Annotated in this window: 824 protein-coding genes, 18 tRNA genes, 7 rRNA genes, 3 other RNA genes, 2 pseudogenes, 1 riboswitch and 1 other annotated feature (2 of these 856 running past the window's edge); of the genes and pseudogenes, 321 read left to right on the forward strand and 533 right to left on the reverse strand. The window is 54.8% G+C overall.

The genetic code is table 11. From position 1 onward, the window contains the following. The 4 genes in view from PO881_RS13840 to PO881_RS13855 are tightly spaced (each overlapping or abutting the next) and all read left to right on the forward strand, a layout consistent with a single transcriptional unit that may run on beyond the window. Positions 1-911: the 3' portion of an ABC transporter permease gene (locus tag PO881_RS13840; protein ID WP_110866505.1), read on the forward strand. Its footprint begins 139 nt before the window's first position; the window shows 911 of its 1050 coding nt (coding positions 140-1050); its start codon lies off the left edge, out of view; it ends in the stop codon at positions 909-911. Next, a complete protein-coding gene (gene alsE / locus PO881_RS13845; RefSeq protein WP_061717928.1) occupies positions 911-1603 on the forward strand; it encodes a D-allulose 6-phosphate 3-epimerase in 693 nt (230 codons plus the stop codon). Before PO881_RS13840 ends, alsE begins: the two co-directional genes overlap by 1 nt. Continuing rightward, the gene (gene alsK / locus PO881_RS13850) at positions 1600-2493 is read left to right on the forward strand and encodes an allose kinase (protein ID WP_280171945.1); all 894 of its coding nucleotides are present in this window, start codon (positions 1600-1602) and stop codon (positions 2491-2493) included. Before alsE ends, alsK begins: the two co-directional genes overlap by 4 nt. Further along, positions 2493-3455, forward strand: coding sequence for a ribokinase (locus PO881_RS13855; RefSeq protein ID WP_101763542.1), 963 nt, complete (start codon positions 2493-2495; stop codon positions 3453-3455). Before alsK ends, PO881_RS13855 begins: the two co-directional genes overlap by 1 nt. Positions 3456-3558: 103 nt before the next feature. Here the strand turns inward: PO881_RS13855 and nudK are convergent, their stop codons facing one another. The 8 genes from nudK to PO881_RS13895 form a co-directional block, all read right to left on the reverse strand. Beyond that, positions 3559-4137 carry a GDP-mannose pyrophosphatase NudK gene (gene nudK, locus PO881_RS13860; protein ID WP_101763541.1) on the reverse strand — a complete coding sequence of 193 codons (579 nt, stop codon included), beginning with the start codon at positions 4135-4137 and terminating at the stop codon, positions 3559-3561. A 228-nt stretch (positions 4138-4365) separates the two neighbouring features. Further along, on the reverse strand, positions 4366-4950 hold the full coding sequence (gene napC, locus PO881_RS13865; protein WP_280172904.1) for a cytochrome c-type protein NapC: 585 nt from the start codon (positions 4948-4950) through the stop codon (positions 4366-4368). A 7-nt stretch (positions 4951-4957) separates the two neighbouring features. Continuing rightward, the gene (gene napB / locus PO881_RS13870; protein WP_280171946.1) at positions 4958-5389 is read right to left on the reverse strand and encodes a nitrate reductase cytochrome c-type subunit; all 432 of its coding nucleotides are present in this window, start codon (positions 5387-5389) and stop codon (positions 4958-4960) included. An 11-nt stretch (positions 5390-5400) separates the two neighbouring features. Next, positions 5401-7887, reverse strand: coding sequence for a nitrate reductase catalytic subunit NapA (napA, locus tag PO881_RS13875; RefSeq protein WP_280171947.1), 2487 nt, complete (start codon positions 7885-7887; stop codon positions 5401-5403). Beyond that, entirely contained in the window at positions 7884-8162 is a 279-nt protein-coding gene (locus PO881_RS13880) for a chaperone NapD (protein ID WP_176971097.1), read from the reverse strand. The genes napA and PO881_RS13880 overlap by 4 nt, the downstream gene beginning before the upstream one ends. Further along, positions 8152-8622, reverse strand: a complete 471-nt coding sequence (gene napF / locus PO881_RS13885; RefSeq protein ID WP_192233061.1) for a ferredoxin-type protein NapF — start codon at positions 8620-8622, stop codon at positions 8152-8154. Before napF ends, PO881_RS13880 begins: the two co-directional genes overlap by 11 nt. Positions 8623-8786: 164 nt before the next feature. After that, on the reverse strand, positions 8787-10289 hold the full coding sequence (ansP, locus tag PO881_RS13890) for an L-asparagine permease (protein WP_101763535.1): 1503 nt from the start codon (positions 10287-10289) through the stop codon (positions 8787-8789). 279 nt (positions 10290-10568) lie between these two features. Continuing rightward, positions 10569-10841, reverse strand: coding sequence for a YdgH/BhsA/McbA-like domain containing protein (locus PO881_RS13895; protein ID WP_101763534.1), 273 nt, complete (start codon positions 10839-10841; stop codon positions 10569-10571). 244 nt (positions 10842-11085) lie between these two features. Between PO881_RS13895 and narQ the strand changes: the two genes are divergently transcribed. From narQ to PO881_RS13925, 6 genes are all read left to right on the forward strand, one after another. Continuing rightward, positions 11086-12774: a nitrate/nitrite two-component system sensor histidine kinase NarQ gene (gene narQ, locus PO881_RS13900; protein ID WP_280171948.1), complete on the forward strand. Its 1689-nt coding sequence runs from the start codon at positions 11086-11088 to the stop codon at positions 12772-12774. Between the two features lie 109 nt (positions 12775-12883). Further along, complete coding sequence (locus tag PO881_RS13905; protein ID WP_280171949.1) at positions 12884-13516, forward strand: response regulator; 633 nt, start codon at positions 12884-12886, stop codon at positions 13514-13516. Positions 13517-13711: 195 nt separating this feature from the next. After that, complete coding sequence (gene acrD / locus PO881_RS13910) at positions 13712-16828, forward strand: multidrug efflux RND transporter permease AcrD (protein WP_192233057.1); 3117 nt, start codon at positions 13712-13714, stop codon at positions 16826-16828. A gap of 660 nt (positions 16829-17488) precedes the next feature. After that, positions 17489-17857 (forward strand): ArsC family reductase, encoded by a 369-nt coding sequence (locus PO881_RS13915; protein ID WP_101763530.1) that lies wholly within the window; start codon positions 17489-17491, stop codon positions 17855-17857. Position 17858: 1 nt separating this feature from the next. Further along, positions 17859-18986, forward strand: a complete 1128-nt coding sequence (gene dapE, locus PO881_RS13920; RefSeq protein ID WP_179449927.1) for a succinyl-diaminopimelate desuccinylase — start codon at positions 17859-17861, stop codon at positions 18984-18986. 19 nt (positions 18987-19005) lie between these two features. Continuing rightward, positions 19006-19194, forward strand: coding sequence for a YpfN family protein (locus tag PO881_RS13925; protein ID WP_277973949.1), 189 nt, complete (start codon positions 19006-19008; stop codon positions 19192-19194). Between the two features lie 47 nt (positions 19195-19241). On the opposite strand, the gene ypfH is transcribed toward PO881_RS13925, so the two are convergent. From ypfH to dapA, 6 genes are all read right to left on the reverse strand, one after another. Then, positions 19242-19937, reverse strand: coding sequence for an esterase (gene ypfH / locus PO881_RS13930; RefSeq protein ID WP_280171950.1), 696 nt, complete (start codon positions 19935-19937; stop codon positions 19242-19244). Between the two features lie 73 nt (positions 19938-20010). Further along, positions 20011-21942, reverse strand: a complete 1932-nt coding sequence (locus tag PO881_RS13935) for a GNAT family N-acetyltransferase (protein ID WP_280171951.1) — start codon at positions 21940-21942, stop codon at positions 20011-20013. 26 nt (positions 21943-21968) lie between these two features. Next, positions 21969-22838, reverse strand: a complete 870-nt coding sequence (locus PO881_RS13940) for a neutral zinc metallopeptidase (protein WP_280171952.1) — start codon at positions 22836-22838, stop codon at positions 21969-21971. A 214-nt stretch (positions 22839-23052) separates the two neighbouring features. Beyond that, positions 23053-23766 carry a phosphoribosylaminoimidazolesuccinocarboxamide synthase gene (gene purC, locus PO881_RS13945; RefSeq protein WP_007884822.1) on the reverse strand — a complete coding sequence of 238 codons (714 nt, stop codon included), beginning with the start codon at positions 23764-23766 and terminating at the stop codon, positions 23053-23055. A 266-nt stretch (positions 23767-24032) separates the two neighbouring features. Further along, complete coding sequence (bamC, locus tag PO881_RS13950) at positions 24033-25061, reverse strand: outer membrane protein assembly factor BamC (protein WP_101763526.1); 1029 nt, start codon at positions 25059-25061, stop codon at positions 24033-24035. 14 nt (positions 25062-25075) lie between these two features. Further along, positions 25076-25954, reverse strand: coding sequence for a 4-hydroxy-tetrahydrodipicolinate synthase (gene dapA / locus PO881_RS13955; RefSeq protein WP_101763525.1), 879 nt, complete (start codon positions 25952-25954; stop codon positions 25076-25078). 143 nt (positions 25955-26097) lie between these two features. Here dapA and PO881_RS13960 point away from each other — a divergent pair, with 143 nt between their 5' ends. Together PO881_RS13960 and bcp are read left to right on the forward strand one after the other, a co-directional pair. Continuing rightward, the gene (locus PO881_RS13960) at positions 26098-26664 is read left to right on the forward strand and encodes a glycine cleavage system transcriptional repressor (protein WP_101763524.1); all 567 of its coding nucleotides are present in this window, start codon (positions 26098-26100) and stop codon (positions 26662-26664) included. A gap of 140 nt (positions 26665-26804) precedes the next feature. Continuing rightward, positions 26805-27272, forward strand: coding sequence for a thioredoxin-dependent thiol peroxidase (gene bcp, locus PO881_RS13965; protein WP_277973951.1), 468 nt, complete (start codon positions 26805-26807; stop codon positions 27270-27272). Between the two features lie 32 nt (positions 27273-27304). Here the strand turns inward: bcp and PO881_RS13970 are convergent, their stop codons facing one another. From PO881_RS13970 to PO881_RS14010, 9 genes are all read right to left on the reverse strand, one after another. After that, positions 27305-28897: a sensor domain-containing diguanylate cyclase gene (locus PO881_RS13970; RefSeq protein WP_280171953.1), complete on the reverse strand. Its 1593-nt coding sequence runs from the start codon at positions 28895-28897 to the stop codon at positions 27305-27307. 165 nt (positions 28898-29062) lie between these two features. Next, the gene (locus PO881_RS13975) at positions 29063-29893 is read right to left on the reverse strand and encodes a phosphodiesterase (protein WP_280171954.1); all 831 of its coding nucleotides are present in this window, start codon (positions 29891-29893) and stop codon (positions 29063-29065) included. A 58-nt stretch (positions 29894-29951) separates the two neighbouring features. Then, positions 29952-30935: an ABC transporter ATP-binding protein gene (locus tag PO881_RS13980; RefSeq protein WP_192233045.1), complete on the reverse strand. Its 984-nt coding sequence runs from the start codon at positions 30933-30935 to the stop codon at positions 29952-29954. Further along, complete coding sequence (locus PO881_RS13985; RefSeq protein ID WP_101763519.1) at positions 30932-31744, reverse strand: ABC transporter permease; 813 nt, start codon at positions 31742-31744, stop codon at positions 30932-30934. Before PO881_RS13985 ends, PO881_RS13980 begins: the two co-directional genes overlap by 4 nt. Continuing rightward, a complete protein-coding gene (locus tag PO881_RS13990; protein WP_280171955.1) occupies positions 31741-32604 on the reverse strand; it encodes an ABC transporter permease in 864 nt (287 codons plus the stop codon). The genes PO881_RS13985 and PO881_RS13990 overlap by 4 nt, the downstream gene beginning before the upstream one ends. Then, entirely contained in the window at positions 32604-33617 is a 1014-nt protein-coding gene (locus PO881_RS13995) for an ABC transporter substrate-binding protein (protein WP_280171956.1), read from the reverse strand. Before PO881_RS13995 ends, PO881_RS13990 begins: the two co-directional genes overlap by 1 nt. After that, positions 33614-34639, reverse strand: coding sequence for a substrate-binding domain-containing protein (locus tag PO881_RS14000; protein ID WP_110866487.1), 1026 nt, complete (start codon positions 34637-34639; stop codon positions 33614-33616). Before PO881_RS14000 ends, PO881_RS13995 begins: the two co-directional genes overlap by 4 nt. 126 nt (positions 34640-34765) lie before the next feature. Beyond that, positions 34766-35374, reverse strand: coding sequence for a DsrE family protein (locus PO881_RS14005; RefSeq protein WP_101763515.1), 609 nt, complete (start codon positions 35372-35374; stop codon positions 34766-34768). A gap of 23 nt (positions 35375-35397) precedes the next feature. Beyond that, positions 35398-36003 carry a DsrE family protein gene (locus tag PO881_RS14010; RefSeq protein ID WP_192411400.1) on the reverse strand — a complete coding sequence of 202 codons (606 nt, stop codon included), beginning with the start codon at positions 36001-36003 and terminating at the stop codon, positions 35398-35400. Positions 36004-36644: 641 nt separating this feature from the next. Between PO881_RS14010 and PO881_RS14015 the strand changes: the two genes are divergently transcribed. Together PO881_RS14015 and arsC are read left to right on the forward strand one after the other, a co-directional pair. Next, on the forward strand, positions 36645-38108 hold the full coding sequence (locus tag PO881_RS14015; protein WP_280171957.1) for a M48 family metallopeptidase: 1464 nt from the start codon (positions 36645-36647) through the stop codon (positions 38106-38108). A 4-nt stretch (positions 38109-38112) separates the two neighbouring features. Beyond that, complete coding sequence (gene arsC / locus PO881_RS14020) at positions 38113-38460, forward strand: arsenate reductase (glutaredoxin) (RefSeq protein WP_277973954.1); 348 nt, start codon at positions 38113-38115, stop codon at positions 38458-38460. Here the strand turns inward: arsC and hda are convergent. The 3 genes from hda to upp form a co-directional block, all read right to left on the reverse strand. Then, complete coding sequence (hda, locus tag PO881_RS14025) at positions 38457-39158, reverse strand: DnaA inactivator Hda (RefSeq protein WP_036649513.1); 702 nt, start codon at positions 39156-39158, stop codon at positions 38457-38459. The two genes, arsC and hda, sit on opposite strands and share 4 nt — an antisense overlap. Before the next feature lie 93 nt (positions 39159-39251). Then, positions 39252-40535, reverse strand: coding sequence for a uracil permease (uraA, locus tag PO881_RS14030; protein ID WP_280171958.1), 1284 nt, complete (start codon positions 40533-40535; stop codon positions 39252-39254). Positions 40536-40725: 190 nt separating this feature from the next. Continuing rightward, complete coding sequence (upp, locus tag PO881_RS14035) at positions 40726-41352, reverse strand: uracil phosphoribosyltransferase (RefSeq protein ID WP_008108331.1); 627 nt, start codon at positions 41350-41352, stop codon at positions 40726-40728. A 229-nt stretch (positions 41353-41581) separates the two neighbouring features. Here upp and purM point away from each other — a divergent pair, with 229 nt between their 5' ends. Both purM and purN read left to right on the forward strand, forming a co-directional pair. After that, positions 41582-42622 (forward strand): phosphoribosylformylglycinamidine cyclo-ligase, encoded by a 1041-nt coding sequence (gene purM / locus PO881_RS14040; RefSeq protein WP_008108330.1) that lies wholly within the window; start codon positions 41582-41584, stop codon positions 42620-42622. After that, entirely contained in the window at positions 42619-43257 is a 639-nt protein-coding gene (gene purN, locus PO881_RS14045) for a phosphoribosylglycinamide formyltransferase (RefSeq protein WP_280171959.1), read from the forward strand. Before purM ends, purN begins: the two co-directional genes overlap by 4 nt. A 109-nt stretch (positions 43258-43366) precedes the next feature. Here purN and pstB read toward each other — a convergent pair whose 3' ends face one another. Genes pstB through PO881_RS14060 form a run of 3 tightly spaced genes read right to left on the reverse strand, consistent with a single transcriptional unit; the run spans position 43367 to position 47834 of the window. Beyond that, complete coding sequence (gene pstB / locus PO881_RS14050) at positions 43367-44134, reverse strand: phosphate ABC transporter ATP-binding protein PstB (protein ID WP_101763509.1); 768 nt, start codon at positions 44132-44134, stop codon at positions 43367-43369. Positions 44135-44145: 11 nt separating this feature from the next. Beyond that, complete coding sequence (gene pstA, locus PO881_RS14055; protein WP_280171960.1) at positions 44146-45744, reverse strand: phosphate ABC transporter permease PstA; 1599 nt, start codon at positions 45742-45744, stop codon at positions 44146-44148. After that, entirely contained in the window at positions 45741-47834 is a 2094-nt protein-coding gene (locus tag PO881_RS14060; protein WP_280171961.1) for an ABC transporter permease subunit, read from the reverse strand. The genes pstA and PO881_RS14060 overlap by 4 nt, the downstream gene beginning before the upstream one ends. 182 nt (positions 47835-48016) lie before the next feature. Between PO881_RS14060 and ppk1 the strand changes: the two genes are divergently transcribed. The 5 genes from ppk1 to mgtE all read left to right on the forward strand — a co-directional run bounded on the left by ppk1 (position 48017) and on the right by mgtE (position 54130). Continuing rightward, a complete protein-coding gene (gene ppk1 / locus PO881_RS14065) occupies positions 48017-50077 on the forward strand; it encodes a polyphosphate kinase 1 (protein ID WP_101763506.1) in 2061 nt (686 codons plus the stop codon). Positions 50078-50082: 5 nt separating this feature from the next. Then, positions 50083-51609 (forward strand): exopolyphosphatase, encoded by a 1527-nt coding sequence (gene ppx / locus PO881_RS14070; RefSeq protein WP_280171962.1) that lies wholly within the window; start codon positions 50083-50085, stop codon positions 51607-51609. 27 nt (positions 51610-51636) lie between these two features. Then, positions 51637-52236: a tellurite resistance methyltransferase TehB gene (gene tehB, locus PO881_RS14075; RefSeq protein ID WP_280171963.1), complete on the forward strand. Its 600-nt coding sequence runs from the start codon at positions 51637-51639 to the stop codon at positions 52234-52236. 153 nt (positions 52237-52389) lie between these two features. Beyond that, a complete protein-coding gene (locus tag PO881_RS14080) occupies positions 52390-52575 on the forward strand; it encodes a YfgG family protein (protein WP_110866478.1) in 186 nt (61 codons plus the stop codon). A gap of 121 nt (positions 52576-52696) precedes the next feature. Next, complete coding sequence (gene mgtE, locus PO881_RS14085) at positions 52697-54130, forward strand: magnesium transporter (RefSeq protein ID WP_280171964.1); 1434 nt, start codon at positions 52697-52699, stop codon at positions 54128-54130. Here mgtE and PO881_RS14090 read toward each other — a convergent pair. Continuing rightward, a complete protein-coding gene (locus tag PO881_RS14090; RefSeq protein ID WP_277973959.1) occupies positions 54127-54627 on the reverse strand; it encodes a DNA-binding protein in 501 nt (166 codons plus the stop codon). The two genes, mgtE and PO881_RS14090, sit on opposite strands and share 4 nt — an antisense overlap. A 13-nt stretch (positions 54628-54640) precedes the next feature. Further along, a complete protein-coding gene (locus tag PO881_RS14095) occupies positions 54641-54898 on the reverse strand; it encodes a hypothetical protein (protein ID WP_277973960.1) in 258 nt (85 codons plus the stop codon). Positions 54899-55114: 216 nt separating this feature from the next. Between PO881_RS14095 and PO881_RS14100 the strand changes: the two genes are divergently transcribed. Further along, the gene (locus PO881_RS14100; RefSeq protein ID WP_101763499.1) at positions 55115-55294 is read left to right on the forward strand and encodes a DUF2158 domain-containing protein; all 180 of its coding nucleotides are present in this window, start codon (positions 55115-55117) and stop codon (positions 55292-55294) included. 27 nt (positions 55295-55321) lie between these two features. Here PO881_RS14100 and PO881_RS14105 read toward each other — a convergent pair whose 3' ends face one another. From PO881_RS14105 to guaB, 3 genes are all read right to left on the reverse strand, one after another. Beyond that, positions 55322-56098 carry a DUF3750 domain-containing protein gene (locus PO881_RS14105; protein WP_008108318.1) on the reverse strand — a complete coding sequence of 259 codons (777 nt, stop codon included), beginning with the start codon at positions 56096-56098 and terminating at the stop codon, positions 55322-55324. Positions 56099-56266: 168 nt separating this feature from the next. Beyond that, positions 56267-57847 carry a glutamine-hydrolyzing GMP synthase gene (gene guaA / locus PO881_RS14110; protein ID WP_101763498.1) on the reverse strand — a complete coding sequence of 527 codons (1581 nt, stop codon included), beginning with the start codon at positions 57845-57847 and terminating at the stop codon, positions 56267-56269. Positions 57848-57919: 72 nt separating this feature from the next. Next, a complete protein-coding gene (guaB, locus tag PO881_RS14115) occupies positions 57920-59386 on the reverse strand; it encodes an IMP dehydrogenase (RefSeq protein ID WP_101763497.1) in 1467 nt (488 codons plus the stop codon). 169 nt (positions 59387-59555) lie between these two features. Between guaB and xseA the strand changes: the two genes are divergently transcribed. The 4 genes from xseA (at position 59556) to PO881_RS14135 (ending at position 62601) form a co-directional block, all read left to right on the forward strand. Next, positions 59556-60929 carry an exodeoxyribonuclease VII large subunit gene (gene xseA, locus PO881_RS14120; protein WP_101763496.1) on the forward strand — a complete coding sequence of 458 codons (1374 nt, stop codon included), beginning with the start codon at positions 59556-59558 and terminating at the stop codon, positions 60927-60929. Positions 60930-60978: 49 nt separating this feature from the next. Then, entirely contained in the window at positions 60979-62004 is a 1026-nt protein-coding gene (locus PO881_RS14125; protein WP_192233017.1) for a M4 family metallopeptidase, read from the forward strand. Continuing rightward, complete coding sequence (locus PO881_RS14130) at positions 61989-62315, forward strand: protealysin inhibitor emfourin (RefSeq protein WP_192411393.1); 327 nt, start codon at positions 61989-61991, stop codon at positions 62313-62315. The genes PO881_RS14125 and PO881_RS14130 overlap by 16 nt, the downstream gene beginning before the upstream one ends. Positions 62316-62418: 103 nt before the next feature. After that, entirely contained in the window at positions 62419-62601 is a 183-nt protein-coding gene (locus PO881_RS14135; protein ID WP_045814915.1) for a general stress protein, read from the forward strand. Positions 62602-62688: 87 nt separating this feature from the next. Here PO881_RS14135 and PO881_RS14140 read toward each other — a convergent pair whose 3' ends face one another. The 13 genes and pseudogenes from PO881_RS14140 to PO881_RS14200 all read right to left on the reverse strand — a co-directional run bounded on the left by PO881_RS14140 (position 62689) and on the right by PO881_RS14200 (position 82835). After that, on the reverse strand, positions 62689-65127 hold the full coding sequence (locus PO881_RS14140; RefSeq protein ID WP_280171965.1) for a glucose/quinate/shikimate family membrane-bound PQQ-dependent dehydrogenase: 2439 nt from the start codon (positions 65125-65127) through the stop codon (positions 62689-62691). A gap of 327 nt (positions 65128-65454) precedes the next feature. Further along, positions 65455-65682, reverse strand: a complete 228-nt coding sequence (locus tag PO881_RS14145) for a zinc ribbon domain-containing protein (protein ID WP_210081469.1) — start codon at positions 65680-65682, stop codon at positions 65455-65457. A gap of 94 nt (positions 65683-65776) precedes the next feature. Then, positions 65777-67267: a ribosome biogenesis GTPase Der gene (gene der / locus PO881_RS14150; protein ID WP_101763491.1), complete on the reverse strand. Its 1491-nt coding sequence runs from the start codon at positions 67265-67267 to the stop codon at positions 65777-65779. A gap of 178 nt (positions 67268-67445) precedes the next feature. Next, on the reverse strand, positions 67446-68627 hold the full coding sequence (gene bamB, locus PO881_RS14155; protein ID WP_110866466.1) for an outer membrane protein assembly factor BamB: 1182 nt from the start codon (positions 68625-68627) through the stop codon (positions 67446-67448). 19 nt (positions 68628-68646) lie between these two features. After that, positions 68647-69264, reverse strand: coding sequence for a YfgM family protein (locus tag PO881_RS14160; protein WP_101763489.1), 618 nt, complete (start codon positions 69262-69264; stop codon positions 68647-68649). A 39-nt stretch (positions 69265-69303) separates the two neighbouring features. Then, positions 69304-70578: a histidine--tRNA ligase gene (gene hisS / locus PO881_RS14165; RefSeq protein ID WP_280171966.1), complete on the reverse strand. Its 1275-nt coding sequence runs from the start codon at positions 70576-70578 to the stop codon at positions 69304-69306. Between the two features lie 105 nt (positions 70579-70683). After that, a complete protein-coding gene (gene ispG / locus PO881_RS14170; RefSeq protein WP_101763487.1) occupies positions 70684-71805 on the reverse strand; it encodes a flavodoxin-dependent (E)-4-hydroxy-3-methylbut-2-enyl-diphosphate synthase in 1122 nt (373 codons plus the stop codon). Positions 71806-71843: 38 nt separating this feature from the next. Then, the gene (rodZ, locus tag PO881_RS14175) at positions 71844-72860 is read right to left on the reverse strand and encodes a cytoskeleton protein RodZ (protein ID WP_192411389.1); all 1017 of its coding nucleotides are present in this window, start codon (positions 72858-72860) and stop codon (positions 71844-71846) included. Beyond that, positions 72850-73584, reverse strand: a complete 735-nt coding sequence (gene pilW, locus PO881_RS14180) for a type IV pilus biogenesis/stability protein PilW (RefSeq protein ID WP_277973964.1) — start codon at positions 73582-73584, stop codon at positions 72850-72852. Before pilW ends, rodZ begins: the two co-directional genes overlap by 11 nt. A gap of 75 nt (positions 73585-73659) precedes the next feature. Further along, a complete protein-coding gene (locus PO881_RS14185; protein ID WP_007884898.1) occupies positions 73660-74829 on the reverse strand; it encodes a bifunctional tRNA (adenosine(37)-C2)-methyltransferase TrmG/ribosomal RNA large subunit methyltransferase RlmN in 1170 nt (389 codons plus the stop codon). Positions 74830-75017: 188 nt separating this feature from the next. Next, positions 75018-75449 (reverse strand): nucleoside-diphosphate kinase, encoded by a 432-nt coding sequence (gene ndk / locus PO881_RS14190; RefSeq protein WP_007884899.1) that lies wholly within the window; start codon positions 75447-75449, stop codon positions 75018-75020. A gap of 168 nt (positions 75450-75617) precedes the next feature. Continuing rightward, positions 75618-77942, reverse strand: coding sequence for a peptidoglycan glycosyltransferase PbpC (gene pbpC / locus PO881_RS14195; RefSeq protein ID WP_280171967.1), 2325 nt, complete (start codon positions 77940-77942; stop codon positions 75618-75620). Positions 77943-77948: 6 nt separating this feature from the next. Further along, positions 77949-82835, reverse strand: a pseudogene (locus tag PO881_RS14200) (alpha-2-macroglobulin). A 147-nt stretch (positions 82836-82982) separates the two neighbouring features. Here PO881_RS14200 and sseA point away from each other — a divergent pair. Continuing rightward, the gene (sseA, locus tag PO881_RS14205; protein ID WP_192411385.1) at positions 82983-83822 is read left to right on the forward strand and encodes a 3-mercaptopyruvate sulfurtransferase; all 840 of its coding nucleotides are present in this window, start codon (positions 82983-82985) and stop codon (positions 83820-83822) included. Positions 83823-83852: 30 nt separating this feature from the next. Here sseA and sseB read toward each other — a convergent pair whose 3' ends face one another. The 5 genes from sseB to trmJ all read right to left on the reverse strand — a co-directional run bounded on the left by sseB (position 83853) and on the right by trmJ (position 88656). After that, positions 83853-84620 (reverse strand): enhanced serine sensitivity protein SseB, encoded by a 768-nt coding sequence (gene sseB / locus PO881_RS14210; protein WP_192411384.1) that lies wholly within the window; start codon positions 84618-84620, stop codon positions 83853-83855. Between the two features lie 49 nt (positions 84621-84669). Continuing rightward, positions 84670-85956, reverse strand: a complete 1287-nt coding sequence (gene pepB / locus PO881_RS14215; RefSeq protein WP_101763480.1) for an aminopeptidase PepB — start codon at positions 85954-85956, stop codon at positions 84670-84672. Positions 85957-86018: 62 nt separating this feature from the next. After that, positions 86019-87191 carry an IscS subfamily cysteine desulfurase gene (locus tag PO881_RS14220; RefSeq protein ID WP_110868265.1) on the reverse strand — a complete coding sequence of 391 codons (1173 nt, stop codon included), beginning with the start codon at positions 87189-87191 and terminating at the stop codon, positions 86019-86021. 88 nt (positions 87192-87279) lie between these two features. Beyond that, positions 87280-87777, reverse strand: coding sequence for a Fe-S cluster assembly transcriptional regulator IscR (iscR, locus tag PO881_RS14225; protein ID WP_008108287.1), 498 nt, complete (start codon positions 87775-87777; stop codon positions 87280-87282). A 135-nt stretch (positions 87778-87912) separates the two neighbouring features. Next, the gene (trmJ, locus tag PO881_RS14230) at positions 87913-88656 is read right to left on the reverse strand and encodes a tRNA (cytosine(32)/uridine(32)-2'-O)-methyltransferase TrmJ (protein ID WP_110868266.1); all 744 of its coding nucleotides are present in this window, start codon (positions 88654-88656) and stop codon (positions 87913-87915) included. 121 nt (positions 88657-88777) lie between these two features. On the opposite strand from trmJ, the gene suhB reads away from it, so the two are divergent. Continuing rightward, positions 88778-89581: an inositol-1-monophosphatase gene (suhB, locus tag PO881_RS14235; protein WP_008108283.1), complete on the forward strand. Its 804-nt coding sequence runs from the start codon at positions 88778-88780 to the stop codon at positions 89579-89581. Between the two features lie 36 nt (positions 89582-89617). Here the strand turns inward: suhB and PO881_RS14240 are convergent, their stop codons facing one another. The 3 genes from PO881_RS14240 to PO881_RS14250 form a co-directional block, all read right to left on the reverse strand. Further along, a complete protein-coding gene (locus PO881_RS14240) occupies positions 89618-90631 on the reverse strand; it encodes a hypothetical protein (RefSeq protein ID WP_101763476.1) in 1014 nt (337 codons plus the stop codon). 191 nt (positions 90632-90822) lie between these two features. Beyond that, entirely contained in the window at positions 90823-91803 is a 981-nt protein-coding gene (locus PO881_RS14245) for a nickel/cobalt transporter (protein ID WP_280171968.1), read from the reverse strand. After that, a complete protein-coding gene (locus PO881_RS14250; protein WP_137386294.1) occupies positions 91794-92420 on the reverse strand; it encodes a DUF1007 family protein in 627 nt (208 codons plus the stop codon). The genes PO881_RS14245 and PO881_RS14250 overlap by 10 nt, the downstream gene beginning before the upstream one ends. A gap of 155 nt (positions 92421-92575) precedes the next feature. Here PO881_RS14250 and csiE point away from each other — a divergent pair, with 155 nt between their 5' ends. Next, on the forward strand, positions 92576-93844 hold the full coding sequence (gene csiE, locus PO881_RS14255) for a stationary phase inducible protein CsiE (RefSeq protein WP_110868270.1): 1269 nt from the start codon (positions 92576-92578) through the stop codon (positions 93842-93844). Here the strand turns inward: csiE and PO881_RS14260 are convergent. Continuing rightward, positions 93841-94980: a 3-phenylpropionate MFS transporter gene (locus tag PO881_RS14260; RefSeq protein ID WP_280171969.1), complete on the reverse strand. Its 1140-nt coding sequence runs from the start codon at positions 94978-94980 to the stop codon at positions 93841-93843. The two genes, csiE and PO881_RS14260, sit on opposite strands and share 4 nt — an antisense overlap. Before the next feature lie 128 nt (positions 94981-95108). Next, positions 95109-96362: a serine hydroxymethyltransferase gene (gene glyA, locus PO881_RS14265; protein WP_280171970.1), complete on the reverse strand. Its 1254-nt coding sequence runs from the start codon at positions 96360-96362 to the stop codon at positions 95109-95111. A gap of 339 nt (positions 96363-96701) precedes the next feature. Between glyA and hmpA the strand changes: the two genes are divergently transcribed. Then, positions 96702-97886 (forward strand): NO-inducible flavohemoprotein, encoded by a 1185-nt coding sequence (gene hmpA / locus PO881_RS14270; RefSeq protein ID WP_222184432.1) that lies wholly within the window; start codon positions 96702-96704, stop codon positions 97884-97886. 51 nt (positions 97887-97937) lie between these two features. Here hmpA and glnB read toward each other — a convergent pair whose 3' ends face one another. The 5 genes from glnB to purL form a co-directional block, all read right to left on the reverse strand. Beyond that, positions 97938-98276 carry a nitrogen regulatory protein P-II gene (glnB, locus tag PO881_RS14275; protein ID WP_007886217.1) on the reverse strand — a complete coding sequence of 113 codons (339 nt, stop codon included), beginning with the start codon at positions 98274-98276 and terminating at the stop codon, positions 97938-97940. A gap of 75 nt (positions 98277-98351) precedes the next feature. Further along, the gene (gene glrR, locus PO881_RS14280) at positions 98352-99683 is read right to left on the reverse strand and encodes a two-component system response regulator GlrR (RefSeq protein ID WP_280171971.1); all 1332 of its coding nucleotides are present in this window, start codon (positions 99681-99683) and stop codon (positions 98352-98354) included. Positions 99684-99685: 2 nt separating this feature from the next. Then, positions 99686-100357, reverse strand: coding sequence for a two-component system QseEF-associated lipoprotein QseG (gene qseG / locus PO881_RS14285; RefSeq protein ID WP_101763468.1), 672 nt, complete (start codon positions 100355-100357; stop codon positions 99686-99688). 3 nt (positions 100358-100360) lie between these two features. Continuing rightward, the gene (locus PO881_RS14290) at positions 100361-101788 is read right to left on the reverse strand and encodes a HAMP domain-containing sensor histidine kinase (protein WP_101763467.1); all 1428 of its coding nucleotides are present in this window, start codon (positions 101786-101788) and stop codon (positions 100361-100363) included. Between the two features lie 610 nt (positions 101789-102398). Continuing rightward, positions 102399-106289, reverse strand: coding sequence for a phosphoribosylformylglycinamidine synthase (purL, locus tag PO881_RS14295; RefSeq protein ID WP_192232987.1), 3891 nt, complete (start codon positions 106287-106289; stop codon positions 102399-102401). Positions 106290-106559: 270 nt separating this feature from the next. On the opposite strand from purL, the gene mltF reads away from it, so the two are divergent. After that, positions 106560-108017 (forward strand): membrane-bound lytic murein transglycosylase MltF, encoded by a 1458-nt coding sequence (gene mltF, locus PO881_RS14300; RefSeq protein ID WP_110868275.1) that lies wholly within the window; start codon positions 106560-106562, stop codon positions 108015-108017. On the opposite strand, the gene tadA is transcribed toward mltF, so the two are convergent. Continuing rightward, entirely contained in the window at positions 108014-108508 is a 495-nt protein-coding gene (tadA, locus tag PO881_RS14305) for a tRNA adenosine(34) deaminase TadA (RefSeq protein WP_192411380.1), read from the reverse strand. The genes mltF and tadA overlap by 4 nt on opposite strands. Before the next feature lie 65 nt (positions 108509-108573). After that, entirely contained in the window at positions 108574-109212 is a 639-nt protein-coding gene (yfhb, locus tag PO881_RS14310; protein ID WP_192232985.1) for a phosphatidylglycerophosphatase C, read from the reverse strand. 167 nt (positions 109213-109379) lie between these two features. Between yfhb and PO881_RS14315 the strand changes: the two genes are divergently transcribed. Both PO881_RS14315 and PO881_RS14320 read left to right on the forward strand, forming a co-directional pair. Continuing rightward, complete coding sequence (locus PO881_RS14315) at positions 109380-110219, forward strand: MurR/RpiR family transcriptional regulator (RefSeq protein ID WP_101763462.1); 840 nt, start codon at positions 109380-109382, stop codon at positions 110217-110219. 55 nt (positions 110220-110274) lie between these two features. Next, a complete protein-coding gene (locus PO881_RS14320) occupies positions 110275-110523 on the forward strand; it encodes a YfhL family 4Fe-4S dicluster ferredoxin (protein ID WP_101763461.1) in 249 nt (82 codons plus the stop codon). Here the strand turns inward: PO881_RS14320 and acpS are convergent. From acpS to rpoE, 11 genes are all read right to left on the reverse strand, one after another. Then, positions 110520-110900: a holo-ACP synthase gene (gene acpS, locus PO881_RS14325; RefSeq protein WP_101763460.1), complete on the reverse strand. Its 381-nt coding sequence runs from the start codon at positions 110898-110900 to the stop codon at positions 110520-110522. The two genes, PO881_RS14320 and acpS, sit on opposite strands and share 4 nt — an antisense overlap. Beyond that, positions 110900-111631, reverse strand: coding sequence for a pyridoxine 5'-phosphate synthase (pdxJ, locus tag PO881_RS14330; protein ID WP_007886179.1), 732 nt, complete (start codon positions 111629-111631; stop codon positions 110900-110902). The genes acpS and pdxJ overlap by 1 nt, the downstream gene beginning before the upstream one ends. Positions 111632-111701: 70 nt before the next feature. After that, positions 111702-112430, reverse strand: a complete 729-nt coding sequence (gene recO, locus PO881_RS14335; protein ID WP_008101510.1) for a DNA repair protein RecO — start codon at positions 112428-112430, stop codon at positions 111702-111704. A 3-nt stretch (positions 112431-112433) separates the two neighbouring features. Next, complete coding sequence (era, locus tag PO881_RS14340) at positions 112434-113339, reverse strand: GTPase Era (protein ID WP_008101512.1); 906 nt, start codon at positions 113337-113339, stop codon at positions 112434-112436. 49 nt (positions 113340-113388) lie between these two features. Beyond that, on the reverse strand, positions 113389-114069 hold the full coding sequence (gene rnc, locus PO881_RS14345; RefSeq protein WP_036620136.1) for a ribonuclease III: 681 nt from the start codon (positions 114067-114069) through the stop codon (positions 113389-113391). A gap of 118 nt (positions 114070-114187) precedes the next feature. Further along, complete coding sequence (lepB, locus tag PO881_RS14350) at positions 114188-115159, reverse strand: signal peptidase I (RefSeq protein ID WP_101763459.1); 972 nt, start codon at positions 115157-115159, stop codon at positions 114188-114190. 9 nt (positions 115160-115168) lie between these two features. After that, positions 115169-116968 carry a translation elongation factor 4 gene (gene lepA, locus PO881_RS14355; protein ID WP_101763458.1) on the reverse strand — a complete coding sequence of 600 codons (1800 nt, stop codon included), beginning with the start codon at positions 116966-116968 and terminating at the stop codon, positions 115169-115171. Between the two features lie 218 nt (positions 116969-117186). After that, positions 117187-117651, reverse strand: a complete 465-nt coding sequence (rseC, locus tag PO881_RS14360) for a SoxR-reducing system protein RseC (protein ID WP_061718009.1) — start codon at positions 117649-117651, stop codon at positions 117187-117189. Further along, positions 117648-118604 (reverse strand): sigma-E factor regulatory protein RseB, encoded by a 957-nt coding sequence (gene rseB / locus PO881_RS14365; RefSeq protein ID WP_110868278.1) that lies wholly within the window; start codon positions 118602-118604, stop codon positions 117648-117650. Before rseB ends, rseC begins: the two co-directional genes overlap by 4 nt. Further along, the gene (gene rseA / locus PO881_RS14370) at positions 118604-119260 is read right to left on the reverse strand and encodes an anti-sigma-E factor RseA (RefSeq protein ID WP_277973972.1); all 657 of its coding nucleotides are present in this window, start codon (positions 119258-119260) and stop codon (positions 118604-118606) included. The genes rseB and rseA overlap by 1 nt, the downstream gene beginning before the upstream one ends. Positions 119261-119287: 27 nt before the next feature. Beyond that, the gene (rpoE, locus tag PO881_RS14375; RefSeq protein ID WP_007886161.1) at positions 119288-119866 is read right to left on the reverse strand and encodes an RNA polymerase sigma factor RpoE; all 579 of its coding nucleotides are present in this window, start codon (positions 119864-119866) and stop codon (positions 119288-119290) included. 440 nt (positions 119867-120306) lie between these two features. Here rpoE and nadB point away from each other — a divergent pair, with 440 nt between their 5' ends. After that, positions 120307-121944: an L-aspartate oxidase gene (gene nadB, locus PO881_RS14380; protein ID WP_101763455.1), complete on the forward strand. Its 1638-nt coding sequence runs from the start codon at positions 120307-120309 to the stop codon at positions 121942-121944. Here the strand turns inward: nadB and PO881_RS14385 are convergent. Further along, positions 121910-122659: a tRNA1(Val) (adenine(37)-N6)-methyltransferase gene (locus tag PO881_RS14385; RefSeq protein ID WP_280171972.1), complete on the reverse strand. Its 750-nt coding sequence runs from the start codon at positions 122657-122659 to the stop codon at positions 121910-121912. The genes nadB and PO881_RS14385 overlap by 35 nt on opposite strands. A 141-nt stretch (positions 122660-122800) precedes the next feature. Between PO881_RS14385 and srmB the strand changes: the two genes are divergently transcribed. After that, entirely contained in the window at positions 122801-124129 is a 1329-nt protein-coding gene (gene srmB, locus PO881_RS14390) for an ATP-dependent RNA helicase SrmB (RefSeq protein WP_137386305.1), read from the forward strand. A 186-nt stretch (positions 124130-124315) separates the two neighbouring features. Here the strand turns inward: srmB and grcA are convergent, their stop codons facing one another. Next, positions 124316-124699, reverse strand: a complete 384-nt coding sequence (gene grcA, locus PO881_RS14395) for an autonomous glycyl radical cofactor GrcA (RefSeq protein WP_008101535.1) — start codon at positions 124697-124699, stop codon at positions 124316-124318. Positions 124700-124964: 265 nt separating this feature from the next. Between grcA and ung the strand changes: the two genes are divergently transcribed. Then, entirely contained in the window at positions 124965-125642 is a 678-nt protein-coding gene (gene ung / locus PO881_RS14400) for a uracil-DNA glycosylase (RefSeq protein WP_280171973.1), read from the forward strand. Positions 125643-125688: 46 nt separating this feature from the next. Here the strand turns inward: ung and grpE are convergent, their stop codons facing one another. Then, positions 125689-126267 carry a nucleotide exchange factor GrpE gene (gene grpE / locus PO881_RS14405; protein WP_101763451.1) on the reverse strand — a complete coding sequence of 193 codons (579 nt, stop codon included), beginning with the start codon at positions 126265-126267 and terminating at the stop codon, positions 125689-125691. A gap of 122 nt (positions 126268-126389) precedes the next feature. Between grpE and nadK the strand changes: the two genes are divergently transcribed. From nadK to bamE, 3 genes are all read left to right on the forward strand, one after another. Then, entirely contained in the window at positions 126390-127268 is an 879-nt protein-coding gene (gene nadK, locus PO881_RS14410) for an NAD(+) kinase (RefSeq protein WP_061718023.1), read from the forward strand. An 85-nt stretch (positions 127269-127353) separates the two neighbouring features. Beyond that, the gene (gene recN / locus PO881_RS14415) at positions 127354-129015 is read left to right on the forward strand and encodes a DNA repair protein RecN (protein WP_280171974.1); all 1662 of its coding nucleotides are present in this window, start codon (positions 127354-127356) and stop codon (positions 129013-129015) included. A 187-nt stretch (positions 129016-129202) separates the two neighbouring features. Continuing rightward, the gene (gene bamE, locus PO881_RS14420; protein ID WP_101763449.1) at positions 129203-129550 is read left to right on the forward strand and encodes an outer membrane protein assembly factor BamE; all 348 of its coding nucleotides are present in this window, start codon (positions 129203-129205) and stop codon (positions 129548-129550) included. A gap of 54 nt (positions 129551-129604) precedes the next feature. Here the strand turns inward: bamE and PO881_RS14425 are convergent, their stop codons facing one another. Both PO881_RS14425 and PO881_RS14430 read right to left on the reverse strand, forming a co-directional pair. Beyond that, entirely contained in the window at positions 129605-129895 is a 291-nt protein-coding gene (locus tag PO881_RS14425) for an RnfH family protein (RefSeq protein ID WP_110868282.1), read from the reverse strand. Beyond that, on the reverse strand, positions 129888-130322 hold the full coding sequence (locus tag PO881_RS14430) for a type II toxin-antitoxin system RatA family toxin (protein ID WP_008101549.1): 435 nt from the start codon (positions 130320-130322) through the stop codon (positions 129888-129890). The genes PO881_RS14425 and PO881_RS14430 overlap by 8 nt, the downstream gene beginning before the upstream one ends. A 159-nt stretch (positions 130323-130481) precedes the next feature. Here PO881_RS14430 and smpB point away from each other — a divergent pair, with 159 nt between their 5' ends. The 4 genes from smpB (at position 130482) to PO881_RS14450 (ending at position 135263) form a co-directional block, all read left to right on the forward strand. Continuing rightward, entirely contained in the window at positions 130482-130964 is a 483-nt protein-coding gene (smpB, locus tag PO881_RS14435) for an SsrA-binding protein SmpB (RefSeq protein ID WP_007886141.1), read from the forward strand. Positions 130965-131008: 44 nt separating this feature from the next. Further along, positions 131009-131371, forward strand: a transfer-messenger RNA (tmRNA) gene (ssrA, locus tag PO881_RS14440). Between the two features lie 181 nt (positions 131372-131552). After that, positions 131553-132749, forward strand: coding sequence for an integrase domain-containing protein (locus PO881_RS14445; protein WP_280171975.1), 1197 nt, complete (start codon positions 131553-131555; stop codon positions 132747-132749). After that, entirely contained in the window at positions 132750-135263 is a 2514-nt protein-coding gene (locus PO881_RS14450) for an ATP-binding protein (protein ID WP_280171976.1), read from the forward strand. A 343-nt stretch (positions 135264-135606) separates the two neighbouring features. Here the strand turns inward: PO881_RS14450 and PO881_RS14455 are convergent, their stop codons facing one another. Then, on the reverse strand, positions 135607-135876 hold the full coding sequence (locus PO881_RS14455) for an ogr/Delta-like zinc finger family protein (RefSeq protein WP_280172905.1): 270 nt from the start codon (positions 135874-135876) through the stop codon (positions 135607-135609). A 629-nt stretch (positions 135877-136505) separates the two neighbouring features. On the opposite strand from PO881_RS14455, the gene PO881_RS14460 reads away from it, so the two are divergent. The 5 genes from PO881_RS14460 (at position 136506) to PO881_RS14480 (ending at position 140410) form a co-directional block, all read left to right on the forward strand. Continuing rightward, on the forward strand, positions 136506-136772 hold the full coding sequence (locus tag PO881_RS14460) for an AlpA family transcriptional regulator (RefSeq protein WP_280171977.1): 267 nt from the start codon (positions 136506-136508) through the stop codon (positions 136770-136772). Positions 136773-136990: 218 nt separating this feature from the next. Beyond that, a complete protein-coding gene (locus PO881_RS14465; RefSeq protein WP_280171978.1) occupies positions 136991-137530 on the forward strand; it encodes a host cell division inhibitor Icd-like protein in 540 nt (179 codons plus the stop codon). Beyond that, complete coding sequence (locus tag PO881_RS14470; RefSeq protein ID WP_110867847.1) at positions 137527-137751, forward strand: hypothetical protein; 225 nt, start codon at positions 137527-137529, stop codon at positions 137749-137751. Before PO881_RS14465 ends, PO881_RS14470 begins: the two co-directional genes overlap by 4 nt. Further along, entirely contained in the window at positions 137748-138071 is a 324-nt protein-coding gene (locus tag PO881_RS14475) for a DUF5375 domain-containing protein (protein ID WP_280171979.1), read from the forward strand. Before PO881_RS14470 ends, PO881_RS14475 begins: the two co-directional genes overlap by 4 nt. Before the next feature lie 14 nt (positions 138072-138085). Then, positions 138086-140410 carry a phage/plasmid primase, P4 family gene (locus PO881_RS14480; RefSeq protein ID WP_280171980.1) on the forward strand — a complete coding sequence of 775 codons (2325 nt, stop codon included), beginning with the start codon at positions 138086-138088 and terminating at the stop codon, positions 140408-140410. 150 nt (positions 140411-140560) lie between these two features. Here the strand turns inward: PO881_RS14480 and PO881_RS14485 are convergent, their stop codons facing one another. Then, positions 140561-140827, reverse strand: a complete 267-nt coding sequence (locus tag PO881_RS14485; protein ID WP_280171981.1) for a YdgH/BhsA/McbA-like domain containing protein — start codon at positions 140825-140827, stop codon at positions 140561-140563. 717 nt (positions 140828-141544) lie between these two features. Between PO881_RS14485 and PO881_RS14490 the strand changes: the two genes are divergently transcribed. The 13 genes from PO881_RS14490 to PO881_RS14550 all read left to right on the forward strand — a co-directional run bounded on the left by PO881_RS14490 (position 141545) and on the right by PO881_RS14550 (position 155470). Beyond that, complete coding sequence (locus PO881_RS14490) at positions 141545-142726, forward strand: outer membrane protein transport protein (protein WP_280171982.1); 1182 nt, start codon at positions 141545-141547, stop codon at positions 142724-142726. A 107-nt stretch (positions 142727-142833) separates the two neighbouring features. Beyond that, the gene (locus PO881_RS14495) at positions 142834-144417 is read left to right on the forward strand and encodes an arylsulfatase (RefSeq protein ID WP_280171983.1); all 1584 of its coding nucleotides are present in this window, start codon (positions 142834-142836) and stop codon (positions 144415-144417) included. Positions 144418-144471: 54 nt separating this feature from the next. Beyond that, positions 144472-145764 (forward strand): anaerobic sulfatase maturase, encoded by a 1293-nt coding sequence (locus tag PO881_RS14500; RefSeq protein WP_280171984.1) that lies wholly within the window; start codon positions 144472-144474, stop codon positions 145762-145764. Then, complete coding sequence (locus PO881_RS14505) at positions 145764-146759, forward strand: MoxR family ATPase (protein WP_280171985.1); 996 nt, start codon at positions 145764-145766, stop codon at positions 146757-146759. The genes PO881_RS14500 and PO881_RS14505 overlap by 1 nt, the downstream gene beginning before the upstream one ends. Next, positions 146759-147685 carry a DUF58 domain-containing protein gene (locus PO881_RS14510; RefSeq protein WP_280172906.1) on the forward strand — a complete coding sequence of 309 codons (927 nt, stop codon included), beginning with the start codon at positions 146759-146761 and terminating at the stop codon, positions 147683-147685. The genes PO881_RS14505 and PO881_RS14510 overlap by 1 nt, the downstream gene beginning before the upstream one ends. Further along, positions 147666-148103: a DUF4381 family protein gene (locus tag PO881_RS14515; protein WP_280171986.1), complete on the forward strand. Its 438-nt coding sequence runs from the start codon at positions 147666-147668 to the stop codon at positions 148101-148103. The genes PO881_RS14510 and PO881_RS14515 overlap by 20 nt, the downstream gene beginning before the upstream one ends. Next, positions 148096-149073 carry a VWA domain-containing protein gene (locus PO881_RS14520; RefSeq protein WP_280171987.1) on the forward strand — a complete coding sequence of 326 codons (978 nt, stop codon included), beginning with the start codon at positions 148096-148098 and terminating at the stop codon, positions 149071-149073. The genes PO881_RS14515 and PO881_RS14520 overlap by 8 nt, the downstream gene beginning before the upstream one ends. Beyond that, positions 149070-150596 (forward strand): VWA domain-containing protein, encoded by a 1527-nt coding sequence (locus tag PO881_RS14525; RefSeq protein WP_280171988.1) that lies wholly within the window; start codon positions 149070-149072, stop codon positions 150594-150596. The genes PO881_RS14520 and PO881_RS14525 overlap by 4 nt, the downstream gene beginning before the upstream one ends. Beyond that, the gene (locus PO881_RS14530) at positions 150593-151609 is read left to right on the forward strand and encodes an oxygen tolerance domain protein (protein ID WP_280171989.1); all 1017 of its coding nucleotides are present in this window, start codon (positions 150593-150595) and stop codon (positions 151607-151609) included. The genes PO881_RS14525 and PO881_RS14530 overlap by 4 nt, the downstream gene beginning before the upstream one ends. Next, positions 151609-152622, forward strand: coding sequence for an HAD family hydrolase (locus tag PO881_RS14535; protein WP_280172907.1), 1014 nt, complete (start codon positions 151609-151611; stop codon positions 152620-152622). Before PO881_RS14530 ends, PO881_RS14535 begins: the two co-directional genes overlap by 1 nt. A gap of 49 nt (positions 152623-152671) precedes the next feature. Further along, positions 152672-152959, forward strand: a complete 288-nt coding sequence (locus tag PO881_RS14540; protein WP_176971617.1) for a YicS family protein — start codon at positions 152672-152674, stop codon at positions 152957-152959. Between the two features lie 28 nt (positions 152960-152987). Further along, positions 152988-153791: a hypothetical protein gene (locus PO881_RS14545; RefSeq protein WP_280171990.1), complete on the forward strand. Its 804-nt coding sequence runs from the start codon at positions 152988-152990 to the stop codon at positions 153789-153791. 65 nt (positions 153792-153856) lie between these two features. Then, positions 153857-155470, forward strand: a complete 1614-nt coding sequence (locus tag PO881_RS14550; RefSeq protein WP_280171991.1) for a mechanosensitive ion channel domain-containing protein — start codon at positions 153857-153859, stop codon at positions 155468-155470. Here PO881_RS14550 and PO881_RS14555 read toward each other — a convergent pair. From PO881_RS14555 to PO881_RS14565, 3 genes are all read right to left on the reverse strand, one after another. After that, positions 155467-156540 (reverse strand): GGDEF domain-containing protein, encoded by a 1074-nt coding sequence (locus PO881_RS14555; RefSeq protein ID WP_280172908.1) that lies wholly within the window; start codon positions 156538-156540, stop codon positions 155467-155469. The two genes, PO881_RS14550 and PO881_RS14555, sit on opposite strands and share 4 nt — an antisense overlap. 536 nt (positions 156541-157076) lie before the next feature. Continuing rightward, entirely contained in the window at positions 157077-158156 is a 1080-nt protein-coding gene (locus tag PO881_RS14560; protein WP_280171992.1) for a DUF6602 domain-containing protein, read from the reverse strand. A 451-nt stretch (positions 158157-158607) separates the two neighbouring features. Beyond that, the gene (locus PO881_RS14565; RefSeq protein WP_280172909.1) at positions 158608-158847 is read right to left on the reverse strand and encodes a plasmid recombination protein; all 240 of its coding nucleotides are present in this window, start codon (positions 158845-158847) and stop codon (positions 158608-158610) included. A 753-nt stretch (positions 158848-159600) separates the two neighbouring features. Here PO881_RS14565 and PO881_RS14570 point away from each other — a divergent pair. Further along, on the forward strand, positions 159601-160293 hold the full coding sequence (locus PO881_RS14570) for a hypothetical protein (protein WP_280171993.1): 693 nt from the start codon (positions 159601-159603) through the stop codon (positions 160291-160293). Positions 160294-160537: 244 nt separating this feature from the next. After that, a complete protein-coding gene (locus PO881_RS14575; RefSeq protein WP_192411363.1) occupies positions 160538-161392 on the forward strand; it encodes a PA4780 family RIO1-like protein kinase in 855 nt (284 codons plus the stop codon). Here the strand turns inward: PO881_RS14575 and PO881_RS14580 are convergent. Further along, a complete protein-coding gene (locus PO881_RS14580) occupies positions 161359-161526 on the reverse strand; it encodes a hypothetical protein (RefSeq protein ID WP_192411362.1) in 168 nt (55 codons plus the stop codon). The two genes, PO881_RS14575 and PO881_RS14580, sit on opposite strands and share 34 nt — an antisense overlap. Before the next feature lie 224 nt (positions 161527-161750). On the opposite strand from PO881_RS14580, the gene PO881_RS14585 reads away from it, so the two are divergent. Together PO881_RS14585 and PO881_RS14590 are read left to right on the forward strand one after the other, a co-directional pair. Beyond that, positions 161751-162107, forward strand: coding sequence for a hypothetical protein (locus PO881_RS14585; RefSeq protein WP_110868297.1), 357 nt, complete (start codon positions 161751-161753; stop codon positions 162105-162107). A gap of 122 nt (positions 162108-162229) precedes the next feature. Beyond that, positions 162230-162889: an epoxyqueuosine reductase QueH gene (locus PO881_RS14590; RefSeq protein ID WP_008101584.1), complete on the forward strand. Its 660-nt coding sequence runs from the start codon at positions 162230-162232 to the stop codon at positions 162887-162889. 134 nt (positions 162890-163023) lie between these two features. Here the strand turns inward: PO881_RS14590 and mgtA are convergent, their stop codons facing one another. Beyond that, positions 163024-165747 (reverse strand): magnesium-translocating P-type ATPase, encoded by a 2724-nt coding sequence (mgtA, locus tag PO881_RS14595; RefSeq protein ID WP_110868283.1) that lies wholly within the window; start codon positions 165745-165747, stop codon positions 163024-163026. An 806-nt stretch (positions 165748-166553) separates the two neighbouring features. On the opposite strand from mgtA, the gene PO881_RS14600 reads away from it, so the two are divergent. From PO881_RS14600 to speG, 6 genes are read left to right on the forward strand one after another with little or no spacing between them, the layout of a single operon-like run. Beyond that, entirely contained in the window at positions 166554-168122 is a 1569-nt protein-coding gene (locus tag PO881_RS14600) for an ABC transporter substrate-binding protein (RefSeq protein WP_280171994.1), read from the forward strand. Further along, positions 168122-169174 carry an ABC transporter permease gene (locus PO881_RS14605; RefSeq protein ID WP_280171995.1) on the forward strand — a complete coding sequence of 351 codons (1053 nt, stop codon included), beginning with the start codon at positions 168122-168124 and terminating at the stop codon, positions 169172-169174. The genes PO881_RS14600 and PO881_RS14605 overlap by 1 nt, the downstream gene beginning before the upstream one ends. Beyond that, positions 169171-170028, forward strand: coding sequence for an ABC transporter permease (locus tag PO881_RS14610; RefSeq protein ID WP_101763443.1), 858 nt, complete (start codon positions 169171-169173; stop codon positions 170026-170028). Before PO881_RS14605 ends, PO881_RS14610 begins: the two co-directional genes overlap by 4 nt. Beyond that, positions 170018-170851 carry an ABC transporter ATP-binding protein gene (locus PO881_RS14615; protein ID WP_280171996.1) on the forward strand — a complete coding sequence of 278 codons (834 nt, stop codon included), beginning with the start codon at positions 170018-170020 and terminating at the stop codon, positions 170849-170851. Before PO881_RS14610 ends, PO881_RS14615 begins: the two co-directional genes overlap by 11 nt. Further along, positions 170844-171536: an ABC transporter ATP-binding protein gene (locus PO881_RS14620; protein WP_280171997.1), complete on the forward strand. Its 693-nt coding sequence runs from the start codon at positions 170844-170846 to the stop codon at positions 171534-171536. Before PO881_RS14615 ends, PO881_RS14620 begins: the two co-directional genes overlap by 8 nt. Further along, on the forward strand, positions 171533-172078 hold the full coding sequence (gene speG, locus PO881_RS14625; RefSeq protein ID WP_008101618.1) for a spermidine N1-acetyltransferase: 546 nt from the start codon (positions 171533-171535) through the stop codon (positions 172076-172078). The genes PO881_RS14620 and speG overlap by 4 nt, the downstream gene beginning before the upstream one ends. A gap of 102 nt (positions 172079-172180) precedes the next feature. Here speG and PO881_RS14630 read toward each other — a convergent pair whose 3' ends face one another. The 4 genes from PO881_RS14630 to PO881_RS14645 all read right to left on the reverse strand — a co-directional run bounded on the left by PO881_RS14630 (position 172181) and on the right by PO881_RS14645 (position 175497). Further along, complete coding sequence (locus PO881_RS14630; protein ID WP_008101619.1) at positions 172181-172600, reverse strand: hypothetical protein; 420 nt, start codon at positions 172598-172600, stop codon at positions 172181-172183. Positions 172601-172684: 84 nt separating this feature from the next. Next, complete coding sequence (gene mmuM, locus PO881_RS14635) at positions 172685-173620, reverse strand: homocysteine S-methyltransferase (protein WP_280171998.1); 936 nt, start codon at positions 173618-173620, stop codon at positions 172685-172687. Then, the gene (mmuP, locus tag PO881_RS14640) at positions 173610-175025 is read right to left on the reverse strand and encodes an S-methylmethionine permease (RefSeq protein ID WP_101763440.1); all 1416 of its coding nucleotides are present in this window, start codon (positions 175023-175025) and stop codon (positions 173610-173612) included. The genes mmuM and mmuP overlap by 11 nt, the downstream gene beginning before the upstream one ends. Positions 175026-175158: 133 nt before the next feature. Then, complete coding sequence (locus PO881_RS14645) at positions 175159-175497, reverse strand: DUF2002 family protein (RefSeq protein WP_280171999.1); 339 nt, start codon at positions 175495-175497, stop codon at positions 175159-175161. Positions 175498-175647: 150 nt separating this feature from the next. Here PO881_RS14645 and PO881_RS14650 point away from each other — a divergent pair, with 150 nt between their 5' ends. The 11 genes from PO881_RS14650 (at position 175648) to emrB (ending at position 188235) form a co-directional block, all read left to right on the forward strand. Then, the gene (locus PO881_RS14650; protein ID WP_008101623.1) at positions 175648-175968 is read left to right on the forward strand and encodes a DUF883 family protein; all 321 of its coding nucleotides are present in this window, start codon (positions 175648-175650) and stop codon (positions 175966-175968) included. A 505-nt stretch (positions 175969-176473) separates the two neighbouring features. Then, a complete protein-coding gene (nrdH, locus tag PO881_RS14655; RefSeq protein ID WP_008101624.1) occupies positions 176474-176716 on the forward strand; it encodes a glutaredoxin-like protein NrdH in 243 nt (80 codons plus the stop codon). A 3-nt stretch (positions 176717-176719) separates the two neighbouring features. Continuing rightward, entirely contained in the window at positions 176720-177124 is a 405-nt protein-coding gene (gene nrdI, locus PO881_RS14660) for a class Ib ribonucleoside-diphosphate reductase assembly flavoprotein NrdI (RefSeq protein WP_061718050.1), read from the forward strand. A gap of 35 nt (positions 177125-177159) precedes the next feature. After that, positions 177160-179241: a class 1b ribonucleoside-diphosphate reductase subunit alpha gene (gene nrdE, locus PO881_RS14665; RefSeq protein ID WP_280172910.1), complete on the forward strand. Its 2082-nt coding sequence runs from the start codon at positions 177160-177162 to the stop codon at positions 179239-179241. A gap of 8 nt (positions 179242-179249) precedes the next feature. Next, a complete protein-coding gene (gene nrdF / locus PO881_RS14670; RefSeq protein WP_110868298.1) occupies positions 179250-180209 on the forward strand; it encodes a class 1b ribonucleoside-diphosphate reductase subunit beta in 960 nt (319 codons plus the stop codon). A 482-nt stretch (positions 180210-180691) separates the two neighbouring features. After that, positions 180692-181882, forward strand: coding sequence for a glycine betaine/L-proline ABC transporter ATP-binding protein ProV (proV, locus tag PO881_RS14675; RefSeq protein ID WP_280172000.1), 1191 nt, complete (start codon positions 180692-180694; stop codon positions 181880-181882). A gap of 2 nt (positions 181883-181884) precedes the next feature. Continuing rightward, positions 181885-183063, forward strand: a complete 1179-nt coding sequence (gene proW / locus PO881_RS14680) for a glycine betaine/L-proline ABC transporter permease ProW (protein WP_101763436.1) — start codon at positions 181885-181887, stop codon at positions 183061-183063. A 63-nt stretch (positions 183064-183126) separates the two neighbouring features. Further along, the gene (proX, locus tag PO881_RS14685; protein WP_101763435.1) at positions 183127-184122 is read left to right on the forward strand and encodes a glycine betaine/L-proline ABC transporter substrate-binding protein ProX; all 996 of its coding nucleotides are present in this window, start codon (positions 183127-183129) and stop codon (positions 184120-184122) included. Positions 184123-184830: 708 nt separating this feature from the next. After that, positions 184831-185361, forward strand: coding sequence for a transcriptional repressor MprA (gene mprA / locus PO881_RS14690; RefSeq protein WP_008101638.1), 531 nt, complete (start codon positions 184831-184833; stop codon positions 185359-185361). A gap of 148 nt (positions 185362-185509) precedes the next feature. Continuing rightward, positions 185510-186682, forward strand: a complete 1173-nt coding sequence (emrA, locus tag PO881_RS14695) for a multidrug efflux MFS transporter periplasmic adaptor subunit EmrA (RefSeq protein ID WP_110868299.1) — start codon at positions 185510-185512, stop codon at positions 186680-186682. Positions 186683-186699: 17 nt separating this feature from the next. Further along, positions 186700-188235 (forward strand): multidrug efflux MFS transporter permease subunit EmrB, encoded by a 1536-nt coding sequence (gene emrB, locus PO881_RS14700; protein WP_101763434.1) that lies wholly within the window; start codon positions 186700-186702, stop codon positions 188233-188235. A 37-nt stretch (positions 188236-188272) separates the two neighbouring features. On the opposite strand, the gene PO881_RS14705 is transcribed toward emrB, so the two are convergent. Further along, a complete protein-coding gene (locus tag PO881_RS14705) occupies positions 188273-189385 on the reverse strand; it encodes a tRNA/rRNA methyltransferase (RefSeq protein ID WP_280172001.1) in 1113 nt (370 codons plus the stop codon). Between the two features lie 156 nt (positions 189386-189541). Here PO881_RS14705 and trxC point away from each other — a divergent pair, with 156 nt between their 5' ends. The 5 genes from trxC to PO881_RS14735 all read left to right on the forward strand — a co-directional run bounded on the left by trxC (position 189542) and on the right by PO881_RS14735 (position 195298). Continuing rightward, positions 189542-189961, forward strand: coding sequence for a thioredoxin TrxC (trxC, locus tag PO881_RS14710; RefSeq protein WP_110868290.1), 420 nt, complete (start codon positions 189542-189544; stop codon positions 189959-189961). Between the two features lie 91 nt (positions 189962-190052). Next, entirely contained in the window at positions 190053-190757 is a 705-nt protein-coding gene (locus PO881_RS14715; RefSeq protein WP_110868291.1) for a tRNA-uridine aminocarboxypropyltransferase, read from the forward strand. Between the two features lie 87 nt (positions 190758-190844). Continuing rightward, positions 190845-193502, forward strand: a complete 2658-nt coding sequence (locus PO881_RS14720; protein ID WP_280172911.1) for a bifunctional acetate--CoA ligase family protein/GNAT family N-acetyltransferase — start codon at positions 190845-190847, stop codon at positions 193500-193502. A 116-nt stretch (positions 193503-193618) separates the two neighbouring features. After that, positions 193619-194974 carry a CDP-diacylglycerol--serine O-phosphatidyltransferase gene (pssA, locus tag PO881_RS14730; protein ID WP_101763429.1) on the forward strand — a complete coding sequence of 452 codons (1356 nt, stop codon included), beginning with the start codon at positions 193619-193621 and terminating at the stop codon, positions 194972-194974. A gap of 3 nt (positions 194975-194977) precedes the next feature. Further along, positions 194978-195298, forward strand: coding sequence for a YfiM family lipoprotein (locus PO881_RS14735; protein ID WP_101763428.1), 321 nt, complete (start codon positions 194978-194980; stop codon positions 195296-195298). Here the strand turns inward: PO881_RS14735 and PO881_RS14740 are convergent, their stop codons facing one another. From PO881_RS14740 to rluD, 9 genes are all read right to left on the reverse strand, one after another. After that, the gene (locus tag PO881_RS14740; protein ID WP_101763427.1) at positions 195299-196603 is read right to left on the reverse strand and encodes an MFS family transporter; all 1305 of its coding nucleotides are present in this window, start codon (positions 196601-196603) and stop codon (positions 195299-195301) included. Positions 196604-196836: 233 nt separating this feature from the next. Next, a 5S ribosomal RNA gene (gene rrf / locus PO881_RS14745) occupies positions 196837-196952 on the reverse strand. Positions 196953-197056: 104 nt separating this feature from the next. After that, positions 197057-199961 (reverse strand): 23S ribosomal RNA (locus PO881_RS14750). A 202-nt stretch (positions 199962-200163) separates the two neighbouring features. Continuing rightward, positions 200164-200239, reverse strand: a tRNA-Ala gene (locus PO881_RS14755). Positions 200240-200382: 143 nt separating this feature from the next. Beyond that, a tRNA-Ile gene (locus tag PO881_RS14760) sits at positions 200383-200459 on the reverse strand. A 73-nt stretch (positions 200460-200532) separates the two neighbouring features. Further along, a 16S ribosomal RNA gene (locus PO881_RS14765) occupies positions 200533-202072 on the reverse strand. Together the 16S, 23S and 5S rRNA genes with 2 tRNA genes alongside form the textbook arrangement of a ribosomal RNA operon. 474 nt (positions 202073-202546) lie before the next feature. Next, positions 202547-205120 (reverse strand): ATP-dependent chaperone ClpB, encoded by a 2574-nt coding sequence (gene clpB, locus PO881_RS14770; protein ID WP_280172002.1) that lies wholly within the window; start codon positions 205118-205120, stop codon positions 202547-202549. Between the two features lie 126 nt (positions 205121-205246). Next, positions 205247-205975 carry a purine nucleoside phosphorylase YfiH gene (yfiH, locus tag PO881_RS14775; protein WP_280172003.1) on the reverse strand — a complete coding sequence of 243 codons (729 nt, stop codon included), beginning with the start codon at positions 205973-205975 and terminating at the stop codon, positions 205247-205249. After that, positions 205972-206952: a 23S rRNA pseudouridine(1911/1915/1917) synthase RluD gene (rluD, locus tag PO881_RS14780; protein ID WP_110868333.1), complete on the reverse strand. Its 981-nt coding sequence runs from the start codon at positions 206950-206952 to the stop codon at positions 205972-205974. The genes yfiH and rluD overlap by 4 nt, the downstream gene beginning before the upstream one ends. A 130-nt stretch (positions 206953-207082) precedes the next feature. On the opposite strand from rluD, the gene bamD reads away from it, so the two are divergent. The 4 genes from bamD (at position 207083) to pheA (ending at position 209833) form a co-directional block, all read left to right on the forward strand. Next, a complete protein-coding gene (bamD, locus tag PO881_RS14785) occupies positions 207083-207823 on the forward strand; it encodes an outer membrane protein assembly factor BamD (RefSeq protein WP_008109011.1) in 741 nt (246 codons plus the stop codon). Between the two features lie 276 nt (positions 207824-208099). Then, positions 208100-208426, forward strand: a complete 327-nt coding sequence (gene raiA, locus PO881_RS14790; RefSeq protein ID WP_008109009.1) for a ribosome-associated translation inhibitor RaiA — start codon at positions 208100-208102, stop codon at positions 208424-208426. Positions 208427-208522: 96 nt separating this feature from the next. Then, positions 208523-208647, forward strand: a sequence feature (Phe leader region). Further along, positions 208524-208571 (forward strand): pheA operon leader peptide PheL, encoded by a 48-nt coding sequence (gene pheL / locus PO881_RS14795; protein WP_100703679.1) that lies wholly within the window; start codon positions 208524-208526, stop codon positions 208569-208571. It overlaps the preceding feature by 48 nt. A 22-nt stretch (positions 208648-208669) precedes the next feature. Beyond that, positions 208670-209833, forward strand: a complete 1164-nt coding sequence (gene pheA / locus PO881_RS14800; RefSeq protein WP_154155473.1) for a bifunctional chorismate mutase/prephenate dehydratase — start codon at positions 208670-208672, stop codon at positions 209831-209833. Between the two features lie 33 nt (positions 209834-209866). On the opposite strand, the gene tyrA is transcribed toward pheA, so the two are convergent. The 7 genes from tyrA to ffh all read right to left on the reverse strand — a co-directional run bounded on the left by tyrA (position 209867) and on the right by ffh (position 215974). Next, complete coding sequence (gene tyrA, locus PO881_RS14805) at positions 209867-210988, reverse strand: bifunctional chorismate mutase/prephenate dehydrogenase (protein ID WP_061719956.1); 1122 nt, start codon at positions 210986-210988, stop codon at positions 209867-209869. Positions 210989-210994: 6 nt separating this feature from the next. Further along, positions 210995-212074: a 3-deoxy-7-phosphoheptulonate synthase gene (locus PO881_RS14810; RefSeq protein WP_101762625.1), complete on the reverse strand. Its 1080-nt coding sequence runs from the start codon at positions 212072-212074 to the stop codon at positions 210995-210997. Positions 212075-212461: 387 nt separating this feature from the next. Beyond that, the gene (rplS, locus tag PO881_RS14815; RefSeq protein ID WP_007893316.1) at positions 212462-212812 is read right to left on the reverse strand and encodes a 50S ribosomal protein L19; all 351 of its coding nucleotides are present in this window, start codon (positions 212810-212812) and stop codon (positions 212462-212464) included. 42 nt (positions 212813-212854) lie between these two features. After that, the gene (gene trmD, locus PO881_RS14820) at positions 212855-213619 is read right to left on the reverse strand and encodes a tRNA (guanosine(37)-N1)-methyltransferase TrmD (protein WP_192236546.1); all 765 of its coding nucleotides are present in this window, start codon (positions 213617-213619) and stop codon (positions 212855-212857) included. 35 nt (positions 213620-213654) lie between these two features. Beyond that, entirely contained in the window at positions 213655-214203 is a 549-nt protein-coding gene (gene rimM, locus PO881_RS14825; protein WP_154192282.1) for a ribosome maturation factor RimM, read from the reverse strand. 18 nt (positions 214204-214221) lie between these two features. Further along, positions 214222-214470, reverse strand: coding sequence for a 30S ribosomal protein S16 (rpsP, locus tag PO881_RS14830; protein ID WP_007893313.1), 249 nt, complete (start codon positions 214468-214470; stop codon positions 214222-214224). 142 nt (positions 214471-214612) lie between these two features. Next, a complete protein-coding gene (ffh, locus tag PO881_RS14835) occupies positions 214613-215974 on the reverse strand; it encodes a signal recognition particle protein (protein ID WP_101762624.1) in 1362 nt (453 codons plus the stop codon). Between the two features lie 167 nt (positions 215975-216141). Between ffh and PO881_RS14840 the strand changes: the two genes are divergently transcribed. Beyond that, on the forward strand, positions 216142-216936 hold the full coding sequence (locus tag PO881_RS14840) for an inner membrane protein YpjD (protein ID WP_008108993.1): 795 nt from the start codon (positions 216142-216144) through the stop codon (positions 216934-216936). A gap of 10 nt (positions 216937-216946) precedes the next feature. Next, entirely contained in the window at positions 216947-218233 is a 1287-nt protein-coding gene (locus PO881_RS14845) for an HlyC/CorC family transporter (RefSeq protein WP_101762622.1), read from the forward strand. Positions 218234-218286: 53 nt separating this feature from the next. On the opposite strand, the gene luxS is transcribed toward PO881_RS14845, so the two are convergent. The 15 genes from luxS to tam all read right to left on the reverse strand — a co-directional run bounded on the left by luxS (position 218287) and on the right by tam (position 229086). Beyond that, positions 218287-218802 carry an S-ribosylhomocysteine lyase gene (luxS, locus tag PO881_RS14850; RefSeq protein ID WP_192236523.1) on the reverse strand — a complete coding sequence of 172 codons (516 nt, stop codon included), beginning with the start codon at positions 218800-218802 and terminating at the stop codon, positions 218287-218289. Positions 218803-218952: 150 nt separating this feature from the next. Continuing rightward, positions 218953-220557 (reverse strand): glutamate--cysteine ligase, encoded by a 1605-nt coding sequence (gshA, locus tag PO881_RS14855; RefSeq protein WP_110868328.1) that lies wholly within the window; start codon positions 220555-220557, stop codon positions 218953-218955. A 31-nt stretch (positions 220558-220588) separates the two neighbouring features. Continuing rightward, positions 220589-221017: a YqaA family protein gene (locus tag PO881_RS14860; RefSeq protein ID WP_176973520.1), complete on the reverse strand. Its 429-nt coding sequence runs from the start codon at positions 221015-221017 to the stop codon at positions 220589-220591. After that, positions 221014-221580: a fructose-1-phosphate/6-phosphogluconate phosphatase gene (gene yqaB / locus PO881_RS14865; RefSeq protein ID WP_008108985.1), complete on the reverse strand. Its 567-nt coding sequence runs from the start codon at positions 221578-221580 to the stop codon at positions 221014-221016. Before yqaB ends, PO881_RS14860 begins: the two co-directional genes overlap by 4 nt. 241 nt (positions 221581-221821) lie before the next feature. Beyond that, positions 221822-221898: transfer RNA gene (locus PO881_RS14870), tRNA-Arg, on the reverse strand. A 44-nt stretch (positions 221899-221942) separates the two neighbouring features. Next, a tRNA-Arg gene (locus tag PO881_RS14875) sits at positions 221943-222019 on the reverse strand. 55 nt (positions 222020-222074) lie between these two features. Further along, a tRNA-Arg gene (locus PO881_RS14880) sits at positions 222075-222151 on the reverse strand. Positions 222152-222236: 85 nt separating this feature from the next. Next, a tRNA-Arg gene (locus PO881_RS14885) sits at positions 222237-222313 on the reverse strand. 8 nt (positions 222314-222321) lie between these two features. Further along, a tRNA-Ser gene (locus PO881_RS14890) sits at positions 222322-222414 on the reverse strand. Between the two features lie 305 nt (positions 222415-222719). Continuing rightward, positions 222720-222905 carry a carbon storage regulator CsrA gene (csrA, locus tag PO881_RS14895; RefSeq protein WP_008104508.1) on the reverse strand — a complete coding sequence of 62 codons (186 nt, stop codon included), beginning with the start codon at positions 222903-222905 and terminating at the stop codon, positions 222720-222722. A gap of 249 nt (positions 222906-223154) precedes the next feature. Beyond that, positions 223155-225782 carry an alanine--tRNA ligase gene (alaS, locus tag PO881_RS14900; RefSeq protein WP_192411987.1) on the reverse strand — a complete coding sequence of 876 codons (2628 nt, stop codon included), beginning with the start codon at positions 225780-225782 and terminating at the stop codon, positions 223155-223157. Positions 225783-225917: 135 nt separating this feature from the next. Continuing rightward, complete coding sequence (locus tag PO881_RS14905; protein WP_192411988.1) at positions 225918-226433, reverse strand: regulatory protein RecX; 516 nt, start codon at positions 226431-226433, stop codon at positions 225918-225920. Positions 226434-226548: 115 nt separating this feature from the next. Further along, on the reverse strand, positions 226549-227619 hold the full coding sequence (gene recA, locus PO881_RS14910; protein WP_280172004.1) for a recombinase RecA: 1071 nt from the start codon (positions 227617-227619) through the stop codon (positions 226549-226551). Between the two features lie 93 nt (positions 227620-227712). Next, on the reverse strand, positions 227713-228207 hold the full coding sequence (pncC, locus tag PO881_RS14915; RefSeq protein WP_192411989.1) for a nicotinamide-nucleotide amidase: 495 nt from the start codon (positions 228205-228207) through the stop codon (positions 227713-227715). A 102-nt stretch (positions 228208-228309) separates the two neighbouring features. After that, positions 228310-229086 carry a trans-aconitate 2-methyltransferase gene (tam, locus tag PO881_RS14920; RefSeq protein WP_192411990.1) on the reverse strand — a complete coding sequence of 259 codons (777 nt, stop codon included), beginning with the start codon at positions 229084-229086 and terminating at the stop codon, positions 228310-228312. Positions 229087-229252: 166 nt separating this feature from the next. Between tam and PO881_RS14925 the strand changes: the two genes are divergently transcribed. Next, complete coding sequence (locus PO881_RS14925; RefSeq protein ID WP_110868322.1) at positions 229253-230140, forward strand: dihydrodipicolinate synthase family protein; 888 nt, start codon at positions 229253-229255, stop codon at positions 230138-230140. Positions 230141-230172: 32 nt separating this feature from the next. On the opposite strand, the gene PO881_RS14930 is transcribed toward PO881_RS14925, so the two are convergent. Then, entirely contained in the window at positions 230173-230508 is a 336-nt protein-coding gene (locus PO881_RS14930; protein ID WP_192236517.1) for a zinc ribbon domain-containing protein YjdM, read from the reverse strand. Positions 230509-230593: 85 nt separating this feature from the next. After that, entirely contained in the window at positions 230594-231676 is a 1083-nt protein-coding gene (gene mltB / locus PO881_RS14935) for a lytic murein transglycosylase B (RefSeq protein ID WP_101762612.1), read from the reverse strand. A gap of 366 nt (positions 231677-232042) precedes the next feature. On the opposite strand from mltB, the gene mutS reads away from it, so the two are divergent. Continuing rightward, entirely contained in the window at positions 232043-234586 is a 2544-nt protein-coding gene (gene mutS, locus PO881_RS14940) for a DNA mismatch repair protein MutS (RefSeq protein ID WP_280172005.1), read from the forward strand. 108 nt (positions 234587-234694) lie between these two features. On the opposite strand, the gene PO881_RS14945 is transcribed toward mutS, so the two are convergent. The 15 genes from PO881_RS14945 to cysG (PO881_RS15015) form a co-directional block, all read right to left on the reverse strand. Continuing rightward, positions 234695-235441 (reverse strand): GolD/DthD family dehydrogenase, encoded by a 747-nt coding sequence (locus PO881_RS14945; protein ID WP_101762610.1) that lies wholly within the window; start codon positions 235439-235441, stop codon positions 234695-234697. Between the two features lie 26 nt (positions 235442-235467). After that, the gene (locus PO881_RS14950; protein WP_280172006.1) at positions 235468-236688 is read right to left on the reverse strand and encodes an MFS transporter; all 1221 of its coding nucleotides are present in this window, start codon (positions 236686-236688) and stop codon (positions 235468-235470) included. 458 nt (positions 236689-237146) lie between these two features. Next, positions 237147-238145, reverse strand: coding sequence for an RNA polymerase sigma factor RpoS (gene rpoS / locus PO881_RS14955; protein ID WP_007893257.1), 999 nt, complete (start codon positions 238143-238145; stop codon positions 237147-237149). Positions 238146-238193: 48 nt separating this feature from the next. After that, entirely contained in the window at positions 238194-239309 is a 1116-nt protein-coding gene (nlpD, locus tag PO881_RS14960) for a murein hydrolase activator NlpD (RefSeq protein WP_192411993.1), read from the reverse strand. A 172-nt stretch (positions 239310-239481) separates the two neighbouring features. Continuing rightward, positions 239482-240108: a protein-L-isoaspartate(D-aspartate) O-methyltransferase gene (locus PO881_RS14965; protein ID WP_008104533.1), complete on the reverse strand. Its 627-nt coding sequence runs from the start codon at positions 240106-240108 to the stop codon at positions 239482-239484. Beyond that, positions 240102-240863 (reverse strand): 5'/3'-nucleotidase SurE, encoded by a 762-nt coding sequence (surE, locus tag PO881_RS14970; RefSeq protein ID WP_154155446.1) that lies wholly within the window; start codon positions 240861-240863, stop codon positions 240102-240104. The genes PO881_RS14965 and surE overlap by 7 nt, the downstream gene beginning before the upstream one ends. Then, positions 240844-241887 (reverse strand): tRNA pseudouridine(13) synthase TruD, encoded by a 1044-nt coding sequence (truD, locus tag PO881_RS14975; RefSeq protein WP_110868316.1) that lies wholly within the window; start codon positions 241885-241887, stop codon positions 240844-240846. Before truD ends, surE begins: the two co-directional genes overlap by 20 nt. Then, on the reverse strand, positions 241884-242366 hold the full coding sequence (gene ispF, locus PO881_RS14980) for a 2-C-methyl-D-erythritol 2,4-cyclodiphosphate synthase (protein WP_061719965.1): 483 nt from the start codon (positions 242364-242366) through the stop codon (positions 241884-241886). Before ispF ends, truD begins: the two co-directional genes overlap by 4 nt. After that, positions 242366-243082, reverse strand: coding sequence for a 2-C-methyl-D-erythritol 4-phosphate cytidylyltransferase (gene ispD, locus PO881_RS14985; protein WP_192411996.1), 717 nt, complete (start codon positions 243080-243082; stop codon positions 242366-242368). Before ispD ends, ispF begins: the two co-directional genes overlap by 1 nt. Positions 243083-243085: 3 nt before the next feature. Beyond that, positions 243086-243403, reverse strand: coding sequence for a cell division protein FtsB (gene ftsB / locus PO881_RS14990; protein ID WP_101762604.1), 318 nt, complete (start codon positions 243401-243403; stop codon positions 243086-243088). A gap of 171 nt (positions 243404-243574) precedes the next feature. After that, positions 243575-243895 carry a DUF3561 family protein gene (locus tag PO881_RS14995; RefSeq protein WP_101762603.1) on the reverse strand — a complete coding sequence of 107 codons (321 nt, stop codon included), beginning with the start codon at positions 243893-243895 and terminating at the stop codon, positions 243575-243577. A gap of 55 nt (positions 243896-243950) precedes the next feature. Next, positions 243951-244556, reverse strand: a complete 606-nt coding sequence (gene cysC / locus PO881_RS15000; protein ID WP_008104549.1) for an adenylyl-sulfate kinase — start codon at positions 244554-244556, stop codon at positions 243951-243953. After that, on the reverse strand, positions 244556-245983 hold the full coding sequence (gene cysN, locus PO881_RS15005; RefSeq protein WP_280172007.1) for a sulfate adenylyltransferase subunit CysN: 1428 nt from the start codon (positions 245981-245983) through the stop codon (positions 244556-244558). The genes cysC and cysN overlap by 1 nt, the downstream gene beginning before the upstream one ends. Before the next feature lie 10 nt (positions 245984-245993). Continuing rightward, positions 245994-246902, reverse strand: coding sequence for a sulfate adenylyltransferase subunit CysD (cysD, locus tag PO881_RS15010; RefSeq protein ID WP_007893231.1), 909 nt, complete (start codon positions 246900-246902; stop codon positions 245994-245996). 9 nt (positions 246903-246911) lie between these two features. Further along, positions 246912-248327, reverse strand: coding sequence for a siroheme synthase CysG (gene cysG, locus PO881_RS15015; protein ID WP_280172008.1), 1416 nt, complete (start codon positions 248325-248327; stop codon positions 246912-246914). Between the two features lie 248 nt (positions 248328-248575). Between cysG (PO881_RS15015) and PO881_RS15020 the strand changes: the two genes are divergently transcribed. Beyond that, the gene (locus PO881_RS15020) at positions 248576-249598 is read left to right on the forward strand and encodes an aminopeptidase (RefSeq protein WP_192411998.1); all 1023 of its coding nucleotides are present in this window, start codon (positions 248576-248578) and stop codon (positions 249596-249598) included. A 9-nt stretch (positions 249599-249607) separates the two neighbouring features. After that, positions 249608-249892 carry a YciI family protein gene (locus tag PO881_RS15025; protein WP_280172009.1) on the forward strand — a complete coding sequence of 95 codons (285 nt, stop codon included), beginning with the start codon at positions 249608-249610 and terminating at the stop codon, positions 249890-249892. Positions 249893-250155: 263 nt separating this feature from the next. Here PO881_RS15025 and PO881_RS15030 read toward each other — a convergent pair whose 3' ends face one another. From PO881_RS15030 to cysJ, 3 genes are read right to left on the reverse strand one after another with little or no spacing between them, the layout of a single operon-like run. Further along, positions 250156-250890 (reverse strand): phosphoadenylyl-sulfate reductase, encoded by a 735-nt coding sequence (locus PO881_RS15030; RefSeq protein ID WP_192236506.1) that lies wholly within the window; start codon positions 250888-250890, stop codon positions 250156-250158. Then, positions 250887-252611, reverse strand: a complete 1725-nt coding sequence (gene cysI, locus PO881_RS15035; protein ID WP_280172010.1) for an assimilatory sulfite reductase (NADPH) hemoprotein subunit — start codon at positions 252609-252611, stop codon at positions 250887-250889. The genes PO881_RS15030 and cysI overlap by 4 nt, the downstream gene beginning before the upstream one ends. Then, positions 252611-254413: an NADPH-dependent assimilatory sulfite reductase flavoprotein subunit gene (gene cysJ, locus PO881_RS15040; protein ID WP_280172011.1), complete on the reverse strand. Its 1803-nt coding sequence runs from the start codon at positions 254411-254413 to the stop codon at positions 252611-252613. The genes cysI and cysJ overlap by 1 nt, the downstream gene beginning before the upstream one ends. A gap of 297 nt (positions 254414-254710) precedes the next feature. Here cysJ and queD point away from each other — a divergent pair, with 297 nt between their 5' ends. Then, positions 254711-255070, forward strand: a complete 360-nt coding sequence (gene queD, locus PO881_RS15045; RefSeq protein ID WP_167391191.1) for a 6-carboxytetrahydropterin synthase QueD — start codon at positions 254711-254713, stop codon at positions 255068-255070. A 54-nt stretch (positions 255071-255124) separates the two neighbouring features. Here the strand turns inward: queD and queE are convergent, their stop codons facing one another. The 6 genes from queE to rlmD all read right to left on the reverse strand — a co-directional run bounded on the left by queE (position 255125) and on the right by rlmD (position 263683). Then, positions 255125-255796 carry a 7-carboxy-7-deazaguanine synthase QueE gene (queE, locus tag PO881_RS15050; protein ID WP_110868307.1) on the reverse strand — a complete coding sequence of 224 codons (672 nt, stop codon included), beginning with the start codon at positions 255794-255796 and terminating at the stop codon, positions 255125-255127. Positions 255797-255945: 149 nt separating this feature from the next. Further along, positions 255946-257244 (reverse strand): phosphopyruvate hydratase, encoded by a 1299-nt coding sequence (gene eno / locus PO881_RS15055; RefSeq protein WP_101762594.1) that lies wholly within the window; start codon positions 257242-257244, stop codon positions 255946-255948. A gap of 75 nt (positions 257245-257319) precedes the next feature. Beyond that, a complete protein-coding gene (pyrG, locus tag PO881_RS15060; RefSeq protein WP_007891723.1) occupies positions 257320-258957 on the reverse strand; it encodes a CTP synthase (glutamine hydrolyzing) in 1638 nt (545 codons plus the stop codon). A 241-nt stretch (positions 258958-259198) separates the two neighbouring features. After that, positions 259199-259990 carry a nucleoside triphosphate pyrophosphohydrolase gene (gene mazG, locus PO881_RS15065; protein WP_280172012.1) on the reverse strand — a complete coding sequence of 264 codons (792 nt, stop codon included), beginning with the start codon at positions 259988-259990 and terminating at the stop codon, positions 259199-259201. Positions 259991-260102: 112 nt separating this feature from the next. Beyond that, a complete protein-coding gene (gene relA / locus PO881_RS15070; protein ID WP_101762592.1) occupies positions 260103-262334 on the reverse strand; it encodes a GTP diphosphokinase in 2232 nt (743 codons plus the stop codon). A gap of 32 nt (positions 262335-262366) precedes the next feature. After that, complete coding sequence (gene rlmD, locus PO881_RS15075) at positions 262367-263683, reverse strand: 23S rRNA (uracil(1939)-C(5))-methyltransferase RlmD (protein WP_277974012.1); 1317 nt, start codon at positions 263681-263683, stop codon at positions 262367-262369. Positions 263684-263773: 90 nt separating this feature from the next. On the opposite strand from rlmD, the gene barA reads away from it, so the two are divergent. Together barA and PO881_RS15085 are read left to right on the forward strand one after the other, a co-directional pair. Then, the gene (gene barA / locus PO881_RS15080; protein WP_192412002.1) at positions 263774-266503 is read left to right on the forward strand and encodes a two-component sensor histidine kinase BarA; all 2730 of its coding nucleotides are present in this window, start codon (positions 263774-263776) and stop codon (positions 266501-266503) included. A 206-nt stretch (positions 266504-266709) separates the two neighbouring features. Next, positions 266710-267864: an IS481 family transposase gene (locus tag PO881_RS15085; RefSeq protein ID WP_222233525.1), complete on the forward strand. Its 1155-nt coding sequence runs from the start codon at positions 266710-266712 to the stop codon at positions 267862-267864. Between the two features lie 74 nt (positions 267865-267938). On the opposite strand, the gene PO881_RS15090 is transcribed toward PO881_RS15085, so the two are convergent. The 6 genes from PO881_RS15090 to PO881_RS15115 form a co-directional block, all read right to left on the reverse strand. Then, on the reverse strand, positions 267939-269078 hold the full coding sequence (locus tag PO881_RS15090) for a glycerate kinase (RefSeq protein ID WP_192412003.1): 1140 nt from the start codon (positions 269076-269078) through the stop codon (positions 267939-267941). Between the two features lie 84 nt (positions 269079-269162). Further along, a complete protein-coding gene (gene garR / locus PO881_RS15095) occupies positions 269163-270047 on the reverse strand; it encodes a 2-hydroxy-3-oxopropionate reductase (RefSeq protein WP_064738030.1) in 885 nt (294 codons plus the stop codon). A gap of 19 nt (positions 270048-270066) precedes the next feature. Further along, positions 270067-270834 carry a 2-dehydro-3-deoxyglucarate aldolase gene (gene garL / locus PO881_RS15100; RefSeq protein WP_101762587.1) on the reverse strand — a complete coding sequence of 256 codons (768 nt, stop codon included), beginning with the start codon at positions 270832-270834 and terminating at the stop codon, positions 270067-270069. Positions 270835-270886: 52 nt separating this feature from the next. Beyond that, complete coding sequence (gene gudD, locus PO881_RS15105; protein WP_192412005.1) at positions 270887-272218, reverse strand: glucarate dehydratase; 1332 nt, start codon at positions 272216-272218, stop codon at positions 270887-270889. A gap of 16 nt (positions 272219-272234) precedes the next feature. Continuing rightward, on the reverse strand, positions 272235-273575 hold the full coding sequence (locus tag PO881_RS15110; RefSeq protein WP_280172013.1) for an enolase C-terminal domain-like protein: 1341 nt from the start codon (positions 273573-273575) through the stop codon (positions 272235-272237). Between the two features lie 9 nt (positions 273576-273584). After that, positions 273585-274931 carry an MFS transporter gene (locus PO881_RS15115; RefSeq protein WP_101762584.1) on the reverse strand — a complete coding sequence of 449 codons (1347 nt, stop codon included), beginning with the start codon at positions 274929-274931 and terminating at the stop codon, positions 273585-273587. Positions 274932-275440: 509 nt separating this feature from the next. Between PO881_RS15115 and garD the strand changes: the two genes are divergently transcribed. Then, a complete protein-coding gene (garD, locus tag PO881_RS15120; protein WP_192412007.1) occupies positions 275441-277000 on the forward strand; it encodes a galactarate dehydratase in 1560 nt (519 codons plus the stop codon). Between the two features lie 123 nt (positions 277001-277123). Here the strand turns inward: garD and PO881_RS15125 are convergent, their stop codons facing one another. The 4 genes from PO881_RS15125 to syd all read right to left on the reverse strand — a co-directional run bounded on the left by PO881_RS15125 (position 277124) and on the right by syd (position 279829). Beyond that, a complete protein-coding gene (locus PO881_RS15125; RefSeq protein ID WP_110867948.1) occupies positions 277124-277570 on the reverse strand; it encodes a flavodoxin in 447 nt (148 codons plus the stop codon). A 12-nt stretch (positions 277571-277582) separates the two neighbouring features. Continuing rightward, on the reverse strand, positions 277583-278362 hold the full coding sequence (gene truC, locus PO881_RS15130; protein WP_280172014.1) for a tRNA pseudouridine(65) synthase TruC: 780 nt from the start codon (positions 278360-278362) through the stop codon (positions 277583-277585). Continuing rightward, a complete protein-coding gene (locus tag PO881_RS15135; RefSeq protein WP_101762014.1) occupies positions 278362-278688 on the reverse strand; it encodes a YqcC family protein in 327 nt (108 codons plus the stop codon). The genes truC and PO881_RS15135 overlap by 1 nt, the downstream gene beginning before the upstream one ends. Before the next feature lie 592 nt (positions 278689-279280). After that, positions 279281-279829: a SecY-interacting protein gene (gene syd, locus PO881_RS15140; protein ID WP_137386355.1), complete on the reverse strand. Its 549-nt coding sequence runs from the start codon at positions 279827-279829 to the stop codon at positions 279281-279283. 62 nt (positions 279830-279891) lie between these two features. Between syd and queF the strand changes: the two genes are divergently transcribed. The 3 genes from queF to xni all read left to right on the forward strand — a co-directional run bounded on the left by queF (position 279892) and on the right by xni (position 283093). Continuing rightward, positions 279892-280737 carry an NADPH-dependent 7-cyano-7-deazaguanine reductase QueF gene (gene queF, locus PO881_RS15145; protein WP_280172015.1) on the forward strand — a complete coding sequence of 282 codons (846 nt, stop codon included), beginning with the start codon at positions 279892-279894 and terminating at the stop codon, positions 280735-280737. 182 nt (positions 280738-280919) lie between these two features. Further along, complete coding sequence (gene ppnN, locus PO881_RS15150; protein WP_101762010.1) at positions 280920-282284, forward strand: nucleotide 5'-monophosphate nucleosidase PpnN; 1365 nt, start codon at positions 280920-280922, stop codon at positions 282282-282284. A gap of 38 nt (positions 282285-282322) precedes the next feature. Beyond that, on the forward strand, positions 282323-283093 hold the full coding sequence (gene xni / locus PO881_RS15155; RefSeq protein ID WP_280172016.1) for a flap endonuclease Xni: 771 nt from the start codon (positions 282323-282325) through the stop codon (positions 283091-283093). A gap of 176 nt (positions 283094-283269) precedes the next feature. Here the strand turns inward: xni and rlmM are convergent, their stop codons facing one another. From rlmM to PO881_RS15175, 4 genes are all read right to left on the reverse strand, one after another. Further along, positions 283270-284370 (reverse strand): 23S rRNA (cytidine(2498)-2'-O)-methyltransferase RlmM, encoded by a 1101-nt coding sequence (gene rlmM / locus PO881_RS15160; protein WP_101762008.1) that lies wholly within the window; start codon positions 284368-284370, stop codon positions 283270-283272. Next, on the reverse strand, positions 284363-284758 hold the full coding sequence (locus PO881_RS15165) for a DUF423 domain-containing protein (RefSeq protein ID WP_101762007.1): 396 nt from the start codon (positions 284756-284758) through the stop codon (positions 284363-284365). Before PO881_RS15165 ends, rlmM begins: the two co-directional genes overlap by 8 nt. Positions 284759-284807: 49 nt before the next feature. Then, positions 284808-285725 (reverse strand): transcriptional regulator GcvA, encoded by a 918-nt coding sequence (locus PO881_RS15170; protein ID WP_101762006.1) that lies wholly within the window; start codon positions 285723-285725, stop codon positions 284808-284810. Between the two features lie 331 nt (positions 285726-286056). Continuing rightward, a complete protein-coding gene (locus PO881_RS15175) occupies positions 286057-286281 on the reverse strand; it encodes a YgdI/YgdR family lipoprotein (protein ID WP_008109575.1) in 225 nt (74 codons plus the stop codon). A gap of 206 nt (positions 286282-286487) precedes the next feature. On the opposite strand from PO881_RS15175, the gene csdA reads away from it, so the two are divergent. Continuing rightward, the gene (gene csdA / locus PO881_RS15180) at positions 286488-287693 is read left to right on the forward strand and encodes a cysteine desulfurase CsdA (protein ID WP_110868037.1); all 1206 of its coding nucleotides are present in this window, start codon (positions 286488-286490) and stop codon (positions 287691-287693) included. A 4-nt stretch (positions 287694-287697) separates the two neighbouring features. Then, entirely contained in the window at positions 287698-288153 is a 456-nt protein-coding gene (csdE, locus tag PO881_RS15185; RefSeq protein WP_110867956.1) for a cysteine desulfurase sulfur acceptor subunit CsdE, read from the forward strand. On the opposite strand, the gene tcdA is transcribed toward csdE, so the two are convergent. Then, positions 288141-288947 carry a tRNA cyclic N6-threonylcarbamoyladenosine(37) synthase TcdA gene (gene tcdA / locus PO881_RS15190; RefSeq protein WP_101762004.1) on the reverse strand — a complete coding sequence of 269 codons (807 nt, stop codon included), beginning with the start codon at positions 288945-288947 and terminating at the stop codon, positions 288141-288143. The genes csdE and tcdA overlap by 13 nt on opposite strands. A gap of 28 nt (positions 288948-288975) precedes the next feature. After that, positions 288976-290124: a murein transglycosylase A gene (gene mltA / locus PO881_RS15195; protein WP_101762003.1), complete on the reverse strand. Its 1149-nt coding sequence runs from the start codon at positions 290122-290124 to the stop codon at positions 288976-288978. Positions 290125-290328: 204 nt separating this feature from the next. Between mltA and PO881_RS15200 the strand changes: the two genes are divergently transcribed. The 3 genes from PO881_RS15200 (at position 290329) to PO881_RS15210 (ending at position 290663) form a co-directional block, all read left to right on the forward strand. Next, a tRNA-Met gene (locus tag PO881_RS15200) sits at positions 290329-290405 on the forward strand. Between the two features lie 53 nt (positions 290406-290458). Then, positions 290459-290535 (forward strand) — tRNA-Met (locus PO881_RS15205). A 51-nt stretch (positions 290536-290586) separates the two neighbouring features. After that, positions 290587-290663: transfer RNA gene (locus tag PO881_RS15210), tRNA-Met, on the forward strand. A gap of 73 nt (positions 290664-290736) precedes the next feature. Here PO881_RS15210 and amiC read toward each other — a convergent pair. Then, positions 290737-291972 carry an N-acetylmuramoyl-L-alanine amidase AmiC gene (amiC, locus tag PO881_RS15215; RefSeq protein ID WP_280172017.1) on the reverse strand — a complete coding sequence of 412 codons (1236 nt, stop codon included), beginning with the start codon at positions 291970-291972 and terminating at the stop codon, positions 290737-290739. Positions 291973-292205: 233 nt separating this feature from the next. Between amiC and argA the strand changes: the two genes are divergently transcribed. Further along, entirely contained in the window at positions 292206-293534 is a 1329-nt protein-coding gene (argA, locus tag PO881_RS15220; protein WP_007891884.1) for an amino-acid N-acetyltransferase, read from the forward strand. A 142-nt stretch (positions 293535-293676) separates the two neighbouring features. On the opposite strand, the gene recD is transcribed toward argA, so the two are convergent. From recD to rppH, 12 genes are all read right to left on the reverse strand, one after another. Further along, positions 293677-295515 carry an exodeoxyribonuclease V subunit alpha gene (gene recD / locus PO881_RS15225; protein ID WP_280172018.1) on the reverse strand — a complete coding sequence of 613 codons (1839 nt, stop codon included), beginning with the start codon at positions 295513-295515 and terminating at the stop codon, positions 293677-293679. Beyond that, entirely contained in the window at positions 295512-299051 is a 3540-nt protein-coding gene (gene recB, locus PO881_RS15230) for an exodeoxyribonuclease V subunit beta (RefSeq protein ID WP_280172019.1), read from the reverse strand. The genes recD and recB overlap by 4 nt, the downstream gene beginning before the upstream one ends. Next, the gene (ptrA, locus tag PO881_RS15235; protein ID WP_280172020.1) at positions 299048-301945 is read right to left on the reverse strand and encodes a pitrilysin; all 2898 of its coding nucleotides are present in this window, start codon (positions 301943-301945) and stop codon (positions 299048-299050) included. Before ptrA ends, recB begins: the two co-directional genes overlap by 4 nt. A 107-nt stretch (positions 301946-302052) precedes the next feature. Further along, positions 302053-305433: an exodeoxyribonuclease V subunit gamma gene (gene recC, locus PO881_RS15240; protein WP_280172021.1), complete on the reverse strand. Its 3381-nt coding sequence runs from the start codon at positions 305431-305433 to the stop codon at positions 302053-302055. Between the two features lie 69 nt (positions 305434-305502). After that, complete coding sequence (locus PO881_RS15245) at positions 305503-305844, reverse strand: prepilin-type N-terminal cleavage/methylation domain-containing protein (RefSeq protein ID WP_110867962.1); 342 nt, start codon at positions 305842-305844, stop codon at positions 305503-305505. Beyond that, the gene (locus tag PO881_RS15250; protein WP_280172022.1) at positions 305777-306199 is read right to left on the reverse strand and encodes a DUF2509 family protein; all 423 of its coding nucleotides are present in this window, start codon (positions 306197-306199) and stop codon (positions 305777-305779) included. Before PO881_RS15250 ends, PO881_RS15245 begins: the two co-directional genes overlap by 68 nt. Next, positions 306196-306735 (reverse strand): prepilin peptidase-dependent protein, encoded by a 540-nt coding sequence (locus PO881_RS15255; RefSeq protein ID WP_222234684.1) that lies wholly within the window; start codon positions 306733-306735, stop codon positions 306196-306198. Before PO881_RS15255 ends, PO881_RS15250 begins: the two co-directional genes overlap by 4 nt. Beyond that, positions 306726-307196, reverse strand: coding sequence for a prepilin-type N-terminal cleavage/methylation domain-containing protein (locus PO881_RS15260; protein ID WP_192236490.1), 471 nt, complete (start codon positions 307194-307196; stop codon positions 306726-306728). The genes PO881_RS15255 and PO881_RS15260 overlap by 10 nt, the downstream gene beginning before the upstream one ends. Before the next feature lie 177 nt (positions 307197-307373). Beyond that, on the reverse strand, positions 307374-308168 hold the full coding sequence (gene thyA / locus PO881_RS15265) for a thymidylate synthase (RefSeq protein WP_277974026.1): 795 nt from the start codon (positions 308166-308168) through the stop codon (positions 307374-307376). Further along, positions 308165-309046, reverse strand: coding sequence for a prolipoprotein diacylglyceryl transferase (lgt, locus tag PO881_RS15270; RefSeq protein WP_008109262.1), 882 nt, complete (start codon positions 309044-309046; stop codon positions 308165-308167). The genes thyA and lgt overlap by 4 nt, the downstream gene beginning before the upstream one ends. Before the next feature lie 94 nt (positions 309047-309140). Continuing rightward, complete coding sequence (ptsP, locus tag PO881_RS15275; RefSeq protein WP_008109260.1) at positions 309141-311387, reverse strand: phosphoenolpyruvate--protein phosphotransferase; 2247 nt, start codon at positions 311385-311387, stop codon at positions 309141-309143. Positions 311388-311399: 12 nt separating this feature from the next. Further along, on the reverse strand, positions 311400-311927 hold the full coding sequence (gene rppH, locus PO881_RS15280; RefSeq protein ID WP_007890933.1) for an RNA pyrophosphohydrolase: 528 nt from the start codon (positions 311925-311927) through the stop codon (positions 311400-311402). 682 nt (positions 311928-312609) lie between these two features. On the opposite strand from rppH, the gene mutH reads away from it, so the two are divergent. The 3 genes from mutH (at position 312610) to PO881_RS15295 (ending at position 314804) form a co-directional block, all read left to right on the forward strand. Then, positions 312610-313296: a DNA mismatch repair endonuclease MutH gene (mutH, locus tag PO881_RS15285; protein WP_110867967.1), complete on the forward strand. Its 687-nt coding sequence runs from the start codon at positions 312610-312612 to the stop codon at positions 313294-313296. A gap of 104 nt (positions 313297-313400) precedes the next feature. Further along, positions 313401-313619, forward strand: coding sequence for a YgdI/YgdR family lipoprotein (locus PO881_RS15290; RefSeq protein WP_101761992.1), 219 nt, complete (start codon positions 313401-313403; stop codon positions 313617-313619). Between the two features lie 144 nt (positions 313620-313763). Beyond that, on the forward strand, positions 313764-314804 hold the full coding sequence (locus PO881_RS15295; protein WP_110867968.1) for an NADP(H)-dependent aldo-keto reductase: 1041 nt from the start codon (positions 313764-313766) through the stop codon (positions 314802-314804). Between the two features lie 119 nt (positions 314805-314923). On the opposite strand, the gene lplT is transcribed toward PO881_RS15295, so the two are convergent. The 12 genes from lplT to PO881_RS15355 all read right to left on the reverse strand — a co-directional run bounded on the left by lplT (position 314924) and on the right by PO881_RS15355 (position 338573). Further along, complete coding sequence (gene lplT / locus PO881_RS15300; RefSeq protein ID WP_280172023.1) at positions 314924-316114, reverse strand: lysophospholipid transporter LplT; 1191 nt, start codon at positions 316112-316114, stop codon at positions 314924-314926. After that, positions 316111-318261, reverse strand: coding sequence for a bifunctional acyl-ACP--phospholipid O-acyltransferase/long-chain-fatty-acid--ACP ligase (gene aas, locus PO881_RS15305; protein ID WP_280172024.1), 2151 nt, complete (start codon positions 318259-318261; stop codon positions 316111-316113). Before aas ends, lplT begins: the two co-directional genes overlap by 4 nt. A 440-nt stretch (positions 318262-318701) precedes the next feature. After that, entirely contained in the window at positions 318702-320099 is a 1398-nt protein-coding gene (locus PO881_RS15310; RefSeq protein WP_280172025.1) for an efflux transporter outer membrane subunit, read from the reverse strand. Beyond that, positions 320100-323204: an efflux RND transporter permease subunit gene (locus tag PO881_RS15315; protein ID WP_192412029.1), complete on the reverse strand. Its 3105-nt coding sequence runs from the start codon at positions 323202-323204 to the stop codon at positions 320100-320102. Beyond that, positions 323201-326353 (reverse strand): MdtB/MuxB family multidrug efflux RND transporter permease subunit, encoded by a 3153-nt coding sequence (locus tag PO881_RS15320; protein ID WP_280172026.1) that lies wholly within the window; start codon positions 326351-326353, stop codon positions 323201-323203. Before PO881_RS15320 ends, PO881_RS15315 begins: the two co-directional genes overlap by 4 nt. After that, positions 326350-327597, reverse strand: coding sequence for an MdtA/MuxA family multidrug efflux RND transporter periplasmic adaptor subunit (locus tag PO881_RS15325; RefSeq protein ID WP_280172027.1), 1248 nt, complete (start codon positions 327595-327597; stop codon positions 326350-326352). The genes PO881_RS15320 and PO881_RS15325 overlap by 4 nt, the downstream gene beginning before the upstream one ends. A 142-nt stretch (positions 327598-327739) precedes the next feature. Next, on the reverse strand, positions 327740-329140 hold the full coding sequence (locus PO881_RS15330; protein ID WP_280172028.1) for an efflux transporter outer membrane subunit: 1401 nt from the start codon (positions 329138-329140) through the stop codon (positions 327740-327742). Continuing rightward, entirely contained in the window at positions 329127-332264 is a 3138-nt protein-coding gene (locus PO881_RS15335; protein WP_280172029.1) for an efflux RND transporter permease subunit, read from the reverse strand. Before PO881_RS15335 ends, PO881_RS15330 begins: the two co-directional genes overlap by 14 nt. Before the next feature lie 9 nt (positions 332265-332273). Then, a complete protein-coding gene (locus tag PO881_RS15340; RefSeq protein WP_192412034.1) occupies positions 332274-333410 on the reverse strand; it encodes an efflux RND transporter periplasmic adaptor subunit in 1137 nt (378 codons plus the stop codon). A 304-nt stretch (positions 333411-333714) separates the two neighbouring features. Beyond that, a complete protein-coding gene (locus PO881_RS15345) occupies positions 333715-333903 on the reverse strand; it encodes a toxin-antitoxin system HicB family antitoxin (protein WP_280172030.1) in 189 nt (62 codons plus the stop codon). 405 nt (positions 333904-334308) lie between these two features. Then, complete coding sequence (locus PO881_RS15350; protein WP_101761978.1) at positions 334309-336039, reverse strand: penicillin-binding transpeptidase domain-containing protein; 1731 nt, start codon at positions 336037-336039, stop codon at positions 334309-334311. A 272-nt stretch (positions 336040-336311) separates the two neighbouring features. After that, on the reverse strand, positions 336312-338573 hold the full coding sequence (locus tag PO881_RS15355) for a molybdopterin-dependent oxidoreductase (RefSeq protein WP_101761977.1): 2262 nt from the start codon (positions 338571-338573) through the stop codon (positions 336312-336314). Between the two features lie 197 nt (positions 338574-338770). On the opposite strand from PO881_RS15355, the gene galR reads away from it, so the two are divergent. Next, a complete protein-coding gene (gene galR, locus PO881_RS15360) occupies positions 338771-339772 on the forward strand; it encodes an HTH-type transcriptional regulator GalR (RefSeq protein WP_036649453.1) in 1002 nt (333 codons plus the stop codon). 145 nt (positions 339773-339917) lie between these two features. On the opposite strand, the gene PO881_RS15365 is transcribed toward galR, so the two are convergent. Together PO881_RS15365 and lysA are read right to left on the reverse strand one after the other, a co-directional pair. Beyond that, a complete protein-coding gene (locus PO881_RS15365; RefSeq protein ID WP_277974036.1) occupies positions 339918-340367 on the reverse strand; it encodes a GNAT family N-acetyltransferase in 450 nt (149 codons plus the stop codon). Further along, positions 340367-341620: a diaminopimelate decarboxylase gene (lysA, locus tag PO881_RS15370; protein WP_110867980.1), complete on the reverse strand. Its 1254-nt coding sequence runs from the start codon at positions 341618-341620 to the stop codon at positions 340367-340369. Before lysA ends, PO881_RS15365 begins: the two co-directional genes overlap by 1 nt. A gap of 110 nt (positions 341621-341730) precedes the next feature. On the opposite strand from lysA, the gene PO881_RS15375 reads away from it, so the two are divergent. Beyond that, positions 341731-342651 (forward strand): LysR family transcriptional regulator, encoded by a 921-nt coding sequence (locus tag PO881_RS15375; protein WP_280172031.1) that lies wholly within the window; start codon positions 341731-341733, stop codon positions 342649-342651. Here the strand turns inward: PO881_RS15375 and PO881_RS15380 are convergent. Continuing rightward, on the reverse strand, positions 342648-343811 hold the full coding sequence (locus PO881_RS15380; protein WP_101761973.1) for an MFS transporter: 1164 nt from the start codon (positions 343809-343811) through the stop codon (positions 342648-342650). The two genes, PO881_RS15375 and PO881_RS15380, sit on opposite strands and share 4 nt — an antisense overlap. A 362-nt stretch (positions 343812-344173) precedes the next feature. Here PO881_RS15380 and PO881_RS15385 point away from each other — a divergent pair, with 362 nt between their 5' ends. Then, positions 344174-344800, forward strand: coding sequence for a hypothetical protein (locus PO881_RS15385; RefSeq protein WP_101761972.1), 627 nt, complete (start codon positions 344174-344176; stop codon positions 344798-344800). A gap of 144 nt (positions 344801-344944) precedes the next feature. On the opposite strand, the gene PO881_RS15390 is transcribed toward PO881_RS15385, so the two are convergent. The 9 genes from PO881_RS15390 to prfB all read right to left on the reverse strand — a co-directional run bounded on the left by PO881_RS15390 (position 344945) and on the right by prfB (position 353042). Further along, positions 344945-345616 (reverse strand): urea carboxylase-associated family protein, encoded by a 672-nt coding sequence (locus PO881_RS15390; protein WP_277974040.1) that lies wholly within the window; start codon positions 345614-345616, stop codon positions 344945-344947. A gap of 13 nt (positions 345617-345629) precedes the next feature. After that, positions 345630-346295 carry an amino acid ABC transporter permease gene (locus tag PO881_RS15395; RefSeq protein ID WP_280172032.1) on the reverse strand — a complete coding sequence of 222 codons (666 nt, stop codon included), beginning with the start codon at positions 346293-346295 and terminating at the stop codon, positions 345630-345632. Further along, positions 346295-346945: an amino acid ABC transporter permease gene (locus PO881_RS15400; protein ID WP_192412037.1), complete on the reverse strand. Its 651-nt coding sequence runs from the start codon at positions 346943-346945 to the stop codon at positions 346295-346297. The genes PO881_RS15395 and PO881_RS15400 overlap by 1 nt, the downstream gene beginning before the upstream one ends. A gap of 3 nt (positions 346946-346948) precedes the next feature. Beyond that, positions 346949-347596 carry an urea carboxylase-associated family protein gene (locus tag PO881_RS15405; RefSeq protein WP_192412038.1) on the reverse strand — a complete coding sequence of 216 codons (648 nt, stop codon included), beginning with the start codon at positions 347594-347596 and terminating at the stop codon, positions 346949-346951. Next, a complete protein-coding gene (locus tag PO881_RS15410; RefSeq protein WP_101762022.1) occupies positions 347580-348212 on the reverse strand; it encodes an urea carboxylase-associated family protein in 633 nt (210 codons plus the stop codon). The genes PO881_RS15405 and PO881_RS15410 overlap by 17 nt, the downstream gene beginning before the upstream one ends. A gap of 2 nt (positions 348213-348214) precedes the next feature. Next, the gene (locus tag PO881_RS15415; RefSeq protein WP_192412039.1) at positions 348215-349051 is read right to left on the reverse strand and encodes a transporter substrate-binding domain-containing protein; all 837 of its coding nucleotides are present in this window, start codon (positions 349049-349051) and stop codon (positions 348215-348217) included. Positions 349052-349313: 262 nt separating this feature from the next. Then, entirely contained in the window at positions 349314-350165 is an 852-nt protein-coding gene (locus PO881_RS15420; protein WP_192236472.1) for a MurR/RpiR family transcriptional regulator, read from the reverse strand. A gap of 248 nt (positions 350166-350413) precedes the next feature. After that, positions 350414-351934 carry a lysine--tRNA ligase gene (gene lysS / locus PO881_RS15425; protein ID WP_101761966.1) on the reverse strand — a complete coding sequence of 507 codons (1521 nt, stop codon included), beginning with the start codon at positions 351932-351934 and terminating at the stop codon, positions 350414-350416. Between the two features lie 9 nt (positions 351935-351943). Next, positions 351944-353042, reverse strand: a protein-coding gene (gene prfB / locus PO881_RS15430) for a peptide chain release factor 2 (protein ID WP_101761965.1) whose coding sequence is annotated in 2 segments (ribosomal slippage) — positions 351944-352966 and positions 352968-353042 — 1098 coding nt in all. Because the reading frame shifts where the segments join, the coding sequence is not laid out codon by codon here. Positions 353043-353596: 554 nt separating this feature from the next. Here prfB and PO881_RS15435 point away from each other — a divergent pair. Continuing rightward, positions 353597-356359 (forward strand): autotransporter domain-containing protein, encoded by a 2763-nt coding sequence (locus tag PO881_RS15435; RefSeq protein ID WP_280172033.1) that lies wholly within the window; start codon positions 353597-353599, stop codon positions 356357-356359. 95 nt (positions 356360-356454) lie between these two features. On the opposite strand, the gene recJ is transcribed toward PO881_RS15435, so the two are convergent. From recJ to xerD, 3 genes are read right to left on the reverse strand one after another with little or no spacing between them, the layout of a single operon-like run. Then, on the reverse strand, positions 356455-358182 hold the full coding sequence (gene recJ, locus PO881_RS15440) for a single-stranded-DNA-specific exonuclease RecJ (RefSeq protein ID WP_280172034.1): 1728 nt from the start codon (positions 358180-358182) through the stop codon (positions 356455-356457). Between the two features lie 6 nt (positions 358183-358188). Beyond that, entirely contained in the window at positions 358189-358902 is a 714-nt protein-coding gene (gene dsbC, locus PO881_RS15445) for a bifunctional protein-disulfide isomerase/oxidoreductase DsbC (protein ID WP_101761962.1), read from the reverse strand. 22 nt (positions 358903-358924) lie between these two features. Continuing rightward, on the reverse strand, positions 358925-359818 hold the full coding sequence (xerD, locus tag PO881_RS15450) for a site-specific tyrosine recombinase XerD (protein WP_008108233.1): 894 nt from the start codon (positions 359816-359818) through the stop codon (positions 358925-358927). 100 nt (positions 359819-359918) lie between these two features. Here xerD and fldB point away from each other — a divergent pair, with 100 nt between their 5' ends. Continuing rightward, entirely contained in the window at positions 359919-360437 is a 519-nt protein-coding gene (fldB, locus tag PO881_RS15455; RefSeq protein WP_101761960.1) for a flavodoxin FldB, read from the forward strand. Here the strand turns inward: fldB and PO881_RS15460 are convergent. Both PO881_RS15460 and sdhE read right to left on the reverse strand, forming a co-directional pair. Next, positions 360434-360793, reverse strand: coding sequence for a protein YgfX (locus tag PO881_RS15460; RefSeq protein WP_233501811.1), 360 nt, complete (start codon positions 360791-360793; stop codon positions 360434-360436). The two genes, fldB and PO881_RS15460, sit on opposite strands and share 4 nt — an antisense overlap. Before the next feature lie 34 nt (positions 360794-360827). After that, complete coding sequence (gene sdhE / locus PO881_RS15465) at positions 360828-361094, reverse strand: FAD assembly factor SdhE (RefSeq protein WP_101761958.1); 267 nt, start codon at positions 361092-361094, stop codon at positions 360828-360830. A 218-nt stretch (positions 361095-361312) separates the two neighbouring features. Between sdhE and ygfZ the strand changes: the two genes are divergently transcribed. Further along, a complete protein-coding gene (gene ygfZ, locus PO881_RS15470; protein WP_280172035.1) occupies positions 361313-362296 on the forward strand; it encodes a tRNA-modifying protein YgfZ in 984 nt (327 codons plus the stop codon). A gap of 60 nt (positions 362297-362356) precedes the next feature. On the opposite strand, the gene PO881_RS15475 is transcribed toward ygfZ, so the two are convergent. The 9 genes from PO881_RS15475 to PO881_RS15515 all read right to left on the reverse strand — a co-directional run bounded on the left by PO881_RS15475 (position 362357) and on the right by PO881_RS15515 (position 373402). Further along, positions 362357-363010, reverse strand: coding sequence for a hemolysin III family protein (locus tag PO881_RS15475; protein WP_110867988.1), 654 nt, complete (start codon positions 363008-363010; stop codon positions 362357-362359). Positions 363011-363217: 207 nt separating this feature from the next. Further along, on the reverse strand, positions 363218-363961 hold the full coding sequence (locus PO881_RS15480; protein ID WP_192412044.1) for an SDR family oxidoreductase: 744 nt from the start codon (positions 363959-363961) through the stop codon (positions 363218-363220). A 185-nt stretch (positions 363962-364146) separates the two neighbouring features. Further along, entirely contained in the window at positions 364147-367020 is a 2874-nt protein-coding gene (gcvP, locus tag PO881_RS15485) for an aminomethyl-transferring glycine dehydrogenase (protein WP_277974050.1), read from the reverse strand. A gap of 99 nt (positions 367021-367119) precedes the next feature. Further along, positions 367120-367506 carry a glycine cleavage system protein GcvH gene (gene gcvH, locus PO881_RS15490; RefSeq protein WP_101761953.1) on the reverse strand — a complete coding sequence of 129 codons (387 nt, stop codon included), beginning with the start codon at positions 367504-367506 and terminating at the stop codon, positions 367120-367122. A 23-nt stretch (positions 367507-367529) separates the two neighbouring features. After that, entirely contained in the window at positions 367530-368627 is a 1098-nt protein-coding gene (gcvT, locus tag PO881_RS15495; protein WP_192412046.1) for a glycine cleavage system aminomethyltransferase GcvT, read from the reverse strand. Positions 368628-369049: 422 nt separating this feature from the next. Continuing rightward, positions 369050-370252, reverse strand: coding sequence for an FAD-dependent 2-octaprenylphenol hydroxylase (ubiI, locus tag PO881_RS15500; RefSeq protein WP_101761951.1), 1203 nt, complete (start codon positions 370250-370252; stop codon positions 369050-369052). Between the two features lie 20 nt (positions 370253-370272). Further along, positions 370273-371451 carry a 2-octaprenyl-6-methoxyphenyl hydroxylase gene (ubiH, locus tag PO881_RS15505; RefSeq protein WP_101761950.1) on the reverse strand — a complete coding sequence of 393 codons (1179 nt, stop codon included), beginning with the start codon at positions 371449-371451 and terminating at the stop codon, positions 370273-370275. After that, positions 371448-372770: a Xaa-Pro aminopeptidase gene (gene pepP, locus PO881_RS15510; protein ID WP_222234716.1), complete on the reverse strand. Its 1323-nt coding sequence runs from the start codon at positions 372768-372770 to the stop codon at positions 371448-371450. Before pepP ends, ubiH begins: the two co-directional genes overlap by 4 nt. A gap of 50 nt (positions 372771-372820) precedes the next feature. Beyond that, positions 372821-373402: a YecA family protein gene (locus tag PO881_RS15515; protein WP_101761948.1), complete on the reverse strand. Its 582-nt coding sequence runs from the start codon at positions 373400-373402 to the stop codon at positions 372821-372823. A 170-nt stretch (positions 373403-373572) separates the two neighbouring features. Here PO881_RS15515 and zapA point away from each other — a divergent pair, with 170 nt between their 5' ends. The 3 genes from zapA (at position 373573) to PO881_RS15530 (ending at position 374802) form a co-directional block, all read left to right on the forward strand. After that, entirely contained in the window at positions 373573-373902 is a 330-nt protein-coding gene (gene zapA / locus PO881_RS15520) for a cell division protein ZapA (RefSeq protein ID WP_007890288.1), read from the forward strand. Positions 373903-373941: 39 nt separating this feature from the next. Further along, positions 373942-374125: non-coding RNA, 6S RNA (gene ssrS / locus PO881_RS15525), on the forward strand. 80 nt (positions 374126-374205) lie between these two features. Continuing rightward, entirely contained in the window at positions 374206-374802 is a 597-nt protein-coding gene (locus PO881_RS15530) for a 5-formyltetrahydrofolate cyclo-ligase (RefSeq protein WP_137386396.1), read from the forward strand. 38 nt (positions 374803-374840) lie between these two features. Here PO881_RS15530 and serA read toward each other — a convergent pair whose 3' ends face one another. Both serA and rpiA read right to left on the reverse strand, forming a co-directional pair. After that, entirely contained in the window at positions 374841-376079 is a 1239-nt protein-coding gene (gene serA / locus PO881_RS15535; protein WP_137386397.1) for a phosphoglycerate dehydrogenase, read from the reverse strand. Positions 376080-376358: 279 nt separating this feature from the next. Then, the gene (gene rpiA, locus PO881_RS15540; RefSeq protein ID WP_280172036.1) at positions 376359-377018 is read right to left on the reverse strand and encodes a ribose-5-phosphate isomerase RpiA; all 660 of its coding nucleotides are present in this window, start codon (positions 377016-377018) and stop codon (positions 376359-376361) included. Between the two features lie 181 nt (positions 377019-377199). Here rpiA and PO881_RS15545 point away from each other — a divergent pair, with 181 nt between their 5' ends. After that, on the forward strand, positions 377200-378105 hold the full coding sequence (locus PO881_RS15545; protein ID WP_007890292.1) for a LysR family transcriptional regulator ArgP: 906 nt from the start codon (positions 377200-377202) through the stop codon (positions 378103-378105). A 38-nt stretch (positions 378106-378143) separates the two neighbouring features. Here PO881_RS15545 and PO881_RS15550 read toward each other — a convergent pair whose 3' ends face one another. Next, entirely contained in the window at positions 378144-378872 is a 729-nt protein-coding gene (locus PO881_RS15550; protein WP_101761944.1) for an oxidative stress defense protein, read from the reverse strand. 217 nt (positions 378873-379089) lie between these two features. Here PO881_RS15550 and PO881_RS15555 point away from each other — a divergent pair, with 217 nt between their 5' ends. Then, positions 379090-380397, forward strand: coding sequence for an MFS transporter (locus PO881_RS15555; RefSeq protein WP_280172037.1), 1308 nt, complete (start codon positions 379090-379092; stop codon positions 380395-380397). Here the strand turns inward: PO881_RS15555 and PO881_RS15560 are convergent. Continuing rightward, positions 380384-381082, reverse strand: a complete 699-nt coding sequence (locus tag PO881_RS15560; protein ID WP_101761942.1) for a transcriptional regulator — start codon at positions 381080-381082, stop codon at positions 380384-380386. The two genes, PO881_RS15555 and PO881_RS15560, sit on opposite strands and share 14 nt — an antisense overlap. 54 nt (positions 381083-381136) lie before the next feature. Between PO881_RS15560 and PO881_RS15565 the strand changes: the two genes are divergently transcribed. Next, positions 381137-383398 carry an FAD-dependent oxidoreductase gene (locus tag PO881_RS15565; protein WP_280172038.1) on the forward strand — a complete coding sequence of 754 codons (2262 nt, stop codon included), beginning with the start codon at positions 381137-381139 and terminating at the stop codon, positions 383396-383398. Here the strand turns inward: PO881_RS15565 and argO are convergent. The 6 genes from argO to tkt form a co-directional block, all read right to left on the reverse strand. After that, on the reverse strand, positions 383395-384018 hold the full coding sequence (argO, locus tag PO881_RS15570; protein ID WP_280172039.1) for an arginine exporter ArgO: 624 nt from the start codon (positions 384016-384018) through the stop codon (positions 383395-383397). The genes PO881_RS15565 and argO overlap by 4 nt on opposite strands. 128 nt (positions 384019-384146) lie before the next feature. After that, on the reverse strand, positions 384147-385022 hold the full coding sequence (mscS, locus tag PO881_RS15575; RefSeq protein ID WP_101761939.1) for a small-conductance mechanosensitive channel MscS: 876 nt from the start codon (positions 385020-385022) through the stop codon (positions 384147-384149). Between the two features lie 188 nt (positions 385023-385210). Further along, entirely contained in the window at positions 385211-386290 is a 1080-nt protein-coding gene (fbaA, locus tag PO881_RS15580) for a class II fructose-bisphosphate aldolase (protein WP_280172040.1), read from the reverse strand. A 104-nt stretch (positions 386291-386394) separates the two neighbouring features. Further along, a complete protein-coding gene (pgk, locus tag PO881_RS15585; RefSeq protein ID WP_101761937.1) occupies positions 386395-387558 on the reverse strand; it encodes a phosphoglycerate kinase in 1164 nt (387 codons plus the stop codon). Positions 387559-387609: 51 nt separating this feature from the next. Further along, the gene (gene epd / locus PO881_RS15590; RefSeq protein WP_137386403.1) at positions 387610-388629 is read right to left on the reverse strand and encodes an erythrose-4-phosphate dehydrogenase; all 1020 of its coding nucleotides are present in this window, start codon (positions 388627-388629) and stop codon (positions 387610-387612) included. A 343-nt stretch (positions 388630-388972) separates the two neighbouring features. Then, a complete protein-coding gene (gene tkt / locus PO881_RS15595) occupies positions 388973-390964 on the reverse strand; it encodes a transketolase (RefSeq protein WP_280172041.1) in 1992 nt (663 codons plus the stop codon). Positions 390965-391237: 273 nt separating this feature from the next. Here tkt and PO881_RS15600 point away from each other — a divergent pair, with 273 nt between their 5' ends. Continuing rightward, positions 391238-391990 carry a M48 family metallopeptidase gene (locus tag PO881_RS15600; RefSeq protein WP_101761934.1) on the forward strand — a complete coding sequence of 251 codons (753 nt, stop codon included), beginning with the start codon at positions 391238-391240 and terminating at the stop codon, positions 391988-391990. A gap of 160 nt (positions 391991-392150) precedes the next feature. Here PO881_RS15600 and PO881_RS15605 read toward each other — a convergent pair whose 3' ends face one another. Together PO881_RS15605 and speB are read right to left on the reverse strand one after the other, a co-directional pair. After that, positions 392151-392555 (reverse strand): YidB family protein, encoded by a 405-nt coding sequence (locus PO881_RS15605; protein WP_280172042.1) that lies wholly within the window; start codon positions 392553-392555, stop codon positions 392151-392153. 54 nt (positions 392556-392609) lie between these two features. Beyond that, a complete protein-coding gene (gene speB, locus PO881_RS15610) occupies positions 392610-393530 on the reverse strand; it encodes an agmatinase (RefSeq protein WP_101761932.1) in 921 nt (306 codons plus the stop codon). A gap of 488 nt (positions 393531-394018) precedes the next feature. Between speB and PO881_RS15615 the strand changes: the two genes are divergently transcribed. The 6 genes from PO881_RS15615 to PO881_RS15640 all read left to right on the forward strand — a co-directional run bounded on the left by PO881_RS15615 (position 394019) and on the right by PO881_RS15640 (position 400743). Beyond that, positions 394019-394795, forward strand: a complete 777-nt coding sequence (locus PO881_RS15615) for an ABC transporter permease (protein ID WP_280172043.1) — start codon at positions 394019-394021, stop codon at positions 394793-394795. Continuing rightward, positions 394792-395475 carry an ABC transporter ATP-binding protein gene (locus PO881_RS15620; protein ID WP_277974060.1) on the forward strand — a complete coding sequence of 228 codons (684 nt, stop codon included), beginning with the start codon at positions 394792-394794 and terminating at the stop codon, positions 395473-395475. Before PO881_RS15615 ends, PO881_RS15620 begins: the two co-directional genes overlap by 4 nt. 46 nt (positions 395476-395521) lie before the next feature. Then, on the forward strand, positions 395522-397924 hold the full coding sequence (locus tag PO881_RS15625) for a glycosyltransferase (protein ID WP_280172044.1): 2403 nt from the start codon (positions 395522-395524) through the stop codon (positions 397922-397924). After that, a complete protein-coding gene (locus tag PO881_RS15630) occupies positions 397921-398841 on the forward strand; it encodes a hypothetical protein (protein WP_137386410.1) in 921 nt (306 codons plus the stop codon). The genes PO881_RS15625 and PO881_RS15630 overlap by 4 nt, the downstream gene beginning before the upstream one ends. 57 nt (positions 398842-398898) lie before the next feature. Beyond that, positions 398899-400017 carry a Stealth CR1 domain-containing protein gene (locus tag PO881_RS15635; protein ID WP_277974062.1) on the forward strand — a complete coding sequence of 373 codons (1119 nt, stop codon included), beginning with the start codon at positions 398899-398901 and terminating at the stop codon, positions 400015-400017. 84 nt (positions 400018-400101) lie between these two features. Then, the gene (locus tag PO881_RS15640) at positions 400102-400743 is read left to right on the forward strand and encodes an acyltransferase (protein WP_277974063.1); all 642 of its coding nucleotides are present in this window, start codon (positions 400102-400104) and stop codon (positions 400741-400743) included. A 98-nt stretch (positions 400744-400841) separates the two neighbouring features. Here PO881_RS15640 and PO881_RS15645 read toward each other — a convergent pair whose 3' ends face one another. The 10 genes from PO881_RS15645 to speA form a co-directional block, all read right to left on the reverse strand. After that, complete coding sequence (locus PO881_RS15645; RefSeq protein WP_277974064.1) at positions 400842-402068, reverse strand: capsular biosynthesis protein; 1227 nt, start codon at positions 402066-402068, stop codon at positions 400842-400844. Between the two features lie 3 nt (positions 402069-402071). Further along, positions 402072-404102 (reverse strand): capsular polysaccharide biosynthesis protein, encoded by a 2031-nt coding sequence (locus PO881_RS15650; protein WP_280172912.1) that lies wholly within the window; start codon positions 404100-404102, stop codon positions 402072-402074. 12 nt (positions 404103-404114) lie between these two features. Further along, positions 404115-405791: a polysaccharide biosynthesis/export family protein gene (locus PO881_RS15655; RefSeq protein WP_192412057.1), complete on the reverse strand. Its 1677-nt coding sequence runs from the start codon at positions 405789-405791 to the stop codon at positions 404115-404117. A gap of 23 nt (positions 405792-405814) precedes the next feature. Further along, on the reverse strand, positions 405815-406963 hold the full coding sequence (locus PO881_RS15660) for a capsule biosynthesis protein (protein ID WP_192412058.1): 1149 nt from the start codon (positions 406961-406963) through the stop codon (positions 405815-405817). Between the two features lie 489 nt (positions 406964-407452). Then, positions 407453-408679 carry an HlyD family type I secretion periplasmic adaptor subunit gene (locus PO881_RS15665; protein WP_192412059.1) on the reverse strand — a complete coding sequence of 409 codons (1227 nt, stop codon included), beginning with the start codon at positions 408677-408679 and terminating at the stop codon, positions 407453-407455. Beyond that, positions 408676-410847, reverse strand: coding sequence for a type I secretion system permease/ATPase (locus PO881_RS15670; protein ID WP_280172045.1), 2172 nt, complete (start codon positions 410845-410847; stop codon positions 408676-408678). Before PO881_RS15670 ends, PO881_RS15665 begins: the two co-directional genes overlap by 4 nt. Further along, the gene (locus PO881_RS15675; protein ID WP_192236416.1) at positions 410844-412295 is read right to left on the reverse strand and encodes a TolC family outer membrane protein; all 1452 of its coding nucleotides are present in this window, start codon (positions 412293-412295) and stop codon (positions 410844-410846) included. Before PO881_RS15675 ends, PO881_RS15670 begins: the two co-directional genes overlap by 4 nt. Positions 412296-412369: 74 nt before the next feature. Next, positions 412370-427852 (reverse strand): Ig-like domain-containing protein, encoded by a 15483-nt coding sequence (locus tag PO881_RS15680; RefSeq protein ID WP_280172046.1) that lies wholly within the window; start codon positions 427850-427852, stop codon positions 412370-412372. 307 nt (positions 427853-428159) lie between these two features. Continuing rightward, a complete protein-coding gene (locus PO881_RS15685; RefSeq protein WP_222234740.1) occupies positions 428160-428849 on the reverse strand; it encodes an EAL domain-containing protein in 690 nt (229 codons plus the stop codon). Between the two features lie 714 nt (positions 428850-429563). Then, entirely contained in the window at positions 429564-431543 is a 1980-nt protein-coding gene (speA, locus tag PO881_RS15690) for a biosynthetic arginine decarboxylase (RefSeq protein WP_101761914.1), read from the reverse strand. 782 nt (positions 431544-432325) lie between these two features. Here speA and metK point away from each other — a divergent pair. The 8 genes from metK (at position 432326) to ruvX (ending at position 439627) form a co-directional block, all read left to right on the forward strand. Next, positions 432326-433480: a methionine adenosyltransferase gene (gene metK, locus PO881_RS15695; protein WP_061720231.1), complete on the forward strand. Its 1155-nt coding sequence runs from the start codon at positions 432326-432328 to the stop codon at positions 433478-433480. Between the two features lie 472 nt (positions 433481-433952). After that, positions 433953-435347 carry a sugar porter family MFS transporter gene (locus PO881_RS15700; RefSeq protein WP_110868021.1) on the forward strand — a complete coding sequence of 465 codons (1395 nt, stop codon included), beginning with the start codon at positions 433953-433955 and terminating at the stop codon, positions 435345-435347. 82 nt (positions 435348-435429) lie between these two features. Continuing rightward, complete coding sequence (locus PO881_RS15705) at positions 435430-435942, forward strand: SprT family zinc-dependent metalloprotease (protein ID WP_277974072.1); 513 nt, start codon at positions 435430-435432, stop codon at positions 435940-435942. Positions 435943-436030: 88 nt separating this feature from the next. After that, positions 436031-436738, forward strand: a complete 708-nt coding sequence (gene endA / locus PO881_RS15710; protein ID WP_277974073.1) for a deoxyribonuclease I — start codon at positions 436031-436033, stop codon at positions 436736-436738. A gap of 73 nt (positions 436739-436811) precedes the next feature. Further along, positions 436812-437543 (forward strand): 16S rRNA (uracil(1498)-N(3))-methyltransferase, encoded by a 732-nt coding sequence (gene rsmE / locus PO881_RS15715; RefSeq protein ID WP_008107252.1) that lies wholly within the window; start codon positions 436812-436814, stop codon positions 437541-437543. A gap of 77 nt (positions 437544-437620) precedes the next feature. Continuing rightward, entirely contained in the window at positions 437621-438565 is a 945-nt protein-coding gene (gshB, locus tag PO881_RS15720; RefSeq protein WP_101761909.1) for a glutathione synthase, read from the forward strand. A gap of 82 nt (positions 438566-438647) precedes the next feature. Continuing rightward, the gene (locus PO881_RS15725; RefSeq protein WP_101761908.1) at positions 438648-439211 is read left to right on the forward strand and encodes a YqgE/AlgH family protein; all 564 of its coding nucleotides are present in this window, start codon (positions 438648-438650) and stop codon (positions 439209-439211) included. Next, positions 439211-439627 carry a Holliday junction resolvase RuvX gene (gene ruvX / locus PO881_RS15730; protein ID WP_277974074.1) on the forward strand — a complete coding sequence of 139 codons (417 nt, stop codon included), beginning with the start codon at positions 439211-439213 and terminating at the stop codon, positions 439625-439627. Before PO881_RS15725 ends, ruvX begins: the two co-directional genes overlap by 1 nt. Positions 439628-439771: 144 nt before the next feature. On the opposite strand, the gene PO881_RS15735 is transcribed toward ruvX, so the two are convergent. Continuing rightward, positions 439772-440764 (reverse strand): type IV pilus twitching motility protein PilT, encoded by a 993-nt coding sequence (locus tag PO881_RS15735; protein ID WP_101761906.1) that lies wholly within the window; start codon positions 440762-440764, stop codon positions 439772-439774. 16 nt (positions 440765-440780) lie between these two features. On the opposite strand from PO881_RS15735, the gene PO881_RS15740 reads away from it, so the two are divergent. The 4 genes from PO881_RS15740 to hemW are packed head-to-tail and all read left to right on the forward strand — an operon-like array spanning position 440781 to position 443813. Beyond that, positions 440781-441488: a YggS family pyridoxal phosphate-dependent enzyme gene (locus PO881_RS15740; protein ID WP_101761905.1), complete on the forward strand. Its 708-nt coding sequence runs from the start codon at positions 440781-440783 to the stop codon at positions 441486-441488. A 12-nt stretch (positions 441489-441500) separates the two neighbouring features. Continuing rightward, positions 441501-442055: a YggT family protein gene (locus tag PO881_RS15745; protein WP_008107240.1), complete on the forward strand. Its 555-nt coding sequence runs from the start codon at positions 441501-441503 to the stop codon at positions 442053-442055. Positions 442056-442075: 20 nt separating this feature from the next. Continuing rightward, positions 442076-442669, forward strand: coding sequence for an XTP/dITP diphosphatase (locus tag PO881_RS15750; RefSeq protein ID WP_110868025.1), 594 nt, complete (start codon positions 442076-442078; stop codon positions 442667-442669). Beyond that, entirely contained in the window at positions 442662-443813 is a 1152-nt protein-coding gene (gene hemW, locus PO881_RS15755; RefSeq protein WP_277974075.1) for a radical SAM family heme chaperone HemW, read from the forward strand. Before PO881_RS15750 ends, hemW begins: the two co-directional genes overlap by 8 nt. A 40-nt stretch (positions 443814-443853) precedes the next feature. Here the strand turns inward: hemW and PO881_RS15760 are convergent, their stop codons facing one another. The 4 genes from PO881_RS15760 to trmB all read right to left on the reverse strand — a co-directional run bounded on the left by PO881_RS15760 (position 443854) and on the right by trmB (position 447713). Next, complete coding sequence (locus tag PO881_RS15760) at positions 443854-445617, reverse strand: Ig-like domain-containing protein (RefSeq protein ID WP_277974076.1); 1764 nt, start codon at positions 445615-445617, stop codon at positions 443854-443856. Positions 445618-445793: 176 nt separating this feature from the next. After that, positions 445794-446510 (reverse strand): DUF2884 domain-containing protein, encoded by a 717-nt coding sequence (locus PO881_RS15765; protein WP_277974077.1) that lies wholly within the window; start codon positions 446508-446510, stop codon positions 445794-445796. A 157-nt stretch (positions 446511-446667) separates the two neighbouring features. Next, entirely contained in the window at positions 446668-446994 is a 327-nt protein-coding gene (locus PO881_RS15770) for a YggL family protein (RefSeq protein ID WP_008107231.1), read from the reverse strand. Further along, positions 446994-447713: a tRNA (guanosine(46)-N7)-methyltransferase TrmB gene (trmB, locus tag PO881_RS15775; RefSeq protein ID WP_008107230.1), complete on the reverse strand. Its 720-nt coding sequence runs from the start codon at positions 447711-447713 to the stop codon at positions 446994-446996. Before trmB ends, PO881_RS15770 begins: the two co-directional genes overlap by 1 nt. Positions 447714-447867: 154 nt before the next feature. On the opposite strand from trmB, the gene mutY reads away from it, so the two are divergent. The 3 genes from mutY to mltC are packed head-to-tail and all read left to right on the forward strand — an operon-like array spanning position 447868 to position 450359. After that, complete coding sequence (gene mutY / locus PO881_RS15780) at positions 447868-448953, forward strand: A/G-specific adenine glycosylase (protein ID WP_277974078.1); 1086 nt, start codon at positions 447868-447870, stop codon at positions 448951-448953. Further along, a complete protein-coding gene (locus tag PO881_RS15785) occupies positions 448953-449225 on the forward strand; it encodes an oxidative damage protection protein (RefSeq protein WP_007890330.1) in 273 nt (90 codons plus the stop codon). Before mutY ends, PO881_RS15785 begins: the two co-directional genes overlap by 1 nt. Before the next feature lie 54 nt (positions 449226-449279). Continuing rightward, positions 449280-450359, forward strand: a complete 1080-nt coding sequence (gene mltC, locus PO881_RS15790; RefSeq protein WP_192236401.1) for a membrane-bound lytic murein transglycosylase MltC — start codon at positions 449280-449282, stop codon at positions 450357-450359. 140 nt (positions 450360-450499) lie between these two features. On the opposite strand, the gene PO881_RS15795 is transcribed toward mltC, so the two are convergent. After that, positions 450500-452650, reverse strand: a complete 2151-nt coding sequence (locus PO881_RS15795) for an ornithine decarboxylase (RefSeq protein ID WP_280172047.1) — start codon at positions 452648-452650, stop codon at positions 450500-450502. Between the two features lie 303 nt (positions 452651-452953). Here PO881_RS15795 and PO881_RS15800 point away from each other — a divergent pair, with 303 nt between their 5' ends. Continuing rightward, positions 452954-453937 carry an MDR family oxidoreductase gene (locus PO881_RS15800; protein WP_280172048.1) on the forward strand — a complete coding sequence of 328 codons (984 nt, stop codon included), beginning with the start codon at positions 452954-452956 and terminating at the stop codon, positions 453935-453937. Between the two features lie 72 nt (positions 453938-454009). Here the strand turns inward: PO881_RS15800 and PO881_RS15805 are convergent, their stop codons facing one another. From PO881_RS15805 to PO881_RS15825, 5 genes are all read right to left on the reverse strand, one after another. Next, the gene (locus PO881_RS15805; protein ID WP_280172049.1) at positions 454010-454789 is read right to left on the reverse strand and encodes a heme ABC transporter ATP-binding protein; all 780 of its coding nucleotides are present in this window, start codon (positions 454787-454789) and stop codon (positions 454010-454012) included. Next, positions 454782-455783: an iron ABC transporter permease gene (locus PO881_RS15810; RefSeq protein WP_277974082.1), complete on the reverse strand. Its 1002-nt coding sequence runs from the start codon at positions 455781-455783 to the stop codon at positions 454782-454784. Before PO881_RS15810 ends, PO881_RS15805 begins: the two co-directional genes overlap by 8 nt. Positions 455784-455878: 95 nt before the next feature. After that, positions 455879-456721, reverse strand: a complete 843-nt coding sequence (locus PO881_RS15815) for an ABC transporter substrate-binding protein (protein ID WP_280172050.1) — start codon at positions 456719-456721, stop codon at positions 455879-455881. Next, positions 456718-457740, reverse strand: coding sequence for a ChuX/HutX family heme-like substrate-binding protein (locus tag PO881_RS15820; RefSeq protein ID WP_280172051.1), 1023 nt, complete (start codon positions 457738-457740; stop codon positions 456718-456720). Before PO881_RS15820 ends, PO881_RS15815 begins: the two co-directional genes overlap by 4 nt. A gap of 48 nt (positions 457741-457788) precedes the next feature. Next, positions 457789-460122, reverse strand: a complete 2334-nt coding sequence (locus PO881_RS15825) for a TonB-dependent receptor (protein WP_280172052.1) — start codon at positions 460120-460122, stop codon at positions 457789-457791. Between the two features lie 220 nt (positions 460123-460342). Here PO881_RS15825 and PO881_RS15830 point away from each other — a divergent pair, with 220 nt between their 5' ends. Continuing rightward, positions 460343-460630 carry a SelT/SelW/SelH family protein gene (locus PO881_RS15830; RefSeq protein WP_192412075.1) on the forward strand — a complete coding sequence of 96 codons (288 nt, stop codon included), beginning with the start codon at positions 460343-460345 and terminating at the stop codon, positions 460628-460630. Positions 460631-460699: 69 nt separating this feature from the next. On the opposite strand, the gene PO881_RS15835 is transcribed toward PO881_RS15830, so the two are convergent. The 7 genes from PO881_RS15835 to PO881_RS15865 all read right to left on the reverse strand — a co-directional run bounded on the left by PO881_RS15835 (position 460700) and on the right by PO881_RS15865 (position 466467). Continuing rightward, entirely contained in the window at positions 460700-461239 is a 540-nt protein-coding gene (locus PO881_RS15835) for a PadR family transcriptional regulator (protein WP_192412076.1), read from the reverse strand. An 89-nt stretch (positions 461240-461328) separates the two neighbouring features. Further along, entirely contained in the window at positions 461329-462111 is a 783-nt protein-coding gene (locus PO881_RS15840) for a siderophore-interacting protein (RefSeq protein WP_222211127.1), read from the reverse strand. A gap of 274 nt (positions 462112-462385) precedes the next feature. Beyond that, positions 462386-462529: a hypothetical protein gene (locus PO881_RS15845; protein ID WP_162129952.1), complete on the reverse strand. Its 144-nt coding sequence runs from the start codon at positions 462527-462529 to the stop codon at positions 462386-462388. Positions 462530-462781: 252 nt separating this feature from the next. Beyond that, positions 462782-463648, reverse strand: coding sequence for a helix-turn-helix domain-containing protein (locus PO881_RS15850; RefSeq protein WP_277974086.1), 867 nt, complete (start codon positions 463646-463648; stop codon positions 462782-462784). Between the two features lie 222 nt (positions 463649-463870). Then, positions 463871-464038 carry a DUF2474 domain-containing protein gene (locus tag PO881_RS15855; RefSeq protein WP_101761885.1) on the reverse strand — a complete coding sequence of 56 codons (168 nt, stop codon included), beginning with the start codon at positions 464036-464038 and terminating at the stop codon, positions 463871-463873. Position 464039: 1 nt separating this feature from the next. Further along, positions 464040-465044 (reverse strand): cytochrome d ubiquinol oxidase subunit II, encoded by a 1005-nt coding sequence (gene cydB, locus PO881_RS15860; RefSeq protein WP_064738586.1) that lies wholly within the window; start codon positions 465042-465044, stop codon positions 464040-464042. Position 465045: 1 nt separating this feature from the next. Then, positions 465046-466467: a cytochrome ubiquinol oxidase subunit I gene (locus PO881_RS15865; RefSeq protein WP_277974087.1), complete on the reverse strand. Its 1422-nt coding sequence runs from the start codon at positions 466465-466467 to the stop codon at positions 465046-465048. A 566-nt stretch (positions 466468-467033) separates the two neighbouring features. On the opposite strand from PO881_RS15865, the gene yghX reads away from it, so the two are divergent. Next, a complete protein-coding gene (gene yghX / locus PO881_RS15870) occupies positions 467034-467924 on the forward strand; it encodes a YghX family hydrolase (RefSeq protein ID WP_277974088.1) in 891 nt (296 codons plus the stop codon). 33 nt (positions 467925-467957) lie between these two features. On the opposite strand, the gene PO881_RS15875 is transcribed toward yghX, so the two are convergent. Beyond that, positions 467958-468320 (reverse strand): helix-turn-helix domain-containing protein, encoded by a 363-nt coding sequence (locus PO881_RS15875; RefSeq protein ID WP_222185495.1) that lies wholly within the window; start codon positions 468318-468320, stop codon positions 467958-467960. A 97-nt stretch (positions 468321-468417) separates the two neighbouring features. On the opposite strand from PO881_RS15875, the gene PO881_RS15880 reads away from it, so the two are divergent. Beyond that, positions 468418-469272, forward strand: coding sequence for an SDR family oxidoreductase (locus tag PO881_RS15880; protein WP_280172053.1), 855 nt, complete (start codon positions 468418-468420; stop codon positions 469270-469272). A 413-nt stretch (positions 469273-469685) separates the two neighbouring features. Beyond that, complete coding sequence (treF, locus tag PO881_RS15885) at positions 469686-471344, forward strand: alpha,alpha-trehalase TreF (protein WP_052026007.1); 1659 nt, start codon at positions 469686-469688, stop codon at positions 471342-471344. 174 nt (positions 471345-471518) lie between these two features. On the opposite strand, the gene PO881_RS15890 is transcribed toward treF, so the two are convergent. Beyond that, on the reverse strand, positions 471519-472466 hold the full coding sequence (locus tag PO881_RS15890) for a sensor domain-containing diguanylate cyclase (protein WP_280172054.1): 948 nt from the start codon (positions 472464-472466) through the stop codon (positions 471519-471521). A gap of 350 nt (positions 472467-472816) precedes the next feature. Between PO881_RS15890 and PO881_RS15895 the strand changes: the two genes are divergently transcribed. The 5 genes and pseudogenes from PO881_RS15895 (at position 472817) to PO881_RS15915 (ending at position 479828) form a co-directional block, all read left to right on the forward strand. Further along, positions 472817-476041, forward strand: coding sequence for a transporter substrate-binding domain-containing protein (locus PO881_RS15895; protein ID WP_280172055.1), 3225 nt, complete (start codon positions 472817-472819; stop codon positions 476039-476041). After that, positions 476038-476742 carry a response regulator transcription factor gene (locus PO881_RS15900; RefSeq protein ID WP_280172056.1) on the forward strand — a complete coding sequence of 235 codons (705 nt, stop codon included), beginning with the start codon at positions 476038-476040 and terminating at the stop codon, positions 476740-476742. Before PO881_RS15895 ends, PO881_RS15900 begins: the two co-directional genes overlap by 4 nt. 118 nt (positions 476743-476860) lie before the next feature. Continuing rightward, entirely contained in the window at positions 476861-477925 is a 1065-nt protein-coding gene (gene uxuA, locus PO881_RS15905; protein WP_280172057.1) for a mannonate dehydratase, read from the forward strand. A 156-nt stretch (positions 477926-478081) separates the two neighbouring features. Next, positions 478082-479237: pseudogene (locus PO881_RS15910) on the forward strand (IS481 family transposase). A 177-nt stretch (positions 479238-479414) separates the two neighbouring features. After that, positions 479415-479828, forward strand: a complete 414-nt coding sequence (locus PO881_RS15915) for an ester cyclase (protein ID WP_101761876.1) — start codon at positions 479415-479417, stop codon at positions 479826-479828. On the opposite strand, the gene PO881_RS15920 is transcribed toward PO881_RS15915, so the two are convergent. The 12 genes from PO881_RS15920 to PO881_RS15975 form a co-directional block, all read right to left on the reverse strand. Further along, positions 479811-480233 (reverse strand): MarR family transcriptional regulator, encoded by a 423-nt coding sequence (locus PO881_RS15920; RefSeq protein ID WP_280172058.1) that lies wholly within the window; start codon positions 480231-480233, stop codon positions 479811-479813. The two genes, PO881_RS15915 and PO881_RS15920, sit on opposite strands and share 18 nt — an antisense overlap. Before the next feature lie 43 nt (positions 480234-480276). After that, a complete protein-coding gene (gene fabF / locus PO881_RS15925; protein ID WP_280172059.1) occupies positions 480277-481539 on the reverse strand; it encodes a beta-ketoacyl-ACP synthase II in 1263 nt (420 codons plus the stop codon). A gap of 38 nt (positions 481540-481577) precedes the next feature. Beyond that, the gene (locus tag PO881_RS15930) at positions 481578-482123 is read right to left on the reverse strand and encodes a helix-turn-helix domain-containing protein (protein ID WP_101761873.1); all 546 of its coding nucleotides are present in this window, start codon (positions 482121-482123) and stop codon (positions 481578-481580) included. 172 nt (positions 482124-482295) lie between these two features. Then, positions 482296-482988 carry an amino acid ABC transporter permease gene (locus PO881_RS15935; RefSeq protein WP_217549359.1) on the reverse strand — a complete coding sequence of 231 codons (693 nt, stop codon included), beginning with the start codon at positions 482986-482988 and terminating at the stop codon, positions 482296-482298. 15 nt (positions 482989-483003) lie between these two features. Beyond that, entirely contained in the window at positions 483004-483690 is a 687-nt protein-coding gene (locus PO881_RS15940) for an amino acid ABC transporter permease (RefSeq protein WP_154155525.1), read from the reverse strand. 82 nt (positions 483691-483772) lie between these two features. Beyond that, positions 483773-484588 carry a transporter substrate-binding domain-containing protein gene (locus PO881_RS15945; RefSeq protein WP_101761871.1) on the reverse strand — a complete coding sequence of 272 codons (816 nt, stop codon included), beginning with the start codon at positions 484586-484588 and terminating at the stop codon, positions 483773-483775. A 20-nt stretch (positions 484589-484608) separates the two neighbouring features. Next, positions 484609-485346 (reverse strand): amino acid ABC transporter ATP-binding protein, encoded by a 738-nt coding sequence (locus tag PO881_RS15950; RefSeq protein WP_101761870.1) that lies wholly within the window; start codon positions 485344-485346, stop codon positions 484609-484611. 10 nt (positions 485347-485356) lie between these two features. Continuing rightward, positions 485357-485923, reverse strand: coding sequence for a peroxidase-related enzyme (locus PO881_RS15955; protein WP_280172060.1), 567 nt, complete (start codon positions 485921-485923; stop codon positions 485357-485359). Next, positions 485920-486402 carry a hypothetical protein gene (locus tag PO881_RS15960; RefSeq protein ID WP_192412087.1) on the reverse strand — a complete coding sequence of 161 codons (483 nt, stop codon included), beginning with the start codon at positions 486400-486402 and terminating at the stop codon, positions 485920-485922. The genes PO881_RS15955 and PO881_RS15960 overlap by 4 nt, the downstream gene beginning before the upstream one ends. After that, complete coding sequence (locus tag PO881_RS15965) at positions 486399-487853, reverse strand: NAD(P)/FAD-dependent oxidoreductase (RefSeq protein WP_192412088.1); 1455 nt, start codon at positions 487851-487853, stop codon at positions 486399-486401. The genes PO881_RS15960 and PO881_RS15965 overlap by 4 nt, the downstream gene beginning before the upstream one ends. A 339-nt stretch (positions 487854-488192) precedes the next feature. Then, positions 488193-489152, reverse strand: coding sequence for a LysR family transcriptional regulator (locus PO881_RS15970; protein ID WP_192236355.1), 960 nt, complete (start codon positions 489150-489152; stop codon positions 488193-488195). A 207-nt stretch (positions 489153-489359) separates the two neighbouring features. Then, positions 489360-490268: a LysR family transcriptional regulator gene (locus PO881_RS15975; RefSeq protein WP_280172061.1), complete on the reverse strand. Its 909-nt coding sequence runs from the start codon at positions 490266-490268 to the stop codon at positions 489360-489362. Positions 490269-490398: 130 nt separating this feature from the next. Here PO881_RS15975 and PO881_RS15980 point away from each other — a divergent pair, with 130 nt between their 5' ends. From PO881_RS15980 to PO881_RS16010, 7 genes are all read left to right on the forward strand, one after another. Continuing rightward, a complete protein-coding gene (locus tag PO881_RS15980) occupies positions 490399-491709 on the forward strand; it encodes an MFS transporter (RefSeq protein ID WP_280172062.1) in 1311 nt (436 codons plus the stop codon). An 18-nt stretch (positions 491710-491727) separates the two neighbouring features. Beyond that, on the forward strand, positions 491728-492816 hold the full coding sequence (locus tag PO881_RS15985) for a tartrate dehydrogenase (RefSeq protein ID WP_280172063.1): 1089 nt from the start codon (positions 491728-491730) through the stop codon (positions 492814-492816). A 161-nt stretch (positions 492817-492977) separates the two neighbouring features. Continuing rightward, entirely contained in the window at positions 492978-494384 is a 1407-nt protein-coding gene (locus tag PO881_RS15990) for an MFS transporter (RefSeq protein WP_280172064.1), read from the forward strand. A 414-nt stretch (positions 494385-494798) separates the two neighbouring features. Then, a complete protein-coding gene (locus PO881_RS15995) occupies positions 494799-494981 on the forward strand; it encodes a general stress protein (protein ID WP_110867269.1) in 183 nt (60 codons plus the stop codon). 70 nt (positions 494982-495051) lie between these two features. Continuing rightward, complete coding sequence (locus PO881_RS16000) at positions 495052-495564, forward strand: DUF892 family protein (RefSeq protein ID WP_137386456.1); 513 nt, start codon at positions 495052-495054, stop codon at positions 495562-495564. Between the two features lie 129 nt (positions 495565-495693). Continuing rightward, positions 495694-496311, forward strand: a complete 618-nt coding sequence (locus PO881_RS16005) for a glutathione S-transferase (protein WP_101761859.1) — start codon at positions 495694-495696, stop codon at positions 496309-496311. 10 nt (positions 496312-496321) lie between these two features. Beyond that, positions 496322-498364 (forward strand): pyridoxamine 5'-phosphate oxidase family protein, encoded by a 2043-nt coding sequence (locus PO881_RS16010; RefSeq protein ID WP_280172065.1) that lies wholly within the window; start codon positions 496322-496324, stop codon positions 498362-498364. Between the two features lie 6 nt (positions 498365-498370). Here the strand turns inward: PO881_RS16010 and PO881_RS16015 are convergent, their stop codons facing one another. Continuing rightward, a complete protein-coding gene (locus tag PO881_RS16015; protein ID WP_280172066.1) occupies positions 498371-498829 on the reverse strand; it encodes a GNAT family N-acetyltransferase in 459 nt (152 codons plus the stop codon). A 359-nt stretch (positions 498830-499188) separates the two neighbouring features. On the opposite strand from PO881_RS16015, the gene PO881_RS16020 reads away from it, so the two are divergent. From PO881_RS16020 to tssD (PO881_RS16030), 3 genes are read left to right on the forward strand one after another with little or no spacing between them, the layout of a single operon-like run. Next, on the forward strand, positions 499189-499707 hold the full coding sequence (locus PO881_RS16020) for a DUF2778 domain-containing protein (protein ID WP_280172067.1): 519 nt from the start codon (positions 499189-499191) through the stop codon (positions 499705-499707). Further along, entirely contained in the window at positions 499685-499948 is a 264-nt protein-coding gene (locus tag PO881_RS16025; RefSeq protein ID WP_277974101.1) for a hypothetical protein, read from the forward strand. The genes PO881_RS16020 and PO881_RS16025 overlap by 23 nt, the downstream gene beginning before the upstream one ends. A gap of 1 nt (position 499949) precedes the next feature. After that, positions 499950-500441 carry a type VI secretion system tube protein TssD gene (gene tssD, locus PO881_RS16030; protein WP_277974940.1) on the forward strand — a complete coding sequence of 164 codons (492 nt, stop codon included), beginning with the start codon at positions 499950-499952 and terminating at the stop codon, positions 500439-500441. Between the two features lie 131 nt (positions 500442-500572). On the opposite strand, the gene PO881_RS16035 is transcribed toward tssD (PO881_RS16030), so the two are convergent. Beyond that, positions 500573-500648 (reverse strand) — tRNA-Phe (locus PO881_RS16035). Between the two features lie 193 nt (positions 500649-500841). Between PO881_RS16035 and PO881_RS16040 the strand changes: the two genes are divergently transcribed. Then, entirely contained in the window at positions 500842-502164 is a 1323-nt protein-coding gene (locus PO881_RS16040; protein WP_110867273.1) for a PAS domain-containing methyl-accepting chemotaxis protein, read from the forward strand. Positions 502165-502238: 74 nt separating this feature from the next. Here the strand turns inward: PO881_RS16040 and mrdA are convergent, their stop codons facing one another. From mrdA to PO881_RS16095, 11 genes are all read right to left on the reverse strand, one after another. Further along, positions 502239-504113 (reverse strand): penicillin-binding protein 2, encoded by a 1875-nt coding sequence (mrdA, locus tag PO881_RS16045; RefSeq protein ID WP_192412098.1) that lies wholly within the window; start codon positions 504111-504113, stop codon positions 502239-502241. A 206-nt stretch (positions 504114-504319) separates the two neighbouring features. Continuing rightward, positions 504320-505033: a purine-nucleoside phosphorylase gene (deoD, locus tag PO881_RS16050; RefSeq protein WP_008103284.1), complete on the reverse strand. Its 714-nt coding sequence runs from the start codon at positions 505031-505033 to the stop codon at positions 504320-504322. Between the two features lie 33 nt (positions 505034-505066). Further along, the gene (deoB, locus tag PO881_RS16055; RefSeq protein ID WP_101761829.1) at positions 505067-506290 is read right to left on the reverse strand and encodes a phosphopentomutase; all 1224 of its coding nucleotides are present in this window, start codon (positions 506288-506290) and stop codon (positions 505067-505069) included. Between the two features lie 94 nt (positions 506291-506384). Continuing rightward, the gene (gene deoA, locus PO881_RS16060; RefSeq protein WP_280172068.1) at positions 506385-507707 is read right to left on the reverse strand and encodes a thymidine phosphorylase; all 1323 of its coding nucleotides are present in this window, start codon (positions 507705-507707) and stop codon (positions 506385-506387) included. Positions 507708-507864: 157 nt separating this feature from the next. Continuing rightward, positions 507865-508644 (reverse strand): deoxyribose-phosphate aldolase, encoded by a 780-nt coding sequence (gene deoC / locus PO881_RS16065; protein ID WP_192412100.1) that lies wholly within the window; start codon positions 508642-508644, stop codon positions 507865-507867. Positions 508645-508935: 291 nt separating this feature from the next. Then, positions 508936-509715, reverse strand: coding sequence for a TatD family hydrolase (locus PO881_RS16070; protein ID WP_280172069.1), 780 nt, complete (start codon positions 509713-509715; stop codon positions 508936-508938). Then, positions 509712-510764 carry a DUF6363 domain-containing protein gene (locus PO881_RS16075; protein ID WP_280172070.1) on the reverse strand — a complete coding sequence of 351 codons (1053 nt, stop codon included), beginning with the start codon at positions 510762-510764 and terminating at the stop codon, positions 509712-509714. Before PO881_RS16075 ends, PO881_RS16070 begins: the two co-directional genes overlap by 4 nt. Positions 510765-510943: 179 nt before the next feature. Further along, positions 510944-511105 (reverse strand): DUF1328 domain-containing protein, encoded by a 162-nt coding sequence (locus PO881_RS16080; protein ID WP_007893192.1) that lies wholly within the window; start codon positions 511103-511105, stop codon positions 510944-510946. A 93-nt stretch (positions 511106-511198) separates the two neighbouring features. Next, positions 511199-511813: a molecular chaperone OsmY gene (gene osmY, locus PO881_RS16085; RefSeq protein ID WP_101761824.1), complete on the reverse strand. Its 615-nt coding sequence runs from the start codon at positions 511811-511813 to the stop codon at positions 511199-511201. A gap of 261 nt (positions 511814-512074) precedes the next feature. Next, positions 512075-513664, reverse strand: coding sequence for a peptide chain release factor 3 (gene prfC, locus PO881_RS16090; RefSeq protein ID WP_101761823.1), 1590 nt, complete (start codon positions 513662-513664; stop codon positions 512075-512077). Between the two features lie 239 nt (positions 513665-513903). After that, positions 513904-515007, reverse strand: a complete 1104-nt coding sequence (locus PO881_RS16095) for an amidohydrolase (RefSeq protein ID WP_280172071.1) — start codon at positions 515005-515007, stop codon at positions 513904-513906. A gap of 238 nt (positions 515008-515245) precedes the next feature. Between PO881_RS16095 and ftnA the strand changes: the two genes are divergently transcribed. Next, positions 515246-515752 (forward strand): non-heme ferritin, encoded by a 507-nt coding sequence (gene ftnA / locus PO881_RS16100; RefSeq protein WP_137386484.1) that lies wholly within the window; start codon positions 515246-515248, stop codon positions 515750-515752. Positions 515753-515813: 61 nt separating this feature from the next. On the opposite strand, the gene PO881_RS16105 is transcribed toward ftnA, so the two are convergent. The 5 genes from PO881_RS16105 to PO881_RS16125 all read right to left on the reverse strand — a co-directional run bounded on the left by PO881_RS16105 (position 515814) and on the right by PO881_RS16125 (position 524947). Beyond that, entirely contained in the window at positions 515814-518657 is a 2844-nt protein-coding gene (locus PO881_RS16105; protein ID WP_280172072.1) for a bifunctional diguanylate cyclase/phosphodiesterase, read from the reverse strand. A 201-nt stretch (positions 518658-518858) separates the two neighbouring features. Next, positions 518859-520595 carry an iron ABC transporter permease gene (locus tag PO881_RS16110; RefSeq protein WP_280172073.1) on the reverse strand — a complete coding sequence of 579 codons (1737 nt, stop codon included), beginning with the start codon at positions 520593-520595 and terminating at the stop codon, positions 518859-518861. 2 nt (positions 520596-520597) lie between these two features. Then, positions 520598-521563 (reverse strand): ABC transporter substrate-binding protein, encoded by a 966-nt coding sequence (locus tag PO881_RS16115; protein WP_280172913.1) that lies wholly within the window; start codon positions 521561-521563, stop codon positions 520598-520600. Positions 521564-521612: 49 nt separating this feature from the next. Beyond that, positions 521613-522680 (reverse strand): ABC transporter ATP-binding protein, encoded by a 1068-nt coding sequence (locus PO881_RS16120; protein ID WP_192236311.1) that lies wholly within the window; start codon positions 522678-522680, stop codon positions 521613-521615. Between the two features lie 566 nt (positions 522681-523246). Beyond that, complete coding sequence (locus PO881_RS16125) at positions 523247-524947, reverse strand: lysophospholipid acyltransferase family protein (protein WP_280172914.1); 1701 nt, start codon at positions 524945-524947, stop codon at positions 523247-523249. Positions 524948-525222: 275 nt separating this feature from the next. On the opposite strand from PO881_RS16125, the gene PO881_RS16130 reads away from it, so the two are divergent. After that, positions 525223-525843: a response regulator transcription factor gene (locus tag PO881_RS16130; RefSeq protein WP_101761815.1), complete on the forward strand. Its 621-nt coding sequence runs from the start codon at positions 525223-525225 to the stop codon at positions 525841-525843. A gap of 35 nt (positions 525844-525878) precedes the next feature. Here PO881_RS16130 and PO881_RS16135 read toward each other — a convergent pair whose 3' ends face one another. The 6 genes from PO881_RS16135 to PO881_RS16160 all read right to left on the reverse strand — a co-directional run bounded on the left by PO881_RS16135 (position 525879) and on the right by PO881_RS16160 (position 531676). After that, on the reverse strand, positions 525879-526583 hold the full coding sequence (locus PO881_RS16135; protein WP_101761814.1) for a proteasome-type protease: 705 nt from the start codon (positions 526581-526583) through the stop codon (positions 525879-525881). Positions 526584-526600: 17 nt separating this feature from the next. Further along, a complete protein-coding gene (locus PO881_RS16140; RefSeq protein ID WP_101761813.1) occupies positions 526601-527401 on the reverse strand; it encodes a transglutaminase family protein in 801 nt (266 codons plus the stop codon). Beyond that, the gene (locus tag PO881_RS16145) at positions 527398-528327 is read right to left on the reverse strand and encodes an alpha-E domain-containing protein (protein WP_280172074.1); all 930 of its coding nucleotides are present in this window, start codon (positions 528325-528327) and stop codon (positions 527398-527400) included. Before PO881_RS16145 ends, PO881_RS16140 begins: the two co-directional genes overlap by 4 nt. Continuing rightward, positions 528321-529760, reverse strand: coding sequence for a circularly permuted type 2 ATP-grasp protein (locus PO881_RS16150; protein ID WP_101761811.1), 1440 nt, complete (start codon positions 529758-529760; stop codon positions 528321-528323). Before PO881_RS16150 ends, PO881_RS16145 begins: the two co-directional genes overlap by 7 nt. A 110-nt stretch (positions 529761-529870) precedes the next feature. Continuing rightward, positions 529871-530485 carry a cupin domain-containing protein gene (locus PO881_RS16155; RefSeq protein ID WP_101761810.1) on the reverse strand — a complete coding sequence of 205 codons (615 nt, stop codon included), beginning with the start codon at positions 530483-530485 and terminating at the stop codon, positions 529871-529873. 279 nt (positions 530486-530764) lie between these two features. After that, the gene (locus PO881_RS16160; protein WP_280172075.1) at positions 530765-531676 is read right to left on the reverse strand and encodes a flagellar motor protein MotB; all 912 of its coding nucleotides are present in this window, start codon (positions 531674-531676) and stop codon (positions 530765-530767) included. Between PO881_RS16160 and PO881_RS16165 the strand changes: the two genes are divergently transcribed. Then, positions 531654-533366, forward strand: a complete 1713-nt coding sequence (locus PO881_RS16165; RefSeq protein WP_101761809.1) for an FHIPEP family type III secretion protein — start codon at positions 531654-531656, stop codon at positions 533364-533366. The genes PO881_RS16160 and PO881_RS16165 overlap by 23 nt on opposite strands. Positions 533367-533590: 224 nt before the next feature. Next, entirely contained in the window at positions 533591-534073 is a 483-nt protein-coding gene (locus PO881_RS16170) for a YlaC family protein (RefSeq protein WP_176971763.1), read from the forward strand. Here the strand turns inward: PO881_RS16170 and PO881_RS16175 are convergent. The 3 genes from PO881_RS16175 to PO881_RS16185 all read right to left on the reverse strand — a co-directional run bounded on the left by PO881_RS16175 (position 534070) and on the right by PO881_RS16185 (position 539915). Continuing rightward, positions 534070-535482, reverse strand: coding sequence for a PLP-dependent aminotransferase family protein (locus tag PO881_RS16175; RefSeq protein ID WP_280172076.1), 1413 nt, complete (start codon positions 535480-535482; stop codon positions 534070-534072). The genes PO881_RS16170 and PO881_RS16175 overlap by 4 nt on opposite strands. 81 nt (positions 535483-535563) lie before the next feature. After that, on the reverse strand, positions 535564-537654 hold the full coding sequence (locus PO881_RS16180; protein WP_192412112.1) for a bifunctional diguanylate cyclase/phosphodiesterase: 2091 nt from the start codon (positions 537652-537654) through the stop codon (positions 535564-535566). A gap of 158 nt (positions 537655-537812) precedes the next feature. Further along, on the reverse strand, positions 537813-539915 hold the full coding sequence (locus tag PO881_RS16185) for a bifunctional diguanylate cyclase/phosphodiesterase (protein WP_280172077.1): 2103 nt from the start codon (positions 539913-539915) through the stop codon (positions 537813-537815). 548 nt (positions 539916-540463) lie between these two features. On the opposite strand from PO881_RS16185, the gene PO881_RS16190 reads away from it, so the two are divergent. From PO881_RS16190 to PO881_RS16210, 5 genes are read left to right on the forward strand one after another with little or no spacing between them, the layout of a single operon-like run. Continuing rightward, complete coding sequence (locus tag PO881_RS16190; RefSeq protein ID WP_101761803.1) at positions 540464-541033, forward strand: spore coat protein U domain-containing protein; 570 nt, start codon at positions 540464-540466, stop codon at positions 541031-541033. 26 nt (positions 541034-541059) lie between these two features. Then, positions 541060-541566 carry a spore coat U domain-containing protein gene (locus tag PO881_RS16195; protein ID WP_280172078.1) on the forward strand — a complete coding sequence of 169 codons (507 nt, stop codon included), beginning with the start codon at positions 541060-541062 and terminating at the stop codon, positions 541564-541566. A gap of 24 nt (positions 541567-541590) precedes the next feature. Beyond that, the gene (locus PO881_RS16200) at positions 541591-542289 is read left to right on the forward strand and encodes a molecular chaperone (RefSeq protein ID WP_280172915.1); all 699 of its coding nucleotides are present in this window, start codon (positions 541591-541593) and stop codon (positions 542287-542289) included. Then, positions 542289-544724, forward strand: a complete 2436-nt coding sequence (locus PO881_RS16205; protein ID WP_280172916.1) for a fimbria/pilus outer membrane usher protein — start codon at positions 542289-542291, stop codon at positions 544722-544724. Before PO881_RS16200 ends, PO881_RS16205 begins: the two co-directional genes overlap by 1 nt. After that, positions 544721-545686, forward strand: coding sequence for a spore coat U domain-containing protein (locus PO881_RS16210; protein WP_137386536.1), 966 nt, complete (start codon positions 544721-544723; stop codon positions 545684-545686). Before PO881_RS16205 ends, PO881_RS16210 begins: the two co-directional genes overlap by 4 nt. A 65-nt stretch (positions 545687-545751) precedes the next feature. Here PO881_RS16210 and PO881_RS16215 read toward each other — a convergent pair whose 3' ends face one another. The 3 genes from PO881_RS16215 to exbB form a co-directional block, all read right to left on the reverse strand. Then, complete coding sequence (locus PO881_RS16215) at positions 545752-547098, reverse strand: MFS transporter (RefSeq protein WP_110867293.1); 1347 nt, start codon at positions 547096-547098, stop codon at positions 545752-545754. A 181-nt stretch (positions 547099-547279) separates the two neighbouring features. After that, the gene (gene exbD, locus PO881_RS16220; protein ID WP_008103349.1) at positions 547280-547702 is read right to left on the reverse strand and encodes a TonB system transport protein ExbD; all 423 of its coding nucleotides are present in this window, start codon (positions 547700-547702) and stop codon (positions 547280-547282) included. A gap of 5 nt (positions 547703-547707) precedes the next feature. Next, positions 547708-548436 carry a tol-pal system-associated acyl-CoA thioesterase gene (gene exbB / locus PO881_RS16225; protein ID WP_192236537.1) on the reverse strand — a complete coding sequence of 243 codons (729 nt, stop codon included), beginning with the start codon at positions 548434-548436 and terminating at the stop codon, positions 547708-547710. A 260-nt stretch (positions 548437-548696) separates the two neighbouring features. On the opposite strand from exbB, the gene metC reads away from it, so the two are divergent. Together metC and PO881_RS16235 are read left to right on the forward strand one after the other, a co-directional pair. Beyond that, positions 548697-549887 carry a cystathionine beta-lyase gene (gene metC / locus PO881_RS16230; protein ID WP_280172079.1) on the forward strand — a complete coding sequence of 397 codons (1191 nt, stop codon included), beginning with the start codon at positions 548697-548699 and terminating at the stop codon, positions 549885-549887. A gap of 98 nt (positions 549888-549985) precedes the next feature. Further along, positions 549986-550648 carry a DedA family protein gene (locus PO881_RS16235; RefSeq protein WP_101761796.1) on the forward strand — a complete coding sequence of 221 codons (663 nt, stop codon included), beginning with the start codon at positions 549986-549988 and terminating at the stop codon, positions 550646-550648. Here PO881_RS16235 and PO881_RS16240 read toward each other — a convergent pair whose 3' ends face one another. Next, on the reverse strand, positions 550649-551560 hold the full coding sequence (locus PO881_RS16240) for an AraC family transcriptional regulator (RefSeq protein WP_280172080.1): 912 nt from the start codon (positions 551558-551560) through the stop codon (positions 550649-550651). Between the two features lie 205 nt (positions 551561-551765). Here PO881_RS16240 and dkgA point away from each other — a divergent pair, with 205 nt between their 5' ends. After that, positions 551766-552593 carry a 2,5-didehydrogluconate reductase DkgA gene (gene dkgA, locus PO881_RS16245; RefSeq protein WP_210081114.1) on the forward strand — a complete coding sequence of 276 codons (828 nt, stop codon included), beginning with the start codon at positions 551766-551768 and terminating at the stop codon, positions 552591-552593. A gap of 227 nt (positions 552594-552820) precedes the next feature. On the opposite strand, the gene ftsP is transcribed toward dkgA, so the two are convergent. The 3 genes from ftsP to parC form a co-directional block, all read right to left on the reverse strand. Further along, positions 552821-554248 (reverse strand): cell division protein FtsP, encoded by a 1428-nt coding sequence (ftsP, locus tag PO881_RS16250; RefSeq protein ID WP_101763013.1) that lies wholly within the window; start codon positions 554246-554248, stop codon positions 552821-552823. Positions 554249-554367: 119 nt separating this feature from the next. Beyond that, on the reverse strand, positions 554368-555105 hold the full coding sequence (locus PO881_RS16255) for a 1-acylglycerol-3-phosphate O-acyltransferase (RefSeq protein ID WP_280172081.1): 738 nt from the start codon (positions 555103-555105) through the stop codon (positions 554368-554370). A gap of 41 nt (positions 555106-555146) precedes the next feature. Continuing rightward, complete coding sequence (parC, locus tag PO881_RS16260; protein ID WP_137386541.1) at positions 555147-557417, reverse strand: DNA topoisomerase IV subunit A; 2271 nt, start codon at positions 557415-557417, stop codon at positions 555147-555149. Between the two features lie 407 nt (positions 557418-557824). On the opposite strand from parC, the gene PO881_RS16265 reads away from it, so the two are divergent. The 6 genes from PO881_RS16265 (at position 557825) to PO881_RS16290 (ending at position 563170) form a co-directional block, all read left to right on the forward strand. After that, entirely contained in the window at positions 557825-559387 is a 1563-nt protein-coding gene (locus tag PO881_RS16265; protein WP_101763010.1) for a transcription antiterminator, read from the forward strand. Positions 559388-559404: 17 nt separating this feature from the next. Beyond that, on the forward strand, positions 559405-559875 hold the full coding sequence (locus PO881_RS16270) for a fructose PTS transporter subunit IIA (RefSeq protein ID WP_061720482.1): 471 nt from the start codon (positions 559405-559407) through the stop codon (positions 559873-559875). A 24-nt stretch (positions 559876-559899) separates the two neighbouring features. Beyond that, entirely contained in the window at positions 559900-560214 is a 315-nt protein-coding gene (locus PO881_RS16275) for a fructose PTS transporter subunit IIB (protein ID WP_101763009.1), read from the forward strand. Between the two features lie 11 nt (positions 560215-560225). Next, positions 560226-561317, forward strand: a complete 1092-nt coding sequence (locus PO881_RS16280; RefSeq protein WP_101763008.1) for a PTS fructose transporter subunit IIC — start codon at positions 560226-560228, stop codon at positions 561315-561317. Between the two features lie 9 nt (positions 561318-561326). Continuing rightward, a complete protein-coding gene (locus PO881_RS16285) occupies positions 561327-562178 on the forward strand; it encodes a class II fructose-bisphosphate aldolase (protein WP_192412119.1) in 852 nt (283 codons plus the stop codon). 128 nt (positions 562179-562306) lie between these two features. After that, a complete protein-coding gene (locus PO881_RS16290; protein WP_101763006.1) occupies positions 562307-563170 on the forward strand; it encodes a ketose-bisphosphate aldolase in 864 nt (287 codons plus the stop codon). A 61-nt stretch (positions 563171-563231) separates the two neighbouring features. On the opposite strand, the gene PO881_RS16295 is transcribed toward PO881_RS16290, so the two are convergent. Beyond that, positions 563232-563993: a transporter substrate-binding domain-containing protein gene (locus PO881_RS16295; protein WP_280172082.1), complete on the reverse strand. Its 762-nt coding sequence runs from the start codon at positions 563991-563993 to the stop codon at positions 563232-563234. A 162-nt stretch (positions 563994-564155) separates the two neighbouring features. On the opposite strand from PO881_RS16295, the gene PO881_RS16300 reads away from it, so the two are divergent. Further along, on the forward strand, positions 564156-564734 hold the full coding sequence (locus tag PO881_RS16300; RefSeq protein ID WP_280172083.1) for an NAD(P)H-dependent oxidoreductase: 579 nt from the start codon (positions 564156-564158) through the stop codon (positions 564732-564734). Positions 564735-564765: 31 nt separating this feature from the next. Beyond that, positions 564766-565074, forward strand: coding sequence for a putative quinol monooxygenase (locus tag PO881_RS16305; protein WP_210081107.1), 309 nt, complete (start codon positions 564766-564768; stop codon positions 565072-565074). Positions 565075-565156: 82 nt separating this feature from the next. On the opposite strand, the gene PO881_RS16310 is transcribed toward PO881_RS16305, so the two are convergent. The 4 genes from PO881_RS16310 to PO881_RS16325 form a co-directional block, all read right to left on the reverse strand. Beyond that, a complete protein-coding gene (locus PO881_RS16310) occupies positions 565157-568285 on the reverse strand; it encodes an Ig-like domain-containing protein (protein WP_280172084.1) in 3129 nt (1042 codons plus the stop codon). A 205-nt stretch (positions 568286-568490) separates the two neighbouring features. Continuing rightward, positions 568491-569363: an OmpA family protein gene (locus tag PO881_RS16315; RefSeq protein ID WP_280172085.1), complete on the reverse strand. Its 873-nt coding sequence runs from the start codon at positions 569361-569363 to the stop codon at positions 568491-568493. 67 nt (positions 569364-569430) lie between these two features. Then, positions 569431-571623: an Ig-like domain-containing protein gene (locus PO881_RS16320; protein WP_280172086.1), complete on the reverse strand. Its 2193-nt coding sequence runs from the start codon at positions 571621-571623 to the stop codon at positions 569431-569433. 266 nt (positions 571624-571889) lie between these two features. Then, positions 571890-572789: a LysR substrate-binding domain-containing protein gene (locus PO881_RS16325; RefSeq protein WP_280172087.1), complete on the reverse strand. Its 900-nt coding sequence runs from the start codon at positions 572787-572789 to the stop codon at positions 571890-571892. Between the two features lie 149 nt (positions 572790-572938). On the opposite strand from PO881_RS16325, the gene PO881_RS16330 reads away from it, so the two are divergent. After that, positions 572939-574357 carry a tetratricopeptide repeat-containing glycosyltransferase family protein gene (locus tag PO881_RS16330; protein ID WP_280172088.1) on the forward strand — a complete coding sequence of 473 codons (1419 nt, stop codon included), beginning with the start codon at positions 572939-572941 and terminating at the stop codon, positions 574355-574357. Between the two features lie 29 nt (positions 574358-574386). Here PO881_RS16330 and parE read toward each other — a convergent pair whose 3' ends face one another. From parE to nudF, 5 genes are read right to left on the reverse strand one after another with little or no spacing between them, the layout of a single operon-like run. Next, the gene (parE, locus tag PO881_RS16335; RefSeq protein ID WP_101762999.1) at positions 574387-576282 is read right to left on the reverse strand and encodes a DNA topoisomerase IV subunit B; all 1896 of its coding nucleotides are present in this window, start codon (positions 576280-576282) and stop codon (positions 574387-574389) included. A 46-nt stretch (positions 576283-576328) separates the two neighbouring features. Then, a complete protein-coding gene (gene yqiA / locus PO881_RS16340) occupies positions 576329-576910 on the reverse strand; it encodes an esterase YqiA (protein ID WP_101762998.1) in 582 nt (193 codons plus the stop codon). A 3-nt stretch (positions 576911-576913) separates the two neighbouring features. Next, positions 576914-577741 (reverse strand): 3',5'-cyclic-AMP phosphodiesterase, encoded by an 828-nt coding sequence (cpdA, locus tag PO881_RS16345; protein WP_280172089.1) that lies wholly within the window; start codon positions 577739-577741, stop codon positions 576914-576916. A 44-nt stretch (positions 577742-577785) separates the two neighbouring features. Beyond that, positions 577786-578211 (reverse strand): DUF1249 family protein, encoded by a 426-nt coding sequence (locus PO881_RS16350; RefSeq protein WP_008103400.1) that lies wholly within the window; start codon positions 578209-578211, stop codon positions 577786-577788. Continuing rightward, entirely contained in the window at positions 578208-578843 is a 636-nt protein-coding gene (gene nudF, locus PO881_RS16355) for an ADP-ribose diphosphatase (protein ID WP_101762996.1), read from the reverse strand. The genes PO881_RS16350 and nudF overlap by 4 nt, the downstream gene beginning before the upstream one ends. A 25-nt stretch (positions 578844-578868) precedes the next feature. On the opposite strand from nudF, the gene PO881_RS16360 reads away from it, so the two are divergent. The 4 genes from PO881_RS16360 (at position 578869) to PO881_RS16375 (ending at position 582517) form a co-directional block, all read left to right on the forward strand. Continuing rightward, complete coding sequence (locus PO881_RS16360; RefSeq protein WP_225614418.1) at positions 578869-579060, forward strand: hypothetical protein; 192 nt, start codon at positions 578869-578871, stop codon at positions 579058-579060. Further along, a complete protein-coding gene (gene tolC / locus PO881_RS16365; protein WP_280172090.1) occupies positions 579057-580529 on the forward strand; it encodes an outer membrane channel protein TolC in 1473 nt (490 codons plus the stop codon). Before PO881_RS16360 ends, tolC begins: the two co-directional genes overlap by 4 nt. A 141-nt stretch (positions 580530-580670) precedes the next feature. Further along, a complete protein-coding gene (locus tag PO881_RS16370; RefSeq protein WP_061720467.1) occupies positions 580671-581345 on the forward strand; it encodes a DUF1190 family protein in 675 nt (224 codons plus the stop codon). An 8-nt stretch (positions 581346-581353) separates the two neighbouring features. Further along, entirely contained in the window at positions 581354-582517 is a 1164-nt protein-coding gene (locus tag PO881_RS16375) for a glutathionylspermidine synthase family protein (protein ID WP_277974124.1), read from the forward strand. Positions 582518-582555: 38 nt separating this feature from the next. Here PO881_RS16375 and ygiD read toward each other — a convergent pair whose 3' ends face one another. Then, a complete protein-coding gene (gene ygiD, locus PO881_RS16380) occupies positions 582556-583341 on the reverse strand; it encodes a 4,5-DOPA dioxygenase extradiol (RefSeq protein WP_280172091.1) in 786 nt (261 codons plus the stop codon). A gap of 273 nt (positions 583342-583614) precedes the next feature. On the opposite strand from ygiD, the gene PO881_RS16385 reads away from it, so the two are divergent. Continuing rightward, positions 583615-583998 (forward strand): cell wall hydrolase, encoded by a 384-nt coding sequence (locus PO881_RS16385; protein WP_110867311.1) that lies wholly within the window; start codon positions 583615-583617, stop codon positions 583996-583998. A 59-nt stretch (positions 583999-584057) separates the two neighbouring features. Here the strand turns inward: PO881_RS16385 and ribB are convergent, their stop codons facing one another. After that, positions 584058-584714: a 3,4-dihydroxy-2-butanone-4-phosphate synthase gene (ribB, locus tag PO881_RS16390; RefSeq protein WP_280172092.1), complete on the reverse strand. Its 657-nt coding sequence runs from the start codon at positions 584712-584714 to the stop codon at positions 584058-584060. Positions 584715-584818: 104 nt separating this feature from the next. Further along, positions 584819-584968, reverse strand: a riboswitch (FMN riboswitch). A gap of 171 nt (positions 584969-585139) precedes the next feature. Between ribB and PO881_RS16395 the strand changes: the two genes are divergently transcribed. Continuing rightward, positions 585140-585445 carry an accessory factor UbiK family protein gene (locus PO881_RS16395; protein ID WP_008103418.1) on the forward strand — a complete coding sequence of 102 codons (306 nt, stop codon included), beginning with the start codon at positions 585140-585142 and terminating at the stop codon, positions 585443-585445. Between the two features lie 37 nt (positions 585446-585482). Here PO881_RS16395 and hldE read toward each other — a convergent pair whose 3' ends face one another. Genes hldE through PO881_RS16410 form a run of 3 tightly spaced genes read right to left on the reverse strand, consistent with a single transcriptional unit; the run spans position 585483 to position 591161 of the window. Next, positions 585483-586907, reverse strand: coding sequence for a bifunctional D-glycero-beta-D-manno-heptose-7-phosphate kinase/D-glycero-beta-D-manno-heptose 1-phosphate adenylyltransferase HldE (hldE, locus tag PO881_RS16400; protein WP_110867313.1), 1425 nt, complete (start codon positions 586905-586907; stop codon positions 585483-585485). Between the two features lie 59 nt (positions 586908-586966). Then, entirely contained in the window at positions 586967-589825 is a 2859-nt protein-coding gene (gene glnE, locus PO881_RS16405; RefSeq protein ID WP_280172093.1) for a bifunctional [glutamate--ammonia ligase]-adenylyl-L-tyrosine phosphorylase/[glutamate--ammonia-ligase] adenylyltransferase, read from the reverse strand. Positions 589826-589850: 25 nt separating this feature from the next. Further along, positions 589851-591161: an inorganic triphosphatase gene (locus PO881_RS16410; RefSeq protein ID WP_280172094.1), complete on the reverse strand. Its 1311-nt coding sequence runs from the start codon at positions 591159-591161 to the stop codon at positions 589851-589853. 204 nt (positions 591162-591365) lie between these two features. Here PO881_RS16410 and PO881_RS16415 point away from each other — a divergent pair, with 204 nt between their 5' ends. Together PO881_RS16415 and PO881_RS16420 are read left to right on the forward strand one after the other, a co-directional pair. Further along, positions 591366-591989 carry a TIGR04211 family SH3 domain-containing protein gene (locus PO881_RS16415; RefSeq protein WP_101762988.1) on the forward strand — a complete coding sequence of 208 codons (624 nt, stop codon included), beginning with the start codon at positions 591366-591368 and terminating at the stop codon, positions 591987-591989. Positions 591990-592131: 142 nt separating this feature from the next. Then, a complete protein-coding gene (locus tag PO881_RS16420; RefSeq protein WP_210081097.1) occupies positions 592132-593364 on the forward strand; it encodes a multifunctional CCA addition/repair protein in 1233 nt (410 codons plus the stop codon). Between the two features lie 18 nt (positions 593365-593382). Here PO881_RS16420 and bacA read toward each other — a convergent pair whose 3' ends face one another. Then, positions 593383-594201 (reverse strand): undecaprenyl-diphosphate phosphatase, encoded by an 819-nt coding sequence (gene bacA / locus PO881_RS16425; RefSeq protein ID WP_277974126.1) that lies wholly within the window; start codon positions 594199-594201, stop codon positions 593383-593385. Between the two features lie 191 nt (positions 594202-594392). Beyond that, on the reverse strand, positions 594393-594752 hold the full coding sequence (gene folB / locus PO881_RS16430) for a bifunctional dihydroneopterin aldolase/7,8-dihydroneopterin epimerase (protein WP_280172095.1): 360 nt from the start codon (positions 594750-594752) through the stop codon (positions 594393-594395). A 107-nt stretch (positions 594753-594859) separates the two neighbouring features. Here folB and plsY point away from each other — a divergent pair, with 107 nt between their 5' ends. Next, complete coding sequence (plsY, locus tag PO881_RS16435; protein WP_101762983.1) at positions 594860-595459, forward strand: glycerol-3-phosphate 1-O-acyltransferase PlsY; 600 nt, start codon at positions 594860-594862, stop codon at positions 595457-595459. Positions 595460-595484: 25 nt separating this feature from the next. On the opposite strand, the gene tsaD is transcribed toward plsY, so the two are convergent. Beyond that, complete coding sequence (tsaD, locus tag PO881_RS16440) at positions 595485-596498, reverse strand: tRNA (adenosine(37)-N6)-threonylcarbamoyltransferase complex transferase subunit TsaD (RefSeq protein ID WP_280172096.1); 1014 nt, start codon at positions 596496-596498, stop codon at positions 595485-595487. 281 nt (positions 596499-596779) lie between these two features. On the opposite strand from tsaD, the gene rpsU reads away from it, so the two are divergent. The 3 genes from rpsU to rpoD all read left to right on the forward strand — a co-directional run bounded on the left by rpsU (position 596780) and on the right by rpoD (position 601080). After that, positions 596780-596995: a 30S ribosomal protein S21 gene (gene rpsU, locus PO881_RS16445; protein WP_008103436.1), complete on the forward strand. Its 216-nt coding sequence runs from the start codon at positions 596780-596782 to the stop codon at positions 596993-596995. Between the two features lie 118 nt (positions 596996-597113). Next, positions 597114-598859 (forward strand): DNA primase, encoded by a 1746-nt coding sequence (dnaG, locus tag PO881_RS16450; RefSeq protein WP_110867319.1) that lies wholly within the window; start codon positions 597114-597116, stop codon positions 598857-598859. A gap of 379 nt (positions 598860-599238) precedes the next feature. Next, entirely contained in the window at positions 599239-601080 is a 1842-nt protein-coding gene (gene rpoD, locus PO881_RS16455) for an RNA polymerase sigma factor RpoD (RefSeq protein WP_064738465.1), read from the forward strand. Positions 601081-601143: 63 nt separating this feature from the next. Here the strand turns inward: rpoD and mug are convergent, their stop codons facing one another. Then, positions 601144-601659 carry a G/U mismatch-specific DNA glycosylase gene (gene mug / locus PO881_RS16460; protein ID WP_101762980.1) on the reverse strand — a complete coding sequence of 172 codons (516 nt, stop codon included), beginning with the start codon at positions 601657-601659 and terminating at the stop codon, positions 601144-601146. Continuing rightward, complete coding sequence (locus tag PO881_RS16465) at positions 601656-602243, reverse strand: TetR/AcrR family transcriptional regulator (RefSeq protein WP_110867321.1); 588 nt, start codon at positions 602241-602243, stop codon at positions 601656-601658. Before PO881_RS16465 ends, mug begins: the two co-directional genes overlap by 4 nt. A 134-nt stretch (positions 602244-602377) precedes the next feature. Here PO881_RS16465 and PO881_RS16470 point away from each other — a divergent pair, with 134 nt between their 5' ends. Both PO881_RS16470 and PO881_RS16475 read left to right on the forward strand, forming a co-directional pair. Further along, positions 602378-603160 carry an SDR family oxidoreductase gene (locus PO881_RS16470; protein ID WP_280172097.1) on the forward strand — a complete coding sequence of 261 codons (783 nt, stop codon included), beginning with the start codon at positions 602378-602380 and terminating at the stop codon, positions 603158-603160. A 187-nt stretch (positions 603161-603347) separates the two neighbouring features. Then, a tRNA-Ile gene (locus PO881_RS16475) sits at positions 603348-603423 on the forward strand. A 102-nt stretch (positions 603424-603525) separates the two neighbouring features. On the opposite strand, the gene PO881_RS16480 is transcribed toward PO881_RS16475, so the two are convergent. The 11 genes from PO881_RS16480 to PO881_RS16530 form a co-directional block, all read right to left on the reverse strand. After that, the gene (locus PO881_RS16480) at positions 603526-604359 is read right to left on the reverse strand and encodes a DUF4942 domain-containing protein (RefSeq protein ID WP_280172098.1); all 834 of its coding nucleotides are present in this window, start codon (positions 604357-604359) and stop codon (positions 603526-603528) included. Positions 604360-604474: 115 nt separating this feature from the next. Continuing rightward, positions 604475-604804, reverse strand: coding sequence for a TA system toxin CbtA family protein (locus PO881_RS16485; protein ID WP_280172099.1), 330 nt, complete (start codon positions 604802-604804; stop codon positions 604475-604477). 22 nt (positions 604805-604826) lie between these two features. Next, positions 604827-605144, reverse strand: a complete 318-nt coding sequence (locus tag PO881_RS16490) for a type IV toxin-antitoxin system YeeU family antitoxin (RefSeq protein ID WP_280172100.1) — start codon at positions 605142-605144, stop codon at positions 604827-604829. 12 nt (positions 605145-605156) lie between these two features. Further along, entirely contained in the window at positions 605157-605633 is a 477-nt protein-coding gene (radC, locus tag PO881_RS16495; protein WP_280172101.1) for a DNA repair protein RadC, read from the reverse strand. 14 nt (positions 605634-605647) lie between these two features. Continuing rightward, positions 605648-606061: an antirestriction protein gene (locus PO881_RS16500; protein ID WP_280172917.1), complete on the reverse strand. Its 414-nt coding sequence runs from the start codon at positions 606059-606061 to the stop codon at positions 605648-605650. Positions 606062-606185: 124 nt separating this feature from the next. Further along, positions 606186-606593: an IrmA family protein gene (locus PO881_RS16505; protein WP_280172918.1), complete on the reverse strand. Its 408-nt coding sequence runs from the start codon at positions 606591-606593 to the stop codon at positions 606186-606188. 29 nt (positions 606594-606622) lie between these two features. After that, a complete protein-coding gene (locus tag PO881_RS16510; protein WP_280172102.1) occupies positions 606623-607072 on the reverse strand; it encodes a YfjS/YafY family lipoprotein in 450 nt (149 codons plus the stop codon). A 15-nt stretch (positions 607073-607087) separates the two neighbouring features. Further along, positions 607088-607717, reverse strand: coding sequence for a hypothetical protein (locus PO881_RS16515; RefSeq protein ID WP_280172103.1), 630 nt, complete (start codon positions 607715-607717; stop codon positions 607088-607090). Next, positions 607714-608430 carry a WYL domain-containing protein gene (locus tag PO881_RS16520; RefSeq protein ID WP_280172104.1) on the reverse strand — a complete coding sequence of 239 codons (717 nt, stop codon included), beginning with the start codon at positions 608428-608430 and terminating at the stop codon, positions 607714-607716. Before PO881_RS16520 ends, PO881_RS16515 begins: the two co-directional genes overlap by 4 nt. Positions 608431-608636: 206 nt before the next feature. Further along, positions 608637-609473, reverse strand: coding sequence for a DUF932 domain-containing protein (locus PO881_RS16525; protein WP_280172105.1), 837 nt, complete (start codon positions 609471-609473; stop codon positions 608637-608639). Between the two features lie 85 nt (positions 609474-609558). Beyond that, positions 609559-610425 (reverse strand): GTPase family protein, encoded by an 867-nt coding sequence (locus tag PO881_RS16530; RefSeq protein ID WP_280172106.1) that lies wholly within the window; start codon positions 610423-610425, stop codon positions 609559-609561. A 163-nt stretch (positions 610426-610588) separates the two neighbouring features. Between PO881_RS16530 and PO881_RS16535 the strand changes: the two genes are divergently transcribed. From PO881_RS16535 to PO881_RS16560, 6 genes are all read left to right on the forward strand, one after another. Beyond that, on the forward strand, positions 610589-610819 hold the full coding sequence (locus PO881_RS16535) for a hypothetical protein (protein WP_280172107.1): 231 nt from the start codon (positions 610589-610591) through the stop codon (positions 610817-610819). Between the two features lie 71 nt (positions 610820-610890). Then, a complete protein-coding gene (locus tag PO881_RS16540; RefSeq protein WP_280172108.1) occupies positions 610891-613863 on the forward strand; it encodes a type I restriction endonuclease subunit R in 2973 nt (990 codons plus the stop codon). A 181-nt stretch (positions 613864-614044) separates the two neighbouring features. Further along, on the forward strand, positions 614045-615331 hold the full coding sequence (locus PO881_RS16545) for a restriction endonuclease subunit S (protein WP_280172109.1): 1287 nt from the start codon (positions 614045-614047) through the stop codon (positions 615329-615331). Next, the gene (locus PO881_RS16550; RefSeq protein ID WP_280172110.1) at positions 615328-615888 is read left to right on the forward strand and encodes a hypothetical protein; all 561 of its coding nucleotides are present in this window, start codon (positions 615328-615330) and stop codon (positions 615886-615888) included. The genes PO881_RS16545 and PO881_RS16550 overlap by 4 nt, the downstream gene beginning before the upstream one ends. Then, the gene (locus PO881_RS16555) at positions 615888-617066 is read left to right on the forward strand and encodes an AAA family ATPase (RefSeq protein ID WP_280172111.1); all 1179 of its coding nucleotides are present in this window, start codon (positions 615888-615890) and stop codon (positions 617064-617066) included. The genes PO881_RS16550 and PO881_RS16555 overlap by 1 nt, the downstream gene beginning before the upstream one ends. After that, positions 617063-618670 carry a type I restriction-modification system subunit M gene (locus PO881_RS16560; RefSeq protein ID WP_280172112.1) on the forward strand — a complete coding sequence of 536 codons (1608 nt, stop codon included), beginning with the start codon at positions 617063-617065 and terminating at the stop codon, positions 618668-618670. The genes PO881_RS16555 and PO881_RS16560 overlap by 4 nt, the downstream gene beginning before the upstream one ends. 71 nt (positions 618671-618741) lie before the next feature. On the opposite strand, the gene PO881_RS16565 is transcribed toward PO881_RS16560, so the two are convergent. From PO881_RS16565 to PO881_RS16580, 4 genes are all read right to left on the reverse strand, one after another. Then, positions 618742-619365 (reverse strand): inovirus Gp2 family protein, encoded by a 624-nt coding sequence (locus PO881_RS16565; RefSeq protein ID WP_280172113.1) that lies wholly within the window; start codon positions 619363-619365, stop codon positions 618742-618744. A 224-nt stretch (positions 619366-619589) separates the two neighbouring features. Then, positions 619590-621002, reverse strand: coding sequence for a YfjI family protein (locus PO881_RS16570; RefSeq protein WP_280172114.1), 1413 nt, complete (start codon positions 621000-621002; stop codon positions 619590-619592). Between the two features lie 135 nt (positions 621003-621137). Then, on the reverse strand, positions 621138-621374 hold the full coding sequence (locus tag PO881_RS16575) for an AlpA family phage regulatory protein (protein WP_280172115.1): 237 nt from the start codon (positions 621372-621374) through the stop codon (positions 621138-621140). A 300-nt stretch (positions 621375-621674) separates the two neighbouring features. Continuing rightward, complete coding sequence (locus PO881_RS16580) at positions 621675-622403, reverse strand: hypothetical protein (protein WP_280172116.1); 729 nt, start codon at positions 622401-622403, stop codon at positions 621675-621677. A gap of 213 nt (positions 622404-622616) precedes the next feature. On the opposite strand from PO881_RS16580, the gene PO881_RS16585 reads away from it, so the two are divergent. After that, positions 622617-622763 (forward strand): hypothetical protein, encoded by a 147-nt coding sequence (locus PO881_RS16585; protein ID WP_137269124.1) that lies wholly within the window; start codon positions 622617-622619, stop codon positions 622761-622763. Here PO881_RS16585 and PO881_RS16590 read toward each other — a convergent pair. The 6 genes from PO881_RS16590 to PO881_RS16615 form a co-directional block, all read right to left on the reverse strand. After that, on the reverse strand, positions 622760-623374 hold the full coding sequence (locus PO881_RS16590) for a Fic family protein (RefSeq protein WP_280172117.1): 615 nt from the start codon (positions 623372-623374) through the stop codon (positions 622760-622762). The genes PO881_RS16585 and PO881_RS16590 overlap by 4 nt on opposite strands. A gap of 4 nt (positions 623375-623378) precedes the next feature. Continuing rightward, the gene (locus PO881_RS16595; RefSeq protein ID WP_280172118.1) at positions 623379-624695 is read right to left on the reverse strand and encodes a site-specific integrase; all 1317 of its coding nucleotides are present in this window, start codon (positions 624693-624695) and stop codon (positions 623379-623381) included. A gap of 354 nt (positions 624696-625049) precedes the next feature. Then, positions 625050-625754 carry an MgtC/SapB family protein gene (locus PO881_RS16600; protein WP_110867369.1) on the reverse strand — a complete coding sequence of 235 codons (705 nt, stop codon included), beginning with the start codon at positions 625752-625754 and terminating at the stop codon, positions 625050-625052. Between the two features lie 341 nt (positions 625755-626095). Then, positions 626096-627979 carry a TolC family protein gene (locus PO881_RS16605; RefSeq protein WP_280172119.1) on the reverse strand — a complete coding sequence of 628 codons (1884 nt, stop codon included), beginning with the start codon at positions 627977-627979 and terminating at the stop codon, positions 626096-626098. A 5-nt stretch (positions 627980-627984) separates the two neighbouring features. Beyond that, the gene (locus PO881_RS16610; RefSeq protein WP_137386563.1) at positions 627985-629226 is read right to left on the reverse strand and encodes an HlyD family type I secretion periplasmic adaptor subunit; all 1242 of its coding nucleotides are present in this window, start codon (positions 629224-629226) and stop codon (positions 627985-627987) included. Further along, positions 629223-631523 carry a type I secretion system permease/ATPase gene (locus tag PO881_RS16615; RefSeq protein ID WP_280172120.1) on the reverse strand — a complete coding sequence of 767 codons (2301 nt, stop codon included), beginning with the start codon at positions 631521-631523 and terminating at the stop codon, positions 629223-629225. The genes PO881_RS16610 and PO881_RS16615 overlap by 4 nt, the downstream gene beginning before the upstream one ends. Positions 631524-631790: 267 nt before the next feature. Here PO881_RS16615 and ddlA point away from each other — a divergent pair, with 267 nt between their 5' ends. Beyond that, positions 631791-632885, forward strand: a complete 1095-nt coding sequence (gene ddlA / locus PO881_RS16620) for a D-alanine--D-alanine ligase (protein WP_271461367.1) — start codon at positions 631791-631793, stop codon at positions 632883-632885. Positions 632886-632901: 16 nt separating this feature from the next. Here ddlA and PO881_RS16625 read toward each other — a convergent pair whose 3' ends face one another. The 3 genes from PO881_RS16625 to PO881_RS16635 all read right to left on the reverse strand — a co-directional run bounded on the left by PO881_RS16625 (position 632902) and on the right by PO881_RS16635 (position 637588). Beyond that, complete coding sequence (locus PO881_RS16625) at positions 632902-634326, reverse strand: GGDEF domain-containing protein (protein WP_192236190.1); 1425 nt, start codon at positions 634324-634326, stop codon at positions 632902-632904. Between the two features lie 294 nt (positions 634327-634620). Further along, positions 634621-636096 (reverse strand): SulP family inorganic anion transporter, encoded by a 1476-nt coding sequence (locus PO881_RS16630; protein WP_280172121.1) that lies wholly within the window; start codon positions 636094-636096, stop codon positions 634621-634623. A gap of 682 nt (positions 636097-636778) precedes the next feature. Further along, positions 636779-637588 carry a 5'-nucleotidase, lipoprotein e(P4) family gene (locus PO881_RS16635; protein WP_101762925.1) on the reverse strand — a complete coding sequence of 270 codons (810 nt, stop codon included), beginning with the start codon at positions 637586-637588 and terminating at the stop codon, positions 636779-636781. Between the two features lie 109 nt (positions 637589-637697). On the opposite strand from PO881_RS16635, the gene PO881_RS16640 reads away from it, so the two are divergent. Beyond that, positions 637698-638417 (forward strand): polyphenol oxidase family protein, encoded by a 720-nt coding sequence (locus tag PO881_RS16640; RefSeq protein WP_192412219.1) that lies wholly within the window; start codon positions 637698-637700, stop codon positions 638415-638417. Between the two features lie 30 nt (positions 638418-638447). On the opposite strand, the gene PO881_RS16645 is transcribed toward PO881_RS16640, so the two are convergent. The 4 genes from PO881_RS16645 to PO881_RS16660 form a co-directional block, all read right to left on the reverse strand. Then, positions 638448-639767, reverse strand: a complete 1320-nt coding sequence (locus PO881_RS16645) for a gluconate:H+ symporter (RefSeq protein WP_192412221.1) — start codon at positions 639765-639767, stop codon at positions 638448-638450. A gap of 78 nt (positions 639768-639845) precedes the next feature. After that, positions 639846-640610: a gluconate 5-dehydrogenase gene (idnO, locus tag PO881_RS16650; RefSeq protein WP_101762923.1), complete on the reverse strand. Its 765-nt coding sequence runs from the start codon at positions 640608-640610 to the stop codon at positions 639846-639848. 9 nt (positions 640611-640619) lie between these two features. Continuing rightward, positions 640620-641651 carry an L-idonate 5-dehydrogenase gene (gene idnD / locus PO881_RS16655; protein WP_110867381.1) on the reverse strand — a complete coding sequence of 344 codons (1032 nt, stop codon included), beginning with the start codon at positions 641649-641651 and terminating at the stop codon, positions 640620-640622. Between the two features lie 170 nt (positions 641652-641821). Then, on the reverse strand, positions 641822-642469 hold the full coding sequence (locus PO881_RS16660; RefSeq protein ID WP_231103554.1) for a response regulator transcription factor: 648 nt from the start codon (positions 642467-642469) through the stop codon (positions 641822-641824). A gap of 534 nt (positions 642470-643003) precedes the next feature. On the opposite strand from PO881_RS16660, the gene PO881_RS16665 reads away from it, so the two are divergent. The 3 genes from PO881_RS16665 (at position 643004) to PO881_RS16675 (ending at position 649685) form a co-directional block, all read left to right on the forward strand. Beyond that, positions 643004-646636, forward strand: coding sequence for an ATP-binding protein (locus tag PO881_RS16665; protein ID WP_280172122.1), 3633 nt, complete (start codon positions 643004-643006; stop codon positions 646634-646636). 99 nt (positions 646637-646735) lie between these two features. Beyond that, complete coding sequence (locus PO881_RS16670) at positions 646736-647359, forward strand: response regulator transcription factor (protein WP_192412225.1); 624 nt, start codon at positions 646736-646738, stop codon at positions 647357-647359. A 322-nt stretch (positions 647360-647681) separates the two neighbouring features. Continuing rightward, positions 647682-649685 carry an NADPH-dependent 2,4-dienoyl-CoA reductase gene (locus tag PO881_RS16675; RefSeq protein WP_192412227.1) on the forward strand — a complete coding sequence of 668 codons (2004 nt, stop codon included), beginning with the start codon at positions 647682-647684 and terminating at the stop codon, positions 649683-649685. Here the strand turns inward: PO881_RS16675 and rlmG are convergent, their stop codons facing one another. After that, a complete protein-coding gene (rlmG, locus tag PO881_RS16680; protein ID WP_280172123.1) occupies positions 649686-650804 on the reverse strand; it encodes a 23S rRNA (guanine(1835)-N(2))-methyltransferase RlmG in 1119 nt (372 codons plus the stop codon). It lies immediately after the preceding gene. 81 nt (positions 650805-650885) lie between these two features. Here rlmG and PO881_RS16685 point away from each other — a divergent pair, with 81 nt between their 5' ends. After that, entirely contained in the window at positions 650886-651386 is a 501-nt protein-coding gene (locus PO881_RS16685; protein ID WP_101762916.1) for a M48 family metallopeptidase, read from the forward strand. Here the strand turns inward: PO881_RS16685 and PO881_RS16690 are convergent. Next, a complete protein-coding gene (locus PO881_RS16690) occupies positions 651383-653071 on the reverse strand; it encodes a chloride channel protein (RefSeq protein ID WP_137386575.1) in 1689 nt (562 codons plus the stop codon). The genes PO881_RS16685 and PO881_RS16690 overlap by 4 nt on opposite strands. A gap of 139 nt (positions 653072-653210) precedes the next feature. Between PO881_RS16690 and PO881_RS16695 the strand changes: the two genes are divergently transcribed. The 3 genes from PO881_RS16695 (at position 653211) to sstT (ending at position 656920) form a co-directional block, all read left to right on the forward strand. After that, positions 653211-654197 carry a Gfo/Idh/MocA family oxidoreductase gene (locus PO881_RS16695; RefSeq protein ID WP_280172919.1) on the forward strand — a complete coding sequence of 329 codons (987 nt, stop codon included), beginning with the start codon at positions 653211-653213 and terminating at the stop codon, positions 654195-654197. Between the two features lie 271 nt (positions 654198-654468). Continuing rightward, positions 654469-655440 carry a TerC family protein gene (locus PO881_RS16700; RefSeq protein WP_008103489.1) on the forward strand — a complete coding sequence of 324 codons (972 nt, stop codon included), beginning with the start codon at positions 654469-654471 and terminating at the stop codon, positions 655438-655440. Positions 655441-655672: 232 nt separating this feature from the next. Beyond that, on the forward strand, positions 655673-656920 hold the full coding sequence (gene sstT, locus PO881_RS16705; protein WP_101762914.1) for a serine/threonine transporter SstT: 1248 nt from the start codon (positions 655673-655675) through the stop codon (positions 656918-656920). 44 nt (positions 656921-656964) lie between these two features. Here sstT and PO881_RS16710 read toward each other — a convergent pair whose 3' ends face one another. Genes PO881_RS16710 through uxaC form a run of 3 tightly spaced genes read right to left on the reverse strand, consistent with a single transcriptional unit; the run spans position 656965 to position 661326 of the window. Beyond that, entirely contained in the window at positions 656965-658455 is a 1491-nt protein-coding gene (locus PO881_RS16710) for an altronate dehydratase family protein (RefSeq protein WP_280172124.1), read from the reverse strand. A gap of 4 nt (positions 658456-658459) precedes the next feature. Then, a complete protein-coding gene (locus tag PO881_RS16715) occupies positions 658460-659908 on the reverse strand; it encodes a tagaturonate reductase (protein WP_280172125.1) in 1449 nt (482 codons plus the stop codon). 2 nt (positions 659909-659910) lie between these two features. Then, positions 659911-661326 (reverse strand): glucuronate isomerase, encoded by a 1416-nt coding sequence (uxaC, locus tag PO881_RS16720; protein ID WP_280172126.1) that lies wholly within the window; start codon positions 661324-661326, stop codon positions 659911-659913. A 372-nt stretch (positions 661327-661698) separates the two neighbouring features. Here uxaC and PO881_RS16725 point away from each other — a divergent pair, with 372 nt between their 5' ends. The 10 genes from PO881_RS16725 to PO881_RS16770 all read left to right on the forward strand — a co-directional run bounded on the left by PO881_RS16725 (position 661699) and on the right by PO881_RS16770 (position 668481). Next, complete coding sequence (locus PO881_RS16725) at positions 661699-663000, forward strand: MFS transporter (protein ID WP_101762910.1); 1302 nt, start codon at positions 661699-661701, stop codon at positions 662998-663000. A gap of 88 nt (positions 663001-663088) precedes the next feature. Beyond that, a complete protein-coding gene (exuR, locus tag PO881_RS16730; RefSeq protein WP_192412237.1) occupies positions 663089-663862 on the forward strand; it encodes a transcriptional regulator ExuR in 774 nt (257 codons plus the stop codon). 334 nt (positions 663863-664196) lie between these two features. Continuing rightward, positions 664197-664874 (forward strand): DedA family protein, encoded by a 678-nt coding sequence (locus tag PO881_RS16735; protein WP_101762908.1) that lies wholly within the window; start codon positions 664197-664199, stop codon positions 664872-664874. Then, positions 664871-665239 carry an EnvZ/OmpR regulon moderator MzrA gene (mzrA, locus tag PO881_RS16740; RefSeq protein ID WP_101762907.1) on the forward strand — a complete coding sequence of 123 codons (369 nt, stop codon included), beginning with the start codon at positions 664871-664873 and terminating at the stop codon, positions 665237-665239. The genes PO881_RS16735 and mzrA overlap by 4 nt, the downstream gene beginning before the upstream one ends. A 174-nt stretch (positions 665240-665413) precedes the next feature. After that, entirely contained in the window at positions 665414-665785 is a 372-nt protein-coding gene (locus PO881_RS16745) for a DUF1090 domain-containing protein (RefSeq protein ID WP_146001298.1), read from the forward strand. A 35-nt stretch (positions 665786-665820) separates the two neighbouring features. Then, a complete protein-coding gene (locus PO881_RS16750; RefSeq protein ID WP_007890363.1) occupies positions 665821-666126 on the forward strand; it encodes a YqjD family protein in 306 nt (101 codons plus the stop codon). A gap of 2 nt (positions 666127-666128) precedes the next feature. Continuing rightward, complete coding sequence (locus tag PO881_RS16755; RefSeq protein ID WP_192236531.1) at positions 666129-666527, forward strand: phage holin family protein; 399 nt, start codon at positions 666129-666131, stop codon at positions 666525-666527. Further along, on the forward strand, positions 666524-666808 hold the full coding sequence (locus PO881_RS16760) for a YqjK-like family protein (protein ID WP_008103516.1): 285 nt from the start codon (positions 666524-666526) through the stop codon (positions 666806-666808). Before PO881_RS16755 ends, PO881_RS16760 begins: the two co-directional genes overlap by 4 nt. A 207-nt stretch (positions 666809-667015) precedes the next feature. After that, complete coding sequence (locus PO881_RS16765; protein WP_008103518.1) at positions 667016-667426, forward strand: DoxX family protein; 411 nt, start codon at positions 667016-667018, stop codon at positions 667424-667426. Positions 667427-667506: 80 nt separating this feature from the next. Next, positions 667507-668481, forward strand: a complete 975-nt coding sequence (locus tag PO881_RS16770; RefSeq protein WP_210081737.1) for a glutathione S-transferase family protein — start codon at positions 667507-667509, stop codon at positions 668479-668481. 34 nt (positions 668482-668515) lie between these two features. Here the strand turns inward: PO881_RS16770 and mdtI are convergent, their stop codons facing one another. From mdtI to rsmI, 4 genes are all read right to left on the reverse strand, one after another. Continuing rightward, positions 668516-668845 carry a multidrug/spermidine efflux SMR transporter subunit MdtI gene (gene mdtI / locus PO881_RS16775; protein WP_101762903.1) on the reverse strand — a complete coding sequence of 110 codons (330 nt, stop codon included), beginning with the start codon at positions 668843-668845 and terminating at the stop codon, positions 668516-668518. Beyond that, positions 668832-669185 carry a multidrug/spermidine efflux SMR transporter subunit MdtJ gene (mdtJ, locus tag PO881_RS16780; protein WP_199559718.1) on the reverse strand — a complete coding sequence of 118 codons (354 nt, stop codon included), beginning with the start codon at positions 669183-669185 and terminating at the stop codon, positions 668832-668834. Before mdtJ ends, mdtI begins: the two co-directional genes overlap by 14 nt. A gap of 512 nt (positions 669186-669697) precedes the next feature. Continuing rightward, positions 669698-670076, reverse strand: an RNA gene (gene rnpB / locus PO881_RS16785) — RNase P RNA component class A. A 33-nt stretch (positions 670077-670109) separates the two neighbouring features. Next, positions 670110-670973: a 16S rRNA (cytidine(1402)-2'-O)-methyltransferase gene (gene rsmI, locus PO881_RS16790; protein WP_101762901.1), complete on the reverse strand. Its 864-nt coding sequence runs from the start codon at positions 670971-670973 to the stop codon at positions 670110-670112. 62 nt (positions 670974-671035) lie between these two features. Between rsmI and PO881_RS16795 the strand changes: the two genes are divergently transcribed. Genes PO881_RS16795 through dolP form a run of 4 tightly spaced genes read left to right on the forward strand, consistent with a single transcriptional unit; the run spans position 671036 to position 674596 of the window. After that, positions 671036-673054, forward strand: a complete 2019-nt coding sequence (locus PO881_RS16795) for a penicillin-binding protein activator (RefSeq protein ID WP_280172127.1) — start codon at positions 671036-671038, stop codon at positions 673052-673054. Next, positions 673012-673407, forward strand: a complete 396-nt coding sequence (locus tag PO881_RS16800) for a YraN family protein (protein ID WP_008103534.1) — start codon at positions 673012-673014, stop codon at positions 673405-673407. The genes PO881_RS16795 and PO881_RS16800 overlap by 43 nt, the downstream gene beginning before the upstream one ends. A gap of 14 nt (positions 673408-673421) precedes the next feature. Beyond that, the gene (gene diaA, locus PO881_RS16805) at positions 673422-674009 is read left to right on the forward strand and encodes a DnaA initiator-associating protein DiaA (protein WP_007890352.1); all 588 of its coding nucleotides are present in this window, start codon (positions 673422-673424) and stop codon (positions 674007-674009) included. Between the two features lie 14 nt (positions 674010-674023). After that, positions 674024-674596: a division/outer membrane stress-associated lipid-binding lipoprotein gene (gene dolP / locus PO881_RS16810; RefSeq protein ID WP_101762899.1), complete on the forward strand. Its 573-nt coding sequence runs from the start codon at positions 674024-674026 to the stop codon at positions 674594-674596. Between the two features lie 54 nt (positions 674597-674650). On the opposite strand, the gene PO881_RS16815 is transcribed toward dolP, so the two are convergent. Then, the gene (locus PO881_RS16815; RefSeq protein ID WP_110867406.1) at positions 674651-675352 is read right to left on the reverse strand and encodes a pirin family protein; all 702 of its coding nucleotides are present in this window, start codon (positions 675350-675352) and stop codon (positions 674651-674653) included. Positions 675353-675481: 129 nt separating this feature from the next. Here PO881_RS16815 and PO881_RS16820 point away from each other — a divergent pair, with 129 nt between their 5' ends. Continuing rightward, on the forward strand, positions 675482-676381 hold the full coding sequence (locus PO881_RS16820; RefSeq protein WP_101762897.1) for a LysR family transcriptional regulator: 900 nt from the start codon (positions 675482-675484) through the stop codon (positions 676379-676381). A gap of 137 nt (positions 676382-676518) precedes the next feature. On the opposite strand, the gene PO881_RS16825 is transcribed toward PO881_RS16820, so the two are convergent. The 11 genes from PO881_RS16825 to pmbA all read right to left on the reverse strand — a co-directional run bounded on the left by PO881_RS16825 (position 676519) and on the right by pmbA (position 686062). Further along, the gene (locus PO881_RS16825) at positions 676519-678429 is read right to left on the reverse strand and encodes a PRD domain-containing protein (RefSeq protein ID WP_280172128.1); all 1911 of its coding nucleotides are present in this window, start codon (positions 678427-678429) and stop codon (positions 676519-676521) included. Between the two features lie 24 nt (positions 678430-678453). Further along, on the reverse strand, positions 678454-679191 hold the full coding sequence (locus tag PO881_RS16830; protein WP_280172129.1) for a KDGP aldolase family protein: 738 nt from the start codon (positions 679189-679191) through the stop codon (positions 678454-678456). Beyond that, positions 679188-680309, reverse strand: coding sequence for a DgaE family pyridoxal phosphate-dependent ammonia lyase (locus PO881_RS16835; RefSeq protein WP_101762894.1), 1122 nt, complete (start codon positions 680307-680309; stop codon positions 679188-679190). The genes PO881_RS16830 and PO881_RS16835 overlap by 4 nt, the downstream gene beginning before the upstream one ends. Continuing rightward, on the reverse strand, positions 680293-681426 hold the full coding sequence (locus PO881_RS16840) for an amidohydrolase/deacetylase family metallohydrolase (RefSeq protein ID WP_137386586.1): 1134 nt from the start codon (positions 681424-681426) through the stop codon (positions 680293-680295). The genes PO881_RS16835 and PO881_RS16840 overlap by 17 nt, the downstream gene beginning before the upstream one ends. Positions 681427-681529: 103 nt before the next feature. Beyond that, positions 681530-682177: a DUF4310 family protein gene (locus PO881_RS16845; protein WP_064738408.1), complete on the reverse strand. Its 648-nt coding sequence runs from the start codon at positions 682175-682177 to the stop codon at positions 681530-681532. Positions 682178-682189: 12 nt separating this feature from the next. Beyond that, positions 682190-682966, reverse strand: coding sequence for a DUF4311 domain-containing protein (locus tag PO881_RS16850; RefSeq protein WP_101762892.1), 777 nt, complete (start codon positions 682964-682966; stop codon positions 682190-682192). A 27-nt stretch (positions 682967-682993) separates the two neighbouring features. Next, positions 682994-683290, reverse strand: coding sequence for a DUF4312 family protein (locus PO881_RS16855; RefSeq protein ID WP_137386587.1), 297 nt, complete (start codon positions 683288-683290; stop codon positions 682994-682996). 2 nt (positions 683291-683292) lie between these two features. After that, positions 683293-683649: an SFCGS family glycine-rich protein gene (locus tag PO881_RS16860; protein WP_008103553.1), complete on the reverse strand. Its 357-nt coding sequence runs from the start codon at positions 683647-683649 to the stop codon at positions 683293-683295. Positions 683650-683666: 17 nt separating this feature from the next. Continuing rightward, positions 683667-684005 (reverse strand): glycine dehydrogenase, encoded by a 339-nt coding sequence (locus PO881_RS16865; RefSeq protein ID WP_007892186.1) that lies wholly within the window; start codon positions 684003-684005, stop codon positions 683667-683669. 253 nt (positions 684006-684258) lie between these two features. Then, positions 684259-684648 (reverse strand): cytochrome b562, encoded by a 390-nt coding sequence (gene cybC / locus PO881_RS16870; protein WP_110867416.1) that lies wholly within the window; start codon positions 684646-684648, stop codon positions 684259-684261. Positions 684649-684721: 73 nt separating this feature from the next. After that, a complete protein-coding gene (pmbA, locus tag PO881_RS16875; RefSeq protein ID WP_192236155.1) occupies positions 684722-686062 on the reverse strand; it encodes a metalloprotease PmbA in 1341 nt (446 codons plus the stop codon). Positions 686063-686177: 115 nt separating this feature from the next. Here pmbA and yjgA point away from each other — a divergent pair, with 115 nt between their 5' ends. Next, positions 686178-686720 carry a ribosome biogenesis factor YjgA gene (gene yjgA, locus PO881_RS16880; RefSeq protein ID WP_101762888.1) on the forward strand — a complete coding sequence of 181 codons (543 nt, stop codon included), beginning with the start codon at positions 686178-686180 and terminating at the stop codon, positions 686718-686720. Between the two features lie 125 nt (positions 686721-686845). Here yjgA and mpl read toward each other — a convergent pair whose 3' ends face one another. Continuing rightward, positions 686846-688201 carry a UDP-N-acetylmuramate:L-alanyl-gamma-D-glutamyl-meso-diaminopimelate ligase gene (gene mpl / locus PO881_RS16885; protein WP_137386589.1) on the reverse strand — a complete coding sequence of 452 codons (1356 nt, stop codon included), beginning with the start codon at positions 688199-688201 and terminating at the stop codon, positions 686846-686848. A 166-nt stretch (positions 688202-688367) separates the two neighbouring features. On the opposite strand from mpl, the gene fbp reads away from it, so the two are divergent. Further along, positions 688368-689375 (forward strand): class 1 fructose-bisphosphatase, encoded by a 1008-nt coding sequence (fbp, locus tag PO881_RS16890; RefSeq protein WP_008103565.1) that lies wholly within the window; start codon positions 688368-688370, stop codon positions 689373-689375. Between the two features lie 52 nt (positions 689376-689427). Here fbp and PO881_RS16895 read toward each other — a convergent pair whose 3' ends face one another. Beyond that, on the reverse strand, positions 689428-690999 hold the full coding sequence (locus PO881_RS16895; RefSeq protein ID WP_192412243.1) for a methyl-accepting chemotaxis protein: 1572 nt from the start codon (positions 690997-690999) through the stop codon (positions 689428-689430). A gap of 169 nt (positions 691000-691168) precedes the next feature. Here PO881_RS16895 and PO881_RS16900 point away from each other — a divergent pair, with 169 nt between their 5' ends. The 3 genes from PO881_RS16900 to ppa all read left to right on the forward strand — a co-directional run bounded on the left by PO881_RS16900 (position 691169) and on the right by ppa (position 692733). Next, positions 691169-691582 carry a lysozyme inhibitor LprI family protein gene (locus PO881_RS16900; RefSeq protein ID WP_101762885.1) on the forward strand — a complete coding sequence of 138 codons (414 nt, stop codon included), beginning with the start codon at positions 691169-691171 and terminating at the stop codon, positions 691580-691582. Between the two features lie 70 nt (positions 691583-691652). Next, positions 691653-692102, forward strand: a complete 450-nt coding sequence (locus PO881_RS16905) for a DUF441 domain-containing protein (RefSeq protein WP_008103576.1) — start codon at positions 691653-691655, stop codon at positions 692100-692102. A 100-nt stretch (positions 692103-692202) separates the two neighbouring features. Continuing rightward, on the forward strand, positions 692203-692733 hold the full coding sequence (gene ppa, locus PO881_RS16910; RefSeq protein ID WP_007892166.1) for an inorganic diphosphatase: 531 nt from the start codon (positions 692203-692205) through the stop codon (positions 692731-692733). A 53-nt stretch (positions 692734-692786) separates the two neighbouring features. Here the strand turns inward: ppa and PO881_RS16915 are convergent, their stop codons facing one another. Genes PO881_RS16915 through PO881_RS16925 form a run of 3 tightly spaced genes read right to left on the reverse strand, consistent with a single transcriptional unit; the run spans position 692787 to position 698649 of the window. After that, positions 692787-693140: a gamma-glutamylcyclotransferase gene (locus PO881_RS16915; RefSeq protein WP_101762883.1), complete on the reverse strand. Its 354-nt coding sequence runs from the start codon at positions 693138-693140 to the stop codon at positions 692787-692789. Between the two features lie 2 nt (positions 693141-693142). Beyond that, positions 693143-696913 carry a translocation/assembly module TamB domain-containing protein gene (locus PO881_RS16920; protein WP_280172130.1) on the reverse strand — a complete coding sequence of 1257 codons (3771 nt, stop codon included), beginning with the start codon at positions 696911-696913 and terminating at the stop codon, positions 693143-693145. Further along, complete coding sequence (locus PO881_RS16925) at positions 696910-698649, reverse strand: autotransporter assembly complex family protein (RefSeq protein ID WP_280172131.1); 1740 nt, start codon at positions 698647-698649, stop codon at positions 696910-696912. Before PO881_RS16925 ends, PO881_RS16920 begins: the two co-directional genes overlap by 4 nt. A 451-nt stretch (positions 698650-699100) precedes the next feature. Here PO881_RS16925 and PO881_RS16930 point away from each other — a divergent pair, with 451 nt between their 5' ends. Continuing rightward, a complete protein-coding gene (locus tag PO881_RS16930) occupies positions 699101-700450 on the forward strand; it encodes a hemolysin family protein (protein WP_101762880.1) in 1350 nt (449 codons plus the stop codon). A 64-nt stretch (positions 700451-700514) separates the two neighbouring features. Here the strand turns inward: PO881_RS16930 and PO881_RS16935 are convergent, their stop codons facing one another. After that, positions 700515-700721: a DUF1107 domain-containing protein gene (locus PO881_RS16935; protein WP_007892150.1), complete on the reverse strand. Its 207-nt coding sequence runs from the start codon at positions 700719-700721 to the stop codon at positions 700515-700517. A gap of 313 nt (positions 700722-701034) precedes the next feature. On the opposite strand from PO881_RS16935, the gene PO881_RS16940 reads away from it, so the two are divergent. Beyond that, positions 701035-701598 (forward strand): YtfJ family protein, encoded by a 564-nt coding sequence (locus tag PO881_RS16940; protein WP_101762879.1) that lies wholly within the window; start codon positions 701035-701037, stop codon positions 701596-701598. 35 nt (positions 701599-701633) lie between these two features. On the opposite strand, the gene cysQ is transcribed toward PO881_RS16940, so the two are convergent. Further along, the gene (cysQ, locus tag PO881_RS16945) at positions 701634-702380 is read right to left on the reverse strand and encodes a 3'(2'),5'-bisphosphate nucleotidase CysQ (protein WP_101762878.1); all 747 of its coding nucleotides are present in this window, start codon (positions 702378-702380) and stop codon (positions 701634-701636) included. Between the two features lie 293 nt (positions 702381-702673). On the opposite strand from cysQ, the gene PO881_RS16950 reads away from it, so the two are divergent. Then, complete coding sequence (locus PO881_RS16950; RefSeq protein ID WP_192412247.1) at positions 702674-704620, forward strand: bifunctional 2',3'-cyclic-nucleotide 2'-phosphodiesterase/3'-nucleotidase; 1947 nt, start codon at positions 702674-702676, stop codon at positions 704618-704620. 3 nt (positions 704621-704623) lie between these two features. On the opposite strand, the gene PO881_RS16955 is transcribed toward PO881_RS16950, so the two are convergent. From PO881_RS16955 to fklB, 3 genes are all read right to left on the reverse strand, one after another. Beyond that, on the reverse strand, positions 704624-704929 hold the full coding sequence (locus PO881_RS16955) for a type II toxin-antitoxin system RelE/ParE family toxin (protein ID WP_192412249.1): 306 nt from the start codon (positions 704927-704929) through the stop codon (positions 704624-704626). Beyond that, complete coding sequence (locus PO881_RS16960; protein ID WP_192412251.1) at positions 704930-705178, reverse strand: type II toxin-antitoxin system Phd/YefM family antitoxin; 249 nt, start codon at positions 705176-705178, stop codon at positions 704930-704932. It lies immediately after the preceding gene. Positions 705179-705306: 128 nt separating this feature from the next. Beyond that, a complete protein-coding gene (gene fklB / locus PO881_RS16965; protein ID WP_008103590.1) occupies positions 705307-705927 on the reverse strand; it encodes an FKBP-type peptidyl-prolyl cis-trans isomerase in 621 nt (206 codons plus the stop codon). 216 nt (positions 705928-706143) lie between these two features. Between fklB and PO881_RS16970 the strand changes: the two genes are divergently transcribed. Continuing rightward, a complete protein-coding gene (locus PO881_RS16970) occupies positions 706144-706797 on the forward strand; it encodes a LysM-like peptidoglycan-binding domain-containing protein (protein WP_277974146.1) in 654 nt (217 codons plus the stop codon). Between the two features lie 179 nt (positions 706798-706976). Here PO881_RS16970 and rplI read toward each other — a convergent pair whose 3' ends face one another. From rplI to rpsF, 4 genes are read right to left on the reverse strand one after another with little or no spacing between them, the layout of a single operon-like run. Continuing rightward, a complete protein-coding gene (rplI, locus tag PO881_RS16975) occupies positions 706977-707426 on the reverse strand; it encodes a 50S ribosomal protein L9 (RefSeq protein WP_008103594.1) in 450 nt (149 codons plus the stop codon). A gap of 39 nt (positions 707427-707465) precedes the next feature. Then, complete coding sequence (gene rpsR, locus PO881_RS16980; protein WP_002210155.1) at positions 707466-707693, reverse strand: 30S ribosomal protein S18; 228 nt, start codon at positions 707691-707693, stop codon at positions 707466-707468. Positions 707694-707697: 4 nt separating this feature from the next. Continuing rightward, a complete protein-coding gene (gene priB, locus PO881_RS16985; protein ID WP_007892027.1) occupies positions 707698-708015 on the reverse strand; it encodes a primosomal replication protein N in 318 nt (105 codons plus the stop codon). 6 nt (positions 708016-708021) lie between these two features. After that, complete coding sequence (rpsF, locus tag PO881_RS16990; RefSeq protein ID WP_101762874.1) at positions 708022-708417, reverse strand: 30S ribosomal protein S6; 396 nt, start codon at positions 708415-708417, stop codon at positions 708022-708024. A 386-nt stretch (positions 708418-708803) separates the two neighbouring features. Between rpsF and PO881_RS16995 the strand changes: the two genes are divergently transcribed. Beyond that, on the forward strand, positions 708804-709013 hold the full coding sequence (locus PO881_RS16995) for a hypothetical protein (RefSeq protein WP_192412255.1): 210 nt from the start codon (positions 708804-708806) through the stop codon (positions 709011-709013). Between the two features lie 46 nt (positions 709014-709059). Here PO881_RS16995 and yjfP read toward each other — a convergent pair whose 3' ends face one another. Further along, entirely contained in the window at positions 709060-709809 is a 750-nt protein-coding gene (yjfP, locus tag PO881_RS17000) for an esterase (protein WP_137386602.1), read from the reverse strand. Between the two features lie 158 nt (positions 709810-709967). Between yjfP and PO881_RS17005 the strand changes: the two genes are divergently transcribed. Further along, the gene (locus PO881_RS17005; protein ID WP_280172132.1) at positions 709968-711899 is read left to right on the forward strand and encodes a methyl-accepting chemotaxis protein; all 1932 of its coding nucleotides are present in this window, start codon (positions 709968-709970) and stop codon (positions 711897-711899) included. Between the two features lie 54 nt (positions 711900-711953). Next, positions 711954-712280 carry a biofilm peroxide resistance protein BsmA gene (gene bsmA, locus PO881_RS17010; RefSeq protein WP_137386604.1) on the forward strand — a complete coding sequence of 109 codons (327 nt, stop codon included), beginning with the start codon at positions 711954-711956 and terminating at the stop codon, positions 712278-712280. Here the strand turns inward: bsmA and PO881_RS17015 are convergent. From PO881_RS17015 to nnr, 15 genes are all read right to left on the reverse strand, one after another. After that, a complete protein-coding gene (locus PO881_RS17015; protein WP_192412259.1) occupies positions 712254-713882 on the reverse strand; it encodes an isovaleryl-CoA dehydrogenase in 1629 nt (542 codons plus the stop codon). The genes bsmA and PO881_RS17015 overlap by 27 nt on opposite strands. An 83-nt stretch (positions 713883-713965) precedes the next feature. Further along, complete coding sequence (gene rlmB, locus PO881_RS17020) at positions 713966-714700, reverse strand: 23S rRNA (guanosine(2251)-2'-O)-methyltransferase RlmB (RefSeq protein ID WP_101762868.1); 735 nt, start codon at positions 714698-714700, stop codon at positions 713966-713968. Between the two features lie 108 nt (positions 714701-714808). Further along, positions 714809-717259 carry a ribonuclease R gene (rnr, locus tag PO881_RS17025; protein ID WP_192412261.1) on the reverse strand — a complete coding sequence of 817 codons (2451 nt, stop codon included), beginning with the start codon at positions 717257-717259 and terminating at the stop codon, positions 714809-714811. A gap of 16 nt (positions 717260-717275) precedes the next feature. After that, on the reverse strand, positions 717276-717719 hold the full coding sequence (gene nsrR, locus PO881_RS17030) for a nitric oxide-sensing transcriptional repressor NsrR (protein WP_008103609.1): 444 nt from the start codon (positions 717717-717719) through the stop codon (positions 717276-717278). A gap of 191 nt (positions 717720-717910) precedes the next feature. Continuing rightward, on the reverse strand, positions 717911-719209 hold the full coding sequence (locus PO881_RS17035) for an adenylosuccinate synthase (RefSeq protein WP_210081723.1): 1299 nt from the start codon (positions 719207-719209) through the stop codon (positions 717911-717913). A gap of 180 nt (positions 719210-719389) precedes the next feature. After that, a complete protein-coding gene (locus PO881_RS17040; RefSeq protein WP_008103612.1) occupies positions 719390-719587 on the reverse strand; it encodes a DUF2065 family protein in 198 nt (65 codons plus the stop codon). Positions 719588-719644: 57 nt separating this feature from the next. Beyond that, positions 719645-720649, reverse strand: coding sequence for a protease modulator HflC (gene hflC / locus PO881_RS17045; RefSeq protein ID WP_101762865.1), 1005 nt, complete (start codon positions 720647-720649; stop codon positions 719645-719647). 3 nt (positions 720650-720652) lie between these two features. Next, on the reverse strand, positions 720653-721888 hold the full coding sequence (hflK, locus tag PO881_RS17050) for an FtsH protease activity modulator HflK (protein ID WP_280172133.1): 1236 nt from the start codon (positions 721886-721888) through the stop codon (positions 720653-720655). 227 nt (positions 721889-722115) lie between these two features. Beyond that, positions 722116-723396: a ribosome rescue GTPase HflX gene (hflX, locus tag PO881_RS17055; RefSeq protein WP_007892011.1), complete on the reverse strand. Its 1281-nt coding sequence runs from the start codon at positions 723394-723396 to the stop codon at positions 722116-722118. An 80-nt stretch (positions 723397-723476) separates the two neighbouring features. Continuing rightward, positions 723477-723794 (reverse strand): RNA chaperone Hfq, encoded by a 318-nt coding sequence (hfq, locus tag PO881_RS17060; protein WP_101762863.1) that lies wholly within the window; start codon positions 723792-723794, stop codon positions 723477-723479. Between the two features lie 110 nt (positions 723795-723904). After that, positions 723905-724846 carry a tRNA (adenosine(37)-N6)-dimethylallyltransferase MiaA gene (gene miaA / locus PO881_RS17065; protein ID WP_110867436.1) on the reverse strand — a complete coding sequence of 314 codons (942 nt, stop codon included), beginning with the start codon at positions 724844-724846 and terminating at the stop codon, positions 723905-723907. After that, positions 724839-726692 carry a DNA mismatch repair endonuclease MutL gene (gene mutL, locus PO881_RS17070; protein WP_280172134.1) on the reverse strand — a complete coding sequence of 618 codons (1854 nt, stop codon included), beginning with the start codon at positions 726690-726692 and terminating at the stop codon, positions 724839-724841. The genes miaA and mutL overlap by 8 nt, the downstream gene beginning before the upstream one ends. A 43-nt stretch (positions 726693-726735) precedes the next feature. Further along, a complete protein-coding gene (gene amiB / locus PO881_RS17075) occupies positions 726736-728394 on the reverse strand; it encodes an N-acetylmuramoyl-L-alanine amidase AmiB (RefSeq protein WP_280172135.1) in 1659 nt (552 codons plus the stop codon). Then, positions 728391-728867, reverse strand: coding sequence for a tRNA (adenosine(37)-N6)-threonylcarbamoyltransferase complex ATPase subunit type 1 TsaE (gene tsaE, locus PO881_RS17080; RefSeq protein WP_280172136.1), 477 nt, complete (start codon positions 728865-728867; stop codon positions 728391-728393). The genes amiB and tsaE overlap by 4 nt, the downstream gene beginning before the upstream one ends. Before the next feature lie 3 nt (positions 728868-728870). Further along, positions 728871-730388: a bifunctional ADP-dependent NAD(P)H-hydrate dehydratase/NAD(P)H-hydrate epimerase gene (gene nnr / locus PO881_RS17085; protein WP_280172137.1), complete on the reverse strand. Its 1518-nt coding sequence runs from the start codon at positions 730386-730388 to the stop codon at positions 728871-728873. Between nnr and queG the strand changes: the two genes are divergently transcribed. Then, positions 730387-731526, forward strand: a complete 1140-nt coding sequence (queG, locus tag PO881_RS17090) for a tRNA epoxyqueuosine(34) reductase QueG (RefSeq protein WP_280172138.1) — start codon at positions 730387-730389, stop codon at positions 731524-731526. The two genes, nnr and queG, sit on opposite strands and share 2 nt — an antisense overlap. Positions 731527-731961: 435 nt before the next feature. Here queG and PO881_RS17095 read toward each other — a convergent pair. The 4 genes from PO881_RS17095 to orn form a co-directional block, all read right to left on the reverse strand. Beyond that, positions 731962-732037: transfer RNA gene (locus PO881_RS17095), tRNA-Gly, on the reverse strand. Between the two features lie 197 nt (positions 732038-732234). Beyond that, positions 732235-732310: transfer RNA gene (locus tag PO881_RS17100), tRNA-Gly, on the reverse strand. A 28-nt stretch (positions 732311-732338) separates the two neighbouring features. Continuing rightward, a tRNA-Gly gene (locus PO881_RS17105) sits at positions 732339-732414 on the reverse strand. 299 nt (positions 732415-732713) lie between these two features. Beyond that, positions 732714-733262 (reverse strand): oligoribonuclease, encoded by a 549-nt coding sequence (orn, locus tag PO881_RS17110; protein WP_101762856.1) that lies wholly within the window; start codon positions 733260-733262, stop codon positions 732714-732716. Between the two features lie 103 nt (positions 733263-733365). On the opposite strand from orn, the gene rsgA reads away from it, so the two are divergent. The 3 genes from rsgA to mscM all read left to right on the forward strand — a co-directional run bounded on the left by rsgA (position 733366) and on the right by mscM (position 738750). Further along, entirely contained in the window at positions 733366-734409 is a 1044-nt protein-coding gene (gene rsgA / locus PO881_RS17115; RefSeq protein WP_101762855.1) for a small ribosomal subunit biogenesis GTPase RsgA, read from the forward strand. Positions 734410-734502: 93 nt separating this feature from the next. After that, positions 734503-735399, forward strand: a complete 897-nt coding sequence (gene asd, locus PO881_RS17120; RefSeq protein WP_101762854.1) for an archaetidylserine decarboxylase — start codon at positions 734503-734505, stop codon at positions 735397-735399. A 15-nt stretch (positions 735400-735414) separates the two neighbouring features. After that, positions 735415-738750 (forward strand): miniconductance mechanosensitive channel MscM, encoded by a 3336-nt coding sequence (gene mscM / locus PO881_RS17125; protein WP_280172139.1) that lies wholly within the window; start codon positions 735415-735417, stop codon positions 738748-738750. Positions 738751-738801: 51 nt separating this feature from the next. Here the strand turns inward: mscM and mdh are convergent, their stop codons facing one another. Then, on the reverse strand, positions 738802-739737 hold the full coding sequence (gene mdh / locus PO881_RS17130; RefSeq protein WP_217549775.1) for a malate dehydrogenase: 936 nt from the start codon (positions 739735-739737) through the stop codon (positions 738802-738804). Between the two features lie 424 nt (positions 739738-740161). Between mdh and argR the strand changes: the two genes are divergently transcribed. The 4 genes from argR to yhcN (PO881_RS17150) all read left to right on the forward strand — a co-directional run bounded on the left by argR (position 740162) and on the right by yhcN (PO881_RS17150) (position 742110). Then, complete coding sequence (gene argR, locus PO881_RS17135; protein WP_008101964.1) at positions 740162-740632, forward strand: transcriptional regulator ArgR; 471 nt, start codon at positions 740162-740164, stop codon at positions 740630-740632. Positions 740633-741121: 489 nt separating this feature from the next. Next, positions 741122-741385 carry a peroxide/acid stress response protein YhcN gene (yhcN, locus tag PO881_RS17140; protein ID WP_101762851.1) on the forward strand — a complete coding sequence of 88 codons (264 nt, stop codon included), beginning with the start codon at positions 741122-741124 and terminating at the stop codon, positions 741383-741385. Between the two features lie 90 nt (positions 741386-741475). Then, positions 741476-741742, forward strand: coding sequence for a YdgH/BhsA/McbA-like domain containing protein (locus PO881_RS17145; RefSeq protein WP_101762850.1), 267 nt, complete (start codon positions 741476-741478; stop codon positions 741740-741742). Positions 741743-741843: 101 nt separating this feature from the next. Beyond that, positions 741844-742110 (forward strand): peroxide/acid stress response protein YhcN, encoded by a 267-nt coding sequence (gene yhcN, locus PO881_RS17150; protein ID WP_008101968.1) that lies wholly within the window; start codon positions 741844-741846, stop codon positions 742108-742110. Positions 742111-742160: 50 nt separating this feature from the next. Here yhcN (PO881_RS17150) and PO881_RS17155 read toward each other — a convergent pair whose 3' ends face one another. The 5 genes from PO881_RS17155 to aaeX all read right to left on the reverse strand — a co-directional run bounded on the left by PO881_RS17155 (position 742161) and on the right by aaeX (position 747129). Beyond that, positions 742161-742430: a hypothetical protein gene (locus PO881_RS17155; protein WP_271461398.1), complete on the reverse strand. Its 270-nt coding sequence runs from the start codon at positions 742428-742430 to the stop codon at positions 742161-742163. Positions 742431-742455: 25 nt separating this feature from the next. Next, positions 742456-743910 carry an NAD-dependent succinate-semialdehyde dehydrogenase gene (locus tag PO881_RS17160; protein ID WP_280172140.1) on the reverse strand — a complete coding sequence of 485 codons (1455 nt, stop codon included), beginning with the start codon at positions 743908-743910 and terminating at the stop codon, positions 742456-742458. 111 nt (positions 743911-744021) lie between these two features. Next, positions 744022-745974, reverse strand: coding sequence for a p-hydroxybenzoic acid efflux pump subunit AaeB (gene aaeB, locus PO881_RS17165; RefSeq protein WP_277974159.1), 1953 nt, complete (start codon positions 745972-745974; stop codon positions 744022-744024). A gap of 11 nt (positions 745975-745985) precedes the next feature. Beyond that, a complete protein-coding gene (aaeA, locus tag PO881_RS17170) occupies positions 745986-746915 on the reverse strand; it encodes a p-hydroxybenzoic acid efflux pump subunit AaeA (RefSeq protein ID WP_101762847.1) in 930 nt (309 codons plus the stop codon). Between the two features lie 10 nt (positions 746916-746925). Next, on the reverse strand, positions 746926-747129 hold the full coding sequence (gene aaeX, locus PO881_RS17175; RefSeq protein ID WP_021508145.1) for a p-hydroxybenzoic acid efflux pump operon protein AaeX: 204 nt from the start codon (positions 747127-747129) through the stop codon (positions 746926-746928). A gap of 258 nt (positions 747130-747387) precedes the next feature. Between aaeX and aaeR the strand changes: the two genes are divergently transcribed. Beyond that, positions 747388-748305 carry an HTH-type transcriptional activator AaeR gene (gene aaeR, locus PO881_RS17180; protein ID WP_101762846.1) on the forward strand — a complete coding sequence of 306 codons (918 nt, stop codon included), beginning with the start codon at positions 747388-747390 and terminating at the stop codon, positions 748303-748305. A gap of 41 nt (positions 748306-748346) precedes the next feature. Here the strand turns inward: aaeR and tldD are convergent, their stop codons facing one another. The 8 genes from tldD to csrD form a co-directional block, all read right to left on the reverse strand. Continuing rightward, positions 748347-749792: a metalloprotease TldD gene (gene tldD, locus PO881_RS17185; protein ID WP_110867445.1), complete on the reverse strand. Its 1446-nt coding sequence runs from the start codon at positions 749790-749792 to the stop codon at positions 748347-748349. 64 nt (positions 749793-749856) lie between these two features. After that, complete coding sequence (gene yhdP, locus PO881_RS17190) at positions 749857-753675, reverse strand: AsmA2 domain-containing protein YhdP (protein WP_280172141.1); 3819 nt, start codon at positions 753673-753675, stop codon at positions 749857-749859. A gap of 46 nt (positions 753676-753721) precedes the next feature. Next, on the reverse strand, positions 753722-755191 hold the full coding sequence (gene rng / locus PO881_RS17195) for a ribonuclease G (protein WP_101762841.1): 1470 nt from the start codon (positions 755189-755191) through the stop codon (positions 753722-753724). Next, positions 755181-755774 (reverse strand): Maf family protein, encoded by a 594-nt coding sequence (locus PO881_RS17200; RefSeq protein WP_101762840.1) that lies wholly within the window; start codon positions 755772-755774, stop codon positions 755181-755183. The genes rng and PO881_RS17200 overlap by 11 nt, the downstream gene beginning before the upstream one ends. Before the next feature lie 8 nt (positions 755775-755782). Further along, complete coding sequence (gene mreD / locus PO881_RS17205) at positions 755783-756271, reverse strand: rod shape-determining protein MreD (protein ID WP_101762839.1); 489 nt, start codon at positions 756269-756271, stop codon at positions 755783-755785. Beyond that, positions 756268-757302: a rod shape-determining protein MreC gene (gene mreC, locus PO881_RS17210; RefSeq protein ID WP_008101989.1), complete on the reverse strand. Its 1035-nt coding sequence runs from the start codon at positions 757300-757302 to the stop codon at positions 756268-756270. Before mreC ends, mreD begins: the two co-directional genes overlap by 4 nt. 156 nt (positions 757303-757458) lie before the next feature. After that, a complete protein-coding gene (gene mreB, locus PO881_RS17215; protein ID WP_007891976.1) occupies positions 757459-758502 on the reverse strand; it encodes a rod shape-determining protein MreB in 1044 nt (347 codons plus the stop codon). A gap of 310 nt (positions 758503-758812) precedes the next feature. Next, a complete protein-coding gene (gene csrD / locus PO881_RS17220) occupies positions 758813-760759 on the reverse strand; it encodes an RNase E specificity factor CsrD (RefSeq protein ID WP_277974161.1) in 1947 nt (648 codons plus the stop codon). 324 nt (positions 760760-761083) lie between these two features. On the opposite strand from csrD, the gene msrP reads away from it, so the two are divergent. From msrP to PO881_RS17295, 15 genes are all read left to right on the forward strand, one after another. Beyond that, complete coding sequence (msrP, locus tag PO881_RS17225) at positions 761084-762088, forward strand: protein-methionine-sulfoxide reductase catalytic subunit MsrP (RefSeq protein ID WP_101762837.1); 1005 nt, start codon at positions 761084-761086, stop codon at positions 762086-762088. Beyond that, a complete protein-coding gene (msrQ, locus tag PO881_RS17230; protein ID WP_280172142.1) occupies positions 762089-762691 on the forward strand; it encodes a protein-methionine-sulfoxide reductase heme-binding subunit MsrQ in 603 nt (200 codons plus the stop codon). 232 nt (positions 762692-762923) lie between these two features. Then, on the forward strand, positions 762924-763376 hold the full coding sequence (aroQ, locus tag PO881_RS17235; protein ID WP_101762835.1) for a type II 3-dehydroquinate dehydratase: 453 nt from the start codon (positions 762924-762926) through the stop codon (positions 763374-763376). A 21-nt stretch (positions 763377-763397) separates the two neighbouring features. Beyond that, positions 763398-763868, forward strand: a complete 471-nt coding sequence (accB, locus tag PO881_RS17240) for an acetyl-CoA carboxylase biotin carboxyl carrier protein (RefSeq protein ID WP_101762834.1) — start codon at positions 763398-763400, stop codon at positions 763866-763868. Positions 763869-763879: 11 nt separating this feature from the next. Then, positions 763880-765229 carry an acetyl-CoA carboxylase biotin carboxylase subunit gene (gene accC / locus PO881_RS17245; RefSeq protein WP_008101999.1) on the forward strand — a complete coding sequence of 450 codons (1350 nt, stop codon included), beginning with the start codon at positions 763880-763882 and terminating at the stop codon, positions 765227-765229. A gap of 72 nt (positions 765230-765301) precedes the next feature. Then, the gene (locus tag PO881_RS17250) at positions 765302-765544 is read left to right on the forward strand and encodes a YhdT family protein (protein WP_222185320.1); all 243 of its coding nucleotides are present in this window, start codon (positions 765302-765304) and stop codon (positions 765542-765544) included. After that, complete coding sequence (gene panF, locus PO881_RS17255) at positions 765534-766979, forward strand: sodium/pantothenate symporter (protein WP_101762832.1); 1446 nt, start codon at positions 765534-765536, stop codon at positions 766977-766979. The genes PO881_RS17250 and panF overlap by 11 nt, the downstream gene beginning before the upstream one ends. 11 nt (positions 766980-766990) lie before the next feature. Further along, positions 766991-767872 (forward strand): 50S ribosomal protein L11 methyltransferase, encoded by an 882-nt coding sequence (gene prmA / locus PO881_RS17260; protein WP_110867451.1) that lies wholly within the window; start codon positions 766991-766993, stop codon positions 767870-767872. Between the two features lie 241 nt (positions 767873-768113). Then, positions 768114-768803, forward strand: a complete 690-nt coding sequence (locus PO881_RS17265) for a carbonic anhydrase family protein (RefSeq protein ID WP_280172143.1) — start codon at positions 768114-768116, stop codon at positions 768801-768803. Positions 768804-769167: 364 nt separating this feature from the next. After that, entirely contained in the window at positions 769168-770133 is a 966-nt protein-coding gene (dusB, locus tag PO881_RS17270) for a tRNA dihydrouridine synthase DusB (RefSeq protein ID WP_101762829.1), read from the forward strand. Between the two features lie 24 nt (positions 770134-770157). Further along, complete coding sequence (gene fis, locus PO881_RS17275) at positions 770158-770454, forward strand: DNA-binding transcriptional regulator Fis (RefSeq protein WP_007891954.1); 297 nt, start codon at positions 770158-770160, stop codon at positions 770452-770454. A 542-nt stretch (positions 770455-770996) separates the two neighbouring features. Continuing rightward, positions 770997-772022 (forward strand): amino acid ABC transporter substrate-binding protein, encoded by a 1026-nt coding sequence (locus tag PO881_RS17280; RefSeq protein ID WP_101762828.1) that lies wholly within the window; start codon positions 770997-770999, stop codon positions 772020-772022. 66 nt (positions 772023-772088) lie between these two features. Then, positions 772089-773267 carry an amino acid ABC transporter permease gene (locus PO881_RS17285; RefSeq protein WP_101762827.1) on the forward strand — a complete coding sequence of 393 codons (1179 nt, stop codon included), beginning with the start codon at positions 772089-772091 and terminating at the stop codon, positions 773265-773267. 15 nt (positions 773268-773282) lie between these two features. Further along, positions 773283-774383, forward strand: coding sequence for an amino acid ABC transporter permease (locus tag PO881_RS17290; protein WP_061720212.1), 1101 nt, complete (start codon positions 773283-773285; stop codon positions 774381-774383). 8 nt (positions 774384-774391) lie between these two features. Further along, the gene (locus PO881_RS17295) at positions 774392-775153 is read left to right on the forward strand and encodes an amino acid ABC transporter ATP-binding protein (RefSeq protein ID WP_280172144.1); all 762 of its coding nucleotides are present in this window, start codon (positions 774392-774394) and stop codon (positions 775151-775153) included. A 155-nt stretch (positions 775154-775308) separates the two neighbouring features. Here PO881_RS17295 and rrf (PO881_RS17300) read toward each other — a convergent pair. From rrf (PO881_RS17300) to PO881_RS17330, 7 genes are all read right to left on the reverse strand, one after another. Then, positions 775309-775424 (reverse strand): 5S ribosomal RNA (rrf, locus tag PO881_RS17300). A gap of 36 nt (positions 775425-775460) precedes the next feature. After that, positions 775461-775536, reverse strand: a tRNA-Thr gene (locus PO881_RS17305). A gap of 15 nt (positions 775537-775551) precedes the next feature. Continuing rightward, positions 775552-775667: ribosomal RNA gene (gene rrf, locus PO881_RS17310) — 5S ribosomal RNA — on the reverse strand. Positions 775668-775769: 102 nt separating this feature from the next. Next, positions 775770-778674 (reverse strand): 23S ribosomal RNA (locus PO881_RS17315). A gap of 202 nt (positions 778675-778876) precedes the next feature. Next, positions 778877-778952: transfer RNA gene (locus PO881_RS17320), tRNA-Ala, on the reverse strand. A 143-nt stretch (positions 778953-779095) separates the two neighbouring features. Then, positions 779096-779172, reverse strand: a tRNA-Ile gene (locus PO881_RS17325). Between the two features lie 73 nt (positions 779173-779245). Continuing rightward, a 16S ribosomal RNA gene (locus PO881_RS17330) occupies positions 779246-780785 on the reverse strand. Between the two features lie 492 nt (positions 780786-781277). On the opposite strand from PO881_RS17330, the gene PO881_RS17335 reads away from it, so the two are divergent. Further along, positions 781278-781832 (forward strand): gamma carbonic anhydrase family protein, encoded by a 555-nt coding sequence (locus PO881_RS17335; RefSeq protein WP_101762576.1) that lies wholly within the window; start codon positions 781278-781280, stop codon positions 781830-781832. Positions 781833-781841: 9 nt separating this feature from the next. On the opposite strand, the gene aroE is transcribed toward PO881_RS17335, so the two are convergent. Genes aroE through dprA form a run of 5 tightly spaced genes read right to left on the reverse strand, consistent with a single transcriptional unit; the run spans position 781842 to position 785390 of the window. Continuing rightward, positions 781842-782663 (reverse strand): shikimate dehydrogenase, encoded by an 822-nt coding sequence (aroE, locus tag PO881_RS17340; RefSeq protein ID WP_280172145.1) that lies wholly within the window; start codon positions 782661-782663, stop codon positions 781842-781844. 3 nt (positions 782664-782666) lie between these two features. Further along, a complete protein-coding gene (tsaC, locus tag PO881_RS17345) occupies positions 782667-783242 on the reverse strand; it encodes an L-threonylcarbamoyladenylate synthase type 1 TsaC (protein ID WP_101762574.1) in 576 nt (191 codons plus the stop codon). After that, positions 783239-783793 (reverse strand): type I DNA topoisomerase, encoded by a 555-nt coding sequence (locus PO881_RS17350; protein ID WP_192414903.1) that lies wholly within the window; start codon positions 783791-783793, stop codon positions 783239-783241. The genes tsaC and PO881_RS17350 overlap by 4 nt, the downstream gene beginning before the upstream one ends. A gap of 27 nt (positions 783794-783820) precedes the next feature. Beyond that, positions 783821-784294, reverse strand: coding sequence for a DUF494 family protein Smg (gene smg / locus PO881_RS17355; protein ID WP_007891699.1), 474 nt, complete (start codon positions 784292-784294; stop codon positions 783821-783823). Continuing rightward, the gene (gene dprA / locus PO881_RS17360) at positions 784266-785390 is read right to left on the reverse strand and encodes a DNA-protecting protein DprA (protein WP_110867590.1); all 1125 of its coding nucleotides are present in this window, start codon (positions 785388-785390) and stop codon (positions 784266-784268) included. Before dprA ends, smg begins: the two co-directional genes overlap by 29 nt. Positions 785391-785505: 115 nt before the next feature. On the opposite strand from dprA, the gene def reads away from it, so the two are divergent. The 5 genes from def (at position 785506) to mscL (ending at position 790248) form a co-directional block, all read left to right on the forward strand. Then, positions 785506-786018, forward strand: coding sequence for a peptide deformylase (gene def / locus PO881_RS17365; RefSeq protein WP_008104717.1), 513 nt, complete (start codon positions 785506-785508; stop codon positions 786016-786018). Between the two features lie 21 nt (positions 786019-786039). Further along, positions 786040-786984, forward strand: coding sequence for a methionyl-tRNA formyltransferase (gene fmt, locus PO881_RS17370; protein ID WP_137386630.1), 945 nt, complete (start codon positions 786040-786042; stop codon positions 786982-786984). A gap of 45 nt (positions 786985-787029) precedes the next feature. Next, a complete protein-coding gene (gene rsmB, locus PO881_RS17375) occupies positions 787030-788316 on the forward strand; it encodes a 16S rRNA (cytosine(967)-C(5))-methyltransferase RsmB (RefSeq protein WP_280172146.1) in 1287 nt (428 codons plus the stop codon). 31 nt (positions 788317-788347) lie between these two features. Further along, entirely contained in the window at positions 788348-789724 is a 1377-nt protein-coding gene (gene trkA / locus PO881_RS17380) for a Trk system potassium transporter TrkA (RefSeq protein ID WP_007891694.1), read from the forward strand. Positions 789725-789834: 110 nt separating this feature from the next. Next, positions 789835-790248, forward strand: a complete 414-nt coding sequence (gene mscL / locus PO881_RS17385; protein WP_007891693.1) for a large-conductance mechanosensitive channel protein MscL — start codon at positions 789835-789837, stop codon at positions 790246-790248. Here mscL and PO881_RS17390 read toward each other — a convergent pair. From PO881_RS17390 to fkpA, 42 genes are all read right to left on the reverse strand, one after another. After that, a complete protein-coding gene (locus PO881_RS17390) occupies positions 790233-790484 on the reverse strand; it encodes a ribosome alternative rescue factor ArfA (RefSeq protein ID WP_110867593.1) in 252 nt (83 codons plus the stop codon). The genes mscL and PO881_RS17390 overlap by 16 nt on opposite strands. A gap of 50 nt (positions 790485-790534) precedes the next feature. After that, positions 790535-790972 (reverse strand): Zn(2+)-responsive transcriptional regulator, encoded by a 438-nt coding sequence (gene zntR / locus PO881_RS17395; RefSeq protein WP_101762568.1) that lies wholly within the window; start codon positions 790970-790972, stop codon positions 790535-790537. 1 nt (position 790973) lies between these two features. After that, positions 790974-791345 (reverse strand): DUF1992 domain-containing protein, encoded by a 372-nt coding sequence (locus tag PO881_RS17400; RefSeq protein ID WP_280172147.1) that lies wholly within the window; start codon positions 791343-791345, stop codon positions 790974-790976. A gap of 113 nt (positions 791346-791458) precedes the next feature. After that, complete coding sequence (rplQ, locus tag PO881_RS17405; protein WP_008104728.1) at positions 791459-791845, reverse strand: 50S ribosomal protein L17; 387 nt, start codon at positions 791843-791845, stop codon at positions 791459-791461. Between the two features lie 40 nt (positions 791846-791885). Continuing rightward, positions 791886-792875, reverse strand: coding sequence for a DNA-directed RNA polymerase subunit alpha (rpoA, locus tag PO881_RS17410; protein ID WP_007891688.1), 990 nt, complete (start codon positions 792873-792875; stop codon positions 791886-791888). Between the two features lie 25 nt (positions 792876-792900). Next, positions 792901-793521, reverse strand: a complete 621-nt coding sequence (gene rpsD / locus PO881_RS17415; protein WP_007891687.1) for a 30S ribosomal protein S4 — start codon at positions 793519-793521, stop codon at positions 792901-792903. 32 nt (positions 793522-793553) lie between these two features. Next, positions 793554-793943 carry a 30S ribosomal protein S11 gene (gene rpsK / locus PO881_RS17420; protein WP_004160563.1) on the reverse strand — a complete coding sequence of 130 codons (390 nt, stop codon included), beginning with the start codon at positions 793941-793943 and terminating at the stop codon, positions 793554-793556. A 16-nt stretch (positions 793944-793959) separates the two neighbouring features. Then, positions 793960-794316: a 30S ribosomal protein S13 gene (gene rpsM / locus PO881_RS17425; RefSeq protein ID WP_034830736.1), complete on the reverse strand. Its 357-nt coding sequence runs from the start codon at positions 794314-794316 to the stop codon at positions 793960-793962. A gap of 146 nt (positions 794317-794462) precedes the next feature. Continuing rightward, positions 794463-794579 (reverse strand): 50S ribosomal protein L36, encoded by a 117-nt coding sequence (gene rpmJ / locus PO881_RS17430; protein WP_004160566.1) that lies wholly within the window; start codon positions 794577-794579, stop codon positions 794463-794465. A gap of 32 nt (positions 794580-794611) precedes the next feature. After that, positions 794612-795943 (reverse strand): preprotein translocase subunit SecY, encoded by a 1332-nt coding sequence (gene secY / locus PO881_RS17435; protein ID WP_007891686.1) that lies wholly within the window; start codon positions 795941-795943, stop codon positions 794612-794614. A 7-nt stretch (positions 795944-795950) separates the two neighbouring features. Next, the gene (gene rplO, locus PO881_RS17440) at positions 795951-796385 is read right to left on the reverse strand and encodes a 50S ribosomal protein L15 (RefSeq protein WP_007891684.1); all 435 of its coding nucleotides are present in this window, start codon (positions 796383-796385) and stop codon (positions 795951-795953) included. 3 nt (positions 796386-796388) lie between these two features. Continuing rightward, positions 796389-796568, reverse strand: coding sequence for a 50S ribosomal protein L30 (gene rpmD, locus PO881_RS17445; RefSeq protein WP_007891681.1), 180 nt, complete (start codon positions 796566-796568; stop codon positions 796389-796391). Between the two features lie 5 nt (positions 796569-796573). Next, entirely contained in the window at positions 796574-797074 is a 501-nt protein-coding gene (gene rpsE / locus PO881_RS17450) for a 30S ribosomal protein S5 (RefSeq protein ID WP_007891679.1), read from the reverse strand. A 14-nt stretch (positions 797075-797088) separates the two neighbouring features. Then, on the reverse strand, positions 797089-797442 hold the full coding sequence (gene rplR, locus PO881_RS17455; RefSeq protein WP_008104733.1) for a 50S ribosomal protein L18: 354 nt from the start codon (positions 797440-797442) through the stop codon (positions 797089-797091). A gap of 9 nt (positions 797443-797451) precedes the next feature. Beyond that, complete coding sequence (rplF, locus tag PO881_RS17460) at positions 797452-797985, reverse strand: 50S ribosomal protein L6 (RefSeq protein ID WP_008104735.1); 534 nt, start codon at positions 797983-797985, stop codon at positions 797452-797454. Between the two features lie 13 nt (positions 797986-797998). Beyond that, the gene (gene rpsH, locus PO881_RS17465; RefSeq protein WP_007891668.1) at positions 797999-798391 is read right to left on the reverse strand and encodes a 30S ribosomal protein S8; all 393 of its coding nucleotides are present in this window, start codon (positions 798389-798391) and stop codon (positions 797999-798001) included. A 32-nt stretch (positions 798392-798423) separates the two neighbouring features. Further along, positions 798424-798729, reverse strand: coding sequence for a 30S ribosomal protein S14 (gene rpsN, locus PO881_RS17470; protein ID WP_007891666.1), 306 nt, complete (start codon positions 798727-798729; stop codon positions 798424-798426). 14 nt (positions 798730-798743) lie between these two features. Further along, positions 798744-799283, reverse strand: a complete 540-nt coding sequence (gene rplE / locus PO881_RS17475) for a 50S ribosomal protein L5 (RefSeq protein WP_007891665.1) — start codon at positions 799281-799283, stop codon at positions 798744-798746. A gap of 14 nt (positions 799284-799297) precedes the next feature. Continuing rightward, on the reverse strand, positions 799298-799612 hold the full coding sequence (gene rplX / locus PO881_RS17480) for a 50S ribosomal protein L24 (RefSeq protein ID WP_007891664.1): 315 nt from the start codon (positions 799610-799612) through the stop codon (positions 799298-799300). A gap of 10 nt (positions 799613-799622) precedes the next feature. Next, positions 799623-799994: a 50S ribosomal protein L14 gene (gene rplN / locus PO881_RS17485; RefSeq protein ID WP_006120590.1), complete on the reverse strand. Its 372-nt coding sequence runs from the start codon at positions 799992-799994 to the stop codon at positions 799623-799625. Between the two features lie 169 nt (positions 799995-800163). Further along, positions 800164-800418, reverse strand: coding sequence for a 30S ribosomal protein S17 (gene rpsQ / locus PO881_RS17490; protein ID WP_007891663.1), 255 nt, complete (start codon positions 800416-800418; stop codon positions 800164-800166). Further along, positions 800418-800606 (reverse strand): 50S ribosomal protein L29, encoded by a 189-nt coding sequence (rpmC, locus tag PO881_RS17495; RefSeq protein ID WP_007891662.1) that lies wholly within the window; start codon positions 800604-800606, stop codon positions 800418-800420. The genes rpsQ and rpmC overlap by 1 nt, the downstream gene beginning before the upstream one ends. Continuing rightward, on the reverse strand, positions 800606-801016 hold the full coding sequence (rplP, locus tag PO881_RS17500; RefSeq protein ID WP_015962145.1) for a 50S ribosomal protein L16: 411 nt from the start codon (positions 801014-801016) through the stop codon (positions 800606-800608). Before rplP ends, rpmC begins: the two co-directional genes overlap by 1 nt. 12 nt (positions 801017-801028) lie before the next feature. Further along, complete coding sequence (gene rpsC, locus PO881_RS17505; protein ID WP_007891660.1) at positions 801029-801727, reverse strand: 30S ribosomal protein S3; 699 nt, start codon at positions 801725-801727, stop codon at positions 801029-801031. A gap of 17 nt (positions 801728-801744) precedes the next feature. Next, positions 801745-802077 carry a 50S ribosomal protein L22 gene (gene rplV, locus PO881_RS17510; protein ID WP_007891659.1) on the reverse strand — a complete coding sequence of 111 codons (333 nt, stop codon included), beginning with the start codon at positions 802075-802077 and terminating at the stop codon, positions 801745-801747. Between the two features lie 13 nt (positions 802078-802090). Continuing rightward, entirely contained in the window at positions 802091-802369 is a 279-nt protein-coding gene (rpsS, locus tag PO881_RS17515) for a 30S ribosomal protein S19 (RefSeq protein WP_001138115.1), read from the reverse strand. 16 nt (positions 802370-802385) lie between these two features. Further along, positions 802386-803207, reverse strand: a complete 822-nt coding sequence (gene rplB, locus PO881_RS17520) for a 50S ribosomal protein L2 (protein WP_007891654.1) — start codon at positions 803205-803207, stop codon at positions 802386-802388. Positions 803208-803224: 17 nt separating this feature from the next. Then, entirely contained in the window at positions 803225-803527 is a 303-nt protein-coding gene (gene rplW / locus PO881_RS17525; RefSeq protein WP_007891652.1) for a 50S ribosomal protein L23, read from the reverse strand. After that, positions 803524-804129, reverse strand: coding sequence for a 50S ribosomal protein L4 (rplD, locus tag PO881_RS17530; protein ID WP_007891650.1), 606 nt, complete (start codon positions 804127-804129; stop codon positions 803524-803526). Before rplD ends, rplW begins: the two co-directional genes overlap by 4 nt. Before the next feature lie 10 nt (positions 804130-804139). Next, positions 804140-804766 (reverse strand): 50S ribosomal protein L3, encoded by a 627-nt coding sequence (gene rplC / locus PO881_RS17535; RefSeq protein ID WP_008104741.1) that lies wholly within the window; start codon positions 804764-804766, stop codon positions 804140-804142. A 32-nt stretch (positions 804767-804798) separates the two neighbouring features. Continuing rightward, positions 804799-805110 (reverse strand): 30S ribosomal protein S10, encoded by a 312-nt coding sequence (gene rpsJ / locus PO881_RS17540; RefSeq protein WP_006120582.1) that lies wholly within the window; start codon positions 805108-805110, stop codon positions 804799-804801. 313 nt (positions 805111-805423) lie between these two features. Continuing rightward, a complete protein-coding gene (bfr, locus tag PO881_RS17545; protein ID WP_101762566.1) occupies positions 805424-805906 on the reverse strand; it encodes a bacterioferritin in 483 nt (160 codons plus the stop codon). Between the two features lie 105 nt (positions 805907-806011). Then, on the reverse strand, positions 806012-806206 hold the full coding sequence (gene bfd / locus PO881_RS17550; protein WP_192237065.1) for a bacterioferritin-associated ferredoxin: 195 nt from the start codon (positions 806204-806206) through the stop codon (positions 806012-806014). Positions 806207-806384: 178 nt separating this feature from the next. Continuing rightward, positions 806385-807569 carry an elongation factor Tu gene (tuf, locus tag PO881_RS17555; RefSeq protein WP_110867595.1) on the reverse strand — a complete coding sequence of 395 codons (1185 nt, stop codon included), beginning with the start codon at positions 807567-807569 and terminating at the stop codon, positions 806385-806387. Between the two features lie 69 nt (positions 807570-807638). Further along, entirely contained in the window at positions 807639-809753 is a 2115-nt protein-coding gene (fusA, locus tag PO881_RS17560; RefSeq protein WP_101762633.1) for an elongation factor G, read from the reverse strand. 93 nt (positions 809754-809846) lie between these two features. Further along, positions 809847-810317: a 30S ribosomal protein S7 gene (gene rpsG, locus PO881_RS17565; protein WP_007886246.1), complete on the reverse strand. Its 471-nt coding sequence runs from the start codon at positions 810315-810317 to the stop codon at positions 809847-809849. A 96-nt stretch (positions 810318-810413) separates the two neighbouring features. Continuing rightward, positions 810414-810788 (reverse strand): 30S ribosomal protein S12, encoded by a 375-nt coding sequence (gene rpsL / locus PO881_RS17570; protein ID WP_006120575.1) that lies wholly within the window; start codon positions 810786-810788, stop codon positions 810414-810416. Between the two features lie 126 nt (positions 810789-810914). Further along, complete coding sequence (tusB, locus tag PO881_RS17575; RefSeq protein WP_280172148.1) at positions 810915-811202, reverse strand: sulfurtransferase complex subunit TusB; 288 nt, start codon at positions 811200-811202, stop codon at positions 810915-810917. 9 nt (positions 811203-811211) lie between these two features. Next, on the reverse strand, positions 811212-811571 hold the full coding sequence (tusC, locus tag PO881_RS17580; protein ID WP_280172149.1) for a sulfurtransferase complex subunit TusC: 360 nt from the start codon (positions 811569-811571) through the stop codon (positions 811212-811214). Then, the gene (gene tusD / locus PO881_RS17585) at positions 811571-811957 is read right to left on the reverse strand and encodes a sulfurtransferase complex subunit TusD (RefSeq protein WP_280172150.1); all 387 of its coding nucleotides are present in this window, start codon (positions 811955-811957) and stop codon (positions 811571-811573) included. The genes tusC and tusD overlap by 1 nt, the downstream gene beginning before the upstream one ends. Further along, on the reverse strand, positions 811957-812679 hold the full coding sequence (locus PO881_RS17590; RefSeq protein ID WP_007886240.1) for a transcriptional regulator: 723 nt from the start codon (positions 812677-812679) through the stop codon (positions 811957-811959). The genes tusD and PO881_RS17590 overlap by 1 nt, the downstream gene beginning before the upstream one ends. 174 nt (positions 812680-812853) lie before the next feature. Then, on the reverse strand, positions 812854-813684 hold the full coding sequence (gene fkpA / locus PO881_RS17595) for an FKBP-type peptidyl-prolyl cis-trans isomerase (protein ID WP_101762637.1): 831 nt from the start codon (positions 813682-813684) through the stop codon (positions 812854-812856). Between the two features lie 280 nt (positions 813685-813964). On the opposite strand from fkpA, the gene PO881_RS17600 reads away from it, so the two are divergent. Further along, entirely contained in the window at positions 813965-814183 is a 219-nt protein-coding gene (locus PO881_RS17600) for a protein SlyX (RefSeq protein WP_137386638.1), read from the forward strand. A gap of 44 nt (positions 814184-814227) precedes the next feature. On the opposite strand, the gene slyD is transcribed toward PO881_RS17600, so the two are convergent. The 4 genes from slyD to kefG all read right to left on the reverse strand — a co-directional run bounded on the left by slyD (position 814228) and on the right by kefG (position 817569). Next, positions 814228-814782 carry a peptidylprolyl isomerase gene (slyD, locus tag PO881_RS17605; protein WP_049851962.1) on the reverse strand — a complete coding sequence of 185 codons (555 nt, stop codon included), beginning with the start codon at positions 814780-814782 and terminating at the stop codon, positions 814228-814230. Between the two features lie 193 nt (positions 814783-814975). Beyond that, complete coding sequence (locus PO881_RS17610; RefSeq protein WP_007892203.1) at positions 814976-815170, reverse strand: YheV family putative zinc ribbon protein; 195 nt, start codon at positions 815168-815170, stop codon at positions 814976-814978. Positions 815171-815215: 45 nt separating this feature from the next. After that, a complete protein-coding gene (gene kefB / locus PO881_RS17615; RefSeq protein ID WP_008101837.1) occupies positions 815216-817018 on the reverse strand; it encodes a glutathione-regulated potassium-efflux system protein KefB in 1803 nt (600 codons plus the stop codon). Next, positions 817018-817569 carry a glutathione-regulated potassium-efflux system ancillary protein KefG gene (gene kefG / locus PO881_RS17620; protein WP_101762639.1) on the reverse strand — a complete coding sequence of 184 codons (552 nt, stop codon included), beginning with the start codon at positions 817567-817569 and terminating at the stop codon, positions 817018-817020. Before kefG ends, kefB begins: the two co-directional genes overlap by 1 nt. 114 nt (positions 817570-817683) lie before the next feature. Here kefG and PO881_RS17625 point away from each other — a divergent pair, with 114 nt between their 5' ends. After that, positions 817684-819585 carry an ABC transporter ATP-binding protein gene (locus tag PO881_RS17625; protein ID WP_280172151.1) on the forward strand — a complete coding sequence of 634 codons (1902 nt, stop codon included), beginning with the start codon at positions 817684-817686 and terminating at the stop codon, positions 819583-819585. Positions 819586-819779: 194 nt separating this feature from the next. On the opposite strand, the gene tauD is transcribed toward PO881_RS17625, so the two are convergent. The 4 genes from tauD to tauA are packed head-to-tail and all read right to left on the reverse strand — an operon-like array spanning position 819780 to position 823196. Further along, positions 819780-820619, reverse strand: coding sequence for a taurine dioxygenase (tauD, locus tag PO881_RS17630; protein ID WP_110867602.1), 840 nt, complete (start codon positions 820617-820619; stop codon positions 819780-819782). Beyond that, positions 820616-821443, reverse strand: a complete 828-nt coding sequence (gene tauC / locus PO881_RS17635; RefSeq protein WP_280172152.1) for a taurine ABC transporter permease TauC — start codon at positions 821441-821443, stop codon at positions 820616-820618. Before tauC ends, tauD begins: the two co-directional genes overlap by 4 nt. Continuing rightward, positions 821440-822207 (reverse strand): taurine ABC transporter ATP-binding subunit, encoded by a 768-nt coding sequence (tauB, locus tag PO881_RS17640; protein ID WP_222213387.1) that lies wholly within the window; start codon positions 822205-822207, stop codon positions 821440-821442. Before tauB ends, tauC begins: the two co-directional genes overlap by 4 nt. Before the next feature lie 11 nt (positions 822208-822218). Continuing rightward, on the reverse strand, positions 822219-823196 hold the full coding sequence (gene tauA / locus PO881_RS17645; protein WP_280172153.1) for a taurine ABC transporter substrate-binding protein: 978 nt from the start codon (positions 823194-823196) through the stop codon (positions 822219-822221). Positions 823197-823431: 235 nt separating this feature from the next. Between tauA and PO881_RS17650 the strand changes: the two genes are divergently transcribed. Then, positions 823432-824412 carry a LacI family DNA-binding transcriptional regulator gene (locus PO881_RS17650; RefSeq protein WP_101762645.1) on the forward strand — a complete coding sequence of 327 codons (981 nt, stop codon included), beginning with the start codon at positions 823432-823434 and terminating at the stop codon, positions 824410-824412. 1 nt (position 824413) lies between these two features. Here the strand turns inward: PO881_RS17650 and PO881_RS17655 are convergent, their stop codons facing one another. After that, complete coding sequence (locus PO881_RS17655) at positions 824414-825016, reverse strand: LysE family translocator (protein ID WP_280172154.1); 603 nt, start codon at positions 825014-825016, stop codon at positions 824414-824416. Between the two features lie 60 nt (positions 825017-825076). On the opposite strand from PO881_RS17655, the gene PO881_RS17660 reads away from it, so the two are divergent. From PO881_RS17660 to PO881_RS17670, 3 genes are all read left to right on the forward strand, one after another. Further along, positions 825077-826093, forward strand: a complete 1017-nt coding sequence (locus PO881_RS17660) for a hydrolase (protein WP_101762647.1) — start codon at positions 825077-825079, stop codon at positions 826091-826093. A gap of 2 nt (positions 826094-826095) precedes the next feature. Continuing rightward, positions 826096-826314, forward strand: coding sequence for a YheU family protein (locus PO881_RS17665; protein ID WP_007892223.1), 219 nt, complete (start codon positions 826096-826098; stop codon positions 826312-826314). 61 nt (positions 826315-826375) lie between these two features. Next, positions 826376-827245, forward strand: a complete 870-nt coding sequence (locus PO881_RS17670; protein WP_101762648.1) for a phosphoribulokinase — start codon at positions 826376-826378, stop codon at positions 827243-827245. A gap of 61 nt (positions 827246-827306) precedes the next feature. On the opposite strand, the gene PO881_RS17675 is transcribed toward PO881_RS17670, so the two are convergent. Then, positions 827307-827711: an OsmC family protein gene (locus tag PO881_RS17675; protein WP_101762649.1), complete on the reverse strand. Its 405-nt coding sequence runs from the start codon at positions 827709-827711 to the stop codon at positions 827307-827309. Positions 827712-828016: 305 nt separating this feature from the next. Here PO881_RS17675 and crp point away from each other — a divergent pair, with 305 nt between their 5' ends. Continuing rightward, complete coding sequence (gene crp, locus PO881_RS17680; protein WP_003852956.1) at positions 828017-828649, forward strand: cAMP-activated global transcriptional regulator CRP; 633 nt, start codon at positions 828017-828019, stop codon at positions 828647-828649. Between the two features lie 58 nt (positions 828650-828707). After that, positions 828708-830786 (forward strand): YccS/YhfK family putative transporter, encoded by a 2079-nt coding sequence (locus tag PO881_RS17685; RefSeq protein ID WP_101762650.1) that lies wholly within the window; start codon positions 828708-828710, stop codon positions 830784-830786. On the opposite strand, the gene PO881_RS17690 is transcribed toward PO881_RS17685, so the two are convergent. Next, positions 830783-832003, reverse strand: coding sequence for an aspartate aminotransferase family protein (locus tag PO881_RS17690; RefSeq protein WP_280172155.1), 1221 nt, complete (start codon positions 832001-832003; stop codon positions 830783-830785). The genes PO881_RS17685 and PO881_RS17690 overlap by 4 nt on opposite strands. Positions 832004-832090: 87 nt before the next feature. Further along, positions 832091-832666 carry an aminodeoxychorismate synthase component II gene (locus PO881_RS17695; RefSeq protein WP_110867608.1) on the reverse strand — a complete coding sequence of 192 codons (576 nt, stop codon included), beginning with the start codon at positions 832664-832666 and terminating at the stop codon, positions 832091-832093. A 148-nt stretch (positions 832667-832814) separates the two neighbouring features. On the opposite strand from PO881_RS17695, the gene PO881_RS17700 reads away from it, so the two are divergent. After that, positions 832815-833186 carry a type II toxin-antitoxin system RelE/ParE family toxin gene (locus tag PO881_RS17700; protein ID WP_192236992.1) on the forward strand — a complete coding sequence of 124 codons (372 nt, stop codon included), beginning with the start codon at positions 832815-832817 and terminating at the stop codon, positions 833184-833186. After that, positions 833170-833493: a DNA-binding transcriptional regulator gene (locus PO881_RS17705; protein ID WP_192236991.1), complete on the forward strand. Its 324-nt coding sequence runs from the start codon at positions 833170-833172 to the stop codon at positions 833491-833493. The genes PO881_RS17700 and PO881_RS17705 overlap by 17 nt, the downstream gene beginning before the upstream one ends. Here PO881_RS17705 and PO881_RS17710 read toward each other — a convergent pair. The 3 genes from PO881_RS17710 to ppiA all read right to left on the reverse strand — a co-directional run bounded on the left by PO881_RS17710 (position 833485) and on the right by ppiA (position 834918). Further along, a complete protein-coding gene (locus PO881_RS17710) occupies positions 833485-834087 on the reverse strand; it encodes a putative adenosine monophosphate-protein transferase Fic (protein ID WP_192236990.1) in 603 nt (200 codons plus the stop codon). The two genes, PO881_RS17705 and PO881_RS17710, sit on opposite strands and share 9 nt — an antisense overlap. After that, positions 834077-834247: a YhfG family protein gene (locus tag PO881_RS17715; RefSeq protein WP_101762654.1), complete on the reverse strand. Its 171-nt coding sequence runs from the start codon at positions 834245-834247 to the stop codon at positions 834077-834079. The genes PO881_RS17710 and PO881_RS17715 overlap by 11 nt, the downstream gene beginning before the upstream one ends. 98 nt (positions 834248-834345) lie before the next feature. Next, entirely contained in the window at positions 834346-834918 is a 573-nt protein-coding gene (gene ppiA, locus PO881_RS17720) for a peptidylprolyl isomerase A (protein WP_008101803.1), read from the reverse strand. Positions 834919-835180: 262 nt separating this feature from the next. Here ppiA and tsgA point away from each other — a divergent pair, with 262 nt between their 5' ends. After that, a complete protein-coding gene (tsgA, locus tag PO881_RS17725) occupies positions 835181-836359 on the forward strand; it encodes an MFS transporter TsgA (RefSeq protein ID WP_008101801.1) in 1179 nt (392 codons plus the stop codon). Positions 836360-836392: 33 nt separating this feature from the next. Here tsgA and PO881_RS17730 read toward each other — a convergent pair whose 3' ends face one another. Then, a complete protein-coding gene (locus PO881_RS17730) occupies positions 836393-837676 on the reverse strand; it encodes a cytosine deaminase (RefSeq protein WP_280172156.1) in 1284 nt (427 codons plus the stop codon). A gap of 286 nt (positions 837677-837962) precedes the next feature. Between PO881_RS17730 and nirB the strand changes: the two genes are divergently transcribed. The 5 genes from nirB (at position 837963) to PO881_RS17755 (ending at position 843591) form a co-directional block, all read left to right on the forward strand. Then, positions 837963-840503, forward strand: coding sequence for a nitrite reductase large subunit NirB (gene nirB / locus PO881_RS17735; protein WP_192414863.1), 2541 nt, complete (start codon positions 837963-837965; stop codon positions 840501-840503). Then, positions 840500-840826, forward strand: coding sequence for a nitrite reductase small subunit NirD (gene nirD / locus PO881_RS17740; RefSeq protein WP_192414860.1), 327 nt, complete (start codon positions 840500-840502; stop codon positions 840824-840826). The genes nirB and nirD overlap by 4 nt, the downstream gene beginning before the upstream one ends. A 30-nt stretch (positions 840827-840856) precedes the next feature. Then, positions 840857-841660 carry a nitrite transporter NirC gene (nirC, locus tag PO881_RS17745; protein ID WP_280172157.1) on the forward strand — a complete coding sequence of 268 codons (804 nt, stop codon included), beginning with the start codon at positions 840857-840859 and terminating at the stop codon, positions 841658-841660. A gap of 44 nt (positions 841661-841704) precedes the next feature. Next, positions 841705-843069: a siroheme synthase CysG gene (gene cysG / locus PO881_RS17750; RefSeq protein ID WP_280172158.1), complete on the forward strand. Its 1365-nt coding sequence runs from the start codon at positions 841705-841707 to the stop codon at positions 843067-843069. Between the two features lie 75 nt (positions 843070-843144). Next, the gene (locus PO881_RS17755) at positions 843145-843591 is read left to right on the forward strand and encodes a hypothetical protein (RefSeq protein ID WP_217549920.1); all 447 of its coding nucleotides are present in this window, start codon (positions 843145-843147) and stop codon (positions 843589-843591) included. A gap of 49 nt (positions 843592-843640) precedes the next feature. Here the strand turns inward: PO881_RS17755 and trpS are convergent, their stop codons facing one another. The 12 genes from trpS to pilM all read right to left on the reverse strand — a co-directional run bounded on the left by trpS (position 843641) and on the right by pilM (position 853623). Next, positions 843641-844645: a tryptophan--tRNA ligase gene (trpS, locus tag PO881_RS17760; RefSeq protein ID WP_101762662.1), complete on the reverse strand. Its 1005-nt coding sequence runs from the start codon at positions 844643-844645 to the stop codon at positions 843641-843643. 15 nt (positions 844646-844660) lie between these two features. Beyond that, complete coding sequence (locus PO881_RS17765; protein ID WP_101762663.1) at positions 844661-845338, reverse strand: phosphoglycolate phosphatase; 678 nt, start codon at positions 845336-845338, stop codon at positions 844661-844663. Next, a complete protein-coding gene (rpe, locus tag PO881_RS17770; RefSeq protein WP_101762664.1) occupies positions 845322-846005 on the reverse strand; it encodes a ribulose-phosphate 3-epimerase in 684 nt (227 codons plus the stop codon). Before rpe ends, PO881_RS17765 begins: the two co-directional genes overlap by 17 nt. 65 nt (positions 846006-846070) lie before the next feature. After that, on the reverse strand, positions 846071-846883 hold the full coding sequence (gene dam / locus PO881_RS17775) for an adenine-specific DNA-methyltransferase (RefSeq protein WP_101762665.1): 813 nt from the start codon (positions 846881-846883) through the stop codon (positions 846071-846073). Between the two features lie 97 nt (positions 846884-846980). Further along, positions 846981-848018, reverse strand: a complete 1038-nt coding sequence (locus tag PO881_RS17780; protein ID WP_280172159.1) for an SPOR domain-containing protein — start codon at positions 848016-848018, stop codon at positions 846981-846983. Between the two features lie 64 nt (positions 848019-848082). Then, positions 848083-849171 carry a 3-dehydroquinate synthase gene (gene aroB / locus PO881_RS17785; protein WP_101762667.1) on the reverse strand — a complete coding sequence of 363 codons (1089 nt, stop codon included), beginning with the start codon at positions 849169-849171 and terminating at the stop codon, positions 848083-848085. A 39-nt stretch (positions 849172-849210) separates the two neighbouring features. Continuing rightward, positions 849211-849732: a shikimate kinase AroK gene (gene aroK / locus PO881_RS17790; protein ID WP_008107887.1), complete on the reverse strand. Its 522-nt coding sequence runs from the start codon at positions 849730-849732 to the stop codon at positions 849211-849213. Positions 849733-850213: 481 nt separating this feature from the next. Then, the gene (gene hofQ, locus PO881_RS17795) at positions 850214-851473 is read right to left on the reverse strand and encodes a DNA uptake porin HofQ (RefSeq protein ID WP_101762668.1); all 1260 of its coding nucleotides are present in this window, start codon (positions 851471-851473) and stop codon (positions 850214-850216) included. Then, complete coding sequence (locus tag PO881_RS17800) at positions 851418-851795, reverse strand: HofP DNA utilization family protein (RefSeq protein ID WP_280172160.1); 378 nt, start codon at positions 851793-851795, stop codon at positions 851418-851420. The genes hofQ and PO881_RS17800 overlap by 56 nt, the downstream gene beginning before the upstream one ends. Further along, entirely contained in the window at positions 851785-852279 is a 495-nt protein-coding gene (locus PO881_RS17805; RefSeq protein WP_280172161.1) for a hypothetical protein, read from the reverse strand. The genes PO881_RS17800 and PO881_RS17805 overlap by 11 nt, the downstream gene beginning before the upstream one ends. Beyond that, a complete protein-coding gene (locus PO881_RS17810) occupies positions 852272-852814 on the reverse strand; it encodes a PilN domain-containing protein (protein WP_280172162.1) in 543 nt (180 codons plus the stop codon). Before PO881_RS17810 ends, PO881_RS17805 begins: the two co-directional genes overlap by 8 nt. Continuing rightward, positions 852814-853623, reverse strand: coding sequence for a pilus assembly protein PilM (pilM, locus tag PO881_RS17815; RefSeq protein ID WP_280172163.1), 810 nt, complete (start codon positions 853621-853623; stop codon positions 852814-852816). The genes PO881_RS17810 and pilM overlap by 1 nt, the downstream gene beginning before the upstream one ends. A gap of 149 nt (positions 853624-853772) precedes the next feature. Between pilM and mrcA the strand changes: the two genes are divergently transcribed. Beyond that, a complete protein-coding gene (mrcA, locus tag PO881_RS17820; RefSeq protein WP_110867624.1) occupies positions 853773-856313 on the forward strand; it encodes a peptidoglycan glycosyltransferase/peptidoglycan DD-transpeptidase MrcA in 2541 nt (846 codons plus the stop codon). A gap of 51 nt (positions 856314-856364) precedes the next feature. Here mrcA and nudE read toward each other — a convergent pair whose 3' ends face one another. Further along, positions 856365-856931 (reverse strand): ADP compounds hydrolase NudE, encoded by a 567-nt coding sequence (gene nudE, locus PO881_RS17825; RefSeq protein ID WP_280172164.1) that lies wholly within the window; start codon positions 856929-856931, stop codon positions 856365-856367. A gap of 397 nt (positions 856932-857328) precedes the next feature. On the opposite strand from nudE, the gene PO881_RS17830 reads away from it, so the two are divergent. The 5 genes from PO881_RS17830 (at position 857329) to pckA (ending at position 863403) form a co-directional block, all read left to right on the forward strand. After that, positions 857329-859470, forward strand: coding sequence for an intracellular growth attenuator family protein (locus PO881_RS17830; protein ID WP_137386663.1), 2142 nt, complete (start codon positions 857329-857331; stop codon positions 859468-859470). A 53-nt stretch (positions 859471-859523) separates the two neighbouring features. After that, positions 859524-860192 carry a GMP/IMP nucleotidase gene (gene yrfG, locus PO881_RS17835; RefSeq protein WP_101762676.1) on the forward strand — a complete coding sequence of 223 codons (669 nt, stop codon included), beginning with the start codon at positions 859524-859526 and terminating at the stop codon, positions 860190-860192. Positions 860193-860210: 18 nt separating this feature from the next. Continuing rightward, a complete protein-coding gene (gene hslR, locus PO881_RS17840; protein ID WP_101762677.1) occupies positions 860211-860612 on the forward strand; it encodes a ribosome-associated heat shock protein Hsp15 in 402 nt (133 codons plus the stop codon). A 24-nt stretch (positions 860613-860636) separates the two neighbouring features. Beyond that, complete coding sequence (hslO, locus tag PO881_RS17845) at positions 860637-861509, forward strand: Hsp33 family molecular chaperone HslO (protein WP_277974181.1); 873 nt, start codon at positions 860637-860639, stop codon at positions 861507-861509. A 274-nt stretch (positions 861510-861783) separates the two neighbouring features. Then, positions 861784-863403 (forward strand): phosphoenolpyruvate carboxykinase (ATP), encoded by a 1620-nt coding sequence (gene pckA / locus PO881_RS17850; protein WP_101762679.1) that lies wholly within the window; start codon positions 861784-861786, stop codon positions 863401-863403. A 36-nt stretch (positions 863404-863439) separates the two neighbouring features. Here the strand turns inward: pckA and envZ are convergent, their stop codons facing one another. Next, a complete protein-coding gene (gene envZ, locus PO881_RS17855) occupies positions 863440-864804 on the reverse strand; it encodes a two-component system sensor histidine kinase EnvZ (protein ID WP_101762680.1) in 1365 nt (454 codons plus the stop codon). Next, complete coding sequence (ompR, locus tag PO881_RS17860; protein ID WP_001157751.1) at positions 864801-865520, reverse strand: two-component system response regulator OmpR; 720 nt, start codon at positions 865518-865520, stop codon at positions 864801-864803. Before ompR ends, envZ begins: the two co-directional genes overlap by 4 nt. A gap of 512 nt (positions 865521-866032) precedes the next feature. On the opposite strand from ompR, the gene yjbE reads away from it, so the two are divergent. Next, positions 866033-866275: an exopolysaccharide production protein YjbE gene (yjbE, locus tag PO881_RS17865; protein WP_101762681.1), complete on the forward strand. Its 243-nt coding sequence runs from the start codon at positions 866033-866035 to the stop codon at positions 866273-866275. Positions 866276-866420: 145 nt separating this feature from the next. On the opposite strand, the gene greB is transcribed toward yjbE, so the two are convergent. Then, entirely contained in the window at positions 866421-866909 is a 489-nt protein-coding gene (gene greB, locus PO881_RS17870; RefSeq protein ID WP_101762682.1) for a transcription elongation factor GreB, read from the reverse strand. 189 nt (positions 866910-867098) lie between these two features. On the opposite strand from greB, the gene PO881_RS17875 reads away from it, so the two are divergent. Next, positions 867099-869429 (forward strand): Tex family protein, encoded by a 2331-nt coding sequence (locus PO881_RS17875; protein ID WP_192237005.1) that lies wholly within the window; start codon positions 867099-867101, stop codon positions 869427-869429. 113 nt (positions 869430-869542) lie between these two features. Beyond that, complete coding sequence (locus tag PO881_RS17880) at positions 869543-871228, forward strand: alpha-amylase family glycosyl hydrolase (protein WP_101762683.1); 1686 nt, start codon at positions 869543-869545, stop codon at positions 871226-871228. On the opposite strand, the gene bioH is transcribed toward PO881_RS17880, so the two are convergent. Continuing rightward, positions 871212-871982, reverse strand: a complete 771-nt coding sequence (gene bioH, locus PO881_RS17885; RefSeq protein ID WP_280172165.1) for a pimeloyl-ACP methyl ester esterase BioH — start codon at positions 871980-871982, stop codon at positions 871212-871214. The genes PO881_RS17880 and bioH overlap by 17 nt on opposite strands. A 35-nt stretch (positions 871983-872017) precedes the next feature. On the opposite strand from bioH, the gene gntX reads away from it, so the two are divergent. Together gntX and nfuA are read left to right on the forward strand one after the other, a co-directional pair. Then, positions 872018-872695, forward strand: a complete 678-nt coding sequence (gene gntX / locus PO881_RS17890) for a DNA utilization protein GntX (protein ID WP_101762685.1) — start codon at positions 872018-872020, stop codon at positions 872693-872695. Between the two features lie 58 nt (positions 872696-872753). Then, entirely contained in the window at positions 872754-873329 is a 576-nt protein-coding gene (gene nfuA, locus PO881_RS17895; protein WP_064741235.1) for a Fe-S biogenesis protein NfuA, read from the forward strand. A 39-nt stretch (positions 873330-873368) separates the two neighbouring features. Here the strand turns inward: nfuA and malQ are convergent, their stop codons facing one another. From malQ to glpE, 5 genes are all read right to left on the reverse strand, one after another. After that, a complete protein-coding gene (gene malQ, locus PO881_RS17900; RefSeq protein ID WP_192414816.1) occupies positions 873369-875423 on the reverse strand; it encodes a 4-alpha-glucanotransferase in 2055 nt (684 codons plus the stop codon). Positions 875424-875451: 28 nt separating this feature from the next. After that, positions 875452-877857, reverse strand: coding sequence for a maltodextrin phosphorylase (malP, locus tag PO881_RS17905; RefSeq protein ID WP_280172166.1), 2406 nt, complete (start codon positions 877855-877857; stop codon positions 875452-875454). A gap of 175 nt (positions 877858-878032) precedes the next feature. Continuing rightward, the gene (locus PO881_RS17910; protein ID WP_008107931.1) at positions 878033-878791 is read right to left on the reverse strand and encodes a DeoR/GlpR family transcriptional regulator; all 759 of its coding nucleotides are present in this window, start codon (positions 878789-878791) and stop codon (positions 878033-878035) included. Positions 878792-878833: 42 nt separating this feature from the next. Beyond that, on the reverse strand, positions 878834-879658 hold the full coding sequence (gene glpG / locus PO881_RS17915; RefSeq protein WP_271461215.1) for a rhomboid family intramembrane serine protease GlpG: 825 nt from the start codon (positions 879656-879658) through the stop codon (positions 878834-878836). A 32-nt stretch (positions 879659-879690) separates the two neighbouring features. After that, positions 879691-880017 carry a thiosulfate sulfurtransferase GlpE gene (glpE, locus tag PO881_RS17920; protein ID WP_101762689.1) on the reverse strand — a complete coding sequence of 109 codons (327 nt, stop codon included), beginning with the start codon at positions 880015-880017 and terminating at the stop codon, positions 879691-879693. Between the two features lie 228 nt (positions 880018-880245). On the opposite strand from glpE, the gene glpD reads away from it, so the two are divergent. Further along, a complete protein-coding gene (glpD, locus tag PO881_RS17925; protein WP_110867634.1) occupies positions 880246-881754 on the forward strand; it encodes a glycerol-3-phosphate dehydrogenase in 1509 nt (502 codons plus the stop codon). Between the two features lie 130 nt (positions 881755-881884). On the opposite strand, the gene iolE is transcribed toward glpD, so the two are convergent. The 3 genes from iolE to iolD all read right to left on the reverse strand — a co-directional run bounded on the left by iolE (position 881885) and on the right by iolD (position 885863). Next, complete coding sequence (iolE, locus tag PO881_RS17930) at positions 881885-882781, reverse strand: myo-inosose-2 dehydratase (protein ID WP_192414812.1); 897 nt, start codon at positions 882779-882781, stop codon at positions 881885-881887. Between the two features lie 65 nt (positions 882782-882846). Then, positions 882847-883860 (reverse strand): Gfo/Idh/MocA family oxidoreductase, encoded by a 1014-nt coding sequence (locus PO881_RS17935; protein WP_217549901.1) that lies wholly within the window; start codon positions 883858-883860, stop codon positions 882847-882849. A gap of 68 nt (positions 883861-883928) precedes the next feature. Then, a complete protein-coding gene (gene iolD / locus PO881_RS17940; RefSeq protein ID WP_192414810.1) occupies positions 883929-885863 on the reverse strand; it encodes a 3D-(3,5/4)-trihydroxycyclohexane-1,2-dione acylhydrolase (decyclizing) in 1935 nt (644 codons plus the stop codon). 549 nt (positions 885864-886412) lie between these two features. Between iolD and iolC the strand changes: the two genes are divergently transcribed. Both iolC and PO881_RS17950 read left to right on the forward strand, forming a co-directional pair. After that, the gene (iolC, locus tag PO881_RS17945) at positions 886413-888326 is read left to right on the forward strand and encodes a 5-dehydro-2-deoxygluconokinase (RefSeq protein ID WP_192414808.1); all 1914 of its coding nucleotides are present in this window, start codon (positions 886413-886415) and stop codon (positions 888324-888326) included. 331 nt (positions 888327-888657) lie between these two features. Continuing rightward, on the forward strand, positions 888658-889503 hold the full coding sequence (locus PO881_RS17950; protein ID WP_101762694.1) for a MurR/RpiR family transcriptional regulator: 846 nt from the start codon (positions 888658-888660) through the stop codon (positions 889501-889503). Between the two features lie 72 nt (positions 889504-889575). Here PO881_RS17950 and iolB read toward each other — a convergent pair whose 3' ends face one another. The 3 genes from iolB to PO881_RS17965 form a co-directional block, all read right to left on the reverse strand. After that, positions 889576-890391, reverse strand: coding sequence for a 5-deoxy-glucuronate isomerase (gene iolB, locus PO881_RS17955; protein ID WP_271461189.1), 816 nt, complete (start codon positions 890389-890391; stop codon positions 889576-889578). A gap of 24 nt (positions 890392-890415) precedes the next feature. Beyond that, a complete protein-coding gene (locus tag PO881_RS17960) occupies positions 890416-891921 on the reverse strand; it encodes a CoA-acylating methylmalonate-semialdehyde dehydrogenase (RefSeq protein WP_008107947.1) in 1506 nt (501 codons plus the stop codon). Positions 891922-892035: 114 nt separating this feature from the next. Next, on the reverse strand, positions 892036-892218 hold the full coding sequence (locus PO881_RS17965; RefSeq protein ID WP_280172167.1) for a hypothetical protein: 183 nt from the start codon (positions 892216-892218) through the stop codon (positions 892036-892038). A gap of 127 nt (positions 892219-892345) precedes the next feature. Here PO881_RS17965 and PO881_RS17970 point away from each other — a divergent pair, with 127 nt between their 5' ends. Then, the gene (locus PO881_RS17970; RefSeq protein WP_217549892.1) at positions 892346-893161 is read left to right on the forward strand and encodes a TIM barrel protein; all 816 of its coding nucleotides are present in this window, start codon (positions 892346-892348) and stop codon (positions 893159-893161) included. 212 nt (positions 893162-893373) lie between these two features. Here the strand turns inward: PO881_RS17970 and PO881_RS17975 are convergent, their stop codons facing one another. Then, positions 893374-894597, reverse strand: a complete 1224-nt coding sequence (locus PO881_RS17975) for an MFS transporter (RefSeq protein WP_280172168.1) — start codon at positions 894595-894597, stop codon at positions 893374-893376. Positions 894598-894823: 226 nt separating this feature from the next. On the opposite strand from PO881_RS17975, the gene PO881_RS17980 reads away from it, so the two are divergent. The 6 genes from PO881_RS17980 (at position 894824) to PO881_RS18005 (ending at position 900982) form a co-directional block, all read left to right on the forward strand. Further along, positions 894824-895537, forward strand: a complete 714-nt coding sequence (locus tag PO881_RS17980) for an ABC transporter ATP-binding protein (RefSeq protein ID WP_280172169.1) — start codon at positions 894824-894826, stop codon at positions 895535-895537. Next, positions 895515-896486 carry an ABC transporter substrate-binding protein gene (locus PO881_RS17985; RefSeq protein ID WP_222235067.1) on the forward strand — a complete coding sequence of 324 codons (972 nt, stop codon included), beginning with the start codon at positions 895515-895517 and terminating at the stop codon, positions 896484-896486. The genes PO881_RS17980 and PO881_RS17985 overlap by 23 nt, the downstream gene beginning before the upstream one ends. Positions 896487-896489: 3 nt before the next feature. Continuing rightward, positions 896490-898139, forward strand: coding sequence for an ABC transporter permease subunit (locus PO881_RS17990; RefSeq protein ID WP_280172170.1), 1650 nt, complete (start codon positions 896490-896492; stop codon positions 898137-898139). A gap of 199 nt (positions 898140-898338) precedes the next feature. Beyond that, entirely contained in the window at positions 898339-899013 is a 675-nt protein-coding gene (locus PO881_RS17995; protein ID WP_110867645.1) for a hypothetical protein, read from the forward strand. Between the two features lie 213 nt (positions 899014-899226). After that, entirely contained in the window at positions 899227-899706 is a 480-nt protein-coding gene (tssD, locus tag PO881_RS18000) for a type VI secretion system tube protein TssD (RefSeq protein WP_101762703.1), read from the forward strand. Between the two features lie 229 nt (positions 899707-899935). Beyond that, entirely contained in the window at positions 899936-900982 is a 1047-nt protein-coding gene (locus PO881_RS18005) for an AI-2E family transporter (protein WP_101762704.1), read from the forward strand. Positions 900983-901058: 76 nt separating this feature from the next. Here the strand turns inward: PO881_RS18005 and PO881_RS18010 are convergent, their stop codons facing one another. Continuing rightward, positions 901059-902009 carry an ABC transporter substrate-binding protein gene (locus tag PO881_RS18010; RefSeq protein WP_101762705.1) on the reverse strand — a complete coding sequence of 317 codons (951 nt, stop codon included), beginning with the start codon at positions 902007-902009 and terminating at the stop codon, positions 901059-901061. A gap of 11 nt (positions 902010-902020) precedes the next feature. Continuing rightward, positions 902021-902785: a class II aldolase/adducin family protein gene (locus PO881_RS18015; RefSeq protein WP_137386681.1), complete on the reverse strand. Its 765-nt coding sequence runs from the start codon at positions 902783-902785 to the stop codon at positions 902021-902023. Between the two features lie 227 nt (positions 902786-903012). Here PO881_RS18015 and PO881_RS18020 point away from each other — a divergent pair, with 227 nt between their 5' ends. Then, positions 903013-904617 (forward strand): EAL domain-containing protein, encoded by a 1605-nt coding sequence (locus PO881_RS18020; protein WP_137386682.1) that lies wholly within the window; start codon positions 903013-903015, stop codon positions 904615-904617. Further along, positions 904592-905551, forward strand: coding sequence for a D-2-hydroxyacid dehydrogenase family protein (locus PO881_RS18025; protein WP_280172171.1), 960 nt, complete (start codon positions 904592-904594; stop codon positions 905549-905551). The genes PO881_RS18020 and PO881_RS18025 overlap by 26 nt, the downstream gene beginning before the upstream one ends. Here the strand turns inward: PO881_RS18025 and PO881_RS18030 are convergent. The 3 genes from PO881_RS18030 to PO881_RS18040 form a co-directional block, all read right to left on the reverse strand. Beyond that, positions 905519-906022: a hypothetical protein gene (locus PO881_RS18030; protein WP_192414786.1), complete on the reverse strand. Its 504-nt coding sequence runs from the start codon at positions 906020-906022 to the stop codon at positions 905519-905521. The genes PO881_RS18025 and PO881_RS18030 overlap by 33 nt on opposite strands. Positions 906023-906133: 111 nt before the next feature. Then, positions 906134-906604, reverse strand: a complete 471-nt coding sequence (locus PO881_RS18035) for a hypothetical protein (RefSeq protein ID WP_101762709.1) — start codon at positions 906602-906604, stop codon at positions 906134-906136. Further along, positions 906597-907397 (reverse strand): hypothetical protein, encoded by an 801-nt coding sequence (locus PO881_RS18040; protein WP_101762710.1) that lies wholly within the window; start codon positions 907395-907397, stop codon positions 906597-906599. Before PO881_RS18040 ends, PO881_RS18035 begins: the two co-directional genes overlap by 8 nt. A gap of 360 nt (positions 907398-907757) precedes the next feature. Between PO881_RS18040 and proP the strand changes: the two genes are divergently transcribed. From proP to PO881_RS18055, 3 genes are all read left to right on the forward strand, one after another. Next, positions 907758-909263, forward strand: coding sequence for a glycine betaine/L-proline transporter ProP (gene proP / locus PO881_RS18045; protein ID WP_101762711.1), 1506 nt, complete (start codon positions 907758-907760; stop codon positions 909261-909263). Positions 909264-909379: 116 nt separating this feature from the next. Further along, positions 909380-910357, forward strand: a complete 978-nt coding sequence (gene hemB / locus PO881_RS18050; protein WP_280172172.1) for a porphobilinogen synthase — start codon at positions 909380-909382, stop codon at positions 910355-910357. A 109-nt stretch (positions 910358-910466) separates the two neighbouring features. Beyond that, on the forward strand, positions 910467-911438 hold the full coding sequence (locus PO881_RS18055; RefSeq protein ID WP_210081392.1) for a sensor domain-containing diguanylate cyclase: 972 nt from the start codon (positions 910467-910469) through the stop codon (positions 911436-911438). Between the two features lie 30 nt (positions 911439-911468). Here PO881_RS18055 and PO881_RS18060 read toward each other — a convergent pair whose 3' ends face one another. Continuing rightward, positions 911469-912491: an alpha/beta hydrolase gene (locus tag PO881_RS18060; RefSeq protein WP_101762714.1), complete on the reverse strand. Its 1023-nt coding sequence runs from the start codon at positions 912489-912491 to the stop codon at positions 911469-911471. A 317-nt stretch (positions 912492-912808) separates the two neighbouring features. Between PO881_RS18060 and PO881_RS18065 the strand changes: the two genes are divergently transcribed. Continuing rightward, positions 912809-913300, forward strand: coding sequence for a helix-turn-helix domain-containing protein (locus tag PO881_RS18065; RefSeq protein WP_280172921.1), 492 nt, complete (start codon positions 912809-912811; stop codon positions 913298-913300). 109 nt (positions 913301-913409) lie between these two features. Here the strand turns inward: PO881_RS18065 and yfaU are convergent, their stop codons facing one another. The 6 genes from yfaU to PO881_RS18095 form a co-directional block, all read right to left on the reverse strand. Next, complete coding sequence (gene yfaU / locus PO881_RS18070; protein WP_210081394.1) at positions 913410-914210, reverse strand: 2-keto-3-deoxy-L-rhamnonate aldolase; 801 nt, start codon at positions 914208-914210, stop codon at positions 913410-913412. A gap of 13 nt (positions 914211-914223) precedes the next feature. Continuing rightward, complete coding sequence (locus PO881_RS18075) at positions 914224-915510, reverse strand: MFS transporter (RefSeq protein ID WP_280172173.1); 1287 nt, start codon at positions 915508-915510, stop codon at positions 914224-914226. 47 nt (positions 915511-915557) lie between these two features. Beyond that, positions 915558-916760 (reverse strand): L-rhamnonate dehydratase, encoded by a 1203-nt coding sequence (gene rhmD, locus PO881_RS18080; protein WP_192414775.1) that lies wholly within the window; start codon positions 916758-916760, stop codon positions 915558-915560. A gap of 13 nt (positions 916761-916773) precedes the next feature. Continuing rightward, positions 916774-917556 (reverse strand): IclR family transcriptional regulator, encoded by a 783-nt coding sequence (locus tag PO881_RS18085; RefSeq protein ID WP_101762719.1) that lies wholly within the window; start codon positions 917554-917556, stop codon positions 916774-916776. Positions 917557-917733: 177 nt separating this feature from the next. Then, the gene (locus tag PO881_RS18090) at positions 917734-918150 is read right to left on the reverse strand and encodes a DUF1640 domain-containing protein (RefSeq protein ID WP_137386691.1); all 417 of its coding nucleotides are present in this window, start codon (positions 918148-918150) and stop codon (positions 917734-917736) included. A 267-nt stretch (positions 918151-918417) separates the two neighbouring features. Continuing rightward, complete coding sequence (locus tag PO881_RS18095) at positions 918418-918765, reverse strand: hypothetical protein (protein WP_192414771.1); 348 nt, start codon at positions 918763-918765, stop codon at positions 918418-918420. A gap of 566 nt (positions 918766-919331) precedes the next feature. Here PO881_RS18095 and PO881_RS18100 point away from each other — a divergent pair. After that, positions 919332-920327, forward strand: a complete 996-nt coding sequence (locus tag PO881_RS18100; RefSeq protein ID WP_280172174.1) for an autotransporter domain-containing protein — start codon at positions 919332-919334, stop codon at positions 920325-920327. Here PO881_RS18100 and PO881_RS18105 read toward each other — a convergent pair. Further along, positions 920324-921508 (reverse strand): NAD(P)/FAD-dependent oxidoreductase, encoded by a 1185-nt coding sequence (locus tag PO881_RS18105; protein ID WP_192236948.1) that lies wholly within the window; start codon positions 921506-921508, stop codon positions 920324-920326. The two genes, PO881_RS18100 and PO881_RS18105, sit on opposite strands and share 4 nt — an antisense overlap. A gap of 242 nt (positions 921509-921750) precedes the next feature. Here PO881_RS18105 and pitA point away from each other — a divergent pair, with 242 nt between their 5' ends. Next, positions 921751-922746, forward strand: the 5' portion of a protein-coding gene (pitA, locus tag PO881_RS18110; protein WP_137386695.1) for an inorganic phosphate transporter PitA. It continues 504 nt past the right edge of the window; 996 of the gene's 1500 nt are visible here — the first part of the coding sequence; it begins with the start codon at positions 921751-921753; its stop codon lies beyond the right edge, outside the window.

Raw genomic sequence — 922746 nt, forward strand, 5'->3', positions numbered from 1 at the left:
AGCTGCCCGAGCTGGGCTTGCTGACGCTGGCGATGTTTATCGCCATTCTCAGCGGCGGACTGAATCTGGCAATCATCGCCACCGCCAACCTGACGGCGCTGTTTATCGCCTGGACGCTGATGCGCGCCCTGCCCGCCGATGCGGGAACCGGTATGCAACTGTTGTGGCTGTTCATCGCCATCATCGGCGCGATGCTGATTGCCGCGCTGATTGGCGTGATTACCGGCGTGATGGTAACGCGCATCGGTGCGCACCCGATTCTGGTGACGCTGGCGACCATGATGACGCTGAACGGCATCGGCATCTGGCTGACCAAAGGCGCGGCCGTCAGCGGCATGCCGTCGGTGGTGCAGGCGCTCGGTTCCAACACGCTGCTCGGCGTTCCGCTGCCGCTGTGGGTGTTCCTGTTTGCCGCCGCGCTGCTGGCGCTGTTCCTCGGCAAAACCCGCGCCGGTAAATGCATCTATATGGGCGGCAGCAACATCAACGCCACCTGGTTTAGCGGCATCAATACGCATCGCATGGTGATTCTGGTGTACGTCATCTCCAGCCTGCTGTGCGTGTTGGCCGGTTTGATCATGATGGCGCGCTTCAACTCGGCGCGTATGGGTTACGGCGATGCGTATCTGCTGCTGACGGTGCTGGCCATTATCCTTGGCGGCACCGACCCGAATGGCGGCTTTGGTCGCGTGACCGGCGTGGTGCTGGCGCTGATCGCCCTGCAAGTGCTCTCCACCGGCTTCAACCTGATGAACATCAGCCAGCACGTTAGCCTGGCAATGTGGGGCGCGGTGCTGATTGTGGTGTTGGCCTTCAAACAATTCAAAACTCGCTTTAACGAACATCGTGCCGTCAAGCTCAGCAAACTGGCGGCGGCGCTTAACCCTTTGACCGAAAAAAAGGAAGTATGATGCGTATTCAAGTCTCCCCGTCGTTGATGTGTATGAATCTGATGGAGATCAAGCACCAGCTCGCCGTGCTGGACTCCCGCGCCGACTTCCTGCATATCGACATTATGGATGGTCACTACGTGAAAAATATCACGCTGTCGCCGTTCTTTATTGAGCAGATTCGCCCGTTCACCAAAGTGGCGCTGGATGTGCATTTGATGGTCGAGCAGCCTACCGATTTCATAGAAGTGATTGCCAAAGCGGGTGCCGATTACATCTGCCCGCACGCCGAAACCATCAACCGCGATGCATTCCGGGTGATTAATATGATCCGCAGCTTCGGCAAGAAAGTGGGTGTGGTGCTTAACCCCGCTACGCCGGTCTCCTTTATCCACCACTACATTCATTTGGTGGATAAGATCACCGTGATGACGGTGGATCCCGGCTACGCCGGACAACCGTTTATTCCGGAAATGGTGCAGAAGGTGCAAGAGCTGAAAGCGCTGAAGCAGGCCAACGGCTATCAATATCTGATTGAGATCGACGGTTCCTGCAATACACGCACTTATAACACGCTGGTCGGTGCGGGCGCAGAAGTGCTGATTGTCGGCACCTCCGGCCTGTTCAATATTCACGACGACCTGGAAACCGCCTGGAATATGATGCGCGAAAGCATTGATGAGGCTCAGGGATTGGCGCAGGTATCCGCATGAAAAAATGCTGGCTCGGTATCGACATTGGCGGCACCGGCACACGTCTGCAGCTGATGGAAGAGGAGCGCGTTTGGTCGAGCTTCCGTAAAGTGCCGACGGCCAGCTGGGCGCAGCAGCCTGATGCACTTTACGCGTTGGGCCAGTTAATCAGCGAAACGCTGGAGCAGCAGCCGGTTAGCGGCGTGATGCTCGGATTACCCGGCATTCTCAGCCGTGACCGCCAGCAGGTGATTTCGCTGCCGTTTATTCAGGCGCTGGACCAGCAACCGGTTGCCGCGCGGCTCACCGAACGCCTTGGCGTACCGGTGGCGATGGACAAAGATGTTAATCATCTGATGCTGTGGGATTTACTGCAGCTGGAGCAGCTGCCAGACAGCGCGGTGGGTTTGTATCCCGGCACCGGCATGGGCAACAGCCTGTGGCTTAACGGCCAGTTTTATCATGGTCAACACGGTGGCGCGGGTGAGCTTGGTCATGTGCCTGTTGCCGGCAACGATCTGCCCTGCCCGTGCGGCAATCGTGGCTGTGCGGAAACCGTGACGTCGGGCCATTGGCTGAGTCGCTGGGCGAGCACCCATGTGCCGGAAACCAACATGTCGGCGCTGTTTACCCAGCATCGTGAGCATCCGGAGCTGCAGGCTTTTGTACAGCGGCTGGCGCAACTGATTGCCACCGAGATGAACATACTCGATCCGGAATACCTGATTCTGGGCGGCGGCGTGCTGGCGATGGCGGACTTCCCGCTGGCACAGCTGCGCAGCCAGATTCAGCAGCATCTTCGTCCACCCGCCACGCGTGAGGGTTTGAAGATCGTGTTTAGCCAATCCACCGACCACACCGGTTGTCGCGGTGCCTGTTTAGCCGCCGAACGTCTGTTCAGGAGTGTATGATGAAAGGAAAAGTGTGTGTGTTTGGCTCGTTCAACCTCGACGTAGTCGCGGTAATGAACCGCTTTCCGATGCCGGGCGAATCGCTCACCGCCCATACCAGCATGATGGGACCGGGCGGCAAAGGCGCGAATCAGGCGACGGCCGCGCTGCGCGCCGGCGCGCGCGTGCACTATATCGGTAAGATTGGTAATGATGACTTCGGCATGTTTGCGCGTCGCCATCTGGAAAAGACCGGTTTCGATGCCATCACCTTGTTTACCTGCAAGGAGAAACCGACCGGCAATGCGCTGATTTATGTCGCCGGGGACGATGCCGAGAACATGATTTCGGTCTATCCCGGCGCGAACACCACCGTAACGGCCGCCGAGGTGACGCGCTGCCAACCCACCGTTGCGGCAGCCGATATTCTGCTGGTGCAGCTGGAGAATAATCTCAGCGCCATCCAGCGCATGATCGACAACGCGCGCGCCGGCGGCACCTTTGTGATTATGAATCCCGCGCCCTGGCAAAAAGTCACCGATGCGCTGCTGGCAAAAGTGGATTTGCTGACACCTAACAGTACCGAAGCGATGCAGCTGACCGGCGTGAAGGTCACCGACTTCGCCAGCGCGCAGCAAGCGGCAGAGAAGCTGCATCGCAAAGGGGCGCGTCAGGTGATTATTACGTTGGGGGTTTGCGGTGCGTTGCTGTCAGTAGCTGACCAGCCACCGCTGCGTATTCCGCTGTTTCCGGCTCAGCCGCTGGATACCACCGGCGCGGGCGATGCGTTTAATGGCGCACTGGCGGCGCGGCTGGCTTCCGGCGATGAACTGCCACAGGCGGCGCTGTTTGCTTCAGCTTATGCTTCGCTGTGTGTGGAACGCTCCGGTGCAGCGCACTCGATGCCTTCGTATGCCGAAGCACTGGCAAGACTGCAGGCGTATCCGCAATGTGTCCCGGAAACGTTGGGAGAGTGTGTGTAAGGCAAGATGGCCACACATTGCTGTAGCGGCGCAATTTATTGCGCATTTTCACCTCGATGAAAAGGTCAAAAGAGCGCAATAAATTGCGCCGCTACGGTCAAAACTACGCCTGCAACCAACCGGCGATCTGCGCATGCTGCAGCAGCATAATGGCTTTACCGTCACGAATGCGGCCATCTTTCACCATCGCCAGCGCCTCCGGGAAACTCAGCTCCAGCACGGTAATCTCTTCATCCTCAACGCCACCGCCCTTGTTGGCGCGCTGTGCATCGCTGTATTCCGCGGCGAAGAAGTGGATCAGTTCAGTCACGCCGCCCGGCGACATGTAGGCTTCAAAAACTTTATCGACCTTACCCACCTGATAGCCGGTCTCTTCTATCGCTTCTTTGCGGATGCAATCTTCCGGCGAGTCGTCATCCAGCAGCCCGGCGCAGGTCTCAATCAGTTCGCCACTTTCATTGCCATTGACATAAGTGGCAATGCGGAACTGACGCACCAGCAGCACGCTATTTTTTTCAGTGTTGTACAGCAGGATGGTGGCACCGTTTCCGCGATCGTACACTTCTCGCTTATGGCGCACGACTTCGCCGTTGTTGCGGGTGAGTTCGTAGGTGAAGTTGCGCAGCACAAACCAGTTTTCTGACAGCAACTTGTCTTTGATGATGTTGATCTTTAACGACATAACCGCTCCACTGCTAAATTGAGGGAGCCTGAGATGATAGGCCGAAGCGGTGGGGAAAACTATCTGAATTGTGAGGCCGGTCGCCGTGATGGGCGCTCCTGACTCAGTGCACAGATTGTAGCGGCGCAATGGGTTGCGCGTTAAATCGCGCCGCTACGGATTGTGCAGTGGTTTGATGCGCTGCGGTAGTGATCGGCATTACGCCAATTTATGCCGCGTTGTTAGGCCTCAAAAACCGTTGGGTTGGTCTTTCATATCGGGCAGATGGTGCGCGATACCTTTGTGGCAATCGATACAGGTTTTCCCTTCCTCAACTGCTTTGCTGTGCATCTTCGCGGCGACGGTTTTCTGCGCGGTGAAATCCATATAATCGAAGTTGTGGCAGTTACGACACTCCTGCGAATTATTGTTTTTCATCCTGCGCCACTCGTTTTGCGCCAGCTTGATGCGATGATCCTCGAACTTTTGCGGCGTATCAATGATGCCGAAAATCTTGGCATACACCTCTTTGCTCGCCTGGATCTTACGCAGCATTTTCGGGCCCCACTCGTGCGGCACGTGACAATCCGGACAGGTGGCGCGCACGCCGCTGCGGTTGTTGTAGTGCACCGTCTGCATATATTCCTGATAGACGTTATTACGCATCTCATGGCAGCCGATACAGAACTGCTCGCGGTTGGTCATCTCCATTGCGGTGTTGAAGCCGCCCCAGAAAATGATGCCGCCAGCAAAGCCCAGAGTCAGTAGCGTACCGAGCGCCAGACGGCTCGGACGCCGCCACCAGCGCCAGATGCGCAGAAGTTTCTCTTTCATCATGTCCTCACTTACCGAAGCCGTCAGCCGGTTTGAAGGTGTTTTCCACCACCGGTTTGGCATCGGTTTGCGGTACGTGACACTGCAGGCAGAAGTAGCGACGCGGCGACACGGTGCTGCTCACCAGTCCATCGCGATCGGTGAAGTGCGTTGGGCTAACGCGTGGCGCGCCGGTGGTGAGATAGCTCTGCGTGCCGTGACACTGCAGACAACGGTTCACGTTTTTCGTCACCTGATAGCCATCGACGCTATGCGGGATCACCGGCGGCTGATTCACGTAGTTCAACGGCTTGCGGCTCTGCTCTTTGGGCTGATGAATGGTGCCCTGCTGCGTGGCCGTCACTTCCGGTGACTGATTGAGATCGACGCCGTTGTGGGCGTAAACCGTGCCGCCCAGTATCAGGGCGGCTAAAGTAACAAGTGTGATTAAGGGTTTCATTGCATCCTGCCTTAAATTTTAACCAGCTTGACGGCGCATTTTTTGTAATCGGTCTGCTTCGACAGCGGATCGGTGGCGTCCAGCGTGACGTTGTTGGCCAGCACGCCCGCATCAAAGAACGGCATAAATACCAGACCTTTGGGCGGCTGATTGCGACCGCGCGTTTCCACGGTGGCAAGGGTTTCGCCACGACGCGACACCACGCGGACTTTCTCGCCGCGACGGAAATTGCGCTCTTTGGCATCCAGCGGATGTATATAGAGTAGCGCCTGCGGCACTGCGCGGTGCAGCTCCGGCACGCGACGCGTCATGGTGCCGGTGTGCCAGTGTTCCAGCACGCGACCGGTACAGAACCACAGGTCGTACTCTTCATCCGGCGATTCGGCTGGCGCTTCGTAGGGCAGCGCGAAAATGGTGGCTTTACCATCCGGCTTGCCGTAGAAACGCACGCCTTCACCGGCTTTGACGTAGCTGTCGTAACCTTCGCGATAGCGCCAGCGCGTCTCTTTGCCATCCACCACCGGCCAGCGCAGGCCGCGCGCCTGATGGTAAGCATCGAACGGCGCAAGATCGTGGCCGTGACCGCGACCAAAGCTGGCGTACTCCTCGAACAAGCCTTTCTGGATGTAGAAACCAAACTCGCGCGCTTCATCATTCAACTGATCATCTGCCACTTCACTCAGTGGGAATTGGTTGACCTGGCCATTGGCGTACAGCACATCAAACAGCGTTTTGTCGCGCAGCTCCGGATTCTGCGCCAGCAGCGCTTCCGGCCACACTTCCGCTACCTTGAAACGTTTGGAGAAATTCACCAGCTGCCACAGATCGGATTTTGCGTCGCCCGGCGCTTTCACCTGCTGATGCCAGAACTGAGTGCGACGCTCGGCATTGCCATACGCGCCCTCTTTCTCCACCCACATCGCAGTGGGCAGAATCAGGTCAGCCGACAAGGCGCTGACGGTGGGATAGGGATCGGAAACCACGATGAAGTTGCGCTCATCGCGCCAGCCCGGCATACGCTCCTGCGTCAGGTTGGGACCGGCCTGCATGTTGTTGTTACACATCACCCAGTAGGCGTTGAGCTTGCCATCTTTCAGCGCGCGATCCTGCGCCACGGCGTGCAAACCAATTTTGGCCGGCACCGTGCCCTGCGGCAGCTTCCACAGCTTCTCGGCGGTAGCGCGGTGTTTGTCATTATTAACCACCATGTCCGCCGGTAAACGGTGCGAGAAGGTGCCGACTTCACGCGCCGTACCGCACGCCGATGGCTGGCCGGTGAGCGAGAACGGACCGGTGCCCGGACGTGAAATTTTGCCGGTCAATAAGTGCAGGTTGTAGCACAGGTTATTAGCCCACACACCGCGCGTATGCTGGTTGAAGCCCATGGTCCAGTACGACACCACGTTGACTTTCGGATCGGCATACAGCTCGGCGAGGGCGATGAGTTGATCTTTCTCCACACCGCTCATTGCGCTGGCTTTTTCCACCGTGTACTCAGAGACAAACTTCGCAAATTCGTCAAAGCTCATCGGCGTGGATTCGCCGCTGTCCGGGTTCTTCGCTGAAGCCTGACGCGGATCGGTGGGGCGCAAACCGTAACCGATGTCGGTCACACCTTTGCGTAGCGTAACGTGATTCTGCAGGAAGGTTTTATCGACCTTGTTGTTCTGAATAATGTAGTTGGCGATGAAGTTGAGGATCGCCAGATCGCTCTGCGGTGTGAACACCATCGCGTTGTCGGCCAGCTCAAAACTGCGATGACGATAGGTGGAAAGCACCGCCACTTTGACATTCTCACTGCTGAGACGACGCGCGGTGATACGTGACCAGAGAATCGGATGCATCTCCGCCATGTTGGAGCCCCACAGCACAAAAGCGTCGGCCTGCTCGATGTCGTCGTAGCAGCCCATCGGTTCGTCCATGCCGAAGGTGCGCATAAAGCCAACCACCGCTGAAGCCATGCAGTGACGCGCATTGGGATCGAGGTTGTTGGTGCGGAAACCGGCTTTCATCAGCTTGGAGGCCGCATAACCTTCCCACACCGTCCACTGACCGGAACCGAACATGCCGACCGAATCCGGGCCGTTGGCTTTCAGCGCCGCTTTGAACTTCTCTTCCATGATGTCGAAGGCTTGATCCCAGCTGACCGGGGTGAACTCGCCCTCTTTGGCATATTTACCGTCGGTCATGCGCAGCAGCGGCTGGGTCAGACGATCTTTCCCGTACATGATCTTCGGCAGGAAATAGCCTTTGATACAGTTCAGACCGCGGTTCACTTCTGCCTGCGGATCGCCCTGCGACGCCACTACGCGGCCATCCTGGGTGCCAACCAGCACGCCACAGCCGGTGCCGCAGAATCGGCACGGCGCTTTTTCCCAGCGAATTGGCGCAGCCAATGAGGTCGCGGCTTTGGCGACGGTGGGAATGGTGAGTCCTGCAGCCGTTGCAGCAGCAGCCGCCGCATTGGCCTTCATAAAATCACGACGACTTATGCTCATGATGCTTCCTTACAAGGTTCTTCAATTTCGTCTTGCTGGTGATACACCAGCGATACCGCCAACACGCCAGCGATGTTGCGGCTCTCTTCAATATTGCGCAGCAGCGCGGCGCTATCCGCGGCACCCAGCGTCACCGCCAGCGTGCCGCGCGCGGCGTCTTCCGCGGCGATGTCGCAATCGGCAAAGGCCAGCAGCGCACTTTTTACGGCGGGAATCGACGCCGGCCGTGCCTGAATCACCAGGCCGCAGACGTGCCAACTGTTTTCATGGTTCATGATGTAATCCTGTGGCTGAGACCGGGCAAGGCGCGATGCAGGCGCCGCAACCGGTGCAATGCTGCGGAAGGGTTTCAGGCTGTGCGATGCCGTTCGGCATCAGCTGGAAACGGATGGCTTGCTGTTCACAACTCTCCTGACAGCTGCGGCAGTTCACGCCAAGGAAGGTGATGCAGCGGTTGTCGATGCGAATGCGCTGTGGAAACGGCTCGGTTTCACGCGCGTGGAATAGCGGCTGCGGGCAAGCGTCCACGCACGCGGCGCAAAACGTGCATTCACCCTGCAGAAAATCGAGGTGCGGCACTTCACCGGCAGCCAGGCGGATGATGTGGGTTTCGCAGGCCGAGACGCATGTGCCGCAGCCATCACAACCCTTCTCTCCCCGCCACCATGGCAAAGCGATGCCGTCAGCAGACGCTACGCGCTGCCCGGTAAAGAGTTCACGTCGCGACAGCGCCATCGGTTCACCTTAAACGGGGGAAAGAGAGATGGTGCGTAAAATAACCTGACGCTAAAGAGGGCTATATCACCCCAAAGGGGTAAATCCCGACGTGGGATCAAGTGAAGGGGAATTGAAATAAAAACGGGGGCCAAAAGGCCCCCGTAAGATGAGAATCGCTACGATTAACGCGCGTTATCGTCCGCCAGTTTCGGCGATACATCATCCTGGTCGTCAGCATGATGTTCGTGCTCTTTCATCGCTTCGGCATTAACGCGTTTGCGCACGCCAAACCAACCCAGCACGAGCACCACGGCAATCAGGGGAATCGAGGCGATGGTGTAAGTGCCGTTCGGATAGTCGAACGCCATCAGCACCAGCACGCTCACCAGGAACAGCAGCGTCAACCAGGAGGTGAACGGCGCCCACGGTAGCTTAAAGCTGACATCTTCGGCTTTGCCCTCTTTGATCGCTTTGCGCAGACGCATCTGGCACACCACGATAAAGGCCCACGACGAGATGATGCCGAGTGACGCCACGTTCAGAACGATTTCAAACACCTGCGACGGCACATAGTAGTTCAGCACCACGCCGATGATGTAAACGGCAACGGTGACCAGAATGCCGGCATACGGCACCTGCTGCTTGCTCATCTTCGACATAAACTGTGGCGCAGAACCGCCCATCGACATGGAGCGCAGAATACGGCCGGTGGAATAGAGACCCGAGTTGAGGCTCGACAGCGCGGCGCTCAGCACCACGATGTTCATTACGCTACCGATATAAGGCACGCCCAGTTTGGAGAAGAAGGTCACGAACGGACTTTGCCCCGCCTGATAGGCATTCCACGGCAGCAGCAGTACCAGCAGCACCACGGAACCGACGTAGAACAGGCCGATACGCCAGATCACGCTGTTGATGGCTTTTGGCAGCATGGTCTTGGGATCTTTACATTCGCCTGCTGCGGTACCTACCAGCTCAATCGAGGCGAAGGCGAACACGACGCCCTGCACCAACACCAGCGCTGGCAGCAAGCCGTGCGGGAAGAAACCGCCGTTATCGGTGATCAGATGGAAGCCGGTGGTATTGCCGTCCAGCGGTTTACCGCTGCCGAGGAACACCACGCCGACAATCAGGAACACCACGATAGCCAGCACTTTCACCAGCGCGAACCAGAACTCCATCTCGGCGAACCACTTCACGCCGATCATGTTCATGGTGCCGACAATCGCCAGCGCGCCTAGCGCAAACACCCACTGCGGCACATCGCCAAACGCGCCCCAATAGTGCATATAAAGCGCGACTGCGGTGATATCGACGATACCGGTCATCGCCCAGTTAACGAAATACATCCAGCCCGCAACGTAAGACGCTTTTTCCCCAAGGAATTCACGCGCATAAGAAACAAAGCTGCCGCTGGAAGGACGATGTAACACCAGTTCGCCCAACGCTCGGAGGATAAAGAAGGAGAAGATACCGCACACCAGATAAACCAGCGCCAGTGCAGGACCGGCCATTTGCAGGCGCGCGCCAGCACCGAGGAACAGACCGGTACCGATAGCACCGCCGATGGCGATCATTTGTACCTGGCGGTTACCCATTGCTTTGTGGTAACCGCTGTCGTGCGAGTTGAGCCAGCGTCTTTTCGCAGCGCGTTGTTCGGCTGCGGTTTTTTTAGTTGATTTCATAGCTATCCTGTTTGTCCTGACCATCAATCACCGCGTAACCAAACGATTGCGTATGGCGGTGCGAAATGGGGTAAAAACCCGGTGTCACAGCGGCGGAACGATGTCGCGTGGCGGGCTGGGAATTTACGGCGATGAATCCTACCCGTTCTGCAAGAACGAAGCAAAAAATACCGCCAGGCTGCACAAGATGAATTGTAATAATCCGTCGCGGTGCACAAAAAAACCGGCCAGAGGGCTGACCGGTAAAGGGATGGCTACAGGGATAACTACTGGAGGGAATTAACGATAAATCTCTGCGGTGCCGCTCCACAGGCTGGAGTCGCCCGGAGTTTGTACACCAATAACACGATAGCCGCTGGCACCTTCCTCTTGCGCTTTTTGCGACAGATGGCGCGTTGCATCATCCAGCGAGCCGCGTACGCCGCTGATGGAAACGGTGCCCGCGCTTTGCAGGTTTTGCGCTTGCGTGGCGCTTACGGGCTGGGCCGCCAGCGTCGAGAAACTTGCGGTGGCAAGCAGTGCAGCAGTCAGAACGGCATAACGTCTCTTCATGTGATGCTCCTGTTGTCTTCCGTTAAGGGTTAAGCGTTACAGGACTTATTATCACGCAGGGAATGAAAACCAGGTTGAGCAAGCCGTAAAGCCGTTTAATAATTCGCCAGCTTAGCGCGGGTTATTTAGAGAAAGGTAAAGAGAAAGGGTTTTCTCTGTTAAAAGTAACCTGATGTGACGAGATCTCACTCGCCGTCACCGCACGGCTGCCCTATAATCCCCCGCTCTTACAAGGGTTATTACTGTGATTGTGAAACGTCCCGTTACTCGTACCATTGCGCGCGCACTCAGCGTGATTGTGCTGCTGTCGCTGTTGACCACCGGGCTGGCGCTGATGACGCTTTCCAGCAGCCTGCGCGATGCCGAAGCGGTGAATGTCGCCGGATCGCTGCGCATGCAGATATATCGTCTGGCGTGGGACAGCACGCGCGATCCGCAGCAGTTGAATCATCACATCCAACTTTACCGGCAAACGCTGGAATCCCCGGCGCTGCAGCATCTGGAGCGCGCGTGGGTACCGCTTGAAGTGAGTAGCCGCTATCGCTATCTGCGTCACAGCTGGCCGATGCTGCAGGAAACGTTGCAGCCCAAGCGGGCACAAATCTACCAGCAGCGTGTCGCGGGCTACGTCAGCGAGATCGACCGCTTCGTGCTGGCATTACAGCATTATGCTGAACTGAAGATGCATCTGGTGGCCGCCAGCAGCCTGTTCGGTTTTCTGGCGATTGTGGCGCTGGCGTTGTGGACGATTCGCTTTATCCGCCGCAACGTGGTGCGACCGCTCAACGCGCTGGTGACCGCCAGCCAATATGTTGAGCAGGCGAATTTCGCTTTTCCGCCGCTGCCGGTGCAACAGCCGAATGAACTGGGCGTGCTGGCGCAGGCTTTTACTACCATGGCCGAACGGCTGCATTCGCACTATCGCCTGCTGGAGTGCGCGGTGCGTGATAAAACCGAAGATCTCACCCAGGCCAATCGCACACTTTCTCTACTGTATGAAAGCTCACAAATTCTCACCAGCAGCCCACCCAATCCCGAACTGTTTCAGGGATTGCTGCGTCTGGTACAGCGCCGTGAAGCGCTGACGGTGCTGAAAATTATCAGCGAAGGGATTGAGTTTCAGGCCGGTGTGGCGGCGGATGAGGTGAGCTGGCAGCGTTTGCCGTTGATGCAGGAAGAGCAGCGGCTGGGCGAACTGTGCTGGCAAACCCACCGCGCACCGCCCGCCGACGAACTGATGCAGAGCCTGGCGAACATGCTGGCGCGCGCACTGTGGATTTGGCAGACGCAAAAGCAGTATCAGCAGATGCTATTAATAGAAGAGCGCGCCACCATTGCGCGCGAACTGCACGATTCGCTGGCGCAGTCGCTCTCTTTCCTGCGCATCCAGCTGGCGCTGCTGCGACGCAATGTCGATGGGTCGCAACCGCAGGCGCTGGCGATTATCGCTGATTTCGATCGCGCGCTGGCCGAAGCCTATCAGCAGTTGCGCGAACTGCTGACCACCTTCCGTCTGACCATCGAACAGGCTGATTTGGTGCAGGCGATGCAGGCGATGATTGCGCCGCTGCAGGAGCAATCGCAGGCGGCAATCGACTTCGATTATCAGCCCGGCTTGCAGATGCTGGATGCGCAGCAGCAAGTGCATGTGCTGCAGATTGCGCGCGAAGCGCTGCTCAACGCGATTCGCCATGCGCAGGCGCATAATATTCAGATTCACTATCAGCGTGTCGCTGATGAGGACCACTTACTGACCATCGAAGACGATGGCTGCGGCATCAGCAGCCTCGAAGAGCCGCCAGGACATTATGGTCTCACCATCATGGCGGAGCGCGCCGCGCGATTATCCGGCACGCTGATGATCACCCCGCAGGCGCAAGGCACGCGCGTCACGCTGCGTTTTCCACCGCGCCCGACGCACCGGTTGAGCTGACAGATTATAGAGCGCACCTGCTGTAGCGGCGCGATTTATCGCGCAATAAACTGCGCCGCTACGGCAGATGCGTTAATGAAAGAAAGTTGCCTTTGATACTGGAGATATTATGGCTAACCCTTCCCTGACTATTATGATCGTTGACGATCATCCACTGATGCGCCGTGGTATTCGCCAGTTGCTGGCGCTGGAGCCCCGGCTGGACGTGGTAGCGGAAGCCAATAATGGCACTGAAGCGCTGGCCGAAGCACGCCGTTTGTCGCCGGATGTCATTCTGCTGGATCTCAACATGAAAGGCATGTCCGGACTGGACACGCTGAAAGCGCTGCGTAATGAAGGCATCGCCGCACGCATTTTGGTGCTGACGGTTTCCGATGCGCGCAGTGATATTTATGCGATGGTGGATGCCGGTGCCGATGGCTATCTGCTCAAGGACAGCGAACCCGAACTACTGCTGGCGCAAGTGATACGCGGCGCTAAAGGTGAAAACGTGTTTAGCGAGGTGGTGGCCGATTATCTGGCGACGCGCCAGCCGACGTCAAACCCGTTCAAACAGCTCACCGAACGCGAACTGGATGTACTGCAGGAAGTGGCGCGTGGCTTATCGAATAAGGAAATTGCTGCCACCTTGCATATCTCCGAAGAGACGGTAAAAGTGCACATTCGCAACCTGCTGCGCAAGCTGGATGTCCGTTCGCGCGTTGCCGCTACGGTACTGTGGCTCGAAAGCCGACATCTGTAGTCGCGCACAAAAAACCGTCACTATATTTACACTTTCTCCATAATTTACTCACGATTCTCTAATTTGTGCCGCGTAGAGTGTCTGCAGCAGGAGTCTTTCGAGAGAGCAGTTTGCACTCCGCCAGCGTGACGCCGTCCGCGCATCGCGCTCATCATAATAAAAGTAAAAAATACGCAGTTGAGGAGTGTCGGTTTCATGTCGAATTTCTTTATCGACCGGCCCATTTTTGCCTGGGTTCTGTCTATTCTGCTCTGCCTGTGCGGTACGCTGGCGATCGTCTCGCTACCGGTTGAGCAATATCCCGACCTCGCGCCGCCTAACGTGCGTATCACCGCCAACTATCCCGGCGCATCCGCGGAAACGCTGGAAAACACCGTTACGCAAGTTATCGAACAGAACATGACCGGCATCGATAATTTGATGTACATGTCCTCCAACAGCAGCAACACCGGCCAGGCCCAGATCACCCTCACCTTTACCGCTGGCACCAACCCCGACGAAGCGCGCCAGCAGGTGCAAAACCAATTGCAAAGTGCGCTGCGTAAATTGCCTGCGGCGGTACAGTCACAAGGTGTGACGGTGAATAAAACCGGTGACAGCAATATCCTGATGATTGCCTTCGTCTCTACCGACGGAAGCATGGACAAACAGGATATTTCAGATTACGTCGCCAGTAACATTCAGGATCCGCTCAGCCGTGTTGATGGTGTCGGCCAGGTGGATGCTTACGGCTCGCAATATGCGATGCGGATCTGGCTCGATCCCAACAAGCTGATTGCCTACGCGCTGACCACCGAAGACGTGGTGAGCGCGATTGAATCGCAAAATGCGCAGGTGGCGGTGGGTCAGGTAGGCGGATTGCCGTCGGTGGACAAGCAAGCGCTCAACGCCACGGTGAATGCGCAGTCGATGCTGCAAACCCCGGCGCAGTTCAAAGCGGTGACGCTGAAAACCAACAGCGACGGCTCGGTGGTGACGCTCGGCGATGTGGCGGATGTGGCGATGGGCGCGGAAAAATATGACTTCCTCAGCCGCTATAATGGTCAGGCGGCCTCGGGGCTCGGCATTAAGCTGGCTTCCGGTGCCAATGAGATGAACACCGACAAACTGGTGCGTGAGCGTATTGCTGAGCTGTCGCACTACTTCCCTCACGGGCTGGAAGCCAAAGTCGCTTACGAAACCACGCCGTTTGTTAAGGCCTCGATTAAAGACGTGGTGAAGACCCTGCTGGAAGCGATCCTGCTGGTGTTCCTTGTGATGTATCTGTTCCTGCAAAACTTTCGTGCCACGCTAATTCCAACTATCGCCGTGCCGGTGGTGCTGCTCGGCACCTTTGCGGTGCTCTACGCCTTCGGCTACAGCATCAACACCCTGACGATGTTCGCCATGGTGCTCGCCATCGGCTTGCTGGTGGATGACGCTATCGTGGTGGTGGAAAACGTCGAGCGCATCATGAGCGAGGAAGGTCTGTCGCCGCGCGCAGCCACGCGTAAGTCGATGGGACAGATTCAGGGCGCGCTGGTTGGCATTGCGCTGGTGCTGTCGGCGGTGTTTGTGCCGATGGCGTTCTTCGGCGGCACCGTCGGCGCCATCTATCGCCAGTTTTCGATCACTATCGTTTCGGCGATGGTGCTGTCGGTATTGGTGGCGATGATTCTGACGCCCGCGCTCTGTTCCACGCTGCTGAAACCACTGGAGCAAGGCCATCATCACGGTCGTCGTGGCTTCTTCGGCTGGTTTAACCGCACCTTCAACGCCAGCGCAGAACGTTACGAGCGCGGCGTCGCCAAAATTCTGCGTAAAGGCGGCCGCTGGCTGCTGCTCTATCTGGCGATTATCGGCGTGATGGCGTTCCTGTTTATTCGTCTGCCCACCTCGTTCCTGCCGCTGGAAGATCGCGGCGTGTTCCTAACGCAGGTGCAATTGCCGGCCGGTTCGACGCTGCAACAAACCTCGGACGTGGTGGCGAAGGTCGAAAATTATTATATGACCCAGGAGAAAGACAATGTGGTTTCGGTGTTCTCCACCATCGGAGCGGGTCCTGGCGGTAACGGTCAAAACGTCGCGCGCCTGTTCGTTCGCTTGAAAGATTGGGAGGAGCGTCCGGGCAGCGATCGCACCTCTTTCGCCATCATCGAGCGTGCGACAAAAGCCTTCCACACGATCAACGAAGCGCGCGTTATCGCCAGCAGCCCGCCCGCGATTACCGGCATGGGCAGTTCGTCGGGCTTCGATATGGAGTTGCAGGATCACGGTGGCATCGGCCACACGCGACTAATGGCAATGCGCGATAAGTTACTGGAGATGGCTGACAGCAATCCGGCGCTGTCGCGGGTACGTCACAACGGCCTCGATGACAGTCCGCAGTTGCAGATTGATGTCGACCAGCGCAAAGCGCAGGCGCTTGGTGTGTCGCTGGACACCATCAATGACACCTTAACCACCGCGTGGGGCTCAACCTACGTTAATGACTTCCTCGATCGCGGTCGCGTGAAGAAAGTCTACGTGCAGGCGGCGGCAGAGTTCCGCATGCTGCCGGAAGACGTGAATAAGTGGTATGTGCGTAACAACAGCGGCAGCATGGTGCCCTTCTCTGCCTTCGCCACCAGCCATTGGCAAACCGGTTCACCGCGTCTGGAGCGCTACAACGGTTACTCTGCGCTAGAGATTGTCGGTGAAGCGGCGAACGGCGTCAGCAGCGGTACCGCAATGGACGAGATGGAGAAACTGGTTGGGCAGCTGCCGCTGGGCGTAGGCTTCCAGTGGACCGGCGCCTCCTATCAGGAACGTTTGTCCGGTTCTCAGGCGCCGGCGCTGTATGCGATTTCGCTGCTGGTGGTGTTCCTGTGTCTGGCGGCGTTGTATGAGAGCTGGTCGATTCCATTCTCAGTGATGCTGGTGGTGCCGCTCGGCGTGGTGGGCGCGCTGGTGGCAACCTGGATGCGCGGGCTGGAGAACGATGTCTATTTCCAGGTGGGCTTGCTCACGGTGATTGGCTTGTCGGCGAAGAATGCCATTTTGATTGTCGAGTTCGCCAATGAGATCAACAGTAAAGGCCGCGAGCTGATGGAGTCGACGCTGGAAGCCTCGCGTCAGCGTCTGCGCCCGATTCTGATGACTTCGCTGGCGTTTATCTTCGGCGTGCTGCCGATGGCCATCAGCAGCGGTGCCGGTTCCGGTAGCCAGCACGCGGTGGGTACCGGCGTGATGGGCGGGATGATTTCTGCCACCGTGCTGGCGATTTTCTTTGTGCCGCTGTTCTTTGTGGTGGTACGCCGCCGCTTCCCGCTGAAAGAGAAGCCGCACGATTAAGCAGGCCATTGCGCCGCTAAGGCTTGTGCGGACATCAGGTTCCGCGCATATCAAGTGCACACACTTGTCGCGGCGTGATTCATCGCGCGCGGTTAAATGAATAAAAAAGCCGCCATGAACATCCATGGCGGCTTTATTGTTGTGTGTGGTAAGAATTACAGCAAGTTGGGAAGTGCCCTGCTTTTCTCTTCACGCGTTACTTACGTAACATCGCTTCGATGAATTCTTTCCAGTTTCCCATTTCGGTGTCGACCATAAAACCCTCTCTTATTGTAGCGGCAATTCTACGCCGTTTTTTTCTGGTGGTGAATACGTTTCCACCTGTTATCACTATCGGCAAAAGCGTAGAAAAGCTTCAATCTTTTGAAATTGTGTACTGACGCACATTTCAGCAACTCTATAATGCGGCAGGAAAAATGGCTGACTTAAATCGGGTAGCAGAAATCTGCGTTTAGGATAATCCTTAGTGGCTTAATGATGTCGCAGGCAATTATTAAGTGCGTAAGTGAAAGCGCTTCCTGGCCCTAAGTAATAAAATTTATAACGGCTTAAGGGTCATGAAAAATGGGTGAATAAGGCCGGCTTTCACTGTCAGCGCTCACAGCCCTTAGAGCGCTGTGGTAAACTCGCGCTTTATTTTTTACTCAACGGGAATAAGCGATGACAGCGCAGTGGGTGATGTACGGAATTAAAAATTGCGACACGATTAAAAAAGCACGCAACTATTTGGCGTCTTCCGGTATCGACTACTGTTTTCACGACTATCGCGTGGAGGGCATTGACGACGCGCTGCTGCAATCGTTTATCGATCAACTCGGTTATGAGGCGCTGCTGAATACGCGCGGTACCACGTGGCGCAAGCTGCCGGAAGCCGAACGCGACGCGGTAAACGATGCCGCCAGCGCCAAAGCGGTGATGCTGGCGCAGCCTGCCATCATCAAGCGTCCGGTGTTAGCCGCGCCGAATGGCGATCTGCTGGTCGGCTTCAAAGATTCCCTTTATTCCGCCTTTATCCAGGAGAAGTCATAACATGTTCTGTCCGGTTATTGAGCTGGCTCAGCAGCTTATCCGTCGCCCGTCACTCAGCCCGGATGATGCCGGTTGTCAGGCGCTGCTGATTGCGCGTCTGGAAGCCATCGGCTTCACGGTTGAGCCAATGCACATTGGCGATACGCTGAACTTTTGGGCGACGCGCGGCCAGGGCGAAACGCTGGCGTTTGCCGGTCATACCGATGTGGTGCCGCCGGGCGACGCCAACCGCTGGATCAGCCCGCCGTTTGAACCCAGCATCCGCGACGGCATGCTGTTTGGCCGCGGTGCCGCCGATATGAAAGGTTCGCTGGCGGCGATGGTGGTGGCAGCGGAACGCTTTGTGGCCGCTAATCCGCAGCATAAAGGTCGTCTGGCGTTTCTGATTACCTCCGATGAAGAAGCCAGCGCGGTTAACGGAACGGTGAAAGTGGTTGAGCGCTTGATGGCGCGCAACGAACGCATGGATTATTGCCTGGTCGGCGAACCATCGAGCACCGAGATTGTGGGTGACGTGGTGAAGAATGGCCGTCGCGGCTCGATGACCGCGAATCTCACTATTCATGGCGTGCAGGGCCACGTAGCCTATCCGCATCTGGCGGATAATCCGGTGCATCGCGCCATGCCGGCGCTGAATGAGCTGGTAGAAACCGTGTGGGATGAAGGCAACGAATTCTTCCCACCGACCAGCATGCAGATCGCCAACGTGCAGGCCGGAACCGGCAGCAACAACGTAATTCCTGGCGAATTCTTTGTGCAGTTCAACTTCCGTTTCAGCACGCAGTTGACCGATCAGATGATTAAAGATCGCGTGGCGGAACTGCTCGATCGTCATCAGCTGCGCTATACGCTGGAGTGGAATGTTTCCGGCCAGCCATTCCTGACATCACGCGGTAAGCTGGTGGATGCCGTGGTGAACGCTGTGGCGCACTATAATGAAATTAAGCCGCAGTTGCTGACTACCGGCGGCACCTCCGATGGGCGCTTCATTGCGCGCATGGGTGCGCAGGTGGTGGAACTGGGCCCGGTGAACGCCACCATTCATAAGATCAATGAGTGCGTGAAAGCGTCAGATTTGCAGATGCTGAGCCGTATGTATCAGCGCATCATGGAACAGCTGATCGCCTAAGCGCGAAAGGAGAAAGGGGATGGAATTCATTAAAGAGTACTGGTGGATCCTGGTGATCCTGCTGATGGTTGGTATTTTGATGAACGTTTACAAAGACCTAAAACGTATCGACCATAAAAAATTCATGGACAACAAACCGACGTTACCGCCGCATCGTGATTTCAACGATAAATGGGATGACGAGGACGACTGGCCGAAAAAGAAATAATCGTCATATCGCGAACGGCGCGATAACTCGCGCCGTTACGCATCCTGCTACATCATCATCACCACATCATCATCGCCCGGCTTCGCACCGCTTAGCGCCTCATCGAAGTAACGACGCGGCACGGTATAACGCAGATGATTCAGCGCCAGCTCCATGCTGCGATCGTTAATCGCGTGCGGTAAATCTTCCACCACATCCAGCGTGACATCGCCGCCCAACGAAATCAGACGTTGCTTCGCCTCTTCAGCGTGCAGTAGCGGGATCTGTTCGTCGTAATCGCCATGAATCAGATGAATGGTGTTACGCGTGCTGGCCCGCAACGGCAACGTGGCATAGCGGCCGCTGAACACAATCGCGCGTCCCGCCAAATCCGGCTGCGCTTTCATGCCTTCCAGCACCATAATGCCGCCCTGGGAAAAGCCCACCAGCGCCGTGGCTTCGGCACGCACGCCGCTCTCTTGCTGCCAGTGACGCACCGATGCCACGAACTCAGGCATGATCGCATCCACGCCCTGCTGTTCCGAACGATCGTGCGGCGGAATATCGGCAAACCACTGACGTCCTTGCGGCACGCTGCCCGCGTAAGGTGCTCCGACCGACACCACCAGCGCTTGCGGGAACGCTTTCGCGAACCAGCTACCAATATGCGCCATCGAATCCGGGTTGTCGTTGATGCCGTGATACAGCAGAAACAGCTGTGCTGCACTGCTGGGTTGCTGAACAATTACATATCGTAGTGCCATAAGATCCTCCTCAAATCACTATACGCCGCTGCTGGCACAGAGATATCGGGAAAATTTGAACGAGATAATGGATTTATTGCAATGAACGCAGCCGCTGCGCCGCGTCGGGATTGAGGCGAATCAGTGCTGCGCCAGCTTCCGATCGCAGCTGGTTTATCAAGGCTTTACGCCCGCTGAGACCGGCATGTTGCGCGGCATCGGTTAGCGTCTGTTTTTGCAGCAGGATGGCATTCAACAACGGTGAAGGAGACTGGCGCACCAGCCGCTGTAGCGCCGCGTAGCTGGCTTCGAACGGGCGCTGTGCCCAGGCAAAACCGGCCAGCAGCGCCCAGTCATCCTCGTTTAGCTGCTGGCTGGCATCGCTTACCAGCGTTAACGGTAAATCTATAATCGCTTGCAGCCACAGCCAATCACGCGCCAGGCGCTGCGCTGCCTGCTGTTGTAGCGCTTCACCTGCCGCAGAGATTGCCAGCAGCGCCATCGCGGCATAGCAGCCGCTGCTGGCTTCGCGCTGCGAGCCAATCCGCACCAGCGTAAAACCGCAGGCGCGCCAGAAGCGCCACAAAGATTCGGTGTAGCCAAAACTCACCGAGAGATAATCACAATTCTGCGCCTGCTGTCGTGCGGTGGCCACCAGCGCTTTGCCGATCCCACGCTGACGCTGTGACGCCTGCACCGCAATCCGGCTAATGCGCAGTGAGCGCAGCGTCGCCGCCTGCACGAAACCGGCATGGGCCGCCAGCGATTGCGCCACCAGATTGCCACGCGGCCGACGATGACCGGCCCACACCGCGTCGGCCAATGGCTGATCCAATCCGCCCTCTTCCACCAGCCACAACGCGCCGGTTACCTGTTCGGCTGCACCCGCCAACCAAAAGCGCATGCCAGGCGCATCCAGCATGCGCCGTAAATCCAGTGGCGAAGTGCGATAGTGCGCACTGGCAAGCAGGCGATAGCCCGCTTCCAGCGCCGTTATGTTGTGTTCCGGCGTTGCCGGATAAATGGCGATCTCATCGCTTGCGCGGCTCTCCTGCGCCTCTTCAAACAGCAACGCCTGGCTGAGCCACTGCTCCAGCGGATCGTTCGGCGACCAGCGCAACGGCTCGTCGAGCTGGAAGAGGCGCACATCCGGCAAGGTGGCGCAGAAGCGCAGCATAAAGCCGCGTCCGGTGCCTTCATAACCTTGCACGGTGGTGATAAGCAGCACGCGCGGGAAACGTTGCACCAGCTGTTGCAGGATGGGCGCGGGAATGGCGGCCGCTTCATCGACAATCAGCCACTGCGCCTGAGGCGTCGCTTCCTGCGCGAGAACGGCATCGGGTGCCATGAAACTGAAATGCTCACCAGCAAATTCTGCCAGCACCGCCGTGGAGACTTTGGCCGGTGCCGTGACTAAACAGTGTTGATTGCGCTGCGCCAGCATGCCGGCCAACGCCGATTTGCCGCGACCGCGCGCGGCGGTGATCACTGCCACGCCCGGCGGCATCGCTTCAAGCTGTTCAAGGATTTGCGCCTGCTGCTGCGGTGCCTGACAGCGCCAGTCGGGCAGATGCGCTTCCACCGGATAACGCACCGCTTGATGCTGACGTTGCAACATCACCTGCGCGTCTTGCCGCATCAGCGATTGCAGATGGTGGATAAAATGCGGCGTGGCAATCGGTTCAGCGACATCCGCCCAGCGCAGGCTGTCGGCATCGGTCTGATTGGGCCAGCGTTCCCAATCAGGCGTTAACAGCAATAACCAGCTGCCCGCGCGTAAGGTTCCGGCCAGTGCTGCAAAAGCTTCGGCGTGAAAACCGCGGCGGGCATCAAATATCGCATGCTGAAACTCACGTCCCAACAAGGTGCGTAAGGCAGCGGGCGCAACGGCGTGCGAGAAATCGGTGCTGTCGCTCACCGTCAGCCAGTCGCCGGGCAGCGCGGTGTGCCAACCTGTGGCCTGCTGCTGCGCCCACTCCGCATCACCCGCTATCACGCAAAGGCGGCGAATGCCTGCACGCTGCATCGCCGCCGTCAGTTCAACTATGGGGATCACTTGCTAGCGAAGGTGTTGCACTGGCCAGGATCGCCGCTATCAAAACCGCGTTTCAGCCAGGTGTAACGCTGCTGAGAGGTGCCATGGGTGAAGCTATCCGGCACTACGCGGCCCTGACCTTTCTGCTGCAGACGATCGTCGCCAATCGCTTCAGCCGCGTTGAGTGCTTCCTGCAGATCGCCCACTTCCAGAACGTTTTGCTGCTCCATGTAATGGCCCCAAACGCCGGCGAAGCAATCCGCCTGCAGCTCCATTTTCACCGACAGCTGATTCGCCTGCGCCTGGCTCGCGCCCTGCTGCATCTGACGCACTTTTGGTTCAATGCCCAGCAGCTTTTGTACGTGATGCCCCACTTCATGCGCAATCACGTAGCCTTGCGCAAAGTCGCCACCGGCACCGAGTTTGGTTTTCATGTCATCGTAGAATGACAAATCGATATACACGGTTTGATCGGCAGGACAGTAAAACGGCCCCATCGCCGATTGGCCGGTGCCGCAGTTGGTGCGCGTCGCCCCGCGATACATCACCAGCTTCGGCGGCACATACTGTTTGTTCATCTGCTGGAACAGCTTGCTCCAGGTATCTTCGGTGGTCGCCAGAATCACCGAGGTGAATTTGGCATCTTCGTTGCTCTGCGCGGTGTTTGCCTGACGCTGCTGCGACGTTGGCGCGACACTGCCGCCGCCTTCCAATAATGCGGTGAGGTCGTAGCCGTAATAGCCGGCAACAGCGACCACCACCAGCAAGATAAGGCCGCCTTTGCCGCGTGGAATGCGGATTTGCCGTCCCCCGCCGCCGCCAAGGCCAGGTGAATCATTGCGTCGATCTTCTACATTGTCGCTTTCACGACGCCCTTGCCAGCGCATGGTCTAACTCCTTTAAACATGTTTGGCATGATTTTAGTTGGCGGCAGCGGTAAGCACCAGTGTTGTAGTGACAGCACGGTAAGAATGAGAGAAACGGTGTGATAAAGGAGGAAGGAATTTGTAGGGGCGCGATTTATCGCGCAATGTCTGGAAGGTGCACCGACCGTAAAAGAGCGCGATAAATCGCGCCGCTACGGGCCGGTGCAAACAGGACTTAATCCAGCTTCACACCCAAACGCTGTGCAACTTCTTCGTACGCTTCAACCAGGCCGCCAAGGCTCTGACGGAAACGGTCTTTGTCCATTTTATCCATGGTGTTTTTGTCCCACAGACGCGCGCCATCTGGCGAGAACTCATCACCCAGCACCACTTCGCCGTTGAACAGACCAAACTCCAGCTTGAAGTCGACCAGGATCAAACCTGCGTCATCAAACAGTTTGCTCAGCACATCATTGGCTTTGAAGGTCAGCTCTTGCATGCGCGCCAGATTCGCTTTGCTCACCCAGCCGAAGGTTTCGCAATAGGATTCGTTGACCATCGGGTCGTGTTTGGCGTCATCTTTCAGGAAGAGATCAAACAGCGGTGGATTGAGCACAATGCCCTCTTCCACACCCAGACGTTTTACCAGCGATCCTGCCGCTCGGTTGCGCACCACGCACTCCACCGGCACCATCTCCAGCTTTTTCACCAGCGCTTCGTTATCTGACAGCAGCGCTTCCATCTGGGTCGGAATGCCCGCTTCCTGCAATTTGGTCATGATGAAATGGTTAAACTTGTTGTTTACCATTCCTTTGCGATCAAACTGCTCGATTCGTGCACCGTCTCCTGCTGACGTATCGTTGCGGAATTCAAGTACCAGCAGATCCGGATTATCGGTGCTGTATACGGTTTTCGCTTTACCGCGATACAACTCAGCTCGCTTTTGCATCTTGTTAACTCCAAACATGAAAGAACCCGTGTTCAGCGGTGTTTCACCGCGCGCCGATTGCGTGACGCAATCGTTTACTTCGCCGGGCGCTATTATACACAAAATCATTCGAGATGCAGGAAGGCGGCAAACGAATGAATCCCGATGAGCTTACTCAAGTAAGTGATTCGGGTGAACGAGAGCAGCCAACGCATCTGCAGCTTGAAGGATTTGTGTATATGCCAAATCAAAACAAAAAGGCCGGAAATCTCCGGCCCTTTGGCAATTTATTTCAGCGCGCCTTGAATCACCTGCACCAGCGCGTCGTTCTGCGCCTGGGTTAGCACGTGACCTTTCGGATCGATGAACTGCAGACTGCTGCGGTTATCCAGATCGCCAACCTGCAACTTGTAATCGCCGTTTGGCAGTTCTGGATCTTTGGCGCCAATCTGATCCCACACGCCGCTGCCCGGCTGTTTGTAGGTCACTTTCAGGCTGCCCTGCGAACGGTTGTCATCCGTGATTTCCATGCCCACGCGTTTCAGCGCCGCTGGCAAACGCTGCCAGGTGACGTTAAACGGTGCGCGCAGAATCAACAGCGGTAAACCGGTGTCATCCGCGCCGCTCTGCACATCAATCTGTCCGGTGGCACGGTTGGCCGCCGCATCCTGGCTGGCAGAATCGACTTTATCCAGACCGGTGCTGATGTCGTTCAACATCTGCCCGGTATAGCGTTGAATCTGTGCCGGAGAAGTAACGGCTTGACCAGACTGCTGCAGTTCCAGCAAACGTACGGTCAGCACTTGCTGATAGCTCTGATTCTGCACGCTGATCTGATAGCGACCGCGATACTGGTTATCTTCGTCAGCACGGTTCCACTGCACCCAATCGGTGGTCAGCTGTTGCGAAGCGTCATCACGCTGGGCAATCGGGAACTTGTAAGACTGAATCACACCCACAACCTGCGACCAGATAGAACCGCGACTGCTTTCCACGGCCAGCACGCCCGTATTACCGGTGAACTGCGCACGCGTGCCGTTCAGCAGCGCCAGCGGCTGGGCTGGCGGACGAATATCCAGCTCTTTACCAACCGCGCCTTTCGCCACGCTGTGCGGAACATCGTAATCCCCATTCTGCAACGGCAGAATCATGCCCGCGGGGGCTTTTAAATCATGCAGCTCAGGCGCCTGCAGGTAAGATTCATCCCCGCTGACCTGGCGCTTATAACGCTGATCGTTGGAACACGCTGTGAGCAGCATCAGGGTGGAAAGGCCCACTACCGTTGCCAGCGTCGAGCGCTTAACTGAATAACTCATTGATTCTCCCTAAATTATCGCAGACCCGCTTTAATCAACGCTTGCGCCGTTTTCGTCTGACCAGCTTCGGTCAGTGGCGTCATTGGCAAGCGCAGCGTGTCATCCGCGATTAATCCTAGCTGTTTTGCTGCCCATTTCACCGGGATTGGATTGGGTTCACAGAAAAGCGTCTGGTGCAGGTGCATCAGACGCTGATTCAGGCGACGCGCTTCGGCGAATTTGCCCTGTTGCGCTAAGGCACAGAGTTCAACCATTTCACGCGCTGCAATGTTAGCCGTGACCGAAATTACGCCTTTGCCGCCCAGTTGCATGGAGTCCAGCGCCGTAGCGTCATCGCCGCTGACGATGATGAACTCATCATTAACCAGCTCTTGGATCTGTGAGACACGCGATAAGTTCCCGGTGGCCTCTTTGATTCCGATAATATTTTTAATTTCGGCCAAGCGCGCGACGGTTTCCGGCAGCATGTCGCAACCGGTACGCGAAGGAACGTTATACAGCATCTGCGGCAGATCGGTACTTTCCGCAATAGCTTTAAAGTGCTGGAACAGACCTTCCTGCGTCGGACGGTTGTAATAAGGCGTGACCGTTAAACAGCCCACCACACCGCTGCCGGTAAAGCGTTTGGTCAGAGAGATGCCTTCAGCCGTGGCATTTGCGCCGGTGCCGGCGATAACCGGAATACGGCCATCCGCCAGTTCCAGGGTTTGCATAACCACATCACCGTGCTCGTCATGGCTGAGCGTGGCTGATTCGCCGGTGGTGCCAACAGAAACAATCGCCGCGGTGCCGCTGGCAACATGATAATCAATCAGTTTTTTCAAACTTTCGCGGCAGACATTACCTTTTTCATTCATTGGCGTAATGAGCGCAACAATACTTCCGGTGAACATGGGCTATCCCCTCGACAAACAAGTGCCTCATGTTACGTTTTACATTGAAAGAAAAGCAAGCGAGCCACGCCATTCCCGCGCTTGTCAGCAGTTTTTTTTATGTTTACCTTATAGTTATTAGCGAACGTACAGGAAATGCCATTTTGTCGCAGTCACAGCCTCACCATCTGGTGATCACCGCACTGGGCGTTGATCGTCCGGGTATCGTCAATACCATCACCCGTCACGTTAGCAGCTGCGGCTGCAATATCGAGGACAGCCGTTTAGCGATGCTGGGCGATGAGTTCACTTTTATTATGCTGCTGTCCGGTAGCTGGAACGCGATAACCCTGATTGAATCGACGCTGCCGATGAAAGGTGCCGAGCTGGAGTTGCTGATTGTAATGAAGCGCACCAATGCGCGCGCCACGCCACCGATGCCCGCCACCGTGTGGGTGCAGATTGAAGTGCCGGATTCACCGCATATCATTGAGCGCTTCACCGATCTGTTCGATAAACATCAGATGAACATTGCCGAACTGGTGTCCAGAATTAAACCGGCGCAGGATGGCGTGGCACCGACGCTCTATATTCAAATAACGGCGCACAGCCCAGCCAATCAATTCAGTGCGCCCATCGAGCAGGCTTTCAATCAGCTGTGCGAAGAACTGCATGCACAAGGCTCAATTCGTCTTTATAGTGTCACCGACGATGCTAACAGCACCGTTTAATCAGGCTCCGGGTTATTTCGCCACACACTCTGCCGCTGCGGCAAACCGTGTGGTGAAATAACCCTGACGGTAAACACCACCTGGCACTTTTGCTCTTGATGGTGTATTACCCACAGCATGTAAAAAAATGGAGAGTTGTGATGAATCCACTGAAAGCCGGTGATACCGCACCGAAATTTAGTTTGCCCGATCAAGACGGCGAACAAGTAAATTTGGCCGACTTCCAGGGACAGCGCGTTCTGGTCTATTTCTATCCGAAAGCCATGACGCCGGGTTGCACCGTGCAGGCTTGCGGTCTGCGCGACAACATGGATGCGTTGAAAACTGAGGGCGTTGTTGTGCTGGGTATCAGCACCGACAAAGCGGAAAAGCTGTCACGCTTTGCCGATAAAGAGCTGCTGAACTTCACGCTGTTATCGGATGAAGATCATCAGGTGTGCGAGCAGTTTGGCGTCTGGGGCGAGAAAACCTTTATGGGCAAAACCTATGACGGCATTCACCGCATCAGCTTTCTGATTGATGCCAACGGCAAAGTTGAGAAAGTGTTCGACGATTTCAAAACCTCCAATCACCACGACATCGTGCTGGATTATCTGAAGTCAGCCTGAGATAAACGGGTGCGCAGGCCGCACCCGGAGCGTTAATGCGTAATGCTGCTGACCAACGCATCCTGACCGGAGATCATCACGCAGTTACGTCCGGCATTTTTCGCCTGATAAAGCGCGGCATCGGCTTGCTTGAGGCTCTGCTCCTGCGAACCACTTTCCGGCTGCCAGTCGGCGATGCCCACCGACAGCGTGACATTGCCAACCTGATCAATCCAGTTTTCTGCAATGCTGATGCGCACGCGCTCGGCCAGAATGCGAGCGTCTTCCACCGACGTCGCAGGCAGCAACATCAGGAACTCTTCCCCGCCGTTACGGCACACCACATCGGTTTGACGGGCGCTGCTGCGTAAGGTTCGCGCCACATGTTTAATCACCTCATCGCCGACATCATGACCGAAGGTATCGTTGACCCGTTTGAAATGATCGATATCCAGCGCCAGCACCGAGAACGGTTGGCGCATGGTGGCGAAGTAGTCGAGCACTGCGCTCAGGCCTCGACGGTTAAGCAGATTGGTCATAGGATCGCTCTGCACTTCCGATTTCAGGCGCCCAATCTTATCCTGCACTAAACCAATACCTGTGAGCAGCGCGCGTTTGACCTGCGCCGCTTCGAAATACCAGGCGCGAATGCCGCCAATCTCGTTCGACACGCCCTGGGAATCCATCTGGCTGGCTTTGCGCGCCAGTTGCCACAGCGGCAGCGCAATCAGACGCGCCAGAATCACCGCCACCAGCAAGGTCAGCAGCGCAAATGGCACCGAGTTTTTCAACACTTTCAGCAGCAAGCCGGTGAGCGGCGCCAGCGTCACATCGGTGGGTTTCAACGCCACCACCATCCAGCCGGTGGTGGGCACGATGGCGTAACCGGCCAGCTTAGGCACGTTCTCTTCCGTCAGTTGCACTTCACCGTTGGTTTTCTCCTCGCGCTGGCGATCGCTAACGATGCCCGGTACGCTTTTACCAATCAGCTGGGTATTCTGGTGGTACAGCACCTGATTATTGCGATCCAGCACGTAAACATGCGTGCCATCGCGATAGAACTGCTCGCCGAGCAGCGCGTTGAGGATGCTTTTCTTCTTCAGATAGATGGTGCCGCCAACGTAGCCAAGGTAACGTCCGTCTTTGCTCCAGATCGGCCAGGAGACAAACACAATCAGATTATTGGCGGCGGAGATGCTGGGTTTGCTGACCATCGGCTGACGCTGCGCCAGCGCTTCACGCGAAGCCTGGCTGGTGAGCTGCATGCCTTTCAGCATCAGCGATTCGGGTGAAATGGCTTTCACGATGCCGTTACTGTCCACCACCGCCACCGAGTTGAAGCTGTTAGTTTGCTCACGCAGGCGATTGACTTCCTGCTGCGTCAAATCGGCATCATCAAAATCATTGCCCAGCTGCGTCGCGCTGTAGTGCAGCTGCGACTGAGCCAGCTGAAAGAAGACCTCCGTCGTCGCCGCCAGTTTAGTGGCGTAAGCGCGATTGGCTTCGAGGGTGCTTTCGATCAGGACCATACGTTGTACGCGCCAGGTGGCGTACAGCGTGTTGGCAAGTGTGATGACGATGCTGGTGATCGCCAACAGCGCGATCAGCGTGCGCAGGTCAGTTTTTGGCCGCAGGCGCGTTAGCATAGCGCACCGACCTTAGTGAATAGATTCATCGATATGTGTGCCTGACAGTCTTGTTATAGTTGGATGCACTTGCCCTGGTGAGCTAACGGGCGATTGTACACCCACAACGCAAATTGAGCACGAAGCATCCTGTCAGCCACACACAATTCTTTCTCTACGCTGGCGCTAATCGATCAAACCGTTGGCATCGTAAAACGGCCACGGACCGGGATAATCGCCGATAGCACACAAATGCGTGCTCATGCCCTGCTGCGCATGCCAGCGATGCAGCAGAAAACCGGGCGGCTCCAGCATAAAATTCGCCGGTGCATTTTCCGCGAGATCAAACGCCACCTGATGCGATACACCCGGCGCCACGCACGCCAGCGTACCGGCAAAACGCGCCTGCACCGAGCGGTGCAGATGGCCGCTCAGCACGCGTTCCACCTGTGGATGGCGCTGGATAATCGCCGCCAGCGCCGCCGGATTGCGCAGCGGCTGGTTATCCATATGTTCGATGCCGCACAGAAACGGCGGATGATGCAGCATCACCAGCGTCGGCAACTGCGGCTGGCGCTGCAACTGCTCATCAAGCCAGCACAGCTGCGCTTCATCCACATAGCCCCACGGCTGCTGCGGCACGCTGGAATCGAGCGCCAGCAGCTGCACGCCTTTCACCTGCATCTGCCAGTTCAGGGTTGCTCCGTGCTGCAGATAGTGATGATCCGGAAACGCCGCACGCAGCGCTTGGCGATCGTCGTGGTTACCCGGCATCAGCAGAAACGGCAGCTGCAGTTGGCGCAGCGCCTGCTTTAACGTTTGATACTCTGCCGCGGTGCCGAAATCGACCAGATCGCCGGTAATCACCACCATGTCGGGGCGCGGCGCAAGGCGGTTTAGCGTCTCAATCACCCGCAGTAGCGCGGCTTGAGTGTCGACTTTTTTGTAGGATAAACGGCCGTTGGCCTTGATGTGTAAATCGCTGATTTGCGCGATGAGCGTCATTGCTTCAGACACGAATTTTTTCCTTTGGATGTTTAAGCGCGGCGGTCGCCATTTATGGCAACCGGGCCAATTAAGAAAACTGCAGCGCGGCGTCCTGCGCCAGCGTCCAGCTCACCGCTTGTCCGGCATGCCAGGCTTCACGCGCGTGGCGATCCACCTGAATGGGCGTCGCCAGCCCGATGTCGATCATCAACCGCTGCGACGCGCCCAGAAAGGTGCTGGCAACAATAAAACCCTGGCGCGGATAACGCTCATCGCTGGCCAGCAGCACATCTTCCGGGCGGCAAAAGCGCTGCGGATGGCCGCGCGTATCCACATCTACGCAGTTAATCGCACCCACAAAATCGGCGACAAATTTTGACGCCGGATGCTGATAAATTTTCTGCGGCGTATCGATCTGCACCAAACGTCCCTGCTCCATCACCGCAATACGGTCGCCGAGCGCCATCGCTTCCTGCTGATCGTGCGTCACGTAAACGGCGGTGATCGCCAGCTTCTTCAGTAGCGCGCCGATCTCCAGACGCAGACGATCGCGCAGGCGCGCATCCAGCGCCGCCAGCGGCTCATCAAACAGCAGCACTTTGGGCTGCGCGGCTAACGCGCGCGCCAGCGCCACACGCTGCTTCTGGCCGCCGGAGAGTTTATCGATGCTACGCTGCGCCAGCGCGGTGAGATCCACCAGCGCCAGCATCTCCTGTACGCGCGCTTCCCGTTCGGCACGCGCCACGCCCTGCACTTTCAGGCCGTACGCTACGTTCCCGGCCACATTGAGATTCGGGAACAGCGCGTAGTTCTGGAACACCATGCCGACGTTGCGTTTTTCAATCGGTAAAGCGGTAACGTTGCGATCGTCAAACCACACTTCGCCGCCGACATCGCAGCTCTCCAGCCCGCTGATAATGCGCAGCGTGGTGGTTTTGCCGCAGCCGGACGGCCCCAGCAGCACCAGCGTTTCGCCGGCATGCACTGTGAGATCGAGCGGTTGCAGCGCCTGATGATGATTAAAATGACGTGCGCAGCCGCGCAGCGTCACGGTAACGGCCGCAGGGTTCATGCTGCCTCCTTGTGTTGGCGCGAAACCGCGCGGTTAAGCCAGTGATTCACGGCATTGAGCATCAGCAGCAGCGGCAGAATCATCAGAATGAAAATCAGCGTGTAGGCGGAACCCACTTCCAGCCGCATTGAGGCATAGCTGTCGGCAAGGCCAACCGGCAAGGTTTTGGTCAGCGGCGTGTGCAGCATCCATGTAATGTTGAATTCCCCCACCGACAGCGTGATCACCATAAACGCGCCAGCAAGAATGCCGTTGCGGCAGTTCGGCACCACCACGGTAAAGAAGCGCTGCCACAAGCTGGCGCCGAGGCTGGCCGATGCTTCTTCCAGGCGCGGCATATCCACCGCCTGCATCACCGCCAGCACCGGCCGCATCATAAACGGCAAGGTAAACAGCACGTGACCAATCAGGATGAACAGCCAGCTATCACGCAAGCCGGAAAACTGGCCGTAGAGCAGAATGATGCCGAGCGCGGTTGCCAGACCGGGCAGCGCCACCGGCAGCATCAAGCACTCTTCAATACGCGCCGCCCAGCGGCCCGGCGCTTTCAGCAATCCCCACGCAGCGGGAACGCCAATCACCAAGGTAACCAGCAGGCAGAACAGCGCGATCAGCAGCGACAGCCAGAAAGTATCGGCGTACATCTGCCACACTTGCTCCACCCACTTCAGCGTGAAGCCGCTGCGCAGGCCGATGAAATAGTTATTGGTGACGCCCGCCAGCATCGACAGCACCACCGGCACGATCATAAACAGCGCGGTGATGGCGGTGATCAGCAGTTGCAGGCTAAACAGTCCACGACGTTTCATGATTGCGCCTCCTTAGCCTGCGCCAGACGGCGCGCCAGCATCAGTGCCAGCCAGGCGAATCCACCCATCAACACTGACAGCGCGGCGGCGGTGGCGAAGTTGGCGTAATTGGTGAACTCGCCGTAAATGGTCAGTGGTAGCACCGCCAAATCGGTGCCGAGCGTAAAGGCGGTGCCAAAAGCGCCCATGCTGGTAGCGAAGCACAGCGCGCCGGTAGAGAGCAGCGCCGGTTGCAGGCCGGGCATAATCACGTCCCAGGTGATGCGCCACTGGCTGGCACCGAGCGAACGCGCCGCTTCTTCCAGCGAGCGATCGAGTTTTTCACTGGCTGCTACCAGCGTGACGATGGCGCGCGGCAGCGAGAAATAGAGGTAACCGATAAACAGACCCGCCAGCGAATAGGCCAGCGTCCAGCGTTCATGCAGCAAACTCATGCTGATTTGCGCCAGCAATCCCTGACGTCCAGCCAGCATCACCACCAGAAAACCCACCACCACGCCGGGAAACGCCAGCGGAAAGGTCAGCAACGCCAGCAAGGTGCCGCGCCCGGCAAAGCGCTGGCGCGCCAGAAAGCAGCCGACGATAGCGGCGATGAGTAACGTCACCAGCGTCACCGCCAGCGACAGCAGCACGGTGTTCAGCAGGCTCAGCAGATAGTGCGGCTGCGTGATCACCGTCCAGTAACCGCTGTGCTGGGTGCTGCGATCGTTCTGCATGCCGATTTGCAGCAGGCGGGCAAACGGCAGCAGCCAGAAAGCACAGAAGAACAGCAGCGCGGGCAGCGTCAGCCACAGCCAGCGGCTGCCCGGTTGCGTAGGTGTCTGGCGGCGCGAGGCCGCCAGCGTGTCAGCCATCGACATTAACGCATCTCGCTCAGGTATTTCGCCGAGAAGGCCTTCTGCGCATCGGCCATCTGCTGATAGTTCACGGTTTGCGCACGCGCATAATCGCTGTCTGGCAGGAAGAATTTCTTAGCGTCAGCGGACATCGCCGAGGTGCGTACCGGACGCAGGAAGGCATTCGCCCAAATCGCCTGACCTTTATCCGACAACACGTAGTCGATCACTTTCTTGCCGTTGTCTGCGTGCGGCGCGTTCTTCACCAGGCTGATGACATACGGCACCGTAACCGTGCCCTCTTTCGGGATCACAAAGGCGACATTGGCGTGATCTTTATATTTGGCGCGGTAGGCGTTGAAGTCGTAGTCGAGCAGGATCGGAATCTCACCGGAGATCAGGCGCGCGTAGGCGGTCTGCTTCGGTACGATCGGCTGGTTAGCCTGGAGTTTTTTGAACCATGTCAGCGCGGGTGTGAAGTCCTGCATGTTGCCGCCCTTCGCCTGGTTGACCGCCACGGCCGCCACGTAACCGACAAAGGCGCTAGCCGGATCGAGGTAGCCGATCATGCCTTTGTATTCAGGCTTCAGCAGATCGTCCCAGGATTGCGGCACCGGCGCGCCGCCCAGCGCATCAAGGTTAACCATAAAGCCCATGGTGCCGGAGTGCAGCGCCACCCATTTGCCGTCGGGATCTTTCATTCCCGCTGGGATCTCGTCCCAATGCGCGGGCTTATAGGCGCTGATGACACCGGCGCTATCCGCCTGGATGCCAAAACTGACGCCGTAATACACCACATCTGCCACCGGATTACCCTGCTCCGCCACCAGCTGCGCCAGCGCCTGGCCGGAGTTTTTATTGTCCTGCGGCACCTGAATGCCAGTGTCTTTAGCAATGGCGTTAAGCTGGGTTCCCCAGTCCGCCCATTCGGGAGGACAGTTGTAGCAAATCGCCGTATCGGCGGCCTGCGCCAGCGAACTGAACAGCGAACCGGCGGTCAGTGCGAGCGCCCCGGCAATCATTGTGACTTTTTTCATGATGGTTCCCTGATAGTGGCAATGGAAGAAAAAGAGGTTGCTGGCGCGGCGATACTGGCCCCGAGCCTTAATCGATGTGGCAGCACGCGCGTGCCGTGGCTGGCTTGTTGTAACAGCATGTCGATCGCCCCGGCGCCGAGCATGTCAGCTGGCTGACTTACGCTCGCCAGCGACGGCGCGATGTGCTCGCCGATATCGATGCCATCAAAACCCATCACCGACAGCTGCTGCGGAATGCGCACTCCGGCGCGCGCCGCAGCACCAATCAGGCTGATGGCGAGCAGATCGTTGGTGCAGATCACCGCGCTGAGCGGCGTGTCGCCACTCAGTTGCGGCTGCAGCAGCGCGAAATCAGATTGGGTATGGCTGGGCATTTCGAGTACCGGCAGCGCGCGCAATCCGGCCTGCTGCATGGCATCGCAATAGCCCTGATAGCGCAGACGGGCGCGATCCGATTGCAGCATGGGACCGGCCACCATACCGATGTGGCGATGGCCGAGCTGCAGCAGATGTTCGGTGGCTTGCTGCATCGCCTGGCGGTTATCGACGCAAATCGCGGGCCAGTGCGTGGCTTGCGGCACGTTATGCGTCAGAACAAACGGCATGCTGGCTTGATGCAGCGTATGCAGGATGGCGCTGTTATCGGCGTCGGCGACGGTGAGAACCAAACCGGCAACGCGCTGGTTCAGCATGTGCTCCACCATCGCCGCTTCCCGCTCGGGCTGATAATCGCTGGTTGCCACCAGCAGACCGTAACCGGCGGCACGCGCCTGACGCTCCATCGCTTGCAGTTGACGGGCGAAAATCGGATTCAGCAGCGACGGCAGCAGCACGCCGAAGGTGGTTGAACTTTGGGTACGCAGTTGGCGAGCAATGTGATTGGGGCGAAAGCCGAGCTGCTCAGAGGCGCTCAACACCTTTTCCAGCGTGTCAGCTCGCAGCAGATGCGGATCAGAGAATGCGCGGGCGGCGGTAGCGCGAGAAACGCCAGCCAGTTTGGCCACGCTGATTAAATCGGACATGTTCGCCTCGTAAAGTGCCAATGAGATCGATCTCATTGGCGCTTAAAGTAGCGGCGAACTGTGACAGCAACATCGCGGATAAATGACAGCGGGATGACAGCAGCGCGAACTGCTGTCAGGCAGAAATCAGAGCATCAGGAAGGCGTAACCTTCGTTCTGCAGCGACGCCACGGTGGTGCCGCTCGACAGCGTGTGAGTGACGCGCGTGTCGATCCAGTTGCGCTCCAGCTGATGGAAAGCCACCGACTGATCGCAAATGGTCACCTTCACGCCGGCTTTTTTCAGCTCATCAATCAGCTTGAGATTGGGGTTATCGGTGCCGTAGGTTTTGCGGAATTGCTCATTATTCAATGCCGCAGGAACCGCATCGCTGTTAATCGACACCACAAATTTCAGCTGATCGAGCGGCACGCCCGCCGCGTAATAGAGATTGGTGACGCGTGCCACGCGCTCCAGCCCAAGGTTCGGCTGACGCACATCGCCTTCATTACGGTTGATCTGGAAGACGATTTTATTGCTCAACCCTGGCGTGGTGGCCGGATTGTAGTCCGGCACATTCACAAAGTGGATTTTGCCGTAACCTTCGATCGCCGGCGTGCTCCAGAAATCCGCCGGTTCACTTTTCTTGTCAGCAAATTTGTCGCTAACCTTGTCGACCAAATCGGGGAGCTGTAATACATTGCCGCCGACAAACCCTGCCAGAGCCGCAATAACGATATAGGATGCTGGACGCATTTCACTTCTCCTGTGCCTGAAATTTACATCTGTAAGAGTGCATAACCTTGATTTTCCAGCGTCGACACGGTGGTCGGGCTGGAGAGTGCATGAATCACCGATGGGTCAATCCACGCTCTCGGGAAGTGATGGAACGCCACCGACTGATCGCATACGGAAACCTTCACGCCCAACTTATTCAGTGCGCCGATCAGCGCCAGATTGGGGTTGTCCGCCTGGTAGAACTGCTGGAAATGCGCGTTATCCAGCATCGCTGGCGTGGCATCACCGGTGACCGATACCACAAAGTGCAGGTCGTCAGCGGGCACGCCCGAAGCGATATAGAGATTGACCACGCGCGCTACGCGCTCCAGTCCAAGATTTGGGCGCGTCATCTCCCCTTCACTGCGGGTAATTTGAAACACCACTTTGTTGCTTAAACCGACCACCGGTTTGAAAGCCGCATCCGGTTCGTAATGGATTTTGCCGTAGCCGTCGACGGCGGGCGTGCTCCAGAAGCCGTCGGGATCGGTGGGTGCAGAGGAGAAATGGCTGACAACACGCTGATACAGGTCATCACCTTTACTCACGGTGGCGCCAACAAAGCCACCGACAATTGCGATAAGGGCGTATGAAACTACAGAACGCATAAAAACTCTCCGGCTTACACTGCGCGTCAATTCACAGTCCGTTTGAATAAAGTGCCTTATCTATACCACAGCGTGAGCAAGGCAAAAGTCCTGTAGTGACGGGCTGTCCGGCGTTTTCATTGCGTGAAAAATAATTAGCAAGGTTAATTGAAAAAGGGTTTCGATTGTCGCTTTGGCAGAAGTTGAGAAATGCGTGGCCGTGAAATTGTGATCCTAATACAGAGGGAGTAAGTTTACGTGCGTTTAAAATCCGTCCGATGATAACTGTGTAGCATGCTCTGCGTGTCGTCTTCACGATTAAAAACACTGATGGATAAAGCGGGCCAACACCGCTGATTTACCGCCGCTTTTCAGAGTAAACCTGGAAAAGTTCATGCCAAATTCAATAATTTTGAGCAACTTTACGTAACTTTAACTTCTGCGGATAAAGAAGCCTGTTTAAATCGCGGCGTGCTATTCAATTTTTTGCTGCAATTTCGTCATGCTGTAACCCTTTTTTCATTTAAAGCTCATGAATCTTCATCGTTTGCTTGTCGCCGCAGTCTGGTTAAGATAGAGCGCGTTCCGCAAAGGGAAAAATAGTGCAGAACATTTGAACCACTTACCTGTCCAATTTCGGGTGACTTTTACAGGATCAAGGCATGTTTAACCGGTTGAAAAAATCAGTGCTGGCGGCCCTTATTCCTACGCTGCTGCTGACGCCTGCGCTGAGTGCGCGCGCTGACGTTAGTGATACGCTGCCCGACATGGGCACCACAGCAGGTTCAACGCTTTCGATTAATCAGGAACTGCAGATGGGCGATTTCTACGTGCGCCAGCTGCGCGCCAGTGCGCCTCTGATCAACGACCCGCTGTTGAATCAATACATTAACGAGCTTGGTCAGCGACTGGTGGCGCATGCCAACTCGGTGCGGACGCCGTTCCACTTCTTTTTGATCCAGAACGACGAACTCAACGCCTTCGCCTTCTTTGGCGGCAACGTGGTGCTGCATTCATCGCTGTTCCGCTATACCGATAACGAAAGCCAGCTGGCGTCGGTGATGGCGCACGAAATCTCGCACGTCACGCAGCGCCATCTGGCACGCGCCATGGAAGAGCAGCGACGCACTGCGCCGTTGACCTGGGTCGGCGCATTGGGATCGATTCTGCTGGCAATGGCCAGCCCGCAAGCCGGCATGGCGGCGTTGACCGGTACGCTGGCGGGTGCGCAGCAAGGCATTATCAGCTTTACCCAGGGCAACGAGCAGGAAGCCGACCGCATCGGTATTCAGGTGCTGCAACGCGCCGGATTCGATCCGCAAGCGATGCCGACTTTCTTGCAGAAGCTGGCGGATCAGAGCCGCTTCTCCTCCAAGCCGCCGGAAATTTTGCTGACGCACCCGTTACCCGACAGCCGACTTGCCGATGCGCGTAACCGCGCCAACCAGATGCGTCCGGTGGTGGTGCAATCGTCGCAGGATTTCTACATGGCGAAAGTGCGCTCGCTCGGCATGTACGCCACTGGCCGCAATCAGCTAACTGATGACCTGCTGAACGAATACGCCAAAGGCAACGTGCGCGAGCAGCAGGCGGCACAGTACGGCAAAGCGATACAGTTCCTGCAGGCCAAAAGCTTTGATAGCGCCAAACGGGTGATCGCCCCGCTGCTGGCGAAGCAGCCGGATAACGTCTGGTTCCTTGATATCATGACCGACATCGACATCGGCCTGAATCAGCCGCAGCAGGCGATCGCCATGCTCAGCAGCGCCAAAGGCAGCAACAGCAATCCGGTGTTGCAGTTGAATCTGGCTAATGCCTATGTTGAAGCGAAGCAGCCCGCCAACGCCAGCCGCATCCTCAATCGCTACACCTTTGCCCATCCAGACGATGTTAACGCCTTTGATCTGCTGGCGCAGGCCTCTGCGGCACAGGGTTTGCGCGATGAAGAACTTTCGGCGCGCGCGGAAGGTTTGGCGCTCAACGGCCAGCTCGATCAGGCGATCTCCACCTTGAGCAGCGCCAGCGCGCAGGTGCCGCTCGGCAGCCTGAAACAAGCGCGCTATGACGCACGTATCGACCAGTTCCGTGAACTGCAGAAGCGTTTTAAGGTTTATCAAAAAGGATAAGAAGATGGTCAGCATTTATCACAACCCGCGCTGCAGCAAGAGCCGCGAAACGCTGGTGCTGTTGCAGGAGCGAGGTATCGAGCCCGATGTGGTGCTTTATCTTGAGACGCCGCCCGATGTCCCCACGCTAAAACGTCTGTTGAAACAGCTCGGCATGCACAGCGCGCGCGAACTGATGCGGCGTAAAGAGGACTTGTATCAAGAGTTGGCTTTAGCGGATAGCGCGTTAAGCGAGTCTCATCTGCTGCAAGCGATGGTGGATCATCCGAAACTGATCGAACGCCCGATTGTGATCAAGGGCGAACAGGCGCGTATTGGTCGTCCACCCGAAGCGGTGCTGGAGATTATCTAAAGCTCCAGCGCTTCTTTAACAAAAGGAATGGTGAGTTTGCGCTGGGCGCTGATGGAGGCGCGATCGAGACGATCCAGCGTATCAAACAGCGTGCGCATCTCACGGTCGAGGCGTTTCAACAGGAAGCGCCCGACATCTTCCGGCAACTCAAAACCACGCAATCCGGCACGCAGCTGCATCGCCTGTAATTTGTCGTCATCCGATAGCGGCTGCAAACGGTAAATCTGTCCCCAGTCGAGACGTGAAGCCAGATCCGGTAAGCCAAGATTGAGCTGGCGCGGCGGTCGATCGCCGGTTATCAGCAAACGCGTTTTACCGATTTCCAGAATGCGGTTGTAGAGATCAAAGATCGCCATTTCCCACTCCGGATCGCCCGCGATACACTCGATATTATCGATGCACACCAGCGCCAGATTCTCCATGCCTTCCAGTACTTCCGGCACAAACCAGGTGCGCTTATCCAGCGGCACATAGCCCACCGCTTCGCCGCGCGCTGAGAGTTCCGCACAGGCGGCATGCAGCAGATGACTGCGGCCACCGCCTTCGCGCGACCAGAAATAGAGATAGCTACCGTGTTGCTGAGAGAGTGCGCCTTGCAGCGCCGCCAGCAGAGACGTGTTTTCCCCCGGCCAGAAACTGGCGAAGGTTTCATCATCGGGTAAATAGAGTGGCAATGAGAGCTGTGCCGGCGTGTTCAGAAGTACCTCAACGGATGAGCGGGCAGAAAACCGCGCAAGTTTATCACGATCTTTGCCGGAGATGAACCGGGCTTCCCTGCCCGGCTTGCAGCCTTAACTTTCGCGCTTCTCTTCAGCGTCCAGCACCACCTCTTCCGGGCGCAATACGCTGATTAAACGGAAGATCAGCGCCAGGCTGACGCCTACAATAGTCGCCAACGCCATGCCTTTCAGCTCGGCCGCGCCGATATGCACTTTGGCACCGCTCACGCCGATGATCAGGATCACCGAGGTCAGGATCAGGTTCTGCGCTTTGTTGTAATCCACTTTAGACTCGATCAGCACACGAATACCGGACGCGCCAATTACGCCGTACAGCAGCAGCGATACGCCGCCCATCACCGGCACAGGAACCGCCTGAATCGCCGCCGCCAGCTTGCCGACGCACGAAAGCAGAATGGCAAAGATCGCCGCGCCGCCAATTACCCAGGTGCTGTACACACGGGTAATCGCCATTACACCGATGTTCTCGCCGTAAGTGGTGTTCGGCGTGGAGCCGAAGAAACCGGAGATCATGGTGGATAAACCGTTAGCGAACATCGAGCGGTGCAGACCCGGATCGCGGATCAGATCTTTCTTCACGATATTCGCGGTGACCACCAAGTGACCCACGTGCTCGGCAATCACCACCAGCGCGGCTGGCAGAATAGTCAGCATCGCCACCCATTCAAAACGCGGCGTGTAGAAGGTTGGCAGCGCAAACCACGGCGCATTTTCCACCGCGGTCCAGTCCACAATGCCCATCGCGTAAGAGAGCGCATAGCCGACCAACACGCCGACTAAAATCGGGATGATGGCGAGGAAACCACGGAACAGCACCGAACCAAACACGGTGACCGCCAGCGTCACCATCGAGATGATTACGGTTTTGCTGTCTGGCGATGTGCCGTCAGCAGGCAGTAAGCCGGCCATATTCGCCGCCACGCCCGCCAGTTCCAGACCGATAACCGCGACAATCGCGCCCATCGCTGCCGGTGGGAACATCACGTCCAGCCAGCCGGTACCGGCTTTCTTGACGATCAGCGCCACCATACAGAACAGCAAACCGCAGAGAATAAAACCGCCCAGCGCCACTTCATAACCCAGCGGCAACAGCAGCAGCACCGGCGAAATAAAGGCAAAGCTCGATCCGAGATAAGCGGGGATTTTTCCTTTACAGATAAACAGATAGAGCAGCGTTCCGACGCCGTTAAACAGCAACACCGTGGCCGGGTTGATGTGGAACAGAATCGGCACCAGCACGGTTGCGCCGAACATGGCGAACAGATGCTGCAAGCTGAGCGGAATAGTTTGCAACAGTGGCGGACGTTCGCCCACACCAATAGCACGACGAGTCATTATTATCCCCTATCCTCTTCGTTCTTCGAGCCATGGCTGCGTTGGCTGCTCTCGTTCACCCGAATCACTTACTTAAGTAAGCTCATCGGGATGAACTCGTTTGCCGCCTTGCCCTGGCTCGAAGAACTCGAGGATGACAATGTTGTGTTTCTGCCAAAAAAAAGCCGACTCTCTGGCCGGCTGGTTTCTTTTATTTGGTTCCGAAAATCTTGTCCCCGGCATCACCGAGTCCAGGAATGATGTAGCCCTTCTCGTTCAATCCCTGATCGATAGATGCGGTGTAAAGCTCCACATCCGGATGCGCTTTCTCCAGCGCGGCAATACCTTCAGGTGCGGCCACCAGCACCAGCACTTTAATGCTGGTACAACCGGCTTTTTTCAGCAGATCGATGGTGGCGATCATCGAACCGCCGGTTGCCAGCATCGGGTCGACCACCAGCGCCAGGCGCTCTTCGATGTTCGAAACCAGCTTCTGGAAATAAGGAACCGGCTCCAGCGTCTCTTCATCACGATACACGCCAACCACGCTGATGCGCGCGCTGGGAACGTGCTCAAGCACGCCTTCCATCATGCCAAGACCCGCACGCAGAATCGGAACCACGGTGATTTTTTTACCTTTGATCTGATCGATTTCAACCGGACCATTCCAGCCTTCGATGGTGACGCGCTCGGTTTCCAGATCGGCGGTGGCTTCATAGGTCAGCAAGCTGCCCACTTCCGAGGCCAGCTCGCGGAAACGCTTGGTGCTGATATCATGCTCACGCATCAGGCCCAGTTTATGTTTGACCAGCGGGTGTTTGACTTCCACGATCTTCATGATTGTTCTCCCGGAATTGAGTTGAGCTAAAAAAAATCGCCGGATTATACCGCCTTTTCGCTGCTGCGCCACTTGTCATCGGTCAATAGCCTGCGTCATCTAAGGATTGGCGAAAATCTGAGGCGATGCAAAGGCAGCATGAGATGGGACTCGCAAACGTTTGCCTGCGCTGTTAGAATTGCCGCGCTTAATTTTTGCCACCAACCGCAACTCGCGTGGGGATTCCGCAGTGACCGACAAAACCTCTCTCAGCTACAAAGACGCCGGTGTTGATATCGATGCTGGTAACGATCTGGTTGACCGTATTAAAGGCGTAGTGAAAAAAACCCGCCGCCCGGAAGTCATGGGTGGATTGGGCGGATTCGGCGCGCTCTGTGCGCTGCCGCAGAAGTACCGCGAGCCGGTGCTGGTCTCCGGAACCGATGGCGTCGGCACCAAGCTGCGTCTGGCGATGGATCTCAAACGCCACGACAGCATCGGCATTGATCTGGTCGCGATGTGTGTGAACGACCTGATTGTTCAGGGTGCTGAGCCGCTGTTCTTCCTCGATTATTACGCGACCGGCAAGCTGGATGTGGATACCGCGTCATCGGTGATCACCGGCATCGCCGAAGGTTGCTTGCAGTCGGGTTGTGCGCTGGTCGGCGGTGAAACCGCTGAAATGCCGGGCATGTACCACGGCGAAGATTACGACGTGGCGGGTTTCTGCGTCGGCGTGGTGGAAAAATCAGAGATCATTGACGGTTCGAAAGTGCAGGACGGCGACGTGCTGATCGCGCTGGGTTCCAGCGGCCCACACTCGAACGGTTATTCACTGGTGCGCAAGATTCTTGAAGTCAGCCAGACCGATCCGGCCACCAAACAGCTGGATGGCAAATCACTGGCCGATCACCTGCTGGCGCCAACCCGCATCTATGTGAAAAACATCCTTAGCCTGATCGAACAGGTTGATGTGCATGCGATTTCGCATCTGACCGGCGGCGGCTTCTGGGAAAACATCCCGCGCGTGTTGCCAGATAACACCCAGGCGGTGCTGGAAGAGAGCAGCTGGCAGTGGCCGTCAGTGTTCAGCTGGTTGCAGCAGGCAGGCAACGTTAGCCGTCACGAAATGTACCGCACCTTTAACTGCGGCGTGGGCATGGTGATTGCGCTGAGCCCGGCAGAAGCCGATAAAGCGGTACAGCTGATGACCGACGCGGGCGAAAAAGCGTGGAAAATCGGTGTGATTAAAGCGTCTGATTCCGAAGAGCGTGTGGTTATCAATCCATGAAAAAACTGGTTGTACTGATCTCCGGCAACGGAAGCAATCTTCAGTCCATCCTCGACGCCTGCGCAAGCGGGCGTATAAACGGCAGCGTCGCTGCCGTTTTCAGTAATAAAGCCAGCGCGTTTGGTTTAACGCGCGCGCGGGAAGCCAATGTCCCGTCACATGCGTTAGCCGCCAGTGATTTTGCCGACCGCGAAGCCTTTGATCGCCAGCTGATGCAGGAGATTGATGCTTACGCGCCAGATCTGGTGGTGCTGGCCGGTTATATGCGCATCCTCAGCAGCGCTTTTGTCGCGCACTATCACGATCGTCTGGTGAATATTCATCCGTCGCTGTTGCCGAAATATCCGGGCTTACACACACATCGTCAGGCGCTGGAAAACGGCGACGAGGAGCATGGCACCTCAGTGCATTTTGTCACTGACGAGCTGGATGGCGGACCGATTATTTTGCAGGCGCGCGTGCCGGTGTTTGCTGGCGACAGCGAAGACGAGATCAGCGCGCGCGTGCAGCATCAGGAACACGCGATCTATCCGCTGGTGATCAGCTGGTTTGTTGATGGGCGTTTGCAGATGCGTGAAGGTAAAGCGTGGCTGGATGGTCAGTTATTACCGACGCAAGGCTATGCTAACGATTGAGTGTTGTGCACATTCCGTAGCGGCGCGATTTATCGCGCATTTCGATGGCAACATCGTGCCCATCCGGGCATGGCGCAATAAATTGCGCCGCTACAAATCGCAGACTTTTTTAACCAAACCGTCCCGTAATATAATCTTCGGTTCGCCGCGCTTTCGGTGAGGTGAAGATTCTGTCGGTTTCGTCAAACTCTACCAACTGTCCGTTATGCATAAACGCGGTGTAATCCGACACGCGTGCCGCCTGCTGCATATTGTGCGTCACCAGCACCAGCGTGAAATGCTGCTTCAGCGTGGTCATCAACTCCTCGATCACCAGCGTTGAGATCGGATCAAGTGCCGAAGTGGGCTCATCCAGCAGCAACACTTCCGGCTCGATGGCAATGGCGCGCGCAATCACCAAACGCTGCTGCTGGCCGTTAGAGAGCGTTAACGCGTTCTGCCCCAACTGATCTTTCACTTCGCCCCACAACGCCGCCGCGCGCAGCGCACGCTCACAGGCTTCATTTAGTACGCGACGATCGCGCACGCCCTGCAAGCGCAGACCGTATACCACGTTTTCGTAGATCGATTTAGGAAACGGATTCGGCCGCTGGAACACCATGCCAATGCGGCGACGCAGCGCGGGAAGATCCTGATTCGCCTGCATCACCGCGTAATCACCGAGCAGAATCTCGCCTTCAATGCGGCAGCGATCGATCACATCATTCATGCGATTGAAACAGCGCAGCAGCGTCGATTTGCCACAGCCGGAAGGACCAATCAACGCCGTGATGCGGTTCTTCGGAATCTGCAGATCAATGTTATTCAGCGCCTGGCGTTCGCCATACCACAGCGACAGCTGATTAACGCTAAGGGCAATGTCGTAATCGGGCGTCATCAGAAACCTTTTTAGTGCGTCATAATCCGGTAACGCTCACGCAGCCGATGGCGCAACGCCATCGCCAGCAGATTGAGCGACAGGATGATCACCACCAGCAGCAAAGCGGTGGCGTAAACCAGCGGTCGATCAGCATCGATGTTAGGGCTCTGGAACGCCAAATCGTAGATCTGAAAACCGAGGTGCATGAATTTGCGATCGAGGTGCAGATAAGGGAACACCGCATCAACCGGCAGCTCAGGCACCATCTTCACCACGCCCACCAGCATCAGCGGCGCGGTTTCTCCAGCCGCACGCGCCACCGCCAGAATCAAGCCGGTGAGCATGGCCGGTACCGCCAGCGGCAGCACCACGCGCCACAGCGTTTCCGCCTGCGTTGCGCCCAGCGCCAGCGATCCCTGACGCAGATTATCCGGAATGCGCGACAATCCCTCTTCGGTGGCAACGATCACCACCGGCAGCGTCAGCAGCGCCAGCGTCAGCGCGGCCCACAGCAAGCCCGGCGTACCAAAAGTAGGATTGGGTAAGGCGCTGGAGAAAAACAGCTGGTCGAGGGTGCCGCCAATCAGCCAGACAAAGAAACCGAGGCCAAACACGCCGTAGACAATTGACGGCACGCCCGCAAGATTTACCACCGCGATGCGCACCAGCCGCGTCAGCGCATTGCGTCCGGCGTATTCGTGCAGCCATACCGCTGCGATGACGCCGAGCGGCATGACGATGATCGACATCAACAGCACCATCAGCACAGTGCCAAAAATTGCCGGAAACGCCCCGCTTTCGCCGCCACCGGAAGTCGGTGAATCGCTGACGAATAGCCAAATCTGACCGAAGAAGTGCAGCGTTTTGTTGGTTAAGGTCATGGCATTCGGATACCACGCATCCACCACCTGCGCCAATGGGATGGTGTGATCCACGCCGTTCACATCGCGCAGCACCAGCGTATCGCGCTGACTTTCGTGCTGCAGATGGGTTAACTGCTGCGCCAGCGCGTTAAAGCGGCGCTGTAACGCCGTGCGATTGGCATCAAACTCAGACTGCACTTCCAGGCTGAAGCGGCCGTTACGCTGCTGCTCATCGGCCTGCTGCTGCAGGCTTTCCAGCTGTGCATTAAGGCGCGCCATCTCAATGCGGCGGATGTTACTCGCCTGGCGCAGCTGCTCATGTACCTGCTGCAAACGCTGATGCAGCAAGGCATCGCGGCTTTGAGCGGTCATGACTTCGTTATCCTGGCGCAGCTCCACCAGCCAGCCATAGGCGTTACCGCCGTTGCGGCGCTGCAGCACCAACACATCAGCAGGACGACGGGTTTTCGCCTCGCCCTGACTGTAGAGCACGCGGAAATCCGGCGCGGCAAAGTCACGGTTGCCGGTTTTCACCACATAGCGCCACTGTTCGCCCTGCTGCTGCTTTTGCAAGGTTTCACCCAGCACCATCACCGGGCTGCCTTGCGGCGGCTGGAACTGATATTGATCGACCGGCTGCGCCCAGAAGGCACGCACGCCCTGCCAGCCGAGCAAACCAATCAGCAAGGTAAACGCCAGCAGGCAAACCGCGACGGCGCCGGCGGTGAGCCAGCGCCAGCGATCGTTTTGTTTTATCGCCGTCATCCGTGGCCCTCATGCTGGCTGTAGCGTTGGCGCAAGCGCTGACGAATCAACTCGGCGATGGTGTTGATCACCAAGGTGAAGATCAACAGCAACAACGCACTGAGGAACAGAATGCGGTAATGCGCGCTGCCCGCTGCGGCTTCGGGCATCTCAATGGCAATGTTGGCGGAGAGCGCACGCAGGCCAGCAAATAAGCCGCCTTCGCTAACCGGCGTGTTGCCAGTGGCCATCAGCACAATCATCGTCTCGCCGACGGCGCGGCCAAAGCCAATCATCAAGGCGGCGAAGATGCCCGCGGAGGCACCCGGCAGCACCACACGCGTCAGGGTTTGCCACGGCGTGGCGCCCAGCGCCAGCGAGCCCTGCCCCAGCGCGCCCGGCACGCTGAACAGCGCATCTTCCGATAGGGTGAAAATCAGCGGCACCAGTGCAAAACCCATCGCCAGCGCAGCAACTAATAAGTTGCGCTGTTCGTAATGCGCTAAACGCTCGCCAATCTCCGGCCAGAACAGCGTCGGCAGCCACAGCGTCAGCAAGGTCACCACTAACAGTAGCGGCAGCAGCAGAATCACTTCAAAACCAGGACGTCGCCAGCTGGCCGGCAAACGCGGACTCAGCACGCCGCACAATAATAAGGTCGCGGCCAACACCGGCGGCAGCAGCAGCACGCCAACCAGCGCGGTGCTGATGTGCGGTGCCAGCCACACGCCAGCGATTAAACCAATCACCACGCTGGGCAGCGCGCCCATCATTTCGATCGCCGGTTTCACCCAGCGACGTAAACCCGGCGACATAAACCAGGCGGTATACATCGCGGCGGCCAGCGCCAGCGGCGTGGCAAACAGCAGCGCCAGACTGGCGGCTTTCAGCGTGCCCAGTACCAGCGGCATCAGGCTGAACTTGGCTTGATAGCTGTCGCCCGCCGCGGTGGATTGCCATACCCAATCGGCCTGCGGATAGTTTTCGTACCAGATTTTTTGCCACAGGTTGCGCCAGGTGAAGTCCGGCCACGGGTTATCCAGCGCAAACTGTTGCCACTCCCCGGCGCGTTCAATGATCAAGGCATCACCGTGCGGCGCGAAGGCCAGTGCCTGAATGCCCGGTGCCAGCTGACGCGTTAAAATCGCGCCCTGCTGCTTGCTGGCGAACAGCTGAACCGTGCCCTGCGCATCGTAAGTGGCAAACACGCGGCGCTGCGGCTCCGGCGTTATTCCGCGCGCCTGCTGGCTGCCGTTGAAGGTGTGAATCTGTCGTAAGCGCGGCCCATTATTACTGGCGATAGCGAACCATTGCTGTACGCCTTGCGCATCCTGAATCAGCAAGGTGCGTCCACCGGCCAGCATATGCAGGCTTTGCGGCGGCAGATTGAGGGTTTGCGTTTCACGTAACTGTGCGCCATCAGATGTGATTTGCCACACGCGCAGTAAGCGCCCGCTGCTGGCGTAGAGCAAAGAGCCATCCGGTGATAGCAGCAGATGATCGGCCTGCTGCTGGGGCAACAGGATCTGATTCACTTTTTGCTGATTTTCCAGCGTCAGCAGGCTGATGCCGGCTGCGGTTTGCGCCGCGATCAACCATTGATGGTCGTTGAGAGCGGTCAGCGCCATGTTACTGACCGGGCCTTGCGGTAAGCGCAGTGGACGATCGCCGAGCGGGAAGCCCCATTCGCCGCTGCCGTTGCGGATAACCGGTTGCATTAACAGCAGTTCGCCCTGCATATTGAGCAGCACGCTGCGGTTATCAAAGCTTGCGATCGCCGCATCGGGTTTGCCATTCAGCGCCAGTGCGGGAGCGGCAGGTTGACCATCAAGCGGAATAAAGCGCGCTTCGTTGCGGCTGATGCGCCAGCCTAAATGGCCGTCGCTGCCCATCGCCAGCATTGGGGCTTTGTCCCACAGCTGAATATTGGTGGTGGCATGCATTCCCGGCGCGCTAAACAGCGGCAACACCACCCAGATCAACCAGAAGAACAGCAGTAACATCAGCAGCAAAATTCCCACGCCGCAAGCTGTGACGACGCGGCGCACTAAATTATCAGTGGCGCGTCGACGACGGTCGCTAAAGTGGACGGGAATACGATTTATGCTCATGCAGGCCAGGTTACCGGTGGAAACAAGTCGCTATGTTGCCCGTAGCTGATTGATAAGACAACCTTTGACGTTGGACAAGCCTGCCATACTCTCGCCATAATGGTGACGGACACTGAGCGGTAACGCATTTTTGCGTCTTTTCCGCCGGACATTCCGTCCAGCATCAGCATCTCGGAGTCAGAATGGGTCAGGATAAGCTGTATATAGAAAAAGAATTAAGCTGGTTAAGCTTCAATGAACGTGTGTTACAGGAAGCCTCGGATAAAAGTAATCCGCTGATTGAACGCATGCGCTTCCTCGGGATTTACTCCAATAACCTCGAAGAGTTCTATAAAGTGCGCTTTGCCGATCTCAAGCGGCGAATTCTGATCAGCGAAGAGCAAGGCAAACCGACCTCTTTGCGGCATCTGTTAAAGAAAATTCAGCTGCGGGTGCAGAAATCGGATCAGGAGTTTGATGCGCTCTACAACGATCTGCTGCTGGAAATGGCGCGTAATCAGATCTTCCTGATTAACGAACGTCAACTGTCACCGAATCAGCAAGAGTGGCTGCGCTACTACTTCAAACATCAATTACGCCAGCACGTTACGCCGATTCTGATTAACCATGACACCGATCTGATCGAATTCCTGAAAGACGATTACACCTATCTGGCGGTGGAGATCATTCGCGGCGACGATATTCGTTATGCGCTGCTGGAGATCCCGTCGGATAAAGTGCCGCGCTTTATAAACTTGCCGGCTGAGTCGCCACGCCGGCGCAAGCCAATGATTCTGCTGGATAACATCCTGCGCTATTGCCTCGATGAAATTTTCAAAGGCTTCTTCGATTACGATACGCTGAACGCCTATTCGATGAAGATGACGCGCGACGCCGAATACGATCTGGTTACAGAGATGGAATCGAGCCTGCTGGAGCTGATGTCGTCGAGCCTGAAGCAGCGTCTCAATGCCGAGCCGGTTCGTTTTGTTTATCAGCGCGATATGCCGGATGCGATGGTGGAAATGCTGCGCCATAAGCTGTCGATTTCGAACTACGATTCGATTGTGCCCGGCGGCCGCTACCATAACTTTAAAGATTTCATCGGCTTCCCGAACGTTGGTAAAAGCAATCTGGAAAACCGTCCGCTGCCGCAGATTCGCCACATCGGCTTTGACGGCTTCCGCAACGGTTTCGACGCCATCCGCAATCGCGATGTGCTGCTCTACTACCCGTATCACACCTTTGAACATGTGCTGGAGCTGCTGCGTCAGGCCTCGTTCGACCCGAACGTGCTGGCAATTAAGATCAATATTTACCGCGTAGCGAAAAACTCGCGCATTATGGATGCGATGATTCACGCCGCCTATAACGGTAAGAAAGTCACGGTGGTGGTGGAACTGCAGGCGCGCTTCGATGAAGAGGCCAACATCCGCTGGGCGAAACGCCTGACCGAAGCGGGCGTGCATGTGATCTTCTCCGCGCCGGGACTGAAAATTCACGCCAAGCTGTTCCTGATTTCGCGCCGTGAAGGCGAAGAAGTGGTGCGTTATGCGCATATCGGTACCGGGAACTTCAACGAAAAAACCGCGCGCATTTATACTGACTATTCATTGCTGACCGCCGATGCGCGCATCACCAATGAAGTGCGTCGCGTGTTCAACTTCATTGAGAATCCGTATCGTCCGGTCACTTTCGAGCATTTGCTGGTGTCACCGCAGAACTCGCGTGACGTGCTGTATAAGTTCATTGATGCCGAGATCGCCAACGCGCAGCAAGGCAATCCTGCTGGCATTACGTTGAAGATCAACAACCTGGTGGATAATGGTTTAGTTGATCGACTTTACGCCGCCTCGTCGGCAGGCGTGAAAGTGAATCTGCTGGTGCGCGGCATGTGTTCGCTGATTCCTGATTTACCGGGCATCAGTGAAAATATTCGCATTACCAGCATCGTTGACCGCTATCTCGAACACGACCGCGTCTATATTTTTGAGAACGGCGGCGAGAAAAAGGTGTTCCTCTCTTCCGCGGACTGGATGACGCGTAACATAGACCACCGCATTGAAGTAGCCGTGGCGATTCTTGATCCCCGCGTGAAGCAGCGCATATTGGACATCATCGCCATTCTGTTTAGTGATACGGTGAAAGCCCGCATCGTCGATAAAGAGCTGAGTAATCGTTATGTGCCGCGCGGCAACCGTAAAAAGGTGCGTTCGCAACTGGCCATTTATGACTACATCAAGAAACTGGAACAACCCGAATAACGCCTATGCCAATCTCACATAAAAGTACGCCGAAACCTCAGGAATTCGCGGCAATCGACCTCGGCTCGAACAGCTTCCATATGGTCATTGCCCGCGTGGTGGATGGCGCTTTGCAAGTGCTGGGACGCCTGAAACAGCGCGTGCATCTGGCCGATGGGCTGGATGCGCACAATCGCCTGAGCGAAGAAGCGATTGAGCGCGGGCTGAGCTGTCTGGCGTTGTTCGCCGAACGTTTGCAGGGCTTCAGTTCCGCCAACGTGACGATCGTCGGCACGCACACGCTGCGTATCGCCAGCAATGCGGAAAAGTTTCTGCAGCGCGCGGCCGAGGTGATTCCCTATCCGATCGAAGTGATCTCCGGCAACGAAGAAGCGCGTCTGATTTTTATGGGCGTGGAGCACACGCAGCCGGAAAAAGGCCGCAAGCTGGTGATCGATATCGGCGGCGGCTCCACCGAACTGGTGATTGGGGAAGACTTTGAGCCGCAACTGGTAGAGAGCCGCCGCATGGGCTGCGTCAGCTTCGCCAATCTCTTCTTCCCCAAAGGCGAAATTACGCCAGAAAACTTCCGCCGCGCGCGCCTCTCCGCTGCGCAAAAGCTGGAAACCATGGCGTGGCAATATCGTTTGCACGGCTGGCAATATGCGCTAGGCGCGTCGGGCTCCATTAAAGCGGCCTGCGAAGTGCTGCTAGCGATGGGCGAAAAAGAGAAGCTGATTACGCCAGAAACGCTGGAATTGCTGACCAGCGAAGTGCTGAAGCATAAGTCGTTTAATGCGCTGAGCCTGCCGGGCTTGTCGGAAGAGCGTAAGGCGGTATTTGTACCGGGCTTAGCAATTTTGTGTGGCGTGTTTGATGCGTTAGCGATTCGCGAGCTGCGTCTCTCTGACGGCGCACTGCGTGAAGGCGTGCTGTATGAGATGGAAGGCCGTTTCCGTCATCAGGACATTCGCAGCCGCACCGCGCAAAGTCTGGCAAATCACTATGCGATTGATAGCGATCAGGCGCGTCGCGTGCTGGAAACCACCGAGAAGCTCTATTTGCAGTGGCAGGAGCAGAATCCCAAGCAAGCCAATCCACAACTGTCGGCGCTGCTGAAATGGGCTGCGCTGCTGCATGAAGTGGGATTGACCATCAATCACAGCGGTATGCAGCGCCATTCGGCTTACATCCTGCAGAACTCCAACATGCCGGGCTTTAATCAGGATCAACAGATGCTGTTGGCCACGCTGGTACGTTATCACCGCAAAGCGGTGAAGCAGGATGAGATGCCGCGTTTCACCTTGTTTAAAAAGAAACAGTTTCTGCCGATGGTATTCCTGCTGCGTCTTGGCACGCTGCTGAATAATCAGCGCCAGGCGACCACCAAACCGGATTCGCTTAAGCTCAGCACCGACGACGGCCACTGGACGCTGACCTTCCCTGCCGGCTTCCTGAGCCAGAATACGTTGGTGCAGCTGGATCTGGAGCGCGAGCAAGCTTACTGGAATGATGTCACCGGCTGGAAACTAATGCTGGAAGAAGAGGAGTAATGCGGGCAGCTGGCCCGCAATCTGGTTATGACTACACGCCCCGATAACTATTACGCTGAAAAATACGGTCTCACGTCGACCCATTCTGAAGTGCTGGCGGCCCTGCCTCATCTTGAAGTAGGGAAAGCACTGGATTTGGGCTGCGGCCAGGGCCGCAATAGTCTGTTTCTCAATCAGCATGGCTTTGACGTGACGGCCTGGGACAGCAATCCCGCCAGTCTGGAGCGCCTGAACAGCATCATCGCGGAAGAGAATCTACAGAACATTCACACCGAGCTGTGCGATCTGAATAGCGTGCGCTTCAACGGCAGCTATCAGTTTGTGCTGTCGACCGTGGTGATGATGTTCCTGCAGCCGGCAACCATTCCGCAGCTGATTGCCGATATGCAGGCCAGCACGCGTAAATATGGCTACAACCTGATTGTGGCGGCGATGGATACCGATGATTATCCCAATACGCAAAACTTCCCATTTGCGTTTAAATCCGGTGAACTCAGCCACTATTACCGCAACTGGCATATTGTGAAGTACAACGAAGAGGTCGGTGAACTGCATCGTCGTGATGAAAACGGTAACCGCATTAAAACCCGTTTCGCCACGCTGCTGGCGCAGAAAGCCAGTTACTGAATTAACGGCCGCTTTGTGCGGCCATTCGATTGTCTGATGTCGATCAGTGCGCTGAACCTTTTTCGCTCATTTTTCACACAGCGATTGCTTTAGCGATCTAAGTGTGACTAAATATTGCCTCCGCCCATCGGGCATTTACAGGAACCACCCCGCGTGAACAGCGCTATCTCTGCACGAAGACGTCCCAAAACTGGCACCATGACCCGCATTGTTTTACTGGTCAGCTTCTTAATTTTGTTTGGCCGCCTGCTTTTCATCATTCCCGGTGCCATCGAGCATCATCAGCAAAAGAAAGCCATCCCTGAACCGGTCACGCTGAGCACCAGTGATTCGCGCTAAATAATCTGCGGGTTGGCTGTCGCTGCTAAACATTGTCCTTTGAGACAATGCTGCTTTTTACGTCCTGTTACCCGCAACGCGCTACACTGTGAGCTGACTTTACAGACACAAGGAACGCGTTATGTCTGCTTCGCATTCACAAAAATTAGCTGAAACCCGTCATCACATTCTCAACCTGCTGCTCAACGAGCACGATCTGGTTGATGTTCTGCTGGATAAATCCGTCGATCTGAATGCCGCCGAACTGCGTGATATCACCGACTGGCGTCATGAATTAGAGCTTGAGCTGCAGCAATTGCACGCCGCGGATTTAGCCGACATCCTCGAAGCCTTGCCGGAAGAAGAGCGTCAGGCGCTGTGGCGTTTAGTGCCGACGGCGCAGCGCGGTCACGTTCTGGTTGAGGCTTCAGAAACCGTTTGGGCCAGCCTGACGGAAGAAATGTCTGATCGCGATATTCTGCACGCCATCGAGCCGCTGGATATCGACGATCAGGTATATCTGGCGCGCTACCTGCCGCGCGATTTAACCGGACGTCTGCTCACTACCCTTGAACCAAGCCTGCGCGCGCGGCTGATGAGCGTGATCGAGCTGGATCGCGATCGCGTCGGGCAGATCATGGATTTCAATATCCTGACGGTGCGCTCTGACGTGACCTTAGCCACGGTGCAGCGCTATCTGCGTAAAGGCAAAAAAATGCCTAACGGCACCGATAAGATCTTTATCACCGACGAACAAAATCAACTGGTAGGTGAGTTAACGCTCACTGATATTCTGCTCAACAAACCGAAGATGCTGGTCGCAGAAGTGATGAATTCGCATCCCACCACGTTTCAGCTCAACGATAAAGCGGAAGACGCCGCCAGCGCGTTTGAACGTTATAACCTGATCTCCGCTGCGGTCACCGATGCTCAAGGCAAACTGATTGGCCGTATCACCATTGAAGACGTGGTCGATTTGGTGAACGAAGAGAACGAAAGCAACATCCGTAAAATGGGGGGGATCAGCCAGGGCGAAGACGTGTTTGCGCCGGTGCGCAAAGCGGTGGGCAAACGCTGGGCGTGGTTGGCGGTTAACCTGTGTACTGCATTTGTCGCTTCGCGCGTGATTGGCCTGTTCGAAGCCACCATATCGCAGCTGGTTGCGCTGGCGGCGCTGATGCCAATTGTCGCCGGCATCGGCGGCAACACCGGCAATCAAACCATTACCATGATTGTGCGTGCGCTGGCGCTGCATCAGGTTGAACCGGGTAACTTCTCGTTCCTGATCATGCGTGAACTCGGCGTGGCATTGATTAACGGCCTGTTCTGGGGCGGCATTATGGGCGGCGTCACCTGGCTGATGTACGACAACCTGCAACTCGGCGGCGTGATGATGCTGGCGATGGTGCTGAACCTGCTGCTGGCCGCGCTGATGGGCGTGCTGATTCCGTTAATCATGACCAGGATGAAACGCGATCCCGCCGTTGGCTCCAGCGTGCTGATCACCGCGATCACCGATACCGGCGGATTCTTTATCTTCCTTGGTCTGGCGACGATATTTTTGCTGCATCATTAAGGCTTTAAACAGTGTGCGTAACGTTGCAGCATCTGCTGTAAATTGAGTTGCAACGTTGCGCGCGCCAGTTCACTCATTGCTGGATTGACCCGCGTTGAACCACGCTGATTTAACCACTCCAGCACATCGATTAAATGCCATATGGCTGTTTTTCCATCATGAATCGGACGCGGAAACTGCGGGCTATGGCTGAGCATCAGCTTGCGCATGTTCTGCCGCGAAACACCTATCAACTCTGCGATATCCGTCAGCCCGACTAAATCTGGCGCGGCTTCAATCAGTTCCGCATCTGGCAATGCCTGAAAAACATCCTCCAGCGCGCTGCGCACCGCGTCCTGTGCAGTGCTGTCTTCGCGGCAGAACGTCATGCTTAATTTTCCCGCCACACCCGCGCCAATTAACGCATCAGTGCAGCCTTGCGAGCCGAGCCGTTCGATCACTTCATCGATGTCGCTCTCATCATTGAGCTGAAAACGCAGCGTAAACTCAAATTCCATGTTTCACTCCTCGTCACTTAACCCGCTGAGGGTTTTCACTGCAGTTATCCACCACGCGCCGTAACAGTTTGGCATGCGTTTCAGGATTTTTTGGCGTACTCCAGATGCAGGTAATGCAGTAATCCCCACATCGACACTCTGTCGAATTATCTGGGCAGTACATCTTGCCCCACGCATGGTGACCGCCAACTGCAATCTTCCAACCTCTCGCTTCTGCATATCGCAAAGCTCCTTCGACCGCTTTATGCGGATGCCGCTTCCTCTCTGACATCGCTGGCTACCTTATGCTCACCGCAATAAGTTGTCAACTGACAACCGCGAAGTGTTTCGGTACTATTTCAGCGGCGAATGCTGCAGAAAATAACCAGAACGGTCTCAACGCGCTTTGATTCAGTTTTGTGCTGGAAGACAGCGCACAAAATCAAGCGCACAGCGCCTGAAGTGCATATAGACTCTGTTGTTATCACTGACCTGAAGGAGAAGAAGCATGTTTAACGTGGATGATTTTGTGCAGTCTAAGACCGGTGGCCCAAAGATGCAGGTGCTGCGCGTGGAAGGCGATATGCTGTGGTGCGCTCGCGTTGACGATCACATCAAGCGTGAAATTGAAGTCAGAGCCGATAGCGTGAATCTGTATCACGAAGACGGCGATTTCGGCGTCTGTTAAAAAAATGGCCCCAAATCGGGGCCATTTTTAGGGATTGTCTCGCTGCACATTATTCTGACCGATGCCGCCGATAAACGGCAGACGCAGCCTAAATGGTGTGAAATCCAGCCCCATGTTTAATCCCAGCAAGTTCACTTCCAGCCCCTCTTCCGCGCCAACCGTCACACCCAACACGCCCAGCAGGGAAAGCTGCACGCCGCGACCTGAAGGTGGTAAACCTACCGGATTAAGCAGCGAGCGATAATCTTTGCCGAGCGCGTTAGCCGGTAGATCCAACTTCAACGCCGGAACCTCGCGGCCGATATGCGCCATAAAAGTATTGCTGTTGGGTCCCGGCCAGGCGTGATACGTGGTCGGCCAGGGATAGGATTTAATGGCCGCTTCGATCTGCGGAATCATCGCTTCTGCGCTACTGCCGCGATGGTCAACCAGCAGACGCGGCTTCGCACCGTACCAATAACCATCGGGAAGATTGCTGTTACGACGCACTTTATCGCCGCTGCCCCAGCTAATCACTTCGTAACGGTTATAGCGGGTTTCACCGGCGCGCTTGAAGATAATCCACGGATGCACCGCCACCGCGCCCTTCCAGCCATAAGTCGGCGCAGCATAAACCTGCACGATAGCTTCTGCCGCATAACGCTGCGGATCTGGTGCGATACCGGCCGAATCGCGCCTTGCGGATGCCCAGCCACCGCGTTCAGAGGTGAGCTCACCGCTTCGCGTTGCCTGCGCCAAGCTCGCGCCTAATGAAAGCAAGATGATGCAAAGAAAAGAGATCAGTACGGCTTTGAAAGGCAACATCGACGGCATCCTGATGAGTAAAAATTACTCGCTATCTTGCATCGAAACGGGGCCGTTTGTATTCACGAACTATGCGATACATTTAGCCGCATGATTTGCCATCAGAAGGTTTGAAAAAAAGCCCGCAATTAAGCGGGCTTCGTTTTTACGCAGTAATCAAAGCAGGATTTATTCCCACTCAATCGTCGCAGGTGGTTTACCTGAAATATCATAAACCACGCGGGAAATGCCGTTAACTTCGTTGATGATGCGGTTAGAGACGCGGCCGAGGAAATCGTACGGCAGGTGCGCCCAGTGCGCTGTCATAAAGTCGATGGTTTCCACCGCACGCAGTGAAACAACCCAATCATATTTACGACCATCGCCCATCACGCCAACAGAACGTACTGGCAGGAACACGGTGAACGCCTGGCTGACTTTGTTGTACAAGTCAGCTTTATGCAGCTCTTCGATGAAGATAGCGTCTGCACGGCGCAGCAGGTCGCAGTACTCTTTCTTCACTTCGCCCAGCACGCGCACGCCCAAACCTGGACCTGGGAACGGATGACGATACAGCATGTCGTACGGCAGGCCGAGTTCCAGACCGATTTTACGCACTTCGTCTTTGAACAGCTCTTTCAGCGGCTCAACCAGGCCCATCTTCATCTCTTTCGGCAAACCGCCCACGTTGTGGTGCGATTTGATCACGTGCGCTTTACCGGTGGCAGAAGCCGCCGATTCGATCACGTCAGGATAGATGGTGCCTTGTGCCAGCCACTTCACGTCTTCCAGACGCAGCGCCTGCTCGTCAAACACCTCTACGAATACGCGGCCGATGATTTTACGTTTGGCTTCGGGATCGTTCTCGCCCGCCAGCGCATCAAGGAAGCGCGCTTCTGCCGCAACGTGCACGATGTTCAGACCGAAGTGGTCACCGAACATTTCCAGCACCTGCTCAGCTTCATTCAGACGCAGCAGGCCGTTATCCACGAACACGCAGGTCAGACGCTCGCCGATGGCGCGATGCAGCAGCATCGCGGTCACAGAAGAGTCCACGCCGCCAGACAGACCGAGAATCACTTTGTCATCGCCAACCTGCTGACGAATACGCTCAACCGCATCTTCGATGATTTTGGCTGGCGTCCACAGCGCTTCACAGCCGCAGATGTCACGAATGAAACGCTCAAGCATGCGCAGGCCCTGACGCGTGTGCGTCACTTCCGGGTGGAACTGCACGCCGTAGAATTTCTTCTCTTCGTTAGCCATGATGGCAAACGGACAGGTTTCGGTGCTGGCAACGGTTTCGAAACCGGCTGGGATGGCGGTGACTTTGTCGCCGTGGCTCATCCAAACGTCCAGCAGCGGTTTACCTGCTGCGCTAATCGCATCTTCGATGTCACGCACCAGCGCGCTCTGAGTCAGCACTTCAACCTGCGCATAACCAAATTCGCGCTCGTTAGAGCCTTCAACCTTGCCGCCCAACTGCATCGCCATGGTCTGCATGCCGTAGCAGACGCCCAACACTGGCACACCCGCGTTAAACACGTATTCCGGCGCACGCGGGCTATTCAGCTCGGTGGTGCTCTCCGGACCGCCAGAGAGAATGATGCCGTTCGGGTTAAACTGGCGAATTTGCTCTTCGGTGACATCCCACGCCCAGAGTTCGCAGTAGACACCCAGCTCACGCACGCGGCGCGCAACCAGCTGCGTATACTGAGAACCAAAATCGAGGATCAAAATGCGATGTTTATGAATATTTTCAGTCGTCATTGAGGCGTTTCCATTGGGATGGACTTAATAATAAAAGCGCCCGGCGGGTGCCGGGCGCTAAATTTTATGGGATTATGAACCCATGCGGTAGTTTGGTGACTCTTTGGTGATGGTCACGTCATGCACGTGGCTTTCATTGATGCCCGCGCCGCTAATACGCACGAACTCCGCTTTGGTGCGCAGATCGTCAATGGTCTGGCAACCCGTCAGGCCCATGCAAGAGCGCAAGCCGCCCATCTGCTGGTGCACGATCTCTTTCAGGCGGCCTTTGTAGGCAACGCGGCCTTCGATACCTTCCGGTACCAGTTTGTCAGCGGCGTTATCGCTCTGGAAGTAACGATCTGAAGAGCCTTTGGACATCGCGCCCAGTGAACCCATACCGCGATAAGACTTGAACGAACGGCCCTGATACAGCTCGATTTCGCCCGGAGACTCTTCGGTACCAGCCAGCATAGAACCGACCATGACGGCCGCTGCGCCTGCTGCAATCGCTTTAGCGATGTCGCCAGAGAAGCGGATACCGCCATCAGCGATAACCGGAATGCCGGTGCCTTCCAGCGCGGCAACCGCATCAGAAACCGCGGTGATCTGTGGCACGCCAACACCAGTGACGATACGCGTGGTACAGATTGAGCCAGGACCGATCCCCACTTTCACCGCGCTCACGCCGGCCTGCGCCAGCGCCAATGCGCCTGCGCCGGTGGCAACGTTGCCGCCGATGATTTCCAGGTTCGGGTATTTTGCACGGGTTTCACGAATACGCTGCAGCACGCCTTCAGAGTGACCGTGTGATGAGTCAATCAGCAGCACGTCAACACCGGCAGCAACCAGCGCATCAACGCGCTCTTCATTGCCCGCACCGGCACCAACCGCAGCGCCCACGCGCAGACGGCCTTCCGCATCTTTACACGCGTTAGGTTTACGTTCGGCTTTTTGGAAGTCTTTAACGGTGATCATGCCCAGCAGGTGGAAGCTGTCATCAACAACCAGCGCTTTCTCAACACGTTTTTCATGCATTTTGTGCAGCACAACTTCGCGTGCTTCACCCTCTTTCACCGTTACCAGACGCTCTTTCGGGGTCATCACCGCTGAAACCGGTAAGGTCAGGTCGGTAACAAAACGCACGTCACGGCCCGTGATGATGCCCACCAGCTCGTTGTCGGTGTTCACGACCGGGTAGCCGGCGAAGCCGTTACGTTCGGTCAGCTCTTTCACCGCCGCCAGCGCGGTAGTTGGCAGCACGGTTTGTGGATCGGTAACGACGCCGCTTTCGTGTTTTTTCACCTTACGAACTTCATCCGCCTGGCGCTCAATTGACATGTTTTTGTGAATAAAGCCCAAACCACCTTCCTGCGCCAGCGCAATTGCCAGACCGGCTTCGGTCACGGTGTCCATTGCAGCGGAGAGCATGGGGATGTTCAGACGGATGTTTTTCGTCAGTTGAGTGCTGAGATCAGCGGTGTTCGGTAAGACAGTGGAGTGAGCGGGAACGAGCAGAACGTCATCAAATGTGAGGGCTTCTTTAGCGATTCTTAACATTGCAATATCTCCACCTAGGGGCGATTAAAACAGATAAAATATTGCCGCGGCATTATACAGGCCGAAACCGATTGCCTCCAGTGTTTTTTCAGAAAATGTCTTGATCCTCGGGGCAAGCAATGTAGTATCAGTTGATTAACCCTCTGATTTAAAATTTGATCTACATCACATGTCGCTACCGCCAACCGCCAATATTTTTACCGTCAGCCGCCTGAACACCACGGTGCGCCAACTGCTGGAAAATGAGATGGGCCTGGTGTGGCTCAGCGCTGAAATTTCAAATTTCACTCAGCCCTCTTCCGGTCATTGGTACTTCACGTTGAAGGATGATGGCGCACAAGTGCGCTGCGCGATGTTCCGCAACAGCAATCGTCGCGTCACCTTCCGTCCGCAACATGGCCAGCAAGTGTTAGTGCGCGCCAGCATCACGCTGTATGAGCCGCGCGGCGATTATCAGCTGATTATCGAAAGCATGCATCCGGCCGGTGAAGGCTTGCTGCAGCAGCAATTCGAGCAGCTGAAAGCGCGTTTAGCCGCGGAAGGCTTATTCGATCAACAGTTCAAACAGCCGCTGCCGGATCCGGCGCGTCAGGTGGGCGTGATTACCTCCGCCACCGGCGCGGCGCTGCACGACGTGCTGCGCGTGCTGCATCGACGCGATCCTTCACTGCCGGTGATTATCTATCCCACCGCGGTGCAAGGTGTGGATGCGCCGGCTGGCATTGTGCGTGCCATTGAGCTGGCTAACCAGCGCGATGAGTGTGATGTGCTGATTGTCGGTCGTGGCGGCGGTTCGCTGGAAGATTTGTGGAGCTTCAATGACGAGCGCGTGGCGCGGGCGATTTTTGCCAGCCGCCTGCCGATTGTCAGCGCCGTTGGGCATGAAACCGATGTCACTATCGCTGACTTCGTAGCGGATTTACGTGCGCCGACGCCGTCTGCTGCGGCAGAACTGGTGAGCCGTAATCAGCTTGAACTGTTGCGTCGTTTGCAGTCGCAGCAGCAGCGCATGGAGATGGCGATGGATTTCTATCTGGCTCAGCAGCAGCGTCGCTTCACGCGCATTCAGCACCGCTTGCAGCAGCAGCATCCACAGCTGCGTCTGGCACGCCAGCAAACCGCGCTCTTACAGCTGCAGCGCCGTCTCGGTGAAGCAATGGACCAGCGCATGCGTGTGGCCAATCGTCAGCAGGATCGCCTGCTGCAACGCCTTAACGCCCAGCAGCCGCAGGGACGTATTCTGCGCGCTCAGCAGCAGCTCCAGCAATGGCACTATCGCTTACAGCAGGGCATGGAGAAGCAGCTCAATCACAATCGTCAGCGCTTTGGCACGCTGGCGGCACAGCTGGAAGGCGTGAGCCCGCTGGCGACGCTGGCGCGTGGCTTCAGCGTAACCACCGACACCCAAGGTCAGGTGGTGAAGAAAACCCAACAGCTGAGCAAAGGCGACTTGCTGCGCACCCGGCTGGACGATGGCTGGGTGGAAAGCCAGGTTACCGCACTCGAACCGCAGAAATCCCGGAGCCGCAAAGCGCGTTCATAGCGGGAAAACTATACTTCTGGCATGTACCTAAACGGCCAGGAGTTTTTTTATGTCTTACAGCGTTATTCCTCCCTACATTCTGCGCAATATCATTGATAACTGCTCCGGCGCGCAACAAGACTACGCGCGCCGCACCCTCACCCACGTCCAGCACTTGATGGGCGAACATAACGCTAAACCAGCAAGCACCGCCACCGCTCAGCCAGGCACGGTGCTGCGTGCTATCTATGACGCCGAAGGAACGCAAAATCTGCCCGGCACGTTGGTGCGCGAAGAAGGCCAGCCGGGAAATGGTGATGTTGCAGCCGAAGAAGCCTGGAACTATCTCGGCATTACCTACGATTTCTTCTGGCAAATCTACCAACGCAACTCGCTGGACAATAAAGGCCTCAAGCTCGATGGCACCGTGCATTACGGCAAGGAGTATCAGAACGCCTTCTGGAACGGGCAGCAGATGGTGTTTGGTGACGGTGACGGCGAGATTTTCAATCGCTTCACTATCGCGCTGGATGTGGTGGCGCACGAGCTGACGCACGGCGTGACAGAAACCGAAGCGGGATTGATCTATTTCCAGCAGGCAGGCGCGCTGAATGAATCGATGTCTGACGTGTTTGGTTCGCTGGTGAAGCAATTTCACCTCAAGCAGAGCGCCGATCAGGCCGACTGGATTATCGGCGAAGGTTTACTGGCGCAGGGCATCAACGGGCGCGGATTGCGCTCGATGTCGTCACCGGGAACGGCTTACGATGATCCGGTGCTGGGTAAAGATCCGCAACCGGCCGATATGGCGCACTACATCGAAACGCGTGACGACAACGGCGGCGTGCACCTCAATTCCGGCATTCCCAATCGCGCCTTTTACCTCGCCGCTAAAGCGCTGGGCGGCTTTGCGTGGGAACAGGCCGGTCAAGCGTGGTACGACACGCTGTGCGACAAAACGCTGCCGCAGGATGCCGATTTCAGCACCTTCGCGCGCTTTACCGTGCAGCACGCTAATCAACGATTCAATAGCTCAGTGGCGGAAAAGATCCAATCCGCCTGGCAGCAGGTAGGCGTAACATGGACATCCAACTGACCGATGACGCAATCATTGAGCTGGCGCGGGAAGGCGGAATCGCTTTTATCCCTAAACTGCGCGGCGAACGGCGCTTTGCGCTGGGGGAACTGCCGGAACCGCAAAAGCAGCGCGTCTGCGAAGTACTGGAACAGGCAATGCCGTTGGGGGAAACGGAAGATCAGGCGGCAAATGTCGGTCGTGGCGATCAGCGCTACTACCGCATTCAAATCACCTATGCTACCCATCGCGAAGCGGGAAGTTTCGTGATTTTAATTCCCGAACAACTGGCGCCCCCCGAGCTGCAATCGCTGTGGCGAGACGGTGAATAGGTTATCGGAGATCTCTCAAGGCAGAGCGTAACTGATTGACTATACTCATTATGTGGCTAGCTAGTCCACGTCGAAGAAAACACCCTTAGATGAGGTCTCTGCTATGACACAAAAAAAGCAACGAGGTGGTGCCGGGAACTTTGCAGAGGACCCGGAGCGCGCCAGGGAAGCCGGTAGCGCTGGCGGCAAAGTCAGTGGGGGTAATTTCAGAAACGATCCTGAAAGAGCCAGGGAAGCTGGAAGAAAAGGAGGTCAAAAAAGCCGTCGCCCTTCTAAGCAGCAGTAATTAAGGTGCCTTAAAGGAAGAGATGTGCCACGGAGGGTGATAAAAAAAAGGCCGACATCATGATGTCGGCCTTTCTCCTTTTTTAACTTACTTGCTGTCTGGCAGCGCGTAAGCAATCACGTAATCACCACGGTCTGGCGACTGACGTGCACCGCCTGCGGAGATCAGGATGTACTGTTTGCCGGTTTTCGGCGAAACATAGCTGATTGGACCGCCCTGGCTGCCGACTGGCAGACGTGCTTTCCACACTTCTTTACCGGTTGAGCTATCGAAAGCGCGCAGATAGTAATCCTGCGTACCCGCGATGAACACCAGGCCACCCTGCGTTGCCAGCGTGCCGCCTAAGGTCGGCATACCAATTGGCATTTTCGCGCGCATTTTGATACCAAACGGACCGGTATCTTCTACCGTACCCACCGGCACCTGCCACACAATCTGACGGGTTTTCATATCAATCGCTGACAGCGTACCGAACGGCGGAGCCTGGCACGGAATGCCCAGCGGCGACATGAAGCGGTTTTTGTTCACCGCGTACGGTGTACCTTTCAGCGGAACCGCACCCATACCGGTGTTGATGGCTTCACCGCCGTTGCTGGCCGCCGTTTTGCTGGTGTCTTGTGGGATCATCTGTACCCACAGGCCCAGACGCATGTCGTTAACGAACATGTACTGGTTGTTCGGGTCAAACGAGATACCGCCCCAGTTCATACCACCTAGTGAACCTGGGAAGCTGAGGGATTTATCGGTATCCGGCACGGTGAACAGACCATCGTAACGCATGCCTTTAAAGGCAATACGACACGCCAGCTGATCAAACGGTGTTGCACCCCACATATCCGACTCCGTCATTTTCTGGTTGCCGATATTTGGCATTTCCACAGAGTGCGGCTGAGTTTTGGTGTACTGCTCGTTCGGGATGTGACCCTGCGGCATCGGCAGCTCTTCAACTTTGGTCAAAGGCTTGCCAGTCAGGCGGTCCAGCACCCAGATCATGCCGGTTTTCGCGCCGATAACGACGGCTGGCTTGTTGGTGCCATCCTTCATCGGGAAGTCGACCAGGCTCGGCTGCATTGGCAGGTCGAAGTCCCACAGATCGTTATGCACGGTCTGATAAACCCACTTCTGCTTACCGGTGGTGGCATCCAACGCCAGGATTGATGCGCCGTAAGTGTGATCCAGTTTGGTACGATTCGCACCCCACAGGTCCACTGACGAGCTACCCATCGGCAGGAACACGGTGTTCATTGCCGGATCGTAAGACATTGGTGCCCACGAGTTTGGCGTACTGCGGGTGTAATTTTTACCCGGCATCAGCACCGCATTGGGGTCGTCATTGCCTGGGTCAAACGCCCAACGCATCTGACCGGTGATGACGTCAAAACCACGCAGCACGCCGCCAGGCATGTCGGTCTGTACGTTATCGGCGACACGACCACCCACAACTACGGTGGTACCGGCCATCGCTGGCGGTGACGTCAGCTGATATTGCGGATCTGGCGCACTGCCCAGACCGGTTTTCAGGTCAACCACACCGTGCGTACCGAAGGTGTCGCACAGCTCACCGTTGTCGGCGTTGATAGCAATCAGACGCGCATCAATGGTGTTCATCAGAATACGACGCTGACAGGTATCGCCAGCAGGCAGCACAGCGGCAGTAACCGGCGTTGAACCCGGCTCGGTTGGCTGCTGCAGGGGTTTAGTCGCATCGAAATAGGCTAAGCCACGGCAGCGGTTCCACACTTCTGCCTGCGCGTTGATTTCGCGTTTCCAGATTTCCTTACCGCTGTCTGCGGCAACCGCAATCACATTGTTATGCGGGGTGCACAGGAACAGCGTGTTGCCCACCTGCAGCGGGGTTTGCTGATCTTCCGCACCGTTACCGGTTGGGCTGATTGGCGTATCGCCAGTGTGGAAAGTCCAGGCAACCTGCAGTTCTTTCACGTTGTCGCGGGTAATCTGATCGATGGCAGCGAAGCGGTCGCCACCCGGCGTACGGCCGTAGCTGCTCCAGTCTTGCTGAGGTTTTGATTTATCGACCGGAATCAGCGGCAGCTGTTTACCGTCAAATGCCACGGTAGGATGCGGCTGGAACATCTGCACGAAAGTCGCCACCATGCCCACCACGATCACCGCAGACAGCACATAAGAGACTTTTGCCAGGGAGCTTTTGCCTTCGCTTTTACGCAGGGCTGGCCAGGTGAGGAATGCAAACAGCATCAAGCCGGCCGGCACCATCAAGCGCGAGACCAGCGGCCAGAAATGCAGGCCTGCATCAAACAGTGACCAAATCAGCGTGCCAGCAAACACCAGAATAAACAGGGTGACGGCGGATGATTTGCGACGGAAGAACTGAATGGCCGCCAGCAACATAACGATACCGGCGATGAGGAAGTACCAGCTGCCGCCCAGCGCGACCAGCTTGCCGCCGCCGATTGCGAAGAACAAGCCGATTGCCAGCAAGACCAGGCCAAACAGTACGGACCAGATGCTCAGCCCTTTGCCGGGACGAGCGGAATTTTCTGCCATAACAAAAACTCTCCTGAAAAAATAAAGCGCTGGCGCCGATAAATCTGTGGCAGCCGATGACAAGGCCCCAGCCGCAGCGGGAGACAGGAACTATTCCGTTACGCTTTATTTTATATCTATTGATACGGGTGCAATGCCCGTGATTCGGCGCTTGTGAGCGAGGACACAACGTAGGTGAGAGTGATTCTCGCGACAAGGCGGCAGGATTGTACCACCTGGTACAATAAAAAGTGAATATCCATAACGCGGCAGTCACTGGTTAATAGCATTTTTGCTACAAATCCAGGCGTAACTTGTTAATAACTCTAGGCGTGGAATCCGGAGTTTTTAATCTGCGATGAAGTCAGGCGTAAATTCGACGCGCTTTTTCGAGATGAGACCGTCGCCGTGCTGACAAAAGTAGTCGACAGCGCCACAGGCTTTCAGCACTTGTAACGGCTGATGGCAATCCGGGCATAAGGCGATACGATCGAAATGACGTTCACAATTGGGGCAGTCAAAACCGGTTTCACTGAGAGTGAGTGGTTGCTGACAGGTTGGGCAGGAAAAGTTCATCCATTATCCTCTGCGCTTTGGATGGCGGTCGCCATAAATGGCGCCACTACAAGTTACAGGTGAAAAAAAAGGGCCCTGCTGGGCCCTTCTCATCTTAACGCTTGTTCTTCTTCAGATGCGACATCAGACGCTGACGTTTACGCTGCTGCGTTGGCGTCAACAGGTTGCGTTTGCCCGCGTACGGGTTATCGCCTTCTTTGAACTGAATGCGAATCGGCGTACCCATAACGTTGAGTGAACGACGGAAGTAGTTCATCAGGTAACGCTTATAGGAATCAGCCAGATCTTTCACCTGGTTGCCGTGAATCACCACGATTGGCGGGTTATAACCACCGGCGTGCGCATACTTCAGCTTCACGCGGCGACCCCGCACCAACGGCGGTTGGTGATCGTCGGCGGCCATGGTCATAATGCGCGTCAGCATTGCGGTGCCCACACGTTTGGTAGAGCAGTCGTACGCTTCGGTCACCGATTCGAACAGGTTGCCGACGCCGCTGCCGTGCAGGGCGGAAATAAAGTGGATGCGCGCAAAATCGATAAAGCCCAGGCGGAAGTCCAACATCTCTTTGACTTCATCTCTGGCTTCCTGCGTCATGCCATCCCACTTATTGACCACGATCACCAGTGAGCGCCCACTGTTCAGGATAAAGCCGAGCAGCGAGAGATCCTGATCGGAGATTCCGGCACGCGCATCAATCACCAGCATTACCACGTTAGCATCTTCGATAGCTTGCAACGTTTTGATAACTGAGAATTTTTCGACGGTTTCGGTGATTTTACCGCGCTTACGTACGCCAGCGGTATCAATCAGGACATACTCACGTCCGTCACGTTCCATCGGAATATAGATGCTGTCGCGCGTGGTGCCCGGCATGTCGAAGACCACGACACGGTCTTCGCCAAGAATGCGGTTAGTTAGCGTTGACTTACCCACGTTCGGGCGGCCAACGATAGCGAGTTTGATCGGCAGTGTGGTTGGGTCGAAATCTTCTTCTTCCTCTTCCTCCAGCGCCTTCTCACTCTCTTCTTCTAAATCGGCCCAATAGGCGGCGTTCTCTTCTTCTTCAGTGAGCTCGACTTCTGGAACGATTTCTTCCATCCACGGCAACAGTGCGGTTTCCAACAGGCTGTTAACGCCGCGGCCATGCGAAGCTGCAATGGCGTGAATCTCGCCTAAGCCCAGCGCATAGAAATCGAGCACCGCCGCTTCCGGGTCGATACCGTCAGTTTTGTTGGCGACAACAAAGGTGGCTTTCTCACGGGCACGCAGATGATTGGCGATTTGCTGATCCGCCGGCATCACGCCCGCGCGCGCATCCACCATAAACAGCACCACATCGGCTTCTTCAATCGCCAGCAGCGACTGCTCCGCCATGCGGTTTTCTACGCCCTCTTCGGTGCCATCAATACCGCCGGTATCAATAACAATGAATTCGCGCCCTTCCACTTCGGCGCGACCATATTTGCGATCGCGAGTCAGTCCAGGAAAATCCGCCACCAGCGCATCACGTGTGCGTGTTAAACGGTTAAATAGCGTAGATTTTCCCACATTGGGACGCCCAACCAGCGCGACCACAGGTACCATAACACTTGCCTCAGTTTTTAAAATAATTCGCCCGAATGGCGTGATTATAACGACATTTGACGCCAGGCGTCAGGCTGAAGGCGCAAAGAATACCATGCCTGACTAAAAACGAAACGGCCCCTGACGAATCAGGAGCCGTGTAAGCGAGCGGGAAACGCGTTCCCGCAGAGCCAAATCCTTAACGGGTGATGGCGTAAACTTCTCCGCCTTTCGCCTGGATCAGCAGCTTGTCACCGGCAACAACCGGTTCAGTCTGGAAGCCATCGCTGTCCAGTTTCTGCTGCGCCACGAAGCGGCCGTCAAGGGTGTTAATCCAGTGCAGATAACCTTCGCTATCACCGACAACCAGATAACCGTTGAACAGCACCGGCGAGGTCAGATTACGATGCAGCAGATCGCTTTGACGCCAGATGGCTACGCCACCGTCAGCATTCAGGGCAATCACGCGGTCATCCTGATCGACCAGGTAGATACGACCCGCATCCACCACCATGTCTTTCACGCCGCCAATCTCACGTTTCCACAGCACCTGACCAGAACGCAGTTCCAGCGCGGTGAGGTTACCGTTATACGCCAGCGCATAAACCACACCGTTTACCACGACTGGCGTAGTATCGACGTCGCTCAGGCGATCGATTTCCGTGGCGCCGCTTGGCTGCGAAATACGCTGCTGCCAAATCAGCTGACCTTGATTGACGATGACTGCGCTCACGCGGCCATTATCGCCACCCACAATTGCGCCACCAAAGGCCACGGTCGGGGCTGATTCACCGCGCAGTGACAGCGCAGGCATATCAAGGTTAACGGTCCATTTGATCACGCCAGTGCTTTGATCAAGGCCTTGCAACATACCGTTGCTGGTGTGAACCAGCACTAAACCGTCGCTCACCACCGGACGCGACAGCGCTTCACCGGCGACCTTGGTCTGCCAGGCAATGCCACCATCGCTGGTATTCAACGCAAATACCTGACCACGTTCGCTACCGATGTAGATGCGATCGCCGCTGGCGGTGACGCCGCCAGAGAGCAGTGCCGAGATGTTTTTCGAGAAGAAGCCGGTTTTCTCAGAGAGATCGACTTTCCATTTCTCTTTACCATTGCTGGCATCAAGCGCTTTAACCACACCAAAACGATCCGCAGCATACACGGTACCGTCCAGCCAGGCTGGATGCAGATTGGAATAGAAATCACCAACGCCATCGCCAACCGAGGTGCTCCACGCGGTCTGCGGCGTAAACTGGTTTTCCACTTTAGGCAGCGGGGCCATTTTCACTACATCTTCTTCGCCGCTGAACAGCGAGCAACCGCTGAGCAGAGTGACTGAAATCAGCCCTGGCAGCAGGTATTTACGTAATTCCATGTGCGCTCTCTTGACTGGCTTAACTTAAGTTATTCATCTTCATCTGCAGCATTTGCTTCAGCGCAGGAGAGGCCTGCGATTCAGCACCTTTGCTCCAGGCATCACGCGCGCCCTGCTTATCGCCTTTGCTCAGCAGTGCTTCGCCACGAATGTCCGCCACAATGGCTGTCCAGCCATCACCTTTAACATTGTTAAGGGTAGAAAGTGCGGCATCGGCCTGACTTTGCTGCAACTGAATGCGAGCCAGACGCAGGTTAATCACCGCCTGCAGGTTGGCATCTTTGGTATCTTTCAGCCCACTCTGTAACAGAGTGATAGCTTTATCGAGCTGATTGGTTTCAACATACTGCTTAGCCAGATCCAACGAAGCCAACGCACCATAGGTGTTGTTGTTTTCGCTGGCGAAAGTGGCGACCGCTTCCAGCGAATCAGGCTTGTCCGCCTGCATCGCGCTGGTCAGTTGTTGATATTCTGCTGATGCCGCTTTATCGGTGCCTTCCTGATGACTGGACCAGAAACGCCAGCCACCCAGCGCAGCGATACCGATGATTACGCCAACGGCCAGGAATTTGCCATTGTTGGCAAAGAACTGACGCAGCGCGTCAACTTGTTCGTTTTCGTTGCTGTAAACTTCCACGCAATCCCTCTCTTTAAAATGGCTGTTGCAGTGCTGCGCTTACTGCAGCAGCGTGCGCAACGTCGCAGCGGCGTCGCTCTGAGCCAGCGTCTGTTGATCGCCGGTACGCAGGTCTTTCACCACAACCTGGCCCGCTTTCACTTCATCTTCGCCCAGCACCAGCGCAATGCGTGCGCCCCACTTGTCTGCACGGGCAAACTGCTTCTTGAAGTTACCGCCACCAAAGTTGGTCATCATCTTCAGTGCCGGATCAGCATCACGCAGTTTTTCCGCCAGTTGCATCGCGGCGGACTGAACGCCCTGCCCCGAAGCGATAACATAGACATCAACAATGCGCGTCGGTTCAAATTCTGGATTAACTGCTTGCACCAGCAACACCAGACGCTCCATACCCATGGCAAAACCAACCGCTGGCGTGGCACGTCCACCCAGCTGTTCAACTAAACCATCGTAACGTCCGCCGCCGCACACGGTGCCCTGCGAACCGAGGCTGCTGGTCACCCATTCAAACACGGTACGGTTATAGTAATCGAGGCCGCGCACCAGGCGCTGGTTAATGCGATAGCTAATGCCCGCGTCGTCCAGCAAGGCACACAGGCCGCTGAAGTGCTCGCGCGACTCCTCATCAAGGAATTCGCCCAGCGTTGGCGCATCGTTTAACAGTTTCTGGATGTCAGGATTTTTGCTGTCGAGCACGCGCAGTGGATTGGTGTACATGCGGCGTTTGCAATCTTCGTCGAGTACGTCCTGATGTTGCTCAAGGAATGCCACCAGCGCGCTGCGATAGTTGGCACGCGCGTCCAGCGAACCGATAGAGTTCAGCTCCAGCTCAACATGCTCGGCAATACCCAACGCTTTCCACCAGCGCGCGGTCATCATGATCAGCTCAGCATCTACGTCCGGGCCTTGCAGGCCGAAGACTTCGACACCCATCTGATGGAACTGGCGATAACGACCTTTCTGCGGGCGCTCGTAGCGGAACATCGGGCCGGTGTACCACAGACGCTGTTCCTGATTGTACAGCAGACCGTGCTCGATACCGGCGCGCACGCAACCTGCTGTGCCTTCCGGACGCAGCGTCAGGCTTTCGCCGTTGCGGTCTTCAAAGGTGTACATCTCTTTCTCAACCACGTCGGTGACTTCACCGATTGCGCGGCTGAACAACGGGGTGTGCTCAACGATTGGCAGACGGATTTCACTGTAACCATAACTGGCCAGCACCTGCTTAAGGGTGCCTTCAATACGCTGCCAAATCGCGGTATCCGCCGGCAGGTAATCGTTCATCCCGCGAATCGCTTGAATATTCTTCGCCACGTTAGAATCTCTTAAGACAAAAAAACCTGAGCGGCATCATACCTTATGAGGATGAAACCGCACAGGTTCAATCACAAACTGGCACGCGACAGGCGCGCACCACGATTATTTTTCCAGCTGCTGCACGTTGATACGGCGGCTTTCATCCAGCATGCTGGCTTTAGCGCGAATACGCGCTTCCAGCTGGTCGATCATGTCGTTGTTATCGAGACGATCGCGCTGGCGCACACCATCTTCGTAGAAGCCGCTTTTCTTGGCTCCGCCGGTCACGCCGAGGGTAGAAACTGTCGCTTCACCCGGACCGTTCACCACGCAACCGATAATGGAAATATCCATCGGTGTGATGATGTCTTCCAGCCGCTCTTCCAGCGCATTGACCGTACCGATGACATCAAACTCCTGACGCGAACAGGTCGGGCAGGCAATAAAGTTGATGCCGCGGGAGCGGATGCGCAGAGATTTGAGGATATCGTAGCCGACTTTCACTTCTTCAACCGGATCGGCCGCCAGCGAAATACGCAGCGTATCGCCGATGCCTTCGGCCAGCAGTAAACCTAAACCGATCGCCGATTTCACGGAACCCGCACGCGCGCCGCCCGCTTCGGTGATACCGAGGTGCAGCGGCTGATCGATGGCTTTCGCCAGCAAACGATAAGATTCAACGGCAAGGAAGACGTCAGAGGCTTTGACGCTCACTTTGAACTGATCAAAATTGAGGCGATCGAGGTGATCCACATGGCGCATCGCGGATTCGAGCAGCGCCTGCGGCGTTGGCTCGCCATATTTTTCCTGCAGATCTTTTTCCAGCGAACCGGCATTAACGCCGATACGGATCGGAATATTGTAATGACGCGCACAATCCACCACCTGGCGAATACGCTCATTGTTGCCGATGTTGCCTGGATTGATACGCAGACAATCCACGCCATATTCAGCGACTTTCAGTGCGATGCGATAGTCAAAGTGAATGTCCGCGACCAGCGGCACGTTGACCTGTTGCTTAATCAGTTTGAAGGCTTCAGCCGCATCCATAGTGGGAACGGAGACGCGCACGATATCAACCCCGACGCGCTCAAGCTGGCGAATCTGGTTAACAGTGGCGTCCACGTCAGTGGTGCGGGTGTTGGTCATTGACTGAACGGCGATGGGCGCACCATCGCCAACTGGCACCTTGCCGACGTAAATCCGTGTTGATTTGCGACGGATGATGGGTGCTTCGTTATGCATATTCTCTCTCCACAATTACCCGGAAAGCGCGCTGCGCGTTATTGCGCACCCAGCGTCAGACGGGCAACCTGGTTATTACGGATAAAACGACTTAAATCAACGGGCTGATTCTGATATTGCACGTCAACCGCACCCGGTGCGCCAATTTTCAGACGATACGGAGCCGTTCCGGACAAACTCAGCTTACCGCCGCTACGTTGCAAACCGCTGAACAACTTCTTGCCGGTCGCATCGCTGACTTCCAGCCAGCAGTCGGCTTTGAAGTTCATTACGATGGCATTCGGATCGCCTGCCGGTTGGCTGACTGCCGCATTCGCGGTAGGCATTTGACCAGCAGGAACACTGTTTGCTGGCGCCGGAGAGGTCGCTGCTGGCGGCGCTGTATCAATCGGAGCCTGGCTTGGCGAAACCACGGCGTTGTCGCTGCCGGTGGTTTGCGCATTGTTGCTCATGCTCGACGCAGGTGCGTCGGCGTTGCTTTCAGGCGTGGCCGCTGCGCCAGCACCGTTATCGACTGGCGTACCGGCAGCGTTAGTGTCCGCATCGGTATTGCTGTCGGTGCTGTTGTCGCCCAATGGAATGGACTGGCTATTGTCGCCGCTGCCGTTTTGATCGGCCATCGACACCAAGTCAGCCTGTGACGCTTTATGGTTTTGCCACCACCACGCACCGGTCAAACCGACTACGACGAAAACCACCAACCAGGTGAAGATCATCAGCCAGCCATCGCGCTTTTTACGACGCTTACCCAATGAGAAGCTCTGCATCGGCTCGATCCTGGCAGCGCGCACCGGAGCCTGTTTTGCCATCATCGGCAGCAGGTCATCTTCCGGCACATGCACCAGACGGGCATAGGAGCGAATGTAACCGCGCAGGAATGTCGAAGCCAAATCAGCAGGTGACTTATCCTCTTCAATATCACGCACGGTAGTAAGTTTCAGGCACAGGCGTTCAGCGACGTTTTGCTGGGTCAGCCCCATCTGCTCACGGGCCAGACGCAGGCGTTCACCTGTGGAATGTACTGCAGAATTCTCTTGAGTGGCTTCAGTATTCATTAGCTAAATAACGCTGGTACTGTATCGATTGTGGAAAACTTCGCGCCAACCGGTCGCCATAACGTGTAACGTCAGCAGCGTTTCCCTGTTGCGCGGCGAAACGTATCTGTAACCACAGGCTCTCTGCCGTTGCGGGCAAACGCTGGTGGTACACTTCTAAAAGCAGCGGAACCGACTGCTGTTCCTGCTGTTCAAGCCGCCTTTCCACTTCCCTCAGCAGTTGACTGCCCTGCTCCGGTGCGGCATCCAGCGCGTAACCTAACTGCTCGCGCGCTGAGGCACTCTCATCAGCCTGCAGGTAACAATAGCCCGAAAACAGGAATGCATCCTGACGAGCATCGATTTCCTGCGCCTCAATTGCCAGCTTAAACTGTTGATGCGCTTCGTCATACTGCCTTAAACCGCAGAGAAACGCACCGTAATTGTTAGCCACATAACCATTCAGCGGCGCTAACTGCTGCGCCTGCTGATAGTGCCAGCGGGTTTGTGCGCTGTTCAGCTGCGCCTGCGCCACACGGGCCAGGGCCAACGGCACGCGATAATCTTTCGGCGCTGCCTGCTGAGCACGCAATAAATTGCGCTGTGCAGCGGCATAATCCTTCACCGCCAGATAATGCAATCCGAGCTGCAGACGGATATCCGCTGCACTCTGCTTTGCAGGATGATTGACACAACCGGTTACAACAAAGCCAGCCAGAATCGCGGCGGGTAATCCTTTATGCATTTCAGTCTCTCCATGAAAAATATGCGGAGAGACTGACATGAGTTACGCCCGCTGAATATCAGCAGGCGCTGGCTTTCAGAGCGCCTTCACAGAGATGGCTTCGCCCGCCATTTTCTTACGCAGCGTACGCTTGGTACGGTCAATCACATCGCCCGCCAGCTGACCACAAGCGGCGTCGATATCATCACCACGGGTTTTACGCACGATGGTGGTGAAACCGTAATCCATTAGCACTTTGGAGAAGCGATCGATACGGCTATTGGAGCTACGGCCATACGGCGCGCCCGGGAACGGGTTCCACGGAATCAGGTTGATTTTGCACGGCGTCTCTTTCAGCAGTGCCGCCAGTTCATGCGCGTTGTCGGTGCTGTCATTGACGTGATCCAACATCACATACTCGATGGTCACACGGCCCTGATTGGCGTTGGACTTGCCGATGTAGCGTTTGACCGCCGCAAGGAAAGTCTCGATGTTGTACTTTTTGTTGATCGGCACGATCTCATCACGAATCGCATCGTTCGGCGCGTGCAGTGAAATCGCCAGCGCTACGTCGATCATATCGCCCAGCTTATCCAGCGCCGGCACCACGCCAGAGGTTGACAGCGTAACGCGACGTTTTGACAGGCCGAAACCGAAGTCGTCCAGCATGATATCCATCGCCGGCACCACGTTGTTCAGATTCAGCAGCGGTTCGCCCATGCCCATCATCACCACGTTGGTGATCGGGCGCTGACCGGTAATTTTCGCGGCACCGATGATTTTCGCGGCGCGCCATACCTGGCCGATAATTTCTGATACGCGCAGGTTGCGGTTAAAGCCCTGCTGCGCCGTCGAACAGAATTTGCACTCCAGCGCACAGCCTACCTGTGAAGAAACGCACAGGGTTGCGCGATCCGCTTCCGGGATGTAGACGGTTTCAACCAGCTGGTCGCCCACGCGAATCGCCCATTTAATGGTGCCATCGGTGGAACGCATCTCTTCCGCTACTTCCGGCGCACGGATTTCAGCGCGCTGCATCAGCTTACCGCGCAGCACTTTGTTGATGTCGGTCATCTGCTCGAAATCATCGCAGCAGTAGTGGTACATCCACTTCATGACCTGATCGGCACGGAACGGCTTTTCGCCCATCTCAAGAAAGAATTCGCGCATCTGCTGACGATTAAGATCCAGCAGGTTAATTTTTTCGTTTTTTGGGGAAACAACCACGGGGGAAGCGGACGACGGCGTCACAATCTGTTCGGACATAATGTTCTCTGGCCTCGTTGTTACACGTTACGGCTCTGGTTAATAGTAGGAAAAAAACAGCGCCCTCGCTGAGGCTGGCTCAACAAGGGCGCATAATTGTACTACATCTGCTGCATGATGCCAGGGGAACCGTTTCACAGAGGTTGAACAGCTGTAAAGACGGGTGTCCGCTCAGGCCATCAACGCACTTAGCGAGTGCGTGGGCAGACTTCGTTTTCTGCGAAGAAGTACGCGATTTCGCGTGCTGCAGATTCAGCAGAGTCAGAACCGTGGGTCGCGTTCTCGGTGAAGCTGTCCGCGTAATCTGCACGCAGAGTCCCTGCCAGCGCGTTGTCTGGGTTAGTTGCACCCATCAAATCGCGGTGACGCTGAACGGCGTTTTCGCCTTCCAGTACAGAAACCACAACCGGACCAGAAGTCATGAATTCAACCAGACCATCAAAGAATGGACGGCCTTTGTGCTCAGCGTAGAAGCCTTCAGCCTGCTCTTTGGTCAGGTGCAGCATTTTTGCGCCAACGATTTTGAAGCCCGCGCTTTCAAAACGGTTATAAATTGCACCAATCACGTTCTTAGCGACGGCGTTTGGTTTCACGATTGAGAAAGTACGTTCGATTGCCATGTTGACCTCTAGTTAGCATCCTGAAGAATCCGGGAGCTCCTCCCGGTAAGAAAACGCGCCGATTATAGGGATATCGCAGCGCGTTGCCTATTAGCGATTTGCGGAATTATTGAAAATAATTGATTTTTGTCGGGGCGCGCAGGCAAAAAGTATGCCATATCCATGCACTTAACCGCGGATAAATGACACCGATGAGAGTTGCCCCGCTTCATCCATCACCACCAATTGATAACTGCCCGGCTCATCCAGCACCAGCGCCGCACTCTTATTACTCGCGTCCCGCTCAAGCGGCTCTCCGTTTAAGAACCACCAGCGCTGCTCACCTTGCCCGCCCTGCACCGCAACCGGCATCACCAGCACCACTTTACCCGGCAGAGGCTGTACGCGCTGGCCGTTGATCACACCAGTAATCACCATCGGCGGCGCATTGCCCTGATTGCGCGGCGGACAAGCGGGATCGATCGGCGGCAAGCGCTGCGCACGGCGTTCAGCAACCGGCAGCCAGGGTTCAAGCGGCAGCGGCCACATCAGGCGCTCCCTACTTTGTGCATCCGGGCAATCGGCCGCCACACGCCATCCCCGGCTGTTCTGCCAGTAGCGCTGACGCAAGCCATTGACGCCTTCCTGCCCCGGCGCCAGCAGCGTCGGTGGCACAGTTTGATTCAGCACCCAACTCTGACGACGCTGGCGACAGTTTTCGTCGCCGGGAGGCAATGGCTGACCGCCAGGCCAGCAAATGCTCATGGCGCTGACCGAAAGCGGACGCGGATCGCGCGGCGCACCGCTCACCGGCATATGTCCCGCCAGCACATTATTGACCTGATTCATCACCGGCACCGCCGAGGCAAAACCAAATTGCCCGGCGACCGGCGTGGCATCCGGCCGCCCAACCCACACGCCAATCAGATAGCGCGGCGTGATGCCAATCGTCCATGCATCACGGTAGCCGTAACTGGTACCGGTTTTCCACGCCAAAGGCGCAATCTCCGCCACCGCGCCGCTGGCCGGAGGTTGCGCCGCGCCAGCCAGAATGCGCCGCACAATCCATGCCGCGCCCGGCGACAACAGCGGCCTTTCCTGCAGCGGCTGTGTCGTCAGCCAGCGCAACTGCGCCGCATTGCCGTGACGGGCAAAGGCGCTGTAGGCCGCCACAATCTCATCCATGCGCGCGCCGGTGCCGCCCAGCACTAGCGACAGATTGGGCTCTGCGCCAGCGGGAAAGCGCAGATTCAATTCCACGTTACGCAAGCGCGCGGCGACACTTTTTGGCCCCAGCGCATCCAGCAACTGCACCGCCGGGAGATTGAGCGACCGCTCCAGCGCAGCGCTGGCGCTCACCGGCCCGTGAAAGCCCGAGTCAAAGTTGCCGGGACGATAGTCACCGAAGCGGCGCGGCACATCCTGCAGCAGTGATTCGCCATGAATCAGCCCATCATCCAGCGCCATGCCATAGACAAAAGGCTTCAGCACCGATCCCGGCGATCGCACGCTGGAGATCATATCGACATGACCAAAACGGCTGTCGTCATTGAAATCCACCGATCCGACATAGCCGCGCACTTTCATGTTTTGGTGATCCACCACCAGCAGCGCCAGCGAGGTGCGCGGCGGTAAGTTGTTTTTCAGCGACGTCGCCAGATTCTCCAGTTCGCGCTGCAGCGACACATCAATGGTTGAGGTGATTTTGTTGTCGGGTGACAGCGACAATAGGCGGCGGGCCAGCAGCGGCGCACGTTGCGGCATCTGGCGCGGCGGCAGCCACACTGCTTCTTGTTTGATATCGGCGACATCCTGCGCTGACCAGACGTGATATTGCGCGAGGCGATCCAGCACTTTATTGCGTGCGGCTTCGGCGCGCTGTGGCCAGCGGTCCGGACGCAGGCGGCTCGGCGCCTGTGGCAACACCGCCAGCAGCGCCGCTTCACCTTGGGTGAGCTGGGACGGCGGTTTCCCCAGCCACATCCAGCTCGCCGCGCCAACGCCCTCAACCGTGCCGCCAAAAGGGGTGCGATTGAGATAGAGCGTGAGGATGTCGCGTTTAGAGAGATGATATTCGAGCTGCAGCGCGCGCCACGCCTGCACCACTTTTCCGCGCAAGGTGCGCGGTTGCGGATCGATAAGCCGCGCCACCTGCATAGTCAGCGTGCTACCGCCGGAAACCACGCCGTGATGCAACACGTTCTGCCCGACTGCACGCACAATCGCCATCGGATTGATGCCGGGATGATGCCAGAACCAGCGATCTTCGTAGGTCAGCAGCGCCTCAATATAGGCTGGCGAGACATCCTCCAGCGTCACCGGATAGCGCCAAATGCCTTGCGGGTCAGCAAAGCGCCACAGCGGCGTACCGTCCTCAGCCACCACCACGCGCGCCGGCTGTAACTCATGCAGCGGTAGCGGTGTAAGGCGATCCAGTAGCCACAGCGCGGCCAGCAGCAGCAGTAAAAAAAGCGGCAGCCAGCGCCACCGCTTTAGTCGCTTACTTCCAGACATCAATGCTTAACGCACATTGAGTTTTTCCGGCGTGCTGCCAATCGCGCGCCATTCCGGCACATACATCGATTCCACCTGCGGCGGCGGCAGGCGATAGCTGCCCGGCGTCACCGCACGCGCCAGATACAGCAGCGTGCCCGGCGTGTAGCCATCGAGCGCCAGCGCGGCGACAAAGCGGTCGTCACGGAATTCGATGTGCTTGATGTTGGCTTGTTGCATATCCATCATGCTCTCTTTCAGCGCATCGGCACTGTCGCCTAAACTGGCGCTGCTGTCGCTCAGGTTCTGGTTTTCCAGCTCCAGTCCGGCAGGCAGCAGATCCACCACCAGCGCATCACTGACGCGCTCGCTGGCCGCGACTTTAAGCCGCACCACCAGCAGCTCGCCACTTTTCAGGTTGGTGAGATCCGCCGGCTTACCCTCCAGCGTGAAGTACTCACGACTGATCTGCAGCACGTTGCTCATCGGCGACGGTGCGGTGCGCGGATACCCCACCACATTCAGCGTGCCGTAAAGCGGCGATGCGTTGTCGCTTTTCACCGACACGCCCTGACGCAGCTGATCTTCCGTCATGCCAATATTGAGCGGCTGATCACTGCTGAGCGGTTCCGCTTTACCCTGCAGTGTCGCCTGCCAGCTTTCGCCTTTATGCTGCTGCAAGGTGCGGGCGGCGAGGAACAAGGCGTTGTTTTCCTGAGTCGAGAACCAGCGCTGTCCGTGTACGGCTTTCGCCAGATCGATCAGCAACGGACCTTGCATCTCCGGCAGCAGCTGGTTTTCTGTCAGCAGCGACAGAATCAGCGCGCGATCGCGCACCGGGCTGCCGTAATCGCCGAGCCAGCTGTTGGGTTTACGTTCCAGGCCAATGCCCTGCGCCAGCGCCAGTTGTGCGCGCTGTTGATCGCCCATCAGCTTCAATGCCACGCCAAGCTGCACCATCGCCAGGCCCGATTTAGCCCGATCGCGTTTTTCATACAGCGCACGCAACGCACCGAGCGGAGCCTGCTGCTGACGTGCCAGCACCAATCCGGCATAAGCCTGCACGCTGAAACGCAAGCCATCGGCATCGCTGCTCCAGCTGGTTTCGATCTGCGCGGGATCCTGCAGATAGCGCAGCAGACGTTCGTCGGCACGGGTAATCACGCCATCCGGCACGCTGTACCCGGCTTCGCTGGCGCGCAGCAGGAAATCGGTGACGTAAGCCGTCAGCCAGAACTCTTCCTGACTCTCCTTGCTCCACAAACCAAAGCTGCCGTTGCCGCGCTGCATGCCGGCAAGACGCGCGATACCGGTATCAATTGAGGCGCGACGCGCTTCATCGTTGCTGGTTTTGATGCCCATCGCCGTCAGCTGCGCATGATTGGTGAACACCGACGGCCAAATGCCGCTGGCGGTCTGTTCAAGGCAACCATAAGGATAGGCATACAGCGAACGGATATAGCTGGCGATATTCAACGGCGGACGGTTGCTGAGCGACAGCTGTCCGCTCAAGGTATCCTGCTGCAAGCCATTGAAGGCGCTGGCCATCACCTGCCAGTTCTGGCCGGTTTGCATCACGTTATCGAAACTCAGCGTTTGGGCCGGATACGCCGGACGTACACCAATTTTCCATTTACGCTCGCTCGCCGCCAGCGTTTCACCCGGCAAACTCATGCCGGAAACCTTGACCTGTACCTCGCCTTCACCGAAGCCGCCCAGCGCTTTGACTGGAATTTGCAAGGTGGTGCGCGCGCCTTGCGCCAGCTGCACGCTGGCAGGGATGTTGCCGTTCACGGCGATCTGGCCGCTGGCGCTGACGTTGATTTTCAGCGTTTGCGGTTGATCGGTGAGGTTAGTGAGATCCAGCGCCAGCGTAGATTGATCGCCGTTGGCCAGGAAGCGCGGCGTCGCCAGTTCACTGATCAATGGCGCGGCAACCACCAGCTTACGATCGGCCGACCCGAAGCTGTCGTCGCTCCACACCTGCGCCATCAAACGCAGTTCGCCATTAAACGCCGGAATCGGCAGTTCCAGCGTGCCTTCGCCATTGGCATCCAGCGTTACGGGCTGCAACTGCTGCGCCACGATCTGCACATCAGTGACCGGTTTTTTGCCGCCGCGCGACAGCGCATCCGCATCGTCGGCGTCACCACCAAAGCGCAGCGCGGCCAGTTTGCCACCGCCTTCAATCAGTTGACCAAACACATCGTATTGATCGGCGTTATAGCGCTTGCGGCCAAAGAACGCTTCCCACGGATTCGGGGTTTTGTAGTCAGTGATGTTAAGCACACCGCTGTCCACCGCCGAGAGTAATACCTGAACCTGCTTCGGTAATGCGCCACCTTCACGGCTGGCTTTGACCTGCACTTTTAGCGTCTGCTCAGGACGGATTTTATCCGGCGCGTCGAGCGCTAAGCTGAGGCGGCGCGCTTCGGTCGCCATCGGCAGATGCAGTAACCCCACCGCGCGTTTCGGCGTGACGCCGCTGGCCTTGTCGCCGTCGCGCACCACGATGGCGCTGAGATAGAGATCGTGTCGCTTCCAGCTGTCGCTAATCGGTACATCAATGGTTGCGCCGCCCGCCGGAACCTCCAGCGGTTGCCACCACAGCGTGCCGCTGCTGGATTCCACCATCAGATAGCCTTTACCGGCAGCAGGCGATTCCACCTGCACATGCGCGGTGTCGCCCGCCTGATAGGCGGTTTTATCAATTTTCAGTTTGACCTGATCCGGACGCAGCGCGCCGGTGCCGTTGGTATTGTCCTGCCACCCATATCCGGCCTGGAAGCGTACGCTGCTAATAATGTTGTCGCCGGCATGCACTTCCAGGCGATAGGCGCCCCACTCCACCGGGAAACTCACTTTTTGGCTGCCGCCCGCTGTAATAGAGATGCGCTGCTGATCCTCCTGCAGATCCTTTTGATCGAAGCGCGATTACCAGCCTTCGCTATCAGAGAAGCTCCAGTAATAGTCGCGGCGTTCGTGGATCAGGCGCACATCAAGATCTGACGCCGCCAGTTTTTCGCCCTGCGGATTGGCGTAGACCACGTCGAATTCCGCGAGGCTGTTTTCTGCCACGGTCGGCTCATCGTGATAACGATCGCTGCGATAGTCATATACCGATTCACTGCTAAACAGCGGACGGATGCCGGGCAGCGCCGCTGCCGGCCAAATCGCCTGAGTCGCGCGGCGCGTCACCGGACGGCCGCCGGTTTCCAGCAGGCTGGCTTGCAGAATCAGATTGAGCGGCGAATGGCTCTCTTTCCAGCTGCTCTCAACGTTAAGCTGCAGCTTGCCGCTCTCATCCAGCTTCTCATCCACATCATCGAGCGAACGTTTCAGCTCTTCAGTGATGTCACCAAATTGATAGCCAGGCAGCGCGGCAACCGCATCACGCGCGGGACGCAGGAACAGCTGCCCTTGCAGCTCGTTACCCGCAGCCGGCGCGCCGTACAGATAGCGGCCTTCAACAGCAAAGGTGACGTCGTCATCCGGCGCCAACGGCTGCGCGCTGTTGGTCAAATCCAGCGCCATGCGCTCCGGCAGGAAGTCTTCGACGTGGAACGGCCAGCTGCGCGGCTGGTTGTCGCCACTGTTGATGCGCAGCGTCCATTCGCCGGTCATCGCCGCAGCCGGTATCGCGAAGCGATGTTGATAGACGCCGTTCTCTGGCTGCCAGACAAAGGTCTGCGACACTTCGCCATTCGGCTGCACCACGTCGGCTTTCACCGGCTGCGGCGGCAACGGTTTGCCATCTGCATCACGCAGCAGCGCGTTGACGATCACCGTTTCACCCGGACGATAGAGATCGCGCGGACCAAATACGAACAACTGTTTGTCGTAGCCTTGCGGTCCATCAATCGGGAACTCCGCCAGATCCAGCGCCGGACGATTAAGATCGATCAGCGAGGTTTGGTCCTTTTGTGTCGCCAGCAGCAGCTTGCCTTTAGCATTCGCCGGTAAGCGCAAATGACCGTTGCTGTCGCTGGTGCCACTGGCGAGTTGTTTGCCTTTTTCATCCAGCAGCTGCACGCTAACGTCACCAAGCGGCGCGCCATTGGTCAGGCTTTGGGCAAACAGTTCCAGCTGTTCAGGGAATTGGTGCAGCGACAAACCGATGTCGCTCAACGTAAACAGTGTCGCCGGTTGCGTGTAGTTGTAGGTTCCGGCCTGTTTCATCACCGCCAGATAAACGCCCGGCTGCTTCAGCGCATCGACATCGCCCAGCGGCAGCTGCATTTTCTCGCGCGTGTTGCGTGCCGGATTAAGATCGAAGCGGGCGCCGTAAACCAGATCGGCATTTTTCAGCAGCTCGCGTGATTCCCAGTACGACATATTGTTGCCGTAATTCCACTGCGCTAGAAAATCGGCCAGCGAGGCGTTTTTCACGCGGAAGAAATCGACGTCGACGTTATTCACATTCAGCGCCAGCACCGGCAATCCCTGCGTCAGACGCAGCGGCAGCAGCGATCCGCGACTGGCAAAACCCACCATCGGCTGGATATCGCGCGTGGTGAGCGATTGGCTAAACGATTTCGATAAGGTGCTGCCATCGGCCGCTTTGAGAGCGGCATCGACGTTAACCGTCAACTTGCGCGACGGTTCAGGATGACGAAAACGCAACGCTTTACCGTTTGGCGCCAGCTCCCAGCCGCCATCAACCTTGCCGCTTTTCTCATCGATAATCTGCACGCGCGCAGCGAAATCCTGCTTCGCTTCAAGCGGCGTGTTGAAGGTCAACACCAGCGCGGCGGCGCCGTCGAGTTGCAGCTCGGAGAGATCGATAACTGACAGCGATTTCTGCGTTGCTGTTGCGGTTGCCGCTTCCTCCGCGTGTATCGTCAAGGTCCCGCCGCCCAGTAATCCAGCACCGAACAGCGCGCTGAGCAGCAGCCGGTTAAAACGTTTTGCCATGGTAATTCCCTCACCAGTCCCAGAAGTTAAGAAAACGTCATTCCGCGCAATTTCACATCAACCCGCCAACTTTAGCAATCACACCCTTGAGATAGCGTTCACATTCCCGGAGACTGGTCGTTTCCCGTTTGCTGAGAAGAGGTTGCTATGACAGCCATGTTTGTGTCCGCTGATTGGTTGAAAGAACATTACATCGAGGAAACATTGCAGGTGCTTGATGCCCGCATGTTACCGCCTGGCCAGGAAGCCGTACGTGATGTGCAGGCTGAATATCTGGCTGGTCATCTGCCGAATGCGCCGTTCTTCAATATTGAAGCCTTGTCCGATCACACCAGTGCTTATCCACACATGATGCCCCGCGCCGAATCCTTTGCGGTGGCAATGCGCGAATTGGGCGTCAGCCAGGACAAACATCTGGTGGTGTATGACGAAGGCAACCTGTTTTCGGCTCCGCGTGCGTGGTGGATGCTGCGCGCCTTTGGCTGCGAAAACGTGTCGATTCTGGCCGGAGGATTACAGGGCTGGAAGGCAGCCGGTTTCGATGTCGCCACCGGACCGGTTAGTTTGCCGGAGGGTGAATTCGAAGCGACTTATGATAGCGCACAGGTGAAACGTCTGACCGATGTGCTGCTGATCAGCCACGAAGGCGGTGCGCAGATTGTCGATGCCCGTGCGGCGAACCGTTTTAACGCCGAAGTGGATGAACCGCGTCCGGGCTTGCTGCGCGGGCATATTCCCAACAGCCTGAACGTGCCGTGGAACAGTTTAGTGGTAAATGGTGAATTGAAACCGGCAGCGGAACTGCGCGATCTGTTTGCTCAGGCGGGGGTAAAACTGGATCAGCCGGTGATTGCCAGCTGCGGTTCGGGTGTCACGGCGGTGGTGGTGATTCTGGCGCTCACCTCGCTGGGTGTGCGGGATGTGACGCTGTACGACGGTTCGTGGGGCGAATGGGGCAGCCGCGACGATTTACCGATCGAGAAGTGATAGCAGGTCGCCATCAATGGCGACCGCGCATTATATAATCCGCTGACTGCCCTTAAAATCGCGCAGGAAACTGCCCCAGCGACGTTCATAGAACGGCGTGATGTGGGCAGTAAAGAAGTGGCTCACGCCGCGATCTTCATTAACCACTTCACAGATATCAATGGGCGCATCATCCGCAAGCGTATCCGTCGCTACACCGCCCGCCGCCTGAATAATCTCATCGATATCGCTATCAGCTTCGATACCAATCAGCAGGTTCGGTGCTGCGCTAGCGCTTTCACGAATGCTGGCGATGTAAGCACGGCGTACCTGTTTGTACTTGGCAAACAGTTGCGTTAACGAATCAATCATCTGCGCTGGCGGCTCGGCCACTTCGGACAACAGCAACGCATGACCGCCTTCCAGCACGGTTTGCTGGCTCAGCGCACTGCCCTCTTCGCCAATCAAATGGGCGATTTCACCCGGCGAAAACTCTTTACCCGCAGGCAGTTTCGGATTGAGGAACAGCGTTTCGCCTTGCGTGATTTCAAACAGCGTGCGCACCGGCATGCGCAGGTAAGGCTGTTCATCTTTGATGGCCTCGCCCATCGCCTCTTCCGAGGTGAAGAACGGGATCACGCTGCCGCCACCCTCTTTTTCCCAATGCTGTAATTCGACCGGCGAAGTCGCATCAAACTGTTCGGCGGGACTTTCGCCTGGCACCCACACATCGGCTTCCAGCAGCAGCTGGAAAAATTCCGGACGGTGCGCAGGCTCAGTAGCCGCCAGCTTCAGCACCTCTTCAAGACGGTTACTCATTTGTCGTATTCCAAAAAAGACGGCAAGCTTGCACCTGCCGTGATGAGGATTATTTCAGTAACAGATTGGCGACGGTGCGTACACCCAAACCGGTCGCACCCGCGGACCACTGATCCACCGCGCTTTTGCGGTACGTCGCGGAGCAGTCAATGTGCAGCCAGCCTTGCTGATATTTGCTGACGAAATGCGACAGGAACGCCGCCGCACTGCTGGCACCCGCCGCATGTGACGGGCTGGCGATGTTATTCAGATCGGCAAAGTTCGAAGGCAGATGGCTGCGATGGAACTCGGCCAGCGGCAGACGCCAAAATGCTTCGTTTTCGCCGGTCGCGCTGCCAAGCAGCGATTCCGCCAGCACATCGTCAAAGGTAAACAGCGCGTGATAATCGTTACCCAGCGCGGTTTTCGCCGCGCCGGTCAGCGTTGCCGCATCGATCAGCAGTTCAGGATTTTGCTCGCTGGCATCGATCAGGCCATCGGCCAATACCAGACGACCTTCCGCATCGGTGTTCATCACTTCCACGGTTTTACCGTTGCGATAGCGAATGATGTCGCCCAGACGGAAGGCGTTGCCGCTGACCATGTTGTCTGCGCAGCATAGATACAGCTTCACGCGCTTATTCAGACCGCGTGAAATCGCCAGCGCCAGTGCGCCAGTCAGCGTTGCCGCGCCGCCCATATCAGACTTCATTGAGTCCATGAAAGCGCTCTGCTTCAGGCTGTAACCGCCGGTATCAAAGGTGATGCCTTTACCGACCAGACAGGCGTAAACCGGCGCATCTTCATCGCCAGTTGGATTGAAATCCAGCGCCAGCAACACCGGTGCGCGCGTGGAGCCGCGGCCCACGGTGTGGATACCGGCGTAACCCTGAACACGCAAATCGTCACCTTTGGTGATGCGATAGCTGACTGCTTTGCCGCCCACTTCGTTGATCAGATCAACCGCGTTGTGCGCCAGCTGTTCCGGGCTAAGATCTTCCGCCGGCAGGTTGATGGTGTCGCGCACCCAGTCAACAATCTTCAGACGACGTGCAAATTCAGCCTGATCGTCCTCATTGAATTCCGGCCACTCGACCTGACGTTTGCCTTTCGGGCTGCGGTAGCCTTGCCAGAACGCCCAGCACTTTTCCACATCCCAGCCTTCGCCCTGCAGCGAGACGTGACGAATGCCCTGGCCGTCCAGCTTGCGCCCCGCGCGCTGGATGCTCATCAGCGCGTCTGCGCCAGTCAGGTGAACGGTCATGCCACTTTCGTTGCTGCTCAGCAGCGCTTTGTCACCCCAGCGCGCATCGGCGGCCTGGGAGCTGAGCGTAATTATCATCGGTTGTGTTGTCATCGCGTGGCTCCGTTTGCGTTAGGTGTCACCTTGCGCCAGAACCGGCGCAAGGGGTGCATGAATTAGCGGGCGTTTGCCGCAGGCGAAAGTGCCCGCAGACGTGTTACCGCTTTGTTGACCAGCTCGATAGCGTACTCAATTTCCTCTGCGCTGGTGAAGCGCCCGAGCGAAAAACGCAGCGAGCTGTGTGCCAGCTCCTGCTCAACGCCCATCGCGCGCAGCACATAGGAAGGTTCGAGACTGGCCGAGGTACAGGCGGAACCGGATGACAGCGCCAAATCTTTCAGCGCCATAATCAGCGATTCGCCATCGACGTGGGCAAAACTAATATTGAGGATATTCGGAGCGCCCTGCTCCAGCGAACCGTTGAGGTTCACGTTACCCAATTGACTAATACCGCGCCACAGACGCTGGCGCAGCTCGGCCAGGCGCGCCATTTCGCTGCTCATCTCTTCACGCGCAATCCGGTAGGCTTCGCCCATGCCGACAATCTGATGCACCGGCAACGTGCCCGAACGCATGCCGCGCTCGTGACCGCCACCGTGCATCTGTGCATCGATTTGCAGACGCGGTTTACGACGCACCCACAGCGCGCCGATGCCTTTCGGTCCATACAGCTTGTGCGCTGAGAACGACATCAAATCCACCGGCAGTTCAGTGACGTCAATCGGCAATTTGCCGACGCTTTGCGTGGCATCAACGTGAAACAGGATGTCACGCGCACGGCACAGCGCGCCGAGTGCGGCGATGTCCTGAATCACACCGGTTTCATTATTGACGTGCATCAGCGACACCAGCACCGTGTCGTCGCGCAGTGCAGATTCGAGCATCTGCGGCGTAACGATACCGTCGCTGCCCGGCTGTAAGAAGGTGACATCAAAGCCTTCGTGCGCCAGTTGCTGGCAACTGTCGAGCACCGCTTTGTGTTCGGTTTGGCTGGTAATAATGTGTTTGCCGCGCGCCTGATGGAATTGCGCGGCACCTTTGATCGCAAGGTTGTCCGCTTCGGTCGCGCCGGAGGTAAAAACGATTTCACGGGGATCGGCATTGACCAGCTCAGCAACTTGATTGCGAGCCACATCAACAGCTTCTTCAGCCTGCCAGCCAAAACGGTGGGAACGGGACGCGGGGTTACCGAAAGTGCCATCCATTGTGAGGAACTGCATCATTTTGGTGGCAACACGCGGATCCGCAGGCGTAGTGGCTGCGTAATCCAGGTAAATCGGTAATTTCATTGCGCTAAAACTCCGTATAAAAAATCATACGTCTTTATAGCACATTCGGCCTCGCCCGTATGAACAGGAAAGGCCGAAGGAGAACTGATTAAGCGCGCAGATTAACGTTGATGGTTTCTTGCACACGATGCTGCTGGAAACGACGATTGTCGACGGTATTCTGACGATCGGCCACTTCGAGGATTTCCTGATTATTCACCAGTTCCGCCAGCGTGATGTTGTTGAGGAAGTCGCTGATGCGCTCACTCAGATCACGCCACAAAACGTGGGTCAGGCAACGCTCGCCGCCCTGGCAGCCCTCTTTGCCCTGGCATTTGGTGGCATCGACAGATTCGTCAACGGCGGTAATAACCGCGCCCACAGCAATCGCGCTTGAATCTTTGCCTAACAGATAACCGCCGCCTGGACCACGAACGCTAGCCACTAAGCCATGCTTACGCAGACGTGAGAATAACTGCTCCAGATAGGACAATGAGATGCCCTGACGCTCAGAAATGTCAGCTAGCGGCACCGGGCCCTCATTGGAGTGCAGTGCAACGTCCAGCATAGCGGTTACGGCATAACGTCCTTTGGATGTCAGTCTCATAGCATACAACCTCGTAAGCGTCCGTCCGGTTATCGGCGGGTTATCTGAAGAATTGACGCCAGTCTGACATTCCTGAGTAAAACGGTCAACTATTTAACCAAGTAAATTGCTCAACTATTTAACCAACTGTTTTACTCAACTATTATCCACATTACCTTTGCGCTTTTCGAATGATGCCATCATGCCGCGCAGGATGTTTAGTTCGTCGCGTTCGGGCCGCGCACGCGTATATAAACGACGCAGCTTGCTCATCACCTGGCTTGGCGTGCCTTCACGGATAAAGCCGCTGTTCAGCATCATCTGTTCGATGTGCTGATAGAAGCGCTCCAGATCGTCAACCAGCGGATACGGTGATTCGACCGGCTCTTCCGTCGGCGCGGCTTTTTCCTGCGCGTCCAGCCAAGCCATGCGCACTTCGTAAGCGATAATCTGCACCGCCATCGCCAGATTCAGTGAGCTGTATTCCGGGTTCGCCTGAATCGCGACGTGATAGTGGCATTTCTGCAACTCTTCGTTAGTCAGGCCCACGCGCTCGCGGCCAAACACCAACGCCACCGGCGCCTGCTGCCCCTCTTCCACGCTTTTAATGCCGCACTCGCGTGAATCCAACATGGGCCACGGCAGTGAACGTGAACGTGCGCTGGTGCCAACCACCAAACTACAACCGGCAATGGCTTCATCCATGGTATCGACAATGCGCGCATTACCAATGACATCGCTGGCACCGGCGGCGAGGGAAATGGCCTGTGAATCTGGTTTCACCAGCGGATTGACCAGATAAAGGTTGGTTAAGCCCATGGTTTTCATCGCGCGTGCGACGGAGCCCATGTTGCCGGTGTGCGACGTTTCTACCAATACGATTCGGATATTCTGCAGCATAATTAGAGGCGGTCAGGGAAATGATGGCGCGCATCCTAACATAAAAAGAGGACATTTGCTGAACACGCTGATATACTCCGCGCCGTTTTCCCCGTTCTTTAACATCCAGCGAGAGATACCGATGCATCCGATGCTCAACATAGCCGTGCGCGCCGCGCGCAAGGCCGGAAATTTAATTGCCAAGAATTATGAAACCCCGGACGCTGTCGAAGCCAGCCAGAAAGGCAGCAACGACTTCGTTACCAATGTTGACCGTGACGCAGAACGTCTGATTATCGAAGTAATTCGTAAATCGTACCCGAAACACACCATCATCACCGAAGAAAGCGGTGAGCTGGCGGGCGAAGATCAAGACATTCAATGGGTAATCGATCCGCTGGATGGCACCACCAACTTCATCAAACGTTTACCACACTTCTCCGTTTCTATCGCTGTGCGCATCAAAGGCCGCACCGAAGTGGCTGTGGTTTACGATCCAATGCGCAACGAACTCTTCACCGCCGTACGCGGCCAGGGCGCACAGCTGAATGGCTATCGCCTGCGCGGCAGCACGGCGCGCGATCTGGATGGCACCATCCTGGCGACCGGCTTCCCGTTCAAGTTGAAGCAGCACGCAACGCCTTACATCAACATCGTTGGCAAACTGTTCACCCAGTGCGCTGATTTCCGTCGCACCGGTTCGGCGGCGCTGGATCTGGCTTACACCGCTGCAGGTCGCGTTGATGGTTTCTTTGAGATTGGCCTGAAGCCGTGGGATTTTGCGGCGGGCGAGCTGCTGGTTCGTGAAGCGGGCGGCCTGGTGACTGACTTTACCGGCAACCACGGTTACGTGATGTCAGGTAACATCGTTGCGGGTAACCCACGCGTAGTGAAAGCGATGCTGGCATCGATGCGTGAAGAGTTGAGTGAGGCGCTGAAGCGCTAGAAGCGAGAAGGCGGCTGAATCAGCCGCCTTTTTTTGTTACCGACGTTCGTGGCTTAATACCTGACGCGGTTGCGTCCTGCGACCCACGCGCCCCAGCAATGCTGCCAGTACTGCTTCAATCACCAGCATAAAGAAGGTGAACCAGCTCGCTTTCGCCGTTGCGGCCGCCGCTTGCTCAGCCACTTCACGGGCTTTTTGCTCCGCCTGCTGTTTCAACTCCTGATACTGTTGCACGGCTTTTTTATAGCTCTCCTCGGTTTGAGTTACAATCTGCTCAACCTCTTGATCGCTTTTACCGGTGCGCGCTTTGATAATATTTTTCAGCGCATCACGATCGGCAGCTTGCAATGTATCTGAGTGACGATTCATAACGCCTTTCAACCAATTAGCCAGATCATTATCAGCATTCTGTGGATTTTGTGCCGTTTGCTCTGCTTGATTTTGCGCGTTATTGGCTTCGTTATTTACATCCTTTTGCAGATTCTCAGGTTGTAATTCTGTCTTGCCGGTTTGACGCAGCGTAGTTTGTAATTCGTTTTTTAAATCATCTAAATTGATATTACTTTCCTGCAGCTTCTCTTTTGCCATATTGGTCAGTGATGGCGCCGCTGCGGAAATTCCATTACCAACAGCATTTACGCCGGCGCCTAAAATATTAAACGCACCGCCAATAACGCCAGTTGCCAGGGTAATCGCGAGCCATAATGTCAAAATGGTGCTAACACCAAACATCAACAAACCATGCATCGCCCCTTCGCGCTGCGCCAGACGCCCCGCAACGTAGCTACCTACGCCCATGGCAATCAGCATACTCACGCCGGTCCAGATTAACGCGCCGGTTCCCAGATGCTGCAGCGGATTTTGTTCCTGTTGTGGATCGATGGTTGTTGCACCAATCGCTGTACCCAATATCCCCAATAAAATATGAATGATTAGCGCAGCGATAACGCCGGCAAATACTGCGCTCCATGAAATACGTTTTAATGGTAGGCCGCCATGCACGTCGTGCACCGTATCTACGCTGCCATTATTAATCCGAGTTTCAGGCATCGTTTTCTCCTCGCAGAATATTTCGCTGAAATTTTATAATTGCTAATCCACCAGGATATTGACTGGTGTAATTGAGCTTAGACAGAGAAATCTATTTTCACCAGCGCGCTAAGCGGAGATATTTAATTAACTGTTGAGGGGGAGAATACTTGCAACAGTGGAATATTTACACTACCCAAATATCCTTAATGTCAGAAAGGACGAATTCCACCGCCGATGCCCGGCGAGGTACTTTGCCATAATGCAACGCCCGCAACGATTAACAGCACGCTACCTAACATGGCGAGCAGCGGCACCAGCAGTCTGGTCACAGGATGATTACCGCCGGCCTGCCCTAAGCGCTGAGCCAGCAGACGGGAGCGCTGCACTAACAAGCCGAGCGCCGAAACCGTCAGAGCAGTGCCCAACGCCATCGCCACGGCAGAGGCGACGCCCCACGCATACACGTTAATCACTTTGGCAAACAGCAGCATCATGATGGCGCCGGAACATGGCCGCAGCCCCATGGAAAACACCACCAGCGCCTGCGTTTTAGCGCTAACTGCCTGATCCATCTGCGCAGCGCTGGGCAGATGCGCATGTCCGCAGCCGCAGTGTTCATCGTGCTGATGCGCTGGGCGAATAGCGTGGATCTGCAACTTTGGCTGAGGACGCCATTGCTGGCGCAGCGACCGCAATGCACGCCAACCGACCCAAATACCCAGCGCGACGACTAACAGATAACTGCCCTTCTCCAGCCAGTAACTGCCGAGATGCATCTGACGCGACGAGGTTTGCAGTACCACCAGCATTAGCGTCACCAAACCAATCGCCACGCCGCCCTGCAGCAAAGCAGCCAGCAACGTTAGCTTCATGCTGGTTTTCAACTTTGCCGGATGGGTGGCAAGAAAGGTAGTGATCACCACTTTGCCGTGTCCCGGCCCCAGCGCATGCAGCACGCCGTAAGCGAGGCTGAACAGCATCAGCGTCACGCCCGCCTGCTGCGGTTGTTCAGCCACCTGCTGCAAAAGCTGCGTCATTTCGCGATTGAGGATTTTTTGCCACAGCACGCTTTGCAGCAAAATCTGCGACCAGTGCTGCCACAGCAGCACGCCCGCTAGCAGCAATAACGCCGCCATCAGCCACAGCGGCCATAAACGACGTGAACGGGAGGGAAGCGAAATCAGTGACATGTCAGTGTCACCGTTTGGGCGAATTGCTGGCCAAGATCCATATCCTCTGGCGGCGCATCGGCTTTATCCAGCGACAGCGCATATTGCTTCAGCGAGTCATCCGGTTTCGGCGTATGCAGATCGATCTGGCAATGCGATTTAACGGTGTCGTCCATGGTTAATGCCTGTGGATTATCGTAATACATATCAACAAAGTAGCTGGGATCAAAAGTCTGAATGCGATACTGCTTCGCGCTCAATAACTGCGGCTCGCCAAACGGCACGATAAACTCCAGCACCGCTTTGTTGCCGTTGCGCGATAAGTTGTACTCTTTCGGCAGATTGAGAAACTTAACCCGATTTCTGTCCTGCCACACTTCGGTGAAATAGTGCTGACCGAGCACATTTGCCATCACCTGCGCCGCCAGCTTTTTCCACACCACATCACCGGGCTTGGCTTTACCTGCGTCGTACAACAGATCGGCGGAGGTTATCTCATCCATGGTCCACACCATTTTCATGCCGCTAAGATGTTGGTTGTCACTGATGAACTCGGTTTTCATGTCAATAAAGCTATGCGGATGTGACCAGGCTGCGGTGCTGAACAACAGCGTAAACGTAATGAGTGCAATTTTCATGTGTTATAAAGTAACAATTTTAAAGTGAAGTGTAGAGTGGCCCAGAAAAATTGTGACCCGCCCTAAAGCTCTGAACAAAAGTCACGACAAAGTGCAAGGTTACCGCGTGGAGTTAGCTATTCTTAGCTCAAAAGTGACCTGCGGATAAACCATTGATGAGTTCTGCACCCTCCTCTGCACCACTCTTCAGCCGTTCCCAGCGTCGTTGTCATCTGTTACTGCTGCTATTTCTGCCCGCTCCCGCGTTGACGCTTGAAAAGCTCTGCCAGTTGAATGGCGTGGCGCCTGTTGTCGCCCGACAGGATATCGCGGATGTGGGAGAGGAGATACAGCGTTACCATCAACTGGAGCTACACCAGATGGTCGATGGCAGCTTTCGCATACACGGGACGGAACTGGACAGGCGGCTGTGCCTGATCCACTGGCTGCGACGCGCGCTGCGTTTGTCGCAGGATTTTGTCTGCGAGCATTTTGCCCCGGTGCTGCGTCAGCGCCTGAAAGTCCTGAAAATCGAGAAAGCGCTGTGGGATGAAACCAACTTGCAGGCGCTGATTCAGCACTGCAGCCTGCGTCTGGCGCGCGACTTCAGCCCGCGCGACCGCCTGTTTCTGCAAATCTTCATGAAGTATGCGCTGTGCCAGCGCCAAAACGCCTTGTTCAATGACGGACAGCGCGCGTGGCTGGCGGAAAAAGTCGAACGTGCTGCCGCCGACGACGTCATCCATCACTGGCAGAAGCGCTGCCACTTAGCGCCGGATGTAAGCGAGACCGACTTCTGGACGCTGCTATTTAGCCTGATTCACGCGCCAACCGCTACGCAGCTGGAGCATCCGCAGGCAGTAAAGCTGATGCAGTCCGTGGAAGCGCTGATTGCGCGCTTTGAGCAGTTGGCACAAACCACCTTCAGAAATCGCGCCGAACTCACTCAGCAACTCTTTACGCATCTGGCGCAGGCGCTGGATCGCAGTCATTTTGCCATCGGCATCGATAACAGCGTGGCGCTGGATGTCGCACGGCTCTACCCGCGTCTGCTGCGCACCACGGAACGTGCACTTGAGCATTTCAGCCGTAACTTTGCCACGCGCTTTAGTGCTGAAGAGATAAGTCTGGTGGCGGTGTTATTTGGTGCCTGGCTGATGCAGGAGAGTGCATTGCAGGAAAAGCAAGTGCTGCTGCTGACGGGCGCGGATGCGGCGCTGGAGCAGTTGCTGGAGCAGCAGCTGCGGGAAATGACGCTGCTACCGATCAACATCAGCTATCAAGACGTCGTGCATTTTCAGCGTGAAGGCGCGCCGCGCGATATCGCGCTGGTGATTACGCCGTATGCCATTTCATTGCCGCTGTTCTCACCGCCGCTAATTCAGGCGGAGCTGCCGCTGAGTCGTCATCAGCAGCAGCGTATTCTCCAGTTGCTGGAGAGTTAAGCGGCGCGCGGACGCAGGAACAGCGCCGGCAGCGCCACTAACGCCATCACCCAGAACAGATGTCCTTGCAGATGCGTAAACAGCACGCCGCAAATCATAGTCATCACCGCAATACCGCCGCCCATGGCCAGCGCCGAATAGATCGATTGCAGACGAATCACTTCCGCGCCTTTGCGCGCGGCAATAAACCGCATCGCCGCTAAATGGCAGACGGTAAAGCTGCCGCAGTGCAGAATTTGCGCCACGATCAGCAACGGCAACGCGGTGCTGGAGCCCAGCATTGTCCAGCGAATAATGGCGCACACACCCGATAACAGCAGGAGATCGCGCGCACTCCAGCGGCGAAACAGTCGGCTGCTGAGAGCAAAAATGATGATTTCAGCCACCACGCCCAGCGACCACAAGTAGCCAATAATCGACGCGGAATAACCGCTCTCCTGCCACCAGATCGCGCTGAAGCTGTAGTAAGCCGCATGCGCGCCCTGCAACAATGTCACGCATAACATGAAACGCCACACCGCATTTTCGCGCAGCAAATCACGCCATGCCTGCCAGCCACCATCGGTTGACGTCTGACGTTCACTGCCCTGCGGCTTCGTCGCTGGCGTTAACATCATCCCACCTAACATGCCGATCGCGCCCAGTGACAGCAGCACCAGAATCGCCTGCGATGAGAACGCCGTGACTAGCATGCCGGTTAAGGCAGAGCTGATGACAAACGCCAGCGAGCCCCACAAACGAACCGGGCCATATGTCAGACCAATTTGCTGCGTCCAGGTGGCGGCCAGCGCATCACTCAGCGGCACCAGCGGTGAGAAAAACAGGTTGAAGCCGATCATCACGAACAGCAGCCACATCCACTGTTGTCCCAGCCAATAACCGATAGCGAACAGGCACGTCATCAGCGCCAGCAAGCGCAGCGCAGTGATCAGCTGTGAGGGATTTTTTACCTGCGAGGCAATCAGCAAACTGCCGACAAAGCGCGCCACCATGCCGCACCCCAGCAGCAGACCGATTTTTTCTGCATCAAGTCCGGTGCCTTTGAGCCACACGCTCCAGAAAGGAAGGTAAATGCCGTAACAGAAGAAGTAAGTGAAGTAGCCCAAACCGAGCCATTTGGCGGAGCCGATTGCCATATTCCCTCCAGCAAAAATGCTGCTGAGCAGCACGAGTGGGCGCTACTTTGTCAGAGCACTGCTGCGACGGCAATAAAAAAGGATGGCTTGCACCATCCTTTTTTGCACTGCATCGAGAAGCGTAAAGCTTACGCGTACACCGGCAGACGGCTGCAGATTTCCAGCACTTTCTGTTTGGTACGTTCGATGGTCGCTTCGTCGTTGATGTTGTCCAGCACGTCAGCGATCCAGCCAGCCAGCTCGCGAACGTCAGCATCTTTGAAGCCACGACGCGTCACCGCTGGGGTACCGATACGCACGCCAGAGGTCACAAACGGGCTCTTCGGATCGTTTGGTACGCTGTTTTTGTTCACGGTAATGTTGGCGCGGCCCAGAGCGGCATCGGCTTCTTTACCGGTCAGGTTTTTGCTGACCAGATCGATCAGGAACAAGTGGTTGTGTGTGCCACCGGAAACGATGTTGTAACCGCGCTCCAGCAGAACTTCCACCATCGCTTTCGCGTTCTTAGCCACCTGCTGCTGATAAGTCTTGAACTCTGGCTCCATCGCTTCTTTGAACGCCACCGCTTTACCGGCGATCACGTGCATCAGAGGACCGCCCTGACCACCCGGGAACACCGCGGAGTTCAGTTTTTTATACAGCTCTTCGTCACCGTTTTTCGCCAGGATCAGGCCGCCGCGCGGACCCGCCAGGGTTTTATGGGTGGTTGAAGTCACGATGTGGGCATGAGGAACCGGGTTCGGATAGACGTCTGCGGCGATCAGGCCCGCAACGTGTGCCATATCGACGAACAGGTAGGCGCCAACGCTGTCTGCGATTTCACGCATTTTGGCCCAGTCGCACACGCCAGAGTAAGCAGAGAAGCCGCCGACGATCATTTTTGGCTTGTGGGTTTGTGCCAGCTCAGCCAGTTCTTCGTAGTTGATTTTGCCGGTTTCATCGATGCCGTAAGGGATAACGTTGTACAGCTTACCCGACAGGTTTACCGGGGAACCGTGCGTCAGGTGACCACCGTGCGCCAGGTTCATACCCAGAATGGTGTCGCCTGGCTGCAGCAGCGCGGTGTAAACCGCGAAGTTGGCCTGAGAACCGGAGTGCGGCTGTACGTTAGCGAAATCTGCGCCGAACAGCTCTTTAGCGCGATCGATCGCCAGTTGCTCAACGATATCGACGTATTCACATCCGCCGTAATAGCGTTTGCCCGGATAGCCTTCGGCATATTTGTTGGTGAGCTGTGAACCTTGGGCCTGCATTACGCGTGGGCTGGTGTAGTTTTCAGAAGCAATCAGTTCAATGTGCTCTTCCTGACGCACTTTCTCTTGCTCCATAGCCTGCCACAACGCGGCATCATAATCGGCAATGTTCATATCACGCTTTAACATCCGGACTCTCCTGACTCAGCTAACTTTTTAACGGCAGTTTAGGCCCCGGCTAGGGGGCGAAGGCGAACAGTGTAAACGGTTTTGACAGGTGACGGTAGCGTCAATCCCCTCTTTTTGCGCAAACGATTGGCATGGCGCTGGAACGGGTTTTTTACGCTTTTTTGCAAGCCAGAAAATCACGAAATTTGCTCACTTTCATGGCGAAAGAATTTCAGCTTTGCGCGCCAGCCCGCACCTTTCTTGCTTAATCCTTAATCACAACAAGGGATTTACAGGCGCTTCGATTACTCATAAGATGCATTTAAAATACATGTTTAAATTCACTCTGAGGATTTCACCATGCTCGACGCGCAAACCATCGCTACCATCAAATCGACCTTGCCCGCCATTGCCCAGGTTGGACCGCAGCTGACCGGCCATTTCTACCAACGTTTACTGACGCAACATCCTGAACTGAAAAACGTGTTCAACATGAACAATCAGCGCAGCGGCAATCAGCGGGAAGCGTTGTTCAACGCCATAGTGGCTTATGGCAGCAACCTGGAAAATTTGGCCGTACTGTTGCCGGCGGTGGAGAAAATCGCGCAGAAGCATGCCAGCCTGAACATTCAGCCCGAGCAGTATGCGATTGTGGGTGAAAATCTGCTGGCGACAATTGATGAGCTACTGCATCCGGGTGAAGAAGTGCTGACCGCATGGGGCAAAGCGTACGGCGTGCTGGCTGATGTGTTTATCCAGCGTGAAGAAGCCATCTATTCGGCCTCCGAAGAGAAAACCGGCGGCTGGCGCGGTGCGCGTGATTTTCGTATTCGCGCTATCAATCAGGAGAGTTCGGTGATCAAGAGTTTTGAACTAGTGCCAAACGACGGTAAGCCGGTGGCAACCTTTCTGCCAGGGCAGTATCTGGCCATCAGCCTACAACCGGCAGGCTGTGAAAATATTCAGCATCGCCAGTATTCGCTGACGCACCAGCCAAATGGGCAATTTTATCGCATCGCGGTTAAACGCGAAGCGCTGGGCAGCGTGTCGGGCTGGCTACATGACCGTGCGCAGGTGGGCGATATCGTGCAATGCGCGGCACCAGCCGGTGATTTCATCCTGCAGGCTGAAGCCGCTACGCCGATTACGCTGATCTCTGCTGGCGTCGGCCAAACCCCAATGCTGGCGATGCTGGCTACTCTGGCGCAGCAGCAACATGCGGCGGCGGTTAACTGGCTGCACGCCGCGGAAGCCGGTTCGCAGCATGCGTTTGCTGAAGAGGTGAAATCCCTTGGCGCACGCCTGCCAAACTTCACCAGCCACGTTTGGTATCGGCAACCAGAAAGTGCCGATGCCGGGCGTTACGACGCGCAGGGCTTGATGGATTTGGCGAGCGTGTCCTCCGCGCTGAACCAGGCCGATCGTCAATTCTGGATCTGTGGCCCGCTACCGTTTATGCAGTTTGTCGCACGTCAACTGGTCGATGCCGGCATCAATGCCGATCGCATCCACTACGAAGTATTTGGCCCGCACAAGGTGCTGTAAAACAAAAAAGCCTGCGCAAGGCAGGCTTTTACAGGCAATGCGCGAAGGGGCTTAAATCGCCTCTTCGTCCTCTTCACCGGTACGGATACGCACTACGCGCGCCACGTCAAAGACGAAGATTTTGCCGTCGCCGATTTTGCCGGTCTGCGCGGTTTTCATAATGGTTTCTACGCAGGTATCGACGATATCGTCACCTACCACCATTTCGATTTTCACTTTTGGCAGAAAATCGACCATGTACTCAGCGCCGCGATACAGCTCAGTGTGACCTTTCTGGCGACCAAAGCCTTTCACTTCACTGACGGTCATCCCGGTGATGCCTACTTCAGCTAAGGCTTCACGTACATCATCGAGTTTGAATGGTTTGATAATTGCATCGATCTTTTTCATGACAGATCCTTTTTTACTCCCTCCATGATGGACGGATACCGTTAGTATAATTGTTCCTGACGCTGCCGCAGCAAGCTACTCTTTAAATTCGCTGGCGTCCAATTCATGGCGCGACAGCAGCTTATAGAATTCAGTGCGGTTACGTCCAGCCAGACGCGCAGCGTTGGTGACATTTCCTTTGGTCATCTGCAGCAGTTTACGCAGATAGTTCAGCTCAAACTGATTTCGTGCTTCGACGAAAGTCGGCAGCGCGGTATTTTCCCCCGCCAGCGCCTGTTCAACCAGGGCATCACCGATGACCGGCGCGGTACTCAAGGCGACGCACTGTTCAATCACGTTGACCAGCTGACGTACATTGCCCGGCCAGGCGGCGCTGACCAGCCGCTTCATCGCATCAACCGAAAAGCTACGCACGAAAGGTTTATGGCGATCGGCGGATTGGCGCAGCAGATGATTCGCCAGCAGCGGGATATCTTCAGCGCGCTCGTGCAGCGCGGGAATTTTCAGATTCACCACGTTAAGACGATAGTAAAGATCTTCGCGGAAACTCTTCTTCTCCATCGCTTTGGGCAAATCGCGATGCGTCGCGGAAATAATCCGCACGTTGATATCCAGATCGCGGTTGCTGCCTAACGGCCGCACTTTGCGCTCCTGCAGCACACGCAGCAGTTTCACCTGCAGCGCCTGTGGCATGTCGCCAATCTCATCAAGAAACAGCGTGCCGCCTTCCGCCGCCTGGAACAGACCTTCACGTGCGCTGACCGCGCCGGTAAAGGCGCCTTTAGCGTGGCCAAACAGTTCGGACTCTAAAAGTTGTTCCGGCAGCGCACCACAGTTGATGGCGATGAACGTCTTGGTGGCGCGCGGGCTGGCGGCGTGAATCGCCTGCGCCAGCACCTCTTTACCGGTGCCACTTTGGCCGTTAATCAATACGCTGACGTCAGATTGCGCCACCATGTGCGACTGCTCCAGCAACCGCAGCATCTGCGGATTGCGCGTCACAATCGCTTCGCGCCAACCGTCATCGCTGATCGGTGCGCGCTGGGCCAGCGCTTCATCTATTGCTTTATACAAAGCGTCACGATCGACCGGTTTGGTCAGAAAACTGAACACGCCTTGTTGCGTGGCGGATACCGCTTCCGGGATCGAACCGTGCGCGGTGAGAATGATCACCGGCAAGCCCGCATGACGTTTCTGCACTTCGCCGAACAGCGCCAGACCATCCATTTCGTCCATGCGCAGGTCGCTGATCACCAAATCGACCTTCTCTTTCTGCAGATGGCGCAGGGCTTCCGGCCCGCTGGCGGCCGTCGCCACCTGATAGCCTTCGCTGCTCAGACGCATGCCGAGCAGTTTCAATAAGCCCGGATCATCATCCACCAGCAATAAACGCGCGGCTTGTTTCATGGTTACTGATCCTCACTTTGCACATCGCTGCCGCCGTGCGATGTGTCGCTGCTATCAGGCGCTTTACGCGACGACAGCTGGCGTTCAATGTCGGTTAAACGCTCTAACTTGCGTTGGGTATCGGCCAGCGACTGACGCATTTTGGTTTGCTGCTGGCGCAGGTTATCCATCTCCGCGTCATTACTCTGCTGCAAAGCGGCGTAGCGTCCACGCGCTTCGCTCAGCTCCAGTTGGGCCGCCTGATTGCTGCGCCACAGCTGGAGCAGCGGACGCACCGATGCAGGATAAGCCGCGCTGTAACCATCTAAGGTAGTGACGAAATCACGGCGCTCAACTGGCGTGACGTTACCGTTCGCGAGCAAGATGCCCTGCTTGAAGGCGCGCGCCCAGCCCTGCACCGGCCAGCGACGCGCTTCTGCACGCGCTTCGGCCGGCGATAAGCGCTCGGCGCAATCCATGGCGCGCTGCCAATAGAGCGGATTGCCTGCGGCGGCTGGCGTTTCGATTTGCCACACGTTTTGGCAATCGGTCGCCAGATAATCCGGCAGGCGTACCTCCGGTTCAGGCACGCTAACGCCATTATGCTGCGTACGATCTTGTGACGGTGCCTGGCAGGCGCTGAGGCCGAAAACCAGCACTGCACTGGCCACAAGTTTGAATAGGGTTAGTTTCATTAATCAGGCATTCCCGGCGCTGGTCGTCAGAATGATACGAAAACAGACATCCGCATCCTTGCGCGTTACCAACTGCAGATCGCCGTGCATCCTGCGCAGACAATCTTTGGCGATGCTTAAGCCCAGCCCGCTGCCTTTGACCGGCCCTTTGCGCTGTTGGCTGCCCTGATAAAAGGGCTCAAAAATCATCGCCTGCTCTTCAGCCGGAATCGGTGTGCCGGTGTTTGCCACCTCAATCCACACCTGGTTGCCCTTCTGCTGGCTCTGCAGCCAGATGTTACCGGATTCGCTGCCGTAGTTCACGGCGTTCGAATAGAGGTTATCGATCACCCGCTGCAGCAGCGTCGCTTCCGCCAGACAATGATGCACTTGCAGATCAACGTGGGTGGTCATCTCACGCGCATTGGCTGGCAACGAGTGCACTTTTACCACCGAATCAATGATCTCATTTAGCGCCACGGGCTTCAGCGCCATCGGTCCATCGGCCAGCTTGCGGTTGTAATCGAGCAACTGCTCAATTAGCCGCTGTAAATGACGGCTGCTGGTATCGAGAATCGCCACCACTTCCTGCTGCTCGGCATTCAGTGGTCCAGCGACCTGATCGGCCAGCAGTTCTGTGCCTTCACGCAGACTGGCAAGCGGCGTTTTCAGCTCATGCGACAGGTGGCGCAAAAATTCGTGGCGCTGCTCTTCCAGCCAGCTTAACCGCTCACTCAGCCAGACGATGCGCTGCCCCAACGAACGGATCTCACGCGGACCACGGAAACTGCCGCTATCGCCCAGCGCCTTACCTTCGCCCAATCGATTAATCATGCGTTCAACCCGCTTCACCGGACCGATGATCATCCCCGTGAACAGCAAAACCAGCACCAGGCTAATCAGGAACAGAATCAGCGCCTGCCAGCCAAAAAACTGACCGCGATCGGCGATTTCACGCTGCAGCTGTAAGCCGCGCGAAAATACCACTTCACGCGTTGCCTGCACCATTTGCGTGTTGGTATCGGAAAAACGCTCCAGCGCGCTGGCGGCTTGCGCCTCAGGATTGCCGTTATCGCACTGCAGTTGCTGCAGCGAAGGCAAGGTGGTTTGCAGCACTTTGAAGGAAGGCAGATCGGGCAAACTGGCAGCGTGACTGCTGAGCATTTGGCCGTAGCGCGTCCACTGCGTTTGATACAGCTTCGCCAGCGACGCATCGCCGAGCACGCAATATTGGCGGTAGCTGCGCTCCAGCTCCAGCGCGGTACGCGCCATCGCTTCGCTGCGACGCACATCGGTAAAGGTATTGCGGTTGGTATCCGCCGCCTGGTTGCTTAACGCCGAAAGACTTTCCCACGCTTGCCACGCCAGCACCAGTAACGGTAGCAGTACCAGCAGGAAAGCCATTAACACTAACTGCCGCAGGGATCGGGGAAACAGACGCCATTTCATCACAACCGCGCTTCCTTAAATGTGAGCTGCAGGCATGCTAGCGAAGTATCAAAACGGAAGAAAGGCCAGATATGAAAACGGCAGGCCTTTTGGCCTGCCGTGAGAGCGACGCCGCAGCATCGCTTGCAAAATAGGTGGAGCCTAACTCAACGTTGCGTCCGATGTTTGATAACGTTGCAAAGCAAACGATTATCGGTGAGGTGGACGACAGGCTCCGTTTGGTGCGTCATTCGGTTTTTATGAGCTCAGCCGCTGAAGCGGGGCAATCATAAACAGGTGAATGAGCCACGTAGGGAGTATAGCAAGTATCGTGCCAATAAATAAATAGCGTTTATTATCAGAGGAATGCCAGAGACGAAGCACTCTCCCAGAGAAAAGCGGACCGGACGGTCTGTGAAAAGTGTCGCTGATTAGCAACGTGTTTGTCGTGGTAATTTACTTGCTATATAAATCAATCAGTTAAATGTCACCTTTTGACGACAACGTATTGGCGGGATTGTCGTTATTTTCCGACAGTTTAGAGATTATGCGGATTTTAGTAAGGTCGCCATGAATGGCGGACCTGCAAAACGCGCAGAATAAAAAAGGCCGCTGTTTAGCGGCCTTTGTTTTGTTATCCCAACTGCTTACGCGCGTTGCGGAAGATACGCATCCACGGGCTGTCTTCGCCCCACTCTGCCGGATGCCAGGAGTTGCTCACGGTACGGAACACACGCTCTGGGTGCGGCATCATAATGGTGACGCGTCCGCTCTCGTTGGTTACCGCAGTGATGCCGTTAGGCGATCCGTTCGGGTTAGCCGGATAGCTTTCTGTCACTTTGCCGAAGTTATCGACGAAGCGCAGCGCCACCAAACCTTTGCTCTCCAGCTGTGCCAGATGCGCGCCGTCACGCACTTCGACAAAACCTTCACCGTGCGATACCGCGATTGGCATATGCGATCCGACCATGCCATCCAGCAGCAGCGATGGGCTCGCCGCTACTTCAACCAGGCTGAAACGCGCTTCGAAACGCTCGGACTGGTTGCGCACAAAGCGTGGCCACAGCTCGCTTCCTGGAATCAGCTCGCGCAGGTTCGACATCATCTGACAACCGTTACACACGCCAAGTGCCAGCGTTTGTGGACGATGGAAGAAGTTTTCGAACTCATCACGCACGCGACCGTTGAACAGGATGGATTTCGCCCAGCCTTCACCCGCGCCCAGCACGTCACCGTACGAGAAGCCACCGCAGGCGACCAGCGCCTGGAACTCTTCCAGACCGCGACGGCCCGCCAGCAGATCGCTCATATGCACGTCAACTGCAGTAAAGCCCGCACGATGGAAGGCGGCGGCCATCTCTACGTGTGAGTTAACGCCCTGCTCACGCAGCACTGCCACACGCGGACGTGCGCCCGTCGCAATCATAGGTGCCGCAACATCTTCTTCTGGTTTGAAGGTCAGATGGACGTTCAGACCTGGGTCGTTATCGTCTTTCTTCGCTTCATGCTCCTGATCGGCACAGGCTGGGTTATCACGCAGACGCTGCATCTGCCAGGTGGTTTCTGCCCACCAGGTACGCAGCGTGCTACGGCTTTCGCTGTACACCGCGCTGTCGCCAGAGCGGATCACGAAGCGATCGCCTGGCAGGGCTTTACCAATCACGTGCAGGTTAGCGCTCAGACCGTGGTCAGCGAACACCTTCTCGACGGCTGCACGATCCGCTGCGTTGATCTGCAGCACCGCGCCCAGCTCTTCGGTGAACAATGCGGCTAACGCATCGCTGCCCAGCGCGGCGATATCGGCTTCGATACCGCAGTGACCGGTGAAGGCCATCTCCGCCAGCGTGACCAGCAGGCCGCCGTCAGAACGGTCGTGGTAAGCCAGCAGTTTCTGCTCGGCCACCAGCGCCTGAATGGCGTTGAAGAAGCCCGCCAGCTGCGTAGCATCACGCACGTCGGCAGGCTTATCGCCCAGCTGACGATAAACCTGCGACAGCGCAGTCGCGCCAAGGGTGTTCGCGCCGTTGCCGAGATCCACCAGCAGCAGCAGGTTGTCTTGATCCGCCTGCAACTGCGGCGTCACGGTGCGACGCACATCTTCCACGCGCGCAAAGGCGGTGATCACCAGCGACAGCGGCGAGGTCATTTCGCGCTGCTCAGTGCCTTGCTGCCAGCGGGTTTTCATCGACATCGAGTCTTTGCCTACCGGAATGGTGATACCCAGCGCGGGACACAACTCTTCGCCGACCGCTTTAACCGCCGCGTACAAGCCCGCGTCTTCGCCTGGATGACCGGCGGCGGCCATCCAGTTCGCAGAGAGCTTAACGCGTTGCAGCGAACCAATGGAGGTTGCGGCGATGTTGGTCAGCGCTTCACCGACGGCGAGGCGACCTGAAGCCGCGAAGTCGAGCAATGCGACGGGTGCACGTTCACCAAGCGAGAAGGCTTCACCGTGATAGCTATCGAGGCTGGCGGTGGTGACGGCGCAGTTCGCGACCGGAATCTGCCACGGTCCTACCATCTGATCGCGCGCGACCATGCCGGTTACGCTGCGGTCACCAATGGTGATCAGGAAGGTTTTTTCCGCCACGGTCGGCAGGTGCAGCACACGATTCACCGCATCCGCTACGCTAATCCCGTCACGCTGCAGCGCTTCGCCGTTGGCCTGCTGGCTGGCAACATCACGCGTCATTTTCGGTGTTTTGCCCAGCAGCACGTCGAGCGGCATGTCGATTGGCTTGTTGTCGAAATGGCTGTCGGCGAGGTTCAGATGCAGCTCTTCGGTGGCTTCACCGATGACCGCATAAGGCGCGCGTTCACGCTGGCACAGCTCGTCGAACAGCGCCAGTTTCTCCGGCGCGACCGCCAGCACATAACGTTCCTGCGACTCGTTACACCATACTTCCAGCGGACTCATGCCTGGCTCATCGCTGAGGATGTCGCGCAGGTTGAAGTTACCGCCACGATTACCGTCGCTCACCAGCTCTGGCATGGCGTTCGAAAGGCCGCCCGCGCCGACGTCGTGGATGAACAGAATCGGGTTGGCTTCGCCCAGCTGCCAGCAGCGGTCGATCACTTCCTGGCAACGACGTTCCATCTCTGGGTTGTCGCGCTGTACTGACGCAAAGTCGAGATCGGCATCCGATTGGCCTGATGCCATTGACGATGCCGCGCCGCCGCCCAGACCGATGTTCATAGCCGGGCCACCCAGCACGATCAGCTTGGCGCCGACCACGATCTCGCCTTTCTGCACGTGATCGGCACGGATATTACCGATGCCGCCCGCCAGCATGATGGGCTTGTGATAGCCGCGCAGCTCCACGCCATTGTGGCTGTTGACGCGCTCTTCGTAGGTACGGAAGTAGCCGTTGAGGGCTGGACGACCAAATTCGTTGTTGAACGCCGCGCCGCCCAATGGACCTTCGGTCATGATATCCAGCGCGGTGACGATGCGATCCGGCTTACCGAAATCCTCTTCCCACGGCTGTTCAAAGCCCGGAATACGCAGGTTCGATACCGAGAAACCGACCAGACCGGCTTTGGGCTTCGCGCCACGTCCGGTTGCGCCTTCGTCACGAATTTCGCCACCGGAACCGGTCGCGGCACCCGGCCACGGTGAAATGGCGGTTGGGTGGTTATGGGTTTCGACTTTCATCAGGATATGTGCGGCTTCCTGATGGAATTCATATTCGCCCTTCTGCGCATCGGCGTAGAAGCGGCCAACCTCAGAACCTTCCATTACCGCAGCGTTGTCTTTATAGGCAGACAGCACGTGCTCAGGATTGTGTTCAAAGGTGTTCTTGATCATTTTAAACAGCGACTTTGGCTGCTTTTCGCCGTCGATAATCCAGTCGGCATTGAAGATCTTGTGACGACAGTGCTCGGAGTTTGCCTGCGCAAACATGTAGAGCTCGATGTCGTTTGGATTGCGGCCCAGCTTAGTAAAGGCATCAAGCAGGTAATCGATCTCATCATCAGCCAGCGCCAGACCCAGCGTGGTGTTGGCCTGCTCCAGCGCGCTGCGGCCTGCGCCCAGCACATCAACGCTTTTCAGCGGCTGCGGCTGATGGTGAGCAAACAGCTGCTGCGCATCGTTGAGATCAGCGAACACCGTTTCCATCATGCGGTCATGCAACAGGCTCGCCAGCTGCTGCCATTGTGCTTCCGTGAGCTCAGGTGCCTGCACATAGAAGGCCATACCGCGCTCAAGACGCAAGACCTGTGGCAGATCGCAGTTATGGGCGATGTCGGTGGCTTTCGATGACCACGGTGAGATGGTGCCGGGACGCGGCGTTACCAGCAACAGACGCCCTTGTGGCGCGTGTTCGGCGAGAGAAGGACCGTATTTCAGCAGGCGTTGCAGGCGGGCTTGCTCATCCGCGCTGAGCGGTGCACTAACATCGGCAAAATGGACGTACTCGGCGTAAATATCACTCACCGGAAGGTGAGCGTCCTGAAAGCGGGTCAGCAGTTTGTTTACACGAAATGCCGACAGAGCGGGCGAACCACGCAGAATTTCCATCATTAAAGATCTCTCGTCTTTGAAGTGCCGGGCGACGCTTCATTGGGCGCAACAGGGGAAAACGGGCGGTATTATAGAGAAACAGCTCGGGTTACGAAACCGTTTGCGCATAAATTCTGGCACCTGGCGTTTGGCTGAATTTTGCACAATTCTTGCTATAAAAGTTGCCCTGCCCCTTTTTGTTGCGCAAAATGCCCCTCGCTCTGGGAGTTAAAACAACATAAATACTGCCTTTAAAAGACAGAGGCCTGTGAGCCATTACGAGACAACTATTTGAAACGCCTAAAAATAAACTATCTGTTTATCGGTCTGATCACCGTGCTACTTGCGCTAGCATTGTGGCCTTCAATCCCGTGGTACGGGGGCGGAACAGACGCGCTATCACAGATCAAATCACGCGGAGTGCTGCGCATCAGTACCGTTAACTCTCCGCTGACTTACTACACCATTAACAATGCACCAGCCGGTATGGATTACGAGCTGGCGAAGCGCTTCGCCGATTACCTTGGCGTGAAACTGGAAGTTGAGGTGCGTCCTAATCTCGGCGATCTGTTTGACGACCTTGATGACGGTAAAGCGGATTTGCTGGCGGCCGGCTTGATCTACAACAGCGAGCGCCTCGCGCACTACCAAAGTGGCCCGAGCTACTATTCGGTGTCGCAGCAGCTGGTGTACCGCATTGATAAGCCTCGCCCTAAGAATCTCGGCGATCTCAAAGGCCGCCTGATTGTGCAGTCCGGTTCGGCATATCTGTCAACTTTACGTTCCGCCAAAGCTGACAGCTATCCCGATCTCGACTGGGCGATCTCCACCGATCAGGGCCAGAAAGCGCTGCTTGAAGCGGTTGCTGACGGCAAACTCGATTACACGGTGGGCGATTCGGTCACCATCGGCCTGCTGCAGCGCATTCATCCGCAGCTGGCGGTGGCGTTTGATGTGACCGACGAAGAGCCGGTCACCTGGTATTTACCGCGCAACGAAGACGACAGCCTGAGTGCGGCGATGCTCGACTTCTACAGCCAGATGGGCGAGGAAGGCACGATGGCGCGGCTGGAAGAGAAGTATCTCGGCCACGTTGGCACCTTCGATTACGTTGATACCCGCACCTTCCTGCGCGCCATTGATAACACGCTGCCGGATATCAAACCGCTGTTTGAGAAATATTCCGCCAGCATGGATTGGCGTTTACTGGCGGCAATATCTTATCAGGAGTCGCACTGGAATCCGCAGGCCACATCGCCAACCGGCGTGCGCGGCATGATGATGTTGACGCGTAATACCGCCGACAGCCTTGACGTTAACGATCGCCTCGATCCCGAACAGAGCATTCGCGGCGGCAGCGAATATCTCAAGCGCATGATGGAGAAAGTCCCGGAAACGATTCCTGAAGATGAACGTATCTGGTTCGCGCTGGCGGCATATAACATGGGTTACGCGCACATGCTGGACGTACGCAAGCTGACGGCGAAACAGGGCGGCAATCCCGACAGCTGGGCCGATGTGAAGCTGCGTTTGCCGATGTTGAGCCAGAAGCGCTATTACACGCAAACCACCTACGGCTACGCGCGCGGCCACGAAGCTTATAACTACGTGGAGAATATCCGTAAGTATCAGATTAGCCTGGTGGGATATTTGCAGGAGCAGGAGAAACGTTTAGCGCAGCAGTCGGCACTGGAAGCGGAGTTAGGCGCCGGTTACCCGGCGGTCGAACCGAAAATTGCGATGAATTAGCCGGTGCGCTGCGCCTGACGCAGCGCCTTCTTCTGCTCGCGACGCATGCGGAAAAAGTCACTCAGCATCCCGGCACACTCTTCCGCCAGCACACCGCAATCAATCTGAATTTGATGATTCATGCCGGGATGACCAATCACATCCAGCAGTGAACCGGCCGCGCCGGTTTTCTCATCTTTAGCGCCGTACACCAGCCGCGTGATGCGGCCGTGCACCATCGCACCGGCGCACATCACGCAGGGTTCCAGCGTGACATACAGCGTGGTATCCAGCAGACGATAGTTTTCCAGTACTTTGCCGCCCTGACGCAGGGCCATGATCTCGGCATGTGCGGTAGGATCGTGCTGGCCAATCGGCCGGTTCCAGCCCTCGCCAATCACCTTGTCGCCCTGCACCAGCACCGCACCAACCGGCACTTCGCCCTGCTCCCACGCGCGCTTCGCCAGTTCCAGCGCATAACGCATCCAATATTCATCAGTTTGTGGGTTCACCGGGCAACTCCTGCGGGCAGTAAAAGGCGGCGCATTATAGCGATGCTGCTGCCGGAATCGAAGCGTTATTCCAGTTGTTGCAGCTCACCGCGCGGCGTGACGCGCCAGCGGTGCTGACAGAAGAACAGCAGCGGGTTGTCCTGTTTGCTGTCGCTGTAGCCGCTATACAGTTGCAGCGGCGTGCCGATTTTCTCCTCCAGCTGTGCCACCTTTTCATGGCCGAGGCAGCGCATCGACAGCAAACGTCCGCCGCGGCCCGGTTTCATCTGGCTGGCAATCAGCTGTACGCGCGGCAGGAAGGCCGAGTCGAAATAGACTTGCTCTACCAGCGACTGCGGCGAACCGGTAATTAGCCAGACATCGGCATCGCTGCTGCTGAGATAGTCGGTGAGTCGCTGCTGCACCACCGGAAACGCAGTAACACGCTGGCGGAACCACTCAGCGAATTCAGCCTCGCGTTGGCGCAGACGTTTTTCGCTGTGGCCAAAAGTAATCGCCCACAGTAATAAACTCATTGGCCAGCGTGCGGCGCGGCCTTTGATCAGCATGCCAAGACCAATCACCGGTAACAGCGGCACCACCAGCAGCAGATTGATCGGCTGACGTCGCAGCAGATAGCGCATAAAGGTGCCAAACATGTCTTGCTGATGCAGCGTGCCATCGAGATCGAAAAACACCACGCGTCGTTGTGTACCCTTTGTCAAACAGCACTCCTTCTCTATCCTTCGTGGTTTCTGCACTACAGTGTAGCCAGCTTCGGCGTTCAGGGCGAAAGCTGCTATTTTTAATTCCAGTGACTACAATGCCATTTGAATAGTTTATTCTTCGCGTTTACGCGCTGTTTGCGGATAAAGGAATTAAGGATCGAACCATGAGTTCATTGCTGCGCATTCGTCAGCTCTACCCTCGACTGGCGCTAAATGAGCGCCGGCTGGCGGATTTTTTGCTGTCGCAGCCGGATCGTGCACGGCATCTCAGTTCACAAAAACTCGCTGAGGAATCGGGCGTTAGCCAGTCCAGCGTGGTGAAGTTTGCCCAGAAGCTGGGCTACAAAGGGTTTCCAGCGCTGAAGCTGGCGCTGAGCGAATCGATGGCCGATCGCGATGCGATTACCGTGCATAACCATATTCTCAGCGACGATCCGCTGAAAGTGGTCGGCGAAAAGCTGCTGACCGAAAAGATCTCGGCGATCCGCGCCACGCTGGACATCAATAGCGAAGAGAAGCTGCTGCAAACCTTGCAGCTGCTGAAAAATGCCAATCGGATTTTGCTGGTTGGCATCGGCGCGTCCGGTTTAGTGGCGAAAGATTTTTCGTGGAAGCTGATGAAGATCGGCATCAATGCGGTGGCGGAGCAGGATATGCACGCTTTGCTCGCCAGCGTGCAAGCGATGGCGCCGGGCGATGTGCTGCTGGCGATTTCCTATACTGGCGAACGTCGCGAAATCAATCTGGCGGCGCAGGAAGCGGCGCAGGTCGGTGCCGATGTGCTGGCCTTTACCGGCTTTACGCCGAATGCTCTGCAGCAGTGCGCCACGGTTTGCCTCTACACCGTGGCGGAAGAGCAGAGCACGCGCAGTGCGGCGATCTCGTCGACCAGCGCGCAGCTGGCGTTGACCGATCTGCTGTTTATGGCGCTGGTACAAAACGATCCTGAACGCGCCTCCAGCCACATTCGCCACAGCGAAGCGTTGGTGAAAAAGCTGGTCTGATGAGATCAGGCGCGTATAATACCCGCGCCTTTTCTGCTGTTATTGGACTTCTGCTATGGCCTTGCTCATCACCACCAAATGCATCAATTGCGATATGTGCGAACCTGAATGCCCAAACCAGGCAATCAGCTTAGGCGACGCGATCTATGAAATTGATGTCGACCGCTGCACCGAGTGCGTGGGCCATTATGATGTGCCGACCTGCCAAAGCGTCTGTCCGATTGATAACACCATCATTACCGATCCACAGCACCCGGAAAGCCGCGAGGCGCTGTGGGAGAAGTTCGTGGTGTTGCACCCTTAGTTCTCGATAATCACCGTTGCGCAGGCGTAATGGCGTTCATCCGCTAACGTCACATGCACATGCTTCACGCCGAGCTGGCTGGCAATCACCCTGGCCTGCTCAAAGAAACGTAATCCCGGTTTGCCCAGCGCATCGTTGTACACTTCGAACTGATTGAAGGCCAGGCCACCGCGAATGCCGGTGCCAAACGCTTTCGCTGCCGCCTCTTTCACCGCAAAACGCTTAGCCAGAAAGCGCACCGGTTGCTGGTGCGCCTGATATTGCTGCCACTCGGCTTCGCTTAATACGCGACGCGCCAGACGGTCGCCGGAGCGCTCAATGACGCCAGCAATGCGCTCGATCTCTACGATATCGCTGCCGAGCCCGAGAATCGCCATTAGCGACGCGCTTCCCGCATCAGCTGCTTCATTTCGCTGACCGCATCGGCCAAACCGCTGAACAGCGCGCGACCAATAATCGCATGGCCAATATTCAGCTCGTGCATTTCCGGCAATTCAGCAATCGGCTGCACATTGTGGTAAGTCAAACCGTGGCCGGCATTGACTTTCAGGCCCAGACTGGCGGCGAAAGTCGCGGCTTTGCGGATGCGCGACAGCTCAGCCTGGCGCGCGAGACCTTCGGGCGCTTCGGCATAGGCACCGGTGTGAATTTCGATATAAGGCGCGCCGCTGGCAACCGCCGCTTCAATCTGGCGGTGATCGGCATCGATAAACAGTGACACCAGAATGCCGGCGTCGCTTAACAGGCGCACCGCAGCATTGATTTTATCCTGCTGACCCGCCACATCCAGCCCGCCTTCGGTGGTCACTTCCTGACGCTTTTCCGGCACCAGACAAACGAAGTGCGGCTTGATTTCGCAGGCAATGTCGATCATCTCGTCCGTTACCGCCATCTCCAGATTCATGCGCGTCTGGATGGTGTCACGCAAAATGCGTACATCGCGATCGGTGATGTGACGGCGATCTTCACGCAGATGCACGGTAATGCCGTCAGCGCCGGCCTGCTCAGCAACAAACGCGGCCTGCACCGGATCGGGATAGTTTGTACCACGTGCGTTACGTACGGTGGCAATGTGGTCAATGTTGACGCCTAACAGCAACTCAGCCATGACAATCCTTAAATGTGTTCAGTGTGTTTGCAGTGTACCGCGCTGAATATATCAGGCGGTACGACCAGCGCTAGTCGTTTGCCACATCGGGTTTCTTTTTTGGCACAAACTGGCGAAACAGTTCCTGACTCTTCAGCGGTTTGCCGCCAAGATAGGGTTTGAGCGCCATACGCGTAAAGCGTTTGGCGGCGCGCAGAGTATCGGCATCGGGAAATTCGCGCTCCCACAACGCACGCAGCTGGCGGCCGGTAAAGCTGCGTTGATTGACCACCAAACTGGCGATAAAACCCTTCTCTTCCCGGTAGCTGTAGGTCATGCCATCAGCCACCTCTTCGCCGCTGCCGGCACAGTGCAGAAAATCCACGCCGTAACCGAGATGCCCGAGTAGCGCCAGCTCAAAGCGGCGCAGCGCCGGTTCAGGCGAGCCGTTGCCTGCCGCCAGCGTTTGGATGCAATTCAGGTAATCAAAGAACATATCAGAGAAGGGAATTTGCTGCTCCAGCACGCGCGACAGCAGCTCGTTGACGTAGAGCCCGCAATAGAGCGTAATGCCGCTGAGCGGCAATGCCAGCGAAACGGCTTCGGCATTGCGCAGCGTTTTGACATCACCGCGTCCACCCCAGCGCACCAGCAGTGGCGTAAAGGGTTGCAGTGCACCTTTTAGTTGGGAGCGGCGCGAGCGGGCGCCTTTAGCAAGGACGCGGACGCGCCCTTCGCTTTCGCTGAACAGATCGAGGAGTAGGCTGGTTTCGCTGTAAGGGCGACTATGCAGCACAAAGGCGCGTTGCCAGCCTTCCATTACTTAACCTTCGTCAGAGTAACCTAAGCTGCGCAGCGCACGTTCATCGTCCGCCCAGCCCGATTTCACTTTAACCCACAGTTCGAGATGCACTTTCGCTTCAAACATCTCTTCCATGTCTTTACGCGATTCAATGCCGATGGTTTTGATCTTGGCGCCTTTATTACCGATGACCATTTTCTTCTGGCCTTCGCGCTCAACAAGGATCAGGCCATTGATGTCGTAGCCGCCGCGATCGTTCGAAACAAATTGCTCAATTTCGACGGTAACGGAGTAAGGCAGTTCAGCACCCAGGAAGCGCATTAACTTTTCACGGATGATCTCAGACGCCATAAAGCGCTGCGAGCGGTCGGTGACATAATCTTCCGGGAAATGATGCTCAGATTTTGGCAGGCATTTACGCGCAATCGCCGCAATCGCGTCGACATTTTTGCCGCTTTCCGCTGAGATAGGGACGATTTCAAGGAAGTTCATCTGCTGGCTAAGGAACTGCAGATGCGGTAACAGAATGCTCTTATCCTGGATGTTGTCGACTTTATTGATCGCCAATACCACCGGAACTTTGTTATCACGCAGCTTGTTGAGCACCATCTCGTCGTCTGGTGTCCAGCGCGTGCCTTCAACCACAAAGATCACCAGCTCAACGTCACCAATGGAGCTGCTGGCGGCACGGTTCATCAGGCGGTTGATCGCCCGTTTCTCTTCCATGTGCAGCCCTGGCGTATCCACGTAGATCGCCTGATAAGCGCCTTCGGTGTGGATGCCCATAATACGGTGACGCGTGGTTTGCGGCTTGCGTGACGTGATCGACACTTTCTGCCCCAGCAACTGGTTCAGCAAAGTGGATTTACCGACGTTTGGTCGGCCTACAATCGCGACAAAGCCGCTGTATGTTTCGAGTTCGCTCATTCGAGTCCTGACTTGGGCAGCGCCGCTTTCGACGCTGCAATGTGACTATTTATTCGAGGCCAAGCTTAATTAACGCCTGTTCGGCGGCTGCTTGCTCGGCTTTACGGCGGCTGGAGCCAATGCCCACCACCGGTTCTGCCATGCCACTCACCTGACAGTGAATGGTGAATTCCTGATCGTGGGCTTCGCCACGCACCTGCACCACCAAATACGACGGCAGCGGCAGATGACGTCCCTGCAAATACTCCTGCAGGCGCGTTTTCGGATCTTTTTGCTTATCGCCCGGACTGATCTGTTCCAGTCGTGAGTGATACCAGTCGAGAATTAACTTTTCGACGGTTTGAATGCTGCTATCGAGGAAGATGCCGCCAATTAAGGCTTCAACGGTATCCGCGAGGATCGATTCACGACGGAAACCGCCGCTTTTCAGCTCGCCCGGACCGAGGCGTAAACATTCGCCAAGGTCGAACTCTCGCGCCATCTCCGCCAGCGTATTGCCGCGCACCAGCGTGGCACGCATACGGCTCATGTCGCCTTCATCCACACGCGGGAAGCGGTGATAGAGCGCATTGGCAATCACGTAGCTGAGAATAGAATCGCCAAGAAATTCAAGACGTTCATTGTGTTTGCTACTGGCGCTACGATGCGTCAGTGCCTGCTGCAATAAATCCGGATGAGTAAAAGTGTAGCCCAGTTTGCGCTGCAGCTTGTTAATGACGATGGGGTTCATGCTATTCCAGTTGTTCTGTGCGCCTATCACTGCATACGAAACAGGGCTGAGGTTCCAACCTGGTCTGTTTCGTGTGCACTGGCCTCCCGAAAGAGAGGCCAACCTTTTTTGAAGCTAATTAGTGAATCCCACCAATGCGGCTAAAGCGCACGCCGGTCGGCCACTGTCCTTCTTGTTTCTCGAAGCTCATCCAGATGGCCACCGCTTTGCCGACCAGATTCTTCTCGGGCACAAAGCCCCAGTAGCGGCTGTCGGCGCTGTTATCGCGGTTATCACCCATCATGAAATATTGCCCTTGCGGCACAATCCAGGTCGATTGCGGCTGGCCCGGCTGCTGATAATACATGCTTGCCTGACTTTGCGCTTCGTTTACCAGCAAGATATCGTGCGTTACGTTGCCCAATGTCTCTTTGCGGGTGCCGAGACGCAGGCCGCCCTTCATGGTTTCGCCCTGCGGCGCCTGGAAGAAGCCGTTGCCGGTTTCATTGCCATCAAAGCCGCTGAAGGTTTGAATGAAGTTGCTTGGCTCAACGTTAGTGTAAGTCACTGGCAGCGCCGTGTCGCAACTGCCGCTGCTGCAACCCGGATTGATGGTCAGGGTTTTGCTGTAAGGATCAAACACCACTTTATCGCCCGGCAAGCCAATCACGCGCTTGATGTAGTCCACGCTGGGATCTTTCGGGTATTTGAATACCGCGACATCACCGCGCTGCGGATGGCCAGTTGGGATCAGTGTGGTTTGGGTAATCGGATCTTTAATACCGTAAGCAAACTTCTCCACGAGGATGAAGTCACCAATAAGCAGCGTTGGCATCATTGAGCCCGAGGGAATCTGGAACGGCTCAAAAATAAACGAACGCACGATCAACACCACCGCCAGCACCGGGAACACCGATGCGGTGGTTTCAACCCAACCCGGCTGCGCGGCTACTTTCGCCAGCGTTTTACTGTCGAGTGCGTTGCCGGCCTGCGCTTGCGCGGCAGCCTGCTTCGCACGACGCGCCGGTGCCCATTTAAAGCGATCGATACACCAGATAACGCCAGTGATCAGCGTTGCGATCACTAAAACCAGGGCGAACATGTTAGCCATTAAAAATCCTTATTTGCTGTCTTTACCGACATGCAGAATGGCAAGGAATGCTTCCTGCGGCAGCTCAACGTTGCCGACCTGCTTCATTCGCTTCTTACCGTCTTTCTGCTTCTGCAACAGTTTCTTCTTACGGCTCACGTCACCGCCATAGCATTTCGCCAGGACGTTTTTACGCAGCTGTTTTACCGTTGAGCGAGCGATAATGTGGTTGCCGATTGCCGCCTGAATCGCAATATCGAACTGCTGACGTGGGATCAGATCTTTCATCTTCTCCACCAGGTCGCGGCCACGATATTGTGAGTTATCACGGTGAGTAATCAGCGCCAGCGCATCAACACGTTCTGAGTTAATCATCACGTCGACACGCACCATGTCAGAGGTCTGGAAACGTTTGAAGTTGTAATCCAGCGAAGCATAACCGCGCGAGGTTGATTTCAGACGGTCGAAGAAGTCAAGAACCACTTCCGCCATCGGGATCTCATACGTCAGCGCAACCTGCTTGCCGTGGTAAACCATGTTGGTTTGCACGCCACGTTTTTCAATACACAGCGTAATGACGTTGCCGAGGAACTCCTGCGGCAGCAGCATGTGACACTCAGCAATCGGCTCACGCAGCTCGGCAATATTATTCAGCGGTGGCAGCTTCGACGGGCTATCAACATAGATAGTTTCACCGTCGGTGGTTTCCACTTCATACACTACGGTTGGTGCAGTGGTGATCAGATCCAGATCGTATTCACGCTCCAGACGTTCCTGAATGATCTCCATGTGCAGCAGACCAAGGAAGCCGATGCGGAAACCGAAGCCCAGCGCCGTTGAGCTCTCTGGCTCGTAGAACAGTGACGCATCGTTCAGGCTCAATTTGCCCAGCGCATCACGGAACGCTTCATAGTCGTCAGAACTGATTGGGAACAGACCGGCGTAAACCTGTGGCTTCACTTTCTTGAAGCCAGGCAACACTTTCTCCGCCGGATTGCGCTGCAAGGTTAGCGTATCGCCCACCGGTGCGCCGAGGATGTCTTTAATCGCACACACCAGCCAGCCTACTTCACCGCAGTTCAGCTCGTTGCGATCAACACGCTTCGGCGTGAAGATGCCGAGACGGTCAGCGTTGTAGCTTTGACCGGAGCTCATGACTTTAACTTTGTCACCTTTACGCAGCGTGCCGTTCTTAATACGAATCAGCGATACCACGCCAAGGTAGTTATCGAACCAGGAATCGATGATCAGCGCCTGCAGCGGGCCTTCCGGATCGCCTTCTGGCGGCGGGATGTCACGCACCAGACGTTCCAGCACGTCGGGTACGCCGACGCCGGTTTTCGCCGAGCAACGCACCGCATCGGTGGCGTCAATGCCGACGATATCTTCAATCTCTTCCGCTACACGTTCTGGATCGGCGGCAGGCAGGTCGATTTTGTTCAATACCGGTACCACTTCCAGATCCATTTCCATTGCGGTGTAGCAGTTTGCCAGCGTCTGAGCTTCAACGCCCTGCCCTGCATCGACCACCAGCAATGCTCCTTCACACGCCGCCAGCGAGCGGGAAACTTCATACGAGAAGTCAACGTGACCGGGAGTATCGATAAAATTGAGCTGGTAAGTTTCACCGTCCTGCGCTTTGTAATCGAGCGTCACGCTCTGCGCTTTGATGGTAATGCCGCGCTCGCGTTCCAGATCCATGGAATCCAGAACCTGCGCCGCCATCTCACGATCGCTCAGGCCACCACAAATTTGAATCAAACGGTCAGAGAGCGTTGATTTGCCGTGGTCAATGTGAGCGATGATGGAGAAATTTCGTATGTGCTTCATTTATATGAATATCTTCACGTAGAAAATCAGTGGGAAACTTGAGCACGAACACATTCAGGAAAGTGAGCTTAACCCGGAACCCTGTCGGCCTCATTAATGACGACGCATATTACACTGTTAACGCCGCGCGTTAAAGAATGGAACTGTGGGGAATCGCAACAGATTTCAGCGGTTAAGCTGATTGGGAAAGGCCGCATCAAACGCGGCCTGGACGGGGATCAAGCTTCGCTTTCCACGCGCAACGCATCAGGCGGTAACGCAACGCTGAGAATCACCGGCTGGAAAGCCTCGCGATCGCCGAAAAGTTTGGATACCCCTTTCGCCACGATAAAGCCGCCAATGCCGCCCAACAGCGCGCCACAGGCCGCAGCCAGATCGCTGGCGAACAGCATCTGGAAGATGCCAGCCACTAAAAACAGGCCAAACAGCGGCGTCATGTAAACCAGCAAGGCAGAACCCAGTAGGCTGCTTTCGCGGATGCCTAACTCAATGCGCTGGCCGGGTTGCAACGGCTCCGCGCTGGCGATAGTCATCACGTGGGCATTTTTCGGCCCCAGCTGATTAAGCGCATGGCTGCCGCAGCCTTTACGCGCCGAGCAGCTGTTACAAGACGTTTTCGCTTCCGTGTGCAGAGTGGCAATGCCTTCTTTCCACGCCACCACGGTGGCCCATTCTTTCATCATTTTGGTGAACCCGAATCTATGCTGTCCGCAATACGTTTGGCAGTGGCTGGCGGTAACTCGCCCACCACCGTGATTTCGTTATTATTGCGCACTTCTGTCTGCACCGTGCGACGTCCAGTGCGCAATGCCTGCACGCTGCTGCTTTTATCTGCTGGCGTAACGTTGATGGCGAAGCTAAACAGGCCATCGCTGTACAGGCGCGATTCGACAGTTTTGTTCATCGACGGGATATCGCGGCGACTTTGCGAGATCAGTTTCATGCCCGCCGGAAGCCAGTTTGGCTGCCAGCTGAGTTCCACTTTGTCACCGGCCGGTAACGACAGCGATGGCGGCAAGTTGGCCTTCTCCAGCCCTTGCATCAGATTGCGTACGCCTTCATCGACGGCAAAGCTGATGACGCGGAACTGTTCCAGCGTTTCACCGTCCCGATCAAGCAGATCGATACGCAGCGGCAATTTAGTGTCCACATCCAGCCACACGACATAGCTGTAACGCGTGCCATCACGTGACACGATGCGCACCACTTCGCACATCTGATCGGCCATGCGCGAACGGCCCACCGGAATGAAATCGTAGGCCTCACCCAAACGGGAGAAGTCGGCGAACATCAAACCAGGTAAAGCATCGATGATGTGATTGCCCGGCAGCGAGAAGGGATCTAATCCCGGCTCGAAATAGCTGATGTCGTTCCCGCGCTGAATCACTTCACGGCGCGGCCCGTCCATCTGCAACAGTTGGGCGAAGATACGATTGTCGATAACCGCGTGACGATAACGCAGAGATTCAATGCCGAGACGCGAGACATTGATGTAGGCAAATTCGTAGTTGAGGTTCTGGCTTGCCTGCTCCATCTGTTGCAACAACGCCCCGGACGCAGAGGTCTGCGCCGAGGCGATAGATGAGCAAAACAGGCTGCCTGCCAGCAGGCTAACGGCACACCAAAGCTGCTTCATTACTGCTGCTGAGTTCCTAACGACTGATTTCCGGGAACATTAGCCTGAGCCTGTTGCGGATCGTTTTTCTCAAACTGAACCTGATCGGCATGCAGACGACGTTGCAGTTCATAATCCTGCAGCATGGCATTCACGCGGCGACGCTGTTCCTGCACCTGCTGATTAGAGCTGTTGGTGTCGAAGGCTTCAGAAGGCACGCCTAAGCTGACCGGAGACGCTTTACCCATCATCGGCAAGGTGTTGAATGCCGGTGAATCGGACGCTTCAGTCGCGCTGCCGGTTGGAGAGCTGTTGTAGTGCTGAACACCGACAATCACCGCCAGTGAGACGCACGCAGCCACACCAACTTGCGTCAGCTGTGCCGCCCAACTGCCACCACGACGCCAGAACGGCATCTTCTCGTAGCGTGACGGTTCAGGCTGCGCTTCAGGGATCAGCGGAGTGACTTTGCGTGCCGGCTCGTTTTCGATGGCCGCCGCCACACGTGCGGAGATATCAAAATGCAGCACTTCTCCGATATCACCGCGTAAGGTGTCGCGAATGAGATGGTAGCCTTCCCAGCTGTGCTGAAGATCCGCATCCTTCGACAACGATGCCAACAGCTCGTTATCTAAAGTTTCACCATCCATTAAAGCGGAAAGTTTTTCTTTCTGCATGCCTTGGTACCCTTCCAGTAGCCGTTATCACTGACGTTGGATAAGCGGTTGAACTTTATTATCAATAGCCTCTCGTGCACGGAAGATACGCGAACGTACGGTACCGACCGGACAATCCATGATGACGGCAATCTCTTCGTAACTCAGACCATCCAATTCCCTGAGGGTAATGGCCATACGAAGATCTTCGGGAAGCGCCTCAATGGTACGAAAGACGATTTGTTTCAGTTCTTCAGACAACATTAAGTTCTCAGGGTTCGAAATTTCTTTCAGTGCACCCGCACTTTCGAAATTTTCCGCATCGATAGCATCCACATCACTGGATGGAGGACGTCGCCCCTGAGCAACCAGATAATTTTTCGCTGTGTTTACCGCAATGCGGTACAGCCATGTATAAAAGGCGCTGTCGCCACGGAACGATTCCAGTGCGCGATACGCTTTAATAAAAGATTCCTGAACCACATCAGGCACATCGCCTGACGGAACATAGCGTGAAACCAGGCTCGCCACTTTATGCTGGTATCGAATCACCAGTAAATTAAAGGACTTTTGATCTCCCTTCTGAACCCGCTCAACGAGAACCTGATCCGTTAACTGCTCGCTCATCCGAGGTAATATCTCCCCAAAACTTTTTTATGCGTAAGTGAACTGCCAGCACATCTCATTATTCTGAGCAAGCATGCGCTTAGAGTGGCCCTTTGGCCCGAAGTTCACTACGACCAGAATTTTCCGTATCGGAACCACGACATCATTGTTGTTGATTGTCTTTCAGTGTAGCGACTTGCCACGCTGGTGGTGTCTTTTGCGGCACCGATAATCGCTGGCAGAGTACCTTATGACGCCGTCATTTTCACCTTTATTCCCTGAATTTTCAGAGTGTTTGATATAAAAAACACATTGTGCCTAATTTCAGAGTTAACTCACTGAATTCACGCTACTATCTCTACCCGCTGAATAATTTTTCCGCGCAGTTGGTTCAAAATACTTCACAGCACCCCCATCACGGCTTATGCTCAAGCCACCTTTTGTTTAGTAAATTAAACATCATGACTTCTCTCCCGGAATATCAGTGTGATGTCCTCATCGTCGGCAGCGGTGCGGCAGGTTTATCGTTAGCGCTGCGCTTAGCGCCGCATTATCAGGTTACCGTGCTGAGTAAAGCGCAGGTGAATGAGGGCTCAACGCTGTATGCGCAGGGCGGGATTGCGGCGGTGTTTGATGAAACGGACAGCATCGAATCACACGTTGAAGACACGCTGGTTGCGGGCGCCGGCTTGTGCGACCGCGATACGGTGAGCTTTATCGCCAGCAACGCGCGTCACTGCGTGCAGTGGCTGATTGATAACGGCGTTGCCTTCGATAAAGAGCCGCAGGCTGAGGGTGAAGCGCGTTACCACCTCACGCGCGAAGGTGGGCACAGCCATCGCCGCATTCTGCATAGCGCCGATGCCACTGGCCGCGCGGTGGAAACCACGCTGGTAAGCCAGGCGCTGAGCCATCCTAACATCCGCATTATTGAACGCACCAATGCGGTGGATTTGATCCTTTCCGATAAGCTTGGCCTGCCCGGCAAGCGCCGCGTAGTTGGCGCGTGGATCTGGAACCGTAAACGTGAACAGGTGGAAACCTGCCGCGCGCGCGCCGTGGTGTTAGCCACCGGCGGCGCAGCAAAAGTCTATCAGTACACCACCAATCCGGACGTGGCCTCTGGCGATGGCATTGCCATGGCATGGCGCGCCGGTTGCCGCGTAGCGAACCTCGAATTTAATCAATTCCATCCCACCTGTTTATTCCACCCACAAGCGCAAAACTTCCTGCTGACTGAAGCGCTGCGCGGTGAAGGTGCCTGGCTGTTGCGTCCTGACGGCACTCGCTTTATGCCTGACTTTGATGAGCGTGCCGAGCTGGCGCCGCGCGATATTGTGGCGCGCGCCATTGACCATGAGATGAAACGGCTGGGCGTCGATTGCATGTATCTCGACATTAGCCACCAGCCGGAAAGCTTTGTGCGCGCGCACTTCCCGATGATTTACGAAAAATTGCTGACCTTTGGCCTCGATCTCACTAAACAGCCGATTCCGATTGTGCCAGCCGCGCATTACACTTGCGGCGGCGTGATGGTCGATCAGCAAGGCCGTACAGATGTTGACGGACTGTATGCGATTGGCGAAGTGAGTTACACCGGCTTACATGGCGCAAACCGCATGGCGTCCAACTCCCTGCTCGAGTGCCTGGTTTACGGTTGGTCTGCGGCTGAAGATATGATCGCCCGCTTGCCGGACATCGCGGCGGTAGAACATCTGCCCGCGTGGGATGAAAGCCGCGTTGATGATGCCGATGAGCGCGTAGTAATCCAGCATAACTGGCATGAACTGCGATTATTCATGTGGGATTACATGGGAATTGTGCGTACTACCAAGCGTCTGGAGCGCGCACTGCGGCGCATTAATTTGCTGCAACAGGAGATTGACGAGTACTACGCGCACTTCCGCCTCTCTAACAATCTGCTCGAGCTGCGCAATCTGGTGCAGGTCGCCGAACTGATGGTGCGCTGTGCGCTGGAGCGCAAGGAGAGCCGAGGGTTACACTTTACCCTCGACAATCCCGATCTGCTGGATGAAGCGTTACCGACCATCCTGCAGCCCGAAGCTAGCGGAACAGGTAAAAGTCTTTCACCAGGCTGAGCCAGTCGGCTGAATAGCTTTTATCTTCATCACGAATGGCGAGACGTTCCAGCAAGGTTTCGCCGGCGGAGGGAGAAAAACCTAACACCACGCGATTCGGCGGGCGCTGCGCATAGGCGGCGACATCGTAGCGATAACGCAAATGCCAGCCATCCGCCAGCGCCAGTGAAATCAATGCTTCGCCAGCTTCAGCCGGCAGCACCACGCAAAATAGCCCTTCTTCTTCAATCAACTGGGCGGCACAACGCAGCAGCGTCAGATGGTCGAGCGTGGCGGTGCTGCGCGCGGTATCGCGCGCGACACTGCCGCTTGCCATACCGGGCGCGAAAAAAGGTGGATTACTGACGATGAGCGAGAAGCGTTTTTCACACTGTTCGCTCCAGCTGACAATATCCTGATGGTGGACGTGGATGCGATCCGCCCACGGCGAAGCCTGCATATTTTCCTGCGCCTGCTGCGCTGCGCTGGCTTCCAGTTCGACGGCATCAATCTCTACCGAATCTGCTGTACGTTGCGCCAGCATCAGCGCAATCAAGCCACTGCCGCAGCCAATATCGAGGATGCGACGCGCGCCGGCTACTGGCGCCCAGGCCCCGATTAACACGCCATCGGTGCCGACTTTCATCGCACAGCGATCGTGCGCCACGAAAAATTGCTTAAAGGTAAAACCGTCTTTTCTTAACGTCGGCCGCGCGTGCGGCTGGTCCTGAGACATACTTCACTACCATTGAATTTTTTACTGCCGGAAGTGTAACGTGGTGGCGATGGGAATTCATCTGCGCCGGTAATACCTACACAAACAGATGAAGATTATATTCGTTCTGTCTATAATCAGCGCCCCAAACTGAGGTAGACCATGACCGTAACCACATTCTCCGAACTCGAACTCGACGAAAGCCTGCTACAAGCTTTGCAGGAAAAAGGCTTCACTCGCCCTACTGTTATTCAGGCCGAGACCATTCCTGCCGCGCTGGAAGGCCGTGACGTTCTGGGTTCGGCTCCAACCGGGACGGGGAAAACTGCAGCGTTTTTGCTGCCCGCTTTACAGCATTTGCTCGATTTCCCGCGTAAGAAATCAGGCCCACCACGCATTCTGATCATCACCCCAACGCGCGAACTGGCGATGCAGGTTGCCGATCACGCGCGCGAGTTGGCTAAACACACGCATCTGGATATCGCCACCATCACCGGGGGCGTGGCGTATATGAACCATGCCGAAGTATTCAGCGAAAACCAGGACATCGTCGTCGCGACCACCGGCCGTTTGCTGCAGTACATCAAAGAAGAGAACTTTGACTGCCGCGCCGTAGAAACGCTGATTCTCGATGAAGCTGACCGCATGCTCGATATGGGCTTTGCGCAGGACATCGAAACCATCGCCGCAGAAACCCGCTGGCGCAAACAGACGCTGCTGTTCTCGGCGACGCTGGAAGGTGAGCACATCAAAGACTTCGCCGAGCGTTTGCTCAACGAGCCTGTGTTTATTGAGGCCGACCCAAGCAAAAGCGAACGCAAAAAAATCCAGCAATGGTATTACCGCGCCGATAATTTAGAGCATAAGAATAAGCTGCTGATTCACCTGTTGAAACAGCCAGATGCCACGCGCGTCATTGTATTTGTGCGCAAACGTGAGCGCCTGCATGAGCTGGTTACCTGGCTTCATGAAGCGGGCATCCGCACCAGCTATCTCGAAGGCGAAATGGTGCAGGTCAACCGTAACGAAGCCATCAAGCGTATGAATGATGGCCGCGTAAAGGTGATGATTGCCACCGACGTTGCTGCGCGCGGTATCGACATCGACGATATCTCGCACGTGATTAACTACGATTTGCCGCGCACCGCAGATACCTATCTGCACCGTATCGGTCGTACCGCGCGTGCGGGCCGTAAAGGTACCGCGATCTCGCTGGTTGAAGCGCACGATCACGTGCTGCTGGGCAAAATCACCCGTTACATCAACGAGCCGTTAAAAGCGCGTGTGATTGATGAGCTGCGTCCAGAAAGCCGTGCGCCAAGTGCTAAAGTGACGGGAAAACCGTCGAAAAAAGCACTTGCGAAGCGTCAAGAGCGTAAAGAGAAAGAACAAGAGAAACCGCGCGTCAAACAACGTCATCGCGATACCAAAAATGTGGGTAAACGCCGCAAGCCAAGCGGTAGCGATGCACCAAAGTCTGGTGCGGAATAAAACAGCACTCGTTGTAATTAATCGCCTCTTTTGAGGCGATTTTTTTGTTTTAAGCGTAGCGAAAACGCGCTTTCGCTATCATCCGCCCTGAAGAACCGTTCTTTTAAACTCGCCAGATAAAAAAAGCCGCGCCAATCAACATTGGCGCGGCTTGTATTGCTGTGTGTCTTTTCGTCAGCGCTGCAATTACAGGCTTTCGGTGAATGTACGTGTAATCACGTCACGCTGCTGCTCTGGCGTCAGCGCGTTAAAGCGCACGGCATAGCCGGATACGCGAATGGTCAACTGCGGATATTTTTCCGGATGATTGACGGCATCTTCCAGCGTTTCGCGGCGCAGCACGTTAACGTTCAGGTGCTGACCACCTTCGATGCGCACCTGCGGTTTCTGCTCAAGTGGAATTTCGCGGTAAGCGATTTCGCCGAGATCGCTGATAGCAACAACCTGATCTTCTGCGAAATCCCCTTTGGCGCACAGGCAGCGCGCTTCGGCTTTATCATCGTCCAGCAGCCAGAATGAGTTCAACAGCTGTGGATTATTTGCCTGAGTAATTTGAATACCGGTAATCATAGTAGGTCTCCAGGGCTTTACGCTGTCGCAACTGGGCAGCGAGGTTCATAAGGTTTTGGAATGCTGTGGTATATCACTGCAGGAAATGCGCCGTTTTGACCTGTATCAATTTCGTCCAGTCACGATTACACGCTGAAAACCTAACAAATTGATTCATAACAACTTCGCCAATTAAAATTTTACGTAAATATTCAAATTATTTTTATCCTTCTGCTGTTGAGTCCGACACGTTAAGCTAGGCGCACTATTTTGCAGGGAGTCAACGATGGCTGAGAAGCTGACCTGGCACGACGTGCTGGCTGAAGAGAAAGAGAAACCTTACTTCGTGGAAACGCTGAAAGCGGTGGCCAATGAACGCGCTGCCGGCGTAACGGTGTATCCGCCGCAGAAGGATGTGTTTAATGCCTTTCGGCTGACCGAACTGGGCGATATCAAAGTGGTGATTTTGGGGCAGGATCCCTATCACGGCCCGAATCAGGCGCATGGTCTGGCTTTTTCCGTTCTGCCCGGCGTGGCGATCCCGCCATCATTACTGAATATGTACAAAGAGCTGGAGCAAGATATGCCTGGCTTTGTGCGTCCTACGCACGGTTTTCTCGAAAGCTGGGCAACACAAGGCGTGATGCTGTTAAACACCGTGTTAACGGTGGAAGCCAGTAAGGCGCATTCGCACGCGCGCTTTGGCTGGGAAACCTTTACCGATAACGTCATCAGCGCCATCAATCAGCATCGCGAAGGGGTAATTTTCTTGCTGTGGGGTTTGCATGCGCAGAAGAAAGGCAGCATCATTGATACGCAACGTCATCATGTATTGAAAGCGCCGCACCCTTCTCCGCTCTCCGCGCATCGTGGCTTTTTTGGCAGTAAACACTTCTCGCAGGCGAATGCGCTGCTCAGTCAATCGGGCCAGTCACCGATTGACTGGATGCCGGTGTTGCCTTAATAAACAAACGGCCGCATTAAGCGGCCGTTGTTATTACAGCGACAGATTAGCCTTTGGCTTTGGTCACTGCCACCATAGCCGGACGCAGCAGGCGACCATTGAGGGTGTAACCGCGCTGCATCACCATCAGCACGTGATTTGGCGCCATATCTTCTGATTCCATCATCGACATCGCCTGATGGATCTCTGGATTGAATGGCACATTGGTTTCGCCCACCACTTCCACGCCAAACTTACGCACCGCGCCCAGCAGCGACTTCAGCGTCAGCTCGATACCTTCGATCATCGAAGCCAGTTCAGCGTTCTCTTTGTCTGCCACTTCCAGCGCGCGCTCCAGGCTATCGATCACGGGCAGCAGCTCGTTGGCAAATTTCTCCAGCGCAAATTTATGCGCTTTTTCCACGTCCATTTCAGTACGGCGACGAATATTTTCGATCTCCGCCTGCGCACGCAGCTGTGCATCACGCACGCCGGTTTGCGACACGGCTAACTCGGCTTCCAGTTGCGCGATACGCTCATCACGCGGATCCACCTCAGCGGTTGTCTCTGCGTCCACGTGCTGCTGATCCTGTTGAATTTCGTCTGAGACTTGCTCGTTTGGGGTGTTCTGTTCTTTACTACTCATGAATTTCTCCGCGTTTTGCACATTCATCTCGCTGGTTGGCTTATTATGGGGATCAGTTTGACGGTTTCAAGTAAACCCATCACATTGCCTGGCCGTTTTGGCTTATAAGGAACTCGCGCTAAATGAACAAACACTTTAACTGCATCGGGATTGTCGGCCATCCGCGCCATCCTACTGCGTTAACCACCCATGAAATGCTCTGGCGCTGGCTAACGGCAAAGGGTTATGAGGTGATTGTCGAGCAGCAGATTGCGCGCGAACTGGATTTGAAAAATGCCCAAACCGGCAGCCTTGCGGATATTGGTCAACGCGCTGATTTAGCTGTCGTGGTTGGTGGCGATGGCAACATGCTTGGTGCTGCCCGTGTGCTGGCGCGCTATGACATCAAAGTGATTGGCATCAACCGTGGCAACCTCGGTTTTCTCACCGATCTCGATCCGGACAATGCGCAACAGCAGCTGGACGATGTGCTGCAGGGCGATTACTTCGTCGAAAGCCGCTTCTTGCTGGAGGCGCAGGTGTGCAAAGAAGCGTGCTCGCCGCGCATTGGTAGTGCCATTAATGAAGTGGTGCTGCATCCCGGTAAAGTTGCGCATATGATTGAATTCGAAGTCTATATTGATGAGGTGTTTGCCTTTTCACAGCGTTCCGATGGTTTGATTATCTCCACGCCGACCGGCTCCACCGCCTATTCGCTTTCGGCGGGCGGCCCTATTCTGACGCCGTCGCTGGATGCGATTACGCTGGTGCCCATGTTCCCGCACACGCTTTCTGCGCGTCCGCTGGTAATCAACAGCAGCAGCACCATCCGCCTGCGTTTTTCTTCCCTGCGCAGCGATCTTGAGATCAGTTGCGACAGCCAGATTGCCTTGCCAATTCAGGAAGGTGAAGATGTCCTGATCCGCCGTAGCGCCAATCATCTCAATCTTATCCATCCTAAAAATTACAACTATTTTAATACCTTAAGTTCAAAGCTGGGCTGGTCTAAAAAATTGTTCTGAAAATCAGCGCTGACTACTTTACTGTATAAAAAACCAGGATATACTGTACGTAAAACCATATCTGTTTTTACATACAGGTGATTCTATGCTGGCACAATTGACCATCAGTAACTTTGCTATCGTTCGTGAACTGGAGATCGACTTTCATCGTGGTATGACGGCGATCACGGGTGAAACCGGCGCAGGTAAATCTATCGCCATCGATGCGTTGGGCCTGTGTCTGGGCGGCCGCGCTGAGGCAGATATGGTGCGTCAGGGTGCCAGTCGTGCTGATATCTGCGCCCGTTTCCAGCTCAAAGCTTCGCCTTCCGCACAACGCTGGCTGGTGGAGAATCAGCTGGATGAAGGCAATGAGTGTCTGCTGCGGCGTGTGATTAGCGCGGATGGTCGTTCGCGTGGCTTTATCAACGGCACATCGGTGCCGCTGTCGCAGTTGCGTGAACTGGGCCAGTTGCTGATTCAGATTCACGGCCAGCATGCTCACCAGTTGCTGCTCAAATCCGATCACCAAAAACATCTGCTGGATGCGTATGCAGCCCACGATGATTTGCTGTCTGAAATGCGCCAGCACTATCAGCGCTGGCATCAGAGTTGCCGTGCGCTGGCACAACATCAGCAGCTTTCGCAAGAGCGTGAATCCCGTCGCGAGCTACTGCAGTATCAGTTGAAAGAACTCAATGAATTTGCCCCGCAGCTGGGCGAATTTGAACAGATTGATGAAGAGTACAAACGCCTGGCGAACAGCGGCCAGTTGCTGTCCACCAGCCAGCAAGCGCTGCAAATTCTCGCCGATGGGGATGACACCAACCTGCAGAGCCTTCTTTATAGCGCTCGTCACATGCTGGGCGAACTGGTGACGCTGGATAATAAAGTCAGCGGCGTGTTCAATCTGCTGGAGGAAGCCGCGATTCAACTCAGTGAAGCCAGCGATGAACTGCGTCACTACTGCGAACGTCTGGATCTCGATCCCAATCGCCTGCATGAGCTGGAGCAACGTCTGTCACGGCAGATTGCATTGGCACGTAAGCACCATGTCGTACCTGAAACCTTGCCGGTGCTTTATCAGCAGCTACTGGATGAAGCGGAATTGCTTTCGCAACAAGAGAGCGATCAGGAAACTTTGCAGTCTGAAGTTGTCGCCCACCACAAAGCCGCGTTAGTCAGCGCTGAAAATCTGCATCAACTGCGCGAGCATTCCGCTCAAGAATTGAGCCAGCTGATTACGCAAAGCATGCGCACGCTGGCAATGCCGCACGGCCAGTTTGCCATTGTGCTGGAGTTCAATGCCGATCAACTCACCGCAGATGGCGCAACGCGCATTGATTTCCGCGTTACGACGAACCCAGGCCAGCCGCTCCAGCCGCTGGGCAAAGTGGCTTCCGGCGGTGAGCTGTCGCGTATCGCTCTGGCGATTCAGGTGATTACCGCACAGAAAATGGAAACACCGGCAATGATCTTCGATGAAGTAGATGTTGGCATCAGCGGCCCAACCGCCGCTGTTGTCGGCCAAATGCTGCGTCAGCTGGGCGAGTCAACACAGGTTATGTGTGTCACGCACCTGCCGCAGGTTGCCGGCTGCGGTCATCAGCACTTTTACGTCAGCAAAGAGACCGATGGTGCGATGACAGAAACGCATATGCAGCCGCTGGATAAACGCGCGCGTCTGCAAGAGTTGGCGCGTTTGCTGGGCGGCAGCGAGGTGACGCGCAACACGCTGGCCAACGCTAAAGAACTTTTAGCCGCCTGATACCGCACTTTTTTCCCGGCTGGTGGTCATATGCTTGCTCTGTAGAGGTTTCAAATAGCGAAAAGGTTTATTATCATCGGCAGTTATGTCGTCTGAGTAATAAAGCCTGCCGCAGGCAGAGTTCAGAATTTGATGGCAAAAAAATAGCCTGCTGAAAGGCGTTTGGCCCCAGAAAAGGAATGTATAGATGCGCTGTAAAACGCTGACTGCCGCGGCAGTAGTAATGTTGATGATGACCGCTGGATGTTCCACCCTTGAGCGCGTTGTGTATCGTCCGGATATCAATCAGGGGAATTACCTGGTCGCCAACGATGTGTCGAAAATTCACAACGGCATGACGCAGCAGCAGGTTGCCTACACGCTCGGTACGCCGATGATGCGCGATCCGTTTGGCAGCAACGTTTGGTATTACGTGTTCCGCCAGGAACCAGGCCATGAAGGTGTGAAACAGCAAACGCTGACGCTGACCTTTGACAGCAACGGAACACTGACTAACATCGACAATAAGCCGAAGCTCTCAGGCAAAGAAGGCTAAGTGAACGGCAATAAAAAAGGCGCTTAAGCGCCTTTTTTCGTTTTTACATTCCGACTATTTCTTCTCAGCTGACCGCTCTGCGCGTTGACGCCGTAACTCTTTCGGGTCGGCAATCAGCGGACGATAGATCTCAATGCGATCACCATCCTGGACGGCATCACCCAATTTTACCGGGCGGCTATAAATCCCAACCTTATTCGAGTTCAGGTCAATATCTTTACGCAGTGACAGCAACCCCGAAGCCTTGATCGCTTGCTCAACGGTTGCGCCTTCTTCAAGCGTTACGGCACGCATATACTGCTTGTCTGGCAGTGCGTAAACCACTTCCACGCTGATATCAGGCACGATAAACCTCTTTTGCGCGCTGACTGAACGCCTGCACCATGCTATTTGCCAGCTCTTTAAAGATGCGGCCGAACGCCATTTCTACCAGCATATTGGTGAACTCAAAATCGAGGTTCAACTCAACCTTGCAGGCATCATCCCCTAATGAAGTGAAATGCCAGCCGCCGGTCAATTTACGAAACGGGCCATCAACCAACTGCATCAATATGCTTTGGTTGCTGATCAGCGTGTTGCGCGTGGTGAAAGTTTTACTGATGCCCGCTTTCGAGACATCAACGGCCGCGGTCATTTGATCTCCGCTGTTATCCAGCACGCGACTGCCGGTGCAGCCCGGCAGAAACTGAGGATAAGCATCCACGTCATTCACAAGACGGTACATCTGTTCAGCGCTATAAGGGACCAGCGCTGAACGACTAATCTGGGCCATAATGGTTCCTGTTCATCACAAAACCATTGAATAATACCATTTTCAGTCACCAAACAAAAATTCACGGCTTTGCTTGCTGTGCTAAAATGGAGTGTTTTTTACCGCCCTGCAGGACAGGGGATGCGCCCATAAACTGAGTGATGTAGACTACGCCGCACTATGACAAAGAAAAAAGTTAACAAACCCGGTTCAGCCACTATTGCCCTCAATAAACGCGCACGCCATGAATACTTCATTGAAGAAGAGTTCGAGGCGGGTATGTCGTTGCAAGGATGGGAAGTCAAATCACTCCGTGCCGGTAAGGCTAACATCAGCGATAGCTACATTCTGTTGCGCGATGGTGAAGCTTACCTGTTCGGCTCTACTTTCCAGCCGCTAGCGGTTGCTTCAACGCATGTGGTGTGTGATCCCACGAGAAGCCGCAAGCTGCTGCTGAAACAACGTGAACTCGATTCGCTGTACGGTCGCGTCAACCGCGAAGGTTTTACCGTGGTTGCGCTGTCGATGTACTGGAAAAATGCCTGGGCCAAACTGAAAATCGGTGTGGCGCGCGGTAAGAAAGAGCACGACAAGCGTGACGACGTGAAAGAACGCGAATGGAAGATGGACAAAGCGCGTATTATGAAGAATTCAAAGCGTTAAGCGCTGGATTTTGGCGTCACTTGTCTGTAGTATTGAAATTTCTTGGGGCTGATTCTGGACTCGACGGGATTGTGAAGCCTTAGGAGCATGCCGAGGGGCGGTTTGCCTCGTAAAAAGCCGCAAAAAAATAGTCGCAAACGACGAAAACTACGCTTTAGCAGCTTAATAACCTGCTTTGAAGCCCTCCCTCCCTAGCTTCCGCTCTTAAGACGGGGATCAAGAGAGGTCAAACCCAAAAGAGATCGTGTGGATGCCTTGCCTGGGGTTGAAGCACTAAATCTAATCAGGCTAGTTTGTCAGTGGCGTGTCTGTCCGCAGCTGGCCGGCGAATGTAAAGACTGACTAAGCATGTAGTGCCGACGGTGTAGTAATTTCGGACGCGGGTTCAACTCCCGCCAGCTCCACCAAAATCCTTCGAAGATGATTCCAGAGTCATCCGTAGAAGTCCTAGAAGCCCGCACGGCACAAGCCTTGCGGGCTTTTTTGTGTCTGTAACCTTCCGAGACGATCCGCCTGAATCCGGTGATAATTGGTATACGCTAGAATGTATGCCAATTATGTATACCAATTCATGCAGGAAATATAGACATGGCAAGGACTACGCGTCCATTAACCAACACAGAAGTGCTACGCGCCAAAGCAGATGATAAGGATATGACTCTGCATGATGGCGACGGGCTTTTTTTGGTAATTAAAACCAGTGGCAAAAAGCTTTGGCGCTTCCGCTATCAACGTCCAGTCACGAAACAACGGACAATGATCGGATTAGGGGCCTTCCCTGCTCTTTCACTTACGAATGCCCGCAGCTTGAGAGCAGACTATCTTGCCCTCTTAGCCAACGGGATCGATCCGCAAGTACAAGCAGAGGTTGCAGTGGAACAGCAACAAATTGCTTTAGATAGCATTTTCTCAACAGTGGCCGCTAATTGGTTCCAGCTCAAAAGTAAAAGCGTCACGCCTGACTACGCAAAAGACATTTGGCGTTCTTTGGAAAAAGATATGTTCCCTGCGGTCGGGTATATCCCAGTCCAACAAATAAAAGCCAGAATGTTAGTTGAGGCTCTTGAGCCGATTAAGGCGCGCGGAGCACTGGAGACGGTTCGTAGATTGGTGCAACGTATCAACGAAATAATGACATATGCTGTTAATACCGGTTTAATTGATGCCAATCCAGCATCTGGAGTTGGTATGGCTTTTGAAAAGCCAAAAAAAAAGCATTTACCCACGTTACGCCCAGAAGAACTACCTATGCTCTTACAATGCATTCATTCGTCAGGTCTTTCTATCTCTACTCGCTGCCTTATTAAATGGCAGTTATTAACCGTTGTACGCCCTTCTGAAGCTTCAGGTGCCCGCTGGTCAGAGATTGATTTCGACGAAAATTTGTGGGAAATTCCTATGGAGCGTATGAAAGCCAGAAGAGCACATGTAGTACCGCTATCTTCCCAGGCTATGAAAATATTGGAAATAATGAAAAATATTAGTTCTCATAGGGAGTTTATATTTCCAAGTAGAAATGACCCAAAAAAACCGATGAATAGTCAGACTGCAAATGCTGCTTTGAAGAGAATTGGATTTGGTGGGAAATTAGTAGCTCATGGTTTCCGAGCTATCGCCAGTACAGCAATGAACGAAAATGGTTTCAATTCAGATATTATTGAGGCGGCACTTGCGCATTGTGATAAGAACGAAGTACGCCGTGCATATAATCGCTCTACATACCTCAGCCATAGAAAGAAATTGATGGAGTGGTGGGGTAATTTTATAGATCAAAAAGGAAATTAGATGGATTACAAGCATAGAGTTAATGAAGTTAAAAAGTTCGTTTATCAATGCATTATCCAAGGTGCCTGTGCCGAAGAGCTGTTAAAATACCTGTATGTAGATGGGGAGATTATAGGGAAAGAATCTGCTTTATGGGATTTTAAATATGAGCTCAACTCTGACGATACATCTCTTTCCAAGGTAATTAAGCAAATTAGTAGCTTTTATAATAGCTACGGTGGGTACATAATATATGGAATTGAGGAAACTATCAAGGATCGTGAATTTAAGCCCGTAAGCTTTGATTCAAATAAAGTTAACCCCGCACAGCTACGCACATTATTAAATAACAACCTTGACATTGCAATTGATATAACCGTTAGCGCGGCAACAATTACATATGACAATCAGAGCTTTATAATTACCGCGATACACATCCCACAACGAACTAAAGAGATTGGCACCCCCGCAAAATTCATTAAAAATGCAAAAAAAAATAAAACTGATAACTCTGCAAAGCTAGAATTTTGCGAGGGTGATGTGTTTTTAAGAAAACTCGACGAATGTAAAAAAGCAACGTTATCTGAAGATTGGCAATTTCTTTTCTCAGATAGAAATTTAATCTTTACTAATGTTAATAAAATAAATATTAGCCTTGAGCATAATCTTCCCGATAAGAAAATGATATGTGCTGATTTTTTTGGACGTAAAAATTTCTTATCACTCTTATGGGAATGGTTATCAGATCCATTTGAATACACTAAAATACTTGCAGGAGATGGGGGTAAAGGAAAAACTTCTTTAGCTTATAAATTTTGTCAAGAGTTCATTGAATCACCACCTTTTGGTTTTGAGAGAATTGTATGGCTTAGCGCTAAAGAGAAACAATTTTCTGGCATTAGCAATGACTATTTTGATTTAAGACAAGCTGATTTTTACGACTTTAATAGTTTCCTGCTTACTCTTTCAGATTATTGTGCTTTAGATACTGAAGATTTAGAGAACACATCAACTCAAGGAATAAAAACAAAACTTAGAGCTGCTTTACCTGTATTTCCAAGTCTAATAATTGTTGATAACGTCGATTCATTACAAAACAACGATCAACTACTAATTGTTGATGCTTGCCGACAATTTGGTCAGAATAACATACGATTCTTGATAACCACACGCAATCGATTCTCCTACTCAGATGATTCTTGCATTCCAATTACAGGATTAGAGAGAAAAGATTATGATGATTTTATTAAGTCATCATCTGAGAAATATAAACTTAACATTCCAAAACCTAAACAAATTGAACTTATCTATAATGCTACTGATGGATCTCCGCTACTCACGCAATCCATCCTCAGACTTTGTAAATTGGGTGATAATTTTGAATCGGCAGTTTTAGAATGGAAAGGCCAAGCCGGAGAAGATGCCCGTAACGCTGCGCTGTTAAGAGAAATAATGAGTTTAGATTTTGATGCTAAGAAAGTTATATTATGTATTTTCTATTTCGATAGCTGCTCAAAATCCGAACTTGAACAAGCTTGTGGATTTGCAAAAATAAAGCTCAATGATGCCTTACAACAGCTACAGTCTCTTTTCTTAGTTAATGCACCAAAGTTCATTGATAATGAAGATCGCTTCTCCATTTCTAATACAACCAAGCTTTTGATAAATGGAATACAAAGCGAATTATCTACAGACTACTTAAAATTAAAAAGGGATATTACGAATTCACGGCGAGGTATAAACACATCAGCTAGAAAGGGTAATGTTAAACGTATTGGACTAGCAATTAGTCAAGCTTTAGCTTTGATGAAATCAAAACGTGAATCTGAAGCAATTAGTACAATTACAAATGAACTGCAAAGACAACCTAAAAACCCTGATTTGCTCCTCGCACATGCGCGATGTATTTTGGAATGCGACAAACCAAATTATGAAGAAGCGAGGAAGTTATTAAGAGAGTCTTATGACAATGGTCAGGACAAAGAAATACTATTCGACTTTTGGTATAATTGCGAAAGCTCAATGTCCTCAACTACTGGTGAAATAGAAGTTTCAAAGCTCGCTTTAAGTAAAAACAAATTCAAAGAATATAAATGGTGCTATTATTTAGCTAAAAGCCTAGCATTTCGTTCTTCTTTGAGGCGAGGCGCAGATAAGGTAAATGACCTTATTGAAGCCAGCACATATCTATCTCGCGCTATTAAGGACTCACACAATAGCAATAGAGATATTCACAAATCCGAGTCGAATGAAATACATAATCTTATATGGAATATACTTGAGAATGACTCTTCGATCGGCTGGGCTGCCTCTTTCGATTACATGATAAAGCTTATTTCGCATGGAGACATTAGAGCTTTTGTATTTAAAAACACTCACAAATGTATTTTAGAAGCAGAATCGGAAGCTAGAAATCAAAAATCAAAATTACACGTAATTAGAATGAAAGAGAGATTTAATAGATCAATCATGGAATTAAGAAAACCGATCCCTGCATTAAATGATTTACTTTTTGATACAACTGAAAAATTTTAGGCTCTACCACGCGCGTGGGTTAACCCACGCGTTCCCGTGAGCTTTTGAGGGCAGTTTAAAAATGCTCTTATCTTAAAATCAAATACTAACTATTTTTCACACACCTGACCTTCCTGCGCGCGCTCGTACCCCCGCCACGCCTGCCCGCTTTATGTAGCGGTTTTCATGCGGCTGCATGAGTCCCTTCAGGCCGCGCCACTGCTGGCCTGAATTGCATAAACTCAGCTGCATTTATTCATGCGTTTTCATGCAGCATAGGCATGCACTCATGCGAATCAGGCTTGCCAGAGAAAAGAGATGAAAAAAACCGGCACGATGGCCGGTAAAGTGTGGCTGATAAAACTCAGCCGGGGGCGTTCTGGCGGTTCGATAGTCTGCTGGCTGATCCATAACGGTTCAGCGTCTGCCGTGGTGGCGGTGATTCTTTCTCAGGGACGTCTTCAGTTACCTTCTGCGGTTTCATGATAATGGTGTCCAGGCTCTCCAGCGTTGTGAACGTGCAGGAACAGTCGATATTACGACACTTATACCACGTCTTTTTTAACGTACCTGTCTGATATTCGCTGGTACGCGTGTGTGCGGTCATGCTGCATTCAGGGCATTTCATTGCCATCACGTTTTATCCTTCTGTTTAGCGCCAGTCCCCGTCCAGGCCGGAGTTAACGGTTTATAAAATCCGTTATCGTTAGCTTTCTTTGTAGGGGGAGAGCCAATGGCGGCTCCGGTGAATGCATTGTGCCGTTGCTGGCACAGTCGAGCTATCGGATGGCGTTGTGTGATGGCCCCGACACAATGACCTTCATCTGGCTGGCGGCAAGGTGACATACTGGCTCCTTGTTCAACTTTTATGTTTATATATATCCTTCACCATTCTTCACCTCAATAAAAAAGAGAGTAAATACAGTATATTAAAGGGTGAACAATTAAGGGTTATCCCTTCACCCAGTGTTCACCATGCTTCACCTAGCTTTTTATGCAGATAAACCTTTTCGAGTGTTTATTTCGATTGATTCAACAAGAATTAATCATTAAAAGCGACTTGCATAATTCATCTCGGCACTATTGGTCTATATTGACCACTATTTACCTGTGTGAAAAAGAGGCGGTTATTTTTCACCCATTTGTGCCAGCTACAACACCATTTCGCCTTGTTGCTTTGGCAGTAAATATGCTGAGAATAAAGAGCTACCCGACTCCGGACGTATCCGTCCGTATCACCACGGACTCAATAAGAGGTAGCTCATGCACACCGTATTATCCGCAAACTCCTCCGCTCCTGCGGCCCCGGCTTTACCGTCAAACCCGGCGCTGAACGACCGCTTCCTGCGACTGCCGGAAGTCATGCATGTCTGCGGCCTGTCCCGCTCCACCATTTACGACCTTATCAGCCGTAACGCCTTCCCGGCGCAGGTGTCGCTTGGCGGCAAGAACGTGGCATGGCTCGCCAGCGAAATCAGCGTCTGGATGAGTGATCGCATTGCAGCACGCGGTCAGGAGCGCACCGCATGAGGTTTTTAAACCTTGCAGGTAAATCACGCCAACCCTTTGTCGCGCTTACAATGCCGCCTGTGCATGCGACTGGCGCCGGGAAGGGTAAACCGCTACAGACGCAGCATTCCGGAACAACGCAGCCAGCCTTAAGCCTGCTAAGCACAGGCGTCCCGGCCTCCGGTATCCGGACTGTTTCCCGTGGCGAGATTCATCCCGCCAGCTTCTGAGGTTGCCTGATGTCACTTTTAACTCCTGCCTCCGGCTTGCGCGCCGGGGCCATTCCCTGGTACAGTAATTCCGCTGTCGCAAAATCGGCAGCCGGGATTGGCGTCCTGAATATAACGTTGGCGACACCAGACGCGCCTTGCGTCTTTTTTTGTGTCTGTGCCTTGATGCACCCATTTTCCGGGCGACGGTTCTGTATCCGTTGTACCTTCCGCGTAATGGTGGCTCAGGCGGGGGCTTCTCACGAAGCGCCGGTTTCCAATGTTGCCGGTTACGCCAACCCCGTCTGGGCTACCACCAGTGAAATTGGCGTTTCCGGTGGTAGCTGTACGCTACTAACATTGGAGACTGCCATCATGGCTACGGTCCTTAATTCCCCATACCCTCAGTTTGTTTTCGTCTTTGCCGCCGTCCGCCGCTGCGAGCGCCAGCAGCATATTCATATGCTCCGCACCGTTGCCGCCGATGAGCGTGCCGCACGCCTTTCGCTGGCCCGCGACTACGTGCTGTCCTTTGCCGCACGCCTGCCGGTCCGGGAGGTGCGCGCATGACTCACGCCACGATTTCTCACGCCGACCTGGTACGCCTTGAACATCTCCGCAACGCCGGGCGCTTCGTCAGCGATATGACCGCCTTTCAGGAGTGCCACGAACTGCCGCAGCCCGCTCAGCGCGCGCAGCTGGCTTCGCTGGTCTTTCTCATCACCGAGCAGCTGGATGACGTGGTGACGCGCTGCCAGAACAACTGGATGAACGCGGAGGCTGAATCATGAAAAACCGCACCCTTTCGCCTGAACTGCGCGCCGCGCTTTCACGCCGCGCCGTCGCCTGCGCGTGGCTGACAATCTGCCATGAACAGAAGCGCTACCCCGGCCTGACGCTGACGCGCCTTGAGCACGTCATCGAAACCGAGCTGGAGGGCTTTTACCTGCGCCAGCACGGGCGCCAGCGCGGGCAGGAAATTGCCTGCGCGCTGCTGGATGACCTGCTGTCCTCCGGGCCGCTGAAGTCGGCCCCGCGCCTGAGCTTTCTCGGCCAGGTGATGATGGATGAACTCTGCGGGCGCATGACAGACGCGCCGGTGCTGCACTGAGGGAGAACAGAACGATGAAAATGACCGTATCAGAGGCGGCCACCGCAGCCCGGGGCCACTGGCCCCGCATACTCCCCGCGCTGGGCGTGAAGGTAATCAAAAACCGCCACATGCCGTGCCCGGTCTGTCAGGGAACGGACCGCTTTCGCTTCGAAGATATAGACGGGCGCGGCACGTGGATTTGTAATCAGTGCGGAGCCGGTGACGGCATGGACCTGGTGAAAAAGGCGCTCAGCATTACGTTCTTAGAGGCCGCCGCGCGCGTAAACGACCTGACCGGCAACCTGCCGCCGGTGGCTGCCGGCATCAGTGCGGCAGCCGGTCCCGAAACGGACGAGGCATCACGCGCCGCAGCGTCTACACTGGCGCATCAGCTGGTCAGCACGGCAAAGGAAACGGCGGGCAACGCTTATCTGTCCCGTAAAGGCCTGCCAGAGCAGGCGTGCCTTACGCTTTCGAAGGCGCATAAGGTGGCGTTAACGACCTACCGTACCGGCGATTTAGTTGTGCCCCTGCACGACATGAGCGGCCAGCTGGTTAACGTACAGCTTATCAATGCCAGCGGAGAGAAGCGCACGCTCAAGGGCGGCCAGGTGAAAGGCGCCTGCCACGTTCTCAGCAGCGCTAAGCCTGCAAAGCGCATCTGGCTTGCAGAGGGCTACGCGACCGGCCTGACGGTGCACAACCTGACCGGTGATGAGGTGTGGGTTGCGCTCTCATCGGGCAACCTCCTTTCTCTGGCTGGCCTTGCCCGGGAAAAGCACGCCACGCTGCAGCTGATGATAGCCGCCGACCGCGACCTTAACGGCAACGGTCAGGATAAGGCGAAGAAGGCCGCCGATGCCAGTAACGCCGTCGTCGCGCTGCCGCCCGTGTTCGGCGACTGGAACGACGCCTTTGTGCAGCTCGGCGACGTCCCGACGAAGCAGGCGCTTGCTGAGGCCGCCGCACCCGCCACCGCCAGCCCGTTTGACGTGATGAGCGAAGCGGAGTTTTCGGCGATGAGCGCCAGCGAAAAAGCGGAGCGCGTTGCTGAGCACTATCGTAATGCGCTTGCGGTGGATGCCAGCGGCGAAATCCTGTCACGCTACAGGGCGGGCGCGTGGAAGGTCATTTCCGGGAAGCAGTTTGAGCGCGACGTGGCGAAATTATTCCAGCGGCTGCGCGCGCCGTTCTCGGCGGGCAAGATTTCAGGCGTGGTGGATACGCTGAAGCTGATGCTGCCGCAGCAGTCCGACCCGGCGCGCCGCCTGATAGGTTTCCGCAACGGCGTACTGGACACCCGTACCGGCAGCTTCAGCCCGCACAGCAAACGCTTCTGGCTGCGCACGGTCAGCGAAGTGGACTTTACCCCGCCGGTTAAAGGCGAGACGCTGGCGGCCCACGCGCCGCACTTCTGGCAGTGGCTGGACCGCGCCGCCGGACGCGACGCGGCAAAGCGCGATATTATTCTCGCCGCGCTGTTTATGGTGCTGGCGAACCGCTACGACTGGCAGCTGTTTCTGGAGGTGACGGGCCCCGGCGGCAGCGGTAAAAGTATCATGGCCGAAATCGCCACCATGCTGGCCGGAACGGACAACACCACGTCCGCGACCATCGAGACGCTGGAGTCATCGCGCGAGCGTGCGGCGGTGATTGGCTTCTCGCTGATAATTCTGCCCGACCAGGAGAAGTGGAGCGGCGACGGCGCGGGCATCAAGGCGATCACCGGCGGCGACGCGGTATCCGTGGACCCGAAATACCGCGATGCTTACTCAACGCACATTCCGGCGGTGATTCTGGCGGTAAACAACAATCCGATGCGCTTCACCGACCGCAGCGGCGGCGTATCGCGCCGCCGGGTTATTCTGCACTTCCCGGAAATTATCCCGGCAAACGAGCGCGATCCGCAGCTGAAGGAAAAAATCAGCGGCGAGCTGGCCGTTATCGTGCGCCAGCTGATGCAGCAGTTCAGCCAGCCGCAGGACGCAAGGGCGTTGCTTCAGTCGCAGCAGAACTCCGATGAGGCGATGCGCATTAAGCGCGACGCGGATCCGATGGTGGACTTCTGCGGCTATCTGTTCACCACGCCGGAACCTACTTCGCTTTACATGGGGAACGCCAGCATCAGGCCCTTACAGCCGAGACGTTATCTCTATCACGCCTATCTGGCTTACATGGAGGCGAACGGCTACAGGAATCCACTCAGCATGAAGATGTTCAGTCTGTCGCTGGAGAGCATTATGCGTGAGTACGGGCATCATTATCTGAAGCGGCGCACGAAGCTGGGGATGCAGACCAATCTCGATCTGACTGAGGAAAGCAGCAGCGACTGGTTACCAAAGTGTGACGTCGCCTAATTAGCTGAATAAACGGAACCGGCGAAAGCCGGTTTTTTTAAAGCAAGGTTGCTACGTACTACGCTAAACTTTCCGTAGTCATGAATTCATAACCACACCAAGTCTTTCACAATAGAGATAATGCCCTGTATTCCAGGGCATCACAAAATACTATTTATAAACGGTCGCAGTGCCACGAATTTTGTCGCCTTCATTACCAGAAGTAATGACGAAATACTTGCCACCTAACTCATCTGCTTTCTGTGAAATATCTTTCATAGCATCTGATGGCGCAGTGTATTCTTTTGTCGTGCTGACTTCGCCTACCTTCTCATACTGCTTTGCTTCCTCTTTTGTGATTTCCTTAGCAGCAAAAGCTGATGAACACACCACAGTTGTTAAGGCCAGAGCTATCAAACTTACCGAAATCTTTTTCATTATTTCACCCTTGTGATTTGAAATATCAGACTTCTTTAACCGCCCTAAAATGATTAGCCTGGATTCCGTTAAAAGCAAATAATTAAAATATTAATACCCAACTGGCGCTTCTAATGCTGAATGTGAGTTTTATAGCCTGACTTGAGAGCCCACCATACATGGATGGTGGTTAAGGTTTGGAAAACCTCTTCATTTTAAATTTTCTAAAACCCACCCTTCGCCAATAGGAATAATCTTATTGGCGAAATTCCGAAAAAAAACCCATTGAACACCAGATCGACAGCCCCTTGATTCCAATGATTTTAATTTTATAGCAATGTATTTATAAAGTGATCCCCTCCTATTTTAAAGCCTTTGTGATTCAATGAAATAAGATGCATTTACCACTAACCTCATTCATCAGTGTGTAAATTTGATTTTCATCAAAAAATTTGCGAGTCGACTTACTAATTCCTTACATTCATGTTGCTGAAATTCAAACTTTGGCTAAGTTAAATATCAAAATGTAAATAAAACCGTCTTATCCTCGGGTTATGTTTAATTCTCATAATGCCCGACCTCTTCCCCCGCTTCGGGTGATTCTTATTTTGCTACCAGAGATAATTCAATTTTCTTTCTATACCACGAGCAGTCTTGAGTTAAGTGGCATGAGGATTGTTGAAATACTAATGGATTAATGTGACCGGATGTTCTTAACCCTGTTTAAGAGAGAGTTCCATGCGCAAAATAATAGCCCTGGCCTTTTTATTTAATCTTTCTTCTGCATGCGCGAGTGGACTTTATCTATATGAAATTGGTACTGATGATATAGGCCTTGCCGGTGCAGGTCAGGCGGCGCGTGCGCAGGATGCCTCAACGCTTTTTACCAATCCTGCTGGCATGACCCTGTTGCCAGATAAAATGCTCACTTTGGGTGCGCAGGCATTATATGGCGACGCGCCTTACCGACTGGACGACGATGCACAACTGAGCGGTAACAGCCCTGGGAATGTCATTGGCTGGTTTCCCGGTGGCAGCGCTTTCTACACGCAACGTATCAGCCCAACCTTCAGCGCCGGAGTTGGATTTTATGGCAACTACGGACTTGGCCTGCATTTCGGTGACTGGGCTGGTGACAACCTGATTAAAGACAGCACGCTGCTGGCCGTAACGCTGATGCCCGCGCTGGCCTGGCAAATCAATGATGCCTTCTCTCTCGGTGCGGGAGTTGGCATCAACTATGGCCTGCTGAAAATCAAGCGCGCCCGAGGCGATGAGCTATCCGATCATGACTGGGCGCTCAACGGCAAAATAGGTGCGTTATGGCAGTTAACCCCACAAACGCGTGCCGGATTAACCTATAGCAGCCGGACCAATTATCACTTCAACGTTAACAACACGGTCCGTCTTGACCAGCTGAATAACTCTCCTTCCTGGACGTTGCCTATCGCAGCCACCGTCAATACGCCCCAACAAATCATGCTCAGCGTTTTCCATCAGTTGAACGATCGCTGGGCTGTTATGGGGGATGCGGGATGGCAAGACTGGAGTGATTACAGCAACAGCGAAATTACCGTGGCAGGCAATCAGGTGGGCGACAACGGGCGTCTGCGTGATACCTGGCACCTCGCACTCGGCACCCAGTTCAAACTCTCTGCTGACTGGACGTTAAACACCGGCGTTGCCTTTGACAGCAGCTTCTACCGCAACCAGCAGGATACCTCTCTGACGATGCCGTCTGGCGATACCTGGCGCTGGGGCGTTGGTGCGCGTTACCAACTCGATCCTGACAGCAGCATCGGCGCCGCCTTCGAATACGCGCACATTGACTCGTCACAGGTCGCATCGCCGCTGGTCAAAGGACGCTATGACAATCCTGCTCTCTATTTCTTTGGCATCAACTACAGCCGGACTTTCTGACCCGGCCAACTAAGGAGGCGCATCACATAACTTACTGTCGAACGATTTGACCGGGCGGGCGATACCTATGCCTTTCCTACGAGAGTCCACTTATCTGGAGCACAGAAATGTCAAAAGTGCCATTTTGCAAATCGCTGCTCGCCTCGATGTTGTCTGTCGCCTGCTGTGCGACCAGCGCTTATGCAGCCCCGGCCAGCAATACCACGACGGCGCCGGAGCAGAACAATCAAAAGCCCAACATTGTAGTGATATTCGGAGATGACATCGGTTACTGGAATCTCAGTACCTACAATCAGGGAACGATGGGCTATAAAACACCGAATATCGACAGCATTGCCGCTGAAGGGGCGAAGTTCACCTCGTATTACGCTGAACAGAGTTCCACCGCTGGACGATCTTCATTTATCACCGGTCAGATGCCGTTCCGCACCGGTATGAGTAAAGTCGGTATGCCAGGCGCGCCGCAGGGACTGCAGAAAGAAGATCCTACCATCGCCAGCGTGCTAAAACAGCTGGGCTATGCCACTGGTCAGTTCGGCAAAAACCATCTCGGCGACCGTAATGAGTTTCTGCCAACCGCACACGGTTTCGATGAGTTTATGGGCAATCTCTATCACCTGAATGCGGAAGAAGAGCCGGAGAATGCCGATTATCCAAAAGATCCTGAGTTCAAGAAACAGTTCGGTCCGCGCGGCGTAATTAAATCTACGGCAGATGGAAAAATTGAGGATACCGGCCCGCTCAATACCAAACGTATGGAAACGGTGGATGAAGAGACCCTTGCGGCTAACAACGACTTTATGGAGCGTCAGGTCAAAGCCAATAAGCCGTTCTTTACCTGGTTCAACACCACCCGCATGCATAACAAAACCCACATCAAGGCCGCTGATAAAGGTGTAACCGGGCTGGGCGATTATGCTGACGGCATGGTGGAGCACGATAAAATCGTGGGTGAAGTGCTGAAGAAAATTAAAGATCTTGGCATTGAAGACAACACTATCGTGCTTTACACCACCGATAACGGTCCGATGATCGCCACCTGGCCGGATGCGGGTATGACGCCGTTCCGCGGTGAGAAAAACACCGGCTGGGAGGGCGGATTCCGCGTACCGGCGATGGTCAAATGGCCGGGACACATTAAGCCGGGCACCATGATCAACGATATTTTCGGCAGCAATGACTGGTTCCCAACGTTTGTTGCTGCTGCCGGCGTACCGGACATCAAGGAACAACTGCTGAAAGGCTACAAAACCACCGCCATGACCTACAAGGTCCATCTCGACGGATATAACCAACTCGACTACTTGACCGGTAAAACCCAGGAAGACCCGCGCAAAGAGTTCTTCTACTGGAGTGATGATGGGGATCTGCTGGCGATGCGTTACGGCCGCTGGAAGGCGCATTTCATGATTCAGGAACATACCGGGCTCGATTTGTGGAAATACCCGTTTGTCAAAATGCGTATCCCGTTGATTTTCAATCTGGAAATCGACCCGCTTGAAAAAGGCGATAGCGGTATGGATTACAACCACTGGTTCTATGATCGCTTGTACCTGCTGGGCGGTGCGCAGAAATACGCCACTGAAATGCTGCAAAGCTTCAAAGAGTTCCCGCCGCGTCAGAAACCGGGATCATTTACCGTCTCTGATGTGTCGAAACTTATTGAGGAAGGCAGTCCGGCCACCAACTGATGCTCTGACCACAACACCGGGTGAACTACTTCACCCGGTACTCAGGAGACGTTCATGAAATACAGCACAACGTTGCCGGTTAAACCGCTGCCTACGGCGGAAAAGTTCAGCGGCAAAGGACCGGCTTACACCCGCCGTTTTCACGTCATGGCAAAGCCGACCGGGTCGCGTTGCAATATAGACTGCAACTACTGCTTTTACCTGCATAAAGAACAGCTTCTGGAACAGGACAGACACAGCGGTATGAGCGATGAGGTGCTGGAGACCTTCATCCGGCAATATATCGACAGCCAGGATGGCGAGCAGGTGGTTTTCTCCTGGCAAGGCGGCGAACCGACGCTGATGGGGCTGGAGTACTTTGAAAAAATCGTGGTACTGCAAAAGAAATATCAGAAACCGGGGCAACGCATTGAAAACGATCTGCAGACCAACGGTATTCTGATTAATGACCACTGGGCGCGCTTTCTTCGTCAGCACAATTTCCTGGTCGGCATTTCGATTGATGGCCCGGCTGAACTGCACGATCGCTACCGCGTGACGCGCAGCGGTAAACCCACGTTTGAAAAAGTGATGGCGGGCGTTGCTGCGTTGAAGCGCCATCATGTTCCCTTTAACGCTCTGGTTACCGTCAACCGCACCAACGCGCGCTTCCCGCTTGAGGTTTATCGTTTTCTGACGCGCGAACTGGGTGCCACCTATATCCAGTTCAATCCCTGCGTTGAGCCGGTTGATTTCAAGCAAACGGCACCGCAGTTCTGGCACGACGACACCATTCCGGTAACCGGTTCACGCCGCGCGCGCCCCGGCGACCTCGACTCCATCGTCACCGACTGGTCTGTCGATCCGGATGACTGGGGACGCTTCTTAATTGCGGTGTTCGAAGAGTGGGTGAACAACGATTTAGGCCGCGTGCAGGTCAACCTGTTTGAAACGGCGGTGGCGCAGACCATGGGGATGCCGGCGCAGATATGCATCACCTCAGAGTTCTGCGGCAAAGGCCTGGCAATTGAGAAAAACGGCGACATCTTCTCCTGCGATCACTACGTCTATCCCGAATACAAGTTAGGCAATGTGCAGAGCACCAAACTGGCGCACATGGCCTTTTCCGAGCGGCAAAAAGCCTTTGGTTTAGGTAAGCGCGATACGCTGCCCGCTGCCTGCAAACGCTGCCCTTACCTGAAACTCTGTTATGGCGAATGCCCGAAAAACCGCATCGTCAGGAGTGAAGAAGGCGAGCTGGGCATGAATTATCTCTGCCCCGGCATTAAAGCATTCTTTGATTATGCGCAGCCGATGCTGGTAGGCATCGTCACGCTGCTGGAACGTCAGACGGTGGAACCTGCCTAATGAATAATCGTGAAAAGCTGCTGGCGCTGGAAGCCAGTATGAATCAGCAGGTGATTGGACAGCAGGAGCTGGTGCGGATGCTGATCGTCGCCTTGTTGTGTGACGGGCATGTGCTGCTGGAAGGCCTACCGGGTCTGGCGAAAACCCGTGCGGTGCGTGAACTGGCGCGTCACATCGAAGGCGAATTCCGTCGCATTCAGTTCACGCCTGACCTGCTGCCTTCCGATATTACCGGCAGCGAAATTTATCAGCAAAATGCCACGCGTGAAGAGGATCAGTTTCGTTTTCGTCCCGGCCCGGTATTCGGCAACATTATCCTCGCCGATGAAATCAACCGCGCCTCAGCGCGCGTGCAGTCGGCGCTGCTGGAGGCGATGGAAGAGCGTCATGTGACCGTTGCGGGCAAAACCTGGCCGCTGCCGGGGATATTCATGGTGCTGGCGACACAAAACCCGGTCGATCAGGAAGGCACCTGGCCGTTACCCGAAGCCCAGCTTGACCGTTTTCTGATGAAAGTGATTGTCGATTATCCGTCGAAAGAGAATGAGCAACTGGTCATGCAACTGGTGCGTGCTGAGCAGCAGGCAAAATACCAGGCAGCGCAGCATGAAGCTCCTACACCAGAAACTGACTTGCTGATCAGCCAACAGAACATCGCCGATTGCTGGCGTGAAATTGCCTCCGTATATGTGGCGCCTACGGTAGAACAGTACATCGTCAATCTGGTGGAGATGACGCGTCATCCCGATCAGGTCAGCGATGCCTTTGCCAGTTATATCAGCCTCGGCATCAGCCCGCGCGGCACGCTGGCCCTTGATCGCTGTGGTCGCGCCTGCGCGTGGCTGGATGGTCGTGATGCAGTATTGCCTGAAGATATTCAACGCATTGCCCCAGCCGTGCTGCGCCATCGCCTGCTTCTGAGCTATCAGGCCAACGCCGACAACTGCACAGCCGATCAGGCAATCGCCATGCTTCTTAATGCAGTGGTGGCATGATGCCGCAGCCGCTGACGCTGGAAATGGCCGATCTGATGGCGCTGGAAGGTGACGCTCAGCGACTCGATAATCCGCCGGGGCAAATCCCACCCGGCGCGTTAACCGGTGAACGCGTATCCCGCCAGCAGGGACGTGGGCTGAATTTCGATAGCTTACGCCGCTATCAGCCGGGCGATGACGTCAGGTTGATTGACTGGAAAGCCACCGCCCGCCTGCGTACACCATGGATTCGCCTTTACAATGAGGAACGGGAACGCCCGGTATTTCTCCTCGTGGATCAGCGACTGGAGATGTACTTCGGAACCCGCATGCAGATGAAATCGGTGGCCGCCGGAAACATTGCCGGATTGCTGGCATGGCGAAGCTGGCATGATGGTGATCGGCTGGGCTGCGCGATATTGGGCGATGATGAACTGGCGCTGCATCCCTGCCGCGCGCCGAAACGCAACCTGATGCCGATCCTCACTGACCTTCAGCGCATCAATGCACAGCTTCCCGCGCATTATGCGCAACACCCTCGCCAAACCGTCTCTCTGTCAGACGCGCTGCAACGTATCGTCCGTTTGCTGCCTTCCGGCAGCTGGCTGGGGATCATCAGTGATTTTCACGATCTTGATGCGCGCTGTGATGCGGTGTTAGCTCATCTGCGCCGCCGCTGCGAAATTACCGCCTACGTCACGCTTGATGATCTTCATCGCCGCCTGCCGCCGCGCGGCCAGCTGGCGGCTTATTACCAGGATGTCAGCACCACACTCAATCTCACCTCACAGCTCAGCGATCGGGTTCAGCAGAGCGTCACCGAGCGTCTGTCGCAGCAGCAGCGCCGGTTACAGCGCCTGGGCATTACGGTAAAAACCGTGGTTACCGGTGAGGCGGTTCTGCCGCAGCTACAACAGGAGGACGTGCATGCTGGCAAAAGGATTTAGCACGCCGGAACTGGCACATCCCGCTTTGCCCGCCGCCGCGTCATGGTTCCCGTTGCCTGCAGGCTGGATGGTGCTCGGCGTGATGTTGTTGCTGGCGATGTTGATTGCCCTGCTGGTAGGGCTCGCCCGCTTTCGTCGCAATCGCTGGCGCCGCGAAGCGAGAAAACAGCTTGAGCAACAGCAGGTAGACGGCTGGATTGCACTGATTAAGCGGGTGCTGCTGGTGCAACACCCGCGCGCCCAGGTCAGCCAGTGGCAAACGCCTGAACAACTTCTGGCGCAGACATCGCTGGACGAAGAATTGCGCACGCTGATGTGTCGTCGATATTGTCAGCCGGACAATCGGCTGGAAAGCAGTATCAATCAGCGTATTGCCCTGCAGTTACGCCAGTGGCTGGAGACGCTGCCTCATGTCTGAGTTTATTTCGCGCATTGATTTTGCCTGGCCGTGGGCGGGCGTGCTGCTGTTTTTACCGTTGCTGACTCACTATCTGTTTCCTGCAAAGCAGCCGGTGAGTGAACAGGTTCGGGTCCCTTTTTTACCTGAACTGGCTGAAGCCCTGCAACTCTCGGCACCCGCACCGCAAGCCAGCTGGCAACATCGGCTGCTGTTCTGGGCGGTATGGATATTAATGATTACTGCACTTGCCCGGCCGGAATATCTGATGCCGCCAAAAACGCTGATAAAACCCATGCGCAATATTGTGCTGATTCTCGATGTTTCCGGCTCAATGGAAAAAAACGACGGTGAGAACGGTCAGACGCGCTTGCAAGCGGTTCAGCAAACGGTGCGTACTTTTATCAGCCAGCGCAAAAATGATCGTATCGGTCTGGTTATTTTTGCCAGTCAGGCGTGGCCTTTCGCGCCGATCAGCGAAGATAAGCAGGCGCTGCAGTCGCGCATCAGCCAGCTCGCACCGGGCATGGTTGGTCAGCAAACGGCAATAGGCGATGCGCTGGGCGTGGCGGTGAAACTGCTGGACCACAGCCTTGAAGCCGATGCCTCGAAAATGGCGATTCTGCTGACAGATGGCAACGACACCGCCTCTCAACTGCAACCCACGCTCGCCGCACAGCTCGCCGCCTCGCATCACGTTATGGTGCACACCATCGCCTTTGGTGATGTCAACAGCAGCGGTGAGGATAAAGTCGATACGGCGCTGCTGGAAAACATTGCTCATATCACCGGCGGTAACGCGTGGCGCGCCGCCACCAACCGCGATGCGCTGGCGCAGGTCTGGCAGCAAATTGATGCGCAGACGCCGGAACAGGTGAAAACGCTGGGTTTATCCTGGCATCGCCCGCTGTTTATCTGGCCGTTAGCCTTCGCGTTACTTGTGTTACTGCTGTTTGCCATTAGCAGCACCATGATGAGGCGACGCGCATGAGCGATTTCCACTTCATTTATCCCTGGCGATTACTGGGTTTGCTGCTTTGTCCGCTGCTCTATTTTTTGGCCCAGCGCTCAGGCAGTGCCTGGCATCGTGTGATGGAAAAGCCGTTTGCGGATGCGTTGATCAAAGGCCAGCGTGTGCGGGCGCGACAAGTACTGCCGTGGCTGTTTGCCTTAGGGGTTTTGGCGTTAGCCGGTCCGAGCTGGCAACGCGACTTGCCTGCCGCCTTCACGCCAGAAAACAATGTGATGGTGATCATGCAGCAGGATCTCAGCATGCTGGCGCAGGATGTGCCGCCTGACCGTCATCAGCGTATGCAGCAGAAAATTGCCGCGCTGATGGCGCAGCTGCCCGGCAGCCACTTTGGTTTAGTGGTTTACAGCGCAAATGCCTGGCTCACCACACCACTAACCAATGATGCGGATTTTTATAACCTCTTCCTGACGGCACAGCAGCCCACGCTGGTACCGCAGGGCGAGGGATCAGGACTGCGGCAGGCGGTCGCCCTTGCGCTTAAAAATCTGCCTTCAACGCCTGACGCTCCACGTGCGCTGATACTGGTTGCTGATAGTGTCGCACAACAGGACGCAGACTGGCTGCGGCAGCAAAATCTGCCGCTGCAGATCTGGGTGGCGGGCACGGCCAACGGTGGTAGATTGCCGGAAGCGCAGGCATCTCAGGGCATTGATACGCGACTTAACGTCGCGCGCTTCGAGCAAATTCGCGATGGCGGCATTCCGGTGACGCTGGTATCTGCCGAAGATGATGATCTGCGCGCGGTCAACGGTAACATTCAGCAGAGCGTGACGGCGCAGCAGAACAGCCGACAGGATTTGCAGTGGAAGAACAGCGGCTATCTGCTGGTCATTCCTGTATTGCTGCTGTTACTGCTGTGGCGGCAACAGCTGCTCTGTCTGGCTGTCGTGATGCTGCCGTTATTTATCTGGTCTCCTGGCAGTTCAGCCGCACTGCTGGACGCCTGGGTCCGCCCCGATGTGCAGGGACAATTCGCCTTCAATCACGGTAACTATGATGCCGCCGCCCAGCGTTTTCAGGATCCGTTGCGACGCGGCATCGCCTTCTATTACGCCCAGGATTACGTCCAGGCGCTGGGGGCTTTTCGTGAGGTTCCCGCCACGGCTGAAAGTCTGTTGTGGATTGGCAACTGTTACGCTCAGCAAAAATCCTGGCAGCAGGCGCTGAACAGCTACGACCAGGCACTGAGTTTACGGCCTGAATGGGCAATGGCTCAGGAGAATCGGGCGAAGATTTCCCGTATCATCATGCAGTTGCGGCAGAAAGAACGCGACCGGCAGGCCGATCAGCATGAGCAAAAAGATGAAGACCCTGACGCCATCAAGCACGATCTCAAACCCGATCAGGGGGTGAACCAGCTGGATATGAAGCCCATCGCCGCCGCCGCGCCCTCGGCTGAACAGTGGTATAGCAATCTGACCCTTTCGCCCGGCGGTTTACTGGAGAATCTCTACCGCTCAGCGCCGGCGGAGGCACCATGAAGCGACTTCTGCTTTGTCTGCTGTTGCTACTTAGCCTGCCGGTGCGCGCCGAAATGACCATGATGCGTGAGTTGATTGCCCCGGAACAACTGGTGCCAGGACAGCCGATCACGATTGCTGTGACCTTCTGGACGGACAGCTGGTTTAATCCGCCGCCGCAATGGCCGGAAATGGTGATTGAGAACGGTAACCTGCTAAACACGCCACTGCCCAACCAACTGGTTACGCGCAATAGCGACGGTATCAGCTGGAGCGGCATCCGCATGGAACGTCAGGTGATGGCGTGGGATCAGGGCACACTTCGCTTTCCTGCCGCAGATGTGGTGATGCGTTCAGCGAATCAGCCGCCAAAAACGGTGTCGCTGCCGGTCCTGCAGAAGTCGGTCAACTGGCCTGCCGATGTGCGTCAGCCGGACCGTTTTTTACCCGCCAGCACTCTTGAACTCTCGCAGCAATGGCAACTTTACCGCGCAACAGAAGATAAGCAGTTACATGTTGGTGACGTGATTGAGCGCGTGGTGACATTGCGTGCCACCGATGTGATTGCGGTGCAAATCCCGCAGCTGCTGTATGCCATTCCCGGTTCCGGTGCGCAACGTTTGCCGCCGATCAATAGCAACCTGACGCAAGGGCGGGATGAGATTGTCGGCGCTCAGCGTGAAGAACGGCTGCGTTATCTGCCTTCTCAGTCCGGCGAACTGGTGATCCCGCCTTTGCGTTTACGTTGGTGGGATACGCGCCAGCATCAGTGGCAACTGGCCGAATTACCCGGTGCGCATTACACCATTGCGGCAGCGCGTCCAGCTGGCAGTGAACAGACGCTGAAAGCTCGCGCCCCGACGCACTGGAAGCCGTTGTTGGCGGGATCGGCGATGGTACTGGCGCTGCTTCTTCTGGGCTTCTTTTTCCGGCGCACCCTTAGCCATAGCCTGCAACGGCTGGTCCATCGCACGCGCGAATACTGGCGGACCGTCCCGCTGCCTGACCTCATTCCGACCAAAAGGAAAAGATGATGAAATTAAAACCCCTGCTGGCATTGCTGATTACTGCTCATCTTGGTTCGGCTTTTGCGGCAGACGATCCGCTCAGTAGCTGGAATGAGGGTCACGCCAAACAGGCGATTGAGACGTGGGTGCATGAAACCACCACAGCGAATAGCAAAGACTTCATCCCTGTAAATCAACGTTATGTGGTGTTTGATAATGACGGCACATTGTGGCCGGAAGCGCCGCTGACGTTTCAGCTGCAATTCGTTATTGATGAAATTAAACGCCTCGCCCCACAGCATCCGGAATGGAAAAGCGATGCGTTGGTGCAGGCAGTGATTAACGAGGATATGAAAACCGTGGTGCAGGCTGGCAAAAAGGGGCTGATGCAGCTGATGGCGCTGACGCACAGCGGCATGACGACGGAAGAATTTAGCCAGCGCGTCAGTAACTGGGTCGATAGCCACCGGCATGCACGTTTTGGCTGTCGCTATGATCAACTGGGCTACCAGCCGATGCGCCAGCTGCTCGATTATCTGCGCGCTAACGGCTTCAAAACCTGGATTGTGTCCGGCGGCGGCATCGATTTTATGCGCGTACTGGCCGAAAAAATGTACGGCATCCCGCCTGAACAGGTGGTCGGCTCCTTTTCGCTGAGTGAGTTCTCTCTGACCGACAACGGTACGCAATTGCGTAAAACCATGAACGGCGCGTTTTACGATGATGAAGCGATGAAACCGGTCGCCATCCATCTGTTCATGGGGCGGCGTCCGGTCGGTGCCTTCGGTAACAGCGACGGCGATGTGCCGATGCTTCAGTACACTTCCGCTAATCCGACGTACAAATCCTTTGGTTTACTGGTTCATCACACCGATGCTGCGCGTGAATATGCCTACGACGCGCATCCGCCCGCCAGTGGCAAACTTATTAGCGGGCTCAAACTGGCACCGCAAAAAGGTTGGGTCATCGTCGATATGAAGAAAGAGTGGAAAACGGTGTTTGACCCTGCGCAGTGTGCCGCGACTCAAGGCAATCAGTGAGTGGCTTAGCCGGGTTACTAATTATGGCCGAAACAGGCCGGGAGGAAATATGAAATACCTGATACCCATCGTTTTGACGCTGTTGATGTCACCTATGGTCGCCCAGGCTAACTCGGCCTATGAAAATCTGGCCTTTGCACTGAGGCAGCAGAAAATTACCGATGACCTGCGCCACAAGTGTCAGATACCGACGACGGTATCCGATGAACAATTACGCACTCACTTTCTGGATAGCACCCATGATAACTCTGCCGTGCTGTCAGCCGTAAAAGCGCTGACCGAAAACAACCAACAGCGGTATCAGACCTTCCTGAGCCAGGTCAAATGCCCGGATTGACTATTTACTGGCTGGCCGGAGAGTAGCAATGACACGAAATAATGGGATTGTATGGAGCGGGTCTCTCTGGCTGCTTATTTTAAGTCAGTCGGCTTATAGTGCTGGAGTTAATGATAATCGCGACAAACTTGATGATGATCCAACAAAGGTAACCACTAAAGTTGGCGTTTCATGGTCAGATACCTACGACATGGACGACAGTAATCTCTCTTTCTCCGGTTCGGTCGCGCTGGATCAGGCAAAAAAACTGAACGCGCGCGTTAACAGTGATGCCAGCGAGTGGCGTGTGGGCGGGTCATGGCTGTTTCCGGTAGGCATCGTCAACTTTAATTTTGGTAAAAACCAGTATACCAATGGCGCTTCCCAGACTAACTATTCCGTCGGAACCTTTATCCCTCTCAGCTATTTTGGCTTCGCGCCAGCCGGTTTCCAGATATTCCCCATGGCTGGATATACCTACAACACCGGTGAGATAACCGGCTGCAGCACCGGAAATCCAGCAGATTGTAAAGCGCCTCAGTTCGCTGATGGTATTCCCTCCGAATATGGTTTCAGCACCATCACCACTTCCGGTAGCAGCGGCTATCTGGGCGCCTTTACCCTTCGACCGCTGACCTCTGAACTGACGATGATCGGCTTTGCGGCAGGCTCTTATGGGTCAAAAAATGAGGAAGGTGAACATTACCGGGGCTATTTTGGCGGGATCGGCGCTGGTTACAAATTTGATAAACATAGTTCAGTAAACCTTCTGACGTTCATTATGGACAACAACACCTATCTGGACGATCCCGACAAACGCTTTCTGATTTCGTATACCTGGCAATTTCAATAATACGCATTGATGGCTGCCTTACGGACGGATTTACCGCCAGGCAATGTACGGCTTTGGAGGCAAAAATGATTAAAGCGGTGATGTGTCTGTGCGGTTTCCTGCTGCTCTTCACTTTCCAAAACGCACTGGGCGCGGAGCCGCGTCAGGCGCCTTCGGCACAGGAAAAAGCGCGGACGTTGTATCTGCTTAATCAGCCTGTGGTGATGCTGCAGGCAAAGTTTGGCCTGACCACGCCAGAGGAGCGCGTCCAGCGCATCGTGACGATATTGCGTACGCTTGATGATAATGACCTTGCTCAACCGGTAATGATGCACACATTGACGCGCTACCAACAGTCAGCTGTGCTTTTTTCCGTCAACGGCAAACCTTTTATGTTACTGGCGCAGGGCGATCTGGATGAAGGGGACGATCTGACGCTGGAACAGGCCGCAGAGCGCCTCCGGTTCCGTCTGGACACGCTGAGGCAATCATTGTCTGAGCAGTACTCATCGCAATATCTATTGCTCTCTGCGGGTAAAAGCCTTGTGGGTGCGCTACTGCTGATCGCGTTTATCCTGTTTGCCCTGCGCTCTTATGCCTGGCTGAAGCGGATATATGACGCAAGACGTGCTCAGCGGAAAAGTTTCCCGGGTGCACTGCGCACTTTTCTTGGTCCCATTGAGGTACGGCTGTATGCCATTGTACTTACCGTGGCCTTCCTCGTGGCATTTTACATCTGGGTCAGTTGGGTGTTGCGGCTCTTTCCCTGGACGCGGATTTGGGGCATGGAGCTGGGAGGTTATGCGGTAGGGTTGCTGCAACGTCTCGGGCTGGCAATCCTTTCCGCGCTGCCGGGCATGCTGATTGTTATTGTCATCTTCCTGATCACGGCGCTGGTGACGCGATTGCTACGGCTGGTGCTGAGACGCGTTGAGACCGGGCAGTTACACCTGCCGGGCCTGCATCCGGATACCGTTGGCGTCACCCGGAAACTCATCAGCGTTGTCATCTGGTTATTCGCCTTATCGGCGGCGTATCCATTTTTACCCGGCGCTAATTCGCTCGCATTCAAAGGGATTAGCGTTTTCTTCGGACTGATGCTGACACTGGGCTCGGCAGGCGTAATGAACCATGCCATGAGCGGCCTGGTGCTGACCTATTCCCGCGCGCTGCGAAAAGGCGAAGTGATCAGGATTGCCGAGCATGAAGGCGTCGTCAGCGAGGTGGGCATGCTGGCAACGAAAATTCTGACCCGCGAGAATTACGAGGTGACGGTTCCCAACGCGGTGGTCGTCAGCGGCAGAATCGTAAACCTGAGCGCCACCTTGAAAGGCGACGGCGTCAATATGACGACCAGCGTCACCATTGGTTATGACACGCCCTGGCGTCAGGTTGAAGCGATGCTGGAGCTGGCCGCCAGTCGCACACAAGGAGTTAACCGCAGCATTACCCCAGTGGTCCGCCAGCTGGCGCTGCAGGACTGGTATGTGGCTTATGAACTTCAGGTCCGGCTTCAGGCGGGAGAATCGCTGGCCGGGGTAAGAAGTATTCTTCACGGACATATACAGGATGTGTTCAATGAATTCGGCGTGCAGATCATGTCGCCTAACTTCATCAGTCAGCCGGATCAGCCAGTGATTGTGACAAAGTCAAACTGGTTTTCGCCTCCTGCGAACAAGGATGTCCGCGATGAAGGTTAAGCCGGTTTTTGCTTTACCCACCGATTTCGTCCCTGCTGTTTTGCCCGGTAGAGTGCTTCATCAGCGCGGGCAATAATGCCGGCCGCGCTATCACTACTGCCGGAAACCGCGATGCCCATGCTCACAGTTACCGTTTTGCTGACCTCGGAAGCGCGATGCGGCAGCGCAGTTGCATGCAGGCTTGCCCGTATACGTTCTGCCACCAGAGCGGCTTCGTCGAGTGAGGCCGTTGGCAGCACCACCACAAACTCTTCCCCTCCGTAGCGGGCTACCAGATCGGCGGGCGTGCGAACCGACGATTTCAACACATCGGCGACTTTTGCCAGACAATCATCCCCGGCCTGATGGCCGTAATGGTCGTTGTAGCGTTTGAAATAGTCCACATCGAGCATGATCAGTGCAAACGGCAAATTCTGGTGGATAGCGTCCTTCAAATAGTTTTCCAAAGATCGCCGGTTTGCTGTTCCGGTGAGTGCATCCTGATGCGCCATGACATCAAGTCGCGCGATGAGCATCCTGTTCTCCTGATAACGTCGCCAGGCTTCATCAAACCAGCGCTGCAGGATATAGCGGCCATAAATCAGAATGGTGGTGAGGATGAGCCAGACCAGCAAAAATCGCACGCTGATGCCCTGATTAAGTTGCATGCTTGCCAGCAGAGCGGTTAACCATAACGGGGTTAGGAAGAACAAAAGAGCCGTTGGGTGATAATAGAGCGCGGCCAGTGCGGTGAGCATAAGAATCACACTGAGGGGCCAGGCAAAGGGCAGGTGCCACCAGACGATGAAATTATAGCTACAGTAGCTCCACATCAAACTGAGAACCAGCAGCAAACCTAGGCTGACAGATGTAAATCTGGCGGGAAGACGATAGATCAACAAAGCCAGTAAGCAGGATAAAGCAGTGATGCCGACCGCAATGCCATTGATGAGAGGAAGTATTTCTGCCTGATTGCTGATTGAACGGTCAAAACCGCTAATGAGGACATTGCGAAAAAAAATTATCAAAGCAAAGCTGACGTTCACAAACGTGAACCAGGGAATACTGATGTGTAGCGCTTGCCTGACCATATCATTACGGTCCTGCCATTCTATCGCCGTATCAAAAGCACGTCGTTGACCGCCAGAACGCTTATCCATCCCCGATGGCCTTATCGATGAGTAATTACTCTTCAGTGTAATAGAGGGAACTATTCCATGTGCCAATGTCATGCTGATAAATCAGAGTCAAAAGTTCAAAACGACATATCCGGTGTTCAGTGTCTGTTCAATTGACGGCGCTAAATCAGCCAATGATCAAGGAAATACGCCAATCTCAATTATGTCCGCTTCTGGCACACGGCCTACATTCGCGCGTGGCAACGTCCGCTTTAAGCGAGGAACGGACCTTGAACTACTATATACTCTCAAAGTGAATGGTATTGCTACCGGGATCTTACATAAGGACCGAGGATTGGGCGGAGCAAAACTTATCGCCTGAACCCCCAGTTTATCAGGAAGGGTACTACTAGTAATAATAAAAGAGTATTGAAAAGCGGCCCCAGCGTCATACAGGGCGAAATGGTATAATCCTTCTGGTGGACGACAGTATCCGTCTTGTACGATTTTTATTTTTTCTGTGTTGGGTTTTGTTTAAAGTAAAAGGTTATTTTACTTTCCTCAGCTGAGCTTTCAAAACTGAAGCTGAAATTTTTAAATTCGTCACCTAGACCGTTTTTATCAAATTTCTGACAACTTAAATTACCCCACATATCCTCACAGCATATCGAAAAAACCTTGGGATCTGCTTTCCTCTCGTTAAGTAAGTAATTACCAAATGATTCTTTAGATAATGTGTTTGATATTCCAGAAAAAAGTGATAATTCAACATCATTATCGTTACACTCAACTCCAATCCACTGGTGTATTTTAAAAGTTATTTCATTAAAATTAATGCCGTTTATTGTGATTTCTCTTGTGTCAAAATCGGAAATTATTTTGTTGGCTTGAATAGAAGATTGCAATAATAAAGCAAATTGAGATCTCGTTAAACTAGATAGAAAATCATCATTTTTTAAAGTGTCTTGAATGACATATGTAAAATTTGACATTTTCATATTATCATCACCCATGAAACTTTTAAGAATATCAGAATTGCTAAGATAGTCTTTTAAATACTTAATCTCTGTATGTTTGTAGTAGTAACACTTATCAGAAATGCAGAGTACGCCAATGGCTGGGTTTGCCAAAAAATCAGGATCGTTATCATAATATCTGCTCAGTTCGCTTTTCTTGGCATTACTTGAAAATGCAAATAGAACAGTAGGAGACTTTCCACCAATTGATCGAAATCTTCTAAATTTTCCAATTGTTGTTTCTAGCTCTTTCGCTGTTAAAGTTGATTTAACCTCAATGTTATATCTAACTGCTTCGATAGGAACGAAGGCAAGATCATTGTTTATATATGGCGGTAAGATTTCATTATCATAAATAATAACGTCACTTTCATTTGATTGCTCTCCACGTGAGTTCTCAATAATACCTCTTGAAATCTCATACTTTCTTGGAATGACGTCTTTTATTATTTTTATCAACTCTACTTCATTCAAACCACCTTTCACCCCCTGATGTTCTACATTTTTATTTACAGCAAACTCTTGTTTTAATGTTTTTATCCTCGATGATATCTTTTCTGAAATAATGCTCATATAAATGTTCCAATCTCTCTTTCGATTACTATTGATTTTTTAACTTGTGAATCACCTTACACTATTAAGTACTATATATAATAATTAACTAATGTTCAAAGTCACCATAATCACGAGATTGTCCATAAATTTCATTTTAATTCGTTTTTCTAGCTCGCGCTCTTGATTTTCTTGCTGGAAAATCTTAGACATCTGAAAAATCTCCTACATCTGGTCTTGATTCAATCCCTTAAACGGCTCAGTAACGCAGTGTAGACACTTTTAGTGTTCACCCTTAATCTTATTCTTTTCTCGTTCTGGTGGCTCTACTAGGCAAGAGTGATAATGGCTGTAAATCCATCATTCACAGCCTTACTCAAACGCTTAACTACACTAGTCAAATTTTCTGCCTCTTTAGTTAAGAAGCTTTCCGTAACACCTTTCGTTTCAGCGATTCCAGAGATATCGATACCTAATTAAGCATTCCACGGCTTAATGATTTGTAATAGTGTAGAACTGTATGGTTTGTGGTGTGACTTCCCTCTATGCCTCGTTCCAATCTCAGCTTTTTCCCTGACTCTGCATAAGAACTCTGGTCATCACGCATTTTAGAACGGTCACCAAAGAACTCTTTTACAGATAACCTTCCGTCATCTGTCAACAGCACCACAAATACAAAAAGATGTGGGGTAGCTTCATCGCGATGAACCACAATAGCTACAACACGATACTTTCCGTATTTTTTCAAGCTATGGCTAATAGCGGGCGAAAAATTCAGCCTGCTGTTGTGGACTCGCTTTCATAACGTACTCGAGGGCTAATACAGCATCCTTTAGGCGTTTTACTGGTATTAAATCTTGTAATCAGTTCATTGCCTGATCTGACGATTCGGACACATCGTATTCATTTTTTGGTGTACGTTCGACATCAGCGCACGCTACGCAGCTAAAAGAAAAATCAGCGGAGAGCCTGCCGTCATCATGTGTTAGCTCATGCAGTATTTCAGCTTGCCACAGTACGCAAGAGTTACGCTTCAGTCCTGCAAAATTCGGATGAAGCCATAGGCCTCAAACGAGACGTCGATTCAATAGTCGATTTTCGCGGGTACCTATATTGGGGGCCAACGCTACAAAAATTCGCAAAGTATGAAGATGTTGGGTTTGTCGCTTGAGAGCATCATGCGGGAGGGTGTGGCGACGCACGAAGCTGGAGATGCATGGCAGCGAATGCCTGCCGAAATGTGATGATCCAACAGCAATAAGACTAACCTGAACCGGCGGAGGCCGTTTTTTTGCGGCCATGCTACATCAGCGGTGAATGATACCGCTCACCATTCATAGAACAATCATCACTTAATTCCATGTTTTTGTTTAAGAAAAACAAAAGGTGAACATTGTGAAGGATAAATCCAAAAAAAACTTTTTTCACGTATTATGAAGTGATGATTTTCATCGAAGGGATTCAAATGGAAGCCACAAAAAAATTCATCTTAGATGGTTTAGCAGACTTTGCCTTAAGCGATTTACCAGGAAGGCCTTACGACAGTGCCTTTGAACTTTTAGCATCTCCTCCAGATCGAAAGCGCGTAATAATGATGGGATTCAATGGTTCCCTCGTAGATGCTCACATTACCAACGCGCAATCCATTCAGAAAGATTTCGAGTCCCCTACCATCTCAAATGTTCAGAACGGAATCGAAGGTGCCTGGGGAATAACTCACCTCGCGAAGAGGTTGCAACAAATCCCTGTAGGGCTTGGTTATGATTGGCAGGATGTCGTTTACACAAACGCTATTATGATGTGCTCCCAAAATGCAGCATCCATTCAAAAGGAAGCATTGAGGCAGAATCTATCCGTTGAGCAACTCGTGAAAAACTCTATGGGCTTCTTCGAAAATGTAACGCTGCAGCTTTGCAATCCAGAGGTGATTATTGCTTATAGCAATGGGCTGACTTCACTGTCCGCCGCCAGTTTGTTACTCAAACATTTTGGCGAGGCTGGTACATTGAAGTATTCGCATCCTAAAGGGTATTACACCACATACGCCTTTTATGCTAAATTCCACAGCCAGCGGGTTCCGGTTGTGTGTGTGCGGCATATGTCGAGGTTCAAACCTCATGAAGAGTATATTAAATCAGCTATTTCGCTGATGAGATAAGATGGTCCAATTTCGAGTTTTGGCTTGTTACTTTCCTGAATTGGTATACGTTTAGGTATACAAAGGAAACTTGAATTGAATAAAACATTTTATTTTCATTAAGTTATATTCCTTATTCAGACTCCGCCAGCCCACCAAAATTCTCCATCGATGATTACCAGAGTCATTCGATGAAGTCTTAAGAGCCCGTATGGCGCAAGCCTTACGGGCTTTTTTGTATCTGGACTCTTTCAAGGCGACTCGCATGAAAATCCCAAACCGACTCCAGCCTCTCGTCGATGATGGCCTGGTAGATGAAGTACTACAAAGACTAAGAAGCGGCAAAGAAGCTGACGTTTATACCGTGTTAACGGGCGGCAAAATCCAGTGTGCGAAAGTGTACAAGGACGCCACACAACGAAGTTTCAAGCAGGCCGTGCATTATCAGGAAGGGCGCAAAGTCCGCAACAGCCGTAATTCACGTGCGATGCAAAAAGGGTCGAAATTCGGGCGCAAGCAGCAAGAAGAGACCTGGCAAAGCGCGGAAGTTGATGCGTTATTCCGCCTGGCGAATGCTGGCGTACGCGTCCCGCAGCCCTACATTTGCATCGACGGCGTTTTGTTGATGGAGCTGGTCACAGACGCAGAAGGTCTGGTTGCGCCACGCCTGAGCGATGTGTTCCTGACTGAAGAGAACGCCTTGAAGGATTTCGATGCCATGATCCGCAATATCGTGCGCATGCTGTGCGCCGGCATTGTTCATGGCGACCTGTCGGAATTCAACGTGCTGCAGGATGCCAACGGACCGGTGATTATCGACTTGCCACAAGCGGTTGATGCCGCGGCAAACAACCACGCTGAATCGATGTTTGAGCGCGATGTGAACAATATCACCGCCTATTACGGGCAATATGCTCCGCAGATTTTGCAAACGCGCTATGCGAAAGAGATCTGGCAGTTATATGAAGATGGAAAGCTGACGCCAGAAACGCCGCTCACCGGTCTCTTCGTAGAAGAGGTGCATGAAGTGGATATGAACTCATTGATGGATGAGATCATCGCCGCCGAAGATGAGTTCTATGATCGTCAGCGCGCCGCTAAAGAGCGTGACGAAGAGTAGAGGCGGCTCCACAGCTCTGGCAGGCTGGCGATAAACGCCTCGACTATCGCGTGTTTATTGCCACCCGGATTCCACAACGTTACCAGCGTAACGTTCAATCCCTGATTGCCAACCTCGGTACGCAACCGTTGCACGTTGCGCCACTGCTATGCTGCGCCAGACAGATAGCAGATTAATATTGCAGAGCCACCGCTCAGGTGGCTCTTATCCCTTCCTGCAACAACCTAAAATGCTATCTACTGGTGATTTTGCCAGCGAAACTAGACCTTTTTCATTCCTGGTTTATTCTTAAATCTTTCCATCCCGGCCTGTGCCAGGATGATTACCTGAGACGACATATTTCATGAAAGAGGGAATTATGAAAAAGACTATTATTGCACTGTCAGCCATTCTGATGGCATCTTCGGCTTTTGCCGCGACCACACATGCAACTGATGAAACTGTCGCTAACGCGCAGGCCGGTGCGAACACCGCTAAAGAAAAACTGCATCAGGCGCAGAACGAAGGTAAAGAGCAGCAGCTGAAAGCGAAGCATGCGGCAGAAGGCAAAAGCGATAACCTGACCAGCAAAGCCAGCGAAGGTACGCAGAAAGCCTGGAACAAAACCAAAGAAGGTTCTGAGAAAGGTTGGGATGCCACCAAAGAAGGCACGCAGAAAGGCTGGAATAAAACCAAAGAAGGTGCCAGCGATCTGAAAAAGAAAGTGACTGAATAACGTTCGTCGCTCAATCCAGAGGCCGCGTTTGCGGCCTTTTTTATTGCCTGTTTTCCTCAACTTTGCATCTTTAACGCTATCCCCTTAGACTTTACCCAACACTCCATTAACCAATAATGCTCATGTCTGACACCTTTACCCGCCAGCCGCTGCCCTTGCCCAACGGTCATAACAAAGTCCTGTTGCACTCCTGCTGTGCGCCCTGCTCGGGCGAAGTGATGGAAGCGATGCTGGCTTCCGGCATCGATTACACCATCTTCTTCTACAACCCAAACATTCATCCGCTGAAAGAGTATGAGCTGCGTAAAGAGGAGAATATCCGCTTTGCCGAGCAGTTTGGCGTGCCCTTTGTTGATGCCGATTACGATAAAGACAATTGGTTTGAGCGGGCACGTGGCATGGAGTGGGAACCGGAACGTGGCGTGCGCTGCACCATGTGTTTCGACATGCGCTTTGAACGCACCGCGCTGTATGCACATGAAAACGGTTTCCCGGTAATCACCAGTTCACTCGGTATTTCGCGCTGGAAGAATATGCAGCAGATTAACGATTGCGGCGTGCGCGCGGCGGCGCACTATCCCGATATGCTTTATTGGGAGTTCAACTGGCGGAAAGGTGGCGGCTCGTCACGCATGATTGAGATCAGCAAGCGCGAACGTTTCTATCAGCAGGAGTATTGCGGCTGCATCTATTCGCTGCGCGACAGCAATCGCCATCGCGTAGCTAGCGGCCGCGAGCGCATTGAGATCGGCGTGCAGTATTACCAGCCCGACGAAGAGTAAAGAAAAGGGCAGGAAATCCTGCCCTTTTTTTATTAACGAAACACCAGCGTTAACACCACCATGACAACCATCATCATTATCAGGTGAAACACCACCTTATTGAGATTGCGGTTACGCATTTCACCTCCATGTGTTTAAAACCACTGGCCAAAGCGCTTGATGTAGAGCATTTTCATGCCCTGCGCGACCACGCAATAACCGAGCAGCGTTGCCACCAGCCATGGGAAGTAAGACCATGGCAGCGGCACCAATCCCACCATCGCACCCAGCGGTGAGAACGGCAGCAGAATGCCGGCGATCATCACACACGCAGTGGTCAGCAGCACCGGCAGCGCCGCACGGCTCTGGATAAACGGAATCTTTTGCGTGCGCAGCATGTGCACCACCAGCGTTTGCGACAGCAAGCCTTCAATAAACCAGCCGGACTGGAACAGCGACTGCATTTCTGGCGTATTCGCCGCGAACACGTACCACATCAGCGCAAAGGTGGTGATATCGAAAATCGACGACGTTGGCCCAATCCACAGCATAAAGCGTTTGATATTACGCGCGTCCCATTTACGCGGCTTACGCAGGAACTCGCGGTCCATTTTGTCCCACGGCAGTGCCAGCTGAGACAGATCGTACATCAGGTTCTGAATCAGCAGATGAATCGCCAGCATCGGCAGGAACGGAATAAAGGCGCTCGCCACCAACACCGAGAACACGTTGCCGAAGTTCGAGCTGGCGGTCATGTTCAGATACTTAATGATGTTGCCGAAGGTTTCGCGTCCCTTCATTACGCCCTCTTCCAGCACCATCAAATCTTTTTCCAGCAGGATGATATCGGAGGACTCTTTAGCGATGTCCGCCGCGCTATCGACGGAAATCCCGACATCAGCATCACGCAGCGCCGGCGCATCATTAATCCCGTCGCCGAGGAAGCCAACGGTGTGGCCCTGTTGCTGTAGCGCGCGCAGGATGCGTGATTTCTGCAGCGGCGTGAGTTTAGCGAATACCGCACTCTGTGCGGCGGCGTCTGCCAACTGCTCGTCGCTCATCAGGGCAATTTGGTCGCCGGTGACGATCGCGCCGCTGTCGATGCCAACCTGCTGGCAAATGCGCGCGGTCACCACTGGATTATCGCCGGTCAGCACTTTGACGCTAACGCCATTGTCGCGCAGCGCGCCGATGGCTTTGGCGGCGCTCTCTTTCGGTGGATCGAGGAAGGTCAGCAGCCCTTCTACCGTTAAGCCTTGCTCATCCGCCACGCTCAGCGGCTGCTGTAAACCCGGCTCCGCCAGCACGCGGCTCGCCACCAGCAGCACGCGGAAACCCTGCTCATTGTATTGATGTGCCAGCGCCAGCAGTTCTGCACGACGCGTTTCGTTCAGCGGCTGCACCAGTTTGCCTTCACGCTCGGCAGTCGCGATGCTCAGCATCTCTTCCACCGCGCCTTTGCAGATCAGCATCTGTTGATTGAGACGACGATCGCGCACCACCACCGAGACGCGACGGCGAATGAAATCGAACGGCAGCTCATCCACTTTGATATAGGTATCGCTTACCGCTTCGCTGACGCGGTTTTTGCCGTACTGCAAAATGGCGCGATCCATCAGATTCAGCGTGCCGCTTTGATAGTGGCTGTTAAGCCAGCTCAGCATCAGCACGCGTGAGTTCTCCACGCCAGCACAATCCAGATGATGCTCCAGAATGATGTTGTCCTGCGTCAGCGTGCCGGTTTTGTCGGTGCAGAGAATATCCATCGCGCCGAGGTTTTGAATCGCATTCAGACGTTTGACGATCACTTTACGCCGCGACATGGCGATGGCGCCTTTCGCCAGGTTGGAGCTGACGATCATCGGCAACATTTCCGGCGTTAAACCTACCGCTACCGCCAGCGCAAACAGTGAAGCATCCAGCCAGTCGCCTTTGGTTAGGCCATTAATCAGCAACACCACCGGTACCATCACCAACATGAAGCGGATCAGCAGCCAGCTCACGCTGTTGACGCCGCGGTCAAAGGCGGTTTGTGAGCGATTACCCACAATCGATTTCGCCAGGCTACCGAAGTAAGTTTCGCTGCCGGTTGCCACTACCACCGCTTTGGCGCTGCCGCTGGACACGTTGGTGCCCATCAGGCAGACGCTGCCCAGTTCCAGCAGCGATGTGCCCTGTTCGCTGGCACCGCTGCTTTTGCTGGTGACGTGGCCGGTGACGTCATATTTCTCAACCGGTAACGATTCGCCGGTCAAAATCGCCTGGCTGATAAACAGATCGCGTGAATCCAGCAGCCGTACATCGGCTGGCACCAAATCCCCCGCCGACAGATAGATGATGTCACCCGGTACCAGCGTGGCGATATCGACTTCCTGTTTGAGCGGCGCTTGCTGCGCTGACTCACGACGCAGCACCGTGGCGGTGGTGCGCACCATCGATTTCAGCGCCTGCGCCGCTTTATTGGTACGGAACTCCTGCCAGAAGCGCAGCAAACCGCTGAGCGTTACCATCGTCACAATGATGATGACACCGGTCAGATCGGTCTCCTCGCCGTTGCGCAGCGGCAGCCAGAAATCAGTGAAAAAGCTCACCAGCGCCAGCGCCATCAGGACATAGATAAACGGATTGTTGAATGCCTGCAGCAACTGCAACAACGCCGGTGGCGCTTTGTCGTGTTCGACCTGATTGCGGCCATATACATTCAGGCGCGCCTCGGCTTCACGTTCACTCAGGCCGAGCGCATCGCTGCGCAGACGCACCAGCGTTTCGTCGGCAGTAAAACCGGCTTCATCTTCAATCAGGTAACGCGGTGTTTTTTGACGCGGCTGGCGCGTGGTGTTCCAGGCTTTTTTGTCCTGGTTGAGTTTCATGTCAGTCATAGTGACATTCCTCTTTATTACGGCAATAAAAATCCCTGCGTGCGAGGCACACAAATTAAATTAACGGCAATGCGTTTGTTAAATTAAAAATAACCTGTCGGGAATTTCCATATCACCTCCCGGAAATTAAAGACGAAAAGAGTCGCTCGCAAAATAACGAGTAATAAATAAAGACGAAAGTAAACACCACGCAATCGAACAGCGAAAAGCCGTCTAAAGTGCAGCGCCAATCAGCACGCTGAAGTTCAGCGCGCGTATCGAGGCGGAGGGAAAAGTGTGTTAAAAATCATGTGCATGATGATATCCCCACGGGCTTTGGCCCGTTACAATGTCGTTTAAAGGGAACAATCATCAGAAAAGAGAGGATTGCTGCCCGCCGTGTTGGCAAGCAGCGACAAAAAAGTTCGCGCGTCAGCTTGCCTTGTGATGCCAACTAAAAGGGTGACTGTCCAACTGAACTCTCCTGCTTTGAAATTGCGGCCATTATATTCTGGCAAGTAGCGAAGTAAAGTTAATTATCGGTTAGTCACCCATCATTTATATTCCGTTGCAGTTGAGTTGATATTACCTCACATGCACATTCCGTAGCGGCGTGATTAATCGCGCGATTTTGCGTTAACGATCCTGCACCCAAAGCCCATCCACACATTGCGCAATGAATTGCGCCGCTACGGATTGTGCGGTTTTCCCTTATAACTGAACCATGCGTCTTAGATCATTAATGCATATGCATAGCCTGAAATTGACTATTCTTCACTGCTGCGCTCTCGTAAACTCGCGTTACTTTTTTTAGGCAAGGAAACAACATGAAAAAAATTATTCCATCACTGCTGGCGTTATCGCTGGTAGCCGCCTTCTCTGTTCAGGCAGCGACGCCGAAAGATACGCTGGTGATTGCCCAGTCTACCGATGATGCCGACAGCTTCGATCCCGCGCAGGGCTTCGAGCTCACCACGGTGCAAGCGTTCACTAACATTTATCAGCGCCTGGTTCAGTCCGATCCCACCAATCCAACCGATTTGCAGCCAACGCTGGCCACGTCCTGGCAAGCGGGCAGCGATAATCGCAGCCTGACGTTTGAACTACGCAAAGGTGCTCAGTTCGCCAGCGGCAATCCGCTGCGTCCGGAGGATGTGATCTTCTCACTGGGTCGCGTGGTGAAACTCAACCTCGATCCCTCCTTTATTCTTACCCAACTTGGCTGGAATAAAGACAACGTCGATACCTTCCTGAAAAAGGTTGATGAGAACCACGTACAGATCAGCTGGAGCGCCAACGTCAGCCCGGCGTATGTGCTCAGCCTGCTCTCCGCGCCAGTCTCTTCAATTGTTGATGAGAAAACCGCGCAGGCCAACGCGAAGAACGGTGACTTCGGCCACGCGTGGCTCGGTACTCACTCTGCCGGTAGTGGCCCGTATCAGATTCGTAAAGTGGTGCTGCACGAAGCGATTCTGCTGAGCGCGAATCCAACTTCGCCAGCGGGTGCTCCGAAACTGAAAAATATCCTGATCAAAAACGTTCCGGAACCGGCTGCACGTCGTCTGCTGCTGGAGCAGGGCGATGTGGATATCGCGCGTAACCTCGGTGCGGATCAAATCGCCTCGCTGAAAGGCAAAGCGGGCGTGAAGACCGAAGCGATTCCGATGGCTTCTCTCTATTACATCCAGTTCAACATCGGTGAAAACCCGGTGCTGAAGAACCCGGCGCTGTGGGAAGCAGCTCGATACCTATTCGACTATAAAGGTATCGCTAACGACCTGCTGAAAGGCCAGTTCGATGTGCATCAAACCTTCCTGCCGAAAGGCTTCCTCGGCGCAATCAACGACACGCCATACACTTACGATCCTGAAAAAGCCAAAGCGATTCTGAAGAAAGCCGGTCTGACCAACGTCAGCTTCACGCTTTCCACCAGCAACCAGCCGCCTTACCTCGATATCGCGCAGGCGCTGCAGGGCAGCTTTGCCAAAGGCGGCGTGAAGGTGGAAGTGCAACCTGGCCTGAGCTCTGAAGTCTCGACCCGCGTGAAGGCGCACAAATATGAAGCCACCCTCAACGCCTGGGGCGCAGACTATTTCGATCCCAACACCAACGCCGCGTCCTTCGCTTACAACCCGGAAGATGGCAGCAAAACCGTGGCTTACCGTTCTGACTGGCACATCCCGGAGCTGAACAAGCAAACGCTGGCCGCCACCGCCGAGAGCGATAACAACAAGCGCGTCGAACTCTATCAGGCGATGCAGCGTGAAGTGCTGAAGAACTCGCCGTACGTGATTGGCTTGCAGGCGAAAAACCTGATTGCGCTGCGCGACAATCTGCAAGGCTATGTGCAGGGCATCAACCCGGACATGGTGTATTACTCGCAGGTTTCTAAGTAATGGCAGTGTCAGCTTCACAGGCCGGGTTCGCCCGGCCACTTTGGCAACGCGTTAGCCACATCGTCACCAGCCTGCTCTCGCTGCTGGTGACGTTGGTCGGTTTGTTAGCGTTCACTTTTATGCTGTCGCACCTTTCGCCAGTCGATCCGGTGCAACAGATCGCAGGCGATCACGCCAGCGAAGCCACCTACGCGCAGGTGCGACACGATCTCGGTCTTGATCAGCCGGTGCTGGTGCAGTTCTGGCGCTATATCAGCCATTTGGCGCGCGGCGATCTCGGCTTATCGCATCTGACCAATCAACCGGTCAGCGCCGACCTGATACGCACCTTCCCGGCCACCATTGAGCTGGCCACCTGCGCGATGATTTTTGCCGCGGTGTTCGGCATTGCCTTAGCGCTGCTGGCGGCGTGGAAGCCGGGTAGCATCATCGATAACGTGGCGCGTTTTGTTTCGCTGCTCGGCTACTCGGTGCCGGTGTTCTGGCTCGGCTTGCTGGGTTTGCTGCTGTTTTATGCCGTGCTGCACTGGTCCGCCGGACCGGGCCAGCTTGATGACATCTGGATCTACACGCTAGAGCCAAAAACCGGCTTTGTACTGATTGATAGCTGGATGTCCGGTGATCCCGAGATGTTCCGCAATGCGATCGCCCACTTGTGGCTGCCGGTGGTGATTCTCGGCCTGCTGGCGATGGCGGGCATTACGCGCCTGCTGCGCGCGGCGCTGCTGGAAGAGAGCAGCAAAGAGTATGTTGTGCTGGCGCGTGCGAAAGGTGCCAGCCGTGGCCGCATTTTACTGCGTCATATTTTCCCCAACGTGCTGGGCACGCTGATTACCGTTATCGCCCTCTCCTACGCCACGCTGCTGGAAGGTTCGGTACTGACCGAAACGGTATTTGCCTGGCCGGGCGTTGGTCGCTACATGACTAACGCGCTGTTTTCCTCCGATGTACCGGCGATTCTCGGCTCGACCTTGCTGATTGGCAGCTGCTTTATTCTGCTCAACGCGCTGGCCGATGCCCTGACCTGGTTAACCGATCCGAGAACCCGATGACTCAACAACTCTCTGAACTGGAAACGCTGCGTCCGCGCCGCCGCCGCGCGCGCGTGACCTCGCTTTCCATCGGCCTGACGCTGGTGCTGATTGTGGTGGCGATGGCATTGTTCGCGCCATTGCTGGCGCCTTTTGATCCCAATGCGCAGATCATCTCCCAGCGTTTGCAGGCGCCGTCGGCGCTGCACTGGTTTGGCACCGATGGCTTTGGCCGCGATCTGCTGTCACGCGTAATTTATGGCGCGCGCCCCACGCTGCTGCTGGTGTCACTGATTCTGGTGCTGACCATTCCGGTTGGCCTGCTGGTCGGCATCACCGCCGGTTACGTGGGCGGCTGGACCGAGCGCGTGTTGATGCGCATAACCGATATCTTCCTGTCACTGCCGAATCTGGTGATCGCGCTGGCGCTGGTCGCTATGCTCGGCCCCGGCTTGATGAATGGCGCACTGGCGCTGGCGCTCACCAGTTGGCCGCCGTTTGCCCGTCAGGCGCGCGCGGAAACGCTGGCGCTGCGCCGCAGTGATTACCTCGCCGCCGCGCGCATGCAGGGCATCACCGGTTTACGCCTGATGTTTGGCCACATTCTGCCGCTGTGTATGCCAACGGCGGTGGTACGTGCCGCGCTAAGCCTCGGCGGAATCATTCTTTCAGCGGCGGGCCTCGGCTTCCTTGGCATGGGCGTGCAACCGCCTACCGCCGAATGGGGTTCGATGGTGGCAGAAGGCAGTAAAGTGATCTTCGACCAATGGTGGGTTGCCGCCGCACCCGGCGGCGCGATTCTGTTCGCCAGCCTGGCGTTTAACCTGACAGGCGATGGCCTGCGTGACCGACTGGATACTCGTCATGCCAAATGATCTGTTAATTGATGTACAAGGCCTGACGATTCGCAGCGATGATGCGCTGCTGGTCGATAACATTGGCTTCCAAATTGGCCGCGAGCGCGTGGCGCTGGTGGGTGAATCCGGTTCCGGTAAATCACTCACCGCACGTACGCTGATGGGCTTGCTGTCACCTTCGCTGCACTTGCAGGCCGATCGTTTGCAGATTGTCGACACCGATGCGCTGAGCCTGCGCGAGCGTGACTGGATCCAGCTACGCGGCAGTAAAGTGGCAATGGTGATGCAGGATCCGAAATATGCGCTCAATCCCACGCGCACCATTGGCTGGCAGGTGGAAGAACCGCTGGTGCTGCACCACAAATTGAGCGGCGCTGAACGTAAAGAGAAAGTGTGCGAGATGCTGGATGCGGTGGGCTTGCCCGACCCGCGTCAGCTGATGAAACGCTATCCGCATCAACTTTCTGGCGGCATGGGGCAACGCGTGATGCTGGCGATCGCCCTGATCACCGATCCTGAACTGCTGATCGCCGATGAACCTACGTCGGCGCTCGATCACGCGATGCGCGATCAGGTACTGGCGCTGATTCGTCGTCTGGTTGAGCAGCGCAACATGGGTTTGCTGCTGATCAGCCACGATCTGCAACAGGTTTCCGAGCACTGCGAACGTGTGATGGTGATGTATCAGGGCCGCGTGCTGGATACCTTGCCGGCGTCCGAACTCTCCAACGCCAGCCATCCTTACACCAGCACCTTGTGGGCCTGTCGTCCGAGTAAAGCCACGCACGGCGAGCGTTTGCCGGTGCTGGATCGTGCCGCGCTGGAGAAGAATTATGATTGAGTTAGCGAACCTCAGCGTTTCGCACAAGCAAGGTTACGAGCTGCGCACCGTGGTGCACGATGTGTCGCTGCAGGTCGCGGCCGGTGAGTGTTTTGGTCTGGTTGGTCCGTCCGGCTGCGGCAAGTCGTCGCTGCTGTGGGTGCTGGCGGGATTGAATCCGCACTGGAGCGGCAGCATGTCGCTGGCGGGCACCGCCGTGCAGCCCGGCAAAGCGTTTACCGGCCAGCTGCGCCGCGATGTGCAGATGGTGTTTCAGGATCCCTACGCTTCGCTGCATCCGCGCCATCGCCTGCGCCGCACGCTGGCGGAACCGCTGAAAATGCTCAAACGTGATAACATCGACGACCGCATTAATGCCGGGTTCTGTCATGTCGGGCTCGATCCGGCGCTGGCGGATCGCTATCCGCATCAGCTTTCAGGCGGTCAGCGTCAGCGCGTGGCGATTGTGCGCGCCCTGCTGCTGGAACCCAAGATTCTGCTGCTGGATGAGCCGACCTCGGCGCTGGACATGTCGGTGCAGGCCGAGATCCTCAACCTGCTCAACGATCTAAAGCAAAAAGATGGTTTAACCATGGTGCTGGTCAGCCACGATCCGGATGTGATCGATCACATGTGCGATCGCGCGGCGCGTATGGCGCAGGGCCGCATCGTGGAGCAACATTCAACAACAAGGAACACCGTATGACGGTTAAGTTACGTCCGCTGGAGCGGGAAGATTTACGCTTTGTGCACCAATTAGATAACAACGCCAGCGTGATGCGTTACTGGTTTGAAGAACCGTACGAAGCGTTTGTTGAGCTTTCGGATCTGTATGACAAACATATCCATGACCAGACCGAGCGCCGCTTTGTGGTGGAGCATGATGGACACAAAGCCGGGTTGGTGGAGTTGGTCGAGATTAATCACGTGCATCGCCGCGCTGAGTTTCAAATCATTATCGATCCTTCCCATCAGGGCAAAGGCTTAGCCACCAAAGCGGCAAAGTTGGCGATGGATTACGGCTTTTCGGTGCTGAATCTCTACAAACTCTATCTGATTGTCGATGAAGAGAATAAGAAGGCGGTGCATATCTACACCAAGCTGGGATTTGAGGTGGAAGGCGTACTGAAGCACGAATTTTTCATCAACGGCGAATACCGTAACACCATCCGCATGTGCATTTTCCAGCAGCAGCATCTGGCGCAGCATAAAAGCGCCAATGCGATGGTGAAGCCTACCGCGCAGTAACTCAAACTGTTGAATGATTTGTAGCGGCGCAATTAATTGCGCTGTTTTTTTTCGCGGTAAGATTGCGCAATAAATTGCGCCGCTACGATCGGTGCGGGCTTATTAACCCCGCGCGCCGACGACGTTCAGCTTCGGCTGTGGATGTTCTGGTTTGAGATCGTACATGCCGCCGTAGAAGGGATCGACCAGCAGCCAGCCGGGGAAGCCCAACAGCGGAATATTGCCGAGCAAATACCACAGATTGGCATTGGCCTCGATCGGCAAGGTTAACGGCACGTAGCCCGGACTCTCCAGCATCACCTGATAGTGCTTCTTACCAAAGTAATTCCCGGTCGATTTCGCCAGCTCGACGGTTTGCGGCGTATAGCCCTGCGCCACTGCGCGGCCGGTCTCATCCTGCACGGTGAAACGCGCGCCTTGCGGCAGGGAGTCGATTTTCACCGGTTGCGTTTCAGTGCCGACAATGGTGGCGCAGCCGCTCAGCAGCAGCGCACAGGCAGGAAAAAGAGGTCGCAGGTTCATAGCAGGTCCGCTTCAGCATCAGATAGGACAGTGTAAACTGCCCTTCTGTGCTTAATCGCGCTATCACTGATGATTTTCTGCGCTTTATTGCGGTTGACAACAGGCAGCAATCGCCGCGATATCCTGCGGCGTGGTACGGCAGCAGCCGCCAATCAGACGTGCGCCCGCCTGCTGCCATTCAGCGAATTTGTCATGCAGCGTGCAGCCCGACGGCGCGGAGTGCCAGGTTTTGCTGCTGGCATCGTACTGCTCGCCGGAGTTCGGATAGACCAGCAGCGGCTTATCACACAGCGCCTGGAAGCGGCGCAGAGCGGGCGTTACGCTCTCCAGCGCCACGCAGTTGATGCCAACCGCCACCACCTGCGGTGCCGCATGCACCAGCTCAGCCACTTTACTCAACGGCGTGCCGTCGCTGATGTGTTCGGCATCGCGCAGGGTAAAGGAGAACCACGCGCTGCTGGCAGGGAATTCAGCCAGTAAACTCACCAGCGCCTGCGCTTCGGTAAAAGACGGCAACGTTTCACAGGCCAGCAGATCGACACCCGCTTCCAGCAACGCCTTCACGCGCGGACGGTGGAACGCTTTCATCTCCTCTTCCGGCAGCGCGTAATCACCGCGATACTCCGCACCATTGGCCAGAAAAGCGCCATACGGCCCGACCGAACCGGCCACCAGCAAGGGCGCGGTGCTGGCGGAAGATGCGCGATAGTCATCACGCGCGCGCTGCGCCAGCTGTACGCTCTGGGTGATCAGTGCCAGCGCCTGCGCTTCATCTAAGCCGCGCACGGCAAAACCCTGCGGCGTGGCTTGGTAGCTGGCGGTGATCGCCACATGCGCGCCGGCAGCAAAGTAGTCGTGATGCACCTGATAAATCAGCTCAGGATTTTCCATCAGCACTTTGGCCGACCACAGCGCATCGGTCAGATTGCAGCCGCGCGCCTCCAGCTCGGTCGCCAGCGCGCCATCCAGAATCAACGTGTCAGTTTGGGTTAGAGCCTGCGCGATAGGATTACGCGACATCGTTGGCCTCCTCAGCCTTAAGGGATGACTTGCGTCGTTGCGTGACATGGTATGCGGCATAGCAGAACAGCACAAACGGAATGCCGCACCACAGCGCAATACGCTGCGATGGATCGAATGCCAGTCCGACGCACGCCAGCAGGCATAACAGGAAGCCCAGAATCGGCGTCAGCGGATAGAGCGGCGCGCGATACGCCAGCTGTTGTAAGCTGCCGCCCGCCTGCAGATGGCGACGACGGAACACATAGTGTGAGGCGCAGATGCTGAGCCACACCGCCACCACGGCAAAACCGGAAATCGCCGACAGCGCCACAAACACTGTGTCCGGCGCAATCACACTGGAGAACAGCGCCAGCAAGCCGCCAATCATGCTCACGGTCAGCGCCAGCACCGGAATGCCACGACGGTTGACGCGCGCAAAACAGCGCGGCAGCGTCTTCTCATTAGCCAGCGACCACAACATGCGGCCAGAAGCATACAGGCCGGAGTTGGCGGCGGAGAGAATGGCGGTGAGGATCACGAAGTTGAAAATATCCGCCGCGTACGGGATGCCGATCTTTTCAAACACCAGCACAAACGGGCTTTTGACGATCCCGGCCTGATCCATCGGGATCAGCGCCGCCAGCACAAATACCGTGCCGATAAAGAAGATGATCAACCGTGCGACGGTGGTGCGGATCGCCAGCGGCAGCGCTTTTTGTGGCTGCTCGGTTTCACCGGCGGCGATGCCGATCAATTCCGTGCCCGAGAAAGCGAAGTTGACCGCTACCATGGTCATCAGAATCGGCAGCGTGCCGTGCGGCAGCCAGCCGGAAGCGGTGAGATTGTGTAATCCCGGCGCAGCGCTGCCGTCTTTCATCGGGATAAAACCAAAGATCGCACCCGCACCGAGAATGATAAAGGCGATGATGGTGATCACTTTGATGATGGAGAACCAGAATTCACCTTCGGCAAAAAAGCGCGTTGAGACGATATTCAGCAGATAAATAGCGATGCAGAACACCAGACACCACGTCCACACCGGCACGCTTGGGAACCAATACTGCATACAGAACCCGGCGGCGGTCAGGCTGGAACCCAGCGCCACCGTCCAGGTGAGCCAGTAAAGCCAGGCGACGGTATAACCGGTGGCCGGACTGAGATAGCGCGCGGCATAGACGTGGAACGCGCCGGTTTCCGGCATCGCTACGGCCAGTTCGCCGAGACAGACCATCACCAACCACACCACCAGCGCACCAATCAGATAGGCCAGCAAGGTGCCGGCTGCACCGGTGGTTGAGATGATGTAGCCGGTATTGAAGAACAGCCCGGTTCCGATCACACCGCCCAGCGACAGCATCACCAGATGCCGTACCTTCATGGTGCGCTTAAAGTTTTCCTGTGGAGGCGTATCCTGAGTTTGCATGATATTTATCCGTATGGACGTCTGAACATCTATATGGACACAAGGTTATACGCGTCAGCGTGCGGATTTGCAACGGGGCAGAAGGAGAGGATTGAGTCAGGGTTTGCGGCCCCGCGTGAAACGGGGCGCAAGTTCAGGCGCCAAATACGCCTTGCAGATAACGCTCAAGCGCAATGCGCGAGCTGAAGCCGTGCGGAATGCCGTAATGCTCCTGCGAATCGCCCATTAAGTAGAGTGGGAATTGCGTGTAGTGATCGCAGGTTTTCATCTCTGAAGCCGGTTCAGCAAAGCTCTGGCTTTTCTCTTTCAGCGTCGGGTGAATGATTAAGGCGGTCCGTCCCATACGCGCTTCGCGATTGACGTACACATAGTTTTCGCCGCGACGATAACCGTAAATTTTTGGCGTTTGGGTATCCATTTCGAAGCCCACTTTCTCAAGTACGCGCGCTACCTCATCTGGTCGTAAATACATGCTTGCTCCTCTCTTCTCACAGCCCCGCAACCTTACAGCAGCAGGATGGCATGGGCATTCGGAATTTTCCCTAAAGCCTGGCACATCCCTGCGTTTAATCACGCTTCGTCTACACTAAGTATTACGTGTTAAATCAAAGGGAGCTAAAAAATGTTTAATCGAAGCGCAAAAAACGATGACATTGATATCAATCAGGATGTAAACGAACTGGCCGATTCGCTAGAGGCGTTACTTAAATCTTATGGCAGTGAAGCTAAAGACGAAGTTGATAATGCCCGTAGCCAGGCGCAGGCGCTGTTGAAGCAGACGCGTGCCAAACTGAGCGGCGGACAGAGTCGCGTATCGCAAGCGGCACGTGATGCGGGTACGCAGGTTGACGCCTATGTCCACGACAAGCCGTGGCACGGCGTGGGCGTCGGTGCGGCGATAGGCCTGGTGCTTGGCGCGCTGCTGGTGTCTTCACGCCGATAAGCCTGTGTTCGTTGACGCAATGAGCCTCGCTGATGCGGGGCTTTTTTGTGGGCGCGAGATAGTGCGCGCTTTCCCTCACCCTAACCCTCTCCCGCAGGCGGGAGAGGGAATAGTTAGCTTGATTAGCGCCTTCTCCCGTAGGCGGGAGAGGGAATGATTAGGTGGCGTTCAACTGTAACACCTATGCTGGATCGGCTCCTTCTCCCGCTTGCGGGAGAAGGCTGGGATGAGGGCCAAATCGCACGAAATCCAACCACTTCTCACACCTCGTTCCCTTTACAAAAAATTTTTCCGGCCTGGAAGGCGCATGATCTCTGGCCTTAGCGAATATCCGAAGATCAAAATCACAAAACCCTATATCTGGTGGGCTTGACCCTTTTACCCACTACATCTAGTATTCAACCCATCAACTAACTACCCAATGTCGTCAAGGACGAAGTTCGATGCAAACAGGAATTTGCTTCGTATCTCGCAATCTGACCGCAATCAAAGGGAAATACGAATCATGCGCATTATTATTTACACCAAAGACAACTGTGTCCAGTGCAATGCGACAAAAAATGCCATGGACCGCAAAGGTATCGACTATCAGCTGATCAACCTTGATACCCAACCTGAAGCCATCGACAACCTCAAATCTCTCGGCTATCGCCAGGTGCCAGTGGTGATGACACAAGACGATCACTGGAGTGGCTTCCGTCCCGACAAAATTGCCAGCCTGCGCCAGCTCGCGGCCGTCGGGGGATAAGCCATGTTTCCACTGGTCTATTTCTCTAGCCAGTCGGAAAACACGCACCGATTCATCACGCGTCTTGGGCTGCCTGCCCGCCGCATTCCGGTTGACGGCAAGCAGCGCCTGCATATCGAACAGCCCTACATTTTAGTGGTGCCGAGCTACGGCGGCGGCAGTTCGCGCGGTGCGGTGCCGAGACAAGTGATTCAATTCCTCAATGATGATGCCAACCGACGCGGGATTCGCGGGGTGATCGCTGCCGGTAACCGCAACTTCGGTGAAGGCTATTGCCTGGCGGGCGACATCATTGCGCAGAAATGTCAGGTTCCCTATCTCTACCGCTTTGAGCTGATGGGAACCCCCGACGATATCGCTAATGTAAAAGCGGGAGTGACCCAATTTTGGCAACGACAGACACCCTAAATAGCTCGCTAACTGATTACCACGCGCTCAACGCGATGCTGAACCTGTATGACGCCGATGGCCGCATCCAGTTCAGCAAAGATCATGAAGCGACGCGCCAGTTCTTCCTGCAGCATGTGCAACCCAACACCGTGCAGTTTGCCTCGGCGGGCGAGCGCCTGCGCTATCTGGTGGCCGAAGGCTACTACGAAGCCGAGGTGCTAAATCAGTACGATTTCGATTTCCTATGCCAGCTGCACGATGAAGCTGATGCGGCGGGTTTCGCTTTTCACACCTTCCTCGGTGCGTGGAAGTTTTACACCAGCTACACGTTGAAAACCTTCGACGGCAAACGCTATCTGGAAACTTTCGAACAGCGCGCCTGCATGGTGGCGCTGACGCTGGCACGCGGCAATGAAACCTTAGCGCGCGAGCTGCTGGCGGAAATGCTGAGCGGTCGCTTCCAGCCCGCTACGCCAACCTTCCTTAACTGCGGTAAGCAGCAGCGCGGCGAGCTGGTTTCCTGTTTCCTGTTGCGCATCGAAGACAATATGGAATCGATTGGTCGCGCGGTGAATTCGGCGCTGCAACTGTCGAAACGCGGCGGCGGCGTGGCGTTCCTGCTCTCCAACCTGCGAGAATCGGGTGCGCCGATTAAGCGCATTGAGAACCAGTCATCGGGCGTGATTCCGGTGATGAAGATGCTGGAAGATGCGTTCTCCTACGCTAACCAGCTGGGTGCGCGTCAGGGCGCAGGCGCGGTATGGCTAAATGCCCATCACCCGGATATTTTCCGCTTCCTTGATACCAAACGCGAAAACGCCGACGAGAAGATCCGCATCAAAACGCTGTCGCTCGGCGTGGTGATCCCGGATATCACCTTCCAACTGGCGAAAGAGAATCGCGATATGGCGCTGTTCTCGCCCTACGATGTCGAGCGCATCTACGGCAAAGCCTTTGGTGACATCAGCATCAGCGAGCATTACGACGAGATGCTGGCGGACGATCGCATCACCAAAACCTACATCAAGCCGCGCGATTTCTTCCAGACGCTGGCGGAGATTCAGTTTGAATCCGGCTACCCGTACATCATGTTTGAAGACAGCGTGAACCGCAGCAACCCGATTGCCGGGCGCATCAACATGAGTAATCTCTGTTCCGAGATTTTGCAGGTTAACAGCGCCAGCGAGTTCAATGACGATCTCAGCTATCGTCGCGTCGGCAAAGATATCTCCTGCAACCTCGGCTCGCTCAACATTGCGCATGCCATGGATTCGCGCAATCTGGCGCAAACCGTGGAAACCGCCGTGCGTGCACTGACCGCCGTTTCCGAGATGAGTGAGATCAATTCGGTGCCTTCGGTGGCGGAAGGCAATCGCCGCTCGCACGCGATTGGCCTCGGTCAGATGAACCTGCATGGTTATCTGGCGCGCGAAGGCATGGCGTACGGTTCAGAAGAGGCGCTGGATTTCACCAATCTCTACTTCTATTGCGTCACCTATCACGCCGTGCGCACCTCGAATCTGCTGGCGCAGGAGCATCAGAAGAGTTTCGACGGTTTCGCCGAGTCGAAATACGCCAGCGGCAGTTACTTCGATAAATATGTCGAACAGCGCTGGCTGCCGCGCACCGCGCGCGTGGCAAAACTGTTCGCCGATGCCGGACTGACTCTGCCAACGCAGGCCGACTGGCAAGCGCTGCGCGCAGCAGTGATGCAACATGGGCTGTACAACCAGAACCTGCAGGCGATTCCGCCCACCGGTTCGATCTCGTACATCAACCATGCGACCTCCAGCATTCACCCGATTGTGTCGCGCATTGAGATCCGTAAAGAGGGCAAAACCGGCCGCGTTTACTATCCGGCGCCGTTTATGACCAACGACAATCTCGACCTCTATCAGGATGCGTACTCCATTGGGCCGGAAGCGATTATTGATACCTACGCCGAAGCCACGCAGCACGTCGATCAAGGCCTGTCGCTGACGCTGTTCTTCCGCGACGACGTCACCACGCGCGATATCAACAAAGCGCAGATCTACGCGTGGAAAAAAGGCATCAAAACGCTCTATTACATTCGTCTGCGCCAGATGGCGCTTCAAGGCACCGAGGTGCAGGGCTGCGTCTCCTGCTCACTGTGATGAAAACTATGCAACTAAAACAAATTCAAGCCATTAACTGGAACCGCATCCAGGACGAAAAAGACCTCGAAGTGTGGAACCGACTGACCAGTAATTTCTGGCTGCCGGAAAAAGTGCCGCTCTCCAACGATTTGCCAGCGTGGCAGTCGCTGGACCACCAGCAACAGCAGCTGACTATTCGGGTGTTTACCGGATTGACGCTGCTCGACACCATCCAGAACGTGATTGGTGCGCCGGGCCTGATGGAAGATGCTATTACGCCACACGAAGAAGCTGTGCTGTCGAACGTCTCCTTTATGGAAGCGGTGCATGCGCGTTCGTACAGTTCGATATTCTCCACGCTGTGTAATACCGCAGATGTCGATGCGGCGTATCGCTGGAGTGAAGAGAATGAAGCGTTGCAGAACAAGGCGAAGATTGTGCTGGAGCACTATCGCGCCGAGGATCCGCTCAAGAAGAAAATCGCCAGCGTGTTCCTTGAATCGTTCCTGTTCTACTCCGGTTTCTGGCTGCCGATGTATTGGTCAAGCCGTGGCAAGCTGACCAACACCGCAGATCTGATTCGCCTGATCATTCGCGACGAAGCGGTACACGGCTACTACATCGGCTATAAGTACCAAAAGTCGCTGGAAAACGTCGATGCTGGCCGCCGCGAGGAGTTGCAGCAGTTTGCGATTGATTTGCTGCTGGCGCTGTACGAAAACGAAGTGGTGTATACCGAAGCGTTGTACGGTGAAGTCGGTTGGGCGGAAGAGGTGAAAACCTTCCTGCACTACAACGCCAATAAAGCGCTAATGAACCTCGGCTACGAAGCGCTGTTCCCGGCCGAACTGACCGCCGTGAACCCGGCGATTTTGTCCGCGCTGTCGCCCAACGCCGATGAAAACCACGACTTCTTCTCAGGTTCTGGATCCTCTTACGTAATGGGGAAAGCCGTAGAAACCGAAGACGAAGACTGGAATTTCTAATACGCGTCATACTTCGCGCTGCCTGGAGGCACCTACTTTTGGCACAGCAGCGTTGACTGCGCCCACTCTTCCCAGTCACATAGTTCACTATGCTGCTGGGTCGAGCGGGCTTGTCGCCTTGCTGTGACGCGAATTATTTAGCGTATTAATTCAGTGATCATTATTTTTTAAACCAATCTTATTTCCGCTCTTCTCACCCATTTATTTCACTTATATTTCTTCTTTTTGGATTGATTTTCGGCCACTCTGCACCAGAAACGGACTGAAACGCACATAAATTCACATCTTAAATGCAAAAAATTAATCCACGCGCATCCCTTGTGAGCACTGGCGATTTTAGCGATTGACTGCTGCGCGCGCCGCCGAATATCGCCATTCAGGGTTGTCAGATAATTTCACTATGTTAGGGTATAGGGCGCTTAATTTTAATCAGGACCACAACAAGAAATAGTTAAACATTTAACCGGGAAATTAATTACTGCATGGCAATTAAACTCGAAGTAAAGAATTTATATAAAGTATTTGGGGATAATCCCGAAAAGGCATTTAAGCTGATCGATAAAGGCGAAAGCAAAGAGAGTATTCTGGCAAAAACCGGCCTCTCTGTTGGCGTCAAAAATGCCAGTCTGGCCATTGAAGAAGGCGAGATCTTCGTCATCATGGGGCTTTCAGGTTCAGGTAAGTCCACCATGGTTCGCCTTCTCAATCGTCTGATCGAGCCCACTCGCGGCCAGGTAATCATAGACGGTGTCGATATTGCCAAAATATCGGAATCAGAACTGCGTGAAGTCCGCAGAAATAAGATCAGTATGGTATTTCAATCCTTCGCGCTGATGCCACACATGACGGTGCTAAATAATGCCGCCTTTGGCATGGAATTAGCCAGCATTCCTTTAGCCGAACGTCAGGAAAAAGCGCTGGAAGCATTGCGTCAGGTTGGCCTGGATAATTACGCCCACTCTTATCCCGATGAACTTTCTGGCGGTATGCGTCAACGCGTTGGATTAGCCCGCGCATTGGCGATTAATCCTGATATTTTATTAATGGATGAAGCTTTCTCAGCACTTGATCCGTTGATTCGTACCGAAATGCAGGATGAACTGGTAAAACTGCAGGCCAAACATCAGCGTACCATTGTATTTATTTCTCACGACCTCGATGAAGCGATGCGTATTGGCGACCGCATTGCCATTATGCAGGGCGGCGAAGTGGTGCAGGTCGGGACGCCGGATGAAATCCTCAATAATCCTGCCAATGATTATGTGCGCACCTTCTTCCGCGGCGTCGATATTAGTCACGTGTTTAGCGCCAAAGATATTGCGCGTCGCAGTGCGGGTTCTCTGATCCGCAAAGCCGCCGGTTTTGGTCCGCGATCCGCCATCAAGCTGCTGCAGGATGAAGATCGCGAATATGGCTACGTGCTGGAGAAACAGAAGTTTGTTGGCGTGGTGTCCACCGATTCATTGAAAGCCGCGCTGGCGGCCGGTGAAGGGCTGGATAGCGCGCTACTCGACACGCCCTTAGCGGTTCCTGCCGATACCTCCCTGAACGATCTGCTGTCGCATGTGGCACAAGCGCCCTGCGCCGTGCCGGTAGTCAGCGAAGAGAATCAGTACGTCGGTATCATTTCGAAAAGCATGCTGTTGCGTGCTTTAGACCGTGAAGGAGCCTAATCATGAGCGAACAAACAGCGAATCCGTGGGAAAGCGCCAGCCAAACCACCCAGCAACCTGCCACCACTGATACCAGCCCCGCCGCCAGCAGCAGCGATCCCTGGGCGAGCGGCGGTGCCGCGCCTGCAGATAGCAGCTCCGGCAGCGCCGATGCATGGGGCGATCCCTCCGCCGCCAGCAGCGGTGGCCACGATGCCGCCAGCAATGCTGCCAGCAGCAGCGACTGGCTGAGCAGCGCACCCGCTCCCGCGCCGGAACATTTCAACCTCATGGACCCGTTCCATAAAACCTGGATTCCGCTTGATAGCTGGGTGACTGAAGGCATCGATTGGGTGGTCAGCCATTTCCGTCCGGTGTTTCAGGGCATTCGCGTGCCGGTGGATTACATCCTCAGCGCGTTCCAGCAGTTACTGCTCGGCATGCCCGCGCCGGTAGCGATTGTGGTGTTCGCACTGATCGCCTGGCAGATTGCCAGCCCGGCGATGGGCATTGCTACGCTGGTCTCGTTGATTGCCATTGGCGCGATTGGTGCCTGGTCGCAGGCGATGGTGACGCTGGCGCTGGTGCTAACCGCCCTGCTGTTCTGCATCATCATCGGCTTGCCGCTCGGCATCTGGCTGGCGCGCAGTGAACGTGCCGCGCGCATTATTCGTCCGCTGCTGGATGCGATGCAGACCACGCCAGCCTTCGTCTATCTGGTGCCCATCGTCATGCTGTTTGGTATCGGCAACGTGCCGGGCGTAGTGGTGACCATTATCTTTGCGCTGCCGCCGATTGTGCGCCTCACCATTCTTGGGATTAAGCAGGTACCAGCCGACCTGATTGAAGCGAGTGAATCCTTCGGTGCCAGCCCGCGTCAGATGCTGTTCAAAGTGCAGCTGCCGCTGGCGATGCCGACCATCATGGCTGGCGTAAACCAGACGCTGATGCTGGCGCTGTCGATGGTGGTGATCGCCTCGATGATCGCGGTTGGCGGTCTCGGTCAGATGGTGCTGCGCGGCATTGGTCGCCTGGATATGGGCCTCGCCACCGTCGGCGGCGTGGGCATCGTGATCCTCGCCATTATCCTCGATCGCTTGACGCAGTCGATGGGCCGCGACAGCCGCAGCCGTGGCAGCCGTCACTGGTACAGCACTGGCCCGCTCGGTCTGCTGATGCGCCCTTTCAGTAAAAAAGCCTGATTTCAATGGGCGGTCCGCTGCGGCCGCCCGTCTTCGACGTAACACGTAAAATAAGGAATGACTATGCGCAAGACAGCTCTCATCGCCGCCGTCCTGACGACGTTCGCCGCGACGCACGTGTCCGCCGCCGACCTGCCCGGTAAAGGCATCACCGTTAAACCGACGCAGAGTACCATCTCTGAAGAGACCTTCCAGACGCTGTTGGTAAGCCGCGCGCTGGAGAAACTCGGCTATACCGTTGAGAAGCCAAGCGAGATTGATTACAACGTGGCGTACACCACCATCGCAGCCGGTGATGCCACCTTTATTGCCACCAACTGGCAACCGCTGCACGACGATATGTATAAAGCCGCGGGCGGCGATGCGAAGTTTTATCGCCAGGGCACTTACGTCGGTGGCGCGGCTCAGGGTTACCTGATCGATAAGAAAACCGCCGAGCAGTATCACATCACCAATATTGAACAGCTGAAAGATCCCAAGATCGCCAAACTGTTTGATACCAATGGCGATGGCAAAGCGGATTTGACCGGCTGTACGCCAGGCTGGGGCTGTGAAGCGGTGATTAATCACCAGATTGATGCCTACAAGCTGAGCAACACCGTGGAGCACAATCAGGGCAACTACTCGGCGATGATCGCCGATACCATCACGCGCTTTAAACAGGGCAAACCGGTGTTCTATTACACCTGGACGCCGTATTGGGTCAGCGACGTGCTGAAGCCGGGTAAAGATGTGGTATGGCTGCAGGTACCGTTCTCTTCACTGCCGGGCGAGCAGAGCAAAGTCGATACCAAGCTGGCGAACGGGGCTAACTACGGTTTCCCGGTGAACACCATGCATATCGTCGCCAACAAAGCCTGGACCGAGAAAAATCCGGCCGCGGCAAAGCTTTTTGCTGAGATGAAGCTGCCGATTGGCGACATCAACGCCGAGAATGCGGCGATGCATGCGGGCCATGCTTCTGAAGCCGATATCAATGGCCACGTTGATGGCTGGATCAAAGGTCACCAGGCGGAATTCGATAAGTGGATTCAGGACGCACTGGCGGCAGCGAAGTAACGCATTTACATTAGCGTTGGTATTGTAGCGGCGCGATTTATCGCGCCGTTTTTCATGGAATAATTCCACTTCAGGAACTCAGCGCAATAAATTGCGCCGCTACGGCAAATGGCTGCCTCTCCCCTTTTCCTTTCCCCCGATAAGCGAAGCGTGCGCTATAGCGCACTGGTACGTCCTGTTAATTAACACACCATTGAAATAATTTTTTCGGTTACTATTACCTACAAATGATTATCTCTCTTATCCGCACGCTATGACTGCTTCCCGTTTAGCGATCAAATTCCATCACTTAGGCTGGTGTCGCATTCGCGCGGGCGTTGTTAAGAGCATGTTAATCAACACCTTGATTTACGTGGATAAGCGGCGCGCGAAAAGTGTTTAGAAATCGTAAAGATGGTTCTAAACCGCTGAGCAATACTATTCATTAATGATTGGGTTTGTTATGGTTAGCAGCGCAGTTATTCACCAGAGTTATTTTTTCTCGCGAAATTATTTATCTGTAAAAAGGTTTCCCGAGATGAATTGATGGCATCGGCTGCCTGTATGTTCAGGTGGGATGTCAGGGCAAAATGCCCAGGGTTAAGGAACAACCTGGAATATCAGATGTTGACTATGTGATCGTGCTAACAATCACCTGCGGAAATTGTGACTACGCTTAATCTGTCACCATCATTACTATACCAGTTGCAACTAAGAGGTTTTTTTAAAATGGAAAGTTCGTTTACTCCCATTGAACAGATGCTTAACATCCGTGCTAACCGCCATAAAGATTTTCCGCTGCAGGAGATCATTTTGACCCGCTTGTGCATGCACATGCAGGGTAAACTGCTGGATAATCGCAACAAAATGTTGAAGGCGCAGGGAATTAACGAGACCTTATTCATGGCGCTGATTACCCTTGATGCACAGGAAAATCAGAGCATTCAGCCTTCAGAACTGAGTTCTGCCCTCGGCTCTTCACGCACCAATGCCACGCGTATCGCTGATGAGCTGGAGAAGCGCGGCTGGATCGAACGTCGTGAAAGCGAGAACGACCGTCGCTGCCTGCATCTGCATTTGACCGAAAAAGGCAATGAATTCCTGCGCCAGCTGCTGCCACCGCAGCATCAGAGCCTGCAATACCTGTGGTCTTCGCTCTCCACTAATGAGCAGGATCAGCTGGAATCGATTACCCGTAAGTTACTTAACCGTCTCGATAAAATGGACGAAGATCAGGTTATCGCTTCCCTGTCGCGCTAATAGCAAGAAGTGCGACACAATCACCTTCCGAAATCGCTATTTTAATCCCCTTTTGTCCGGCCAGCGCTTAAGTGCTGGCTTTTTTGACTCGGGCAACCGTGTTGAAGGATCGGCACATCCCGACTAAATGGAAAACGTGGAGAACGACATGAGTGCGACAGCGGAAGCTCAAAGCCCGCAACAGCCAGCGAATAAAAAGAAGAAGCGCAAAGGTGTGCTGATCCTGCTGGCTATCGTGTTTGTAATTATTGGTGTTTCGTATCTGGCTTACTGGTATTTGGTGCTGCGTCACTTCCAGGAAACCGATGATGCGTACGTGGCAGGTAACCAGGTGCAGGTGATGGCGCAGGTTTCTGGCAGCGTAAACAAAGTGTGGTTTGATAACACCGACGTGGTGAAGAAAGGCGACGTCCTGGTGTCGCTGGATAAAACTGATGCCGAGCAGGCGTTTGAAAAAGCGCAGACCGCGTTAGCCACCAGCGTGCGTCAAACCCACCAGCTGATGATCAATGGCAAACAGTATCAAGCCACCATCAAGCTGCAGCAAACCGCGCTGGAACAGGCCGAAGCTGACCTGAAACGCCGCGAGCCGCTGGGCGCGTCTAATCTGATTGGCCGCGAAGAGCTGCAACACTCGCGTGATGCCGTGGCGACAGCCAAAGCGCAGCTGGATGTGGCAGTGCAGCAATACAACGCTAACCAGGCGATGATTCTGAATACCTCGCTGGAAAATCAGCCCGCGGTACAGCAGAGTGCGGCTGAGCTGCGCGATGCCTGGCTGGCGCTGCAGCGTACTGAAATTCGTAGCCCGATTGATGGCTTCATTTCACGTCGCAGCGTACAGGTTGGCTCGCAAATCTCCACCACCACCCCGCTGTTGGCGGTGGTGCCGTCCACAAATCTGTGGATCGATGCAAACTTCAAAGAGACCCAGCTTGCAGGTGTCCGTATCGGCCAATCAGCCACGGTGATCAGTGATATCTACGGCGATGACGTCGAGTATCACGGCAAAGTGGTGGGTCTGGATATGGGTACCGGCAGCGCCTTCTCGCTGCTGCCTGCGCAGAACGCCACCGGTAACTGGATCAAAGTGGTCCAGCGTCTGCCGGTGCGTATCGAGCTGGATCCGAAACAAGTGGCGGAACATCCGCTGCGTATCGGCCTCTCCACGCTGGTGAAAGTGGATACCCAAAACAAAGAGGGTGCCACGCTGGCCAGCACCGTGCGTTCGCAAGCCGCGTATGAAAGTAATGCGTTGGCAATCGACCTCGCGCCGGTTAACCAGCTGATTACTGACATCGTTCGTGCCAACGCTGACTAACGCCGCGGGAGGCTGTTATGGCACAAAAACCGCTTGAAGGTGCGCCGTTAGTCCTGATGACCATCGCCCTGTCGCTGGCGACGTTCATGCAGGTACTCGACTCCACCATCGCTAACGTGGCGATTCCGACCATCGCCGGTAACCTCGGTGCCTCGAACTCGCAGGGCACCTGGGTGATTACCTCTTTCGGGGTGGCAAACGCCATCTCGATTCCGATAACCGGTTGGCTGGCCAAGCGCATCGGTGAAGTGAAGCTGTTTACCTGGTCGACCATCCTGTTTGTATTGGCGTCCTGGGCTTGCGGCATGTCCGAAAGCCTGGAGATGCTGATCTTCTTCCGCGTCATTCAGGGCGTGGTTGCCGGTCCGCTGATTCCGCTGTCGCAGAGTTTGCTGCTGAACAACTATCCGCCAGCGAAACGCAGCGTGGCGCTTTCGCTGTGGGCGATGACGGTGATTGTGGCACCGATCTGCGGTCCGATTCTCGGCGGCTGGATCAGCGATAACTATCACTGGGGCTGGATCTTCTTCATCAACGTGCCGATTGGTTTGGTGGTGGTGTTACTGACGCTGCAAACGCTGCGTGGACGTGAAACCAAAACCGAAATCCGCCGGATCGATATGGTGGGGTTGGTACTGCTGGTGGTGGGCATTGGCTCGCTGCAGGTGATGCTGGATCGCGGAAAAGAGCTCGACTGGTTTAGCTCAACCGAGATCATTGTGCTGATGGTGGTCGCCGTGGTGGCGCTGCTGGTGTTGCTGGTGTGGGAGCTCACCGACGACCATCCGATAGTCGATTTGTCGTTGTTCAAGATGCGCAACTTCACCATCGGCTGTTTGTCGATCAGCCTGGCCTATATGCTTTACTTCGGCTCGATAGTGTTGCTGCCGCAGCTGTTACAGGAGGTATATGGCTACACCGCCACCTGGGCCGGATTAGCGTCGGCACCGGTGGGGATTCTGCCAGTGATCCTGTCGCCGATCATTGGCCGCTTCGCCCACAAGCTGGATATGCGTAAGCTGGTGACCTTTAGCTTCATCATGTATGCCGTCTGTTTTTACTGGCGCGCCTACACATTTGAGCCGGGGATGGATTTTGGTGCATCAGCGTGGCCGCAGTTTATTCAGGGCTTTGCGGTGGCGTGCTTCTTTATGCCGCTCACCACCATTACGCTGTCAGGCTTACCGCCAGAACGTATGGCGGCGGCATCAAGCCTGTCGAACTTCGTGCGTACGCTGGCGGGTTCCATCGGTACCTCGATTACTACCACCATGTGGAGTAACCGTGAATCGATGCATCATAGCTATCTGTCGGAGTCGGTGAATCCGTACAACGTCAATTCACAGCAGATGTATGACCAGTTGCAAAGCATGGGCATGACCCAGCAGCAGGCCTCGGCATATATCGCGCAGCAAATTACCAATCAGGGTCTGATTATTTCGGCGAATGAGATCTTCTGGGCATCGGCGGGCGTGTTCTTGATCTTGCTGGTGCTGGTGTGGTTTGCGCGTCCACCATTTGGTGCGGGCAGTGGCGGCGGTGGTGCTCACTAAGCGAGACAAACAAAAACGGGCCTTGCGGCCCGTTTTTTTATGCGTTCTGACGCCACCATTCGGCGAGCAGAATACCGGTCGCCACTGACACGTTGAGGCTTTCAACGTTGCCGGTGCCACCAATCGACAGGCTGAGATCGCCCTGCTGGAAAGCGCTGTCTGACAGACCTTCGCTCTCCTGACCCAACACCAGCACCATTTTGGCAGGCAGCTCAGCTTTCGCCAGCGGTGTGCCTTCGTGGCTTGAGGTGGTAACGATGGTGTAACCCGCTTTACGGAACGCTTCCAGGCCATCGGCAAAGCTTTCGCCGCTGATTGCCTGTACGTGTTCAGCGCCACCTTCGGCGGTACGTACTGCCGCACCTGACTCCAGCAGCGAAGCATCATTCACCAGCAAACCTTTCACACCGAAGTGCGCGCAGCTACGCATAATGCCGCCAAGGTTGTGCGGGTTGCTGACATCTTCCAGTGCCAGCACGCAATCTTTGGTGGGGGCCTTGGTCAGCCACTCGGTAACCGGCATGCCCATACGTTTTTTGATGATGAAGCACACGCCACCGTGGTGTTCAGTACCTGAAGCTTTGGTCAGCTCAGCATCTTCAACCACATGATAGGCTTTGCGGTTGGCCGCCAGCCAGCGCAGGGTTTCACGGAAACGCGGTGTTACGCTCTGAATAAACCAGGCACGCACGATGCTTTCCGGACGGCTCAGGAACAGCGCCTGACAGGCATTTTCACCGTAGACGCGCGTCTCTTCCTGACGCTGACGGCGAATCTGCTCGGGATCGATGACCGGCTTATTCGCGACATCATCCAGTTGGCTATCATCCGCGACCGACGGACGAGAAACGGTGCGCCACGGCGAATCACCGAAGCTGCGGTTGTCGTCACCACGATCGTCACGACGACCAAAGCTGCGACCGCGTTCGGTATTACTCGCACCGCGCGGTGCCGAGCTGCGTGCGCCGCTACGGCCACCTTCTTCATTATTACGTGCACCGCTGCGAGGACCAGAACGACGATTATCTTCCTGGCGCGCAGCAGGACGGCCGCCTTTGCCGGTACGGGGATTCGGCTTTTGACCACTCTCCTCATCACGTACGTACATCACTTTTACCTTGCCGCTTTTGCCTTTAAATTCGTCGTTCATCTGTTCCTCCAGCATTGAGAGCGCGAAGATTACCTGATGTGTCGGTGCTTAGCTATCAACTATTGAACCTATTGGGCAATCCAGATTGAGCATAGCACTCAACCTTTTCATAATGTCCGGCAATCATCAGATTTACAGGTCCGGGTTGAGGTAAATATGAATACAGTTTGTGCCTCCTGTCAGGCAACCAACCGCGTGCCCGAGTCGCGCATGGCTGATGGAGCAAAATGTGGTCGTTGCGGCGGCGAGCTATTCAACGGTGAAGTCGCCAACGCGACCGCAGCCACGTTGGATAAGTATCTGCAAGACGATCTGCCGGTGGTGATCGACTTCTGGGCGCCGTGGTGCGGCCCGTGCGTTAACTTCGCACCGGTGTTTAAAGATGTCGCCGACGAGCGTCGCGGCAAGGTGCGCTTCGTGAAAGTGAATACTGAAGCCGAACCGGCGCTTAGTTCGCGTTTCCGCATTCGCAGCATTCCTACTATTATGCTGTTCAAGAACGGCGAGATGGTCGACATGCTGAACGGCGCAATGCCGAAAGCGCCCTTCAACGAGTGGCTCGACGAATCGCTGTAAACCGCTGATGGCCAGCCGCGAGCTGGCCTTCCTTATTACCTTTCCCGGCTAATTCCATTACACTGGCGTTTTTTCTCCTGCCTGCGAATTTATGTTTGAAAATGCCGTTCTGCGCTTACGTGCGCAACGTTTAGCGCGCGCCACGCGCCCGTTTCTTGCGCGCGGTAATCGTGTCATTCGTTGCCAACGCTGCCTGCTGCCGCAGAAAAACTGTCTGTGTGCCACCATCCAGCCTCAGCAAGCGCGCAGTCGCTTCTGTCTGGTGATGTTCGATACCGAGCCGATGAAGCCGAGCAATACCGGAAGGTTAATTGCCGATGTGCTGCCGGACACCGAGGCGTTTGGCTGGTCACGCACCGAGCCGGATGCCGCGCTGCTGGCGGCGGTGAAGAACGCGCATTATCAGCCGCTGGTGGTTTTCCCGGCGTCTTACGCAGATGCCGATCGCGAAGTGCTCACTAGCCCGCCGCTCACCGGCAAACCGCCGCTGTTTATTATGCTCGACGGCACTTGGACGGAAGCGCGCAAGATGTTCCGCAAAAGTCCGTGGCTGGATGCGTTGCCGGTGATGTCGCTCAACGTGTCTGCGCCCTCGCGCTACACGCTGCGCGAGGCCCACGGCGAAGGCCAGCACTGCACCGCCGAAGTTGCTGCCGCGCTGCTGGAACAGGCCGGGGATCTCGCCGCCGCCGCAGAATTGCAGCACTATTTCGCCCGCTTCCGTCATGCTTATCTGGCGGGGAAACCGCATCATCCGATTCATGCTCTGGAAGAAGCATTGAGTAGCGGAATCTGAAGCTGGCTCTCAGCCTGCGATCGGTGAATCGGCACGCGCGCTAAAAAGCGTTTACAATCATGCCAATCTTGATAGCAGGAGCGGATGATGAGCCAACGCGGACTGGAAGCGCTGTTACGACCTAAATCAATCGCGGTAATCGGTGCGTCAATTACACCGGGGCGCGCCGGCTACTTTATGATGCGTAACCTGCTGGCCGGTGGATTTAGCGGTCCGGTATTGCCGGTGACGCCGAAGTATAAAGCGGTGAGCGGCGTGCTGGCATGGCCGGATATCGCCAGCCTGCCCTTCGCGCCCGATCTCGCCATCATCTGTACCCACGCCAAACGTAATCTCGAACTGCTGCAACAACTGGGCGAAAAAGGTTGTAAGGCCTGTATTATTCTCTCGGCGCCATCCAGCCAGTTGGAAGAGCTGAAAGCCTGCGCCAGTCAATGGCAAATTCGCCTGCTTGGGCCCAACAGCTTAGGTTTGCTGGCGCCGTGGCAAGGGTTGAATGCCAGCTTCTCGCCGGTGCCGATTGCTAAAGGTCGCATTGCTTTTATTTCGCAATCCGCCGCGGTTTCTAACACCATTCTCGACTGGGCGCAGCAGCGTAACCTCGGTTTCTCATGGTTTATCGCCTTGGGTGATAGCCTGGATATCGACGTTGATGATCTGCTGGATTTCCTCGCGCGCGACGGTAAAACCAGCGCTATTCTGCTCTACCTCGAACACCTCAGCGATGCGCGTCGCTTTGTTTCCGCTTCGCGCAGCGCCTCGCGTAATAAACCGATTCTGGTGATAAAAAGTGGTCGCAGCCATCAGGCGCAGGCGATGATCGGTACTCACAGCGGACTGGACGCTGCCTGGGATGCGGCGATTCAGCGCGCCGGTTTACTGCGCGTACAGGATACGCATGAACTGTTTACGGCGGTTGAGTCGCTGAGCCATATGCGTCCATTACGCGGTGATCGACTGATGATCATCAGCAACGGCGCGGCCCCGGCGGCGCTGGCCCTGGATGAACTGTATGCGCGCAACGGTAAGCTGGCGACGCTAAGTGACGAAACCTTGCAGGCGCTGGCCACACTGCTGCCAGAAGGCGTTGGCCGCGGCAATCCGCTGGATTTGAAAGATGACGCGACACCAGCGCGCTATGTCGCCTGCATTGAACGGCTGCTGGATAGCCATGAACTTGATGCACTGATGATCATTCATGCGCCAAGCGCCGTTTCACCTTCGAGCGAGACTGCCGAGCAGATTATCGCTGCGGTTGCCAAACATCCGCGTGGCAAGCAGGTTACTTTGCTGACGAACTGGTGCGGCGAATACTCTTCGCAGAGTGCACGACGCGCGTTTACTCAGGCTGGCATTCCCACCTGGCGCACACCGGAAGGTACCGTTACCGCTTTCATGCATCAGGTGGAATATCGCCGCAACCAGAAGCAACTGCGTGAGACGCCCGCGCTGCCGATTGGTTTGACGCAGAACAGCGCGCAGGCGCATCAGCTGATTCAGCAAGCGCTGGATAAAGGCATCACTACGCTGGACACCCACGAAGTGCAGCCGGTGTTGCAGGCTTATGGCCTGGCGACGCTGCCCACCTGGATTGCCAGCGACAGCGCCGCGGCTGCCAGCATCGCCGATCAGATTGGCTATCCGGTCGCGCTCAAGCTGCGTTCGCCGGATATTCCGCATAAGTCGGAGGTACAAGGCGTAATGCTGTATCTGCGCAGCGCCGCAGAGGTGGAACAAGCGGCTGAAGCCATTTTTGATCGCGTGCGTAAAACCCATCCACAGGCGCATATTGATGGTTTGCTGGTGCAGAGTATGGCGAATCGCGCCGGAGCGCAGGAGTTGCGTGTGGTGGTCGAACAGGATCCGCTGTTTGGTCCTATCATCCTGCTGGGCGAAGGCGGCGTGGAGTGGCAGCCCGACAAGCAAGCCGCCGTGGCTTTGCCGCCGCTGAATATGACGCTGGCGCGCTATCTGGTGATTCAGGCGATGAAAAGCGGCAAAGTCCGCAGCCGTAGTGCGTTGCGACCACTGGATATCACCGGGCTTAGCCAGCTGTTAGTGCAGGTTTCAAACCTGGTGGTCGATTGTCCGGAGATTCAGCGCCTGGATATTCATCCGCTGCTGGCATCAGCTGACGAATTCACGCTGCTGGATGTCACGCTGCAGCTGGCGCCTTTCAATGGTGATAACGAAACACGGCTGGCGATTCGTCCTTACCCGCATCATCTTGAAGAGCAGGTGCAGCTGAAAAATGGGCAATATTGCCTGTTCCGCCCGATCCTGCCGGAAGATGAACCGCAGCTGCGCGCCTTTATCGCCCAGGTAACGAAAGAAGATCTCTACTATCGTTACTTCAGTGAAATCAATGAATTCACCCATGAAGATTTGGCGAATATGACGCAAATTGATTATGACCGCGAAATGGCGATTGTCGCTGTACGGCAGCACAACGGCGTCGACGAGATCATTGGCGTAACACGTGCGATCTCCGATGCCGATAATATCGATGCTGAATTCTCCGTGCTGGTGCGGTCTGACCTGAAAGGCTTGGGCATGGGCAGGTGCTTACTGGAGAAGATGATTCGCTATACGCGCGATCATGGCCTGCAACAATTGAACGGTATCACCATGCCAAACAATAGCGGCATGATTACGCTGGCGCGAAAACTTAATTTTCGCGTGAATATTCAACTGGATGATGGCATTGTCAGCCTGAATTTGCCGCTCGGTGATGTCATCAGCTAACCTGTACAGAAAGGTAAAATTCCTCCTCTACAGGCCGGTTGATGGTATTATTTACCGTTAGGATCATGATTTGATGGCAAAAGGCCATGCAATGAACAGAGAAGAAGTGCACTGTGATGTTGTCTAAATTTAAACGTAATAAACACCAACAACACCTCGCACAGCTGCCTAAACTGTCACAATCCGTGTCGGATCTGACGACGCTTTACTCGCCTGCCGAGTTTCGCGAAACCCTGCTGACGAAAATTGCCGCAGCAGAAAAGCGTATCTGTATCACCGCGCTGTATCTGGAGAATGATGACGGCGGTCGGGGAATAATGCAGGCGCTGTACGCAGCGCGTCAGGCACGTCCGGAGCTGGATGTCTGTATTCTGGTTGACTGGCATCGTGCGCAGCGTGGTCGTATTGGCGCTGCTCGCGGCGTGACCAACGCTGACTGGTATTGCGAAATGGCGACTCAGCACCCGGATATCGCTATTCCGGTTTATGGCATTCCGGTTAACACCCGCGAAGCGCTCGGTGTGCTGCATCTGAAAGGGTTTATCATTGATGATACGCTGCTCTACAGCGGCGCGAGCCTGAACGATGTCTATTTACATCAGCATGATAAATACCGTTATGACCGTTATCAGCTGATCCGCAATCCACAGCTTACCGATACCATGTATGCGTGGATCTGCGAAAATCTCAAGGATTCCGATGCGGTTAACCGCCTCGATAAAACTGAGCGCCCTTCCAGCCCGGAAATCAAAAATGAAACACGTCAGTTCCGTCAGGAGCTGCGCAGCTTTAACTATCAGTTTACCGGCAATGCAGATAATGATTGCCTTGCCGTCACGCCGCTGGTTGGCTTGGGCAAACGTAGCCTGCTGAACAAAACCATTTTCCATTTGATGCCCTGCGCTGAGCGCAAGCTGACGCTGTGTACGCCCTATTTTAACCTGCCGGCCATTCTGGTGCGTAACCTGATTCATTTACTGCGTCAGGGTAAAGAAGTTGAAATCATCATTGGCGACAAAACGGCCAATGACTTCTACATCCCGCCAGAACAGCCGTTCAAGATTATCGGGGCGCTGCCTTATCTATATGAGATTAACCTGCGTCGCTTCCTGAGCCGTTTGCAGTATTACGTCAATAATGGTCAGCTGACGGTACGCTTGTGGAAAGATGGCGAAAACAGTTATCACCTGAAAGGCATTTGGGTGGATGACGAATGGATGATGATCACCGGTAACAACCTCAATCCACGCGCGTGGCGACTGGATCTGGAAAATGCGGTGCTGATTCACGATCCGTTGAATCAATTGGCCGAGCAGCGCGAAAAAGAGCTGGCGCTGATTCGTGAGCATACTTCCGTGGTGCAGCATTATCGCGAGCTGGAAAGTATCTCCGATTATCCGGCAAAGGTGCGCAAGCTGATTCGTCGCCTGCGCCGTATTCGCATCGATCGCTTGATTAGCCGTCTGCTATAGCCGATGCGTGCGCCTATCCTCTGCGTGGTTTTGCTGTGTAGTGGATGTGCGCATGTCGCTCAGGATAACTGGACCGGCAAAGACAAAGCGCAACACTACTTCTCTTCTGCTGTGCTGGCAGCCGCAGGTAGTGAGATTTCTCAGCATCAAAATCACAGCCGCGGGCAGAATTTGCGTTTCGGCTTTCTGTTTTCGTTGAGTTTCGGTGTGGGGAAAGAGTTATATGACAGCCGCTCAGCGGGGAGCGGCTGGAGTTGGAAAGATCTTAGCTGGGATGTCGCCGGCGCCGCCAGCGGTATCGCACTGTGGAACCTCAGTCAGTAATTACAGCGCAATCCCCTTCCCTTTGCGATGCAGCATCAGCGATACCAGGAATGCTAAAGCGCCCATTGCCGAAACATACCAGAAGAAGCTGGTTTCAATACCTTCCCTTTTCAGCAGTAAGGCTACGTACTCTGCCGAACCACCAAAAATAGCATTCGCCACCGCATAGGAAAGCCCAACGCCCAGCGCGCGGACTTCCGGCGGGAACATCTCTGCTTTCAAAATGCCACTGATAGCGGTGTAGAAACTGGTGATGATTAGCGCCAGCATGATCAAGGCAAATGCCAGCCAACTGCTTTGCACATTTTGCAGCAATAGCAGAATAGGTACCGTACAGATAGCTGCCCCGGCACCAAAAATCATCATTGAGGCACGACGACCAATCTTGTCTGACAGCGCGCCAACTATCGGCTGAATCAACATGAATACCAATAAGCAACCGGTCATTAATCCACTGGCACTGCGCGCATCCATCCCGGCAGTATTTACCAGATATTTTTGCATGTAGGTGGTGAAGGTATAGAAGCTTAGCGAACCGCCTGCGGTAAAGCCCAGCACCATCAGAAATGCACGGGTGTGATTGCGCAGTAATCCCGTAATGCTGCCGGCGTCACGATGTTCACGGTGTTTTTTCTCTGAAGTTTCGTTGAGAGAACGACGTAACCACAATGCCACCACAGCGAGCGCCGCCCCGAGGAAGAACGGAATACGCCAGCCCCAGCTGCGAAGTTCTTCATCGCTGAGAATTTGCTGTAAGACTACAACGGTAAGCACCGCTAACAGTTGGCCGCCGATGAGCGTCACATATTGGAAAGAGGCATAAAATCCTTTTCGTCCTTCCAGTGCTACTTCGCTCATATAAGTGGCGCTGGTACCGTATTCCCCACCAACCGATAATCCCTGAAACATACGCGCCAGCAGAAGAATGACAGGCGCGGCAAGGCCAATTTCTCCGTAGCCCGGTAGACAGGCGATCACTAATGATCCCAGACACATCATGCACACTGAGATCAGCATTGAGGCTTTGCGACCGTGACGATCGGCAATATAGCCAAATAACCATCCGCCGATCGGGCGCATCAGAAAACCAGCTGCGAAGACGCCTGCTGTTTGCAGCAACTGGGTGGTGGTATCACCGCTTGGAAAGAATACATGGGCAAAATAGAGTGAGAAGAAGGAGTAGACGTAGAAATCGAACCATTCGACTAAATTGCCAGACGATGCGCCGACAATCGACCAGATGCGCTTTTTACTGTCAGCTGCCGTTGCAGTTAGAGCCACTTTTTGTTGTTGTGAATCAGTCATGCTTACCTCTTTTCCTTGCGAATAATTAGCGCCAAAGGATTGAGTAAAGCATCTATTAACTGGTTGCGGGAATTGTCTCTGTTCCTGGATTGCAAAATGTGATTGCCGCGAAGTTTTTAGTGCAATTTATTACTGATTTTCATGCAAATTCAGCCATCTGCCGACTTTAATTCGCTATATGCAGACGTAAAAAAGCCCCGGACTTTCGTCCGGGGCTTTTTTACTTATTTGATGCCTGGCAGTTCCCTACTCTCGCATGGGGAGGCCCCACACTACCATCGGCGCTACGGCGTTTCACTTCTGAGTTCGGCATGGGGTCAGGTGGGACCACCGCGCTAAAGCCGCCAGGCAAATTCTTTGTGCAAAAACGAATAACATTCGCCTCCGCTGATTCTTTAATCCGTAAACAAGCTGAAAATCCGGTCTCTCAGACCAAAACGCCTCTGGCGTTGTAAGGTTAAGCCTCACGGGTCATTAGTACCGGTTAGCTCAACGCATCGCTGCGCTTACACATCCGGCCTATCAACGTCGTAGTCTTCAACGTCCCTTCAGGACCCTCAAGGGGTCAGGGAGAACTCATCTCGGGGCAAGTTTCGTGCTTAGATGCTTTCAGCACTTATCTTTTCCGCACTTAGCTACCGGGCAGTGCCATTGGCATGACAACCCGAACACCAGTGGTGCGTTCACTCCGGTCCTCTCGTACTAGGAGCAACCCCCCTCAATTCTCCAGCGCCCACGGCAGATAGGGACCGAACTGTCTCACGACGTTCTAAACCCAGCTCGCGTACCACTTTAAACGGCGAACAGCCGTACCCTTGGGACCTACTTCAGCCCCAGGATGTGATGAGCCGACATCGAGGTGCCAAACACCGCCGTCGATATGAACTCTTGGGCGGTATCAGCCTGTTATCCCCGGAGTACCTTTTATCCGTTGAGCGATGGCCCTTCCATTCAGAACCACCGGATCACTATGACCTGCTTTCGCACCTGCTCGAGCCGTCACTCTCGCAGTCAAGCTGGCTTATGCCATTGCACTAACCTCCTGATGTCCGACCAGGATTAGCCAACCTTCGTGCTCCTCCGTTACTCTTTGGGAGGAGACCGCCCCAGTCAAACTACCCACCAGACACTGTCCGCAGCCCGGATTACGGGCCTACGTTAGAACATCAAACATTAAAGGGTGGTATTTCAAGGTTGGCTCCACGCAGACTGGCGTCCACGCTTCAAAGCCTCCCACCTATCCTACACATCAAGGCTCAATGTTCAGTGTCAAGCTATAGTAAAGGTTCACGGGGTCTTTCCGTCTTGCCGCGGGTACACTGCATCTTCACAGCGATTTCAATTTCACTGAGTCTCGGGTGGAGACAGCCTGGCCATCATTACGCCATTCGTGCAGGTCGGAACTTACCCGACAAGGAATTTCGCTACCTTAGGACCGTTATAGTTACGGCCGCCGTTTACCGGGGCTTCGATCAAGAGCTTCTCCTTGCGGATAACCCCATCAATTAACCTTCCGGCACCGGGCAGGCGTCACACCGTATACGTCCACTTTCGTGTTTGCACAGTGCTGTGTTTTTAATAAACAGTTGCAGCCAGCTGGTATCTTCGACTGCCTTCAGCTCCATCCGCGAGGGACTTCACCTGATGACAGCGTGCCTTCTCCCGAAGTTACGGCACCATTTTGCCTAGTTCCTTCACCCGAGTTCTCTCAAGCGCCTTGGTATTCTCTACCTGACCACCTGTGTCGGTTTGGGGTACGATTTCGTGTTACCTGGAGCTTAGAGGCTTTTCCTGGAAGCAGGGCATCAGTTACTTCACCACCGTGGTGGCTCGTCGTCACGCCTCAGCCTTAAGATACCCCGGATTTACCAAAGGTATCAGCCTACACGCTTAAACCGGGACAACCGTCGCCCGGATAACCTAGCCTTCTCCGTCCCCCCTTCGCAGTAACACCAAGTGCAGGAATATTAACCTGCTTCCCATCGACTACGCTTTTCAGCCTCGCCTTAGGGGTCGACTCACCCTGCTCCGATTAACGTTGAACAGGAACCCTTGGTCTTCCGGCGAGCGGGCTTTTCACCCGCTTTATCGTTACTTATGTCAGCATTCGCACTTCTGATACCTCCAGCATGCCTCACAGCACACCTTCAACGGCTTACAGAACGCTCCCCTACCCAACAACACATAGTGTCGCTGCCGCAGCTTCGGTGCATGGTTTAGCCCCGTTACATCTTCCGCGCAGGCCGACTCGACCAGTGAGCTATTACGCTTTCTTTAAATGATGGCTGCTTCTAAGCCAACATCCTGGCTGTCTGTGCCTTCCCACATCGTTTCCCACTTAACCATGACTTTGGGACCTTAGCTGGCGGTCTGGGTTGTTTCCCTCTTCACGACGGACGTTAGCACCCGCCGTGTGTCTCCCGTGATAACATTCTCCGGTATTCGCAGTTTGCATCGGGTTGGTAAGCCGGGATGGCCCCCTAGCCGAAACAGTGCTCTACCCCCGGAGATGAGTTCACGAGGCGCTACCTAAATAGCTTTCGGGGAGAACCAGCTATCTCCCGGTTTGATTGGCCTTTCACCCCCAGCCACAAGTCATCCGCTAATTTTTCAACATTAGTCGGTTCGGTCCTCCAGTTAGTGTTACCCAACCTTCAACCTGCCCATGGCTAGATCACCGGGTTTCGGGTCTATACCCTGCAACTTAACGCCCAGTTAAGACTCGGTTTCCCTGCGGCTCCCCTATACGGTTAACCTTGCTACAGAATATAAGTCGCTGACCCATTATACAAAAGGTACGCAGTCACCCCATTAAAGAGGCTCCCACTGCTTGTACGTACACGGTTTCAGGTTCTGTTTCACTCCCCTCGCCGGGGTTCTTTTCGCCTTTCCCTCACGGTACTGGTTCACTATCGGTCAGTCAGGAGTATTTAGCCTTGGAGGATGGTCCCCCCATATTCAGACAGGATACCACGTGTCCCGCCCTACTCTTCGAACTCACAGAATGTGCACTTTCGTGTACGGGACTATCACCCGGTATCGTGCGACTTTCCAGACGCTTCCACTAACGCACAAACTGATTCAGGTTCTGGGCTGTTCCCCGTTCGCTCGCCGCTACTGGGGGAATCTCGGTTGATTTCTTTTCCTCCGGGTACTTAGATGTTTCAGTTCCCCGGGTTCGCCTCGCAACACTATGTATTCATGTTGCGATGATGCACTGGGTGCACCGGGTTTCCCCATTCGGACATCGTCGGCTGTAGCGGTTCATATCACCTTACCGACGCTTTACGCAGATTAGCACGTCCTTCATCGCCTCTGACTGCCAGGGCATCCACCGTGTACGCTTAGTCGCTTAACCTCACAACCCACAGGCGTTTTGCAACGCGCGCAGACTGCAAGCATTTGAGAGACTCGAACATATCGCCGCTTCATTCTTATTACGGAGAATGAAGACGATACGTCGTTTCAATTTTCAGCTTGTTCCGGATTGTTAAAGAGCATAATACTTCGCAGCACACCGTTTCCGGTTTGCTCTGAAGTATTGTTTTGAGTCACTGTAATGGTGGAGCTAAGCGGGATCGAACCGCTGACCTCCTGCGTGCAAGGCAGGCGCTCTCCCAGCTGAGCTATAGCCCCATACAGTTACTGCAGAGACCACTACTACCACTCACCAGGAGTTCCGTTTTTGACAAACGGTAATTTCTTTTCAGGCAAGGCAAAGTGGCGCGACGTATAGTTCACTATACGAGCGGCGCTTTAACGCAGCATGAGAAGAAATTTGGTAGGCCTGAGTGGACTTGAACCACCGACCTCACCCTTATCAGGGGTGCGCTCTAACCACCTGAGCTACAAGCCTGTAGAGGTTTTTTCTGCTCGTTACTTTCTATCAGACAATCTGTGTGAGCACTTCGCGGGAAGGTATCTTCAGGTAAGGAGGTGATCCAACCGCAGGTTCCCCTACGGTTACCTTGTTACGACTTCACCCCAGTCATGAATCACAAAGTGGTAAGCGCCCTCCCGAAGGTTAAGCTACCTACTTCTTTTGCAACCCACTCCCATGGTGTGACGGGCGGTGTGTACAAGGCCCGGGAACGTATTCACCGTAGCATTCTGATCTACGATTACTAGCGATTCCGACTTCACGGAGTCGAGTTGCAGACTCCGATCCGGACTACGACGCACTTTATGAGGTCCGCTTGCTCTCGCGAGGTCGCTTCTCTTTGTATGCGCCATTGTAGCACGTGTGTAGCCCTACTCGTAAGGGCCATGATGACTTGACGTCATCCCCACCTTCCTCCAGTTTATCACTGGCAGTCTCCTTTGAGTTCCCGGCCGAACCGCTGGCAACAAAGGATAAGGGTTGCGCTCGTTGCGGGACTTAACCCAACATTTCACAACACGAGCTGACGACAGCCATGCAGCACCTGTCTCAGAGTTCCCGAAGGCACCAAAGCATCTCTGCTAAGTTCTCTGGATGTCAAGAGTAGGTAAGGTTCTTCGCGTTGCATCGAATTAAACCACATGCTCCACCGCTTGTGCGGGCCCCCGTCAATTCATTTGAGTTTTAACCTTGCGGCCGTACTCCCCAGGCGGTCGACTTAACGCGTTAGCTCCGGAAGCCACTCCTCAAGGGAACAACCTCCAAGTCGACATCGTTTACGGCGTGGACTACCAGGGTATCTAATCCTGTTTGCTCCCCACGCTTTCGCACCTGAGCGTCAGTCTTTGTCCAGGGGGCCGCCTTCGCCACCGGTATTCCTCCAGATCTCTACGCATTTCACCGCTACACCTGGAATTCTACCCCCCTCTACAAGACTCCAGCCTGCCAGTTTCGAATGCAGTTCCCAGGTTAAGCCCGGGGATTTCACATCCGACTTGACAGACCGCCTGCGTGCGCTTTACGCCCAGTAATTCCGATTAACGCTTGCACCCTCCGTATTACCGCGGCTGCTGGCACGGAGTTAGCCGGTGCTTCTTCTGCGGGTAACGTCAATCGGTGAAGCTATTAACTTCACCGCCTTCCTCCCCGCTGAAAGTACTTTACAACCCGAAGGCCTTCTTCATACACGCGGCATGGCTGCATCAGGCTTGCGCCCATTGTGCAATATTCCCCACTGCTGCCTCCCGTAGGAGTCTGGACCGTGTCTCAGTTCCAGTGTGGCTGGTCATCCTCTCAGACCAGCTAGGGATCGTCGCCTAGGTGAGCCATTACCCCACCTACTAGCTAATCCCATCTGGGCACATCCGATGGTGTGAGGCCCGAAGGTCCCCCACTTTGGTCTTGCGACGTTATGCGGTATTAGCTACCGTTTCCAGTAGTTATCCCCCTCCATCGGGCAGTTTCCCAGACGTTACTCACCCGTCCGCCACTCGTCACCCGAGAGCAAGCTCTCTGTGCTACCGTTCGACTTGCATGTGTTAGGCCTGCCGCCAGCGTTCAATCTGAGCCATGATCAAACTCTTCAATTTAAGTTTGATTTGCTGAAACCAGTTCAGCGATGCTCATCTGTAAAACGTCATAATGAATTTCATTATGTGTTCACTCGTGAGGCTTTGATATTTTTTTGCGTCCGGAGACGCGGATATCAATCCTGCGAGTGCCCACACAGATTGTCTGATAAATTGTTAAAGAGCGTTGCGAACAGCGGCTGAACCGTCTGTCGCGAGGTGGCGTATACTACGCTACTCTCCTTCGGAGTCAAACACTTTTTTCAGCGTTTTCATCCGGCGGGATGAATTTCTTCACTCCCTGCCTAGTCGTCTGCGTTGCCGCTTTGCCGTCTCAGTGGTGGCGCATTATAGGGAGTTCATTTCAGCTGACAAGTGCTAATTTGAAGTTTTTGCGCGACCGCTCACTTTCCAGGCTATACGTTGCAAAAAGCAGCTAATTCTTGCATAAAGGCAAAAAAAACGGGCCCGCGGGCCCGTTTAAATCGGAAGGGATTACTGATGAGCAACGATCACATCGTCTTTTACATCCATTTCGATGGTTCTTCCCGGAACCAGGGCACCAGAAAGAATTTGCTGAGCCAGCGGGTTTTCAATCTGCTGCTGAATAGCACGTTTCAATGGACGCGCACCATAAACCGGGTCGTAACCATTCTCGCCGAGCAGTTTGAGCGCCTCATCGGAGATATGCAGCTGATAGCCACGCTCCTCAAGACGTTTATACAAACGTTGCAGCTGAATCTGCGCAATTGAAGCAATGTGTTTTTCGCCCAATGGGTGGAACACCACCATGTCATCGATGCGGTTGATAAACTCTGGGCGGAAATGCTGCCCCACAACCGTCATCACCACCTCTTTCATCTCCGCATAATCCAGAGAACCGAAACGTTCCTGAATGAGATCAGAACCAAGGTTCGAGGTCATGATCACCACGGTATTGCGGAAATCGACCGTACGGCCCTGTCCATCGGTTAAGCGACCATCATCCAGCACCTGCAACAGAATGTTGAACACATCAGGATGCGCCTTCTCCACTTCATCCAGCAGAATCACCGAATAAGGCCGACGACGTACCGCTTCGGTCAGATAACCGCCCTCTTCATAGCCGACATATCCCGGAGGTGCACCCACCAGCCGCGACACCGAGTGTTTTTCCATAAACTCGGACATATCAATACGCACCATCGCGTCATCGCTATCGAACAGGAAGCTAGCCAGCGCTTTACACAATTCGGTTTTCCCTACTCCCGTTGGTCCGAGGAACAGGAAGGAACCAATTGGACGATTCGGATCGGACAAGCCGGCACGACTACGACGAATCGCATTCGAAACCGCTTCTACCGCTTCGTTCTGGCCGATGACGCGTGAATGCAAATCCTGCTCCATACGCAGCAACTTGTCGCGCTCGCCTTCCATCATGCGTGCGACAGGAATTCCGGTCCAACGCGCCAGTACATCGGCAATCTCCACATCCGTTACGCGATTACGTAACAGCTTCATGGTTTTACCTTCAGACTGCGTAGCGATGGCTAACTGTTTCTCCAGCTCCGGAATTTTACCGTACTGCAGCTCAGACATTTGACCCAAGTCGCCAACGCGACGCGCTTGCTCCATCGTCAGGCGCGCTTGCTCCAGCTCGGCTTTAATGTTTTGCGTGCCGGTTAATGAGGCTTTTTCCGCTTTCCACTCCTCTTCCAGCTCAGCATATTCACGCTCTTTCTGGTCAAGTTCACTTTCCAGCATTTCCAGACGCTTCACGCTGGCGTCATCAGACTCTTTCTTCAGCGCCTGCTGCTCAAGTTTCAACTGGATGATGCGTCGCTCAAGGCGATCAAGGGGCTCAGGCTTCGAATCCATCTGTAAGCGAATGCTTGAGGCCGCTTCGTCTATCAGGTCGATGGCCTTATCCGGCAGCTGACGATCGGAGATGTAACGATGCGACAACGTCGCCGCAGCCACAATCGCCGGATCGGTGATCTGCACGTGATGGTGCAGCTCATAGCGTTCTTTCAGTCCGCGCAGAATGGCAATGGTATCTTCGACACTCGGCTCAGCAACAAAGACTTTCTGGAAACGACGTTCCAGCGCCGCATCTTTCTCAATGAACTGACGATACTCATTCAACGTAGTTGCGCCGACACAGTGCAACTCACCGCGCGCTAATGCGGGTTTCAGCATGTTGCCGGCATCCATGGCGCCATCGGCTTTACCTGCGCCCACCATGGTATGCAGTTCGTCGATAAACAGAATGACGTTGCCTTCCTGCTTCGCCAAATCGCTAAGCACGCCTTTGAGGCGCTCTTCAAATTCACCGCGATATTTGGCGCCCGCCACCAGCGAACCCATATCCAGAGCCAGCACGCGACGGCCTTTCAGCCCTTCCGGTACTTCGCCATTGATGATGCGCTGCGCTAAACCTTCGGCGATAGCCGTTTTACCGACGCCGGGTTCACCAATCAGCACCGGGTTATTTTTGGTACGACGCTGCAACACCTGAATGGTGCGGCGGATTTCTTCATCACGACCAATAACCGGATCCAGCTTGCCGAGTTCGGCACGCTCTGTAAGGTCGATGGTGTATTTTTTTAATGCCTGACGCTGATCTTCAGCCCCTTGATCGTTCACGCTGTCTCCTCCCCGTATTTGCTCGATGGCCGCAGAGAGTTTTTCCGGAGTCGCGCCAGCTGATTTCAAAAGATCAGCCAGCGAACCACGTGAATCGAGGGCCGCCAATACAAATAATTCAGATGATATAAAGTTGTCGCCGCGCTTTTGCGCCAGCTTGTCGCACAGATTGAGTACCCGAATCAGATCGGCGGATGGCTGCACATCGCCGTCCGTGCCTTCAACCTGAGGTAGTCGATTAATCGCTTGTTCAATGCTGGTACGCAGGCCAGCCACGTCGGCACCCGCTGCGCTGAGCAACGGACGCACCGATCCGCCTTCCTGGTTGAGCAATGCGCTCATCAAATGAAGGGGTTCAATGAATTGATTGTCATGTCCCAGAGCAAGGGACTGTGCATCGGCAAGTGCCAGTTGAAATTTATTAGTAAGACGATCCAGACGCATAATTCCTCCCATTACAGGTCAAAATGCTACTGGAGATTAAATGAGGTCATCCCTCAAATTTTTCAAGGTTAATGACCTGAGTTGTGAGCAAAAAATACGCTAACTGGACCGTCTTGTGGCGTAAGGTTATCTCAGCCAAATCAAAGTTGCCATACGCCCGGTGATTCCGTCGCGTCGGTAGGAGAAAAAATCATCGCGCTCATGGAAGGTACATCGCGTTGAACCGCTGATGGAATGCACGCCGGCGGCCTGCAGACGCTGACGCGCCAGCAGCCAAATATCGGCGAAGTATTGGTTACCCGCCGGGCGGAAAGCCTCTTCCGCTTGTGAATCATGCGCCATAAATGCCGTTCTGACTTCCGAGCCAACTTCAAATGCCAGCGGCCCAATTGCCGGACCAAGCCATGCATGAATGTCATTTGGCGCGCAGTGAAACTGCGACAACGTCTGTTCCAGCACGCCATTACAGAGTCCACGCCAACCGGCATGTGCTGCCGCGACTTCACTGCCATCCTTGCTGCAGAACAGCACCGGCAAACAATCCGCCGTCATCACTGCGCAAACCACCCCGCTTTCACGCGTGATTGCGGCATCAGCGCGCGGCAGCGGATCGCTGGCGGGTAAACGCGCAACCACTTGACCATGGATCTGATCCAGCCATTGCGGCATTGCAGGTAACGTCAGTTGTTCAACCAGGCGTTGACGATTCTGAGCAACATGCGCCTCAGTGTCGCCAACATGCCCACCAAGATTCAACGAATCCCATGGAGCAGCGCTGACGCCGCCGTAACGCGTGGTGGAACATGCCCGAACATGCTGCGGCGCAGGCCAATCCGGGATGATCCATTCACTCATAGCCAATCCATCTGATCGCGGAATTCAAGGGTATCGGCTTTCAGCGCATCAATTAAATCGACCATATCCTGCGGCAACGGCGCATGCCATTCCATCTCAATACCGGTGATTGGGTGATAGAGACGTAACATCGTGGCATGCAGCGCCTGGCGATCAAAACCCCGTAGCGTAGTGATGAAAGCTTCAGATGCTCCTTTTGGCGGACGTGGACGGCCACCGTACAGCGGATCGCCCACCAGCGGATGGTTGATATGCGCCATATGCACACGAATCTGATGCGTACGACCGGTTTCGAGACGTAAACGCAAACGCGTATGGGCACGGAAGTGCTCCATGATGCGATAGTGCGTGGTTGCCGGTTTACCCATCGGGTGCACCGCCATGTGCGTACGTTTGGTTGAGTGGCGCGCCATAGGCTGATCCACCGTACCGCCCGCAGTCATGGTGCCAATAGCCACCGCTTCATACTCACGCGTGATTTCGCGCAGCTGCAGCGTTTCAACCAGGTGCGTTTGCGCAGGAACGGTTTTCGCGACCACCATCAAACCGGTGGTATCTTTATCCAGACGATGAACAATACCTGCACGAGGCACATCAACGATCGGTGGATAGTGATAAAGCAGTGCGTTAAGCACTGTGCCATCAGGATTACCGGCGCCGGGATGTACCACCAAACCGCGAGGTTTGTTGATGACCAGAATGTCGTCATCTTCATAGACGATATTCAGTGGGATATTTTGCGCTTCCCAGCGTTGCTCTTCTTCGATCTCAGCATCAATCGAGACATGCTCACCGCCAAAAACTTTTTCTTTTGGTTTATCGATGATAGTGCCGTTGACGCTGACTCGGCGCTCAAGAATCCATTCTTTTATACGAGAACGTGAATAATCAGGGAACAATTCTGCCAAAGTCTGATCTAAGCGTTGTCCAAGCTGTGCTTCGGACACCGTTGCGGTGAGTTGAACTTGTTGTGCCATATACAGCTTCTTCGTTAACGTTGGGTTTTCACGGCGATGCCGTTTAATATAATGTGCTATCGTACCTGGTCATAACTGGGAGCTATACGGACAGCTTCTGCTACAACACTTTGAGGATAATCATTTCGTCATGACGCGTATGAAACATCTGGTGGCTGCTGCCACACTGAGCCTGAGCCTGGCGCTTGTGGGTTGTTCTGGCTCATCAGATCCAGTCCCGGACAGCCCGCCGTCTGAAATTTACGCCACGGCCCAGCAAAAGCTGCAGGACGGTAACTTTAAAGCGGCGATTAAGCAACTGGAAGCACTGGATAACCGCTATCCGTTTGGCCCTTACTCGCAGCAAGTACAGCTGGATTTGATCTACGCGTATTACAAAAATGCCGATCTGCCACTGGCGCAAGCCGCTATTTCTCGCTTTATGCGTCTGAATCCAACCCATCCGAATATCGACTATGTCATCTATATGAAAGGTCTGACGGATATGGCGCTGGATGATTCTGCACTGCAGGGCTTCTTCGGTATCGATCGTTCCGATCGTGATCCGACGCACGCTCGTGATGCTTTCCGTGACTTCTCGCAATTACTGCGCGGTTATCCAAACAGCCAATATGCTGCGGATGCGCAGAAACGTTTGGCATTCCTGAAAGAGCGCCTGGCGAAGTATGAACTCTCGGTGGCGCAATTCTATACCAAGCGCGGTGCCTATGTCGCTGTTGTTAACCGCGTGGAAACAATGATGAAGGATTATCCGGATACTGAGGCGACCCATGAAGCGTTGCCGTTGATGGAGAATGCTTACCGCCAGCTGCAGTTGACGGCTGAAGCCGACAAAGTGGCAAAAATCATTGCGGCAAATAATCAGTCCTGATTATTACACCCACAAAAAAGCAGCCCATGAGGCTGCTTTTTTTATGTCACTTTGTGGATAATTCAGCAGTTTTACAGATTTATCGCTGCAGTTATCCAGTCAATCATGCGCCCTTCCCCAGTCGTCTTCAAGTATTTCCCGCCACTTTCCCGGCCTTTCTCACAATTAAGCGGCATTGACAAAAAGTGACATTTCAATGTGATTTAGATCACACATTTTCTTAATTTCCGCGGTATGCTGGACCTACCCACACGGAAATGACAGAGAGGTTTAACTATGATTCTGAACATTACCAGCAAACAAATGGAAATCACCGAGGCCATCCGTAACCACGTTGAAGAGCGTCTCGCCAAGCTGGAAAAATGGCAAACACATCTGATAAACCCTCACATTGTGTTATCGAAAGAGCCGAAGGAGTTTGTGGCTGATGCCACCATAAATACGCCTAACGGAACGCTGGTTGCCAGCGCGAAACATGATGATATGTATACGGCCATCAATGACTTGATTGCCAAGCTGGAGCGACAACTCAATAAAGCGCAACACAAACCCGAAGCCCGTCGCGCCAACAGCAGTGTGAAAGATTTTCTTCCTACGGAATAAGCAAACATCTTTAGTAACGCGCCTCCGGGCGCGTTTTTTATTGACAGCTTTAAATCACTGCGGTTACTCTCAAGCCACTTCATTTATGGAAACAACCATGAAACATCTGCCGTTCTTCTTCGCATTCTTTTTTACCTTCCCCTGATTGGGAGGCGATTCGTCATGTGAAAATGAATGCGAAGACGAACAACAAAGCCTCCCAAATGGGAGGCTTTTTTATTGGACATTTTACAGGTGAGCCCTATGAATCCCGAAAATCCGCTGCTGGCATTACGCGATAAAATCAGCGCCGTTGATGAAAAACTCTTAGCGCTTTTGTCAGAGCGTCGCACACTGGCCGTTGAAGTTGCGCAGGCTAAACTGGCAACGCATCGCCCTATCCGCGACGTTGAACGTGAACGCGCTCTGCTGGAAAACTTAATTTCACTGGGTAAGAAGCATCAGCTTGATGCGCATTACATCACTCGCCTGTTTCAGTTGGTGATTGAGGATTCGGTTCTTACTCAGCAAGCCTTGTTGCAAAAGAATCTCAACCATCCACATGCTCACGCGCCGCGCATTGCATTCCTCGGTCCGAAAGGTTCCTACTCACATCTTGCGGCGCGCAAATACGCTACCCGGCATTTTGATTCAATGGTTGAGATCGGTTGCCTGAAATTTCATGACATCATCCATCAGGTGGAAAGTGGACAAGCGGACTACGCGGTGATGCCGATTGAAAATACCAGCTCTGGTTCGATCAACGACGTTTACGATCTGCTTCAGCAAACCACGCTATCGATTGTGGGTGAACTGACCATTCCAATTGAGCACTGTGTGCTGGTCAACGGCAGCACCGATTTGCAGCAAATCGAAACGGTATATAGCCATCCTCAGCCATTCCAGCAGTGCAGCCAGTTCATTAATCGTTTCCCGCAGTGGAAAATCGAATACACCGAAAGCACCGCTGCAGCGATGGAGAAAGTGGCAGCGATGAATTCACCAAAGGTTGCCGCATTGGGTAGCGAAGCGGGCGGTGAGCTGTATGGATTGCAGGTGCTGGAGCGCAATCTGGCCAATCAACAGCAGAACCACACGCGCTTCATCGTGCTGGCACGTAAAGCGATTGAAGTTTCGGGTCAGGTTCCAGCGAAAACAACATTGATCATGGCAACGGGTCAACAAGCAGGCGCATTGGTGGAAGCGCTGATGGTATTACGTAACCACGGCCTCATCATGAGCAAACTGGAAAACCGTCCCATCAACGGCAATCCGTGGGAAGAGATGTTTTATATTGATGTGCAGGGCAATCTGCAGTCAGAAAATATGCAGTTGGCGTTAACCGAGTTGAGCGGCTTAACCCGTTCATTAAAAGTTCTTGGCTGCTATCCAGGCGAGAATGTGGTGCCGGTTGAGCCGCGTCTCTAAGCAAAAAGGCATCGGTGAGGATGCCTTTTGTTTTTACTGCCGGCTATCGTTCGCCGATCGCAGCATGCTTCTGCTTTCGACCAAGAAGCGTTTCGCGTAATCACCAAACCAGTGTTCGACGCGCTCAAAGCTATCGATAAAGGCTTGCTTATCGCCCTGCTCGAGCAGTTTGATCGCATCGCCAAATCGCTGGTAATAACGTTTAATCAGCGCCAGATTGCTCTCCGAGGACATGATGATGTCCGCGTAAAGCTGTGGATCCTGCGCAAACAGACGTCCAACCATTGCCAGTTCAAGGCGGTATATCGGTGAAGATAGCGCCAGCAGCTGATCCAGATTAACGTTCTCTTCCGCCAGATGCAGACCGTAAGCGAAAGTCGCAAAGTGACGCAGTGCCTGAATAAACGCCATATTCTGGTCGTGCTCAACGGCACTGATACGATGCAGCCGCGCGCCCCAAACCTGAATCTGCTCAAGAAACCACTGATAAGCTTCCGGCTGACGGCCATCACACCAAACCACAACCTGCTTTGCCAGGCTGCCGCTGTCCGGGCCAAACATCGGATGCAAGCCCAGAACCGGTCCGGTGTGCGCGGCCAGCATCGCCTGTAGTGGGCGATTCTTCACCGAAGCCAGATCGACCAGAATGCAGTCTTCTGGCAATTTCGGCAGCTCACCGATGATTTGCTCGGTCAGATGAATTGGCACACTGATGATCACCATGCCCGCATCTTTCAGCAGCTCGTCAGAGCGTTCCCAATCGCCTTTATCCAGAATGCGGACCTGATAGCCAGAAAGCGTCAGCATCTTTTCAAAAAGACGCCCCATCTGGCCGCGGCCACCTACAATCACCACCGGACGCAACGTCGGACACAGCGTTTTGAAGCCTTTGTCATTTTCATGTGCATAGGATTCACGCATCAAACGACGCAATACATCTTCAATCAAGTCCGGCGACACGCCGAGCGCTTCAGCTTCCTGGCGGCGTGAAGCCAGCATGCTGGCCTCACGCTCAGGAACATAGATCGGCAAACCGTAGCGGCTTTTAACTTCCCCTACTTCGGCTACCAGCTCCAGTCGTTTTGCCAGTAACCCAAGCAGTGCTTTATCTACTTCATCGATTTGATCGCGTAGCGCGGTCAGTTCAGCCACCATGACTCATTACACCTCGTGTGACAGACGCGCCGACAGCACTCCCTGCAGATCCTGATGGATTTCACGCAGCAATGTTTCAGTGGTTTCCCAGTTGATGCAGGCATCAGTGACGGACACACCGTATTTCATTTCGCTACGTGGCTGTTCAGAAGACTGGTTGCCTTCATGAATGTTGCTTTCCAACATCAGGCCAATGATGGAACGGTTTCCATCTTTAATCTGCGCAATAGCCGATTCGGCTACGCCAGGCTGGCGACGATAGTCTTTATTAGAATTACCATGGCTGCAATCTATCATTAAGGCCGGACGCAGTCCCGCTTTCAGCATCTCTTTTTCACACTGAGCGACATCTTCTGGACCGTAGTTAGGTGCTTTACCGCCGCGCAGAATCACATGTCCATCTGGGTTACCCTGCGTTTGCAGCAAGCAAACCTGGCCGGCCTGATTGATGCCAACAAAACGGTGCGGCATTGCGGCGGCGCGCATGGCGTTAATCGCGGTGCCCAGGCTGCCATCCGTACCATTTTTAAAACCAACCGGCATAGAAAGGCCTGAAGCCATTTCACGGTGGGTTTGTGATTCGGTGGTACGCGCACCAATCGCTGACCAGCTAAACAGATCGCCAAGATATTGCGGGCTATTCGGATCCAGCGCTTCGGTCGCCAGCGGTAAACCCATCTCCACGAGATTAACCAGCAGTTGACGCGCGATATGCAGGCCAGCTTCCATATCAAACGAGTTGTTCATGTAAGGATCGTTGATTAACCCCTTCCAGCCGACGGTGGTTCGAGGTTTTTCAAAATAAACGCGCATAACGATGTACAGCTGATCCTTCAACTGTGCAGAGAGAGATTGCAACTGACGGGCATAGGCAAGTGCGGCTTCAGTATCGTGAATCGAACAAGGACCACAAACCACCAACAGACGCGGATCGCGGCCCGCAATAATGTCGGCAATGGTTTGGCGAGAAGACGCAATTTGCGCTTCCTGCGCCGCAGTGAGCGGGAATTTGGCTTTCAGCTCTTGCGGGGTAATCAAAATTTGTTCGTCGGCGATATGCACATTGTTCAGCGCGTCTTTTTGCATGATTGCGATCCTTTTTACTCGTTTATGCGGTTTGGGATCCTCACTGAGGATGGCGCTTACTTTATCACACCCTGTACAGGTTGCAATCCACCTATGTACACATTTATTACCACATCAAATAAAAAACACAGAAAAAATCTAAATATTCATTAGAATCATACTAATAACATAAATAGTGAAAGGATGGCACTGTAAACTAAAGGTTACACCTGATTATGTTCTGATGATGCTCTCAACTAAAAGTTTGGTATAACATTTTGATTTTCATTGTTTTCAGGAAACATACACTTTCCATCTTAGGGATGATCCTGCGCCCTTATACGCCCATAAAAAAAGGGGCTGGCCAAATGGCCAACCCCTTGTTTGCTATTAACTTTGAGAAGTCGCTTACGCGCCAAGACGCTCTTTGATACGAGCTGACTTACCGGTACGCTCACGCAGGTAATACAGTTTAGCTTTACGCACAGCACCACGACGTTTAACAGCAATGCTGTCAATTACTGGAGAGTGAGTCTGGAAGACACGCTCAACACCTTCGCCGTTAGAAATCTTACGAACAGTGAATGCAGAATGCAGACCGCGGTTACGAATAGCGATAACCACGCCCTCGAATGCCTGCAGACGCTTCTTAGAACCTTCTACGACCCATACTTTCACTTCCACGGAATCACCCGGACGGAATGAAGGTACGTCCTGCTTCATCTGCTCTTGTTCAAGTTGCTTGATAATGTTGCTCATAATTAAATCTCTTATCCTGGGTAAACTGATAGTGAGGGAAGATTACTCTCCCGCCTCATCGTTTTGTTGCTGCTGATGTTCACGCTGGAACTCATTTAGCAACCGTGCTTGCTCTTCAGTCAGAGCCAGGTTTTCCAGAAGTTCAGGTCTTCTTAGCCAGGTACGGCCTAACGACTGTTTCAGGCGCCAGCGGCGAATATCGGCATGGTTGCCCGACAGTAAAACTGGCGGAACTTCCATCCCTTCTAACACTTCAGGTCGGGTGTAGTGCGGGCAATCCAGCAAACCATCCGAGAACGAATCCTCATCGGCTGACGCCTGTTTTCCCAGTACGCCGGGAATAAACCGCGCGACCGAGTCAATCAACGTCATGGCTGGCAGCTCACCGCCACTGAGCACGTAATCACCGATTGACCACTCTTCATCAATCTCAGTGTGAATCACGCGCTCATCTATCCCTTCGTAGCGACCACACACCAGAATCAACTTCTGATGGGTCGCCAGTTCGCAAACGCCCTGTTGGTCCAGTTTGCGTCCCTGAGGTGAAAGATAAATCACCTTAGCACCTTCTCCCGCCGCTGCTTTCGCTGCGGAGATGGCGTCCCGTAAGGGTTGCACCATCATCAACATTCCCGGTCCGCCGCCGTAAGGACGATCGTCCACGGTACGGTGCCGGTCATGCGTGAAGTCACGAGGACTCCAGCTTTGAATGTCGAGCAGGCCATTTTTTACTGCCCGGCCAGTTACCCCGTACTCGGTAATAGCGCGAAACATCTCTGGAAACAGGCTAATAACACCAATCCACATCGCGTTCGCCGTTACGTTACCGGATTGTCCGGAGATCAAAAACCAGGATCCCAATCTACTTCAATAAGGCCAGTAGAGAGATCGACTTTCTTGATAACCTGTTCATCAAGAAACGGGATTAACCGCTCTTGCGCACCGAATGCATCCTTCAGGTTTGCCTTAACGACGAGAACGTCGTTCGATCCGGTTTCCATCAAATCAATGACTTTGCCCATCTCGTAGCCTTCGAGGTTCACTACTTTCATTCCCATAAGGTCTTTCCAGTAGTAATCGCCTGCTTCCAGCGCTGGCAGCTGCGTGGAGTCGACCGTAATTTCGCAATTGGTCAACTGTGCCGCAGCGTCCCGATCGTCAATGCCTTTGACTTTGATGATCAGGTCCTGATTGTGGTGCTTCCAGCCCTCGAGTTCGACCTGCTGCCATTTACCGGCGCGATGGATGAACCAAGGTTGGTAGTCGAAGATGCTTTCAGCGTCTTCAGTGGAGGAAAACACTTTGAGCCAACCCCGAATTCCGTAAGCCGCGCCCATTTTTCCCAATACAATCGGGTTAACGGGAGGCTGCCCGGCAGGTTTAATGCTCATGCTCACCACCGTGACAGATTAAGCTGCTTTCTTTGCTTCTTTGATCAGCGCGTTAACGCGATCAGAAAGCGTTGCGCCCTGGCCAACCCAGTGCTCAATACGGTCCAGATCCAGACGCAGACCTTCAGCCTGACCAGAAGCGATCGGGTTGAAGAAACCTACGCGCTCGATGAAACGACCGTTACGAGCATTGCGGCTGTCAGTGACGACGACCTGATAGAACGGACGCTTTTTAGCGCCGTGACGTGCCAAACGAATTGTTACCATAACATCCTCATTAGTTAATAAAGCGCTCGGGCCCCATCGAGGAACGGGGCCCGAGCGCGATATAAAAAGCCCGAAAATTTTACTCATTTTGGCGCAAAAAGCAACCTAAGCGTGCCAAATTTCCGGCTTTATGACGGCCGCCTTAGCGTCCAGGGAATCCAGGCGGCATCATACCTTTCATGCCACGCATCATTTTGGCCATGCCGCCTTTCTTCATTTTCTTCATCATGCGCTGCATATCATCGAACTGTTTCAGCAGTCGGTTGACATCTTGCACCTGCATGCCTGAGCCCAACGCAATACGACGTTTGCGCGACCCCTTGATAATTTCTGGCTTCTCACGCTCTTTACGCGTCATCGAATTGATGATGGCTTCCATGCGGACCAGCACTTTATCATCCATCTGCGATTTCACGTTGTCAGGCAGTTGCCCCATGCCCGGCAGTTTGCCCATCAGGCTCGCCATGCCGCCCATGTTACGCATCTGCTTCAACTGCTCAAGGAAGTCGTTGAGATCAAAACCGTCGCCGGTTTTCAGTTTCTTCGCCAGTTTCTCCGCCTGATCGCGGTCAACTTTGCTCTCGATATCTTCGATCAGCGACAGAACATCGCCCATGCCGAGAATGCGCGACGCGATACGCTCTGGATAGAAAGCTTCCAGCGCTTCGGTCTTCTCGCCCATCCCCATAAATTTGATTGGCTTGCCGGTAATGTGACGAATCGACAGCGCCGCACCACCGCGCGCATCACCATCGACTTTAGTCAGGATCACACCGGTCAGCGGCAGCGCTTCGTTGAAGGCTTTCGCGGTATTGGCGGCATCCTGACCGGTCATGGCATCGACCACAAACAGGGTTTCCACCGGATTTATCGCGGCGTGTACCTGTTTGATTTCGTCCATCATCGCTTCATCGACGTGTAAACGACCGGCGGTATCCACCAGCAGCACATCGTAGAATTGCACTTTGGCTTGTTTTAGCGCGTTCTGAACAATATCGACCGGCTTTTGACTCAGATCGGACGGACAGAAATCCACGCCGACCTGGCCAGCCAGGGTTTCCAGCTGTTTGATCGCCGCAGGGCGATAAACGTCAGCAGAAACTACCAGCACTTTTTTCTTATGCTTCTCGCGCAAGAATTTACCCAGTTTCGCCACGCTAGTGGTTTTACCAGCACCTTGCAAACCTGCCATCAGCACCACGGCTGGCGGCTGAGCATTCAGATTGAGCGCATTATTTTCAGCGCCCATCGCCGCAACCAGTTCGTTGCGCACGATTTTGATGAACTCCTGGCCTGGCGTCAGGCTTTTGTTCACATCGTGGCCAACGGCGGCTTCTTTCACGCGATTAATAAATTCACGCACTACCGGCAGCGCAACGTCGGCTTCCAGCAGCGCCATGCGGACTTCACGCAGCGTGTCTTTGATGTTGTCTTCAGTCAGCCTTCCGCGGCCGCTGATATTGCGCAGGGTTTGCGACAAACGATCGGTTAAATTATCAAACATGCTCTCTCACTTAGAACCGTAGCGAGGCCGCCATAGGCGACACAATGCGGCGGATTATAACACGAAGACGAAGCGATCTCTGCAATTGACCGTCAGATCGTTTGGAGCCTGCTGCCGCTGGCGCTATACTGCTTTTTTCCTTATCTGACCGATACCTGAAAGGATCTATGTTCGTTTTCGCGATCGTGGCGCTGTTCGCCTACTCCCTCAGCCTTGCATTGATCATTCCCAGCCTGCTTAAACGCAACGGTGGCTGGCGTCGTTTTGCTGTGCTTTCTGCCTGCGTGGCGCTGATTGCGCACGCCGTTGCTCTGCAGCAGCGCATTTTTGCTGTTGATAATGGGCAAAACCTCAGCCTGCTTAATATCGGCTCGCTGGTTAGCCTGCTGATCTGCGCCATCATGACAATTGTCGCCTCGCGCAATCGTGGCTGGCTGCTGCTGCCGATTGTTTACAGCTTTGCATTGATTAATCTGGCCTTTGCCACCTTTGTGCCCAATGCCTTTATTACGCATCTGGAAACCACGCCAGGCATGATGGTTCACATCGGTCTGTCGCTGTTTGCCTATGCCACGCTGATCATCGCGGCACTGTATGCGCTGCAGCTGGCGTGGATTGATTACCAGTTGAAAAATAAGAAACTGGCTTTCACTCAGGATATGCCGCCGCTGCTCAGCATTGAGCGCAAAATGTTCCACATCACGCAGATTGGCGTTGTGCTGTTGACGCTGGTGCTGTGCACCGGTTTGCTCTTCATGCATAACCTGTTTAGCGCTGAGAATGTGGATAAAGCAGTTCTCTCCATCATTGCCTGGTTTGTCTACATCGTTCTGCTTTGGGGACACTATCGTGAAGGCTGGCGCGGACGCCGCGTCGTGTGGTTTAACTGTGGCGGCGCATTGCTGCTAACCATGGCCTACTTCGGCAGTCGCGTGCTTCAGCACCTGCTCACCTCTCACTAAGGATTTTGTGTTGGAACACGTTTCAACCACCACGCTGATCATTACGCTGGTCATCATGGTGCTGGTCTCTGCCTATTTCTCCGGTTCAGAGACCGGCATGATGACGCTTAATCGCTACAAACTGCGCCATAAAGCCAAAAGCGGCAATCGCGGTGCGCGTCGGGTAGAAAAACTTCTGCGTCGTCCCGACCGCCTGATCAGTCTGGTTTTAATCGGCAACAACCTCGTTAATATTCTCGCCTCCGCACTCGGCACCATTGTCGGTATGCGCCTGTATGGCGATGCTGGCGTAGCGATTGCCACCGGCATTCTGACTTTTGTCGTGCTGGTTTTTGCCGAGGTGCTGCCGAAAACGGTCGCGGCGCTCTATCCAGAAAAAGTGGCCTATCCCAGCAGCGTGTTACTGGCTCCGCTGCAGTATGTGATGCTGCCGCTGGTGTGGCTGCTGAATACCATTACCCGCATTTTGATGCGCATGGTGGGCATTAAAACCGACGGTTCCATCAGTTCGGCGTTAAGCAAAGAAGAGTTGCGCACCATTGTGCATGAATCGCGCTCGCTGATGTCGCGGCGTAATCAGGACATGCTGCTGTCAGTGCTTGATCTGGAGAAAGTCAGCGTGGATGACATCATGGTGCCGCGCAATGAGATCGTCGGCATCAACGTCAATGATGACTGGAAATCGATTGAGCGCCAGCTGAGTCATTCGCCGCATGGGCGTATCGTCCTGTTCCGTGACTCGCTGGATGACTGCGTTGGTATGCTGCGCGTGCGTGAAGCCTGGCGCATGATGACCGAGAAGAAAGAGTTTAACAAAGATCGCCTGCTGCGTGCTGCTGATGAGATTTACTATGTACCGGAAGGCACGCCGCTTAACGTGCAGCTGGTTAAATTTCAGCGTAACAAAAAGAAAGTCGGCATGGTGGTTGATGAATATGGCGATGTTAAAGGCCTAGTGACGATCGAAGATATTCTGGAAGAGATCGTCGGCGATTTCACCACCTCCATGTCGCCGTCGCTGGCCGAAGAAGTCATGCCGCAAAATGATGGTTCGGTATTGATTGAAGGCAGCGCCAATGTGCGTGAAATCAACAAAGCCTTTAACTGGACGTTACCGGAAGAGGATGCGCGCACCATTAACGGCATGCTGCTGGAAGCACTGGAAGAGATTCCGCTGGTCGATACTCGCGTCACCCTTGGCGCCTACGATATCGATATCCTTGATGTGCAGGACAACATGGTGAAGCAGGTGCGCATTACGCCACACCACGCACTGAAATCCTCCATCGGCTCCTGAAGCCTGTAAACAAAAACGCCGCGATAATCGCGGCGTTTTTCATGGTGTCTCAACTAGATGTGCAGCTCTTTCAGCTTTTCCGCTGGCAGCTTCAAATCTTCGTTGCGGTTCACGCCGATGTCGTGCGCCAGCACATTGCGCGCGATCTGCTGCGCTTCATCCAGTGAGTGCAGTTTGTAGCTGCCGCACTGATATTCGTTCAGCTCTGGAATCTGGCCCTGCTCTTTGACTTTCAGAACATCTTCCATCGCGCCTTTCCAGGCTTTCGCAACACGCTGCTCGTCAGGCGTACCAATCAAACTCATGTAGAAGCCGGTGCGGCAACCCATTGGCGAGATGTCGACGATTTCAACGCCATCACCATTCAGATGATTACGCATGAAGCCAGCAAACAGGTGCTCCAGCGTATGGATGCCACGCTCAGTCAGAATATCAATATTCGGACGGCAAAAACGCAGGTCGAAAACGGTGATGGTATCGCCATGCGGAGTTTTCATGGTTTTTGCTACGCGTACTGCAGGTGCGCCCATGATGGTATGGTCAACAGTAAAACTATCCAGTAGTGGCATACGTCACCTCCTGTTTTGAGATTTTTTTTAAAACGATGAAACTTTTCTGTTCGTCCAGCGTCTGAATATATGAAAGACGCGCATTTGTTATCATCATCCCTGACAACAGAGATGTTTATTTTGGCCACATTGATGTGGCCATTTTCTTTTCTAGCCTTCGCGACCCGCAAGGTAGCTTTCGAAATCCAGCGTATCGCTCTGTTCCAGCTTCTCTTGTGCCTGCACAGACTCCAGCGCCTGACGACTAAAATCTTCTTCGGTCAGAATCTCTAACGACTCTTCACACAGCAGATGACGATATTGCTCTGCCAATGCCACACCCGCGCCGGTCAAACCGTTTTCTTTGATCGCATGCAGGATGCGCGCCGAATAGGTTAGCTCAGGATCGTCGAAAGATGCCACCAGTTGATCGCAAACCTGTTGATATTGCGTGTTGCCGTGATTGCTGTCGAGCACTTCCGCCACGCGACGCAGATCGGCAAACAGCGCTTTACCCACTTCAACCAGCGTGTGTTCTTTTTCGCTGCAACCTACAGCAATGACCTGGCCAGGCTTACGCCCTTCCATCACCACGCGGTTCCAGTTTTTGCGCGTACACAGCAGCTCATCCGCGCTCATTTCTGGCGCATCCGCCAGCGTACACCAAATCAGGAACAGATCGAGGAAGCGCGCCTGATCGGCATCCACACCAATCGCGGAGAATGGGTTGATGTCCAGCGAACGCACTTCAATGTATTCAATACCGCCGCGCAGCAGCGCATCAGATGGTGCCTCGCCTGAACGCGTAACGCGTTTCGGACGAATCGGCGCGTACAGCTCGTTTTCAATTTGCAGCACATTGGTGTTCAACTGCAGCCAGTTGCCATCGGCGTCTTTGGTGCCCATGGCGGCATACTCTTCCGACGGCGTTTTAATCGCCGCTTTCAGCGCTGCAACGTAACCTTCCAGCGAGTTAAAAGTGATACCCAAACCGCTCTGCGATTTGTTGGTATAACCGAGATCGCTCAGGCGCAGTGAGGTGGCGTGAGGCAGCCACAGCGTACCCTTGCCATCACCTTCAAACGGCAGATTGCTCTCGCGCCCTTGCAGGAAAGAGGAGCAGATCGCTGGCGATGCACCGAACAGATACGGAATGACCCAGCCAAAACGATAGTAGTTACGAATCAGACGCAGATAGCCGGCAGAGATGGTCTCTTTACCGCTTTCGGCATCTTTTACATCCGCCCACTCCTGCCAAAACGACAGCGGCAACGAGAAGTTGTAGTGCACGCCAGAGATAATCTGCATCAGCGCGCTGTAGCGATTCTTCAGCCCCTGACGATACAACGTTTTCATTTTGCCAATGTTCGAGCTGCCATACTGCGCCAGCTCGATGCTATCAACGTCATCAATGAAGCCCGGCATGCTGAAAGGCCACAAGCGCTCCTCGCCTAACTCACGCGCCACATGACGGTGAATATCGCGCAGAAACGCCAGTGAACGATCGATGCTCTGATCAACCGGCGTGATGAACTCCATCAGCGTTTCGGCAAAATCGGTGGTGATCCAATCATGCTTGAGCGCTGAACCGAGTGACTCAGGATGTCCTGTGGTTGCCAGGTGACCATCGGGTTTTACGCGTAATGATTCGCGCTCAATACCACGGCCGATACCCTTTAACGCGTCAGGATGCGCCTCCAGCCAGGAAAGTGCCTTAGATACGTCCGGGATCACGTTAACCTCCCGCTGTGTTAATAATTTATTTTTGTTCAGCATAATGTTAGCCGTAGCCTCGAATCTGTGCGAATCAATGCCACCATTGCATTGTTTGTAATGTGGCGGTCGCGATAACGATATAACGCAGCGTTTTACCAATGGCGAGGAACAGCACTGAAGGCAGCCAGGCAAAGCGCAACCAACCTGCAAGCACGCAGAGTAAGTCGCCCACTACCGGCAGCCAGCTAAAAATCAGTGCTGCAGGTCCTAATCGGTGTAACCACGTCATTGCTGTGTCGTGCCATCGCCCTTGCCCTTTTGGCGGCATCAGGCGACCAAGAAGAATGTTGGTCAGGCCACCCAGCGTGTTTCCCACTGATGCAGCCAATAACAATCCATAAACCGAACCCTTTTTGGCGATCAGCAGTGCAACCAGCACCGCTTCCGAGCTTCCCGGTAACAGAGTCGCACTCAGGAAGCTGCTGCCGAATAACGATCCATAGGTCAGAAATTCATTCACAGTAAACGGACATCAACCACGTCCATGCCTGCTGCTTTGGCGGCTTGTACGCCGAAATCAGCATCCTCAAACACTACACAGCGCTCGGGCGCGATACCCATTAATTCAGCGCAGCGTAAAAAGGTATCCGGCTGCGGCTTGTGACGCTGTACGTCATCCGCTCCGACCACCGCATCAAACAGGTGGTAAACACCTAACTCTTCGAGTAAGGCTTTTGCCAGGCTGTGTTCACTGCCGGTGCCCACCGCCATCGGACGGCGACCATGATAAGCCTTTACCACGTCCATCAACGGCAGCGGACGCACGTCATCCAGCAACATCGCTTTCAGTGCAGCGGTTTTTTCCGCCGCCAGCAGATGCGGATCGTGCGTTGCATTGTTCTGCTCAAGAATGAACTGCGCCAGTTGCCAGGTTGGAGCGCCATTGAAGCCCACCATTTTTTCTTCATCCATGGTGAAACCATAGCGGCCAAGCACCTGCTGCCAGGCTTTTCGATGTGTCGGCTCAGTATCCAGAATTGTGCCGTCCATATCGAAAATCAGGGCGTCATATTGGTCGTACATTGTCACTCCATCGAGCACCACAAAATGAGCCATTACTTTAGCGTAATGCGCTCAGGTTGTCGCCAGGCACGCTTAACCGCAAATGCTTTGAAAGCATTAGTTTTTTTCGTTTTCAGAAAAAGGTCAGAGTGCAATGCCGTGGATAAACGCCGGTAAATTCAGCGATTTTTTTACAAGTTGATTTGATTGCTGCAGGATTCAGAAACTGAGAGTCAAAAACAGAAAGGTATCGAAGAAGAGATGGTGCATCCAGAAGGATTCGAACCTCCGACCGCTCGGTTCGTAGCCGAGTACTCTATCCAGCTGAGCTATGGATGCATTGAGTTACTGCTGAAGAAAATTTTGAGAAGTTTGAAGAGGAATGGTGCATCCAGGAGGATTCGAACCTCCGACCGCTCGGTTCGTAGCCGAGTACTCTATCCAGCTGAGCTATGGATGCATTGAGGTTTTCTTACGATGGACTAACTGAAACAACCTGAGGATGATACGAAGAATGGTGCATCCAGGAGGATTCGAACCTCCGACCGCTCGGTTCGTAGCCGAGTACTCTATCCAGCTGAGCTATGGATGCATCGAGTTAATTCTTGTACAACGCAGGGTGCTAACAACTCACCATGAAAGGAACTGCTCGTTCACTCTTACTTCACCTTTCCGAATGGTGCATCCAGGAGGATTCGAACCTCCGACCGCTCGGTTCGTAGCCGAGTACTCTATCCAGCTGAGCTATGGATGCATCGGAAATGGCGGTGAGGCGGGGATTCGAACCCCGGATGCAGCTTTTGACCGCATACTCCCTTAGCAGGGGAGCGCCTTCAGCCTCTCGGCCACCTCACCTTACGCGTTCTTCCGAACCGTGCTTCTGAACTTGTTTCTGCTCATCGGCACTGCGTGGCGCACATATTACTTTCCCGGACTTATAAGTCAAACATTTATTTCCAGCCTTTTGTTTGATTGCACAAATGACACTCAATTCGGATGCTTTAGCGACAAAAAGAGTGATTTATCAACAAAGAAAGCCTGCTGGAGAACAGAAATGGGCGTTAAAGAGAATTGGTAATAGAGAGCGAAAAGCGGAAGATGTGTGGGGCTGGAGAGGAAAAACCGGTAGCGCCTCGCTCATGAGCGAGGCGCTGAATCCGTTAGTAACTCGAGGCTTGAGTTTTTTCGGCTTGAATACGCTGATAGATCTCTTCGCGATGTACCGAAACTTCTTTAGGCGCGTTAACCCCAATGCGGACCTGGTTACCTTTTACACCCAGCACCGTTACAGTCACCTCATCGCCAATCATGAGGGTTTCACCAACTCGACGAGTTAGAATAAGCATTCTTTGCTCCTTGAAAGATTAAAAGAGTCGGGCTTGTTCGGTCTCCCGGCCGTATCCATCATATAACGCTGAACAATGCCTATGACAAATACACCATTGTGCTTCGCCATGCCAATACATTCTGCTGATAGTTAGTTTAGCCGAAATACACTACATCAACCGGACTTTGTCATTACCTGGTGTGCACCGCGTTAAAAAAGCGCCAGAAAACGGGCTTCTGGCGCTTATCACAATGCGAAATTTTATACGTTACAGTCGGTCACTGACCCATTCCTGCACGCCTGCCAGCGCGCCAGCCAGCGCCTGCGGATTTGTACCGCCGGCCTGAGCCATATCTGGGCGACCACCGCCTTTACCACCAACCTGAGAGGCCAGTTCGCCAATCAGCTCGCCGGCTTTTACACGGTCAGTAAGATCTTTGGTCACGCCAGCAATCAATGAAACTTTGCCATCATCAACCGTTGCCAGCACGATAATGGCAGACGTTAACTGGTTCTTCAGATCGTCAACCATGGTACGCAACATTTTCGGCTCAACGTTGCTCAGTTCACTGACCAGCAACTTCGTGCCTTTAACGTCAATCGCCTTACTGCTCAGTGACGCGCTTTCCTGCGCAGCTTGCTGATCGCGCAGTTGCTGCAACTCTTTTTCCAGCGCGCGGACGTGATCAACTAAGCCGCGCACTTTCTCATTCAGGTTACTGCTATTGGCTTTCACCAATTGCGCCACATCCAGCAACTGTTGGCTTTGCGCATTCACTTGTGCCAACGCACCTTCGCCGGTTACGGCTTCAATGCGGCGTACACCTGCAGCAGTGCCCGATTCAGACTGAATGCGGAACAGGCCAATATCACCGGTACGCAGCGCGTGAATACCACCACAGAGTTCGGTAGAGAAATCGCCCATGGTCAGCACACGTACGCGCTGATCGTATTTCTCACCAAACAGCGCCATTGCGCCCTTCTGTTTTGCATCATCGAGATCCATGATTTCGGTCTCAACGACAAGGTTGCGGCGAATCTGCGCGTTAACAATATCCTCGACCTGACGGATTTCCTGCGGTTTCATGGCTTCAAAATGAGAGAAGTCGAAACGCAGATATTTATCGTTAACCAGCGAGCCTTTTTGTCCTACGTGATCACCCAACACCTGACGCAGTGCTGCATGCAGTAAGTGCGTGGCGGAGTGATTCAAACGGATGCGCGCGCGACGCGTTTCATCAACCTGCGCATGCAAACGGTCACCAACGCGTAACTGACCGTTGCTCAGCTTACCGATATGACCAATCGCTTTACCATACTTCTGTGTATCCTGAACGCTAAATTCAGCATTCTGCCCAGCCAGCACGCCAGTATCGCCAACCTGTCCACCTGACTCGCCGTAGAACGGCGTTTCGTCCAGCACGACCACCGCGTCCTGACCTGCGCTGATCTGCTCAACTTGCTGACCGTCGACGAACAGTGCTTCGACTGTCGCATTCAGTTCCAGATGGTCATAGCCTTTAAAGTCGGTTGCGGCATCAATGCGAATGACATTGTTATAGTCGGCACCAAAACCGCTGGCTTCACGCGCACGCTGACGCTGCTGCTCCATCGCGGCTTCAAAACCCGCTTCATCAATCTTCAGATTGCGCTCACGGCACACGTCAGCGGTCAAATCCGCCGGGAAACCGAAGGTGTCGTACAGACGGAACACCGTTTCGCCATCAAGCGTATCGCCCTGCAGCTTGGCCAATTCCTCATCCAGCAGCGCGAGTCCACGCTCCAGCGTTTTGGCAAACTGCTCTTCTTCGTTTTTAAGCGCGTTTTCAACATGCTTCTGCTGACGCTTCAGGTCTTCGCCTGCAGCTCCCATCACTTCAATCAGTGGCGCAACCAGCTTGTAGAAGAAGGCTTCTTTCGCACCCAGCATATTGCCGTGACGTACCGCGCGACGAATAATGCGACGCAGCACATAGCCGCGGTTTTCATTCGATGGGATTACGCCATCGGCGATCAGGAAGGCACAAGAGCGAATATGGTCAGCGATAACGCGCAGCGACTTGTTATCCAGATCGGTTGCGCCAGTTACCTGCGCAACTGATTTGATCAGTTTGGCAAACAGATCGATTTCATAGTTGGAGTTAACGTGCTGCAACACGGCAGCAATACGCTCCAGACCCATGCCGGTATCCACTGACGGTTTAGGCAGCGGCTCCATGGTGCCGTCGGCCTGACGGTTGAACTGCATGAAGACGATGTTCCAGATCTCGATGTAACGATCGCCATCTTCTTCCGGGCTGCCCGGTGGGCCGCCCCAGATATGATCGCCGTGATCGAAGAAAATTTCGGTACATGGACCGCAAGGTCCGGTGTCGCCCATCTGCCAGAAGTTGTCTGATGCGAAAGCGCTGCCTTTGTTGTCACCGATACGGATAATGCGCTCGCGCGGCACACCAATATCGTTAGCCCAGATTTCGAAGGCTTCATCGTCTGTTTCATAGACGGTCACCCACAGGCGCTCTTTAGGCAGCTTGAACCACTGCTCACCCGTCAGCAGTTCCCATGCATAAGCGATCGCTTCTTTCTTGAAGTAATCACCAAAGCTGAAGTTGCCCAACATTTCAAAGAAGGTGTGGTGACGTGCCGTGTAGCCCACGTTTTCGAGGTCGTTATGCTTGCCGCCGGCACGCACACAGCGCTGCGACGTCGTTGCACGCGCATAGTCGCGCTTATCCTGACCGAGGAAAACGTCTTTAAACTGGACCATCCCGGCATTGGTAAACAGCAAAGTCGGGTCGTTGTTCGGTACGAGGGAGCTGCTGGCTACAACCTGATGTCCCTTGCTATGAAAAAAGTCGAGAAACGCTTGACGGATCTCAGCAGTGCTCTTGCTCATAAAATTCCTGGAATCACGCTAACGAACGTTCCCTTTCGCTGGCAAACCCTATCCATCCGGCCTGCCGCTGACTGAGGAACAAAAAGTGGGAATAAGATAAATTTTCTTCAGTGGGAAGTAAAATCACATCGCCTTTCAGTCGTCACTATTTCTGAAAACAGCCTGAATATCTTCCATCATAAAGCCTTTCGACATTAAAAAACGCTGTACCTTGCTTTTCTCAGTCCAGGTTTGCGGTAAGGGTTCGCCAAATTTGCGTTTGGCAAGATCGGCTGCGCACTGGCTCCAGTCTACTTCGGTATCGAATAGCGCCTGATTGATCTCCTCACGGCCAATGCCCTTTTGCTGCAATTCCATACGCACGCGCTGTGGACCATATCCTTTACGTGCACGGCTTTGAATAAAGCGTTCGGTAAAGCGCTCATCGTTGAGCCAACCGCTTTCCTGACACCAGTCGAGCACTTTTTCCAGTAACTCGTCGGGAATGGGCGTATTTTCCTGCTGCTGCAGATAAGCCGCACGTTGGGAAGAGAGCTGTAATTTACGCTTCAGCTCTTCACGACTGTGGTCGCGCTGCGAAAGGATGCGCATAGCGCGGTCGAGTAAACGGGAATATGTTGGCACCGGTGCCGCAGATGGTGATGATGACATAGGATCAACCTTGTTCTAACAGTCGTGCAGGGTCGCAGAGTAAAGCAAGAAGGCAGAGAGGAAAAGCGCTGGCGGGGAAAAGCAAAACGGGAGCATTTCTGCTCCCGTTAATATTTTAGAAATCTTCGTTGGTTTCGCTGGCTTCTTCGCGATCATCCGCGGAGATTTTCGCGGTGTCTGAGGCGGCGGCATCACCACTTAGCAGTAAGTCACGCAGCTTCTTGTCGATTTCATTCGCAATCGCCGGGTTCTCTTTAAGGAAGTTGGTGGAGTTAGCTTTACCCTGACCAATCTTCTCACCGTTGTAGCTGTACCACGCGCCGGCTTTCTCAACCAGTTTGTGCTTCACGCCAAGATCCACCAGCTCGCCAAAGGTGTTGATACCTTCGCCGTACATGATTTGGAATTCAGCCTGCTTAAACGGTGCCGCAACTTTGTTCTTCACGACTTTCACGCGGGTTTCGCTACCTACCACTTCGTCGCCCTCTTTAATCGCACCGATACGGCGGATATCCAGACGAACAGAAGCGTAGAATTTCAGTGCGTTACCGCCTGTTGTGGTTTCCGGGTTACCGAACATCACACCAATCTTCATACGAATCTGGTTGATGAAGATCAGCAGCGTGTTGGACTGCTTCAGGTTACCCGCCAGCTTACGCATTGCCTGGCTCATCATACGAGCGGCCAGACCCATGTGCGAATCGCCAATCTCGCCTTCGATTTCCGCTTTCGGCGTCAGCGCCGCCACGGAGTCGACGATGATGACGTCAACTGCGCCTGAACGCGCCAGCGCATCACAAATCTCCAGCGCTTGCTCACCGGTATCCGGCTGTGAACACAGCAGGTTATCGATATCAACGCCCAGTTTTTTCGCGTACACCGGATCCAGTGCGTGCTCAGCATCGATAAAGGCACAGGTTTTACCTTTACGCTGTGCAGAAGCAATGACCTGCAGCGTCAGCGTGGTTTTACCCGAAGATTCCGGTCCGTAAATCTCAACGATACGGCCCATCGGCAAGCCACCCGCGCCCAGCGCGATATCCAGTGACAGTGAGCCGGTAGAGATGGTTTCGACATCCATTGAGCGGTCTTCACCCAAGCGCATGATGGAGCCTTTACCAAATTGCTTCTCAATCTGGCCCAGTGCGGCAGCTAAAGCCTTCTGTTTGTTCTCGTCGATCGCCATTTCCACTCCTAATCATGCTGGGTGAGTCGACATCAAGTATGTCGCTCGTTCTGTTGCAGCTAATTATACTGTATAGTCATACAGTATCAAGTTTTAATTTATCAGAAATTCATCAAGCAGCGTTTGCAGCGCCCAAGCCACTGACTGACGGCGTACCGCATCACGGTCGCCAGCAAAGATCTGGCGCTGCGCTAGTACGCGCCCCTCTGGACCCACAATCGCAAACCACACGGTGCCCACCGGTTTATCGGGCGTGCCACCTTCAGGACCGGCAATACCGCTTACGGCGATGGCGTATTCTGCCGCTGCCGCTTTAGCCGCACCGGTAGCCATCTCACGCACCGTCTGTTCACTTACGGCGCCATGCTGCTGCAACGTTGTCTCCTGTACGCCGACCATCTGCTGCTTAGCTTCATTGCTGTAAGTAACGAAACCGCGCTCAAACCAGGCAGAGCTACCGCTGATATCAGTAAATACTTTCGCAATCCAGCCGCCGGTGCAGGATTCTGCAGCGGTCACCGTGGCCTGACGTCTCTTCAGCTGTTCGCCAATGCGGTGGCTTAGCTGCTGTAACTGTTCATCGTTCATCGCCTTCTCCCGTTGTGGCGCTTCACGTTAGCAGTAAATGGTGCACTGAAAAGCCCTTTTCAACCTTCAGCCATCATTTCTGCGCAGTGGATTCCAGATACCTCAACCTGTTTTCACTGCAACCATAAACAGACGCGGGAAGGCTAACAAAACCTGGCCGTTACTGCGTGCGGGGTAAGCCGGAATGAGGGCCTGATGATAATCATGAAGAAATGCTGCCTGCTGCGTTTCATCCAGCCCCGCGAGGAAAGGACGCAGCCCGGTGGCACGCAACCAGGTAATGATGCCCTGCGCATCTGCCATCGGGTGATAATAAGTAGTGCGCCAGACATCAACCTGACAACCCGCATCGGTCAGCAGATCGTAATAGCGATCGGTGGTTAGCAGACGTTTGCGATCCGCCGCTTGTGGCGAAATCAGCGCCTGCCATTTTTCATTCGCCGCCACTTCACGCATCAGACGGTGCGATGGTTCTTCAAGATTATCCGGCATCTGAATCGCTAGCGCGCCACCGATGGCCAATTGATCAACCAGATGCGGCAGCAAGGTGTGATGCTCGGTCAGCCACTGCAGCGAGGCGTTGGCATAGACAACCTGCTGCGGCTGTTCAGCCTGCCAGCGACGAATATCGGCCTGCAGGAAATGGCAGTTGGGGAGACGTTCGCGCGCCTGTTCTAACATTGCCGCAGAACTGTCAATGCCGGTTATCTGCGCCTCCGGCCAGGCTTGTGCCAGTAGCTCGGTGCTGTTGCCGGGTCCGCAACCAAGATCGGTGGCAAAGCGCACATCATCGAGCGGAATGCGCTCCAATAGCTCGCGCGCCGGGCGGGTTCGCTCTGATTCAAATTGGCGATACAGCTGTGGATTCCAGTCTTGCATGGCAATGCTCCTGTCTTGGCTGAGGGGTTAAACACTACCTGCTTTTCATGCGTTTATAGAAAGAGAAAAGTGCGATATCTCACCTTTTTGCCCTCGTTAGCTGGTTAGCCTGTGCAGATAGCATTAAGTTAAAACGACGTTTCATTTTCCAACCAAGGAGCTTGATATGTCTGCACAACCCGCATTGCCCGGCGTATGGTGTCCGTCAGTAACGCCCTTTGATAGCAACAATAATCTCGATATTGATGCGCTTGGCCGCCATTTTTCTCGCCTGAGCCAATCAGGCATTGATACCTTGCTGCTGATGGGCAGTATTGGCGAATTTGCCTCGCTCTCGCAGCAGGAGCGCCTGTTACTGATCCGCGAGGCGCGTCAACTCTCGCCCCTGACCATGGTGGCAAATGTCTCCAGCACCTGTATTGCGGACATGCTGCAACTGGCAGATGCGGCCTGGCAGAACGGATTTGATGCTGTAATGGTGCTGCCTCCTTACTATTACGGGCAGACACATAAACAGCTGCTGCGCTATTTCAAAGCGCTGGATACACAGCTGGGCGGCAAGTGGTTCGCCTACAATTTCCCCGCACGCACCGGCTGTGATTTAACGCCTGCGTTGGTCGCAGAACTGGCGGCAGAGCTGCCCAACTTTATTGGCATCAAAGACACCATGGATTGCTTGTCGCACAACCGCGCAATGATTGAAGAAACGAAGCAGGTGCGCAGTGATTTCACCGTGCTTTCCGGCTATGACGAATATCTGTTGCCCAATCTACTGGCTGGCGGTTCAGGTGTGATTTCCGGCTTGAACAATATTGTACCGGAGCTATTTGCCCGTGCGATGCAGGCCTGGCGGGCGGGCGATGTAGCGCAGCTCAGTGAGATTCAGCAACGTATTGGTAAACTGATGGCGATTTACACTATCGGCGATGATTTTGTTACCACCATAAAAACGGCTGTTGCACGTCGATTTGATTCAATGCGCAGCGACTCGCGCAATTATGGTGGCGAGCTAACAGCGGAACAGTGCGAGGAAGTGGATCGTTTACTGAGTTGAAACAAACAGGACGGCGCAAAGCCGTCCCATAATTAATTCTTTTTGACGAACTCAGATTTGAGTTTCATCTGGCCAAAACCATCAATTTTGCAATCAATGTTGTGATCGCCTTCGACCAGGCGAATGCTTTTGACTTTGGTACCAATTTTCAACGTCGAAGAGCTGCCTTTAACCTTAAGATCTTTAACGACAGTGACGCTGTCGCCATCGGCTAACAGGTTGCCGTTGGCATCGCGTACCACCAAACCGTCCGATGCATCATCGGCGTTTGCCGTCCAGATATGGCCGCAAGATGGGCAATTCAGATTCTCGCCATCTTGCCAGGTGTAATCGGCGTGGCAGACAGGACAGGCAGGTAAGGTACTCATAAGCGCTCCTCAGAAGTCGGATGCGGTGAAGATGGCACCGCAAATGGGGCGCCATCTTATACCCTCACACTTTATATGGACAGCATTAAAACAGGCTGCCCTGACGTGCTTTAGCCACGGCTTCACCCAACTGCCACACCGCCATTGCATAGTGGGTGCTGTGGTTATAGCGCGTAATGGCATAGAAGTTGGGCAGACCATACCAATATTGATAGCTGGTGCCGAGATCCAAACGCAGCAAACTGACCTGAGTATTGCCGTCCAGCGATCCCTGCGGCGTTAACCCACTCGCGGCTAAGGTGCTGACCGGGTACTTGGTTTTAAAGCCATTCTCCAATGCCGGAGCCTGCCCGCTGGCCGGCACCGCAACGTTCTCGCCCGCACGCCAGCCATGTTCTTTGAAGTAGTTGGCAACGCTACCAATCGCATCAACCGGATCCCAAAGGTTGATATGACCATCGCCATTAAAATCGACTGCGTATTGCTTATAAGAGGATGGCATGAACTGTCCATAACCCATCGCACCGGCAAAGGAGCCGCGCAGATCCAGCGGATCGTCTTGCTCTGTTCGCGCCATCAGCAGGAAGGTCTCCAACTCACCGCTGAAGTAAGCTGCACGACGCGGATAGCTAAATGACAAGGTTGCCAGCGCATCCAGCAAGCGCGTTTTGCCCATTACCCTGCCCCAGCGCGTCTCAACGCCGATAATGCCAACAATGATTTCCGGCGGCACGCCGTAAACCTGCTGCGCACGCTGTAGCGCATCCTGATACTGATTCCAGAATGCCACGCCGTTCTGCACGTTATCCGGCGTAATAAACTTGTTGCGATAGCGAATCCACGCGCCATTCGGTCCGGTTGGCGGCGTATAGCTCGGGGCTTGCTGGTCCATCAGACGCAGCACGTAATCCAGACGCTTCGCCTGGCCGATAACCGCATGCAATTGCTCACGGTTAAAACCGTGTTTTGCCACCATTTGATCAATGAACTGTTCAGCGGCGGGGTTACCCGCAAAATCGCCAAACATCGGTTGAACCGCGTGCGAAGGTTCCAGCAAAAAACCGCCTTTCGGTGCAGGCACAACGGCGGGCTGCTGATGGGATGCAGGCTTACTGCTGCAGGCAGCAAGCAGAGTAATAAGCGGAAGAAGAGCAACCTTAAAACGCATTGGATATCCATAAGCCAGGTGAAACCGGAAGCACTCATGGTAATCGTTCATCGGGGTGACATACAGAGCAATATCTTAAAATTTAGCCGTTTCCCGCCCGTTTCAGCCGGTTGCAACGCGAATTTGCGAAACCGCTCCACACTTTACCTTTTTCATTAAATTTTGCTTTTTACCGTTTGCGGCAATTTGTTATGGTCGGCAGCCATAAAGCCCTGCTGGCGGATGAAGGTTACGCGGCAAAAATGGTAATATCCCGCTTTCGTTATCCGCCCAAGTGATAACGACACTTCCGGGCTGCATTGACCCAGCCTCAGGTAATTAAAAGAATGAATGTTGAGTGAGAATGAGATGAAAGGAGCAGAGCAAATGGACTTTAGTGGCCATACGCCGATGATGCAGCAATACCTGCGCCTGAAGGCCGATCATCCTGACATCCTGCTGTTTTATCGCATGGGCGATTTTTACGAGCTGTTTTACGATGACGCGAAACGCGCCTCGCAACTGCTGGAAATCTCTCTGACTAAACGCGGCGCCTCTGCTGGGGAACCGATTCCGATGGCGGGCGTGCCTTACCATGCGGTTGAAGGCTATCTGGCGAAACTGATCCAGCTCGGCGAATCGGTGGCGATCTGTGAGCAGATTGGCGACCCAGCCTTGAGCAAAGGCCCGGTTGAGCGAAAAGTGGTGCGCATCGTTACACCCGGCACCATCAGCGATGAAGCGTTGCTGCAAGAGCGCCAGGATAACCTGCTCGCCGCCATCTTCCAGAGCCAGCGCGGTTTTGGTTATGCAACGCTGGACATCAGTTCTGGCCGCTTCCGCCTGAGTGAACCCGGCGATCTGGAGACGATGGCAGCAGAACTGCAGCGCACCAATCCGGCTGAACTGCTCTATCCCGAAGATTTCCAGGCAATGACGTTGATCGATCAACGCCGTGGCCTGCGTCGCCGCCCGCTGTGGGAATATGAAATCGATACGGCGCGCCAGCAGCTCAATCTGCAATTTGGCACCCGCGACTTAAGTGGTTTTGGCGTTGAGCAGGCGCATCTGGCGCTACGCGCTGCAGGATGTCTGCTGCAATATGTTAAAGACACGCAACGCACGTCGTTACCGCATATTCGCTCGCTGAGCATGGAGCGTCAGCAGGATAGCGTGATCATGGATGCTGCTACGCGCCGCAACCTGGAGATAACGCAAAACCTGGCCGGCGGCATCGAGAACACGCTGGCGGCGATACTGGATAAAACCGTCACGCCGATGGGCAGCCGTATGCTGAAACGCTGGCTGCATATGCCGCTGCGCGATGTCACTACCATTGCCCGGCGTCAGGAGTCTATCGCAGAACTGCAATCACTTAGTCAGGAGCTGCAGCCGGTGCTGCGCCAGGTGGGCGATCTGGAGCGTATTCTGGCGCGACTGGCACTGCGCACCGCGCGCCCACGCGATTTGGCACGTATGCGCCATGCCTTCCAGCAGTTGCCCGAGTTAAACCAACAACTCGAGGGCGTTGAGGCCACGCAGTTAATTAATCTGCGCTCTCAGATGGGCGAATTTACCGAACTGCGTGAGTTGCTGGAACAGGCGATCATTGAATCGCCGCCAGTGCTGGTGCGCGACGGTGGCGTGATCGCTCCGGGATACAACGCTGAACTCGACGAGTGGCGTGCGCTAGCCGATGGTGCCACCGATTATCTTGATCGTCTGGAAATCCGAGAACGCGAGAAACTCGGGCTGGATACGCTGAAAGTCGGCTTTAACGCGATTCACGGCTACTACATTCAGGTCAGCCGTGGTCAAAGCCATCTGGTGCCGATTCATTACGTTCGCCGCCAGACGCTGAAGAATGCTGAACGCTATATCATTCCTGAACTAAAAGAGTATGAAGATAAGGTCCTGACGTCGAAGGGCAAAGCGCTGGCGCTGGAGAAAGGTCTCTACGATGAGCTGTTTGATCGCTTGCTACCGCATCTTGAAGCCCTGCAAATCAGTGCGGCTGCACTCTCTGAGCTGGACGTGCTAGCGAACCTGGCCGAACGTGCATGGACGCTGAATTATTGCCGCCCGGTGCTGCAAGAAAAAGCCGGCATCCGTATTACTGCAGGCCGCCATCCGGTGGTCGAGCAGGTATTGAAAGAGCCGTTTATCGCGAATCCGCTGTCACTCTCACCGCAGCGTCGCATGCTGATCATTACCGGCCCCAATATGGGCGGTAAAAGTACCTACATGCGCCAGACAGCGTTGATCGCGCTGATGGCGTGGATAGGCAGCTATGTGCCAGCAGAAGAGACCGTCATCGGCCCTATCGATCGCATCTTCACGCGCGTCGGGGCTGCTGATGATCTGGCTTCCGGACGCTCAACCTTTATGGTGGAGATGACGGAAACCGCCAACATTCTGCATAACGCTACCGAAAACAGTCTGGTACTGATGGATGAAATCGGGCGCGGCACCTCAACTTATGATGGTTTGTCGCTGGCATGGGCCTGCGCTGAAAGTTTGGCGAATCGCATTAAGGCCATGACGCTGTTTGCCACCCACTATTTCGAGCTGACCACGCTGCCGGAAAAAATGGAAGGTGTCGTGAATGTGCATCTGGATGCGGTCGAACACGGAGACACCATCGCCTTTATGCACAGCGTGCAGGATGGTGCAGCAAGCAAAAGTTATGGTCTCGCGGTGGCGGCGCTGGCGGGCGTGCCGAAGGAAGTGATTAAGCGCGCGCGTAACAAGCTGAAGGAGCTGGAAGCGTTATCTGGCAGCTCCGCCGCATCCACAGTGGAAGGTTCGCAAATGCAGTTGCTGGTGGCAGAAACCTCACCGGCGGTTGATGCGCTTGAGGCACTGGACCCAGACAGCTTAACGCCGAAGCAAGCGCTGGAATGGATCTATCGCTTGAAAACGCTGGTGTAGTTATTCGCCCGCCCAGAAGCAACGTTCTGTGCGGGCCATTTTTTCTTTCTTACAATTCCCTGGTGTTAAGCAATTTCAGCGGGCTCATACTAATCAACTCGCCCGGCTTTAAATCACACTATATCCCCCATCGATCACTAAATTCTCGCCATTGACCATTGCCGCTTCATTGCTGCTGAGATACAGCACCGTACTCGCGACTTCGTCTGGTGTGGCAAAACGTCGTGATGGGATTTTTGATTTCATCTGCTCCGCTCTCTCCCCATGCCAGTAACGCTTACCTAATTCCGTCTCAACCACCGTTGGTGAAATGGCATTAGCGGTAATACCAAACGGTCCCAACTCCGCTGCCAACACTCGCGTGAAAGACACCATGCCTGATTTGCTGGTGCAATATGCCGCGTGCTCATTGAGTGCAATGACGCTGGCCTGTGAGGCGATGTTAATCAGGCGACCAAAACCGTGTTCTTTCATATAACGGGCACAATGCTGAGCGAGGAAGAATGGCGCGGTCATGTTAATCAACATCGTGGTATTCCAGCTGGCGAGTTGCACTTCGCCCACGGATTCCAGCATGCCAATACCGGCGTTATTGACCAGGATGTCAATGCGGCCAAAATCATGGTGAATCTGCTCAACCAGTTCGCCAAGCGCTTCGACATTAGCCAGATCGAAAACGTAACCTCGCGCAGGGTTGTCCATCTTGCTGGCAACCGTTTTTACCTCTTCTGCGCGATCGATCATCGCCACTTGGGCACCCGCAGCACTTAAACAGCGGGCAATGGCGTAACCAATTCCCGATGCGGCGCCGGTGACGATGGCGACCTTATTTTGCAGTGAAAATGGTGTTGTCATGTTGTGGTCCTTTTCATTGAGGGTATTTATTCGGATTCGCTGGCCGTGGTCTTGAAAGGAGCGTTACGCTCTATTTTTGGTTGGGGATCACGAATAAAGAATGTCATGACGCCGCCAGCAAAATAGAGAACGGAGAAAGTAATAATCACGTGCTTGATTTCAAATGACAGGCCGAACATTAGTGCGGCAACCGCCGGACCAATTAGATTACCGAAACCACCCCCCAGATTTTGCACCGAAACCGCAGCGCCTTTATGCTGCGGCGCCAGCATCGGGAAAATTGCCCCCATTGGCACAAAGGAGGTGAGCGTTAAGGCTAATAACAGCGCGCAGACAATGGCTAACGCCAGATTACCTGGGAAAAATGAGGGTAAAAAATAGAAAGCGGCAGTGGTAATCGTGCATCCGAAGAAACCAAACCAGCGCATCTGAAAAATCCAGCCAATACGATCGCCAATAATGCCCCAAAGCACATTGGTTATTGGTTGAACCAGGAAAAATACGCCCCAGATAGTCGCCCACTCTTTAGTAGAAAATCCTAATTCACGGGTGAAATAGATCGGCATAAATACCGGCAGGCCAAATAATGCCACATTACATAAGATGCGTGTTATCAGCGCAAAGAACATACTGCGGTCTTCGAAGATCAAGGTTATTCCACGCGATATTTCGCGTAATTTTTCTTTGTGACTGACGCCGTCACTATTTAGATTATGTTCATTCTTATTTTTTACCATGAGCAATATAATTACACCGCCCACCGCAGCAAACAGCAGTGAAAGCCAAAGCGTATTGATGAACCCAATTTCAGGCACCAGAAGGCCGGAGAGGAAGGAAGCTGTAATGCCATAACCAATGGTAAACATCGACCATATCCAGCCGGTTGCGGAGGCAAGTCGATGCTCAGGCGTGCGCTGCACCACTAATACATAGAATCCATAAAAAAACAGCGGATAAGCGAAGCCGCGCAACGTATAACTCACCAACATCAAGGTAAAGTTATTTTCACTTACGCCAAAATAAACAAATACGGCATGTAACACCATCCACCAAATAGCGCCGGTGAGCATAATTTTCTTCGGACCATAAATTTCACTGACGGCACCGGAAAGCCAACTTGAAACTGCTGCCGTTAACGCATAAACGGTGAAAACTAATGAAACTTGTTTTTCTCCATAGCCGAGATCGTAGAGATATCGGGAGAGATGAGCCAGTTCGATGCCATCGCCGGTCATGAAGATGGCCATCGCAATATATCCCCATAGCAGAGATATTGGCATCCCAAAAACCACTCTGGAGTATTGTGACTTTGTACTGCTGCTTTGCACACGCATTGTTCTTCTCACTCCCTTTTAGTTATTCATTGCTTGAATATCCTGGTGATACAGCGAGCAAGAAAATGGCATAGCACCGTGTTAAAAACTTTTATCAGAGTGACACGGAGAAAGGAAATAAGGCAAAATTGCAAAGAAAGTCGTGCGCAGCATTACAATTCTCTAAATGAGAGCAAGATAAATTGAGCATTTATTAGATGTTTAATTAACATCTAATAGATTTAGTTTACGTTTATCTATTTAGGTGAGGATTTAAGTGATAGCGTTAAAAGATTTTACTTCGATGAATTAACAAAGTGCTGTCTGTTTATTTTAACCAATAAAAAAGCGGTGGTTTTCACCACCGCTTCTTGTATTAACCACGTATTCTGTTATTCACGAAACAGTGCTTCGATGTTCAAACCTTGCGTCTGCAGAATCTCACGCAGACGACGTAGTCCTTCCACCTGAATCTGACGTACGCGTTCACGGGTCAACCCGATTTCACGACCGACATCTTCAAGCGTTGCCGCTTCGTAGCCTAACAGGCCGAAACGACGCGCCAGCACTTCACGCTGCTTGGCATTCAGTTCAAACAACCACTTAACGATGCTCTGTTTCATATCATCGTCTTGCGTGGTGTCTTCCGGACCGTTGTCTTTCTCATCGGCCAGGATATCCAGCAGCGCTTTTTCGGAATCGCCACCCAAAGGTGTATCGACCGAGGTAATGCGCTCATTGAGACGCAGCATACGGCTCACGTCATCAACAGGCTTGTCTAGCTGCTCGGCAATCTCTTCAGCACTTGGCTCATGATCAAGCTTGTGCGAAAGTTCACGCGCGGTACGCAGGTAAACATTTAACTCTTTAACGATGTGGATTGGCAGACGGATGGTACGGGTTTGATTCATAATCGCCCGTTCAATTGTCTGACGAATCCACCACGTGGCGTAAGTTGAGAAACGGAACCCACGTTCTGGGTCAAACTTCTCTACGGCGCGAATCAAGCCGAGATTACCCTCTTCAATCAGATCCAGCAGCGCCAGACCACGATTGCTATAACGACGGGCAATCTTTACTACCAAACGTAAGTTACTTTCAATCATGCGGCGGCGAGATGGAATGTCACCCCGCAGTGCACGGCGCGCAAAGAAGACTTCTTCTTCTGCCGTCAGCAGCGGTGAATAACCAATCTCTCCGAGGTAAAGCTGCGTCGCATCCAAAACGCGTTGCGTCGCACCCTGTGACAACAGCTCTTCTTCCGCTACGTCGTTGTTATCACCAGGTTCGTTCTCAACGAGAGCCTTCTCATCAAAAACCTCAGCTCCGTTGTTTTCCTCGAATTCCGCATCTTCATGTAAATCGTTAACTTTCAGCGTATTCTGGTTCATTAGCGGCTCCTACCCGTGATCCAAGGGCAGAACTAAGGTTCTGCCGGATTATCGCTGCGGTAAATAACGCAACGGGTTTACGGATTTCCCCTTGTAACGAATTTCAAAGTGCAATCGTACTGAACTGGTACCGGTGCTACCCATGGTAGCGATTTTTTGCCCCGCCTTAACTTCCTGTTGTTCCCGGACCAGCATAGAGTCGTTATGGGCGTAGGCGCTCAGGTAGTCATCATTGTGTTTGATGATGATTAAATTACCGTACCCACGGAGCGCGTTGCCTGCGTACACCACTCTTCCCGAAGCTGTGGCGACAACAGGTTGTCCACGCGAACCGGCGATATCGACCCCTTTGTTTCCGCCTTCCGCAGCGGAGAAGTTATCGATGATCTTCCCATCAGTCGGCCAACGCCAGCTTCCCACTGGAGTTGTGCTATTAGTCGTGCTGCTGACTGTAGGTGGTGCGACAACCGGAGCTGTGGTCGTTGCCACATTATTTGCTCCTTTCGACGGCAGCAATTTGCTACCCGACGAATTACCCGAATCATCAGAATACGTAATAACAGGTTGCTGTGCAACAGGGGTGGATTTAATTTGCGTCTGGCTCGGTGTAACTGGCACGCCGCCCTGCGTTGCATCGGCGGCAGTAATCGCGTTTCCACCGGTAATGGTCTGGCCGTTACCATTACCAACCTGCAGCGTTTGCCCGGCGTTCAAGCCATACGGGGCTGCAATATTGTTACGCTGTGCCAGATCGCGGAAATCGTTGCCGGTAATCCAGGCAATGTAGAACAGGGTATCGCCACGTTTTACGGTATAAGTTTCACCACCGTAGCTACCTTTAGGAATATTCCCATAATTGCGATTGTACACAATGCGACCATTTTCCGTGGCCACATTGTTATTGTCACTTACCATTCCACCTGACGGTTGTGTCGATGGTGTGCCGCCGCTTAACATTCCGCCACGTGGCATCGCGGGCACAGCGCTGTTTTGCGAAGAGATCATGCCGCCGCTTGGGGCTGAAGCCATACTGCTATCGCCGCTATTACCACCAATCTGGCTAATGGGTGCCTGTGTATTATCGCCAGAACTACAGCCCGCCAGCCAAAAACCTACCAATGAAAGTGCCGCCAAACGGCGTAATTGAAATGCTGTGCTTCCCATGCTCACTGATCCCCCGTGATGGCAACCCTGAATATAAATGTGTAACGGCGTTAACCGCATTATCCACTGCGCGTAACGTTAAAAACGGTTTTTAGCATTGATAAACAAGGATAGTAACAATATCAACTGTGCCGTGCCATGTAACAGTTGTGAAGAATTGCGTAATGCTGTCCTAGGCCAGATCGCCCTGAACCAACGGCACAAAGCGCACGGGTTCGATGATTTCTTCAATCAATTCATCGCCCTGACGACGCAAACGCTTCAATACCTGCTGATCCTCGCCAACCGGCAGCACCATTTTGCCGCCGTCACCTAATTGCGCTATCAGCAAAGTCGGAATTTCAGGCGGTGCGGCGGTCACGATAATGGCATCAAACGGACCACGCGTCGCCCAGCCCTGCCAGCCATCGCCATGCCGGGTAGAGATATTGTGCAGATCGAGTTGCTTGAGGCGACGCTTAGCCTGCCACTGCAAGCCCTTGATGCGTTCGACGGAATAAACATGATTAACCAGATGCGCCAGAATCGCGGTCTGATAGCCAGAACCGGTGCCGATTTCCAGCACGCGCGATTCCGGCGTGAGCTCTAACAAGGCGGTCATGCGCGCCACCATGTAAGGCTGAGAAATGGTCTGGCCGTTGCCAATCGGCAGCGCAACGTTTTCCCACGCTTTATGTTCAAACGCCTCATCGATAAAACGCTCACGAGGCACATCGGCAATGGCTTTCAGCAGGTGTTCATCATGAATGCCCTGCGCGCGCAGCTGCTCCAATAGCGTTTCGATGCGGCGATTCACCATGCGAGTTTTACCTCTGCCTGGATTAGCCAGTCACTCAATACTTCTTGTGCCGCATGCGCGGTCAAATCCACATGCAGCGCGGTCAACGAAACGTAGCCCGCATCCACCGCAGCGAAATCGGTATCCGGGCCTGCATCCAGCTTTTGCCCCGGCGGGCCAATCCAGTAAAGCGGCTGGCCGCGCGGGTCTTCGGTGCAGATAACCTGATCGGCGGGATGGCGGCTGCCGCAGCGGGTCACGCGGAAACCTTTGATCTCCGCTAACGGCAAATCAGGCACGTTGATATTGAGAATACGGCCGGTACGCAGCGGAGCGCGCGACAGCGCACGTAACAGCGTACAGGTGATGGATGCGGCGGTGTCGTAATGCTGATGTCCATTGAGTGAAACAGCGAGCGCAGGCAAGCCAAGATGGCGCCCTTCCATTGCCGCAGCGACGGTACCGGAGTAAATCACATCGTCGCCAAGATTTGGACCGGCGTTGATGCCGGAAACCACGATGTCGGGCCGCGGCTGCATCAGCTTGTTCACGCCGAGGAACACGCAGTCGGTCGGCGTGCCCATCTGCACCGCGATATCGCCGTTTTCATGTGTAAAGGTACGCAGCGGCGTCTCCAGCGTGAGCGAGTTTGATGCGCCGCTACGATTGCGATCGGGCGCGACAACCTGCACCTCGGCAAACTCACGTAAAGCACGCGCCAGCGTCTGAATACCCGGCGCATGGATTCCATCATCGTTACTCAGCAATATCCGCATCGTTACCTTCTTGTTGGAGAAGCTCACGCACCACGCTGGTGGCAAAACTGCCGGCAGGCAGCCAGAACTGCATCTCCAGCGTCACATCGTCCCACCATTCCCAGCGCAGATCCTTTGGCACCACCAGCATTGCACGACGCGCGGCATCAACCCGCTCGCGCTCAAGCAGTGTAATCAATTCTTCTGCGCCTGCCAGGCTCTGCTGCTCAAAAAGCAGCGCGTCGCCTTGCGGACCCGCATCACCGCGACCCGGCAGCGGCGCAGTGATGCGCAGTTGATGATTATCGATGCGCTGCTGCACGTCAGGCAACTCTTCCGCCTGCGCCACGAACCAGCTGCCGCGACCGGCCAGCTGTACCGCATCGCCCACCTGCACCACATCCAGTGCGCCATCACGCTGCAAACGCGCGCTGGTCACCTGATTAAACAGATGGCTGCGGGTCGCTGACAACAGCAAACCTTTCATATTGCGATCGCGCGGACGGAATGTCTCTTTCGCCCACTGTTTCGCCTGCGTCAGGTTGTTGCCGCCACGACCAAAGCGCTGCTCACCAAAGTAGTTCGGCACGCCGCGCTGTTGAATCTGCTGTAAACGTGCGTCGACTTCACGGCGATCGGAGATCTGACGCACCACTAAGCGGAACGCATTGCCCGCCAGCGCGCCGGTACGCAGTTTGCGTTTGTGGCGAATCACCTGCAGGATTTCAACGCCTTCCAGCTGGAATCCGGCCAGATTCGGCATGCCATTGCCCGGTACGCGGAAACAGAGCGTTTGCTCGGTGACTGCATGACGATCTTTCATGCCGGCATAGCTAAGGTCGCGCACCGGCACGCCGAGAAATTTGGCGATGGCTTCAGCGACAAAGCGCGTATTGCAGCCAATTTTACGGATGCGCACCAACAGCTGTTCACCTTCGCCATCATAGGGATAGCCAAGATCTTCAATCACCACGAAATCTTCGGGATTGGCTTTGATGACGCCGGTGGCAGTCGGCACGCCGTGCAGGTAATGCAGTTCACTCATGCCTGATCGGCCTTTATCAGCAGCGCAACCGCTTCACAGGCAATGCCTTCGCCACGCCCGGTAAAGCCCAGTTTTTCGGTGGTGGTGGCTTTGACGTTGACGTCATCCATATGGCAACCGAGATCTTCGGCGATATTGACGCGCATCTGCGGCACATGCGGCAACATTTTCGGTGCCTGCGCAATGATGGTCACATCGACGTTACCGATGCGATAGCCTTTCAGCTGAATCCGACGCCAGGCTTCGCGCAGCAAACCGCGGCTGTCAGCGCCTTTAAACGCCGGATCGGTATCCGGGAACAACTTGCCAATATCGCCCATCGCCACCGCGCCGAGCAAGGCATCCGTCAACGCATGCAGCGCCACATCACCATCAGAATGGGCAATAAAACCGTGTTCGAAGGGAATACGCACCCCGCCAATCACTAACGGACCTTCGCCGCCAAAAGCGTGAACGTCAAAACCGTGACCGATACGCATCATGCGCTCTCCTGTAACTGAATCTGGGTAAGATAGAAGGCCGCCAGCGCCAGATCTTCTGGCCGCGTCACCTTAATATTGTCGCTGCGTCCACTCACCAATTCCGGGTGATAACCGCAATACTCCAGCGCCGACGCTTCATCGGTAATGGTAGCGCCTTCATGGAGTGCGCGCGTCAGGCAAGCGGTGAGCAGTTGATGCGGGAAAAATTGCGGCGTTAACGCGTGCCATAAATCCTCGCGTTCAACGGTGTGAGCGATGGCGGTTTTGCCCGGTTCGGCGCGCTTCATGGTGTCGCGCACCGGCGCCGCCAGAATTCCGCCAACCTTGCTGTACTCACGTACCGCCAGCAGACGTGCTAAATCGTCCGGATGCAGGCAAGGACGCGCAGCGTCATGCACTAGCACCCATTCGCTGTGTTGAATGGCGTTTAAGCCCGCCAGCACTGATTCGGCGCGCGTGTCGCCACCGGTCACGCGGAGAATACGGGAATCCTGCGCCAGCGGCAGTGAATCGAACCAGCCATCATCATTGCTGACCGGCACAATCACCTGTTTTACCGCAGGATGTGCCAGCAGACGTGCGACGCTGTGTTCAAGAAGGGTGAATTGACCAATGGTCAGATACTGTTTTGGGCAGGCAGCCTGCATTCGGCTGCCCACACCTGCGGCGGGCACCACGGCAATCACATCCGCAAGGATCGGGCGCTTGTTCATGGCTTATCGTTGTTGATTTTGCGCAGCTTGTTGCGCGTTACGTTTGTTCTGGTCTGGCACCAGACGATAGAAAGTCTCACCGGGCTTAATCATGCCCAGTTCATTACGTGCGCGTTCTTCGATCGCTTCAGAGCCGCCATTGAGATCGTCAATTTCGGCAAATAGCTGATCGTTACGCGCTTTAAGCTTGGCGTTATTCGCCTGTTGTGTCGCGACGTCTTCGTTGACGCGCGTATAGTCATGAATACCGTTCTTACCCAGCCACAGGGAATATTGAAGCCATCCCAGCAGCACGAGTAGCAGTAACGTCAGTTTTCCCATCCCCGCCCCCTGAAAAACGGCCCAATCATCCCATAACTTGACGCTGGACTCCACTACGGCGGCGAAAATGCCGCGCACGGGCGTTTAGCCGTGCAAATAATGCCAGAGTGGGAGGCGAGACGGCAGGTAAAGTTTTGTAACCTGCCGATGCGTTTGCACATCAGCTGGGCGTTACCAACCGGAGAGAAATGAGAACAGCAGCCAGAACAAGCACACCACCACAATCGCCGTGGCGATCCCGCTCCAGAATAAATGAGTGCGGATCATCAGGCTGAGCACGATACCAATCAGTACCGAAACCGGCAGCAGCGCGAGGAAGAATGGCCAGGTGTAGAGGAAGAAGAACAGCGTGTTGGAGCCGTAAAGCATGAACGGAATCGCCAGTGCGCACCAGTACGAGAGAAAGCCAAACACGCCGCCCGGCAGTGATGAGCGAGACTCGTCCGGGGTGCGTTCATCTTTACGGGCTAGCATGGGCGTTACGTTCTGCATAGAGATCCTGTTGACGCTAAGCGCGGCAAACCCAAAGGGATTTGCCGCTGTCGGTTCAGGATCTGATGATATCGCGGTGACGCAGCAGGTCTAACAATTGGCCGGCGAGTTTTGTAACCAATTGTTCGCCATCAAGGTGGATTTCCGGGGCGTCTGGCGCCTCGTAAACGCTATCGATACCGGTGAAATTGCGCAGCTCACCGGCACGGGCTTTTTTGTATAAACCTTTGGGATCGCGCGCTTCGCACACGGCCAACGGCGTATCGACAAACACTTCGATGAACTGCCCTTCAGCCAGCAGATCGCGCACCATATTGCGTTCCGCGCGATGCGGCGAGATAAATGCGGTCAGCACTACTAAACCGGCATCGACCATCAGTTTCGCCACTTCGCCGACACGACGAATGTTCTCTTTACGATCGTCATCGCTGAAGCCGAGGTCACGGCACAAACCGTGACGCACGTTGTCGCCATCCAGCAGATAGGTGTTCACACCGGCCCGATGCAGCGCCTGCTCCAGAGCGCCGGCCACGGTGGATTTCCCCGAGCCGGAAAGCCCGGTGAACCACAGCACCACGCCTTGATGGCCGTGCTGCTGTTCGCGCTCCTCGCGCGTTACCGGATGATCGTGCCACACCACGTTTTCATCGTGTTGCGCCATTACTTGCCACCCAGCAGATCGCGCGCGTTCCAGTGTGGGAAGTGACGACGCACCAGCGCGTTCAGCTCCAGCTCGAAATCGCTGAACTGACCTGATTGCGTACGCACATCGGTCAGCGGCTGATTAATCATGCCCGCGCCCACCGTCACGTTGCTCAGACGATCGATAAAGATCATGCCGCCAGTCACCGGATTCTGGCGATACGCGTCCAGCACCATCGGTTCGTCAAAGGTCAGTTCGACCAGGCCGATCCCGTTAAGCGGCAGGCTTTCCACGGTGCGCTTCTCCAGCGAGTTGATCTCCACCTGATGGATCACTTTCTCGACGCGCGCGCGGGTTTTCTTACCGGCGATCTTCACTTCGTAACTTTGGCCCGGCTGCAGCGGTTGTTCCGCCATCCACACTACGTCAATGGTGGCGGATTGCACCGCTTGCAGCTCGGCTTCCGCATCCACCAGCAGATCGCCACGACTGATGTCGATCTCATCTTTCAGCACCAGCGTAATCGCTTCACCGGCACCCGCTTCAGGCAGGTCGCCATCGAAGGTGACGATGCGCGAGATGGTCGATTCCACGCCCGATGGCAGCACTTTCACGCGCTGACCGACGTTGACCACACCCGACGCCAGCGTACCGGCATAACCACGGAAATCGAGGTTAGGACGGTTCACATACTGCACCGGGAAACGCATTGGCTGATGATCCACCACGCGGTTCAATTCAACGGTTTCTAATACGTCGAGCAGCGTTGGGCCGCTGTACCAAGGCATAGTGACGCTGGGCGTTGCCACGTTATCGCCTTCCAGCGCCGACATTGGCACAAAGCGAATATCAAGGTCTTCCGGCAGCTGCGCGGCGAAATCGAGGTAATCCTGTTTGATCTGCTCGAAGGTCTCTTGCTTGTACTCCACCAGATCCATCTTATTGATGGCGACCACCAGATGCTTAATGCCCAGCAGCGTGGAGATAAAGCTGTGACGACGCGTCTGATCCAGCACGCCTTTACGCGCATCGATCAGCAGGATCGCCAAATCGCAGGTCGATGCACCGGTCGCCATGTTGCGGGTGTACTGCTCGTGTCCTGGCGTGTCGGCAATAATAAATTTGCGCTTCTCCGTGGAGAAATAGCGATACGCCACATCAATGGTGATGCCCTGCTCGCGCTCGGCCTGCAAGCCATCAACCAGTAACGCGAGATCCAGCTTCTCACCCTGCGTCCCGTGACGTTTGCTGTCGTTGTGCAGCGAGGAGAGCTGGTCTTCATAAATTTGACGCGTGTCGTGCAGCAGGCGACCAATCAGCGTACTTTTGCCGTCGTCGACGCTACCGCAGGTCAGGAAACGCAGCAGGCTTTTATGTTGTTGCGCGGTCAGCCAGGCTTCTACGCCGCCCTGATCGGCAATCTGTTGTGCAATAACGGTATTCATCTGCGTCTCCTTAGAAATAACCCTGACGTTTCTTCATTTCCATCGAACCGGCCTGGTCGCGGTCAATCACGCGTCCCTGGCGTTCACTGGTGGTGGAGACCAGCATCTCTTCAATAATTTCCGGCAGCGTCTGCGCCTCTGATTCAACTGCGCCGGTCAGCGGCCAGCAGCCGAGCGTGCGGAAACGCACCATGCGCTGTTTGATCACTTCACCTGGCTGCAGATCGATACGGTCGTCATCGATCATCATCAGCATGCCATCACGCTCCAGCACCGGACGCGGCGCGGCGAGGTAGAGCGGCACGATCTCGATATTCTCGAGGAAGATGTACTGCCAGATATCCAACTCGGTCCAGTTGGAGAGCGGGAACACGCGGATGCTTTCGCCTTTGTTAATCTGGCCGTTGTAGTTGTGCCACAGCTCAGGACGCTGGTTTTTCGGGTCCCAGCGGTGGAAGCGATCGCGGAAGGAGTAGATACGCTCTTTCGCGCGCGACTTCTCTTCATCACGACGTGCGCCGCCAAATGCCGCATCAAAACCGTATTTGTTCAGCGCCTGCTTCAGGCCTTCGGTTTTCATGATGTCGGTGTGCTTGGCGCTGCCGTGCACGAATGGGTTGATGCCCATCGCCACGCCTTCCGGGTTGCGATGCACCAGCAGCTCAGCGCCCATCGCTTTCACGGTGCGATCGCGGAACTCGTACATTTCACGGAATTTCCAGCCGGTATCAACATGCAGCAGCGGAAACGGCAGCGTGCCCGGATAGAAGGCTTTACGCGCCAGATGCAGCATTACCGAGGAGTCTTTACCGATGGAGTACATCATCACCGGATTGCTGAACTCGGCCGCCACCTCGCGGATGATATGGATACTCTCTGCCTCCAGCTGGCGCAGATGAGTAAGTCGATTTTGGTCCATAATTTTTCCTCAAGCCAAATTGACAACGGCGGACTCGCGAGCCCCCTGCTGTGCCGAATGTTGGAACCAGGCCAATTGCCCGTGCAAATTTACGACTTCGCCAATCACTAACAGTGCTGGCGTGGGCGCGGCCGCAGCCAGCGCCTCCAGTTGATCCAATGTGCCGGTCAGCACCTGCTGATCCTGACGCGTGCCGCGCCCAATCACCGCCACCGGCGTGGAGGCGGCGCGGCCATGTTCGATAAGCCCGGCAGCGATTTCCGCCGCTTTCACCGTGCCCATATAAATCGCTAAGGTTTGACGTGCGCGCGCCAGCGACGGCCAATCAATGCCGTCGCCATCCGCGCGACAGTGACCGGTAATAAACAGCACGCTCTGCGCGTGGTCGCGATGGGTCAGTGGAATACCGGCATAGGCGGTTGCGCCTGCTGCAGCGGTGATGCCCGGCACCACCTGGAACGGAATGCCCGCGGCCTGCGCCGCCTGCAGCTCTTCGCCACCGCGGCCAAAAATAAACGGATCGCCGCCTTTCAGGCGCACTACGCGTTTACCCTGTTGCGCCAGCGTCACCAGCATCTGATTGGTCTCTTCCTGCGGCACCGAATGCGCACCAGCGCGTTTACCGACGCAGATGCGGTCGGCATCGCGCCGCACCAGCTCAAGCACTTCGTCGCTGACCAGATGGTCATACAGCACCACATCGGCCAGCTGCATCACCTGCAAGCCACGCAGCGTCAGCAAACCGCTGTCGCCTGGACCGGCGCCTACCAGCGTAATTTCGCCCTGATTGTCGCTATCGTTTTCCAGTTCGTGATCCAGCGTGCGCCGCGCTTCATGGACGTTACCCGCCGCCATCTGGCTGGCGAACAGACCGTTAAAGGCGCGCTCCCAGAAGCGACGGCGGTCAGACATGCGGTGATAGCGCTGCTTCACCTTGTCGCGCCACTGCCCAGCCACTTCCGCCATCTGTCCGAGATTGGCCGGCAGTAACGCTTCAATTTTTTCACGCAGCAGACGCGCCAACACCGGCGCGGTGCCACTGGAGGAGATCGCCACCACCAGCGGTGAACGATCGACAATCGACGGGAAGATAAAGCTGCACTTCGGCTGATCGTCCACCACGTTCACCAGCTTGTGGCGCGCATTGGCGGCATCGAACACATGCGCGTTAAGCGCGTTGTCATCGGTAGCGGCAATCACGAGGAACACGCCATCCAGCTGCGCCGGATCAAAGCGTTCAGCGATCCATTCAATCGCCTCAATTTCCAGCAGCGCCTGCAGCTCATGACCGAGTTCGCGCGCGGCGACCAGCACGCGCGCACCGGCACGCCGCAGCAGTTCAATTTTGCGCGCCGCGATGTCGCCACCGCCGACAACCAGCACCGGACGGCTTTTGAGATCGGCAAAGAGAGGCAGATAATCCACGTTAACCTTGCTAGTTTTACAATAAGTTAACGCGACTATACGTCCCGCCCTTCCAGCAGATGAAATTACGAATTGGAATGAGTAGTTACCGAATGGAATAACGACCCAGGATTGCTGATAACATTTTGTGCTTAACAAATGATATTGCTGGTGTTTCGGAGCAAATCAAATTGTGCAAGTGTCGTCACAGTTTCATACTAAGTCGGAATTTTTTTAGCATGACCGGATGTCAGAAAAGGACGCTAACTATGTTTGCCACTCTCCGCCGCACTGTGCTGGCTGCACTGCTCGCGGGCGGTTTGCCTTTCTTTGTTCAGGCTGCGAGCAACAGCGCGCCAGGGCATTTTGCCGAACAGCAGCTTCGCCATATCGCCACCTATTTCCCCGGCCGCATGAGCGGCAGTCCCGCCGAGTTGCTGACTGCCGATTATCTGCAGCAGCAGTTCAGTCAGCTGGGATATCAGAGTAATACCCGCCAGTTTAAAACCAGCTATAGCTGGCTGGAGAAAAAGGGCGAGAGCCGCACCCACAAAGTTACGGCCACGTCGGTGATTGCCGCGCGGGCCGGTGAAGTGCCGCAGGAGATCCTGATCGTTACGCATCTGGATACCTGGACGCCGCTCAGCCGCCACGAAGCCGATAACAATCTCGGCGGCCTGCGTTTGCAGGGCGTGGATGACAATGCCTCCGGGCTTGGCGTGATGCTGGAGCTGGCGCAGGCGCTAAGCAAAACGCCGCTGCACTACGGCGTGCGCTTTGTGGCGCTGAGCGCCGGTGAAGCGGGTTTGCACGGCATGGATGATTATCTGGCGCGTATGAGCGCGCAGGAGAAGAAGAACACGCTGCTGGTGATCGATCTGAATAGCCTGATTGTCGGTGATCATCTTTACTTTAACAGCGGCATCAATACGCCAGCGGCGGTACGCAAACAGACCAGCGCGCGTGCCGTGCAGTTGGCGCACCGTTACGGTATCTCCGCCGCCAGCCACGCGATGACCGCACGCGATTATCCTGGCGTCAATCCGTTCGACAAAGCCGGCATGCCACTGATGGATGTCACCGCCGCCAACTGGACGCTGGGCAACAAAGATGGGCAGCAGCAGCGCGCGCGTTCCAGCCACTTCCCGGAAGGCAATGTGCGCCATCAAACCGAGCGCGATAATCTCAACTACCTCGACCACTGGCTGCCTGGCCGCATCACCCAGCGCACGCGTGACAGCGTGAAGATTCTGCTGCCGCTGCTGACCGAGCTTGCTAATCCGACAACCTGAGGATTCCCTATGTACGTGGTATATCTAAACTATTTTCGTCCGGTAGAAGAAGTGGAAGCGTTACTGGAACCGCACATTAGCTGGCTGGATCGCTATTTCGCTAACGGCGTGTTTATCGCGGCGGGACGCAAAGATCCACGCACCGGCGGCGTGCTGTTGGTGAAGGATATTGATCGTGCGCGATTAGATACCATCCTGGCGGAAGATCCGTTTGTGGCGGTGGCGCATTATGAAGTGACGAAAGTGAATGTGACGCGTGCGGCGGAAGAGTTTGTGGGGTTGCAGGGGGTCTGATTGTGCTGACAATCCTCTACTCGATTGTGCTGGCTGTCCCCCATCCCGGCCTTCCCCCGCTAGCGGGGGAAGGAGACGCTGCCACATGCAGCTTCTCAGAACTCACATATGGCAGCATCTTCCTCCCCCATTCATGGGGGAGGACCGAGGAGGGGGAAAGCGAGCACCAACTGGCAGCATCTTCCTCCCCCATTTATGGGGGAGGACAGAGGAGGGGGAAAGCGAGCACAAACCAAAGACGGGGGACAACGAGCACCTACCAATCAACCTTCATGCAACCCGCACTCGCGCTTCAGGCCGAAGAAGCGTGTCTCTTCCTCTGCCATGCCCGGTTCCCACTTTTTGGTGGTATGCGTATCGCCCACTGACAGATAACCTTCATCCCACAGCGGATGGTATTTCAATCCGTGTTGGGTCAGATACTGATGCACCTGACGGTTATCCCAATCAATGATCGGCAGAATCTTGAACACGCCGCGCTGCACCGCCAGCACCGGCAAACTGGCGCGACTGCCAGACTGATCGCGGCGCAGGCCAGCAAACCAGGTTTGCGCGCCCAGCGTTTCCAGCGCGCGGTTCATCGGTTCCACTTTGTTGATCTGGTTATACTGCTCAATCCCTTCGACGCCCTGCTCCCACAGTTTGCCGTAACGCGCTTCCTGCCATGCCGCTGAGGTCTCCGCACTGAAGATTTGCAGGTTGAGATTGAGCTTGTCGGTCAGCTCATCAATAAAGCGGTAAGTTTCCGGGAACAGATAACCGGTATCGGTCAGGATCACCGGAATGTCCGGCTTCTGCTGCGTCACCATATGCAGCAAAACCGCCGCCTGAATACCAAAGCTGGATGACAGCACAAATGCGCCTGGCAGCTGTTCTAATGCCCAGCCCACGCGTTGTTCAGCGGAGAGTTTCTCCAGCTGCACGTTGCTTTCCGCCAGCGCCATGATGCGGTCAACTTTTGATGAACCATTCAGTGCTGCGAGATCGAGTACCGTCATACTGCCTCCGAGTCCCAGAAATCACGGGCGGGATCAACCACGGCTTTAATAATGCCGGTGCGAATCACGAAGTCGCCGAAGCCTTCGTTGGCCTGACGCTCGGTTGCCCAGCGCGCCACCAGCTCATCAATGCTGGCGAGGATTTCACCTTCGTTGATGTTCTCGCGGTACATACGCGGAATGCGCGTACCTTCACGGTTGCCGCCAATGTGTAAGTTGTAACGGCCAGGCGCTTTGCCCACCAGACCTAACTCCGCCAGCAAAGCACGGCCACAACCATTTGGGCAACCGGTAACGCGTAACACTATGTGCTCTTCGCCGACACCATGCTTATGCATGATCTCTTCCACTTTGGTCACGAACGACGGCAGGAAGCGCTCGGCTTCGGCCATCGCCAGCGGACAGGTCGGGAACGCCACACACGCCATCGAGTTCTCACGCTGCGGCGTGACCGCTTCCATCAAACCGTTTTCACGGGCGATGGCTTCGATCTGCGCTTTTTGCTTCTCCGGCACGCCAGCCACAATCAGGTTCTGGTTAGCCGTCAGACGGAAATCGCCCTGATGGATTTTGGCAATTTCGGCGATGCCGCGCTTCAGCGGACGGCCAGGATAATCCAGCAGACGGCCGTTCTCAATGAACAGCGTCAGGTGCCATTTCTCATCGATGCCTTTCACCCAGCCAACGCGATCGCCGCGCGAGGTGAACGCATACGGACGAATCGGTTCGAAGGTCAGACCGGCACGCTTTTCCACTTCCGCTTTGAAGGTTTCAACACCGACGCGTTCCAGCGTGTATTTGGTCTTGGCATTTTTACGATCGGTACGATTCCCCCAGTCGCGCTGCGTGGTGACCACCGCAGCCGCCACGTCGAGGATCTTCTCGACCGGCAGAAAGCCGAATTCGCTTGCGGTGCGCGCATACGTTGCTTTGTTGCCGTGATCAATCGACAAGCCACCGCCCACCAGCAGGTTAAAGCCAATCAGCTTGCCCTGCTCGGCGATGGCGATGAAGTTCAGGTCATTGGCGTGCAGATCGACATCGTTATGCGGCGGCACCACCACCGTGGTTTTGAATTTACGCGGCAGATAGGTTTCGCCAAGAATCGGCTCTTTATCGGTGGTGGCGACCTTCTCTTTGTCCCACCAGATTTCCGCGTAAGCGCGGGTTTGCGGCAGCAGATGCTCTGACAGCTTTTTCGCCCACTCGTACGCTTCCTGATGCAGCTCTGATTCCACCGGATTCGAGGTGCACAGCACGTTACGGTTCACGTCGTTGGCGGTCGCCAGCGCATCCAGCCCGACTTCGTGCAGCATCTGGTGCGTCGGCTTGACGTTCTTCTTCAGAATGCCGTGAAACTGGAAGGTCTGGCGGTTGGTCAACCGGATGCTGCCATAAATGGTTTTATCGGTGGCGAATTTGTCAATCGCCAGCCACTGCGTTGGCGTGATGATGCCGCCCGGCAGACGGCAACGCAGCATCATAGCGTGACGCGGTTCGAGTTTCTGCGCTACACGCTCGGCACGAATGTCGCGGTCATCCTGCTGGTACATACCGTGGAAACGGATCAGCAGGAAGTTGTCGCCAGTGAAGCCGCCGGTCAGGCCATCGTCGAGATCGTCGAGGATGGTGCCGCGCAGGTAGTTGCTCTGTTTTTTCAGACGCTCAGCGTCGACCAGCTTGCCTTCAACGACCAGCGGTCCAGGATGTTTTTCGCTCATTAGTAAACGTCTCGCTGATAACGGCGCTCAATGCGCAGCTCACTTAAAAATTCGTCAGCCGTTTCACGATCCATGCCGCCGTGTTCGACCACCACATCCAGTAATGCCTGCTCAACGTCTTTCGCCATACGATTGGCGTCGCCGCAGACGTAAAGGTGTGCGCCTTCCTGTAACCAGCTCCACACCTCCGCACCTTTGGCGCGGATTTTATCTTGTACGTAAACCTTCTCGGCCTGATCGCGCGACCATGCCAGATCAATATGGGTCAGCAGGCCATCTTTGACATACTTCTGCCACTCCACCTGATAGAGGAAATCATCGGTGAAATGCGGGTTACCGAAGAACAGCCAGTTTTTACCGCCTGCGCCATCGTTATCGCGCTGCTGCATAAAGGCGCGGAACGGCGCGATGCCGGTGCCCGGACCAATCATGATCACTGGCGTTTCCGGGTTAGCCGGTAAACGGAAGTTATCGTTGTGCTCGATGAAGACGCGAATTTCGCCTTCTTCCTCAATACGATCCGCCAACCAGGTTGAGGCGCCGCCGCCGCGCTGACGACCGTCGATTTCAAAGCGCACCGCACCTACGGTGATGTGCACTTCGGTTTCGTTCTCCGCCTGCGATGAGGCGATGGAGTAGAGGCGCGGCGTCAGCGGACGCAGCAGGCCGGTTAATTGTTCGGCATTCAGTTCGGTCGGTGCCTGACGCACCATATCGACAATCGGGAAGCTCTGCGCATAACTCTGCAGCTTCGGCTTATCACCGGCCAGCGCCAGCAGCGCGTCATTGCGGGACAGCGTGGCATACTGTTCGACGATTTGTGGCGTGTTGACCGTCAGTTCGAAATGGGTTTTCAGCGCCTCGGCCAGCGGCAGGGTTTTGCCCTGCACGTCGACCTGCTCGTCACCTTTCAGCCACACCAGCTGCAGCAGTTCCTGCACCAGCTCGTCATCGTTTTCAAACCACACGCCGAGTGCGTCGCCCGGCTGATAGCGCAGGCCAGAATCGCCAAGGTCGATCTCAATGTGACGCACATCTTTATCCGAATCGCGTCCGGTGATCTTCTGGTTGGCCGCCAGGCTGGCCACCAGCGGCTCTTCTTTGGTGTACGGGCTGCTGTCGACCAGATTAACGCTGCCCGCCGCGGTGATGGCGGCCTGTGCTGGCGATTCGCTCGGCACACGCGCTTTCAGAATCTCGGTGATCTGCTGACGCCAGGCGTTCGCCTGCTCTTTGTATTCAACATCGGCATCCACACGATCCAGCAGACGTTCTGCACCCAGCTCAGCCAGACGTTCATCAAAGTCTTTACCGGCTTTGCTGAAAAACTCATAAGAGGTATCGCCGAGACCGAACACCGCAAACGCTGTGCCTGCGAACTTCGGCGCTTTCTTCGACAGCAGGAATTTATGCAGCGCCACGGCCTCTTCCGGCGGCTCGCCCTCGCCTTGCGTGGAAGTCACCACCACCAGCAGCTTTTCCTGACCGATCTGCTTGAATTTATAATCGCCGGCGTTAACCAGATTGACGCTCAGCTTGGCAGCCAGCAGGTCATCACGCAGTTGCTCAGCCAGGCGACGCGCGTTACCGGTCTGCGAGGCGGAGATCAGCGTAATGGTCGGGGTTTCTGTTTGCACAGGCGCTGGCGCGGCAGCCGCACCCGGCGTCTGATTGACCATGCCCCAGAAATAGCCGGAGAGCCAGGCCATCTGAGTGGTGTTGAAATCCGTGGTCGCCGCCTGTAAGCGCGCGAGTTGCTCCGGTGATAACGGAAGCAGTGAACCTGGTGCCTGAGTCGTCATTGCGTTAAAAATTCCAGTGTCAGAAGTCCGGATCAATATGTTGCGAAAGAGTGCGTAGGTTACCGGGCTGTATATTAACGATTAAATACGCCTTCGACATATTAAATAACCAAAATGACTAAGTGGTTTTTCGGGTAAAGTTAACCAGCAAAAGTGGTAAATGAAGGCGATATGATTCAATGAGTTAATTAGGCGTTTTGCTGTCGGCATGGCGCAAAATGCCCTTTTCTTTGCCAGCGGGTGCGAAAAATCTGCAATTCAGGTAGACTTCAGCGGTTTTTAAGTCTGAGAGCCATTATGTCTACCACGTTATTTAAAGAGTTCCAGTTTGAATCTGCCCACCGCTTACCTCACGTGCCGGAAGGCCATAAATGTGGGCGTTTGCACGGCCATTCATTCCTGGTTCGATTAGAAATTACCGGCGAAGTGGATGCGCATACCGGTTGGGTGATGGATTTTGCCGAACTGAAGGCGAAGTTTAAGCCGCTGTATGAACGCCTCGATCATCACTATCTGAATGACATTCCGGGTCTGGAGAATCCTACCAGTGAAGTGCTGGCGAAATGGATTTGGGATCAGATGAAGCCGATTCTGCCGGAATTGAGTGCGGTAATGATTAAAGAGACCTGCACCGCTGGCTGCGTTTATCGCGGTTGAGGTCAGTGAAGCCGTAACCGTGAGTGAGGTCGCCATGCATGGCGACCTTAGAACTCAGGCAATATTCAGGTATTTGTGCGTCTGCATCGAAAGCCGCCAGTTGCGGGCGATACAGGTTTCAATACAGAGTTTCGTTGCCGCATCACCACGGCTGATCGGTTGCAGTGCCACAATGCGCTTTTTATCGTCGTGTAATCCTGCCAGCAACGCATCTAACGCTTCCACATCACGCTCACGCGCCACCGGATGTTTAATCTCATCTGCACGCTGCAGTGCCTGCGGCAAAACATCATAGCCACCGCGCATGTTCACCTTGGGTGAAACCGTCACCCATGTTGCGTCGGAACACTGCACGTCGTGCGTGCCGCTGGTTTCGATCTGGCAGGCAAAACCCGCCGCTTCTAATTGTTCCGTCAAAGGGCGCAGATCAAAAATCGCCGGTTCGCCGCCGGTGATCACCACATGACGTGCGGTCCAGCCCTGACGTTGGATGGTGTCGATCAACATGGCCGCATCGGCGCTGCCCCACGCATCGCTTTCCACGGTTTTGACCAGAATATCACCCAGCGAGGTCTCCCGATCCGCCCGCTTTTCCCAGGTATGTTTGGTATCACACCAGCTACAGCCCACCGGACATCCTTGTAAGCGGATGAACAGCGCCGGAACACCGGTGTAAAAACCTTCGCCCTGCAGCGTCTGGAACATTTCGTTAATCGGGTAGAACATTATTTACTCACGTCTAAAATTTGAGGCGCAGATTATGGCAGATCTTATGCGCCAGGTCACAGTTGCTTCGTGCCAAATAAAAGCAAAAGCCCCGCACAAGGCGGGGCTTCATTCAGACGATGCTGCCCGCAGGCAGCATACTCAGGCGATTACGCCTGGCCTTTAACTTCTTTCAGACCGTTGAACGGTGCTTTGCTGCCCAGCGCTTCTTCGATACGAATCAGCTGGTTGTACTTAGCAACACGGTCAGAACGGCTCATAGAACCGGTTTTGATCTGGCCAGCCGCCGTACCTACCGCCAGGTCAGCGATGGTTGCATCTTCGGTTTCACCTGAACGGTGTGAAATCACCGCGGTATAACCCGCATCTTTCGCCATCTTGATTGCAGCCAGAGTTTCGGTCAGTGAACCGATCTGGTTGAATTTGATCAGGATGGAGTTAGCGATGCCTTTATCGATACCTTCTTTCAGGATCTTGGTGTTGGTTACGAACAGATCGTCACCCACCAGCTGGATTTTGTCGCCCAGCACTTTGGTCTGGTAGGCGAAACCAGTCCAGTCAGATTCATCCAGACCGTCTTCGATAGAAACGATTGGGTACTGTTTGGTCAGGTCTTCCAGGAAGTGGGTGAACTCTTCTGAAGAGAAGGCTTTGTTGCCTTCGCCAGCCAGCACATATTTGCCGTCTTTGTAGAATTCAGATGCTGCGCAGTCCATCGCCAGGGTGATGTCTTTGCCCAGTTCGTAGCCTGCTGCTTTTACCGCTTCAGCGATAACAGCCAGCGCTTCGGCGTTAGAACCCAGGTTTGGCGCGTAGCCACCTTCGTCACCAACTGCAGTGCTCATGCCTTTAGACTTCAGCACTTTCGCCAGGTGATGGAAGACTTCAGAACCCATGCGGATCGCTTCTTTCAGGGTTGGCGCGCCAACCGGCTGAATCATGAATTCCTGGATGTCGACGTTGTTGTCGGCGTGCTCACCACCGTTGATGATGTTCATCATTGGCAGCGGCATAGAGTATTTGCCTGGGGTGCCGTTCAGTTCAGCGATGTGTGCGTACAGCGGCAGGCCTTTAGAGGCAGCAGCAGCTTTAGCAGCAGCCAGTGAAACCGCCAGAATGGCGTTAGCACCGAAGTTAGATTTGTTCTCAGTACCGTCCAGCTCGATCATGATCTTATCGATGTTCGCCTGGTCTTTGGCATCTTTACCGGTTACCGCGTTAGCGATTGGACCGTTAACAGCCGCAACCGCTTTGGTTACGCCTTTGCCCAGGAAACGAGATTTGTCACCGTCACGCAGCTCCAGAGCTTCGCGAGAACCGGTTGATGCACCTGATGGCGCAGCAGCCAGACCAACGAAACCGCCTTCCAGATGCACTTCTGCTTCTACAGTTGGGTTGCCACGGGAGTCGATGATTTCGCGACCGATGACTTTTACGATTTTGGACATTCGATTTTCCTCAGTACAAGTTAGTCAATCCTAAGACAAACAACGCGCGAAAAGTTCGCGCGTTGTTCGTGAAACTTACTTCGCTAAACGCTTCTGGTGTTCCTGCGCGGCTTTCACAAAGCCAGCGAACAGCGGATGACCATCGCGTGGGGTCGACGTGAATTCCGGGTGGAACTGACAGGCAACAAACCACGGGTGGTTCGGGATCTCAATGATCTCAACCAGCTGATCGTCGCCAGAACGACCGGCAATATGCAGACCCGCCGCTTCAATCGGCTTCAGCAACATATTGTTTACTTCGTAACGATGACGGTGGCGTTCGGTAATGATTTCAGAACCGTACAACTGACGCACTTTGCTTTCCGGCGTCAACTGGCACTGCTGGCTGCCCAGACGCATGGTGCCGCCCAGATCGCTCTGCTCAGTACGCTGTTCAACGTTGCCCTCTTCGTCACGCCATTCGGTGATAAGCGCAACCACCGGATACTTACAGTCTGGCACAAATTCCGTAGAGTTCGCGCCTTCCATACCGGCAACGTTGCGGGCGAATTCCATCAGCGCAACCTGCATGCCCAGGCAAATTCCCAGGTAAGGCACGTTGTTCTCACGGGCGTATTGCGCCGTCATCATTTTGCCTTCCACACCGCGGTAGCCGAAGCCGCCAGGGATCAGAATAGCATCCAGATCTTTCAGTAATTCGACACCGCGCGTTTCAACATCCTGCGAGTCGATCAATTTGATATTCACGGTAACGCGATTTTTCAGGCCACCGTGTTTCAAGGCCTCAATCACTGACTTGTACGCATCCGGCAGTTCGACATATTTGCCGACCATACCGATGGTCACTTCGCCGCCCGGATTGGCTTCTTCGTAAATAACCTGTTCCCATTCGGCCAGGTTCGCTTCCGGCGCGTTCAGATTGAAACGCTTGCAGATGTAATCATCCAGACCTTGCGATTTCAGCATGCCTGGAATCTTGTAGATGGAATCCACATCTTTCAGGGAAATAACCGCTTTTTCTGGCACGTTACAGAACAGCGCGATTTTAGCGCGTTCGTTCGCTGGCACCGCGCGGTCAGAACGGCAGATCAGCACGTCTGGCTGAATCCCGATCGACAGCAGCTCTTTCACTGAATGCTGGGTTGGCTTGGTTTTCACTTCGCCTGCGGCCGCCATATACGGCACCAGCGTCAGGTGCATGTACATGGTGTGTTCACGACCGACATCGACTGCCATCTGGCGAATCGCTTCGAGGAACGGCAGAGATTCGATATCACCCACGGTACCGCCGATCTCGACCAGAACCACGTCATGACCTTCGCCGCCTTCAATAATGCGTTCTTTGATGGCGTTGGTGATGTGTGGAATAACCTGAATCGTGGCGCCCAGATAGTCACCGCGACGCTCTTTGCGCAGCACTTCTGAGTAGATACGACCGGTAGTAAAGTTGTTACGGCGCGACATTTTAGTGCGGATGAAGCGCTCGTAGTGACCTAAATCCAGATCGGTTTCGGCCCCATCATCGGTAACAAATACTTCACCGTGCTGCGTTGGGCTCATGGTACCCGGATCGACGTTGATGTACGGATCGAGTTTCATGATGGTCACATTAAGACCACGTGCTTCAAGGATGGCTGCGAGGGAGGCTGCGGCAATGCCTTTGCCCAGAGAGGAAACAACCCCGCCGGTCACAAAAATATAATTCGTTGTCATGCTGAACCTGAGAGTTTAGGTTTAAAGACGGTGGAATAACCAAGACGGGAAAATAGTATACTTGAAGTCGTCTTAAGCCACAATTGATGAATCACACCATCGTCCTCCACAGGTAAGCCGGTAACATAGCGGATAGCATGGTGCGAAATGTTGATGTACGTCACAAAGTCGCCGCAAGGCTGAATCGAGTAAGCTCAAGCGGCGAATTTATGCGCAGCGCTGGAATAATCGCCAGATTCGCTTACTGTTTGTTCTCGCTCACTTTCACCTGCTGCCAGGCGGCTTCCATTTGGTCCAGGGTCGCATCGCTCATGGCTAACCCTTGTGAGGCGATGATGGCTTCAACTTCACGGAAGCGGCGCTCAAATTTATCATTGGCTTTCTGCAATGCGATTTCCGCTTTGCTGCCTAGATGGCGCGACAAATTGACGGTCGCGAACAGCAAATCACCGATTTCCTCTTCCAGCCTGGCGTTATCCACCACCGCTTGCTGCGCTTCGTGCATCACCTCATCGATCTCTTCATGCACTTTATCCAGCACCGGGCCGAGATTGTTCCAGTCGAAGCCCACCGAGCTGCAACGCTTCTGAATTTTGTGCGCGCGCATCAATGCCGGCAGCGCTTTAGGAATGTCGTCCAGCGCCGAGTGCTGCGATTTTTCTGCGCGTTCGCTGTGCTTGATGGCTTCCCAGTTTTTCAGCACTTCTTCGCTGGTTGCAGCCTGAACATCGCCAAAAATGTGCGGATGACGACGCTCAAGTTTGTCGCTGATGGCGTTACAGATGTCATCGAAATTAAAGCGCTGCTGCTCATCGGCCATCTGCGCGTAGAACACCACCTGAAACAGCAGATCGCCAAGTTCACCGCGCAGATCGGCAAAATCTTCACGCTGGATGGCATCGATCACTTCGTAGGTTTCTTCCAGCGTGTAAGGCGCGATCGAGGCGAAGGTTTGCTGACGATCCCACGGGCAGCCGCGCTCCGGGTCGCGCAAGGTTTGCATGATGGTGAGCAGGCGATTTAAGGGCGTCATGAAAGGATCCTTTGGGAAAATTTTGGGAGAGACTGCGCCGGTTACACATACGGCAGCGTCTCCTTCCCCCGCGAACGGGGGAAGGTCGGGATGGGGGACAAACGGCTCTGAATCAATGCAAACGGCGCGCGTCGATAATATCCGGCACCTGATTAAGGCGCGCCAGCACGCGGCCAAGCACTTGCTGGTTATAGATCTCAATATCCATATCAATGGTCGCCAGCTGCTTTTTGGTGTCACTGCGGCTGGAGACGCCGAGCACATTGACCTTCTCGTTAGCCAGAATGGTGGTGATATCGCGTAGCAGGCCGCTACGATCGTTGGCGGTAACGCGTACCACCAGCGAATAACCGCTGGAGTAATCCTCGCCCCACACCGCATCAACGATACGTTCCGGTGCGTGCGAAATCAGCTCGGTTAACTGGTCGCAGTCGGCGCGGTGAATCGAGATGCCGCGCCCCTGGGTGATAAAGCCCACGATATCGTCGCCTGGAATTGGCTGGCAGCAGCGGGCGATGTGGTGCAGCAGATTGCCCACGCCTTCCACCACCACGCGACCGCTCTCTTTACGCGCGGACGGCGCATGTGACTTCTGCGTCAGCAGGCGCAGCGCCTCGCGATCTTCCTCTTCGGCGCTCGGCTTGTTGAGCTTGCCCTGCAGGAAATTCACCATCTGATTGAGGCGAATATCGCCGCCGCCAATCATCGCCAGCAGCTCATCCTGCGAACTGACGTTATAGCGCGGCAGCAGCAGTTTTTCCGCTTCGCGCATGCTGATATCCATCTGATTTAGCTCGCTTTCGAGGATCTGACGGCCAGCAATGATATTTTTGTCACGATCCTGTTTGCGGAACCAGGCATGAATTTTCGAGCGTCCGCGGCTGGTGGTGATATAGCCGAGGTTCGGGTTCAGCCAGTCGCGGCTTGGGTTTGGCTGCTTCTGGGTGATCACTTCAATCTGATCGCCCATCTGCAACTGATAGGTAAACGGCACGATGCGGCCGCTGATTTTGGCGCCAATGCAGCGGTGGCCGATATCGCTGTGAATGTGGTAGGCGAAGTCGAGCGGCGTTGATCCCGCCGGCAGATCGACCACGTCACCTTTCGGGGTAAACACATACACACGGTCGTCGAATACCTGGCTGCGCACCTCTTCCAGCATTTCGCCGGAATCAGCCATCTCTTCCTGCCAGCTAATCAGCTTACGCAGCCAGGCGATGCGCCCTTCATGTCCCGCCGCGCCGCGCGCGTTGCTGGAGGTTGGACCTTCTTTGTACTTCCAGTGTGCGGCGACGCCCAGCTCGGCATCTTCATGCATCTGGCGCGTACGAATCTGGATTTCCACCGTTTTGCCCTGCGGACCCAGCACCACGGTATGAATCGATTGATAGCCGTTAGGCTTGGGATTGGCAACGTAGTCGTCAAACTCACTCGGCAGATGGCGAAAAAGCGTATGCACCGTACCAAGCGCGCCGTAGCAATCCTGCAGCCGTTCCGCCACGATACGCACCGCGCGCACGTCAAACAGCTCATCGAACGCTAACGACTTCTTCTGCATCTTGCGCCAGATGCTGTAGATGTGTTTCGGACGGCCATACACTTCAGCACGCACGCCCTCTTTCTGCATCTCGGCGCGCAGATTGGCAACGAAGCTTTCAATGTAGCCTTCGCGGTCAATACGGCGTTCATGCAGCAGCTTAGCAATGCGTTTGTATTCATCGGGATGCAGATAGCGGAAGCAGTAATCTTCCAGCTCCCATTTGAGCTGGCCGATACCCAAGCGGTTGGCCAGCGGCGCGTAGATATTGGTGCTCTCTTTCGCCGCGAGCACGCGCTCATCTTCTGGCGCGTCTTTCATTTCACGCAGATGGGCGATACGTTCTGCCAGCTTGATAACCACGCAGCGAAAATCTTCCACCATCGCCAGCAGCATGCGGCGCACGTTATCCACCTGCTCGGAGGCCATCGAATCGTTGTGAATCGCTTTCAGCTGGCGAATGGCATCCATGTCGCGCACGCCGTGCACCAACATCACAATCTCTTTGCCAAAGGCTTTTTCGAGATCCTCTTCGCTCACCACATCGGCGTTGGCGAGCGGGAACAGCAGCGCCGCGCGCAGGCTGTCAATGTCCATGCTGAGCATGGTGAGAATTTCCACCATCTCAATACCGCGCCACAGCAGCAGAGCTTGATCAGGATGGTTGTGCGTTTCGGCTTCACAGTAGCGCCACGCATCCGCCAGTCGCTGACAGGATTGCGGATTGTTGATACTCAAACTGGCGATCCACTGGTCGAGGGCAAATTCGCCCGCCGTATTTAAATGCGCACTTCTAACCGCAACCATATCCTCTCCTGCCACAGCGATGTGGACATCGCTTATGCTTTGCTAAACAGCACCATGGATTCGAGATGACTGGTATGGGGAAACATATCCAGCATCGCGACCCTTTCCAAATGGTAGCCCGCTGACAGCAATGTCTGACTGTCACGCGCCAGCGTTGTAGGGTTACAGGAAACATAGACCACACGTTGCGGCGCAAGTTTAACCACATGCGCCATTACGCCCGCGGCCCCAGCACGCGCTGGATCCAGTAACACCTTGTTAAATCCCTGCGTCGCCCACGGCTGACGCGATACATCTTCCTCCAGGTTATGCTGGAAAAAGCGAACATTCTTGAGATTAGTCTGCTCAGCATTATACGCTGCCTGCTGCACTAATGCTGCAACGCCCTCCACACCTACAACATTTTGTACGAACTTTCCTAATGGCAAGGTAAAGTTTCCCATGCCGCAGAACAAATCCAACACACGATCCTCTGGCTGCAAATCCAGCCATTGAATGGCTTTGGCGACCATCTGCTGATTCACACCATCGTTGACCTGAATAAAATTCTGCGGGCTAAAGGATAGTGGCAAATTCAACGAGTGATAAAAAGGTTCGCGCGCATTCAGCGCCAGCAAACTTTCACTGCCATCAGCCAGATAGAGCGACAGTTGCTGCTCATGCGAAAAGCGTTCCAGTTTTGCGCGATCGCCTGCAGATAATGCATCAAGATGACGCAGTACCATCAGCGGGCCATTATCCGCCAGCACCAATTCTACGTGGCCTAACCGTTTAACTGCCTGTAAATCGCTGAGGCACTGGTGCAGCGGCTGCAGCAACGCTTCAAGTTCGGGCACCAAAACCGGGCATTGCTTCAGTTCAACCAGATCGTTGCTGGCGGCCTGACGGAACCCCATTTGCAAACGCTGCTGTTTTGGCTGCCACTGCAATCCTAAACGCGCCCGGCGACGGTAGCCCCACGCGCTGCCGCTGATGATCTCATCGACCTTCACCGGCAGCGGCGCTTCGCGGCTTAACATGCGGCTCAAGGCGCGCGCTTTACTCTCCTGCTGCAAAGCCACCGAGGCATGTTGCTGCTGGCAGCCGCCGCACACGCCAAAATGGACGCAGCGCGGTGTTTCCCGCTGTGGACTGGGATTAATGATCTTGTTGGCTTTGGCGCGTGCGTATTTGCTTTTATCCTCGAACACCGTCACTTCCGCCTGTTCACCGGGCAGCGCGCCGCTAACAAACATCGCCTTGCCTTTATGGCGCGCAACACCTTGTCCGAAAGGATCGAGGTCTTCAATGGTGACGGATATGCGAGCCTTCGTCGTCACACGCTGTTTTGCGGAGTAAAATTGCGCCATAGTATTGTGAAATCTCTACGTTAATTGGGTGTGCAGCCACCAACCGTGCTCGCACAGGGAAAAAATGCCAGGAGTCGCCAGGCCACAATTATGACCAAATACAGCCTGCGGGCGCGAATGATGATTTTGATACTGGCGCCAACGCTGATGATTGGTCTGCTGCTCAGTACCTTCTTTGTGGTGCACCGCTACAACGAATTACAGCATCAGGTGCACGACGCGGGAGCGAACATCATCGAACCGCTGGCGGTCTCCAGTGAATACGGCATGACGTGGCACAACCGCGATGCGATTCGCGAGTTAGTCAGTCTGCTGCATCGCCGCCACTCCGATATTGTCCGTGCCATCACCATTTTCGACAACAACAATCACGTCTACGTCACCTCGAATAACAATCAGAATCTGGCGCTGCTGCAAAAAGAGGACATCTCCACGCTGGAAGATGGCGTCTCGGTGGAGCGGCAAGGCACAATTATGATTCTGCGCACGCCGATTATCTCTGAACGCTATTCGGTGGATGAGCTGCCGGGCGAAGATGCCAAACCAGCCGGGAATCCGCTGGGTTATGTGGCGATCGAACTGGATCTGCAATCAGTGCGGCTGGAGCAGTACAAAGAAGTATTTGTCGCCACGCTGCTGCTGCTGTTCTGCCTGTGCATCGCCATGCTGTTTGCCTATCGCCTGATGCGCGACGTCACCGGTCCCATTCGCAATATGGTTACCACCGTGGACCGCATTCGTCGTGGCCAGCTGGACAGCCGCGTCGATGGCTACATGCTGGGCGAGCTGAGCATTCTGAAAAACGGCATCAACGCCATGGCGATGTCGCTCACCGCCTATCACGAAGAGATGCAGCAAAACATCGATCAGGCGACTTACGATCTGCGTGAAACGCTGGAGCAACTGGAGATTCAGAACGTGGAGCTGGATCTGGCGAAGAAGCGCGCGCAGGAAGCGGCGCGCATCAAATCGGAATTCCTCGCCAACATGTCGCATGAGCTGCGTACGCCGCTGAACGGCGTAATTGGCTTTACCCGTCAGATGCTAAAAACCGGGCTGAGCACCAACCAGCGCGACTACATGAGCACCATCGAGCGTTCGGCGAATAACCTGCTGAGCATCATTAATGACGTGCTCGATTTCTCGAAACTGGAAGCCGGCAAGCTGGTGCTGGAGTCGATCCCGTTCCCGCTGCGCGCCACGCTGGATGAAACCCTGGTGCTGCTGGCGCCGTCCGCCCATGACAAAGGGCTGGAAATTACCGTGTGCCTGGAAAAACAGGTGCCGGATAATGTGATTGGCGATCCGCTGCGCCTGCAGCAGATCATGATTAACCTGATTGGTAACGCGATCAAGTTCACCGAGCACGGTCATATCGATTTGCGCGTTGAGCTGCGCAGCATCAACACTACGCGCGTCGAGCTGGAGATTCAGGTGCATGACACCGGCATCGGTATCTCTGAACAGCAGCAGTCGCAGCTATTCCAGGCGTTTCGTCAGGCCGATGCCAGCATTACGCGCCGTCATGGCGGCACCGGTTTAGGGTTGGTGATTACGCAGAAACTGGTGAGCGAAATGGGCGGCGAAATTGCCTTCCACAGCCGTCCGAATCAGGGTTCAACCTTCTGGGTGCATATTCATCTCGATCTCAATCCCAATGCGCCAGCCATTCCGCGCATGTTGGACGATTTGCGCGCCACACCGCTGGCGTATATCGAGCCACATCCAGCGGTGGCGAAAGCGGTGCAGGAGATGCTAAGCATCACGCCGCTGCAGGTGCAGCACTTCTCCAGCCTGGAAGAGATGCCCGAGACGCACTTCCCGCTGCTGCTGATGGGTTTGCCGGTCACCGAGCCGCATCCTGCGACGTTGCCGGATGCATTGATTAAACGTCTGCATGCGCGTGCCGACTCGGTGCTGCTGGCGCTGCCGAGTGAAATGATGCTGTTTGCCGATGACTTACGGGCGCGCGGCATTGCCGGGTGTATCGCCAAACCGGTTTCGTTGACGCGCTTGCTGCCGATGCTGCTGGACTTACATGACTGGCAAAGCGATGCGCTGCCGCGCGGCGCACGTCAGCCGCTGACGGTAATGGCGGTGGATGACAATCCCGCCAACCTGAAACTGATTGGCGCACTGCTGGAGGAGCAGGTGCAGCACATCATTCTGTGTGATAACGCCGAGCAGGCGATTCGTCAGGCGCGCCTGCACAAGCTGGACGTGATTCTAATGGACATTCAGATGCCGGATATCGATGGCATCCGCGCTAGCGAAATCATCCGCAGCCTGCCGCTGCACGCCACCACACCGATTGTCGCCGTTACTGCGCATGCGCTGGATGGCGAACGTGCGCAGCTCATCAACGCTGGCATGAATGACTATCTGGCGAAGCCGATTGATGAGGATAAACTCAGCCAACTGCTGCAGCGTTACGCGCCGAACCGGGTCATGCCACTGCCGCAACAGCCGCACGTGGCGCCGTCGCTGGACTGGACGCTGGCGCTACGTCAGGCCGCCAATAAACCCGATTTAGCCCGCGATTTGCTGCAAATGCTGCTCGATTTCCTGCCGGAAGTGGAAGAGCGCGTAGAGAGTGCAATGGCGAGTAATGATGTGGTGGGATTGCGCGAGATTATCCACAAGCTGCACGGCAGCGCCAGCTACAGCGGCGTGCCGCGCCTGAAGCAGCTGTGTCAGCAGCTGGAGAAGAGTTTGCATCAGGAGAGCGATATCGACGCGCTGGAGCCGGAGCTGCTGGAGTTGAGCGATGAGATGGCGAACGTGGCGCGTGAAGCGAGGAAGTTATTGGCGTTGGGTTAGTGCGGTGCGGTTTTCCCCTCACCCCAGCCCTCTCCCGCAAGCGGGCGAGGGAGTTGCCCTGAGCATGCTGAAGTTACGTGCAAACTTATTCCATCTCTCCGATCGGTTCCCTCCCCCTCTGGGAGAGGATGTACAGTCCGGGGACATTGTGAACACTTGTTCGGGGACATGGTAGACACTTACAACTAAGGCATAAGAACCCGTTTATGGAGTCGCTTATGTCCTGGGATGCGAGAGATACCATGTCATTACGTAAAGAGTTTGTTCTGTTCGCCTCGCAAGACGGGGCGAACATCCGCGCACTCTGCCGTCACTACGGCATTTCTTCCGCCACTGCCTACAAGTGGCTTCGCCGCTGGGCTGAAGAGGGAGAATCCGGTCTTGAGGACCGCCCCTGCATACCCCATCACTCTCCCAACCGCTCGTCTGACGACATCACTGACCTGCTTCGTATGGCGCATGAACTTCATCAGCACTGGGGCGCGCGCAAGATAAAGCGCTGGCTCGAAGACCGCGGACACCGCATGCCCGCCTTCAGCACCGTCCACAGCCTGATGGCCCGCCACGACCTGCTGCCGGGCTCAGCTCCGGGTGTCCCGGCCACGGGCCGGTTTGAACATGCGGCCCCGAACCAGCTCTGGCAGATGGATTTCAAGGGGCATTTTCCCTTTGGCGGCGGCCGCTGCCACCCGCTTACCCTCCTTGACGATCACTCCCGCTTCTCGCTTTGCCTCGTACACTGCGCTGATGAGCGGCGTGAGACGGTGCAGAAGCAGCTGGTCAGAGTCTTTGAACGTTACGGCCTGCCGGACCGGATGACGATGGATAACGGTTCACCGTGGGGCGACACTACCGGGACCTGGACGGCCGTCGAGCTGTGGCTTATGCGACAGGGTATCCGGGTGGGGCACTCCCGGCCTTATCATCCGCAGACGCAGGGCAAGCTGGAGCGCTTTCACCGCAGCCTGAAGGCTGAAGTGCTGCAGGGGAAGTGGTTCGCGGACGACGGTGAGCTGCAGCGCGCCTTCGATCACTGGCGGACGGTTTATAACCTTGAACGCCCGCATGAGGCGCTGGATATGGCGGTGCCGGCGTCGCGCTATCAGCCATCGGCTCGGCAGTACAGCGCCAGCGTAACGTCAGCGGAATACGACGAGGGCGTGATGGTCAGGAAGGTAGATATCAGTGGGAAGCTGACTATAAAAGGCCTGAGTCTGAAGGCAGGCAAGGCGTTCAGGGGAGAGCACGTTGGCCTGAAGGAGATGCAGGAAGACGGGTGCTACGAGGTATGGTGGTACAGCACAAAAGTGGGGGTGATCGACCTGAAGAAAAAGTCGATCACCATGGGTAAAGGATGTTAAAAAGTGTTCACCATGTCCCCGAACACCTGTCTACCATGTCCCCGGACTGTACAGAGGATTAGGGTGAGGGAAAACTATCTCCCTTTCCCCAGCTTTATCACCGCCGCCACATTGCGCGCCGTCAGGCGCACGTTCTGCGCCGCGTTGGCCAGCGCGTCATCCAATGAGCAGATGCTAAACAGCACGCTGAACACCGCATCCAGCCCATGTTGGTGCACCACGCCGACATCCGCGGTTAAACTTCCGGCAATGCCAATCACCGGTTTATCAAACTGCTTCGCGACCTTTGCCACACCAATCGGCACCTTGCCGTTAATGCTTTGACTATCAATGCGCCCTTCGCCGGTAATCACCAGATCGGCATCTTTCACCTGCTCGGCCAGGCCCAAGGCTTCAGTGACAATCTCAATGCCGCTGCGTAACTCGGCCTGACAAAACGCATGCAGCGCCGCGCCCATGCCGCCCGCCGCGCCGCCGCCATCAATGTGTAAAACATCAATATCCAGATCGCGATGAATCAGGGTGGCGTAATGTTCCAGTGCTTTGTCCAGCTGCTGCACCAGTTCCGGCGTCGCACCTTTCTGCGGACCGAAGATCGCCGAAGCGCCCTTATCACCGGTGAGCGGATTGCTGACATCGCAGGCGACTTCAAAGCGACACTGCTTAATACGCGCATCCAGCTGTTCGATATCGATGCGCGCCAGCTGCGGTAATGCGCCGCCGCCATAGGCGATTTGCTTGCCGTGCTCATCCAGCAGTTGTGCGCCCAGCGCTTGCATCATGCCGGAACCGCCATCATTGGTGGCGCTGCCGCCAATGCCGATAATGAAGTGATCGACACCGCGATCGAGCGCATCTTTGATCAGCTCGCCGGTGCCGAACGAGGTGGTAATCAGCGGATCGCGCTGTGCCGCGGGCACTAACTCCAGCCCGCTGGCTGCCGCCATTTCGATAAATGCGGTACGCTCATCACCTGACAAACCGTAGAACGCCTCCACTGGCTTGCCGAGCGGTCCAGTAACCGTCAGCCGGACAATGTTTCCCTGCGTTGCCGCCACCATCGCTTCAACCGTGCCTTCACCACCGTCGGCAACCGGTATTTTCACGTACTCAGCTTCGGGAAAGATCTCGCGGAATCCCGCTTCAATCGCCGAAGCCACTTCCAGGGCGGATAAACTCTCTTTATATGAATCCGGTGCGATGACAATTTTCATAGGCAATCCAGCGCGGTTGATGACGGACATCCGTCCTGCGAAGGCAGCGAGCCGCCCGACATCCGTAGACGCCGGACGATTGCACTACCGGGTGATCTCAACTTTCGCTAATTTTTCATAATAGCAGGCTAGCGCGCTATGGTCGGAAGTGCCCTGTCCATCCACTTTCAGCGCCTGCATCATCTCCATCACTGCGGCAGTCAGCGGCAGATGCGCACCGATCTCGTGCGAGGTATCCAGCGCATTGGCCAGATCTTTGATATGCAGATCGATGCGGAAGCCCGGTTTGAAGTTACGATCCAGCACCATCGGCGCTTTGGCATCCAGCACGGTGCTGCCTGCCAGACCACCACGAATCGCCTGATAAACCAGCTCAGGATTAACGCCCGCTTTGGTCGCCAGCGACAGCGCTTCTGACATCGCCGCGATGTTAAGCGCCACAATCACCTGATTTGCCAGCTTAGTCACATTCCCCGCGCCAATGTCACCGGTGTGGACCACCGAACCCGCCATCGCTTTCATGATGTCGTAGCACTGATCAAACACCGCTTTATCGCCGCCCACCATCACCGACAGCGTGCCTTCAATCGCTTTCGGCTCGCCGCCGCTGACTGGCGCATCGAGCATTTTGATGCCTTTCGCCGCCAGCGCATCATGCACTTCGCGGCTGGCCAACGGCGCAATGGAACTCATGTCGATAACGATCAGGCCCGGCTTCGCGCCTTCGATGATGCCGTTAGCACCGAGGCACACCTCTTTAACCTGTGGCGAGTTCGGTACCATGGTGATCAACACATCCACCTGTTCAGCCACCTCTTTTGGCGTCTTGGCTACGGTGGCGCCCAGCTCCACCAGCTCTGCTTCGTTACTAACATTATGGTCGCGCACCACCAGCGAATAACCGGCTTTCACCAGGTTTTTACTCATCGGTTTGCCCATGATGCCGAGGCCGATAAATCCAATTTTCATTGCCTTTCCTCTCAGTCAGTTATTTTTTAAATTTGTCACACAGCGCCTGCGTGGCGTTACGGAACACACCCAGATCGCTGCCTACCGCCACAAAGCTGGCGCCCCACTCCAGATAGCGGCGCGCATCGGCTTCCACCGGCGCCAGAATGCCGCTCGGTTTCCCCGCCGCTTTGGCGCGTTCGAAGACGTGTTTAATCACTTTCAATACTTCGGGATGCGCAGGCTGGCCCAGATAGCCGAGCGCGGCCGAGAGATCTCCCGGCCCAACGAAGATGCCATCGACCCCCTCCACCGCGGCGATAGCATCGATGTTGTCCACCGCCTGTTGCGTTTCGATCTGCACCAGCACCGTGATGTTGTCGTTAATGGTGCTGTTGTAATCCGGCAGCGTGCCGTACATGTTGCTGCGGTGTGAAACCGACACACCGCGAATGCCCGCCGGTGGATAGCGAGTAGATGCCACCGCGCGAATCGCTTCTTCCTCGGTTTCCACAAATGGCACCAGGAAGTTGTAGAAGCCGATATCCAGCAAGCGCTTGATGATGATCGGTTCGTTGCACGGCGGACGCACCACCGGCGCGCTGTGGCTGCCCTTCAGTGCCATTAGCTGCGGCACAAAGGTGGTGATGTCATTCGGCGCGTGTTCGCCATCCAGCACCAGCCAGTCAAAGCCCGCCAGGCCCAGCACTTCAGTGGTAAGGGGATTAGCCAGCGCGCACCAGCTGCCAATCAGGGTTTCTCCTGCCAGCAAACGGCGACGAAAAGGGTTCGGCCAGGCATTGCTCATTGTCTTCACTCCTGTCGGTTACAGCAGGCTCCCGCGCGGGGAGCCGGAAAAGTTAGCGCACCAGGCACGGACGCTTGTTATCAAAGGTCCAGTTCGGTACGAGGAACTGCATGGCTTGCGCATCGTCGCGCGCGCCTAAACCGTGTTTCTGATACAGCGCGTTGGCTTGCATCACCTGATCCATATCCAGCTCGACGCCGAGACCCGGTTTTTGCGGCACCTGCACCATGCCGCCTTTAATCTGTAGCGGCTCTTTAGTCAGGCGCTGATTGCCTTCCTGCCAAATCCAATGCGTATCGATGGCGGTAATCGCACCCGGTGCGGCGGCGGCAACGTGGGTAAACATCGCCAGCGAGATGTCGAAGTGGTTGTTAGAGTGCGAGCCCCACGTCAGGCCGAAGTCGTGACACATCTGCGCCACGCGCACCGAACCCTGCATCGTCCAGAAGTGCGGATCGGCCAACGGGATATCGACCGACTGCAGCGACAGCGTGTGGCCCATTTGACGCCAGTCGGTGGCGATCATGTTGGTGGCGGTCGGCATGCCGGTGGCGCGGCGGAATTCCGCCATCACTTCGCGACCGGAATAGCCCTGCTCAGCGCCGCACGGATCTTCCGCATAGGCCAGCACACCTTTCAGCTGCTTACCGAGCAGAATCGCCTCGTTGAGCGACCAGGCGCCGTTAGGATCAAGCGTCACACGCGCCTGCGGGAAACGCTTCGCCAGCGCCGTCACCGCTTCGGCCTCTTCGCCACCGCGCAGCACGCCGCCTTTCAGTTTGAAATCGTTAAAGCCATATTTTTCATAGGCCGCTTCCGCCAGGCGCACCACCGTATCCGGCGTCAGCGCTTCTTCGTGGCGCAGGCGATACCAATCACATTTGTCATTTTCCTGGCTCTGATACGGCAGCGACGTTTTCTTGCGGTCGCCGACGTAGAACAGATAGCCGAGCATTTCTACCCGGTCGCGCTGCTGACCATCGCCAAGCAACGAGGCGACGTTCACGCCCAAATGCTGTCCCAGCAGATCGAGCAGCGCCGCTTCGATGCCAGTAACCACGTGAATGGTGGTACGCAAATCAAAGGTTTGGTTGCCGCGTCCGCTGGAATCGCGGTCGGCAAAGGTGCTGCGCACCAGGTTGAGGATGTTCTTGTATTCGCCAACGGTTTTCTGCACCACCAGCGCCGCCGCATCCTCCAGCGTCTGACGAATCTTTTCGCCGCCCGGAATCTCACCGACGCCGGTGTGTCCGGCATTGTCTTTAATGATGACAATGTTGCGGGTAAAGAACGGCGAATGCGCGCCACTCAGGTTAAGCAACATGCTGTCGTGACCGGCCACCGGAATGACCTGCAGCGATGTTATTTTCGGTGTCTGACTCATTTCCTGCTCCTTAAAATTAGCCGCGACCAAAGGCTGGACGCTTGCGGTCGAATGCCCAATTGGGAACCAGATACTGCATCGCGGTGGCGTCATTACGTGCGCCCGCCGGCAGTGATTTGTACAACGCGTTGGCCTGATGCAGGCGATCCCAATCCAGCTCGACGCCGAGGCCCGGCTTATCCGGCACGGCGATTTTGCCGTTGCGGATCTGCAGCGGCTCTTTGGTCAGGCGCTGATCGCCCTCCTGCCAAATCCAGTGCGTATCAATCGCGGTCGGTTTACCCGGCGCAGCAGCGCCAACGTGGGTGAACATCGCCAGTGAAATATCGAAGTGGTTATTGGAGTGACAGCCCCACGTCAGCCCCCAGTCATCACACAGCTGCGCCACGCGTACCGCGCCGCTCAGCGTCCAGAAGTGCGGATCGGCCAGCGGGATGTCGACGGAATTGAGCATCACCGCGTGGTTCATCTCGCGCCAGTTGGTGGCGATCATGTTGGTGGCGACCGGCAACCCCGTCGCACGGCGGAATTCGGCCATGACTTCGCGGCCGGAATAGCCCTGCTCGGCACCGCACGGATCTTCGGCGTAGGTCAGCACATCGCCCATGCCTTTACACAAGCGAATGGCTTCATCCAGCGTCCAGGCACCGTTGGGATCGACGGTGATGCGCGCATCGGGGAAGCGTTTTTTTAGCGCCACCGCCGACTCAATCTCCTGCTCGCCCGGCAGCACGCCGCCTTTGAGTTTGAAATCTTTGAAGCCATATTTGTCCTGCGCCGCTTCCGCCAGACGCACCACTGATTCCGGCGTCAACGCCTCCTGATGACGCAAGTGATACCAGTCGTGGCTGGCATTTTCGCCGGTCAGATACGGCAAATCGGTTTTGCGACGATCGCCGAGATAGAACAGATAGCCGAGCACCGTGACCTCATCGCGCTGCTGGCCCGGACCGAGCAGTTCCGCCACCGGCACGCCGAGACATTGGCCGAGTAAATCCAGTAGCGCCGCTTCCAGCGCGGCCACCGCATTGACGCGTAGCTCGAAGGTCCACGCGCCTTTGCCGAAGGTATCGAAATCCGCCGACTGATTGCCTTTGTGCACCTGCTGCACCAGACGATTCATGCGGGCAACCTGCTGACCTTTTACCTGCGGAATCGCCTCAACCAGCGTTTGGTAGATGGTTTCACCGCCCGGCGCTTCACCGACGCCGGTGTGTCCCGCGCTATCCGTGAGCACCACGATATTGCGGGTGAAGCAGGCGCTGTGCGCGCCACCGATGTTGAGCAGCATGCTGTCGTAACCGGCAACCGGAATCACCTGCATTTCGGTGATGACCGGCGTGCTTTGCGTAGTCATATTCCGTCCTTATGGCCTGGTTTTCAGTTCAACGCGTTTGATATCGCCGGCAATCACCAGGAAACTAAATGCGGCGACAAAGGCATGGATACCGACATAAATCAGCGCACCTTCGAAAGATCCGCTGGTGGCGATGATGTAACCGATAGCAATTGGCGTGACGATGCCGGAGAAGTTACCGAACATGTTGAACAGACCGCCGCTCAAACCGCTGATCTCTTTCGGGGCGGTATCTGCCATCACTGCCCAACCCAGCGCACCAATGCCTTTGCCGAAGAACGCCAGCGCCATGAAGAACACCACCACCCATTCCGTGTCAGTGTAGTTACACATCACCATTGAAATGGAGAGCAGCATACCGAGCACAATGGGCGTTTTACGTGCGATGTTCAGCGAACCGGTTTTACGCATCAGGTAATCAGAAATCACGCCGCCCAATACGCCGCCGAGGAAGCCACACACCGCAGGGATCGAAGCAATAAAGCCGGCCTTCAGAATCGACATGCCGCGCGCCTGCACCAGATACACCGGGAACCAGGTAATAAAGAAGTAGGTTAAGGCGTTGACGCAGTATTGGCCGAGATAGATGCCCAGCATCATGCGTGAGGTCAGCAGCTGTTTGATCTGGAACCACTTCTCGCTCCAGCTCACTTTGCGGTCATCCTTTTTGACGTCCATGTTGATCAGTGCGCCGCCCTGCTCCATGTACTCCAGCTCGGCTTTGTTGACGCCCGGATGATCGGTGGGATCGTGGATCACTTTCAGCCAGATAAAGCTGAGGATGATGCCCAATCCGCCCATGAACCAGAACACGTGCGCCCAGCCCACTTCGGAGACCAGCCAACCCATGATCGGCGCGAAGATTACCGTGGCGAAGTATTGCGCCGAGTTAAAGATTGCCACGGCGGTGCCGCGCTCCTGCGCCGGGAACCAGGCCGCAACAATGCGGCTGTTGCCGGGGAAGGATGGCGCTTCAGCCAGGCCGACCAGGAAGCGCAACAGGAACAGCGAAATGATAATGCCAAAACCGCTGAACAGATCGACGAAGCCTTGCAGCAAGGTAAACAGCGACCAGAGGAAGATGCTCCAGAAGTAGACGCGTTTTGAGCCGAAGCGGTCGAGCAGCCAGCCGCCCGGAATCTGCCCAATCACGTACGCCCAGGAAAAGGCGGAGAAGATATAGCCAAGGCCGACCGAATCAAGGCCGATCTCTTTGGACATCGCCGAACCGGCAATCGAAATGGTTGCGCGGTCACCGTAGTTGAACGAGGTGACGATAAATAACATCACCACAATCCAGTAACGGGCATTAGTGCGCTTTTGCACTGCTTCCGCTGTCTGGCTGAAACTATTCATGATGCACTCCTGAAATATAGCGAACGCTACATCCACTCTGACTGCATACACATCGCGTTGGGTATCAGAATGAAGTCGGGTTAAACACGGCGATTTTTATATTTGGCAATACGATGATGCGTCGTGACGAATAACCTAACGTTGAAGAACGAGAATCAGTATAGGAACAGCCTGGCGGCGAAACACTGGAAGAACGCATGAGGATTAAGGGTGAAAGAGAATGATTTTATGGCATCTGCACATAACGCTGCGGCGTGGCTCACGGAACGCTTTTTTGCTCCCTGATTTTGCCTGGTTAACGTACAGGATAACGGCAGTTTGTGAGTCCCTTCACTTGTGTTTGGATAAACGAACCAAATTCCCCTGATAAATCTCCTTAAAGCCAGTCAGTTGCACAATGCATACGGCAAATACCCCTGCATATACTGAGGCTGGCAAAAAACGATGACGTGATGGACGTATTTTAAACCGCGCTGCTACGTACGGTGCGACGAACTGGAAGGTGAGCAATGAACCGTCCTCTGACAGAAAAACCGCTCTATATCAAAGTGCACGATGCCGATAACGTGGCGATCGTGGTCAACAATCAGGGGTTACCGTCCGGCACCCGGTTCGACGACGGACTGCAACTGACTGAGCATGTGCCGCAGGGACATAAAGTCGCGCTCAGCGATATCCCGCAAGCAGGCGCGATCCTGCGCTACGGTGAAGTGATTGGCTACGCGCTGCGCCCCATCCCACAAGGTAGCTGGATTGAAGAATCACTGGTAGCGCTGCCCGAAGCGCCGCCACTCAACAGTTTGCCGTTGGCAAACAATGTGCCGCCCGCGCTGCCGTCGCTGGAAGGTTATACCTTCGAAGGCTATCGCAACGCAGATGGCAGCGTGGGCACGCGCAACCTGCTCGGCATCACCACCAGCGTTCACTGCGTGGCGGGCGTGGTGGATTATGTAGTGCAGATCATTGAGCGTGATTTGCTGCCGCGTTATCCCAATGTCGATGGCGTGGTGGCGCTGAATCATCTGTACGGTTGCGGCGTGGCAATCAATGCGCCCGCCGCGGTGGTGCCGATTCGCACCATTCATAACCTGGCGCTGAATCCCAATTTTGGTGGCGAAGTGATGATCGTCAGCCTCGGCTGCGAGAAGTTACAGCCCGAACGTCTGCTGACCGGCACACCGGATGTGCAGGCCATTTCGCTGGATGACAACGACATTGTGCGATTGCAGGATGAGCGGCTGGTGGGCTTCGGCGCGATGGTGGATGAAATCCTGCAGGTCGCCGAACGCCATCTGAAAAAGCTCAATCAACGTCAGCGCGAAACCTGTCCAGCATCGGAATTGGTGATCGGCACGCAGTGCGGCGGCAGCGACGCTTTCTCGGGCGTAACGGCGAACCCCGCCGTGGGATTTGCTTCTGATTTGCTGGTGCGCTGCGGCGCAACGGTGATGTTCTCGGAAGTGACCGAAGTGCGGGATGCTATCCATCTGCTGACGCCGCGCGTGGTGGATGAAGCGGTCGGCAAACGGCTGCTGGAAGAGATGGCGTGGTATGACGATTACCTCAGCCAGGGCCAAACCGATCGCAGCGCCAATCCCTCGCCGGGCAACAAAAAAGGCGGGCTGGCGAATGTGGTGGAGAAAGCGCTGGGTTCGATTGCCAAGTCAGGTCGCAGCCCAATTGTTGAAGTGTTGTCGCCCGGACAGCGCCCCACCAAACGCGGGCTGATTTATGCGGCCACACCAGCCAGCGATTTCGTGTGTGGCACGCAGCAGATGGCATCGGGCATTACCTTGCAGGTGTTCACTACCGGGCGCGGCACACCTTACGGTTTGGCCGCCATTCCGGTGATCAAGATGGCAACGCGCAATGCGCTGGCCGAACGCTGGCATGATTTGATGGATATTAATGCCGGAACTATTGCAACGGGCGAAGAGAGTATTGAACAGGTCGGTTGGCGACTGTTTGAGTTGATTCTGGAGATTGCCAGCGGGCGCAAGCAGACATGGTCGGATCGTTGGGGGATTCGTAATCAGCTGGCGGTGTTTAATCCGGCGCCGGTGACGTGATGGTTATTGCCCTCACCCTGGCCCTCTCCCACTTCGCGGGAGAGGGAACAAACCGTGCGGGCTGCACCCTCTAAATATTCCCTCTCCCGCTGGCGGGAGAGGGTTAGGGTGAGGGAAAAGTCCTTACAGCAACTTACCCCAGCTCTCCACCCACGGTGAGGTCACTGATTCGGGCTCCGGATCTTCCGTCGCATCCACCAACAGCACCTCGCCGATGCGCTGCGCGCTCTGCTCCTGCAAGGTGGCATCAAAGGTTTTAGCTGCACCGCAGAAATTGTCATAGCTGCTGTCACCCAAGCCAATCACGCCATAACGCAATTCTGGTTGATAACCCAGCTGATCACGCACTGCAACATACAGGCGGGCAATGTTATCCGGGAAGTCGCCCTGACCGGTGGTTGAGGTGACAATCAGCACCACATCCTGGCTGTATGCCTGCCAATCCGCCATCGACGGATCTTCAAACACCTTCACGTCGTGGCCCTGCTCTTCCAGCACCGTCTGTGCTTCTTCAGCTACCAGCAGCGCATTGCCGTAAACCGTACCTGTAAAAATGCCAATCTTTGCCATCTTGCCGCTCCTTTATTCTGTCGGCTTATCCTGGACTGCATCATTGGCAAACTCAACCCTGGGAACATCAGGGATCTGATCCTGCCAGCCAAACTGCTCAAGCATCTGCTGCCAGACGCGATCCAACCCGGCGCGAATCACTATGGCCTCGCCGGTAACGGGATGGGTAAAGCTGAGCGCGCTGGCGTGCAGCATCAGGCGATTGAGGCCAAAATGTGCCGCCGCACCGCGATTCTGGCGCAGATCGCCGTGCGCGCTGTCGCCAATAATCGGATGACGCAGATGCACCATGTGGCGACGCAGCTGATGTTTACGCCCGGTGTGCGGCGCCATCTCCACCAGCGTATAGCGCGCGGTGTTATAGCGGCTGATGGCGACCGGCATCTCAACGTGTGCCAGCGCCTGGTAATCCGTTACCGCCGGTTGGGCAACAGGTTCCTGGGTGGCAAATTTGTCGGCAATCTTATCCAGCTCTTCCACCAGCGGATAATCCAGCGTCGCGCCGCCTTCCAGCCAGCCGCGCAGCACCGCATGATAGGTTTTCTGCATCTGATGCTGTTCAAACTGCTGCGTCAGTAAATGGGCGACTTCACTCGATAAGGCCATCAGCAACACGCCGGACGTTGGGCGATCGAGGCGGTGCACAGTGAACACATGCTGGCCAATCTGATCGCGCACCGTTTGCATCACCACCACTTTTTCATTGCGATCGAGCCAGCTGCGATGCACCAGCCAGCCGGCCGGCTTATTCACCGCGACCAGCCACGCATCTTGATAAAGGATTTCGAGCATTAGGCGGAAGGTTCCTGGAACAGCGCATCAAACTTGTTGAGCGTCAGCAATAGCACCGCATAGCCCGGCGTGTCGGCTGGCAATGCGACTTCATAATAGGGAGCGATGGCAAAATTCTGCGGCAACGGCGCGCCGCTTTCGAGCAGCGCATAAAAACGTGGCATGAACACCCATTGTAGCCATTGCAGCGGCTCCATGGTATCAAGACAGAAAGGTTCGGTACTGGCGAAGGCGCCCGCCTCGGGGGATTGTGACTGCCAATGGCCGTGTTCACGCATCACCGCTTCGACCTGCTGCAGGCGCTGAAAAATCATTTGCGACGACATGCGCCACCTCCAGAGAAAAATTGGGCGGCAAGCATACCATCAGTCACGCCCGGCGTAAAAATGGCATAAAAAAAGGGAGCACTGTGATTACAGTGCTCCCGGTTTTCGTTTGCAGCATTCCAGCTACTGCTGTGCTCCCTGCTCATCCATGACAACTTTTCCTGCGCTTTCCGTCGCTTGTCATCATGACATTGGTCCTTAGCATCCTGGCCCGCCACGTTCCGCGTGGCTCTCATTCTCCGTCCTGGAGGTGTCCTTTATACTCAATCCTGAGTGTCCTGCTTCGTCCTGAAGCCTTCCTTGTGCCGTAAACTCCGTTACGTTCCTGCCTCATGGCTGACATTATCCTGAACGTCTCTTAATCCCCAGCATCCTGCCAGTGGTGACTATTCTCCCAGAAACCATCGCAATAACAAGCCAGTAAGAAGCGTTAATGGATTAAGTCCTGTCTGAATTTTCAGATTGATGCCATAAGTTCATGATTCACAATATTTTTACATTTAGGGCTTCCGCAAGTCTGCGCAATGATCTAGCGATCTCTCACACCTAACGTAAGAGATCTCTCACAAAGCGCAGCCTAAAAATCTGCAAATCACTGAGTAACCGGTTGTAAAGCATTAAGAAAATTCTCAACCGATGTCGCCAGGACTTCACGCTTTTTAGTACCAGGCTCCTCAATAATGACCTCGCCGGTAAGATTGCACAGCGCAATCACCTCATTCTCTGAGTTGGTGGTGGCAATAAACAGCGTTGGCGCTTGTCTTAAGCGGCGCTTCATAACCAAGTGACCAATCAGGTTTTCCTGCAGGCGAGTGAAATCCGCTTCACTCCATACCTGCAGCAGGGTAATCGGCTGCTGTTCAAAGGTTGCCGTCATATCACCTGCAAACTGGCTGGTGTAAAACGCACTGATTTCTGGTTGCAGTTGCAGATCCAACGCACGCTCTACCGCTTCAAGCGTGGCCGGTAACGTAAACGGCTGGGGCTGCCACAACACACGGTCATCCAGCGTGCTGATAATGCAGTCGGAGGGGACGCCAAGCAGATCGGCGCTGGCGGGAAAATGTCCGGTTTGTTGCTGCCAATGTTCCACGTAGCGGGCGGTAAACTCACGCAGAGCATCTACGGTTTGCTGCATCATTCATATTCTCGCAAGTGTTAGGTTACACTTAACCACTTTGATGAAATTCAGTGGTAACCGTTATGTCTTCTGAAAACCGGGATCAGGCATTAAGCGGCCTGACCTTAGGTAAGCCCACGGCTTATGTTGATCGCTACGATAACACGCTGCTGCAATCCGTGCCGCGCAGCCTTAACCGTGAGCCGCTGGGGCTGTATCCCGATAATCTGCCGTTTACTGGCGCAGATATCTGGACGCTGTACGAACTCTCCTGGCTCAACAGCAAAGGCGTTCCGCAGGTCGCAGTGGGCGAAGTGGTACTGCGCGCCGATAGCCAAAACCTGATCGAGTCGAAGAGTTTCAAGCTCTATCTTAACAGTTTTAATCAGAGCGTTTTCGCCGACTGGGGCGAAGTGCGTCAGACGCTGGAGCGTGATCTCAGCGCCTGCGCGAAGGGTCAGGTCAGCGTGGCGCTGTTTCGTCTCAGCGAAGTGGAAGGCCAGCCGATCGGCCACTTCAGTGGCGAAGTGATTGATGAACAGGATATCGAAATTCACGATTACGCCTTCAATGCGGATTATCTGGCGCAGGCTGCAGGCCTTGAAATTGTTGAAGAAACGCTGGTTAGCCATCTCTTAAAATCGAACTGCTTAATTACCAATCAGCCCGATTGGGGCTCGGTGATGATTCGCTACAAAGGCCCGCGTATTAATCGTGAAGCGCTGCTGCGTTATCTCATCTCATTCCGTCAGCATAATGAGTTTCATGAGCAGTGCGTTGAGCGCATTTTCAACGACGTTCAGCGCTTTTGTCAGCCAGAAGCCCTGAGCGTTTATGCACGCTACACAAGGCGCGGGGGTCTGGATATCAATCCGTGGCGCAGTAACGTGCCCTTCTCTCCGGGATTTTCCCGCCTGGTTCGCCAGTAATAGTTTGCGAGACGCCTCGCAGGCCGCTGCACGGATGCGCGGTTCCCCTTGAGCATTCACAGCGGACAACGTTACTCTGTTGAAGGCGCGATCGAAGCATGCGCGACCAGGGATTTTCGTCGCTGCGTTAATAAGTTAAGCGCAGCGTCATCAGCCACGCATTTGCGTGTAAAGGAGTTCTCTTGATTACACATATCAGCCCGCTTGGCTCGATGGATCTGCTCTCCCAGCTTGAAGTCGACATGCTGAAGCGCACCGCTAGCAGCGACCTTTATCAGCTGTTTCGTAACTGTTCTCTTGCGGTACTCAACTCCGGTAGCCAGACCGACAGCAGCCAGGAATTGCTTTCGCGTTTTGAAAACTTCGACATCAACGTGTTGCGCCGTGAGCGCGGTGTGAAACTGGAGCTGATCAACCCGCCGGAAGAGGCATTTGTTGATGGCCGGATTATTCGTTCGCTGCAGGCAAACTTGTTTGCCGTGCTGCGCGACATTCTTTTTGTAAACGGACAACTGGCGGCAACAGAACGCTACCAAAACGAGGAGCCGGAAGACTCTGCGCATATCACCAATCAGGTGTTTTCGATTCTGCGTAACGCGCGTGCACTGCACATCGGCGAATATCCGAATACCGTGGTGTGTTGGGGCGGCCACTCAATCAATGCGGTGGAATACCAATATTGCCGCAACGTCGGCACGCAAATGGGCCTGCGCGAACTCAACATCTGTACCGGTTGCGGACCTGGCGTCATGGAAGCACCGATGAAAGGTGCGGCGGTGGGACATGCGCAGCAGCGCTATCATGACAGCCGTTTTATCGGCCTGACTGAGCCCTCAATCATTGCCGCCGAACCACCGAATCCGCTGGTCAATGAGCTGATCATCATGCCGGATATCGAAAAACGCCTTGAAGCCTTTGTGCGTATCGCCCACGGTATCGTGATCTTCCCTGGCGGCGTGGGCACAGCAGAAGAGCTGCTGTATTTGTTGGGTATTTTAATGAATCCGCACAACAGCGATCAGGTATTGCCGCTGATTCTGACCGGACCCAAAGAGAGCGCCGACTACTTCCGCGTGCTGGATGATTTCATCGTCAATACGCTGGGCGAAGCCGCACGCAAGCACTACAAAATTATCATTGATGATGCCGCTGAAGTGGCGCGTCTGATGAAGAAAGCCATGCCGCAGGTGAAAGAGTATCGCCGCGAAACCGGCGATGCCTACAGCTTCAACTGGTCGATTCGTATCGCACCCGAATTGCAAGTGCCCTTCCTGCCGACGCACGAGAATATGGCAAACCTGAAGCTGTTCCCGGATCAGCCCGCCGAGCTGCTGGCAGCCGATCTGCGTCGCGCCTTCTCCGGCATTGTGGCGGGTAACGTCAAAGAGATCGGGATCCGTGAAATTCGCGAGAAAGGCCCGTACAAACTGCACGGCGATGCCAATCTCATGCACCGCATGGACGAACTGTTGCAAGGTTTTGTCGCACAGCAGCGCATGAAGCTGCCGGGCAGCGCCTACACGCCTTGCTACGAAATCATCAAATAACCCATCAGGAAGGCAGCCTGCGGGCTGCCGCTATCGCTATGTCGCTTCATCTTCTTATCATTGATGCACTCAATCTGATTCGCCGTCTGCACGCAGTTCAGGGTTCGCCGTGCCGCGACAGCTGCGTTGCCGCCTTGCATCAGTTATTGGGACATACACAACCCACGCACGTGGTGGCGGTGTTTGATAGCCATGAGCGTCAGCCCGGTTGGCGCCATCAGCTATTACCGGATTACAAAGCGGGTCGCCCGCCGATGCCGGAGGATTTGCATCTGGAGATGCCCGCGCTGCAGGACGCCTTCCGCGCAGCAGGCGTCAACTGCTGGGTAGCTGATTTAGACGAAGCCGACGATCTCGCCGCCACGCTGGCGGTGAAAATGGCGGACGCTGGTCATCAAGCAACGATTGTTTCTACCGATAAAGGTTATTGCCAGCTGCTGGCACCTAACATTCGTATTCGCGACTATTTCCAGAAGCGCTGGCTGGATGTGCCTTTTATCGAGCAAGAGTTTGGCGTAACGCCCGCGCAGTTGCCCGCCTATTGGGGATTGTGTGGTATCAGCAGCAGTAAAATTCCCGGCGTGCCCGGCATTGGCCCGAAAAGCGCCCGCGAGTTGTTGATGCAGTTTGGATCGCTGGATGCGATCTATCAGCAATGGGACCAGGTACCGAGCAAATGGCAGGGAAAATTGCAGGAACAGCGGGAAATGGCAGAAATTTGCCGCAAAGTATCGACGTTAAAGCGTGATTTGGTACTGCAAGGCAATCTCAATACATTGAGATTTCAAACGAAACAGCCGTCGCCATAAATGGCGACTGTGCAAAACAGTTATCCTGCGAAATAATTTGTGCTACAGCAAGGCGGCAAGTGCGCGAGTCCCCGGGAGCATACATCAGTATGTGACCGGGGCGAGCAAACGCAGCCAACGCCGCTGTAGTGCAAAGTATGAAGCAGGACCGCTGTAGCGCAAAGTATGAAGCAGGATTAGCGCTCGTCGCGACGGCCGCCCACCGCTGCCCACAACCGGCGTACGTGCACGGTGACTTCTTCGCGGTCGTGATAAAGCTGGCGCGCCTGAATCTGGGCATTAATGCCCTGCGCTTTCAGCGCGTCATCAATCATCGCCAGGTTCTGTGTCACTTCTTCGTAGCGCTTTTTCATGGGCAGCTTGAGGTTGAATATCGCCTCGCGGCACCAGCCATTCACCAGCCATTCGGTCATCAGGCTAGCGACGCGCACCGGTTTTTCCACCATGTCGCACACCAGCCAGCTGATATTGGTACGCGGCGGACGGAATTTAAAACCATCTTCGCGGCAGTGCGTCACCTGTCCGGTGTCCATCAGGCTTGGCGCCATCGGGCCGTTATCTACCGCAAAAACCCACATGCTGCGTTTCACCAGTTGATAGGTCCAGCCGCCGGGGCAAGCGCCGAGATCGACGGCGTACATGCCGCTGGCTAAACGCTCATCCCACTCATCCGCAGGCACAAACACGTGAAACGCCTCTTCCAGCTTGAGCGTAGAACGGCTCGGCGCATCGGAGGGGAATTTCAGGCGCGGAATGCCCATGTAGAATGGCGAGTTGTTTTCCGGCAGCGAATAGCCGACGTAACAGGTGCCCGGCGCAATAAAGAACACGTGCACTACCGGACGCTTAGCCGTTTCGTAATTAAGCAGGATTTTGCTTTCACGCAGGCTGGCACGCAGCGGCACGGTTAATTTACGGCAGAACTTGGTGAGCTCTTTCGCTTCATTGGTATCCGGCACTTCAACCCGCAGTTCACCGCCCTTCTCCACCACACCGGTCAGCATGCCGACAATCGGCGTGATGCGGTCTTCTGGTGGCAGATCGCGCAGTAGCTCTCCCACCACCAGCATCTGCCGCGCAAAGATCAGTTCGGCAAACGGCAGCGTTTGGATCAGCTTTTCAGCATCTTGCTGCTGATAGCACTCATACAGCACGTAACCTGAGTCATCTTTGACGCGCGGGAAGCCGTAAATCTCGCGCTCAGCCGCTTTCGCGCTGATTTCTGCCGCGCACTCTTTCTCAAATCCTGGACGGCAATAGAGTAAAACTTTATTCATGGCGATCTGCCTTTCGTTTCAGACGCAGTGCGCCAATCAACATCAAGAACCAGCCAATAAGGAAGCATAAGCCTCCCACCGGCGTAACAAAAACCCAAAACTTCATGTGCGACAGCGCCAGACAATAGAGGCTGCCACTGAACAACACGATACCGAGCGCCATCGCGGCGCTACTCCAGTAAAACCAGATGTTGGCACGACGCAGCATAGCGGCACCCAGGCCAATCACCGCCAGCGTGTGATACGCCTGATATTCAAGCCCGGTATGTATCCACGCCATTTCGGCTGGGCCGAGCGATTTGCTCAGCACATGCGCGCCGAAAGCACCAAACGCCACCAGCATAAATCCGCTAATGGCAGCAAAAACAAACATGGCACGACTGGACATCAAACAATCCTCAAGGTAATGCGCACATCATTGTGCAGCCAGCAACGCATTAATGATCGTAGCGAAAACGGAATTTTTCTTGTTCATTGGCCGCTTTTTCCAGGATCCACTGACGAAAGGCGGCTATTTTACCCAGTTCTGCCTGGCTGTCATGACAAACCAGATAAAAAGCATTTTTACTGACCAACACGTCATTAAAAGGACACACCAGACGACCGGCTTCAATTTCACTCTGCGCCATCACATTATTCGCCAGCGCCACGCCCTGACCATGAATCGCCGCCTGCAACACCATGGCGCTGTGGCTGAAGATTGGGCCCTGCTGCACATTGATATGCTGCACGCCCAGCTGACGCGTATAGGATTGCCAGTCACGGCGCGATGCATCATGCAGCAGCGTGCAGTGCGCCAAATCGGCCGGCGATTTGAGAGGATGATCACCCGTCAGCAACATCGGTGAGCAGACTGGCAGCAAATATTCGGCATACAATTTCTCAACCCGCAGGCCTGGCCAATTGCCACGACCGTAGAAAATCGCCACGTCGACATCGTCCGCCAATTTCTCCTCATCACGGTCCACCGCCTGGATACGCACGTCGATGCCCGGATAAGCCATATTAAAGCTGGAAAGGCGAGGAACCAGCCACTGAATGGCGAAACTCGGCAGCAAACTGACGGTCAGCGCACCCTTAGCGCTGCGCGCCTGTAATTTACGCGTCGCATCGTTTAGTGCGGAGAAAATCTCCTTAATATCTAAATAGTAGCTTTGACCCTCTTCCGTCAGTAAAAGCGAACGATTCCTCCGGCGAAACAGCTTTAGACCGAGGAAATCTTCCAGAGATTTGATCTGATGGCTGACAGCAGCCTGGGTAACAAACAGCTCTTCAGCGGCTTTGGTGAAGCTCAAATGACGGGCAGCAGCATCGAAGACGCGTAAAGCATTAAGCGGCGGAAGGCGTTTAGACATGGTTTTCCGTATCCGGATTGACAAGGTAATACTTCAACTTATACAAAGTCGCTACGTATTAGTTTTTTTAATCCGAGACATTATAATTTGTCCGTTGAGGAAGCTCCAGCAAATACCTATAGTTGCCGCACTTCCTGAGCCGGAACGAAAAGATTTCTGGAAACGTGCGAGAGATCGCAGACTTTTGGAGAGCTTTTGGCTTGTGGTCGTGATGTTGTGTTTGCATTTTGATCTGACGCTTGCAGATCAAGCTTTTAATTCCTGTAGATTTACCCTGTCTGTCCATAGTGATTTTAAATAGCACCGCAAATTGCGGTGCTTTTTTTTTGCCTTACTGCCCCATCTCCACCATCTCTTTGACGTCAGAGCGGTTAATCTGCTGCTTGTTGCCATTGGCATCCTGATAGCTGATCATACCGGTTTCGTCATCAACTTTAGGTTTGCCATCGGCGACGATGGTGCGACCATCGTTAGTGTGCATTACGTAATTGCTGGAACATGCGGACAGGGTAAAGGCCAGAGTACACACGGCCAGCACTGCGGTGAGTTTATTCATCTTCTATCTCCTTGCAGATTAATTGCATTAAACCACCCGCATGCGCTCACCAAAGGTAGCGCCAGTGAAATCGACTATGAATAGCGACGCGTTATGCGGGTTTCGGTTCAAACCTTGCAATAATTAGCATAACGCGCTTTTCCAGCTTTGCCAGGCAACGGGCCAGCTTTCAGCCTGGTCCTAACATGATTAACAGTGGGCTGAGTATGACCATTTTTTCTCCCGGCGCCTTCCGCCAGCAGTTCCCCGCGCTGAGCGATGCCGGAATCTACCTCGATAGCGCGGCTACTGCGCTCAAGCCGCAGGCGGTGATCGACGCAACCGCACAGTTCTACAGCCTCAGCGCTGGCACCGTGCATCGCAGCCAGTTCGCTGCCGCTCGCGCATTAACGGAAAAATACGAACAGGCGCGCGGATTAGTGGCGCGCTGGCTCAATGCTGCGGACGATCGGCAGATTGTCTGGACGCGCGGCACCACCGAAGCGATCAACCTGGTGGCGAACAGTTGGCTGGCTCCGCGATTGCAGGCTGGCGATGAAATCGTGGTTAGCGAAGCCGAACACCATGCCAATCTGGTGCCGTGGCTGATGGTGGCAAAAGCGGCGGGCGCAAAAGTGGTGAAATGGCCGTTGGGCGACGATCGTTTGCCGGATATCACGCTGTTGCCAGCACTGCTCAATTCACGTACCCGATTGCTGGCCGTTGGTCAGATGTCGAACGTCACCGGCGGCTGTCCGGATCTGGCGCAGGCGATCCGTTTAGCCCATGACGTCGGTGCCAAAGTGATGGTCGATGGCGCACAAGGTGTGGTGCATTGTCCGCCGGATGTAGAGGCGCTGGATATTGATTTCTATGCTTTTTCCGGCCATAAGCTTTACGGCCCAATGGGCATTGGCGTGCTGTATGGCAAAGCGGAACTGCTGGAAGCGATGGATCCATGGCAAGGCGGCGGCAAAATGCTGACGCAGGTCGATTTTGACAGTTTTACACCGCAGCCGGTGCCGTGGCGTTTTGAAGCCGGAACGCCTAATGTTGCCGGCGTGGTGGGGTTGAGTGCCGCGCTAGAGTGGCTGGCGCAACATGATGGCAAAAAGGCCGAAATGTGGAGCCAGCAACTGGCGAGCCTCGCCGAGGAGCAACTGAGCGAGATCCCCGGTTTTCGCAGCTTCCGCTGTGGCAATGCCAGCCTGCTGGCGTTTGATATTGCCGGCATTCACCACAGCGATATCGTTACGCTGCTCGCCGAGCATGGCATCGCATTGCGCGCCGGGCAGCACTGTGCGCAGCCGCTGATGGCGGCGCTGGGCGTCACCGGCACGCTGCGTGTCTCGTTCGCCCCCTATAATAATTTGCAGGACGTGGATGCGCTGGTGCGCGCCATGCGCCATGCCGTAGACTTACTGAGTGAATAAGCCCATGACATCAACCCTGCTCGCCCCGCATCCGTTCGGCGATCTGATTACCGCCGCCAGCCTGACGGAAAAATTCACCCATTTTCATCAGTGGGAAGATCGCTATCGTCAACTGATCCAGCTCAGCCGCCAGCTGCCTGCGTTAGCGGAAGAGTTAAAGACGCCAGATATCGAACTCACGGGCTGTGAAAATCGCGTCTGGCTAAGCAGCCAGTTGCTGAACAACGGCACGCTGCACTTTTATGGTGACAGCGAAGGACGCATCGTGCGCGGATTGCTAGCGGTGTTACTGACGGCGGTGGAAGGCAAAACGCCAGCCGACTTGCTGCAGCAAGATCCGCTGGCGTTGTTTGATACGTTAGGTCTGCGCGCACAGCTCAGTGCGTCGCGCAGCAGCGGTTTACAGGCGCTGGCGGATGCGGTGCAACGCGCTGCCCGTCAGCACGCTCAGGCCGTTTGACGCGCTGCCTTCGCCAGAAACTTCTTCAATGCATGGGAAACCGCCACAAACCCGAACGTGGCGGTAACCATGGTCGCCGCGCCAAATCCGGCGGCACAATCCATGCGTTTCGGGCCTTCGGCGGTGGAGCGTGAAGTGCACACGCTGCCGTCCGGCTGCGGATACATCAGCGCTTCCGTCGAGAATACGCAGTCGATGCCGAGCTTGCCTTTACTGTTCTTCACCACGCCAAAATCCCCTTTCAATCTCTCACGCAGCTTTGCCGCCAGCGGATCCTGAATGGTTTTTGCCAGATCGCTCACCTGGATCTGCGTGGGATCGATCTGGCCGCCCGCGCCGCCGGTGGTTATTAGCGGGATCTTGTTGCGACGACACCAGGCGATCAACGCGGCTTTGGGGCGCACGCTGTCAATCGCATCAATCACGTAGTCAAAACCCGCCGATAACAGTTCAGCGGTATTCTCCGGCGTGATGAAGTCATCGATGCAGATCACTTCGCATTCCGGATTGATGGCGCGCATACGTTCCGCCATCACTTCGGTTTTCGCCTGGCCCACTTTGCCCTGCAGCGCGTGAATCTGGCGGTTGGTATTGGTGATGCAGACATCGTCCATATCAATCAGGGTGATTTTACCGATACCGGTGCGCGCTAGCGCTTCCGCTGCCCACGAACCCACGCCGCCAATACCAATCACGCAAAAGTGCGCGTCGGCAAAACGCTGCAGCGCGTCCTGGCCATAGAGACGCGCCGTGCCGCCAAAACGTTGTCGCCAGGCGTCGCTTACTACTGTCATAACCAAACCTTTCCGGGAAAACGGGACATTAATTAGAACCTAACAGCAGCGAACCGTTGTTGCCATTTTGTGGGTTGCTAAACAGCGGCTGACCGGTGCCCGGCGCGGCTTTTAGCACCCAGACGCGGCCATAATGGTTGTAGAAACCGGCCAGATGCGCCGCATCCGGGCCAACGCCCTGATAGATATCGAAGTGCTGGCCTTTAATCGCGCCACCCACGTCTAACGCCACCATCAGACGCATCTCATATTTGCCATTAAACTTGCCCTTCTCGTTCAGCTGCGGCACTTCGGCTAACAGCACGGTTCCGGCCGGAATCAATGAACGATCGGAGGCAACGGAAGCCTTGGCAATCAGCGGCACCGCGCTGGCACCGCGCACCGGCACATACTCTTCCGGTTTGAAGAAGACGAAGGATTGGTTGGTTTCCAGCACCGAACGCACTTCCTGTGGCGAATGCTCTTGCGCCCACTGACGAATCGCCTGCATCGACATATCTTCGCGCTTCACTTCACCGCGATCGATCAGCTCTTTACCAATACTGTGATAAGCCCAGCCATTTTTGCCGCCGTAACCAAAGAAGCGCAGTGGACGACCATCACCAAAATCAACGTAGCCGCTGCCCTGCACATCCATCATGAAGTTATCGATCAGCGAATTGCTGTAGGCAATGATGTAGCGATCGTCGAGCCCACCATTATAGATAGAAGCGCGGCTCGGCAGTTTCTGTCCACGCGGACGCGGTGGCATACGATAAATCGGATACTGGAACTCGCCCTGACGGGTATAACGCGCTTCCACAACCGGCGTGTAGTAACCGGTGAACTGCACGTTGCCGTAATTGTCAGTGCCTTCCATCTGATAAGCATTCAAACCAAACTGGTTGAGCTGGCGCGTATCTGCGCCGGACAGCAGCCAGTTTTGCACTGCGCTGTAAGTACCGTTGTTGCGCCCGAACAGGCCGGATGAGGCGGTTTGAATCTGCACTACCTGATCGCTAAAGTCTTTGCCGTTCACCGGACGCCCTTTAGCATTCGGTTGGTTGACCAGCCCAAGCGGTTGCTCCAGCTTGCCATCGATATACTGTTGACCGCGGTCGGTCGGTTTGGAACTACAGCCCGCTAACAGCGCGATAAATGCGCCAGTAAGTGCATACTTCGCCCAATGTCCTTTCATAACCTTCTCTTTTTATCGATTGTTTGCCCGGCGACGATAGCAAAGGGGCAGAGAGAATGAAATCTGCCATCAGCGGTCACGCTCACATCTGTACAATAATTCACCCAATGGCGAGTTTATTCATCAACTGACTGTAAATTTGACGTTTTGTCTCAAAAAGGGGTTGCATCGCCGCGCGTCCAGAGTATAGTGCGCATCCACGGACGCGGGGTGGAGCAGCCTGGTAGCTCGTCGGGCTCATAACCCGAAGGTCGTCGGTTCAAATCCGGCCCCCGCAACCAATTCTTCTTAAATGAAGAGACAATGTGAAGTGTCGTGTAACGCGTCAGTCGGACGCGGGGTGGAGCAGCCTGGTAGCTCGTCGGGCTCATAACCCGAAGGTCGTCGGTTCAAATCCGGCCCCCGCAACCAATTGTCTTAAGAAGAATACAATGTGAAAAGTCGCTTAATGCGACAGACGGACGCGGGGTGGAGCAGCCTGGTAGCTCGTCGGGCTCATAACCCGAAGGTCGTCGGTTCAAATCCGGCCCCCGCAACCAATCATTTAAACACCTTAACGGGTGTTTTTTTGTTTCTGGCGTCCGGAAAAAAGCGGCATTGCTGCCGCCCTCCTCAGCGATGCGCTAGTGCCGCACCCTTATCAAAATACGCCTTAATCCCATGCAGAATCGCCTCAGCCACCTGATGCTGATAGCGCGACGTGCGCAGCTTGCGCTCCTCTTCGACATTACTGATAAATGCGGTTTCCACCAAAATCGAGGGAATATCCGGGGCTTTCAGCACCGCAAATCCCGCCTGATCGACGGTGCGCTTGTGCAGGTGATTGATATGTCCCATGCGTGACAGCACTTCTTTACCAAACTTCAGGCTGTCGCTGATGGTTTGCCGCTGCACCATGTCGAACATGGTGTGGTCGAGATAACGATCGCCGCTCATGCTGACGCCGCCAATCAAATCGGCTTCATTCTGCGTTTGTGCGAGGAAGCGCGCCGCCGCTGAGGTAGCGCCGCTGGTCGAAAGGGCAAACACCGACGAACCGCGCGCGGCCCGACTGGTGAAGGCATCAGCATGGATCGAAATGAACAGATCCGCACGCTGCTTTCGCGCCTTCGCCACGCGGACACGCAGCGGGATAAACACATCCTCATTGCGCGTCATATAAGCTTTCATGTTGCGCTCTTTGTCGATCAGCGCCTTCAGATAGCGACCGATCTTCAACACGATATCTTTCTCACGCGTTTTGTATTTGCCATGCGCGCCGGGATCTTCACCGCCATGGCCAGGATCGATCATGATGATAATCGGTCGATCGCGCCCCGCTTTGCCCGGCAGCGCCGCCTGCACCGGCTGATCGCGTTCAAGATCGCCCTGATTGTAATTCTGCAGTAACGCCAGTAGCGGATCCTCTTCCCGTGCTTGTTGATTAGGATAGAGATCGACCACTAAGCGATGCTTGATACCTGCCACTGGCGCAAGAGTAAATGTCTTGGGCGCAATGCTACGCTTGAGTTCCAGCACCAGTCGCACCGTGTTAGCGTCAAACTGACCGACGCGTGCGGTTTTGATATAGGGATCGTCCACGCGCACCAGCTTATCGACTCCTTTCAGGACCGGGTTGATGTGCATATTTTCGATATCAATAACCAGACGATCGGGACTCCCCAGCGTGAACTGTTTGTACTTGAGGGGAACGTTTGATTCCAGGGTTACGCGGGAGTAAGTCGATGAGGGCCAGATGCGCACCGCCACAATATGCTGGCTGGCAGCCAGCCCGGTACGCGTCACGCTTAGCATTAATAATGCGCCAGCGCCCTGTAATAATCGTCGTCGTGTAAAAGCTTCGGACATGCCGCTCCAACTGCTGTGTTATGTCTAAAAAATCATCACTCGATGGCAAGAAAGTGAAAACTTTACTCGATGAGAATTGTCTTGTCTTGCCGGAAAAACCAGATAATGCAGTCTGTTAGCGCGTGTTGCATCATGAAAATCGTAAAGTAACGTCAGGCCCGGCGCTTGCAATAAAGAGCAAAAGAGCATAAAAATACGAAAATTACGAATAAACATGCACAGAGGGCTTTGCCGTGAAGGAACGCAGTACAGAACTGGTTCAGGGTTTTCGCCACACCGTTCCCTATATAAATACCCATCGTGACAAGACGTTTGTCATCATGTTGGGTGGCGAAGCCATCGAGCATGAGAACTTCTCAAGCATCGTTAATGACATCGGTCTGCTGCATAGCCTCGGCATTCGCTTAGTGGTGGTTTATGGTGCGCGTCCGCAGATTGACGCCAGCATGGCCCAGCAACAGCTTGAACCGATTTACCACAAACATACGCGCGTTACGGATGCACAATCACTTGAGCTGGTAAAGCAGGCCGCCGGTCGTTTACAGCTGGATATCACCGCGCGTCTGTCGATGAGCCTCAACAACACGCCGCTGCAGGGCGCGCACATTAACGTAGTGAGCGGCAACTTCATCATTGCGCAGCCGCTGGGGGTGGATGATGGCGTTGATTACTGCCACAGCGGGCGTATTCGTCGTATTGATGAGGAAGCGATCCATCGTCAGCTGGATAACGATGCGATTGTGCTGCTCGGTCCGGTAGCGGTTTCTGTAACCGGCGAGAGTTTTAACCTGACGTCAGAAGAAGTGGCGACGCAGCTGGCAATTAAATTGAAGGCCGAGAAGATGATTGGTTTCTGCTCCGAACAGGGCGTGACCAATCGCGAAGGCGCGATTATTTCTGAATTGTTCCCGAACGAAGCCCAGGCGCGCATCGACGAAATGGAGAGCGACGGCGATTTCCTCTCTGGCACCGTGCGGTTCTTACGTGGTGCGGTCAAAGCCTGCCGCAGCGGCGTGCGTCGCAGCCACCTGATTAGCTATCAGGAAGATGGTGCGTTGCTGCAAGAACTGTTCTCGCGCGACGGTATCGGTACCCAGATTGTGATGGAGTCGGCCGAGCAGATTCGTCGCGCCAACATCAACGATATCGGCGGTATTCTCGAACTGATTCGCCCGCTGGAGCAGCAAGGGATTCTGGTGCGTCGTTCCCGCGAGCAGCTGGAGATGGAGATTGATAAGTTCACCATTATTCAGCGCGATAATTTAACCATCGCCTGTGCCGCGCTCTATCCGTTCCCGGACGAGCAGATTGGTGAGATGGCTTGTGTGGCAGTGCATCCGGATTATCGCAGCTCGTCGCGTGGCGAACTGTTGCTGGATCGCGTGGCGCTGCAGGCACGTCAGATGGGGCTAAAGAAGCTGTTTGTGTTAACCACGCGCAGCATTCACTGGTTCCAGGAGCGCGGTTTTACGCCGGTGGATATTGAGTCCCTGCCCGAGAGCAAGAAGCAGATGTATAACTATCAGCGCCGTTCAAAGGTGCTGATGGCGGATTTGGGGTAGTCGCATCATTTAACTGTGCCGTTGCGTAGTTGCACATACCGCAGCGGCGCAATTTATTGCGCAATATCCGCATGGGCAAGCTGCCGCCATTGATATGCGCGATTCATTGCGCCGTTACGGATTGTGCTGAATCGATATTTAATTACTCCCCGCTCAACCGCTCCAGTAATCCGCTGCGTCGCTGGGTACGCAACTGCACGGCACGACGGAACACGCCGTCATCGCTGTACAACGTCAGCTGCTTACGCGCGCGGGTAATCGCGGTATAAATCAGCTCGCGCGTTAACACCGGCAGGAACTGCGCCGGCATCACCAACGCCGTGTGGTCAAACTCCGAACCCTGCGATTTATGCACCGTCATCGCCCACGCGGTATCGTGCGTCGGCAAGCGGCTCGGTTGCACCGCCTTGATGCTGCCATCCGGCAACGGAAAGAACACCTTCAGCAGACCTTCCTCATCAAACAGCGTAATGCCGATATCGCCGTTAAACAGGCCCAATGCGCTGTCGTTACGCGTCACCATCACCGGACGTCCCTGATACCAGCGACTGCCGCCGGTTGGACGACGAATCAACTGCAGCTGCATCAGCTTCTGCTCAATACGTTGATTCAATCCCTGCACGCCAAACGGCCCTTCACGCAGTGCGCACAGCAGCTGATATCGGCCAAACGCCGCGATAATCTCAGCAGGATCAGCGCGTTGACGAATGAGTTTCAGGAACGGCTGATAACCAGCGGCAATCTCTGTCAGCATCGCCTGATACGCATCAGCATCCTGCAAAGGTTGACGGGTGATATCGCTGAAACCAGCCTTGAATGCGGCTTCAACCGCCTTTGCATCACCGGCGTTAACCGCTGCGGCCAGTTGGCCAATGCCGGAGTTGGCGTCAAAGCGGTAGCTTTTACGCAGCAGGCAAATCGCGTCGCGTACCGCGGGTGCGCTGCTGTCATCGATGCCCGCCACCCCGCTGCCGGTGAGCTCACTCAGCTGCGCAGCGCGCATCGGGCTGTAACCGGCTTCGGCACAGCGACAGATATCACCGAGCACTGCGCCCGCTTCCACCGATGCCAGCTGATCGCGATCGCCGAGGAACACCACGCGCGCCTGCGCTGGCAATGCGGCAATCAAATTCGCCATCATGCCGAGATCGACCATTGAGGCTTCATCCACCACCAGCACATCCAGATGCAGTGGATTGCCGGCGTGATAGCGCAGGCGCTGTGTTTCCGGCTGCGCGCCTAACAAGCGGTGCAGCGTGGTGGCATCGGCCGGAAAGCGCTGCCGCTCCGCCTCGCTCACAGGCAGCTTTTGCAGCGCCTTGCCCAGCGATTCGGTGAGACGCGCCGCCGCTTTGCCGGTCGGCGCAGCCAACTGAATACGTAACGCGCCTTCGCTAAGACGGATCAGTGCCGCCAGCAGTTTTGCCACCGTGGTGGTTTTTCCGGTTCCGGGACCGCCCGAGATCACCGCAGTTTTCTGCGTCAGCGCCACCGCAGCCGCAATCTTCTGCCAGTTATCCGGCTCGCTGCCAAACAGCTGATCCAGCACTTCCCTGACCCGTTCAGGCGCAAAAGGCTGTGCTGTTGACTGTGACTGAAAGAAGCGTGCCACCTGCCCTTCGTTGTGCCAAAGGCGATGCAGATAGAGACGATCTTCGCTCAGCACGATGGGTGCCGCTTGCTCGCTGCTACTCAGCGCCGACCAGCCGGCTAAAATTGCCGGCCAATCCTGCGGTTCGCCTGCCGCTTGCCAGATAGCCTGGGCCAGCTCCGCATGACGCCCTTTAAACAGGTTGTCGCGGTTCAGCTGTGATAACGGCAAACAGACATGCCCATCTCCCGCTTCCGCGCTCAGGCAGGCCGCCAGCAGCAAACGCGCCGGTTGATCATCATCAGCCAGCAGTTGAGCGAACTGGACATCAAGCGAACGCAGCAAACGCAGCTCAGCCGCCTGTGCTAAAAGCGCGGTCATACCGCTCATGCTGTCGCTCCCGGCCCGCGAAACAGGCTATCCAGTTGTGAAATGAAGTCGAAGGTGGGACGGGTATGAAACACGCCGTTGTCTGGCGAGCTGCCGTCCATGCCACGCAGGAAGAGATAAAATACGCCGCCGAAATGCTGCTCATAATCGTAATCCGGCACGCGATGTTGTAAATAGCGGTGCAGCGCCAGCGTATAGAGCTGGTACTGCAAATCGTAGCGGTGGTCGATCATCGCCTGCGCCATTGCCTGCGGCGTATAAGCTTCATGGCTGTCACCGAGCCAGTTGGATTTATAATCCAGCAGGTAATATTTGCCCTGCCAGCGGAACACCAAATCGATAAAGCCTTTCAGCATGCCCTGCACCTGACGGAAATCGAGCGGCGGAGCCTGCGCCGATAACGCATCCTGAGCAATCAACGCGCTCAGTTCACGCGCGGTCAGCACATTGTCAATTGGCAGATAGAATGCCATCTCCACCAAACGATCGCTGCTTTGCACCTGCGCCAGATCAATACCCTGCGCGTTAAGTGGCGTGCTCAATACACGCCTGATCCACGCACTGAGCATCGGCTGCCAGTGCAGCGGATAGCCGTTTTGCTGCAGATGTTGCGCCAGCGTCTCCTCGGAAGGCGGCTGCGGGAAATCCAGCGATTCGAACAGCTCATGCAAAAACGTTCCCGGCGCGGCACCGCGCGGGAAGTGATGAGGCGTGAGCGCCGCTTCCCCTTCCTCTTCCCGATCCTCTTCGCCGGCTGCTTCCACATCGAAATTCGGCATCACCTCAAGCAGACGATGAGAACTGTGCTGCTGCAAACCGGAATAACTGGTGACGCGCCACGGGTCGGCCAGCACGCGCGTTACGCTTCGCGCCCCCAACTCGCTATCGGCGACCGCCTCAACCTGCCAGCGCTCGGCTTGCATAACTTCGGCCAGCACCACCTCGGTGCCCGCCGCGTCCATGTTATGCAGCAACGCGCCGAGCTGTTCGGCTGTTGCCGCTACACCGCGCTGCAACAGAAAACCGAGCGCGCTTTTATGCAAATCGCTCTCGCCCTCTTTCTTACGCGTGCCGCGAAACAGCGGTGCCACGCCGACGCTGCAGTGATAGATCGAACGGGTCAACGCCACGTAGAGCAGGCGCAAATCCTCCGCCAGACGCTCCTGTTCGGCCAGCGCCAGGCTCTCTTCATCGGCTTGCAGATCCAGGACCGCGTTAAAGCTCTCACGATCGTGATAAAGCGCGGTATCCGCCTCGCGAAAACCGGCGGCGAATGGCAGCCACACTAGCGGATATTGCAGCCCTTTAGATTTGTGGATGGTGACAATCTGTACCAGATGACGATCGCTCTCCAGACGCAGTTGCTGGCTGGCAGACTGGCTATCCGGGCGGGCGATCTGCTGTGCCAGATGACGCACCAGCGCGTGTGGGCTATCCAGCTGCGCAGCCGCTTCCTGCAGCAGTTCGCCGAGATGCAGTAAATCCGTCAGACGACGCTCGCCGTTCTCCGATGCCAGTAGATTTTCCGCCAGCTGACGCTCCAGCATCATCTCGCGCAGCATCGGCAAGACGCCACGCTGCTGCCACACCAGCTGCCAGCGGGCAAAGGTATCCACCAGTTCATCCCAGCCGCGCGCATCCTGATCCAGCGCATCCAGCTGCGAGGCATCAAAGGCAAAGAGCGAGGTTGCCAGCGCGGTACGCAGCATGCGCTCCTGCTCCGGTGCCAGTACCGCCTGCAACAGCCATAACAGCTCTCGAGCTTCCGGCGTGGTGTAAACGCTGTCGCGATTCGACAGGTAAACCGACGGAATACCGAGCAGATTGAGCGCTTCGCGAATCAGGTTAGCTTCGTTACGGCTGCGCACTAACACTGTGATGTCAGAGGCTTGTACCGGCCGCAAATTGGGCGTTTTGCCCAGCATCGCGCGCTGCTGCTGCCCGGCCTGCAACCAGCGACTGATATCGGCCGCACACTGCTGCGCCATACGTTGTTGATAATCCCCAACGCTGCAGCCTTCGCCCGGCTGCAGCCAAAAGCGTAACGCCGCTTGCTCAACCTGATCGATACTGACCGACAGTTGCTGGTTGGGAGGCGCAAACTGCACCGGCTGGAACGGGATCTCAGCGAACAGGAAGGGCGCGTCGAGGCGCGCAAATAGCTGGTTAACGCTGTTGACCATCGCAGGCGACGAGCGCCAGTTGGTATCCAGCGTGTAGTGCGCACTGACTTCACTGCGCGCGCGGATATAGGTAAAAATATCCGCGCCACGAAAGGCGTAAATCGCCTGTTTGGGATCGCCAATCAACAGCAGCGCATGCGCTGGCTGATTGATATAAAGCGTGCGGAAAATACGGTATTGCAGCGGATCGGTATCCTGGAACTCATCAATCAACGCCACCGGGAAACGCTGGCGAATCGCCTGAGCCAGTTGCTTACCGCTCGGCTGCTGCAGTGCTTCGTCGAGTCGGCTCAGCAGGTCATCAAAACCCAATAGTGCCTGCTGACGTTTCTCTTTGCGCACCGCAGCGCGCACCTCTACCAGCGCACGCGCAATCACCAGATCGCGCAGCGACAGCGGCTGAGCAAGGAAAGTGTCGATGGCGTCAAACACACTGTGATGCGGCGGATTGCCCTTTTTGGTCTTCTCTTCAAGCATGCGCTGACCGAAGCGCGCCAGTTCGGCGGGCACCTGATAATCAAGCGTTTCGCTCTGCGCCCAAAAGCTGACTTTATTGACCCAAACCGGCAAATTCTTGCTGCTGTAGCTGCGCTTATCCACGTCAGATTGCCCCACCAGCGTCAGCACTTCGTCACCCACCGTCAGCCATTGCGCTTTCATCGCGGCGATACGCGCCAGGTTTTCGCTGTGGCGCGAAGCCAGGGTTTCACTGTCGGTAGGCGGCAGACGCAGGCTGGGCGATTCGCCCTGCAACCACGGACGCAAGGTGGAAAGCAACTGCTCCGGGCCGTTCCATTCGCTGACAATCACTCGCGCGACATCCAGCGTCAGCGGATAGCAGTGACGACGCCAGAAATCGGCAGTCGCCTGGCGCAGCAGCAGCTGTTCATCCTCAATCAGCTGCTGTTCAAACAGCATGCCGGACTCAAAGGCGTTGAGATTCAGCATGCGCTGGCAGAAGCCGTGGATGGTGAAGATGGCGGCTTCATCCATCTGTCGTTCAGCGGCCAGCAGCAGCGAAGCCGCATCGGCGGGCTGTGGAATCTCCTGCAGCAGCTGCATCAGCATCGGGTTGCCGCTGACGCCGCGCAGGCAGGCCAGCCGCAGCTCGTGAATGTTGGCGCGTATACGCCCGCGCAGTTCAGCGGTCGCGGCCTCGGTAAAGGTCACGACCAGAATCTCTTCTACCGACAACGGGCGCGAATAAGCATGTTGTCCGCCCAATCCCAGTAGCAGCCTTAGATAGAGCAGGCCGATGGTGAAGGTTTTGCCGGTGCCGGCTGAGGCCTCAATCAGACGCTCACCGCGCAGCGGCAGCGTCAGAGGATTGAGCGATTCAGGTAGCAGACTCATTGGGCATCACTCTTCACGGGCAACGACTGCTGCAGCTTCTGGACCTCATCCCATGTGGTCCAGCCCGGCAGCTGGGCGTAGTCATCTTTGGTCGCGCCATCATGGTTGCCACCGATCTGCGAAATCATCGCCATGCCTTGCTGCGCTAAAACCGCCTGATGGAAGAAGTCGGCCAGGCCGGCTGGCGTTAGTTGCTGAATTTGCTCAATCGCTTTTTCACGCGTATCGAAGGCAAAGTTCTGACGTTTAAAGTCACGGTTAAAGCGGTTCGCCTCTTCATCCAGCGTTTGCGGACGCTGCTTCATATCGTTGATCAGCGCCTGCTGATACTGGGCGAAATCCTCTGCTTTCATGCTGCGCAGACGCTGTTCAGCCTGCGGATAAAACGCCTGGAAGCGTTGCAGTAAAAACGCTGGCTGCTTGCTGTTACTTTGCAGCAGGAAACCGATGCCCCACTGGCGTCCGATCGGCATCTGGTAAGCAAACACCGCATAGCCGAGCTGCTCTTCGGTGCGCAACTGGTTGTAGAACCAGGGTTGAACGATCTGGCTCAGCATGGTGCTGTTGGCCATGCTTTGATATTCGCTGTAGCCCAACGGCACATACAGCGCGGCCAGCGCTGAATCAGTGCTGCTGCCGGCTTTCTGCAGATTGGCCTTCATCGCTTTATCCACCGTCACATAATCACTGTGCCAGTAGCCGTGGCCATCGCTGTGCAACTGTTGCTGCAGCTCATCGCCGAGCTGTTTCACGCGCTCTGCAGAGAGATTGCCCACCACCATCATCTCCGGGGTTGCATGATGAATCAGCGCATCGCGGTAATCGGTGACCTCTTTCAGAGTAATATCTTTCACCAGATTGCGGCGCGTTTCACGTTGGGTGTAAGGCAGCTGCGACAACATCTGCATCGGCTGAATCGCCTGCTCAAACGCTTTGCCCTTCTCTGCCGCTTCCAGTCGATCCAGATACCAGGATTTGGCCTGTTCCAGCTGCTGCTGGTCCGGCGTAAAGGTGGCGTAACCCTCCACCAGCTTCTTCAGCAATTCCGGCAGACGTTGGGTAAACCCGCTGGCGCTAAACACGATGCCATCATCTTCCCCGGTGGAGAAACTGATGCCGCCAACCGAAGCCTGCGAATTCAATTCATCCAGCGCCAGGCTGGAGAGATAGTCATTTAACCCAAACAGCACCTGCTGGCGCGCATCGCTGATCGCCGATTTGTTGCGCAGCGCTAAGGTAATAGCGGCTTTCGGTTCGCTGGCAAACTGCTGACTTGGCATCCAGTAAATACGCATGCTGTCGCCATTAGTCAGTGCGACCGGATGATCGTAGGCTTTGCCATCGGAGGGGATGATGGCGAAATCCGACGGAATATAGGGATTCAGCGTGGGCATCGACAGCTGAAGCTGCGCGGCACGTTGCTGCCAGTCGCTAATTTGGGCGTCGCTGATTTTGTCCACCTGATAGGGCGCATTCACAAAGTAGGCTTCTTTGTTATGCGGCTCCTGCGGACTGATGTACCAGATGCGCGCGTTCTGCGGCGTCATTTCGTCGAGACGCGTTTTGATTGCCGCGGGATCGAACTGATCGGCCAGATAAGGCGCATCCAGCGTGTGTTCAACCGGCACCCGCAGCATGGTATCTACCAGCCACTCGATGTAATCCATATCACGGGTAATTGATGGGTAGCGGAAATCCAGCGCCAGCACGTGGGAGACTTCATCGAAGTATTCTTTACTGATGCCTTTGGTGCGCAGCATATCAAGGTAGTTGAACACCGCAGCCACCACTTCATCGCGCTGCGCCAGACCTTTGTCGGTTAACGACACGCTGATAGCGAAGACGCCGCTGTTGCGCTCGGTCATCGGGTCTGCACCGGCGCTGACGCCATCCGCCAGCCCTTGCTTTTGCAGCCAGTCGTTGAGGGTGTTTTTGCTGCGATTGCCCAGAATGTAGCTGATCAGCGTATCGGTTTTACTGCGGAACTGGCCGCTGTTGTTCGGGATGCGGAACTCAATTTTCAACTGCTTGCGCGGCTGTGCGGGCACGTAATGGATAATGATGCCCTTCTGCGCGTCGGTCACTACCGGCACGTCAATCTCTGGCACCGTCGTTTGATGATTAGCCACACGACCAAAGGTTTTTGCCGCAATGTCGGCCATCTCTGGCAGCGGTTTGTTGCTGTAAATCACCGCCTTCATCAGATTGGCGGAGTAGTGGCTGTGATAAAAATCGGTCAGCGCCTGATGCAATTTGCTGTCTGGCTTGTCGCTCAACGTATCAAGGTTGCCACCGGAATAGCGCGAGCCGGGATGCGCAGGGTTGAGAGTTTCTGCACCCACCTGTGCCATACGCAAGCCATCGCGTGAGCGAGCCATGGTCAGTTCTGCGTTAACCGCATGGCGTTCACGATCGGCATTAACCGGATCGAGCAGCGGTTCAGCAATCGCATCGGCCAGACGATCAACTGCGGGCTGCAACGCGCTGTTTTCCACTTCCAGATAGAACGCCGTGCGATACGACGCGGTGCTGGCATTGTGGCTGCCACCATTTTTTTTCAGGAATTCGGCGAGATTATCAGGCTGCGGATAACGCTTTGAGCCCATTAACACCATGTGTTCGAGATAGTGCGCCAGACCCAGCTGCTGATTAGGATCATCCAGCGAACCGATCGGTAAGGTCAGCGCCGCCAGCGATTTAGGCGCTTCGGCATCCGAGACCAGCAGCACGATCATACCGTTGTTTAACGTAATCGCCTGATAACGGCGTGGATCGTGATCGCTTTTACGAATGGTGTCATTGATGGGTTGCCAGCCGCGATCGGTATCGGCAAAGGCATTCAGCGCTAACGTGCTCAGCAGCAGCGCTCCAATCCAGCGTGCGTAAATCCGCATTTAAACCCCTTACATTACCCTTTTCCGCTGGCTGTGTGCCCAGCGGTGAAATAGACAAACTTTCTTATCGTGTCAGGAACAACCTCAAACGAGGCCGTATTCCCTTGCTATTCATCATTTTGATGCGCCAGGCGCACCGGCAAATACCATTGGCGTGCGGCGGCAGTAATCGCCTGCACGGCATCATCGTCCAAAGACCGACTCAGGCGTTGCTGATAGGGATCGCTGCCCTCGCCTTCCACCTGGAAACCACCCTGCCAGGCTTGCAGTAATTTGTTAAGTGCCTTTTTCTGCGTGGCTTCGTCTTCCAGCAACTGCTGCGACTTGCTATCAAAGCTGGCTTCCAGCCAGGCTCCGCCGGATTTATTCAGCAGCATCAGCGGCTCGACTAATCCGGCCTGGTAACCCGCAACATACGCATGCAGAAGCGACAGCGCCTGTTCAGCAGGCAGCGCCGCGAAGCGCCAGTGACTCTGTTTACGGCCGTACATGCGGCTTTCACCGCTGCCGCCCAACGCGCAATACACCAGATGTTCAAGCCATAGCAGCAGACCATCGTTCATGTTCAGCACGCCCGGACGCCAGCGCAGCAGGCCATCAGCTTGCACCTGCGTCAGCCAGCCGGTCAATTGCACTGCGCCTATCGTCAGATTGATTTCCCAACTTTCAGCGGGCTGGCGTTGACCACTCACCTCGGCGGCCACTTCCTGCATCTCTTCGGTCTGGCTCTGCCAGAAAAGTTCCCCGAACGCGCCATAAGGCAGATTGCCAGCGGCGCGGTGACGCGCATACAGCTGCGCCGGATCGTCACCGTTGACCAGCGTATTCAGCAATTGGGCGTTGATTTGGTAGCGTTCCAGGCTGTCAGGCGCGAACGGTTCGCTGTCGGGCAGCTCGCTCTCTTCCATCCAGAAAGCCACCCCCAAGCGCTGCTGGAACCAGGCGCGCACCGGATGGCGCCAGAAACGCAGCAGTTGCTCCAGCGACAAGGTTTCTATCGGTGCAGGCAGCAAGGGCTGCACAAAATCCGGCTGTGCCACGCCGCTGCCGGTGGCTGCGGGCAACCACTCCGCAGCAAAGCTTTGCCCGTGTGCGCCCGGCTGGAAGTTCTCTGCGGCAAACGGCATGCGGCTATGCAGCTTTTGCAGATGTTCGCGCACGCGCTGCTCGCTGATATCGGGTTCAAGCGCTTCATCACCCGGCAGACGGAAGCTCTGCCCCAGGTAATCCACCAGCTCGCTCACTAATACCGATGGATAGCGCTCGGTGTTGTCCTGAATCGCCCGGCCGATGTAACTGATATAGAGCTGCTGCTGCGCCGAGATCAGCGCTTCGAGGAACAGATAGCGGTCATCATCGCGGCGGCTACGGTCGCCTTTGCGCATCTGTTGCTGCATCAGGTCGAAACCCAGCGGTGCTAAGGTGCGCGGATAGACGCCATCGTTCATACCCAGCAAACACACCACTTTGAAGGGAATTGAACGCATCGGCATCAGCGTACAGAAGTTGATGGGACCGGCGAGAAAACGCTGGCTGATACGCTGTTGATCGAGGCGTGAACGCAGTTCATCACGCAGCAGCGTAACCGGAATCGGCTGTTGATACGCCGCCTGCATGCCCTGCTCGATAATCTGTTTCCACTGCGTTTCCACCAGCAGCAGCGCGGCTTCACTTTCGGCGTCTCCGCTAAAGAAGCACTCAATCAGCTCACGACACAGCGGCTGCCACTCCGCTAACGTGCGCTCTTCTGCCAGACGCGCACGCCACTCTTCGAGTCGCGATAGCAGTTCAGCCAGATGCCCCGCCAGCTCAGCGATCAAACCGCTGGATTCGTCATACGGCAGGATCCCTTGCCAGTCGCCGTTGCGGCTCTCCAGCGCATAGCCGAGCAGCATACGCTGCAGGCCGAAGCGCCAGGTGTGTTGTCCGGTTACCGGCAGCGCCAGCGCTTCCACGCTGGCATCGTCCAGTCCCCAGCGAATGCCGGATTCCATCACCCAGCGGCGCAGCAGGCGCAGCCCGCTTTCATCCACCGAGAAGCGCTGCGCTAATGCGGGAACCTCAAGCAGCGCCAGCACATCTTCGGAGGCAAAGCGACTTTCAGGCAGCGACAGCAAGCTGAGCAGCGCCAGAATTGCCGGGTGCGCCTGACTGGCGCGTCGGTCGGAAATGGCGAACGGCAAATAGCGTTCGCTCGGCGCGCTGGCAAAAGCGGCCTGAATAAAAGGTGCGTAGCTGTCGATATCCGCCACCATCACGATGATGTCGCGCGGCTTGAGTTCGGGATGGGCTTCCATCAGCGTGAGCAGATGATCCTGCAGCACTTCAACTTCACGCTGTGCGCTGTGGCACACCTGCAGCGTGATCGAGCGATCTTCAGGATCAAGCAGCCGTTTTTCGGCACTGTTCGCCAGCTCACCGGCGTTGAGGCCAATGATCGCTTTATCGTCCAGATTGAGCAGATCCGCTTGCACGCTGTGCAGCAGATTGTCTTGAGGCACCTCGACGAAGGCATCAATGTCGTTGGCGGCGGATTCCATCTGGCTCAGCAGAAACAGGTTATCGCGCCCCAGCTTGCCCCATGACGCCAGCAGCGGATTGGTCAGCTGCTGCTCGCCGATATCGTTAAACAATGCTGACGCGCTAGCCGGATCGCGGAACAGCGGCTGCAGCTCATCCGACTGGATGCGGCGGCGCTGGCGGCTTTGCAGCTTCGCCAAAAAGGCATAATCCTGAATGTCGCCCCAATAGTGACGGCAGGGATTGGTGAACAGCAGATGGATATCAATGTGACGGCCCAGCGCTTCTAACGCCTGCAAATAAACCGGCGGCAGCGCGGAGATACCGCAAATAAATACGCGCTGCGGCAAGCCCGGCGGCGGCATTTGCGCCTGTTCCAGCTTTTGGATAAAGCGCGCATAGAGGTTGGCGCGATGCCACATCGGTTGACCCAGGCTTTCGGTAAAGTTAACCAGATCGCACCACAGCAGCGCCTGCCACTGCTGCGATTCGCCTAAGCCATCAATCCGTTCACCGCGCTCCCAGCTGTTGAGCCAGTCCGAGCGATACACCAGATATTGGTCAAACAGATCGGCAACACGGGCGCTGAGCTGATACAGCTTGCGCTTGTCGTCGTCATCATTGAGGTAGTGACGCAGCGGCTGGAAAGCGTCCTGCTCCAGCAAAGTTGGCAAGCGATGCATCAGCTTCCAGCTCATGCTGGCCTTGGTGAAGGCGCTCTCTTCAGGAATATCGGGCAGCACCTTAACGAACATGCTCCAGATGAAGCTCGCAGGCAGCGGGAAATCAATGTTGGCGGCAATGCCGAAACTGTTAGCCAGTTCCATTTGCAGCCACTGCGCCATGCCTGGGCTTTGTACCAGCACCTGTTCAGCCGCCAGCGGATCGGTCAGCGGTTGATTTTCAATCAGAATACCTGCCAGATTTTTCAACAGATCAAGCTGATTAGAGTGATAGACCCGGAACATATTTCTCCTAAACACAAGACAACAACGCAGCCGAGCCACTCTACCGTTTATCACCTGCGATGCCTACCGCTAGTGGCAATTGAGCTGCGCCAGTGAGGCGGAACGCTGCTGTGGCCCCGTAACCGTGACGCGCTCCAGCGTGCAGCCGCCCGCCAGGCTCTGCTGCTGGCGCTGACTCTGCCATCCCTCAACGTCACGGCCAAGCAGCGCCTGGCCGGCAACGCGCCACGCCTGACGCTGCTGCCACTGCTGGCTAAACCCCAGCGCCAGCGCGCGATGATATTGCAGCAATGTGCTGATGGTCATCGCCAGCAACAGCATCGCCACCAGCGTTTCCGCCAGGCTAAAGCCCTGCTGCTTCTGGCTGGCACAGCGCCGGCTGCGACAGCGGGCAGTAATCGATCCAGCCATGCGCTTGCGGCTGGGGTTGCGTGTTGGGGATGGATACCCAAAGATAGAGCCACAGCGCGCGCCCTTCTCCATGTCCCGATAACAACGCATTGTCATCCTCCATTCGTAGCAGGCAGCTTTGCCACTGCTCTGCTGTCCATTGCTGACATTGCCAGCCGGTGGCCTGCGGCCAGTTTTGCACGCGGCCCCACGTTAACGCCGCCTGCGCCTGCCAGAAATCCTGACTGTGCAGCTGCTCATCAGCCACTAACACCATGCCTTGCGAGAGCTGCGTTCGCGTGGCGTGTAGCGTCAATCCGCCCATCAGTAACATCATCAGCACCATGCCCAGCGTGCTATTGCCGCGCTGCTTCACAGATTGATTCCTTCTATCCAGCTTGCCAGCTCTACGCTTTGGCTGTTAGCGTGTCCCGCCAGTTGCAGCACCAGACGCGATCCCTGCCGTTCAAGCTTGAAGGCATCGATGGTGAGAAACGCCGGATCGGAGAGTTTCTCCCAGCCGCTGCTGTTGCACTCATCCACGCCACGCTGCATTTCAAGCTGTCCGCTGCGCAGCCGATAGCCGTAATAGTCACTTTCGCTGTGGCCCACGCCTTCCCAGCGCCCGTTGCTGTTCTCATCCCAGCGCAGTAAAACGCAGCTGCCGCTGGCGGCAATCGTTAGCGCCGAACCGCTGCACTGGCCGTGGCAATAGCCGGCTCGGCGCAGCGCTTTTTGCAGCGTATTGGCGATCTGCTGCAGCTCCTGCTGTAACTGCACGCGCTGTTGCAGGCGCAGATTCTGCTCCAGCAGCAGCGGTAAAAATCGTCCGACGCTGATCATCAGTACCGCGCCAATCGCCATGGCAATCAGCATCTCCAGCAGGCTGAATCCGCGTTGCGCTATTCGCATCCTTTCTCTCCCGGCTGACAGGCACGGATGCGCGCTCTGGCGGAGATAATTAAGCGCCAGCGTCCCGCCGCACTGGCGAGATCGATGCTGCCAGGACGCGCGACATCACGCCGACCGTAAAAACCGACGTCACCATTGATGCCGACAAGGCGCACGCTGTCGTGCGGCGGTTTAAATAACCAGCGCGAGGGCAGTGCGCAGCCTTCTGCAGGTTTAGGTCCCGCCCCAAGACAGCCGTTTTCACCGCTCTGTACCCACAGCGTGAGATCGCGGTTGTGCCAGTTAGCATGGGCGCGCAAGCGCAGAAGAAATCCCTGCAGTTGCAGTACGCTGTCGCGCAGCTGTTGATATTGCTGCCAGCGCTGCCAACCCTGCAGCGCGCCGACGCTAAGTATGCCGGCGATCACCATCACCAATAACAGTTCGGGCAAAGTGAAGCCGTGGTTATCGTTTCTGTTCATGGCGGGTAATGTGCCCAGCATCATGAAGTTCAACAAGGGAGAGAAATCGACGTTGGGAAACGTTGCGCAGAAAATCGAGGAGAGGTGCAGAGAGATACAGCGTTTTGTGAGACAGATTCAGGATTAAGGTGCGATTTGGGCGTGGTCGCCATGAATGGCGACCTTGCGGGAGTGGCGTTAAATGGCGACGGGCGCTTTAATCGCTGGATGCGGATCGTAGCCTTCAATCTCGAAATCATCGAACTGATAATCGAAGATAGAAGCCGGTTTACGCTTGATTACCAGCTTCGGTAACGGGCGCGGCTCACGCGTTAACTGCAGGCGCGCCTGCTCTAAATGGTTGCTGTACAGATGCGTATCGCCACCGGTCCAGACAAAATCGCCCACATCGAGATCGCATTGCTGCGCCACCATATGCACCAGCAGCGCATAGCTGGCGATGTTGAATGGCAGCCCCAGGAAGATATCGCATGAGCGCTGATAGAGCTGGCAAGAGAGCTTGCCATTAGCCACGTAGAACTGGAAGAAGGCGTGGCAAGGCGCCAGAGCCATGTGATCCAGCTCGCCCACGTTCCACGCCGAGACAATGATGCGACGCGAATCGGGGTCACGCTTCAGCTGCTCAATCACTTTACTGATTTGATCAATCTCTTCACCCGAGGCGCTGCCCCAGCTGCGCCACTGCTTGCCGTAGACCGGGCCGAGATCGCCGTTCTCATCGGCCCATTCGTCCCAGATGGTGACCTTGTTCTCTTTCAGGTAACCGATGTTGGTCTCACCTTTCAGGAACCACAACAGCTCATGAATGATGGAGCGCAGGTGCACTTTCTTGGTGGTGACCAGCGGAAAACCGTCCTGCAAATTGAAACGCATCTGGTGGCCAAAGATGGAGAGCGTGCCGGTGCCGGTACGGTCGGCCTTTTCTGCGCCTTCATTCAGCACATGTTGCATTAGGTCCAGATACTGTTTCATTTTACCTCACGAGTTTGTTGCTGCGGGCGACGACGATACGCCCAGATCATCATAATTACACCGGCCAGAATCATTGGGATCGACAGAATCTGTCCCATGCTGACGCCGCCTTCAAACAGGCCAAGCTGCGCATCCGGCTGACGGAAGAACTCCACGATGATGCGGAATGCGCCGTAGCCGATCAGGAACAGGCCCGAGACGCTGCCCATGGGGCGCGGCTTACGAATGAACAGGTTAAGAATGATGAACAGCACAATGCCTTCGAGGCACAGCTCATACAGCTGCGAAGCATGACGCGGCAGCACGCCGTAGGTGTTCAGCAACTCCTGGTACTGCGGATTATTGGCTGCCAGCGCGATGTCTTCGCTGCGTGAACCGGGGAACAACATCGCGTATTTGAAATCGGGCGCCACGCGGCCCCACAGTTCGCCGTTGATGAAGTTACCGAGACGACCGGCACCCAAACCAAACGGGATCAGCGGTGCAATGAAATCCGCTACCTGGAAGAACGTGCGCTTGGTACGGCGTGCGAAAATCAGCATCACCACAATCACACCAATCAGGCCGCCGTGGAACGACATGCCGCCATCCCAGACCTTAAACAGATACAGCGGATTCTCAAGGAACAGCGGCAGGTTATAGAACAACACATAGCCGATACGTCCACCGAGGAATACGCCGAGGAAGCCCGCATACAGCAGGTTTTCCACTTCCTCTTTTTTCCAGCCGCTGCCAGGTTTGTTGGCGCGTCGCGTCGCCAGCCACATGGCAAATACAAAGCCCACCAGATACATCAAGCCGTACCAGTGAAGCGAAACCGGTCCGATTGAAAAAATTACCGGATCGAATTGGGGAAACGAAATGTAGCCGTCAGTCATCTTTCACCATCATTTTTCTGCCCTGAAACGGGACAATAAAAGGCTGCGCATGATAGCACAGCCACTTTTTTTACAGGTTGTGAAGTTGTAACCGTTAACGCCCGCCGCGAATCAAACCGCCTAAACCACGGCGCTCCATAAAGGTGGAGACCAGATGGCGCACTTCCGAGGCGGTATGCGCGGCCAGTCCATGCTCGCTGAGCTTCTGCGCCTCTTCAAAATCGAGATGGCGCAGCAGATATTTCACCCGCGGCACGTTCTTGCCGTTCATGCTGAGATGGTGATATCCCATGCCCACTAACAGCGCGACACACATTGGATCGCCAGCCATTTCACCACACAAACAGAGCTCCAGCTTGGCCTGGCGGGCTTCGCTGGCAATAGTGTGCAGCGCCCGCAGCATCGCCGGATGCAGCGAATCATACAGGTTCGCCACGCGCGTGTTGTTGCGATCAACCGCCAGCAGATATTGCGTCAAATCGTTGGTGCCAACCGAGACAAAATCGACGCGATCCGCCAGATGCGGGATCATAAACAACATCGACGGCACTTCAATCATGATGCCAATGCGCGGCTTGGGAATCACATAGCCGAGCATCTCTTCCACTTCGCGGCCAGCGCGATCGATCAGACGACGCGCATCATCGATCTCATCGATATGGCTGATCATCGGCAGCAGAATGCTCAGGTTGCCAGACGCCACGTTGGCACGCAGCATGGCGCGCACCTGCACCAGGAAGATTTCCGGCTGATCGAGCGTTAAGCGAATGCCACGCCAGCCAAGGCACGGATTCTCTTCACTGATCGGCATGTACGGCAGTTGCTTATCCGCGCCGACATCCAGCGTACGCAGCGTCACCGGTTTGTCGTAGAACAGCTGCAACATGCCCTGATACTGCGCCACCTGCTCCTCTTCGGACGGGAAGCCGTTGTGCAGCATGAACGGAATTTCGGTGCGGTACAGACCGATGCCATCCACCCAGTTATCCAGCGCCTGCTCGTGTTCCGGGCTGAGGCCGGCATTCAGCATCACCTGAATGCGCTCACCGCTTTTTAGCTCGCCGGGCTGCTCGACCACGCCTTCGGCCATTTTGCTCAGCGCGTTCTCTTCGCTGATTAAACGCTGATACTCCTGCACCAGCACCGGTTCCGGATCGATCAGCACTTCGCCGCGATAACCATCAACAATCAGCAAGCGCTTGTTAAGCTGCGCCGGCAGGATATCAGCGCCCATCACGGTGGGAATGCCCATCGCGCGCGTCAAAATCGCCGCATGCGAGTTGGCGGCACCGTCGCGCACCACCACGCCCGCCAGACGCTCCTGCGGCAATTCAGCCAGCGTGGTGGCGGTGAGTTCATCTGCGACTAACACGAAGCGTTCCGGCCAGGCATTGGTGCCGACCAGCGAATCATCGAGGTGGAACAGCAGACGTTGACCGAGCACGCGCAGATCGCCGGCGCGCTCGCGTAGATATTGATCCTGCAAATTGGCGAACTGCTCGGCGAACTTCTCGATCACCGTTTTAACCGCCCACTCCGCGACCGATCCGCGCTCGATCTCATCAAACAGATCTTTTTTCAGCCGCGCATCGGTAAGCAGGTGCGAATAGAGATCGAAGATCGCCGCGCTCTCTTTCTGCACGCTGGCAGCAAAGCGTTTGCTGAAGCGGCGGAATTCGTTGCCGGCCTCGCCCATCGCCAGCACCAGGCGCTCGCGTTCGCGCTGCACGTCAAGCGTGGACGCAGCGGAAACCTGATCGAGCAGCGGCTGAGTTTCATCCACCCAACCCGGCGCGACCGCCACGCCCGGCGCAGCGGCAATCGCTTTTACCCGCGTCTGACGGAATTGACCAAACAGTTGACCGAGCTGCGACTGCGACAGCAATCCCGCCATTTGCGTGGCGAGCGTGACGAGGAATGACTCTTCGCTTTCATCAAACTGACGGTGTTCGCGCTGCTGGATAACCAACACGCCAAGCAGCTGGCGGCGGCTGATAATCGGCACGCCGAGGAAGGAGCGATAACGCTCCTCTTTAACAGAAGGAATGTATTTGAAGCTGGGATGGCTCTGCGCGTCGGCGAGGTTGATCGGCTCGGCTAAGCGTCCAACGAGGCCAACAATGCCTTCGTCAAACGCCAGCGTGACCGTACGACCACGCGGCTTTTTTAGCCCGCGTGTCGCCATCAGGTAGTAGCAACGACGATCGTGATCGGCGAGATAAACCGAGCAAACCTCGGTTTCCATCGCAAGGCAAATTTCGTTTACCAGAATGTCGAGTGCTTCATTCAGACGTGGAGCACTCGCCACTTTCTCTACTATTTCGCGTAACTGAGTGAGCATAAAGGGCGTGGCCTATCCTCTTTTACGTCGTTGGGCGGCGTTATTACGCTGCCCCGCACTCTCCTGCATAGACATCACTACGCCCGCGAATTCTTTCATTACGCGGCGATATACATCGCGCTTGAAAGAGACCACCTGACGTACCGGATACCAGAAGCTAACCCAGCGCCAACCATCAAACTCGGGTGTGCTGCTGTGCTGCACATTGATTTCCGCGTCACTGCACATCAACTGCAGAAGAAACCACTTTTGTTTCTGGCCGATACACACCGGCTTTGTGTCCCAACGCACCAAACGTTTTGGCAACTTGTAGCGTAACCAGTTTCGGGTTGAAGCAAGTATTCGAACATCTTTGCGGTGTAAACCCACTTCTTCGAACAGCTCGCGATACATCGCCTGTTCAGCAGTTTCACCCGGATTGATGCCTCCCTGAGGAAATTGCCAGGAGTGCTGTCCAAAGCGCCTGGCCCACAACACTTGTCCTTGCCTGTTACAGATTACGATACCAACATTCGGGCGGTAGCCATCATCATCGATCACTGGACTACCTCAAAGCTAAATTTGAATAGCCTGATTGTTTCACACTCCTTACAGGCGGTAAACCACTGGATAGCGGGCCGCAGGCGGAATAAAAACAGGATAACTCACAGAGATTAGCCAAGTTATAAACAGATACCCCAATTTATCGGCGATCTTATTCACCTTTTCTGTGGATAGCTTTGTGCAGAACACGGGAATGAATTGAATAACCCCTTCGGATAAATCTCATCACCCAACATAGCAACACTAAAAAAAATCATAATATTCATTGAGATATAACTTATTAACCGTTAAATCGTTACCAGGATCCGTAGTTATACTCCGCTCAGTTTTTTCAATCGGTTAAAGATCCATCACCGACGTTTTTATCCACAGAGAATGCCCTAAACCTGGTCACAGAAAGGAAAAAAAGCGTTCAAAACGCGAAAGTCAAGGCTGTAAATGGAAACAGGGGTATGGCCAAAAGGGTGTTACCCCACTTTTCTGTGGATAACCAGGTTCAACACCTGTTCATTGTCGATAACAAGCTGGGATAACCGGGCCATATCACCGGATCGTCCCATTCTATTGAAATAAAAAAGCATGCTGAATCATGCTATTATCACCTTTATTCAACTAACTGCCATGTGGACAAACCCGGCTCGCGTTTACTGTTCACTCTTTAACCAATGTAGGTTTTAGCATGCACTTCTCACCGTTATTGCCATCGCCACCTGAAAACGAAGCGGAATTACTGCAGCGCGCACAGCAGCTGGCGGGACAGACCTTTGCCGCGCTGGCGGCGCAGATTAACCTGCCGATTCCGGCAGATTTGAAACGCGACAAAGGCTGGGTTGGCATGCTGTTAGAGCTGCATTTGGGTGCCAGCGCTGGCAGCAAAGCCGAGCAGGATTTCGCCCATCTCGGCATTGAGCTGAAAACGATTCCGGTAGATGCGCAGGGCAAACCGCTGGAAACCACCTTCGTGTGCGTCGCGCCGTTAACCGGCAATAGCGGCGTAACCTGGCAAACCAGCCATGTGCGGCACAAACTGGCGCGGGTGCTGTGGATCCCGATCGAAGGCGATCGTGCTTTGCCGCTGGCCGAGCGCCGCGTCGGTTCGCCGCTGCTGTGGCATCCGAGTGCAGAAGAGGAGCAACAGCTGCGCGAAGACTGGGAAGAGTTGATGGATATGATTGTGCTCGGTCAGGTGGAGCGCATCACCGCACGTCACGGTGCCTGGCTGCAAATCCGCCCTAAAGCCGCCAACAGCAAAGCGTTGACCGAAGCGATTGGCGAACACGGCGAGCCAATCATGACGCTGCCGCGCGGCTTTTATCTGAAGAAAAGCTTCACCGGTCCGCTTTTGGCGCGACATTTTTTACTGTAAATGCATATTGCTGCCGATAATTTTAGGAATGATGCGATTACTCCTAACGACGAAAGCATTTATTACTACACTTTTGCTGTTGAAGTCGCGAGAAGGAGATAAGAATGAAAGGGTTGGTGAGTGCAGTAGGTTTAACCTTGGTGACGCTGTTATTGAGTGGTTGTAGCAGTGATTACGTCATGGCGACCAAAGATGGCCGCATGATCATGACAGATGGCAAACCCGCCATCGATAAAGAGACCGGATTGGTACAGTACACCGATGAGCAAGGCCATCAGATGCAGATCAATGGTGACGAGGTTTCAACCATCATTGAGCGTTAAGTGCCAAATTGCCCTGCCTGCACGCGTTTTCCCCTTGTGCAGGCGATTTCCCGAACTTTCCCCTCTTCCTTCCGCGCCGCTTCACACGCTATAGTCCCAAAGGACACAACATTCCCTTTCATAATGAAAAAAGGATGCCGGCACATGCACTATCACCGTATTCCCCATAGCACGCTGGAAGTGAGTCAGCTGGGGCTTGGAACCATGACGTTTGGTGAGCAGAACAGCGAAGCCGACGCCCACGCACAACTTGATTACGCGGTTAGCAGTGGCATCAATTTGATTGATACCGCAGAAATGTATCCGGTGCCGCCGCGCCCGGAAACCCAGGGATTAACCGAACAATACATTGGTAGCTGGCTGAAGAAGCGCGGCAGCCGTGACAAAATCATCCTCGCCAGCAAAGTAGCCGGTCCGGTACGCGGCGCGGATGCGTCGATTCGCCCGAACCAGGCGCTGGATCGCAAAAACATCCGCGAAGCGCTGGATGCCAGCCTGAAACGCCTGAACACCGATTATCTCGATCTCTATCAGCTTCACTGGCCGCAGCGTCAGACCAACTACTTCGGCAAGCTGGGTTATCAATACACCGATTCCAGCGTGCCGGTGACGCTGCTGGAGACGCTGGAAGCGCTGACCGAACAGGTGCGCGCCGGTAAGATTCGCTACATTGGCGTGTCGAACGAAACCGCGTGGGGCGTGATGCGTTATCTGCAGCTGGCTGAAAAGCATGAGCTGCCGCGTATCGTCACCATCCAGAACCCGTACAGCCTGCTGAACCGCAGTTTTGAGGTCGGTTTAGCGGAGATCAGCCAGCATGAAGGCGTCGAGTTGCTGGCGTATTCCAGCCTGGCGTTTGGTACGTTGAGTGGCAAATACCTGAACGGTGCGAAACCCGCCGGTGCGCGCAATACGCTGTTTAGTCGCTTTACCCGCTACAGCGGCGATCAGTCTCAGCAGGCGATTGCAGCCTATGTTGCGCTGGCGCAGAAGCACAATATGGATCCGTCGCAGATGGCGCTGGCGTATGTGCGTCAACAGCCGTTTGTCGCCAGCACCTTGCTGGGCGCCACCACGCTGGAGCAGCTGAAGATTAACGTAGAGAGTTTCAATCTGACGCTGAATGCCGAGGTGTTAGAGGAACTGGAAGCGATTCATCGCCAGTTTACCTATCCAGCGCCATAAATCGCACCACACCGTAGCGGCGCGATTTATCGCGCGCTTTAAAAACGCCGCACATTTTTCCACTTGTGCGGCATTCGCCATTGCGCAATACATTGCCCCGCTACGACGCTATGCTTTTGTTACTTCCGCGCTTTCCACCACAACACCGCAATCGCCACGGCGAAAATCGCGCCGAATCCGACGCCGGTCGCCACCGCAGGCGCGCCCAGCTTAATCGCCACGGTATAGAATCCCAGCATTAGTAACATCGCGGTATTCTCACCGAGATTTTGCACCGCAATCGCGTTGCCCGAACCCACGGACGCCTTGCCACGCTCCTGCAGCAGCGCATTGAGCGGTACCACGAAGAAACCACCCAGCGCACCAATCAGCATCAAAACCAGATAGGCATTGAGCAAGCTGGTTTGCAACGCGAACACCACCACCATCACGCCAATCAGCACACCGGCTGGCATGCAGCGACGCACGGTTTGCAGCGTCACCAGCTTCGCTGCCGCTGCCGCACCAATCACGATGCCAATCGCCACCATGGCATTCAGCGTGGTCGGGGTTTTGTTATCGCTAATGCCGAGCGCCACCGGCACCCACAGCACCAGCAGGAAACGCAGCGTCACGCCCGCGCCCCAGAACAAGCTGGTGCCGAGCAGCGAGAAGCGCGTTTCGCCGTTGCGCCACAGCAGCTTAGTGGCCGCGATGAAACTGCGCAGCATGGCGCCAAAATGCCAGCTCTGGCCGGGACGCGCCGCCGTCAGGCGCGGAATAAAGATGTTCGCCACCACCGCCATCGCATAGGTCATGGCACACACCACCAGCGCGGCGACCAGGTTCCAGTCCGCCAGAATACCGCCCGCTACCGAACCCAGCAGAATCGCCGCAATGGTCGAACCTTCCATTAAGCCGTTGGCTTTGACCAGGCGTTCACCGCTGGTGATCTCCGTCAGGATGCCGTACTTGGCTGGCGAATAGGATGCCGCGCCAATCCCCACCAGCGTATAGCCGAGGAACGGATTGAAGCCGAAACAGATAACCAGCGCGCCGAGCAGCTTAAGACTGTTAGCGAACATCATTACCCGACCTTTGGCAAAGCTATCCGCCATCTGGCCCACGAACGGCGCGAGCAGAATGTAAGTGGCCACAAACAGCATTTGCAGGATCGGCTGACTCCAGTCCGGATAGAACTGATTTTTCAGCACCGCCAGCGTCACAAACAACAGCGCGTTGTCGCCAAATGCCGAGAAGAACTGCGCCACAATCACCGCCAGCATGTTGCGCGATAACAGCGGTGCATCGTTATTTAACGCCTGGCTCATGCCTGCTCCTCTTCCGCCAGCTGCTTCAGGCTGACATAGTCCGGTTTGCCGCTACCCAGCATCGGTAGCTGTTTCATCACGCGGATATCGCGCGGCACCGCCAGTTCCGGCGCGCCAATTTCACGCGCCGCTTTCAGCAGCGTGTCGCGGCCCAACTCGCTGTCGGTAGTAAACAGCACCAACGCTTCGCCTCGATTACCGTCCGGACGCAGCGACGCCGCATGCTGCTTCTCGTTAGAGGCTTTCAGCGCAATCTGCTCCACAATCTCCAGCGACACCATCTCACCGGCAATTTTGGCGAAGCGTTTCGCACGGCCCTGAATCTGGCAGAAACCGCCTTCATCAAAGCTGACGATATCGCCGGTGTCGTACCAGCCCGCTTCCATCTCGCCTTCGCCGTTATCGGCGACCGGGACTTCCAGCACGCCTGGATTTTCCACGCGCAGATACCCGTTCATCACGTTTGGACCGCGCAGCTGCAGGCGACCGCCCTGCTCAATGCCCGGCACCGAAATCAGACGCGAATCCATGCCCGGCAGAATGCGGCCCACGGTGTGATTTTTTGCCGCCATCGGCACGTTGATCGCCACCACCGGCGCGCACTCCGTCACGCCGTAGCCTTCGAGAATACGGATGCCGTATTTTTCCATGTAGATCTGACGCGTCGCTTCCTGCAGTTTCTCCGCGCCCGCCACCACATAGCGCAGACGCGCAAAATCGTACGGGCTGGCGAAACGCGCATAGTTGCCAAGGAAGGTTGAAGTACCAAACAGCACGGTGCAGTTACGGTCGTAAACCAGCTCCGGCACGATGCGGTAATGCAGCGGGCTTGGATAGAGAAACACCTGCGCGCCGGTCAGCAACGGGGTAAACAGGCCAACGGTTAAACCGAAAGCATGGAACAGCGGCAGCGCCGACATAAAGCGGTCACGCGGGGTGAAATCCGCCACGGTACGAATCTGCTCAACGTTCGCCAGCAGACTTTTATGCGAGTGCACCACACCTTTGGGATGGCCTTCCGAACCGGAGGTAAACAGCACCATCGCCGCATCTTCCGGCTGCTGCGCCACCAGCGCACGGCGCGGCATCAGCAGATGCGCCACAATCCACAATTTGTCCTGCAGCGTAACGGTATCTTTCAGATCTTCCAGATAGATCCACTGCACTTCGCTGAGTCCCTGCGGCAAGTGCCACAGGTTGCCTTTTTCGAGGAACTGCCGCGAGGTAAACACGGTTTTCACCTGCGATGCGGTCAACGCCGCACGCATGCCATTCACGCCTGCGGTGTAGTTGAGCATCGCCGGAATGCGCCCGCGCAGCGAGGCACCGAGAATTGCCGCCGCTGTCACCGTGGCGTTCGGCAGCAGCAGACCGACGTATTCACCTTGCTGGCTGTAACGCTCCAGAATGCGGCCCACGCCAAGCGCTTTCTTCAGCAAACCGGTATAGCTATCCGGTTTGAAGTTGACGTCTTCGATACACGGCTTCATCGCGCCATAACGCTGACGCGCATTGAGGAAAGCCTCGAACAGCGTCTCACGCGGACGCACTGCCATGCGGGCTTCCATCATCACATGATGCAGGTGCTCGCCCGCCAGCGTGCGGCGATCGCGCGCGCGTTTGGCTTCAGGCATTGGGATTACCGTTGGCGGCAGCACCGTTAAGGTGATGCGCGGGAACAGGCGCCGTTTAAACACGCCCGCCAGACGACCAAACGGCGTATATTCCGCGCCTTCGATACGCATCGGCACCACGGTGGCACCGGATTTCGCCGCCACAAAGCCGGCGCCGCTGTAGATCTTCATCAGCGATCCGGTCACGGTGATGCGCCCTTCGGGGAAGATCACCACCGGACGGCCCTGATTGATCATGCGCACCAGATGTTTGATCGACATCGGCTTGGTGGGATCGAGCGGAACGAAGTCGATGATCGGCTTCAGCAGACGCATAAACCATTGATCGCTGATCGACGAATAGACCGCGAACACCGGTTTGATCGGCAGAAACAGCGCCAGTAATACCCCATCCAGAAACGACGTGTGATTGGGGGTGATCAGCACTTTCTCTTTATGCAGTGCCGCGAGGTCGCCGCGCAGTTCCACACGCCACAGCAGGCGGAACATGAAACGGAAAAAAGTGAGTAGCATGCCAGCTCCTTAGCAATCGTAAAAATGGCTCTTACGATGCAGGATCTGGGGATTTTCGACAAGTGGCGTGGTGATTTAAACGCAATAGCGGTCGTAGGGCCGCCATTCATGGCGTAATGCTTGTCAGTTAAGCCAACGATGAGTGTGCAGGCCGGGGCCACTTGTGGTCCGGCGGTCCTCGCGCCGCTAGCGCGGTGCCTTCACTTCGCTCGTTTGCCTGACGGACCGGCGGAGACGGGACTTCCTTGTCCCGGCTCCGCCTTTCGCCCGCGTCCTGCGGGCTCTCCTGGCTTCCTCGCTTCGTTCAGCGCTGCGGATTGCCGGCCCAAAAGCGTCCCCGGCCTGCTCCGAAGCTTCAGTGTGTGCTGCTGAAAAGGGCAACATTTGCCAGAGGCGCTGGCGCGTCAGCTGCGGCAAAGGGCCATCATGGCGACCTGGTTTTACCGCGTATCCGCCTGCCAGCCACCGCCCAGCGCGGCGATCAGACCGACGCTGCTGACCCACTGCGTGCTCTGCAGCGACAGCAAACTCTGCTGCGCGCTCAGGCTGCTGTTTTCGGTGGTGGCGACGTCGAGATAGTCGATCATTCCGGCATCATACTGATTGCGCGTCACGCGTGCCGATTCCTGCGCCGCGTCGGTGGCGCGCTGCTGTGCGGCGATTTCGCCCTGCAAAGTATTCAGCTGCACCAGATAATCTTCCACTTCGCCCATGCCGGTCAGCACCGACTGGCGATAGCTGGCAACGCTGGCATCATAGGCGGCGCGTGCCTGTTCGACTTTCGCTGAGGTGGCGCCGAAATCTAACAGCGTACCGCTCAGCTCCGGCCCCAAAGACCAGACGCGATTGGGCAGCGAGAACAAACTGTTGATCGCCGATGAACTCACGCCGCCGCTGGCGCTCAGCGTCAAATCGGGATAGTAACCGGCAATCGCCACGCCGACCGCCGCATTCGCCGCCGCCACGTTGCGCTCGGCGTAGGCGATATCGGGACGGCGCTGCAACAGCTGCGACGGCACGCTGTTCGGGATCGCGGGCAGCGCGGCCTCCAGCTTCGCCACCGGCAAGGAGAAATCCGCCGGAGCTCGACCCAGCAGCAACGCAATGGCGTGCTCCATCTGTGCACGCTGCCACTGGTAATCCTGCGCCGAGGCGCGGGCGCTCTCCAGCTGCATCTGCGCCTGCGCTAAGGTGGCGCGTGATTCGCTGCCCGCCGCATATTTGTTTTCAATCACCGTCAGATAACGTTGATAGGCCGCGATACTGCGCTGATAGAGCGCGATTTTCTCGTCGATGATGCGCAGCTGGAAATAGTCCTGCGCCAGTTCGGACTGCGCGCTCAAGGTGATATTCGCCAGCTCGGCTTTGCTGGCTTCGGCGCTGGCATGGTTCTCCTCCAGCGTGCGTCGCAGTTTGCCCCACACATCCAGCTCCCAGCTGGCGCTGAGATCGGCGGCATGGCTGTTGCTGACGCTGCGTTGACCGCTGGCGCGGCTGCCGCTGCGCGTGCTGCTGGCGTCGTAGCCTAGCGACGGCAACAACTCCGCGCGTGATTGCCCAGCCAGCGCCTGTGCTTCGCGGTACTGCGCGGCATAGCTGGCTACGTTCTGGTTGGAGATGCTCACCTGCTTCAGCAGACTAGCCAGCGTGGCATCATGATACACCTGCCACCATTCACCTTTGCTGTTTGCATCCTGCGGCGTCGCCTGCGTCCAGCCTTTGGCTTCTTTGAAATGGGTCGGCATCGCCATGCTCGGGCGCTGATAATCGGGGCCAACCGCGCAGCCCGCCAGCAACATCACGGTGAGCAACGGCGTAATTTTCAGAGACATTTTCATCTATCGGGATTCCACATGACGCAACCGCTGCCACTGACGTTGCGTGGCGCGGCTTAAACGGTCGAGCCAGAGATAAACCACCGGCGTAGTAAACAGCGTTAATAATTGGCTCAGCGCCAAACCACCGGCAATCGCCAGCCCGAGCGGGCTACGTAAGTCGGCATCGCCGCCGCTGCCCAGCGCCAGCGGCAGCGCGCCAAAGAAGGCGGCCAGCGTGGTCATCATGATCGGCCGGAAACGCATCAAGCAGGCTTGGGTGATCGCCTGCTGCGGCGTCATGCCTTGGCTGCGCTCGGCGTGAATCGCAAAGTCGATCATCATGATGGCGTTCTTTTTCACGATACCAATCAGCAGGATGATGCCGATCAGCGCGATCACCGTCAGCTGCGTGTTGGTCAGCAACAGCAACAACAGCGCGCCCACGCCCGCCGACGGCAGCGTTGAGAGAATGGTGAGCGGATGGATGTAACTCTCATACAGCACGCCGAGCACGATATACACCGCCGCCAGCGCCGCGATAATCAGCCACGGCATGGTGGCGGTAAGCTGGGCGAAGGCGGCGGCGGTGCCGGCAAAACCGGCCTGAATACTGGAGGGCAAACCGAGCTGCGCCATCGCCTGCTTAATCAGCGCCTGCGCCTGCTCCAGCGACACGCCGTCGTTAAGGTTAAACGCCACGGTGCTGGTGGCGGATTGGCCCTGATGCGCCACCGACAGCGGCGCGTTGCCGCCCTTGAAGCTGGCGAATGCGGCGAGCGGCACGCGATCGCCGCTGTCGTTAATCACATACAGCTGCTGCAAAATCGCCGGATCGCGCGTGTAGCTATCCTGCAGCGACATCACCACATGATACTGATTAAGCGTGTGATAGAGCGTGGCTACCTGACGCTGGCTGAAAGCGTTGTTCAGCAGGGTGTCGAGCATCTGCACATCCACGCCCAACCGTTTCGCACGGTCACGATCGATATTAATCACCACTTCCTGACCGCCGGTTTGCGAGTCGGAATCGACGCTGTTCAGCTGCGGGATTGCCGCCAGCGCCGCCTGCACTTTCGGCGTCCACTCACGTAGCAGATCGAGATCGTCGGCCTGCAAACTGTATTGATAGGTGGCGTTGGCGCTGCGTCCGCCGATGTGCAGATCCTGCGCCGCCATCAGGAACATCTGCGCGCCAGCGATATGGCTGGTTTTCATACTCAGGCGGTTCGCCACTTCGGTGGCGGTGGCATCGCGCTTGTCAAAATCCTTGAGGCGCACAAAGAAGTTGGCGCTGTTGCGCGAGCCGAACATGCCGCTGCCCATCGACGACATCACGCTCTCCACCGCCGGATCGGACTGGATGATGTGGGTGAACTGCAGCATTTTCGGCTTCATCGCCTGGAAGGAGATGTTCTGATCGGCACGCAGCGCGCCCATCAGCAGGCCAGTATCCTGATTGGGGAAAAAGCCTTTCTGCACCACGGAAAACAGGAACAGGTTGAGCAGCACGGTCAGCACCAGGCTGAACATCGTCAGCTTTTGGTGCGCCATCACCCAGGTTAACCCGCGCGAATAAGCCGCCAGCAATGCGTTAAGTTGGTTTTCGATAAACTGATACAGCGGATGCGAGCGTTGCGTGACTTTGGCTTTCGGCTTCAGCAGGCGCGCGCACAGCATCGGCGTCAGGCTCAGCGAGACAAACATTGAAATCAGCAGCGATACCGTCAGCGTGACGGCAAATTCGCGGAATAAGCGTCCGACGATGCTGCCCATCAGCAGAAACGGGATGAACACCGCAATCAACGACATAGTCATCGACAGCACGGTAAAACTCACTTCCTGCGCGCCACGCAGCGCCGCGCGCAGCGGACTGAGCCCTTCTTCGATATGGCGCGTGATGTTTTCCAGCACCACAATCGCGTCATCGACGACAAAGCCGGTGGCGATAATCAGCGCCATCAGCGACAGGTTATCGAGGCTGTAACCCAGCAGATACATCACCGCGCAGGTGCCAATCAGCGAGACCGGCAGCGCCAGCGCCGGGATAATCACCGCCTGCACGTTACGCAGAAACACAAACACCACGGCGATCACCAGCAGCATCGCCACCAGCAGCGTCTCTTCGGTGTCATACAGCGAGGCGCGCACCGTCGGCGAGCGATCCACCACCACTTTCAGTTGCGTATCGGCGGGCAGATCTTTTTCCAGCGCCGGCAGCTGCGCTTTGATGGCATCAATGGTGTCGAGCATGTTGGCACCGGCCTGGCGCTTAATGCCCACCATCACCGATGGCATGGCGTTGAGGAAACCGGCCTGATACTGATCTTCAACCGAGTCATACACGGTGGCGACATCATGCAGCCGCACCGCTTTGCCCTCTTGATACGTAACGATCAGATCCTGATACTGCGCGGCTTTATCCAGCTGGCCGTTGCTGTCCACCACCCACGACTGGCTGCTGCCCTGCAAAATCCCTTTCGGCTTATTGCTGGTGCTGTTGGCGATGGCGCTGCGCACCGTATCAAGCGAAATGCCGTACTGCGTCAGCTTCAGCGGCTGCAGATCGATACGCACCGCCGGTAAGGCACTGCCCATCAGCGACACTTCGCCCACGCCTTTCACCTGGCCCATTGCCTGCTCGATTTTGCTTTCGGCCAGATCGTAGAGTTCGCCCGGCGTGCGCGTGGCGGACGTCAGCGCCAGCATCACAATCGGCGCATCCGATGGATTGGCTTTGCGATAGGTCGGCAGCGACTCCATCGCGCTCGGCAGCAAACTGCGTGCGGCGTTGATCGCCGCCTGCACGTCACGCGCTGCGCCGTTGATGTCGCGATCGAGGTCAAACTGCAAAATCACGCTGGTCGATCCCTGCGAACTGGTCGAGGTCATCTCGGTAACGCCGGCAATCTGCCCCAGCGAACGCTCCAGCGGCGTAGCGACGGTGGCTGCCATGGTTTCCGGGCTGGCACCGGCCAGGCTGGCGCTCACCATGATAGTGGGGAAATCCACCTGCGGCAGCGGCGCCACCGGCAGCAGCCGATAGCCCAACGCGCCCAGCAGCAGGATCGCCAGCGTCAGCAGTAACGTGGCAACCGGGCGGAAGATAAACAGCCGGGTGAGGTTCATCGCTCGCCCCGCGCCTGCTGCTGCTTGCGCTGCATGTAGCGCTTGCCGCGCTGCGCAATGCCATCAAACCACAGGTAAATTACCGGCGTGGAGAACAGCGTCAGCACCTGGCTGACGATCAAACCGCCAACAATCACCAGACCGAGCGGCTGGCGCAGCTCGGCACCGGAACCGGACGCCAGCATCAGCGGCAGCGCACCGAGCAGCGCCGCCATGGTGGTCATCAGAATCGGGCGGAAGCGCAGCAAACAGGCCTGATGAATCGCGTCCCGCGCGCTCATGTGCTGCTTGTTTTCCGCCTCCAGTGCGAAGTCGATCATCATAATCGCGTTCTTCTTGACGATACCGATCAGCAGAATTACGCCAATCAGCGCAATCAGGCTGAACTCGCTGCCCGCCAGCAGCAGCGTCAACAGCGCGCCGACCGCCGCCGACGGCAGCGTCGAGAGAATGGTCACCGGATGGATAAAGCTTTCGTACAGAATGCCGAGCACCACGTACATGGTGATTAATGCCGCCAGAATCAGCCACAGCGTGTTGCCGGTGGCGCTCTGGAATGCCGAGGTTTCGCCCTGATAACGCAAGGTGATGCTCGACGGCAAATTCAGCTGCTGCGTCACTGCGGCAATCGCCTTCTGCCCCTCTTCCAGCGAATAGCCTTTATTGAGATTGAACGACACCATCACCGCCGGGAATTGATTGAGCCGCATGTGCATCAGCGAACCGGTGCGCTGGTGAATGGTGGCGATGGACGTGAGCTTCACCATGCCGGTGGTGGTTGTGGTGGTGTCATCCGTGGTGGAAGTGCTGCTGCTCGCGCTGGTCACCGGCAAATAGACATCATCAAACGAAGCGGGCGATTGCTGATACTGCGGCGCCACCTCCAGCACCACGCGATACTGATTGGCCTGGGTAAAGATGGTGGAGACCAGACGCTGACCGAAGCTGTTGTACAGCGCGGTATCGACGTCGGCGGCGGTAATGCCGTAGCGCGCCGCTTTATCGCGATTCAGCTCGACATAGGCCACGCGGCCCTGATCCTGCAGGTTACTCACCACGCCGTTAAACTCCGGACGCTGCTGCAGGGCGGCGACCATCTTTGGCGTCCAGCGCACCAGGTTTTCGCTGTCGGCATCATCCAGCGTGAACTGATACTGGCTCGGCGACACCTGATCGTTAACGGTCAAATCCTGCGCCGGTTGCAGATAGAGCTGAATGCCCGCCACCTGCTGCGCCGCCTGTTGCAGCTGTTTAATCACCACGTCGGCTTTGTCGTCGCGCTGTTCAAACGACTTGAGGTTGATCTGGATGCGCCCGCTATTCAGGCTGGTGTTGCTGCCATCAATGCCGATGGTTGAGGACAAACTCTCCACCCACGGATTTTGCAGAATCACTTTCGCCAGCGCCTGCTGCCGCTTCGACATCTCGCTAAACGACACATCCTGCGACGCCACGGTGACGCCCTGAATCAGCCCGGTATCCTGGGTCGGGAAGAAGCCTTTTGGGATGGCGATATACAGCAGCGCGGTGAGCGCAAAGGTCGCCAGCGCCACCAGCAGCGTCAGCTTCTGATGGTTCAGCACCACCGTCAGCATGCGGTCATAGCCGCGCACCAGCTTGTCGAACAACTCGCCGCCTTTACGCGAGAAGCGCGACTGTTTTTCCGGCGGAATGTGCTGCAACAGATAGGCGCACAGCATCGGCGTCAGGGTTAGTGACACCACCATCGACACCAGAATCGACACCGCCAGCGTGATGGCAAATTCGCGGAACAACCGCCCAACCACGTCGCCCATAAACAGCAGCGGGATCAGCACGGCAATCAGTGAGAAGGTCAGCGAGATGATGGTGAAGCCAATCTGCTGCGAGCCTTTCAGCGCCGCCTGCATCGGCGTTTCGCCCTCTTCCAGCCGCCGTGAAATGTTCTCCACCACCACAATCGCATCGTCGATAACGAAGCCGGTGGCGATGGTCAGCGCCATCAGCGAAAGATTATTCAGGCTGAAGTCGGCCAGATACATCACGCCGAAGGTACCAATCAGCGACAGCGGCACCGCCACGCTGGGAATCAGCGTCGCCGCCACGTTGCGCAGGAACAGGAACGTCACCATCACCACCAGCGCCACCGACAGCATCAGCTCAAACTGCACGTCGCTGATCGAGGCGCGAATGGTTTGCGTGCGATCCGACAAGATGCTCATCTTCACGCCGTCCGGCAGTGCCGCCTGCAGCTTCGGCAGCTGCGCTTTGATGCTGTCCACCACCTGAATCACGTTGGCGCCCGGCTGGCGCTGCACGCTGATCACAATCGCCGGACTGTTGTTGGCCCACGCCGACTGGAAGCTGTTCTCCGGTCCCTGTTCGATATGCGCGATATCTTTCAGCCGCAGCGCCGCACCGTTTTGGTAAGTGATGATCAAATTGCCGTACTCATCGGCGGTGCGCAGCTGATCGTTGGCGTCGATGGTCACCGAGTGATATTTGCCGTCGAAGCCGCCTTTCGAGCCGTTCACGTTGCTGTTGCCGATCAGCGTGTTGACGTCCTCCAGCGACAGCTGATGCGCCGCCAGCGCTTTCGGGTCCATCTGCACGCGAATCGCCGGTTGATGGCCGCCCGCCAGCGTCACCATGCCGACGCCGTTAATCTGCGACAGCTTGAGCGCCACGCGCGTGTTCACCAGATCCTGCACCTGCGTCAGCGGCAGCGTGTCGGAACTTACCGCCAGCGTAATCACGGCGGTATCGGCTGGATTGACCTTTTTGTAAGTAGGCGGATTGGGCAGATCGCTCGGCAGCAAGTTATTGGCAGCATTGATCGCCGCCTGCACTTCCTGCTCGGCGACATCCAGCGACAGATCGAGGCTGAACTTCAGCGTGACGATCGACGATCCGCTTGAGCTGGTTGACGTCATCTGGCTTAGCCCGGCCATTTGACCCAGCTGGCGCTCCAGCGGCGAGGTGACGGACGACGCCATCACATCCGGGCTGGCACCGGGATAGAGCGTGGTGACCTGAATGGTCGGGTAATCCACCTGCGGCAGCGCCGAGGTGGAGAGAAAACGGTAGGAGAAGATCCCGGCGATCAGCACGCCGACCATCAGCAAAATGGTGGCGACCGGACGCTGGATAAACAGGCGAGACGGATTCATTTGGCCTCGGCAGTCGCGGTGGTTTTGCGCTCATCCGCCAGCTGCACTTTGCTGCCGTTGGTTAGGCGATCGATGCCTTCGGTCACCAGGCGATCGCCCTGTTCCACCCCTTTGAGGATCGCCTGCTGATCTTCACCAAACGTTGGCCCGGTGGTGACCGCTTTGCGCGTCACGGTGTTGTCTTGGTTGATGACAAACACGAAGCTGCCGTCGCTGCTCAGCTGCAGCGCCTGCGCCGGGATCACCGTGACATTTTTCAGGATGTTGGTTTGCAGCCGCAGATTGACGAACTGGTTAGCGAACAGCGATTCGTCTTCATTCGCGAAGGTGGCTTTCAGCTCAATGGTGCCGGTCGCGGTATCGATCTGGTTGCTGATGAACTTCACCTCGCCCTGCGCCAGCGCGCGGCTGTTGTCCTGATCAAAGGCGGTGGCGGGCAGACTTTGCCCGCCGTGCAGCGCTTTGGTCAGCTGCGGAATGTTGCCCTGCGGCACGCTAAAGGTCACGGCGGCGGGCTGCATCTGCGTCACCACCACAATGCCAGTGGTATCGGTGGTTTGCACCATATTACCGGGATCGACCAGACGCAAACCGACGCGTCCGCTGATTGGCGAGGTGATGCGCGCATACTCGATATCCAGTTTGGCGCTGGCGATCTGCGCTTCATCAGCGGCGACCGCGCCTTTGTACTGGCCGACGGTGGCGGTTTGGGTATCAAGATCCTGGCGCGACAGCGAGTCCTGCGCCGCCAGTTTCTGATAACGCACCAGCGTTAACTGCGCGCTTTTCAGCAACGCCTGATTCTGATTGAGATCGCCCTGATACTGCGCCAGCGTGGCCTGATAGCTGCGCGGATCGATCTGCGCCAGCAGCTGGCCGGCGCTGACCTTCTGCCCTTCGGTAAAGAACACTTTTTCCAGCTGTCCGGCGACACGGCTGGTGACGGTGACGCTGGCATTGGGGATTACCGTGCCGAGCGCATTGAGATATTCCGGCACATCCGCGCTGCTGGCGACGCCGCTGTGTACCAGCGTGGCACCGCCCATCATCATCGCCATGCCCGGCGGGCCGCCCGCGCCACCGCGATGACCGCCGCGTGCGCCCGGCGGTTTTCCGCCGCCCGGCATGCCGCCGTGACCACCGACCACGCGCCAGATCACGCCCGCCACAATCAACAGCACAAGCAACAACAGGAGCCATTTCAGCCAGCGGGAAAACGGGGAGCGGGAAGCGTTGTTAGTCATCAGGATCTTCAGGTTAGCCAGAAAACGGAAAATCCCCTGTAAAACAGGGGACTATTTCAAGGGGAAATCATCACTACGCGCATTATCGGTTGAATGCCCGCGCGAATTCCATACGCGAACCGTAAGGGTTTCGTTAAGGTGATTAAGATTTCCAGCCGCCGCCTAACGCCTTGTACAGGGTGATTTTCTGGCTCAATTGGCCGAGATGCGCACTGATCAGCGACTGCTGCGCACTGTAAAGCGATCGCTGGGCCACTAACACATTGAGATAATTGTCGACGCCTTGCTTGAAGCGCAATGTGGAGTAATCGTAGTCGCGCTGATTGGCGCCAACCTCCTGTTGCAGCGCCGTCAGCTGATCCTGCCAGGTATCCTGACCGGCCAGCGCATCGTTCACCTCTTTAAACGCGGTCTGGATCGCCTTCTCATAGTCAGCAATCTCAATGCGTTTCTCGATATGCGCGATATTCAGGTTGGCCTGGTTTTTACCACCGTCAAAAATCGGCAGGTTAATCGATGGCATGAATGACCATGCGCCGGTGCCGCCGCCCAGCAGGCTGCCAAGCGAGCTGCTGGTGGAGCCGCCGGACGCGGTCAGCGTGATGCTCGGGAAGAAGGCGGCACGCGCCGCGCCGATATTGGCATTGGCCGCCTTCAGCGTGTGCTCAGCCGCCATGATATCCGGGCGACGCGTCAGCAGATCCGACGGTAAGCCAGCAGGCGTGGCCGGGAAGTGCCAGTTGGCGTCCAGCGTGGCGTGTGACAGCAGCGTGGCGGGCAGATCGGTGCCGACCAGCAAGCGCAGCGCATCGACATCCTGCCGCACCTGCCGCGTGTAACTCGCCACGTCCGCCTGCGCCGCCCGCACCGTGCTTTCGGCCTGCGCCAGATCCTGATCGCTGCTGGCACCGCCGTCGTAGCTGAGCTTGGTCAGGCGATACGATTCCTGCTGGCTTTGCGCGGTGTGTTGCGCCAGATGCAGCAGATCGTTATCCGAACTCAGCGTCAGCCACGCCGTCGCCACTTCCGCGATCAGTGAAATGCGCGTGGCGCGTTCGGTGGCGGCGCTCGACAGATAGGTTTCCTGCGCCTGATCGCTCAGGCTTTGCAGGCGACCAAAGAAATCCAGCTCCCACGAAGTGACGCTCAAGCCGCTGTTCAGCTCGTGATAGGTCACTGCGCCGCTGGTTTTGGTGTTGTAGAGATTGGCCGGTTCATGCGCCGAAGTCTGGCTGGCCGTGGCGTTGATCGACGGCATCAGCGCCGCGCGCTGCACCGTGACGCCCTGCTGCGCCTCTTGCACGTTCAGCGCCGCCACGCGCAGGTCGCGGTTGTTGTCGAGCGACAGCTGGATCAGGTTGCGCAGCGTGGCATCGGTGAAGAAGTTCTGCCACGGTAAATCGGCGACGTTGCCGACGGGCGTCGCCTGATCGTATTTAGCGTCCACCGGCAGCGCCGGGCGCTGATAGTGCGGTGCCAGCGTACAACCGGCCAATGCCAGCGCGAGCGGCAACAGCGCCAGACGGAAGTTATTCATGTTCATTTTTAACCACCTCTGCGGATGTTTGTTTCTTACGCGCAAAGAACTGCGAAACCACCACGTAGAACATCGGCACAAAGAAGATGGCGAGGAAAGTCGCGGTGATCATACCGCCCGCCACCGCCGTACCAATCGAATGCTGGCTGCCTGCGCCCGCGCCGTTGGATATGGTCAGCGGCAGCACGCCGAGAATAAACGCCATTGAGGTCATGATAATCGGACGGATACGCAGCCGCGCCGCTTCTACCGCCGCTTCCACCAGCGTTTTGCCCTCGCGCTCATGCAGCTCTTTGGCGAACTCCACGATCAGGATGGCGTTTTTCGCCGCCAGCCCCACGGTGGTCAGCAGGCCAACCTGGAAGAAAACATCGTTCTGCAGGCCGCGCAGCAGCACCGCGCTAATGGTGCCGAGGATGCCGAGCGGCACCACCATGATCACCGAGAACGGAATCGACCAGCTCTCGTACAGCGCTGCCAGACACAGGAACACCACCAGAATCGAGATCAGATACAACTGCGTGGTTTGACTGCCAGATGCCTGCTCCTCATACGAAATGCCGTACCACTGCACGCGGAAACCGTGCGGCAGCTGCTTCGCCAGCTGTTCCACCGCCTTCATCGCTTCACCGGTACTCTGGCCCGGCGCGGGCGATCCGAGGATCTCCTCAGCGGTTAAGCCGTTAAAGCGTTCAAAGTGCGGCGAGCCGTACACCCATTTGCCAGAGGCGAAGGCGGAGAATGGCACCATGGTGCCGCTGCTGTTGCGGAAGTACCATTTGTCGAGATCCGACGGTGTGACGCGCGAGTCCGCTTTGCCCATCAGATAGACCTCTTTCACGCGGCCGTTATACATGAACTGATCGATGTAGCTGGAGCCCCACGCCACCGACAAAGTGTTGTTGATGTCGGTCATGCTCAGGCCGAGCGCGCTGGCCTTCTCATCATTGATCTCCAGCTGATACTGCGGCTCATCTTCCAGCCCGTTAAGACGTACCTGCGCCAGATGCGGATCGTTGTTCGCCAACGTAATCAACTGATGCGCGGCATCCATCATCTGCTGATGGCTGTGCGCGCCGGTATCCTGCAGATAGAGATCGAAACCGGTGGCGTTGCCCAGCTCCATCACCGCCGGCGGCACCATGGCGAAGATTTTGGCGTTCTGGTAGTTGGCAAAGTGCGCCATCACGCGGTTCGCCAAATCCTGCACGCTTTGCCCGCTGTGCGTGCGGTCGCCCCAATCTTTCAGGCGCACAAAAGCCATGGCGTTGCTCTGGCCGCGACCGGCAAAGTTAAAGCCCGCCACGCCAAAGGTGGTGGTCACCACCGACGCTTCGTTCTGTTGCAGATAGGCGTTGAGATCGTTGATCACCTGCTGAGTGCGCTGCGATGACGAGTTCACCGGCAGCGTGATCTGCACCATCATCAAGCCCTGATCTTCACCCGGCAGGAAGGTGGTTGGTACGCGGGTGAACAAAAAGCCCGTCACGCCGACGATCACCAGATAGATCACCAGGAACAGGCCGCGACGGGAAATCACTTTGCTGACGCCGTGGGTGTAGTGCATCGCCCCGCTGTCGAACTTGCGGTTAAACCAACCGGCGAATCCGGTGCTTTTATGCTCCGCCGCTGCCGGTTTCAGCAAGGTGGCGCACAGCGCAGGCGTGAAGATCAGCGCCATGATCACCGACAGCGCCATCGCCGAGACGATGGTGACCGAGAACTGGCGGTAAATCACACCGGTCGATCCGGAGAAGAACGCCATCGGCAGCAGCACTGCCGACAGCACCAGCGCAATGCCAAACAGCGCGCCCTGAATCTGCTGCATCGATTTAATGGTGGCGGCTTTCGGGTCGAGTTGCTCTTCGTGCATTACGCGCTCAACGTTCTCCACCACCACAATGGCGTCATCCACCAGTAGCCCGATGGCCAGCACCATGCCGAACATGGTGAGGGTGTTAATGCTGTAACCAAACGCCGAAAGAATGCCAAAAGTGCCCAGCAGCACCACCGGCACCACCAGCGTGGTGATCAGCGTGGCGCGCAGGTTTTGCAGGAAGATCAGCATCACGAAGAACACCAGCACCACCGCTTCGATCAGCGTTTTCACCACCTCTTCAATTGAGGCGCTGACCACCGGCGAGGTGTCGTACGGATACTGAATCTCGACGTTATCCGGCAGCGAATCTTTCAGGTCGGCGATGGTTTGGCGCACCGCCTTGGCGGTATCCAGTTCATTGGCACCGGTTGCCAGACGCAACGCGATACCGGCGGCCGGTTTGCCGTTCATGGTGGCATCGATGCCGTAGCTTTGCGGCCCGAGCGCGACGCTGGCCACATCTTTCAGCCGCACCTGCGAGCCGTCGCTATTCACCTTCAGCAGCACATTCTCAAACTGCTGCACGGTGGTGAAACGGGTTTTGCCGAGGATCGTCGCCTGGGTTTTTGCGCCCTGAATGGTCGGCAAACCGCCGAGTGAACCGGACGACACCTGCACGTTCTGGTTATCAATCGCCGTGGTGACATCGCTCGGCATCAGGTTGTATTTGTACAATTTGGCCGGATCGAGCCAGATGCGCATCGCGTATTCGGATCCCAGCACCATGAAGTCGCCGACGCCCGGCGTACGCGAGATCGGATCTTCCAGTTTCGACACCAGCATGTCGGCCAGATCGCCGTTAGTCAGCTTGCCGTCTTTGGCGATCAGCCCGATCACCATCATGAAGTTTTTCTGGTACTTACGGATGCGGATACCTTGCTGGGTGACATCGGTGGGCAGCTGCGACTCCGCTAGCGACACGCGATCCTGCACCTGAACCTGGGCGATATCGGGATTGATGCCCTGATTAAAGGTGGCGATGATCTGCGCGCTGCCGTCCGAGGCGCTGCTCGACTCCAGATAGCGCAAACCATCCAGACCGTTCAGCTGCTGCTCAATGACCTGCACCACGGTGTTTTGCGTGGTTTCGGCGCTGGCACCCGGATAAGTTACCGAGATGGAGACCGCTGGCGCGGAGATATTGGGATATTGATTGACCGGCAAACTGATGGCGGCAATCGCGCCGACCAGCATCACGATAATGGCGATAACCCAGGCGAAGATTGGACGTTCTATAAAAAACTTCGACATGCCGCCCCCTTATTGCGCCGCTGCGTCAGTCATCGAAAGACTCACCGCATTGGCGGATGGCGTGTCGTTGGTGTTGGCGGCGCTGGTCGTCACTTTCACCCCGCTGCGCACGCTTTGCAGGTTGTTCACCACCACGTTTTCCCCTTGCTGCAGGCCCGAGGTCACCAGCCATTCTCCATTGATCATCTCGCCGGTGTGGATGCTACGCTGCTCGATGGTGTTGTCGCTTTTCACCACAAAGACATATGGCTGACCTTTGGTGTCATGCATGATCGACTCTTGCGGCAGCAAAATGCCTTGCTGCTGAATGCCCTGCGGGAAGCTGGCATGCACGTACATGCCCGGCAGCAGTTCGTTATTCGGGTTCGGGAACACCGCGCGTAGCACCACGGTGCCGGTGGCGGTATCGACGTTCACTTCCGAGAACGCCAGCCTGCCCTGCTCGGCGTACTGGCTGTTATCTTCCAGCGACAAGCCCACGGCGGCGGTGTTGTCGGCCACTTTGGCGATTTTGCCGTCGGCCAGCGCGCGGCGCAGGCGCAGCAGATCGGTGGAGGATTCGCTGACATCGACATAGATCGGATCAAGCTGAGTGATGGTGGCGAGATAATCGGTTTGCCCGTTGGTGACCAGCGCACCGGCGGTGTACAGCGAGCGGCTAATGTGGCCGGAAATCGGTGCTTTCACCAGCGTGTAGTCGAGATTCACTTTGGCGGTTTCCACGTCGGCCTGCGCTTCACGCGCGGCGGCGACCGCATCGTCGTAGGTTTGCTGGCTGATGGCGTGCGCGTTGGCCAGCGGCTGATAGCGCTTCACCACCATCGCATCGTTCTGCCAGGTCGCCATGGCTTTGTCGTAGGCCGCTTTATAGGTGGCAGGATCGATTTGATACAGCGGCTGGCCGGCTTTTACTTCACCGCCCTCGGTAAACAGGATTTTTTCAATTACGCCGCTCACCTGCGGACGCACCTGCGCAGTTCTCACCGCCGTGGTGCGGCCTGGCAATTGGCTGACAAGCGTAACGGGTTGCGCTTTCAGGTTGACCACGCCCACTTGCGGGGTGGCGGATGCGGCGGGCTTTGCTCCGCCCTGGTCACAGGCTGCCAGTAAAAACACCACGCTGGCAGAAAGAAGTTTCAGGCGCATAGTTGTTCTCTAAAAGATAGGAAGGGAATAGTCACGAAGGTAATGACTCAAAAAGCCATTGTAGGGAGGCGGGTTAAGCGGGGTTGTTAAGGTTGCGTAAAATATATTTTCCAAAGGAAAATGGTAAACCTTTCGTGCCATAAAGGGTTGGGATTTTTAGCGTTTTGCGGGTTTTCAGCCCCGAAATCGATTATCGAAAATTTCGTAGCGGCGCAATTTATTGCGCAAGATAACAGCGGGAAAAAGGTCAACGGAGCGCAATGAATTGCGCCGCTACGGTTATGTGCACGCAATAACCACCGATTTAACCTTTGGGTTCGATGCCTCTGCGGCGCAGCTCGCGGCGCGCCAGCTCTTTTAACCAGCACGACAGCGTGACGTTGTCGTCGTTGGTCACACTGCGCAGCTGCTCGTGCAGCTCCGGGTGAATACGTAACTGAAACGCCGAAGAACGGCCCTCGCCTTTTGGCGTGCGGTCTTTGGTTTTTGGCATCGCGGGTTGGCCTCAACGAGTCGCAATAAAAAATCGCCCCTTAAAGCGCTACCAACACCGTAAGGGGCTAGCGAACCGCCATGGAATGCGACATCGCGGTGCGTTACCTACAGGTTACACAACCCGATATTTTTATGTTGCCGGGGAAGTGTTAAGACTCAGACAAGAGGTGTGAGCGAGTTCGCACGGTCGTAAATTACAGGCAAAAAAAACCCACGCATCTGCGTGGGTCGGTGTAATAACAGGGTACTGCCAAAGCAGCTTGTTTCACACCCATCAATACCTCTGGGATCTCCATACTCGCACCGTTGAGTCGGTGAAAGACAGGTGCAAAAAGCAACGGTGTTTGGGGAAGTGAAACGAGGTGTGAATATTCTCCACACCTCACTTACACTTTTGATTTAACTAAGATTTGTCTGAAGAAGGTTTACTGTAGATCGCATCGGGTGCCACGTTCATGTGCTTGAGTACCGGGCCCATGATGTTGCCGAAGATCGGTGCCGCCACCGAGCCACCAAAGTGATCGCCCGCGGTGGGATGGTTGATCATTACCACCAGCGCCACTTCCGGATGGCTGGCGGGCGCGATGCCGGCGGTGTAGTTGATATAACCGCCATCGTACTTGCCGCTGGTGCCCATCTTCTCTGCGGTACCGGTTTTGGTCGCCAGACGATAACCCGGCACCGCCGCTCTTACCCCGGTCCCGCCCGGCAGTACGTCGCTCTCCAGCATATGCACCACGGTTTGCACCACCTGCGGATTCGCCACCTGTTTGCCTAACACCGGCGGCGTCACTTTGGTGATCGACAATGGACGATAAACGCCGTACGAACCAAGCGTGGCGTATTCACGCGCAATCTGCAGCGGCGTGACGCGCAGGCCGTAGCCAAAGGCAAAGGTGGCGCGTTCGATATCGGCCCAGCGCTCGCGGTGCAGCGGGAAGTACCCCACGCTTTCACCGGTCAATCCCAGCCCGGTAGGTTTACCCAGGCCAAATGCCTGATAGGTATTAACCAGCGCTTCAGCGGGCATCGCCAGCGCAATGTGCGAGACGCCGATGTCACTCGATTTCTGCAAAATGCCGGTCATGGTGAGGCGCGGCCAGTGACCAACGTCGCGAATTAAGTGGCCGTTGACGCTGTAAGGCGTGGTATCGATCACCGAATCGGCGCGCACCAGATGGCGTTCCAGCCCTTCCATCACCACCAGCGGTTTCACCGTGGAGCCGGGTTCGTAACTGTCGTTGATCGCCGAGTTACGCATCTGCGCCGGCGTGGCATTTTCATAGTTGTTCGGGTTGAACGACGGATAAGAGGCCATCGCCAGAATTTCGCCGGTATCGATTTTCACCAATACCGCCGCACCCGAATCCGCTTTGTTAAGCAGCACGCCGTCGCGCAGTTTGCTGTAGAGCGTGAATTGGTCGAACTTATCGATACTGAGCTGCACGGTTGGCGGCTGCTGTGGCGGCTGGTAATCGATCATCGCAATGATGTTGCCTTCACCATCCTGACGATAAACTTCTTTGCCCGGATCGCCCTGCAGCACATGGTCGAAGCCCTTCTCGATGCCGTTCAGGCCGTTGCTGTCGGCCCCTACAATGCCAATCAGCGGCGCAGCTGCTTCACTCATCGGATAGAAACGGCTGTCGTTATACACCGAGCTGATACCTTTGAGTTTCAGCTCGGCGATATCTTTGGCGATGCCGAGTTCGATTTTGCGGCCCAGATAGAGGAAGCGTTTTTTCGGGTTGGCGGTGATGGCCGCGCGCAGATCTTCCGGACGCTGATTGAGCGCGGCCGCCAGATAAGCCCATTTGGCGCTGGTGAAATCGGGATTTGCCTCCAGCACGCGCATTGGATCGGCGATGATGTCACGTGCCGGAACGCTCAGCGCTAACGCCTGGCCGTCACGATCCAGCAAGGTGCCACGGTTAGTTGGCAACGTTACGGTACGCAGCGAGCGCTGATCGGCTTCGTGCTCCAGCATCGGATGCTTGATCAGCTGCAGGTCACCAACGCAAATCAGCAACAGCACCAAACAGCAGAAAACGCCAAGGCAGATCAGGCGAAAACGAAACGGGTTAAAGGGCGCTTTTATCTGGTCTTTTCCCAGAAATTTTTTTATTTGAGGCATGGCAATCCGCTGCTGTAAGTGAATCTGAAGCTTATTGCTTGCAGTTATAAAGAAACGTAAAGCGAGTTGACAGGAAAACTGTGTTTCGATTCGTTAAGCAAAAAAAACCTGCGCATCTGCGCAGGTCGGTGTAATCAAGAAAACTTTTTGATGTTCACCCATCAATACCTCTGGGACCCTGACTGTAGCAAGGTGGCACGCTGGGAAACCATCGCCTAAACGCAACAGTTACCGGCAAAATGTAACCAGCGATGAGATTATTCGTTGCCCATTCACATCAGATGTTTTTTGATTTCCACCAGGCAACTCATGGCGTTAGGACCCTGCGTTAACGACGAGGTGCCGATATCCAATGTCAGGACATTCGGGTTGCCGGCGCGATCCCACGGTTGCCAGGCGCGACCAAAGCCAGGATCGAACCAGGCGCCGGTGGCGATGATCACCACGCCCGGCGTTACACCGTCGGTCAGGCGCACACCGGCCAGCATGCGCCCGCGCGCATTGCTCACCTCAATCTCATCGCCATCCTGAATATCACGCGTTGCCGCATCCTGCGGATGCATATATAGCGTCTCATGTCCGGCGGTTTTGTTGCCTTGCACCGTGGCGGTGGCGTCCATCTGGCTGTGCAGACGATCGGATGGCTGAATCGAGATCATATGCAGCGGGAACTGTGAACTGAGCGGCGCGCCCAGCCACTCTTGCGGCTCGCGCCACTCGGGATGTCCGGCGAAATCTTCCAGCTGATAATCGGCAATAGTTTGGCAGAACAGCTCAATCTTGCCGCTGGCGGTTTGAATTGGATGCGTTTCTGGGTTAGCGCGGAAATCATCCATAAACACGAACGGCTTGCCGCCTTCGGGAATCTCGACAAAACCGCGCTCCCAGAATTCCCCGAACTCCGGGAACGGAATATCACGCCGCGCATGCGCTACCGCGCACTGTTGATACAGATGCTCAATCCACTGCATCTCATTGCGCCCTTCGGTGAACACATCACGATAGCCGAGGCGATCGGCGATATCAGCGAAGATGTCGAAATCATTGCGCGCCTGATGCTGCGGCTTGATCGCCTGATGCATTGCCAGCACGAAGCGATCGCGCGACGATCCGCCGATGTCGTTGCGCTCCAGCGTGGTGGTCGCGGGCAACACGATATCCGCCATCTGCGCCGCCGGCGTCCAGACGATATCCTGCACAATCACGGTATCCGGGCGCTGCCAGCCTTCCACCAGACGATTGAGCTGCTGATGATGATGGAACGGATTGCCGCCCGCCCAGTGCACCAAATGGATATCCGGATAGTGCTGGGTTTCACCCTGGAATGCGTACGGCTGGCCGGGATTGAGCAGCATGTCGCTGATGCGCGCCACTGGAATCGACAAATTGCCCGGATTCGGGCCGGTGCTCATCATGGGTGCCGGGCCATCCTGACGCGGATTGCCGACGCTGTTCATCGAGCCATGACCAAAGGAGAAACCGCCGCCCGGCAAGCCTGGCTGACCGAGCATTGACGACAGCGCAATCATCATCCAGTACGGCTGCTCGCCGCGATGGGCGCGCTGTACCGAATAGGAGCAGGTAATAAAGCTGCGTTTGCCGATCAGCTGCTGCGCCAGCAAAGCAATGCGCGCCGCCGGAATGCCGGTAATGCTGCTGGCCCACTCAGGCGTTTTGGCGATGCCATCGCTTTCACCGAGCAGATAGCCGCGCAGCTGCGGCCAGCCGGTGCAATGGCTGGCGAGGAAGCTTTCATCCAGCGCGTTACGCCTGGTGATCTCAAAACCCAGCGCCAGCATCAGCGCCACGTCGGTGTTCGGGCGAATAGGAATCCACTCGGCATTGACGAACGCCGGGCAGTCATCGCGCATTGGGCTGATGTTAATAATTGGCGTGCCTTTGGCACTGAGCTGCTCCAGCGCCGGTTTCAGGCTGTGCTGCCCTGCGCCGCCGGAAGCCACCTGCGCGTTTTTCAGCGCCAGGCCGCCGAAGGCGATAAAGATGTCGGCGTGCTGCACCACTTCCGGCCAGTCGGTGACGCGGCCGGTGAGCGGCATGTAGGTGCCAATCACGTACGGCAGGAAGAACTGCGCCGCGCCCCAGCTGTAGTTACCTTGCTGATCGACGCCGCCGCCGCCCTGAAAATAGAAGCGACGAATCAGCGTGCGCGCGTGGTTGACGCGTCCCGCCGATGACCAGCCGTAAGAGCCGTTGAAAATGCCCGCTGCGCCGTAGCGATCGCGCACGCGGCGATTCTCTTCCGCCACTAAATCCAGCGCGGTATCCCAATCCACCGCCACGAAATCTTCCCGACCGCGCAAGGTGCGATCGCTGTTCTCACGCGACTTCAACCATGAACGGCGCACCATCGGCTGGCGAATACGCTTATCCGAATAGACCAGTTCAGGAATGGTGTTGAGCATCGGCGAGGGATCGGCATCGGCGAAGAAGGGTTCACAGCCAATCAGGCGATCGTTTTCGGTGACGGCAGTGAATGCGCCCCAGTGCGCCAGGTGTGGCACGCGAGTTTTCATGGTTTTTGGGTCCGGCAGGCAGGTGTGATTGTGTCTGGCAGCATAACATGAGCCTGTAACCGAGCTAAAGCGCGGCTGTGAGCGCCTGATTTTCCGTGCTTTTGCGACAGCGCTGGCATTCTGCCGGGTTGCTACAGGGTGGGTTTTCCGTAACACTGGTGGCATGTGTAAACGTTTTCCCGGATGTCGATAATCGCATGGCTACCATTAAGGATGTTGCCCGTATGGCTGGGGTGTCGGTTGCGACCGTCTCCCGCGTCATCAATAATTCGCCCAAAGCCAGCGAGAGTTCTCGCCTCGCCGTTACGGCGGCAATGGAGCAGTTGCAGTATCACCCGAACGCCAACGCACGCGCCCTGGCGCAGCAATCCACCGAAACCCTGGGTTTAGTGGTGGGCGATGTTTCCGATCCGTTTTTTGGCGCGATGGTCAAAGCGGTGGATGAAGTTGCGGGCCAGACCGGCAACTTTTTGCTGATTGGTAACGGTTACCACAATGAGCAAAAAGAGCGTCAGGCGATTGAGCAACTGATGCGCCATCGCTGCGCCGCCTTAGTGGTACACGCTAAGAAAATCCCCGACGACGATTTAGAGATGCTGATGAAGCAAGTGCCGGGCATGGTGCTGCTGAATCGCCTGCTGAAAGGCTTTGAACATCGCTGCATCGCGCTGGATGACCGCTACGGCGCCTGGCTGGCAACGCGTCATCTGATTCAGCAAGGCCATACGCAAATCGCCTTTATCTGCTCCACGCACACCATTTCCGATGCCGAAGATCGTCTGCAAGGCTATTACGACGCGCTGAAAGAGCACGGTTTGCCGTGTAATGACCGTTTGGTGGCGTGGGGCGAACCGGACGAAGTGGGCGGCGAGCAGGCGATGACCGAATTGATGGGACGCGGCAAGCAGTTCACGGCGGTGGCCTGTTACAACGATTCGATGGCCGCCGGTGCGCTGGCGGTGCTGAGTGATAACGGCATTCGCGTGCCGGAAGAGATGTCGCTGATTGGCTTCGATGATGTGCTGGTGTCGCGCTATGTGCGCCCGCGTTTGACGACGGTGCGTTATCCGATTGTCACGATGGCGCAACAGGCGGCGCAACTGGCGCTGGCGTTAGCCAATGGCAGCGAGATGCCGGAAGTGACCAATATGTTTAGCCCCACGCTGGTAAGACGGCATTCGGTGAGTGGGCCGGGTTAAATCCTGGTGCGCGCTTTCCCTCACCCTCTCCCGCAAGCGGGAGAGGGAATGATTAGGTGGAGTGGACCTCGGATTTACAGCTTGCTCGGGCGGCTCCTTCTCCCGCTTGCAGGAGAAGGCTGGGATGAGGGACAACGCGCACCCATCACAAATCCCGCGAATACACCTTCACCCGCACATCCGGGAAATCCAGCGCGTCGCATTGATACTGCCAGCCAAAACGTTCGTAATAGCCGCCAAAGGTGGACCATAACCACAGCTTGTCATGACCGCGCTGCTGCGCGAAATCGATCACATGCTGCTGCAGCGCTTTGCTCAATCCCTTGCCGCGCGCGGACTCCTCAACAAACAGCGCCGCCACCCACGGCGTGAGATCCTGACGGCTGATCAAATCGCAGCGCCAGAATCCCACCGTACCGAGCGGTATGTCGCCGTCAAGCGCCACGAAGGTCACCGGAAAGTCGGCGCCGTTGAGGCTGCTGCGCACAATGCTGTGGTAAAACTCACGCGACGTACCGTCACCAAACGCCTGCCACAGCCAGTCGGTGATCTGCGTGGCGTGATGCGGCACCTCGCTGAGCGCAACGATCTTCATCAAATCAGCTCCAGCGCCAGCAGCTCCTGAATGGTCTGCGCACGACGAATTTCACGCGCCGCGCCATTCTCGAACAGCACTTCCGGAATCAGTGGACGGCTGTTGTAGTTCGACGACATCGACGCGCCGTATGCGCCGGTATCGTGGAACACCAGATAATCGCCGACCTGCGCCACAGGCAGCGCACGGGTTTCTACTTTGCCACCTTCCAACTGCGTGAACACGTCGCCCGATTCACACAGCGGACCGGCCACTACGCTCTCCACGGTGGCGTCGCCCAGCGCGCGGCCATCGACCGGCAGCAGAGAAATGTGGTGATAGCTGCCGTACATTGACGGACGCATCAAATCGCTGAACCCGGCATCGACCAGCACAAAGTGACGGCTGCCCATCTCTTTTACCGCGCGTACCTGTGACACCAGCACGCCCGATTCAGCAACCAGGAAGCGGCCTGGCTCAATCTCCAGTTTCACCGGGTGACCGAGGTGCGCAGCGATACGCTCGCGCGCGTCGTTCCACAAGCCGTAATAGTGCTGGGTATCAATGGCTTCTTCGTCAAAACGATACGGAATCGACAAACCGCCACCGGCAGAAATCGCTTCCAAATCCTGACCAAACGCCACCACCTGATCGACCATCGCGTCACACACCTGCTGCAGATGGCCATAATCCACGCCGGAACCGATGTGCATATGCAGGCCGACCAGACGCAGGCCGTGCTGCTGAATCGCCGCCAGCGCCAGCGGCAGATCGCTGTGCCAGATGCCGTGTTTACTGTTCTCACCGCCGGTGTTGGTTTTCTGGCTGTGACCGTGACCAAAACCCGGATTGATGCGCAGCCACACCGCGTGGCCCGGCGACAGCTCGCCCAGTTGATGCAGCATATCCACCGAACCGGCATTGACCGGCACTTTCAGCTCGGCGATACGCGTCAGGGTTGGCTGATCAAACACATCGGCGGTGAAGACGATATCTTCGCCGCCTGGCTGATAACCAGCGGCAATAGCACGTTCGATTTCACCCAGCGATACCGAATCGACTTTGACGCCCGCCGCACGCATCAGACGCAAAATGTGGATGTTGGAGCAGGCTTTCTGCGCAAAACGCACCACGTCGAAGGCGCCGAGCTGCGCAATGCGCTGCTGAATAATCGCCGCATCATAAGCCCAGAATGGGCCGGCATAACGCTGCGCCAGCGGCAGTAAGTTGGCGGCAGTTAACGCGGTTTCGGTGTTATTGAGTGGGCGTGGCATGTCAATTCTCCTGTGTCATTGAGGCTATTTAGCCACAGCGCATCAATTCAGAAAAATATCTGTTTTAGCGACGTCTATACAAATATGATATGGGTTATCTGGAGGAGACAATGGCAAAAATTAACTGGCGACATATCGAAATTTTTCACGCGGTGATGACCAGCGGCAACCTGACGCAGGCCGCGACGCTGCTGCACACTTCGCAGCCTACGGTGAGCCGCGAACTGGCGCGCCTTGAGCAGCAGCTCGGCCTGCAGCTGTTCGAACGGGTGCGCGGCCGCCTGCAGCCCACGGTGCAGGGCTTGCGGCTGTACGAAGAGGTGCAGCGCTCGTGGTACGGACTGGATCGCATCATGGATGCCGCCGAAGGGTTGCGCCAGTTTCGTCAGGGTGAATTGTCGATCGCCTGCCTGCCCGTGTTTTCTCAGTCGCTGTTGCCGCCGCTGCTGCAGCCCTTTCTTGAGCGCTATCCGCAGGTTAGCCTGAATATCATTCCGCAGGAGTCGCCGTTGCTGGAAGAGTGGCTGTCGGCACAGCGTTACGATCTCGGCCTGACCGAAACCCAACACGCACCGGCGGGCACCGAACGCTTGCCGCTGCTGACCTGTGACGAAGTGTGCGTGCTGCCGCCACAGCATCCGCTGTGTCAGCGCGAGGTGCTGACGCCGCAGGATTTCCACGGTGAAAACTACGTCAGCCTGTCGCGCAGCGATAGCTATCGCCAGCTGCTGGATTCCCTGTTTCATGAGCAGAATGTGGAGCGTCGTCTGGTGCTGGAGACGCACAGCGCGGCGTCAGTGTGCGCGATGGTGCGCGCGGGCGTGGGGATTTCGATTGTGAATCCGCTGACGGCGCTGGATTACGCCGACAGCGGTGTGGTGATGCGTCGCTTCAGTATTGCCGTGCCCTTCACCGTGAGTTTAGTGCGGCCGCAGCATCGACCGGCTTCGGCGCTGGTCGATCACTTCTGCGACCACCTGCAACGGCACGTGGCGGCGTTTCCACAACGTATTGCCGAGCGGCTGGCTTAAGCGTTGACCGCTTCGCCCTGCCCGCCCGCTTTGCGGAAGGTGATCAGGCAGATCACCAGTCCGACCGCGGCCAGCGCAGCAGCGGCAACCGGCACCGACGTCAGGCCGTACCCTTTCTCGATCACCGCGCCACCGACCCACGCGCCGAGCGCATTGCCGACGTTGAAGGCGGAGATATTCAGCGTAGAGACCAGATTCGGCGCATCTTTGCCGTGGCGCACCACGTTAATCTGCAAGCCCGGCACGGTGGCGAAGGTCGCCATCGCCCACAGGAACAGCGTGATTTCCGCCAGCCACAGCGCATGGCTGGTCCAGCTGAACAGCAGCGAGAACACTGCAATCAGCACAAAGCTGAGGATCAGGCTGAACGACACTTTCCAGTCGGCCAGCTTGCCGCCGAGGATGTTACCGACGGTCAGCCCCGCGCCAATCAGGAACAGCGTCCAGCTAACACCCCGATCCGAGATACCGGTCACCTGCAGCAGCAACGGGGCAATGTAGCTAAACAGCGCAAACATCGCCGCCGCAAAGAACACCGTCATCAGCAGCGACAGCCACAGTTTGCCGTTGGCCAGCGCGCTGATTTCACTCGCCAGATGCACCGGCTTCTCTTCTTTGTTGGTCGGCAGGCTCACCATCAGCGCGATAAAGGCGAAGATGCCGATGATCGCCACGCCCCAGAAGGTGGCGCGCCAGCCAAACATCTGACCAAACCAGGTGCCGAGCGGCACGCCGAGCACGTTGGCCAGCGTCAAACCGGTGAACATCAACGCCACGGCAGAAGCTTGTTTACCTGGTGCGACCAGGCTCGCCGCCACCACTGCACCGATGCCGAAGAACGCACCGTGACACAGCGCCGTCACCACACGCGCTAGCATCAGCAGGTTGTAGGTGTAGGCCAATGCACAGAGCACGTTACCGATGATGAAGATGATCATCAGCAGAATCAGAGTACGTTTACGCGGCAGTTTGGCGGTCAGCAACGCCATGATCGGCGCGCCAATAGCGACGCCCAGCGCGTAGCCGCTGATCAGCCATCCCGCAGAAGGAATGGTCACTTGCAGATCACCCGCCACCTCGGGCAGCAATCCCATAATGACGAATTCCGTGGTGCCGATGGCGAACGCACTCAGCGCCAGCGCCAGTAATGCAACAGGCATAACACACTCTCCCAATAATTTTTTGCAGGCGGGCCGCACTGCGAACGCAGTACGGTTACAACAGACGCTTATTAAAATTTGAACTGCGTCACATTGTTATTAAAGCATAGCCCTTCCATGCCAACCACCCTGCGCGCCGCAAGACTATTTTGCGCCCGCAGCAATAATCCCTGCGCGCGAAAATGTCACTGACTAACCATTGAGACAGATGGAGGTTTCCGCGCTACGCTTGAAAAGGATGTGATCGTTATCACAGTGAGTCAGCTTTTGACGCAAAATCAAACAGTAAAGGATGGACGCGCACTGCCGATACCTCAATGGATTGCCCGGTTATGGGGTGTCAAAAATCGAGGGGAAAGCGTATGCGATGGCTCATCGCGCTAACGGTTGGCTGCCTAAGCGGCTGCTCTGTTGGGCATTACGAATACAGCAAAGAAGCAGCAAAACGCGTCGATATGACCGTCACCGGCATTCCAACGGTGCTGGGCATTGGTGCGCTTGGCACCACCATTCCTCTCACGCCCGAATACAGCCTGACGGCGGCCCACGTGGCGAAGTATTCACTCTATCGGGTGAAAGCCTGGCATCCCGAATGCGATATCGCCGTGGTGTACCATAAAAACAGCGAAGCCAATTTGCCGCCGCCGTTCCGCAATAGCCATATTGGCGACGACGTGAATCTGTATGGCTACAGCTTTATTTCCGCGATGCCGGTAGCGTCAAGCGGCAAGAATCTGATCAATACCACGCTGGCGAATGACTGGAACAAAGCCAGCTGTGTGGTGGTGGCGGCCAATGCCGGCGTGGTGAAAGGTATGTCCGGCGGCGCGGTGTATAACGCAAGCGATGATACGCTGGCGGGGGTGATTGTCGGTTACAGCAGCCAGATTGATGACAATAAAAGCGGCAAAACGCTGTTTAAGAATGTGGCGCTGTATGTACCGTACGCACGCTTTCAGGCGTGGCTGGATGGGGTGGTGAAGTCTTAGATCGTGCTGGCTGTCCCCCTCCTCGGTCCTCCCCCATAAATGGGGGAGGAAGATGCTGCAATATGATAGTTGGGGAGCTGCATGTGGCAGCGTCTCCTTCCCCCATTCATGGGGGAAGGCCGGGATGGGGGACAGCGTGCACAGTCAAGCCGGAACCCACGCCCCCTGCACCTGCACCTGCGGGAAACCGCTGGTCAGAATACGCAGCTCGGCATCGCGCGGGGTGTTGTCGCCCTGCCCCTGAATGCTGACGATATCCTGCGGACAGGCGGAAAACGCCACAAAACAGTCCATCTCGGCGCGCAGCACAATATAGTCACCCGGCTTCGTCACCACCGGCAGCGTCTTCAGCGTGATGCCATCCGGCTGCACCTGAATATTCATAAAGATATTAAACGAGGCCAGATTGCCATGCGGCAGCGTCACGCCCAGCTCACGCATGCCTTCAAACAGATTGTCATGGCAGTTGCGATGCGGTTCGGTGCAGCCGAGCAGCTCATAACGACGCGCATCGCAGGCCGCCATAAAGGTGTCGTGCACGCCTGGCGAGGTATCCGCCACCAGCGTCAAAATCGGGTGGCGCTGGCTGGTGATAAAGCTGTCGCCCACTTTGGGATTGAGACGCTGATTCCACACGCGCGTCGCCTCCATACACATATATTCACTCACATCCTCAGCGTTGTACGCCCAGCAATCCACCACCTGCGTGCCGTGCAGGTTAATCACCTGCACCGCTTCACCTCTCTTCAGGCGCACCGCTTTGCCGTAGCGCGCCGGGATGGTCATCGCTTCACGATGCTGAAATTCAGCCGACATGTTGTTCTCCTGATTAATGCTGCATGGCACGACGATAGCGCGTCATGCGAGATTCAAGGCCGCGCGCCAGCCAGTCGATAATGCTGTTGAGCAGCCAGTAACAGAGCGCCACCGTGAGATAGATCTCCAGCGGCGCGTAGGTATCCGAAATCGCCTGTTTGGCGGCGTACATAAACTCCTGCACCGAGACAATCGACAGCAGCGCGGAGTCTTTAATCAAACCGATCATCAGCCCGATCAGCGGTGACAGCATCTGCGGCAGCGTTTGCGGCAGCACCACGTCACGCAGTTGTTCGCTGCGACTCAGGCCCAATACGCGGCACGCTTCCCACTGCCCTTGCGGCAGCGCATTAATAGCCGAGCGGATCACCTGCGCAATGTAAGGCGCGTAGTAGAGCGTCAATGCCAGCACGCCCACCACCGGCGACGACAGCGTGATGTCATATTCCGGCAACACAAAATAGAGCAGATAGATCACCACCAGCAGCGGCAACGCGAGGGTCAAGCCGCTGTAAAAATTGAGCAAACGCAGCCAGAACCGCGAGGCACGCATCAGCAGCACGGCCAATAGCGCGCCCCACAGTAGCGAGCAGAGCGCCGCCACCAGACAAAGCTGCAAGGTGGCGAGCAGGCCGTCACCGAGTGACGGCAAAGAGGTGATAATTGCCTGCCAATCCATTACGCCAACCTCCGCTTCGCTTCTAAACGACGCGCCGCCGCAATTAACGGCATGGCGATCAGCAGATAACCGGCCGCCACCAGCAGCAGCACCTGCGTGGCTTCGTAGGTGCGGGCGATGACGATCTGTCCGGCGTAGGTCAGTTCAGTGAGCGCCACCACCGACGCCAGCGGCGTGGTTTTCAGCAGAATGGTGAATTCATTCACCAGCATCGGCAGACTGGCGCGCATCACTTGGGGATTGATGACGTACCACCACGTCAGCAGGCGGCTCAGACCCAGCGTGCGCGACGCTTCCAGCTGTCCGCGCGTCACCAGGCTGCGATTCACGCGCAGGATTTCCGCCACGTACGCGCCGCTGTTGAGGCCAATGGCAATCACCGCCGCCAGCATCGGCTGACCGCCCAATCCCAGCCGCGGCAAGGTGAAAAACACCACAAACAGCTGCACAATCGCTGGCGTTCCGCGCATCACGCTGACATAGCATCGCCCGATGGCGCGCCAGATCCAGGCACGACGCAGCTGCAGGAAGCAGCCGAGCTGCCCCATCACCACGCTGACTAATGACGCCAGCACGGTGAGCACCAGCGTCATCAGCAGGCCGTGTCCGAGTTCCGGCAGCGCGGCCACTACCTGTTGATCCAGCCCCATGCGTTACTCCGCGTTAAAGTCGTGCAGGTTTTCCGCCACCGATAGCAGCAGCGGCGCGGGACGATCGTTGCCCTCAATGCCGGTGTTACAGGCGGAGACGATGAACTGCATGTCCATCACCACGCGACAGGTAATGCTGTCGCCAGCTTGGGTCAGGTTGGTTTCCGGCAGAATCTCGCCTTCACGCGTCAGCTTGACGTGCATAAACAGATTGATGGGATCCGGCAGCTTCGGCACCACCATGCCCAGACGCGCCAGCTCGCCGCGCAGCGCATCGAGGCAACCTTCGCCCGGATAACCGCGCTCAGCGAGAAACGCCGTGGTGGACGCCGGCAGCAGCAGGTCGTGACGCTTCACGCTGTCTTTGCCCAGCACCATCATCGGACGACGACGGTTGTTCACCAGACGCATGCCGGAACCGAGCAGGTAGCTGTTGCTAAACACCCGCGTGTGGTGCACCGACAGCCACACGGCGGGATCGGCCAGGCTAAAGCCAAACAGCGAAGCCACCGCGCCGTCGCCCTGAGCGGTGATGCGCAGCAACTGACCGCGCAGCACGCTAATCGAACCGATGCTGCCCGCTGCAACCTGCACCGGTTCAGCCAGCGTGCGCACGGCGGTTTCTTCATAACTTTCACGCATTAACAGCATGATTCATCTCCTGAGCGTGAAAATGGTCGCTGACCACGATGTCGATTGGCGTCACCTGCAGGCCGTTGCCGGGAATAATGTCCTGCGGGCAGGATGAGACCGCGCAGATCAGATCGCACAGCGCTTCAAAGGTGATGCTATCGCCCGCTTTGCTGTTGGGATCGGTCACTTCCATGCGGCCATCGGCGGTGACCGGGCCGTTCTGAAATAGGTTGAACGGTTCCGGCAGCGAGAAGTAGGTGACACCAAACGCCTTCATCCCCTCCAGCAGGTTATCGACGCAGTTGCGATGCCCTTCGACACCGAAATCGATGCTGAAACGGGTGCGATCGCAGGCCGGTACGTTGGCGTCGTGGATGCCGATGCTGTCGGCAAGAATGCGCAGCATCGGGCGGTTTTCACTCGACCACAACGCGTCACCCGGCTTAAAGAACAGCGAGCGCAGCTGTTGGCGCGTGTGCACCGGCGACAGCTTCTCGTTCAGGTCATCGGCATTCACCGCGACAAAATCGGCCGCCTGCTGCCCTTCGCTATCAATCACGGTAATAAACTGGCCCTTGCGCACGCGGAAGGTTTTGCCAAAGCCGGCAGGCACCGTCAGGTTGGACTGGCACATAATTACTCCTGCGGAATGAAGTCGCTGGCGGGCACGGTAAAGGTAGTGCCGAGATACTGCTGTTGCAGTTTGGTCAGTTCGCCATCTTTCTGCATCGCGAGGATGTGGTCGCTAATGGCTTTGTTCAGGCTGCCATCTTCTTTGCGAGTCGCCCAACCCATCCACTGCGACGGGCCGACTTCGCCCACCTGCGCCACTTTGCCGGCATATTTTTTTGCTACCGGCGCCAGTACCGAGATGTCGTCATAAACGAAGTCGGCGCGTTTGGTCATCAAGGTGCTGACGGTTTGATCGAGTGAATCGACATTGATGATGGTGATCGGTTTTTTACCCTCCTTCTTCAACTGTTCGTTGAAGCCCTTCAACAGCTGCTCTGGCACGCTGGCGGTTTTCACCGCACCGCGCAGACCCGACAAGCTTTCCGGACTCAGGGTTTTGCCGCTGAAGGATTTCGCCTCGGCTTCACGCACCAGCACGCCGTTGACGGTTTTGCTGTACGGCACGGTGAACAGCACTTTCTTCGCGCGTTCCGCCGTGACGTTCAGGGATGAACCTTCGGCATTGAAAGAGCCCGAAATCAGGCCCGGCAGAATGCCGCTGAAGGCGGTTTTCTGAAACTCCAGTTTCACACCGAGATCGTTGGCAAAGGATTGCATGATCGCCACGCTGTAACCGGTGATCTCACCTTTGTCATTGGTGTATTCGTAGGGAGGAAAGGTTGGATCGATACCGACGGTAATTTTGCCGCTGCTTTTGATGTCGGCCAGCGTATCGGCTTGTGCCTGCGCCATAGTGCCGACGGAGAGAAGTGCGGCAATCAGCAGTGCTGTTTTTTTCATTATGGTGTTTCCCTGGTGTTGGTGAAATGTCATTTTCTACTGAGCATATTTTGTGCCAGCTTTTTCACTACCATGCAGGGAAACCTGATAAAAACCATATTTTATTTAGTATAATCAAATGGAAACATTTGTTTCTTTGTTTTTATTTTTAATTTCTATGATTTCACACACGGTAAGAAGGGGATAATTGGATGGGTGGGCACTGGACAGAATTGCACCGTTTTGGTGATTTTTCTGGCGCACAATGCGCCAGCAAGGCGCATTATTCCAGTTCGTCGAGGGATTGGTGCAGCGCTTCGATTTGCGCGAGATGATCGTTGCTGGCTTTACCCATTTGCCGGGCCACCAGTGAACAGAGCAGATTACACACGCCAGAGAGCGCGGCGGTGCTGTCGAAAATCAGGCTGCTGTCGGTGTGACAGCGGATTACCCACTGCGCATGGCGCGCCGGTTTGCCGGAGAGCACGTCGGCGATATACAACATCGGCACGTTGCGCTCGGCCAGCGCGTTCATCGCCGCCTCCAGCGCGGGCATGCGACGACGCAGACCGACGCAGATCACCACATCCTCTGCGGTCAGAGCCGCGATATGCTCCGCCAGCGAATCGCCGGGACGCGGCAGCAGACGCACATCGGAGTGAATATGGATCAGGTCTCGATAGATCAGATGCGCGATGGTTTGGCTGTGGCGCCAACCCATGACCACCACGCGTCGCGCCTGGCTGATGGCGCTGACCGCCTGCTGCAGCTGTTCGCTGTCCAGCGTGCGATAGCTGTTGACCAGGTTGGCGATCTCTCTTTCCAGATGCTGCTGCATGATGCTCGCCAGCGGCGACGCGCTGGGTGCCGGTTGCAGATAGAGCGGTGAACCGCTGCTTTGCATGTCACGCGCCTGGCGACGTGCGGCTTCATAACTTTCATAGCCGAGATGGCGGAAGAAGCGCGTGGTGGTGGCTTTGGACACGCCCGCGCTGTGTGCCAGTTCGGTGGCGGTGTTCATGGCTAACTGGCCTGGTGCGGCGAGTAGCACATCGGCAAGTCGCTGCTCGTGGCTGGAGAGTTGATCCCAGTGCTGACGAATCCGGCCCTCTAACGTTGCCGCTTTTGCACTCATGCTGATTCCCTGAAAAAGAAAAAAACCATCCTGCACAGAGCGTGCCGGGTTGTCATCAGGAATTTTGTATTGGGGGGAATGTGCTGGCTGTCCCCCATCCCGGCCTTCCCCCGCTAGCGGGGGAAGGAGATGCTGCCACATGCAGCTTCAGAACTCACATTTTGCAGCATCTTCCTCCCCCATTCATGGGGGAGGACCGAGGAGGGGGACAGCGAGCACGGACCGGGATGGGGGACTGCGGCGAAATACTACTTACCGGTCGGGCGCAGTGCCGGGAACAGGATCACGTCGCGGATGGTGTGGCTGTTGGTGAACAGCATCACCATACGGTCGATACCAATACCCAAACCAGCGGTTGGCGGCAGGCCGTGCTCCAGCGCGGTGACGTAGTCTTCGTCGTAGAACATCGCTTCATCATCGCCAGACTCTTTCGCATTCACCTGCTGCAGGAAACGCTCAGCCTGATCTTCTGCATCGTTGAGCTCTGAGAAGCCGTTACCGATTTCACGGCCGCCGATGAAGAACTCAAAGCGGTCGGTGATTTCCGGGTTCTCGTCGTTACGACGCGCCAGCGGTGATACTTCAGCCGGGTATTCGGTGATGAAGGTTGGCTGAATCAGGTGCGCTTCAGCGGTCTCTTCGAAGATCTCTGTAACGACGCGGCCCAGGCCCCAGCTCTTCTCAACTTTGATGTGCAGTGATTGGGCAATCGCTACCGCTTTATCAAAGTCTTCCAGATCGCTCAGGTCGGTTTCCGGACGGTATTTCTTGATCGCTTCACGCATGGTGAGCTTCTCGAACGGCTTACCGAAATCGAAGCTGTGATCGCCATACGGCACTTCCGTGGTGCCCAGCACATCCTGCGCCAGCGTACGGAACAGGCTTTCGGTCAGTTCGATCAGATCTTTGTAATCCGCATACGCCATATAGAGTTCCATCATGGTGAACTCTGGGTTATGGCGTGGCGAAATCCCTTCGTTACGGAAGTTACGGTTGATCTCGAACACGCGATCAAAACCGCCAACCACCAGACGCTTCAGATACAGCTCTGGCGCAATACGCAGGTACATATCGATATCAAGCGCATTGTGATGGGTGATGAACGGACGCGCAGACGCGCCGCCCGGAATCACCTGCATCATCGGGGTTTCCACTTCCATAAAATCGCGGTTAACCATGAACTGACGAATGCCGGCCATGATTTGTGAGCGAATTTTAAAGGTTTTGCGCGAATCGTCGTTGGAGATCAGATCGAGATAACGCTGACGATAACGGGTTTCCTGATCGGCCAGGCCGTGGAATTTGTCCGGCAGCGGACGCAGCGCTTTGGTCAGCAGACGTAGCTCAGTGATGTGGATCGACAGCTCACCGGTTTTGGTTTTGAACAGCTTACCGCGCGCACCGAGGATATCGCCGAGATCCCACTTTTTGAACTGCTCGTTGTAGACGCCTTCTGGCAGATCGTCGCGTGAGACGTAGATCTGAATCTGGCCGCCGACATCCTGCAGGGTCGCGAATGACGCTTTACCCATGATGCGGCGCGTCATCATACGACCGGCCACGCTCACTTCAACGCCCAGCGCTTCCAGCTCTTCATTCTCTTTCGCGTCATAGCTGGCGTGCAGCACATCGGACGTGGTATCGCGGCGGAAATCGTTAGGAAACGCCACGCCTTTTTCACGCAGCGCGCTGAGTTTTTCGCGACGCGCTTTCAGTTCGTTGTTTAACTCAAGGGCGGCATCAGCGCTCTGCGGTTGTTGTTCAGACATGTCGGTTCCTTATAGCCCTGCTTTTAAACTTGCTTCAATAAAACGATCGATATCGCCATCCAGCACCGCTTGGGTGTTGCGGGTTTCTACGCTGGTACGCAGATCCTTGATGCGTGAATCGTCGAGAACATAAGAACGGATCTGGCTGCCCCAGCCGATATCAGATTTGTTATCTTCCGCTGCCTGCTTATCCGCGTTTTTCTTCTGCATCTCATATTCGTACAGCTTGGCGCGTAACTGCTTGAAGGCCTGATCTTTGTTCTTGTGCTGTGAACGGTCGTTTTGGCACTGCACCACAATGTTGGTCGGCAAGTGGGTAATACGCACCGCAGACTCGGTTTTGTTAACGTGCTGGCCACCCGCACCGGAGGCGCGGTAAACGTCGATACGCAGATCGGCAGGATTGATATCGATATCGATGTTGTCATCCACTTCCGGGTAGATAAACACCGAACTGAATGAGGTGTGACGACGGCCGCCGGAATCGAACGGGCTTTTGCGCACCAGGCGATGAACGCCGGTTTCGGTACGCAGCCAGCCAAACGCGTAGTCGCCGATGATTTTAATGGTGGCGGATTTGGTTCCGGCCACTTCACCGTCTGACTCTTCGATAATTTCGGTTTTATAACCTTTGGCTTCCGCCCAGCGCAGATACATGCGCAGCAGCATGCTGGCCCAATCCTGCGCTTCGGTGCCGCCGGAACCGGCCTGAATGTCCATGTAGCAGTCGGCGCTGTCATATTCACCTGAGAACATACGACGGAATTCCAGTTCGCCCAGCTTCACTTCCAGTGCATCAAGCTCGGCAACCGCTTCGTTGAAAGTCTCTTCGTCGTCAGCTTCCACCGCCAGATCCAGCAGGCCCTGCACATCTTCCAGGCCTTGCGTCATGTGATCTAAGGTTTCCACTACCGCTTCCAGTGAAGCGCGTTCTTTGCCCAGCGCTTGTGCGCGATCAGGTTCGTTCCAGACGTCAGGCTGCTCCAGCTCGGCGTTTACTTCTTCAAGGCGTTCTTTCTTAGCATCGTAGTCAAAGATACCCCCGAAGAACGTCGCTGCGCTCGGTGAGGTCCTGGATACGATTTTTGACCGGATTAATTTCAAACATGGCTTTTCAGTCTTTTTTGACGATTCGGTGAAAGGAGATAAAAACTAACGCGCTAGTTTACCCGAAAGTGTGCGCACTTTGTAGCATTGCACGCCGCCTGAGTGAGCGCGCCTCCGCCGTAAGAAAAAAAGTTCTTATCCTTCTGGAAAGCTTTACCCGCTACGCTTTCCCAAACACCTCCGCAAATACCTCGCCTTCAAAACCTTCTTAGGAATTTTCCTGCAAAAATTAGGCAATTGGCGCCAGATGACGTCATTAAAGATCATGATTTATAACGATAAATCATTAAGAATTGTCTTGTGAGAAATTTCCTGCAAGAAAGCAGACACGTCTCAAATAACGCCATTAAGCAGCTGATATTCAGCCTATCGATTTATTAGCGCCCTTTTATCATTTTGCTCAGTGACTATCCCCCCGATGGACATCACTGACGTCCAGACCGTTTGTCACCACGATCGCCAGGAATGCGCAGCTTCGACAGGGAATGACACAGTAATCAGCGCCCGTAAACGTGAGCGGGCACAACATGTCCTGAGAGACATGAAGGAGTATCGATGTTTATTCCCGGTTTGCGCACTTCACCGCGCCTGCTTGCCTTGTTAATGCCTTTGTTACTTGCCGCCTGCGGAGGCGGTGGCGGCGGCGGAGGTGGCGGTAGCGCGGCAACCTCGCCCACCACCGGCACCCCTGAGACACCCACGCCAGCTCAGCCCAGCGCTTCAGGCAATGCCAGCAAAGTCGGCATTATTGATTCAGGGTTATCGCCCGATCGCAGTGAAATCAATTATGCCAACGTGCAGTTCACCAGCTACGTCGGCGGCGGCAGTAGTTTGAATGATAATCAGAGCATTAACGGTCACGGCACCGTGGTGGCGCTGACGTTATTAGGCCTGTCGCCGGGCAGCACACTGTATGTGGCGCAGGCATCGCAGAACAATATCTTTCAATACGACGATACCGCCCGTGCGGTGAGCGGCCTGCTGAGCCAGGGCGTGCGGGTTTTCAATATGTCGTACGCCTCCAACGAGCGCTTAACCTCCGCACAGGCGCTATCCGATGCGCAGCCGCACTATCAGGTGCTGGTGCAAAGCATGCGTGAGATTGCAGCGGCTAACGGTTTGGCGGTGGTGATCACCGGCAATGGCGGCACTGCAACACCGTCCCCTAACGCGCAGCTGCCGTTGATTTATCAGGACAGCGCGTTGCAAAAGAATATGCTGGCCGTTACCGGCGTGATGGACAGCACCTCATACGACACGGCGAACCGCGCGGCGTTAACCGGGCCGTTTGATGCCTGTGGTAACGCCGCGGCATGGTGCCTGAGCGCACCGGGATACACCGATTATCGCTTTCAGAACGCCGATGGTACCTGGGTAAATGCGCGTAGCTACGGCACCTCGTTTGCCGCGCCGCGCGCCGCTGCGGCCGCTTCGCAAGTGTTGCAGCGCTTTCCGTGGATGAGCGGTTACAATCTGCAGCAAACGTTGCTGACCACCGCCACTTATCGCAGCGATGCTTACGCAGGCGCTGCGGATAGCGCCAACGGGCGGCCTTACAACAACACCTTCGGCTGGGGCGATCTCAACCAGGCGAAAGCGCTCAACGGTCCGGCAATGTTCTGGGCCAATGATTTCCACGCCAGTCTGGATGCGGGTAGCTATGTCTTCTCGAATGCCATCAGCGGCGATCGTGGCCTGATACTCGACGGCGCCAATAATGGCGGCGTGCTACGGTTAACCGCTAACAACAGTTACCTCGGCCAGACCAGCGTTGCCGCCAATACGTTGCTGATTGAGGGTGCGATTGCTGGCAGTGCCAACGTCAGCGGCAGTGGCACTTTAGGTGGCAGCGGTGTGATTGGCGGCAGCTTACTCAATCAGGGAACGGTCAACGGCGGTTTGCAGGTGCAAGGCGATTACCAGCAACGCAGTAATGGCGTGCTCAATATCGCGTTAAACAGCCCGCTGCGTGTAGCGGGCCACTCGACGCTGGACGGCACGATGAACCTCGCGCCCCCCTCATCAACTTATGTGGTGAAACAGCAGGAAACGCTGCTGACCAGCGATGCGGGTGTTAGCGGTCAGTTCAGCCAGGTCAATACTGGCGTGTTTCTTGATGGTTCGGTCAGCTACAACGCTAACAGCGTCACTGGCCAGCTGACGCGTAAAAATACCGCAGCAGTAGCGGCAGCGCTGGGCATGAACAGCGCCAGCACTCAGCAAACGGCCGCGAATCTGGAGCAGGCGTTTAGCGTAGCGGACAGCTGGCAGCAACAGGGTTCACTGAGCAGTGCGCAGCAGTCAGCGCTGGGCGCAGCAGGAGCGTTTCAGTCGCTGGCAGATGCCCGCAGTGCGCAGGCCGCCATCAATTCACTTTCCGGTCAGGCGCACGCTTCCAGCAACGCGGTACTGTTTAACGCGCTGGATTATCAAAGCCGCCTGTTGAGTAACCGTATCGCCGATGCCAGCGCTGACAATCGTTACGGTTTCTGGCTGGAGAGCGGTCAACTGCGCGGTTCACTGGATCAGGCGGGCTACCTCGGCACCGATTACCGCAACACGCTTACCGCATTGGGCGTGGATAGCGATTTGGGTATTTCTGGTCTGCGTGTGGGCGTGGCCTGGACGCAGAATCAGATCGACTCAACCTACGACCAAAGCGGCGGCACCAGCCGTAATCGCCTGCAAGGCGCGATGCTGTATGGCCGCTACGATTTGACGCCAGCATGGTATCTGCAGGGCAATCTCAGCTATCAACATGGTCGCGATGAGTTAAAGCGTCTGGTGTTGCTGGATGAAGCTTCGCCGGTGTCATCGACCACCAGCAGCAACAGCTGGCAGGCGGCGCTGCAAAGCGGCTATCGCTGGACAATTGAGGAGAATTATCGCCTCGAACCCTATCTCGGCTGGCGTGAAACCGGGCTGGATACCGGTGCGTTTGAGGATAAGGGCAGCGCGTTTGGTCTAAGCGGCGACGGCGACAGCTATCGACGCAGCGACGGTTATAGCGGTTTGAGTATCAGCGCACGGCAGGATTGGTCGGCTGGATTGTGGAGCATGCTGAGTCTTTATGGCGAATATCAGTACGCATTCAACAATCCGTCGATGGATGTCAGCGCGCGCTGGGGCGGATTTGGCGATGACCAGAACCGTTTCACGATTCCCGGCATGCAGCTTGATCGCCGTTCGCAGTGGTTAGGTGTGCGGTTGGATGTGGCGCAGACGTCACGCGCGCGCCTGTTCCTGCGCGCCGATCAGCACTTCGCCGATCGCGGTGACGAAAAAGTGCTGCGCGGCGGTGTGGATGTGAGTTTCTGATAAACGTTTAATCGGTCAACTGAGCGCGATAGATCGCGCCGCTACGGATACGTGCACAGGTAGCGGCGCGATGCATTGCGCGTTTTGGTAGTGAACTACAGCGGCCAAAGGTGATCGATGATCAATTGCACCGAACGATTGCCGCGGTATTCGTTGATATCCAGCTTATAGGCCAGCTGCACCTGACGCACGCTGCTGTCTGGCCACAGCGTGGTATCCACGTTGAAGGCAATCCCATCCAACAGCGGGCCGCCGCCGAGCGGCTCGACCATCACTTTCAAATGACGCTCGCCCACTAACCGCTGTTGTAACAGCTTGAACTTGCCATCGAACACGGGTTCCGGGAATGCCTGGCCCCACGGACCGGCCTCGCGCAGCATTTCGGCAGTATGCAGGGTAAACTCCTGCGCATGCAGTTCGCCGTCCGACCAAATCACGCCCTGCAACGCTTCGCCATCCAGCCACTCATCAATCAACGCGGCAAATCGCGCACGGAACTCCTCGTACTTCGCGGTTTCCAGTGACAATCCGGCCGCCATGGCGTGACCACCAAATTTGATCATTAAGCCTGGGAAAAGCGTGTCGAGACGCTCCAGCGCATCTCGCAGATGCAAACCCGCAATTGAGCGGCCCGAACCTTTCAGCGTGCCGTCTCCGGCGGGGGCGAAGGCGATCACCGGGCGATGGAAGCGCTCTTTCAGGCGCGACGCCAGAATCCCCACCACGCCCTGATGCCACTCGGGATGATAGAACGCCAGTCCAAGCGGCAGATCGGTATGCTGACGCTCCAGCTCATCGCACAGCGCCAGCGCTTCGCTCTTCATGCCCTGCTCAATCTCTTTACGCGTCTGATTCAGCGCATCGAGTTCATTCGCCAGCATGCGCGCCTGGGAAATATCTTCGGTGAGCAGCAGCGCCACGCCGACTGACATATCATCCAGACGACCGGCAGCATTCAGGCGCGGGCCCACGGCAAAACCGAGATCGCTGGCGGCGAGTTGGCGCGCATCGCGGTTGGCAATCTCCAGCAGCGCGCGAATCCCGGCACGGCATTTGCCCGCGCGAATACGGCTCAAACCTTGCCACACCAGAATGCGGTTGTTGGCATCCAGCGGCACCACATCGGCCACGGTGCCCAGCGCCACCAGATCTAGCAGCTCCGCCAGATTTGGCTCGGCGCGGCTCTCACTAAACCAGTTTTGCTGACGCAGATGCGCACGCAGCGCCAGCATCAGATAGAAGGCCACGCCAACACCCGCCAGCGAACGTGAGGGGAATTCGCTGTCGTTGAGGTTCGGATTAACAATCGCTTCGGCGGCGGGCAAGGTTTCGCCCGGCAAGTGGTGATCGGTAACCAGCACCGGAATGCCGTGCTGATGCGCGGTATCCACTCCGGCATGTGATGAGATGCCGTTATCGACGGTGAGGATCATCTCCGCACCGCGCGCTTTAGCCTGCTCGACCACTTCCGGACTCAAACCGTAGCCATCTTCGAAACGGTTTGGCACCAGATAATCCACATTACCGCCGAGGCTGCGCAGCGCCAGCACGGTTAACGCGGTGCTGGTGGCGCCATCGGCATCGAAATCGCCCACTACCACGATACGTTTGCCCGCCAGCAGCATCTGATGCAGCAACGTCACGGCGGCTTCGATGCCGCCCAGCGTTTGCCACGGCAGCAGATGTTTAGCGCCGCGCTCCAGTTCCATCGCCTCTTTCACGCCGCGTCGCAGATACAAGCGGCGCAGCAAAGGGGGCAAATCAGCGGGTAAGCTGGCTTCGGTCTCGGCTTCGCGCCGACGCAATTCAACAGAATGAATCACTGTGCGTTAACCGCCACGCTTCTGGCCGTCAAGCACCTGCTTCAGCTCTTGCGGTCCCTGATAGCCAGGAATCATCATGCCGCTATCCGTAAGAATGGCTGGCGTACCCTGAATGCCAAACAGGATGCCGAGTTTGTACTGCTGCTCGATATTGATTTTGCAGGTCGCTGGCGCATCCATCTGCGGCGCATCGCCTTTCATTGCTGCATCGAAAGCTTTGTTACGATCGGCGCTGCACCAGATGGCGCGCATGGCTTTTTCTACCTGACCATTCAGACCTTCACGCGGGAAGGCCAGATAGCGCACGGTGATGCCGAGCGCGTTGTAGTCGGCCATCTGCTCATGCAGCTTGCGGCAGTAGCCGCAGGTGATGTCGGTGAACACGGTGATGACGTGCTGCTCTTTCGGCGCTTTATAGACAATCATGTCTGGCGCCAGCGCAGTGACTTTTTTGTCCAGCAGCTGGTTGGTAACGTTGATCGGCTGGGTGCCGCTGACATCATACAGCGGGCCCTGAATCATGTGCTTGCCGTCTTCGGAGACGTAAAGCACGCCGCTTTCGGTCAGCACCGTTTTAATACCCGGCAGCGGGGACGGCTGGATTTCAGCCTGCTGCAATCCCAGTTTTTTCAGCGTTTGCTGAATAGCGTTGTCATCGGCATGCGCCAATCCAGTGAATGCACTGACCAGCAGAGCCAGCATCGTTAGCTGCTTTTTCATCTTAAATCCTTGTTACCGCATCTCAAGCGCGCGGATGATGCTGTTGATGTAACAGACGCAGGCGCTCAGTGGCGACGTGCGTATAAATTTGGGTGGTCGAGAGGTCGCTGTGGCCCAGCAACATCTGTACGACGCGTAAATCGGCGCCGTGGTTCAGTAAATGTGTGGCAAATGCGTGGCGCAGCACGTGCGGCGACAGCTTTTCGCTATCGATACCGGCAAGGGTCGCATAGTGTTTAATGCGATGCCAGAAGGTCTGCCGCGTCATTTGCTGCGCGCGCTGGCTGGGAAACATCACGTCCAGCGTTTGCCCGTTGAGCAGCCACGGCCGACCATGTTCCATATAGTATTCAATCCAGTAAACCGCTTCTTCACCTAACGGCACAAGACGCTCTTTGTTGCCTTTACCGATTACGCGCACCACGCCCTGACGCAGGCTGATATCGCTGATGGTCAAACCCACCAACTCCGTTACGCGTAAACCGGTGGCGTACAGCAGCTCCAGCATCGCCTTGTCGCGCAGTTCGAGCGGCACATCAATGCTCGGTGCCTGCAGTAAGCGTTCGACCTGGTTTTCACTGAGATCTTTCGGCAGACGCTGCGGCAGTTTCGGTGCCGACAGCAGCGCGCTGGGATCGTCGCTGCGCACTTTTTCCCGATAGAGATATTGGCACAAGCGGCGAATGGCGCTGAGGGTGCGCGCCGAGCTGGTGGCTTTGTAGCCGCCCTCAACGCGTTCGGCAAGAAACTGCTGCAAATCAAGCGCTTCAAGCGTTAATAGCGTGCGATCGTGGTGATGCAGCCAGCCGGTGAGCGTTTGCAGATCCTGCCGGTAAGAGGCGAGCGTGTTCTGCGCCAGATTACGCTCAATCCAAAGCGCATCCAGAAACTGTTCGATCAGATCGCTGTCCTGCACTGTACTCTCCGCCCGTGTGAAATCGTGCTCATTATGCCTGAAAGTAGCCTGCTTCTGGTACAATTGCCCCCGAGTCAGGTTCAGACAGAGCATTAATTGCATGAATATCGGTTTGTTTTATGGTTCGAGCACCTGTTACACCGAGATGACGGCGGAAAAGATTCGCGACTTTATCGGTGAAGAATTAGTCACGCTGCACAATTTGAAAGATGACGATCCGTCGCTGATGGAGCAGTACGATTTGCTGATCCTCGGCATTCCGACGTGGGATTTCGGTGAGTTACAGGAAGATTGGGAAGCGATTTGGCCACAGATTCCGGCGCTGAATTTGCGCGGAAAAATCGTGGCGCTGTACGGCATGGGCGATCAGGGCGAATACGCCGAATGGTTCCTTGATGCGCTGGGCATGCTGCACGAACTGCTGCAGCCGATGGGCGTGCAGTTTGTGGGTTACTGGCCGCTGGAAGGCTATGAGTTCACCAGCAAAAAACCGCTGACCGCCGATGGCACGCAGTTTGTCGGTTTGGCGCTCGACGATGTTAACCAGTTCGAACAGAGCGATGAGCGCATTGAGCAGTGGTGCGAACAGATTCTGACGGAAACCGCAGCGCTGCTTTAAGGCAGCGTTTGACCATCCCTTAGAAAACAGCAGGCGCGCAGCGTGCGCCATTCACCGGGCGGCAGGTTGTCATGCATTAACCACAGCCGCCAGCGTTTTCCCTGCTGATTACGCAGCACCAGCAAAACGCCATACGGCAACCAATCCGCCTTACGTTCCGCTCGCCAGCGCACGCCGCGCCACAGCCAATTGCCCTTCACGTCCAGCACCAAATGACCTACGCGCTGAACCAAACGGCGCTCGTTACGCCAGCACTCCGCCAGCAGCAGCACTAACACCGGCGCTTTGCTCCACGCCCACGCGTCAGGCCACTCCAGTGCCAGCAGCAAACCGGTGCACAGTAGAGAAAGCGTCACATTCAGTGCGCGCGCACTGCGTGACGCTCGCAGATCACATTGCCACCGGACCGCGTTCACGGTTACGCTGCTGAATCAGTTTCACCATACGTTTGAACTCGGGATCAACCGGTTCACCGTGATTCATCAACCAGTTGAACAGATCGGGATCGTCACTCTTTAGTAGTGCGATAAAAACCTGCTTATCGGTGTCGTTCAGCGAATCATATTCAAATTTGAAAAACGGCATGATAGCCATATCCAGCTCCAGCATGCCGCGACGGCATGCCCATTGGACGCGGGCTTTGTCGTTAATTTCCATGTCTCAGGTTCCATGACTAAAAACAGTGGGGCTCAGTGTACCTGCTTTTTTTTCTCGCTGCAGGCGCTGTGCTTAACCCTGTGCAATACCTCGGCGTTACATCCCCCAGTTTGCAATGGGTATCACGCGATTTGTGCGCCATATTCAGTAAACAGGTTGCAAAGCCGCACTGCTCTTTTACCATTGCAACCTATTACCTCATTAATCAGGAAAGAGACATGTCGATTTTTACCCTTCCACCTCGCCAGCCTGCTGCATCGTCACGCCTGCCTTTAACCCTGATTTCGCTCGACGAATGGGCGCTGGTTAAGGTGCAAGGCAACGACAGCACGTCTTATCTGCAAGGTCAGTTGACGCTGGATGTCGCGGCGATGGGCGAGACGCAGCATCGTCCCGCCGCGCACTGCGATGCCAAAGGCAAAATGTGGAGCAACATTCGTCTGTTCCATCGCAGCGAAGGTTACGCTTACGTGGTGCGTCGCAACCTGCGTGAGCAGCAGCTAACCGAACTGAAGAAATACGCGGTGTTCGCCAAAGTCACCCTCGTCGCTGACGATGAAGCGGTGCTGCTCGGCGTTGCCGGTTTCCAGGCGCGCGCCGCGCTGGCAGGCGTATTCAGCACACTGCCGGATGCCGAAACGCCGGTAGTACAGCAAGGTGAGAGCACGCTTTTGTGGTTTGATCAGCCAGCCGAACGTTTCCTGCTGGTGACCACGCCAGAACAGGCGAATGCGTTGAAAGAGAAACTGGCGGGAGAAGCGCAGTTCAACGACAGCCTGCAATGGCTGGCGCTGGATATTGAAGCGGGCATTCCGGTGATTGAAAGCGCCACCAGCGCGCAGTTGATTCCACAAGCCACTAACCTACAGGCGCTGGATGCCATCAGCTTCAAAAAAGGGTGTTACACCGGCCAGGAGATGGTGGCACGCGCCAAATTCCGCGGTGCGAACAAACGCGCACTCTATTGGCTGGCAGGTAAAGCCAGCAAAGTGCCGGAGGTTGGCGGTTCGATGGAGCTGCAGATGGGCGATAAATGGCGTCGCACCGGCACCGTATTGAGCGGCGTGCAGCTGGATGACGGCAGCGTTTGGGTGCAGGTGGTGATGAATAATGATTTGGAGCCGGATAGCGTACTGCGCGTGGAAGGCGACGAAAGTGGCAAATTGACCATTCAGCCGCTGCCGTATTCATTAACCGAATAATTGCGGGCCGGGTCCGTACTAAACACGTAAGGTCGCCATTTTCGGCGACCTGGATTGAGCTTACATCACGTAAAAATAAATCGCGCAGAAGTGCAACACGCTGCCGCCGAGCACAAAACCGTGCCAGATGGCGTGACTGTAAGGAATACGGCGCGAGACGTAGAATATCACTCCTAGCGAATAGACAATGCCACCGGCAGCCAGCAGCCAAATCCCGCCCGGCGACAGTTTGATCGCCAGCTGATAAATCACCACCAGCGACAACCATCCCATACCGAGATAGGTCACCAGCGACAGCGCTTCAAAGCGGTGGGCAAAGGCGATTTTAAACAGGATACCGGCCAGCGCCAGGCTCCAGATCACCACCATTAAGCCCTGTGCCAGCGGCGAATTGAGCCCCACCAGCAAGAACGGCGTGTAAGTGCCAGCAATCAACAGATAAATAGCGCAGTGGTCAAATTTCTTCAGCCAGTATTTGGCTTTTTGATGGGGAATGGCGTGATACAGCGTTGAGGCGAGATAGAGCAGAATGATGCTGCCGCCGTACAGGCTGTAACTGGTGATAGCGGTAACGTTAGCTTGGGATTCAACGGCTTGTGTCAACATCAACACCAGGCCAATGATGCCGAAAATGCAGCCGATTCCGTGGCTGATACTATTGGCGATCTCTTCTGCCAATGAGTAGCCCTGGGCAATAACTGGGGTTTGTACCATGAGGGGATTCCTGAACAACGGAAAAAGCGAGTGTGCTATTTCTGAGCAACCAGAGTAACCGGGATAATTTTCAGAGTACACATGTACGCTAAAATAAATCTGTGAGTGGGTGTGACAGGCGAGGGTTTGAATGAATCGGTCGCCATGCATGGCGACACTCCGCACGGATACTGTTTTATGGGGTCGGTATTGATACCGGCTTGGTGATCATCGTCCGCCAGCCGCATCGATAAAGGTGCCCGTCACGTATGACGCGGCATCGCTCGCTAGCCAGGCAATTGCTGCAGCAATCTCTTCTGCCTGGCCGCCGCGTCCCATTGGCAATGCGCTCGCCAGGCGATCGACCCGACCCGGCTCGCCGCCATCGGCGTGCATGTCGGTATAGATAAGGCCAGGACGCACGCTGTTGACGCGAATGCCTTGCGATGCCACTTCCAGCGACAACCCTTTAGTCAGCGTATCCATCGCCCCTTTTGAGGCGGCGTAATCCACATATTCGCCTGGCGCACCGAGACGTGACGCAGCGGATGACACATTGACGATGGCGCCCCCTTTGCCGCCATGATGCGTGCCCATGCGTTTTACCGCCTCACGACAGCAGATGAACGTGCCGGTGACATTGGTGGCGAACACGCGCTGAATACGTTCGGCATCCAGATCTTCCACCCGACATTGGGTAAACAAAATACCGGCATTATTCACCAGCACTCGCAGCGCGCCCTTTTGCTGATCCAATTCGGCAAACATACGTATGACCTGCGCTTCATCGCCAATATCGGCCTGCAGCGCAAACGCACTGCCGCCCTGCGCTTCAATCTCTGCCACCACGCTTGCCGCTTCGGCTGCACGCTGACGATAGTTGATCGCCACGCGATAACCCGCCTGCGCCAGCAATAATGCGGTTGCGCGTCCAATGCCGCGGCTACCGCCGGTAATCAAAGCCAGATCCATTTTTGCCTCCACAAAAAAGGGCCGAACAATCGGCCCTTTCATAAATATCACCCGCAACTTTAGCCTAAATAATTTGAGATACAGCAAGGCGGCAAGTTCATTCATCCCCGGGAGCTTACATCAGTAAGTGACCGGGGTGAATGAGCGCAGCCAACGCCGCTGTGGCTCAAAGTATGACGGCTAAATTATTGGTATTCGCTCATTGGTACACACGAACAAAAGACATTGCGATCGCCAAATACATCATCCAGACGTTTCACCGTCGGCCAGTATTTATTGGCGCTACCGGCCGGGAATACGGCCAGCTCACGGGTATACGGATGCGCCCAGTCGCCGACGATTTCTGTCTGCGTGTGCGGTGCGTTCACCAGCGGGTTATCTTCCAGCGGCCATTCGCCATCGGCAACGCGATCGATTTCCATGCGAATAGCCAGCATCGCATCGATAAAGCGATCCAGCTCGATTTTGCTTTCCGATTCCGTGGGTTCAACCATCAGCGTTCCCGCAACCGGGAATGACATCGTTGGTGCGTGGAAACCGTAATCGATCAGACGCTTAGCAATATCCAGCTCGCTGATACCGGTCTGCTCTTTCAGCGGACGAATGTCGAGAATACATTCGTGCGCCACGCGGCCATCGCGGCCGGCATACAGAATCGGATAGGCCGATTGCAGACGGCTGGCAATGTAGTTGGCGTTCAGGATCGCCACCGAACTCGCTTGCTTCAGACCTTCTGCGCCCATCATACGGATATACATCCAGCTGATTGGCAAAATCGATGCGCTACCAAACGGTGCGGCAGATACCGCGCCCTGCTGTGTCAGCACGCCATCAATTTGCACCACGCTGTGACCTGGCACGAACGGTGCCAGATGCGCTTTCACGCCGATTGGGCCCATACCCGGACCGCCACCGCCGTGCGGGATACAGAAGGTTTTGTGCAGGTTAAGGTGCGATACATCCGCGCCGATGTAACCTGGCGTGGTGATACCGACCTGCGCATTCATGTTGGCGCCGTCGAGATACACCTGGCCGCCGTGCTGATGCACGATCTGGCACACCTCGCGAATGGTTTCTTCATAAACGCCGTGTGTTGACGGATAGGTCACCATGATGCACGACAGCTGCTCACCCACCTGCGCGGCTTTCTCACGCAGATCGCCAAGATCGATGTTGCCTTGTTTATCACACGCCACCACCACAACTGACATGCCCGCCATCTGCGCCGATGCCGGATTGGTGCCGTGCGCCGAGCTCGGGATCAGGCAAACATTACGGCCGCCTTCGTTACGACTTTCGTGGTAACGACGAATCGCCAGCAGGCCGGCGTATTCGCCCTGCGCACCTGAGTTGGGCTGCATGCACAGCGCATCGTAGCCAGTCAACTGCACCAGCCATTGCGACAACTGGCCAATCATCTGCAGATAACCCGACGCCTGCTCAGCCGGGCAGAATGGATGCAGTTCGGCAAATTCCGGCCAGGTGATTGGAATCATCTCCGCCGCGGCGTTAAGTTTCATGGTGCACGAACCGAGTGGGATCATCGCCTGGTTAAGCGCCAAATCTTTTTTCTCCAGGCTGTGCATGTAGCGCATCATCTCAGTTTCGCTGTGATGACGGTTGAACACCGGGTGCGTCAGGAAGGCGCTTTCACGCACCTGACCAGCCGGAATCGCACTGTTTTCCGCAGCAACAGCGGCATCCAGCGCATCAATGTCCTGACCGTGCGCATCGCCCAACAGAATGGCGAACAGCGCCAGCACATCTTCACGGGCGGTGGTTTCATCCAGCGTAATACCAACTGCATTGTGGATATCGCTGCGCAGGTTGACGCCGAAGCTTTGCGCGCGGTTCAGCACCGCCGCTTTATCGGCCACTTCAACCGTCAGCGTATCGAACCAGCTGTTGTGGCGCAGCTTCAGGCCACCGTTTTGCAGGCCCGCGGCCAGAATGCTGGTCAGACGGTGAATACGTGAGGCAATGCGTTTCAGGCCAACCGGACCGTGATACACCGCGTAGAGACCGGCGATGTTCGCCAGCAGCACCTGCGATGTACAGATGTTGGAGTTGGCTTTCTCACGACGAATGTGTTGCTCGCGGGTTTGCATCGCCATACGCAGCGCGGTGTTCCCGGCGGCATCGCGTGATACACCAATGATGCGGCCAGGCATTGAGCGTTTGTGCTCGTCGCGACTGGCGAAGAACGCGGCGTGTGGTCCGCCGTAACCCATCGGCACGCCGAAACGCTGGGCAGAACCAAAGACGATATCTGCGCCCTGCTTGCCTGGCGCCTCTAACTGCACCAGTGCCATGAAGTCTGCGGCGACACTCACCACCACTTTGCGGCTTTTCAGCTCGGCAATCAGTGAGCGGTAATCGTGCACTTCACCGTGCGTACCCACCTGTTGCAGCAACACGCCGAACAGATCGTCGTGATCCAGCGCCTTGTCAGCACGATCAATAATCAGTTCAAAACCAAAGGTTTCTGCGCGGGTGCGCACCACATCCAGCGTCTGTGGATGGATGTCATCGGCGATGAAGAATTTGGTGGCGCTTTTCAGTTTGCTAACGCGCCTGGCCATCGCCATTGCTTCGGCAGCAGCGGTCGCTTCGTCCAGCAGTGATGCGGAAGCGATGTCCAGACCGGTCAGATCCAGCGTCAGAGTTTGGAAGTTGAGCAGCGCCTCAAGACGGCCCTGCGACACTTCTGGCTGATACGGCGTATACGCGGTGTACCAGCCTGGATTTTCCAGCATATTGCGCAGGATGACGGGCGGCGTGATCACCGCGCTGTAGCCCATGCCGATCCAGGATTTGTAGCGTTGGTTCTGACTGGCAATGGCTTTCAGCTCTGCCAGCGCTTGCTGCTCGGTCGCCGCAATGCCTACTGCAGGCGGGCCTGGCAGTTGGATGTCGGCAGGCACAATAGAACTGATCAATGAGGAGAGCGAACTGGCACCAATCGCTTCCAGCATTAAGGCCTGTTGTTCCGGCGTAGGACCGATGTGGCGCTCAATGAAAGCACCGTTGTGTTCAAGCTGGCTGAGAGTCTGGGTCATTTGCAGTAAATCCTGAATCGGGCTGGGTTACAAAAATGGCGTTAAATCAGGCAGATAAAAAAGAAGGCGACGCAGCGCGCCACCTTCTGCCACTACCGGTTACTCGTCGATTGCGGCTTTATAGGCATCGGCATCCAGCATCGCGTCGAGTTCTGATTCGTCGCTGGCTTTGATGCGGAACAGCCAACCATCGGCGTACGGCGCGCTGTTCACAAGCTCTGGCGAATCGCCCAGATTGTCGTTCACCGCCACAATCTCACCGCTCAGTGGCGCGTAGATGTCTGAAGCCGCTTTTACCGACTCCGCAACGGCGCAGTCATCACCGGCCGAGAAGGTGGCACCGACGTCTGGCAGATCGACAAACACCATATCGCCCAGCAGTTCCTGTGCGTGTTCGGTGATACCCACAGTGAAGGTGCCGTCGGCTTCTTTACGGACCCATTCGTGGCTATCGCGGTATTTCAATTCATTTGGCACATTGCTCATTGGCCATTTCTCCTGAAAAAAAATTACTGGGCAACCGGCTTACCGGCGCGAACAAAAATCGGTTTGGTGACTTTCACTGGCATTTCACGGTTGCGGATTTCCACAATCGCCTGCTCACCAATGCCGGCTGGCACACGCGCCAGCGCGATGCTGTAACCCAGGGTTGGTGAGAAGGAACCACTGGTAATAATACCTTGCTGCGGCTGACCTTGTTGATCGGTGAAGCGCACCGTTAACCCGTTACGCAGCACCCCTTTTTCGGTCATCACCAGGCCAACCAGCTTTTCGGTTCCGTGCTCGCGCTGCGCTTGCAGGGCATCACGGCCAATGAAATCGCGATCGGCAGGTTCCCAGCTGATGGTCCAGCCCATATTGGCGGCGAGCGGCGAAACGCCCTCATCCATCTCCTGACCGTACAGGTTCATGCCCGCTTCCAGACGCAGCGTGTCACGCGCACCGAGTCCAGCCGGTTTAACGCCTGCGGCCAACAGCTGCTGCCAGAAAGCGGCGGCTTCAGTCGCTGGCATGGCAATCTCATAACCCGCTTCGCCGGTGTAGCCGGTGGTAGCGATAAACAGGTTTTCGGCCTGCACGCCAAAGAAGGGTTTCATGCCGGCAACGGCATCACGCTGAGCGGCGCTCAACAGCGTTTGTGCTTTCTGCTGCGCGTTTGGACCTTGCACCGCAATCAGCGCCAGATCGTCACGTTCGGTCAGCTCAACGCCAAACGGCTGCGCATGCTGTTTAATCCAGGCTAAATCTTTCTCTCGCGTAGCGGAGTTCACCACCAGACGGAAGAAATCTTCGCTCATAAAGTAAACAATCAAATCATCAATGACGCCAGCAGAGGCATTCAACATGCCGGTATACAGGGCTTTGCCCGGCTGGGTCAGCTTGGCGACATCGTTTGCCAGCAGATAGCGCAGGAATTCGCGGGTGCGTGCGCCGTGCAGATCGACGATGGTCATGTGGGAAACATCAAACATGCCGGCATCGTTACGCACCGCGTGATGCTCATCCATTTGCGAGCCGTAATGCAGCGGCATCATCCAACCGTGGAAGTCCACCATGCGTGCACCGCTTGCCTGATGCTGTTCGAATAGAGGCGTTTGCTGAGTCATAACCATCCTGTGAAGACAAGTGAGTGTGACGCGCCTGCGTCGCCTAATGAGGCTGACGCAAACGTTCTCTTTGTGCTGAAGTTATCACCTAATGTGGCAATTAACCATGAGGAAAACGAGGGCGAAACACTACCACCTTTCATCAAATCATCGAACAGCGCCCAGCATAAATCACTGCATTATTGTGATTAGCCTCGCACAAAATACGACTAAATTACTTTCATGCAGCAAATTGAGGGAATACACGCCACAGGATTAAGAAATGGTCCGGCATGCGCAGGGCTATGACATGAATTAATCTAATGCGAATTAATGCGTCAAATTAGAATAAATCAAACGAGGCGCGATCGCGGTGCATCGCTGCATCATTGGGGTGCAGCAAAGAAAAACGGCGCCCAATGGGGCGCCGTTAGCTGAGATGATTAGCGTATCCATCTGGGTAGATCGTTAAGCCCCATCGCCTGTTTCAGCATCAGCGGTTTAACGCCAGGTAACGTGTCGGCGAGCTTGAGGCCAACATCACGCAGCAGCTTTTTCGCGGGATGGGTGCCGGCAAACAGCTCGCGAAAACCCTGCATCCCCGCCAGCATCATCGCCGCACTGTGCTTGCGGCTGCGCTCATAGCGACGCAGATAGAGATGCTGACCAATGTCTTTGCCTTCCTGATGCAATCGACGAATTTCACCAATTAATTCAGCCGCATCCATAAAGCCGAGATTTACGCCCTGCCCGGCCAGCGGATGGATGGTGTGGGCGGCATCGCCGACCAGCGCCAAACGGTGCGCGGCAAAGTTACGCGCATAACGTGCCGTCAACGGGAAGGTTTTACGTTCACTCTCGACCTGACACAAGCCAAGACGCATATCAAACGCCACCGACAGCTGCTGATTAAATAGCGCTTCCGGCATCGATTGCAGGCGTGCCGCTTCCTGTGGCGCGAGCGACCAGACGATCGAGCATAAGTGTGGATCCTGCATCGGCAGGAACGCCAGAATACCGTCGCCGTGAAACACCTGACGCGCAATCGCATCATGCGGCATATCGGTGCGGATGTTCGCCACCAGCGCGTGATGCTCGTAATCCCAGAAAGTCAGCGGGATATCCGCTTTATCGCGCAGCCACGAATTGGCGCCGTCGGCCGCCACCAGCAAACGTGCGCTCATCATGCTGCCATCCTGCAACGTAATGAAGGCTTCGTTGTCGCCAAACGCCACTTGCTGCAGCTGCGCCGGGGCAAACAGCGTAATATCGCTGCTCTGACTGGCACGCTGCCACAACGCGCTATGAATCACTTCGTTTTCAATAATATGGCCAAGATGGGATAAACCCTGCTGCTCGTCATCAAAGCTGATTGAGCCAAAGCTGTCCTGATCCCACACTTCCATGCCGTGATAGGCGCTGGCGCGCAGCGCCAGAATGCTCGACCAGACATCGAGCTTTTGCAGCAGACGTTCACTGGCAGCGTTGATGGCGGAGACGCGAATCGACGCATTGGCCGCCGGATCAAACTGTGGCTCGGGTGCTTTTTCCAGCACGGCAACGCGTAAGCCGCTGCCTTGAAGTCCGCAGGCGACGGCCAAACCCACCATGCCGCCTCCGGCAATTGCCACATCAAAAGTTTGCATTGCTGCCCCTTAATTCGTGCTTAACGCTTAACCCAGCCGAGCGTGCGCGCGGCAAGTGGATTTCGTAGCCAAGGCAGATGGTCCATCGCCACCAGCCCAAGATTTCGTCCTGCTACCAACGGCGCATAGCGGTTAGCAAACAGTCGGACTAAACCGTCAGTGACGCCAACAGTGGCGGCACGATCGGGCTGACGTCGCGCGGCAAAATGCTGTAATACCGCGAAACTGCCGGGATCTTGCTGCTGACGATATGCGCCTGCCAGCGTTTCCGCCAGCGACATCACATCACGCAGACCCAGGTTGAAGCCTTGTCCGGCGATTGGATGCAGCGTTTGCGCCGCGTTGCCCACCAGCGCCAGACGATGTGTCACCTGACGTTCAGCGGTTTGCAGCGCCAGCGGATAATGCTCGCGTTGACCGGTATGCGTGAAGCGCCCCAGACGCCAGCCGAATGCGCGCTGCAGTTCTTGCAGGAAGGTCGCATCATCCCACTGCTTAATCGTTGCTTGCGCTTCAAGCGGGTGGCACCACACCAGCGACATGCGGTTGCCGGACATCGGCAACAGCGCCAGCGGGCCGTATTCGGTAAAGCGCTCAAAGGCGCGGCCCTGATGCGGCAACTGCGTCGACACGTTGGCGATAACCGCCAACTGCTGATAATCGTCGCGCTGCCAGGTGATACCGCAGGACGCGCCTAAAGGTGAACGCGAACCGTCGGCGGCCACCAGTAATGCGCCTGCCAGCTGTTCGCCGCTGTTCAACATCACCTGCACATTATCCGCCGTACGCGCTACCGAAGTTACATGATCCGGGCAGCGCAGCGTGACGCCTGACGCTTTTTGCAGGCGTTGAAACAGCCGCTGGCCGACATCAAACAGTTCAACCACCTGACCGAGCGCAGGCAACTGATGATCTTGCGCTTTAAGCGAAACAAAGCCGGTATGACCGCGATCGGAAACGTGAATATCGGTGATGGGCGTGGCGCAATCGGCCAGCGAGCGCCACAGATCGATATCCGCTAACTGCTGACAGGTGCCAGCCGCCAGGGCAATCGCCCGTCCATCGAAACCGGGATGCGCGCGGCTGTCGGGCTGGCTGCGCTCAATCAGGGTAACCGGCAGTTGGCCTTGCGTCAGATGTGAAATCGCCAGCGCCAGAGTCGCACCGGTCATGCCGCCGCCGGCAATCAAAATGCTCATGCGTGACGTGCCGCCGCCATCAAGGCTTCAATCGCGTCAGCGTCTTTGACTACGCTGTCGGTGAGATTTTCGTTGCCGTCGGCGGTGATGACGATGTCATCTTCGATGCGAATGCCAATGCCGCGATATTGTGGCGGTACTTTGGCATCTGGCGCGATATACAAGCCAGGCTCAACCGTCAGCACCATGCCCGGCTCTAGCACGCGGTCGCGGCTTGGCGTGCCATAATGGCCGACATCGTGCACATCCAGCCCCAGCCAGTGACTCAAACCGTGCATGAAGAACGGACGATGCGCCTGCTCTTCAAACAGCGTATCGATGTTGCCATCCAGAATGCCGAGATCGACCAGGCCGGTAATCATTATGCGCACCACCTCGTCGTTAACGTCATGGATGCTGATGCCCGGACGGAACATCGACAACGCTTTGTAGAGCGAAGCCAGCACGATGTCGTAGATGGCGCGCTGCGGCTCGCTGAAGGTGCCGTTGACCGGGAAGGTGCGGGTGATATCGCCCGCGTAGCCGTGGAATTCACAGCCTGCGTCAATCAGCACTAAGTCGCCATCGCGCATTTCCGATTCGTTTTCGGTGTAGTGCAGAATACAGCCGTTTTCGCCCGAACCGACAATGGTGTTGTACGAGGGGAAACGCGCGCCATGGCGATTGAATTCGTGATGAATTTCGCCTTCCAGCTGATATTCAAACATGCCCGGACGACAGGCTTGCATCGCTCGCGTGTGCGCCAGCGCGCTGATTTTTCCGGCGCGGCGCAGAATCTCAATCTCTTCTGCGCTTTTGAACAGGCGCATGTCGTGCACCCACGGACGCCAGTCGGTAACTGTGTCGGGCGCGCTAAGGTTTTGACGGAAGCCGCGACGCAGTTTGTCCAGCGCGCTGAACACCAGCTGATCGGCTTCTGCGTATTCGCCCTGCGCGTGGTAAACCACATCCAGGCCGTTAAGCAGTTGATGCAGCTGCTCGCCGAGGTCATCCCACGGCAAAGCGCGATCGACTCCCAGTTTCGCCGGTGCGGCATCCTGGCCAAGGCGGCGACCAAACCAGATTTCGGCCGTCAGGTCACGCACGCGATTGAACAGCACGCTGTGATTGTGCTTATCATCACTTTTGATTAAGACCAGCAGCGCCTGCGGTTCATTAAAACCGGTGAAGTACCAGAAGTCGCTGTTTTGACGAAAGCTGTATTCGGTGTCGTTGCTGCGCGTCACTTCAGGTGCAGCAAAAATTAACGCCGCACTGCCTGGCGCCATGCGGGCAATCAGCGCCTGACGACGTTGTTGAAACGTATCCAAGGTAATCATGTTTGCACTCCCTGTTGAAGACGGGCCACAACGCACCCGCATTGACGCGCTTAATGTAACGTAGGTTTCTGTACTTCTGGTGCCGTTGGCTGATGCGGACGCGTGAAGGTGTCGTGGCACAGCAGAGCGGCAACGCGCACGTACTCAATCACCTCTTCGAGTGACTGCTCCAGCTCTTCCTGATCCTCATCTTCGTCATAGCCAAGTTGTGCGATGGTGCGCAGATCGTCAATCGCTTCGCCAGTTTCGCCGGTCACTTTCTCCAGCTTCGGTTGCGTGACACCCAAACCGAGCAGGAAGTGGTTTACCCAACCGGCCAGCGCATCCGCGCGATCGAATACCGTGATGTCATCGTCTTCCGGCAACATCAGCTGGAACATAAAACCTTCGTCTTCCAGCGTGGTCGCCAGGCTTTCATGCAGCGCCTGCAGCGGCTGAGACAGGCTCTGCGAAAACGCCATGCCTTCGTTGGTGAGATCGTGAACCATGGTTTTCCAGCTGGTATCCTGATTGCCGCCGCACAGAATCCCGGAAAGGAGACCATGCATTTCGGCTGGCGTCATGCCCACGCCCTGCTGTGAAAGGGCCGCGGCCAGCGCGTTGTAACTCGGCGTTGCGTTCTGTAAAGACATAAGCTTTGGTCGTCGTTGGCAGAATAAGTTCGTGTTATGCTACCACCAGGTGCCTCTGGGTTTCCAGAAAAGGGGTTGTAACTTATAACTCGGGTATATATAGTTTCGCACCTCCCAACCCATTGACCGGTAAGGGAGATGCGATCGAAGTAATCAGTTAGGATGGTGGCATGTCTGCACAACCAGTAGATATTCAAATTTTTGGTCGTTCGTTAAGAGTGAATTGCCCGCCTGAACAGCAAGATGCGCTGAATCTGGCCGCAGAGGATCTCAATCAACGGTTGCAAGATTTAAAAGTTCGCACTAGAGTCACCAATACAGAGCAACTGGTGTTCATCGCCGCGTTAAACATCTGCCACGAGTTGGCACAAGAGAAAGGTAAGACGCGCGACTATGCAGCAAACATGGAACAACGTATCCGCATGCTGCAGCAGACCATTGAACAAGCGTTAGTAGAGCAAGGTCGCATAACTGACCGCCAGGGCCCTAATTTTGAATAAAGCTTCATGGTCCTCATGCTATAGTGACGGTGAAGTAAATTTTCTCTGAGATGTTTGCAAGCGGGCCAGTCCCCTGAGCCGATATTTCATACCAACAGAATGTGACGCTCCACAATTTGTGCGCATGCTCGGTTCGTCCGAGAAGCCTAATAGTTGTGACGGCATGTTCACCTTGAACCAAGGGTTCAAGGGTTACAGCCTGCGGCGGCATCTCGGAGATCTCCATTTAGTAGCAAGTCTGTTTCCCCGGTTCGCATGATATAATCGCTTTTAAGAAGCGATTATTCCGGGTATTTAGATATCATGCCAGCGCCCTCCCTTCTCGACCGTCAAGACATCCGTCAGCATGTGCGCCATTTGCGCCGTAATCTCACGTCTGAGCAACAGGAACAAGCCGCCGATCAGTTGGCTGAACACGCCATCAACATTGCGCCGATCGCTAATGCCCAACGCATTGCGCTGTTTTTATCTGTCGATGGAGAGATCAACACCCGCCCGCTAATCGCCAAACTTTGGCAGCAAAAAAAGCAGGTTTACTTACCGGTGCTTCATCCCTTCTCGCCGGGCAATCTGCTGTTTATCCGTTACACGCCAGAAACGCCACTCGCGCCAAATAAACTTCGCATCCCGGAACCGCCGCTGGATATCACGCAACTGGCCACGCTGGATCAGCTGGATGTGATGCTGGTGCCGCTGGTGGCGTTTGACTATGCTGGCCAACGTTTGGGAATGGGTGGCGGATTCTACGATCGCACGCTGCAAAACTGGCAGCAGCATGGTTTTCTTCCGGTGGGCATCGCACATGATTGTCAGCGCGTAGAAGCATTGCCGGTCGCCGCCTGGGATGTGCCGCTCCCCGCGATTCTGACGCCATCGAAACTATGGCAGTGGGAAGCGTGAGCAGGAAAAACAAAGGGCGCCAATGGCGCCCTGTTTAATCAGTACAGCAGACGGGCGCGGATGGTGCCCGGAATCGCCTTCATCGCCTGCAGCGCTTTATCCGCTGCATCCTGCTCAGCATCAATATCGATCACCACGTAGCCCATAATTGGCGTGGTTTGCAGATACTGCGCGGCGATGTTGATGCCCTGCTCGGCAAAAATCTGGTTGATAGCGGTCAGCACACCCGGACGGTTTTCATGGATGTGCAGCAGACGGCTAGCACTTGCCGCATGCATCGGCAGTGAGACTTCCGGGAAGTTAACCGCAGACAGCGTAGAACCGTTGTCGGAGTATTTCGCCAGCTTGCCAGCCACTTCGATACCGATGTTTTCCTGCGCTTCCTGCGTTGAACCACCAATGTGCGGCGTCAGGATCACGTTATCGAACTCGCACAGCGGTGAGTTAAACGGGTCGCTGTTAGTCGCAGGCTCGACCGGGAAGACGTCGATAGCGGCACCAGACAGATGTTTGTTCGCCAGGGCATCACACAGCGCCGGAATATCGATCACGGTACCGCGCGCGGCGTTGATCAGCAGCGCGCCCGGCTTCATCAGCGCCAGCTCTTCCGCGCCAATCATGTTCTGAGTGGATTGCGTTTCAGGAACGTGCAGGCTGACCACGTCGCTCATGTTGAGCAGATCGGAGAGATGACGCACCTGAGTGGCGTTACCCAGCGGCAGCTTGCTTTCGATATCGTAGAAGAACACATGCATACCGAGGCTTTCTGCCAGTACACCCAGCTGCATGCCGATGTGACCGTAACCGATGATGCCCAGTTTCTTGCCGCGTGCTTCAAACGAACCGTTGGCGACTTTATTCCAGATGCCACGGTGCGCTTTGGCGTTGGCTTCCGGAATGCCACGCAGCATCAGTAGCATTTCGCCAATCACCAGCTCTGCAACAGAACGGGTGTTGGAGAACGGCGCGTTGAACACCGGCACACCGCGTTTCGCCGCTGCACCGAGATCAACCTGGTTGGTACCGATACAGAAGCAGCCGACTGCTACCAGCTTTTCAGCGGCAGCAAAGATCTCTTCAGTCAGTTGGGTACGGGAACGGATACCAATGAAGTGCGCATCGCGGATGGAGGATTTCAGCGACTCCGCATCCAGCGCCCCTTTGTGAAACTCGATGTTGGTGTAGCCTGCTGCACGCAGGTTTTCCAGCGCACTCTGGTGAACGCCTTCCACCAGCAGGAACTTAATCTTGTCTTTTTCCAGTGATACCTTTGCCATTTCCCGACCCTATTCAGAATTCAATGAGGACTACCATAAGGTAGCCTTCTGTCAAAATATCAAAAATTTCGTGCGCAGCAATACAAACGATTGCCTGGGAGCCAGCACGCGCCCACGCGGAGACAGCACAATGCCGTACAAAATCGTGACATCCTTAATGGACGAAGTACGAACTTACTGCTGATGAATCTTTTGTGACATAAGTCACCAAATTTCAGCCTGGTGAGAAAAGATGTTTTGCGGATGGAAATAACCGGCGCATTACGCGCGCCGGACAGATCATTTTACGATGGTTTTCACGCCTTCTGCGGTACCAATCAGTGCGACATCCGCACCACGTCCCGCAAACAGGCCAACGGTCACTACGCCCGGCAGCGCATTAATGGTTTTTTCCAGTTCGATGGGATCGAGAATACGCAGATTATGCACGTCGAGAATAATGTTGCCGTTGTCGGTAATGACGTTCTGGCGATACTCCGGCAAGCCGCCGAGTTTGACCAGTTCACGCGCCACATACGAACGCGCCATCGGAATCACTTCAACCGGCAGCGGGAAACGGCCCAGCACATCAACTTCTTTCGATGCATCGGCAATGCAGACAAATTTCTTCGCCACCGCCGCAACGATTTTCTCACGCGTCAGCGCTGCGCCACCGCCTTTGATCATCTGCATCTGCGGATTGATCTCATCGGCGCCATCAACATACACCGACAGTTCATCAATTTCGTTGAGATCGAAGATGTGAATACCCAGCGCTTTCAGTTTCTCGGTTGAGGCTTCCGAGCTGGAAACCGCACCTTCAATCTGATTCTTCATGGTGCCGAGTGCATCAATAAAATGCGCCGCTGTTGAACCCGTGCCTACGCCGACAATGGAGCCGGGCTCTACGTACTGCAGAGCTGCCCAACCTACCGCTTTTTTCAGTTCATCCTGGGTCATGGTATGTTTAAAACCTGTGCGACATCGAAGTGCGCGTAGTATAAAACAAGGCGCTGTAAAAAAGCGCGACTGTTAGACAGCCGATTTAACGCTTTGGAAGCCAGCCCGCAAAAATGCGCCGCAGCACAATTTGACAGTTTTATGGCATAGTAATGTCCACCCTGAACGAGAGAGAACAACAATGAAACGCCCGGATTATCGAACGCTTCAGGCGCTGGATGCTGTGATTCGCGAGCGCGGCTTTGAGCGTGCGGCACAAAAACTCTGCATTACCCAATCGGCGGTTTCGCAGCGTATTAAACAGCTGGAAAATTTATTTGGTCAGCCGCTGCTGGTGCGCACCGTGCCGCCGCGTCCGACCGAGCAGGGACAAAAGTTACTGGCGTTGTTGCATCAGGTTGAACTGCTGGAAGAGGAGTGGCTGGGTGATGATAACGGTGGAACCACGCCGCTGTTGCTGTCGCTGGCGGTCAACGCCGACAGCCTGGCCACCTGGCTGCTGCCCGCGCTGAAAGACGTGCTGGCCGATTCGCCAGTGCGCCTGAATTTGCAGGTAGAAGATGAAACCCGCACGCAGGAACGTCTACGTCGCGGTGAAGTGGTCGGCGCGGTGAGTATTCAGCCGCAGCCGCTGCCAAGCTGTCTGGTGGATCAACTGGGTGCGCTCGATTATCTCTTCTGCGCCTCACCTGATTTTGCTGCTCGCTATTTCCCGAACGGCGTAACACGCTCTGCGCTGCTGAAAGCGCCGGCGGTGGCATTTGATCATCTGGACGATATGCATCAGGCGTTTTTACAGCAGAACTTTGACCTGTCGCCGGGCAGCGTGCCTTGCCACATCGTTAACTCGTCAGAAGCCTTTGTGCAGCTGGCGCGTCAGGGTTCGGTGTGCTGTATGATTCCGCATCTGCAGATTGAGCGCGAGTTAGCGCAAGGTGAACTGGTGGATTTGACGCCAGGCCTGTATCAGCGTCGTATGCTGTACTGGCACCGGTTTGCGCCGGAAAGTCGTTTGATGCGCAGCGTGACCGACGCGCTGATTGCGCACGGACATCGCGTGCTGCGTCAGGATGTGTTGCCAGCGTAAAGATCAGGTCGCCCTTCATGGCGACCTGATATCAAACCTTACGGCGTGTTTGGTTTGATTTCAAAGACGACATCTACCTGGTCGTCAAAGTGAATGCTCTGCTGCTCGTAAGTTTGCTGCGCGGTGGTATCAGCTTGTACTGCGGCGGCCTTATACATGCGCGCCATCGGCATCGGTTGATAGTTCGCAACGTGATAGCGGATGCTGTAAACCGAACCTAACTTAGCGTTAAACCCTTCTGCCAGCGCGTTAGCCTGCTGCGTAGCATTAGCGATGGCCACTTTACGCGCCTTCTCTTTATAGCTGTCCGGATTCGCCACACCTAACTCGACCGAACGAATTTCATTCAGGCCAGATTTTAACGCGCCATCCAACAGCTCGTTGAGTTTGTCCAGCTGGCGCAGCGTTACCTGTACCTGACGCTCGGCACGATAGCCTTTCAGTACCGACTTACCTTCTTTGGTGTAATCGTACTCTGGCTGCGTGCTGAGGTTTGCCGCATCAATATCTTTTTTCTCGATACCGTTCTTTTGCAGGAAATCGAAATATTGCGCCACGCGGTCATCAGCTTGTTTCTTCGCTTCTGCCGCGTCTTTCGACGAAACATTCACCACAATCGCGAGCGTCGCGAGATCTGGCGTGGCATCAACGCTTGCCTGTCCAGAAGTCACCACATGCGGTCCATTCGGCAATTCGCCTGCCTGAACTAAACCGGACAGTGCGCCCGTGCTCATTACGGCGGCCAGCGCCAGTGCTTTCAGTTTCACGAAAGTCCTCCTTGAGGGATTCAATTTGCAGGTCGCCATTATGGCTAAACCCAAAACACATTAACATGTGTGCTTATCTGATTAGTAAACGGCTCAAAAGTTCGAGCAATCTCCTTTTTAACGTAGCCGCGATCGCAAATTTAGCTGTACGGATTCGCCAATAAAACACTTATTCGTTTCTATTAAAGAAACACCTCTGAGTTCGGGAGAGTTGCCAATGACAGAACAGCCACTTAGCCAAACCGTTGCCAGCGCTCGCGCGGGACGCACGCGCTTTCTGATGCTCGGTCTGGTGTTTATTAACATCATTATCAACTATATGGATCGCACTAACCTGTCGGTTGCCGCTACGGCAATGGCTGGCGAATTGCGCTTCTCGCCCATGGAGATGGGATTGATCTTTTCCGCCTTTGGCTGGATCTACGCTGCGCTACAGATCCCCGGCGGCTTCCTCATCGATCGCCTTGGCGCGCGCGTGGTTTATGGCGTCGGTTTATTTGCCTGGTCGCTGATCACCGCGCTGCACGCGCTTGCCAACAGCTTTGGCGCGCTATTTGGTCTGCGGCTCGGCGTCGGTGCTTTTGAAGCGCCGGTGATGCCCTCCAACAACCGGGTGATCTCCAGCTGGTTTCCGGAGCAAGAGCGCGCCAGTGCCATCGGCATTTACTCCTCAGCGCAGTTTGTCGGCCTGGCGTGTATGACGCCGCTGCTGTTTCATCTGCAGGATGCTTTTGGCTGGCGCGGACTGTTTTTGATCACCGGACTTGCGGGGATGATTTGGGCGCTGGTGTGGTATTGGCTCTACCGCGAGCCGAATCAACATCAAGGCGTGTCAAAAGCTGAGCTCAGCTATCTGCGTGACAACGGTGCGCTGCTGGAGAGTCGACAACATTCGCAGCAGCCCATAGCGCGCTGGGGCGATTTGGCGCAGATGTTCCGCAGTCGTAAATTGGTCGGCATCTATATTGGCCAGTTCACCATTTCCGCCACCTTCTGGTTCTTCCTCACCTGGTTCCCGACGTATCTGGTGGAGTATCGTCACATGGGCTTCATCAAAAGCGGCTACGTTGCTTCGGTGCCCTACTTCGCCGCCTTCTGTGGCGTGCTGCTGGCCGGATTTGCCTCAGATCGCATGATACGTCGCGGTATCTCCGCTAGCGTGGCGCGCAAGCTACCGGTGATCCTTGGCCTGTTCCTGACGCTGTTTATCCTTGGCGCCAATTACACCAACGATTCCACGCTGATTATTCTGTTTATGTCGCTGGCGTTCTTCGGCAACGGCCTGGCGACCATTACCTGGGTGTTTGTCACGGCGCTGGCGCCGCGCCACTTGATTGGTCTGGCGGGCGGGGTATTTAACTTTACCGGTGCGCTGTCATCCATCGTGGTACCGATTGCCATTGGTGCGTTAATCGACGGCGATAACTTCGCGCCAGCCCTGGCATTTATTGCCGTGCTGGCCGCGATTGGCATCTGCAGTTACCTGTTTATTGTCGGGAAAATCGATCATGTTAACGCGGGGTGAACACGGTTTGCGCCAGCGATTGCAACTGTTGCAGGCGCTGCGCGAGGTGCGCCTCATCGTCCTGCCAGATTTTGGCGAACGCCAATGCCGCGCGATTGTGATCAATCGGCTGCGCCATACTGATTTCGCCATCATCGCGGTGCCAGATCAGGTAACCCTCAGCACGCTTACGCGCCAGCAGCGGCGCGATTTGCAGCCACTGTTCTTCGCTAAAACGCGGGCGCAGCGCCTCGTCACTTTCCGCCGCCAGCAACGACACGCCAATCACCGATTGCCACGCGGGCAGCATGCGGAAACCGGCCAGCGCCTGGCTGGCGTTGATGCGTTCACCGGGTTCCGAGTGCCAGATATAGATCACCTGATCCTCCCACAGCACGCCCAGCGCCACCACGATATCGCGCGGCGCGTGACGTTCCAGCTGCGGCAACGCCTGCGCGAACAGCGAAGATCCGCGAATCGCCTGTGCCGCCAGCGCGTGAATACCGGGGCCAGGCAGATAGCGTCGATGCTCATCCTGCGTCGTCAGTCCAATCGACGCCATGGTCATCAGCAGTCGATTCACACGCGTGCTGTTCATCCCCATCTGGCGCGCCAGTTCACGGCAACCCACGGCCTTATCACTGGACACCAGATATTGCAGACAGCGAATACCGTCAATCAGGCTTTGGTTCGGTTGAGAAGACATAGATCACCTGCGGCGGGCAAACTCCAATCTTAGCCTTAGAGTCAGAGGAATGAAATGATGCAGACTTTCTCTACGCAAAATGAGCGCCACTTTCCGCAACAACGACTACAAGCGGAGTTACTGATCGTCGGCGGTGGACTGGCGGGCGTGTGTGCCGCGCTGGCCGCCGCACGCGATGGCCTTGATGTGGTGCTGATTCAGGATCGCCCGGTGCTGGGCGGCAACGCTTCCAGCGAAGTGCGCTTGTGGGCCAACGGTGCGACCTCACACATGGGCAATAACAATCGTTGGGCGCGCGAAGGCGGCATCATGGGCGAGATCATGGAGGAGAACCTGTGGCGCAATAAAGAGGGCAATCCGGTACTGTTCGATATGGTGCTGCTGGACATCGTACAGGCGCAGCCCGGCGTGACTTTGCTGCTCAATACGGTGGTGACCGATATCGAAAAATCTGGCCGCCGTTTGCTGTCAGTGCAGGCGTTCAATGCCATTAATCAAACGCGTTATCGGGTTTCGGCTACACAATTTATCGATGCCAGCGGCGATGGCGTATTGGGCTATCTGGCCGGTGCAGCGCATCGCGTGGGCGCGGAATCCGTGGAGGAGTTTGGCGAGAAGATGGCGCCGGGCGAGAATTTCGGCCATAAGCTCGGACATTCGATTTACTTCTACACCAAGCGCACGGCACAACCGGTACGCTTCGTTGCGCCCTCTTTCGCACTAAAAGAGATCACCGCCATTCCGCGCTATAAACGGCTGAGTTCAGAGCTGAACGGCTGCGATTTATGGTGGCTGGAGTGGGGCGGACGGCTCGATACCGTGCATGAGAGCGAAACCATCAAGTGGGAACTGTGGAAAATTGTCTGGGGCGTGTGGGATTACATCAAAAACTCCGGTGAATTTCCCGATGCCGATAACCTCACCATCGAATGGGTGGGCCTGATTCCCGGCAAGCGCGAGAGCCGGCGTTTTCTCGGCGAGACGATGCTGTGCCAACAGGACATCATCGAACAACGCGACCACTATGATGCAGTGGCGTATGGTGGCTGGTCGATTGATCTGCATCCGGCCGACGGCGTCTACAGCGAACACGATGGCTGTCGTCAGTTCCACAGCAAAGGGACTTACACCATTCCCTTCCGCGCGCTCTACAGCCAGTCGCTGGACAATCTGCTGCTCACCGGCCGATTGATCTCCGCTACGCACGTAGCCTTTGGCAGCGCACGCGTCATGTGCACCTGCGGCGTGCTGGGCGAAGTGGTGGGCCGCGCGGCGGCGCTGTGCCAGCAACAGCAGATCACGCCCGCCGAACTGGCGCAGCCTGAGCGCGTTGGGCAGCTGCAGCAGCATCTGCTGCGTCAGGGTGCGTTTATCCCGCGACATCCGTTGGCCAACCCAGCGCGCCAGGCGCATGTCACGGTGAGCAGCACCTTAGAGTTGCGCGCCCTGCCCGCCGATGCCGATTGGCAGCCGCTGCAATCTCGCTGTGCGTTGCTGCTGCCGCTCAAAGCGGGCGAACGCTTGCCGGCAATCAGTGTGCAGCTGCGCGCCGCCAACGCGCAAAAATTACAGGTATCGCTGCTCACCAGCGCTAATCCGGCCAATACCTGCGGCGACTGCCAACTGAGCACGCAAAGCATCACGGTTACTGAGCAAGGCACTTATCGACTGAGCTTTGATTATCGCGCCGATTGCGATCGCTATCTGTTTATCGCCTTTGAGGAGAACGCTGCGATTGAGGTTGCATTAACCAGCCAGCGTTTGCCGGGCGTGATGATGGTGTTCAACAGTCTCAATCCGCGCGTGGCGAAACGCACACGCCAGATTAACGATGGCGATTACGGCGTTGATGAGTTTGATTTCTGGCTGCCGCGCCGGGCTCCACAGCAAATCCTGCTGGCCTTTGCGCTGGAAACGCCGCTGCAGCTTTGGCACCGCGACTATCTGCTCAACGGCAAGCTGCGGCCGGAACAGCACACTAACTGCTGGGTGCCGGCGCAGGATGACACTCATCCCAACGTCAGCTGGCATTGGAATGAACCGCAGCAGGCGAAACACATTACCTTGCTGTTTGACAACGACTTCGACCATGCGATGGAAACGGTGCAAATGGGCCACGCGCTGGCTGTGACGCCGCACTGCACCACGCATTATCGCCTATGGCTGGATGAGATGCTTTTGGCAGACGTGACGGAAAATCATCACTCGCTGTGTCATCACTTGGTACCAGAAGGCGTGAGTTTTAGCCAGATACGACTGGAGTTGCTCGCCAGTGCGGGCGCGCTGCCCGCACTGTACGGATTACATCTGCATTAGAGTGCAGCAATGCCCTGACGCGCCAGCTGAATGGCGATAAACCACATCACACCGCCGACCAGCAAATTGATAATGCGCTGCGCCCGCACGGTGCGCAGCCGCGGCGACAGCCACGCGGCCAGCAGCGCCAGGCCGAAGAACCAAATAATTGAGGCACTCACGGTGCCAAATGCAAACCAACGACGCGCGTCTTCAGACGGAAGCTGGCTACCGAGGCTGCCGAGCACCACAAAGGTGTCGAGATAGACGTGCGGATTGAGCCAGGTCACCGCCAGAATAGTAGCGATGATGCGCCAGCGACCTTGCTTTATCTGCGCATCAGATGCCAGCGACACATCACCTTGCCATGCAGCGCGCAGCGCGCCCCAACCGTACCACAGCAAAAACGCCACGCCCGCCCAAGTGATCAGCATCAGTAAGAGAGGCGATTGATTCAGCAACGCGCTGCCGCCAAAAATCCCACCACAGATCAGCGCAATATCGCTAAGGGTACACAGCGATGCGGTCATCAAGTGGTAATGGCGCTTAATGCCCTGATTCATCACAAAAGCATTTTGCGGGCCTAACGGCAAAATCAGCGCAGCACCAAGGGCAAGCCCTTGTAAATAAACAGATAACACGGAAATAACCTTAATAACTGGGGAGATGCGATGCAGTATAGTGACGCGAAGATATTAGAGGAAATTGAAATATTTAATAGGCTATTAGAATGTGTAATAAAAAAGGCACCCGCAGGTGCCCTTCTCTATTATTCGCTGCGTGCAGGCTGTTGTTGCTCGCTCTTCACCTGATGCAGATGCACATCCATCTGCGGGTAAGGAATGCCGATGCCGTTCGCGTCCAGCGTACGTTTGAAGTTCTTCATCAGATCCCAATAGACGTTTTGCAGATCGCTGCTTTTACTCCAGCAACGCACCACAAAATTGAGCGATGAAGCCGCCAGTTCATTTAGGCCGATCTGTACGCCGAGGTCTTGCAGTACGCGCTCGTCCGCATCAACCACTTCACGTAACAGGCTAATAACCTGATCGACATCCGCATCGTAAGCCACACCAATAATGAACTCGTTGCGACGGATCGGTTCACGTGAATAGTTAACGATATTGCCGGCGATAATTTTACCGTTAGGTACCACCACGATTTTGCCATCAGCGCTTTTCAGCGTAGTGGAGAAAATCTGCACGTTCTGTACGGTACCCATCACGCCGCCGAGATCGACAAACTCACCGGTTTTGAACGGGCGGAAGGTCACCAACAGCACGCCAGCAGCCAGGTTGGACAGCGAACCTTGCAGCGCCAAACCCACAGCCAAGCCAGCAGCACCCAGTACGGCAATCACTGAGGCGGTTTGTACGCCAACGCGTCCCAGTGCAGCAATGACGGTAAAAGCGATAATTCCGTAGCGCACCATTGCAGAAAGGAAATCTGCCACAGTGGCATCAATATGACGCGCCAGCAGAACGCGGTTAATCGCATTGGAGACGATGCGCGCAATGAACATACCAATGATGATGGTAATAATCGCCGCCACAATATTGACCGCATAGCTCAGGATCAACGCCTGATTACGTATCAGCCATCCACCAGCACTATTAATGCCATCAACGACATGTAAATCTTCCATTTGTTAGCCCTGTTGTTGAGTTTCCCGCGGGAAATTGCCAAAAACTGCCAGATTGACTCCGACACTCCGAATACAAGGGTAAACAAAAATAAGGCGAAGCGCCAAAAATGGCCTGAATTCGTGGGATTTTCTGGATGAGACGCATAAAAAAAGGCCCTTGCGGGCCTTTTTTGTACTGTACGGAAAAATTACAGTACGTCGACAGCGTTAAGCTCTTTGAAAGCCTGCTCCAGGCGAGTCACCATGGAAGCCTGCGCTGAGCGCAGCCATACGCGTGGATCATAGTATTTCTTGTTCGGGCTATCCACGCCTTTAGGGTTGCCCAATTGGCCTTGCAGATATGCTTCGTTTTCTTTGTAGAACTTCAGAATACCGTCCCATGTTGCCCACTGGGTATCGGTATCGATGTTCATTTTAATTACGCCGTAGCCGATAGACTCTTCGATTTCTGCAGCAGAAGAACCTGAACCACCGTGGAACACAAAGTTCAGCGCGTTATGCGGCAAGTTGTGTTTTTTAGTCACGTATTCCTGAGAATCACGCAGGATGGTCGGCGTCAGTTTCACGTTGCCTGGCTTGTACACGCCGTGCACGTTACCGAATGAAGCAGCGATGGTGAAACGTGGGCTGATTTTGCTCAGCTCGGTGTAAGCGTAATCAACGTCTTCTGGCTGAGTGTACAGCGCAGAAGCGTCCATGTGGCTATTGTCCACGCCGTCTTCTTCGCCACCGGTACAACCCAGTTCGATTTCCAGGGTCATATCCAGTTTGGCCATGCGCGCCAGATACTTAGAAGAGATCTCGATGTTCTCTTCCAGTGACTCTTCAGACAGGTCGATCATGTGAGAAGAGAACAGCGGCTTACCGGTTTTCTTGAAGTGCTCTTCACCCGCGTCCAGCAGACCGTCGATCCACGGCAGCAGTTTCTTGGCGCAGTGGTCGGTATGCAGGATTACTGGCACGCCGTACTGTTCAGCCATCAGATGCACATGGTATGCACCCGCGATAGCGCCGAAGATAGCCGCGCCCTGCGGCTTGTCGGTTTTGAAACCTTTACCGGCGATGAAGGCAGCACCACCATTGGAGAACTGAACGATGACCGGCGCTTTCACTTTGGCCGCAGCTTCCAATACCGCGTTAATAGAATCCGTGCCGACGCAGTTAACTGCTGGCAGAGCGAATTTGTTCTCTTTCGCTACCTGGAAAATTTTCTGAACGTCGTCACCAGTGACAACGCCGGGTTTTACGAAATCAAAAATTTTAGACATGTTTGTGTCCCGTTTCGTTACCGTTCATCCCCGAAGGGATTGCGATTTGTGTGCCCCATAAAGGGCTAGCCTTCAGGCGACGCCCAAGCGTCGCCCCCAAAGAGTTACTGCTTCGCGCGCTCTTCCAGCATAGCAACTGCTGGCAGTTTTTTACCTTCCACGAACTCGAGGAATGCGCCGCCGCCGGTTGAGATGTAAGAGATCTTATCTTCGATACCGAACAGATCGATTGCAGCCAGCGTATCGCCGCCGCCTGCCACTGAGAATGCATCGCTATCGGCGATTGCATTTGCCACGATTTCGGTACCTTTACGGAAGTTCGGGAACTCGAACACGCCAACCGGACCGTTCCACAGAATGGTTTTCGCGCCTTTCAGAATCGCGGCCATCGCCTGTGCGGTTTCGTCGCCGAAGTCCATAATCTCTTCGTTATCCGCCACTTCGGAAACCTTTTTCACGGTTGCCGGGGCAGTTTCAGAGAATTCCGTGCCTACGCGAGAATCAGTAGGAACCGGGATACCAAACTGATCACGCAGACCTTTTGCCGCTTCGACGAAGTCTGGCTCGTACAGTGATTTACCGACGTTGTTATCGATAGCCACGAAGGTATTCGCGATACCGCCGCCGACAATCACGGTGTCAGCAATCTTCACCAGCGACTGCAGCACATCAAATTTGGTCGACACTTTAGAACCGCCAACCACAGCAACCAGCGGACGCTCTGGATTACTCATCACTTTGCCTAGCGCTTCCAGCTCAGCTGACAGCAGCGGACCGGCACACGCGATTGGGGCAAATTTGCCCACGCCGTGGGTAGAAGCCTGTGCGCGGTGCGCGGTACCGAACGCATCCATCACGAACACGTCGCACAGTGCAGCATATTTCTTCGACAGGCCTTCTTCGTCTTTTTTCTCGCCTTTGTTAAAGCGCACGTTTTCCAGCACAACCAATTCGCCCGCGCCGACTTCAACGCCGTCGAGGTAATCTTTTGCCAGAGTAACGTTGGTGCCGTTCAGTTTGTCTTTCAGGTAGTTAACAACCGGCAGCAGGGAAAACTCTTCGTTGTATTCACCTTCGGTCGGACGACCCAGGTGAGAGGTAACCATCACTTTCGCGCCCTGTTTCAACGCCGCTTCGATGGTAGGCAGAGAAGCACGAATACGTGCATCTGACGTCACTTTCCCTTCTTTCACTGGCACGTTGAGATCGGCACGGATCAGAACGCGTTTACCAGCAAGATCCAGATCGGTCATCTTAATTACAGACATGGTGAACCCTCTCGTTGATTCTCATAAGTTTTGCCAGACGCAGTCCGCGTCTTACCTGAAACCGCTTGCGGCCATTGCTAACGTGGTGTCGATCATGCGGTTAGCAAAGCCCCATTCGTTGTCACACCAAACCAGCGTTTTGATAAGGTGATGACCACTGACCCGCGTTTGCGTGCCATCGACTATGGCACTGTGCGGATCATGGTTAAAATCTATTGAGACTAACGGTAATTCCGTATAGTCAACTATACCACGAAACGCCCCTTCTGACGCGTTTTGCAGCAACGCGTTGACCTCACACGCCTTCACCGCTTCGCGCACCGACACGCTCAGATCAATGGCTGTCACGTTGATGGTGGGCACGCGCACGGCAATCGCCTCAAAGCGATCGTTAAATTTCGGAAAAATACGGGTAATGCCAGCAGCGAGACGCGTATCTACCGGAATGATCGATTGGCTGGCGGCGCGGGTACGACGCAGATCGCTGTGATAGGCGTCGATCACCTGCTGATCGTGCATTGCCGAGTGAATGGTGGTCACGGTGCCCGACTCAATGCCAAAGGCGTCATCCAGCAACTTGATCACCGGAATAATGCAGTTGGTGGTGCAGGATGCGTTGGAGACAATGCGGTCAGTTTGTTTAAGAGCTTGTTCGTTAACACCGAATACGACTGTGGCATCGAGATCGTTGCCGCCCGGATGCGAGAACAACACTTTCTTCGCGCCCGCCGCCAAATGGGCTTCGCCATCAGCGCGGCTACCGTACACGCCGGTACAATCCAGCACGATATCCACATTCAGTTCGCGCCACGGCAGCACATCAATTTCAGCCTGATGCAGGATGCGAATGGTGTCGTCGCCAACAAACAGTTGATCGCGCTCCTGGCGCACATCAAAGGCAAAACGTCCATGGCTGGTGTCGTACTTAAGCAGATGCGCCATACCGGCGGCGTCTGCCAACTCGTTAATGGCAACCACGGTGATCTCAGCCCGGCGACCGGTTTCATACAGGGCACGCAACACATTACGCCCGATACGACCAAAACCATTTATTGCTACGCGAACGGTCATCTCTACCTTCAACCACACCCGAAAAAACGTGCCGATTAGCCTGAGCGTTTCACACCGTTTTGTACAGGGAATTATTGCTTACCCGCACGAGTGAGATGCACGATTTTATTCACAACTGAAACGGTTCAGCTAGAGTAATGCAAGAGAGGAATAACGGGAATGATTGCGATCAAGTGAGTGGCTGAATATTGGATCTACGTCACAAATTTTGCACTGGCGGATTATTACTGCAGGAATAATTGAACCGTTTCAGGTTAGATACGCCTGCATTGCAGGTGTACGCGATGAATCGCGCCGCTACAGGCTGTGCTTAACCGGTAGCGGCGCAATTTACTGCGCAAAGTTACAGAATAGATTTCGCCGTTTTCACCACATTCTCAACGGTGAAGCCAAACTCCCTGAACAGCTGATCCGCAGGCGCCGACTCACCGAAGGTGGTCATACCGACGATCGCGCCGTTCAGGCCGGTGTATTTGAACCAGTAATCCGCGATACCCGCTTCAATCGCCACGCGAGCAGCAACCGCTTTCGGCAGCACGGATTCACGGTACGCCGCGTCCTGTTTGTCGAAGGCGTCGGTGGATGGCATAGACACCACGCGCACCTTGCGGCCTTCCGCCGTCAGCTGATCAAACGCTGCCACCGCCAGTTCCACTTCTGAACCGGTGGCGATCAGGATCAGCTCTGGCGTACCTTCGCTGTCCTTCAGCACGTAACCGCCGCGCGCCACGTTAGCCAGCTGCTCAGCGCTACGATCCTGCTGCGCCAGGTTCTGACGCGAGAAGATCAGCGCCGACGGGCCGTCCACGCGTTCAATAGCGTACTTCCACGCCACCGCTGACTCAACCTGGTCGCACGGGCGCCACAGGCTCATGTTTGGCGTCACGCGCAGGCTGGCCATCTGCTCAACCGGCTGGTGCGTCGGGCCATCTTCGCCCAGACCAATCGAGTCGTGGGTGTATACCATGATCTGACGGATCTTCATCAGCGCGGCCATGCGTGCGGCGTTGCGCGCGTACTCGACGAACATCAGGAAGGTGGCGGTGTACGGCAGGAAGCCGCCGTGCAGCGCGATACCGTTGGCGATGGCGGTCATACCGAACTCGCGCACGCCGTAATGGATGTAGTTGCCCGCCGCGTCTTCGTTGATCGGCTTCGAGCCGGACCACATGGTGAGGTTGCTTGGCGCGAGGTCAGCGGAGCCGCCCAGATATTCCGGCAGGATTTTGCCGAAGGCTTCGATGGCGTTTTGCGAGGCCTTACGGCTGGCAATTTTCGCCGGATTGGCCTGCAGCTGCTCAATGAACTTCTGCGACTCGCTGGCCCAGTTCGCCGGCAGCTCATTGTTCACGCGGCGCTTAAACTCGGCAGCCAGCTCCGGATGTGCGGCGGCGTAGGCGGCAAACTTCTGGTCCCATGCGGACTCTTTCGCCTGACCGGCTTCTTTGGCATCCCACTGCGCGTAGATGTCTGAAGGGATTTCAAACGGACCGTGGTTCCAGCCCAGCTGCTTGCGGGTCAGCGCGATTTCATCGGCACCCAGCGGCGCGCCGTGCGAGTCGTGCGTACCAGCTTTGTTCGGCGAACCGAAGCCAATCACGGTTTTGCACATCAGCAGCGAAGGCTTGTCGGAAACCGCTTTGGCTTCTTCCACCGCTTTCTTAATCGCGTCCGCATCGTGACCGTCCACGCCGCGCACCACGTGCCAGCCGTAGGCTTCGAAGCGTTTGGCGGTGTCGTCGGTGAACCAGCCGTCAACGTGACCGTCGATGGAGATGCCGTTGTCGTCATAGAAGGCAACCAGTTTGCCCAGCTTCAGGGTGCCGGCGATGGAGCAGACTTCGTGTGAGATGCCTTCCATCATGCAGCCGTCGCCCATAAACACGTAGGTGTTATGGTCTACGATGTCATGACCCGGACGGTTGAACTGCGCCGCCAGCGTGCGCTCGGCAATGGCAAAACCCACTGCGTTAGCGATGCCCTGACCCAGCGGACCGGTGGTGGTTTCAACGCCTGCGGTGTAGCCGTATTCCGGGTGGCCTGGAGTTTTAGAGTGCAGCTGACGGAAGTTCTGCAGCTCGCTCATTGGCAGATCGTAGCCAGTGAGGTGCAGCAGGCTATAAATCAGCATTGAGCCGTGACCGTTCGACAGCACAAAGCGGTCGCGGTCTGCCCACAGCGGGTTAGTAGGGTTATGGTTCAGGAAGTCACGCCACAGCACTTCGGCAATGTCCGCCATGCCCATTGGGGCACCCGGATGTCCCGAATTGGCTTTCTGTACTGCATCCATACTTAACGCGCGAATGGCGTTGGCAAGCTCTTTACGAGAGGGCATCTTCTACTCCAGGTCGGATTAATGCTCCGCCACGCTTAACTTATTGTAATTAATCAGTTATAAGGCGAAGCGAGAAAAAAGTCGCACATCAATGTACATGAAAATCAGGACAAAAGTACATGCATCTGGGTGCTAAATCACGGGTAACCGTTTGCATTTCCGGGCTTGTCTGCTAGTCATTGAACAACATGCGAGCTATAACCAAAGCGTTTAAACACCTGGGCCAGTTTCAGGTGTTTGTTTTCTTTACCTTGTTACCCAAAGGATGCCGATATGAAAATGAGAGCCACAATTGTTGCTCTGGGAATGGCTTCGCTGCTGAGCGGCTGCGAGGGGTTTGATAACAATGCGCTGCTACAATCGGGTGCGCAGGCTTATCAGGCCTATGCGCTGAACGATACGCAGGTAAAAGAGTTGAGCGATCAATCCTGTGCGCAGATGGATAAAGACAATCAGGTTGCGCCCGCTAACAGTGAATACCAGCAGCGCCTGAACAAAATCGCGGCGGCGCTAGGCGACAACATCAACGGCGTGCCTGCCAACTACAAGGTTTATCAGACCAAAGACGTTAACGCCTGGGCGATGGCGAACGGTTGTATCCGCGTCTATAGCGGGTTGATGGATATGATGACCGATAACGAAGTCGAAGGTGTGCTGGGCCATGAAATGGGCCACGTCGCGCTGGGCCATACGCGCAAAGCGATGCAGGTGGCGCTGACGACCACCGCAACGCGCACCGCTGCGGCTTCTGTCGGCGGCGTGATTGGCTCGCTGTCACAATCACAATTGGGTGAAATGGGTGAGAAGCTGGTGAATGCGCAATTCTCGCAAACTCAGGAAACACAAGCCGATGACTACTCGTTCGACCTGCTGAAAAAGCGCGGCATTGATCCGATGGGATTAGCGACCAGCTTTGAGAAGCTAGCGAAACTGGAGCAAGGAAGACAGAGTTCGATGTTTGATTCGCATCCGGATTCGGAAGCCCGCGCCCAGCATATTCGTGAGCGTATTGCGGCTGGGAAATAGATCGTGCTTGCTGTCCCCCTCCTCGGTCCTCCCCCATGAATGGGGGAGGAAGATGCTGCCACATGTCAGTGAGGAAGCTGCATTTAGCTGCTTCTCCTTCCCCCATTCATGGGGGAAGGCCGGGATGGGGGACATAAGCAAAGATCAAAGCAAACAATCTTCAACGCTTAAACAATCCATCCACCATCGCACCCAAATCCTGGGTATTCGACGTCTTAATGTGGCCCTGCGGCGACAGCTTATCAATCACCTGCGGCAATAAGGCAGCCAGCGTACCGGACGCACCCTGTACATCGGTGCCGAGCTTATCCGCTAGCGACTGCAGCTGATCATTGCCAAGCGCATTTTGAATCTCGCCGCCATCAATCGACATGTTACTGCCGCTGCCAAGCCAGCTATTCAGCACCTGCCCGAGTCCGCCCTGTTGAAACTTCTGCAGCAGCACTTCAACGCCGCCCTGTTCCTGCACCCAGTTCCAGATTGCCATCAGCTGTTGCATCTGGTTGCCCTGCCCGCTTCCGTTGCTGTTTCCCAGCGATCCAGCTAAATCGTCCAGTAAACCCATAGTCGCCTCCGCAGATTAATTAACCGCCAATAAGTGTAGCCGCAGGAGAAAGGATTAACCTTTATTTGCCGCCTGCACGTGCAGCATGTCCAGCGCCAGTGTGGCTGCGGCCAGCGAGGTCAGATCGGCGTGATCGTAGCCCGGCGCCACTTCCACCAGATCCATACCGACGATATTCATGCCCTGCAAACCGCGAATCAGCTTGGTGGCTTTATCGCTGCTCAAGCCGCCAATCACTGGCGTGCCGGTGCCCGGTGCATGGGCGGGATCCAGACAATCGATATCAAAGGTCAGATACACCGGCAGATCGCCAACGGTACGCTTCACTTCCGCCAGAATGTCATCAACGCTGCGATCGTTGACCTGCGCGGCATCCAGCACGTTGAAGCCCAAGCTCTTATCGAACTCGGTACGAATACCGATCTGTACAGAGTGCTGCGGATCGATCAAACCCTCTTTTGGCGCGGTGAAGAACATGGTGCCGTGATCGAAAGTAGGACCATTGGAATAGGTATCGGTGTGCGCATCGAAATGCACCAGCGCCATTTTGCCGAAGTGCTTAGCGTGTGCACGCAGCAGCGGCAGAGTGACGTAGTGGTCACCGCCAAAGGTCAGCATGCGCTTACCGTTCGCTAGCAGTTTCTCGGCGTGCGCCTGCAGTTTGTCAGAGAGATCCTGTGAATCGCCAAAGGCATAAACCAGATCGCCGCAATCCACCACGTTCAAACGCTGGCGCAGATCGAAATCCCACGGCCAGCGACAGCCTTCCCACGCCAGGTTGGTGGAAATCTGGCGGATTGCCCCCGGACCTAAACGGCTGCCTGGACGACCGGAGGTCGCGGCATCGAAAGGAACACCGGTGATCACCCACTCAGCGTCACTGTCGTAAGGCTGGAAGTTGAGGGGGAAGCGCATGAAACCAAAAGCGTTAGAAACCAATGAGTTATCATACTGATTGCCCAAGGTGTTATGCATAACTGGTCCTCTTAAGATCCGTAAGTCGATAGGTCTGTTTAGGTATAGATGAAAAAAATCCCCTCAACGTAAATACTACGAGGAAGGGATAGATGGGCGTGATTATTACGAAGATTGAAGTTGGGTGCAATCAATGCTTTGACGTGGTAAGCCTCCAGAAAAATCAAGGTCAATCATTTCGGCTGGAGAGAGCTTGAAACCACAAACGATAATAATTTAATCAAGAATGTTTTGAGCAAAGTGAATAAGGAAAATTGAGCCTTTTCTCAATTATCTTCATAGGAAGGCAGGCAATAATTTCATCGATTGAAAAGTAGCAAATACGATACAAATCAAATAACAACCCATTTAATCAGCTAACTGTAGATGGCAAATCAACGCGACCATTCGAGTCTGCTTATTATCTATTATCTTATCTTCAGCGCATTGGTAACTGTTAAGCCAAGGGCGGTAGCATATCTATTAATCAAGAATACTGTGAGTTTTAAATGGCAAGAAGTGGATTAAATGTACAAAGCGCCACGATTAACGCATTGTTTTTTAGAGAGATAAGAACCAGATTCGGTAAGTTCCGTTTGGGGTATCTCTGGGCGATACTAGAACCATCAGCCCATTTATTAATATTGATGGCCATTTTTGGCTTCATCATGCATAGGACAATGCCAGACATTTCCTTCCCTGTATTCTTACTTAATGGGATTATTCCCTTTTTCATTTTTTCTAATATCTCTACTCGATCACTTGGAGCAATTGACGCGAACCAAGGCTTATTTAACTATCGTCCGGTTAAACCCATCGATACTGTTTTAGCAAGGGCGATGTTAGAGACGATTATCTACGTAACTGTCTATATATTTCTGATGTTGATTGTTTGGGCTGCCGGGGAGTATTTTTCTGTGGCAAATCTACTGCAATTAGTGGGTGCATGGAGTCTTTTGATTATTTTCTCATGTGGCGCTGGACTCATTTTTATGGTGATAGGTAAAACCTACACAGAAACGCAGAAGCTTTTGCCAATTCTCCTTAAACCGCTCTATTTCATCTCGGGAATAATGTTTCCACTGCACGCAGTGCCGAAAGATTACTGGCCATTTCTAATCTGGAATCCCCTCCTGCATGTGGTGGAACTCAGCCGAGCAGCAGTGATGCCGGGCTATAGTAGCGAAGGCGTCAGCCTCGTTTATCTCGCCATTCTCACACTAACGACATTATTTTTGGGGCTTGCCATCTATCGCACCCGTGAAGAGGCAATGCTGACATCATGATTAAGATTGAAAATCTTACAAAGTCGTACCGCACCTCATCAGGCCGGCACTTCGTGTTTAAAGATTTGAACCTCACCCTTCCAAGTGGAAAAAGTGTGGCGTTGGTTGGCCGAAATGGCGCAGGTAAATCAACATTATTGCGCATGATTGGTGGTATTGACCGGCCTGATAGCGGCGCAATCACTACCAATAAAACGATTTCCTGGCCGGTTGGCCTTACTGGCGGTTTTCAGGGCAGTCTTAGCGGTAGGGAAAACGTTAAATTCGTCGCGCGTTTATATGCCAAACATAATGAGATGAAAGAGAAAATAGATTTTGTTGAGTCATTTGCTGAATTGGGTAAATACTTCAATATGCCGATCAAAACTTATTCATCCGGAATGAAATCAAGATTAAGTTTTGGTTTAAGCATGGCTTTTGATTTTGATTATTATCTTGTGGATGAAGTCACCGCGGTAGGTGATGCGCGCTTCAAAGAAAAATGCTCAAAGATGTTCCAGGAACGACATAAAAGTGCGAGTTTTTTGATGGTGTCGCATAGCTTAAGTACGCTCAAAGAGTATTGTGACGCAGCTATTTTCATTGGTAGGGATAATTATGTCAATTATTATGACTCGGTAAATGATGCTATTGAAGCTTACTTAAGAAGTGAAAATAACAAAAATACTATTCCAATATAAATAACACCGCTGATCATTTTACAACAATCTATTTTAGGTAAGAGAAATGAAGGGAATCGAACATCAAGATTTGTTGATACTCATTGGAGAAAAAGGAGGGTTGCAGGCCCGTGATAATGGCTTTTGTTATTTTCAGCATAGAATGAAGTCAGGATTTAAAAACACTTTTTTCATATATAGCAAACAGAATGTCGACATAGAAAAACTTTTACCTTTTAATAAAAACATCATACTTAAGGATAGCAAAAAGCATTATAAGATATTTTTTAATGCAGATTACCTCCTGCTTAATGACGGATATCTTGATACTTTCCCCTCTTTTAATAAAAAACCATTAGAAAAGGGCTGGGCTCCCATCGTGTACCTTCAACACGGAATCATCTCTTACAAGAGAATATTCATATTTAAAGGTCACTACAACGGTAGAATAAGATATTTTAGCACTTCGTTGAAGTCAGAAAAAAATATCGTTATCAATACACTACAAACACAAAAAGATATTAACCAAACAAAAAGATTAGCCATCAAATACAAAATACCACACTACGATGACTTTTTTTCCAGGAATAACCTGGAAGATTTCTACATCTTGCTACTCCAGCGCTATTACGTTAACAAAAATTCTGTTGAGGTCGATGATTTACAGGCGCTAAAGAAACTCATACTGAATATTGGTTTCCTCGACAAAAGAGTGATCAATAGTGGCTTGTCGCGACATGAGCTACTACCAATGAAGAAGAAAAATGAAAAAAACATATTATTCTTTTTTACCTGGCGTGAAGAGTGGACAAAACCTGGCGATGACAATCCATTTTTAGACATAGTCCAGCAGATTAAAAACAGCCAAGGAATAATTGATTATGCAAATAAAAGAAATTTAAACATCGCATTTTATTTGCATGAAAAGATACTCCATCTTAAACCAATGATAGAAAAACTCTTTGATGGAGCTATTTCATTTGTCGGGCATGATGACTTTTCAGCAGTATTAAAAGATACGGCTGTATGCATAACAGATTACTCATCAATTGCCTTTGAATTTAACCTGATAAAAACACCGGTTATTTTCCTACAATTTGACTATGATAATTACAAGTTTGAACGAGGTCATTTTTTAAAATCCCCCTATGAATTCAACGGTTCAGTCGTGCGTACTATTGATGAACTTGAAGACCTATTTTCAGACAAAAGCATTGATTTCAAGATCAAACATCGAGCCAGAAAGGATTTCCTTAAAGTCATCCGTGATTATGAAAATTTTAATAAAACTAATAAATTTCTGGATAACGTGATTGCCGATAAACAACAGCACATTGTTTACTGCTGTTATAATATCTATGGCGTAGGTGGAACAGTACAAACAGTTATAAACCAGGCAAATTATCTGGTTTCTGTTGGCTATCAGGTATCCATTATCTCAATGCGGCGCACCAGTGATACACCTAAGCTACAACTTGATCCCAGTGTACGTATTGAATATCTCAATGACGCACGCAGCAATGGCAAGTTCCGCACAAAGCTGGATAGTCACCTCGCTCAATATTCTTCAAAGATTTTTAAAAAATCAGAAGATCTTTACAATGGCTTATCTTTGTTGACAGACTTCAAACTGGTAAGCATTTTAAAAACTATTAAGAACGCAATAATTATAGGCACATTCCCAGGCCTATGTGTGAATATCATCAAGCATGCCCATAAGTCGAATAAAGTCATTGTTCAAGAACATCGTGAATTTAGCTCACACTCTAAAGAAATACAGATAACTTTGTTAAGAAACTATCCTAAAGCTTACAAGGTACTTACTCTCACCTCTTTTCAAAAAGAAGAGTACAATGCTCAAGGAATTAGTAAGGTTACCCCCATTCCAAATGGACTCGAAGATAAGTTTCCACTAATTTCACAATCGGGTAGGGATACTCAGAAGAAAAGAATTGTTTCTTTTGGTCGTTTGATTGAGTTAAAACAATTCAATTTATTAATAGAATCTTTTGCAAAAATAGCAAAAAAATTCCCAGATTGGATTTTAGATATTTTTGGTGACGGTGATGAAAAAGAAAACCTTATCAATCAAATTGCAACGCTAGGTTTAACATCACAAGTTACCATTCATCCACCGACATCATTAGTTTATGAAGAGATCTACAATAGTGCATTCTGCGCACTCACATCTGCTAAAGAAGCTTTTGGGATGGTCTATATTGAAAGCTTTAGCATGAGCAAACCTGTGGTTAGTTATGATATAGGCTATGGTCCTAAAGATTTCCTGGTGAATGAATATAACGCTTTAGTTTCTCCCTGTTTTGATACACAACACTTTGCCATGAACATGGAAAGACTTATGGCTGATGAGAACTTACTAATTCAACTTGGAGAGAACAGTCGAAAAACCTATCTTGAAAAATACGAAATATCTAAAGTTATGGATAAGCTATTAAAGGAGTGTGAATGATGACTAAAACATCAAAATTATTAAATACCCCCGGTCTTTTCGTTAAGGATGCTTTTAAGAATATTCTGGGTGGAAGATCAAAAGAAATAATTAATGCAGTAAACACAACGCCAACGGTTGAAACAATCACTGAGCCTCCATTACTAAAATATGATAATGAAAAATTAAACATTCATTTAATAGTCATCGACACTATAAGTGATAAAATAAAATTCAAAGAAAGCTTAGTAAGGTATCAGTATCGTAGTATTATTAAGTACACTAATTTTAAAAGTCTCTCATACATTAGCCAAAGTATAATAAGCAACAACAGTGACATAAGTGTTTTTAAAAACTACAGTGAGGCTTTCAAAAATAAGATAAGAAACATCAGTCCAAAACGAGAATTATTTATATTTATAGATTTGAACTTTCTATTCCTTAAGAAGGTTACGAATAAAGATTTTATATCTCCAACGGGTATTCCTTATACTTTTATTAAGAATAAAAAAAGAAACATCGACCGAGTAAAAAACACCTTCGCAGAACACTTCTGTGAATTTGATTATAATTTTTCACCCGCTGAAAAATTCTGTTGCGTTGATAATATGCAACTTTGTCATTACAACAACATACTTGAGTCTGTCAGTAACCCACACGATTACTTATTCGAGTTCTTACCCATTTCTAACACTATGACTAAGGGAGAGCAAAGTATAATTAAATCACCCATTCAGTTTGCCCTGCTTGATAGAGGATATGAAGAAAAATTCATCTGGATACAATCTGTGCATGGCTCGAAACGATGTCCTCTCGCCGTAACATTCAACAAGATGAATGATAAAAACGATGACTATGCTATGTTTTTAGATACGATTGTTCCTCATGTTTCACGTGACGAACACTATTTATCCGTGAAGCAGGAATTGAGTCATTGAAATAAAAAAAATAAATTAGTCCATTCTCAAAATTTACAGGGTGGATTAATTTTAAAAATGAAACCCAATAAGATGCTAACTATTTCTCTTAGAAAAATCAGGAAATTCAAAAGAGCACCAATACTCTTTTTGAGAGACTACCTACTAAAACGACACCCTTTAATCTTAAATCATAACAATATAATCAATGCAACAGAAGGTATTATTGTTAGTGCTTTACAAAACTCAATATCTTCCTTCAAACCTAACTTCAAAATCGATGTTGTATACACCTGGGTCGATGCAAATGATTCAGCATGGTTGCAAAAAAAAAGGCTGCACAGCAATGCAAATATATCATATGCACTTTATGCAACTGAAGAATCAAGATTCAGTAACCATAATGAACTCTATTACTCCCTACTCAGTATTGAAAAAAATATACCGTGGGTAAACAGGATATTTATAGTCACTGACCATCAAACACCATTAATTCCAGATAGCCTCAAGGATAGAGTGGTATTAGTTGACCATTCCGAAATCATTCCACAACAATATTTGCCTACATTTAACTCACATGTAATTGAAGCTTACCTATACAAAATTAAGGGATTATCAGAACACTTTATTTACTTTAACGATGACTTCTTTGTTGCTCAAAAAAACAACCCTGAGCATTTCTTCAAGTCAAATGGGATAGCGAGTTTATTTGTTGGTAACAAAAGCACTTCATATTCTCCAGGGAAAGAAAGAACAACAGCAACTTTATCAGCATGTCAGAATTGTAACGATATCTTCGAATCAAAATTTGCTGTTCGATTTGACAATACACTGACTCATACTTATGTACCTTTGATTAAATCTGTTTTTGAAGAAAGTACGTCTATGTTTCAACATGAAATCGCTGCATTTTCCAGAAACAAATTCAGAGCGACGAATGACTTAAATGTTGCTACCTTCCTCGTTCCATATCATCAATATATTCTGGGTAAATCCGCGCCGAATCTGGACATCTGTTTTTATTTTAATATCCGTTCTCCTGCATCAGGCAGTTTCTATCGAGCGCTTATTAATGGCAAAAAAGACAATAATCTCCCACATTCATTTTGTGCAAATGACTTTAGCTCTAATGAATTTAATCATGATGGTTACAGTGAAAGATTAAATGAATTTCTATCATCATTTTTTATCTCGTAAAGTCATGACGTAAAAAGAATGACAAAGCTTCTTTATAGTGATTGCAATCGAAAAACACTTAAAATGAATAGGATCAACGTTGTTATGAATGATAGTTATGAGAAACAGATTGCAAGCTTCATTGCAGCAGGAAATGTTGTTATAGGTAAACCCGAAAAAGTTTTAGGTGATTTCAGTCTAAATTTTCAATCAGGTAAGAACTCCAGCATTACTTTCAGCGAAGGATGCATATTAAATAATGTATCTATTAATATGGAAAATGGTAACGGTGAATGGAAAGTTGGTAAAAAAACCTACATTCGCGGACGTTACTTTATTGGTGCTGGATCTAAAATTGAAATCGGAGATCAAACAGCAATGAATCGTCATGTACTTATTGTTGCTACTGAAGGCGCATCAATCACCATAGGCAAGGATTGCCTCTTCTCTGACATAACGATGTCTACGACAGATTGGCATTCAATCATTGATGATATGACTGGAGAAAGAATAAATCCTGCCAAATGTATTGTCATTGAGGATTCAGTATGGCTGGGTGAGAATGTCACAATTCAAAAAGGCATTACGATTGGAAAGAATAGTATAATTGGCTCAAAAGCTTTAGTGACAAAAACCATTCCGCCAGGAAGTTTAGCCGTTGGTATTCCTGCAAAAATAATCAGAGAAAACGTCAGGTGGCAGCGTACACTCATTCCTATGGACTTCCTGCCAGCAGAACCTTACTAAACTAAAATGGGCTAAATATTGAATGGGAACCCGTAATTGACGAACCATGCTGCGCCTGAGTGTCAGCATGGCGTTAATTAACAACGCTGAAATTGAGCTCATTTAAAGTTTTGCACGTCTTCTAATTCACACCAAACTTTACTCGAAAAAACGTTCCATTGGTAATAATGGATATTAACTTGCGTCTGGCAGGTCAAATGTGACATAAAATTTTTGAATAAATAATCATCTGTAATAAACTGATCCCGCCAAAAAAAATCCAATCCCGACTGAAACGTTACTCCTCGAATGTCGTACAATGCCTCGCCCATCACTTTTAGCCGCTTACCATGCATCAACGCTAAAATCCCTGCGGTGCTGTTAATCGTTACCACACCTTGAGCATGTGAAATTAATTCCCGCAAAGGGAGATCATGAATATAAACTACTCTATCTATAATATTTAAACGCTTGCAGAGCTCGTTGATCAGCGCTGCGTAATTGCGATGCCCGCAATCCATTGGATGATGTTTAATCACCAGATAAGTATCCGCTGGTGCATGCTGCGCAAAAGAGCACATTACCTCAAGGATATAATCCCGCACATCATTATAAGGGCTATGATGCTCTATTTGGCTGTCATTATAAACTTGTAAAATCGCCAGGTAATAGCGCTGATCTAGCTCAATCGTTAATCTATTAAGTATATATCTCTGCTTAAACTGATATAATGTCTTGCGCCACCCAGCACGAAACCAATATGTGGCTTCGCGCCAAGGTGAAAATGGTTTATGGTGACAATATTGGTCAAAGGTATGTCGATAATACCAGCTAATGAAGTAATACCAACTGGCATGCGCCATCCTGCGGATTTTAGATGGATAACATGCCTCTATTTTCGCTGCTGGCTGCGCCAGTAGCTGTCGATAGAACTCAGCATCGCGCGGCAATGAAGAGTTGCCATTGACACCGCCCTCCTCGAGCGTAATAAAATTTGGTCGCAGATATCCTTCTTCGAATACGAAAAATCTTACCCCTTGCGTATGCGCCCAGCCCTTCGCTACCTTATGCAGCGTCCGGCAATCGCCAAAGCACAAAATCGTATCAAAGTCATAATCCCGCTTAACTTGGTTGAGCCAAGCCGAAAACTCCTTTTCTGTTTGCATGAACGCGAGGTATTTACGTTTACGGCAATAGAAGCGGTCGCCGCCGTTGAATACGACATTCACGGCTTCACGCCCTAATGACTCCAGCCAATAAGCCATGTCATTAAAGAAAGGTCCCATTGGCCCTTGCAACAATAGGAACTGCTTTCCTTTTAGCAGCTTTTTAATAGCTTCACTCATGGTTTAAAATGCTAATTTAACCTTAATAAACATTGATAACTTTTTTCCCATCCGCATAAGTCTGTCTCGCCAATTTTTATCAATCACCATATTTGCTCGTGGCGTATTGATGAGAATTTCAATGGCTTCTTCTACTGAAATAGCATCCAGTCGTAACGGATGAATGTAAGTCGGATAGGCAATTAATGCTTGATAGATCAAATCGTAAAGGCCTAATTGTTTCACTCGGCGGAAACAATCATGCTCGTCATATGTTAATCCCCATCCAGCATAGAATGGCATGCCGTAGCAGTACACGCGTTTGCCATGCAATAAAGCTTCGAATCCTGTAAGCGATGTCATCGTATGTACTTCATTGGAAACCTGAATACATTGAATAATGTCTGCATCCAGCGCCTGATAATCAGCATATTGATTAATTTCTCTATCAGTAATATGCCCTTTGCGGTTGCCTACTACTACATCTGGATGTGGCTTGTAAATAATGTATGCCGCAGGATTACGCTCCCGTACGGTTCGTAACAAATCCCGATTAGTACAGATTGTAAAGGTGCCAGTCTGAATAGATGCATCATTTTCTACCTGGCCTGGCACCAATAATACGCGTTTACCTTTTGAATCGGCTGGCAAAGTAAAATCAGCGCCAAGATTGTATTTACTGATTCTGTTATTTACGAGCCGATGATGAACCTTCCTCGCCCGCGAACATTGAGCATCGGTTAATTCACTTTCATTGAGCAACATCTCTAAATCACTGGGTCGCGTGGCATCGTAATAAATACCACGTTTATCCAATACCAAGGACAACGGCGGCATAAGATCTGAACCCAAGCCCGAAGAGCGTAAAAAACCATCTTCCATCCGCCAAACAGGTAATTGTTGGGCTTGCGCTTTTTCCAACCAACGCTGCTCGCCAGCAATTCCCCACACCACACACGCGGTAGCCAGCTTATTACTTTTTGAAAAACTCAGCGTATTGGTAGCGGTACGCAAAAACGGTTTAAGGATGGTGTATTTCCACATCGATAAACCCGGCGCCCAAAGGTGTCCGATACGTGGTAGCTGATAGTTGCGTTGCAATTGGATCCAATGCAAAACATCAAACAGCGTTGCGGGCTCGCCGGTCAACGGGTGGATATAGCGGCTATAGCGCAAGTAGGCCGCCGCAAACAGTTGCTCAAGCGTAGCGTTGCCACGCCGTTCATTTAGCTGCTTAGCTTGTGGATGGCGATCGTCGGTCAATCCCCAACCGGCATACCAGGGTTGGCCAAAGCACGTCACCGGTTTACCTGCCATTAATGCTTCAAATCCATACTGCGAAGTCATGACATAGACACGTGAGACATGCCGCAACAGAGATTGTGGGCTCACATCATCAGCCATGAGATGTATACGATGCGTGGATTGAAAGGAGTGGTAATATCCCGACTTCTTGCCTTGTAGTACGTCCGGATGGACCTTTATCCACACCACGGCACCAGGATTTTCCCGTATCGCCGCCTCTAACATCAGGACAAAATTATTCGGCCCCGCATTGCCATAGGTTACGGACATGTCACCTAGCGTTTGGTCAATAACTAATACTACATTTCTGGTTGCACATGCTCCTGCAACAAAAGCCGGAGCCTGATTATATTTCGATAAATCTTGCTCAACGATGATGCTCATTGCTCGTTTGGCGTCATCGGCAAGCCGTTGATTAACTTCTCTTTCCTGGATCATCTTCTCTAACTCGCTGGGCCGGTTAGCATCGTAATAGATCCCCAATCTATCCAGCACCAGTGAAAAAGGTGGCGCGCCATTTACGCCAAGATCCAGCGAGCGGATATAGCCATCTTCCAGTCGCAGCACTGATTTTCCTACACTACGCGCCCACGCCACCGGCTGACGTGTATTGGGACGATATCCCCACACTGCAATGGTGGTCACGGCATCGGCGACAGGCCGTTGCAGCGATAATTTCTGGCACGGCTGGGCCAGGAAATTACGCAAAAATGGAATTCGCCAGATGCCCGAAGAGAATATACCAATCATCACGATGCACCCTTACAGCGTAAGAACCACTTTCGCCGCAACGGCTAATTGATACAGGATGGTGGAAATGCCACGCGTCACTTCGATGCTCTTCGATTCATACTTCGGCAGCACCATTAACTCATCACCTGGATTCAGCGCACCGACATCTTCCGCGTCTTCGGCCGCGCCGTTCTGGCGAATAACGATGACGCGCGCATTACCGGACTTCTGCGTAAAGCCACCGCTTTTGGCGATGTAATCTTTCGCGCGTAAGCCTTGCTCCCAGCTCACTGCATTCGGGAACAGCACTTCACCATGTACCAGCACCAGTGAGGTTTTCTGAGGAATGCTAATCACATCACCATCTTCCAGCAGGGTGGCCGCGAGGTTTTTCTCGTTCAGAATGACTTCACCTTTTGGCACGACCTGACGCGCTTTCGCCACAAATCGGCTGACCAATTGCGCTTCCTGGAAGCGGAGGCCAGCCTCCTCCTTGGTGGATGATTGCGCAGAAAGCGAGGCTTCCTCTAACTTCTGCAACGCCAGGTTCATCATCTCTTTCTGGCGGGAGGCCACGGAGGGACGATACAGCTTGATGGCACTCATCTGCGACATACTATTAGGTCGAATCTGCTTCAACACCGCCTGCATGTTGGATCCGTAAGGCAGTACCATCGCGTGTTCACCTGAGTGTGCGCCTTCAACGCGGACCTGAATCGTGCTGGCATAGCGATCGGTGCTCACAATCAGTCTGTCACCATCTTGCAGGAAGCGGCCGTTCGCCTCGCGAATTGGATAATATTCGCTGCGCTTTGCTAAACCTTGCTGGCGCACAATAGTAATATGCGTCGCACCCGGTTTGACTCGCGCCCAGCTCAAAGCTTCGGTGACAGGAATAGTGCTGTTGCGAAATTCAAAGTTATAGCTATTGAATACATCGCCTTGCACATTGAACGTATGCTGACGCGGCCCGACCACAATGGTGTCGCCATCGGCAAATTGTGATAATCCCAATTTACCGTTAAGCAAAAAATCATACAGGTTGATATTGGATCGCACTTTATTGCCACGTTTCACTAAAATATCGACGTAACTTCCACGTTCAGGATCAACGCCGCCCGCTTTAATCAAATAGTTCAATAGGGAATCCGACGTCACGCCGCCATATAAACCCGGGCTGTGAACAAAACCGGTGACGTAGACTTTCACAGGCTGTGCCTGTAATAGCGATGCATACACACTGACGTTGGCTTGGTAGACCTGCTTCACTTTGCTGGTAATTAACGCGTTTAGCTGGCTGTTACTGATGCCAGCGACTTTTACCGGCCCCACATTTGGCAGGAAAATGTTGCCTTTGGGATCAACCTGCAACGCGCCGTCAAAAGTAAATGCGCCCCATAAACGCACCTGAACGCTATCTCCTGGATTCAGGATATAGCCGGGATTGAAACCTACGCTTGCCCCGTTATCTCCGCTATTGCCATTAAACAGCTGAGCACCAAACATACGGCTAAGTACCACAGGCGCAGCTGGCACAGGCGTATCATCAAATCCGCTGTTATTGCTGCTGATATTTGCCGGTGCCGAATTGAGCAGAGATTGTGTTTTAACGCCGGTTAAGTTTGCATCAGCGTTAATATTTAAGGCCGCACTGGCCTGCGCAGTGAAGCAAGCTGCGATCATTACAAATGATTTTAAAATTTTCATAACAGACTCATTCTGCGACAGCATTAATCCCGATGATCTTCAATCACCGCCAATAACAGTTTCAGGGTGCCAAACATTAAGCAGCACACCAGCAACCAGCAGGCGATCAAATACGGAATGTTGGGGAAAGTGGACTCTTGCGGCTGCTGCGGTGAACTGATCACCGAAAGCACTTTCAGTTTACGAGCGGCTTCCACGCGTGTTTTTTCGATAGAGGTCAGCGCAAGCTTGTAAAGCTCATTATCAAAGGCGACACGCGATCTAATCTCTTCAAACTCCACCGCCATGCGGTTAAGTTTGTCGCCCTGCGGCGCGGTGATTTTGCCTTTCTCGTTATCGATCTGCGCCTGCATCGAGGCAATGGCGTTACGTACGCTGACAACTTGCGCAGCGTCATCACGCAGATAGGTCAGCAGAGTACGCAGCTCCGCTTCCATCTGGATCTTCTGCCCCATCAGCGTGTTAACCAGTGAACTGGCTGCTAACGCTTGCGCTTCAGGATCCAGCACATTGTTGCTGTTCTGATACGCCAGTAGCTCGGATTTACTGTTATTCAGGCGTGAGCGGGACTTTTCCATCTCCTTTTCCGCAAAGGTCAGCTGATCACGCGCAATACGGTGCGACAACTCATTAATAAAGCGTTCGGACTCTTTCAGCACCGCTTTATTAAAGTTAAGGGCAAAGTCCGGCGTAAAGCCTTGCGTGCGAATAGCCAGCAATCCCGCTTTATCGTCATACGTTACGCTGAGACGTTCACGATAATAACGCAGGAATTTTTCGGCAGTTTCATCAGGAGACAGATGGTGCAAGAAATCCAGTCCGCTTTGGCTGAAGGCTTGACGGAAATTAAGTTGTTTATCTAGCACTGCCAGCATATCCGGCGAATTGATGTACTCCTTTAAGTAGAGTGCATCTTCCACCGAACTGGGATTAATCGCCCCTAACAACAAGCCAAAATTCACGCTATTGCTGGCAAGATCATCTGAGCGTTTAATCGCGACTTTGGATTCGCTCACAAAACGCGGCTGACTGAATATTGCCAGATAAATAATCAGCAACGTCATTGGGAGAAAAATGATCGCTTTTCCGAGGTGCCGTTTAAGATTGGCGAAAGAAACAACGCCTAATCTTTTTTCAAATTTTGATAAGGTGGAATTCTCTTTTATTAACATGGAGCAATCATCAAATATTCATAAGCGTGCCGTAGCACATCATTGAGGTTCGGCCTGCGGCTCTGCGCATTAATAACCCTGCCGCCCCTCGAGGAAAATCCAATATTTCGGGATGTTTTTTGGTGACAAATTGCAGCGCATTAAATAAAAGTACCGCGTCCGTCTTCCCGCGCTCGAAAATAAAACCACATTGATTTGTTCATAATTTCATGTGCGTAACGTATCAAAGCGCTCAGCTTAGCGTTAAGCGCACTTAGCGCCTTTGAGAAACGGCTTGTTATCGTTCACTTCGGGAAACCCTTTTCTCTAATAACAAGCCAGCTCAAGACATTTCTTGCTGTAATTAATTATATAAGTGTGGGATTTGATATTTAACGGTTCGTGTAATAGTTACCAAAACTTCATGGTGCCCTCATCAATCACCCAAATAAAAAACCGCCGTTTCCTGAGGAAAACAGCGGTTTTAAACTAACGCTTATACCGTTCCAATTAGCGTTCCCGCATCGCCTCCTGCGCTTTGTTAAACGGCTTAATCAGATAATCCATCACCGTCTTCTCACCGGTTTTAATATCCACGGTAGAAACCATGCCGGGACTGATGGAGAAGCGCTTACCGGCTTTATTCTGCACATAGTCGTTATCGGTGCGGATAAACACGCGGTAATAGTAAATTTCCGGTTTCACCTCATCCTGAATGGTATCTGGCGAGATGCTCTCCACCACGCCGTTCAGGCCGCCATAAATGGCGTAGTCATACGCCGAGATCTTCACCACCGCCCGCTGGCCGGGACGGATAAAGGCGATATCGCGCGGTGACAAACGCGCTTCAATCAGCAGACGATCGTTCATCGGCACAATGTTCATCAGCTCGCCATTCGGTGGGACCACGCCGCCCACGGTGGAGACTTTGATGTTTTTTACGATGCCGCGCATCGGCGAACGGATGGTCAGTCGCGTCACCGTGTCTTCACGCCCTTTCACCACTTGCGCCATGCTGTCGGCTTCGGCGTTGGCTTTCGCCAGCTCCTCACGCGCCTGCACGTAATATTGCGAACGCATATCGGTGAGTTTCAGCTCCAGATCTGATTTATCGCGCTGCAAACGCAGCACTTCCACGCTACTGGCGGCACCGGTTTTGGCCAGACGCTGCGTGATGGCCAGCTCGCGGTTAGCCAGCGCCAGCGACTCTTTAAACTGCGCAGTCGCATCCGTGAGCTGTGCGCGGCGGGTTTTATACAGCCGCGTTTCTGACGCCATCAGATCGGGGAACTTATTCAACTCTGCCGGGAAACTCAGCGGCTGATCGTTCACTTCCGCATTGAGACGCGCGGCGGCAGCCAATGCCGCACGATAGCGTGCCGCACTTTCTCCGACGTTGGATTGCGAGCGCGTGGCATCGAGGCGCGCCACCACTTGCCCGGCCTGCACCTGATCGCCTTCGTGCACATACAGCTCGGTGAGGATGCCGCCTTCCAGCGATTGCAGCACCTGATCGCGCGAGCTGGGAATCACTTTGCCGGTGCCGGTTGAGACTTCATCCAGCACGCCAAACCAAGCCCAGATCACGGTAACGAGGATCAGTGCGGTGCTGATGACGATCAGCCGCACCGCGCCGGTGTAATGGGTTTCGGATCGCAGCTCGCCGAGCAGATCGTCGGAGGAATCCACTTCTGCCGCCGTCACTAAGCGCAGTCTTGCCGGTAATTGTTTGATCATGATTGCGCCTCCGGCAGGCTGCCGTTAGTACGCGGTGTTGGCAAGGCGTTCTCTTTCGGGCTGTCCATCACCAGTTGTCCCTCTTTCAGCACCAGCACACGATCCACTAGCGTGAGGATCGCCGCACGGTGCGTCGCCACGATCAAGGTGCGCCCGTTGAGCCACTGACCGAGACGTTCGATAAACTCTTTCTCGGTGTGATCGTCGAGCGCCGCCGTCGGTTCATCCAGCAGGATGATGTTGGGATCGCGCAGCAGCATACGCGCCAGCAGCAGCGACTGACGCTGTCCGCCCGAAAGCCCAACGCCGCCTTCCATGACCGGATGGTCGAGGCCGAGCGGCAGCCGACGAATGAAATCCGCGCCGCCGCTGACGGTAAGCGCGCCAAAGATGGCATCATCGGTGGCGTGCGCCGCGCCCATGGTGAGATTTTCCCGCAGCGTGCCGTGGAACAGCCGCGCATTTTGCGTCAGCAGGCCAACGTTACGCCGCACATCGGCCACATCAATGTGCGGCAGGCTGAGGTTATCCAGCCGCAGTTCACCGCCGACCAGATCGATGCCGCCAATCATCGCCTGCAGCAAGGTCGATTTACCCGAACCGTTGCGTCCCAGCACCGCAATACGCTCGCCCGGTTTGATGGTCAGGCTTTTAATGCGCAGCGCGATGTTCATTGAATCGGTGTAGTAACGGAACATCGCGTCGGTAAACTGGTAGTGACCAAACAGCACCGGCGTGTGAATCCGCGTTTCGTCTTTGCTGTTTTCCACCGGCAAATTCATCAGCGCATCAAGGCTGCCTTTCGCCGCTTTCACCTGCTGCCAGCGCGCCAGCACGCCGCACAGCGTCGCCATCGGCGCGATCATGCGTGAAGAGAGCAGCGATGCCGCCACAATCGCACCGGTGGTAATATCGCCGTTGATTACCATCGGCGCACCGATCACAATCACGCTGGCGTATACCAAACCCTGCACCGTCACGCCCCAGGTAATCAGCGAGTGCATCACTTTGCGCATCTCCACGCCGGATTGCGCGGTAATACGAATGTAGCTGTTCCACTGTTGCAGGAAGCGATCTTCCGCCTGCATCAGCTTGATATCTTCCAGCCCTTGCACGCTCTCCACCAGCACCGCATTTCGCAGCGTCGACTCTTTTAGGTTCTGCTGCGCCAGCTTCGCCAGCTTCTTCTGGCTCAGCACGCCCGGCAGGATCATCAGCAGCACCGCCACCGGCGCAATCCACGCCAGCTGCGGCGCGATAATCGCCATCACCAGCATGAACAGCAGGAAGAACGGCATATCGACAATCGAGGTGACCGTGGTGGACGTGACCATTTCGCGGATCGCCTCCAGCTCGCGCAACTGCGAGATAAAGGTGCCGGTCGAGCGCGGCACCGCGCTGTTACGCAGCCGCAGTGCGTGACCAAATACCCGATCGGAGACGCGCATATCGGCACGCTTGCCCAGCAGATCGGTCACGTGATCGCGTCCAACGCGCAGAATATAAGTGAACACCACCGAGATGATCACGCCGATATACAGCACATACAGCGTGGGATAGGACTGCGCCGGAATCACCCGATCGTACACCTGCATCGAGAAGATAATACCGACCAGCGCCAGCAGGTTGATCAGGAAGGATCCGAGCATCACGTAGCCGTACGGCCGCAGATCGTGCAGCACCAGACGGCGCAGCCAATCCGGTTTTACCGTGGCGAGATAGCGATCGACGCGGCTATCTTTGGCGGCGGTAACCGGACGCAGCGCGGCGGCAAAGCGGATTTCCGGCAGCAACGTCTCCAGCGCAATTGGTGCTGGCTGTTCATCACCGGCAAAATGCACCCGCACTTCATCGTCGCCATCAAACTGGGTAATAACGCCCACCTGACCGTCGGCCAGCTCGATCGCCAGCGGTAAGAGCCAACTGGTGATCTCCCACTTATTCTCTTCATATAATTGCAGCGATAAACCGGCCTGGCGCGCCAGATGGCGTAACGCTTTATCGCGCGACTGTTTGCCCTGCCATTCGGCAGCGGCCATGATCATGCCCGGCGAACAGGGCAAGCGATAATGGCTGGCAATCAGGATGATTGCGGTGGCCCATCCGTGTAAGGGCACGTTTCCCCCTGACGCGCTATCAGGCGCGTCGGGAATCTGTAATTGCGTCATGGCTGGATCTCCACGGACTGGATCCGCTGATTATTCAAAGCAAACGCCGACCGCATATGCCCGGTGCTGTAGAGGCAATCGAGCTGCAGTGAGCGTAACTGGCTGATGGTTTGCTGCAATGTGAAACGGGTCTGGAACACTTCCTGCTCGGCGTTAAGCACGTCCAGCAGCGGACGCGTGCCGAGTTGCAGATACTGATCCTGATAGAGCGACTGGGTTTTCTCGCCCAGCGTCTGTTGCCGTCCCATAATCGCCAGGCTGAGTGCCAGGCTTTGCGACGCGTTCTGCGACTCACTCAACTGCTGACGCGCTTTAAGTCGCGCCGAGTTGACGGCCGCATTGGCGGCCTGCAATGCATTGGCGGCCGCGTCCCGGCTGGCGGTGATGCCGCCGCCCTGATAGAGCGGCATTTCCACTTTCACAAACGCCGAATATTGGGTGCGATCCAGCGATTCGCTGCCGGAATAGTGATTATTGAGATAATGCGTCACCTGCGGTTCCAGCGAGATGGTTGGCATGTTTTGCGCGTTAGCATTATCGAGCTTGGCCTGCGCCTGATTGGCCTGCGCCCAGGCCGCCAGCACCGACGGATTGAGCTTGTCATCGGCTTTCGCCACCTGACAGGACTGGGTGAGTTTGGTGGGAAAATCGTCGCTGACCTTTTTCACCAGCGGCCAGCCAAGATAGGTTGCCAGCGTGGCGCGCCAGCGGTCGAGGTTGGCTTGATACTGCGTTAGGGTGGTACGCGCGCCTTCGATACGCGCATCGGTTTGGGTGGCATCCGAAAGCGACGCCGCGCCTTCTTCATTACGCTGGCGCGCCAGATCGCCAATCTTACTCAACGCCGTGAGCTGCTCACGCGCAATTTTGACCAGTTGCTGATAACCCTGCACTTCCACCAGCGCCGCGGCGGTATCGTGCGCCACGGTATCAATGCTCACCAGCACGTTGGCCTGCTCCTGCGCCACGCCCGCTTCGGCGGAACGCACTGAACTGCTGACCTTGCCGAAGTCATACAACATCTGTGAAACCGACAGCACAAACGACGGGCTGAAGCCCTTTTCGCTGTAAGCATTGCTGTAGCCGTTGTTCATGCCGGCACTGATTTGTGGATAGTATTTGGCTTTCGCCACATCAACCTGATTAGCCTGCTCCAGCATTTTTCCTACTGCCTGAGCGATATCGGGATGCCACTGAACGGCGCGCTGCACCGCCTGGTTGATGGTGAGAAAGTCGGGGACGTTGGCGAGGGCGGGTTCCGCCACTTCACCGGTTAATGAAGGCAGTTCTTGCTGTTGCGCTAAACCTGCTGAGGTGATGTGCCCCGCCCGGGTTAACGCGTCACTGGCCGCTAAAAGTTGAGAACTGTAAAGTAAAGCCATGCCCGCACAGAGAACGCTGAGCTTAAACGAACGGCGAAAAGTTGCGCCTGAGTGCATCAGTTCCATCGATAGTCCACCAGTCAATAAAGAGAAAGGGGCACATCCCTGTGCCCTAACTGCATCCCTGCATCACAGAGCGATTACGCCGTATGGTTTTGGTGCGGTTGTTGCAGCAGCTCCTCCAGAGAAACGTTCACGCCTTCCAGCGTAATCAGCTGAGTGGTGCTGTAACCCGTACCGGTACCATCACGGTCAATGGAGAGCACCGTATTGCCATCTGAAGTATGATCCACTTTCACGAAATCATTAATATTACTTGTGGAATCATTCCAGCCGATAAGCAAGTTACTGACGTCAATTTTGTCGCCTTGCGCGACATTGAAGTCGGTCCAGGTATCGTGACCGTTACCGCCGGTAGCATCCGCACTCGCCAGTAAGTGATACACCAACGTATCTGCGCCGGCACCGCTGGTGATGGTGTCGTCGTAGGCACCGCCGGTTAGCGTGTCAGCCCCCGTGGTTCCTGTGATGGTTGGATGCAGCTCAATGGTGAACAACTGCGTGGTGATGGTGCCATCGCTCGCCGCCAGGGTGTAACTGAACACCTCTTTATGGGTAATGGATTGTCCATCCACGCCCGCATTCAGTGAATAGGTGTAGTTACCGTTGGCGGCAATACTCAGCACACCAAAGTCGCCGGCAATCGACGTCGTACCCACGCTGTGAACCGTGGTGATATCGCCGTGTTCATTAGTGATACTCAAGGTTCCGGTGTGCGTGCCCGATGCTGAACCGTAGATGCTGCCGCTGGCGTCGTGGTCATTGGTGGCTTCGGCCACCAGACTGCTGGTCGCCAGCAGCGTGCTGGTGGATGCACCGTTGTGCAGGTTCACCGTCAGGCTGGCCGAGGTCACCGCGCCGCTGGCATCACGCACCGAATAGGTGAAGACGTCGGTGGCTGGTACCAGATCGGCATCCAGTCCCGCCTTCAGCGTATAGGTGTAGTTACCGTGCGAATCGATGGTCAGCGTACCGTAGCTGCTGGTGATCACCGTGTTACCGGTGGCGGCAATCGCATTGCCAGTCACCTGGGTGACCACCGTACCGTTCGGCACCGTACCGGCGACGGAGCTGGTATCGTTGGTCAACAGGTTGCCGGTGACAGTTGCCGCCACGGTCAACGCCAGCGTCGTAATATCCGACGTGGTGGTGACGGTAGTCGATGGCAACACACCAACACCGGTGCTGGTGCCCAACAGCACGGCATAGTTACCTGTACCGAGGTTGCTGTAAGTCACGTTGCCACCGGTTTGTGTACCAATGGTCAGAACCGTGGTGATGTAGTTGGCGTTGCTGGATTTCAGCGCCCAGGTGCCGTTCGCCTGCTGTTGATAGAGGTACAAGGTATAAGTCGATGTCAGCGCCGCCAGGCTGGTGGCCGAGGCGTGTAATGTCACCGTGCGCGTATCCCCTGCGCCAACGTTAAACATATAGGCGTTAGTGCTGCTCAATACTCCCACACCCAGCACGCTGCCGAGGTTAACGCTCAGCAATGCGACGCTGGTCGAACTGGTATTGGCATTGGTGATGGTGCCGATTTGGGTGGTGTAATCCACTTCGTTGACATCATTCGCTGCCACGATTTGAATCGCACCGGTCAGCGGGGTGCTGGTCGATACGTTGCCTGCGCGGTCAGTCTGAATCACCGACAGCGAAGCACCGGTGGTTTGCGCCGTACTCAGGCTCACCGACCATGAACCGCCGCTGCCTACCGTCGTTGTACCCAGCGCGTTACCGCCCGCATCACGTACCGTTACCGTTGCCCCCACTTCACCGCTACCGGTGACCGTGGTACCGGCACCGTTGATTGCCAGGCCACTTACCGCCGCAGGCGGCACAGTATCGACGTTCACCGTCACCGCCGTGTTACCGATGCTGACGTTACCCGCCGAATCGGTCACCGTTACGCTCAACGGATGCGCACCGTTCGCCAGTGCGCTGGGGGTGTAAGTCCAGCTGCCACCGGCGCCAACCGTTACTGAACCCAGCGCGGTGGTGCCATCGTAGATGGTGACAATCGCGCCCACTTCCGCCGTGCCGTTCAGCACTGGCGTGGTGTCACGGGTGTACGCGCCATTGGTCAGCGTCACCGGCGTGCTGCCGGCGTCGTCGGTAATGGTGAGCGTACTGGCCGTTGGTGCCACAGTGTCGATGCGCAGCGTGGTCGAGGCGTTCGGGCTGACGTTGCCCGCCGCATCGGTTGCCGTCACGTTCAGCGTATGGGTGCCGTTGCTCAGCGCAGTCGAGACGAAGCTCCATGTGCCACCGCTGCCCACCGTGGTGGTGCCCAGCAGTGTGGTGCCGTCGTACACGCTGATTCGTGCCCCGACTTCGCCGTTACCGGTCAACAGCGGCGTGCTGTCGTTGGTGATGCCGTTATTCGGAATGGTCACCGCCGTGCTGCCGTTGTTATTGGCAGCGACCAGGTTGGTGACCGCCGCTGGCGGCGTGGTATCGATAATGACCGACGCCGACGTAGTCCCGCTGACGTTACCGGCCGTGTCCGTTACCGTCACGCTCAATGGATGCGTGCCCTGCGTGAGCGCGGCGGTGGTGAAGGTCCATGCGCCAGTGCTACCCGCAATCGCCGTGCCTAACAAGGTGCCACCATCGTAGATCGAGACGCGGCTGCCCGCTTCCGCCACGCCGCTCAACGTTGGCGTGGTGTCGTTGGTAGCACCGCCGCTCGGCACCACGGTACTGGTGACATCATTGGTGATCACCAGCGTTGACGCCGCTGGAGCCACGGTATCCACCGTAATGGAAACCGTCGCCGATGCCGCACTGGTGTTACCCGCGGCATCGGTCACCGTCACGCTCAGCGGATGGCTACCGTTGCTCAGGGTCGCGGTGGTGAAGCTCCATGCACCTGAACCATTGGCGGTGGTGGAACCAATCATGGTGGTACCGTCGTAGATGGTCACAATCGCGTTGGCTTCCGCCGTGCCGCTCAGGGTTGGCGTGGCGTCATCGGTAAAGGCACCGTTCGCCAGCGGCCCCTGAAGAGTGCCGACGTCATCATTGATCACCAGATTGGTCACCGGATTCGGCGCCACGGTATCAATCGTCAGGGTGGTTGAGGCGTTCGGGCTCACGTTACCCGCCGCATCGGTTGCCGTGACGTTCAGCGTATGTACACCGTTGCTCAGCACCGCCGAGACGAAGCTCCATGTGCCACCGCTGCCCACCGTGGTGGTGCCCAGCAGCGTGGTGCCATCGTAGACGCTGATCTTCGCGCCAATCTCGCCGGAACCGGTCAACAGCGGCGTATTGTCGTTGGTCACGCCGTTGTTCGGAATGGTCACCGCCGTACTGCCGTTGTTGTTGGCGGCCACCAGATTGGTGACTGCCGCTGGCGGCGTGGTATCGATGGTTACCGAGGCCGAGGTGCTACCGCTGACGTTACCGGCCGCGTCGGTGACCGTGACGCTGAGTGGATGCGTGCCGGTGGTGAGCACGCCGGTGGTAAAGGTCCATGCGCCTGTGCCATTCGCAATCGCCGTCCCCAGCAACGTCGCGCCATCATAAATCGACACGCGGCTGCCCGCTTCCGCTACACCGCTCAGCGTTGGGGTGTTGTCGTTGGTGGCACCACCGCTCGGCACCGTGGTGCTGGTGATGTCGTTGGTGATCACCAGCGTTGAAGCCGTTGGCGCCACGGTGTCTACCGTGATGGAAACCGGCGTGGTGGCGGCACTGGTGTTACCCGCCGCATCTTTCACCGTCACGCTCAGCGGATGCACACCGTTGCCTAGCGTAGCAGTAGTAAAGGTCCATGCACCGCCCGCGCCAGCCACCACTGAACCCAGCACCGTGGTGTCGTCGTAGATAGTGACAATCGCATTCGCTTCTGCCGTACCACTCAGCGTTGGCGTGGCATCATCGGTCACCGCACCGTTCGCCAGCGGCCCCTGAATGCCGCCCACATCGTCGTTGATCACCAGGTCCGTGACGGGCGCAGGTGCCACGGTGTCCACCGTCAGGGCAAGCGTCGCATTCGGGCTGACGTTGCCCGCTGCATCCGTCGCCGTGACGTTGAAGGTGTGCGGCCCCTCCGCCAGCGTTGGCGTGGTGAAGCTCCATGCGCCGTTAGTGCCTGCGGTAACAGAACCGATAATCGAGGTGCCATCGCGGATAATCACCAGACTGCCCGCTTCTGCCGTACCGCTCAGCGCTGGCGTGTTGTCATTGGTGCTGCCGTTATTGGCAATCGCCACCGGCGTGCTGCCGTTGTTGTTGGCCGCGGCCAGACCGGTTACCGCCCCCGGCGCGACGGTATCGATAATCACCGTGGCCGAGGTGCTGCCGCTGACGTTACCCGCCGCATCGGTGACCGTGACGCTCAGTGGATGAGCGCCTTGCGTCAGCACATCGGTTGTGAAGGTCCATGCGCCGTTGCTGCCTGCCACCGCCGTACCCAGCAGGGAGCTGCCATCGTAAATCGACACGCGGCTGCCGGCTTCCGCCGTACCGCTCAGCGTTGGCGTGCTGTCGTTGGTTGCACCACCATTCGGCACCGTGGTGCTGGTGAGATCATTAGTGATTAACAAGGTTGCGTTGGCTGGCGCCACCGTATCGACATTGACCGTGAAGTTGGTTGCCGCGCTGGTGTTACCGGCTGCATCGCGTACCGTCACGCTCAACGGATGCGATCCGTCGCTCAATGCGGCTGTGGTAAGGCTCCACGCACCATTGCTGCCCGCCACCACAGAACCCAGCACCGTGGTGCCTTCCGAGATAATCACGATGTTGCCAGCGGTAGCATTACCGCTCAGCGTTGGCGTGTTGTCATCGGTCGCCGCACCGCTGGTGAGTGCCCCTTGTGTTGCACCTACGTTGTCAGAAACCACCAGATCGGTGACTGGCGTTGGTGCTGCTGTGGTCACAGTGAAGCTGATCGCCGCATTCGGGCTGACGTTACCGGCGAGATCGGTCGCCGTCACGTTCAGGGTATGCAGACCATCAGCCAGCGTGGGTGACGTGAAGCTCCATGCGCCGTTGCTGCCTGCGGTGACAGAACCGATAACGTCGGTGCCATCACGGATCACCACCACGCTGCCTGCATCTGCCGTACCGCTCAGTGCTGGCGTGTTGTCATTGGTGCTACCCCCCGCAGCAATGGTCACCGGCGAACTGCCGTTGTTGTTGGCAGCAGTCAAACCGCTCACCGCCGTTGGTACGACGGTATCCACAGTCACCGTTGCCGTGCTGGATGCCGCGCTAGTGTTACCGGCGGCATCTGTCACGCGCACGGTGAGCGAATGGCTGCCTTCGCCCAGTACCGGTGAAATAAAGCTCCATGCTCCGCCTGTTCCGGCAGCAACCGAACCGAGCAAGGTCGTACCATCGTAAACGGTGATCACACTGCCCACTTCCGCGGTACCGCTCAGCGTTGGCGTGCTGTCGTTGGTCGAACCGCCATTTGGCACCACCGTGCTGGTGACGTCGTTGGTGACCACCAGCGTCGAGGCGTTGGGTGCCACGGTATCGACAGTGAGGTTCACGACATCAGAGCGCGGACCGACGTTACCCGCCGCATCCGTCACGGTGACGCTCAGCGCATGTCCGCCCTGACTCAGCGTTGGCGACGTGAAGTCCCACTCACCGCTACCATTGGCGACCGTTGAGCCGATAACCGTGTTGCCGTCATAAATCGTAACAATGCCGTTGGCTTCCGCGAGACCTGCGAGCCGCGGGGTACTGTCATTGGTGGCGCCATTGTTAGCAATGGGCACGGTTACGCCGTCGTTGTTATTAGCGGCAGAGAGGTTAGTTGCTGCAAGCGGTGCCACGGTATCAATAGTGAAATTCACCGTTGGCGAGTTTGCGCCCGGATTACCCACTGAATTGACCGTGGTGACATAGATGCCGTGCGGTCCATCATTCAGCGTTGGCGTGAAGGTCCACTGTCCGGTCGCACCGACGGTAACGCTACCCAACACCGTTGCACCATCGTGAATGGTAATCACATCCCCCACATCTGCCGCGCCGGTTAATACCGGCGTACCGTCCTTGATATTGGCGCCGTCATTCACGGTAACCAGTGAATTGCCGCTATCGTCGGTGATCACCAGCGTACTGACCGCTGGCGGCAGATCCGCTGCGATATTCAGCGTAAACGCCGGGCTGCTTGCCGCGCTGACGTTGCCTGCTACATCGGTCACTGTGAAGGTGAAGTTATGCTCGCCGTTAGAGAGCGCGCTGCCCGGCGTGAAGCTCCATATGCCGCCAGTAGCGATCACAGTGCCCAGCAGCGTGGTGCCATCGTAAACCGACACTCGGCTGCCCGCTTCAGCGGAGCCGCTCAGCGTTGGCGTGCTGTCATCGGTGGTGTCACCCGACAGCAACGGACCGGTGCTGCCCCCCTCATCGTCTGTTACGACAAGATTGCTGACCGTTGCCGGTGCAGCCGTATCAATATTAATCGTAATCGGTATCGCTTCCGGGCCCGTGGTGCCCGCAGCGTTGGTGACTGAAACGGTGAAGCTGTGCTGGCCATCATCTAAAGCCGCAGTTTCAAAGCGCCACTCGCCGTTGTCGCCTACCGTGGTGGTGCCAAGAAGATCGCTGCCCTCGTAGATGTTGATGATGGTGCCCGCTACACCGGTTCCGCTCAGCAAAGGCGTGTTGTCGTTGGAGTCACCGTCATCCGCCACCTGCACGGTGGTAGTGGCCGCATTATTGTAAATAGCGAAGCTCGACACCGCTGCCGGCGTAGAGGTGTCCACCGTCAATGATACCGAGGCATTGGCGCTCACGTTGCCCGCCGCATCGGTCACGGTGACATTCAGCGTATGGGTGGCGTCAGTCAGCGCGCTGGTGGTGATGCTCCATGCGCCGTTGCTGCCTGCTACGGCTGAACCCACTAAGGTGGTGCCGTCATAAACGCGAACGATCGCGTTGGCTTCCGCCGTGCCGCTGATGGCTGGCGTGCTGTCATTGGTAATGCCGCCATCGGCAATGGTCACCGGTGAGCCACCATTGTTATTTTGCAGCAGCAGATCGTCAGCCGGTTGCGGTGCGGTGGCATCCACCACCACGGTAAAGGTCGAGGATGGCGAACTGACGTTGCCGACCTCGTCGGTTACGGTGGCGGTCAGCGTATGCGAACCCTCAGTTAAGGTCGGTGAGCTGAAGCTCCAGGTTCCGCCCGCCGTTGCGGTGGTCGAGCCGATCACGGTGGTGCCATCATAAAGAGTGACCAGGCTGCCCGCTTCCGCTGTGCCACTCAGCAACGGCGTGTTGTCGCTGGTGGTGGCGCCGTTCGGCACCAGTACGGGCGTCCCGCTGTTGTCATTGTTCACCACCAGCGTGGCTGGCGCTGGAACCACGCTGTCGACGGTAAAATCAATCGCCGGTGACGCTGTACTCACATTTCCCGCCGCATCCACCACGGTGGTGCTCAGGCTGTGCGCGCCCTCATCCAGCGTGGGTGAGGTGAAGCTCCACTGGCCGTTGCTGCCCACCGAAGCGCTACCGATGATGGTTGTGCCGTCACGGATAATCACCGTGCTACCCGCTTCGGCGGTACCGGTGAGGAATGGCGTGTTGTCGTTGGTGGTGCCGTTGTTAGCAATCGGCACCGGCGAACCGCCGTTGTCGTTGTTCAGCACCAGTCCGGTTGCCGCAACAGGCGCAACGGTATCAACGTTAAAGGCGATTGCTGCGGAGGCAGGACCGACGTTACCCGCAGGATCGGTGACGGTCGCCGTCAGGCTGTGCGCACCTTCACCCAACGTTGGCGTGGTGAAGCTCCACTGTCCGTTACTGCCAACAATCGCGGTGCCCAGCACGGTAGCGCCATCCAGCACGGTCACGGTGCTGCCGGCTGCAGCGGTACCGCTGATCGCCGGTGTGGCATCGTTGGTGGTGCTGCCTGCCGCAATCGTAACCGGTGAACTGCCGTTGTTGTTGTTCAGCGCGATCGCGCCCGGCGCCACTGGCGGCGTGGTATCAATACTGAAGTTCAGGGCCGCGGACGGCGAACTGACGTTACCTGCAGCATCGGTCACCGTGGTGGTCAGGCTGTGATCGCCCTCGCCCAGCTCCGGCGAAGTGAAGCTCCAGCTGCCGCCGCTGCCGACCACAACCGAGCCCAGCACGTTGCTGCCGTCAGAAACAATCACGATGCTGCCTGCTTCAGCGCTGCCGCTCAACACCGGTGTGGTGTCGTTGGTAGCGCCGCCTGCAGCAATCGGTACCGACGTTTGGCCGGAATCATTGCTCAGTTGCAGCCCTGTCGCCGCATTCGGTGCCTCGGTATCGACGATAAAGGCGATTGCCGTAGACGGAGCGCTGCTGTTGCCTGCGGCGTCAGTGACGGTTGCCGTCAGGCTGTGCGCGCCCTGGCTCAGCGCTGGTGAAGTGAAGCTCCAGGTTCCATCGGTGCCAACAATCGTCGAGCCCAGCACGGTGGTGCCGTCACGCACGATGATGATGTTGTCCGCCTCGGCGGTACCGCTCAGCACCGGCGTGGTGTCGTTAGTGGCTCCGCCCGAGACGATTGGCGTTGGCGTGCTGCCCTGATCGTTACTGAGTACCACCGTAATCACGGCTGGCGGCGCGGTGGTATCGATAGTGACCGCGTACGGCGTAGAGGCCGGGCCGACGTTACCGGCCGGATCGGTGACGGTAGCGGTCAGGCTGTGCGCGCCCTCGTCCAGCGGATTGGCCGGAGTGAAGCTCCATTTGCCATCGGTGCCGACGGTGGTGCTGCCCAGTACCTCGGTGCCATCACGCACGGTGACGACGCTGCCCGCTTCGGCACTGCCGCTCAACACTGGCGTGGTGTCGTTGGTGCGACCGCCGGTATCAACAGGAATCGCCGTGCCGCTGTTGTTATTGCTGAGCTGCAGATCGGTAGCGGCGGCTGGCGGTGTGGTATCCACGGTAAAGGTAACCGGCGTGGATGCGCCGCTGCTGTTGCCCGCCGCATCGGTGACGGTGGTGGTCAGGCTGTGTGCGCCCTCGCCCAGCGCGATCGTTGGCGTAAAGCTCCAGTTGCCGTCGGTGTCCGCCGTGGCAGTGCCCAGCACGGTGGTGCCATCCAGTACGGTGATGGTGCTGCCCGCTTCGGCGCTGCCGCGCAACACGGGCGTGCTGTCGTTGGTGATACCGCCAGCGGCAATCGCCGTACCGCCATCGTTACTCAGTTGCAGACCGGTTGAGGTTGCCGGTGGCTGCGTATCCACGGTGAAGTTAATCGGCGCAGACGGATCGCTGACGTTACCCGATGCGCTGGTGACGGTGGTGGTCAGGCTGTGCGCGCCTTCGCTCAACGCCGGTGTGCTGAAGCTCCAGCTGCCGCCGCTGCCAACCACAACGGTGCCGAGCACGGTGGTGCCATCCAGTACGGTGACGGTGCTGCCCGCCGCTGCGCTACCGCTGAGCACCGGCGTGGTGTCATTGGTCGCGCCGCCGGACGCAATCGGAACTGGCGTGCCGCCGTTGTCATTGTTCAGCTCAAGATCATCTGCGACTGGCGGTTGGGCGGTGTCGATATTGACGACGATGGGGGCCGATGCCGGGCCAACGTTACCGGCCGGATCGGTGACGGTCGCAGTAAGCGTGTGCTCTCCCGCCGTCAACGGTGCGGTTGGGATCACGCTCCAGCTGCCATCACTGCCAACGGCTGCGCTGCCGATCACGGTCGTGCCATCACTCACCGTGACGATGCTGCCCGCTTCTGCGATGCCGCTCAGCGCAGGTGTGGTGTCATTAGTGGTGCCGCCAGCAGCAATCGGTACCGGCGTAGTTCCTTCGTTGTTGCTGAGTTGCAGACCCGTTGCCGCCGCAGGTGGCGTGATATCCACGGTGACCACAATGGGCGCAGAGGGCGCACCGGTGTTGCCCGCCGGACTGGTAACGGTGGCGGTCAGGCTGTGATTGCCCTCGTTCAGCGCTGGCGTGGTGAAGCTCCATGTTCCGCCGCTGCCGACAGTGACGGTACCGAGTACGGTAGCGCCATCAGAAACGGTAATGGTGCTGCCCGCTGCTGCGGTGCCGCTCAATACTGGCGTTGCATCATTGGTTGCCGCACCTGAGGGAATAGGAACAGACGTGCCGCTGCTGTCGTTACTCAGCTGCACACCGCCCGGTGCTGGCGGTGCCGTGGTATCGATGGTGAAGGTCAATGGCGCGCTGGCCGCGCCGGTATTGCCCGCCGCATCGGTCACGGTGGTGGTCAGGCTGTGTGAGCCATCGCCGAGCGCCGGAGAGGTAAAGCTCCAGTTGCCATCGTTGCCGACGGTCACCGAACCCAACGCCGTGCTGCCATCAGACACCGTCACGACGCTGCCCGGCTCCGCACGACCGCTCAACACCGGCGTGACATCGTTGGTGGTGCCGCCATCCGCGACCGGCACCAGCGTGCCGCTGCCATCGTTGCTCAGTTGCAAATCGGTCGCCGCTGCCGGTGGCGTGGTATCCACAATCACAATCACCACCGACGACGCAGGGCCGACGTTACCGGCCGTATCGGTGACGGTGGTGGTGAGATTGTGCTGCCCTTCAGTCAGCGGATCGGTTGGTGTAAAGCTCCAGTTGCCGTCGATGCCGGTGATTGCGGTGCCCAGCACCGTAGTGCCATCGCTCACCGTCACGGTGCTGCCCGGTTCGGCGGTGCCGTTCAGGGTTGGCGTGGTGTCGCCGGTGGTGCTACCTGAAGCCAGCGGCGTGCCGTCGTCGTTGGTGAACTGCACATTGCCCGCTGCGGCAGGCGGCTGGGTATCGATGGTCACCGTCACCGGCGTAGAAGCCGGGCCGGTATTGCCAGCGGCATCGGTAACGGTTGAGGTCAGGCTATGATCACCATCGCTCAGCGGTGGCGTGGTGTAACTCCAGCTGCCATCGTTGCCCACCGTGGTGGTGCCGAGCACGGTGGTGCCATCCGAGATGGTGACCGTACTGCCCGCTTCACCGCTGCCGCTCAAGGTTGGCGTGTTGGTGTTGGTGCTGCTGCCTTCCGGGATCGGCACACCCGCACCATCTTCCAGCGCCACGCCGGTTGGCGCGGTGGGCACCACGGTATCAATGGTGATGTTGATGGTTGGCGAATCGGTCTCCACGCCGGTCGTCGCGTTAGTGGCGACCGCATGGAAAGCGTAAGTGGCATCGGCCAGCGCCGCAGGTGTGAAGTTCCACTGCCCATCGCTACCCGCGACCGTGCTGCCAATGAGGGTGGTGCCGTTATACAGCGTGATCAGATCGCCCGCGCCCGCCTGGCCGCTAAGAATCGGCGTGGTGTCGTTAGTGCTGGAGTTGTTTGGCAGTTCAACCAGCGTGCTGCCGCTGTCGTCGGTCACCACCAGCAGGCTGCTGGTCGCCGGAACGCCAGCATCGACATTGAGGGTAAATACCGGCGACGACGGGCTAACATTGCCTGCCGCATCGGTGACGGTGGTGGTCAGGCTGTGTTGGCCGTTAGTCAGCGCGGCATCTGGCGTGAAGCTCCAGCTGCCGTCGCTGCCCGCTGTCGCTGAGCCCAGTAGCGTGGTGCCGTCATAGACGCGCACCACCGATCCCGCTTCGGCGGTGCCGCTCAGGGTTGGCGTGCTGTCGTCGGTGATGGTGCCCGAAGTCAACGGACCGGTGCTGCCGCCGACGTTATCATTGACCACCAAACCGCTGACCGGCGCTGGCGCGGTGGTATCTACGCTGAAGGCGATCGGTGTGGTCGCCGGGCTAACATTGCCCGCCGCATCGGTCACGGTGGTGCTCAGGCTGTGATTGCCCTCCGCCAGCTTCGGTGTGGTAAAGCTCCAGTTACCGTCGCTGCCGACCGTCACGGTACCCAACACGGTGGTGCCATCAAGGATAGTAACGGTGCTGCCCGCTTCCGCGCTGCCGCTTAAGACTGGTGTCGCATCATTGCTGGCCCCGCCGGCGGTAACTGGCTGCGTAATGCTGCCCGCATCGTTGGTGAGTTCCACGTCGGTTGCGGCATCGGGCGCGATGGTATCCACGGTGATGTTAATGGTTGCGGTATCAGTGACGTTGCCGTTGGCATCGGTAATGGTGCCGTGCAACGCATGCGGACCATTGCCTAAACCGGTGACATAGAAAATCCACTGACCGTTACTGCCCGCCGTGGTGCTGCCCAGCACGGTGGTGCCGTCATACAGGGTTATGATATTGCCGGGCCCCGCCAAACCGGTTAATACCGGGCTGTCATTGTTGGTGCTGCCGCCGTCAGTCAGCTGACCCACGGTATTGCCGTTTTCATCCGTCACTTCCAGCGACGATGTGGCTGGCGGAATAGCCGCATCAACGTTGATCACAATCGGCGGACTGGCTGGGCCGACGTTACCGGCGCTGTCCGTGGCGGTGACGGTGAGGGTATGGCTGCCATTGCTCAACGCTGGCGTGGTGAAACGCCATGTGCCGTCGGTGTCCACGGTGGTGTTACCCAGCAGCGTGGTGCCATCGTAAATACTGATGGTGGCATTCGGCTCGCCGGTGCCGCTCAGGGTTGGTGCGCGGTCATCGGTGGTATCGCCGGACGTTAACGGCCCTTGAACCGCGCCGACGCTATCTTCGATCACCAGATCGGCAATAACGGCTGGCGGCGTGGTATCCACTGTTAAAGTAACGGCTGGCGACGCCGGACCGGTGTTGCCAGCCGGATCGGTGACGGTGGTGGTCAAGCTGTGGTTGCCGTCACTCAGGGTTGGCGAGGTGAAGCTCCAGCTGCCGTCGCTGCCCACCGTTGCGCTGCCGATCACGTTGGTGCCATCCAGCACGGTAACGGTGCTGCCCGGTTCTGCGGTGCCGCTCAAGGTTGGCGTGTTGTCATTGCTGGTGCCGCCAGAGGCAATGGGTACCACAGTGCTGCCGCTGTTATCGCTCAATTGCAAGTCGCCAGCCGCTGCCGGCGCGGTGTTATCAATAGTGATGTTAAGGGTGCCGGAATCAGTCACATTGCCATTGGTATCAGTGGCCGTGGCGTGGAAGGCATAAGTCCCGTCAGCCAGCGCGGTAGCTGGCGTAAAGCTCCATTGCCCATCCGCACCCGCGACGGTGCTGCCGAGCAGCGTGGTGCCGTTATATAACTCGATGAGCGCGCCCGCCGAGGCCAGACCGCTCAAGGTTGGCGTGGTGTCCTGCGTGCTGGAACCTTCTGGCAACAGGCGAAGTGTGCTGCCGCTGTCATCGGTGATTTCCAGCGTGCTGGTGGTTGGCGGTACGCCAGCGTTGACGGTGAAGCCAACACCGGTTGTCGCCGGGCTGACGTTACCTGCCGCATCGGTCACCGTTACGCTGAGCGAATGGCTACCGTTGCTCAACGTTGGCGTGGTAAAGCTCCAGGTGCCGTCGTTGCCAACGGTGACGCTGCCGAGCAGCGTGCTGCCATCATAAATTTTGACGATGGCGTTGGCTTCACCGTTACCGGATAGCGTGGGTGTGCTGTCGTCGGTGGTGCCGCCCGCGGTGATTGGGCCGGTTGCAGCACCGACGTTATCGCTGATCACCACATTGCTGGCACCCGCAGGTGCCTGAGTATCCACGGTGAAGGCGATCGGCGTCGAGGTTGGACCCACATTACCTGCCGCGTCGGTGACCGTGGCGGTCAGGCTGTGACCGCCTTCGGTTAAGGTCGGCGCAGTGAAGCTCCATGACCCATTGCTGCCCACGATTGCCGTGCCGAGCACGCTATCGCCATCACGCACGATGACGGTGCTACCCGGTTCAGCGGTGCCGCTCAGCACCGGCGTGGTGTTATTGGTCGCGCCACCGGCGGCAATCGGTTGTAGCGTGCTGCCATCGTTATCGCTCAGCGTTACGCCACCGGCCGCAGCAGGTGCGACGGTATCCACCGTGATGGTGATAGTTGGCGTTTGCGTCACGCTGCCCGCGTTGTTATCGACGGTGGCGTGCAGCGCGTAGGCACCGTCAGCCAACGCAGTTGGGGTAAAGGTCCACTGACCATCGCTGCCCGCAACCACGCTACCCAGCACCGAGGTGCCGTTATACAGCGTGATCAGCGCACCCGCCGTCGCCAGGCCGCTCAGCGTTGGCGTGTTATCCTGAGTGCTGGCGCCGTTGCTGAGTTGCACCAGCGTGTTGCCGGAGTCATCGGTGATTTCCAGCGACGTTGTGGCCGGCGGAATAGCGGCCTGCACGGTGATTTCATAAGGGGCTGATGGCGCGCTGACGTTGCCAGCCGCATCGGTCACGGTCACCGTCAGGCTATGGCTGCCGTTACTCAGGGCGCTGGTGGTGTAACTCCAGCTGCCATCGGAACCCACGACCGCCGTACCCAGCAGCGTTTGCCCATCATAAACGCTGACAATCGCGCCCACTTCACCGCTGCCGGTAAGCGTCGGCGTGTTGTCATCGGTCGTCCCACCGTTATTTACTGTGCCGCCGCTGCCGCCTGAATTATCGTTAACCTGCAGGTCGATGACTGCTGCTGGCGCTTGCGTATCCACGGTGAAGGTGATGGTCGCTGGCGTGCTGACATTGCCCGCCGCATCGGTGGCGGTGATGCTCAACGTATGGCTGCCCTCGCCCAGCGTTGGGCTGGTAAAGCTCCATGTGCCGTTGCTGCCCACGGTGACACTGCCGAGCACCGTATCGCCATCGCGGATGGTGATAATCGAGCCCGCTTCCGCCGTTCCGCTCAGCACTGGCGTGGTGTCTTTGGTCGCGCCGCCGTTGGTGATGGGCTGCGCAGTCGAGCCGCTGTTGTTAATGACGCTCAGGTCGCCAACCGTTGCGGGCGCCACGGTATCCACGGTGAAATCCACCGGATTGGTCGCTGGGCTGGTGTTCCCCGCCGCGTCGGTGACGGTAGCGGTCAAACTATGCTGACCCTCCGCCAGCGCTGGCGTGGTAAAGCTCCAGCGGCCATCAGCGCCAACGGTGACAGTGCCGAGCAGCGTGCTGCCATCGTAAATGCTGACAATCGCGCCCGCTTCAGCGGTGCCGCTCAGCGTGGGTGTGTTGTCATCGGTAATGGCACCCGCGCCAATCGCGCCCTGATACGGACCTACGGCGTCGTTGATCACCAAATCCGTGATGGCGGTTGGCGGCGTAGTGTCGTTTTCACCGGGATCGGTGGGATTGGTTGGGTTGGTAGGATTAGTTGGGTTGGTGGGATTGCCGCCGTTGTTACCGTCATCGGGATTGGTCGGCGAGGCATTACCGCCACCACCACCTGAACCGGCAAACAGCGCACCTAAGCCCGCCAGGGCCGCACCACCGATACCAAAGGCAGCAAAGGTGCCGTTATTGGTGGTGTTTTCCGCTAACAGCCCTTCGGTGCTGTCGATTGAAACGTACTGGAAACCTTCTGTACCGGGATCTTCAACCCACCACATGGCGCCGCGATCGTCCTGCAGAACCAGATCGCTATCGCCATTCGGGCTGTAAAAATTATGAATAACAACCACTTCACCAGACTTCGTGGTGACGACTAAATCATTACCATTGCGTGTGAAAGACTTAATATCAGACTGATTAAGATGCAGCTTCACCAAACTCGGAGCGGTCAAATTAACTTGATTTCCACTCAGCTCAGAAGCAACGGTCCCACCTTTTGGGGTTACTGAGATATTATTCATGTTATCGAGATCCCGCAGTTTCCATAATCACGCCCGGCATCAGCAGACACCGGCTTTTACAGCGAATAATCGCGACGATTATTCACTTCTTCTCTTGATCGATTTCATACAGGCTAAGAATGAAATCGCGTTGAGTTTTGTTTAGCCGCCATCCTGATAACTGATTGGTTTTATTTCTTAAAATCACCACGGGAAAAATATATTTGTTCTCAAGCGGCCGGGCACACATGACGTGAAACGCATAAAGCCCAGGCTTTGACATTTTTTCACTTCCCCGAGGGATGAAACCAACTCAATAATTTCAGGATTAAGCTAATAAATCATCGAGATAGACGCTCTGCCACAAATAGCCCTGCATGCCATAAATTGCTTTATGCGACAGCAGGTCGACCTGTTGTTGATTTTCAACACCCTCAACGATGACGCCGTTGCATAATTCGTTGAGATGGTCGAGCAGAATGTCAAAGGTGCGACCGTCGCCAAATTGCCAAAAAAATTCTTTGTCAATCTTGACGATTTCAAATATTCCGCTATCAAACATGGAAAGGTTGGAATAACCCGGACCAAAGTCATCGAGCCATAAAGGGGCCGGCGTCACTTTCGCGACACCTTTTAAAATCAACAGATCGGCGCTATTAAATCGCGCGGTGAAGAATGCTGATATTTCCAGACGCAACAGCGTCAGTTGAGCCAGTTTTTCTTGCATTTCAGCATCTTTAAAAATGCTGGCTACGATATCTCTATCAACATTGACACTGACAATCTGGTCGAACCCTTTCTGGTATAGCTGAATAAGTTTTTCGATCTGGTGGAGGAATAACTGCCATTTAACGTCAGCAGAAAGCTGACTGAAGAACCCAACATCCCTTTCAGGGTTACGCTTATTATTGATATCTGCGTCGTCTGCAAGACGCGTTAACAATTCCCTGGCAATCACCTGGCCGGATAAATCGTAAACCGGCTCCAACAAGAACACTGTCTTCGGTTGATTGCTCATTTCATATCCTTACTGCAACTGCCTGATAGCCTTAAAATGTCAGGATTTCTCATGTAAGAAGTAAGGTAAACATTGATAAAACTTAATGTCTTAACTGAAGGTTAACGTACTACTTACACTTTGAGAAATAGATTTCAGTAAACACTTTAGGTAACTTCAATCGTTTAAATCAATCAATAACGTAAGTAAATTTCTCTAAAATTCACAAAAGCTCAGAAAATTCTTAATCTAATTTAACTTATCTTTTACTTTAATAGATCTGTAAAAACATTATCGAATTGAAAAATAATGATAAAAAAAGATTCTGCACGATTTGATGGCTCTCCTTAACTCAAATTGCAAAATGTTTTATCTGGCATCTATGATTCCAAAAAGCGCCAATAACCACTAATTTCCATAGTGACTATTAAAATATTAATGTTTAAATTTTTATTATGCATTGCAAAGAATACATAACAGAATAACTGCTTAATCCATGATGAATCAGTAAGTAAGGTAAGGATATTAAGAAAATAATCAGCGTTGCCGACTCGCTTTATTAGAGAAAAGAAGGAGATAGCATTTGGGGAGGTAAATGTGGGATTTACGTGGCGGGTTACAAATAAGCCAAAGGTGATCGTCTTCACAAATCAAATTAAATTATTGTTGCCAGGCGCGGATATAGCAGGAAAAGCGAAAACCGAGCCCTTGCGAGCTCGGTTTAAGAGCAATTAATTACTCATCTTCTAAATAGGTATAACCGTACAAGCCACTCTCGAATTCAGACAAGAATTGCGCGCGCAGCTCTTCATCTATATCCGTTTGTTGCGTTACCTGATCGCGGAACAGCGTCATCAAATCGTTAGGATTCAGCTGCACGTACTCAAGCATATCCGCTACGGTATCGCCCTCATCCGACAGCTGAACTTCCACGCTGCCATCCGGGAACGCAAACACATCAACCGCTTCGGTATCACCGAACAGGTTATGCATGTTGCCGAGAATTTCCTGATACGCGCCCACCATAAAAAAGCCGAGCATCGGTGGATTGTCGATGTCGTATTCCGGCATCGGCATGGTGGTGGCAATGCCATCGCCATCGACGTAGTGATCGATGGTGCCATCGGAGTCACAGGTGATGTCGAGCAACACCGCGCGACGCTTCGGCATTTTATTCAGCCCTTCCAGCGGCAGCACCGGGAACAGCTGATCGATACCCCACGCATCCGGCATTGACTGGAACAGCGAGAAGTTGACGTAAATCTTATCCGCCATGCGCTCCTGCAGCTCATCAATGATCGGGCGATGCGCGCGGTTGCTGGGATCGAGATGCTGCTGAATGTAGTGGCAGATGCTCAGATAAAGCTGCTCTGCCCAGGCGCGCTGGCCGAGATCGTAGGTGCCTGATGAATAACCGGTATGGATGTCGAACAGATCCATTTGGCTATCGTGCAGCCATTCGCGCAGCGAACGACGCACGTCGGGTTCGTGCATCTCCTGCCACGTATCCCACAGGCTCTGAATCGGACGCGGTGAATCGGCATCCGGTGCCACCGGCGTGCTGAACTCGTTACGCTCAACACCAATGATGTTGGACACCAGCACGGTGTGGTGCGCCGTCACCGCACGACCTGACTCGGTGATCACGGTTGGATGTTCCAGCCCGTTCTCTTCACAGGCATCGCCAATCGCCCAAATCACGTTGTTGGCGTATTCGTTCAGACCGTAGTTGACCGAGCAGTCTGACTGCGAGCGGGTTCCTTCATAATCCACGCCCAAACCGCCGCCCACATCGAAGCATTTGATGTTAACGCCCAGCTTCGCCAGCTCCACGTAGAAACGCGCCGACTCACGCACGCCGGTCGCGATGTCGCGGATGTTGGACATTTGCGAACCGAGATGGAAGTGCAGCAGTTGCAGGCTATCGAGACGGCCCGCTTTGCGCATGATATCGACCAGCTGTAACACCTGCGATGCTGCCAGACCAAACTTCGATTTTTCACCGCCGCTTGACTGCCACTTGCCTGAGCCCTGCGACGCCAGACGCGCACGGATACCGAGACGTGGAATCACATTCAGACGCTCGGCCTCTTCCAGCACCAGACGCACCTCGGTCATCTTCTCGATCACCAGATAGACTTTGTGGCCGAGCTTTTCACCGATCAGCGCCAGACGAATGTATTCGCGGTCTTTATAGCCGTTGCAGACAATCACCGAACGGGTTTTGCCGGCGTGGGCCAGCACAGCCATCAGCTCGGCTTTCGAACCGGCTTCCAAGCCTAGCGGTTCGCCAGAGTTGACCAGCGACTCAATCACGCGCTTATGCTGATTCACCTTGATTGGGTAAACCAGGAAGTAATCACCTTTATAGCCGTAAGATTCACGCGCGCGTTTGAAGGCGGCATTAATCGAACGCAGACGATGCTGGAGAATCTGCGGGAAGCAGAACAGCGCCGGCAGACGTTGACCGTCGGCTTCGCGCTCTTTCACCAGCTTCGCTAAGTCAACGCGCACTTCCGGCTGATCCGGATCGGGACACACGCTGATGTGCCCCAGCTCGTTGACGTCGTAATAGTTGTTTCCCCACCAGGCAATGTTGTAGGTACGCAGCATTCTGCTCGCTTCCTGATCGTTCATCGCCACCTCCTGCATGGAGCGGAGTACACCTTGTTCGCCAGCTGACGAACCCTTGATATTCTTCATGTCGTCAGACATCGCGAACCTCAATTTTCCGTTGAAATATGAATTTGTTACCGAGTTTTGTCATGGTGGCGCCAGGTAAAAATTGCCTCATCCTGCTTGCTGCCTCTGTAAGGTTGCACTGTGCAATGCTGACTCTAAGTGTAAAACACCGCGCCAAAGTCGGGGCAAATAGCCTGAGACTTCCACGGTCAGTAGACAGCGAAATAGAGTAATAGATGCAGAGAAATGTTAACCGGCGCGCGTGTCGGGAGAATGAACACAACGTCGATAAGAGAAAAGAACGGGTTTGGAGTGTGAAAGGAGTGCCAGCGCGCCGGAACAGCGCAGTGAACCAAAGCGAGAGAAAGAGTGGTTCATTACTTTAATCACCTCCATCGCCTGCTTAAAGCATGCGAGAAACGGCTTGGGTGAAGGTCAGATTAAATGGCATCTGACAGCGCGACGCACGGCGGCGTCATCCTTTGCGGCTGTGGTCGACAGCAGCGGCGTTTTATACAGCCACGCGGGGTAAATTGCAAAATCTTTGTCAGTAACTGCGCGCGGTGTCAGGAAATGATTCCACTTAGGATGTTGCGGAAAATGCGGGATCGGAAAAAGCACTGGAAAAGTGCTCACTGAGTAACCTAGAATAGCCGTCCAGATGGTTTTCCATCTAAACTGATTAACATTCAGGCGGTGTGAGTTAATGCTCTCGCTGCCACTGCTTGCGGCTTTGCCTGAAGGGGCGTCGAGTCGGTCTGATCCCGCTTACGCTATGCAGTCGTATTCAAACCATTTTTAAGGTAAAGAACAGAATGGCTAAACACCTTTTTACATCTGAGTCCGTATCAGAAGGACATCCTGATAAAATCGCTGACCAAATTTCCGATGCCGTGCTGGATGCGATCCTTGAGCAGGATCCTAAAGCGCGCGTGGCCTGCGAAACTTACGTGAAGACCGGTATGGTGCTGGTGGGTGGTGAAATCACCACCAGCGCATGGGTGGATATCGAAGAGATCACCCGCAATACCGTACGTGAAATCGGCTATGTCCATTCCGATATGGGCTTTGATGCGAACTCTTGCGCAGTGCTGAGCGCGATTGGTAAGCAATCTCCAGACATCAATCAGGGCGTTGACCGTACCGATCCGCTGGAACAAGGCGCGGGCGATCAGGGCCTGATGTTCGGCTACGCCAGCAACGAAACCGATGTGCTGATGCCAGCGCCGGTCACCTACGCGCACCGTCTGGTGCAGCGTCAGGCTGAAGTGCGTAAAAGTGGTTCACTGCCGTGGCTGCGTCCGGATGCAAAAAGCCAGATTACCTTCCAGTACGATGACGGCAAAATTGTCGGTATCGATGCAGTTGTACTCTCGACCCAGCATGCTGAAGATGTGACCACCGCCGATCTGCGTGAAGCGGTGATGGAAGAGATCATCAAGCCGGTTCTGCCGACTGAGTGGATCACCGCCAGCACCAAATACCACATCAACCCAACTGGCCGTTTTGTCATCGGTGGTCCAATGGGCGACTGCGGTCTGACCGGTCGTAAAATTATCGTTGATACTTACGGCGGCATGGCGCGTCACGGTGGCGGCGCGTTCTCAGGTAAGGATCCGTCAAAAGTCGACCGTTCTGCCGCTTACGCTGCACGTTATGTGGCGAAGAACATCGTCGCGGCTGGCCTGGCTGACCGTTGTGAAATCCAGGTTTCTTACGCCATCGGCGTGGCTGAGCCAACCTCGATCATGGTCGAAACTTTCGGTACCGAGAAAGTCTCCACCGAGCAGCTGACGCTGCTGGTGCGCGAGTTCTTCGACCTGCGTCCATACGGCCTGATTCAGATGATGGATCTGCTGAAACCGATCTACAAAGAGACCGCAGCATACGGTCACTTTGGTCGTGAGCACTTCCCGTGGGAGCAGACTGACAAAGCCGCGCAGCTGCGCGAAGCGGCGGGTTTGAAGTAACAGACTCCTCTGCGGGCTGATGCCCTCACCCCGGCCCTCTCCCACGTGAGAGGGAGACGCTGCACGATTTGACATTGAAGCTCGCTCTTGGCGGGCTTTTTTTTATGCCTTTGCATCGTCAGGCACATTTTTCTCCGCCGTCTACACTTCTTTCACCTCGCTTACAACTTAGTGATAACGATTACATTTTGAAATCCTTTATCAATCGGCAATTTAGAGATTTTTCAGCGTAGTTATTACTCTGAAAATGCGTTATTTTCAGCGTCGTCTGATAGCCGGTATTTAGTGCGATGTCAGAAACTTAAAGGGTGCTATACCTTACTGGTTACGTAACTATTTCGGGCGGAAAATGCTGGATTGCAGGGTTTCAGCGTGTGTAACCGATTACACTGATGTGATCTTACTCACTTTTTTCCGCCGACAGGTTTCATAACATTGATAACAACAACGATGGATAAACTTTGGAGGCTTCATGCCTGGTAATAATCACAAGAGCAGAACTTCAAATAAGGTCATGACCTTGTTTGTCTGCTTCTTAGCGGCGCTGGCCGGCTTGCTGTTTGGTCTGGATATCGGTGTTATCGCCGGTGCTCTGCCTTTCATCGCGAAAGACTTTAACGTCACTGCCCACCAGCAAGAGTGGATCGTCAGCTCAATGATGTTTGGTGCTGCCGTCGGTGCTGTCGGCAGCGGCTGGATGTCATCGCGTCTGGGTCGTAAAAAGAGCCTGATGGCCGGTGCGATTCTTTTCGTTATCGGTTCACTGTGGTCTGCGGGTGCAACCAGCCCGGAAATGCTGATCGCCGCGCGTGTGGTGCTTGGCCTGGCCGTGGGTGTTGCCTCTTACACCGCGCCGCTGTATCTCTCGGAAATCGCACCAGAGAAGATTCGCGGAAGTATGATTTCGCTGTATCAGCTGATGATTACCATCGGTATTCTGGCGGCGTATCTCTCCGATACCGCGTTCAGCGACGCTGGCGCATGGCGCTGGATGCTGGGCATCATCACTATTCCTGCGGTACTGCTGCTGGTTGGCGTCTTCTTCCTGCCCAACAGCCCACGCTGGCTGGCGGCTAAAGGTGATTTCCGCAGTGCTGAGCGCGTATTATCGCGTCTGCGTGATACCAGCGAGCAAGCAAAACGTGAACTGGATGAAATCCGTGAAAGCCTGAAAATTAAACAGTCGGGCTGGCAGCTGTTCCAGAGCAACAGCAACTTCCGCCGCGCAGTGTTCCTTGGCGTGCTGTTGCAGGTGATGCAGCAGTTCACCGGCATGAACGTCATCATGTACTACGCACCGAAGATCTTCGAAATCGCTGGCTTTGCCAACACCACGCAACAAATGTGGGGCACGGTGATTGTTGGTCTGGTGAACGTATTGGCGACCTTTATTGCTATCGGTCTGGTGGATCGCTGGGGCCGTAAACCTACGCTGCTGCTGGGCTTCCTGGTGATGGCGCTGGGTATGGGCATTCTCGGCACCATGCTGCACATCGGCATCCATTCTCAAGAAGCGCAATACTTCGCGGTGGCGATGCTGCTGATGTTCATCATTGGTTTTGCGATGTCTGCTGGCCCGCTGATTTGGGTACTGTGTTCCGAGATTCAGCCGCTGAAAGGCCGCGACTTCGGTATCACGGTGTCCACCGCGACCAACTGGATTGCCAACATGATTGTCGGTGCTACCTTCCTGACCATGCTGAATACGCTGGGCAACGCGCCAACCTTCTGGGTTTACGCCGGTCTGAACGTGTTCTTCATTCTGCTGACGCTGGCGCTGATTCCAGAGACCAAAAACGTTTCGCTGGAGCACATCGAGCGCAACCTGATGTCCGGCAAAAAACTGCGCGATATCGGTCAGAAGTAATCCCGATGAGCGAATGCAAGGGCTGCCAATTGGCAGCCCTTTTTATTTGAGATCGTTCCGGCAACCTTTTATGCTGCCCTCCATGAAAACACCGCGCCTTCCCATCGCCTTACAACAAGCCGTTATGCGCTCGCTGCGCCACTATTTACAGCAGGCCAACGAAAAGCTGGAACGCCGCTTTGATGAGCCCTCGCTGGTTTATCAGCAGCGCGGCACCGCTGCGGGCACCGCATGGCTGGAGAAGTGGGAAATCCGCATCAATCCGGTGCTGCTGCTGGAGAATCAGCAGGCATTCGTTGATGAAGTGGTGCCGCACGAACTGGCGCATCTGCTGGTGTGGAAAACCTTTGGTCGCGTGCCGCCGCACGGCAAAGAGTGGAAATGGATGATGGAGAGCGTGCTCGGCGTGCCTGCGCGCCGCACCCACCAGTTTGAAATCGCCTCGGTGCGCAGCAACACCTTCCCCTATCGCTGCCGCTGTCAGCAGCATCAGCTCACCGTACGGCGCCATAATCGTGTGCTGCGCGGAGAAAGCGAATATCGCTGTGTGCACTGCAAATCCCTGCTGCAACCCGGTGAGTATTTATCGAATTAGTTCAGCAACCTAGCCTAATCTCATATCCCGTGCGTCATCATTCTGTTACCCTGCCGCCCTTTTTCAGGACCAGGTTAATTTTTGGAATATGTCTCGCAAAACGTTGCTGTTACTTACCTTGTTAGTTGCCCCACTTAGCGCTTACAGCCTCAGTTTCACTCACTATCATCAAAACAATTTTAGTCAGGCCAAAGCCTATGCCGCGCAGATCAACGCAGATGCGCCCGCCGACTTTTACTGCGGCTGCAAAATCAGCTGGCACGGCAAAAAGGGCGTACCGGATCTAAGCAGTTGCGGCTACAGCGTGCGTAAGAACGCCAATCGCGCCGAACGCATTGAGTGGGAACATGTGATGCCCGCGTGGGAGTTCGGCCATCAGCGTCAGTGCTGGCAAAACGGCGGCCGCAAAAGCTGCAGCAAAGATGCCGATTACCGCCGCATTGAGAGCGATCTGCATAACCTGCAGCCGGCGATTGGTGAAGTGAACGGCGACCGTAATAATTTCCAGTACAGCCAATGGAACGGCGGCGAACAGCAGTACGGTCAATGCAGCATGAAGATCGATTTTAAGCAGAAACTGGCGCAGCCGCCGGAGCGTGCGCGTGGCGCCATTGCCCGCACTTACTTCTATATGCGCGACCAATATCACCTGCGCCTGTCGCGTCAGCAAACCCAGCTGTTTACCGCGTGGGATAAGCAATATCCGGTGACGAGCTGGGAGTGTGAGCGCGACAATCGCATCGCCAAAGTGCAGGGAAATCACAATTCCTACGTACAGCAGGCTTGCCAGCGCTAAAAGCGCTACCCTACACTAGCTTTTTTCGATTGCGCCGTGTCCGCTGACACGGCATAACGCTGGCAGGAACCGCATGCGTATACCTCGCATTTATCATCCCGAATCTCTCGAAGTTAACAGTGAAGTCTTCCTCGATGAGGATGCCGCTAACCATGTTGGACGCGTGCTGCGCATGACGGCCGGTCAGCAAATTGAGCTGTTTGATGGCAGTAATCTGACTTTTAGCGCCGAAATCACCCAGGCTGATAAAAAGCGTGTAAAAGTAAGGGTCCTTGCCAGCCAGGCTGATGACCGTGAATCCCCGCTGCATTTACATCTCGGTCAGGTGATGTCGCGCGGTGAAAAAATGGAATTCACTATCCAGAAATCGATCGAACTTGGCGTGAATGTGATTACGCCCTTGTTTTCTGAACGCTGCGGCGTAAAGCTGGACGCCGAGCGGCTGGCAAAAAAAATTCAGCAATGGCAGAAAATCGCGATTGCCGCCTGTGAACAGTGCGGCCGTAATCGTGTGCCGGAAATTCGCGAGCCGATGACATTGCAAGCCTGGTGCGCGGAAGCCGAAGACGGTTTGAAGCTCAATTTGCATCCGCGCGCCAGCCACAGCATCAACACGCTGCCGCAGCCGGTAGAGCGCCTGCGCTTGCTGATTGGGCCGGAAGGTGGCTTAACCGCCGATGAAATTGCCATGACCGCGCAGCAGGGTTTTACCGATATTCTGCTTGGACCCCGCGTGTTGCGCACCGAAACCACCGCACTCACCGCCATTACGGCACTTCAGGTGAGGTTTGGTGACCTCGGTTAAGCGATACTTTCGGGTTCGAACGTAACTTCACAGCACAACGCTTTCGGGGTAAATGCTTCCCCATTTAGGAGAGAATAATGATTAAGCTTGGCATCGTTATGGACCCGATTTCGTCCATCAATATTAAAAAAGACACCAGCTTCGCCATGTTGCTGGAAGCACAGCGCCGTGGTTACGAAATTCATTACATGGAGATGGGCGATCTCTCCCTGCGCGGCGGTGTGACTTACGCGCGCACGCGTCTGCTGAGCGTTGAGCAGAACTACGACAACTGGTACACGTTTGGCAGCGAGCAGAATATCCCGCTGGCCGATCTTAACGTGGTGCTGATGCGTAAAGATCCGCCGTTCGACACCGAATTTATCTATGCCACATACCTGCTGGAACGCGCAGAAGAGCAAGGTACGCTGATCGTGAACAAACCGCAGAGCCTGCGCGACTGCAACGAGAAGCTGTATACCGCATGGTTCGCCGACCTGACGCCAGATACGCTGGTCACGCGTAATAAAGAGCAGCTGCGCGCCTTCTGGCAGGAGCATGGCGACGTGATCCTTAAGCCGCTGGACGGCATGGGCGGCGCCTCGATCTTCCGCGTGAAACAGGACGATCCCAACTTCGGCGTGATCACCGAAACCCTGACTAATCACGGTCAGTACTTCTGCATGGCGCAGAACTATCTGCCGGCGATCAAAGACGGCGACAAACGCGTGTTGGTGGTGGATGGCGAACCTGTGCCTTACTGCCTGGCGCGCATTCCGCAAGGCGGCGAAACGCGCGGTAATCTGGCAGCCGGTGGCCGTGGTGAAGCGCGTCCGCTGAGCGACAGCGACTGGGAAATTGCGCGTCGCGTTGGCCCAACGCTGAAAGCCAAAGGGCTGATTTTTGTCGGCCTGGATATTATCGGTGATAAACTGACTGAAGTTAACGTGACCAGCCCAACCTGCGTACGTGAAATCGAGGCCGCGTTCCCGATATCGATCACTGGCATGCTGATGGATGCCATTGAGAAACGCCTGGGCTGATGCCGTCGGAGTCTCCACTCCGTGAACACCCAAAACCGGCGCTGCCGCGGCTGCGCCGGTTATTTTTGGTATACGAGTGATAATGAATTTACAGCATCATTTTCTAATTGCGATGCCGTCGCTGCAGGACCCACTGTTCAAACGCTCGGTAGTCTATATCTGCGAGCACAATGAAGATGGCGCCATGGGTTTGATCGTTAATAAGCCAATGGACAACCTGACGGTCGAAGGCATCCTTAAAAAGCTTAAAATTAGCCCATCCGAACGCGATCCTGCCATCAAACTGGACAAGCCAGTGTTTGCCGGTGGTCCGCTGGCGGAAGATCGTGGTTTCATACTGCACTCGGCGCAGCGCATTTACTCCTCGAGCATTCGTATTTCAGACACCACGGTAATCACCACCTCACGTGATGTGCTGGAAGCGATCGGCACCACTTCACAGCCCGATAACGTGCTGGTGGCGCTGGGTTATTGCGCCTGGGAGAAAGGTCAGCTGGAAGAGGAGTTGCTGGAGAATGCCTGGCTCACCTCGCCCGCTAACACCAATATTCTGTTCCAGACGCCCATCGCTGAACGCTGGCGTGAAGCGGCACGCGGATTGGGCGTCGATATTCACAACATTGCCACCGATGCAGGGCACGCCTGATGGCCAGTGAAACTTTACTGAGCTTCGATTTCGGCACCAAAAGCATCGGCGTTGCTGTCGGTCAGCAATTAACGGGCACCGCGCGCGCGTTGACGGCGCTAAAAGCGCAGGATGGCACGCCGGACTGGAAGCTGATCGAAAAGCTGCTGAAAGAGTGGCAGCCCAATTATGTGGTGGTGGGCTTGCCGCTGAATATGGATGGCACCGAACAGGAACTTACTGCGCGCGCACGTAAGTTCGCCAATCGCCTGCATGGTCGTTTTGGCGTACGCGTCGAGCTGCAGGACGAGCGCCTGAGCACCGTTGAAGCGCGTGCCGATCTGTTTGAACGCGGCGGCTTTCGCGCGTTGCAGAAAGGCCAGGTTGATTCCCAATCCGCGGTGATTATCCTCGAAGATTGGTTTGATACGCATTAAAGCCATCCAGATCTGGCACATGGCGTAGCGGCGCATTTATTGCGCATTGCCACGGATGAGCAGGACAGCGGCATAAACATGCGCGATGAATCGCGCCGCTACAATGGGTTGGTTTTCCGCCTCTGATGGCGTAACTGGATCTCTTCAAATCATCCCCGCCGCCTGACGCCCCTGCTCGCTCTGCGCAAAAGTTTGCATGCCAGCCTGCGCGCCGGTTTGCAACACGCCAGGCAACTGATGCATCTTGCCTTCGCGGATCAGGTTTGCCACCGCTGGCGTCGCCACCAACACTTCAAACAAGCCAATCCGCCCGCCCGCTTTTGCCGGCACTAAACGTTGCGCCAGCACCGCTTTCAGGCTGCCCGCTAATTGAGTGCGCACCAGGTTTTTCTCCTCGGCGGGAAAGACATCCACCAGCCGATCAACCGCCTGGGTTGCGCCGCGCGTATGGAGCGTAGCCAGCACCAGATGCCCGGTTTCTGCTGCAGTGAGCGCCAGGCGGATGGTTTCGCTGTCGCGCAGTTCGCCGAGCAGAATCACATCAGGATCTTCACGCAGCGCGGCTTTCAGCCCGTGTTGAAACGAGGCGCAGTGCGCACCTACTTCGCGCTGTTGAATCAGCGAGCGCTGGCTGCGATGCACAAACTCAATCGGATCTTCCAGCGTCAGAATGTGCCGCGCCTGCTGACGATTCAGACAATCCACCATTGCCGCCAGCGTGGTCGATTTGCCGCTGCCGGTGGCGCCGGTAATTAAAATCAGTCCCTCTTCCAGCTGTAACAGCTGGCTCACCACCTCGGGCAGATGCAGGCTGCTGAGATCGGGCGCCTGGCTGGCAATCAGCCGTAGCGCCAGCGATAAGCCGTGACGCTGCATAAACAGGTTGGCGCGCAGCCGTATGCCGCTGGCAAGCGTAATCGCGAAGTCAACGTGGCCGTTCTCCTCCAGCTCGGCCTGCTGCGACGCCGTGAGCCACTGCTGCATAAAGGCTTCCAGCCAGCCGCCATCCAGCGCGCTCTGCTGCGGAATCGGCTCCAGCACGCCTTGTCGCCGCCAGTGCGGCAAATGTCCGCTGCAAAGGTGCAGATCGGCGGCGTTATGCTTTACACTAAGGGCCACTATTTCATCCAACTCCATTTAGCTTCTCCTGACTATGACTTCCATTGAGCACAACTTACAGCAAGTGCGTGAGCGTATCGCCGCCGCCGCCGCACGTTGCGGCCGCGCGCCAGAAGAAATTACGCTGCTTGCAGTGAGCAAAACCAAACCTGCGAGCGCGGTCGCAGAAGCCATTGCCGCTGGACAACACGCGTTCGGTGAGAATTACGTGCAGGAAGGGGTTGAAAAAGTGGCTGAGCTGGCCGCACATCCTGATTTGCAATGGCACTTTATCGGCCCGCTGCAATCCAATAAAAGCCGTCTGGTGGCGGAAAACTTCGCCTGGTGCCACACCGTGGACCGCCAGCGCATCGCGCAGCGTCTGAACGATCAGCGCCCGGCGTCGTTGCCGCCGCTCAACGTGTTAATTCAGGTAAATATCAGTGACGAGAACAGCAAATCTGGCATCATGCTGGAGGCGTTGCCGGAGCTGGCGCAGCAGATCGCCGCACTGCCGAATTTGCGCTTGCGTGGGCTGATGGCGATTCCGGCGCCAGAGTCAGAATACGCACGGCAACTGGCGGTGTGTCAGCAGATGGCCGCCGCGTTTCAAACCTTAAAACAGGACTATCCTGACGTCGATACGCTTTCTCTGGGAATGAGCGACGATATGGACGCGGCAATCGCCGCGGGCAGCACCATGGTGCGTATTGGCACCGCCGTTTTTGGCGCGCGGGATTATGCGCGACCTTCACAACAATAATTGAGGAACCTCATGTTAACACTGACGTTTTTAGTCAAAACGCTGATCGATTTGTACGTGATGGTGCTGCTGCTGCGCATCTGGATGCAGTGGTCGCGCTGTGACTTCTACAACCCGCTGGCGCAGTTTGTCGTGAAGATCACCCAACCGATTATCAAGCCGCTGCGCCGCGTCATTCCGGCCATTGGCCCGATTGATACCGCATCGCTGCTGCTGGCCTTTGTGCTGACCACGCTGAAATATCCGATCCTGCTGCTGATTCAGGTCGGCGTGTTCTCCGTTGATCCCACCAACCTGCTGGTTGGCCTGCTGTCGCTGGTGAAGTCCGCCGGTTATCTGGTGTTCTGGGTGATCATCATTCGTTCGCTGATGAGCTGGATCAGCCAGGGTCGCGGCCCGGTGGATCAGGTTCTGATGCAGCTGACTGAACCGCTGATGTCACCGATTCGCCGTATTCTGCCGGCGATGGGCGGTATCGATTTCTCTGCCATGATTGTGATTCTGGTGCTGTACGCGCTGAATTTCCTCGGCATGGACCTGTTCCCAGGTCTCTGGTATTTGCTGTAATTCGTCTATCTGGAACTGTTATGCAAAAAGTTGTACTCGCGACCGGAAATCCCGGCAAAGTCCGCGAACTGGCCGATCTGTTAGCGGCCTTCGGACTTGATATCGTGGCGCAAACCGAACTCGGCGTTGAGTCGGCGGAAGAAACCGGCCTGACCTTCATCGAAAACGCCATCCTGAAGGCGCGTCATGCGGCTGAGATTACCGGTTTACCGGCGATTGCCGACGATTCCGGTCTGGCGGTCAATGCGCTGGGCGGCGCGCCGGGGATCTACTCCGCGCGCTATGCGGGTGTTGATGCCAGCGACCAGCAAAATCTGGATAAGCTGCTGGTGGCATTGGAAAACGTGCCGGATGGCAAACGTCAGGCTCAGTTCCACTGCGTGCTGGTTTACCTGCGTCACGCTGCCGATCCCACGCCGCTGGTGTTCCACGGTAGCTGGGCTGGGGAAATCACCCGCGCGGCAGCGGGCGCAGGCGGTTTTGGTTACGATCCCATCTTCTATGTCCCTGAATTGGGTAAAACGGCGGCAGAGCTGAGTAAAGACGAAAAGCGCGCCGTCTCTCACCGTGGTAAAGCACTGACGCTGCTGCTGGAAGCGATGCGCAATGCCTGAGTTTTCACCTACGTTGCCGCCATTAAGCCTGTACATCCATATTCCGTGGTGCGTGCAGAAGTGTCCGTACTGTGATTTCAACTCTCACGCGTTAAAAGGCGAGGTGCCGCACATTGAGTATGTGCAGCACCTGCTCAACGATCTCGAACAGGATTTACCGCTGACCGGCGGCCGTGAAGTGCGCACGATTTTCATCGGCGGCGGCACGCCAAGCCTGTTGAGCAGCAATGCGATGCAGATGCTGATGGACGGCGTGCGTGCGCGTTTGCCGCTGGCGGCCGATGCGGAAATCACCATGGAAGCCAATCCAGGCACCGTTGAAGCCGATCGCTTTAGCGCCTACCAGAAAGCCGGTATTAACCGTATTTCGATTGGCGTGCAGAGTTTCAGTCCACAGAAGCTTGAGCGTTTAGGCCGCATTCACGGGCCGGAAGAAGCCGTGCGCGCCGCACAGCTGGCGGAAGGATTAGGCCTGCGCAGTTTTAACCTCGACCTGATGCACGGCTTGCCGGATCAGTCACTGGAGGAAGCGCTGGATGATCTGCGCCAGGCGATTGCGCTTAATCCGCCGCATCTATCCTGGTATCAGCTGACGATTGAGCCGAACACATTATTCGGTTCGCGCCCGCCAAAACTGCCGGATGACGATGCGCTGTGGGATATTTTTGAGCAAGGTCATCAACTGCTGAGCGCCGCAGGTTATCAGCAATATGAAACCTCGGCATATGCCAAACCGGGTTATCGCTGCGAGCACAATCTCAACTATTGGCGCTTCGGGGATTACCTCGGCATTGGCTGTGGTGCCCACGGTAAGCTGACGCAAGCCGATGGTCGCATCGTGCGCACGGTGAAAACCCGTCATCCGCGCGGCTTTATGAAAGGCAACTATCTCGATAAGCAGCACGATGTGGCCGAGAACGACAAACCGTTCGAGTTCTTTATGAACCGTTTTCGTCTGCTGGAAGCCGCACCGCGCGCCGATTTCCGCCGCTATACCGGCATGGATGAGCAAGTGATTCGCCCGCAAATTGATGCGGCGATAAGTGCAGGATACGTGGAGGAAACCACGGAGAGCTGGCAGATCACTGAGAAAGGCAAACTGTTCCTGAACTCGCTGCTGGAACTGTTCCTGACGGAAGAGTAATGAAAAATGCCCGGCTTATACCGGGCATTTTTTTCGCGTATTAGCCGTAAGTAATTTCAATTTCCTGATTCACTAACAGTGTGTAATGCGCCTGGCTATGGGTTAAGAGTGTCCAGTTTTCCCCGCCGATCTGGACTTTATTCTGCGAAGTTAACCAGCCGTCGCTGAATTGCGTGCGATCAAGCGTGATGCGATCGCCCATGTCGCCATCAATCATCAATTGCTGACTATCGTCGTTAATAAATAGCCCCTCACCGCCTTCATTCAGTAACGAGTGCAGATCGAGATTAAGCAGATTATTACCTTTGCCACTTATATCTATTTTCTGCAAACCTTCCACACGTGCACTTAGCGCAGCAAAATCAATTATCTGGTTTTCACCCGAAAAAATAATATTTGCCGCTTTCACCAGATAATGAGACGGATAAGTATTTAACCAGCTCGCGACATCATAAATGTGGCGTTCTCCTGGGATGGGCAAATAGCTCGTCCCATTCCCATCATCTCTTGATTCACTTTCATAATTGGCTTCATATTGGGGTGACGGGATGAATCTCACCGGATAATTTGCAGAGTAGGCACTTTCATTCCCAGCTTCATCTATCGCCTTCACACCAAAATTATTCAGCCCTGCACGCATATCTTGCTGCGGAGTCATTCTCCAGTCACCCTGACTATTTGCATAAGCCGATCCCACCGCCGTACCATCCTGATACAGAATCACCAGGCTGTTAACTTCGGCCTTACCGATAAAATCCAGACGTGCATCGTCGGTATTTTGCCCTGGCAATACCGATTCAATCGGTCCCCTATCATCGAGCACCTGCATAATGAGGGGCTGAATTGTTGTGGTATCAATCAGCAGCGTGACGGTGCTGCTCCATTTACTGACGTTGCCAGCATGATCAATGTTACGTACGCGAAAATTCCATTCGCCATCGGAGAGATTTTGCGGTGGAGTCCACAGCCAGGTGCCATCACTGTCTACCGCAACGGTCGCGGTTGTTACCCAATTGCCGTTTTTGCTGGCGTATTGAACGCGTACATATTCATTAGGGTCGCCAGTGCCGTACAGCTCAGGGCGGCGATCGTCAGTAGCCCGGATGAGATCAAACTGTCCGCGATACAAACCAACATCATCCTCAAAGTAATTGATGGTGGCGCTATCCGGTTTCTCGGTATCAAGCTGAAATGGCCATTTTAGCGACGGCTGGCTGCGATTATTTGCCCGGTCTTCTGCCACGGCACTCAACTCATATGCACCGTCGTTAGGCAGGTTCACTTCCACCTCCCATTTACCATGCTGATTAGCGGTTACCGAAGCCAGGGGCGTTTTGCTGTTTTTGTTGTAGATGTATACCAGGCTATTTGCTTCTGCCTCGCCACGCACGACAGGATTTGCGTCGTTGGTGTAACCATGTCGCTTAATGCTATTGCCGTTATGTATTCCACCCGCTGCATAGTCTTCGATTGCAGTAATTTGCGGCTTGTCAGGCGCGATAGTATCAATGTTGTAATTGACCGAAACGATATCACTTTGGTTATTAGCGCGATCAACGGCAACAAAGGTCAGCACATGTTCACCGTCAGGCAACGGTTGAGAAGGCGTCCAGGAAAAACGGCCGCCACTCACTGGCACACTTGTTGGGTTTTTACCATTGACCATGATGATGACTGCAACGGTATCTGGCGAATGCGCACTGCCTTCCCATCGCTTCTGCGCATCGTTATACCAGTCGGATTGAATATGCACGGTGTGAGGTGAAGGGGTATTACTGGAAGCAGAGGCGTTAAAAAATAACATAAAAACTCCTTAAAAATAAATAATTTCAATGAGTTGCTAACTCACTTTCATCTTTATTATTTTGGTGTTTTTACGGTTATCAGATTCGTCCCGAATCTAAGGTTCTTAAATGCAGTGCATCTTAAAAGCAAAAAGCCAGCCGGGACTGGGCTGGCTTTGTTAGCTGAAGCAAATCATTAGCTTTTAACGTTCTGCATCAGTCCTTTGCGCTGCTCTTCCAGCACGGTTACGCGGTTGCATACTTCATGGCCGAAGTTCTGGAAATCCTGCTCCTGCTTATTCCACTCCGCCTGCACCGACTGTTGTAAACCGCCAAGGTTGCCCATAATGGCCTGCAGTGGATTGCTGCCACTCGCCGCCTGGCTGCTGCCCATTTCGTTGAGACTATCCTGCATGATGCCGCCTAGCGTGCTCTGCACCAGCTTCTCGCCTTCCGCGCGCACCTGATCGATAGCCTGATGATGGAACGTCAGTCCGTCGGGACGATGCTCAATAATGCGGTTCATTTGTTGCTTGAGCTGGCCATCCAGTTTAGTGAGACGGTTACGCACATTGCTGTTCGCGCCGAGCTTTTCGACAATCACTTTATCCAGCGCCACGCGGCTGCGTTCCAGACGCGAGGTTGCGCCGCTATCGATCCACGGCAAATCGCGACGCAGCGCGGTCTGGTAGTCGATGGCTTTCTGGCGCGCGGCGTTATCAACGTTGACCTTCTGGCCATTAAACTGCACGTCACCCTGCGGAGTGATTTCGAGGTTGCCGTTGGTTCCCACCACCTGCACGCTCTGCGGTTTAATGATCACATCATCCTGTGGCTTGACGCTGCATTCGTATGCAGCCTGAGCCTGAGTTGCCGCCAGCAGCAGCGCGGCGATAAGTACCTTACGAACCATGAAATCTCCCTTTTTTACGCGCTGAAAGGTCGGGCGTTGAGCGTCGCAGCCATTTTTGTGGCGGCCAGCGCGCAGCATCCGGAGCGTACATAAGTACGTGAGGAATGCGAGCACTGCCCGGTGCAACAAGGGCAAGTAAGCTAGCCCGATACGATCTTTAGTCCCACCAAACGTCGAAGAGTTCAGTCACCTGCACATCCGTCAGGTTATGAGCTTCCAGCCACTTACGCACCAGTTCGCGGTGCTCGTCGGTGCATTTGCCGGTTTCCTGCAAGCACACCAGACCTTCCCACACCAGATAACCGCTGCCGTCATACGCCAGACCGTTCGGCGCGATCACTTCATTAATGAACTGATCAACAGTGGCGTCGATTTGCTCCTCGGTGGTGCCTTCGGCGAAACGCCAGGCGACGGAGAAGCCTAATTCCTGAAACTCATCAATATGCAGTTTTTTACGCAAACGACGGCTACGCTGTACGGCCATTATTTCACCCTCTCAAACATCAGATCCCACACGCCATGGCCCAGTCGCTGCCCGCGCTGCTCAAACTTGGTTAACGGACGCGTTTCAGGACGCGGCACGTAATTGTTACTTTCCGACTGATTTTTATATCCGTCGATGCTGCTCATCACTTCCAACATATGTTCGGCGTAGGCTTCCCAATCGGTCGCCATATGGAACACGCCGCCCAGCTTCAATTTGCGCATCACCAGCTCAGCAAACGGCACCTGTACGATGCGACGTTTGTTATGGCGCGCTTTGTGCCACGGATCCGGGAAGAACAGCTGCACCATGCGCAGCGAGTTATCCGGAATCATCTTCTGCAGCACTTCTACCGCGTCGTGACACATTACGCGCAGGTTCTCCACGCCCGCTTCCTTCGCCGACGCCAGGCAAGCACCCACGCCCGGCGCATGCACTTCCAGGCCAAGGAAATTCTGATGTGGATTGTTCTGCGCCATGGTCACCAGCGAGGCGCCCATGCCGAAACCGATCTCCAGCACTACCGGCGCGTCACGGCCAAACAGCGTCACCAGATCCAGCGGCTCCTGCTGGAACTCCACGCCCATCTCCGGCCATAAATTATCGAGCGCGAGCTGCTGTCCTTTCGTTAAGCGCCCCTGACGGCGCACAAAACTGCGGATACGGCGTAATGGCCGCCCGTTCTCATCAAATTCTGGGGTGATGACGTCATTAATCATGTTGAAGCCTGCTGGTTAGCCTGTTCTGGGAAACGGGCATTATGCAAAGTTAGGAAGCAGAAGCAAGCCTTTGCAATGTTCCGGTTTACACCCTGAGGTCTCTGTGCTGGAATTCCTGCCTGATTGTAGAGTAAACACGGAAAATTTCCTTCTTATGATGCAAGCGCCGACGTTCGCGCAACAAGTGCTGGATTGGTATCAGCGCTTTGGTCGCAAAACCCTGCCGTGGCAGCAGGAGAAAACGCCGTACAAGGTATGGCTCTCTGAAGTGATGCTGCAGCAAACCCAGGTTGCTACCGTCATTCCCTATTTTGAACGCTTTATGGCGCGCTTCCCGACGGTGGCCGATCTGGCAGCGGCACCGCTGGACGAAGTGCTGCATCTGTGGACCGGTCTCGGCTATTACGCGCGCGCGCGCAATCTGCACAAAGCCGCGAAACAGGTGGTGGAGAAGCACGGCGGCGAGTTCCCGCGAAACTTCGACGATGTCGCGGCGCTGCCGGGCATTGGCCGTTCTACCGCGGGCGCGGTGTTATCGCTGTCGCTCGGTCTGCACTTCCCAATTCTGGATGGCAACGTAAAACGCGTGCTGGCGCGCTGCTACGCGGTGGGCGGCTGGCCGGGTAAAAAGGAGGTTGAAAAACGGCTATGGCAGATCAGCGAAGAAGTGACGCCAGCGGCAGGCGTCAGCCAGTTCAATCAGGCGATGATGGACCTTGGCGCATTAGTATGTACTCGCTCACGCCCTAAATGCGAAATCTGCCCGCTTAATAGCAGATGCGTTGCTTATGCCAACAACAGCTGGGCGGAGTATCCCGGTAAGAAACCCAAACAGACCTTGCCAGAACGTAGCGGCTGGATGCTGATGATGCAGGATGACGATGACGTGTGGTTAGAGCAGCGCCCGCCGGTTGGCCTGTGGGGCGGACTGTTCTGCTTCCCGCAGTTTACAAGTGAGCAAGCGCTAACTGACTGGCTAACTGAGCGCGGCATTCATGTTAAACCGCAGCAGCTCACCGCATTCCGCCACACCTTCAGCCATTTCCACTTAGATATTGTGCCTATGTGGCTCGCAAAGCCTTCCGCTGGGTCGCTGATGGATGAAGCGGGCGGTCTCTGGTATAACTTAGCGCAACCACCGTCAGTGGGTTTGGCGGCGCCGGTTGAGCGCTTGCTGCATGAATTGCGCCATCCCCAGCAGCTTACGCGTCGAGCAGACGTGACCGAAGAGGAAGAGTAATGAGCCGCACCATTTTTTGTACTTATCTGCAACGCGACGCTGAAGGTCAGGACTTTCAGCTCTATCCTGGCGAATTGGGTAAGCGCATCTTTAATGAGATCTCCAAAGAGGCCTGGCAGCAGTGGATGTCCAAGCAAACCATGCTGATCAATGAGAAGAAATTGAGCATGATGAACCCGGAAGATCGCAAAGTGCTGGAGAAGGAGATGATCAATTTCCTGTTCGAAGGCAAAGATGTGCACATTGAAGGTTACACCCCGCCAGAAAAATAACCGTTCAGGGCTTCCCTTTGAGGCCCTCTTTTTCGATTCAGGCACGCATTAACAATGAATAAAAAACTGATAGCGCTCTTGGTGATTGCACCACTTTTGGTCTCCTGCTCCGGACAAAAAAAATCGCAGTTTCATGAAGAGTGGGTCAAGGACACCAACGGTTTCGATATTTTGATGGGCCAGTTTGCCCACAATATTGAAAACATTTGGGGAATCAATGAAGTTCTGATCGCCGGACCGAAAGATTACGTCAAATATAGCGACGGTTATTACACCCGCAGTCACATCAACTTTGACAGCGGTAGCATCACCATTGAGACCATTTCCGGCACCGATCCGATGGCCAGCCTGCGTCAGGCGATCATCACCACGCTGTTGATTGGCGAAGATCCGGGCAATGTCGATCTCTACTCCGATGCCAACGATATTCAAATCAGTAAAGAGCCGCTGCTGTACGGCCAGGTGCTGGATAATACCGGCCAGCCGATCCGCTGGCAGGGCCGCGCCGGCAGCTTTGCTGATTATCTGATTCAAAACAAACTGCAGAAACGCACCTCCGGATTGCACGTCATCTGGTCGGTTACCATTCCGATGGTGCCAAACCACCTCGACAAACGTGCGCACAAATATCTGCCAATGGTGCGTAAAGCCGCTGAACAATATGGCGTGGATGCGTCACTGATTCTGGCGATTATGCAGATTGAATCGAGCTTCAACCCGTATGCGGTGAGCCACGCTGATGCGCTGGGATTAATGCAGGTGGTGCAGCATACCGCCGGTGTTGATGTGTTCCGTATGAAGGGCAAAGGTGGCAAACCGAGCCGCAGCTATCTGCTTGATCCTGAGAATAATATTGATGCGGGCACCGCGTATTTGTCGCTGCTGCAGAGAAGTTATTTAGGTGGGATTCAGGATCCGACATCACGGCGTTATGCGGTGATCACCGCGTACAACGGCGGCGCGGGCAGCGTGCTACGCGTGTTCTCCAGCGATAAGGATCGCGCGTTCTCGTCAATAAATAGTATGTCGCCGACGGAAGTTTACCAGACGCTGACCACCAACCATCCATCGGCAGAATCACGGCGTTATCTGTACAAAGTGAGCCAGGCGCAGCGCAGTTATCGACGATTTTAAGCTGGTGCGGTTTGTCCCTCATCCCAACCTTCTCCCGCTCGCGGGAGAAGGGGCCGATCCAGCACGTACGTAACAATGAGCGCCCTCTAAACATTCCCTCTCCCGCGTGCGGGAGAGGGTTAGGGTGAGGACAAGTGCAATCAGCTCACCATCATATTCGCCACCAGATGCTTATGCCCGTGCTCATCTTCTTCGGTGTAAACCCCTTGCAGCTCTGGCGAGAAGCCCGGCAGCAGATTGATGCCCTCTTCCAGCGCGAGGAAATAGCGCTGTACCGCGCCGCCCCACACTTCGCCTGGCACCACGCACAACACGCCGGGCGGATATGGCAACGCGCCTTCGGCCGCTATGCGCCCTTCAGCATCGGCAATCTTTACCAGCTCCACTTCACCACGAATATAAGCCTGATGTGCATCCTGCGGATTCACTTGCACCGGCGGGAAGCAGGCTGAACGGAACATCGCTTTCTGCAGATCCTTAACGTCAAAACTGACGTAGAGATCGTGCATCTCCTGACACAAGCGGCGCAGCGTGTAGCCTTTGTAACGCTCAATATTCTTGCGATACACGCTCGGCAGCACTTCCGCTAGCAGCGCATCCTCGCGCACGTGCTGCTCAAACTGCACCAGCATCGCCACCAGATGCGCCATCTTCTCAGGCGTTTCTGCTGGCGTCAGCAGGAACAGAATCGAGTTGAGGTCGCACTTCTCCGGCACGATGCCGTTCTCGCGCAGATAGTTGGCCAGAATGGTCGCTGGAATGCCGAAGCTGGTGTACTCGCCGCTGGCGGCATCAATCCCCGTGGTGGTGAGCAGCAGCTTGCAGGGATCTACAAGATACTGTTGCTGCGCGTAACCCTCAAAACCGTGCCACTTTGCGCCCGGTTCAAGGCTGAAGTATGCCGGATCGACGGCGATGGCTTCCGTTTCCGCCGCTTGCCACAGCTTGCCGTGCACTTTCTCCGGCAGGAACGGCTGAATCATTTCGCAACGTTCCAGAATCGCTTTACGCGCATCAATGCCGATGGTGACGCACTCGTGCCACATGCTGCGTCCCGCCTCGCCTTTGTGCATGCGGGCGTTGATATCCAGCGCGGCAAACAGCGGATAGAACGGGCTGGTTGAGGCGTGCAGCATAAACGCATTGTTGAGGCGTTTGTGCGGACAGAAACGCTGCTGCCCACGGATGTGATTGTCTTTCTTATGGATTTGCGACGTCTGTGAGAAACCGGCCAGCTGCTTGTGTACCGACTGCGTGACAAAAATGCCCGGATCGTTCTCGTTCAACTCCAGCGTCAGCGGTGAACAGCCGGCCATCAGCGGAATAAACTGCTCGTAACCCACCCACGCTGAATCAAACAGGATGTAATCGCACAGATGTCCGATGCGATCGACCACCTGACGCGCGTTGTACACCGTGCCATCGTAAGTGCCGAGCTGAATAATCGCCAGGCGGAATGGACGTTGATCGTTGGCACGATCGGGCGCCACTTTGGCAATTTGATCACGCAGATAAGCATCGTCAAAACAGTGCGCATCAATGCCGCCGATAAAGCCAAACGGATTACGCGCCGCTTCCAGATACACCGGCGTGGCGCCCGCCTGAATCAGTGCGCCATGATGGTTGGATTTGTGGTTATTGCGGTCAAACAGCACCAGATCGCCGCGCGTCAGCAGCGCGTTGGTGACCACTTTATTGGCGCTGGAGGTGCCGTTAAGCACGAAGTAGGTTTTGTCGGCGTTAAACACTTTCGCCGCGAACTTCTGCGCATCTTTGGCTGAGCCTTCGTGGATCAGCAGATCGCCGAGCTTGACGTCGGCGTTGCACATATCCGAACGGAAGACGTTCTCGCCGTAGAACTCATAGAACTGACGTCCCGCCGGATGTTTACGGAAGAAGGCACCACCCTGATGTCCCGGGCAGGCAAACGTGCTGTTCTGCATATCGACGTAGCGCGTGAGCGTGTCGAAAAATGGCGGCAGCAACTCGGCTTCATACGCCTGCGCGGCGTCCTCCAGCGCGTCCCACTCTTCTGGCGCACCGTTAATTTCGCCGGTGATGCCCGGCAGCTTCAGCACTTCTTCATCGAACGCATTGGCGACAAACACCGGCAGATTAAAGCCGACCTTGCGCAATAGTGTCAGCACGCCACTGCGCGTGTCCGACAAGGTGATCACGACCGCAGCGACATCGGTAAAGTCGGTATTGTCCAGCGTCACCACGTCGCGCGCAGTGTTAAGACTAAGGGTTGGCGCTACAGCAACGCTGGCAGCAATTTTCAATGGGTTCATAACACAAATCCCTGAGAGAGGATGAGTGGGTGCCGATGGCACAGCAATGAGGAGGTTTCCTCGGCGAAGTCAATCTGGGAGTTGAACACTAACTGGGGCGCAATCATGTCATCTTTTTTTTGCCGGAACAACCGCTGCGCTGGCCCCTCACCCCAGCCCTCTCCCGCAAGCGGGCGAGGGCGCCGTCCGAGCGAGAGTTAAGGTATGCTGGATCAGTTCCCTGCCCCACCTGTGGGAGAGGGTTAGGGTGAGGGCAAAAAAGGAGTACTATACCCCCACTTTCCTCAACCAGCCGGAGGCTGCATGTTCAAGGCATTGGTCATTGAAAATGATGAACAGGGATATCGCACATCCCTGAAAGATCTGTCAGAAAAACAACTGCCCGATCAGGATGTCACCCTCGAAGTAAGCTACTCCACGCTCAACTACAAAGACGCGCTCGCCATCTGCAACAAAGGCCCGATTGTGCGGCAATTCCCGATGGTGCCGGGCATCGACTTTGTTGGTCGGGTGATCAGCAGCCGCCATGCCGAATGGCAGCAGGACGACGTGGCGCTGCTCACTGGCTGGGGCGTAGGCGAAAAGCATTGGGGCGGGCTGGCGCAGAAAGCCAGCGTCTCGGGCGACTGGCTGGTACAAGTGCCGGCCGCACTGAGCCCGCTACAAACCATGGCAATTGGCACCGCGGGCTTCACCGCCATGTTGTGCGTGCTGGCGCTGGAAAAACAGGGCATCACGCCGCAGCACGGCCCGGTTTTAGTCACTGGCGCGAGTGGCGGCGTTGGCAGCTTTGCCGTTAGCCTGCTGGCGCGGCTTGGCTATGAAGTAGTGGCTTCCAGCGGTCGCGCCAGCGACAGCGATTACCTGATCAACACGCTGGGCGCGACGTCGATTATCGATCGCGCAGAGCTGAGCGAGCCGGGCAAACCGCTGGCGAAAGAGCGCTGGGCGGCGGCGATTGATAGCGTCGGCAGCCACACGCTGGCCAATGTGTTAGCGGGCATCAAGCGCGATGGCGTGGTAGCCGCGTGCGGCATGGCGCAAGGTTTGGATCTGCCGACCAGCGTCGCGCCGTTCATTTTGCGCGGCGTGGTGCTGGCGGGCGTGGATAGCGTGATGTGTGCAAAACCGCTGCGGCAGCAGGCGTGGCAGCGCCTGGCGGAACTGGTGGATGGCGACCTGCTACAGCAGTTAACCAAGATGATTCCGCTGAGCGAAGCGCGCGAAGGTGCCGAACAGCTGCTGGCCGGTAAAGTACGCGGCAGATTGATCGTCGATTGCAGATAATCGCACATTACGTAGCGGCGCAATTTATGGCGCGTCTTTTCACAGAGCGCGATAAATCGCGCCGCTACGGTTTCAGGCACGCAGTTGAATCTGCGGTCTGCCCTTCTCATCTTGCATCACCACATCCAACTCCGCCTGATACCAGCGCGTCAGCGTGTGTTCAGTCATCACCTCATTGGGTGCGCCTTCCGCCACCAGCTTGCCCTGATGCAGTAACAGCACGCGATCCGACCACAGCGACGCGAGGTTAAGATCGTGCAGCACGGTGCAGACGCTGAAGCGTCCGTTGCGCGTCAGGCGATGCAGCAAACGCAAACTGTGCTGCTGCCAGAACAGATCCAGCGCGGAAGTGGGTTCGTCGAGAAACAGCCAGCCGCGTGGCCCGTCATCGTGCCACAGCTGAGCCAGCACGCGCGCCAGCTGCACGCGCTGCTGTTCCCCACCGGAAAGCGATCGATAATCGCGCTGTGCCAGCTCAAGGCTGCCGGTAATGTGCATCACCTCGTCGATCACCGCTTTGGATTGAGCGCGCGGCCAGGGCGCGCGGCCCATCGCCACCACATCGGCGGCGGGCAGCGGAAAACCGACGCTATTTTGCTGACGCATCACCGCGCGGCGCTGCGCCAGCGGTTCCCGCGGCCAACTGTTTAGCGGACGATCGCCGAGCCAGCACTCGCCCGCTTGCGGCGTGAGAAAGCCGGTCAGCAAGCGCAGCAGCGTGGATTTCCCCGCGCCGTTGGGGCCGATCAGCGCGATCATTTCGCCAGGCTGCAAAGTCAGGGAAACGTCGTCGATCAACGCGCGTGAGCCGTGGCTAAATCGCAGCCCGCGTGCCTGCATGCAGTCACTCATTCATCCCCCTTTGCTCACGCAGAATCAGCCAGAGAAACCACGGGCCGCCCAGTAGGCTGGTTAACAGGCCAACCGGCATTTCCGCTGGCACCACCACGGTGCGCGCCAGCGTATCGGCCAGCAGCAGCAAAATCGCGCCCGCCAGCGCCGAACCGGGCAGCATCCAGCGATGATCGCTGCCGAGACAGAAACGCATCAGGTGCGGCACCACTAAACCGACAAAGCCGATAATGCCACTCACCGCCACGGCGGTGCCTACCAGCAACGCGCTCAACACCAGCAGCTGACGCTGCGTGCGCTTAACGTCGATGCCCATGTAATGTGCATCCTCTTCGCCGAGTTGCAGCAAATTGAGACGACGCGCGCGCAGCTGAATCGCTATCAGCGCCGGCAGAATCAGCACCGCGCACACCGCCAGGCTCGGCCACTGCGCCGCGCTCAAACTGCCCATGCCCCACAACGCCAACTGACGCAACTGCTGATCGTTACTCAGCCACGACAGCACGCCGACCGCCGCACCGCATAAGGCGTTGATGGCGATCCCGACCAGCAGCAAGCGCGACAAATTGCCCAGCGCCAGACGGCTAAAGCTGAAGATCAGTAGCGTCACCACCAAACTGCCCACAAAGGCCGCGAGTGTTGGCAGCCACAGCGCCAGCAGCGGCGGCAAGCCGAGCGGGATAACGATCGATATCGCCACCGCTAAACCCGCTCCGCTGCTGATGCCGAGCAAACCGGGATCGGCCAGCGGATTGCGAAACAATCCCTGCATCACCGCGCCGGACACCGCCAGCGCCATGCCGAGCAGCACCGCCAGCAGCACGCGCGGCAGGCGGATGTTGATCCAGATTTGCCACGCCATATCGCTGAGCGGCGCACGCAACAAAGTGCGCATTGAAAGCGGCATCGCGCCGAAGTTGGCCGCCATCAGCATTAATATCAGCGTGCTGATGGCCATCAAACCGAGCCAGCGCATCACGGATGTAGTTGCCATATTTTTCCCCTAAATAATTCAAGGTGCAGGAAGGCAGCAAGTGTTCGAATCCCCAGGAGCTTACACAAGTAAGTGACTGGGGTGAGAACACGCAGCTAACGCGCCTGCGGCTTGAAGTATGACGGGGAAGCCGCTTCGGCTGCGTGGCGCAGTTTGATAATCGCGCCCGGCGTATCAAGGCCAAAGCTCAGCAGCGCCATCTCATCCACCACCAACAACGCGCGATGCTGACCGGCTGGCGTCAGTGCCAAACCTGGCAGCGACCACACTTTCTCTTCGCCGCCCAGCGTACGCAGGCCATCTTCACCCACCACGATCAAATCCGGTGCCGCCGCAATCACACCTTCCTGCGACAGCTGCTGATAGTGCGGCACCGCCGCCATCGCATTGATCAGACCCGCGCTGCGAATCGCGCCGTCCGCGCCAGTTTGTGCGCCCGCCGCCTGAGTGCGCATACCGCCGTGCGCCATGATAAACAGCACTTTGATCGGCAACGGTTTTTGTGGGATCTGCGCGCGCTGCTTGTTGACCTTCTCGATCAGCGCGTTGGCTTCCTCTTCACGATGCAGCGCCTTGCCGATGGTAGCGATTTTTTCCGCGATGGCGTCGAGGCTGTTTTTGCCGGTGACATCCACCACTTTTACGCCAGCTTGCGCCACTTGCTGCAGCACCAGCGACGGTTTTGCCAGCTCGCTGCTCAGCACCAGCGTCGGTTTCAGCGCCAGAATCCCTTCGGCATTCAACTGCCGCATATAACCGACATCCGGCAGCTTGTTGGCCTGCGCCGGATGCTGGCTGGTGCTGTCACGCGCTACCAGATCCTGCTGCGCATCCAAGGCATAGATAATTTGCGTGACGTCACCGCCAATCGAGATCACCCGCTCGGCCGCAACAGCGGGCAGCGCCAGCGCAGTTAGCAGCAACAGAAGTTTTCTCATGCTAACGCCTCCAGCGACATCACCTGCTCGCGCCAGCGCGCCTGCTCCGGCGTGCCTTCGCTGCGCTGACCGTACAACTGCGCGATCTGCGTGCCGTCGGCGGCAAACAGTTCCAGGCTGGTGACAAAGCCGTCGCCGCTCGGTTTGCGCGTCACCCAGCTTTCGCTGATGTGATCCGCCATCAAATGCAGCGTGAAGGAGGGATTGAAGATGTTGATCCAATTATCCATCGGCATCAGCTTCTGCACCGCGCCGGTGAAGATCTGCGTGCAGCCACGGTTGCCGATAAAAATCATGATTTCGTTGCCATCCTGCTGCGCCAGATCCAGCAGCTGCGCCAGCGAGTCATTACTCACCTGACGCGCCAGATCGTCCGCCACCGCGCGAAACGCCTGCGGTCGCGAGATGTTGTGGCGCTTCAGCAGACCAAAGAACTGATGCACATCGGTGATGGCGCGCCATTCGGCTTCCACTTTGCTGGCATCAACCGCCCTGCTGTATTGCGACGCGCTGGCGGGCTGAGGATCTAACACCGCCGCGTTCTCCAGCACAAACGCCGCAATCAGCGCATCCCACGCGGGGCGATCGGTATTTTCAGTGGTGTAGATTTTCAGCACCGCATCAGCGTGGCGATCAAAAATCTGAATGCTTTGACGTTCACCGTGGGCGCTCTGCTCACGCAGGAAGAACGCGCTGTGCCACTGATGCGGGAACAGACGCTGATCGAGCGCGCGCGGGTTGAGAATTAGTCCGGCGTGTTCGCCGAGGTGCAGGTTTTCATATTTGCCCACCTGCTCGTGAACCGCATATTCATTGCGGGTGATGCTTTTGGTTTCACCTACCGCCGCCAGTGCTGCCAGCAGCGCAGGGAAATCAGCTTTTAACGCCTTTGCATCCTGGCCGACACGCGCTTCACACAGCTGCGCTTCGCCAATGCCCATCAGCGCGGCGAGATCGCGCGCGTACTTTTTCGGATGCTCGCCTTTCAGCGCCAGATAGTGATCGTAACGTGAGTTCATTGCCTTGCTCCATGAAAATGCCCTGCGCTGCCGCAGGGCGAAAAGGGATTAGAAATCGACGTTCACACCCAACTGGAAGGTGCGGCCTGGCATCACCGCCAGGTTGATGTCGTTGCGTTCCTGGGCGTTGCTGCTGGTCAGCGTGCGGCTGCTGGTGTAATCCCAGTATTTGCGATCGGTAATGTTGTAGATACCGCCGCTCAGCTTGACGTTTTTCGTCGCCTGCCAGTAAGCCGTTGCATCCACCATGCCGTAACCCGGCACGCGCATATATTCCGTGGTGGAATCGGTGATCGCCGTGCCGGTGTTGGTGTAGCTTTCGCGGTTGGTCGCCGTGGCCTGCTTGCCTTTCACGAAGGTGGCGGTCAGCGCGGCGCCGTAGCCGCGCGCTTTGTCATCCCACGCCAGGCCAACAATCGCTTTCAATGGCGCGACGCTATCGAGATCGATGTACTTGTCACCGGCGTAGCTGGACTTGGATTTACCTTCGTTATAGCCCAGCGCAAAGGTGCTGCTCAGGCCATCGACCTGCGGGAACCAGGTGCCGTAATTCACTTTGGTGGATATCTCAGCACCATAAATGTAGGCCTTATCGCGGTTTTCAGCCTGATAGCTGGTGTAGATGTTGCTCGGAACGTTGACGAACATCTCCGGATTGGTGGCGCGGCGATAGCGGGTGTAGGCGATGAAGTTTTTGTACTGGTTATAGAACACCGAGGTGTTGACCGTTACACCTTCTGTCGCCTGGCCTTTCAGGCCCCACTCAAAGTTGTTGCTGGTTTCGGTTTTGAGATCGGTGTTACCAATCAGCGCATATTGCGCGCTACCCGCATAGCTGGAACCCAGGTTCCATGAGCCATACAGCTGGCTGGTGGTGGGGAACTGCACGCCGCGTTTGTATTGCAGATAGGTGGTCAGCGATGGCGTTAAATCGTACTGGAAAGTCAGCGATGGCAGCACCTGCGTATCGGAGTTAGTTTTGCCATACAGCGCATCAACCTGCTCTTCGGTCAGCACCGTGCTGCCGGTGGTGAGATCGCCGAGATTTTTCGGCTTAGTGCTTTGATACATCACGCGCACGCCGGGGATGACCGCGAAGTTGTGGCTATCAAGATCGAAATTGATCTTATCTTGCAGGTATCCTGCCACCGCAAAAGTGCGGCTGTCAGACTGCGGTTGGGTGATGGCGCTAAAGGCGCTCGGCGCTGGCTCCTGGCGGAACGGACGCTCGCTGTTGTCGAGGCGCGCATTGACACCGGCACTCAGCTCGTGGCGGCCCAGCGTTTTGGTGCCGCGCGTGTCGAAGCCATAGCTATCGACGTTGAAATCGGAATAGACAAAGCCGTACTGGCTGGCGCTGGTCGGCAGATAGGTATTGTCGTGCGCCTGAGTTTGCTGCCAGTAAAGGCGCGTGGTCAGCGTATCGATAAAGTCGTTGTACGGCGTCCACTCATCCGCCAGATTGATGCCCCAGCGGCGCGTATCGCTCTGCTGCTGCGCGGTGCCCCAAACGGTGTTGCCGCTGGTGTCCCAGGTATCGTAATGGCTGTGGTTGGTTTTGTGGTAGTAATCAAAGGTAGCGCTCAGCTTGTGCTGATCGTTCGGCTGCCAGATCCCGGACGTCATAAAGGCGTCAGAGTGCCAGTTGGCCGGATAAGCCTGTTTCACGTCGCTGTTGTTGCGGGTTTCCTGGCCATCGCGACGGCTGTAAACAAACAGGCCGCGCAGCTCGTCATCGCCAGCAGCGGCGGTGATGCCGTTGTGCCAGCTGCGATTCGATGAGTCGTAATCGCTCTGGTAACCGAAATAAGTATTTTTGTCGCTGCTAAGGTAATCGTCAGCGGTTTTATTGTGGAACGAGACGTTACCGCCAATCGAGGTATTCGGCTGATCCACCGCCGTGGCGCCCTTCTCAATTTCAACGCTGCCGAACAGGTAGGGATCGATGTAATCGCGGCCAATACCAAAGGTGTTGTTGCCGGTGCGGCTGACGTAAGGGCGGCCGGTGGCATCGGGAATCGGAATGCCGTCGATATCCATGCCGACGCGATTACTCTCCAGACCACGAATGTTGTAACCGGTGTAACCCGCGCGGTCGAAACCGCTTTTACCGGCAGAGGATCCGCCGCTGGATCCGGTGGCGCTGATCAGCGGCTCATAACGCATGATCGAACCGAAATCGTTCGCACCGCGTTTTTGCAGCTCTTGTGCTGTGATGGTGGTTTTATTGCCGGCCTGCTGTTTTGGCGCGGTGACGGTGAGAACCGGTTCATTGCTGGTGCTATCGCTGGCGGCAAAGCTGCAAGCGGCATGAATAGCTGAAGATAAGATGGCAACTTTGGAAAGACGTTGCTGGGCTGTTCCCTGAAAGAGTGAAGACATGCGCGAAATACCTGGTTAATTGTTAGTATTCGCTCACTTGCTTGCTGCCGGAAAGTACGGACCTTGGTTAAAAGACCGTAAAAATTATGGACTTATTTTTTGTAATAAATGATGTCGAAAGGAATGTAATGCAAGTGGTAATCATTATCAACTAGCAGTAAGCTAAGATGTATCTTGGACCGCACATTTTGTTAACTTCATTATCTAAATGAGACACGTTATGTCACAGAAACCAGCGATTACCATTCATTACTGCACACAATGTAACTGGCTGCTGCGTTCCGCCTGGATGGCGCAGGAGTTGCTGCATACCTTTGCCGAGGATTTAAGCGCGGTAACGCTACAGCCGGGAACCGGCGGCGTGTTTGAGATTACCATTGATGGTCAGGTGATTTGGGAGCGTAAGCAGGAAGGCGGATTCCCGGATGCGGCAGCGCTGAAGCAGCGCGTGCGCGACGTCTGCTGGCCGGATCGCGCGTTGGGGCATGTGGATAAGAAGAAGAGTTGATTTGGGGTTCGTGCATTATCGGAATAAACGGATGTACGCGCACCTAAGGTCGTCATTCATGGCGACCTGCTAACTTTTAGCGATTTTTTCCGCCGCTTCCTTCAGCGCGCTGATCACTATCTCCAGCGCCTCATCCGAAATATCTTCCTGCGCCAGACGATGATTCAAGGTGTATTTGATCAGATGAATCGCCTGTTCAACCTGCGGAATGCTGCGGTTATTCACCAGAATCGCCAGCGAGGTTAATCGCTCGATAATCGCATTCACGTTGTCACGATTCTCCGCCAGCAGCGCCTCGCCGCCTTCATTCAGCGCATAGGCTTTACGCGATGCCTGCGCATCGACCACGCGAATCGCATCCATCTCTTCGAGCAGCGTCAGGTTGGGATAGATAATGCCGGGGCTGGGTGAATATTCCCCTTTGGAGAGCTCTTCAACCGATTTGATCAACTCATAACCGTGCGCAGAGCTCATGGCGAGAAAGTGCAGCATTAACAGGCGGATATCGCTGGCATCCAGCATCCGCTCCCGACGCTTCTTGCGTGCGCCTGCACAGACGGTGCGCTGTGCGTGATCGGACTGCCATGGAAAATCCCGCTGCTGTTTCATTGCCTTCCTGAGCGCTAATTAAGGGAGGTTGATAGTAGTCTGCCGCCTGGCAAAATTCAACACAGGCGGCAGCGCGCGCGGCGTTGGCGTTATTTTTGATGCCAATAGGCTACGGCGCGCACGAAATCGGTATGTGCACCGCGTCCCTGGGTGAAGTAATCGCTCAGCAGTTTCACCGCTTCGCCCTCGCCCGTCAGCCAGATGAAGTATTCAGTGGCAGGCAGCGCAATCCTATCCAGCTGCGCCTTAATCGGTGCCAGGTTATCGGCTTGCATGGTGCCGCTGCCCAACCAGCTCACCTGCACATTTGGCAGATCACCGAGATAATCGCGGCCGGTGGCTTCATCGGCATAGGCCAGCAGGTGAATTTCCTGCGCCTGGATTTCGCTGTAACGACGTTTAAAGGCGGGCAGACCGGTCTCATCACAGACGTAAATCTGGCAGGCGTAATCCGCCGGTATCACCAACGAACCGCGCGGGCCGCCCATCGCGATTTGATCGCCCACTTTGGCTTGGTTTGCCCAGCTGCTGGCAACGCCGCCATCGTGGATGTAGAAATCGATGGTCAGAGAATCGACGCCGTTAAATTCCAGCGGCGTGTAATCACGCGCGGCAGGACGCACACCATTCGGCCAAACGATGCCTTCATCGGTGATCTGCGGCAGCGCCAACTCTGCACCGGCATGTTCCGGGAAGAACACTTTGATGTGATCGTCAAACGATGGCGAGTTGAAGCCGGCCAGATCGCTGCCGTTGAAAACAATGCGCCAGAATTCACCGGCAATCAGCGTCTTGCTGACCACGCTGATGTGGCGGAAACGCAGTTCATTGCGCACACGACGTGGCGCGCGTTCGGAAGGGTGAGTTTGCAAGTGGTGTCTCCCTAAAAGATAGTGAAAGTCATTCTCATCTGATGGGGAGAGAATAGTTATGATATATCTTCGACGCAATGCCGAAAAATGCTATTGGAAAATTGGCACGTTAAAACAGCGCGATAAATCGCGCCGCTACGATGAAGAGCAGTGAGGGATAAGGTGCAAATGACAAGCAGAAAGTGTAGCGGCGCAATTTACTACGCAATACATAAATGCGTTTGACTGCCGAGACCGCGCTTAGATTGCAGCGGTCACGGATTTTAAAGCCGGATTACGCCTGGTGATTGCCGCAGGTCACGAAACTGCCATCATCCTGGCTATGTTTCGGCAGCACATTGTCGCCCAGGATTTCATGCTGCGCACAGTGCGGTTGATGCGGATGCAGTCCGCCCGGCGGTGAAAAAGGCTCAGCCATTTGTGCACTTGCCAGCGAAGAAAACGCTACAAGCGCTGTCATGAGGAACAACGGTAGAAGTCGCATAATTTTTTTGTCTGTTCACTATAGCGGCCCGGAATGGACCAGAAATGCAGGTGATTATCCAGCCTGATGTATGGCGGCTGGTGATTTACGCGGCCAATCAGGTTTCGATGAAGAATTTTACGCTCATTACGTCAGTGAGTTTATAAAATCGTGCGGTTTGTCACGGTTTACCGCACGAATTATGCATTACTTATCCGTCACCGGAATATAGAAGGTGCCTTGCAGCAGATCGGGCGTGCTGTATTTCAGATCCAGCTTAAGCAAATCTTTGCCCGTACGGCGTGCCACGCCCAGCGCTGGCAAATGGTTGTAGTAAATCTCCGCGGTGAATGCGTTGATCTCTTCCGGCGCGCCGTGCCAGTCAATCTCCGCATACAAACCCCTCTCGCCGGTCCAGTTCTGCACGTTACACGGCAGCACATCGGCGTATTGACTCTCCAGCGCCTGGAACAGGCTGATGTGTTGCTGGTCGGCAGAATGCACGCCCGGACTAAACTGAAAGCCCAGCCAGCCGCGGTTCACATGCTGACCGGCAAAAGCGATGAAATCGCGCGTATGCTGCGCCACCACATGATTTTGATGATCGATGTATTCCCCGAAACGGCATTCCCACTCAATCACTTCGCCACACAGCTGAATCTCCGGCTTCTGCGCCAGACGCGCATTGACCCACTCACGCTGCGTGGAGATGCGGCTGTGGAAATCCTTCATCAGCATTTCCGGAATGCGACGATAAGCACCCGGCGTCATCGAGAAGTGACTTTTAAACACACGGGTAAAATTCTGCTGATTATCAAAACCAAAGCGCACCGCAATATCGATCAGCGGCATGCTGGTCAGACGCAGCGCCATCGCCGCCATGGTCAGACGACGTTTGCGCGTGTAGGACGCCAGCGTTTGTCCGGTCATCTCTTTGAACATGCGCTGCATGTGCCATTTGGAGTAACCGGATTTCAGGGTAATCAGATCGATGTTGAGCTCGTCGGTCAGGTTCGCTTCTATCCAGTCCACCAGATCGTTGATGTACTGTTTTTTTACATTCAGGCTGAGCATGATTTTGATAGTCGAATGAGGTGGTTAACGTCATGAATTTGCGTTATTCGTCACATAAATATAACAAAAACGTATTACCAACGTAAGGAAGAGTAAAGGTAGCGCAGCGGGAAAAGCATTAATTGCTTAGGTTACTAACGTTTTTATCGCGCACGAAAAGAAAAAGGTCGTCACGAATGACGACCTTACGGTGATATCAACAGATTGAAGCGGTGCGCGGGCTCAGTGCGAACGCATGCCCGCTGCCGTCATCATCATACGAAACAGTGATGCCACCACACCGAGTGCCAGCACGCTTGCGCCGTAAATGACTACCAGCCACATCACCTGCTTCCACCACGGAATCTTCGTTTCAGAGTGAGTTTTCATGTTGCTGACCTCGGTTTTCATATCAATGGTATCCTTCGTCGGCTTTGATTTTTCCGCGGAACACGTAGTAACTCCAGAAGGTGTAACCCAGAATTACCGGAATAATCAGCAAGCCGCCCACCAGCATAAACGCCTGGCTGCTCGCCGGAGACGCCGCCTGCCAAATGGTGATCGACGGTGGAATGATGTTCGGCCAGATGCTGATACCGAGGCCCGAGAAGCCAAGGAAAATCAGCGCCAATGTCAGGATGAACGGCGAGTAATGCGCTTCACGTTTGATGGCGCGCACAATCCCCCACGAACACAGCACCACCAGTACCGGAACCGGCAGGAACCAGAACAGGTTCGGACGCGAGAACCAGCGCTGCGCGATATCCGCGTGCGTCAGCGGCGTCCAGATACTGATAATGCCCACCACCAGCAGCAACGTCAGCGTCAGCGGCGTCGCCAGCGCAGACATCTTACGATGCAGATCGTGTTCGGTTTTCATGATCAGCCAGGTACAACCCAGCAGTGCATAGGCGATGACCAGACCGACGCCGCAGAACAGCGGGAACGGCGCTAACCAGCTCATCGCTGAACCCGCATATTCACGGCCCACCACCGGGAAACCATTCAGAATAGCGCCCACGGCCACGCCCTGACTGAAGGTGGCCAGCAGTGAACCGGCAATGAATGACTTATCCCAGAATGCACGGTGTTCTAGCGTGGCTTTAAAGCGGAACTCAAACGCTACGCCACGGAAGATCAGGCCAATCAGCATCGCCGTCAAAGGAATCGACAGCGCATCCAGCAGCACCGAGTAGGCCAGCGGGAACGCGCCATACAGCGCCGCGCCGCCCAGCACCAGCCAGGTTTCGTTGCCATCCCAAACCGGGGCAACGGTATTAACCATCATGTCGCGTTCGATGGGATCTTTATTGAACGGCAACAGCAAGCCAATGCCGAGATCGAAACCATCCATCACGATGTACATCAAGGTGCCAAACACGATGATGGCAAACCAGATAATTGAAAAGTCGATCATCTTAGTGCTCCCCACTCTTTTCGCTATGGGTTTTGGCCGCCGACAACGGACGCGCTGGCGTGTAATGCTGACCCGGACCACCGTGATCAACCTCTTTACCTTCGCCGGTCACCGGACCCTCTTTGATCAGACGCATCATGTAGAGGTAACCGACACCAAACACCGACGAGTAGACCAGAATGAACGCCAGCAGGCTGATGCTCATGTGCATATCGCCATGCGCCGAGACCGCATCAATGGTGCGCTGCACGCCATATACCACCCACGGCTGACGCCCAATCTCGGTGGTAAACCAACCGGCCAGAATGGCGATCAAACCCGATGGACCCATCAGCAGCGTGAACCATAGGAACGGACGCGAGTGATACAAACGGCCTTTGAAACGCAGCCACAAAGACACCACGCCGAGCGTAATCATCAGCAGGCCCAGCGCCACCATCACGCGGAATGACCAGAAGATGATGGTGGAGTTTGGACGGTCCTCTTTCGGGAAGCTCTTCAGCGCAGGAATTTGCTTCTCCAGGCTGTGCGTCAGAATCAGGCTGCCGAGGTACGGGATTTCCAGTGCGTACTTGGTGCGCTCCTGCTCCATATCCGGCACACCAAACAGAATCAGCGGCGTGGCTTCACCCGGCTTGTTTTCCCAGTGTCCTTCAATTGCCGCGATTTTCGCAGGCTGATGCTCAAGGGTGTTCAGGCCGTGCGCATCACCGATCATCGCCTGAATCGGTGCCACGATCAGCGCCATCCACAGCGCCATCGAGAACATCTTACGAATCGCTGGATTGTCGTTACCGCGCAGTAAATGCCATGCGCCCGACGCGCCGACAAAGAAGGCGCTGGCCAGGAAGGCACCGACCGACATGTGGAACAAGCGATAAGGGAACGAGGGGTTGAAGATAATTTTCAGCCAATCTTCCGGTACCACGATGCCGTTCTGGATGATATAGCCCTGCGGCGTATGCATCCAGCTGTTTGACGCCAGAATCCAGAAGGTGGAGAAGATGGTGCCGAGCGCGACCATGCAGGTTGCAAAGAAGTGCAAGCCTGGACCGACGCGGTTCCAGCCAAACAGCATTACGCCAAGGAAGCCCGCTTCAAGGAAGAAGGCGGTTAACACTTCATAGGTGAGCAGCGGGCCGGTGATACTGCCAGCAAACTGTGAGAAACCGCTCCAGTTAGTACCGAACTGGTACGCCATCACCAATCCGGATACCACGCCCATGCCGAAGTTAACGGCAAACGCTTTTGACCAGAAATGGTAGAGATCGCGATAGGTCTCGTTACGGGTTTTCAGCCACATCCCTTCAAGCACCGCCAGGAAACTGGCGAGACCGATGGTGATGGCTGGAAAGATAATATGGAAGGAAACAGTAAATGCGAACTGAATCCTGGCCAGATGAAAGGCGTCTAATCCAAACATTGCTTACCTCATTGCCACAAATTACACCGAATTTTTACTTATAATTAACAAGCAGAGCGCAGCGGTTATTTCGCCGTGCTTAAAGAAATGTCGCGCCAATGTAAAAGGAAGTGGTGCGAACAAAAAGATACAGGGGAAGTCGGTAAAACTATAACAGTGTTTTTTGATTTCGATCATTGTTTTCAGCAGAAACTAATACTTTAAAAATCACGACGTTAAGGTTAAACACCCTCATTCATTGTGACAATATTGTTATTGTTTTCCGCCTATTCCCGCTGTGCTTATCAGGTAAGCACTTCATTTATTTATTTTTTAGTGCGAAGAAAAAATGGCGTTATTTACGGTAAATACGTTGAGCATGTAAATATTTCCGGACAGCGCAGAATGATCAGAATTGTTAATTAAAAGCTAATATTTTTAGAACAAAAAGATATATTTCTGCTGTTTATTAAACAGGTGATGTAAACGCAGTGACGTTAACCTGCTGCGGCATGGTATTTGCCAGCGGCGACAAGCTGTGCTTTTTTAGAGCAGTAATCAACCAGTTAAACAGCGAAGGAGAGGTTATGGCCCGTCTTACTGCACAGGATTTCCCTCAGGAACTGCTCGAGCTTTACGATTACTACGCCCACGGCAAAATCAGCAAACGTGAATTTATTGCGATGGCGGCGAAATTCACCATCGCTGGCATGACCGGCGCCACGCTGCTCAGCGCCATGAGCCCCAATTATGCGCTGGCGCAGCAGGTGGAATTTACCGATCCGGCGATCAAACCGGAATACATTCACTATCCGTCACCGCAAGGTCACGGCGAGGTGCGCGGCTATCTGGTGCGACCGGCCAATGCATCCGGCAAAGTGCCTGCGGTGGCAGTGGTGCACGAGAATCGTGGCCTCAATCCCTATATCGAAGACGTGGCGCGACGGATAGCGAAAGCCGGTTACATCGCGCTGGCACCCGATGGTTTGAGCTCGCTGGGCGGTTATCCGGGGAATGATGATGAAGGCAAAGTGATGCAGGCCAAAGTCGACCCCACCAAGTTGATGAATGACTTCTTCGCCGCGATTGATTTCCTGATGCACCACGAAGAGGGCACCGGCAAAGTGGGTATCACCGGCTTCTGCTACGGCGGCGGCGTAGCCAATGCGGCGGCCGTCGCGTTCCCTGATTTGGCCTGCGCGGTACCGTTCTACGGCCGTCAGCCTAAAGCGGAAGATGTGCCACGCATCAAAGCGCCGCTGTTGCTGCACTACGCCGCGCTGGATAAAGGCATCAACGAAGGTTGGCCAGCCTATGAAGAGGCGTTGAAAGCCAATCACAAAATCTATGAAGGCTATGTTTATCCCGGTGTGAATCATGGCTTCCACAATGATTCGACGCCGCGTTATGACAAAACCGCCGCCGAATTAGCATGGAGCCGCACGCTGGGTTGGTTTGAGAAGTATTTACGCGCTTGAGGGTGCGGCGGTCGCCATAAATGGCGGCCCTTCTCAATGCGCCTTCAAAATCCGATGCACATTGCTCTCCAGCCAATCCGCCAGTCCAGTCACCTGCCCTTCCACTTCGCGGCCTAACGACGTCAAACGATACTCAACGTGCGGTGGCACCACGTCATAGGCAATGCGTTCCACAAAACCATCCTCTTCCATATGGCGCAGCGTCTGCGCCAGCATACGTTCGCTGACGCCGCCAATCTTGCGGCGCAGCTCGCTAAAACGCAGGGTTTCTTCGCGCAGCGCCAGCAAAATCAGTACGCTCCAGCGGCTGGTAATGCGCTTCAAAACGTCGCGTGACGGGCAATTCACGTTAAGCAACTCACCGCGCGTAAATTTTTCACTCAACTTTTCAGACATTTAACTCAGCTTCTCCAAACTAACAAATCTGTAAGTACTTACTAAAAGTTAGTTTATCGCTTAGGCTGTTTTCATACCAGTTCAACAGGAGAACAACATGATTGCGATTACAGGTGCCACCGGCCAACTGGGCCGTCTGGTGATTAACGCGTTATTGAAAAAAGTGCCGGCTAGCGAAATCATTGCGGCGGTGCGTTCGCCCGAGAAAGCGGCCGATCTGCAGGGGCTGGGCGTAACACTGCGTGCGGCGGATTACAGCCAACCGGAAACGCTGCAAAGCGCCTTCGCAGGTGTCGATAAGCTGCTGCTGATCTCTTCCAGTGAAGTCGGCCAGCGTGAAGTGCAGCACAAGGCGGTGATCGATGCGGCAAAAGCCGCTGGCGTTGGCTTTATCGCCTACACCAGCTTACTGCATGCCGATACCTCGCCGTTGGGTTTAGGCGTTGAGCATCGTGCGACTGAAGCCCAACTGAAAGCCTCGGGCATTCCTTTCGCGCTGCTGCGCAACGGCTGGTACACCGAAAACTACGCCGCGAGTATTGCGCCCGCGCTGGCGCATCATGCCTTTATTGGTGCGGTCGGCGAAGGTCGCATCGCTTCCGCGGCGCGCGCTGACTATGCGGCGGCAGCGGCCGAAGTGATCAGCCGTGACGATCAGGCGGGCAAGGTGTATGAACTGGCTGGCGACGACAGCTACACGCTGGCGCAGTTCAGCGCAGAGATTGCTAAACAGTCTGGCGAGCAAGTGGATTACATCAACCTGCCACAAGCCGAATTTGCCGCCGCGCTGAAAGGTGCCGGTTTGCCGGATGGCTTGTCAGAGATGCTGGCAGATTCAGATGCCGGCGCCGAAAAAGGCGGTTTGTTTGACGATAGCCATACGCTAAGCAAACTGATTGGTCGCCCCACTACGCCGTATGCGGACGTGATAAAGGCGGCGTTGCAGAAGTAAGGTGCGGCCTGATGCCCTCACCCCGGCCCTCTCCCACGGGGAGAGGGAGTCGCTGCCACATTTTAGCTCTATCGGTTCCCTCTCCCGCCTGCGGGAGAGGGTTAGGGTGAGGGAAATACAGCTCAATCTCCGCTGCGTTTGCCATAAATTGATCAAGCCATCCCACGCTTTTTTGCGCAAATTTTAGCGATTTTCTTAAATACAGATATTTCTGTGCAGCTATTTAAACATCCATCCTAAAAGCCGCTTTCATTTCCTGAAATATAGTCCGTTGTAATCACTGAAAAATCATAAAAATACCGGATCCATCGACATGATTTATTACGTTCATAGATAAATCGCATTGTTGTTTCGCCCGTTCAGAGCTCTATAATTTGTTCTTTACGCATTCAAGAATTTACCAGGAGGCTGCTATTAATACTAACCAACAGCAATATAACGCTTTCGAGGATCGACGCGCTGATGCTGAACTGGAGTATCAATATAATCCTCACGAGTTCGTTCGCGAAGGTATGCAGGATTCGGAGCCGGAACCCGAGCTGATTGAAGGTTTGCCCGCGCCGGATGCGCTGACGCCTGCCGATCGCTACATGGAACTGTTTGAGCAGGTACAGACATCGCACATATTTGCTGACAGCAAAACGTTTCCGGACTGCGCACCAAAATTCGATCCGCTGGATATTTTAATCCGTTTTCGTCGCCGTAAACGCGCAGCGGATTTTGATCTGGAAGCATTCGTGCACGAACATTTTTATTCACCTCAGGTGAATGAGAGTTTTTATGTTTCTAATCCAGATAAAACCTTAACCGAACATATTGACGATCTGTGGCCGGTGTTAACCAAAATGCCACAGCAACATTTAGCGCACTCATCGCTGCTGCCGTTGCCGAAACCTTACGTGGTGCCCGGCGGCCGATTTGGAGAAACCTATTACTGGGACTCCTACTTCAGCATGCTCGGCCTCGCCGATGCCGGCCGCGACGATCTGCTGCGTCATATGGCGGATAACTTCGCCTGGCTGATTGATAACTACGGTCACGTGCCGAACGGCAACCGTACTTACTACCTCAGCCGTTCGCAGCCGCCGGTGTTTGCGCTGATGGTGGAACTGTTTGAAGAAGATGGCATTCGCGGTGCGAAACGCTATCTCGATCAACTGATGAAAGAGTACCAGTTCTGGATGGACGGCGCGGGTGAGCTGATGCCGCATCAGGCCTATCGCCACGTGGTGCGCATGCCAGATGGTTCGCTGCTCAACCGTTACTGGGACGATCGCGACACGCCGCGCGATGAGTCGTGGCTGGAAGATATTGAAACCGCGAAGAAATCAGGTCGTCCGGCCAACGAGGTTTATCGCGATCTGCGTGCCGGTGCCGCATCGGGCTGGGATTACTCTTCACGCTGGCTGCGCGATCCGCAGCGTCTGGCGAGCATCCGCACCACGCAATTTATTCCGATCGATCTCAACGCGTTCCTCTACAAGCTGGAGCTGATGATTTCGACGCTGTCGCACGCTAAAGGTGAAGAGTTAACGGCGCTGGCGTGGCAGAAAAAAGCCGATGCGCGTAAGCAGGCGATTCATCGCTATCTGTGGGATAACACTGCCGGGGTGTACCGCGATTACGACTGGCGTCGCGAACGCTTTGGCGCCTTCACCGCTGCTGCGGTGGTGCCGCTGTTCCTCGGCCTCGCCTCGCCCGAGCAGGCGCACCTGCAGGCCGTTGCGCTGCGTCATCTGTTACTGACGCAAGGCGGCTTGTTAACCTCAATGGTGGAGAGCGGCGAACAATGGGATAAACCCAATGCCTGGGCGCCGTTGCAGTGGATGGCGGTGGTCGGTTTGAATCACTACGGTGAAGAGACGCTGGCGACAGAAATTGCCGTTAACTGGCTGAATACGGTAAATAATTTCTATTCACTGCATCATAAGCTGGTGGAGAAATATGACATCAGCGGCGATCGCGCCCGTCCGGGTGGTGGTGGCGAGTATCCGCTGCAGGACGGCTTCGGCTGGACTAATGGCGTCACCCGCAGATTGATGACCATGTATGGGCATTTGCTGGCGGATTGAGATTGGTGCGGCTTGATGCCTTCACCCTGGCCCTCTCTCACTGGGAGAGGGAAACGCTGCCATATGTAAGCTCGATCGGCCTGAGGAGAGGGAAACGCTGCCACATATCCACACGTATTCGCTCGATCGGCCCCCTCTCCCGCCTGCGGGAGAGGGTTAGGGTGAGGGTAAAAACTACCCCGCCAACCCAAACCCCTGCTTACCATCTTTCTTAATCTGATACATCGCCCCATCGGCCCGCGTCAGCGCTTCATCAAAGCTGTCGCGTTCCTGTACCTGCGCAATGCCAATCGACGCACCAATCTGCGCATGTCCATTATCAATATCAAACGGCGTCAGCGCAGCATCCAGCACCGCCTGCATCATAATGCGCACTTTCGGATAGTCGATCAGGAACGGCATCAGCAGCACAAACTCGTCGCCGCCGAGTCGGCCAATCACCACGTTTGGCGGCACCACGTCGATGATGCGCTGGCTCAGTTGAATCAACACCTCATCACCACTGCGATGTCCCAAGGTATCGTTGACGTGTTTGAAGTTATCGAGATCGATAAACGCCACGCATAGCGGGCCCTGCGCTTTCATCCTGCTGAACTGCGTATTGAGCGCATGGCGATTAGTCAGTCCGGTTAGCGGATCGTGATGCGCCAGCGATGAGAGCTGCGCTTCGTACTGCTTCTCTTTGGTCATATCGATGTGCGTGCCGGTGACTTTGAGCGGATTGCCCGCTGCGTCCCATTCGGTAACGCGTCCGCGATCCAGCACCCATTTAATGTTGTCGTTTTTGCCCAGCATACGGTGCAGCGCTTCGTAATAAGGCGCGCGCCCTTCAATGTGATCGTAAAAAGCTTTGAGCACTTCGTCGGCGTCATCCGGATGCAGGCGTTCGCGCCACACATCGAACTGCGCTTTGGTCTCTTTCGGCTGAAAACCCAGCATCGCCCCCCAGCGACGATTAAAAATCACCAGCTTGCCGCTGGGAATATCCAGCTGCCACAAACATAAACCGGTTCCATCCAGCGCTGCACTCAGCTTATTACGCGCGTCATGCGCTATACGCTTTAACCGCGCATTATGTTTTTTCAGGTTCTGAATCTGCTGACGCAGCGCTTCTTCTGACATGGTTGGCTGAAGGAGAGGAAATAAGCGCTATTTTGCCTGCCGGGAAGTTTCTGTAAATAAAACAAATGAAAAGCCGATTAGCAGCGGCAAATTGGAGAAACTTCAGGAGTTACGTCGAAAGTTTCCTGTCAAAACAGCTGACTTAACTTACTTAAGTACCAGTCTGTAGTAAGCCCCGCCTACATACGTAAGAAATTTCTTAAAAAGCATTTAATAACCGTTGAGTTTCGTGCCGCTGTGAAGGGTCACTGGCGCATTAAAGCGCAGCCAGAGGGCCGCACCGCCGCACGGCAGTGCCTAAAGCAGCAAAGAAAACTGAGAATCAATTCGTGGGCAAACGCATTTTTAGCATGATTTTTTTGTTGGGCTTTTGCCTGTCGGCCTGGAGCGCCACTACGTTAAAATTCACGCCGCGTTACGGTCTGGTTTCCCCTGAAGTGACGCTGAATGCAGAGGGACAACAGTGGCTAAAACGTCATCCGGTGCTGCGCGTCGGCGTTTGGAGCCATACGTTACCGCCCTATTCGGTTGAATTCGAAGAGGACACCTTTGAAGGACTGTCCGCCGATTATCTGGCCATCATCGCGAAAACACTGAATCGCCCGGTCGAAGTTAAGCGCTATAACACCCGTCTTGATCTGGTTACCGCGCTCAATAACAAGCAAGTCGATTTAATTCCTTACTACCCGCAGGCTGCTAATCATGAAACCAAACTGGCGCTGAGTATTCCCTATTCGCTGGCGCAAAGCGTGTTGATTAGCCGCCGCCAGGCAAAATTTGATCGTCAGCTGAATGACAGCCGCTATCGCCTGATGTACTACGGTGACGACGAACTGAAAGCGCTGCTGCATAAACGCTATCCCGAAGCCACATTAGCGCCCGCCTCACCGCCGCTCTGGGCCTATACCGATACCGCTTTCAATGAGGACATGGTGTTCTGGAGTAACTCCGCCACGCAGCGCTATTTGTCGCAGCGCGGCTTGCAGAACATCATTGAAGGCCATAGCACGCCTTACATGAACGATGTGGATGCACGCTTTGCCGCCCGCGCGGACAATGCTGAGCTGATCGACGCCATTAATGAAATTCTTAAAAATATCCCGCTACGTAATGCAGTACAAATTGCCGAAGCCTGGGGGCTTGATTACCGGTCGGTGGTGAAGAATCATCCTTTGGACCTTAGCGAAGCCGAAGCAAAATGGCTGGCGGAGCACCGCGACATCACGGTGAATTACGACCCTACACATCTGCCTTTCACCTTTCTCGACAGCAAACAGCGTGTCGCCGGACTCAGCGTTGATTTGTTAAATCTCATCTCGCAACGCACCGGTATTCGTTTTCATTACAACCCAATGCGGGGCTTGAGCAACATGCGCGATGCGCTGGTTAATCAACGCAATTCCCTGATTGTGGTGAGTGACGGCGCGTCAAAGCAGAGCCCGCAGATTCAATACACGCGATCTTATGTCTATTCGCCTTGGGTGGTGATGACCCGCAGCGACAGTAACTGGCACAGTTTCGATGAGATGACAGGGAAACGCATCGGCATCTACGAGCGTTCTTACTATCGCTTTGATCTGCGTCGCCGCTGGCCAACCATCGATTTTAGTGAAAATGCGGTTTCGCTCGACTCCCTCGGGCAGCTGCAGGACAAAGAGGTTGACGGCTTTATCGTGCCCTACGAATCGGCGCAATATTTGCTAAATAACCACTTCAACGATCGCTTCAAAGTGGCGTTTGTCGCACCGTTGCCGATGTTTCGCATGGCGATGGCCACCAATGTGGCGGATGAGCATCTGAATTCCATCCTGAATAAAGCGCTGTCCGATATTCCGCAGCCAACCATGCAGTCACTGATGGAGCGCTGGATCAAGTACACGCCGCCCGCCACCAGCACGTCCTGGCAGAGCTATCGCAGTTACGTGCTGCGTATTGCTGCGGTGGCCGGCATTTGCCTGCTGTTTTTCCTGTGGCGCAACCATCTGCTGAAATCGTCGCTGGCGAGGCAGCGCCAGCACGAGCGTGAAATCAGTAACCAACTGCACACGATCGAAACGTTGTTAGAAGACGTGCGTAAAGCGAAGCGTGCGGCACTGCGCTCCAGCGAGGCGAAAAGTACTTTCCTTTCACATATGAGCCATGAAATCCGCACGCCGTTGGCGGCACTGATTGGCCTGTTGGAGATTGAACATTTAGGTCAGAGCGACGAAGCGCAGCGGCAAAAGAATATCGATTTGGCGTGGGAATCTTCTCGTTCACTGCTCTCGCTGGTCGGCGATATTCTCGACCTGGCGAAAATCGAATCCGGTCATTTCAGCATTCGCCACATGCCGATGTCACTGAGCGATGTGGTTTACGACACTGAAGCGCTATTCCGTCAGGTGGCGCTAAATAAAGGGCTGGCGCTCAATGTCATGCTGGATATCGATCAGGACAGCGTGCTGTTCGATCCCGTGGCGTTGAAGCAGATCCTGGCGAACCTGGTCAGCAATGCCATTAAGTTTACCGCGCGGGGTGAAGTTGAAGTGGCGCTTTACCAGGCAGATATCACTAAACCCGAATACGTACTGGAAGTCTGCGACAGTGGGGTGGGTCTCACGCCAGAACAGCAAAAGGCGATTTTCGAGCCCTTTGTTCAGGTGGATCAGGGCACTAATCGCGTCAGTGGCACCGGACTGGGTCTCAATATCTGTCGCCGTCTGGCGGTGATGCTGGGAACCGAGCTGCATGTAGAGAGCGAGCCCGATGAGGGCAGCGTGTTTATGCTGCGCTTCATCGCCCAGCCCGCCACGCTGACTGAAGCAGAAGCTGAGCCAGTTGATGACGTTGTGCACGCATCCTTAAGAATGCTGGTTGTGGATGACAACGCCACCAATCGCCTGCTGCTGGCACAACAGTTGCGTTACGCCGGGCATCATGTGTTGGTGGCAGAAGACGGTGAAACGGCGCTGGCACTGTGGCGCGAACATGACGTTGATCGTGTGATCACCGATTGCAATATGCCAGGCATGGATGGCTTTGAATTTACCCGCCAGTTACGTATTGAGGAGAAGCTAATGAATCGCCGCGCAGTCCCGATTTATGGCCTGACGGCGATGGCAGAAGAGCGTGTTGCACAACTCGCGACGCAGGCTGGCATGGATGGTTGCCTGTTTAAACCGCTGGAGCGCACCCAGCTGCTGCGAGTGGTCACTGGCAGCGCTGCCAGCAGTGTGCGCAATGAAACCCTGCTTACCCTGGAAAACCTCGCAGCCAATGATCCGCAAGCCTGGCGCGATCTGGTCACCACCGCTCAGCAGCAAAATGCGCGCGATCTTGCACAACTGGAGCAAGCTGCCATGGCGGAGGACTTCCCTGGTGCACACCACGCTGCACATCAATTACTTGGCAGCGCCAAATTACTGCGCGCTGAAAGCCTACAACAGAGTTGCCTCGCCGCCGAGCAGGCAGCCGAACAACGAGAGAGTGCGTTCCTGCAGCAGCTGATTCCCGCAGTCGCTACAGCAGTGGCCGAACTGGAAGCGATCTTCCTCCACGCACTAAAAAATAATCCTGATAATGAGGTGAAACCATGAAACAAGATGCAATCTGGCAGGTTGCCGTATTAGACGATCATCCCCTGATCGGCAAAGCAATTCAGTATCGTCTGGCGCAGGAAGCGCTGCTGGAGCTGGCTGGCGCCTTTTCGCAACGCCAGCAGCTGATGGCATTTTTGCAGCGTCATTCAGTGGACGTGCTGGTGCTGGACTACATGCTTGGCGAAGACGAACTCGACGGCCTGCAGATGGTGAAACAGCTGCGCGCGCGTTATCCCGATTTGAAAATCCTGATCTCCTCGGCAGTAGAAAAACCGGCAATAGTGCAACTGCTGTTAAAAGCGGGTGTGCATGGCTTTGTGGGTAAAAGTGAAGATCAGGAAGTGCTGATTTCCGCCCTGCATCAGGTATGCCGTAACAAGCGTTTTCTCACCGCCGATATGCTGCTGGAGATGGATAAGTTTCAGGAAAGCGATAGGGAAATGCATGACTATTTATTGCCGCGTCAAACTGGCGAAGATATCACGCTGCTGCTGCGCAATCTCAGCCCACGTGAGATCGAGGTGATCCGTTGCTATCTGGATGGATTAAGTATTACGCAAATCGCCGGAAAATATGCGCGCAGCCGTAAAACCATCAGCGGGCAAAAACAGACTGCACTGCGTAAATTGGGTCTGCGATCTGATTTGGAATTATTTAAATACAAAGAGCATTTCGGTGAAATTGTGCTGCATCACTGATGCATAAATTGTGTTCTGTGACGCGGATCAAGGCTTATTGGCCGCGCTGCGCTGTCATGATGTTTACTAGAATGGTAGTTTATCAGTTATCACAGACACGATAACGGTGGATGACATTATGCAACTGACAATGCGCTGGTTTGGTCCGAAAGAAGATAAAGTTTCGCTGGAATATATTCGTCAGGTGCCGGGCGTGCGCGGCGTCGTGGGCGCGCTGTATGACGTGCCGGTAGGTGAAACCTGGCCGAAAGAGAAAATTAACGCGCTGGTTGAGCAGGTGCATGCCGCCGGGCTGACCGTGGAAGTGATCGAAAGCGTCAACATTCACGACGACATTAAAATCGGTCTGCCAAGCCGCGATCGTTACATCGAAAATTATCAGCAGAGCATCCGTAACCTGGCCGAAGCGGGTGTGAAAGTGATTTGCTACAACTTCATGCCGGTGTTCGACTGGATGAAGACCGACATGAACTACGTGCTGCCAGACGGCTCGCTCACCATGGCGTTCGAGAAGAAAGGCATTGATAAGAGCCTCGACGAAGTGGTGCAGGAAGTGCTGGGCAACGCCAATGGTTTCGCCCTGCCGGGCTGGGAACCGGAGCGTCTGGCAAAAGTGCAGGATCTGTTTGCCCAATACAAAGATGTTGATGACGCTAAGCTGCGTGAAAACCTCGCTTACTTTCTGAAAGCGGTGATCCCGGTATGTGAAGAAGTGGGCGTGAAGATGGCGATCCACCCGGACGATCCACCGTATTCGATCTTCGGCCTGCCGCGCGTGGTGAAGAACCGCGACGATCTCGACTGGATCTGTAACGTGGTCGATTCCGAGGCTAACGGCATCACGCTGTGTACCGGATCGATTGCCGAAGATCCGAGTAATGATGTGTACGCCATTCTGGCGGAGTTCTCGCGCCGCAAACGTATTCCGTTCGCCCATGTGCGTAACATCAAGATTATCCAGGATAAAGATTTCTACGAATGCGCGCACCCAACCGAATACGGTTCGCTGGATATGTATAAAGTGCTGCAATCAATGCATGACAACGGCTTCGATGGCTACATCCGTTCGGATCACGGCCGCTTTATCTGGGGCGAAACCGGCCGTCCGGGCTACGGTTTGTACGACCGCGCGCTAGGCACCACCTATCTGCTGGGATTGTGGGAAGCGCTGGGTAAGCGCTGAGTTGGGTGCGCTTTGTCCCTCACCCTAGCCCTCTCCCGCAAGCGGGAGAGGAACTTTTTGCTCCCTCTCCCCGTGGGAGTGTACAGTCCGGGGACATTGTGAACACTTGTTCGGGGACATGGTAGACACTTACAACTAAGGCATAAGAACCCGTTTATGGAGTCGCTTATGTCCTGGGATGCGAGAGATACCATGTCATTACGTAAAGAGTTTGTTCTGTTCGCCTCGCAAGACGGGGCGAACATCCGCGCACTCTGCCGTCACTACGGCATTTCTTCCGCCACTGCCTACAAGTGGCTTCGCCGCTGGGCTGAAGAGGGAGAATCCGGTCTTCAGGACCGCCCCTGCATACCCCATCACTCTCCCAACCGCTCGTCTGACGACATCACTGACCTGCTTCGTATGGCGCATGAACTTCATCAGCACTGGGGCGCGCGCAAGATAAAGCGCTGGCTCGAAGACCGCGGACACCGCATGCCCGCCTTCAGCACCGTCCACAGCCTGATGGCCCGCCACGACCTGCTGCCGGGCTCAGCTCCGGGTGTCCCGGCCACGGGCCGGTTTGAACATGCGGCCCCGAACCAGCTCTGGCAGATGGATTTCAAGGGGCATTTTCCCTTTGGCGGCGGCCGCTGCCACCCGCTTACCCTCCTTGACGATCACTCCCGCTTCTCGCTTTGCCTCGTACACTGCGCTGATGAGCGGCGTGAGACGGTGCAGAAGCAGCTGGTCAGAGTCTTTGAACGTTACGGCCTGCCGGACCGGATGACGATGGATAACGGTTCACCGTGGGGCGACACTACCGGGACCTGGACGGCCGTCGAGCTGTGGCTTATGCGACAGGGTATCCGGGTGGGGCACTCCCGGCCTTATCATCCGCAGACGCAGGGCAAGCTGGAGCGCTTTCACCGCAGCCTGAAGGCTGAAGTGCTGCAGGGGAAGTGGTTCGCGGACGACGGTGAGCTGCAGCGCGCCTTCGATCACTGGCGGACGGTTTATAACCTTGAACGCCCGCATGAGGCGCTGGATATGGCGGTGCCGGCGTCGCGCTATCAGCCATCGGCTCGGCAGTACAGCGCCAGCGTAACGTCAGCGGAATACGACGAGGGCGTGATGGTCAGGAAGGTAGATATCAGTGGGAAGCTGAGTATAAAAGGCCTGAGTCTGAAGGCAGGCAAGGCGTTCAGGGGAGAGCACGTTGGCCTGAAGGAGATGCAGGAAGACGGGTGCTACGAGGTATGGTGGTACAGCACAAAAGTGGGGGGTGATCGACCTGAAGAAAAAGTCGATCACCATGGGTAAAGGATGTTAAAAAGTGTTCACCATGTCCCCGAACACCTGTCTACCATGTCCCCGGACTGTACAGGGAGAGGGCCGGGGTGAGGGCATCAGCGCGCACCATAATCACCGCACAACCTGACAAACTCGCCTTCCCCACTTGCCGTTAAATATATACAGTCAAACTGTACATATTCAGCGGGGAATCACCATGTCAGAACATAACAAAGCCGTTGTGCGTCGATTCAATCAGCAGGTGATTGCCGAAGGCGATCGCCAGGCTTTCGATCAACTCGTCGGCGAAAACTTCATTAACCGCTCTGCGCCAGCCGGCGCGCCCAGCGATCGCGAAAGTCTTTGGCACACCTTCGATCAGATCCTGCGCCCTGCTTTCTCCCATCTTCAGGTGCACATTGAAGATCAAATCGCCGAGCGCGATTGGGTCACCACGCGCAAAACAATAACCGGCGTTCACAGCGGATCGCTGATGGGCATCGCGCCCACCGGTTTACCTGTAACGATCGCGGTGATCGATATGGTGCGAATTGAAGAGGGAAAATACGCGGAGCATTGGGGCATGAACACGCTGGCGGCGGTGATGACGCAGTTAAAGCAATTTGCGTAACGCAGCCAGCCCTTTTTGCAGATCGTCGCGATCCTGCTGGTCGAGTGTTTCATTGATGCGCGCCGCAAGCCAGTCGGCACGCTGTTGACGTGCGGCCGCCAACGCAGCGCGCGCCTGATCGCTCAGCACAATCACCTGCGCCCGCGCGTCCTGCGCGCTTTTTTGTCGCAGCACCAAATCTTGCGCCTCCAGCTCATTTACCACCAAGCGCATACTTTGATGTTTCACGCCGCGCAGCCGCGCGAGATCGGCGATAGAAAGCGCGTCGTGGCTGTCGAGCAGATCTAAGGTTTCATATTGCGAGGTGCGCACGGTCGCGGTGCTGACGCGGACGTTACGTACCAAGTGGCTGACCAGCTGACGGAGCTCTTCCGCCAGCTGCTGGGTTTCATTTTCCGTGCTCAAAGGGGCAATTCCTGCGCGCTATCGTTGGCCCATTATAGGAAACCTATTGCCAGGCTTTAAACAACAAACTGGCATTCACGCCGCCAAAGCCAAAACCGTTGGATAGCGCATAGGTCATCACCGTCGGCTGTGGTTTCAGCGCCACCAGATTCAGCCCAACAGCCGCTTCATCCGGATGCTGCAGATTGAGCGTCGGCGGAACAACCTGATCGCGCAGCGCCAGAATCGAGAAGATCGCTTCCACACCGCCCGCCGCACCGAGCAGATGTCCGGTGGCCGATTTAGTGGAGGTGATCGCTACCTCGCTGCCAGCGAACAGCGAGCTAATTGCTGCCAGTTCGCCCCTGTCGCCGACCGGCGTCGACGTAGCATGCGCATTGATATGCTGCACCTCGCTCGCCGTAATGCCCGCCTGCGCCAGCGCGGTTTCCATTGCCCGGCGTGCCCCTTCACCATTTTCCGGGCCGGCGGTGAGATGGTAAGCATCTGCGCTGGTGCCGTAACCTACCAGCTCCGCCAGCGGTGTCGCGCCGCGCGCCTGCGCATGTTCCAGCGATTCAATCACCAGCAATCCCGCGCCCTCGCCCATCACAAAACCGTCGCGGTCGCGATCAAACGGACGCGAAGCCTGCTCTGGACGATCGTTAAAGCCGCCCGACATCGCTTTCGCTGCGGCAAATCCGGCCAGGCTCACGCGATGGATCGCCGCTTCGGTGCCGCCGCACAGCGCAATATCCGCTTCGCCGCTGCGAATCAAGCGCGCCGCATCACCAATCGCCTGCGCACCCGCCGCGCACGCGGTTACCGGCGCGCCAATTGGCCCACGAAAACCGTGTGCAATCGAAACGTGTCCGGCGGCCAGATTGGCGAGAAACGAAGGAATGGTAAAAGGCGACAAGCGACGCGGCCCACGCTCGGCGGTGGTTTCAACCGCGTTGGCGATTTCGTTAAAGCCGCCGATGCCGGTGGCGATCACCGTGGCGGTGCGCTGCTGTTGCGCACTGTCCTGCGGGAACCAGTTGGCTTGCGTCAGCGCTTCATGCGCTGCCACCAGCGCGAACTCGATAAAGCGATCCATTTTCTTGCGATCTTTGGCGGCGATAATCCCGTCGGGATTAAAACCGTGCTGGGGATCCTGCTCCAGCGTCGGCACCTGTCCCGCCACTTTGCAGGCGATATCCTGCACCATCTCTGGCGGCAAGGCGCTGATGCCCGATTTTCCCGCCAGCAGCGACTGCCAAACCGCTTCCGTGCCGCAGCCCAGCGGCGATACCAGCCCCATGCCGGTAATGACAATTCGTTTCATTTATTATTCCTTAATCTGCGGATACTTGCGCGTTGCCGTTATGACTGCGGCTGGTGCAGCGGCGGCGGCGCAAATTTCTGGGTGTTATCTCCAGCGCGTTTTTTCTGCAGATAATCATGGCGATAGTGCATCATCGGCTCCGCTGCCGGGCCGGGCACCATCTGATAGTTATCCAGCGTTAGCGGCTGACCGTTTTCGCTATCGACCAGCTGCATCTTCACCGGACGCTGCGTAGCGCTTTCCACCAGCTGCATCTGGCGACCTTCCGGCGAGAAATGCGTGCTGCCCCACTCGGTGAGCGCCAGAATCACGCCGCGAAAATCGCGACCGACGGCCGTCAGGTGATATTCGAAGCGCGCCGGGCTGGTGCTGTAACACACCTTCTCCAGCAAGCCATCGTCCACCAGCTCTTTCAGCCGCCGCGACAATATGTTGGGCGCTACACCGCTGCTTTTCTGGAACTCATCGAAGCGCGTAAAACCGGCCAGCGCATCGCGCATAATCAGTATGCTCCAGCCATCGCCAATGCGCCCAAGGCTGCGCGCGATGGGACAAGGCATGTTGTGGAGCGTTTGGTTTTTCAAGGTTGGCTATCCCGCATCGGTTTGATGGCGGATACTGTTGCAGAGTGACTTTCATTTTGCAAGTAACTTGCAGAGTGAAAGTGATTTGGCGATGGCTTCTTTGCACAATAAAGTGCGCCGCTACGGTTGGGCGCACTTGATCGTAGCGGCGCGATTTATCGCGCGGATTTGGTCAGGTCCGTACCCGCAATCTCGCCTCAATCTTATCGGCGATCTTGGTCACCACATAGGCAATCACCATGTAAAACACCACCGCCACCAGGAAGGCTTCGAGGTAGTAGAAATTCAGCGCCGCGGTCAGTTGCGCCTGGGCGAAGATATCCACCACTTCGATGGCAAACGCCAGCGACAGCGCTTTCATGATCACCATAAAGGCGTTGGCCAGATCGGGAATCGCCGCCACGATAATCTGCGGGAACATCACGCGGCGGAACAGCTGGCCGCCGCTGTAACCGAGCGACAGCGCTGCATCCGATTGTCCGCTATCAAAGGAGTTGAGCGCGCCCTTCCACACTTCCGCCTGAAACGCTGCAACACAGGCGCTCAGGGCGACGATGATGATCACCCAGTTCGGCAGCGAGTGCGCATTCACTTTCACGCCAATCAGCGTGGCAACGAAATCCAGCGCCGGCGGCAAACCGTAATAGGCGAGGAAAATCACCACCACCATCGGCACGCCTTTGAAAGCAATTTTGTAGGCGATCACCAACTGACGCAGCACCGGAAGGCGGCGATGTTCAACAAAGGCAAACAGCCCGCCGAGCAGCGTTGAACAGATAAACACCGTCACCGCCATCAGCAGCGTCACCGGCACCGCATCGAGAATGCTCCAGAAGTCCGGCAGTAAAACCTCAAGATCAAACATGGTTTCTCTCCCTTATCAGACGCTGGTGAATTTGACGCGTGCAGCAGTTTTCGAGCTGTACTTCGCGTGACGTTGTTCGAAGAAACGGATAATCAACCAGGCCACGCCGCACAGCAGCGAATAGAGCACCGCCAGCACCAGATAAGTGCCGAACTGATATTGGTTGTAGTCGCGTTCCATGATCAGATGCGCAGTCGCCATCACATCCGCCGCACCGATGTACATCACCAGCGCCACGTTATGAATCAGATAGATAATCGCATTGCCGTAACCCGGCAGCGCATAGTGCACCGCTTGCGGACCGACAATACGCAGCATTTTCTGGCGGAAGCTGTAGCCCATGCTGTCGGCGGCGTCATGCTGGCCGCTCTCCACGGCGAGAAACGCCGGGCGCATCACTTCCGACAGATAACCGCCGTGATACAGGCTCAGGCCAATCATCGCCGCGATGTTGGCGGTGACAAAATCGCTGAAGCCAAACTGCTCGGCCACCAGCGGCAAGCCATAAAACGCGACAAACAGCTGCAGCACCACCGGCACGCTGCGCGCGTACGAGACGTACAAATCCACAAACTGGCTGATAACCGGGATGCGGCGCACGCGGAACACGGTGGCGATCAGCGCCAGGAAGAACCCGACGATCATCGCGACAAACATTATGCCAAGCGTCAACGGCAGCGCCGAGAGCAGCTCGGGAATCATCGAAGTCAGATTCACGGTGAAACACTCCTGCTAACAATGAAGCAACGCCCGGCTCAGCACCGGGCGCAGCTTTAGTGAATCCTTACTTCATGTACTTCGTGACGTCTTCGCCAAACCACTTCTGCGCCAGCTTATCCAGCGTGCCGTCCGCTTTCAGCTGTTGCAGCGTTTTGTTGATGTCATCGTTCAGCGCCTGGTTCTCGGCTGAACGGTGAATCAGCACGTAAGTGTTGTTGATGGCAACCGGCTCGCTGGCTTTGATCGCCAGTTTCTGGTTGTCGATCACCGTTTGCTCGCCGAGGTTCGAAGGCAGGATCAGCGCATCATATTTGCCACGCTGCACCTCTTTCAGACGATCCGGATAAGGCACGCCTGCGCTCGAAGCTTTGATCTCAACTTTGTCGTTCGGGTTGTCCTGCTGCCACTGCGTCACAAATTTGTAAACGCCGCCGCCTGCGGTAACCGGCACAATCTTCTTGCCGACCAGATCTTTCATGCTGTTGATGGTGCTATCGCTGCGGCTATAGATTTTCATCAGGCTGGCACCGATCGGTGCATCCGGAATCAGGAACTGTTTGCTGCGCGTTGGCGCTTTGTAATAACCGCCGGTCGCCATGTCATATTTGCCGGTGGCGAGGCCCGTTTCCTGGGCGATATCCGCCGCACCTTCCATCACAAATTTGTACTGCGGCAGTTTAGCGTTGATGGCTTTCAGCACGTCCGGCTCGTAGCCCTGCGGCTCGTGACCAATCGCGCCCCACGACAGCGGTTTAGACTCCGCCGCAGTGGCGATTTTGATAGTGCGCACCGCGTCGGCGAAGCTGTTACCGCTGATGAGTGCCAGCGCGATGATGCCAGGCGCGGCCAGGCGACGTAAAGTGGTTTTGATTGCAGGCATGTCGTTGATTCCTTTAATTATTAGAATACGCGTTCTGAATTGAGGAACTGAGCAAGTCGCGGCAGGGTTGGATTATCAAACATCTCAGTCGGGCTGCCCTGCGCGGCCACCACGCCCTGATCCATAAAGACGATGCGGTTCGAGATACTTTTGGCGAACTGCATTTCGTGCGTCACCAGCAGCGAGGTAATGCCGGAGGACGCCACATCTTTAATCACTTTCAGCACCTCGCCCACCAGCTCCGGATCGAGCGATGAGGTCGGTTCATCAAACAACATCACATCAGGACGCACCGCCAGCGCGCGGGCGATGCCGGTACGCTGCAGCTGACCGCCGGAAAGCTGCGACGGATAGTGATCGAGTTTGGCGCCCAATCCGACGCGCTCCAGCTCCTGCACGGCGATATCGCGCGCTTGCTGTTTGCTTTTGCGTTGAATGACGATCAGCGGATCCATCACGTTTTCCAGCACCGTCATGTTTTTGAACACGTTGAACTGCTGAAACACCATCGCGGTGCGCAGGCGGATCGCCTGGATCGCCGCTTTATCCGGTGACTGATAATCCATGCGGATCTGATCGAGCTGAATGGTGCCCGACGCCGGTTTCGCCAGATAGTTAATGCAGCGCAGCAGCGTGGTTTTGCCGGTGCCGCTTGGCCCGATGATCGACACCACATCGCCGCGTTTCACCGACAGATCGACACCTTTCAGGATCGGCGTGCTGCCGTAAGAGAGCGTAATATCGTTGAGTTCTAACATGCAGCAGCCCTTATTTGTGCAGGTCAGCATGGCCAAGCACATGCATCAGACGGTTGGCCCAGCCAAAAATGGCGATGGCGTGGATCAGATCGATAATCTCCTGATCGTTCATGCCGACCGCGCGCAGTGCCGCCATATCTTCGGCGTTGGCTTCTGACGGCGTCACCGACAGGCGACGGGCAAAACGGTAGATCGCCGCATCACGCTCGCCGAGCACATCCGCACGATTAAAATAGATGGCGCTCACCACCGCATCACTTTCGGCCAGCTGCGCATGGCGACGCGCGTGCACCACCGCGCAATATTTGCAGCCATTGACGATCGACGCGCCCAGCGCGCCGAGTTCACGATCCGCGCGATCCAGCCCGCCATCGACATACATGATGGCGTTGAACAGCACGGTACGCGCCACGTAGCTGTCGGGATCGTGTGCTAACGTGCGCACATATTCGGAGATCTTCTTATTGGATGGCGTCACTTTCATCGCATCGAGCTGCGCGGGCGTGGCCTCTTCTACCTCGACCGGCGCGATATACGGATGCCAGTGCAGCGGCTTGAGATTAACCGATGGAATCATGCAGACCTCAACAAACGTAATCCGGCCGCGACGCGCGTCTGGAAGTTAATAAAAGCGATCAGCTCGGAGAGCGCCACAATCTGCGGATTGCTCAATCCGGCTTGCTCCAGCAGGCGAATGTGCTGCTCGGTGGCGTGCATTGGCTGCTGGGTAATGAGATCGGCGTGGCGCGCGATGGTCGCCAGCGGTTCTGGCAGATCGGCGGCGCCTGCCGCCAGCGCCAGCAGCGCCTCTGACGGCTGCAACGCCGCCAGCTGCGTCTGATAATCCTGTTGCAGCGCGGCATCGTTATTCAGCTGCGCCATGCGCTGCGCCAGCGCTAAACGCACATCCGGCGCTAAGCCCTGATCGTCGTTGGGTGCCAGCACCGAGATGCGGCACTGCTCCGCGCCGTCAACAAATTCCGGGCGCAGGCGGCGCGTGCCGTACAGCGCATCTTCAGCGTTTAAACCGACTGCGTGATCAATTGCGTCACTCACTGCGCGTTCTCCTGGTTGAGTAAGGGCGTAGAATCCACCCATTCATCGCCCTGCAATTCAGGGGTGTCAAAAGCCTGTAAGTTGGCGTAATGCTGCTCGACGTCTTCGGCAAACAGCGAAGCGGTAATGCCGCGCACCAGACGATCGGCACCGGCGCTCACCGCCGGGATATCGCCGGAGACTTTGCCGTGCGTCAGCATCGCGGCATCGTTGAAGCAGTGAATGTGCGCCAACAGCGGGCATGCGCCTGGTGTCAGTTCGCGGAATTCAAAGGCGGGGCCGAGATCCGGCGCTTCCAGCAGATTGGCTCGCGGCGCGCCCATTTCGGGCTGATAACGTCCGTCGCGCCAGCTGCGGATATGTGGCGCGAGCGCGGCAAACTCCGGGCGGTCGTGGAAATCGTTACTAAAGCCGGTAGCCGCAATGAGGTAGTCGTAGCGCAGCGCGCCTTGCGTGGTTTCGATCAGCAGCCCATCGGCCTCTTGCTTAACCGCTTTGATGCCGCAATTAAGCAAGAAGCGAGCATTGGCATGACGCGATACGCGCAGCGTCGAGGAGCGCGGCGGCGGCGTTTGCGTGGTGGCGGTGTAATCGACAAACTTCCACTTCCACGCGTCCGGCAGCTGATGCATGCCGTGCACCACGCCCTGACTGCCGATGCCGGTCATTTTGTTGATGCGCGGCATCTGCTTGCGACGAATCAGCAGATCCACCGCGCCCGCGCCGTTTTCCAGCGCGGTGGCGGCGTTATCCATTGACGATGCACCTGCGCCAATCACCGCGATGCGTTTGCCCTGCAGGGCAGCGAAATCAATGTCGTCGGCGGAGTGCGCCCAGAACTGGCGGCTAATACCTTGCAGGAAATCCGGCACGGCGAAGCCGCCAAGACCAGAACGTCCGGTGGCCAGCACCAAGCGGCGAGTGTATATGCGGCCGGTTTCGGCACCGCTTACATCGAGCGCAATCAGATCGCCAGCAAAGCCAATGTGGGTGACGCGCACATTGTTGCGCACCGGCAGATTCAGCACCTTGCGATACCAAATCAGATAATCCATCCACTGCGCTTTGGGAATTTTATCCAGCGCTTGCCAGGCTTCTTTGCCCCACTGCGCGGTGAACCACGCGCGGAACGTCAGTTGCGCCATGCCGAGCGCCGGGCCTTGTAGAGATTTCGGTGAACGCAGCGTTTCCATGCGCGCAAAGGTCACCCACGGACCTTCCAGCCCGGCGGGTGCGGCGTCATACGCCACCACATTGCTGATGCCGCTGAACTGCAATTTCGCCACCGCCGCCAGCCCGCACATGCCCGCGCCGATCACCACCACGTCACGCACGGGTGCGCCATCCTGCGTGCGCTCGGGCACCCAGGATTTAGCGGGCAGTTCAAGATATTCCAGATCCTGCTGAAGCTGAGCTTCCAGCGCGGCAAGGCCATCGGCGGCATAAGTCATACATGTTTTCCCAGAAATAAGCGGCGGCCAGGGTGCGGACGAAACCACCAAATCGCGTAAGTGATTGTGCATTTCCATTATCCTGATAACACATAGTTAATGGTCATTAATCAATAAATCACATAGTAAGAGCTAAGGTTTCGCATAATCCTCTTGCCCTAAAACAGAGTCAATAATCGCGCTCAGCTTTTGACCAATGGATTTCTTATATCTTATGCCGGAAATGTTATAAGGCTTTTAAAAGAAGATTTTCATACGCAGGCTGATGACTGAAATTACGTACATTCCGTAGCGGCGCGATTTATCGCACCGCTAAAAAATACGATTGGGGTGAGATATTTAATCCTGATTAATTAACCGCATAATACGCGGATGCTCGCTGGCGGGCAGACGCTCAAAACCCGGCAGCAAATCGGCGGCCGCGCTGGCTAACGCCTCAACCAGCGCCTGCGCGGCAGCTGAAATCTGTCTTCCCTGCGGCGTGATCACGCCAAAGTAGTAGGGAATATCCTCCTCAATTGGACGGATCGCCACACCGGCCAGCGGCATGCCCCAACCGGTGACCGGTTCGAGAATCGCCACGCCCAGCCCGGCGCGCACGCAGCCAAGAATATTGGCGGAGGAGTTGGTTTCGATGGTTTCGTGCAGCGGCGTTTTGACCATTTTCAGCGCCTTTTCGTAGCGCCCGCGCAACCGCTGCGGGCTCCACGGTGCGATCAAACGGCGTCCCGCCAGGCTGCTCAACGACAGCTGAGATTGCGCCGCCAGCTCGTCATGCTCTGGCAGCGCCACCACGCATTGCGACTGGCCAATCCAGTGCAGCTCTACCGCGTGATGCTCCAGCGGCAAACTGCATAAACCGAGATCGGCTTCGGCAGTGATCACCGCATGTGCCGTCTGCACTGCGGATTCGCTGATGATCTGCACTTTGTTCTGCAGATTCAGCGCGGCCAGCGCCTGCGGCAGCAAACCCGCCGCCAATGCCGGCGTGGCGGCGATGCTCAGCGGACGATGCTGCTGATGGGCGATCTCCTGCGCGCGCAAGCGAATCTGCTGCAGCGAGAGCAGCGCTTTCTGCACGTATTGATGCAGCTGCAGCGCCTCTTCCGAAGGATGAATGCGCGGCCCGTTGCGGATAAACAGCGGATAACCCAGCGATTGTTCCAGCTCCTGAATCAAACGCGACACCGCCGGCTGCGAGCGATTGAGCGCCTTCGCCGCCGCCGTGACGCTACCGGCAGAGATCACCGCCGAGAAGGCTTCCAGCTGCCGCAAATCCAGGTCGTTTAAAATGGTCATCGCGTGATTTTTCCCTAACTCATTGATCGTTCCCGACATTGGCGCGGGAAAGTTTCCATCATAGAGAGAGTGGTGGGAATTAGCCACAGGGTGGAAAGTGCGCTTTGCCCCTCACCCTGGCCCTCTCCCGCAAGCGGGAGAGGGAATTGTTAGACTCCGCAGCGGCCAGTTTCCTCTCCCTCTGGGAGAGGGTTAGGGTGAGGGAAATCACAACTTCTCCGTCAGCTCACGTTGATGCTCATGCAACAGGCGCAGCATCTCGCGCAGAAACCGATCTTCGTTGCCCTTCTGCCAGGCAATGCTCAATGGCAATCCTTTAATCTGCTCCGGCAGATCCAGCGCAATATAGCTAACGCTGTCGCTGTTCATGGTGCGATACGAGGCGGGCACCACCGCCAATCCCAGCCCCGCAGCAACCAGGCTCAGGATGGTTTGCTTCTCTTCAGCAAACTGCGCGATGTGCGGCGTGAATCCCGCCAGTTTAAACAGGCTCATGGTGAGATCGTGACTGTGCGGGCGTGTGCGCCGGTCTGGAATGATCATCGCTTCGTGTTGAAAATCAGCCACCGCCACCCGTTCACGATCCGCCAGCACATGCTGAATCGGCACCGCCAGCACGCAGCTTTCGCGCGTGATAAAGCGCACCGCTAATGACGCATCAATACTTTGCGGCTCGCGAATAAAAATCATATCCAGCCAACCCGACTTTAATTTCGGAATTAAATTAATGGTTTTGTCTTCAATAATATGAATATCGCTGTGCGGATGCAGCGGAACAAATAAATTAAGTAACGCCGGAACTAATCCACGCGCGGCACTATCAATCGCACCAATACGTAATGTGCGGCGTTCATCTTTTAATCCCACTTTAAAACGTTTCGCCAGCGCATCAAATTGATCGATTAATTTGCTGGCGTCGTCAAAAAAGAGCGCGCCTTCGGCAGTTAATGAAACATTACGCGTCGATCGATTTAACAGACGCACGCCGAGGTCCTCTTCCAGTAAACGAATGAAGCGAGAAAGTGACGCAGGCATCATTTCCATCTTTTGTGCGGCGCGGCCAAAATGCAGTTCTTTACCGACCGCAACAAAGCAACGCAATTGATTTATATCCACATTCCCCTCACCCGTTGATTATGCAAATAGTTTATATAATCCACATCTGATGATAAGCCAAAGCAAAACTGCATACTGAACTCGATTACAAAAAAATAACACCACCCTACACAATCTGGAGCACTTTAATATGAACTCTCACCTCGAAAAAAGGGTGATGCGTAAAGTGACGTTACGCATTGTGCCCTTCATCATGCTGCTCTACTTCATCGCTTTTCTCGATCGCGTCAATATTGGTTTTGCTGCATTAACTATGAATCAGGATTTAGGTTTCTCGCCCACGGTATTTGGCTTTGGCGCTGGAATCTTTTTCCTCGGTTATTTTCTGTTTGAAGTTCCGTCGAATTTAATTCTGCATAAAGTCGGCGCCCGCATCTGGATTGCGCGCGTCATGATCACATGGGGATTGGTGTCCGGCTGCATGGCATTTGTGCAGGGCACCACCAGCTTCTACCTGCTGCGCTTTCTGCTTGGCGTGGCAGAAGCCGGTTTCTTCCCCGGCATCATCCTCTATCTCAGTTACTGGTTCCCGGCGGCGAAACGTGCGCAGGTTACCGCCATCTTTATGGCTGCGGCCCCACTTTCCACTGCGTTAGGTTCGCCCATTTCCGCCGCATTACTGGAGATGCATGGCCTGCTTGGCTATGCCGGTTGGCAATGGATGTTTGTGCTGGAAGCGATACCGGCACTGCTGTTCGGCATCGTGGTGCTGTTTTACCTCACCGATCGCCCGGCGAAAGCCAAGTGGCTCACCGATGAAGAACGGGCGTGGCTGGAAAAGACCATGCAGGCCGAAGAACAGGCGCGCGCGGCCAATCAAAGCCACAGCAGCGCCTGGCGCGGACTGGCCGATAAGCGTGTGTTAGCGCTGGCGCTGGTCTATTTCGGCACATCCGCAGGCTTGTACACGTTGGGCATTTGGTCACCGCAAATCATCCGCAGCTTCGGCGCGTCCTCAATAGAAATTGGTTTCCTCAACGCCTTCCCGGCGGTACTGGGCGTGATCGGCATGATTCTGTGGGCGCGCCATTCGGACCGCACCAAAGAGCGCAACTGGCATGTTATCGGTGCCTGTTTGCTGGCGGCTGCCGGACTGATTTATGCCGGGAACGTCAGCACGCTGTTTACGGTGATTATCGCCCTGACGCTGGTCACCGTCGGCATCAGCGCCTCCAAACCGCCGCTGTGGAGCATGCCGACTTTGTTCCTGAGCGGCCCGGCTGCAGCGGCGGGCATCGCCACCATCAACTCTATCGGCAACCTTGGCGGCTTTGTCGGCCCGATGATGATTGGCGTGATCCGTCAGCAAACCGGCAGCTATACGTGGGGACTCTATTTTGTTGCCGGGCTGCTGGTGCTATCGGCGATTGTAGTTCTGATTCTCTCTGCCCGCGGCAAAACACCGCATCCCGCAGAGCTTGCTCATCCTCATACACATTGACCTAACTGGAGAAACATCATGCGTAACTACTCAATTGCCGCGATTCCTGCGGATGGTATTGGCCCGGAAGTGATCTCTGCTGGCGTAGCCGTGCTGCACGCCTTGACGCGTCACGATCCGCAGCTGACGTTTACGGTGCAAACCTTTGACTGGGGCTCGGATTACTACAAGCAACACGGCGTAATGATGCCAGAAGATGGCCTGCAAACGCTGAAGACCTTTGATGCGATTTACTTTGGTGCGGTCGGCGCGCCCGACGTGCCGGATCACATCACGCTGTGGGGTTTGCGTTTGCCGATTTGTCAGGGCTTTGACCAGTACGCCAACGTGCGTCCGACCAAAATTCTGCCGGGCGTCACCTCGCCGCTGCGCAATCGCGGCCCCGGCGATCTCGACTGGGTGATTGTGCGGGAAAACTCAGAAGGCGAATATTCCGGTAATGGTGGGCGCGCGCATCGTGGTTTGCCGGAAGAAGTCGGTACCGAAGTGGCGATCTTCACCCGCGTTGGCGTGACGCGCATAATGCGTTATGCCTTCAAACTGGCGCAGTCACGCCCACGCAAGCTGCTGACGGTGGTGACCAAATCCAACGCCCAGCGTCACGGCATGGTGATGTGGGATGAGATTGCCGCTGAAGTCGCGCAGGAGTTCCCGGACGTGCAGTGGGACAAAATGCTGGTGGATGCGATGACGCATCGCATGACGCTGCATCCGCAGAGCCTCGATACCATCGTCGCCACCAATCTGCACGCCGATATTCTGTCGGATCTGGCCGGCGCGCTGGCGGGCAGTTTGGGTGTCGCGCCTACCGCCAATATCGATCCGGAGCGCCGCTTCCCCTCCATGTTCGAGCCGATCCACGGCTCAGCGTTTGATATCACCGGCAAAGGCATCGCCAATCCGATCGCCACGTTCTGGACGGCGGTACAGATGCTGGAGCATCTCGGCGAACGCGACGCAGCGGCGCTGATTATGCAAGGTATTGAATATGTCTGCGCCCAGGGCATTTTAACGCCGGATGTCGGCGGCATGGCGAATACCGCTGAGGTAACGCGTGCGGTGGTGGAGTTTATTGAGGCGAAAGCTACCGTGGCAGAAGCCATCTGATTTTATCCAGTGCGCATCCTGTCATCGCACATTGCTTAGCGGCGCGATTTATCGCGCAATGAATTGCGCCGCTAAGACTTATGCATTCTGTGATTTTGATTTGCACCTGCCGCGCTTTTCATTAAAAGTCTTTGCATCCTTCTGTTTTCGCAGGACCTCGCATGATCGACTCAGGCAGAGAAGCCAGACCGAATTCCCATCGCACCCTGCTGTTAGCGTTGCTGGTCGCCGTGACCTTCTTTATGGAAAACCTCGATGCCACGGTGATCACCACCGCGATTCCGCAGATGGCGCGCGACTTCGCTTCCAGCCCGGTGGCGCTAAACATTGGCGTCAGCGCCTATTTACTGGCGGTGGCGGTGTTCATTCCCATGAGCGGCTGGCTGGCGGAGCGCGTTGGCGCACGTACGGTATTCGCTAGCGCGATCCTGATTTTCACCCTCGCCTCAATCCTGTGTGGCTTAAGCGACACGCTTGTGATGTTCACGCTGAGCCGCATTCTGCAAGGCATTGGCGGCGCGATGATGGTGCCGGTCGGTCGCATGGTAGTGCTGCGCGTCACGGAGAAAAAGGAGATGGTGAAAACCATCGCCTTTATTACCTGGCCGGGTTTGATTGCGCCGGTGCTCGGCCCGCCGCTGGGCGGATTGATTGTCACTTACGGCCATTGGCCGTGGATTTTCTGGCTCAATATTCCGCTCGGCATCCTTGCTATCATCGCCACCGCTTATCTGGTGCCACAGTTCAAAGCCGAACGGCGGCGGCCATTTGATGTGCGCGGCTTTGTGCTTACCGCCACCGCCTGCACCTCATTAATTATCGCGCTGGAAGCGCTCGGGCAGATGCATCTCAGTTTTGGCATTCCGTTGCTGCTGCTGGGCATGCTGTGCAGCTGGCTGGCGTATCGTCACAGCTTCCGCCATGCGCAGCCGCTGCTGCCGTTTAGCGCGATGAAAATTGCCACCTTCCGTAATGCGGTGATTGGCGGCTCGTTCTTCCGCGCCTCAATCAACGCGGTGCCCTATTTGCTGCCGTTGCTGTTTCAGCTTGGCTTTGGCTGGAGCGCGGCGCAGGCCGGTGCGATGGTGCTGTGGGTATTTGCCGGAAACCTGGCGATGAAGCCAGCGACAACCTGGTTGATGAAGCGCTGGGGCTTTCGTCGCGTGCTGATGTTCAATGGCATGATCAGCCTTGCGGCGATGCTCGGCTGCTTGCTGCTCACTCCGTCGCTGGGCTACTTCGCGATTGCCGCGATTCTGTTTGTTGGCGGGCTGTCGCGCTCGCTGCAGTTCAGCTGCTACAACAGCTTGGGCTTCGCCGATGTGCCGCAAAACAAGATGAGCGATGCCTCGGTGGTGTTCAGCATCTTCTTCCAGTTCAGCATGAGCGCGGGTATTGCGCTGGCGGCGCTGTTCCTGCGCGCATCCATGTTGTGGCAGGAGCATAGCGAAATTGCGCAAAGCGATATTCATATCGCCTTTGCCGGTGTGGCGCTGTTGGTGCTGCTGTCGCTATTTGACGTAACGCGACTGGAGAAAAACGCCGGTGCGCAGGTGCTGGTAAAATAATCCCAACGCACTATTTATGGTTAAAAAGCAGAAATAGTGCGCTTCGCTTAAAATAATCCCTTTTTATTAGCATTTATATTTATTAAACCCCTTTTAAGATTATGGCTAATGATCTGGTCGCCACTCTCTGTCTGAGAAATAAATAAAAGCATCAGGAATGTTAATTTATTTCATCACGTTGGAAGAGAAAAAAGTTATAAGCGCAGCGGTCAATTATTTTCTCTCACCCATTAATCGCGAAGCTTTAATTATCTTTTTTGCCAAATCAAATTATTTTAAGTATGTAAAATAACTTAACGATTTCAACCCTCTTAGGATAATTCCTAATTGCAATTGGTTGTACGTTTGGCTTTTAGGGCTAACCTTAAGTAGCAAATGAAATATGCGTTATCCCCTTTATCTGAGGTATTCATTATGACAACACCACGTGGCGGTTCTGGCAATTTTGCCATGGACCCGGAAAGAGCCCGCGAAGCGGGTAAAAAAGGCGGCCAATTAAGCGGCGGCAATTTTCGTAATAATCCAGAGCGTGCGATTGAAGCGGGACGAAAAGGCGGTAAAAAAAGCCGTCGAGTCGTCGATAAATCTCCCGCATAACGTTATTGCGGCTGGCCGGTAATTCGGCAACAGCCGCAATCTCCTTTTATTTATTTGTCAGGAAAATATTATGAGCCACAACAGCGAAGAGCACTTTCTCGATTGGGTAAAAGATGCCCATGCCATGGAAAAACAGGCTGAAAGCATGCTGGAAAAAATGGCCTCGCGCCTTGAACACTATCCCGACCTTAAACTGCGTATCGAACAGCATATTGTTGAGACCCGTGAACATCAGACGCTGGTGCAGAGCGTGATCGATCGCTACTCCACTTCTCAATCGGTATTGAAAGATCTCGCCGGCAAAATCTCCGCTTTCGGTCAGTCGATTGGCGGCGTGATGGTGGAAGATGAAGTGGTGAAAGGCGCGATCAGCGGCCACGTGTTTGAGCACCTTGAGATTGCCAGCTACACCTCACTGATTGCGGCGGCGCAGCATCTCAACGATCACGAAAGTGCCGATATCTTCTCGCGCATCCGCGAGCAGGAAATCGCCATGGCCGACTGGACCTTGACGCATTTGCCGGACGTGACCGAACAGTATTTGATTCGCTCCGCTACGCCAGGCGTGGAAGCTAAGAAGTAGCTCCGGCACGATTCTTCCATTTTTCGCAACAATGACTTCGCTAACCCGGCTATTCTGCCGCTAAATTGTCTATGCGAACCTTATGGCAAGGCTCGGGATTATCCCGAGCAACACCTAAGGAACCGCAACATGAAACTCTATCACTTCCCGCTTTCTGGTCATGCTCACCGCGCACGTCTGTTCCTGTCGCTGCTGGATTTACCGCATGAAGTCATCGATGTTGATCTCAAATCTGGCGAAAACAAAACGCCGGAATTCCTCGCCATGAATCCGTTTGGTCAGGTGCCGGTGCTGGAAGATGACGGCGTGTTTATTGCCGATTCCAACGCCATTCTGGTCTATCTGGCGAAGAAAAGCGGTCGCAGCGAATGGCTGCCGGAAGATGCGCTGGGCGCGGCGGCGGTACAGCGCTGGCTCACCGTGGCAGCTGGAGATATCGCCTTTGGTCCGGCCGCGGCGCGTTTGATTACCGTGTTTGGCCGCCCGTTCAATCCTGAAGAGGTGATTGCCCGCGCGCATCTGGTGCTGTCACGCATTGAGCAGCATCTTGAAGGCCGTGAATGGCTGGTTGGCGATCGCCCGACTATTGCCGACGTTGCGCAGTACAGCTATATCGTGGGTGCGCCAGAAGGCAATGTCGATCTCTCCGGCTATCCGGCGGTGAACGCGCTGTTGCGTCGCATCGAAGCGCTGCCGGGCTTTGTGCCCTTCCCTCAAACTGCGGCTGGCCTGCGCAGCATCGCCTGAGTCCACCATCATGAGCAAGAAACTACCGGTTTGGCATCAGGGTGAAATTGCGCTTCAGCAACAGGCGGGTGTGGCGGAGCGCATGGCGGACGTCGGCCAGCGCGTGATCCGCGATCACATGCCCGATCAACACCGCGACTTCTACGCGCAGCTGCCGTTTATTGTGGCGGGCAGCGTGGATGCGCACGGCGATGCGTGGGCCACGCTGCTGGAAGGCCAACCCGGTTTTATCTTCTCGCCCAATGCCACCACGCTGGATATCGAGGCGCGTCCGCATCAAGGCGATCCCGCGGCGGCGGGCATGCAGGATGGCGCGCCGATTGGGCTGCTGGGCATCGAACTGCATACGCGGCGACGTAACCGCATGAACGGCGTGCTGCAGGCGATTGGCGCTGGTTTTCGCGTGCAGGTGGAACAGAGTTTTGGCAACTGCCCGCGCTATATCCAGCTGCGTGACTTTCACTTTGCACATCCTCCCGCTGAACCTTATCGCGGTGAGGTGGAAACCCTGAGCGCGCTGGATGATGCCGCGCGCGCCAGCATCGGCGCGGCGGATACCTTCTACGTCGCCACCTATGCCGAACGCCAGGTTGATGCCTCGCATCGCGGCGGCAAACCGGGTTTCGTGCGCGTCAGTGAAGATGGCCTGCTGACCATTCCCGACTTCAACGGCAATCTGTTTTTCTCCACGCTGGGCAACATTCACCATAATGGCAAAGCGGGATTGCTGTTTGTTGATTACGCCAGCGGCGACACGCTGCAACTGAGCGGCGATGCCGAAGTGATTCTCGACTCGCCCGAGATCGCCGCTTTTCAGGGTGCCGAGCGGCTGTGGACGTTTCGCCCGCGCCGTATCGTGCGTCGTCGTGCCGCCCTCGCCTTACGCTGGTTAACGCCGCCGGATGGCGTCGCACCCAGTTCGCTGATGACCGGCGACTGGCAAGCCGCCGCCGAACGCCTGCGTGCAGCAGATCTGGCTTCGCGCTGGCGTCCGTTCAAGGTGATTAAGGTGGTGGATGAGAGCGCCACGATCCGCTCGTTTCATTTAGTGCCGGATGATGGCGCGGGTCTGTTGCCGCATCTGGCCGGTCAACATCTGCCGATTCGCCTGCAGTTGCCCGGTACGGATAAGCCGCTGATGCGCGCCTACACGCTTTCGGTCGCGCCATCGGAGAATTTTTACCGCATCAGCGTCAAGCGTGAAGGCGTGGTTTCGTGCTACCTGCACGATCATCTCCACACCGGAGATACGCTGGAAGCGCGTGCGCCGGCGGGTGATTTTACTCTCGACGCCAGCGAACCGCGTCCGGCGGTGCTGCTTGCCGCTGGCGTGGGCATCACGCCGATGCTGGCGATGCTGCGCCATCTGATATACGAAGGAGCGCGCAAACAGCGCCTGAGCCCTACGTTTCTGTTCCAGTCGGCGCGCAGCAAAGCCGAGCGCCCTTTTGTGCGCGAACTCGACCAGTTGCTGGCGGCGGCGCACGGCGCGGTGAAACTGGTGCGCGTGCTGAGCCAGACGGCGGATGCACTACCGGATGTTGATTACGATTTTGCCGGCCGCATCGATATGGCGCTGCTCTCGCGGGTGCTGCCGTTTAACGATTACGACTTCTATCTGTGCGGTCCGCCGCAATTTACCCAGGCGCTGTACGACGGGCTGCGCGCCTTGAATATCGCCGACGATCGCATTCACGCCGAAGCCTTTGGGCCGTCGTCGCTGCAGCGCACCAACGATATTGTTAAAGAAGCAAAACCGCTGTTGCCGATAGCAACCCAATCGGTGCCGGTGAAGTTCATGGATTCACTGAAAGAGGCGCGTTGGACGCCGGATACCGGTTCGCTGCTTGAGCTGGCTGAAGCGCGTGGCCTGAGCCCAGCGTACAGCTGTCGCGCCGGACATTGCGGCAGCTGTAAAACCAAACTGCTGCAAGGCGCGGTGACTTACCCAACGCCACCGAGCGCGCAAGTGGCGGATGATGAAGTGCTGATCTGCTGCGCGCGGCCGGCGCAGCAGGAGGATGAGGTGCAGGCGATTCAGCTGGCGCTGTGAGATTTATCACGCTTTATTTTTGTAGATATCAGGCCGGGTAATCGTCCACGCGTAATTCGGCTGGTTAACCGGTTGATAGCCAAACTTTTCATACAGCCACGGCGCCGTGCTGGTGAACAGCGTAATTCTGCGCAGCCGCGCAAAAACCGGATGCGCATGAATGCACGCCATCAACCAGCGTGCCAGGCCGTTTCCCTGATACGCGTCGAGCACATAAACATCGCACAGATAAGCGAAGGTGGCGTAATCCGTGATGAGCCGCGCAAAACCAATTTGTTCGCCCTGATGGTAAAGACCAAAGTTAAGGCTGTTTTGTATCGAAGCATTAACCGTCTCTTCATCAATACCTGCTGCCCATGTCGAAGTGGTGAGATAACGGTGTATGGCGGCGAGGTCCAGTTTATTTTCGTCCGTGCTGATGAGATAACCCTCTTTGTTCCACTCTTCTGTAATGAACTCACTCATCTCTGCGGCCTACGATAATTTGGTTGGGGTGCAAGAGAATTTATGAAGGATGGTTGTGGGTGACAAGCGATTCTTTATTTGGACATAGCTGCTGTGTTTAGACTGATTTCTGGAGTTAACCTTTTTACAGGCTTATCAATAATTCAATTGGCAGTGCTGATTTTATCAAACAAATTTTAGAGATAAATACTTATATCCAACTGTTTTATATTAAATAAAAAAATAAAAACTACGCCATTCAAAAAAAACATTAGTTCAAAACGTTAGATCAACCCATAAGAAGCCCTAACAATTTTTGGCACTATATTCCATTCATTGTTACTATCACCCACGGTTATTACATGGTTAATGAGGGAACGATGGCATTGAATGGAACACTTATTCTGAACGGCGCGGATTACGCACCATTAAACATCTATGGCGTCGGCGTTTTCATGGCGTTTTCTGGTAACGGCGCTTATCGAAATCGAGGTGGATGCGGCGCAGCTTCGGGTGACGGCCCATTGCCACCCGGGAAATACTGGGTTGTCGATCGCGGCGCGGGTGGTTTCTTTGGTAAGCGAAAGGCGGAATTACAGGACGCCTGGAACAAGTACACGAAAGGCGTGGCCTTTGGCCGAAGTGAATGGTTTGCACTCTATCGGGAGGATGCAGCCATTGACGATGAAACATGGTATGAGGGCGTGCGCCGCGAATTATTCCGGCTTCATCCGGGAACCGTGTCAGAAGGTTGCATCACCATCCCCCACAACTCCGATTATGCGCGTATCCGCCAGGCGTTTATGAACACATTAATGGTGCCCGTGCCAGGCAAGCCTTCGCTGATGGCCCGAGGATTAATTGAGGTTGTTGCCAATGGCTCAAACACTTGCCCGTAGGGCCGCAAAATGCGTTTTCTTCATACTAGTAACGCTGGCTGTGGGCAGATCGCTCGGTGGCGCTGAAACGTACATCTCACAGAATTTCGCACGAAAGGTTGCCGTGTTAATAAGCGGCGAATCCAACATTGAAACTCTCTACGACGCCTATTTCTACATTGATGTTGTCATCGTGATGTCCATCACCACGGCTGTTTACTTAATAACCATGAAGTTAATCAAAAAAATAAGGAGCAAGTAAAATACCAATCCCTCCGTATATGTGGCTTAAAGATGATGGTGGCGCAGATATTCGAGGATCTGTCGATGTTCACGACCGTGAAGGCAGCATTGAAATTATCGGCATGAGCCACGACATTAACCTGCCAGTGGACGGATCTAACGGTAGGATCACCGGTACGCGCCAGCATTCATCAATGATGATTGAGAAAGAAGTGGATAGCTCCACGCCTTATCTGTACAAGGCAGCAGCCACCGGGCAGACGCTAAAAAGCGCTGAACTTCGCTTCTATAACATTAGCGATGCTGGCCAGGAGGTTTGCTATTACACAGTGCTGATGGAAAACGTGAAAGTCACCGGCGTTAACTGCGGCGTGGCAAATGTGAAGCTTGCAGGCAATGACAAACTAAACCATACGGAAAGCGTCAGTTTGCAGTATGAAAAAATCACGTGGCGAATTGTGGATGGCAACATCCAGTACACCGATGCTTGGAACGAGCGTCCAACCGCTTAGAACAACCTTTCCTGCTTTAGAGATACAGAGACTCAAGCACCGCATCGAGCCGTAATCGTCGCAAGGTTGTATGAAGAGTGATGAAACCCAGAAAAGCAAAAACCCAGCCATAAGCTGGGTTTTCAGAATGTTGGTGCCCGGACGCGGAATCGAACCACGGACACGGGGATTTTCAATCCCCTGCTCTACCGACTGAGCTATCCGGGCAACGGGGCGCATTAAACCCTACTCGCGCGGCACCGTCAAACGCTTTTCGGCAAAAATCAGCTGACTGATGCCTTTTACAGCAACCTTCAGACCAACCGGTAAAAATTCATTCGCCTATCGCTGGTATAGGTGAATTTTTAGTCGCTTGTGCCGATAACCTTGCTGACAACCGATACCAATAATAAGGTCCACCATGTTCAGCACTATTACATCAGGAATATTGTCACGCCTTGCGTGGCAAAAACGCGGTCACAGCAAGGCAACGCTCAGTTCATTACAAGATGCCATCGCCATGGTCGAATTCACCCCAGAAGGTAAGATCCTTACCGCCAATGAGCTGTTTCTCGAGCGCATGGGTTACACGCTCAAAGAGATTGTTGGTCAGCATCACAGCATGTTCTGCACCGCCGATATGCTCAACTCACCGCAATACCGCGACTTCTGGCGACGCCTAAATCGCGGCGAAGGCTTCAGCGATAAATTCCTGCGCGTGGCAAAACACAGCCGTCCTATCTGGCTGGAGGCGAATTACGTGCCGGTGCAGGATCGCAGCGGCCGCGTGATTAAAATCGTCAAGCTGGCGAGCGATATCACCGCGCGCATCATGGATGCGCAAGAGCAGCGCGCCATGACCACTGCGATTGAGCGTTCGATGGCGGTGATTGCCTTCAATCTCAAGGGCGAAGTGTTGATGACCAACGACAACTTCCTGAAAACCATGGGCTATAACGCGTCAGAAGTGATCGGCGTGCATCACAGCCAGTTCTGCCCGCCGGAGATGCGCAACAGCGACGAATATCGCCGCTTCTGGCACAAGCTGAATCAGGGCGAATTTATCTCCGGCCAGTTCCAGCGCGTGAATAAGCGCGGCCAAACGGTGTGGCTGCGCGCCACTTACAACCCGGTGTTTAACGAAACCGGCGAGCTGTACAAAGTGGTGAAGTTCGCTACCGATGTCACCGCGCAGGTGGAGAAGAATCAGCAAGAGCGCGACGCGGCGCAGCAGGCGTATCAAACCGCGCTGCAAACCAGCGAAAGCACGCGCCTTGGCGCCACGGTGATTGAGAACAGCGTGCAGACCATGAATGATTTGGCGGGCGAGCTGCACGGCATTTCTGGTGATATCAACGATCTGAGTCAGTCGTCGGATCGCATTGGCGCCATTGTTGAGAGTATTCGCCGGATTGCCGATCAAACCAACCTGCTGGCGCTGAACGCCGCGGTGGAAGCGGCGCGTGCCGGTCAGCATGGTCGCAGCTTTGCCGTGGTGGCCAATGAAGTGCGCACGCTGGCTGCCAACATCAACCGCGCCACCACCGAAATTGAGAACATGGTGCAGCAGAACCATACGCTGGCGGAGAAAGCGCTGAAAGGTATCGCCTCCAACCTGAAACGCGCCGATCAGGGCGTGGGGTTGGCGAAAGAAGCTGGCGGCATGATGGCGGATATTCGTGACAGTTCCAGCGAAGTGGTGCGCGCGATTGGGCATGTTACCGCGACATTGCGAGAGGAGTGATGCGTTGCAGGTCGCAATGCACCGCGACCCCACAAACCAGGCGGCATGACAATAACCTGCCAAGGCCGCATGGTTTAGTGCGCCGCCGTCGCCACCGGCGGCGGTGTGGCTTCCGGCATAAAAATGTGGTCGAGAATATTGCGCATCAGCGGCGCCGCCGTGACGCCTTCGTTGCCGCCGTTTTCCAGTATCAACGCCACCGCCACTTTGGGATCGTTAAACGGCGCAAACGCGGTGTAGAAGATGTGGTCGCGCAGGCGCATCGGCGTCATTTTGGCGTTATACACCTGATTCTGTTTCAGACTGAATACCTGCGAGGTGCCGGATTTCGCCGCAATGCCGTACGGCGCGGTGTGAAAGTATTTGTAGCCGGTGCCGTTCGGCGCATTCGCCATACCGAACATGGCGTGGCGCACCAGCGACCAATACGGCGATTTAGCATCGCCAATCTGCGGCTGCGGTAGTTTTGCCTGGTAGAGCTGCACCTCCTTGCCGCGTTGTGATTTCTCCAGCAGATGGGGATTGATCACACGCCCGTTGTTGATAAGCGCCACCATCGCTTTCACCATCTGAATCGGCGTCGCCACCCAATAACCTTGCCCAATGCCCACTGAAACGGTATCGCCCTGATACCACACGTGTTTGTGCACCTTCTGCTTCCATTCGCGGCTCGGCAGCAATCCAGCGTACTCTTCGTTAAGATCGATGCCGGTCGATTTGCCGTAGCCAAACTGGCTCAGCATGGTGTGGATGCGATCAATGCCCATCATAAACGCCACCTGATAGAAGAAGCTGTCCGCCGACTCTTCGATGGCTTTAGTGACGTCCAGCATGCCGTGACCGGTTTTTTTCCAGTCGCGATATTTACGATCGGTGCCCGGCAGCGTCCAGGTCGGCGCGCCAAATAGGGTAAAGCTCGGCGTGATGACTTTGGTCAGCAGCGCCGACATCGCCATATAAGGCTTCACGGTGGACGCCGGTGGATACAAGCCTTGCGTAACGCGGTTGATCAGCGGCAGGTCTTTATCCTGCAGCAGGGCTTTATAGGCTTTGTAGCTGATGCCTTTGACGAACGGATTGGGATCGTAGCTCGGCGCGGAAACCATCGCTAACACGCTGCCGTCGTGCGGATCTTCAATCAGCGCCGCCGCACGTTGCCCGGCTAGCTGGCTCTCGACGTACTGCTGCAGATGCAGATCGAGCGTCAGCGTGATGTTCTGACCGGCCACCGGCGGCACCTCTTTTAGCACGCGCACGATGCGGCCGTGGTTATCCACTTCCACTTCCTGATAGCCGGTTTTGCCGTGCAGCAGCGATTCATAATAGCCTTCAATGCCCTGCTTACCGATGTTGTGGTCAGCCGCGTAGTTCTCGCCAACGCCTTCTGCGTTCAGGCGTTTGTAGTCGTTATCGTTGATTTTCGAAACATAGCCAAGTACGTGCGCCAGGTCGGCACCGTAAGGATATTCACGGTCCTGATAGGTATCGACGGTGACGCCGCTAAAGCGGAATTGATTGACGGCGAAGCGCGCGACTTCTTCGTCAGTCAGTTCCGCTTTCAGTTCAACCGGCTTGTAGCGGCTGTTCTGTTTGAGTTCATGCTCGAAGGTTTCAATCTCTTCCGGCGTAAGATCGACAATCGGCGTCAGCTCTTTCAGCGTTTCCTGCATATTGTCGATTTTGTACGGTGTGATGTGAATGTCATACCAGCTGACGTTGCGCACCAGCGGAATGCCGTTGCGATCGAAGATCAATCCACGCGTGGGCGCGATGGGGATCATTTTGATGTCGTTTTCGTTGGAACGCGTCTGGTAATAGCTGTGCTGATCGACCTGCAGGCGATACAGGTTGATGCCTAAAATGGTAAAGCAGATGACAACCAGGGCAAAAGCGACAATCGCACGGCGGGCAAACAGCTTTTCTTCTGCTTCGAAATTACGGAAATTCATCAGGTGGGCTTAATCTCTTTGTTATCACGCTAATGATAAGCAGAGATTGTTTCAGAGCCAGCACGAAGATGCACAAGCCTGGGTAAAAGTGTGTCAGATGTTTACGGGATGGTGCCCTCACCCCGGGGAGAGGGAGACGCTGCCATATGTGAGCTCGATCAATCCCCTCTCCCGCGTGCGGGAGAGGGTTAGGGTGAGGGAAAAAATCAATCGCCCAGCAGCACTGACTCCAGCGCGATCTTAATCATATCGTTGAAGGTGGTCTGACGCTCAGCCGCCGTGGTCTGCTCGTGGGTGCGGATGTGGTCCGACACGGTACAGATGGTCAGCGCTTTCGCACCAAACTCTGCTGCCACGCCGTAAATACCCGCCGCTTCCATCTCCACACCCAGAATGCCGTACTTCTCCATCACGTCGAACATCTGCGGATCTGGCGTATAGAACAGATCGGCGGAGAAGATGTTACCCACGCGCGCATCAACGCCCAGCGCTTTCGCGGCATCAACGGCGTTACGCACCATGTCGAAGTCAGCAATCGCCGCGAAGTCGTGATCCTTGAAGCGCATGCGGTTCACTTTGGAATCGGTGCAGGCACCCATACCAATCACCACGTCACGCAGTTTCACGTCTGCGCGCACTGCGCCGCAAGAACCAACACGGATAATCTTCTTCACGCCGAAATCGGTGATCAGCTCTTTGGTGTAGATCGAGCAGGATGGAATGCCCATGCCGTGACCCATCACCGAAATCTTGCGGCCTTTATAAGTCCCGGTGTAACCCAGCATGCCGCGCACGTTGTTCACTTCCACCACATCTTCGAGGAAGGTTTCCGCAATGTGCTTTGCGCGCAGCGGATCGCCTGGCATCAGCACGACGTCCGCGAAATCACCCATTTCTGCATTAATATGAGGCGTTGCCATGGTTATTTTCCTTATTAAATTTGGGGCGCTGTTTTACAGCATGCTCTTGCCGTAGTCCATGCTGGACAGGCCAAAATATTTTGCGATGGTCTGGCCGATATCCGCGAAGGTATCGCGGTATCCCAGCGATCCTGGCTTCACATTCGGGCCGTAGATCAGAATCGGAATGTGCTCACGCGTGTGCTCGGTGCCTTTCCAGCTTGGATCGCAGCCGTGATCGGCGGTGAGGATCAGAATGTCGCCCTCTTTCACCAATTCCATCAGCTCTGGCAAACGACGATCGAACAACTCCAGTCCGCCCGCATAACCGGCGATATCGCGACGATGTCCCCACGTTGAGTCAAAATCAACGAAGTTAGTGAACACAATCGAAGTATCTGGCGCTTTCTTCATCTGCTCGATGGTAGCGTTGAACAGCGCGTCTAAGCCGGTGGCTTTGACTTTCTGCGTGATGCCCTGCTCGGCGTAGATATCGGCAATTTTACCCACCGAAATCACTTCACCGCCCTTCTCATCAACCAGTTTTTTCAGCATGGTCGCTGAAGGCGGCTCCACCGCCAGATCATGACGGTTGCCGGTACGCTCGAAGTTACCCGCTTTGTCGCCCACGAACGGACGCGCAATCACGCGACCGATGTTGTAGCCACCATTGGTCAGCTCCTCACGGGCGATTTCACACAGTTCGTACAGACGGTCAAGGCCAAAGGTCTCTTCATGGCAGGCAATCTGGAAAACCGAATCCGCCGAGGTGTAGAAAATCGGCTTGCCGGTTTTCATGTGCTCTTCGCCGAGCTGGTCGAGGATCACCGTGCCCGATGAGTGACAATTACCGAGATATCCCGGTAGATCGGCACGTTTCACCAGAGTATCCAGCAGCGCCTGCGGGAAGCTGTTCTCTTTATCGCTGAAGTAGCCCCAATCAAACAGCACCGGCACGCCAGCGATTTCCCAGTGGCCCGACGGCGTATCTTTACCGGACGACAATTCGCTGGCGTAAGCATACGCACCGATGATTTCCGCGTTGGGATCGAGGCCTGGCGGGAAACGACCGGTAGAGAGCTCAGCCGCTTTGCCGAGGCCCAGTTTGGTCAGGTTAGGTAAGTGCAGCGGGCCTTCGCGACCTTCATTGGCGCGGCCTTCGAAACAGGCTTCGGCGATATGGCCGAGCGTGTCCGATCCTTCATCACCGAATTTATCGGCGTCTTTGCTGGAGCCGATCCCGAAGGAGTCGAGAACCATAATAAAAGCACGTTTCATGCAAGTCTCCTGCGCAATGCGCGATGACAAGTCAAAAAAAAGCGATCAGATCAGTATACCCGAACGGCCGCTGCCTGGCACGAAGAAGCGCCAGTTATTCGCTAATGCGACGATAAACTACCGGCGTGATCGCTGGCGCAGTGTCGCTCAGCGTGATGGCTGCTTTAACGGCGGCGGCGGCCTGCTGCCACTGCGCTTCCGACGCGGCGTGGATAATTGCCAGCGGACGCTGCGCGTCAATCTGCGTGCCGAGCGTGGTCACGTCGCTCAAGCCCACGCTGTAATCAATGCTGTCGCTGGCGCGCTGGCGGCCCCCGCCGAGCGCAACCACCGCCATGCCGAGCGCACGCGTATCCATCGCGCTGACGATACCCGCGCCATCGGCGTATACCGCTTTGCTCAGGGTTGGCGCTGGCAGATAGCTGTCCATGCGCTCGATGAAATCCACCGGACCTTTTTGCGCCGCCACCATGCGGGCAAACACTTCAGCGGCTTTGCCGTTATCCAGCACCTGCTGCAGCTTTTGGCGCGCATCGGCGTCATTCTCAGCCAGTTTGCCGGAGACCAGCATTTCCGCGCACAGCGCCATCGTCACTTCCAGCAAGCGCGGATTGCGCGCCTCGCCTGTCAGGAACTGCACCGCTTCACGCACTTCCAGCGCATTACCGGCGGTAGAAGCCAGCACCTGATTCATGTCGGTGAGCAGCGCGGTGGTTTTACAACCTGCGCCATTGGCGACGCCAACAATCGCCTGTGCCAGATTTTCTGAGGCTTCGAAGGTCGGCATAAAGGCGCCGGAGCCCACTTTCACGTCCATCACCAGCGCATCCAATCCTTCCGCCAGTTTTTTGGCGAGGATCGACGCGGTGATCAGCGGAATGGAGTCCACGGTGGCGGTGATATCGCGCGTGGCGTAAAAACGTTTGTCGGCCGGCGCCAGCGAGTTGGTCTGACCGATAATCGCGATGCCGACGTCTTTAATGATCTGCCGAAAACGATCGTCGCTCGGGAAGATATCAAAGCCCGGAATCGCTTCCAGTTTATCCAGCGTACCGCCAGTGTGGCCAAGGCCGCGCCCGGAGATCATCGGCACATAACCGCCGCACGCTGCTACCATCGGGCCGAGCATCAGCGAAGTGACATCGCCAACGCCGCCGGTGGAGTGTTTATCGACAATCGGGCCGTTGAGATTCAGCGATTTCCAGTTCAGCACCGTGCCGGAGTCGCGCATCGCCATAGTCAGCGCCACGCGCTCGTCGAGCGTCATATCATGGAAATAGATGGTCATCGCCAATGCGGCAATTTGACCTTCCGAAACGCTGTTGTCGCGCACGCCGTTGATGAAGAAGCGAATCTCCGCTTCACTCAGCGCCTGGCCGTCGCGTTTTTTACGAATAATTTCTTGTGGCAGGAACACGGTTGCCTCCCTGAAGGGATAGAAATTGAAATGATACGGCAGCTTGCACCTGCCGTAGCGGCGCGATTTATCGCGCGATGTTAAGTCGGGGCTGAAGCGTAAAAACCAGCGCGATAAATCGCGCCGCTACGAATCGCAGAACCATCAGCGAAAGAGATTAATAACCGGCTTTGCTGGTCGCGGTTTCGTGGCCCAGCGTATTCAGCAGGCTTGCCAGCAGGCTGGAGGCACCGAAGCGGAAATGACGCGCATCCGCCCAGCCTTCACCCAGAATGTCGTCCGCCAGCTGCAGATAAAGCGCCGCGTCTTCTGCAGTGCGCACGCCGCCCGCCGGTTTGAAACCAACCTGCTGCTTCACGCCTTTGTCGCGGATCACTTGCATCATGATCGCCGCCACTTCTGGCGTCGCGTTGACCGGCACTTTACCGGTGGAGGTTTTGATGAAATCGGCACCCGCATCGATAGCGATTTCCGAAGCGGCACGAATCAGCGCTTCGTCTTTCAGCTCGCCGCTTTCGATGATCACTTTCAGCAGCACGTTCGCCGCCGCGCAGGCTTCTTTACAGGCTTTTACCAGCTCGAAACCGATATCGCGGTTGCCGGCAATCAGCGCACGATACGGGAACACCACATCCACTTCGTCAGCGCCGTAGGCGATGGCCGCGCGGGTTTCGGCCAGCGCGATCTCAACGTCATCGTTGCCGTGCGGGAAGTTGGTGACGGTGGCGATGCGGATTTCCGGCGTGCCCTGCTCGCGCAGCGCTTTACGCGCTGCCGGGATGAAACGCGGATAGATGCAGATGGCAGCGGTGTTACCGGCTGGGGATTTCGCCTGACGGCACAGCGCGATCACCTTCTCGTCGGTGTCGTCTTCGTTCAGGGTGGTTAAATCCATCAGTTGCAATGCGCGCTGTGCTGCTGCTTTCAGGTCGGTCATGATGCTCTCCAAAATTCAGATCGGCGGGCACAACCCACCGGGGAATGTGATAATTCTAACAACTACCGTGACAATGAATTGCGCTTCACGTCACACGAAAAAGAAAACCTGTCATTTAAATACAATTATTTAGTGATTATTATCACAAATAATCGCTAACCAGGCGGGAATGCGCCGTGATGGCCATTGTTATTATTATCACAAAAAGGGACGCAAAAGTGTACTCTCAGCTTTATCAATGTAGCTAATCAGGCGTAAGGCAGCGTAAATGCAGAATCTGTCGGGTGAGAATCAGGCAGGCAAGGCGAACAGCTGCTGGCTGTTATGCCAAAGCGCATCGGCGATCGCTTCAGGGGATTCGCTGCGTAACTGACACAGCACGTCAAACACATTGCGCGCCCGCTCCGGACGATTGGGCTGGCCCTGAAAACCGTGCAGCGGCATATCGGGCGCGTCGGTTTCAAGTAATAACGCCTTGAGCGGCAGGTTGGCGATGGTGTTGCGGGTTTTACTGGCGCGTTCATAGGTGATAGTGCCGCCAACGCCAATGGCATAGCCAAGCTGAATAAAGCGCTCCGCCTGCTGCTGGCTACCCGCAAAACCGTGTACCACGCCGCGACGTGGCAGATCGTGACGACGTAAATGCAGCGCTAATTGATCGTGGGTGCGGCGCGAGTGCAGGATCACCGGCAGATCGTATTGCTTCGCCAGCTTGAGCTGCTTATCGAGCAGCCGCGTCTGTTTGGCAAATTGCGCATCGTCCATATAAAGATCGAGGCCGATCTCGCCGATCGCCACACGCTTGCTATCCGGCTTTTTCAGCCAGCGCGCTAATTCATCAAGGTGCGCATCTTCCTGATGCTCAGCAATATTGATTGGATGCAGACCCAGCGCGGCATATAGCGCCGGATGCTGCTGCGCCAGTTGCGTCACAAGCGCGAAACGGCTGGCATCCACGCTCGGTACAATGATGCGTTCCACGCCGGCTTGCGCAGCGCGTGCAATGCTGGCGTGCGCATCATCAACGAACGGCGGGAAATCGAAGTGGCAATGCGTGTCGATAAACCTCATGCCAGCGAGCCTTTATCAAAATCGGCATCGTTTTCCGCCAGCGCGGGCGTAATCAGCGGGCGATTGTCAGGCGCATTCGCCACCGCTGCCGGCGGCGTAACCGTGGTTGAACGCACCAGCGGCTCAGCATCGCTTAGCCATTGACCAAGCGTGGCGAGGAAATAGCGCCCGCTGCGGCGGCCTAAATGGTAATCCTGATTCAGCGATGACAAGCGGCTGCCAAGCGCCATGCTCGCCAGCGGTTTCGGCGGACAGATTTCGATGATGCGCAGATTATCCGGCGGCTGCTCGATGAACTGCTGAATTTCGCGATAGCTCTCTTCATGCTGATGCAGGATGTTGATCATCGGCTGCAATGCGCTGTCGGACAAAAAGCGTTCCATGCGTTTAAACCACTTCGGCGTGTAGGACACCTGCGACGGCACGGTGCGGATCACCACAATGGTATCCGCGCCACGGCGCGCAGCTTCGCGTACCGGAATGGCATCGCTGATGCCGCCGTCAAGATAGCTCACGCCGTCCATCTGCACGCCGCTGCGGTAAAAACCGGGGATCGCGCTGGACGCTTTTAGGATGTCGTGCCAGTTGGTGCTGATCGGGTTGAAGTACTCGGCGCGGTAATCGTCGCTGCGGCAGGCGCACATATAGAATTCGCTGCCTTTGGCAAACAGCCCTTCGGCGGTGTTGAGCGCCAGCGGGAATTCCTGTTTGGTGATATCGATCAGCCAATCGAGATCGATAAGATGCCCGCCGCGCACTAATCGTAGCGGATCAAAAAACAGTTTGCTGGTGGTGTAACGGGAGATCACGCGTCGCGCGTAGCCAGGCTGGCCACAGACAAATGCCGAGAGGTTTTGCGCCCCGGCCGAGGTGCCGAGTAACAGTTGAAAAGGATTGAAGCCTGCGCGTTGAAATTCGTCCAGCACGCCTGCGGTAAAGATGCCGCGCTGACCGCCGCCTTCGCACACCAGGGCAATTTTATTTGATTTGAAAGGAGTTAAAGCCAGCGGTTCGAATGAACCTAATGTCAACGGTATACGTGTGCCCAATGGATGTCCCTCAGTGTTGCTTGCTCTGAGGGAGTCGCCGAAGCAGCATCCCGGAGAACCAGTCATTGTCGTTCCCTGACCAATTGCTTCTGCAATCGTTGCGGCTTCGTAGTATGCCGCACAAGACCGGTCTCCGCTTTAGGTGACTCGCGGGTTAGCGTCTATTGAGACGCAAGTAGTCAGGGTCGTTTGCGCCCGGTAAACAGGCTCACGAGGAACAGAATAATACCGACAATGAAGACAATTTTAGCTGCCCATGCTGCCGTACCCGCCAGACCGCCGAAACCTAATGCCGCAGCAATCAGAGCGATGACCAGAAAGATAATACCCCAACGAAACATAAGCCTCTCCTTTACCATTGTGAAAATCGAACTGCTTATTTACACCTTTGTTTTTATTACGAAACGGCACCTGCTGGTGCCGAGTCGCTCGCGTTAAGATTTCACCTTCAGGTCATTCTTCACGCTTTTCACGCCTTCAATGGCTTTGGCGATCTTCTCAGCACGATCGGACTGTGCCTGATTCGCCACTTCCCCTGATAACTGCACCACACCGTCGGTGGTTTCCACCTTAACGTTGCGTGATGGCACGATATCATCTGCTAAAAGCTTAGCTTTAATTTCGCTGGTGGTTGCGGTATCGCCCGCATAACCTTTCAGAGAAGCATTTTTGCTGTCTTTAACGTGTAGTTTGTCGCTGACGGATTTCACACCTTCGACTTTCTGCACCAGCGCGACGGCTTTTTCAGCCTGATCCTGAGAAGCTACGAAGCCGCTCAGTGTCACCACGCCATCGTGCGTTTTGACGGAGATATCCGTGCTTTTAATTGCGTCATCATCCACCAGCGCCGCTTTGGCTTTAGCCGTGATGCCGCTGTCATCCATATAACCATCGACTTTTTTCATAGAGCTATCGATCTTCGCACCCGCGCTGTCGGAGGTTTGCTGTGCTTTCTGCGACAGTGATTCATCTGCAAATGCCGCACCGCTCAGCAGAGCAGAACCAGCCAGGGCAGCAATCAGGGTTTTAGCAATCTTAGTCTTATTCATCGATATCATCCTTCTATCAGTTAACTCATCCGTTATCGCGGATGCGCCAGCAACGAACGGCGTTGCTGAGTTACTGGACGTAATGAAACCCGAAAGGTCTCTTTTCTCGTCCGACAGGATAATAGTAGTAGGGATTACAGCTTTTGCTGGCTCTTGTGGTTGATATATCGCCAAAAAGAGAAAAAAACAGCGGAATTAGGAGGAGTCTGTAACAAACAAAACAGGGCCAGTGAAAATCACAGGCCCTGCTGGTAACGGCGATTAGTGCTCGCGCGTTTTGCGGAATCTCACGTCAGGATAGCGTTCCTGAGTGATGTTGAGGTTCACCATGGTTGGCGCGATATACGTGAGGTTATCACCGCCATCGAGCGCCAGGTTTACTTCGTTTTTACGCTGGAAATCGTCGAATTTCTTCGCATCATCACACTCAACCCAGCGAGCGGTTGAGACGTTAATGGCTTCGTAGATCGCTTCAACGTTGTATTCGCTTTTCAGGCGCGCGACCACCACTTCGAACTGCAGCACACCGACCGCGCCCACAATCAGATCGTTGTTGTGTACCGGTCGGAACACCTGCACCGCGCCCTCTTCCGACAGCTGAACCAGCCCTTTCAGCAGCTGTTTCTGCTTCAGCGGATCGCGCAGACGGATACGGCGGAACAGCTCTGGCGCGAAGTTCGGAATGCCGGTGAACTTCATGTTTTCACCCTGCGTAAAGGTGTCGCCAATCTGAATGGTGCCGTGGTTGTGCAGACCAATGATGTCGCCCGGATAGGCTTCTTCTACGTGCGAACGGTCGCCGGCCATAAAGGTCAGTGCATCGGAAATCACCACATCTTTACCGGTACGCACCTGACGCAGCTTCATGCCTTTTTCGTACTTGCCGGATACCACACGCATAAAGGCGACGCGGTCGCGGTGCTTAGGGTCCATGTTTGCCTGGATCTTAAACACGAAGCCGCTGAATTTCTCTTCCTTTGCTTCCACCAAACGCGCGTCGGTGTTGCGCGGCATTGGACGCGGCGCCCAGCTAACCAGGCCATCCAGCATATGATCAACGCCGAAGTTACCCAGCGCGGTACCGAAGAACACCGGCGTGATTTCGCCACTCAGGAACAGCTCCTGATCGAACTCGTGCGAAGCGCCCTGCACCAGCTCCAGCTCATCGCGCAGCTGCTGTGCCAGATCTTCGCCTACTGCGGCATCCAGTTCTGGATTCGCCAGCCCTTTAACAATGCGCACTTCCTGAATGGTGTGGCCTTTACCGGTTTGATACAGGTAAGTTTCGTCGTTGTAGAGGTGATATACCCCTTTGAACAACTTGCCGCAGCCAATCGGCCAGGTAATAGGTGCGCAGGCGATCTTCAGCTCACTCTCCACTTCATCCAGCAGCTCCATGGGATCGCGGATGTCACGGTCGAGTTTGTTCATAAAGGTGATGATTGGCGTATCGCGCAGGCGCGTCACTTCCATCAGCTTGCGGGTGCGATCTTCAACACCTTTCGCGGCGTCGATCACCATCAAACAGCAGTCAACCGCCGTCAGCGTACGGTAAGTATCTTCAGAGAAGTCTTCGTGTCCTGGCGTATCCAGCAGGTTCACGAGGCTGTCGCGATACGGGAACTGCATCACCGAGGTGGTGATGGAGATACCACGTTGTTTCTCCATCTCCATCCAGTCCGATTTCGCGTGCTGGTTGGAGCCGCGGCCTTTGACGGTACCGGCGGTTTGAATCGCCTGTCCGAACAGCAGCACTTTTTCGGTGATTGTGGTTTTACCGGCGTCCGGATGCGAGATGATCGCAAAGGTACGGCGGCGCGCCACTTCTTCTAAAAAGGAGGCATTAGACATTGAGTGAATTCTTCTTCAAGGGCAACACGCGGACAGCGCGCTGCGAATAAATCGTTTCGGGGTCATTCCGCAGGATAACGCGGCCAATGGCGACGCAGTGGCGTCGGTTCACAGCAAGAGGTGCGCGATCTACATTGGCGGCAGTCCTGAATCCCGTCAGCATTGAGGCGGCATAGCATACAATATTTCGCAGAAAGGGGGAATCGGTGCCCTTAATGGCCCTCACCCTAACCCTCTAATCACCCCAACACCCGCACCACTGCCGCCTTGAAGATCTTCACGCCAATCTCCAGCGAGCTCAGCTCAAAGCGCATCTCAGGATGATGTAAACCCGGCACCAGATTGGTTCCCAATCCCCAGAAACCGGCTTTAACCTGCGGGTTTTTCACCGGGTAATAGAAGAAATCTTCGCTGCCCGGCGTGGTTTTGGTATCCAGCAAACCGGCTTCGCCCAGCACGTCGACAATCGCCGCGCGAATCACCGCCGTGGCTTCCTCATGAATTTCTGCCGCCGGCATCTCTTTTAGCACCACCACGTCCGCCGTGGCACCCAGCGCCGCCACGCTGTGCTGAATCGCCAGCGTGACTTTCTCTTTCAGCACCGCCATTGGCGCGTTTTCCTGCGAACGCAGATCCCACACCACGCGCGCCTCATCCGGCACCGAGTTGGTCACGCCCGCATCGCACAGAAAGCGTGTAGCTTTCACGCTCCAGGTCAAACCCGGCGGCAGATGGATGGCGTTGACGGCCTGTACCGCTTGTACCGCCGCATCCAGCGCGTTGACGCCCAAATGCGGACGCGCCGCATGCGCCGGTGCACCTTTGATGGTGGCTTCCAGCGTGCTGCAGGCAGAGTAGATCACCGCTGGCGTCGCCTGTCCCACATGACACTCTTCCAGCGGACGCACATGGAAGCCGAGAATCATCTCCACATCCTCCAGCGCGCCGCCCTCAATCATCGCCAACGCACCCGCACCGAGCTCTTCCGCCGGCTGGAACAGCAGCTTGAGCCGCCCTTTCTTGATCGCGCCCTCTTTCATCAGCTCTTGCGCTGCCGTCAGCACCACCGACGAATGGCCATCGTGGCCGCAGGTGTGACGCGCACAGGCTACGCCATCAATGATGTGGCCGAGCGCATCCATATCCGCACGCAGTGCCAGCACCGGACCGGGCACGCCGCTGTCGATTTCCGCCACCATGCCAGTGGTGTTATTGATGCCGCGCGTCACCTTAATTCCGGCGCTTTCCAGCTGTTCGGCAATATAAGCAGAGGTTTTGAATTCCTGAAAACCCAGTTCGGGAATTTCATGCAGAAAATGGTAATGCTCTAAGACGTTCGACACCGCTAAGCTCCTGACAAGTAAAGGCAAGCCTCAGCATCGCCCGATGCGCAGCTATAATCAATCCAGCGTGAATGAAAATTAGTCAAAAATGAGAACTCCTCGCATTCAACATGTGGAATAATTCCATTTACAATCAATAAGATAAATTCAACCTTTTTGCGAAAAACCCTTCACAAAAAAGTATAGATTGATGCATAATTCGCCGTACTTCACCTGACAAATTAAAAAGGACTCAGCCATGTTAACTGCTGAAATGACCTCGCGTTTAAACGACCAACTGAACCTCGAATTCTTCTCTGCCAACCTCTATCTGCAGATGAGCGCCTGGTGCTGCGATAAAGGCTATGAAGGTGCCGCCTCATTCCTGAAAATGCATTCTCGCGAAGAGATGCAGCACATGCAGAAGCTGTTCGATTACGTCAGCGATGCCGGCGCTTTGCCGGTGCTGGGCAGCATTGCGGCGCCGGCGATTAGCTGGAATTCACTCAACGACGTGCTGGAAGAAGCGCTGAAACATGAGCAGCTGATTACCAAAAAAATCAACGAGCTGGTGCACACCGCCTTAACCACCCAGGATTACTCAACGTTCAACTTCCTGCAGTGGTACGTTGCCGAGCAGCATGAAGAAGAGAAGCTGTTCAAAACCGTGCTGGATAAACTGGCGATGGTCGGCAACAAAGGCGAAGGCCTGTTCCTGGTGGACAAAGATCTCGGCCACATGTCCGTCGACGGCCACGGCGCATAATAATAAAGATTACACACAGCAAAAATTGAGAACGCCCGACATGTCGGGCGTTTTTTTATGCCTATTCCAACTCTTTCAACCGCAACTCCGACGGCTGCGGACGGCCAAAGAAATAGCCCTGGAATAGCGTACACCCCTCTTCGCGCAGCTTCGCAAACTGCTCGCCGTTCTCCACGCCTTCAGCAGTAATCTGAATATCGAGGCTGCGGCTCATGCCGGTAATGGCGCGGATAATCGCCAGCGCCTCGCGGCTGTCGCCCATATCGTTGATGAACGACTTATCGATTTTGATTTTGTCGAACGGGAATGAACGCAGATAACTGAGCGACGAGTAGCCGGTGCCGAAATCATCCAGCGCAATCTGCACGCCAAGCGTTTTCAAACTCTGCAAGGTGCGGATATTACCGAGCGTGTCGTCCAGCAGCACCGATTCGGTGATCTCCACTTCCAGCCGATGCGGCGCCAGCCCGGATTCCCGCAGCGCACCTTCCACCACCGACACCAGCGAGCTGTTTTTAAACTGCAGCGGCGACAGGTTCACCGACACCGATTGTTCGGTGTTCCAGCTCTGCGCTTCGCGGCAGGCTTCATACAGCGCATAGGCGCCGAGCATGTGAATCAAACCGGTCTCTTCAGCGATCGGGATGAAATCGTTCGGCATGATCAGCCCTTTGATCGGGTGATGCCAGCGCATCAGCGCTTCATAGCCGATGATGCCCTGCTCGTTGGTAATCGGCTGATAGTAAAGCTTAAGCTGACGACCAGAAATCGCATCACGCAGATCGTTCTCAATCACGCGACGGCTGCGCGCCTGATTGTCCATCTCAATGGTGAAGTGTTCGAAGCGATTGCGGCCATTACGTTTGGCTTCGTACAGCGCCATATCGGCGCAGCGCAGCATATGCTCCGGCGTGTTGGTGGCCTGCGAGGTGAGCGCGATGCCAACGCTCAAGCCCACCGACAGATTATGCCCTTCAACGTTGATCGGCGGACGAATCGCCTCGATTAGCCGCTGCGCTACCACCGCCGCTTCATCGGCAGCACGAACATTGGGTAACACGATGGCAAACTCATCGCCGCCAATGCGCGCCAGCGTATCGTGATCGCGCAGCGCGCTGCGCAGGCGTTTCGCCACCACGCGCAGCAGGTCATCACCAATCTGGTGGCCGAGTGCATCGTTGACGTTTTTGAAGTTATCGAGATCGAGACACAGCGTGGCGCTGACCTGGTGGTTCTGACTATCGACGCGCAACGCTTCACTCAGCTTCTGGCGGAACAGCACGCGGTTCGGCAGGCTGGTGAGATTGTCGTGATGCGCCATATGACGAATACGCGCATCGGCTTCGCGCTGATCGGTCACGTCCTCGACAATCAGCATCACGTAGTTCTGACGCATATCTTTGCCGCTGATGGTGGTGGCACGCGTATGCAGAATGCGCTCGCCGCCCGCCGTCAGCAGCAGTTGTTCACGCGAGTGGATGCCTTCGCTGCGCAGCGCCACATCCGCCAGGCTGTTGAAGTAATCACCCAGCTCCGCCGACATACATTCGTGCGGGCGCTTGTGCATGATCAGCGCTTTGTTAATGCCAAACAGCTGCTCAGCTTTGTCATTCACCATCAGGATTTCACGACTGATGGCATCTTCAACGATCACGCACGAGGGAATATTGCTGATGATGGTGTCGAGAAAACCCGACAGCTCCGACATTTTCGCGCTCTGCGACTGCGCCAGATCCCGTGCGCGCAGCAGCTGCTGCTCGTTCTCACGCCGTTCGGTGATATCGCGGGTAATTTTGGCGAAACCGATCAGTTTGCCGCTTTCATCATGAATCGCTTCGATAACAACGTGGGCCCAAAATGCCGAGCCATCTTTGCGGTAGCGCCAGCCTTCATCTTCAAAACGCCCGGTTTTCAACGCAATGCCGAGGTTAGCTTCGGGCGCATTGGCATGACGTTCCGCTGAACTGTAAAACACCGAGAAGTGCTGACCGACAATCTCGTCAGCCAGATAACCTTTAGCGCGCTGTGCACCGTTGTTCCAGTTCACCACGCGGCCCTGCACATCCAGCATATAGATGGCGTAATCGCGCACGCCTTCCACCAGCAGACGGAAGTTCTTCTCCTGCTCGTGTTGTTTACGCAGCAGCGCCTGTTGTTCGGTGCAGTCGCGGGTGATTTTGGCGTAGCCAATCAGCTTGCCGGCATCATCACGAATCGCGTCAATGATGACATGTGCCCAAAATGCGCTGCCATCTTTGCGGTACCGGTAGCCTTCGTCTTCGAAACGACCGGTTTTGAAGGCGGTGGTGAGATTTTTTTCCGGGATATGGTTTTTACGATCCTGGGCGCTGTAGAAGCGTGAGAAGTGCTGTCCAACAATCTCTTCGGCAACGTAGCCTTTCGCGCGCTGTGCGCCTACGTTCCAGTTTTCCACGTTGCCGTCCAAGTCGAGCATATAGATGGCGTAATCACTGACGCCTTCCACCAGCATGCGAAAGCGCTGTTCCTGCTCGCGCTGTTTGCGCTGCTGCTCTTGCTGCTCGGTGCAGTCACGGGTGATTTTGGCAAAACCCAGCAGCTCACCAAACTCATCGCGGATGGCGTCGATCACCACATGCGCCCAAAACGCGCTGCCATCTTTACGGTAACGCCAGCCTTCGGTTTCAAAGCGCCCGGTTGCTGTTGCGGTCGCCAGTCCGCGCTGCGGCGCGCCGTTTTTACGATCGGCTTCGCTGTAGAACAGCGCAAAATTCTTCCCTACGATTTCATCGGGCGTGTAACCTTTGGCGCGCTGCGCGCCGCTATTCCAGTTCGCCACCGTGCCATCGGGTTTGAGCATGTAAATGGCGTAATCCACCACGCTCTGTACCAAAAGTCGGTACATGACGTCAGAGTTATTATTCATTGTTATTCGCCTATTGCTGGGCTGGTATCGTTGAAAAATTAAGAAAATTCTTAATTATCATGCAGACTTAAGCGCAAATACGCAGCGCTGACAAGCGCTATTCATCCGCAGACAAATGTTGGTAGGTAAGTTATCGGCAGTGGCGAGAAAATGTTCAGTAGGATACTTCACAAATCATCATACGTTGACGGCAGGCTGGCGTTACGCTTGCCACGGTAAAATGCCGTGCGGCAAGCGTCGCGTCAGGCGTGTGGCGACCGCCATTAATAAGCAAACCACCACAATCATCAGGCAGCCCACCGCCGCCGCCAGCGACGCGGATCCGCCTTCATCAAGGAATACGATGGTCGGTCCGATGGTTTGCGTTTGCGAGGTGACCAGCAGCACCGAAACCTGGATTTCATTCAGCGCGGTGAGAAACACCAGCACGCTGCCCGCCAGCGCCGAAGGTGCCGCCAGTGGCAATAAGATGTCGCGCATGCGGCGCAGAAAACCGGCGCCGCACAAACGTGCCGCTTCATCTAATGCCGGTTCCAGCTGGGCGAATCCGGCCAGCGTTGGGCGCAGCACCAGCGCGAGGAAGTTCGCCAGATAGGCGGCAAGGATGATCCACACAGTGCCATACAGCGAGACATTGACGATCGGCAGCGGACGCAGGAAGAACAACATCGCCGCCACGCCGGTGACAATGCCCGGCAGCGCGTAGGTCAGTTCACTCGCCAGCCACAATCCGCGCACTAATGGAGTTCGCCGCCAGCTGAGGAAGTAGGCGAGAAACAGCGCGCAAACCGTTAAAATCAGCGCCGCCAGCGTGGTCAATCCGAGGCTGGTGAGAAACGCCTGTCGCACCGCCGGATAACCCCACAACGCGGCGCAGAAGTTCTCCAGCGTCAGCGTTTGCCAGCTCAGCGCCTGGCCAAAACCGCTGGTGAGCGCGGTGATCAACAGCGCGCTGAGCGGCAACAGCAAGGTCAGCGCCATCCACAGCCAGGCGACGCCCTCAACCGCCATACGCCCGCGCCCCAGCGATTGCTGCCACAGGCGCGGTGCACCGTTGACGCGCACATCATGGCGTCCGCCCAACCAGGCGCTGGCCGCCATGCCCGCCAGCGTAATCACCGCAATCAATAACGCATACACCGCGGTGTTTGGCAGCGCGCTCGCACCAATGCCGTTCAACTGTTGATACACCAGCGTGATCAGCGTTGGCACGCGCGCCGGAATCCCCAGCATCGCCTGAATACCGAAGTTGCCCGCCGCCGCAACGAAGGTCAGCGCGGCACCGGCAAAAATTGCCGGGCGCGCCAGCGGCAGCACAATGGTGAACAGGATGCGCGCGCGTGACGCACCGCTGGCCTGCGCCGCTTCCACCAAATCGGCGGGCAAACGACGCAAACCGGCGCGCACGGTGAGGAACACCAACGGCGCATTGTGCGTGCCGAGCAGCAGCACAATGCCGGTTAAGGTGTAGAGCGGCTGCTCGCCGGGCGCAAACCACGGCAACTCCAGCGTGGCGAACATCAGCGCCAGCGGACTGCTCGGAGCCAGCGCCTGCAGCCAGGCCAGCGCCGTCACCTGCGGCGGAATCATCAGCGGCAGGATAAACGCAAACACCCACGCGGTTTTGGCGCGCAGATCGCTAAGCGCCACCAGCCACGCAGCGGCGGTGCCGAGCACCACGGAAATCAAAGTAGAACTGAGCGCGATGAGCAACGTATTGGCGCTGGCGATCAACACGCGATCGCTCGCCAGCAGGCGCGTTAAGCGTGCGATATCCGGCACGCCGCTGGGCGCAATGGCGGTCCACACCAGCCGCATCAGCGGCGCCACCGACAGCAAACCAATCAGCAGCACCAGCAGCGCCAGAATCAGCCGTTCGCTGTTAACGCGCGGCGCTTTGCGCGCCACATTGCGCCATTCGTTGCTCAACACGCTCATGCTTAGCCACCAAACAGTGCGCTGAACCGATCGCGCACTGCCGCATCTTCTTTGATCGCTTTCGCCACGTCCGGCGACAGCAGCTTGATTTTATTGATCGGCGTGAAGCCTGCCGGTGCTGAGACGCGATCATCCACCGGACGGTTGCCCTGCTCGACCACCAGCTTCTGGCCTGGCTCGGAAAGCATAAAGTTAACGAAGGCTTTGGCGGCCGGCAGGTTGTGCGCGGTTTTCATGATGGCAACCGGTTCGGTGACATACGACACGCCCTCTTTGGGATAGACCAGATCCACCGGTGAACCCTTTTTCTTCGCCAGAATCACGTCGGCGTCGGTGATGATGCCGTACTTATCCAGCCCGCTGGCGACCGCCTTCAGCGCCGGACCGTTGCCGCCCTGGGGCGCGATGCCGATGGCCGCTAGCTTCTTGTAGAAGCTCCAGCCAATCGACGGCGTGTTGATATCGGTGTGCAGCTTGTAGAGCGCCGCGCCGGAGTAAAGCGGGCTTGGTACCGCAATCTGCCCTTTGTTGGCTTCCACCGCCAGCGCGTTCCAGCTATCAATCGGCTGCGCATGCTGGGTGTTGTAGGCAATTACCGTGGCGATGATTTTGGTGCCGAAGAAGGTTTTGTCTTTGTCGTAAAACGATGGATTGATGTGGCTAAGCGGCGCATCGCTGTAGCTGTAGAGACGGTTTTCGTTTTTCAGCGCGCCGAGGTTGATGGCGTCGGCAATCAGCAGCACATCCGGCCTGGCTTCGCCGCTCATCATTTCGGTGCGCAGCACGTTCATTAACTGCGTGGTGCCGTTGCGCGTCCACTCGACCTGCACATTGGGATAGGCGGCTTTAAACGCATCCATGGTTTGCTGGGCAATTTCGGGTGCCTGCGAGGTATAAACCACCAATTTCCCTGCTGGCGCCTCGTCGGCAAAGCTGGCGGCAGAGATCACGAATCCACTGGCTAACATCAACACGTTTAACGTCGTACGCATAGCATTTCCCTGAAGGTTGAAGAGGTTAATAAGGAAGAATCCAGCCGTCACGCAGCGCCACCCCCACAGTGGCGTCGACAACGGGTAAAGGCTGATCGGCCAGCAGCAGCGTGATGCTGCATTCGGGCGCGGCCAGCGGCGTCACGTTGAGCTGATGGTGGCCGCCGCGATAGATCACCCGCTGCACGCGTGCAGCAAACTGCGGTTCGCCCGGCGCGGCTAAGTGGAAATCGACTGCGTGAAAACTGGCTTGCGCCTGCGGCTGCGGGCGCTGATGCGGCGCGCAGCGTAACGACACGCGCAGGCCGCACAGCGTGGCATAAGCGCGGCCCTCGCCGAGCGGTTCGATATCGCTGATCGGCAGCACTTTGCCGTCGTCAATAAAGCGCGCGACCATGGCGTTCGCCGGTTCGCGCCACAGCGTTTGCGGCGTGGCGAACTGCATCACACGGCCGGCATCCATCACCACGATGCGATCGGCCAGCGCCATCGCTTCATGCTGATCGTGGGTGATGTAGAGCAAGGTGGCGTGACTGTGATGATGGAAGCGGCGGAACTCCTCTTCCATGGTGGCGCGCAGGTGGACATCGAGGTTGGCGAGCGGCTCATCGAGCAGAACTAAGGTCGGTTGCGCCACTAAACAGCGCGCCAGCGCCACGCGCTGACGCTGACCGCCGGAGAGATCGGCGGGACGACGGGCGGCGAACGCTTCCAATCCCACCAGCTCCAGCGCCTGCTGCGTGCGGCGCTCGCGCTCGGCACGCGCGACGCCGTTCACTTTCAGGCTGTAGGAAACATTTTCCGCCACCGTCATATGCGGCCACAGTGCGTAGCTCTGGAACACCACGCCAAGCTGACGATCTTCCGGCGGCAGATGCACGCCCGGCGCAGCGAAGCAGCGTTCGCCCACGTGGATCTCTCCGGCATCGGCGGTTTCAAAACCGGCCAGCAGGCGCAGCAAGGTGGTTTTGCCACAGCCCGACGGGCCTAATACGGCGATAAATTCCCCCTGCGCAATCTGCAGCGAGATGTCTTGCAATACCGGCTGCGCCGCAAAGGATTTGCGCAGCCCGCGCAGTGTGATTGATGCCATGTTTCTGGCCTTTCGCTAACAGTCCGGCTAAGACCCTACGACACTGTGATGACGATTCCATGACATTGAGGCTGGTCGCCCTAAATGGCGTAATGCTTGTCTGATAAGCAGCGCGCTGACATCGCAGGGGTATCGCCCGCTAAGCATCCAGCAGTATCAGAATGCCTGGCTTGGTTTTTCGAGAGTCTGCATTTATGCGCATCTGGTTGCCATGAATGGCAATCCCAGGGGATTCATAGCGATTTTGAGTTAAGAATACGCACCACTGCTGCAGCGCGGGTGTTGGGGCGACATCCTAACCCGCTGAACGAATGAGAGATTCCAGGGCGAGCCGCAGAGATGCGGCGAGAGGCGGCGCTGAGCAGGAGCGAATCGCCGCCGGTCCGTCAGGAATCGTGAATGAGTGAAGGCACCGCGAAGCGGCGGGTTGGGCTGGCGCAAGGCCCGGGAGTGCAGAGGGCGCGGCCAGGCGTCCTCTGCTCGGTCGCCGCACCGAAGTGCTGCAACTGCCCAGGTTCAAGGCGAACGAAAGCCGCTCCGTGCTTAACTAAGCGGCATGACGCGATTCACAGATGCATGCCGATATAACGCTCATAGCGCGCGGGCTTCACTCGCGTGAGATCCACCAGCACTAAGCCATCAATACAGTTATTGAAATCGGGATCGCTGCCGAAATCGATAAACTGCACGCCGCCCGGCTCGCACACCTCGGAATATTGTTTGTAGAGCGTGGGAATGGCGGTGCCGAGATTCGCCAGCAGATGTTTCAACCGGCGTAAATCTTCGCTGTAATTATCGCCGGTGAACTGCGCCAGCACTTCCGGTAACGAGGCTGGATAAGGGCGGCGTGAAGTCGCCAGCGGCAGTTCGGTAGGGAAATAGAGACGATAGAACGCCACCAGCAGATCGCGCGCCGCCAGCGGCATGCCGCCCGAGATCGAGACCGGACCAAATAAGTAGCGGGTTTCGGGATATTTAGCGATGTAGGCACCAATGCCCATCCACAGATAATCGAGGCCGCGTTTGCCCCAATAGGCAGGCTGAATAAAACTGCGGCCCAGCTCCAGCCCCTGATTGATGATCGGCAACATGCGCTCGTCGTAGTGGAACAGGCTATCGCTGTAGATGCCTTCCAGCCCACGACGCTCCAGCTGCTCGGCGCCCGGAATAAAGCGATAGGCACCGACGATCTCCAGCGCATCGTCGTCCCACAGAATCAGGTGATAGTAATCGTCATCGTATTTGTCGAGGTCGCGACGACGCCCGCTGCCCTCACCCACCGCGCGGAATGCCACTTCCCGTAAGCGCCCGAGCTCACGCAGCAGCGGCACCCAGCTGGCACCGTTGCGTCGCCACAGGTAGATCTGCTTGCCATCCGGCAGCGTGCCGAGTCGCTCGCTCTCCATCAGCGCTTTTTTCAGTTCGGCGCGATCTTCCGGCCGCGCAATCGCCGCTTCGGTCTGAAACAAGCCGCGTCGTCCCTGACCAATGCGATACAGATGTTTGCGCAGCCGCTTCGCCAGCTCTTTGCCCGGCGTGTGGCCATCATGCCAGTTGGCAAACGGGATCTGTTCGCCGATGTGCAACTTAATGCGCGAACCGCGCTGACGAAACATTTCGCGTACCAGCATCAGTAACGCGAGCGGCGAGGCAATTTTTGCGGCGGCGTAAAATGCCAGGCTGTTGCGCCCCACCACGTGCACCGGCACGATGGGCGCGCGAGCGCGGGCCGCGAGGCGTAAGAAGCTGTGATGCCAGTGACGATCGCGCACGCCTCGGCTGGAAAGGCGCGACACTTCACCCGCCGGGAAGATAATCAGCACGCCCTGATTATCGAGATGCTGCTGCATGCGCGTTAGCTGTTCGCGGCTGGTACGGTTGCCCATGTTATCCACCGGCAACATCATGTTGTTGATCGGCTCCAGCATCATCAACATGCGGTTGGCGACAATTTTCACATCGCGTCGCACCTGCGAAACCGCCTCCAGCAATGCTAAACCATCCAGCGCACCGAGCGGATGGTTGGCAACAATCACCACCGGGCCACGCGTGGGTATCTGCTCCAAATCGCGCTCGCTCAGTTCACAGCGCACATCAAGATGCTCCAGTACCTGCTCCACCATATCCACGCCTTTCAGGTGACGATAGCGGGCGGCAAACGCCTGGAATTCATGTTCGCGAACGGCCCATTTCAGGGCGCTTTTCTGCCAGTTTGCCGGTTGATGACCTGGCCAGTAGGTATCGAGAAGCTGATCAACGGAAAACATCATTCACCTTTTACACGCAGCGGTTTATCGCCTCGACGTTAAAACGGCTTGTTTTCAGATTTATGACTGCAGCGTCGTGAGAGCCTAAAAAGCAGCCACTTGCATTGTTCTTGCGCATAAAAAACAAAAACTCACCTTAAAACCCCAAATTCAAGACATGACTTAAAGCTTATTGTTAAGCAGCGTGAATTAATCTGGTCACACCAGTTAAATAGTTTGTTAAAGGGTGTTTTAACTTTGCGTTTATTTTTTATTTTTTCCTCTGGGCTACACATATGATTCATTCGGTATTTATTGTTGATGACCATCCGTTAATCTGTACGGGCATTCAGGCATTACTGCAGTCATATCACTACGCCATCGCTGGCACTGCTAATAAAAGCGATCTGTTAATTACCGAGCTGCATAGGACACGTCCGGACGTTTTGCTGCTCGATCTCACCATGCCTGGGCGCGCTGGCATTCCGTTGATTACGGACATCAAGCGCGCGTTGCCAGACCTCAAAATCATTGTTTATACCGCTTCAGAAAGCCTTTTTTATCAACGATGTTGCTTGCAATTAGGCGTGGAAGGCTATGTGTGTAAACGCGGCAATTTAGACACTCTCCTTACCGCAATAAAAGAGGTGGAATGTGGTAAGCGTTTTTATCCGGTAACGGAGGAAGCGGCCGAGGTAAACGAGTTAATTGAGAGTGAAAAATTGATGAGCCTGACGCGCCGGGAACTGATGGTATTGGTGAAACTGGCGTCGGGAATGACAAATAAAGAGATCGCCTCACAATTACAACTCAGTAGTAAAACGGTGAGTACCTATAAAATAAAAATCCTGCGTAAATTAGGTTTAAAAGGGATTAGTGGCATTAATATGACAGCAAAATTGAATGAGTTGGTGTGAAAGATCGGGTCGCCATGAATGGCGACCCCACTCAATTAGAGTTTTAACGGTGGCAGCTGCGAAAACACGCTCAACAATCCTTTGCTCCACAGCTGACGAATTTGTGAAAAATAGGGATGCTGTTCGGTGATGTGATATTGCTCGCTATCGCTGAAACTGTCGGTGCGATAGACCATCACATCCAGCGGTAATCCCACCGAAATATTACTCGCTAACGTGGAATCCATTGAAATCAACGCACATTGCATCGCCTGACTGAGCGGCGTTTCATAGCGCAGCACGCGATCAATAATCGGTTTGCCGTACTTGCTCTCACCAATCTGGAAATAAGGCGTATCAACGCTGGCTTCGATGAAATTGCCCTGCGGATAGATCTGGAACAGACGCGGCTCCTCGCCACGAATCTGTCCCCCCAGCAGCAGCGTGCCGCCAAACTCCTCGCCATCGCGCTTGATCACCTCGCGCAGCGTTTCACCCACCATCAGCGCAATGTCATACAGCGATCGTCCATTCAGCAAATTGGGTTGATCGTTATCGCCGTTATGCCGTCGCAGCAGGCTCAGCACGCTCTGCGTGGTAGCCAGATTGCCAGCGCTTTGCAGCACCAGCGTGCGTTCATCATCGACCTGAAACACATGCAGTTTACGGAATGAGGAAATATGATCGACGCCCGCATTGGTCCGCGAATCAGAGACAAAAATCATCCCTGACGATAAACGCATTGCCACACAATAAGTCATAGTTACGCCTGTTCTGATTACTGCTGCGCATGCACCTGAAGCACCGCAGCCACCGCCAGCATATCTTCACCGCCGCCGCCCAGCCGCATACCGCGCACCGGACAGGCATCAAGATAATCCACACCAACCGCCAGACGTAAATGCTGGCGCGTGCTGCGGGTATTATTGGTGATATCAAAGCTGTGCCAACTGCCATCCAGCCAGGCTTCAACCCAGGCGTGAGTGGCGACGTGCTCAACGTTTTCAGTATAGAGATAGCCGCTTACATAGCGCGCCGGAATTCCCAGAGTGCGACAGCAGGCGAGAAACACGTGGCTGTGATCCTGGCAAACGCCGCTGCCTGCGGCAAATACTTTCGCGGCGGTATCAGTTACCTGGGTGCTGCCGGGACGATACGGCATCTTCAGCAGCAATTCATCCATCAACTTTTCCAGGCTGGCGAGCGGCTTTTCCGGCCGCCAGTAGCGCTGGGCAAACTCGCGGATCTCGGGATTGGGCAGCGTCAGCGGCGTGGCGCGCAGAAACACCAGCGGCGACAAGGCGCACTCCGGATCGGGTGCCCACTCGCCGGCATCAAGGATCTCCACCACACCGCGCGCGGCGATATCAAGCTGCTGATGCGGCGTATCCAGCGTTAGCACATGCATCACGTTGCCGTAAGCATCCTGCGTGCAGGTGGCTGCGCAGGGCAGCTCCAAATCCCACGAGATAATTTGCTGATGCACCGAATTTTGCGGCGTCAAACGCAGATACTGGGTGCTGAGTGTCACCTGCTGCTCATAGGCGTAACGGGTTTTGTGCTCGATGTTCAGTCTCATTTCGCCTCCAGATAGGTGTGATTGATGCTGTCTGCCAGCGCGTTCAGGCGCGTCAGGAATGCATTGAGCCAGTGCGTTAACCCTTCCTGCGTCAGGCTTTCCCAGGTACTAAACCTGATTTCCGCCAGCAGCACGGTGATCAGATAACGCGGACGATCTTCGCCGCTGCTGCCGATCTGCTCGAGCTGGGTAGCGATCTCATCAATACAGGAGTGCAGCGATCGCGGACTTTCACTGCGCAGGATCAGCATCTCATTCACCAGATCCGGCAACAGCTGCTGCTTAAAGATGGCGTTGTAGGCTTCACGCGCCGACACCGCGCGCAGCAAGGTGTCGAGGCGATAATATTCGCGCACCGAATCGGACTGTTGTTCCAGCAGTTGCTGATTGACGCTCAGCAAACGCGCGGTGCCGTCGCTGCGCTCCATCAGTGTGCCGATGCGGATAAAACTCATGGCATCACCGCGCAGCAAGGTGCCGAACATCGCGCCACGAAACAGGTGCGAGCGCTCTTTTACCCAATCGAAAAAGCTATCGGCGTTGGCGCTGGTAATACCGCGCCGCCGCGTATTGCGCATCTCAATCCACGTCGAGTTGATGCTCTCCCACACTTCCGACGACAAACTGCCGCGCACCGCATGCGCGTTGTTCCACGCCTCATGCCAGCAGCTGAAAATGCTGCACGGATTGCGATCGTCGAGGGCGAAAAAGTTGAACAGCTGCGGCATGGTGAAGCGGCCGTTGAGGGTTTCAAACAGTTCACGCGTGCCGGTGAGATTAAGCGGCAGCAGCAGATCGTCGCCCTGGTCACCGCGCACTGGCATTAACGACAAACGGTTGGTCACATCCAACACGCGAGCAAGTTGTTCTGCGCGCTCAAGATAGCGCGCCATCCAATAAAGGCCACTGGCCGTGCGGCTTAGCATGATGCGTCATCCTCCAGAACCCACGTGTCCTTGGTGCCACCGCCCTGCGACGAGTTCACCACCAGCGAACCTTCATTCAGCGCCACGCGGGTTAAGCCGCCGGGCACCAGACGAATATCCGCGCCGCACAGCGCAAACGGGCGCAGATCGATGTGGCGCGGCGCGAGGCCGTTATCGATAAAGGTTGGACACGTGGAGAGCGATAGCGTGTCCTGCGCGATGTAGTTTTCCGGGCGCGCTTTGAGGCGATCGCGGAAATCACTCAGCTCCTGCTGGCTCGCCACCGGGCCAATCAACATGCCGTAACCGCCCGCGCCGTGCACCTCTTTCACCACCATTTTCGCCAGGTTGGCCAGCACGTAGGTGAGATCCTGCGGTTTGCGGCATTGCCAGGTGGGTACGTTATTGAGGATCGGATCCTCATCGAGATAGAAACGGATCATGTCCGGTACGTAGGGATAGATCGATTTGTCATCGGCGACGCCGGTGCCGATCGCGTTCGCCAGCACCACGTTGCCGGATCGATACACCGACAACAAGCCCGGCACGCCAAGCATCGAATCCGGGCGGAACGCCAGTGGATCAAGGAAGGCATCATCAACGCGACGATAGATCACATCGACTTTGCACGGCCCGGCGGTGGTACGCATCATCACCGCGCCATCTTTGACGAACAGATCGGCGCTCTCCACCAGCTCAACGCCCATCTGCTGCGCGAGGAAGCTGTGCTCGAAGTAGGCGCTGTTAAAGCGGCCCGGCGTCAGCACCACCACCACCGGATCGTTGACCGGCGAGCTTTCCCGCAGGGTTTGCAGCAGATGCGAAGGATAACGCTCTACCGGCGCGATGTGCTGCCCGGCGAACAGTTCCGGATAGAGGCGCATCATCATCTTGCGGTTCTCCAGCATGTAGGAGACGCCAGACGGCGTGCGCAGATTATCCTCGAGTACGTAATATTCGCCGTCGTTATTGCGCACCATGTCTACCCCAACAATGTGCGCGTAGATGTGGCGATGCAGATCGACGCCTTGCATACAGGGCTGATATTGATCGTTCACCAGCACCTGTTCAGCGGGCACGATGCCGGCTTTGAGGATCAGTTGCTGATGGTAGATGTCGTGCAGGAAGGCGTTAAGGGCTTGTACCCGCTGGCGAATGCCGCGATCGAGCATCGCCCACTCGCTGGCAGGTATGATGCGCGGCACGCTGTCGAAAGGAATTAAACGTTCCGCGCCGCCGTCATCACCGTAGACGTTGAAGGTGATGCCGACGCGATGAAACAGCAGTTCCGCTTCTTCACGTTTGCGCGCCACGGCCTCTTTGTCCGCCTGTTGTAACCATTCCCAGTATTGCTGGTAGTGAGCGCGGTGTTGGCCATCGCTCAGCCACATCTCATCATAGAATTGTGATGCTATCTGGTAGCTTTCTTTCATGATTTACCCGGCGCTTGTCAGAGGACCTCACTCTCTCCTGCACAAACTGTGCCAGAGGCTTGCCCCGGCAGGCACACGCGCCGCGTCAACGAAAATGGCTGTTTTGCACTTTACTGGTGCATTAGCTGCTGCGCGATTGGCAGCCAGATCTCCGTCATCGCGCCTTCGCCACCGGTAAAAGGATCGCGGGATGGCAGCGGCACCTGCTGGATCTTCTCCTTCGACGCACGTAAACGCGACGGCTCATCACGCACGGTTTCCGGGGACATGCCTTCAGGATAGGCGCCAACGGTGAAAAAATCCTCTGAGGCAAACACCTGTTTGTGGCCGACGCCCGCCGGGATCAGTACCGCATCGCCTTCACGCAGCGTCACCATGCGACCGCTGTCGCCGCCGAATAGCACTTCCGCCCAGCCAGCCGCAACACCCAGCACTTCATGGGTGTTCGGATGGTAATGCGTATAAGGGAAGATCGGCGCACGCCATGCGGCGGGCCAGCCGTTGCGGGTAAAGGTTTTTTCAAACCAGGCGGCGCTGTCTTCCGTCGGATTTTCATCGTCATACGGCACAATGCCGGGCCAGATGATCAGCGGCAGCGGGCTATTGGGCACGCCGCCCGACGGCAGCGACAGCATCAGATGTTGCGGATTGCTGGAGGATCCAGCGGAAAAGGTGCCGGCGGCGAAAGACATCAGTAACAGCAGGCTGGAGTGGTTGGCAGTCATACTCTTTCTCCGGTTAATCACGATGCTTAATTGTGGCTTACCAAAGTGGCATTGCAATGTGCGCCCACCAACAAAATTCACAAAAAAGAATGATTTAGCTAACTAAAGCCAAATTTATTAGCAACATAATTAACATCTCGTGCGGGTGAATGAGGGTCGCCATAACTGGCGCGCATTTATGCGCACCTGGCCGCAAAGCGGCACGAATTTAAGACAAAAAAAACCGGTGGATTTCGCCACCGGCCGAATCAAAAAAAGCGATTCAAAGGCACTGACAGGTTATCGCAGGCGCTCAGCGATAGGTTTCACAACGTTCTCCCCTTCGCGGCCATAAAACTGGAACAGAGTTTCTGCAGCGGCATCGGTTAACACCAGAATTTCGATGCGGCGATTACGCGCACTCATGGGATCGTCATGATCGCGCGGCATGCGTGACGCCATGGCATTAACCTGCAATACGCGCGCACTCTCCAGCCCGCCACGCTCCAGCGCGCGGCGTGCCGCCAGCGCACGATCGCCAGACAGATTCCAGTTGTTGTAGGCGGCGTTGCCGCTGTACTGCGCGGCATCGGTGTGGCCGCTGATCATGATTTTGTTGTCGATGCGGTTAAACACCGGGCCGAGCTCGGTCAGCAGTTTCTGGAAGAATGGCGTTAGTACCGCGCTACCGCGTGGGAACATCATGCGATCCTGATCGTCCTGAATCAGAATGCGCAGCCCTTGTGGCAAGGTTTCCAGCATCAGGTAATTTTGCGCGTTATAGCTGTTGATCATCCGTTGCAGCTGGTTGTGTAACAACACCAACTCCGCATCCGAGCGTGACAGCACGCTGTCTAAATCTTCCTGTGGCTTGCTGCCGGCGTTCAAACTGATGTCAGCCTTACCTTGGCTGACAGTCGCTGTTTGCGTCGGCGGGGAAATTGCCATGGTTTCGCCGATAATCGCCGATCCGCCGGAGTTCTCAACGTCAAAAGGATTGAAATTGGTGCCATCAAAAACCGACGTGCCGTTCAATTGCGCGACGATCTCTTTACGCTCCTCTTCACTCACCGCGCCCATGATCCACAGCACCATAAACAGCGCCATCATCGCCAACGTGAAGTCCGCAAAGGCCACTTTCCACGCGCCGCCATGATGCGCATGGTGTGCCTTTTTGCCGCCGCGTTTGATGATCAACTTTGTGGTGGTCACCAAAGGTGCCGAACGTATATCTGAAGTCTCGGCGCGCTTTACGCTTGATGCGTTGCCAGGCAAACAGATGGCGATCGATGCCGATCTCAATGCCGGGTTAATCAATCAGGAACAGGCGCGCACGCGTCGCCAGGATGTGGCAAACGAAGCCGACTTCTACGGTGCAATGGATGGCGCGTCCAAATTCGTACGCGGCGACGCCATCGCCGGCATCATGATCCTGCTGATTAACGTGGTTGGCGGTATTTTGATTGGCGTGTTCAAGTACGGTTTACCGGCAGGACAAGCGTTCGAACAATATGTCCTGCTGACCATCGGTGATGGCCTGGTCGGACAAATTCCTTCACTGCTGCTCTCAACGGCGGCGGCGATTATCGTGACGCGCATCAGCGATGGTGCGGACATGGGCGATGACATTAAGTCTCAACTGCTGGCTAAGCCAGGTACGCTGTATACCGCTGCGGCCGTGATGTTTGTGCTGGCGGTGGTGCCGGGCATGCCGCATCTGGTGTTCCTGGTATTTACCGGCCTGCTACTGTTCGCTGCGTGGCGTCAAAGCCAGAAAATCAAAGCGCCGACGCAAGATCATCACGCTATGGAAGCGATCAACCAGGCGCTGACGCAGCCGGACGATCAGCCCGCCATCGGTTGGGACACTATCCCGATGGTTGAGCCGATCGGGCTGAATCTTGGCTACAAGCTGGTGACGCTGGTGGATAAAGGCAAAGGTGCACCGCTGACGCTGCGTATGCGTGGCGTGCGGCAAGTGGTGTCGGAAACCAGCGGCGTACTGCTGCCGGAGATTGCGCTGCGCGAAGATTTCCACCTCAAGCCGGCACAGTACGCGATCAAGATCAATGGCGTGCGCACCGCCGTCGGCGAAGTGCATGCCGATCGTCTGATGGCGATCCCGACGCCGGAACAGTACGGCGAAATCGATGGCGTATTAGATACCGATCCGGCCTACGGTATGGCGGTGACGTGGATTCTGCCCGAGCAGAAAGCCAAAGCGCTGAACCTGGGTTATCAGGTGGTGGATTGCGCCAGCGTGGTGGCCACCCATGTGAATAAAGTGGTGCGCGAGAATCTGCCGGAGCTGTTTAACTACGATGACATTACCCAGCTGCATCAGCGTCTGGCGAATGTGGCGCCTAAGCTGTCGGAAGATGTGAATGCGGCGGTGAACTACAGCTTGCAGCTGAAGGTGTATCGTCTGCTGCTGAACGATCAGGTGTCGCTGAAAGACATCACCACCATCGCGACGACGTTGCTGGAGAGCGCGGCGATCACCAAAGATCCGATCCTGCTGACTTCCGATGTACGCTATGCCCTGCGTCGCGCCATGGTGGCGGCGATTGCGCCGGACAACAAACCGCTGTCGGCTTATACGCTGGAAAACAGCCTGGAGAATCTGCTGCTGGCGGCGCTGAATCAGGCACAGCAAGCCGGTAAAGTGGCGCTGGATAGCTTCCCGGTTGATCCGAATATTCTGACGCAGCTGCAGAGCACGCTGCCGGTGATGGTGGAGCAGTTGAAAGCGCAGAACCTGACGCAGGTGCTGCTGGTAACACCGCAATTGCGCCCGCTGATTGCGCGCTACGCCCGTCTGTTTGCCAATGGGTTGAATGTGTTGTCGTACAACGAAGTGCCCGATGATGCGAATTTGCAGATTGTGGGTCAGGTTTCTTGATTTATTACTCTGCGGCTTGATGCCCTCACCCCGGCCCTTTCCCACAAGTAGAAAGGGTAGTTAGAACGGGCTCAATCGGTTCCCTCGCCCGCTTGCGGGAGAGGGTTAGGGTGAGGGAAACACCGGCCCCTCGCAACTGTTATAAAAAAACACAGCGAATCTGTCTCTAATTCGCTTCACTGTTATGTGCTTTACTGGCAGGCAGTGATAATTAGAGGTGAACAATGGACGCGATCAAACAAATCCTGCTCGACGAAATCGCCACGCTGAACCGCGAAGGACAGCGTGATAATTTGCCGCGCTTTAGCTTTTCCTTCCTCAAAACCCATCCGGGGCTCTGGGCCATCATGTATCTGTGCTACGCGCTGTGCGTGGCGCTGATCTTTTCAACCGACATGCTCGGCTGGCCAGCTTTCTGGTTTGCCACGGTGTTTGTGGTGGTGATGAGCGTGCTGATGCTGATGGATATCAACCCGAAATATCGCTTCGAAGATATCGATACGCTGGATTTGCGCGTGTGCTACAACGGCGAATGGTATTACGTGCAGCCGGTTTCGCAGCAGGCGCTGGACAAAATTCTCGATAATCCGCACACGCCGGATCGCGTGCGCAGCGGCATTGATCGCCTGATGAAGCAGAAAGGTGAAGTGGATTTCTATGACGTCTACTATCTCACCTGGGGCCACCAGCAGGCGGCCCAGGTTTAAGCGTTTAGCTCGGCAATCAGTTTTCCCAACGTCTCTACCGCCGCTTCGGCGCGTTCATCCCACGGCCAGGCGGTGTTGAAGCGGAAACAGTGGCTAAAGCCCTCGCGGCTGGAAAACAGCTGGCCGGGCGCGATGCTGATGCCCTGCTGCAAGGCCAAATGATACAGCTCAGTGGTATTGATCTGCGCCGGCAGCGCAACCCAGAGAAAATAACCGCCCGGCGTATCGCTGATGCTGGCCTCAGCAGGTAATACCCGGCGCAGCGCCTGTTGCGCCAGCTGCTTACGTTTAGCCAGCGTCTGCCTTAGCTTCTTTAAATGCGTATCGTAGCTGCGCGTGCTGAGGAAATCGGCCAGTGCCAGCTGCATCGGCGCGCTGGTCGAGAGCGTGCTCATCAACTGAATACGCTGCACGCGCTGCGCATGACGTCCGGCCGCGACCCAACCGACACGAAATCCCGCCACCAGATTCTTCGAGAAACTGCCGCAGTGCAGCACGTTGCCATCAAGATCAAAAGCTTTAGCCGGCAGCGGTTTGTCATGGCCTTCATACAGATCGCCGTACACATCGTCTTCAATCATCGCCACGTTGTAGCGCGCCAGCAGTTCCACCAACTGCTGCTTGCGCTCAGCGCTCAGGGTAAAGCCGAGCGGATTTTGCCGGTTGGTCATCAGCCAGCAGGCTTTCACCGGCCAGCGCTGCAAGGCCTGCTCCAGCTCCTGCAAATCCATACCGTGTTCGACATCGCTGGCGATGGCAATCGCGTTCAGCTTGAGGCGTTCAATCGCCTGGAGCGCACCATAAAACGACGGGTTTTCGAGGATCACCCAATCACCGGGTTCGGTGACGGCTTGCAGGCTGAGATTGAGCGCCTCCATTGCGCCATTGGTGATGACGATGTCATCCGGCGACAGCGTGATGCCCTGCTGTGCGTAGCGCTGGGCGAGAATTTTGCGCAGCGCTTCATTGCCTGGCGGCAGGTTGTTGAGCGCATCGGTGGGCTTTAAGTTGTGTGAGACTTTTACCAGCGAGCGCATCAGCTGGCGCTGCGGGAAGAGTTCGGGATCGGGAAAGGCTGAGCCAAACGGCATGATGGCGGGATTGCGCGTGGCTTGCAGCACGTCGAACACGAAGCTGTTGGTATCCGCCTGATCGGTTTTGCCGATCTCTTGCGTGGGCAGTCGCGGACGGCTTTCGGCGGCGCGCGGCGCCACGTAATAGCCGGATTGCGGCTTTGAGACGATCCAGCCCTGACTCTCCAGCACTTCATAGGCGTGCATCACCGTCATCAGGCTCAACCCGCTCTGCTCCGCCTGCTGACGTAGCGACGGCAGTTTTTCGCCCGGCGGCCAGATGCGCGCCTCGATTTGCGTGCGAAGCTGCTCGACCAACTGCTGATATTTCGCCACCCGAACTCCGATGTAGAGGATTTGGCGGCTAGTTTCCCTCACCCTAACCCTCTCCCGCAAGCGGGAGAGGGAATGAAGGCGTTAAGGCACCTGCTCCAGCGCTAACTCTTCTTGATAAAAATTCGGCAGCTCGCCAATGCGTTCCGGTGGCACCGGTTTGCCCAGCAAATAGCCCTGCAAGGTATCGCAGCCTAAACCGGTGAGGAACGCCTGTTGATCCTGGGTTTCTACCCCTTCGGCGACCACTTTCAGATGCAACGACTGCGCCAGCGCGACAATGGCGGAGACGATGGTGGCATCTTCCGAATGCGCCTGCAGTTCATTAACAAAAGCGCGATCGATTTTCAGCTCGCTGGCCGGTAACCGCTTGAGATACAACAAGCTGGAGTAACCGGTGCCGAAATCATCAATCGAGGCTTTTACGCCCATATTGGTGAGTTCGGTGAGGATACGCACGCTCTCTTCCGGATCGCGCATCGCCGTGGTTTCGGTCACTTCCAGCGTCAAAAGTTCAGCCGGAATCTGGTGCTGCGTCAGCGCCTCGGTAACGGTTTCCACCAGATTGCTTTGCTCAAATTGTACAGCCGACAAATTGACCGCCACCGACCAGTGCGGATGGCCCTGCAGATGCCAGGCACGCAGCTGGCGACAGGCTTCGTTGATCACCCAGTTGCCGATGTTAATGATCATGCCGGTCTTTTCCGCCATAGGCAGGAAGGCGTCCGGCGCCAGCAGACCGCGTGAAGGATGCTGCCAGCGCAGCAGCGCTTCAAAGCCAAGGATCGGGCCGCTCGGCGCGCAATATTTGGGCTGATAGAACAGGCGTAACTCTTCGTTATCCAGCGCTTGCCATAGATCGTTGTTCAGCTGCAATTGCGACTGCGCCAGCGTGTTCATTGACGGCTGGAAGAAGGTGTAACCGTTGCGGCCGTTGTTCTTGGTGTGATACATGGCGGCATCGGCATTGAACATCAGCTCGCGATCATCTTTGCCGTCACCAGGGTAAACCGCAATTCCAATACTCAGCGACACCACCAGCTCATAGCGCGAGATATCGAATGGGCGATCCACCGCTTTCACCAGCGTATCAGCAACCGCTGCGGCATCATTGGGTTCATCAATTTCCAGCAGCAGCACAAACTCGTCGCCGCCCATGCGCGCCAGCGTGTAGTGCCCTTTCATCTGTTCGGTCATGCGCTCGGTCACGCCAATCAGCAGGTTGTCGCCCACGTGATGGCCAAAAGCGTCATTTACCGCTTTGAATCCATCCAGATCCATAAACATCAGCGCAAACTGCGTTTTCTCACGGTTGGCTTTATTGAGGGCTTGCTCCAGACGATCTTCCAACAAAATACGGTTGGGCAGACGCGTCAGGTTATCGTGTAGCGCCAGCTGTGCCAGCTCACGGTTGGCTTCCGCCAGCGAGTGGGCAAGGATCGAGGTGCGCGCTTGCAGACGTGCATCGAGCATTGAGACCAGCAAAGTAATGCCGAGGATCGCTAGCGTCACCACCGTCACCACCACCGCCAGCCAGTTGCTGTTTACGCCCATGTGCGTCGCATGGCTGTGCATCGGGAAATTGGCCGCCGCCATGCCGGTGTAGTGCATGCCGGCAATCGCACAGCCCATCACCACGGAGGCGCCTAACCGCAGCGCGGTGACGCGGCCGTGACCTTCGCGCAGGTTAAACGCCAGCCAGAGCGCGGCGCCTGAGGCCACCAGCGCAATCGCCACCGATGCCGCCACCCAACCCCAATTCCAGGTGATGCCGGGCGTAAACATCAGCGCCGCCATGCCGGTGTAGTGCATTGCTACAACGCCGGAACCCAGCACCACAGCGCCTCCACACAGTCGCAGCCACGGCAAAGTGGGCGTTGAGCACACCAGCCACAGCGCAAAAACCGAGGCTAATACCGCCACCACCATGGAGGTGACGGTGAGCGTAGGATCATAGCTCATGACCATATCGAGGCTCATCGACAGCATGCCAATGAAGTGCATCGCCCAGATGCCCACGCCCATAGCGAATCCACCGCCGAATAACCAAACCAGCGCCACCTTGCCAGTTGAGGAAGCCACGCGCCCTGCCATATCAAGCGCAGTAAACGAGGCCAGCATCGCTACCAGAATCGAGACGATGACGGTAAACGAATCGTACGAAGTCACTAACATAGTGATTTCCCAAGTAAAAGCCGGTGTAAGTCAGCTGTGGTGTTGTTGTTAAAAAAGTGCGGTCTATTGGTTTTATTGTAGGAATTATCGGCAGCGTAACTGCCGATATGAGTTTTTGAACGATGAAACCTTCCGATGGGGAAGAAACTAAAAATTGTTTATTGCGCGCCCGCCAGCGGCACCACGTTATCGCTAAAGGCCAGCGGCGCCGCAAGCGCAGCGGTAAATTCACCGATGCGATCGGCTGGCGTGGGCTTGCCGAGCAGATAACCTTGCAGCGTGTCGAAGCCTAACCCGGTGAGCAAACGCTGCTGCTCCTCGGTTTCGACCCCTTCCGCCACCATGCGCAGGTTAAGCGTTTGTGCCAGCGTCAACATCGCAGTGACCACCGTGGCGTCTTCGCTGCCGGCGCGCAAACTGTTGATAAAGGCGCGGTCGATTTTCAACTCGCTAGCTTCAAGGTGTTTCAAGTGCAGCAAGTTGGCGTAGCCGATGCCGAAGTTATCAATCGCCACTTTCACCCCAAGACGATGCAGTTCGGCAATGCGCTGCTGGCTGAACTGCGGATCGCGCATCGCAATGTTCTCGGTAATTTCCAGCATCAACGCCCCGTCAGGGATTTGATGGCGCTGCAATGCCTGGCGCACGCTCTCAATTAAATCACGCTGCTGGAACTGCAGCGCCGAGAGATTGACCGATACCGTCCAGTCGCCGTTACCTTCATCGTGCCACTGCTTCAGCTGGCGGCAGGCTTCATTGATCACCCAGTTACCCAGCGCGACAATTTGCCCGGTTTTCTCGGCGCGCGCCAGGAACATATCGGGCATCAGCAGGCCGCGACGCGGATGCTGCCAGCGCAGCAGCGCCTCGAAGCCCATCAATACGGTGCCACCCGCGCGGAATTTTGGCTGATAGAACAGGCGCATCTCCTGATACTCCAGCGCGTTCCACAGATCGTTAGCCAGCGCCAACTGATGCTGCGCCACCGCGCTCATCGCCGGTTCAAACAGGCACCAGCCGTTACGCCCGCTGTGTTTGGTGTGATACATGGCGGAGTCGGCGTTGAACATCAGCTCCTGCTGGCTGCGACCATGCAGCGGGAAGATAACGATACCGACGCTGAGCGAGACGCGCAGCGAATAGCGATCAAGTTCGAAAGGCGCATCAATGATTTGAACCAAACGCTGCGCCAGTTTGGTGGCCTGATGCAGATGAAATTGCGGGCACAGTATGACGAATTCATCGCCGCCCAGACGCGCCAAAAGAATCTCCTCACTCAGTTCATCGCGCAAACGATCGGCTACCGCGATCAGCAAGCGGTCGCCAACGTGATGGCCCCATGTGTCGTTAATGGCTTTGAAACCATCGAGATCCATGAACATCAGCGCGAAGTTTTCATCCTGCAGCGTCGCCTGCTTGATCGCCGTGGTGAGTTGCTGCTCCAGCATCACGCGATTTGGCAGCGCGGTGAGGTTGTCATGCATCGCCAGCTGGCGCAGCTCGCTGTTGGCGCGCTTGAGTTTGGCAGCGAGACGCGCGGCACGCAGTTGCGCATCCAGCATCGATATCAGCAACATCAGCCCCAGAATGCTCAGCGTGATAATCGTGACCCACACCGCCATTCCCTCTTCGCTGGCGCCGTGATGTTGCATGCTCACCGGCATAACGAATTCTGCTGCCGCCATGCCGGTGTAATGCATGCCGGCAATCGCAATGCCCATCACCAGTGCCGCGCAGGCACGCAGCAGCAGCAGGCTTTCGCCCTGGCGCAGATGAAACGCCAGCCACAACGCCGCACCTGATGCTGCGTAGGCAATCAGCACCGAGAGCGTCACCAGCGGCAGATTCCAGTAAATCGGGGTGGCAATCATCAGCGCGTTCATGCCGAGGTAGTGCATGACAATGATGCCGCTTCCCATGATAAGGGTGCCGCGAATTAAGCGGCGTCGGGTGAGATGACTGCCCTGCACGCCCTGCGCAAAGGCGAAGATGGCGCTGATAATCGCCACCAGCAATGAGATGGCGGTCAGCTCTACGTTGTAGCGCATGGTCATCGGCATCATCATCGCCAGCATGCCAATAAAGTGCATTGCCCACACGCCGATGCCCATCGCGGTGCCCCCGCCGATCAACCACAGTGTTGCCAGATAACCGCGTGAAACGGCCACGCGCCCGGCGGTATCTAAGGCGGTGAACGCGGCAATGAAGGCCACGATCAGTGAAACGGTAACCAGAACGCTATCCCAGGTAACCAGCAGCATGTGCGCTCCTAAACTCCACCCGCTGCGGAGCGGGTGCGGTGTCGTCAAATTAGAACAAGGATGATAAAGCGCCGATCAAGGGCAATTAATGTCCCCCTGCGGCGCAGTTCAATACAGAACTGGTCCAGGAAAATCTGGAGTTGTCGTGCGGATTTTTTTTATTTTCATCGTCAGTCGTTAAGCAAAAAATTAATAATATCTGATTAATGCACGAACATAACATTGAACCGAAGCGCGCGGTAGAGGGTGAAATCATCGTCTATTTGGTTTTTTTAACCGCTCGCTACCCCTTGTGATTACTGAGTTATCGGCGAAAAGCGTGAATTGATTAGGGAAAAATTGAACCATCTGCATACAAGGGCCAATTTGCTGATCTATAGTAAAGAAAACTGATATAAATCATTAATCCGCCATCCAGGAATTTTCTTAGGCGGCAGGCGCTTACGCTGTCGAGTCCATTGCGGCTCTTGTTTGATTTCGGATGTATTTCCATAAATGTATGACCAGGTGAAAAAGCACTGACCTTGGATAATCAGTAAGGAATGATTATGAAACTCAAGCTTTTTCTTGTGGCGTCTAGCCTAAGCGCCGCACTGGCACCTCATGCTGTTTTTGCCGCCACCACAACGGGAACCATCAATGCGACGTTGACGCTGACCACCGGTTGTTTGGTGAACGGTCAATCGGCCACGGCGGGAGTGAACTTCGGTACCCTGAACTTTGGTAGCAGCGCAGCCACTTTTGATACGCTCAATGCCACCCTGGTTGGCGCAGCAGGTAACGGCATCTTTGTTCGCTGCACCACCGGACAAACTTTCAACGTGCAGGTCACCAGCAGCAACGCTGCACCGGCGACCGTTTACGGAACGGTGAGTGGCCAGCCACGCTACCTGATCCTCGGCTCCAACAATACGCAAGGCATTGCCTATACGCTGTATAGCGACGCCGCATTCACTACCGCCATCGCCAACAACACCAACATCGCTGCCAGTGGTACCACCGATCCTACACTCGGGACCAACTACGCCATTTATGGTCAGGTTGTGGGCGGCGGGTTTAACCCCTTGATTCCGGCAGGGACCTACACCGACACCATCAACGTGGCGGTGAATTACTGAGGGAAAGGATAATCAGGGAGGCCGTGGTGCAGCGGTGGGTGCACAGTGCAGGCGGCCTTGCCCTGCTGATAGGGAGCGTCTCCGCCTGGGGGTTGCCGACCGCAACGTTTCAGGTTTCAGCATCAGTAGTGGCAGGCTGTGTTGTCTCCGGAACCAATACCGGGGTATTTGGCACGCTTAATTTTGGTACCCAATCTGGCGTGGCCGCAAGCAGCGTCAGCGCCAGCTATGTGCAAAGCACCACTATCACGCTCGCCTGCACGCCAGGCACCGCCGTGAGTATGAGCATCAACGGCGGCAGTAATTACACCTCCACGCGCAATCTCAAACACACCAGTAACACCAATACCGTGGCGTACAGCCTGTATACCAATGCGGCACACACCACGGCTATTCCGGTGAATAGCCCAATGGCGCTGAGCTACAGCAATGCCAACAACATCACGTTGCCGATTTACGGCTTATTAACGCTGCCCGGCCCCACGCGCGCCGGGACCTATACCGACACTTTAACCGTCACGCTGAGTTGGTGATGGCGTCAATCAAAAGGAGGAATGATGATTAACCTGCGCGCCCTGATCCTGTTGTTATTTGTGGCCCTAACGCCTGCGGTGCACGCCGCCAATTCGCTGATGGTGTGGCCGATCGATCCGGCGATTGATCCGGAAGATAAAGCCAGCGAGCTGTGGCTGGAGAATCGTGGCAATGCCACCACCCTGATGCAGGTGCGCATCTTCAGCTGGCAGCAGGTTAACGGCCAGGAGCAGTATCAAACCCAGCAGCAAGTGGTGGCGAGCCCGCCGATGGTGCGCCTCGAGCCAGGACAGAAGCAACTGGTGCGTTTAATTAAGCAAACGCCACCTGAAGCCGGACGTGAAGTGGCCTTTCGCGTGGTGCTGGATGAGATCCCTACACCGCGCACGCCAGGCGAAAATCAGGCCGGACTCACTTTCCAGATGCGCTATTCGGTGCCGCTGTTCATCTACGGCAGCGGCGTGACGCGCGACACGGCAAAACCGCAGCTGAGCTGGCAGGAAGTGAACAGCGGCGGCAAACGCTGGCTGGAGCTGACTAATCGCGGTAATGGCCACGCGCGCTTAAGTAACGTCACCATTGGCGGACGCAAAATGGGCAACGGCTTGTTTGGCTATGTGCTGGCCAACAGCAGCCATCGCTGGCCGTTAACCCGCAGCGTGAGCGGTGAGCTGTCGGCCGAAATGAATAAAGGTCACTGGAGCAGCGCGGCCGCGCGTTGATGAAGTTTACGCCGCATCCCTGCGCGCTGGCCGTCGCCAGCGTGCTTTGTATCAGTCCGATGAGTAGCAGCGCGGAGACCTTCTCCGAACTGCCACCGCCGCCTGCGCTGGAGAATAACGCCAGCGGTCAGCAATACATGCTGGAACTGGTGGTGAATCAGGGCGAACGTGGCGACATCGTGCCGGTTGAACGTAAGAATGGTGATTTCTGGTTGCGACGCGGCGATTTGCAACGCGCCGGTATTCCGGCCGAGAAACTGCAAGGCCAGCAGATCGATGTCAATCAACTCAGCGGAGCGAAAGTGGAGTATGACGAACGACGCCAGCGCCTGTTATTGACGGTGCCACCCGCCTGGCTGCCGGGTCAAACCATTGGCCAGTTACAGCATGCACCGCGCTTTCCCGGTCGCGCCAGCAATGGCGCGCTGCTCAACTATGACTTTTACGCCACCCGTACCGATAACGCCGGTTCGCGCCTCTCCAGCTGGAACGAACTGCGCTTGTTTGGCCCGGCTGGTCAGTTTTCTACCAACGGCGTTTACGTGCAGCAACTGGAAGGTGGCGTTGCCGGTCAGCAGGAAGGCTATATCCGCTACGATACGTGGTTCAGTAATGAAAACGAGAACGCAGCGATCAGTTGGCGCGCCGGGGATTTGGTTACTGATGCGCTGAGCTGGAGCAACAGCGTGCGGCTGGGTGGCGTGCAGATTGGCCGCGACTTCAGCGTACGGCCGGATCTGGTGACCTATCCGCTGCCCGCCTTTTCCGGCCAGGCGGCGGTGCCCTCTTCGGTCGATCTGTTTATCAACGGCTATCGCAGCACCCAGGCCGACGTGCAACCGGGCCCGTGGTCGCTCACCAATGTCCCTTTCGTTAACGGCGCCGGCGATGCAGTGATCACCACCACCGATGCGGTGGGCCGACAAGTCACCACCACACTGCCGTTTTACGTCTCCAGCAGCTTGCTGAAAACCGGGTTATCCGATTATTCATTCTCCGCCGGTGCCATTCGCGAAAACTACGGCATCAACAATTTTGATTACGGTGCGGCGGCAGCCAGCGGCTCCTATCGCTACGGGCTGAACGACTGGCTGACGCTGGAGAGCCATGCGGAAGGCAGCGACAGCGTGGCGATGGGCGGCGCGGGTGGATTGCTGAAACTGGGCAGTTTTGGCGTGGTGAATGGCGCGCTGGCGCAGAGCCAGATGGACGGTAATCCCGGCACGCAATACAGCTGGGGCTATCAGTACAACAATAGTTGGTTCAGCCTGGGAACCCAGCACATCATTCGCAGCGCCGATTTCGGGAATCTCGCGTTGGTCGGCAGCCGTGGCGACAGCGCGAACACCAGTTACTCGCTGGCGCGACGCAGCGCGCAATACACCGCCAGCGTGTCGCTGAGTGACTACGGCAGCCTTGGCCTGGCTTATTTTGATATCTCCGGCGGCAACGGTGACCGCACGCGTTTATTGAATCTGTCGTGGAGTAAAAATCTGTGGGGCAACAGCAGCCTGTATATCTCCGCCAGCCGCGATCAGGATCAGGGCAACTGGAGCGGCGCCATTTCGCTGATCATCCCTTTCGGCGAACAGAGCAGCGCCTCGGTAAGCACGGAACGCGATCAGGAGGGCAATAACAGCCAGCGTCTGTATGTGTCGCGCGCGATGCCAACCGACGGTGGCTTCTCCTGGGATGCGGCCTGGGCTAATCAGGGCAGCGACAGCGGCGATTATCGTCAGGGCAGTCTGCGTTATCGCAATAACAAAATTGATACCTCAGCCGGTTTCTACGGCGATAACGACAACACCACGCAATGGGCCGATTTTACCGGCTCGGTGGTATTGATGGATAACCGCGTGTTCGCTGCCAACGACATTAACGATGCCTTCGTGGTAGTGAAAACCGATTATCCGGACGTAACGGTGCGTTATGAGAACCAGACGATGGGCCGCACCGATAAACAAGGCTATCTGCTGGTGCCATCGATCAGCAGCTATTACGGCGCCAAATACGACATCGATACGCTGGACCTGCCCGCCGATCGCACTGCGCCGAAAGTTGAACAGCGCTTTGCGGTGAAGCGTAAGAGCGGCTATCTGCTCAACTTCCCGGTGGAGCGTCTGCGCGCCGCCAGCGTGGTACTGCATGACAGCCATCATCAGCCGCTGCCGATTTCCAGCCAGGTGTTACGTCCGAATCAGGCCACCGAATATGTCGGCTGGGACGGCATTGTGTGGATGGAAGATCTCGGTGCTAATAACCCGATTCATGTGGTGACGCCGGATGGACGCAGCTGCGATACGCAACTGGCTATCGCCGACGGGCAGCCAAAAGCGCTGGAAACTTACGGACCGCTTACCTGCCCGCTGCCACCGCCGCCGCAAGGCTCTGCGGTGAGCAGCGTGGATAATTCACCGTCAGGGATTTCACCATGAGAAAGCTTCTGCTCCTGCTGGCGCTGTTTTTACTGCCGGGAACCAGCTATGCGTTGTGTAGCTTATCGGCCCCCGCCGCCACGTTCGGATCGGTTACCACGTTTTCCGTCGCTTCAACGGTGAATAACACCTCAAGCACCACTAACGTCAACTGCGGTTCGGGTACGCTTTCGCTGCTGGGCTCCGATAACATCACCTATGCCTTTACCACCGCCTCAAACCTCAGCGGCACGCGCGCCGTGTTGAAAACCGCCAGCGGCGGCACCGATAACATTCCGATTCAGCTGTGTATCGACAGCGCCTGCGCCACCGAATTACAGCAGGGCGGCAGCTATCGCTGGAGTTCCGCCTCGCTGCTGGCGTTGGGAAACACCCTTAACTTCAATATTCCGCTCTACTTCCGCACCGTACCCGGCCAGGTGATCGCCGCCGGCACCTATACCACCACCATTACCATTACCGTGAGTTATACGGTGTGCGCCGGGTTAAACGTGGGAGGATTGTGTGTGGGAACGGTACAGAGCAGCACGGGTACGGCGATGCCGATTACCGTGAATCTAGTGGTGACCAACGATTGCACCACCATCACTGCGCCCAACGTCAGTTTTGGCAGCGCGCCTTTGGTGGGCAGTTTCTCAACGGTGCAGCAGACGATTAACGTGGTGTGTTCGAAGGGCAGCACTTATACCGTGGGCTTGAGCAACGGCAGTTACTACAGCGGCACCACGCGGCAGATGGCGAGCGGAACTAACCGGCTGGCGTATGACATCTACAAAGGCACCACCACCACATCGCGCTGGGGACCGACCGGCACCGATCGCTGGAGCAGCACCACCTCGACATCGTTGAATGCGGATACCGTGACGCGCAACTTTACCTATACGGCGCAGATTTTGACCACGCAGAATACGCCCGCGGCGGGGAATTATACCGATAGCGTGGTGGTGGATGTGTCGTTTTAGCGGGGTGCGCGCAGTCCCTCATCCCAGCCTTCTCCCGCAGGCGGGAGAAGGAGCTGATCGCGCCGTTACCTAAACATTCCCTCTCCCGCTTGCGGGAGAGGGTTAGGGTGAGGGGAACGGTGTTGCGCTTGATATTGCTTCACCATGCGGCCAATCAGCAGCGTGCCGACCAATCCGCACACCGCCGCAAAAGAGAGCCACACGCCCGGCATCGCTTTATCGCCTGTCGCATGAATCAGATAGCTCGACACCGCTGGCGTAAAACCGCCAAATAGCGCGGTGGCCAGGCTGTAGGCCAGTGAGAAACCCGAAGCGCGCACTTCTGCCGGCATGATCTCAGCCAGATACACCACCATCGCGCCGTTATAACTGGCATACAGGAACGACAGCCACAGCTCGGCCTCAACCAGATGGGAGAAGGTCGGCGCTCCCACCAGCCAATGCAGCACCGGCCAGGTAGTTAAAATCATCAAGAGGGTGCAGACAATCAGCAGCGGACGACGACCAATGCGATCCGACAACGATCCCATCACCGGCAGCCAAAACAGGTTGGAGATGCCGACAAACAGCGTCACCAGGAAGCTCTGTTTGTCACTCATCATCAGCACGGTTTTGCCGAACGTCGGGGTAAAGGCGGTGATCATGTAGAACATTACGGTGGTGGTAACCACCATCAACATCCCTGCCAGCACCAGCGCCCAGTTCTGCCCGACCGAACGCATAATCTGACGCATTGAGGGATGATGTTTACGCTGGCTGAAGGCTTCGGTCTCTTCCAGCATGCGGCGGATATAGAACAGGAACGGCACGATCATACATCCCACCACGAACGGAATACGCCAGCCCCATTCGGTGACGGCGTCTTTCGCCAGCAGATGGTTCAGGCCCAAACCGAGCAGCGCGGCGAAGATCACCGCAACCTGCTGGCTGCCCGATTGCCAGCTGACATAGAAGCCTTTGCGCCCTTTCGGCGCCACTTCCGCCAGATACACCGAGACGCCGCCCAGCTCAACGCCCGCCGAGAAGCCCTGCAATAAACGACCGAGCAAAATCAGGATCGGTGCGGCGGCACCGAGCGTGGCGTATCCGGGCACCAGCGCGATGGTTAAGGTACCAATCGCCATCAAGCCGAGCGTTAACAGCAAGCCTTTACGACGGCCATGATGGTCGATGTAAGCACCAAGAATAATCGCGCCGAGCGGGCGCATCAGGAAGCCTGCGCCGAAGGTCATCAGCGTCAGCATGAGAGAGGCAAAGGGATCATCGCCGGGGAAAAAGGTTTTGGCGATCGCCGTGGCGTAATAGCCAAACACCATGAAATCGTACATCTCAAGGAAGTTACCGCTGGTAACGCTAAAGATGGTTTTGGCACCGCTTTGCGGCGACTTTTGTAAAGAGTGACTCGCGCTCATATTGTCCTTCCTGGTTTTTCTTCCGTTGTATCGTGCCGGGCCAGGAATAAACGTGATCTTCTTCACCATTGCAGTTTACAAAAATACGACCAATAGTAACAATAAATTAACAAATTGCGTGCAGGCATTAAAAAAGGCCGCTACGGGAGCGACCTTTACGGCAAGGCTAAGTGGAGTGACGTTACTTCTTCACCGTTTCCATGCCCATCAAACCAATCTTCAGATAACCGGCTTCACGCAGCTGATCCATCACTTCCATTAGGGTGGCGTAATCCACCGATTTATCCGCCTGGAAGAAGATGGTGGTGTCTTTCTTGCCTTCGGTTTGTGCCGTCAGCGCATTCACCAGCGTCTCTTTGGTGACCGCATCGTTTCCGATGAAGATCTGCTTATCTTCCTTGATGGAGAGATAAACCGGTTTTTCCGGACGCGGCTGCGGCGCGCTGGTCGATGCTGGCAGGTTAACGCGCACATCGACGGTAGCTAATGGCGCGGCGACCATAAAGATGATCAGCAGAACTAACATGACGTCGATAAACGGCGTCACGTTGATTTCGTGCATTTCGCCATCGCCGACCGAGTCATCGTTTAAACGCATCGCCATAATACTTATCCTACGCGCAGTTTCTGTGCCGCCGCTGGACGGTTGGCTTCTTTCGCGGTATCCACGTTGCCGAGATCCAGATCGCGGCTCTGCAGCAACATCACCTGCGCGGCGACATCGCCCAGCGACGCTTTGTAGCTGGCAATCATACGCGCGAAGACGTTGTAGATAACCACGGCGGGAATTGCCGCCACCAGACCAATCGCGGTAGCCAGCAGCGCTTCGGCGATGCCCGGCGCGACGACTGCGAGGTTAGTGGTTTGCGTTTTCGCTATGCCGATGAAGCTGTTCATGATGCCCCAAACGGTACCGAACAGACCGATAAACGGCGCAACGGAACCGATGGTGGCGAGGAATCCATTACCGCGACCGGCATGACGGCTAAATGCAGCCACGCGGCGTTCGAGACGGAAGCTGGTGCGCTCTTTGATGCCATCCAGATCTTCAGTACCAGCGGAGAGCTCCAGCTCATTCTGCGCGTCGTTTAGCAGCACAGCGCTGTGGCTGTTGCTTTTGAAGTTTTCAGCAGCACGGTAAGCATCGTTTAATGAGCGGGCTTCGCCCAGCGCTTGCTGCTCGCGTTTCAGGCGACGTTTCGCCCCGCTCAGCTCAGCAAACTTACCGAAGAAAATTGCCCAGGTGACAACCGAAGCCAGTAACAGGCCAATCATCACAATCTTTACCACGATATCGGCATGCTGATACATGCCCCAAACGGAAAGATCCGTTTGCATCAAATCACTGGCTACCACGCTGCATCTCCAACTTCTGTTGCACAGTTCACGATTGAAGCGCGGATCATAGCAAAAAATACCACCGAAGTGATAGTGGTTCTCATTACTATTTACAAAGCAAAGATGCCCGCGATTTCCACAAGTTAGCGGATGTTATGCGCAATACTGGCCTCACTCTGATAATCCGCAATCAGGCTCAACCCGCTACACTGATTCGTGGTAACGTGAATGTTTTGTGGGAAATGTCAGGAAAGGCAGTGATGGCAACGAAAAAAATAGACACCACGCTTGTCAGCGCGGGACGCAGTAAACGTTACACGCAAGGCTCAGTTAACAGCGTAATTCAGCGCGCTTCATCCCTGGTTTTTGACACGGTCGCCGATAAGAAACGTGCTACCGCTGGCCGCGCGTCAGGCGAGCTGTTTTATGGTCGTCGCGGCACCCTCACCCATTTCTCGCTGCAAGACGCCATGACCGAGCTGGAAGGCGGCGCAGGTTGCGCGCTCTATCCGTGCGGCGCGGCGGCGGTCTCTAATGCCATTTTGTCCTTTGTCGCAGCCGGCGACCATATTCTGGTGAGCGGCGCGGTCTACGAACCGACGCAGGATTTCTGCTCGAAAATTCTCAGTAAGCTGAACGTCACCACCACCTATTTCGATCACTGCATCGGCAGCGAAATTGGCGAACTGGTGCAGCCGAATACGCGCGTGGTGTTCCTGGAATCACCGGCGTCGATCACCATGGAAGTGCAGGATATTCCCGCGATTGTTGCCGCCGTGCGCGCCAAAGCGCCGGAGGCGATCATCATGATCGATAACACCTGGGCGGCGGGCGTGTTGTTTAACGCGCTGGAGCATGGCATCGATATTTCGATTCAGGCCGGCACCAAATACATCATTGGTCACAGCGACGCGATGATTGGCACGGCGGTAGCAAATGAGCGTTGCTGGCCGCAGCTGCGCGAGAACTCCTATCTGATGGGCCAGATGGTCGATGCTGATACCGCTTATATGGCGAGCCGCGGCATTCGTACGTTGGGCACACGTCTGCGTCAGCACGAAGAGAGCGGATTGCAGGTGGCGGAATGGCTGGCCACGCAGCCGGAAGTGGCGCGCGTTAATCATCCGGCGCTGGCGCAGTGTAAAGGCCACGCATTCTGGCAGCGCGATTTCAGCGGCAGCAGCGGTTTGTTCTCGTTCATCCTGCATGAAAAACTGAGCCGTGAGCAGCTGGCAAATTACCTCGATCACTTCCACCATTTCAGCATGGCGTATTCGTGGGGCGGCTATGAATCCCTGATTCTGGCGAACCAGCCTGAAGAGCTGGCGGCGATTCGTCCGGCGGGCGGCGTGGATTTTGACGGCACTTTAGTGCGTCTGCATATCGGCCTCGAACATGTCGATGACTTGCTGGCTGACCTTAAAGCCGGTTTTGCACGTTTAAGAAGTTAAACAGAAGATAAACCACGCTGTGGCGGCGATGAGAGATCAACGTATGCGATGCCACAGAAGGTTAAAATTAGACTCCTTGTGACTCGATGGAATAGCTGATGGGTGTTTTACATGAGATTGTCCAGGCGCTTTGGCATCAGGATTTTGCCGCGCTCGGCAATCCGGATGTGGTTTGGATTGTCTACGGCGTGATGTTTTTAACGCTGTTTCTGGAAAACGGTTTGCTGCCCGCGTCATTCCTGCCGGGCGATAGCCTGCTGTTACTGGCGGGCGCGATGGTCGCCAAAGGTGTGATGGATTTCGTGCCGACCATTGTGATTTTGACCACGGCGGCCAGCCTTGGCTGCTGGCTCAGCTATCTGCAAGGACGCTGGCTCGGCAACACCAAACTGGTGAAAAGCTGGTTGCTGCATCTGCCCGCGCAATATCATCAGCGCGCGTGGAATATGTTTAACCGCCACGGTTTGATGGCGCTGCTGGTTGGCCGCTTCCTGGCCTTTGTGCGCACCTTACTGCCGACCATGGCCGGGATTTCCGGCTTAAACAATGGCCGCTTCCAGCTGTTTAACTGGCTGAGCGGCTTGTTGTGGGTTGGGATTGTGGTGACGCTGGGCTACGGCATCAGCCATGTGCCCTTTATCAAGCGCCATGAAGATCAGGTGATGGCGATCCTGATGATTCTGCCGATCGCGCTGCTGTTTATCGGCCTGGCCGGCAGCATTGTGGTGATTTGGAAAAAACGCCGCCAGAAACTCTCCTGATTACGACGCGGCGTCAAACGGTAAAGTTTGACGCACGCGGCTCGCCTCTTCTCCCGGCGTCACGCCGAAATAGCGCTTAAACTCACGCGAAAACTGCGATGGGCTTTCATAACCGACGCGCACCGCCGCCGCGCTGGCTTTCATGCCATCCTGCAGCATCATCAGGCGCGCCTGATGCAGGCGATAGCGCTTAAGGTATTGCAGCGGCGAGGTTTGCGTTACCGCTTTGAAGTTATGATGAAACGCCGAAACGCTCATGTTCACTTCAGCGGCCAGCATGTCGACGCTCAAACTCTCCGCGAAGTGGTTTTCGATGCGACGCAGCGCGCGCGCAATCTGGCTGAACTGCGTCTGCCGATTGACCAGCGACAGCAGCGCGCCGCCAATCGGTCCGGTTAGCACGTAATAGATGATCTCGCGAACCAGCTGCGGCCCCAGCACGCGGGCGTCGCGCGGGTTATTCATCACATCCAGCAAGCGTTCGGCCGCACACAGCATCTCTTCGCTCATGAACACCGAATGGATGCCGGAAGTTTGTGCCTGCGGCTGGAACTGCTCGTCATCGCCGATATCCATCAGCAAATCCTGCAGGCTGGCGACATCCACGCTCAAACACATGCCGGCCAGCGGCTCCGCCAGCGTGGCTTCGGTTTCGCACTCCACCGGCAGCGGTACGGTGAGCATCAGATATTTGGTGGCGTCGTAGTGGAAAACGGTGCTGCCGAGATAGCCGGTTTTACGCCCCTGAAACAGAATCACGATGCCGGGTTGATACATCATCGGCGTACGCGGCAAGGTTTCGCAGGCATAGATCAATTTGACATTTTCTACCGTGCACAGCGGCTTATGCAGGTCACTCATCAGCGCAACTACGCGCTGCGCTAGCTGGCGGCAAAGGGCGTCGTTTGGCATGCATCTCTCTCAAGCAGCAAAAAAGTCAGTTTGCCGTAAGGCTGTACAAAGCTCCATCATTCTGGAGAATCAGGCAAGATTCTTGCAGAAATCTATCAGGCAAAAGTGCCGCCCGCTTGCCACAATGATCCTGAGGTGAGGTTTGTTGACTAGACTTAAGCACATCTTTTCTACGGTAAGTCCCTGCAACAGATAAGGAGCAATTATGGCAGATCAACCCATTATTAAATTGCGCGACGGCAACATGATGCCGCAGCTTGGCCTCGGCGTGTGGCAAGCGAGCATTGAGGATGCGCGCAACGCCATCCTGGAAGCCCTGAAAGTCGGCTATCGCTCCATCGATACCGCCGCTATCTACAAAAATGAGGAAGCGGTTGGGCAAGCGCTGCAAGAGACCGACGTGGCGCGCGATGAGATTTTTATCACCACCAAGCTGTGGAACGACGACCAGACCAACTGGCAACAGGCAATGGAAACCAGCCTGAAGAAGTTGCAGTTAGAGCAGGTGGATTTGTATCTCATGCACTGGCCGTGCCCGGAAAAAGATAACTACGTTGAAGCCTGGAAAGGCTTGATTGAGCTGCAGCAACAGGGCTTAACCAAGAGCATCGGCGTATGTAACTTCCACGAGGCGCATCTGAAGCGTTTGATCGATGAAACCGGCGTGTCGCCGGTGGTGAACCAGATCGAGCTGCATCCGATGCTGCAACAGCGCACGCTGCATGCATGGAACGCGCTGCACCAGATTCAAACCGAATCCTGGAGCCCGCTGGCACAAGGCGGTAAAGGCGTGTTTGATCAGGAGATTATCCGCGAGCTGGCGAAAAAATATAGCAAGACGCCGGCACAAATCGTGATTCGCTGGCATCTGGATAGCGGCCTGGTGGTGATTCCGAAGTCGATTACCCCGGAACGTATTCGTGAGAATTTCCAGGTGTTTGATTTTAGGTTGGATAAAACTGAAGTGAGTGAGATCAGTAAGCTGGATAGCGGTAACCGTTTGGGACCGGATCCGGAGGCGTTTAACGGGTAGAATGGCGCGCGTTTCCCCTCACCCTAACCCTCTCCCGCAGGCGGGAGAGGGAACCGTAAGGTGCCTTTTGCTCGATCTGCTCCTTCGCCCGCTTGCGGGAGAGGGAACCGTAAGGTGCGTTTTGCTCGATCTGCTCCCTCGCCCGCTTGCGGGAAAGGGAACCGTAAGGTGCGTTTTGCTCGATCTGCTCCCTCGCCCGCTTGCGGGAGAGGGCTGGGGTGAGGGCATTAAGACGCTGAATTCACCAATAACTGCCCCGCCGTCCCGCGATCCGCCATCTCTAACGTCTGGCTGTAATAGACAAACGGGAAGTGATCCGACGAACTCTGCGGGAAGCTCACCAGCAGCTCCACGCTGCCATCCACCCAAACGGTATCTTTCCAGCCGCGATCTTCGCCCATCGGCTGCGCGCCATTGACGTTCTTAATCAGGAACATCACGCCCTGAATATGCAGCGATTGCGGGCGATCGGCGTGGATAATCCAGCGCTCAAAGGTGCCCTGCTGCACGGTGGTATCAATGCGGTTCATGTCCCACAACACGCCGTTAATGCCCGGCTCGCTGTCACCAATGCGGAATTCGCGCGTACGCACCGCCACGCCATCAAGAATCTGATCCGCCAGCAAACGCATCGGCAGATTGTCAGTCACCAGCGGCAACAAGCCGGTTGGGCGTAAGCTCAGCACCAGCGTATTGGTCAGAATCGATGACGGCTCAAACAATCCGCGCAGGCGATCCATCAAACCCGCCGCCGTTCCGGCCATGATCGAGACTTCATCGCCCTGCGACATATCCACCAGCACTTCACGACGTTCGCCGGGAGCCAGCGTCAGCAGCTGCACCGCCACCGGCGCAGGCAGGAAGCCCTGATCGCTGGCGATCACCGTAAAGGGACGATTATCGGAGAAGGTGAGATCGAAGCGGCGCGCGTTCGAGCCGTTCAGCAAACGCAAACGCACCCAGCCGCGCGACACTTCGACATAGGGATTTTGCACGCCGTTCACCAGCAGCACGTCGCCCATAAAACCGCCGCTGGAGGGCGGGTTATAAACCGGCGTGGCGAAGTTATCGAGGCGCTTGTCCTGAATAATCAGCGGGAAATCATCGACGCCATAATGCTTCGGCAGCGGCAGCGATTTACTGACGTCATCTTCCACCAGCCACATGCCGGCGAGTCCGTTGTAGACGTGCGGCGCCATGCGATTTGGCGTATTGGCGTGATACCACAATGTGCCCGCGCCCTGACGAATCGGCAGCACCGGCGCCCAATCAGCTCCGGCCGACATCATGCGCGGCGCACCGCCCATTAACGCGCCCGGCACCTGCAAACCGCTGACGGTCATCGATACCGGTTCGTTGAGGCGGTTGCTGTAAATCAGCTTCACATCGTCGCCGCTATAAACGCGCACCGTTGGGCCGAGATACATGCCGTTAAAGCCCCACACCGGCACTTTGTTGCTGTTGCCGCTGAAAGACCAATGGCTGCGCTGCAAGGTGAGAAACAGCGGCTGACCGCGACGTGATTCAATCAGCGGTGGAATAGGAAGTGGCGTATCGCCCAATGGCGCGGCGGCGCGGGCGGCGAAAGGCATAGCACCGGAAGCCAGTGCGACACCGGCAGAAAGCTGAATAAACTGACGTCTGCTGCAAGACATAAAACTTCAGACCTTTTGAGCGTGGCGTGAGGACGCCGTGTCCATGTTGTTCTAATTAATGATGAGTTGCTGTGTGGCTTGAGAACGGGGCAGATGATCACCTGCCCCATTTTGGCTGCTCAGAGTTTACCGTTTTTTTCGCGTTCGGCGACTTCGGCGTTCAATTCTTCCAGTTTAGTCGACATTAATTCACGGCAGTGCGTGGCGAGCTTACGCACCGAGGTGGTGGCAAACTGCGAGGTATCGACCGGCGGCAACATCTCCACAATCACCAAACCGTTGTTCCAGCGGTTCAGCTTGATCTTGTCGTGGGTGTTGGAAACCACAATCGGGATGATTGGCACACCGGCTGCTACCGCTGCATGAAACGCACCGGTTTTGAACGGCAGCAAACCACGACCGCGGCTGCGCGTCCCTTCCGGAAACATCCAGAACGAAATGCGCTTTTTGTTGAACTGCTCCACCAACTCACCGATGGTGCCGTGCGCTTTGGAGCGGTTATCACGGTCAATCAGCAGGTTACCGGTCAGCCAGTAGAGCTGGCCAAAAAACGGAATCCACAGCAGGCTTTTCTTGCCCACGGTCACGGTGGTCGGCTGCACGATTTTAGCCGCCGTGATCATGTCGTAGTTGTTCTGGTGGTTAGCGATATAGATCGCGTTGCCATAATGCGCGGCTTCCACCGGTTTACGCAGTTCCACTTTGAGACCAAACACCGTCGACAGACGACCGAGCAGATGGCCGAAGGTTGCGACGTGACGCGGATTACGCGGTGAAAACAGACACCAGATACAGCCAACAATACTGACCAGAATCGAATAAACAATAACAATAATTGCTCGTAAAATTAGTAACATAGATTCCTCAAATGGGGCATTCCATCGCCTGAATTACAGCGTTACTCTTCACTCGCGTCGGCTTTCGGACGCGCTGGTGCATTCACTTCTACGCTATCGATGCGTTGCAGGCCACGCGCCACGCTGCCGCGACGACCGCGCTCGGCACGCACTTTCTGCAGATCTTCATCACGCATGATCAGCTTACGTTTACCGACATATACGGTGATTGACGCGCCCGGCGGCAGAATCAGCAACCATTGTAGTTTGTCGGTGCCCGCCGCGGCTTCCGCTGCAGGAATCGAAATGATCTTGTTGCCTTTGCCTTTCGACATCTGCGGCAGATCGCCAACCGGGAACATCAACATGCGTCCGGCCTGGGTAATTGCCAGCAGCATATCATCGCCCGAATGTACCGCCATTGGCGTCATCACTTTGGCGTTTTCCGGCAGCGTCAGCAGCGCTTTACCGGCACGGTTGCGCGACACCAGATCGGCAAAGGTACAGATGAAACCGTAACCGGCGTCAGAGGCCATCAACAGCTTCTGATCGTCGGGCTCCATCAGCACCTGCTCAATCACCGCGCCCGGCGGTGGCGTCAGTTTGCCGGTGAGCGGCTCGCCCTGTCCGCGCGCGGACGGCAATGAGGTCGGATCCAGCGTGTAGCTGCGTCCGGTGGAGTCGATAAAGGCCACCGGCTGATTGCTCTTGCCGCGTGCGGCGGCCAGATAGCTGTCGCCCGCTTTGTAGCTTAAGCCCGCCGGATCGATATCGTGACCTTTGGCGCTGCGCACCCAGCCCATTTGCGACAGCACGATGGTCACCGGCTCAGCGCTCACCAGCTCGGTTTCGCTCAGCGCTTTGGCTTCTTCGCGCTCGTGCAGCGGCGAACGGCGATCGTCGCCGTAGGTTTGGCTATCGGCCAGCAGCTCTTTCTTCAGCAAATTGCTCATCTTACGCTCGGACGCCAGAATCGCCTGCAGCTGATCGCGCTCTTTTTCCAAATCCGCCTGCTCGCCGCGAATCTTCATCTCTTCCAGTTTGGCGAGATGGCGCAGTTTCAGTTCGAGAATCGCTTCGGCCTGGGTTTCGCTGATGTCAAAACGCGACATCAGCACCGGCTTCGGCTCATCCTCGGTACGGATGATGTGGATCACTTCATCAATATTGAGGAACGCCACCAGCATACCTTCAAGGATATGCAGGCGACGCAGCACGCGATCTAAACGATAGTTGAGGCGGCGCGTCACGGTATCGCGGCGATACACCAGCCATTCAGAGAGGATTTCCAGCAGGTTTTTCACCGCCGGACGGTTATCCAGTCCGATCATATTCAGGTTAACGCGGTAGCTTTTTTCCAGATCGGTGGTGGCAAACAGGTGATTCATCACTTGCTCGAGATCCACGCGATTGGAGCGCGGCACAATCACTAAACGCGTCGGGTTTTCGTGGTTGGACTCATCACGCAGATCTTCCACCATCGGCAGCTTTTTATTGCGCATCTGGTTAGCGATCTGCTCCAGCACGCGTGCGCCCGACACCTGATGCGGCAACGCGGTGATCACCACATCACCATCTTCTTTTTTCCACACCGCACGCTGACGAATCGAACCGCGACCGCTCTGATAAATCTTACGGATTTCGCTGCGTGGCGTGATGATCTCCGCTTCGGTCGGGTAATCCGGACCTTGCACAATATCCAGCAGCTCATTCAGCGTGGTTTTCGGGTTGTCGATCAGCTTGACCGCTGCTTCCGCTACTTCGCGCAGGTTATGCGGCGGAATGTCGGTCGCCATCCCCACGGCGATGCCGGTGGTGCCGTTGAGCAGAATGTTGGGCAGACGCGCCGGCAACATCTTCGGCTCCTGCAGGGTGCCGTCGAAGTTCGGGATGTAATCGGACGTGCCCTGACCGAGTTCACCCAGCAGGATTTCAGCGTATTTAGACAGGCGCGATTCGGTGTAACGCATCGCGGCGAAGGATTTTGGATCATCCGGCGCACCCCAGTTTCCCTGGCCATCCACCAGCGGATAGCGGTAGGAGAACGGCTGCGCCATCAACACCATCGCTTCATAACAGGCGCTGTCGCCGTGCGGATGGTATTTACCCAGCACGTCACCAACGGTACGCGCCGATTTTTTGAATTTAGCATTGGAATTGAGACCCAATTCCGACATGGCATACACAATACGGCGCTGCACTGGCTTGAGGCCATCGCCGATGTACGGCAGCGCGCGGTCCATGATCACGTACATGGAGTAGTTCAGGTACGCGTTTTCGGTAAACGTGTGCAGGGCAAGACGCTCTGCACCATCCTGCGTCAATTCGCTCATTCAGCTCGCATCCTCACTTCGTGGCCCGCAACGGCGGGACATCCGGCGGTCATTTGGCGAGGATATTACCTTATTCGTGCGGTTTAGTCACAGAGAAGCCCGTTCAGCAAACAGAATCGTCTTGCATTAAATAGCGTGATATTGGTTGGAAAATTAAAACGGAATGGGAGCCATGTCACAGTGAATATCGGCAATAATCTGTGAGCAACTTCGCAATTAATATCGCGAGGCAATTAGCGTATTAATGGTGTCCGCAAGCCAGGACAACATTTAGTATTGTTGCTTAGTGATTACTCTCCTAAATTCATACTCCACAAGCCCCACATTTTTGCGCGTCTGATTTCTGGCATGGAATAAATATAACCACCAATTAGCCATAAACGTTTTGCCAAAATAAGGGTGAACGAATGCAAATACTGACTTCGCGACAACACCGATTAGTAAAATTGCTGCTGCATCATGCCGCACCGCAGCCGACAAAAGAATTAGCTTTACAGCTTGGCGTGTCGGAGAAAACCATCCAGCGCGATTTGCAATGGCTGGAGAGTTGGCTTCGCGACTGGTCGCTGCAGCTGGAAAAAATGCCGGGACGCGGCATACGTCTGCGGGTAGACGATCTGCAGCAGCGTCTGCAACTGGAGCAGCAGCTTAACGGCGACGAAAGCAGTTCGGATGCGCTGAGCCACAACAGCCGACGGGTGAAAATTGCCTCGCAGCTGCTGAGCGATGCGCCACGCGCAACTTCAATCAGTAAATTGTCGGAACGCTACTTTATTAGTCATGCGTCGATTGTGAATGACCTGAAGGTGATCGAAGAGTGGCTGCAGCCGCTGGGTTTGGTGCTGCAGCGCGGCCCCGGCGGCACCCACATCGAAGGCAATGAGCAGACGCTGCGCCAGGCGATGGTGTCGCTAATTAATGATGTGATGCAGCAAAACGTCGCCGGCACGCCGCTGCTACCACGCCTCGATCCCGGCAGCCAGCAAGCGCTGGTGCACTATTTTGGCGACGAGGATGTGGCTTTTGTGCAGGCGCTGCTGCAGCAAATGGAGCAGCAACTGAGTTATCCGTTGGGCGACGCGTGGTACCTCAATCTCTGCACCCATATTCTGATCATGATGCATCGCATGGCGCAAGGTAACGCGCTGGCGCTGGAAACCCTGACCAGCGCGCAGGATCTTGACCAGCGCATTCTGAAGATTGCCCAAAATATGGTGGTGCAGATTGAACAGCGCATGTGCTGCGCATTGCCCGCCGATGAAGTGGGTTTTATTTATCAATATATTGTCTCGTCCGGCATTGTGGTGGAAGAGCGTGGAGATAATGCCCCGCTGCATAATCAATTTTCCACCGCTGAATCAGTGAAAATAACCTGTGAATTAATCGATCGCTTCGCGTCATTTATTCAGCAGGACTTAGCGCAGGACCGATTATTATTTGAAGGGTTATTAGTTCATATAAAGCCATTATTAAATCGACTCAAATATCATATTCACATTCGTAATCCGCTGCTGGAGGATATTCAGCAGGAGATGAAGGAAATATTTTCATTAACGCAACAGGCGATGCAATTAACCGCGCGCAGCCAGGGACTTTCATCGGTGGCGGATGACGAAATAGGTTATCTGTGCGTGCATTTCCAGGCCGCGCTGGAGCGACAAATCGCCCACAAACGCATTCTGGTGGTGTGCTCCAGCGGCGTGGGAACCTCGCATCTTTTGAAGAGTCGCATTCTGCGCGCCTTCCCGGATTGGGAGATCGTCGGCGTGGTTTCCGCCAGTAATCACGCGGAGTTTTGCCAGCGAGAAACGGTGGATTTGGTGATTACTACTATTCACCTCAACGCCGGAGCGGTTCCGGCGGTGTATGTCAGCGCCTTTTTTAACGATGACGATATTCGGCGGGTGACTGACGCCATGATTGGCAGCCAGCTGCCCGACGGCGCCTCCTGCGCTTTGGCTGAACATTAATTGAATGAGGATTGATCATGGATATTTCGCGCATTCTGACGCCACGCCGCGTTAACCTGGCGCTGACCGCCACCACCAAAGAGCAAGCGATTCATGAGCTCACCGATTTGCTCTACCACGACGGCGCCATCAGCGACCGCGCTGCCTTTATTGAAGATGTCTGGCTGCGGGAAGCTGAAGGTTCCACCGGCTTCGAAAATCATATCGCCATCCCGCACGGTAAATCCGCCGCGGTGAAACAAACCACGCTCGCCATCGGCCGCACCCAACACGACATTCCGTGGGAAACGCTCGATGGCAGCCAGGTGCGCTGCATCATCCTGTTCGCGGTGCGACTGGAAGATCAGAACACCACCCATATTCGCCTGTTGTCGCAGGTGGCCAGTGCGCTGGCCGATGATGAGGTGATAGCCCAACTGCTGGTGGAAAACGATGCCAGCAATATCATCCGGCTGTTTAGTCAGTACGCCGAAACCGACCTCTGTTAACACCCTAACTCTCTGAGGTGACACATGAATATCGTCTGTGTAGCGGCCTGCACGGCAGGCATCGCGCATACCTACATTGCGCGCGAAAAACTGATTAAAGGGGCCCACGCGCTGGGCCACACCATCCACGTTGAAACTCAGGGCACCATCGGCACCGAAACGGCGCTGACGCAGCAAGATATCGCCGCTGCGGACGTGGTGATCCTCGCCGTTGACGTGAAGATCAAAGGCGAGGAGCGCTTTCAGGGCAAACCCATTGTGCGAGTGAAAACCGAAGTAGTGATCAAATCACCGGTGAAATTCCTCGAAAAAGTGGCGGATTCACTGGCGCGCGCCTGAGGAGATCCATCATGAGTGACAACAAACGTCAGTACGGCCAGGAGATCAAAGGGCATTTACTTACCGGGATCTCGTGGATGATCCCGCTGATCGTCGCCGCCGGGATCTGCATCGCGCTCGGCCAGGTGATCGGCGGGCCGGATGTCGGTAAACAGACCGGCACCCTCGCGTGGATGCTGAATCAGATCGGCGGTTGGGGCATGGGGCTGATTGTGCCGCTGATCAGCGCGGCGATTGCTTACTCGATTGCCGATCGTCCCGGCTTCGCGCCTGGCCTGATCGTCGGTTTTATCTGCGGGCAGATCGGCACAGGCTTTATCGGCGGCATCTTCGGTGGCTTCCTGGTCGGTTACACCGTGCTGTTGCTGCGCCGCACCATTAAGTTGCCGAAATCGATGCAGGGCTTGATGCCGATTATGGTGCTGCCGGTGCTGAGCACCATTATCGCCGGGCTGCTGATGATGACCTTCATCGGCCAGCCGATTGTCTGGCTGCAGAAGGCGCTGATTGCCTTGCTGGAGTCGATGCAAGGCGGTTCGAAATTTGTGATGGGCGCGATCCTCGGCGCGATGGCCACCTTCGACTTCGGCGGTCCGGTGAATAAAACCATGTCGCTGTTCGCCGACGGCATGCTGGTTGATGGCATTTACGGACCGGAAGCGGTGAAGTTTGTCGGCTCAATGATTCCGCCGTTCGGCATCACGCTCTCTTATCTGCTGAGCCGCAACAAATATACCAAAGCGGAAAAAGAGGCGCTAAAAGCCGCCTTCCCGATGGGCATCTGCATGATTACCGAAGGCGTGATTCCAATTGCAGCGCGCGACCTGTTCCGCGTGGTCGGCAGCTGCGTGGTGGCCTCCGCCATCGCCGGTGGGCTGATTATGGTGTGGGGCGTCGGCGCACCGGTGCCGCACGGCGGCATGTTTGTGGTGCCGCTGTTCACTAAACCCTGGCTGTTCTGTTTGGCACTCGGCATCGGCACCACGGTGTGCGGCGTGATGCTGTCGGTATTGAAAAAGCCGGTGACGCAGGCGGATGAAGAGTTCGATGACGTGGAAGCCCCCGGCGTCCGCGATGAAGAGATCAAATTCACTCTGGAATAAGGAGCCACCATGTTTGCCATGATGAACGACCTGATTCAGGCCGCCGCCCAACAGCGCTATGCGGTGTTAGCGATCAACTGCTTCAACCTTGAAACCGCGCGCGCCGCCATTCAGGCCGCCGAGCAGCAGCGCGCTCCGCTGATCCTCAACGTTTATCAGGGACACAGCGCGCACTTCCCGCCTGCTGTCGCGGTGCCGTTAGTGCGTGCGCTGGCCGAGACTGCCAGCGTGCCGGTGGCGCTGGCACTCGATCACGGCAAAGCCTTTCCGCTGATTGGTCAGGCGTTTCGCGCCGGTTTTACCGGCTTAATGATCGATGCCTCTTCTGAACCGCTCGCCGAGAACATTCGCCAGACCGCCGCCGTGGTGAAGATGGCGCATACCGCCGGCGTGTGCGTCGAGGGCGAGCTAGGACATATTGCCGATGCGCCAACCTACGAACTGGCTGATGCCTCAGTGAAGATGACGCAGGTGGCCGATGTGCTGCCGTTTATCGAGCAAACCCACATTGATTTGCTGGCGATTTCGGTCGGTACCGCGCACGGGCTCTATCCGGCGGGCGTGAAGCCAAAGATCGACTTTCAGCGCTTGCAGGAGTTGCAGGCGGTTTCTTCGCGACCGCTGGCGCTGCACGGCGGATCGGGCACGCCCGCTGAGGATATTCGCCGCGTTAGTGAGTTTGGCGTTGCCAAGATCAACGTCGGCGCGGCGGTGTTTGATGCCGGAAAAATGGCGGTGGAACAGGCCTTGAAGCAGCATCCTCACGCTGAGTTAGCCGATGTGCTTGGGCTGATGGAGTCCGCCTGCCGCGAAGTGGTGGCGGAGTACCTAAGCTGGTCGGGATCGGCGGGCAAGGTTTAGTCATCAGGTTGGTTAGTGTTCGCCATGAATGGCGACACAAGGTCGCATTATCAATTTCACATTCATATCCACTATCGGGTCGGCGCATGCGTCGGCTCCGGTAAACATCACGCTGAGGAAATATTAACATGTTGATTTCAATGAAAGAGATGTTGGCACCGACTCGTGAACACCGTTACGCGATTGGCGCTTTTAACGTGGCCGACAGCTGCTTTATCCGCGCGGTAGTTGAAGAAGCTGAAGCTACCCATACGCCGGCGATCATTTCCATCCATCCAAGCGAGCTGGAGTTTGTCACTGATGAGTTCTTTGGCTATGTGCGCGAACGCACGCTGAAAAGCAAAGTGCCGTTCACCATCCACCTCGATCACGGTGCGTCCATTGCTCAGGTGCTGCGCGCTATTCAATGCGGCTTTACCTCAGTGATGATCGATGGTTCATTGCTGCCTTATGAAGAGAACGTAGCGCTGACCAAAGAAGTGGTGAAACTGGCGCATGCGGTGGGCGTTTCGGTGGAAGGTGAACTCGGCACCATCGGCGATACCGGCACTTCAGTGGAAGGCGGCGTGAGTAAAGTGATCTACACCGAACCGGCGCAGGCAGAGGATTTCGTGCAGCGCACCGGTGTAGATACGCTGGCGGTAGCGATTGGCACCGCGCACGGCATCTACCCGAAAGATATGAAGCCTGAGCTGCAGATGCATATCCTCAGAGACATTGCGCAGCGCACCACTATTCCGCTGGTGCTGCACGGCGGTTCAGCAAATCCGGATGCCGAGATCGCGGAAGCGGTGACGCTGGGCGTGGGCAAAATCAATATTTCCAGCGACATGAAGTTCGCCTATTTCGCTAAGCTGCGCGAGATTCTGGCACGCGAAACCTGGTGGGATCCGAATGTGATTTATCCCGATGCGATTGCGGCGGCGAAGGAAGTCATTCGCTACAAAATGAATCTGTTTGGCGGGTTGGGTAAGGCGAGTTTGTATCGTTGAGTTCTGTTATCTGGTGCGCGTTATGGCGCACCAGAAACTCAGATCGCCAGGAATGGCGTCCCTACTTCGCGCCTAACCATTTCTTCGTAATCTGGGCGTATTCGCCGGTGGCGGTGCTGAGATGCAGCCACTGATCGACATACAACTTCCAGCTCATATCATCGCGCGGGATCATGTAGGCCTTCTCGCCGTACTGCATCGGTTTGTCCGGATTGATGGCGCACAGCGTGGGATAATGCTGCTGCTGGAACAGCGCTTCAGACGCATCGGTGATCATCACATCTGCTTTGTTATCCACCAACTGCTGGAAAATCCCCACGTTGTCAGCCAGCTGCAGCGTTGCCTGCGGCAGATGGCTGTGCACGAAGGCTTCGTTGGTGCCGCCTGCCGGTTCGATCACGCGCACGCTCGCCTTGTTAATCTGTTCAACCGTCTGATATTTCGCTTTATCAGCACAGCGCACCAGTGGAATTTTTCCATCGACACCGAGCGGCTGGGCAAACCAGGCGATCTGCTGACGCTTGAGGGTGACCGATACGCCGCCCAATGCGATATCACACTGCCTGGCCACAAAATCATCGCTCAGGGTTTTCCATGTGGTTGGCACCCACTGCACTTTTGCACCCAGGCTGGTCGCCAGCGATTGCGCCATGCTGATATCCAATCCTTCATATTGCCCATCGCTGCGCAGATAGCTGTAAGGCTTGTAATCACCGGTGGTACAGACTTTTAAGGTTTTACTTGTGCGGATGTCATCGAGATGGGATTGCGCCTGAGCAGCGCCCGTCACCAGAAGTAATGCACTCAGTATCGCGGTTTTCATGGTTTCTTCTTAATAGGAGTTGATGTTGGTTTGCTCACAGATTGTTTCATAGCCCTGCGCATTATTGCTTTATTAGCAAAAGTGTTGTGATCAATCACGCATTTTTCTCGCTCCTGCGCGCGCGTAGAGTGTGCGGCATCAACGAGAAACGGAGCGGATTAGATGAACTTTTTAATTATCGATGGCGGCAAAACCTTCGCCCATTCGAAAGGCGAACTGAACCATACCTTAACTGACGTTGCAGCCAGCCAGCTGCGCGACCTTGGCCATCAAGTGCAGGTGACAATCGCCGATAGCGATTACAACGTAGCAGAAGAAGTGCGGAAGTACCTCGACAGCGATGTGGTGATTTATCAGATGCCGGGCTGGTGGATGGGCGAGCCGTGGACGGTGAAAAAGTACATCGATGATGTCTTCACTGAAGGTCACGGTTCACTGTATGCCAGCGATGGTCGCACACGTAGCGATGCCGGTAAGAAATACGGTTCAGGCGGCCTGATTCAGGGTAAAAAATACATGTTGTCACTGACCTGGAACGCGCCGCTGGAAGCCTTTAACGATCCTGAGCAATTCTTTGAAGGCGTGGGCGTGGACGGTTTGTATCTGCACTTCCATAAAGCTAACCAGTTCCTCGGTATGGAAGGTTTGCCGACCTTTATCTGTAACGATGTGATTAAAATGCCGGACGTACCGCGCGATATTGAACGTTATCGGACTCATCTCAGCCAGATCTTTGCTTAACTGTAAGCACCCAGGGAAAAGAGGAAGCACTATGTTAACCGTCGTTGCAGAGATTTGTGTCAAACCGGGCCGTCGTCAGGTGGTTTTGGATGCGATTAACCAGCTGATTCCTACCGTGCTGGAAGAAGATGGCTGTCATCAATATGACGCATTAGTTGATCATCAGGCGCAAGTGCCTTGGAAACAGAATTCACCCGATTCCATTTTCATGCTGGAGCTGTGGGAATCACTGCGTCATCTGGAGCAGCATCAGCAGATGCCACACATGGATGCACATCGCGCGTTGATTAAAGATGAAGTGGTTGATGTGAAGATCCTGGTGCTTGAACCGGCTAAGTAAGCCGATTTTTTCTCATTCATCATCATGCATAAAAAAGCCCCGGTCTTTCGATCGGGGCTTTTGTTTCGCAGCTAATCAGAAATTAGTGCTGTTGTTCCTGCAGCAGGTGCTGTGGAACCATCACTTCAGCATCGCCACCGTTGTTCTGGTAAACGTTATATTCAACGCCTGCCACGGTTACGGTGCCATTTGCCTGGCTCCAGTTATTTACGTCTTCACCTTCCGGCAGGATGTCTTGCAAGGTCACTTCCTGAGCAGAATCCGAAATCATCAACTGCGTTTTACCATTGTCAATGAACAATGAGTCTTCACTCATGGACAGAATATCCGACAGTGACATGCTCATCAGCGCTTCGTTGAATGAGTCTGGGAACATGTCGCCTGGATCGATAGGTTCTGGTGGCGTAATGTCAACGTTAACGTCGAACGATTCTGCACCGGCCACTTCATTGCCCGCCGCATCACGATAACCGAAGGAGATATGGTAGCTGCCTTCAGCCAGTTCATCGGTATCCAGCGTCCATTTGCCGTTGGTCACCACCGCGCTGCCAATAATTTCGGTACGCGCCGCATCGCCATAGACCACCACTACGGTGCCGTCTTCTTTACCGGTACCGTTCAGCGTCATAACCTGACCATTAATATCCGACCCGATCAGGCGGGTAAAGCCTTCTACATCAAGGAATGTACCACCGGTGTAAGTACCAGCCTGTGGCGCGGTCAGATCCACATCAAAGTTGATGCCGTCATTGATAGGGCCTTTCACACCTGAAGCGCTGACAGGTTGAACGCGGATATTATGCGCACCTTCCGTCAGGGCAGGCAGATCAATACTCCATTTACCATCAACTACGGTTGCTGAACCGATCTGTTTTTCGCCATCATAGATAATGACTTTAGAACCGTTTTCACCGGTACCGCGTACGGTTGGTGATTTGTCATCAGTGATGCCGCCATCAAGGATCTGACCAGTGATGACGCCCACGTCATCCCACAATTCGAAGTCCGTGATTTCGTCCGGCACTTTGGTATCGATAATCAGTTCAATTGGATCGGAACGATCAGAGGTGTTGCCCGCCGGATCGGTAATTTCAACCACCACGTCGTAATCACCATCACCGATTGGATCGGTTGGGGTGACTGTCCAATCACCTTTCTCGTCAACGACGCCGCTACCAATGACCTGCTCTTTGCCGTCTTTATCAATGATGATGATTTCTACAACGTCACCCGGCGTTGCACCGCCACCGGTGAACTCCGGCTGGGTTTCGTCAGTTGGCGTGCCTGGCTGGATGACGCCCTGCTCATCACCGGTGTTGTCGATAATGCCCGGAGCGACCGGTTTTTCAGGTGCAGTTAAATCCACCACGATGGTGACCGGATCTGAGAAGTCTGAACTTTTGCCAGTTTTTGGATCTTCGACTTTGATCTTCAGCTCATGAGAACCTTCTTTCAGTGGATCAAGCTCGATTTCCCATTTGCCATCTTTGCCTACGGCAGCAGAACCAATGACTTTGTCTTTATCGTAAACATAAACAATTTCACCCTCTTCACCTGAACCGCGCAGCACTGGGGTGTCATCGTTGGTTGCATCACCGCTCACCAGTGGACGCTCTTCTGCACCGTTGTTGGCGACAATCTCTTCAATCTGTGCCGGAGGCAGCGTTTGGGTATCAACAATCACAATGAACTCTTCTGATGGAGTAGAAGCAGCACCACCTTTGGAGACGGAATCTACGCGCAGCGCATGTTTGCCTTCGGCCACATCCAGTTCGTAAGACCATTGACCACGTGAGTTGGCAATAACGGTTGCAACTAATTTTTCGCCATCCCAGATACGTACAATGGAGCCGGCATCCGCTTTACCCGACAGCGACAGAGTGGTGTCGTCAGTGGTATCGCCTGATTTCAGCTGACCGGTTACGCGGCCTACGTCATCGTAAACACCTTCCAGTGAAGGCGCTTCAGGTGCAGTAGCATCCAGTTTCAGGATGAAGTTGTCTGATTTCGGACTCATACGACCGTAGCGATCCTGATACGCTACGTTGAAGATATAGGTATCATCCGTGGTCAGTTCCGGTGTGAAGGTCCAACGTCCATCACCGCCAGCGGTCACGCTGCCGATCGGTGCTGAATCAACGCCGTAAATGAAGACCAGCGATCCCGGTTTAGCCACGCCTGACAGCGTTGGATTTTTATCATCGGTGTATTGACCCGAAGTTAAGTGATCAACATTACCTTCGTCGTCAATGACGCGCAGGATCTGTGGTGCTTCCGGAGCGCCTGCTTCGACATGCAGAATGATTGAGGTAGCGGGCCCCCAGTTATTAGCGCTATCGCGAACACGCGTCTGATAGTAGTAGGTCCCATCTGGCAGTTCATCAGACTTGAAATGTAAATTGCCATCCTTATCTGCGGTAACAAGATACACTTCATTGTTCAGCGTAATTTGAACCTGTGCGAAAGGTTCGACTTTAGGTGATATCTCGATAAAGCTTTTATTGGTATATTTTTCAATAGCATTACCATGAGTACCAAAATTATTGGTATTTGCAGTCGCATCCTCAGACGGCTGCGACTCTGCAGTTGGGCCTTCGGCCATCACTACTGCGCCCGCTTCAACTTTCACAATGAATGGCGCTGAGACTGGGCTTTCATGTTTGCCAGCATCCTTAGCCACTACGGTCAGGCTGTGTTCGCCATCAGCCAATTCTGGAGTAATGGTCCATGCCCCCATGCTATTAGCTTTGACTGAAGCAATCGGATCTTTTCCACCGTTGTCATACAGGTAAACGATCGCGTCCGGCTCCGCTACGCCTGAAATGACAGGCTTGTGTTCATCGGTAATTTCGCCCGGATTCAAATTACCTTTATTACTACCGGTGTTATCTACCACACGCCAGATTTCTGGCGCTTCTGGAGCTTGGGTATCCAGATTTACAATGAAGGACGTTGGTGGTGCACGGTTACCCGCTTTATCGATGGTGATCAACTGCACGGTATGTAAGCCTTCGTCCCAGCCCGTTGGCGGTGTAAATGACCACTTACCATTTTCATCGATAGGTGCTTTGTAAACCACACCATCAATAAGAATCTCAACACGACCACCGGCATCTTTTAGATCGACTTGTTTATCTTTCCAACCAAATTTTTTGTCGGTAATAGTACTGATTTTCATTTCTTTAATTTCATTAATGCTGTTATTCGCCATGAATATATTCCTTTAAATATTTAGATTCGTGTTCCGGTTTCCTCCCGGAACGCAAGCATTCTCGACCAGTTAGTGAAATAACCAACACAGGACATGTCTTAATTAATGGTTTTTAATAGAATCATTAATTGTAAAGTGAAGTTGAAAAAAATGGCCTAAATTATAAAAAATCAGACCATTGGTTAATTTTTAGAAAGTGATAAAACTATTTATTCTCTACACTGATAATTACACGACGTTCGCCTTGATAGCATGCTTTCTGCTGCTTCAGGGAGGCCGCGCACTGCGCAGTGACCTGGCTTTCACCCATACTTTGCGATTGAATATAATCACTCGCGAGCCCGTTATTAACCAATAATTTCTTGATTGCATCCGCGCGGCGTTGGCCTAACTTGATGTTGCTTTCCTCCTCCCCAATTGGATCGGTAAAGCCGGTGACGATAATGCGCTGATCGGCTTTATTTTTGCTTTTCAACAAGGTTGCAAATTGTTGAATGGCGCTATGACCCTGAGCGGAAATATCGGCACTGTTCGCGCTACCAAAATTAAACAGCAAATCCGATGAAAACTCATAATTATCATAAGACTGTGTAGTTCCAGCCTTGCACGGCACCACCGCTGAAGCGCGGGAAAGCAAATGAGTTTGCTGACGTGTTCCCACTAATTGCTGCTGAGCCTGTTCGCTATCCATCACCAGAGGACGGCCGGAACCGTCAAGGCTGGCAATGATATAATAGGTTTTGCCCGCCGCCAGATTATCGCGCCATGGTTGTTGCTGCTTGCCCTGATAACCTGGCGCATCATCGATATAACTTCCCAACGAATGTACACCCGGTTTCAGGCAAAACACCGTGTAGCCGCCGGTTAATAATGCCGTTTGGAATTCGCCATCAACATAGATGTGTGCTGCTTTATTATTATTATCGTCTGTAGCTCGATAATAAACGATGCGGGTTTGCTCTGAGGCCGCTGCCGGCATGGATTGCCAGGCTTTGCCAAAATTCGATTGCGCTTGGAGAGTTGCGCTGATGGACAATGACGCAAGCACCGTGGCAATAGCATATTTTTTAAGTTTCATTATAACTCCAGAAAACAGGCGCCAGACGACGCCTGTTTTTATTCTATTAATCGCAATGATGTGATAATTATTCAGATAAATAATGAATATCTAAATCCTTCAAAGCTGTAATATCGAGAGACATCACGCCGTCCACTGCAGAACTCTTAATATCCGCATCGAAAACCATATTACTTAAAATGCTTTCATCAATATTATTGAGTAATGCAGATTCTTCCTGCGCTTCATTGAATAACGTGTCACCGTTTGCCGAGAGCAGCTCAGATAATTCAACATGGCTGAGTAAATCAGGGAAGAGATCGCCCGGATCGATGGGTTCCGGTGGAATCGTATCGATCTCAACTTCAAAAGCTTCGGTTTTGGCTGTTACTACGCCTTCAGCATTTTTAAATGCCGCTTCAATCTTGTAAACATCATCAGATAACTCTGGCGTGGCGATACTCCACTTCCCGTTCTCATCTACGACAGAGGAGAGGTAATAATGGTTACTGCTCCCACTGAGCCAGATATAAACGATATCGCCCGCGTTGCCGGTTCCACCCACAAAAATCGTTGAATCATTCACCGCATCGCCGTTAGCAATAGGCTGTTTGCCGATGAAATACTTTTCGCCGTTATCCAACATTTCATCACGATACACGTCGTCAACCGCGCCAGTTACCGGTACATCGGGATTCGGAATCACTTCCTTGCCGGGATCAATAGGGTTATTCGGATCGTTAATTTCGATAATGACTTTTTCTGAAGGCGCAGATTCATTACCTGCTGGATCCACTTCAATAATCTGGAATTCATGATCGCCATTACCAATGGCTTTTTCTGGGGTGAATTGCCACTTTCCTTCGTCATCGACAACGGTGCTGCCGATAACCTGGCCGTTATCAATGATTTTAATGATGTCGCCTTTTTCACCGACGCCAGAGAAGGTTGGTGTGCTGTCTTGCGTTTCGCCACCATTTTCAATCAACTTACCTTCATCATCAGCGATGGCACCAATGCCTTTATTTTCTGGTGCTACGGTATCAACCTCGATAATCCAGGCTTCGGAAGGCAGCGATTTATTCCCGACTTCATCTACGACGACGATGCTGAAATCATGTTTACCCTCTGACAGCGTCGGGCTGGTGTAGGTCCAGTTACCCTCGCTGTCTACTTTGGCAGTGCCCAGCAGCTGGCCATCTTTCCAGATTTCAACGGTAGCGCCCGCTTCGGCCTTACCCGCCAGCGTCGGCGTGTTGTCTTTGGTGATGCCATCTTTCACGATCTCTTTCGGCGGATTTACGCTGTCATCCACCATGCTACCAATAGTGCCCTTGGCAGGGGCGGTCAGATCGATAACGAAGCTCCAGGCCTCGCTTGAATCGCCTACTACGCCACTTTCATTGCGTTCACGTGTGGTGATGCTGTGGCTACCGGCGCCCAATGCTTTACCGGGTGTAAAGGACCATGTGCCGTTTTCACCAACCGTGGTTTCACCAATTTTTGTGCTGCCATCCCAAATTTCAATGACATTCCCTTTGGTGCCCGTGCCGTTCAGTGTCGGCGTGGTGTCATCGGTACGGCCGCCTTTCGCGATCAATCCGGTAATGCTGCCTACGTCGTCATACAGGCCGTTAACTACCGGGACGTTTACATTGCCGCCGCCGCTGTCGCCGCCACCTTTACCGCCGTCATCACCGCCCTTCCCGTTGTCTCCACCATTTTGATCGCTGCTACCGTTTTCGTGAGCGTTTTTATCCTGATATTGCTCTTTGGCTGCCACGTAGCCCAGGCCGGCGGCCGCAGCGATAGCCGCCAATCCGCCTAAAGCGATCAACGCCGGAGACCATTCAAATCCCGAGGCCAGCATGAAACCAGAATCGGTATCAACCGTGCTCTCTCCAAGCGCTAATGCGGTGGTTTCGCCATCAGCCAATGCGACAGCATCATGATCGGCATTACCATCGGTAGCGACGTATTCATGCATCGCGCCATCTTCAGCTTTACCAACTAAAGCACCTGATTTAGCAAAAAAGTCTTCGATAATCAGATCGGGTTCGCTGGCGTCGGATCCTTCCAGCATCACCAGCAGATCTTTCCCGACACGCTTAACGGTAATGTTTTCTGGTGCAACGCCGTCATTACCTTGGGTCAGCAAATATTTGCCGTTGGTAATAGCCTGAACTTTTGCAGCTTTACCGTCTTTACCTACACGCAATGCTTCCGCTTTCGTTATTGTTTTTTTATCAATAACCGCAACACTCACGGGCGAAACGTTCATGTTTAATCCCTTCCGTACATTAGATTTTGATTGTGCGATTGCGTACAAACGCAGCAATCTCCCTGGCTTAACCCACCTGTGCGGGCTCAAAGTGAGCGACATAATCGGGAAAGAGAGATTTCCGAGACATAAGAAACGTCCCGTTAGGAAAGAAAAAATTTCCTAACATTGACAGAAAAGTTATTAGTTAATTAACTATATGAATTAAAGCGTTTTTATAAATAAAGATATGAAGATGAAGGGTAAATTATTGAGCAGGAACAAGACTATAACAGATGATTTTCCTGAATTTTTTCGCGTAAAAAACTCAGAAAACAGGTAATGCGCGAGGTAAGGGATTGATTGCGATAATAGACCGCGTGGATGGGTAAACGCTGTTCACGGGTTTCCGTTGCTAAAACCTGTACCAGACGCCCACTGTCGCGATCTTCACGGCTGACAAAATCGGATAAACGTACGATACCTTGCCCAGCTAAAGCCAGTTGACGCAATGTTTCACCACTGGAGGCGGACAGCGTAGGTTTGATGCGCAGGAACTCGCCTTCGCGCTGCCAAACCGGCCAGACGTTGTGTACATCAAGTTGACTGAACCCCAACAGCTGATGGTTCGCCAGTGCATCAACGTTTTCCGGTACACCAAACTTTTCCAGATAATCTGGGCTGGCTAACAGGCGTATGGCGCTGCTTCCGAGCACACGCGCACGCAGCGTCGAATCGCGCAGCTCGCCGATGCGAATGGCGATGTCCGTTTGCTGCTCCAGCAGATCGATCACAATATCGTCGGTGTTTAATTCCAGCTGAATCAGCGGGTAGCGCTGACGAAACTCCGCCACCAGCGGCACAATGACGTGCAGGGTAAAAGGCGTATTGGCATTGACGCGTAAGCGTCCAGAAGGAATGTCCCGGCGCTGCGCGATCAGTTCTTCCGCCTGTTCAACCGACGCCAGAATCTGCCGCGCATGATCGAGAAAAATCAGCCCCTCTTCGGTCAATGCCAGGCGACGCGTGGTGCGATGCATTAAGGTGGTTTGCAGCTTACCTTCCAGCCGGCTAAGCGCACGGCTCACGCCAGAGCTGGTTTGATCTAACTGCTTCGCAGCTGATGTGATTGATCCGGTATCCACCACCGCAACCCAGGCGCGTAACTCTTCCAGTGTTATTTTCAAATTCCCATCCTTAAAGATCGAGACCTGTCTTAGCGCGGTTTCTGACACTTTTGGCTTAAATTACGCCACTTTATTAGCGGCAGGATATCACAATGCGCCATAAACCTCGGGTGGCTAACGATTTACGTCAGCAACAAGCGGTAACCCAGTTGCTGCAGCAAGGGCGACAGGAAGAAGCCTGGCGTAAGATTCGGGCGCACCTGACGCTTGCTCCCTACGATGGCTGGTTCCTTCATGAAGCCGCACGGCTTGCCCGGCGCAACGGCGATCTGGATACGGCGCAGCGCTATTATCAGCGGGCGCTAAAACTTGCGCCAAAAGATGCGGGATTACTCAACGGTCTTGGCCTAACCCATTATGACGCCGGGTGCTGGAGCGAGGCGGAAGCCTGTTATCAGTCTGCGCTGCAATCACATATGGGCTATGCCGCCTGTCATAATAACTACGCTATTTTGCTGCATAAACAGCAGCGCTATCACCTTGCTTTAGATCAGTATCGATTGGCGCTGCAGAGCCAGCCTGATTATACCGAAGCCCGCTATGGCATAAGTACGTTGCTAGCGCACATGGGCCAGCTACAAGAAGCAGAAAGTCAGATGCAGCAAGTGCTGCAAGTGCGTGACGCCGATCAACGTTGCCGAAATTCGCTCGGCATGGTTCAGCTACAACAAGGCAACTTCGCTGCTGGCTGGTCTAACTATCAGGCGCGTTATGCGTCCGATAATCCCGATCGCTTCTTTACCTTACCGAAACTCCCTATTCGCTACTGGCAAGGAGAGGATCTGCGCGGTAAAACGCTGTTGGTAAGGACCGAGCAAGGCATGGGGGACGAAATTCAATTCTGTCGTTATCTCACACGCGTTAAAACTGAAAAGCATGCGATAAAAGTGATCATGCTGGGTAGCAAGTCCTTAAAATCATTGATGGTTACGCTGCCGCACCTCGATAATTATCTGACACGGGAAGATGTACAACACACGTTGCCACCGGCAGATTACTGGTGCTCTCTACTGGATTTACCGCAGCACTTCCTCGACTCAACACAGCCCTTCAGCGCGCATCATCCCTATCTGTTTAGCTCTGCAGAACAACAGGCGAGATGGCCGATTAAGGGGAACGGGAAAAAAATTGGTATCGTATGGAAAGGCGCCAGCGGGCATAAGAATGATAGCCAACGATCGCTTGCGCACCTTTCACAGTTTGCACCTTTATTTGACCTGCCTGATATCAACTGGGTTAGCTTGCAAAAAGGTGCTGGTGAAGAGGAAATCGCTGACTTCCCACACATACAGCCGCTTGGTGCCCAATTCACTGATTATCAGGATACCGCCGCGGTCATTTCACAACTGGATTTGGTGATTGGGGTAGATACGTCGGTGATCCACTTAGCAGGGGCGATGGGGATACCTTGCTGGGTATTACTTCCCGCCTGGGCGCGAGACTGGCGCTGGTTGGAAAATCGCGATGAATCGCCGTGGTATCCGCAAATGAGATTGTTTGGGCGCGGGCAGGATGAAGAGTGGAGCACGGTTATTACGCGGATTAAACAGGCATTACAGCAGCAATAAAACAGGGACGCCGCGGCGTCCCTGTTTTTTTACACTTCGAGGTCGGCTAAATCGCCTTTCTCTTGCAGCCAGTTGCGGCGGTCTTCCGAGCGTTTCTTCGCCAGCAGCATGTCCATCACGCGTAGGGTTTGATCGACATCCTCATCGCTGATCGTCAATTGCACCAGACGACGCGTATTCGGATCAAGCGTGGTTTCGCGCAGCTGCAGCGGATTCATTTCACCCAAGCCCTTGAAACGTTGCACATTCGGCTTACCTTTCTTGCGCTTCAACTGGTCCAGCACGCCCTCTTTCTCGTCTTCATCCAGGGCGTAATAGACTTCTTTACCGAGATCGATGCGATACAGCGGCGGCATCGCAACATACACATGGCCGTGTTGCACCAACGTACGGAAATGCTTCACAAACAGCGCACACAGCAGCGTGGCAATGTGCAGACCATCGGAGTCCGCATCCGCGAGGATACAGATTTTGCCGTAACGCAGCTGGCTCAGATCTTCGCTGTCAGGATCGATACCGATCGCCACTGAAATATCATGCACTTCCTGTGAGGCCAGCACTTCGTCCGAAGAGACTTCCCAGGTATTAAGGATCTTACCTTTCAGCGGCATGATCGCCTGATAATCACGATCGCGCGCTTGCTTGGCGGATCCGCCCGCAGAATCCCCTTCGACGAGGAACAGCTCGGTTTTGTTCAAATCTTGTGCGGTGCAGTCAGCCAGTTTGCCCGGCAGCGCCGGGCCGCTGGTGAGTTTTTTACGCACTACTTTCTTCGCGGCGCGCATGCGGCGCTGCGCGCTGGAGATTGCCAGCTCGGCCAGCATTTCAGCCGCCTGCACGTTTTGATTCAGCCACAGGCTGAAGGCATCTTTGACCACCGCTGAGACGAATGCCGCACACTGACGCGACGACAGGCGCTCTTTAGTCTGCCCGGCAAACTGTGGATCCTGCATCTTCACCGACAGCACGTACGCGCAGCGATCCCAGATATCTTCTGCCGACAGCTTCACGCCGCGCGGCAAAATATTGCGGTATTCGCAAAACTCGCGCATGGCATCCAGCAAGCCCTGACGCAAGCCGTTAACGTGCGTACCGCCTTGCATGGTTGGGATCAGGTTAACGTAGCTTTCTGTTAGCAGCTCTCCGCCTTCCGGCAGCCATAGCAGCGCCCAATCCACCGCTTCCACATCGCCAGCAAAACTGCCCACAAAGGGTTTTTCCGGCAGCGTGGGTAAGCCGTCAACCGCTTCACACAGGTAATCGGTCAGGCCATCCTGATACATCCAGGTTTGTTCGGTGTCGTTGACCTTGTCTTTAAAAACAATTTCAACGCCCGGACAAAGCACGGCTTTGGCTTTTAACAGATGTGATAAACGGGAAACCGAGAAACGCGGGCTATCAAAGAAGCTTTCATCTGGCCAGAAGTGCACGCTGGTACCGGTATTGCGTTTACCGACGGTGCCGGTAACCGTAAGATCCTGCACCTTGTCGCCATTTTCGAAGGCAATCTGGTAGATTTCGCCGTTACGTCGCACGGTAACTTCCACACGCTTCGACAAGGCGTTAACCACCGAGATTCCGACGCCGTGCAAGCCGCCTGAGAACTGATAGTTTTTGTTGGAGAATTTGCCGCCCGCATGCAGGCGACAAAGAATCAGCTCAACCGCTGGCACGCCTTCTTCCGGATGGATATCCACTGGCATGCCACGACCATCATCAATAACTTCCAGCGACTGGTCGGCATGAAGAATGACTTCCACGCGTTTAGCGTGACCGGCCAGCGCCTCATCGACGCTGTTATCGATCACCTCCTGGCCCAGGTGGTTCGGGCGCGTGGTATCGGTGTACATCCCCGGACGACGACGCACCGGTTCAAGGCCGGTCAGGACCTCAATGGCATCGGCATTATAGCTTGATTGGCTCATCGTAAATGTCTGATTAGCAATAGGAAAATGGCCCCACTTCGCAAGGTCACTGGGCGTTTAATCCCAGAAAATCAACGATCTGTGCGAAATGGCGTTCGAATCCGATATAGGCATGATTGCCGCCCTCTTCAACCGTCTGGCGGCATGCGCTGTAATACTCCAGCGCCTGGCGATAATCGAGTATCTCATCGCCGGTTTGTTGCAGCAGCCAGAGTAAATCGGGCGCTTCAAGAGGGTCAATCTGCATTACTTTCAGATCGTAAATGTGGCGAGACTCTAACACATATTGCTGGCCGGTGTAGGGATTACGGTTTTCGCCGAGGTAATCCACCAGCAGCTCAAACGGCCGTACGGCGGGATTAACCACCACCGCTGGCAACATAAAACACTGCGACAGCCAGGTAGCAAAATAGCCGCCCAGCGACGATCCCACCAATCCCAGCGGTTCACCGGCATATTGCATCACCAGATCTTCCAGCATGCTGGCGGCTTCAGACGGAAACGTCGGTAGTTGTGGCACCATCACATTGATATGCGGATGCTGTTCGTTGAGCCACTGCTGCAGCTGCGTGGCTTTCGCCGATTGCGGGGAACTGTTGAAGCCATGCAGATAAATCAGCGCCGCCATTGCTTAGTAGCCCTCGGAATCAAGATCGGGGCGGAACATGTCACTTTGCAGGCGGTTCACTTCGGTCTGCAGCGTGCCGTCGGGCTGCAAGGTAAGCCAACGCCAGCCCGGCGCCAGCGTATCAATGGTGAAGTTAGTGCAATGCGGTTTGAACTGGACGCAGGTTGATGGTGAAGCCATCACGCGGCGACCATGCCAGTCGAGATCCAGCTCCTGATGAATATGGCCGCACACCAGATTGCGTACGCGTGGGAAGTGCTGCAGTACCGCTTCCAGCTGATGCGGATTGCGCAAGCTGTGCTGATCTAACCAGGTACATCCGGAAGCCAGCGGGTGATGATGCAGAAGTACCAAAGTGTGGCGTTCTGGGTACTTGCTAAGTGCGGAGTGTAGCCACTCCAGCTGATATTCACTCAACATGCCGTGTGGCACACCAAATACCTGGCTATCGAGCAGCACCAGTTGCCAGTGATCGCCCAAAAGAACGTGCTTGTCAGATTTGATGCCCGCGTCGGCCAGCGTATCCACCATTGCCGGCTGAAAATCGTGATTTCCCGGCAGCCAGACGCAAGGTTTTGGCAGACGATTAATGCCTGCTACAAAGTGTTGGTAAGCTTCGACGGTGTGATCCTGAGCGAGATCGCCAGTGGCGATAATCAGATCATACTGACGCTGTTGTACTTCAATAGCATCCAGTACCGCATCAAAACTCGACCAGGTATTTACCCCAAGCAGCGATTGATGTTTTCCGGCAAAAAGATGGGTATCCGTGATTTGTAAAATCCTGATATCAGACCCATCTTGCGCAGGAAGAGTTAGCAGGCTATCCAAAGCGTTTCCTTAATCACCACGCCATCGTTGCGTTTTTTACGCTATCAGCAAACCGGTACTGCCACAGCGCCGTGCGCTAAGCAGTAACGCAACCAATCCGCAAGGAACTGGTTAATCTGATGTTTTTCATCGCGCTGATGCAGTTTTTTATTAGGATAATCATAGCGCGCTTTAAATCGGTAGATCTGTTTAGTGGAACACACTTCAGCGACCATCGCATCATGGTAGAGCCGCACCGACATAGAAGGCAGGCTCCAGTAACTCACTGCGGGCGCCACCTGACGCACTTCCACCAGCGTGGTGTACCGCGTCGATTCTTCGATGGTGAGCTGATAGCTGGCGCCATTCACCTGATAAATCACCGATGCGCCTGCCTCGTCATTACGCGGCAGCAGGCGACGCAGCTGGGCGAAATTGGTTTCGCACAGGCGCATCATTTCGGGAAAGTCAGGGGTATAGCGCTGTTTCATTTTAGCTTCCACTCTTGTCGTAGTTTTTCATGGTGCAACGCCAGCCATTGCAAGGCGATGACAGATGCCGCGTTATCAATAATCCCCTCTTCCACCCAGCGATAAGCCTGTTCGCGGCTCACCACATGGACAAGAATATCCTCATTCTCTTCCTCCAGCCCGTGATTTCCCTCTGCCAGGCTGGCATCCACTTCGCCCACCAGCACCGATAAACGTTCAGACGTTCCGCCGGGGCTGGCTAAGTAATTCACTATCGGTTTGACGCGGCCAACCTTAAGGCCAGCCTCTTCTACCGCCTCACGTCGTGCGACATCTTCTGGTGTTTCGCCAGGTTCGATGATGCCAGCCACCATTTCCAGCAGCCAGGGCGTTGGGCTGGAATCAAAAGCGGGAATGCGGATCTGTTCGATCAGTACCACTTCATCGCGCAAGGGATCATAGGGTAGCAGCACGGCGGCGTGTCCGCGCTCAAAAACTTCGCGCACCACTTCACCACTCATTTCGCCATTAAAACGACGGTGGCGGAAACGGTAGCTGACGATGGAAAAAAAACCATCGTAACGCGTTTCGCGTGCAATAATTTCTACATCGTTTTTTGTGAAAGTCACAGGGGATTTTTTTTCACTCGCCATCGTCTGATTCCTTATGCAGATTGGGATGGAGCAAAGAAAAGCCAAGTCTACCGCTCCGTCCGAGTGGTTCTTTTTGAATTATTTACGTAAATTAGGGGAAGAAGGCACGTTCAGCCAACTTATCTCTGACGCCGCCTCTGTAGAATCGGCGATTATTTTTTTGGCTTACCTGCAGCACTACCAGTGCATTTTGCTGCAACAAAAGGAATGCAAATGAAAAAACTGCTCCCACTTTTTATTGGGCTGACTCTGGGCGGATTCAGCCTTGCCAGCCAGGCAGAAAACCTGTTGCAGGTCTATCAGCAGGCGCGCCTTAGCAACCCCGATCTGCGATCTTCTGCCGCTAACCGCGACGCTGCATTTGAGAAAATCAATGAAGCGCGTAGTCCTTTATTGCCGCAGTTAGGCTTGGGCGCAGATTACAAATATGACAATGGCTACCGTGACAGCAGCGGACTTCATTCCAACACGACCAGCGCCTCTCTGCAATTAACTCAAACTATTTTCGATATGTCGAAATGGCGTGCGCTGTCGCTGCAGGAAAAACAGGCTGGTATTCAGGATGTTACCTATCAGGTTGCTCAGCAAGACCTGATTCTTAACACGGCGACTGCCTATTTTAACGTGTTAAAGGCAATCGACACGCTTTCTTACACCGAAGCACAGAAACAATCTATCTACCGCGAACTGGATCAAACCACGCAGCGCTTTAACGTGGGTTTGGTCGCGATTACTGACGTGCAAAACGCCCGTGCACAGTATGACACCGTGCTGGCTAACGAAGTGACCGCACGTAACAACCTCGATAATGCGGTGGAATCGCTGCGTCAGATTACCGGCATGGATTATCTGTCGCTGGCTTCATTGAATATCGATCGTTTCAAAACCGCGCGTCCAGATGCTGTGGCCAGCCTGCTGAAAGAAGCGGAAAGCCGCAACCTGACCTTGCTCTCTGCGCGACTGAGCCAGGATCTGGCGCGTGAGCAGATTCGTTCAGCCGAAACCGGCCACATGCCGACGCTGGATTTGACTGCCTCAACCGGTATGTCGAATAGCAAATATGGCGGCAGCCGCGCTAATCAAAGTACCGGTAGTACCGATTCCATCACCGGTTCTAACCAGGTTGGCTTGAGCTTCACCATGCCACTTTACAGCGGCGGCTCGGTCACCTCGCAGGTGAAACAAGCGCAGTACAACTATGTCGCGGCCAGCGAACAGCTGGAAGGCGCACATCGTAGTGCGGTTCAGACGGTACGTTCATCATTCAATAACGTGAATGCCTCTATCAGCAGCATTGATGCTTATAAGCAAGCCGTTGTCTCTGCACAAAGCTCACTGGATGCGATGGAAGCCGGGTATCAGGTCGGTACGCGTACCATCGTTGATGTGCTGGATGCGACCACCACGCTGTTCAATGCTAAACAGCAGCTTTCTGATGCGCGTTATAGCTATCTGATCAACCAGCTGAATATCAAATATGCGCTGGGTACGCTGAACGAGCAGGATCTGCAGCAGCTGAACAGCACGCTGGGCAAAGAGATCACCACGACACCTGAAGTGGTGGCGCCGGAGAATAACCAGCAGGCCGCGCGTGTGGATAACGGTCCGAAAGCTTCATCGCCTTCAGCCGCCGCACAAGCCCGTCCAGCTGCCGCACGCAGCAGCGGAAATCCATTCGGTAATTAATTCCCCAAGGGGGCCGTATGCGGCCCCTTTCGCATTCAATCGTATAGCTACGTAAAGATCCTTTCCCCATCTGGCTTCGCGCTTCATTTTCCACCGCTCATCCCCTATCCTTACCCCACCTTTGGGCACAGGATGAAAATAATGAAACGGACGAAAAATATTCGCCATGCCGCTTTTCGTAAAAGCTGGCAGGCACGCCACTTAACGCCAGTCGCCTTTGCCGTTAGCGCAGTGTTTATGCTGGCAGGCTGCGAGCAGAGTGACGAAACGGTGTCGCTCTATCAAAACGCGGATGATTGCGCCAAAGCCAATCCAGGCCAGAGCGCGCAATGTACCACTGCGTATAACAACGCACAGAAAGAAGCCGAACGTACCGCGCCAAAATACGCTACACGCGAAGATTGTGTGGCTGAGTTTGGTGAAAACCAATGCCAGCAAACGCCTGCACAAGCGGGTGTAGGTACCACCGCAAACAATGCTGAAGCTCAGCAAAGCGGTAGCTTCTGGATGCCGTTGATGGCCGGTTACATGATGGGACGTATGATGAGCGGCGGCGCAGGGTTTGCCCAGCAGCCCCTGTTCTCGCCAAAAAATCCGAACAGCCCGGCAAACGGTAAATTTGTTGATGCTGCGGGTAAAAACTACGGTAATGCCACATCGGGCCGCACCATCAACGTGCCGAAAACAGCAATGGCGCCGAAACCCGCGACCACTTCCACCATTACGCGTGGCGGCTTTGGTGACAGCGTGGCAAAACAAAACACCATGCAGCGCAGCAGTGCTTCTGGCACCGGCAGCCGCTCGCTGGGAGGCTAAGCCGCAGCATGCAACGTATTGCAATCCCCGAACGTCCAGACTGGCGTGAAAAAGCCGCGGAGTATGGTTTTCAGTTTCACACCATGTATGGCGAACCTTACTGGTGTGAAGATGCGTACTACCAATTCACGCTAGCGCAGGTTGAACAGCTTGAGGATACCACCGCCGAACTGCACCAGATGTGTTTGCAGGCGGTGGAAAAAGTGGTGAACAGTGACGAGCTGCTCACCCGTTTCTGTATTCCTAAGCACACCTGGGACTTTGTGCGTGATTCCTGGAAGTTGCGCCAGCCTTCGCTCTATTCGCGCCTCGATCTGGCATGGGATGGCAAAGGTGACGCTAAGCTGCTGGAAAACAACGCTGATACACCAACCTCGCTGTATGAAGCCGCCTTCTTTCAGTGGATTTGGCTGGAAGACCAGGTCAAAGCGGGCAATCTGCCGCAGGGCAGCGACCAGTTCAACAGCCTGCAAGAGAAGCTGATTGAGCGCTTCGCCACGCTGCATCAGCAGTTCGGTTTCAACTGGCTACACTTCTCCTGCTGCCGTGATACTGAGGAAGATCGCGCCACGGTGCAATATCTGCAGGACTGCGCCACTGAAGCCGGATTGCCGAGCGAGTTTCTCTATATTGACGAGATTGGATTGGGTGAAAGAGGCCAGTTTACCGACGTAAACGATCAGGTCATCAGCAATCTGTTTAAGCTCTATCCGTGGGAATTCATGCTGCGCGAAGTGTTTTCTACCAAGCTGGCGGATGCGGGCGTGCGTTGGCTGGAGCCGGCCTGGAAAAGCATCATTTCCAATAAAGCGCTGTTACCGCTGCTGTGGGAAATGTTCCCTAATCATCCCAATTTGCTGCCCGCTTACTTTGCCGATGATAAGAACGCGCCGCAGATGGATAAGTACGTGGTGAAACCGCTGTTTTCACGCGAAGGGGCCAATATTCGTATCATTGAAAACGGTCAGGAGATCGCCCGCGCCGATGGTCCGTATGGCGAAGAAGGCATGATTATCCAGCAGTTCTATCAGCTACCGAAATTCGGTGATAGCTATACCTTGATCGGTAGCTGGCTGATTGACGATCAACCTGCGGGCATCGGCTTACGCGAAGATCGTGCCTTGATCACGCAGGATCTGTCGCGCTTCTATCCGCATACCTTTGTTGAGTAAAGGCTGTGCCGCCCGCACTCTTCGGGCGGCCTTGCGCATTAGCCAATCTGCACTGACATCATGCTGATCGCCCCCAACTCCATCCCTTCCACAGGAATGCTGATCGCTTCATCAGCGGCACGCGCGCCAAGAATATAGAGCAGCGGTAGATAGTGTTCAGGCGTTGGGTTCGAAAGCTGTGCATCCGGATGCTGCATAAAGTTCACCAATGGGTGATCTGCTGCCTCACCGTGGAAATCCAGATTCTCACGTACAAACTGATTAAAGCTCTCCGCCCACGGATACGCGGTTTCTGCGCCCTGCCAGCGCAGCATACGCAGATTGTGCACCACGTTACCGCTGGCCACGATCATCACACCCTCATCTCGTAATGACGCCAGCTTTTGCCCCAAGGCGTAGTGCCATTCAGCAGGTTTAGTGCCGTCGATACTCAGTTGCACCACTGGGATGTCGGCATCGGGATACATTTTTGCCAGCACCCCCCAGGAACCATGATCAAAACCCCACTCCTGATCGGCATGAACGGCGTTCGGAGCCAGTAAATTCATCACTTGCTGAGCCAGTTCTGGCGATCCCGGCGCGGGATAGCGCACATCAAATAGCGCCTGCGGGAAACCACCAAAATCATGGATAGTGCGCGGATTATTCATCGCCGTCACCGCCGTGCCGCGTGTGTACCAGTGCGCCGAAACCGCGAGAATCGCACGTGGACGCGGCAAGGTTGCGCCCAATTGCTGCCAGGTTTGGGTATAACGATTATCTTCCAGTACGTTCATCGGGCTGCCGTGACCAAGGAACAGCGCAGGCATGCGTGTAGTGCTCATGATTAATCCTTTGACGAAGTGTCGCTTTGTTAACCGCTACGATACGCGCTTTCACCAGGGGATTAACGCTGATAAGTATGATGATCTCTGTCAGAGAATTTGAATGATATAGGGCGGATAAATTCGACACAGGTTAGGTCTCAATATTGCACGCGAGCCTTTTAGATATCAGTGATATAGCCCGCACCTAAGACCGAGCGAGACCAGTCTTGTTACATCCAATCAATCTACTTCTTAAACTCCCCTCGGTTTTAGAAAGATGAGTTGGAATTTATGTTAATTCAGGGAGCAATATTGTGCCTGGCGATGAATATCTACCATGAAGCGCGTGGCGAACCGATTAAAGGACAAATAGCCGTTGGTACGGTGACCATGAACCGGGCCAATTGGGATGTCAAAGAGATCTGTCCTGTGGTGTATGCACCTAAGCAGTTCTCCTGGACGTCTCTCAAAAAGCATCCTTATCGTTATCCACCACATGAAGATAAAAGCTGGCAACGCGCCAGAAAGCTGGCACAGAAGATTGTTGAAGGGGAATTACAGGACGTAACGAAAGGCGCGACCTTTTTCCATGCACATCATGCTAAACCGGCCTGGCGTCATACTTTTCAGCGTACAGTAGTAATTGGCAATCACGTGTTTTATGCCAATCGTTAAAACAAAAAAAAGAGGCCAGATAGATATCAATCCGGCCTCTTTTTTCTGTATTAATTCAGTTAACTGGCGTGACGCGTTTCACGCTGACGGCGATACGCCACCAAATCTTCAATGGTGACGACCGGCATATCATGTTGCTTTGCAAACGCGATCGCTTCTGGCGCGTGCGCCATGCTGCCATCATCATTGGTTAATTCGCACAATACGCCTGCAGGTTTAAATCCCGCCAGCGTCACCAGATCGATAGTCGCTTCAGTGTGTCCACCACGCGACAGAACACCGCCTTCACGCGCACGCAGCGGGAAAACATGGCCCGGACGGTTAAGGTCTGAAGGCTTAGCGCCATCTGCCACCGCAGCGCGAATGGTGGTAATACGATCGGCGGCAGAAACGCCGGTGGTCACACCGCTTGCAGCTTCAATTGTCACCGTGAAACCGGTGCCGTAAGCGCTGGTGTTAGTTTCCACCATCATTGGCAGCTCAAGCTGCTGACGGCGCTCTTCGGTGATGCAGAGGCACACAATACCGCTGCCGTGACGGATGGTTAATGCCATCTGTTCAACGGTCATGGTTTCTGCCGGGAAGATCATGTCACCTTCGTTTTCACGATTTTCATCGTCGAGCACCATTACACCGCGGCCGTTGCGCAGCGCATCAATGGCGCGCTCTACACGCTGTTCAGGCGTGCCAAATTCAGAAAGAAGCGTCTGATTCATGGTAAAAAACCTTATAAAATATGAGTTACCAGAACCAGGGCGTGCTTAGGAGTGCGTACAAAACACATGGCAAAAACGTGACGCGGGCAAAGCCCGGCTGATGTCGTTACCCTCTCCCATCCGGACTCTAACCGTCGGCTCCGGAATTACACCGGATCTGCTGACCTCTCACATTGCTGTGAGAGCGCTCGCGGGCTTTCAGCGAGAGCTGATTTACCGCCGGTGGGGAATTTCGCCCCGCCCTGAGAATAAGCGAACAAACTATAACGCCAATCATCTGGTCGGGCAATCGACAAAAGTGCAAATGCTTTTGCATTTCCTGCGTTGCGGATTTCAGGTTTAACCTTTTCGTTTCAGGCATTACACTTAATAGCTATTGAGTCCGAACACGCGCAGCTATCGGCCACCGTAACCAGGAAATAATCATGATCGACACGAAAAAAATTGAACAACTGGCTCGCCAGGTACATGAAGCGATGCCGAAAGGGATTCGCGATTTTGGCGATGATGTCGAAAAGAAAATCCGTCAGGTATTGCAGGCGCAGTTGACGCGCATGGACCTGGTTAATCGTGAAGAGTTTGATGTGCAGACGCAGGTACTGCTGCGCACGCGCGAGAAATTAGCTGCGCTGGAACAGCGCCTGGCGAAGTTAGAAAGTGAAAGTCCAGCGGCACCCGCGCCGGCGATCATCACGCCAGATCCCGCTGGGAAAATTGATACTCCGCAGTAAGCTAATGGGCGGGAGTTTTCCTCCCGCCCATTCACACTTAATGACTGCGAATCGTTTTGATGATGTTGCTGGTTGAGATGCCATCTTCGAAGTTTAATACGCGCACGTCACCACCGTTTGCCCACACTTCTTTGCTACCCGCGATATCTTCCGGCTTGTAGTCGCCGCCTTTTACCAGCAGATCTGGCAGCACTCCCGCAATCAGACGTTGTGGCGTATCCTCTTCAAACAGCACCACCCAATCCACCGCTTCCAGCGCACCCAGCACAATCATACGGTTTTCTTGCGGATTGACCGGACGCGTTTCGCCTTTCAGACGCTTCGTCGAGGCATCACTGTTAACGGCCACAATCAGGCGATCGCCCAGCTTGCGCGCGTTCGCCAGATAAGAAACATGGCCAGCGTGCAGGATGTCGAACACGCCGTTGGTCATTACCACTTTCTCACCACGCTGACGCGCCAGCGCAACAGCGGCTTTCAGCTCCGCTTCGGTCATCACACCAAATCCCGTTTCCGGACGGGCGTGAATGGCATTTTCCAGCTCAACAGTGCTGACAGTGGAAGTACCGAGCTTACCGACGACGACGCCAGCCGCAGCATTCGCCAGGAAACAGGCTTCTTCCAGGCTGTCGCCAGCCGCCAGCACTGCGGCTAGCACGCCAATCACCGTATCGCCCGCACCGGTCACGTCATACACTTCCTGCGCCTGCGTAGGCAGATGCAGCGGCGCTTTGCCCGGCTGCAGCAGCGTCATACCGTTTTCAGAACGGGTTACCAGCAGCGCGGAAAGCTCATAATCCGCGATTAACTGCATGCCACGACTGACAATCTCTTCCACGCTTTTGCATTTACCCACAACCGCTTCGAATTCAGACAAATTCGGCGTCAGCAGCGTTGCACCGCGATAACGTTCAAAATCAGTGCCTTTAGGATCAATCAGTACCGGCACTTTAGCTTCACGCGCTAATTGAATCATGGTCTGCACGCTGTTCAGCGCGCCTTTGGCGTAGTCAGACAGCACCAGCGCACCCGCTTGCGTCAGCGATTGACGCATACGATCGTGAATCGGCTGCGGATCAATCTCCTCAAAACCCTCTTCGAAATCGAGGCGAATCAGCTGCTGATTGCGCGAAAGCACGCGCAATTTGGTGATGGTTGGATGGCTTTGTACCGCCACAAAATCACAGTCGACGTTGACCTTTTGCAGGGTTTCGCTCAACACGCGCGCGGCATCATCGGCGCCGGTCAAGCCAATCAGCCGTGATGCTGCACCGAGCGCAGCAATGTTCATGGCGACGTTTGCCGCGCCGCCTGGACGCTCTTCAATGGTATCCACTTTCACCACCGGCACCGGCGCTTCCGGGGAAATACGGCTGGTTGGGCCATACCAATAGCGATCTAACATCACATCGCCGACGACCAGCACAGTGGCCTTGCCAAAAGTGGGCAGTGTTACTTTCATTCAGAGACTCCAACACGGTCAAAATAATGCGCGGGATATTACCACATAAGCCATCAGGCTCACTGTTCCGCGCTGTCAGATTGGATACCGCTTAACCAACGCTGCCAACTGTTGTTGACCACCGCGCGTTCAGCGACAAAGGCTTCAGGCGCCACATGGCCCGGTAATTCCTGCAATGCCAGATGGTGCAGCGCATCACGCAGCGTGACGTACGCATGCGTCAAAGCCTGCGCCTCTTCATCCGGCATAATGCCATGACGCGCCATCAATTCGAAAATGCGGACATTATCCGACCAACGCGTCAACGCTGGCTGATCGGCCGCGTAGCTTAAGACAAGGTATTGCGCGATGAATTCAATGTCGGTGATACCGCCCTCATCGGTCTTAATTTCCCAGCGACCTTTCTGTTTGTTGCTGAGATGCGCCCGCATTTTTTCGCGCATTTCACGCACTTCTTTTTGCAACGTCTCAACGTCTCGCGGCAGGCAAAGAACGTTACGGCGGATTTCATCAAAGCGTTCACAGAGCGCAGGTTCGCCAAACACGATGCGCGCGCGCACCAGCGCCTGATGTTCCCAGGTCCATGCTTCGCTGCGCTGGTATTCGTTGAAAGCGGAAAAAGTACTGACCAGCATACCCGCCGCGCCAGAAGGACGCAGACGCGCATCCACTTCATACAAAATGCCGGACGACGTGCGCGTGCTAAACAGATGCATTACACGCTGCGCCAGGCGCAGATAGAACTGGCGACCATCAATGACGCGCTCGCCATCGGTTTCCGCATCATCCGGACAATCATGCAGGAACACCAAATCAAGGTCAGAGCTGTAACCCAGCTCCCAACCACCCAGCTTGCCATAACCGACAACCGCAAAACCGCGCTCACTGTCGCTAGTCAAATGCGATGGACGACCATATCGCTGCACCATCATCTGCCAGGCTTGCTGCACCACGGATTCAATAATCGCTTCTGCCAGCCAGGTTAAGTGATCGCTCACTTTCATTACGGGTAGCGTTTCAGCAATATCGGCAGCGGCGATGCGCAGATGCTGCGCCTGTTTAAACTGGCGCAATGCTTCCAACTGCTGCTCTTCGTCATCGGTGGGAATACGCAGCAGATATTGGCGCAGTTCGTCGCGGTAAGCGTCGGTTGCGGTAGGTTGATACAGCGTTGCGGGATCGAGTAACTCATCCAGCAGCAGCGGATAGCGCGCCAATTGGCTGGCAACCATTGGTGACGCGGCACACAGACGAATCAGATGACGCAGCGCGCCGTGATATTCGGTGAGTAATTCCAGATAAGTGCTGCGCGTCAGCACGCCCAGCAACAACGGCGTCAGACGATTCAGCAGCACATCGGCATCTTCGCGCGGACAAACTTCACTGAGCAGACGCGGCATCAACTGGTCGAGCGCCAGACGACCGCGCGGACCAATAGTACGGCGGCTCACATCCTGGCGGAAGTTGTTCAACGCGTTGTAAAGCGCGTGACGCTGCGCATCGTCCAATTGCGGTACCACCGGGATGAGATCGCCCTCTTCCAGCGCGTCCTGCCACAGCCCGGCAAACTCAGCCAACTGCGGCTGATCGTCGACATCCGGTGCATCGTCGCCAATCAGCTCGTCAAAGATGGCGCGCACACCGGCCATTTGCAGCTCAAGCTGCGCCATCAGCGCGGTCCAGTCTGCCGCGCCCATCGCCCAGGCTAAGCGCTGGCGGTCGAGCTCGTTCTCTGGCAGCGTTTGCGTTTGCTCGTCATTAATGCTTTGCAGCAGGTTTTCCAGCCGACGCAGGAACAAATAGGCTTCACGTAGATGATCGACCTGTTTCTGACTTAACAAAGCCAGCTCACCAATCGCTTTGAGCGTAGGGAGCAAAGAGCGCAATTGTAGTGAGCGCTCACGTCCACCGCGAATCAGCTGGAACACCTGCACAATGAATTCCGTTTCACGAATGCCACCGGCGCCGAGCTTAATGTTGTCTTTCAGGCCGCGTCGACGCACCTCGCGCGCGATCATGCCCTTCATGTTACGCAGCGATTGAATCACGCTGAAATCGATATAGCGGCGATAGACGAACGGCCGCAGCATTTGCTGCAATTCCTGGCTCCAGTGGCCATGATCGTCGCCCATCAGCCGGGCTTTGACCATCGCATAGCGTTCCCAGTCGCGGCCTTGCTCCTGATAATAATCTTCCAGTGCCGCGAAACTCAGCACCAGCGGACCGCTATCACCAAACGGACGCAGACGCATGTCCACGCGATAGACAAATCCATCCACCGTTGGTTGATCGAGCACTTTGATCAGCCGCTGCCCCATGCGCGTGAAGAATTGCGCATTGTCGAGCTCGCGCCGTCCACCTTGGGTTACGCCGTTTTCCGGCCAGGCAAAAATCAGATCGATATCAGAAGAGAAGTTGAGTTCACAGCCGCCGAGTTTACCCATGCCGAGAATCAGCATCGGCTGGGCTTCACCCGCTTCATTGCATGGCGTACCAAAGTCGCGGCTGCAATCCTGCCAAACCCAGTCGCGCGCGGCAGCGATGAGGATTTCCGCCAGCGTGCTGAGTTGCTGCAAACTTTGTTCGGTAGTGGCGTGTTGCAGCGCCTGCATCCAGGCGATGCGTACCAGCATATGACGACGGAACAAACGCAGTTCACGCATCAGGGAGGTTTCATTTTCAACCGAGTGCAGCACGTCATTCAGCCAGCGGGCATATTGCTGCCACTCATCTGGCGCAGGCGCTTGCTGTTGCAGATGCTGCCACCATTCGGGATGCTGCTGCAGGTTATCGAGGATAAAGTCACTAAAGGTCAGCGCGCCCGCCTGTTCTGGCGTGAACGCTGAGGATGGCAAATTAAGTCGCTCTGCCACATTAGCCAACTGCGCCTGCATGAGCGCCGGTAACGGTAACAACATCTTCTCTCCCTGATTGGATTTTTCGTTAGCGTTTGATTCCGCTATTGAGCCAGAAAGGTGCGGGGCGCACGGCCAGGTTAACCAGATGCATTAAGCCACGCTCCTGCTTCTCTCGAATCGCATGCTGTAACTCCAGCCAACCGTCCAGCCAAACATTCACCTCTTCGGCCGGATAAGCACCCGCCAGCAGGTTCACCGCCAACAGCTGGCGATTCAGGCGCGTCGCTTTATCCTGGAACTCATTAAACAGTTGAACATCAACGAATGTTTCTCTGAGATCGGCGGCAATACGACTTAGCATAATATCGCTGAAGCGCTTGAACGATCCCTGCAGCTTGCTTTTGCTCTTGTCGTCGAGCCATTTTTGCCACTGCGACTCGACCAGCCAGTGAGTAAGTGCTAACTGAGCCTCAACCGAAGTTAACGAAAAGCAGGTAGCTTCAGCATTGTTCTCATCATCGGCCAGCAACTCTTCCTGACGGGTTAATTTCTGGCGCAGATCGCTGCTGGCTTTGCGTGGCACCAACGCACCAAACAGTGAGAACGCCTGACGCAGCGTTTCCAGCGCATCAATTACCGCTGCTTTGGCATCATTATTACCACGCAGCCACACTTCTTCGTGATATTGCCAATGATTCAATGCCGCAGTCATTGCGTTGATCATGCCCTGCTCAACCGACGCTTTCGCGGCGATTTTCTGCAATGGCAACGTACGGATGGGGCGCGGTAAGTTACCCTGCGCCAGCTGATAGCCGCGCGCGGCTTTGCTCAGGCTGCCGAGACGTAAGCCGCCCATCGTAACCAGCGCTTCAGCGAACTTCAGCATGTCATCGCGTTGACCACTTTTAAGCTCCAGCTCGACTTCATAAAGCGGTTCGCTAAATTCACCGGCAGCGACTTCGCCGCGGTCAAACGCCACTTCAATTTCGCTGTCGCCAAATTGCACCAACCAGGCTTCGCGCTGGAAATGAGTGCTGAACAGCGGCTGCAGGCGCGATTGCAGTGCAGCAATATCGGTGCCCTGCGGCCAAATCTCGGCTGGCAGGCGCGCGATATCCAGCTGCGGCTCCGTGAGATCAACATTGTATTCCGGACGCTGATGCAGACCGCCGACGGTTTTACCGGCCGCTTTCAGCGTCATTTCATAGCGTTGGTCAACGCCACGAATGCGCAGGCCCATGTCCCAGCGACGCAGTTGGTTGTCGTCGGTTTCATAATAGATATTGGTCAGCTCGCGCGCGGCGAAGTGCTGATGTGGCCACGCGGCAAGCTTTTCCGCCAGTTTTTCGGCGGCTTGCGGTGTAGCAATGAACTTTAATTCGATTTCGATGGTCATAATTTTTTATTCAATACGCTGCTGGCACTTACGAGTTTAATCTGGCGAAGAGTAATGCACCGGAAGCCCGCTGTCTCCGCTTTCTTGTGCTTTTACGACCCTTTTCGCACCGGATTGAGACCAGGATAGTTCTCATTCAGATTTTTGAGAAGCGTCTCCAGACTGTGCCGGTAATTTTACGCCATTAAGAAAAAACGACATCGAATGAAAAAAATCACACTTGCTGCCCTTTCTTTGCTGGCTTTCAGCGCCATCACACCTGCTCATGCTGCTGACGAAAAACGCTACATCTCCGATGAATTATCCACTTGGGTGCGCAGCGGTCCGGGCGATCAATATCGCCTGATCGGTAAGCTGAACGCCGGAGAGGAAGTGACCTTGCTGCAGACCAATAACGACTCTCAATATGGTCAGATTCGTGATGCAGAAGGCAAAACTAACTGGATTCCACTGTCGCAACTGAGCGCCAGTCCTAGCCTGCGTACCCGCGTACCGCAACTGGAGCAGCAGGTTAAAGATCTGACGGCCAAGCTAGCGAATATTGACAACAGCTGGAATCAGCGCACTTCTGAGATGCAGAACAAAGTCGCCAACAGCGACGGCACCATTGATGGCCTGAAAGCGGAGAATCAGAAGCTGAAAAATGAGCTGATTGTCGCGCAGAAGAAAGTCAGCGCCGCCAATGTGCAACTGGATGACAAGCAGCGCACCATCATCATGCAGTGGTTTATGTATGGCGGCGGCGTGCTGGGCGTTGGTCTGCTGTTGGGTCTGTTGCTGCCGCATATGGTGCCGCGTCGTAAGAAAAACGATCGCTGGATGAACTAACGCGCCACGCAGATTTGTTCTTTTATTTAAGGGGATCGTAAGATGCCCTTTTTGGCGTGCCCGATATTTAGCCAAAGTATGCAACAATAAAGTAACAAGCGTGTTCAGCACGCAATTTTTGATCTGCCTCTGGAGTGGTTGAGTGAAGACGTTTCTGGTCGGTGGCGCAGTGCGCGATGCCTTACTGCGTTTGCCGGTAAAAGATAGAGATTGGGTTGTTGTAGGCGCGACGCCAGATGCGATGCTGGCGGAAGGTTATCAGCAGGTTGGCCGGGATTTTCCGGTTTTTTTGCATCCGCGAAGCCGTGAAGAGTATGCGCTGGCGCGTACGGAACGCAAAAGCGGCAACGGTTACACCGGCTTTGTGACGCAGTTCGCGCCGGATGTCACGCTCGAGCAAGATTTGCAGCGCCGCGATCTCACCATCAATGCCATCGCCCAAAGCGACAGCGGTGAGCTGATTGATCCGTATGGCGGTCAGCGCGACCTGGCGAAACGCCAGCTGCGCCATGTTTCCAGCGCCTTTAACGAAGATCCGCTGCGTGTACTGCGCGTGGCGCGTTTCGCCGCCCGCTTTGCCCATCTGAATTTCCGTATTGCTGATGAAACCCAGGCGCTGATGCGCGAAATGGCGGTCAGCGGCGAACTGGCGCACCTCACCGCAGAACGGGTGTGGAAAGAGACGGAGAAAGCGCTGCTGACGCGCAATCCACAGGTCTATTTCCAGGTATTACGTGATTGCGGCGCGCTGCAGGTGCTGTTCCCGGAAATCGATAATCTTTATGGCATTCCGGCCCCGATCAAATGGCATCCCGAGATTGATACCGGCATCCATGCGCTGATGACGCTGGCGATGTCCGCTGCGCTCTCGGATCAGCTTGATGTGCGTTTCGCTACGCTGTTCCACGATGTCGGTAAGGCGCTGACGCCAGCAGAAAAATGGCCGAGTCATCATGGTCATGGCCTCGCGGGCGTGCCGATTGTTGAAGCGCTGTGCCAGCGCCTGCGCGTGCCGAATCAGGTGCGTGATTTGGCGTTAGTGGTGACCGAATTCCATGACGTGGTGCACACCATTGAGCGCCAGCCAGCTGACGCGTTAATCGCGCTTTTTGATCGAATTGATGCCTGGCGCAAGCCCGATCGCGTGGAGAAGATGGCGCTGACCAGCGAAGCGGATGCGCGCGGGCGCGCGGGTCTGGAAAGCATGACTTATCCGCAAGGCGACTATTTGCGTCAGGCGTTTGCGCTGGCGCAAGCGGTGCCAACCAAAGATGTGGTGGCAGCAGGTTTTAAAGGGGCGGAAGTGCGGGAAGAGTTGACGCGTCGGCGTGTGGCGGTGCTGCAGGCGCAATTGATTAACGCGCGGCCAGTGTAACCAGCCGCGCGGGGCAACTTACATAAAGATCGCGTAAACCACGGCCGCAACAATGAAGCGGTAGATAGCGAAAGAGACGAACGAGATACGCTTGATCAGCTCAAGGAACACCTTGATCGCCAGCAGCGCCACGACGAAAGCCGTTACAAAACCGACGGCAAACATTGGGAAATCCTGCGTCGTCAGGAAGCCGAGGCTCTTGTAGAGATCCAGTCCGGTGGCGCCAATCATCATCGGCACCGCCAGAATGAACGAGAACTCTGACGCCGCATAACGGCTCACGCCCATCAGCATACCGCCAGAAATCGTCGCACCTGAGCGCGAGAAGCCCGGCCACAGCGCCAGACACTGGAAGCAGCCAATCATAAATGCCTGACGGTAGGTGATATCGTCAACGCCAACCGCTTTCGGCTGCTTCGGCTTGAAGTATTCCGCCACCAGCAGCAGCACACCGCCGACCACCAGCGCATACATCACGTTGATCGGGTTAAACAGCGTTTTGATTTGGTCGTGCAGCAGTAAACCAATCACCACCGCAGGCACCATACCCAACAGAATATGAATCAGGGTTAATTTGCCCGTACCCACGCCTTCATGTTTGACCTCACCGAAGTGAATGCCGATCAAACCAAACAGGCGGCGCCAGAACATCACGACCACAGCCAGAATTGAACCGAGCTGGATCACCACTTCGAAGGTTTCAGCGGTCTGGCCTTCAAAACCCAACAGATGGCCAACAATAATCATGTGGCCCGTGGAAGAGACCGGCAGGAATTCCGTGAGGCCTTCTACGACCCCCAGGATTGCAGCTACCCAAAGCTGGTGAATGTCTGCCATCAAAATATTTCCTCTATCCGTTTTAAACAGTAAAAAGGCGGTCGCAAAGGGCTACCGCCTGAAATTATGCCTGCGTCACGCTGAAGGAAACCTTAAGAAATTCGGTCACTTCCTGCTGGTTAGCGCAACGGCCTCAAGTGAGACACACCATAATTTGGTTTGGTTTCATTGTGATGGCAATCACGGAAGATTTATTTCGGAATAGTCCCGCGCTCAATACGCACGCCAACGCTGGCCGCCTGCGCTACAGCACCCGGTTTGCCTACCTTTATGCGCACGCCGGGGGTTTTGAAACGATTCATCAACAGATCGGCGATTTCTTCTGCTGCCCTTTCGACCAGGGCGAAACGCTGGCCATGCAGATGATTGAGGATCACTTCCGTGACATCGGCGTAGCTCAGACAATCATTTACATCGTCGCTGGCGGCGGCTTGACGGTTGTCCCACGCCATTTCGACATCGAGCACCAGCTTCTGCTGCATGCCCTGTTCCCAGTCGTAAACGCCAATAGTTGTGAACACGGTAAGCTGCTCGATAAATACGATATCCATGATGTCAGTCTCTGTTTTTGGCTAAGCCGGATACCACTTCCGGCGGATTATGCGTATTATCCACGCTTATCGAGAACAAAACGACCCAAAAGGAACGGTACGACGCTATGAGTGCTATCGCGCTTGGTATGATTATTTTCGCGTATCTTTGCGGCTCGATTTCCAGTGCGATACTGGTCTGTAAACTGGCTGGTTTACCCGATCCGCGCTCGCAAGGCTCAGGCAATCCTGGCGCGACCAACGTTTTGCGCATTGGTGGCAAAGCCGCCGCTGCCGCAGTGCTGATCTTCGATGTGGCAAAAGGCATGCTGCCGGTGTGGATCGCTTATCTGCTGCACGTTGCCCCGCTCTATCTCGGCCTCACGGCGATTGCCGCCTGTCTGGGCCACATCTATCCGGTGTTCTTTCGTTTTCGCGGCGGTAAAGGCGTGGCGACGGCCTTTGGTGCGATTGCACCGATTGGCTGGGATTTGACGGGATTGATGACCGGCACCTGGCTGCTGACGGTGCTGCTAAGCGGCTATTCATCACTTGGCGCGATTGTCAGCGCGCTGATCGCACCGTTTTACGTGTGGTGGTTCAAACCGCAATTCACTTTCCCCGTTTCGATGCTCTCGTGTTTGATTCTGTTGCGGCACCACGACAACATCCAGCGCCTGTGGCGCGGCCAGGAAAATAAGATCTGGAAACGGAATAAGAAGAAATAAAAAAACCGGCGCAAGGCCGGTTTTTTTATATGGCGGGCAATTCTGCCAGCGGCCAGCGCGGCCGCACGCTGACGCTGAGTCCACCGCTGGTGCCGCCTTTGAGGCGCACCATGCCCGCGTAAGCAATCATCGCGCCGTTATCGGTGCAAAACTCAGGGCGTGCGTAAAACATCTCGCCGCCACGCTTTTTCATCATCTCGGCCATGCGCTCACGCAACGTGCGGTTGGCGCTGACGCCACCCGCAATCACCAAACGTTTAAAGCCAGTTTGCTCAAGCGCGCGTTTGCACTTAATCATTAAGGTATCAACCACCGCATCTTCAAATGCGCGGGCGATATCCGCGCGAGCTTGCTCGTCGCCCTGATTCTCGCGAATGGTATTCGCCGCAAAGGTTTTCAGGCCGGAGAAGCTGAAATCCAGCCCCGGACGATCGGTCATTGGCCGCGGGAAGCGGAAACGGTTTGGCGTGCCTTGCTGCGCCATACGCGACAGCATCGGTCCGCCGGGATAATCCAGCCCCAGCAGCTTGGCGGTTTTATCGAACGCTTCGCCAGCCGCATCGTCAATCGATTCGCCCAATAAGGTGTATTCACCAATGCCGGTCACGCTGATCAATTGCGTATGCCCGCCGGAAACCAGCAGCGCGACAAACGGGAATTCCGGCGGATTCTCTTCCAGCATCGGCGCCAGAAGATGCCCTTCCATATGATGCACCGGCACCGCCGGCACATTCCAGGCGAACGCCAACGCTCGGCCAATGGTGGCGCCAACCAGCAGCGCGCCCACCAATCCGGGCCCGGCGGTGTAGGCGACGCCGTCAATCTGTTGTGGCTCAAGGCCCGCTTCTTTCAGTGCCGCCTGAATCAGCGGCACGGTTTTACGGACGTGGTCACGCGATGCCAGTTCCGGCACCACGCCGCCGTAATCGGCATGCAGTTTCACCTGGCTATATAGTTGATTTGCCAGCAGACCGGACGCATCGTCGTAAATCGCGATGCCGGTTTCATCGCAGGACGTTTCAATACCCAGAACTCGCATAGCTTTTATCACCCTCTTCGTGCGGCGCGCAGTGTAACACAGGCAATTCTCACGCCAGAGACTTTGCCCCTGAAAAAGTGTTTTTCTGTCGCACAAAGAGTGCGCTATACTCCACGGCCTGAAAAAACCGGCAGCCGCGATGGCATATGCCCCTGTTGGTTCTAAATTATACATGGTGCTTTACAAGTCGGCCGCGGCTGGAGTAAAATGCTGCACCATTTTGAAATGTGCTGGCGCCGCAGTCAGCAGCAAAAACCGAATTTTATCGAGGTAAGAGTTACATGCCGGTAATTAAAGTACGTGAAAACGAGCCGTTCGACGTAGCACTGCGTCGCTTTAAGCGTTCATGCGAGAAAGCAGGTGTTTTGGCAGAAGTTCGTAGCCGTGAGTTCTACGAGAAGCCTACCACTGAGCGTAAGCGCGCTAAAGCATCTGCAGTTAAGCGTCATGCCAAGAAACTGGCTCGCGAAAACGCACGCCGCACTCGTCTGTACTAATTTCTTGCGGAAGCTTGCTTCCGCCGCGTGATAAACGCAGACAGAGTCAAGTAAAAGGCCGTGCTTTCCGAAAGGAAGCGCGGCTTGTTGTCGTTTATGAGCTGAAAAATCGGGGCTTATGGCTGGACGAATTCCACGCATATTTATCAACGACTTACTTGCCCGCACGGACATCGTGGATATTATTGATGCCCGCGTTAAGCTGAAAAAGCAGGGTAAGAACTATCACGCGTGCTGTCCTTTTCATAACGAGAAAACCCCCTCTTTCACCGTAAGCGGTGAGAAGCAGTTCTATTACTGCTTCGGCTGTGGCGCCAAAGGCAACGCCATCGACTTCCTGATGAATCACGATCGTCTGGAATTTGTTGAGAGCGTTGAGGAGCTCGCCACGCTTCATGGCTTAGAAGTGCCGTATGAAGCGGGCAACGGTCCTAGCCAGATGGAGCGCCATCAACGTCAAAGTCTTTATCAGTTGCTGGATGGCCTGAACGGCTTCTATCAACAGAGCCTGCGTAATCCACAAGCGCAATCTGCACAGAACTATCTCGCCACGCGCGGTCTTAGTCAGGAAGTGATCGATCACTTCGCTATCGGCTATGCGCCTGCGGGTTGGGATAATGCTCTGAAGCGCTTTGGGCAGCAGAAAGACGATCGCGAATCGCTGATGGAAGCGGGCATGTTGGTCAGCAATGACTCTGGCCGCACCTACGATCGCTTCCGCGATCGTGTGATGTTCCCTATTCGTGATAAGCGTGGCCGCGTGATTGGTTTTGGTGGCCGCGTGCTGGGCAACGATACGCCGAAGTATCTGAACTCACCGGAAACACCGATTTTCCATAAAGGCCGCCAGCTATACGGACTTTATGAAGCGCAAAAAAATCATCCGCAACCCACGCGTTTGCTGGTTGTCGAAGGTTACATGGACGTGGTGGCGCTGGCGCAGTTTGGCATCGATTATGCCGTAGCTTCGTTGGGCACTTCGACTACCGCTGAACACGTTCAGCTGCTTTACCGCTCAACGGATACCGTGATTTGCTGTTACGACGGCGATCGCGCCGGACGTGAAGCGGCATGGCGTACGCTCGAAACCGCATTGCCTTACATGAATGATGGTCGTCAGCTACGCTTTATGTTTTTGCCCGATGGCGAGGATCCGGACACGCTGGTACGCAAAGAGGGCAAAGCAGCCTTTGAAGCACGGATGGAGCAGGCGACACCGCTCTCCACGTTTTTGTTCGACAGCCTGATGCCGCAAGTGGATTTGAGTACACGCGATGGCAAGACCAAGCTGGCGACACTGGCGTTACCGCTGATTAGTCAAATTCCCGGTGAAACGCTGCGCATTTATATGCGTCAAACCTTGGGTAATAAACTCGGGATTCTTGACGATAACCAGTTAGACAAGCTGATGCCGAAGCTGGCAGAAAGCGGAGTGCTGCCAACTGCCCCACCGTTGAAGCGCACCACCATGCGCGTATTGATCGCGTTATTAGTGCAGAATCCGCAATTTGCCTCCATCGTGCCTACACTGGATGGACTGGAGCAGTCAAAAATGGCGGGTTTACCGCTATTTGTGGAGTTAGTCAGCCGTTGTACAGAGAATCCTGGCCTGACCACCGGACAGCTACTAGAGTTATATCGCGGAACAAATTTTAGCCAGCCCCTTGAAACACTGGCCACCTGGAACCACATGATAGTGGATGAAGAGGCGGAAGAAGTGTTCCAGGATTCACTGGCGAGCATTTACGATTCCGCACTCGAACAGCGCCTTGAAGCGCTGATCGCACGCGAGCGAACTGAAGGCCTAAGCGCCGTCGAACGCCGTGAATTCTGGGCTTTAAGCCAGGCATTAGCGAAAAAATAAGATTTTAACGGGATCAGAACTGCAAGTACGTTAAAAACAGCATTCTGGTTCAGTGATTTCCGGGATGATAGACGCGATAAGCGAAGCCGGAAACACACAGCACAAATTTAGAGGCGTCAACGTCGCAGCCAGTTTCAGTGCTGCCAGCGCACAGCAACCGGAGCGTACTGAAGTACGTGAGGATTGCGAGCACTGCCAGCACTGAAAATGGCAAGTAAGTTAGCCTCGGAAAGAACACAAGCGGCTTAAGTGCCGATTATAGATGGGCTTCAGCCCTGGCCGCGATGTAGGCAGCGGCAAAAACACAACGCCTTCACTGTTATAGTTGGCTCGCGCCGACCGACACCAATCTAATTAACAGAAGTGTGGATACCGTCTTATGGAGCAAAACCCGCAGTCACAGCTTAAGCTACTTGTCACCCGTGGTAAGGAGCAAGGCTATTTGACCTATGCTGAGGTCAATGACCATCTGCCGGAAGATATCGTCGACTCCGATCAGATCGAAGACATCATCCAGATGATTAATGACATGGGTATTCAGGTTGTTGAAGAAGCGCCTGATGCTGATGATCTGATACTGAATGAAAACAGCTCCGATACTGACGAAGATGCCGCAGAAGCCGCCGCTCAGGTTTTATCCAGTGTTGAATCTGAAATTGGCCGTACCACCGACCCGGTGCGCATGTACATGCGCGAAATGGGTACCGTTGAACTGCTGACGCGCGAAGGCGAAATTGACATCGCTAAGCGCATCGAAGACGGTATCAACCAGGTCCAATGCTCTGTAGCCGAATATCCGGAAGCGATCACCTATCTACTCGATCAGTATGATCGCGTTGAAGCGGGCGACTATCGCCTGTCTGACTTGATCATCGGCTTCATCGATCCTAATGCGGAAGAAGATATCGCGCCGACCGCCACGCACGTGGGTTCTGAGTTATCTCAGGAAGATCGTAACGACGATGAAGAAGAAGATGAAGAGGATGACGACAGCTCTGACGACGATAATTCTATCGATCCAGAACTGGCACGCGAGAAGTTTGGCGACCTGCGTACGCAGTATGAAACCACGCGTACCGTCATCAAAGCGAAAGGTCGCAGCCATGCTGACGCCGTAGCCGAAATCCAGAATCTCTCTGAAGTGTTCAAGCAGTTCCGCCTGGTACCGAAGCAGTTCGATTACCTGGTAAACAATATGCGTGAAATGATGGAGCGCGTGCGTACGCAAGAGCGCCTGATCATGAAGCTGTGTATTGAACTGTGCAAGATGCCGAAGAAAAACTTCATCACGCTATTCACCGGCAACGAAACCAACCCAAGCTGGTTCAAAGCCGCGCTGGCGATGAACAAGCCATGGTCTGAGAAGCTGCTGGAAGTTGAAGATGATGTGAATCGTTCGCTGTACAAACTGCAGCAGATCGAAGAAGAAACCGGCTTGACCATCGAGCAGGTGAAGGACATTAACCGTCGCATGTCTATCGGCGAAGCGAAAGCGCGCCGTGCGAAGAAAGAGATGGTTGAAGCAAACTTACGTCTGGTTATCTCTATCGCCAAGAAATACACCAACCGTGGTCTGCAGTTCCTCGATCTGATTCAGGAAGGCAACATCGGTCTGATGAAAGCCGTTGATAAGTTTGAATATCGTCGTGGTTATAAGTTCTCAACTTACGCCACATGGTGGATCCGTCAGGCTATCACCCGCTCTATCGCTGACCAGGCGCGCACCATCCGTATTCCGGTGCATATGATTGAGACCATCAACAAACTCAACCGTATTTCGCGTCAGATGCTGCAGGAGATGGGTCGCGAACCGACGCCGGAAGAGCTGGCTGAACGTATGCTGATGCCTGAAGATAAGATCCGCAAAGTGCTGAAAATCGCTAAAGAGCCGATCTCTATGGAGACGCCGATTGGTGATGATGAAGATTCGCATCTGGGCGATTTTATCGAAGACACCACGCTGGAGCTGCCGCTGGATTCCGCAACCTCGGAAAGCCTGCGCTCAGCGACCCACGACGTGTTGGCTGGCCTGACCGCGCGCGAAGCGAAAGTTCTGCGTATGCGTTTCGGTATCGATATGAACACCGACCACACGTTGGAAGAGGTTGGCAAACAGTTTGATGTAACGCGTGAACGTATTCGTCAGATCGAAGCCAAGGCGCTGCGTAAACTGCGTCACCCAAGCCGCTCAGAAGTACTGCGTAGCTTCCTCGACGATTAATCGTTGTCGAGACGAAAAAACCCCGGTTTGCCGGGGTTTTTTATTGCCTGAAGAATAGCTCTTTCACGCGTTGTTCTGCAGCCAATCATGCAGTTGGCGATAGGATGCGGCCATCTCTTCCAGCGTCGCACGATTTAACCCGCTTGGATTAGGCAGCACCCACAAACGCGTTTCACCCAGCGTTTGCGGCTGCTCGCCCCACTCAACTTTGCGCTGACGAAACGCTTTCTGAAAAGCATCCTTGCCCAACACCGCCAACGCACGCGGCTGATAGTGCAGAATTTTTTGCTGCAGGCGTGAACCACCGTCGCGTAATTCATCGCCGTCCAACTCGTTAGCCTGCACCGTTGGACGCTCCACCAGCATGGTGATGCCACAGCCAGTTTCCAGCAGCCGCTGCTCCTGCTCGGGCTTAAGTAACTCGCGCGTAAAGCCGGCCTGGTAAATCACCTTCCAAAAGCGATTGCCGGGATGCGCAAAGTGAAATCCGGTGTGCGCCGACGATTTGCCCGGATTGATGCCACAAAACAGTACCTGTAAATCAGGCGCAATAATGTCGCGGATATCGTGCTCGCTCATGCCATCTCCAGTCCGGCGCGTTGTTTTACCGACCGACGACTGCTCGCCAGCATCGTACGTGCTTCCTCGTCGTCCGGACAAGCACGTGCCATTGCCACCGCGCCAACCATTTCAGCCAACATGGTGGTCGCGGCGTCATCCGCATGCGGATGGTTAAGTTCATGTAGCGTCAACGCCAGGCGCTGCCGCATGGCTTCTCGCCGCTGGGAAAATAGTGTGCGCGCCTCAACCGGTAAATGTGCCATTTCACTCACCAGCGCAGGCAGCGGACAGCCTTCACCCGGCGTGTTGCAATGATGCTCGGATAAATAGCTATCGATTAACTGACTCAGTCGTTCAGCGGGATCGTTAATTGAGGTGATATCCGCAAAGCGGCGCGCCGAATCGGCAAACATCTCAGCGATCACCGCTTGCACTAAATCTTCGCGCGAGGCGAAGTGGGCATAAAAGCCACCGTGCGTTAAGCCCACGCGCTTCATCAGCGCCGCGACACCAATGCTTTCCGTGCCGTTCTCGCGCATTACCACAGAGGCTTCATCCAGAATGCGCTGTCGCGTACGCGCTTTATGGCTCAGCTTTTCCATCTTCATTGACTCCGATATCGTTGATAGCAATCAGTGTAATTATTACAACCATCATATTCTAGCTTGACGTCAAATATTATGATCGTCATATTAAACCTCGTAAATATGATAACCATCATTTAAAGGAATACACCATGTCCCAACACCTGGCTTTAATCACCGGCGCATCAAGCGGAATTGGCGCGACCTATGCAAAACAGCTGGCAGCACGCGGCACAAACTTGATTCTGGTGGCGCGCGATGCAGCCAGGCTCAATTTGTTGGCGCAATCTTTGTGTGAATCACATGGCGTTGAAGTCAGCGTGTTAGCGGCCGATCTCACCAACCATGATGATTTGCAAAGAGTCGATCACGAAATCCAGCAAAATAAAGCGATTACTCTGCTGGTAAACAATGCGGGCATGACGGTTGAAGGTGAATTCATCGACGGTGACATCGCGAAAATTCAAACAATGCTGACGTTAAATATCGTGGCGCTGACACAGCTGGCCCACACTGCTGCGCAGGCGTTTCGTGCACGTCGCAATGGTACGATAGTGAATATTGCTTCAGTGCTAGCGCTAGTGAGCGAATCGGCGAATGGCGCGTACAACGCCAGCAAAGCGTATGTGCTTTCCCTGACCCGTAATTTGCATCGTGAATTAGCCGAAAGCGGTGTGCGTATGCAGGCGGTGTTGCCAGGCTTAACGCGTACCGAGATCTTCGAGCGCGCAGGAAAATCCATTAACGAAATTCCCGCTGAGATGCTGATGGAAGTGGATGATTTAGTCTCGGCTGCGCTACGTGGACTTGATGCCGGCGAGTTGGTGACCATCCCATCCGTTGAAGATGTGCAGCTTTGGCAGAGCTATGAAGAAGCACGCATCGCCATATTGCCGTTCATCTCGCTTAACAAGCCTGCATCACGCTATTTGTAGCATAAGCAAACTTTCGAATGAGCCTGGTCTCAAAAACCAATGCTGGTTGGGCGCTTAATAAGCGTAGAGCGTGGGACGATAGAATTTTCTTTTGAGATCAATGAGTCAGCTATTGCTGTAATTTTCACCATCCAAATGGCGAACTCTGGATCACCCTAACAAGATACTCTATAATCCCCGCTCCGCTGGCCCCTTAGCTCAGTGGTTAGAGCAGGCGACTCATAATCGCTTGGTCGCTGGTTCAAACCCAGCAGGGGCCACCAAATAAAACAAGGAGTTAGATGAGAAATCGTCTGACTCCTTTTTCGTTTTATACGAATCGGGTCAGGTAATGGGTCAGGTAAGGAATTACCTCCCTACCCTCTTCAGCGCGCTGCCAGCATCCCCGGATAGTGCTTCGCCACGATATCATTCATCTTTTCTGTCAGGTCTGGACGCTTAAAAGTGATGTGCGCAGTCCCTTTCTGAAAGTAACGAATGGAAAACATTTCGTTTTCATACGCCTGCTCCTGCGAATTCTGTTGGATATGCTCCATCAGTTGAATAGAAATATCAGAGCGATTATCCGGAATTGGTTTTCCGTCCAGCAGGTATAGCATTCGCTCAAGATCGACCAACCGATCACGCTGCCAGCCCCAATTCAGGCCAAACCCCCACCGGTGATGAGTTACAAGACTTGTAATGATTATTTTCCTGCCAAATCTACATGGGCTATTGGATTTGTAATCCCACGACAGTCCTTTAAACACGTTGATCACGCCACGCTCAAAAACCGCCTTTTTACTATTATGCAACGACTCAAAAGTGTTAAGAATGTTGCTTTCGTTGATGGCTGGAAAATCATCCTTTTCCAAATTGTTGCTCCACTGATCTCGGGCTTCAGCGTCCATTAGTGAGAGCATGCCAGATTTAAGCATCAGTTCGCGCCAGATGCTACGGTCAATGTTGCGGGTAATTTCTGGTATCGCTTTCTCGGGCTTTTCCATCAGCCAACAGTCATAGCGATGCCCTGACTTCATTGCCCATTCGGCAGCATTGCCACCACCGATTCCGGCAGTCAGTTGGGAAATGATATTCAGTTGCTGAATCAACTGTTCAATCTGCACCAATGCTGCATTACGTCCGGTGACAATGCGCTCAATGTTAGTCGAGTTAATCAGCTCAGTATGTTCGGTAATCACCTCAGATTCTGCTTGCATCGCAAAGAATTCCATAAAAGCAAATGTCCCTGCCGTTAATGGCAGAAGCATTATGCGTTGTCAGATAAAAGGAGAGAACTGCAGGAAGGTAAATCTGGAAAGCAGCACGCAAGACTTAGCTAAGGTTGCTTTGCGTTAATCCAGTAGCGTGACTTGCCTTCAGGATATCGGCAGCAGTCAGAAAGATTTCTGACTCAGTACAGGCATCACTGCTGGTATCAACACGAACCAGATCATATTTCTCTACCAAGAAATTGATGGCATCGACCAGGGTAACACCTGCCTCAATGTGTTGTTGGATGACAGACTCGCTGCAAAATGGCGTGTCGTTTAACTCCAGCCCGAAGAGTTTTTCAAGCAGGTACACAAGCAGTATTCTCCAGTGCGCTGTGGGTGACAGGCAGCATGATGCCGCCCGCTCCGGATGTGATGAGAAGGTTGGCATAGTGATTTTCCTTTAGTGAGTTTTACTGAGGTGTCGGGTAAACCGAGATATAGACGTAGCCGTGTGAACCGAGGGTATCGGCTTCACAGGTCAGGTTGTTGTGATAAATTGTGATACAGTGCTGCTGGCGGGGATTGAGTTCACCGGTGGTCAGCAGATGTTCGAGCATGCCGATCATTTGCGGGAACGACTGATTGATACGGTCAATTTGTTCTTCGCTGAATTTACCGACTATTCCTGCCCTGTCAGCCAGATAGTGCAGCCGGTTGCCTTCCTGCACGAGCCGGGCACCGAAGCGCGGAGTGATACTGCGTTTCAGCCCCCATTCGTTTTCATTCATACATCCTCCTGATTACAGCCAGCCACGTTCGGCAAACGACACAATGTCTTTACTGCCAATCACAAAGTGATCCGTCAGGCGAACATCCACCAGTGCCAGCGCTTTTTTCAACCGCTCGGTAACCCGCCTGTCTGTATCACTGGGCTCTGCATGGCCAGATGGATGATTGTGAGCAAGAATAGCTGCCGCTGCGTTATGTCGCAGTGCCGCTTTGACCACCTCGCGAGGATGCACTTCTGTGCTGCTGATTGAACCGCTGAACAGCGTTTCGTGCGCCAGCAATCGATTCTGGTTATCCAGCAGCAGAACCATAAACACTTCACGCTCCAGGCCTGTCAGGTTTAATCGCAGCCAGTCGCGGGCGGCCATTGCAGAGGTGAACGCCACGCCCGGTTCACGCAGGTGATTTTCAATCAGTGCGATGGCGCGTTTAACGGTGAGCTGGGATGCTAGAGGCAGTGTGGAGTTGGGTATTACGTTACTTTCCATTGCGAACTCCGGCTTCAGTCGATGATGCGCATAATGGCGCGGCTTTCAGTATGGCTAAGCGCATATTCCCGCAGACGATAGTAGTGGTCCGTCATCGCTTCGCTTTCTATTGTGCAGGCGTGATGACTCCAGTTCAGCAGACACACGGCGATGCCAGCGGCCTCGCTGCTCATCTCCGCACTGTTGCCGTTCATGTCGTTATACAGTGACCATGCTGAGTCGCAGTCTGGCGCAATAAAGGCACCGCCGTTGCTCAGCGTAAAAAAGTTCCAGATCCCACCGTTGTAGTCTTCACACAGGTGATCCATCCAGCCGAAAACCTGTGGCTCAAGGCTGCTCCAGCGTGCTATGGAGCCGAAATATTTCGGCCAGAACTGCAATCGATCCTCGTCGGCTACAGCAGTGCTCACAACCGGGGCATCGTTCATCATGAAAAGCTCCTTTCGAAAAGTTACCGCCTGAGCGGTGAATTGTTTTTGCGACAAATAAAAGAAAGCCCCCGCTGCATGTGCAGCGGGGGCCGGTTAATTAGTGCGTGAGTTGTGGCGAGGATTACTTAGTAATGCTTACCGCAAGTGGCTGGTAATACTGTGGATCAAACGTGGATAATGGCAGGTTAATCTCTTTGCCGTCGGTTTCTTCTGTGGCTTTCACAATCTCAATTGAGATGGCTTCATCATTGCAGTTGGTTTCAAGAAAAGCATGTTGAGAACGCGTTGCATCGCTGTCGCCGAACGGCTCGACATCCATGACACCCTCTTCAAGGATGTTTCCCTGTTTATCTTTGACCCGCATACTCACTGCAAGCTTATTGAACCCCTGAGCGCCGCCGCCATTGTCCAGCCGGAACTGCAGTGCGCATATGCCACCGGGCACCCAGACACTGTCGGTATTGCGGATGCTGATGTAGCGTTGATCTTCTGCCGACGCGGCGGCAATGCTGGTGAGCGACAACAGCATTGTCGTCAAAATAGCAATATTTCCCTTTCTCACTGATTATCCTCCTGATTTTTAGGCATGTAGATTTTCCCCATCTCTTTTCCATCATGGGAATAAACGACGGATTTTTCGCCGGTATAGTTGTCGGTTTCTTCTCTGAAGCTCAGCGTAATGTTATCGGACAGACACAGCGCAGACATGAGTGGCTGAACGGTCTTTTCCCGCATATCGGCAATGTAATAATAATTACCTGATTTACAGCCATCCGGTGATTTCACCGTTTTTATTACCCGATACTGTTCCTGACCAAATGCATCTTTTTTGATCCACTGGTAGACGATATCACTTTTCGACGACACGATATCGCTGAAAGGTGGCGGTGTCAGATCGTAGTATTTAGAAATCGTCTTAATACCACCATCATCATTGTTGTCGCACCCCGTCAGCAGCGCTGAAGCCGTTAAGGCAACTTCAACCAGCAGTTTTGGAAAATGAACCATTGGCTTTCTCCCTGATTAGCAATTGCCCGTCCTGCGGCACAATTCTTTAAGGCTCTCTTTAGCGACCCACTCTTGCAGTGCGCGTTCATCAGACGAACGTTTGGCATTCATAGCCGCTTCCTGCTGCTTGTTAACGCAGTTGTCCGGAAAAACAGCGACAACTTCAGGCCTAAACTTTTCTCTGACTTTTGCAAGTTCCTGATCTGCGTTTGTAACTCGAGGAAAGCTGTATAGTATATGGTCTTCCGCTTTGCTGAGTGCCAGGGCTTTACCATCTACCACTGCCATAAAGCATCCTTTACCATTGTCTGTTCCTTGATAAACAGAAGTTAGATCAGAATTGAAACCGCTTGCTGGCTTAATCATGAGATGCCGCACCGTTTTAGACTTTTTATCCGCCAGATAGAAAGAACCACCGCCGCGAACGCGCAGCAAAAATTGTTTCGTCCACGGATAGTTATCAATGATTTCGGCCTGATACAGCGCGTTGTGCATCTTATCGAAATCGTACCCGTCGGCTGACGTCCAGCCAGCAGACTGCATATAGGGCCAGGCCTTAACCGTTCCGGTTATTGCCGCACTGGTTTGAAATGTCGCGGTGAGCATTAACGAGGCAATCAATGCCTTAATGGGGGAGTGTTTCATTGCTGATTTTCCTTGTGAGGTATTAACCGGATATCAGGTCCGGCGAGTAACGACTGAAAGAAACGAAAATGGGGAAGCGCCCTGATAAATTCAGAGTCTGAAATCAACGTCAGCAAAGGCTCATTCATGGTGAAGTTTTCATTACTGACGGCGATGGTTTGAATATCCGTCAGGGTAAAAACCGAAATATGGCCCTTGAGTTCGCCAGTGAGATACCAGCGGCCTTCGAGAGAGATAAGGCGATATGGCGCGAGTTGCTCACAACGCTGTCCTTCAGTCAGCAGCGTTATGCGACGACGCCCGGCGATGGCGGAAGTTATGCGCTGAAAAATTCCCTGATGTGCTTCACCGATTGATGATGCGGGTTGCCAGACAACGCACGGCGCTTCAATACCGCTTTCAAGCAGGGTATTTACCAGGCGGTGATCGAGTCCCGGAAATAATCCAGCCACACCACTTTGTCGGGCAAAAGCCAGCGCAATATGCTCGCGCCGGACCACGTTGTCTCCGGTGAGCAACCGGCAGTTCCCGTTGTGATATTCAAGATCCAGATAAATCAGCCGCTCCCGGAAATCGCGTCGCAGAGTACGCACTGAAACACCGAACTCAACCGCCAGTTTGCTCAGGTTCAGCGTCTCTCCGGCCACCAGCCGACTGATGATCAACGATAACCTTACGGCAAGTTTGTCATAGCGACGTTCAGCCTGACACATAGGTCATCTCCGTAATTAACATGCTGAAATATTGAGGTTATTTTAAAGACGAGGTCGGACAGGTTATGACCGCACGAGAAAATATTTTGAGATTGGCAAAAGCGGGGTTGCAGGCGGGATACAGCGGAACTTGCCGACGTTGACCAAATCAGGCAAGAAATAATGCGGACAGGGTGTGTCCGTAATTTGTGAATTGTTCTGCCAACTTAAACAGGCGTGCGTCCCTGAGCATGTTCAAGCATAGTTTCGGCCATCACCCAGAGTGCGCGATTAAGCTTCACATCACCATCAATGCCTCGAACAGCGCGAGTCTGTTGGTTTCTGCCCTGCGCGTTTCTGCCTCTGAGGCCGCCTTTAATCAGGTTTTCCTGGATGCGCTGGTATGTCGTCCAGAGATCAGGACTCTCGTCCTGCCAGCGTCGAGGCGATAATATTTGCGACTCTGAGACAGGCTGATGCGCATCACCAAACCGATAGATGAGTGCCGCTTTTGCCAGCGCCTGCTGAGCAGGAGGTGGAAGCATCAATTGCTGCATTTCCTCCCGTTTTTCGTCGACACGGTCGAAGATGCCCAGCACTTCATACGCGCCTTCAATTACCCGCTCGACCACATCACCTTTGTGGGGCACGCGAACCTCGCCAAAGGTTTCACCACAAATAAGTCCGTTCTGGCACACTGCGCGGAACAGGCCCGGCAACATTTGATAGGAACTGGATCCATCATGCGAATTAAGCAGAATGATCTCTGGCACCTGATTGCCCGTTATCTGCCCTTCCCGACGCAGTCGCAGCATGTGCTTGGTATGTTCCCGCTTACTAAGATCCCTGACTCGCGTCTGGCAGGCAAAGTAAGGCTGGAAACCTTCTCGCTTTAGATTGTCCAGCAGAGTGATCGTGGGAATATAGGTGTAACGATCGCTACGGGAGTCATGTTTAGTTTCACTGAAAATACTGGGCACAGTGCGGAACAACTCATCGTGCGTGAGTGGGCGATCTTTGCGAATGACGTTGGCAGCACCAAAACGTGAAGCGAGACGAACCATGATTAACCCCTGTTTGCATAATAAACGAAAGGCCCCGACGCATATGCGCCGGGGCCTTTCCGTATGAATTTCTGGCGATTACTGCTTAGAAGAAAAAATCCCATACAACATGGGCGACAGATACAACGGCGTTACGCACATAGCGAAGAACGGTACGCGCTATCTGCGGAACAAAAGGCATGGCGGCGATAGAATCAAGCACATCTCCCACTGCTTCGCTGAAGTCAGTACGTGCGGTTTCCTTTACCCGTGTAGTACGCAAAGGTTGCTGGAGCCGCGCGGATACCGGGCTGCTGGCCTCGCGGGGCAGACATCGAATCATTCGCTCCGCCATTAGGGTTATCCCGTATTGCATCCGTACCGACACTGCGCAAACCGGATGCACGGGTGTAAACAGGGTGCTCAATATCTCAGTCTTACGGCGGATACTACGTAGTTGCGGTATGGACAGGCTTTTAGTATTACCGCTGACCGGTTCAATTTTGTCAGACTGGCTGATAACAAACATCACCTTATGCCGGTGATCCTCGCCAATTATCTGACAGTAAAAATGCTCGTCCACCGCCAGCGCCCGATCATCGGCCTTGACCAGCCACAATACCAGATCGAGGTGCGGCAGTTGCTGTCGATACATTGCGGCATATTCCGCATCGCGGCTTTCGCTTTCACCGACACCGGGCAGATCTACGATAGTCATAAAGCGTTCGCCAGCCTGTAAACGAAAGCGGAGCGGTTCACGGGTTCCCGCTGCGACATCACTGACCGGCGAAACTTCGCCGGCAAACAGGGCGTTACAAAGACTGGATTTCCCGGCACCGGTTTTACCCATAATGCCGATCACTGGCTCATAGTCGGTCAGCGAGTGAATGTGTTTAAGGATGGTGTCAGACAGTTGCGCGGGCAGCGCGGTCATCGCCTTGCTGATGGCGTTGATGCCTTCTTGTTTGCTCATGATTTTCCCGGACAGAAAATATAATGACAACGGCTAACCTATTGATTAGCCGTATGGTTAATGGTGTTCGGGAAAATAATATATATTTGAAATTATTTGGAATTATGTCAGGACCGGTAATTATCTTCATTCAACAAGAGCCCTTTGAATTTATAGAGTTGCAATGCAAAATGCATTACATTTACAGGCTCTGGTATTGAGGGCTCCACTGATGACACGCCTTAAAGACGAAACACTTTCTATACGCACATCTGCTGATATTAAACAACTTCTCCGCTTGGCTGCTAATCGTGAGCGTCGCTCTGTCGCTTCAATGATTGAGATTTTGGTTGTGAATTATGCGAAGGCGCACGGGCTAACGTCGGATCAATCTAAAAATAACGCTACTGAGTAGCTCACGTTTTAATGCCTCATCCCATAAAAACAGTAATAAAATAATGTGATATTGAGGCGAGGAATTGATAAATGAGTACGACTGAAAACCAAATTGAGCTGGACCTTATCGCCAAGCTGGCTGAGTTAAAATACACACTCCGACCTGACATTCGTGATCGTGCTTCACTCGAAAAAAACTTCCGGGTGAAGTTTGAGGCTCTCAATAGAGTGCATCTGACCGATAGCGAGTTCCAGCGTTTGCTCGATACTATTATTACACCTGATGTATACAATGCCGCTCAGACACTACGAAATATCAACAGCTTCGAGCGCGATGATGGAACACCGCTGAACTTCAGCCTAGTTAACATTCGGGACTGGTGTAAGAACGACTTCGAGGTCGTGAACCAGTTGCGCATTAACACCGAAAACAGCCATCACCGCTATGATGTGATGCTTCTCATAAACGGCGTACCTGTGGTGCAAATCGAGCTTAAAACACTGTCCGTTAGCCCACGCCGTGCCATGCAGCAAATCGTGGATTACAAAACCGAGCCTGGCAATGGCTACGGTAAGACACTGCTGTGTTTCATCCAGCTCTTCATCGTCAGCAATCGTAATGATACCTGGTACTTCGCTAACAATAATGCGCGACATTTCAGTTTTAATGCCGATGAGCGATTCCTGCCGGTCTACCAGTTCGCCAGTGAAGATAACAAAAAGATTACCCAGCTAGAGATCTTCGCCGACAAGTTCTTAGCCAAGTGTACCTTAGGGCAAATGATCAGCCGTTATATGGTTCTGGTTGCCAGCGAACAAAAGCTATTGATGATGCGCCCGTACCAAATTTATGCGGTCAAGGCTATCGTCGAGTGCATTCATCAAAATTGCGGAAACGGCTACATTTGGCATACCACTGGTTCGGGCAAGACGCTGACTTCGTTCAAAGCGTCCACTTTGCTCAAGGATAATCCTGACATCGAAAAATGCCTTTTTGTGGTGGATCGTAAAGATCTGGATCGCCAGACCCGCGAAGAATTTAACCGTTTTCAGGAAGGCTGTGTAGAAGAGAACACTAACACTGAAACACTGGTTCGCCGACTTTTGTCTGACGACTATGCCGATAAGGTTATTGTCACGACTATCCAGAAGCTGGGTCTTGCCCTAGACGGCACAAATAAACGTAACTACAAAGAACGTCTGGAGCCGTTACGAGACGCCCGTATCGTGTTCATCTTCGATGAATGCCACCGCTCGCAATTTGGTGAGAACCATAAGGCTATAAAAGAATTTTTCCCCAATGCCCAGCTTTTTGGCTTCACGGGGACGCCTATCTTCGAGCAGAATGCCAGCTACCAGCAAATCGAAGCTCAGCAAGCCAGCTTGCGTACCACCGACGACTTATTCGAACGGTGTTTGCACCAGTACACCATCACTCATGCTATCGAAGATCGCAACGTCTTACGCTTTCACATAGACTATTTCAAACCCGAAGGAAAGAACCCACCTAAGCCCGGTGAAGGCATCGCTAAATCCAAGGTTATCGAAACTATTCTTTCCAAGCACGATTCTGCGACCAACGGACGCAAATTTAACGCTGTCCTGGCGACAGCCAGCATTAACGATGCCATCGAATATTTTGAGTTATTTGCCAGTATTCAGACAAAAAATGCAGAAAAAGACGCTGAATTCCGGCCATTAAACGTAGCATGTGTTTTTTCCCCGCCTTCTGAAGGTAACAAAGACGTTCAGCAGATACAGGAAGATCTGCCTCAGGAGAAAGAAGATAACCAGCAAGACCCGGAAGGCAAGAAAGCGGCACTCACCCGTATCATTGCTGATTACAATGCCTGTTTCGGGACCAATCACCGCGTAAGCGAATTTGACTCTTACTATCAGGACGTGCAAACGCGCATTAAGGATCAGCAGTACCCCAATACAGACTTATCTGCCACGCAAAAAATTGACATAACCATCGTAGTGGACATGCTGCTTACGGGATTTGACTCCAAGTTCCTCAATACACTGTACGTGGACAAAAATCTCAAACACCATGGCTTAATTCAGGCATTTTCACGGACTAATCGCGTTCTCAACGATACGAAGCCCTACGGCAACGTTCTCGATTTTCGTCAGCAACAAAAGTCGGTAGAAGGAGCCATCGCGCTCTTTTCCGGTGAGAAAATCGACAACCCGCGTGAAATTTGGCTGGTAGACCCTGCACCTAAAGTCATTGAGAATCTGCAAACAGCCACGCAAAAACTAGCTGACTTTATGCAATCACAGGGACTAACTAATGCACCGGAAGAAGTCGCCAACCTTAAAGGCGATGTTGCTAGAGCGCAATTTGTTAACTTGTTCAAAGATGTTCAGAGACTCAAAACTCAGCTCGATCAGTATACCGATCTATCTGAAGTGCAGAAGCAACAGATTGAGAGGGTCGTGCCGACAGATCAATTGCAGGGATTTAAGGGCGTGTATCTAGAAACGGCCAAGCGCCTGAAGGAACAACAGGACAAAGACCAGACGCCACCAGAAGTACAACAACTCGATTTTGAATTTGTACTTTTTGCCTCTGCGGTTATTGATTACGACTTTATCATGGGTCTTATTGCTAATCTGACTCAGCAGAAACCAGGTAAGCTCACTCTGAATCGCGAAGAACTCATTGGCCTAATCCAGTCCGATGCCAAGTTTATCGACGAGCGTGAAGATATTGCTGAGTACATCCGTGGCCTGCCGGTAAATGAAACATTAAACGAAAAACAAATTCGAACGGGTTTTGAACATTTCAAGGCAGAGAAGAAGGCGAAAGAACTCAATGATATCGCCGACCGACACGAACTCGCACCTGATGCCCTACAAGTTTTTGTTGATGAGATTCTGCGTAGACGTATCTTCGACGGCGAACGCCTTTCTGAATTGATGGCTCCGCTGAATCTGGGCTGGAAAGCACGCACGCATAAGGAACTGGCGCTGATGGAAGAATTAACACCATTACTGCACAAAATGTCACAAGGGCGTGAAATCACGGGACTATCAGCCTATGAGGAAGGGAAATAATGGCGGCCATTTATGCTAATTACATGCGTTGGAGTAGTACAAATTTGGATTCGCATACCAGCACAGAGGGCAAACTCAGGTGTGTGGAAGTTAATACTCTTGCTAGGCCAGAATGGCATCTTGCCCAGATATGGGCGCTGATATTCTCAACAAAGGACGTAATGACTCAGGAGCAAGCGGTATGAGTAGGAGCGATAAACATATGCTGGTACCACAATTGCGTTTCCCAGAGTTTAGAAATGCAGAAAAATGGACCTCCTATAATTTAGGCCAACTTTCAAAAGTTGTAACAGAGAGAGTGGGAGATGATGATTGTATTCCATATACAATCACATCTGGGGTTGGCCTCATTAGCCAACAGGAAAAACTAGGTAGAACTATTGCAGGTAATTCTTTAAAAAATTACATACTCCTACAGCATAACGATTTTGCTTACAATAAGAGTGCAACAAAAGCATACCCGCAGGGATACATTGCATGTTACCTGGGACACGAGCATGCTGCTGTTCCCAACAGTATTTTCACTTGTTTTCGCCCTGCCCCAAACTTAGTCATACCAGCTTTTTTGAATAATCTTTTTATTGCCAACTTGCATGGGAAATGGCTAAAGAATCGCGTTGCTGTTGGTGCACGTGCTAATGGTGCATTGCAAGTCAATAATGATGACTTAATGAAAGTACCCGTACCATTACCAACTGGTTCGCAGTCGCTTTCCGAACAAAAAAAAATTGCCGACTGCCTGTCTTCGCTGGATGATTTGCTAACAGCACAAATCCGTAAACTGGATGCGTTAAAAAAATATAAAAAAGGCCTGTTGCAACAGCTATTTCCTCGTGAAGGTGAAACGGTTCCCCGGTTGCGTTTCAATGAATTCCACAATGCAGCAGAGTGGGAGAGGAAAACACTTGAACAGTTAGGAGAGCTTGTCTCTGGGTTGACATACAGCCCTGATGACGTCCGTGAAAACGGCCTATTGGTTTTACGCTCATCAAATGTTCAGGATGGCAGAATCGTTTTAGGCGACAACGTTTATGTACGAATGGACATAAATGGTGCCAAACCATCTTTACCAAATGACATCTTGATTTGCGTTCGAAATGGCTCAAAATCCCTGATTGGGAAAAATGCAATTATTCCTGAAGGAATGCCTCCATGTACGCATGGAGCATTTATGACCATATTTAGGTCAAGTTCAGCAAAGTTCATTATTCAACTTTTTCAAACTAAGGAGTATGAGAATCAGGTTGCTGCTGACTTGGGGGCTACCATTAACTCAATAAATGGGAATCAATTAAAGAAATATACTTTCCTTATTCCGAAACCAGAGGAGCAAAAGGTAATCGCTGATTTTCTTACATCTCTTGACGATCTCATCGCCGCCCAATCCCAAAAAATCGAGACGCTGAAAAACCACAAAGAGGGTCTGGTGCAGCAGTTATTCCCTGTGCTGGATGAGGTATCAGCATGACTTGGCAGACCGCTTACCAGTCTGAGCAAGAATGCATTTCTTGGCAGGGCTACTGCGTACAGGAAAGCAATGCGCTTAGTGTATTTCTGCAAGGGCCAGTGGCTACTCGTCTGCATAATACGGTAAATGGAGAAGATATTGCTCATATCGCGAAGCAATATTTCAGCGAGGATGATGCAGATGCTGTTACTGCCTTAACCAAATGCGGACAGAACCTGTTTGGCAATCTGACCCATACTACGTCATGGGGCCTGAATGCCTTGTTGGCAATTACCACGGCGGAACTGGATGATGATGAGCATGGTCGGTTATCTAATCTCCCATCGCAGGTTTACTACGGTGTTGCCACGGATGAGGCGGTTTCACTACGTCTTTTGGGAGTTCCTCGCCTTGCTGCGCCACGTTTGGCTGAAGCCTTACGATTAACGCGGGAGGATTCGCTTCCTGCCATTCGTCAACGTCTGGAGAAGCTACCGGAGCAAGTTTGGAGCGAAGCTTTAGGTAAAGAAGGTACGATCTACCGCAAGGCCTGGATGATTATGGATGAGGAACAGTGATGAGGCAGAATACTCCACCTGTTTTTCCTGATCTTGCTATGCTAGCGGCTCATCTGCGCAGCGAACTGGAAAACAAAAAGGTCATCTTGCTTTATGCCTATAACGGTACAGGGAAGACACGACTGTCGATGGCGTTTAAAGATGAAGGTAAAAAAACAATTTACCGCCCTTTTTCGGTTGGTGATCATGTGGGCCAGCCGCTTACAATTACCGAAACGACCAGCGATACCTTATATTTCAACGCCTTCACCGAAGATCTGTTCCATTGGAACAACGATCTGGAAGGTGATGAGGATCGCCGCTTGCTGCTCAACAGGGATTCGCGATTTTTTCAAGGACTGTTTGAGCTGGAAATGGACAACCGCATACGGCCGTTGTTACAGCGTTATACAGATTTCGACTTTCGAATTGATACAGAAGAATGGGCGATACGCTTCTTACGGACTTTGGATGGTCAACTTATTGATAATATTAAGGTTTCGCGAGGCGAAGAAAATATTTTCATTTGGTGCTTCTTCTTAGCTATCGTACAATTAGCGCTTGATGGTGCTGATGCTTACCAGTGGGTAAAATATGTCTACATCGACGATCCTATATCTTCACTTGATGAGCATAACGCCATCACAGTTGGTAGCCATCTGGCGCAACTATTGAACAAGGCTGATAACCCGTTGAAAGTGATGATCTCGTCTCATCATCCATTATTCTTCAATGTCATGCACAATGAACTTGATGTTCGTAAATCCAGAAAGGTCGCAGCTTACTTTTTATCAAGATCCAGGGTTAATGGTAGTTATTCTCTGGCCTATACAGGTGCGACACCATTCTTTCATCATGTTGCGATACTGAGCGAGTTATATAAAGCGGAGCAAACAGGCGAGTTATATACCTATCATTTCAATATGTTGCGTTCGGTTCTGGAAAAATCAGCCAGCTTCCATGGTTTCTCAAACTTCTCAGCCTGCATTGCGCAGGATGCTGATGACCCTGAAAGAATTTTGCATTCGAGGCTCATCAATATTCTGAGCCATGGAAACTATTCGCTTTTCGAGCCTCAGCCTATGCTCGACGAAAATAAAACTTATTTCAGAAAGATTTTGCATGATTTTCTGAAGCGCTATCCATTTAATCCTGATTTATTTCCTCAACAGATTGAGGAAGGTGAAGAAAAACTATGACTGAGTTTGAAAAACAAAAACTGGGCAAAACGCTCTGGAATATAGCTGATCAACTACGCGGCGCTATGAATGCGGATGATTTTCGTGATTATATGCTGGCATTTTTATTCCTGCGGTATCTATCGGATAATTATGAAGCCGCAGCTCAAAAAGAACTTGGGGTGGACTACCCCAAACGGAAAGAGGGGGAGCATCAACCACCACTGACTCTATGGTATGAACAAAATGAGCAGGATGTTCCTGAGTTTGAGAAACTAATGCGCCGTAAAGTGCATTACGTAATCGAACCTCAGTATCTTTGGACGAGCATTGCCGAGATGGCACGAACCCAACACGTGAAACTGCTTAATACATTACAGGCAGGCTTTAAGTACATTGAGGAAGAATCTTTCGCTAGTGTCTTCCGGGGTTTATTCTCGGAAATCAACCTTGCCTCGGAAAAACTTGGCAAAACATACGGTGAGCGAAATGACCGTCTTTGTAAGATAATCAAAGAGATTGCTGATGGGTTGAAGCAGTTCTCCACCAACAGCGACACGTTGGGGGATGCTTACGAATATCTGATCGGCCAATTTGCAGCGGGCTCAGGTAAAAAAGCCGGGGAGTTCTACACACCTCAGCATATTTCAGACATCTTATCTGCCATCGTTACGTTGGATAGCCAGGAACCTGCCACTGGACAACGTTCACACCTAGACAGCGTGTTTGATTTTGCCTGTGGGTCAGGATCATTGCTCCTGAATATTCGCAAGCGCATGGGGCAGCACGGTATTGGGAAAATATACGGGCAAGAGAAAAATATCACCACCTACAACCTGGCACGTATGAACATGCTCCTGCATGGAGTGAAAGATTCAGAGTTTGGTATTTTCCACGGTGACACCCTGCTCAACGATTGGGATATGCTACGCGAGACCAATCCATCCAGAATGCCTAAATTCGATGCGGTGGTTGCCAACCCGCCATTCAGCTATCGCTGGGAACCTAAAGAAACATTAGCTGATGATGTGCGCTTTAAAAATCACGGCCTGGCACCTAAATCTGCTGCTGACTTCGCCTTCCTTTTGCATGGATTCCATTTTTTAAAAGAAGATGGCGTAATGGCCATTATCCTCCCTCATGGTGTACTTTTCCGAAGTGGTGCCGAAGCACGCATACGCACGAAGCTGCTGAAGGATGGTCATATTGATACGGTAATTGGACTGCCTGCAAATCTGTTCTTCTCTACTGGTATTCCAGTATGTATTCTGGTGCTGAAAAAGTGTAAAAAACCTAACGACGTATTATTCATCAATGCTGCCGAACACTTCGATAAGGGTAAACGGCAGAATCAGATTTCGTCTGATCATATTAAAAAAATCATTGATACTTACAAGTTACGTAAAGAAGAACCACGCTACGCGCGTCGCGTTAGCATGGAAGAGATCGAAAAAAATGATTTTAATTTAAACATCTCACGCTATGTAAGTACGGCTGAGGCTGAGGAAGAAATCAAACTTACTTCAGTACATGCTGAGTTGGTTTCTCTGGAAAACCAGATCAAATCAGCAACTCAAAAACATAATGAATTTCTAAAAGAGTTAGGCTTACCTCTTTTACCGTAATTCGGGCCATATTATTTTTGTATTAATAAAATGCCCTTTCGTTGCGAGAAGGGCATTAAAACTCATTGGTATTAATTATTACTACACCCAAACGATCTGTTCGCGTCATCAAAGATCTTACTTTTCACTTTGGTGAGATAATCAATCCGGTTCAGTAAATCGCCGGGATAAATATTATTGAGAATATCATCACGCTTAAGGGTATATTTACTATTAGCAGGGTAATGCACCAAGTGCTGCCCCTCTTCGGGAGTCAGTTTTAATGCGCTACACCATGCCGAGGTAATCATGGTTCTTAGCGTATCTTCATCCAGATTGAAATCCCCCAGATGGTAATAAGCATCCTTGTTCAGAAACAAAAATACGTGAAAATGACGCTTCCCATTCTGGGTAAATTCCCTCACCCACGCATAGCGGAGCGTATTCGGGTGTACCCGTTTACCTTCTTTACTCTTGCGCTGTTCATCTGCTGCCAGTTTGGCTTTTAGTGAATTAGTAAATCTTGATATAGAACCTGAATCATTATTCGCGATACAGGAAATGGTATCGCCATTATCCAGAATAACCGGGTCATGGAGATCCACTCGTATCACTAATGTACGACTGTGTTCTTTAACTGCTTTGTTAATAACTTCAAGAATTCTTACTTTGTATAATTTAACATGACTTCCATACTCGCTATCGTAGAGATTCAAAATAGTTTATTCCTTGATGCATAGCAGTCATCGCATTACTACATACGTCTTATTAGTGTGGTATATACAGGCATTGCTAATGACAATATAATAATTATCCGACACTGAATTTCAGACAAAGGATAGCCACAGCCTACGATGACTGATTAAAAATTACTCTGTAATTAGTTGCAATGATGAGCGTTTAATAAAGCAATTACCCCGTCTTATCTTTGACCTGTTCGTTATATAAAATTATCTACAGGTTGTATGAAAAGGGTTTTCTCTCTTTTCTCTGCACGTATTTTGTTTTGCGAGTAAAGTGTGCTTAGCAGTTCGTTAAGTTTGCTCCGGTTTCTGAACTTATTTGGTCCATATTGTAGGATGGTTGTCTTCCTGATATACGGCACCACACACCTGTAGCAATAATCTTTTATCCACGAGTAAAGTTCATCCGCTTCTGAACTTACCAGCAGCAACGTCTGAGGTTTAGAGAAAATTCGCACATACTCATCGACATACCATGCGCTTATCTCTACTGCGGCTTCTACGGCAGTAAGGGATATCTCTCCTTCATCAACATTAAATTCATGCAGAAGCGCGGCAATCCTTGCCATATTTTCCGCCGTTTTAGAGGCGTAATCCTTAAAGCCAGACAAATAGCCAATCAACCCCATTTCTGACTCAACTTTGTTATAAAAATTGAGCCAGCGTTTTTCAGCTTCGGGAGAGAAGCGCAGGCACTTCCGCTCGTTTGCATCATTTCTGGCAATGCTTTCGTTAACGATCTCCATCAGTCGTTGATGAAAGACCGGCAGATGCTCACTTGAGACTACCGGGCTGGTAATCTGCCTGTAGCCCTGTGTTGAACCAGGCTGACATATCAAACACCGGGCGAAAAACCCAATTCCTTTAGCTATATCTCCTTTCCGTTCAAGATACCCGTTTTTAAAAACATCAGGCTGAACCATCAGAGCCAGTGTCATTCTTGCATCTTTAATTAGTTTATCTGGCTCGCTTTTTCTTTCTACGGGAAACATTGCACCATCCCACATTTTATTGATGAAAGGCAGTTCATTCAGGGCGTAGCCGTTAAAAATGGTGCCAGCTTCATCAGACATAAGCCCTATAGACCGCCAGCGCCCACAGAGATAGTTTTTTATCGCCGCTGGTGTGGCATCGTTGAATATCTGCCTGAACCTGACTGGTGCTTCCGGGTGAGCCGCCAGCAGCGCTTTCAGCCGTTCATTCGTTGTGGAGTGATCTTTATTGCGGCGAATGTCTGATTTCAGTTTTGACATCAGGGCTTTCTTTTCAATATTAAAAGCCGTGTGTTCATTCCGCCAAATAATCAGGTCTTGGGTATATTTTTCAAACCATTTTTCCTCCAGTTGATACAATGGCTTCATCAGTAGTTTGTCCACCGTACTTTTGCGTTCGCCAGATTCCGCCAACGTCAGTACAAAAAGCGATACTGGGCTGCACAGATTATTCAGTCGGCACACATCAATCCTGTTCTGGCAGGCAAGCGAAATAACCCCCAGTACCGATGCGGCAATCAAAGCCTGGGGAGCCTGCGTATGCTGTTCCACTTCATAAACCGCATTTCTGATGATCTGCGGGAACACGTGCACAGGGAAAGGACGACCACACAGCATAGATACCTCTTATTCAGTTAACGTTTAAAACGATTCCCCTCGCATTGCTATTCCGCTATTAATGGCAGAAATAGCAGGATGAACACGGGGCTTTCAGGAAAAAAACAAAAAAATGAATGCAAAAAAAGTCCGATGCTAACGCTCATTGATCCAACAAAGCAGATCACTTAACAGCCATCCGCAGGACTTCAGGCCGATAGACTTACGCTGTGGAAACTTACCAACCTGTTCCAGTTTCCACGCGGTAGAGCGGGAAATGGACGTTATGCGCTGACGCTCCCTTTCACGCACCAGGCGATCGCCCTGTTCCCCATAATTGCGCAGGATTTTCAGGCGTGCTTCCGGAGTGGGTGTAATAAATTTTGTACTCATACTGCCTCCTTTGTTTCAGTGGAGGCAGCATGTCGCAGATGGGTAACTGAATGAAAGCAGCGGACACCTTATTAAGGCATCAACGCTTATTGCGGGGCTTAATGCGGTTACTATGGGTCATGTAGAACACGAACAACTGGCTTGGGAGCCTTGACGCAGGCAACGATACAGCGGTTGCCTGAATGTCACGAATGTCACGAATGTCACGAATGTCAGGAACGCGCTACGCATTGATGGAGTGACAACGGCTTTACTGTTTTCTAATATTTCTCCACCAGTGTGAAGTTGGGTATTAAATTTTTATTCTTTTTTATCCTCGAAACGTTTTATCCATTCTGCAATAGTGTCATCACTGAATGCTTTACTGAAGCCATGTTTTCTGGCCGTCACCGTAAGCATTTCTGCCATTTTTGAATAATTGACATCATTATTTCCATCAAGATAATGTTCTTTCAGCATGACATACAGGGCTATTCTTTCTGACCTTGAAATTCGGGTTTGTTTTGTTTTCTTCTCTTCAGACATAGATTCTTCACTCTCTGGCAATAACACTTGCGCATCAAAAAACAATTCTGATTTATCTCTGTATACTTTATTTTGGAATATCAAATAATCCCAGTCATCTTTCCCATATACAGCAATCGCACCTGCGATATTATTATTTTCTCTGACAGTATCCATATCTACCAACACATAAGGGCCTTCAGCGAAACGGGTTACAGGTGTAGCCTTTACCCGCCAGTAACCATGTGCATGCCCATTGTAGGTATAACGACATATCCCCAAGTCACCTTCCAGAAGTCGAGATTCAATTTCTGCATCTTTCTCCGGGTAAAACTGCCTTATTTTAAACTCTGGCATTTTTTCATGCTGATAATAATCTATGCCTGATTTAATTTTTCTCTCCCAATCTTTAAGAAGAAATTGGCCTCCACCAAGGTACCTGACGATCTGGCATGGCAAAGCATCCAACCGAATGTAGAGTGGAACCTTATGATCAAGCCAATCATTCAGTACATTGTCAGACATTATATGGCACTTTTCAGATGCCATTGACAAAGGGTAAAAATCGGGCTGCTTTAATGTCATTCGACTTGTCGTCCTGTGTGACGCTTCGCTGCTTGCGCTATACGTGCTTTATAAATTGATTTATATAACTGAAAAGTGAAATTCAGTCTATGCCTTGCAAGCAGTCTCGTTACCCTCTAAAATTTCCGGGTTAACTTAAGAGAACACGGCATCATGAAGAAAACGCCTATAACAAAAGCCCAAATCTATCGTGCCGTTGCCAGCTCAACTGCAATCGAAACCGGTGTTTCTGTGCAAAAAATTGAGCAGCAACTTAAGCGCAACCAAGCACAGGCGAAAGCCGTTGGCCTCGCCCGCTAGCCTGGCAAGATATCGCTCATCAGCTGCATCATAGGGCTGTAGTTCCCTGATACGCCTGCCTGTATTGCCCTGAAGTAAAACGCTTTGTGCTCATCCCACAGGCTGTAATCCAGTAAGCCCCTCCCCGCCAGAACCGACAACACATCGCAAAGCAGTCTCGACAGACGCCCGTTACCTTCTCTGAATGGGTGGATCAAAATAAACTCCACATGGCATTCAGCCAGGTGACTAACCAGCTCCGGACGAGTCAGGGCTCTCAATTCACCAGAGCGGGAGAGGAATTGCTTCTCGAAACCATCAAGAAGAAGCGGAATCCTGTCGGCAGCAGCAAACTGGAAACCGTCCTTAGTCAGGTTGGCATTACGCATCCTCCCTGCCCAGTCGTACACATTCCCCAGCCATTGTCGATGCCAGCCGCTGATATGCTCAAAAGTCAGCTCCTCAGGCGGCTGACCCTCAATAAATAGATGCTCATACAGCATCAGCAGTAAGCCTGACTCCAGTGCCTCCATTTCCTGCTCATCAATGATCCCCAGCTTATTAGCAAGCACCAGATCACCAGAGCCCGGCTGATACCGCTCTTCTGCTGAATTAAGCTCATATTTCGACAAACCCTTACCTCTGCCCAAACAAGTTAACAACGTTGTTTTCCTGCTGCCGTTGATAGTTGTTAACCCGATCTTCCCAGCTCTCAAGCGCCTTGCGCTTTTCAGTCAGATAATCATAGCGGTCATAGTGCTTCGAGCTGACGTCATTTAAAGCGTGATTCTGAATGCGGTCACGGATCTCTTTACTGATCCCCGCCTCCCCCATCAGCGTTTTACAGGTCCGGCGTAAATCTCGCGCCGTGAAAACTTTAAACTCAGGATTAAAAGCACGGAAATACATGATGGAACGGGCCAGGCTATCGGTACGTACCGGGCGCTCACCGTTGGTTGATAGCGGGAAAATATACGGACTGTTACTTTCCTTAGTCAGCTCTTTCACTGAGGCTAATTCCTGTAGTGCCGATTCAGTCAGCGGGATCAGGTGCTCACGCTTGTTTTTCGATACATCGGCTATGACCAATAGCGTCTTTTGCTGCCAGTCAATCGCACTCCATTGGCTGGCAATCATTTCAAATGGACGCTGCCCGCCAGTATAAACACAGAAGCGGATTAGGTGCTGCATCAACGGCCCAACGTTGGTTGCCTCTGCGAACTGCTCCATGACAAAACGCAGCTCTTCCATCGTTAACCATGTATCACCCACTTTTTCCGCTGAGGACTGCTTCGGTATGGCCGATACCGGATTAATTTCAAGCCCAAACGTAATGCCCTCGCTGGTATTCATCGGATCGTTATCGGCTTTAAGTCCGTAGTTGAATGCCGCCATCAGATAGGAACGAATGCGGTTCGCATGGACCACCGCATCACGCTGGATAATGCCTGAGAGGATGGTTTTGATCTGAAGGGGTGTTACATCCTTCGCTTTGGTTTCACGAGGGATAACCTTATAGCACTCTTTTTCAAGGCGCTTCAGGACATCGGCCCAAGTCCGCTTGTTGTCGAGCTTCATCTTGTTAACGTAGCCATTCACCAGTTCTTCAAACGATCCCTGAGAACGATGGATCTGCATAATGTGCTGCTCGGCCAGACGTTGTTGCTCAAGCTCTTGCTGGGGTTCTTTCCCTTCAACAAGCCAGGCACCATACTTTTTCGCCAGCTCATTGGCCGTCACTAATTTCATCTCAGGCCAGATGCCCAACTGGATGAACTTCTCTTTCTTCCCTTTCTCAACGTAGTAACGGAAATAAAAAACTTTGCTGCCTGAAGGCTGAACCTTAACGCCAAGCCTGCCAGTACCACGTTGAGCGCTGTTGCTCCACACGTAGTACGCCGTGCTTTTTGTCTTCAATCCACGTATAGCAGTCTCGGTAAGATTAGCGGCCATGAGTTTACCTTTCTAAGAATTAGCGTTACCTGACCCGACGCCCATTTCGGGTCAGGTAACGGGTCAGGTAAGGATAGTACAATGGAGAAATGAGAGAACCAATCAGAAACAAAAATAACTTCATAACCGATTGATTATAGACAATTAAAAACACGAACAGAGACAATGACGAACAATTAAAAACATGCCAATTTTATGACTCATAATCGCTTGGTCGCTGGTTCAAACCCAGCAGGGGCCGCCAAATTTAATAATGTAAATCATACTGTTAAGCCACCTTTTGAGGTGGCTTTTTTGTTTGTCATTCATAGTGGCGATCAAATGGCGATACGTTTTCTAAAGCACATCTAAATATCAATCACGCTCCAACTCATTCACCTGCCACCGCACCGAACTTACGCCCTTTTCCAGACTGATGCGGCTCACCAGGCTTTCCAGCTGATCGGTTAATGTTGGATTGCCAATCACCTCAGCATTCACCTCCATGCGATGCGGCGGATCCAAATCCTCACTGTGCAGTGATTGCAGGCGCAATCCGCTGCCGCCCAGCGTGTGCAGCATTAGGCTGCGAACCTGAACCTCATCCTGCGCGAGGCAGATGATTTGTACTTTATAGTGTTGCATCGCTTCGGCTGCTGAGACGATGGTTTGGCGGTTGATACCCAAGGCCAGTTCACGCAGCAGTATATTCGCGCACAGGATCACCATGCAGCCGAGGGCCGCCTCCAGCAGCAATCCCATGCTGCACAGCACGCCAATGGCCGCGGTGCACCATAAGGTGGCGGCGGTATTCAATCCGCGGATGTTCAAGCCATCGCGCATGATCACTCCGCCGCCGAGGAAACCGATACCGGAAACCACATAAGCCGCAACGCGTGACGCATCCGTAGCGATGCCGGGCACGCTTTGTGTCATCAGAACGAAGAGACAAGCGCCGGTGCTCACCAACGCATTGGTGCGTAATCCGGTCATGCGTTGACGTAGTTGGCGCTCACTGCCGATCAGCGCACCCAAAACCAGCGCGACGGTGACGCGCAGTAAAAAGATTTTCCAATCCATGATAGACCTCAATCCGCAGCTTTCTGTTTGCGGAACAAAAGATTAATAAATGGATTACAGACAGTGCGAATACCGCTGGGAACCAGCCGCATTGTGCTTATGAAAAGGGGTGATTCTGGAAGGAAATTCACCGTCTTAACGCGCAGTTAAGACAGCGTGAAGGCTATCTTACCGCGAGGTCCTGCTGTAATCGTTTGGGACTTGTGTCCAATGCCGTTCTCCTCTTGGGTAAAAATTCGCCGCGATTCTAAAGTGACTTACGCAGCATTGCCAACTCAAATAGCCCGTTCGTTTACGTTGGGTTAAAACAAAAAACCCGCCGAAGCGGGTGTATGGAATTGTTATCGCCCCGTCGTTAGCCAACGACTTAGCGTGCCCGAGTTAGCATATCCGCTGATAATGGCGGCATAGCTATCGAAACGGTTGCTGACTTCACTGACCTGGTTGTTGTACAGATCGCTTTCTGCGCTCAATACATCCAGCAATGAACGGCGGCCTAAGTGATACCACTGATCAAAGAAGTCCTTACGAATCCGATCGGATTCCACAATCAGGTTTTTATACAGCACGGCGCGTTCCGCTGTTGAGTGGGCATTCTGGTTGGCAGCACGCACACGATTTTCCAGATCGCGGCGTTGCTCCTGCACCTGCTGACGACTCGCTTCGGCACGTTTAATCGCCGCAATTTCCTGGGCGTTGGTTGAACCGCCGCGGAATAAGCCCCAGCTAACGTTCAGGCCGGTTTGCCATGCCTGTTGTCGTCCGAGCTGGTCTTCACGAGTGTTTTTGCTTACCGTCCAGTTGAGCTTTGGCAGGCCAGAAGCTTTGATCGCCTCTGCCTCTTTGAATGCTGCTCGCTCCTCAGCGCTGGCGCGCAAGATCAGAGGATGGACATCCAAACTCGTCAGTTGGCGGTTTAAATCACCAAAGGAAAGCGCCCACTTATCGCTGGCTGGTAACGTCACGCGGTTGTTGCCCATCAGGCGATTCAGAGTGATTTCAACATCCCGCGCGCGAGACTCGGCATTTTCCAGGTAGCTTTGCGCTTGCAGTAAGCGCCCTTTTGCCTGCGTCAGTTCACTGCGACGTCCAGTATCTGACTGAACAATACCGCTGAGCATTTTGGTCAGCTCCGCCATACGCGCCAAATACTGCTTACTGATGGCGATGACGTGCTGCTGTTTATTCCACTCAATCAAGGCGTTACTTACCTGCATCGCCAAATCTTCTCGCTGTGCCTGCACCGACTGTAAGGCTGACTTAACGCGCTCTTCGCGACTTTCAATGGTGCGACTGGTTTGGCCAAAGTCGATTAGATTAGTCGCTACTGAAACACCTAAAGACGGCATATTCCCTTGGTATTCATAATTTTTAGTTCCACCACCAAACTCTTTGGTTGCCGAAGCGGCGCTTACATCAACTTGTGGCCAGCGCTGACCTTTCGCTTCATCCACGCTGGCTTCAGCCGCATCACCCTGAGCAATATAGGACTTCAGCGCCGGGCTGATTCGCCAGGTGATACGCGCAGCTGAGAGAAACTTTTGCCGTATTTCACTCTCGGCAACTGTTTCATTAACTCCGCCGCTTAACGTAACGGGTGAAGTCGTTTCTGCCGCTATAGTCGCTGCTGGAGGGCTAACATAACTAAAATCTGCCTTAGCGCTTTCAGCTGGAGCATAGGTTTTCGTTGCTGCCGCCTGCTGCTGACCCACATTTCGCGACGGTTGCATCGGGTTAAACGGCTGTGGTTCAGGGCGACGCTGATCCTCCGTCAGGAAACCTCCGCCCTGAATTTCAGCATGCTGGCTGGTTTTCGCGCTGATCTGTGCAGGACGTTCGGCGGCTTCGCGCTGGTGCGGCGCTTCTGCTATTGGGGCCGGTACGATTGGCGCAACTGGCGGCTGAACTCGTGGAGTAATCGCGATCTCCGGTATCTGTCTTTCAACAAACAGCGGCGCAGGCGCAGTGAACGTTGGTTGCGCAACCTTTGCCGCAGGTGTCGTTGGAGCAGATGCAGGCGCCATTGAACCTTGCAAACGTTGCGTTCGCACCGGCGCTGCCGCAGGAGCGACAGGACGCTGGCCGCTCATTTCCGCAAACATCATCAACTCACTGGTGGAATCCGCCATCACGTTAACCGCGGGCGCCATCACAACGGCAATACAAACGGCAAGCAGAGAGAGATGACGCGCCTGTGCATGGCGCATCTTGTTATTATTTTTCATGATTATTAACGCTCGCGGAATGCTTCTTTAGCTTTCAGGACCGGCTTCAGCAGGTAATCGAGAATGGTTTTCTCACCCGTGCGCACCTCAACGGTAGCGATCATGCCGGGAATGATCGGCAGATCTTTGTTACCGGCGTGCAGCGTGCTTTTATCCGTCAGGATCAGTACGCGATAGTAGGTATCATCCGGGCGTCCACTGGCGGCTTTCTGATCGTCTTTTAAGGTATCCGGACTGATATACTCCACGTGCCCATCAAGCCCGCCGTAAATGGCAAAGTCATAGGCGGTGATTTTCACCTTGGCCGGTAAGCCTGGACGCAGGAAGGCGACATCCGACGGACGGATTTTTCCCTCCACCAGCAACTGCTCTTCCAGCGGAACGATTTCAAGGATGTGCTCACCCGGCTGAATAACCCCGCCAATGGTGTTAACGCGTACGTTTTTCACCGTGCCGCGCACCGGTGCGACGATCGTGGTGCGATCAACAATATCGGCACGGCCAATCAGGTTTTCGCTAACCTGGCTCAGTTCTAATTCCAGGCGTCCCAGCTCAGTGTGGGCATCTGATTGATAGCGGTTACGACGTTCGACGATTTGCGCCTGAATGTCATTGGCCTGACGCTGCATACGCAGTAGTTCGACTTCCGACAAGAGACCTTTGGCCGCTAACGGCTCAGCCAGATGTATCTCGCGCATCGAAAGTGCGTAACTGCGTTGCAATGAGTTGATGCTGTCACTTAGCGCACGTTTGCGCGATTCATAAGCTTTAGTTTCCTGCGCCACAACGGCGGGATCGCTCTGTACCTGCTCATCAAACGCCAGTGGCAATGAATAAGCTTCAGCACGTAAGCGTGCAATGCTGCCCTTCAGACCCACCACTTTACTCAGTACTTCGCGATAGCTGGATTGCGCACGCGTTGGGTCAATTTTCAGTAGCACATCACCGCGATCTACAACCGTACCTTCACGCACATTCATCTCTGCCAGAATGCCGCCTTCCAGGCTTTGAATAACCTGTTCACGGCTGCGTGAGATGACCTTGCCATCGCCTTTAGTGATCTCTTCGACTCGTGCGTAATTGGCCCAGGTAAGGCCACCAACTAACACCGCAATGATGATCCACATCACTAGCTTGGAACCCGGCGTGGTCTGCGACAGCAGAGAAGCCTGCACGTCATTCATAAATTCGGCATCAGCAGCGGACATACCTTTCTCGCTCTTACGCCATGACATTAACTTGCTCATACTGCGGCCTCCTCTGCTGCTGCTTGCTTCGGCGCTGAATCGTTAGCGGGAGCTGGCGCACGTACCGCCGGTTCAACCGCCTGACGCGGCTGTTTGCGGGCTTTATTTTTTCCTTCTAAAGCGGCAAGCACCTGATCTTTCGGGCCATCCGCCACCACTTTGCCTTCTTCCACCACGATGATGCGATCGACCAATGCCAGAATGGATGGACGATGCGTCACCACAATCAGCGTGTGTCCTTCACTGGCGCGACGTAAATGCGCGAGGAATTGGTTTTCCGTCATGCTATCCATGGCGCTGGTTGGCTCATCCATCAGCAGCACTTTAGGACGGGTAAGCAGCGTTCGCGCCAGAGAAACCAGCTGACGCTGACCGCCAGACAAGCCTTCGCCGCCCTCGCCAACCGTTAAATTGATACCACTTGGATGGCGTGCCGCAACGTGGTCCAAACCGGTCAGATTCAGCACGCGCAGCAGCTCATTGGCGGTGGCGTCCGGGCGCCCAATCATTACGTTTTCGCGCAGCGTGCCGTAGAACAGACGCGCATCCTGACCGACAAAGCCAACAACCTTGCGCCAGTCCGCCGGATCAATCTGGTTAACATCCAGACCATCGGCCGAAAGCTGACCTTTCACCGGTTGGTAAAGGCGCGCCATCACACGTAATAAGGTGGATTTACCGCTACCGATGCGGCCAAGAATCGCGACGCGTTCCCCGGCTTTAATGCTCAACGAGATATCTTTGAGGATTTCCGGGTTGGGCTTCATTGGCGGTGCCGGATAGGAGAAGTTGACGTTGGTCAGCGTGATCTCACCACTCAACGGCGGATCGGTGAGATAGGTTTTGCTGCTGTCACGATCAATAGGCATCTCCATCAGCTTGTTGAGTGACGTTAGCGCCGCTTTTGCCTGCTGATAACGTACAGCCAGGCCAATAACCTGACCGAGCGGGCCAGTCGCGCGGCTGGCAAGCATCACGGTGGCGATCATCGCACCCATGGTGAACGTGCCTTCATTGATCAGATAAACACCGGCCACCACCAACATCACCGTCTGAAACTGCTGCAGGAACGTCACCACGCCGGTTGCCAGCGTTGAGTAGCGTTTTGATTTCATCGAGTTAGCGGATTGCAGTGCACTGAAATTTTCCCAGCGACGCTGCATGTGTGCTTCACCGCCCACTGCTTTCAGCGTTTCCATACCTTCAACTGATTCAATCAGCACGCCTTGTTTGAGTGAGGCGTCACGCAGGTTCTCTTTCATAATGCGCGCCAGCGGCCACTGGATCGCGGCACTGACGATGATGATCAATGGGATCATCATCAGTGGAATGATCGCCAGCGGACCGCTGATAAAGAAGATCACACCCACAAACATCAGAATGAAAGGAAGATCGGAAATCGCCGCCAGCGTGGCAGATGCCACGAAGTCACGTACCGATTCATACTCACGAATCTGGTTGGCGAAGGTACCGGAGGAAGCGGGTTTGTGTTCCATCTGGATAGAAAGTGCCTGACGGAACAGCATACTGCCGAGCACTAAATCGGCCTTTTTACCCGCCATATCCAGCAGATGCGCGCGTACGAAGCGGGTAACGGCTTCGAAGATCATCGCAATGGTCACGCCAATCGCCAGTGACCACAGCGTCACGAATGCCTGGTTCGGCACCACACGGTCATAGACGTTCATGGTGAAGAAGATGCTGGAAAGACCGAGAACGTTGATCAATACCGCCGCAATCGCGGCACTGCGGTAATAGCGGCGATAGCGCCACAGAGTGGTGAACAGCCAATGGCCTTTTACTTCCGGCAGCATTTCACTGGCGCGCTCATCGACCACAGCAGTGGGTTTCGCCATGACGGCGAAGCCCGCGTAGATCTCATTCAGCTCGGCCAGATTCATCTCAACGGCTGAAGCGCTGACTTCTGGCATCACCAGCTGGAAGCGCAATTCGCGTTGATTTTCCTCATTAGTGTGAATGCGGCGCGACAGCACAATGCAACCGCCGCCCCCTTTGCGCAGCAGAATCATCGGCATCAACTGCTCCGGCAGATCCTGCAGACGACGCTCAACCATGCCGCCGGTAATGCCGGCGTTTTCGAGCGCTGTCATGGCCTGTGATGGTGAGAGCAATGTCGCTTTTGGCAAACCTGCCACCAGCGCTTCTTCACTTTTCTCGCGTTTATAGTGTTTGCAGATCCAAGCCACGCTTTTTAACAGCGTGTCATCTACCGTGGTTTCAATACGAGCAACAGAACGCGCATCCTGCTCCACAGCATCCTGCTTCTGGTCGACCATTTCCCGACTCCTGTAAACCTGACAAAAAAACGGTGAGCACATTGCCCACCGTTGCACCTGTTTGAATTGGGAAAATTCTGACAGAAGGCAGGTTTTGAGCAGTCCAAGACTTGTCTCAAACGGTTAGGAATAATTGTTTAAACTCGTGATTGCAGGCACGGAGGCGGGCTTTTTGCACTGCCTGGCGCAGAAAAATGCAAGGCTGTTGATGCTCGTCCTGGGCGTGTTATCTTACTGGCTCGCTTTATCGCAATCGGACAAATAGCAATGGTAAAACAGCGCGTAGGGATCGTGTTTGGCGGCAAATCGGCCGAGCATGAAGTGTCATTACAATCGGCCAAAAACATCCTCGAAGCCATCGATAAGAGCAAGTACGAGGTGGTGTTGCTGGGAATTGATAAACAGGGTGAATGGCATCTCAATGATGCTTCGGGATTCTTGCTCAACGCAGAGAACCCGAAGCTGATTGCGCTTAATCGTTCAGGTGAAAATGTCGCGCTGGTTCCGGGCAGTTCTTCCCAGCAGCTGATTACCCGTCAGCAGGCGCAGCCGTTGTCACAGCTGGATGTCATTTTCCCCATCGTGCACGGCACGCTGGGTGAAGATGGTTCGTTACAGGGCTTATTACGCATGGCGAATCTGCCGTTTGTCGGCTCTGACGTGCTCGGGTCTGCCGTCAGCATGGACAAAGATTTTACCAAGCGACTGCTGCGTGATGCTGGACTGAACGTTGCCCCCTGGCTGAGCGTGACGCAGGCACAGCGCGCGAACATTGATGCTGAGGCCGTGATTGCACGCTTTGGCCTGCCGCTGTTTATCAAACCGGCTAACCAGGGATCGTCCGTTGGCGTGAGCAAAGTCGACAGCCCTGAAGCGTTCGATGCCGCGCTGGATCTCGCCTTTACGTTTGATCGCAAAGTCTTGATCGAGCAAGGGATTAAGGGGCGCGAGATTGAATGTGCCGTGCTGGGCAACGATGCGCCAGAAGCCAGCCCGTGCGGCGAAGTGGTGGTGCATGATGCCTTCTACTCATACGACACCAAATACATCAGCGAAAGCGGTGCGCAAGTGGTGGTGCCAGCGGCAATCAGCGATGAAGCCAGCGAGGCAATTCGTCAGGTGGCAATTACTGCGTTTCAAGCGCTGGAGTGTTTTGGCATGGCGCGTGTTGACGTGTTCCTGACGGAAAGCGGCGAGATCATTGTCAATGAAGTGAATACCTTGCCAGGTTTTACCAATATCAGCATGTATCCGAAGTTATGGCAGGCAGCAGGTTTGAGCTACAGCGATCTGATTTCCCGTCTGATTGAGCTGGCTCAGCAGCGTCACCAGCAAACCAGCCAACTGAAAAGTAGCGTTTGAATCGCCATGACGTGGCTCAGGCCACGTCATTCATCATGCTGCGCGGCTCCATCGCCGGTGAGGTTTGATTACGGCCATTGCGTTTGGAAAGATAAAGATTCTTATCCGCCGCTGACACTAAGCGATTGATCACGCTTGGCCATTCACGTTCATTCTGCGCACTGCCGCGCGCCAGACCTAAACTGGCAGTTACCGTCACCGTGTTGCCCTGAATCCAGAACTTCTCTTTGACCATCGCCTGACGTACCGTTTCGGCGAGTTGGTAAAGCTGGCTATGGTTACAATCGAACATCACCATCACAAACTCTTCGCCACCAAAGCGACACACCATGCCACGATTGCCAACCACGCGCTGAATGCGCCGCGCAATCTCTTCCAGCACGCAATCACCGGCATCGTGGCCAAAATTGTCGTTAATGGCTTTGAAATAGTCGACATCAAGCATAATAACGCCAGCTTCCCGTTGTAGCGAGAAAGGTTCATTTCTTAAGCTTTCATACAGACCGGAACGGGACAGCAACTGGGTGAGAAAATCAAAATTAGCGCGGAGTGCAAGGCGATGATTTAACTGGCGGATCGCATCCATGCTCACCGCCACCAGCAGCGGGCTGAGCGCAACGGTGGCGACGCCAAGCCGTGCCGAGGTGAGATGGCTAATCGGCAGCAGTGCATCGTCACCCTGGATGTTCATCACACCATGCGACACCAGCACAATCTCCGTAATACCGGTTATCAGGATCACTAAGCTGGTCAATGGAATCGGCAACACGATGGCACACCAGATCAGCGCCGGAACCGGGAACGTCAGGCTGCCGGCCCCGCCAATCAATGCCCCAACGATCAGCGACAGGATGACCGCCGCCAGCGGCAGCAGTTTGCCGGGATGCAGCAAGGTGTGCGGTGAAACCGTTCGCAACGGGCGTGCCAGCATCACCGGCAGCAGCATCAGCGAAGTAGAGAACTGTTCGCTGAACCAGTCGCTCCACGCCACAATAAAGCGCGCATTGAAATCAATATCCTGTGCCCACGCGCCCCAGGTTGCACAAGCCGCCGCGCCAAGAAAACAGGCGGGAAAAATGCGCATGGCATTGAACACCTGGCTGTGGGCGGAAGGACGTTGCAGATGTTTGATCAGCATGCTGACCGCGACGAGAATAAACAGAATGTTGGCAAAATTGACGGTAAACGCTGGCAGCGCCCAGCCGGAAAATACCGTGTCGTTAAAAATCATCGCACTGAAGCACACCAGATAGCTGGAGGTAGTGTGTAAAAACGGATTCCTCACTATTAATCCCGCCACCAGCGCATTCACCGGCCAGAATAGTGAGAACTCTTCGGGGATGCGTAAATGGCTGCCGATAAAGCAGAAAAACAGCGTAATGAAAAACAGCGTGAGGGCATTCTTTTTAAAATTATTCTCTTCAAACAGCATAACGCGCATACGTCTGAACCCTGTAACCTGGAAAGTGCCGGCATCAACCCTAAGCATCAGCAAGCATTAAACCGGAAATAACCGTGCGATGATTCGGTAATTAAGCAAGTGTTCGTCATCCTACTCTGCGGCTGGGCGGCGCTCACCTGCCATAAAAAGCAGCGTCGCGCCTAATGGCATTGTAGAAACGCCAGAGACAAAGGATAAAACTTGTGGCAATTATGCCCTGTAAATAAAAAAATCGGCTATCCGAGATATCCGATTTTTAGTTTTAAAAACGGTTGTTCCAGCACAGACTTATGGCTATTTCACCGCAACAGGCCATTGACTCAGACGAATGCCACGTTTACGTGCGTTTTCACCAAAGTCTTTTAGCACCGCTTTAACGTCGGGATCCATATATTGGGCATTGCCGTGCTCAGCAATCACCACGCTGTTTTCCGGGATCTCTGCCAGCAATCCCTGCAGCTTTGGATTGTGCATAAAGGTCAGATTTTGCTGCAGGCGTAAAACGTAGTGATCGTCATGTCGCGTGAGCTGCAAGGCGTTGCGATGGCTTTTATAGATGCTGTAGAGGATTTGCGTAGCGATGCCAATTCCGATGCCGGCCAGCATGCCAAACACAATAATGCCGCCAATGGTGGCAAGGAATGGCACATATTGCTGCGGTCCCATGCGCATCTGCTCAATGAACAGGCGCGGCGTGGCCAGCTTATAGCCGGTATAAAGCAGCACCGCCGCAAGGCTGGCAAGGGGAATCGCGTTAAGCAGATTACTGAACCACAGGCCGCAGATTAACAGCAGCACACCATGAATCAGAATCGACAGTTTGGTTTGCGCGCCAACGCTGACGTTCACCGAACTGCGCACAATCACTGCAGTAATCGGCATCGCGCCAAGGAAACCAGCGGTCAGGTTACCAATGCCCTGCGCAAACATCTCTTTGTTGGGTGAAGGTGCAGGATGTTGCGGACGCAGTTTCTTCAGCGCTTCCTGGCTGAGCAGCGTTTCAAGGCTCGCGACCAGCGCCAGCGTGATCGCCACCATCCACACTGCAGGATTCTGCCACGCTTGCCAGTCTGGCGTTTCCAGTTCAGCCACCAGCGCCGACATGCTGTCGAACGCGGGCAGCGCGATACGCGGCAAGCCATCAGCTAACGCTGGAAACAGGCGATCCCCAAACACCGTCGCCGCACAGCCTACCAGCACCGCTACCAGCGGACCGGGCATCCAGCTCAGCACTTTAACTGACTTGATCAGCGGCGTGGTCCACAGCCATAAAATAGCCAATCCCACGCCAGCAACCAGCATCGCGCTGCTGGAAAAATGAAATTCCCCTTTTACCAGCGACAACAGCTCAACATCGCCCGCCGCGCCGAATGCTACCGGAATTTGCTGCATAATCAGCAAAATACCAATCGCCGCCAGCATGCCTTTAATCACGCTGCTCGGCACTAAGGCGATAAAACGTCCTGCACGCAGTAAGCCAAACAGGCACTGCAACGCACCCGCCAGAATCAGCGCGGTGAGAAAGGCGGAAAAGCTACCTAGTGTGGCGATCGACGCGACCACAATCGTTACCAATCCCGCCGCCGGACCACTAACCGCAAAACGCGAGGGGCTCAGCGCAGTCACCAGCAACCCACCAATCACGCCGGTGAGCAGACCCGCAAAGGGCGGCAATCCACTCGCCTGCGCGATGCCAAGACAGAGCGGCAGCGCGACCAGAAACACCACCAAACCAGCCGGAATATCCTGACGAAGCGTGCTTAAATTCATGGCGTTGATTCCTCTGCAGATGGCTGAATTAACCGCGCGCGGCGCCGCAAAGCCAGAGTACGATTTATCACTAATAAGGTTTTCAGGGTCATCACAATAATCTTCTCTCAACATTTAAAAAGATCGCTTTCAGGCAGATAGCGACGTCATTAAACGCGGCTATGGAGAACCATTGAGGATGAAAGCAGAACTTCCTCACAAAAATAGTTTATAGACGCTTAAGCATTACCTTGCATCATGAATATTTCTGACGTCGACAAAACGAATCTTTTTGTAAACACAAATTCAATAAACGTATGAATCAGGTAAGTTTATGCAAGGAGCGGAATGATGAGCAGGATCGATAAAAAGCATTATTAACAATTAAATAAGAGCGATTTTAAATGTGATATTTTCGGTGCAATTACAAAACAATACACGCAAAAATTATATGCCATTTTAGCGACGCTATAATTTAATCCTTATGAGCTGGGAGAATTCCTAATTAAAAAATTTATGATTAGTGCGATTCACTGCCATTTAGCAAATAAGACGAGATATTTCGCTATTCAGTTGCCATGAATTTAGTAAGAGATCAGGAAAACAGTGAGGGGAATAATAGTTACGGAGTTATGTAAATATTGATGGACCTGAAAAGGACATGAATGCGCCTGCCTAAGCAGACGCTATTTTACCTGACGAATTATTTACCGTTCCACGCTTTCATACGCGCTTCACGCACCTGCAGTTGCTGCTCAGGCGTGAGTTTGTTGTAGTTTTCCGCCATGCCACTTTCCCAGTCGCCATACAGCGGGTTCGGTAACACGATGAATTGGGTGCCAAAACGCTGATGATTAAGGCTAACGAACTGCTGACGCTGCGCATTTCCCTGATGCCAGGTTGAACCGCCAAAGTCATTCAAGTTGTCGCCCACATACAGCACCACGTTGTAACCGGCATTCTTCACCGCGTCGAAGCGCTCTTGCTTGTTAGAATTACCGGTACTCAAGCGCACCGTTTTCTCGCTCACGCCGCTGAAGCCCAGCTTATTCAGGTTCTCCACCGTTGCGGCAAAATCTTTTTGGTCGCGGTTGGAGATATAGAACATAGTGCCGCCGTGGCTGTTGACGTAGTTGGCAAACTCCACTGCGCCCGGAACGGCCGTTGCCTGACGCGCCTGCGTCCACGCTGACCAGGTTTTACCCGAGAAGGGCTGGCCGTTTTTCGCCTGCCACGCGCTGTAGGCGCTGTTATCAATCATCGTTTCATCTAAATCGACGATAACCGCTTTCGGTTTACCCGCCAGCGATGGCGCCTGATCGAAGGCCATGCGCGCGCTGTTAAACGCCTGCCAGCTTAATGCCTGATATTCGCCGGATTGCTGGAACCAGTTCACTGCCAGCACCGATTGCTGGCCGAGCTGCTGCTGAGCCTGCTGTTTAGAAGGCTGCGCACAACCGGTTAATGCCAGCGCCATTAAGCCGGATGCCGCCAGCAAGGTGGTTTTCTTCATCATTTCATCCTTAAGTGATTAGGGTCAGTTTTTGTAAAGCTTTAAAAATGTAGCAGTTAACGTAAGCTGTGGGCAGCAGAAAGCAGCGGTTTGGTGAGAGGAGACACTTATGGTACAGCACCCCCACAGCGGTCCACGATCAAGACTATTGGATGACTTTTCCTGGCTGGAATACGCCTTTCAGCCGGCTGGCCAGGCCGTTCCGGCAGAGGCGGCTTATGGTCAACAGCGTCACAGCGCCAATGTGTTGCTGGCAAGCCAAAACATCCCGCCTAAACGTTGCGAATCGGATGGCTTGATTGGCGAAGATCATCTGCCGGTCGCGGTGTATACCGCCGATTGTCTGCCGGTGTTATTTGCCGACCCGCAACAACAGCAGGTTGCGGCGGTGCACGCCGGATTAAAAGGCACGCTCGGTGGCGTATTGAACAACGCGATTGATCGTCTGCTGGAGCGCGGCGCCAGCCGTGAAACGCTGCGTGTGGTAATCGGTCCAGCGATCGGGCCGTGCTGCTATGAACTGGGTAACGATCTGGTGACACAGATGCAGGATCGTCACGATCTTCCGCCGTTACCCTACTCCACCCAGCAGCCGCAAAACGCACAAGCGATCCGTCCGCAGGCGCGGGCCCAGCAGGATGGAATCTGGTTTGATCTGCCTAACCTGGCGCGAGGCTTGTTGTTACAGCGGGGAGTGGTGGCGGAACATATTGAAGTGCTGAACGTCTGTACCTACTGCATGGCGGAAGCGGGTTCCAGCTATCGCTACAACACCCATTTTGACAGCGGCTATCAGTCACGCTTCTCGTGGATCCGCACGCGCGGTTAAGAGCTTCACGTCCTTGTGAAGCTTTATCGATCAGTGAATTATGGCATTGAGCGCCAACACGCCGGCTAAACCGAGAATCGAAATCAGCGTCTCCATCACCGTCCAGGTTTTCAGGGTCTCCACCACGCTCAGGTTGAAGTAACCCTTGAACAGCCAGAAGCCGGGATCGTTCACGTGTGAAGCGATCACGCTGCCGGAACCCACCGCCAGTACCATCAAGGCCGGATCGGCATGCGTGGCCGCGATAATTGGCGTCACAATACCGGCGGTGGTGATCGCCGCCACCGTGGCTGAACCCAGCGCCACGCGCAGCATTGCCGCAACCGTCCAGCACATCAGCAGCGGTGACAGTGACGATCCCTTCATCATATCGGCGATGTAGTTACCCACGCCGCTATCCACCAGCACCTGTTTAAATGCACCGCCGCCCGCGATGATAAAGATGATCATGGCGATGGCGGCAATCGACTCGCCGCACATATCCATCACTTCTTCCATCTTACGGCCATTGCGCAGCCCCAACGTCAGCACCGCTATCACCACCGCGATAAACAGCGCCACTGCCGGATTACCGATGAATTCGAAGAACTGACGCAGCGCGTTCTCTTTCGGCGTGGTCAACTCGAAGACGGCGGCAATCGCCATCAGCACCACCGGAATCACTGCGGCAAAAATACTGATGCCGAAGCCTGGCATCTCCTCTTCCGTGAAGATTTTTGGGTTGTAGAGCCCTTCCGGCGGTGACTTCTCAAAGCTTTTAAGGAACTTCGAGAAAATCGGTCCGGCAATAATCACCGTTGGAATGGTGATGATCATGCCGTAGAGCAACGTGGTACCGAGATTAGCGCCAAAGATAGTGGCAATCGCCGTCGGGCCAGGATGCGGCGGCAGGAAGCAGTGAGTGACCGAGAGCGCGGCGACCATCGGTACGCCGACGTACAACAGCGGCAAACCGGCAGCCGCCACGATAGTGAACACCAGCGGCAGCAACAGCACGAAGCCAACCTCATAGAACATCGCCAGGCCGACGATCAGTCCGGTCACCACCAGCGCCCATTGCAGCCGCTCTTTACCAAAAGCGGCGATCAGCGTGGTAGCAACACGTTGTGCGGCACCGGTATCGGAAACCAGCCGCCCGAGCATGGCGCCGAAGCCGAGGATCATGGCTAATCCGCCCAGCGTCGAGCCGATACCTTTCTGGATCGAGGCCATTACATTCAGTGGCGTCATGCCTTCGGCAATACCGACCACCGCCGAGACAAACACCAAAGCAATGAAGCCATTGACCTTAAATACAATCATCAACACCAGCAGCAGTATCACACCCAGCACAATGATGGTTATTGGCATTTTTATTATCCTTAGGAATACAGAGGGGTGATTAAGGTTTAGGCGCGGCCCGATGATAATGCCAGCCGCGCCCGGTCATCACACGGCGACGCGCATGCCACCGTCAACGAACAGCAGATGCCCGTTAACGAAGTTCGACGCACCGGAAGCAAGGAACACTGCCGCGCCAATCAGCTCTTCCGGTTTGCCCCAGCGAGCGGCTGGCGTGCGCTTGGTTAGCCAGCCGGTAAAGGCAGGATCGTCAGCCAGCGCCTGAGTCATCTCCGTGACGAAATAGCCCGGTGCAATGGCGTTCACCTGAATGTTGTGACGCGCCAGCTCCACGCACATGCCGCGCGTCAGCATAGTCACCGCGCCTTTGGAGGCCGCGTAAGGCGTGATGGTGTCGCGCCCTAATTCGCTCTGCATCGAACCGATATTGATGATTTTACCCTGCTGACGCTCGACCATTTTTTTCGCCACAGTTTGCGAAACCAGGAATACGGCGGTCTGGTTGACCGCGATAACGTCATTCCAGTCCTGCTCCGGGAATTCAAGGAACGGCCGACGACGCTGGATGCCAGCATTATTCACCAGCACATCAATCGCGCCCCACTCCGCTTCGATCTCATCTACCGCCTGTTTCACCTGCGCCGATTGCGTGACATCAAACGCTTTGGCATGCGCGCGTAAGCCCAACTCACGCAGCTGCGCCGCGCCCTTCTCTGCGCCTTCGTGCGTAGTGGCGTTGACGATCACGTCAGCACCGGCTTCCGCCAGGCCGCGCGCCAGCAGATATCCAATGCCGCGCGCCGAACCGGTCAGCAGCACACGCTTGCCTTCGAGGGAAAATAACTGGCTCATCACTGCTCCTTAAAAGGTTAACTGGACTTTAGCGGCACGGGTTTTATCGCCGGCAAACTGCAGCGCGGCATCGATATCCTGCAAGGCATACTCACCGCTGAACAGCGGCAACGGGTTTACCACGCCGGTGGCCAGCCATTCGACGGCGGTGTTGAATTCATGAGTAAAGCGGAAGGAACCGACCAGATTAATCTCTTTGGCAATCAGCGCCATGATCGGGAAATTGGGAATGGTGCCGCCCATGCCAACCTGCACCAGCGTACCTTTGGCGCACACCACATCGAGGCAGCGCTGCAGCGAAGAAGGATGGCCGGAGGCTTCAAACGCCACATCGAAATAGCCTTTGTCGGCAAGATAGGGCGCGAAATCGCCGTCGGCGGCATGAATCACCTCGCTTGCGCCCATCTGCTGCGCCATCTCCAGTGAACGCTCGCTGATATCGCTGCACACAATGGAGGCCGCGCCGCGCGCTTTGGCCGCCGCCGCAATCAGGCAGCCAATCGGACCCACGCCTGAGATAAACACGTGCTTGCCGGTGAGATCACCTGCCTGCTGCGTGGCGTGAATACACACCGCCAGCGGCTCAGCGAACACCATGACCGTTTCATCAGCATCCTGCGGGAACGGCACGCATTGCGCGCTATCCACCACTTTGTATTGGGTAAAACCGCCGTCAACGTGCGGCACATACATGGCGCTGCCGAAGAAGCGCATGGTGGTGCACTGGTTTTCCTGATCGCGCTGGCAATATTTGCACGCGCCGCAAGGCTTAGAGGGATTTACCGCGACTTTTTGTTGGGGTTTAAGTGCTGGATTGTCGCTCTCCACCACATAACCAATCACTTCGTGGCCCAGGATCATCGGCATTTTGATCTCAAAACTACCGACCTTGCCTTCCTGATAGTAATGCAGATCGGATCCACAAATGCCGCCACGCGTGATACGCACCAGCGTACCTTTGCCGTCCCATTTCACCTGCTGCTGCGCAACGCTGACTTGTTTTTTTCCAGTGATCACGCCGGATTGCGTTTCGATATTCATAACGTCCCCATAAGTGCTGTAGCAATGGGGGCCATCAGACCGGGTTATGCGGCTTAAAACTGTGATGAACATCACCTAAAGACATGTTACGGAAAGCTGTTACCTGGAACGTGAAGTCTGCGATGCCGAAGAGGAAACAGGCGGCCGTAAGTGGCCGCCTGTGAAGAGAATTAATAGCCTGACATCAGGTCATGGCTGTATTTGAACAGCTCAGAATCCGAACGTAAACCGAGCTTTTTCAGCGCCGATTGTTTCTGCCCGCTCACGGTTTTACGACTGCGTTTAAACTTCACGGCAATTTGCGACACGCTCAAACCATCGAGAAAACAGCGCACCACTTCAACTTCACGCGGGCTGAGGGTTTTCACCTTCTCATACATATTGCCTTTGCTGCTGAAATCGAGGCTGTCATCCAGCGACTCTTCGCTCATGACATAGAGATTTTCAACCTCGTAAGCGACTTCTTTAGACAAGAACAAACGGCCCTGCGCCACCTGACGAATCGCATGGGTAATTTCCTGCATATTGTGGCTTTTACCAATAAAGCCCTTCACGCCTGCGCTTAACACCATTTTGACGATGGCCGGACTCTCCATTGAAGAAGAGATCAGAATTTTTTGCTGGGGATAATGATTACGCAGTTGCTTCACCAGCGCCAAACCATCCAGTTCACGTTCACCCAGCAGGAAATCCAGTACCAGCACATCAACTACGGTACTTCTTAGCTGATTAAATAATTCATTACTTGAAGCCCAGGTTCCCACCAAATGAATATCGGGCTCATGTTTTAAACACAACTCGAAAACGGTACGAACCATGGGGTGATCATCAAGGACAGCCACACGCACTTGTTTATTATGTGCATATACCATTTATTTATTCCTTTATTACAGCATTAACTTTGTCCAATTCTGACTATCACACCCGCTTCAATAAATAAATGGTGTCGATTACAACAGCTGTGAAAAATAGCCTTCACAACATCAGAATTCTAAATCGATAGCGTCACCCTAATAGCGGTCATTTTCATATACCCCTTTTAGGTTTATATTTTTCCGTGATAGATTCTTACTTGCCTGCTCACGTAAAAGTGGGAAAAGTCTGACTTAACTCCTTAACAAGACCACATAAGAATTGTCTTGAAAGAAAAGGAGCAATCTAACTAACTGAATAAGCTAAGAAATGAACATCATATAGTTACATCGTCATCACCCTCTCTCTTTCGCTAAAAATCAAATATTTGAGAATGGTCGCAAAATTTCAACAGTAAAAGAATAGAACGAGCGAAAGATAATAATATCTTTATAATCCCTGGTCCCAATAGATATTAATGGATACCTTAAGAAGGCAGCGTGCTAATTAATCTTACTACTTTTCGCTTGTTGGCCTTATTTTTTCTGGCTTTAGTTTCATGTTCATTAATAGCATCAGAGAAAAAACTGCAATTACTGGCGCGATATGATGTAGCTCAACCTGCTTTACAACTGGCTGAACCAATCTCTTCGGAGTTTCGTCATCACGTTCTCAAAGTTGCTGTCGCTGGGCAACCACAACCGCCCCTTTTTATGGATATAGATACGCGACGATTCGAAGGCGTGAGTGCGGATTATCTCTCTCTGATTCAGAATATGCTGGATACCACAATAGAAATCCATTATTACGCCAGCCATAGCGCGGCCCAGGAAGCCGTAACCAGCGGAGAAATGCAACTATTAGCGATCTATGTAGAACCCCCCTCAGTATCAGAGCCGCAAACCTTGATCGCCAGCGACCCCTGGATGCTGGATTATGCAGCGATCGGTTTTAAGTCTGGGCAGAACGCTCCATTAAAAATTGATGAACCCAATCGCATGGCCTGGTCTGGTTCAGCGTTGATGCGTGCACATTTAGAAGAGACTTTTAAGAGCGACCTTTTAGTTCGCTTTCCTGGTTACTACGATGCTGTCGCAGCAACAGTATTTGGCCAAACAGAGCGTGTATGGGGCAATGCCGCCACACTTACGCACCTTAATCGCTTCATGTTCGCAAATGCGCTGGATATAACCAAAGATGACCACGCTATTCCAATGAATTTCAGCTTTGGCATTAGCCCGCGTTATCCACAACTTGCCGAAGCGATTAATTTTTCCTTAACACAAATTCCTCTCTCTATTCGCATGCAGATAGCGAAGCGCTGGCAACTGGATACGTACCATGTGCTGCAGCGTAATCCGCTTGCACTCAAGCATGAAGAGGAGAAATGGCTGCAGGCACACCCGCGTATCAACACCGCACTACCGCAAACCCTCGCTCCACTCAGCAGTCGCAACGGGAGCATGCCGTTTCGCGGCATGATCATTGATGTTTTAGATCTGATAGCCAACCAAAGTGGCATTACATTTAATTCAGAAGTTCAGGAAGAAAGTGGACGTAACCAAACCGATAAGCATTTTCCACATCTGTATGCGCTTGAGATGCTTACCCCGGATATGCCCCCTCAGTTAATAACCCGCCCATGGCTGGTTTCACACTGGGTCATTATTCGCCATAAACGCCCTCGGAATATTATGGCTCGGGATCCTTTTCCCTTTGGCTCGGCTCTCATGCTGAACAACCGGCAGATGAAGGATTGGATGCTTCTGCATTATCCCCATCTGAACCTCGCCTATATCAATGATCCTTTGCAGGCCTTGCGTGAATTGCAGGCGCATGAAATTGATGCGGTAGTGCTGCCAAAGATTTTTGTGGATTATCTGCTCCACAACCATTACGCAGATGACCTGATTATTGAAACCACGTTGGGTGCAGACCCGGCACGTTTTGTCATGCGTGTTGAACCCGGTAATGAAACGCTGATTAGCATTCTCAATAAAGCCTTGATCGCGATTCCTCCCGAAACCATGTTCAAGTTGCTGGCACATTGGCGTCAGTCAGAGATGCCGTTCCTCAGTGCTTCATGGCAGAGTTACAAACAAGTTATCTTGCTGATTGTGTCGGTCTCGACCGGATTAATAGCCCTTATTTTGCTGTGGAACCGTCATCTGCGGAAGGTTATTCAGCAGCGTATTCAGGCTGAAAATGCATTGAAAAATCAGCTCAATTTCACCCATACACTCTTCAATGACTCGCCCGTTGCCATGTATATCCGCGATAAACAAACCCGATTAGTGGATTGCAACAATGCCTACCTACGTTTTATGGATTTCCAGCGAGAAGATGTCATCGGTAAACGACTGTCGGACGTTCTCACTGGCAATAACGCCAGTATTCACAGTATTGAAGATGGCTATCAAAAAACCTTACTGGATGGCGAAGCCGTCATGCGCGATATACACATGGATTTTGAACAGCGGACATTCCAGCTTTATCACTGGACGCTGCCGTTTCGCGATCGGCACGGTGATGTCGCAGGTGTTATTGGGGGCTGGCTGGATGTCACTGAACGCAATGCGCTGCTGCAGGAGTTACAACTCGCCAAAGATGTGGCTGATAAAGCCAACCGCTCCAAAAGTGAATTTCTTGCCAGCATGAGCCATGAAATCCGCACGCCACTGCATGCCATGATTGGCTTACTGGAGCTCGAAACTCGCTTGCAACCGGCTGATTCACTCTCAGAGAACATCCGTGTTGCGTATCATTCGGCACGCGCGTTGCTGTCATTGATTGGCGATATTCTCGATTTGTCGAAAATCGAGTCCGGCCTTTATCAACCAACGTTAGAAACGGTCTACCTTCCTGATGTTCTCGATCAAGCGGTTACGCTATTCCGTAATAAAGCAGAGATTAAGGGACTTGAACTGCGGGTAGAGATGGATATTGCTGCTTACTGGGTGAAAACAGACCCATTGATGCTGAATCAAATTCTCTCCAACCTATTGAGCAACGCCATTAAGTTTTCCGATTACGGCACTGTCACTGTTGTGCTCATGCAGGGCATTGCGCAGGAGGAGGACGGTTGTGAATTCGTGATCGAAGTTAGCGATCAAGGTTGTGGCATGACGGAAGACCAACAGCACGCCATCTTCGAACCTTTTGTGCAGGTGGGCGATCGTCAGCAGCAGCAAATTGGCACCGGATTAGGATTAAGCATTTGTCGTAATCTGGCGCATCTACTGGATGGTGAGCTGATTGTGGAAAGTGCGCCAGGGGAAGGCGCGGTGTTCTCTTTTTATTTCCGTGCCTTGCCCGGTGAACCGCAGGATCAAACACAGCCTCATTTGTCGCAGCCGCTGATCTCCGACAAGCTCTCCGTGATGATCATCGACGATCATGCACCCAACCGATTACTGCTTGGGAAACAGCTTGAACTGGCTGGCCATCAAGTCATGGTGAGTGAAAGTGCGGCAGAAGCACTGACGTTATGGCAGCAGGATCCATTACGTTTCGACCTCATCATCACAGACTGTAATATGCCTGGCATGAACGGCTTTCAGTTCGCTGAAGCGCTGCGTCTATACGAGCATGAGCATCAGTTAACACCGATCATGCTATTCGGCCTGACTGCATCGGCTGAGCAGCATATTATGCAACGCTGCCTTCAGGCGGGAATGAACGATTGTCTTTTCAAGCCGCTGGATTTAGAGAGCTTACTTGCTCAGGTTGCACGTTGTACCCGGCGCAGCGCCATAAAACCCGAAATCCAGGCCCCGCCGGCAGCGAGTATCTCCTCCTTCCCACAGCTGTTAACACAATTGGCCGAACAGGATAGTGAAGGTTGTCTGGTGTTACTCAACAGCATACGAACCAGCCACGATGAGTTGTTGGTATCACTTCAGCAAACCAATGATGCCAGCGCCCTGTCACAGCTGGGTCACAAATTAAAAGGAGGAGCAGCAATGCTAAATGCTCCAACGTTGACTGAACTGGGCCGCAAGTTGGAGAAACACCGCGAGGAAGCCCGCGATCCGCAAGCGTTAATTCAGCAGATTGTCGAGGAAATGAAACGTGTTAATGAATCCTTGCAAGAATTTGAGAAACATCGCCTGAAAAATCATCAAGATTTATAGAATCATAATCTTATCGAGACATTTCTCGGTTCGCCCTATTAATCTGCCGGACATAATGGCCGTCAACGTCATCATTACGGTGCCGTTAAAGGGAGAGATATGTTTAATGCAAAAATCCTCATCGTTGATGAGCATCGTTTGGTTGCCGCCGGCGTGCAGGCTTTATTATTAATGAATGGCTTTAATTGTGTCACTACTGCGCACACAATTAACGATGGTATTGATGATATCATTCATCACCACATCGACATACTAATATTAGATCCTGACTTTAAAGAAAAAAATGGCATCGCATTTTTACGCGATATCGTCAAATCAAAGACGTGGATGAAAGTCATACTGATTAGTCAGGATGGCAATAACCACCTTTCTATACAGTCACTTAGCCAGGGTGCGAATGGGTTCGTGTCAACTTACGATCCCATTCAAACACTGATCGCCGCCATTGGCTGCGTTTCTAATAATGTGAATTATCTACCGGGCGACATTCTGGATAAACGTCAGCGTTATGCGAATGAGCAAGATATGCTTTCTCGCCTGACTGACCGTGAAAATTTAATTTTGCGACAGCTCGCACAGGGGAAGTCCAATAAAACCATCGCTTGCGAATTGGGATTAAATAATAAAACAATCAGCACTTATAAAACAAAGATATTCCAAAAACTCGAGTCAAAAAACCTGGTTGATATCATCGAACTTGCACGTCGCAATGGGGCTTGTTGAAAGAAAAATCAAGACTAGTCTTGCTGATTAATAACGTTATGGCGTGGCATGATATGCCTTGTCCTAACCCCGGACAGTTTTTAAAAAGATTGAGTTATAAAGGAATTAATAACCACAGAGCTAATTTATTAGCCCCTTCTTCATGCTATTACAGGGCGAGTAGGTTTCTTCCCGTGCCTGCCGAAAGAAGTCCGATACTTTCGTCTGCGACTTACCGCCCTGCTTTTTTTTGATACTTCTCACAGGCTGAACGCCACACACTTCCTTCCCTGCAAAATCCCGCTAGAGTTCACTCATCCGACCACTCTCTGAGTATGTGATTATGTCTGAGCATTATGCCCACCTGTTCGCCCCGCTGGATTTGGGTTTCACCCAGCTTAAAAATCGTTTCCTGATGGGTTCGATGCATACCGGACTGGAAGAACACGCTGAGGGCGCAGAGCGTCTGGCCGCTTTTTACGCTGAGCGAGCGCGTGAAGGCGTGGCGCTGATTGTCACTGGCGGTATCGCGCCCAATCCGCAAGGCGTGGTGGCACAAGGCGGAGCGATCCTCAACCAGAAAAGTCAGTGCAACTGGCACCGTATCATCACCGATGCGGTGCATGCAGAAGGCGGCAAAATCGCGCTGCAAATACTGCATGCCGGGCGCTACAGCTATCAGCGTGACCTGGTTGCCCCATCGGCATTACAGGCGCCGATCAATCCTTTTACGCCCCAAGCGCTCAGCGATGCGGATATTCAGCAAACCATTCAGGACTTCGCGCACTGCGCCAAACTGGCGCAACAGGCCGGCTATGACGGCGTGGAGATCATGGGCTCGGAAGGTTATCTGATTAACCAGTTTCTGGTGGCGCACACCAATCAGCGCGAGGATGACTGGGGCGGCGATGTGACGCGACGCCAGCGCTTTGCGTTAGCGGTGACGCAAGCGGTGCGTGATGCCGTCGGCAGCGACTTCATCATTATCTTCCGCTTGTCGATGCTCGATTTGGTCAATAACGGCAGCTCGCTGGAAGAGACGCTTTCACTGGCGCAAGCGCTGGAGCAGTGCGGCGTTACGCTGTTTAACAGCGGCATTGGCTGGCATGAAGCGCGCATTCCCACCATCGCCACCTGCGTGCCGCGTGCTGGTTTTGCCTGGGTCACGCAGCATCTGCGCGAGCGCGTATCGGTGCCGGTCATCGCCACCAATCGCATCAACCATCCCGATGTCGCTGAACAGCTTTTGCGTGATGGCATCACTGATATGGTCTCGATGGCGCGCCCTTTCCTCGCCGATGCGGCTTTCGTCCGTAAAGCCGAAACCGGCCAGCCCGATGCCATCAACACCTGCATTGCCTGTAATCAGGCCTGCCTCGATCAAATCTTTGTTGGCAAAATCACCTCTTGTCTGGTGAATCCGCGCGCCTGCCACGAAACGCTGATGCCGGTGATTGCCACCAAGCAACCGAAACAGCTGGCGGTGGTGGGTGCGGGACCCGCGGGTATGGCGTTCGCGCTGCAGGCGGCGCAGCGCGGCCATCAGGTCACGCTTTACGAGGCCGATGCGCAAATTGGTGGGCAGTTTAATATCGCCCGACAGATTCCCGGCAAAGCTGAATTCAGTGAAACGTTGCGCTATTTCCGTTACCAACTTGCTGCCGCAGGCGTAACGATTAAAACGGAACATCGCGTCAGCGCTGACGAACTGGCAGCCGCTGACGAAGTGATTATCGCTACCGGTATCTTGCCGCGCCAGCTGACGATTCCTGGCATCGATCATCCCAGCGTGCTGAGCTACCTTGATGTGATACGCGATAAAAAACCGGTGGGAAAACGCGTGGCGATTATCGGCGCGGGCGGCATTGGTTTTGATACCGCTGAGTTTCTGCTGCATCAAACCAGCCATGACGATTTTTACCAAAGCTGGGGCATCGATCGCAGCCTGCAGGCGCGAGGTGGTTTGATTGCGCCACAGCCACAGCCCGCCGATCGGCAAATCTGGCTGCTGCAGCGCAAATCCGGCAAGCCGGGCGCAGGCTTAGCGAAAACCACCGGCTGGATCCACCGCGCCAGCTTGCAGGCGCACGGCGTGCAGATGTGGGGCGACGTCGAATATTTGCAGATTGATGACGCCGGATTACATCTGCGCCATCAGGGCGAAGCGATGACGCTGCCGATAGATAACGTGGTGATTTGTGCCGGGCAGGAACCGCTGCGCCTGCTGGCGGACCAGCTCAGCGCGCGTGGCAAATCCGTACGTGTGATTGGGGGTGCGGATGTGGCGCAGGAGCTGGATGCTCGCCGCGCTATCGCTCAGGCGACCGAACTGGCGCTGAGTGTGTAATTAGCGCAGTTTGACCGAACGCAGTACCACGAACTTGGCGTTGGACGCCACCAGCTCGCAGTTGCCAAACAGCTTTTTCATTTTGACGTGATAACCGAGGTGGCGGTTGCCGACGATGCGCAACTCGCCGCCATACTGCAGGCAGCGTTTCGCATCACGCAGCATTTGCCATGCCAGATGATCGGTCACCGCGTGCTGCTGATGGAATGGTGGATTGCACAGCACCGCGTGCAGGCGATCGGACGGGAAGCCACTCAGCACGTTGTTAACGCGAAACTGACAGCGCGCCACATCCTGCGGACGGTTCACTTCCACGTTCAGTTTGCTTGATGCCACCGCCATGTAGGATTCATCATAAAACAGCACGTCCGCGTTTGGGTTCTGTTCCAGGGCCAGCAAGCCAATCACGCCATTGCCACAACCCAGATCGAGAATCTCCCCTTCAATGTCAAAAGGCAGATGCTGCATAAAGAAGCGTGCGCCCACATCCAGCGACGCGCGGGAAAACACGTTGGCGTGATTGTGGATGTGGTACTCAGAATCATCCAGCGGCCATACGGTGGTGGCGGGCTGATCCGCTAATTGCGGCGCAGTGAAGCGGCTGTAAATCAGACGCGCTTTTTTCCACGCCAGCGAGGTTTTGCTCTCGCCGAGAATGCGCTCGAACAGTTGCAGCGTGGAGTTGTGAATATCTTTGGCTTTCGCCGCCGCCAGAATCAGCGTGTCCGGCGTAACCACTTCGCGCAGTGCACGCAGTTGATGCTCAAGCAGCGCCAGCGCTTTGGGAATTTTGATCATCACCACCGCCGGTGCGGCCGGCAATGGCGCCAGGCTATCGAGAAAATGCACCTGATCTTCATCCATATCATTGAGTCGCAGGTTCTGTTTTGCCGCCTGTTCGCTCAGCAGCGAATCGCTGACGTGCCACACCGGACGTGCACCCAACCCGCAAGTCAGCGCACCAAAGCTGTCGTTGAACACCAAAACCGGTCCCTCGGGCAGCGCTTGCTGCAACAGGTATTCATCGGCGGAATCCCACGCCTGTAGCGGGCTTTCCTCACGCATTGGCGGGAAGCGGTGCAGCGTCAGCGTGCGATTGGTCAGTTCAAGTTGGCTCATGGAATCTCCGGCGTGGTACACTTTGCGCGATTTTCGCCCTAAAAAGGGGGCGCAGTATACTGTCTTTCGCCGGGAATCCCAATGTCATTAATCTATCTGCAGGGCTACCCTGAAAACATCCTCGAGCAGGTTCAGACGCTGATCGAACATGAGCGCTTAGGTGCCTTTCTCCAGCAACGCTATCCCGATACGCACAATATCGTCAGCGACCGCGCGCTCTATGATTACACGCAGGCGCTGAAAAACCGCTATATGCGCAGCGCACCGCCGGTGAGCAAAGTGATTTGGGACAATAAAATCAAGGTGATGAAGCACGCGTTGGGGCTGCACACGGCGATTTCGCGCGTGCAAGGCGGCAATCTAAAAGCCAAAGCGGAGATTCGCATCTCCACTTTCTTCCGCCTCGCACCGGAAGCGTTTTTGCGCATGATCGTGGTGCACGAGCTGGCACACCTGAAAGAGAAAGAGCACGACAAAGCGTTTTACCAACTCTGCTGCCACATGGAACCGGATTATCACCAGCTGGAATTTGACGCCCGCTTGTGGATGACCGATCAGGCGATGCGCGGCAACGCAGCTTAAAGAAACTCCTGCGCTTTTTGGATCAGGCTGGTTTTGGTCAGTGCGCCCATAAAACGGCGCTCCTGCGGATTATTTAGCACCGGCAGGCGTTCAAGCGTGACGCGGGCAAAGGCTTCCCAACCTTCGCGCATGCTTTGATTCTGATAAATGCAGGGAAAGTTATTGTCCATCACGCTACTGACTGGCGAATGCAGCGTGATCTCCTGCGACAACACCTTGCGTGAGATATCGTGTATCGACACCACGCCGAGAAATTGCCCTTCACTATTAATCACATAGACATAACGTTCCCGCTTGAGCGAGCTCACCGCCAGCGCCTGCCCTACTGACTCTTCTGGCTGCAACGCCGCGCCGGGAATGATCAACTGATCGACACGCATGTTATCGAAATCATACTTGGCTTCGGAACGACTGAAATGGCTGCTCACCACCGGATAAGTGCTGGACGATTGCAGGCGATACACCACCATTGAGGCCAGCACTGACGCGATCATAATCGGGAACAACAGGCTGCTATTCAGCGTCATCTCAAGCACCATCAGCATCGCCATTAACGGTGCCTGGCTGACCGCCGCCAGCACCGCCGCCATGCCGATGGCCGCATACAGCAAAGTATTGCCGACCGGTAAATGCAGCATCACACCCATTTGCGCCAGCGCCACGCCGAGCAGTGCGCCGATCAATAAGGAAGGGGTAAACAGCCCGCCCACCGCGTTGGAACCCACCGACAGCGTGGTCGCCAGCGTTTTTAGCACCAGCAATCCCAGTAATCCCATCAGTAGATATTGGCCATCAATGATTTTCACGATCACTTCGTAACCGTTACCGAGAATATCGGTGGAGATCAGCGCCAAAAAGCCCACCGCTAATCCACCGGCGCCGAGCCGCAGCGGCAGCGAACGCACGCGGCCAAACAGCGCCTTGCTGCGCGCAATCAGTTTGATCAGCAGCCAGCCGGCGATACCGGCGACAAAACCAATCAGCAACGTCATCAGCAAACTGCTGATATCCATCTGGAATAGCGCTTCGGATAACGGATATAGCGCGCTGCGAAAACCCAGCGACCACATGGTCATCACCGCCACCGCCGACGAGACAATTAGCGGAATCAAGCGTTGCAGCGCCGAGATGCCAAAAGCGATCTCCGCGACAAATATCGCCGACGCCAAAGGGGCGTGATACACCGATGAAAGCCCGGCAGCAGCGGCCATCGCCACGATATCGCTGTTGCGCAGATTCAGCGATTTGGGCAGCCAGCGCCCGATTAAACTGCCGCTCAGCGCCGATAGCTGCACCATCGGCCCCTCTTTACCTATCGACGCGCCGCTGCCGATGCTGGCCATCGATGACAGCGCACGGAACAGCGAGGTTTTGGTTGGTACCGCATCGAGCCGCGCGTTGATCACCTCCAGATAATCGGTCTGCACCGTTTCCTGTTTCTCAATCGCCACCGCATAGCGCAGGAAAAAACCGGCCAATACGCCGCCCGCGCCCACCAGCAGCGGCCAGAAGATCCACGGCCAGACATGCATCGCCACGGTGATTTCACTGTCACTGTTGAACAGCAGATGGTTGATCAATTCAATTACGCCGCGAAAGGCCAGCGTCACCAGCGAGGCCACACATCCAACGGGGATGGCGATCAGTAATGTGGTCCAGTTCAGAGCATGTTTACTTCCACTCACCCGCGCGTCCCCGCTAAGTCGGTTAAAAAGTTGTGCGGCATCATCATATTGGAATGCGGATCTCAGGATCAAATTTCGCCTGCCTGGCGCTCAGATGAACATGTTACTCTGCCGTTTTACTTTAGCAGGAGAGCAGCACGTGATTCGTTTCGCCATCGTGGGAACCAACTGGATTACCCGCCAGTTTATCGACGCCGCGCATGAAACCGGCAAGATGAAGCTGAGCGGCGTCTATTCGCGTAGTCAGCAGCAGGCCGACGCGTTTGTGGTGGATTATCCCTGTAAGCTGACCTTCACCTCTCTGGATGAGCTTGCCGCCAGCAGTGAGATCGATGCGGTGTATATCGCCAGTCCGAATGCGCTGCACAGTGAGCAGGCGATACTGTTTATGTCACATGGCAAGCATGTGATTTGCGAGAAGCCGATGGCGTCTAACCTGCGTGAAGCCGAGGCGATGATTGCCTGCGCGCGCCAGCATCAGGTGGTGCTGTTCGAAGCCTTTAAAACCGCCAGCCTGCCCACCTTCCTGCAACTGCAAAAAACGCTGCCGCAATTGGGCAAACTGCGTAAAGCCTTGATCAACTACTGCCAGTATTCCTCGCGTTATCAGCGCTATCTGGATGGTGAGAACCCGAATACCTTTAATCCTCGCTGGTCGAATGGCTCGATGATGGATATCGGCTTTTACTGCCTTGCCGCCGCTGTCACCTTGTGGGGTGCGCCACAGCAGGTCAAGGCGCAAGCTTCCCTGCTGGAAAGTGGCGTTGATGCGCATGGCGTGGTGGTGCTGGGCTACGGCGATTTTGATGTCACGCTGCTGCACTCAAAGGTCAGCGACTCACTGATCCCGAGTGAAATTCAGGGCGAAGCGGGATCGCTGGTGATTGAAAAGATCTCCGAGTGCCAGCAACTGCGCTTTATCCCGCGCGGTGGCGAGAGCCAAAACCTGACGCAGCCGCAGCACATCAATACCATGCTGTATGAAGCCGAAACCTTCGCCAAATTGGTGGAAGCCGGTGAAGTTGAGCATGCGGGGTTAGAAAACTCACGTATTACGGCGCAACTGCTCACGGAAATCCGTCGCCAGACCGGCGTGGTATTCCCGGCGGATCAAACTGAAGTGTAAATATTGCAAAACATTTCCAGAGCCCTCTTGAAAGCGATTATCGAACTCCGTATGTTTAGCGCTGCAAAGGGGAGTAACTTCTACGCTGATTGATCGTCATTACGATGCGCCACGCAATATGCGTTACGCATCCGGTCGTCAGGCAACCCGGAATCTATTCTGAGTTGTAAGTGAGACCTTGCCGGAAGGCGAGGTTTGCTTGCAGCACGATCAAAGCGGCTGACGTCTTCTGACTTCAGCCGCTTTTTTATTTCTGGAAAAGGATACGACTATGCACTCAGTTGGCACACCGTTACTTTGGGGCAGCTTCGCTGTCGTAGTGCTCATCATGCTGGCGATCGACCTGCTATTACAGGGCCGCCGTGGCGCACAAACCATGTCATTCAAACAAGCAGCGGTCTGGTCGCTGATTTGGGTGTCAGTTTCACTGCTGTTCAGCGCCGCCTTCTGGTGGTATCTCGACGGTACCGCCGGACGTGAAGTCGCCACCGCGCAAACCCTCGCTTTCCTCACTGGCTACGTTTTAGAGAAAGCGCTGGCGGTGGATAACGTTTTTGTCTGGCTGATGCTGTTTAGTTACTTCGCTGTACCGGCCAACCTGCAGCGCCGCGTGCTGATTTATGGCGTATTGGGCGCGATTGTGCTGCGTACCATCATGATCTTCGCTGGCAGCTATTTGGTTACTCAGTTCAGCTGGATCCTATACGTGTTCGGCGCCTTCCTGCTGTTTACCGGCCTGAAAATGGCACTGGCGAAAGAGGAAGATGACAGCACGGTGGGTGACAAGCCGGTGGTACGCTGGCTGCGCAAACATCTGCGCATGACCGATAGTCTGGACGGCGAGAAGTTCTTCACCCGCAAAAACGGTGTGCTGTTTGCTACGCCGCTGCTGCTGGTGCTGATCATGGTTGAACTAAGCGATGTGATTTTCGCCGTGGACAGCATTCCCGCGATCTTCGCGGTGACCACCGATCCGTTCATTGTGCTGACTTCCAACCTGTTCGCGATTCTTGGCCTGCGCGCCATGTACTTCCTGCTGGCTAACGTCGCGGAACGTTTCTCGATGCTGAAATATGGCCTGGCGATTGTGCTGGTGTTTATCGGTATCAAAATGCTGATTGTCGAGTTCTATCACATTCCCGTCGGCATCTCGCTGACGGTGGTGGGTGTAATTCTCGGCGGTACGCTGCTGATCAACGCCTGGGTAAACCACAGAAACGACCAGAAGAAGATCTCACCATAATCTTCTGCAGGGGCGCTAATCGCCCCTGCTTTGTTTCGCCAGTGGCAACCTTCACCTTTTATATATCTGTCACACTTCCCATCATCAGCAGATCAAAAAACCGATCTGCTGCGCATGCACAGAATTATCTCTTTCCTCATAAGCTCTTTTCCTTATACTCCGCCGGGCAAACCGTTGTGCGTGGTGGAACCGCGCACAATACTCATGACCGCGAATATAAAAAGACTGTGATATGCAAAACAACTTTATTGGACGTCTGGGCGCACTGTTCGCAGGAAGCCTGGTAAAACAAATCATGATCGGCCTGGTGGCGGGCGTGGCGCTGGCGTGGTTCTCACGCGATGCCGCACTGGCCGTTGGCTTGCTGGGTGAGCTGTTCGTGCGTGCGCTAAAAGCCGTCGCGCCGCTTCTGGTTTTGGTGCTGGTGATCTCTTCGATTGCTAACCATCAGCAGGGACAGAAAACCAATATCCGCCCGATTATCATGCTGTATCTGCTCAGCACGTTCTTTGCTGCGGTTGTGGCGGTGATCTTCAGCCATCTGTTCCCTCAGACGCTGTCGATGAACGTCGGCGCCACGCAAATTACGCCGCCGTCGGGTATTACCGAAGTGCTGCACGGTTTGCTGATGAGCATGGTGTCGAACCCGATTGAAGCGCTGATGAATGCCAACTACATCGGTATTTTGGTGTGGGCGCTGGGATTGGGGCTGGCGTTTCGTCATGCCAGCCCAAGCAGCAAAGCGTTTCTTAATGACGCGTCCAATGCCGCGACCTGGGTCGTGCGCTGCGTGATCCGCTGTGCGCCGCTGGGGATTTTTGGTCTGGTGGCCTCCATTCTCGCCTCAACCGGTTTCGATGCGCTGTGGGAATACGCCAATCTGCTGGCGCTGCTGCTCGGCTGCATGCTGATTATGGCGCTGGTAATCAACCCAATGCTGGTGTTCCAGAAGATTCGCCGCAACCCGTATCCGCTGGTGTTTACCTGCATGCGTGAAAGTGGCGTCACCGCGTTCTTCACCCGCAGTTCAGCGGCTAACATTCCGGTCAATATGGCGCTGGCGAAACGTCTCAATCTGGATGAAGACACGTATTCCGTGTCGATCCCGCTGGGTGCCACCATCAGCATGGCTGGCGCATCCATCACCATCACGGTGTTGACGCTGGCGGCAGTACATACGCTGGGTATTGCGGTGGATGTTCCAACCGCCATTCTGTTGAGTCTGGTGGCGTCACTGTGTGCTTGTGGCGCATCCGGTGTGGCCGGCGGTTCGCTGCTGCTGATCCCGGTAGCCTGCAACATGTTTGGTATTCCAAATGATTTGGCGATGCAGGTAGTAGCGGTGGGCTTTATTATTGGCGTGCTGCAGGATTCCGCCGAGACCGCGCTGAACTCCTCGACGGATATTCTGTTTACCGCGGCCGTATGCCAGGCCGAAGCCGAGCGCCAGCCGCGTCGTACGGTGTCAGAGTCGGAGTAAAGTAAGGTTTTTGAATATGGGTCGCCATCCATGGCGACCTGGTTTTACAAGGTCACACCGCTTTTAAAGATGGCTAACTCGCGAAAATCGTTAGTTTCGTTGCGCGCGGGTTGGCCATTGGCAATCGCCACAATCATATCGACGAAGTCCGACAGCATCTCCGCCATACTCATTCCTTCAAGCAAACGCCCGGCATTAAAATCGATCCAGTGCGGCTTCTTCTCGGCGAGCTGCGTATTGGTGGCGATTTTCACCGTCGGCACAAAACCGCCGTACGGCGTGCCGCGTCCGGTGGTAAACAGCACCATATGACAGCCAGCGCCCGCCAGCGCGCTGGTTGCAACCGCATCGTTGCCCGGCGCACTTAACAGATTCAGTCCCGGTGTATGCAGGCGCTCACCGTACTTCAGCACATCCACCACCTGACTTTGTCCGGCCTTCTGCGTACAGCCGAGCGACTTCTCCTCCAGCGTGGTGATGCCGCCCGCTTTGTTGCCGGGTGATGGATTTTCATAGATCGGCTGCTGGTGATCGATAAAGTAGCGCTTGAAGTCATTTATCATCGCCACGGTTTTTTCAAAGGTGGCTTCATCGCGGCAGCGGCTCATCAAAATGCGCTCAGCGCCAAACATCTCCGGCACTTCGGTCAGCACCGTGGTGCCGCCGTTGGCAATCATCTGGTCGGAGAAACAGCCCAGCATAGGATTGGCGGTGATGCCGGAAAAACCATCCGAACCACCGCACTCCAGACCAAACTTTAGCTCGCTGAGTTTGCCCGGCTGACGCTGATCCGCGCGCATGGCACCATAGAGTTCGTGCAGACGTTCCAGCCCCGCTTCCACTTCATCATCCTGCTTCTGGCACTCCATGAACTGCACGCGTTCGCTATCGAAGCCACCGAGCGTTTCACGAAACACATCAACCTGATTGTTCTCGCAGCCAAGCCCAATCACCAGCACCGCGCCGGCATTGGGATGGCGCACCATGTTCTGCAACATGGTGCGGGTGTTCTCGTGATCCTGCCCAAGCTGCGAACAGCCAAACGGATGGCTGAACAGATGCACGCCGTCAATGCCTTCGGCGTCATTGGTCTCTTTCATAAAGCGCGTCAGGATTTGCCGCGCGATGCCGTTGACGCAGCCCACGGTGGGCAGGATCCATAACTCATTACGGATGCCCACTTCCCCGCTGGCGCGACGATAGATCTGCACGTCGCGATCGCCAGCTTGCGGCGGCAGATCGAGAAAATCGGGTTGATAGTCATACTCATCCACGTCGCTTAGGTTGGTGCGCGCATTGCTGGAGTGAATGATCTCGCCGGCCGCAATCGGCTGAGTGGCATGCGCGATCGGCAAACCGTATTTGATCACCAGCGCGTCGGTGGCTAAAGGCTGCAGCGCAAACTTATGGCCGCGTCCAACCTCCTGCTGCAAGATGATCGCCTGTTGATTGATTTCGACCTGGGTATTGGCTGGCAAATCGCGCAACGCCACAGCAACGTTGTCGCGTGAATGGATTCTAATGGCATCTTGCATAGCGTTATCTCAGTTGTGTCAACGCCGTCCGCATCCCGTGGACGATGATGTTTTGCAGGTGTTGGCTGACCGCAGCCACTAATCCGGGCTGCTGAGTGAGATCTTCGCCCCAGTGATTGGCGTCGCTGAGTACCGCGCGCACCAACTGTTCTGGAGTCTGTTTATCGTTATTTACTGCTGACCACAGTTCAGCGAAACGCTGCAGCCACTGTTCGTCGTCCTGCAGCGGCCAGTGACGTTTGCCCTCTGCACCACGATAAAAGGCCAGCAGCGCGGCAAAGGCGAAGGTCAGCCGCACAGGCCATTGCCCGTTTTGCTGCTGCGACAACAACAATTGCGGCAGCAAACGGGTGCGGAATTTGGTCATGCCGTTAAGGGCGATGGAGAGCAACGCATGGCGGATAAAGGGATTGCGGAAGCGACGCTGCACCGCGTCGGCAAAGGCGTGCAGCTCGTCGCGCGGCAGATCCAGCGTGGGGATCACCTCATCGCGCAGCAGCGCATCGACAAAGCCAGCCATCTGCGCATCATCCATCGCCTCTCCCACGCTCTCCAGCCCGGCCTGAAATGCCACCGGCACCAGCGCGGTGTGCGCGCCGTTAAGGATCGCCACCTTTTGCGCTTTGTACGGTGTGATGTCCTCCACCAGCTTCACTTCCGGTGCCAGCGCGTGCAGCTGCAGCTCCTGCGCCAGTGCATTTGGTCCCTGAATCACAAACTGGTAATAGACTTCGCCCGCCACCAGATAGCGATCTTCGTAGCCTAATGACGCTTCGATCGCCGCGCTATCCGCCGGATAACCGGTGACAATGCGATCCACCAGCGTGTTGTAGAACGCGCAGTGATCCTGCACCCAGCGGGCAAATGCCGGCGGCAGCTGCCAATGCTGGCTGTAGCGCAGCACCAGCTCGCGCAGCGTGTCGCCGTTGTAATCGATCAGTTCACAGGGCACCACCAGCCAACCTTTATCGCTGGCACCGGCAAAATGGTTGAAGCGCGCCCACAGCAGCTGCGTCAGCTTGCCGGGGAAGGATGAGGCGGGCGTGTCGTCCAGCCGATCCTGCTCCGCAAAGGCAATGCCGGCTTCTGTGGTATTGGAGAAGACAAAGCGCATCTGCGGTGCGCGTGCCAGCGCGAGAAACGCATCAAACTGCTGATACGGCTGGATTTCACGATTCACGCTGCGGATCAGGCGAGCTTCACTCACCTGCTCACCCGCCGCATTGAGTCCGCGAATCAGCGTGGTGTATAAGCCATCTTGCTGATTCAGTGTCTCTTCCACCACGCGGTTGCGCGGCCGCACCACCACCACGCCCGCATCGGTATTGTGATGCTGATTAAGCCAGTCGAGCTGCCAGTCGATAAAGGCGCGCAGGAAGTTGCCTTCACCAAACTGGATAACGCGCTCGCTGTAGTGCGCGCCAGGAAAATCGTGACGGTTGAGTCGCTGCATTATCAGGCTCCCAGCTCAATACCGAAGTAATCGCGCGCATTGTTGAAACTGATGTTCTGTACCATCTGCCCTAACAACGCCTCGTCTTCAGGCGCTTCGCCCCGCGCCACCCAATTGCCTATCATCTGGCACAGTAGACGACGGAAATATTCATGACGCGTGTAAGAGAGGAAGCTGCGGCTGTCGGTTAGCATGCCGACGAAGCGGCTCAGCAGGCCGATTTGGGCCAGTTGCGTCATCTGCCGCTGCATGCCATCCAGCTGATCGTTAAACCACCACGCCGAACCAAACTGCATCTTGCCGGGTTCGCCTTCACCCTGGAAATTGCCTGCCATGGTCGCCAGCACTTCGTTGTCGCGCGGGTTGAGGCAGTAAAGAATGGTTTTGGGCAGCGCGTTATTGCGGTTCTGCGCATCCAGCAGACGCGCCAGCGGAATCGCCAACGGCGCATCGTTAATCGAATCGAAGCCTACATCCGGCCCGAGGATATCGAACTGGCGGCGATTGGCGTTGCGCAGCGCGCCAATGTGATACTGCTGCGCCCAGCCGCGACGCGCATATTCGCTGCCGAGCCACACCAGCACAGCAGTTTTAAACTGGGCCGTCTCTTCAGCGGAAGGCGCTTCACCTTGCAGTCGGCGCGCCAGAATGCCATCCAGCGTGGCGTCATCCGCTTCCGCAAACACCACCACATCCAGCGCGTGATCGGAAATTTTGCAGCCATGCGCGGCGAAGTGATCGAGTCGCTGGCTTAAGGCGCGGCGCAGATCGTCAAAGCGCTGCACGTTAACATCCGCGACCTGCGCTAAGCGCTGAATCCACGGCAGGAAACTCTCCAGCTCAATGTTAAAGGCTTTGTCCGGACGCCAGCTCGGCAGCACTTTGACGTCAAAGCTGCTGTCCTGCGCCAGCTTGCGGTGATGCTGTAAATCGTCGAGCGGATCGTCGGTGGTGCCGACCATTTTCACCTTCATCTGCTGCATGATGCCGCGCGCGCTGAAGGCGTCCTGCGCCAGCAGTTCATTACACTGCTGCCAGATGCGATCTGCGCTCTGCTCATTCAGCAGCACATCGGTGATGCCAAAAGGGCGGCGCAATTCGAGGTGCGTCCAGTGATAGAGCGGATTGCCGATGGTATGCGGCACGGTACGCGCCCAGGCGTTAAATTTCTCACGATCGCTGGCATCGCCGGTGCATAACGCTTCCGGCACGCCGTTAGCGCGCATCGCACGCCATTTGTAGTGATCGCCTTTCAGCCAGATGTCATAGAGGTTGGTGAAGCGGTAATTATCGGCAATCTGCTGCGGCGGTAAGTGACAGTGATAGTCGAAAATCGGCTGGTCTTTAGCGTAGTCGTGGTACAGACGACGGGCGAACTCGGTGTCGAGTAGAAAATCCTCACTCATAAAACGCGACATACCTGCTTCCTCATTTTGTAGCCAGATGGCTTTTAACTAAAAGTTATCATACCAATTTAAACGAAAGGCAAAATTGTTTGCGATCCGACTCACAATAATGACAGTTTCACTGTGGGTATATGGACGATTTTGTTGCGGATAATGCGTTAAATGGCTGTTTTAACGATCTTTCGCCCTAACACACACTGGCCGCAAGGTTTATGTGATGGCATTCAACTTTTAAAGCGGTATAACAAGTTAACCTCTCGCTCCGTTGCTAACGGGATTAATGGCACAGGCAAGGAACTGCGGGAGTGAACAGCATTGTTCACGTCTTCCCGCTCCAGATAACTACAGCGGTAAACCGCAACGACAGACTGGACGAGGTTAATAATGCGTAAGATCAAAGGGCTACGCTGGTACATGATTGGGCTGGTGACGCTGGGCACCGTGCTCGGTTACCTGACGCGCAATACCATTGCCGTCGCTGCGCCCACGCTGGAAACGCAGTTGGGTATCACCACGCAACAATATTCTTATATCGTCGCCGCCTACTCGGCGTGCTACACCATCATGCAGCCGGTAGCCGGTTATGTGCTGGACATGCTCGGCACCAAAATTGGTTATGCAGTGTTTGCCGTGCTGTGGGCAATCTTCTGTGCGGCAACCGCGATGGCGGGCAGCTGGGGCGGCTTTGCGCTGGCACGCGGCGCGGTGGGTGCCGCCGAAGCAGCAATGATTCCCGCAGGCCTGAAAGCCAGTAGCGAATGGTTCCCTGCCAAAGAGCGTTCGGTGGCGGTGGGCTATTTCAACGTGGGCTCGTCAATTGGCGCAATGCTGGCGCCGCCGCTGGTGGTGTGGGCGATCATGGCGCACAGCTGGCAAATGGCGTTCATTATTACTGGCGTGCTGAGCATGGTGTGGGCCCTCTGCTGGCTGGTGTTTTATAAGCATCCTAAACAACAAACCAAGCTGAGCGATGAGGAGCGTCACTACATCATTGCCGGCCAGGAGTTGCAGCATCAAACCGGTAATAATAAGAAGATGTCGGCACGCCAGATCCTGCGCAATCGCCAGTTCTGGGGCATTGCGCTGCCGCGTTTCCTCGCCGAACCCGCGTGGGGAACGTTTAACGCGTGGATTCCGTTATTTATGTTTAAGGTGTACGGCTTCAATTTGAAAGAGATCGCCATGTTTGCCTGGATGCCGATGTTGTTCGCCGATCTCGGCTGCATCGTCGGGGGTTACTTGCCGCCGCTGTTTCAGCGCTGGTTTGGCGTCAATCTCATCGTCTCACGCAAACTGGTGGTGACCATGGGCGCGGTGTTAATGATTGCGCCAGGCACCATCGGGTTGTTCACCAGCCCGTATGTGGCGATTGGGTTGTTATGCGTCGGTGGTTTTGCCCATCAGGCGCTTTCAGGCGCGCTGATCACGCTCTCTTCGGATGTATTTGGCCGTAACGAAGTGGCTACCGCCAACGGCTTAACCGGCATGGCGGCCTGGACGGCGAGCACCCTGTTTGCGTTGGTGGTCGGTGCGCTGGCCGATACGCTGGGCTTCAGCCCGCTGTTCGCGGCGCTGGCGGTGTTTGATCTGCTAGGCGCGGTGGTTATCTGGACGGTGCTGAAAAACCAGCCGGTTTCTGAACTCGACGATCAGCCTGCGGTGCAGTCCGCTGCAGTGCGCACCTAACCTTTCCGGGCTGGCATCGGCCAGCCCATTTCCTCTGTGCGGCTGAAGTGGTATAACAACTCAACTTTCTCCCACAGCGGACCGCGCAATGGACCTGACCGAATCACGACGCCTCTATCAACAACTCGCCAGCGAACTCAAACGCCGCATTGAAGCTGCCGAGTATCGGGTCGGCGACAAACTGCCTGCCGAGCGTCTGATTGCGGAGGAGATGCAGGTGAGCCGTACCGTGGTGCGTGAAGCGATCATCATGCTGGAAGTGGAAGGTTACGTGGAGGTGCGGAAAGGTTCCGGCATTCACGTCATCAGCAGCCAGCAACAGAACCGCGTGGTAACGTCCAGCCAGCTGGAGTTCGCTAATTTCGGCCCCTTCGAGTTATTGCAGGCGCGCCAGTTGATTGAAAGCAACGTGGCTGAGTTTGCCGCCACGCAGGTGACACGCCAGGATATCGTGGCATTGATGGCAATTCAGGAGAAAGCGCGTCAGGAAGATCATTCGCGCGATTCGGCGTGGGATATGGAGTTTCACGTGCGCATTGCGCAATCGACGCAGAACAGCGCCTTAGCAGCGATTGTCGAGAAGATGTGGCTGCACCGTCTGCACAATCCTTACTGGTTAAAGCTGCACGAACATATTGATGCCAAAAATATCACCAGCTGGTGTGACGATCACGACCAGATTCTCAAAGCCCTGATCCGCAAAGATCCCGCCGCCAGTAAGCTGGCAATGTGGCAACATCTGGAAAATACTAAGCAGATGCTGTTTAACGCCACCACCGATGATTTCGAATTTAACGTTGATCGTTACATGTTTGCTGAAAATCCGGTCATCCTGCCTGAAGGTAGCGAAAACCCACGCTGATCCTGCTTATTTTTCAGGCGTTTTGTTGCTGAAAAAGTCAGTTAGTCTGCAATAGTGTCAGCTCATGTAAAGCTCCTTTTGACCACCTGCGTCTAAAGGTAAAACTCCTGTGCGGCAGGCACTTTCCCCTGTCTGGATAACGTTATTTTTGTTACAGTTATCGCCCTTTTATTACCCTTTGCGACAGGGCTTTAAAAAGTCGCTGATTTAACAATCAATTCTGGAAGGATCCGGAAACTCCTGCTCAGGCTGCTTATCTAAAATGTATAACCAACGCCAGTCTGCGCCTAAGCCCCTCACGGGCACGTTTAACAATGATGTTCAGGAATGATTGATGGATATTTTGCAAGCATTGCTGCATGCCTTATGGCAGCAGGATTACGAAATGCTCTCCGACCCGACGTTGGTTTGGGCCATTTATGGCGTGTTGTTCATGATTCTGTTTCTGGAAAATGGATTGCTGCCCGCCGCCTTTCTGCCGGGCGATAGTTTACTGATTTTGGTCGGCGTTTTGATTGCTAAAGGCACCATGGGTTTCCCGCTGACGCTGCTGATTCTGACCACTGGCGCTAGCCTCGGCTGCTGGGTGAGCTACATTCAGGGTCGCTGGCTCGGTAATACGCCTACCGTGCAAAAATGGCTTTCACACTTGCCCGCGCAATATCATCAACGCGCCCACCGATTGTTCCATCGCCATGGCTTGTCTGCACTGCTGGTGGGTCGCTTTATTGCCTTCGTTCGCACCTTGCTCCCTACCATCGCCGGGCTTTCTGGCCTGAGTAATGCGCGCTTCCAGTTCTTCAACTGGGTAAGTGGCTTCCTGTGGGTGCTGATCCTTACCGTGCTGGGCTTCGCGCTGGGTAAAACGCCGATTTTCCGTCGTTACGAAGATGAGCTGATGTTGTGCCTGATGCTGCTGCCGCTGGTGCTGCTGGTGGTTGGCCTGGTCGGTTCTTTAGTGGTTATTTGGCGTAAACGTCAGTCTGCGCGTAGCGGGAATTCACAGTCATGATCACATTCCGTGGATTCCCAAGGCGTTTCCTGCCTTGGGCGCTGGGTGGCGCGTTGGCGCTGCTGGCGATCTGTTTCGTTCCGACCTTGATGCAGCATGAAACCGTGGTGCAGATCCGCGTCGCCAACAGCGGCACCAATCTGCCCGATGGTTTTTATCTTTATCAGCAACTTTCTGCGCAGGGCGTGCGTATCAAAAGTATTACGCCCTCCGGCGATGCGCTGGTGATTCATTTTGAGAATGAAGAACAGAGCCTGGCGGCGCAAAAAGTGTTGAAGCGCCTGTTGCCACAAGGCTTTGTCGTCGCCGCTGGCCCGCAGGCTTCGCAGCAATATCCTGACGCCAGTCGCCCAATTTTTAGCTAAATTTCACCGCCTGACGTTAAGCCAGGCGGTGAGCTAATCCTCGCTATCCCCGCGTCTTCTTTGAATTTTTTCGTCTGCTGTCTATCCTTAGAGATAGCGTAAGCCTAAGACATGCTGGGAAGCTTCTCCTGTCTGCTCTCGGGCAGGTCATCAACAATGGAAGGTCACAACCTGATGAAACATCAATTACTGCTAGGTGCTATTCTTTTTTCACTCTCGGGTTCGCTGCTGGCGGCTGAATCGCTCTGCCAACAAAAAGAGCAGGATATTCAACGCGAGATCGATATGGCAAAACAGCACGACAACCAGCGCCGCGTTACCGGGCTGGAGCGCGCGTTGACCGAAGTCCGCGCAGGCTGCACCGATGAGAAGCTGAAATCTGCACATAGCGAACGCATCGCTGAGCAGAAGCACAAAATCGCCGAACGTGAGCGTGAGCTGAAAGAAGAGCGTCAGGATGGCGACAAGGACAAAATTGAGAAGCGCGAACGTAAGCTGCTCGATGCGCAGCACGAACTGAAAAAGCTTGAAGCTGAACCTTATTAATCGGACTTAACTCAATGCTGTAAAAGGAGATTTCCATGGCTAAAGAAACAACATCTGAACATCTGCGCGCTGAATTGAAAAATCTGGCTGATACCCTGGAAGAAGTGCTGAGCAGCTCAGCAGATAAATCCAAAGGTGAGCTGGATAAACTGCGTCATAAAGCGCGCGGCGCTATTGAAAGCTCCCGTGAACGTCTTGGCGACTCCGGCGAACGTATTGCACAAACCACGCGTGAAGCAGCGGAAAAAGCGGACGAATACGTGCGCGACAATCCGTGGCACGGCGTGGGTATCGGTGCAGCGGTAGGTATTCTCATCGGCATTTTAATCTCACGGCGTTAATGATGAGTGATAGTCAGCAAAGCCACGGCCCCGGCAAAGGGGTCTTTAACATCGGTCAACGGGTAGTTACCACGCTGGTTAGCATGGTCGAGACGCGCGTCAGACTGGCAATTGTGGAACTGGAAGAGGAAAAGGCCAACCTGATTCAGATGCTGATGATGGTGGGCCTTACTATGCTGTTTACCGCTTTCGGTCTCATGAGCCTGATGGTGTTGATCATCTGGGCGGTGGACGCACAATATCGCCTGATGGCGATTGCCATCACTACGGCGGTGCTATTTGCTCTGGCGCTCATCTTCGGTTTGTGGACGTTATACAAATCGCGTCAGTCAACGTTGTTGCGCCATACGCGTAAAGAGCTGGATACCGATCGCAAACTGCTGGAGGAGCATCGCTCATGAGCCGCCGCGAACGTGAAGCTCGCATTCACGAACTGCTCAATCAGGTGCAGCAGCAGCGGCTTGACCTCAGCGCCGACAGCCGCGACTGGCTGACCAGCACCGCGCAGTACGATCGCGGCTGGTTAACCATCATTGGCATGCGTCGTTATCTGGCGATTGGCAGCAGTGCATTGGCCATTTGGTCGATTCGCAGCCCCAATCGTCTGCTGCGCTGGGCCAAGCGCGGTTTCGGCGTCTGGAGCACCTGGCGCATGATCAAATCGACTTTAAATACCCGCTAGCTTCTCTCTCTAAAACCGGATCGAATTGATTCGGTTTTACTCTCCTCAAATTTACTGAACAACATTGACAGTTTATCTCGCTTACAACTCTTTCAACCTGCGATTATCATCTCCCTCCATCAGCCCAGTGAACTGAAACAACCGGTTCAAGGGGATTCAAAACCCGCAGGCCAACAACCTGCAACAAAAACCTTGTTGGAGTAGATGATGAAAAAATTCGAAGACTCAGGCCTGCTGGTAGCACGCGTATTAATGACCATTCTGTTTATCACCGCAGGCTGGGGCAAAATCACCGGTTACGCCGGTACCGCACAATACATGCAGGCAATGGGCGTCCCAGGCTTCCTGCTGCCGCTGGTTATTCTGCTGGAGTTCGGTGGCGGCCTGGCGATTCTGTTCGGTTTCCTGACGCGCTTTACCGCCCTGTTCACCGCTGGCTTTACTCTGCTGACCGCGTTCCTGTTCCACAGCAACTTCGCGGAAGGTGTTAACCAGCTGATGTTCATGAAAAACCTCTCCATCGCCGGTGGCTTCCTGGTGTTGGGTCTGGTAGGTCCAGGCGCTTACAGCATTGACCGACTGATTCGTCAGCGCGTTCAGCCAGCAACCGCACGCTAAGCAGCACAAGCGTTAGAGAACACATATACTGAATTGCAGGGGCGGGGATTTTCCTCGCCCCTTTTTATTATGGAGGGCTTATGGGACAGCTGATTGACGGTGTCTGGCATGATACCTGGTACGATACGAAGTCAACCGGTGGCCGCTTCAAGCGCACAGAAGCCGTCTGGCGTAACTGGGTTACCGCCGATGGTAGCGCCGGTCCAACCGGCAAAGCGGGCTTCGCCGCTGAGCGTGGTCGCTATCATCTTTACGTCTCGCTTGCCTGCCCGTGGGCGCATCGCACGCTGTTAATGCTTAAACTCAAGGGATTGGAGGAGATGATTTCGGTTTCGGTGGTGCATCCGCTGATGCTGGAGAACGGCTGGACCTTTGACGCCAGTTTCCCTGATGCCACCGGCGATGCGTTGTATCAAAAAGAGTTTCTCTATCAGATCTATCTGCACGCCGATGCGCACTATTCCGGCCGTGTGACCGTGCCAGTGCTGTGGGATAAAACCCAGCAAACCATCGTTAGTAATGAATCCGCCGATATCATGCGCATGCTCAACAGCGCTTTTGATGCGCAAGGTGCCCGCGCGGGTGACTATTATCCGGCGGAGCTGCGCGACAAAATTGATGAAGTGAACAGCTGGGTTTACGACACGGTCAACAATGGCGTGTATAAAAGCGGTTTTGCCACTTCGCAGGCGGCGTACGATGAATCGGTAACGGCGCTGTTCCATTCGTTAGCGCGTCTCGAACAGATTCTTGGCCAACACCGCTATCTCACTGGCAACCAACTTACCGAAGCCGATTTGCGCTTGTGGACCACACTGGTGCGCTTCGACCCGGTCTACGTCACCCACTTTAAGTGCGATCGTCACCGCATCAGTGATTACCGTAATCTGAGCGGCTTCCTGCGCGATATCTATCAGATGCCAGGCATCGCTGACACGGTTAATTTGCCGCACATTCGCCATCACTACTACTGCAGCCACAAAACCATCAACCCAAGCGGCGTGATCTCGCTGGGTCCAGCCTTTGACTGGGATGAGCCACACGGCCGGGGTTGATGCTCTTACCCTCTCCCAACGTGGAGAGGGGACTTTAGGCAAACTTAATCAGCACCATACCGACCAACAACAATCCCACGCCCAGCCAGCCAACCCGACTCAGACGCTGGCCAAACAGAATCCAGCCTGCCGCCACGGTGGCGACCAATCCCAGCCCGCCCCATAACGCGTAGGCTACCGTCAAATCAATGCCTTTCACCGCCTGCGCCAGCGCACTGAACGCCGCCAGCACCGCCACCAGCGATAACACGCCAAACAGTGGACGGCGGAAACCGTTGGAGTATTTCAGGAAGATATTGGCGACGATCTCCAGGCCAATGGCCAGCGCCAGCCATGCGATATGCAGCCAGTTAAACGTTGCCATGGCGCAGCTCCTTGCGGCTCAGCGTGCCTGATTTGATCAGGACAATGCCGAGGATCAGCGTCAGCAGGCCGGCTACTTTGATGGCGGATAAGGCTTCATCGAACAACAGCACGCTAAACAGCGTAATAAACAGAATGCCAATGCCTTCCCACATGGCATACGCCACGCCAAGGGCAATACGTTTAATGGCGAAGGATAAACAAATATAAGAAAGTGCGATCATCACCAGCATAAAAATATAACCGGCGTTGCCACCGTTTACGCTGGCCCATTTCATTGAGACGGTGCCAATAATTTCCGCGGCGATCGCCAGCGCTAATAAAATCCAATACAGCATGATTTCTCTCCTGAACGAGAAATAAACGCCACCCACGCGAAAATAGGCGTGTTAGCAAAGTTAAATTAAAAAGTCAGAATAGGAGAGAACGGAACTAAAGCGCGAAGCGCCAGTGCTGATCGCAGATTGAGCAGTTTGATTCAGAGAGAGAGGAGGAGAGTGAAGCCTTATTTGACGCAAACATTTTGTCCATAAAATTACAACTTATCCACGTTGTTGCTTCTCGTCAGTGTGGATTAAATTTGTCCTCAGTAGTTAAACACGCGCTTATTCTGGCATAGCGGCAGTAATGTTTTCAGGGATTTTCATTTCTTTACGTGGAGGCGTTTAATTAAAAGTGTGTGTATTCCCTCACCCTAACCCTCTCCCAGAGGGAGAGGGAACTGTTTATTGCGGTTTGAAAGATCGCTCGATCGGTCTCTTCTCCCGCCTGCGGGAGAAGGTTAGGATGAGGGCCAGCGCGCACAAGCCCCAGAAAACACAAAACCCGCCGAAGCGGGTTTTGTGTTTAAAAAAGTCGAAACTGACCGATAAGCCGGGTTCTGTCGTGGACAGTCATTCATCTAGGCCAGCAATCGCTCACTGGCTCAAGCAGCCTACCCGGGTTCAGTACGGGCCGTACCTTGTGAACCCCTATTTGGCCTTGCTCCGGGTGGAGTTTACCGTGCCACGAACTGTTGCCAGCCGCGCGGTGCGCTCTTACCGCACCCTTTCACCCTTACCTGATCCCATTACTGGGCCATCGGCGGTTTGCTCTCTGTTGCACTGGTCGTAGGCTTGCGCCCCCCAGGCGTTACCTGGCACCCTGCCCTATGGAGCCCGGACTTTCCTCCCCTTTGCCCGTCTCCCCCCGAAAGAGGACGACGACAAAGCGGCGACTGTCTGGTCAGCTTCGGCGCGGGATAATAGGCGATTTGCCAGCGTTTGTCACGCCTCTTGCTGCTCCAGCGCGTACTTATAAAGCGCGTTCTTCTTCACCCCATGAATTTCCGCCGTCAGCGCAGCGGCTTTCTTCAGTGGCAGCTCTTTTTGCAGCAGCGCCAGCGTGCGCAACGCCTCCGCCGGCAGCGCTTCTTCATCCGCTTTATGGCCTTCAACAATCAGCACCATCTCGCCTTTACGACGATTTTCATCTTCCTGCACCCACGCCAGCAACTCGCCGACCGGTGCGCCTTGAATAGATTCCCACGTTTTGGTGATCTCACGCGCCAGCACCACGTAGCGCTCGCCGCCCCACACGCTGACCATATCCTGCAGGCTATCGATCAGGCGATGGGTCGATTCGTAGAAAATCAGCGTACGCGGCTCTTCACCCAGCGCGCGCAGCACATCGCAACGTCCTTTGCTTTTGGCCGGTAGAAACCCTTCGTAACAGAAACGATCGGACGGTAACCCCGCCGCGCTTAATGCTGTAATCGCCGCGCAGGCACCTGGCAACGGCACCACGCGCACACCAGCTTCACGGCAGCGACGTACCAAATGGTAGCCGGGATCGTTGATTAACGGCGTGCCGGCATCGGAGACCAGCGCGATGCTCTGGCCCTCTTGCAGCTTAGCTAACAGCACCTCAGCTTTCTGCTGTTCGTTGTGGTCGTGAAGTGCGAAGAGTCGCGCATTGATGGCGAAATGTTGTAGCAACAGCCCGGTATGACGTGTATCTTCCGCTGCGACTAGATCGACGCTTGAGAGCACCGTCAACGCTCGTTGAGTGATATCACCCAGGTTACCGATCGGGGTAGGAACGATATAGAGCGTGCTGGCAGAAATCTCTGCCCGATCGAGTTGTTTCATTGTTTCATCCGAATTGCCGATTTAATATTGAGCATCTTGAAAAAAACATCACTGGATACAGTATGCTTCCTTCAAAAGTCGTACGTCATAAAGCAGGACGCTTAGTACCTGTTCTTCTCGCTGGGCTGATTTTAGCCGCCTGTAGTGGTCAGGGACCGCAACAAACCTCTAACGTCAATATTCAGGGTCCTGCGACTGGCCGGTCTGACTATTATCTGCAGCAGGTGCAGCAAAGCAGCGATGATAGCAAGACCGACTGGCAATTACTTGCCATCCGTGCCCTGTTGAAGGAAGGAAAGTATCCGCAGGCGGCGAATCAGCTCAATCAATTGTCGCAGCAGTTAAGCGAAGTGCAACAGCAAGAACTGCTGCTGCTGCGCGCGCAGATGCAGATTGGGCAGCAGGATTACACCGGTGCGCAACAGCTGCTGGGCCAGGTGAAAAGCGGCGGCCTGTCGCAGGACCAGCAGGTGCGTTACTACGCGCTGCAAATCGCGGCGGCACAGAATCGCCCTTCACTCTCGCTGCTGCGTGCCTATATAGCGCAGGAGCCGCTGCTGAAAGGTGCCGATCACCAAAGCAATATCGATGCAACCTGGCAAGCGCTGACGCAGATGACCCAGGATCAGATCAACAGCCTGGTGATCAATGCTGATGAAAATACCCTGCAGGGCTGGCTCGATCTGCTGAATACCTGGCGCGCAAACAGCCAGGACCCACAAATGTTGAAAGCGGCGATTCAGGACTGGCAGACGCGTTATCCGCAGAACCCAGGCGCGAAGACACTGCCAACCCAGCTCAGCCAGGTGCAGAACTTCACCAAAGCGTCGACCAATACCATCGCGCTGCTGCTGCCGCTTAACGGCCAGGCGCAGGTGTTTGCCAATGCGATTCAGAAAGGCTTCACCGATGCGCGCAATGGCGTGCTCAATGCACCGGCACCGCAAGCCGCTCCTGAGGCTAATACAGCCGATGCCAGCGCACAGCCGCCAGCGGACGCCAATAGCGTGGTCAGCCCCGCCGTTGCAGGTAACACACCGCCGCAAACCGAGCAGTCACAGCCAGCCGCACAACCCGCCGCCGCACAGGGCAACAGCAATGCGCAGGTGAAAGTGTATGACACCAGTAGCCAGCAGATTGCGCAGGTGATGCAGCAGGCGCAGCAAGATGGCGCCACGCTGGTGGTCGGCCCGCTTCTAAAAAATGACGTTGAAACCGTCGCCAATAGCAACACGCCGCTTAACGTGTTGGCCCTGAACGAGCCAGAACAGATCCAGAACCATCCGAATATTTGTTACTTTGCGCTTTCTCCTGAAGACGAAGCACGCGATGCCGCGCACCATATCTACGAGCAAGGCAAACGCCAGCCATTATTGCTGGTGCCGCGCAGCAGTTATGGCGACCGTATCAGCAAAGCGTTCGCGCAAGAGTGGCAAACGCTGGGTGGCTCAACCGTACTGCAGCAGCGTTTTGGCGGCGTCGGCGAACTCAAGCAAGGCATCAACAGCGGTGCGGGTATCGCGTTAAGCGGCACGCCGCTCAACGTTGAGCCCGCGCAATCGCAGAGCGTGGCGATTGCTGGCCTGACGATTCCTGCACCGCAAACCAGCGCACCGGTGCCAACGGCCGATGCCAGCAGCGGTAGCGTGGATGCGGTGTACATCGTCGCCAGCCAGGATGAGCTGCAGCTCATCAAGCCGATGATTGCGATGCGCACCAGCAGCCGCAACAACACCGCACTCTACGCCAGCTCACGCAGTGCGCAGGCGGGTGCAGGCCCGGACTTCCGCCTGGAGATGGATGGCCTGCAGTTCAGCGATATTCCGCTGCTGTCCGGTAGCAATCCGGGCTTAATGCAGCAGGCGGCGAAGTCGTTTAACAACGATTATTCGCTGGTTCGCCTCTACGCGATGGGCATTGATGCCTGGACGCTGGCGAATAACTTTAACCAGATGCGTCAGGTGCCTGGCTTTGCCATTGATGGCAACACCGGCAAGCTGAACGCCGACACGGATTGCGTGATCAACAGGAAGTTGGCATGGAACCAGTATCGTCAGGGACAGATCGTTCCGGTGCAGTAAACCGCCAGCGCATTGGCGCTGAGCAGGAACAACTGGCGCGTCGCTATCTGGAGCGCGCCGGGCTGCAGTGGTTTGCCAGCAATGTACGCTGTCGCAGCGGGGAAATTGACCTGATTATGCGCGACGCCGATTGCTGGGTATTTGTTGAAGTGCGCTATCGACGCGATGCGCGCTACGGCGGTGCCGCCGCCAGCGTAACGCGCCAGAAACAACAAAAGCTGCTGCGTGCCGCCGCGCTCTGGTTGCTGGCGCGTGGCGGCAGTTTTGATACGGTGAATTGCCGTTTTGACATCATTGCCATTACCGGGCGTGAGCTGGAGTGGCTGCCCGATGCCTTTAATGCCGATGGATAGAACCAGGTGGTCTTGTGCAGGACAGAATTAAAGCGTGTTTTACCGAAAGTATTCAGACCCAAATCGCCGCAGCCGAAGCGCTGCCCGATGCGATTTCCCGCGCCGCGATGACGCTGGTGCAGTCGCTGCTGAACGGTAACAAAATCCTTAGCTGCGGTAACGGTGCGTCGTCGGCGAATGCTCAGCATTTTGCCGCCAGCATGATTAACCGTTTCGAGACAGAGCGCCCTAGCCTGCCTGCGCTGGCGCTGAGCGCTGATAATGTGATGCTGACGGCGATTGGTAACGATCGTCTGCACGATGAAATCTACGCCAAGCAGGTTCGAGCGCTTGGTCAGGCTGGTGATGTGCTGCTGGCCATTTCCACCCGTGGCAACACCCGCGATATCGTCAAAGCGGTTGAAGCTGCGGTTACCCGCGATATGACCATCGTTGCGTTAACCGGCCACGACGGCGGTGAGCTGGCGGGCCTGCTCGGTCCGCATGATGTGGAAATTCGCATTCCATCACATCGCAGTGCGCGCATTCAGGAAATGCATATGCTGACGCTGAACTGCCTGTGCGATTTGATTGATAACACTTTATTCCCACACCAGGAATGACTGAAGGAGCTCAAATGAAAGCATTGAACGCTGTCGCCATTCTCTTAACCGCCATGTTGCTGCAAGGTTGTGTTGCCGTGGTTGCCGGCGGCGCTGCCGTCGCCACCAAAACCGCCACTGACCCGCGCACCGTGGGCACGCAGGTCGATGACGGTACGCTGGAGCTGCGCGTCTCGAACGCACTGGCAAAAGATGAACAGATCAAAAACCAGGCCCGCGTGGTTGTCACCGCTTATCAGGGCAAAGTACTGCTAACCGGCCAGTCGCCAACCCCGGATCTGGCAAGCCGTGCCAAACAGATCGCCATGGGCGTTGATGGAGCCACCGAGGTGTATAACGAAATCCGTAATGGACAGAAAGTCAGCCTCGGCACCTCGTCATCGGATACCTGGATCACCACCAAAATCCGCTCGCAGCTGCTGGGCAGCGATCAGGTGAAATCCTCCAACGTGAAAGTGACCACCGAAAACGGTGAAGTGTTCCTGTTGGGACTGGTTACTGCAGAAGAAGCGAAGGCGGCGGCCGATGTTGCCAGCCGGGTGAGCGGCGTGAAGCACGTGACTACGGCCTTCACCATTCTCAAATAAGCGTTGCAGCAAAGCATCAGGGCGACTTCGGTCGCCCTTTTTTGTGCGTGAGGGTTAGGCGGGAAGGTCAATCACCAGCGCGCGCAGCGGCGTTCTGGCCTGCAGGCTAATCTGGTTCTCATCGCTGAGAAACGCGCCGTCGCCGCAGCCTAGCGGCTGCTGGTTGGCGCTGCTGGCCTGCACATCCAGCGAACCATGGATCGATTGCAGGTAAGCGCGCGGTCCGTGCAATTTCACCGTGTACTGCTCGCCCGGCGCTAGCGTCACCTGATGCACCCAAACCTGCTGGCGCAGCTGCAGGCTGCCCTGCGCGCCATCGGGCGAGGCGATCAGTACGCTGGTTTGTTGCGGCAGGTCGAGCTTCTGCAACAGCGGGTTTTCACGTTCCGGACAGGCCGCCAGCCACAGTTGCATGCGGGTTAACGGGCGATCTTTGCTGATGTTAATTTCACTGTAATTCACGCCCTGACGCGCAGAGAGCAGCATCGCCTCGCCTTCACGCGCCACCAGATGATTGCCTTCGCTGTCGCGATACTCGGCTTCACCTTGCAGCACCAGATTCAGCACATCGACCTGCGGATAACTGCGCGGCTGGAATGCGGCGCCCGGGGCCAGAATTTCCTGGTTGAGTACGCGCAGCGACGCGTAGCCCATTAATTTTGGATCGAAATAGTGGCCAAATGAGAAGCTGTAGCGCGCCTGCAACCAACCGAAATCGGCCTGGCCACATGCGGACGCGCAGCGGGTTGTCATCATGATAATCCTCCGACGCGCTGCGGTGAGAACCGACCGCAGGCTTGATGGGATTATGGTAAAAGTCTGGACGCCGGATTGTAAGCCAGTTAATCTGCCTGGCATGTTCAAATTTACTGACAGAGAATCGGCATGGCAAAAGACCGCGCGTTAACCCTTGAAGCTTTACGTGTGATGGATGCTATTGACCGTCGTGGCAGCTTTGCCGCTGCGGCCGATGAACTGGGTCGCGTCCCTTCCGCGCTGAGTTACACCATGCAGAAGCTGGAAGAAGAGCTGGATGTGGTGCTGTTTGACCGTTCCGGCCACCGCACCAAGTTCACCAACGTGGGCCGCATGCTGCTGGAACGGGGCCGCGTGCTGCTGGAGGCCGCCGATAAGCTCACCACCGATGCCGAAGCGCTGGCGCGCGGTTGGGAAACGCATCTCACCATTGTTGCCGAGGCGCTGGTGCCTTCCGAGCGTTTATTCCCGCTGGTTGAGAAGCTGTCAGAAAAAGCCAATACGCAAATTTCTCTCATCACGGAAGTGTTAGCCGGCGCCTGGGAGCGGCTGGAACAGGGCCGCGCCGATATCGTGATTGCCCCGGATATGCACTTCCGCGCCTCAACCGAAATCAACACCCGCAAGCTGTACAGCACGATGAGCGTCTACGTTGCCAGCCCGGATCATCCCATTCATCAGGAAGCTGAGCCGCTGTCAGAAGTGACGCGCGTGAAGTATCGCGGCATCGCAGTGGCGGACACCGCGCGCGAGCGCCCAGTGCTGACGGTGCAGTTGCTGGATAAGCAGCAGCGTCTGACGGTAAGCAGCATGGATGATAAACGCCGCGCGCTGCTGGCCGGTTTGGGTGTGGCGACCATGCCGTATCCGATGGTGGAGCAGGATATCGCCGAAGGTCGTTTACGCGTGGTGAGCGCCGAGTATACGCGCGAAGTGGACATTATTATGGCGTGGCGCCGCGACAGCATGGGCGAAGCCAAAGCCTGGTGTTTGCGTGAGATTCCGAGGTTACTGGCGAAGCGCGGGTAGATTGTGCGGGGTTTCCCCCTCCTCGGTCCTCCCCCATAAATGGGGGAGGAAGATGCTGCCACATGTTAGTGATGAAGCTGCATCTCCTTCCCCCGCTTGCGGGGGAAGGCCGGGATGGGGGACAGCACGCACAACCCTTACATCCGACTCAAACAATCGATCGCCACCGCTTTAAAACTGACAAAATCCGCGCAATCGCGCAGCCGCGTCATCGCTCTTTCGCGCAGGAAGGTGACGAACAGATCGTAAATCGCCATCGCCTCTTCGTATTCACTCTTGCTGATCGCCAGCAGGAAAATCACCGATGCTGTCTCCTCGCCCCAGCTCACGCCATGCGGCGCCAGCACCGTGTAGACCACGGTTTTCTGCGCCAGCAGTCCGAGTGAATGCGGCAGCGCGATGCCTTCGCCGAGCAGGGTGCTGACAATCGCTTCGCGCTCCTCAACCGACGGATAGAAATCCGCATCGACAAAACCTTCGCTCTCCAGCTGATCGCACAGCAGGCGAAACAACTCTGACTGCGCCATCGGCTTATCCAGCACCATAAAGTGCTGCGCGTCGAAGTACTTCTCCAGCATGTACGGGCGCGTGCGATCCACTAGCACCAGCTTGCCGAGCTGCTCCAGCTGGAACTCGGTTGGGAATGGCGACATCACCGCAATCGGCTTATTCTTCTCGCTGAGCCGCGCGGTGGAGATCACGAAGTCTTCATCGATATGCTCGCGCAGTTCATAGTCGCGCTGTGACAGCCGCGCCGTCACCACCAATTGCGGGTATTTGCGCAGCAGCAGCGCCTCAATCATGCGCAGCGTGGAGTTGCCGCTGTCGCACACCAGCAGCACCTGTGGATGGCGCTGATAGCCGACGTCGTAATGCCTCTCCAGCCCAACACCAATGTGCAGCACCAGGAAACCGATCTCGTTCTCACTGATAGTGTAAGGGGTGTATTTACCCCAGTTGGTCACCGCCGCCAGCGTCACATCGTAGGCCATTGGATAGTGCTGTTTGATGTTGCTCAGCAGCGGATTGGGGATATGGATTTGGTAGCGCACCCGCGTGATCATGGTTTTGATATGGGTGAGCAGATCGGCGCGCAGCTGCTCATCATGCTGCAGCCGATAGTTGTAATGGGTGTTGATGTAATTCAGCAGGTAATCGACCAGCGCATCGGCGTCGTCAGCGTTAATGGTGCTCGGTGCCAGCGCCTGAATCTGGCGTGCGGCGATGTTGACCCGCAGCCAGTTCTCTTCCGCCTGTGAAATCGGTTTGCCGACCAGCGGACGCATCAGGTTAATCAGATCGTGCGCCGCCTCGCGCACTTCCTCGCCCACATCTTCCGCACCCGGATCGTTGAGCGGGAAACCTTCGCTGATGCGTCGTACCGCCACCGCGCAGTAGATTTGCAGATAGCGGTCGCCTTCATCACTGAGGCGAATGGCGTGCTGGGCGAAGCACTGTTGCAGCAAAGGTTCGAGCTGCGCCAAAATGCCGCTGTGCAGCGCTTCTACCGTCAGCAGCGGGCTGTCCGGCGTCTCCTGATCGATCTGCCACAGCAGGTCGGTTAAGCAGGTGCGGATCGCCGCCTCGCTGCCAAACAGCTTCATGCCGTAATGCGGTTTGGTTTCGATATTAAGGTGATAGCGGCCCAGCCATTCGCGCACTTCTGCCATATCGCTTTGCAGCGTGGCGCGGCTGACAAACCACTCTTCGGACAGATCTTCCAGCTTGATCGAATACGCCGCAGTCAGAAAGCGCGTCAGCAGATAGCGCACGCGCTCCTGTGAGGTACGCGGCACGCGCAGTGGCGTCGCGCTCTCTTGCTGTAAGCGGCCAAAGCGCGCCGCATCGTCAATTTTGAGTTGATATCCCGCGCCGCGCGCCAGCACAAACTGCGCGCCATGCTGTTCCAGCAGCGCATTCAGCGCGGTGATATCGGTGCGCACCGTGCGCGTTGAAACGGAAAAGCGACGTGCCAGCTCATCCTGCGGCAGCGTTTCATTTTGCAGCGCAGCGAAAAGCTGAGTCAGACGCTGATTGGGAAATCTCACGGAGCCTCACCTGTCACTCATTTGTTACAGCAGTTTCTTGCACGTTGCCAGAAGCTGACGTACATCGTCAATGCGCGTGTCGCCGCTTGCGCTATCGATAATCGAACTGTAAACGTGCGGGATCACTTTGCTGACGCCCGCATCGAGCGCAATACGCACAATCTCTTCGAAGTTATTGAGATCAATACCGCCGGTGGGTTCCAGCCAGAAGTCGTGACGCGCGCAGGCTTCCGCCACCGCGCGATACTCATTTACCGCTTTCAGGCCGCCCATCGGAAAGTATTTCACCGAGCTGCCGCCCATGTCCTGCAACATGGCGATGGCGCTGTCGATCGGTACAATCGCGTCGGCGCTCTTCGAGCTGCGCGGTCCGGTGGAGATTTTCACCAGGCCCGGCGTGCCGGTCGGTGAAATCAAACCATTCACCACGGTTTGAGTCTGGCCGAGCAGTGCACGGCTGGTCGCCACGCCGGTGAAGACCTGATTGACGTGCTGCGGTTGCAGCACCGCCGAGATCTCACTCACCATCGCCGACTGGTTGGGATCGCCCGCGCCCAAACCCACGGATAACGCATTGTCGATCAGCGCCGCATACTCGCGCATATCGGCAATCGCCGCTTCATTGCTGGCGTAGTTTTTTGACAGCACGCCCACCAGCACATGACCTTCAGCCGCCTGCCAGATCGCTTTTGCGTTCTGCTTCGAACCGGCCAGCACGTTAAGGCACAGGCGATCCTGATAGAAATTCGGGTTCAGACTCATGCGCGTTTTCCTCCGCTGATCAACGCCTGAATAGCGCTAAAGATGATGTGCAGCTGATCGGCGCTAACGCTGCGCACATCGGCTTCGATAATGCCTTCGTTGGCTTTGTAGCCACGGAAATAGATGGCGATGTCGCCGGTTTTCAGCGCCTGCACCAGTTCGCCAGTCGGCCAGCCGGTGACCGCTTCATCAAACTTGATCTCGGCACGCGCAATATCGCGTCCGGCGGCATCCCACACCACGCGGGCGGTGACGCCGTTCAGCGTGTTGAGGTTGTCGATAAAAGGCGTCATGTTGGCCACCATCTCGGCGCCGGTGGTTTTTGGCTGCACCAGATAGTTTTCAATCGCCTGCGTCAGGCCGAGAATGCCCTCTTTGCCGACTTTCATCGCGCGGCCAATGCCGTTGCTCTGGCGCTTCACCCACTCAACGTATTGCGTGCGACCAATCACTAAGCCGCTGGTCGGCCCTTCAATCGCCTTAGCACCGCTGTAAATCACCAGATCCGCGCCCATTTGGTAGTAACACTGCAAATCCTCTTCCGCTGCCGCATCAACGATCAGTGGAATGCCGTGCTTGCGCGCCACTACCGCTGCCTGCTCCACGCTAAGATGGCTTTTCTGCACGCAGTGGTGCGATTTGATGTACATCAGCGCCGCTGTGGTCGGCGTGATTGCCGCCGCCAACTGCTCTGGCGAACATTCATTGCTGTAACCGGCTTCGATCAAACGCCCGCCGCCCAGCGCCACCATCGTGCCAACCGGCGCGCCGAAGTTCACGTTGTGCCCTTTTGGCACCACGATATCGTGCGGCACGCTGAGCGGTGCGGCGTGCAGGTTCTCCAGCAACCAGTCGTTATCTTTAACAATCACCGCCGCCACGCTCTGCGCAATGCCCGCTGAGGCGCACGACACCACCACCGCGCTCTCCACGTCCAGCAGTTTGGCGATGTAAGCGCCGGTCTTGTTGACCAGATCTTTCATCTCGAAATAGTGATTCAGACCATAGCTGACGGTATCCACCACATCCGCAGACGGCGTGGAGACGCCGAGAATGGTCATGCGGCCCGAGGCGTTGATGACCTGTTTCAGGTCATATTTTTCATAAATCGAAGACATGATTCGCTTTCCCTTCATCAGTCAGATGCCAGTGACCGGCGATAACCACGGCCAGCGGCAGAATATGTTGTTCACCTAATACCCGTTCGCCTTCAGCATCAACGAACGGGCAGGCTTCCTCTTTGACGGTAAAAATGGTCAGGTCGGCGTCATAACCGGCGGTCAAGCGCCCTTTGCCCGCCAGACGCAAGCCAGCAGCGGCATTAACGGTGACGCACTCGACGATTTGCGGCAGCGTCATGCCAATGCTAAAGAATTTCGACATCACGTGCGCCAGGCTATGCACCGGGCCGTTGATGCGGTTACGACAGTAAATGTCGGAGCTGATGGTGTCGGGCAGAATGCCCTGCGCAATCGCCTGACGCGCCACCTCAAAACTGAAGCTGGCGCCGCCGTGGCCGATATCCAGCTTCACGCCGCGCGCGATGGCATTTTTCACCGCTGCTTTCAGTTCGCCCTGCGGTGACAAGATACGGTTCGGCTTGCCGTTAAAGCAGTGGGTAATGATGTCGCCGGAGGTCAGCAGATCGGCGATCTCTTCCAGCACGGGCGGATTGTTGCCAATGTGCACCATCAGCGGCAAGTTTCCGGCTGCCTGCTGAATCGCCTTGGCACGCACCAGCGGCTGAATGCCGTTCTCGCCCACCACGCTGCTGCTCATGCGCGCTTTCAGGCCAACGATAAAGTCGGGACGGCGTTTCACCGCTTGCACCACCGCATCGCCATCAATCTGCGCCATATCGGCCAGCTCGTTTTGCGTCACAATGCCGGTGCGTGAAATGTTGATCAGCGCGCGTACTTCGGTGGTAGCCGAACGCGTGAGCTGATAAAAGTCGTCGATGTCGTCAGCGCCGGTGCTGCCGGCATCCACCACCGTGGTGACGCCTTGCGCCATGCCAATGGTGTCGGCGTCGTCGTGATAAATCGGGGATTGGGGATAACAGTGCACGTGGCTATCAATCCAGCCAGCGCTGACATAGTAACGTCCGGCGAGATCGCGCTCCTGCTGTGCCGGGCCGCTCACCTCGCCGACGGCGGCAATTTTGCCGTGCTGGATGGCAATATCCACCAGCTGTTCGTCGCACAGACGTGCGCGGCGCAGAATCAGATCAAACATGCTTACTCCTCACATACAAACGCTCATTTCGTAGCGGCGTGATTTATCGCGCAATAAATGGCGCCGCTACGGATATGTGCAGCCATATGGCCGCACATCAGTATCAGAGTGAGATTGGGAACATCGCACCCAACACCATCGCGCCCAAAATCGCGCCGCCGGTAATAGGCTTATTCCACAGGTAGAACAGCAGCGCCCCCACCAGCGAACCGAGACCAATAGGAATCGACGCCGCCATGGCAGAAAGGATAATCAGCGGCCCGAGGAAACGGCCCGATGCGTTACCCGCGCCCATCATCACGTCTGCGCCGTAGGTTGAGTCGCTCTGGTTGATGGTGAACTTACGCGCCAGGATGATCAGATAACCTATCGCTAAGCCCACCACCAAACCCGTAGCCAGCGATGCGGCAAAGTTGGCGACCGGGAACACAATGCCAGCACCGAGCAGCAGCGCAGGCACGCCGAGGCCGACGCCGGTCTGGATCGCGCCGCCAATATCGAGAATCCCCACTAGCGAACCTTCGATAATGCGTGCAAACAGGAAGCTGGCACCAAACGCCGCCACCGCGCCATACACGCCGGTTTCCATACCTGAGCGCAGCATCGAGACAAATGCCACTTCGTTAAACGCACCGATGCCGTACAGGTAATACATGTGCGTACCGGCAAATACGCCGGAGGAGAGCAGGCCAACAAAAATCGGGAAAGACCAGTCGGCGTACCAGAACCCTTTGTTTTCGTTCTCGTTCATGCTGATGGCTCCTTATTTGCCGCTGACGCTGTTGTGGATCATATCCAGCCAGCCCGGAATACCCAGCTGGAAGGATTGCAGCAGTTTCAGATCGAAACCGCGGAAGAAGCCGCTCAAGGCAAACAGCAGCACGATGGCAAACATCATCACCTTGGTGACTTTGTTCCAGCCGCTCTCTTCCACACCTTTACCGATCAGGATGCCCAGCACCAAACCCGGTACGGCGTTACCCATGATCAGCTGCGCCAGACCGCCAAAAATGGTGGCCCAGAAGCCGGATTTCTTACCGGCATCAATCGCTGCCAGCCAGAAGATCACTGGCATCACGGTATTCACCAGCAGGTTAGCCGCCGGCACCAGCACTTTTACTGCGGTAACCTGCAGCGCCGCCGGAACCGCAGACGCCGTGCTGTTAAGGAAGGCCACCACAATCATGCCGATGATGCCGCAGGCAATCGCCATGCGTTTCGGGTTGTGCAGCGTTTCCGCCACGTTGCGGTTTTTCACCATCAGTGCCGCCGCGCCCCAGTTCGGCAAAATGCGGTGATCGACGTCCTGCGTGAAGGAACCCGCTGCCACGGATGATGCCCAGGCGTTAAAGAAGAAGCCGAGACCAAAGGAGAAGTGCGATGCCGGATCGCCTTCACAGGAATTGAGTTCTCCCAAGGTACGGAACGCGCCCATACCTTGTGTGGTCGGTGCGTGGAACATGCGCGCTGCGCCCGCTCCCACCCCGACGCCAACCAATCCGCCAATGATTAACGACTTAAACAAAATGATTAAAAACATGTCGTCGTACCCTTGTTGTCGTTTTTATTAAGTCGCTATGAAATCCACCTTGTCGGTGTCGATCACAGTGACGCTAACGGTAATGTCCAGCTCAACGCTGTAATTCCGTCGCTCACGCGCGAGGAAGAAGAACAAGAATTTTTCCTTGCGCACGCTCTCCTGCGCGCGCAGCACCCGCACATCTATGGGTTCAATGCGCAACAGAATCTTTTGGCTGGTGCGCAGCACTTGCTGCTGCACCTTGCTGAGCGCATCGGCAAAGGCTTTTGCTTTACTGTCGCCTTTGCCCTGCACCGTTACCTGCGTCTCGTATTGCTGTTTCATACTTAGCTGCCGTGTTTTTTAGTCCAGGCCTGCACCAGACGCTCACCCAGCTCTTCTTTATCCATAAAGCCGAAGCCCAGCACAGTGGCACCTTCATTGATGGCGGTAACGCCTTCGTCAATCGAACGCATCCCGTGTTTGGCTTTGTAGCCATATTTGTTCTGCGCGGTAATCGCACCGGCACCGCCGCTGCCGCAGAAGGAGATACCGAAGTCGGCGTTTTCCGCTTTCATCACGTCGCCCAGCTTCATGTCGGCTGCCACGCCTGGCACCACCACCGCACGACCACCGGCTTTCTCGATGCCCGCTGCTACTTTCTGACCTTTACCCAGACGATCGCCAATCACTACAGTTACCATGTTCAATTCCTCGCAATTTATGCTTCGTTCGATTTCGCCACTTCGATATGGACGGACAACAACCAGGCTTCCTCTTTGGGCAGATTGCCAAACAGATCCACCACCTGCTGCGCCAGCGCCATGGTTTCCGGCGAGATATCTTCAAACAGCTCAGCTTCTACTTCCGGTAGCGCTTCACCCGTTAAAGAGCGCGATGCCATCGCCCGGACATGCGAAGCCAGCATCTGCTGCTGCACGGCGTTGGCTTCGATGTGATGTGCGGCGTAGATCGCTGCAATTTGGCTTAACACCTTATCCGCCAGCGCCTGGATCGCTTCCGGCGTGCTCTGTTTCAGCGGGACAGCTTCACTCCTCACCTTGTTACTCCTGTTTACAGCGGACAATTACAGATATTTCTCGTTGATAAGAAAGTACGCTTTCGCCTTCAGGCTGTTGAGTCGCAACTTTTCCACCTCAAAGTGGAAATCCCGCGGGCGAGTGTGCGCCAGATCTCAGGACGCACGAAGTGTGCGAAAGCGGTCACAAAATGCGAGGATTGATGGAGTTATGCGGATTAAAGCGGAGATAAGGCAAAGAGGAATAAGGCCAGCCACGGGGCTGGCCGGGTTATCAGCGGAATTTCTTATGGTTGGCGTTGCGAATATCTTCCAGTTTCTTCGCTTCGGCCTTGGCTTCGTCCAGCTTGTTGGCTTGCGCCAGCTGATCAACCACATCGATCTGGGCAATCAGCGAATCCAGACCGGCGTGATAATCCTTGATCTGCGCGCTATCGGCCGCCTGACCTTCCAGTTTTTCCGGCGTGGATTGCTTAGCATCCGTTGCCGCCTGGCGCATCTTACCCAACGCGGTATGCATCTCCTGCGCGTCAGAGGTTTTCTTCACCACGCTCAGACCATCCTTGAGCGTATCCATATCTTTTTCTAAATCGGCTGCAAACACGCTAGCCGAGGAGAACAACAGCGATAACGACAACACTGCAATCACATGCTTATTACGCATTGGTATGTCCTTTTATTATTGTCGGGCCAAAAAAAAAGCAGCCTTGCGGGCTGCTTTCAAAAAGCGATGACTCTTATTGTCCGGCGATTTTCATCTCCGGCAGCAGCACCGAACCGCATTGTATATTGCTGCGGGTTTCAATGTCGTTACCGACGGTCACCATATTGAGCCACATCTCCTTGAGGTTACCAGCGATTGTGATCTCGCTCACAGGATATTGAATCTCACCGTTTTCCACCCAGAATCCGGATGCGCCGCGTGAATAGTCGCCGGTCATGCCGTTGATGCTAGAGCCCATCATCTCGGTTACCACTAAACCGGTGCCCATCTGCTTCAGCAGGTCGTCAAAGCTGTGGCCCTGACCGGCAATACGCCAGTTATGGATGCCGCCTGCGTGGCCGGTGCTCTGCAAGCCGAGCTTGCGCGCCGAGTAGCTGGTCAACAGCCAGTTCTGCAGCACGCCATCTTTAATGATGTCACGCGATTGGGTGCGCACGCCTTCGCTGTCGAACGGCGTGGATGCCAGGCCTTTCAGCAGGTGCGGATGCTCTTCAATGGTCAGCCACTCGGGCAGAATCTGCTTACCGAGCGAATCAAGCAGGAAGGTCGATTTGCGGTATACGCTGCTGCCGCTGATCATGCCCACCAGATGACCAAACAAACCGGTCGCCACTTCTGGCGCGAAGATCACCGGCGCTTTCATGGTCGAAAGCTTGCGCGGTGCCAGACGCGACAGCGTGCGGCGGGCGCACTCGGCGCCAACCCATTCCGGGCTTTTCAGATCGTCAAAAGCGCGGCCAATGGTATACGCGTAATCGCGCTCCATATTGCCGTCCTGCTCGGCTATCACACAGCTGGAGAGCGAATGGCGGCTGGAGCAGTAGCTCTGCAACATGCCGTGGCTGTTACCAAAGACTTTGATACCAACGTGGCTGTTGAAGCTGCCGCCTTCGGTGTTGGTGATGCGCTTGTCGGCCTGCAACGACGCTTGTTCCGCCTGAGCGGCCAGTTCGATAGCGCGATCGGCATCGATCTCCCACGGATGGTAGAGATCGAGATCCGGCGCGTCAAACGCCAGCAGATCGGGATCGGCCGGTGCGCCAAATGGATCCACCGAGGTGTAGCGCGCAATGTCGATCGCCGCCTGCACGGTGCGTTTGATCGCATCCGGGCTGAGATCGGTGGAGGAAGCGCTGCCTTTTCGGTTTTGATGGTAGACGGTGATGCCGAGCGCACCATCGCTGTTGAATTCGACGTTTTCCACTTCGCCATAGCGGGTACTGACGCCGATGCCGGTGGTTTTCGTGACCGCCACTTCAGCGCCATCGGTGCTGGCTTTTGCCAGTTCCAACGCCTGCGCGACAGCCTGTTCCAACACTTTACGTTGTTCTGCAACCTGAGTAGATACGTTCATCGACCTGCCGTCTAATCTTAAGTATGAATTGTTTGAGTCTATCAGACTCAGAGAACAATTTCGCAGTCGCCCGATAAACTGGTAGGATTAGCCTCTTTTTTTTGGGAGCCAAGAGATGACTAAGCAGCCCGAAGACTGGCTCGACGATGTGCCGGATAATAATGACGAAGAAGATGAAGAGATTATCTGGGTCAGCAAAAGCGAAATTAAACGCGATGCCGAAGAGCTAAAACGCCTTGGTGCCGAGCTGGTTGAGCTGGGGAAAAATTCCCTCGACAAGATCCCACTCGACGAACAATTGCGCGACGCGATTGAACTGGCGCAGCGCATCAAGAAAGAAGGCCGTCGCCGTCAGCTGCAGCTGATCGGTAAGATGCTGCGTTCACGCGATGAAGATCCGATTCGCCAGGCGCTGGATAAGCTGAAGAATCGTCACAACCAGCAGGTTGCACTGTTCCATAAGCTGGAGATTTTGCGCGATCGTTTGATCGAGCAAGGTGATGACGCGGTCGCTGAAGTGTTTAACCTCTATCCGCACGCCGATCGTCAGCAACTGCGCAGCATGATCCGTAACGCGCAGAAAGAGAAAGCCGCGAATAAGCCGCCAAAATCTGCCCGCCTGATTTTCCAGTATCTACGTGAGTTGGCAGAAGCGTAAGTTTTCTGCGGTTTTCCCCTCAGCCCCTTCTCCCGCAAGCGGGAGAAGGGGCTGACCGAGCTCCACCTAAACATTCCCTCGCCCGCTTGCGGGAGAGGGCCAGGGTGAGGGGAAAACCCGCACCATCACCGCCCTAACCGCTCCAGCAGTTTCTGGTGAATACCACCAAATCCGCCGTTACTCATCACCAGGATCGAATCGCCTGGCTGGGCTTTCTTCGCCACCATTTCCACCAGCGTATCGATATCCGCGCTCCACTGCGCTGGCTGAATGCACGCCTCAGCGACATCGGAAACCTGCCACGGAATATGGTGCGGCTGGAACAGGAACACTTCGTCTGCGCGGCCCAGCGATGGCGCTAACTCGTTCTTGCTCACCCCCATCTTCATGGTATTTGAGCGCGGCTCCAGCACCGCCAGAATGCGTGCGGTGCCGCCCACTTTGCTGCGCAGCGCCGCCAGCGTGGCGAGAATCGCGGTAGGATGGTGAGCGAAATCGTCGTACACCTTGATGGCGTTCACTTCACCGCGCAGTTCGAGACGACGACGCGCATTGATGAAGCTGCTCAACGCTTCACCGGCATCCACCGGTTTCACCCCAACATGACGCGCCGCCGCAATCGCCATCAGGCCATTATGCATGTTGTGCTCGCCCACCAGCGCCCAGTTCACTTCGCCGACTTTCTCGCCGTCGAGCCAGATCTCCCAATGTGAAGAGTCCGGCGTCAACTTTTTCGCCTGCCAGTGACCGTTATCGCCCACCGTTTCCTGCTCGCTCCAGCAGCCCATCGCCATCACTTGCTTGATGTTGTTGTCGTGCTCCGGCAGCAGGATCTTGCCCTGGCCCGGCACGATACGGATCAAATGATGGAACTGCTTCTGGATGGCGCGCAGATCGTCAAAGATATCCGCGTGATCGAATTCGAGGTTGTTGAGGATCAGCGTGCGCGGGCAGTAATGCACAAACTTGGAACGCTTGTCGAAGAACGCGCTGTCGTACTCATCCGCTTCGATGACGAAGAATGGACTTTTTCCTAATTTTGCCGAAACCTCGAAGTTTCCTGGCACACCACCGATGATAAAGCCCGGTTCCAGGCCGCAGGCCTCGAGAATCCACGCTGCCATGCCGGCTGTGGTGGTTTTGCCGTGGGTTCCCGCCACCGCCAGCACCCAACGATCGCGCAGGACGAAATCGTGCAGCCATTGCGGGCCGGAGAGGTAGGGAATGTTGCGTTCCAGTACCGCTTCGACACAAGGATTGCCGCGCGTCATCGCGTTACCAATGATCACCAGATCCGGTTGCGGATCGAGCTGGCTGGCATCGTAACCTTCAGTCAATTCAATGCCTTGCTGTTCCAGCAACGTGCTCATCGGCGGATAGACATTGGCGTCTGAGCCGGTCACTTCGTGTCCCAGCGAGCGCGCCAGCATCGCCAGTCCGCCCATGAAAGTGCCACAAATCCCGAGGATGTGAATACGCATAAAGAGATCCATTACTCAAAAGTTCGGCGCACAGTGTAACGCCGAGTTGAGAGGGAAGAAACGGATTAGGACTATGGTTTTTAAAGTTCAATCGGCTAAACTGCGCTCATACGTTGGTAGCTTGTTACAGCTGCTGCCACTCCATCGTAGATGCAGGGAATGTGTTATGAAAACGTTAGGCGAATTCATCGTCGAGAAGCAACACGACTTTCCACACGCCACAGGTGAACTGACGGCGCTGATTTCTTCCATTAAGCTTGGCGCTAAAATTATCCACCGCGACATCAACAAAGCGGGTCTGGTGGATATTCTGGGTGCCAGCGGCGTGGAAAACGTGCAGGGTGAGCAGCAGATGAAGCTTGATCTGTTTGCCAACGAAAAGCTGAAAGCCGCCCTGAAAGCACGCGGCGTGGTGGCCGGTATCGCGTCGGAAGAAGAAGACGAGTTCGTCATCTTTGAAGGCTCTGAGAATGGCAAATACGTTGTATTAATGGATCCGCTGGACGGTTCTTCAAACATCGACGTTAACGTTTCCGTCGGCACCATTTTCTCTATCTACCATCGCATCAGCGAGCCGGGCACGCCAATCACCGAAGCCGACTTCATGCAGCCGGGCAACAAGCAGGTTGCCGCGGGTTACGTGGTTTACGGTTCTTCGACCATGATGGTTTACACCACCGGCGTGGGCGTGCATGCGTTTACTTACGATCCGTCGCTCGGCGTATTCTGCCTGAGCCACGAGCGCATGACCTTCCCGGAGAAGGGTTACACCTACTCGATCAACGAAGGTAACTACATTCGCTTCCCGCAGGGTGTGAAGAAATACCTGAAGTTCTGCCAGGAAGAAGATATCGCCACCAAGCGCCCGTATACCTCGCGCTACATTGGTTCACTGGTGGCCGACTTCCACCGTAACCTGCTGAAAGGCGGCATCTATCTCTATCCAAGCACCGCCAGCCACCCGAAAGGCAAGCTGCGTCTGCTGTACGAATGCAACCCAATGGCCTTCCTGGCGGAGCAAGCGGGCGGTAAAGCCAGCGATGGTGCCAATCGCATCCTCGACATCCAGCCAGAAACGCTGCATCAGCGCTGCCCGTTCTTCTGCGGCAACGACGCAATGGTGGGCGACGTTGAACGCTTTATCCGTGAATATCCTGACGACCATTCAGCCTAAGTCTTTTCCCGCTGTGCAAAGCCCGCCTCCGTGCGGGCTTTTTTGTTGCTGCCTACGAAGGCAGCGCCGCGACTACGCGGAATTGCGCCATCGAATCCTGCAACTGCTGCGACTGCGCTTCCAGCGATTGGGTGGCAGCGCTGGCTTCTTCGACTAACGCGGCGTTCTGCTGCGCGGCTTCATCCATTTGCGTCACCGCCTGATTTACCTGCTCAATACCGCGACTCTGCTCTTCCGAAGCAATGGAGATCTCTTTCATCAGCGTAGTCACGCGCATCACTTCGCTGGAGATCTCATCCATGGTTTCACCGGCGCGCGTGGCCATATCGCTGCCCTCTTGCACCCGCGTCTGCGATTCTGCGATGAGCTCGCGGATCTCTTTGGCGGCGGTGGCGCTGCGACCAGCCAGCGTGCGCACTTCATTAGCGACCACGGCAAAACCGCGCCCTTGTTCACCGGCTCGCGCGGCTTCAACCGCAGCGTTCAGTGCCAGGATGTTGGTCTGGAAGGCAATGCCATCAATCACGCTGAGGATGTCGCCAATGCGATTGGCGCTTTGGGTGATCTCCTGCATCTTCTCCATCACGTAGCCGACCACTTCGGCACCGCGATCGGCACTGTCGGAGACATTGCTGGCGAGCTGATTGGCCTCTTTGGCGTTGCTGGCATTGAGACGCACGGTGGCGGTAAGCTGTTCCATGCTGGCCGCGGTTTGCTCCAGCGAAGCGGCGGACTCTTCGGTACGCTGCGAGAGATGCACGGTGCCCGCCGCTAACTCGCGGCTTCCCACGTCAATCTGCAAGCTGGCTTCGCGCACCTGACTGACCGAACTGCTGAGCGCCAGCTGCATATTCGCCAGCGCCTGATTGAGACGGCCTAATTCACTCTTTCCTGCTGCGGGCAGCGGCTGGGATAAATCGCCGGCCGCAATTTGCTCCAGATGCACAATCGCGCCATCAAGTGGACGCAGCAGCAGACGACGCAGCAGTTGCCAGGCAATGACGATCAGCAATAGCGTCAACGCCATCGCCACGCCAATCATGATTTTCATCTGCCACTCATTGTGTGCAGCTTGCGCCAGACGTGTAGCTGAGACTTCATCAGCATAAACGGCAAAATCATGCACGGCTTTCGCGTAGTTGCTTGCCAGCGTTGAGAGGTTGCCTTCCAAAACCTGGTAATATTCGTCGGTATACTGCTTTTGCAACGCATCCATCATCGGCACGATGGCGCCCTTATGATAGGCAGCGAACGAAGTAGCCACGGCATCGGCGAGGATTTTACCCTGAGCCGTTACCGTCCCGGCATCAATAAAGGCTTTCAGATGACGCTGGGAACTGGTGACATCCTCCTCAGCTTGTTTGGTGACGCTGGCGCCGTCCTCCAGTAATCCGATTTCGATTTTGCGCACGGCCAATGCGGCGCTGCCGCGCGCGCGCATGAGGTCGGCATTGCTTTGGTACAAACTGTTCAGTTCAATTCCCTGAATGCGGTTAATGGCATCCAGTGATTGATTGCCTGCGTTGATGGCAGAGATGCCCATCGCGCTGACTGCCAGCAGCAGCAGCGTCATAAAAGCCAAAAGCGTGAGTAATGCAGTACGAATTGATAGCTGTTTGAACATGATTATCCCCGTTTGCAAGAAAAGGCAGAAATCCGCTGGCCCTAAAACGGAAAGATTATCGGCAGTTGATCGCGGAAACTTTATCCATTGTTGATGGTCAACTGGCTGACGATCATCCAGACTTCATTTTTACTGAACTCTGCCCCAGCAAAATTTAAGGAATGAAACGATGAAAAAATGGCTCCCGATGGCGTGTTTGTTGGTCAGTGGTTTTGCGGCGGCGCAACAAAACCCTATCGATCAGCAGCTCGATCAGTGTCTGAATAAGGAATCCAGCACCGCCGGCATGTCTCAATGCTACGGCACCGCCAATAAAGCCTGGGATAAAGAGATGAACGCGCAGTACACCCAAGCGATGAAAAAATTAACCGGCGCACCTAAAGACAAATTGCGCAGCGCCCAGCGCGCGTGGCTGACCTATCGCGACAGTTGGCTGGATGCCAGCCGCAGCTATTTTGTTAGCAGCCAGGGCACGATGGCCGCGCTGTCAGTTGGTGCGCAGGGCGTCAGTCTGGTGCGTAATCAGGCGCTGATGTTGCAATCAATTAACAAAGGCAGTTGCGCCAACCCCGACGATTGTTGATTAATGTAAGCGTTTAATACGCTTAGCGCTGGCATCGGCCAGCGCGCCCATTAATCTGCAGGGAGAAACCATGGCTGCTTATGCCTCCACCATTATTCTTGTTTGCCTCGCCGTCCTCAGCTATTTCGTTCATAACAGCGCCGTTACCATCTCGATTCTGATCCTGCTGGCGATCAAGCTCACCCCGCTGTCGCAATTCTTTCCCTATGTGGAAAAACAGGGCATTCAGATTGGCATCATCATCCTCACCGTTGCGGTGATGGCGCCGCTGGCCAGCGGTACGCTGCCGGCTTCTTCGCTGTTGAAATCGTTCGCCAACTGGCAATCGATTATCGCGATTGTGGTGGGGGTTTTCGTTGCCTGGCTGGGCGGACGCGGCGTGAACTTTATGAGCGTGCAGCCGTCGGTGATTGGTGGGCTGTTGATTGGTACGGTGATTGGCGTGGCCTTCTTCCGTGGTGTGCCGGTTGGACCACTGATTGCGGCGGGGATCGTCTCGCTGTTTGTCACGGCGAAGTAGCGGGTTGGAGCATTCCGAAACGCCAAAAAGGGGGCATACTTTCAGAGTCAGTTGGCTATAATAGCCGTCACTCAACATATGACTAATGAAGGAAAGCCAGATGAGTTTGAACCAGGTGCCTGCAGGTAAAGAGTTGCCAGAAGATATCTACGTTGTCATTGAGATCCCGGCTAACGCCGATCCGATCAAATATGAAGTCGACAAAGAGTCTGGCGCCCTGTTTGTAGACCGTTTCATGTCTACCGCCATGTTCTATCCGTGCAACTACGGCTACATCAACCACACCCTGTCTCTGGATGGTGACCCGGTTGACGTGCTGGTGCCAACCCCTTATCCGCTGGTACCGGGCTCAGTGATCCGCTGCCGTCCCGTCGGCGTGCTGAAAATGACCGACGAGTCTGGCGAAGATGCCAAACTGGTTGCGGTGCCGCACACCAAGCTGAGCAAAGAGTACGATCACATCAAAGATGTGAACGACCTGCCAGAACTGCTGAAAGCGCAGATCACCCACTTCTTCGAGCACTACAAAGATCTGGAAAAAGGCAAATGGGTGAAGGTTGATGGCTGGGACAACGCAGAAGCGGCCAAAGCTGAAATCATCGCCTCTTACGAGCGTGCGCAGAAGAAATAAGATTCTTTTCTGCCACGCATAAAAAAACACCGTCCAATGGACGGTGTTTTTATTTATGCCTCTGTTTCGCCATCTCGCCTTAACCAGTCACCGCTCGCGATATGCGTGCGACCCGCGACTGAACGCTGATAGACATACAGCCAGGCACTGCCGTAAGGCGTCTGAATAAGCTGGCGTTTGTATTCGCCATTTTTGGTGCGCAAGGCATCAAGTTCGCCGAGCGTGCTGGCGTCAATGCGATACACCTCGCAATAAACGCTGCCTTCTCCTTCCACCACGCCCGGATAGTGACCCAGATTGTAGAGATCAAACCCCACAATCTGATGGTCGCCGAGCCACTGCGCATTCGTCATCCAATGACTGTTTCCCTGTTTGCGCCGTAAACTGCCATAGACAATTATTCGCATTGCTAAAACTCAAACTGATAGAGCAGATCCAGTGCCTGATCGAGACCCGACACGGCTTCTAAATAGAGTTTGGGCATCAGGCGATAACGCAAGGTTAAGGTCGCCAGTGAATCAAATATGCCAACACCGTATTTTACTTGTAGACCCGGCAACACGTAACCACTCACCTGCACCTGCTGGCTATCGCCTACGCCAGCGGTATCAACCGCGAGATTACTGACACCGAAGGTCTCGCCGATTTTACCCACAACCTGACCACTTTGCGCAACCCCCAATCCCACCAGCGCGGAAGTTAATGCGTTGCTGTCGCCATCGCTGTTGAGTCCCTGACCACGTAACAGGTAAGAAAGCGCTTCCTGCTGTGACATCGCCGGATCGGAGAACACTTCCACTTTCGGCTCATCCGCCAGCCCGGTTACCCGTAATCCGGCGGTGACATCGTCTTCAGTGGCCTCAGGATTACGGATCGCCTCGAGATTGACGTAAGGCTGGTCCGGCGGTCCGGCGAATTGCAGCTCACCTTTACGCACCAGCAGATCCTGACCATAAGCGTGGAAGCGGCCGGATGGGATGTTGATCTGGCCATTCAAGCCGAGGCCGTTTTTATCCTGCACCAGTTTGAGATCGCCATTCAGCCTGGCTTTTAGGCCAAACGCCGAGAGCCGCACATCATTACCGACGTGGATCACCAGATTGCTGTTGATCGGAATCGCCGCCGTTTTCGGCTGAATCGGCTTGAGATTTTGATCCAGCATCACTTCATCAGAGGAGACGCCGGTGGCGCTTTCCGGCACTTCCTGCACGGTAATGCGCGCCCACGGAATATCCACTTTGCCGTCGAGGCTGAACGCGGCCGGCGTGGCTGCAAACACCAGATCCGGCGAGACATCCATGCGCACCATTGGCGGCACGGTAACGCGGATACGGCTACCTTGCGCCGCCACGCGCGCGCGCCAGTTATCCAGCTGGCTCCAGTCTGCGTTGCCGCTCAGGTTAAGATTGCCCTGCGCCGTCTGAATCATGCCATTGAGCGTTGAGCTCATGCCGTTGAACACCATGTTAAGGTTGGCGGCGGTGAGATCGACCGGCATAAAGCTGCCGTCGACATCCACATCGCTCAGCCCCAACTGACCAAACACCTGCGGCTGCTGCAGCGTGCCGCCAAGACGCAGGTTGCTGTTCAGGTTGCCTTTGATCTTCTCGCCCTGCATCAGCGCCGGATTCAGCATTGCCAGCGAAATATTGCTGATGCCGATGTTGCCCGACAGCTGACGCCGATTCTCAGGATCGGCGATCTGCACATTGCCGCTCAGCTGGCCGTTGTTGACGATATGGATCAGCCAGTCAAGCTGTGCGCGACCGTTACGCAGCGCCGCATTCAGGTTCAGCGTGTCGAAGGCGATAGGCAAACTGTTGCCCTGCACGTCTTGCTCCACTTTCACGCCGCTGCCTTTCAGCGCTAAGGTGCCGGTTGGCAGCGCGCCGTCGGCGGTCCAGTTAACGCGCGCATCACCACTGAACACGCCGTTCAGTTTGGTGGCATCGGTGAGGAACGGTTTGATCATCGCCAGATCGAAGCGATTGAGCACCACATGCGCATGTCCGCTGGCACCGGCTTCAATCGGTTCCGGTACGCACAGCTGCGCGTTCGGGTTCTGCCAGCAGTGCGGCCCAATGGTGGCGGTCTGCTTGCTGTTGAGGTAATCAATCGCCATCGCCCGCGTCAGTCGCCATTCGCCTACCGGCGTGTCGAAACGCGTGTTGTTGAGATTGCCCTGCCAGCGCTGGGTTTTGCGATCAAAGCTGCCGTTCAGCGCCAGCTGACCGGAAACCGGTTCGCCCTGTACCTCGAGCTTCAGCTGATGCTGCTTTTCGTTGCCGTCGGCGTTCAGCGTTAACAGGTTCACTTTCAGCGCATCCTGCTGCAATTGTTCCACGCGCAGTTGCAGCTTACCGGCGATCTGATCGCTGGATTTCACATCGCCCTGTAACGCCACGCGACGGATCTGCAGCTGCTGCCAGCGCAAACCGGTAGCCGTGAGATCGGCCAGCAGCTGCGGCGCTTGTAAGGTGCCGCGTGCTTTGATGGTACCTTTGGCGACGCCGCCCAGGCCCGGCAGCGCGTTATCCAGCTTTGGCGCATCGATGTTAGCGTCGAGATTGAGCGTGTCGCCCAGCTCGCCCTTCACGTCCAGATGGTTGCGACCCAGCGCAATGTTAAGGCCGGGCACTTTCCACTGGTTGTAGCTGTTGCCGGTCAACGTACCTTTGGCGCTCACCGCGTTCTGCTTAACGTTTCCTTTCAGCTCCAGCTGCGGCACGCTGAGCTGCCAGGTTCCGCCGTACAAGCTGCCGCGCGTGGCAATTTTGCCCTCCAGCTTCGCTGGCCAATCCGGATACTGTTTGGCGGTGTTGATGCCGGACAGCGTCAATTCGCTGCGCCAGCTGATGGCTTTGCTCCAGTCCACCAGCGCCGTCAGATCGATATTGCCCTGCAGCGCCGCCACGCGCAGCTTATCAAGATTGAACTGCTGCTCGTTGCCTTTGCCGTCCAGCGCAATGGTGGCAGGCGGCACGCCTTCGCCTTTCACCGCAGTGCGCAGCGACATCACGTAATCGGTGGCTTTGCCTTTGAACTGATAATCGAGATTATCCGCCTGATACTGCACCGCGCCGGTGAGCGGCCAGCGCAGCTGCGGGCTGGTGAGTTTTAGCGCCAGCGGCAAACCAGCGACCGCAGGCTGCGTGGTCGCATCCAGCTGCGCACGCACCGGACCGGAAAGATTCAGCCCGAGCTTCAGCTCGTCACGCATCGCGCCTGCAAGGTTCATTTTGATCTTCTCGCCCTTGATTGGGTCGAGATTGAGCGTGCCGTTCAGCGCAAAATTTACCGGCCAGTTATCGGCCAACGTCGCTTCACCGCTGGCGTTCACCTGCCCTTGCGGCGAATCGACATCAAAGGTTTCCAGCTGGAGATGACGATCGGCGGTTTTGGCTTTTAACAGCAGACGCGTGATTGAGATGTCGGTATCGCCGGTGATGCGCAGCTGTTCGCCCAACAGTTCCTGCACGGTGATATCCAGCGGCAGCTGGAAGTCTGGCATCTCTGGTAATAGCGGCTTAGCGAACATCGCCTGCAGCGTTTCGCCCAGCGGCTGTTCATCCGGCTGCGGCTGCTGCACTTTTGGCTGCACCACCTGCTCATCAACCACCTTGGCCGCTTTCGGCAGCGCAATCAGCAGGCTTTGGATATGGGTTGGCGTCAGCGTCAGTGCGCGATCCTGCCACTGTAGGCCGCTGGTAAAGTCGAGCAGGGAAATTGCGGTGTCATCCACTTTAACGTTGATGTTATGCAGCCCGACTTTGCTGAGCGTGATGGGATACGGCGTGCTGAGATTGGTGCTGCCGCTCTCCTCTTCCGGCGGCGGGGCGCTGGCCGGTGCCATTTTTTTGCTATCGACCACCACGCTGACATCCTGCAGCGCGATGTCATTGACACACACCGACGAATGCAGCAGGCAGTTGAGATTCAGCGCCAGGTGGAAACGTCCGGCATCCACACTGACGCCCGGCATTTCATACTTCACGCCGCTTAGCGTTAGATCGCGCCAGCCACCTTCCACCTGTTTGATCGACAAACCTGGCACCCAGCGATCGGCGCCTTTCAGCAGCAGATGCAAACCCGGCGTGGTGCCCACCAGAAACGCGATGCTGCCCAACAGCAGCACCAGAAAAATACCGATGCCAATCAGGACCTTTTTCCACAGCTTCATAGTTCAGGCCCCAATCCTACATAAAATTGCAATCCATGCTCCTTGTCGTCGCCAATCGGCCGCGCGATATCAAACTTGATCGGCCCGACCGGAGAAGACCAGCGCACGCCGAAGCCGGCGCCGGTTTTCAGGTTGCTCTGCTTGATGTCGTTGACCGCTTCACCGGAATCGACGAACACCGCGCCCCACCATTTGCCGGTCACGTTGTATTGATATTCAAGCGAGCCGGTGGCCATTTTCGAGGCGCCGGTCAGCTTGCCGTTATCATCACGTGGCGATACGTCTTTGTATTTGTAGCCGCGAATGCTGCGATCGCCACCGGCGAAGAAGCGCAGATCCGGCGGCACTTTGTCGAAGTCGTTGGTTTCGATCCAGCCCACATTGCCGCGCGCCACAAAGCGATGCTTATCGGCGAGCGTGCGAATCCAGACGTTTTGCGCCTGCATGATGACGAAATCAACGTCCGAACCCCATGTGGTATCCGACACGTCGACCGAGTAGCGCTGCGAATCGCCCCACGTTGGCATCAGACCGCCGCGCGAACGGGTGCGGTTCAGGCTAACGCCCGGATAGAGCAGCATAGTGGTGTTGGTCACGCTGGCCTGGGTAAAGTGATCGAGGCTCCAGCGCAGGTTGATTGCCTTCTGCCAGCCGCTGCTGCTGTCCCAGTTTCGCGACATCGCCAGCGTGGTGGTATCGGCTTTGGTGTCGTTGAGATCGGTACGCTTCACACCGCCGGAGAAGGTGTAATACTGCTCCAGCGGACTTTTCAGCAGCGGGACTTTGTAGCTGAGATCGAGCTGCTGCTCCGGCGCAGAAACGTAGGCGCTGGCGGCCAGGCTGTGGCCGCTGCTGTTAATCCACGGTTTTTTCCACGTGCCTTTAATGCGCGGCCCGACATCGGTGGAGTAACCGACGCCGGTTTCAATGGTGTTTTCCACGCGTGGCGATACCACCGCATTCAGCGGCAGCACTTTGCTTTGACGACCTTTATCAAACTCAGGCGCGACCACCACCGAGTTGAACCAGCCGGTCGCCGACAAACGGCGGTTAAGTTCGGCCAGATCGCGCGAGCTGTAGTAATCGCCCTTTTTGAACGGCACCAGATTTTGCAGATAGGCTTCGTCGATTTGCGAGCCCTGGAAACCGACATCACCGAAACGGTAGCGCGGGCCGCTATCGTAATTGATGTCCCAGAAGGCTTCGCGCCGTTCAACCGAAACGCCAAGCTGGCTTTGCTTAAAGTCACCGTCGAAGTAACCATTACGCAATGCCAGGCTGGAGAAGCCGTTTTTAAATTTGTCATAGGCGCCGTGATTCAGCTGTGTACCGACTTTCGGCGTGCCCTGTTTGACCCAGGCTTGGTAATCCTTGTCGGTGCGGGCTTCACCTTCGATCACAATGGTGCTGCCGCCGATCTTGACCGGTTCGCCGGGCTTAACGTGTGCGATCAATACCGGACGACCACCTTGCAGCGGTGCCGGGCGCGATTCAAAATCGATCTCCGGTTCGTAATAACCCAGCGCCCGCAGGCCTTCTTTGATCGCTTCCGCAACGCGCGCGCGGAAACGGCCGTCGTTCGACACCTCGTCACTGCCGATGGTGGACAAGCGTGCCCTGACGTTCTTTTGCAAATCCCCGCTAAGACCGTCCAGCTGCAAGCGCACTTTGGCTGCCTCAACGGCAGGTGCAGCAAGCAACAGGCTGGCCAAACAATAAATATGAAATCGTGGCACACGTACTCCTGTTAATAATGCCGGCCCCTATTCCGCAGGGGCGTTTATTCTCTGGAAGGGTATCGCCAGCGCGCGTGTACCCATCAGCATAGCCGCTCTTTTCCCCCCACTGGCGCAAATTCAGCGACTAAGCCAAATTGTGACCTATTGTGGGTAAATGTGCTAAACGATACAACAACCAAGGCGATTCTTAAGCTCGCGAATGACGTTCACTCAGATTAATCCGACCCCCTGATGCGCGCCTATAGCGGCATGATAAGCGCTGCTGCTATAATCAGCGACCAGCAGGCCTCGCCTGCACCCTTTCTGCCCCGACGTTAACCTTATCTTGTCGAAATGGCGCAGACATTTTTGGCACGGATAGCCTGTTTGACTGGCAAGTACCGGACGTACGCCCATTCCCGCGCTGCCCAGGCCAAAAATGACAAGTGATTAACCCAACGGACCTTTTATGCTCGATAGCTTACTTGTCATTCTTTTACTGATAGTCATCAGTTCATTTTTCTCCCTTTCGGAGATCTCGCTGGCCGCCGCCCGTAAGATCAAACTGAAGCTGCTGGCTGACGAAGGCAATATCAATGCCCAGCGCGTGCTGAAGATGCAGGAACAACCTGGCATGTTCTTCACCGTAGTGCAGATTGGCCTGAATGCCGTGGCGATCCTCGGCGGTATCGTCGGCGATGCGGCGTTTTCGCCCGCCTTTAATAGCTTATTCAGCCGCATCATGGCACCCGAATTGGCTGAACAGCTCAGTTTTATCTGCTCCTTCACCATCGTGACCAGCTTGTTCATTCTGTTTGCTGACCTGACGCCAAAACGCGTCGGCATGATTGCACCGGAAGCCGTAGCGCTGCGCATCATCAACCCGATGCGCTTCTGCCTGGTGGTGCTACGTCCGCTGGTGTGGCTGTTCAACGGCCTGGCGAACGTCTTCTTCCGTCTGTTCAAACTGCCGATGGTGCGTAAAGACGACATCACCTCCGACGATATCTATGCGGTGGTGGAAGCCGGTGCGCTGGCGGGCGTGCTGCGTAAGCAGGAACATGAGCTGATTGAGAACGTGTTTGAGCTGGAATCGCGTACCGTGCCGTCATCAATGACCTCGCGCGAGAACGTGGTGTGGTTCGATTTGCACGAAGATGAAACTACGCTGAAAACCAAAATCGCCCAGCATCCGCACTCGAAATTCATCGTCTGCGATGGCGATATCGACCACATCGTCGGCTATGTCGATTCCAAAGAGCTGCTGCTGCGTGTACTCGGCAATCAAAGCCTGACGCTGAACAGCGGCGTACAGATTCGTTCAGCGCTGATTGTGCCGGATACGCTGACGCTTTCTGAAGCGCTGGAGAGCTTCAAAACCGCTGGTGAAGACTTCGCGGTGATCATGAACGAATACGCGCTGGTGGTGGGCATCATTACGCTGAATGATGTGATGACCACGTTGATGGGCGATTTGGTGGGTCAAGGTCAGGAAGAGCAGATTGTCGCGCGCGATGAGAACTCATGGCTGGTCGAAGGCGGCACGCCAATTGATGACGTGATGCGCGTGCTGGATATCGATGATTTCCCGCAGTCTGGCAATTATGAAACCATCGGCGGCTTCATGATGTACATGCTGCGCAAGATTCCGAAGCGTACCGACTTTGTGAAGTTTTCCGGCTACAAGTTTGAAGTGGTGGATATTGATAGCTACCGTATCGACCAGCTGCTGGTTACGCGTATTGATGAACGCCCGCCGGTGCTGAATGTGAACAAAAATACGGTGGATGAATCTGAGTCGTCCCAGGATCGCAATTGATGGCGACAAGCCAACAACCGCACTAAAAACTGAGGGCGCCATCGGCGCCCTTTCTTATGCTTACTTAGTTGTACTCGGCTTGCAGCCGCAGCACCTGGCGATTGATTTCTGACATCACGCTAAGATGCTGTTTATCTTTGACACGCGGCAACATCACTTTGCCCTTATCAAACTCGAACGCGCCCACGTCCTTGATGTACAACCTTCCTCTAAATAGCGTTTTGACATATTTCGCAATTTGCAGCGGATTATAGCGCTGGAAGATCTTCATGCTGTTTAACTCCTAAAATGTTTAATACGCTCCGTCGTCACCAAATTTGGTACGAACCCGTGAAGCGCAAATGAGGCATAACTATAGAGCATCCTTTCTTAGCCGTGTTCCGAAAAGGTGAATTATTTACTGAATTGACACATCATTACAGAATACTCTGTTATCAGCCTCACTAAACCCAGTATAAACCTTCACTCATTATGGAATTGTGGCATAGGTTGCAAACCTGTTAACTCATTGCGACAGACGCATCATCCACGCCTAATATTGCAGGAACATGAACAACTGGTCGGATCACCAAGGAGAGTAATAAATGCGTTTGAGACACACTGTGATAGCACTGGCACTCTTGCTGCCGGGCCTGGCTGCGGCACATGCCTTCAAACTGGGTGAACGCGTGCCAGCCGTTGGCGTTAACGACAAAGGAGAGCTGGTTTATCAACAAGATGAAGATAAGTTTAGCTACAAATCCTGGAATAGCGCGCAGCTAAGCGGAAAAGTTCGCGTTATCCTGCATATTGCCGGGCGCTCTTCTGCTAAAGAGCAGAATGCGGCGTTAATTGAAGCCATCAAAGCTGCGCATCTGCCGCACGATCGTTATCAAACCACTACTATCGTCAATACCGACGATGCGATTCCGGGCACCGGCATGTTCGTGCGCAGCAGCCTTGAGAGCAATAAGCAGCAGTTCCCATGGTCGCAGTTTATCGTCGATAGCAACGGCAGCGCGCGTCAGGCCTGGCAGCTGGAGAAAGGCGGATCCGCGATTGTGGTGCTGGATAACACCGCACATGTGCGCTACGTCAAAGATGGTCCGCTGACGCAGGACGAAGTGCAGCAGGCGATGAAGTTAATTCACGAGTTGTTGCAGAAGTAAGTGGAGGTCGCCGTCAATGGCGACCCGATGAAATCTTAAAACAGCGAAACGCGGAAACCGGGATTAAGGAAAGATTCTCGCGGCGTGTAATCCAGCGTTTTCCCCTGCCAGTCATGCACATGCGCACCAGCCGCAATCGCCACCGCATGGCCTGCGCCGGTATCCCAGATGTTAGTGGGCCCGAAGCGCGGATAGAGTTGCGCGCTGCCTTCAGCTACCAGACAGAACTTCAGCGATGAACCAATCGCGGTGGTTTGATGCTCGCCGAGCTGGTGCAAATACTCCTGCAACTCGGTATCGCTCTCAAAATGCGAACGGCTAACCACCACTAATGGTGGACGCGCTTCACGCGCATGAATCTGCGTCTGCTGGCCGTTCTCTTCTTTCCAGGCTTTACCCTCAGCCGCCGAGTACATCACGCCCAGCACGGGCGCATAAACCACGCCCAATACCGGTTTGCCATTTTCGATCAGCGCAATGTTGACTGTAAACTCGCCGTTGCGCTTGATGAACTCTTTGGTGCCATCGAGCGGATCGACCAGCCAGTATTTCTGCCAGTGCTGACGCACGTCCCAGCTCGGGGGATCCTCTTCAGATAGCACCGGCACCCCCGGCGAAAGCGCCGTCAGACCTTGCACAATCACGCGATGCGCCGCGAGATCGGCCGCGGTAACGGGAGAATCATCCGACTTACGGGTCACGTCAACCGGCTCTGCGCCGTTATATACCTGCATAATGGCATCGCCCGCATCACGCGCCAGCTGACAAATTTTATCTAACATTCTTTACCTCTTTTCCGCTGATTCTGCCTGTCAGACACCAACCGCCAATCTGTCCTTATTTTAGCAGTTGTCATTCAACAGCCTGCGACTGTGCTGTCTGCTACGGCAATCTATTTGAATATCAATACCATAGTTCATCATCGGCGGCTATGGCGGGATGCTGAATGCGCTTTTAGCGCGGCCCGGCGGGAGATATTGGATGAAAGTCCGAGCTTCATCACAAATTGAAATGATAATTCGTCATGGTTTTACATTATTTTGAGAGGCCCATTGGACCGAACAAGGAGCAAGCGATGTTCAAAGCGAGCATGTCGTTATTGGCACTCTGTATAACTGCCGCCACGGTACAGGCTGCTACGGTGGATCTGCGCATTCTGGAAACCACCGATCTGCACAGCAATATGATGGATTTCGATTATTACAAAGATACGCCGACGGAGAAATTTGGCCTGGTACGCACCGCCACCTTAATTCAGCAGGCCCGCGCGCAAGCGAAGAACAGCGTGCTGGTCGATAACGGCGATATTATTCAGGGCAGTCCGCTGGGCGATTACATGGCGGCGAAAGGGCTAAAACCGGGCGAAGTTCATCCGGTATATAAAGCGATGAATACGCTGGATTACGCGGTCGGAAACCTCGGTAATCATGAGTTCAATTACGGTTTACCTTATCTGCAAAAAGCGCTGGCCGGCGCGCGTTTCCCTTACGTCAACGCCAACATTATCGATGAAAAGAGCGGAAAACCACTGTTTACGCCCTACTTAATCAAGGAAACCACCGTTACAGACCGTGACGGTAAGCCGCATACGCTGAAAATTGGTTACATCGGCTTCGTTCCCCCGCAGATTATGGTTTGGGATCGCAACAATCTGCAGGGAAAAGTGCGGGTTGATGACATCACTGAAACAGCGAAGCGCTATGTGCCGGAAATGCGCGCAAAAGGTGCTGAAATAATCATCGCTATTCCGCACTCCGGTTTGAGCAGTGAACCCTATCATGCCATGGCCGAAAATTCGGTCTATTACCTCAGCCAGGTTGCTGGCATCAACGCCATCATGTTCGGTCACGCTCACGCGGTCTTCCCGAGCAAAGAGTTTGCGGCAATTAAAGGCGCTGATATCGCCCAAGGCACACTTAACGGTATTCCGGCGGTGATGCCCGGTATGTGGGGCGATCATCTGGGTGTGGTCGATCTGGTGCTGAATAACGAGGGCGGCAAATGGCAGGTTGCGCAGGGCAAAGCCGAGGCACGTCCAATTTATAACAGCGCGGCGAAAAAATCGCTGGCTGCCGAAGATGCCGATCTGGTGAAAGTGCTGGAGCAGGATCACCGCGCCACGCGCGATTTTGTTGCCAAACCGATCGGTAAATCCGCCGACGTGATGTACAGCTACTTGTCGCTGGTGCAGGACGATCCCACGGTGCAGATCGTTAACAACGCGCAGCGCGCTTACGTCGAGCACTTTATTCAGGGCGATCCTGATCTTGGCCGCTTGCCGGTGCTCTCCGCCGCCGCGCCGTTTAAAGCTGGCGGCCGCAAAAACGATCCCGCCAGCTATGTCGAAGTGGAGAAAGGTAACCTCACTTTCCGTAACGCCGCCGATCTCTATCTCTACCCCAATACGCTGGTGGTGATGAAAGTCAGCGGTGCACAGGTGAAAGAGTGGCTGGAGTGTTCAGCCGCGCAGTTTAATCAAATCGATCCGCACAGCAGCAAACCGCAAGCGCTGATTAACTGGGATTTCCGTACCTATAACTTCGATGTAATCGATGGCGTGCAGTATCAAATCGATGTCACGCAGCCGGCGCGCTATGACGCAGAGTGCTCGCTGATTAACAAGGGGGCTTCGCGCATTAAGGATCTCAGCTGGCAAGGCAAACCTATTGATCCTCAGGCCAGTTTCCTGGTCGCCACCAATAACTATCGCGCTTATGGCGGCAAGTTTGCCGGCACCGGCGATAAGTATGTCGCCTTCGCGTCGCCGGATGAGAATCGCTCGGTGGTTGCCGCCTATATCAGCAGCGAAACCAAAGTGCATGGCGAAGTGAAACCGCAGGCCGATCACAACTGGCGTTTAGCGCCGATTAACAGCACCACGCCGCTGGATATCCGTTTTGAAACCGCGCCTGGTGCGAAAGCGACGAAGTTTATCGAACAGCACGCCGATTACCCGATGAAAGCGGTGGGCAGCGACGAGATAGGTTTTGCGTTGTGGCAGGTGGATTTGCAGAAGAAATAGTTGTTATAAGCGGGTTGCCAGATGCGTAGCTGGCACCCTGCTCTGATGTAATACCGCCAAAATAATAATGCCTTTCTGGCCTGGCTGGTAATAAACCATGTGACTGACATAGGGAAAGCTGAGTACACCTTCTGCAACATCCAGCGCTCTGCTTTTTCCCAATGTCGGCATTTCTGCCAGCGTGCGTAACGTCTCCTGCAAACGCCTTAAATAGATTTTTGATTGCGCATCGCCCCAGTTCTGCATAGTGAACCGGCGAATATCGACAAGATCCTGCCGCGCTTCATCCGTAAGCTGATAATTAGCCATTTAACCCAGCAATTGGTCGAAAAAGGTTTCACCATCGGTCAGTTGTGCGTTGGCAATATCATTTCTGGCTCGGGCAATTTTTTCCTGCAGAAATTGCTGCTTCATGGCCTCTATCGCCTGATACTCCTCAGCGGAGATGACCACTGCTACCGGCTTTCCGTTACGGCTAATCTGGACCGGCTCACGCTGCGCTTTCAGCAGCATATCGCCAAATTGGGTTTTGGCTTCGTTGGCGGAAAGTGAATACATACCGCACCTTTCGTGTGAATCGTTCGATTCGCACATTATATGCGCTGATTAATTTAAAACCAGCTTGTTCTACAGATATAAAAAAACCGGCACGATCGCGTGCCGGTTTTGAGAATCAACTTGGCTACTTACAGAATTTCCAGCAGCTCAACTTCAAAGATCAGGGTGCTGAATGGCGGGATGGAAGCACCAGCACCGCGTTCGCCGTAAGCGAGGTTGTGTGGAATCGCCAGTTCCCACTTGGAACCGACTGGCATCAGCGTCAGCGCTTCGATCCAACCGGCGATTACGCCGCTAACCGGGAATTCTGCGGGTTCGCCACGCGCGACTGAGCTGTCGAATACCGTGCCATCGATCAGTTTGCCGGTGTAATGCACGCGCACACGATCCTGACGTGAAGGAATTGGACCTTCGCCCTGCGTGATGACACTGAACTGCAGACCGGTTTCGGTGCTGCTTACGCCTTCGCGTTGTGCGTTCTGCTCAAGGAAAGTCTGACCTTCTGCCGCCATCGCTTCTACACGCTCACGACGCACGCCTTCAGCGCGCTCGTGCACTTCACGCAGTGCGCGATGTACCACGTCAACCGGGACGGCCGGTGAGTTCCCTTCCAGCGCGTCGCGCAGGCCGGCGAGCAGTGCTTCTGGCTGCAGACCCTGCAGTCCAGACTCTTGCAGCTGCTGGCCTACCTGTAAACCGATACCGTAACTTGCTTGTGATTCGACGCTGTCGAATGAAGGGGTCGTCATCTTGATTCCTTAATCCCGGAGAAAAATAGAACCGGCAGCATACCAGCGCGGGCGGCTGGCGTAAAATCTCACGCGCCGCAGATGACATTTCCCGGCGAAACGGAAACAATACAGCGGTCAAATTTTTCAATGCTGCCAGGCACTTCCTGTCAGCATTGCTCATACTATAGCTGTGGCGAGGTTTTCACCCGCCACCGTCGGAACAAGAGAGAATACATGGGCCAGATCGCCCCACGACGTCGCAGGACGCGCGCACCGCGTACTTTATTACCTTGGTTGCAACGTTGGCTGCCGCGCATTCCGCGCCAGGCCGCCAGCGAGGAGGATTCACGAATGGCTTCCGATCACCCTTCCCGCGTTCCCGCCGCACTTCAGCGCGTCTGGCATTTGCTGGATGATGTGCGCTGGATGGATCCGCTACCCGCTTTGCATCGTCGCGGCATCGTCATTGCCCTGCTGGTGCTGGTGCTGGCGTTTCTCTGGCCGAGCAGCACGCCGCAATATCCGGTTGAGCGTCCGGCGGACACTGGCGCTAAAGAAGTGCCGATGCAGGCGGAGATTTACGATAATAATCAACAGCAGAACACGCCGGCGAAAACCGATTCGCAGGGCGAGTGGCGCACCTATAATGTGGCATCAGGCCAGACGCTGGCGCAGCTGTTCCGCGACAATAATTTACCGGTGAATGATGTGTTTGCCATGGCGCGAGTCGAAGGTGATGGGCAGCCGCTGAGTGCGTTACAAAATGGTCAGCAGGTGAAGATTCGTCAGAACGCGCAAGGCGTAGTAACCGGTTTAACGGTGGATGGCAGTAACGGTCCGGTGCTGTTTACGCGCCAGCCAGATGGCAGCTTTATCCGCGCTCAGTAAATCGCAGAAACAAAAACGCCGGCACATGGCCGGCGTTTTCGCATTACTGAGTATACTCGTCATAATCCAAGTTACAGATGCGTTGGCTACGCTCATTCACCCCTGTCACTTACCGAAGTAAGCTCAGGGGATTCATTCCCTTGCCGCCTTCCTGCACCTTGAATTATTTAGAGTAACAATTACTCAGCAACTACATTCACAACCAGTTTAGCGAAGACTTCGCTATGGATCTGGAAGTCAACTTCGTGCTCACCGGTGGTGCGCAGTACGCCTTCTGGAAGACGAACTTCGCTTTTAGCCACTTCAACGCCAGCTGCAGTTACTGCATCAGCGATGTCACGGGTACCGATGGAACCGAACAGCTTACCAGCGTCGCCTGATTTAGACGCGATGGTTACGTTGCCCAGTGCGTTGATTTTCTCTGCACGTGCGTTAGCGGCAGCCAGAACGTCAGCCAGTTTGGCTTCCAGTTCAGCGCGACGTGTTTCGAAGAACTCAACGTTTTTCTTGGTAGCAGGAACAGCTTTACCCTGTGGAACCAGGAAGTTACGAGCGTAGCCCGCTTTAACGTTAACCTGATCACCCAGGCTGCCCAGGTTTGCTACTTTATCAAGCAGAATAACTTGCATTACCTTATCCTCTTAAAGTCGTTAATGGACAACTACCGATTACTGATGACGATCAGTGTACGGAAGCAGGGACAGGTAGCGAGCGCGCTTGATGCAACGAGCGAGCTGGCGCTGGTATTTTGCACGAGTACCGGTAATACGGCTCGGGACAATTTTACCGCTTTCGGTAATGTAGTTTTTCAGTGTAGCGATATCTTTGTAATCAATCTCTACAACGCCTTCCGCGGTGAAACGGCAGAACTTGCGACGACGGAAATAACGTGCCATTTGGCTAGTCTCCAGAATCTATCAAATCAATCTGCTCGGCATGTAACACCATTCTGCTCTGACCATTGCGTGCCTGATGGCAGCTAATAAAGCCTTCGAGAGTGAGTTGCGTGCCGACCGTTATATGTTGAGTAATCACCTGATGGGTGCTGCCGCTGATAATCACCGGCATTTGACACCAGGCTTGCCGGTGGAAACCGGCTTCCTCTTGCACAGAACGATGCTCAAGCACGAACTGGCAATGAGGAATCCCTGACGGACTGACTTTTCGAACCGGCGTCTTGCACACAGTGCCAGACAGGCGCAGTCGATTTGCCGTCATGTCGGATTACTCTTCAGAATCCCCAGCATCTGAGTCATCAGCCGATTCGTTAGCAAAGTCTTCGCGGCGATCACGACGCTCATCTTTAGCTTTAACCATCGGAGATGCTTCAGTTACCGCGTGCTTAACGCGCATAACCATGCTGCGGATAACGGCGTCGTTGAAGCGGAAGTTAGTTTCCAGCTCGTCAATCACTTCCTGCGGCGCTTCTACGTTCATCAGAACATAGTGAGCTTTGTGCAGTTTGTTGATTGGGTAAGCCAGCTGACGGCGGCCCCAGTCTTCCAGACGGTGAATCGTGCCCTGTGCACCGGTGATAGCACCAGTGTAACGCTCGATCATACCTGGAACCTGTTCGCTCTGGTCAGGGTGGACCATAAATACGATTTCGTAATGACGCATCGATAGCTCCTTACGGATTATTCAGCCTCCTGTCAGGGTCAGCTGCGGCCCACGGAAGCAAGGAACGTTATAGGTTGCGAATCATTTAAAAAATGAAACACACCTCTGAATGCAGCTGAAAAATTGACGCGTAATCATACTGGCGTCCTTGCGGAAACTCAAGCGCACAATTCATCAAATGGCGACTATCGTGCCAGCTGATGCGGCTTTTCGTGCTAAGTGAAATGCATCAGTGAGTTAGAGAAGGTTTTATCAAATTCTCTGAAGAAGGCGTTCAAAGGGACGATCTGGCGGCAAATTGGTTAAGAACTACACTGTTTACAGGCGCAACGAATTCCGCTTTTCGCCGCGTCTGAGAGTGCAATCCCTGGAGTGAGGAGTCGATAATGAAAAAGATCATTTTCGCCACTTTACTGGGTCTCTTCCTGTCTACACCCGCTCTTGCCAGCTCCGCTGACTTCGCGCAGCAGATGAGAAGTCACAGCAGCAACGCGGCATCAGGCTATGTCTACGTCAATCGGCTGGATGCGCCTGCAAGCAGTAACCCAGTCAGTGCCAATACCAGCGCCGCCGAACGGTTGTCATCACAACTCTGATTCGGCAACCTAAACGGGCTGGCGCCAATCACGCCACCCCGCATTTTTATAAATGATGTTTAAAGAAACTGACCAGCGCCGTCAGGGCCGCAGGCGTGATTTTATGGCCGATGTTTTTTTCAGATAGCGTGGTCACATGGTGATCGAGTTCTGCCTCGCCTAAGGCTTTCTGCAAACGCGCCGTTTCAGCAAAGGGCACCACTTCATCCGCTTCGCCGTGCCACAACAACAAAGGTCGATTCGCCAGTTTCTCCAGCTGTTCGCTGGGATCGTAAGGCGCCAGCGGTGCTAAACGCGCGGCAAAAGCCTCTTTCTGCTCTGGCGTGCGCGCCACCAGCGGCGGAAACAGCGTATGACTCAGCTGCATGAAATAGCCGGAACCCATCAAACACGCCACGCTGTGAATCTGTGGATAGCGTGCCATCGCGCCCAGCGCGGTCATGCCGCCCATCGAGGCGCCCGCCACGGCAAAACGCTCATCCGCAATCCAGTCGTTATCGCGCAGCGCCTTTTCCAGCAACGGCACTTCATCGATGTTCTGTTTAAGGATCTCCCAGAAGTGGGTCATCCGCGCGTCGGTATCACCGTTGTAACGTGCGCCGTGCATGTCCGCATCGGGCATGATCACGCGGAAACCTGCCTGCGCCAGCGCCACGGCAAAGTAGCTGTAAACCTCTTTCGATGAGGTAAAACCGTGATAGAACAACACCGTCGGCAAGCGCGCCTGGCGCTGCCCGGCCGGTGATGCGTGGATACATTCAATGCCTGCCAGATGCTCCGTTGCCAACTCGATCATACCGCCTCCATTGAGAATGATTATCACTGGACTCAGTGTAAGTGCTGCCTGACAAAATGCGAGCCACTTCACATTAAGTTTGAATAATTTCTGCCCTAAACATTTAGCCCACTTTGCCGTTGATCTTGTACCCCTTCAATAATCTCAAAAGGTACTTTATGAAGCGTCTTTCTCTCAGCGCCATGGGTCTCGGAATCAAGCTGTCTGTATTGACGTCTTTGAGCGTGGCAATTGTGCTATTTACGCTGACCTTGACCCTGAGCCATAACGCGGCACGTCAGCTGGAGCAGCTGGCAACCGATGATATGCAGAATCAGGTGCAAGGCATTAATGAAATGGCCACCATGTTCAACGCCACGCTGTCGGAAGAGGTGGCAAATTACACCAAACTGTTCCAAAGCTTCCTGCCAAAACGTTTTAGTCGTGACGACAGCGAACGTGTGCAGGTAGGTGAATTCAGCACGCCAACGCTGCGAGCGGGATTGAAAACCCTCAACCTCGATCAGATCGCGGTTGATGATTTTCTCGATCGTACTGGTGCGGTATCCACCATCTTCGTGCGTGACGGCGAAGATTACATCCGCATCGCCACCTCGCTGAAAAAAGAGGATGGCAGCCGCGCGGTGGGCACCAAACTGGATCGCAGCAGCGCCGCCTGGCGCAGCGTCAATCAGGGCACGGTCTATCGCGGCCTGGCGACGCTGTTTGGCCATCGTTACATTACGCAGTATCAGCCGGTGCAGGATAGCAGCGGCGCGGTGATCGCTATTCTGTTCGTCGGGGTACAGATCGACGCGCAGTACGCGCTGATGCGTGACAAAGTGCTGGCGCGCCATCTTGGTGACAGCGGCACCTTCTCGGTGTTGAATGGGACGCCGGGCAGCAGCCAGGGCCAATATCTGTTTGATCGTCACGCTGAAGGCAAACTGCCGCGCTGGGATAACGCCACGCAGCAGCAACTGCTTAGCCAGCCGAAGGGATTAGTGGCGATTGAGCTGGATGGCGAAACCAAACTGCTGGCGTGGCAGCAGCTGCCGGGCTGGAACTGGATCATCGCCGGTGAAGTGAGCCGTGCCAGCCTGCTGGCGCCAATCACGCACAGCCGTAACCTGTTTATGGCGATTGGCCTGGCGCTGGTGATCGCGTTTGCCATTGGCTTTATGTGGTACAGCCGCCGCGCCATCACGCGTCCGCTGCAGCAGGTGATCCATCTGGCAGAACAGTACGCCGCTGGTAATCTACAGGCACATCTCGACTCTTCACGTCGTGATGAGATTGGTCAGCTGGTCAGCGCGATCAACGGCATTGGCGATGGACTGGAGAAAGTCGTTAGTCAGGTACGTTCGGCGGCGCGGGAAATCAGCAGCGGCACCGATACCATCGCCGCCAGCAGCTCCATCATCAGCGAGCAGATTGGCCGTCAGGCCAGCAGCGTGGAGGAAACCTCGGCCAGCATGGAGCAGTTTGGTGCCACCGTGGCACAAACCGCTGCCAACGTGCGGCAGGCGATGGCGCTGGTCGGTGAAGCGGCTAATACCGTGAATCACGGCGGCAGCACCGTGGCACGTTCGGTGGAAACCATGTCGGAGATTCGCGTGGCGTCGCAGAGCATCGCCGATATCACCCATGTGATTGAGTCGATCGCCTTCCAGACCAACATTCTGGCGCTTAATGCCGCGGTTGAAGCCGCTCGCGCCGGTGAACACGGTAAAGGCTTTGCGGTGGTCGCGGCGGAAGTGCGCGCGCTGGCACAGCGAAGTGCTACGGCAGCCAAAGAGATTGATGGGTTGATTGCCAGCTCCATCGATAAAGTGGCGGCCGGCCATACGTTATCTGAGCAGACGCGCGATGCAATGAGCCATATCGTCAATCACATCGAGCAGGTTAAAACGCTAATGGGTGAGATCAATATTGCCGCGCAGGAACAGGCGGCGGGCATTGGTCAGGTGAACCTGGCGATGAATCACATCAGCCAGGCCACGCATCAAAGCAGCGATATGATTAACCAGTCAGAAACCACCGCCAATCATCTGAGTAAGAAAGGGCATCATCTGACGCAGCTGGTGAGCATTTTTCATCTGAAGGACTAAAAGCCACAGGAAGATGGCTTACACTTGAGCCATCTTCCTGCTTCAGGAGTTGCTATGCGTACTCTCTATTTGGCCTTAACGCTGCTGCTCAGCGGCTGCGCCGCTTTCACCACCACGCCACAAGCTCCGCCGCCGCCCATGCAGCACGCGCAGGAAATTTCACGCGCGCAGAGTATTGGCCTGCCGAAGCTCGGCACTATCACCACCACCACACGCGGCTCGCCGGATGATGCGCAGCGCGCTATTGCCGCGAAAGCCAATCAGGCGGGTGCGGTTTACTATCAAATTCTGATGCTGGATGAAACCACCCTTCCCAGCTTCTGGTACGCCACTGCCACTCTGTATGGCGCGCCGTCAACCGGCGCTGCAGCGCAACAGTAAGCGCGCGCAGAGATCGTCGCTTAATGCCCGTGTGCCGCGCAGATCAAGCTGCTGCTGACACCAGCCATCGGCCAGCGGCGGCTCTGCCACTTTCAGCAAAATCGCGGCACTCGCCAGCTGCAGTAATTCGCGCGTAATTTCGCGTGCCTGCCCTTCGCGCGGGTTCGCGAGCTGCAAGCGTAATTGCCGCCAGCGGCGATCAAAGTGACGATTACTGCCCTTCACCGCCTCAAACTCATCATGCAGCATGGTCATCACCTCGGCGTGACGTCCGAGCACCCGCAGGACATCCAGGCACATCACATTGCCGGCGCCTTCCCAGATGCTATTCACTGGCATCTCACGATAAAGACGCGGCAGCTCGCTCTCTTCGCAATAGCCAATGCCGCCCAACACTTCCATCGCTTCTGCCACAAAAGGCATGCCCGCCTGGCAGATCACATATTTGGCGGCGGGTGTGAACAGGCGTGCGTATAAGCGCTCATGTTCGCTGGCCGGTGTTGACCAGGCGCGCGCCAGCCGCAGCAGCAGTGCGGTTTGCCCTTCCAGCTGTAGCGCCTGTTGCGCCAGCACCGCGCGCATCAGTGGTTGATCGATAAGGTTCTTGCCCATCACCTGACGCTGCTGCGCATGATGCACGGCAATCGACAGCGCACGGCGCATCTGTCCGTGGCTGCCCAGCGCGCAGTCGAAGCGCGTCATGCCGCCCATCTTGAGGATCAGCCGCACACCTTCGCCCTCTTCGCCCATCAGCCAGCCGATAGCGTCCTGAAATTCCACCTCCGCACTGGCGTTGGAGCGATTGCCGAGCTTGTCTTTAAGGCGTTCGATGCGAATGGCGTTGCGCGTGCCGTCCGGCAGCAAGCGTGGCAGGAAGAAGCAACTCAATCCCTGTGACGTTTGCGCCAGAATCAGATGCGCATCGCTTTGCGGGACCGAGAAAAACCATTTATGGCCGGTGATGCGATACGCTTCGCCCGCCCCGCGCACGCCGAGCGGTTCGGCGCGTGTGGTGTTGCTCAACACATCGGTGCCGCCCTGTTTTTCCGTCATGCCCATGCCAATCAGCAGGCCGCGTTTCTTATTGCCCGGCAGATGATGCGCATCGTACCGATCGCTGAGCAGCGCTTCGCGCCAGTCAGCGTAGGGTTCAGGCAGATGATTTTGCAGCAGCGGAATGGCGGCGTGCGTCATCGTCACCGGACAGAGCGAGCCGGCTTCCACTTGGGCATGCAGGATAAATCGTGCGGCACGCGCCACCATCGCCTGTGGCTGAACGTCGGGCTGCCAGCTGAGATTGTGAATCCGACTGGCGCATAATCCCTGCATCAGCAGATGCCAGGCGGGATGAAAACGCACTTCGTCGAGGCGTTCACCGCGCGCGTTGTAGCGCAGCAGTTCAGGCGCTTCGACGTTAGCTAAGCGGCCTAGTTCAAGGGATTCGGCGCTGCCAAGTTGCAAGCCGACGGAAGCCAGCCATTCGCGATCCCAGCTGGCACCTTCGCGTGCAACGGCCTCGCACAGGGCGATATCGCGCGTGAACAGATTGCTGTTACTGAGTGGATGGGGCTGATTAAATACGGTGTGAGTGGTCCAAATCATATAACGTCCTCCTCATACTCATTTTTCAAGTATGAAGAGGATGTGCAGTTATGCCTGGCCTGGAAAATTTTTTGCGGCGGGGATCACGCCTGACGCTGACGAACGGCTTCGAACAAGCACACGCCGGTGGCAACTGACACGTTGAGTGACGAGACGCTGCCTGCCATTGGGATGCTGATCAGCTCATCGCAATGCTCACGCGTTAAACGACGCATACCTTCACCTTCCGCGCCCATCACCAGCGCCATTGGGCCGGTCATTTTGCTTTGGTAAACGGTGTGATCGGCTTCGCCTGCGGTACCAACCACCCAGACGTGGTATTCCTGCAGCAAGCGCAAGGTGCGCGCCAGGTTGGTGACGCGAATCAACGGCACGTTTTCCGCTGCGCCGCTGGCCACCTTCTTCGCGGTGGCATTCAACGGTGCTGCACGGTCTTTTGGCACGATGACCGCATGCACGCCCGCGGCATCCGCGCTACGCAGGCAAGCACCGAGGTTGTGCGGATCGGTAACGCCATCCAGCACCAGCAGGAACGGCTTCTCAAGGCTCTGCAGCAGATCCGGTAAATCACCCTCCTGATACTGCTTGCCTGGCTTCACGCGCGCCACGATGCCCTGATGCACGCCGCCTTCAACCTGGCTATCGAGCCATTGACGGTTCGCCACCTGCACCGGGATTCCCTGAGCTTCCAGTGCGAGGATCAGCGGCTGCAGGCGACGATCGTCGCGGCCTTTAAGGATAAAGACTTCCTGAAAACGCTGAGGATCGCGCTCCAGCAGCGCCTGCACGCTATGAATACCAAAAATTATTTCACTCATTACTTTGCTCAAGGTTGGATTTAGATCGTTGAATACGGAGATTCAGGTGCGCATGAATGCGCACCCTACAACGGTTTCGTCAGGTCGCCCTGCAAGGCGACCAAACTATCAGGCTTCGTCAGGCTGCTTCTTCGACGCGCGCTTAGACTTGGTGGCGGCGGCGATTTTACGGGTTTTCTCGGAGACTTTTTTGCCTTTTTTCTCGGTTTTAGCCGGTTTTTCAGCAACAGCAGGCTTTTTCTTTTCGCCGCGGAACGCTGAATCAGGTTCGAAAGTGCCCTTCTTGCCGGCATCACGACGACGCTTGGCTGGCGGCTTGCCGCCGCGTTTCTCACGCTCACGTTCGGTTTTGCCTTCGCCGCGCGGTACACGCTTGCTGGAGATCAGCGCGAAGTCGATTTTACGCTCGTCCATATGCACGGCTTCAACCCGCACTTCCACCGCATCGCCCAGACGATAAGTACGGCCGCCGGATTCACCAATCAGACGCTGACCCACCGCATCGAAGCGATAATAGTCGTTATCCAGCGAGGAGACGTGCACCAAACCATCGATAAACAGTTCGTTAAGACGTACGAAGAAACCAAAGCCGGTCACGCTGGAGATCACGCCGTTGAACACGTTGCCAACCTGATCCTGCATGAAGTCACACTTCAGCCAATCGGCAACATCGCGCGTGGCTTCATCAGCACGGCGCTCGGTCAGTGAACAGTGTTGGCCCAGCTGCAGCATCTGCTGCATGTCGTAGTGATAGCCGCCGGTCGGCGTGGTGATGCCGTCCACTTCGCCGCGCTCTTTTGCCAGCAGATATTTGATGGCGCGATGCAACAGCAAATCCGGATAGCGGCGAATCGGCGAGGTGAAGTGCGCATACGACGCCAGCGCCAGGCCGAAGTGACCCCGGTTCTCAGGATCGTAAACCGCCTGTTTCATCGAACGCAGCAGCATGGTTTGCAGCATTTCTGCGTCTGGGCGATCGGCCACTTGCTTCAGCAAGGCGGCATAATCGGTCGGGTGTGGCTTAGTGCCACCCGGCAGGCTTAAGCCCAGCTCGTTCAGTACGGTACGGAAGCTTTTGATGCTGTCTTCGCTTGGACGATCGTGATCGCGGAACAGCGCAGGCTCTTCATTTTTCTCAACAAAACGCGCTGAGGCGATGTTGGCGAGAATCATACACTCTTCAATCAGCTTATGCGCATCATTGCGTGAGGTGCGCTCAACGCGCTCAATGCGACGCTCGGCGTTGAAGATGAACTTGGGTTCATCGGTCTCAAACGAAATGCCGCCACGCTGCTCACGCGCGGTTTCCAGCACCTGATACATGTTGTGCAACTCGTGCAGATGGGGAACCTGCGCCGCGTATTGTTCACGCAGATCGGCATCACCTTGCAGAATGTTCCACACTTTGTTGTAGGTCAGTCGCGCATGGGAATTCATCACCGCTTCATAGTGTTTGAAACCGGTAAGTTTGCCGCTGGAGGAGATGGTCATCTCACACACCATGCACAAACGATCAACCTGCGGATTCAGCGAGCACAAGCCGTTGGAGAGAATCTCCGGCAGCATCGGGATAACCTGCGACGGGAAATAGACCGAGGTGCCGCGCTGATGCGCTTCATCGTCCAGCGGCGTGCCCGGACGCACGTAATAGCTGACGTCGGCAATCGCCACCCATAAACGCCAGCCGCCGCCGCGTTTCTTCTCGCAGAAAACCGCATCATCAAAGTCACGCGCATCTTCACCATCAATGGTGACCAGCGGCAACTTACGTAAATCAACACGTCCCAGCTTCGCTTCTTCCGGTACTTCTTCTTTCAGCTTAGCGATCTGCTTCTCAACTTCTTCCGGCCATGTGTGCGGGATTTCATGGGTGCGCACCGCCATATCGACCGCAAGGCTGGTGCCCATATCGTCACCCAGCAGCTCGGTCACTTTGCCGATCGCTTTGGTGCGACGCGTCGCACGTTGGGTGATTTCAACCACCACCACTGAACCCATACGCGCGTTAAGCGTTTCTTCTTGCGGGATCAGGATGTCGAAACTCAGGCGGCTGTCATCCGGCACCACAAAACCGGTACCTGCATCGGTAAAGTAGCGGCCGACGATCTGGCTGTTACGTGGCTCAAGCACGCGCACCACGCGCGCTTCACGACGACCTTTACGATCGGCGCTGCCTGGCTGCGCCAGAATCACGTCGCCGTGCAGGCAGAATTTCATCTGCTCAGCAGAGAGATAGAAATCATCTTTCTGACCTTCTACGCGCAGGAAGCCATAGCCATCGCGATGGCCAATCACTTTACCGCGAAGCAGATCAAGACGTTCTGGCAGGGCGTAACATTGACGGCGAGTAAACACCAGCTGGCCATCGCGCTCCATGGCGCGCAGACGACGACGCAGCGCTTCCAGCTGCTCTTCGCTGGTGATATTCAATTCCTGCGCGATGTCATCGCGGCTGGTCGGCTTTTCGCGTTTTTCCAGCAGTGCCAGAATAAATTCGCGGCTTGGAATTGGGTTTTCGTATTTTTCAGCTTCTCTATCCTGATAAGGATCTTTTGACATTACGGTTCCTCCGATGTCATTTAATTTGGATTGCCACCGGCGGTTCGGACAATAAAAGTTGGTACAGCGAATCGTTATCTTTGACCAAATCGGCCAGCGTATACTTGTCCAGTTCCTTGAGGAATAGCTGGACCGCATCGTGCAATGCTTTACGCAAACGACAGGCTGGCGTGATCACACACTCGTCGCAGTTCACGAGCTGCAATGGCTCCATTCTTCGCACCACATCGCCAATGACGATTTTTTCCGGGTCCATGCCTAAACGAATTCCGCCGTTTTTACCGCGTGTTGCGGCGACAAAGCCAGCCCGGCTAAGTTGATTGATGATTTTAACCATATGGTTACGCGACACCCCGTAGGTATCGGTGACTTCGGTAATGTTGGTCTGCTTACCTTCCGGTAACGTCGCCATGTAAATCAGGGCACGCAGACCATAATCGGTAAAACTTGTTAGCTGCACATATACCTCAGTGAATCATCGAACGTTATGGTTATGCGCCGGTCGGCGTGATGTTTAAATATGATGATAAACCAGAGCGTGGTGGCCGGTGCGTTTTTTTCCGGCAAGTATCGATATTTGCAAGAAAAAATAGAGTGAGTGGAGTCAAAGATTAGAAATACAAAGGCCGGACAGAGTCCGGCCTGAGGAGATTATGCGTCGAACGGGTCGCGCAGAATCATGGTCTCACTGCGGTCTGGGCCGGTAGAAATAATATCAATCGGCACACCGGTCACTTCTTCTACACGTTTGATGTAGTCACGTGCAGCTTGTGGCAGACCTTCCAGCGTCTTGACGCCGAATGTGGTCTCGCTCCAGCCTGGCATGGTTTCGTAAATCGGCTCAATGCCTTCCCAGCCTTCAGCTGCCAGCGGCGTGGTGGTCATTTCGCGGCCATCTGGCATGCGATAAGCCACACAGATTTTCACTTCTTTCAGGCCATCCAGCACGTCCAGTTTGGTCATGCAGAAACCTGAAAGGGAGTTGATCTGTACGGCACGGCGAACGGCAACCGCATCCAGCCAGCCGGTACGACGACGACGTCCGGTGGTCGCGCCGAACTCGTTACCTTGTTTACACAGGAACTCACCGGTTTCATCGAACAGTTCGGTCGGGAATGGACCGGCACCCACGCGCGTTGAGTAGGCTTTCACGATACCCAGCACGTAATCAACATAGCGTGGACCAATACCTGAACCCGTCGCTACGCCACCTGCGGTGGTGTTTGATGAGGTCACGTATGGATAGGTACCGTGGTCGATATCCAGCAGCGTACCCTGCGCACCTTCAAACATGATCAGGTCGCCACGCTTGCGCGCGCCGTCCAGCAGATCAGACACATCAACCACCATGCTGGTAATGATATCGGCCACCGCCAGCGTATCACTCAGCACTTTTTCGTAGTCAACTGCGTCGGTTTTGTAATAGTTAACCAACTGGAAGTTGTAGAAATCGACGATCTCTTTCAGCTTCACCGCAAAGGTTTCTTTGTTGAAGAGATCGCTCACGCGCAGACCGCGACGTGCCACTTTATCTTCATAGGCAGGACCGATACCGCGACCGGTGGTGCCGATAGCTTTAGCGCCACGCGCTTTTTCGCGCGCCACATCCATTGCTACGTGGTACTGCAGAATCAATGGGCAGGCTTCAGAGATCAACAGACGTTCACGTACCGGCACACCGCGCTCTTCCAGACCTTTCATCTCTTTCATCAGCGCTTCAGGCGACAGGACAACGCCGTTACCAATGATGCTGGTGACGTTTTCACGCAGGATGCCAGATGGAATTAAGTGGAGGACGGTTTTTTCACCGTTGATGACAAGTGTATGGCCTGCATTATGGCCACCTTGGTAACGCACGACGTAATTCGCGCGCTCTGTCAGAAGGTCTACGATCTTACCTTTACCTTCGTCACCCCATTGGGTGCCCAGTACGACGACGTTCTTACCCATTTTTTCAAAATCACCGATTGCTTAAAAATGGATTCTACCACCTGACTTTTACTCTTTCAGCACTTTTAGCATACGATTGCGCTGTTTTTTGCCTGAGTTTTGCTCAGCTCACAACATGTTGGGGGAACAGCGGCCAACAGACACAATTGAGTCGGGCGGCCTCACATAATTTCAGGCTGATTAACGCGCATGCATGCTGATCATGGCGTAAATCACCACGCCGGCCACCACTAAACCGCCACCAAAACGATGTAAGAGACGATCGGGCAACTGCGTCATCGCCAGAATCATCCGCCGCCACGCACGTGGCATAAACATCGGTCCAAGTCCTTCCAGCACCAAAACCAAAGCCAGCGCCATCCAGATGGTTGAATTCATGATTTTTTCCCAAAAAAAAGGCCGACAACATTGTCGGCCTGGACTTTATATCAGTTCTTAACGCGTGGCGTTAGAGGGCGCTTTCATATAGCGGAAGAAATCGCTATCCGGGCTCAGCACCAGCACATCCTGGTTGTCTGAGAAGCTATTCTCATAGGCGCGCAGGCTGCGGATAAAGGCATAGAAATCCGGGTCCTGGCTGAAGGCATCAGCAAACAGTTTTGCCGCTTCACCATCACCTTCACCGCGCGAAATCAGCGCTTCACGCTGTGCTTCTGCCAGCGTGCGCGTAACCTGATAATCGGCCTGTGCACGCAGTTTCTCTGCCTCTTCCTGACCTTGTGAACGCTGACTACGCGCTACCGCTTCACGCTCGGCGCGCATACGGTTGTAGATCGCGTCAGACACTTCAGTCGGCAGGTTGATCTGCTTGATGCGCACGTCGACAACTTCAATACCTAACGCAGCCATGCTGTTCGGGTTTGGTGCCGGCTCACTGCTGTTGGTTTCACGTTCTACACGTGCTGCCGCACTCGCAATCGCATCATCCGCTGCTGGCGTCTGAACGTCATCATCATTGCCAGCGCTGCCGGTGTTCAGGGCATCACGCACGTCGGTGGTTAAACGGCCACGTGAATCAGTCACGATGTCTTTCACATCCAGACGACCCATTTCAGAACGCAGACGGTCACTGAACTTACGTTTCAGCAGCACTTCTGCCTGAGAAACGTCGCCACCACCGGTTGCCAGGTAGTAACGGCTGAAGTCACTGATGCGCCACTTGATGTAAGAATCAACGATCAGGTCTTTCTTCTCTTTGGTAACAAAGCGGTCAGCCTGGTTATCCATGGTCTGAATGCGCGCATCCAGTGATTTCATGGTTTCGATAAACGGAATTTTGAAATGCAGACCCGGTGCGTACACCAGCGGTTTGTTTTCGTCATCACGCAGAACCTTACCAAAGCGCAGCACGATGCCGCGTTGGCCTTCCTGCACCACGAACAGTGACGCGTAAAGCACCACCAGCACTACAATAATTACGGCGATGATTGGCTTACGCATCGATTACTCCCTCCCCTGGCGCTGGGTATCGTTGCGCAGCGCGTTGGCGCGACGCTGATCCATGATGCTGTCTGGACTGTAAGATGAAGAATCTCCACGGCTCGCATTACTATCGGACGACGAAGGAGACTTCATTAAATTCGTCATTTTCTGACCGCCCTGGCCAGATGCCTGACCACCGCGCATCAGTTGATCCAATGGCAGGACTGTCAAATTATTACCACGATCGCTGATCAATACCTTGCGGGTATGACTCAGCACACGTTCCATGGTTTCAATATAGAGACGCTCTTTCGTGATTTCTGGTGCAGCTTTATATTCAGGCAGCAAGCGAGCAAAACGCGCCACTTCACCCTGCGCTTCTAACACCGTACGTTCTTTGTAAGCACGACCCTCTTCGAGGATACGTTGCGCCTGACCATTAGCACGCGGCTGAACTTCGTTCGAATAAGCTTCAGCTTCACGAACATACTGTTCACGGTTTTCACGCGCGGCAATCGCATCATCAAACGCGGCTTTTACTTCTTCTGGTGGGCGTGCCGCCTGGAAGTTTACGTCCAGCAGGGTAATTCCCATGTTGTACGGACGGATGGTCTCGTCAAGCTCACGCTGAGTTTCGCTACGTACCACGGTACGACCTTCCGTCAGGATGCGGTCCATAGTTGAGCGACCAATCACGCCACGCAAGGCGCTGTCGGTGGCCTGACGCAGGCTGTCGTCGGCGCTGGTCACGGCATACAGATAACGCTCAGGATCGGTCACGCGGTACTGCACGTTCATCTCAACGCGCACTACGTTTTCATCCGACGTCAACATCACGCCAGACGCCGCCAGTTCACGTACGGCTTCTACGTTAACGGCGCGAACCTGATCGACGAAAGTCGGTTTCCAGTTGAGGCCTGGCTCAACCAGATGGCTAAATTTGCCAAAGCGCGTGACGACGCCACGTTCCGCTTCTTTGATAGTGTAGAAACCGCTAGCCGCCCAGATAACGACTGCCGCTGCGGCAACAATGCCAACCACTTTGCCACCGCTACCGCCGCTGCGCTGGCCATTGTCATTCTGTTTGCCACCGCCCAGTCCGCCGAGTTTTTTACTCAACTTTCGGAAGATATCATCCAGATCAGGTGGTCCCTGATCGCGACCTCCTTTATTTCCCCCAGAGTTGCCGCCTTGATTATTGCTGCTTCCCCACGGGTCGCGGTCCTGTCCGTTATTTCCGGGCTGATTCCACGCCATGTTTCTACTCCATTTATTGTATTTACGTTTTTTACCCTTCATCTTTCGGATTGCAGCTTCGTTGGCTGCCTTCGTTCACCCCAGTCACTTACTGATGTAAGCTCCTGGGGATTCACTCAGTTGCCGCCTTGCTGGAATCCGAAATATTCGGGTAAATCCTGCACATACGGCCTGCAACGATAATGACGACAATCTAAAAGATATTGAGTAAAGGCGTTTGGGCAATTTCAAACAATATAACTGGCTAGCGACGGCTCTTGTTTACACAGACGACGCCAATCAACGATCGGCATACGCACGTGCAAACTCACACAGCCATCATCTTCATTCCATTCTTTTTCTATAGCATGCAACTGATAAAAACGACTGCGCAAACGGCCCGCTTCCGGCGGCAGACGTAAATCGTACTGCGCAATTTCACCGGCTAAACGCTCAGAGAGCGCCTGCCACAGCAACGGCAGACCCACGCCGCTCTGTGCAGATAACCACACACGAATCGGCTGGTTCTCTTCGTTGCGATCGATACGCGGCACAAAATCCTCCAGCATATCGATTTTGTTCATGATCAACAGCGCCGGAATTTCGTCAGCTTCAATCTCTTCCAGAACTTCATTTACTGCATCAATGTTGTCATTCACACGCAAATCGGCGGCGTCAATCACATGCAGCAGCAATGTCGCCTGACGCGTTTCCTGCAGCGTGGCTTTAAACGCCGCGACTAAGTCGTGCGGCAAATGACGGATAAAACCAACGGTGTCTGCTAAAACCACTTCACCCACATCCGCCACATTCAGACGACGCAATGTCGGATCAAGTGTCGCGAACAGTTGATCCGCTACGTACACATCCGCAGAGGTAATCGCGTTGAACAGAGTGGATTTACCGGCGTTGGTGTAACCCACCAGCGAAACGGTTGGCACGTCAGCTTTGGCACGCGCTTGTCTGCCCTGATCGCGCTGTTTTTCGACGCGTTCAAGACGGGAGAGAATCTGACTGATACGGCCACGCAGCAAGCGTCGGTCCGTTTCCAGCTGAGTTTCACCCGGACCACGTAAACCGATACCGCCTTTCTGGCGTTCAAGGTGTGTCCATCCGCGAACCAAACGGGTTGCTAAATGGCGTAGTTGTGCCAGCTCGACCTGCAATTTACCCTCATGGGTGCGGGCGCGCTGGGCGAATATATCGAGAATTAAGCCGGTGCGATCGATTACGCGACATTCGCACAGCCGTTCAAGATTACGTTCCTGAGCAGGAGTTAAGGCATGATCGAATAAAACGACCGATGCTCCACTCGCTTTTACCGCATCGGCAATTTCAACTGCCTTTCCTTCACCGACAAAATATTTGGGATGTGGCGCTTTACGGCTGCCCGTAATGACTTGCAGCGCTTCAACGCCCGCAGAAGAGACAAGAGTTTCAAACTCCTGCAAATCTTCCAGCTCTTTGTCTTGGGAGAACCAGATGTGTACCAGTACGGCCTGCTCACCGGCATCATAACGGTCAAACAAGCTATAACCTCGCTAAAATAAAATAACCAGGACAGGAAAACGTGCTCGTTCTCCAGCCCTGGCTTTACGGCAGCGCAAAATTATTCTGCGTTATCGCCGTCTTGTTGTGGCTGCGACTGAGCGCTTTGATTGCTTCCGCTGTGATGATAGTTGCTGCTACCACCGCTGCCGCCCGCGTTATTGCTATGGTGCGACACTGGACGAGAAGGAACCACTGTAGAGATGGCGTGCTTATACACCATCTGGCTGACCGTGTTTTTTAACAGAATGACGAACTGATCAAAGGATTCAATTTGCCCTTGCAGCTTAATACCATTCACCAAATAGATCGAAACCGGTACACGTTCACGACGCAATGCGTTCAAAAACGGGTCTTGTAAAGATTGCCCCTTAGCCATTCTATCTTTTCCTTATATGCTTGTTGTTTGTTGCTTTAAGAACCGTGGTTCAGAAAAACTGCGTAAAAATTTGCGCACGATAACGGACCAATTGTACACAATCATCCCTGCTACGCACTAACTACCTTAAGCACCGCATTACGCGCTAACTCTGGCTCATCACTGTTTAACCAGTGTACTTCAGGCCAGCCACGTAACCAGGTCATCTGGCGTTTAGCGAGCTGCCGAGTGGCGCAAATTCCCCGATAAACCATTTCGTCGTAATCGATTTCACCTGACAAATAAGACCACATCTGGCGATAACCGACACAACGAATGGAAGGCATGTCCGTATGCAAATCACCTCGCGCAAACAGTGCACGAGCCTCCGCTTCAAATCCTGACGCTAGCATCTGGTCGTAACGCAACGCAATGCGTTGATGTATCAGTTCACGACTCGCAGGTGCGATAGCAAACTGGTACACGTCGTAGGGTAACGCTTCGCCGGAGGTTTTTGTCAGTTCCGTTAAAGTTTTACCCGAAATAAAAAAAACTTCCAGTGCTCGCGAAAGTCTCTGCGGATCATTCGGATGAATACGACTACCGGCGACCGGATCGATTTCACACAGCTGACGGTGCAAGGCTTCCCACCCTTTCTCCGCCGCCATTTGCTCTATTCGCTGACGCACCTCGGGATCGGCCGAGGGCAACGGCGACAATCCTTCAAGTAATGCCTTGAAGTAGAGCATGGTTCCACCAACAAGCAACGGAATCTTCCCCTTCCGGGTGATATCCGCCATTTCTGCCAACGCATCGCGACGAAATTCTGCGGCGGAATACGCTTCCGCCGGATCGCGAATGTCCAGCAAACGATGGGGCGCCAGTGCTAACTCTTCTGCCGACGGTTTCGCCGTGCCAATATCCATCCCGCGATAGATTAAGGCAGAGTCAACGCTAATAAGTTCCACCGGAAGTTGCTGACGCAGCGAAATCGCTAATGCCGTCTTACCGGAGGCGGTAGGCCCCATCAAAAAAATTGCCTTTGGCCGGCTAGCCTGGTTTAGTTCACTCATGCTTCAACGCGTTTAGCGCGCTCTCAATCTCAATGGTCTGTAACAGACCTGAAGGCGGCGACTTCAGCAGTTGCGGACAAAGCCTTTCCAGCTCTGCCAGCAGTGCAATCGCCTGCGAGTGATTCCAGTGAGTGTCTTCTGCATCATCTCGACGCGCCAGCCATGGGGCCAACGTGGATGCAGAAACCTCTTGCTGCCGGGCCAGGTAGCCTAACAGTTCTGGAATCAAGATTTGTAAATTTTGTGTTCGTAACGGTAAAGGCACCGCGCGCAACGTCACGTGCTGCCCTTCTCGTTGTAAATCAATGCCCATCTGGCTCAGCAGCGCGGCATGATCGGCGATGGCAGCCAGCTCGGGCGCAGCAATTTTCAGGCGCACCGGGATCAGGAGCGGCTGCGGTTTTAAACCCTCTTCCCCTGGTTCAAGCTGGGCCTGTTTTAGCCAGCGCGCCGCCACGGCCAGCGATAACAATTGCAATGCGCTACCACGTTCCAGCAGCGCATAACGATCCTGCAAAACGCTTAACACGCGGCCAAAACTTTGCGCATGAGCGGCCAGCGGCGCTTCACGCTTTTCCGGCAAACGCACCGGAGCCACGGCAGGAACTGGCGCCGCGCGCGGCGTTTCTACCATCGGCGTTTTCATCAACTGCTTATAGGCATTACCTTCACGCGCACTGTAAACCGGCTCTTTATTCTGCCAATTCGCATTCGCGGCCGCAGAAGCCCCGCCGCTGCGTGGCGTGTTGCTGGGTTGTGCAAAGTGGTTCGCGCCTGCCGCCTGACGGTTTTCTGGCTGCCACTTCGGCGCAGGTTCTTCGGCGTGGGCGATGGGCAATTCCGGCGCGCGGCTGGCTTGCAGCGCACTCATCACGCCTTGCCAGATAAAATCATGTACCAGACGCGACTGATGAAAACGCACCTCGTGCTTAGCCGGATGGACGTTGACATCCACCTGATGCGGGTCGATCTCCAGATAGAGCACGTAAGCTGGCTGCTGATCGTCACCAAGCTGCGTTTGATAAGCCTGACGAATCGCGTGATTGATGAGCTTGTCGCGCATCATGCGTCCGTTGACGTAGCAATATTGCAGATCGGTAACCTGGCGCGAACCGTGAGGATCGGCGACCCAACCGCGCAGCGCTAAATCATCGTGCTGCCACTCAATGCGTAAAGCGTGCTGCATAAACGTGGTGCCGCAAATGGCCCCTAAACGCCGCTCCCGCTGCGCATCTTCACTGACCGCGCGATACTGACGCATTAACTTACCGTTGTGGCTAAGCGAAATAGCGACGTCAAAGCGTGCCAGCGCAATACGACGAATCACCTCATCGATATGGGTAAACTCGGTCTTTTCAGTGCGCATGAATTTGCGGCGAGCGGGCGTGTTATAGAACAGGTCGAGCACTTCCAGCGAGGTGCCCACCGGATGCGCAGCCGGTTTCACCGTCACATCCATGTCGCGCCCTTCCGCGTAGGCTTGCCAGGCTTCGCTTTGGTCGGCGGTGCGTGAAGTCAGCGTTAAACGAGAAACGGAACTGATACTGGCGAGCGCTTCGCCACGAAAGCCGAGGCTCATGATCGCCTCAAGGTCATCAAGCGAAGCAATTTTGCTGGTCGCATGCCGCGCCAATGCCATTGCAAGCTCGGCTTTGGCGATGCCGCAGCCGTTGTCGCGAATGCGGATGAGCTTCGCGCCACCTTTCTCAATATCGACGTCAATGCGCGTGGCGCCGGCATCAAGGCTGTTTTCCACCAGCTCTTTTACGACCGACGCCGGGCGCTCAACCACTTCGCCTGCGGCAATCTGGTTCGCCAACTGCGGCGGTAAAATCTGTATTGGCATGGTGGTGATCCTTCTGGCTGGTTGGCTCACGGGGAGCCAACAATCAGGATTGCGGAATTTTTAAGTTTTGCCCCAGCATCACATTGCTCGACTTCATATTATTCGCCTGCATGATGGCTTTTGAGCTCACGCCATAGTGCGCGGCAATCGCCGTGAGGGAATCACCGCGCACCACTTTATGCCGGGTTGGACGACTCGCCGCCACGCTGACGCTGGATTTCGCGGGCACCTTCAGGCGCTGTCCCACCCAAACCACATCGCGCTTCAGGCTATTCATCTCACGTAACGTCGCCATGCTCACGCCATATTTTGCCGCGATGCCCGACAGCGTTTCGCCACGCGTGACGGTATGACGCTGCGTTGCGCCGGTATATTGCACCGTACCGGTCGCCGGGTTGCTGGCGACGCTAACCGCTGGTGCGCTGTCCAGCGGCCGGTTTTCCTCCTTTGGGATCGATTGCAGCGGATGCGTAAGGAAATAATTGCGCAGGCCTTTATAAATCGACTGAGCAATCTTCTCCTGATACGCGCTGCTGCCAAGCAGCCGCTCCTCCGCGGCATTACTAATAAAGCCGGTTTCGACCAGTAAAGAGGGAATATCCGGGGAACGTAAAACGCCAAGGCTGGCATGTTCCGGCAGACGCTTATGCAGCGGCGTAATACCGCGCAACTGCTGCAGGACTTTGACGGCGACGTCATAACCTACACGCTGTGAATGACCAAACTGCAAATCCAGCACTGCCTGGCTAAGATAGGGATCGGCCTGGCTGTTCGCCAGCAGATCCCCTGCGCCGCCCAGCAGCTCAGATTGTTTCTCTTTCTGTTCCAGCCAGTTCGCCATTTCGTTATTGGCGCGGCGGTTAGACAGCACCCAAACCGATGCGCCGGTGGCCGAATGATTTGGCGCGGCGTCGGCATGAATGGATACCAGCAGGTTCGCGTTCTCTTTACGCGCCACTTCTGAGCGGCCCATTACCGAGATGAAATAGTCGCCGTTACGCGTCAGCACCGGTTTGAACATCGGATCCTGATCCATCAGCGCTTTCAACTTACGCGCAATTGAGATGGTGACATTTTTCTCGTGCAAACCGTGCTGGCCGGATGCGCCGGGATCCTGACCGCCGTGCCCGGCATCAATCGCCACAATTACCACATCGTTGCGACTAACCGAGTTGCCGGGACGCACGGTGGTATTGCTGCTGGTCACCGCTGTCACCTGATTGGCGTTGAACGGATTGCCCTGGCTGCTGCTGCTCGGCTGGCTTTCACGCGCGGTAGTAACAGGCGCGGCAGCGGCCGGGCGCTTCGCTGGCTGCGTCCCACGAATGGTGAACACCACGCGATAATTACTGCCATCGCGCTGCGTGCTGGCGCGCGTCTGCGCGGGCTGCGTCAGTTCGAATACCAAACGCAGGCTTTGCTTATCCTTCGGCTGGCTATGGCGAATGCGCTGCACAATATTTTCGCCGCTAAAATTGAGCGGCAATCCTTTAATCGCGCCGCTTTGACGAATATCCAGCACTACACGATTGGGATTGTGCAGCGGAAAAAAGCCATACACGGGCTGACCGTTAAAGCTCAGGGTGACGGTGGCCTGGCTATCGCCATTTTCGACTTTGATATCTGATAACGTGGCAGACAACGCCGAGGCAGAAAACAGGCACAGCAAGCTCAGTACAATGATTTTCATCCGTGACATCATGCCGGATCCCTGCCTTGCTGGAATTGGGTTAACAGCGCTTCGCCCGTGGCGGAAACCGCGCTTATTTCGGCTTCACGCGCCGCATCCACGTAGCGCAACGTCAGCGCTAAATCGGGTTCAGGCAGCACGCTGGTGCCCTGCTGCGGCCACTCCACCAGACAGAGCGCATCGCCGGTGAAATAGTCGCGGATGCCCATGAACTCCAACTCTTCGGGATCGGCAAGACGATAGAGATCGAAATGGTACAGCGTGCGAGAGCCGAGCTCGTAGGGCTCGACCAGCGTATACGTTGGGCTTTTTACATTGCCTTGATGGCCGAGCGCCTGCAGAAAACCACGGCTAAAGGTGGTCTTACCGGCACCCAAATCGCCATAAAGATAGATCACCAGCGCGCTGTTGCAGACGCGCGCCAATTGCGCACCCAGATTCAGGGTTGCCGCCTCATCGGGCAAAGGGATAACACAGGTCTTCATGCTTTATTGTTGGATCATCTCTGGATTAACAAACTGCCACAGCAGCTCGAACAAATCAGTGGCTAACATGCCGCGAGTACCGCGCTGACGCGCGACGGCATCGGCTGTTGCCCCATGCGCGACACAGCCTGCGCAGGCTGCATCAAGTAATGTCAGTTTCTGGCCGAGCAGAGCGGCAATAATCCCGCTCAGCACATCGCCCATGCCGCCAGACGCCATGCCCGCGTTGCCCACATCGGCAATAGCGATGTCACCCGCCGCGCTGGCAATCACCGTGCCCGCGCCTTTCAGAACCACCACGCCGCCGTAGCGTTTCGCCAGGGCGCGCGCAGCGTGTAAGCGGTCACTCTCAATCTCGCTGGTTTTCACCCCCAGCAAGCGCGCAGCTTCGCCGGGATGCGGCGTAATGATGCGATTCTGACGGTTATCCTGCTTGATTGCCAGCAGGTTAAGCGCATCCGCATCCCAAAGCATCGGCTTTTCACTGACCGCGATCTTTTTCAGTGCCTTCTGAGCCCAATCGCGCTGGCCGAGCCCCGGTCCAACGGCGATCACATCCGCCCACTCCAGCGCCTGATCCAGCCGTTCATCGCTCAGCGCATCAACCATTAACTCCGGTCGCGCGGTGAGAATCGGACCAATATTATCTTCATGTGTCAGCACGCGCACAAGTCCGGCGCCGGTTCGCAGGGCGGCTTCACCGGTCATGCGAATCGCGCCCGCCGTGCCGCTGTCACCGCCGACCACCAATAGCCGCCCCTGATCACCTTTATGTGAAGTAGCGCGACGTGGTTTCAGCCAGCGCGTTAAATTCCCGGCGTCATAGCGTGAAATCGGTGCCTGCTCAGCGGCAAGATATGCCGACAAGCCCAACTCATGGTTGTGCAGAACGCCAACGTAATCGCGCGCCTTGCCGGTCAGTTGGCCGGGTTTCAGCGTAATCATGCTCAACGTGTGATCGGCGATGACCGTTTCGCCCGGCGCCGTGCCATTAGCCGCCAGCAAACCAGAGGGAATATCGATCGCCAGCACCGGTGCGGCATGCGCGTTGATGAGTGCGATCAGGCGATCGTAGGGATCGGCGGGCGCGCGATTCAGGCCGGTGCCGAGCAGCGCATCGACAATCACCTCAACCTGCTCCGGCCAGGGCGCATCCGCCGCGTGAATCACACCGCCCGCCGCCAGCCATGCGTCTTGCGCCTGCTGCGCCTCTTCTGGCAGGGCTCTACTGCCCGCGCACGCCAGCAGCGTCACGTTCAATCCTGCTGCCTGCGCCAGTCGCGCCACCACATAACCATCGCCGCCATTGTTGCCGTGCCCGCACAGGATCAACCAATGCTGCGCCTGCGGCCACAGCTGGCGGCCTAATTCATAGCTGGCCTGGCCCGCACGTTGCATCAGCTCAAACAGCGTTAAGCCCAGGCTATCGGCGGCATCGCGTTCCAGTTGCGCCATCGCCTGCGCAGGCCAGACAGAGTGTGTTAAACTGCGCGCGTTTGCTTCAATTGCCTGGTTTCTCATGTCATATCCTCTCGATCTTCAACAGCTCGCTGAACAAATTAAACAGTGGGGACGCGACCTCGGCTTCCAGCAGGTGGGTATTTGCGATACCGATCTGAGCGCCGAAGAGCCCAAACTGCAGGCGTGGCTGGATAAGCAATATCACGGCGAGATGGATTGGATGGCGCGCCACGGCATGATGCGTGCGCGGCCGCATGAGCTGCTACCTGGCACGCTGCGCGTGATTAGCGTACGCATGAATTACCTTCCAGCTAAAGCCGCCTTTGCCAGCACCTTAAAAAATCCGCAGCTGGGCTATGTAAGCCGCTATGCGCTGGGCCGCGACTATCACAAAGTATTGCGCAATCGACTGAAAAAGCTCGGAGAAATGATCCAGGCGCACTGTGGCGAACTCAATTTTCGTCCGTTCGTCGATTCCGCACCGATTCTGGAACGCCCGATTGCCGCTAAAGCCGGTTTAGGCTGGACCGGCAAACATTCGCTGATCCTCAACCGTGAAGCGGGTTCGTGGTTCTTCCTCGGCGAACTGCTGATTGATCTGCCGTTACCGGTCGATCATCCACAGGAGGAGCAGTGTGGACGCTGTGTCGCCTGTATCACTATCTGCCCCACTTCCGCTATCGTCGAACCTTACGTGGTCGATGCGCGTCGCTGCATCTCCTATCTCACCATCGAGTTGGAAGGCCCAATTCCTGAAGAGTTCCGTCCGCTGATTGGTAATCGAATTTATGGCTGCGATGATTGCCAGCTGATCTGCCCGTGGAATCGTTACGGCCAGTTAACCGATGAAGATGATTTCTCGCCGCGCGCGGTGCTGCATGCGCCGCCGCTCACCGATCTGTTCAAATGGGATGAAGCCAAATTTCTGCGTATCACCGAAGGTTCAGCGATTCGGCGTATTGGGCATTTGCGCTGGTTGCGAAATATTGCGGTAGCATTGGGCAATGCGCCCTGGGCAGAAGAAAATATGGCGGCATTAGCATTGCGCAGCGGCGAACATCCCCTGCTTGATGAGCATATTGAATGGGCGATTGCACAGCAGTTGCAGAAACGCGCGGCGCAAGCGGTAGAAGTGCAGCCAGCGAAGAAACAGCGGCTGGTGCGCGCGGTCGAAAAAGGCCTGCAACGTGATGCGTGATTGAGCAGTCGCACAGGATAAAACGCTTTTCCACATGCTGTGAATAAAATTTTCCCACTGAATCGTGACGGAGATCGTAATTTCGTCTTAAGGGCAAGATCACAGTCTGAAATAGTTATAACCACTTACAAATCAATCAATTAAGCGATTATTGTAAATATTCACGTCGTATTTAGCGCGCAGGGGTTTTTCCAGAGCTTGTGGATAACTCTGTTCAAAACAGTTTTAAACAACGGGGAAAACGCCGTCAGAAGCTTGCAGGCGCATTGTGGATAACCTGTAAGATAACTGCATCAGACAACAAGCATTATCGCTGCTAGCGAGGCGTGCAAAATTTCCAGAAAAAAACGGTGTCGCATGCGATCAAAAAAGATCTGCAGCAGTTTTAATTCTGATTGCGCCTAAGGGCAAATAACATTAGTGAATATGAAAATCTGGAGCGGGAAACGAGACTCGAACTCGCGACCCCGACCTTGGCAAGGTCGTGCTCTACCAACTGAGCTATTCCCGCATAATCTTCGTATTTTAGTCTGCTACTGCGTTGGCTGCCTTCACTCACCCAGGTCACTTACTCATGTAAGCTCCCAGGGATTCGTTCAGTTGCCGCCTTGTTGCAAACTAAAATACTCGATTCTGACTCTTCGTATTTTTGTCACAACAATCACGCTAACGACTAAATCCGTGATTTGGATGGTTTACTACAAACTCTGGAGCGGGAAACGAGACTCGAACTCGCGACCCCGACCTTGGCAAGGTCGTGCTCTACCAACTGAGCTATTCCCGCATTAGAGGTTTACTACTCAACGAAAGTTTGGAGCGGGAAACGAGACTCGAACTCGCGACCCCGACCTTGGCAAGGTCGTGCTCTACCAACTGAGCTATTCCCGCATAATCATCGTATTTGTATTGGTTACTGCGTTGGCTTCCTTCACTCAATCAGGTCACTTACTGAAGTAAGCTCCCAGATATTCGCTCAGTTGCCGCCTTGTACCCAACTCAACTACTCGATTCTGAACTTCGCCGTACTACTTTACTTCTCCGTTCCACATGAAATTCTTCACCGGTACGGGGTGCGCATTATACGAGAAATCCTTTCAGTCGCAAGAGTCTAAAAGCAAAATTTTGCGCTTTCCGCGCGTTCGCTGCTTTTATCGACAACCTGATGATTTCCTGCGCACCCGCGGCGGTTAAAGCTGCAGGAAGTGCTCGCGATAGTACGCCAACTCGGCGACGGACTCGCGAATATCATCCAGCGCCTGATGGCTACCGGACTTTTTAAAACCTGGCAAGATATCTGGTTTCCAGCGGCGCGCCAGCTCTTTCAGCGTGCTGACATCAAGATAGCGATAGTGGAAATAGGCTTCCAGTTCAGGCATGTACTTAAACAGGAAGCGACGATCCTGACCAATACTGTTGCCGCAAATCGGCGAGGTGTTCGCCGGCACCCACTGTTTCAGGAACTCGATGGTGGCCAGTTCCGCCGCACGGTCATCGTGCTCGCTGGCTTTGACGCGCGCCACCAATCCGCTATTGGTGTGCGTACGCACGTTCCAGTCATCCATCAACGCCAACTGATCGTCAGATTGATGCACCGCGAACACCGGGCCTTCTGCCAGGATGTTAAGGTTGGCATCGGTCACGATGGTAGCGATCTCAATAATGCGATCGCGTTCCGGATCCAATCCGGTCATTTCGAGGTCGATCCAAATCAGATTGTTTTCATTTCCAGCTGTCATGCGTTTCCCGCCTGTTGCCAAAGTCGTCATTAAACTCATTTCAGGTGTATCATAGACGTTTTGCCCAGCAGGGCGAAACCTGGCGAAAGCCGTGAGAGGATGCGTGAGTAAAAACAAACTGTCGAAAGGTCAACAACGTCGCGTAAGCGCCAACCATCAGCGTCGTCTGCAGCAACGGAGCGATAAGCCGGAGCCGGATGATAGTCTGTTTGGAGAAGCAGCTGATGGCGTGGTGATCAGCCGTTTCGGCATGCACGCAGACGTGGAAGATAGCGAAGGCGTTGTACATCGCTGTAACATCCGCCGCACCATTCGCTCGCTGGTCACTGGCGATCGCGTTTTATGGCGCGCTGCTATTGGCGGCGGCAAAGGGATCGTCGAAGCGGTACACGAACGTAAGACGGTGCTAACGCGCCCAGACTTCTATGACGGCGTGAAACCGATCGCCGCCAACATTGATCAGATCATTATCGTTTCGGCGATCCTGCCAGAGCTGTCACTCAACATCATTGATCGTTACCTGGTCGCCAGCGAAACCCTTGGCGTGGAACCGCTGCTGGTGCTCAACAAAACCGACCTTTTAGATGCCGAAGGCCGCGCGTTTGTTGATGAGCAGATGGAGATTTATCGCAACATTGGTTATCGCGTCTTGATGGTTTCCAGCCACGCCAAAGATGGCCTGGTTGAACTGGAAAGCGCCTTAACCGGCCGCGTCAGCATCTTTGCCGGCCAATCTGGCGTGGGTAAATCGAGCCTGCTGAATAACCTGCTTGGCCTGGAGGTAGCGGCTGAAATTCTGACCAACGATGTGTCGAACGTTTCTGGATTAGGTCAGCACACCACCACCGCGTCACGCCTCTACCACTTCCCGGCGGGCGGCGATGTGATCGATTCACCGGGCGTGCGTGAGTTTGGTTTATGGCATCTGGAGCCGGAACAAGTGACGCGCGGCTTTGTCGAATTCCGTGAATTCCTTGGCGGTTGCCGTTTCCGCGACTGTAAGCACGATACCGATCCTGGCTGTGCCATTCGCGAAGCGGTAGAAGAGGGCAAGATTGATATCTCCCGCTTCGATAACTACCACCGAATTCTGGAAAGTATGGCGCAGGTAAAGACGCGTAAAAACTTTTCCTCCGACGCAGATTAAGCAGTACAACGGCACATTCGCCAACGCGCTGGGGCGCTGCTACAATCCGCCCCCTTTTTTGTTAACGACACGTAATTAAGCCAGGAGGCAACGGTGTTTGATCGTTTTAAACTCGGCCTGAATCATATTTTGCCTAAAAAAGGCCTCACCGAACTCGCCGGTTGGGGTGCCAGCCGCCGTGGTGGCTGGCTCACTAAAGCGGTCATCGACCTATTTGTCTGGTACTACAAAGTGGATATGGCGGAAGCCAGCAAGCCACATACCGGCAGCTACCGCACCTTCAATGATTTCTTCGTGCGTCCGTTAAAAGAGGGCGCGCGTCCGATCGATACTGATGCCTCTTTACTGGCGCTGCCCGCCGATGGCGCGATCAGCCAACTGGGCCGCATTGCCGGCGATCAGATCTTCCAGGCCAAAGGCCACACTTACAGCCTGCAGGCGCTGCTGGCCGGTAACGACGATCTGGCGGATCAGTTTCATGACGGCGAGTTTGTTACCACTTATCTCGCCCCGCGCGATTATCACCGCGTGCATATGCCGTGTAACGGCATCCTGCGCGAAATGATCTATGTGCCGGGCGATCTCTACTCCGTCAACCCGCTGACCGCACGTAACATTCCGAATCTTTTTGCGCGTAACGAGCGCGTGATCTGCGTATTCGATACCGATCATGGCCCGATGGTGCAGATCCTTGTCGGTGCCACCATTGTGGGTAGCATCGAAACCGTGTGGGCGGGCACCATTACGCCACCGCGCGAAGGGGTAATTAAACGCTGGCGCTATCCGTCTGCCGATCATGATGGTGCGGTGGTGCTGCTGAAAGGCCAGGAAATGGGTCGCTTCAAGTTGGGTTCAACGGTGATCAACCTGTTCGCGCCGAATCGCGTGAAGCTGGCAGAAAGCCTTGAAGCCGAAAGCAAAACCCGCCTCGGTCAGCCGCTGGCCATCGCCCTGCCTCAGCCTGGCGACAGCGTCTCACTTAGCAAATAACCCGGAATCTCTCCCGTGCGTGTTTTCCTCTCCTTGCTGCTGAGCCTTGTGCTCAGCAGTTCTGTATTTGCAGCCACCGTTCCGCAATCCAGCCAGCTAAAGCAGGAACTGGATGCGGCTAAATCGGCGAAAAGCTCACCCGCGCAAACCGAGCAGGTGCAGGCGCTCGAATCGGCGATTAATTTCCTCAACGAGCGCGATGAGTCGCTGGAGCGCGCGAAGCAGTATCAGCAGGTGATTGATGATTTCCCGCGGCTGGCGCGCGAATTACGTCAGCAGATCGCCACGCTGACGGACAGCAGTAAGGCAGTGCGCAGCAATATGAGCAGCGCCGAGCTGGATCAGGAGCTGTTGCAGGTCAGCAGCCAGCTGCTGGAGGAAGGCCGCCAGGCGCAGCAGGAGCAGGATCGCGCGCGCGAGATCAGCGATTCACTGTCGCAGCTGCCGCAGCAGCAAACCGATGCACGCCGGGCGATGACCGAAAGCGATCGTCGCGCGCAGAGCGCTTCGACGGCGACTACGCCGCTGGCGCAGGCGCAGATTTACGCGCGTCAGGCGGAAAACGCCGCCAACAAAGCGCGCGTGGACGAGTTAGAGCTGGCGCAGCTTTCGGCGAATAACCGTCAGGAACTGGCGCGTATGCGCGCTGAGGTGCATCAGCGCAAAGCGACTCAACTGGATAACTATCTGCAGGCGCTGCGCAATCAGCTCAACAATCAGCGCCAGCGCGAAGCTGAACTGGCGCTGGAGCGCACCGAGCAGTTGGCGGAAAACAGCGGCGATCTGCCGAGTTCGATCAGCGATCAGTTCCGCGTTAACCGCGAACTCTCCGCAGACCTTAATCAGCAAGCGCAGCGCATGGATTTAGTCGCTTCGCAGCAGCGTCTCGCCACCAATCAGACCTTGCAGGTGCGTCAGGCGCTGAGCACGCTGCGTGAGCAGTCGCAATGGCTGGGGGCGTCCAATCTGTTGGGCGAAGCCTTGCGTGCGCAGGTTGCCCGTCTGCCAGAGATGCCGAAATCTCAGCAGATCGACAGCGAAATGGGCCAGCTGCGGGTGCAGCGTCTGCATTATGAGGATCTGCTGGAGCGCCAGCAGGAACTGCGTAAAGCCAAACAGGATGACGGCACGCCGTTCAGCAGCGATCAGGTACGCATCCTCGAAGCGCAACTTAAAACCCAGCGCGAACTGCTGAACTCACTGATTTCCGGTTGCGATACGCTGATTCTGGAAATCACTAAGCTCAAAGTTTCCAATACGCAGCTGCAGGATGCCTTAGCCGAAGTTAAAGATGCGACGCATCGCTATCTGTTCTGGACCGCTGACGTTAATACCATCGGCCTGAATTTCCCGGTGGAGATGGCGCAGGATCTCAAGCGTCTGTTGTCGCTGGATACCGCCGGCCAACTCGGCAAAGCGCTGGCGATGATGTTTACCAATCGCGAAACCGTGTTACCGATTATTGGTGCGATTCTGCTGGTTGGCTTCAGCATCAGCTCGCGTCGTCACTACAACGCCTTTATGGAGCGCTCCGCCAGCCGCGTCGGCAAAGTGACGCAGGATCGCTTCAGCCTGACGCTGCGCACGGTATTTTGGTCAATTCTGGTGGCGGTGCCGCTACCGGTATTGTGGGCCGCGCTCGGTTACGGTTTACAGCATGCCTGGCCTTATCCGTTCGCCGTGGCGATTGGCGATGGCATCACCGCCACGCTGCCGCTACTGTGGGCCTTTATGATCAGCGCCGCGTTTGCACGTCCCGATGGCTTGTTTGTGGTGCATTTCCGTTGGCCGCAAGCGCGCGTGGCGCGTGCCATGCGCTATTACTCGCTGTCGGTGGGGCTGATTGTGCCGCTGATCATGCTGCTGATCGCCTTTGCCAATCTCGACGATCCGCAATTCTCCGGCACGCTGGGACGCGTGTGCTTCATCCTGATTTGTGGCGCGCTGAGTATCGTTACCGTTAGCCTGAAACGCGCCGGTATTCCGCTCTATCTGGATAAGGAGGGCAACGGCGATAACTTCGTAAACCGCATTTTGTGGAACCTGATGATCGCCCTGCCGCTGGTGGCTGCCCTCGCCTCCTGCATCGGTTATCTCGCCACCGCGCAGGCGCTGCTGGCGCGTCTGGAAACCTCGGTGGGCATCTGGTTCTTCCTGCTGGTGGTGTATCACATCATCCGCCGCTGGATGCTGATTCAGCGCCGCCGCATCGCCTTTGACCGTGCACGTCAGCGTCGTGCCGATATGCTGGCCAACCGCGCGCGCAGCGAAGAAGAGAAAGAGCAATCAACGCCAGCGAATGCCGACACCATCGAAATCGATGAGCCAAGCATTGATCTTGATGAGATCAGCGCACAGTCGCTGCGTCTGGTGCGTTCAATCCTGACGCTGATTGCGCTGGTTTCGGTGATTGTGCTGTGGTCAGAAATCCACTCGGCGTTTAGCTTCCTTGATAACATTCCGCTGTGGAATGCCAGCACCACCATTCAGGGTGTGGACAGCGTGCAGGCGATTACGCTGGGTGCGGTGTTGATTGCGATTCTGGTGCTGATCATCACCACGCAGTTGGTGCGTAACATGCCCGCGCTGCTGGAGCTGGCGCTGTTGCAGCATCTCAGTTTGGCGCCGGGCACCGGTTACGCCATTACCACTTTGACCAAGTATGCTTTGATGCTGATTGGCGGCTTGATTGGCTTCTCAATGATGGGCATTGAGTGGTCGAAGCTGCAGTGGCTGGTTGCTGCGTTGGGTCTGGGGTTGGGCTTCGGGATGCAGGAGATTTTCGCTAACTTTATCTCCGGCCTGATTATCCTGTTTGAGAAACCGATCCGTATTGGCGATACCGTGACCATTCGCGACCTGACGGGCAGCATTACGCGCATCAACACGCGTGCCACCACCATCACCGATTGGGACCGCAAAGAGATCATCGTGCCGAATAAGGCTTTCATTACTGAGCAGTTCGTGAACTGGTCGCTGTCGGATTCAGTGACGCGTGTGGTGCTGACGATTCCAGCGCCCGCCAGAGTCAACAGTGATGAAGTGACCAACATTCTTAAGCAAGCGGCCGATCGCTGCACCTACGTGCTCGATATGCCGGCGCCGGATGTGTTCCTGGTCGATCTGCAGCAAGGTATTCAGCTGTTTGAACTGCGCGTGCATGCGGCGGAGATGGGGCATCGCATGCCGCTGCGCCATGAACTGCATCAGCTGATTCTGCGCGGCTTTGAGGAGCACGGCATTGAGATGCCGTTCCCACCATTCCAGGTACGCATGGAGACGTTAGGAAAGCAAAACCCCGCGACTAACGGTGCGCCCGCCAATAAGACCTTCAAATCTGGCGGATTATAAAACAAAACGCCCGGCAGATGCCGGGCGTTTTTTATTGCCGCTCGGAGTTTATCACTTCACAAACTCTTCGCCCTGCGAGATATCTTTCTTCAGCGTTTCCAGCATGCCGTTTAGCGCCTGCTGTTCAAAGGCACTTAGCGTGCCCAGCGGACGGCGTTCAACGATGCCGTTTTTGCCCAGCAGCAGCGGCTGCGAGAAGAAGCGGGCATATTCGCCATCGCCTTCCACATACGCGCACTCCACCACGTTGGCTTCGCCTTGCAGGGCACGAATCAATGACAGGCCAAAACGGGCCGCTGCCTGTCCCATCGACAGCGTCGCCGATCCGCCACCGGCTTTGGCTTCCACCACTTCGGTGCCCGCATTCTGAATACGTTTGGTGAGATCCGCCACTTCCTGCTCGCTGAAGCTCACGCCTTCCACCTGCGACAGCAGCGGCAGAATCGTTACGCCGGAATGCCCGCCCACCACCGGCACTTCAATCTCGTTAGGCTGCTTGCCTTTTAGCGCCGCGACAAAGGTATTGGCACGGATGATATCGAGGGTGGAAACGCCAAACAGGCGATTCTTGTCATACACGCCGGCTTTTTTCAGCACTTCGGCCGCAATCGCCACCGTGGTATTCACCGGATTGGTGATGACGCCAATCAGCGCTTTTGGCGCGGTACTGGCAACCTGCTCGATCAGGTTACGCACGATACCGGCGTTGACGTTAAACAGGTCGGCGCGATCCATGCCCGGCTTACGTGCCACACCCGCGGAAATCAGCACCACATCAGCACCATGCAGCGCAGGCGTAGCATCTTCACCGCTAAACCCTTCCACGGTGACTGCCGTTGGAATATGACTGAGATCGACCGCCACACCGGGCGTTACCGGGGCGATATCGTAAAGTGAGAGAGCTGAGCCTGCGGGTAATTGCGTTTTGAGCAGCAGTGCGAGCGCCTGGCCAATACCACCAGCGGCACCGAGAACGGCAACTTTCATCCTGAACTCCTTATTAAGGTGGGGCAGAGATATGCCGAAAATCCATCAGGTTACGAGTTTAATCAACTTCTCAGGCGATAGCGACTAAACCTGTCGCGCACTAAACACTACGCCGCAATCGGCTCCCGAGACATCTCCACTTCAGAAGTCGCCTGAATGATTCATTCGCAGCCAGAAGACAATGGACGGCAATGATCATCGATATTGTTGTTACCACTTCAATAATATAACAACTTCGCAACCTTCGCTTTGCGCGTCCACCCGCGATTTTGGTGCAACATCATATTCTGTTATGATGCCCGCCCCGCAGGTCATTACCGCGATTCTCTTACCAGACTTATTGCATAAAAATTCATCTAAATGCATAATAATTTATCTGCCGTGGGCCTGTTGCCCTCTGCAACCCCTTTTTAATTGGTAGCTTATGCGAAACCCATCGAAACAAGACGACTTGATTAAGGCGTTTAAAGCCTTATTGAAGGAAGAGAAATTCAGCTCCCAGGGCGAAATCGTGCAGGCGCTGCAGGAAGACGGCTTCGAGAATATTAATCAGTCCAAAGTTTCTCGCATGCTGACCAAGTTTGGCGCGGTGCGCACGCGCAACGCCAAGATGGAGATGGTTTACTGCCTGCCTGCTGAACTCGGCGTGCCCACCACCACCAGCCCGCTGAAGAATCTGGTGCTGGATATCGATTACAACGATGCGTTAGTGGTGATTCACACCAGTCCGGGCGCGGCGCAGCTGATTGCGCGCCTGCTGGATTCGCTGGGCAAAGCGGAAGGCATTCTCGGCACCATTGCCGGTGATGACACCATCTTTATTACTCCCGCGCGCACCTTCTCGGTAAAACAGCTGTACGACGCGATCCTGGTTTTATTCGAACAAGAGCTATAAAACCCTGCTGCATACCGGCAGTTCCTCTGCCGGTAATCTTGCCCTTTGCGCTTCATTCGTAACCATTCTGTTACAAATCCCTTTGTAAATAATAAGTTATCCATATGCCTGTCGGTTCTTTTCAGCCGCTATCATTGGTACGACCTTTGTGCCCCTTTAACCTTATGCGCTATTTTACGCTGCTTTACACATTGTGCTCAGTGTCTTTCCCTTCTCTATCTGTATCAGCCAGCGAGATCAACCACGATCTTTCGCACTAAAAGATAATTTGATGTAGATCATTGTTTTTACGGTGAAATAACCACCTCTGGTTAAGATCCAGGCGTTTTTTATAACTTCAGGTTCTAAAAAAGTGCCATAAGGATAAAGAATTACAACCAAACATTATTAGCTCGGTATTAATTTCATGGGTGATTAGATCTATACTTGTTTTCGTGATGCAAATCACACGAAAGAAAAAGATAAAAACAGACGACGAGGAAAATTATCATGAACGTTAAAACTACTATCGCGACTTTAAGTGTTCTCTCTGCCCTGTCATTTGGTGCTTTTGCAGCAGATTCTATTAATGCCGAACAGGCAGCGAATCTGCAACCTGCGGGCACCATCAGCGTCAGCGGCGTGGGCGGTTCTCCAATGGATATCCGTCAGCAGTTAAACGATAAAGCCGACCAGCAAGGTGCTAAAGCCTATCGCGTGGTTGAGGCGAATACCGGTGACAGCTACCACGCAACCGCTGAGCTGTACAAATAAGTTATTGGCTTAAAAAGCAATGTGAACGGCGACCCGTTTGAGACGCTCTTGCCTCTCAGGTTGCCGGCCCCCATTTCAGGAGAGTGAATCATGAAAACCAAATTAGCTATCGCAGTACTGGGCCTGGCTTCTGTTCTTTCTTTTGGCGCGAATGCCGCCAGCCTGGTTTCAAACCAACAAGCTGAACAGCTGCAATCTCTGAACCAAACCATCAGCGTGAGCGGTGTTGACGGCGACCAGACCAACGTGCGTCAGGAACTGTCACAGAAAGCCGATGCGCAGGGTGCCAGCCATTACCGCATCATCGAAAGCAACCGTGGCGATACTTTCCACGTAACTGCTGAACTGTACAAATAATCACTAATTGAACGTCCGGTGCCTTGATGGCGCCAGGCAATAGATCGACGACCCGCCACCCCTTTTCTGCCGCAGGTTGTTGATTAAACGAGGAGAAAATTATGAAAATCAAAACAACCATCGCAACTGCTACCCTGCTTTCCCTGTTCGCCTTTGGTGCTTCTGCAGCACAACTGGTCACCGAACAACAGGCGCAGAATCTGCAACCTACCGGCAGCACCATTTCAATCAGCGGAACCGGCGGTTCGCCAATGGACTATCGTGCCGAGCTTTCTCAGAAAGCGGATGAGCAAGGTGCCAGCGCTTACAAAGTGATTGAAGCGAAAACCGGCGACAGCTACCACGTGACAGCTGAGCTGTATAAGTAATTCCTCGTCAATTAAGACGAACCCTTTGGCCCCGCTCGCCGGGGCCCTTTTTACTTTATATTGAAGCGGAGCTGGCCTTCCAGCTCCTCTTCTGCTTCATCAAATAGCAGGATTAATGCGCCATACCGGCGTTTCTGCCCTTTCCCCAGATTTACAAATTCAATCTCCAGCGGCAACGGCAGTTGCTCACCGACAATCGCACCCCAAAGATCGTCAAGATCGTTGATGGCGAGATCGGCTAACGCAAAACGATCGCTAAACTGTCGATAAAAATGGGCTTGATCGACAATCTCGTCGAAATCGAAACGCTCGGTTCTCATCATGACGCCCTCTTGGTTGTTGCGGCTAGCTGAGTCCGCCGAGGTGCAACGCTTTAACTTCCAGATACTCTTCCATCCCCAACACCGATCCTTCGCGTCCCAGTCCAGACTCTTTCACGCCGCCAAACGGTGCCAGCTCAGTGGATACCGCGCATTCGTTAATGCCGATCATGCCCGCTTCCAGCGCCGCTGAGACGCGGAACACCCGTTGCAGATTCTGCGTGTAGAAGTAAGCCGCCAGGCCAAATTCGGTGTTGTTGGCGCGCGCAATCACCTCGGCTTCATCGTCAAAGCGGAAGCAAGCCGCAACCGGACCAAACGTCTCTTCCTGCGCCAGCTTCATCTCTTCATGCGCTTCGCCAATCACCGTTGGTTGCCAGAAGTTGCCGCCAAGAGGATGACGTTCGCCGCCGACCAGCAATTTGCCGCCTTTACTCAATGCATCTTTGACGTGCTCTTCCACTTTCTCCAGCGCGGACGGCTCAATCAGCGGGCCAACGATCACGCCTTCTTCCACGCCATTTCCGACTTTTAGTTTGCCCACCGCATCGGCCAGTTGACTAACGAAGCGATCGTAGACCGCGTTATGCACATAGAAACGGTTGACGCTGACGCACACCTGTCCGGCATTGCGGAATTTGTTGGCAATCGCGCCCTGCACTGCCGCATCAATATCGGCATCATCAAACACGATATAAGGCGCGTTGCCGCCTAACTCCATCGAGACCTTTTTCATGGTTTCAGCCGCATTACGCATCAGCGTTTTGCCCACCGCGGTGGAACCAGTAAAGGAGATTTTGCGCACCGCCTTGCTGGCCATAATCGCGTCGCTAATGGCATGCGTATCGCCCGCCACTGCATTGAGTACGCCATCAGGCACACCAGCTTTCTGCGCCAGCGCCAGCAACGCGAAGGCGCTCAGCGGTGTGTTGTTAGCGGGTTTGATGATGCCGGTACAGCCTGCGGCCAATGCGGGGCCAAGTTTGCGCGTCAGCATCGCCATCGGGAAATTCCACGGCGTGATCGCCGCGACCACACCAATTGGTTCGCGCGTCGCCAGAATGCGCGAGCCCGGTTTAGCCGGCGGGATGATTTCACCGTTGGCGCGTTTCGCCTGCTCGGCAAACCACTGAATAAAGCTGGCGGCGTATTCCACTTCACCTTCGGCTTCTTTAAGCGGTTTACCCTGCTCGGCCGTCATCAACTGGCCGAGCCAGCTTTTGTTCTCGATGATCAGCTGATACCAGCGATAGAGGATTTCGGCACGCGCCTTGGCGGTTTTATCGCGCCAGGCGGGAAACGCACGCTGCGCAGCGGCAATCGCCTGTTCGGTTTCTTGCTGGCCGGCTTTCGCCACGTTAGCGATAACTTCGCCGGTGGCAGGATTGGTCACCTCAAAGGTGGCGCTGGCGTTATGCCATTGACCATCAGCAAAATAGCCGGTCTTGAATAATTCGTGTTGTTGCAGGGAAGTGGACATCGGTTTTCTCCTGTCAGTTTGCGTCCTGTCAGGAAAGTATAGATGCCAATATCAGAGGTTTTTGTGTCAGCGTGGGATCTAAAAGGCCGCTGCAGGTTGCAGCGGCCAGTTTCAGATTTGTATTAAGGTGTTCTGATACTTATCCAGCATCAGCGCCAGACGTTTCACCGGCTCGGTGACGTTATCAGGCGCAGCATAGTGCTGCAGCTTTTCCTGATACACATCCAGCTCCTTCAGCAGCCGCTCGAAGTAATAGCGCCGCTTATCATCGCTGGTCGCGGAGATAATGCGGTCGGCGGTGTAGCGCAGCTGGCGGTGATAGGCCGAGAGATCTGCATTCACCGGCACTTCGGCATTGCGCAGGCGTTGATGGCCGATAATCAGCGTCAGCGCGATACGGTATTTATCGATATCGCCGGGGAACAGGTTGAGCAACAAAAACAGTTGCTGATACAGCGCCGGCAAGTGGTTTTCACGACGACGCGCCTGATTAGTGGTCAGCGCAGCAACTGCGGCATACATAAAGCGATTCAGCAGTTTACGTCCGGTACGCTCTTTGGATTTATCGCGAATCAGCAGAATCACCATCATCGCTACAAAGCAGCCAATCACCTGGCCCAACACGTTATCAAGGAATACGTTGAACTCGAACTTCATCGGGTTATCCAGCACCAGCACGTTGATGGTACCAATCAACGCCCCCAGCGTACCCAACTGACGACGCTGCACGAAGATGCCACCGATAAAACCCAGCGCGCCGATGGCGATACACAACAGCAGCGCACTTTGCTGGGTCGCGGGCAGAATAAAGATGAAGTAGAGCGCGCCGAGCGGCACCGCAACCGTCATGCCGTAAAGGAAGTCTTTCGCCATCATCAACGGATTTGGCATACGCATCGCCAGCGCGGTGATCACCGCCAGCATCACCATGCAGCCGCTGCCTGATGTCCAGCCGGTATACAGCCAGAACAGCGATCCCAGCGCGGTGGCGACGAAGGTACGTATACCGTTGATCATCGCGTGATGGGTTTCCGCAGAACGCGCCTGAATCACTACCTCGCGCTGCAGAATGCTCTCTTCCAGCGGGGTGATGCGGCTATTACTTTTAATGCCGTTAATCAGCAGCAGATATTCAGTGGCCGCGCCGACCCAACTCGCTAGCGTCACCGGCACGGTTTTGCTGCTCACGCCAATCAGGCGACGCATCACCTTCATGCGCTTATGCACATCGTTGACGCTGTTGACCTCTTTTTCGATCAGCAAACGATAGTGCGGTGGAATGTATTCCGGACGCGAGTTTTGAATCAGGAAAGTTTCGGCGGCCTGCGTGATCAGCGTCAGCGATAAGGTGTTGAGCATTTGCAGGCGGCGGCTGGAGTTTTTCCAGCGTGAGGATTCCATCATCAGCTGGCCGCGCATGCCGTTGAGTGCCGTGGTGCGACGCACTAACGCGCTCCAGGCCTTGTCCACTTCCTCTTTGTCTTCATGCGCGACGCACAGCTGCAGCAATTTGTAGTGCGCCACCAGCAGCGCATCCACTTCCTGCTCAATCACTTTTTTGATCGAACGCGGCGAGAACAGCATGTCGGCGAGGATGGCACACAGAATACCGATGACGATTTCACTGCAGCGCTCAACCGCGTACTGCGGAGCCAGCGTTAAGCCGCCGCTGGCATCCGCCGTCACCACGATGATCAGCGCGGTGTAACCGGCAAGGCCCAACGCATAGGAGTTTTCGACTTTGATCAGCGAAGAGAGCCACACGCACATGCCGGCCCACATACAGCACAGCAGCAGCATCACCACCGGCGCGCGCACCGTGGCAATCATGATGGTGAGCGCGGCGATACAGCCAATAAAAGTACCGATGATGCGCAGAATGCCGCGATAGCGCAGCGCGCCAGAATAGGGATCGCCCCCCGCAGCAAAGGCGGTACCACCGGCCACGATGCCGGCGGTCATTACCGCCCAACGCGGCGTTTCCAGATTGAAGTGAAAGCCAATCATCAACGCCGCAACCAGCGCGAAGGTGAGCTTCACCGGGAAACGCAAAAACTCAATCATATCGCCCTCGCTTAACCAAACTCACGCAGGCGATTGAACAACTGTGCCAGCGGCGAGACTTTGGTTTCGCGATCCTGCGCACCGGTGATCACCACCGTCGCCGTGGTCCCCGCCGGGAAGCGGTTGCCCGGTTGCTCGTCGAGACGAATACGCACCGGCACACGCTGCGCCAGACGCACCCACTCCAGATTCGAGTCGATGGTTGCCATGCCTTTGCTGTCGCTGGTGCTGCTGCTGTTGGTTACGCCCGCCGCGATGCTGTCAACGGTGCCGCGCAGTACCGCGTTGCTCCCCAACGGCGTGATTTGCGCGCGGAAGCCCGGACGCACGCCATCCAGCTTGGTCTCTTCCATATAGGCCAGCACATAGAAGGAGTGCTGTTGCACCAGCGCCACGGCTACCGAGCCGCGCGTGATGAATTCGCCCTGATAGACATTGAGGTTGGTGACCCAGCCGTCAGATGGCGCTTTGATAGTGGTGCGATCGAGGTCGATCACCGCCAGGTCGCGCGTGGCCACAGACTTCGCCAGCTGATGCTCGCTGGTTTGCAGATCATTATTGGATTGCTCAATCGCTTCACGCGACATGGCGCTGGTACCCAACTGATTGCGGCGACTGGCTTCACGGCGTTTTTCACTCACTAACGCCTGGTAATACTCGACATCCGCCTGGGCTTCGTCCAGCGCTTTTTGGTAGCGCGGACGGTCAACCACAAACAGCGTGTCGCCTTTTTTCACCAGCTGGTTGTCGTGCACCGGCACGTCAGTGATGATGCCGGTGACGTCAGGCGAGATCGCCACCACATCGGCAGAGAATTTGGCATCACGCGTCCACGGTGATTCGGTGTAGAACACCCAGGCGCGGAAGATGATCACGATGGCGATGACAACCAGCAGGAGTGTAATCGCGTATCGCGCGATTTTTCTTATTAGCGCTTTCACTTAAAAAACCTCAGACGAATAAACGGGATACAAGGTAAAACACGCAGCAATACAGCGCAGTGTTAAACAGTGCCGGATGCCAAACCAGATCGTAGATCCCGCTAGGCGTTAGCACGCGTTTCACCAGCCAGAACAGCGCCAGTGAAACCAGTAGTTCAATGAAGATGGGCGGAAAACTCAGCCCGAATACGACAAATACCGGAAGCACACTCATTTCGGATCCTTAGTTCGACCTTGCCGGATTGCACCGATACCTGCCCACGTGCCGTGTAGCACGTTGGGTTTACGATCAGGGGATGACGGATAAACTGATGGCAACATTCAGGCCGCGTTGAGCTAATCATAGCGTATCATCGGGCTAACACAGCCGTGTTCAGGTGCAGTGAAGAGACCCAGCGCGCGTATAGTAACGCGCTTGACTATACGTTTTCTACATATTGTGAGCTAAATCACTTTTTAGCCAGAGTAAACAATGGATCGACTTAAAAGCATGTCCATTTTCGCCAAAGTGGTTGAATTGGGTTCATTTACCGCCGCGGCGCGCCAGCTACAGCTTAGCGTTTCGTCTATCAGCCAGATTGTCGCCAAACTGGAAGATGAGTTACAGGTTAAATTGCTTAATCGCAGCACGCGCAGCATTGGCCTGACTGAAGCCGGAAAGATCTATTTTCAGGGCTGTCGCCGCATGCTGGCGGAGGCGTCGCAGGTACACGAGCAGCTGTACGCCTTTAACAACACGCCGATCGGTATTCTACGGATCGGCTGCTCATCGACGATGGCGCAGAATGTGTTATCAGCGATGACCAGCGAAATGTTACGCGAATATCCGGGTTTGGGCGTCAATCTGGTGACGGGCATTCCTGCTCCCGATTTGATTGCCAACGGTTTGGATTTGGTGGTGCGCGTGGGCGCGCTGCAGGATTCGAACTTGTTCTCGCGTCGGCTGGGTGCAATGCCGATGGTGGTGTGCGCGGCGAAGAGCTATCTGGCGCAGCATGGCACGCCGGAAAAACCCAGCGAGATCGATAATTTTTCGTGGCTGGAATATAGCGTGCGGCCGGATAACACTTTTGAACTGGTTGCGCCGGAAGGATTGGTTACCCGCCTTACGCCACAGGGCCGTTTCGTCACCAACGATTCGCAGACGCTGATCCGCTGGCTGAAAGCAGGTTGCGGTATCGCCTATGTGCCGTTGATGTGGGTGATTGATGAGATCAATGCGGGGGAGATCGATATTCTGTTCCCGCAATATCACTCGGAGCCGCGCCCGGTCTATGCGCTCTATACTGAGAAAGACAAGCTGCCGCTGAAAGTGCAGGTGTGCATTGATTATCTGACCGAGTATTTCAGGCAGGTAGCGCAGCAGTATCAGCAGCATCGGAAAGGTTGAGGGCAGATGTTCAGTTCGCCATACATGGCGACCTGACAACGTTAGGCGGTACCACCTACGGTGATTTTATCCAGCTTCAGCGTTGGCTGACCCACGCCAACCGGTACGCTTTGTCCCTCTTTACCGCATACGCCGACGCCTTTATCCAGCGCCAGATCGTTGCCGACCATCGAGATCTGCTGCATCGCTTCGATGCCGGAGCCAATCAGCGTGGCGCCTTTCACGGGCGTCGTCACTTTGCCGTTCTCGATCAGATAAGCTTCTGAGGTGGAGAACACGAACTTGCCGGACGTAATATCAACCTGGCCGCCGCCGAAGTTTGGCGCGTAAATGCCGTACTCTACGCTTTCGATGATATCTTGCGGCGTCGATTTGCCTGCCAGCATGTAAGTGTTGGTCATGCGCGGCATTGGCAGGTGCGCGTAAGATTCACGGCGACCATTGCCAGTTGGATTGACGCCCATTAGGCGCGCATTCAGCTTGTCCTGCATGTAGCCTTTCAGCACGCCATTTTCGATCAGCATGTTGTACTGGCCCGGCACGCCTTCATCATCGACCGCCAGCGAACCGCGCAGACCTTCAATGGTGCCATCGTCAACCACGGTACACAGCTCTGAAGCCACCAACTGGCCCATTTTGCCGCTGAATACCGATGTCGCACGACGGTTGAAGTCACCTTCCAGACCATGTCCAACTGCTTCGTGCAGCAGCACACCCGGCCAACCTGCGCCCAGCACCACCGGCAACATGCCAGCGGGTGCCGCCACGGCGGAGAGATTGACCAGCGCCATGCGCACCGCTTCGCGCGCCCAGGCATCGGCACGCACATCACCGCTCTCATCAGCGAGGAAGAATTCATAACCGGTACGCGCACCGCCGCCGCTTGAGCCACGTTCGCGTTTACCCTGATCTTCCACTTGCACGCTGATGGAAAGACGCACCAGCGGACGAATATCTGCGGCCAGCGTGCCGTCAGTTGCGGCTACCAGCACCTGTTCGTAAACACCGCTCAAGCTGGCATTCACTTCCTGCACACGTGGATCGGCAGCACGCGCCACTTTATCAACACGGTGCAGCAGGGCAATTTTGTCTTCGCGCGTCAGGCTATCCAGCGGATTAACGGGCGCATACAACGAACGGTTCAGCACCGCCGATAAGGTATGCGCTTTGCCGTTGCCTTGTTCACGCACAATGCTGCGCGCCGCTTCAGACGACTGACGCAGTGCATTCAGGGAAATCTGGTCAGCGTAGGCGAAACCGGTTTTCTCACCGCTCACGGCGCGGACGCCCACGCCCTGATCGATATGGTAAGAACCATCTTTAATAATTTTGTCTTCCAGCACCCAGGATTCGTGGAAACTGGACTGGAAATAGAGATCGGCATAATCCAGACGACGTTCTGAAAGCTGCCCTAACAGGGAATAAAGGTCCTGCTGATTAATGCTGTTCGCAGTTAGCAACTGCTCACTTACCAGATTCAGAGTCATCGTTTCTCACTCATTATGTGCTCGGATAGTCATAGCCTGCGGCAATTACCCGACGGCGTCAAATTCACTTCTTCTCGTCTTCGCGCGGTTTGCGCAGTACTTCATTGATTTCCGGCTTATCCAGCGGTCCGCTGATGTGGTAGCGCAACAGTGAAATCTTATTCCACAGCGGTCCCAGCACTTTGCTGGCGGCGAAGACCGCAGCACCGACCACCGGATTGATGACGAATGCAGTGGCGACGCCAACCGACGCGGAGATTTCCGGGGCGACCACCGCTTCCATGTCGATCTGACGCTTCACCAAATCGATGTTGCCCTTCATGGCGATATCCGCTTCCAGGCCATCCACCAGCAGGTTATCGGTACGCATCACACCGTTTTCAATCCACGCGGTGCCGTTGATCGAATCGAAATAGAAACCGTCACTAAAGGTGTCGCTGAAATCGAAGCGCATCTTCCGTAGCAAGGCATCAAAGCTAAACAGACGCAGCAACTGCCCGGCGCGGCCGGTGTTCACATCGGCGATCTGACCTTTGCCAAAGTGGGTTTTCAGCGTACCGCTTAGCGTCTCTTCCGATGGCTGCCACGGCGCAGAACGCCAGTGCAGATCGTAATCGAGTTTAAACGGTGCATCGCGCAGCGGCGTATTCATGCCAAACCAGTTAGCCGCGTCATTGATGTTGTCGCCGCTCAGGCTGCCCTTCAGCGAAGTGCGCTGATCGCCGGGTTTATTCACCCATTCACCCGTCACGTTCAATTTTGAGCTGCCAGAATCAATCGAGGCGTTAGTAAGTGCTAACGTATCGCCTTGCGGCTGTAGCTTCGCCTGCATATGGCCAAACTTCTGTCCGCGAATCCAGCACTCATCACAGTTGAGCTGCAACGCTGGCCAGCTGCTGAAGTTGATGTTGCTGCTGTTGCCGCCAAACGGCGATGATTTTCCATCGCTTTTCTCAGCCCATTCAGGATTGTAGTAAAGATAGCTCAGGTTGATCTGCCATGGAGAGCGCTGCGCCGTCTGCAAACTGCCACGTGCTTCACGGCTCTCCAGCTGCAAGTGGGTATTGCCGGCTGGCCCCTGCGTAACGGTAGCGTTAACGTCGTGCCATTGCTGACCACCAAGCGTCAGCGCCGGTGTGCGCAGAATAAAGTCGCCCGGCAGCGCCGCGCCGCCCACTTCCGGCTCGCCCTGAGCGTTACGCGCACTGCCCGCGCCAGCCATCATCCCCATCCAGGCTTCGCCATCCAGCGGCGGGAGATTCAGCTCCATGCCGCGCTTCTCGGGCAGCTTCGGTGTGCTTTTCGCATCATTCAGCCAGATCCCGCGATCAACGCGCAGCTGCGGCTCCAGAATCCAGCGGCTATTGAAACGATGGCGCTCGCGCACGCTGCCGCTCAAGGTAAAGCCTTTCAGATCGCCATCCGCGTTGATGGTAATCGGCATCGCTTCACCAGCCGCTTTATCCAGCGGTGCTGGTAAGTGACTGCTTACTGCTTTGCCCTCGCCTTGCAGTGCCACTTTGTAGGTTGCGCCGCCTTTATGCGGCAGCGTGATATCCACATTGCCCTGCCACGGTAAAGAACCGTTTAACTGACGCGTGATGGCATCCGGCAGCACCTTGAGTTTACCTGGCTGCCAATCGCCCAGCAGTTTGACGTTCACGCCAAAATCATTGGGATTCTCTTTCGTGCTGAAACTCACGCCGGTTGGCTGTCCGAACCAGTTGGCCTGCAGCTCTTCACTCTCCAGATTGCCGTTATTGTAACGGAAGCGGCCGGTGAGATTGTTCAGCGTGGTATTTAACGGCTTGATATGCAGGCTGTTGTTGTTCAGCATCACATTGCCGCTGGCGTGCACCTGCTCGCCATCCAGTGGAATATCAAGATTCAACGTGCCGCGCACATTGCCGCCAATCTGTAGCTCCTGCAGCGCCGCGCCGAGCGTCGGTTTCAGCGGTGTTTGCTCGAAATAGTCAGCGATTTTTTTGCCTTCGCCGCTGATATCGCCATCGATGATCAACTTCTCTTTTAGGTAATCCGGGATCACCGCGCTGACGTTGCGCGCATCAACCTCGCCGAGCCTGGTTTTATCGGCTTTCATCCACAAACCGTTGTTGAGGAAGTCGAGATTGATGTCGAGGTTTTCCAGCGCTGGCCAGCCGGGCTGGAACTGGAAGGTGGCATTGCGCAGCGGAACCCAAACTTCAAACATGCCGTCATTGTGTTTGAACGGGAACAGCGAGGGATCGCCAGCAAACAGCAGCGTGGCGTTATCCACCTGCCCGCCTTTAATCGCGTCACTGAGATAGTGAGTAAGATCGTGGCCCATCAGCTGCTGCGGGAAATAACGCCACGCATCGCCAGCATCGGTAACGCGAATTCCGGCGAGAATATCGAGGCGCGGCGCGCTACCCAAATTCTGCTGGTAGCGGAAATCGCCGCGTGCCCACAGCGAACGGGCCTGCACATCCAGCTGATGTCCATCCAGCGTTAAGCCGTTAGCATCGCGCAGCCAGTTGAGCTGGCCAGTGATCTGTTTAATCTGCAGCGGAGCCTGGAACATATCGCCGTACGGTACTTCCGCCTGGCCCATCGCCACATCCAGCAAGCCGTTGTTTAAGCTACCGCTGGCGCTCCCGCTGAGATTGCTGATACCCGGCAGTAATTCCCACTGTTGCCAGGCGAGATCGCGCCATTTCACCTGCAAACGCGTTTGCTCAGGCTGCTGCAGCGGGATATCCAGCGCCAGCGCATCAATGTGGCCGCGCGGCTGTAGCGCACGCCAGTTATCCAGCAAGGTTGGGGAAAGCGGTGCAAACAGCGGAACGACGGGCGCCAGACGTTCTAAATCCAGCTGCGTGGCACGCACGCGCATCTCCGGCGCACTGTTGGCGCCGAGCATCTGCTTATCTTCCGGCTTCCACAGCAGGGAAAAATGTCCTGGCGCCCATGCGATGCCATCCGTTCTCAAGCGGGTTTGCGGTACCGAAAGGCTCCAGCCATTCTGGTAGCGCGACAAGTGCGCGGTTAAGCCATCAACCTCTAATTGATGATCGCCCTGCTCGCCGCGCCAGCGCGCGCCACCTTTGCTCAACAGCAAATCACCGGCGTAGAGATCGCCATCGCGCAAATTCGCCCACGCGGCCAGACTGAAGCGCGCGCTTTCAAGGCTGGTGTTATCACGCAGCCACGGACCAATCCACGGTCGCACATCCACATCATCGGCCTGCATCCAGATGCGGCCATCGCTGAGTAAACCGTTGCTGTCGTTGAGATCGAGCCTCACCTGCACCACGCCATGCTGGCCGGTAAAACTGGAGAGGCTCACTTCGCCCTCGGCGCGGTGACGGGTATTTTCGTTCAGCCAGGTAAGGCGTGGAATCGCCAGTTCAGCATGCTGGCCGGACGGCGTCAGAAAACGGATGCTGCTGTCGCGCAGATCGAAGTGATCGAACTGACGCAAAAACAGATCGTTAATTTGCGCCGGTTTGAAGCTGTTCTTCTGTTCGTCACTGGTGAACAGCGGATGGTTGGTTTCGAGATGCAGCTGCCAGAAGGTGAGATCGCGGAATTGCCAGCGCCAGTGCAGCAGCGATTGCCACACATTGAGCGCCAGATTGACGCGGCCGATGGTCAGTTGCCCATCTTCCTGCATCGCGACGTTGAGATTGCGCATCTGCAGCGTCGGGCCAAAATTCTCCCATTTGCCCTGCAGTTCGCTGGCCGTCACCGTGACGCCGCTGACGCGTGAGATCGTCTGCAGAATATCGCTGCAATAACTGTTGAGGTGCGGCATCACGAGGCGCAACCCGCTGACCAGCAGCGCCACAATTACGATGATTGCGGCGAGCAGCAGTAACAAAATCCTCGGCAACCGCCTCACACACCTCTCCTTGCTGTCCGTTGGCTTGCGGAACTCAACCTCAAAATCACATCATGACGACATCAAACTGCTCTTGGGTATAGAGCGGTTCAACATGAACTTTGACCTGTTTCCCGACGAAAATCTCCACTTCCGCCAGCGCGTGTGACTCTTCGCCCTTCAGCGCGTCGCCCACCGCCGGGGAAACGTACACCAGGAAACGGTCGGAATCGTAGGCGTGATGCACGCGCACAATTTCACGCATGATCTCATAGCAGACGGTTTCCACCGTTTTCAAGGTGCCGCGCCCTTTACACACCGGGCAATCGGCGCACAGCACATGTTCAATACTTTCACGCGTGCGTTTACGCGTCATCTCCACCAAACCGAGCGCCGAGAAACCATTGATGCCGGTTTTCACCCGATCTTTGCTCAGCGCGCTCTCCAGCGAATGCAGCACGCGGCGGCGATGCTCGTCGTTACTCATGTCGATGAAATCGATAATGATGATGCCGCCGAGGTTGCGCAGTCGCAGCTGACGCGCGATCGCTTGCGTCGCTTCAATGTTGGTGTTGAAGATGGTCTCGTCGAGATTGCGGTGTCCGACAAACGCGCCGGTGTTGATATCCACCGTGGTCATGGCTTCGGTTTGATCGATAATCAGATAGCCGCCGGACTTCAGCTCGACCTTACGCTCCAGCGAACGCTGGATTTCGTTCTCAACGTCGAACAGATCAAAAATCGGCTGTTTGCCGCTGTAAAGCTCCAGCTTGCTGGCCATTTCCGGAATATATTCGCTGGTGAATTCCACCAGCAAATCGCAGGTCAATCGTGAATCCACGCGAATGCGATCCAGCGCGGCACCGGCGAAATCTCGCAGTACGCGCTGCGCTAACGCCAGCTCACCGTACAGCAGACAGCGCGTCTGATTACGCTTTTTACGCTCGCTGACTTTGGTCCACAAACGTTTCAGGAAAGCGGCATCCTGCGACAACTCTTCTGAACCAATGCCTTCCGCAGCGGTACGAATAATAAAGCCGCCGAGATCGTCACAGTGCGCTGCAACCACCGTTTTCAGTCGTTCACGCTCGGCTTCGCTCTCAATACGCTGCGAGACGCCGACGTGTGACGCGCCAGGCATAAACACCAGATAGCGCGAGGGCAAAGTAATGTCGGTGGTGAGGCGCGCGCCTTTAGTGCCCAGCGGATCTTTCACCACCTGCACCATCAGATCCTGGCCGGGACGCACCAGCTCGCCAATGTCGCGCACTACAAAATTTTTCTTCTCATCACCCGCCACGCACTCGGTGTGCGGCATGATGTCGGAAGCGTGCAGAAAGGCGGCTTTTTCCATGCCGATATCGACAAAGGCCGCCTGCATGCCAGGTAAGACGCGACTGACGCGTCCTTTATAGATGTTGCCCACGATGCCACGTCGTGCTTCACGCTCAATGTGGATTTCCTGCAGAATGCCGCCATCAATATAGGCAACACGGGTTTCTGAAGGTGTCACATTTACCAGCAGTTCAGCCGTCATCTTGTCCCCTTAACGCCCGCAGTGACTGAAAATGACTCAGCAGCTCACCGGTCTCAACCAGCGGCAATCCCACCACGGCGTGATAACTTCCATTAATCTTGCGGACAAAATTGCCGCCAAGGCCCTGAATTCCGTACGCGCCGGCTTTATCCATCGGCTCGCCACTGGCAATATAGTGCGAAATTTCCTCCGCCGTCATCGTGCGGAAGGTCACGTCCGTGGTCACCAGACAATCCAGCTCACGCTGCGTATCGGCCAGCGCCACCGCGGTCATCACCTGATGAGTTTGTCCCGACAGCTTGCTCAGCATCGCGGCGGCGTGCGCGGCATCCTGCGGTTTTTCCAGTACTTCACCGTTCAGCACCACGATGGTATCAGCACCCAGCACCGGCAGATCCTGCGGTGCCACCGCGACGCCCGCGCGCGCCTTATCCGACGCCAGACGACGCACGTAAGCGTCAGCCGCTTCTTCAGGCTGACGCTGCTCTTCTACGTGGGTAATCAGGCGTTCAAATTGCAGACCAAGCTGCGTTAACAGCTCACGTCGACGCGGTGAACCGGATGCGAGGTACAGGCTTATCATAGTATTCCTTACTGAACAGCGAATTGACGGCGAATCTTTCTCATCAATAAGAATAGCCAGGGCCACAGGACGCCGTCGACCACGCTACTCCAGAAGATTTCCGGGCGGAAAGAGACGTTGATCACCAGGAATTCTGCCCAGAAAACAATCACATCCACCGCAAGGGACAGCACCATAACCATTAATGCCTGCTGCCACAACGCTAAGTTTCGGAATAACTGAAATTTAAAGGCCACCAGATACGCGATGATGCTAAAGGCTAATGCGCGCACGCCCAGCGTTGAACCCGCCACCAGATCCATAATGGCACCAAGACAAAAACCGGTGCCAACATTCACCCGATGCGGCAGCGCCAGCACCCAATAAATGAGGATCAGCAATAGCCATGATGGCCGGAACATATAGATCTGTTCCGGCCACGGCATGATTTGCAGGATGAGGGCAATCAGAAAGGACAGCCAGATAACCCATCGGCCCTGGCTGCGATATCGACTCAAGGCTGGCCTCCGCGTGTGTTCGCAGAATTCCCTTGCGAACGACTGCTGTTAGCGGGTTGCGGTGGCCCCATTTGCTGCGAAGACTGCAAAGTATCCGGTGCCGGTGGGCCCATTTCGCCTGCTGGCGGCAGCACCTGCGGCATCATCTGCATTAAACGTTCGTTGGCCACGCGATGCACTTCGTCCGGTGCCATCGGTGCGACGCCGTTGCGATCCGCACCCCACAGCAGCAGCAGATAGCGCAATCGCTGTAAGCCAGCGGCTGGACGCGCCTGAATCACCGTGTAAGCGCGCTGTGTATCGACTTTCACCGAAGAGACCACGCCAACCGGATAACCTTCCGGGAAGCGGCCGCCCAGGCCAGACGTGACTAACACATCGCCCACGCGAATATCGGTGTTGCCCGGTAGATGCTCCAGCTGCAGATCTTCGCTGCAGCCATTACCGGCGGCTATAACACGAATATCATTACGCAGCACCTGAATCGGCAACGCATGCGACGCGTCGCAAATCAGCAGTACGCGACTGGTCACCTGACCGACCGCGACCACCTGACCGACTACACCTTTATCACTGATCACCGGCTGGCCTTCGTAAACGCCGTTTACGCTGCCTTTGTCGATAACCACCTGATCGGTATAAGGATCGGTGCCGGTGGAGATCACCTGCGTTACCATCTTGTGCTCATCCTGGCGCAGCGGCGAGCCAAGCAGTTCGCGCAGACGCGCGTTTTCCTGCTTATATTGCCCCAGCATCAGCAAGTCACTGTTTTTCAGGAAGAGCTCACGGCGCAGTGCTTTATTTTCCAGTTCCAATTGCTGACGTGACGCCAGGGTTTCGGAAACGCCATCAAGAAGTTGTCTTGGCCCGTTGGCCAAAAAATAAAATGGACTGACCGATGTGTCCAGGTAGTTGCGGATCTGGGAAAAGGAGCTCACGCGGCTATCGGCGATAATAATCGCGATAGCCACAATGACTGCCAGAAAGAGGCGCAACTGCAGGGAAGGTCCCCTGCTAAAAATCGGCTTCATAAATTCTGCGTGTTCCTCGACATCAGGGAAGAAGCGTTAGCCTAAATCACCAACGCCTCAGGGCTGGACGCATTTCGCCGTCGTGCGTTGCAGCAGCAGCGTCAGCATAGGCGCTATTCCCTGCGCAATTTGACCAGGGCCTCAGCCGTTGAGGAATTACTCCTCGCTGAACAAATCGCCGCCATGCATGTCGATCATTTCCAACGCTTTACCACCGCCGCGTGCTACGCAGGTCAGCGGATCTTCTGCCACGACTACCGGAATACCGGTCTCTTCCATCAGCAGGCGATCGAGGTTACGCAGCAATGCGCCACCTCCGGTCAGCACCATACCGCGCTCGGAGATGTCAGAGGCCAGCTCTGGCGGGCACTGTTCCAGTGCAACCATCACCGCGCTCACGATACCGGTCAGCGGTTCCTGCAGCGCTTCAAGAATCTCGTTCGAGTTCAGGGTAAAGCCACGTGGCACACCTTCTGCCAGGTTACGGCCGCGAACTTCAATCTCGTGTACTTCATCGCCCGGATAAGCAGAACCGATACCATGCTTGATACGCTCTGCAGTCGCTTCACCAATCAGTGAACCGTAGTTGCGGCGAACATAATTAATGATAGCTTCATCGAAGCGGTCACCACCAATACGCACAGAAGAGGAGTAAACCACGCCGTTCAGCGAGATCACTGCTACTTCAGTGGTACCACCACCGATATCCACCACCATAGAACCGGTTGCTTCAGAAACCGGCAGACCTGCACCAATCGCCGCCGCCATTGGCTCTTCAATCAGGAACACTTCGCGTGCGCCTGCACCCTGTGCAGATTCACGGATGGCGCGACGCTCAACCTGGGTCGCACCCACCGGTACGCAGACCAGCACACGCGGGCTTGGACGCATAAAGCTATTGCTATGCACTTGCTTAATGAAGTGCTGCAGCATTTTTTCGGTAACGAAGAAGTCGGCGATAACGCCATCTTTCATAGGACGGATAGCAGCGATGTTGCCCGGCGTACGGCCCAGCATCTGCTTAGCGTCATGACCGACAGCCGCTACGCTCTTTGGGGAGCCGGCACGATCCTGACGAATGGCAACCACAGAAGGCTCGTTTAACACGATGCCTTGTCCTTTCACGTAAATCAGGGTATTCGCGGTACCCAGGTCAATGGACAAGTCATTGGAAAACATGCCACGAAATTTTTTAAACATACTAAGGGATAATCCTGCAAGCTGGGGGCGGAAAATAAAATCCGCCTACTTTACCAACCACGCGAAGCCGCTACAAGGCGCAAAAACGTTCGGCTTCGGTGAAAAAATACGCTGAATACTTTTTTGGCCTGATCGTAGGGTCTTTTGCCGCAGTTAAATGGCGTTAATACGCCGTTTTAACCTAAATTGCCCCGGCGCTAGCCGGCGAATTTCGACATAAAATCTAACATTTCCAGCCGCCAGCATCGCGCGCTCCGGCACTAATAAGCGATAAAAACAGCCATCAGCCTGCACTTCGCGCGCTGAAGGTCTAAATTCGATAACGTTGCGAATGTTTCTTTACATTACTGTTGACCGGCAACGAAGGCGCAAAGAAATCGCCCTGCCCGCCCGAAACACCTAATCCCGACAGCGTTTGCCACTCCGCGCGTGTTCGCACACCCGCGGCGAAAACTTGAGTTGGCGATGACTTACACACTTCCAGCAAGCTCTGCACAAACAGCTGGTTCTCGGTGCGTCGTTCAATATTGCGTACCAAACCCGGCGCAAGTTTAATCACTTCTATCGGGAATTGTTTGATATAAGCGCTGCTCACCACCGTCAAACCAGCCTGATCCACCGCAATGCGACAGCCAAATGCGGTTAACATGTGAAAAACCGGCACTAAACGGCTGATGTGTTGACAAACGTCGGCCTCAGCAAGTTCAAATAAAAAACGTTTTCTTTGCGATTTGCTGCACTGTAGCAGCAGTTTTTGCAGCCAGCGCTGAAAAGGCCGCTGCAACAGCGAATCAATATTCACGGGAAGTGCCAGAGTTTCATCCGGCCACACTTCCGAAAGCGCCGCGATGCGCGTCACCAGTTGACGATCCCAGCTGTCAGTCATACCCAGCTGCAATACCAGCGGCATAAACTCAGCCGACACCACTTCTTTGTCGCCATCAAACACACGCGTCAGTAATTCACGATGATGGACTTTTCCATCCAGCAACACCGCCGGCTTTTGGTACAGTCGCGGACCACCACGATTGAGCGTGTTCTCCAGCAAGGTCCGCCAGCGCACACTGCCGCGCCCCATATCCAGCGTATTGCCTTCGCCAACCGACCAGCTATTACCGCCCTGCAATGCCGCACGCCGCGTAGCCATCTCCACATTTTCCATCACCTGCGACACGCTCTGACCGCTGCGCCACGCGCTGATGCCGATGTGGATCAAATCATCACGATCGACCATGCGCATCGGCGGCAGTGAATCGACGGCATTAATCAGTTGATCGGCAATGCTGTTGGCTTCTTTTAAAGTGCGATGCGGCAGCAAGACGGCGAAATCACTGCGGAAATATCGCGCCAGCAGCGCGCCCGGATAGCGCAGCACAAAGGTCGACAGCATATTAATCAAATCAAACAGATACTCTTCCACCAGCGTTGGGCCGAGGGTTTCGTGCAGCATATCGAGGTCCGGCAGACGCACCATCATCACCACGCCGTGCGTGCCGACATCTTCCTGATCTTCCAGCAACGTCGCCAATTGGTTATCAAAGAACAAACGATTGTTCAGGCCGGTACGCGGATCTTGCGCCGCAAAGGTGCGAATTAAGGTATCGATGCGTAAACGCTGCTCGCCCGCTTCCTGCAGATCGCCCAGCAGCGCATCGATGGCGCGACTGGCTTTCGGCGGCCATTCCGCCGCATGGTCACCCTGCGAATGACGTTCACCGGTCAGAATGCGATCGGCGCGCGCTTCTAACTGTTCCATATCCTGCCAGCGCCGCTTGAGCCAGCGATTGGTCATGACCAGCAGCACGCACATGATCGCGACGACCGTAAACAGGACCACCAGCGTATAAGTGCCGGTAAAGGAGCGAAACAGGGTTTTGGCCGGATCCAGCGCCACTACGCGCAGTTCGAGGCCCGGCGAATGCGTCAGGGGCAAATCGAACTGCACAAAGCGATTAGGCTCATCTTCTAACATCGGATTTTCATGGCGGGCTAAACTGAACACTAACGTATCGCCGTTCAGCAGTTGCACCTGTTCGGCATTGACCACCGGCATCATGCGCGTCAGCCACTGCGTGATTTCCTGCGGCGATTGTGAAGCCAGTGCTTTATCCACTTCAGTCGCCAGCGTTTGCATCCGCGTTTCTACGCGCTGCTGCGATAGCCAGATAAAACTAAAAGCGCAGCCCACCAGCATCAATATCATCGCCAGTAAACTTAATAAGGTAATAAACGCAGAAAATTTAGTTGTTAATCGCATCCCTGTGCCTGCATCACTGCGGTTATGAACGGTGTTAATCCGTCGGCGCCACGCTTACCCCTGGCGCAAACCTGAGCAAAATAGCACAAATCAAGGTGTGATTCAGCGCCAGACTGGCATCAAAATCGCACATAACACAGCATGATAAGCGCTACGGCGCGAGTATAGCGTTAAACCGTGATGGCCTGACTTTGCTATGGGCTTTTTCGTCCTATTCTCAAAGAGGGCGATGCGCCAGGAAATTTCACATTTTTCCCCGCAAGTTCGCGCCTGACACTGAAGTTGAGCATGCTGGTCATAATTTACTATTCACAGGAGAACGTCATGAACCTGAAGCACTTGCTCACAGAAGCCGACGTCACGCCAGAAAGCGTCTTTAATATGCGCCGCCGTCAGGTGCTGAAAGCGTTGGGATTAGGCGCAGCAGCAGCCAGTTTACCCGGCACCGCGCAAGCCGATGTGCTGAGCTGGTTTAAAGGCAATGATCGCCCGCCCGCGCCCGCTGGCCGTGATTTAGATTTCACTAAACCGGCTGAATGGCAGGCCGATTTGCCGCTCACGCCGTTTGATAAGGTGTCAGGTTATAACAACTTCTATGAATTTGGCCTTGATAAAGCCGATCCTGCTGCCAACGCTGGCACGCTGAAAACCGATCCGTGGAAGCTGCGTATCGAAGGCGAAGTTGCCAAACCGATCACGCTGGATATGGATGACATCTTCAAGCGTTTTGCCATGGAGCAGCGCATCTACCGCATGCGCTGTGTCGAAGCCTGGTCGATGGTGATTCCGTGGGTCGGTTTTGAACTCAACAAGCTGCTCAAACTGGCTGAACCCACCAGCAATGCGCGCTTTGTGGCGTTTGAAACGCTGTACGCACCCGACCAAATGCCGGGTCAGAAAGATCGCTTTATCGGCGGCGGGCTGGATTATCCCTATGTGGAAGGCTTGCGTCTTGATGAAGCGATGCATCCGCTGACGCTGCTGAGTACCGGCGTGTATGGCAAAGCGCTGCCGCCGCAGAATGGCGCACCGATTCGCCTGACGGTGCCGTGGAAATATGGCTTCAAAGGGATTAAATCGATTGTGAAGATTACGCTGACGCACGATCGCCCGCCAACGACCTGGAGCCAGATCGCCGCCAATGAGTATGGTTTTTACGCCAATGTGAACCCGCATGTGAATCATCCGCGCTGGTCGCAGGCAACCGAGCGCTTTATCGGCGCGGGCGGCATTCTGAAGGTTGATCGCCAACCTACGCTGCTGTTCAACGGCTACGCGAAAGAGGTGGCGTCACTGTATCGCGGCCTGGATTTACGGGAGAACTATTGAGTGCGCCTCTCTTTACGTCACATCACTGTGTTGAAAGTCGTGCTGCATCTGGCGGCTTTTCTGCCGTTTGTGTATCTGTTTATGGCAGCGAGTCAGGGCTGGCTGAGCGCTGATCCGGCCAAAGATATCCAGCATTTTACCGGCAGAATGGCGCTAAAGTTGCTGCTCGCCACGCTGCTGGTCAGCCCGCTGACACGCTACCTGAAACAGCCGCTGCTGATTCGCACTCGCCGCCTGCTCGGCGTGTGGTGTTTCGCCTGGGCCAGTTTGCACCTTACCAGCTACTACCTGCTGGAACTTGGCTACGATCATCTGCGTTTACTCGGCAGCGAGCTGGTTTCGCGTCCTTATTTGTTACTGGGGATGATCAGCTGGATTATTCTCTGCGCCCTCGCCATCACCTCATTCCAGCGCATGCAGCGCAAACTGGGGCGTCGCTGGCAAACGCTGCATAACGGCGTCTATCTGGTCGCGATCCTCGTGCCGATTCACTATATCTGGTCAGTGAAAGTGCTCTCCCCGCAGCCGGTGATCTACGCCGTGCTGGCCATTGCGCTGTTAGCGTGGCGTTACAATAAGTTGCGTAAACTTCTCCCCAGATAATCCCCGCACGGTTGTGTTCCTCCCGCGAGATCTGTTAAAAAGTGTGGCCTTCGGGCCGCATTCGATCAACTTCGCAGATAAGACCAGTATTTTGCTGCGAATGTCGACGAAACGGATATAATGCCCGGCTTTATTGCAAGCGAAGTCTGGTTTTTCATCCGCAAGGGTGACAAACGCAAGATGTCGCGGTATTTTACGCGATGCCTTACTGATTGCAGGAGATAGCAGCAAGATGGCGCACAAATTTCACATACTGCTTTTGAACGGTCCCAACCTGAATCTACTGGGAACGCGCGAGCCTGATAAGTATGGTCACACTACGCTGGCGCAAATCGTCGGCGATCTGACGCAACAGGCCGATCAGCACCATGTGAAATTGAGTCATTTGCAATCGAACGCAGAGTTTCAGTTGATTGACCGTATTCACGAAGCCCGCGGCAACGTGGACTACATCATCATCAATCCTGCTGCGTTCACGCATACCAGCGTTGCACTGCGTGATGCCCTGTTGGCGGTTAGCATTCCTTTTATTGAGGTGCATCTCTCGAACGTGCATGCACGCGAACCGTTCCGACATCACTCCTATCTTTCCGATGTATCTGCCGGCGTCATCTGTGGACTTGGCGCTGATGGATACGCGTGGGCTTTACAAACGGCAGTAAAACGCCTGTCACATTCCAATTAAACAGAGTACGGAACCACACTCATGGATATTCGTAAAATTAAGAAACTGATCGAACTGGTTGAAGAGTCTGGCATCTCCGAGCTGGAAATCTCCGAGGGCGAAGAGTCCGTTCGTATCAGCCGTTCACCTGCAAATGCCGGCTACCCAATGATGCAGCAGGCTTATGCTGCGCCAATGATGCAGCAGCAGCCTGCGTTGTCTACCGCGGTGGCGCCTGCCGCACCGGTTGCAGCAGAAGCCGCTAAACCAGAAATCAGTGGCCACATCGTGCGTTCACCAATGGTCGGCACTTTCTATCGCACGCCAAGCCCAGACGCGAAAGCTTTCGTTGAAGTTGGCCAGAAAGTGAATGCCGGCGATACCCTGTGCATCGTTGAAGCGATGAAAATGATGAACCAGATCGAAGCCGACAAATCCGGCGTTGTGAAGGCGATTCTGGTCGAAAGCGGCCAACCGGTTGAATTTGACGAGCCGCTGGTCATCATCGAATAACGAGGCGAAGCATGCTGGATAAAATTGTCATTGCTAACCGTGGTGAGATCGCGCTGCGCATTCTGCGTGCCTGCAAAGAGCTGGGCATTAAGACTGTTGCCGTGCACTCCACCGCGGACCGTGACCTGAAGCACGTGCTGCTGGCAGACGAGACCGTCTGCATCGGCCCGCCACCTTCAGTCAAAAGCTACCTGAACATCCCGGCACTGATCTCCGCCGCTGAAATTACCGGCGCGGTCGCGATCCACCCGGGTTACGGCTTCCTCTCTGAGAACGCCGATTTCGCCGAGCAGGTTGAGCGTTCAGGCTTTATCTTCATTGGCCCGAAAGCCGACACCATTCGCCTGATGGGCGACAAAGTGTCTGCCATCACCGCCATGAAGAAAGCAGGCGTACCCACCGTGCCAGGTTCTGATGGCTCGCTGACCGACGACATGGAAAAAAACCGTGCCTTCGCTAAGCGCATCGGTTATCCGGTGATCATCAAAGCCTCCGGCGGCGGCGGCGGTCGCGGTATGCGCGTAGTGCGCAGCGACAAGGATCTTGAGCAATCCATCAACATGACGAAAGCGGAAGCCAAAGCGGCTTTCAACAACGACATGGTGTACATGGAGAAGTATCTCGAGAATCCACGCCACATTGAGATTCAGGTGCTGGCCGATGGCCAGGGTAACGCTATCTATCTGGCGGAACGTGACTGCTCAATGCAGCGTCGCCACCAGAAAGTCGTCGAAGAAGCGCCAGCGCCAGGCATCACGCCGGAACTGCGTCGCTACATCGGTGAGCGCTGCTCTAAAGCCTGTATCGATATCGGCTATCGCGGTGCAGGTACCTTCGAGTTCCTGTACGAAAACGGTGAGTTCTACTTCATCGAGATGAACACCCGTATTCAGGTGGAGCATCCGGTGACTGAGATGATCACCGGCGTCGATCTGATCAAAGAGCAGTTGCGTATTGCTGCTGGTCAGCCGCTGTCGATCAAACAGGAAGACGTGGTGATTCGCGGTCATGCGGTTGAATGCCGTATCAACGCCGAAGATCCAAACACCTTCCTGCCAAGCCCAGGCAAGATCACCCGTTTCCACGCGCCGGGCGGCTTTGGTGTACGTTGGGAATCGCATATCTATGCCGGTTACAGTGTGCCACCGTACTACGATTCCATGATTGGTAAGCTGATTACCTACGGTGAAAACCGTGACGTGGCAATCTCGCGCATGAAGAATGCGCTGGCGGAACTGATCATCGACGGCATCAAGACCAACATTGAGCTGCAGATGAAAATCATGTCCGACGAAAACTTCCAGCAGGGTGGCACCAACATCCACTATCTGGAGAAAAAACTCGGCCTGCAAGAGAAGTAATTGCAGTGCAGAGCAAAGCAGAGGCCGGTTAACTCCGGCCTTTTTCATTTTTGTCGCCTTTGAGGTTACATAATGGATTGGCGTTTTTTACAAGCGAACAAAGAGGCGCGCTGGTCACTTTATCTGACGCTGGCCTACCTTGCCGTTTGGGGACTTTCTGCCTGGCTGGGCGGCAATGAGATCGGCGTCTTAGGCTTACCAAGGTGGTTCGAGCTTTCGTGTCTGTTCGCCCCGCTGCTGTTTATTGTGTTGTGCTGGCTGATGGTGCGCGTGCTGTTCCGCGACATGTCGCTGGAGGATAACGATGGACTCTGAAATCATTCTTCCGCTGTTGGCCTATCTGGTGCTGATCGCCGCGCTGTCGGTGTTTGCCATGCGCAAGCAGCGTCAGGGCAACTTCCTGAGCGAATACTTCCTCGGCAGCCGTTCGATGGGCGGCTTTGTGCTGGCCATGACCATCACCACCACATATATCAGCGCCAGCTCGTTCATTGGCGGCCCCGGCGCAGCCTATAAATATGGCCTTGGCTGGGTGCTGCTGGCGATGATTCAGGTGCCTGCCGTCTGGCTTTCGCTTGGCGTGTTAGGCAAGAAATTCGCCATTCTGGCGCGTCGCTACAACGCCGTGACGCTCAACGACATGTTGTATGGCCGCTACGGCAGCACGCTGCTGATTTGGCTCTCCAGCATCAGTTTGTTGGTGGCATTTATCGGCGCGATGACCGTGCAGTTCATCGGCGGTGCGCGCCTGCTGGAAACAGCGGCCGGCATTCCTTATGACACCGGCCTGCTGATCTTCGGCGGCACCATCGCGCTCTACACCGCTTTCGGTGGCTTCCGCGCCAGCGTGCTGAACGATGCGATGCAAGGTTTGGTAATGCTGATCGGCACCTTCCTGCTGCTGTTTGCAGTGATTCACCACGCTGGCGGATTAGCCTCCGCAGTGACCAAACTGCATGATATCGATCCGCAGCTGACCTCACCGGAAGGCGTGGGCAACGTCATCAACCCAACCTTCCTCAGCTCATTTGCCGTGCTGGTGTGTTTTGGGGTGATTGGTCTGCCCCACACCGCGGTGCGCTGTATTTCGTATAAAGACAGCAAAGCCATGCATCGTGGCATTGTGCTCGGCACCATTGTAGTGGTGATCCTGATGCTTGGTATGCATCTGGCCGGTGCGCTGGGACGCGTGATTTTGCCCGATCTCACCATCCCCGATCGCGTGATTCCTACGCTGATGATTACCGTGTTACCGCCCATGGCGGCGGGCGTATTTCTTGCGGCGCCGATGGCGGCCATTATGTCGACCATCAACGCGCAGCTGCTGCAATCCTCCGCTACGCTGATCAAAGATCTCTATTTGCGCATTGCCCCGCAGCACAGTGAAAATGAAGCGCGCCTGCGCATGCTGTCAGGCACCATCACTTTTGTGCTCGGTGTGCTGCTATTGCTGGCAGCGTGGAATCCGCCCGATATGATTATCTGGCTGAATCTGCTGGCATTTGGTGGCCTTGAAGCGGTATTTCTGTGGCCGCTGGTGCTGGGTTTGTACTGGGAGCGCGCCAACTCCACCGGTGCGATCAGCGGCATGCTGGTCGGCGCGGGATGCTATACGCTGCTTGCCAGCCTGAATATTGAGTGGTGGGGCTTCCACCCCATCGTTCCGTCATTGACCTTAAGCCTGCTGGCCTTCCTGGTGGGCAATCTGTTTGGCCGCACGCCTGCAACGCATGCCGCGGCACTGGAATAAAGAGAAACGCTATGCCTTGGATTCAAATCAAAATTAACAGCACCGGCGAAAACGCCGAAACCCTGAGCGATGCGCTGATGGAGGTTGGCGCGGTGTCGGTCACTTTCCAGGACACGCACGACAATCCAGTGTACGAGCCGCTGCCGGGCGAAACACTGCTGTGGGGCGATACCGATGTCATCGGCCTGTTCGACGCTGAAACCGAGATGAGCGATGTGGTGGCCGAGTTAAGCCAGCATCCGCTGCTGGGATCCGCGTTTCGCCATAAGATCGAGCAGATCGAAGATAAAGACTGGGAGCGCGAATGGATGGATAACTTCCACCCGATGCGTTTCGGTGAGCGTCTGTGGATCTGCCCAAGCTGGCGCGATGTGCCGGATCCAAATGCCGTCAATGTGATGCTGGATCCGGGCCTCGCCTTTGGTACCGGCACGCATCCTACCACATCGATGTGTTTGACCTGGCTTGATGGCCTGGATCTGCAGGGCAAAACGGTGATCGACTTTGGCTGTGGCTCCGGCATTCTCGCTATCGCTGCACTGAAATTGGGCGCGGCGCAGGCGATCGGCATTGATATCGATCCGCAGGCGATTCAGGCCAGCCGTGATAACGCCGAGCGTAATGGCGTCTCTGAGCGTCTGGCGCTCTATCTGCCCCACCAGCAGCCGGAAAACTTGCAGGCTGACGTGGTGGTCGCCAACATCCTCGCCGGTCCGCTGCGTGAGCTGGCACCGCTGATTAGCGTGCTGCCGAAAGCCGGCGGTCATCTTGGATTGTCCGGCGTGTTAGCGAGCCAGGCTGAAAGCGTGTGTGAAGCCTACGCCGAGCGTTTTGAGCTCGACGCGGTTGCAGAGAAAGAAGAGTGGTGCCGCATCACCGGCGTACGCCGCTAACCTGCCCGCTTGCCAGTCGGGCTAACTGACTGGCAAGCCGTACTATTTTTCTGAGACCCGTCTCAAAGCGCCAGCCCTTCTCAACCCTTGCCGTTTCTTTACATTTCAGTCATTACAATCCTGCTCCAGGCGATAGCGCTATCCCTGCTGGCAATGCCTTTGATGGCATTTCACTTCGATAAATCGCTGAAAGTAATGGATGATGAAAAAGAAACTTTGTTTATTCGCTCTGCTGACAAGCATGGCATCGTATGCGCACGCTCACAGCTCAAACTGGTCTTATGAAGCGCCAGATGAATGGGGCAATCTGCACGCCGATTATCACACCTGTAAAAGCGGTGTGAACCAGTCGCCTGTCGATATCCGCAAGGTGGTGAATGGACAATTACCGCCGCTAACGTTGAGCTTTCAAGCCAAACAAAAATCCATCATCAATAACGGTCACACCATCCAGATCAACGTCAAAGATGGCGATGCGCTCGCGCTGGATGGCGAAGCTTATACGTTGCGTCAGTTCCACTTCCATACGCCGAGCGAAAATCTGATTGATGGCAAACGCTTTCCGCTGGCCGCGCATTTCGTCCATGCCAGCGAAGAGGGACATCTGGCGGTGGTTGGCGTGATGTTTGAAGCCGGGGCAGAAAACCCTGCGCTGGCGGAGATCCTGCGTGAGCTGCCACCTGAAGTTAACAAAGAGGCGGCGCTGCAACAGCCACTCAATCTCAGCGCTTTGATTCCGGGTCAAAAGAACTACTATCGCTTTAGCGGTTCGTTGACGACGCCACCTTGTACTGAAGGTGTGCGCTGGTTAGTGATGAAGCAAACTGTTTCGGCATCAACTGAACAGCTTAAAACGTTCGCCAAACGGTTAGGTGAGCATGGCAACAGTCGCCCAGTACAGCCGCTGAATGGTCGCGTGGTTATTGAATAGTAGCCTGATGTCTGAGGTTATATCTGTCACTCCTCCACGACGTAGGTTTCTGGGGAGTGACGCTAACCCTACGTGACTAAGTAGTTCAATTAATAATCATAATGGCGTCATTTCTTTCGCTAATTACTGGAAGAAGCGGTTTTTATGTTGTGATTTCGGTCATGTTTTGAGAAAAATTTTTGTACACAATTTCAGCATATTTTTTTAATCTCATGAATTATAAAGATTAATAACTCATCCCTTACTGGATAACGCTATTTCCGTGCTCTGTGAGAGCGAATTGTTCAAAGTTTGGCCTTTCATCTTCTTTAAAAAATGCGTAATATACGCCGCCTTGCGAACAGTTAGGGTCACTTCTTTTTTCATGCGCATTGGACAACATCAGCTACGTAATCGACTCATTGCTGCGCCTATGGCCGGAGTATCCGATAAGCCATTTCGCACCCTGTGTTACGAGAACGGCGCCGGTATGACTGTCTCCGAGATGCTGTCGTCGAACCCGGAAGTTTGGGCCAGTGACAAATCCCGTTTGCGCATGGTGCATAGTGACGAGCCTGGTATCCGCGCCGTGCAAATTGCCGGTTGCGATCCTGATGAGATGGCTGCTGCCGCGCGCATTAATGTGGCGTCTGGCGCGCAGATTATCGATATCAACATGGGCTGCCCGGCCAAAAAAGTGAATCGTAAGATGGCAGGTTCAGCGCTGCTACAACATCCGCAACTGGTGGAGTCGATTCTCACCGCGGTGGTTAATGCAGTGGATGTACCGGTTACGCTGAAAATTCGTACCGGCTGGGACAAAGAAAATCGTAATTGTGTAGAGATTGCCCAATTGGCTGAACGCTGTGGCATTCAGGCTCTCACCATTCATGGCCGCACGCGCGCCTGTTTGTTTGAGGGATTTGCTGAATACGACAGCATTCGGACAGTTAAGCAGAGCGTTTCCATTCCGATTATTGCGAATGGCGACATTACTGACCCGCATAAAGCCAGAGCGGTGCTCGACTATACCGGAGCCGATGCTCTTATGGTTGGCCGTGCCGCTCAGGGAAGACCGTGGATCTTCCGGGAAATCCAGCATTATCTGGACACAGGGGAGCTGCTGGCACCGAAGCCGCTGGCTGAAGTGAAGCAAATGCTGATTGGACATATACGGGAGCTGCACGACTTTTACGGTCAGCGCAAAGGATACCGTATTGCCCGAAAACACGTTTCCTGGTATTTGCAGGAAAGTGCTCCTGATGACCAGTTTCGGCGCACATTCAACGCCATAGAGGATGCCAGCGAACAGCTGGAGGCGTTGGAGGCATACTTCGAAAATCTTGCGTAAACGAAATAAAGAGCTGAAAGAACTATGTTCGAACAACGCGTAAATTCTGACGTACTCACCGTTTCTACCGTTAACTCTCAGGATCAGGTGACCCAAAAGCCACTGCGTGATTCGGTTAAACAGTCACTGAAGAACTATTTTGCTCAACTGAACGGTCAGGATGTGAGTGATCTGTATGAGCTGGTATTGGCAGAAGTCGAGCAGCCTCTGTTGGACATGGTGATGCAGTACACCCGTGGCAACCAGACCCGTGCAGCTCTGATGATGGGTATCAACCGCGGTACCCTGCGTAAGAAGCTGAAAAAATACGGCATGAACTAATCTGTTCGTTGCTGCGATAACGCCAGCCTTGCGGCTGGCGTTTTTGTTTCTGCTGCCGGTAATTTCCTGAGGTTAAAAACGCATGAAACAATTGGCGCGATAATGGTAACGATAGTTGCAATTGCAGCAGTGATATCCTATCCCTCTTAGCAACGCATTTCCCCTCACTTTATTACGCGCTCACTTATCCTTTCATCACCCTTCAGCCCGCTTTCTCTGTGATCCTCAACCGCTTCGGCCGTAAGCGTGCAAACTCATACATCCACTCCTGAGCGTTAGCTCACACTGCTTCCATATAGTGAAACTTTTTGCACTATTTGTGATCGTGTCGTCTCGTCATGCTGCCTTTTGGTGCGCCATATTAGCCAGAATCTTCTGAGTGCTTCAGTTTATTAAAAGATCTTTCCAGAGAATTCAGGATTCTGCAAACCTGGCATCAGGTTTGCAGAGTTGTGGATGGCTAACCACCACAGACAGAAAACAGCGCACATTAAAGTGCGCGCAAACATAACAACACACGATATCGCCACACAGGATGCTTTATGAAAAAGATGATGCTTTCCACTCTGGTCGCTGCAGCCTCGCTGTTAGCCGTTGCTCAACAAGCGCACGCTGGCACCACGCTGGATGCCATTAAGAAGAAAGGTTTTATACAGTGCGGCATCAGTGACGGCCTGCCTGGGTTCTCTTATGCTGACTCTAACGGCAAATTCACCGGTATTGACGTGGATGTATGCCGTGCAGCCGCTGCCGCAGTATTTGGCGACGCAACTAAAGTGAAATACACCCCGCTGACCGCGAAAGAACGCTTCACCGCGCTGCAGTCTGGCGAAGTAGACATCTTATCTCGTAACACCACATGGACCTCATCACGCGATGGCGGCATGGGCTTCCTGTTTGCAGGCGTGAACTATTACGACGGTATCGGCTTCCTGACGCACCAGAAAGCCGGTCTGAAAAGTGCTAAAGAGTTGGATGGCGCCACCGTGTGTATTCAGGCCGGTACTGATACCGAGCTGAACGTGGCTGATTACTTCAAAACCCATAAAATGCAGTACACCCCAGTGACCTTCGACCGCTCTGACGAATCCGCTAAAGCGCTCGACAGCGGCCGTTGCGACACCCTCGCGTCTGACCAATCTCAGCTGTATGCGCTGCGTATCAAACTTGGCAAGCCAGACGAGTTCATTGTACTGCCAGAAGTGATCTCGAAAGAGCCGCTGGGCCCCGTGGTACGTCGCGGTGATGACGATTGGTTCACCATCGTCAAGTGGTCGCTGTATGCCATGCTGAACGCGGAAGAGATGGGTATCAGCTCTAAAAATGTCGATGACATGGTAGCGAAACCGACTACGCCGGATATGGCACATCTGCTGGGCGCGGAAGGTGATTTCGGTAAAGACCTGAAGCTCGATAACAAGTGGGCTTACAACATCATCAAACAAGTGGGTAACTATCAGGAAGTGTTCGACCGTAACGTCGGTAAAGACAGCGCACTGAAAATTAAGCGCGGCCAGAATGCGCTGTGGAATGCGGGCGGCATCCAGTACGCTCCGCCAGTTCGTTAATTCCATTCTGCCAGTCGGGCACCGCATCCTGCGGTGCCCACGCGTAATCTTCACTGAGGTTTTAACATGTCGCAACGCCCAACCGTAAAAAGGGATTTTTCGTTCGGTAATCCTACGGTTCGCGCCTGGCTTTACCAGATCGTCGCGATTGTTGCCGTGCTTGCTGTGGTGGGATATTTAATCCACAACACCGTAATCAATCTGGCCAATCGTGGCATCACTTCCGGATTCGGGTTTCTGGATCGCAGTGCCGGCTTCGGCATTGTCCAGCACCTGATCGATTACACCGAAGGCGACACCTACGCGCGCGTGTTTATGGTGGGGTTGACCAACACCCTGCTGGTTTCCGCGCTCTGTATTGTTTTCGCTTCGATCCTTGGCTTTGCCGTGGGCCTGGCTCGCTTGTCTGAGAACTGGCTGCTGCGCAAGCTTTCAACCATTTATATCGAGACCTTCCGTAATATCCCGCCGCTGCTGCAGATCTTTTTCTGGTACTTCGCGGTACTGCGTAACCTGCCCGGCCCACGTCAGGCACTCAACGCTTTTGATTTGGCATTCGTCAGCAATCGCGGTTTGTATATTCCGTGGCCCGAGTACGCACCTGGCACATGGCCATTCCTGATCGCGCTGGCGTTAGCGGTGCTGGGTTGCGTGGCGCTGTTCCGCTACAACCGTAAGCATCAGTTAAAAACCGGCCAACTGCGTCGCACCTGGCCGGCTGCGGTTGGGTTGCTGATTCTGCTGCCGCTGATTGCTCATACCTTGTTTGGCGTTGCCATGCATTGGGATGTGCCGGAACTGCGTGGATTTAACTTCCGCGGCGGTTTCGTGATGATCCCTGAGCTCGCCGCGTTGACTCTCGCGCTGTCGGTTTATACCTCGTCGTTCATCGCCGAAGTGATTCGTTCCGGTATTCAGTCGGTGCCACATGGTCAAAGCGAAGCCGCACGTTCGCTCGGTTTACCTAATCCAGTGACCATGCGACAGGTGATCATTCCGCAGGCAATGCGTGTGATTATCCCGCCACTCACCAGCCAGTACCTCAACATCGTGAAAAACTCATCGCTGGCGGCCGCTATCGGCTATCCAGATATGGTTTCGCTGTTTGCCGGTACCGTGCTGAACCAAACCGGTCAGGCGATAGAAACCATCGCGATTACCATGGCGGTTTACCTGATTATCAGCCTGATCATTTCACTGCTGATGAACCTCTACAATCGCAAAATTGCGCTGGTTGAGCGTTAAGAGAACGGGATCATTATGTCTGTTACTACACATGAAACACCGCCGATTCCGACCAATCCACTTAGCAAGGCTTGGCTCTGGGCACGCAAAAATCTGTTCTCCAGCTGGCTGAATACATTGCTGACGTTGTTCAGCATCTGGCTTATCTGGAACGTGATTCCTCCGGCACTGAACTGGCTGGTATTTCAGGCTAACTGGATTGGTGAGACGCGCGCAGACTGTACCAAAGAAGGCGCATGTTGGGTGTTTATCCATGCACGCTTTGGCCAGTTTATGTATGGACTCTATCCGCATGAACTGCGCTGGCGCATCAACCTGTCGCTGGTCATCGGCTTGCTCTCGATTATTCCGATGTTCATCAAATCAATGCCGCGTCGCGGTCGCTACATCGCTTGTTGGGCGGTGGTCTATCCGATTGTGGTTTGGTTCCTGATGTACGGTGGTTATTTCGGTTTAGAGCGCGTAGAGACTCGCCAGTGGGGCGGCCTGACATTAACGCTGATCATCGCTTCAGTGGGGATTGCCGGCGCGCTGCCGTTGGGGATTTTACTGGCGCTGGGACGCCGCTCTGAAATGCCGGTGGTGCGTACACTTTCGATCATCTTCATTGAGTTCTGGCGTGGTGTACCGCTGATCACCGTGCTGTTTATGTCGTCGGTGATGCTGCCGCTGTTTATGGCGGAAGGTACTACCATCGACAAACTGGTGCGTGCGTTGGTTGGCGTGATTTTGTTCCAGTCTGCGTATGTCGCGGAAGTGGTGCGCGGCGGTTTGCAGGCGCTACCAAAAGGCCAATATGAAGCCGCTGAATCTCTGTCGCTGGGCTACTGGAAAACCCAGATGCTGGTGATTTTACCGCAGGCGCTCAAGATGACCATTCCCGGCCTGGTGAATACCATCATTGCGCTGTTTAAAGATACCAGCCTGGTGATCATCATCGGCTTATTCGATCTCTTCAGTAGCGTGCAGCAAGCCACCGTTGACCCAACCTGGTTGGGTATGTCGACGGAAGGCTATGTATTTGCTGCCATGGTTTACTGGATTTTCTGTTTTAGCATGTCGCGCTATAGCCAGTATCTGGAGAAGCGTTTTCACACCGGGCGTGCATCGCACTGAGGCTTAACATGACACAAACTATGACTAATGCGGCTGATGCCATGATGATTACACTCGAAAACGTTAACAAATGGTACGGTCAGTTCCATGTATTGAAAGACATCAATTTAAAAGTAAAACCACGCGAACGTATCGTACTGTGCGGACCGTCCGGTTCGGGTAAATCGACCACTATTCGTTGTATCAATCACCTCGAAGAACATCAGCAAGGACGCATCGTGGTGGATGGCATCCATCTCAATCACGATGTGCGTAATATTGAACTAGTTAGAACCGAAGTCGGCATGGTTTTCCAGCACTTTAATCTTTTCCCACATCTTACCGTTTTGCAAAACTGTACGCTGGCACCGATTTGGGTACGCAAAATGCCGAAGAAAGAAGCAGAAGAGCTGGCCATGTATTACCTTCAGCGTGTACGCATTGCTGAGCATGCGCATAAATTTCCTGGCCAGCTTTCAGGTGGTCAGCAACAGCGCGTGGCGATCGCCCGTTCACTCTGTATGAAGCCGAAAATTATGCTGTTTGATGAGCCAACCTCCGCGCTCGATCCCGAGATGGTTAAAGAAGTACTCGATACGATGATTGGCCTGGCAGAAGATGGCATGACCATGTTGTGCGTTACCCATGAGATGGGATTTGCGCGTACGGTGGCGGATCGTGTGATCTTCATGGATCGGGGTGAAATTGTCGAAGAAGCCCCGCCTCAGGAGTTCTTTGCCAACCCGAAATCAGAACGTACACGTGCGTTTCTGTCGCAAGTTATTCATTGATATCCAGTGAGTTAGATTAAGAAACGCCTCTGCTAAAAAGCAGGGGCTTTTTTATAACTGCAATTTGAATTGGATTAGGTTTGTGAGTGGCAACGGAAGGTTTCCGATGCATACAAAAAAGCCCTGAACTTTCGTTCAGGGCTTCTGTGTTTGATGCCTGGCAGTTCCCTACTCTCGCATGGGGAGACCCCACACTACCATCGGCGCTACGGCGTTTCACTTCTGAGTTCGGCATGGGGTCAGGTGGGACCACCGCGCTAAAGCCGCCAGGCAAATTCTGTAATTTACCGAACTCACGCTTTAAAACTGGTGCTGATACCCAGAGTCGAACTGGGGACCTCACCCTTACCAAGGGTGCGCTCTACCAACTGAGCCATATCAGCACAATTTAATTTGATGCCTGGCAGTTCCCTACTCTCGCATGGGGAGGCCCCACACTACCATCGGCGCTACGGCGTTTCACTTCTGAGTTCGGCATGGGGTCAGGTGGGACCACCGCGCTAAAGCCGCCAGGCAAATTCTGTTTCGTCCGCAGCCCCCTCTCAGGCGCCGCAGACCAGTCCGTAAACAAGCTGAAAATCTCTGGTCTCTCAGACCAAAACGCCTCTGGCGTTGTAAGGTTAAGCCTCACGGGTCATTAGTACCGGTTAGCTCAACGCATCGCTGCGCTTACACATCCGGCCTATCAACGTCGTAGTCTTCAACGTCCCTTCAGGACCCTCAAGGAGTCAGGGAGAACTCATCTCGGGGCAAGTTTCGTGCTTAGATGCTTTCAGCACTTATCTTTTCCGCACTTAGCTACCGGGCAGTGCCATTGGCATGACAACCCGAACACCAGTGGTGCGTTCACTCCGGTCCTCTCGTACTAGGAGCAACCCCCCTCAATTCTCCAGCGCCCACGGCAGATAGGGACCGAACTGTCTCACGACGTTCTAAACCCAGCTCGCGTACCACTTTAAACGGCGAACAGCCGTACCCTTGGGACCTACTTCAGCCCCAGGATGTGATGAGCCGACATCGAGGTGCCAAACACCGCCGTCGATATGAACTCTTGGGCGGTATCAGCCTGTTATCCCCGGAGTACCTTTTATCCGTTGAGCGATGGCCCTTCCATTCAGAACCACCGGATCACTATGACCTGCTTTCGCACCTGCTCGAGCCGTCACTCTCGCAGTCAAGCTGGCTTATGCCATTGCACTAACCTCCTGATGTCCGACCAGGATTAGCCAACCTTCGTGCTCCTCCGTTACTCTTTGGGAGGAGACCGCCCCAGTCAAACTACCCACCAGACACTGTCCGCAGCCCGGATTACGGGCCTACGTTAGAACATCAAACATTAAAGGGTGGTATTTCAAGGTTGGCTCCACGCAGACTGGCGTCCACGCTTCAAAGCCTCCCACCTATCCTACACATCAAGGCTCAATGTTCAGTGTCAAGCTATAGTAAAGGTTCACGGGGTCTTTCCGTCTTGCCGCGGGTACACTGCATCTTCACAGCGATTTCAATTTCACTGAGTCTCGGGTGGAGACAGCCTGGCCATCATTACGCCATTCGTGCAGGTCGGAACTTACCCGACAAGGAATTTCGCTACCTTAGGACCGTTATAGTTACGGCCGCCGTTTACCGGGGCTTCGATCAAGAGCTTCTCCTTGCGGATAACCCCATCAATTAACCTTCCGGCACCGGGCAGGCGTCACACCGTATACGTCCACTTTCGTGTTTGCACAGTGCTGTGTTTTTAATAAACAGTTGCAGCCAGCTGGTATCTTCGACTGCCTTCAGCTCCATCCGCGAGGGACTTCACCTGATGACAGCGTGCCTTCTCCCGAAGTTACGGCACCATTTTGCCTAGTTCCTTCACCCGAGTTCTCTCAAGCGCCTTGGTATTCTCTACCTGACCACCTGTGTCGGTTTGGGGTACGATTTCGTGTTACCTGGAGCTTAGAGGCTTTTCCTGGAAGCAGGGCATCAGTTACTTCACCACCGTGGTGGCTCGTCGTCACGCCTCAGCCTTAAGATACCCCGGATTTACCAAAGGTATCAGCCTACACGCTTAAACCGGGACAACCGTCGCCCGGATAACCTAGCCTTCTCCGTCCCCCCTTCGCAGTAACACCAAGTGCAGGAATATTAACCTGCTTCCCATCGACTACGCTTTTCAGCCTCGCCTTAGGGGTCGACTCACCCTGCTCCGATTAACGTTGAACAGGAACCCTTGGTCTTCCGGCGAGCGGGCTTTTCACCCGCTTTATCGTTACTTATGTCAGCATTCGCACTTCTGATACCTCCAGCATGCCTCACAGCACACCTTCAACGGCTTACAGAACGCTCCCCTACCCAACAACACATAGTGTCGCTGCCGCAGCTTCGGTGCATGGTTTAGCCCCGTTACATCTTCCGCGCAGGCCGACTCGACCAGTGAGCTATTACGCTTTCTTTAAATGATGGCTGCTTCTAAGCCAACATCCTGGCTGTCTGTGCCTTCCCACATCGTTTCCCACTTAACCATGACTTTGGGACCTTAGCTGGCGGTCTGGGTTGTTTCCCTCTTCACGACGGACGTTAGCACCCGCCGTGTGTCTCCCGTGATAACATTCTCCGGTATTCGCAGTTTGCATCGGGTTGGTAAGCCGGGATGGCCCCCTAGCCGAAACAGTGCTCTACCCCCGGAGATGAGTTCACGAGGCGCTACCTAAATAGCTTTCGGGGAGAACCAGCTATCTCCCGGTTTGATTGGCCTTTCACCCCCAGCCACAAGTCATCCGCTAATTTTTCAACATTAGTCGGTTCGGTCCTCCAGTTAGTGTTACCCAACCTTCAACCTGCCCATGGCTAGATCACCGGGTTTCGGGTCTATACCCTGCAACTTAACGCCCAGTTAAGACTCGGTTTCCCTGCGGCTCCCCTATACGGTTAACCTTGCTACAGAATATAAGTCGCTGACCCATTATACAAAAGGTACGCAGTCACCCCATTAAAGAGGCTCCCACTGCTTGTACGTACACGGTTTCAGGTTCTGTTTCACTCCCCTCGCCGGGGTTCTTTTCGCCTTTCCCTCACGGTACTGGTTCACTATCGGTCAGTCAGGAGTATTTAGCCTTGGAGGATGGTCCCCCCATATTCAGACAGGATACCACGTGTCCCGCCCTACTCTTCGAACTCACAGAATGTGCACTTTCGTGTACGGGACTATCACCCGGTATCGTGCGACTTTCCAGACGCTTCCACTAACGCACAAACTGATTCAGGTTCTGGGCTGTTCCCCGTTCGCTCGCCGCTACTGGGGGAATCTCGGTTGATTTCTTTTCCTCCGGGTACTTAGATGTTTCAGTTCCCCGGGTTCGCCTCGCAACACTATGTATTCATGTTGCGATGATGCACTGGGTGCACCGGGTTTCCCCATTCGGACATCGTCGGCTGTAGCGGTTCATATCACCTTACCGACGCTTTACGCAGATTAGCACGTCCTTCATCGCCTCTGACTGCCAGGGCATCCACCGTGTACGCTTAGTCGCTTAACCTCACAACCCACAGGCGTTTTGCAACGCGTGCAGACTGCAAGCATTTGAGAGACTCGAACATATCGCCGCTTCATTCTTATTACGGAGAATGAAGACGATACGTCGTTTCAATTTTCAGCTTGTTCCGGATTGTTAAAGAGCATAATACTTCGCAGCACACCGTTTCCGGTTTGCTCTGAAGTATTGTTTTGAGTCACTGTAATGGTGGAGCTAAGCGGGATCGAACCGCTGACCTCCTGCGTGCAAGGCAGGCGCTCTCCCAGCTGAGCTATAGCCCCATACAGTTACTGCAGAGACCACTACTACCACTCACCAGGAGTTCCGTTTTGGACAAACGGTAATTTCTTTTCAGGCAAGGCAAAGTGGCGCGACGTATAGTTCACTATACGAGCGGCGCTTTAACGCAGCATGAGAAGAAATTTGGTAGGCCTGAGTGGACTTGAACCACCGACCTCACCCTTATCAGGGGTGCGCTCTAACCACCTGAGCTACAAGCCTGTAGAGGTTTTTTCTGCTCGTTACTTTCTATCAGACAATCTGTGTGAGCACTTCGCGGGAAGGTATCTTCAGGTAAGGAGGTGATCCAACCGCAGGTTCCCCTACGGTTACCTTGTTACGACTTCACCCCAGTCATGAATCACAAAGTGGTAAGCGCCCTCCCGAAGGTTAAGCTACCTACTTCTTTTGCAACCCACTCCCATGGTGTGACGGGCGGTGTGTACAAGGCCCGGGAACGTATTCACCGTAGCATTCTGATCTACGATTACTAGCGATTCCGACTTCACGGAGTCGAGTTGCAGACTCCGATCCGGACTACGACGCACTTTATGAGGTCCGCTTGCTCTCGCGAGGTCGCTTCTCTTTGTATGCGCCATTGTAGCACGTGTGTAGCCCTACTCGTAAGGGCCATGATGACTTGACGTCATCCCCACCTTCCTCCAGTTTATCACTGGCAGTCTCCTTTGAGTTCCCGGCCGAACCGCTGGCAACAAAGGATAAGGGTTGCGCTCGTTGCGGGACTTAACCCAACATTTCACAACACGAGCTGACGACAGCCATGCAGCACCTGTCTCAGAGTTCCCGAAGGCACCAAAGCATCTCTGCTAAGTTCTCTGGATGTCAAGAGTAGGTAAGGTTCTTCGCGTTGCATCGAATTAAACCACATGCTCCACCGCTTGTGCGGGCCCCCGTCAATTCATTTGAGTTTTAACCTTGCGGCCGTACTCCCCAGGCGGTCGACTTAACGCGTTAGCTCCGGAAGCCACTCCTCAAGGGAACAACCTCCAAGTCGACATCGTTTACGGCGTGGACTACCAGGGTATCTAATCCTGTTTGCTCCCCACGCTTTCGCACCTGAGCGTCAGTCTTTGTCCAGGGGGCCGCCTTCGCCACCGGTATTCCTCCAGATCTCTACGCATTTCACCGCTACACCTGGAATTCTACCCCCCTCTACAAGACTCCAGCCTGCCAGTTTCGAATGCAGTTCCCAGGTTAAGCCCGGGGATTTCACATCCGACTTGACAGACCGCCTGCGTGCGCTTTACGCCCAGTAATTCCGATTAACGCTTGCACCCTCCGTATTACCGCGGCTGCTGGCACGGAGTTAGCCGGTGCTTCTTCTGCGGGTAACGTCAATCGGTGAAGCTATTAACTTCACCGCCTTCCTCCCCGCTGAAAGTACTTTACAACCCGAAGGCCTTCTTCATACACGCGGCATGGCTGCATCAGGCTTGCGCCCATTGTGCAATATTCCCCACTGCTGCCTCCCGTAGGAGTCTGGACCGTGTCTCAGTTCCAGTGTGGCTGGTCATCCTCTCAGACCAGCTAGGGATCGTCGCCTAGGTGAGCCATTACCCCACCTACTAGCTAATCCCATCTGGGCACATCCGATGGTGTGAGGCCCGAAGGTCCCCCACTTTGGTCTTGCGACGTTATGCGGTATTAGCTACCGTTTCCAGTAGTTATCCCCCTCCATCGGGCAGTTTCCCAGACATTACTCACCCGTCCGCCACTCGTCACCCGAGAGCAAGCTCTCTGTGCTACCGTTCGACTTGCATGTGTTAGGCCTGCCGCCAGCGTTCAATCTGAGCCATGATCAAACTCTTCAATTTAAGTTTGATTTGCTGAAACCAGTTCAGCGATGCTCATCTGTAAAACGTCATAATGAATTTCATTATGTGTTCACTCGTGAGGCTTTGATATTTTTTTGCGTCCGGAGACGCGGATATCAATCCTGCGAGTGCCCACACAGATTGTCTGATAAATTGTTAAAGAGCGTTGCGAACAGCGGCTGAACCGTCTGTCGCGAGGTGGCGTATACTACGCTACTCTCCTTCGGAGTCAAACACTTTTTTCAGCGTTTTTATCCGGCGGGATGAATTTTTTCACTCCCTGCCGAGCCGTCTGCGTTGCCGCTTTGCCGTCTCAGTGGTGGCGCATTATAGGGATCCGAATTTTTTGCACAACCCCTTTTTTCGATCTTTTTAATCGACTGGCGAGTTTTCACTCTTTTCGCTGCGATCGCGAGCGATCCGCTCAAAAATCATCTTGTTTATCCGCCTTTTAAGCCGCAGGCTTGGATAAAAACGTAAAAGGAGAAGATCATGTCCACAGCCCTACGACCTTATAAGAACCATTTCCCGCAACAAGGCGATCGCGTGATGATCGATAACAGCAGCGTGGTGGTGGGTGAAGTACAACTCGACGATGACGTTAGCATCTGGCCGCTGGTTGCGATTCGTGGTGACGTCAATAAAGTGGTGATAGGCAAAAGAAGCAATATTCAGGATGGCAGCGTATTGCACGTCACTCACAAGTCCAGCAGCAATCCGGAAGGTTATCCGCTGATTGTTGGCGAAGATGTCACGGTAGGGCATAAAGCGATGCTGCACGGCTGTACTATCGGCAATCGCGTACTGGTTGGTATGGGATCCATTCTGCTGGACGGCGTGATCGTTGAAGATGATGTGATGATTGGCGCTGGCAGTTTGGTGCCGCCAGGTAAACGACTGGAGAGCGGCTACCTGTATTTAGGCAGCCCGGTTAAGCAGGTCCGCCCACTCAGTGAAGCGGAAATCGCCGGGCTGCTTTACTCATCCAATAACTATGTCGGTTGGAAGAATGAATATCTCGCTCAGGAAAGCCAATCTCATTCCTGATCGCCAGCCTTACCTCTGCTGCATCGACTGCTTTAGTTTGGCTATCACTGGCGTGATCTCTGGCATCACGCCATGCCATAAATGAAAAGCGTGAGCGGCTTGCCCTACTAACATGCCAACACCATCCGCCAGCTGCTGCGCGCCCTGCTGCTGGCACCACAATAAGAATGGCGTCAAACCTTGTTGATAAAACATGTCATAACACCGCGTTTGCGCATTAATTAGCGATGTGGCTAATGCTGGAACTTTGCCATCAACACCGCTCGAGGTCGCATTAATGATCAGATCAAATTGCTGATCCGTTAATTGCTCAAAGCTGGCCGCTTTGATATTCCCGCTATGCTGGAAAATCTCTGCCAGCTGCTCGGCGCGTGCCATGGTGCGATTCACTACCACCAGCGAACATCCGAATGAGAGCAGCGGCAGGATTACGCCACGCGCAGCACCACCGGCGCCCACCAGCAGAATTCGATCGCCTGGATGGATCATCTGCAGTCGTTCCAGATCGCTGAGCAAGCCGATGCCATCGGTGTTATCGCCGAAGATCTTGCCCTGCGCATCTTTCTTTAACGTATTAACCGCACCAGACAATGCCGCACGCTCGCTAAGCTCATCGGCAAATTCCCACGCCTGCTGTTTAAAAGGCAGCGTGACATTGGCACCTTTGCCGCCATGCGCAAAAAAATCGGCGATCGACTGAGGAAAACCCTCAAGTGGCGCGCACTCCTTGCCATATTGATGCTCAATGCCGGTTTGCTCAGCGAACAAGCTATGAATGAAAGGAGATTTGCTATGCGCAATCGGGTGACCAAATACGGCAAAATTTTCCATGCGTTAGCCCTGACGAATAAGTTCACCGCTAATAACGTCGCGGATTTCAGAAGGATTCAGTCGCCCACCCGTTTCAGCATGTAAGACCGTGAATTGCGGACCAAATTGCTTAGCAACCTCTTCCGCATTACGACAAGGCGGTTCGCCGGAAAGATTGGCGCTGGTCGAAACCAGAGGTTTACCAAAACCGCGACACAAAGCCTGTACGTCAGGATGATCGCTAACGCGAATGGCCAGTGAGTCAAAACGCCCCGTTAACCAACGCGGCGTATGTGGCGAAGCTGGCACTACATAGGTTACCGGGCCAGGCCAACTGGCAAACATACGCTCGCGCTGCAGCACAGAGAGTTCACGGTCGGCGATATAAGGTTCCAGCTGCGCGTAATCGGCTGCAATCAAAATGAGTCCCTTCTCGACTGGACGCTGCTTGAGCGCCAAAAGCGCCATTACGGCATTCTCGCTGTCGGGATCGCAGCCCAATCCAAATACGGCTTCGGTTGGATAGGCGATAACTTCCTGTTGCTGTAGCCTCTCAATGCAAAAATCGAGACTACCCGCTGAATACTGGCTTGGCTTCATGATGATGATGCGTCCTGGACGATGGGCTTACCGCAGCGTTTGCTGGCGCAGAAGCGCTTCATGCCTTGTGCGGTTTTCTTCTCTATTAATAAAGGGAACTGGCAATGCGGGCAAACGCCTTCAACCGGCGCTGCGTTAAGGACAAACTGGCAATCTGGATAGCGATCGCAAGAGTAGAAGGTTTTGCCATAGCGCGAGCGCCGCTGTACCAGTTTACCGCTCTGACATTGCGGACAGGCGATAGCTGTTTCATCAGGCTTGTCGATAGTTTCGGTGTAATCACATTCCGGGTAGTGACTGCAACCCACGAACATGCCAAATCGCCCCTGACGCAGAACTTTGTCTGCGCCACACTGGGGGCATGCATGGCCTTCCAGCACTTTAACGACGTGTCCATCTCCCTGACTTTTCAGCGGGCGAATGTAATCGCAGGTTGGATAATTTACACACCCCAGAAAAGGGCCGTGTTTGCCGGAACGTATGACTAATTCTGCCCCGCAAGCGGGGCAGAGATCGTGTTTGGGCACGGAAAATAGTGCTGATTTACTCATATTACCGGTTGCATCAATCGCAAATTATTAATGCAGCATACCTTCATTGACGTCGAATAACAGTTCTTCCATTTGCTGATAGGCGTTTTCACATCCTGGGATGTTAAATAGCACCATCAACACCACCCATTTGAGATCTTCAAGATCGAATTCGAGGGTATCAAGGGCCATTACACGTTCGATGACCATCTCGCGCGTTTCCATATTCAGCACCTGGACCTGTTCCAGGAACAAAATAAAACCGCGACATTCTGCATCTAAGCGCTGGTTTTCCTCTTCGGTATAGATTCGCATTGAGAGCGGATCGTTTGCCATGAGTACTGGCGCAACTAAGCCTTCCTGATAATCCGCTAACCGCTCAAGCCAATTCAACGCATTGTAGATATCTTCACGATGAAAACCGGCATCGGTTAAATCATCGGTCAATTTATCCTGATCAACGCGCATTTCAGCTTCGTTGTGGATATACGTCTCAAACAAGTACATAAGTACGTCGAACATGGCATGCCCTCCTCAATCGGACATAGCCGCCGGGTACAGCTGCGATCCATCCTGCTAACTCCAGCTCCAGCAGGTGAGCTGCGATAACTGGCACAGGTTGGCCGGCACGTTCAGCGACGACGTCAACAGGTGTAACCTCATCACCTACGTTAGCCAACACAGTTGCAAATGGCAATGGCACATCGTCACTGTGTTGTGAATATATTGTTTCTGAACTGCTATCAGGCAACCATTGCAGCGTTGAATGTAAATCTTCAAGGATATTGTTAGGATGCGCCACCAGCAGCGCGCCTTGCTGGATAAGCCAGTGCGTACCTTCACTACCCGGATTGCCTAGCGCGCCGGGTAATGCATAAACGTTACGATTTTGTTCCAAAGCGTAGCGTGCCGTCACCAGCGAACCGCTTTTTAACGTGGCTTCAACTACCAGTACGCCAAGACTTAAACCACTGATGATGCGATTACGCCGCGGAAAGTTAACCGCATGCGGTGCCGTATCAAGGGGGAATTCCGAGATCAGTGCCCCACCGCCAGCGATGATCTCACGTGCTAACGCTTGATGACTTTTAGGGTAGATATGCTGCAGACCGCTGCCTAATACTGCAACGGTCTTGCCCTGCACTTCTAACGCGGCCCGATGCGCCACGCCATCGATTCCGCGTGCAAGGCCGCTGGTGATGGTCAATCCACTTAGCGCTAATTGCTGCGTAAACCAGCTTCCCCATTGCTTACCATAATGCGTGCAGTGACGGCTGCCCACGACACCGAGTTGGGGCGTCTGCAAGATGTCCATATTTCCCGCGACATACAGCAATGAGGGACGTCGACTGATTTCCGCTAACGCCGAGGGATAATGTTCGTCGATACAGGTAACTACATGATGCTGTTCATCCTCCAGCCATAGATGTGTTCGTGCTAACTGGCGTGGACAAAGCTCTTTAAACTGTTGTCGCTGGGTTTCGTTTAATCCCTGATCCAGTAAAAGATCGTCATCAACCTGAGCATTATCCTGCAATGCCTCAGCTAAATGTCTGACAACTCCAGAGCTTAAGCCTTTCACATTTGCCAGCCTGAGCATCCATTCAATTCTCTCCATGCTGCACTCCCTGTCAGCCGCGCTATCATGCGGTGCAATGCTGTCAATCAGACATCAAAAAGTCTACAATATGAGGCAGTAATCTTTTCTTCAACGCATACAGATCTGGATATTTATGTCAGTTTTGCAGGTATTACATTTCCCTGATGATCGCCTTCGCAAAATCGCTGCGCCGGTGGCAACCGTAAACGCAGACGTGCAGCGTATTGTCGACGACATGTTTGAAACCATGTACGCCGAAGAAGGTATTGGCTTAGCGGCGACCCAAGTCGATATTCATCAGCGCATCATTGTTATTGATGTTTCTGAAAACCGTGACGAGCGTTTGGTGCTGATTAATCCGGAACTGCTGGAAAAAAGCGGTGAAACCGGTATTGAAGAAGGCTGCCTTTCCATTCCTGAGCAACGTGCTTTTGTGCCGCGCGCAGAGTGGGTCAAAGTGCGTGCGCAGGATCGTGACGGCAAAAGCTTCGAGCTGGAAACCGACGGTCTGCTGGCGATTTGCATCCAGCATGAAATCGATCATCTCGATGGCAAACTTTTCATTGATTATCTGTCGCCACTGAAACGTCAGCGTATCAAACAGAAACTGGAAAAATTGGCCCGCCTAAACGCACGCGAAGATTAAGTGCTCATTGAAGGTTAAACTGTGTCTGCACCGCTCAAAATTATCTTTGCCGGTACACCTGACTTTGCAGCGCGTCATTTAGACGCGCTACTTGCTTCTGAGCATCAGGTTGTTGGCGTCTTTACCCAGCCCGATCGTCCAGCCGGACGCGGCAATAAGCTTACGTCAAGCCCGGTCAAAGTCCTGGCACAGGCGCACGATATTCCGGTATTTCAGCCGAAATCCCTGAAGCCTGAAGAGAACCAGCATCTGGTTGACGATCTGCAGGCCGATATCATGGTGGTGGTCGCTTATGGCTTGATCCTGCCAAAAGCCGTGCTGGCGATGCCGCGCCTGGGTTGTATTAATGTGCATGGTTCGCTGCTGCCACGCTGGCGCGGTGCTGCACCCATCCAACGCTCTCTCTGGGCTGGCGATACCGAAACCGGTGTCACCATTATGCAGATGGATGTTGGCCTCGATACCGGCGACATGCTGCATAAACTCTCCTGCCCAATTACGGCTGAAGACACCAGCGCGTCGCTGTATGAGAAGCTGGCGCAACTCGGCCCGCAAGGCATGCTGTTAACGCTGGATCTGCTGGCAAGCGGTAATGCCAGGCCAGAAGTTCAGGATGAAGCGCTGGTCTCTTATGCTGAGAAACTGAGTAAAGAAGAAGCTCGTCTTGATTGGTCACTTTCAGCAGCGCAGTTGGAACGTTGTATTCGTGCCTTCAATCCATGGCCAATGAGCTATTTCATGATTGAAGAGCAACCGGTAAAAGTCTGGCAGGCAACGGTTTTGCCGCATCAGAACAAGCAACCCGGTGAAATCGTCCATGCTGATAAACAAGGCATTCAGATCGCAACGGCCGATGGTGTGCTGAATCTGGTATCGCTGCAACCTGCCGGTAAAAAAGCCATGTCCGCTCAGGACCTGCTCAATTCGCGCCGCGAATGGTTCGTACCTGGAACCGTTCTGGCCTGATCCTCCAAGCCCGGTTTGACCGGGCTTTTTGTTTGATGAAATAACATGAAAAAAGCTACCAACTTGCGCAGCCTGGCCGCGCAACTCATTGAACGTGTTGTGGACAAAGGCGAATCGCTGAGTGCCATTTTGCCGGGCGCGCAAAAGAACCTATCCGATAAAGATGGCGCGCTGCTGCAAGAACTCTGTTTTGGCGTGATGCGCACGCTGCCGCAGCTGGAAGCCTTAATCGGCAAACTGATGGAGCGCACCTTAACCGGTAAGCAGCGCGTGTTGCATTATCTGTTGATGGTTGGCCTCTATCAGCTGCTATATACCCGCGTGCCGGCCCATGCGGCGCTGGCAGAAACCGTGGCGGGTGCTGAAGTCCTGAAGCGCACGGCTTTGAAAGGCCTGTTAAATGGCGTGTTGCGCCAGTTCCTGCGCCAGCAAGAAGCGCTGTTAGCCGAAGTCGATCAGGGCTCGCAACGTTACTGGCATCCAGGCTGGTTGCTGAAACGTCTGCAAGCGGCATGGCCAGAACAGTGGCAACAGATTGTTGAAGCTAACAATCAGCGACCGCCAATGTGGCTGCGCGTCAATCGCCAGCATTACAGTCGCGATGCCTGGCTGGCGCTATTGCAGGCAGAAGAGAAAGTTGCTTTTCCTGGCGATGCACAAGATGCACTGCGACTGGAATCACCCGCTCCAGTCAGCCAGCTGCCGGGTTTCGATCAAGGTTGGGTGACGGTGCAGGATCTTTCTGCACAACGTTGCGCACTGTTGCTTGAGCCAAAAAATGGGGAAACTATTCTCGATCTCTGTGCTGCTCCGGGTGGTAAAACCACGCATATCCTCGAAATCGCCCCGCAGGCCAAAGTCTTAGCCGTCGATGTTGACCCGCAACGCCTGCTCCGTGTGCATGAGAACTTACAGCGCCTGGGCATGCAGGCCGAAGTGCGTCAGGGCGATGGTCGTACACCGGCAGAATGGTGTGGTGATATGCAGTTTGATCGTATCCTGCTCGATGCGCCCTGCTCTGCCACGGGCGTTATTCGCCGCCATCCAGACATCAAGTGGCTACGTCGCGATCGTGATATTCCTGAGCTGGCGAATCTACAGTGCGAAATACTTGAGGCCGTCTGGCCGCGTCTAAAATCTGGCGGCACGATGATATATGCCACCTGCTCAATATTGCCGGAAGAGAATCACAATCAAATCAGCGCCTTTTTGGCAGCGCACAGCGACGCCGTGGCCGAGACGTTACCACAGGGCCAGGCTAATGGCTGGCAGGTTTTCCCGACCATCGATGGCGGCGACGGCTTCTTCTACGCTAAGCTGATGAAAAAATAGTGCTGCGCACACTGACAAGAGCATCTAAGCCATGAAAATCATTATCCTCGGCGCCGGCCAGGTCGGCGGAACCCTGGCAGAAAATCTGGTCGGGGAAAATAACGATATCACCGTCGTCGATAGCGATGCGACGCGTTTACGCGTATTGCAGGACAAATTTGATCTGCGCGTCGTGCATGGTCACGGATCCCATCCGCGTATTTTGCGTGAAGCCGGTGCTGAAGATGCAGATATGCTGGTAGCGGTAACCAACTCCGATGAAACCAACATGGTGGCTTGTCAGATTGCGTATTCCCTTTTCAATACGCCCAATCGCATCGCGCGTATTCGCGCCGCTGAATACTTACGCGATGCTGAGAAGCTGTTTGTACCTGAAGCCGTACCAATTGATCATCTGATCTCTCCTGAGCAGTTGGTGATCGACAATATCTACCGCCTGATTCAGTATCCTGGCGCACTTCAGGTAGTGAATTTTGCCGAAGGCAAAGTGAGCCTCGCAGTGGTTAAAGCCTATTATGGCGGACCGCTGGTCGGGAATCCCTTGTCGATCATGCGTGAACATATGCCGCATATTGACACGCGAGTCGCGGCGATTTTTCGTCAGGATCGCCCCATTCGTCCCCAGGGTTCTACGATTGTGGAAGCCGGCGATGAAGTGTTCTTTATTGCCGCGAGCCAACATATCCGCGCGGTGATGAGTGAAATGCAGCGTCTGGAAAAACCGTATAAGCGCATCATGTTAGTTGGCGGCGGCAATATCGGCTTTGGATTGGCGCAGCGCCTGGAGAAACAGTACAGCGTGAAGTTGATTGAACGTAATCAACAACGCGCGGCAGAACTAGCAGAACGCTTGCACGATACTATCGTGTTTTACGGTGATGCCTCGGATCAGGAATTGCTGGCCGAAGAGCATGTCGATCAGGTGGATCTCTTCATCGCGGTCACTAACGACGATGAAGCCAATATTATGTCGGCCATGCTGGCTAAGAAAATGGGTGCGAAAAAAGTAATGGTGCTGATCCAGCGCCGCGCCTACGTCGATCTTGTTCAAGGTAGCGTGATCGACATTGCGATCTCGCCGCAACAAGCCACGATCTCGGCGCTGCTAAGTCACGTACGTAAAGCCGATATCGTGGGCGTGTCCTCACTGCGTCGCGGTATTGCAGAAGCAATCGAAGCGATCGCACACGGCGATGAAACCACCTCACGCGTGGTTGGGCGTTTGATAGAAGATATTAAGTTGCCGCCGGGAACCATTATCGGTGCTGTGGTGCGCGGTGATGAGGTGATCATCGCCAATGATAACGTGCGCGTCGAACAGGGCGATCACGTAATTATGTTCCTGACGGATAAGAAGTTTGTGCCCGATGTTGAGCGCCTGTTCCAGCCAAGTCCATTCTTCCTGTAAAAGCTGCGGGCGAAAGCCCGCCGTGAAAATTTCGCTTAATCCATTGTTCTAATGGCAATTGCACAAAGGTTTGTTAGACTTTAGCCATTGGCCAAGGCAAGGAGATAACAATGAGTTTATTCAAAGAGTTTCGTGATTTTGCAATGCGCGGGAACGTGGTTGATCTGGCGGTAGGTGTCATCATCGGTGCCGCTTTTGGTAAGATTGTTTCTTCACTGGTCGCCAATATCATCATGCCGCCACTTGGCTTGCTGATTGGTGGCGTCGATTTCAAACAGTTTAAATGGATATTAAAACCGGCAGAAGGTGATATTCCTGCTGTGGTAATGGAGTACGGTAACTTTATTCAGACCGTGTTCGATTTCGTTATTGTTGCCTTCGCGATATTCCTGGCAATTAAAGTAATGAACAAGCTGTATCAGAAAAAAGAAGTTGAGAAAGCGGCACCTAAGCCGACGAATGAAGAGTTACTGCTCACTGAAATCCGTGACCTGTTAAAACAACAAAATCACGATAAATTATAATAAAAAAGCCGCCCACGTAAGGCGGCTTTTTTGTCTTTAAAGAAGAAGGCCAGTGATAAACTTTTCTGCTTATCACTGGCCTCCCAGTTACGTCCTTTGCCATGTTTGTCTTTACGTTGATAGCTGCCCTTTCCTTTCTGATTCTTCTCAATGCGCTGCCTAAACAGTGGATCATGTAATAATGCTTCCAGTGCATTATCGTTGATTTTACCTTTTTGGTGCTGATAGCGAGTCATCTCGTCCTCCGGTTATTAACGGCGCAACTATATTCCTTCCAGCGCAAAATTCAATCCTTACTACAACAAATTTCAGGCTGCGGCTCCTCACCTCTCTCCAGAGCTTCAAGTATTGAACAGCAAGCGCTGCTATGTATGTCGCCGCAGCAGGTTTCAGCTAAACGATGCAATGAACGTTGAATCGTCTGTAGTTCGGCAATCATGCCATTCACTTCATCCAATCTTTTCGCCACAATGGCTTTGGATTCCTGGCAAGTATGATGTTCAGGATCGATGCGGATCGACAATAAACCACGGATTGACTCTAAGCTAAAGCCGAGTTGGCGACCATAACGAATAAAACGCAGCCGCTGTAAATCATCGTCGCTATAAAGACGAAAACCGCCCTCAGTGCGTACCTCATGATTCATCATCTGCTGTTTTTCATAAAAGCGGATGGTGTCTGGCGTCACATCCGCCATTTTTGCCAGCTGGCCAATCCGATACATGCTATTTCTCCCGCTGCAAATGATGATGGATGTTATCGCTATACTCGCCGCGCAAAAATTCGGTACTGATTCCGGCTTGCTGGAGTTTTATTTCTAGCAAAGCTAAGCGTTTCGACAGTTCTCGCGCCTTGCCATCGTCAGGATCCAGTTCGCGTAGCAGATCGTTTACCGCCAATGCTTCTCGACGCATTTCAAGTTCCGGAGGTAAGTAACCAGAATTTTTCAACAGCCGATATGCCGTGCGCAGTTCAACTGGCACTCCGCTGTCATTATCTAGCTGTAAAGGTGCACCTTCGCCGGGCAAATTACTCAGCTCACCCTTTTCCTGAGCTTCACGTATGTGTTGCTCTACAAGTTGATCAATTAGCCACATAAGGGAGTTCCTGATGGGTGTATCAGCCATCAGCATAGCGAAAGGGGAGTAAATGGAAAGGAATTACGGACAATAAAAAACCCGCCGAAGCGGGTTTTTTACGATACTGCAAATTACTCTGCAGTAGCTTCTGCTTGAGCTTCTGGACGATCAACCAGCTCGATGTAAGCCATCGGAGCGTTGTCACCAGCACGGAAGCCACACTTCAAAATGCGAGTGTAACCACCGGCACGGCTCGCGAAACGCGGGCCCAGCTCGTTAAATAGTTTTGCCACGATCTCGTTATCACGAGTGCGGGCGAATGCCAGACGACGATTAGCTACGCTGTCGGTCTTGGCAAGAGTAATCAGCGGCTCAACTACGCGGCGCAGCTCTTTGGCTTTCGGCAGAGTCGTCTTAATGATCTCATGACGAACCAGAGAACCAGCCATGTTGCGGAACATAGCCTGACGATGGCTGCTGTTGCGGTTCAGTTGACGACCACTCTTACGATGGCGCATGACCTTATCCTTCTCAGTGAAACCTTAACCTGTGATCGGGTTATTCATCAGCAATGCTTGCTGGTGGCCAGTTTTCCAGGCGCATGCCCAGAGACAAACCACGTGAAGCAAGCACATCTTTAATCTCGGTAAGAGATTTTTTACCCAGGTTAGGCGTTTTAAGCAGCTCAACCTCGGTACGCTGTACCAGATCACCGATGTAGTGGATAGCTTCTGCCTTGAGGCAGTTAGCAGAGCGGACAGTCAATTCCAGATCGTCAACAGGGCGCAGCAGGATCGGATCGAATTCTGGTTTCTCTTCTTTTACTTCCGGCTGACGTACATCACGTAAGTCAACGAAAGCTTCCAGTTGTTCTGCCAGGATGGTTGCCGCACGACGAATCGCCTCTTCAGGATCGATTGTGCCGTTGGTTTCCATTTCGATGACCAGCTTGTCCAGGTCGGTACGCTGTTCTACACGCGCTGCTTCAACATTGTAGGCAATACGGTCTACAGGGCTGTAGCAAGCGTCAACCAACAGACGGCCGATTGGGCGCTCATCTTCTTCCGAATGAATTCGGGCAGAAGCCGGCACATAACCACGACCACGCTGAACTTTGATACGCATGCTAATAGATGCGTTTTCATCGGTCAGGTGGCAGATCACATGCTGCGGCTTGACGATTTCAACATCACCGTCGTGGGTGATGTCGGCTGCAGTCACAGGGCCAATGCCAGATTTATTCAGAGTAAGGATGACTTCATCTTTACCTTGAACTCTTACCGCCAACCCTTTCAGGTTAAGCAGGATTTCCAGGATATCTTCCTGTACGCCCTCTTTGGTGGAGTACTCATGAAGCACACCATCAATCTCAACCTCGGTCACCGCGCAACCCGGCATGGAAGAAAGCAGAATACGGCGCAGTGCGTTGCCAAGAGTATGGCCAAAGCCACGCTCTAACGGCTCAAGGGTCACCTTGGCGTGCGTCGAACTCACTTGCTCGATATCTACCAGGCGCGGTTTTAGAAACTCTGTCACAGAACCCTGCATTGTGTCCTCTCTTTGGTACTAAGCTTTACTTAGAGTAAAGCTCGACGATCAGGTGTTCGTTAATGTCCGCAGACAGATCAGTACGTTCAGGAATACGCTTGAACACACCTTCCATCTTAGTAGCATCAACTTCCAGCCAGGTTGGCTTTTCACGCTGCTCAGCCAGCTCCAGAGCGGCCTTCACGCGAGATTGCTGTTTGGCTTTCTCACGGATGCTTACGACATCATTCGGAGATACCTGATAAGAAGCGATGTTAACAACGCGACCGTTCACCAGGATAGATTTATGGCTAACCAGCTGACGTGCTTCTGCACGAGTGGCGCCAAAGCCCATACGGTAAACAACGTTATCCAGACGGCCTTCCAGCAGGGCCAGCAGGTTTTCACCTGTGTTGCCTTTCAGACGTGCTGCTTCTTTATAGTAGTTGCGGAACTGACGCTCCAGCACGCCGTACATACGACGAACTTTCTGCTTTTCACGCAACTGGCCGCCGTAGTCAGACAGACGCGGTTTACGCGCACCATGCTGACCAGGTGGTTGTTCAATTTTGCACTTGGTATCGATCGCGCGAACGCCAGACTTAAGGAATAAGTCGGTACCCTCACGACGGCTCAGCTTGAGCTTAGGACCCAAATATCTTGCCATTTTCTTTCTCCAACTAACCTAAAAACGGGCGATTAAACGCGACGTTTTTTCGGCGGACGACAACCGTTGTGAGGGATTGGAGTCACATCAGTAATATTAGTGATGCGGAAACCAGCAGCGTTCAGAGCACGAATTGTTGATTCGCGTCCTGGACCCGGACCCTTAACCATAACTTCCAGATTCTTAATACCGTAATCTTTCACTGCTTCTGCACAGCGCTCTGCAGCTACCTGAGCAGCAAACGGAGTAGATTTACGTGAACCGCGGAAACCGGAACCACCGGCGGTTGCCCAACCCAGTGCGTTACCCTGACGATCAGTAATTGTAACGATGGTGTTGTTAAAAGATGCATGGACATGAGCCACGCCATCTGAGACTTGTTTTCTTACACGCTTGCGTGCACGAACTGGTGCCTTTGCCATTATTTACTCACCCCGATTATTTCTTGATCGGTTTACGCGGACCCTTACGGGTACGTGCATTGGTCTTAGTACGCTGACCGCGAACTGGCAGACCACGACGATGGCGTAAACCACGATAGCAACCAAGGTCCATCAGACGCTTGATGCTCAGGGTGATTTCACGGCGCAGATCACCTTCAACAACGAATTTACCAACTGCTTCACGCAGCTGTTCAATTTGTTCTTCAGACAGCTCTCTGATCTTAACATTTTCAGCAATACCCGTTGAAGCGCAGATGGCTTTAGAACGAGTTTTACCGATACCGAAAATCGAAGTTAATGCGATAACGGTATGTTTTTGATCAGGAATGTTAATGCCTGCTATACGGGCCACTATGCACTCCTATAATTAAACAAATGCGTCCCATGCTGAAAAGCCCGTTTTCAGGATACTCAAATGGTAACGCATCGACATACAAAAGATTGGCTGGCTAATCTAGCCAGCTCAACCCGACTTTGCAAGAAAAATATGTGACAATATCAGCCTTGGCGCTGTTTATGCTTTGGCTCGGCGCTGCAGATCACACGTACGACACCGTCGCGGCGAATGATTTTGCAGTTACGACATAATTTCTTGACGGAAGCACGAACTTTCATTTTTACTCTCCGTAACTTCTCAAGCACCCGAATTAACGGCCGTAGCCCTTCAGGTTAGCTTTCTTCAATGCAGACTCGTACTGACTCGACATCATCAGAGTTTGCACTTGAGCCATAAAGTCCATGATGACGACCACTACGATGAGCAGCGATGTGCCGCCAAAGTAGAATGGAACTTTCATAGCATCACGCATGAACTCCGGGATCAGGCAGATAAAAGTAATATACAGTGCGCCGATTAAGGTCAGACGTGTCATTACTTTATCGATGTACTTCGCCGTTTGCTCTCCCGGACGAATTCCCGGTACGAATGCACCAGACTTCTTCAGGTTATCTGCTGTTTCACGTGGGTTGAAGACCAACGCCGTGTAGAAGAAACAGAAGAAGATGATTGCAGTCGCATAGAGTAGCACATAAAGCGGCTGTCCTGGTTGCAAATACAGCGAAATTGTTGTCAGCCAGTTCCAACCGGTACCGCCCCCGAACCATGATGCTATGGTCGCCGGGAACAGAATAATGCTGGAAGCAAAAATAGCTGGGATTACGCCCGCCATATTCACTTTCAACGGTAAATGTGTGCTCTGTGCAGCATATACACGACGGCCTTGCTGACGTTTAGCGTAGTTGACCACAATGCGGCGCTGGCCACGCTCGACGAAAATAACAAAGAACGTCACTGCAAATACTAGAACTGCAACCAACAGCAACAGAAGGAAGTGCAGGTCACCTTGCCGCGCTTGCTCGATGGTATGGCCAATGGCCGGCGGGAGTCCCGCAACAATACCTGCGAAGATAATGATCGAGATACCGTTACCGATACCTCGTTCAGTAATCTGTTCGCCCAGCCACATCAGGAACATTGTCCCAGTAACCAGACTTACAACAGCGGTAAAGTAGAATGCAAAGCCTGGATTCATTACCAGCCCCTGCATTCCAGGCATATTCGGTAAACCGGTAGCAATACCGATCGACTGGAATACAGCCAGAACCAGTGTACCGTAGCGAGTGTACTGGCTAATCTTACGACGACCAGCTTCACCCTCTTTCTTAATCTCAGCTAACGCTGGATGAACCACCGTCAGCAGCTGGATAATAATGGAGGCCGAAATATACGGCATAATACCCAGAGCGAAGATTGAGGCACGACTGAGAGCACCACCAGAGAACATGTTGAACATTTCAATGATGGTGCCACGCTGTTGCTCAAGCAGTTTGGCAAGTACAGTGGCATCGATACCGGGGATTGGAATAAAAGAGCCAATTCGGAAGACAATGAGTGCACCGATTACAAACAACAGTCTGCGCTTCAGTTCACCAAAGCCACCTTTGGCACTTTGAAAATCTAATCCCGGTTGCTTTGCCATCTGCTACTTATTCCTCGATTTTACCGCCAGCAGCTTCGATTGCAGCACGAGCACCTTTGGTGACACGCAGACCGCGAACCGTTACCGGTGCAGAAACTTCACCAGAAAGAATCACTTTCGCGAATTCAATCTGAACACCGATAATATTGGCCGCTTTCAGCGTATTCAGGTCAACAATACCGCCTTCAACTTTCGCCAGATCAGACAGACGAACTTCTGTCGTGATCATTGCTTTGCGAGAGGTGAAACCGAATTTCGGCAGACGACGGTACAGAGGCATCTGACCACCCTCGAAACCGCGACGTACGCCACCGCCAGAACGAGAGTTCTGACCTTTGTGACCACGACCACCGGTTTTACCGAGGCCAGAACCGATACCACGACCCAGACGCTTAGAAGCGTGTTTAGACCCTTCGGCCGGAGACAGAGTGTTTAAACGCATCTCTTACTCCTCCACTTTCAGCATGTAGGAAATCGCGTTAATCATACCGCGTACAGCAGGCGTATCTTCACGCTCAACGGTGTGATTGATGCGACGCAGACCCAAGCCAACCAGAGTCGCTTTGTGCTTAGGCAGGCGGCCGATTGAACTGCGGGTTTGTGTAATTTTAATTGTCTTAGCCATCGTGATTACCCCAGAATTTCTTCAACGGATTTACCACGCTTGGCAGCGACCATTTCCGGAGAATTCATATTGCCCAGGCCATCAATAGTTGCACGAACCACGTTAATCGGGTTGGTAGAACCATACGCTTTAGCCAGAACGTTATGTACTCCAGCAACTTCTAAAACGGCGCGCATTGCACCGCCGGCGATGATACCGGTACCTTCAGAAGCTGGCTGCATGAACACACGAGAACCTGTGTGAGCACCTTTAACAGGGTGCTGCAGGGTGCCGTGAGTCAGCGCGACGTTAATCATATTGCGACGGGCTTTCTCCATCGCTTTCTGGATCGCTGCTGGAACTTCACGCGCTTTACCGTAACCAAAACCAACGCGGCCGTTACCATCACCCACTACAGTCAGTGCGGTGAAGGAGAAAATACGACCACCTTTTACAGTTTTAGATACACGGTTTACCGCGATCAGTTTTTCCTGCAGTTCGCCAGCTTGTTTCTCGATGTTTGACATCTTAGACCTCTACCTTAGAACTGAAGGCCAGCTTCACGGGCAGCATCTGCCAGTGCCTGGACACGACCATGATATTGGAACCCGGAACGGTCGAAAGAGACATTAGTAATGCCTTTCTCAACAGCGCGCTCAGCCAGAGCTTTACCTACAGCTGCAGCGGCGTCTTTGTTACCGGTATACTTCAGTTGTTCGGCAATAGCTTTTTCTACAGTAGAAGCAGCAACCAGAACTTCGGAACCGTTCGGGGCGATCACCTGTGCGTAGATATGACGCGGGGTACGATGTACCACCAGGCGAGTAGCACCCAGCTCTTTGAGCTTGCGACGTGCACGGGTCGCACGACGGATACGAGCAGATTTCTTATCCATAGTGTTACCTTACTTCTTCTTAGCCTCTTTGGTACGCACGACTTCGTCGGCGTAACGAACACCCTTGCCTTTATAAGGCTCAGGACGACGGTAGGCGCGCAGATCAGCTGCAACCTGACCAATCAGCTGTTTATCAGCGCCTTTCAGCACGATCTCAGTCTGAGTTGGACATTCAGCAGTGATGCCGGCCGGCAGTGCATGGTCAACAGGGTGAGAGAAGCCAAGGGCCAAGCTCACAGAGTTGCCTTTAACAGCTGCACGATAACCAACACCAACCAGTTGCAGCTTCTTGGTGAAGCCTTCGGTAACACCGATAACCATGCCGTTCAGCAGCGCACGAGCAGTACCTGCTTGTGCCCAACCATCCGCATAACCTTCGCGTGGAGCGAAAGTCAGGGCGTTGTCTGCATGCTTAACTTCTACAGCACTGTTGATAGTACGAGTCAGCTCGCCGTTTTTGCCTTTGATCGAAACTTCCTGACCGCTGAGTTTTACCTCTACGCCCGCAGGAACAACGACAGGTGCTTTTGCAACACGAGACATTTTATTCCTCCGATTACGCTACGTAGCAGATAATTTCGCCACCAAGACCAGCTTGGCGCGCTGCACGATCAGTCATGACACCTTTAGAGGTAGAGATTACAGCGATGCCCAGACCAGCCATTACTTTTGGCAGCTCATCTTTTTTCTTATAGATGCGCAGACCTGGACGACTAACACGCTGAATGCTCTCTACCACAGCCTTGCCCTGGAAATACTTTAAAGTAACTTCCAGTTCAGACTTGATATCGCCTTCGATTTTAAAATCTTCAATATAGCCTTCTTCCTTCAGCACGTTGGCAATTGCCACTTTCAGCTTGGAGGAAGGCATAGAGACCGCAACTTTGTTCGCGGCCTGACCGTTACGGATACGGGTCAGCATATCCGCGATCGGATCTTGCATGCTCATCTGTGTTACTCCCGTGATTCAAATGGTGACAATTACCAGCTAGCCTTTTTAAGACCCGGGATTTCACCGCGCATTGCGGCTTCACGGACCTTGATACGGCTCAACCCAAACTTCCGCAAGAAACCGTGCGGACGACCTGTCTGACGGCAGCGGTTACGCTGACGGGAAGGGCTGGAATCACGCGGCAGACTCTGCAGCTTGAGAACGGCATCCCAACGATCTTCGTCGGATGCGTTCACATCAGAAATGATCGCTTTCAGTTCAACGCGCTTAGCGAAGAACTTGTCTGCTAATTTCACACGCTTAACTTCGCGTGCTTTCATCGATTGCTTAGCCATTAAGTAACCCTACCTTACTTGCGGAATGGGAATTCAAAGGCAGCCAGCAGAGCACGGCCTTCATCATCAGATTTCGCAGTAGTGGTAATGGTAATATCCAAACCACGAACGCGATCGACTTTGTCATAATCGATTTCTGGGAAGATGATCTGCTCACGAACGCCCATGCTGTAGTTACCACGACCGTCGAACGACTTAGCAGATAAACCGCGGAAGTCACGAATACGTGGTACAGCAATAGTGATCAGACGCTCAAAGAACTCCCACATACGCTCACCGCGCAGAGTTACTTTACAGCCGATCGGATAGCCCTGACGGATTTTGAAGCCTGCAACTGATTTGCGTGCTTTGGTGATCAGCGGTTTTTGACCGGAGATTGCTGCCAGGTCAGCTGCTGCGTTATCCAGCAGTTTCTTGTCAGCGATCGCTTCACCAACACCCATGTTCAGGGTGATCTTCTCGACCCGAGGGACTTGCATGACAGAATTGTAGCCGAACTCTGTCATGAGTTTCTGGACTACTTCGTCTTTGTAGTAATCATGCAGTTTCGCCATCGTACTACTCCAAATTACTTGATAGTTTCGCTATTAGACTTGAAGAAACGGACTTTTTTGCCGTCTTCGAATCTAAAGCCTACACGGTCAGCCTTGCCGGTTGCCGCATTGAAGAGTGCAACGTTGGAAGCTTGAATAGCCGCTTCTTTTTCAACGATGCCACCTGGCTGGTTCAGGGCCGGAACCGGCTTCTGATGTTTCTTAACCAGGTTGATACCTTCAACGATGACTTTACCAGAAGTCAGGACGTTCTTTACTTTACCGCGTTTACCTTTGTCTTTGCCGGTAAGCACGATAACTTCGTCGTTACGACGGATTTTCGCTGCCATTGCTCGCTCCTTAGAGTACTTCTGGTGCCAGAGAGATAATTTTCATGAACTTTTCAGTACGAAGTTCACGAGTTACCGGCCCAAAAATACGCGTACCGATAGGTTGCTCGCTGTTATTGTTTAAAATAACGCATGCATTACCATCGAAGCGAATGACAGAACCGTCCGGGCGACGAACACCCTTCCTGGTGCGCACCACTACCGCTTTCAGGACATCACCTTTTTTCACCTTGCCACGAGGAATTGCTTCCTTGATGGTCACTTTGATGATATCGCCGACGCCTGCGTAGCGACGGTGCGAGCCACCCAGAACCTTGATACACATTACGCGACGTGCACCGGAGTTGTCGGCGACGTTCAGCATAGTCTGTTCTTGGATCATTTTAGTGCTCCGCTAATGTCAACTACTACTTCGGGACCCAAACCTCAGGTCGTTAAAAAGCCCCATAATTGAGGGCGCGGCATTATAACACCGGTTCTCGCACATGGGTAGAAAAAACGAACGGCTCAGACGAGCCGTTCGTTTTATTTTTTAGAGGAAACGGATTCTATTACAGAACCGCTTTCTCTACAACGCGAACCAGCGTCCAAGACTTAGTCTTGGACAGCGGACGGGTTTCGCGGATTTCAACCACGTCACCAATACCGCATTCGTTGTTCTCGTCATGGATGTGCAGCTTAGTCGTACGCTTGATGAATTTACCGTAGATCGGGTGTTTCACGACACGTTCGATAGCAACAACTGCAGATTTCTGCATTTTGTCACTAATAACACGACCCTGCAGAGTACGGATTTTATCGGTCATTACGCCGCCTTCTCAGTCAGTAAAGTCTTAACACGTGCAACATTACGGCGAACTTCTTTCAGCAGATGGGTTTGCTGAAGTTGGCCGGATGCTGCTTGCATGCGCAGGTTAAACTGCTCACGCAGCAGGTTAAGTAGCTCAGTATTCAGCTCTTCAACGCTTTTTTCACGCAGCTCATTTGCTTTCATTACATCACCGTCTTAGTAACAAAGGTGGTTTTGATAGGCAGTTTTGCTGCTGCCAGCTTGAAGGCTTCACGGGCCAATTCTTCCGAAACTCCGTCCATTTCATACAGGACTTTACCCGGTTGAATGAGGGCAACCCAATACTCCACGTTACCCTTACCTTTACCCATACGCACTTCCAGCGGCTTCTCGGTAATTGGTTTGTCCGGGAATACACGGATCCAAATTTTACCTTGACGCTTAACTGCACGGGTCATAGCACGACGTGCTGCTTCGATCTGACGTGCAGTCAGACGACCACGGCCAACAGCTTTCAGACCGAAAGTACCGAAGCTGACATCCGTACCTTGCGCCAGACCACGGTTGCGGCCTTTGTGCACTTTACGGAATTTCGTACGCTTTGGTTGTAACATCAGCGACTCTCCTTACTTACGGCCTTTACGCTGCTGCTTTTTAGGTTGAGCAGCCGGTTCCGGTTGTTCAACAGCAGCCATACCACCCAGGATCTCGCCTTTGAAGATCCATACCTTAACGCCGATTACACCATAAGTGGTGTGCGCTTCAGAGGTGTTGTAGTCAATGTCTGCACGCAGTGTGTGCAACGGTACGCGACCTTCACGGTACCATTCGGTACGTGCGATCTCGGCACCGCCCAAACGGCCGCTGACTTCGACTTTAATACCCTTCGCGCCCAGACGCATTGCGTTCTGTACAGCACGCTTCATAGCACGACGGAACATCACACGACGCTCCAGCTGTGAAGTGATGCTATCAGCAACCAATTTAGCGTCCAGTTCCGGCTTACGGACTTCGGCGATGTTGATCTGTGCAGGAACGCCAGCGATTTTCGCGACGACCGTACGCAGTTTTTCTACGTCTTCACCTTTTTTACCGATAACGATACCCGGGCGAGCAGTGTGAATAGTCACACGGATGCTCTTAGCCGGACGCTCGATAACGATACGAGATACAGACGCTTTAGACAGTTCCTTGGTCAGGAACTGACGGACTTTAAAATCGCTGTCCAGGTTGTCAGCGAATTCTTTGGTGTTCGCAAACCAGGTAGAGTTCCATGGTTTTACAATACCCAGGCGAATACCATTAGGATGTACTTTCTGACCCATTGCTAGTCTCCAGAGTCTCAGCGATCGGACACAACCACAGTAATGTGGCTGGTGCGCTTCAGGATGCGATCTGCACGACCTTTCGCACGCGGCATAATGCGCTTCATGCTTGGGCCTTCGTCTACGAAGATTTTCGCGACTTTCAGATCGTCGATATCAGCGCCATCGTTGTGTTCGGCGTTCGCAATGGCAGATTCCAGGACTTTCTTAACCAACACAGCAGCTTTCTTGTTGGTGTAGGTCAGAATATCCAGAGCCTGCGACACTTTCTTACCGCGAATCAGGTCTGCCACCAGGCGAACCTTCTGAGCAGAAGAACGAGCATGGCGATGTTGAGCAATAGTTTCCATCTCTTCCTCCTACTTATTTCTTCTTGGCTTTCTTATCTGCAGCATGGCCGCGATAAGTACGTGTCGGTGCAAATTCACCCAGTTTGTGGCCGACCATTTCGTCGGAAACAAAGACAGGAACGTGCTGACGACCATTATGGACAGCGATGGTCAAACCGATCATGTTAGGGAAGATCGTTGAACGACGGGACCAAGTGCGCAGGGGCTTCTTGTCACCGCTTTCCACCGCTTTCTCTACCTTCTTCAGCAAGTGCAGGTCAATAAAAGGACCTTTCTTGAGAGAACGTGGCATGGCTTATCCTCTAAAATTATTTGCTACGGCGACGTACGATAAATTTATCAGTACGCTTGTTGCTACGGGTCTTCTTACCTTTGGTCTGAACGCCCCACGGAGTTACCGGGTGCTTACCAAAGTTACGACCTTCACCACCACCGTGCGGGTGATCGACTGGGTTCATCGCAGTACCGCGAACGGTAGGACGAACACCACGCCAACGGGTTGCACCAGCTTTACCCAGTACGCGCAGCATGTGCTCAGAGTTGCCGACTTCGCCAAGAGTTGCACGACATTCGGATTCAACTTTGCGCATTTCGCCTGAACGCAGACGCAGGGTAACGTAGGAACCTTCACGCGCAACGATCTGCACGTAAGTACCAGCTGAGCGAGCAATCTGACCGCCTTTGCCTGGTTTCATTTCTACGTTATGAACGGTAGAACCCACCGGGATGTTACGCATCGGCAGGGTGTTACCTGCTTTAATCGCAGCATCAACGCCAGATTGAATCTGATCGCCGGCTTTCAGGCCTTTAGGGGCCAGGATGTAACGGCGCTCGCCATCTTTGTACAGAACCAGTGCGATGTTCGCAGAACGGTTCGGATCGTACTCAAGACGCTCAACAACTGCTGGGATACCATCTTTGTTGCGTTTGAAGTCAACAATACGGTAAGCCTGCTTGTGACCACCACCGATATGACGGGTAGTGATACGACCATTGTTGTTACGACCACCGGATTTGCTGTTTTTTTCTACCAGCGGAGCAAATGGTTTGCCCTTGTGCAGCTCTGGGTTCACCACTTTAACTACGTGGCGACGACCCGGAGATGTCGGTTTACATTTAACAACTGCCATTGTCTTTCTCCTCCGACTTACTCAGCGCCGCCGACGAAGTCCAGATTCTGGCCTTCCTTCAGGGTGACGTAAGCTTTTTTCCAGTCGCTACGACGACCGATACGCTGTCCGTGACGCTTAACTTTCCCTTTAACTACCAGGGTGTTTACGTCTTTAACTTCCACTTCGAACAGCTTCTCAACAGCAGCAACGATCTCTGCTTTGGTCGCGTCTTTAGCAACTTTGAGAACGATGGTATTGGTTTTTTCCATCGCAGTAGATGCTTTTTCTGATACGTGCGGTGCACGCACTACTTTCAGCAGACGTTCTTCACGGATCATGCCAGCATCTCCTCAACTTGCTTAACTGCTTCCGCAGTCATAACGACTTTGTCGAAGGCGATCAGGCTAACTGGGTCGATGCCCGCTGCATCACGCACGTCAACCTTGTACAGGTTACGCGCAGCCAGGAACAGATTCTCATCCAGTTCACCGGTGATGATCAGCACATCTTGCAGCGCCATGTCTTTCAGTTTCTGTACCAGCAGCTTAGTTTTAGGCGCTTCTACAGAGAACGTCTCGACAACGATCAGACGGTCCTGACGTACCAGCTCGGACAGGATGCTTTTCAGCGCGCCGCGGTACATCTTTTTGTTAACTTTTTGACTGTGGTCCTGTGGACGTGCAGCGAAGGTTACGCCACCTGAACGCCAGATCGGGCTCTTTACAGAACCTGAACGCGCACGGCCGGTACCTTTCTGGCGCCAAGGCTTTTTGCCTGAACCAGTAACTTCAGCACGAGTCTTCTGCGCGCGAGTACCCTGACGAGCACCAGCGGCATAAGCAACAACAACCTGGTGAACCAGCGCTTCGTTGAAATCACGACCGAAGGTAGTTTCGGAAACAGTCAGCGCGCTCTGCGCGTCTTTCAGTACTAATTCCATTGCTATCCCCTTACGCCTTCACAGCTGGTTTAACAATCAGATCGCACCCAGTTGCACCCGGGACGCCACCTTTGACCAGCAGCAGGTTGCGCTCAGCGTCAACACGTACTACTTCCAGGCTCTGAACGGTTACGCGCTCATTACCCAGCTGACCAGCCATTTTCTTGCCTTTGAACACTTTGCCCGGAGTCTGGTTCTGACCGATAGAACCCGGAACGCGGTGTGACAAGGAGTTACCGTGCGTAGCGTCCTGGGTACGGAAGTTCCAGCGCTTAACGGTACCTGCGAAACCTTTACCTTTAGAGGTACCGGTAACGTCTACTTTTTTAACGTCAGCGAAAATTTCAACACTGATGCTCTGGCCAACAGAGAAATCTTCACCTTCGGTGCGGAATTCCCACAGACCACGGCCAGCGTCAACGCCAGCTTTAGCAAAATGACCTGCTTCAGGCTTGCTCACACGGCTTGCTTTTTTAGCACCGGTGGTAACCTGAATAGCTTGGTAACCATCGTTATCCAGGCCTTTGACCTGAGTAACGCGGTTTGCTTCAACTTCGATAACGGTTACTGGGATTGAAACGCCATCTTCAGTGAAGATGCGGGTCATACCCACTTTTTTACCGACTAAACCAATCATTGTATCAACCTCTCAATCGCTCGATGACCTGATTAACCCAGGCTGATCTGCACGTCAACACCGGCAGCCAGGTCCAGACGCATCAGAGCATCAACGGTTTTTTCAGTTGGCTCAACGATGTCTACCAGACGCTTGTGAGTGCGGATTTCGTACTGATCACGCGCGTCTTTGTTAACGTGCGGAGAGATCAGAACGGTAAAACGCTCTTTGCGGGTTGGCAGCGGGATCGGACCACGTACCTGCGCACCAGTGCGCTTGGCAGTCTCAACGATTTCCGCGGTTGATTGATCGATCAGGCGATGATCAAACGCTTTAAGACGGATACGGATTCTTTGGTTCGACATGAGACCAAGGCTCCAAACATTTTATAAACGAAAAGAATTACTACCCGCATCCATTACGATTGATGGAGGAGTGTAATCGTTCAGCATATAACTCCCCAATTGGGAGTATTGTTAGGCGATACATAAACAGCTATCCCCTGCGATTCTGCTCGAATCGCGCCACACCAATATCGGTAGGCCCGCGCATTATACGTAAATCAGTTCAGGAAGCAACCCGTGTTGTGTTTTTAACCACATCAATCTGGTTACAGACCGAAAAAAACCCGCAGCAATCGTTTTGACTGAGCGGGCTTGCGTGACGATGGGCATATGGCTAATGTTCGTTCTGATCTTTTAATTGAGATTGAAGATAATTTTGCAGGCCGAGTTTGTTCACCAGATCGAGTTCCGTTTCCAGCCAGTCTATGTGCCCTTCCTCTTCCGTAAGAATCTCAATCATCATGTCTCTGCTGACGTAGTCATGAACCTTGTCGGCATAGGCTATCGCCTCACGCAAATCCTTTGCGCCTTCCAGTTCTAATGCCAGGTCAGATTGCAGCATTTCCGGCACGTCTTCACCGATGCGTAATCGACCTAGATCTTGCAGGTTAGGAATTCCTTCAAGAAAAAGAATGCGTTCGATATATTTGTCCGCATGTTTCATTTCATCGATTGACTCATGATACTCAACGTCATTGAGCCGGGTCAGACCCCAATTTTTGAACATACGCGCATGAAGGAAGTACTGATTAATCGCAACCAGTTCATTCCCCAGCAATTTGTTGAGATGAAATATGATTTTACTGTCGCCCTTCATTTTTGCTTCCTCCGCTTCCAACTAAATAGAGCGTAGATGCGGATGAAAGGAAGTCAAAAAAACGCGACAGTTATTGTGGGTATTAGGAAGTGCAGAATTACTTTATTAAGCTATCTCTTTGTAGAGCGGCACGTTTTGCAGTTCATCTTTCATAATTTCACGCGCAAACCGCACGCACTTGCCACATTGCTTTCCAATGGGAACCAACTGGCGCAATTGTTGAATCGATTTGGGTTGATAGCGGCGAACCACTTCGCGCAGAGTTTTATCACTCACGGCGTTACACAAGCAGACGTACATTTACTGCGGACTCCCGTACAATTTATGATCAAATTGTAAATGAGAATGGTTTTTATTTCAAACGCAGCTTTTATGTGGGATTAATCGAAATGGCAAAATTCAGACATAAAAAAAGAGCACCGAAGTGCTCTTTTTCATGCTGCGATGACTGCCGAAACAGCCATCAACATTAACGCAGTTAAGCGATAATTTCAGCAACAACACCCGCACCAACAGTACGGCCGCCTTCACGGATTGCGAAACGCAGACCCTGATCCATAGCGATTGGCTTGATCAAAGTTACGGTCATTTTTACGTTGTCGCCTGGCATTACCATTTCAACGCCTTCTGGCAGTTGAACGTCACCGGTCACGTCAGTAGTACGGAAGTAGAACTGAGGACGGTAGCCTTTGAAGAACGGAGTATGACGGCCGCCTTCATCTTTAGACAGAACGTAAACTTCTGAAGTGAACTGGGTATGTGGCTTGATTGAACCCGGCTTAGCCAGAACCTGGCCACGCTCGATGTCTTCACGCTTGATACCACGCAGCAGAACACCACAGTTCTCGCCTGCCTGACCCTGGTCCAGCAGTTTGCGGAACATTTCAACGCCAGTACAGGTTGATTTCACAGTGTCTTTAAGGCCAACAACTTCAACTTCGTCGCCCACTTTAACGATACCGCGCTCAACACGACCGGTAACAACGGTACCTCGGCCAGAGATTGAGAATACGTCTTCGATTGGCAGCAGGAACGGCTTGTCGATTGCACGAACTGGCTCTGGAATATAAGTATCCAGGTGCTCAGCCAGCTCAATGATCTTAGCTTCCCACTCAGCATCGCCTTCCAGCGCTTTCAGAGCAGAACCACGTACGATTGGAGTGTCGTCGCCTGGGAAGTCATAAGCTGACAGCAGGTCACGTACTTCCATCTCTACCAGTTCCAGCAGCTCTTCATCATCAACCATGTCGCACTTGTTCAGGAACACGATGATGTAAGGAACGCCAACCTGACGACCCAGCAGGATGTGCTCACGGGTCTGTGGCATTGGGCCATCAGTCGCAGCAACAACCAGGATCGCGCCGTCCATCTGCGCAGCACCGGTGATCATGTTTTTCACATAGTCGGCGTGGCCTGGGCAGTCAACGTGCGCATAGTGGCGAGACGGGGTTTCGTATTCAACGTGAGAAGTGTTGATGGTGATACCACGTGCTTTCTCTTCTGGCGCTTTATCGATCTCATCGAATTTGCTTGCCTTACCGCCGTAGGTTTTAGCCAGTACGGTAGTAATTGCTGCAGTCAGGGTGGTTTTACCGTGGTCGACGTGACCGATGGTGCCCACGTTTACGTGCAGTTTGTTACGCTGAAATTGCTCTTTCGCCATGGCGATAATTCCTTACGTTGTGCCTTCATGAGTCATGAAGGCATCAGTTCACAATTTTTAAACCGTAGCTTATTTGCTACGAGCTTCAATAACGGCCTGAGCGACGTTGTTCGGCGCATCATCGTACTTCAGGAACTCCATGGAGTAAGAAGCACGGCCTTTGGTCAGAGAACGCAGCTGGGTTGCATATCCGAACATTTCAGACAGCGGAACTTCAGCATGGATCTGAACGCCAGTAGCGTTAGATTCCTGTCCTTTGAGCATACCACGACGACGGCTAAGGTCACCGATAACGTCACCGGTGTTCTCTTCCGGAGTCTCTACTTCAACCTTCATGATTGGCTCAAGCAGAACAGGTTGTGCTTTCTTAAAGCCATCTTTAAAGGCTAAAGAAGCAGCCAGTTTAAACGCCAGCTCAGAGGAGTCGACATCATGGTATGAACCGAAGTGCAGACGAACACCCAGATCAACTACCGGATAACCAGCCAGTGGACCTGATTTCAGCTGCTCCTGGAGACCTTTATCAACCGCAGGGATGTATTCAGTTGGAATCACACCGCCCTTGATATCGTTGACAAATTCGTAACCTTTCGGATTAACGCCCGGCTCCAGTGGGTACATGTCGATAACAACATGACCATACTGACCACGACCACCAGACTGCTTGGCGTGTTTACCTTCGATATCGGTAACTTTCGCGCGAATCGCTTCACGGTAAGCAACCTGAGGTTTACCGACGTTCGCTTCAACGTTGAATTCACGCTTCATGCGGTCAACGATGATGTCGAGGTGCAGCTCACCCATACCCGCGATGATGGTCTGGTTGGTTTCTTCATCAGTCCATACGCGGAATGATGGATCTTCTTTCGCCAGACGGCCCAGAGCCAGACCCATTTTTTCCTGGTCAGCTTTGGTTTTCGGCTCAACGGCGATAGAGATTACCGGCTCAGGGAATTCCATACGCTCAAGAATGATGACGTTGTCTGGGTCACACAGGGTGTCACCAGTGGTTACGTCTTTCAGACCGATCGCAGCGGCGATATCGCCCGCACGAACTTCCTTGATCTCTTCGCGTTTGTTCGCGTGCATCTGAACGATACGGCCCAGACGCTCACGGTTTGACTTAACCGGGTTGAACACGGTGTCACCGGTGTTAACAACACCAGAGTAAACGCGGAAGAAGGTCAGGTTACCAACAAACGGGTCGGTAGCGATTTTGAACGCCAGTGCAGCAAACGGCTCTTTGTCATCGGAATGACGCTCAGCCGGCGTGTCTTTACCGTCGTCCAGCATACCGTTAATCGCGGTAACGTCAGTCGGTGCTGGCAGGTATTCAACTACCGCATCCAGCATCGCCTGAACACCTTTGTTCTTAAATGCAGAACCACAGGTCACCAGGATGATTTCGTTTTTCAGAACGCGCTTACGCAGAGAAGTTTTAATCTCTTCTTCGGTCAGTTCTTCACCGCCGAAGAATTTCTCCATCAGCTCATCAGAACCTTCAGCAGCGGCTTCAACCAGCTTCGCACGCCACTCTTCAGCCAGTTCCTGCATATCAGCTGGAATATCTTCGTAAACGAAGGTAACGCCCTGATCGGCATCGTTCCAGTTGATCGCTTTCATTTTCACCAGGTCAACAACACCGGTGAAACCTTCTTCTGCGCCGATAGCCAGCTGAAGTGGAACTGGGTTTGCACCCAAACGCACTTTCATCTGGTCAACAACTTTCAGGAAGTTAGCACCCATGCGGTCCATTTTGTTAACGAACGCGATGCGTGGAACTTTATATTTGTTAGCCTGACGCCATACGGTTTCAGACTGTGGCTGAACACCACCAACTGCACAGTAAACCATTACTGCGCCATCAAGCACACGCATAGAACGCTCAACTTCGATGGTGAAGTCAACGTGTCCAGGGGTGTCGATGATGTTTACGTGGTGTGGTTCAAACTGCTTAGCCATACCAGACCAGAAACAGGTAGTCGCAGCAGACGTGATGGTAATACCACGTTCCTGCTCCTGCTCCATCCAGTCCATGGTTGCTGCGCCGTCATGAACTTCACCGATTTTGTGGTTTACACCGGTGTAGAACAGAACACGTTCGGTAGTTGTAGTCTTACCGGCGTCGATGTGCGCACTGATACCAATGTTACGGTAGCGCTCAATGGGTGTTTTACGAGCCATTTGATTCCTCTGATTCTTAGACGTTCTAAGTTAAAAAAGCCCAGCAGGTGAGTCACTGGGACGCCCGCTGGGTTTATAACAACTACGTTGCTGTTACCAGCGGTAGTGTGCGAACGCCTTGTTGGCTTCAGCCATGCGGTGAACGTCTTCACGTTTCTTAACTGCAGTACCTTTGTTCTCTGCAGCATCAGAAAGTTCGTTCGCCAGGCGGAGAGCCATAGATTTATCACCGCGTTTACGAGCAGCTTCTACGATCCAACGCATTGCCAGGGCATTACGACGAACCGGACGGACTTCAACTGGAACCTGGTAGGTAGAACCACCAACGCGACGTGACTTAACTTCGACAGTCGGACGTACGTTTTCGAGAGCAACCTCGAACGCTTCCAGGCCATCTTTACCAGCGCGTTGAGCCAGGGTATCAAGCGCGGTATAGACGATAGATTCAGCAGTAGATTTTTTACCATCTACCATCAGGATATTTACAAATTTAGCCAGCAGCTCTGATCCGAACTTAGGATCCGGCAGAATTTTACGCTGACCAATGACGCGACGACGTGGCATGGAAATACTCCGTTGTTAATTCAGGATTGTCCAAAACTCTACGAGTTTAGTTTGACATTTAAGTTAAAACGTTTGGCCTTACTTAACGGAGAACCATTAAGCCTTTGGCTTCTTCACGCCGTACTTGGAGCGTGACTGCTTACGGTCTTTAACACCTGAGCAGTCCAGCGCGCCACGAACGGTGTGGTAACGCACACCTGGCAAGTCTTTAACACGACCGCCACGGATCAGGATCACTGAGTGTTCCTGCAGGTTATGACCTTCACCACCGATGTAGGAGGTAACTTCAAAACCGTTGGTCAAACGCACACGGCAAACTTTACGCAGTGCTGAGTTTGGTTTTTTAGGGGTAGTGGTGTACACACGAGTACATACACCACGTTTCTGCGGGCAAGCTTCCAGCGCAGGCACGTTGCTCTTTGCAACTTTGCGTACGCGTGGTTTGCGAACCAGCTGGTTAACTGTTGCCATTAAATAGCTCCTGGGATTTAGCTTTTTGCTTCGTAAACACGTAATAAATCGCCTCGTATTACTACGAGGAGGCAGAATTTTAGGGCTGTGTCAAAAGGGTGTCAAGAAATAACCAGGTTTTCGCTCTTACCAGGCCACTTGTTGTGGATGCTTCGCTGTCATCGCAACGAAACCAGTATAGTCCAAACGTGCTACTTTGGTCGAAATTTGCTCAATCAGGCCGCGCGCCGCCACATCTTCCTCTAATACCCACAGCGTAGCCGGCGATGCGCTGAGCTTGATTAACATTTGGCTGCCAGCCAAAGCGGCAGTGACGCCATCCTGCAATAAAAGCAGATCGTCACCTTCCTGCAATAAAAGCAGCAGGCTATCGAGGTCGCATTGCCAGGGAGATTGCAGCAGCGTGTAGAGCATGATCAGTTCTCAGAATCGAATAACACGATGATAGGAAGCCAGCTTCTCGCGTAGCGATGCGGCATCCATCACTTCAGCGTTTAACACACGTTCAGCCTTCAAACTCTGCCCGCGCGCCAGCAGCGAGTCGGCGCAGACAAAACACTGGTCAATATCGTACAACTCCAGCACGCCAAAGGTCGCGATGTAGTTACGCGCCAGAATTTGCTCAGGTTGTTGGTCGCGATTGAGCTGCAGCACGCCATCCCCGATAAAGAACAGACCGATATCTTCGCTTAGCGCGCCCGTCGCCAGCACAGCATCCAGGCCTTCCCTGCCCGCGCTGCTGCCGTGCGGTGCCTGAGTAAATAGAAAAGCTACGCGGTTCATCAAAATTGCACCAGACGATCGCAGCTAAGCGCGGCTTCTGCCAATGCGCCCAAACCGCTGAGTTCAAAACCCGGCTGCAAGTTACTGCCCGCCAGTTGCAAGCGCGCGGCTTCCTGCGCGTCGGTTACGCCACGACGTAATGCTGCGGCCACGCAGATATTCAGCACGGCGCCACTTTCAGCGCGCAACTGCTGCCATTCACGCACCATATCCAACTCATCGCTGGCCGGCGCGCTCAGTTGGTTGGCGTTCAATACGCCTTCACGATAGAAGAACACGCTCTCCAGCTGGTGCCCGGCCTTAATAAGTGCGCGCGCAAACAGCAGCGCGCTGCTGGCGTGTTGCGTGCCGTATGCCGGTCCGGTGACCAGCAAGGTGTAGCGCATTAGCGATCCTGCCCCTGAAAATCACCGCTTTTAAACTGGCGAATGTAGAGGTAAACCGTGTGCTTGGAGATATTGAGGCGATCGGCCACCTGGTTAATCGCATCTTTAATGTCGAAGATACCCTTCTCATACATATTGAGCACGATCTGGCGATTCTTAGCATTATTCGAAACGTTACGGTCAGCGCTCACTTCTTCAATCGCGAACTCAAGCGTCTGCATCACCAGATCTTCCACCGAGCTGGCAAAGTTGACGTTGGAATCCACCTGCTGCATCTCCGGCGGCATAAAGGTCGACATAATCTGCGAGAACGGAACGTCGAGGTTCATGTTGATGCACAGCAAGCCAATAACGCGCTGCTGGCGATTACGAATCGCGATCGTAACCGATTTCATCAGCACACCGCTTTTCGCGCGCGTAAAGTAGGCTCTGGAGACATTGCTGTCGGCGCCGTGCATATCGTGCAGCATACGCAGCGCCAAATCGGTAATCGGCGAACCCACTTTACGCCCGGTATGTTCACCGTTGGCGATACGCACCGCAGAACACTTCAAATCTTCCAGCGAGTGCAGCACGATTTCGCAGTGCGAGCCAATCAGCATCGCCAGGCCATCGACAACGGCTTCGTAGGATTTGAGGATATCGTAATCTGCTTGCTCGAACGGACGTTGCTCCAGTAAATCGAAGTCAGTCAGTTCACCGGGATTGAATGGATTAGACATCGAAGACATTACCCTAAATGGCTGGAGCCTGTCTCGACAGCATTGGGGCAGACTCATATTGTGATAATTGTGCAGGCGCTAGTCTGGCAAATGTGCTGGTCTTTAGCCAGACCTTTACTCTCTTCTCCGCAATAAAAACGCCGCCCGAGGGCGGCGTGATGCAGAAAGTTAAGATTACTGGGCTTTCTGATCGGCAGCGACTGGAGCCTGTGCTTTTTCGTCCGCTTTCGGCGCGGGTTTGATGTCGAGCAGTTCAACATCGAACACTAGCGTGGAGTTGGCCGGAATACCCGGAACGCCATTTTTGCCGTAAGCCAGGTTCGGTGGGATCACCAGCTTGATTTTACCGCCTTTCTTCACGTGCTTCAGACCTTCGGTCCAGCCCGGAATCACACCGTCCAGACGGAACGACAGCGGCTCACCGCGGGTATAAGAGTTATCGAACTCAGTACCGTCGATCAGCGTCCCTTTGTAGTTCACAACCACAGTGTCGCTGTCTTTCGGCGCGCTACCGGTACCTTCTTTCTCTACCTGATACAGCAGGCCAGATTCGGTTTTCTTCACGCCTTTTTCTTTAGCGAATTTGTCAGCGTAAGCGGAACCCTTATCAGAGTTCTCTTTCGCGTCTTTTTCCATCTTCGCCTGAGCAGCACCTTTTACGCGGCCTTCAAAGGCCTGCAGGGTTTGCTCGATCTCTTGATCAGAGAGTTTGCTCTTGCCGCCAAAGGCGTCCTGAACACCCGCGATCAACTGATCTTTATCCAGTTTGATGCCCAGCTTCTCTTGTTCCTTCAGAGAGTTGTCCATGTAGCGCCCCAGGGACGCGCCAAGTGCATAAGCTGATTGCTGGTCTTCGTTTTTGAAGGCAGCATTTTTCGGTGCTTGCGGCGCAGCCTGAGCGGCGTCTGCTGGAGCAGCGGCGGTTTCTGCTGCCATTGCCAGCGGTGCATTCAGCGCGAAGGCCATGGTGGTAGCTAACAATGTGACTTTAAACAGTGAATTCATCCTTTCTCCAAAACCGAAGCCTCTAACCTCGGGAATCATTGCGGACTGAGGCCCACACTATAACTTTACGTGGCAGCGGCGAACACTCCCACAATGTAATTACCCGTCCAACCTCCGACCTTTTTTGCTTCAGGAAGTTTCATCAGAGATATAGGCGTTATGCGGCGTTTCAATGCAGCATGGCGCGGAAAGGTAAAATATCAGGTGATTCTGAAGCGAAAGGCCGTAGAATCAGGCCCGAAACAGACTAACGTGCAGCACCGCAAGATGAGGAAAGATCATGCAACCAACAGAATGGGAACAACGCCTTGAGGCGCTGGAGAGCAAGCTGGCTTTTCAGGAATACACCATCGATCAGCTCAATCAAACGGTGGTTCAGCATGAGCTGGAGATGATCCGACTGCGTGAGCAGGTCCGTCTGTTAATCGATAAAGTGAAAGATAGCGCGCCGTCGATAATTGCCTCGCAATCTGAAGAAACCCCGCCGCCACATTATTAAAAAGAAAAGGCCACCCGAAGGTGGCCTCGCCAGCATCACACTGATTAGTGGCTGCAGCCGCAACCGCCAGTGCCACAACCGCCCTGGCCGTGATCGTGACCATGGTCGTGGTCATGATCGTGATGATGACCATCCGCGCCATGCACGTGGCCGTGCGCCAGCTCTTCTTCGGTTGCTGCGCGAATCGCCACAACTTCCACGTTGAAGTTCAGGTTCTGACCCGCCAGCATGTGGTTACCATCAACCACTACGTGCTCATCTTCAACTTCGGTGATTTCAACCGGAACTGGACCCTGATCGGTTTCTGCCAGGAAGCGCATGCCAACCTGCAGTTCGTCAACGCCCATAAACACGTCTTTTGGCACGCGCTGTACGAGGTTGTCATCGTATTGACCGTAAGCGTCGTTCGCCGGGATATGCACGTCAAACTTATCGCCTACATCATGATTTTCCAGCGCTTTTTCCAGACCAGAAATCAGGGAACCATGACCGTGCAGATAGTCCAACGGTGCACTCACCGGTGACTCGTCAACCAACACACCGTCTTCGGTACGAACCTGATACGCCAGGCTCACCACCAGGTCTTTTGCTACTTTCATGATATCTCCTAACCGTTGAGAACTAAGATCCCGTCCCATTGGTCAATTTTGCGTGCAATAACCAACCAGAAAGGTTCAAGACTGAGGATGCCAACAAATGTGTTGTTGCATACTGCTCAGCGTTAATGGCGCCGATTGTAACGGAATTCAATCCCGCTGTAAGTTCAAGCTTAAAAAAAGCTGAGCCATTGCGCTACTCAGGATGAAAAATGCCGATCACTTGCTCATTGCTGCGAACCTGATCGCGCACCTGCTTATCCGCTTCCCGCATTTGATGACCGCACTCGACGCACTCCACTACATCAACATTGTTCTCACGCCACAATGCCAACGTGTCTTTTTCCTGGCAGTGCGGGCAAACCGCACCGGCAATAAATTGTTTACGCATACTGTTTCCTGCCGTCGTTAGTGAACGGATTAAGTAAGTATAGTTCTACTCGTCATCCCAGCCGTCAAACTGACGTTTCTCGTGCTGCATTTCGCGCTGGAAGATATCCTCCAGCTCGCGCCGCGCCTCACGCACACGCGAAACCTGCGCGCTGTCATCGTGGCTGGGCACCAGCTCACGCAGCATACGCATATCCAGACGACGGAAATGTTGCTGCGCGCGCTGCGCCTGATGCGGATGCATGCCCAGCGAGATCAGGGTCTTACGACCCAGCTCCAGCGCACTGGAGAACGTCTCACGCGAGAACAGCGTAACACCCGCCTGCAACAGTTCGTGCGCCTCAACACGTCCACGCGCACGCGCCAGGATTTCCAGCTGCGGGAAATGCTGCTGACACAGTTGCACGATGGTCATTGAATCTTCCGGATCGTTACAGGTAATGACGATGGATTGCGCATTCTCCGCGCCCGCCGCACGCAGCAGCTCCAGCTCGGTGGCGTCGCCATAGTAAACCTTATAGCCATATTTACGCATCAGGCTCACCGCGGAGATATCACGCTCCAGCACGGTAATGCGCTTGTTGTTCGCCATCAGCAAACGGCCAACAACCTGACCAAAACGACCAAAGCCCACCACAATGACCTGCGGCTGATCGTCCTCAACAAAGTGCTTCTCGGCATTTTCATCGGGCTCATTAAAGCGGTGCGCCAGCAGACGATCGATGCCGTTCATCAGCAGCGGCGTGGTCATCATGGATAACGTCACCGTCACCAGCAGCAGCGGCATTTGGTCGCCGCTGAACATTTTGGCCGACGACGCCGCCGAGAACAGCACAAAGGCGAACTCGCCGCCCTGGCTTAATACACCGGCAAACTGCTGGCGCTCCGAACTGCGCAGGCCATAAATGCGCCCCAGCACATACAGCACCAGCGTTTTCACCGTCACCAGAATCAGCACGCCCAGCAAAATTTCAGTGATGTGGGTATAAAGCACGCCGAGATTCAGCGCCATGCCAACCGAAATAAAGAACAAGCCCAGCAACAAACCTTTGAACGGTTCAATGGCCACTTCCAGCTCGTGGCGATACTCGCTTTCCGCCAACAGAATACCCGCGATGAAAGTACCGAGCGCCATCGACAGACCGAGCGCATCCATAAACAGTGCCGAACCCAGCACCAGCAGCAGCGAGGCGGCAGTAAACACTTCGCGCACGCCGGATGCGGCAATGAAGCGCAGAATCGGGCGCAGCAGATAACGACCACCAATCAGCATCCCGCCGAACGCCAGCACTTTCATCCCAACTTTCAACCAGTCAACATGACCGCTGTCGCCGCCCGCTAGCAGCGGCACCAGCGCCAACGCGGGAATCACCGCTAGATCCTGGAACAGCAACACTGAGAAACCGAGCTGTCCCGATTCACTGCGGTTCATGCCTTTATCGCGCATCAGCTGCAGCGCCATCGCCGTGGATGACATTGCCAGACCAATGCCGCCAATCACCGCCGCCTGCCAGCTAAAGTCGGTCAGCCACAGCAATCCGCCGAGAATGGCGGCGGAAATCAGCACCTGAGCCGCACCAACGCCAAATATCGAACGGCGCAGCGCCCACAGTTTCGAGGGGTTCAGTTCAAGCCCGATGATGAACATCAGGAACACCACGCCGAGTTCCGAGAAGTGCAAAATCTCCTCGACGTCGCTGATGAACCCCAAACCCCACGGACCAATCGCGATACCGGCCAGCAGATAGCCCAGCACCGCGCCAATGCCGAGACGCGCCGCAATCGGCACAATCAGCACCGCCGCGACCAGATAAATCACGCCCGCCGTCAGTAACGTTTCGCCTTCCATCACACTCCTCCCTGCGGCAGCGGTGAAGCCAGCCAGTCGCCGTATGCGCGCGCAAAATTACGCATCACGTCCGGCGTTTGTCGACGCGCCCAGTAAATCACCATCGGCGTCATCCAGTGCATACGACACATCTGCGCCGTCAGCTCAAACGGACGCATGATGTCACTCATCGGATAGCGATTCAGGCCGCTAGGGTGATACGCCGCTTCCGGTTCGCCGGTGGTGACCACGCTGCGCCAGTATTTGCCTTCCAGCGCATTACCATCCGGTCCGCTGGCAAAGCCGCGCGACAGCACACGATCCAGCCACTCCTTCAGGAGCGCCGGGCAGCTGTAGGTATAAAGTGGATGTTGGAATACAACGATTTGATGGTCGCGCAGCAGCTGCTGCTCATAGTGAATATCAATAAAAAAATCCGGATAGTGGGCGTATAAATCGTGCACCGTGACGTGGTCCAGTTCCATAGCCGACTGCAGCAAAACCCGATTAGCAATCGAATCCTGTGATTCCGGATGGGCGTAAAGCAGCAATATTTTGGGTGGCTGCGACATCGTTCCCCTCCAAAGCGTCGTCACGGCACAGGAATTCCGCTACCATGCTCGACGCAACAAATTTTCTCGAATTATGTTGCCGGTAAATTAACATATTCTGACGATACGGCGCTTATGATTGTCTTTTCAGCACTACAAATTCGCCGCGGCACCAATGTGCTGCTGGATAACGCAACAGCCACCATTAACCCAGGCCAGAAAGTTGGCTTAGTGGGCAAAAATGGCTGCGGCAAATCGACGCTGCTGTCATTGCTGAAGGGCGAAATCAGCAGCGATGCAGGTAACGCTACGTTCCCGAGCAACTGGGCGCTGGCGTGGGTCAATCAGGAAACCCCAGCGCTGAGCAAACCCGCGCTGGAGTATGTTATCGACGGCGACCGTGAATATCGTCAGCTTGAATCCGAATTGGCCGACGCCAATGCGCGCAACGATGGCAACGCCATCGCCCTGCTGCACGGCAAGCTGGATGCGATTCAGGCGTGGAGCATACCTGCTCGCGCCTCAAGTTTGTTGCACGGTTTGGGCTTTAGCCAGGAACAATTAATGCGGCCGGTGAGCGATTTCTCCGGTGGCTGGCGCATGCGCCTTAACCTCGCGCAGGCGCTGGTGTGCCGTTCCGATCTGCTGCTGCTGGATGAACCGACTAACCACCTCGATCTGGATGCGGTGATCTGGCTTGAACGCTGGCTGAAAAGCTACGAAGGCACGCTGGTGCTGATTTCGCACGACCGCGACTTCCTTGATCCGGTGGTCGATAAGATCATCCACATCGAGCAGCAGACGATGTTTGAATACACCGGTAACTACAGCTCGTTCGAACGTCAGCGCGGCGCCAAGCTGGCGCAGCAGCAAGCGCTGTTCCAGAGCCAGCAGGAAAAAGTGGCGCACCTGCAGAAGTATATTGATCGCTTCCGCGCGCAGGCGACCAAAGCCAAGCAGGCGCAGAGCCGCATCAAAATGCTGGAGCGCATGGAATTGATTGCGCCAGCACACGTCGATAACCCATTCAGCTTCAGTTTCCGCGCGCCAGAAAGCTTGCCGAATCCGTTGCTGAAGATGGAGCGCGTTACCGCCGGTTATGGCGAACGCATTATTCTCGACGCCATCAAACTCAACCTTGTGCCGGGTTCACGTATTGGCCTGCTGGGCCGTAACGGCGCGGGTAAATCGACGCTGATTAAGCTGCTAGCCGGTGAGCTCGACGCGCTGGATGGCAAAGTTGGCCTGGCGAAAGGCATTAAGCTCGGTTACTTCGCCCAGCATCAGCTGGAATATCTGCGCGCCGATGAATCACCCTTGCAGCATTTATCACGCATCGCGCCGAAAGTGCTGGAGCAGCAGCTGCGCGACTACCTTGGCGGCTTCGGCTTCCAGGGCGATAAAGTCAGCGAAATTACCGAACGTTTCTCCGGCGGCGAAAAAGCGCGTCTGGTGCTGGCATTAATCGTCTGGCAGCGCCCGAACCTGCTGCTGCTTGATGAACCAACTAACCACCTCGATCTTGATATGCGTCAGGCGCTGACCGAAGCGCTGATTGATTTCGAAGGCGCGCTGGTGGTGGTCTCGCACGATCGCCATCTGCTGCGCGCCACCACCGACGATCTTTATCTGGTGCACGACGGCAAGGTCGACGTGTTTGAGGGTGATCTGGAAGATTATCAGCAGTGGCTGAGCGATCTGCAAAAGCAAGCGCAACAGGATGCCGCACCGAAGCAGGATAACGGCAACAGCGCGCAATCGCGTAAAGACCAGAAACGCCGCGACGCCGAACTGCGCGCACAAACGCAGCCGCTGCGTAAAGAGATCGAGAAGCTTGAGAAGCAGATGGTGAAGTGGCAGAGCCAGCTCAGCGACGCGGAAGCCCAGTTAGCCGACAGCGCGATTTACGATCAGAGCCGCAAAGCCGATTTGAATGTGGCGCTGCAGCGCCAGGCCGAGAGCAAGGCGGCGCTGGAAGAGGTCGAAATGGCGTGGCTGGATGCGCAGGAACAGCTGGAGCAGATGCTGGCGGGTTGAGTGTGCGCGCTGTCCCCCTCCTCGGTCCTCCCCCATTTATGGAAGTGTGCACGCTGTCCCCCATCCCGGCCTTCCCCCGCAAGCGGGGGAAGGAGACGCTGCCACATGCAGCTTCATCACTTACATGTGGCAGCATCTTCCTCCCCTATTTATGGGGGAGGACCGAGGAGGGGGAATGCGAGCACTATTCCAAATTAAAACGGCTTATCCCCTAACACCGTCGCACGATGCATCACCCGCCGCGCCGGATAATAATCCGCATTAGCATAGTGTTGGGTCACGCGGTTATCCCAAATCGCCACATCATTCTCCTGCCAGCGCCAGCGCACCTGGAATTCCGGTTTGGCGCTATGCCAAAACAGGAAGTTAAGCAGCGCATCGCTCTCTTTTTCGCTCAAGCCCAGCAAACGCGTGGTAAAACCTTCGTTGACAAACAGCGCCTTGCGTCCGCTCACCGGGTGGGTACGAATCACCGGATGCTGCACCGGCGGGTTCTTTGCCACCGCTTGCTGCCAGCGCTGATGCTCCTCCTCGGTTTTACGGTATTTGTACTCCTGAAACGACTTCTTAAAGTCGTGCTCCGCCTGCAGTCCATTCAACAGCGTCTTAAACGGTTCAGACAGCGCTTCATAGGCCGCAATGCCGGTTGACCACAAGGTATCGCCGCCGCTTTCCGGCAGCAGCTTCGAAGCCAGGATTGCAATTGCCGGCGGAGTTTGTATAAAGGTGACATCGGTGTGCCAGTTGTCATTATCCGGCGGATTATCCTGATGCGTATCCAGCACGATGATCTCTTCCACGCCTTCCGCATGCGGATAGACCGGATGGATATGCAGATCGCCAAAGCGAATCGCCAGCGCACGCTGCTGTTCCGGGGTAATCACTTGATTACGCAGGAATAGCACCTGATGGCGCAGCAAGCCATGATAGAGCTGTTCAAACTGGGCATCGCTCAGCGGACGGCTGAGGTCGACATCACTGACCTGCGCCCCAATATTCGGGCCCAACGCGGTAAAATTAAGACGTTCGTTCATTGCTGTTCTCCATTCCAGGGCGTCACTCGGCGCTGCAAGGCGCGCAGACCCAGTTCTAAGCCAAAAGCAATCAGGGCAATCACGGCGATACCGGCCAACACCACGTCGGTGGCGAGGAACTCACCGGCCGACTGCACCATAAAGCCGAGTCCCCGCGTAGCGGCAATCAGTTCCGCCGCCACCAGCGTTGACCAACCTACGCCGAGACCAATACGCAAGCCGGTGAGAATCTCCGGCAGCGCGCCGGGCAGAATCACGTAGCGCAGCAGCTGCCAGCGCGATGCGCCCAGCGCCTGCGCCGCGCGAATCCGTACCTGCTGAGCATTCTTCACTCCCGCCAGCGTCGATAAAGTCACCGGCGCGAAAATCGCCAGATAAATCAGTAAAATCTTCGAGGTTTCGCCGATGCCAAACCAGATCACCATCAGCGGCAAATAAGCCAGCGGCGGTACCGGGCGATAGAGTTCGATCAGCGGATCAAGCAAGCCGCGAATCGCCGGGCTCAGGCCCATGGCGATGCCGACCGGAATCCCAATCAGCGCGGCAAAGAACAGCGCCACCAGCATACGCGCCAGGCTGGCGCCCAGATGCTGCCATAATGTGGCGTCCATAAAGCCTTGCGGGCTGGCAATCAATATCAGCTTCTGCAGCACCACTTGCGGCGGCGGTAAAAACAGCGGCGCCACTAAGCCGAGCGCGGTGATAGCCCACCACAACAGCAGCAACAAGCCCACGCTGAGCAGGCTGAGTGAGAACTGGCGCGAGAACGGCCAGCGCAGTCCACGACGACGCATTTGGGTCTTCCCATCAATCACCGCACTCATATAAACGCCTCACGCTGGGAAAATACCTGATTCAGTACATATTCACGACGTTCGATAAACGCCGGATCGGATTTGATGCTGCGGCACGGTTCCCCGGCGGCGAAGCGTTGGCCGAAGTCGAGTTTTAAACGCTCCACTACTCGACCCGGTCCCGGCGAAAGCAGCACTAATTCGCTGGCGAGAAACACCGCTTCTTCGATGTCGTGGGTGATCAGCAGAATCTGCTTGCCGGTATCACGCCACAGCGTCAGCAGCAGGGTTTGCATCTGTTCGCGGGTAAAGGCGTCCAGCGCGCCAAACGGCTCATCTAACAGCAGCAACTGAGGATCAGCCGCCAGCGCACGCGCAATGCCCACGCGCTGACGTTGACCCCCAGAGAGCTGCCAGATAAAACGCTTCTCTGCACCTTCCAGTCCTACTTTACGGATCAAACGGCGTGCAATGGTATGGCGCTCCGCCTTCGCCATGCCCGCCAGTTGCAAACCGAACGAAACGTTATCGATCACGTTGCGCCACGGCAGCAATCCTTCATTTTGAAACACTACGCCGCGCTCAGCGCCCGGCCCTTTTACCGCTTTGCCATCCAGCGTAATGCTGCCAGATTCCAGCGGCAGAAAGCCGGCGATGAGGTTCAGCAGCGTGGTTTTGCCACAGCCGGAGGGACCTAACACCACCAGCAGGTCTCGGCTGCCCAGCTGCAGGTTGATGTCCTGCAGCGCGGGTTGTCCGGCGTAACGCGCATTGAGATGGGTGATGTTAAGCATACGGCCTCCGGTTATTTCACTAAGGGTGCAACGAAGCGCGTGGTGACGAAGCTGCTGTAATCGCTATCCGCTTCTGGCACTTTGCCCTGCTCTTTCAGGAAGCCGGCAGTATCGACAATCGCCTTGTTCACCGGCTTGCCGAGCTGCTCCACCTGCTGCTGCGCGGTGAGGTACGTGTTGCCTTTCACCAGCACCGGCACATCCGCTTCGGGTACACCGCTCAGGCGCGCCAGCTTGCTCAGGTTATCTGACTGCTTCAGCCATTGATCCGGATTGGCAATGTAAGCTTGCTGCGCTTCAACGGCGCTGCGGGCAAAGGCGGTGACGATTTCTGGATGCTGCTGCGCAAAGTCTTTACGCACCACCCACACATCAAGCGTTGGCGCGCCCCACTTGCCGACCTGCGAAGAGTCCGTCAGCACCTTGCCATCTTTCTCCAGCTCGTTGACCGCCGGAGACCAGACGTAAGCGCCGTCAATATCACCGCGTTTCCAGGCAGCAATAATCGCCGGCGGCTGCAGGTTGACTAAGGTCACTTGCGAAGGCTTGATGCCCCAATGCTTGAGCGCGGCGAGGAAGCTGTAGTGCGTAGTCGAGATGAACGGCACGGCGATGCGCTTGCCAATCAGGTCTTTAGGATCTTTGATGGTTTTCTTCACCACCAGCGCTTCAGAGTTACCGAGCTGAGAGGCCAGCAGGAAAGCTTCAATCGGCAGCTTTTGCGTGGCGGCGACCGCCAGCGGGCTGGAACCGATATTACCAATCTGCACGTCGCCCGACGCCAGTGCACGTAACACGCTGGCCCCGCTATCAAATTTGCGCCAGTCGACGGTAGCACCGCTCTCTTTGGCGAAGGTGTTATCCGCCTGCGCCACTTTGGCTGGTTCAGCCGAGGTCTGATACGCCACGATAACGTTGACCGCTTGCGCCTGGAACGCCATCAGGGCCAGAGCCGCTGTGACCGCCGTTATTGTTTTTTTCATTGCCATCATCATTCACCCCAATGTGTTTTGTCTGGGCAGTTTCTCCAGCAACAGTAATTTCATAAAGGAATTAAAAATTATCCCTAATGACGATCCGTTCTTAGATCAACATCGGGCAAGGCTATGCAAAAAGTGCAAATGGAAAGAAAAGGAAAGCGGTAAATATGTCACACGCTCACATGGCAGCTGTGATATTGATAGAGATCTCATTTTTTAACTCTTTACTAACGGTCCTGAATCCATGTCGATAGAAAAAGTCGCACACCTGGCTGGCGTGTCAAAAGCCACCGTTTCACGGGTTTTAAACCAGAATCCCGGCGTGCGCCCGGATACGCGTGCCAAAGTGCTGGCGGCCATCGACATCTGCGACTATCAGCCCAACCTGCTGGCGCGCCAGTTGCGCACTTCGCAAAGCCATATGTTGTTAGTGCTGATTCCCGACATCACCAATCCATTCTGCTCACGCGTGGTTCAGGGCATTGAAGCCGAAGCTGAAGCGCAGGGTTACCACATTCTGCTGTGTAACTCAGGATCGCAGCTGCGGCGCGAAGCGGCCTACATTGCGTTGCTCACCGGCAAAGTGGTCGACGGCGTGATCACCATGGATGCCGCCAGCAGCCTGCATGAGTTGAAAGAATTGATTGGCGATCAGCCTTGGGTGCAGTGCGCGGAATACGATCCGTCGATCGCCGCCTCAAGCGTGGCGATTGATAATAAAGAAGCGGCTTTCGAAACCGTGCGTTATCTGGCGAGCAAAGGCCGACGTCGTATTGCGCTGGTGAACTGTGATATGCGCTACCTCTATTCACATAAGCGTGAAGAGGGATATCGCGCGGCGCTGGAGCAGCTGGATCTCAGCTGGTGCGGTGTGGCTTATGCCGAGAATATCACCTGCGAAGCGGGCAGTGCGGCTTTGCGCGAACTGCTCACGCAGCCGGAACCGCCGGATGCGGTGTTTGCGGTATCAGATGTGTTGGCGGTCGGCGTCATCCACGCGGCGTTGGAAGCAGGTTTACGCGTGCCGGAAGATTTAGCGGTGGTGGGATTTGATGGCATCAACTTTACCAGCAGCCTGAATCCACCGCTGACCACGATTGAGCAGCCGATGAATCGTATGGGTGTGCGCAGCGTACAGCTGTTGCTGCAACGCATCCGCCAGCCTAACGCGTCGGTGGTCCATGAAGTGTTGCCGTGGAAGCGCGTTGAACGCGCTTCCAGCTAACTTAGCGCCAAATCAGCAATACGCAGGCAGCGGTGAGCAAGCCCATCGCCATATTGAAGATTTTCCACGCGCGTGGGCTGCGCAGCAGACGTCCAATCAGCGAGCCAAAGCCCATCCAAATCACCCCGGAAACCACGTTCACCATGAACATGCCGATGCTGATCGCCACCACCGAATGCAGATATTCGCTGCCCGCCAGGCTGAAGCTGGCCACCGCGCCGAGCGCCATCAGCCAGGCTTTCGGGTTGATCAACTGCAGCAAGCCGCCTTGCCAGAAAGGCATCTGTTTCACCGTGACATCGTCGGTTTCCAGTTTTTCATACTCGGCGCTGGCGATTTTCCATGCCAGCCACAGCAGATAAAGGCTACCGGCAATCTTCAGGATGAGATGCAGCGAGGGATAAAGCAGGATGAGGCCGCCGATGCCAAATGCCACCATTAGCAACATGACTTGCATACCAATCATGATACCAATCAGCAGCGGAATGGTGCGCAGGAAGCCAAAATTAGCACCCGAGGCGGTAAGTAACATATTATTGGGCCCGGGCGTGATGGCCGCGACCCAGAGAAAACCTAACATTGATAAAAAAAGACTCAGTTCCATGTATATTCGGGTGCTCCTCACCCAGTAAAGCGAACAACCCATCGAAGCTATCAGCGACTTATGCATCAGACAAGCCTTTACCCAAGCTATTTTGATCGCCCCAGCGGCGAGCGTTTTAAACCCCTGCGCGGATTCAGTAACGCGCATCTGCAAACGCTGCTGCCGCGTATTCTGCGGCGCCGCGTTACGTTACGTCCGCACTGGCAGCGTCTTGACCTGCCGGACGGCGATTTTGTCGATTTAGCGTGGAGTGAAGATCCGGCGCAGGCGCGTCATAAACCGCGCATGGTGATGTTTCACGGACTGGAAGGCAGCTTTCGCAGCCCGTATGCGCACGGCCTGATGCAGGCGTGTCAGGCACGCGGCTGGCTGGCGGTGGTAATGCACTTTCGCGGCTGCAGCGGCGAGCCTAATCGCTTAAAGCGCATCTATCACTCCGGTGAAACCGAAGACGCCACCTACTTCCTTCACTGGCTGCAGCGCGAATGGGGCAGCGTACCCACCGCCGCCGTCGGCGTTTCGCTGGGCGGCAACATGCTCGCTTGCCTGCTGGGTCAGCAAGGTCACGATGTACCGATTGATGCCGGCATCGCCATCTCAGCGCCGCTGGCGCTCGAGCCTTGCAGCGGCAAGCTGGATGTGGGGTTTTCACGCTTTTATCAGCACTATTTACTGACGCAGCTGAAAAAGAACGCCACGCGCAAACTGCGCGCCTGGCCTGGCACGCTGCCGGTCGATCTCAGCCAGTTACGTGCTTTCCGCCGCTTACGCGAGTTCGATGATGCGATAACCGCACGTGCGCACGGTTTTATTGACGCCAACGACTATTATCAACGAGCCAGCGCGATGCCGTTGCTGACCGGCGTGCGTAAACCGCTGTTGATCATTCACGCGCAAGACGATCCCTTTATGACCGATGCCGTTATTCCGCAACCTGACCAGCTGTCAGCCTCCATTCAGTATCAGCTGACGCAGCAAGGCGGCCACGTCGGTTTCGTCGGCGGCACCGTTCTTAAACCGAAAATGTGGCTGGAACAGCGCGTGCCCGACTGGCTCTCAACCTATCTGGATGTGTAATTGTGATTATTCCCTGGCAAGAACTCGAAGCGGACACGCTGGAAAACCTGATTGAAACCTTCGTGTTACGCGAAGGCACTGATTACGGCGAGCAGGAACGCAGTTTGCTGCAAAAAGTCGCCGACGTACGCCGCCAACTGGAGCGCGGCGACGTGGTGCTGGTGTGGTCGGAACTGCATGAATCGATCAATATTATGCCGAAGGGTGAATTCCGCGGCTGATGCACCCCGCGGCAATTCGTGGTAACAATGCTCATCGCCGGACTTCACAGGGAGCTCTGTTATGTCAGCCAGGCATCCAATTATTGCCGTCACCGGTTCCAGCGGCGCCGGAACCACCACCACCAGCCTCGCCTTCCGTAAAATTTTCCAGCAGCTGAATTTGCATGCGGCGGAACTCGAAGGCGACAGTTTCCATCGCTACACACGTCCGGAAATGGACATGGCGATCCGCAAGGCGCGCGATCTCGGGCGCCACATCAGCTACTTCGGCCCGGAAGCCAACGACTTCGGCCTGCTGGAGCAGACGTTTAAACATTACGGCCAAACCGGCCTTGGCGAATCGCGCAAATATCTGCATACCTACGATGAAGCCGTGCCGTGGAATCAGGTGCCGGGCACCTTTACGCCGTGGCAGCCGCTGCCGGAAAACACCGATGTGCTGTTCTATGAAGGCTTACACGGCGGCGTGGTCACGCAGCAGCAAAATGTGGCGGAGCATGTCGATCTGCTGGTTGGCGTGGTGCCGATTGTTAACCTTGAGTGGATTCAGAAGCTGGTGCGTGACACCAGCGAGCGCGGCCATTCACGCGAAGCGGTGATGGATTCGGTGGTGCGGTCAATGGAGGATTACATTAACTTCATCACGCCACAGTTCTCGCGCACCCACATTAACTTCCAGCGCGTGCCGACCGTTGATACCTCAAACCCGTTTGCCGCACGCGAAATTCCGTCGCTCGACGAAAGCTTCGTGGTGATTCATTTCCGTGGTCTGGAAGGCATCGCGTTCCCCTATCTGCTGGCGATGATTCAGGGATCGTTTATTTCGCACATCAATACGCTGGTGGTGCCGGGTGGCAAAATGGGATTGGCGATGGAGCTGATTATGCTGCCGCTGGTACAGCGACTGATTGAAGGGAAGCGGATTGAATAAGCGGAGTCATTCCGTAGCGGCGCAATTTATTGCGCAATAAATTGCGCCGCTACAATCCGAGTTATAACTCGATCACTTCATAGCTGTGGGTAATTTCCACGCCTTTACCCAGCATGATCGCTACCGAGCAATATTTTTCCGCTGACAGATCAACCGCACGCGAAACGGCCTTGTCGCTCAATGCTTTACCGCTAACGATAAAATGCAGGTTGATGTGGGTAAAAATGCGTGGCGCTTCTTCACGGCGTTCCGATGTGAGCTTCACTTCGCAATCGGCCACATCGCTGCGCCCTTTTTGCAGGATCGACACCACATCAATAGCGCTACAGCCGCCCGCGGCCATCAGCACCATCTCCATTGGACTTGGCGCTTTATCACCGGAATTACCATCCATCAATACCTGATGGCCGGATGAGGATTCTCCGAGAAAGGTAAGACCTTCCACCCATTTCACTCGTGCCTGCATGATTCTTTCTCCTGAAGCGGCGGTTTTGCCGCCAGAGTACGCTTTCACCTGACAAACAGCAATCCAGAGTAATCCCCCTTCTGCTGAAGCGAGACAACACAAGACAGCTCGCAAAAGCTGTGCTACAAACAGTGCTGAAAATATTTTCGTCATCACAGACGAAGGCCGGAAGAATCAAAAGCGTAGCTTAAGAGTCCACCCGGAATAATTTTTCCTTTACTGGAAACGCTCGACGATTAAACCGCCTGACAGGGAAAAAATGCCCCCTGTGTTTTGGGCACGATTACAACAGAGGATAATAGCGAATGGTTCTCGGCAAACCGCAAACAGACCCTACACTCGAATGGTTCCTGTCCCATTGCCATATTCACAAATATCCATCCAAAAGCACGCTCATCCATCAGGGTGAGAAAGCGGAAACGCTGTACTACATCGTAAAAGGTTCCGTAGCGGTACTGATTAAAGATGAAGAAGGCAAAGAGATGATTCTCTCCTACCTCAATCAGGGGGATTTCATCGGCGAACTCGGTCTTTTCGAAGAAGGCCAGGAACGCAGTGCTTGGGTGCGTGCGAAGTCTGCCTGCGAAGTGGCTGAAATTTCATACAAAAAATTCCGTCAGCTGATTCAGGTAAACCCGGATATTTTAATGCGACTTTCGTCGCAAATGGCGCGTCGTCTGCAAGTGACATCTGAGAAAGTGGGCAACCTTGCCTTCCTCGATGTCACCGGACGTATTGCGCAAACGCTGCTAAATCTGGCCAAACAGCCAGATGCGATGACTCACCCAGACGGGATGCAAATCAAAATCACCCGTCAGGAGATTGGTCAGATCGTGGGCTGCTCACGCGAAACCGTGGGTCGTATCCTGAAAATGCTGGAAGATCAGAACCTGATCTCCGCACACGGTAAAACCATCGTCGTTTACGGCACCCGCTAATTTCTTCTCACCCACGGCGTGATGGCAACATCGCGCCGTTTCTATTTGCGATGAGCTGATGTGGCGCCGAATCATCTATCATCCCGAAGTTAACTATGCGCTGCGGCAAACGCTGGTGCTGTGCCTGCCTGTGGCTCTCGGTTGGCTGTTTGGCGATCTGCAAAAAGGTCTGCTGTTCTCGTTAGTGCCGGCCTGCTGCAACATGGCGGGACTGGATACGCCGCACAAACGCTTCTTCAAACGCCTGATTGTGGGTGGTTCGCTGTTTGCCACCGGCAGTTTCCTGATGCAAATCCTCACCGCTTACCAGATTCCGCTGCCACTGATTTTGCTGGCGCTGCCGCTGCTGATTGGCGTAACCGGCGAAATCGGCCCGCTGCACGCGCGCCTGCTGCCCGCCACACTCATCGCCGCCATCTTTACGCTCAGCTTAGTGGGACGCATGCCGATGTGGGTGCCGCCGCTGCTCTACATTGGCGGCACGCTGTGGTACGGCTTGTTCAACTGGTTCTGGTTCTGGCTGTGGAAAGAGCAGCCGATGCGCGAATCGCTCAGCCTGCTGTTCCGCGAGCTGGCGGATTACTGCGATGCCAAATACACCTTACTGACGCAGCTGACCGATCCGGAGAAAGCGCTGCCGCCGCTGCTGGCGCGCCAGCAAAAGGCGGTCGATCTCATCACCACCTGCTATCAGCAAATGCATATGCTGTCGGCGAGCCGCGATAACAGCCACAAACGCCTGACGCGCGCTTTTCAGGTTGCGCTGGATTTACAGGAACACATCTCCGTGAGTTTGCATCAGCCCGAAGAGGTGCAGAAGCTGGTTGAGGAGAGCCACGCCGAAGCGGTGATTCGCTGGAACGCCAAAATTATTTCGGCGCGGCTGCGCGTGCTGGCGGATGCGATTCTCTACCATCAGCTGCCGGATCGTTTTCACATGGAGAAACAGCTCGGCGCTCTGGAGAAAATTGCACGCCAGCATCCGGATAATCCGGTCGGCAACTTCTGCCTGTATCACTTCAGTCGCATCGCCCGCGTATTGCGTACGCAGAAGCCGCTCTACACGCGTGACCTGATGGCCGATCGCCAGCGCCGTTTGCCGCTGTTGCCGGCGCTGCGCAGTTATCTGTCATTCAAATCCACCGCGTTACGCACCGCAGCCCGCTTCGCTGTGATGCTGATGTTTGGCAGCTCGCTGGCGCTGTTCTTTAACATCCCCAAACCTTACTGGATTCTGATGACCATCATGTTCGTCAGCCAGAACGGTTACAACGCCACGCGCGTGCGTATTCAGCACCGTGCGCTGGGCACTTTCGCCGGATTGCTGATCGCCGCCGCGTCGCTGCAGCTGGCGGTGCCGGAATCGATCACGCTGCTGTTTATGCTGGGGATTACGCTGGCGAGCTATCTGATCACGCGGAAATATTATGGCTGGTCGATGATTGGCTTTACCGTCACGGCGGTGTATTCGCTGCAATTGCTGTCGCTGAACGGCGCGCAGTTTCTGCTGCCGCGCATGATGGATACCTTGATGGGCTGTTTAATTGCCTTCGCCGGGATGATTTGGCTGTGGCCGCAGTGGCAAAGCGGGCTGCTGCGCAAGAACGCGCACGATGCGCTGGAAGCCTATCAGGAGGCGCTGCAACTGCTGCTGGGGCCGGAACAGTCGCCCGATAAACTGGCTTATCAGCGCATAAAGGTTAATCAGGCGCACAACGCGCTGTTCAACTCATTGAACCAGGCATCGAGCGAGCCGGGCTTTAACCTGCAATATCTGAAAGATATGCGCATGTGGGTTACGCACAGTCAGTTCATCGTCGAGCATATTAATGCCATGACGATTCTGGCGCGCGAGCACACCATGCTGACATCGAAGCTGGCAGAAGGTTATCTGCAATCCTGTGAAATCGCGCTGCAGCGTTGTCAGCAGCGGCTGGCGTATGACGGTCCGGGCAACGACAGCAATATTCTGGAAGCGCCGGAGAATCTTAATGAAGGGCCGGTGACGATTGTCGAACAGCATGTGAAGCGGATCTTGCAGCACCTCAGCGTAATGCACACCATCTCTTCGCTGGCGTGGAGCCAGCGACCGCATCATGGCCGCTGGCTCAAGGTGTTACGTCCGAAAGCGGATTAAGCGGCCAGCACCTTCTCAATCGCGCTGGCGAAACGCGTCATGCCTTCGGCGATATCGGTCGGTTCAATCACCAGCGACGGTACAAAACGGATCACGTCAGTACCGGCGGTGAGAATCATCAGCCCTTCCGCGGCGGAAGCGTTGAGGATGTCACGCGCTTTGCTGGCGAACTGCGGCTTCAGCACGGCACCAATCAACAGACCTTTGCCGCGAATCTCGCTGAAGATAGCGAATTTGCTGTCGATGGCTTGCAGCGCTTCAACAAACTGCTGACGACGCGCTTCCACACCTTCCAGCACTTTTGGCGTATTGATGATATCCAGCGCGGTTTCAGCGATGGCACACGCCAGCGGATTGCCGCCGTAAGTGGTGCCGTGCACGCCCGGCGCCATTACTGAGGCGATTTCGTTGGTGGTCAACATCGCACTCACCGGGAAACCGCCGCCCAGCGCTTTGGCGGTGGTGAGGATATCGGGCTTGATACCGTAATGTTCATACGCAAAGAGTTTGCCGCTGCGTCCCATGCCGCTCTGCACTTCATCCAGCACCAGCAGCGCATGATGTTCATCACAGAGGGCGCGCAGGCCTTGCATAAATTCTGGCGTAGCCGGCATCACGCCGCCTTCGCCCTGAATCGGCTCGACCACGATGGCGCAGGTATGGTCGTCAATCACCGCTTTCACCGCATCAAGATCGTTGAACGGCACATGTACGATATCCGCCGGTTTTGGACCGAAGCCATCAGAATATTTCGGCTGGCCACCCACCGACACGGTGAACAGCGTGCGACCGTGGAAAGCGTTATGGAAGGCGATAATTTTGCTTTTGAACGGGCTGTGTTTTTTGCAGGCGTAATAACGCGCCAGCTTGAATGCCGCTTCATTGGCTTCCGCGCCGGAGTTACCGAAAAACACCCGATCGGCAAAGGTCGCGGCAATCAGTTTACTCGCCAGACGCAGCGCCGGTTCGTTGGTGAACACGTTGCTGGTGTGCCACAGCGTTTCGCCCTGCGTTTTCAGCGTTTCCACCAGCGCCGGATGACAATGGCCCAATGCAGTCACCGCGATACCGCCAGAGAAATCGATATACTCTTTGCCCTGCTGATCCCACACTCGGCTGCCTTTGCCTTTTACCGGCACAAACTGCGCAGGTGCATAAACAGGCAAAATTACGTTATCGAACGTTTCCCGGGTTACCGCTAGTTTTTCCGCTGCCATTGACGACCTCATCGGGTTATTTGTTGAGCTGATGTGAAATTATAATCACAAAATATGCATAAAAAGTCACACGAAGGCAAACATAAGTTACGCGTTGAGGAAATTAGCCAGCAGCTGATGCCCTTGCTCACTGAGGATGCTTTCCGGATGGAACTGCACGCCTTCCAGCGGCAAGCTGCGATGGCGGAAGCCCATGATCTCATCCGGCTGGCCGTCGCGCAGGCTCCACGCGGTGACTTCAAACTCAGCGGGCAGCGTATCGCGCGCCACAATCAATGAGTGATAGCGGGTCACGGTAAGCGGATTATTCAGATCACGAAACACACCTTGGTTGGTGTGCTGAATCAGCGAGGTTTTGCCGTGCATCACCTGCCGCGCGCGTACCACCTGCGCGCCATAGGCTTGCGCAATCGCCTGATGTCCAAGGCAAACGCCGAGGATCGGCAAGCGCCCGGCAAAATGGCGAATAGCCGCGAGCGAGATGCCAGATTGATCCGGCGTACATGGGCCCGGCGAAATCACCAGATGCGTCAGCGGCAGCGCTGCTATCTCATCCAGCGTAATGGCGTCGTTACGCACCACACGCACATCCGCGCCCAGCTCGCAGAAGTATTGGTAGAGATTCCAGGTGAAGGAGTCGTAGTTATCGATTAGCAGCAGCATAGTAGGTCGTAGCAGTGTGTCATTGCGGCAACTGGCGCAAGAAAGGTCGCAAAAAAGCCATGTTAACACCTTCAATCTTAATACCCGCTAGCTGACGAAAAAGATTCTGATTACTCTCGCACCCAGTGCTATATTTTGGAGAGTGACTATGTCAGCTACAACGCGAGTATTCAAAACCAAATGGTTCAGTAAGCAAGCCCGTCGGCATCTTATTGGCGATAAAGAACTTTGTCGGGCAATTACAGCAGTAAAACTGGGTTATGCCGATGATTTGGGTGGTGGCGTATTTAAAAAGCGTCTGCAGCAAAATCGCGATCGCGCCATCATTCTGGCCAAAGGGGGTAAAAACTGGATTTATACCTTTTTATTTGCCAAACAGGATCAGAGTAACCTGAGTGAAAGCGAACTTGAGGGCTTTCGTGAGCTGGCAAAACAATACTCGCTGATTTCAAATGAGGCTCTGAATCGGCTGCTCGCCGTTCGGGAGTTAGTGGAGATGTGTCATGACCATAACGCGTAAATTTAAAAGTCCGGCTTTTGCAGCCATTCACAGCGCGGCATCCGGATTGTTTGAAGTAGATGCCATCAGCAAACAGAGCATGCGTGATTTTGATGAACGTTGCCTGAGCGATGTCGCCGCGCTCGATGCGCAGGCGATTAAGAACTTGCGCGAGAATTTGAATGTTAGTCAGCCGGTTTTTGCCCGCTATCTCAACACCAGTGTGTCAACCGTGCAGAAATGGGAAACCGGGGCTAAACGCCCCGGCGGAATCTCTCTTAAGCTGTTGTCCGTGGTGCAAAAACACGGGCTTGAAGTGTTACTGTAAAACCTTCGCCGGGCTCACCACTTTCGCAAACTGCGCGGTAAGCGGTGCCAGATCGCCGGCGACGCCCGCCGAGATCGCAGCGCGCCACGCATCGCGTTCGAGTGTTTCCCACGAAAGCTGATACCCGGCATGCAGTGCCAACTGCTCGAAGAAGATGCGCTGCGCGCGGCCATTGCCGGCGCGGAACGGATGCAGCACGAAGATCTCACAATAGTAATGTGCGATACGCGCCACGAACGCTTCCTGCTCAAGGTCAGCCAGGCCGCGCTCTTCCTCCAGCGCCTGCATCAGCGTGTTGCCCTCTTTCTCGATGTATTCGCAATGACAATACGGCGTTTCATCGCGCCAGATATCAATGGTGCGCAATTCTCCCGCCCAGCTGTAGAGATCCTGAAACAGCGTGCGATGAATATGGCAAAGACGTGGCAACCCGATGCTGCGCTGGCCAAGTTCTAGCGTCGCCAGGCGCGCGGTGCTGAAAGCCAGTTCCGCTTTGCGCAGCTGGGCTTCATCATGAATATCGAGGCGATTCTTCAACACATTGTCGTTGTGCCACAAATAGGGATCGCGTACCGCTAAGCTGTTATCCACCATATTGCCTCCTCAGCGACTCGAGTCGCTCCTCAGCATGTTCGGCATCGATAAGAGCTTCGCTATAGGTATATCCGGCCAGTCGACAGCTGGCCTGGTAGCTCGCAGCACGGCGCTGCTGCCACAAAGTGGCTTTCTGTTTCTCAGTGAGTTTGCTAGTCATAGCGCCTCCGGCAAGCAATGAGCCCTAAGTATAAGCAGCAATTTTTTGCTTTGCCGGAGAGCCAATGACGCGCCATGCGAAAATGGCGCGTTTCAGAATCAAGGCAGGACTTTGGCGGAGAGGATAACAATCGGTTTTGACGGCACATTTTGGTACGGTCCCACATCTTTGGTAGGGACCTGCGCAATCTTGTCGATCACATCCTGGCCTTTCACAACTTTACCAAATACCGCATAGCCGAAATCACGCTGACCGTGATCGAGGAACGCATTATCGGCTACGTTGAGGAAGAACTGGCTGGTGGCGCTGTCTTTATCTGCGGTACGTGCCATCGAAATGGTGCCGCGCAGATTACGCAAGCCGTTGTCGGCTTCGTTCTTGATCGGCGCTACCGTTTGCTTCTGCTGCATGTCGGTAGTGAAACCGCCGCCCTGAATCATAAAGCCAGGAATAACGCGGTGGAAAATGGTGTTGTTGTAGAAACCATTGTTGACGTAATCAACGAAGTTTTTCACCGAAACCGGGGCTTTCTGGTTGTTCAGTTCGAGTTCAATATTGCCCGCAGAGGTGGTGAGCAGCACATGAGGATCGCCTTTTGCGGCGAGCGCGGCAGACGATACGGAAGAGAGCGCTAACAGGGCAACCGCCGCTGTCAAAGTACGTTTAAGCATGAAAGATTCCTTACCATGGAGAGCTAGCTCAAAAACGAGATTGATTGTAAAGAGCATGTGATCCAAGAGCCAGCGTTTTACCGATATTTACGCGGATGTTGCTATTGTCATACTTTTGCCGCCACGCAATCATTTGCGTGATAAAAATCACACTCTCAATGAAATATTTCCGCCTTGTTACACTCGTTGTTTATTAAGATCACAGCAACACTTACAATTCATGACACTTTTTGCCACCTTCGGCGCTTAACAGGTTCAGAACATGACAAACCGTAATCGCATTGGCCTTACCTGGATTAGCTATTTCTCCTATGCGCTCACCGGCGCACTGGTGATCGTTACCGGTATGGTGCTGGACAATATCGCGCAGTATTTCCAGCGCCCTATTTCAGAAATGAGCAACACCTTCACATTCCTCAATGCGGGCATTTTGGTGTCGGTGTTCCTGAACGCCTGGCTGATGGTGATTGTGCCGTTGAAGCGCCAGCTGATCTTTGGCTTTGTGCTGATGATCCTCGCCGTTGCCGGTCTGATGACCAGCCACGATCTCACCGTCTTCTCGCTTTGCATGTTCATCCTCGGCGTCGTCAGCGGCATCACGATGTCGATCGGTACCTTCCTGATCACCCATCTGTACGATGGCCGTCAGCGCGGCGCACGTCTGCTGTTTACCGATTCGTTCTTCAGCATGGCGGGCACCATCTTCCCGATCATCGCCGGTATCCTGCTGGCGCGCGCGCTGCCGTGGTATTGGGTTTACGCCTGCATCGGCATCATTTATGTCGCGATCTTTGTGCTGACGCTGTTCATTGAGTTCCCGGTGCTGAAAAGCGAAGCCGCTAAGCCAGGCGTTGAGAAAGAGAAATGGGGCATCGGCGTGCTGTTCCTGTCGATTGCGGCACTGTGCTACATCCTCGGCCAGCTTGGCTTCATCTCGTGGGTGCCGGAATACGCTACCAAATCGATGGGCATGGATATCGCCGCTGCCGGTCAGTTGGTAGGTAACTTCTGGACCGCGTACATGGTCGGCATGTGGGTGTTCAGCTTCGTGCTGCGCTTCTTCGATCTGCAGCGCATCCTGATGGTGCTGGCGGCGCTGGCAACCGGTTTGATGTACTGGTTCGTCACCTCCAAAGACGCCAGCATGCTACACTGGATCATCATGACGCTGGGCTTCAGCTCCAGCGCGATTTACACCACCATCATCACGCTGGGATCGCTGCAAACCAAAGTCTCTTCACCGAAGCTGGTGAACTTCATCCTGACCTGCGGCACCGTCGGCACCATGTTGACCTTCGTAGTAACCGGCCCAATCGTGGCGCAAGGTGGCGCACATGCTGCGCTCTCAACGGCTAACGGTTTGTACGCCGTGGTGTTTGTGATGTGTGTTCTGCTCGGCTTTGTGACCAAACATCGCCAGCACGGTCACGTCACCCACTAAGTTTGACGGGCGGACCGCGGTCCGCCCTGCTCTTTAGCGTTTGAAGGTTACCGCTTCTTTTCCCGCTAAATAGATCTCGCTGCTGGCGGGCTGCGTCGCAGCGACCAATACACCTTTACGCAGTGAATAACGCACCGGCACCTGACGCCGCACCGCATCAAATCCACTCTCCGCCGGCAGAATAATCAGACTGGCATCATTACCTGCCTCAATACCGTAATTCGTCAGCTGCAGGGTTTTGGCGCTGTTGGCGGTAATCAGCTGCAATCCATTATCAATCTGCTCGTAACCCATCAGCTGACAGACATGCAATCCCATGTGCAGCACTTGCAGCATGCTGGCCGTGCCGAGCGGATACCAGGGATCGAACACATCATCGTGGCCAAAGCAGACGTTGATATTCGCTTCCAGCAGCTCTTTCACCCGCGTGATGCCGCGACGTTTCGGATAGCTATCAAAGCGCCCTTGCAGATGGATATTCACCAGCGGATTGGCGACAAAGTTGATATTTGAGAGCTTAAGCAGACGGAACAGCCGCGACGTGTAGGCATTGTTGTAGGAGTGCATCGCCGTGGTGTGGCTGGCGGTGACGCGCTCGCCGTTGCCATCGCGGTGTGCCAGCGCCGCCACGGTTTCGACAAAGCGCGACTGCTCATCGTCGATCTCGTCGCAGTGCACATCCACCAGCCGATCGTAGCGATTAGCCAGCGCAAAGGTTTTATGCAGCGACTCCACGCCGTATTCGCGGGTGAATTCGTAGTGCGGAATCGCACCTACCACATCCGCGCCCATGCGTAGCGCCTCTTCCAGCAACGCTTCGCCGTTGGGATAAGAGAGAATGCCTTCCTGCGGAAACGCCACAATCTGGATGTCGATCCACGGCGCCATTTCCGCTTTCACCTCCAGCATCGCTGTTAACGCGGTCAGCGTGGGATCGGAAACATCGACGTGAGTCCGCACATGCTGAATCCCGTTGGCGATTTGCCACTTCAGGGTTTGCTGCGCGCGCTGTTTCACGTCGTCATGGCTCAGTAGCGCTTTGCGCTCCGCCCAGCGCTCGATGCCTTCAAACAGCGTGCCGGATTGGTTCCAGGCGGGTTCGCCAGCGGTTTGCGTGGTATCGAGGTGAATATGCGGCTCGATAAACGGCGCGCTCGCCAGTCCGCCCTCCGCATCCAGCGCGTCAGGCTGGGCTGCAGTTTGCGGCGGCTGCGGGCGAATCTGCGCAATCTTGCCGTTGGCGATTTCGATCTGCCACAAGCCTTGCTGGCCCGCTAAGCGCAGGTTGTTGATCCACTTCAGTGACGGGTTGGCCATGCCGTACTCCTGTAAAACACAAAACCTAAAGCTAGCATGAAAAACCCTGTCACCGCGGGCACATTCCGTAGCGGTGCAATTTATTGCGCGATGAATCGTGCCGCTACGGAATGTGCGGCGAAGAAATGATTAGGTAATTATCAACCAAATAAGCCACTTAACTAATTCGTTCAAAATCAGTTGCATAACTCGAAATAGGTATATAAGGGTGCGCTTGATGTATATCAATAAGTTCCAAAAGCGCCGCGCTAAGGTAGGCGCAGATACCGCAATTTTTGAGGCAAGCATGAGCAAGCACAGTGTCGTTATTATTGGCAACGGCATGGTCGGCCACCGCTTTATAGAAGAACTTATCGATAAAGATGAATCTAATCAGTTTGCGATAACCGTTTTCTGTGAAGAACCCCGCGTCGCCTATGACCGCGTCCACCTTTCCGCCTATTTTTCCCATCACACCGCCGAAGAACTCTCACTGGTTCGCGAAGGGTATTACGAAAAGCATCAGGTAAAGCTGCTGCTCGGCGAACGCGCCATCACCATTAACCGCGATGAAAAACTGATTCACTCGAATAGCGGTCGCGCGGTGCATTACGACACGCTGATTTTCGCCACCGGCTCTTATCCGTGGATTCCACCGATTACCGGCGCGGAAGGCAGTGATTGCTATGTCTATCGCACCATTGAAGATCTCAACGCCATTGAAGCCTGTTCACGCCGCAGCAAACGCGGCGCGGTAATTGGCGGCGGACTGTTGGGACTGGAAGCGGCAGGCGCGCTGAAAAACCTCGGCGTCGAAACCCACGTCATTGAGTTCGCGCCGGTGCTGATGGCAGAACAGCTCGATCCGCAAGGCGGCGAGCAGCTGCGTCGTAAGATCGAGCAGATGGGCGTATGCGTTCACACCGGCAAAAACACCCAGCAGATCGTCCATCACGCGCAAGGCGGTAAAACGCTGGAGTTTGCTGACGGCAGCGCGCTGGATGTCGATTTTATCGTCTTCTCCACCGGCATTCGCCCGCAAGACAAGCTGGCCAAACAGTGCGGCCTGCAGCTGGGCGCGCGCGGCGGTATCGCCATTGACGATCATTGCCAGACCAGCGATGCGGATATCTTCGCCATTGGTGAGTGTGCCGCCTGGCAGAACCGTATTTATGGCTTAGTCGCGCCGGGCTACAAAATGGCGCAGGTCGCCAGCGATCGGCTGGTTGGCCGCGACAACGCGTTTGCCGGAGCAGATATGAGCGCCAAGCTGAAACTGCTGGGCGTTGATGTCGGTGGCATTGGTGATGCGCATGGCCGCACGCCGGGCGCGCGCAGCTTCGTGTGGCTCGATGAGCAGAAAAATATCTATAAGCGCCTGATCGTCAGCGAAGATAACCGCACGCTGCTGGGCGCGGTGCTGGTCGGTGACACCAGCGATTACGGCAATCTGCTGCAGCTGGCGCTGAATAACATCGCGCTACCGGAAAATCCGGCGTTGCTGATCCTGCCTGCGGGCAGCGGCGAGAAACCGGTAATGGGCGCTGATGCGCTGCCGGACAGCGCGCAAATCTGCTCCTGCTTCGACGTCAGCAAAGGCGATATCGTCAGAGCGGTGCAAGGCGGTTGCCACACCGTCGCGGCACTGAAAACCGAAACCCGCGCCGGCACCGGCTGCGGCGGCTGTATTCCGTTGATTACTCAGGTGCTGAACGCTGAATTGAGCCGTCAGGGCATCGAAGTGAACAATCATTTGTGTGCGCACTTCCCCTATTCGCGTCAGGAGCTTTATCACCTGATTCGCGTGGAAGAGATCACATCGTTCGACGCGCTGCTGGCGAAATATGGTCAGGGCTACGGCTGCGAGGTGTGTAAACCGACGGTTGGTTCACTGCTGGCTTCCTGCTGGAACGAATATGTGCTGAAGCCACAGCTCGCACCGCTGCAGGACAGCAACGATCTGTTCCTCGGCAATATTCAGAAAGACGGTACTTACTCGGTGATCCCGCGCTCGGCCGGAGGCGAAATCACGCCGGAAGGATTGATGGCGATTGGCGCCGTGGCGCGCCAGTACAATCTCTACACCAAAATCACTGGCTCGCAGCGTATTGGCCTGTTTGGCGCACAGCGCGACGATCTGCCGGCGATCTGGACGCAGCTGATTGCTGCCGGTTTTGAAACCGGACAAGCGTATGCCAAAGCGCTGCGCATGGCGAAAACCTGCGTCGGCAGCGTCTGGTGCCGCTTTGGCGTAGGCGATAGCCTCGGCTTCGGCATTGAGCTGGAGCATCGCTACAAAGGCATTCGTACCCCGCACAAGATGAAGTTTGGCGTCTCCGGCTGCACGCGCGAATGCGCCGAAGCGCAGGGCAAAGACGTGGGTATCATCGCCACCGAGAAAGGCTGGAACCTGTATGTGTGCGGCAATGGCGGCATGAAGCCACGTCACGCCGATTTGCTGGCTGCCGATCTTGATCGCGATACGCTGCTGCACTATCTCGACCGCTTCATGATGTTCTACATCCGCACCGGCGATCGCCTGCAGCGCACCTCGCTGTGGCTGGAAAGCATGGAAGGCGGCATTGACTATCTACGCAGCGTGATTATTGATGACAAACTCGGTCTGAATACGCAGCTTGAAACGGAGCTGGCGCGTCTGCGCGCGGCAGTGGAATGTGAATGGACCGCGACGCTGCAGGATCCGCAGCAGCAGCGTCACTTCCGCACTTTCATCAACAGCGATCGCCGCGATCCGCTGGTACAGCACATCAACCAACGCGATCAGCATCGTCCGGCGCAACCCGCCGAGCGCATTGCGGTCACTCTGATTGAGGAGATCGACGCATGAGCCAGTGGCATTCGGTGTGTGAACTCAGCCAAATTCTGCCTGCGACCGGCATATGTGCGCTGATCAAAGGCCAGCAGATTGCCCTCTTCCGTCCGCACGACGATGAGCAACTCTACGCCTTGAGCAATATCGATCCTTTCGCCCAAGCCAGCGTGTTGTCACGCGGTCTGATTGCGGAGCACCAGCAGGCGCTGTGGGTGGCGAGTCCACTGAAGAAACAGCGCTTCCGCCTGAGCGATGGCTTGTGTCTGGAAGACGAAGCGTGCTCGGTGGCGAGCTATCCGGTGCGCGTTCGCGATGGCAAGGTCGAGATCTGCGCCTGACAGCATTCCTTTACTTTATGAGACGTCACTATGTTTACTGACACCCTGAATAAATGCGCCGCCAACGCGGCGCGCATTGTGCGTACGGCGCAGCACAGCCCGCAGGCCTTCTGGATCAGCTCGGCGATGGCGGGCGCTTACGTTGGCCTGGCGATTATCCTGATCTTCACGCTCGGCAATCTGGTCGATCCGGCTTATCGTCCGCTGCTGATGGGCGCGACTTTCGGTATCGCTTTAACGCTGGTGATCATCGCTGGTTCCGAGTTGTTCACCGGCCACACCATGTTCCTGACCATCGGCGTCAAAGCCGGCAGCATCAAGCAAGGCCAGATGTGGTGCGTGCTGCCGCAAACCTGGCTGGGTAATCTTGTCGGTTCAGTATTCGTCGCGCTGATTTATTACTATGCGGCGGGTCCGCTGCTGCCAAATGCCGGATCGCTGCCGCACAGCGCGGCGCTGGCAAAAACCACGCAGCCAGCCATGGCGCTGTTCTTTAAAGGCGCGCTCTGTAACTGGCTGGTCTGCCTGGCGATTTGGATGGCGGTGCGTACCGAAGGCACGGCGAAGTTCATCGCCATCTGGTGGTGTTTGCTGGCGTTCATCGCTTCCGGCTACGAACACTCGATTGCCAACATGACGGTCTTTGCGCTGTCGTGGTTTGGTCAGCATAATGCCGACTTCACGCTAAGCGGCATCGGCCACAACCTGCTGTGGGTGACGCTGGGCAATATGTTCTCCGGCATGGTGCTGATGGGCCTCGGTTACTGGTACGCCACACCGCAGGCGCAGCGCCCGCAGGCCGAAGCGCAAGCCGCGCCGCTCAAAACCGCATAACACTTTTTCAGCCCGCCTTGCGCGGGCTTTTTTCAGGATGAGCTATGGACTACTTTCCGCTGTTTTGCCGCCTGCAAGGCAAGCGCTGTTTGCTGGTGGGCGGTGGCGATGTGGCAGAACGCAAAGCGCGTTTGCTGTTGGACGCCGGTGCCAATTTGCAGGTTGGCGCGCTGGATTTCTCTCCCGCTTTTCAGCAGTGGGCACAACAGGGAAAGTTGACCTTACTCCCCGGCGCGTTTGACGAGCGCTGGCTCGCGGGTTGTTGGCTGGTGATTGCCGCCACCGATGATGATGCGGTGAATCAGCAGGTTGGCGATGCGGCTGAGCGGCGGCGCATCTTTTGCAATCTGGTGGATGCGCCGCAGGAAGCCAGCGCGATTATGCCGTCGATTGTCGACCGTTCGCCGCTGATGATCGCCGTGTCATCTGGCGGTCGCGCGCCGGTGCTGGCGCGTTTGCTGCGTGAAAAACTTGAAGCGATGCTGCCACAACATCTGGGTGAATTAGCGTCCTTAGCCGGATCGTTGCGCAATCGTGTGAAGCGTAGCTTTAACAGCATGGCGCAGCGGCGCGCTTTATGGGAGCGCTTCTTCGTGAGCGATCGTCTGGCGCAAACCCTGGCGAATGGTGATCGACCACGCGCCGAGCACATTGTCGAGACCTTGTTCGATGCGCCGCTGTCGCAGCAAGGCGAAGTGGTGCTGGTAGGCGCCGGGCCGGGCGATGCGGGGCTGCTGACGTTGAAAGGTTTGCAGCACATCCAGCAGGCCGATGTGGTGGTGTATGACCGCCTGGTCTCGGCGCCGATTCTTAATCTGGTCCGCCGCGATGCGGAGCGCATCTTTGTCGGCAAACAAGCCGGCAATCACTGCGTACCGCAATCGCAGATCAACCAGGTTTTACTTGAGCAGGCGCAGAGCGGCAAGCGGGTGGTGCGACTAAAAGGTGGCGATCCCTTTATCTTCGGCCGCGGCGGTGAAGAGCTGGAACTGCTGGCGCAGCACAACATCCCGTTTAGCGTGGTGCCGGGCATCACCGCCGCCTCGGGCTGTTCTGCTTACAGCGGTATTCCGCTGACGCATCGCGACCACGCGCAGAGCGTACGTTTCGTCACCGGCCATTTGCAGCAGCATGGCGAAATCGAGTGGCGCAAGCTGGCGGCTGAACAGCAAACGCTGGTGTTCTATATGGGGCTGGCGCAGGCGCCGGAAATTCAGCAGCAGCTGTTGCAACACGGCATGGATGCTGCGATGCCGGTGGCGATCGTGCAGAACGGCACCACGCCGCAGCAGCGCGTTAAGACCGCAACGCTGGCGGAACTGGCTACGCTGGCGCAGCAGTTTGCCAGTCCGGCTCTGATTATCGTTGGGCGCGTGGTGGAACTGCGTTCTCAGTTACGCTGGTTCTGAAACGGCAAAAAACTGTACAGCGCTGCGCTTTGTCGCCAGACTATGGGCCATCTTTCTCGTCAATAAGGAGTTTCCATGCGCGTTGCTTCACGGGTTTGCGCGTTGTTATTGCCGTTAAGCGCGGTTGCTACCGCCGCACCGGTTACCTGGTCGAACGTGGTGGGTGAATGGCAGGTGGTGGCGGTAACGCCTAAGAAGGAAGTCGGTCAGCTGTATATCAAGAATGATCCACAGTTTATGGGCGCGCGCGTGGCATTTAAGCCGAATGCGATCACCTGGACGCGCGGTACTGCTGAGCGCAGCATCAATCCTTCCGTCGATAACTGCAACGCTAAACCGCGCCTGAGCGCCGCCAATGGCGCGGGCCAGGATCGTGATTTCACCTTCCGTTACGGTTTCAATGTGAGTTGTGGCAACCAGGCGTGGGGACCTGCGCCGGGCGCGGTGATCAGCGTGCTGGCTGACGGTAACGCCCGCCTGTTCTGGGATGGCGCGGAACTGGCGTTACATCGCATCAAATAAAAAACGGCGGGTCAAATGACCCGCCGTTCTGTTCTATTCCGCAAACCGCTTACGGCTGTGCGACAAAACCTACCGCTTCATACACTTTCTTCAGCGTTTCCTGCGCATGAGCGCGGGCTTTTGCTGCGCCATCGCGCATCACCTGATTCAGCAACTCTTCATCGTTACGGAAACGATGATAGCGCTCCTGCAGCTCGGTCAACATGCCGGAAACCGCTTCAGCCACTTCACCTTTCAGATGGCCGTACATTTTGCCTTCGAACTCTTGCTCCAGCTGCGCAATGGTTTTACCGGTCACGCCCGCAAGAATATCCAGCAGGTTTGATACACCGGCTTTCTCTTTGACGTCGTAGCGCACCACTGGCGGCTCGGCGGAGTCGGTCACCGCACGTTTGATCTTCTTCACCACCGCTTTGGTGTCTTCCAGCAGACCAATCACGTTGTTACGGTTGTCGTCTGACTTGGACATTTTTTTGGTCGGCTCAAGCAGCGACATCACGCGTGCACCCGATTTCGGAATGAACGGTTCAGGCACTTTGAACACATCGCCGTACAGCGCATTGAAACGCTGGGCGATATCGCGGCTCAGCTCCAGATGCTGCTTCTGATCTTCGCCAACCGGCACCTGATTGGTTTGATAGAGCAGGATATCGGCCGCCATCAGCACCGGATAATCAAACAGGCCTGCGGTGATGTTTTCCGAGTAGCGCGCAGATTTATCTTTGAACTGCGTCATGCGGCTCAGCTCACCAAAATAGGCGTAGCAGTTCAGCACCCAGCTCAGCTGCGCATGCTCTGGCACGTGCGACTGAACAAAGATGGTGCTTTTTGCCGGGTCGATGCCGCAGGCAAGATAGAGCGCTAAGGTATCCAGCGTGGCTTTACGCAGCGCGGTTGGATCCTGACGTACGGTGATGGCGTGCAGATCGACGATGCAGTAAATGCAGTGAAAATCATCCTGCATCTGCACCCACTGACGCAGCGCACCCATATAGTTGCCAATGGTCAGTTCACCGGAAGGCTGGGCGCCGCTGAAAACGATGGGTTTGCTCATGTTATGTCCTGATAATCACAGCCCGATAGCGGGCAAAAGTTCGTCAAAAGAGTCGAGAGTTAAATCGGGTTGGCTGGTAGCAATCGGCTCGCCGTAGTTGTAGCCGAATGTCATACCGATGTTCGGTACGCCTGCCGCCTGGGCCGCGAGAATATCATTGCGAGAATCGCCGACAAACAGTAATTGTCCCGGAAGCACGCCAAAATGGCCAAGGACGAGGAAAATGGCCGCTGGATGGGGCTTTTTCACAATTACGTCGTCACCGCCGATAATCTGCGTGAAGTACTCAGCAATCCCGAGCGACTTCAGCAGCGGCGCCACAAATGGCGTTGGCTTGTTGGTGACGATCGCCAATGGCAGGCCTTTCGCCTGCAAGGCCGCCAGCGTCTCTACTACCTGCGGGAACAGCGTACTGCCCGCTTCTACCGTTTGCGCGTAATACTTGTCAAACAGCGCACGCGCATCGCGTTGCTCTTCGGCATGCGGCTCGCGTCCCAGCGCCCAGGTCAGCGCGCGGGTCATCATCACGTCAGCGCCGTTACCAATCCAGGTAGAAGCCAATGCCAAACCCGGCGGCGGCAGCTGCAGATCGCTCAGCGCATGATCGATGGCTTGTGCCAGGCCCGGCGCGCTATCGACCAGCGTACCGTCGAGGTCAAACGCCAGCGCGCGGATATCAGTGAAATGAGCCATTAACTTTCTCCAGTTCGCCACGCATTTCATCGATCACTTTTTTGTAATCCGGATGACCGAAGATCGCGGAACCGGCAACAAACATATCGGCACCGGCGGCAGCAATCTGGCCGATGTTATCGATTTTCACGCCGCCATCCACTTCCAGACGAATGTTGTAGCCACTCTCATCAATCAGGCGACGCGCCTGACGCAGTTTGTCGAGCGTACCGGGAATGAAGGATTGACCGCCAAAGCCTGGGTTCACCGACATCAGCAGAATGATGTCCAGCTTATCCATTACATAATCGAGGTAGTGGAGCGGCGTCGCAGGGTTGAACACCAGACCGGCTTTGCAACCATGCTCTTTGATCAGCTGCAGCGTGCGATCAACATGCTCGCTGGCTTCCGGGTGGAAAGTGATGAAGGTGGCGCCCGCTTTAGCGAATTCCGGGATCAATGCATCCACAGGTTTAACCATCAGATGCACATCAATAGGTGCAGTGATGCCGTAATCGCGCAGCGCTTTAAGCACCATCGGCCCCATCGTCAGATTGGGAACGTAGTGGTTATCCATCACATCGAAATGGACCACATCACCACCTGCCGCCAGCGCTTTGGCCGTGTCTTCACCCAAACGCGCGAAGTCAGCAGCCAGAATTGATGGGGCCAGTAAAAATTGTTTCATCCGATTCTCCCAATTTTGTGCGCCAGCCTGAGCTGGCGTAATGCCTTGGTCGCGGACGAAACAGGCTAGCGGAAAAGCGCTAGCAGTTCGTCGACTTGCGTGCGACCACTTATGCTTCGGCTGATGGAACGCCGGGCTTTGACTATGTGTAAATCCGCATTCTGATACCACTCACGCGTGAGTACCGTATCGTGGTTTGAAATCAGTACCGGGATGCGATTTTGCTGCGAAAGCTTATTGGCTAACTCAGCCAGATGCTGCTGCTCGCGCAGACTAAAACTGTTGGTGTGGTAAGCGGTAAAATTCGCTGTCGCCGAAAGCGGGGCATACGGCGGATCGCAATAAACCACTGAGCCTTCAACGGCGTTGTTCAGAGTAACATCGTACGATTCACAGACAAAGGTCGCTTTTTGCGCCCGTTCGGCAAACCAGAGCAGCTCCGCTTCCGGGAAGTACGGCTTGCGATACCGGCCAAAAGGCACGTTAAACTCACCGCGCAAATTGTAGCGGCACAGACCGTTATAACCGTGGCGATTGAGATACAGAAACAGCACCGCGCGCTGATATTCATCTTTGCTCGCATTAAAGGCGATGCGCTGCGCGTAGTAGGTTTCTGCAGTGTTGCCTTCGGCGTTGAAAAGCTGTCGCGCGTCTTCAATGAAAGCCGCGGTACGCGTTTTGACGATGTTATACAGATTGATGAGATCACCGTTGATGTCCGCCAGGTGATAGCGGTCATAGTCGGTGTTGAGGAACACGGAACCGGCGCCGACAAAGGGTTCGATTAGACAATCACCTTGTGGCAAATGACGACGGATGTCATCGAGGAGCGGGTATTTCCCTCCGGCCCATTTCAGGAAAGCGCGATTTTTTTTCATGCTGTCGTGGTTATTACATCTTAATTATTGGCTGTGGTGGAACCGACAGCAGCTCTGCGCTTTAAACGGGGCCGCATTTTTGCGGCCCCACATCTCATTACTGGCTTTCTTTCTTCACCTGGCTAAGCGGTTTTACCCACGGATTGGCCGCACGCACTTCCGCTGGCAGCGATGCCACGGCGCGTTTCGCATCGGCTGGCGTGGCGTAAGCGCCGCTCACCAACACATACCAAGGTTCGCCGTTACGCGTGGTTTTATACACGTGATAACCGCTCAGGTTCTGTTTTCTCGCCCAGGCGTTCAGGCTCTCTTCTTTCGACGCACCGCTCAACTGCAGCGTGTAGTTCCCGCCCGACGGCAACGATTTGCTGGCACCGCTCGCACTGGCAGGCGCGGGATTACGCGTCGCGGTGGTGCGGGTGTTGTTCTCTTTCACAGCTGCTGGTTTAGTGGCGGTCGGTGTTTTATGCGGCGTCGACGCGTGCGTCTCGCGTGTACCGTTGTTGCTGGTGCGCGCGGGGGTTTCTAAACGCATGGCTGGCGGCGTGATCGCTTTACCGTTGCCGCTGACTGTGGCTGGCGCGGTTGGCAGCGAGCTATTACCCTGCGCGCCTTGTGCTGCGGCATCGACAGAACCTTGCTGATTGTTCAGCGCACTATTGAGATCGCCAGGCAGCGTGACACGTTGTTGATTAGCTGGCGTATCCACAGGCGCAGCTTGCGTCGGCGTCGAGGAGACTGATGGCATCGAGATGGATTGACCATCGCTGCCCGCTGGTGCAGTTGTGCCCGCGGTGTTTTGCGCTACGCTGCCTTCAGCAGAAGGCGTGGCGTTTTGCTGGCCGCTCATGGACGTCGATCCCGAAAGGTCGATGTTCTTTTCGCTGCCACCGGCAGAAGGTGCCGCGCCATTATTTGCGGTATTGGTTGCGGGTTTCTTCTCGTCTGGGCCGGTTAATGCTGAACCAATCCCCAGCACCACCAACAGCAGAACCAAAATACCAATGCCCATCATCATATGTTGACGGGAAACCGGTACTTTCACTTTCGGCGCAGAAGACGATTTGCGTGGCCGCGTCGGACGGCGGTCACTGGCGTCAGGTTTTAACTCGTCTTCCGGTTTGAACTCATCCATTTAGCCTCCTCCGTAAAACGACGCGCTTCCCACACGCCGCATCACCACTCATCACTTCTAATAATCAGGGTTTCTGGCAATCGTTGATTGCTGCCAGCACCATATCATGAGCCACACCGCCACGCACTTCAGAGCGGCCAATAGCGAGAGGCAGCACCAGACGCAGCTCGCCCGCCAGCACTTTCTTATCGCGCATCATGTGTGGCAAATAATCTTCCGCCGCCATGCTCGCCGGGCCATGTACAGGCAAACCAGCACGCAGCAGCAGTGCGATAATGCGATCGGTTTCAACCGAGGTGAACTGCCCTAAACGTTCAGCGGTACGTGCGGCCATCACCATGCCAGCCGACACCGCTTCGCCGTGCAGCCAGTTGCCGTAGCCCATGTGCGCTTCAATCGCATGACCAAAAGTATGGCCCAGATTGAGCAGTGCACGTACGCCGGTTTCGCGCTCGTCAGCCGCAACCACTTCGGCTTTAAGCTCGCAGCAGCGACGGATGCAGTAAGCCAAGGCTTTTTCATCCAGCGCCAGCAGAGCATCAAGATTTTGCTCTAGCCACTGGAAGAATTCGCCATCAAGGATAATGCCGTATTTGATCACTTCCGCCAGACCGGACGCTAATTCGCGCGGTGGCAGAGTGGCCAGGCAATGAGTATCCACTACGACAGACGCGGGCTGATAAAACGCCCCAATCATATTTTTGCCGAGTGGATGGTTTACCGCGGTTTTTCCACCGACGGAGGAGTCAACCTGAGACAACAACGTGGTCGGCACCTGAATAAAGCGCACGCCACGCTGATAGCTGGCTGCAGCAAATCCGGTCAAGTCACCAATCACGCCACCACCAAGTGCAATCAACGTGGTATCACGACCGTGCGGCTTTTTCAGCAGCGCGGTGAACACCTCGTCCATGACCGCCAGGGTTTTGTACTGCTCACCATCAGGCAAAATGACCTGATCTACCTTAATGCCGGCATTGCTGAGCAGCGCTGACAGGGGTTCAAGGTAGATCGGCGCCAGGGTCTGGTTTGTCACCAGCATGGCATTGTCGCCTGCTTTGAGCGGCCAAAAAGAAGCCGGATCGTTAAACAGTCCGGCAGCGATGGTGATGGGGTAACTGCGATCCCCGAGTGAGACAGTGATCTTCTCCATGATGACCGATACCTATTGCTGAGCCCTCAGGGCGCTGGATTAGTTCTTTTCCAGCATGTTGATGATCTGATTGGCCACCACTTTTGCACTCTGATCGTCAGTGCGAATAGTGACATCAGCGATCTCTTCATAAAGCGGATTACGTTCACCAGCTAGCGCTTCCAGTACTTCGCGCGGCGGTGATTCAACCTGCAACAGCGGACGCTTTTTATCACGCTGGGTTCGTGCAAGTTGCTTTTCGATGGTGGTTTCAAGGTATACGACCACACCGCGGGCGGAGAGACGATTACGGGTCTCGCGGGATTTGACTGAGCCGCCACCGGTCGCGAGGACAATGCCTTGCTTCTCGGTCAGCTCATTAATGATCTTTTCTTCACGATCGCGGAAGCCTTCTTCGCCTTCCACATCAAATACCCAGCCTACATCCGCTCCGGTGCGTCGCTCAATTTCCTGATCGGAATCGAAAAATTCCATATTGAGTTGCTGAGCCAACTGACGACCAATAGTGCTTTTGCCGGCACCCATCGGCCCAACCAGAAAGATATTGCGTTTCTCTGCCATTTTATCGGTATTACTAAGAATTCGTTGATGATACCCCGCGTTCAGCATAGCTGGCGGGACAGGAACTGAGACCTCATGAGCGTTAACAAGAGTCAGACGGAAAATTATCTCAACACTCATGGCCGTTTGGCAACCGAATAAATTGCCCCCGGCGACCTCTTAACAGGACCGGTCTGTGGTTCGCGAGACGGTAACGCACCTCCGCTGATCCGCTATATTTCGTGCTACAGGCACGCTGGCCGGGGTCATCCACTGTCATCGCTTACCGATGTAAGCACAGTGCATTCACTCATTTAACGTCTTACTGGAGCTCGAATTATTTTGGCGATATTTCTTTTGACGTCAGTATCGCTTGTGACCAACGTCATTCGGAAGGTTATTCTGCCGCGTTCCGTTACACCGTTTTGAAAATCGCTAAACCTTGTAAGCTAATTCCAGCCCTGCGTCAACGCAGTTGGCCTCCCAGAACGAATTTTCCGCTTTATCCGGCAGTAAGCGCTGCTTCCCTGACCAGTCTGGGAGTAATAAAGATCACCAGTTCCTTTTTCTTCTGCTCATCAGTTTGCTGACGGAACAAATTCCCTAATAAAGGCATATCGCCCAGCCAGGGCACGCGTTTTTCGCTCTGCGTGCGCTGCTGCTGGAAAATGCCGCCCAGCGCTAAGGTTTCGCCATCGCGCAGCGTCACCTGAGTCTCAATCTCCTGCTTATCAATACTCAGCACCTGGTTGTCGCCAATGTTTACACTGCGCCCTGGCAAGTTCTGGCTCAGCCGCAGTTTGAGCTGAATGCGGCCATTTCCCAGCACCACCGGCGTCACTTCCATGCCTAAAACCGCTTCCTTAAATTCAATGGCGGTGGCACCGCTGTTGCCCGATTTCACCTCATAAGGAATTTCCGTGCCCTGTTTGATGCTGGCGGTTTGCTGATGTGAGGTAAACAAGCGCGGACTGGCGATGATTTCGATTTGGTTCTCCTGCTCCAGCGCACTCAGTTCCAGATTGAGCAATTCGCCGCTGACCTGGCCCAGCGTCACGCCCGCGCGAAACGCCGGATTACTCACCGCAAGAGGAATCTCGAGCAGCGGGTTGCGCAACGCCTGCGTTACCACTTCTGCCGGTGACGTGCCCCAGTTAACACCTAACTCGCGCAGATGCTCTTCATTGATGGTGACGATATGTGCCGCGAGCTCAACCTGCTCGAGCGGCAAATCCAGCGCTTTTAACCAGCGCTCGGTGTCACGTAATGCCTCAGCCGTATCGCGCAGCAGCAAACTGTTGGTGCGGCTATCGACCGTGACGCTACCGCGCGGCGTCATCAACGAACGTTCGGCTTGCAGGCTGCGGTAAATATCGCTGGCGCTGGCGTAATGCAGCGTCACGGTTTGTTGTTCCAGCGGCGTTTGCTGCTTCTCCTCCTCACGCTCCACCTTTTCCTGTTGCGCCTGCTGCTGCTGCCAGCTTTCCGGATAGACCAGCAAAACGCCCTCTTCCTGCACCACGGTGAGTTTTGCCAGCTGCGTTACCAGCGCGAGCGCGCGATCCCAGCCGACATTGTCTAATCGCAGCGACAGCCGACCTTCAACGCCCGGCGCAATCAGCAGGTTGGTCTGCTGATAATCTGCCAGCGCCTGCAAAATGCGTTCAACCGGCGCATCATCAAACGTCAGACTTAATCGGTCGTCGTTAGCGCGCAGCGGCATGCTCAGACACAGCAGCATCAGTAACGTCATCCATTTCATAAAAACCTCCTTTTATTACCCATGTGATTTGCTGTGGCGTGCAGCTTTGTGCTGCGCTCAACACCAGCATGCGCGACGTAAGCTGCACGACTTGCCAGGGCGGCTGGTGAAAAGGCGCTTGATTATCCAGCCGATGGCTTTTGCCTTGAGGTGACACCAGCCACGCCACGTAGTGCGGCGCCGTGCCAATAATGCCCTGTAAGCGCCAGCCTTCTGGCGCAGCAATCTGCGTCTGACACAGCGTTGCTGCCAGCGGCTGGAAAGGATCGCGCGCCAGCGCCAGCGCGCTGCAGAGTAACAACAGCAAGGCGCTACTCCGCATCGTCACTCTCCAGCCACAGTTGCGTGTTCAATACGCCTTGCTCGGCTTGCAGCTGAAAGCGTTGTGGCACCGGTAATCGGGTGCTGGCTAGTTCACTAAACAGCGGCAGAAATTGCGGCCAGGCAAGCCTTAACTGCAGCTGCTGCGGCTGGCTATCCGGATGCCAGGCTTCCAGCTGATTGCCGCGCGCTGCCACGATTCGCTCCAGCGTTTGCTGAGTGCCGGTATCCTTCGTGGGTTGCTGCAGCAGGCTAATCTCGCTCTGCAACACATCAATCGCCGGAAGTGAAGCCAGCTGTTGCAACCGCTGTTGCTGCTGTTGACGCATCTGTTCCAGCTGCCGCGCTTGCGCTTCACGCATCTGCTGCTGCGGCCAAAGCAGTACGATCCACGTCAGCGCAAACAGCCCCAGCGATAACGTCAAAAGTCCCAGCATGCGCAGCGGCAGCGTGAGCATCAGCCAGCGCTGCAGAAGTTCATTCATCTGCTACCTCCTGCACGCGCGCATGCAAAGCAAAACGATAGTCGCCGCCCGCTTCGCGCTTCACACCGCCCTGCTTTACGCTGCTGAACAGCGGCTGAGTCATGAGCTGATGACGAAAATCACTGACCGCCGCCATGCTCTGCGCCCGCCCTTCCAGCACCAGTTGCCCTTGCCGACGTTCAAGGCGATTGAGCCACAAGGTGTCAGGCATTAACTCCGGCAGTTGCTGCCAAAAATGCTGCCAGCGCTGATGCTGATCTTGCCGTTGCAGCTGTGCCAGCTGCGCCTGAAGAAGTGATTCACGCAGCTTCAACAGCGATTGCTGCTGTTCCAGCTGTAGCTGCAGCGCGCTGAGGAGAGAGGTGATATCCATAAGCGCATCCGTTTGTTGCTGCCGTGCAATGACGCCGCGCCACCACAGTAATGAGAGGATCAGCAAGGTGCAGGCCAGCGTGAGCGACAGCAGCGAGACACTCTGCTGGCGCCGCCGCTGCGATTGCTGGAGGCGCCAGGGAAGCAGGTTGACCGCCAGCATCAGACATCCTCCGGCCGCAGCGCCAGCCCAAGCGCGATGGCAAAAATACCTTCCTGTGCAGGCAACGGCGGTTGCAGATAGTGCAGCAGCGAAAACGGCTTGCAGCGTTTAACCTGCTCCTCAGGCAAAACCTGAGTTGAGGTGCAGAATACGCTTTCCATCTGCGGGAAGGTTTCGCGCAGCTGCGCGAGGGTGAGCGGTTCGGTGGCTGCGCCTGAAGTGGTGCTTTCCCCCACCAGCGTCCATAGCCAATGATCGCTAAGTGGATGAATCAATAAGTGGTTGTGGCGTAACGGCAGGCGCATGGCGATCTGCGTCAGCGCCAGGCTACTCAGTTCGAATACGTCCGGTCGCAGACCTGCCTGCTTGAGCGGCGTCAGCCATTGCGTAATCACCTCGCGCCGTGCCGCGGTAACGTAAAGCGGTGCATCCTTGCCCGGTGAGCGATAATCCAGCGACAGCGAAGCGGGTTCGACGGGAAACAGACGCTGCGCAGAAGCCGCCACATAGCGCCCCAGCGCGGGTTCACGCAGCGAGGTTTCCGGCAGCGGCAAAGTGCGTTGCAATACCAACTGCGGCGGCAGGCCAACGCGCAGTGAATAGCGCTTCGGCAGATGGCGCTGCCAGCGCCCTAACATATCCAGTAACGCAGGCGTGGTTTGCAGCACGCCGTTTCTTAACGTATCTTGCGGCAGCGTTTGTTGCCACCAGTGTCGCAACTGCCAACCATGACGTCGGCGTTCGATGCCAAGGGCACACAGTTGTCCGTTTTGGATATCCAGTCCAATTTGCCAGCGCTGAAAAGCCATACGCGCGATCTCCTTATCATTAAAAGGTCAGAGTGCTGATACCCCGGCAACTTCAAGCCTGGCAGGTATATGAATGCGTCAGGCTTGTCTTTATACTACCGCGCGGTTGCTTATAAACTGCTCAAACGACAACAGATGGGAATTCTCAGGTGAAGTTCGTAAAGTATTTATTGATCCTTGCAGTGTGTTGCATTTTGCTGGGAGCCGGCACGGTTTATGGTTTGTACAAATACATAGAGCCGCAGCTGCCTGATGTGAACACATTGAAAGATGTGCGCCTGCAAACTCCTATGCAGGTTTACAGCGCGGATGGCGATCTAATCGCCCAGTACGGCGAGAAGCGCCGTGTCCCGCTGACCCTACAACAGATGCCGCCTGAGTTAATCAAAGCGTTTATTGCCACCGAAGATAGCCGTTTCTACGAGCATCACGGTGTCGATCCGGTGGGGATTTTCCGTGCAGCCAGCATTGCGCTGATGTCCGGTCACGCCTCGCAGGGTGCCAGTACCATTACTCAACAGCTGGCGCGTAACTTCTTCCTCAGCCCGGAACGCACCTTGATGCGTAAGATTAAGGAAGCGTTCCTCGCGATCCGTATCGAACAGCTGCTAAGCAAAGATGAAATCCTTGAGCTCTATCTCAACAAGATTTATCTCGGCTATCGCGCGTACGGCGTAGGCGCGGCGGCGCAGGTCTACTTTGGTAAACCTATTGATCAACTGTCGCTGAGTGAAATGGCGATGATTGCTGGGTTGCCAAAAGCACCTTCGACGTTCAACCCGCTCTATTCTCATACGCGTGCGCTGGCGCGTCGTAATGTGGTGCTGGCGCGTATGCTGGATCAAAACTACATCACGCAGCAGCAATATAACGAAGCGCGTAACTCGCCGCTGACGGCCAGCTATCACGGCCCGGAAATCGCCTTCTCTGCACCTTACTTAAGTGAAATGGTGCGTCAGGAGATGGTGAAGCGTTATGGCGATAAAGCCTATGAAGATGGTTACAAGGTCTACACCACCGTCACCCGCCATCTGCAGGAAGCCGCACAGCAGGCGGTGCGTAACAATGTGATGGCGTATGACATGCGCCACGGCTATCGCGGTCCAACCAATGTGCTGTGGAAAGTGGGCGAAGCGAGCTGGGATCAAACCCGCATCCAGAATGCGCTGAAAAATCTGCCAACTTACGGACCGCTGAATGCTGCGGTGATCACCAGCGCCAGCGCCGATCACGCCACGGCGATGCTGAAAGATGGCAGCAGCGTTACGCTGAATATGGCCGGCGTACGCTGGGCGCGCGCTTACAAATCTGACACGCTGCAAGGCCCAACGCCGCGCAGCGTGACGCAGGTGCTGCAGACCGGCCAGCAGATTTGGGTGCGTAAAGTGAATGACGACTGGTGGCTCGGCCAGGTTCCGGCGGTGAACTCGGCGCTGGTGTCACTCAATCCAGAAGATGGTGCGGTTCGCGCGCTGGTCGGCGGTTTCGACTTCAACCAGAGCATGTTCAACCGCGCAACCCAGGCGCTGCGTCAGGTGGGTTCCAACATCAAACCCTTCCTGTATACCGCAGCGATGGATCGCGGTTTAACGCTGGCATCGATTCTCAACGACGTGCCGATTTCGCGCTGGGATGCCGGTGCGGGTGCTGACTGGCGTCCGAAGAACTCACCGCCAACGTATGCAGGTCCAATCCGTTTGCGTCAGGGGTTAGGCGAGTCGAAAAACGTGGTGATGGTACGTGCGATGCGTGCGATGGGCGTTGATTACGCGGCGGAATATCTGCAGCGTTTCGGCTTCCCGGCGCAGAACATCGTGCATACCGAATCGTTAGCCTTAGGCGCGGCGTCCTTTACCCCAATGCAGGTGGTACGCGGCTACGCGGTGATGGCAAACGGCGGCTTCCTGGTTGATCCGTACTTCATCGCGAAGATCGAGAATGAACAAGGCGGCGTGATCTTCGAAGAGAAACCGAAGATTGCCTGTCCGCAGTGCAACCTGCCGGTGATCTATGGCGATACCAAAAAGTCGGTCGCGTTGAATGAAGAGAGCGTCGAGAATGTCGCGACCTCCGATCAATCGCAGAACCAAACCGTGCCGCAACCGGAGCTGGAGCAAGTGCCTGCGCAGCCGGGTGGCGAGCAGCAGTATGCTCCGCACGTGATCAACACGCCGCTGTCATTCCTGATCAAGAGCGCGCTGAACACCAACATCTTCGGCGAGCCGGGCTGGATGGGAACGGGCTGGCGTGCCGGTCGTGACCTGAAGCGTAACGATATCGGCGGCAAAACCGGTACCACCAACAGCTCGAAAGATGCGTGGTTCTCTGGTTATGGTCCGGGCGTGGTGACGTCGGTGTGGATTGGTTTCGATGATTCGCGCGCGTTGGGTCGCTCCACCATGTCAGGTGCGATACCGGATCAAATCTCCGGTTACGAAGGCGGCGCGAAGAGTGCACAGCCAGCGTGGGATGACTATATGAAATCCGCGCTGGAAGGCGTGCCGGTACAGCCGCTAACACCGCCAGATGGCGTGGTCACCGTTAACATCGATCGCGGCACCGGCAAGTTGGCTAACGGCGGTAACTCGCGTCAGGAGTACTTCATCAACGGCACCCAGCCAACCGAGTATTCGGTGCATGATGTCGGCACCACCCTCATGGACAACGGCGAAAGCCACGAACTGTTCTGATCAAAAAAGCCGGCAAATGCGCCGGCTTTCTTTTTTTAATGATTATGCAATTTAGTAGCTTACACGGCCCTGCTTCACCAGCCACTCACGCACCATAAACAGCGCGCTGACGTTACGCGCTTCGCGGAAGTCGGGTTCATCCAGCAGCGCCAGCAGATTATTTAGCGGCCAGCGATGGACAATTAGCGGCTCCGGCTCATCACCTTCCAGCTTCTCTTCGTACAAACCTTCCGCCACCACGATGTTCATCTTGCTGGAGAAATATGAGGGCGCCATGGTCAGCTTGCCCAGCGCTTCCAGTTTGGTGGCACCAAATCCCGCTTCTTCTTTCAGTTCACGATCGGCGGCTTCAAAGGCGCTTTCGCCAGGATCGATTAGCCCTTTAGGAAAGCCCAGTTCATAGCTTTCCAGACCGACGGCATACTCCTGAATCAGGATCACGTCATCGCCAATAATCGGCACAATCATCACCGCTTCACGGTCGGAAGGTTTCATGCGCTCATAAACGCGGCGCGCGCCATTGCTGAAAGCGAGATCGACCGCTTCGATGGTGAACAGGCGGGAGCGGGCCACCGCTGCCACATTGAGGATGTCAGGTTTTTTCATTGGGGTTTTCATATCAGCCTCAAACTTAGCACAACCCTGTGAAACGTGATGACGCCAGCATACCGAAGCCAGAACTATTGTGCGACACGCAGCGTAAGTAAACTATGGTGACACACATTCACTTATGGCTGCTAACAACTTCTTGTTATCTATGCAGTTAAAAATTCACAATAAGTCAACGGTGTTGGGTTAAATTCAGAAAATACCGATATTTAGTTGAGTCATGTCTGGTTAACATCCCGTTAAGGAATGATCTAACAAACTATAATTAAATGATTTTGCGCGTTATTTTATCTGACTTTTCCCTTGTCAGAATGACATCTGCTCGCCAAAATTGACTTGTATTGATGGATTCACCGGGAGTAATTCGTTAACGTGAAGGCAGTTTTTTGGCTGGATTGAGCAAAGCATGAGCACTTATATTGTCATTCTGGCTGTCATGCTCGCCTGTTCCTTATTAGCAGGTATCGGCTATTGGTTCGCTATGCGGCATCGTCCGCCGTTGGCGAAACCACTGCCGTTTATCAGTCCGCCTAATCGTAAACTCACCGACGAAGAACGCGCTGCCGTTGAAAAGTACATCGCGCTACTGGTGAAACAGCAGCAACACAGCAGTGCGCGATCCGCAAAGAAGCCGCGCGAACCTCAAGCGCTGACGCTCACCGCGCAAAGCAACAATGTTTATCCTGTCACCCGCTCCATCACCCGCTATGGCCTCTCCACCGACGATCCACAGAAGTGGCGCTACTATCTCGATGAAGTCGAAGTGCATCTTCCGCCGCTTTGGGAACAGTACATAGCCGAAGAGAACCACGTAGAGCTGATCCGCACGCAAACGCTGCCGCTGGTGATTTCGCTTAACGGACATTCGCTGGTGAATTACGCGGTAGAACAACCGGCGCTGCCGCCACTGGTGCGTCCGATGTCCACTAACGCGTCGATTCGTAAAGAAGAGAGCGAGAATGTTGAGCTGCTGCAGGTACGCAAAGAGACCTCAGAAGAGTATCAGCTTTCTCGCGCCGACGGCACGCGTGAAGCGGTCGCCATCTGTTTCGCTTTCCTGCTGTTCTTCCTGAGTCTGGTGCTGCCCGGCAGCCTGATGGGCTGGATTGCGCTGCTCGGCTGCCTGATGATCGCCGTTAGCCTGTGGTTCCTCTATCGCTTCCCTGGCGCCAAAGGTTTGCGCGATGTGCATTGCCTGCGCGGTGCGCCCAAGCGCTGGGGCCTGTTTGGTGAATCCAATCAGGAGCAGAGCAACATCTCGCTGGGCATTATTGATTTAATCTATCCCGCGCACTGGCAGCCGTATGTAGCGCACGATTTAGGCCAAACCACCGACGTCGATATGTACCTCAATCGTCAGGTAGTGCGTCAGGGTCGCTTCCTGTCGCTCCAGGACGAAGTGCGTAACTTCCCGGTGCAGCGCTGGCGTAAAAATCTGGTGCTGGCGTGCGGCTCGCTGCTGGTGCTGGTCATGCTATTCACCTGGATTCCTCTCAGCATGCCGATCAAACTCAGCCTTGCGTGGGTGAAAGGCACCGAGAGCATTGAAGTGAATAGCGTGGATAAGCTGAATGCGCTGCCGCTACACATCGGCGACATTTTGAAAGTGGGCGGCACCGGCATGTGTTCGGTACCGGGCAATTATCAAAGCAATCGCAGCTACGCCTACATGCCGTTCGACTGCTCGGCGATTTACTGGAATAACGCCGCGCCGCTGCCACAGCCGCAATCGGAGATCATCGATAAAGCCTCGGCGCTGCTCGATACCACCACGCGCCAGCTGCATCCGGAAACCAATACCGATCCCAAACTCAATCCGCAGCTCGCCTCGGCGATTCAGAAATCGGGCATGATTCTGCTGGATGACTTCTCGGATTTGGTGCTGAAAACCCAGGATCTGTGCAGCCAGCAGCAGGATTGCGTACGCCTGAAAAATGCGCTGGTGAATCTCGGCAACGCCAAAGATTGGGATTCACTGATTCACCGTGCGGATTCTGGCAAGCTGAATGGCATGAACGTCCTGCTACGTCCGGTGAGTGCCGAAGCGCTGGAAAATCTGGTGAACACCGCCACCTCCAGCTTCTTCGCGCGTGAAACGCGCCGTGCGGCTGAAAACCTTAATAGTCCACCGCCGGGTGGCTTCCTGATTGTCAGTGATGAAGGTCGTCAGATGGTGATGCAGCCGCAGCCGTCGGTACCGCTGTTCGATCTTGATGCACCTTCGCAATGGCGCGAATTGCAACGCATGTCCGGCATGCTGCTGCATACGCCATTCGCCGCCAGCGGCATCATCACCAGTATTACCACCGATGCCAACGGCACACGCCATATCGCGCTGCATAACGAGCCGGATGCCATGGCGCAATGGCGCTATTTGGGTACGACGCTGTTGATGCTGGTGCTGATTGCCAGCGCGGTGATCAACGGCTTGCTGGCGCTGCGTCGTATTCATCGCAATCGCCTGCGCATGGCGGAAATTCAGCAGTATTACGATAAGTGCTTCAACCACAATCTGAACACTATGCAGAGCGTGCGCTCGCTGTTCTGAGCCCTCTCCTTCTGTGCTACCCTGTCGCCCACTTTTTTGCGGCGAGAAAGACAATGCAGGTTACGCTTAACTGGTCAGAGATTGATACCGTGCTGCTGGATATGGACGGCACCTTGCTCGATCTCGCCTTTGATCGCCACTTCTGGCTGGAACACGTTCCGGAAACCCTGAGCCGCGAACGCGCCATCACGCTGGGCGAAGCGCATCAGCTGATTGAGCAGAAATACCAGGCCGTGGTGCATACGCTAAACTGGTATTGTCTCGATTACTGGTCTCAGGAACTGGCGCTGGATATTCGCGCCATGACGTGGGAGAAGCGCCACCGCGCGGCAATGCGTGAAGATACGCTGCCGCTATTGCAGGCGCTGCGTGCCGCAGGTAAGCGCACGATTCTGTTGACCAATGCGCATCCTTACAATCTGGATGTGAAACTGGAGCAGACCGGATTAGCTGCCCACCTTGATTTATTACTTTCCACCCATACCTTTGGATATCCGAAAGAGGATCCGCGTCTCTGGCAAGCCGTTCAGCAACACACTGCGTTTGACAGCGCGCGCACGCTATTCATTGATGACAGCGAAGCGATTCTGGATGCAGCAACACGCTGGGGCATCCGCTGGTGCTTAGGCGTCAGCAATCCGGATTCCGGTCGGCCCGATCAATCTTTCCAGCGTCATCCGGCGGTACGCGATTATCGCCAATTGTGTGAGACGCTGCGTTAAAGCAGGAGCCGCAATACCATGAAAGAGAAAGTGAGCGAAGGCGTGCGCCTCGACAAATGGCTGTGGGCCGCGCGCTTCTACAAAACGCGTGCGCTGGCACGCGAAATGGTCGAAGGCGGCAAAGTGCATTACAACGGTCAGCGCAGCAAGCCGAGCAAACTGGTGGAGCTCAATGCTGAATTGACGCTGCGTCAGGGCAACGATGAGCGCACCGTGGTGATCACCGCCGTGACCGATCAGCGTCGTCCGGCCAGCGAAGCCCAGGCGCTGTATGCCGAAACCGCCGCCAGCATCGACAAGCGCGAGAAAACCGCGCTGGCACGCAAGATGAATGCCTTAACCATGCCGCACCCCGATCGCCGCCCGGATAAGAAAGAGCGCCGCGATCTGATGAAATTTAAATTGTCGGGTGATAAATAACGCGCCCCCAACGAGAGAAACACTATGTCTGCAAACGATCAACTGCACCGTTACCTGTTCGAAAACGTCGCCGTGCGCGGCGAGCTGGTCAATGTGAGCGAAACCTGGCGTGAAATCGTCGAAAATCACAACTACGTTGAGCCGGTAAAAACCTTGCTGGGCGAGCTGCTGGTAGCCACCAGCCTGCTAACGGCAACGCTGAAGTTTGACGGTGATATCACGGTGCAGTTACAGGGCGACGGTCCGCTGACGCTGGCGGTGATCAACGGTAACAACCGTCAGGAGTTGCGTGGCGTGGCGCGCGTGCAAGAAGACGCGGAGATCGCACCCGGCAGCAGCCTGAAAGAGATGGTCGGTAACGGCTATCTGGTGATCACCATTTCGCCAGAGAAAGGCGAGCGCTATCAGGGCGTGGTTGGCCTGGAAGCGGATACGCTGGCGGGTTGTCTGGAAGATTACTTCATACGTTCTGAGCAGTTGCCAACGCGCCTGTTTATCCGCACCAGCAACAAAGGCGCAGCCGGCATTCTGCTGCAGGTGCTGCCAGCGCAAGAGCCGAGCCTGGATGATTTCAATCACCTCGCCACGCTGACCGAAACCGTGAAGAGCGAAGAGCTGATTGAGCTGCCCGCCACCGACGTGCTGTGGCGCCTGTATCATCAGGAAGAAGCCACCGTGTTCGATCCGTCGCCAGTCAGCTTCAAGTGCACCTGTTCACGCGAGCGCTGCGGTGAAGTGCTGAGCACGTTGCCGGTTGAGGAAGTGGACGAAATCCTCGCAGAGGATGGCGAAATCGATATGAATTGCGACTATTGCGGATCGCATTACGTGTTCGATGCAGTGGATATTGCCGCTATTCGTAACGCGCCAACCAACAACAGCGATCACGTGCATTAATTACCTGCCGGGCGGTTCATCCGCCCGCATTCCTGCTGAACGTATCCCTATCATTTATCACGGTTATTAGCTAAATAACGCTGACTTTAGTTTCATAAGTGGCAGATTTCTCTACTTGTCACGTTCCAGCTCGCATTTCTGACTATCTTCTCTTTTCCGCCGTGCTCAGAAGAGTACACTGCGCGCGATCTGCCCTGCGTGGCTATGCAGGCAGGCGGCAGAATCACCTCATAAAAAATATGCAGTAACAGATACCGATTTAAGGAGCAGTCACATGCGCGTTAACGGCCTGACATCGCAAGACCTCGCCTCTATGGGCATCAGTGGCACCACCGAAGTGGTGTACAACCCTGATTTCGACACCCTGTTTCAGGAAGAAACTCGCCCAGAGCTGGAAGGTTATGCGCGAGGCATTCTGACGCAGAGCGGTGCTATTGCCGTGGATACCGGCATCTTCACGGGTCGCTCGCCAAAAGATAAGTACATCGTTCGGGATGACACCACGCGCGACACGCTGTGGTGGAACGATGTCGGCAACGGCAAAAATGATAACCAGCCGCTGTCACAGGAAACCTGGCAGGCGTTGAAAGATCGCTGCACCCAGCAGCTTTCCGGCAAACGCCTGTTTGTGATTGATGCGTTCTGCGGTGCCAATCCTGACACGCGCCTCAGCGTGCGCTTCGTGATGGAAGTGGCCTGGCAGGCGCACTTCGTCAAAAACATGTTTATCCGCCCGAGCGAAGCCGAACTGGCTGACTTCAAACCGGATTTCGTGGTGATGAACGCCGCGCAGTGCACCAATCCAGACTGGCAGGCGCAAGGTCTGCACTCCGAGAACTTCGTCGCCTTCAACCTGACCGAGCGCATGCAGCTGATTGGCGGCACCTGGTACGGCGGCGAGATGAAGAAAGGGCTGTTCGCCATCATGAACTACCTGCTGCCGCTGAAAGGCATCGCTTCAATGCACTGTTCGGCTAATGTCGGCAAAGCGGGCGATGTGGCGGTGTTCTTCGGCCTGTCCGGCACCGGTAAAACCACATTGTCCACCGATCCGGATCGCCAGCTGATTGGCGATGACGAACACGGCTGGGATGACGACGGCGTGTTCAACTTTGAAGGCGGCTGCTACGCCAAAACCATCAATCTGTCTGAGCAGGCGGAGCCGGAGATCTACCGGGCGATTCGCCGCAATGCGCTGCTGGAAAATGTGGTGGTGCGCGCCGATGGCAGCGTGGATTACGCCGACGGCAGCAAGACCGAGAACACCCGCGTCTCTTATCCGATCGAGCATATCGAGAACATCGTGCAGCCGGTGTCGAAAGCGGGCCATGCGAAGCGGGTGATTTTCCTTACCGCCGATGCCTTTGGCGTGCTGCCGCCGGTTTCACGCTTGACGCCGGAACAGACGCAATACCATTTCCTGTCTGGCTTTACCGCCAAACTGGCCGGCACCGAGCGCGGCGTCACGCAGCCAACGCCCACCTTCTCTGCCTGCTTTGGCGCGGCGTTCCTGACGCTGCACCCTACGCAATATTCCGACGTGCTTGTGAAGCGTATGGAAGCGGCAGGTGCGCAGGCGTATCTGGTGAATACCGGCTGGAACGGCAGCGGCAAGCGCATTTCGTTGAAAGACACGCGCGCCATCATCAATGCGATTCTGGCTGGGGAGCTGGATGAGGTTGAGACTGACACCTTGCCGGTGTTCAACCTGCAGATGCCTAAAGTTCTGCCGCAGGTGGATAGCGCGATTCTCGATCCGCGCCGCAGCTGGCCGACAGAAGCGGCCTGGCAGCAAGCCGCGCAGGATCTGGCGCAGCGCTTTATTACTAACTTTGAGAAATATACCGATAACGATGCGGGTAAAGCGCTAGTTCAGGCGGGTCCGCAGTTGTGATGTGAAAACCCGGTGGGCATAAATGCCCGCCGGGTATCACGCACTGTGATTGATACTCGCCACCGCCGTAGCGCTGCTGCCTTCCGGAATCGGCAACCAGGCACGAATCCGCAATCCGCCCCGGTCGCTGTCACCAATCTCCAGCGAGCCTTCATGCGCATCAATAATACGCTGCACAATCGCCAAACCGAGACCGGTGCCGCTGGTACTGCGCGCGCTGTCGCCGCGCACAAACGGCTGGAACAGATGCTGTAGCTGATCCGGCTTGATGCCCGGACCATCATCTTCCACCTGGAACCACGCGCGGTTCAGCTCCTTGCCGCTGCTGACCTTAATCCATCCATTGCCATAACGCGCCGCGTTGACCACCAGATTCGCCAGCGCGCGCTTGATCGACAGCGGGTTGATATCCAGCATCAAATCCTCGGACATCACCGCGTTCTCAATCTCGCGCTCGTAGCCGCTCTCTGCCGCCACCACTTCGCCCAGCACGCTGTTGAGGTCGGCACGCTCGGTCTGCATCTCCTGACCGGTACGCAGATAGTCGATGAACTGCTCGATAATCGCGTTGCACTCTTCGATATCTTTATTGATCGACTCCGCCAGATAACCATCCTGCTCGCCCATCATCTCAGTAGCGAGACGAATGCGCGTCAGCGGCGTACGCAAATCGTGGCTGACACCCGCCATTAACAAGGTACGATCGTCGGCCAACTGCTTCACACCGGCCGCCATTTGGTTAAACGCCCGCGTCACCGAACGCACTTCCGACGCGCCGTATTCACGCAGCGGCGGTGGAATGATGCCTTTACCGACCTGCAACGCCGCATGCTCCAGATCCACCAGGGGTCGGTTCTGGATGCGGATAAACAGCCAGGCGCCGCCAATCGCCAGCAGCATAATCGCCAGCGTGTAGCGGAACAGCGGTGAGAAGTCGCCCTGATGGATTTCGGTGAGCGGCACGCGCACCCAGATATCCGGCGACAGCCAGGTTTTCAGCCACACCACCGGCGAGTTTTTATTCACCTCGACACGGACATCGGTAGGACCGCCCAGCTGCTGGCCCATCTGCTCACTGAGGAATTCGTAATGTTGCGCCCAGCGCAAACCGCTCTCTTCCGCCGCCGCGTTGGTATACAACGAGATGCCCAGCTCACGATAAATTTCGCGTCGGAAGGCCGGTGGCACTTCCAACTGCGTTCCGTCTTCCAGCTGCAGCCGATCGGTCATCAACATACGCACTTCGTACGCGAGGACCTTATTGAACTGCTGCAAACTGGGAAGAATGGCGAAATTGAGCACCACCAAATAGGTTGTTACCAGGCTGACGAACAGCAAGGTAACAATCAATAACAAGGTGCGGGCAAACGAACTGCGAGGTGAGAAGCGCAATCGCCTCATGCTTTGCTGCCGTCCGGAACGAATACGTAGCCAAGACCCCAAACGGTCTGAATGTAGCGTGGATGCGCCGGATCTTCTTCCACCATGCGGCGCAGACGCGAAATCTGCACGTCGATGGAGCGTTCCATGGCGCTGTATTCACGGCCACGCGCCAGGTTCATCAGCTTATCGCGTGACAGCGGCTCACGCGGGTGGCTCACCAGCGCTTTCAGCACAGCAAACTCACCGCTGGTCAGCGGCATTGGCTCATCTTCACGGAACATCTCGCGGGTGCCGAGGTTCAGCTTGAACTTACCGAAGGCGATAACCGCTTCTTCCTGCGAAGGCGCGCCCGGCAACTCATTGGCCTGACGACGCAATACGGCACGAATACGCGCCAGCAGTTCGCGCGGGTTAAACGGTTTTGGAATGTAGTCATCCGCACCGATTTCCAGACCGACGATACGATCCACTTCTTCGCCTTTCGCGGTGACCATGATGATCGGCATAGGGTTGCTTTGACTGCGTAAACGGCGGCAGATAGACAAACCATCTTCGCCCGGCAGCATCAAGTCGAGCACCATCAAGTGGAAGGATTCGCGGGTTAACAGTCGGTCCATTTGCTCGGCGTTGGCAACGCTACGCACCTGAAAGCCCTGCTCGGTGAGATAGCGCTCCAGCAACGCACGCAAACGCATATCATCATCGACGACCAGAATTTTGTAGTTCTCTTGCATGTTCAACTCCCAAAGGCGCCATTGCCTGAGCCAATATTGTTAAAAAAAGAGGCCTCAGTGTGACAGTCATTAATGGTTTATATTCTAGCCGAAATTGTTACAAAGCATATTAAACAGCAGCTTATATTTATTTTTGACCCTGAAATGCGCTTCGCTTCGCGTTTTTTATCTGTGCTTTCAAGCCGCTTAGCGCTTATCTGAAAATTTGGCGCATTTTCTTTCTGTTACTGGTTCATGACAAAAAATCCCGCCGCCAGAGAGGCGTTCAGGGCGATTTGACTTAAGGTGATGGTGAAGAATAGGCCTGAGTTGGAGTGATGGCAGCATAAAATAGGGCATTTCTCTTGCGGAATGCGCATCTGTTTTCGGAACAATTCCCGAGCGATGAAAAACAAGGCCAGTGTTAAATTAATTCCTACAAATCAATCAGTAATCTCCTCTTTCCTCGCTTCTCTCGATCTCCGACACTGGATTCGTACCTGTTGTTATTGAGTTCATGTGGAGAGAGAAAAATGAAAAAAACGGTAATTCTGCTGGGCGCACTGGTACTGACCAGCTTCACTCAGGTTCAGGCGGCCACCAGCGCGGGCGAAGCGGCTGGCGCGCAGGCATCCACGACGGCGAAGGGTAACTCTGACGCGATCGGTGTTGGCGCGGTAGGCGCGCTGCTCGGCGTGGCGCTGGCGACCATGGGCGGCGGCGACAAAGGTGGCAGCGGTACCTCAACCACCACCGCGACCCAGGCCGGTAAATAACGCATCACGGCCGTTCCGTTAATCTCTGCCATTTAATACCGCACATGTCGTCGCGGCGCGATTAATCGCGCAATCAATTGCGCCGCGACGATGTGTGCGTTTTGCGAAATAGTGTTGAGTACTACACTAACGGCGATTACCCGTTTCAGGGCGTCTCTTTGACATAGTCGATGCTGTTGACGAACCACAGCTTCTGCCCTTCCGGCGTGTTGACCACCACTTCGTCATCCACTTCTTTCTTGATCAGCGCGCGCGCCATCGGCGAGTCGATCGAGATGTACTCTTTCATCGTCTCGCCATAAATTTCATCCGGGCCAACAATGCGGAAACGCTTCACATCGCCCTGCTCATTCTCCACTTGCACCCAGGCACCGAAAAACACTTTGCCCTCCTGCTGCGGCGCGTAATCGACGATTTTCAGATCGGCGAGGCATTTGCGCAGATAGCGCACCCGGCGATCGATCTGGCGCAGCAGACGCTTGTTGTAGGTGTAATCCGCGTTTTCCGAACGATCGCCGAGGCTGGCCGCCCATGAGACGATTTTGGTGACTTCCGGACGCTTTTCATTCCACAAATGGTCGTGTTCGGCACGCAGCTTGTTATAGCCTTCGCGGGTAATCAGTTGGGTTTTCATGACTTCAACTCGTGGTGACGGCGGTTCTTCGCAGCAAAGAGGCTAACAATAAGCGACCGATTGACCATCAGCAAGATTGCGCGCGCTGCATTCAGAAAAAGACGGATTCACGGGCCACCGGCTGGCAATTTTCGGCCTCATTCCGTATAACTGTCCGCTATTTCCAACCCTGTGTAAGCATTGTTAATGATGATGAAAGATTCACTGAGCCAGATTATCGCAGGTGAGCTGAAGGCACGCGCCGACCAGGTTGATGCTGCCGTTCGCTTACTTGATGAAGGGAACACCGTGCCGTTTATCGCACGTTATCGTAAGGAAGTGACCGGCGGACTCGACGACACCCAGCTGCGTTTGCTGGAGAGCCGTCTGAGTTACCTGCGCGAGCTGGACGATCGTCGCCAGTCGATTCTGAAATCCATCGACGAACAGGGAAAACTCACGCCTGAACTCGCCACCGCCATCAACAGCACGCTGAACAAAACCGAGCTGGAAGACCTTTACCTGCCGTACAAACAGAAGCGTCGCACGCGCGGACAGATTGCTATTGAAGCCGGTCTGGAACCGCTGGCCGATACGCTGTGGCAGGACCCATCGCAGGATCCCGAGCAGCTGGCCGCCAGCTACGTTGATGCCGACAAAGGTGTCGCCGACGTGCGCGCTGCGCTGGATGGCGCGCGCTACATCCTGATGGAGCGCTTTGCCGAAGACGCGACGCTGCTGGCGAAAGTGCGTGAATATCTGTGGAAGAACGCGCATGTGGTTTCGCGCGTGGTGGAAGGTAAAGAGGAAGAAGGCGCGAAATTCCGCGACTACTTCGATCATCACGAAGCGCTGAGCGGCGTCCCGTCGCACCGTGCGCTGGCGATGTTCCGCGGCCGCAATGAAGGCGTGCTGCAGCTGTCGCTGAATGCCGATCCGCAGTTCGACGAAGCCCCGCGTGAAAGCTATGGCGAAACGCTGATCGCCGAACACCTCAAGCTGCGCCTGAATAACGCGCCAGCGGATAGCTGGCGTAAAGCGGTGGTGAGCTGGACCTGGCGCATCAAAGTGCTGCTGCACCTCGAAACTGAATTGATGGGCACCCTTCGTGAACGCGCCGAAGATGAAGCCATCAACGTATTTGCCCGTAACCTGCACGATCTGCTGATGGCCGCGCCTGCGGGCATGCGCGCCACCATGGGCCTCGATCCAGGCTTACGTACCGGCGTGAAAGTTGCGGTGGTAGATGCCACCGGCAAGCTGGTCGCCACTGATACCATTTATCCGCACACCGGCCAGGCGGCGAAAGCGGCCACGGCTGTGGCGGCGCTGTGCGCCAAACATCAGGTTGAACTGGTGGCGATTGGTAACGGTACCGCCTCGCGCGAAACCGAGCGCTTCTTCCTCGACGTGCAGAAGCAGTTCCCGCAAATCAACGCGCAGAAAGTGATCGTCAGCGAAGCCGGTGCATCGGTCTATTCGGCCTCTGAGCTGGCGGCGCTGGAGTTCCCGGATCTCGACGTTTCCATCCGTGGCGCGGTTTCCATCGCGCGTCGCCTGCAGGACCCGCTCGCCGAGCTGGTGAAGATCGATCCGAAATCGATCGGCGTAGGCCAATATCAGCACGACGTCAGCCAAAGCCAGCTGGCGAAGAAGCTGGATGCGGTAGTGGAAGACTGCGTAAACGCCGTCGGTGTCGATCTCAACACCGCGTCTGTGGCGCTACTGACCCGCGTGGCCGGTTTAACCCGCATGATGGCGCAGAATATTGTTAGCTGGCGCGATGAAAATGGCCGCTTCCAGAATCGTCAGCAACTGCTAAAGGTGAGCCGCCTCGGGCCGAAAGCCTTTGAGCAGTGCGCGGGCTTCCTGCGCATCAACCACGGCGATAACCCGCTGGATGCCTCAACCGTGCACCCGGAAGCCTATCCGCTGGTCGAGCGCATTCTGGCCGCCACCGAGCAGGCGCTGAATGAGCTGATGGGCAATGCTGGCGGTCTGCGCGATCTGAATGCCCGCGACTTTACCGATGAGCGCTTCGGCTTGCCCACGGTCACAGACATCATCAAAGAGCTGGAAAAACCGGGCCGCGATCCACGTCCGGAGTTTAAAACCGCACAGTTTGCTGAAGGCGTGGAAACGCTCAACGATCTGCTGCCGGGCATGGTGCTGGAAGGCGCCGTCACCAACGTCACCAACTTCGGTGCTTTCGTCGATATCGGCGTGCATCAGGATGGTTTGGTGCACATCTCTTCCCTTTCCGACAAGTTCGTTGAAGATCCCCATCAGGTGGTGAAAGCCGGCGACATCGTCAAAGTGAAGGTAATGGAAGTGGATATGCAGCGTAAGCGTATTGCGCTCACCATGCGTCTGGACGAGCAGCCTGGTGAAAGCAATGCCCGCGGCAGCAACCGCAGCGCAGGCAAAGAAAACGCCCGCCCGGCGGCCAATAACAAAGGTCGCGGCAAACCTGCCAGCTCGTCTGCCGGCAACAGCGCGATGGGCGATGCGCTCGCCGCGGCATTCGGTAAAAAACGCTAAGTTCCTGCCGTAAATAACGCGCGGAGAAACCCTCGTCTCTGCGCGTATCAGCTTGATAAATCTCCTCATCCAACTACGCTGAAAAAATAACCTTCCGCGTGGCCCAGCGATCCATGGATATTATCAACGCCTTAATCGATGAGATTTATCACGGCAGCTTTCCGGTCGCGGCGCGTGAACGCCTGCTTTCCCACATTCGTGCCGCACGCGATACGGCAAAACTGCCGCGCAAGGCGCACTGGGATGAGAAAGATGTGGTGCTGATTACCTATGCCGATCAATTCCGCGAACCTGAACAGCCAACCCTTGCCAGCTTCTCGCGTTTTTATCAGCAGCATCTGCAATCCACTTTCAGCCTGGTGCATCTGTTACCGTTTTTTCCCTACTCTTCCGACGATGGCTTCTCGGTTATCGACTATCACCAGGTCAATCCGATCTGCGGCGACTGGCAGCACATCAGCGCGCTGCACAGCGAAACGCGGCTGATGTTTGATTTTGTCTGCAACCATATGTCGGCGCACAGCCGCTGGTTTCAACACTTTCTGGCGCAGGATCCGGGTTGGGATGATTTCTTTATCAGCATGCCGCCGGCGACCGATCTCAGCGCGGTGACGCGTCCACGCACCTCGCCGCTGCTCACACCGTTTGCGATGGCCGACGGCGAGACGCGCTATATCTGGACCACCTTCAGCGCCGACCAGATCGACCTCAACTTTGGCAATCCGGAAGTGCTGATTCGCATGGTCGATGTGCTGCTCGACTACCTGAACAAAGGCGCGGATTATGTGCGGCTCGACGCGGTGGGCTACATGTGGAAAACGCCGGGCACCAACTGCATTCACCTGCCGAAAACGCATCAGCTGGTGAAGCTGTTTCGCGCCATTGCCAATGAAGTGGCGCCCGGCACGGTGATCGTCACCGAAACCAACGTGCCGCACAAAGACAACATCAGCTATTTCGGTAACGGCAAAGATGAAGCGCAAATGGTGTACCAGTTTTCGCTGCCGCCGCTGGTGCTGCACGCCATTCATTCGGGATCGGCGCGTGCGCTGCGTCAATGGGCCAGCACGCTGGATTTAGGCGGCGGCACGACCACTTTCTTTAACTTTCTCGCCTCGCACGACGGCATTGGACTCAATCCGGCGCGCGGCATTTTGTCGGAAGTGGAGATTGTGGCGCTGGTGCGTGATTTAGCGCTGGAAGGCGCGCTGGTCTCCTACAAGAACAATGCCGATGGCACCACCAGCCCTTACGAAATCAATGTCACCTATTTCGATGCGCTCAATCAGCAGGACGACGACGATGACACGCGTTTGCGCCGCTTCCTGCTGGCGCACGCGATTCTGCTGTCGTTTCCTGGCGTACCGGCGATTTACATTCAAAGTATTCTTGGCTCGCGCAACGATAATGAAGGCGTGCGCGCCGCCGGTCATAACCGTGCCATCAACCGGGAGAAGTACAGCCTGCGTGAAATGGAACAGTGGATCAGCGGCGGCAACCCGCTGCGCCAACAGGTGTATGAACGCCTGAGCGCGCTGATTCAACTGCGCACGCGGCAGCCCGCGTTTCATCCCGATAACCCGATGACGCTGCTGGAAAGCGAAAATAGCCTGCTGGTGTTGCGTCGCCATCAGCCGGATAGCGATGAGGGGTTGCTGTGTGTGTTTAATCTCAGCCGTCATGAGGTGACGACACAGTTACCGCTGGCGCGGCATATGCAGGATGTGATTAGCGGGGAGAAGCTGGATGGCAGCCAGCCCTTAACGCTGGCTGCGTGGCAGTTTATGTGGCTGCGGTAAACGTCATGATCAGCTGCGTAAATTCATCGGGGTGAGAAATGAAAGGCGCATGCGCGGCTTTCTCCATCACCACCGAGGATGAAGCTGGCCAGCGTGAATCCAGTTCTTCTGCGACACGACGCGGCACCAGCCCATCGAGATAGCCGTAAATACGCAGGAACCGCAGCGGTAGATCGTCGAGCGCGGCACGCAAATCGTCCTGACGCAAAATCTCTAATCCCCCTTCCAGCACTTCAACCGACGGCATCGGCTGCGATAACACCACCTCTTTCAACTGACGCGCATCCTGTCGCGCGTTCTCCGTGCCCATGGTTTGCAGTGCCAGAAAGCGCTCCACGGTGCGCTGGAAATCGGTGCTCAACTGCTGCTGAAAATTTTGTAGCGTTTCGGGCTTGATGCCCGGCCATTGATCACGCGCGGTAAAACACGGCGATGAGGCAACGGTGATCAGCGCTGCAACGCGCTCCGGCTGGGTTAACGCCAGCTGGCTGGCCACCAATCCACCCAGCGACCAGCCGAGCAGCACCGCGCGGTCGGGTAACTGCGGCAACAGCTGTTGCGCCATTTCCGCTAAGGTCAGCGGCGCAAAACCCTGGCTGCGGCCGAAGCCCGGCAGATCCACCAGATGCAGGCGAAAATGCGAGCGGAGTCGCGGAACGATGTTTTGCCACACTTCGGCGTTCAAACCCCAGCCGTGCAGCAGCACAAGATCGCGATCGCCCGTGCCTGTGGTGTGCCAGTAAAGCGAACTCATCGGTTACACTCCGGAAAAGTGATAAGGAGGTCGCTATGCTACCAATCCCGGCCCTGTGTTGGCTATGCCGCCTGCCGTTGCAGATTGCCAGCCACGGTTTGTGCAGCCGCTGCGTGCAGCAAATTCCGCGCCTACCGGCACTCTGTCCCTGCTGCGGTTTACCGGCCAGTGGAATGCAGCCCTGCGGGCGCTGCCTGCGCCGCCCGCCGCCGTGGCAGAGCCTGAGCTGCGTCAGCGATTACCTGCCGCCGCTGAGCGATTGGGTGCAGCAGCTGAAGTTTTCTCGCGTAACCGCACTCAGAGTGATGCTGGCGCGGCTGATTTTGTTAAAATTGTTAACAATGCGTCGTGATTACCGGCTGCCGCGTGTAGATTTGGTGCTGAGCGTACCGCTGCATCGTCGGCGCGCCTGGCAACGCGGCTACAATCAGGCGGCGCTGCTAGCAAAACCGCTGGCTCGCTGGCTGGGCTGTGAATATCGCGAAGCGGTAAAGCGGGTGCGACAGGGCGCAGTTCAGCATTCATTGAGCGCCAGCGCGCGCAAAAAGAACCTGCGCGGCGCGTTTCGCCTTGAAATGCCGGTGCGCGGACGCCATATCCTGCTTATCGACGATGTTGTGACGACCGGAAGTACCGTGGCGGAAATTAGCCGCATCCTGCTGGCGCAAGGCGCGGCCAGCGTACATATTGGTTGCCTGTGCCGTACCTTGTAGAGCGTCGGTGTTGGGCGTATTATAACCAAGTAATTTAGTCAACTATTGAGCAATCGCCATGATCGTTATTACTGATGCTGCGCAAGAGCACTTCTCAAAATTGCTGTCCAAACAAGAAGATGGCACTCAGATTCGCGTATTCGTCATTAATCCGGGTACGCCAACCGCTGAATGCGGTGTTTCTTACTGCCCACCCGATGCAGTAGAAGCGACTGATACTGAATTTAAGTTCGAAAAACTGTCAGCCTTTGTTGATGAGCTGAGCGCACCGTACCTCGATGACGCGGAAATCGACTTTGTTACCGACAACCTCGGTTCGCAGCTGACGCTGAAAGCGCCTAACGCCAAAATGCGGAAAGTCTCTGACGATGCGCCAATGGTGGAACGCGTGGAATATCTGCTGCAAGCGCAGATTAACCCGCAACTGGCTGGCCACGGCGGTCGCGTATCGCTGATGGAAATCACCGATGACGGCATCGCCATTCTGCAATTCGGCGGCGGCTGTAACGGTTGTTCGATGATCGACGTCACGCTGAAAGATGGCATCGAGAAGGAGCTGCTGGCAGCCTTCCCTGAGCTGAAAGGCGTGCGCGATTTGACCGAGCACCAGCGCGGCGAGCACTCGTACTACTGATTAAGCACGCGGCAGCGACCCGACGCTGCCGCGCGTTCTTCAACGCTTCCTGCGCCCGGTATTCACCGCATTCAATAAGCCCGGCACGTTTCCTCTAAACATCTTTTCGATTGTGACGCTTAACTTGCGCCGCCAGTTTGGATATTCATCTACCGTACCCGGCACGTTGACCGGTGAAGTCATAGCAAGCCAGTCTTCAGGTTGCAGCCCCAGCAATGCGCTGTTAGTGCGCGCCAGATAGCGGTGGAAGCCGCGATTGAGCATCGGTGTGAAGGACAATCGGCTAGCAACGGTACCGTGGCGCGCAGGCAACGTATTCATCTGATGCAGCGCATCCAATAGCGCCTGTTTTTGTTTATCCCTTTGCCTTAGCAATGACATGTATACGCTCTCCTGGTACAAGCCCAGTTTGTGACCCAGAAAAAGATCCTCATATCTCCAGAATCCCGCCAACGTCGGCAAATCATGGGTACTGGCGCTGGCAATCGACTGCACGGGATACTCTTGCGGCTGACGATAGCTGCCATCGCCGTGCTGCTCGAAGAACAACACTTTCCACGAGAAAATGCCGCTTTTGCGCAGCAGGCTGACGATCTCTTTTGGCACCGTGCCGAGATCTTCGCCAATGACCATGCAGCGATGGCGCTGACTCTCCAGCGCCAGGATCGCTAGCAGATCCTCAACCGGATAGGCCACGTAAGCGCCTTTATCCGCGCTTTCGCCGTAGGGAATCCACCACAAGCGCAGCAGCGCCATCACGTGATCAATACGCAAAGCGCCGCAGTCACGCATATTGGCGCGCAGCAGATCAATAAAAGGCTGATAGCCGCGCGCGCGCATCACATGTGGATCGAGCGGCGGCAAACACCAGTTTTGCCCCTGCGGACCGAGGCGATCCGGCGGCGCACCGACGGAAGCGCCGAGTTTATACAGTTCCGGATCCTGCCAGGTTTCCGCGCTGCCTTGCGCCACGCCGACCGCTAAGTCGCGATATAATCCCACTTCCATGCCAAGCTGCTGGCTAATTTGACAGCAGATGGCAAACTGCTCTTGCGCCACCCACTGCAACCAACTCCAGAACTGAATCTCCTCTTCGTGTTCCGCACACCATTGCTGCACCTCCGGCAGCAAAGCATTGCGCCAGCCTTCCGGCCAGTTGGTCCAACCCCATTCATCAGGATGCTGCTGGCTGCGTTCGGCGAGAATGCCATCAAACGCCGCCTGATAACGCAGATGGTCGCCGCCCTCAACGATAAATTGCTGGAATCCGGCATCTTCAGCGGCGCGCGGCTGGAAGCGCTGCCAGGCAAAGCGCAGCGCGGCCAATTTCAGTTTGGCCACCGCGCTGTAATCGACAAACTCAGCCGCGCGCGCCTGATCCAGCGCTTTGCGTGTTTTCGCCCTTTGCCACCAACGCTGCGCTGCCTCGCTACGCTGAAAATCCTCCAGCCGATTAACGTCGATATACAGCACGTTGAGCCAGCGACGCGAGGTTGGGCTGTAAGGACTGGCATGTTCTGGCTGTGCGGGATAAAGCGCATGCAAAGGATTAAGGCCAACGAAGTCACCGCCATTATTGGCAACGTTCTCCAGCATCTGCGCCAAATCGCCGAAGTCACCGATGCCCCAATTGTCATCCGATCGCAGCGTGTAAAGCTGTACTAACGCGCCCCACAGTTTCTCTCCTTGCTCGACTGATGCCGGGATAAAACAGCGGCGTGGCGCAATGATGATGCGCGTTTGCCACTGCTGGCGACCTTTGCGCAGCGTGAGCTGGTGATAACCTTGTGACAGACGTGGCGGCAGTGTGAGCGGTTCTCCGCCCTGCACTTCGCCGCTGAAGCTTTTGCCCTGTTCGGTTTGTAGCTGCCAGGAAAAAGTGCCGCTGCCTTGTGGCGTCAGTTGGCGCTTGCTGCGAGCGGCAAATACCTGCACCGGCGGCAGCGGTGGCGCTTTACCGGTTGGCGTTTCCATGACTGCCAGCAACGCGCGTTTGGTCTCATCGCTGATGGTTTCCGGCTCGCCGTGCGCGTTAATAAAGCGCAGCGAAATGCCGGCATCCTGTGTCGCCTGGTCCAGCTTGTTGAGCGTCATCGTGTCTCCAAAATCATCAATCGTGTCTTTATCGGGCCGCCTGCCAAATCCGCTGCTGATAATCGCGAATTGAACGGTCAGAGCTGAAGCGGCCGGTGTGAGCGGTATTGAGGATCGCTGCGCGCGTCCAGGCGTCCGGGTTTTTCCACAACGCTTCCACCTGCTGCTGCGCGGCGATGTAGGCATCAAAGTCGGCCAGCACCAGCCAGGGATCGCCATTTTTGGTCAGGCTTTGCAGCATCAAATCAAACGCATGCTTATCGCCCTCGCTGAACTTGCCCTTCTCCAGCTCCTTCAGCAAACCATCCAGATAAGGATTCTGTTTACGCAGCTTTTTCGGGCTGTAGCCGCCCGCCTTCAGCGCTTTCACCTCATCCACGCTGTTGCCGAAGATAAAGATATGCTTCGCGCCCACCGCTTCAGCAATCTCCACATTGGCGCCGTCCAGCGTGCCAATAGTGAGTGCGCCATTCAGCGCCAGTTTCATATTGCCGGTGCCGGAAGCCTCATAACCGGCGGTGGAAATCTGCTCGGAGAGATCGGCGGCCGGAATCATCAGCTCTGCGGCGGTGATGCGGTAATCCGGGATAAACACCGCTTTGAGGCGATCGCCGACGAGTGGATCGTTGTTAATCACCTCCGCCACTTTGTTGATGGCATAGATGATATTTTTGGCGAGGTAGTAGCCGGGCGCGGCTTTGGCGCCAAACAGGAACACGCGCGGCACGAAGTCGGGGTTATCCGGGTTGTCGCGCAGCTGGCGATAGCAGTGCAGCATATGCAGCAAACTGAGGTGCTGACGTTTGTACTCATGCAGTCGCTTAATCTGCACGTCAAACAGCGCATCCGGATTGATATCAATGCCGGTCACGCGCTTGACGTAGAGCGTCAGCCGCTGTTTGTTTTGCTGCTTGATGTCGCGAAACTGCTGACGAAACGCCTTTTTGCGGGCGAAAGGTGCCAGCCACGCCAGCGCATCGAGATCGTTGGCCCACTCAACCTGCAAGCTGTCATCGATCAGCGTCGCCAGCAGCGGATTGCACTGTTTCAACCAGCGGCGCGGCGTGATGCCGTTGGTCACGTTATGGAATTTGTTCGGCCACAGCAGGTGATATTCCGGGAACAGATCTTTCACCACCAGCTCGGAGTGCAGCGCCGCCACGCCGTTGACGGCGAAACAGCTCACCACGCACAGATTCGCCATGCGCACCTGACCATCAGCCACCACCGCCAGCTTGTGCCAGATCGCTTTATCGTCTGGCCACCGTTGCTTCACCACCTTTTTCAGGCGGCGATTAATCTCGCGGATGATCAACATATGGCGCGGCAGCAGGTCGCGCACCAGCTTCTCATCCCAGCGCTCCAGCGCTTCCGGCATCAGCGTGTGATTGGTATACGCAAAAGTGCGGCTGGTGATATGCCACGCATCGTCCCAACTCAGTTGATGCTCATCCAGCAGCACGCGCAGCATCTCCGGGATGGCGATGGTGGGATGCGTGTCGTTAAGCTGGATCACTTCGAAATCAGGCAAAGTGCGAATGGCGCGCCCGGCGAGATGATGACGCCGCAGAATATCGCCCACCGCGCAGGCGCACTGGAAATACTGCTGCATCAGGCGCAGCCGCTTACCTTCGGCATGATTATCATTGGGATAGAGCACTTTGGTCAGCTTGTCGGCTGCAATGCCTTGCTGCTCGGCCTGCAGGAACTGGCCGTTGTTAAACGCGGTGAGATCGAACGGCTGCGCGCTGCTGGCTTTCCACAGGCGTAGCGGCAGCGTGATACCGTTGCGATAGCCCACCACCGGCAAATCCCAGGCTTCCCCTTTGAGGTGAATTTTAGGTCGCCAGCTGAGGCTGCCATCGTGGTTCTCTTTGACCTTGCCGCCGAGGCCTACCTGCACATCCAGCGCGGCGTTGTAGCGGAACCACGGATAGCGATCGCGCTGCCAGTCATCCGGCGCTTCCTGCTGCTTTCCGTCGGCAAACGTCTGACGAAACAGGCCGTATTGATAGTTGAGGCCGTGGCCCATCGCAGCCTGGCCGACGGTCGCCATCGAATCCATATAGCAAGCGGCCAAACGCCCCAATCCGCCGTTACCGAGTGCCGGATCCACCTCCTCTTCCAGCAGTTCGCTCAGCTCAACCTGATGTTCCGCCAGCGCGGCTTGCACTTCGTTATACCAGCCAAGATTGAGCAAATTGTTGCCGGTCAAACGCCCCAGCAGAAACTCCATCGATAGATAGTTGACGTGGCGCTGCCCATGTTTGGCTGGCGCAGGTGGCTGCGTCGCCAGCATTTCTGCCAGCACGCGGCTCAGCGCTTGCCACCATTGCTGCGGTGTCATTTGCTGGGCGGAAGTGAGTCCGAGATGCTGCCATTGGCGGGTGAGCGCGGCGTCGAAACGTGTTTTATTGAATTTTTGCTGCGACATATCAATCCCTTCGAGTCCGTTAACGGTAAAGCCGGGCGAGCGCAAGAGGTGAATGGATAAGTAAAGCTGGGGGCGCAGAAAAAAGCGACAGGGAAATGCAGGTGCGGTGAAAAAAATCGGTGCTGATTTTTGTAGCGGCGCGATTTATCGCGCAATAAATTGCGCCGCTACGGCATTAGCAAAGTTCGAGGTGAACTTCGTGCTGTTCAATCACTTTCAGCACGCTGGCCGGCGGGCTTTGATCGGTATACATGTAATCAATCAGGCTCATATTGCCGAGGTTGACCATCGCATTACGGCCAAACTTCGAGTGATCCACCACCAGCATCACGCAGCGCGAATTTTCGATAATGGCGCGTTTGGTGCGCACCTCGTGATAATCGAACTCCAGCAGCGAACCATCCATATCAATGCCGCTGATGCCGAGAATGCCGTAATCGAGGCGAAACTGCGAAATGAAGTCCAGCGTCGCTTCGCCCATGATGCCGCCATCGCGCGTGCGCACTTCGCCGCCGGCGATAATCACGCGGAAATCAGGTTTCGCCATCAGCAGAATCGCCACGTTGAGGTTGTTGGTGACGACGCGCAGATTGTTGTGATTGAGCAGCGCATGCGCCACCGCTTCCGGCGTGGTGCCGATATCAATAAACAGCGTGGCGCCATCAGGGATCTGGCTCGCCACGCGCTCAGCGATGCGCGCTTTCTCCGCCGACCACATCATTTTACGATCCTGCCATGCGGTATTTTCTGAGCTGGACGGCAGCGCCGCCCCGCCGTGATGGCGCATGATTTTGTTCTGATCGGCCAGGTCGTTCAGGTCACGCCGAATGGTTTGCGGGCTGACTTCAAAGTGATCCACCAGCTCTTCGGTACTGACATATCCCTGACGCCGGACCAGATCGATAATGGCGTCATGACGTTGCGTCTGCTTCACATCTCTCTCCTCGGCTCGTGGCCGCTTCTTTTATTGGTGCTGCTAACGACGCGTAATCTTACGCGTATCAACAAATGCCATCGCTAAACCCACCAGCAAGCCGGTGACGTGCGCGGCGTTGGCGATCGACAGACCAAATGCGCCGTACCAGCCAATCACCAACCATACGACCGCAAAGCCAATCAGGCCGCGCTCGAGATAAATACCACTTTCGGGATCGCGCTCGCCGCGCAGCCAGCAGTAACCCATCAACGCGTAAACCACGCCCGACAAGCCACCAAACAGCACGCCGCTGAACTTGGCCTGCATCCAGCCGGTTAGCAGCGCCGAGATCAGCATAATCACAAACAGCTTGCCGCTGCCGAGACGCTTCTCGACCGCACCGCCGAGATACCACCACCACATCAGGTTGAACAGGATATGCAGTAGCGAGAAGTGCAGCAGCGCATGGCTAAACCAGCGCCACACCTGGAAATATTGCGAAGAATCCGCCGGCCACGCCAGCCAATCCAGCGCCACATCATCACCGACGATCTGCATCAGGATAAATACCGCGACGCAGGCGATCATCATGGTCATGGTGAGCGGACCTGCGCGTTCGCGAATGCTCGCCCAGATGTGGGTGCGCTCGTAGCGCAAGCCACTTTCGGTGTTGCCGCTATGCCAGCTGGCCGCCTGATAGCGCGGATGGTTGGGATCGCGCACGAACTGCGCGAGTTCGTTTTCGACCCTCTCCAGCTTGCTTTCGTCATCCAACATAATGACAAAGTGGCTTTCGCGCTCAATGCGTAGCGTCACGCCGCGAGTCGCCATGTAGTCGACAAACGCCTGCGCCATGCGCGGATTATTGAACTGGGTGATGCGCATCATGCGGTGATCTCCTTCCTTATGCGATGGGCTCAGGCGTCGCCGAGGGCAACCTGCGCCGGGAATGCCGCGCGCCAGGCATCAAATCCGCCGTCAATGCTGTACGCCGCGCTGAATCCCTGGCCCAGCAGGAACTGCGCCGCGCCTTTGCTGCTGTTGCCGTGATAGCACATCACCAGCACCGGCAAAGCCTGATTGGCGTTGGCGATGAAATCCGCCAGGTTGTCATTGTTCAGATGTTGCGCGCCCGCCGCGTGGCCCATCATAAAGCTCTGCGGATCACGGATATCCACCAGCTGCGCACCTTGTGCCAGATGCTCTTGCGCCTGCAGGACATTAATACACTCGAAGGTTTCCATGGTGTCTCTCATTACTTCATCACAATTAGCGCCTAGTTTAACCTGAGAACGCGCCGCGATAACCTGACAAGTCCTGTGGTTATGTGATTTTTTTCCTGTCGGAATGTTAGCTATATCACGCAAAAATGTTTTTATTCAGTTAACCGCTGGCGTAGATGTTGGTTTCCGATTATTATTACGCTCGAAAACGAACATTTTAGAACTATTCCGAACATCGGAGGAGATGACGTGGAAACCAAAGACCTGATCGTGATCGGCGGCGGCATTAACGGAGCCGGCATTGCAGTGGACGCTGCAGGACGCGGACTGTCGGTGCTGATGCTGGAGGCGCGGGATTTGGCCTGTGCAACCTCCTCCAACAGCTCGAAATTGATTCACGGCGGCCTGCGCTACCTTGAACACTATGAATTCCGCCTGGTGGGCGAAGCGTTAGCAGAGCGTGAAGTGCTGCTGAAAATGGCCCCGCACATCGCTTTCCCGATGCGCTTCCGTCTGCCGCACCGTCCGCATCTGCGTCCGGCGTGGATGATCCGTATGGGCCTGTTTATGTACGATCGCCTCGGCAAACGCACCACGCTGCCGGGCAGTAAGAGCCTGCGTTTTGGCGCGGATTCGGCCCTCAAGCCGGAGATCACGCGCGGATTCGAATATTCTGACTGCTGGGTTGATGATGCGCGCATGGTGGTACTCAATGCGCAGGAAGTGGAAAAACAGGGCGGCGAAGTACGCACCCGCACGCGCGTGACCCGCGCCTGGCGTGAAGCCGGTTTGTGGATGGTGGAAGCCGAAGATATCGACAGCGGTAAAACCTACACCTGGCGCGCCAAAGGTCTGGTCAATGCGGCCGGTCCGTGGGTAAAAGAGTTCTTCGACGATGGTCTGAAGCTGAAATCGCCGTACGGCATTCGTCTGATCAAAGGCAGCCACATCGTGGTACCGCGCGTCCATCGCGAAAAGCAGGCGTATATCCTGCAAAACGAAGATAACCGTATCGTGTTTGTGATTCCGTGGATGGATGAGTTCTCCATCATCGGCACCACCGACGTGGAGTACAAAGGCGATCCGAAAGACGTGAAGATCGATGACAACGAAATCAGCTACCTGTTGAACGTGTTCAATGGACACTTCAAACAGCAGCTGAGCAAAGATGACATCGTCTGGACTTACTCGGGCGTACGTCCGCTGTGCGATGACGAATCGGATTCGCCGCAGGCCATCACCCGTGATTACACGCTGGATGTGCATGACGACAACGGCCAGGCGCCGCTGCTGTCCGTGTTCGGCGGCAAGCTGACCACCTATCGTAAGCTGGCGGAACATGCGCTGGAGAAACTAACCAAATACTACCCGAATATCGGCCCGGCGTGGACGAAAAACGCGGTATTGCCGGGCGGGGATTTCTCCGGTTCACGCGAGGATTACACCGCCAGCCTGCGTCGTCGCTATCCGTTTATCAGCGAAGGGATGGCGCGTCACTTTGCGCGGACTTACGGCAGCCGCACCGAAGAGCTGCTGGCAGGCGCGAAGAGCATCGACGATCTGGGTGAAAACTTCGGTCACGAGTTCTACGAAGCCGAGCTGCGTTACCTGGTGAAAAACGAATGGGTACGCGAACTGGATGATGCGATTTGGCGTCGTACCAAACAAGGTATGTGGCTGAACGAAGCCGAGCAGGCGCGCATTGCCGAGTGGCTGGCGGTCAACGCACAGAAACCGGCGTTGTCGTTAGCGTCATAATCTCAGCCAATTAAAAGGCCGTTATCCTGATGGGATAACGGCCTTTTTTATGGAAAACAGCACGAAAAATCGCGCCGCTACGAATGCGTGTACATCCCGTAGCGGCGCAATGCATTGCGCGAATTTGCCCTTATAACCCCGCATTCTCGCGGATGTATTTACGCGCTTTTACCGCATATTCGAACGGATTGGCCAGCGCCGGATCCTGCTCCGCTTCCACCACCATCCAGCCTTTATAGCCGTAATCATCGAGGATTTTGAACACCGGTTTGAAATCGATCACGCCATCGCCCGGCACGGTGAAAGTCCCCTTCTTCACGCCATCCAGGAACGACAGCGATTTCTCACGCACTTCGGCTACCACGCTGTCGCGCACGTCTTTCAGATGCACGTGGAAAATACGCGGCAGATATTTGGTCAGCACATCCAGCATCGCCTGCTGTGAACCTTCGGAATAGTAGATGTGGCCGGTATCGTACAGCAGGCCAACATTCTCATTGGTCGATTCCATAAAGCGATCGATCTCGGCTGGCGTCTGAATGCCGGTGCCCATGTGATGGTGCAGCGTCAAACGCATGCCTTTCTTCGCGGCGATCTCCGCCAGCTCGTTGTAGCCTTCTGCAGTTAAGCGCCACTCTTCATCGCTGAAAATCGGCTTCTGCTCCAGCACCGGCAGCGTGGTGCCCTGAATACTTTTGCTCTGCTCGGAGCAACCAATCACGCGCGCGCCCATCGCATGCAGGAAGTTCATGTGATGGGTAAATTCGTCGATGGTTTTCGCTTTGTCGCCGTTGGCGAAGAAGGTGCTAAACCAGGCGTTGCAGATCTGAATGCCACGGATATCCAGCATCGGCTTGAGAATCGCCGGGTCGCGCGGATATTTACTGCCCACTTCACTGCCGGTAAAACCCGCGAGCGCCATTTCACTCACGGTTTGCTGGAAGGTGTTTTCGCTGCCCAGCTCTGGCATGTCGTCGTTAGTCCAGCCGATTGGCGCGATCGCCAGTTTAACGTTGTCTTTGTTCATGTTGTTGTCCCTGATTCACAGAGGCGGCCGCTGAGCCGCCGAGGAGTATTTAGCGCACAGCTCAGTTATTTGGCGTAGAAATCCGGACGCGGCGGCATGGTTACCGGCTCAATCGCACCGCTGTTCTGCGCTTTATGGCAGGCATCGGCGGCCACGGAAGCAGCAAAACCATCCCAGGCAGAAGGTCCGGTCAGTTGGCCGTCTTTCACGTCATTAATAAACGCTTGCAGCTCAACGTCATAAGCATCAATGAAACGGTCTTTCCAGTCGGTTAGCAGCGGCACGCCGAGACGCGCGTTTTTGCGCGTTTGGATCGCCGAAGGCTCCGGCAGCTTAGCGATGCCCTCTTCGCCCACCACTTCACACTGAATGTCGTAGCCGTACGCGCAGTTAACGAAGATCTCCACATCAATGCGGATGCCTTTCTGCGTTTCGAACAGCACGATCTGCGGATCTTTCAAATTGGCATGAGACTTCGACGTGGTGCGCGGGAACACCACCTGCACGGTTTTGTAGTCGTCTTCGGTCAGCCAGCGCAGCACGTCCAGCTCGTGAATCAGGGTGTTAGTGATCGCCATGTCGGTGGTGTAATTCTCGCCGACGCTCTGGTTGCGGTGCGCGCAATGCAGCATCAGCGGTTCGCCGATTTCACCGTCAGTGATCACTTTTTTTAGCGCGCGATAGCCGGCATCGTAAGGGCGCATAAAGCCCACTTGCACCAGACGTTTACCGTGTTTGATCTCGGCATCCACAATGCGACGGCAACCTTCAGCGCTCAGCGCCAGCGGCTTTTCACAGAACACCGGTTTGCCGGCCGCGATTGCCGCCAGCGTAAACTCTTCGTGGGTCGGATCCCAGGATGTCACCAGCACGGCGTCAACGTCTGGCGAGTTGATCACCTGATGACCATCCTGATACACCTCGGCTTCGATATTCAGACGTTGCAGCGCCGCGCGCGCCCCTTCCACGTTGATATCAGAAACCGCCACCACTTTGGCACCCTGCAAGACGTTATTGCAGCGACGAATGTGTTCCTGACCAATTGCACCGGTACCAATTACACCGAGTTTGAGCGTCATAATTACACCTGTAGAGTCGGATAAGTTAGGGTAAAACAAGGCCGGAGAGCTCCGGCCTAAAAGAGGTTTTAATACTTACGTGCTTGTTCGATATGCACGTTAAGGTTGTCGGCCACTTCTTGCGTGCGCGTTGACGTAGAGGTTTGCGCCACGCCGACGTGCCACCAGCTGAAGTATTTGTGCACCATGGTTTTTGGCAGCACTTTGATGTCGAACAGCACGGAAACGGTCTGCTTCTGCGCGTCGATCAACGCGGCTTCCAGCTGTTCCAGCGTGGTAATGCGGTAGGTTTTGCAGCCGTAACCGCCGGCGATCGCCGCGAAGTCCACCGGCACAAAGCCGCCATCCAGCTTGCCCCCTTCCGGATTACGGAAGCGGAACTCGGTGGTGAAGCTGTCCATGCCGTGTTCCATCTGCAGGTTGTTGATACAACCGTTGGTCATGTTATCCAGCAGCACCACGTTGATTTTCGCCCCTTCCTGAATCGACGTGACCAGCTCGGAGTGCAGCATCATGAACGAACCGTCGCCAACCATGACGTAGACTTCACGCTGCGGCTGCGCCAGCTTTACGCCCAGCGCGGCATTCACTTCATAACCCATACAGGAGTAGCCGTACTCAACGTGGTACGAGTTGTAATCTTTGGTGCGCCACACGCGCTGCAGGTCGCCCGGCAGACTGCCCGCTGCCGCGACAATCACCGCATCCTTTGGGAGTTGCTCGTTTAAGGCGCCCAGCACGCTGCTCTGCGTCAGCACCGATTTCGTCAGGCGCTCAAACTCGGCAAACAGCGCTTCGCGATCGGCGTGGTCGGCGATTTCCGGAATGAAATCGTCGGTGTTATAGGTGGCGGCATAGACGCGCTGCGTCTCTTTCAACAGCTTGCTTTGCGACAGCTCAATCTGGCCGCCCCAATGGTTTTCGAAACCTTGCAGCCCGCTTTCCAGCGCGGTTAAACCTTCACGCGCATCCGCCAGCAGCTGCACCGCATCCAGCTTGTAGCTGTCGAAGTTGCTGACGTTGAGGTTCAGATAGCTCACGTCCGGATTCTGGAAAATCCATTTCGACGCGGTGGTGAAGTCGGTGTAACGCGTACCGATACCAATCACCAGATCGGCCTCTTTCGCCAGCAGGTTGGCCGCCAGGCAGCCGGTTTCGCCCACGCCGCCGACATTGAGCGGGTGATCGGAAACGATGGTGCCTTTACCGGCCTGAGTTTCGGCAAACGGAATGTTGAAGCGCTCGGCAAATTTCAGCAGCGCATCCCCGGCATCGGAATATTTCAGGCCACCGCCGACAATGATCAGCGGCTTGTGTTTACGCGCAATCAGCGCCAGCGCATCTTCTAATTGCGCGGCAGTTGGCAAGCGGCGATCCAGACGATGCACACGTTTCTGGAAAAAGTATTCCGGGAAGTCCCAGGCTTCGCCCTGCACGTCCTGCGGCAGCGCAATCGTCACCGCGCCGGTTTCTGCCGGATCGGTCAACACGCGCAAGGCGTTGATGCAGGCAGTCATCAGCTGTTCCGGGCGGCTGACGCGATCCCAGTATTTGCTCACGGCGCGGAACGCGTCGTTGGTGCTGATGCTGAGATCGTGGCTCTGTTCGATCTGCTGCAATACCGGATCCGGTTGGCGCGTAGCGAACACATCGCCCGGCAGCAGCAGTAAAGGAATGCGGTTGGCGGTCGCGGTGGCAGCAGCGGTAATCATGTTGGCCGCGCCGGGACCGACCGATGAGGTACAGGCGATAATCTGACGACGCAGCGACTGCTTGGCAAAGCCAATAGCAGCGTGCGCCATGCCCTGCTCGTTACGGCCCTGATGCACCACCAGATCGCCGCTGTCCTGCTCCAGCGCCTGTCCCAATCCCAGCACGTTGCCGTGACCGAAAATGGCAAAAATGCCTTTCACAAATTTGGTTTCAACGCCGTCAACGTTCAGGTATTGGTTATCAAGAAATTTTACCAGCGCCTGTGCCGTGGTGAGTCTGATTGTGCCCATATGCTTCTTCCTTTACATGCTGGTACCTGCGGCGAGGTACATCGCGGTTCGGGTAAAAACTGCCGTTCACGGCGCCCGCGGATTAAGTGAAACGTGAGGCGATTATAAACAAATATTTTTTTCATTAAACACGATTACAGAAGAAACATTTCATTTTGCGATGGAGATCAAATTCAGCAATGAAACGTGGGCTGCGCAAGCCGCGAAAGGGGGAAAAGTGGAACAGTAACAGGTCATTTGCAGGTCATAACGAAATTTCATTTCACTTCAGTAGCTTCCTTGATTCGCCAGCACTTTCCTGAGACCTGGCTCACAAGCCTTACTATCACTGAAACTCCCGACGATTCAAACGCCGCTTTGCGGCCTGGTCAGAGTTTTACCTGGCTCACAAAATCGTGATGGATGTTTCATTTCATATTGAATTTGGAATTTTTATTCCTCATACTGCGACCAAAGCCAATCAGGCACCTTGAGAACCCGGAAGCAAAGCGCTCGACGTTGGGCGGCAGCGCCCGCAGTGTCTGCTTATCACAGAAGGAAACAATAGGTATGAGTACACAACAGAAGCGGCTTGATGTGATTTGTATCGGACGCATCGCCGTCGACCTCTACGGTCAGCAAATTGGATCACGCCTGGAAGATATGACCAGCTTCAACAAATATCTCGGCGGGTCTTCCGGCAACGTGGCCTACGGTACGGCGATCCAGGGCCTGAAATCGGCGATGCTGGCGCGCGTAGGTGACGAGCATAACGGCCGCTTTTTGCGTGAAGAGCTGCAACGTGCGGGCTGCAATACCGATGGCCTGATTACCGATAAGCAGCGCCTGACCGGGCTGGTGATCCTTGGGATCAAAGATGAAGAGAGCTTCCCGCTGATCTTCTACCGCGACAACTGCGCCGATATGGGGCTGGTGCCGGAAGATATTAACGAAGATTTCATCACCTCTTCACGCGCGGTCGCCGTCACCGGCACGCACCTTTCGCATCCGCAAACCCGCGCCGCCGTACTGAAAGCGCTGGATATCGCCAAACGCAACGGCCTGCGCACCGCGCTGGATATCGATTATCGTCCGGTACTGTGGGGATTGACCTCACTCGGCGACGGCGAAACGCGTTTCATTGAATCGGGCGAAGTGACGCAACAGCTACAGGAAGTGCTGCACTATTTCGATTTGGTGGTCGGAACGGAAGAAGAGTTCCATATCGCTGGTGGCAGCACCGATACGCTGACCGCGCTGAAAAATGTGCGTAAATCGAGCCAGGCCACATTAGTGTGCAAACGCGGTCCGCTGGGTTGCGTGGTGTTTGAGGGCGAGATCCCGGATAGTTGGGAACAGACCAAACTGCAGAGCGGCGTGCGCGTTGAAGTGCTGAACGTGCTGGGTGCCGGCGATGCCTTTATGTCTGGCCTGCTGCGCGGCTGGCTGAATGATGAAAGCTGGGAGCAAGCGTGCCGTTACGCGAACGCCTGTGGCGCGCTGGTGGTTTCGCGCCACGGCTGTGCACCGGCGATGCCGACCAAAGAAGAGCTGGATGATTTCCTAAGCCGCGATAAAGAGGTGAAACGTCCGGATCTTGATGTACGTCTCAATCACCTGCATCGCGTCACCACGCGTAAACAGCAGTGGCCAGAGCTGAATGTGTTCGCCTTCGACCATCGCAAACAGCTGGCTGATATGGCGCGCGAAGCGGGCGTCAGCGAAGCGCGCATCCCAGAATTGAAACTGCTGCTGCTGCGTGCCGCAGAAGAAGCGGCCAATGAAGCCGGCCTGAATGAAAAGAGCGGCATCCTCGCGGATACCACTTACGGCCAGAAAGCGCTGAACGCGATTACCGGTAAAAACTGGTGGATTGGGCGTCCAATTGAGCTGCCAAGTTCACGTCCGCTGCGTCTTGAGCACGGCAACATCGGCTCACAGCTGGTCGACTGGCCAGCCGAGCACGTGGTGAAATGTCTGGTGTTCTACCATCCGCACGACAGCGCGGAACTGCGTAAAGAGCAGGATGAGCTGGTGCTCGATGTGTGGAATGGCTGTAACAAGAGCGGGCACGAACTGCTGCTGGAGCTGATTCTGCCGGAGAGCAATCCGGACCGTGACGAATCCTACTATTACGACATGCTGAGCCACTTCTACAGCCTTGGCATTCAGCCAGACTGGTGGAAACTGCCGCCGCTGTCTGCCGAAAGCTGGCAGGCGATCAGCGGGTTGATCGAGCAGAACGACCCGCACTGCCGCGGCATTCTGCTGCTGGGCCTCGATGCCCCGGAAGAGACGCTGAAAGCTGGTTTCGCCGCCGCAGCGCAAGCGCCGTGGGTGAAAGGTTTCGCGGTAGGTCGCACCATCTTCGGCCAGCCGTCACGCCAGTGGCTGCAAGGCGAGCTGGATGATAAGGCGCTGGTTGAGACCGTGAAAGGGAATTACCTGCGGTTGATCGGCTACTGGCGCGCTGTACGCGGTTAAGTGCGAAGTTAGCTGGGAAAAAGCGGCCAATTGGCCGCTTTTTTGATTGTTCTCGCTGGCCCTCAACCTAGCCTTCTCCCGCCAGCGGGAGAAGGGACCGCTCCAGCAATTGTTGAGTAATGAACGCGATCCGGGGTACCGCACAAGACGGTTCCCTCGCCCGCTTGCGGGAGAGGGTTAGGATAAGGGGAAAACCTGCATATTCTGTGAGGCATTTCATAAACCGATGAAATAAGCGTCACGATGATGTCAAACAAATGAAATTTTCCATCCATCTGGTACTATAGCGCTCATTATCCAGCCATATTTTCTTTTCTAGCGGGCCGAAGTAATGACCAATAATCCAACGCAATTAACCTTGTTACAGGACGAGATCCGTCGTCGCTATGAGACGCTGAGCAAACGCCTGAAGCAGGTGGCTCGTTATATCCTTGATAACAGTAACAGCATCGCTTTCGATACCGTTGCTTCCATCGCACAACATGCCGATGTGCCGCCCTCGACGCTGATCCGCTTTGCCAACGCCTTTGGCTTCAGCGGCTTCAACGAAATGAAACAGGTTTTCCGTCAGCACCTGATGGAAGAGACCGTTAACTATACCGAGCGCGCACGTCTGTTCCGCCAGACCGCCACTGACGACAGCGCCACTTCACCAGAGAGCCCGGCCGAAATCCTCAACGTCTTCACCATGGTCAACAGCCAGGCGCTGCAACAGCTGGCGATGCAGGTCAATCCAGACCAGCTCAACCGCGCGGTGAAAATGCTCGATGAAGCCGAGAACATCTACATCATCGGCCTGCGTCGCTCATTCAGCGTGGCATCGTATCTGGTGTATGCGCTGCGCCATCTGGAGCGTCGTGCGTTCCTGATCGACGGCCTCGGCGGCATGTTCACCGAGCAGCTGAGCATGGTGAACCCGAAAGACGTGGTGATCGCCATCAGCTATTCGCCATACGCGCGTGAAGCGGTGGAGTTGGTTGAGTTGGGTGCCAAACGTGGCGCGCATCTGATTGCCATCACCGACAGTCAGGTCAGCCCGCTGGCCGCCTTCAGCGATGTGTGTTTTGTGGTGCGTGAAGCGCAAGTGGATGGCTTCCGTTCGCAGGTCGCTTCGCTGTGTCTGGCACAGACGCTCGCCGTGTCGCTGGCGTTGAACAACAACGTGCCCAGCGAATAATCTCTTCGCAGAGTCGAGCAGCTAACAAAAAAGGGCAGCCACCTGGCTGCCCTTCTTACATTGATGCGCAATCTACGAACGCGGATACTGGTCGCTGTTCACCCAGGCGTGATCCTTCTCCCAGGTAAATTTCCACAGACGTTTTGGACCCGCCATCACGTTGAGATAGTAGTTATCGTACCCGGCAATGGTTGCCACCGGATGATAGCCACGCGGCACCGTCACTACATCGCGGTTATACGGCGCCATGCACTCGTCGAGGGAACGGTCGTCGGTATACACGCGCTGCATGGCGAAACCTGGCTCAGGATCGAAACGGTGATAGTAGGTCTCTTCCAGATAGGTTTCGTCCGGGCTGTTTTTCTGGTCGTGCTTGTGGCTGGGATACGAACTGGTCGCGCCTTCATCGGTGTAAACTTCCACCACCAGCAGGCTGTCGGCCTCTTTATTGTCCGGCAGAATATTGTGCACCAGACGCTGATTACGCCCTTTACCGCGCTGCTCAACGCCAACGTCTTCCGGCGCAATCAGTCGCGCCGGCAGGTTGCCGCTGCTCGGTGCATTACACACCGCCAGCTCCAGATCGCTATCCGCATATACTTCCACTTCGTCGTTATGCGGTACGTAAACTGAGTAAGGCGGAGTGCGTTCAAACGGCGACAGACGTTTACCCAGATTCGGAAACTCGGCGTGACGGGTTTTCACCGACGCAAAGCCCGCCACCAGCACCAGACACAACTCTTTGTCGCCGCTACTCAGCTTCAGGCTCTGCCCTTTTTTCAGCAGATAGGCATCAAAGCCGACATATTCCCAGCCCGCGCTTTCCGGCGTGACGTGCTGGATGCGGCCGTTGCTGTCGGGTTTTTGCGCTTTCGAAATCAGAGACATCCTGTTCCTCCTTGTTGAGCGAAATTAGCCCAGCGTCGGCATGCTGAACTCAGATACGGTCTGCTGACCGCTCGGCCAACGCACGGTGGCGGTTTTCATGCGGGTGTAGAAACGCACGCCGTCTGGACCGTGCACGTTCAGCGCACCAAATACCGAACGCTTCCAGCCGCCGAAGCTGTGGAACGCCATCGGCACCGGAACCGGCACGTTAACGCCAACCATGCCAGCTTCGACGTTCTGCACGAACTCACGCGCGGTGTGGCCGTTGCTGGTGAAGATGGCGCTACCGTTACCGAATTCGTGGCTGTTAACCAGCTGCAGTGCGCTGTCGTAATCGCTGGAACGCATGATGCTCAGCACCGGCCCAAAGATCTCTTCGCGCCAGATAGTCATATCCGACGTCACATTGTCGAACAGCGTGCCGCCAACGTAGTAACCTTCTGCATGGCCAGCAACCTGTATGCCGCGGCCATCAACCACCAGCTTCGCGCCTTCCTGCTCACCTTTGTCGATGTAGCCCAGCACTTTCTTCTGGTGCGCAGCAGAAACCACCGGCCCCATTTCATTCTCTTCGGCACCTTTCTGGATGCCAGGACCGACGCGCAGCGCTTTGATCAGCGGCGTCAGACGCGCAATTAGTTTGTCTGCGGTGTCGTCACCCACGGCAACCACAACCGGCAGCGCCATGCAGCGTTCACCCGCTGAACCAAACGCACCGCCCATAATGGCGTTCACGGTGGCATCGAGATCGGCATCGGGCATCACGATGGCGTGGTTTTTCGCCGCGCCAAACGCCTGCACGCGTTTACCGTGGGCGCTGGCAGTTTTATAGATGTGCTCCGCTACGCCGGAAGAACCCACGAAGCTGACTGCGGCGATGCGCGGATCTTTGTACAGCTGCTCGGCATCTTCGTTAGACGAATGCACCACGTTGAATACGCCATCCGGCAGGCCCGCTTCTTTCAGCAGTTCGGCCATGCGCACAGATGCGGAAGGATCCAGCGCCGGTGGCTTGAGGATAAAGGTGTTGCCGCACGCCAGCGCGATGGGGAACATCCACAGTGGCACCATCGCCGGGAAGTTAAACGGTGTGATACCGGCGACAACGCCGACCGGCTGCATCAGCGAATAGCTGTCAACGCCGGTGCCCACGCTCGGTGAGTTTTCACCTTTAATCAGATGTGGAATACCGCAGGCATACTCGATCACTTCGATACCGCGCGTCAGTTCACCCAGCGCATCGGACCACACTTTACCGTGCTCAGACACGATCAGTGCCGCCAGCTCTTCGCGATGTTTTTCCATCAGCGCTTTAAAGTTGAACATCACACGGGCACGACGCAACGGCGCGGTTTTCGACCATTCCGGGAAGGCGGCATGCGCGACTTCAATCGCCTTTTCCACTTCAGCAGCGGTGCTCTGCGTCAGTTCACGCACGACTTTGCCGGTCGCCGGATCGTACACGGGAATGGTTTCATTGCTGGCGCTGTGGGTAATTTTGCCGCCGATAAAGTTTCCTACGATAGTCATGTCGTTGCCTCTTAGATGTGAAGTTCCCTGCAGATAGCCCGTTCGAACCGCGACGCTGCGTGTGCAGGCAATACTTAAAGCGTGCTATGAAGCTATCGTAATGAAATTAATTTTTCAAATACTTCTTTTTAGAAAATTTCCTTTTAGCGGCATGGATCGCATTTTTTCCGCCTGCGCTGACAGCCGGGTGTAAATCAGCTCGTAGCGCTGCACTGCTGGCGCTAAAGGCTCGCCAAACCGCTCTGCCGTTAAGCCGTTGCCCGCACCGAATTTATGTCTGAAATCCAGCTTACCCATGCAACGCGAAACGAAATATGAAATTTTTGCGAGGCAGATCCAATATCTGATATTTCATAATTCAATAATAATGAAATAAATGTTCTCTTTGCAGCACCTAATCCGTATCCGTTTACAGGAGCCGCACATGGCCATCGATCCGACCCGTTTCTGTATTAACCGTAAAATTGCGCCCAGGCTAACGCTGGAAGCCTTCTTTCAGCTGGTGCAACGCCTGGGATTGAGCAAGGTTGAACTGCGTAACGACATGCAGAGCGGCAAGGTAACCGATGATCTCAGCGCGGCGCAGCTGCGCGCGCTAGCGGATAAGTACCACATTGAAATCGTGACGATTAACGCGCTCTATCCGTTTAACCGTGCCAATGAGTCGCTGCTGGCTAAAGCCGACGCGCTGCTACAGGAAGCTCAGGCCATCGGCGCAAAAGCGCTGGTGATGTGTCCGCTCAATGAAGGAGTTGAGATTTCGCCCCAGCAGACGCTGGAAGCGCTGCAGGTACTGGCGCCGCGCTTTGAAAAGTATGGCATTCAGGGGCTGGTTGAACCGCTGGGCTTCCCGGTCAGTTCGCTGCGCTCGGCGGTGCAGACGCAGCAACTGATTCAGCAAGCAAAAGTCCCGTTTAAGGTACTGCTCGATACCTTCCATCATCACCTGTATGAGAACGCCGAAAACGAGTTCCCGCAGGAGATTGATATCAACCATATTGGCCTGGTGCATTTATCCGGCGTGGAAGATACCCGCCCAACGGCGCAACTGACCGATGAACAACGCATCATGCTCAGCGACCGTGATGTGCTGAACAGCGTGGCGCAGGTGAAACGTCTGGAGATGTTGGGCTATAAAGGCGTGTATGCCTTTGAACCGTTTTCATCCGAGCTGGAGACGTGGAAGCCAGCAGACATTGAGCGCCAAATTCGCTACAGCATTGAGTTGCTGCAAGCCTAAACGAACCCTTATCTGTGTCTAATGACACATTTTGTTAGTGTTGGCCTCGGTCGGAGGCCTTTTTTTCATACCCGTCATATTTTAAGCCATAGCTGCGTTGGCTTCTCGTGCTCACCCCAGTCACTTACAAATGTAAGCTCCTGGGGACTTACAATCTTGCCGCCTTGCTCTGACGTAAATTATTTAGGGGATATCGGATTCACCGAGAACAACTACGCATTCTCTTTAATCTCCACCATCGGCTCTTCCGGCATCTGCTTAATCATGCGCAGCGTGCAGAACAGCGCTAAACACACCAGCAGTGCGGTGAGGAAATAGACCAGCGAAACCCCGGCATAACTCATAATGAAACCGGCGATCGGGCCGGTGATGCCCAGCGATAAATCCATAAACGCCGTATAAGTAGCGAGCGCGCTGCCCTGATTCTGCTGCGGCACCACTTTCACCGCCACCACGCCAATCGCCGGGAATACCAGCGAGAAACCCGCGCCGGTGAGGAACGCGCCCATCTTCGCCATCCACGGGTCGAATGAACCGGCCACCAGAAACAAGCCCATCGCTTCTACCCCAAAGCAGATACTCGCCACGCGCAAACCACCGAGCTTGTTGATGGCATTCGGAAACAGCAGACGCGTGCCGACGAACGCGGCACTGAACATGGTCAACGCGAAGGCGGCACCATCCCAACCTTTATCCTGATAAAACAGCGTGATAAAGGTGGCGATCACGCCAAACCCGGCGGAACCCATCGCCAGAATCAGGCCGAAACCGTACACCTTGCTCAGCACGTCACGGAACGGCAGCGGCTTGGCTTTGCTGCCTTTCACCGGTGCACGCGGCAGCGCCAGCGCAATTGCCAGTAAACAAATGGCAATGATGATGCTGGAGAGCAGCAGCAAGCCGCCGCTGCGGAAAATCACCACGCCGAGCGGCGCACCGATCGCCATCGCGCCATAGGTGACAATGCCATTCCACGAAATTACCCGGCCAATATGCAGCGAACCGACGCGCGCCACGCCCCACAGCGACGTGCCGGTGCCGGAAAAACTTTGTCCGATGCCGAGAATCACGCGCCCCAGACACAGCAGCACCAGACTCAGCACGCCCTGCCCATCGCTGAGCGCCGACAGCAAAATACAGATGCCGCTCAGCAAGCATCCCACCAGCCCCAGCACCACCACTTTTTTCGGCCCCCACAGATCGGCATAGCGTCCCGCGTGTGGGCGACTGAGCAGCGTGGCGATGTATTGCAGGCTGATCACCAATCCGGCCCAGAAGGCGTTGTAGCCCAGTCCGTCATGGACAAAACCGGGCAGCACCGCCAGCGGCAAGCCGATGGTGAGATAGCTGGCAAAGTTGAACTTCACGATGGAAAGGATCAGTAAATTGAGGCGAAAACGGCCGTGTTCAGGTGCGGCGGCAGGCGAGTCAGGCATGAGTGATTGCGCTCGTGGGTGACGGAATTTTTATAACAAGAGGATAACTATACGTCATTTGGTTTTATCCGCATCAGTGAAATGCCCAGTTTTATGGTCATCATTTCGTCATATCGCGCTCGTAGACTCGCCCCCAATCAAATCCCAAAGAGGATAACAATCTGATGACGCCCCTGATTTCTCAGGCGCGCGTGCGTAACGCTCACGCCTTCGCGCGAGGTGGCCGATGACGCATGCCGCGCTGCCTATTGAACTGAAAAATCTCAGATGGTCGGTGGATAACCTGACTATTCTGCACGATCTCTCCCTGACCATTCCCGCAGGCGAAATTCTGGCGCTGCTCGGCCCGAGCGGCTGTGGCAAAAGCACGCTGCTGAAACTGCTGGCGGGTTTGTTGCAGCCCACCGCCGGCGAACTGTGGATCGGCCAACGCTGCGTGGCCTCACCGCGCCACTGTGATGCGCCGGAAAAACGTAACCTTGGCATGGTGTTTCAGGATTACGCGCTGTGGCCGCACATGTCGGTGGCGCAAAACGTCGCCTTTCCGCTGCGTATGCGCGGCATGAAAAAAGCCGCCGCGCGGCAACAGGCCGATGCCGCACTGGCGCAGGTGGGCCTTGCGGATTTTGGCGATCGCAAACCGGCGCTGCTTTCAGGCGGCCAGCAGCAGCGCGTGGCGCTGGCGCGGGCGCTGGTGGCGAAACCGGCCATTCTGCTGTTCGACGAACCGCTCTCCAACCTCGACCGCGACCTGCGTGAAACTCTGGTTCACACCATGGCGGATTTGCTGCGCGCGGCGCGCATCACCGCTGTTTACGTTACGCACGATCGCGACGAAGCCAACACGCTGGCCGACCGCATCATTCACCTGGCGCAGGGCCAGATTGTTTCCGTTACTCACCTCTCAGGGGACTGCAATGCCATCTCTCAAGTCAGTTAAAACAGGAGCCATCAGCGCGATGATGTTGACTTCCGCCATCATGATCAACGACGCCCAGGCGCTGACGGTATACACCGCCGGTCCGGGTTCGCTGTCGAAAAGTCTTGCCGCCGGATTTGAAAAACAGACCGGCATCAAAGTGAATATTTTCCAGGCCACCACCGGCAAAGTGATGGCGCGTCTGGAAGCGGAACAGGCCAATCCGCAAGCCGACGTGCTGATCTCGGCTTCGTGGGATACCGCCGAAGATCTGCAACAGCGCGGCTGGCTGCTGCCGTTCAACAGCGCCAACGCGGCGAAGGTGCCGAATCAGTTCAAAACCGCCAACTATGTCGCGCAGGGCATTTCCGCGCTCGGCATCGTGTGGAATACGCAAAGCAACACGCCAGAGCCGAAAACCTGGCAGGATCTCACCGCGCCCGCCTTCAAAGATAACGTCACCACGCCGGATCCGGCGCTGTCTGGCGCGTCACTCGATCTGCTGATTGGCCTGCAAAACAGCGAAGGCGAAAAAGCCTGGCAGCTGTTTGACCAGCTGAAAGCCAACGGCATGGTGATGAGCGGCCCCAACGCGCAGGCGGTGACGCCGGTGCTGCAAGGCGCGAAAGCGGCGGTGTTTGGCGCGGTCGATTACGTCACCTATAACAACATCGCGCAGGGCGAGAGCGTGAAAGTGATCTTCCCGGAAAACGGTACCGTGGTCGCACCGCGTCCGATGATGATCCTGAAAAGCAGCCAGCACCCAGACGATGCGAAAAAGTTCGTTGATTACGTGCTGTCAGATGAAGGTCAGGAGCAAGTGGCAAAAGCCTGGCTGATGCCGGCGCGTACCGATATCAAAGCGCAACGTCCGCTGTTTACCGAGATCAAGTTATTGCCGACTAATCAGGATGGCAGCAGCGAACGTTCGGCGGTGCTAAAGCGCTTTGGCGCCCTGTTCGGACAGTAAGCGATGTCGCGTGCCCTGAATGGCGTGATTCTGCTGGCGTTATTGCTGCTGGTGGCGCTGCCGCTGCTGTTTATCGTGCTGCAAGCGTTGTTTCCCTACTTAGGTGAAGGCAGTTGGCGCGGCGCTTTTAGTGCTTTTCCGGCGCTGCTGGACGATCCGCAACTGGCAGCGATGTGGCTGGGCACGCTGAAAATCGGCGACGGCGTGGCGCTGTGCAGTTTGCTGCTGGGCTTGCCGCTCGGCGCACTGCGCGGCCTGTTCCGCTTGCCGGGCGCGGCGCTGTGGGATCTGCTGTTTCTGATCCCCTTTCTGACGCCGCCCTATATTGTGGCGCTGTCATGGACGCTGGCGCTGCAACGCAACGGGTATATCGAACAACTCACCGGCATCAACTTCGACAGCCTGCTGTTTAGCAGCAGCGGCATGATTGGCGTGATGACGCTGAACATCTTCCCGGTGGTCTATTTCGCGGTGTCGCGTTCGCTGCTGGCCAGCGGGCAACGTCTCGCCTGGGTGGCGCGCGTGCATGGCGCATCGGCGTGGCGCGGCTTCTGGCACATCACCTTGCCGCTCACCTTACCGGCATTGGCGGGCGGCGTGCTGTTGGCGTTTACGCTGGCGATTGAGGAGTTCGGCGTGCCTGCGGCGCTCGGTGCGCAGGCGAAGTTGACGCTGATGACCGTTGGCATTGAAACCAAACTCGCCGACTGGCCGATCGATCTGCCTGGCGCGGCGTCGCTGTCACTGATGCTGAGCCTGATGGCGCTCACGGCGTGGCTGCTACAGCGCAAACTGACCGGCAGCAGCGATGTGACGGCGGTTGGTGGCAAACCGGTGAGTCAGGAACTGGCGCATGCGGGACGCTTACAAATCTTAATGCTGCTGCCGTTTGCTGTCACCGTGCTGCTGGCGGTGGTGCTGCCGCTCGGCGCGATGACCCTGAGCGGCTTACTGAATACGCTCTCCGGCGGATTACATCTGAGTAATCTGACGCTACGCCACTTCGGCGCGCTGTTCAGCCAGCAAGGCGATGCGCTGGCGGCCTTCTCCACCAGCATTGGCCTGGCGCTCGGCGCGGCGCTGCTGACCGGCGCGCTGGGTTTTCTGATCGCCTGGCGCGTATCGGAAGGGAAAACCCGTTTGCTGGCGATGATGGATGGCCTGGCGCTGCTGCCTGCGGCGATGCCCGGCGTGGTGGTGGGCGTGGGGTTGATTCTGCTGTGGAACCGCGGTTTCTGGCCAGTTTCGCCCTACAACACGATGTTTATTCTGCTGCTGTCGTACAGCTGTTTGCTGCTGCCGTGGCCGGTGCGTTATGTCAGTAGCGCGCTGCGCCAGCTGGCACCCACGCTGCAACCGGCGGCGCGCGTGCACGGCGCATCACGTGTGCAGGCGCTGCGTCTGGTTGTGCTGCCGCTAGTCGCGCCCAGCTTGCTGGCGGCGATGATGATGGTGTTTGCCGTAGCGTCGCGCGAGCTGGTGACATCGCTGCTGCTGGCTCCGGCGGGCACGCAAACCGTGGCGATCTTTATCTGGCGTCAGTTCGAACAGGGCTCAGTGGGACAAGGTATGGCGATGGCCACGCTGACGCTTTGCGCCAGTTTGAGTTTGATGTTGGCGGCCACGGTGCTGATGCGGCGTCATGAAAAATAGTCATACATACCGTAGCGGCGTGATTCATCACGCATAAATAGGACCTTGATGATTAAAATTATTTAAGCTGTGATTGTGGGTTTAACTGTCATCTTATCCACATTTTTTAAAACCCATGTCCGTGCGGCATTGACCTTACACTTTAAATGGGTAAATTGTAGTTTCGACCAGGGATGATTTCTAACCGTAAGGAAACGGCATGTATCACAGTGATTTGATACTCAAGGGCATCAAAGCCGATGAGTTGATGGCGTCACAGCTTGAAAAAGCTCTTATAGGTGTAAAAGACCAGGTACTTCAGCAAGCCAGTAAAATTGGCGACGGAGCAACACGCTTGGTGTATTACACATCTTGCTTCACCGATAACTATCAAGATGTATGTGCAAAGCTAAAAGAAGAAGACTTGCGCTTCCTGGATGGCATTGCTGAAGTGGTCAAAAGACGTGACATTATCTATAGGCTGGTTCACATCTATTTTGAAGAAATTTTCAGATTCAAAACACGCGAACAACTTTCAGCAATCAATTCCGGTTTATTAAAAGCAGGCGTGATCATCTCCTCTAACACACTAAACAATCAGACTTTTATCATTGGAATAACAACAGCTGTTTGCCTTGGCATAGGCTTTAACTCATCCATCGTCGCCTGGACAGGAAAGACCGCCGCGCTAACTGTTACCGGGCTAGGGCTATACGGCATCGTACAACAAGCTGCTGATAGTGCTGAAAGGCTTAGGCTGCAAGCGCCGATGTATTATCAAGCCCTGCACATGCAAAGACTCGAAATGATGTATTTCCTCGTCGAGCCGACTTTTATGAAAGCTCAAGCATTTGAGAGTGACATTACCAACGCAATAATTAACATGGTGAAGTAGGCATGCGTAATTTTCTAAAACAATGGTTAAAGGCGCAGGCATCATATTTCTTTTGGGGCTACGTTCCGCTTGTTTTAATTATTACTTTCGGTGTTTTTGCAGTAACGTACTTTCGCCCCTACGCATTTCAGGCCATAGGGGTTTTGATAATCATTACCTTTGCGTTTGTTGTCTGGTTTAACCGCCCTCGTTAAAATTAAAAGGAACTTAACTATGTCAACTCCAGCTCATTTATGGCTAACAGATGAAAACGGATCCCCTATCGCGGGTGGATGCCTGATGCCTACACGACTCGGCTCAATTGAAATGCGCACTCTAACGCATAACATATCGGTTCCAGCCGACAGACATACCGGAAAGTTAACAGCAGCAAGAATCCATGCCCCAATAGTTTTCCAGAAAGAATTTGACCAGACGACGCCATTATTATTTCGCGCGCTGTGTCAGGGCAGAATACTTAAATCAGCCACGATAAAAATGTATAGAATTAATGAGGCAGGAATTGAAACAGAATACTTTAACATTGTTCTTGAAAACGTAAAAATAACCAGCATTACTCCATCACTCGTACCAGCAGGCATAGCAAGCACACATATGGAAAATGTCGAGATTCGTTATGAAACTATTATGTGGAAATACGTCGATGGAAATATTCAGTTTAAAGATGGTTGGAATGAACGAATGATCGCTTAATTAAATAGTTAACACCTTACCTTGCTCGCTGTTTGTCTGTGCCGATGTTTAAATAAGTATTGATGTCGGCACGGTAAGCCGAGGTGTGAAAATTTCACAGCTACCGCTTGACGTTCATGCAGGTAGCTACGGATGTTGCGTGTTGTAAAAATTTCTCTTTATCTTAAAAAACAGATGGTTAATTTTCATCAACTACACTCTCCTGAGAAATTTTGTCTCAGGAGAGAGAATGAATAACCTGCTTCAGGAAAAAATTGGCCAGAACATCCTGGTAAAACTGGCGATGCTGGTGATTATTCTGGCGGGCATTCGCGCCGCCTCGGACATTCTGGTGCCCTTCTTACTCGCCAGCTTTTTAGCTATTGTGCTCAATCCGCTGGTTACGATGCTAATGCGACGCGGCGTCAAACGTGGCCTGGCGATTACGCTGGTGATCACCGTGATTTTTATCGTCGTACTGTTACTCATTGCTGTACTCGCCAGCTCGGCCAGTGACTTCAGCGATACCTATCCGCAAATCCGCGCCATGCTGGAGCAGAAACTGGCGGTGGTGCAACATTTTGCCGCGCGTTTTCATATCAACATCTCTACCGAAGCGCTGGCTGCGCGCCTCGATCCCAACGTGGTGATGGACATGGCCACATCGGTGCTGAAGCAGCTGTCCGGCGCGATGACCAACGTCCTGCTGCTGATCCTCACCGTGGTGTTTATGCTGTTTGAAGTGCGTCATCTGCCGTACAAGATGCGCAATGCGATGGTTAATCCACAAATCCGCATCGCCGGTCTGCACCGCGCGCTGAAAGGTGTGACGCACTATCTGGCACTGAAAACCCTGGTGAGTTTGATTACCGGCGTGGCCGTTTGGCTGTCGCTGCTGCTGCTCGGCGTGAAGTTCGCGCTGTTCTGGGGCGTGGTGGCGTTCATCCTTAATTTCATCCCCAACATTGGCCCGATCATCGCCGGTATTCCGCCATTTATTCAGGCGCTGGTGTTAAATGATATTTATGACGCCATGCTGGTGGCGGCGCTGTTCAGCGCGATTCATATGGTGTTCGGCAACATGCTGGAGCCAAGATTGATGGGGCGCGGGCTGGGACTCTCGACGCTGGTGGTGTTTCTGTCGTTGATTTTCTGGGGCTGGCTGCTGGGTCCGGTCGGCATGTTGCTGTCGGTGCCGCTCACCAGCGTGACCAAGATTTTGATGGAAACCACGCCGGGCGGAAGCCGATTGGCGATTATGTTGGGTAATGGACGGCCGGGTAAACGGGCGCGTTAAGGCTCTTTTACTCAAGGTCGCGCAATAAATTGCGCCGCTACAGATTCAGTGCATGCCGTAGCGCCGTGATTTTACGTTATTGGGTTTGAAACACGCTGTTGTCGGTAATCGCCTGTACATCAACTTTGTTTGGCAGGATATTCAACTCGCTAAACAAGTCCGACACCTTCTGCACCTTTGCCACATCATCCGGCGTCACGCCACGTACGCCATGGGAAATACGCGCAGTAATCTGCTGCGCGTCCGCCGGTTGCAGGCGCGTTAACTGCGCATATACCTCGTTATACTGCTGCGGATGCGCCAGCGCCCACTCGCGCGCTTTGGCCAGACGATGGGTGAAATCGGCAATCGCCGCGCGCTTCGCGGGATCGTCGAGCGAGCTTTGCGTGGCGGTGACAAACGACAGCGCGGTTGTCAGCCCTTTGCCGTCACGCAGCAGACGCGCGCCATGCTTTTCCGCAATACCTAAATAGGGATCGAAGGTCGCCCATGCGGTAATCTGCCCGGAGTTAAACGCCGCGCTGGCGTCGGTTGGCAACACAAAACGCACCGGCACCGTATCACGTGGCACTTTCGCCTCTTCCAACGCCTCATACAGCAAGTGCTGCGAGATACTGCCGCGCGCCGACGAGACAACAACCTGCTTGCCAGCCAAATCTTTCACGCTGTGGATCGGCGAATCGGCAGGGACGATCAGCCCGTTCGAACCGGCGTCACCGACGTTGGTGGCGATGATCTTCAGCGGTACGCCGCCCGACGCCGCCATCAGCACCGGCAAATCGCCAGCGTACGAGGTATCGACCGCACCCGCACGCTGCGCTTCAAACAGCGGCGCCGCGCCCTGGAAATTCGCCCAGCGATAGTGATAAGGCGCGTCTTTCATGACATCTGCCGCTTCGATCAGCGAACGCAGATTGCGTGCCTGATCGCCCAGCACCAGCGTGACTTTACTCAAATCAGGCGCGGCCTGACTGCCAAACGCCGCGCACAGCAGCAGCGCAGAAACTACCGGTTTTAGCCATTTCATCGGGGAGATTCTCAGAGTGCGTTGCGGTTGAGCTGGCGGATGTAAGCATCCCAGTGCAGCTGATATTTGCGATTGCGGATGCTGTTATCAAACGCCTGCGCGGCTTTCTCGGAAACGGCGTCCGGCAGAATGATCAGATCCGCGCCACCCGATTGTGCCGCCAACTGTGCCTGGCAGGCGCGCTCGAGGTAATAGAGATTGTAGAAAGCTTCTTCAATGCTGCCGCCGCTGGTCAGCAGGCCGTGATTGCGCAGGATCAGCGCGTTAAGATCGCCGAGGTCGGCAACGATGCGCTGCTGCTCGTCGAGATCCAGCGCGATACCTTCGTAATCGTGATAGCCGAGGCGATTATGGAAACGCGTGCTGTGTTGCGAAATCATCAGCAGGCCGTTCCGCTGCGCCGAAACGCCAATGCCCGCCGCGGTGTGCGTATGCAGCACCGCATGGGCATCTGGCCGCGCGCGGTGAATCGCACTGTGAATAACAAACCCGGCAAGGTTAATTCCCAGCCCGGTTGGGTCGTCAATAATATTGCCGTCGATGTCGATTTTAACCAGCGTTTCCGCCTGGATTTCATCGAAGGTTTGCCCGAAAGCGTTGATAAGAAAGTGCGGCTGATCGCCCGGTACGCGCAGGGAAAAATGGGTGTAAATATGGTCGGTCCAGCGTAGCTTCGCCGCCAGATGATAAGCCTGCGCCAGTTTGATGCGCGCCTGCCATTCGCCTTCGCTGATGCGCTGCCGTAATGATGTGATATCCAGGGTTTCCGTGCTCATTTCCGCTCCTCATTTCAGGTCAATGTGCTTACCTAACATCGTGGCATAGCGTTTTTGCCGCTGGGAAATGCCAATAACGGCAAAACAATGTCATTAAACGCAAAGTGAGATTGATCATTGACCTGTATCAGACCGGTTTATTCTTAAATCGCTACCCTACACAGCCCTGTGAAAATGGTATGCTGCTGACGCCGCAAGCGCAGCTTAAACCGACTGAGGATTGTCTGGTGCCACTGAAAAAACGACATCACGATTTTGATTGGGTCTTAATCGTTTGTGCCGGGTTGCTGCCGTTGGTGCTCGGCATCCTTTGTACGGCCATCGAAGCGCGTCACACCGTCAGCCAACAGCAGATTTCAACCGCCAATACCTTGATTACTCAGGCTGAAAAGATGAGTGACAACGCCTGGAATATGATCACTGAGATGCGCCAGTATCAGTACCAGCCTTGTGCCAAAATCGAAGATCAGCTGCAGCGCGCCGGTACGCTTAATCCCTATTTTCGATCCATTGGTATGATGAAAGGCAATGACATCATTTGCTCGTCCGCCTTTGGCCTGCGACATGGCACCCTGACTGAGATGATGATGCAGCCGCCGCCGATAACCGGCAAAGCCTGGTGGAGCATTTCGGTGCGCGGAACGGTTGGCGTGCCTAATCGTCCGGCGGTGGTGTTTATGCGTCAGCTTCCCGATACCAGCGGTTTTTGGGCGGTCATCGACGGCCAATATTTGATGGATTTCATGAACGCCATCGGCGGTTCACGCGGTTACCACATGAGCCTGCAATTTAGCGGTGGCGCAGTGATCGCCAGCGGACCGGCTGACATGCAGCCAAAGCTGTATATGAAAAGTGAATCTTTTCAGGCCGACTCCAGCCGCTATCCCATCACCGTTAATGTAACCGTTCCGGCTTCTGAGCTGCTCAAAGCCTGGCGTCAGGCGCTGTTCATCTTCCTGCCGATGGCGGCGATTTTCTCGATTTTGCTGATGATCCTCACCGCCAATTGGCTGCGTCGTCGTATTTCCTGGCACGATGAGATTGGTCGCGCTATCCGCGCCCGCCAGTTCTCAGTGCATTATCAGCCGGTATACAGCAATACCTTGCACGCCTGCGCCGGTGTTGAAGCCTTACTGCGCTGGCAACGGCCCAACGGCGTGATGATTCGTCCGGATATCTTTATCAGCGCCGCTGAAGCCGAAGGGATGATTGTGCCGTTGACGCAGCATCTGCTGGAGTTGATGGCAGAAGATATTCAGAGCTGGCAGGTCGAGCCCGGATTTCACCTCGGGCTGAATCTGGCGGCGGAGCATCTGCAGCATGACGATTTCGTGGCCGATATTGAATTGTTTGCTGAGCGCATCAAAGACAAACAGCTGTGCATCACGCTGGAGCTGACCGAACGCAGCCTGATTGAAGAGGGTGAAAAGGTGGCGTGTAAACTGCGTCATTTGCGCGCGCAGGGCATGAAGGTGGCGATTGATGATTTCGGTACCGGCCACTGTTCACTGACCTACCTGCTCACCTTCCCGCTGGACTACCTGAAAATCGATCGCGGCTTTATCAATGCCATTGAAGGCCTCGACGTGGAAACGCCGGTGCTGGATGCGATTATTAATCTGTGCCACAAGCTGGAACTGGATGTGCTGGGCGAAGGCGTCGAGACCGCAACACAATTTGAGTACCTGCGGCAGCGTGGTGTGATATTTATTCAGGGCTACTATTATGCCCGTCCGCTGGATAATGACCGGCTGCGTGCCTGGCTCAGCGAGCAAGGGCACAAGCCACTTCTCGTTGAGGAACATTATGAGCCTGAACTGCATCATTCTTGATGACTACCAGAACGTCGCCCAGTCGCTTGCCGATTGGGCATCTCTCGCCCCGCTGGTGCACACCACTTCCCTGACTGAACATTTCGCCGACCAGGATGAATTGGTTAAGCGCATCGCGCACGCCGATATTTTGGTGGTTATGCGCGAACGCACGCCGCTCAGCGCCGAGCTGATTGGCCGCTTGCCCAATCTGAAAATGGTAGTCACTTCCGGCATGCGTAATGCCTCCATCGATTTACATGCCTGCGCGGAACGCTATATCGCGGTGTGCGGTACCGCCAGCAGCAGCGCGGCACCGCTGGAACTGACGTGGGGATTGTTGCTGGGATTGGCGCGCCATATCGTGCCGGAGAATCAGGCGCTGCGCAGCAACGGCGCGTGGCAGCACACCGTTGGCATGGGCCTGCAGGGCAAAACGCTGGGATTAATTGGATTGGGTAAAATCGGCGGCGAGATGGCAAAAGTGGCGCAGGCGTTTGGGATGCGCGTGTGTGCGTGGAGCCAGAATTTAACCGCCGAACGTGCCGCCGAGTGTGGCGCAGAACTTTCGCCATCGCTGGCGGCGCTGCTCAGTAGCAGCGATGTGGTGTCCATTCATCTGGTATTGAGCGAGCGCTCACGCCATTTAATTGATGCAGCGGCGCTGGCGCAGATGAAGCCCGGCGCGCTGCTGATTAACACATCGCGCGCCGGCATTGTCGATCAACAGGCGATGATCGCCGCGCTGCAATCGGGTCAGTTAGCCGGTGCGGGATTAGATGTGTTTGAACAGGAACCGCTGCCCGCCAATCATCCGCTGCGTCAGCTGCCGAACGTGCTGGCGACGCCGCATCTCGGCTATGTCGCCGACAGCAATTATCGCACCTACTTCACGCAGGCGGTGGAAGATATTCAGGGATGGTTAACGGGTGCGCCGCTGCGCTCGCTGCTCTGAACGGCCTGCGCGCCGTTTTTCCGCAATGCGCAGCGCCACTTCAAGGCTGTCTTCCGCCAGCGCGCCATTCGGCACATCGCGCTGGGCATTGAGACGTTGATTAATGCGCTCCAGCGTCGGCGTTAACTGCCCCACGAACTGCTGATATTCATCAAGCTGCGTGATGGGTTGGTTACATGCGATGCTGGTTTGCGTCAACCGTTGCAGCTGACGCAAGCTCTCGGTCGCCTGGCGGGAGAGTAATCCGGCCTGACGCCAGCTTTTCAGGCGCTGCAGCAGTTCATCGGGTTGTTGCGCCAATAATGCCAGCTGCGCATCGGTTCGTTCGCCACAGTTAATCCACGCCACCGAGCTAATGGAAACAGCAGTCGTACGCTGTGCCGCAGGCACAAGATTGATAAGATTGCTTTCTACACTGTCGCTCATCGACAGCCAGGGATTCTTAAAAGACTGGGCGTTTATCCTCGACATGAACACTCCACCAAAGCACGGCGGCAGAGTATTACCCAATGTTTTGGAGCTGGCAAGCAGAGGTTGCCGCCTCGCTTAATGGTAAATTTTTCTTATTTATTTGCGCATCAATCAGGTATGGCAATAAAGCCGCGGCATACCAGAATAATTGATTATTTGATCGCCATTGGGGAGTTGATACATCTGATAATAATCACTGTGGGATTCTCGCGCCGAGGTGAAAAGTATCTGCGCAGCGAGTGGCTCGGGCACCGTATCATCGGCCATCGCCTGCACTTTACGGGTATTCACCAGCATAAAATCGCCCTGACGATGCCAGCTACTGACAGAAACGCGATTTAAACGATATTGACGATCCGGCAATGTCACCGTGCCGATTAGCGTTGATGCGCCGCTACCATCCGCTTTAAAACGTGTGCGTACCGTCGCATCCAGCGTACCCGTTGGCTTCCCTTCATTATCAATGCGATAGGGAACATCACACCATTCGGGTACCACAACGGTTGGGCGGACCAACAGAACCCACGCCCAGGGAAGAATGAACGCAATAATAACAACCAATGTGAGTAATGACTTACGCATCAGGTAGCTCCTGATTAGATATCAACCATGAAATACATCCATTATTCTTTTGCTCGATGGGTTGGAGGCAAAGGAAAGCACTGCTGAAGGCACGAATGCGTGAACGGTTGATGTACAGCAACGGCGGGACTGAGCCATCCGGCAGGCGCGGTTTTAACTCGCGGAATCGGCGCATAGCATCCTGAACGACAAAAGAATCGGCAGAAAGTCTTTCATTGATAAAGACCTGCGTCTGCGCTTCCTGGCCATAAAATTTAAATTGCATGCCATCATGTTCGGTTGGCGCAAACTCCTGACGGATAATTAGTGCCAGCGCCACATTTAGCAGTAATAATCCCGCCAGCACGCCACGCCACAGCCAGGATTTTTTCTTCACGGCGACCGCTTTCACAGCAGGTTCGGGCTGCACCGTGACCGGCTTTTCAGCTTCAGCAGCAGGCGTAGCGACCTCATTGAAGGATTCGACATCGACCTGCTCGGCCAGCACGCAGCCAATCAGCGGCACCTGATGTACCAATGCACCTGGCGCGTGCGCCTGCTGCGCCAGACGATTGATCTCAGCAATGGTCAACGTTAAGCGATCGGCAAAGGGGATCTCAGAAGGTTCGCGCTGAAACAGCACATGCAATGCCTGATTACGCACCAGCTTGCCTTGGGCATTGAGCACGCGACGTAATACCGCGCTTTGCAGCGGACTTAATGCCACGCGTTGAGCGGGAGAATTGAGTGGATAAAACACCTGTTGGTCGGCATCAAAACAGAGACTTTTGGCAAATAAAACAAAGCGCGCCATATGAAACCTGATTTCCAAAAAAGCAACTCACGCAAGTATATGTAGTTTCGCGAGATGGCGCACGCTTACTGCAAATCGCTGCGTGAAATTGCGGCCTTTTTTCGACGCGTTTTAAGCGCTAACAGGCCACAGCATTAGCTAAAAAATAGCCAGTTAATGGTGAGAACATGACAAATATCACACAAAATCGGTATACTCTGTCGCGGTTGGCAATCATTACTTTCCTAATAATTGCCCGGCAGGGCAGGGAAAAAGCGTTATTTCCCCGCTATGCTTTAATTTTCTCAACGCCGCGGACTGTTGGCATTGTTTGAGTCCGCAGCGTTGAGGATTTTTCGAATTCCAATACAGGGTATCTGCATGAAACTACGTAGGAAGCGTGTAAAACCTATCGGGATTGATGATGTCACCATTATCGATGACTCCCGTTTACGTAAAGCCATTACCGCGGCTTCGCTGGGCAACGCGATGGAATGGTTTGATTTTGGTGTTTATGGCTTTGTGGCTTACGCGCTGGGTAAGGTGTTCTTCCCGGATGCTTCTCCAAGTGTACAGATGATTGCTGCACTGGGTACGTTCTCAGTTCCGTTCCTGATTCGTCCACTCGGTGGTTTGTTCTTCGGCATGTTGGGCGATAAATATGGTCGCCAGAAAATCCTTTCTATTACCATCGTTATCATGTCGATCAGTACCTTCTGTATCGGCTTGATACCGTCCTATGCCTCAATTGGTATTTGGGCACCTATTCTGCTGCTGTTGGCAAAAATGGCGCAGGGCTTCTCGGTCGGCGGTGAATATACCGGTGCATCGATCTTCGTTGCCGAGTACTCGCCTGACCGCAAGCGCGGCTTTATGGGCAGCTGGCTTGATTTCGGCTCCATCGCCGGTTTTGTGCTCGGTGCGGGCGTCGTGGTGCTGATCTCCACCATTATCGGTGAAGAGAAATTCCTCGAGTGGGGCTGGCGTATTCCTTTCTTTATTGCGCTGCCGCTCGGCATTATCGGTTTGTATCTGCGTCATGCCCTGGAAGAAACGCCGGCGTTCCAGCAGCACGTTGACAAGCTGGAACAAGGCGACCGTGAAGGTCTGCGCGACGGCCCGAAAGTGTCGTTTAAAGAGATCGCGACCAAACACTGGAAAAGCCTGTTGGCCTGTATCGGTCTGGTGATCGCCACCAACGTGACCTATTACATGCTGCTGACCTACATGCCGAGTTACCTGTCACATAACCTGCACTACTCGGAAGATCACGGCGTGTTGATCATCATCGCCATTATGATGGGTATGTTGTTTGTGCAGCCAGTAATGGGCATGCTGAGTGACCGCTTTGGCCGTCGTCCGTTTGTCATCATCGGCAGTATCGCCCTGTTTGCCTTCGCGATTCCGGCCTTTATGCTGATTAACAGTGGCGTGCTGGGTCTGATTTTTGCCGGTCTGTTGCTGATGGCTGTGATCTTAAACGCCTTTACCGGTGTAATGGCATCCTCGCTACCTGCGATGTTCCCAACCCACATTCGCTACAGCGCATTAGCAAGTGCCTTCAATATTTCGGTGCTGATTGCCGGTCTAACACCGACATTCGCCGCTTATTTAGTGGAAGCCACCAACAATCTGTATATGCCGGCATACTACCTAATGGTTGTCGCGGTGATTGGTTTGATTACCGGTATCTTCATGAAAGAGACCGCCAACAAGCCGCTGCGCGGTGCTACGCCAGCCGCGTCGGACATGGATGAAGCACGTGAGATCCTGCAGGAGCATCACGACAACATCGAGCAGAAAATCGAAGATATTGATGACGAGATCGCCAAGCTTGAGGCGAAACGTAAAAACCTGGTGCAGCAGCATCCGGACATCAACGAGTAATCTTCCCTACTCCCGCCACCCGGCGGGAGTTTTCGTTTCCGCACACAATCCTTCATGCACAGCCGCGAAAAGGGGTAAACTATTGCCACTTTTTTAACCTGCATAAGTTGTAGAGCATGTCTGAATTTAATCTGATCCAGCGCCCAAGAAGGCTGCGCAAAAGCGCGTCAATGCGCGAAATGTTCCAGGAATCTCACCTCAGCATCAACGATTTGGCACTGCCGATTTTCGTTGAAGAAGGCGTGGACGATTATGTGCCCATTAACGCCATGCCGGGCGTGGTGCGTATCCCCGAGAAACGTTTAGCTTATGAGATTGAACGTATTGCCAAAGCGGGCATTCGTTCAGTGATGACCTTCGGTATTTCCCACCACACCGACGCCACCGGCAGCGATGCCTGGAATGAAAACGGTTTAGTGGCGCGTATGTCACGTATCTGCAAAGACACCGTGCCAGAAATGATCGTGATGTCTGATACCTGCTTCTGCGAATACACCAGCCACGGCCATTGCGGCGTGCTGTGCGATCACGGCGTCGATAACGACCAAACGCTGATTAACCTCGGCAAGCAAGCCGTGGTTGCGGCACAAGCCGGCGCAGACTTTATCGCTCCTTCTGCCGCGATGGATGGCCAGGTGAAAGCCATTCGCCAGGCGCTCGACGCCGCCGGCTTCACCGATACCGCCATCATGTCTTATTCGACGAAGTTCGCGTCCTCCTTCTACGGCCCGTTCCGTGAAGCCGCAGGCGCCGCGCTGAAAGGCGATCGTAAGACTTACCAGATGAATCCGATGAACCGCCGTGAAGCGCTGCGTGAGTCGCTGCTTGATGAAGCGGAAGGTGCAGATTCTCTGATGGTAAAACCGGCTGGCGCTTACCTCGATATCCTGCGCGATATCCGCGAACGCACCACGCTGCCGCTCGCTGCGTACCAGGTGAGCGGTGAGTACGCGATGATCAAATTCGCCGCGCAGGCGGGTGCCATCGACGAACGTAATGTGGTTCTGGAGAGCCTTGGCGCGATTAAACGTGCCGGCGCGGATCTCATTTTCAGCTATTTTGCCCTTGATCTCGCTGAGCAAAAAGTGCTCTGATTATCGTTACGCCTGGCATCGGACATCGCATACCGTTGCCAGGCGCTTTCAGCCTTTGTGGCTTAAACACCAGTGTTTCTGTAATCCCATAATTATTAAGAGTAACGCGATGAAAGCACCTGCACTGCCTGCGGACGAGTCACATCGTCTGGCCCAGTTACGTGCGCTCAACATTCTGCACACGCCTGCCGAAGAGCGTTTCGACCGTTTAACCCGCCTTGCCCGTCGTTTGTTTGGTGTACCCGTTGCGCTGGTCAGCCTGCTGGAAGAGGACCATCAGTGGTTCAAATCCACTGCGGGTTCAAGCGATACCACCGCACCGCGCAATACCTCTTTCTGTGGCCACGCCGTGCTGCAGGATGATGTGATGGTGGTGGAAAACGCGCTTGATGACGAGCGCTTCTTCGATAATCCACTGGTTAAAAATGCCGAAAATCCGGTGCGTTTCTACGCCGGTTGCCCATTGCGCACGCCGGCTGGTGCGAAAGTCGGCACCTTGTGCATTATCGATCATCATGCGCGCCAGTTCGATGCGGATGATATCCATACATTGCGTGATTTAGCCGCAATGGCGGAAGCTGAGCTGGTGGCGTTCCAGACCGCAACATCCGATGAACTGACGCAAATCACCAATCGCCGTGGCTTTATGACGCTCGGCCAGTTGGCGCTGAATGAGTGCCAGCTGAAGCAGTTACCGGCCAGCCTGACTTTCCTCGATCTCGATCGCTTTAAAGCCATTAACGATACGCTCGGTCATCGCGAAGGCGACCGCGCATTAATGGACTTTGCCAACGCCATGAAGGTGAGTTTTCGCCATGCGGATATCTTTGCCCGTTTGGGCGGCGACGAATTTGTGGTGCTGTTTAATGGCTTGCAGCAAGCCGATGCCGAAGGTGTGTTGGCGCGCTTTGATGGTTTCCTGCAACAGCAAACCCAGAACCTCGAGCGCCGCTACGCTCTGCACTTCTCATCGGGCATTGTTGAGTTCGATCCCGATCATCCGCAGTCGCTGGAACAGCTGCTGGAAGGTAGCGACGAACGGATGTACGCCGCTAAGAACGGGAAAAAGAAGCTGAGTTGATGTTGGTCGCCGTGAATGGCGACCCTGCAATTAATGACCCACTAAATCCGTGATCAATGCCTGATTAAACGTCTGCGGTTCTTCCATCTGCGGCGCGTGCCCCATGCCCGGGAATTCGATTAAGCGTGCGCCGGGAATCAGTTGCGCCACCTGCTTGCCCAATACATTGTAATGCCCGAGTTTTGCTTTCACTTCCGGCGGCGCGATATCACTGCCAATCGCCGTGGTATCTGCGGTGCCAATCATCAACGTGGTCGGCACGCGTAGATCTTTAAACTCGTAATACACCGGCTGAGTGAAAATCATGTCGTAGATGAGCGCCGAGTTCCACGCCACTTTCTTGTGGCCTGGCCCGCTGTTTAGCCCGGCTAGCATATCGACCCATTTGTCATACTCCGGCTTCCACTGGCCGCTGTAATATGTCTGCTGTTCATATTTCTTGATGCCCGCCGCATCCAGCTTGAGTTCACGCTGATACCACTGATCCACCGAGCGCCACGGCGCGCCTTTGGCTTTCCAGTCTTCTAAGCCGATGGGATTGACCAGCACCAGCTTCTGCGTTTGTCTGGGATACATCAGCGCATAACGCGTCGCCAGCATGCCGCCGGTCGAGTGCCCAACCATAATGGCGTTGTCGATACCCAGCTGCTGCAACAGTTGATGGGTGTTCTGTGCCAGTTGCTGGAAGGTGTATTGATAGTTAGCTGGTTTAGTTGAGCTGCAGAAGCCAATTTGATCTGGCGCGATGACGCGATACCCTTTCTGACTCAGCGCTTTGATGGTGTCATCCCAGGTTGCGCCACAGAAGTTCTTGCCGTGCATCAGCACCACGGTTTCACCGTTGGCCTGCTGCGTAGGTTTGACATCCATATAACCCATACTCAGCGCTTGCTGCTGCGAGGAGAAGTTAAAGTGCTGCAGCGGATAGGGATAGTTAAAGCCTTCGAGCTGTTCACCATACACATTGGCGGCGAGCGCCGGAGCAACAGCGCCTAATGCCACTGATGCCAGAATCACGGCAAGTGACTGTTTTGGTTTGAAACGAAAACCCATTAGGTGATTCCTCAACAGTGAAAACCTTCAGTGTGGCACGTTAATCCGCGTTAAGTATTGATGAGGTGTGCCGCCAGAAAGCACACCTTTTACTATTAAGCGCCACGAAGCGATGAAAAATTTGAGTTAATAATAACGCCCGTTATTACGATAAATACTCAACATCATCACAACAAGAAAACCTGTAAATTCACGAAAACCAAGACCGGTCTTGATGACAAATATTAAAACAGCCAAATAACCAGAAAACTTTACATTAATTGCAGATTGGAAAGATTAATTAAATTACACTCTGCCACTGTTAATGGAGGACTATGATGACACAGCAAAAATATAATGAAGGGGTAATTGATTCGGTAACCGAATGGATTATGGCTAACCTGGATCAACGTTTAACGATTGATGATATTGCACTGAAGTCTGGCTATTCGAAATGGTATTTACAGAAACTCTTCGCCCGCTATCACAATGAGACGCTGGCACGCTACATCCGAAAAAAGAAACTGGCTCATTGCATTAATGACTTAAAAGACAGCAATGTGCCAATTATCAGCCTGGCAGTGAAATATCATTTTGAAAGCCAGCAATCTTTCACGCGCTCATTTAAACATGTGCTGGGCTGCACGCCTCTTTATTGCCGTAAGCGCCAGCTGGATGAGGAAGCCAAACTTGCAATGCGTGAAAGTGGCGATCCCTGTGTGCTTTGCCGTCAGGCGGGATTTAACGCCACCGAACGCAATAAAGCAATTATCACGCCCGCGGTACGTAACGATAAATATATGCCGCGAATTGGTTGTGCGATGCGTTGATAAATAATTGACTCTTTTTTGGCGCCATTTGACGCCAACAGACTTCTTCATTCCAATTCATGAACGCTTTAATTGAATAGAAACGGATGGCATACCATCCGTTTCTCAATTAGTAACTCGATTTATTCAGCGCATTTACGCTCTTTTTAAAATGCGCGAGCCGATTATCCAGCGCATCGGTATACAGCATGGTATCCACACCGACGGCAACGAAATTAGCTCCCCAATGAATAGCGCGTTCCGCCATCTCCAGATTAACCGCCAGAAAACCGGCCGCTTTTCCTGCGCTGCGGATGCGTTTGATACTCTGCTCAATCACTTTCTGCACTTCAGGATGCCCGGCATTATCGGGATAGCCCAATGAGGCTGACAAATCAGCCGGACCAATAAAGATTCCGTCAACGCCCTCAACCTCCAGCAACGCATCGAGATTATCAATCGCCGTTTTGCTTTCGGCCTGAATCAGCAGGCATAACTCTTCATTGGCGCGCGCCATATAATTTTCCACGCGCCCCCAACGTGCCGCCCGCGCCACGCCTGCGCCGACGCCGCGCGTGCCATAAGGCGGATAGCGCGTCGCCTTCACCAGCGCCTGTGCCTGCTCAGCGGTATCGATCATCGGCACCAGCAAGGTGCGCGCACCGATATCCAGCACCTGCTTAATCAGTGCCGTCTGGAATTCGATTGGCCGTATCACCGGCTGACTGCGATAAGGCGCAACGGCCTGCAATTGATGATAGAGATCCTGTACGGTATTCGGGGCGTGTTCGCCATCAATCAATAACCAGTCGTAGCCGCTGGTGGCAGCAATTTCGGCCAGATACGACGATGTGCTGCTCAGCCACAAACCAATCTGCGTTTCGCCTTTCGCTAATCCGGCTTTGAAAGGATTTTTTAACGGATCCTGCATAGCTGCTCCTTACTTAATGACTTGGCTGCTGAGAGTGTGGCAACTGACGCTCCACTTTCAGGCTGAGGATAATGAGTGAACCGATGGCGGCAATTAGCGCCAGCGCCAGCAATCCGGCAGCGCTGCTGTTAAAGTGCATTTCGGCATTCACACGAACCAGCGGTGCGAGGAAGCCACCTACAGCACCAAACAAATTGACGAAGCCGATGCCCGCCGCCAGCGCAGTGCCAGAAAGCAGCTGCGTCGGCATGGTCCAGAACACCGGCTGCACGGCAATAAAACCCACCGCCGCGACGCTAAGCGCAATGATGGCCAACAGCGGCGAAACCAATCCGGACAAACCAATCCCGGCTGCAGCAGCCAGCAAGGTGAACGCCGCGACCCGGCGACGCTCGCCGCTGCGGTCGGAATAGCGCGGAATCAGCCAGGTGCCAAACAGCGCGGCCACCCACGGAATGGCCGCCACCAGCGAGGCGAGGAAACCGACTTTGGTGCCCAACAACGCTGCGACCTGAGAAGGCAGGAAGAAAATCAGGCCATAAACCGCTATCTGAATGGTCATATAGATAATGGCGAGCTGCCAGACGCGACCATTGCGCAGCGCATCACGCAGATGTGAAGTCGGCTTCTGCTGCTCTTCGCTCTCCAGCTGACGTTGCAGCGCCCGCTTCTCCTCGGCGCTGAGAAAACGCGCTTTCGCCGGTGTGTCGTCGATATAGCTGAAAGTGAAAACGCCGGCTGCCACCGCCAGTAATCCTTCAATGATAAACATCCAGAACCAGCCGGGATGGCCTAGCACGCCGTGCATTTCCAGCAGTGCGCCAGAGAGCGGTGAACCCAGCGTCAACGCCAGCGGCGCGCCCATGTAGAACAGTCCCATGACGCTAGCGCGCTGCTGTTGCGGGAACCACAGCGAGGTCAGATAAATCATGCCCGGGAAGAAACCCGCCTCAGCGGCGCCGAGCAAGGTACGCACCAGCAGGAATTTGGCTTCGGTATCAGCAAATGCCATCGCCGCCGAAAGCAATCCCCACAGCAGCGTGGTGCCGCCAATCCAGCTGCGCGCGCCAAAGCGTCGCATCAGCAAATTGGCCGGCACGCCAAGCAGCGCGTACACCACAAAGAAGATTCCAGCACCTAACGCGTAAGCTTCATTACTCAGGCCGGTATCAAGTTGATATGCCTCTTTGGCGAAACCAATGTTGGCGCGATCGAGAAACGCCAGCACGTAGAGCATCAACATGAAAGGAATAAGACGTGCGCGATTCTTTTTAACCGCGCTTAACACCAGATTATCCATGGTAAACCCTCACGCAGGGCTGCGACGCGTCGCCGCAGCCGCTGCGATTAGTGTTGATAAGGACGCTTCAGTCCATCGCGATTCAGCTCCACGCCGAAGCCCGGTTTATCCAGCACCGATTTGTGCATGCGACCGTTAACCGGTACCGGTTCGTTGATCAGCAGCGGATCAAACTGCGGGCGCAGCGTGCTGCAATCCGGGCTGGTCATCAGGAATTCACTGAATGGGCTGTTGGTGAAGGTGATCACCGCGTGATGCGAGTAAACCGAGGAGCCGTGCGGCACCACCAGCTGGCCGCGTGATTTCGCCAGCGCCGCCACTTCCACCAGCGTGGTCAGGCCGCCGCACCAACCGACATCAGGCTGCAAAATATCGATGCCGGTTTCAGCCAGCGTGCGGAATGATTGCAACGTGCCGTGATGTTCGCCGCTGGTGATCAACATGCCCTGCGGCGCTTGCTGTTTCAGCTGGGCGTATCCTTCGAACTGCTGCGGCGGCAAACACTCTTCCAGCCACTTGACGTTATAAGGTGCGCAGGCGTGGGCCAGCCTGGTGGCGAAATTGACGTCCTGGCTCATCCAGCAATCGAGCATCAGCCAGAAATCCGGACCGCAGCTTTCGCGATAGTGAGCGATGCGCGCCACCTCTTTACGGATGCCTTCATCGCCATCGTGCGGTCCCCACTGCACCGCCATTTTGCCGCCGATAAAGCCCATCTGCTGCGCCAGGTCCGGACGCGCACCGGTGGCGTAGAACTGCAGTTCATCGCGTACCGCGCCGCCCAGCAGTTTGTACACCGGCAGATCGGTGACTTTGCCGAACAGATCCCACAGCGCCAAATCGACGCACGAAATGGTGTTCATCACCAGGCCGCCCGATCCGGCGTAATACAGGGTGGCGTTCATCATCTGGTCGTGAATCAGTTTGATGTCGCTGACGCAGCGTCCTTCAAGGAAGCGGTTGAGATGCTTTTCCACAATGAAGCAGCCCATTTCGCCGCCGGTGGTAATGGCGAAACCGGTTTGACCGTTATCGGCTTCGACTTCGACAATTAGCGTGCCTAACACGTTGATGCCAAAGGATTGACGCGACTGCTCATACTGTTTGTATTTGCTCATGGGCGTGGCGACGTGGTCGTCAATCCAGTGATTGGCACCTTGATCGTGGTAATCACCGCCAGCTGCCGCTTTATCCGCGGTAGCGCCACCGGCAAAGTAGGCGCGGACAGTTTTAATTTTAGGTAGGGACATGCTCTTCTCCTGGTTACGAGGCGTGTTTTTCCGCCGGGCTACGCCAGCCCAGCAGACGGGAAATATCGCGGGCGCAGGCAATCGCCTGGCCAGCAAGGTAATCGCGTTTGTCGTCGTCAATGTCGAGTCGGGTGCCCACCAGCGAAATGGCGGCGACGAGCTGCTGGCGGGCATTGAAAATCGGCGCGGCGACGCAGCGCACATCGGGATAATCTTCACCGTTATCAAAGCTCCAGCCCTGACGGCGAATGCGTGCCAGCTCGGTACGCAGCGCGTCGGCATTGCGCAGCGAGGTTGGCGTCACCGCCACAAAGCGCAGGCCGCTGATGATGCGTTCCTGCTCTTCAGGTTGCTGCCAGGCGAGCAGACACTTGCCAATGCCCGAGCGATACAGCGACAGGCTTTTGCCTTCGTGTGAGCGCACGCTGATGGTGGCGGCGGATTCGAGTTTGAGGATGTAACAGGCGTGACCACCCTCGAGGATGCCGAGGTGGCACAGCAGATTGGTCTGCTGCATTAAACGTGTCAGAGGTGGACGCGCAATATCGCGGATATCCATGCGCTGCAGTGCGTGACCGGCAAACTCCACCAGCCGCGTCCACAGGCAATAGTTGTTGTTGCGATCGATAGTGATCAGACGCTGTTTTTTCAGTTCAGCGAATAGCAGATAGGCGCTGCTTTTGGGAAGCGCCAGCGTTTCGATGATCTCGGCGGCACTGCACGGTCCGTGCTGGGCAATAAAGTCGAGAATCGCAATGGCGCGCGTCAGCGCGGGGACAGGCGTAATTTCCAACATGCTGGACTCCAGTCTGATGATCTGGAGCGCAGTGTTGTAGTTTTACTTCGTGATAAGTGTGCGCCGCTTCAAATTACGCGGCGCTGAGCGCGTTTGCTGGCAGCGCGTGTGCGGGAATGTGAATCGCGCCGCGCTGAGAGTACAGCCGACTGTACTCCTGCCGCAGGAGCACAAGATCTAAGAGAAAATGTATTTGATCGCTGCAATGACCATCGTGGTGGTCATCACCATTAGCAAACGTTTGATCCAGCGCATATCGGTTTTCAGCGTGGCAACATCCGCTTTGAGTTGTTTCACGTCAGCTTTCAGTTCCTCAATATCCTTAATCGCGCCACTTAACCGAACATCCAGATCTTTAATCGCACCAGTAAGCCGAATATCCAGCTCTCTGATATCGCCGGTAAGTCGAACATCCAGTTCTTTAATGCTCCCTGTAATTCCTTCTCCGGCCTTCATTAAATCAGCACGAGATAACGCATTATCCTGCTGCATCTCAGTAAAGATCTCGACCATGGCTTCGGCCTGTTGGTCGCTGACGCCGGCCAACTGCAGTGCTTTAAAGGCTTTGTGTGTGTTCATCATCGCGAGTGTCATCCGTGAAGCTCCTGAGTTGATGTGAGGCGCGTGCCAACATCATGCTCAGCGAGCGATTGCTGCACCATGTGACTGTGTGTATTTTGCGCGGCGCTGCGAAAAATATCAATTAGTACAACAAGTAACGTCCAAGCGGATGCGGGGCGTCTCGCAAAATTGGCGTCAGATTCTGCTGCGAAACGTTTTGCGATATGGGAGCGGGAAGGTGTTGAGCGGCTTCTTAAAACGGCGGCGCAGCTTTTAATCCCTGCGCTGCCCGTTCAATAATTACTGAACCGGCTGGCCCGGTAGCAATTTCTCAGACATCAAACGGCGGCAGGAGAGTCTTTCCTGCCGCGCCTGCTGCTGCTGTTCGGGCGACAAATCCTGCCACACCGCTTGCAGATGATCAGCCAAACCCTGTTGGAAATGAATCTTCTGCAATGCGTAATCTGCATTACTGCCTTCAATAATCTGCTGCATATCCTGCGCGGTATTGCCGCGTCCGTCGTGAGTCAGCGAACAGAACATGGCGATGTAATAGCCTTTGTCCTCATCGCTGTAATGCGGCATCAGCCACCAAACCGCGGCACTGATGACGATCAGCAACGGCACAATAAATTTGAGTTTTAACATGAATGGTTTATCCGCTGGAAAAAGGAAACGCGCGATAGTAACAGCATTCGGCTGGCCGCACATATTTTGCCGGCCGCATCCATAACGTAACCAGTTAACTGTGATCAGCTGCCGAGCGATTCATTTTGCCCGTCAAAACAAGACAGGTCTTAAATAGCTCGACTAACAGGTCACTATAAGTTGCAAACCCTTTCGCCATAAATCGACCAGATACGATGAACCTGACTCAGCTGACGCTGGCTATCGGTGCACTTTGTAGCTTCGAGCCGTTATATGCTAAAGAGATAAAACCCTTTTCTTCAGACATTCCACCGCTTCCTGTAACCCCCCTTTCTCACTCATCAACCGAAGCGGTTTTAGCGCCTTTATCCGAGCATCCCCACTCCGATTCGCTGTTGCATAACGTTAAACATGCAGCCGCTGACAGCTTAAAAATGGTGGGGAAATTTTTCGCACGAAACAGCTGGTATGATGATTTCAATCCGGCGGCTAATCGCCCGCATATTCAGGGAAAGCTTGCCGGTAGCAGGCCCCATTTATTTTGGTTTTACCGGCTGCAGAGCTCGATGATTGCTCCGCTTCCACCCGATCCGGATCTGATCGACCCCGTGCTCGATGGCAATCCACCTCCCCCGCCGCCGCCCTCCGTGCCAGGACCTAAGCCACAAATCCCAGCTTATGCCGCTCTGCCTGCCGCACTCTTTGGTATGGATGAAAATCTGCAAGCACGCTTTATCTATGATGCACAACTTGCAGGTCGGGATGGTCGCCATGACCTGTTCATTTCGGGTTTTAGCGTTGATGAGCGCTATCGCAGCGAAGCCAATCACAACCAGAGTGAAAACCGCTATTACGGCTGGCTGGTAGGCTTACGTGGATTACTGACGGAAGATGAGCAACGACAGCTGGCACTGAGTGTGGCGATCAGTAAAGGTCACTTCACTCTGGAGCCCTCACAGTCCAACGGCAACAGCCACGGGCAGGTTGATACTCAAGGTATCAATGCCATGTTGAGCTGGCAGCCACAGCATGGCCTGCAACTGGCTCTGCCGATTAGCGTCGGTCACTATCGCGGCAATATAAGCAGTGATGAAAAAGATAAGGTGGCGCAGGTAAAAGCCCGCAGCGCCAATATCGGTATGGATGTTGGCTGGCGCTGGCAGCAGGGTTCACATGCGTTCACCCCAGTGCTGGGCGCCACCATGCAATGGGCACGCATCAAGGATATTCATGACAACGACAATCTACATATTGGTTATTCACAGCAAAAACAGCTGCAGTTCTCTGGCGGTATGAAATATGACTTCAGACCAACAGATAGCCTGAAATTTGGCCTTGAAACACGCTATGTGCAGTACAGCGGCCATGCGGGCAATGTTGCGGTAGATAAAGATAATCTGCGTACTGGCCGAGGCGGTAAGCACCTGCAATATAGCGGCGACGTTGGCTGGCAACTGACTGAGAATGTTCAGCTTAATAGCCAGCTTAAGTGGCAACATCGCCTAAGTCAGGAAGGTGCCAGCAACTGGCAGACACAACTGGGTGTAAAGATTACCTTTTAAAGCGCCTGCGCGCACGCCCAGGCCGAGCTCCACGCCCACTGGAAGTTGTAGCCGCCCAGCCAACCGGTAACGTCCACCACTTCGCCGATAAAGAACAAACCTGGCACATCGCGCGCTTCCATGGTTTTTGACGACAGTTGGGTGGTATCGACGCCGCCTAGCGTCACTTCGGCGGTGCGATAGCCTTCGGTGCCGTTTGGCTGCACGCGCCATTGATGTAGCGTGCTGACCAGTTCGCCCTGCTGCTTGCTGTTTAGCTGCTTCAGCGTGACGTCAGGAATCTGCTTTAGCTCCTGCAGCACTTCCACCAACCGTTTTGGCAGAATTTTCGCCAGGCTGTTTTTCAGGCTAAGATTGGGATGCGCCTCGCGCTGCACATGAATGAAATCATCCAGCGAAGTGGCAGGTGACAAATCAATGGTGACGAATTCACCCGGCTGCCAGTAGCTGGAGATTTGCAGCACGGCGGGCCCCGATAAGCCGCGATGGGTAAACAGCATCGCTTCTTTAAATAAGGTGCCGTCCTGCGCGGTGATGGTGGTGGGCAGCGCGACGCCCGACAGCGTGTTGAGCTGTTCCAGCAGCGGTTTATGCAGCGTGAACGGCACCAATGCCGCGCGCGTCGGGAACACTTTCAGGCCGAACTGTTCCGCCACTTTATAGCCAAACGGCGTGGCGCCGAGGCCTGGCATTGAGAGCCCGCCGCTGGCGATCACCAGTTTTTCTGCCTGCACCGATGTGCCGTTCAGCTGCAAGGTATAACCATTATCGTCGCGATCGACGCTCAGCACTTCACTGCGCAGGCGCAGCGTCACCTGCCCGGCATCACACTCTTTCAACAGCAGATCGACAATCTGCTGTGCGGAGTCATCGCAGAATAATTGCCCGAGCGTTTTCTCGTGATACGCAATGCCGTGGCGATTGACCAGATCGATGAAATCCCACTGGTTGTAGCGCGCCAGCGCCGATTTGCAGAAATGCGGATTGTGCGACAGATACGCCGCCGGTTCGGTGTGCATGTTGGTGAAGTTGCAGCGACCGCCGCCCGACATCAAAATCTTGCGACCGGCTTTTTTGCCGTTATCCAGCAGCAATACGCGGCGACCCAATTGCCCCGCCTGCGCCGCGCAGAACATGCCGGCTGCGCCTGCACCAATAATGATAACGTCAAACTTTTCCACTGCTTTTATCCGCCTTGCCCGAAAGGCGCTGATTGTAGGGATTTGCGGCTTTTAGCGCCAGCTTCAAAAAAATGCCGTAAATGTGTCATAATGTAACTTACTAATTTTAAGCTGTTTTCAGCTAAATCTATACGCTGCATTACAATTTTAAGACAATAAAGAGCTATATTTTTCTTTCATATCGCGCACGTTGTCGCAGATAATGCGCCGCGTTCATGTCCTCCCAAAATGGCGTAACGTTTATGCTACATCTGTTTGCTGGTCTCGACCTCAGTACCAGCCTGTTACTGATTCTTGCTCTGCTGTTTGTATTGTTTTACGAAGCAATCAACGGTTTTCACGACACTGCTAACGCGGTCGCGACTGTCATTTATACCCGTGCGATGCGGGCGCAACTGGCGGTTGTCATGGCGGGTGTTTTCAACTTCTTAGGTGTTTTGCTTGGTGGATTGAGCGTGGCGTATGCCATTGTTCATATGCTTCCGACCGATTTACTGTTGAATGTCGGTTCGGCCCACGGACTCGCCATGGTCTTCTCCATGCTGCTGGCCGCGATTATCTGGAACCTTGGCACCTGGTATTTGGGTTTGCCGGCGTCCAGTTCTCACACATTGATTGGCGCTATCATCGGTATTGGTCTCACCAACGCCCTGATGACCGGCACCTCGGTGGTTGACGCGCTCAACCTGCCAAAAGTCATCAATATCTTCATGTCCCTGATTCTTTCGCCGATTGTGGGTCTGGTGATTGCAGGCGGTCTGATCTTTATCCTGCGTCGCTACTGGAGCGGAACCACCAAACGTTCACGCATCCACATGACGCCTGCTGACCGTGAAAAGATTGATGGCAAGAAAAAGCCCCCGTTCTGGACGCGCATTGCCCTGATCGTTTCCGCGATTGGCGTGAGCTACTCACACGGCGCTAACGATGGTCAGAAAGGTATCGGCCTGATTATGCTGGTGCTGATCGGCGTCGCGCCGGCTGGTTTTGTGGTGAACCTGAATGCGTCGGGTTATGACATCACCCGCACGCGCGATGCCGTAAACCATCTGGAGCAGTATTATCAGCAGCACAACGAATCACTGACGCACATGGTGCAGATGGCGCCGCCTGTGGTGCCAACGCCAGATGAATCGCTTGGCGGTCCGCAGGAGTTCCATTGCGACAGCAGCCGTGCGCTGCAGGCTATCGATCGTGCGCAGCTGCTGCTGAACAATCTGCAGAGCTACGATCAGCTG

The organism is Pantoea sp. SS70 (assembly GCF_029866845.1).
Taxonomy (GTDB): domain Bacteria; phylum Pseudomonadota; class Gammaproteobacteria; order Enterobacterales; family Enterobacteriaceae; genus Pantoea; species Pantoea leporis.

What these genes read in the sequence shown, in the direction of transcription:
- alsE (WP_061717928.1), top strand. Translation starts at nt 911, where the DNA reads ATGCGTATTCAAGTCTCCCCGTCGTTGATGTGTATGAATCTGATGGAG.
- alsK (WP_280171945.1), top strand. Translation starts at nt 1,600, where the DNA reads ATGAAAAAATGCTGGCTCGGTATCGACATTGGCGGCACCGGCACACGT.
- PO881_RS13855 (WP_101763542.1), top strand. Translation starts at nt 2,493, where the DNA reads ATGAAAGGAAAAGTGTGTGTGTTTGGCTCGTTCAACCTCGACGTAGTC.
- nudK (WP_101763541.1), bottom strand. Translation starts at nt 4,137, where the DNA reads ATGTCGTTAAAGATCAACATCATCAAAGACAAGTTGCTGTCAGAAAAC.
- napC (WP_280172904.1), bottom strand. Translation starts at nt 4,950, where the DNA reads ATGAAAGAGAAACTTCTGCGCATCTGGCGCTGGTGGCGGCGTCCGAGC.
- napB (WP_280171946.1), bottom strand. Translation starts at nt 5,389, where the DNA reads ATGAAACCCTTAATCACACTTGTTACTTTAGCCGCCCTGATACTGGGC.
- napA (WP_280171947.1), bottom strand. Translation starts at nt 7,887, where the DNA reads ATGAGCATAAGTCGTCGTGATTTTATGAAGGCCAATGCGGCGGCTGCT.
- PO881_RS13880 (WP_176971097.1), bottom strand. Translation starts at nt 8,162, where the DNA reads ATGAACCATGAAAACAGTTGGCACGTCTGCGGCCTGGTGATTCAGGCA.
- napF (WP_192233061.1), bottom strand. Translation starts at nt 8,622, where the DNA reads ATGGCGCTGTCGCGACGTGAACTCTTTACCGGGCAGCGCGTAGCGTCT.
- ansP (WP_101763535.1), bottom strand. Translation starts at nt 10,289, where the DNA reads ATGAAATCAACTAAAAAAACCGCAGCCGAACAACGCGCTGCGAAAAGA.
- PO881_RS13895 (WP_101763534.1), bottom strand. Translation starts at nt 10,841, where the DNA reads ATGAAGAGACGTTATGCCGTTCTGACTGCTGCACTGCTTGCCACCGCA.
- PO881_RS13905 (WP_280171949.1), top strand. Translation starts at nt 12,884, where the DNA reads ATGGCTAACCCTTCCCTGACTATTATGATCGTTGACGATCATCCACTG.
- acrD (WP_192233057.1), top strand. Translation starts at nt 13,712, where the DNA reads ATGTCGAATTTCTTTATCGACCGGCCCATTTTTGCCTGGGTTCTGTCT.
- PO881_RS13915 (WP_101763530.1), top strand. Translation starts at nt 17,489, where the DNA reads ATGACAGCGCAGTGGGTGATGTACGGAATTAAAAATTGCGACACGATT.
- dapE (WP_179449927.1), top strand. Translation starts at nt 17,859, where the DNA reads ATGTTCTGTCCGGTTATTGAGCTGGCTCAGCAGCTTATCCGTCGCCCG.
- PO881_RS13925 (WP_277973949.1), top strand. Translation starts at nt 19,006, where the DNA reads ATGGAATTCATTAAAGAGTACTGGTGGATCCTGGTGATCCTGCTGATG.
- ypfH (WP_280171950.1), bottom strand. Translation starts at nt 19,937, where the DNA reads ATGGCACTACGATATGTAATTGTTCAGCAACCCAGCAGTGCAGCACAG.
- PO881_RS13935 (WP_280171951.1), bottom strand. Translation starts at nt 21,942, where the DNA reads ATGCAGCGTGCAGGCATTCGCCGCCTTTGCGTGATAGCGGGTGATGCG.
- PO881_RS13940 (WP_280171952.1), bottom strand. Translation starts at nt 22,838, where the DNA reads ATGCGCTGGCAAGGGCGTCGTGAAAGCGACAATGTAGAAGATCGACGC.
- purC (WP_007884822.1), bottom strand. Translation starts at nt 23,766, where the DNA reads ATGCAAAAGCGAGCTGAGTTGTATCGCGGTAAAGCGAAAACCGTATAC.
- bamC (WP_101763526.1), bottom strand. Translation starts at nt 25,061, where the DNA reads ATGAGTTATTCAGTTAAGCGCTCGACGCTGGCAACGGTAGTGGGCCTT.
- dapA (WP_101763525.1), bottom strand. Translation starts at nt 25,954, where the DNA reads ATGTTCACCGGAAGTATTGTTGCGCTCATTACGCCAATGAATGAAAAA.
- bcp (WP_277973951.1), top strand. Translation starts at nt 26,805, where the DNA reads ATGAATCCACTGAAAGCCGGTGATACCGCACCGAAATTTAGTTTGCCC.
- PO881_RS13970 (WP_280171953.1), bottom strand. Translation starts at nt 28,897, where the DNA reads ATGCTAACGCGCCTGCGGCCAAAAACTGACCTGCGCACGCTGATCGCG.
- PO881_RS13980 (WP_192233045.1), bottom strand. Translation starts at nt 30,935, where the DNA reads ATGAACCCTGCGGCCGTTACCGTGACGCTGCGCGGCTGCGCACGTCAT.
- PO881_RS13985 (WP_101763519.1), bottom strand. Translation starts at nt 31,744, where the DNA reads ATGAAACGTCGTGGACTGTTTAGCCTGCAACTGCTGATCACCGCCATC.
- PO881_RS13990 (WP_280171955.1), bottom strand. Translation starts at nt 32,604, where the DNA reads ATGTCGATGGCTGACACGCTGGCGGCCTCGCGCCGCCAGACACCTACG.
- PO881_RS13995 (WP_280171956.1), bottom strand. Translation starts at nt 33,617, where the DNA reads ATGAAAAAAGTCACAATGATTGCCGGGGCGCTCGCACTGACCGCCGGT.
- PO881_RS14000 (WP_110866487.1), bottom strand. Translation starts at nt 34,639, where the DNA reads ATGTCCGATTTAATCAGCGTGGCCAAACTGGCTGGCGTTTCTCGCGCT.
- PO881_RS14005 (WP_101763515.1), bottom strand. Translation starts at nt 35,374, where the DNA reads ATGCGTCCAGCATCCTATATCGTTATTGCGGCTCTGGCAGGGTTTGTC.
- PO881_RS14010 (WP_192411400.1), bottom strand. Translation starts at nt 36,003, where the DNA reads ATGCGTTCTGTAGTTTCATACGCCCTTATCGCAATTGTCGGTGGCTTT.
- PO881_RS14015 (WP_280171957.1), top strand. Translation starts at nt 36,645, where the DNA reads ATGTTTAACCGGTTGAAAAAATCAGTGCTGGCGGCCCTTATTCCTACG.
- arsC (WP_277973954.1), top strand. Translation starts at nt 38,113, where the DNA reads ATGGTCAGCATTTATCACAACCCGCGCTGCAGCAAGAGCCGCGAAACG.
- uraA (WP_280171958.1), bottom strand. Translation starts at nt 40,535, where the DNA reads ATGACTCGTCGTGCTATTGGTGTGGGCGAACGTCCGCCACTGTTGCAA.
- upp (WP_008108331.1), bottom strand. Translation starts at nt 41,352, where the DNA reads ATGAAGATCGTGGAAGTCAAACACCCGCTGGTCAAACATAAACTGGGC.
- purN (WP_280171959.1), top strand. Translation starts at nt 42,619, where the DNA reads ATGAAAAAACTGGTTGTACTGATCTCCGGCAACGGAAGCAATCTTCAG.
- pstB (WP_101763509.1), bottom strand. Translation starts at nt 44,134, where the DNA reads ATGACGCCCGATTACGACATTGCCCTTAGCGTTAATCAGCTGTCGCTG.
- pstA (WP_280171960.1), bottom strand. Translation starts at nt 45,744, where the DNA reads ATGACGGCGATAAAACAAAACGATCGCTGGCGCTGGCTCACCGCCGGC.
- PO881_RS14060 (WP_280171961.1), bottom strand. Translation starts at nt 47,834, where the DNA reads ATGAGCATAAATCGTATTCCCGTCCACTTTAGCGACCGTCGTCGACGC.
- ppk1 (WP_101763506.1), top strand. Translation starts at nt 48,017, where the DNA reads ATGGGTCAGGATAAGCTGTATATAGAAAAAGAATTAAGCTGGTTAAGC.
- ppx (WP_280171962.1), top strand. Translation starts at nt 50,083, where the DNA reads ATGCCAATCTCACATAAAAGTACGCCGAAACCTCAGGAATTCGCGGCA.
- tehB (WP_280171963.1), top strand. Translation starts at nt 51,637, where the DNA reads ATGACTACACGCCCCGATAACTATTACGCTGAAAAATACGGTCTCACG.
- mgtE (WP_280171964.1), top strand. Translation starts at nt 52,697, where the DNA reads ATGTCTGCTTCGCATTCACAAAAATTAGCTGAAACCCGTCATCACATT.
- PO881_RS14090 (WP_277973959.1), bottom strand. Translation starts at nt 54,627, where the DNA reads ATGGAATTTGAGTTTACGCTGCGTTTTCAGCTCAATGATGAGAGCGAC.
- PO881_RS14095 (WP_277973960.1), bottom strand. Translation starts at nt 54,898, where the DNA reads ATGTCAGAGAGGAAGCGGCATCCGCATAAAGCGGTCGAAGGAGCTTTG.
- PO881_RS14100 (WP_101763499.1), top strand. Translation starts at nt 55,115, where the DNA reads ATGTTTAACGTGGATGATTTTGTGCAGTCTAAGACCGGTGGCCCAAAG.
- PO881_RS14105 (WP_008108318.1), bottom strand. Translation starts at nt 56,098, where the DNA reads ATGTTGCCTTTCAAAGCCGTACTGATCTCTTTTCTTTGCATCATCTTG.
- guaA (WP_101763498.1), bottom strand. Translation starts at nt 57,847, where the DNA reads ATGACGACTGAAAATATTCATAAACATCGCATTTTGATCCTCGATTTT.
- guaB (WP_101763497.1), bottom strand. Translation starts at nt 59,386, where the DNA reads ATGTTAAGAATCGCTAAAGAAGCCCTCACATTTGATGACGTTCTGCTC.
- xseA (WP_101763496.1), top strand. Translation starts at nt 59,556, where the DNA reads ATGTCGCTACCGCCAACCGCCAATATTTTTACCGTCAGCCGCCTGAAC.
- PO881_RS14125 (WP_192233017.1), top strand. Translation starts at nt 60,979, where the DNA reads ATGTCTTACAGCGTTATTCCTCCCTACATTCTGCGCAATATCATTGAT.
- PO881_RS14130 (WP_192411393.1), top strand. Translation starts at nt 61,989, where the DNA reads ATGGACATCCAACTGACCGATGACGCAATCATTGAGCTGGCGCGGGAA.
- PO881_RS14135 (WP_045814915.1), top strand. Translation starts at nt 62,419, where the DNA reads ATGACACAAAAAAAGCAACGAGGTGGTGCCGGGAACTTTGCAGAGGAC.
- PO881_RS14140 (WP_280171965.1), bottom strand. Translation starts at nt 65,127, where the DNA reads ATGGCAGAAAATTCCGCTCGTCCCGGCAAAGGGCTGAGCATCTGGTCC.
- PO881_RS14145 (WP_210081469.1), bottom strand. Translation starts at nt 65,682, where the DNA reads ATGAACTTTTCCTGCCCAACCTGTCAGCAACCACTCACTCTCAGTGAA.
- der (WP_101763491.1), bottom strand. Translation starts at nt 67,267, where the DNA reads ATGGTACCTGTGGTCGCGCTGGTTGGGCGTCCCAATGTGGGAAAATCT.
- bamB (WP_110866466.1), bottom strand. Translation starts at nt 68,627, where the DNA reads ATGGAATTACGTAAATACCTGCTGCCAGGGCTGATTTCAGTCACTCTG.
- ispG (WP_101763487.1), bottom strand. Translation starts at nt 71,805, where the DNA reads ATGCATAACGAAGCACCCATCATCCGTCGCAAATCAACACGGATTTAC.
- rodZ (WP_192411389.1), bottom strand. Translation starts at nt 72,860, where the DNA reads ATGAATACTGAAGCCACTCAAGAGAATTCTGCAGTACATTCCACAGGT.
- pilW (WP_277973964.1), bottom strand. Translation starts at nt 73,584, where the DNA reads ATGCATAAAGGATTACCCGCCGCGATTCTGGCTGGCTTTGTTGTAACC.
- PO881_RS14185 (WP_007884898.1), bottom strand. Translation starts at nt 74,829, where the DNA reads ATGTCCGAACAGATTGTGACGCCGTCGTCCGCTTCCCCCGTGGTTGTT.
- ndk (WP_007884899.1), bottom strand. Translation starts at nt 75,449, where the DNA reads ATGGCAATCGAACGTACTTTCTCAATCGTGAAACCAAACGCCGTCGCT.
- pbpC (WP_280171967.1), bottom strand. Translation starts at nt 77,942, where the DNA reads ATGTCTGGAAGTAAGCGACTAAAGCGGTGGCGCTGGCTGCCGCTTTTT.
- sseA (WP_192411385.1), top strand. Translation starts at nt 82,983, where the DNA reads ATGACAGCCATGTTTGTGTCCGCTGATTGGTTGAAAGAACATTACATC.
- sseB (WP_192411384.1), bottom strand. Translation starts at nt 84,620, where the DNA reads ATGAGTAACCGTCTTGAAGAGGTGCTGAAGCTGGCGGCTACTGAGCCT.
- pepB (WP_101763480.1), bottom strand. Translation starts at nt 85,956, where the DNA reads ATGACAACACAACCGATGATAATTACGCTCAGCTCCCAGGCCGCCGAT.
- PO881_RS14220 (WP_110868265.1), bottom strand. Translation starts at nt 87,191, where the DNA reads ATGAAATTACCGATTTACCTGGATTACGCAGCCACTACGCCTGCGGAT.
- iscR (WP_008108287.1), bottom strand. Translation starts at nt 87,777, where the DNA reads ATGAGACTGACATCCAAAGGACGTTATGCCGTAACCGCTATGCTGGAC.
- trmJ (WP_110868266.1), bottom strand. Translation starts at nt 88,656, where the DNA reads ATGCTGCAGAATATCCGAATCGTATTGGTAGAAACGTCGCACACCGGC.
- suhB (WP_008108283.1), top strand. Translation starts at nt 88,778, where the DNA reads ATGCATCCGATGCTCAACATAGCCGTGCGCGCCGCGCGCAAGGCCGGA.
- PO881_RS14240 (WP_101763476.1), bottom strand. Translation starts at nt 90,631, where the DNA reads ATGCCTGAAACTCGGATTAATAATGGCAGCGTAGATACGGTGCACGAC.
- PO881_RS14245 (WP_280171968.1), bottom strand. Translation starts at nt 91,803, where the DNA reads ATGTCACTGATTTCGCTTCCCTCCCGTTCACGTCGTTTATGGCCGCTG.
- PO881_RS14250 (WP_137386294.1), bottom strand. Translation starts at nt 92,420, where the DNA reads ATGAAAATTGCACTCATTACGTTTACGCTGTTGTTCAGCACCGCAGCC.
- csiE (WP_110868270.1), top strand. Translation starts at nt 92,576, where the DNA reads ATGAGTTCTGCACCCTCCTCTGCACCACTCTTCAGCCGTTCCCAGCGT.
- PO881_RS14260 (WP_280171969.1), bottom strand. Translation starts at nt 94,980, where the DNA reads ATGGCAATCGGCTCCGCCAAATGGCTCGGTTTGGGCTACTTCACTTAC.
- glyA (WP_280171970.1), bottom strand. Translation starts at nt 96,362, where the DNA reads ATGTTAAAGCGTGATATGAACATTGCCGATTATGATGCCGCGTTGTGG.
- hmpA (WP_222184432.1), top strand. Translation starts at nt 96,702, where the DNA reads ATGCTCGACGCGCAAACCATCGCTACCATCAAATCGACCTTGCCCGCC.
- glnB (WP_007886217.1), bottom strand. Translation starts at nt 98,276, where the DNA reads ATGAAAAAGATCGATGCAATTATCAAACCATTCAAACTCGATGATGTA.
- glrR (WP_280171971.1), bottom strand. Translation starts at nt 99,683, where the DNA reads ATGAAACAAGCCGCGCGTTTATTGCTGGTGGATGATGATCCGGGCTTA.
- qseG (WP_101763468.1), bottom strand. Translation starts at nt 100,357, where the DNA reads ATGAAACTAACCCTATTCAAACTTGTGGCCAGTGCAGTGCTGGTTTTC.
- purL (WP_192232987.1), bottom strand. Translation starts at nt 106,289, where the DNA reads ATGATGGAAATTCTGCGTGGTTCGCCCGCTCTGTCGGCATTTCGTGTA.
- PO881_RS14315 (WP_101763462.1), top strand. Translation starts at nt 109,380, where the DNA reads ATGAGTTCATTGCTGCGCATTCGTCAGCTCTACCCTCGACTGGCGCTA.
- PO881_RS14320 (WP_101763461.1), top strand. Translation starts at nt 110,275, where the DNA reads ATGGCCTTGCTCATCACCACCAAATGCATCAATTGCGATATGTGCGAA.
- acpS (WP_101763460.1), bottom strand. Translation starts at nt 110,900, where the DNA reads ATGGCGATTCTCGGGCTCGGCAGCGATATCGTAGAGATCGAGCGCATT.
- pdxJ (WP_007886179.1), bottom strand. Translation starts at nt 111,631, where the DNA reads ATGGCTGAGTTGCTGTTAGGCGTCAACATTGACCACATTGCCACCGTA.
- recO (WP_008101510.1), bottom strand. Translation starts at nt 112,430, where the DNA reads ATGGAAGGCTGGCAACGCGCCTTTGTGCTGCATAGTCGCCCTTACAGC.
- era (WP_008101512.1), bottom strand. Translation starts at nt 113,339, where the DNA reads ATGAGCGAACTCGAAACATACAGCGGCTTTGTCGCGATTGTAGGCCGA.
- rnc (WP_036620136.1), bottom strand. Translation starts at nt 114,069, where the DNA reads ATGAACCCCATCGTCATTAACAAGCTGCAGCGCAAACTGGGCTACACT.
- lepB (WP_101763459.1), bottom strand. Translation starts at nt 115,159, where the DNA reads ATGGCTAACATGTTCGCCCTGGTTTTAGTGATCGCAACGCTGATCACT.
- lepA (WP_101763458.1), bottom strand. Translation starts at nt 116,968, where the DNA reads ATGAAGCACATACGAAATTTCTCCATCATCGCTCACATTGACCACGGC.
- rseC (WP_061718009.1), bottom strand. Translation starts at nt 117,651, where the DNA reads ATGATGAAAGAATGGGCCACCGTGGTGGCGTGGAAAGAAGGCATTGCC.
- rseB (WP_110868278.1), bottom strand. Translation starts at nt 118,604, where the DNA reads ATGAAGCAGCTTTGGTGTGCCGTTAGCCTGCTGGCAGGCAGCCTGTTT.
- rseA (WP_277973972.1), bottom strand. Translation starts at nt 119,260, where the DNA reads ATGCAGAAAGAAAAACTTTCCGCTTTAATGGATGGTGAAACTTTAGAT.
- rpoE (WP_007886161.1), bottom strand. Translation starts at nt 119,866, where the DNA reads ATGAGCGAGCAGTTAACGGATCAGGTTCTCGTTGAGCGGGTTCAGAAG.
- nadB (WP_101763455.1), top strand. Translation starts at nt 120,307, where the DNA reads ATGACTTCTCTCCCGGAATATCAGTGTGATGTCCTCATCGTCGGCAGC.
- PO881_RS14385 (WP_280171972.1), bottom strand. Translation starts at nt 122,659, where the DNA reads ATGTCTCAGGACCAGCCGCACGCGCGGCCGACGTTAAGAAAAGACGGT.
- srmB (WP_137386305.1), top strand. Translation starts at nt 122,801, where the DNA reads ATGACCGTAACCACATTCTCCGAACTCGAACTCGACGAAAGCCTGCTA.
- grcA (WP_008101535.1), bottom strand. Translation starts at nt 124,699, where the DNA reads ATGATTACCGGTATTCAAATTACTCAGGCAAATAATCCACAGCTGTTG.
- ung (WP_280171973.1), top strand. Translation starts at nt 124,965, where the DNA reads ATGGCTGAGAAGCTGACCTGGCACGACGTGCTGGCTGAAGAGAAAGAG.
- grpE (WP_101763451.1), bottom strand. Translation starts at nt 126,267, where the DNA reads ATGAGTAGTAAAGAACAGAACACCCCAAACGAGCAAGTCTCAGACGAA.
- nadK (WP_061718023.1), top strand. Translation starts at nt 126,390, where the DNA reads ATGAACAAACACTTTAACTGCATCGGGATTGTCGGCCATCCGCGCCAT.
- recN (WP_280171974.1), top strand. Translation starts at nt 127,354, where the DNA reads ATGCTGGCACAATTGACCATCAGTAACTTTGCTATCGTTCGTGAACTG.
- bamE (WP_101763449.1), top strand. Translation starts at nt 129,203, where the DNA reads ATGCGCTGTAAAACGCTGACTGCCGCGGCAGTAGTAATGTTGATGATG.
- PO881_RS14430 (WP_008101549.1), bottom strand. Translation starts at nt 130,322, where the DNA reads ATGGCCCAGATTAGTCGTTCAGCGCTGGTCCCTTATAGCGCTGAACAG.
- smpB (WP_007886141.1), top strand. Translation starts at nt 130,482, where the DNA reads ATGACAAAGAAAAAAGTTAACAAACCCGGTTCAGCCACTATTGCCCTC.
- PO881_RS14445 (WP_280171975.1), top strand. Translation starts at nt 131,553, where the DNA reads ATGGCAAGGACTACGCGTCCATTAACCAACACAGAAGTGCTACGCGCC.
- PO881_RS14450 (WP_280171976.1), top strand. Translation starts at nt 132,750, where the DNA reads ATGGATTACAAGCATAGAGTTAATGAAGTTAAAAAGTTCGTTTATCAA.
- PO881_RS14455 (WP_280172905.1), bottom strand. Translation starts at nt 135,876, where the DNA reads ATGGCAATGAAATGCCCTGAATGCAGCATGACCGCACACACGCGTACC.
- PO881_RS14460 (WP_280171977.1), top strand. Translation starts at nt 136,506, where the DNA reads ATGCACACCGTATTATCCGCAAACTCCTCCGCTCCTGCGGCCCCGGCT.
- PO881_RS14465 (WP_280171978.1), top strand. Translation starts at nt 136,991, where the DNA reads ATGTCACTTTTAACTCCTGCCTCCGGCTTGCGCGCCGGGGCCATTCCC.
- PO881_RS14470 (WP_110867847.1), top strand. Translation starts at nt 137,527, where the DNA reads ATGACTCACGCCACGATTTCTCACGCCGACCTGGTACGCCTTGAACAT.
- PO881_RS14475 (WP_280171979.1), top strand. Translation starts at nt 137,748, where the DNA reads ATGAAAAACCGCACCCTTTCGCCTGAACTGCGCGCCGCGCTTTCACGC.
- PO881_RS14480 (WP_280171980.1), top strand. Translation starts at nt 138,086, where the DNA reads ATGAAAATGACCGTATCAGAGGCGGCCACCGCAGCCCGGGGCCACTGG.
- PO881_RS14485 (WP_280171981.1), bottom strand. Translation starts at nt 140,827, where the DNA reads ATGAAAAAGATTTCGGTAAGTTTGATAGCTCTGGCCTTAACAACTGTG.
- PO881_RS14490 (WP_280171982.1), top strand. Translation starts at nt 141,545, where the DNA reads ATGCGCAAAATAATAGCCCTGGCCTTTTTATTTAATCTTTCTTCTGCA.
- PO881_RS14495 (WP_280171983.1), top strand. Translation starts at nt 142,834, where the DNA reads ATGTCAAAAGTGCCATTTTGCAAATCGCTGCTCGCCTCGATGTTGTCT.
- PO881_RS14500 (WP_280171984.1), top strand. Translation starts at nt 144,472, where the DNA reads ATGAAATACAGCACAACGTTGCCGGTTAAACCGCTGCCTACGGCGGAA.
- PO881_RS14505 (WP_280171985.1), top strand. Translation starts at nt 145,764, where the DNA reads ATGAATAATCGTGAAAAGCTGCTGGCGCTGGAAGCCAGTATGAATCAG.
- PO881_RS14510 (WP_280172906.1), top strand. Translation starts at nt 146,759, where the DNA reads ATGCCGCAGCCGCTGACGCTGGAAATGGCCGATCTGATGGCGCTGGAA.
- PO881_RS14515 (WP_280171986.1), top strand. Translation starts at nt 147,666, where the DNA reads ATGCTGGCAAAAGGATTTAGCACGCCGGAACTGGCACATCCCGCTTTG.
- PO881_RS14520 (WP_280171987.1), top strand. Translation starts at nt 148,096, where the DNA reads ATGTCTGAGTTTATTTCGCGCATTGATTTTGCCTGGCCGTGGGCGGGC.
- PO881_RS14525 (WP_280171988.1), top strand. Translation starts at nt 149,070, where the DNA reads ATGAGCGATTTCCACTTCATTTATCCCTGGCGATTACTGGGTTTGCTG.
- PO881_RS14530 (WP_280171989.1), top strand. Translation starts at nt 150,593, where the DNA reads ATGAAGCGACTTCTGCTTTGTCTGCTGTTGCTACTTAGCCTGCCGGTG.
- PO881_RS14535 (WP_280172907.1), top strand. Translation starts at nt 151,609, where the DNA reads ATGAAATTAAAACCCCTGCTGGCATTGCTGATTACTGCTCATCTTGGT.
- PO881_RS14540 (WP_176971617.1), top strand. Translation starts at nt 152,672, where the DNA reads ATGAAATACCTGATACCCATCGTTTTGACGCTGTTGATGTCACCTATG.
- PO881_RS14545 (WP_280171990.1), top strand. Translation starts at nt 152,988, where the DNA reads ATGACACGAAATAATGGGATTGTATGGAGCGGGTCTCTCTGGCTGCTT.
- PO881_RS14550 (WP_280171991.1), top strand. Translation starts at nt 153,857, where the DNA reads ATGATTAAAGCGGTGATGTGTCTGTGCGGTTTCCTGCTGCTCTTCACT.
- PO881_RS14555 (WP_280172908.1), bottom strand. Translation starts at nt 156,540, where the DNA reads ATGGTCAGGCAAGCGCTACACATCAGTATTCCCTGGTTCACGTTTGTG.
- PO881_RS14560 (WP_280171992.1), bottom strand. Translation starts at nt 158,156, where the DNA reads ATGAGCATTATTTCAGAAAAGATATCATCGAGGATAAAAACATTAAAA.
- PO881_RS14570 (WP_280171993.1), top strand. Translation starts at nt 159,601, where the DNA reads ATGGAAGCCACAAAAAAATTCATCTTAGATGGTTTAGCAGACTTTGCC.
- PO881_RS14575 (WP_192411363.1), top strand. Translation starts at nt 160,538, where the DNA reads ATGAAAATCCCAAACCGACTCCAGCCTCTCGTCGATGATGGCCTGGTA.
- PO881_RS14585 (WP_110868297.1), top strand. Translation starts at nt 161,751, where the DNA reads ATGAAAAAGACTATTATTGCACTGTCAGCCATTCTGATGGCATCTTCG.
- PO881_RS14590 (WP_008101584.1), top strand. Translation starts at nt 162,230, where the DNA reads ATGTCTGACACCTTTACCCGCCAGCCGCTGCCCTTGCCCAACGGTCAT.
- mgtA (WP_110868283.1), bottom strand. Translation starts at nt 165,747, where the DNA reads ATGACTGACATGAAACTCAACCAGGACAAAAAAGCCTGGAACACCACG.
- PO881_RS14600 (WP_280171994.1), top strand. Translation starts at nt 166,554, where the DNA reads ATGAAAAAAATTATTCCATCACTGCTGGCGTTATCGCTGGTAGCCGCC.
- PO881_RS14605 (WP_280171995.1), top strand. Translation starts at nt 168,122, where the DNA reads ATGGCAGTGTCAGCTTCACAGGCCGGGTTCGCCCGGCCACTTTGGCAA.
- PO881_RS14610 (WP_101763443.1), top strand. Translation starts at nt 169,171, where the DNA reads ATGACTCAACAACTCTCTGAACTGGAAACGCTGCGTCCGCGCCGCCGC.
- PO881_RS14615 (WP_280171996.1), top strand. Translation starts at nt 170,018, where the DNA reads ATGCCAAATGATCTGTTAATTGATGTACAAGGCCTGACGATTCGCAGC.
- PO881_RS14620 (WP_280171997.1), top strand. Translation starts at nt 170,844, where the DNA reads ATGATTGAGTTAGCGAACCTCAGCGTTTCGCACAAGCAAGGTTACGAG.
- speG (WP_008101618.1), top strand. Translation starts at nt 171,533, where the DNA reads ATGACGGTTAAGTTACGTCCGCTGGAGCGGGAAGATTTACGCTTTGTG.
- PO881_RS14630 (WP_008101619.1), bottom strand. Translation starts at nt 172,600, where the DNA reads ATGAACCTGCGACCTCTTTTTCCTGCCTGTGCGCTGCTGCTGAGCGGC.
- mmuM (WP_280171998.1), bottom strand. Translation starts at nt 173,620, where the DNA reads ATGTCGCGTAATCCTATCGCGCAGGCTCTAACCCAAACTGACACGTTG.
- mmuP (WP_101763440.1), bottom strand. Translation starts at nt 175,025, where the DNA reads ATGCAAACTCAGGATACGCCTCCACAGGAAAACTTTAAGCGCACCATG.
- PO881_RS14645 (WP_280171999.1), bottom strand. Translation starts at nt 175,497, where the DNA reads ATGTATTTACGACCAGATGAGGTAGCGCGCGTACTTGAGAAAGTGGGC.
- PO881_RS14650 (WP_008101623.1), top strand. Translation starts at nt 175,648, where the DNA reads ATGTTTAATCGAAGCGCAAAAAACGATGACATTGATATCAATCAGGAT.
- nrdH (WP_008101624.1), top strand. Translation starts at nt 176,474, where the DNA reads ATGCGCATTATTATTTACACCAAAGACAACTGTGTCCAGTGCAATGCG.
- nrdI (WP_061718050.1), top strand. Translation starts at nt 176,720, where the DNA reads ATGTTTCCACTGGTCTATTTCTCTAGCCAGTCGGAAAACACGCACCGA.
- nrdE (WP_280172910.1), top strand. Translation starts at nt 177,160, where the DNA reads ATGCTGAACCTGTATGACGCCGATGGCCGCATCCAGTTCAGCAAAGAT.
- nrdF (WP_110868298.1), top strand. Translation starts at nt 179,250, where the DNA reads ATGCAACTAAAACAAATTCAAGCCATTAACTGGAACCGCATCCAGGAC.
- proV (WP_280172000.1), top strand. Translation starts at nt 180,692, where the DNA reads ATGGCAATTAAACTCGAAGTAAAGAATTTATATAAAGTATTTGGGGAT.
- proW (WP_101763436.1), top strand. Translation starts at nt 181,885, where the DNA reads ATGAGCGAACAAACAGCGAATCCGTGGGAAAGCGCCAGCCAAACCACC.
- proX (WP_101763435.1), top strand. Translation starts at nt 183,127, where the DNA reads ATGCGCAAGACAGCTCTCATCGCCGCCGTCCTGACGACGTTCGCCGCG.
- mprA (WP_008101638.1), top strand. Translation starts at nt 184,831, where the DNA reads ATGGAAAGTTCGTTTACTCCCATTGAACAGATGCTTAACATCCGTGCT.
- emrA (WP_110868299.1), top strand. Translation starts at nt 185,510, where the DNA reads ATGAGTGCGACAGCGGAAGCTCAAAGCCCGCAACAGCCAGCGAATAAA.
- emrB (WP_101763434.1), top strand. Translation starts at nt 186,700, where the DNA reads ATGGCACAAAAACCGCTTGAAGGTGCGCCGTTAGTCCTGATGACCATC.
- PO881_RS14705 (WP_280172001.1), bottom strand. Translation starts at nt 189,385, where the DNA reads ATGAACGACGAATTTAAAGGCAAAAGCGGCAAGGTAAAAGTGATGTAC.
- trxC (WP_110868290.1), top strand. Translation starts at nt 189,542, where the DNA reads ATGAATACAGTTTGTGCCTCCTGTCAGGCAACCAACCGCGTGCCCGAG.
- PO881_RS14715 (WP_110868291.1), top strand. Translation starts at nt 190,053, where the DNA reads ATGTTTGAAAATGCCGTTCTGCGCTTACGTGCGCAACGTTTAGCGCGC.
- PO881_RS14720 (WP_280172911.1), top strand. Translation starts at nt 190,845, where the DNA reads ATGAGCCAACGCGGACTGGAAGCGCTGTTACGACCTAAATCAATCGCG.
- pssA (WP_101763429.1), top strand. Translation starts at nt 193,619, where the DNA reads ATGTTGTCTAAATTTAAACGTAATAAACACCAACAACACCTCGCACAG.
- PO881_RS14735 (WP_101763428.1), top strand. Translation starts at nt 194,978, where the DNA reads ATGCGTGCGCCTATCCTCTGCGTGGTTTTGCTGTGTAGTGGATGTGCG.
- PO881_RS14740 (WP_101763427.1), bottom strand. Translation starts at nt 196,603, where the DNA reads ATGACTGATTCACAACAACAAAAAGTGGCTCTAACTGCAACGGCAGCT.
- clpB (WP_280172002.1), bottom strand. Translation starts at nt 205,120, where the DNA reads ATGCGTCTGGATCGTCTTACTAATAAATTTCAACTGGCACTTGCCGAT.
- yfiH (WP_280172003.1), bottom strand. Translation starts at nt 205,975, where the DNA reads ATGAGTGAATGGATCATCCCGGATTGGCCTGCGCCGCAGCATGTTCGG.
- rluD (WP_110868333.1), bottom strand. Translation starts at nt 206,952, where the DNA reads ATGGCACAACAAGTTCAACTCACCGCAACGGTGTCCGAAGCACAGCTT.
- bamD (WP_008109011.1), top strand. Translation starts at nt 207,083, where the DNA reads ATGACGCGTATGAAACATCTGGTGGCTGCTGCCACACTGAGCCTGAGC.
- raiA (WP_008109009.1), top strand. Translation starts at nt 208,100, where the DNA reads ATGATTCTGAACATTACCAGCAAACAAATGGAAATCACCGAGGCCATC.
- pheA (WP_154155473.1), top strand. Translation starts at nt 208,670, where the DNA reads ATGAATCCCGAAAATCCGCTGCTGGCATTACGCGATAAAATCAGCGCC.
- tyrA (WP_061719956.1), bottom strand. Translation starts at nt 210,988, where the DNA reads ATGGTGGCTGAACTGACCGCGCTACGCGATCAAATCGATGAAGTAGAT.
- PO881_RS14810 (WP_101762625.1), bottom strand. Translation starts at nt 212,074, where the DNA reads ATGCAAAAAGACGCGCTGAACAATGTGCATATCGCCGACGAACAAATT.
- rplS (WP_007893316.1), bottom strand. Translation starts at nt 212,812, where the DNA reads ATGAGCAACATTATCAAGCAACTTGAACAAGAGCAGATGAAGCAGGAC.
- trmD (WP_192236546.1), bottom strand. Translation starts at nt 213,619, where the DNA reads ATGTGGATTGGTGTTATTAGCCTGTTTCCAGAGATGTTTCGCGCTATT.
- rimM (WP_154192282.1), bottom strand. Translation starts at nt 214,203, where the DNA reads ATGAGCATTAAACCTGCCGGGCAGCCTCCCGTTAACCCGATTGTATTG.
- rpsP (WP_007893313.1), bottom strand. Translation starts at nt 214,470, where the DNA reads ATGGTAACAATTCGTTTGGCACGTCACGGCGCTAAAAAGCGTCCGTTC.
- ffh (WP_101762624.1), bottom strand. Translation starts at nt 215,974, where the DNA reads ATGTTTGATAATTTAACCGATCGTTTGTCGCAAACCCTGCGCAATATC.
- PO881_RS14840 (WP_008108993.1), top strand. Translation starts at nt 216,142, where the DNA reads ATGTTCGTTTTCGCGATCGTGGCGCTGTTCGCCTACTCCCTCAGCCTT.
- luxS (WP_192236523.1), bottom strand. Translation starts at nt 218,802, where the DNA reads ATGCCACTACTGGATAGTTTTACTGTTGACCATACCATCATGGGCGCA.
- gshA (WP_110868328.1), bottom strand. Translation starts at nt 220,557, where the DNA reads ATGCTGAACAAAAATAAATTATTAACACAGCGGGAGGTTAACGTGATC.
- yqaB (WP_008108985.1), bottom strand. Translation starts at nt 221,580, where the DNA reads ATGTACGACCAATATGACGCCCTGATTTTCGATATGGACGGCACAATT.
- csrA (WP_008104508.1), bottom strand. Translation starts at nt 222,905, where the DNA reads ATGCTTATTCTAACTCGTCGAGTTGGTGAAACCCTCATGATTGGCGAT.
- alaS (WP_192411987.1), bottom strand. Translation starts at nt 225,782, where the DNA reads ATGAGCAAGAGCACTGCTGAGATCCGTCAAGCGTTTCTCGACTTTTTT.
- PO881_RS14905 (WP_192411988.1), bottom strand. Translation starts at nt 226,433, where the DNA reads ATGTCATCATCACCATCTGCGGCACCGGTGCCAACATATTCCCGTTTA.
- recA (WP_280172004.1), bottom strand. Translation starts at nt 227,619, where the DNA reads ATGGCGATCGACGAGAACAAACAGAAGGCTTTAGCTGCCGCACTGGGC.
- pncC (WP_192411989.1), bottom strand. Translation starts at nt 228,207, where the DNA reads ATGAACGATGAACAGTTACAGCAGCTAAGCCACCGCATTGGCGAACAG.
- tam (WP_192411990.1), bottom strand. Translation starts at nt 229,086, where the DNA reads ATGCAAGACTGGAATCCACAGCTGTATCGCCAATTTGAATCAGAGCGA.
- PO881_RS14925 (WP_110868322.1), top strand. Translation starts at nt 229,253, where the DNA reads ATGTCTGCACAACCCGCATTGCCCGGCGTATGGTGTCCGTCAGTAACG.
- PO881_RS14930 (WP_192236517.1), bottom strand. Translation starts at nt 230,508, where the DNA reads ATGAGTACCTTACCTGCCTGTCCTGTCTGCCACGCCGATTACACCTGG.
- mltB (WP_101762612.1), bottom strand. Translation starts at nt 231,676, where the DNA reads ATGCGTTTTAAGGTTGCTCTTCTTCCGCTTATTACTCTGCTTGCTGCC.
- mutS (WP_280172005.1), top strand. Translation starts at nt 232,043, where the DNA reads ATGGACTTTAGTGGCCATACGCCGATGATGCAGCAATACCTGCGCCTG.
- PO881_RS14945 (WP_101762610.1), bottom strand. Translation starts at nt 235,441, where the DNA reads ATGACAACACCATTTTCACTGCAAAATAAGGTCGCCATCGTCACCGGC.
- PO881_RS14950 (WP_280172006.1), bottom strand. Translation starts at nt 236,688, where the DNA reads ATGGCCATCTTCATGACCGGCGATGGCATCGAACTGGCTCATCTCTCC.
- rpoS (WP_007893257.1), bottom strand. Translation starts at nt 238,145, where the DNA reads ATGAACCAGAATACGCTGAAAGTTAACGATTTACATGAAGATGCGGAA.
- nlpD (WP_192411993.1), bottom strand. Translation starts at nt 239,309, where the DNA reads ATGGGAAGCACAGCATTTCAATTACGCCGTTTGGCGGCACTTTCATTG.
- PO881_RS14965 (WP_008104533.1), bottom strand. Translation starts at nt 240,108, where the DNA reads ATGGTGAATCGCCGCATCGAAACGCTATTGGAGCAGCTGCGCGCGCAG.
- surE (WP_154155446.1), bottom strand. Translation starts at nt 240,863, where the DNA reads ATGCGGATATTGCTGAGTAACGATGATGGAATCCATGCGCCGGGTATT.
- truD (WP_110868316.1), bottom strand. Translation starts at nt 241,887, where the DNA reads ATGAGTGAACTGCATTACCTGCACGGCGTGCCGACTGCCACCGGCGTC.
- ispF (WP_061719965.1), bottom strand. Translation starts at nt 242,366, where the DNA reads ATGCGTATCGGTCACGGTTTTGACGTTCACGCTTTTGGCGGCGAAGGT.
- ispD (WP_192411996.1), bottom strand. Translation starts at nt 243,082, where the DNA reads ATGAACAAGCGCCCGATCCTTGCGGATGTGATTGCCGTGGTGCCCGCC.
- ftsB (WP_101762604.1), bottom strand. Translation starts at nt 243,403, where the DNA reads ATGGGAAAACTGACGTTACTGCTACTCGTGCTGCTGGGATGGCTTCAA.
- PO881_RS14995 (WP_101762603.1), bottom strand. Translation starts at nt 243,895, where the DNA reads ATGCAGAACGTAACGCCCATGCTAGCCCGTAAAGATGAACGCACCCCG.
- cysC (WP_008104549.1), bottom strand. Translation starts at nt 244,556, where the DNA reads ATGGCGCAACACGATGAAAACGTGGTGTGGCACGATCATCCGGTAACG.
- cysN (WP_280172007.1), bottom strand. Translation starts at nt 245,983, where the DNA reads ATGAATACCGTTATTGCACAACAGATTGCCGATCAGGGCGGCGTAGAA.
- cysD (WP_007893231.1), bottom strand. Translation starts at nt 246,902, where the DNA reads ATGGACCAAAATCGACTTACTCATCTGCGCCAGCTGGAGGCAGAGAGT.
- PO881_RS15020 (WP_192411998.1), top strand. Translation starts at nt 248,576, where the DNA reads ATGTTTGCCACTCTCCGCCGCACTGTGCTGGCTGCACTGCTCGCGGGC.
- PO881_RS15025 (WP_280172009.1), top strand. Translation starts at nt 249,608, where the DNA reads ATGTACGTGGTATATCTAAACTATTTTCGTCCGGTAGAAGAAGTGGAA.
- PO881_RS15030 (WP_192236506.1), bottom strand. Translation starts at nt 250,890, where the DNA reads ATGACGGTACTCGATCTCGCAGCACTGAATGGTTCATCAAAAGTTGAC.
- cysI (WP_280172010.1), bottom strand. Translation starts at nt 252,611, where the DNA reads ATGAGCGAAAAACATCCTGGACCGCTGGTCGTTGAAGGCAAGCTGGTC.
- cysJ (WP_280172011.1), bottom strand. Translation starts at nt 254,413, where the DNA reads ATGACGACTCAGGCACCAGGTTCACTGCTTCCGTTATCACCGGAGCAA.
- queD (WP_167391191.1), top strand. Translation starts at nt 254,711, where the DNA reads ATGTCTACCACGTTATTTAAAGAGTTCCAGTTTGAATCTGCCCACCGC.
- queE (WP_110868307.1), bottom strand. Translation starts at nt 255,796, where the DNA reads ATGTTCTACCCGATTAACGAAATGTTCCAGACGCTGCAGGGCGAAGGT.
- eno (WP_101762594.1), bottom strand. Translation starts at nt 257,244, where the DNA reads ATGTCCAAAATCGTAAAAGTCATCGGTCGCGAAATCATCGACTCCCGT.
- pyrG (WP_007891723.1), bottom strand. Translation starts at nt 258,957, where the DNA reads ATGACAACGAATTATATTTTTGTGACCGGCGGGGTTGTTTCCTCTCTG.
- mazG (WP_280172012.1), bottom strand. Translation starts at nt 259,990, where the DNA reads ATGACGCCCTTAAATCGCCTGCTCACCATCATGCAAACCTTGCGCGAC.
- relA (WP_101762592.1), bottom strand. Translation starts at nt 262,334, where the DNA reads ATGGTTGCGGTTAGAAGTGCGCATTTAAATACGGCGGGCGAATTTGCC.
- rlmD (WP_277974012.1), bottom strand. Translation starts at nt 263,683, where the DNA reads ATGGCGCAATTTTACTCCGCAAAACAGCGTGTGACGACGAAGGCTCGC.
- barA (WP_192412002.1), top strand. Translation starts at nt 263,774, where the DNA reads ATGACCAAATACAGCCTGCGGGCGCGAATGATGATTTTGATACTGGCG.
- PO881_RS15085 (WP_222233525.1), top strand. Translation starts at nt 266,710, where the DNA reads ATGGAGTCGCTTATGTCCTGGGATGCGAGAGATACCATGTCATTACGT.
- PO881_RS15090 (WP_192412003.1), bottom strand. Translation starts at nt 269,078, where the DNA reads ATGAAAATTGTCATCGCACCGGATTCATATAAAGAGAGTTTATCCGCC.
- garR (WP_064738030.1), bottom strand. Translation starts at nt 270,047, where the DNA reads ATGAAAATTGGATTTATCGGCCTCGGCATCATGGGCAAACCGATGAGT.
- garL (WP_101762587.1), bottom strand. Translation starts at nt 270,834, where the DNA reads ATGAGCAATGCCTGGCCGAACCCTTTTCGTCGCCGTTTGCTGGCAGGA.
- gudD (WP_192412005.1), bottom strand. Translation starts at nt 272,218, where the DNA reads ATGAGTCAGACACCGAAAATAACATCGCTGCAGGTCATTCCGGTGGCC.
- PO881_RS15110 (WP_280172013.1), bottom strand. Translation starts at nt 273,575, where the DNA reads ATGACTACGCAAAGCACGCCGGTCATCACCGAAATGCAGGTGATTCCG.
- PO881_RS15115 (WP_101762584.1), bottom strand. Translation starts at nt 274,931, where the DNA reads ATGAATAGTTTCAGCCAGACAGCGGAAGCAGTGCAAAAGCGCACTAAT.
- garD (WP_192412007.1), top strand. Translation starts at nt 275,441, where the DNA reads ATGAACCGTCCTCTGACAGAAAAACCGCTCTATATCAAAGTGCACGAT.
- PO881_RS15125 (WP_110867948.1), bottom strand. Translation starts at nt 277,570, where the DNA reads ATGGCAAAGATTGGCATTTTTACAGGTACGGTTTACGGCAATGCGCTG.
- truC (WP_280172014.1), bottom strand. Translation starts at nt 278,362, where the DNA reads ATGCTCGAAATCCTTTATCAAGATGCGTGGCTGGTCGCGGTGAATAAG.
- PO881_RS15135 (WP_101762014.1), bottom strand. Translation starts at nt 278,688, where the DNA reads ATGTCGTCGCAAATGATTTTTCAGCGCCTGCAGCAGGTCGAAGCGGTG.
- syd (WP_137386355.1), bottom strand. Translation starts at nt 279,829, where the DNA reads ATGATGCAGCAAACCGTAGATGCTCTGCGTGAGTTTACCGCCCGCTAC.
- queF (WP_280172015.1), top strand. Translation starts at nt 279,892, where the DNA reads ATGTCTTCTGAAAACCGGGATCAGGCATTAAGCGGCCTGACCTTAGGT.
- xni (WP_280172016.1), top strand. Translation starts at nt 282,323, where the DNA reads ATGTCGCTTCATCTTCTTATCATTGATGCACTCAATCTGATTCGCCGT.
- rlmM (WP_101762008.1), bottom strand. Translation starts at nt 284,370, where the DNA reads ATGAATAAAGTTTTACTCTATTGCCGTCCAGGATTTGAGAAAGAGTGC.
- PO881_RS15165 (WP_101762007.1), bottom strand. Translation starts at nt 284,758, where the DNA reads ATGTCCAGTCGTGCCATGTTTGTTTTTGCTGCCATTAGCGGATTTATG.
- PO881_RS15170 (WP_101762006.1), bottom strand. Translation starts at nt 285,725, where the DNA reads ATGTCTAAACGCCTTCCGCCGCTTAATGCTTTACGCGTCTTCGATGCT.
- PO881_RS15175 (WP_008109575.1), bottom strand. Translation starts at nt 286,281, where the DNA reads ATGAATAAACTCACCGCAGTGCTGGCCGTGTGTACTCTGGCCTTTACC.
- csdA (WP_110868037.1), top strand. Translation starts at nt 286,488, where the DNA reads ATGACCATTTTTTCTCCCGGCGCCTTCCGCCAGCAGTTCCCCGCGCTG.
- csdE (WP_110867956.1), top strand. Translation starts at nt 287,698, where the DNA reads ATGACATCAACCCTGCTCGCCCCGCATCCGTTCGGCGATCTGATTACC.
- tcdA (WP_101762004.1), bottom strand. Translation starts at nt 288,947, where the DNA reads ATGACAGTAGTAAGCGACGCCTGGCGACAACGTTTTGGCGGCACGGCG.
- mltA (WP_101762003.1), bottom strand. Translation starts at nt 290,124, where the DNA reads ATGAAAGGACATTGGGCGAAGTATGCACTTACTGGCGCATTTATCGCG.
- amiC (WP_280172017.1), bottom strand. Translation starts at nt 291,972, where the DNA reads ATGTCCGAAGCTTTTACACGACGACGATTATTACAGGGCGCTGGCGCA.
- recD (WP_280172018.1), bottom strand. Translation starts at nt 295,515, where the DNA reads ATGAGCGGTATGACCGCGCTTTTAGCACAGGCGGCTGAGCTGCGTTTG.
- recB (WP_280172019.1), bottom strand. Translation starts at nt 299,051, where the DNA reads ATGAGTCTGCTACCTGAATCGCTCAATCCTCTGACGCTGCCGCTGCGC.
- ptrA (WP_280172020.1), bottom strand. Translation starts at nt 301,945, where the DNA reads ATGCGGATTTACGCACGCTGGATTGGAGCGCTGCTGCTGAGCACGTTA.
- recC (WP_280172021.1), bottom strand. Translation starts at nt 305,433, where the DNA reads ATGTTCCGGGTCTATCACTCTAATCAGCTTGATCTGTTGAAAAATCTG.
- PO881_RS15245 (WP_110867962.1), bottom strand. Translation starts at nt 305,844, where the DNA reads ATGGCTGGATCGATTACTGCCCGCTGTCGCAGCCGGCGCTGTGCCAGC.
- PO881_RS15255 (WP_222234684.1), bottom strand. Translation starts at nt 306,735, where the DNA reads ATGCGAATAGCGCAACGCGGATTCAGCCTGCTGGAGATGCTGATTGCC.
- PO881_RS15260 (WP_192236490.1), bottom strand. Translation starts at nt 307,196, where the DNA reads ATGAACAGAAACGATAACCACGGCTTCACTTTGCCCGAACTGTTATTG.
- thyA (WP_277974026.1), bottom strand. Translation starts at nt 308,168, where the DNA reads ATGAAACAGTATCTGGACCTAATGCAACATGTGCTGAATGAAGGCGCA.
- lgt (WP_008109262.1), bottom strand. Translation starts at nt 309,046, where the DNA reads ATGACTGACGGCTACATTTCGTTTCCCCAATTCGATCCGGTAATTTTT.
- ptsP (WP_008109260.1), bottom strand. Translation starts at nt 311,387, where the DNA reads ATGCTCACTCAGTTACGCGAAATAGTAGAGAAAGTGGCGAGTGCTCCA.
- mutH (WP_110867967.1), top strand. Translation starts at nt 312,610, where the DNA reads ATGCACTTCTCACCGTTATTGCCATCGCCACCTGAAAACGAAGCGGAA.
- PO881_RS15290 (WP_101761992.1), top strand. Translation starts at nt 313,401, where the DNA reads ATGAAAGGGTTGGTGAGTGCAGTAGGTTTAACCTTGGTGACGCTGTTA.
- PO881_RS15295 (WP_110867968.1), top strand. Translation starts at nt 313,764, where the DNA reads ATGCACTATCACCGTATTCCCCATAGCACGCTGGAAGTGAGTCAGCTG.
- lplT (WP_280172023.1), bottom strand. Translation starts at nt 316,114, where the DNA reads ATGAGCCAGGCGTTAAATAACGATGCACCGCTGTTATCGCGCAACATG.
- aas (WP_280172024.1), bottom strand. Translation starts at nt 318,261, where the DNA reads ATGCTACTCACTTTTTTCCGTTTCATGTTCCGCCTGCTGTGGCGTGTG.
- PO881_RS15310 (WP_280172025.1), bottom strand. Translation starts at nt 320,099, where the DNA reads ATGAAAATGTCTCTGAAAATTACGCCGTTGCTCACCGTGATGTTGCTG.
- PO881_RS15315 (WP_192412029.1), bottom strand. Translation starts at nt 323,204, where the DNA reads ATGAACCTCACCCGGCTGTTTATCTTCCGCCCGGTTGCCACGTTACTG.
- PO881_RS15320 (WP_280172026.1), bottom strand. Translation starts at nt 326,353, where the DNA reads ATGAATCCGTCTCGCCTGTTTATCCAGCGTCCGGTCGCCACCATTTTG.
- PO881_RS15325 (WP_280172027.1), bottom strand. Translation starts at nt 327,597, where the DNA reads ATGACTAACAACGCTTCCCGCTCCCCGTTTTCCCGCTGGCTGAAATGG.
- PO881_RS15330 (WP_280172028.1), bottom strand. Translation starts at nt 329,140, where the DNA reads ATGAACATGAATAACTTCCGTCTGGCGCTGTTGCCGCTCGCGCTGGCA.
- PO881_RS15335 (WP_280172029.1), bottom strand. Translation starts at nt 332,264, where the DNA reads ATGTCGAAGTTTTTTATAGAACGTCCAATCTTCGCCTGGGTTATCGCC.
- PO881_RS15340 (WP_192412034.1), bottom strand. Translation starts at nt 333,410, where the DNA reads ATGCGCCTGAAACTTCTTTCTGCCAGCGTGGTGTTTTTACTGGCAGCC.
- PO881_RS15345 (WP_280172030.1), bottom strand. Translation starts at nt 333,903, where the DNA reads ATGCCAAAAACCAAAGACCGCACGCCAAAAGGCGAGGGCCGTTCTTCG.
- PO881_RS15350 (WP_101761978.1), bottom strand. Translation starts at nt 336,039, where the DNA reads ATGCCTCAAATAAAAAAATTTCTGGGAAAAGACCAGATAAAAGCGCCC.
- PO881_RS15355 (WP_101761977.1), bottom strand. Translation starts at nt 338,573, where the DNA reads ATGAAAACTCGCGTGCCACACCTGGCGCACTGGGGCGCATTCACTGCC.
- galR (WP_036649453.1), top strand. Translation starts at nt 338,771, where the DNA reads ATGGCTACCATTAAGGATGTTGCCCGTATGGCTGGGGTGTCGGTTGCG.
- PO881_RS15365 (WP_277974036.1), bottom strand. Translation starts at nt 340,367, where the DNA reads ATGAAGATCGTTGCGCTCAGCGAGGTGCCGCATCACGCCACGCAGATC.
- lysA (WP_110867980.1), bottom strand. Translation starts at nt 341,620, where the DNA reads ATGCCACGCCCACTCAATAACACCGAAACCGCGTTAACTGCCGCCAAC.
- PO881_RS15375 (WP_280172031.1), top strand. Translation starts at nt 341,731, where the DNA reads ATGGCAAAAATTAACTGGCGACATATCGAAATTTTTCACGCGGTGATG.
- PO881_RS15380 (WP_101761973.1), bottom strand. Translation starts at nt 343,811, where the DNA reads ATGCCTGTTGCATTACTGGCGCTGGCGCTGAGTGCGTTCGCCATCGGC.
- PO881_RS15385 (WP_101761972.1), top strand. Translation starts at nt 344,174, where the DNA reads ATGCGATGGCTCATCGCGCTAACGGTTGGCTGCCTAAGCGGCTGCTCT.
- PO881_RS15390 (WP_277974040.1), bottom strand. Translation starts at nt 345,616, where the DNA reads ATGTCGGCTGAATTTCAGCATCGTGAAGCGATGACCATCCCGGCGCGC.
- PO881_RS15395 (WP_280172032.1), bottom strand. Translation starts at nt 346,295, where the DNA reads ATGGATTGGCAGGCAATTATCACCTCTTTGCCGTCACTCGGTGACGGC.
- PO881_RS15400 (WP_192412037.1), bottom strand. Translation starts at nt 346,945, where the DNA reads ATGGGGCTGGATCAACAGGTAGTGGCCGCGCTGCCGGAACTCGGACAC.
- PO881_RS15405 (WP_192412038.1), bottom strand. Translation starts at nt 347,596, where the DNA reads ATGCTGTTAATGCGTGAAAGTTATGAAGAAACCGCCGTGCGCACGCTG.
- PO881_RS15410 (WP_101762022.1), bottom strand. Translation starts at nt 348,212, where the DNA reads ATGTGCCAGTCCAACCTGACGGTGCCTGCCGGCTTTGGCAAAACCTTC.
- PO881_RS15415 (WP_192412039.1), bottom strand. Translation starts at nt 349,051, where the DNA reads ATGAAAAAAACAGCACTGCTGATTGCCGCACTTCTCTCCGTCGGCACT.
- PO881_RS15420 (WP_192236472.1), bottom strand. Translation starts at nt 350,165, where the DNA reads ATGAGTGCAAAAGCGGCAACGTTAGAGGGCCGGATTCGTCAGCACTGG.
- lysS (WP_101761966.1), bottom strand. Translation starts at nt 351,934, where the DNA reads ATGTCTGAACAACAACCGCAGAGCGCTGATGCCGCCCTTGAGTTAAAC.
- PO881_RS15435 (WP_280172033.1), top strand. Translation starts at nt 353,597, where the DNA reads ATGTTTATTCCCGGTTTGCGCACTTCACCGCGCCTGCTTGCCTTGTTA.
- dsbC (WP_101761962.1), bottom strand. Translation starts at nt 358,902, where the DNA reads ATGAAAAAGCAGCTAACGATGCTGGCTCTGCTGGTCAGTGCATTCACT.
- fldB (WP_101761960.1), top strand. Translation starts at nt 359,919, where the DNA reads ATGAATATCGGTTTGTTTTATGGTTCGAGCACCTGTTACACCGAGATG.
- sdhE (WP_101761958.1), bottom strand. Translation starts at nt 361,094, where the DNA reads ATGGAAATTAACGACAAAGCCCGCGTCCAATGGGCATGCCGTCGCGGC.
- ygfZ (WP_280172035.1), top strand. Translation starts at nt 361,313, where the DNA reads ATGTCGATTTTTACCCTTCCACCTCGCCAGCCTGCTGCATCGTCACGC.
- PO881_RS15475 (WP_110867988.1), bottom strand. Translation starts at nt 363,010, where the DNA reads ATGGTACAAACCCCAGTTATTGCCCAGGGCTACTCATTGGCAGAAGAG.
- PO881_RS15480 (WP_192412044.1), bottom strand. Translation starts at nt 363,961, where the DNA reads ATGGATCTGGCTTTGATTACCGGCGGTAGCCGCGGCATTGGACGCGCA.
- gcvP (WP_277974050.1), bottom strand. Translation starts at nt 367,020, where the DNA reads ATGACCCAGACTCTCAGCCAGCTTGAACACAACGGTGCTTTCATTGAG.
- gcvH (WP_101761953.1), bottom strand. Translation starts at nt 367,506, where the DNA reads ATGAGCAATGTGCCAAATGAATTGAAATACCGCGATAGCCACGAATGG.
- gcvT (WP_192412046.1), bottom strand. Translation starts at nt 368,627, where the DNA reads ATGACTCAGCAAACGCCTCTATTCGAACAGCATCAGGCAAGCGGTGCA.
- ubiI (WP_101761951.1), bottom strand. Translation starts at nt 370,252, where the DNA reads ATGCAAACTTTTGATGTGGCAATTGCCGGAGGCGGCATGGTGGGTTTG.
- ubiH (WP_101761950.1), bottom strand. Translation starts at nt 371,451, where the DNA reads ATGAGCATTTTGATTGCCGGCGGCGGCATGACCGGTGCGACTCTGGCG.
- pepP (WP_222234716.1), bottom strand. Translation starts at nt 372,770, where the DNA reads ATGATTACCTTGGATACGTTTCAACAACGTCGTCAGGCGCTGATTGCC.
- PO881_RS15515 (WP_101761948.1), bottom strand. Translation starts at nt 373,402, where the DNA reads ATGTCTTTACAGAACGCAACGCCGAGTTACAACGCGCTGGCCGCGGCC.
- zapA (WP_007890288.1), top strand. Translation starts at nt 373,573, where the DNA reads ATGTCTGCACAACCAGTAGATATTCAAATTTTTGGTCGTTCGTTAAGA.
- PO881_RS15530 (WP_137386396.1), top strand. Translation starts at nt 374,206, where the DNA reads ATGCCAGCGCCCTCCCTTCTCGACCGTCAAGACATCCGTCAGCATGTG.
- serA (WP_137386397.1), bottom strand. Translation starts at nt 376,079, where the DNA reads ATGGCAAAGGTATCACTGGAAAAAGACAAGATTAAGTTCCTGCTGGTG.
- rpiA (WP_280172036.1), bottom strand. Translation starts at nt 377,018, where the DNA reads ATGACCCAGGATGAACTGAAAAAAGCGGTAGGTTGGGCAGCTCTGCAG.
- PO881_RS15545 (WP_007890292.1), top strand. Translation starts at nt 377,200, where the DNA reads ATGAAACGCCCGGATTATCGAACGCTTCAGGCGCTGGATGCTGTGATT.
- PO881_RS15555 (WP_280172037.1), top strand. Translation starts at nt 379,090, where the DNA reads ATGACAGAACAGCCACTTAGCCAAACCGTTGCCAGCGCTCGCGCGGGA.
- PO881_RS15560 (WP_101761942.1), bottom strand. Translation starts at nt 381,082, where the DNA reads ATGTCTTCTCAACCGAACCAAAGCCTGATTGACGGTATTCGCTGTCTG.
- PO881_RS15565 (WP_280172038.1), top strand. Translation starts at nt 381,137, where the DNA reads ATGATGCAGACTTTCTCTACGCAAAATGAGCGCCACTTTCCGCAACAA.
- mscS (WP_101761939.1), bottom strand. Translation starts at nt 385,022, where the DNA reads ATGGAAGATTTACATGTCGTTGATGGCATTAATAGTGCTGGTGGATGG.
- fbaA (WP_280172040.1), bottom strand. Translation starts at nt 386,290, where the DNA reads ATGTCTAAAATTTTTGATTTCGTAAAACCCGGCGTTGTCACTGGTGAC.
- pgk (WP_101761937.1), bottom strand. Translation starts at nt 387,558, where the DNA reads ATGTCTGTAATTAAGATGACCGATCTGGATCTTGCTGGTAAACGCGTT.
- epd (WP_137386403.1), bottom strand. Translation starts at nt 388,629, where the DNA reads ATGACCGTTCGCGTAGCAATAAATGGTTTTGGTCGTATCGGGCGTAAT.
- tkt (WP_280172041.1), bottom strand. Translation starts at nt 390,964, where the DNA reads ATGCCCTCTCGTAAAGAGCTTGCCAACGCCATTCGCGCGTTAAGTATG.
- PO881_RS15600 (WP_101761934.1), top strand. Translation starts at nt 391,238, where the DNA reads ATGAAAATGAGAGCCACAATTGTTGCTCTGGGAATGGCTTCGCTGCTG.
- PO881_RS15605 (WP_280172042.1), bottom strand. Translation starts at nt 392,555, where the DNA reads ATGGGTTTACTGGACGATTTAGCTGGATCGCTGGGAAACAGCAACGGA.
- speB (WP_101761932.1), bottom strand. Translation starts at nt 393,530, where the DNA reads ATGCATAACACCTTGGGCAATCAGTATGATAACTCATTGGTTTCTAAC.
- PO881_RS15615 (WP_280172043.1), top strand. Translation starts at nt 394,019, where the DNA reads ATGGCAAGAAGTGGATTAAATGTACAAAGCGCCACGATTAACGCATTG.
- PO881_RS15620 (WP_277974060.1), top strand. Translation starts at nt 394,792, where the DNA reads ATGATTAAGATTGAAAATCTTACAAAGTCGTACCGCACCTCATCAGGC.
- PO881_RS15625 (WP_280172044.1), top strand. Translation starts at nt 395,522, where the DNA reads ATGAAGGGAATCGAACATCAAGATTTGTTGATACTCATTGGAGAAAAA.
- PO881_RS15630 (WP_137386410.1), top strand. Translation starts at nt 397,921, where the DNA reads ATGATGACTAAAACATCAAAATTATTAAATACCCCCGGTCTTTTCGTT.
- PO881_RS15635 (WP_277974062.1), top strand. Translation starts at nt 398,899, where the DNA reads ATGAAACCCAATAAGATGCTAACTATTTCTCTTAGAAAAATCAGGAAA.
- PO881_RS15640 (WP_277974063.1), top strand. Translation starts at nt 400,102, where the DNA reads ATGAATGATAGTTATGAGAAACAGATTGCAAGCTTCATTGCAGCAGGA.
- PO881_RS15645 (WP_277974064.1), bottom strand. Translation starts at nt 402,068, where the DNA reads ATGAGTGAAGCTATTAAAAAGCTGCTAAAAGGAAAGCAGTTCCTATTG.
- PO881_RS15650 (WP_280172912.1), bottom strand. Translation starts at nt 404,102, where the DNA reads ATGATTGGTATATTCTCTTCGGGCATCTGGCGAATTCCATTTTTGCGT.
- PO881_RS15655 (WP_192412057.1), bottom strand. Translation starts at nt 405,791, where the DNA reads ATGAAAATTTTAAAATCATTTGTAATGATCGCAGCTTGCTTCACTGCG.
- PO881_RS15660 (WP_192412058.1), bottom strand. Translation starts at nt 406,963, where the DNA reads ATGTTAATAAAAGAGAATTCCACCTTATCAAAATTTGAAAAAAGATTA.
- PO881_RS15665 (WP_192412059.1), bottom strand. Translation starts at nt 408,679, where the DNA reads ATGATCAAACAATTACCGGCAAGACTGCGCTTAGTGACGGCGGCAGAA.
- PO881_RS15670 (WP_280172045.1), bottom strand. Translation starts at nt 410,847, where the DNA reads ATGACGCAATTACAGATTCCCGACGCGCCTGATAGCGCGTCAGGGGGA.
- PO881_RS15675 (WP_192236416.1), bottom strand. Translation starts at nt 412,295, where the DNA reads ATGGAACTGATGCACTCAGGCGCAACTTTTCGCCGTTCGTTTAAGCTC.
- PO881_RS15680 (WP_280172046.1), bottom strand. Translation starts at nt 427,852, where the DNA reads ATGAATAATATCTCAGTAACCCCAAAAGGTGGGACCGTTGCTTCTGAG.
- PO881_RS15685 (WP_222234740.1), bottom strand. Translation starts at nt 428,849, where the DNA reads ATGAGCAATCAACCGAAGACAGTGTTCTTGTTGGAGCCGGTTTACGAT.
- speA (WP_101761914.1), bottom strand. Translation starts at nt 431,543, where the DNA reads ATGTCTGACGACATGAAGAATATCAAGGGTTCGTCAGCTGGCGAACAA.
- metK (WP_061720231.1), top strand. Translation starts at nt 432,326, where the DNA reads ATGGCTAAACACCTTTTTACATCTGAGTCCGTATCAGAAGGACATCCT.
- PO881_RS15700 (WP_110868021.1), top strand. Translation starts at nt 433,953, where the DNA reads ATGCCTGGTAATAATCACAAGAGCAGAACTTCAAATAAGGTCATGACC.
- PO881_RS15705 (WP_277974072.1), top strand. Translation starts at nt 435,430, where the DNA reads ATGAAAACACCGCGCCTTCCCATCGCCTTACAACAAGCCGTTATGCGC.
- endA (WP_277974073.1), top strand. Translation starts at nt 436,031, where the DNA reads ATGTCTCGCAAAACGTTGCTGTTACTTACCTTGTTAGTTGCCCCACTT.
- rsmE (WP_008107252.1), top strand. Translation starts at nt 436,812, where the DNA reads ATGCGTATACCTCGCATTTATCATCCCGAATCTCTCGAAGTTAACAGT.
- gshB (WP_101761909.1), top strand. Translation starts at nt 437,621, where the DNA reads ATGATTAAGCTTGGCATCGTTATGGACCCGATTTCGTCCATCAATATT.
- PO881_RS15725 (WP_101761908.1), top strand. Translation starts at nt 438,648, where the DNA reads ATGAATTTACAGCATCATTTTCTAATTGCGATGCCGTCGCTGCAGGAC.
- ruvX (WP_277974074.1), top strand. Translation starts at nt 439,211, where the DNA reads ATGGCCAGTGAAACTTTACTGAGCTTCGATTTCGGCACCAAAAGCATC.
- PO881_RS15735 (WP_101761906.1), bottom strand. Translation starts at nt 440,764, where the DNA reads ATGGAGTTGGATGAAATAGTGGCCCTTAGTGTAAAGCATAACGCCGCC.
- PO881_RS15740 (WP_101761905.1), top strand. Translation starts at nt 440,781, where the DNA reads ATGACTTCCATTGAGCACAACTTACAGCAAGTGCGTGAGCGTATCGCC.
- PO881_RS15745 (WP_008107240.1), top strand. Translation starts at nt 441,501, where the DNA reads ATGTTAACACTGACGTTTTTAGTCAAAACGCTGATCGATTTGTACGTG.
- PO881_RS15750 (WP_110868025.1), top strand. Translation starts at nt 442,076, where the DNA reads ATGCAAAAAGTTGTACTCGCGACCGGAAATCCCGGCAAAGTCCGCGAA.
- hemW (WP_277974075.1), top strand. Translation starts at nt 442,662, where the DNA reads ATGCCTGAGTTTTCACCTACGTTGCCGCCATTAAGCCTGTACATCCAT.
- PO881_RS15760 (WP_277974076.1), bottom strand. Translation starts at nt 445,617, where the DNA reads ATGTTATTTTTTAACGCCTCTGCTTCCAGTAATACCCCTTCACCTCAC.
- PO881_RS15765 (WP_277974077.1), bottom strand. Translation starts at nt 446,510, where the DNA reads ATGGTTCGTAAGGTACTTATCGCCGCGCTGCTGCTGGCGGCAACTCAG.
- PO881_RS15770 (WP_008107231.1), bottom strand. Translation starts at nt 446,994, where the DNA reads ATGGCCGTACAGCGTAGCCGTCGTTTGCGTAAAAAACTGCATATTGAT.
- trmB (WP_008107230.1), bottom strand. Translation starts at nt 447,713, where the DNA reads ATGATTAATGACGTCATCACCCCAGAATTTGATGAGAACGGGCGGCCA.
- mutY (WP_277974078.1), top strand. Translation starts at nt 447,868, where the DNA reads ATGATGCAAGCGCCGACGTTCGCGCAACAAGTGCTGGATTGGTATCAG.
- PO881_RS15785 (WP_007890330.1), top strand. Translation starts at nt 448,953, where the DNA reads ATGAGCCGCACCATTTTTTGTACTTATCTGCAACGCGACGCTGAAGGT.
- mltC (WP_192236401.1), top strand. Translation starts at nt 449,280, where the DNA reads ATGAATAAAAAACTGATAGCGCTCTTGGTGATTGCACCACTTTTGGTC.
- PO881_RS15795 (WP_280172047.1), bottom strand. Translation starts at nt 452,650, where the DNA reads ATGAACCCATTGAAAATTGCTGCCAGCGTTGCTGTAGCGCCAACCCTT.
- PO881_RS15800 (WP_280172048.1), top strand. Translation starts at nt 452,954, where the DNA reads ATGTTCAAGGCATTGGTCATTGAAAATGATGAACAGGGATATCGCACA.
- PO881_RS15805 (WP_280172049.1), bottom strand. Translation starts at nt 454,789, where the DNA reads ATGAGTGACTGCATGCAGGCACGCGGGCTGCGATTTAGCCACGGCTCA.
- PO881_RS15810 (WP_277974082.1), bottom strand. Translation starts at nt 455,783, where the DNA reads ATGGCAACTACATCCGTGATGCGCTGGCTCGGTTTGATGGCCATCAGC.
- PO881_RS15815 (WP_280172050.1), bottom strand. Translation starts at nt 456,721, where the DNA reads ATGAGAAAACTTCTGTTGCTGCTAACTGCGCTGGCGCTGCCCGCTGTT.
- PO881_RS15820 (WP_280172051.1), bottom strand. Translation starts at nt 457,740, where the DNA reads ATGAACTCACGTTACGATCACTATCTGGCGCTGAAAGGCGAGCATCCG.
- PO881_RS15825 (WP_280172052.1), bottom strand. Translation starts at nt 460,122, where the DNA reads ATGTCTTCACTCTTTCAGGGAACAGCCCAGCAACGTCTTTCCAAAGTT.
- PO881_RS15830 (WP_192412075.1), top strand. Translation starts at nt 460,343, where the DNA reads ATGTCACAGAAACCAGCGATTACCATTCATTACTGCACACAATGTAAC.
- PO881_RS15835 (WP_192412076.1), bottom strand. Translation starts at nt 461,239, where the DNA reads ATGAAACAGCAGCGGGATTTTCCATGGCAGTCCGATCACGCACAGCGC.
- PO881_RS15845 (WP_162129952.1), bottom strand. Translation starts at nt 462,529, where the DNA reads ATGGCTGAGCCTTTTTCACCGCCGGGCGGACTGCATCCGCATCAACCG.
- PO881_RS15850 (WP_277974086.1), bottom strand. Translation starts at nt 463,648, where the DNA reads ATGCTCAGCCTGAATGTAAAAAAACAGTACATCAACGATCTGGTGGAC.
- PO881_RS15855 (WP_101761885.1), bottom strand. Translation starts at nt 464,038, where the DNA reads ATGAAAACCGAGGTCAGCAACATGAAAACTCACTCTGAAACGAAGATT.
- cydB (WP_064738586.1), bottom strand. Translation starts at nt 465,044, where the DNA reads ATGATCGACTTTTCAATTATCTGGTTTGCCATCATCGTGTTTGGCACC.
- PO881_RS15865 (WP_277974087.1), bottom strand. Translation starts at nt 466,467, where the DNA reads ATGTTTGGATTAGACGCCTTTCATCTGGCCAGGATTCAGTTCGCATTT.
- yghX (WP_277974088.1), top strand. Translation starts at nt 467,034, where the DNA reads ATGGCCCGTCTTACTGCACAGGATTTCCCTCAGGAACTGCTCGAGCTT.
- PO881_RS15875 (WP_222185495.1), bottom strand. Translation starts at nt 468,320, where the DNA reads ATGTCTGAAAAGTTGAGTGAAAAATTTACGCGCGGTGAGTTGCTTAAC.
- PO881_RS15880 (WP_280172053.1), top strand. Translation starts at nt 468,418, where the DNA reads ATGATTGCGATTACAGGTGCCACCGGCCAACTGGGCCGTCTGGTGATT.
- PO881_RS15890 (WP_280172054.1), bottom strand. Translation starts at nt 472,466, where the DNA reads ATGTCAGAAGAAGCGCTGCGTCAGCAGATTCAGAACCTGAAAAAACAT.
- PO881_RS15895 (WP_280172055.1), top strand. Translation starts at nt 472,817, where the DNA reads ATGATTTTTTTGTTGGGCTTTTGCCTGTCGGCCTGGAGCGCCACTACG.
- PO881_RS15900 (WP_280172056.1), top strand. Translation starts at nt 476,038, where the DNA reads ATGAAACAAGATGCAATCTGGCAGGTTGCCGTATTAGACGATCATCCC.
- uxuA (WP_280172057.1), top strand. Translation starts at nt 476,861, where the DNA reads ATGCAACTGACAATGCGCTGGTTTGGTCCGAAAGAAGATAAAGTTTCG.
- PO881_RS15915 (WP_101761876.1), top strand. Translation starts at nt 479,415, where the DNA reads ATGTCAGAACATAACAAAGCCGTTGTGCGTCGATTCAATCAGCAGGTG.
- fabF (WP_280172059.1), bottom strand. Translation starts at nt 481,539, where the DNA reads ATGAAACGAATTGTCATTACCGGCATGGGGCTGGTATCGCCGCTGGGC.
- PO881_RS15935 (WP_217549359.1), bottom strand. Translation starts at nt 482,988, where the DNA reads ATGTTTGATCTTGAGGTTTTACTGCCGGACTTCTGGAGCATTCTCGAT.
- PO881_RS15940 (WP_154155525.1), bottom strand. Translation starts at nt 483,690, where the DNA reads ATGATTCCCGAGCTGCTCTCGGCGCTGCCGTTGACGCTTGGCATAATG.
- PO881_RS15945 (WP_101761871.1), bottom strand. Translation starts at nt 484,588, where the DNA reads ATGCCTGCAATCAAAACCACTTTACGTCGCCTGGCCGCGCCTGGCATC.
- PO881_RS15950 (WP_101761870.1), bottom strand. Translation starts at nt 485,346, where the DNA reads ATGTTAGAACTCAACGATATTACGCTCTCTTACGGCAGCACGCCGATC.
- PO881_RS15955 (WP_280172060.1), bottom strand. Translation starts at nt 485,923, where the DNA reads ATGATTCCATCGGTTAATCTCAAGCCGCTGCACTGGCATCCGTATATC.
- PO881_RS15965 (WP_192412088.1), bottom strand. Translation starts at nt 487,853, where the DNA reads ATGACTTATGCCGCCGATGGCCTTGCCGCGCTGGAAGCTCAGCTTCAG.
- PO881_RS15970 (WP_192236355.1), bottom strand. Translation starts at nt 489,152, where the DNA reads ATGACCATTTTAAACGACCTGGATTTGCGGCAGCTGGAAGCCTTCTCG.
- PO881_RS15980 (WP_280172062.1), top strand. Translation starts at nt 490,399, where the DNA reads ATGAACTCTCACCTCGAAAAAAGGGTGATGCGTAAAGTGACGTTACGC.
- PO881_RS15985 (WP_280172063.1), top strand. Translation starts at nt 491,728, where the DNA reads ATGCGTAACTACTCAATTGCCGCGATTCCTGCGGATGGTATTGGCCCG.
- PO881_RS15990 (WP_280172064.1), top strand. Translation starts at nt 492,978, where the DNA reads ATGATCGACTCAGGCAGAGAAGCCAGACCGAATTCCCATCGCACCCTG.
- PO881_RS15995 (WP_110867269.1), top strand. Translation starts at nt 494,799, where the DNA reads ATGACAACACCACGTGGCGGTTCTGGCAATTTTGCCATGGACCCGGAA.
- PO881_RS16000 (WP_137386456.1), top strand. Translation starts at nt 495,052, where the DNA reads ATGAGCCACAACAGCGAAGAGCACTTTCTCGATTGGGTAAAAGATGCC.
- PO881_RS16005 (WP_101761859.1), top strand. Translation starts at nt 495,694, where the DNA reads ATGAAACTCTATCACTTCCCGCTTTCTGGTCATGCTCACCGCGCACGT.
- PO881_RS16010 (WP_280172065.1), top strand. Translation starts at nt 496,322, where the DNA reads ATGAGCAAGAAACTACCGGTTTGGCATCAGGGTGAAATTGCGCTTCAG.
- PO881_RS16015 (WP_280172066.1), bottom strand. Translation starts at nt 498,829, where the DNA reads ATGAGTGAGTTCATTACAGAAGAGTGGAACAAAGAGGGTTATCTCATC.
- PO881_RS16020 (WP_280172067.1), top strand. Translation starts at nt 499,189, where the DNA reads ATGGCATTGAATGGAACACTTATTCTGAACGGCGCGGATTACGCACCA.
- PO881_RS16025 (WP_277974101.1), top strand. Translation starts at nt 499,685, where the DNA reads ATGGCTCAAACACTTGCCCGTAGGGCCGCAAAATGCGTTTTCTTCATA.
- PO881_RS16040 (WP_110867273.1), top strand. Translation starts at nt 500,842, where the DNA reads ATGTTCAGCACTATTACATCAGGAATATTGTCACGCCTTGCGTGGCAA.
- mrdA (WP_192412098.1), bottom strand. Translation starts at nt 504,113, where the DNA reads ATGAATTTCCGTAATTTCGAAGCAGAAGAAAAGCTGTTTGCCCGCCGT.
- deoD (WP_008103284.1), bottom strand. Translation starts at nt 505,033, where the DNA reads ATGGCAACGCCTCATATTAATGCAGAAATGGGTGATTTCGCGGACGTC.
- deoB (WP_101761829.1), bottom strand. Translation starts at nt 506,290, where the DNA reads ATGAAACGTGCTTTTATTATGGTTCTCGACTCCTTCGGGATCGGCTCC.
- deoC (WP_192412100.1), bottom strand. Translation starts at nt 508,644, where the DNA reads ATGACCGACCTGAAAGCAGCAGCACAGCGCGCATTGCAACTGATGGAT.
- PO881_RS16070 (WP_280172069.1), bottom strand. Translation starts at nt 509,715, where the DNA reads ATGAGGTTTATCGACACGCATTGCCACTTCGATTTCCCGCCGTTCGTT.
- PO881_RS16080 (WP_007893192.1), bottom strand. Translation starts at nt 511,105, where the DNA reads ATGTTTCGTTGGGGTATTATCTTTCTGGTCATCGCTCTGATTGCTGCG.
- osmY (WP_101761824.1), bottom strand. Translation starts at nt 511,813, where the DNA reads ATGAATAAGACTAAGATTGCTAAAACCCTGATTGCTGCCCTGGCTGGT.
- prfC (WP_101761823.1), bottom strand. Translation starts at nt 513,664, where the DNA reads ATGTCTAATGCCTCCTTTTTAGAAGAAGTGGCGCGCCGCCGTACCTTT.
- ftnA (WP_137386484.1), top strand. Translation starts at nt 515,246, where the DNA reads ATGTTAACTGCTGAAATGACCTCGCGTTTAAACGACCAACTGAACCTC.
- PO881_RS16105 (WP_280172072.1), bottom strand. Translation starts at nt 518,657, where the DNA reads ATGAATAATAACTCTGACGTCATGTACCGACTTTTGGTACAGAGCGTG.
- PO881_RS16110 (WP_280172073.1), bottom strand. Translation starts at nt 520,595, where the DNA reads ATGAGCGTGTTGAGCAACGAATGGCGCAATGTGGCGCGCAAAGCGCCG.
- PO881_RS16115 (WP_280172913.1), bottom strand. Translation starts at nt 521,563, where the DNA reads ATGTTAGCCAGTGGATTCGTGATCTCTGCCGCCAGCTTTGCCGACGAG.
- PO881_RS16120 (WP_192236311.1), bottom strand. Translation starts at nt 522,680, where the DNA reads ATGGCATCAATCACACTGCGCGGGCTGCGCAAATCCTTTGCGGCGCAG.
- PO881_RS16125 (WP_280172914.1), bottom strand. Translation starts at nt 524,947, where the DNA reads ATGTTTTCCGTTGATCAGCTTCTCGATACCTACTGGCCAGGTCATCAA.
- PO881_RS16130 (WP_101761815.1), top strand. Translation starts at nt 525,223, where the DNA reads ATGATTCATTCGGTATTTATTGTTGATGACCATCCGTTAATCTGTACG.
- PO881_RS16135 (WP_101761814.1), bottom strand. Translation starts at nt 526,583, where the DNA reads ATGACTTATTGTGTGGCAATGCGTTTATCGTCAGGGATGATTTTTGTC.
- PO881_RS16140 (WP_101761813.1), bottom strand. Translation starts at nt 527,401, where the DNA reads ATGAGACTGAACATCGAGCACAAAACCCGTTACGCCTATGAGCAGCAG.
- PO881_RS16145 (WP_280172074.1), bottom strand. Translation starts at nt 528,327, where the DNA reads ATGCTAAGCCGCACGGCCAGTGGCCTTTATTGGATGGCGCGCTATCTT.
- PO881_RS16150 (WP_101761811.1), bottom strand. Translation starts at nt 529,760, where the DNA reads ATGAAAGAAAGCTACCAGATAGCATCACAATTCTATGATGAGATGTGG.
- PO881_RS16155 (WP_101761810.1), bottom strand. Translation starts at nt 530,485, where the DNA reads ATGACTGCCAACCACTCCAGCCTGCTGTTACTGATGTCTTTCGCCGCC.
- PO881_RS16165 (WP_101761809.1), top strand. Translation starts at nt 531,654, where the DNA reads ATGATCAACTTTGTGGTGGTCACCAAAGGTGCCGAACGTATATCTGAA.
- PO881_RS16170 (WP_176971763.1), top strand. Translation starts at nt 533,591, where the DNA reads ATGGACGCGATCAAACAAATCCTGCTCGACGAAATCGCCACGCTGAAC.
- PO881_RS16180 (WP_192412112.1), bottom strand. Translation starts at nt 537,654, where the DNA reads ATGTTAGTGACTTCGTACGATTCGTTTACCGTCATCGTCTCGATTCTG.
- PO881_RS16185 (WP_280172077.1), bottom strand. Translation starts at nt 539,915, where the DNA reads ATGCTGCTGGTTACCTGGGATAGCGTTCTGGTTACCGTTTCACTGATC.
- PO881_RS16190 (WP_101761803.1), top strand. Translation starts at nt 540,464, where the DNA reads ATGAAACTCAAGCTTTTTCTTGTGGCGTCTAGCCTAAGCGCCGCACTG.
- PO881_RS16200 (WP_280172915.1), top strand. Translation starts at nt 541,591, where the DNA reads ATGATTAACCTGCGCGCCCTGATCCTGTTGTTATTTGTGGCCCTAACG.
- PO881_RS16205 (WP_280172916.1), top strand. Translation starts at nt 542,289, where the DNA reads ATGAAGTTTACGCCGCATCCCTGCGCGCTGGCCGTCGCCAGCGTGCTT.
- PO881_RS16210 (WP_137386536.1), top strand. Translation starts at nt 544,721, where the DNA reads ATGAGAAAGCTTCTGCTCCTGCTGGCGCTGTTTTTACTGCCGGGAACC.
- PO881_RS16215 (WP_110867293.1), bottom strand. Translation starts at nt 547,098, where the DNA reads ATGAGCGCGAGTCACTCTTTACAAAAGTCGCCGCAAAGCGGTGCCAAA.
- exbD (WP_008103349.1), bottom strand. Translation starts at nt 547,702, where the DNA reads ATGGCGATGCGTTTAAACGATGACTCGGTCGGCGATGGCGAAATGCAC.
- exbB (WP_192236537.1), bottom strand. Translation starts at nt 548,436, where the DNA reads ATGCAAACGGATCTTTCCGTTTGGGGCATGTATCAGCATGCCGATATC.
- metC (WP_280172079.1), top strand. Translation starts at nt 548,697, where the DNA reads ATGGCAACGAAAAAAATAGACACCACGCTTGTCAGCGCGGGACGCAGT.
- PO881_RS16235 (WP_101761796.1), top strand. Translation starts at nt 549,986, where the DNA reads ATGGGTGTTTTACATGAGATTGTCCAGGCGCTTTGGCATCAGGATTTT.
- PO881_RS16240 (WP_280172080.1), bottom strand. Translation starts at nt 551,560, where the DNA reads ATGCCAAACGACGCCCTTTGCCGCCAGCTAGCGCAGCGCGTAGTTGCG.
- dkgA (WP_210081114.1), top strand. Translation starts at nt 551,766, where the DNA reads ATGGCAGATCAACCCATTATTAAATTGCGCGACGGCAACATGATGCCG.
- ftsP (WP_101763013.1), bottom strand. Translation starts at nt 554,248, where the DNA reads ATGTCTTGCAGCAGACGTCAGTTTATTCAGCTTTCTGCCGGTGTCGCA.
- PO881_RS16255 (WP_280172081.1), bottom strand. Translation starts at nt 555,105, where the DNA reads ATGTTACTAATTTTACGAGCAATTATTGTTATTGTTTATTCGATTCTG.
- parC (WP_137386541.1), bottom strand. Translation starts at nt 557,417, where the DNA reads ATGAGCGAATTGACGCAGGATGGTGCAGAGCGTCTTGCCCTGCACACG.
- PO881_RS16265 (WP_101763010.1), top strand. Translation starts at nt 557,825, where the DNA reads ATGCAAATACTGACTTCGCGACAACACCGATTAGTAAAATTGCTGCTG.
- PO881_RS16270 (WP_061720482.1), top strand. Translation starts at nt 559,405, where the DNA reads ATGGATATTTCGCGCATTCTGACGCCACGCCGCGTTAACCTGGCGCTG.
- PO881_RS16275 (WP_101763009.1), top strand. Translation starts at nt 559,900, where the DNA reads ATGAATATCGTCTGTGTAGCGGCCTGCACGGCAGGCATCGCGCATACC.
- PO881_RS16280 (WP_101763008.1), top strand. Translation starts at nt 560,226, where the DNA reads ATGAGTGACAACAAACGTCAGTACGGCCAGGAGATCAAAGGGCATTTA.
- PO881_RS16285 (WP_192412119.1), top strand. Translation starts at nt 561,327, where the DNA reads ATGTTTGCCATGATGAACGACCTGATTCAGGCCGCCGCCCAACAGCGC.
- PO881_RS16290 (WP_101763006.1), top strand. Translation starts at nt 562,307, where the DNA reads ATGTTGATTTCAATGAAAGAGATGTTGGCACCGACTCGTGAACACCGT.
- PO881_RS16295 (WP_280172082.1), bottom strand. Translation starts at nt 563,993, where the DNA reads ATGAAAACCGCGATACTGAGTGCATTACTTCTGGTGACGGGCGCTGCT.
- PO881_RS16300 (WP_280172083.1), top strand. Translation starts at nt 564,156, where the DNA reads ATGAACTTTTTAATTATCGATGGCGGCAAAACCTTCGCCCATTCGAAA.
- PO881_RS16305 (WP_210081107.1), top strand. Translation starts at nt 564,766, where the DNA reads ATGTTAACCGTCGTTGCAGAGATTTGTGTCAAACCGGGCCGTCGTCAG.
- PO881_RS16310 (WP_280172084.1), bottom strand. Translation starts at nt 568,285, where the DNA reads ATGGCGAATAACAGCATTAATGAAATTAAAGAAATGAAAATCAGTACT.
- PO881_RS16315 (WP_280172085.1), bottom strand. Translation starts at nt 569,363, where the DNA reads ATGAAACTTAAAAAATATGCTATTGCCACGGTGCTTGCGTCATTGTCC.
- PO881_RS16320 (WP_280172086.1), bottom strand. Translation starts at nt 571,623, where the DNA reads ATGAACGTTTCGCCCGTGAGTGTTGCGGTTATTGATAAAAAAACAATA.
- parE (WP_101762999.1), bottom strand. Translation starts at nt 576,282, where the DNA reads ATGAGCCAATCAAGCTATAATGCCGATGCCATTGAGGTCCTGACCGGC.
- yqiA (WP_101762998.1), bottom strand. Translation starts at nt 576,910, where the DNA reads ATGGCGGCGCTGATTTATCTGCATGGCTTCAACAGTTCCCCGCAATCG.
- PO881_RS16350 (WP_008103400.1), bottom strand. Translation starts at nt 578,211, where the DNA reads ATGAAACAGCGCTATACCCCTGACTTTCCCGAAATGATGCGCCTGTGC.
- nudF (WP_101762996.1), bottom strand. Translation starts at nt 578,843, where the DNA reads ATGGCGAGTGAAAAAAAATCCCCTGTGACTTTCACAAAAAACGATGTA.
- PO881_RS16360 (WP_225614418.1), top strand. Translation starts at nt 578,869, where the DNA reads ATGGAGCAAAGAAAAGCCAAGTCTACCGCTCCGTCCGAGTGGTTCTTT.
- tolC (WP_280172090.1), top strand. Translation starts at nt 579,057, where the DNA reads ATGAAAAAACTGCTCCCACTTTTTATTGGGCTGACTCTGGGCGGATTC.
- PO881_RS16370 (WP_061720467.1), top strand. Translation starts at nt 580,671, where the DNA reads ATGAAACGGACGAAAAATATTCGCCATGCCGCTTTTCGTAAAAGCTGG.
- PO881_RS16375 (WP_277974124.1), top strand. Translation starts at nt 581,354, where the DNA reads ATGCAACGTATTGCAATCCCCGAACGTCCAGACTGGCGTGAAAAAGCC.
- ygiD (WP_280172091.1), bottom strand. Translation starts at nt 583,341, where the DNA reads ATGAGCACTACACGCATGCCTGCGCTGTTCCTTGGTCACGGCAGCCCG.
- PO881_RS16385 (WP_110867311.1), top strand. Translation starts at nt 583,615, where the DNA reads ATGTTAATTCAGGGAGCAATATTGTGCCTGGCGATGAATATCTACCAT.
- ribB (WP_280172092.1), bottom strand. Translation starts at nt 584,714, where the DNA reads ATGAATCAGACGCTTCTTTCTGAATTTGGCACGCCTGAACAGCGTGTA.
- PO881_RS16395 (WP_008103418.1), top strand. Translation starts at nt 585,140, where the DNA reads ATGATCGACACGAAAAAAATTGAACAACTGGCTCGCCAGGTACATGAA.
- hldE (WP_110867313.1), bottom strand. Translation starts at nt 586,907, where the DNA reads ATGAAAGTAACACTGCCCACTTTTGGCAAGGCCACTGTGCTGGTCGTC.
- glnE (WP_280172093.1), bottom strand. Translation starts at nt 589,825, where the DNA reads ATGTTGTTACCGTTACCGGCGCTCATGCAGGCGCAGTTGGCTAATGTG.
- PO881_RS16410 (WP_280172094.1), bottom strand. Translation starts at nt 591,161, where the DNA reads ATGACCATCGAAATCGAATTAAAGTTCATTGCTACACCGCAAGCCGCC.
- PO881_RS16415 (WP_101762988.1), top strand. Translation starts at nt 591,366, where the DNA reads ATGAAAAAAATCACACTTGCTGCCCTTTCTTTGCTGGCTTTCAGCGCC.
- bacA (WP_277974126.1), bottom strand. Translation starts at nt 594,201, where the DNA reads ATGGCAGACATTCACCAGCTTTGGGTAGCTGCAATCCTGGGGGTCGTA.
- folB (WP_280172095.1), bottom strand. Translation starts at nt 594,752, where the DNA reads ATGGATATCGTATTTATCGAGCAGCTTACCGTGTTCACAACTATTGGC.
- plsY (WP_101762983.1), top strand. Translation starts at nt 594,860, where the DNA reads ATGAGTGCTATCGCGCTTGGTATGATTATTTTCGCGTATCTTTGCGGC.
- tsaD (WP_280172096.1), bottom strand. Translation starts at nt 596,498, where the DNA reads ATGCGAGTTCTGGGTATTGAAACGTCCTGCGATGAAACCGGCATCGCG.
- rpsU (WP_008103436.1), top strand. Translation starts at nt 596,780, where the DNA reads ATGCCGGTAATTAAAGTACGTGAAAACGAGCCGTTCGACGTAGCACTG.
- dnaG (WP_110867319.1), top strand. Translation starts at nt 597,114, where the DNA reads ATGGCTGGACGAATTCCACGCATATTTATCAACGACTTACTTGCCCGC.
- rpoD (WP_064738465.1), top strand. Translation starts at nt 599,239, where the DNA reads ATGGAGCAAAACCCGCAGTCACAGCTTAAGCTACTTGTCACCCGTGGT.
- mug (WP_101762980.1), bottom strand. Translation starts at nt 601,659, where the DNA reads ATGAGCGAGCACGATATCCGCGACATTATTGCGCCTGATTTACAGGTA.
- PO881_RS16465 (WP_110867321.1), bottom strand. Translation starts at nt 602,243, where the DNA reads ATGGAAAAGCTGAGCCATAAAGCGCGTACGCGACAGCGCATTCTGGAT.
- PO881_RS16470 (WP_280172097.1), top strand. Translation starts at nt 602,378, where the DNA reads ATGTCCCAACACCTGGCTTTAATCACCGGCGCATCAAGCGGAATTGGC.
- PO881_RS16480 (WP_280172098.1), bottom strand. Translation starts at nt 604,359, where the DNA reads ATGCAAGCAGAATCTGAGGTGATTACCGAACATACTGAGCTGATTAAC.
- PO881_RS16485 (WP_280172099.1), bottom strand. Translation starts at nt 604,804, where the DNA reads ATGCCAACCTTCTCATCACATCCGGAGCGGGCGGCATCATGCTGCCTG.
- PO881_RS16490 (WP_280172100.1), bottom strand. Translation starts at nt 605,144, where the DNA reads ATGAATGAAAACGAATGGGGGCTGAAACGCAGTATCACTCCGCGCTTC.
- radC (WP_280172101.1), bottom strand. Translation starts at nt 605,633, where the DNA reads ATGGAAAGTAACGTAATACCCAACTCCACACTGCCTCTAGCATCCCAG.
- PO881_RS16500 (WP_280172917.1), bottom strand. Translation starts at nt 606,061, where the DNA reads ATGAACGATGCCCCGGTTGTGAGCACTGCTGTAGCCGACGAGGATCGA.
- PO881_RS16505 (WP_280172918.1), bottom strand. Translation starts at nt 606,593, where the DNA reads ATGCTGTTGTCGCTCACCAGCATTGCCGCCGCGTCGGCAGAAGATCAA.
- PO881_RS16510 (WP_280172102.1), bottom strand. Translation starts at nt 607,072, where the DNA reads ATGGTTCATTTTCCAAAACTGCTGGTTGAAGTTGCCTTAACGGCTTCA.
- PO881_RS16515 (WP_280172103.1), bottom strand. Translation starts at nt 607,717, where the DNA reads ATGAAACACTCCCCCATTAAGGCATTGATTGCCTCGTTAATGCTCACC.
- PO881_RS16520 (WP_280172104.1), bottom strand. Translation starts at nt 608,430, where the DNA reads ATGTGTCAGGCTGAACGTCGCTATGACAAACTTGCCGTAAGGTTATCG.
- PO881_RS16525 (WP_280172105.1), bottom strand. Translation starts at nt 609,473, where the DNA reads ATGGTTCGTCTCGCTTCACGTTTTGGTGCTGCCAACGTCATTCGCAAA.
- PO881_RS16530 (WP_280172106.1), bottom strand. Translation starts at nt 610,425, where the DNA reads ATGAGCAAACAAGAAGGCATCAACGCCATCAGCAAGGCGATGACCGCG.
- PO881_RS16535 (WP_280172107.1), top strand. Translation starts at nt 610,589, where the DNA reads ATGCAAAATGCATTACATTTACAGGCTCTGGTATTGAGGGCTCCACTG.
- PO881_RS16540 (WP_280172108.1), top strand. Translation starts at nt 610,891, where the DNA reads ATGAGTACGACTGAAAACCAAATTGAGCTGGACCTTATCGCCAAGCTG.
- PO881_RS16545 (WP_280172109.1), top strand. Translation starts at nt 614,045, where the DNA reads ATGAGTAGGAGCGATAAACATATGCTGGTACCACAATTGCGTTTCCCA.
- PO881_RS16550 (WP_280172110.1), top strand. Translation starts at nt 615,328, where the DNA reads ATGACTTGGCAGACCGCTTACCAGTCTGAGCAAGAATGCATTTCTTGG.
- PO881_RS16555 (WP_280172111.1), top strand. Translation starts at nt 615,888, where the DNA reads ATGAGGCAGAATACTCCACCTGTTTTTCCTGATCTTGCTATGCTAGCG.
- PO881_RS16560 (WP_280172112.1), top strand. Translation starts at nt 617,063, where the DNA reads ATGACTGAGTTTGAAAAACAAAAACTGGGCAAAACGCTCTGGAATATA.
- PO881_RS16570 (WP_280172114.1), bottom strand. Translation starts at nt 621,002, where the DNA reads ATGCTGTGTGGTCGTCCTTTCCCTGTGCACGTGTTCCCGCAGATCATC.
- PO881_RS16575 (WP_280172115.1), bottom strand. Translation starts at nt 621,374, where the DNA reads ATGAGTACAAAATTTATTACACCCACTCCGGAAGCACGCCTGAAAATC.
- PO881_RS16580 (WP_280172116.1), bottom strand. Translation starts at nt 622,403, where the DNA reads ATGTCTGACAATGTACTGAATGATTGGCTTGATCATAAGGTTCCACTC.
- PO881_RS16585 (WP_137269124.1), top strand. Translation starts at nt 622,617, where the DNA reads ATGAAGAAAACGCCTATAACAAAAGCCCAAATCTATCGTGCCGTTGCC.
- PO881_RS16595 (WP_280172118.1), bottom strand. Translation starts at nt 624,695, where the DNA reads ATGGCCGCTAATCTTACCGAGACTGCTATACGTGGATTGAAGACAAAA.
- PO881_RS16600 (WP_110867369.1), bottom strand. Translation starts at nt 625,754, where the DNA reads ATGGATTGGAAAATCTTTTTACTGCGCGTCACCGTCGCGCTGGTTTTG.
- PO881_RS16605 (WP_280172119.1), bottom strand. Translation starts at nt 627,979, where the DNA reads ATGAAAAATAATAACAAGATGCGCCATGCACAGGCGCGTCATCTCTCT.
- PO881_RS16610 (WP_137386563.1), bottom strand. Translation starts at nt 629,226, where the DNA reads ATGAGCAAGTTAATGTCATGGCGTAAGAGCGAGAAAGGTATGTCCGCT.
- PO881_RS16615 (WP_280172120.1), bottom strand. Translation starts at nt 631,523, where the DNA reads ATGGTCGACCAGAAGCAGGATGCTGTGGAGCAGGATGCGCGTTCTGTT.
- ddlA (WP_271461367.1), top strand. Translation starts at nt 631,791, where the DNA reads ATGGTAAAACAGCGCGTAGGGATCGTGTTTGGCGGCAAATCGGCCGAG.
- PO881_RS16625 (WP_192236190.1), bottom strand. Translation starts at nt 634,326, where the DNA reads ATGCGCGTTATGCTGTTTGAAGAGAATAATTTTAAAAAGAATGCCCTC.
- PO881_RS16630 (WP_280172121.1), bottom strand. Translation starts at nt 636,096, where the DNA reads ATGAATTTAAGCACGCTTCGTCAGGATATTCCGGCTGGTTTGGTGGTG.
- PO881_RS16635 (WP_101762925.1), bottom strand. Translation starts at nt 637,588, where the DNA reads ATGAAGAAAACCACCTTGCTGGCGGCATCCGGCTTAATGGCGCTGGCA.
- PO881_RS16640 (WP_192412219.1), top strand. Translation starts at nt 637,698, where the DNA reads ATGGTACAGCACCCCCACAGCGGTCCACGATCAAGACTATTGGATGAC.
- PO881_RS16645 (WP_192412221.1), bottom strand. Translation starts at nt 639,767, where the DNA reads ATGCCAATAACCATCATTGTGCTGGGTGTGATACTGCTGCTGGTGTTG.
- idnO (WP_101762923.1), bottom strand. Translation starts at nt 640,610, where the DNA reads ATGAGCCAGTTATTTTCCCTCGAAGGCAAGCGTGTGCTGCTGACCGGT.
- idnD (WP_110867381.1), bottom strand. Translation starts at nt 641,651, where the DNA reads ATGAATATCGAAACGCAATCCGGCGTGATCACTGGAAAAAAACAAGTC.
- PO881_RS16660 (WP_231103554.1), bottom strand. Translation starts at nt 642,469, where the DNA reads ATGGTTCGTACCGTTTTCGAGTTGTGTTTAAAACATGAGCCCGATATT.
- PO881_RS16670 (WP_192412225.1), top strand. Translation starts at nt 646,736, where the DNA reads ATGTTTAATGCAAAAATCCTCATCGTTGATGAGCATCGTTTGGTTGCC.
- PO881_RS16675 (WP_192412227.1), top strand. Translation starts at nt 647,682, where the DNA reads ATGTCTGAGCATTATGCCCACCTGTTCGCCCCGCTGGATTTGGGTTTC.
- rlmG (WP_280172123.1), bottom strand. Translation starts at nt 650,804, where the DNA reads ATGAGCCAACTTGAACTGACCAATCGCACGCTGACGCTGCACCGCTTC.
- PO881_RS16685 (WP_101762916.1), top strand. Translation starts at nt 650,886, where the DNA reads ATGTCATTAATCTATCTGCAGGGCTACCCTGAAAACATCCTCGAGCAG.
- PO881_RS16700 (WP_008103489.1), top strand. Translation starts at nt 654,469, where the DNA reads ATGCACTCAGTTGGCACACCGTTACTTTGGGGCAGCTTCGCTGTCGTA.
- sstT (WP_101762914.1), top strand. Translation starts at nt 655,673, where the DNA reads ATGCAAAACAACTTTATTGGACGTCTGGGCGCACTGTTCGCAGGAAGC.
- PO881_RS16710 (WP_280172124.1), bottom strand. Translation starts at nt 658,455, where the DNA reads ATGCAAGATGCCATTAGAATCCATTCACGCGACAACGTTGCTGTGGCG.
- PO881_RS16715 (WP_280172125.1), bottom strand. Translation starts at nt 659,908, where the DNA reads ATGCAGCGACTCAACCGTCACGATTTTCCTGGCGCGCACTACAGCGAG.
- uxaC (WP_280172126.1), bottom strand. Translation starts at nt 661,326, where the DNA reads ATGTCGCGTTTTATGAGTGAGGATTTTCTACTCGACACCGAGTTCGCC.
- PO881_RS16725 (WP_101762910.1), top strand. Translation starts at nt 661,699, where the DNA reads ATGCGTAAGATCAAAGGGCTACGCTGGTACATGATTGGGCTGGTGACG.
- exuR (WP_192412237.1), top strand. Translation starts at nt 663,089, where the DNA reads ATGGACCTGACCGAATCACGACGCCTCTATCAACAACTCGCCAGCGAA.
- PO881_RS16735 (WP_101762908.1), top strand. Translation starts at nt 664,197, where the DNA reads ATGGATATTTTGCAAGCATTGCTGCATGCCTTATGGCAGCAGGATTAC.
- mzrA (WP_101762907.1), top strand. Translation starts at nt 664,871, where the DNA reads ATGATCACATTCCGTGGATTCCCAAGGCGTTTCCTGCCTTGGGCGCTG.
- PO881_RS16745 (WP_146001298.1), top strand. Translation starts at nt 665,414, where the DNA reads ATGAAACATCAATTACTGCTAGGTGCTATTCTTTTTTCACTCTCGGGT.
- PO881_RS16750 (WP_007890363.1), top strand. Translation starts at nt 665,821, where the DNA reads ATGGCTAAAGAAACAACATCTGAACATCTGCGCGCTGAATTGAAAAAT.
- PO881_RS16755 (WP_192236531.1), top strand. Translation starts at nt 666,129, where the DNA reads ATGAGTGATAGTCAGCAAAGCCACGGCCCCGGCAAAGGGGTCTTTAAC.
- PO881_RS16760 (WP_008103516.1), top strand. Translation starts at nt 666,524, where the DNA reads ATGAGCCGCCGCGAACGTGAAGCTCGCATTCACGAACTGCTCAATCAG.
- PO881_RS16765 (WP_008103518.1), top strand. Translation starts at nt 667,016, where the DNA reads ATGAAAAAATTCGAAGACTCAGGCCTGCTGGTAGCACGCGTATTAATG.
- PO881_RS16770 (WP_210081737.1), top strand. Translation starts at nt 667,507, where the DNA reads ATGGGACAGCTGATTGACGGTGTCTGGCATGATACCTGGTACGATACG.
- mdtI (WP_101762903.1), bottom strand. Translation starts at nt 668,845, where the DNA reads ATGGCAACGTTTAACTGGCTGCATATCGCATGGCTGGCGCTGGCCATT.
- rsmI (WP_101762901.1), bottom strand. Translation starts at nt 670,973, where the DNA reads ATGAAACAACTCGATCGGGCAGAGATTTCTGCCAGCACGCTCTATATC.
- PO881_RS16795 (WP_280172127.1), top strand. Translation starts at nt 671,036, where the DNA reads ATGCTTCCTTCAAAAGTCGTACGTCATAAAGCAGGACGCTTAGTACCT.
- PO881_RS16800 (WP_008103534.1), top strand. Translation starts at nt 673,012, where the DNA reads ATGGAACCAGTATCGTCAGGGACAGATCGTTCCGGTGCAGTAAACCGC.
- dolP (WP_101762899.1), top strand. Translation starts at nt 674,024, where the DNA reads ATGAAAGCATTGAACGCTGTCGCCATTCTCTTAACCGCCATGTTGCTG.
- PO881_RS16815 (WP_110867406.1), bottom strand. Translation starts at nt 675,352, where the DNA reads ATGATGACAACCCGCTGCGCGTCCGCATGTGGCCAGGCCGATTTCGGT.
- PO881_RS16820 (WP_101762897.1), top strand. Translation starts at nt 675,482, where the DNA reads ATGGCAAAAGACCGCGCGTTAACCCTTGAAGCTTTACGTGTGATGGAT.
- PO881_RS16830 (WP_280172129.1), bottom strand. Translation starts at nt 679,191, where the DNA reads ATGAGTCTGAACCCGAATTTCTATCAGGATCGCCTGTGCCTTAACGTG.
- PO881_RS16835 (WP_101762894.1), bottom strand. Translation starts at nt 680,309, where the DNA reads ATGTCTTCGATTTATGAAAAATATGACCTGAAACAGGTCATCAACGCC.
- PO881_RS16840 (WP_137386586.1), bottom strand. Translation starts at nt 681,426, where the DNA reads ATGTTTGATCTGATTCTGCGCCGCGCACGTCTGTGCGACGAACAGCTG.
- PO881_RS16845 (WP_064738408.1), bottom strand. Translation starts at nt 682,177, where the DNA reads ATGAACGAGAACGAAAACAAAGGGTTCTGGTACGCCGACTGGTCTTTC.
- PO881_RS16850 (WP_101762892.1), bottom strand. Translation starts at nt 682,966, where the DNA reads ATGTTTTTAATCATTTTGTTTAAGTCGTTAATCATTGGCGGATTGGTT.
- PO881_RS16855 (WP_137386587.1), bottom strand. Translation starts at nt 683,290, where the DNA reads ATGAAACAGCAATACGAGACGCAGGTAACGGTGCAGGGCAAAGGCGAC.
- PO881_RS16860 (WP_008103553.1), bottom strand. Translation starts at nt 683,649, where the DNA reads ATGGTAACTGTAGTGATTGGCGATCGTCTGGGTAAAGGTCAGAAAGTA.
- cybC (WP_110867416.1), bottom strand. Translation starts at nt 684,648, where the DNA reads ATGCGTAATAAGCATGTGATTGCAGTGTTGTCGTTATCGCTGTTGTTC.
- pmbA (WP_192236155.1), bottom strand. Translation starts at nt 686,062, where the DNA reads ATGAACGTATCTACTCAGGTTGCAGAACAACGTAAAGTGTTGGAACAG.
- yjgA (WP_101762888.1), top strand. Translation starts at nt 686,178, where the DNA reads ATGACTAAGCAGCCCGAAGACTGGCTCGACGATGTGCCGGATAATAAT.
- mpl (WP_137386589.1), bottom strand. Translation starts at nt 688,201, where the DNA reads ATGCGTATTCACATCCTCGGGATTTGTGGCACTTTCATGGGCGGACTG.
- fbp (WP_008103565.1), top strand. Translation starts at nt 688,368, where the DNA reads ATGAAAACGTTAGGCGAATTCATCGTCGAGAAGCAACACGACTTTCCA.
- PO881_RS16895 (WP_192412243.1), bottom strand. Translation starts at nt 690,999, where the DNA reads ATGTTCAAACAGCTATCAATTCGTACTGCATTACTCACGCTTTTGGCT.
- PO881_RS16900 (WP_101762885.1), top strand. Translation starts at nt 691,169, where the DNA reads ATGAAAAAATGGCTCCCGATGGCGTGTTTGTTGGTCAGTGGTTTTGCG.
- PO881_RS16905 (WP_008103576.1), top strand. Translation starts at nt 691,653, where the DNA reads ATGGCTGCTTATGCCTCCACCATTATTCTTGTTTGCCTCGCCGTCCTC.
- ppa (WP_007892166.1), top strand. Translation starts at nt 692,203, where the DNA reads ATGAGTTTGAACCAGGTGCCTGCAGGTAAAGAGTTGCCAGAAGATATC.
- PO881_RS16915 (WP_101762883.1), bottom strand. Translation starts at nt 693,140, where the DNA reads ATGCGAATAATTGTCTATGGCAGTTTACGGCGCAAACAGGGAAACAGT.
- PO881_RS16920 (WP_280172130.1), bottom strand. Translation starts at nt 696,913, where the DNA reads ATGAAGCTGTGGAAAAAGGTCCTGATTGGCATCGGTATTTTTCTGGTG.
- PO881_RS16930 (WP_101762880.1), top strand. Translation starts at nt 699,101, where the DNA reads ATGCTCGATAGCTTACTTGTCATTCTTTTACTGATAGTCATCAGTTCA.
- PO881_RS16935 (WP_007892150.1), bottom strand. Translation starts at nt 700,721, where the DNA reads ATGAAGATCTTCCAGCGCTATAATCCGCTGCAAATTGCGAAATATGTC.
- PO881_RS16940 (WP_101762879.1), top strand. Translation starts at nt 701,035, where the DNA reads ATGCGTTTGAGACACACTGTGATAGCACTGGCACTCTTGCTGCCGGGC.
- cysQ (WP_101762878.1), bottom strand. Translation starts at nt 702,380, where the DNA reads ATGTTAGATAAAATTTGTCAGCTGGCGCGTGATGCGGGCGATGCCATT.
- PO881_RS16950 (WP_192412247.1), top strand. Translation starts at nt 702,674, where the DNA reads ATGTTCAAAGCGAGCATGTCGTTATTGGCACTCTGTATAACTGCCGCC.
- PO881_RS16955 (WP_192412249.1), bottom strand. Translation starts at nt 704,929, where the DNA reads ATGGCTAATTATCAGCTTACGGATGAAGCGCGGCAGGATCTTGTCGAT.
- PO881_RS16960 (WP_192412251.1), bottom strand. Translation starts at nt 705,178, where the DNA reads ATGTATTCACTTTCCGCCAACGAAGCCAAAACCCAATTTGGCGATATG.
- fklB (WP_008103590.1), bottom strand. Translation starts at nt 705,927, where the DNA reads ATGACGACCCCTTCATTCGACAGCGTCGAATCACAAGCAAGTTACGGT.
- PO881_RS16970 (WP_277974146.1), top strand. Translation starts at nt 706,144, where the DNA reads ATGGGCCAGATCGCCCCACGACGTCGCAGGACGCGCGCACCGCGTACT.
- rplI (WP_008103594.1), bottom strand. Translation starts at nt 707,426, where the DNA reads ATGCAAGTTATTCTGCTTGATAAAGTAGCAAACCTGGGCAGCCTGGGT.
- rpsR (WP_002210155.1), bottom strand. Translation starts at nt 707,693, where the DNA reads ATGGCACGTTATTTCCGTCGTCGCAAGTTCTGCCGTTTCACCGCGGAA.
- priB (WP_007892027.1), bottom strand. Translation starts at nt 708,015, where the DNA reads ATGACGGCAAATCGACTGCGCCTGTCTGGCACTGTGTGCAAGACGCCG.
- rpsF (WP_101762874.1), bottom strand. Translation starts at nt 708,417, where the DNA reads ATGCGTCATTACGAAATCGTATTTATGGTCCACCCTGACCAGAGCGAA.
- PO881_RS16995 (WP_192412255.1), top strand. Translation starts at nt 708,804, where the DNA reads ATGAAAAAGATCATTTTCGCCACTTTACTGGGTCTCTTCCTGTCTACA.
- yjfP (WP_137386602.1), bottom strand. Translation starts at nt 709,809, where the DNA reads ATGATCGAGTTGGCAACGGAGCATCTGGCAGGCATTGAATGTATCCAC.
- PO881_RS17005 (WP_280172132.1), top strand. Translation starts at nt 709,968, where the DNA reads ATGAAGCGTCTTTCTCTCAGCGCCATGGGTCTCGGAATCAAGCTGTCT.
- bsmA (WP_137386604.1), top strand. Translation starts at nt 711,954, where the DNA reads ATGCGTACTCTCTATTTGGCCTTAACGCTGCTGCTCAGCGGCTGCGCC.
- PO881_RS17015 (WP_192412259.1), bottom strand. Translation starts at nt 713,882, where the DNA reads ATGATTTGGACCACTCACACCGTATTTAATCAGCCCCATCCACTCAGT.
- rlmB (WP_101762868.1), bottom strand. Translation starts at nt 714,700, where the DNA reads ATGAGTGAAATAATTTTTGGTATTCATAGCGTGCAGGCGCTGCTGGAG.
- rnr (WP_192412261.1), bottom strand. Translation starts at nt 717,259, where the DNA reads ATGTCAAAAGATCCTTATCAGGATAGAGAAGCTGAAAAATACGAAAAC.
- PO881_RS17035 (WP_210081723.1), bottom strand. Translation starts at nt 719,209, where the DNA reads ATGGGTAAGAACGTCGTCGTACTGGGCACCCAATGGGGTGACGAAGGT.
- PO881_RS17040 (WP_008103612.1), bottom strand. Translation starts at nt 719,587, where the DNA reads ATGAATTCAACCATCTGGATGGCGCTGGCTTTGGTTTTGGTGCTGGAA.
- hflC (WP_101762865.1), bottom strand. Translation starts at nt 720,649, where the DNA reads ATGCGTAAGCCAATCATCGCCGTAATTATTGTAGTGCTGGTGGTGCTT.
- hflK (WP_280172133.1), bottom strand. Translation starts at nt 721,888, where the DNA reads ATGGCGTGGAATCAGCCCGGAAATAACGGACAGGACCGCGACCCGTGG.
- hfq (WP_101762863.1), bottom strand. Translation starts at nt 723,794, where the DNA reads ATGGCTAAGGGGCAATCTTTACAAGACCCGTTTTTGAACGCATTGCGT.
- miaA (WP_110867436.1), bottom strand. Translation starts at nt 724,846, where the DNA reads ATGAGTGAACTAAACCAGGCTAGCCGGCCAAAGGCAATTTTTTTGATG.
- mutL (WP_280172134.1), bottom strand. Translation starts at nt 726,692, where the DNA reads ATGCCAATACAGATTTTACCGCCGCAGTTGGCGAACCAGATTGCCGCA.
- amiB (WP_280172135.1), bottom strand. Translation starts at nt 728,394, where the DNA reads ATGATGTCACGGATGAAAATCATTGTACTGAGCTTGCTGTGCCTGTTT.
- tsaE (WP_280172136.1), bottom strand. Translation starts at nt 728,867, where the DNA reads ATGAAGACCTGTGTTATCCCTTTGCCCGATGAGGCGGCAACCCTGAAT.
- queG (WP_280172138.1), top strand. Translation starts at nt 730,387, where the DNA reads ATGTCATATCCTCTCGATCTTCAACAGCTCGCTGAACAAATTAAACAG.
- nnr (WP_280172137.1), bottom strand. Translation starts at nt 730,388, where the DNA reads ATGAGAAACCAGGCAATTGAAGCAAACGCGCGCAGTTTAACACACTCT.
- orn (WP_101762856.1), bottom strand. Translation starts at nt 733,262, where the DNA reads ATGACAGCTGGAAATGAAAACAATCTGATTTGGATCGACCTCGAAATG.
- mdh (WP_217549775.1), bottom strand. Translation starts at nt 739,737, where the DNA reads ATGAAAGTTGCCGTTCTCGGTGCCGCTGGTGGTATTGGCCAGGCGCTC.
- argR (WP_008101964.1), top strand. Translation starts at nt 740,162, where the DNA reads ATGCGAAACCCATCGAAACAAGACGACTTGATTAAGGCGTTTAAAGCC.
- yhcN (WP_101762851.1), top strand. Translation starts at nt 741,122, where the DNA reads ATGAACGTTAAAACTACTATCGCGACTTTAAGTGTTCTCTCTGCCCTG.
- PO881_RS17145 (WP_101762850.1), top strand. Translation starts at nt 741,476, where the DNA reads ATGAAAACCAAATTAGCTATCGCAGTACTGGGCCTGGCTTCTGTTCTT.
- yhcN (WP_008101968.1), top strand. Translation starts at nt 741,844, where the DNA reads ATGAAAATCAAAACAACCATCGCAACTGCTACCCTGCTTTCCCTGTTC.
- PO881_RS17155 (WP_271461398.1), bottom strand. Translation starts at nt 742,430, where the DNA reads ATGAGAACCGAGCGTTTCGATTTCGACGAGATTGTCGATCAAGCCCAT.
- PO881_RS17160 (WP_280172140.1), bottom strand. Translation starts at nt 743,910, where the DNA reads ATGTCCACTTCCCTGCAACAACACGAATTATTCAAGACCGGCTATTTT.
- aaeB (WP_277974159.1), bottom strand. Translation starts at nt 745,974, where the DNA reads ATGATTGAGTTTTTGCGTTTCCCGGTGAAGCTCACCTTCGCGCTGGTT.
- aaeX (WP_021508145.1), bottom strand. Translation starts at nt 747,129, where the DNA reads ATGAGTGTGCTTCCGGTATTTGTCGTATTCGGGCTGAGTTTTCCGCCC.
- aaeR (WP_101762846.1), top strand. Translation starts at nt 747,388, where the DNA reads ATGGATCGACTTAAAAGCATGTCCATTTTCGCCAAAGTGGTTGAATTG.
- tldD (WP_110867445.1), bottom strand. Translation starts at nt 749,792, where the DNA reads ATGACTCTGAATCTGGTAAGTGAGCAGTTGCTAACTGCGAACAGCATT.
- rng (WP_101762841.1), bottom strand. Translation starts at nt 755,191, where the DNA reads ATGACGGCTGAACTGCTGGTAAATGTGACACCTTCAGAAACCCGTGTT.
- PO881_RS17200 (WP_101762840.1), bottom strand. Translation starts at nt 755,774, where the DNA reads ATGATAAGCCTGTACCTCGCATCCGGTTCACCGCGTCGACGTGAGCTG.
- mreC (WP_008101989.1), bottom strand. Translation starts at nt 757,302, where the DNA reads ATGAAGCCGATTTTTAGCAGGGGACCTTCCCTGCAGTTGCGCCTCTTT.
- mreB (WP_007891976.1), bottom strand. Translation starts at nt 758,502, where the DNA reads ATGTTTAAAAAATTTCGTGGCATGTTTTCCAATGACTTGTCCATTGAC.
- csrD (WP_277974161.1), bottom strand. Translation starts at nt 760,759, where the DNA reads ATGCGATTAACAACTAAATTTTCTGCGTTTATTACCTTATTAAGTTTA.
- msrP (WP_101762837.1), top strand. Translation starts at nt 761,084, where the DNA reads ATGAACCTGAAGCACTTGCTCACAGAAGCCGACGTCACGCCAGAAAGC.
- aroQ (WP_101762835.1), top strand. Translation starts at nt 762,924, where the DNA reads ATGGCGCACAAATTTCACATACTGCTTTTGAACGGTCCCAACCTGAAT.
- accB (WP_101762834.1), top strand. Translation starts at nt 763,398, where the DNA reads ATGGATATTCGTAAAATTAAGAAACTGATCGAACTGGTTGAAGAGTCT.
- accC (WP_008101999.1), top strand. Translation starts at nt 763,880, where the DNA reads ATGCTGGATAAAATTGTCATTGCTAACCGTGGTGAGATCGCGCTGCGC.
- PO881_RS17250 (WP_222185320.1), top strand. Translation starts at nt 765,302, where the DNA reads ATGGATTGGCGTTTTTTACAAGCGAACAAAGAGGCGCGCTGGTCACTT.
- panF (WP_101762832.1), top strand. Translation starts at nt 765,534, where the DNA reads ATGGACTCTGAAATCATTCTTCCGCTGTTGGCCTATCTGGTGCTGATC.
- prmA (WP_110867451.1), top strand. Translation starts at nt 766,991, where the DNA reads ATGCCTTGGATTCAAATCAAAATTAACAGCACCGGCGAAAACGCCGAA.
- PO881_RS17265 (WP_280172143.1), top strand. Translation starts at nt 768,114, where the DNA reads ATGGCATCGTATGCGCACGCTCACAGCTCAAACTGGTCTTATGAAGCG.
- dusB (WP_101762829.1), top strand. Translation starts at nt 769,168, where the DNA reads ATGCGCATTGGACAACATCAGCTACGTAATCGACTCATTGCTGCGCCT.
- fis (WP_007891954.1), top strand. Translation starts at nt 770,158, where the DNA reads ATGTTCGAACAACGCGTAAATTCTGACGTACTCACCGTTTCTACCGTT.
- PO881_RS17280 (WP_101762828.1), top strand. Translation starts at nt 770,997, where the DNA reads ATGAAAAAGATGATGCTTTCCACTCTGGTCGCTGCAGCCTCGCTGTTA.
- PO881_RS17285 (WP_101762827.1), top strand. Translation starts at nt 772,089, where the DNA reads ATGTCGCAACGCCCAACCGTAAAAAGGGATTTTTCGTTCGGTAATCCT.
- PO881_RS17290 (WP_061720212.1), top strand. Translation starts at nt 773,283, where the DNA reads ATGTCTGTTACTACACATGAAACACCGCCGATTCCGACCAATCCACTT.
- PO881_RS17295 (WP_280172144.1), top strand. Translation starts at nt 774,392, where the DNA reads ATGACACAAACTATGACTAATGCGGCTGATGCCATGATGATTACACTC.
- PO881_RS17335 (WP_101762576.1), top strand. Translation starts at nt 781,278, where the DNA reads ATGTCCACAGCCCTACGACCTTATAAGAACCATTTCCCGCAACAAGGC.
- aroE (WP_280172145.1), bottom strand. Translation starts at nt 782,663, where the DNA reads ATGGAAAATTTTGCCGTATTTGGTCACCCGATTGCGCATAGCAAATCT.
- tsaC (WP_101762574.1), bottom strand. Translation starts at nt 783,242, where the DNA reads ATGAAGCCAAGCCAGTATTCAGCGGGTAGTCTCGATTTTTGCATTGAG.
- PO881_RS17350 (WP_192414903.1), bottom strand. Translation starts at nt 783,793, where the DNA reads ATGAGTAAATCAGCACTATTTTCCGTGCCCAAACACGATCTCTGCCCC.
- smg (WP_007891699.1), bottom strand. Translation starts at nt 784,294, where the DNA reads ATGTTCGACGTACTTATGTACTTGTTTGAGACGTATATCCACAACGAA.
- dprA (WP_110867590.1), bottom strand. Translation starts at nt 785,390, where the DNA reads ATGGAGAGAATTGAATGGATGCTCAGGCTGGCAAATGTGAAAGGCTTA.
- def (WP_008104717.1), top strand. Translation starts at nt 785,506, where the DNA reads ATGTCAGTTTTGCAGGTATTACATTTCCCTGATGATCGCCTTCGCAAA.
- rsmB (WP_280172146.1), top strand. Translation starts at nt 787,030, where the DNA reads ATGAAAAAAGCTACCAACTTGCGCAGCCTGGCCGCGCAACTCATTGAA.
- trkA (WP_007891694.1), top strand. Translation starts at nt 788,348, where the DNA reads ATGAAAATCATTATCCTCGGCGCCGGCCAGGTCGGCGGAACCCTGGCA.
- mscL (WP_007891693.1), top strand. Translation starts at nt 789,835, where the DNA reads ATGAGTTTATTCAAAGAGTTTCGTGATTTTGCAATGCGCGGGAACGTG.
- PO881_RS17390 (WP_110867593.1), bottom strand. Translation starts at nt 790,484, where the DNA reads ATGACTCGCTATCAGCACCAAAAAGGTAAAATCAACGATAATGCACTG.
- zntR (WP_101762568.1), bottom strand. Translation starts at nt 790,972, where the DNA reads ATGTATCGGATTGGCCAGCTGGCAAAAATGGCGGATGTGACGCCAGAC.
- PO881_RS17400 (WP_280172147.1), bottom strand. Translation starts at nt 791,345, where the DNA reads ATGTGGCTAATTGATCAACTTGTAGAGCAACACATACGTGAAGCTCAG.
- rplQ (WP_008104728.1), bottom strand. Translation starts at nt 791,845, where the DNA reads ATGCGCCATCGTAAGAGTGGTCGTCAACTGAACCGCAACAGCAGCCAT.
- rpoA (WP_007891688.1), bottom strand. Translation starts at nt 792,875, where the DNA reads ATGCAGGGTTCTGTGACAGAGTTTCTAAAACCGCGCCTGGTAGATATC.
- rpsD (WP_007891687.1), bottom strand. Translation starts at nt 793,521, where the DNA reads ATGGCAAGATATTTGGGTCCTAAGCTCAAGCTGAGCCGTCGTGAGGGT.
- rpsK (WP_004160563.1), bottom strand. Translation starts at nt 793,943, where the DNA reads ATGGCAAAGGCACCAGTTCGTGCACGCAAGCGTGTAAGAAAACAAGTC.
- rpmJ (WP_004160566.1), bottom strand. Translation starts at nt 794,579, where the DNA reads ATGAAAGTTCGTGCTTCCGTCAAGAAATTATGTCGTAACTGCAAAATC.
- secY (WP_007891686.1), bottom strand. Translation starts at nt 795,943, where the DNA reads ATGGCAAAGCAACCGGGATTAGATTTTCAAAGTGCCAAAGGTGGCTTT.
- rplO (WP_007891684.1), bottom strand. Translation starts at nt 796,385, where the DNA reads ATGCGTTTAAACACTCTGTCTCCGGCCGAAGGGTCTAAACACGCTTCT.
- rpmD (WP_007891681.1), bottom strand. Translation starts at nt 796,568, where the DNA reads ATGGCTAAGACAATTAAAATTACACAAACCCGCAGTTCAATCGGCCGC.
- rpsE (WP_007891679.1), bottom strand. Translation starts at nt 797,074, where the DNA reads ATGTCAAACATCGAGAAACAAGCTGGCGAACTGCAGGAAAAACTGATC.
- rplR (WP_008104733.1), bottom strand. Translation starts at nt 797,442, where the DNA reads ATGGATAAGAAATCTGCTCGTATCCGTCGTGCGACCCGTGCACGTCGC.
- rplF (WP_008104735.1), bottom strand. Translation starts at nt 797,985, where the DNA reads ATGTCTCGTGTTGCAAAAGCACCTGTCGTTGTTCCTGCGGGCGTAGAG.
- rpsH (WP_007891668.1), bottom strand. Translation starts at nt 798,391, where the DNA reads ATGAGCATGCAAGATCCGATCGCGGATATGCTGACCCGTATCCGTAAC.
- rpsN (WP_007891666.1), bottom strand. Translation starts at nt 798,729, where the DNA reads ATGGCTAAGCAATCGATGAAAGCACGCGAAGTTAAGCGTGTGAAATTA.
- rplE (WP_007891665.1), bottom strand. Translation starts at nt 799,283, where the DNA reads ATGGCGAAACTGCATGATTACTACAAAGACGAAGTAGTCCAGAAACTC.
- rplX (WP_007891664.1), bottom strand. Translation starts at nt 799,612, where the DNA reads ATGGCAGCGAAAATCCGTCGTAACGACGAAGTTATCGTGCTTACCGGC.
- rplN (WP_006120590.1), bottom strand. Translation starts at nt 799,994, where the DNA reads ATGATCCAAGAACAGACTATGCTGAACGTCGCCGACAACTCCGGTGCA.
- rpsQ (WP_007891663.1), bottom strand. Translation starts at nt 800,418, where the DNA reads ATGACCGATAAAATCCGTACTCTGCAGGGTCGTGTTATTAGTGACAAA.
- rpmC (WP_007891662.1), bottom strand. Translation starts at nt 800,606, where the DNA reads ATGAAAGCAAATGAGCTGCGTGAAAAAAGCGTTGAAGAGCTGAATACT.
- rplP (WP_015962145.1), bottom strand. Translation starts at nt 801,016, where the DNA reads ATGTTACAACCAAAGCGTACGAAATTCCGTAAAGTGCACAAAGGCCGC.
- rpsC (WP_007891660.1), bottom strand. Translation starts at nt 801,727, where the DNA reads ATGGGTCAGAAAGTACATCCTAATGGTATTCGCCTGGGTATTGTAAAA.
- rplV (WP_007891659.1), bottom strand. Translation starts at nt 802,077, where the DNA reads ATGGAAACTATTGCTCAACATCGCCATGCTCGTTCTTCTGCTCAGAAG.
- rpsS (WP_001138115.1), bottom strand. Translation starts at nt 802,369, where the DNA reads ATGCCACGTTCTCTCAAGAAAGGTCCTTTTATTGACCTGCACTTGCTG.
- rplB (WP_007891654.1), bottom strand. Translation starts at nt 803,207, where the DNA reads ATGGCAGTTGTTAAATGTAAACCGACATCTCCGGGTCGTCGCCACGTA.
- rplW (WP_007891652.1), bottom strand. Translation starts at nt 803,527, where the DNA reads ATGATCCGTGAAGAACGTCTGCTGAAAGTAGTGCGTGCACCGCACGTA.
- rplD (WP_007891650.1), bottom strand. Translation starts at nt 804,129, where the DNA reads ATGGAATTAGTACTGAAAGACGCGCAGAGCGCGCTGACTGTTTCCGAA.
- rplC (WP_008104741.1), bottom strand. Translation starts at nt 804,766, where the DNA reads ATGATTGGTTTAGTCGGTAAAAAAGTGGGTATGACCCGCATCTTCACT.
- rpsJ (WP_006120582.1), bottom strand. Translation starts at nt 805,110, where the DNA reads ATGTCGAACCAAAGAATCCGTATCCGTCTTAAAGCGTTTGATCATCGC.
- bfr (WP_101762566.1), bottom strand. Translation starts at nt 805,906, where the DNA reads ATGAAGGGCGACAGTAAAATCATATTTCATCTCAACAAATTGCTGGGG.
- bfd (WP_192237065.1), bottom strand. Translation starts at nt 806,206, where the DNA reads ATGTACGTCTGCTTGTGTAACGCCGTGAGTGATAAAACTCTGCGCGAA.
- tuf (WP_110867595.1), bottom strand. Translation starts at nt 807,569, where the DNA reads ATGGCGAAAGAGCAATTTCAGCGTAACAAACTGCACGTAAACGTGGGC.
- fusA (WP_101762633.1), bottom strand. Translation starts at nt 809,753, where the DNA reads ATGGCTCGTAAAACACCCATTGAGCGCTACCGTAACATTGGTATCAGT.
- rpsG (WP_007886246.1), bottom strand. Translation starts at nt 810,317, where the DNA reads ATGCCACGTCGTCGCGTCATTGGTCAGCGTAAAATTCTGCCGGATCCT.
- rpsL (WP_006120575.1), bottom strand. Translation starts at nt 810,788, where the DNA reads ATGGCAACAGTTAACCAGCTGGTTCGCAAACCACGCGTACGCAAAGTT.
- tusB (WP_280172148.1), bottom strand. Translation starts at nt 811,202, where the DNA reads ATGCTCTACACGCTGCTGCAATCTCCCTGGCAATGCGACCTCGATAGC.
- tusC (WP_280172149.1), bottom strand. Translation starts at nt 811,571, where the DNA reads ATGAACCGCGTAGCTTTTCTATTTACTCAGGCACCGCACGGCAGCAGC.
- tusD (WP_280172150.1), bottom strand. Translation starts at nt 811,957, where the DNA reads ATGCGCTACACCTTGCTGGTCACCGGACCGGCATACGGCACGCAACAC.
- PO881_RS17590 (WP_007886240.1), bottom strand. Translation starts at nt 812,679, where the DNA reads ATGTCTAATCCATTCAATCCCGGTGAACTGACTGACTTCGATTTACTG.
- fkpA (WP_101762637.1), bottom strand. Translation starts at nt 813,684, where the DNA reads ATGAATTCACTGTTTAAAGTCACATTGTTAGCTACCACCATGGCCTTC.
- PO881_RS17600 (WP_137386638.1), top strand. Translation starts at nt 813,965, where the DNA reads ATGCAACCAACAGAATGGGAACAACGCCTTGAGGCGCTGGAGAGCAAG.
- slyD (WP_049851962.1), bottom strand. Translation starts at nt 814,782, where the DNA reads ATGAAAGTAGCAAAAGACCTGGTGGTGAGCCTGGCGTATCAGGTTCGT.
- PO881_RS17610 (WP_007892203.1), bottom strand. Translation starts at nt 815,170, where the DNA reads ATGCGTAAACAATTTATTGCCGGTGCGGTTTGCCCGCACTGCCAGGAA.
- kefB (WP_008101837.1), bottom strand. Translation starts at nt 817,018, where the DNA reads ATGGAAGGCGAAACGTTACTGACGGCGGGCGTGATTTATCTGGTCGCG.
- kefG (WP_101762639.1), bottom strand. Translation starts at nt 817,569, where the DNA reads ATGTCGCAGCCACCCAAAATATTGCTGCTTTACGCCCATCCGGAATCA.
- PO881_RS17625 (WP_280172151.1), top strand. Translation starts at nt 817,684, where the DNA reads ATGATTGTCTTTTCAGCACTACAAATTCGCCGCGGCACCAATGTGCTG.
- tauD (WP_110867602.1), bottom strand. Translation starts at nt 820,619, where the DNA reads ATGAACGAACGTCTTAATTTTACCGCGTTGGGCCCGAATATTGGGGCG.
- tauC (WP_280172152.1), bottom strand. Translation starts at nt 821,443, where the DNA reads ATGAGTGCGGTGATTGATGGGAAGACCCAAATGCGTCGTCGTGGACTG.
- tauB (WP_222213387.1), bottom strand. Translation starts at nt 822,207, where the DNA reads ATGCTTAACATCACCCATCTCAATGCGCGTTACGCCGGACAACCCGCG.
- tauA (WP_280172153.1), bottom strand. Translation starts at nt 823,196, where the DNA reads ATGGCAATGAAAAAAACAATAACGGCGGTCACAGCGGCTCTGGCCCTG.
- PO881_RS17650 (WP_101762645.1), top strand. Translation starts at nt 823,432, where the DNA reads ATGTCGATAGAAAAAGTCGCACACCTGGCTGGCGTGTCAAAAGCCACC.
- PO881_RS17655 (WP_280172154.1), bottom strand. Translation starts at nt 825,016, where the DNA reads ATGGAACTGAGTCTTTTTTTATCAATGTTAGGTTTTCTCTGGGTCGCG.
- PO881_RS17660 (WP_101762647.1), top strand. Translation starts at nt 825,077, where the DNA reads ATGCATCAGACAAGCCTTTACCCAAGCTATTTTGATCGCCCCAGCGGC.
- PO881_RS17670 (WP_101762648.1), top strand. Translation starts at nt 826,376, where the DNA reads ATGTCAGCCAGGCATCCAATTATTGCCGTCACCGGTTCCAGCGGCGCC.
- PO881_RS17675 (WP_101762649.1), bottom strand. Translation starts at nt 827,711, where the DNA reads ATGCAGGCACGAGTGAAATGGGTGGAAGGTCTTACCTTTCTCGGAGAA.
- crp (WP_003852956.1), top strand. Translation starts at nt 828,017, where the DNA reads ATGGTTCTCGGCAAACCGCAAACAGACCCTACACTCGAATGGTTCCTG.
- PO881_RS17685 (WP_101762650.1), top strand. Translation starts at nt 828,708, where the DNA reads ATGTGGCGCCGAATCATCTATCATCCCGAAGTTAACTATGCGCTGCGG.
- PO881_RS17690 (WP_280172155.1), bottom strand. Translation starts at nt 832,003, where the DNA reads ATGGCAGCGGAAAAACTAGCGGTAACCCGGGAAACGTTCGATAACGTA.
- PO881_RS17695 (WP_110867608.1), bottom strand. Translation starts at nt 832,666, where the DNA reads ATGCTGCTGCTAATCGATAACTACGACTCCTTCACCTGGAATCTCTAC.
- PO881_RS17700 (WP_192236992.1), top strand. Translation starts at nt 832,815, where the DNA reads ATGTCAGCTACAACGCGAGTATTCAAAACCAAATGGTTCAGTAAGCAA.
- PO881_RS17705 (WP_192236991.1), top strand. Translation starts at nt 833,170, where the DNA reads ATGACCATAACGCGTAAATTTAAAAGTCCGGCTTTTGCAGCCATTCAC.
- PO881_RS17710 (WP_192236990.1), bottom strand. Translation starts at nt 834,087, where the DNA reads ATGGTGGATAACAGCTTAGCGGTACGCGATCCCTATTTGTGGCACAAC.
- PO881_RS17715 (WP_101762654.1), bottom strand. Translation starts at nt 834,247, where the DNA reads ATGACTAGCAAACTCACTGAGAAACAGAAAGCCACTTTGTGGCAGCAG.
- ppiA (WP_008101803.1), bottom strand. Translation starts at nt 834,918, where the DNA reads ATGCTTAAACGTACTTTGACAGCGGCGGTTGCCCTGTTAGCGCTCTCT.
- tsgA (WP_008101801.1), top strand. Translation starts at nt 835,181, where the DNA reads ATGACAAACCGTAATCGCATTGGCCTTACCTGGATTAGCTATTTCTCC.
- PO881_RS17730 (WP_280172156.1), bottom strand. Translation starts at nt 837,676, where the DNA reads ATGGCCAACCCGTCACTGAAGTGGATCAACAACCTGCGCTTAGCGGGC.
- nirB (WP_192414863.1), top strand. Translation starts at nt 837,963, where the DNA reads ATGAGCAAGCACAGTGTCGTTATTATTGGCAACGGCATGGTCGGCCAC.
- nirD (WP_192414860.1), top strand. Translation starts at nt 840,500, where the DNA reads ATGAGCCAGTGGCATTCGGTGTGTGAACTCAGCCAAATTCTGCCTGCG.
- nirC (WP_280172157.1), top strand. Translation starts at nt 840,857, where the DNA reads ATGTTTACTGACACCCTGAATAAATGCGCCGCCAACGCGGCGCGCATT.
- cysG (WP_280172158.1), top strand. Translation starts at nt 841,705, where the DNA reads ATGGACTACTTTCCGCTGTTTTGCCGCCTGCAAGGCAAGCGCTGTTTG.
- PO881_RS17755 (WP_217549920.1), top strand. Translation starts at nt 843,145, where the DNA reads ATGCGCGTTGCTTCACGGGTTTGCGCGTTGTTATTGCCGTTAAGCGCG.
- trpS (WP_101762662.1), bottom strand. Translation starts at nt 844,645, where the DNA reads ATGAGCAAACCCATCGTTTTCAGCGGCGCCCAGCCTTCCGGTGAACTG.
- PO881_RS17765 (WP_101762663.1), bottom strand. Translation starts at nt 845,338, where the DNA reads ATGGCTCATTTCACTGATATCCGCGCGCTGGCGTTTGACCTCGACGGT.
- rpe (WP_101762664.1), bottom strand. Translation starts at nt 846,005, where the DNA reads ATGAAACAATTTTTACTGGCCCCATCAATTCTGGCTGCTGACTTCGCG.
- dam (WP_101762665.1), bottom strand. Translation starts at nt 846,883, where the DNA reads ATGAAAAAAAATCGCGCTTTCCTGAAATGGGCCGGAGGGAAATACCCG.
- PO881_RS17780 (WP_280172159.1), bottom strand. Translation starts at nt 848,018, where the DNA reads ATGGATGAGTTCAAACCGGAAGACGAGTTAAAACCTGACGCCAGTGAC.
- aroB (WP_101762667.1), bottom strand. Translation starts at nt 849,171, where the DNA reads ATGGAGAAGATCACTGTCTCACTCGGGGATCGCAGTTACCCCATCACC.
- aroK (WP_008107887.1), bottom strand. Translation starts at nt 849,732, where the DNA reads ATGGCAGAGAAACGCAATATCTTTCTGGTTGGGCCGATGGGTGCCGGC.
- hofQ (WP_101762668.1), bottom strand. Translation starts at nt 851,473, where the DNA reads ATGAAATGGATGACGTTACTGATGCTGCTGTGTCTGAGCATGCCGCTG.
- PO881_RS17800 (WP_280172160.1), bottom strand. Translation starts at nt 851,795, where the DNA reads ATGCGGAGTAGCGCCTTGCTGTTGTTACTCTGCAGCGCGCTGGCGCTG.
- PO881_RS17805 (WP_280172161.1), bottom strand. Translation starts at nt 852,279, where the DNA reads ATGAATGAACTTCTGCAGCGCTGGCTGATGCTCACGCTGCCGCTGCGC.
- PO881_RS17810 (WP_280172162.1), bottom strand. Translation starts at nt 852,814, where the DNA reads ATGCTGGCGGTCAACCTGCTTCCCTGGCGCCTCCAGCAATCGCAGCGG.
- pilM (WP_280172163.1), bottom strand. Translation starts at nt 853,623, where the DNA reads ATGGCTTTTCAGCGCTGGCAAATTGGACTGGATATCCAAAACGGACAA.
- nudE (WP_280172164.1), bottom strand. Translation starts at nt 856,931, where the DNA reads ATGAAAACCCCAATGAAAAAACCTGACATCCTCAATGTGGCAGCGGTG.
- PO881_RS17830 (WP_137386663.1), top strand. Translation starts at nt 857,329, where the DNA reads ATGAGCACTTATATTGTCATTCTGGCTGTCATGCTCGCCTGTTCCTTA.
- yrfG (WP_101762676.1), top strand. Translation starts at nt 859,524, where the DNA reads ATGCAGGTTACGCTTAACTGGTCAGAGATTGATACCGTGCTGCTGGAT.
- hslR (WP_101762677.1), top strand. Translation starts at nt 860,211, where the DNA reads ATGAAAGAGAAAGTGAGCGAAGGCGTGCGCCTCGACAAATGGCTGTGG.
- hslO (WP_277974181.1), top strand. Translation starts at nt 860,637, where the DNA reads ATGTCTGCAAACGATCAACTGCACCGTTACCTGTTCGAAAACGTCGCC.
- pckA (WP_101762679.1), top strand. Translation starts at nt 861,784, where the DNA reads ATGCGCGTTAACGGCCTGACATCGCAAGACCTCGCCTCTATGGGCATC.
- envZ (WP_101762680.1), bottom strand. Translation starts at nt 864,804, where the DNA reads ATGAGGCGATTGCGCTTCTCACCTCGCAGTTCGTTTGCCCGCACCTTG.
- ompR (WP_001157751.1), bottom strand. Translation starts at nt 865,520, where the DNA reads ATGCAAGAGAACTACAAAATTCTGGTCGTCGATGATGATATGCGTTTG.
- yjbE (WP_101762681.1), top strand. Translation starts at nt 866,033, where the DNA reads ATGAAAAAAACGGTAATTCTGCTGGGCGCACTGGTACTGACCAGCTTC.
- greB (WP_101762682.1), bottom strand. Translation starts at nt 866,909, where the DNA reads ATGAAAACCCAACTGATTACCCGCGAAGGCTATAACAAGCTGCGTGCC.
- PO881_RS17875 (WP_192237005.1), top strand. Translation starts at nt 867,099, where the DNA reads ATGATGAAAGATTCACTGAGCCAGATTATCGCAGGTGAGCTGAAGGCA.
- PO881_RS17880 (WP_101762683.1), top strand. Translation starts at nt 869,543, where the DNA reads ATGGATATTATCAACGCCTTAATCGATGAGATTTATCACGGCAGCTTT.
- bioH (WP_280172165.1), bottom strand. Translation starts at nt 871,982, where the DNA reads ATGAGTTCGCTTTACTGGCACACCACAGGCACGGGCGATCGCGATCTT.
- gntX (WP_101762685.1), top strand. Translation starts at nt 872,018, where the DNA reads ATGCTACCAATCCCGGCCCTGTGTTGGCTATGCCGCCTGCCGTTGCAG.
- nfuA (WP_064741235.1), top strand. Translation starts at nt 872,754, where the DNA reads ATGATCGTTATTACTGATGCTGCGCAAGAGCACTTCTCAAAATTGCTG.
- malQ (WP_192414816.1), bottom strand. Translation starts at nt 875,423, where the DNA reads ATGACGCTCAACAAGCTGGACCAGGCGACACAGGATGCCGGCATTTCG.
- malP (WP_280172166.1), bottom strand. Translation starts at nt 877,857, where the DNA reads ATGTCGCAGCAAAAATTCAATAAAACACGTTTCGACGCCGCGCTCACC.
- glpG (WP_271461215.1), bottom strand. Translation starts at nt 879,658, where the DNA reads ATGCGCATCACCCAGTTCAATAATCCGCGCATGGCGCAGGCGTTTGTC.
- glpE (WP_101762689.1), bottom strand. Translation starts at nt 880,017, where the DNA reads ATGGAAACCTTCGAGTGTATTAATGTCCTGCAGGCGCAAGAGCATCTG.
- iolE (WP_192414812.1), bottom strand. Translation starts at nt 882,781, where the DNA reads ATGAACAAAGACAACGTTAAACTGGCGATCGCGCCAATCGGCTGGACT.
- PO881_RS17935 (WP_217549901.1), bottom strand. Translation starts at nt 883,860, where the DNA reads ATGACGCTCAAACTCGGTGTAATTGGTACCGGTGCAATTGGTCAGGAA.
- iolD (WP_192414810.1), bottom strand. Translation starts at nt 885,863, where the DNA reads ATGGGCACAATCAGACTCACCACGGCACAGGCGCTGGTAAAATTTCTT.
- iolC (WP_192414808.1), top strand. Translation starts at nt 886,413, where the DNA reads ATGAGTACACAACAGAAGCGGCTTGATGTGATTTGTATCGGACGCATC.
- PO881_RS17950 (WP_101762694.1), top strand. Translation starts at nt 888,658, where the DNA reads ATGACCAATAATCCAACGCAATTAACCTTGTTACAGGACGAGATCCGT.
- iolB (WP_271461189.1), bottom strand. Translation starts at nt 890,391, where the DNA reads ATGTCTCTGATTTCGAAAGCGCAAAAACCCGACAGCAACGGCCGCATC.
- PO881_RS17960 (WP_008107947.1), bottom strand. Translation starts at nt 891,921, where the DNA reads ATGACTATCGTAGGAAACTTTATCGGCGGCAAAATTACCCACAGCGCC.
- PO881_RS17965 (WP_280172167.1), bottom strand. Translation starts at nt 892,218, where the DNA reads ATGGGTAAGCTGGATTTCAGACATAAATTCGGTGCGGGCAACGGCTTA.
- PO881_RS17970 (WP_217549892.1), top strand. Translation starts at nt 892,346, where the DNA reads ATGGCCATCGATCCGACCCGTTTCTGTATTAACCGTAAAATTGCGCCC.
- PO881_RS17975 (WP_280172168.1), bottom strand. Translation starts at nt 894,597, where the DNA reads ATGCCTGACTCGCCTGCCGCCGCACCTGAACACGGCCGTTTTCGCCTC.
- PO881_RS17980 (WP_280172169.1), top strand. Translation starts at nt 894,824, where the DNA reads ATGACGCATGCCGCGCTGCCTATTGAACTGAAAAATCTCAGATGGTCG.
- PO881_RS17985 (WP_222235067.1), top strand. Translation starts at nt 895,515, where the DNA reads ATGCCATCTCTCAAGTCAGTTAAAACAGGAGCCATCAGCGCGATGATG.
- PO881_RS17990 (WP_280172170.1), top strand. Translation starts at nt 896,490, where the DNA reads ATGTCGCGTGCCCTGAATGGCGTGATTCTGCTGGCGTTATTGCTGCTG.
- PO881_RS17995 (WP_110867645.1), top strand. Translation starts at nt 898,339, where the DNA reads ATGTATCACAGTGATTTGATACTCAAGGGCATCAAAGCCGATGAGTTG.
- tssD (WP_101762703.1), top strand. Translation starts at nt 899,227, where the DNA reads ATGTCAACTCCAGCTCATTTATGGCTAACAGATGAAAACGGATCCCCT.
- PO881_RS18005 (WP_101762704.1), top strand. Translation starts at nt 899,936, where the DNA reads ATGAATAACCTGCTTCAGGAAAAAATTGGCCAGAACATCCTGGTAAAA.
- PO881_RS18010 (WP_101762705.1), bottom strand. Translation starts at nt 902,009, where the DNA reads ATGAAATGGCTAAAACCGGTAGTTTCTGCGCTGCTGCTGTGCGCGGCG.
- PO881_RS18015 (WP_137386681.1), bottom strand. Translation starts at nt 902,785, where the DNA reads ATGAGCACGGAAACCCTGGATATCACATCATTACGGCAGCGCATCAGC.
- PO881_RS18025 (WP_280172171.1), top strand. Translation starts at nt 904,592, where the DNA reads ATGAGCCTGAACTGCATCATTCTTGATGACTACCAGAACGTCGCCCAG.
- PO881_RS18030 (WP_192414786.1), bottom strand. Translation starts at nt 906,022, where the DNA reads ATGTCGAGGATAAACGCCCAGTCTTTTAAGAATCCCTGGCTGTCGATG.
- PO881_RS18035 (WP_101762709.1), bottom strand. Translation starts at nt 906,604, where the DNA reads ATGCGTAAGTCATTACTCACATTGGTTGTTATTATTGCGTTCATTCTT.
- PO881_RS18040 (WP_101762710.1), bottom strand. Translation starts at nt 907,397, where the DNA reads ATGGCGCGCTTTGTTTTATTTGCCAAAAGTCTCTGTTTTGATGCCGAC.
- proP (WP_101762711.1), top strand. Translation starts at nt 907,758, where the DNA reads ATGAAACTACGTAGGAAGCGTGTAAAACCTATCGGGATTGATGATGTC.
- hemB (WP_280172172.1), top strand. Translation starts at nt 909,380, where the DNA reads ATGTCTGAATTTAATCTGATCCAGCGCCCAAGAAGGCTGCGCAAAAGC.
- PO881_RS18055 (WP_210081392.1), top strand. Translation starts at nt 910,467, where the DNA reads ATGAAAGCACCTGCACTGCCTGCGGACGAGTCACATCGTCTGGCCCAG.
- PO881_RS18060 (WP_101762714.1), bottom strand. Translation starts at nt 912,491, where the DNA reads ATGGGTTTTCGTTTCAAACCAAAACAGTCACTTGCCGTGATTCTGGCA.
- PO881_RS18065 (WP_280172921.1), top strand. Translation starts at nt 912,809, where the DNA reads ATGACACAGCAAAAATATAATGAAGGGGTAATTGATTCGGTAACCGAA.
- yfaU (WP_210081394.1), bottom strand. Translation starts at nt 914,210, where the DNA reads ATGCAGGATCCGTTAAAAAATCCTTTCAAAGCCGGATTAGCGAAAGGC.
- PO881_RS18075 (WP_280172173.1), bottom strand. Translation starts at nt 915,510, where the DNA reads ATGGATAATCTGGTGTTAAGCGCGGTTAAAAAGAATCGCGCACGTCTT.
- rhmD (WP_192414775.1), bottom strand. Translation starts at nt 916,760, where the DNA reads ATGTCCCTACCTAAAATTAAAACTGTCCGCGCCTACTTTGCCGGTGGC.
- PO881_RS18085 (WP_101762719.1), bottom strand. Translation starts at nt 917,556, where the DNA reads ATGTTGGAAATTACGCCTGTCCCCGCGCTGACGCGCGCCATTGCGATT.
- PO881_RS18090 (WP_137386691.1), bottom strand. Translation starts at nt 918,150, where the DNA reads ATGACACTCGCGATGATGAACACACACAAAGCCTTTAAAGCACTGCAG.
- PO881_RS18095 (WP_192414771.1), bottom strand. Translation starts at nt 918,765, where the DNA reads ATGTTAAAACTCAAATTTATTGTGCCGTTGCTGATCGTCATCAGTGCC.
- PO881_RS18100 (WP_280172174.1), top strand. Translation starts at nt 919,332, where the DNA reads ATGATTGCTCCGCTTCCACCCGATCCGGATCTGATCGACCCCGTGCTC.